This is a genomic window from Micromonospora sp. WMMD723, from assembly GCF_049863385.1.
Classification (GTDB): domain Bacteria; phylum Actinomycetota; class Actinomycetes; order Mycobacteriales; family Micromonosporaceae; genus Micromonospora; species Micromonospora wenchangensis.
The window spans coordinates 3,094,459-4,017,204 of the sequence record NZ_JBMKNR010000001.1 but is presented as its reverse complement, the minus strand read 5'-3'; the positions used below and the strand labels follow the sequence as shown (position 1 = coordinate 4,017,204).

The 922,746-nt window shown below is 72.7% G+C and carries 762 protein-coding genes, 12 tRNA genes, 17 pseudogenes and 1 riboswitch (2 of these 792 cut by a window edge); of the genes and pseudogenes, 329 read left to right on the top strand and 462 right to left on the bottom strand.

From position 1 onward, the window contains the following. Positions 1-8,547, bottom strand: partial view of an SDR family NAD(P)-dependent oxidoreductase gene (locus ACN261_RS18090; RefSeq protein WP_425851174.1) — the 5' portion only. It extends 3,243 nt beyond the left edge of the window; only the first 8,547 of its 11,790 coding nucleotides appear in the window; it begins with the start codon at positions 8,545-8,547; its stop codon lies off the left edge, out of view. Positions 8,548-8,731: 184 nt separating this feature from the next. Between ACN261_RS18090 and ACN261_RS18085 the strand changes: the two genes are divergently transcribed. The 4 genes from ACN261_RS18085 to ACN261_RS18070 all read left to right on the top strand — a co-directional run bounded on the left by ACN261_RS18085 (position 8,732) and on the right by ACN261_RS18070 (position 18,266). Beyond that, positions 8,732-9,937, top strand: a complete 1,206-nt coding sequence (locus ACN261_RS18085; RefSeq protein ID WP_204928633.1) for a cytochrome P450 — start codon at positions 8,732-8,734, stop codon at positions 9,935-9,937. Beyond that, complete coding sequence (locus tag ACN261_RS18080) at positions 9,934-10,143, top strand: ferredoxin (protein ID WP_307826481.1); 210 nt, start codon at positions 9,934-9,936, stop codon at positions 10,141-10,143. The genes ACN261_RS18085 and ACN261_RS18080 overlap by 4 nt, the downstream gene beginning before the upstream one ends. A gap of 84 nt (positions 10,144-10,227) precedes the next feature. Next, positions 10,228-16,740 carry an SDR family NAD(P)-dependent oxidoreductase gene (locus ACN261_RS18075; RefSeq protein ID WP_425851172.1) on the top strand — a complete coding sequence of 2,171 codons (6,513 nt, stop codon included), beginning with the start codon at positions 10,228-10,230 and terminating at the stop codon, positions 16,738-16,740. Positions 16,741-16,751: 11 nt separating this feature from the next. Further along, positions 16,752-18,266 carry an FAD-dependent monooxygenase gene (locus tag ACN261_RS18070; RefSeq protein WP_421486538.1) on the top strand — a complete coding sequence of 505 codons (1,515 nt, stop codon included), beginning with the start codon at positions 16,752-16,754 and terminating at the stop codon, positions 18,264-18,266. Between the two features lie 66 nt (positions 18,267-18,332). On the opposite strand, the gene ACN261_RS18065 is transcribed toward ACN261_RS18070, so the two are convergent. Then, a complete protein-coding gene (locus tag ACN261_RS18065; protein ID WP_421486537.1) occupies positions 18,333-18,584 on the bottom strand; it encodes a phosphopantetheine-binding protein in 252 nt (83 codons plus the stop codon). 20 nt (positions 18,585-18,604) lie between these two features. Beyond that, positions 18,605-19,564 (bottom strand): ketoacyl-ACP synthase III family protein, encoded by a 960-nt coding sequence (locus ACN261_RS18060; RefSeq protein ID WP_421486536.1) that lies wholly within the window; start codon positions 19,562-19,564, stop codon positions 18,605-18,607. A 627-nt stretch (positions 19,565-20,191) separates the two neighbouring features. Between ACN261_RS18060 and ACN261_RS18055 the strand changes: the two genes are divergently transcribed. Further along, complete coding sequence (locus ACN261_RS18055) at positions 20,192-23,185, top strand: BTAD domain-containing putative transcriptional regulator (protein WP_421486535.1); 2,994 nt, start codon at positions 20,192-20,194, stop codon at positions 23,183-23,185. Positions 23,186-23,337: 152 nt separating this feature from the next. Here the strand turns inward: ACN261_RS18055 and ACN261_RS18050 are convergent, their stop codons facing one another. Continuing rightward, positions 23,338-23,511, bottom strand: coding sequence for a hypothetical protein (locus ACN261_RS18050; RefSeq protein ID WP_421486534.1), 174 nt, complete (start codon positions 23,509-23,511; stop codon positions 23,338-23,340). 514 nt (positions 23,512-24,025) lie between these two features. Here ACN261_RS18050 and ACN261_RS18045 point away from each other — a divergent pair. The 5 genes from ACN261_RS18045 (at position 24,026) to ACN261_RS18025 (ending at position 30,957) form a co-directional block, all read left to right on the top strand. Continuing rightward, positions 24,026-24,811: an AfsR/SARP family transcriptional regulator gene (locus tag ACN261_RS18045; RefSeq protein ID WP_421486533.1), complete on the top strand. Its 786-nt coding sequence runs from the start codon at positions 24,026-24,028 to the stop codon at positions 24,809-24,811. Further along, positions 24,808-25,584 (top strand): thioesterase II family protein, encoded by a 777-nt coding sequence (locus tag ACN261_RS18040; protein WP_421486532.1) that lies wholly within the window; start codon positions 24,808-24,810, stop codon positions 25,582-25,584. Before ACN261_RS18045 ends, ACN261_RS18040 begins: the two co-directional genes overlap by 4 nt. Before the next feature lie 184 nt (positions 25,585-25,768). Beyond that, on the top strand, positions 25,769-26,620 hold the full coding sequence (locus tag ACN261_RS18035) for a hypothetical protein (RefSeq protein ID WP_377684955.1): 852 nt from the start codon (positions 25,769-25,771) through the stop codon (positions 26,618-26,620). Then, a complete protein-coding gene (locus ACN261_RS18030) occupies positions 26,617-29,727 on the top strand; it encodes a non-ribosomal peptide synthetase (protein ID WP_425851168.1) in 3,111 nt (1,036 codons plus the stop codon). Before ACN261_RS18035 ends, ACN261_RS18030 begins: the two co-directional genes overlap by 4 nt. 12 nt (positions 29,728-29,739) lie before the next feature. Then, the gene (locus ACN261_RS18025) at positions 29,740-30,957 is read left to right on the top strand and encodes a cytochrome P450 (RefSeq protein ID WP_421486530.1); all 1,218 of its coding nucleotides are present in this window, start codon (positions 29,740-29,742) and stop codon (positions 30,955-30,957) included. Between the two features lie 379 nt (positions 30,958-31,336). Here ACN261_RS18025 and ACN261_RS18020 read toward each other — a convergent pair whose 3' ends face one another. From ACN261_RS18020 to ACN261_RS17990, 7 genes are all read right to left on the bottom strand, one after another. After that, entirely contained in the window at positions 31,337-31,552 is a 216-nt protein-coding gene (locus ACN261_RS18020) for a DUF5988 family protein (RefSeq protein WP_421486529.1), read from the bottom strand. 163 nt (positions 31,553-31,715) lie between these two features. Continuing rightward, positions 31,716-32,750, bottom strand: coding sequence for a 2-oxoacid:ferredoxin oxidoreductase subunit beta (locus tag ACN261_RS18015; RefSeq protein WP_421486528.1), 1,035 nt, complete (start codon positions 32,748-32,750; stop codon positions 31,716-31,718). Next, positions 32,740-34,620: a 2-oxoacid:acceptor oxidoreductase subunit alpha gene (locus ACN261_RS18010; protein WP_425853620.1), complete on the bottom strand. Its 1,881-nt coding sequence runs from the start codon at positions 34,618-34,620 to the stop codon at positions 32,740-32,742. Before ACN261_RS18010 ends, ACN261_RS18015 begins: the two co-directional genes overlap by 11 nt. Positions 34,621-34,647: 27 nt before the next feature. Then, positions 34,648-35,496, bottom strand: coding sequence for an alpha/beta fold hydrolase (locus tag ACN261_RS18005; RefSeq protein WP_421486527.1), 849 nt, complete (start codon positions 35,494-35,496; stop codon positions 34,648-34,650). A 95-nt stretch (positions 35,497-35,591) separates the two neighbouring features. Continuing rightward, positions 35,592-36,491, bottom strand: coding sequence for an NAD-dependent epimerase/dehydratase family protein (locus tag ACN261_RS18000; RefSeq protein WP_425851165.1), 900 nt, complete (start codon positions 36,489-36,491; stop codon positions 35,592-35,594). A gap of 154 nt (positions 36,492-36,645) precedes the next feature. After that, entirely contained in the window at positions 36,646-36,786 is a 141-nt protein-coding gene (locus ACN261_RS17995) for a hypothetical protein (RefSeq protein WP_425851163.1), read from the bottom strand. A 61-nt stretch (positions 36,787-36,847) separates the two neighbouring features. Continuing rightward, positions 36,848-41,053, bottom strand: coding sequence for a HEAT repeat domain-containing protein (locus ACN261_RS17990; protein ID WP_425851161.1), 4,206 nt, complete (start codon positions 41,051-41,053; stop codon positions 36,848-36,850). Positions 41,054-41,348: 295 nt separating this feature from the next. Between ACN261_RS17990 and ACN261_RS17985 the strand changes: the two genes are divergently transcribed. After that, positions 41,349-42,320, top strand: a complete 972-nt coding sequence (locus ACN261_RS17985) for an SCO2521 family protein (RefSeq protein ID WP_425851160.1) — start codon at positions 41,349-41,351, stop codon at positions 42,318-42,320. Here ACN261_RS17985 and ACN261_RS17980 read toward each other — a convergent pair. From ACN261_RS17980 to ACN261_RS17960, 5 genes are all read right to left on the bottom strand, one after another. After that, positions 42,299-43,276 carry an SCO2522 family protein gene (locus tag ACN261_RS17980; protein WP_425851158.1) on the bottom strand — a complete coding sequence of 326 codons (978 nt, stop codon included), beginning with the start codon at positions 43,274-43,276 and terminating at the stop codon, positions 42,299-42,301. The genes ACN261_RS17985 and ACN261_RS17980 overlap by 22 nt on opposite strands. Next, positions 43,261-44,190, bottom strand: a complete 930-nt coding sequence (locus ACN261_RS17975; RefSeq protein ID WP_425851156.1) for an SCO2523 family variant P-loop protein — start codon at positions 44,188-44,190, stop codon at positions 43,261-43,263. The genes ACN261_RS17980 and ACN261_RS17975 overlap by 16 nt, the downstream gene beginning before the upstream one ends. Then, on the bottom strand, positions 44,190-46,031 hold the full coding sequence (locus ACN261_RS17970; RefSeq protein ID WP_425851155.1) for an SCO2524 family protein: 1,842 nt from the start codon (positions 46,029-46,031) through the stop codon (positions 44,190-44,192). The genes ACN261_RS17975 and ACN261_RS17970 overlap by 1 nt, the downstream gene beginning before the upstream one ends. 205 nt (positions 46,032-46,236) lie before the next feature. Next, a complete protein-coding gene (locus ACN261_RS17965) occupies positions 46,237-47,025 on the bottom strand; it encodes an SCO2525 family SAM-dependent methyltransferase (RefSeq protein WP_425851153.1) in 789 nt (262 codons plus the stop codon). A 299-nt stretch (positions 47,026-47,324) separates the two neighbouring features. After that, on the bottom strand, positions 47,325-48,557 hold the full coding sequence (locus ACN261_RS17960; protein ID WP_425851151.1) for a GNAT family N-acetyltransferase: 1,233 nt from the start codon (positions 48,555-48,557) through the stop codon (positions 47,325-47,327). Between the two features lie 238 nt (positions 48,558-48,795). Between ACN261_RS17960 and ACN261_RS17955 the strand changes: the two genes are divergently transcribed. Beyond that, positions 48,796-49,026 (top strand): tyrosine-type recombinase/integrase, encoded by a 231-nt coding sequence (locus tag ACN261_RS17955; protein WP_425853619.1) that lies wholly within the window; start codon positions 48,796-48,798, stop codon positions 49,024-49,026. Positions 49,027-49,140: 114 nt separating this feature from the next. Here ACN261_RS17955 and ACN261_RS17950 read toward each other — a convergent pair. Together ACN261_RS17950 and ACN261_RS17945 are read right to left on the bottom strand one after the other, a co-directional pair. Continuing rightward, positions 49,141-49,212 (bottom strand) — tRNA-Val (locus tag ACN261_RS17950). A 56-nt stretch (positions 49,213-49,268) separates the two neighbouring features. Then, positions 49,269-49,901 (bottom strand): TIGR02611 family protein, encoded by a 633-nt coding sequence (locus ACN261_RS17945; RefSeq protein ID WP_425851149.1) that lies wholly within the window; start codon positions 49,899-49,901, stop codon positions 49,269-49,271. 293 nt (positions 49,902-50,194) lie between these two features. On the opposite strand from ACN261_RS17945, the gene ACN261_RS17940 reads away from it, so the two are divergent. Beyond that, positions 50,195-50,626, top strand: a complete 432-nt coding sequence (locus ACN261_RS17940; RefSeq protein ID WP_053653619.1) for an SsgA family sporulation/cell division regulator — start codon at positions 50,195-50,197, stop codon at positions 50,624-50,626. Positions 50,627-50,737: 111 nt separating this feature from the next. Here ACN261_RS17940 and ACN261_RS17935 read toward each other — a convergent pair whose 3' ends face one another. Then, complete coding sequence (locus tag ACN261_RS17935) at positions 50,738-51,514, bottom strand: glucose 1-dehydrogenase (protein WP_421486515.1); 777 nt, start codon at positions 51,512-51,514, stop codon at positions 50,738-50,740. 155 nt (positions 51,515-51,669) lie between these two features. Between ACN261_RS17935 and ACN261_RS17930 the strand changes: the two genes are divergently transcribed. From ACN261_RS17930 to ACN261_RS17915, 4 genes are all read left to right on the top strand, one after another. Beyond that, positions 51,670-52,584, top strand: a complete 915-nt coding sequence (locus ACN261_RS17930) for a helix-turn-helix transcriptional regulator (RefSeq protein WP_425851146.1) — start codon at positions 51,670-51,672, stop codon at positions 52,582-52,584. A 7-nt stretch (positions 52,585-52,591) separates the two neighbouring features. Continuing rightward, positions 52,592-53,047 (top strand): RrF2 family transcriptional regulator, encoded by a 456-nt coding sequence (locus ACN261_RS17925; protein ID WP_204924179.1) that lies wholly within the window; start codon positions 52,592-52,594, stop codon positions 53,045-53,047. A 163-nt stretch (positions 53,048-53,210) separates the two neighbouring features. Further along, complete coding sequence (locus ACN261_RS17920) at positions 53,211-53,390, top strand: DUF4236 domain-containing protein (protein WP_007075522.1); 180 nt, start codon at positions 53,211-53,213, stop codon at positions 53,388-53,390. 160 nt (positions 53,391-53,550) lie between these two features. Next, on the top strand, positions 53,551-54,081 hold the full coding sequence (locus ACN261_RS17915; protein ID WP_425851144.1) for a potassium channel family protein: 531 nt from the start codon (positions 53,551-53,553) through the stop codon (positions 54,079-54,081). Here the strand turns inward: ACN261_RS17915 and ACN261_RS17910 are convergent. Both ACN261_RS17910 and ACN261_RS17905 read right to left on the bottom strand, forming a co-directional pair. Further along, entirely contained in the window at positions 54,041-54,946 is a 906-nt protein-coding gene (locus ACN261_RS17910; RefSeq protein ID WP_421486512.1) for a hypothetical protein, read from the bottom strand. The genes ACN261_RS17915 and ACN261_RS17910 overlap by 41 nt on opposite strands. A gap of 24 nt (positions 54,947-54,970) precedes the next feature. Next, the gene (locus tag ACN261_RS17905; RefSeq protein ID WP_420118955.1) at positions 54,971-55,492 is read right to left on the bottom strand and encodes a VOC family protein; all 522 of its coding nucleotides are present in this window, start codon (positions 55,490-55,492) and stop codon (positions 54,971-54,973) included. Between the two features lie 50 nt (positions 55,493-55,542). Here ACN261_RS17905 and ACN261_RS17900 point away from each other — a divergent pair, with 50 nt between their 5' ends. Both ACN261_RS17900 and ACN261_RS17895 read left to right on the top strand, forming a co-directional pair. Beyond that, complete coding sequence (locus ACN261_RS17900) at positions 55,543-56,004, top strand: MarR family winged helix-turn-helix transcriptional regulator (RefSeq protein ID WP_421487039.1); 462 nt, start codon at positions 55,543-55,545, stop codon at positions 56,002-56,004. 57 nt (positions 56,005-56,061) lie between these two features. Further along, positions 56,062-58,050 (top strand): tetratricopeptide repeat protein, encoded by a 1,989-nt coding sequence (locus ACN261_RS17895; RefSeq protein WP_425851141.1) that lies wholly within the window; start codon positions 56,062-56,064, stop codon positions 58,048-58,050. 262 nt (positions 58,051-58,312) lie between these two features. Here ACN261_RS17895 and ACN261_RS17890 read toward each other — a convergent pair whose 3' ends face one another. Together ACN261_RS17890 and ACN261_RS17885 are read right to left on the bottom strand one after the other, a co-directional pair. Further along, positions 58,313-59,818, bottom strand: coding sequence for a HAMP domain-containing sensor histidine kinase (locus ACN261_RS17890; protein WP_425853618.1), 1,506 nt, complete (start codon positions 59,816-59,818; stop codon positions 58,313-58,315). A 41-nt stretch (positions 59,819-59,859) separates the two neighbouring features. Beyond that, entirely contained in the window at positions 59,860-60,516 is a 657-nt protein-coding gene (locus ACN261_RS17885) for a response regulator transcription factor (RefSeq protein WP_145922653.1), read from the bottom strand. A gap of 95 nt (positions 60,517-60,611) precedes the next feature. Here ACN261_RS17885 and ACN261_RS17880 point away from each other — a divergent pair, with 95 nt between their 5' ends. Further along, complete coding sequence (locus ACN261_RS17880; RefSeq protein WP_421486510.1) at positions 60,612-61,751, top strand: LolA family protein; 1,140 nt, start codon at positions 60,612-60,614, stop codon at positions 61,749-61,751. Positions 61,752-62,045: 294 nt separating this feature from the next. Continuing rightward, positions 62,046-64,307 carry a HelD family protein gene (locus ACN261_RS17875; RefSeq protein ID WP_425853617.1) on the top strand — a complete coding sequence of 754 codons (2,262 nt, stop codon included), beginning with the start codon at positions 62,046-62,048 and terminating at the stop codon, positions 64,305-64,307. Positions 64,308-64,377: 70 nt separating this feature from the next. Here the strand turns inward: ACN261_RS17875 and ACN261_RS17870 are convergent, their stop codons facing one another. Continuing rightward, positions 64,378-64,767: a hypothetical protein gene (locus ACN261_RS17870; RefSeq protein ID WP_232377442.1), complete on the bottom strand. Its 390-nt coding sequence runs from the start codon at positions 64,765-64,767 to the stop codon at positions 64,378-64,380. A gap of 415 nt (positions 64,768-65,182) precedes the next feature. On the opposite strand from ACN261_RS17870, the gene ACN261_RS17865 reads away from it, so the two are divergent. Beyond that, positions 65,183-65,467, top strand: a complete 285-nt coding sequence (locus tag ACN261_RS17865) for a hypothetical protein (RefSeq protein ID WP_363657138.1) — start codon at positions 65,183-65,185, stop codon at positions 65,465-65,467. Between the two features lie 124 nt (positions 65,468-65,591). On the opposite strand, the gene ACN261_RS17860 is transcribed toward ACN261_RS17865, so the two are convergent. The 3 genes from ACN261_RS17860 to ACN261_RS17850 form a co-directional block, all read right to left on the bottom strand. After that, positions 65,592-66,578 carry a sporulation protein gene (locus ACN261_RS17860; RefSeq protein WP_421486508.1) on the bottom strand — a complete coding sequence of 329 codons (987 nt, stop codon included), beginning with the start codon at positions 66,576-66,578 and terminating at the stop codon, positions 65,592-65,594. A 63-nt stretch (positions 66,579-66,641) separates the two neighbouring features. After that, complete coding sequence (locus tag ACN261_RS17855; protein WP_425851138.1) at positions 66,642-67,907, bottom strand: Bcr/CflA family efflux MFS transporter; 1,266 nt, start codon at positions 67,905-67,907, stop codon at positions 66,642-66,644. A gap of 72 nt (positions 67,908-67,979) precedes the next feature. Beyond that, entirely contained in the window at positions 67,980-68,648 is a 669-nt protein-coding gene (locus ACN261_RS17850; protein ID WP_425851136.1) for a TetR/AcrR family transcriptional regulator, read from the bottom strand. A 56-nt stretch (positions 68,649-68,704) separates the two neighbouring features. Between ACN261_RS17850 and ACN261_RS17845 the strand changes: the two genes are divergently transcribed. Beyond that, positions 68,705-69,559 carry an alpha/beta fold hydrolase gene (locus ACN261_RS17845; RefSeq protein ID WP_425851134.1) on the top strand — a complete coding sequence of 285 codons (855 nt, stop codon included), beginning with the start codon at positions 68,705-68,707 and terminating at the stop codon, positions 69,557-69,559. Positions 69,560-69,652: 93 nt separating this feature from the next. Here the strand turns inward: ACN261_RS17845 and ACN261_RS17840 are convergent, their stop codons facing one another. The 3 genes from ACN261_RS17840 to ACN261_RS17830 all read right to left on the bottom strand — a co-directional run bounded on the left by ACN261_RS17840 (position 69,653) and on the right by ACN261_RS17830 (position 71,540). Further along, the gene (locus ACN261_RS17840; RefSeq protein ID WP_421486504.1) at positions 69,653-69,994 is read right to left on the bottom strand and encodes a hypothetical protein; all 342 of its coding nucleotides are present in this window, start codon (positions 69,992-69,994) and stop codon (positions 69,653-69,655) included. 127 nt (positions 69,995-70,121) lie between these two features. Then, positions 70,122-70,682, bottom strand: coding sequence for a DinB family protein (locus tag ACN261_RS17835; RefSeq protein WP_421486503.1), 561 nt, complete (start codon positions 70,680-70,682; stop codon positions 70,122-70,124). A gap of 126 nt (positions 70,683-70,808) precedes the next feature. Then, on the bottom strand, positions 70,809-71,540 hold the full coding sequence (locus ACN261_RS17830) for a phosphotransferase (protein ID WP_425851132.1): 732 nt from the start codon (positions 71,538-71,540) through the stop codon (positions 70,809-70,811). Positions 71,541-71,683: 143 nt separating this feature from the next. Between ACN261_RS17830 and ACN261_RS17825 the strand changes: the two genes are divergently transcribed. Next, the gene (locus tag ACN261_RS17825; RefSeq protein ID WP_425851130.1) at positions 71,684-72,115 is read left to right on the top strand and encodes an NUDIX domain-containing protein; all 432 of its coding nucleotides are present in this window, start codon (positions 71,684-71,686) and stop codon (positions 72,113-72,115) included. On the opposite strand, the gene ACN261_RS17820 is transcribed toward ACN261_RS17825, so the two are convergent. Continuing rightward, positions 72,089-72,523 (bottom strand): hypothetical protein, encoded by a 435-nt coding sequence (locus tag ACN261_RS17820; protein ID WP_425851129.1) that lies wholly within the window; start codon positions 72,521-72,523, stop codon positions 72,089-72,091. The genes ACN261_RS17825 and ACN261_RS17820 overlap by 27 nt on opposite strands. Before the next feature lie 57 nt (positions 72,524-72,580). Continuing rightward, entirely contained in the window at positions 72,581-72,946 is a 366-nt protein-coding gene (locus ACN261_RS17815; protein ID WP_421486499.1) for a DoxX family protein, read from the bottom strand. A gap of 116 nt (positions 72,947-73,062) precedes the next feature. Here ACN261_RS17815 and ACN261_RS17810 point away from each other — a divergent pair, with 116 nt between their 5' ends. Further along, positions 73,063-73,440, top strand: coding sequence for a winged helix-turn-helix transcriptional regulator (locus ACN261_RS17810; protein ID WP_425851127.1), 378 nt, complete (start codon positions 73,063-73,065; stop codon positions 73,438-73,440). Between the two features lie 319 nt (positions 73,441-73,759). On the opposite strand, the gene ACN261_RS17805 is transcribed toward ACN261_RS17810, so the two are convergent. The 4 genes from ACN261_RS17805 to ACN261_RS17790 all read right to left on the bottom strand — a co-directional run bounded on the left by ACN261_RS17805 (position 73,760) and on the right by ACN261_RS17790 (position 76,132). Beyond that, a complete protein-coding gene (locus ACN261_RS17805) occupies positions 73,760-74,083 on the bottom strand; it encodes a hypothetical protein (protein ID WP_425851125.1) in 324 nt (107 codons plus the stop codon). Between the two features lies 1 nt (position 74,084). Continuing rightward, positions 74,085-74,528 carry a hypothetical protein gene (locus ACN261_RS17800; protein ID WP_425851123.1) on the bottom strand — a complete coding sequence of 148 codons (444 nt, stop codon included), beginning with the start codon at positions 74,526-74,528 and terminating at the stop codon, positions 74,085-74,087. 516 nt (positions 74,529-75,044) lie between these two features. Then, on the bottom strand, positions 75,045-75,263 hold the full coding sequence (locus tag ACN261_RS17795; protein ID WP_425851122.1) for a DUF397 domain-containing protein: 219 nt from the start codon (positions 75,261-75,263) through the stop codon (positions 75,045-75,047). Continuing rightward, on the bottom strand, positions 75,260-76,132 hold the full coding sequence (locus ACN261_RS17790; RefSeq protein WP_364312888.1) for a helix-turn-helix domain-containing protein: 873 nt from the start codon (positions 76,130-76,132) through the stop codon (positions 75,260-75,262). The genes ACN261_RS17795 and ACN261_RS17790 overlap by 4 nt, the downstream gene beginning before the upstream one ends. 308 nt (positions 76,133-76,440) lie before the next feature. Here ACN261_RS17790 and ACN261_RS17785 point away from each other — a divergent pair, with 308 nt between their 5' ends. Together ACN261_RS17785 and ACN261_RS17780 are read left to right on the top strand one after the other, a co-directional pair. Further along, a complete protein-coding gene (locus tag ACN261_RS17785) occupies positions 76,441-76,689 on the top strand; it encodes a DivIVA domain-containing protein (RefSeq protein WP_425851119.1) in 249 nt (82 codons plus the stop codon). Then, the gene (locus tag ACN261_RS17780) at positions 76,683-76,946 is read left to right on the top strand and encodes a hypothetical protein (protein WP_425851118.1); all 264 of its coding nucleotides are present in this window, start codon (positions 76,683-76,685) and stop codon (positions 76,944-76,946) included. The genes ACN261_RS17785 and ACN261_RS17780 overlap by 7 nt, the downstream gene beginning before the upstream one ends. Positions 76,947-76,956: 10 nt before the next feature. Here ACN261_RS17780 and ACN261_RS17775 read toward each other — a convergent pair whose 3' ends face one another. Together ACN261_RS17775 and ACN261_RS17770 are read right to left on the bottom strand one after the other, a co-directional pair. Then, positions 76,957-77,733: a DeoR/GlpR family DNA-binding transcription regulator gene (locus ACN261_RS17775; protein WP_421486492.1), complete on the bottom strand. Its 777-nt coding sequence runs from the start codon at positions 77,731-77,733 to the stop codon at positions 76,957-76,959. A gap of 40 nt (positions 77,734-77,773) precedes the next feature. Continuing rightward, positions 77,774-79,822 (bottom strand): beta-galactosidase, encoded by a 2,049-nt coding sequence (locus ACN261_RS17770; protein WP_425851116.1) that lies wholly within the window; start codon positions 79,820-79,822, stop codon positions 77,774-77,776. Between the two features lie 278 nt (positions 79,823-80,100). On the opposite strand from ACN261_RS17770, the gene ACN261_RS17765 reads away from it, so the two are divergent. The 4 genes from ACN261_RS17765 to ACN261_RS17750 all read left to right on the top strand — a co-directional run bounded on the left by ACN261_RS17765 (position 80,101) and on the right by ACN261_RS17750 (position 85,673). After that, positions 80,101-81,426 (top strand): ABC transporter substrate-binding protein, encoded by a 1,326-nt coding sequence (locus ACN261_RS17765; protein WP_421486490.1) that lies wholly within the window; start codon positions 80,101-80,103, stop codon positions 81,424-81,426. Between the two features lie 22 nt (positions 81,427-81,448). After that, positions 81,449-82,408 (top strand): carbohydrate ABC transporter permease, encoded by a 960-nt coding sequence (locus ACN261_RS17760; RefSeq protein WP_421486489.1) that lies wholly within the window; start codon positions 81,449-81,451, stop codon positions 82,406-82,408. Then, positions 82,405-83,325: a carbohydrate ABC transporter permease gene (locus ACN261_RS17755; protein WP_421486488.1), complete on the top strand. Its 921-nt coding sequence runs from the start codon at positions 82,405-82,407 to the stop codon at positions 83,323-83,325. The genes ACN261_RS17760 and ACN261_RS17755 overlap by 4 nt, the downstream gene beginning before the upstream one ends. Positions 83,326-83,477: 152 nt before the next feature. Then, positions 83,478-85,673: an alpha-galactosidase gene (locus ACN261_RS17750; RefSeq protein ID WP_425851113.1), complete on the top strand. Its 2,196-nt coding sequence runs from the start codon at positions 83,478-83,480 to the stop codon at positions 85,671-85,673. Between the two features lie 159 nt (positions 85,674-85,832). Here ACN261_RS17750 and ACN261_RS17745 read toward each other — a convergent pair whose 3' ends face one another. Next, complete coding sequence (locus ACN261_RS17745; protein WP_425851111.1) at positions 85,833-87,212, bottom strand: cellulase family glycosylhydrolase; 1,380 nt, start codon at positions 87,210-87,212, stop codon at positions 85,833-85,835. A 381-nt stretch (positions 87,213-87,593) separates the two neighbouring features. Between ACN261_RS17745 and ACN261_RS17740 the strand changes: the two genes are divergently transcribed. Together ACN261_RS17740 and ACN261_RS17735 are read left to right on the top strand one after the other, a co-directional pair. Next, positions 87,594-88,556: a TIGR03557 family F420-dependent LLM class oxidoreductase gene (locus ACN261_RS17740; protein ID WP_377682238.1), complete on the top strand. Its 963-nt coding sequence runs from the start codon at positions 87,594-87,596 to the stop codon at positions 88,554-88,556. Further along, a complete protein-coding gene (locus tag ACN261_RS17735; protein ID WP_425851109.1) occupies positions 88,553-89,575 on the top strand; it encodes an alpha/beta fold hydrolase in 1,023 nt (340 codons plus the stop codon). The genes ACN261_RS17740 and ACN261_RS17735 overlap by 4 nt, the downstream gene beginning before the upstream one ends. Positions 89,576-89,743: 168 nt before the next feature. Here the strand turns inward: ACN261_RS17735 and ACN261_RS17730 are convergent, their stop codons facing one another. From ACN261_RS17730 to ACN261_RS17695, 8 genes are all read right to left on the bottom strand, one after another. Next, a complete protein-coding gene (locus ACN261_RS17730) occupies positions 89,744-90,856 on the bottom strand; it encodes a hypothetical protein (protein ID WP_425851107.1) in 1,113 nt (370 codons plus the stop codon). Next, the gene (locus ACN261_RS17725) at positions 90,853-91,371 is read right to left on the bottom strand and encodes a SigE family RNA polymerase sigma factor (RefSeq protein ID WP_421486483.1); all 519 of its coding nucleotides are present in this window, start codon (positions 91,369-91,371) and stop codon (positions 90,853-90,855) included. The genes ACN261_RS17730 and ACN261_RS17725 overlap by 4 nt, the downstream gene beginning before the upstream one ends. A 91-nt stretch (positions 91,372-91,462) precedes the next feature. Further along, positions 91,463-92,290 carry an endonuclease/exonuclease/phosphatase family protein gene (locus tag ACN261_RS17720; protein WP_425851099.1) on the bottom strand — a complete coding sequence of 276 codons (828 nt, stop codon included), beginning with the start codon at positions 92,288-92,290 and terminating at the stop codon, positions 91,463-91,465. Between the two features lie 10 nt (positions 92,291-92,300). Beyond that, positions 92,301-93,794: a phosphatase PAP2 family protein gene (locus ACN261_RS17715; RefSeq protein ID WP_421486481.1), complete on the bottom strand. Its 1,494-nt coding sequence runs from the start codon at positions 93,792-93,794 to the stop codon at positions 92,301-92,303. Positions 93,795-93,877: 83 nt separating this feature from the next. Continuing rightward, on the bottom strand, positions 93,878-94,879 hold the full coding sequence (locus ACN261_RS17710) for a YihY/virulence factor BrkB family protein (RefSeq protein ID WP_421486480.1): 1,002 nt from the start codon (positions 94,877-94,879) through the stop codon (positions 93,878-93,880). Then, positions 94,872-95,879 (bottom strand): diacylglycerol/lipid kinase family protein, encoded by a 1,008-nt coding sequence (locus ACN261_RS17705; protein WP_363795430.1) that lies wholly within the window; start codon positions 95,877-95,879, stop codon positions 94,872-94,874. Before ACN261_RS17705 ends, ACN261_RS17710 begins: the two co-directional genes overlap by 8 nt. A 102-nt stretch (positions 95,880-95,981) precedes the next feature. Then, entirely contained in the window at positions 95,982-96,557 is a 576-nt protein-coding gene (locus tag ACN261_RS17700; RefSeq protein ID WP_425851096.1) for a Clp protease N-terminal domain-containing protein, read from the bottom strand. Then, entirely contained in the window at positions 96,557-96,793 is a 237-nt protein-coding gene (locus tag ACN261_RS17695; protein WP_088642213.1) for an HTH domain-containing protein, read from the bottom strand. Before ACN261_RS17695 ends, ACN261_RS17700 begins: the two co-directional genes overlap by 1 nt. 116 nt (positions 96,794-96,909) lie before the next feature. On the opposite strand from ACN261_RS17695, the gene ACN261_RS17690 reads away from it, so the two are divergent. The 4 genes from ACN261_RS17690 to ACN261_RS17675 all read left to right on the top strand — a co-directional run bounded on the left by ACN261_RS17690 (position 96,910) and on the right by ACN261_RS17675 (position 102,090). After that, on the top strand, positions 96,910-97,716 hold the full coding sequence (locus tag ACN261_RS17690; protein ID WP_204924060.1) for a PP2C family protein-serine/threonine phosphatase: 807 nt from the start codon (positions 96,910-96,912) through the stop codon (positions 97,714-97,716). An 83-nt stretch (positions 97,717-97,799) separates the two neighbouring features. Continuing rightward, entirely contained in the window at positions 97,800-98,624 is an 825-nt protein-coding gene (locus tag ACN261_RS17685) for a universal stress protein (protein WP_425851093.1), read from the top strand. A gap of 125 nt (positions 98,625-98,749) precedes the next feature. Beyond that, the gene (locus ACN261_RS17680; protein ID WP_421486475.1) at positions 98,750-101,152 is read left to right on the top strand and encodes a phosphoketolase family protein; all 2,403 of its coding nucleotides are present in this window, start codon (positions 98,750-98,752) and stop codon (positions 101,150-101,152) included. 71 nt (positions 101,153-101,223) lie between these two features. Continuing rightward, positions 101,224-102,090 carry a universal stress protein gene (locus ACN261_RS17675; protein ID WP_425851091.1) on the top strand — a complete coding sequence of 289 codons (867 nt, stop codon included), beginning with the start codon at positions 101,224-101,226 and terminating at the stop codon, positions 102,088-102,090. Between the two features lie 164 nt (positions 102,091-102,254). Here ACN261_RS17675 and ACN261_RS17670 read toward each other — a convergent pair whose 3' ends face one another. Further along, the gene (locus tag ACN261_RS17670; RefSeq protein ID WP_421486472.1) at positions 102,255-104,588 is read right to left on the bottom strand and encodes a heavy metal translocating P-type ATPase; all 2,334 of its coding nucleotides are present in this window, start codon (positions 104,586-104,588) and stop codon (positions 102,255-102,257) included. 187 nt (positions 104,589-104,775) lie between these two features. Between ACN261_RS17670 and ACN261_RS17665 the strand changes: the two genes are divergently transcribed. Together ACN261_RS17665 and ACN261_RS17660 are read left to right on the top strand one after the other, a co-directional pair. Beyond that, positions 104,776-105,786 carry an Acg family FMN-binding oxidoreductase gene (locus ACN261_RS17665; RefSeq protein ID WP_421486470.1) on the top strand — a complete coding sequence of 337 codons (1,011 nt, stop codon included), beginning with the start codon at positions 104,776-104,778 and terminating at the stop codon, positions 105,784-105,786. Positions 105,787-105,882: 96 nt separating this feature from the next. Next, the gene (locus tag ACN261_RS17660; RefSeq protein WP_421487036.1) at positions 105,883-107,553 is read left to right on the top strand and encodes a GAF domain-containing protein; all 1,671 of its coding nucleotides are present in this window, start codon (positions 105,883-105,885) and stop codon (positions 107,551-107,553) included. A gap of 155 nt (positions 107,554-107,708) precedes the next feature. Here ACN261_RS17660 and ACN261_RS17655 read toward each other — a convergent pair whose 3' ends face one another. After that, entirely contained in the window at positions 107,709-108,347 is a 639-nt protein-coding gene (locus ACN261_RS17655) for a response regulator (protein ID WP_067310092.1), read from the bottom strand. A gap of 284 nt (positions 108,348-108,631) precedes the next feature. On the opposite strand from ACN261_RS17655, the gene ACN261_RS17650 reads away from it, so the two are divergent. Next, positions 108,632-109,606, top strand: coding sequence for an Acg family FMN-binding oxidoreductase (locus ACN261_RS17650; RefSeq protein ID WP_421486468.1), 975 nt, complete (start codon positions 108,632-108,634; stop codon positions 109,604-109,606). A 336-nt stretch (positions 109,607-109,942) separates the two neighbouring features. On the opposite strand, the gene ACN261_RS17645 is transcribed toward ACN261_RS17650, so the two are convergent. Then, complete coding sequence (locus ACN261_RS17645; protein WP_425851088.1) at positions 109,943-110,329, bottom strand: hypothetical protein; 387 nt, start codon at positions 110,327-110,329, stop codon at positions 109,943-109,945. Between the two features lie 416 nt (positions 110,330-110,745). Then, entirely contained in the window at positions 110,746-111,750 is a 1,005-nt protein-coding gene (locus ACN261_RS17640) for a reductase (protein WP_425851086.1), read from the bottom strand. Positions 111,751-112,310: 560 nt separating this feature from the next. On the opposite strand from ACN261_RS17640, the gene ACN261_RS17635 reads away from it, so the two are divergent. Both ACN261_RS17635 and ACN261_RS17630 read left to right on the top strand, forming a co-directional pair. Further along, complete coding sequence (locus ACN261_RS17635; RefSeq protein WP_421486460.1) at positions 112,311-112,433, top strand: hypothetical protein; 123 nt, start codon at positions 112,311-112,313, stop codon at positions 112,431-112,433. A 564-nt stretch (positions 112,434-112,997) separates the two neighbouring features. Beyond that, on the top strand, positions 112,998-113,588 hold the full coding sequence (locus ACN261_RS17630; protein WP_425853616.1) for a hypothetical protein: 591 nt from the start codon (positions 112,998-113,000) through the stop codon (positions 113,586-113,588). Positions 113,589-113,696: 108 nt separating this feature from the next. Here the strand turns inward: ACN261_RS17630 and ACN261_RS17625 are convergent. Together ACN261_RS17625 and ACN261_RS17620 are read right to left on the bottom strand one after the other, a co-directional pair. Then, positions 113,697-113,771: transfer RNA gene (locus ACN261_RS17625), tRNA-Val, on the bottom strand. A gap of 9 nt (positions 113,772-113,780) precedes the next feature. Further along, a tRNA-Gly gene (locus tag ACN261_RS17620) sits at positions 113,781-113,853 on the bottom strand. Positions 113,854-114,008: 155 nt separating this feature from the next. Here ACN261_RS17620 and ACN261_RS17615 point away from each other — a divergent pair. Continuing rightward, the gene (locus tag ACN261_RS17615; protein WP_088646915.1) at positions 114,009-114,245 is read left to right on the top strand and encodes a DUF6458 family protein; all 237 of its coding nucleotides are present in this window, start codon (positions 114,009-114,011) and stop codon (positions 114,243-114,245) included. Between the two features lie 50 nt (positions 114,246-114,295). On the opposite strand, the gene ACN261_RS17610 is transcribed toward ACN261_RS17615, so the two are convergent. From ACN261_RS17610 to ACN261_RS17595, 4 genes are all read right to left on the bottom strand, one after another. After that, positions 114,296-116,716 (bottom strand): ATP-binding protein, encoded by a 2,421-nt coding sequence (locus ACN261_RS17610; RefSeq protein WP_425851084.1) that lies wholly within the window; start codon positions 116,714-116,716, stop codon positions 114,296-114,298. 195 nt (positions 116,717-116,911) lie between these two features. Continuing rightward, positions 116,912-116,983: transfer RNA gene (locus tag ACN261_RS17605), tRNA-Val, on the bottom strand. A gap of 13 nt (positions 116,984-116,996) precedes the next feature. Next, a tRNA-Cys gene (locus ACN261_RS17600) sits at positions 116,997-117,067 on the bottom strand. A 34-nt stretch (positions 117,068-117,101) separates the two neighbouring features. After that, a tRNA-Gly gene (locus tag ACN261_RS17595) sits at positions 117,102-117,174 on the bottom strand. Between the two features lie 298 nt (positions 117,175-117,472). Here ACN261_RS17595 and ACN261_RS17590 point away from each other — a divergent pair. Together ACN261_RS17590 and ACN261_RS17585 are read left to right on the top strand one after the other, a co-directional pair. Then, positions 117,473-118,072, top strand: coding sequence for a TetR/AcrR family transcriptional regulator (locus ACN261_RS17590; protein WP_421486455.1), 600 nt, complete (start codon positions 117,473-117,475; stop codon positions 118,070-118,072). A 119-nt stretch (positions 118,073-118,191) separates the two neighbouring features. After that, positions 118,192-121,122 carry a M36 family metallopeptidase gene (locus ACN261_RS17585; RefSeq protein WP_421486453.1) on the top strand — a complete coding sequence of 977 codons (2,931 nt, stop codon included), beginning with the start codon at positions 118,192-118,194 and terminating at the stop codon, positions 121,120-121,122. Between the two features lie 49 nt (positions 121,123-121,171). On the opposite strand, the gene ACN261_RS17580 is transcribed toward ACN261_RS17585, so the two are convergent. Further along, positions 121,172-122,041, bottom strand: coding sequence for a hypothetical protein (locus ACN261_RS17580; RefSeq protein ID WP_421486452.1), 870 nt, complete (start codon positions 122,039-122,041; stop codon positions 121,172-121,174). A 203-nt stretch (positions 122,042-122,244) separates the two neighbouring features. On the opposite strand from ACN261_RS17580, the gene ACN261_RS17575 reads away from it, so the two are divergent. The 3 genes from ACN261_RS17575 to ACN261_RS17565 all read left to right on the top strand — a co-directional run bounded on the left by ACN261_RS17575 (position 122,245) and on the right by ACN261_RS17565 (position 126,412). Next, on the top strand, positions 122,245-122,913 hold the full coding sequence (locus ACN261_RS17575) for a class I SAM-dependent methyltransferase (RefSeq protein ID WP_421486451.1): 669 nt from the start codon (positions 122,245-122,247) through the stop codon (positions 122,911-122,913). Positions 122,914-122,922: 9 nt separating this feature from the next. Continuing rightward, on the top strand, positions 122,923-124,089 hold the full coding sequence (locus ACN261_RS17570) for a cytochrome P450 (RefSeq protein ID WP_425851081.1): 1,167 nt from the start codon (positions 122,923-122,925) through the stop codon (positions 124,087-124,089). An 805-nt stretch (positions 124,090-124,894) separates the two neighbouring features. Beyond that, entirely contained in the window at positions 124,895-126,412 is a 1,518-nt protein-coding gene (locus ACN261_RS17565; protein ID WP_425851079.1) for a SulP family inorganic anion transporter, read from the top strand. A 79-nt stretch (positions 126,413-126,491) separates the two neighbouring features. Here ACN261_RS17565 and bioD read toward each other — a convergent pair whose 3' ends face one another. Both bioD and ACN261_RS17555 read right to left on the bottom strand, forming a co-directional pair. Continuing rightward, positions 126,492-127,196 (bottom strand): dethiobiotin synthase, encoded by a 705-nt coding sequence (gene bioD / locus ACN261_RS17560; RefSeq protein ID WP_204924168.1) that lies wholly within the window; start codon positions 127,194-127,196, stop codon positions 126,492-126,494. A gap of 79 nt (positions 127,197-127,275) precedes the next feature. Then, positions 127,276-128,436 (bottom strand): 8-amino-7-oxononanoate synthase, encoded by a 1,161-nt coding sequence (locus ACN261_RS17555; RefSeq protein ID WP_425851077.1) that lies wholly within the window; start codon positions 128,434-128,436, stop codon positions 127,276-127,278. A gap of 258 nt (positions 128,437-128,694) precedes the next feature. Between ACN261_RS17555 and bioB the strand changes: the two genes are divergently transcribed. The 3 genes from bioB to ACN261_RS17540 are packed head-to-tail and all read left to right on the top strand — an operon-like array spanning position 128,695 to position 130,453. After that, complete coding sequence (bioB, locus tag ACN261_RS17550) at positions 128,695-129,690, top strand: biotin synthase BioB (protein WP_088645442.1); 996 nt, start codon at positions 128,695-128,697, stop codon at positions 129,688-129,690. 7 nt (positions 129,691-129,697) lie between these two features. Continuing rightward, positions 129,698-129,943, top strand: a complete 246-nt coding sequence (locus tag ACN261_RS17545; protein ID WP_421487033.1) for a hypothetical protein — start codon at positions 129,698-129,700, stop codon at positions 129,941-129,943. Positions 129,944-129,946: 3 nt separating this feature from the next. Continuing rightward, entirely contained in the window at positions 129,947-130,453 is a 507-nt protein-coding gene (locus ACN261_RS17540; RefSeq protein ID WP_421486445.1) for a GNAT family N-acetyltransferase, read from the top strand. 71 nt (positions 130,454-130,524) lie between these two features. On the opposite strand, the gene ACN261_RS17535 is transcribed toward ACN261_RS17540, so the two are convergent. Together ACN261_RS17535 and ACN261_RS17530 are read right to left on the bottom strand one after the other, a co-directional pair. Next, the gene (locus tag ACN261_RS17535) at positions 130,525-132,999 is read right to left on the bottom strand and encodes a non-reducing end alpha-L-arabinofuranosidase family hydrolase (protein WP_425851075.1); all 2,475 of its coding nucleotides are present in this window, start codon (positions 132,997-132,999) and stop codon (positions 130,525-130,527) included. A 210-nt stretch (positions 133,000-133,209) separates the two neighbouring features. After that, the gene (locus tag ACN261_RS17530) at positions 133,210-136,233 is read right to left on the bottom strand and encodes a glycoside hydrolase family 9 protein (protein ID WP_425851073.1); all 3,024 of its coding nucleotides are present in this window, start codon (positions 136,231-136,233) and stop codon (positions 133,210-133,212) included. A gap of 240 nt (positions 136,234-136,473) precedes the next feature. Here ACN261_RS17530 and ACN261_RS17525 point away from each other — a divergent pair, with 240 nt between their 5' ends. Then, complete coding sequence (locus ACN261_RS17525) at positions 136,474-136,878, top strand: VOC family protein (protein WP_421486440.1); 405 nt, start codon at positions 136,474-136,476, stop codon at positions 136,876-136,878. Between the two features lie 244 nt (positions 136,879-137,122). Here the strand turns inward: ACN261_RS17525 and ACN261_RS17520 are convergent, their stop codons facing one another. Together ACN261_RS17520 and ACN261_RS17515 are read right to left on the bottom strand one after the other, a co-directional pair. Continuing rightward, positions 137,123-138,247 carry a GNAT family N-acetyltransferase gene (locus ACN261_RS17520; RefSeq protein ID WP_421486439.1) on the bottom strand — a complete coding sequence of 375 codons (1,125 nt, stop codon included), beginning with the start codon at positions 138,245-138,247 and terminating at the stop codon, positions 137,123-137,125. 89 nt (positions 138,248-138,336) lie between these two features. Beyond that, positions 138,337-139,038, bottom strand: a complete 702-nt coding sequence (locus ACN261_RS17515; RefSeq protein WP_282272364.1) for an amino acid-binding protein — start codon at positions 139,036-139,038, stop codon at positions 138,337-138,339. A 152-nt stretch (positions 139,039-139,190) separates the two neighbouring features. On the opposite strand from ACN261_RS17515, the gene ACN261_RS17510 reads away from it, so the two are divergent. Further along, the gene (locus tag ACN261_RS17510; RefSeq protein WP_421486437.1) at positions 139,191-140,279 is read left to right on the top strand and encodes a phosphotransferase family protein; all 1,089 of its coding nucleotides are present in this window, start codon (positions 139,191-139,193) and stop codon (positions 140,277-140,279) included. Next, a complete protein-coding gene (locus ACN261_RS17505) occupies positions 140,279-141,490 on the top strand; it encodes an acyl-CoA dehydrogenase family protein (protein ID WP_421486435.1) in 1,212 nt (403 codons plus the stop codon). The genes ACN261_RS17510 and ACN261_RS17505 overlap by 1 nt, the downstream gene beginning before the upstream one ends. Before the next feature lie 79 nt (positions 141,491-141,569). Here ACN261_RS17505 and ACN261_RS17500 read toward each other — a convergent pair whose 3' ends face one another. The 6 genes from ACN261_RS17500 to ACN261_RS17475 form a co-directional block, all read right to left on the bottom strand. Next, positions 141,570-142,616 (bottom strand): LacI family DNA-binding transcriptional regulator, encoded by a 1,047-nt coding sequence (locus ACN261_RS17500; protein WP_088645450.1) that lies wholly within the window; start codon positions 142,614-142,616, stop codon positions 141,570-141,572. Positions 142,617-142,708: 92 nt separating this feature from the next. Next, positions 142,709-144,142 carry a GH1 family beta-glucosidase gene (locus ACN261_RS17495; protein WP_421486434.1) on the bottom strand — a complete coding sequence of 478 codons (1,434 nt, stop codon included), beginning with the start codon at positions 144,140-144,142 and terminating at the stop codon, positions 142,709-142,711. Then, positions 144,139-144,981, bottom strand: coding sequence for a carbohydrate ABC transporter permease (locus ACN261_RS17490; RefSeq protein ID WP_421486433.1), 843 nt, complete (start codon positions 144,979-144,981; stop codon positions 144,139-144,141). The genes ACN261_RS17495 and ACN261_RS17490 overlap by 4 nt, the downstream gene beginning before the upstream one ends. A gap of 10 nt (positions 144,982-144,991) precedes the next feature. After that, positions 144,992-145,960, bottom strand: a complete 969-nt coding sequence (locus ACN261_RS17485) for a carbohydrate ABC transporter permease (RefSeq protein ID WP_204924032.1) — start codon at positions 145,958-145,960, stop codon at positions 144,992-144,994. Positions 145,961-146,078: 118 nt separating this feature from the next. Next, positions 146,079-147,371 carry an ABC transporter substrate-binding protein gene (locus ACN261_RS17480; protein WP_421486432.1) on the bottom strand — a complete coding sequence of 431 codons (1,293 nt, stop codon included), beginning with the start codon at positions 147,369-147,371 and terminating at the stop codon, positions 146,079-146,081. 253 nt (positions 147,372-147,624) lie between these two features. After that, on the bottom strand, positions 147,625-148,170 hold the full coding sequence (locus tag ACN261_RS17475; protein ID WP_421486430.1) for a plasmid pRiA4b ORF-3 family protein: 546 nt from the start codon (positions 148,168-148,170) through the stop codon (positions 147,625-147,627). 150 nt (positions 148,171-148,320) lie between these two features. Here ACN261_RS17475 and ACN261_RS17470 point away from each other — a divergent pair, with 150 nt between their 5' ends. Then, entirely contained in the window at positions 148,321-149,106 is a 786-nt protein-coding gene (locus ACN261_RS17470) for a pyrimidine reductase family protein (protein WP_421486428.1), read from the top strand. A 106-nt stretch (positions 149,107-149,212) separates the two neighbouring features. Here ACN261_RS17470 and ACN261_RS17465 read toward each other — a convergent pair whose 3' ends face one another. Continuing rightward, positions 149,213-150,757 (bottom strand): M4 family metallopeptidase, encoded by a 1,545-nt coding sequence (locus ACN261_RS17465; RefSeq protein WP_421486426.1) that lies wholly within the window; start codon positions 150,755-150,757, stop codon positions 149,213-149,215. 442 nt (positions 150,758-151,199) lie between these two features. Here ACN261_RS17465 and ACN261_RS17460 point away from each other — a divergent pair, with 442 nt between their 5' ends. The 9 genes from ACN261_RS17460 to ACN261_RS17420 all read left to right on the top strand — a co-directional run bounded on the left by ACN261_RS17460 (position 151,200) and on the right by ACN261_RS17420 (position 162,359). Further along, positions 151,200-152,960, top strand: coding sequence for an ATP-binding protein (locus ACN261_RS17460; protein ID WP_421486425.1), 1,761 nt, complete (start codon positions 151,200-151,202; stop codon positions 152,958-152,960). A gap of 12 nt (positions 152,961-152,972) precedes the next feature. Continuing rightward, a complete protein-coding gene (locus ACN261_RS17455; RefSeq protein ID WP_421486423.1) occupies positions 152,973-154,121 on the top strand; it encodes an exonuclease SbcCD subunit D in 1,149 nt (382 codons plus the stop codon). Then, positions 154,121-156,595 (top strand): AAA family ATPase, encoded by a 2,475-nt coding sequence (locus ACN261_RS17450; protein WP_421486422.1) that lies wholly within the window; start codon positions 154,121-154,123, stop codon positions 156,593-156,595. Before ACN261_RS17455 ends, ACN261_RS17450 begins: the two co-directional genes overlap by 1 nt. A 146-nt stretch (positions 156,596-156,741) precedes the next feature. After that, entirely contained in the window at positions 156,742-157,707 is a 966-nt protein-coding gene (locus ACN261_RS17445; protein WP_204924024.1) for a hypothetical protein, read from the top strand. A 28-nt stretch (positions 157,708-157,735) separates the two neighbouring features. Next, positions 157,736-158,593: a spermidine synthase gene (locus ACN261_RS17440; protein WP_421486420.1), complete on the top strand. Its 858-nt coding sequence runs from the start codon at positions 157,736-157,738 to the stop codon at positions 158,591-158,593. Positions 158,594-158,675: 82 nt separating this feature from the next. Further along, the gene (locus ACN261_RS17435) at positions 158,676-159,380 is read left to right on the top strand and encodes a sigma-70 family RNA polymerase sigma factor (RefSeq protein ID WP_088645463.1); all 705 of its coding nucleotides are present in this window, start codon (positions 158,676-158,678) and stop codon (positions 159,378-159,380) included. Next, positions 159,377-160,159: an anti-sigma factor family protein gene (locus tag ACN261_RS17430; protein ID WP_421486419.1), complete on the top strand. Its 783-nt coding sequence runs from the start codon at positions 159,377-159,379 to the stop codon at positions 160,157-160,159. The genes ACN261_RS17435 and ACN261_RS17430 overlap by 4 nt, the downstream gene beginning before the upstream one ends. 207 nt (positions 160,160-160,366) lie before the next feature. Next, positions 160,367-161,035, top strand: a complete 669-nt coding sequence (locus ACN261_RS17425; RefSeq protein WP_363656353.1) for a COG4315 family predicted lipoprotein — start codon at positions 160,367-160,369, stop codon at positions 161,033-161,035. Between the two features lie 403 nt (positions 161,036-161,438). Beyond that, the gene (locus tag ACN261_RS17420) at positions 161,439-162,359 is read left to right on the top strand and encodes a DNA-3-methyladenine glycosylase family protein (protein WP_425851066.1); all 921 of its coding nucleotides are present in this window, start codon (positions 161,439-161,441) and stop codon (positions 162,357-162,359) included. A 127-nt stretch (positions 162,360-162,486) separates the two neighbouring features. Here the strand turns inward: ACN261_RS17420 and ACN261_RS17415 are convergent, their stop codons facing one another. The 3 genes from ACN261_RS17415 to ACN261_RS17405 all read right to left on the bottom strand — a co-directional run bounded on the left by ACN261_RS17415 (position 162,487) and on the right by ACN261_RS17405 (position 164,018). Continuing rightward, positions 162,487-162,984 carry a DUF1990 family protein gene (locus ACN261_RS17415; RefSeq protein WP_421486415.1) on the bottom strand — a complete coding sequence of 166 codons (498 nt, stop codon included), beginning with the start codon at positions 162,982-162,984 and terminating at the stop codon, positions 162,487-162,489. Between the two features lie 153 nt (positions 162,985-163,137). Next, a complete protein-coding gene (locus ACN261_RS17410) occupies positions 163,138-163,560 on the bottom strand; it encodes an SRPBCC family protein (RefSeq protein ID WP_425851064.1) in 423 nt (140 codons plus the stop codon). A gap of 248 nt (positions 163,561-163,808) precedes the next feature. After that, complete coding sequence (locus tag ACN261_RS17405; RefSeq protein ID WP_204924018.1) at positions 163,809-164,018, bottom strand: hypothetical protein; 210 nt, start codon at positions 164,016-164,018, stop codon at positions 163,809-163,811. Positions 164,019-164,153: 135 nt separating this feature from the next. On the opposite strand from ACN261_RS17405, the gene ACN261_RS17400 reads away from it, so the two are divergent. Together ACN261_RS17400 and ACN261_RS17395 are read left to right on the top strand one after the other, a co-directional pair. Continuing rightward, complete coding sequence (locus ACN261_RS17400; RefSeq protein ID WP_425851062.1) at positions 164,154-165,269, top strand: ATP-dependent DNA ligase; 1,116 nt, start codon at positions 164,154-164,156, stop codon at positions 165,267-165,269. Between the two features lie 32 nt (positions 165,270-165,301). Beyond that, the gene (locus ACN261_RS17395) at positions 165,302-166,882 is read left to right on the top strand and encodes an alpha/beta hydrolase (protein WP_425851060.1); all 1,581 of its coding nucleotides are present in this window, start codon (positions 165,302-165,304) and stop codon (positions 166,880-166,882) included. An 84-nt stretch (positions 166,883-166,966) separates the two neighbouring features. On the opposite strand, the gene ACN261_RS17390 is transcribed toward ACN261_RS17395, so the two are convergent. Continuing rightward, a complete protein-coding gene (locus ACN261_RS17390; RefSeq protein WP_357928182.1) occupies positions 166,967-167,464 on the bottom strand; it encodes a potassium channel family protein in 498 nt (165 codons plus the stop codon). Between the two features lie 121 nt (positions 167,465-167,585). Between ACN261_RS17390 and ACN261_RS17385 the strand changes: the two genes are divergently transcribed. After that, positions 167,586-168,038: a GNAT family N-acetyltransferase gene (locus tag ACN261_RS17385; protein ID WP_421486410.1), complete on the top strand. Its 453-nt coding sequence runs from the start codon at positions 167,586-167,588 to the stop codon at positions 168,036-168,038. Between the two features lie 5 nt (positions 168,039-168,043). Here the strand turns inward: ACN261_RS17385 and ACN261_RS17380 are convergent, their stop codons facing one another. Genes ACN261_RS17380 through ACN261_RS17365 form a run of 4 tightly spaced genes read right to left on the bottom strand, consistent with a single transcriptional unit; the run spans position 168,044 to position 175,676 of the window. Then, a complete protein-coding gene (locus ACN261_RS17380; RefSeq protein ID WP_425851058.1) occupies positions 168,044-168,760 on the bottom strand; it encodes an ABC transporter ATP-binding protein in 717 nt (238 codons plus the stop codon). After that, on the bottom strand, positions 168,757-169,755 hold the full coding sequence (locus tag ACN261_RS17375) for an ABC transporter ATP-binding protein (protein WP_204924014.1): 999 nt from the start codon (positions 169,753-169,755) through the stop codon (positions 168,757-168,759). Before ACN261_RS17375 ends, ACN261_RS17380 begins: the two co-directional genes overlap by 4 nt. A 1-nt stretch (position 169,756) precedes the next feature. Beyond that, entirely contained in the window at positions 169,757-172,447 is a 2,691-nt protein-coding gene (locus tag ACN261_RS17370; RefSeq protein ID WP_425851056.1) for an FtsX-like permease family protein, read from the bottom strand. 43 nt (positions 172,448-172,490) lie between these two features. Beyond that, positions 172,491-175,676 carry an FtsX-like permease family protein gene (locus ACN261_RS17365; RefSeq protein ID WP_425851054.1) on the bottom strand — a complete coding sequence of 1,062 codons (3,186 nt, stop codon included), beginning with the start codon at positions 175,674-175,676 and terminating at the stop codon, positions 172,491-172,493. Between the two features lie 140 nt (positions 175,677-175,816). On the opposite strand from ACN261_RS17365, the gene ACN261_RS17360 reads away from it, so the two are divergent. Beyond that, positions 175,817-176,110, top strand: coding sequence for a hypothetical protein (locus tag ACN261_RS17360; protein WP_402890847.1), 294 nt, complete (start codon positions 175,817-175,819; stop codon positions 176,108-176,110). Between the two features lie 390 nt (positions 176,111-176,500). Here ACN261_RS17360 and ACN261_RS17355 read toward each other — a convergent pair whose 3' ends face one another. Next, on the bottom strand, positions 176,501-177,088 hold the full coding sequence (locus ACN261_RS17355; protein WP_425851052.1) for a GNAT family N-acetyltransferase: 588 nt from the start codon (positions 177,086-177,088) through the stop codon (positions 176,501-176,503). A gap of 14 nt (positions 177,089-177,102) precedes the next feature. Further along, positions 177,103-177,291, bottom strand: coding sequence for a hypothetical protein (locus tag ACN261_RS17350; RefSeq protein ID WP_425851050.1), 189 nt, complete (start codon positions 177,289-177,291; stop codon positions 177,103-177,105). Between the two features lie 154 nt (positions 177,292-177,445). Here ACN261_RS17350 and ACN261_RS17345 point away from each other — a divergent pair. Then, a pseudogene (locus tag ACN261_RS17345) lies at positions 177,446-177,679 on the top strand (hypothetical protein); the annotation flags it as partial. A 109-nt stretch (positions 177,680-177,788) separates the two neighbouring features. On the opposite strand, the gene ACN261_RS17340 reads toward ACN261_RS17345, so the two are convergent. Next, positions 177,789-177,944: a hypothetical protein gene (locus ACN261_RS17340; RefSeq protein ID WP_363656503.1), complete on the bottom strand. Its 156-nt coding sequence runs from the start codon at positions 177,942-177,944 to the stop codon at positions 177,789-177,791. A gap of 345 nt (positions 177,945-178,289) precedes the next feature. Next, a complete protein-coding gene (gene ligD / locus ACN261_RS17335; protein ID WP_425851049.1) occupies positions 178,290-179,330 on the bottom strand; it encodes a non-homologous end-joining DNA ligase in 1,041 nt (346 codons plus the stop codon). Positions 179,331-179,377: 47 nt separating this feature from the next. Between ligD and msrB the strand changes: the two genes are divergently transcribed. After that, positions 179,378-179,788, top strand: coding sequence for a peptide-methionine (R)-S-oxide reductase MsrB (msrB, locus tag ACN261_RS17330; RefSeq protein ID WP_421486400.1), 411 nt, complete (start codon positions 179,378-179,380; stop codon positions 179,786-179,788). A gap of 79 nt (positions 179,789-179,867) precedes the next feature. Here msrB and ACN261_RS17325 read toward each other — a convergent pair whose 3' ends face one another. Then, entirely contained in the window at positions 179,868-180,143 is a 276-nt protein-coding gene (locus tag ACN261_RS17325) for an isoamylase early set domain-containing protein (protein ID WP_421486398.1), read from the bottom strand. 157 nt (positions 180,144-180,300) lie between these two features. Between ACN261_RS17325 and ACN261_RS17320 the strand changes: the two genes are divergently transcribed. The 3 genes from ACN261_RS17320 to ACN261_RS17310 all read left to right on the top strand — a co-directional run bounded on the left by ACN261_RS17320 (position 180,301) and on the right by ACN261_RS17310 (position 182,371). After that, positions 180,301-180,558: a Prokaryotic metallothionein gene (locus ACN261_RS17320; protein WP_088645482.1), complete on the top strand. Its 258-nt coding sequence runs from the start codon at positions 180,301-180,303 to the stop codon at positions 180,556-180,558. 110 nt (positions 180,559-180,668) lie between these two features. Then, the gene (locus tag ACN261_RS17315) at positions 180,669-181,133 is read left to right on the top strand and encodes a GNAT family N-acetyltransferase (protein WP_421486396.1); all 465 of its coding nucleotides are present in this window, start codon (positions 180,669-180,671) and stop codon (positions 181,131-181,133) included. 119 nt (positions 181,134-181,252) lie between these two features. Then, complete coding sequence (locus tag ACN261_RS17310; RefSeq protein WP_425851047.1) at positions 181,253-182,371, top strand: lytic polysaccharide monooxygenase auxiliary activity family 9 protein; 1,119 nt, start codon at positions 181,253-181,255, stop codon at positions 182,369-182,371. A 130-nt stretch (positions 182,372-182,501) separates the two neighbouring features. Here ACN261_RS17310 and hemQ read toward each other — a convergent pair whose 3' ends face one another. The 3 genes from hemQ to hemE are packed head-to-tail and all read right to left on the bottom strand — an operon-like array spanning position 182,502 to position 185,725. Next, complete coding sequence (gene hemQ, locus ACN261_RS17305; protein ID WP_204924003.1) at positions 182,502-183,215, bottom strand: hydrogen peroxide-dependent heme synthase; 714 nt, start codon at positions 183,213-183,215, stop codon at positions 182,502-182,504. Then, a complete protein-coding gene (hemG, locus tag ACN261_RS17300; RefSeq protein WP_425851044.1) occupies positions 183,212-184,624 on the bottom strand; it encodes a protoporphyrinogen oxidase in 1,413 nt (470 codons plus the stop codon). The genes hemQ and hemG overlap by 4 nt, the downstream gene beginning before the upstream one ends. 3 nt (positions 184,625-184,627) lie before the next feature. After that, on the bottom strand, positions 184,628-185,725 hold the full coding sequence (gene hemE / locus ACN261_RS17295) for a uroporphyrinogen decarboxylase (RefSeq protein ID WP_421486391.1): 1,098 nt from the start codon (positions 185,723-185,725) through the stop codon (positions 184,628-184,630). Positions 185,726-186,027: 302 nt separating this feature from the next. Here hemE and ACN261_RS17290 point away from each other — a divergent pair, with 302 nt between their 5' ends. The 6 genes from ACN261_RS17290 (at position 186,028) to ACN261_RS17265 (ending at position 193,945) form a co-directional block, all read left to right on the top strand. Next, positions 186,028-186,600, top strand: a complete 573-nt coding sequence (locus ACN261_RS17290; RefSeq protein ID WP_302741547.1) for a DUF3000 domain-containing protein — start codon at positions 186,028-186,030, stop codon at positions 186,598-186,600. A gap of 204 nt (positions 186,601-186,804) precedes the next feature. Then, on the top strand, positions 186,805-188,121 hold the full coding sequence (locus ACN261_RS17285) for a ribonuclease D (protein WP_421486389.1): 1,317 nt from the start codon (positions 186,805-186,807) through the stop codon (positions 188,119-188,121). Positions 188,122-188,333: 212 nt separating this feature from the next. Beyond that, positions 188,334-189,530, top strand: a complete 1,197-nt coding sequence (locus ACN261_RS17280; RefSeq protein ID WP_421486388.1) for a thiolase family protein — start codon at positions 188,334-188,336, stop codon at positions 189,528-189,530. Then, positions 189,527-191,593, top strand: a complete 2,067-nt coding sequence (locus ACN261_RS17275; protein WP_425851041.1) for a 3-hydroxyacyl-CoA dehydrogenase NAD-binding domain-containing protein — start codon at positions 189,527-189,529, stop codon at positions 191,591-191,593. Before ACN261_RS17280 ends, ACN261_RS17275 begins: the two co-directional genes overlap by 4 nt. A gap of 168 nt (positions 191,594-191,761) precedes the next feature. Further along, positions 191,762-193,036 carry a hypothetical protein gene (locus ACN261_RS17270; RefSeq protein WP_421486386.1) on the top strand — a complete coding sequence of 425 codons (1,275 nt, stop codon included), beginning with the start codon at positions 191,762-191,764 and terminating at the stop codon, positions 193,034-193,036. 177 nt (positions 193,037-193,213) lie between these two features. Further along, positions 193,214-193,945, top strand: a complete 732-nt coding sequence (locus ACN261_RS17265) for a hypothetical protein (protein WP_421486385.1) — start codon at positions 193,214-193,216, stop codon at positions 193,943-193,945. 99 nt (positions 193,946-194,044) lie between these two features. On the opposite strand, the gene ACN261_RS17260 is transcribed toward ACN261_RS17265, so the two are convergent. The 5 genes from ACN261_RS17260 to ACN261_RS17240 all read right to left on the bottom strand — a co-directional run bounded on the left by ACN261_RS17260 (position 194,045) and on the right by ACN261_RS17240 (position 199,269). After that, a complete protein-coding gene (locus ACN261_RS17260; RefSeq protein WP_421486384.1) occupies positions 194,045-194,431 on the bottom strand; it encodes a VOC family protein in 387 nt (128 codons plus the stop codon). Positions 194,432-194,596: 165 nt separating this feature from the next. Further along, positions 194,597-195,748 (bottom strand): sensor histidine kinase, encoded by a 1,152-nt coding sequence (locus tag ACN261_RS17255; protein ID WP_421486383.1) that lies wholly within the window; start codon positions 195,746-195,748, stop codon positions 194,597-194,599. 221 nt (positions 195,749-195,969) lie between these two features. Continuing rightward, on the bottom strand, positions 195,970-196,629 hold the full coding sequence (locus ACN261_RS17250) for a response regulator transcription factor (protein WP_421486382.1): 660 nt from the start codon (positions 196,627-196,629) through the stop codon (positions 195,970-195,972). Between the two features lie 79 nt (positions 196,630-196,708). Beyond that, entirely contained in the window at positions 196,709-197,983 is a 1,275-nt protein-coding gene (locus ACN261_RS17245) for a PQQ-binding-like beta-propeller repeat protein (RefSeq protein WP_421486380.1), read from the bottom strand. Beyond that, positions 197,980-199,269: a PQQ-binding-like beta-propeller repeat protein gene (locus ACN261_RS17240; RefSeq protein ID WP_425851038.1), complete on the bottom strand. Its 1,290-nt coding sequence runs from the start codon at positions 199,267-199,269 to the stop codon at positions 197,980-197,982. Before ACN261_RS17240 ends, ACN261_RS17245 begins: the two co-directional genes overlap by 4 nt. Positions 199,270-199,390: 121 nt before the next feature. Between ACN261_RS17240 and ACN261_RS17235 the strand changes: the two genes are divergently transcribed. Further along, positions 199,391-201,274 carry a hypothetical protein gene (locus ACN261_RS17235; RefSeq protein WP_421487032.1) on the top strand — a complete coding sequence of 628 codons (1,884 nt, stop codon included), beginning with the start codon at positions 199,391-199,393 and terminating at the stop codon, positions 201,272-201,274. 99 nt (positions 201,275-201,373) lie between these two features. Here ACN261_RS17235 and ACN261_RS17230 read toward each other — a convergent pair whose 3' ends face one another. Next, complete coding sequence (locus ACN261_RS17230; protein ID WP_425853615.1) at positions 201,374-203,140, bottom strand: hypothetical protein; 1,767 nt, start codon at positions 203,138-203,140, stop codon at positions 201,374-201,376. A 452-nt stretch (positions 203,141-203,592) separates the two neighbouring features. On the opposite strand from ACN261_RS17230, the gene ACN261_RS17225 reads away from it, so the two are divergent. After that, positions 203,593-204,789 carry a hypothetical protein gene (locus tag ACN261_RS17225; RefSeq protein WP_421486378.1) on the top strand — a complete coding sequence of 399 codons (1,197 nt, stop codon included), beginning with the start codon at positions 203,593-203,595 and terminating at the stop codon, positions 204,787-204,789. Positions 204,790-205,083: 294 nt separating this feature from the next. Here the strand turns inward: ACN261_RS17225 and dxs are convergent, their stop codons facing one another. The 4 genes from dxs to ACN261_RS17205 form a co-directional block, all read right to left on the bottom strand. Further along, complete coding sequence (gene dxs, locus ACN261_RS17220) at positions 205,084-207,039, bottom strand: 1-deoxy-D-xylulose-5-phosphate synthase (RefSeq protein WP_421486376.1); 1,956 nt, start codon at positions 207,037-207,039, stop codon at positions 205,084-205,086. A 114-nt stretch (positions 207,040-207,153) separates the two neighbouring features. Further along, complete coding sequence (locus ACN261_RS17215; RefSeq protein ID WP_421486374.1) at positions 207,154-208,338, bottom strand: anhydro-N-acetylmuramic acid kinase; 1,185 nt, start codon at positions 208,336-208,338, stop codon at positions 207,154-207,156. Positions 208,339-208,351: 13 nt separating this feature from the next. Continuing rightward, the gene (locus tag ACN261_RS17210; RefSeq protein ID WP_425853614.1) at positions 208,352-209,623 is read right to left on the bottom strand and encodes a class I SAM-dependent RNA methyltransferase; all 1,272 of its coding nucleotides are present in this window, start codon (positions 209,621-209,623) and stop codon (positions 208,352-208,354) included. Positions 209,624-209,763: 140 nt separating this feature from the next. Continuing rightward, the gene (locus ACN261_RS17205; RefSeq protein WP_421486372.1) at positions 209,764-211,833 is read right to left on the bottom strand and encodes an APC family permease; all 2,070 of its coding nucleotides are present in this window, start codon (positions 211,831-211,833) and stop codon (positions 209,764-209,766) included. Between the two features lie 161 nt (positions 211,834-211,994). Between ACN261_RS17205 and ACN261_RS17200 the strand changes: the two genes are divergently transcribed. After that, positions 211,995-212,660 (top strand): potassium channel family protein, encoded by a 666-nt coding sequence (locus ACN261_RS17200; RefSeq protein WP_204923984.1) that lies wholly within the window; start codon positions 211,995-211,997, stop codon positions 212,658-212,660. 3 nt (positions 212,661-212,663) lie between these two features. After that, positions 212,664-213,353 (top strand): potassium channel family protein, encoded by a 690-nt coding sequence (locus ACN261_RS17195; protein ID WP_204923983.1) that lies wholly within the window; start codon positions 212,664-212,666, stop codon positions 213,351-213,353. Positions 213,354-213,424: 71 nt separating this feature from the next. Here ACN261_RS17195 and ACN261_RS17190 read toward each other — a convergent pair whose 3' ends face one another. From ACN261_RS17190 to dut, 4 genes are all read right to left on the bottom strand, one after another. Then, complete coding sequence (locus ACN261_RS17190; protein ID WP_204923982.1) at positions 213,425-214,108, bottom strand: DUF3159 domain-containing protein; 684 nt, start codon at positions 214,106-214,108, stop codon at positions 213,425-213,427. Continuing rightward, entirely contained in the window at positions 214,105-214,485 is a 381-nt protein-coding gene (locus ACN261_RS17185; RefSeq protein ID WP_088646422.1) for an OB-fold nucleic acid binding domain-containing protein, read from the bottom strand. The genes ACN261_RS17190 and ACN261_RS17185 overlap by 4 nt, the downstream gene beginning before the upstream one ends. Positions 214,486-214,825: 340 nt before the next feature. After that, entirely contained in the window at positions 214,826-215,482 is a 657-nt protein-coding gene (locus tag ACN261_RS17180) for a DUF3710 domain-containing protein (RefSeq protein ID WP_421486370.1), read from the bottom strand. 25 nt (positions 215,483-215,507) lie between these two features. Then, a complete protein-coding gene (gene dut / locus ACN261_RS17175; RefSeq protein WP_421486368.1) occupies positions 215,508-216,080 on the bottom strand; it encodes a dUTP diphosphatase in 573 nt (190 codons plus the stop codon). A 42-nt stretch (positions 216,081-216,122) separates the two neighbouring features. On the opposite strand from dut, the gene ACN261_RS17170 reads away from it, so the two are divergent. Then, complete coding sequence (locus ACN261_RS17170) at positions 216,123-216,623, top strand: DUF3093 domain-containing protein (RefSeq protein WP_421486366.1); 501 nt, start codon at positions 216,123-216,125, stop codon at positions 216,621-216,623. A 130-nt stretch (positions 216,624-216,753) separates the two neighbouring features. Here the strand turns inward: ACN261_RS17170 and ACN261_RS17165 are convergent, their stop codons facing one another. After that, positions 216,754-217,683: a hypothetical protein gene (locus tag ACN261_RS17165; protein ID WP_421486365.1), complete on the bottom strand. Its 930-nt coding sequence runs from the start codon at positions 217,681-217,683 to the stop codon at positions 216,754-216,756. A 135-nt stretch (positions 217,684-217,818) separates the two neighbouring features. Continuing rightward, positions 217,819-218,115: a DUF4193 domain-containing protein gene (locus ACN261_RS17160; protein WP_067315205.1), complete on the bottom strand. Its 297-nt coding sequence runs from the start codon at positions 218,113-218,115 to the stop codon at positions 217,819-217,821. 433 nt (positions 218,116-218,548) lie between these two features. Between ACN261_RS17160 and ACN261_RS17155 the strand changes: the two genes are divergently transcribed. Continuing rightward, the gene (locus ACN261_RS17155; RefSeq protein WP_363656431.1) at positions 218,549-219,064 is read left to right on the top strand and encodes a LytR C-terminal domain-containing protein; all 516 of its coding nucleotides are present in this window, start codon (positions 218,549-218,551) and stop codon (positions 219,062-219,064) included. Between the two features lie 102 nt (positions 219,065-219,166). Here ACN261_RS17155 and ACN261_RS17150 read toward each other — a convergent pair whose 3' ends face one another. After that, on the bottom strand, positions 219,167-219,979 hold the full coding sequence (locus ACN261_RS17150; RefSeq protein ID WP_421486363.1) for an inositol monophosphatase family protein: 813 nt from the start codon (positions 219,977-219,979) through the stop codon (positions 219,167-219,169). 449 nt (positions 219,980-220,428) lie between these two features. Here ACN261_RS17150 and ACN261_RS17145 point away from each other — a divergent pair, with 449 nt between their 5' ends. After that, on the top strand, positions 220,429-222,036 hold the full coding sequence (locus tag ACN261_RS17145; RefSeq protein ID WP_425851032.1) for an RNA polymerase sigma factor: 1,608 nt from the start codon (positions 220,429-220,431) through the stop codon (positions 222,034-222,036). Positions 222,037-222,284: 248 nt separating this feature from the next. Further along, entirely contained in the window at positions 222,285-222,518 is a 234-nt protein-coding gene (locus tag ACN261_RS17140; RefSeq protein WP_088646450.1) for a DUF7455 domain-containing protein, read from the top strand. A gap of 227 nt (positions 222,519-222,745) precedes the next feature. Here the strand turns inward: ACN261_RS17140 and ACN261_RS17135 are convergent, their stop codons facing one another. The 3 genes from ACN261_RS17135 to ACN261_RS17125 form a co-directional block, all read right to left on the bottom strand. Beyond that, positions 222,746-224,479, bottom strand: a complete 1,734-nt coding sequence (locus ACN261_RS17135; protein WP_088646427.1) for a DEAD/DEAH box helicase — start codon at positions 224,477-224,479, stop codon at positions 222,746-222,748. A 164-nt stretch (positions 224,480-224,643) separates the two neighbouring features. Next, positions 224,644-225,294, bottom strand: coding sequence for a trimeric intracellular cation channel family protein (locus ACN261_RS17130; protein ID WP_421486360.1), 651 nt, complete (start codon positions 225,292-225,294; stop codon positions 224,644-224,646). A 41-nt stretch (positions 225,295-225,335) separates the two neighbouring features. After that, on the bottom strand, positions 225,336-225,560 hold the full coding sequence (locus tag ACN261_RS17125) for a DUF3039 domain-containing protein (protein WP_176739083.1): 225 nt from the start codon (positions 225,558-225,560) through the stop codon (positions 225,336-225,338). An 84-nt stretch (positions 225,561-225,644) separates the two neighbouring features. Here ACN261_RS17125 and ACN261_RS17120 point away from each other — a divergent pair, with 84 nt between their 5' ends. Next, positions 225,645-226,571 (top strand): pseudouridine-5'-phosphate glycosidase, encoded by a 927-nt coding sequence (locus tag ACN261_RS17120; protein WP_421486359.1) that lies wholly within the window; start codon positions 225,645-225,647, stop codon positions 226,569-226,571. Then, positions 226,568-227,476 (top strand): carbohydrate kinase family protein, encoded by a 909-nt coding sequence (locus ACN261_RS17115; RefSeq protein WP_421486358.1) that lies wholly within the window; start codon positions 226,568-226,570, stop codon positions 227,474-227,476. Before ACN261_RS17120 ends, ACN261_RS17115 begins: the two co-directional genes overlap by 4 nt. A 33-nt stretch (positions 227,477-227,509) precedes the next feature. On the opposite strand, the gene ACN261_RS17110 is transcribed toward ACN261_RS17115, so the two are convergent. Further along, positions 227,510-227,869, bottom strand: a complete 360-nt coding sequence (locus ACN261_RS17110; RefSeq protein ID WP_194821888.1) for a DUF3099 domain-containing protein — start codon at positions 227,867-227,869, stop codon at positions 227,510-227,512. Between the two features lie 103 nt (positions 227,870-227,972). Here ACN261_RS17110 and ACN261_RS17105 point away from each other — a divergent pair, with 103 nt between their 5' ends. After that, positions 227,973-228,260, top strand: coding sequence for a hypothetical protein (locus tag ACN261_RS17105; RefSeq protein ID WP_281899565.1), 288 nt, complete (start codon positions 227,973-227,975; stop codon positions 228,258-228,260). Between the two features lie 14 nt (positions 228,261-228,274). Further along, positions 228,275-228,586, top strand: a complete 312-nt coding sequence (locus ACN261_RS17100; RefSeq protein ID WP_302741505.1) for a hypothetical protein — start codon at positions 228,275-228,277, stop codon at positions 228,584-228,586. 9 nt (positions 228,587-228,595) lie between these two features. On the opposite strand, the gene ACN261_RS17095 is transcribed toward ACN261_RS17100, so the two are convergent. The 3 genes from ACN261_RS17095 to ACN261_RS17085 form a co-directional block, all read right to left on the bottom strand. Further along, the gene (locus tag ACN261_RS17095) at positions 228,596-229,795 is read right to left on the bottom strand and encodes a low temperature requirement protein A (RefSeq protein ID WP_421486356.1); all 1,200 of its coding nucleotides are present in this window, start codon (positions 229,793-229,795) and stop codon (positions 228,596-228,598) included. 56 nt (positions 229,796-229,851) lie between these two features. Further along, a complete protein-coding gene (locus ACN261_RS17090) occupies positions 229,852-230,427 on the bottom strand; it encodes an HhH-GPD-type base excision DNA repair protein (RefSeq protein WP_421486354.1) in 576 nt (191 codons plus the stop codon). A 149-nt stretch (positions 230,428-230,576) separates the two neighbouring features. After that, entirely contained in the window at positions 230,577-231,800 is a 1,224-nt protein-coding gene (locus ACN261_RS17085) for a S8 family peptidase (protein WP_421486353.1), read from the bottom strand. 191 nt (positions 231,801-231,991) lie between these two features. Here ACN261_RS17085 and ACN261_RS17080 point away from each other — a divergent pair, with 191 nt between their 5' ends. Both ACN261_RS17080 and dtd read left to right on the top strand, forming a co-directional pair. Further along, a complete protein-coding gene (locus tag ACN261_RS17080) occupies positions 231,992-233,476 on the top strand; it encodes a DUF7059 domain-containing protein (protein ID WP_425851027.1) in 1,485 nt (494 codons plus the stop codon). Next, complete coding sequence (dtd, locus tag ACN261_RS17075) at positions 233,476-233,898, top strand: D-aminoacyl-tRNA deacylase (RefSeq protein ID WP_421486349.1); 423 nt, start codon at positions 233,476-233,478, stop codon at positions 233,896-233,898. The genes ACN261_RS17080 and dtd overlap by 1 nt, the downstream gene beginning before the upstream one ends. A gap of 179 nt (positions 233,899-234,077) precedes the next feature. On the opposite strand, the gene ACN261_RS17070 is transcribed toward dtd, so the two are convergent. Then, positions 234,078-234,866 carry a sporulation protein gene (locus ACN261_RS17070; RefSeq protein WP_204924161.1) on the bottom strand — a complete coding sequence of 263 codons (789 nt, stop codon included), beginning with the start codon at positions 234,864-234,866 and terminating at the stop codon, positions 234,078-234,080. A gap of 220 nt (positions 234,867-235,086) precedes the next feature. On the opposite strand from ACN261_RS17070, the gene sigB reads away from it, so the two are divergent. Further along, a complete protein-coding gene (gene sigB / locus ACN261_RS17065; RefSeq protein ID WP_377687505.1) occupies positions 235,087-236,103 on the top strand; it encodes an RNA polymerase sigma factor SigB in 1,017 nt (338 codons plus the stop codon). Positions 236,104-236,185: 82 nt separating this feature from the next. On the opposite strand, the gene ACN261_RS17060 is transcribed toward sigB, so the two are convergent. From ACN261_RS17060 to ACN261_RS17050, 3 genes are read right to left on the bottom strand one after another with little or no spacing between them, the layout of a single operon-like run. Next, positions 236,186-238,729: a GNAT family N-acetyltransferase gene (locus ACN261_RS17060; RefSeq protein WP_421486348.1), complete on the bottom strand. Its 2,544-nt coding sequence runs from the start codon at positions 238,727-238,729 to the stop codon at positions 236,186-236,188. A 23-nt stretch (positions 238,730-238,752) separates the two neighbouring features. Continuing rightward, positions 238,753-239,934 carry an acetoin utilization protein AcuC gene (locus ACN261_RS17055; protein WP_425851024.1) on the bottom strand — a complete coding sequence of 394 codons (1,182 nt, stop codon included), beginning with the start codon at positions 239,932-239,934 and terminating at the stop codon, positions 238,753-238,755. 48 nt (positions 239,935-239,982) lie between these two features. Beyond that, complete coding sequence (locus tag ACN261_RS17050; RefSeq protein ID WP_421486346.1) at positions 239,983-240,840, bottom strand: sulfurtransferase; 858 nt, start codon at positions 240,838-240,840, stop codon at positions 239,983-239,985. A 97-nt stretch (positions 240,841-240,937) separates the two neighbouring features. Here ACN261_RS17050 and ACN261_RS17045 point away from each other — a divergent pair, with 97 nt between their 5' ends. After that, complete coding sequence (locus ACN261_RS17045) at positions 240,938-241,624, top strand: metal-dependent transcriptional regulator (RefSeq protein WP_088646456.1); 687 nt, start codon at positions 240,938-240,940, stop codon at positions 241,622-241,624. A 55-nt stretch (positions 241,625-241,679) separates the two neighbouring features. On the opposite strand, the gene ACN261_RS17040 is transcribed toward ACN261_RS17045, so the two are convergent. From ACN261_RS17040 to nrdR, 6 genes are all read right to left on the bottom strand, one after another. Further along, complete coding sequence (locus tag ACN261_RS17040; protein ID WP_421486344.1) at positions 241,680-242,231, bottom strand: hypothetical protein; 552 nt, start codon at positions 242,229-242,231, stop codon at positions 241,680-241,682. 146 nt (positions 242,232-242,377) lie between these two features. Next, entirely contained in the window at positions 242,378-242,620 is a 243-nt protein-coding gene (locus ACN261_RS17035; RefSeq protein ID WP_425851021.1) for a DUF5522 domain-containing protein, read from the bottom strand. A gap of 27 nt (positions 242,621-242,647) precedes the next feature. Further along, positions 242,648-244,150, bottom strand: a complete 1,503-nt coding sequence (locus ACN261_RS17030; RefSeq protein WP_425851020.1) for an alpha/beta fold hydrolase — start codon at positions 244,148-244,150, stop codon at positions 242,648-242,650. 220 nt (positions 244,151-244,370) lie between these two features. Next, positions 244,371-245,312, bottom strand: a complete 942-nt coding sequence (locus ACN261_RS17025; RefSeq protein ID WP_425851018.1) for a DUF2332 family protein — start codon at positions 245,310-245,312, stop codon at positions 244,371-244,373. A 197-nt stretch (positions 245,313-245,509) separates the two neighbouring features. Continuing rightward, positions 245,510-248,398, bottom strand: a complete 2,889-nt coding sequence (locus ACN261_RS17020) for a vitamin B12-dependent ribonucleotide reductase (protein ID WP_425851017.1) — start codon at positions 248,396-248,398, stop codon at positions 245,510-245,512. Positions 248,399-248,478: 80 nt separating this feature from the next. Further along, a complete protein-coding gene (gene nrdR, locus ACN261_RS17015; protein WP_363656466.1) occupies positions 248,479-248,967 on the bottom strand; it encodes a transcriptional regulator NrdR in 489 nt (162 codons plus the stop codon). 581 nt (positions 248,968-249,548) lie between these two features. On the opposite strand from nrdR, the gene lexA reads away from it, so the two are divergent. Beyond that, positions 249,549-250,334 (top strand): transcriptional repressor LexA, encoded by a 786-nt coding sequence (gene lexA, locus ACN261_RS17010; RefSeq protein ID WP_088646445.1) that lies wholly within the window; start codon positions 249,549-249,551, stop codon positions 250,332-250,334. 581 nt (positions 250,335-250,915) lie between these two features. Here the strand turns inward: lexA and ACN261_RS17005 are convergent. Further along, a pseudogene (locus ACN261_RS17005) lies at positions 250,916-252,568 on the bottom strand (hypothetical protein); the annotation flags it as partial. 48 nt (positions 252,569-252,616) lie between these two features. Further along, positions 252,617-254,095: a GTPase HflX gene (gene hflX, locus ACN261_RS17000; RefSeq protein ID WP_425851015.1), complete on the bottom strand. Its 1,479-nt coding sequence runs from the start codon at positions 254,093-254,095 to the stop codon at positions 252,617-252,619. 148 nt (positions 254,096-254,243) lie between these two features. Here hflX and ACN261_RS16995 point away from each other — a divergent pair, with 148 nt between their 5' ends. Further along, complete coding sequence (locus tag ACN261_RS16995; protein ID WP_204923953.1) at positions 254,244-255,716, top strand: NAD-dependent malic enzyme; 1,473 nt, start codon at positions 254,244-254,246, stop codon at positions 255,714-255,716. A gap of 421 nt (positions 255,717-256,137) precedes the next feature. Here ACN261_RS16995 and dapF read toward each other — a convergent pair whose 3' ends face one another. From dapF to ACN261_RS16975, 4 genes are all read right to left on the bottom strand, one after another. Further along, positions 256,138-256,971 (bottom strand): diaminopimelate epimerase, encoded by an 834-nt coding sequence (dapF, locus tag ACN261_RS16990; RefSeq protein ID WP_421486332.1) that lies wholly within the window; start codon positions 256,969-256,971, stop codon positions 256,138-256,140. Positions 256,972-256,978: 7 nt separating this feature from the next. Further along, on the bottom strand, positions 256,979-257,890 hold the full coding sequence (gene miaA / locus ACN261_RS16985) for a tRNA (adenosine(37)-N6)-dimethylallyltransferase MiaA (protein WP_425851012.1): 912 nt from the start codon (positions 257,888-257,890) through the stop codon (positions 256,979-256,981). Next, positions 257,887-258,864 carry a hypothetical protein gene (locus tag ACN261_RS16980; protein ID WP_425853613.1) on the bottom strand — a complete coding sequence of 326 codons (978 nt, stop codon included), beginning with the start codon at positions 258,862-258,864 and terminating at the stop codon, positions 257,887-257,889. Before ACN261_RS16980 ends, miaA begins: the two co-directional genes overlap by 4 nt. A gap of 99 nt (positions 258,865-258,963) precedes the next feature. Further along, the gene (locus ACN261_RS16975) at positions 258,964-259,413 is read right to left on the bottom strand and encodes a hypothetical protein (RefSeq protein WP_421486329.1); all 450 of its coding nucleotides are present in this window, start codon (positions 259,411-259,413) and stop codon (positions 258,964-258,966) included. A 254-nt stretch (positions 259,414-259,667) separates the two neighbouring features. Here ACN261_RS16975 and ACN261_RS16970 point away from each other — a divergent pair, with 254 nt between their 5' ends. The 3 genes from ACN261_RS16970 to ACN261_RS16960 all read left to right on the top strand — a co-directional run bounded on the left by ACN261_RS16970 (position 259,668) and on the right by ACN261_RS16960 (position 264,711). Next, positions 259,668-260,876, top strand: a complete 1,209-nt coding sequence (locus tag ACN261_RS16970; protein WP_421486328.1) for a DUF349 domain-containing protein — start codon at positions 259,668-259,670, stop codon at positions 260,874-260,876. A 485-nt stretch (positions 260,877-261,361) separates the two neighbouring features. Next, positions 261,362-263,029 (top strand): cellulase family glycosylhydrolase, encoded by a 1,668-nt coding sequence (locus ACN261_RS16965; RefSeq protein ID WP_425851010.1) that lies wholly within the window; start codon positions 261,362-261,364, stop codon positions 263,027-263,029. Positions 263,030-263,334: 305 nt separating this feature from the next. Then, on the top strand, positions 263,335-264,711 hold the full coding sequence (locus ACN261_RS16960; RefSeq protein WP_421486325.1) for a cellulose binding domain-containing protein: 1,377 nt from the start codon (positions 263,335-263,337) through the stop codon (positions 264,709-264,711). A gap of 46 nt (positions 264,712-264,757) precedes the next feature. Here the strand turns inward: ACN261_RS16960 and miaB are convergent, their stop codons facing one another. Continuing rightward, positions 264,758-266,272 (bottom strand): tRNA (N6-isopentenyl adenosine(37)-C2)-methylthiotransferase MiaB, encoded by a 1,515-nt coding sequence (gene miaB, locus ACN261_RS16955; protein WP_421486323.1) that lies wholly within the window; start codon positions 266,270-266,272, stop codon positions 264,758-264,760. A 67-nt stretch (positions 266,273-266,339) separates the two neighbouring features. Here miaB and ACN261_RS16950 point away from each other — a divergent pair, with 67 nt between their 5' ends. Next, the gene (locus ACN261_RS16950; protein WP_363793807.1) at positions 266,340-266,564 is read left to right on the top strand and encodes a DUF2277 family protein; all 225 of its coding nucleotides are present in this window, start codon (positions 266,340-266,342) and stop codon (positions 266,562-266,564) included. 75 nt (positions 266,565-266,639) lie between these two features. Here the strand turns inward: ACN261_RS16950 and ACN261_RS16945 are convergent, their stop codons facing one another. Both ACN261_RS16945 and selD read right to left on the bottom strand, forming a co-directional pair. Next, positions 266,640-267,119, bottom strand: coding sequence for a hypothetical protein (locus ACN261_RS16945; RefSeq protein ID WP_421486319.1), 480 nt, complete (start codon positions 267,117-267,119; stop codon positions 266,640-266,642). A 257-nt stretch (positions 267,120-267,376) separates the two neighbouring features. Next, entirely contained in the window at positions 267,377-268,366 is a 990-nt protein-coding gene (gene selD, locus ACN261_RS16940; RefSeq protein ID WP_425851007.1) for a selenide, water dikinase SelD, read from the bottom strand. Positions 268,367-268,563: 197 nt separating this feature from the next. Between selD and ACN261_RS16935 the strand changes: the two genes are divergently transcribed. The 4 genes from ACN261_RS16935 to ACN261_RS16920 are packed head-to-tail and all read left to right on the top strand — an operon-like array spanning position 268,564 to position 271,967. Further along, positions 268,564-269,319 (top strand): amino acid ABC transporter ATP-binding protein, encoded by a 756-nt coding sequence (locus tag ACN261_RS16935; RefSeq protein ID WP_357758863.1) that lies wholly within the window; start codon positions 268,564-268,566, stop codon positions 269,317-269,319. Between the two features lie 57 nt (positions 269,320-269,376). After that, positions 269,377-270,255 (top strand): glutamate ABC transporter substrate-binding protein, encoded by an 879-nt coding sequence (locus tag ACN261_RS16930; RefSeq protein ID WP_281899617.1) that lies wholly within the window; start codon positions 269,377-269,379, stop codon positions 270,253-270,255. Positions 270,256-270,294: 39 nt separating this feature from the next. Then, a complete protein-coding gene (locus ACN261_RS16925; protein ID WP_204956995.1) occupies positions 270,295-271,002 on the top strand; it encodes an amino acid ABC transporter permease in 708 nt (235 codons plus the stop codon). Next, positions 270,999-271,967: an amino acid ABC transporter permease gene (locus tag ACN261_RS16920; protein ID WP_425851004.1), complete on the top strand. Its 969-nt coding sequence runs from the start codon at positions 270,999-271,001 to the stop codon at positions 271,965-271,967. The genes ACN261_RS16925 and ACN261_RS16920 overlap by 4 nt, the downstream gene beginning before the upstream one ends. Before the next feature lie 63 nt (positions 271,968-272,030). Here the strand turns inward: ACN261_RS16920 and rny are convergent, their stop codons facing one another. The 11 genes and pseudogenes from rny to ACN261_RS16865 form a co-directional block, all read right to left on the bottom strand. Further along, on the bottom strand, positions 272,031-273,797 hold the full coding sequence (rny, locus tag ACN261_RS16915) for a ribonuclease Y (RefSeq protein ID WP_425851002.1): 1,767 nt from the start codon (positions 273,795-273,797) through the stop codon (positions 272,031-272,033). Positions 273,798-274,342: 545 nt separating this feature from the next. Further along, on the bottom strand, positions 274,343-275,047 hold the full coding sequence (locus tag ACN261_RS16910; RefSeq protein WP_421486312.1) for a 3-keto-5-aminohexanoate cleavage protein: 705 nt from the start codon (positions 275,045-275,047) through the stop codon (positions 274,343-274,345). A gap of 2 nt (positions 275,048-275,049) precedes the next feature. Then, positions 275,050-275,763, bottom strand: a complete 714-nt coding sequence (locus tag ACN261_RS16905) for a regulatory protein RecX (RefSeq protein WP_421486310.1) — start codon at positions 275,761-275,763, stop codon at positions 275,050-275,052. Between the two features lie 14 nt (positions 275,764-275,777). Then, positions 275,778-276,278, bottom strand: a complete 501-nt coding sequence (locus ACN261_RS16900; RefSeq protein ID WP_372445910.1) for a hypothetical protein — start codon at positions 276,276-276,278, stop codon at positions 275,778-275,780. Between the two features lie 171 nt (positions 276,279-276,449). After that, a pseudogene (locus ACN261_RS16895) lies at positions 276,450-277,022 on the bottom strand (LAGLIDADG endonuclease); the annotation flags it as partial. Positions 277,023-277,064: 42 nt separating this feature from the next. Then, a pseudogene (recA, locus tag ACN261_RS16890) lies at positions 277,065-277,916 on the bottom strand (recombinase RecA); the annotation flags it as partial. 184 nt (positions 277,917-278,100) lie between these two features. After that, a complete protein-coding gene (locus tag ACN261_RS16885) occupies positions 278,101-278,301 on the bottom strand; it encodes a DUF3046 domain-containing protein (RefSeq protein WP_088647147.1) in 201 nt (66 codons plus the stop codon). A 4-nt stretch (positions 278,302-278,305) separates the two neighbouring features. Then, positions 278,306-279,619 (bottom strand): MFS transporter, encoded by a 1,314-nt coding sequence (locus tag ACN261_RS16880; protein WP_425850999.1) that lies wholly within the window; start codon positions 279,617-279,619, stop codon positions 278,306-278,308. Between the two features lie 141 nt (positions 279,620-279,760). Further along, positions 279,761-280,285 carry a hypothetical protein gene (locus ACN261_RS16875; protein ID WP_425850997.1) on the bottom strand — a complete coding sequence of 175 codons (525 nt, stop codon included), beginning with the start codon at positions 280,283-280,285 and terminating at the stop codon, positions 279,761-279,763. Positions 280,286-280,342: 57 nt separating this feature from the next. Further along, a complete protein-coding gene (locus tag ACN261_RS16870) occupies positions 280,343-281,044 on the bottom strand; it encodes a UdgX family uracil-DNA binding protein (RefSeq protein ID WP_425850995.1) in 702 nt (233 codons plus the stop codon). Between the two features lie 80 nt (positions 281,045-281,124). Then, the gene (locus ACN261_RS16865; protein ID WP_425850987.1) at positions 281,125-281,862 is read right to left on the bottom strand and encodes a GntR family transcriptional regulator; all 738 of its coding nucleotides are present in this window, start codon (positions 281,860-281,862) and stop codon (positions 281,125-281,127) included. A gap of 628 nt (positions 281,863-282,490) precedes the next feature. Here ACN261_RS16865 and ACN261_RS16860 point away from each other — a divergent pair. After that, positions 282,491-282,775: a hypothetical protein gene (locus ACN261_RS16860; protein WP_425850983.1), complete on the top strand. Its 285-nt coding sequence runs from the start codon at positions 282,491-282,493 to the stop codon at positions 282,773-282,775. Next, the gene (locus ACN261_RS16855) at positions 282,772-283,032 is read left to right on the top strand and encodes a hypothetical protein (protein ID WP_425850981.1); all 261 of its coding nucleotides are present in this window, start codon (positions 282,772-282,774) and stop codon (positions 283,030-283,032) included. Before ACN261_RS16860 ends, ACN261_RS16855 begins: the two co-directional genes overlap by 4 nt. Here the strand turns inward: ACN261_RS16855 and ACN261_RS16850 are convergent. Then, positions 283,022-284,362 carry an aminotransferase class I/II-fold pyridoxal phosphate-dependent enzyme gene (locus ACN261_RS16850; protein ID WP_425850979.1) on the bottom strand — a complete coding sequence of 447 codons (1,341 nt, stop codon included), beginning with the start codon at positions 284,360-284,362 and terminating at the stop codon, positions 283,022-283,024. The two genes, ACN261_RS16855 and ACN261_RS16850, sit on opposite strands and share 11 nt — an antisense overlap. A gap of 38 nt (positions 284,363-284,400) precedes the next feature. Between ACN261_RS16850 and ACN261_RS16845 the strand changes: the two genes are divergently transcribed. Continuing rightward, positions 284,401-285,774 (top strand): GNAT family N-acetyltransferase, encoded by a 1,374-nt coding sequence (locus ACN261_RS16845; RefSeq protein WP_421486298.1) that lies wholly within the window; start codon positions 284,401-284,403, stop codon positions 285,772-285,774. After that, on the top strand, positions 285,771-286,436 hold the full coding sequence (gene leuE / locus ACN261_RS16840; protein ID WP_302741451.1) for a leucine efflux protein LeuE: 666 nt from the start codon (positions 285,771-285,773) through the stop codon (positions 286,434-286,436). Before ACN261_RS16845 ends, leuE begins: the two co-directional genes overlap by 4 nt. 57 nt (positions 286,437-286,493) lie before the next feature. Here the strand turns inward: leuE and ACN261_RS16835 are convergent, their stop codons facing one another. From ACN261_RS16835 to ACN261_RS16790, 10 genes and pseudogenes are all read right to left on the bottom strand, one after another. Further along, positions 286,494-287,423: a sporulation protein gene (locus ACN261_RS16835; protein WP_425850977.1), complete on the bottom strand. Its 930-nt coding sequence runs from the start codon at positions 287,421-287,423 to the stop codon at positions 286,494-286,496. Between the two features lie 173 nt (positions 287,424-287,596). Next, a complete protein-coding gene (locus ACN261_RS16830; protein ID WP_204923927.1) occupies positions 287,597-288,661 on the bottom strand; it encodes a hemolysin family protein in 1,065 nt (354 codons plus the stop codon). A 143-nt stretch (positions 288,662-288,804) separates the two neighbouring features. Continuing rightward, a pseudogene (locus ACN261_RS16825) lies at positions 288,805-290,157 on the bottom strand (hemolysin family protein); the annotation flags it as partial. Between the two features lie 161 nt (positions 290,158-290,318). After that, positions 290,319-290,666 carry a monovalent cation/H(+) antiporter subunit G gene (mnhG, locus tag ACN261_RS16820; protein WP_425853612.1) on the bottom strand — a complete coding sequence of 116 codons (348 nt, stop codon included), beginning with the start codon at positions 290,664-290,666 and terminating at the stop codon, positions 290,319-290,321. Between the two features lie 142 nt (positions 290,667-290,808). Then, positions 290,809-291,072 carry a monovalent cation/H+ antiporter complex subunit F gene (locus ACN261_RS16815; RefSeq protein WP_204923926.1) on the bottom strand — a complete coding sequence of 88 codons (264 nt, stop codon included), beginning with the start codon at positions 291,070-291,072 and terminating at the stop codon, positions 290,809-290,811. Next, complete coding sequence (locus ACN261_RS16810) at positions 291,069-291,650, bottom strand: Na+/H+ antiporter subunit E (RefSeq protein WP_421486294.1); 582 nt, start codon at positions 291,648-291,650, stop codon at positions 291,069-291,071. The genes ACN261_RS16815 and ACN261_RS16810 overlap by 4 nt, the downstream gene beginning before the upstream one ends. Continuing rightward, a complete protein-coding gene (locus tag ACN261_RS16805; protein ID WP_425850975.1) occupies positions 291,647-293,152 on the bottom strand; it encodes a Na+/H+ antiporter subunit D in 1,506 nt (501 codons plus the stop codon). The genes ACN261_RS16810 and ACN261_RS16805 overlap by 4 nt, the downstream gene beginning before the upstream one ends. Then, the gene (locus ACN261_RS16800) at positions 293,149-293,619 is read right to left on the bottom strand and encodes a Na(+)/H(+) antiporter subunit C (RefSeq protein ID WP_204923923.1); all 471 of its coding nucleotides are present in this window, start codon (positions 293,617-293,619) and stop codon (positions 293,149-293,151) included. The genes ACN261_RS16805 and ACN261_RS16800 overlap by 4 nt, the downstream gene beginning before the upstream one ends. Next, positions 293,616-296,450, bottom strand: a complete 2,835-nt coding sequence (locus ACN261_RS16795) for a Na+/H+ antiporter subunit A (protein WP_425850973.1) — start codon at positions 296,448-296,450, stop codon at positions 293,616-293,618. Before ACN261_RS16795 ends, ACN261_RS16800 begins: the two co-directional genes overlap by 4 nt. 107 nt (positions 296,451-296,557) lie before the next feature. After that, positions 296,558-296,935 (bottom strand): hypothetical protein, encoded by a 378-nt coding sequence (locus ACN261_RS16790; RefSeq protein WP_363652117.1) that lies wholly within the window; start codon positions 296,933-296,935, stop codon positions 296,558-296,560. Positions 296,936-297,114: 179 nt separating this feature from the next. Here ACN261_RS16790 and ACN261_RS16785 point away from each other — a divergent pair, with 179 nt between their 5' ends. Further along, a complete protein-coding gene (locus tag ACN261_RS16785; RefSeq protein ID WP_425850971.1) occupies positions 297,115-301,860 on the top strand; it encodes an Lhr family helicase in 4,746 nt (1,581 codons plus the stop codon). A 90-nt stretch (positions 301,861-301,950) separates the two neighbouring features. Here ACN261_RS16785 and ACN261_RS16780 read toward each other — a convergent pair whose 3' ends face one another. Further along, positions 301,951-302,496, bottom strand: coding sequence for a hypothetical protein (locus ACN261_RS16780; protein WP_421486288.1), 546 nt, complete (start codon positions 302,494-302,496; stop codon positions 301,951-301,953). 100 nt (positions 302,497-302,596) lie between these two features. Here ACN261_RS16780 and ACN261_RS16775 point away from each other — a divergent pair, with 100 nt between their 5' ends. Next, the gene (locus tag ACN261_RS16775; RefSeq protein ID WP_421486287.1) at positions 302,597-303,391 is read left to right on the top strand and encodes an SAM hydrolase/SAM-dependent halogenase family protein; all 795 of its coding nucleotides are present in this window, start codon (positions 302,597-302,599) and stop codon (positions 303,389-303,391) included. Positions 303,392-303,433: 42 nt separating this feature from the next. Further along, positions 303,434-303,676, top strand: coding sequence for a CPCC family cysteine-rich protein (locus ACN261_RS16770; RefSeq protein ID WP_088645607.1), 243 nt, complete (start codon positions 303,434-303,436; stop codon positions 303,674-303,676). Positions 303,677-303,719: 43 nt separating this feature from the next. Here ACN261_RS16770 and ACN261_RS16765 read toward each other — a convergent pair whose 3' ends face one another. After that, positions 303,720-305,000 carry a hypothetical protein gene (locus ACN261_RS16765; RefSeq protein WP_425850969.1) on the bottom strand — a complete coding sequence of 427 codons (1,281 nt, stop codon included), beginning with the start codon at positions 304,998-305,000 and terminating at the stop codon, positions 303,720-303,722. A 109-nt stretch (positions 305,001-305,109) separates the two neighbouring features. Between ACN261_RS16765 and ACN261_RS16760 the strand changes: the two genes are divergently transcribed. Continuing rightward, positions 305,110-305,940, top strand: a complete 831-nt coding sequence (locus tag ACN261_RS16760) for a DNA-formamidopyrimidine glycosylase family protein (protein ID WP_421486284.1) — start codon at positions 305,110-305,112, stop codon at positions 305,938-305,940. Positions 305,941-306,092: 152 nt separating this feature from the next. Further along, positions 306,093-309,698: a fibronectin type III domain-containing protein gene (locus tag ACN261_RS16755; protein ID WP_425850966.1), complete on the top strand. Its 3,606-nt coding sequence runs from the start codon at positions 306,093-306,095 to the stop codon at positions 309,696-309,698. Positions 309,699-309,759: 61 nt separating this feature from the next. Here ACN261_RS16755 and pspM read toward each other — a convergent pair whose 3' ends face one another. From pspM to ACN261_RS16700, 11 genes are all read right to left on the bottom strand, one after another. Then, a complete protein-coding gene (gene pspM, locus ACN261_RS16750) occupies positions 309,760-310,548 on the bottom strand; it encodes a phage shock envelope stress response protein PspM (protein WP_421486280.1) in 789 nt (262 codons plus the stop codon). 22 nt (positions 310,549-310,570) lie between these two features. Next, positions 310,571-311,443, bottom strand: a complete 873-nt coding sequence (locus tag ACN261_RS16745; RefSeq protein ID WP_425850964.1) for a PspA/IM30 family protein — start codon at positions 311,441-311,443, stop codon at positions 310,571-310,573. A 186-nt stretch (positions 311,444-311,629) separates the two neighbouring features. Continuing rightward, positions 311,630-312,073 carry a helix-turn-helix domain-containing protein gene (locus tag ACN261_RS16740; RefSeq protein ID WP_145918449.1) on the bottom strand — a complete coding sequence of 148 codons (444 nt, stop codon included), beginning with the start codon at positions 312,071-312,073 and terminating at the stop codon, positions 311,630-311,632. A gap of 166 nt (positions 312,074-312,239) precedes the next feature. After that, on the bottom strand, positions 312,240-312,815 hold the full coding sequence (locus tag ACN261_RS16735) for a CinA family protein (RefSeq protein WP_420118093.1): 576 nt from the start codon (positions 312,813-312,815) through the stop codon (positions 312,240-312,242). 171 nt (positions 312,816-312,986) lie between these two features. Beyond that, positions 312,987-313,652, bottom strand: coding sequence for a response regulator (locus ACN261_RS16730; protein WP_421486278.1), 666 nt, complete (start codon positions 313,650-313,652; stop codon positions 312,987-312,989). After that, complete coding sequence (locus tag ACN261_RS16725; RefSeq protein ID WP_425850961.1) at positions 313,649-315,913, bottom strand: sensor histidine kinase; 2,265 nt, start codon at positions 315,911-315,913, stop codon at positions 313,649-313,651. Before ACN261_RS16725 ends, ACN261_RS16730 begins: the two co-directional genes overlap by 4 nt. A gap of 45 nt (positions 315,914-315,958) precedes the next feature. Next, positions 315,959-316,420, bottom strand: coding sequence for a hypothetical protein (locus ACN261_RS16720; protein ID WP_425850959.1), 462 nt, complete (start codon positions 316,418-316,420; stop codon positions 315,959-315,961). 350 nt (positions 316,421-316,770) lie between these two features. Then, positions 316,771-319,962 (bottom strand): hypothetical protein, encoded by a 3,192-nt coding sequence (locus ACN261_RS16715; RefSeq protein WP_425850957.1) that lies wholly within the window; start codon positions 319,960-319,962, stop codon positions 316,771-316,773. A gap of 195 nt (positions 319,963-320,157) precedes the next feature. After that, entirely contained in the window at positions 320,158-320,745 is a 588-nt protein-coding gene (gene pgsA / locus ACN261_RS16710; protein ID WP_402892389.1) for a CDP-diacylglycerol--glycerol-3-phosphate 3-phosphatidyltransferase, read from the bottom strand. A 77-nt stretch (positions 320,746-320,822) separates the two neighbouring features. Further along, positions 320,823-322,361, bottom strand: a complete 1,539-nt coding sequence (rimO, locus tag ACN261_RS16705) for a 30S ribosomal protein S12 methylthiotransferase RimO (protein ID WP_421486273.1) — start codon at positions 322,359-322,361, stop codon at positions 320,823-320,825. Between the two features lie 87 nt (positions 322,362-322,448). Next, positions 322,449-323,372 (bottom strand): ornithine cyclodeaminase family protein, encoded by a 924-nt coding sequence (locus ACN261_RS16700; RefSeq protein WP_425850955.1) that lies wholly within the window; start codon positions 323,370-323,372, stop codon positions 322,449-322,451. Between the two features lie 92 nt (positions 323,373-323,464). Further along, positions 323,465-323,530: riboswitch (guanidine-III (ykkC-III) riboswitch) on the top strand. 56 nt (positions 323,531-323,586) lie between these two features. Here ACN261_RS16700 and ACN261_RS16695 point away from each other — a divergent pair. Together ACN261_RS16695 and ACN261_RS16690 are read left to right on the top strand one after the other, a co-directional pair. Beyond that, positions 323,587-323,901, top strand: coding sequence for a DMT family transporter (locus ACN261_RS16695; RefSeq protein ID WP_204923907.1), 315 nt, complete (start codon positions 323,587-323,589; stop codon positions 323,899-323,901). A gap of 42 nt (positions 323,902-323,943) precedes the next feature. Beyond that, positions 323,944-324,243: a hypothetical protein gene (locus tag ACN261_RS16690; protein WP_421486269.1), complete on the top strand. Its 300-nt coding sequence runs from the start codon at positions 323,944-323,946 to the stop codon at positions 324,241-324,243. Between the two features lie 101 nt (positions 324,244-324,344). On the opposite strand, the gene ACN261_RS16685 is transcribed toward ACN261_RS16690, so the two are convergent. Continuing rightward, positions 324,345-326,816, bottom strand: coding sequence for a DNA translocase FtsK 4TM domain-containing protein (locus ACN261_RS16685; protein WP_421486267.1), 2,472 nt, complete (start codon positions 326,814-326,816; stop codon positions 324,345-324,347). Positions 326,817-326,929: 113 nt separating this feature from the next. Between ACN261_RS16685 and ACN261_RS16680 the strand changes: the two genes are divergently transcribed. Both ACN261_RS16680 and ACN261_RS16675 read left to right on the top strand, forming a co-directional pair. Beyond that, positions 326,930-327,406, top strand: a complete 477-nt coding sequence (locus ACN261_RS16680) for a YbjN domain-containing protein (RefSeq protein WP_421486265.1) — start codon at positions 326,930-326,932, stop codon at positions 327,404-327,406. After that, entirely contained in the window at positions 327,403-329,007 is a 1,605-nt protein-coding gene (locus ACN261_RS16675) for a YbjN domain-containing protein (RefSeq protein WP_421486264.1), read from the top strand. Before ACN261_RS16680 ends, ACN261_RS16675 begins: the two co-directional genes overlap by 4 nt. A gap of 108 nt (positions 329,008-329,115) precedes the next feature. Here the strand turns inward: ACN261_RS16675 and ACN261_RS16670 are convergent, their stop codons facing one another. Further along, positions 329,116-330,315 carry a S1 family peptidase gene (locus tag ACN261_RS16670; RefSeq protein ID WP_421486262.1) on the bottom strand — a complete coding sequence of 400 codons (1,200 nt, stop codon included), beginning with the start codon at positions 330,313-330,315 and terminating at the stop codon, positions 329,116-329,118. A 183-nt stretch (positions 330,316-330,498) separates the two neighbouring features. Between ACN261_RS16670 and ACN261_RS16665 the strand changes: the two genes are divergently transcribed. Next, positions 330,499-331,377, top strand: coding sequence for a helix-turn-helix domain-containing protein (locus ACN261_RS16665; protein WP_421486261.1), 879 nt, complete (start codon positions 330,499-330,501; stop codon positions 331,375-331,377). 203 nt (positions 331,378-331,580) lie between these two features. Beyond that, positions 331,581-332,573 (top strand): SMP-30/gluconolactonase/LRE family protein, encoded by a 993-nt coding sequence (locus ACN261_RS16660; RefSeq protein WP_421486259.1) that lies wholly within the window; start codon positions 331,581-331,583, stop codon positions 332,571-332,573. A gap of 73 nt (positions 332,574-332,646) precedes the next feature. On the opposite strand, the gene ACN261_RS16655 is transcribed toward ACN261_RS16660, so the two are convergent. The 5 genes from ACN261_RS16655 to ACN261_RS16635 form a co-directional block, all read right to left on the bottom strand. Then, positions 332,647-334,335: a ribonuclease J gene (locus tag ACN261_RS16655; protein WP_363652156.1), complete on the bottom strand. Its 1,689-nt coding sequence runs from the start codon at positions 334,333-334,335 to the stop codon at positions 332,647-332,649. A 52-nt stretch (positions 334,336-334,387) separates the two neighbouring features. Then, positions 334,388-335,314 carry a 4-hydroxy-tetrahydrodipicolinate synthase gene (gene dapA / locus ACN261_RS16650; RefSeq protein WP_421486258.1) on the bottom strand — a complete coding sequence of 309 codons (927 nt, stop codon included), beginning with the start codon at positions 335,312-335,314 and terminating at the stop codon, positions 334,388-334,390. Between the two features lie 46 nt (positions 335,315-335,360). Next, the gene (gene thyX / locus ACN261_RS16645; RefSeq protein WP_204957321.1) at positions 335,361-336,104 is read right to left on the bottom strand and encodes an FAD-dependent thymidylate synthase; all 744 of its coding nucleotides are present in this window, start codon (positions 336,102-336,104) and stop codon (positions 335,361-335,363) included. A gap of 148 nt (positions 336,105-336,252) precedes the next feature. Beyond that, positions 336,253-336,924, bottom strand: coding sequence for a DUF2752 domain-containing protein (locus tag ACN261_RS16640; RefSeq protein ID WP_425850951.1), 672 nt, complete (start codon positions 336,922-336,924; stop codon positions 336,253-336,255). Positions 336,925-336,928: 4 nt separating this feature from the next. After that, positions 336,929-338,158 carry a winged helix-turn-helix domain-containing protein gene (locus ACN261_RS16635; protein WP_421486254.1) on the bottom strand — a complete coding sequence of 410 codons (1,230 nt, stop codon included), beginning with the start codon at positions 338,156-338,158 and terminating at the stop codon, positions 336,929-336,931. A gap of 78 nt (positions 338,159-338,236) precedes the next feature. Between ACN261_RS16635 and ACN261_RS16630 the strand changes: the two genes are divergently transcribed. Then, positions 338,237-338,788, top strand: coding sequence for a GNAT family N-acetyltransferase (locus ACN261_RS16630; protein WP_425850949.1), 552 nt, complete (start codon positions 338,237-338,239; stop codon positions 338,786-338,788). On the opposite strand, the gene ACN261_RS16625 is transcribed toward ACN261_RS16630, so the two are convergent. Next, positions 338,687-340,024, bottom strand: a complete 1,338-nt coding sequence (locus ACN261_RS16625) for a glycosyltransferase 87 family protein (protein WP_425850947.1) — start codon at positions 340,022-340,024, stop codon at positions 338,687-338,689. The genes ACN261_RS16630 and ACN261_RS16625 overlap by 102 nt on opposite strands. Before the next feature lie 36 nt (positions 340,025-340,060). On the opposite strand from ACN261_RS16625, the gene ACN261_RS16620 reads away from it, so the two are divergent. Continuing rightward, the gene (locus ACN261_RS16620; protein WP_421486248.1) at positions 340,061-340,642 is read left to right on the top strand and encodes a GNAT family N-acetyltransferase; all 582 of its coding nucleotides are present in this window, start codon (positions 340,061-340,063) and stop codon (positions 340,640-340,642) included. 117 nt (positions 340,643-340,759) lie between these two features. Further along, on the top strand, positions 340,760-341,140 hold the full coding sequence (locus tag ACN261_RS16615; RefSeq protein WP_421486246.1) for a VOC family protein: 381 nt from the start codon (positions 340,760-340,762) through the stop codon (positions 341,138-341,140). Positions 341,141-341,152: 12 nt separating this feature from the next. Here ACN261_RS16615 and ACN261_RS16610 read toward each other — a convergent pair whose 3' ends face one another. From ACN261_RS16610 to truB, 7 genes are all read right to left on the bottom strand, one after another. Then, a complete protein-coding gene (locus ACN261_RS16610; protein ID WP_421486245.1) occupies positions 341,153-341,623 on the bottom strand; it encodes a GNAT family N-acetyltransferase in 471 nt (156 codons plus the stop codon). 102 nt (positions 341,624-341,725) lie between these two features. Further along, positions 341,726-342,493: a 4-hydroxy-tetrahydrodipicolinate reductase gene (dapB, locus tag ACN261_RS16605; protein WP_421486243.1), complete on the bottom strand. Its 768-nt coding sequence runs from the start codon at positions 342,491-342,493 to the stop codon at positions 341,726-341,728. 181 nt (positions 342,494-342,674) lie between these two features. Beyond that, complete coding sequence (locus ACN261_RS16600) at positions 342,675-343,961, bottom strand: M16 family metallopeptidase (protein ID WP_421487027.1); 1,287 nt, start codon at positions 343,959-343,961, stop codon at positions 342,675-342,677. 203 nt (positions 343,962-344,164) lie between these two features. After that, a complete protein-coding gene (locus ACN261_RS16595) occupies positions 344,165-346,540 on the bottom strand; it encodes a polyribonucleotide nucleotidyltransferase (RefSeq protein WP_357758742.1) in 2,376 nt (791 codons plus the stop codon). 223 nt (positions 346,541-346,763) lie between these two features. Next, positions 346,764-347,033, bottom strand: coding sequence for a 30S ribosomal protein S15 (rpsO, locus tag ACN261_RS16590; RefSeq protein ID WP_067302624.1), 270 nt, complete (start codon positions 347,031-347,033; stop codon positions 346,764-346,766). Positions 347,034-347,251: 218 nt separating this feature from the next. Then, positions 347,252-348,178 (bottom strand): bifunctional riboflavin kinase/FAD synthetase, encoded by a 927-nt coding sequence (locus ACN261_RS16585; protein WP_421486240.1) that lies wholly within the window; start codon positions 348,176-348,178, stop codon positions 347,252-347,254. Positions 348,179-348,302: 124 nt separating this feature from the next. After that, a complete protein-coding gene (gene truB / locus ACN261_RS16580) occupies positions 348,303-349,187 on the bottom strand; it encodes a tRNA pseudouridine(55) synthase TruB (protein ID WP_421486239.1) in 885 nt (294 codons plus the stop codon). A gap of 95 nt (positions 349,188-349,282) precedes the next feature. Between truB and ACN261_RS16575 the strand changes: the two genes are divergently transcribed. Both ACN261_RS16575 and ACN261_RS16570 read left to right on the top strand, forming a co-directional pair. Further along, on the top strand, positions 349,283-349,579 hold the full coding sequence (locus ACN261_RS16575; protein WP_421486237.1) for a hypothetical protein: 297 nt from the start codon (positions 349,283-349,285) through the stop codon (positions 349,577-349,579). Between the two features lie 115 nt (positions 349,580-349,694). Continuing rightward, a complete protein-coding gene (locus ACN261_RS16570) occupies positions 349,695-350,717 on the top strand; it encodes a hypothetical protein (RefSeq protein WP_421486235.1) in 1,023 nt (340 codons plus the stop codon). Between the two features lie 45 nt (positions 350,718-350,762). On the opposite strand, the gene ACN261_RS16565 is transcribed toward ACN261_RS16570, so the two are convergent. The 10 genes from ACN261_RS16565 to rimP all read right to left on the bottom strand — a co-directional run bounded on the left by ACN261_RS16565 (position 350,763) and on the right by rimP (position 361,845). Then, positions 350,763-352,088: an MATE family efflux transporter gene (locus ACN261_RS16565; protein WP_421486234.1), complete on the bottom strand. Its 1,326-nt coding sequence runs from the start codon at positions 352,086-352,088 to the stop codon at positions 350,763-350,765. A 1,693-nt stretch (positions 352,089-353,781) separates the two neighbouring features. Then, positions 353,782-353,991, bottom strand: coding sequence for a DUF6186 family protein (locus tag ACN261_RS16560; RefSeq protein WP_194822111.1), 210 nt, complete (start codon positions 353,989-353,991; stop codon positions 353,782-353,784). After that, a complete protein-coding gene (locus ACN261_RS16555; protein WP_421486233.1) occupies positions 353,991-354,398 on the bottom strand; it encodes a hypothetical protein in 408 nt (135 codons plus the stop codon). The genes ACN261_RS16560 and ACN261_RS16555 overlap by 1 nt, the downstream gene beginning before the upstream one ends. Before the next feature lie 19 nt (positions 354,399-354,417). Further along, positions 354,418-355,518, bottom strand: a complete 1,101-nt coding sequence (locus ACN261_RS16550; RefSeq protein WP_421486231.1) for a DHH family phosphoesterase — start codon at positions 355,516-355,518, stop codon at positions 354,418-354,420. Beyond that, positions 355,515-355,991: a 30S ribosome-binding factor RbfA gene (rbfA, locus tag ACN261_RS16545; protein ID WP_421486230.1), complete on the bottom strand. Its 477-nt coding sequence runs from the start codon at positions 355,989-355,991 to the stop codon at positions 355,515-355,517. Before rbfA ends, ACN261_RS16550 begins: the two co-directional genes overlap by 4 nt. Positions 355,992-356,313: 322 nt before the next feature. Continuing rightward, positions 356,314-356,607 carry a DUF503 domain-containing protein gene (locus ACN261_RS16540; RefSeq protein WP_088647721.1) on the bottom strand — a complete coding sequence of 98 codons (294 nt, stop codon included), beginning with the start codon at positions 356,605-356,607 and terminating at the stop codon, positions 356,314-356,316. A 90-nt stretch (positions 356,608-356,697) separates the two neighbouring features. Beyond that, entirely contained in the window at positions 356,698-359,697 is a 3,000-nt protein-coding gene (gene infB, locus ACN261_RS16535) for a translation initiation factor IF-2 (protein ID WP_302741389.1), read from the bottom strand. 93 nt (positions 359,698-359,790) lie between these two features. Further along, the gene (locus ACN261_RS16530; protein WP_088647723.1) at positions 359,791-360,123 is read right to left on the bottom strand and encodes a YlxR family protein; all 333 of its coding nucleotides are present in this window, start codon (positions 360,121-360,123) and stop codon (positions 359,791-359,793) included. Positions 360,124-360,139: 16 nt separating this feature from the next. Then, positions 360,140-361,183 carry a transcription termination factor NusA gene (gene nusA / locus ACN261_RS16525; RefSeq protein ID WP_204923884.1) on the bottom strand — a complete coding sequence of 348 codons (1,044 nt, stop codon included), beginning with the start codon at positions 361,181-361,183 and terminating at the stop codon, positions 360,140-360,142. Further along, complete coding sequence (rimP, locus tag ACN261_RS16520) at positions 361,180-361,845, bottom strand: ribosome maturation factor RimP (protein WP_421486228.1); 666 nt, start codon at positions 361,843-361,845, stop codon at positions 361,180-361,182. Before rimP ends, nusA begins: the two co-directional genes overlap by 4 nt. Before the next feature lie 172 nt (positions 361,846-362,017). Between rimP and ACN261_RS16515 the strand changes: the two genes are divergently transcribed. Genes ACN261_RS16515 through ACN261_RS16485 form a run of 7 tightly spaced genes read left to right on the top strand, consistent with a single transcriptional unit; the run spans position 362,018 to position 368,361 of the window. Next, positions 362,018-362,524, top strand: coding sequence for a hypothetical protein (locus tag ACN261_RS16515; protein WP_421486227.1), 507 nt, complete (start codon positions 362,018-362,020; stop codon positions 362,522-362,524). Then, positions 362,521-362,970 (top strand): ferritin-like domain-containing protein, encoded by a 450-nt coding sequence (locus ACN261_RS16510; protein ID WP_425850940.1) that lies wholly within the window; start codon positions 362,521-362,523, stop codon positions 362,968-362,970. Before ACN261_RS16515 ends, ACN261_RS16510 begins: the two co-directional genes overlap by 4 nt. A 57-nt stretch (positions 362,971-363,027) precedes the next feature. Continuing rightward, entirely contained in the window at positions 363,028-363,615 is a 588-nt protein-coding gene (locus tag ACN261_RS16505; RefSeq protein ID WP_088645558.1) for a PadR family transcriptional regulator, read from the top strand. Then, positions 363,612-364,346, top strand: a complete 735-nt coding sequence (locus tag ACN261_RS16500; protein WP_421486223.1) for an ABC transporter ATP-binding protein — start codon at positions 363,612-363,614, stop codon at positions 364,344-364,346. Before ACN261_RS16505 ends, ACN261_RS16500 begins: the two co-directional genes overlap by 4 nt. Then, on the top strand, positions 364,343-367,096 hold the full coding sequence (locus ACN261_RS16495; RefSeq protein ID WP_421486222.1) for an FtsX-like permease family protein: 2,754 nt from the start codon (positions 364,343-364,345) through the stop codon (positions 367,094-367,096). The genes ACN261_RS16500 and ACN261_RS16495 overlap by 4 nt, the downstream gene beginning before the upstream one ends. A 57-nt stretch (positions 367,097-367,153) precedes the next feature. After that, positions 367,154-367,633, top strand: coding sequence for a nitroreductase family deazaflavin-dependent oxidoreductase (locus tag ACN261_RS16490; RefSeq protein ID WP_357928434.1), 480 nt, complete (start codon positions 367,154-367,156; stop codon positions 367,631-367,633). Further along, positions 367,630-368,361: a nucleotidyltransferase domain-containing protein gene (locus tag ACN261_RS16485; RefSeq protein WP_421486221.1), complete on the top strand. Its 732-nt coding sequence runs from the start codon at positions 367,630-367,632 to the stop codon at positions 368,359-368,361. The genes ACN261_RS16490 and ACN261_RS16485 overlap by 4 nt, the downstream gene beginning before the upstream one ends. Before the next feature lie 53 nt (positions 368,362-368,414). On the opposite strand, the gene ACN261_RS16480 is transcribed toward ACN261_RS16485, so the two are convergent. Continuing rightward, on the bottom strand, positions 368,415-369,131 hold the full coding sequence (locus ACN261_RS16480; protein ID WP_421486220.1) for a VIT1/CCC1 transporter family protein: 717 nt from the start codon (positions 369,129-369,131) through the stop codon (positions 368,415-368,417). Further along, the gene (gene map, locus ACN261_RS16475; protein ID WP_088645554.1) at positions 369,128-369,985 is read right to left on the bottom strand and encodes a type I methionyl aminopeptidase; all 858 of its coding nucleotides are present in this window, start codon (positions 369,983-369,985) and stop codon (positions 369,128-369,130) included. Before map ends, ACN261_RS16480 begins: the two co-directional genes overlap by 4 nt. Between map and ACN261_RS16470 the strand changes: the two genes are divergently transcribed. Next, on the top strand, positions 369,984-370,388 hold the full coding sequence (locus ACN261_RS16470; RefSeq protein WP_421486219.1) for an STAS domain-containing protein: 405 nt from the start codon (positions 369,984-369,986) through the stop codon (positions 370,386-370,388). The genes map and ACN261_RS16470 overlap by 2 nt on opposite strands. A gap of 16 nt (positions 370,389-370,404) precedes the next feature. Here ACN261_RS16470 and ACN261_RS16465 read toward each other — a convergent pair whose 3' ends face one another. The 6 genes from ACN261_RS16465 to ACN261_RS16440 form a co-directional block, all read right to left on the bottom strand. After that, positions 370,405-374,088, bottom strand: a complete 3,684-nt coding sequence (locus tag ACN261_RS16465; RefSeq protein ID WP_425850936.1) for a SpoIIE family protein phosphatase — start codon at positions 374,086-374,088, stop codon at positions 370,405-370,407. A 175-nt stretch (positions 374,089-374,263) separates the two neighbouring features. Further along, on the bottom strand, positions 374,264-374,815 hold the full coding sequence (locus ACN261_RS16460; protein WP_421486217.1) for a pyridoxamine 5'-phosphate oxidase family protein: 552 nt from the start codon (positions 374,813-374,815) through the stop codon (positions 374,264-374,266). A gap of 60 nt (positions 374,816-374,875) precedes the next feature. Continuing rightward, positions 374,876-375,592 (bottom strand): gamma-glutamyl-gamma-aminobutyrate hydrolase family protein, encoded by a 717-nt coding sequence (locus ACN261_RS16455; protein ID WP_425850934.1) that lies wholly within the window; start codon positions 375,590-375,592, stop codon positions 374,876-374,878. Next, on the bottom strand, positions 375,589-376,356 hold the full coding sequence (locus ACN261_RS16450; RefSeq protein ID WP_421486215.1) for a 3-oxoacyl-ACP reductase: 768 nt from the start codon (positions 376,354-376,356) through the stop codon (positions 375,589-375,591). Before ACN261_RS16450 ends, ACN261_RS16455 begins: the two co-directional genes overlap by 4 nt. A 5-nt stretch (positions 376,357-376,361) precedes the next feature. Further along, on the bottom strand, positions 376,362-377,708 hold the full coding sequence (locus ACN261_RS16445) for an aldehyde dehydrogenase family protein (protein ID WP_425853611.1): 1,347 nt from the start codon (positions 377,706-377,708) through the stop codon (positions 376,362-376,364). 114 nt (positions 377,709-377,822) lie between these two features. Further along, positions 377,823-379,187 (bottom strand): glutamine synthetase family protein, encoded by a 1,365-nt coding sequence (locus ACN261_RS16440; RefSeq protein ID WP_425850932.1) that lies wholly within the window; start codon positions 379,185-379,187, stop codon positions 377,823-377,825. Between the two features lie 531 nt (positions 379,188-379,718). Between ACN261_RS16440 and ACN261_RS16435 the strand changes: the two genes are divergently transcribed. Next, positions 379,719-380,312, top strand: a complete 594-nt coding sequence (locus tag ACN261_RS16435) for a hypothetical protein (protein ID WP_421409601.1) — start codon at positions 379,719-379,721, stop codon at positions 380,310-380,312. 78 nt (positions 380,313-380,390) lie between these two features. Here the strand turns inward: ACN261_RS16435 and ACN261_RS16430 are convergent, their stop codons facing one another. From ACN261_RS16430 to pcaF, 5 genes are all read right to left on the bottom strand, one after another. Continuing rightward, on the bottom strand, positions 380,391-382,025 hold the full coding sequence (locus tag ACN261_RS16430; protein ID WP_425850930.1) for an amino acid permease: 1,635 nt from the start codon (positions 382,023-382,025) through the stop codon (positions 380,391-380,393). Positions 382,026-382,464: 439 nt separating this feature from the next. After that, positions 382,465-382,965: a DUF456 domain-containing protein gene (locus ACN261_RS16425; protein WP_425850928.1), complete on the bottom strand. Its 501-nt coding sequence runs from the start codon at positions 382,963-382,965 to the stop codon at positions 382,465-382,467. Between the two features lie 195 nt (positions 382,966-383,160). Beyond that, positions 383,161-385,326 (bottom strand): putative bifunctional diguanylate cyclase/phosphodiesterase, encoded by a 2,166-nt coding sequence (locus tag ACN261_RS16420; protein WP_421486209.1) that lies wholly within the window; start codon positions 385,324-385,326, stop codon positions 383,161-383,163. A 7-nt stretch (positions 385,327-385,333) separates the two neighbouring features. Further along, positions 385,334-386,221, bottom strand: a complete 888-nt coding sequence (locus ACN261_RS16415) for an SAM-dependent methyltransferase (protein WP_421487025.1) — start codon at positions 386,219-386,221, stop codon at positions 385,334-385,336. A 187-nt stretch (positions 386,222-386,408) separates the two neighbouring features. Continuing rightward, on the bottom strand, positions 386,409-387,614 hold the full coding sequence (pcaF, locus tag ACN261_RS16410) for a 3-oxoadipyl-CoA thiolase (protein ID WP_425850925.1): 1,206 nt from the start codon (positions 387,612-387,614) through the stop codon (positions 386,409-386,411). Between the two features lie 157 nt (positions 387,615-387,771). On the opposite strand from pcaF, the gene ACN261_RS16405 reads away from it, so the two are divergent. The 4 genes from ACN261_RS16405 (at position 387,772) to ACN261_RS16390 (ending at position 392,107) form a co-directional block, all read left to right on the top strand. Beyond that, positions 387,772-388,737, top strand: coding sequence for a glutathione S-transferase family protein (locus ACN261_RS16405; RefSeq protein WP_421486206.1), 966 nt, complete (start codon positions 387,772-387,774; stop codon positions 388,735-388,737). Continuing rightward, positions 388,730-389,440 carry a DUF998 domain-containing protein gene (locus ACN261_RS16400; protein WP_421486205.1) on the top strand — a complete coding sequence of 237 codons (711 nt, stop codon included), beginning with the start codon at positions 388,730-388,732 and terminating at the stop codon, positions 389,438-389,440. The genes ACN261_RS16405 and ACN261_RS16400 overlap by 8 nt, the downstream gene beginning before the upstream one ends. Positions 389,441-389,646: 206 nt before the next feature. Continuing rightward, positions 389,647-390,963, top strand: coding sequence for a dicarboxylate/amino acid:cation symporter (locus ACN261_RS16395; protein ID WP_425853610.1), 1,317 nt, complete (start codon positions 389,647-389,649; stop codon positions 390,961-390,963). Between the two features lie 76 nt (positions 390,964-391,039). Then, entirely contained in the window at positions 391,040-392,107 is a 1,068-nt protein-coding gene (locus ACN261_RS16390; protein WP_421486204.1) for an NADH:flavin oxidoreductase/NADH oxidase, read from the top strand. Positions 392,108-392,204: 97 nt separating this feature from the next. Here the strand turns inward: ACN261_RS16390 and ACN261_RS16385 are convergent, their stop codons facing one another. Together ACN261_RS16385 and ACN261_RS16380 are read right to left on the bottom strand one after the other, a co-directional pair. Next, positions 392,205-395,852, bottom strand: a complete 3,648-nt coding sequence (locus ACN261_RS16385) for an ATP-binding cassette domain-containing protein (protein WP_425850922.1) — start codon at positions 395,850-395,852, stop codon at positions 392,205-392,207. A gap of 308 nt (positions 395,853-396,160) precedes the next feature. Next, positions 396,161-397,000 (bottom strand): GNAT family N-acetyltransferase, encoded by an 840-nt coding sequence (locus tag ACN261_RS16380; RefSeq protein WP_421486200.1) that lies wholly within the window; start codon positions 396,998-397,000, stop codon positions 396,161-396,163. A gap of 129 nt (positions 397,001-397,129) precedes the next feature. Here ACN261_RS16380 and ACN261_RS16375 point away from each other — a divergent pair, with 129 nt between their 5' ends. Next, positions 397,130-397,708 carry a PadR family transcriptional regulator gene (locus ACN261_RS16375; protein ID WP_421489103.1) on the top strand — a complete coding sequence of 193 codons (579 nt, stop codon included), beginning with the start codon at positions 397,130-397,132 and terminating at the stop codon, positions 397,706-397,708. Positions 397,709-397,910: 202 nt separating this feature from the next. On the opposite strand, the gene ispG is transcribed toward ACN261_RS16375, so the two are convergent. The 7 genes from ispG to ACN261_RS16340 all read right to left on the bottom strand — a co-directional run bounded on the left by ispG (position 397,911) and on the right by ACN261_RS16340 (position 403,793). Further along, positions 397,911-399,083 (bottom strand): flavodoxin-dependent (E)-4-hydroxy-3-methylbut-2-enyl-diphosphate synthase, encoded by a 1,173-nt coding sequence (gene ispG / locus ACN261_RS16370; protein WP_204923860.1) that lies wholly within the window; start codon positions 399,081-399,083, stop codon positions 397,911-397,913. A gap of 9 nt (positions 399,084-399,092) precedes the next feature. Beyond that, positions 399,093-400,334 carry a M50 family metallopeptidase gene (locus ACN261_RS16365; RefSeq protein WP_421486198.1) on the bottom strand — a complete coding sequence of 414 codons (1,242 nt, stop codon included), beginning with the start codon at positions 400,332-400,334 and terminating at the stop codon, positions 399,093-399,095. Further along, positions 400,334-401,545 (bottom strand): 1-deoxy-D-xylulose-5-phosphate reductoisomerase, encoded by a 1,212-nt coding sequence (dxr, locus tag ACN261_RS16360; RefSeq protein WP_421486197.1) that lies wholly within the window; start codon positions 401,543-401,545, stop codon positions 400,334-400,336. Before dxr ends, ACN261_RS16365 begins: the two co-directional genes overlap by 1 nt. Before the next feature lie 43 nt (positions 401,546-401,588). After that, positions 401,589-402,308, bottom strand: a complete 720-nt coding sequence (locus tag ACN261_RS16355) for a Uma2 family endonuclease (RefSeq protein ID WP_425850917.1) — start codon at positions 402,306-402,308, stop codon at positions 401,589-401,591. Between the two features lie 206 nt (positions 402,309-402,514). After that, positions 402,515-402,742, bottom strand: coding sequence for a DUF397 domain-containing protein (locus tag ACN261_RS16350; RefSeq protein ID WP_363790274.1), 228 nt, complete (start codon positions 402,740-402,742; stop codon positions 402,515-402,517). A 47-nt stretch (positions 402,743-402,789) separates the two neighbouring features. After that, on the bottom strand, positions 402,790-402,996 hold the full coding sequence (locus ACN261_RS16345; protein WP_363790272.1) for a DUF397 domain-containing protein: 207 nt from the start codon (positions 402,994-402,996) through the stop codon (positions 402,790-402,792). Continuing rightward, positions 402,987-403,793 (bottom strand): helix-turn-helix domain-containing protein, encoded by an 807-nt coding sequence (locus tag ACN261_RS16340; RefSeq protein WP_421486194.1) that lies wholly within the window; start codon positions 403,791-403,793, stop codon positions 402,987-402,989. Before ACN261_RS16340 ends, ACN261_RS16345 begins: the two co-directional genes overlap by 10 nt. 150 nt (positions 403,794-403,943) lie before the next feature. Between ACN261_RS16340 and ACN261_RS16335 the strand changes: the two genes are divergently transcribed. Both ACN261_RS16335 and ACN261_RS16330 read left to right on the top strand, forming a co-directional pair. Next, positions 403,944-404,204 (top strand): hypothetical protein, encoded by a 261-nt coding sequence (locus tag ACN261_RS16335; RefSeq protein ID WP_425850914.1) that lies wholly within the window; start codon positions 403,944-403,946, stop codon positions 404,202-404,204. A gap of 44 nt (positions 404,205-404,248) precedes the next feature. Further along, positions 404,249-404,623 carry a hypothetical protein gene (locus tag ACN261_RS16330; protein WP_421486192.1) on the top strand — a complete coding sequence of 125 codons (375 nt, stop codon included), beginning with the start codon at positions 404,249-404,251 and terminating at the stop codon, positions 404,621-404,623. A gap of 102 nt (positions 404,624-404,725) precedes the next feature. Here the strand turns inward: ACN261_RS16330 and ACN261_RS16325 are convergent, their stop codons facing one another. Then, positions 404,726-406,300: a pectate lyase family protein gene (locus ACN261_RS16325; RefSeq protein ID WP_425850912.1), complete on the bottom strand. Its 1,575-nt coding sequence runs from the start codon at positions 406,298-406,300 to the stop codon at positions 404,726-404,728. A gap of 516 nt (positions 406,301-406,816) precedes the next feature. On the opposite strand from ACN261_RS16325, the gene ACN261_RS16320 reads away from it, so the two are divergent. Further along, positions 406,817-407,734, top strand: coding sequence for a YhjD/YihY/BrkB family envelope integrity protein (locus ACN261_RS16320; RefSeq protein ID WP_421486190.1), 918 nt, complete (start codon positions 406,817-406,819; stop codon positions 407,732-407,734). 29 nt (positions 407,735-407,763) lie between these two features. Here ACN261_RS16320 and ACN261_RS16315 read toward each other — a convergent pair. Then, positions 407,764-409,845 (bottom strand): annotated as a pseudogene (locus ACN261_RS16315) (MMPL family transporter); the annotation flags it as partial. 370 nt (positions 409,846-410,215) lie between these two features. Between ACN261_RS16315 and ACN261_RS16310 the strand changes: the two are divergent. Then, a complete protein-coding gene (locus ACN261_RS16310) occupies positions 410,216-411,817 on the top strand; it encodes a phytoene desaturase family protein (protein WP_421486189.1) in 1,602 nt (533 codons plus the stop codon). 40 nt (positions 411,818-411,857) lie between these two features. On the opposite strand, the gene ACN261_RS16305 is transcribed toward ACN261_RS16310, so the two are convergent. Both ACN261_RS16305 and ACN261_RS16300 read right to left on the bottom strand, forming a co-directional pair. Then, positions 411,858-412,535, bottom strand: coding sequence for a TMEM175 family protein (locus ACN261_RS16305; protein WP_421486188.1), 678 nt, complete (start codon positions 412,533-412,535; stop codon positions 411,858-411,860). Between the two features lie 158 nt (positions 412,536-412,693). Beyond that, positions 412,694-414,244 carry a Rieske 2Fe-2S domain-containing protein gene (locus tag ACN261_RS16300; RefSeq protein WP_421486186.1) on the bottom strand — a complete coding sequence of 517 codons (1,551 nt, stop codon included), beginning with the start codon at positions 414,242-414,244 and terminating at the stop codon, positions 412,694-412,696. Positions 414,245-414,505: 261 nt separating this feature from the next. On the opposite strand from ACN261_RS16300, the gene ACN261_RS16295 reads away from it, so the two are divergent. Then, positions 414,506-414,727, top strand: a complete 222-nt coding sequence (locus ACN261_RS16295) for a DUF2631 domain-containing protein (RefSeq protein WP_088645513.1) — start codon at positions 414,506-414,508, stop codon at positions 414,725-414,727. 70 nt (positions 414,728-414,797) lie between these two features. Here the strand turns inward: ACN261_RS16295 and ACN261_RS16290 are convergent, their stop codons facing one another. From ACN261_RS16290 to ACN261_RS16255, 8 genes are all read right to left on the bottom strand, one after another. Then, positions 414,798-416,030, bottom strand: coding sequence for a DivIVA domain-containing protein (locus tag ACN261_RS16290; RefSeq protein WP_421486185.1), 1,233 nt, complete (start codon positions 416,028-416,030; stop codon positions 414,798-414,800). Between the two features lie 22 nt (positions 416,031-416,052). Beyond that, complete coding sequence (gene rlmN, locus ACN261_RS16285; RefSeq protein ID WP_421486183.1) at positions 416,053-417,204, bottom strand: 23S rRNA (adenine(2503)-C(2))-methyltransferase RlmN; 1,152 nt, start codon at positions 417,202-417,204, stop codon at positions 416,053-416,055. 104 nt (positions 417,205-417,308) lie between these two features. Next, on the bottom strand, positions 417,309-418,592 hold the full coding sequence (locus tag ACN261_RS16280) for a phosphatidate cytidylyltransferase (protein ID WP_421487023.1): 1,284 nt from the start codon (positions 418,590-418,592) through the stop codon (positions 417,309-417,311). Positions 418,593-419,086: 494 nt separating this feature from the next. Further along, positions 419,087-419,644, bottom strand: coding sequence for a ribosome recycling factor (frr, locus tag ACN261_RS16275; protein ID WP_204923838.1), 558 nt, complete (start codon positions 419,642-419,644; stop codon positions 419,087-419,089). 86 nt (positions 419,645-419,730) lie between these two features. After that, the gene (pyrH, locus tag ACN261_RS16270) at positions 419,731-420,498 is read right to left on the bottom strand and encodes a UMP kinase (RefSeq protein ID WP_088645508.1); all 768 of its coding nucleotides are present in this window, start codon (positions 420,496-420,498) and stop codon (positions 419,731-419,733) included. Positions 420,499-420,669: 171 nt separating this feature from the next. Next, positions 420,670-421,497 (bottom strand): translation elongation factor Ts, encoded by an 828-nt coding sequence (tsf, locus tag ACN261_RS16265; protein WP_421486180.1) that lies wholly within the window; start codon positions 421,495-421,497, stop codon positions 420,670-420,672. 135 nt (positions 421,498-421,632) lie between these two features. After that, the gene (gene rpsB, locus ACN261_RS16260) at positions 421,633-422,511 is read right to left on the bottom strand and encodes a 30S ribosomal protein S2 (protein ID WP_421486178.1); all 879 of its coding nucleotides are present in this window, start codon (positions 422,509-422,511) and stop codon (positions 421,633-421,635) included. A 356-nt stretch (positions 422,512-422,867) separates the two neighbouring features. Further along, a complete protein-coding gene (locus tag ACN261_RS16255) occupies positions 422,868-424,154 on the bottom strand; it encodes a hypothetical protein (protein WP_421486176.1) in 1,287 nt (428 codons plus the stop codon). A 233-nt stretch (positions 424,155-424,387) separates the two neighbouring features. Here ACN261_RS16255 and ACN261_RS16250 point away from each other — a divergent pair, with 233 nt between their 5' ends. The 6 genes from ACN261_RS16250 to ACN261_RS16225 all read left to right on the top strand — a co-directional run bounded on the left by ACN261_RS16250 (position 424,388) and on the right by ACN261_RS16225 (position 431,543). Continuing rightward, complete coding sequence (locus ACN261_RS16250; RefSeq protein ID WP_425850907.1) at positions 424,388-424,747, top strand: YraN family protein; 360 nt, start codon at positions 424,388-424,390, stop codon at positions 424,745-424,747. 52 nt (positions 424,748-424,799) lie between these two features. Then, positions 424,800-426,320: a YifB family Mg chelatase-like AAA ATPase gene (locus tag ACN261_RS16245; RefSeq protein ID WP_425850906.1), complete on the top strand. Its 1,521-nt coding sequence runs from the start codon at positions 424,800-424,802 to the stop codon at positions 426,318-426,320. After that, on the top strand, positions 426,317-427,489 hold the full coding sequence (locus ACN261_RS16240; protein WP_421486171.1) for a DNA-processing protein DprA: 1,173 nt from the start codon (positions 426,317-426,319) through the stop codon (positions 427,487-427,489). The genes ACN261_RS16245 and ACN261_RS16240 overlap by 4 nt, the downstream gene beginning before the upstream one ends. Positions 427,490-427,558: 69 nt before the next feature. Beyond that, positions 427,559-428,890 carry a serine hydrolase domain-containing protein gene (locus ACN261_RS16235; protein ID WP_425850905.1) on the top strand — a complete coding sequence of 444 codons (1,332 nt, stop codon included), beginning with the start codon at positions 427,559-427,561 and terminating at the stop codon, positions 428,888-428,890. A 244-nt stretch (positions 428,891-429,134) separates the two neighbouring features. Continuing rightward, positions 429,135-430,238, top strand: coding sequence for a tyrosine recombinase XerC (locus ACN261_RS16230; protein WP_425850903.1), 1,104 nt, complete (start codon positions 429,135-429,137; stop codon positions 430,236-430,238). Between the two features lie 120 nt (positions 430,239-430,358). Beyond that, entirely contained in the window at positions 430,359-431,543 is a 1,185-nt protein-coding gene (locus ACN261_RS16225; RefSeq protein ID WP_421486167.1) for an aminotransferase class V-fold PLP-dependent enzyme, read from the top strand. A 210-nt stretch (positions 431,544-431,753) separates the two neighbouring features. On the opposite strand, the pseudogene ACN261_RS16220 reads toward ACN261_RS16225, so the two are convergent. Further along, positions 431,754-432,308 (bottom strand): annotated as a pseudogene (locus ACN261_RS16220) (murein hydrolase activator EnvC family protein); the annotation flags it as partial. Between the two features lie 200 nt (positions 432,309-432,508). Here ACN261_RS16220 and ACN261_RS16215 point away from each other — a divergent pair. Further along, positions 432,509-433,615, top strand: coding sequence for a sulfite oxidase (locus ACN261_RS16215; RefSeq protein WP_421486166.1), 1,107 nt, complete (start codon positions 432,509-432,511; stop codon positions 433,613-433,615). Positions 433,616-433,670: 55 nt separating this feature from the next. On the opposite strand, the gene ACN261_RS16210 is transcribed toward ACN261_RS16215, so the two are convergent. The 20 genes and pseudogenes from ACN261_RS16210 to ftsY all read right to left on the bottom strand — a co-directional run bounded on the left by ACN261_RS16210 (position 433,671) and on the right by ftsY (position 452,325). Continuing rightward, the gene (locus ACN261_RS16210) at positions 433,671-433,994 is read right to left on the bottom strand and encodes a DUF2469 domain-containing protein (RefSeq protein WP_011905215.1); all 324 of its coding nucleotides are present in this window, start codon (positions 433,992-433,994) and stop codon (positions 433,671-433,673) included. Continuing rightward, positions 433,991-434,803, bottom strand: a complete 813-nt coding sequence (locus ACN261_RS16205) for a ribonuclease HII (protein ID WP_421486165.1) — start codon at positions 434,801-434,803, stop codon at positions 433,991-433,993. The genes ACN261_RS16210 and ACN261_RS16205 overlap by 4 nt, the downstream gene beginning before the upstream one ends. After that, complete coding sequence (locus ACN261_RS16200; protein ID WP_421486163.1) at positions 434,797-435,276, bottom strand: NUDIX hydrolase; 480 nt, start codon at positions 435,274-435,276, stop codon at positions 434,797-434,799. Before ACN261_RS16200 ends, ACN261_RS16205 begins: the two co-directional genes overlap by 7 nt. A 58-nt stretch (positions 435,277-435,334) precedes the next feature. Continuing rightward, the gene (gene lepB, locus ACN261_RS16195; protein WP_421486162.1) at positions 435,335-435,970 is read right to left on the bottom strand and encodes a signal peptidase I; all 636 of its coding nucleotides are present in this window, start codon (positions 435,968-435,970) and stop codon (positions 435,335-435,337) included. A 164-nt stretch (positions 435,971-436,134) separates the two neighbouring features. After that, positions 436,135-436,956, bottom strand: a pseudogene (gene lepB, locus ACN261_RS16190) (signal peptidase I); the annotation flags it as partial. A gap of 192 nt (positions 436,957-437,148) precedes the next feature. Beyond that, positions 437,149-437,505 carry a 50S ribosomal protein L19 gene (gene rplS, locus ACN261_RS16185; protein ID WP_088646705.1) on the bottom strand — a complete coding sequence of 119 codons (357 nt, stop codon included), beginning with the start codon at positions 437,503-437,505 and terminating at the stop codon, positions 437,149-437,151. Positions 437,506-437,647: 142 nt separating this feature from the next. Next, the gene (gene trmD / locus ACN261_RS16180; protein WP_421486160.1) at positions 437,648-438,436 is read right to left on the bottom strand and encodes a tRNA (guanosine(37)-N1)-methyltransferase TrmD; all 789 of its coding nucleotides are present in this window, start codon (positions 438,434-438,436) and stop codon (positions 437,648-437,650) included. A gap of 15 nt (positions 438,437-438,451) precedes the next feature. Next, positions 438,452-439,036 (bottom strand): ribosome maturation factor RimM, encoded by a 585-nt coding sequence (gene rimM / locus ACN261_RS16175; RefSeq protein ID WP_425853609.1) that lies wholly within the window; start codon positions 439,034-439,036, stop codon positions 438,452-438,454. A gap of 2 nt (positions 439,037-439,038) precedes the next feature. Further along, positions 439,039-439,299, bottom strand: a complete 261-nt coding sequence (locus ACN261_RS16170) for an RNA-binding protein (RefSeq protein WP_172862164.1) — start codon at positions 439,297-439,299, stop codon at positions 439,039-439,041. Next, a complete protein-coding gene (rpsP, locus tag ACN261_RS16165) occupies positions 439,274-439,750 on the bottom strand; it encodes a 30S ribosomal protein S16 (protein WP_204923824.1) in 477 nt (158 codons plus the stop codon). The genes ACN261_RS16170 and rpsP overlap by 26 nt, the downstream gene beginning before the upstream one ends. Before the next feature lie 244 nt (positions 439,751-439,994). Next, positions 439,995-440,642, bottom strand: a complete 648-nt coding sequence (locus ACN261_RS16160; protein ID WP_421486158.1) for a DUF402 domain-containing protein — start codon at positions 440,640-440,642, stop codon at positions 439,995-439,997. 222 nt (positions 440,643-440,864) lie between these two features. After that, positions 440,865-442,271: a proline--tRNA ligase gene (gene proS / locus ACN261_RS16155; RefSeq protein WP_421486156.1), complete on the bottom strand. Its 1,407-nt coding sequence runs from the start codon at positions 442,269-442,271 to the stop codon at positions 440,865-440,867. Between the two features lie 77 nt (positions 442,272-442,348). Then, a complete protein-coding gene (locus tag ACN261_RS16150; protein ID WP_421486154.1) occupies positions 442,349-443,428 on the bottom strand; it encodes an amidohydrolase family protein in 1,080 nt (359 codons plus the stop codon). Between the two features lie 18 nt (positions 443,429-443,446). Continuing rightward, positions 443,447-444,028, bottom strand: coding sequence for a Uma2 family endonuclease (locus tag ACN261_RS16145; protein ID WP_363789939.1), 582 nt, complete (start codon positions 444,026-444,028; stop codon positions 443,447-443,449). A 68-nt stretch (positions 444,029-444,096) separates the two neighbouring features. Next, positions 444,097-445,653, bottom strand: a complete 1,557-nt coding sequence (gene ffh, locus ACN261_RS16140; RefSeq protein ID WP_204956862.1) for a signal recognition particle protein — start codon at positions 445,651-445,653, stop codon at positions 444,097-444,099. 246 nt (positions 445,654-445,899) lie between these two features. Continuing rightward, entirely contained in the window at positions 445,900-448,224 is a 2,325-nt protein-coding gene (locus ACN261_RS16135; RefSeq protein WP_425850898.1) for a [protein-PII] uridylyltransferase, read from the bottom strand. Between the two features lie 12 nt (positions 448,225-448,236). Beyond that, positions 448,237-448,575, bottom strand: a complete 339-nt coding sequence (locus tag ACN261_RS16130; protein WP_067307311.1) for a P-II family nitrogen regulator — start codon at positions 448,573-448,575, stop codon at positions 448,237-448,239. Positions 448,576-448,600: 25 nt separating this feature from the next. Continuing rightward, the gene (locus ACN261_RS16125) at positions 448,601-449,998 is read right to left on the bottom strand and encodes an ammonium transporter (RefSeq protein ID WP_204923816.1); all 1,398 of its coding nucleotides are present in this window, start codon (positions 449,996-449,998) and stop codon (positions 448,601-448,603) included. Positions 449,999-450,272: 274 nt separating this feature from the next. Continuing rightward, on the bottom strand, positions 450,273-451,136 hold the full coding sequence (locus tag ACN261_RS16120; protein WP_204923815.1) for an aminoglycoside phosphotransferase family protein: 864 nt from the start codon (positions 451,134-451,136) through the stop codon (positions 450,273-450,275). Positions 451,137-451,143: 7 nt separating this feature from the next. Next, complete coding sequence (gene ftsY / locus ACN261_RS16115) at positions 451,144-452,325, bottom strand: signal recognition particle-docking protein FtsY (RefSeq protein ID WP_421486150.1); 1,182 nt, start codon at positions 452,323-452,325, stop codon at positions 451,144-451,146. Between the two features lie 148 nt (positions 452,326-452,473). Here ftsY and ACN261_RS16110 point away from each other — a divergent pair, with 148 nt between their 5' ends. The 5 genes from ACN261_RS16110 (at position 452,474) to ACN261_RS16090 (ending at position 457,474) form a co-directional block, all read left to right on the top strand. Beyond that, positions 452,474-454,186 carry an alkaline phosphatase D family protein gene (locus tag ACN261_RS16110; RefSeq protein ID WP_421486148.1) on the top strand — a complete coding sequence of 571 codons (1,713 nt, stop codon included), beginning with the start codon at positions 452,474-452,476 and terminating at the stop codon, positions 454,184-454,186. Positions 454,187-454,209: 23 nt separating this feature from the next. Beyond that, complete coding sequence (locus ACN261_RS16105; RefSeq protein ID WP_377682928.1) at positions 454,210-454,647, top strand: MarR family winged helix-turn-helix transcriptional regulator; 438 nt, start codon at positions 454,210-454,212, stop codon at positions 454,645-454,647. Positions 454,648-454,788: 141 nt separating this feature from the next. Next, a complete protein-coding gene (locus ACN261_RS16100) occupies positions 454,789-456,408 on the top strand; it encodes an MDR family MFS transporter (protein ID WP_425850894.1) in 1,620 nt (539 codons plus the stop codon). Positions 456,409-456,411: 3 nt separating this feature from the next. Next, entirely contained in the window at positions 456,412-456,903 is a 492-nt protein-coding gene (locus ACN261_RS16095; RefSeq protein WP_421486145.1) for a universal stress protein, read from the top strand. A gap of 49 nt (positions 456,904-456,952) precedes the next feature. Further along, entirely contained in the window at positions 456,953-457,474 is a 522-nt protein-coding gene (locus ACN261_RS16090) for a DinB family protein (RefSeq protein ID WP_421486143.1), read from the top strand. A gap of 25 nt (positions 457,475-457,499) precedes the next feature. Here the strand turns inward: ACN261_RS16090 and ACN261_RS16085 are convergent, their stop codons facing one another. From ACN261_RS16085 to ACN261_RS16075, 3 genes are all read right to left on the bottom strand, one after another. Next, on the bottom strand, positions 457,500-458,117 hold the full coding sequence (locus tag ACN261_RS16085) for an HAD family hydrolase (protein ID WP_421486141.1): 618 nt from the start codon (positions 458,115-458,117) through the stop codon (positions 457,500-457,502). Further along, entirely contained in the window at positions 458,117-461,725 is a 3,609-nt protein-coding gene (gene smc, locus ACN261_RS16080) for a chromosome segregation protein SMC (protein WP_425850892.1), read from the bottom strand. The genes ACN261_RS16085 and smc overlap by 1 nt, the downstream gene beginning before the upstream one ends. Positions 461,726-462,016: 291 nt before the next feature. Then, on the bottom strand, positions 462,017-462,211 hold the full coding sequence (locus ACN261_RS16075; RefSeq protein ID WP_067305353.1) for a hypothetical protein: 195 nt from the start codon (positions 462,209-462,211) through the stop codon (positions 462,017-462,019). Between the two features lie 308 nt (positions 462,212-462,519). Between ACN261_RS16075 and ACN261_RS16070 the strand changes: the two genes are divergently transcribed. Both ACN261_RS16070 and ACN261_RS16065 read left to right on the top strand, forming a co-directional pair. Next, positions 462,520-464,454, top strand: coding sequence for a CAP domain-containing protein (locus ACN261_RS16070; RefSeq protein WP_425850890.1), 1,935 nt, complete (start codon positions 462,520-462,522; stop codon positions 464,452-464,454). Positions 464,455-464,581: 127 nt separating this feature from the next. Continuing rightward, positions 464,582-465,487 carry an endo alpha-1,4 polygalactosaminidase gene (locus ACN261_RS16065; protein ID WP_421486136.1) on the top strand — a complete coding sequence of 302 codons (906 nt, stop codon included), beginning with the start codon at positions 464,582-464,584 and terminating at the stop codon, positions 465,485-465,487. Positions 465,488-465,583: 96 nt separating this feature from the next. On the opposite strand, the gene ACN261_RS16060 is transcribed toward ACN261_RS16065, so the two are convergent. The 9 genes and pseudogenes from ACN261_RS16060 to rsmD form a co-directional block, all read right to left on the bottom strand. Then, positions 465,584-467,803 carry an MMPL family transporter gene (locus tag ACN261_RS16060; RefSeq protein ID WP_425850887.1) on the bottom strand — a complete coding sequence of 740 codons (2,220 nt, stop codon included), beginning with the start codon at positions 467,801-467,803 and terminating at the stop codon, positions 465,584-465,586. Between the two features lie 223 nt (positions 467,804-468,026). Beyond that, positions 468,027-468,884, bottom strand: a complete 858-nt coding sequence (gene mutM, locus ACN261_RS16055) for a bifunctional DNA-formamidopyrimidine glycosylase/DNA-(apurinic or apyrimidinic site) lyase (RefSeq protein WP_420118462.1) — start codon at positions 468,882-468,884, stop codon at positions 468,027-468,029. Continuing rightward, on the bottom strand, positions 468,877-469,797 hold the full coding sequence (gene rnc / locus ACN261_RS16050) for a ribonuclease III (protein WP_425850885.1): 921 nt from the start codon (positions 469,795-469,797) through the stop codon (positions 468,877-468,879). The genes mutM and rnc overlap by 8 nt, the downstream gene beginning before the upstream one ends. 143 nt (positions 469,798-469,940) lie before the next feature. Next, positions 469,941-470,891: pseudogene (locus ACN261_RS16045) on the bottom strand (phosphate acyltransferase PlsX); the annotation flags it as partial. A gap of 135 nt (positions 470,892-471,026) precedes the next feature. Continuing rightward, positions 471,027-471,200 (bottom strand): 50S ribosomal protein L32, encoded by a 174-nt coding sequence (rpmF, locus tag ACN261_RS16040; protein ID WP_088646032.1) that lies wholly within the window; start codon positions 471,198-471,200, stop codon positions 471,027-471,029. 5 nt (positions 471,201-471,205) lie between these two features. Further along, positions 471,206-471,769 (bottom strand): YceD family protein, encoded by a 564-nt coding sequence (locus ACN261_RS16035; RefSeq protein WP_421486128.1) that lies wholly within the window; start codon positions 471,767-471,769, stop codon positions 471,206-471,208. A gap of 110 nt (positions 471,770-471,879) precedes the next feature. Next, on the bottom strand, positions 471,880-472,377 hold the full coding sequence (locus tag ACN261_RS16030) for a hypothetical protein (protein ID WP_088646034.1): 498 nt from the start codon (positions 472,375-472,377) through the stop codon (positions 471,880-471,882). A 154-nt stretch (positions 472,378-472,531) separates the two neighbouring features. Then, complete coding sequence (gene coaD / locus ACN261_RS16025) at positions 472,532-473,017, bottom strand: pantetheine-phosphate adenylyltransferase (protein WP_088646035.1); 486 nt, start codon at positions 473,015-473,017, stop codon at positions 472,532-472,534. Beyond that, positions 473,014-473,577: a 16S rRNA (guanine(966)-N(2))-methyltransferase RsmD gene (gene rsmD / locus ACN261_RS16020; protein WP_421486126.1), complete on the bottom strand. Its 564-nt coding sequence runs from the start codon at positions 473,575-473,577 to the stop codon at positions 473,014-473,016. The genes coaD and rsmD overlap by 4 nt, the downstream gene beginning before the upstream one ends. A gap of 308 nt (positions 473,578-473,885) precedes the next feature. On the opposite strand from rsmD, the gene ACN261_RS16015 reads away from it, so the two are divergent. From ACN261_RS16015 to ACN261_RS16000, 4 genes are all read left to right on the top strand, one after another. Beyond that, positions 473,886-475,169 carry a cell wall anchor protein gene (locus ACN261_RS16015; protein ID WP_425850881.1) on the top strand — a complete coding sequence of 428 codons (1,284 nt, stop codon included), beginning with the start codon at positions 473,886-473,888 and terminating at the stop codon, positions 475,167-475,169. 156 nt (positions 475,170-475,325) lie between these two features. Continuing rightward, on the top strand, positions 475,326-476,162 hold the full coding sequence (locus ACN261_RS16010; RefSeq protein ID WP_425850879.1) for an ABC transporter ATP-binding protein: 837 nt from the start codon (positions 475,326-475,328) through the stop codon (positions 476,160-476,162). 8 nt (positions 476,163-476,170) lie between these two features. Next, positions 476,171-476,932, top strand: a complete 762-nt coding sequence (locus ACN261_RS16005) for an ABC transporter permease (RefSeq protein ID WP_421486121.1) — start codon at positions 476,171-476,173, stop codon at positions 476,930-476,932. A 30-nt stretch (positions 476,933-476,962) separates the two neighbouring features. Beyond that, positions 476,963-477,733 (top strand): MerR family transcriptional regulator, encoded by a 771-nt coding sequence (locus ACN261_RS16000; protein ID WP_421486119.1) that lies wholly within the window; start codon positions 476,963-476,965, stop codon positions 477,731-477,733. A 71-nt stretch (positions 477,734-477,804) separates the two neighbouring features. Here ACN261_RS16000 and recG read toward each other — a convergent pair whose 3' ends face one another. Both recG and ACN261_RS15990 read right to left on the bottom strand, forming a co-directional pair. Next, a complete protein-coding gene (gene recG / locus ACN261_RS15995) occupies positions 477,805-480,009 on the bottom strand; it encodes an ATP-dependent DNA helicase RecG (RefSeq protein ID WP_425850876.1) in 2,205 nt (734 codons plus the stop codon). Then, a complete protein-coding gene (locus tag ACN261_RS15990) occupies positions 480,006-481,625 on the bottom strand; it encodes a DAK2 domain-containing protein (protein WP_421486117.1) in 1,620 nt (539 codons plus the stop codon). The genes recG and ACN261_RS15990 overlap by 4 nt, the downstream gene beginning before the upstream one ends. Positions 481,626-481,919: 294 nt before the next feature. On the opposite strand from ACN261_RS15990, the gene rpmB reads away from it, so the two are divergent. Both rpmB and ACN261_RS15980 read left to right on the top strand, forming a co-directional pair. Beyond that, positions 481,920-482,111, top strand: a complete 192-nt coding sequence (rpmB, locus tag ACN261_RS15985; RefSeq protein ID WP_046569512.1) for a 50S ribosomal protein L28 — start codon at positions 481,920-481,922, stop codon at positions 482,109-482,111. Between the two features lie 111 nt (positions 482,112-482,222). Continuing rightward, on the top strand, positions 482,223-483,476 hold the full coding sequence (locus ACN261_RS15980) for an ATP-grasp domain-containing protein (RefSeq protein ID WP_421486115.1): 1,254 nt from the start codon (positions 482,223-482,225) through the stop codon (positions 483,474-483,476). Between the two features lie 63 nt (positions 483,477-483,539). Here ACN261_RS15980 and ACN261_RS15975 read toward each other — a convergent pair whose 3' ends face one another. Both ACN261_RS15975 and ACN261_RS15970 read right to left on the bottom strand, forming a co-directional pair. Beyond that, entirely contained in the window at positions 483,540-484,001 is a 462-nt protein-coding gene (locus ACN261_RS15975) for a GNAT family N-acetyltransferase (protein WP_421486113.1), read from the bottom strand. A gap of 22 nt (positions 484,002-484,023) precedes the next feature. After that, on the bottom strand, positions 484,024-484,962 hold the full coding sequence (locus ACN261_RS15970; RefSeq protein WP_421486111.1) for a thiamine-phosphate kinase: 939 nt from the start codon (positions 484,960-484,962) through the stop codon (positions 484,024-484,026). Between the two features lie 121 nt (positions 484,963-485,083). Between ACN261_RS15970 and ACN261_RS15965 the strand changes: the two genes are divergently transcribed. From ACN261_RS15965 to ACN261_RS15915, 11 genes are all read left to right on the top strand, one after another. Beyond that, positions 485,084-485,317, top strand: a complete 234-nt coding sequence (locus tag ACN261_RS15965; protein ID WP_088646044.1) for an Lrp/AsnC ligand binding domain-containing protein — start codon at positions 485,084-485,086, stop codon at positions 485,315-485,317. After that, entirely contained in the window at positions 485,318-485,947 is a 630-nt protein-coding gene (locus ACN261_RS15960; protein ID WP_425850873.1) for a DUF3515 family protein, read from the top strand. Positions 485,948-486,004: 57 nt separating this feature from the next. Further along, the gene (locus ACN261_RS15955) at positions 486,005-486,871 is read left to right on the top strand and encodes an MFS transporter (protein WP_425850871.1); all 867 of its coding nucleotides are present in this window, start codon (positions 486,005-486,007) and stop codon (positions 486,869-486,871) included. 668 nt (positions 486,872-487,539) lie between these two features. Further along, positions 487,540-489,672, top strand: a complete 2,133-nt coding sequence (locus ACN261_RS15950) for a hypothetical protein (RefSeq protein ID WP_421486105.1) — start codon at positions 487,540-487,542, stop codon at positions 489,670-489,672. Between the two features lie 46 nt (positions 489,673-489,718). After that, on the top strand, positions 489,719-491,560 hold the full coding sequence (gene pelF / locus ACN261_RS15945) for a GT4 family glycosyltransferase PelF (protein WP_204923791.1): 1,842 nt from the start codon (positions 489,719-489,721) through the stop codon (positions 491,558-491,560). Next, the gene (locus ACN261_RS15940; RefSeq protein WP_425850869.1) at positions 491,560-493,077 is read left to right on the top strand and encodes a hypothetical protein; all 1,518 of its coding nucleotides are present in this window, start codon (positions 491,560-491,562) and stop codon (positions 493,075-493,077) included. Before pelF ends, ACN261_RS15940 begins: the two co-directional genes overlap by 1 nt. 37 nt (positions 493,078-493,114) lie before the next feature. Beyond that, positions 493,115-493,918: a sugar phosphate nucleotidyltransferase gene (locus ACN261_RS15935; protein ID WP_421487021.1), complete on the top strand. Its 804-nt coding sequence runs from the start codon at positions 493,115-493,117 to the stop codon at positions 493,916-493,918. Then, positions 493,915-494,808 carry an NAD-dependent epimerase/dehydratase family protein gene (locus ACN261_RS15930; protein WP_425850868.1) on the top strand — a complete coding sequence of 298 codons (894 nt, stop codon included), beginning with the start codon at positions 493,915-493,917 and terminating at the stop codon, positions 494,806-494,808. The genes ACN261_RS15935 and ACN261_RS15930 overlap by 4 nt, the downstream gene beginning before the upstream one ends. A gap of 52 nt (positions 494,809-494,860) precedes the next feature. Then, positions 494,861-496,237 (top strand): nucleotide sugar dehydrogenase, encoded by a 1,377-nt coding sequence (locus ACN261_RS15925; protein WP_421486099.1) that lies wholly within the window; start codon positions 494,861-494,863, stop codon positions 496,235-496,237. After that, positions 496,234-497,199 carry an NAD-dependent epimerase/dehydratase family protein gene (locus ACN261_RS15920; RefSeq protein WP_421486098.1) on the top strand — a complete coding sequence of 322 codons (966 nt, stop codon included), beginning with the start codon at positions 496,234-496,236 and terminating at the stop codon, positions 497,197-497,199. Before ACN261_RS15925 ends, ACN261_RS15920 begins: the two co-directional genes overlap by 4 nt. Then, positions 497,199-497,891 (top strand): hypothetical protein, encoded by a 693-nt coding sequence (locus tag ACN261_RS15915; RefSeq protein ID WP_421486097.1) that lies wholly within the window; start codon positions 497,199-497,201, stop codon positions 497,889-497,891. Before ACN261_RS15920 ends, ACN261_RS15915 begins: the two co-directional genes overlap by 1 nt. Positions 497,892-498,037: 146 nt before the next feature. Here the strand turns inward: ACN261_RS15915 and ACN261_RS15910 are convergent, their stop codons facing one another. After that, positions 498,038-498,658 (bottom strand): TetR/AcrR family transcriptional regulator, encoded by a 621-nt coding sequence (locus ACN261_RS15910; protein ID WP_421486095.1) that lies wholly within the window; start codon positions 498,656-498,658, stop codon positions 498,038-498,040. A 105-nt stretch (positions 498,659-498,763) separates the two neighbouring features. Here ACN261_RS15910 and ACN261_RS15905 point away from each other — a divergent pair, with 105 nt between their 5' ends. Continuing rightward, entirely contained in the window at positions 498,764-499,786 is a 1,023-nt protein-coding gene (locus ACN261_RS15905; protein ID WP_421486094.1) for a hypothetical protein, read from the top strand. A gap of 26 nt (positions 499,787-499,812) precedes the next feature. On the opposite strand, the gene ACN261_RS15900 is transcribed toward ACN261_RS15905, so the two are convergent. Continuing rightward, positions 499,813-500,409 carry a TetR/AcrR family transcriptional regulator gene (locus tag ACN261_RS15900; RefSeq protein WP_425850866.1) on the bottom strand — a complete coding sequence of 199 codons (597 nt, stop codon included), beginning with the start codon at positions 500,407-500,409 and terminating at the stop codon, positions 499,813-499,815. A gap of 216 nt (positions 500,410-500,625) precedes the next feature. Here ACN261_RS15900 and ACN261_RS15895 point away from each other — a divergent pair, with 216 nt between their 5' ends. Both ACN261_RS15895 and ACN261_RS15890 read left to right on the top strand, forming a co-directional pair. After that, on the top strand, positions 500,626-501,645 hold the full coding sequence (locus tag ACN261_RS15895) for an aldo/keto reductase (RefSeq protein WP_425850864.1): 1,020 nt from the start codon (positions 500,626-500,628) through the stop codon (positions 501,643-501,645). A 24-nt stretch (positions 501,646-501,669) separates the two neighbouring features. Beyond that, positions 501,670-502,548: an LLM class flavin-dependent oxidoreductase gene (locus ACN261_RS15890; protein ID WP_421486090.1), complete on the top strand. Its 879-nt coding sequence runs from the start codon at positions 501,670-501,672 to the stop codon at positions 502,546-502,548. 247 nt (positions 502,549-502,795) lie between these two features. Here the strand turns inward: ACN261_RS15890 and ACN261_RS15885 are convergent, their stop codons facing one another. Further along, positions 502,796-503,011 carry a hypothetical protein gene (locus ACN261_RS15885; protein ID WP_421486089.1) on the bottom strand — a complete coding sequence of 72 codons (216 nt, stop codon included), beginning with the start codon at positions 503,009-503,011 and terminating at the stop codon, positions 502,796-502,798. A 236-nt stretch (positions 503,012-503,247) separates the two neighbouring features. On the opposite strand from ACN261_RS15885, the gene ACN261_RS15880 reads away from it, so the two are divergent. Next, positions 503,248-504,657, top strand: a complete 1,410-nt coding sequence (locus tag ACN261_RS15880) for an alpha/beta fold hydrolase (RefSeq protein ID WP_425850861.1) — start codon at positions 503,248-503,250, stop codon at positions 504,655-504,657. An 8-nt stretch (positions 504,658-504,665) separates the two neighbouring features. On the opposite strand, the gene ACN261_RS15875 is transcribed toward ACN261_RS15880, so the two are convergent. After that, a complete protein-coding gene (locus tag ACN261_RS15875) occupies positions 504,666-505,610 on the bottom strand; it encodes an oxidoreductase (RefSeq protein ID WP_421486086.1) in 945 nt (314 codons plus the stop codon). A 66-nt stretch (positions 505,611-505,676) separates the two neighbouring features. Between ACN261_RS15875 and ACN261_RS15870 the strand changes: the two genes are divergently transcribed. Together ACN261_RS15870 and ACN261_RS15865 are read left to right on the top strand one after the other, a co-directional pair. Next, positions 505,677-506,261 carry a TetR/AcrR family transcriptional regulator gene (locus tag ACN261_RS15870; protein ID WP_421486084.1) on the top strand — a complete coding sequence of 195 codons (585 nt, stop codon included), beginning with the start codon at positions 505,677-505,679 and terminating at the stop codon, positions 506,259-506,261. Between the two features lie 40 nt (positions 506,262-506,301). Continuing rightward, a complete protein-coding gene (locus tag ACN261_RS15865) occupies positions 506,302-507,171 on the top strand; it encodes an alpha/beta fold hydrolase (RefSeq protein WP_425850859.1) in 870 nt (289 codons plus the stop codon). Between the two features lie 142 nt (positions 507,172-507,313). On the opposite strand, the gene ACN261_RS15860 is transcribed toward ACN261_RS15865, so the two are convergent. The 3 genes from ACN261_RS15860 to ACN261_RS15850 all read right to left on the bottom strand — a co-directional run bounded on the left by ACN261_RS15860 (position 507,314) and on the right by ACN261_RS15850 (position 510,061). After that, complete coding sequence (locus tag ACN261_RS15860; protein ID WP_425850857.1) at positions 507,314-508,315, bottom strand: trypsin-like serine peptidase; 1,002 nt, start codon at positions 508,313-508,315, stop codon at positions 507,314-507,316. A 270-nt stretch (positions 508,316-508,585) separates the two neighbouring features. Next, positions 508,586-509,680, bottom strand: coding sequence for a D-alanine--D-alanine ligase family protein (locus ACN261_RS15855; protein ID WP_421486080.1), 1,095 nt, complete (start codon positions 509,678-509,680; stop codon positions 508,586-508,588). Between the two features lie 150 nt (positions 509,681-509,830). Further along, the gene (locus ACN261_RS15850) at positions 509,831-510,061 is read right to left on the bottom strand and encodes a hypothetical protein (protein WP_421487020.1); all 231 of its coding nucleotides are present in this window, start codon (positions 510,059-510,061) and stop codon (positions 509,831-509,833) included. A 253-nt stretch (positions 510,062-510,314) separates the two neighbouring features. Here ACN261_RS15850 and ACN261_RS15845 point away from each other — a divergent pair, with 253 nt between their 5' ends. Together ACN261_RS15845 and ACN261_RS15840 are read left to right on the top strand one after the other, a co-directional pair. After that, a complete protein-coding gene (locus ACN261_RS15845; protein ID WP_421486079.1) occupies positions 510,315-511,160 on the top strand; it encodes a helix-turn-helix domain-containing protein in 846 nt (281 codons plus the stop codon). A gap of 7 nt (positions 511,161-511,167) precedes the next feature. Beyond that, positions 511,168-511,368, top strand: a complete 201-nt coding sequence (locus ACN261_RS15840) for a DUF397 domain-containing protein (protein WP_363652373.1) — start codon at positions 511,168-511,170, stop codon at positions 511,366-511,368. A gap of 65 nt (positions 511,369-511,433) precedes the next feature. On the opposite strand, the gene ACN261_RS15835 is transcribed toward ACN261_RS15840, so the two are convergent. The 5 genes from ACN261_RS15835 to ACN261_RS15815 all read right to left on the bottom strand — a co-directional run bounded on the left by ACN261_RS15835 (position 511,434) and on the right by ACN261_RS15815 (position 516,474). After that, the gene (locus tag ACN261_RS15835) at positions 511,434-512,489 is read right to left on the bottom strand and encodes an ROK family protein (protein ID WP_425850854.1); all 1,056 of its coding nucleotides are present in this window, start codon (positions 512,487-512,489) and stop codon (positions 511,434-511,436) included. Positions 512,490-512,591: 102 nt separating this feature from the next. Continuing rightward, a complete protein-coding gene (locus ACN261_RS15830; RefSeq protein WP_421486075.1) occupies positions 512,592-513,383 on the bottom strand; it encodes a putative protein N(5)-glutamine methyltransferase in 792 nt (263 codons plus the stop codon). A 157-nt stretch (positions 513,384-513,540) separates the two neighbouring features. Continuing rightward, entirely contained in the window at positions 513,541-514,704 is a 1,164-nt protein-coding gene (locus ACN261_RS15825) for a cystathionine gamma-lyase (RefSeq protein ID WP_421486074.1), read from the bottom strand. Then, positions 514,701-515,708 carry an NAD(P)H-dependent glycerol-3-phosphate dehydrogenase gene (locus tag ACN261_RS15820; protein WP_425850851.1) on the bottom strand — a complete coding sequence of 336 codons (1,008 nt, stop codon included), beginning with the start codon at positions 515,706-515,708 and terminating at the stop codon, positions 514,701-514,703. Before ACN261_RS15820 ends, ACN261_RS15825 begins: the two co-directional genes overlap by 4 nt. A gap of 40 nt (positions 515,709-515,748) precedes the next feature. After that, a complete protein-coding gene (locus ACN261_RS15815) occupies positions 515,749-516,474 on the bottom strand; it encodes a lysophospholipid acyltransferase family protein (RefSeq protein WP_421486071.1) in 726 nt (241 codons plus the stop codon). Positions 516,475-516,602: 128 nt separating this feature from the next. Between ACN261_RS15815 and cofC the strand changes: the two are divergent. The 3 genes and pseudogenes from cofC to ACN261_RS15800 all read left to right on the top strand — a co-directional run. Then, positions 516,603-517,253 (top strand): annotated as a pseudogene (cofC, locus tag ACN261_RS15810) (2-phospho-L-lactate guanylyltransferase); the annotation flags it as partial. 288 nt (positions 517,254-517,541) lie between these two features. After that, positions 517,542-519,863 (top strand): RNA degradosome polyphosphate kinase, encoded by a 2,322-nt coding sequence (locus tag ACN261_RS15805; RefSeq protein ID WP_421486070.1) that lies wholly within the window; start codon positions 517,542-517,544, stop codon positions 519,861-519,863. Positions 519,864-519,912: 49 nt separating this feature from the next. Then, entirely contained in the window at positions 519,913-520,797 is an 885-nt protein-coding gene (locus ACN261_RS15800; RefSeq protein ID WP_421486069.1) for an NUDIX hydrolase, read from the top strand. Positions 520,798-520,852: 55 nt separating this feature from the next. On the opposite strand, the gene ACN261_RS15795 is transcribed toward ACN261_RS15800, so the two are convergent. From ACN261_RS15795 to leuC, 3 genes are all read right to left on the bottom strand, one after another. After that, positions 520,853-521,596 (bottom strand): HU family DNA-binding protein, encoded by a 744-nt coding sequence (locus ACN261_RS15795; protein WP_425853608.1) that lies wholly within the window; start codon positions 521,594-521,596, stop codon positions 520,853-520,855. Between the two features lie 172 nt (positions 521,597-521,768). Continuing rightward, positions 521,769-522,356, bottom strand: coding sequence for a 3-isopropylmalate dehydratase small subunit (gene leuD / locus ACN261_RS15790; protein ID WP_421486067.1), 588 nt, complete (start codon positions 522,354-522,356; stop codon positions 521,769-521,771). Between the two features lie 15 nt (positions 522,357-522,371). Then, entirely contained in the window at positions 522,372-523,814 is a 1,443-nt protein-coding gene (gene leuC / locus ACN261_RS15785; protein WP_425850848.1) for a 3-isopropylmalate dehydratase large subunit, read from the bottom strand. Between the two features lie 49 nt (positions 523,815-523,863). Here leuC and ACN261_RS15780 point away from each other — a divergent pair, with 49 nt between their 5' ends. Continuing rightward, on the top strand, positions 523,864-524,550 hold the full coding sequence (locus ACN261_RS15780; protein WP_088646078.1) for an IclR family transcriptional regulator: 687 nt from the start codon (positions 523,864-523,866) through the stop codon (positions 524,548-524,550). Between the two features lie 366 nt (positions 524,551-524,916). Here the strand turns inward: ACN261_RS15780 and ACN261_RS15775 are convergent. The 4 genes from ACN261_RS15775 to ACN261_RS15760 form a co-directional block, all read right to left on the bottom strand. Beyond that, a tRNA-Glu gene (locus ACN261_RS15775) sits at positions 524,917-524,992 on the bottom strand. 399 nt (positions 524,993-525,391) lie between these two features. Further along, a tRNA-Glu gene (locus tag ACN261_RS15770) sits at positions 525,392-525,464 on the bottom strand. A 141-nt stretch (positions 525,465-525,605) separates the two neighbouring features. Next, positions 525,606-525,677, bottom strand: a tRNA-Gln gene (locus ACN261_RS15765). A gap of 107 nt (positions 525,678-525,784) precedes the next feature. Then, positions 525,785-526,588: a fumarylacetoacetate hydrolase family protein gene (locus tag ACN261_RS15760; RefSeq protein ID WP_363652387.1), complete on the bottom strand. Its 804-nt coding sequence runs from the start codon at positions 526,586-526,588 to the stop codon at positions 525,785-525,787. A 153-nt stretch (positions 526,589-526,741) separates the two neighbouring features. Between ACN261_RS15760 and ACN261_RS15755 the strand changes: the two genes are divergently transcribed. Together ACN261_RS15755 and ACN261_RS15750 are read left to right on the top strand one after the other, a co-directional pair. Then, a complete protein-coding gene (locus ACN261_RS15755; protein WP_425850845.1) occupies positions 526,742-528,316 on the top strand; it encodes a hypothetical protein in 1,575 nt (524 codons plus the stop codon). 33 nt (positions 528,317-528,349) lie between these two features. Further along, positions 528,350-529,234 (top strand): 3-methyladenine DNA glycosylase, encoded by an 885-nt coding sequence (locus ACN261_RS15750; RefSeq protein ID WP_421486064.1) that lies wholly within the window; start codon positions 528,350-528,352, stop codon positions 529,232-529,234. Between the two features lie 42 nt (positions 529,235-529,276). On the opposite strand, the gene ACN261_RS15745 is transcribed toward ACN261_RS15750, so the two are convergent. The 10 genes from ACN261_RS15745 to ACN261_RS15700 all read right to left on the bottom strand — a co-directional run bounded on the left by ACN261_RS15745 (position 529,277) and on the right by ACN261_RS15700 (position 537,262). Continuing rightward, complete coding sequence (locus ACN261_RS15745) at positions 529,277-530,449, bottom strand: cellulose binding domain-containing protein (protein WP_425850843.1); 1,173 nt, start codon at positions 530,447-530,449, stop codon at positions 529,277-529,279. Between the two features lie 132 nt (positions 530,450-530,581). Next, positions 530,582-531,160 carry a GNAT family N-acetyltransferase gene (locus ACN261_RS15740; RefSeq protein WP_425850841.1) on the bottom strand — a complete coding sequence of 193 codons (579 nt, stop codon included), beginning with the start codon at positions 531,158-531,160 and terminating at the stop codon, positions 530,582-530,584. Between the two features lie 7 nt (positions 531,161-531,167). Then, positions 531,168-531,584 carry a DUF4180 domain-containing protein gene (locus tag ACN261_RS15735; RefSeq protein WP_425850839.1) on the bottom strand — a complete coding sequence of 139 codons (417 nt, stop codon included), beginning with the start codon at positions 531,582-531,584 and terminating at the stop codon, positions 531,168-531,170. Between the two features lie 110 nt (positions 531,585-531,694). Continuing rightward, complete coding sequence (arfB, locus tag ACN261_RS15730; RefSeq protein WP_425850837.1) at positions 531,695-532,120, bottom strand: alternative ribosome rescue aminoacyl-tRNA hydrolase ArfB; 426 nt, start codon at positions 532,118-532,120, stop codon at positions 531,695-531,697. Positions 532,121-532,129: 9 nt separating this feature from the next. Then, positions 532,130-532,438, bottom strand: coding sequence for a hypothetical protein (locus tag ACN261_RS15725; RefSeq protein WP_363652399.1), 309 nt, complete (start codon positions 532,436-532,438; stop codon positions 532,130-532,132). 142 nt (positions 532,439-532,580) lie between these two features. Next, positions 532,581-533,444 (bottom strand): S1C family serine protease, encoded by an 864-nt coding sequence (locus tag ACN261_RS15720; RefSeq protein ID WP_204923757.1) that lies wholly within the window; start codon positions 533,442-533,444, stop codon positions 532,581-532,583. Between the two features lie 62 nt (positions 533,445-533,506). After that, positions 533,507-534,466: a VWA domain-containing protein gene (locus ACN261_RS15715; RefSeq protein WP_204923756.1), complete on the bottom strand. Its 960-nt coding sequence runs from the start codon at positions 534,464-534,466 to the stop codon at positions 533,507-533,509. Then, positions 534,463-535,455 (bottom strand): DUF58 domain-containing protein, encoded by a 993-nt coding sequence (locus ACN261_RS15710; RefSeq protein ID WP_421486058.1) that lies wholly within the window; start codon positions 535,453-535,455, stop codon positions 534,463-534,465. The genes ACN261_RS15715 and ACN261_RS15710 overlap by 4 nt, the downstream gene beginning before the upstream one ends. Then, positions 535,452-536,501 carry an AAA family ATPase gene (locus ACN261_RS15705; protein ID WP_088641647.1) on the bottom strand — a complete coding sequence of 350 codons (1,050 nt, stop codon included), beginning with the start codon at positions 536,499-536,501 and terminating at the stop codon, positions 535,452-535,454. The genes ACN261_RS15710 and ACN261_RS15705 overlap by 4 nt, the downstream gene beginning before the upstream one ends. 239 nt (positions 536,502-536,740) lie before the next feature. Continuing rightward, on the bottom strand, positions 536,741-537,262 hold the full coding sequence (locus ACN261_RS15700; protein ID WP_421486057.1) for a hypothetical protein: 522 nt from the start codon (positions 537,260-537,262) through the stop codon (positions 536,741-536,743). Between the two features lie 397 nt (positions 537,263-537,659). Here ACN261_RS15700 and ACN261_RS15695 point away from each other — a divergent pair, with 397 nt between their 5' ends. Beyond that, positions 537,660-538,595: an endonuclease/exonuclease/phosphatase family protein gene (locus ACN261_RS15695; protein WP_421487018.1), complete on the top strand. Its 936-nt coding sequence runs from the start codon at positions 537,660-537,662 to the stop codon at positions 538,593-538,595. Positions 538,596-538,609: 14 nt separating this feature from the next. Here the strand turns inward: ACN261_RS15695 and cimA are convergent, their stop codons facing one another. Beyond that, positions 538,610-540,193 carry a citramalate synthase gene (gene cimA / locus ACN261_RS15690; RefSeq protein WP_425853607.1) on the bottom strand — a complete coding sequence of 528 codons (1,584 nt, stop codon included), beginning with the start codon at positions 540,191-540,193 and terminating at the stop codon, positions 538,610-538,612. Positions 540,194-540,445: 252 nt separating this feature from the next. Between cimA and ACN261_RS15685 the strand changes: the two genes are divergently transcribed. Together ACN261_RS15685 and ACN261_RS15680 are read left to right on the top strand one after the other, a co-directional pair. After that, positions 540,446-540,904 (top strand): PRC-barrel domain-containing protein, encoded by a 459-nt coding sequence (locus ACN261_RS15685; protein WP_425850834.1) that lies wholly within the window; start codon positions 540,446-540,448, stop codon positions 540,902-540,904. 70 nt (positions 540,905-540,974) lie between these two features. Further along, positions 540,975-541,730, top strand: a complete 756-nt coding sequence (locus ACN261_RS15680; RefSeq protein WP_425850832.1) for a tyrosine-protein phosphatase — start codon at positions 540,975-540,977, stop codon at positions 541,728-541,730. 70 nt (positions 541,731-541,800) lie between these two features. Here ACN261_RS15680 and ACN261_RS15675 read toward each other — a convergent pair whose 3' ends face one another. Beyond that, complete coding sequence (locus ACN261_RS15675; RefSeq protein WP_425850830.1) at positions 541,801-542,898, bottom strand: branched-chain amino acid aminotransferase; 1,098 nt, start codon at positions 542,896-542,898, stop codon at positions 541,801-541,803. A gap of 111 nt (positions 542,899-543,009) precedes the next feature. Beyond that, entirely contained in the window at positions 543,010-544,041 is a 1,032-nt protein-coding gene (locus ACN261_RS15670; protein WP_421486053.1) for a 3-isopropylmalate dehydrogenase, read from the bottom strand. Between the two features lie 221 nt (positions 544,042-544,262). Between ACN261_RS15670 and ACN261_RS15665 the strand changes: the two genes are divergently transcribed. Together ACN261_RS15665 and ACN261_RS15660 are read left to right on the top strand one after the other, a co-directional pair. Beyond that, entirely contained in the window at positions 544,263-545,138 is an 876-nt protein-coding gene (locus ACN261_RS15665) for an FAD:protein FMN transferase (protein ID WP_425850828.1), read from the top strand. Between the two features lie 358 nt (positions 545,139-545,496). Then, positions 545,497-545,853 carry a hypothetical protein gene (locus ACN261_RS15660; protein WP_204956794.1) on the top strand — a complete coding sequence of 119 codons (357 nt, stop codon included), beginning with the start codon at positions 545,497-545,499 and terminating at the stop codon, positions 545,851-545,853. Between the two features lie 85 nt (positions 545,854-545,938). Here ACN261_RS15660 and serA read toward each other — a convergent pair whose 3' ends face one another. The 5 genes from serA to ACN261_RS15635 all read right to left on the bottom strand — a co-directional run bounded on the left by serA (position 545,939) and on the right by ACN261_RS15635 (position 554,291). Then, on the bottom strand, positions 545,939-547,537 hold the full coding sequence (serA, locus tag ACN261_RS15655; RefSeq protein ID WP_421486050.1) for a phosphoglycerate dehydrogenase: 1,599 nt from the start codon (positions 547,535-547,537) through the stop codon (positions 545,939-545,941). A gap of 551 nt (positions 547,538-548,088) precedes the next feature. Further along, the gene (ilvC, locus tag ACN261_RS15650; protein ID WP_425850825.1) at positions 548,089-549,102 is read right to left on the bottom strand and encodes a ketol-acid reductoisomerase; all 1,014 of its coding nucleotides are present in this window, start codon (positions 549,100-549,102) and stop codon (positions 548,089-548,091) included. A 69-nt stretch (positions 549,103-549,171) separates the two neighbouring features. Continuing rightward, positions 549,172-549,687, bottom strand: coding sequence for an acetolactate synthase small subunit (gene ilvN, locus ACN261_RS15645; RefSeq protein ID WP_204923742.1), 516 nt, complete (start codon positions 549,685-549,687; stop codon positions 549,172-549,174). A gap of 66 nt (positions 549,688-549,753) precedes the next feature. Then, complete coding sequence (locus ACN261_RS15640) at positions 549,754-551,637, bottom strand: acetolactate synthase large subunit (RefSeq protein WP_425850821.1); 1,884 nt, start codon at positions 551,635-551,637, stop codon at positions 549,754-549,756. A gap of 239 nt (positions 551,638-551,876) precedes the next feature. Beyond that, positions 551,877-554,291, bottom strand: coding sequence for a putative bifunctional diguanylate cyclase/phosphodiesterase (locus ACN261_RS15635; RefSeq protein ID WP_421486047.1), 2,415 nt, complete (start codon positions 554,289-554,291; stop codon positions 551,877-551,879). Positions 554,292-554,401: 110 nt separating this feature from the next. On the opposite strand from ACN261_RS15635, the gene ilvD reads away from it, so the two are divergent. Further along, positions 554,402-556,249, top strand: coding sequence for a dihydroxy-acid dehydratase (gene ilvD, locus ACN261_RS15630; protein WP_421489153.1), 1,848 nt, complete (start codon positions 554,402-554,404; stop codon positions 556,247-556,249). Positions 556,250-556,362: 113 nt separating this feature from the next. On the opposite strand, the gene ACN261_RS15625 is transcribed toward ilvD, so the two are convergent. From ACN261_RS15625 to ACN261_RS15615, 3 genes and pseudogenes are all read right to left on the bottom strand, one after another. Further along, positions 556,363-558,027, bottom strand: coding sequence for a SulP family inorganic anion transporter (locus ACN261_RS15625; RefSeq protein WP_425850817.1), 1,665 nt, complete (start codon positions 558,025-558,027; stop codon positions 556,363-556,365). Positions 558,028-558,125: 98 nt separating this feature from the next. After that, positions 558,126-558,446 (bottom strand): annotated as a pseudogene (locus ACN261_RS15620) (ArsR/SmtB family transcription factor); the annotation flags it as partial. A gap of 145 nt (positions 558,447-558,591) precedes the next feature. Next, positions 558,592-559,485: an acetyltransferase gene (locus ACN261_RS15615; protein WP_421486044.1), complete on the bottom strand. Its 894-nt coding sequence runs from the start codon at positions 559,483-559,485 to the stop codon at positions 558,592-558,594. 273 nt (positions 559,486-559,758) lie between these two features. On the opposite strand from ACN261_RS15615, the gene ACN261_RS15610 reads away from it, so the two are divergent. Next, on the top strand, positions 559,759-560,670 hold the full coding sequence (locus ACN261_RS15610; RefSeq protein ID WP_421486042.1) for a hypothetical protein: 912 nt from the start codon (positions 559,759-559,761) through the stop codon (positions 560,668-560,670). Positions 560,671-560,676: 6 nt separating this feature from the next. Here ACN261_RS15610 and ACN261_RS15605 read toward each other — a convergent pair whose 3' ends face one another. The 5 genes from ACN261_RS15605 to ACN261_RS15585 all read right to left on the bottom strand — a co-directional run bounded on the left by ACN261_RS15605 (position 560,677) and on the right by ACN261_RS15585 (position 568,635). Then, positions 560,677-562,686, bottom strand: a complete 2,010-nt coding sequence (locus ACN261_RS15605; RefSeq protein ID WP_425850814.1) for an FAD-dependent oxidoreductase — start codon at positions 562,684-562,686, stop codon at positions 560,677-560,679. A gap of 147 nt (positions 562,687-562,833) precedes the next feature. Then, positions 562,834-565,305 carry a glycoside hydrolase family 2 protein gene (locus tag ACN261_RS15600; RefSeq protein WP_425850811.1) on the bottom strand — a complete coding sequence of 824 codons (2,472 nt, stop codon included), beginning with the start codon at positions 565,303-565,305 and terminating at the stop codon, positions 562,834-562,836. After that, positions 565,302-566,147 carry a carbohydrate ABC transporter permease gene (locus ACN261_RS15595; RefSeq protein WP_425853606.1) on the bottom strand — a complete coding sequence of 282 codons (846 nt, stop codon included), beginning with the start codon at positions 566,145-566,147 and terminating at the stop codon, positions 565,302-565,304. The genes ACN261_RS15600 and ACN261_RS15595 overlap by 4 nt, the downstream gene beginning before the upstream one ends. A gap of 147 nt (positions 566,148-566,294) precedes the next feature. Then, positions 566,295-567,308, bottom strand: coding sequence for a carbohydrate ABC transporter permease (locus tag ACN261_RS15590; protein ID WP_425850808.1), 1,014 nt, complete (start codon positions 567,306-567,308; stop codon positions 566,295-566,297). A gap of 49 nt (positions 567,309-567,357) precedes the next feature. Further along, a complete protein-coding gene (locus ACN261_RS15585) occupies positions 567,358-568,635 on the bottom strand; it encodes an ABC transporter substrate-binding protein (RefSeq protein ID WP_425850805.1) in 1,278 nt (425 codons plus the stop codon). Positions 568,636-569,008: 373 nt separating this feature from the next. Between ACN261_RS15585 and ACN261_RS15580 the strand changes: the two genes are divergently transcribed. Then, the gene (locus ACN261_RS15580; protein WP_363795349.1) at positions 569,009-570,028 is read left to right on the top strand and encodes a LacI family DNA-binding transcriptional regulator; all 1,020 of its coding nucleotides are present in this window, start codon (positions 569,009-569,011) and stop codon (positions 570,026-570,028) included. Positions 570,029-570,056: 28 nt separating this feature from the next. Here ACN261_RS15580 and ACN261_RS15575 read toward each other — a convergent pair whose 3' ends face one another. Continuing rightward, positions 570,057-572,675, bottom strand: coding sequence for a putative bifunctional diguanylate cyclase/phosphodiesterase (locus tag ACN261_RS15575; RefSeq protein WP_425850802.1), 2,619 nt, complete (start codon positions 572,673-572,675; stop codon positions 570,057-570,059). Positions 572,676-572,852: 177 nt separating this feature from the next. On the opposite strand from ACN261_RS15575, the gene ACN261_RS15570 reads away from it, so the two are divergent. Further along, positions 572,853-573,227, top strand: a complete 375-nt coding sequence (locus tag ACN261_RS15570; protein WP_425850799.1) for a PH domain-containing protein — start codon at positions 572,853-572,855, stop codon at positions 573,225-573,227. A 37-nt stretch (positions 573,228-573,264) separates the two neighbouring features. Here ACN261_RS15570 and ACN261_RS15565 read toward each other — a convergent pair whose 3' ends face one another. After that, positions 573,265-574,191: a 2-hydroxyacid dehydrogenase gene (locus tag ACN261_RS15565; protein ID WP_421486032.1), complete on the bottom strand. Its 927-nt coding sequence runs from the start codon at positions 574,189-574,191 to the stop codon at positions 573,265-573,267. A gap of 167 nt (positions 574,192-574,358) precedes the next feature. On the opposite strand from ACN261_RS15565, the gene ACN261_RS15560 reads away from it, so the two are divergent. The 3 genes from ACN261_RS15560 (at position 574,359) to ACN261_RS15550 (ending at position 579,135) form a co-directional block, all read left to right on the top strand. Continuing rightward, positions 574,359-576,164 carry a GAF domain-containing SpoIIE family protein phosphatase gene (locus ACN261_RS15560; RefSeq protein WP_425850796.1) on the top strand — a complete coding sequence of 602 codons (1,806 nt, stop codon included), beginning with the start codon at positions 574,359-574,361 and terminating at the stop codon, positions 576,162-576,164. A gap of 70 nt (positions 576,165-576,234) precedes the next feature. After that, positions 576,235-577,398, top strand: coding sequence for a PQQ-dependent sugar dehydrogenase (locus ACN261_RS15555; RefSeq protein WP_425850794.1), 1,164 nt, complete (start codon positions 576,235-576,237; stop codon positions 577,396-577,398). 102 nt (positions 577,399-577,500) lie between these two features. After that, positions 577,501-579,135 carry a metallophosphoesterase gene (locus ACN261_RS15550; protein WP_425850791.1) on the top strand — a complete coding sequence of 545 codons (1,635 nt, stop codon included), beginning with the start codon at positions 577,501-577,503 and terminating at the stop codon, positions 579,133-579,135. Between the two features lie 11 nt (positions 579,136-579,146). Here ACN261_RS15550 and ACN261_RS15545 read toward each other — a convergent pair whose 3' ends face one another. The 6 genes from ACN261_RS15545 to ligA form a co-directional block, all read right to left on the bottom strand. Continuing rightward, complete coding sequence (locus ACN261_RS15545) at positions 579,147-581,504, bottom strand: transketolase-like TK C-terminal-containing protein (RefSeq protein ID WP_425850789.1); 2,358 nt, start codon at positions 581,502-581,504, stop codon at positions 579,147-579,149. A 154-nt stretch (positions 581,505-581,658) separates the two neighbouring features. After that, the gene (gene gatB, locus ACN261_RS15540) at positions 581,659-583,158 is read right to left on the bottom strand and encodes an Asp-tRNA(Asn)/Glu-tRNA(Gln) amidotransferase subunit GatB (RefSeq protein WP_421486024.1); all 1,500 of its coding nucleotides are present in this window, start codon (positions 583,156-583,158) and stop codon (positions 581,659-581,661) included. A 13-nt stretch (positions 583,159-583,171) separates the two neighbouring features. Then, on the bottom strand, positions 583,172-584,647 hold the full coding sequence (gene gatA / locus ACN261_RS15535; protein ID WP_088641697.1) for an Asp-tRNA(Asn)/Glu-tRNA(Gln) amidotransferase subunit GatA: 1,476 nt from the start codon (positions 584,645-584,647) through the stop codon (positions 583,172-583,174). Between the two features lie 94 nt (positions 584,648-584,741). Next, entirely contained in the window at positions 584,742-585,047 is a 306-nt protein-coding gene (gatC, locus tag ACN261_RS15530; RefSeq protein WP_088641698.1) for an Asp-tRNA(Asn)/Glu-tRNA(Gln) amidotransferase subunit GatC, read from the bottom strand. Between the two features lie 188 nt (positions 585,048-585,235). After that, entirely contained in the window at positions 585,236-587,692 is a 2,457-nt protein-coding gene (locus ACN261_RS15525) for a putative bifunctional diguanylate cyclase/phosphodiesterase (RefSeq protein ID WP_425850784.1), read from the bottom strand. Positions 587,693-587,879: 187 nt separating this feature from the next. After that, entirely contained in the window at positions 587,880-590,018 is a 2,139-nt protein-coding gene (gene ligA / locus ACN261_RS15520; RefSeq protein WP_425850782.1) for an NAD-dependent DNA ligase LigA, read from the bottom strand. Positions 590,019-590,199: 181 nt separating this feature from the next. Here ligA and ACN261_RS15515 point away from each other — a divergent pair, with 181 nt between their 5' ends. After that, positions 590,200-590,712: a type II toxin-antitoxin system PemK/MazF family toxin gene (locus ACN261_RS15515; protein ID WP_421486019.1), complete on the top strand. Its 513-nt coding sequence runs from the start codon at positions 590,200-590,202 to the stop codon at positions 590,710-590,712. 103 nt (positions 590,713-590,815) lie between these two features. Here the strand turns inward: ACN261_RS15515 and ACN261_RS15510 are convergent, their stop codons facing one another. The 7 genes from ACN261_RS15510 to ACN261_RS15480 form a co-directional block, all read right to left on the bottom strand. Then, the gene (locus ACN261_RS15510) at positions 590,816-591,829 is read right to left on the bottom strand and encodes an ADP-ribosylglycohydrolase family protein (RefSeq protein ID WP_425850779.1); all 1,014 of its coding nucleotides are present in this window, start codon (positions 591,827-591,829) and stop codon (positions 590,816-590,818) included. 107 nt (positions 591,830-591,936) lie between these two features. Beyond that, on the bottom strand, positions 591,937-592,305 hold the full coding sequence (locus ACN261_RS15505; RefSeq protein WP_425850776.1) for a VOC family protein: 369 nt from the start codon (positions 592,303-592,305) through the stop codon (positions 591,937-591,939). Between the two features lie 36 nt (positions 592,306-592,341). Next, positions 592,342-593,349 (bottom strand): methionine synthase, encoded by a 1,008-nt coding sequence (locus ACN261_RS15500; protein ID WP_363652505.1) that lies wholly within the window; start codon positions 593,347-593,349, stop codon positions 592,342-592,344. A 44-nt stretch (positions 593,350-593,393) separates the two neighbouring features. Beyond that, positions 593,394-594,467: a tRNA 2-thiouridine(34) synthase MnmA gene (mnmA, locus tag ACN261_RS15495; protein WP_425850773.1), complete on the bottom strand. Its 1,074-nt coding sequence runs from the start codon at positions 594,465-594,467 to the stop codon at positions 593,394-593,396. Between the two features lie 432 nt (positions 594,468-594,899). After that, on the bottom strand, positions 594,900-596,075 hold the full coding sequence (locus tag ACN261_RS15490) for a cysteine desulfurase family protein (RefSeq protein WP_421486013.1): 1,176 nt from the start codon (positions 596,073-596,075) through the stop codon (positions 594,900-594,902). 105 nt (positions 596,076-596,180) lie between these two features. After that, complete coding sequence (locus ACN261_RS15485) at positions 596,181-596,849, bottom strand: class F sortase (protein ID WP_425850770.1); 669 nt, start codon at positions 596,847-596,849, stop codon at positions 596,181-596,183. Continuing rightward, positions 596,846-597,676: a DUF4397 domain-containing protein gene (locus ACN261_RS15480; protein WP_421486010.1), complete on the bottom strand. Its 831-nt coding sequence runs from the start codon at positions 597,674-597,676 to the stop codon at positions 596,846-596,848. The genes ACN261_RS15485 and ACN261_RS15480 overlap by 4 nt, the downstream gene beginning before the upstream one ends. Positions 597,677-597,926: 250 nt before the next feature. Between ACN261_RS15480 and ACN261_RS15475 the strand changes: the two genes are divergently transcribed. Beyond that, positions 597,927-598,529, top strand: coding sequence for an RNA polymerase sigma factor (locus ACN261_RS15475; protein WP_421486008.1), 603 nt, complete (start codon positions 597,927-597,929; stop codon positions 598,527-598,529). Next, positions 598,483-599,397, top strand: a complete 915-nt coding sequence (locus tag ACN261_RS15470) for an anti-sigma factor (RefSeq protein ID WP_425850766.1) — start codon at positions 598,483-598,485, stop codon at positions 599,395-599,397. The genes ACN261_RS15475 and ACN261_RS15470 overlap by 47 nt, the downstream gene beginning before the upstream one ends. A 155-nt stretch (positions 599,398-599,552) precedes the next feature. Here the strand turns inward: ACN261_RS15470 and ACN261_RS15465 are convergent, their stop codons facing one another. The 4 genes from ACN261_RS15465 to ACN261_RS15450 form a co-directional block, all read right to left on the bottom strand. Then, positions 599,553-600,512, bottom strand: a complete 960-nt coding sequence (locus ACN261_RS15465) for an electron transfer flavoprotein subunit alpha/FixB family protein (RefSeq protein ID WP_421486005.1) — start codon at positions 600,510-600,512, stop codon at positions 599,553-599,555. An 11-nt stretch (positions 600,513-600,523) separates the two neighbouring features. Further along, complete coding sequence (locus ACN261_RS15460; RefSeq protein WP_421486003.1) at positions 600,524-601,303, bottom strand: electron transfer flavoprotein subunit beta/FixA family protein; 780 nt, start codon at positions 601,301-601,303, stop codon at positions 600,524-600,526. Between the two features lie 224 nt (positions 601,304-601,527). Beyond that, positions 601,528-601,950 carry a hypothetical protein gene (locus ACN261_RS15455; RefSeq protein WP_421486001.1) on the bottom strand — a complete coding sequence of 141 codons (423 nt, stop codon included), beginning with the start codon at positions 601,948-601,950 and terminating at the stop codon, positions 601,528-601,530. Then, on the bottom strand, positions 601,947-602,744 hold the full coding sequence (locus tag ACN261_RS15450) for a GNAT family N-acetyltransferase (RefSeq protein WP_425850763.1): 798 nt from the start codon (positions 602,742-602,744) through the stop codon (positions 601,947-601,949). The genes ACN261_RS15455 and ACN261_RS15450 overlap by 4 nt, the downstream gene beginning before the upstream one ends. An 11-nt stretch (positions 602,745-602,755) precedes the next feature. Here ACN261_RS15450 and ACN261_RS15445 point away from each other — a divergent pair, with 11 nt between their 5' ends. The 3 genes and pseudogenes from ACN261_RS15445 to ACN261_RS15435 form a co-directional block, all read left to right on the top strand. Continuing rightward, positions 602,756-603,178 (top strand): YidH family protein, encoded by a 423-nt coding sequence (locus ACN261_RS15445; protein WP_421485997.1) that lies wholly within the window; start codon positions 602,756-602,758, stop codon positions 603,176-603,178. Continuing rightward, the gene (locus ACN261_RS15440; RefSeq protein WP_421485995.1) at positions 603,175-603,495 is read left to right on the top strand and encodes a DUF202 domain-containing protein; all 321 of its coding nucleotides are present in this window, start codon (positions 603,175-603,177) and stop codon (positions 603,493-603,495) included. Before ACN261_RS15445 ends, ACN261_RS15440 begins: the two co-directional genes overlap by 4 nt. Before the next feature lie 27 nt (positions 603,496-603,522). Further along, a pseudogene (locus ACN261_RS15435) lies at positions 603,523-603,885 on the top strand (PLD nuclease N-terminal domain-containing protein); the annotation flags it as partial. Positions 603,886-604,023: 138 nt separating this feature from the next. Here ACN261_RS15435 and ACN261_RS15430 read toward each other — a convergent pair. From ACN261_RS15430 to ACN261_RS15415, 4 genes are all read right to left on the bottom strand, one after another. Further along, a complete protein-coding gene (locus ACN261_RS15430) occupies positions 604,024-604,842 on the bottom strand; it encodes an ABC transporter permease (protein ID WP_421485993.1) in 819 nt (272 codons plus the stop codon). Continuing rightward, complete coding sequence (locus ACN261_RS15425; RefSeq protein ID WP_421485992.1) at positions 604,839-605,807, bottom strand: ATP-binding cassette domain-containing protein; 969 nt, start codon at positions 605,805-605,807, stop codon at positions 604,839-604,841. The genes ACN261_RS15430 and ACN261_RS15425 overlap by 4 nt, the downstream gene beginning before the upstream one ends. Before the next feature lie 144 nt (positions 605,808-605,951). Beyond that, positions 605,952-607,574 (bottom strand): acetolactate synthase, encoded by a 1,623-nt coding sequence (locus tag ACN261_RS15420; RefSeq protein WP_421485991.1) that lies wholly within the window; start codon positions 607,572-607,574, stop codon positions 605,952-605,954. Between the two features lie 152 nt (positions 607,575-607,726). Beyond that, positions 607,727-608,500, bottom strand: a complete 774-nt coding sequence (locus tag ACN261_RS15415; RefSeq protein ID WP_421485990.1) for an enoyl-CoA hydratase-related protein — start codon at positions 608,498-608,500, stop codon at positions 607,727-607,729. A 100-nt stretch (positions 608,501-608,600) separates the two neighbouring features. Here ACN261_RS15415 and ACN261_RS15410 point away from each other — a divergent pair, with 100 nt between their 5' ends. Both ACN261_RS15410 and ACN261_RS15405 read left to right on the top strand, forming a co-directional pair. Further along, complete coding sequence (locus ACN261_RS15410) at positions 608,601-609,143, top strand: DUF6232 family protein (RefSeq protein WP_421485988.1); 543 nt, start codon at positions 608,601-608,603, stop codon at positions 609,141-609,143. Positions 609,144-609,268: 125 nt separating this feature from the next. Next, positions 609,269-609,751 carry a DUF6232 family protein gene (locus ACN261_RS15405; protein ID WP_421485987.1) on the top strand — a complete coding sequence of 161 codons (483 nt, stop codon included), beginning with the start codon at positions 609,269-609,271 and terminating at the stop codon, positions 609,749-609,751. A 49-nt stretch (positions 609,752-609,800) separates the two neighbouring features. Here ACN261_RS15405 and ACN261_RS15400 read toward each other — a convergent pair whose 3' ends face one another. After that, positions 609,801-611,345 (bottom strand): dienelactone hydrolase family protein, encoded by a 1,545-nt coding sequence (locus tag ACN261_RS15400; protein ID WP_425850757.1) that lies wholly within the window; start codon positions 611,343-611,345, stop codon positions 609,801-609,803. Positions 611,346-611,553: 208 nt separating this feature from the next. On the opposite strand from ACN261_RS15400, the gene ACN261_RS15395 reads away from it, so the two are divergent. Next, the gene (locus ACN261_RS15395; protein ID WP_421485985.1) at positions 611,554-612,282 is read left to right on the top strand and encodes a hypothetical protein; all 729 of its coding nucleotides are present in this window, start codon (positions 611,554-611,556) and stop codon (positions 612,280-612,282) included. An 8-nt stretch (positions 612,283-612,290) separates the two neighbouring features. Here the strand turns inward: ACN261_RS15395 and ACN261_RS15390 are convergent, their stop codons facing one another. Next, positions 612,291-613,196, bottom strand: a complete 906-nt coding sequence (locus ACN261_RS15390) for a ribokinase (protein ID WP_421487016.1) — start codon at positions 613,194-613,196, stop codon at positions 612,291-612,293. A gap of 217 nt (positions 613,197-613,413) precedes the next feature. Continuing rightward, complete coding sequence (locus tag ACN261_RS15385) at positions 613,414-614,301, bottom strand: ABC transporter ATP-binding protein (protein WP_421487015.1); 888 nt, start codon at positions 614,299-614,301, stop codon at positions 613,414-613,416. A gap of 75 nt (positions 614,302-614,376) precedes the next feature. On the opposite strand from ACN261_RS15385, the gene ACN261_RS15380 reads away from it, so the two are divergent. Beyond that, a complete protein-coding gene (locus ACN261_RS15380; RefSeq protein WP_425850756.1) occupies positions 614,377-615,384 on the top strand; it encodes an ABC transporter ATP-binding protein in 1,008 nt (335 codons plus the stop codon). Next, entirely contained in the window at positions 615,381-616,394 is a 1,014-nt protein-coding gene (locus ACN261_RS15375) for an ABC transporter permease (protein WP_421485982.1), read from the top strand. The genes ACN261_RS15380 and ACN261_RS15375 overlap by 4 nt, the downstream gene beginning before the upstream one ends. Before the next feature lie 99 nt (positions 616,395-616,493). Here ACN261_RS15375 and ACN261_RS15370 read toward each other — a convergent pair whose 3' ends face one another. Continuing rightward, a complete protein-coding gene (locus tag ACN261_RS15370) occupies positions 616,494-617,669 on the bottom strand; it encodes an ROK family transcriptional regulator (protein WP_088641729.1) in 1,176 nt (391 codons plus the stop codon). 199 nt (positions 617,670-617,868) lie between these two features. Here ACN261_RS15370 and ACN261_RS15365 point away from each other — a divergent pair, with 199 nt between their 5' ends. Beyond that, positions 617,869-619,329 (top strand): glycoside hydrolase family 3 N-terminal domain-containing protein, encoded by a 1,461-nt coding sequence (locus ACN261_RS15365; protein ID WP_425850754.1) that lies wholly within the window; start codon positions 617,869-617,871, stop codon positions 619,327-619,329. Positions 619,330-619,379: 50 nt separating this feature from the next. Here the strand turns inward: ACN261_RS15365 and ACN261_RS15360 are convergent, their stop codons facing one another. After that, positions 619,380-619,721 carry an STAS domain-containing protein gene (locus ACN261_RS15360; protein ID WP_421485978.1) on the bottom strand — a complete coding sequence of 114 codons (342 nt, stop codon included), beginning with the start codon at positions 619,719-619,721 and terminating at the stop codon, positions 619,380-619,382. Positions 619,722-620,074: 353 nt separating this feature from the next. Further along, entirely contained in the window at positions 620,075-620,737 is a 663-nt protein-coding gene (locus ACN261_RS15355; protein WP_425850752.1) for a GNAT family N-acetyltransferase, read from the bottom strand. Between the two features lie 196 nt (positions 620,738-620,933). Between ACN261_RS15355 and ACN261_RS15350 the strand changes: the two genes are divergently transcribed. Continuing rightward, positions 620,934-621,134 (top strand): DNA repair protein, encoded by a 201-nt coding sequence (locus tag ACN261_RS15350; protein ID WP_204923689.1) that lies wholly within the window; start codon positions 620,934-620,936, stop codon positions 621,132-621,134. Between the two features lie 231 nt (positions 621,135-621,365). Then, positions 621,366-621,884 carry a hypothetical protein gene (locus tag ACN261_RS15345; protein ID WP_425850750.1) on the top strand — a complete coding sequence of 173 codons (519 nt, stop codon included), beginning with the start codon at positions 621,366-621,368 and terminating at the stop codon, positions 621,882-621,884. Between the two features lie 107 nt (positions 621,885-621,991). On the opposite strand, the gene ACN261_RS15340 is transcribed toward ACN261_RS15345, so the two are convergent. Beyond that, positions 621,992-622,717: a Clp protease N-terminal domain-containing protein gene (locus ACN261_RS15340; protein ID WP_421485972.1), complete on the bottom strand. Its 726-nt coding sequence runs from the start codon at positions 622,715-622,717 to the stop codon at positions 621,992-621,994. Between the two features lie 219 nt (positions 622,718-622,936). Between ACN261_RS15340 and ACN261_RS15335 the strand changes: the two genes are divergently transcribed. The 4 genes from ACN261_RS15335 to ACN261_RS15320 all read left to right on the top strand — a co-directional run bounded on the left by ACN261_RS15335 (position 622,937) and on the right by ACN261_RS15320 (position 627,649). Then, positions 622,937-623,764 (top strand): DUF72 domain-containing protein, encoded by an 828-nt coding sequence (locus ACN261_RS15335; protein WP_421487014.1) that lies wholly within the window; start codon positions 622,937-622,939, stop codon positions 623,762-623,764. A 317-nt stretch (positions 623,765-624,081) separates the two neighbouring features. Further along, positions 624,082-624,684: a DUF4956 domain-containing protein gene (locus ACN261_RS15330; RefSeq protein ID WP_421485970.1), complete on the top strand. Its 603-nt coding sequence runs from the start codon at positions 624,082-624,084 to the stop codon at positions 624,682-624,684. Next, positions 624,681-625,517: a polyphosphate polymerase domain-containing protein gene (locus ACN261_RS15325; protein ID WP_421485968.1), complete on the top strand. Its 837-nt coding sequence runs from the start codon at positions 624,681-624,683 to the stop codon at positions 625,515-625,517. Before ACN261_RS15330 ends, ACN261_RS15325 begins: the two co-directional genes overlap by 4 nt. Beyond that, positions 625,508-627,649, top strand: coding sequence for a CotH kinase family protein (locus ACN261_RS15320; RefSeq protein WP_425850746.1), 2,142 nt, complete (start codon positions 625,508-625,510; stop codon positions 627,647-627,649). The genes ACN261_RS15325 and ACN261_RS15320 overlap by 10 nt, the downstream gene beginning before the upstream one ends. 58 nt (positions 627,650-627,707) lie before the next feature. Here ACN261_RS15320 and ACN261_RS15315 read toward each other — a convergent pair whose 3' ends face one another. Next, the gene (locus tag ACN261_RS15315; protein ID WP_425850743.1) at positions 627,708-630,155 is read right to left on the bottom strand and encodes an ATP-binding protein; all 2,448 of its coding nucleotides are present in this window, start codon (positions 630,153-630,155) and stop codon (positions 627,708-627,710) included. Positions 630,156-630,503: 348 nt separating this feature from the next. On the opposite strand from ACN261_RS15315, the gene ACN261_RS15310 reads away from it, so the two are divergent. The 6 genes from ACN261_RS15310 to ACN261_RS15285 all read left to right on the top strand — a co-directional run bounded on the left by ACN261_RS15310 (position 630,504) and on the right by ACN261_RS15285 (position 639,876). Continuing rightward, a complete protein-coding gene (locus ACN261_RS15310; protein WP_425850741.1) occupies positions 630,504-631,796 on the top strand; it encodes a hypothetical protein in 1,293 nt (430 codons plus the stop codon). Positions 631,797-632,298: 502 nt separating this feature from the next. Continuing rightward, positions 632,299-633,627, top strand: a complete 1,329-nt coding sequence (locus tag ACN261_RS15305) for an MFS transporter (RefSeq protein ID WP_421485963.1) — start codon at positions 632,299-632,301, stop codon at positions 633,625-633,627. Beyond that, complete coding sequence (locus tag ACN261_RS15300; protein ID WP_425850739.1) at positions 633,624-635,441, top strand: prolyl oligopeptidase family serine peptidase; 1,818 nt, start codon at positions 633,624-633,626, stop codon at positions 635,439-635,441. The genes ACN261_RS15305 and ACN261_RS15300 overlap by 4 nt, the downstream gene beginning before the upstream one ends. Before the next feature lie 246 nt (positions 635,442-635,687). Then, positions 635,688-637,670, top strand: coding sequence for a RiPP maturation radical SAM C-methyltransferase (locus tag ACN261_RS15295; protein WP_425850737.1), 1,983 nt, complete (start codon positions 635,688-635,690; stop codon positions 637,668-637,670). 11 nt (positions 637,671-637,681) lie between these two features. Beyond that, a complete protein-coding gene (locus ACN261_RS15290) occupies positions 637,682-638,365 on the top strand; it encodes a DUF5825 family protein (protein WP_421485959.1) in 684 nt (227 codons plus the stop codon). Between the two features lie 479 nt (positions 638,366-638,844). Continuing rightward, on the top strand, positions 638,845-639,876 hold the full coding sequence (locus tag ACN261_RS15285; RefSeq protein WP_421485957.1) for a glycoside hydrolase family 11 protein: 1,032 nt from the start codon (positions 638,845-638,847) through the stop codon (positions 639,874-639,876). 84 nt (positions 639,877-639,960) lie between these two features. Here ACN261_RS15285 and ACN261_RS15280 read toward each other — a convergent pair whose 3' ends face one another. The 5 genes from ACN261_RS15280 to ACN261_RS15260 form a co-directional block, all read right to left on the bottom strand. Continuing rightward, a complete protein-coding gene (locus tag ACN261_RS15280; RefSeq protein ID WP_425850734.1) occupies positions 639,961-642,411 on the bottom strand; it encodes a ricin-type beta-trefoil lectin domain protein in 2,451 nt (816 codons plus the stop codon). Between the two features lie 326 nt (positions 642,412-642,737). Next, positions 642,738-643,973: an RCC1 domain-containing protein gene (locus ACN261_RS15275; protein ID WP_421485954.1), complete on the bottom strand. Its 1,236-nt coding sequence runs from the start codon at positions 643,971-643,973 to the stop codon at positions 642,738-642,740. A 176-nt stretch (positions 643,974-644,149) separates the two neighbouring features. Further along, a complete protein-coding gene (locus tag ACN261_RS15270; protein ID WP_421485953.1) occupies positions 644,150-645,532 on the bottom strand; it encodes a lectin in 1,383 nt (460 codons plus the stop codon). A gap of 431 nt (positions 645,533-645,963) precedes the next feature. Next, positions 645,964-648,657: an RICIN domain-containing protein gene (locus tag ACN261_RS15265; protein ID WP_425850730.1), complete on the bottom strand. Its 2,694-nt coding sequence runs from the start codon at positions 648,655-648,657 to the stop codon at positions 645,964-645,966. A 374-nt stretch (positions 648,658-649,031) separates the two neighbouring features. After that, positions 649,032-650,642: a glycoside hydrolase family 44 protein gene (locus ACN261_RS15260; RefSeq protein WP_425850728.1), complete on the bottom strand. Its 1,611-nt coding sequence runs from the start codon at positions 650,640-650,642 to the stop codon at positions 649,032-649,034. Positions 650,643-650,882: 240 nt separating this feature from the next. Between ACN261_RS15260 and ACN261_RS15255 the strand changes: the two genes are divergently transcribed. Continuing rightward, positions 650,883-651,773: a hypothetical protein gene (locus tag ACN261_RS15255; protein ID WP_421485949.1), complete on the top strand. Its 891-nt coding sequence runs from the start codon at positions 650,883-650,885 to the stop codon at positions 651,771-651,773. Here the strand turns inward: ACN261_RS15255 and ACN261_RS15250 are convergent. Genes ACN261_RS15250 through ACN261_RS15240 form a run of 3 tightly spaced genes read right to left on the bottom strand, consistent with a single transcriptional unit; the run spans position 651,763 to position 653,991 of the window. Beyond that, complete coding sequence (locus ACN261_RS15250; RefSeq protein WP_421485947.1) at positions 651,763-652,056, bottom strand: DUF4326 domain-containing protein; 294 nt, start codon at positions 652,054-652,056, stop codon at positions 651,763-651,765. The genes ACN261_RS15255 and ACN261_RS15250 overlap by 11 nt on opposite strands. Positions 652,057-652,078: 22 nt before the next feature. Continuing rightward, entirely contained in the window at positions 652,079-653,341 is a 1,263-nt protein-coding gene (locus tag ACN261_RS15245) for a DUF6357 family protein (RefSeq protein WP_421485946.1), read from the bottom strand. Next, a complete protein-coding gene (locus tag ACN261_RS15240; RefSeq protein WP_425850724.1) occupies positions 653,338-653,991 on the bottom strand; it encodes a hypothetical protein in 654 nt (217 codons plus the stop codon). Before ACN261_RS15240 ends, ACN261_RS15245 begins: the two co-directional genes overlap by 4 nt. Before the next feature lie 285 nt (positions 653,992-654,276). Here ACN261_RS15240 and ACN261_RS15235 point away from each other — a divergent pair, with 285 nt between their 5' ends. Further along, positions 654,277-655,530, top strand: a complete 1,254-nt coding sequence (locus tag ACN261_RS15235) for an NYN domain-containing protein (RefSeq protein ID WP_425850723.1) — start codon at positions 654,277-654,279, stop codon at positions 655,528-655,530. 74 nt (positions 655,531-655,604) lie between these two features. On the opposite strand, the gene ACN261_RS15230 is transcribed toward ACN261_RS15235, so the two are convergent. From ACN261_RS15230 to ACN261_RS15215, 4 genes and pseudogenes are all read right to left on the bottom strand, one after another. Then, complete coding sequence (locus ACN261_RS15230) at positions 655,605-656,402, bottom strand: NAD(P)H-dependent oxidoreductase (RefSeq protein WP_421485941.1); 798 nt, start codon at positions 656,400-656,402, stop codon at positions 655,605-655,607. Continuing rightward, positions 656,399-656,980 carry a TetR/AcrR family transcriptional regulator gene (locus ACN261_RS15225; protein ID WP_421487013.1) on the bottom strand — a complete coding sequence of 194 codons (582 nt, stop codon included), beginning with the start codon at positions 656,978-656,980 and terminating at the stop codon, positions 656,399-656,401. The genes ACN261_RS15230 and ACN261_RS15225 overlap by 4 nt, the downstream gene beginning before the upstream one ends. 201 nt (positions 656,981-657,181) lie before the next feature. After that, positions 657,182-657,454: pseudogene (locus tag ACN261_RS15220) on the bottom strand (hypothetical protein); the annotation flags it as partial. A gap of 111 nt (positions 657,455-657,565) precedes the next feature. Beyond that, positions 657,566-658,369: a hypothetical protein gene (locus ACN261_RS15215; protein WP_425850720.1), complete on the bottom strand. Its 804-nt coding sequence runs from the start codon at positions 658,367-658,369 to the stop codon at positions 657,566-657,568. Positions 658,370-658,474: 105 nt separating this feature from the next. Between ACN261_RS15215 and ACN261_RS15210 the strand changes: the two genes are divergently transcribed. The 3 genes from ACN261_RS15210 to ACN261_RS15200 are packed head-to-tail and all read left to right on the top strand — an operon-like array spanning position 658,475 to position 660,132. Then, a complete protein-coding gene (locus ACN261_RS15210) occupies positions 658,475-658,786 on the top strand; it encodes a transposase (RefSeq protein ID WP_204924187.1) in 312 nt (103 codons plus the stop codon). Further along, positions 658,783-659,709 carry an IS3 family transposase gene (locus ACN261_RS15205; protein ID WP_421482997.1) on the top strand — a complete coding sequence of 309 codons (927 nt, stop codon included), beginning with the start codon at positions 658,783-658,785 and terminating at the stop codon, positions 659,707-659,709. Before ACN261_RS15210 ends, ACN261_RS15205 begins: the two co-directional genes overlap by 4 nt. A gap of 45 nt (positions 659,710-659,754) precedes the next feature. Continuing rightward, a complete protein-coding gene (locus ACN261_RS15200) occupies positions 659,755-660,132 on the top strand; it encodes a hypothetical protein (RefSeq protein WP_425850718.1) in 378 nt (125 codons plus the stop codon). A 297-nt stretch (positions 660,133-660,429) separates the two neighbouring features. On the opposite strand, the gene ACN261_RS15195 is transcribed toward ACN261_RS15200, so the two are convergent. Beyond that, positions 660,430-660,867, bottom strand: coding sequence for a hypothetical protein (locus ACN261_RS15195; protein WP_425850716.1), 438 nt, complete (start codon positions 660,865-660,867; stop codon positions 660,430-660,432). On the opposite strand from ACN261_RS15195, the pseudogene ACN261_RS15190 reads away from it, so the two are divergent. Both ACN261_RS15190 and ACN261_RS15185 read left to right on the top strand, forming a co-directional pair. Continuing rightward, a pseudogene (locus ACN261_RS15190) lies at positions 660,858-661,001 on the top strand (IS3-like element ISMyma3 family transposase); the annotation flags it as partial. The gene ACN261_RS15195 and the pseudogene ACN261_RS15190 overlap by 10 nt on opposite strands. Positions 661,002-661,021: 20 nt before the next feature. Beyond that, a pseudogene (locus ACN261_RS15185) lies at positions 661,022-661,284 on the top strand (integrase core domain-containing protein); the annotation flags it as partial. A 110-nt stretch (positions 661,285-661,394) separates the two neighbouring features. On the opposite strand, the gene ACN261_RS15180 reads toward ACN261_RS15185, so the two are convergent. The 7 genes from ACN261_RS15180 to ACN261_RS15150 form a co-directional block, all read right to left on the bottom strand. Then, on the bottom strand, positions 661,395-662,612 hold the full coding sequence (locus ACN261_RS15180) for an McrC family protein (protein ID WP_425850714.1): 1,218 nt from the start codon (positions 662,610-662,612) through the stop codon (positions 661,395-661,397). Next, complete coding sequence (locus ACN261_RS15175) at positions 662,609-664,855, bottom strand: McrB family protein (protein WP_425850711.1); 2,247 nt, start codon at positions 664,853-664,855, stop codon at positions 662,609-662,611. The genes ACN261_RS15180 and ACN261_RS15175 overlap by 4 nt, the downstream gene beginning before the upstream one ends. Next, on the bottom strand, positions 664,852-668,970 hold the full coding sequence (locus ACN261_RS15170; protein ID WP_425850709.1) for an Eco57I restriction-modification methylase domain-containing protein: 4,119 nt from the start codon (positions 668,968-668,970) through the stop codon (positions 664,852-664,854). Before ACN261_RS15170 ends, ACN261_RS15175 begins: the two co-directional genes overlap by 4 nt. Then, complete coding sequence (locus tag ACN261_RS15165; protein ID WP_425850707.1) at positions 668,967-671,870, bottom strand: helicase-related protein; 2,904 nt, start codon at positions 671,868-671,870, stop codon at positions 668,967-668,969. The genes ACN261_RS15170 and ACN261_RS15165 overlap by 4 nt, the downstream gene beginning before the upstream one ends. Then, positions 671,867-677,017, bottom strand: a complete 5,151-nt coding sequence (locus ACN261_RS15160; protein WP_425850705.1) for a DEAD/DEAH box helicase — start codon at positions 677,015-677,017, stop codon at positions 671,867-671,869. Before ACN261_RS15160 ends, ACN261_RS15165 begins: the two co-directional genes overlap by 4 nt. Before the next feature lie 362 nt (positions 677,018-677,379). Then, entirely contained in the window at positions 677,380-680,430 is a 3,051-nt protein-coding gene (locus tag ACN261_RS15155) for an AAA family ATPase (protein ID WP_425850704.1), read from the bottom strand. Further along, complete coding sequence (locus ACN261_RS15150) at positions 680,430-681,575, bottom strand: exonuclease SbcCD subunit D (RefSeq protein ID WP_425850701.1); 1,146 nt, start codon at positions 681,573-681,575, stop codon at positions 680,430-680,432. The genes ACN261_RS15155 and ACN261_RS15150 overlap by 1 nt, the downstream gene beginning before the upstream one ends. A gap of 453 nt (positions 681,576-682,028) precedes the next feature. Between ACN261_RS15150 and ACN261_RS15145 the strand changes: the two genes are divergently transcribed. From ACN261_RS15145 to ACN261_RS15135, 3 genes are all read left to right on the top strand, one after another. Further along, the gene (locus ACN261_RS15145) at positions 682,029-682,703 is read left to right on the top strand and encodes a hypothetical protein (RefSeq protein WP_425850699.1); all 675 of its coding nucleotides are present in this window, start codon (positions 682,029-682,031) and stop codon (positions 682,701-682,703) included. Between the two features lie 128 nt (positions 682,704-682,831). Then, positions 682,832-683,260: a hypothetical protein gene (locus ACN261_RS15140; RefSeq protein WP_425850696.1), complete on the top strand. Its 429-nt coding sequence runs from the start codon at positions 682,832-682,834 to the stop codon at positions 683,258-683,260. Then, positions 683,257-683,766 (top strand): hypothetical protein, encoded by a 510-nt coding sequence (locus ACN261_RS15135; RefSeq protein WP_425850693.1) that lies wholly within the window; start codon positions 683,257-683,259, stop codon positions 683,764-683,766. Before ACN261_RS15140 ends, ACN261_RS15135 begins: the two co-directional genes overlap by 4 nt. 225 nt (positions 683,767-683,991) lie before the next feature. Here the strand turns inward: ACN261_RS15135 and ACN261_RS15130 are convergent, their stop codons facing one another. From ACN261_RS15130 to ACN261_RS15120, 3 genes are all read right to left on the bottom strand, one after another. After that, entirely contained in the window at positions 683,992-684,252 is a 261-nt protein-coding gene (locus ACN261_RS15130; RefSeq protein ID WP_425853605.1) for an NUDIX hydrolase, read from the bottom strand. Between the two features lie 260 nt (positions 684,253-684,512). Beyond that, positions 684,513-684,722 (bottom strand): DUF397 domain-containing protein, encoded by a 210-nt coding sequence (locus ACN261_RS15125; RefSeq protein ID WP_425850690.1) that lies wholly within the window; start codon positions 684,720-684,722, stop codon positions 684,513-684,515. Beyond that, a complete protein-coding gene (locus ACN261_RS15120; RefSeq protein WP_425850688.1) occupies positions 684,715-685,617 on the bottom strand; it encodes a helix-turn-helix domain-containing protein in 903 nt (300 codons plus the stop codon). Before ACN261_RS15120 ends, ACN261_RS15125 begins: the two co-directional genes overlap by 8 nt. Before the next feature lie 620 nt (positions 685,618-686,237). On the opposite strand from ACN261_RS15120, the gene ACN261_RS15115 reads away from it, so the two are divergent. The 9 genes from ACN261_RS15115 to ACN261_RS15075 all read left to right on the top strand — a co-directional run bounded on the left by ACN261_RS15115 (position 686,238) and on the right by ACN261_RS15075 (position 692,791). Beyond that, positions 686,238-686,528: a hypothetical protein gene (locus ACN261_RS15115; protein WP_425850686.1), complete on the top strand. Its 291-nt coding sequence runs from the start codon at positions 686,238-686,240 to the stop codon at positions 686,526-686,528. Beyond that, the gene (locus ACN261_RS15110) at positions 686,525-686,755 is read left to right on the top strand and encodes a hypothetical protein (RefSeq protein WP_425850684.1); all 231 of its coding nucleotides are present in this window, start codon (positions 686,525-686,527) and stop codon (positions 686,753-686,755) included. The genes ACN261_RS15115 and ACN261_RS15110 overlap by 4 nt, the downstream gene beginning before the upstream one ends. Then, complete coding sequence (locus ACN261_RS15105; protein WP_425850683.1) at positions 686,752-687,486, top strand: GOLPH3/VPS74 family protein; 735 nt, start codon at positions 686,752-686,754, stop codon at positions 687,484-687,486. Before ACN261_RS15110 ends, ACN261_RS15105 begins: the two co-directional genes overlap by 4 nt. A 149-nt stretch (positions 687,487-687,635) precedes the next feature. Then, entirely contained in the window at positions 687,636-687,794 is a 159-nt protein-coding gene (locus tag ACN261_RS15100; RefSeq protein WP_425850682.1) for a hypothetical protein, read from the top strand. Between the two features lie 234 nt (positions 687,795-688,028). Continuing rightward, positions 688,029-689,519, top strand: coding sequence for an APC family permease (locus ACN261_RS15095; RefSeq protein ID WP_425850680.1), 1,491 nt, complete (start codon positions 688,029-688,031; stop codon positions 689,517-689,519). 18 nt (positions 689,520-689,537) lie between these two features. Next, positions 689,538-690,194 (top strand): GNAT family N-acetyltransferase, encoded by a 657-nt coding sequence (locus tag ACN261_RS15090; RefSeq protein WP_425850678.1) that lies wholly within the window; start codon positions 689,538-689,540, stop codon positions 690,192-690,194. A 5-nt stretch (positions 690,195-690,199) separates the two neighbouring features. Further along, on the top strand, positions 690,200-690,853 hold the full coding sequence (locus ACN261_RS15085) for a GNAT family N-acetyltransferase (protein WP_425850676.1): 654 nt from the start codon (positions 690,200-690,202) through the stop codon (positions 690,851-690,853). 2 nt (positions 690,854-690,855) lie between these two features. Continuing rightward, on the top strand, positions 690,856-691,755 hold the full coding sequence (locus ACN261_RS15080) for a hypothetical protein (protein ID WP_425850675.1): 900 nt from the start codon (positions 690,856-690,858) through the stop codon (positions 691,753-691,755). A gap of 124 nt (positions 691,756-691,879) precedes the next feature. Beyond that, complete coding sequence (locus ACN261_RS15075) at positions 691,880-692,791, top strand: S1 family peptidase (RefSeq protein WP_425850673.1); 912 nt, start codon at positions 691,880-691,882, stop codon at positions 692,789-692,791. A gap of 262 nt (positions 692,792-693,053) precedes the next feature. On the opposite strand, the gene ACN261_RS15070 is transcribed toward ACN261_RS15075, so the two are convergent. Beyond that, positions 693,054-693,931, bottom strand: a protein-coding gene (locus tag ACN261_RS15070; protein ID WP_425853604.1) for an IS5 family transposase whose coding sequence is annotated in 2 segments (ribosomal slippage) — positions 693,054-693,539 and positions 693,542-693,931 — 876 coding nt in all. Because the reading frame shifts where the segments join, the coding sequence is not laid out codon by codon here. Positions 693,932-694,102: 171 nt separating this feature from the next. Next, positions 694,103-695,039 (bottom strand): annotated as a pseudogene (locus ACN261_RS15065) (aminoglycoside phosphotransferase). Positions 695,040-695,160: 121 nt separating this feature from the next. Between ACN261_RS15065 and ACN261_RS15060 the strand changes: the two are divergent. After that, complete coding sequence (locus tag ACN261_RS15060) at positions 695,161-695,337, top strand: hypothetical protein (RefSeq protein WP_219466546.1); 177 nt, start codon at positions 695,161-695,163, stop codon at positions 695,335-695,337. Positions 695,338-695,403: 66 nt separating this feature from the next. Here ACN261_RS15060 and fxsT (ACN261_RS15055) read toward each other — a convergent pair whose 3' ends face one another. Beyond that, the gene (gene fxsT, locus ACN261_RS15055; RefSeq protein ID WP_219466543.1) at positions 695,404-697,854 is read right to left on the bottom strand and encodes an FxSxx-COOH system tetratricopeptide repeat protein; all 2,451 of its coding nucleotides are present in this window, start codon (positions 697,852-697,854) and stop codon (positions 695,404-695,406) included. A gap of 276 nt (positions 697,855-698,130) precedes the next feature. Between fxsT (ACN261_RS15055) and ACN261_RS15050 the strand changes: the two genes are divergently transcribed. From ACN261_RS15050 to ACN261_RS15040, 3 genes are all read left to right on the top strand, one after another. Then, positions 698,131-698,670: an excalibur calcium-binding domain-containing protein gene (locus tag ACN261_RS15050; RefSeq protein WP_425850670.1), complete on the top strand. Its 540-nt coding sequence runs from the start codon at positions 698,131-698,133 to the stop codon at positions 698,668-698,670. Between the two features lie 245 nt (positions 698,671-698,915). After that, on the top strand, positions 698,916-700,703 hold the full coding sequence (locus ACN261_RS15045; RefSeq protein ID WP_425850669.1) for an Hsp70 family protein: 1,788 nt from the start codon (positions 698,916-698,918) through the stop codon (positions 700,701-700,703). Positions 700,704-700,725: 22 nt separating this feature from the next. Then, the gene (locus ACN261_RS15040; RefSeq protein WP_425850668.1) at positions 700,726-702,681 is read left to right on the top strand and encodes a hypothetical protein; all 1,956 of its coding nucleotides are present in this window, start codon (positions 700,726-700,728) and stop codon (positions 702,679-702,681) included. A 123-nt stretch (positions 702,682-702,804) separates the two neighbouring features. Here ACN261_RS15040 and ACN261_RS15035 read toward each other — a convergent pair whose 3' ends face one another. Next, positions 702,805-702,930: a transposase gene (locus tag ACN261_RS15035; RefSeq protein WP_357935163.1), complete on the bottom strand. Its 126-nt coding sequence runs from the start codon at positions 702,928-702,930 to the stop codon at positions 702,805-702,807. 384 nt (positions 702,931-703,314) lie between these two features. On the opposite strand from ACN261_RS15035, the gene ACN261_RS15030 reads away from it, so the two are divergent. Both ACN261_RS15030 and ACN261_RS15025 read left to right on the top strand, forming a co-directional pair. After that, a complete protein-coding gene (locus ACN261_RS15030) occupies positions 703,315-703,749 on the top strand; it encodes an effector-associated constant component EACC1 (protein ID WP_357935166.1) in 435 nt (144 codons plus the stop codon). Positions 703,750-703,751: 2 nt separating this feature from the next. Next, the gene (locus ACN261_RS15025; protein ID WP_425850667.1) at positions 703,752-705,209 is read left to right on the top strand and encodes a caspase family protein; all 1,458 of its coding nucleotides are present in this window, start codon (positions 703,752-703,754) and stop codon (positions 705,207-705,209) included. Between the two features lie 242 nt (positions 705,210-705,451). On the opposite strand, the gene ACN261_RS15020 is transcribed toward ACN261_RS15025, so the two are convergent. Continuing rightward, positions 705,452-706,078 carry a hypothetical protein gene (locus ACN261_RS15020; RefSeq protein WP_425850665.1) on the bottom strand — a complete coding sequence of 209 codons (627 nt, stop codon included), beginning with the start codon at positions 706,076-706,078 and terminating at the stop codon, positions 705,452-705,454. 264 nt (positions 706,079-706,342) lie between these two features. Between ACN261_RS15020 and ACN261_RS15015 the strand changes: the two genes are divergently transcribed. From ACN261_RS15015 to ACN261_RS15005, 3 genes are read left to right on the top strand one after another with little or no spacing between them, the layout of a single operon-like run. Further along, positions 706,343-709,096: a BTAD domain-containing putative transcriptional regulator gene (locus ACN261_RS15015; RefSeq protein WP_425850663.1), complete on the top strand. Its 2,754-nt coding sequence runs from the start codon at positions 706,343-706,345 to the stop codon at positions 709,094-709,096. After that, positions 709,093-710,058: a DUF2637 domain-containing protein gene (locus tag ACN261_RS15010; RefSeq protein ID WP_425850661.1), complete on the top strand. Its 966-nt coding sequence runs from the start codon at positions 709,093-709,095 to the stop codon at positions 710,056-710,058. Before ACN261_RS15015 ends, ACN261_RS15010 begins: the two co-directional genes overlap by 4 nt. A 7-nt stretch (positions 710,059-710,065) precedes the next feature. Next, positions 710,066-710,302 (top strand): hypothetical protein, encoded by a 237-nt coding sequence (locus ACN261_RS15005; protein WP_425850658.1) that lies wholly within the window; start codon positions 710,066-710,068, stop codon positions 710,300-710,302. 73 nt (positions 710,303-710,375) lie between these two features. On the opposite strand, the gene ACN261_RS15000 is transcribed toward ACN261_RS15005, so the two are convergent. The 9 genes from ACN261_RS15000 to ACN261_RS14960 all read right to left on the bottom strand — a co-directional run bounded on the left by ACN261_RS15000 (position 710,376) and on the right by ACN261_RS14960 (position 717,150). Next, positions 710,376-711,032, bottom strand: coding sequence for a hypothetical protein (locus ACN261_RS15000; RefSeq protein ID WP_425850657.1), 657 nt, complete (start codon positions 711,030-711,032; stop codon positions 710,376-710,378). Positions 711,033-711,212: 180 nt separating this feature from the next. Continuing rightward, on the bottom strand, positions 711,213-711,608 hold the full coding sequence (locus ACN261_RS14995; protein WP_425850656.1) for a hypothetical protein: 396 nt from the start codon (positions 711,606-711,608) through the stop codon (positions 711,213-711,215). Next, on the bottom strand, positions 711,605-712,201 hold the full coding sequence (locus ACN261_RS14990) for a hypothetical protein (RefSeq protein WP_425850653.1): 597 nt from the start codon (positions 712,199-712,201) through the stop codon (positions 711,605-711,607). The genes ACN261_RS14995 and ACN261_RS14990 overlap by 4 nt, the downstream gene beginning before the upstream one ends. A gap of 68 nt (positions 712,202-712,269) precedes the next feature. After that, a complete protein-coding gene (locus ACN261_RS14985) occupies positions 712,270-712,689 on the bottom strand; it encodes a hypothetical protein (protein ID WP_425850651.1) in 420 nt (139 codons plus the stop codon). 100 nt (positions 712,690-712,789) lie between these two features. Beyond that, the gene (locus ACN261_RS14980; RefSeq protein WP_425850649.1) at positions 712,790-713,308 is read right to left on the bottom strand and encodes a hypothetical protein; all 519 of its coding nucleotides are present in this window, start codon (positions 713,306-713,308) and stop codon (positions 712,790-712,792) included. 124 nt (positions 713,309-713,432) lie between these two features. Continuing rightward, the gene (locus tag ACN261_RS14975) at positions 713,433-714,419 is read right to left on the bottom strand and encodes a DUF932 domain-containing protein (RefSeq protein ID WP_425850647.1); all 987 of its coding nucleotides are present in this window, start codon (positions 714,417-714,419) and stop codon (positions 713,433-713,435) included. Positions 714,420-714,590: 171 nt separating this feature from the next. Then, positions 714,591-715,163: a hypothetical protein gene (locus ACN261_RS14970; RefSeq protein ID WP_425850646.1), complete on the bottom strand. Its 573-nt coding sequence runs from the start codon at positions 715,161-715,163 to the stop codon at positions 714,591-714,593. Beyond that, a complete protein-coding gene (locus ACN261_RS14965; RefSeq protein WP_240762630.1) occupies positions 715,160-715,792 on the bottom strand; it encodes a hypothetical protein in 633 nt (210 codons plus the stop codon). Before ACN261_RS14965 ends, ACN261_RS14970 begins: the two co-directional genes overlap by 4 nt. A gap of 83 nt (positions 715,793-715,875) precedes the next feature. Then, entirely contained in the window at positions 715,876-717,150 is a 1,275-nt protein-coding gene (locus tag ACN261_RS14960; RefSeq protein ID WP_145922602.1) for a hypothetical protein, read from the bottom strand. A 487-nt stretch (positions 717,151-717,637) separates the two neighbouring features. Here ACN261_RS14960 and ACN261_RS14955 point away from each other — a divergent pair, with 487 nt between their 5' ends. Next, positions 717,638-718,837, top strand: coding sequence for an IS110 family transposase (locus tag ACN261_RS14955; protein ID WP_425853603.1), 1,200 nt, complete (start codon positions 717,638-717,640; stop codon positions 718,835-718,837). Positions 718,838-719,086: 249 nt separating this feature from the next. On the opposite strand, the gene ACN261_RS14950 is transcribed toward ACN261_RS14955, so the two are convergent. The 9 genes from ACN261_RS14950 to ACN261_RS14910 form a co-directional block, all read right to left on the bottom strand. Continuing rightward, positions 719,087-719,695 carry a M23 family metallopeptidase gene (locus ACN261_RS14950; protein ID WP_425850642.1) on the bottom strand — a complete coding sequence of 203 codons (609 nt, stop codon included), beginning with the start codon at positions 719,693-719,695 and terminating at the stop codon, positions 719,087-719,089. Then, positions 719,683-720,486 (bottom strand): replication-relaxation family protein, encoded by an 804-nt coding sequence (locus ACN261_RS14945; protein WP_145918160.1) that lies wholly within the window; start codon positions 720,484-720,486, stop codon positions 719,683-719,685. Before ACN261_RS14945 ends, ACN261_RS14950 begins: the two co-directional genes overlap by 13 nt. A gap of 62 nt (positions 720,487-720,548) precedes the next feature. Beyond that, a complete protein-coding gene (locus tag ACN261_RS14940; RefSeq protein WP_425850640.1) occupies positions 720,549-722,141 on the bottom strand; it encodes a type IV secretory system conjugative DNA transfer family protein in 1,593 nt (530 codons plus the stop codon). Beyond that, positions 722,138-723,391: a hypothetical protein gene (locus tag ACN261_RS14935; RefSeq protein WP_425850638.1), complete on the bottom strand. Its 1,254-nt coding sequence runs from the start codon at positions 723,389-723,391 to the stop codon at positions 722,138-722,140. Before ACN261_RS14935 ends, ACN261_RS14940 begins: the two co-directional genes overlap by 4 nt. Before the next feature lie 77 nt (positions 723,392-723,468). After that, positions 723,469-725,226, bottom strand: a complete 1,758-nt coding sequence (locus ACN261_RS14930) for a VirB4 family type IV secretion system protein (RefSeq protein WP_425853602.1) — start codon at positions 725,224-725,226, stop codon at positions 723,469-723,471. A gap of 26 nt (positions 725,227-725,252) precedes the next feature. Continuing rightward, entirely contained in the window at positions 725,253-726,179 is a 927-nt protein-coding gene (locus ACN261_RS14925; RefSeq protein ID WP_145918156.1) for a PrgI family protein, read from the bottom strand. Next, a complete protein-coding gene (locus ACN261_RS14920; RefSeq protein ID WP_425853601.1) occupies positions 726,179-727,873 on the bottom strand; it encodes a hypothetical protein in 1,695 nt (564 codons plus the stop codon). Before ACN261_RS14920 ends, ACN261_RS14925 begins: the two co-directional genes overlap by 1 nt. A gap of 308 nt (positions 727,874-728,181) precedes the next feature. Beyond that, positions 728,182-728,616, bottom strand: a complete 435-nt coding sequence (locus tag ACN261_RS14915; RefSeq protein WP_145918155.1) for a pilin — start codon at positions 728,614-728,616, stop codon at positions 728,182-728,184. Between the two features lie 285 nt (positions 728,617-728,901). Beyond that, positions 728,902-729,723: a hypothetical protein gene (locus ACN261_RS14910; protein ID WP_425850635.1), complete on the bottom strand. Its 822-nt coding sequence runs from the start codon at positions 729,721-729,723 to the stop codon at positions 728,902-728,904. Between the two features lie 1,223 nt (positions 729,724-730,946). On the opposite strand from ACN261_RS14910, the gene ACN261_RS14905 reads away from it, so the two are divergent. Genes ACN261_RS14905 through fxsT (ACN261_RS14895) form a run of 3 tightly spaced genes read left to right on the top strand, consistent with a single transcriptional unit; the run spans position 730,947 to position 735,158 of the window. Then, positions 730,947-731,249, top strand: coding sequence for a CU044_2847 family protein (locus ACN261_RS14905; RefSeq protein ID WP_145918153.1), 303 nt, complete (start codon positions 730,947-730,949; stop codon positions 731,247-731,249). Positions 731,250-731,253: 4 nt separating this feature from the next. Then, the gene (locus ACN261_RS14900; RefSeq protein ID WP_145918152.1) at positions 731,254-732,438 is read left to right on the top strand and encodes a TIR domain-containing protein; all 1,185 of its coding nucleotides are present in this window, start codon (positions 731,254-731,256) and stop codon (positions 732,436-732,438) included. Then, a complete protein-coding gene (gene fxsT, locus ACN261_RS14895) occupies positions 732,435-735,158 on the top strand; it encodes an FxSxx-COOH system tetratricopeptide repeat protein (RefSeq protein WP_145918151.1) in 2,724 nt (907 codons plus the stop codon). The genes ACN261_RS14900 and fxsT (ACN261_RS14895) overlap by 4 nt, the downstream gene beginning before the upstream one ends. A 203-nt stretch (positions 735,159-735,361) precedes the next feature. Here fxsT (ACN261_RS14895) and ACN261_RS14890 read toward each other — a convergent pair whose 3' ends face one another. After that, positions 735,362-735,766 carry a hypothetical protein gene (locus tag ACN261_RS14890; RefSeq protein WP_425850633.1) on the bottom strand — a complete coding sequence of 135 codons (405 nt, stop codon included), beginning with the start codon at positions 735,764-735,766 and terminating at the stop codon, positions 735,362-735,364. 1,026 nt (positions 735,767-736,792) lie between these two features. On the opposite strand from ACN261_RS14890, the gene ACN261_RS14885 reads away from it, so the two are divergent. The 4 genes from ACN261_RS14885 to ACN261_RS14870 are packed head-to-tail and all read left to right on the top strand — an operon-like array spanning position 736,793 to position 740,167. Further along, positions 736,793-737,506 carry a hypothetical protein gene (locus ACN261_RS14885; RefSeq protein WP_425850630.1) on the top strand — a complete coding sequence of 238 codons (714 nt, stop codon included), beginning with the start codon at positions 736,793-736,795 and terminating at the stop codon, positions 737,504-737,506. Beyond that, positions 737,499-738,743, top strand: a complete 1,245-nt coding sequence (locus ACN261_RS14880) for a TRM11 family SAM-dependent methyltransferase (RefSeq protein WP_425850628.1) — start codon at positions 737,499-737,501, stop codon at positions 738,741-738,743. Before ACN261_RS14885 ends, ACN261_RS14880 begins: the two co-directional genes overlap by 8 nt. Next, positions 738,740-738,946, top strand: coding sequence for a helix-turn-helix transcriptional regulator (locus tag ACN261_RS14875; protein WP_208567406.1), 207 nt, complete (start codon positions 738,740-738,742; stop codon positions 738,944-738,946). Before ACN261_RS14880 ends, ACN261_RS14875 begins: the two co-directional genes overlap by 4 nt. A gap of 3 nt (positions 738,947-738,949) precedes the next feature. Next, positions 738,950-740,167, top strand: a complete 1,218-nt coding sequence (locus ACN261_RS14870; protein ID WP_425850626.1) for a tyrosine-type recombinase/integrase — start codon at positions 738,950-738,952, stop codon at positions 740,165-740,167. Positions 740,168-740,309: 142 nt separating this feature from the next. Here the strand turns inward: ACN261_RS14870 and ACN261_RS14865 are convergent. Continuing rightward, positions 740,310-740,385 (bottom strand) — tRNA-Lys (locus ACN261_RS14865). A 187-nt stretch (positions 740,386-740,572) separates the two neighbouring features. On the opposite strand from ACN261_RS14865, the gene ACN261_RS14860 reads away from it, so the two are divergent. Together ACN261_RS14860 and ACN261_RS14855 are read left to right on the top strand one after the other, a co-directional pair. Next, complete coding sequence (locus tag ACN261_RS14860; RefSeq protein ID WP_421485928.1) at positions 740,573-741,847, top strand: Ig-like domain-containing protein; 1,275 nt, start codon at positions 740,573-740,575, stop codon at positions 741,845-741,847. A gap of 172 nt (positions 741,848-742,019) precedes the next feature. Then, positions 742,020-743,300, top strand: coding sequence for an Ig-like domain-containing protein (locus ACN261_RS14855; protein WP_425850623.1), 1,281 nt, complete (start codon positions 742,020-742,022; stop codon positions 743,298-743,300). 168 nt (positions 743,301-743,468) lie between these two features. On the opposite strand, the gene ACN261_RS14850 is transcribed toward ACN261_RS14855, so the two are convergent. Beyond that, positions 743,469-743,541 (bottom strand) — tRNA-His (locus ACN261_RS14850). A gap of 99 nt (positions 743,542-743,640) precedes the next feature. Continuing rightward, complete coding sequence (gene orn / locus ACN261_RS14845; protein ID WP_421485925.1) at positions 743,641-744,231, bottom strand: oligoribonuclease; 591 nt, start codon at positions 744,229-744,231, stop codon at positions 743,641-743,643. Between the two features lie 73 nt (positions 744,232-744,304). Here orn and ACN261_RS14840 point away from each other — a divergent pair, with 73 nt between their 5' ends. Beyond that, positions 744,305-745,585 (top strand): glycosyltransferase family 87 protein, encoded by a 1,281-nt coding sequence (locus ACN261_RS14840; RefSeq protein WP_425850621.1) that lies wholly within the window; start codon positions 744,305-744,307, stop codon positions 745,583-745,585. Between the two features lie 229 nt (positions 745,586-745,814). Here the strand turns inward: ACN261_RS14840 and ACN261_RS14835 are convergent, their stop codons facing one another. Both ACN261_RS14835 and ACN261_RS14830 read right to left on the bottom strand, forming a co-directional pair. Further along, positions 745,815-746,549, bottom strand: coding sequence for a YcnI family protein (locus ACN261_RS14835; RefSeq protein WP_421485923.1), 735 nt, complete (start codon positions 746,547-746,549; stop codon positions 745,815-745,817). A gap of 17 nt (positions 746,550-746,566) precedes the next feature. Further along, on the bottom strand, positions 746,567-748,222 hold the full coding sequence (locus ACN261_RS14830) for a copper resistance CopC/CopD family protein (protein ID WP_425850618.1): 1,656 nt from the start codon (positions 748,220-748,222) through the stop codon (positions 746,567-746,569). Positions 748,223-748,574: 352 nt separating this feature from the next. Between ACN261_RS14830 and ACN261_RS14825 the strand changes: the two genes are divergently transcribed. The 3 genes from ACN261_RS14825 to ACN261_RS14815 are packed head-to-tail and all read left to right on the top strand — an operon-like array spanning position 748,575 to position 750,899. Further along, positions 748,575-749,105: a MauE/DoxX family redox-associated membrane protein gene (locus tag ACN261_RS14825; RefSeq protein WP_421485920.1), complete on the top strand. Its 531-nt coding sequence runs from the start codon at positions 748,575-748,577 to the stop codon at positions 749,103-749,105. Continuing rightward, the gene (locus tag ACN261_RS14820; protein ID WP_421485919.1) at positions 749,092-749,808 is read left to right on the top strand and encodes a DsbA family protein; all 717 of its coding nucleotides are present in this window, start codon (positions 749,092-749,094) and stop codon (positions 749,806-749,808) included. Before ACN261_RS14825 ends, ACN261_RS14820 begins: the two co-directional genes overlap by 14 nt. Continuing rightward, positions 749,805-750,899, top strand: coding sequence for a hypothetical protein (locus ACN261_RS14815; protein ID WP_421485917.1), 1,095 nt, complete (start codon positions 749,805-749,807; stop codon positions 750,897-750,899). Before ACN261_RS14820 ends, ACN261_RS14815 begins: the two co-directional genes overlap by 4 nt. Before the next feature lie 36 nt (positions 750,900-750,935). On the opposite strand, the gene ACN261_RS14810 is transcribed toward ACN261_RS14815, so the two are convergent. Genes ACN261_RS14810 through ACN261_RS14795 form a run of 4 tightly spaced genes read right to left on the bottom strand, consistent with a single transcriptional unit; the run spans position 750,936 to position 753,644 of the window. Beyond that, positions 750,936-751,700 carry an energy-coupling factor ABC transporter ATP-binding protein gene (locus ACN261_RS14810; protein WP_421485916.1) on the bottom strand — a complete coding sequence of 255 codons (765 nt, stop codon included), beginning with the start codon at positions 751,698-751,700 and terminating at the stop codon, positions 750,936-750,938. Further along, positions 751,697-752,467, bottom strand: coding sequence for a cobalt ECF transporter T component CbiQ (cbiQ, locus tag ACN261_RS14805; protein WP_421485914.1), 771 nt, complete (start codon positions 752,465-752,467; stop codon positions 751,697-751,699). The genes ACN261_RS14810 and cbiQ overlap by 4 nt, the downstream gene beginning before the upstream one ends. A gap of 14 nt (positions 752,468-752,481) precedes the next feature. Further along, entirely contained in the window at positions 752,482-752,928 is a 447-nt protein-coding gene (locus ACN261_RS14800) for a PDGLE domain-containing protein (protein WP_425850615.1), read from the bottom strand. Beyond that, a complete protein-coding gene (locus ACN261_RS14795; RefSeq protein WP_145918134.1) occupies positions 752,925-753,644 on the bottom strand; it encodes an energy-coupling factor ABC transporter permease in 720 nt (239 codons plus the stop codon). The genes ACN261_RS14800 and ACN261_RS14795 overlap by 4 nt, the downstream gene beginning before the upstream one ends. Positions 753,645-753,892: 248 nt before the next feature. Here ACN261_RS14795 and bcp point away from each other — a divergent pair, with 248 nt between their 5' ends. The 4 genes from bcp (at position 753,893) to ACN261_RS14775 (ending at position 755,987) form a co-directional block, all read left to right on the top strand. After that, positions 753,893-754,369, top strand: coding sequence for a thioredoxin-dependent thiol peroxidase (bcp, locus tag ACN261_RS14790; RefSeq protein ID WP_425850613.1), 477 nt, complete (start codon positions 753,893-753,895; stop codon positions 754,367-754,369). 31 nt (positions 754,370-754,400) lie between these two features. Then, positions 754,401-755,303, top strand: a complete 903-nt coding sequence (locus ACN261_RS14785; RefSeq protein ID WP_425850612.1) for a hypothetical protein — start codon at positions 754,401-754,403, stop codon at positions 755,301-755,303. A gap of 5 nt (positions 755,304-755,308) precedes the next feature. After that, positions 755,309-755,394: transfer RNA gene (locus ACN261_RS14780), tRNA-Leu, on the top strand. A 65-nt stretch (positions 755,395-755,459) separates the two neighbouring features. Next, complete coding sequence (locus ACN261_RS14775) at positions 755,460-755,987, top strand: GNAT family N-acetyltransferase (RefSeq protein ID WP_421485909.1); 528 nt, start codon at positions 755,460-755,462, stop codon at positions 755,985-755,987. Between the two features lie 155 nt (positions 755,988-756,142). Here the strand turns inward: ACN261_RS14775 and ACN261_RS14770 are convergent, their stop codons facing one another. The 3 genes from ACN261_RS14770 to ACN261_RS14760 form a co-directional block, all read right to left on the bottom strand. Further along, positions 756,143-757,228, bottom strand: coding sequence for an expansin EXLX1 family cellulose-binding protein (locus ACN261_RS14770; protein WP_425850610.1), 1,086 nt, complete (start codon positions 757,226-757,228; stop codon positions 756,143-756,145). A gap of 63 nt (positions 757,229-757,291) precedes the next feature. Continuing rightward, on the bottom strand, positions 757,292-757,609 hold the full coding sequence (locus tag ACN261_RS14765) for a hypothetical protein (RefSeq protein WP_425850608.1): 318 nt from the start codon (positions 757,607-757,609) through the stop codon (positions 757,292-757,294). Between the two features lie 149 nt (positions 757,610-757,758). Next, positions 757,759-758,592, bottom strand: coding sequence for an O-methyltransferase (locus ACN261_RS14760; protein ID WP_425850605.1), 834 nt, complete (start codon positions 758,590-758,592; stop codon positions 757,759-757,761). A gap of 221 nt (positions 758,593-758,813) precedes the next feature. Between ACN261_RS14760 and ACN261_RS14755 the strand changes: the two genes are divergently transcribed. From ACN261_RS14755 to hutH, 7 genes are all read left to right on the top strand, one after another. Next, positions 758,814-759,758: an LCP family protein gene (locus ACN261_RS14755; protein WP_421487012.1), complete on the top strand. Its 945-nt coding sequence runs from the start codon at positions 758,814-758,816 to the stop codon at positions 759,756-759,758. A 92-nt stretch (positions 759,759-759,850) separates the two neighbouring features. Beyond that, the gene (locus ACN261_RS14750) at positions 759,851-760,699 is read left to right on the top strand and encodes a MurR/RpiR family transcriptional regulator (RefSeq protein WP_425850602.1); all 849 of its coding nucleotides are present in this window, start codon (positions 759,851-759,853) and stop codon (positions 760,697-760,699) included. A gap of 12 nt (positions 760,700-760,711) precedes the next feature. Further along, positions 760,712-762,367, top strand: coding sequence for a urocanate hydratase (hutU, locus tag ACN261_RS14745; protein ID WP_421485902.1), 1,656 nt, complete (start codon positions 760,712-760,714; stop codon positions 762,365-762,367). Between the two features lie 50 nt (positions 762,368-762,417). Then, entirely contained in the window at positions 762,418-763,683 is a 1,266-nt protein-coding gene (locus ACN261_RS14740) for an allantoate amidohydrolase (RefSeq protein ID WP_425853600.1), read from the top strand. Further along, positions 763,680-765,035 (top strand): formimidoylglutamate deiminase, encoded by a 1,356-nt coding sequence (locus ACN261_RS14735; protein ID WP_421487010.1) that lies wholly within the window; start codon positions 763,680-763,682, stop codon positions 765,033-765,035. Before ACN261_RS14740 ends, ACN261_RS14735 begins: the two co-directional genes overlap by 4 nt. Before the next feature lie 51 nt (positions 765,036-765,086). Then, positions 765,087-766,277 carry an imidazolonepropionase gene (gene hutI / locus ACN261_RS14730; RefSeq protein WP_425850599.1) on the top strand — a complete coding sequence of 397 codons (1,191 nt, stop codon included), beginning with the start codon at positions 765,087-765,089 and terminating at the stop codon, positions 766,275-766,277. Further along, positions 766,265-767,803 carry a histidine ammonia-lyase gene (gene hutH / locus ACN261_RS14725; RefSeq protein ID WP_425850597.1) on the top strand — a complete coding sequence of 513 codons (1,539 nt, stop codon included), beginning with the start codon at positions 766,265-766,267 and terminating at the stop codon, positions 767,801-767,803. The genes hutI and hutH overlap by 13 nt, the downstream gene beginning before the upstream one ends. A gap of 137 nt (positions 767,804-767,940) precedes the next feature. On the opposite strand, the gene rdgB is transcribed toward hutH, so the two are convergent. From rdgB to ACN261_RS14680, 9 genes are all read right to left on the bottom strand, one after another. Continuing rightward, on the bottom strand, positions 767,941-768,555 hold the full coding sequence (rdgB, locus tag ACN261_RS14720; protein ID WP_088641776.1) for an RdgB/HAM1 family non-canonical purine NTP pyrophosphatase: 615 nt from the start codon (positions 768,553-768,555) through the stop codon (positions 767,941-767,943). Continuing rightward, positions 768,552-769,280, bottom strand: coding sequence for a ribonuclease PH (gene rph / locus ACN261_RS14715; RefSeq protein ID WP_204927210.1), 729 nt, complete (start codon positions 769,278-769,280; stop codon positions 768,552-768,554). Before rph ends, rdgB begins: the two co-directional genes overlap by 4 nt. A 46-nt stretch (positions 769,281-769,326) precedes the next feature. Beyond that, entirely contained in the window at positions 769,327-770,073 is a 747-nt protein-coding gene (locus ACN261_RS14710) for an MBL fold metallo-hydrolase (protein WP_421485895.1), read from the bottom strand. A 194-nt stretch (positions 770,074-770,267) separates the two neighbouring features. After that, entirely contained in the window at positions 770,268-771,233 is a 966-nt protein-coding gene (locus ACN261_RS14705) for a PLP-dependent cysteine synthase family protein (protein WP_204927212.1), read from the bottom strand. A gap of 11 nt (positions 771,234-771,244) precedes the next feature. Then, positions 771,245-771,610: a MoaD/ThiS family protein gene (locus ACN261_RS14700; RefSeq protein ID WP_377682195.1), complete on the bottom strand. Its 366-nt coding sequence runs from the start codon at positions 771,608-771,610 to the stop codon at positions 771,245-771,247. A gap of 61 nt (positions 771,611-771,671) precedes the next feature. Next, entirely contained in the window at positions 771,672-772,160 is a 489-nt protein-coding gene (locus ACN261_RS14695; protein ID WP_421485893.1) for a Mov34/MPN/PAD-1 family protein, read from the bottom strand. A 55-nt stretch (positions 772,161-772,215) separates the two neighbouring features. Next, positions 772,216-772,716, bottom strand: coding sequence for a DUF2017 domain-containing protein (locus tag ACN261_RS14690; protein ID WP_425853599.1), 501 nt, complete (start codon positions 772,714-772,716; stop codon positions 772,216-772,218). A 226-nt stretch (positions 772,717-772,942) separates the two neighbouring features. After that, a complete protein-coding gene (gene clpS / locus ACN261_RS14685; RefSeq protein WP_088641781.1) occupies positions 772,943-773,233 on the bottom strand; it encodes an ATP-dependent Clp protease adapter ClpS in 291 nt (96 codons plus the stop codon). Between the two features lie 130 nt (positions 773,234-773,363). Further along, positions 773,364-774,899, bottom strand: a complete 1,536-nt coding sequence (locus ACN261_RS14680; protein WP_425850590.1) for a hypothetical protein — start codon at positions 774,897-774,899, stop codon at positions 773,364-773,366. Positions 774,900-775,126: 227 nt separating this feature from the next. On the opposite strand from ACN261_RS14680, the gene ACN261_RS14675 reads away from it, so the two are divergent. The 4 genes from ACN261_RS14675 (at position 775,127) to ACN261_RS14660 (ending at position 781,048) form a co-directional block, all read left to right on the top strand. Continuing rightward, entirely contained in the window at positions 775,127-777,805 is a 2,679-nt protein-coding gene (locus tag ACN261_RS14675; RefSeq protein ID WP_425850588.1) for a LuxR C-terminal-related transcriptional regulator, read from the top strand. A 16-nt stretch (positions 777,806-777,821) separates the two neighbouring features. Next, positions 777,822-779,108 (top strand): nicotinate phosphoribosyltransferase, encoded by a 1,287-nt coding sequence (locus ACN261_RS14670; RefSeq protein WP_425850587.1) that lies wholly within the window; start codon positions 777,822-777,824, stop codon positions 779,106-779,108. Positions 779,109-779,175: 67 nt separating this feature from the next. Continuing rightward, positions 779,176-779,757 (top strand): isochorismatase family protein, encoded by a 582-nt coding sequence (locus tag ACN261_RS14665; RefSeq protein ID WP_421485887.1) that lies wholly within the window; start codon positions 779,176-779,178, stop codon positions 779,755-779,757. A 64-nt stretch (positions 779,758-779,821) separates the two neighbouring features. Next, the gene (locus ACN261_RS14660) at positions 779,822-781,048 is read left to right on the top strand and encodes an MFS transporter (protein ID WP_425850585.1); all 1,227 of its coding nucleotides are present in this window, start codon (positions 779,822-779,824) and stop codon (positions 781,046-781,048) included. Between the two features lie 394 nt (positions 781,049-781,442). Here the strand turns inward: ACN261_RS14660 and ctaD are convergent, their stop codons facing one another. Then, positions 781,443-783,200: an aa3-type cytochrome oxidase subunit I gene (gene ctaD / locus ACN261_RS14655; protein ID WP_421485884.1), complete on the bottom strand. Its 1,758-nt coding sequence runs from the start codon at positions 783,198-783,200 to the stop codon at positions 781,443-781,445. A 137-nt stretch (positions 783,201-783,337) separates the two neighbouring features. Continuing rightward, positions 783,338-784,444: an FAD-dependent monooxygenase gene (locus ACN261_RS14650; protein WP_204927221.1), complete on the bottom strand. Its 1,107-nt coding sequence runs from the start codon at positions 784,442-784,444 to the stop codon at positions 783,338-783,340. A 197-nt stretch (positions 784,445-784,641) separates the two neighbouring features. Between ACN261_RS14650 and ACN261_RS14645 the strand changes: the two genes are divergently transcribed. After that, complete coding sequence (locus tag ACN261_RS14645) at positions 784,642-785,421, top strand: IclR family transcriptional regulator (RefSeq protein ID WP_421485883.1); 780 nt, start codon at positions 784,642-784,644, stop codon at positions 785,419-785,421. Positions 785,422-785,576: 155 nt separating this feature from the next. Then, a complete protein-coding gene (locus ACN261_RS14640; protein ID WP_421485881.1) occupies positions 785,577-786,704 on the top strand; it encodes a GH12 family glycosyl hydrolase domain-containing protein in 1,128 nt (375 codons plus the stop codon). 66 nt (positions 786,705-786,770) lie between these two features. On the opposite strand, the gene ACN261_RS14635 is transcribed toward ACN261_RS14640, so the two are convergent. Beyond that, positions 786,771-787,553: an aldo/keto reductase gene (locus ACN261_RS14635; RefSeq protein ID WP_421485880.1), complete on the bottom strand. Its 783-nt coding sequence runs from the start codon at positions 787,551-787,553 to the stop codon at positions 786,771-786,773. 115 nt (positions 787,554-787,668) lie between these two features. Here ACN261_RS14635 and ACN261_RS14630 point away from each other — a divergent pair, with 115 nt between their 5' ends. Next, entirely contained in the window at positions 787,669-788,856 is a 1,188-nt protein-coding gene (locus tag ACN261_RS14630) for a threonine synthase (protein WP_425850579.1), read from the top strand. Between the two features lie 67 nt (positions 788,857-788,923). On the opposite strand, the gene ACN261_RS14625 is transcribed toward ACN261_RS14630, so the two are convergent. Together ACN261_RS14625 and ACN261_RS14620 are read right to left on the bottom strand one after the other, a co-directional pair. Next, the gene (locus ACN261_RS14625; protein WP_204927226.1) at positions 788,924-789,316 is read right to left on the bottom strand and encodes a cupin domain-containing protein; all 393 of its coding nucleotides are present in this window, start codon (positions 789,314-789,316) and stop codon (positions 788,924-788,926) included. A gap of 250 nt (positions 789,317-789,566) precedes the next feature. After that, entirely contained in the window at positions 789,567-789,974 is a 408-nt protein-coding gene (locus ACN261_RS14620) for a hypothetical protein (protein ID WP_421485876.1), read from the bottom strand. A gap of 302 nt (positions 789,975-790,276) precedes the next feature. On the opposite strand from ACN261_RS14620, the gene ACN261_RS14615 reads away from it, so the two are divergent. Continuing rightward, positions 790,277-790,966 (top strand): response regulator transcription factor, encoded by a 690-nt coding sequence (locus ACN261_RS14615; protein ID WP_421485874.1) that lies wholly within the window; start codon positions 790,277-790,279, stop codon positions 790,964-790,966. 96 nt (positions 790,967-791,062) lie between these two features. Here the strand turns inward: ACN261_RS14615 and ACN261_RS14610 are convergent, their stop codons facing one another. Next, complete coding sequence (locus ACN261_RS14610) at positions 791,063-792,424, bottom strand: cellulose binding domain-containing protein (protein ID WP_425850575.1); 1,362 nt, start codon at positions 792,422-792,424, stop codon at positions 791,063-791,065. A 256-nt stretch (positions 792,425-792,680) separates the two neighbouring features. On the opposite strand from ACN261_RS14610, the gene ACN261_RS14605 reads away from it, so the two are divergent. Further along, a complete protein-coding gene (locus ACN261_RS14605; RefSeq protein WP_421485871.1) occupies positions 792,681-793,787 on the top strand; it encodes a beta family protein in 1,107 nt (368 codons plus the stop codon). A gap of 5 nt (positions 793,788-793,792) precedes the next feature. Here the strand turns inward: ACN261_RS14605 and ACN261_RS14600 are convergent, their stop codons facing one another. Then, positions 793,793-794,074 carry an adhesin gene (locus tag ACN261_RS14600; protein WP_363792238.1) on the bottom strand — a complete coding sequence of 94 codons (282 nt, stop codon included), beginning with the start codon at positions 794,072-794,074 and terminating at the stop codon, positions 793,793-793,795. A gap of 217 nt (positions 794,075-794,291) precedes the next feature. Here ACN261_RS14600 and ACN261_RS14595 point away from each other — a divergent pair, with 217 nt between their 5' ends. Beyond that, a complete protein-coding gene (locus ACN261_RS14595; protein WP_363652846.1) occupies positions 794,292-795,017 on the top strand; it encodes an MIP/aquaporin family protein in 726 nt (241 codons plus the stop codon). A gap of 88 nt (positions 795,018-795,105) precedes the next feature. Continuing rightward, entirely contained in the window at positions 795,106-796,689 is a 1,584-nt protein-coding gene (gene dacB / locus ACN261_RS14590) for a D-alanyl-D-alanine carboxypeptidase/D-alanyl-D-alanine endopeptidase (protein WP_421485869.1), read from the top strand. 14 nt (positions 796,690-796,703) lie between these two features. Here dacB and ACN261_RS14585 read toward each other — a convergent pair whose 3' ends face one another. The 3 genes from ACN261_RS14585 to ACN261_RS14575 all read right to left on the bottom strand — a co-directional run bounded on the left by ACN261_RS14585 (position 796,704) and on the right by ACN261_RS14575 (position 798,936). Then, a complete protein-coding gene (locus ACN261_RS14585) occupies positions 796,704-797,141 on the bottom strand; it encodes a nitroreductase family deazaflavin-dependent oxidoreductase (RefSeq protein ID WP_363652842.1) in 438 nt (145 codons plus the stop codon). 75 nt (positions 797,142-797,216) lie between these two features. Continuing rightward, the gene (locus ACN261_RS14580) at positions 797,217-798,119 is read right to left on the bottom strand and encodes a hypothetical protein (protein ID WP_421485867.1); all 903 of its coding nucleotides are present in this window, start codon (positions 798,117-798,119) and stop codon (positions 797,217-797,219) included. A 223-nt stretch (positions 798,120-798,342) separates the two neighbouring features. Beyond that, positions 798,343-798,936 carry a pentapeptide repeat-containing protein gene (locus ACN261_RS14575; protein WP_425850569.1) on the bottom strand — a complete coding sequence of 198 codons (594 nt, stop codon included), beginning with the start codon at positions 798,934-798,936 and terminating at the stop codon, positions 798,343-798,345. Positions 798,937-799,013: 77 nt separating this feature from the next. Here ACN261_RS14575 and ACN261_RS14570 point away from each other — a divergent pair, with 77 nt between their 5' ends. Beyond that, the gene (locus tag ACN261_RS14570; RefSeq protein WP_425850568.1) at positions 799,014-800,246 is read left to right on the top strand and encodes a serine hydrolase domain-containing protein; all 1,233 of its coding nucleotides are present in this window, start codon (positions 799,014-799,016) and stop codon (positions 800,244-800,246) included. A gap of 62 nt (positions 800,247-800,308) precedes the next feature. Further along, complete coding sequence (locus ACN261_RS14565; protein WP_421485861.1) at positions 800,309-800,950, top strand: NAD(P)-dependent oxidoreductase; 642 nt, start codon at positions 800,309-800,311, stop codon at positions 800,948-800,950. A gap of 48 nt (positions 800,951-800,998) precedes the next feature. Here ACN261_RS14565 and ACN261_RS14560 read toward each other — a convergent pair whose 3' ends face one another. Together ACN261_RS14560 and ACN261_RS14555 are read right to left on the bottom strand one after the other, a co-directional pair. Beyond that, the gene (locus tag ACN261_RS14560) at positions 800,999-801,463 is read right to left on the bottom strand and encodes a PPOX class F420-dependent oxidoreductase (RefSeq protein ID WP_377681928.1); all 465 of its coding nucleotides are present in this window, start codon (positions 801,461-801,463) and stop codon (positions 800,999-801,001) included. 28 nt (positions 801,464-801,491) lie between these two features. Then, positions 801,492-802,127, bottom strand: coding sequence for a DUF6642 family protein (locus ACN261_RS14555; protein ID WP_421485859.1), 636 nt, complete (start codon positions 802,125-802,127; stop codon positions 801,492-801,494). A 318-nt stretch (positions 802,128-802,445) separates the two neighbouring features. On the opposite strand from ACN261_RS14555, the gene ACN261_RS14550 reads away from it, so the two are divergent. Continuing rightward, on the top strand, positions 802,446-803,225 hold the full coding sequence (locus tag ACN261_RS14550; RefSeq protein WP_204927241.1) for a D-Ala-D-Ala carboxypeptidase family metallohydrolase: 780 nt from the start codon (positions 802,446-802,448) through the stop codon (positions 803,223-803,225). A gap of 79 nt (positions 803,226-803,304) precedes the next feature. Here the strand turns inward: ACN261_RS14550 and ACN261_RS14545 are convergent, their stop codons facing one another. From ACN261_RS14545 to ACN261_RS14535, 3 genes and pseudogenes are all read right to left on the bottom strand, one after another. Then, on the bottom strand, positions 803,305-803,796 hold the full coding sequence (locus tag ACN261_RS14545; RefSeq protein ID WP_421410091.1) for a hypothetical protein: 492 nt from the start codon (positions 803,794-803,796) through the stop codon (positions 803,305-803,307). A gap of 146 nt (positions 803,797-803,942) precedes the next feature. Further along, a pseudogene (locus ACN261_RS14540) lies at positions 803,943-804,664 on the bottom strand (response regulator). Between the two features lie 32 nt (positions 804,665-804,696). After that, entirely contained in the window at positions 804,697-805,938 is a 1,242-nt protein-coding gene (locus tag ACN261_RS14535) for a sensor histidine kinase (RefSeq protein ID WP_425850562.1), read from the bottom strand. 133 nt (positions 805,939-806,071) lie between these two features. Here ACN261_RS14535 and ACN261_RS14530 point away from each other — a divergent pair, with 133 nt between their 5' ends. The 4 genes from ACN261_RS14530 (at position 806,072) to ACN261_RS14515 (ending at position 810,031) form a co-directional block, all read left to right on the top strand. Continuing rightward, positions 806,072-806,971, top strand: coding sequence for an ABC transporter ATP-binding protein (locus ACN261_RS14530; RefSeq protein ID WP_421485855.1), 900 nt, complete (start codon positions 806,072-806,074; stop codon positions 806,969-806,971). Between the two features lie 5 nt (positions 806,972-806,976). After that, positions 806,977-807,750, top strand: coding sequence for an ABC transporter permease (locus ACN261_RS14525; protein WP_421487009.1), 774 nt, complete (start codon positions 806,977-806,979; stop codon positions 807,748-807,750). 2 nt (positions 807,751-807,752) lie between these two features. Next, complete coding sequence (locus ACN261_RS14520) at positions 807,753-808,472, top strand: YqeB family protein (RefSeq protein ID WP_421485853.1); 720 nt, start codon at positions 807,753-807,755, stop codon at positions 808,470-808,472. A 125-nt stretch (positions 808,473-808,597) separates the two neighbouring features. Continuing rightward, on the top strand, positions 808,598-810,031 hold the full coding sequence (locus ACN261_RS14515; protein WP_425850560.1) for an amino acid permease: 1,434 nt from the start codon (positions 808,598-808,600) through the stop codon (positions 810,029-810,031). On the opposite strand, the gene ACN261_RS14510 is transcribed toward ACN261_RS14515, so the two are convergent. After that, complete coding sequence (locus tag ACN261_RS14510; protein WP_425850559.1) at positions 809,965-811,122, bottom strand: hypothetical protein; 1,158 nt, start codon at positions 811,120-811,122, stop codon at positions 809,965-809,967. The two genes, ACN261_RS14515 and ACN261_RS14510, sit on opposite strands and share 67 nt — an antisense overlap. A gap of 59 nt (positions 811,123-811,181) precedes the next feature. Here ACN261_RS14510 and ACN261_RS14505 point away from each other — a divergent pair, with 59 nt between their 5' ends. The 6 genes from ACN261_RS14505 to ACN261_RS14480 all read left to right on the top strand — a co-directional run bounded on the left by ACN261_RS14505 (position 811,182) and on the right by ACN261_RS14480 (position 816,222). Continuing rightward, the gene (locus tag ACN261_RS14505; protein WP_357931567.1) at positions 811,182-812,114 is read left to right on the top strand and encodes a ParA family protein; all 933 of its coding nucleotides are present in this window, start codon (positions 811,182-811,184) and stop codon (positions 812,112-812,114) included. Continuing rightward, on the top strand, positions 812,111-812,524 hold the full coding sequence (locus ACN261_RS14500) for a hypothetical protein (RefSeq protein ID WP_421485847.1): 414 nt from the start codon (positions 812,111-812,113) through the stop codon (positions 812,522-812,524). The genes ACN261_RS14505 and ACN261_RS14500 overlap by 4 nt, the downstream gene beginning before the upstream one ends. 116 nt (positions 812,525-812,640) lie before the next feature. Continuing rightward, positions 812,641-812,862 carry a TM2 domain-containing protein gene (locus tag ACN261_RS14495; RefSeq protein WP_088641814.1) on the top strand — a complete coding sequence of 74 codons (222 nt, stop codon included), beginning with the start codon at positions 812,641-812,643 and terminating at the stop codon, positions 812,860-812,862. A gap of 147 nt (positions 812,863-813,009) precedes the next feature. Then, positions 813,010-814,209, top strand: a complete 1,200-nt coding sequence (locus ACN261_RS14490; protein ID WP_421485846.1) for an endonuclease — start codon at positions 813,010-813,012, stop codon at positions 814,207-814,209. 70 nt (positions 814,210-814,279) lie between these two features. After that, positions 814,280-815,131, top strand: a complete 852-nt coding sequence (locus ACN261_RS14485; RefSeq protein ID WP_425850556.1) for an aldo/keto reductase — start codon at positions 814,280-814,282, stop codon at positions 815,129-815,131. Positions 815,132-815,337: 206 nt separating this feature from the next. Further along, positions 815,338-816,222, top strand: a complete 885-nt coding sequence (locus ACN261_RS14480) for a cellulose binding domain-containing protein (protein WP_421485842.1) — start codon at positions 815,338-815,340, stop codon at positions 816,220-816,222. Between the two features lie 6 nt (positions 816,223-816,228). Here the strand turns inward: ACN261_RS14480 and ACN261_RS14475 are convergent, their stop codons facing one another. Both ACN261_RS14475 and ACN261_RS14470 read right to left on the bottom strand, forming a co-directional pair. Then, on the bottom strand, positions 816,229-816,591 hold the full coding sequence (locus ACN261_RS14475; protein ID WP_204927255.1) for a globin: 363 nt from the start codon (positions 816,589-816,591) through the stop codon (positions 816,229-816,231). Positions 816,592-816,636: 45 nt separating this feature from the next. Further along, positions 816,637-817,953, bottom strand: coding sequence for an AAA family ATPase (locus ACN261_RS14470; RefSeq protein WP_421485840.1), 1,317 nt, complete (start codon positions 817,951-817,953; stop codon positions 816,637-816,639). Between the two features lie 569 nt (positions 817,954-818,522). Here ACN261_RS14470 and ACN261_RS14465 point away from each other — a divergent pair. The 12 genes from ACN261_RS14465 to ACN261_RS14410 all read left to right on the top strand — a co-directional run bounded on the left by ACN261_RS14465 (position 818,523) and on the right by ACN261_RS14410 (position 831,522). Next, the gene (locus ACN261_RS14465; RefSeq protein WP_421485838.1) at positions 818,523-819,275 is read left to right on the top strand and encodes a Crp/Fnr family transcriptional regulator; all 753 of its coding nucleotides are present in this window, start codon (positions 818,523-818,525) and stop codon (positions 819,273-819,275) included. Positions 819,276-819,349: 74 nt separating this feature from the next. Further along, positions 819,350-819,931 (top strand): Pycsar system effector family protein, encoded by a 582-nt coding sequence (locus tag ACN261_RS14460; protein ID WP_421485836.1) that lies wholly within the window; start codon positions 819,350-819,352, stop codon positions 819,929-819,931. Between the two features lie 42 nt (positions 819,932-819,973). Then, positions 819,974-820,678, top strand: a complete 705-nt coding sequence (locus tag ACN261_RS14455; RefSeq protein WP_421485834.1) for a Crp/Fnr family transcriptional regulator — start codon at positions 819,974-819,976, stop codon at positions 820,676-820,678. Between the two features lie 84 nt (positions 820,679-820,762). Next, positions 820,763-821,581 (top strand): hypothetical protein, encoded by an 819-nt coding sequence (locus ACN261_RS14450; RefSeq protein ID WP_425850551.1) that lies wholly within the window; start codon positions 820,763-820,765, stop codon positions 821,579-821,581. Then, on the top strand, positions 821,578-823,941 hold the full coding sequence (locus ACN261_RS14445) for a hypothetical protein (RefSeq protein WP_425850548.1): 2,364 nt from the start codon (positions 821,578-821,580) through the stop codon (positions 823,939-823,941). Before ACN261_RS14450 ends, ACN261_RS14445 begins: the two co-directional genes overlap by 4 nt. Continuing rightward, positions 823,938-824,762, top strand: a complete 825-nt coding sequence (locus tag ACN261_RS14440; protein ID WP_425850545.1) for a hypothetical protein — start codon at positions 823,938-823,940, stop codon at positions 824,760-824,762. Before ACN261_RS14445 ends, ACN261_RS14440 begins: the two co-directional genes overlap by 4 nt. Beyond that, on the top strand, positions 824,759-826,015 hold the full coding sequence (locus ACN261_RS14435) for an OmpA family protein (protein WP_421485826.1): 1,257 nt from the start codon (positions 824,759-824,761) through the stop codon (positions 826,013-826,015). Before ACN261_RS14440 ends, ACN261_RS14435 begins: the two co-directional genes overlap by 4 nt. 3 nt (positions 826,016-826,018) lie before the next feature. Next, positions 826,019-827,386: a hypothetical protein gene (locus ACN261_RS14430; RefSeq protein ID WP_425850542.1), complete on the top strand. Its 1,368-nt coding sequence runs from the start codon at positions 826,019-826,021 to the stop codon at positions 827,384-827,386. A gap of 293 nt (positions 827,387-827,679) precedes the next feature. Further along, on the top strand, positions 827,680-829,260 hold the full coding sequence (locus ACN261_RS14425; protein WP_425850540.1) for a restriction endonuclease: 1,581 nt from the start codon (positions 827,680-827,682) through the stop codon (positions 829,258-829,260). 2 nt (positions 829,261-829,262) lie between these two features. Then, positions 829,263-829,949: a type II toxin-antitoxin system toxin DNA ADP-ribosyl transferase DarT gene (gene darT / locus ACN261_RS14420; RefSeq protein ID WP_421485820.1), complete on the top strand. Its 687-nt coding sequence runs from the start codon at positions 829,263-829,265 to the stop codon at positions 829,947-829,949. Next, positions 829,946-831,028, top strand: a complete 1,083-nt coding sequence (gene darG / locus ACN261_RS14415) for a type II toxin-antitoxin system antitoxin DNA ADP-ribosyl glycohydrolase DarG (RefSeq protein WP_421485818.1) — start codon at positions 829,946-829,948, stop codon at positions 831,026-831,028. Before darT ends, darG begins: the two co-directional genes overlap by 4 nt. A gap of 329 nt (positions 831,029-831,357) precedes the next feature. Then, entirely contained in the window at positions 831,358-831,522 is a 165-nt protein-coding gene (locus ACN261_RS14410) for a hypothetical protein (RefSeq protein ID WP_421485817.1), read from the top strand. 184 nt (positions 831,523-831,706) lie between these two features. Here the strand turns inward: ACN261_RS14410 and ACN261_RS14405 are convergent, their stop codons facing one another. The 3 genes from ACN261_RS14405 to ACN261_RS14395 are packed head-to-tail and all read right to left on the bottom strand — an operon-like array spanning position 831,707 to position 833,757. Further along, a complete protein-coding gene (locus ACN261_RS14405; protein WP_425850536.1) occupies positions 831,707-832,711 on the bottom strand; it encodes a trypsin-like serine peptidase in 1,005 nt (334 codons plus the stop codon). A gap of 24 nt (positions 832,712-832,735) precedes the next feature. Continuing rightward, positions 832,736-833,482, bottom strand: coding sequence for an FAD-binding oxidoreductase (locus ACN261_RS14400; RefSeq protein ID WP_421485813.1), 747 nt, complete (start codon positions 833,480-833,482; stop codon positions 832,736-832,738). After that, positions 833,479-833,757, bottom strand: a complete 279-nt coding sequence (locus tag ACN261_RS14395) for a hypothetical protein (RefSeq protein WP_425850534.1) — start codon at positions 833,755-833,757, stop codon at positions 833,479-833,481. The genes ACN261_RS14400 and ACN261_RS14395 overlap by 4 nt, the downstream gene beginning before the upstream one ends. A gap of 338 nt (positions 833,758-834,095) precedes the next feature. On the opposite strand from ACN261_RS14395, the gene ACN261_RS14390 reads away from it, so the two are divergent. Both ACN261_RS14390 and ACN261_RS14385 read left to right on the top strand, forming a co-directional pair. Next, positions 834,096-834,917: a DUF5919 domain-containing protein gene (locus tag ACN261_RS14390; RefSeq protein WP_425850531.1), complete on the top strand. Its 822-nt coding sequence runs from the start codon at positions 834,096-834,098 to the stop codon at positions 834,915-834,917. Continuing rightward, positions 834,914-835,708, top strand: a complete 795-nt coding sequence (locus ACN261_RS14385; protein WP_425850528.1) for an inositol monophosphatase family protein — start codon at positions 834,914-834,916, stop codon at positions 835,706-835,708. Before ACN261_RS14390 ends, ACN261_RS14385 begins: the two co-directional genes overlap by 4 nt. Positions 835,709-835,887: 179 nt before the next feature. On the opposite strand, the gene ACN261_RS14380 is transcribed toward ACN261_RS14385, so the two are convergent. Beyond that, a complete protein-coding gene (locus ACN261_RS14380) occupies positions 835,888-837,651 on the bottom strand; it encodes an AIPR family protein (protein ID WP_425850527.1) in 1,764 nt (587 codons plus the stop codon). Positions 837,652-838,098: 447 nt separating this feature from the next. On the opposite strand from ACN261_RS14380, the gene ACN261_RS14375 reads away from it, so the two are divergent. Genes ACN261_RS14375 through ACN261_RS14365 form a run of 3 tightly spaced genes read left to right on the top strand, consistent with a single transcriptional unit; the run spans position 838,099 to position 840,771 of the window. Continuing rightward, complete coding sequence (locus ACN261_RS14375; protein ID WP_425850525.1) at positions 838,099-839,244, top strand: DNA cytosine methyltransferase; 1,146 nt, start codon at positions 838,099-838,101, stop codon at positions 839,242-839,244. 35 nt (positions 839,245-839,279) lie between these two features. Beyond that, positions 839,280-839,999 (top strand): GIY-YIG nuclease family protein, encoded by a 720-nt coding sequence (locus ACN261_RS14370; RefSeq protein WP_425850524.1) that lies wholly within the window; start codon positions 839,280-839,282, stop codon positions 839,997-839,999. Next, complete coding sequence (locus ACN261_RS14365) at positions 839,992-840,771, top strand: very short patch repair endonuclease (RefSeq protein ID WP_425850521.1); 780 nt, start codon at positions 839,992-839,994, stop codon at positions 840,769-840,771. The genes ACN261_RS14370 and ACN261_RS14365 overlap by 8 nt, the downstream gene beginning before the upstream one ends. A gap of 74 nt (positions 840,772-840,845) precedes the next feature. Here ACN261_RS14365 and ACN261_RS14360 read toward each other — a convergent pair whose 3' ends face one another. The 6 genes from ACN261_RS14360 to ACN261_RS14335 all read right to left on the bottom strand — a co-directional run bounded on the left by ACN261_RS14360 (position 840,846) and on the right by ACN261_RS14335 (position 850,075). Further along, positions 840,846-841,850 carry a trypsin-like serine peptidase gene (locus ACN261_RS14360; RefSeq protein WP_425850518.1) on the bottom strand — a complete coding sequence of 335 codons (1,005 nt, stop codon included), beginning with the start codon at positions 841,848-841,850 and terminating at the stop codon, positions 840,846-840,848. 195 nt (positions 841,851-842,045) lie between these two features. Continuing rightward, the gene (locus tag ACN261_RS14355) at positions 842,046-846,347 is read right to left on the bottom strand and encodes an AAA domain-containing protein (protein ID WP_425850517.1); all 4,302 of its coding nucleotides are present in this window, start codon (positions 846,345-846,347) and stop codon (positions 842,046-842,048) included. Positions 846,348-846,443: 96 nt separating this feature from the next. Continuing rightward, positions 846,444-847,604 (bottom strand): phosphotransferase family protein, encoded by a 1,161-nt coding sequence (locus ACN261_RS14350; RefSeq protein ID WP_425850515.1) that lies wholly within the window; start codon positions 847,602-847,604, stop codon positions 846,444-846,446. A 54-nt stretch (positions 847,605-847,658) separates the two neighbouring features. After that, positions 847,659-848,360 carry a TetR/AcrR family transcriptional regulator C-terminal domain-containing protein gene (locus ACN261_RS14345; RefSeq protein ID WP_425850514.1) on the bottom strand — a complete coding sequence of 234 codons (702 nt, stop codon included), beginning with the start codon at positions 848,358-848,360 and terminating at the stop codon, positions 847,659-847,661. A 143-nt stretch (positions 848,361-848,503) separates the two neighbouring features. Then, entirely contained in the window at positions 848,504-848,881 is a 378-nt protein-coding gene (gene yidD / locus ACN261_RS14340) for a membrane protein insertion efficiency factor YidD (RefSeq protein WP_421485795.1), read from the bottom strand. A gap of 108 nt (positions 848,882-848,989) precedes the next feature. Further along, on the bottom strand, positions 848,990-850,075 hold the full coding sequence (locus ACN261_RS14335) for a hypothetical protein (RefSeq protein ID WP_425850512.1): 1,086 nt from the start codon (positions 850,073-850,075) through the stop codon (positions 848,990-848,992). 241 nt (positions 850,076-850,316) lie between these two features. On the opposite strand from ACN261_RS14335, the gene ACN261_RS14330 reads away from it, so the two are divergent. Beyond that, positions 850,317-851,870 (top strand): gluconokinase, encoded by a 1,554-nt coding sequence (locus ACN261_RS14330; RefSeq protein WP_363652771.1) that lies wholly within the window; start codon positions 850,317-850,319, stop codon positions 851,868-851,870. Between the two features lie 48 nt (positions 851,871-851,918). Continuing rightward, entirely contained in the window at positions 851,919-853,475 is a 1,557-nt protein-coding gene (locus ACN261_RS14325; protein WP_425853598.1) for an SLC13 family permease, read from the top strand. 172 nt (positions 853,476-853,647) lie between these two features. Here the strand turns inward: ACN261_RS14325 and ACN261_RS14320 are convergent, their stop codons facing one another. From ACN261_RS14320 to ACN261_RS14275, 10 genes are all read right to left on the bottom strand, one after another. Beyond that, on the bottom strand, positions 853,648-854,424 hold the full coding sequence (locus tag ACN261_RS14320) for a hypothetical protein (protein WP_425850509.1): 777 nt from the start codon (positions 854,422-854,424) through the stop codon (positions 853,648-853,650). Positions 854,425-854,570: 146 nt separating this feature from the next. Beyond that, positions 854,571-854,855, bottom strand: coding sequence for a putative quinol monooxygenase (locus tag ACN261_RS14315; protein WP_204956596.1), 285 nt, complete (start codon positions 854,853-854,855; stop codon positions 854,571-854,573). 62 nt (positions 854,856-854,917) lie between these two features. Beyond that, on the bottom strand, positions 854,918-855,676 hold the full coding sequence (locus ACN261_RS14310) for a MerR family transcriptional regulator (protein WP_421485787.1): 759 nt from the start codon (positions 855,674-855,676) through the stop codon (positions 854,918-854,920). Between the two features lie 129 nt (positions 855,677-855,805). Further along, positions 855,806-858,079: a putative bifunctional diguanylate cyclase/phosphodiesterase gene (locus ACN261_RS14305; RefSeq protein WP_421485785.1), complete on the bottom strand. Its 2,274-nt coding sequence runs from the start codon at positions 858,077-858,079 to the stop codon at positions 855,806-855,808. A 116-nt stretch (positions 858,080-858,195) separates the two neighbouring features. Further along, entirely contained in the window at positions 858,196-859,692 is a 1,497-nt protein-coding gene (locus tag ACN261_RS14300; protein WP_425850506.1) for a hypothetical protein, read from the bottom strand. Beyond that, on the bottom strand, positions 859,689-860,777 hold the full coding sequence (locus ACN261_RS14295; RefSeq protein WP_421485781.1) for a hypothetical protein: 1,089 nt from the start codon (positions 860,775-860,777) through the stop codon (positions 859,689-859,691). Before ACN261_RS14295 ends, ACN261_RS14300 begins: the two co-directional genes overlap by 4 nt. A 256-nt stretch (positions 860,778-861,033) precedes the next feature. Next, positions 861,034-861,267, bottom strand: coding sequence for a zinc-ribbon domain-containing protein (locus tag ACN261_RS14290; protein ID WP_421485779.1), 234 nt, complete (start codon positions 861,265-861,267; stop codon positions 861,034-861,036). A gap of 71 nt (positions 861,268-861,338) precedes the next feature. After that, positions 861,339-862,238 carry a S1C family serine protease gene (locus ACN261_RS14285; protein WP_421485777.1) on the bottom strand — a complete coding sequence of 300 codons (900 nt, stop codon included), beginning with the start codon at positions 862,236-862,238 and terminating at the stop codon, positions 861,339-861,341. Between the two features lie 290 nt (positions 862,239-862,528). Beyond that, positions 862,529-863,866, bottom strand: coding sequence for a class I SAM-dependent methyltransferase (locus ACN261_RS14280; protein WP_421485776.1), 1,338 nt, complete (start codon positions 863,864-863,866; stop codon positions 862,529-862,531). After that, positions 863,863-865,245, bottom strand: coding sequence for an FAD-binding oxidoreductase (locus ACN261_RS14275; protein ID WP_425850503.1), 1,383 nt, complete (start codon positions 865,243-865,245; stop codon positions 863,863-863,865). The genes ACN261_RS14280 and ACN261_RS14275 overlap by 4 nt, the downstream gene beginning before the upstream one ends. Positions 865,246-865,436: 191 nt before the next feature. Between ACN261_RS14275 and ACN261_RS14270 the strand changes: the two genes are divergently transcribed. Together ACN261_RS14270 and ACN261_RS14265 are read left to right on the top strand one after the other, a co-directional pair. Then, positions 865,437-865,721 carry a DUF427 domain-containing protein gene (locus ACN261_RS14270; RefSeq protein ID WP_421485773.1) on the top strand — a complete coding sequence of 95 codons (285 nt, stop codon included), beginning with the start codon at positions 865,437-865,439 and terminating at the stop codon, positions 865,719-865,721. Between the two features lie 58 nt (positions 865,722-865,779). Next, complete coding sequence (locus ACN261_RS14265; RefSeq protein ID WP_425850501.1) at positions 865,780-866,499, top strand: RICIN domain-containing protein; 720 nt, start codon at positions 865,780-865,782, stop codon at positions 866,497-866,499. A 23-nt stretch (positions 866,500-866,522) separates the two neighbouring features. Here ACN261_RS14265 and ACN261_RS14260 read toward each other — a convergent pair whose 3' ends face one another. Beyond that, entirely contained in the window at positions 866,523-867,818 is a 1,296-nt protein-coding gene (locus tag ACN261_RS14260) for an MFS transporter (RefSeq protein WP_425850498.1), read from the bottom strand. 70 nt (positions 867,819-867,888) lie between these two features. Here ACN261_RS14260 and ACN261_RS14255 point away from each other — a divergent pair, with 70 nt between their 5' ends. Beyond that, positions 867,889-868,911: a GlxA family transcriptional regulator gene (locus ACN261_RS14255; protein WP_421485769.1), complete on the top strand. Its 1,023-nt coding sequence runs from the start codon at positions 867,889-867,891 to the stop codon at positions 868,909-868,911. Here the strand turns inward: ACN261_RS14255 and ACN261_RS14250 are convergent. The 4 genes from ACN261_RS14250 to ACN261_RS14235 form a co-directional block, all read right to left on the bottom strand. Continuing rightward, the gene (locus tag ACN261_RS14250; RefSeq protein WP_421485768.1) at positions 868,876-869,343 is read right to left on the bottom strand and encodes a hypothetical protein; all 468 of its coding nucleotides are present in this window, start codon (positions 869,341-869,343) and stop codon (positions 868,876-868,878) included. The genes ACN261_RS14255 and ACN261_RS14250 overlap by 36 nt on opposite strands. A 94-nt stretch (positions 869,344-869,437) precedes the next feature. After that, positions 869,438-871,393 carry a VWA domain-containing protein gene (locus tag ACN261_RS14245; RefSeq protein ID WP_425850495.1) on the bottom strand — a complete coding sequence of 652 codons (1,956 nt, stop codon included), beginning with the start codon at positions 871,391-871,393 and terminating at the stop codon, positions 869,438-869,440. A gap of 2 nt (positions 871,394-871,395) precedes the next feature. Next, positions 871,396-872,895 carry a magnesium chelatase gene (locus ACN261_RS14240; RefSeq protein WP_421485766.1) on the bottom strand — a complete coding sequence of 500 codons (1,500 nt, stop codon included), beginning with the start codon at positions 872,893-872,895 and terminating at the stop codon, positions 871,396-871,398. A 69-nt stretch (positions 872,896-872,964) separates the two neighbouring features. Further along, entirely contained in the window at positions 872,965-873,933 is a 969-nt protein-coding gene (locus tag ACN261_RS14235) for an aldo/keto reductase (RefSeq protein ID WP_425850493.1), read from the bottom strand. Between the two features lie 101 nt (positions 873,934-874,034). Here ACN261_RS14235 and mgrA point away from each other — a divergent pair, with 101 nt between their 5' ends. Beyond that, positions 874,035-875,024 (top strand): L-glyceraldehyde 3-phosphate reductase, encoded by a 990-nt coding sequence (gene mgrA / locus ACN261_RS14230; RefSeq protein ID WP_425850490.1) that lies wholly within the window; start codon positions 874,035-874,037, stop codon positions 875,022-875,024. Positions 875,025-875,187: 163 nt separating this feature from the next. Here mgrA and ACN261_RS14225 read toward each other — a convergent pair whose 3' ends face one another. Continuing rightward, positions 875,188-876,147, bottom strand: a complete 960-nt coding sequence (locus ACN261_RS14225) for a lytic polysaccharide monooxygenase auxiliary activity family 9 protein (RefSeq protein WP_421485763.1) — start codon at positions 876,145-876,147, stop codon at positions 875,188-875,190. Between the two features lie 125 nt (positions 876,148-876,272). On the opposite strand from ACN261_RS14225, the gene ACN261_RS14220 reads away from it, so the two are divergent. From ACN261_RS14220 to ACN261_RS14210, 3 genes are all read left to right on the top strand, one after another. After that, positions 876,273-878,702: a DUF4153 domain-containing protein gene (locus tag ACN261_RS14220; RefSeq protein WP_425850488.1), complete on the top strand. Its 2,430-nt coding sequence runs from the start codon at positions 876,273-876,275 to the stop codon at positions 878,700-878,702. A 175-nt stretch (positions 878,703-878,877) separates the two neighbouring features. After that, entirely contained in the window at positions 878,878-879,387 is a 510-nt protein-coding gene (locus tag ACN261_RS14215) for a SigE family RNA polymerase sigma factor (protein ID WP_421485761.1), read from the top strand. Further along, entirely contained in the window at positions 879,384-880,229 is an 846-nt protein-coding gene (locus ACN261_RS14210) for a hypothetical protein (RefSeq protein WP_425850485.1), read from the top strand. Before ACN261_RS14215 ends, ACN261_RS14210 begins: the two co-directional genes overlap by 4 nt. Before the next feature lie 123 nt (positions 880,230-880,352). Here ACN261_RS14210 and ACN261_RS14205 read toward each other — a convergent pair whose 3' ends face one another. The 9 genes from ACN261_RS14205 to ACN261_RS14165 form a co-directional block, all read right to left on the bottom strand. Beyond that, the gene (locus tag ACN261_RS14205) at positions 880,353-882,047 is read right to left on the bottom strand and encodes a condensation domain-containing protein (RefSeq protein WP_425850483.1); all 1,695 of its coding nucleotides are present in this window, start codon (positions 882,045-882,047) and stop codon (positions 880,353-880,355) included. A 45-nt stretch (positions 882,048-882,092) separates the two neighbouring features. After that, positions 882,093-883,382 carry an MFS transporter gene (locus tag ACN261_RS14200; RefSeq protein ID WP_425850480.1) on the bottom strand — a complete coding sequence of 430 codons (1,290 nt, stop codon included), beginning with the start codon at positions 883,380-883,382 and terminating at the stop codon, positions 882,093-882,095. Then, positions 883,383-884,585 (bottom strand): cytochrome P450, encoded by a 1,203-nt coding sequence (locus ACN261_RS14195; protein WP_421485754.1) that lies wholly within the window; start codon positions 884,583-884,585, stop codon positions 883,383-883,385. Continuing rightward, positions 884,566-888,039 carry an amino acid adenylation domain-containing protein gene (locus tag ACN261_RS14190; RefSeq protein ID WP_425850477.1) on the bottom strand — a complete coding sequence of 1,158 codons (3,474 nt, stop codon included), beginning with the start codon at positions 888,037-888,039 and terminating at the stop codon, positions 884,566-884,568. The genes ACN261_RS14195 and ACN261_RS14190 overlap by 20 nt, the downstream gene beginning before the upstream one ends. Continuing rightward, positions 888,036-889,808 (bottom strand): carbamoyltransferase family protein, encoded by a 1,773-nt coding sequence (locus ACN261_RS14185; protein ID WP_425850475.1) that lies wholly within the window; start codon positions 889,806-889,808, stop codon positions 888,036-888,038. The genes ACN261_RS14190 and ACN261_RS14185 overlap by 4 nt, the downstream gene beginning before the upstream one ends. A gap of 73 nt (positions 889,809-889,881) precedes the next feature. After that, positions 889,882-897,648: an amino acid adenylation domain-containing protein gene (locus ACN261_RS14180; RefSeq protein ID WP_425850473.1), complete on the bottom strand. Its 7,767-nt coding sequence runs from the start codon at positions 897,646-897,648 to the stop codon at positions 889,882-889,884. Next, positions 897,645-905,873, bottom strand: coding sequence for an amino acid adenylation domain-containing protein (locus tag ACN261_RS14175; protein WP_425850471.1), 8,229 nt, complete (start codon positions 905,871-905,873; stop codon positions 897,645-897,647). The genes ACN261_RS14180 and ACN261_RS14175 overlap by 4 nt, the downstream gene beginning before the upstream one ends. Positions 905,874-905,927: 54 nt before the next feature. Then, positions 905,928-906,161, bottom strand: a complete 234-nt coding sequence (locus tag ACN261_RS14170) for an MbtH family protein (RefSeq protein WP_421485748.1) — start codon at positions 906,159-906,161, stop codon at positions 905,928-905,930. Positions 906,162-906,361: 200 nt separating this feature from the next. Further along, positions 906,362-907,174, bottom strand: coding sequence for a helix-turn-helix domain-containing protein (locus ACN261_RS14165; protein WP_421485747.1), 813 nt, complete (start codon positions 907,172-907,174; stop codon positions 906,362-906,364). A gap of 798 nt (positions 907,175-907,972) precedes the next feature. Between ACN261_RS14165 and ACN261_RS14160 the strand changes: the two genes are divergently transcribed. Continuing rightward, complete coding sequence (locus ACN261_RS14160; RefSeq protein ID WP_425850470.1) at positions 907,973-912,061, top strand: Ig-like domain-containing protein; 4,089 nt, start codon at positions 907,973-907,975, stop codon at positions 912,059-912,061. 123 nt (positions 912,062-912,184) lie between these two features. On the opposite strand, the gene ACN261_RS14155 is transcribed toward ACN261_RS14160, so the two are convergent. The 4 genes from ACN261_RS14155 to ACN261_RS14140 all read right to left on the bottom strand — a co-directional run. After that, positions 912,185-912,631 carry an ABC transporter ATP-binding protein gene (locus ACN261_RS14155; protein ID WP_425850467.1) on the bottom strand — a complete coding sequence of 149 codons (447 nt, stop codon included), beginning with the start codon at positions 912,629-912,631 and terminating at the stop codon, positions 912,185-912,187. A 405-nt stretch (positions 912,632-913,036) separates the two neighbouring features. Then, a complete protein-coding gene (locus tag ACN261_RS14150) occupies positions 913,037-913,402 on the bottom strand; it encodes a hypothetical protein (RefSeq protein ID WP_144081825.1) in 366 nt (121 codons plus the stop codon). A 297-nt stretch (positions 913,403-913,699) separates the two neighbouring features. Then, a complete protein-coding gene (locus ACN261_RS14145; RefSeq protein ID WP_144081826.1) occupies positions 913,700-914,014 on the bottom strand; it encodes a hypothetical protein in 315 nt (104 codons plus the stop codon). Between the two features lie 227 nt (positions 914,015-914,241). Beyond that, positions 914,242-922,746: the 3' portion of a LamG-like jellyroll fold domain-containing protein gene (locus tag ACN261_RS14140; RefSeq protein ID WP_425850463.1), read on the bottom strand. The gene runs 1,047 nt beyond the window's last position; the window shows 8,505 of its 9,552 coding nt (coding positions 1,048-9,552); its start codon lies beyond the right edge, outside the window; it ends in the stop codon at positions 914,242-914,244.

The window sequence follows — 922,746 nt, the reverse complement described above, 5'->3', positions numbered from 1 at the left end:
CAACAACTCCTCCCGCACCACATCCACCACCGGATGATGCGACGCATAATCCACCGGCACCCACCGACACCACACCCCCACCCCCTCCAACAACCCCACCAGATCACCCAACAAACCCACCGGACCCGCCACCACACACGACCCCGGCCCATTCACCACACCCACCACCAACTCACCACCAAAACCCACCAACCACGACTCCACCTCACCCACCGACAACCCCACCGACACCATCCCCCCCAACCCCGCCAACCGCTCCCCCACCAACCGCGACCGACCCACCACCACCCGCAACGCATCCTCCAACGACAACACCCCCGCCACACACGCCGCCGCCACCTCACCCTGCGAATGACCCACCACCGCATCCGGCACCACACCCGCAGCCCGCCACACCTCCGCCAAACACACCATCAACACAAACAACGCCGGCTGCACCACATCAACCCGCCCCAACCACTCCTCCCCACCCTCCAACAACACCCCACGAACATCCCAATCCACCAACCCACCCAACACCCCAACACACTCCTCAAACCGCCCCCGAAAAACAGCATCACACCCCCACAACTCCCGACCCATACCCCACCACTGCGACCCCTGACCCGGAAACACAAACACCGTCCCACCCGACACCACCCCACCCGACACCACACCCGACGAAACAGAAACCGGAACCGAACCAGAATCCGAAGACACAACAACCGAAGAAACCGACGGCGGAACATAATCCGAACCCGAACCCAACGCCGTCAAACCCGCCACCAACTCCGCCCGAGAACCACCCACCACCACCGCACGATGACCAAAAACAGCACGACCCGCCAACGTCCACGCCACATCCGACAACGACACCCCACCACCACCCACAAACCCCGCCAACCGCAACGCCTGCGCCCGCAACGACCCCACCGACCGCGCCGACAACACCAACGACACCGGACCGTCCGGCTCACCACCATCGGGAGCCGTCGCCGGCACCGGCTCCGGCACCCCCTCCAGGACCACGTGCGCGTTCGTCCCGCTCATGCCGAACGAGGAGACCGCCGACCGGCGGGGACGCTCCCCGTCCCACGGCCGTGCCTCGGTGAGCAGCTCCACCGTGCCCGACGACCAGTCCACGTGCGTGGTCGGCTCGTCCACGTGCAACGTCTTCGGCATCACCCCGGCGCGCATCGCCAGCACCATCTTGATCACGCCGGCCACTCCGGCGGCGGCGAGGGTGTGGCCGACGTTCGACTTCAGTGAGCCGAGGTACAGCGGACGCTCCGCCGAATGCTCCCGACCGTACGTCGCCAACAACGCCTGCGCCTCGATCGGATCACCCAGCTTCGTCCCCGTACCATGCGCCTCCACCACATCCACATCACCCGCCGACAAACCCCCACTCGCCAACGCCTGACGAATCACCCGCTCCTGCGACGGACCATGCGGCGCCGTCAACCCATTCGACGCACCATCCTGATTAACCGCCGAACCCCGCACCACCGCCAGGACCCGATGACCGTTACGCCGCGCATCCGACAACCGCTCCAACATGATCACGCCGACGCCCTCGCCCCAGCCCGTACCGTCGGCGGAGGAGGAGAACGCCTTGCAGCGGCCGTCGGGGGACAGCGCCCGCTGCCGGCTGAACTCGACGAAGTTGACCGGCCCGGCCATCACGGTGGCGCCGCCGACCAGGGCGAGCGAGCACTCGCCCGAGCGCAGCGAGCCGGCGGCGAGGTGCAGCGCGACCAGCGACGACGAGCAGGCGGTGTCCACCGTGATCGCCGGCCCCTCCAGGCCGAGCGTGTACGCGATGCGGCCGGACGCGACGCTCGTGGTGGTACCGGTGGAGACGTGTCCCTCGACGCCGGCCGGGATGTGGCCCAGCCGGGTGACGTAGTCGCTGGTGATGACGCCGACGAAGACGCCGGTGTCGCTGCCGCGCAGGTCCGCCGGGTCTATGCCGGCCGCCTCGATGGCCTCCCACGAGGTCTCCAGCAGCAGCCGCTGCTGCGGGTCCATGGCCGCCGCCTCGCGGGGGCTGATCTCGAAGAAGTCCGCATCGAACGTGTCGGCGTCGAGGAGGAACCCGCCCTGGCGGGTGTAGGTCCGGCCGACGGCGGCCGGGTCGGGGTCGTAGAGGTCGTCCACGTTCCAGCCCCGGTCGGTGGGGAAGTCGCCGACGGTGTCGACGCCGTCGGCGACCACCCGCCACAGGTGTTCCGGGCTGGTGACGCCGCCGGGGAACCGGCAGGACATGGCGACGATGGCGACCGGGTCGTCGGCGACCGCGACGGCGGTACGGATCGTCGGGGTCGCCGGTGCCACGCCGTCCGGCCCGGCGACGACGGTGCGCAGGTGCTCCACCAGCGCGGCCGGGGTGGGGTGGTCGAAGACCGCGGTCGCGGCGAGCGGGACGCCGGTCGCGGCGACCAGCCGGTTGCGCAGCTCGACGGCCGTCAGCGAGTCCACACCCAACTCCCGGAAGGGCCGCTGGGGGTCGACCGGTTCGCCGTCGGTGCGACCGAGGACCACGTCCACCTCGGCGCGTACCAGGTCGGTGAGGAAGACGGTCTGCTCCTGGGCGCTCTGCCCGGCGAGCCGTCGGGCGAGTTCACCGGTGCCGCCGGCACCCGGGGAGGCCCGCCGCCGCGCCGGCCGGACCAGCCGGCTGAGCATCGGCGGTACGGCGTCCCGGGCGGCGAACGCGTTCAGGTTCAGCCGTACCGGCAGGACCGTGGGGCGCTCCGCGTCGAGCGCGGCGTCGAGGGCGGCGAGCCCCTGGTGCACGTCGATCGGCAGCACACCGGCCGCCGCGATCCGGTCGAGTTCGGCCCGCCCGAGACCGCCGGCCATCCCGTCGGCGGTGTCCCAGAGTCCCCATCCGATGGCGGTGGCGCGCAGGCCGCTGCGGTGGCGCTGGTGGGCGAGGGCGTCCTGGAAGGCGTTGGCCGCGCCGTAGTTGGCCTGGCCCGGGTTCCCGAAGGTCGCCGCGGCGCTGCTGTAGGTGACGAGGGTGACGTCGGGGTGGTGTTGGAGTGCGGTGTGGAGGGCGTGGGTGGTGTCGATTTTGGCGGTGAGGGTGGTGTGGAGGGTGTGGGGGGTTTGGGTGGTGAGGGGGGTGTCGTGGAGGGTGCCGGCGGTGTGGATGACGGTGGTGAGGGGGTGGGTGGTGGGGAGGGTGGTGAGGAGTTGGTGGAGTTGGTGGGGTTGGGTGGGGTCGTATTGGGCGGTGGTGGTGGTTGTTCCGTGGGTGTGGAGTTCGGTGGTGAGGGGGGTGAGGGTGTCGGGGTTTCCTCGGGTGGTGAGCAGGAGGTGGTGGTGGGGGTGGGTGGTGGCGAGGTGTCGTGCGGTGTGGGTGGCGAGGGCGCCGGTGGCGCCGGTGATGAGGATGGTGCCCCGGGTGGGCTTCGGCACGGGCACCGTGACGGCCAGCTTGCCGGTGTGCCGACCCAGGCTGAGGTGACGCAGCACGTCGGGAAGGTCACTGGCGGGCCAGACGGCCACCGGGAGGGCGGGGAGGGCGTTGGTGGTGATGAGGTGGGTGAGGGTGGTGAGGAGTTGGTTGATGCGGGTGGGTCCGGCGTCGAGGAGGTCGTAGGGCTGGTAGGTGAGGTGGGGGTGGGTGGTGGTGATGGTGTGGGGGTCGCGGATGTCGGTCTTGCCGATCTCCAGGAAGGTGCCCCCCTCGGCCAGCAGCGCCAGACCCGCGTCGACGTGCGCCTGGGTGAGGCTGTTGAGGACGACGTCGACCCCCTGGGGGGCGACCGCCGCGATCCCCTCCCGGTACGCGGTGGTGCGGGAGTCGTGGATGTGGGAGTCAGGCACGCCGAGTGCGCTGAGGGTGGGCTGCTTGCCGGTGCTGGCCGTGGTGTGCACGGTGGCCCCGAGGTGCCGGGCGTAGTGCAGGGCGGCCATCCCGACCCCGCCGGTCGCGGTGTGGATCAGGACGGACTGCCCGGCCCGCAGGCCGGCGAGGTCGCCGAGGCCGTACATGGCGGTCAGGTAGGCGATCGGCAGCACGGCGGCCTGGCTGTCGGTGAGCTGCTCCGGGGTCCGGGTGAGCAGGAGGTGGTCGCAGACCGCGATCGGGCCGGTGCCCTCGGAGAAGAGGCCCATCACCCGGTCGCCCGGGTCGAGCCCGGTCACGCCGGGACCGGTCTCCACGACCACGCCCGCGCCCTCGCTACCCAGCGGCGCCTCACCGGGGTAGCTGCCCAGCGCGATGAGCACGTCGCGGAAGTTCAGGCCGGTGGCGTGGGTGCGAACCCGCACCTCGCCGTCGCGTAGCGGGCGCAGCGCCTCGGGTGCCGGGACCATGCCGACGTTGGCCAGGGTGCCGGCGGAGGTGGTGCCGAACCGCCAGTTCTCGTCCGGCGGCAGCAGCGGCGCCGGGTCGTCGGCGCAGCGGACCAGCCGGTCGACGTACGCCACGCCGAAGCGCACCGCGAGGTGCGGCTCGGCCGTGGCCAGCGCGGCGGGCAGCACCGACGGGTCGACGGGGCGGTCGTCCAGGTCGAGCAGCACGAACCGGTCGGGATGCTCGGCCTGCGCGGAGCGGGTGAGGCCCCAGCAGGCGGCGGCGGCCAGATCGGCGATCTGGTCGGCGAGGTGCGCGGCGACCCCACCCTCGGTGGTGATCACCAGCCGGGTGCCGGTCAGCCGCTCCTCGGCGAGCCACTGCTGAAGGCGGTGCAGCAGCGTCTCGGTCAGCTCGTGTGCGGCGGCGACCGGGTCGTCGGTGGTGGCGGCCGTGGTGTCGGCGGGCGTCTCGTCCGGGCGGGGGGTCCGGCAGGGCAGGAAGACCACCTCGGGCAGCTCACCGGCGAGCAGGGCGTCGAGGTCCGGCACCTGGGGCAGACCGGGCAGCGCGCCGCGCAGCGCCGGGCCGGGCGTGCCGAGGACGACCCAGTCCACCGGTTCCGCCGGTGGTGTGGCGTCCACGCGCAGTTCCTGCCAGTCGAGGCGGTGCAGCAGCTCGGTGCCGGGCGCGGCGACGACGGGCAGCGTGGCGGGGTCCAGCGCGCGCAGGTCGAGGCGGTCGACGGAGAGCACGGGGTGCCCGTCGGGGTCCTCCAGCAGCACCTGGTAGGCGTCCTCGCCGACCGCGGTGAGCCGGGCCCGGACCGACGTGGCCAGGGTGGCGTGCACGGCGACGCCGGAGAAGCTGTACGGCACGCGCGGCGCGGCGTCGGGGTGCTCGGCGGCGACGGCGATCAGCGCGTGCAGGGCCGCGTCGGCGAGCGCCGGGTGCACCGCGTACCCCTCGGGGCGCAGGTCCTCGGGCAGCTCGACCTCGGCGTAGACGTCGGGGCCGGCACGCCAGGCACGGCGCAGGTTCTGGAAGGCGGGCCCGTACTGGTAGCCCTTCGCGGCGAGCAGCGGGTAGAGCGCGTCGACGTCGACCGGTTCGCCGGCCGGGGGCCAGGCGCCGATCTCCGCCGGGAGGGTGGGGTCCCCGGGGTTGATGGTGGCGGTGGCGTGGGTGGTCCAGGTGGTGGTGGTGCGGGTGTGGATGGTGAGGGTTTGGTGGCCGGTGGGGGTGGGGGTGGTGAGGTGGAGGTGGAGGTGGGTGGGGGTGTGGGGGTGGAGGGTGATGGGGGTGTGGAGGGTGAGGTCGGTGGTGGTGGGGGTGTGGGGGTTGGTGGTGTGGAGGGTGAGGTCGAGTAGGGCGGTGGCGGGGAGGATGGTGGTGTTGTTGATGGTGTGGTGGTGGAGCCAGGGGTGGGTGGTGGTGGTGAGGGTGCCGGTGTGGTGGGTGGTGTGGTCGGGGGTGGTGATGGTGGTGGTGAGGAGGGGGTGGGGGTGGGTGGTGTGGGTGTGGGGTTGGGGGTGGAGCCAGTAGTGGTGGTGTTGGAAGGCGTGGGTGGGGAGGGTGGTGTGGGTGGGGGTGTGGTCGGTGGTGGGGGTGTGGTCGGTGGTGGGGGTGGGTGGGGTGGTGTGGGTGGTGTGGTGGGTGGCGATGGCGGTGGTGAGGGTGTGGTTTTCGGGGTGTTTGGGGTGGAGGGTGGGGGTGAAGGTGTGGCCGGTGGTGTGGGTGTGGGGTGCGGTGGTGGTGAGGGTGGTGTCGGGGCCGAGTTCGATGTGGTGGGTGGGGGTGTTGGTGAGGTGGGTGAGGGCGTGGTGGTAGCGGACGGGTTGGCGGATGTGTTGGGTCCAGTATTCGGGGGTGGTGATGTGGTGGGGGTCGGCGGGTTGGCCGGTGAGGGTGGAGAGGAGGGGGGTGTGGGGTTGGTGGTAGGTGAGGGTGGTGGCGGTGGTGTGGAAGGCGTCGAGGATGGGGTCCATGTGGTGGGAGTGGAAGGCGTGGCTGACGTTGAGGCGGGTGGTTTTGTGGTGGTGGGTGTGGAGTTGGTGGGTGAGGTGTTCGATGGCGTCGTGGTCGCCGGAGATGACGAGGTGGTGGGGGCTGTTGATGGCGGCGATGGTGAGTTGGTGGGGGTATTGGGTGAGCCATTGGGTGGCTTGGGTTTCGGTGAGGTTGGTGGCGAGCATGGCGCCGCCGGGGGTGGCGTTTTGCATGTGGTGGCCGCGGGCGGCGACGAGGGTGCAGGCGTCGGGGAGGGTGAGGATGCCGGCGGCGTGGGCGGCGGCGATTTCGCCGACGGAGTGGCCGATGAGGTAGTCGGGGTGGATGTTGTGGTGGGTGAGGAGGGCGTGGAGGGCGGTTTGGAGGGCGAAGAGGGCGGGTTGGGCGTAGCGGGTTTGGTGGAGTGCGGGGTGGTTGGTGAAGACGAGGTCGTGCAGGGGGATGTCGAGGTGGGGGTTGAGGTGGGTGGCGCAGGTGTCGAAGGTTTCGGCGAAGGCGGGGTGTCGGGTGTGGAGTTCGGCGCCCATGTGGGGGCGTTGGGAGCCTTGGCCGGTGAATTGGAAGAGGGTTTTGGTGGTGGTGGCGTGGCCGGTGGCGGTGCCGGGGTGGGGGGTGTTGGTGGTGATGGCGTTGAGGCCGGTGAGGAGGTCGTGGAGGGTGTGGCCGGTGATGGTGGCGCGGTGGGGGTGGCGGGTGCGGGTGGTGGCGAGGGCGTGGCTGATGTGGTGGGGGGGTTGGGGGTGGTGGGTGAGGTGGTCGTGGAGGCGTTGGGCCTGGTCGTGGAGGGCGTCGGGGGTGTGGGCGGTGACGGTCCAGGTCAGGAGGGTGTCGGTGGGGGTGGGTTCGTCGGGGGTGGTGGGTTGGGGTTCGGGTTGTTCGAGGATGAGGTGGGCGTTGGTGCCGCTGATGCCGAAGGAGGAGATGGCGGCGCGGCGGGGGCGGTCGTGGTGGGGCCAGGGTCGGGTGGTGGTGAGGAGGGCGACGTTGCCGGTGGTCCAGTCGACGTGGGGGGTGGGTTCGTCGATGTGGAGGGTGGCGGGCAGGAGGCCGTGGTGCATGGCGTGGGTCATTTTGATGACGCTGGCGATGCCGGCGGCGGCTTGGGTGTGGCCGATGTTGGATTTGATGGAGCCGAGCCAGAGTGGGGTGTCGGGGTGGTGTTCCTGGCCGTAGGTGGCCAGGAGGGCGTGGGCTTCGATGGGGTCGCCGAGGGTGGTGCCGGTGCCGTGGGCGTCGACGGCGTCGATGTCGGCGGCGGTGAGGCGGGCGTTGGTCAGGGCGGCGCGGATGACGCGTTCCTGGGCGGGTCCGTTGGGTGCGGTCAGGCCGTTGGACGCGCCGTCCTGGTTGACCGCGCTGCCCCGGATGACCGCGAGGACGCGCCGGCCGGCCCGACGGGCGTCGGACAACCGCTGCACCACCACCACACCCACACCCTCGGCGAAGCCGGTCCCGTCGGCTCCGGCGGCGAAGGCACGGCAGCGGCCGTCGCGGGACAGTCCGCGTTGCCGGCTGAACTCGATGAACAACCGCGGCGCGGACATCACCGTCACGCCACCGGCCAGCGCCATCGAGCACTCCCCCCGGCGCAGGGATTGGACCGCCAGGTGCAACGCCACCAGCGACGACGAGCAGGCCGTGTCCACCGACAGGGCGGGCCCCTCCAGGCCGAGCGTGTAGGAGATCCGGCCGGAGGCCACGCTGGTCAGCACGCCGGAGCCGACGTACCCCTCGGCCTCGGCCGGCACGGCACGGACGTCCGGCGCGTAGTCCTGCGGAATCGCACCGACGAAGACGCCGGTGTCGGTGCCCCGCAACGCGTCCGGCGCGATACCCGCCCGCTCCACCGCCTCCCACGACGTCTCCAGCAACAACCGCTGCTGCGGATCCATCGCCAACGCCTCACGCGGCGAGATCCCGAAGAACTCCGCGTCGAACCCACCCGCCTCGTGCAGGAAACCACCCTGCCGCGTGTACGACCGACCCACCGCGTCCGGATCCGGATCGTAGAGACCCTCCAGATCCCAACCCCGACCCTCCGGGAACCCACCCACCGCGTCGCGACCCTCGACCACCAGGTCCCACAACTGCTCCGGCGAGACCACCCCACCCGGAAAACGACACGCCATACCCACGATCGCGATCGGCTCCCGATCGGCGCCCTCCACCTCAGCCAGCCGGCGTCGGGTCTGCTGCAGGTCGGTGGTGACCCGCTTGAGGTACTCACGGAGCTTGTCTTCGTTCGCCATCGCGGGCCATCCCCCTGGGGGTAGCGGGCCTGAGGAGAGCAGACCCATCGGACTGCACAGGACTGTCCGCGTGCCTACTTAGATCGCCCTATCAGGGCTCTAAATCGCCTGTTGGGAGCCCGGAAACCGGAGCCTGGCAGGGCCGGGTAAGGGCGAATTTAGAGTCCGTCCCTAGGTTCCCGGCATGACCGAAGACGGCGTTCCGGGCGCACCGGCATTCCCCATGCCCCGTACCTGCCCGTTCTCCCCACCACGCGAGTACGCCGAGCTGCGGGCCGCACGGCCGTTGTCCCGGGTGACCCTCCAGGACGGCAACACGGCATGGCTGGCCACCAGCCACGAGTACGTCCGTACGCTGCTCGGCCACCCCGCCACCAGCGCGAACCGGGCCCACCCCGGTTTCCCGGCGACCGTCGCCAACGTGCAGGCCTTCGCACAGAAGGGCTTCCTGCTCTCGATGGACCAGCCGGAGCACTCGCTGCACCGGCGGATGGTGGCCGCCGAGTTCACCGTGCACCGGATCCGGCAGCTACGGCCCCGCATCCAGCAGATCGTCGACGACCGGATCGACGCGCTGCTGGCGATCGAGACCCGCCCGGTGGACCTGGTACGGGAGCTGGCCCTGCCGGTCCCCTCCCTGGTGATCTGCGAACTGCTCGGCGTCCCGTACGGGTCCCGCGACGTCTTCCAGGGGCACACCGAGGTGCTGCTTGCCCGCTCCAGCAGCCCGCAGCAGCGGCAGGAGTCGTTCGGCGCGCTGCGTGCCTTCCTCGGCGACCTGGTCACCAGCAAGGACGGCGACCCTGACGACGACCTGCTGGGTCGCCTGTCGGTGAAGTACCGGGCGGCGGACTGCTACGACCACGAACTGCTCACCGGGTTCGCGATGCTGCTGCTGCTCGCCGGTCACGAGACCACCGCGAGCATGATCTCCCTCGGTCTGCTCGCGCTGCTGCGTGACGAGCGGCTCGCGACGCAGCTGACCGACGATCCCACCCTGACCCCGAACGCCGTCGAGGAGCTGCTGCGCTACTTCAGCATCGTCGACTACCCCACCGCCCGGGTCGCCCTGGCCGACATCGACCTGGGTGCGGACCGGGTGCGCGCCGGTGAGGGCTTCGTCGCCTCCGCCGCCGCCGCGAACCACGACGGCGACGTCTTCGCCGATCCGGCCACCATCGACTTCCGGCGCGGCGTCCGTGGCCACGTCGCCTTCGGCTACGGCGTGCACCAGTGCCTCGGGCAGAACCTGGCCCGCGCCGAGCTCGAGATCGTCTACGACACGGTGCTCGCCCGGCTGCCCGCCATGAAGCTGCTGACCTCCCCCGAGGAGCAGCCGTTCAAGGAGGCCACCGTGTACGGCCTGCACTCCCTGGAGGTGACCTGGTGAGTTCCCTGCGCCTGAGCGTCGACGACGAGCAGTGCTGCTGCTCGGGTCAGTGTGTGCTCGCCGCCCCCGACCTGTTCGACCAGCGCGAGGAGGACGGCATCGCCGTGGTGCTGGTCGCCGAGCCGACCGCGGACCGGTACGAGGAGGCCCGGACCGCCGCCCGGCACTGCCCGAGCAACGCCATCTCCGTGCACGAGCGGGACTGACGTCCTGCCCCTTCGCTCGACAGCCCGCCCACCGGGCGCGTGGGCCGGGTTCCCACATTCCTGGCACCCGGAAAGGCCTGTCCCGTGTCGAACTCCGAAGACAAGTTCCGTGAGTACCTCAAGCGTGCCACCGTCGATCTGCGGCAGACCCGCGCCCGCCTCGCCGAGGTGGAGGAGCAGGACCGGGAGCCGATCGCGATCGTGGGTATGGCGTGTCGTTTTCCGGGTGGGGTGGTCTCGCCGGAGCAGTTGTGGGACCTGGTGGTCGAGGGTCGCGACGCGGTGGGTGGGTTCCCGGAGGGTCGGGGTTGGGATCTGGAGGGTCTCTACGATCCGGATCCGGACGCGGTGGGTCGGTCGTACACGCGGCAGGGTGGTTTCCTGCACGAGGCGGGTGGGTTCGACGCGGAGTTCTTCGGGATCTCGCCGCGTGAGGCGTTGGCGATGGATCCGCAGCAGCGGTTGTTGCTGGAGACGTCGTGGGAGGCGGTGGAGCGGGCGGGTATCGCGCCGGACGCGTTGCGGGGCACCGACACCGGCGTCTTCGTCGGGGTGATGTACAACGACTACGGCTCCCGGCTACGACCGGCGCCGAAGAGCTTCGAGGGCTACGTCGCCAACGGCAGCCTCGCGAGCCTCGCCTCGGGCCGGATCGCCTACACCCTCGGCCTGGAGGGGCCGGCGCTGTCGGTGGACACCGCCTGCTCGTCGTCCCTGGTGGCGTTGCACCTGGCCGCGCAGTCGCTGCGTAAGCGGGAGTGCTCGGCGGCGCTCGTCGGCGGGGTCGCGGTGATGGCCACCCCGACCACCTTCGTGGAGTTCAGCCGTCAGCGGGGTCTGGCGCCCGACGGCCGGTGCAAGGCGTTCTCCTCGTCCGCGGACGGCACCGGTTGGGGCGAGGGTGTGGGTGTGGTGGTGGTGCAGCGGTTGTCCGACGCCCGTCGGGCCGGCCGGCGCGTCCTCGCGGTCATCCGGGGCAGCGCGGTCAACCAGGACGGCGCGTCCAACGGCCTGACCGCACCCAACGGACCCGCCCAGGAACGCGTCATCCGCGCCGCCCTGACCAACGCCCGCCTCACCGCCGCCGACATCGACGCCGTCGACGCCCACGGCACCGGCACCACCCTCGGCGACCCCATCGAAGCCCACGCCCTCCTGGCCACCTACGGCCAGGAACACCACCCCGACACCCCACTCTGGCTCGGCTCCATCAAATCCAACATCGGCCACACCCAAGCCGCCGCCGGCATCGCCAGCGTCATCAAAATGACCCACGCCATGCACCACGGCCTCCTGCCCGCCACCCTCCACATCGACGAACCCACCCCCCACGTCGACTGGACCACCGGCAACGTCGCCCTCCTCACCACCACCCGACCCTGGCCCCACCACGACCGCCCCCGCCGCGCCGCCATCTCCTCCTTCGGCATCAGCGGCACCAACGCCCACCTCATCCTCGAACAACCCGAACCCCAACCCACCACCCCCGACGAACCCACCCCCACCGACACCCTCCTGACCTGGACCGTCACCGCCCACACCCCCGACGCCCTCCACGACCAGGCCCAACGCCTCCACGACCACCTCACCCACCACCCCCAACCCCCCCACCACATCAGCCACGCCCTCGCCACCACCCGCACCCGCCACCCCCACCGCGCCACCATCACCGGCCACACCCTCCACGACCTCCTCACCGGCCTCAACGCCATCACCACCAACACCCCCCACCCCGGCACCGCCACCGGCCACGCCACCACCACCAAAACCCTCTTCCAATTCACCGGCCAAGGCTCCCAACGCCCCCACATGGGCGCCGAACTCCACACCCGACACCCCGCCTTCGCCGAAACCTTCGACACCTGCGCCACCCACCTCAACCCCCACCTCGACATCCCCCTGCACGACCTCGTCTTCACCAACCACCCCGCACTCCACCAAACCCGCTACGCCCAACCCGCCCTCTTCGCCCTCCAAACCGCCCTCCACGCCCTCCTCACCCACCACAACATCCACCCCGACTACCTCATCGGCCACTCCGTCGGCGAAATCGCCGCCGCCCACGCCGCCGGCATCCTCACCCTCCCCGACGCCTGCACCCTCGTCGCCGCCCGCGGCCACCACATGCAAAACGCCACCCCCGGCGGCGCCATGCTCGCCACCAACCTCACCGAAACCCAAGCCACCCAATGGCTCACCCAATACCCCCACCAACTCACCATCGCCGCCATCAACAGCCCCCACCACCTCGTCATCTCCGGCGACCACGACGCCATCGAACACCTCACCCACCAACTCCACACCCACCACCACAAAACCACCCGCCTCAACGTCAGCCACGCCTTCCACTCCCACCACATGGACCCCATCCTCGACGCCTTCCACACCACCGCCACCACCCTCACCTACCACCAACCCCACACCCCCCTCCTCTCCACCCTCACCGGCCAACCCGCCGACCCCCACCACATCACCACCCCCGAATACTGGACCCAACACATCCGCCAACCCGTCCGCTACCACCACGCCCTCACCCACCTCACCAACACCCCCACCCACCACATCGAACTCGGCCCCGACACCACCCTCACCACCACCGCACCCCACACCCACACCACCGGCCACACCTTCACCCCCACCCTCCACCCCAAACACCCCGAAAACCACACCCTCACCACCGCCATCGCCACCCACCACACCACCCACACCACCCCACCCACCCCCACCACCGACCACACCCCCACCACCGACCACACCCCCACCCACACCACCCTCCCCACCCACGCCTTCCAACACCACCACTACTGGCTCCACCCCCAACCCCACACCCACACCACCCACCCCCACCCCCTCCTCACCACCACCATCACCACCCCCGACCACACCACCCACCACACCGGCACCCTCACCACCACCACCCACCCCTGGCTCCACCACCACACCATCAACAACACCACCATCCTCCCCGCCACCGCCCTACTCGACCTCACCCTCCACACCACCAACCCCCACACCCCCACCACCACCGACCTCACCCTCCACACCCCCATCACCCTCCACCCCCACACCCCCACCCACCTCCACCTCCACCTCACCACCCCCACCCCCACCGGCCACCAAACCCTCACCATCCACACCCGCACCACCACCACCTGGACCACCCACGCCACCGCCACCATCAACCCCGAACCGGCACCGGAGCCCGCGTCCCCGCCGGGCGCCTGGCCGCCACCGGGGGCACAGGCCGTCGACCTCTCCGGCCTGTACGCGCGGTTGACCGACCACGGCTACGCCTACGGCCCGACCTTCCGTAACCTGCGGGCACTCTGGCGGCACGGCGACGAGCTGTACGCGGAGGTCAGCCTCCCCGACGGGACCGAGGTCGACGGGCACGTCGTCCACCCGGCGTTGCTGGACGCGGCGCTGCACGCGCTGATCGCGACGCCGGCCGACCTCGACGGCCCGCTGCGGGTGCCGTTCTCCTGGGGCGGAGTGCGCGCGACCGGTTGCAGCGCCAGCGCCCTGCGGGTGCGGCTGACCCGGCTCTCCGAACACGCGGTGCGGCTGGTCGCCACCGACCCCGACGACGCCGAGGTGATCACCGTCGAGGAGTTGACCACCAGGCCGTTCACGGCCGACCGGTCGGCCGCCACGGAAGCCCCGGTCACACCGATGCGGGTCGAGTGGGTGCCGCAGGAGGCCGGCCCGGCGGCGGAGCCGTCCGGCGTGCACGTGGTCGGCGTCGACCCGCTGGGGTTGGCCGACGCGCTCCGCACTGCCGGCCGCGACGTCACCGTCCACCCCGACCTGGACGCGCTGGCGGCGGCGATCGCCGCCGGCACGGCGGTCCCGGCCGACACGATGGTGACCTGCGTGACCGACGGCGGGCCGGGGCCGGCGATCGACCGGGCCGCGCCACGTCCGGCGGACGAGGTCGTGGCCCTCGCCCACGAGGTCGCCGAACGGGCGCTGGGGCTGGCGCAGCGGTGGGTCGGCGAGCCCGCCTTCGGCGACCACCGGCTGGTGACGGTCACCCGGGGGGCGGTCGCCACCCGGACCGGGCCGGAGATCCAGGATCTGCCGGCGTCCACGGTGTGGGGTCTGATCCGGTCGGCGCGTGCCGAGTTCCCCGACCGGTTCGCCCTGCTGGACCTGCCCGGCCCGGCGGACGCGACGCTACCGGCGGCGGTGGACGGTCCGGAGCCGGAGGCGGCGGTCCGGGACGACACCACACTGGTCCCCCGGCTGGTGCCGGTCGCCGAGTCGGCGGCCGTGCTGCAACCCCCGGACGGGGGTGGCAACTGGCGGCTGGACGTGACGAGCCGCGGCACGTTGGCGAACCTGGCGCTGGTGCCGTCGCCCGCGGGGGACCGCCCGTTGGCCGGCGGCGAGGTACGGGTCTCGATGCGCGCGGCGGGCCTGAACTTCCGGGACGTGATGATCGCGCTGGGGCTCTACCCGGGCGACGACGCGCAGATCGGTGGCGAGGGTGCCGGCGTCGTGACGGAGGTCGGTTCCGAGGTCACCGGGCTTTCGGTCGGCGACCGGGTGATGGGGCTGTTCCCCGAGGGTTGCGCCGGCCCGGTGGCGGTCTCCGACCACCGTCATCTGGTGCGGACCCCGGCCCGGCTCAGCGACGTCGAGGCGGCGGTCCTGCCGATCGTCTACCTGACCGCCATGTACGGCCTGACCGACCTGGCCGACCTGCGGGCCGGTCAGCGGCTCCTCCTGCACACCGCGACCGGCGGGGTCGGGATGGCCGCCCTGCACTACGCCCGGTACCTCGGTGCCACCGTGCACACCACCGCGAGCGCGCCCAAGCAGGCCACCCTGGCGACCCTCGGCGTCCCCGCCACCCACATCCACGACTCCCGGACGACGGCGTACGGCGATCGCATCCGGCAGACCGATCCCGACGGTGTCGACGTCGTCCTGAACACGCTGACCCACGCGCACGTGGACACCAGCCTCGCGCTGCTGGCCGAGGGGGGCACCTTCCTGGAGATCGGCAAGACCGACATCCGCGACCCCCACACCATCACCACCACCCACCCCCACCTCACCTACCAGCCCTACGACCTCCTCGACGCCGGACCCACCCGCATCAACCAACTCCTCACCACCCTCACCCACCTCCTCACCACCAACGCCCTCCCCGCCCTACCCGTCACCTGCTGGCCCGCCACCAACGCCCCCGACGCCCTGCGTCACCTCAGCCAGGCCCGCCACACCGGCAAGATCGCACTGACCATCCCCGCCCCCCGGCCGCAACGCGGCACCATCCTCATCACCGGCGCCACCGGCGCCCTCGCCACCCACACCGCACGACACCTCGCCACCACCCACCCCCACCACCACCTCCTGCTCACCACCCGAGGAAACCCCGACACCCTCACCCCCCTCACCACCGAACTCCACACCCACGGAACAACCACCACCACCGCCCAATACGACCCCACCCAACCCCACCAACTCCACCAACTCCTCACCACCCTCCCCACCACCCACCCCCTCACCACCGTCATCCACACCGCCGGCACCCTCCACGACACCCCCCTCACCACCCAAACCCCCCACACCCTCCACACCACCCTCACCGCCAAAATCGACACCACCCACGCCCTCCACACCGCACTCCAACACCACCCCGAGGTGAATCTCGTCGTCTTCGGCAGCGCCACCGGCACCCTCGGCAACGCCGGTCAGGCCAACTACGCCGCCGCCAACACGTTCCAGGACGCGCTGACGCACCACCGGCACACCATGGGGCTGGCCGGCACGACGATCGCGTGGGGCCTGTGGCACACCGAGTCGGGGATGGGGGCCGGCCTGCAGGAACAGGACCTGCAGCGGCTCAGCCGGATCGGCGTACGGCCGATGGACGTCGCCGACGGCCTGGCGGCGCTCGACGCGGCCGTCACCCTGGGCCAACCGGTGACCGTCGCGATGGGGCTGTACCTGCCCACCCTCACCGCGCGGGCCCGCGACGGGCTGCTCGCGCCGCTGTTCCGGGCATTGACCGGACCGGTCGGCGTGGACGCGTCGCCGCAGGACGCGCCGGCGGCGGTCCGGCCGCTGCCCGAACGGCTCGCCGGGCTCACCGACGCCGACCGGCACGACCTGCTCCTGACCCTGGTCTGCGAGAACGCGGCGATCACGCTGGGGCACGCCGGGGCGGCGGGCATCGCCCCGGAGCGGCAGTTCCGGGACCTCGGCATCGACTCGCTCACGGCGGTGGAACTGCGTAACCGGCTCGCCACGGCTACCCAGCTACGGCTCTCGGCCAGCCTGATCTTCGACCACCCGAGCCCGGCACAGCTGGCCCGGCACCTCGGGGACCGGTTGACACCGCAGGAGCAGGACCCGTTCGCGGTGCTGTTCGCCGAGTTGGACCGGTTGACCTCCGACCTGTCGGCGGCGGCGCCGTCGGCCGCGGCGATGGGCCGGCTGTCCGGCCGGCTGGCCGGCTTCCTCGACCGGGTGGAGGAGCAGCGGTCCGCCCTCGTGGCGGACACCGGTGACGAGGTGACCGCGATCTCGACGGCGACCGACGACGAGATCTTCGACCTGATCGACAACGAACTCGGCATCGGCTGAAGGAGTCGCACATGACCGCACCAGTGATCATTGCCGGCGGGAGCCTGACCGGGCTCATGCTGGCGCACGAGCTGGCCCTGTGGGGGATCGACGTCGTCGTGCTGGAGCGCGACCCCGCCCTGACCGACGAGTCACCCGGGCAGGCGATCAACACCACCACCGCCGAACTGCTCGACCAGCGTGGCCTGCTCGCCGGGCTGCGCGGGCACGTCTCCCCCGTGCAGGGCACGCACTTCTCGCTGATGTGGCTGGACATGTCGGCGCTCTCCGGCCGGCATCTGCCGGCCATGCTGCTCGGGCACCAGTTCATCGCGCGGCGGCTCGACGAGGCCGCGGTGGCCCGTGGGGCCGACGTGCGTCGGGGCCACCGGGTGACGGCCTTCACCCAGGACGACGACGGCGTACGGGTCCGGGTCGGCACCCCCGACGGCGGGTACCACCTGCACGGCAGCTTCCTGGTGGCGGCCGACGGTGAGGACAGCACGGTGCGCGCGGCCGCCGGCATCGCCTTCCCGGGCGCGGGTCCGGCGAACTGCGGTCTGGTGGCCGACGTCGAGATCGCCGTCGCGGAACTGGCCCCGGAGCACCGTGGGTCGCGGTTCTGCCCCGGCGGGGGCGTCTACTCGGCGGTGCCGGTCGGGCCGGAGCTGCTGCGGGTCATCACGGCGGAGTTCGACGTCGCGCCTCCCGCCGACACCGCGCCGACGACCGCCGAGCTGCGCGCGGCGGTCGCCCGGCTCACCGGCGCGGAGTTGCCGGCCGCGCCGGTGCGCTGGGTACGCCGCTACGGCGGGCAGACCCGGACGGCGGAACGGATGCGCAGCGGCCGGGTCTTCCTGGCCGGCGACTCGGCGCACACCTTCTATCCGTTGGCCGGTCTCCGGCTCAACCTGTGTCTGCAGGACGCCGTCAACCTGGGCTGGAAGCTCGCCGCGGAGTTGTCCGGCTGGGGCCGGCCCGGCCTGCTGGACACCTACCACGAGGAGCGTCACCCGCAGGCGGTACGCGCGGCGGATGCCACCGACGCGCAGCTCGCCCTGATCCACCCGATCGACCGGGTGACACCGCTGCGCGGCCTGTTCGCCGAGCTGCTGCGGCTGCCCCAGGTGAACACCTACCTGCTGGAGCTGTCGACCGGGCTCGACGTCCGCTACGACGTCGGGGTGGAGCCGTGCGGCCCGGTTCCGGTGGGCCGCCGCCTGCCGCACGTGCCGCTGGCCGGCGTCCGACCGCTGGCCGGTACGGCGGGGGGCGCGGTGACATCCACCTCGGTGGCCGACCTGCACCATGCCGGACGCGGCGTCTACCTGGACCTCGGTGGCCGCACGCCGGTGCCGACCCGGCGCACCCTGGCGGCGCTGGGCGACCGCATCGACGCGGTTCGCGCGGAGCCCACCGACGAGATCCTGGCGGATGCCGTCCTGGTGCGTCCGGACGGTCACGTCGCCTGGGCCGGGGATCCCGTCTCGGATGCCGAGGGGCTGTCCGGCGCGCTCAAGTCGTGGTTCGGTGAGCCGGCCGGGTGACCGGTCGTGCCGTACGAGCAGCGCCCCCGGCCGGTGGCCGGGGGCGCTGCTCGTACGGCGGTCGGGTCAGGGCGCGGTGACGGCGCCGGCGAGCTGCTGCGACCAGGCGGTCACGGTGGGCGCGGCGGCGAGGTCACCGAAGCGCACGCTCATCCCGGCGCGACGCCAGCCGTTGACGAGCCGCATCAGTTGCAGGGAGGTGAGTCCGAGTTGGACCAGGTTGGCGTCGTCGCCGATGGCTGCGGCGTCCAGGCCGATCACGACGGCGATCGCCTGTCGGATCTCCTCACGTGTGGTGCCCGCGGTGTCGTGCTGCACGATGGGTCCTTTCCGTCGACTCAGCGGTGCTCTTCGATGATCTTGATTACGGCGCAGCCGACCTCGATGCCGACGCCGACGGCAAGCAGCAGGACGTGGTCACCAGGGCCGACGGCGCCGGTGGTCAGCAGGTGGTCCAGCGCCAGGATCTGGTCGCTGGCGCCGCAGTGCCCGACCGTACGGCTGAAGTCCCACACGGTCTGCGCGTCGGTGATCCCGAGGGGGTCGAAGATGCCGTTCTGGAGCTGGTCGAGGGCGACCCCGCTGTGCGCGACCCGGGCGATGCCGGCCATCGTCACACCCGCCTCGTCGAGCACCCGGTCGACCGTCTCGGTGACCAGGTCGCCGAGGTGGAACACCGGCGGGGTGACGCCGTTGGCCCACTGCTCGGCCCAGTAGCGGGAGCGCGATTCGAGGTCGACCTGCCGCCCGGTGGTGATGCTCGGCGGGAAGAGCGGTTCGCCGCCGCGGTGCAGGACCTCGGCCGCCGGGTTGGACGCCGAGCCGACCGCGAGGAGTTCGGCGAAGCCGCCCCGGGTGGACAGCAGGGCGGCGCTCGCGCCGTCGGCCAGCACGTAGTGCGAGCTGATCCGCCAGCGGTCGACGACCGGGGTGGAGAAGTTGTCGGCGGCGGTGAGCAGGACGGCGGTCGACCCGGGGTCGGCCATCAGCTGCGCGGCCGCCAGCCGCAGCGCCGACAGCATCCCGTTGCAGCCGTGGTGGATCTCCAGCGCCGGCACCGCCCGGACGCCGAGCGTCTCGTGCAGGATGTAGTGCGGGGCGGACCAGGTGTCGGGCCCCTGGTAGTGGACCGGGCAGTGCATCAGCGCCGCGACGTCCTCGGGGCGGTGGGCCGAGCGCTTCATCGCCTCCGCGGCGGCCTGGAAGGCCATGTCGGGGGCGGGCGTGTCCGCTGAGACCGCGATCGAGTGCAGGTCGCTGTGGATGCGGTTCCCCTCGTCGTACCAACCGCGTTTCACGGCCTCTTCGGTGGTGATCCGGTCCGGCAGATACGTGCCGACACCAGCGACAAAGACGTTCCGGACTTTCATTGCCACCCGCTTTCGGGAAATGGTGCGGCCAACATCCCCAACGGTCCTCGACCTGCCTAACGGCCACCTAAAGAGGATCTTGGTACGCGCCCGTACCGTCGCGGCCGCACCGCCGGGCAGCGGATCGACGGGCGACGCCGCCACCCTCTGCGCCGCGCCCCCACCCGTCGCCCCGGGGCCCGCATTTGTGGCTGACATGCAGGCGTCGGTGCTTGCGGGGAGGCTTTTCGTGAGGGAGAGTCACCGAGCGGGCGAGTCGCATCGCCGACAGAAGACACCCGGCCGAAACACTTCCGTGCACATCGTTAGCGGTACCCCTGCACCGCTGGACGGCTCCGGGCCCCGAAGCCCTTCGGCAAAATTCTCGGAACGGTCTTAACGACCATATCGACAACACGGGATAAAGCAGGTTGACACCCTCGCTGAAACATGATTAATTGCGATTCGTCACATCTCTTGGGGAGGGATCCGTTGGCATCCGGTGATGATCGGGAGGCGTTGATCACCGCCGATCAACCAATTGTCTTCAAACTCCTCGGTCCCCTGGAAGTGTGGGTGGACAGCACCCGCGTCCCGCTCGGCGGCACCCGGCAGGAACTGGTGCTCGCGGCCCTGCTGCTGGCCACCGGATGCGTCGTCACCCTGCAACAGCTCGTCCAGGTCGTCTGGGAAACGCACCCGCCGTCGACGGCGGCGCACCAGATCCGGAAGATCGTGGCGGACCTGCGTCGGCGGCTGCCCGCCGGGCTGATCGTCACCGACGGGCCCGGCTACCGGATGGTCATCCACGACACGGCGGTCGACCTGCAGATCTTCGAGAAGCAACTCGTCCGGGCCCGGGCCGCCGAGGACGACGGCCGCCCGGCCGAGGCCATCGACGCCCTGACCACCGGCCTCTCCCTGTGGCGCGGCGACGCGCTGAGCGGCATGAACGGCCTCACCGTACGCACCGCGGCGGCCCGCGCCGACGAACGTCGCCTGATGACCGTCGAACGTCTGATCACCCTGCAACTGGAGATCGGCGAGGAGGGCGACCTGGTCGGCCAGCTCCGGGCGCTGGCGGCCGAGCACCCGATGCGGGAACGGTTGCTGGTCCTGCTGATGACCGCGCTCTACCAGAGCGGACGGCAGGCCGAGGCCCTCCAGGTCTACGCCGACGCCCGGCAGTCGCTGGCCGACCAGTTGGGCATCGATCCCGGGCCGGAGCTGAGCCGGCGGCACGAGCAGATCCTGCGCAACGACCCGGCCCTCGACCCGCGTGCCGCCACCCGCGCGGCGGTGCCCGCCGTCCGGGTCGTGACCTCGTCGAGCCGCCCGATGACGATCCCCCGGGACCTGGTCGACTTCACCGGGCACGACGAGACCCTGGAGACGCTCGTCGGGTTCGCCCGGCCGGATGCCACGGCGCTGACCCTCGTGTCGATCAACGGGATGGGCGGCGTCGGCAAGACCACCCTGGCGATCCACGCCGCGCACCGCCTGGGCAGGGAGTTCCCCGACGGCCAGCTCTTCCTGGACCTGCACGGCTTCACCTACGGCCGGGACCCGGTCGACCCGGTCGAGGCGCTGGGCGTCCTGCTGCGTGCGGTGGGCACCCCGGGCGAGCAGCTCCCCACCGACCAGGTCGGCAGGTCGGCGCTCTGGCGGGCCACGACCGCCGACCGGTCGCTGCTGATCCTGCTGGACAACGCCAGTAGCGCCCAGCAGGTCATCCCGTTGCTACCCAGTTCGGCCACCAGCCTGGTGCTGATCACCACCCGGTCGCGGCTCAACGGACTGGACGGGACCCACTCGGTCACCCTCGATCCGCCGCTCGACGACGAGGCCAGCGCGATCGTCCACCGCCTGCTCGGCGACCGGCACCCGGCGACCGAGGCCGAGGTGCAGGCCCTGGTCGAGGCGTGCGGCCGGCTGCCGCTGGCCCTACGGATCGCCGTGGCCCGGCTGCACAACCGCCCGAAGTGGACGCTCAGCTACCTGATCGGCCGGCTGCGCCGCGAGGGGCGGCTCATGCGGGAACTGGTCCTCGACGACCGCAGCGTCGCGGCCAGCATCGGCCTGTCCTACCACGGGGTCGGCCCCGACCACCAGCAGATGTTCCGCCTGATCGGGCTGTTCCCCGGGGAGAGCTGCGACGCGTACACGGCGGCGGCCCTCGCGGGCGTCCCGCAGGAGCGGGCCGAGCAGATCCTGGAGGACCTGCTCGACTCGCAGCTGCTCATCCAGCGGCAGGTCGACCGGTACGAGATGCACGACCTCGTCCGCAACTTCGTCCGTACCGTCCTCGCCCAGGACGAGGACGAGAACACCACCGCCATCCACCGGCTGCTCGACTACTACGTCGTCACCGCGGAGACGGCGGCGAACCGGGTCCAGCCCGGCCGGTTCGTGACCGAGGCCCGGGTGCGGTACCCGCCGCAGGACGTGGCGCCGCTGGCCGACCAGGCGGAGTCGCTGGAGTGGTTCGAGGCCGAGCGGCGCAACCTGCTGGCCGCGATCGACCTGGCGGCCGACCGGGGCCACGACTTCCACCTGTGCCACCTGCCCCGCACGATGGCCTTCTACCTCTACGTCCGGGGCGAGATGCACGAGCACATCGCCACCTTCCGCAATGCCGCCGCCGCCGCCCGCCGGATCGACGAACCGGTCCACGAGGGACTCAACCTGATCAACGTGGCGATCGCGCACTGGTACCTCGGGGAGTTCACCGAGGCCCTGGAGTGCTACGCCGACGCGCTGGCCATCGCCCAGGACACCAACGACACCGTCGGCGAGGGCACCTGCCTGGGGCGGATCGGCATCGTCTGCGCCAGCATGGGTCGCTTCGAGGAGGCGCTGAGCTACCAGCAGCGGGCGCTGGCCATCCACCGCACGATGGGCAGCCAGGCCGAGCAGGGCAACGCGCTGAGCAACATCAGCCAGCTCCAGAACGTCCTCGGGATGCACGCCGAGGCGGTGACGAGTGCCCGGGAGGCGGTGCGCCTGCTCGACGGCCGGGACCAGCCGGCCGATCTCGCCTCGGCGCTGACCCGGCTCGCCTCGGCGCAGAGCAACCTGGGTGAGGGACCGGCCGCGCTGGCCACGCTGACCCTGGCGACCGTTCCGGTGCAGACCACGAACAGCCGCCGGGCCCGCGCCATGCTCGATACGCGCTACGCCGAGGTCCTGATGCGGCTCGGGCGGCTCGCGGAGGCGGAACGGCACGGCCTGGCCGCGCTGAGCCTGCTGGGTGGCCTGGAGAACCCGGCGCTGCGCGCGGAGGTGGAGAACGTCCTCGGTCGGGTCCACACGGAACGGGGCGACTTCACCGGCGCCCTGGCCCGACACCGCAGGGCCCACGAGAACGCCGACCGGATCGGGCTGCGCCTCGAACAGGCGCGCGCGCTCGACGGGATGGGGCGCGCCCACGCCGGCCTTGGTGACTTCGACCGGGCGGTGACGGACTGGCGGGCCGCGCTGAGCCTCTACCAGGTCATGGGCATCACCGGCGACGATCTGGAGCAGCGGCTCGGATGCCTGGAGCAGTCCCGGTCGGCCGTGTCGCACTGACCGGAAGCTCCGGTGCCGGGCGGTCGCCGTTCCCGGGTACCGTCTGCACCCCGTAACAGCGCCGCCCGATTACATCGATCAGAGTAATTATCACAGGGAGGCGTCGTGGAAATTCGCCACGACTCGGTGACGTAATTCGGTCGGCGCGCGCCTCAGCGCGGGCCACCATTGTCGAGCAGCGGCCCGTCGGCGACCGCGACAACGGTGTGACCCTCCTGGCCGGCCACCACCCGACCTTGGTCGGCGGCGGATCCGGTGGCGGCGAAGGCCACGACGGCCAGGCTCAATGCGACAGCGGCCCGACCCAGGATGCGGATCTTGAACATGACATTCCCCCGATGTTCGTCGGTCGTTTTGACAATGCCACTGTCACAACCGTCGCTACCGGAACGATCCCACATCGCTCCCGGTGAATACCATTGTGGTCCCAGATGGCGAGGACGACGACACTGCGGCAATTATGGGCGCATGACGCAAAACGCATTCAAACCCATCGCTTGTGGCGACTCCCGCCGATGGGGTAGACATGGGGTGCCCGCCACGGCCGGCGCCGCCCCCTCCCCCACGGCCGCCCCCTCCCCCGGGGGCCGATGCCGACCGGCGACAGGCGTCCCGTCGCCTCCCGCGCGTCGACCGCGCCGGCATTCCCCACCGCGAAGTGCGGCAAACCGGCCGGCGGGAACGGATCGGGACCGATTCGGTATCGGCCCGCGCCACAGTGGTGCAGTGACTTCGGTTGACCAGACGGCGGACTGACTCGCCACCACAGCGCCGGCACTCCACCCGATGCCACGTACCGCCGACACCGAGCCGGCGGGCGACTCGACGGGGGGAACATCCGTGAAGTACGAGATCCTTGGCGAGATCCGGGTCCATGGCGTCAGCGGTGTCGTCACGCCCCGTACCCGCAAGACCGAGACCCTGCTGGCGGTGCTGCTGGCGAAGACCAACCAGATGGTCACCTCCGACCAGTTGCTGAACGAGATCTGGGGCGAGGACCCGCCCAGCCGGGCCAACGACGCGCTCTACGTCTACATCTCGCAGCTCCGCAAGGTGCTGCGCGGCAGCGGCCACGACGCCGCCATCGTCACCCGGCCCCGGGGGTACACCATCCTGACCGACGCGGGCGACCTCGACGCCGACGAGTTCCGCCGACTCGCCCACCTCGGCCAGCAGCTCCGCCGCGCCGGCCAGTTCTTCCCGGCGGCCCAGACGCTGCGCAGGGCGCTCCGGCTCTGGGGTGGGCCCGCCTTCAGCGGGCTGATCGACAGCCCAGTCGTGTACGCGTACGCCACCCTGCTCAACGAGCTGCGCATCGAGTGCCTGGAACAGCTCATGGAGATCGAGCTGACCCTCGGCGGCCACCGCGAGATCGTCGGCCAACTCTCCGCGCTCATCACCGAACAGCCCCTGCGCGAGAAGCTCTACCAGTACCTGATGCTCGCCCTGCACCGTTCGGACCGCCGGGCCGAGGCGCTGGCCGTCTTCCACACCGCCCGCCAGCGGCTCGACATGGAGATCGGCATCGAGCCCTGCCAGGCCCTGCGCGACCTGCACCAGCACATCCTGCAGGACCGCGATCTCGGGTCGTCGATGCTGGTCAGCCCGCTCGCGGCGGCGTCGTGACCACGACCGCGGCGAACGTGCCGTACCGCACCGACGAGCCCGACCTCTGGCTGCGCCGGTTCGGCGCCCGCAGCAGCGGCGGCCCCACCCTGATCTGCCTGCCGCACGCCGGCGGCGCGGCGACCTTCTTCCGGCCGCTCGTCGGGCTGCTCGCCGCCGAGGTGGACGTGACGTGCGTGCAGTACCCCGGCCGCCAGGACCGCCGCGGCGAGCCACCTGTCGACACCATCGACGCCCTGGCCGACCTGCTGACCGAGGTGATCCGGCCGACCGTGCGCGGGCCGGTGGCGCTCTTCGGGCACAGCATGGGCGCGATCCTCGGTTTCGAGGTGGCCCTGCGCCTGGAACAGCTCGGGGTCGCCCCGCTGCGGCTGTTCGCCTCCGGTCGCCGGGCGCCCGGGGTGTCCCGGCACGAGACGGTCCACCTGCGCGACGACCGTGGGTTGCTGGCCGACGTCGCGGAACTCAGCGGAACCGAGGACGACGTCTTCGCCGACGAGGAACTGACCGCGATGGTGCTGCCGGCCATCCGGGCCGACTACCGGGCGATCGAGACGTACGCGCCCCGACCCGGGGTGCCCCGGTTGCGCTGCCCGGTGACGGCGCTGCACGGCACTTCCGATCCCCGGGTGGACCTCGCCGACGCGCACGCGTGGGCGGGCCACACCGACGGCGGGTTCCGGCTGCAACCGTTCCCCGGTGACCATTTCTTCCTGCTGCGGCAGTGGACTCCGGTGGCCCGGGCGATCCGAACGGATCTGCGGCTGGGCTGACCCGCCCTCGACACGGACCGGCCCCGGTGCGAACAGGCAGCGGGGCCGGTCGGATCGCGTCTCCTCCTATTGTCCCGGGCGATAAAGATCGACGCCGATCGACGCACGACGGGCTTTAGAACGGTTTCAGCGACCCGCCATAGCGTTCGCCGGACGGACAATGGAGCGAGGGGACCGACACACGATGAACGAATCGACCACCTGGCGAGCATTGACGACAGGCAGCACCGACGAGGTCGTCCTGGCCATCGACTTCGACGCCACCGGCCGCCCGGAGGCGCGGTTCGCCGACCTGGCACCGCACCTGGGACCGGATTCCAGCGTGTGGGAGACCGTGCCACTCGGGATGGACGCGCTGGCCGGACCCAGCGGCGAGGGATACGTCAAGCGCTGGGCCGACGAGGTCCGCGCCAGCGGCCGTACGGTGACGGCGGTCATGGGGTTCTGCGCCGGTGGCGCACTGGCCCCGGCCCTGGCCGCGCAGGTCGGCCAGTGGCAGCCGGAGCCCCCGCTGATCCTGTTCGACCCCGAGACCGTCACGCCGCTGACCATGTACTGGCAGTTCGCGAAGATCATCGAGGTGGCCACCTCGTCGCTGACGCCGGCCGAGCTGGACGAGGCCCGGGAGGCGGGCCGGCAGGCCCAGCGCGACCTGGGTGACCTGGAGCCGCTGGCGGACCGGCTCAGCGAGATCTTCGGACAGGTCGGCGCGGTGGCCTTCCCCCGGCTCGGTCTGGACGCCACCAGCGCCGCCGAGGTGGTCACCCTGTTCCGCTCCTTCATCAGCTACCTGTGCGCCGCCGGCCAGTTCGACCCGCTGCCGGCGTGGTCCCGGGCCACGGTGCTCACCTCGGCGAGCCCCACCAGCGGTCTGAACGGCTACCGGACGATCAACCCGCAGGCCCCGACGAACCTCGCCGGCGACGAGATCACCTTCTCGGTCGGGCACGCCGGCATGCTCGCCGACGCCACGGTCGCCGCGACCACCCGGGAGCTGCTGGCCCGGACCCGGGTCCTCGGGGGAGCGCGGTCGTGACCGGGCCGGCCGCCGCCACCCGCAAGGAGGAGGCGCTGTGGATGCTCGACCAGCTCGTCCCGGGTTCCGGCGTCAACAACCTGGCGGTGGCCCTCGACGTCGAGGGTGAACTCGGCGACTGGGAGCTGGAGGAGACCCTCGCCCGACTGCTGGCCCGGCACGCCACCCTGCGGACGGTCTTCCGCGACACCCCGGCGGGGCTGCTGCGGCACGTCCTCGGGCCGACCGAGATCACCGTCGCGCTCGACCAGCACGAGGTCGCGCGGGCCGACCTGGAGGAGCTGCTCACCGCCTACGTGGGCAGGCCGTTCACGATGGACGGCAGCCCGCTGCTGCGCGCCGGACGGTTCCGTACCCCCGACGGGGACGTGCTCTGCCTCGCCGTGCACCACCTCAACTTCGACGCCCTGTCCTCGGTGGTGCTGACCGAGGAACTGGTGGCCCTCTACACCGCGGTCTCGGAGGACGCCGAGCCGCCCGCCGAACTGGCGCAGCCGGCACCGGTCTGCGTGGAGCCGGCACCGAGCCAACGCAGCCTCACCTACTGGCGTGACCAGCTGCACGGGTTCGACCCGTCCGGGCTCGCCCTGTGGTGCGAGGGGCCGGACGTGGCCCAGCCGACCCTCACCGGAGACCGGGTCACCGCCCGCCTCTCGGCCGCCGCGTACGACGCGGTACGTGCCCTCGCCCGCCGACTGCGGGCACCGGAGGCGGTCATCCTCTACGCGGCGTACAGCCTGCTGCTGTCCCGGCACGGCGCGGGCCGGGACGTCGTCGTGGGCGCGCCCGCCTCGCTGCGGACCGCCGAGAGCAGCCGGGCCGTCGGCTACCACATCAACACGTTGCCGCTGCGGCTGCGCATCCCGCCGGGCGTCACCTTCGCCGACCTGGTCGGGGAGGCCCGGGGGGTGTTCCTCGCCTCGATCATCCACCGCGAGGTGCCCGTCGAGGCGCTGATGGCACAGTTCCGTCCGGCCGCCGGCTCCTGGCGTAACCCGGTCTTCAAGCACCTGTTCAACTACGTCCCGGACGAGGGGCAGGCCAGCTACGACCTCGGTGGGCTGCGGGCCGAGCGACGCATCGTGGAGAACGGGTTCAGCAAGTTCGACCTGGAGTTCTTCGTCGTCTCGACGGCCGGCGCGCTGGACGTACGGGCGGTCTTCTACACCGAGGTCCTCGGGCGGGCGGACGTGACCGCGATGCTGGCCCGGTTCGACGCGCTGCTGGTGACGCTCGGCCAGCGCAGCGGGGAGCCGGTCGACGCGCTGCCGCTGCACGCCCCGGCGGACCTCGCCACCATCGACACGGCGAACGCGACCACCCGTCCGGCGCGAAACCCCTCGGTGCTGGCGGCCATCGCCGACCGGGTCGCGGCGGCCCCGACGGCGGTCGCGGTCCGCGACGGCGACCGCGCGGTGTCGTACGCCCAGATCTGGGCGGCGGCGGACCGCACCCGGGCGGCCCTGCGCGCGGCCGGTGTGGGTCCGGGCGGGGTGGTCGCCCTGCTGGGCCGGCGGGGTCCGGAACTGCTCGGCGCGGTCCTGGGCACCTGGCTGGCCGGGGCCGCCTACCTGCCGGTCGACCCGGCCCACCCGTACCAGCGGATCGTCTACCAGCTCGACGACTCGGGCGCGGGGGTGGTGATCGCCGATCCGGGCACGCCGGTGCCGGAGGCGCCCGGCCGGGTGGTGCTGCACCCGGTGGAGGTCGCCGACGCCGACCCGGCACCGGTCGGCCCGCCCGCCGACGGGTTCGCCGCCGGCGATGACCCGGCCTACCTCATCTACACCTCCGGGTCGACCGGACGCCCGAAGGGCACCTGGATCACCCACCGGGCGCTGGCCAACCTGATCGAGCACTTCGTCGACCTGCTCCGCGCCGACGCCCGCACCGCGACGCTCTGGCTGACCACGTTCAGCTTCGACATCTCGGCGCTGGAACTCTTCCTGCCCCTGGCCACCGGCGGGTCGACGGTGGTCGCGCCGGACGCCGCCCGCACCGACGGGCAGGTGCTGCTGGACGTGCTGCGGCGGCACCCGGTCGACGTCGTGCAGGCGACGCCGACGACCTGGCGGCTGGTGGCCGAGCAGGCCGGGGACGTGCTGCGCGACGTCCGGCTGCTCAGCGGCGGTGAGGCGCTGCCGGCCGGGCTGGCCCGTCAGCTCGCCGGGGCCGGTCGGGAACTGCACAACGTCTACGGCCCCACCGAGACGACCATCTGGTCCACGGCGGCGCTGCTCGCCACCCCGTTCACCGGGCCCGTCCACGTCGGTGCGCCGATCGCGAACACGCAGGTCTTCATCGCCGACCCGGAGGGCCGCGAGCTGCCGGTGGGCCTGCACGGCGAACTCTGCATCGCCGGTGCGGGGGTGGCGATCGGCTACCACCGCCGCCCGGAGCTGACCGCCGAACGGTTCGGCGGGCACGAGCGGTACGGGCCGTTCTACCGCACCGGGGACCTGGCCCGCTGGCGGCCGGACGGCACCATCGAGGTGCTCGGCCGGATGGACCGCCAGGTGAAGCTGCGGGGCAACCGGATCGAGCTGGGCGAGATCGAGTCGGTGCTCGGCGAGCATCCGGCGGTCGACGCGGCGGCGGTGCTGGTGCACGGCGGCGCCGACGGCACGCTCGTCGCGTTCGTCGTCGGTCCCGACCCGGACGACGCCGTCCACGACGACCTCTGGCGGCACGCCATCGGGGTGCTGCCGCACGCCGCGGTGCCGCAGGAGTTCATCGTCGTGGCCGGCTTCCCCACCACCGGCAACGACAAGGTCGACTATCCCGCGCTGGGCCGGCTCGCCGAGGAGCGCCGGCAGCGGGCACGCGAGACCGCACGCCCGACGGCGGCCAGCGGCGACCCGGTGCTCGACGAGCTGATCACCCTGTGGCAGGACCTGCTCGGCCATGCCGACGTGCACGCCGGGTCCAACTTCTTCACCGCCGGGGGGCACTCGTTGCTCGCCGCCCGGCTCGTCCAGCAGGTCGAGGCCCGGCTGCGGGTCCGGCTCGCGCTGTCCGACATCTTCGCCAACCCCACGCCGATCGCGCTCGCCGAGGGCGTACGGGCGGCCCAGCGGCAGCGCCTCGACCGGGTCTCACTCAACTAAGGAGCATCCACCATGACAATCACCAGCGACCTGCCCGTCGTCGACCTGCCCGCGCTGCCGTTCGAGCGCGACCAGTTCGACGTCAACGGCATCGCACCGCTGTTCCGCGAGCTGCGGGACACCCAACCGATCGTCCGGGTGCGTACCTCGGCCGGTGACGAGGCCTGGCTGGTCACCCGGTACGAGGAGGTCAAGACGCTGCTCAACGACCCGCGCCTGGGCCGCTCCCACCCCGAGCCGGAGAAGGCGGCCCGGGTCGCCAACGCGGCCGTGCTGACCGGACCGCTGGGCACCCCGGACAAGGAGGTCGCCGCCCGGCAGCGGTTCCGGCGGCTGATCGGGCCGTCGTTCGCCGCCCGCCGGGTGGAGAAGCTGCGCGGCCAGGTCCAGGAGATCGTCGACCAGCTGCTCGACGATCTCGCGGCGAGCCCGCAGCCGGCCGACTTCCACGAGGCGCTCTCGTTCCCGCTGCCGGTGCTGGTCATCTGCCAGTTGCTGGGCGTGCCGACGGAGGACCGCGCCGAGTTCCGGCACTACTCGGCCGGCGCCACCGCGCTCGACGACCCCGCCGCGGCGAAGGCCGCCTGGGAACGGCTCGTCGCCTACATGTACCGGCTGATCGACATCAAGCGCGCCGAGCCGGGCGAGGACGTCTTCTCCGACCTGCTCGCGGTCGCCGAGCAGGAGAACCTCAGCGACGACGAGATCGCCCGGATGGGTGCCGGCCTGCTGTTCGCCGGCCACGAGACCACGGTCACCCGGCTGGACCTCGGCACCCTGCTGCTGCTCACCCACCCCGACCAGCGGAGGAAGCTGCAGAACGACCTGAGCCTGGTGCCGTCCGCGGTCGAGGAGATGCTGCGCATGGTCGCCCCGTCCACCCAGGACGTGCTGCCCCGCTACGCACACCAGGACATCACGGTCTGCGGCACCGACGTGCCGGCCGGTGACCTCATCCTGCTCGCCTTCACCGCCACCAACCGGGACCCGGACGTCTTCGTCGACCCGGACCGCTTCGACATCACCCGCGACTCCGACCGGCACATCGCGTTCGGGCACGGGCCCCGGTTCTGCATCGGGTCGAGCCTCGCACGGGCCGAGTTGCAGTGCCTGTTCGCGACGCTGCTCGTCCGCTTCCCCAATCTCCAGCTCGCTGTCCCCCCAGCCGAGCTGGAGTTCCGCGATTTCACCCTCACCGGTGGCGTTACCTCCCTTCCCGTCACCTGGTGAGCTGAACGCGCGGAACCCACTGGCACCGCCGGCCACGTCCCGCCGGCGGTGCCAGTGTCGTGTCCGGGGCACGTCACCGGGACGCGCGAACCCGGGGAGGCGGCCGCCGGTCCACGCGGACCCCGACCCCTGCGGACCCCGACCCCTGCGGACCCCGACCCCTGCGGACCCCGCTCCCCGCTACCTGCCCCCCCGTCGCGCAGCGACTCTTCCGGCCGGGCCGGCGGCTCATCGGGCCGGGCCGGCGGCTCATCGGGCCGGGCCGGCGACTCTTCCGGCCGGGCCGGCGGCTCATCGGGCCCGGCCGAAGCTCGGGTGCGAACAGCGCGGTGGCCGCCATCGGGGGATGATGGCGGCCACCGCGGGTGGGGGGGAAAGGTCACTCGGCGATACGGGTCTGCGCCGTCCAGCGGTAGATGACGACATCACCGTCGACCGCCGTCAGCGACTCGTCGGTGCGCTCGAAGTGCTCGTAGCCGCAGCCGTACCGCACTTTGATCTTCGGCTCCAGGCTGTTGACCAACCGGGCCCGAAAGTCGTCGGGAAAACCGTTCGGGCCGCCCTCGAGACGAACCCTCACCTGCGACGTGGTCATGGCCATACCTCCGGCTCTGTGCTGTCGACGGGCTGTGCGAAACGGTGGGATCGGGGAGCGCCGGTGCCGACGTCCCGGCCGGTGACGACGCCGGGCCGGTCACCGGCCCGCACGGGCCGGGAACGTCCTCGGCCCCGCCCGTGTCGTGTGCGGTGCACGGCGATCAGCCGATCGTCCAGGTGTCGCCGCTGTCGAGCAGGTCGGTGAGCATCCGCGTCGGGTCGTCGGACCCGGTCGAGGTGGCGTGCGCGACCTGCGCGCGCACGGTGTCGTCGTAGCAGGGCCGCTCGACGGCGCGGAACACGCCGACCGGGGTGGTGTGCAGGTCGGAGCCGGAGAGCCGGGACAGCGCGAACGCGTACGCCGGGTCGGTGACCGACTCGTCGTGCACCACGATCTCGCCGGGCGGCACCTGCGCGGTGGGACGGACGGCGAGGCCGAACCCGCCCGGCGGATGCGTGACGCAGAACCGGCCGTCCGCGCCGAACCGGATCGGCTCGCCGTGGGTGAGCCGGATCAGGTGGTCGTCACGGACGTCCGGATCCTTGAGCGGCGCGAAGGCGCCGTCGTTGAAGATGTTGCAGTTCTGGTAGATCTCGACGAACGCCGAGCCACGGTGGGCTGCGGCGGCCCGCAGCACCGACTGCAGGTGCTGGCGGTCGGCGTCCAGGGTACGGGCGACGAAGCTCGCCTCGGCGCCGAGCGCGAGCGAGAGCGGGTTGAAGGGTGTGTCGGGTGAACCGACCGGCGTCGACTTGGTGGTCTTGCCCAGTTCGGACGTCGGCGAGTACTGCCCCTTGGTCAGCCCGTAGATCCGGTTGTTGAACATCAGGATCTTGAGGTTGACGTTGCGGCGCAGGGCGTGGATCAGGTGGTTGCCGCCGATCGACAGCGCGTCGCCGTCGCCGGTGACCACCCAGACCGACAGGTCGGGCCGGCTGACGCACAGGCCGGTGGCGATGGCCGGCGCGCGCCCGTGGATCGAGTGCATCCCGTAGGTGTCCAGGTAGTACGGGAAGCGCGACGAGCAGCCGATGCCGGAGACGAAGACGATGTTCTCGCGCGGGATGCCCAACTCCGGCAGGAACCCCTGGACCGCGGCGAGGATGGCGTAGTCACCGCAGCCGGGGCACCAGCGGACCTCCTGGTCGGACCGGAAGTCCCGGGCGGTCAACGACAGGGCGACCTCAGGCATCACCGATCACCCTCTCGAAGGCGTTCTCCAGTTCGCCGGTGGTGAACGGCGAACCCTCGACCTTGGTGTGGGACACCACGTCGACCAGGTACCTGGCGCGCAGCACCCGGGCGAGCTGCCCCAGGTTCATCTCGGGGACGACCACCCGGTCGTAGCGGGCCAGGACGTCGCCGAGGTTCGCCGGCAGGGGGTTCAGGTGCCGCAGGTGGGCCTGCGCCACGGCGTGGCCCCGCCGGCGCAGCGCCCGGCACGCGGCCGTGACCGGCCCGTACGTCGAGCCCCAGCCGAGCACCAGCACCCGGGTGTCCGGGTCCGGGTCCTCCACCTCGACGTCGGGCACCGGGATCGAGGCGATCCGGGCCGCCCGGGTACGCACCATGAGGTCGTGGTTGGCCGGGTCGTACGAGATGTCGCCGGTGCCGTCGGCCTTCTCCAGGCCGCCGATCCGGTGCGCCAGCCCCGGCGTGCCCGGGACCGCCCACGGCCGGGCCAACGTCTGCGGGTCCCGCAGGTACGGCAGGAACCGGCCGTCCGGACCGTTGGGTTCGCGGGCGAAGCTGACCCGGAGGTCGGGCAGCCTGGACACGTCGGGCAGCAGCCACGGCTCGGAGCCGTTCGCCACGTAGTTGTCCGACAGCAGGATGACGGGGGTGCGGTAGGTCAGGGCGATCCGGGCCGCCTCGATCGCCGCGGCGAAGCAGTCCGCGGGCGTCGCCGGGGCGATCACCGCCAGCGGCGCCTCACCGTGGCGGCCGAACAGCGCCATGTCCAGGTCGGCCTGCTCGGTCTTGGTCGGCATGCCGGTCGACGGACCGGCCCGCTGCACGTCGATGACGACCAGCGGCAGTTCCAGCGCGACCGCCAGGGAGATCGTCTCGCCCTTGAGCGCCACCCCCGGCCCGGAGGTGGTGGTCACCCCCAGCGCACCGCCGTAGGAGGCGCCCAGGGCCGCCCCGACCGCGGCGATCTCGTCCTCGGCCTGCATGGTGGTGACGCCGAACCGCTTGTGCTTCGACAGCTCGTGCAGGATGTCCGAGGCCGGCGTGATCGGGTACGCACCGAGGAACACCGGCAGCTCCGACCGGACGCCGGCCGCCACCAGCCCCAGCGCCAACGCCGCGTTACCGGTGATGTTGCGGTACCTGCCGGGCGGCATCGGGGCCGGCGCGACCTCGTACCGGACGGTGAAGTCCTCGGTGGTCTCGCCGTAGTTCCAGCCGGCCCGGAAGGCGGTGACGTTCGCGGCGGCCAACTCCGGGCGGGTGGCGAACTTGCGTTCCAGGAACCGCAGGGTAGACGCGAACGGGCGGGCGTAGATCCAGCTCAGCAGGCCGAGCGCGAACATGTTCCTGGCCCGTGCGGCGTCCCGCTTCGACACCCCCGTCCCGGCGAGCGCGCCGAGGGTCAGCGTGGTCAGCGCCACCGGATGGACCTCGTACCCGTCGAGCGAACCGTCCTCCAGCGGGTTGGCCCGGTAGCCGACCTTCGTCAGCTGGCGTCCGGTGAACTCGTCGGTGTCGACGATGATCGCCGCACCGCGGCGCAGGTCGGCGAGGTTCGCCCGCAGCGCGGCCGGGTTCATCGCGACCAGGACGTCGGGCGCGTCGCCGGGGGTGAGGGCGTCTACGGCGGAGAAGTGGAGCTGGAAGCTCGACACGCCGGGCAGGGTGCCGGCCGGCGCCCGGATCTCGGCCGGGAAGTTGGGCAGCGTCGCGATGTCGTTGCCGAGCTGGGCGGTCTCCGAGGTGAACCGGTCCCCGGTGAGCTGCATCCCGTCGCCCGAGTCGCCCGCGAAGCGGATGACCACCCGGTCGAGCCGCCGGACCGGCGTCTCCCCCGGTGCCGCACCGGTCGTCGTCGTGTCGTGCACCATCGTCGTCATGGTTCCGCCTTCCGAGCGTCACACGCCGAAACTGGAGAGCACCTCGCGCAGCCGGGCGGCGAAGGCGCGGGGGTGGGTGGTCAGCCCGGCGTGCCCGCCGGGGAACTCCGAGGTCGCCAACCCGAGGTGGGCCGCGAGGCGTTCGGCGGCGACGTAGCCCCACACGCCGCGCGAGTCCTGCCCGGCGGCCGGGACGACCCGCGTCGGCCCGGTCTTCATCGCGTCCAGGTCGTCCATGTCGAGCCGGTACTCCCGGAACGCGGGCAGGTCCCGGGACAGGAAGAACTCGATGTTCGCGGTCCGCCGTTCGTCGGGCGGCGGGGGCATCGCGACCCCCGGCTCGGTCGCCAGCCGGCGGAAGTCCACCCCGTTGAGCGCGCCCAGGCGCAGCAGCGCCGGCAGGCCGCCAGCGCTCCGGTGCAGCTCCTCCGCCTCGTCGAGGCCGGCGTTGACCGTGCGACACAGGTCGTCGGCCAGCAGGTCGAGGATCGGCGGCTCGTGCGTGACCAGCACCCGGACCTGTTCCGGGTGCCGGGTGGCCAGGTGCAGCCCGGTGAGACCACCGATGCTCGAACCGAACACCACCGCCGGCTCCGAGGTCACCTCGGCCAGCAGCCGGTGCACGTCGTCGGCGTGGGTCTCCACCGGCACCGGGCGGCCGTCGTCGGGGTCGATGACGCTGCGCGACAGGCCGCGCCGGTCGTAGGTGACCACGGTGTACGCCTCGGCGAGCTGCGCGACCAGATCGGCCGCCCGGTCGGCGTCCCCGTCCCCACCCTGGAGTATCAGCAGCACCGGCCCGGAACCGCAGATCTGGTAGTACAGGTTGGCGTCCGGAACCCGAAGCGTGCGACCGATCTCACTCATACGCCCGATCGTCGCGGGCGGACCTAACGCGAACCTTGCGTCCGGCTGTAGCGCCCCGGGGCACCCGCTGGCGGCGGTGTCAGCCGGTGGGGGTGTCAGCCGGTGGCGGCGAAGGTGTCGCGCACCGCCGGTTCCAGCGACCGGCCGGTGGTAGGTTCGACGAACAACTCGGCCAGCAGCAGGTCGGCGAGGTAGGTGGGGTTGAGACCCGCCTCCCGGCGCGCGAGAGCGTGCAGCATTCCGCCGCAGCCCAGCGCGGCACGGACGGCGGGGGCGGGCAGGCGGCCGACCCGACGCGGCCGGCCGACGGCATGGGCGATGCGGGTCATCATGGCCGCCCAGGTGAGGTTCTCGTCGGCGACCGGGACGTCCCCGCCCCGGGCCTGTTCGAGCGCGTCGGCGGCGACCTCGGCCACGCTGCGCGCCGAGGCGGCGGCCGTTCCACCGGCGGGGACCGCCAGCGGCGCCCGGGACCGCGCCCACCGGTCGAGCGGACCGGCCCAGTTGGGCAGCCGGTCGCCGGCCCGGCCGAAGACGAACGGCAACTCCAGCACGGTGACCGGCAACTGCGGGCCGGCGGCGGCGCGTCCCTCGGCGGCCTGTTCCCGCCGGCACCTGACGCAGACGTGCCGGTCCGCCAGGCGCCACTGTGGATGCCGCCGGTCGAAGAAGGTGTAGTACGACCCGGTCAGGACCGCCCGGGTGAGGCCCTCGGTGCGGGCAGCGGTGAGCAGGCGTACCACCGGGTCGACGAGTTCGCGGCGCAGCAGCGGGTGGATCGGCCGGGGCAGCACCCGCTGTTCGTCGGCCCGGGTGGCGAGGACGACACCGTCGTGGCCGGCGAGCAGCGGTCGCAGGTCGTCGGTCGAGGCGGACTCGACGTCGAGCAGGTGGTCGACACCGGGCCGGGCGGTACGGGCCACCGTGGTCACCCGGTGTCCCCGCCCGCGCAGCACCTCGACGACGTGCGCGCCGATCAGACCGCTACCACCCACCACAAGGATTCTCACGTCTCATCGTCCACTGCGGACCGGGCCGGTTGTCAAGCCACGGCACCGCCGCGACGGCCGCGGCCAGCAGCCGCTGCGGCTCGAACTTCTTCGATGTCATGCCGGCGAGGACAGGTCGCCGCGCTGGACAGACGTGAACTCAGTGCGCCCCGGGCCGGGTCCGTAGCAGGCTCTCGAAGCCGACGTAGCCGAGGATCAGCGCCGCCAGTCCGATGATCCCGAACAGTCCTCGCAGCCACCAGCCGGCCCGGCGGGGCGAGCCGACGACCGGGTCCGTCATGGGCCCATGGTATTTGACAGGGTCGATCAGAAGCCGTCGCGAAGCGCCGCGCGCGGGCCGGTCACAGGAAGTCGTCGGGCCTGGTGTCGGGCAGGGTGGCCAGCAGTTGACCGGCCAGCCGCCGGGTGCTGTCGTCCTGCCCCCGGTGGGTGAGCCGCACCAGCAGCTCCCGGGTCCGTGGGTCCCGCCAGTGGTGCCGGGTCAACGAGAGCAGCGCGGTCCGCCGGATCTCCCAGTCGTCGTCGTCCACCAGGCTCAGCAGCAGTTCCGGTACCTCCGGCCGGCCGGCCAGGTTCGCACCCAGCTGTTCGGCCGCCCGACGCCGGACCTCCAGGGACGCGTCGTCGCGGACCAGACCGACCAGCAGGACCTGCACCTCGGGATCGGTGCCGAAGTGCTCGCCGAGCGCGGCGGCGACCCGTGCGCGGATCGCCGGGTCGTTGTCCGCCAGCCGACGCATGAGCCGCAGCGTCACCGCCATGGACGTCGGGCCCTGCCGGGTCAGGCAGGTCACCGCCGCGTCGAACACGGCCGGGTCGGTGTCCAGGTCGATGCACTCCAACAGCACGTCGGTCACCGCGTCGGAGCCGCCGTACCGGCCGAGCGTCTGCACCGCGGCCAGCCGGATGCCGCCGTAGCTGTCCCGCCGGGCCCGCCGGCACAGCGTCTCCCGCAGGCCGTCGGAGCCGTCGTGCCGGGCGAGCGCCTCGGCCGCCGCGCGGAGCACGGTCGGATCGGGATCCCTGCCGACCTGCTCGGTCAGGCACTCCCGCACCGTCGGCTCGGGCGGATCGGCGAGGGCCGTCAGGCTCCGGGTGACCCGCAACCGGACGAGCGCGTCCCGCTCCTCGAAGGCCCGGCCGATCAGCAGGGTACGGGTGGCGTGGCCGATCGGCAGCCGCCCGGTGAGCAGGTCGACGGCGGCGAGCCGGACACTGGCCGTCGGATCGCGTCGGGCGCTTTCCATCAGCAGTTCCCCGGTGCGGGGGTCCGGGTACGCGTCGACCAGGCCGCGCACCGCCGCCAGGCGTACCGTCGCGTCCTCGTCCTCGCGGGCCGCCCTCGCCACCACGGTCCACCCGGCCTCCTCGGCCCGGTCCCGGTCGATCAGCGCGGTCACCGCGGCGGCCCGCACGGACGGCTCCTCGTCCTGTTCGATCAGGTCGACCAGCCGGGACCGGCACCGTCCCTGCGGGTCGGGTCCGGAGGCCAGCAGCCGTACCGCCGCCGTGCGCAGCCGCGCGGAGCTGTCCGAGCCGGCCAGCTTCAGCAGCAGGTCCATGTCCTCCGGGCCGGGTGGTCCCGGCAGCAGGGTGGTCAGCAGGCAGCGTCGTACCTCGTCCGGGGCGTCGCCGTCCACCCGTCGCAGTGCGGCGGCGCGGGCTGACCCGGCCCGCCCGGGCAGGGCCAGCAGGCCCTCCAGCGCCCGCTGCGCCACCCCCGGGTCGGGGTCGGTGTCGAGCAGCAGTCGCAGTGTCCCGGCGGCGTCCGGCACCTCGGTCAGGCGCGCGGTGAGCACCCCGACGGCGGCCCGGCGTACCGGGGCGTCGGAGTCCGTGGTGGCCCGGACGACCATCCGGCGGACGTCGTCGGACAGTGCGGTGCGACCGCCGAGGGACTGTACGGCCAGCGCACGCACCGCGAGGTCGGCGGAGTCGACGAGCCCACGCAGCACGTCCGGCAGGTCGGGGTCGGCGCCGAAGTGGGTGACCAGGGCCCGCACCGCGGCCTGACGCACCGCGGTGGAGATCTCGGCGCGGGCCTGGGCGAGCAGAAGGTCCCGGTACCGGCGGCGACCGCTGCGGTCCATCCGGGCGGCGGCCTCGGCGAGCCCGGCGACCAGGGTGAGGTGGGCGTGCCGTTCGGTGCCCTGCCCGAACTCCAGGAGCAGGAGATCCTCCAGCCGTTCGTCGGCGGTGGAGAGCGCGGCGGCGATCCGGGTGGCGAACGCGGAGCCCGTGCGCCAACTGGTACGTATCCCACGGCGGCGGTACCAGTGCAGGAAGGTCGTTCGGCCGGGCCAGTCCGGCCCCAGCACCCGGATCGAGGAGAGCAGCTCGTGCTCGGTGAGGTCGACCAGTTGGGGGTCCTCGGCGGAGATGCCGTGCTCGACCAGCAGCACGACCTGGCGCAGCACGGCCTCGCCCGCCTCGGCCAGGTCCGCGGGTTGCGGGGCCTCCGCCACGCACTGCGCGGCGAGCACCAGGTTCCAGGGCGGACCGCTCAGGTTCAGCGGCGGCCAGGGTCGGGTTCCCTCGGTGGCGAGCCGGACGATGAGGTCGTTGGCGGTCGGGACGGGCAGTGCGCCGGCCACCAGCCGGAGCACCTCCCGCCAGGACGGATCGGCCCAGTGGTCACGGAACAGCGAACGCAACCGGTCGGGGCCCCAGGAGGCCGGATCGTGCTCGATTCCGTCCACGATCTCCTCGGCACAAAAGAACTCCAGGAACGCCCGGTGCACGAACCCGAACAGCCGTAGGCCGTAGCGCTCCAGGATGAAACTCCGCTCGCGCAATTTGCCGATCATCGAGTAGGCCATGGCGAGTGCCCGCTCGTTTCCGAAACTGTAGAACGTGACGAGGTGGTCCCGGAAGATGAGTGCCAGCTCGTCGGACTCGATGCAGTTCCCGGCCGGCCCCGATTCCCGGAACTGCATCCGGAAGGCCAACTGGCGCAGCAGCCGGTGCTTCGCCTTCAGATCCAGCGCCGGCACCTCGCCGTGGCTCTCCCGCAACTGTTTGGTGACGTCCCACTCGGAGATCAGGACGTCGGTGACGTGTGCGTACAGTCGTCGCCTGTTGCGGGGCAGCGGGTGGCCCCGGCCGACGATGGCCATGAGGATCAGCAACAGCGGGTTGCCGGCGATCTCGTGCATCGCGCGGGAGTTGCGCACCACGTCGAGAAGCTGTCGCCGTTGCTGTTCCGCCTCCGCCTCGGTGGGCATCACGTAGCGGCACCAGTTGCCGAGGAAGCGGGCGATCTGCCCGTCGTCGAGATCCTCGATCGTGAAATGGTCGAACCCGGCGCTGGCGAAGGTCTGCCGCAGATATCCCGCCGCCCGCGAGGTGACCATCGTCAGCACCCCCGGGTACTCGCTGGCGAAGGTGGCGATCTGCGCGGCCACCTCCTCCCGCTGCGCGGGGTCGACCACCTCGTCGAGCCCGTCGAACAGGAACAGCGCCCGGCCGCCCCGGCGCAGATACGCCTCCAGCACCGTCCGGTCGAGTCCGGGCAGGCCCATCTGCTGGCTGTGGCCCACGTAGTCCAGCAGACCGTCGCACCGCCCGTCCCCCCGGTGCGTGGCGTACGACCGCAGTTCGATCAGCACGGGCAGGTGGCCGTCCAGCGCCGCCAACCGGGGCTCGGCGCAGACCCCGGCCAGCACCAGCGCCAGGTAGCGGGCGACCGCGGACTTTCCGGATCCGGCGTCGCCCAGCAGCACCATCATCCGCCGGGCGGGATCACACACCACGTCGAACAGCATCAACGCGTCCTTGGCCGCGTACTCCTCCCGCAGCCGCTCCACCTCCTCCGGGTCCACCACCCCGGGCAGCCCCGCGTCGTCACCGTCCGGCGTGGTCCCGGCCGGGCGCCACCAGGCCAGCGGCATCTCCGGGCGGGCTTCCTCGTGCACGCGGGGCTCCACGAACACCTTCGGCAGCCCGACGGTCAGGTAGCCGATGGTGGGTCGGGGTGACACCGCGTTCACCGGGACCGCCTCGTACATCAGGGTCAGGTTCCGGTAGTAGCGGGCCCGCATCTCCTCCGGCAGGTGGGTGCCCGGGTCGGCCGGCCCGCGGACCGGGGACCGGCCGCTGAGCACGTCGGTCAGCGCCGCCATCACCTTGGCGGTCAGGTCGTCCACGCTGGAGAAGAAGTCACACAGGTGGTGCTCCTGGAGTTCCCGGCGCAGTTCGACGATCCGGTCACCGTCGTCGCCCCGGTCCATCATGTGGCCCGGCCAGTGCGCGTCCTCGGCGAGCAGGAAGACCAGGCAGGGTTTTCCGGCCGCGAGCGCGGCGCGGTACTCCAGCTCCGTGATGGACGACGTGTGGCCGGGCGGCCGGAAGCCGTACCGCCAGGCGAAGAGGCCCAGGTAGAGATCACAGTCCCGGACGTCGTTCAGGCAGCGCTCCAGCGGTGGCTGGACGTCGGTGCCGTACGCCTCCATGGCGACGTCCTCAATCTTCAGCCGACGGGCCACGGCGTGTACGGCCAGACGGTATTCCAGCAGGTCCTTATGAGTGGCCGAGATGTAGACCTTCATGAACGGCACCCTCCGGGAGGGAGACTGGCGACCGTTGCTGAACGTATCAGCCGCCGTCATCGCCTCATGTCCGACGGACACTCACCGCGCGGTGCCGCACATGGGATTCCCACGCGGAGGCGGGCCTATGATGTCGGCAGCACGGATCAGGTCCGAGCGGGCCGGATCTCATTTTGCCCGGTTTTTTCCTCCGGCACGCATCCGGAATCGGCACGGATCACGGCGGCGCATGTCAATCACCAGGGGACGCATTCCGCGAGCCGGCGCGGACGGGTGCGGTGATGCGGAGGAAGTCATGCTCACACTCGGTGAGGTGCACACCAACCTGCTGCAGCACAGCACGGCGCTGGCCCACGAGCAGAGTTCCGAGGTACTCCGCCTGGTCGAGGGCGAGGCGGTGCTGACCTCCCGCCGTCCGTCGCTCTACGCGGTCTCCCCCGACGTCCGCACCGGGGTGGACTGCTGGCTGCCCAGCGCCCGACGCCGTCAGCTACGCGGGGTCGGTGCGGTGGTCACCCGGGCGATCGTCACCGGCGGCCGGATCGTGCAGGCGTCTTCGGTCATCCGGGTGACGGGCGGCGATCGACGCCGGCCGTGGTCGCACTACCTGGCCAACCCGGGTGTTCTGGAGACGGTGGGCAAGCTGGACGCCGTGGATCTGACCGCGGGATTCCTGCGCGGCGACGACGCCGACGTGCTGAACCTGGAGGCGATCACCGGCCGGGTGCTCGACGGCGTGCAGACCTCCGACCTGCTGGACCGGCGTCCGCCGCTGCGCGCGGCGCGTACCCGGCTGCGTTGGGCCGCGCAGGTCTCGACACGGCCGGAGCGGGAGGTTTCGGCCGTGGTCACCGTGGGCTCCCCCACGCTGCGTACGGTCGAACTGGTGCTGGATCCCCAGGACGTGCCGGACGCCGTGGCCGGCCTCTGCGAGGACCTCGCCCTGCACGACTGGCTGTTGACCACGCTGTCCTCCCTCGTGGAGGCCGCCGTCGCCCGCTCGGCCACCGGCCCGGAACACATCGAGCGGCTGCGGCCGGTGCTGGAGCACCTGCTGCACCTGTGGTTGCCCGGTGCCCGGGTGAGCCCCCGGCTGCGACCGATCTGGGACCGGCTCGAACAGGTGCCGGGGTTCAGCCGGCAGTGGAACTCATCGGTCACCTGGATCCGGGACCAGATCGCCCTGGCCAACCTGGCCCTGCTGCGTGACCTCGCCGGCCAGCAGGGCGGCAGGGCACTGACCACTCACCCGCCGATGAACACGTAACTCAACCGGTCGACCAGTTCGTCGGGCAACCGCACGCCCTCGCCGCCCGCCCGGCTGGTGACCTGCTGCGCGATCGCCGGGGGCACCGCCACCTGGCCGAGAATCGTCCGCACCGCCAGCTCCACCGCCAGGTACTGGGTGTCCATCAATGTCAGCGTCCGGTACGCGCAGAACGGCGCGGCGGCCGGATTCAGCTGGACGACGGCCGGTAGCGCATCCCACGAGTCGGGCAGCTCGCCGGTGAGCCGGTGCGGCTGCATCAGCGCCTCGCCGCGACGACGCAAGACGCCCAGCCGGGCCATCTGCCAGACCGAGGCGAGCAGGGCGCACGACCACACCCGGTTGCTCTCCTCACCGGACCACAGCTCGACGTCGACGAAGATGGAGTGCCGGGGGTCACCGGACTGCACCGGTGGGGACCACGGCCGGGGCAGCGTCATCGCCGGCGCGTCGACATGGCCGGGTGAGCGCATGCCGTTGGACAGCCAGCCCGACTCGCTCGACGGGGGGCGGCTACCGGTGGTGTGCCGGGGTGGCTCCACCACCAGGGCGTCGACGACCATCTGGGCCACCTCGACGCCGTCGTGCCGGGCGAAGCTGGACTCCCGGGCGACGTAGTCGAGCACCAGCCCCTGCGCCGCCGCCGCGCTCTGCACCCGCCCGATCACCTCGCGCGGGGTGCCGAACCGGTAGAAGTAGTCGTCCACCATGAAGCAGGTGCTGACCCGGGGCTGGCGACCCCCCGCCAGCCCCCGGCCCGCCAGCCCCGGGATGATCGCCGACCACTCGGCGATCCGGGCGAACCTGTCCCGCAGCTCCTGACATTCCGCGCCGAAGTCCTCGGCGTAGAAGTGCCCCAACTCCACCGACAGGTGCGCGTAGGCCACGTTCTCCGTACGGGCCACTGCGGCTGCCTCCTGGAACGTGACGTCCAGGTCGGTCACACGGCTTCCCATGCGGTCTCGTCGAACAACTTCGCGGTCAGCTCCACGAAGACGTCCACCGTCCCCGTATTCGCGATCTTGGTCTGCACGTCGTGGTCCGAGATGAGCTGCTCCCGCCACTGCAACAGCGGGTCGAGCGGCACCGAGCCGAGTCGGGAGGTACGGCCGACCCCCTTACGCCGGGCCAGCTCCGACAGCTCGTCGTCGCACTTACGCAGGAACGCCTGTTGGGCGAGGTCGAGATGACCGACCTCGCCGCCTCGGACGTCGATCACCGCGGTGCGGACGAACCGCAGTGACTCCCGCAACCGTTCCCGCTCGTGGCCGTACTCCCCGCCCATGGCCAGAATCCCGCCCGCCTCGAAGGCCAGGTCCGCCGCCGCAGTGACGTGTTGCGGGGTCCACCTGTGGAAGACCAGCCAGCGGGCGGTGACCTTGCACAGGGCCGGGGTGGCGGTCGCGGCCAGGGCGATGTGACTGGCGTACGACCGGCCGGCACTGAGGTCCACCAGGGTCAGGTCGAACTCCTCCTCCAGGCGCAGGAAGAGGTCGACACAGCGCTTGGCGATGTCGCTGGTGAAGCCGAACTCGCTGCCGTTGCGCTGGCCGGGTAGGAGCACCAGGGACCCCGAGCCGACGGGCCGCTGGCGCAGGCTGGCCCGCTCGGAGGTGCCCCAGACGTCCAACCGCTCGGGCGCGGGAATCTCCCCGCGCAGGTACCGGTGCAGACCGCCGCGGCTGGGCCCGGAGCCCTCCACCCCGTTGACGGCCTGCGGGATCTGGAACGTGACCCCCGCGGTCGGCGAGCCGAAGTCGTAGTCCAGGTAGCAGGTCGCCCGGCCGGACAGCGCGCTGCGGTAGGCGATGTTCGCCGCGGTCACCGACCGACCGGTGCCACCCTTGTGTGACGTGACGAAGACCAGCATCAGATCCCCTCGCCGGCCTTCTGCTGACCGGTGGTGACGTCGTTGATCTGCAGCAACACCGTGTTCGCCAGGGCGGCCGCCGTGCCCGGACGTTCGTCCACCAGCAGTTGGGCCCGACGCAGGCTCGACCGGATGCTGCGCATGTTGCGTTGCATCGCCACACCGGAGAACGTGCCGCGCATTATCTCCCGGTCGAACAGGTACTCGGCCTCGTCGACGAGATCCTGGGCGTACGCCGCGAGCCCGCCGGCCCGGGGGAAGGGCCGTTCCGAGAGCAGCTGACTGGCGTTGACCATCGCGTGCACCGCCCGCTCGGTCAGGTACCAGGAGGGTGCCTCGGGCATCGGCGCCAGCCCCGGGAACGCGCCACCGGCATGGTCCCACAACCCCTGGTGCCGACCGTCCGGGATGCGCCGCAGCAGCAGGTGGTCCCACACCTCGTCCGCCAACTCGAGCAGTTCGCTGCGCCGCCGGGCGTTGTTGAGCAGGCCGGCGACGGTTATCGCCCGCTGGAGCAGCACCGTGGAGAACTCGTTCACGTTCCACGTCATGATCGGCTTCGACTCACGGTCGTTGAGGATCACCTGCTTGCCTGGCGCGTGCACGAGCAGAGCCTGCTCACCGGGGGACGCGCGGCGGGTGATCCGCGCCCGCTGCGCCAACTCCACCAGCACCGAGGCGATCCGGCCGAGCTCCTCGTCGCCGCCGCGCCCCACGGCGAGCAGGCCCTTGACCGCCAACGACGTCGTCTGCAACGTGTAGTAGTCGGTCCGGTCGCCGTCGGTCGTCCGCCACGGGATGTCCTCGATCGGCCAGCGTCGCCGGTTGCCGAAGGTCGCCACCGTCGCCCAGTAGGTCCGGGTCAGCTCCCAGCGCAGCTGCAGCGCCCGGGACAGTCGCTGCTGTTCCTCGTTGAGCAGGCCGAGCAGGCGGGTGCGTTCGGAGTTCAGGTCCTCGATGGCGTCCATCGCGATGACCGTGAAGTAGAGGTAGGGGGCGTTCTCCGCGGACCCGGGACGCTGTTGGCCGATCGGTTCGGTGGTCGGGACCTCCTCGGCTCCGGCGATGGTTCCCCAGGACCAGCCGCACTCGAAGAGCATCTCGCTGTTGTCGAGGTCCTCGGTCACCCGACCCGACCCGAGGAGCACGCTGCGCAGGCTGGCCATCGTGTCCCGCAACTGATCGCGCAGCGCGTCCACGACTTCCCGGCGCGGCAACTCGTCCTGGTTGACCATGTCGCACAGCCGACGGCCGTGCGGGTCGGTGGCGGTGAAGACGGAGGTGCTGAAGCTGCGGAGCAGACCGACCATGGCCGCGGTCAGCCGCACGTTGGCCATCGCCTCCAGCTCGTCCAACTGGGCGAGGAGATCACGCCGCTGGGTGGCCTGCCGGTAGACCTTGACGAAACCGATCGTCGCCAGCGTGAGCGTGACGGACACCGCGAACGAGTCGACGATGTCCAGCGAGCGCTGCTCCTCGGTGAGCGGCGGCCCGTCCTCCGCCGGGGTGAGGTAGCTGCCGCCGGCGAAGATCGGCGTGCCGGCCTCGTCGGTGTAGCGGCGGAAATAGTCGATCATCACGCCGACCAGCTGACGGGGGACCTTGATCGCGTCGCCGAGCGAACCGAGTGCCTCGACCACGTCGTCGTCGACCCGGTCCGGATCGTCGAGCGACAGCACGGAAACCTTGGCCGCGGGGAGCAGCAGGGTCAGCAACTGCTCCGCATCACTGATCGAGTTGCTGCCGCTCCGGCCGCCCCAGCGCCATTCACCATTGTCCCAACAACTGCGCACCGTGGCCCGCCAGATGTCGAGGATCTCCTGGCGCGGCTGTATCCGCATGATCCACCGCCGTCTGCTGTAGTCGCCGACTCAGAACCGCTGTCGTTGCCGTGCTCGCGAAGGTCCACAGTCGCCGAGTTCCATCTTAGCGGGCACGCCGCGTGTCAGCTGAGACAGAATCTTGGGTGTGGGCGAGCCGGCTATCCGGTATGAGTGAGGTGTCCGCACCGGAGCGTCGTCCCGCTGCGACCACGACTAACCGACACTATCCACGGGCACGGCCCGTGATCAGCAGCATGCTCACGTCTCCGTCACGTATCTGAGGCCGGGGACGTTCTTCGTGTACGTCGATGTCGTATGCCCCGGTCGCGATATCGGCCACCACCTCGGAACGTACCAGTGCAACGGCCGGGAACGAACACCGACCGACGTGGTAGCCGGTGGAGCCGAGCATGACCGCCACGGCAAAGGGCGAGTCGGGGCGTAACGCCCGGAGGAACCGGGAGATGGCACGTTCGGCCTCCGCCCGATCGGCCGAGATGGAACACGCCACGAAGAACATCGTGCCGGCATCCCAGGCGTGTGTCGGCAGGTCGAAGACGCTGGTCTGCGACACCCGGCCGACCTTCGCCAGACACCGCCGCGGATCGGTCAGGGCCGCATACGTCGGGTGCTCCGCACACACCTGCCAGTACGGGTCCCACGTCGTATCGTAGGAGTCGACCTGCTGACGCAACCAGCGCACGTTCGATGTCGACCACTCACACAGGTCGATGGTGTGAGCGAACGGCAGGAGTGACAGCGTCGGATAGAGATTCGCTCCCGACCCCACGTCCACACAGCATGCGTCGGAAAGCTCGGCTCCGGCGAAGAAGTCCCTGGTCCGACGGAGGATCTCGCGATCGTCGTCCCGCAACTCCGCGTAGTTGTGTCGGATATATGCCTGCGGGTCGAACCCGTCCCATTCGACTTCCGCATTGACCGTTCCCGGTGCCCGAATCGACGCGGGCGAGGTCAACGGCTTGCTACCACCAGCAGCCGGGGTCATCGCCATGGCTGAGCCTCCATCGACGTCAGGGGTCACCTTCGGTGGCTCGCCTGCAAGCTTCAGTGCATCACCCATTGTGCATCGGACGTGCCGCCCGCCCATCAGGGCGCTCCGTCGGCACCCATGGCAGACCACTCCGACCGACCCTGTTCCCCGCGCCGACCTGGATCAGCGGCGAAATCGGCACCTTCTGGCCGTCAGGTGCACGCGTGCACGTCCACGTGGCGACAGACAGCCCATGCCCGCCGGTCCCAATGCCAGCGCAGACAGGCCAGGTGACGGGAAAGTTTGGATCGGCCTGCGGCTCACCGCCGGATCTGCCAGAGACGGTCGGCAACGCTTGGTGTCGCCTCCTCTCCCCGTTTCGCCAGGCAGATGTACGACCGGGAGATGAGGCTGAGGGCGACGGTGCCGGTCCAGGCCCAGGTGAGCCAGGACGGTGCGAGGCGGATCGCCGCAGCCCCGGCCAGTGGGGCTGCCGCAGTGACCAGGGACAGCAACCGGGTCCACGTGCTCCTGTGGAACCGGACAGAGATCGAGAAGGCAGACCGGTCGTACAGGGCGAGTGCCACGGAGAACAGCAGAGCCGCCAACAGTGCGGCGGTCAGCGACGAGGTGACCTCGGCGAAGGTGACCGGCAGGGACACCAGAAACGGGAAGACACCGCCGAACTCGGACAGCACATTGCCCCATTTGGCGTACCGCCCGAAGCTGTTGGTGCGCAGCCGGGCCAGTTCACCCGAGGTGTTCGCATAGATGATCAGAGACGAGGTGGTAGCCAGAGCCGCCCCCATCAACAGAACGCGTACCGCGTCCGGGAAGCTGGCGTAGGCAAAGGAGAGACCCAACAGGAAGGTGATCGAGGCAAGGGTGCCGCTGGCGAAGGCGACGCTGGCGTTGGTCTCGTCCGACTGCAGCGCGCCGAGATCATCCTTCTCGAAGCGTGAGATCTCGAACGCGGGCCCACTGGGCAGCGACAGCAGGGCAGTGATCTGGTACGACTCCGACGCGAGCAACGCGGACCACTGGAGAGCCCCCTTCACCGGGACGATGAACCGGTCATCGGGGTCGACGTACTCCACCCGGGATTTGTACTGGCAGTAGAACCTGTCTTGCCCTAGGCCGAAGTAGTCCGGCATGAGCGTGCGCACCACAAAGCCCCGGGATAGCAGGAGCCCGAGCATCGCCAGGTTCTGCGGGCTCGTGACCGTGGACACCGACGGCAGGTCGCGACGCTCCGGTGCCCATCCGGCATTGAGCAGATCCTCAAGGAGCGCGGTCCCGATTTTCTGGCGCCGGCAATCGGGGCGCACACCCAACGCGCCGATGTAGAGGTGGTGCTCGGATGGTGTCTCCCGCCGGAGGAAACCGACGATCTGGCCATCGAGGCGTACGACTCGGACGCGCCCCTGGCGCACAGCTTCCTCGATCTCGCCCGGAGCCGCGGGTTTCTGGGTCTCTTCGTCGGCCGGAAAGCAGACACCGTCCAGTGCGACGAGCACTGGGATCTCAGCCTCCGTGGCGTCGTCAATGCTCATAGCGGTGCTTCGGGGTCGCCTCGCGCCACTGTCCCTCGTCATCTACCCATCGTGGACCGCCGATACAACCCGCCACGTCGTCACACCATCGTGGCCCTAGTCGCCAACCCGACACTGCCGTCGTTCGGGTGGCTGAAAGAACTCCCGGATAAGTCATCCTCAAGCCGTGATCCGAAGTGACGAGATCACCGCCGGACCGCTCCGCTGCCACCTTTCGTCGTTCAGGGGCTGACCGAACATCGCCGCAGCGTCGATCTCCAAGCGCCATGCCACCCTCCGTGCCCGGGAGTGGAGGCCATCGCTACAGCGGGCCGGCCTTCCGATCGGGCTGCGGTTCCACGACCTGCGCCACTCGTACGCGACGTGGCTCGTCTCCGACGGCGTCCCGATCGACGTCGCCAAGGTGACGGGACACGAGCAGACATCCACCGCGCCCGAACCGGTACACGCACTCCCCCGGCGAACGTGACCTCCGGGTGCTGGCATCGTTCGCTACCTTCTCGCTGCCTCCCGGCCAGCATTCATCGACAGAAACGACTCAAGGCCCCTCAATCGAGGGGCCTTGAGCTTTGTATATCGAGGGTGGGCGATGCTGGTATCGAACCAGCGACCTCTTCGGTGTGAACGAAGCGCTCTCCCACTGAGCTAATCGCCCTCAGCGCCGTTGACTCTACCCGATCGTGCGCCGGAGCCAAAAACCCGGGGTGCCGGTCAGGTCGTGGCGAGGTGGTGCAGCAGTTGGGCGACCAGGTCGATGCCGAGGCTGTACTTGAGCGAGAGCCAGAGCACCACGGCGACGAAGACGAGGCCGACGGAGCCGAGCAGGAACCGCACGGGCAGGGAGCGGGTGGCGGCCCACCGGGTCCAGGCGTGGACGTGGCGGCGGGTGAAGCCGAGCAGCCGGCGGGCCCAGTGGAACTCGACGGCCCAGATGGCGAGGCCGGCGATGACGATCAGCCAACCGGGACCGGGTAGCGGGATGAGGGCGATGCCGACGGTCACCACGATCGCCCCGGCGACGGCGATGAATATCTTGAGGGCGACGCGGCCGGTGGGGTTGGCCCGGATCAGGTCGAGGGTGGTGCGCAGCCGCCACCGCCAGCCGGTGGGGCGGGCGGCGAGGGCGGTCCGACCGGATCGACCGCCGCCACCGCGGGCGCGCCCGTTGACCGGTCGGGCCCGGCCGCGGGAGTTGCGGGGGGTGCCAGCGACGCGACCGGCACGTCCGGCGTCGGAGGTCGCCCGACCGTCTCGGTCCGGTGGCTTGATCGGCACCCTGTCACCCCGCCTTTTGGCTGCCCGGGCCCCTACTTTCGGTGACTCGGCCCTACTCACCGCATCCATTGAGGAACGCTTCGCGGCCATTTCACCCCCCAGTGTCGTCCCGGCCCGTCACTTGCGCAGACCACTGGACGTTACCGGAGTAAGTCGACGACTGAACCACCCGACTTCGGACGGGCTCCCGACTGGGCAGAACCGGAAATCCTACAAGAATTCTCACATTCTCGCGGCGATTCGGACCCCCTTCCCACCACTGGGTGAAGTCAGCGTATGGCGGAGCGTAGCCAGCAGTAGCACCTGAGTATGGGAAAAGCGGGACACGCGCGTTCCGCAGCGGTGCCGGGGGGAGAACGTCCATGAGTGTCATCCGACCGACGACCGTAGAGGTCGAGACGTCGCTAAGGCTCGTCGCGCCTGACGCCACCGCCTTGCCGGTGCGTGCCAGCCTGCGTTACGACCCTGCTGACCCGTATGCGGTCCATGTCCTGTTCCACGCCGAGTCGGCCGGTGGCGAGGCGGTGAGCTGGTCTTTCGCCCGCGAACTGCTGGTCACCGGCCTCGACGAGCCGGCCGGCATCGGCGACGTGCGGGTCTGGCCCTGGGCCACCCCGCGCGGCGACTTCGTCGCGCTGGCCCTGTCGTCGCCGGACGGCAACGCCCTGTTCGAGGTCCCGCGCAGCGTGCTGGTGCGTTTCCTGCGCCGGACCTACGTCGTCGTCCCGCGCGGCCGGGAGGCCGAGCACCTGGACGTCGACACGGCGGTGACCCGGCTGCTCGCCGGTCGCTGACCAGTCTGCCCCGGAGCCGCGCGGATCTGCCGAGTCCGCGCGGCTCCGGCCGTCCAGCTCCGGTGTACGCGCCACGCCGCCCGGTCACGTCACCGCCCGTCGGGTCCGCGGTCAGCCGTGCGTGGTAATGCCCCCGTCCACCGGGATGACCGCGCCGGTCAGGTACGCCCCGGCCCGCGACGCCAGGAAGATCGCCGCGCCGGCCATGTCGTCGGGGCGACCGATCCGACCGAGCGGCACCTGCTGCGTGATCGCCGCCCGGGTCGCGGGGTCGTCCAGGGCGAAGGCCATCATCTTGCTCTCGAACGGGCCGGGGGCGATCGCGTTGACCGTGATCCGCTCGGCGGCGAGCTGGTGGGCGAGGCTACGGGTGAGCATGTGCACGGCGGCCTTGGTGGCCGAGTACGCGTACACCTCCATCGCCGGCACCCGGAGCCCGTCGATCGAGCCGATGTTGATCACGCGGGCCGGGTCGTCGTCGCCGGCCGCCGCCCGCAGCGCCGGCAGCAGGGCGGTGGTGAGCCGGAAGACCGCCTTCACGTTGACCGCCCAGAGCTTGTCGAACGCGCTTCCCGGGTACGACTCCAGCGGCGCGCCCCAGGTCGCCCCCGCGTTGTTGACCAGTACGTCGAGCCGGTCGTACCGCTCGCGGACGGCGGCGGCGAGAGCCTCGGCGCCCGCGTCGTCGCCCAGGTCGGCGGGGATCGCCTCGCACCGCCCCTCGGCCGACAACTCCGTGGCCACCGCCTCGCACACGTCGGCCTTGCGCGACGAGATGACGACCGTGGCCCCGGCCCGGACGAAGCCCCGGGCGATCATCAGCCCGATCCCCCGGGAGCCGCCGGTGACCAGAACCGTCTTGCCGTCGACCGAGAACAGATCCGTCATGAGCACCCCATCGCGCGTCGCGGTCCTTACCGATCGGTAACGTAGCCCGGCCCCGGCAGCCGGACAACCCCGGCGGGACGCCCCTCCACCGCAAGCGCGACAGAGTCCCGTCGCCGGGATGCGACCTGGGCCGTCCCCGGTTACGGTCGACGACGATGGTCCCTTCCGGTCAGCTCTCCCCGGCAACCCGTCCCGACCTGCCCCGCCCCGAGATCGACGTCCTGGAGCTGGGCGACCTCGTCCCCGGCACGGGCGCGCCCCGACCGGTCCTGCTCGACCACGATCTGCTCGCCCTGGTCACCGGCGGGCACGGCCTCGTCGAGCTGGACTTCCGGGCGCTGCCCTGCCACCCCGGCACCCTGCTGCGGGCCGTTCCCGGCCAGGTGCTGCGCTGCCCCGCGCGGCTCGACGCGGTCGTGCTCCGCTGGCACGCCGACGCGCTGCGCGGCCTGGACGTCGACCCCGCCGCCGTGCCGCAGCACCACCAGCTCACCGGTCCGGACGAGGACGCCGTCATCAACGAGGTCTCCCAACTCGTGGTGGACCACCGCCGGCACCGCGCCGACCCGGCCGCGCACCCCCTGCTGCGGCACCAGCTCGCGGTGCTGCTGATCCGGCTCGCCCTGCTGCCCGGCGTCCGCGACTCCGGCGCGACGCCCGACGACACCGACCCGCAGCGGACCGAGCGGGCCACGTTCCGCCGGTTCTGCCGGGAGGTGGAGGCGGGGTACCCGTACACCCGGCGGGTGGAGGACTATGCGGCCCGGCTGGGTTGCTCGGTGCGTACCCTGACCCGGGCCTGCCTGGCGGTGACCGGGCGCAGCGCCAAGCAGGTGGTCGACGAGCGGGTCGCGCTGCAGGCCCGTCGGCTGCTCGCCGCCACCGACGAACCGGTGGCCCAGATCGGTCGGCAGCTCGGCTTCCCCGAGCCGACGAACTTCGGCCGGTTCTTCACCCGCGAGGTTGGGGTGAGTCCGGGCGCGTTCCGGGCCGCCCGGGACCGCCCGTCGGCGCGGATAGTCCGACCACGGCGACCCGCTGACCCCGCTGACCCCGACGGACGGGCATGATGGCATGGTGCAGATCTCCGCGCGCGGCGACTATGCGGTTCGAGCGGCCCTGAGCCTGGCCACCGCCTACCCCTCCCTGCTCTCCACCCAGGCGATCGCCAGCGAGCAGGACATGCCGCGCAAGTTTCTCGAAGCGGTCCTGGCCGACCTGCGTCGGGCCGGCGTGGTCCGCGCGCAGCGCGGCGCCGAGGGCGGCTACACCCTGGCCCGACCACCGCGCGAGGTCACCGTCGGGGCGATCCTGCGCGCCGTCGAGGGCCCGTTGGCCGGGGTACGCGGGCTGCGTCCCGAGGAGACCCGGTACGAGGGCTCGGCGGAGAACCTCCCCCGGCTCTGGGTGGCGGTGCGCGCCGCCGTCCGGCAGGTGCTCGACGAGGTGACTCTGGCCGAGGTGGTCAGCGGACGGCTCCCGACGCACGTCCGCAAGCTGACCACCCTGCCCGACGCGTGGGAGCCGCGCTGACGGTCGCGCCACCCGTCGGTACGCCGGCCCCGCCCGTCGCACCCTCCCGCCGTGGTCCACACCGTCCAGCCCTGGACCGGGACCAGGTTTCGGTTTTCGTGGATGCGGGCATCTATCGGGCCGAGACGGCAACGACGACAGGGAACGCGAAGGGAGCGCCACGATGGGTCTGATGTTCCGTAAGCGCAAGAAGTACGGGCCGATCATCCTGAACTTCACCGAGAACGGCTTCTCGTCGTGGAGCATCAAGATCGGTCGTTGGTCGTGGAACTCCCGCGCCAAGGCGCACCGTGTCGACCTGCCGGGCCCGCTGTCCTGGAAGCAGGACAAGTCCCGGGCGTGACGCCCTTGCGTCGAACGGGGTGCCGGTGGTCCACCGGCACCCCGTTCGGCGTCCACGCCGGCCCACCGCCGGCCGGGTTCGGCGTCCACGCCCCGTACCGCCGCCTGCCGGGTTCGGCGTTCCCCGGATCGGGGCGGTCCCGACGGCGCAGAATCGCCGCATGGCGAGCGACGACGGAACCTGGGCGCGGATGCGACGGCACACCCTGGCCGCCTGCGTCCTGCTGGTGGTCAGCTACTTCCTGATTCCGTTGGAGCCCGATCCGAACGGGCTGCGGCTGACCCTGCGCGCGGTCGGCACCCTGCTGTTGATCGGCGTGGTCACCGTCCTGGTCACCCGTCAGGTGGGCCGCCAGTTGGGGGCCCGCGCCCCGGTCGGCAGGGACGAGGTCCGCTCGTTGAGCCGGCTGGTGGTGGCGCTGGTCGCGGGGCTGCTCGCGTTCGCGGTCGCCGACTACGTGGTGGCCGGCAGCGGGCCGGGGCAGTTCTCGGGGCTGCACACCCGCTTGGACGCGCTCTATTTCGCCCTGACCACCCTCACCACGGTCGGCTACGGCGACGTGCACGCCCAGGGGCAGCTCGCCAAGGCGATCGTCTGCGTGCAGATGGTGTTCAGCATCGGGGTGATCGCCACCGGGGCGTCCATCGTGGTCAGGCAGTTGACCGGGCGGCCGGGGCGGGGTCTGCGCTGATCAGCACGTCCCCGCCGAGCCGCCCGTGCTCCGGGTCCCGGGTGACCAGGCCTGCGTCCAGCAGCCCGGTCAGCGCCCGCCCGGCGTCCCCGGCCCGGTAGGCGGTCGCGGTCAGCGCGTGCCGGCGCAGCTCGGTCACCGTACGCGGGCCGTGGCGGGTCAGCTCGGCGAGCAGTTCGTCGCGCAGCGGGCCGGTGGGCGGTTCCGCCACCACGTCGAGCAGGCCACCGGCCGGGTCCCGGTAATGGACGGCGACGCCGTCGGCTCCGGCGGCGTCGGTGGCCCAGAGCGCGTCCTTGAACGCCTCCAGGCTCTTGTCCAGGCCGGTGCCGAAGGCGACCAGGGGGGCCGGCGTCCCGTCGGCGGGGACCAGCTCGACCTCGGCGACCAGGGGAAACCCGGCGGCGGTCAGGGCCGGCCGCAGGCTGGGGCCGGTGCCGGTGAGCAGCACCTCGGCCGGGCGGCCGGTGGTCGTGGCGGCCAGCAGCGCCGGCGTCGGTGCCGCACCGTCGACCACGGTGAGCAGTGGTGCGCCGGCCGCTCCGGCCGCCTTGAGCACCACCGGCAGCCGGGCCGGATCGCCGGGCACCACGTGCACGGCCACGTCGCCGGGCAGGCCGGCCTCGACGACGCCGAGCCGGGCGGGCAGCTCGGGGCCGCCGTCGGCGAGCACCAGCACGGTGAGCCGGCGGCCCCGGAGCCGGTCGGCGAAGCCGGCCACCACCCGCAGGGCCGCCTCGGCGGTGCCGGGGTCACCGGTGTACGCCAGGGCGAGGGTGGCCCGCCGGGAGCGGTGCAGGGCCCCCGGCAGCCAGTGCTCGAGCTGACGGACGAGCAGTCCGCCCAGGACGGCGTCGATCGACATGCTGTCGTTCTACCGTACGGCCGTTCAGGCCGGGACGGAGATCCCCACCCCGCCCCGGGTCTGTCCGCCGTAGCGGGCCCGTTCGCGGTCGAGGTCGAGCCGGCCGATCCGCTTGCGGGCGGCGAGGGTGTCCTCGTCGAGCTGGTCGGCCGGGACGATCCAGACGATCTCGAACTCCAGCCCGTCGGGGTCACGGCCGTAGAGGCTCTTGGTGGTGCCGTGGTCGGAGGTGCCGACCAGGGCGTCGGCGGCGGCCAGCCGCTGGGCGGTGGCGGCCAGCTCGTCGAGGGTGTCCAACTCCCAGGCCAGGTGGTAGAGGCCGACGGTGGCCCGGCCGGCCTGCGAGCGGCCGGCGTTCGTGCCGATCTCGAACAGACCGAGGTCGTGGTCGTTGGTCGAGTCGGGGGCCTGGAGGAAGGCCGCGCCCCGGAACCCGTCCGGGGTCATCGGCACCGGGCGGAAGCCCAGCACGTCGCGGTAGAAGTCGATGCTGCGACGCAGGTCGGAGACGTATAGCACGGCGTGGTTGAGGCGGTGGATTCCCATGTCCACCACGCTAGCGCGGTTTTGTTGAGCGTTCAACTATTTCGGTTATGATGGTCGTCATGACCCGCTGGCTGGACCCCGACGAGCAGCAGACCTGGCGCGCCTTCCTGACCGCCACCCGGGCGCTGACCGACACCCTCGACCGCGAGCTGCAACACGACGCCGGGATGCCGCACGCCTACTACGAGATCCTGGTCCGGCTCTCCGAGGTGCCCGACCGGCGGCTGCGGATGAGCGAGCTGGCCGACCTCACCGGCTCCTCGCGCAGCCGGCTCTCGCACGCCGTCGCCCGGCTGGAGACCACCGGTTGGGTATGCCGCGAGGACTGCCCCACCGACCGGCGCGGGCAGGTCGCCGTGCTCACCGACGCCGGTTTCGCGGCGCTCGCCGCCGCTGCGCCCGGCCACGTCGAGGGGGTACGCCGGCACCTGTTCGACGCGCTCAGCCCCGCCCAGGTCGACCAGTTGCGCCGGATCAGCGAGACGCTGGTCGCCCACCTGACCGGTTCTTGACCAAGTTGCCGACCGGCAAGGGTTGTACTAACCGTTGCCGGCCAAGCACGATGGGGCGTGTCTTCCGGCTTCGGTGAACTGACCCTCCAGGCGCAGCACCTGGTGTCCGCCGGCGACCTGGCCGGTGCCCAGCGACTGCTGGCCGATGCGCTGACCGACGCGGACCCCCGCCCCGATCATGCCTCCCCCGAGCTGGCCGAGGCCGCCGGGCTCCAGGCCCGACTGCTGGTCACCCTCGGCGAACCCCACTCCGCACGCGGCTGGGCCGCCTTCGCGTACGCGGCGTCGAGCCGCTTGTACGGCATCTCCGACCAGCGGACCATCTCGGCGGCGGCCACCCTGGCGGCGGTGCTGCACCGGGTCGGCAGCGACGCCCGCGCCGCCCGGCTCTACTCCGAGGTGATCCTGGAGCTGACCGCCCACGACGGTCCCGAGTCGCTGCGGGTGCTCGCCGCGCACGCCGACCTGGCCACCGTGGAGTATGCCCGGGGCCAGTGCTCCGAGGCCCGTGAACGCCTCCAGGACGCCTGGGAGCTGCACCGCGAGGTGTACGGCGACGGCCACGCCAGTGGCATCAAGATGCTCGCCCGACTCGGTGCCATGCAACGCGACTGCGGCCGGTTCGACGAGGCGCACGACAACCTCGCCCTCGCCCGCGAGCTGGCCCGTGAGCACCTGGCTCCCGACGACCCGCTCGCCCGGCAGGTGGCCGCCCTGGCCCGCGCCGCCGCCGACCCCGACCACGTCTGCGACGACGAGCCCAGCCCCGAGCGCGGTACGCCGGTGGTGCCGGCCGCCCGCACCCCGCCGCCCGCCGAGGGGCCGCCCGACCTGCCCGGCTGGTCGGCCGGCCCGGTGCCACCCGACGATCAGTACCCGCCGACGGTGCCCGGCCAGCGGATGCCCGCCGACGACACCGGCTACCCGCCGGACGCCGGCCGTCCCGGTCCCGCCGACCCCTACGGCGCCCCCGACCGGTTCGATCCCCCTGACCGGTTCGGCACACCCGGCCGCTTCGGCGCGGCCGGCACCGCGGCAGGTGGCGGGTATTCCGCCGGCACCGGCTATCCCACCGACAGCGGCTATCCGGCCGGCACCGGCTACGGCCCCTGGGACGGCCAGCCCGGCGGGGACGGCTACCGGGCCGGCGGCGGTCCGGACGATGTCGGCTACCCGGGCGATACCGGCTATCCGGGCGGCAGCGGCTACCCGACCTCCGGTCATCCGACCTCAGCTCACCCGGCGTCGGGCCGCACGGTCGAGTCGGGCTATCCGGCGGGCGCGGGTCATCCGACCGAGCCGGGTGATTTCGGCAGGCCCGGTCATCCCGGTGGACCCGGTCATCCCGGTGGGCCGGGGTATGCGCCAGGGTCGGGCCGGATCGACGACGACGGACGCTGGCCGCCCGAGCCGGCCGCGGCCGGGACGACCGGTTCCACGACCGGCGAATGGCGGGACACCCCCTACGCCCCGCCGCTGTCGCAGAGCCGCCGGGACGAGGAGGCGGCCGGGGTACGCCGGGTCACGCCCACCGAGCCACCGGTGGACCCGTCACGGTTGCTGCCCGTACTGGTGCCGCGCCGGCACGCCCCGCCCCGCCGCCGCCCGGGTGCCGTACCGCTGGTGGCCGCCGGGGTGGCCGTGGTGCTGCTGGGTGCGGTCGCGGTGATCGCCGGGGTGTCCCAGGTGGGCGGCTCCGACGCGCCGCCGCCCGCCGCTCCGAGCGAGGCCGCCCCGACCGCCGCCACGCCGAACGCCGGCCCGCCCGCCTCGCCGGGCACCCCACCGGGGCGGGTGACGCTGCGGGACCGACCCGACGGCATCACCCTGACCTGGACGTACCCGGCCGGCAGCGAGGGTCCGGTGGTGCTTTCCGCCGCCCAGGCCGGGCAGGACCCGCGCCCCTTCCAGACCCTCCCACCCGGCACCGACAGCTTCGTCGTGCACGGCCTGGACCGCACCACCAACTACTGCTTCACCGTCGCCGTCGTCTGGTCCACCGACGTGGTGGCCCGAGCCAAACGCGTCTGCACCACCCGCCGCTGATCCACCCCTGCCCACCGGCCCCGTCGCCCCCGCCCCGCGCCGCGACGCCCACCCATGTTGATCAAGAGGTTTGCGTCACCCCCAGCGGAATTCCCGACGCAAACCTCTTGATCACCGCAGGCGGACGGGGCACGCCAGGGCGGGGCACGCCGGGGCGGGGCACGCCGGGGCGGGGCACGCCGGGGCGGGGCACGCCGGGGCGGGCTGCCGCGCTCGCGCGGGCGGGGACCACGGGCGGGTGGCAGGCACGGCGGGAGGTGGGTCAGTCGGGGTCGGGTAGGACCGGCAGGTGGAGTCGGACGGTCAGGCCGGGGTGGGCGTCGTCGAGGGTGACGGTGCCGCCGCCCCGGCGTACCAGCTCGCGCACGATGGCCAGGCCGAGTCCGGCACCGCCCGCGTCCCGGGCCCGCCCCTCGTCCAGCCGGGCGAACCGGCGGAACACCCGCTCCCGGTCCGCGACCGGGATTCCCGGTCCGTCGTCGGTCACCGTCACCAGGTGGTACGTCCCGTCGGCCGCCGGTTGGACCGCCAGCACCACCCGGGTACGGGCGTGCCGGACGGCGTTGTCGACCAGGTTCCCCAGCACCCGCCGCAGTTCGTCGGGCACACCGACGGTCCACACCGCACCCGCCGCCGCGACGACGGTCACCTCCGGTGACACCGCCCGACCCGCCCCGACGACGACGCCCTCCGGCGACTCACCCGCCCCCACGACGGCGGCCTCCACCGGCCCCGCCCCCACGACGGCGGCCTCCCGCGGCCCGGCCGTACCCGCGACGACGGCGGCCTCCGGCGACCCGGCAGTCCCGGCGGTCGGGCCGGGCCAGCGGGCGGCGGCCTCGGTGAGCAGGGCACCCAGCTCCACCGGCTCCGCCGCGCGGAGGTGGTCGACCTGGTGTGCCGGCTCCTCGTCGAGGCGGGCGAGCAGGAGCAGGTCGTCGACGAGCCGGCCCAGCCGTTCGGTGTCGGTGAGCAGGTCGGCGGCGACGGCAGGCCAGTCGGTACGGTCACCGAGGCGCTGAGCCACCTCCAGTTCGGTACGCATGTTCGTCAACGGGCTGCGCAGTTCGTGTGCCGCGTCGGCGAGGAACGACCGTTGCCGGGCGCGGGCCGCCGCCAACCGGTCCAGCATGTCGTTGAGGGTGACCGCCAGCCGGTGGATCTCGTCCTGGGAGGCGGGTACGGGCAGCCGGCCGGCCGCGTCCCGCCCGGTGATCTCGGCGGCCCCGCTGCGTAGCGCCTCGACCGGGCGCAGGGTGGCCCCGACCACCCGCCAGGCGACCACCGCGAGCAGCCCCACCAGCAGCGGGAAGGCGACCAGTAGCACCGTACGGGCGGCCTGGGTGGCGTGCCTGACGTCCACCGTGGAGCGGCCCACCAGCACGGTCACCGGCTCCCCCGCCGACCGGGCGGGTACCGCCACCACGCGTACCGGCCCCTCCCAGCCGAGCCGTTGGCCGGGTACCACGGTGCGCTGCCGGCCGGTGCCGGTGAGCTGGTCGGGGCGGACCATCGGCACCAGCCGGTCGGCGTCGATGGAGGCGGCCCGGATCCGCCCGGCGGAGTCGACCACCTGGACCCGTAGCTGCCCACCGGCCACCGGCAGCGGATCGGGCAGGGCGTTCTCCCCGGCCAGTCGGGCGACCGCGTCGGCGGTGCGGAACGCCTCCTCGTCGACGGTGCGTTGCAGCGTCCAGCCGAGCGCCACCAGCAGCACCACCCCGCCGAGGGCCAGCCCGACCGACAGGCCGGCCACGCCGAGCACCATCAGCCGGGCGCGCAGCCCGAGCGCCGACCAGCGCAGCCGGCTCACGGGATCAGCCGGTAGCCGGCGCCCCGGACGGTCTCCAACCGGTCCCGGCCGATCTTGCGGCGCAGGTAGCCGACGTACACCTCGACGGCGTTCGGGGCGGTCCGCAGGCTGGCGTCCCAGACGTGGTCGAGCAGTTCGGTCTTGGAGATCACCTCGCCGGGGCGGCGGATCAGGTATTCGAGCAGCGCGAACTCCCGGGCGGTGAGCACCACCTCGGCGTCGGCCCTCGTGACCCGGCGGCGGGCCGGGTCCAGCCGCAGGTCCCCGACGGCGAGCACGGTCGGCCGTTCCGGTGCGCCCCGGCGCAGCAGCGCCCGCAGCCGGGCCACCAGCACCACGTACGAGAAGGGTTTGGTCAGGTAGTCGTCGGCCCCGCAGTCCAGCCCGTCGGCCTGGTCGTACTCGCCGTCCTTGGCGGAGAGCATCAGCACCGGCAGCCAGTGCTCGTCGGCGCGCAGCCGGCGGACCACCTCGTAGCCGGACAGGCCGGGGAGCATCACGTCGAGGATCATCGCGTCGTAGCCGCCGTGCCGGGCGGCGTCCAGCCCCGCCGGGCCGGTGCCGGCCGTGTCCACCACGAACCCCTCGGCTGTGAGGCCACGTTGCAACGCCGCCGCCAACCGGGCCTCATCCTCCACCACCAGCACCCGCATCGTCCCAGCGTGCCACCTCGACGCGACGGACCGGCACGCCGTCCTCAGCGGGCTCACAGCAGCGAACCGGCAGGATGGTCGCAGGAGGTGCGCTCATGTCCGTACTGAAGAACCGTTCCACCCTGCGGTGGCTGGTGCCGCTGACCGCCGCGGTCACCGTCGTCGGTGGGGGTGCCGCGATCGGCACGTTCGCCGCGAACGCCGAGCCGGCCCTGCCGCCGCGCAGCGCCGCCCAACTCCTCGTCGACCTGCAGACCGCCCGGCTGGACGGGTTGTCCGGCACGGTGGTGCAGCGGGCCGACCTCGGGCTGCCGCCGCTGGCCGGGCTGGCCGGCGGGGACGCCGCGCTGCTCACCGGCACGCACACCCTGCGGGTCTGGTACTCGGGGCCGGACCGGCAGCGGGTCGCGTTGCTCGACACCCTGGGCGAGCGGGACGTCATCCGTTCCGGTCGGGACGTGTGGACCTGGGACAGCAAGGCCAACACGGCGACGCACCGGACGCTGCCGGAGTCGACCGGGCGGGCGGCGGAGGGCGCGTTGCCGGTCACCCCGAAGGACGCCGCCGAGCAGGCGTTGGCCGCCGTCGACCCGAGCACGCTGGTGACCACCGGCCGGTCGGCCACGGTCGCCGGTCGGGACGCGTACGAGCTGGTGCTCACCCCCCGTGACGAGGCGTCCCTGGTGCACCAGGTGCGGATCGCCATCGACGCGACGGAGCACGTGCCGCTGCGGTTCGAGGTGCTCGCCGACGGGGCCGACCGGCCGGCGTTCGAGGTGGCCTTCACCCAGGTCGACTACCGTCGTCCCGACGCCGACCAGTTCACCTTCAACCCGCCGCCCGGGGTGAAGGTGTCCGAGGAGACCACCGGCCGGCCGGGGTCGAAGGCCGGTCCGCACCGCAAGGAGGGCAAGCCGGGCGCGCAGCGTCCGGGGGCCGGGGACGCGGGTCTGCGTACCGTGGGGACGGGCTGGACCACCGTGCTGGTGGCGCGGACCGGCGCGGCGGACGTGGCGCGGACGCCGGCCGGTGACGCGGCGAAGCCGGGACCGGCCGACGGCCCCGGCGCGGCGCAGGCCCTCGACCTGCTCAACGGGTTGCCGAAGGTCAGCGGGGACTGGGGCAGCGGTCGGTTGTTCGCCGGGAAGCTGTTCAGCGTGCTGCTCACCGATGACGGGCGGGTGCTCGCCGGTCTGGTGACGCCGGAGCGGCTGTACGAGGCGGCGCGGGGCTGATCCCGCACGTCACGACCCTCGGGGGTCCGGGTCGGCGCGAGCCGACGCGGGCCCCCGTCGCCGTGTCCGGCATGGGTTCGGAGTCGTGTCCGGCGTGGGCTCGGAGTCGTGTCCGGCAGGCTTGGTGGGGGCCGCCGCAGGCGGTATCTTGAACAGTTCCCGAAATGCAAAAAGGAACGGCTGAAGAGCCATTCCATGCGTTATTCTAAGCGACGAGGAGACGGCTTGTCAACGCACCCGGACGAGCTGCGACAACACGACGACGAGATCGGCCGCGAGCAGGAGTACGTCTCGATGCTCTACGGCCGGCTGGACGCCATGCGTGAGCAGGCCGCCCGGCGGCTCACCGACGAGCTGCGCGCCGGTGGCGGCGGCACCCAGCAGGACCGCTCCCAGCGCGACAGCGCCGTCCAGATGTACGCCGACCAGGTCGAGCAGTTCTCGGCGGTCGAGCAGGGGCTGGCCTTCGGCCGGCTCGACGGGGCCGACGGCGGCCGGCACTACATCGGCCGGATCGGCATCTTCGACACCGAGGGCGACTACGACCCGCTGCTGATGGACTGGCGTGCCCCCGCCGCCCGGCCGTTCTATCTCGCCACCGCCGCCAACCCGCAGGGCATCCGGATGCGGCGGCACCTGCGCACCCGGGAGCGGAAGGTCACCGGCCTCAACGACGAGGTGCTGGACATCGAGACCGCCTCCCCCACCGGCCACGAGGAACTGACCGGTGAGGCGTCGCTGCTCGCCGCGCTCAGCGCCGGCCGGACCGGCCGGATGCGGGACATCGTGGAGACCATCCAGGCCGAACAGGACCGGATCATCCGGGCCGACCTGCCCGGCGTGCTGGTCGTGCAGGGCGGCCCCGGCACCGGCAAGACGGCGGTCGCGCTGCACCGCGCCGCGTACCTGCTCTACACCCACCGGCAGCAGCTCTCCACCCGGGGCGTGCTGCTGGTCGGGCCGAACGCGACGTTCCTGCGCTACATCTCGCAGGTGCTGCCGACGTTGGCCGAGACGGGTGTGCTGCTCAGCACCCCCGGCGACCTGTTCCCCGGGGTCAGCGCCCGGCGCACCGAACCGGCCCGGACCGCCGCCCTCAAGGGCCGGGCGGTGCTGGCCGAGGTGCTCGCCGCCGCCGTCCGCGACCGGCAGTGGGTGCCGGACGAGCCGATCGAGATCGAACTGCCCCAGCGGGAGGTGCTGCGACTGGACCCGGAGACGGTACGCCAGGCCCGTGACCGGGTCCGGCGTAGCGACCGACCGCACAACCTGGCCCGCGCCCTGTTCGACATCGAGATCGTGCACGCCCTCGCCGACCAGGTCGCCGAGCGGATCGGGGCGGACCCGCTCGGCGGGGACAACCTGCTGGAGGAGGCGGACCGGGCCGAGATCCGTCGGGAGCTGCGCGAGGAACCGGAGATCACCGCCGTCCTGGACGAGTTGTGGCCGGTGCTCACCCCGCAACGGCTGCTCGCCGACCTGTACGCCGCGCCCGAGCGGATCGCGGCCGCCGCGCCGATGCTCACCGACGACGAACGCGCCCTGCTGCACCGCGCACCCGGCGGTGGCTGGACGCCGGCCGACGTGCCGCTGCTCGACGAGGCCGCCGAGCTGCTCGGCGAGGACGAGCGGGCCGCCGCCGCCCGCCGGGAACGCATCAGGTCCTTCCAACGCGAGTACGCCGAGGGCGTGCTGGAGATCGCCAGGGGTTCCCGCTCGATCGACGTCGAGGACGAGGCCGAAGGCGGTGAGATCCTCGGCGTCACCGACCTGATCGACGCCGATCGGCTGCTGGAACGGCAGGAGGAGACCGACCGGCTGACCACCGCGCAGCGGGCCGCCGCCGACCGACGGTGGGCGTTCGGGCACGTGATCGTGGACGAGGCGCAGGAGTTGACCCCGATGGCCTGGCGGCTGCTGATGCGCCGCTGCCCGAGCCGGTCGATGACGATCGTCGGGGACGTGGCGCAGACCGGGGCGCTGGCCGGCACCCCGTCCTGGGGCGAGGCGCTGGAGCCGTACGTGGCACGGCGCTGGCGGCTGGAGGAGCTGACCGTCAGCTACCGCACCCCGGCCGAGATCATGGCGGTGGCCGCCGAGGTGCTCGCCGGGATCGACCCGGAGCTACGCCCGCCCCGCTCGGTACGCCACAGCGGCGTGCCGCCGTGGGACCGGACTGTCACGGCGGGCCGGCTCGGCGCGGAACTGGTCGCGGCGGCCCGTGCGGAGGCCGCCGACCTCGCCGGTGGCGACGGGGACGGCCACCCCGGCGACGGCGGCGGCCGACTCGGGGTGATCGTGCCGGCCGGGCGGGCCGACGAGTTGGCGGGCGTCGTGCTGGCCGCGATGCCCGAGGTGGCCGTGGGCGAGCAGCCCGAGTTGGAGAGCCGGGTGGTGCTGCTCACCGTCGGCCAGGCCAAGGGGCTGGAGTTCGACTCGGTGCTGGTGGTCGACCCGGACGGGATCGTCGCCGAGTCGCCCCGGGGCCGCAGCGACCTCTACGTCGCGTTGACCCGCGCCACCCGACGCCTGGGCGTGCTGCGCCCGACCGGCTGACCGCCCGCGCGGCCGGGTCGGGGGGCGGGCCCCTCCGACCCGGCCGCCGGGGCGTCGGCGGCGGCCGGCGTCAGTCGTCGGAGAAGTCGCCGATCTCGACGGCGCTGGCGGACTGGTCGCTGACCGGGCCGCCGGTCGGGGTGCTCAGGCCACCGGTGGTGGCGTCGCCGGTGGTGGTCGGGGCCACCGTGCCCGGATGCCGTTCGGGTTGCCGGGCCACCCGCCGGACGCTGGCCGGCCCGGCCGTGCCGCCGGTGGTGGTAACCGCGCCCTGACCCCGGGTGGGGCCGCCGTCGCGCAGCACCTCCGGGTCGACCGGCACGTCGGCCACGTCGTCCGGGTCGTCCTCCTGCAGTGCCCGGGTCACGTCGATCTGGGGCACGGTCACCTCGTCGAGGGCACCGGGACCGTACGCCCCGGCGGTGAGCCGTTCCTCGGCCTGGCGGGTGGACTCCCGCATCCTGTCGTCGCGCACGTTCCTCACCTCACAGGGTGTCGGTGGAACCCACTGCGTGCCCGGGGGCCCGACCACCAAACACCACCGCCCTTGGCCCGGCCGGACACCACCGCTTTCTGCCGGCCGGGGCGGCGCGTACCACGGTCGGGGCACCGGGCTGCGGACCCGGCGGGTGGCGGATTTTCGGCCGGAGGCCGGTGTTACCTGCTCCGGGTCGGGGGGTAGACCCAGGGTGCCCCCGCCACAGCAGGTGAACCGTGCCGTGGCCGACCGCGGTAGCGGGGCGAGGGAGTGCAGGTACTCATCAAATCCTGAGGAGGACCAGATGAGCACGCAGGCTGCATCCACCAGGCCCATGAACCGGCCGATGCAGGACACCGCCCAGCGCAACGCCATGATGAACGACCAGACCCGGCAGATGCCGATGATGCACGACGGGCACCGGGAACCGATGCCGTCTCCGGGTACGGAGACCAAGCAGTCGTTCCTGACCACCGAGTTCTGGGTCTACGCCGCCGCCGTCGCGGTCGTGGTGATCTCCGCCTTCTGGCGTGGCACCACCACGAACGGCCTGAACATCAACAACCCGACGCAGGCGTGGTGGTTCCTGACCGCCCTGACCGGCGCCTACCTGGTGAGCCGGGGCCTGGCGAAGGCGGGTTCGGCGCGGCGTTCCGGCGCGGAGCGCAAGGGTCGTCGCTGACACGGCTGACCCGAGCAGCGTGAGCTGCTGAGCACGATGGCCCCCGGGATTCCTCCCGGGGGCCATCGCTGGTCCGCGTCGGCCGCCGCACGGCGGCCCGCCGGTGTCGGGCGCGATCCTCAGCTCACTCGTCGTCGCCGAAGTCGCCGCCGTCGTCGTCGCCCTCGAAGGCGTCGTCGAGAAGTTCACCGGCGACGAGTCCACCGGCGACACCGAGTGCCGCGCCGGCCACCACGCCGCCCATCCCCGGCCCCCGGCCGTGGTGACCGTGGCCGTGGCCGTGCATCGGGTAACCGTGGCCGGGGGCACCGAAGCCGGAGGAGGCGCGCAGGTTGCCGTACGTGGCGGTGGTCTCGCGCAGCCAGCCGTCGACGACCTGGGCCCAGTCGACCCGGTCGACGTCGCCGTGGGAGACGGTGTACCTGCCGAACACGTCGTGCCCGGAGCTGAGGAAGCCGCCCCGCTTGTCGCACTCCAGCACCACCTCGACGCCGTGTGGGCTGGTCACGAAGGTCAGCTCCACCTCGGAGATGACCTGCGCGTACTGGGGCGCGGCGAAGAACTCGATCTCCTGGTAGAACGGCAGCGTCTGCTGCGAGCCCCGGATGTGTCCCCGCTCCAGGTCGGCGTGCTTGAACCGGAAACCGAGCTGCTGGAACGCGCCGAGGATGCGCTCGTGCACCGGCAGCGGGTGCACGTTGACCTGGTCGAGGTCGCTCTTGTCGACCGCGCGGGCGATGGCCAGCTCGGTCCGCAGCCCCATGGTCATGCCGTGCAGGCGCTGCCCGTAGACGTCGGTGATCGGGGTCTCCCACGGCACCGGGAACTGGAACGGGATGGCGAGCTGCTGCTTGGGGGCGAGCTGGAGCGGGCCGCTGACCACCATCCGGTGGAACTCCATGACGCCTGCGTACTCGCTGTCGCCGCCCTCGATCTCGACCCGGGTGACCAGGCCGATGCCGATCTGCTCGATGTTGGCGGGGGCGTCCCCGCCGACCAGGTTCACGTTGCCGTCGAGGGTCAGGCCGGGCCGGGTGTTCGGGTTGGCCAGGACGGTGTCGACGCTGGGCCCGCCGACCCCGAACGCGCTCAGCATCTTCTTGAAGACCATCGGAACTCCCGCTTCACGGTCGGCGCACTCCACCGTGGAGCACGCACGGTTACCCGGCGCACCCTAACCGCCAGGACTGTGAAGTGCCTGAAAGGACGCACCGGGGCGGGCCAGCAGCACCAGCACCACGCAGCCCGCCACGAAGAAGACCGCCATGGCCGAGGCCATGGGCAGCAGGGTGGCGTACCCGAGGAGACCGGTGAGCGGCGTGACCAGCGCGCCGGCGAGGAAACCCAGGCCACCCTGGAGCGCGGCGGTGGTGCCGGCGGAACGCCGGCCCGCCTCCTGGGCCAGCGCGGTGCTGGCCGGGAGGGTCAGGCCCATGCCGGCGACCACCACGGCGAGCAGCGTCCACGGCACGGCCAGCGGCCCCCCGGCCCGCCGGTCGACCAGGGCGACGACCAGCAGTACGAGGGTGGCCACCGTGGACGCGGCGAGCCCGGCGGCCCGCAGCCGGCCGGCACCGGCCCGCCTGACCAGCACCCGGAACAGCAGCCCGGCGGCGGCCATCCCGGCGGCGTTGGTGGCGAAGATGAGGGTGTAGCGGGACTCGTCCACCCGGTAGGCGGTCTGGAAGACGAACGCCGAGCCGCCGATGTAGGTGAAGAACCCGGCGATGGCCAGGCAGAGCACGACCAGGTTGGTGAGCACCGTCCGGTCGCGCAGCAGCCCGGTCATCCGGGCCAGCGCCGCGTGCGGCCCACCGCCGTGCCGGCGGTGCGCGGGCAGCGTCTCCGGCAGGCCGACCAGCGCGGCCACCGCCATCGCCGCCCCCAGCCCGGTGAGGGCGAGGAAGACGGTACGCCAGGTGCCGTGGTCGAGGATCACCCCGCCGACCGCCGGTGCCAGCACCGGGCCGAGAAACGTCACCGAGGCGATGCTGCCGAACCGGGCGGCGGCATGGTCGCCCTGCCACGCGTCGGTCACCATCGCCCGGCCGAGCGCCACCCCGGTGCCGGCCGCGATCCCCTGCCCGAGCCGGGCGAGCACCAGCACCCCGGCGGTCGGGGCGGCGGCGCAGAGCAGCGACAGCAGGGCGAAACTCACGGTGCTCACCAGGACGATGCCGCGCCGGCCCCGGCTGTCGCTGACCGGGCCGAGCAGGAGCTGACCGGCGGCCACACCGATGATGAACGCGGTCAGGGTCAGCTGCGCCATGGTGGCGCTGGTGTCCAGGGAGCGCCGCAGTTCGGGCAGGGCCGCGATGTACGCGTCGGTGGCGAACGGCCCCACCCCGGTCAGCAGCACCAGCGCGGCCATGGAGGGTTTGCCCGCCGCCCGGCCGGGTGGGTGCGACCTGGACGGCGTCTTCACCTGCGGTGGTGTCACCCATGGACCGTAGTCCCGTGACCGGGCGGGCGCAGGGTTGTGGTGTCGGGCCGCCATCAGGCGCGTCCGGGCCTATACGGCGTCGTCGACGAGCAGTCCACGCAGGACGCTGCGTACCGTCGCTTCGAAGAGGTCGCGGGGCGCGGACGGTGACGGGTCGGCCATGGCGGCGACCAGGTTCGGGTAGGCCGCCAGGTCGATGCCGGCGAAGCCGACCGGCGGCGCGGCGGACTCCTGCCGGGCGAACAGCGACGTCACCCCGGTCATCATGGCGATCGCCTCGAACTTGGTGGTGGTCGCCGCCGGCACCGGCCGCAGGACGGCCAGGCAGTGGTCGAACCAGGCCAGGCTCTGCGGGCCGGGGGCGGTCGGCCGGGGCAGGACCTCCACCAGCCAGGGGTGCCGCCGGTAGAGGTCGAGTTGCCGCCGGGCGAGGCGCAGCATGGTGTCGAGCCAGTCGTCGCCGGCTTCCGGGTAGGGGCGCAACTCCCCCGCGGCCCGGTCGACCATCAGGTCGAGCAGGTCGTCGCGGGAGGACAGGTAGCGGTAGAGCGAGCCGGCACCGGTGTGCAGCGCGGCGGCGACCGCCCGCATGGAGACCGCGCCGATGCCGTCGGCGTCGGCCACCACGATCGCGGCGGCCACGATCTCGTCCCGGGAGTGCGAGGGCACGGGGCCGCGCTGCCCCCGGGCGGGCCGGGACCAGATCGGCGGACGCGCTGGCTCGTCGGGTGAGGTCACCGCTACACTCTAAAACTGCAAACGCCGTTCGCGGTTTCGATGTCGGGGAGGACGAGATGGAACAGCACTGGACCGTGCAGCGGGTACCGGCGGCCGACGACGCCGAGATCGTGCTCCACTCCACCGGCAGCGGGCCGGGCATCGTCGTGGTGCACGGCGGCGGCGTCACCATCGGCATCTACCGCCGGTTGGCCCTGCGGCTGGCCGACCGGTTCACCGTGCACCTCTACAACCGTCGCGGGCGCGACGACGCGGCGGCCCGTGCCGAGCCCTACGACGGCGAGCAGGACGTCGACGACCTCGCCGCGCTGCTGACCGCCACCGGGGTCGGCAACGTGCTCGGCCACAGCGGCGGCGGCTTCGTGGCCCTGCGCGCCGCCGCCCGAGGGCTGCCGATCGACCGGCTCGCCCTCTACGACCCGGCAGTCCAGGTCAACGGCCTGTTCCCGCTCGACTGGGTGCCCGCCGCCCGCGCGGCGGCACACGCGGGCGACATCGCCCGCGCCATGGCGATCACCGGGGCCGGCCTCAACACCCAGTCGGCCACGTCGCGCCTGCCACTGGCCGTCCAGGTGGCCATCTGCCGGCTGTTCCTGCGTACGCCGATCGGGCGCGGCATGGGCGAGCTGCTGCCGTCCACCCTGGACGAGAGCGCGCTGATCCAGCACCACGACAGCCCGCCGCAGCGGTGGGCCGGCGTCACCGCCGAGGTGCTGCTGGCCTGCGGCGGCAGCGGCCCGCCCTACTACCGGCCGATCACCGAGGCGCTGGCCGGGGCGCTGCCGCACGCCCGCACGCTGGTGGTGCCGCGCGCCGGTCACGACGCGCTCAACCGGGCCCCGCAGCACCTGGTCGACGCGCTGGCGGAGTTCTTCACCACCCCGGTCACCTCGCAGCGGGCCCGCTCCTGACCAGCCGGCGGACGGCAGGCGGGCCGGCGTCAGCCGTGCGACAGGGCCGGCGTCGGCCCACCGAGGTGCCGGTTACGCCGACCCCGCCCACCCTCACCGACCGGTGAGCACCGGCGACGTGATCACCGACAACTCCAGCACGGCCGGCAACGCCGCCACACCCGGACCACCGGCCCGAACCCAGGCGACCAGATCAGCCACCACGGCGTCGTCGGCGACAAGCCCGAACCAGACCGGCCGCGCACCGTGACGCCGCGCGGCCGGACCGGGCTGCACCACCATCACGTTGGACTGCGCGCACACGTCCAGGCACAGACTGGTCCGCACCCGATGATCCGGCTCCAGAGCCTCTCGTAGACCGTCGAGCTGCGCCCCGTGATCGACCGTCGGATGCTTGGTCCGGCTGCCGCAGCAACAGTCGCGGCACACCGTCACCGTGCAACCCTCGGTCAAACCCGTTCCTCCCGTAGTGCCCCCTCACCACGGTAGCCGCACCTCCGCCTTCGACCGGCCCAGAACTCGTCCGCGACGATCCACGGGGTTGCGCACCCCTCTCGGGCGGCTACTGGCCCGTACGTCCATCGATGCATTCGCGGAGCAGGTCCGCATGGCCACAGTGCCGCGCGTACTCCTCGACCATATGGATCAGGATGTCGCGGACGCTGACCTGCTCGCCGTTGGCCATGCTGACCATCGTGCCGAGATCGGTCACCGAATCCAGCCACCTGTCAGCCATGGCGATCTGCTCTCGCCAGGTGGTGAACGCATCGTCCACGACGTCCGGGTCAGCCACCGCACCGTCGAAGTCCCGGTCGGGTTCCTCCGTGGACCAGTGCAGCGGCGGCGCGTCCAGGTTGCCCTGCAGGATCCGGTAGAACCAGTTGTGCTCCACGGCGGCCATGTGGCGGAGCAGGCCGAGCAGGCTCATCGTCGACGGCGGCACCGACCGGGAGGCCAACTGCTCCGGTGAGAGGTCTTCGCATTTCATGCCCAGCGTCAGGCGGTAATTGGACAGGTAACCACGGATGGTCGCCAGTTCGCCCTCAGGGCTGACGGCGGACCTGGGGTCCGCTTCGGGTTCCGCCCACATGCCGTGGTAACCGACGTGCCGCTGACTGGTCATGCGTGCACCCTTCCCGATGGCTGCAATCCTGCCAAACCCGTTTCCGTGGGCGTCCGTGTTGTTGCCGACGCGCTCACCTCGGCAGGAGCGAATGGCTGGTGGTGGCGTCTCCGCCCACGAGTGCGGTCACCGCGTCCAGAAGGTCGCCGGAAGGGCTTCGACGTCGGTCGCGGACCGCTCCAGCAGGGCCGCGATGGGCAGCAGCGCGGTCGCCGCAGCATCCCCGGCGTCGGCCAGGTGACGGATCACGCCCGCCTGCCGCCGGGCCCGCTGCGGTACGGCAGCGGCGAACCCACCCCGGTCACCCTCGTAGCCGTACGCGTCGAGCAGCAGGCGCAGCCGGCGGGCCCGCTCGCGCAGGTCGTCGTCGCTCAACGGGCTGCCGTCGCGCGATGATGCCAGCGGCACCCAGGTCAGCGCGGAGAACGCCAGGTCCCACTCCCGCGACGACGGGCCGGCGGTGTCCCAGTCGCAGAACCCGACCAGCCGGTCACCGTCCACCACCGCGTTGTAGGGGGAGGCGTCCTGGTGCCCGACGACCAGCCCGGGGCCCATCGTGCGGCCGACGAACCAGCATTCGTCGGGCGGCGGGGTGAAGTCGGCGGTCAGGTCGTGGACCCGGCGCAGCCACCGGCCGACCTGGACGAGCATCGCGTCGGCCCTCGCCCAGTCGGGCCAGGGCTCCCGGCCGCCGATCGTCTCCCCCGGCAGATAGCTGAGCATCTCGCGGCCCTGGTCGTCGAAGCCGAGGGCGCGGGGAGCGGCGTCGAACCCGGCATCCTCCAGATGTCGCAGCACCGCGTGCACGGTGGTCGTCCACCGCGACGCCCGCTTGTGTACGACACCATCGATCGACACGGCACCCGTGGTGTTACCGCCGGGAAGCACCTCTTCACGCGTCTGCCCGGTATACCGGGCGTCACGACGCCGACGACACTGAATTTGGTACGACCGGACCCGACCACGGCCCGACTGTCCCACCCCTGTGGTCGAATCCCGGCATGCACATCGTCGTCTGCGGGGCGCTCGTGGTGAACGACGCGGTCCTGCTGGTGCACCGCAGTCCGGCCCGCCTGGCGTACCCGGATCTGTGGGATCTGCCCGGGGGTCACGTCGACGCGGGCGAGTCCGAACGCCAGGCCCTCGCCCGTGAGCTGCGCGAGGAGGTCGGCGTCGAAATCGTCGCGGAGTCCTGCTCCCGGCTGGGTGAGCTGCGGTCCGACAGCGGCGCGGACGCCGTACACGTGGGTGTGTGGCACGTCGGAGCCTGGCTCGGCTCCCCCACCAACCGCGCGCCCGACGAGCATGACGACCTCGGCTGGGTCGGGCTCAGCGAGCTGGGCGGCCTCCCCCTCGTGCACGGCGGCCTACCGGCGCTGCTCCGCGCCCTCGACCGGCCGCCCGCCTCACGCCTGATCGAGGAGGTGACGTGACGGCAGGTAGTCGATCTTCGTGTCGGCGTAGACGCCGAGCGTGCCGTCGTCGAGGCACCTCAGGCCGACGCTGATCCAGCGCACCTCGCCGTCGGCACCGAGCGCGTAGCCGACCGCGACGGCGAACTCCTCACCTCCGCAGGGGCAGGAGCAGGACTCGTGACCGGTCTCGTCCCAGTAGTCGGCGCTGTCGCCGATGAAGGCGACCGCGCCGCAGGCGAGGCAGGTCCGCCGGGTCGCCTCCTCCTCGTCGATGTCGACGCGGAAGGCACGGCCGTCGCACCCGGCACACCGGGACTCCACCACCGTGGCGACCGGGTAGCCGCCGGCCGCGAAGTAACGGAGGTAGTCGGCGAGGTCGTCGACGTTCTCCCCGCGCCACAGTTTTCCGGACCTGTCGAGTGCCATCCCGGCATTCTGCCCGGTGCGGGCGGCGCGTCGGCCAGCGGACGACCCTCGTCCGGCTCAGACCCAGACGGTGGCCAGCCAGGTGGCGACGGCGGCGGTCACCAGCAGGACGATGTTGAGCCCGATCTGGCGGGCCTCACCCCGGGACAGGTGCACCGCGATGCCGCCGACCTGGATCAGGACGAACCCGACGGCCGCCGCGACCGCGAGCCAGGGTGCGATCCCGGTCAGCGGCGGCAGGATCAGGCCGGCCGCGCCGAGCACCTCCAGCACCCCGATGGTCCGGACCAACGGCATGGGTACGCGGTCGACCCAGCCCATCATCGGTTGCAACTGCTCCCGGCTCTGCGCGACCTTCTTGCCCCCGGCGTAGAGGTAGAAGACGGCCAGCAGGGCGGCGACGATCCAGTAGGCGAGTGTCATGACGGGCCCTCCAGCTCTGAACCCAATGGTTACGAGAAGGAACTAGCCACATCATGTGTCAGTATCGGAGGGCTTACAAAAGGCACACGGGTGTGCGTAAGGCACAGGGGGTGGTCATGTCGCAGTACGAACACACCTGCATGATCCGGGGCGACGGCGGCCGGACGATCCGGGCGATCCTCGACCGCATCTGCAACAAATGGACGCTGCTGATCGTGGCGACGCTCGACGCGGGCGCGCTGCGCTTCACCGAGCTGCACCAGCAGATCCCCGGCATCTCCCAGCGCATGTTGACACTCACCCTGCGCCACCTGGAGCACGACGGCCTGGTGTCCCGCACGGCGTACGCGGAGGTCCCGCCCCGGGTGGAGTACGCGCTGACGCCGACCGGAAAGAGCCTCATCCCGCCCGCGCTGGCCCTCGCCGGCTGGGCCATCGAACACGTCCCCCACATCGAGGCCAGCCGAGCCCTCCACCAGGATAGGTCCCGATGACGGCGGACTGTACCGAGCCGGATTATCGCGTCATGTTGCGGACTTTGAGCGCACCGAGGCTCCTCGCTCCCACTCGCGGCTACCTTCCAAGAGATCCCGATCGCTCGCCCACCCGAGATCTGCGGATTGCCCGAACACGCTGATCAGGTCGTACTATTCGCACCATGTCTGAGGGCTGGGCCGTCCGAGCACGGCTGGCAGGGGGCCGTCCACCGTAACCGTCAAGGGTTCACCCTCCTGCACCCGAGCATCAAGCCGCCCGTGCTCTGCCCTATCTCCCATACCCACCTCATGCAGCCGCCAAGTGAAAAGTGATGACTCATCCTTCCGCATCGGCATCACGGCGCTGCTTCGCCATACCCCTGAGAACTGCATCGCTTATTCGCTCGGCCTGCTCAGCGGAAAGTCCCGTTTCGATGGCGCGATTCACGACCTGCTCCCGCAGTTCATGCAGCTGCCGTTCATTCAATCCCGCAGATGGCGACGGGTTGCGAACCTCGCCACGCACTAGGAAACCATGCCGCCTGCGCCTTTGTAGCCGATCAACGATGCTGCCCACAAGCGATGTCCCGGCGAGCGCGGACGTCACGGCAGTTCCAATCCATGCCGCAACTTCCAGTCCCAGCGCCTCGAAGCCGGCCACACTAGCTCCCCTCCGAAAGGAAGACGGATATCAGGCCAAGCGGGAGCGTGAAACTTAAGAGTACCACAGAAACAGTATTAAAGCCCGACCAAATATTTGGATCGAAACCTTTTATAGTCAACTGCATCTTCATCGCCCCCATGACGAAGGCGGCCGTGCTCAGTGTCAGAACATGGCCCCACTGCATGGTCAAAACCGGCCAACGAGCTTGACCTTGAGTATGATCGAAGTCAAAAAGCACGTCCGACATTGATGCAATGAGTGCACCGATAACCACCGTACATGCCGTACCATTTGAGATTAACGCAGTGACGGTAGCTTTGCCAGTAAATATATCCTGCGATTGATCAAGGACGGATATCAGCAAACCCAAGAGCGCACCCATAAGCCATTTTGCAACCTTGCGCAAACGCTTCTGAGCTGCATGCACTTGAAGCCATCCCATCCCCACAGCAAGGCTATTTTGCATTTTACTGGCACGCAATCCTCTGCACCGGCAGTCTTACGTGGAGCAGAAGCGACCCGGGCGGGGATAAGGGTAGCGCAAGGCGGCTCGCTAGACGCGACTGGGAGCTGCAACCGGAGAGCGCGACCCGGAACCGAACTTGTTGCCATGATCAAAGCGCTCTTCTCAACGCGAGCGAAAGCTCGACCGGCAGATACAGCAGACCGATCCTCGCCGGACAGGCGCGTGACACGGAGCATGAACGGCAGCCGTCTGCAGGCCGGTACGGTTCGTAAGTCAGGCGCAACGGTAGGGGTACGCCCCGCAGGGACAGCCCTCACCTGTATCGGTAGGAATTGGCCCGGCACCAACGACGGCGAGTTCAGCCCGCGCTTTGCACCGGACGACTACCGCGGACTGACGTCCTGTTCGAGGTGAGGGTCCTCGACCTTAGGTGGCACGACGGGTGGCACACCTCGCAGGCCACCACCCCTGTCGTTCTCGGAAGGCCATGGGTTACCTACCGAAGTCGAACTCGCCGTCCTTGACTCCGCCGACGAAGGCCGCCCACTCGTCAGCCGTGTAGACGATCGTCGCCGCGTCCCGTGCCTTGCTGTGCCGCACCGCCACCCGGCCCGAACCGTCGAGCAACGGCCCTGCCTCCACGCAGTTACCCCCGTTGTCCGGGCTCCTGGTGCTGATGTGCCACGCCACGGCAGGCATGATCTCGCTCATGACAGCTCCTCCGCGAGTGCTGCGATCAGCTTCACCGACTCGCTCACGCTGAGTGCGGCCTCCCGGAGGCGATCGTACGCGTGGACGTACCGCAGGGCCTTGTCCGATTCCATGAACAGCCGGCCGCCCAGAGTCTCGGCGTGTGCCACGTCGGAGTACGGGGGCGGCATCTTGAACAGCCAGAAGGTTCCGTCAAGACCGGCGTGAAGTCCCAGCGAGGCCGGCAGCACCCGCACCTCGACAGTCGGTCTGGTCACCATCTGCCCCAAGTGGAGGAACTGTCCAGCCATCACTCCACGGCTCATCACCGGCCGGCGGAGCGCGGACTCTTCGATGATCACGGAAAGGTTGGTCGCGGAAGGACCCTCCAGCAGGCGTTGCCGGTCCATCCGTAGTTGCACCCACTTGCGGATCTGACTCTCGCTGGTGGAACTCGGCTCCGCGTTCCTGATGACGGCCTCGGCGTAGTCCCTGGTCTGGAGAAGTCCGGGGATCAGCAGTGACGCGTAGGTGCAGACCTGGTTCGCCCGCGCCTCCAGCCAGGGGAAGTCGATGAAGGACGTGTCGTAGATCGCCCGGTCGAAGCTGTTGTCCCACCGGTCCACCCGCCAGGCGTCCTGAGCCAACTGGATCAGCCGATCGCGCTCGCGCTCGTCGTAGACGCCATAAAGATCGAGCAGCTCCACCACGAGATCACGACGGAACGGCCACTCGGCCCGCTCGTACCGAGCCAGCGACGAGAAGTCCCGTTCCAGGAACTTCGCCACGTACTTGAGAGTCAGGCCCCGCTGCTCGCGCAGCTCGCGCATCTGCTGACCGAGCCACTGCGCGCGCAGGGTGCGGACGAACGCTTCCCTCTTTGCGGCCATGCTCACCTCCCCGGAGGTACCAACGAGAAGAAATCCGTTGGTGTCGTTGCACCAATACGGAGGCCAGTGGAAATGTGGCCTTCGGGTGAGGGTGATCACCGGCCCCCGGGCACGCCCGGTGCAAGCGCAGTAACCGCGGCTGTGCCAACAGCCGAGAAGGTGACGAGAGACGGCCTCGCGGATGGCAGCCGCATACCGGATCTCGTCGGGTCTCAACATGAAGCCGAATTCCGGCTCCGACCGACTTGCTGAATACCTATCACGGCGGCGCGGGTTCCCGCGACCCCGTACCCGTCAGGAGGCGACGAATGATCCGCGACGACGGCACGCTGCCGGCCCGGCTGCATCCGGTCCTGGTCCGCGACCACCAGTTCCCCGCCGCCGGCTTCGGCCGGCGCGGCCTCGACCCCCGGGAGGTACGCCGGTTCCTGCTCCGGATCGCCCTGGAGCTGGCCAGCCTGCACCAGGAGGTGACCCGGCTGACCGGGGAGAACACCAGGCTCAAGCGGCTGCTGCGGGACCGCCGCAGCGCCCAGGCCAACCGTCCCCCGTGCTGAGTCACGACCCGACGACCGGTCCCCGCTACGTGCTGCACCTGCCCGTGACGGTCACGTCCGAGGAGCAGGCGTTGTGGTTCGCGTACGCGCTCGCGCGGTCGTTGGCGTTGGTGCCGGGGGTCGAGGTGGCCGGGGCCACCGTGTCGGCCGAGGACGCCCAGCACGTACGACGGTGGGTGTTCTGTGACCGGATCTTGCCGGACCGGCGGCGCTGCCGGGCGCGGGCCGACCACGACGGGCCGTGCGACCCCGACTGATGAACCGGGGTCAGCCGACCTCGACGACGACCAGCTCACCGACCTGTTCGCCGATCTGCCGGCGGCCGTCCGCCGACAGCCCGGCGTCGGTGATCAGCAGGTCGGCCTCGGCCAGTGGGGCGATGGTGGCGATGCCGATCGTCTCCCACTTGGTGTGGTCGGCCAGCACCACCAGGTGCCGGGCCGCCCCGATCAGCCGCTTGTTGACCGCCGCCTCCAGCAGGTTGGGGGTGGTGAACCCGGTGCGCGGGCTCATCCCGTGCACGCCGAGAAAGAGCAGATCCACGTTCAGGGTACGGATCGCCGCCTCGGCCACCGGCCCGGTCAGCGCGTCCGACGGGGTACGGATGCCGCCGGTCAGCACCACCGTCTGGTCGACGCGCGGGTTCTGGTAGAGCGCGTCGGCGACCGGGATCGAGTTGGTCACCACGGTCAACCCGGGTACGTCGCCGAGCAGGGTGGCCAGCGCGGCGGTGGTGGTGCCGGCCGACAACGCGACGGCCATCCCGGGCTCGACCATCCGGGCCGCCCGGCCGGCGATGGCCCGCTTCTCGTCCTGCTGGCGGACCGACTTCGCGGCGAAGCCGGGTTCCTCGGCGGACCCGGGGCCGGCCAGGGTCGCCCCGCCGTGCACCTTGTCGACCAGCCCCCGTTCGGCGAGCACCTCCAGGTCGCGGCGGATAGTCATGTCGGAGACGCCGAACCGGCTGACCAGGTGACTGACCCGCACCCCGCCGCGCTGCCGGATCAGCTCCAGGATGGCGTTCTGCCGTTGCTGAGCGAGCATCGAACCTCCCAACCGCGCGGACGAGGGAACGGTACGCAGGTCAGGCCGCTGCGGCCGGGGACGGTTCACCCGCTGGGACCGCCCCGCTCACCGCCGGCTCATCCCGGACCACGGCCACCTCGCCGGCCGGCACCCGCAGCGTGCCGCCGCAGGGCTGCCCGGTGAGCAGGTCGGTGCCGGTCACGTCGAGGGTCGCCTCGGCGTCGGTGTGGTTGACCACGAACAGCCAGGACCGGTCGTCGGCCCGGCGACGGACCACCTCGACGCCGGGCGGGGCGGCGGCAGGTGGGCGTACCCCGGCCTCGGTGAGCAGCCGGCCCACCAGGGCGTCGGTGGCCGCCTCGTCGAGCCGGGTGGCCAGGTACCAGGCGGTGCCGTCGCCGACCCGGTGCCGGGTCAGCGCGGGCACGCCCGGCAACGGACCGTCCTCGTAGGACGCGACGACCTCCGCGCCGGCCGGGTGCAGCCACTCGGTCCACACGTCGGCGGTGGACCCGTCGTCGAGGGCCACCCGCTCGCCTGCCAACAGCGGGAAGAACTCTTCGGTACGCACCCCGAGCAGGTCCCGGAACGCCCCCGGGTAGCCGCCGAGCCGGATGTGGTCGTGCTCGTCGACGATCCCACTGAAGTACGTCACCAGCGCCGTCCCGCCCCCGGCGACGTACCGGCCCAGCGCCTCGGCGTCGGCGTCACGGACCAGGTAGAGGGTGGGGACGAGGACCAGCCGGTAGCCGGACAGGTCGGTCGACGGGTGCACCACGTCGGCGGTGACCCCGGCCCGCCACAGCGCGTCGTAGAGCGCCCGCATCCGGTCGGCGTAGGTGACGTCGACGCTGGGGTGGGAGTCCAGCTCGACGCCCCACCACGCCTCCCAGTCGAACAGGATCGCCACGTCGGCGTCGACCCGGCTGCCGCGTACCTCGGCCAGGGCGGTGAGGTCGGCGCCGAGCCGGCAGACCTCGTCGAAGACCTTCGTGTCCGGGCCGGCGTGCGGGACGAGGGCGGAGTGGAACTTCTCCGCCCCGGCCCGGGAGGCCCGCCACTGGAAGAACAGCACCCCGTCGGCGCCGCGCGCCACGTGGGTGAGGCTGTTGCGGCGCAGCTGGCCGGGGGTCTTGGCGACGTTGCGCGGCTGCCAGTTGACCGCGCTGGTGGAGTGTTCCATCAGCAGCCACGGGTCGCCGCCGGCCACGCCCCGGGTGTGGTCGGCGGCGAACGCCAGGCCGAGGTGGGCGTTCGGGTCGGTGACGGTCAGGTAGTGGTCGTTGGCGACCAGGTCCACGTCGGCGGCCCAGGAGTGGTAGTCCATGTGCTTGATGCCCATGCCGATCATGAAGTTGGTGGTGACCGGCTGGCCGACCCGCCGCTTGAGCACCTCCCGTTCGGCGCGGAGCTGGGCGCGCTGGGCGTCGGAGGAGAAGCGCAGGAAGTCGAGTTGCTGGGTGGGGTTGGCGAAGGTGGGCGCGGCGCGCGGCGGGTTGATCTCGGCCCAGTCGTGGTAGCGCTGGCTCCAGAAGGTGGTGCCCCAGGCGTCGTTGAGCCGGTCGAGGTCGCCGTAGCGCTCCCGCAGCCAGTCGCGGAACGCCTCGGCGCTGACGTCGCAGTAGCAGTGCACGTTGTGGCAGCCCAGCTCGTTGGAGACGTGCCACATCACCACGGCGGGGTGCTCGGCGTAGCGGTCGGCGACCGTCTCGACCAGGGCGAGTGAGTGCTGGCGGAAGATCGGCGAGCTGGGGCAGTAGCCCTGCCGGCCGCCGGGCCACAGCACGGTGCCGTCGACGGTGCGCGGCAGCGTCTCGGGGTGCCGGTGGGCCAGCCACGGGGGCGGGCTGGCGGTGGCGGTGGCCAGGTCGACCCGGATGCCTCCGGCGTGCAGGACGTCGAGGGCGCGGTCGAGCCAGCCGAACTCGTACCGGCCGGGGGACGGTTCGAGCAGGGCCCAGGAGAAGATGCCGACCGAGACGAGGTTGACGCCGGCCCGGCGCATGAGCGCGACGTCGTCGGCCCAGACCTGCTCGGGCCACTGCTCGGGGTTGTAGTCGGCGCCGAAGTAGATTCCGTCGCCCTGCCAGCTGCCGTGTTGCCGCATGAGAGCAGAGCGTGCCCCTAGCGGTCGATCAAGTCAACACTTTCCAACACGGACCCGCTTTCCAACGTTTACCGCCAGGATCCCGTACGGCTTCGGCGATACCGATCCGGAGCTGCCCTCTTGACAGGCGCGTACGGACGGGTAGCTTCAAGCGCCACCGGGAGTTTGTGTTTGCCAATGTTCGTTCTCGGTGGATCTATGTTGGCATCTCGAACAGCCGCTCCCCCACCACTGACGGCCCTCGGGCGCAGCGCACCTCTTCTTCCGCAGGAGGCACCATGTCCCGTCCCCGCACCGAAGCCGAGTATCTCGCCCGGCTCGTACCGTCCTCCGTCGCCGGCATCGGACGACGTTCCCTGATCACCGGGGTCGGCGCGGGCGCGCTGCTCGGCACCGGGCTGCTCGCCGGTTGCGGCTCCGACTCCGGGTCGGGCGCCGACAGCAAGGAGGTGTCGGTCGGTTCCAACCAGTCCGACCCGCAGCCCAAGGGGGTCATCGCCAAGGTGATGGACGGGTTCAAGACCTCGTCCGGCATCACCACCAAGATCAACACCGTGGACCACAACACCTACCAGGAGAACATCAACAACTACCTGCAGGGCAAGCCGGACGACGTGTTCATGTGGTTCGCCGGCTACCGGATGCGCTTCTTCGCCGCCAAGGGACTGGCCGGCGACATCAGCGACCTGTGGGGCAAGCTCTCCGGCTACTCCGACGCGTTCAAGAAGGCGTCCACCGGGGACGACGGCAAGCAGTACTTCGTGCCGTCGTCGTACTACCCGTGGGCGATGTTCTACCGCAAGTCGGTCTGGAAGCAGCACGGCTACCAGGTGCCGACCACCCTCGACCAGCTCACCACCCTCAGCGCCCAGATGAAGCGGGACGGCCTCACCCCGATCGCCTTCGCCGACAAGGACGGCTGGCCGGCGATGGGCACCTTCGACATCCTCAACCTGCGGATCAACGGCTACCAGTTCCACATCGACCTGATGGCGGGCAAGGAGGCGTGGACCTCCGACAAGGTCAAGAAGGTCTTCGACACCTGGGCCGGGCTGCTCCCGCTGCACCAGCCGGACAGCCTGGGCCGCACCTGGCAGGAGGCCGCCCAGTCGTTGCAGCAGAAGAAGAGCGGCATGTACCTGCTCGGTCTCTTCGTCGCCCAGCAGTTCGGCAACGACGAGCAGGACGACATCGACTTCTTCACCTTCCCCGAGATCGATCCGGCCATCGGGGCCAAGGCCCTGGACGCGCCGATCGACGGCTACATGCTGGCCCGCAAGCCGAAGGCCGAGGCCAACGCCAAGAAGCTGCTGGAGTTCGTCGGCTCCAAGGAGGCCGCCGACATCACGGTGAAGAACGACCCGACCACGCTGGTCGCCAACAGCGGCGCGGACACCAGCGGCTACACGGCCCTGCAGAAGAAGGCCGCCGAGCTGGTCGGCTCGGCCACCGAGATCGCCCAGTTCCTCGACCGGGACACCCGGCCGGACTTCGCCTCCACCGTGATCATCCCGGCGCTCCAGCAGTTCATCAAGAACCCCAAGGACATCGACGGGCTGGTCAACAGCATCGAGAACCAGAAGAAGTCGATCTTCACCAGCTGACGGCGAGAGGGGGAGGACCGTCGTGTCCGACCTGCCCCTGATCCAAGCGGATCACGCCGTGTCGTCGCCGGCCACGACCACCCCCTCCCCGGGTGGTCGCGGCCGGCGGCTACGGCTCCTGTCCCGCACCGACCGCGTGGTGATCACGCTGATGGTGCTCGTACCGCTGCTGCTGGTGGTCGCGCTGGTCTGGCTGCCCGCGCTGGCCACCGTGGCGCTCTCCGGCACCGACTGGGACGGCATCGGGCCGCTCAGCGAGATCGACTGGGTCGGCGGCCGGAACTACTCCGACGTGGTCAACATCTACCCGCCGTTCGTGCCGGCGATGCAGAACAACCTGCTCTGGCTGGCCGCCCTGTTCGTGGTCGCCACCCCGTTCGGGATGTTCCTCGCCGTGCTGCTCGACAAGGAGATCCGGGGCAGCCGGTTCTACCAGACCGCGCTCTACCTGCCGGTGGTGCTCTCGCTGGCGCTGATCGGCTTCGTCTGGCAGCTCATCTACTCCCGCGACCAGGGGTTGCTCAACGCCGTCCTGGGCGGCCAGACCGACTGGTACGGCGACCCGAACGTCAACATCTGGGCGGTGCTGGTGGCGGCCGGCTGGCGGCACGTCGGCTACATCATGCTGCTCTACCTGGCCGGGCTCAAGGGCGTCGACCCGTCGCTGCGGGAGGCCGCCTCGGTCGACGGCGCGTCGGAGACCAGCACCTTCTTCCGGGTGATCTTCCCGGTGCTGCGGCCCATCAACATCATCGTGCTGGTGGTGACCGTGATCGAGTCGCTGCGCGCGTTCGACCTGGTCTGGGTGATCAACAAGGGGCGCAACGGGTTGGAGCTGATCTCCGCCCTGGTGACCCAGAACGTCGTCGGCGAGGCCAGCCGGATCGGTTTCGGCTCCGCCCTGGCGACGATCATGCTGGCGGTCTCGCTGGTCTTCATCACCATCTACCTGGCCGTCGTCATGAGGGAGAACCGGCGATGAGCGCGTCGACCGTGACCCGACCGCCGGCCCCGACGCCGACGGCCAAGCCGGCACCGCGCCGCCGGCCGCTGCGCCCCGCCCGGGTGGTGCTACACCTGTTCCTCGGCGCGGTCGCCGTCGGTTGGCTCTTCCCGATCCTCTGGGCGGTGCTGACCTCGCTGCGCTCGTACGCCTACACCGCCGCCAACGGGTACGTCTCGTTCGGCGGGTGGACGTTCGACAACTACGTCACCGCCTGGCAGACCGCCGAGTTCGGCAAGCACTTCCTCAACTCGGTCTACATCACCGTCCCGGCGGTGCTGCTGACCCTGTTCCTCGCCTCGTGCGTGGCGTTCGTGATCGCCCGGTTCAGCTGGAAGCTCAACATCGTCCTGCTCGGGCTGTTCACCGCCGCCAACCTGCTGCCCCAGCAGTCGCTGCTGATCCCGCTGTTCCGGATCTTCACCGAGGTGCCGCTGCCCGAGTTCATGAGCGACTCGGAACTGCTCTACGACAGCTACTGGGGGCTGATCCTGGTCAACGTGGCCTTCCAGTGCGGCTTCTGCGTCTTCGTGCTGAGCAACTACATGAAGGCGCTGCCCCGCGACCTCTACGAGGCGGCCATGGTGGACGGTGCGAGCATCTGGCGGCAGTACTGGCAGGTGACCATGCCGCTGTGCCGGCCGGCGCTGGCGGCCCTGGCCACCCTGGAGGTGACCTGGATCTACAACGAGTTCTTCTGGGCCACCGTGCTGATGCGTACCGGCGACAAGTTCCCGGTCACCAGCTCGCTGAACAACCTGCGCGGCGAGTTCTTCACCGACAACAACCTGGTTTCGGCCGGTTCGGTGCTGGTCGCCATCCCCACCCTGGTGATCTTCTTCCTGTTGCAGAAGCAGTTCGTCAAGGGCCTGACCCTGGGGGCGTCCAAAGGCTGAGTCACCGCACCCACCCGCCCATGCGCGCGAGAGCGGTATTCCTGGCAGGCATGAACATGACCCACAGGCATACCGCTCTCGCGCGGCACTGACACCCCTCGACCTCACCCACCGTGACGGACGCCGGGGTGCCCGCACCGGAGATGAGCGTCATGACCGATCCGACCGTGATCCACCTGCGCCGGGGCCACACCAGCCTGGTGCTCGATGCGCGCGGCCCGGGGTTGCCCCGGGTCGTGCACTGGGGCGCCGACCTCGGTCCGGTGCCCGCCGACGACCTGCCGGCCCTGCTCGACGCCACCGTGCCGCCGGTGGTGCCGAGCAGCTTCGACGCGCCGACCGTGCTGTCCCTGCTGCCCGAGGCGAGCGCCGGCTGGAGCGGCCGGCCCGGACTCGCCGGCCACCGGCACGGACGGGACTGGTCGACCGCCTTCCGCCCCGACACGATCGGTGTCGATGACCCACGTGGCGACGTGGGGGACGCGGTGCGCGTACCCCATGAGGAGGATGACCGGGGTGGAGTCGGCGCGGCGCGGGTGACCGTGCGGGCGACGGACCCGGACGCGGGGTTGACCCTCACCGTCGAGGTCACCCTCGACCCGGTCGGGGTGCTGACCGTGCGGCACCGGCTGCGCAACGACGCCGACCAGCCCTACGAGGTACGCGAGCTGACGCCGGTGCTGCCGGTGCCGGCGGTTGCCACCGAACTGCTCGACCTGACCGGCCGTTGGTGCCGCGAACGCGCGCCGCAACGGCACCCGTGGCCGCACGGCGCGTGGGTGCGCGAGGGTCGGCACGGGCGCACCGGGCACGACGCCACCCTGCTGCTGGTCGCCGGCACCGCCGGGTTCGGCTTCGGCCACGGCGAGGTGTGGGCGGTGCACACCGCGTGGAGCGGCGACCACCTGACCGTCGCCGAACGCCGCCCGACCGGGGAGTCCACCCTCGGCGGCGGGGAACTGCTCGCCCCGGGCGAGATCGTCCTCGGCCCCGGTGAGGAGTACGCCACCCCGCTGCTCTACGCGGTGCACTCCACCGCCGGGCTGGACGGGCTCAGCGACCTGCTGCACACCCACCTGCGGGCCCGGCCGGAACACCCCCGCACGCCGCGTCCGGTCACCCTCAACGTGTGGGAGGCCGTCTACTTCGACCACGACCTGGACCGGCTGCGGACCCTCGCCGACCGGGCCGCCGAGGTGGGCGTGGAACGGTTCGTCCTCGACGACGGCTGGTTCACCGGCCGCCGGCACGACCGGGCCGGCCTGGGCGACTGGCAGGTCGACGCCGACGTCTGGCCGGCCGGCCTGGGACCGCTCGTCGAGCATGTTCGCGGGCACGGCATGCAGTTCGGGCTCTGGGTCGAACCGGAGATGGTCAACCCCGACTCCGACCTGTTCCGCGCCCACCCCGACTGGGTGCTCACCGCGCCCGGCCGGCTGCCCCTGCCGTGGCGGCACCAGCAGGTGCTGGACCTGGCCAACCCGGCGGCGTACGCCCACCTGCTCGACCGGCTCGACGCCCTGCTGACCGGGAACCCCGGGATCGGCTACCTCAAGTGGGACCACAACCGGGACCTCACCGAGGCCGGGCACGCCGGCCGGCCCGGGGTGCACGCGCAGACCGTGGCGGCGTACCGGCTCCTCGACGAGCTGCGCGCCCGGCACCCGCACCTGGAGATCGAGAGCTGCTCGTCCGGCGGGGCCCGGGTCGACCTGGAGATCCTGCGACGTACCGACCGGGTCTGGGCCAGCGACACCAACGACGCCCTGGAACGGCTGTCCATCCAACGCTGGACCGGGCTGCTGCTGCCCCCGGAGCTGGTCGGCACGCACATCGGCCCGGGGCGCTCGCACACCACCGGCCGGGTGCACACCCTGGGCTTCCGGGCGGTCACCGCGCTCTTCGGCCACCACGGCATCGAGTGGGACATCGTCGCGCTCGATCCCACCGAGCGGGCCGAGCTGACCGCCTGGGTAGCCCTGCACAAGCGGCTCCGGCCGCTGCTGCACACCGGGCGGGTGGTGCGGTTCGACCACCCGGACCCGGCCGTACAGGCGCACGGCGTGGTCGCCCACGACCGCTCCCGGGCCGTGTACGCGGTGTCCCGGGTGGCCACCTCCGTCACGCAGGTCCCCGGCCCGATCCGCCTGCCCGGCCTCGACCCGGCCCGCCGGTACGCCGTCCGTCCCGCGCAGGGGGTGCCGGAGCCGGAGACCATGCAGATCACCGGACCGGGCTGGCTGCCCGCCGTGACGCTGCCCGGCTCGGTGCTGGCGACGGTGGGCCTGCACCTGCCGGCCCTGAACCCGGAGCAGGCGCTGCTCCTGGAGGTCGACGCCGTCGCCTGACCGGCGCGGCCCCTGGTGCTTGCTCGTCGCAACGGGGGCGAAGTTGCGGCATCCCCGACGGTTGACACCGCTACACCGCCCCCGATAAGTGGATCTCGCCATCCCGGGCGGGGACGGGTGGTGGCCGGGCCCTCACTGGGCCCGGCCACCCGGGGGTGGTCAGCTCGCGGTGCAGGTAACCGCAGGCGCCGGGTTGCTGCCGGTCCAGCTGCCGATGAAGCCGAATGCGGTGCTGGCCCCGGCACCGAGCCGGCCGTTGTAGTCGACGTTGCGCGCGGTCACCGTGCTGCCGCTGCTGCTCAGCGAGGCGTTCCACGACTGGCTGACGGTCTGGCCGTTGGCGTAGGTCCACTTCGCGGTCCAGCCGTTGATGGCCGCGCTGCCGGCGGTCACCTTCACCTCACCCTGGAAGCCGCCCTGCCACGACCCGATGACCGTGTACGTCGCGGTGCAGCCACCGGTCGCCGGCGGGGTCGTCGTCGGCGGGGTGGTGGTGGGCGTGGTCGGCGGGGTGGTGGGAGGCGTGGTCGGTGGGGTCGTGGTCGGGGTGGTGCCGGAGTAGACCGACGCCTCCTTCGCCGTCGCCTTGATGCCGTTGACGCCGTTGAAGATCCGCTGGCCCCAGGTGGTCAGGGCGGCCGGGTTGAAGTTGGTGGTCATGTCGAGGTATTCCACGCCGCCGCCGTTGCCGCTCCACGACCAGCCCAGGTAGCCGATCCCGTTGGCCTGGGTGTACGACAGGATGGCGTCCTCGTCGGGGTTGCCGTCGGAGTGGTCGAAGCCGAACTCGCCCACCACGATGGGCAGCTTGGCGGTGCGGAACCGGCCCAGGTAGTCGCTGATCTCGGCGGCGGTGTCGAAGACGCCGTACATGTGGATCGAGAAGACCGTGTTCTTCTGCGGGTCGGCGGCGAACACCCCGGCCGCGTTGTCACGCATCGTGAACGACCAGTCCTGCCCCCAGTTGGGGGCGTCCACCATGATCGTGTGGGTGATGCCGCCGGCCCGCAGCCGCTTGATCGCGTTGGCGTTGTCGGTGGCCCAGGTGGCGTAGCCCTGGTTGCCGTACGGCTCGTTGCCGATGTTGACGATGACGTACCGCTCCTGGCCCTGCAGGGCGCTGGCGATGCTCAGCCAGTAGTCGACCGCCCGGTCCAGGGTGATCGCCCCGGCCTGCTCGCCGTACCCGGTGGTGTCGTGCACCTCCAGTACGCAGATCAGCTTGTTGGCCCTGCACAGCGAGATGACGTTGCTGACGTCGGCGGCGGTGTTCTTGGTCCAGCGGTCACCGCTGGCCAGCACCACCCGCACGGTGTTCGCGCCGAGCGCCTTGATGTTGGCGAAGGAGGTGGTCTGCTGTGGGTACCAGGTGTGGGCGTGGTTGACGCCCCGCATGATGAACTCGTTGCCGTTGGCGTCGTACAGCTTGCCACCGGAGACCGTGAAACCGGCCGCAGCCTGGGCCGGCTGGCCGAAGGCGAACACGGCGGCGAGGACGGTGAGCAGGGCGACGCCGGCGACGGAAAGCCGCTTCTTCATGGGTTTCCTCAGGAAGGGTCGACCCCGTTGCCCTGGCGGGGTGGCGATGCTGGTGACGGTGGCGCTCGGCTGCAGCCCGACAGCCGCCGCCTGACTCCCTGGCCGCGTGCCGACCAGCGTAGGGCCACCGGGTCGGGAAGGCAACCGGTTAAGTTGCCTGCCTACCCACGCCGACCCTGTGGCGACCCACGCCGACCGCGAGCCGCCACAGGGGGCGGTCATCCCCACCACAGGATGTGACACCACCAGCCTGAACCGGTTAAGCCGGACCTTAGACCGCCCTCCCGTCACCGTCAAGAGGGACCCGGCCGCACATCCGAGGTTGACCGGCACCGGCCAGGGGTATCCGGTGACGATCGTCGCCCGGAAGGAGAAACCAGGATGGTCCGCGTCGGCTACACCCTGATGTGCGAACAGACCGGCCCGAAACAGTTGGTGGACCACGCGGTACGGGCGGAGGCGGCCGGCTTCGACCAGCTGGTCATGTCCGACCACTACTATCCGTGGCTCGACGCACAGGGCCACTCCCCGTACGCCTGGTCGGTGCTGGGCGCGGTCGCCCACGCCACCAGCCGGGCCGAGCTGATGTCCTTCGTGACCTGCCCGATCCGCCGCTACCACCCGGCGGTGGTGGCGCAGAAGGCCAGCACCATCGGGGTGCTCTCCGACGGGCGGTTCACCCTCGGCCTGGGCGCCGGGGAGAACCTCAACGAACACGTGGTCGGCGGCTGGCCGCACGTGCAGCAGCGGCACGAGATGTTCTCCGAGGCGCTCCAGATCATCCGTCCGCTGCTCAACGGCGAGACGCTGACCTTCTCCGGCAACCACTTCGACGTCCCCGACGCCTACGTCTGGGACCGGCCGGAACACCCCGTTCCGATGGCCGTCGCCGCGTCCGGGCCGTCGTCGGCCGCCCTCGCCGCCGAGTACGCCGACGGCATCGTCGCCACCGAACCCGACTCCCGGATCATCCAGCTCTACGACGACGCGGGCGGCGCCGGGCAGCCCCGCTACGGCCAGGTGGCCATCTGCTACGGCCCCGACGAGGCCGAGTGCCGCAAGATCGTGCACGACCAGTTCCGCTGGTTCGGCAGCGGCTGGAAGGTCAACGCCGACCTGCCCGACCCGGAGGCCTTCGCCGCCGCCACCCAGTTCGTCCGGGAGGAGGACGTCGCCGACGGCATCCCCTGCGGCCCCGACGTCGACCGGCACGTCGAGGCGTTCCGCGCCTTCGTCGACGCCGGCTTCACGCACGTGGCGATCGTCCAGGTCGGCGGGGACAGCCAGCCGATGTTCCTGGACTGGGCGCAGGAGCAGCTACTGCCCCGACTGCGCGAACTGTGACCGCCGTGGCGGGTCGGGCCGGGTCGCGTACCCGCCCCGACCCGACCGGCACCGGCCTCGACGCGTTGCGGCGGGCACTGGCCGCACCCCACCCGACCGCCGGATCGGATCGGCCGCCCGCCCACACTCCCGACCCGGACCGCACGTCCCGCCCGGCAACCGTGCCGGACCCGGACGCCGCCTCCCGGGCCGCGCCGGCTCCGGCCCGCACCTCGCCGGCCACGCCGGGCCCGCAGGCCGCCGCGCGCCGGGTACGGACGACGCTGACCAGCGAGTTCCGGCTCGTCGACGGCCTGCGCACGCACACCCGGCGCTCCGCCGACCCGACCGTGCCCGGCACACCCCCGGTGGTGCTGGTGCACGGGCTGGCCGTGTCGCACCGCTACCTCACCCCGTTGGCCGAGACGCTCGGCACCACCCACCCGGTGTACGTGCCGGACCTGCCCGGCTTCGGGCTGAGCGCCCACCCCGGCCACTCCTACGACCTGCGGCAGCACGTCGCCCACCTGCTGGCCTGGCTCGACGCGTACCGGATGCCTGCGGTCTGCCTGGTCGGACACTCGTTCGGCGCGGAGGTGGCCGCCGCGCTCGCGGCGGACCGCCCCGGGGTGGTCCGGGCGCTGGTGCTGGCCGGACCGACCAGCGACCCGACCGCCCGGTCCCGGCGGGGGCTGGTCGGCCGGTGGCTGGTGGACAGCCTGCGGGAGGCGCCCTGGCAGGCACCGATCCTGGTCCGCGACGTCCTGGACGCGCGCCCCTGGCGGGTGGCCGCCACGATCGCGCACTCGGTACGCAACGCGGTGGAGGAGGATCTGGTCAGGATCACCGTGCCCACCCTCGTGCTGGCCGGGGAACGTGACCCGATCGTGCCGCCCCGGTGGCGTGCCCAGGTGACCCGGCTGGTGCCCGACGCCCGGCTGGTCACCGTGCCCGGTGCCGCCCACAACGTGCTCACCACCGCCCCCGGGCCGGTGGCCGGGGCGATCCGTGACCTGCTCGTCCCGACCCTGGCCAGGTGAACCAATGCGTTTCGGAAACACGCAGATCCGACCCCTCGGCGGCGGCTTCGGCTGCCTGCTGATGATCCTGTTCTCGGTGCTCGCCTCGATCGCCCTGACCGTCCTGGTCAACCTGCTCCTCTGACGACGGCGGGGAGGGACCACGCGCCCGCTCCCCGCCGGTCGACGTCACAGCGGTCGCCAGGTCGATTCGTCGTCGTGGTCGGCGACCGGTCGGATGGCGGCGGCCAGATCCCGGGCCCCGTCCTCGCCGCCGAGCGCGGCGCTGCCCGCCGGACTCCCCGTCCCCACCAGGGCCCGGCAGCCGACGCAGCCGGGCACACCACCGACCGACCAGGTGCCGGACCAGCCATGCCAGACGGAGATCCACGCCGGTCGGCCCTGCACGACGCCGGTCGGGTCGTCCGGCTGGTCGCTGCGCTCCAGGCCGACGGTCAGGTCCCTACCGGCGGCGGCGGAACCGGCGAGCCGGTAGTCGAGAGTGACCCCGTTCCACCGGCCGTCCCGCCACGCCACCCGTGCCGCGTCGAGCCGGGCGTCCGACGGCAGCGCCACCGGCTGGAACGGCACCCGGACCGGTTTCCGCTCCCACACCATCCCCTCGGCCACCCGCCGCAGCTCCTCCACCGCCCGGTCGCGGGTGACCACGGTGATCGTGACCCAGGCCTCCGGGGCGTACTGCCAGGAGAGCACCGTCTCCTTGCCGTTAGGGCTGGTGTGCAGGAAGGCCGGGTGGCCCTGCACCGGATCGACAGGTGAGCCCGGCGGGGTGGCCCAGGGGGTCGGACCGCTGCGGAGCCTCCCGACGGAGGAATTGTCCCGGCTCAGCTGGTCGGTGAAGAAGTCCACCCCCCGCGCGCCCACGGTCACCGTGACGCTGCCGGCCCGGAAGTCGGTCCGGCTCGCCCTGACCGGCGCGGAGCGGGTCGCCCGGATCGTCTGCCGGTCCACCCCGGTGGAAAGGTTCCGTTCGGACAGGTCGGCCGGTAGCCAGGCCAACCGGAAGAGCTGCCGGGCCGGATCGAAGGCGGTCGGCGCGATCGTGGGCGGCCAGGTCCGGTCGGCCGGGGTCGGCGGCTGTCGTACCCCCAGCAGGACGGTGACGCCGAGCAGCGCCACGGCGGTGACCACCGCCGTGGCCGCCACGGCCAGCCGGCGGCGACGCCGTACCGCGCGCTCCCCCGCCGTCGCCAACGCCGCTGCTCCCGGCCCCCCGGCCGGTAGGTCGTCGGCGGCCCGGGTCAGCATCTCCCGGACCAGGATCTCGTCGTCGTGGATCACCGGTTCACCTCCGTCGGCTCCGCCAGCGGCAACTGCCGGCGCAACGCGGCCAGCCCCCGCGCGGTCTGGCTCTTGACGTTGCCGGCTGAGCAGCCCAGCACCTCGGCGGTCTGCTCGACGCTCAGGTCGGCGTAGAAGCGCAGCACCAACACCACCCGCTGGCCGGGTGGCACCGCCGCCAACGCGGCCCGCACCGCGACCGTGTTCACCACCGCGTCGGTCGGCGGCACCCCCCTCGGCTCCGGCTCCGGCGGGCGGTCGAGCAGGCGTACCCCGAACCAGCGGGACCGGCGCTCCTGCCGGAACGCGTTGACCAGCATCCGGTGCACGTACGCCCCGATGTCGTCGGCGGACCGTGCCCGGCCCCACTTCACGTAGAGCCGGGTCAGCGTCTGCTGCACGACGTCGTCGGCGCGGTGGGCGTCGCCCCCGGTGAGCAGGAACGCCGTGCGGCGCAGCGTCGGTGTCGCCGCCGTGACGAAGTCGACGTACTCCTGCCGTTGCGTCGCATGCATCGACCACTCCCCGTCCCGGACGCTGGCACTGTCACCCGTTGCGATGGCGGCGGGAGCGCAAAGGGTTGCACGGGTTTCTGCGGAGGGGCGGTCAGGCCAGGTCGAGGTCCAGCTCGGCGACGACCGGGTAGTGGTCGGAGGCGTACTCGGCGTCGCCGCCGCGTACCACGTGGACGTCGCGCAGCCGGGCGGCGAGCGCCGGGGTGCCGAGCAGGTAGTCCAGCCGCATGCCGGAGAACTCGACGCCGCCGCCGTGCCGGGTCGGCGCGGTCAGTCCGGCCTCGACCGACCCGGCCGGATCAACCGATCCGGCGGCGGCGTGGGTCCAGAGGTCGACCAGGCCGGCGGCGAGCAGCCGGGCCACCGCCCGGGTGTCCACCGTCCGCCCGTCGCGGCGCAGGTGCCGCCGCCGGTACGCCACCGGCAGCCGGGCCACCCGCCCGGTGTGGTCGGTGCCCGGGTCGAGGGTGTTCAGGTCACCGGCGAGCAGCGCCAACTCCCCCGGTGCGCGGCGCACGGCTGCGGCGAGCCAGCCGGCCTCGATGCGCCGCCGCAGCCCGGTGTACGGATCGAGGTGGGCGCTGAGCACGGTGAGCGGCCCGGCGGTGGTGGCCAGCTCGACCCGCTGCGCCGCGTGGTGCAACGGCCGACGCACCGGCCCGGCCGAGCGGGTCCGCCACGGCGGGCGGACCAGCACCGCCACCGGCTGACCGAAGCAGGTGCGGGCCAGGTACGGGCGCATCCCCACCCGGTCGGCGAACCCGGCCAGCACCCCCGGCCGGTCGAAGCCGCGCAGCTCCTGCACGGCCAGCACGTCGGGGGCCTGCGCGGTGACGACCCGGCACACCAGGTCCCGCCGGTCCGGGCCGGTACGGTCCCGGCCGCCGGTCCTGATGTTCCAGGTCATCACCCGCAGCACGGTCGGCGGCTCACCCGGGGCGGCCGGCCTTGGCCAGCTCGTCGTCCAGCTCGTCGACCTGCTCCGACTCGATCTCGGGGCGATTGCCCTCGTAGACGTCGGCGTTGGGGCGGATCACCCAGTAGAGCAGGCCGATCCACAGGCCGCTGAGGATCAGCGCGCCCATGAAGTCGGTCGGGTGGTGCATGCCCCGGTACATCCGGGAGACCGCCACCCCGATCGGCATGATCACGGCCAGCGCCACGAAGAGCCACCGCCACCAGCGGTCGGTGCGGACGAACACGATGATCGCGATGACCAGCCAGAGGCAGGTGGTCGCGGCGATGTGCCCGGACGGGAAGGACGAGGTGGGCATCTGCCCGTCGAGGTTCTCCACCGCCGGGCGGGGCCGGTCCACCACCCGGGCGGAGGCGAGGAACAGGCTCAGCTCGCCGAAGAGGGCCAGCACCACGAAGAGCACCGGCCGCCACCGCTTCCAGATGGCCAGCACCAGCGGGCAGAAGACCAGCGAGACGATCAGGATGGCGTGGGTGTCGCCGAACTTGCTCCACCACCAGCTCAGCTCGGTGAGGAAGTCGGTGTGCCGGTCGGCGAACCAGCGCGGCACGTCGGTGTCCAGGGTCTCGAAGACGGTGCCCTTGGCGTGGTAGCTGACGTACGTGCCGAAGGCGTACAGGGCACCGAAGACGATCACCCAGCCGACCAGCAGTTCGGCGACGGCGGAGCGGGGGTGCTCCAGCACGTGCTCCTCGGCCGGGGCGGGGGTGATCTTGTCGCCGGCCTCCGGTTCCAGCCCCTCGGTCAGCGGCGGCACCGGTCGGCCCCGCTCGCGCCGCCACAGCCGGAAGGCGTACGCGGTGACGCCGAGCCAGGCCGCGCCGAGCAGCCAGCCGCCGATCACGTCGGAGACGAAGTGCACACCGAGCGCGATCCGGGTCAGCCCGATCAGCGCCACCAGCACGGCGACGATGGCGATCGCCGGCTTGCGCCAACGGGGCGACATGGCGGGCAGGAAGACCAGCAGCAGCGCCCCGTACGCGACGAACGAGCCGAGCGCGTGCCCGCTGGGGAAGCTGTTGCCGGGGGCGCTGGCGACCGGCACGTCGACCACCGGGCGGAGCCGGCCGACCAGGGCCTTGAGCGACGGGTCGAGGATCAGCCCGCCCACCCCGGTGACGATCAGGTAGACCGCCAGCCGGGACTGACGCCGGATCAGCAGGGTGACCACGGCGATGGTGACCAGCCAGATCAGCACCGGCCGCCCGCCCAGGTCGGTGACCGCCTGGAGCACGGTGACCAGCGCGTGGTGCGGGGCGACGAGACCGTTGAACCACTCGGCCACCTCGTGGTCGGCGTGGTACATCGGGCTCCACCTGAACCGGACGAGCATCAGCAGCAGCCCGAAGGCCACGCCCGCGCCGGCCACGGCCAGCAGGCCGACGACGCTCCGTTCGGCGAAATGGCCGAGCGGCCGTCGGGCCGTTGACTCCTTGACCGCGGTCACCCCGCACCTCCCTTACGTCGACGTGGCGAGGCGCGCTGTACCCGATTCCGCCGCCGCGTACACGCCCGTCCGGTGTGGCGGGCTCAGAGAGCGGTCATGTCGCCGGTGTCGAGCAGTTCACCCCGCTCGGCGTCGGGCTCCCACAGGTCGGGTTGGGCGGGCTCCGGGGCCCCGATCCGCATCGCCTCCAACTGTGCGGCGAAGGACAGCCCACCGAACAGCGCCATGCCGGTGAGGTTGGCCCACAGCAGCAGCGCCATCATCCCGGTCAACGCCCCGTACGTCTGGCCGAACCCGCCGCCGAACTTGACGTACGCGGCGAGCAGCAGGCTGGCCAGCCACCACAGGGCGGTGGCGATGCCGGCGCCGAAGTAGAGCCAGGACAGGCCGGGCTGCTTGCGCCGGGGCGCGTGCCGGAAGATCACCGCCACCGCGACGACGGTCAGCACGAGGCTCAGCGGCCAGCGCACCACCTCCCACACCCCGGCGGCGAGATCCCCCCACCGGTAGTGCCGCTGCACCGACTCGCCCATCGCCCCGCCGCCGACCAGGATCAGGAACCCGGCCAGCGCGGGCAGGCCGGCGACCACGGCCAGCACCGCCGCGCGAAGGTACTTCCACAGCGCGGGACGGTCCCGTTCCACGCCGTAGATCCGGTTGGCGCCGCGTTCGATCTGGGCCATCGTGGTGGTCAACGCGACCAGGCCGGTGATCAGGCCGAGGGTCAGCGCCAGTTCGCCGGTGCGCTCGGTGCGGTCGCCCTCGCCGAGCAGGTCCTGCACCACCTGTTCGCTCTGCCCGGGGGTCAGCGCCAGCACGGTGTCGGCGACCACCCGGCCGCCCTCCTCGACACCGAGGTCGCTGATCAGGCCGGTGAGCGCGATCAGGAACGGCACGACGGCGAGGCAGAGTTGCAGGGCGAAGGCCCGGGAGTGGCTGAACCCGTCGCCGTAGCGGAACCGGATGAACGCGTCCCGCATGAGCTGCCAGCCGCCGTGGCGGCGCAGCGTACGCCAGGCGTCGTCGGCGGAGAGTTCGTCCGACGCCATCAACCGGGTCTCGGGGACGAGCCGGGTGCTACTCACGGCGCGCTTCCCCGACCAGCTTCTCCCCGCGCCGCGCGGCCGCGTCGGCGTCGTGGGCCAGGTCGGGGTCGCCGGCCGGACGCGGCACACAGAGCCAGAGCGACTCGGGTTTGATCTCGGCGGTCAGGGTGCGGCCGGGTGCGATCAGGTCGCCGTCGAGTTGCCGGGGCTGGGCCCGGTTGCTGGTGATGACGACCTTCCGGGCCCGGTGCACCTCCATCCGGGGGACGCTGCCCCGACGGCGGACCAGGGCCCAACCCATGGCGAGCCAGTGCCGGACCCGGTTGGGGGTGAGCACCGCGACGTCGAGCCACCCGTCGTCCGGCTCGGCCTCGGTGAGCAGGCGGACCCCGCCCTGTAGCCGCCCGACGTTGGCGACCAGCACGGTGCGGGCCCGGCGACGCATCGGCGGCCGGTCGTCGATGCGGATGCTGAGCCGCATCGGGCGGTCCCGCAGGTGCTTCGCGGCCCCCACCACGTACGCGGGCCAGCCGATGCGGGCCTTGGTGGTCTCGGAGGTGTCCGCCAGCATCTGCGCGTCGAAGCCCATCCCGGCCATCACCGCGAAGCACCTGTCGTCGACGACGCCGACGTCGAGCCGGCGGCGGCCCCGTTCGACGGCCACCTGCAGGCCTGCGGCGAGGTCGTTGGAGAGCCCCAGATTGGCGGCGAGCAGGTTGCCGGTGCCCTGGGGCAGCACGGCGAGTTCCACGTCGGTGCCGGCCAGCGCGGTGACGCAGGCCATCACCGTGCCGTCGCCGCCGCAGGCGAACACGAGTTCGGCCCCGGCGGCGACGGCCTGCTCGGTCTGCCCCCGGCCCGGGTCCTCGGCGCTGGTCTCGTACCAGGTGGGGGCGGGCCAACCGGCGGCGGCGAGCGCCTCGTCCACGGTCGCGCGGAACTCGTCGAGATCGGCCACCTTCGTCGGGTTGACCACCACCGCCGAACGCGGGGAGCGGTCGCCGCCGGTCACCGTACGCTTCTGCTCTGCACCGTCCACGGCGTCAGTGTGCAGCACCCCGGCGCGGTCAGCGACCCGGCGACGACCGACGTTGCGTTGACCGCAAACAGGTTTGAGCCGGGCCGGACCCGTGGCGGCTGGTCAGGCGGCCGTACGCAACGCCGACTCGACCCGGCGGCGCAGGTCGTCGAGATCCGCGCCGGCCTCGGTGAGGACCGTCGCGCCCAGGCCGCCGCCCTCGCGGAGCACGCCGAGCAGCAGGTGTTCGGTGCCGATGTGCCGGTGGCGCAGCCGCAGGGCCTCGCGTAGCGCCAACTCCAGTGCCGTGCGGGAACGCGGGGAGAGCGGCCCGCCGAGCGGTCGGCGCAGCCACCGACGGCGGGGGGCCGGGACCGCCTCGCGCAGGGCGTCGGGGCCGAAGGTGTCCTCGATCCGGGCGACGATGGCCGCGAGGTCGATGCCGATCTCGCGTAGCGCGGCGGCGTCGGCCTCGCCGAGCCCCGTGCCGCCGTCGCCGGTGTGCCGCCTGATCCGGGCACGCAGGTCGTCGGCGTCGAGGCCGGCGGCGGTGAGCACCCGGCGGGCGAGCCCCTCACCGTCGGCCAGGACGGCGAGCAGCAGGTGCTCGGTGTCGACGGGTCGTCCCCCGTCGGCCCTGGCCTGCTCGACCGCGTGGCGGACGACCGCGCGGGCGCGGTCGGTGAACCGTTCGAACATCATGCCTCCCCGGTGCCGTGGACCGCCGGTCGCCCGGCGTGCTTCTTGTGGACCGCCTGCCGGCTGACCTCAAGCGCGTCGGCGATCTCCTGCCAGGACCAGCCCTGTCGTCGGGCGTTGTCCACCTGGACCACCTCCAGCCGTTCGAGGAGCCGGCGCAGGGCGCGCACGGCGCGCAGGCCGACCCGGGGGTCGGTGCTGCCGGCGGCCGCCGCGAGTTCCGTCGCCTGACTCATGCTGTCAATGTACGTTGACACTCCCCCGTCGTCAACCTGAGTTGACGACGGCGTCGGGTACCCGACACGACGCCGGACGACCCGGTCCGGGCCGGCGGCGGTGCTACGGTCCGCTGGTGTTCCGTCGCCGCAGTACCGCTGACCAGCCCGTCGAGGCGGCCCGCCGGCTGCCCGTCGGCCGGGTCGAGTGGGAGATCGCCGGCGGCACCGTCGCCGGCCACCGGTACTCCGCCAACTTCGACGCCCTGCACGTCGACCCGGAACTGCCGTTCGCGGTGGTCGTCGACGGCATGGGCGAGGGCGAGGGCAGCCGCGTCGCCGGCGACACCGCCCGGGACACCCTGCACGAACTGGTCCGCGCCGGCTGGCCCGCCGTCGGCCCGCGCGAGCTGCGCGCCGCGATCACCGAGGCCCAGATCCGGGTACGCCGGGCCGGCGCCGCCATCGACGAGCTGGCCGGCTGCACCCTGACCGCCATGCTCGCCCAGCCCGACGGCGAGCTGGCCTGGATCGTCCAGCTCGGCGACTCCCGGGCCTACCGGCTGCGCGACGGCCTGCTGGAGCTGGTCACCGTGGACCACACGATGGCCTGGCTCGGGGTGCTGCACGGCTGGTGGCCGGCGAACTCCCGGGAGGCCGCCCGCGCCCGCTACCAACTCCTGCGCTACCTCGGCCACCCCGACCGGCCGGACCCGGACCTGCTCGGGGTGCCGCTGCGCCCCGGCGACACCTGGCTGCTGTGCACCGACGGGGTCAGCGACCAGCTCGACTACCACCGGCTGCGGGACCTGCTCGCCGAGCCGGACCCGACCCGGGCGGTACGCGGCCTGCTCGCCGCGAGCCTGGCCGAGGGTGGCAGCGACAACGCCACCGCCGTCGTGCTGCGCGTCCACCCGGCCACCGGCGGGCACCCGTCCGACTGATCCGGCTCCACCGCCCGCCCGGCGCGACTAGCGTCGGTGGGGACGGCGTGGACGTGGGTGCGGACGCCCGGGAGGTGAACCGGATGACCGGGTCCACGGACGGGCCGGTGGTGGTCGGGGTCGGGCCGGCACCGGACGACCTCGCGGTGGTCCGGCTGGCCGCCCGCGAGGCCGCCGCACACGGCCGGGGGCTGACCCTGCTGCACGCCTTCAACTGGGAGGCCGCCCTCGCCGGCCCGTCGGTGGCCGGCAGCCGGGACGCCGCCGAGGAACTGGTCGCCCGCGCCGCCACGGCCGCCAACGAGGTCGAACCGGCGGTGCCGGTCAGTGGGGAGATCGTCGAGGGGGCACCCGTCGAGGCCCTGATCCGCCGCTCCCCGACGGCGTTCCTGGTGGCCATCGGGGACGGCGGGATGGCCGGCTGTGGCGGCTGCGTACCGGCCGACGCGCCCGCCGTGCAGCTCGCCGCCCGCGCCGGCTGCCCGGTGCTGGTGGTCCGCCGCGACCCCCCGCCACCGGGCCCGGTGCTGGTCGGGGTGGACGGTTCACCCAGCTCCCGGGCCGCGCTCGACTTCGCCTTCGACTGCGCAGCCCGCCGCCGGGCCCGGGTCATCGCGGTCCGGGCCGTCGAGCCGGGACGCCCCGACGACGACGTGCTGCGCACGCTGGTCGACGAGGTCGGCCGGCACCACCCGCGGGTGCCGGCGGAGTGCCACACCGTACGCGGCGACCCCGGCACCGTCCTGGTGGAGCAGTCCCGCTCGGCGCAGGTGGCGCTGGTCGGGGCGCGGGGCGACCAGCCGGGGCGGGGCATGCTGGGCGAGGTGAGCCAGACCCTGCTCTACCACGCGCCGGCTCCGGTCATCGTCGTCCGTGGATTGGTTTCCGCCGGAGCGGGCGGGGCATGACGTCCCCAACGGCCGGGACCAACGGCCCTGACCGGTGACCGCTCGAACGCGAAGACTGGGTCTGCCCGGGGCGAATCGGCGCTTCCGGGTGCAGAACTCCCCGACCCGCGAGAGGCTTTGGCAGCATGGACACCGCTCTCGACCTGCACAGCCCCCTGACCGACGACGAGCTGCGCCGGCTGGACGCCTACTGGCGGGCGGCGAACTACCTGACCGTCGGGCAGATCTACCTGCTCGACAACCCGCTGCTGCGCGAGCCGCTCGCCCCCGAGCACGTCAAGCCCCGGCTGCTCGGCCACTGGGGTACCAGCCCCGGCCTCAACCTGCTCTACGCCCACCTCAACCGGGTCATCGTCAACCGTGACCTGTCGGCCATCTTCGTCACCGGCCCCGGCCACGGCGGCCCGGCCCTGGTGGCGAACACCTGGCTGGAGGGCACCTACAGCGAGCTGTACCACTCGGTGAGCCGCGACGAGACCGGCATGCAGCGACTGTTCCGCCAGTTCTCCTTCCCCGGCGGCATCCCGAGCCACGTGGCACCGGAGGTGCCGGGCTCGATCCACGAGGGTGGCGAGCTGGGGTACGCCCTGAGCCACGCCTACGGCGCCGCCTTCGACAACCCGGACCTGCTGGTCGCCTGCGTCATCGGCGACGGGGAGGCGGAGACCGGGCCGCTGGCGGGGAGCTGGCAGTCGAGCATCTTCCTCAACCCGGCCCGCGACGGCGCGGTGCTGCCGATCCTGCACCTCAACGGCTACAAGATCGCCAACCCGACGGTCATGGACCGGATCCCCACCGAGGACCTGCTCAACCAGATGCGCGGCCACGGCTACCAGCCGTACCTGGTCGCCGGGGACGACCCGGAGCAGGTGCACCAGCTCCTCGCCGCCACCCTGGACCGGGCCTGCGACGAGATCGCCGAGATCCAGCGGGTGGCCCGCTCCGGCGGCCACGTCGAGCGCCCCCGCTGGCCGATGATCATCCTGCGGACCCCGAAGGGCTGGACCGGCCCGGCCCAGGTCGACGGCAAGCAGGTCGAAGGGACCTTCCGCGCCCACCAGGTGCCCATCGCCGAGGTACGCGACAACCCGGCGCACCTGGCCGAGCTGGAGCGCTGGCTGCGCAGCTACCGGCCGGAGGAGCTGTTCGACGCCACCGGCGCCCCGGTCGCCGAGCTGACCGCGCTGCCGCCGAAGGGCGAGCACCGGATGAGCGCCAACCCGGTCACCAACGGCGGTCGGGTGCTGCGCGACCTGACGCTGCCGGACTTCCGCGACTACGCCGTGGACGTCAAGCGGCCGGGTGAGCCGGTGGTCGGCGCGGCCGGGGTGCTCGGCACCTGGGTCCGCGACGTGATCACCGCGAACCCGCAGACCTTCCGGCTGTTCGGCCCGGACGAGGTCGCCTCCAACCGGCTCGGTGCCGCGTTCGAGGTCACCGACCGGTCCTTCGACGGCCGGATCGAGACCACCGACGACCACCTCTCCCCCGACGGCCGGGTGATGGAGGTGCTCTCCGAACACCTCTGTGAGGGCTGGCTGGAGGGTTACCTGCTGACCGGCCGGCACGGCATCTTCACCAGCTACGAGGCGTTCATCCACATCGTCGACTCGATGGTCAACCAGCACGCCAAGTGGCTGAAGGTGACCCGGGGCATCCCCTGGCGGGAGCCGATCGCCTCGCTGAACTACCTGCTGTCCAGCCACGTGTGGCGGCAGGACCACAACGGCTTCTCGCACCAGGACCCAGGTTTCATCGACCACGTGGTCAACAAGAAGGCCGAGGTGGTCCGGGTCTACCTGCCGCCGGACGGCAACACCCTGCTCTCCACCATGGACCACTGCCTGCGCAGCCGGCACTACATCAACGTGGTGGTGGCCGGCAAGCAGCCCGCCCCGAACTGGCTGACCATGGACGAGGCGGTCCAGCACTGCCGACGCGGGCTGGGCATCTGGGACTGGGCCAGCACCGACGACGGCCGGGAACCCGACGTGGTGCTCGCCTGCGCCGGTGACGTGCCGACCCTGGAGACCCTCGCCGCCGCCGACCTGCTGCACCAGCACCTGCCCGAGCTGAAGGTGCGGGTCGTCAACGTGGTCGACCTGATGCGGCTGCAGCCGTCGTCGGAGCACCCGCACGGCCTGCCGGACAACGAGTTCGACACCATCTTCACCCGCGACAAGCCGATCATCTTCGCCTACCACGGCTACCCGTGGCTGATCCACCGGCTCACCTACCGGCGGGCCAACCACGACAACCTGCACGTGCGCGGCTACAAGGAGGAGGGCACCACCACCACCCCGTTCGACATGGTGATGCTCAACGACCTGGACCGCTTCCACCTGGTCATCGACGTCATCGACCGGGTGCCCGGCCTGGCCGCCCGCGCCGCCCACCTGCGGCAGGAGATGGTCGACACCCGGCAGGCCTGCCGCGACTACACCCGCCGCCACGGTGAGGACGACCCCCGGGTCGCCGAGTGGCGCTGGCTCCGGGAGACCCAACCGCAGCAGCTCGACGGGCAGTGACCCCCGGGGTCCATGGTGGGCCGGTCACCGGCCGGCCCACCATCCCCCATCCGCCAGGAAAGGACGAGACGATGAACCCCGACGAGATCCTGGTCGGCTACGACGGTTCCGCCGACGCGGGCGTCGCCGTGGACTGGGCACTGGCCGAGGCGCAGCGCAGCGGACGCCCGGTCCGGCTGGCGTACGTCTTCGAGTGGATGACCGTCGCCGGTTGGGTCGGCCCGGGGGTGGCCCCCGGGGTCTGGCCGGACGACAACGCCCGGCGGCAGGTCGAGGAGCTGGTGCACCAGGCCGCCACGGACGCCACCGCCGCCTGGCCCGGCGTCACCGTGCACGGTGAGGTATTCGACGGCCCGCCCGCGCTGGTGCTGGAGGAGCGTTCCGCCGAGGCGGGGCTGCTGGTGCTCGGCAGCCGGGGCCACGGCGGCTTCACCGGCCTGCTCGCCGGCTCCACGGCGGTCTCGGTGGCCGCCCACGCGCACTGCCCGGTCGTCGTGGTACGCGAGGCGCAGGCCAAGGTCACCGGCCCGGTGGTGGTCGGCTACGACGGTTCCGAGCAGGCCGGCACGGCACTCGGGTTCGCCGTGGAGCGGGCCGCCCAGCGCGAGGCCCCGCTGCGGGTGCTGCGGGCCTTCGAGCCGCCGGACGACCGCTGGCGGCCCTCCGACCCGGATGCCGAGGCCCGGCTCGCGGCGGACCGGGCCGAGATCGACCGGGCCCTCGCCGGATGGCGGGAGACCTTCCCCGAGGTGCCGGTCACGGTGGAGATCGCCCCGGCCCGGCCGGCTGCCGCGCTCGTCGAGGCGAGCCGGGAGGCGCAGCTCGTGGTGGTCGGCAGCCGGGGCCGGGGCGGGCTGCGCGGGATGCTCCTCGGCTCGGTCGGCCAGCAGCTCATCCAGCACGCGCACTGCCCGGTCGCCGTCGTCCGCGAACGCTGACCGGCCGCGCCCGGCCGGCCCGGCCCGGCCCGCAGCTCGGGCGGCTGTTGGGCCGATGTTGCGGTGATCCGACGACCTGACACCGCAACATCGGCCCCGGCGCATGGATCACCACGGGGGCGTGGATCGCCACCGGGGCGTGGATCGCCACCGGGGCGGGTGGATCAACGCGGGGCGGGCGGGTCGGGGTCCAGGGCGAGGTAGGTCTCCTCCTCCTGGGCCAGGTGCAGGCGCAGCACCGCGTCCAGTCCGTACAGGCTGGCGAGCAGGTCGGGCACCTGGTCGGGGCGCAACCGCCCGTCGGCCCGGGCCAGGTGACCGCCGATCGCGTCCACCAGCCGGTGGATCTCCACGTGTTCCCGGCTCATCGTGGACGTCGCCTCCCCGCCCAGCGGGCCGGTCAACGCCGGATAGAGCTGCCGTTCCTCGGCGCTGTCGTGCGGCAGCACCTCGTCGGTGAGCCGGCGGTGCGTGTCACGCAACGCCGGCAGGCACCCCTCGGCGGTCGGCCGGGTCGCCACCAGGTCGGCGGTGTCCCGTACCCGGGCGAGCACGTCCCGTACGCCTGCGTGCTGGCCCGCGTACCGGTCGAGCAGGGCGCGGGCGGCCGGCGGGACGTCCGGGCGACGCAACCCGCCACGCAGCGCCCGCAACGCGTTGAGGATCACCAGCACGTCGATGCCTTCCTGGAGGAACGCGCCCGCCACCGGCGGTAGCCGGCCGGCGGCGGCGACCAGCATCGCGGCCACCGCCAGCCCCATCCCGACGGCGGCGCTCTGCACCGCGATCCGGCGGGCGTGCCTGGCGATCTCGACGGCGTCGGCGAGCCGGTCCAACCGGTCCACGGTGATCACCGCGTCGGCGACGTCCGCCGAGGCGGTCGCCCCGGTCGCCCCCATCGCCACCCCGACGTGCGCCGCCGCCAGCGCCGGCGCGTCGTTCACCCCGTCGCCGACCATCACGGTGACGGCCCGCCGCGCCTCCTGCCGGACCCGGGCCACCTTCTCCTCCGGGGAGCACCGGGCCAGCGCCTCGTCCACCCCCACCAGCCGGGCCACCTGCTCGGCGGTGCGCGGCCGGTCCCCGCTGAGCAGCAGCAGCCGGGACAGCCCGGCGTCCCGCAGCCGCCGTACCGTCCGCCGGGCGTCGGGACGGACCGGGTCCTCCAGCAGGACCGCCCCGAGCGGGCCGTGGTCGTCGCTCACCCACACCGTCGACCAGCCGGCCAGCTCGGCCCGCTGGCGGGCCTGCTCCGCCCAGTCGGGCAGGTCGCCGGTGAGCTGCCCGACCCGCACCGGCCGGCCGTCGACCCGGCCGCTGACCCCGCGCCCCGGCTCCTCGGTCACCTCCGTCGGCGTGGTCAGCCGCAGCCGCCGCTCGCGGGCCTGCCGCACCAGCGCCGCCGCCAGCACGTGCGGGGAGAGCTGCTCCACCGACGCGGCCAGCCGCAGCACCTCGTCCCGGTCGCCGCCGGGGCCGGCCACCGTCTCCGCCGCCCGGGGCCGCCCGGCGGTCAACGTGCCGGTCTTGTCGACCAGCAGGGTCCGGGCCCGGCCGAGCAGCTCCAGCGCACCGCCGTCCCGCACCAGGACGCCCCGGCGGGCCGCCCGGGACAGCCCGGAGACGATCGCGATCGGGGTGGCCAGCAGCAGCGGGCACGGCGTCGCCACCACCAGCACGGCGACCGCCCGGACGACCTCTCCCGACCACCACCACGCCACCCCGGCCAGCAGCAGGGTGAACGGCACGAACGCCGCCGCGTACCGGTCGGCGAGCCGGACCGTCGGCGCCCGGTGGGCGGTCGCCTCCCGCGCCAGCCGGACGATCCCCGCGTAGGTGCTGCCCGCCGCGTCCCGGGTGGCCTTCAGGCCCACGGCGGCGCCCGCGTTGACCACCCCGCTGGACACCTGCTCCCCGGCCGCCCGGCCCACCAGTTGCGCCTCGCCGGTCACCACCGACTCGTCGAGCGTCGCCGGGGCCGTGAGCACCCCGTCGACGGGCACCACGTCCCCCGGCCCGACCAGCAGGTCGTCCCCCACCGCGACCCGGTCCAGCCCGACCACCTCGATGCCCCCGTCCGGGGTGCGCCGCCGCGCCTGCCGGGGCGCCCGCGCCAGCAGCGCGCGCAGGTCGCGGGTCGCCCGCCCCCGGGCGTACGCCTCCAGCGCCCGGCCGGTCGCCACCATCACCGCGATCACCGCCCCGGCCAGGTACTCCCCGACCAGCAGCGCACCGGCCAACGCCAGTACGGCGATGACGTCCACCCCGAACCGCCGCCGCCACCACTGACGCAGCACCGCCCCGACCGCCGGCACCAGCGCCCCCAGGGTCGCCGCCGCCCACACGGCGTCGGCGGGGCCACGCCGCCCGGTCAGCCACAGCGCCGCCCCGACCAGCAACGCCCCGCCGAGCAGGGCCAGGGGCGTCCACTCGCGCCAGCGCACCGGACGCCTGTCGACCGGCCGCTGCGGAACACACTCCTGCGGTGCCGCGTCCACCTGCGGATCGTCCCAGCAGGTGGCCGGCGGGGGCCGGGAACCGGGAAACCGCCGGGCCGAAATGCCCCCGAGGGGGGACCTGCGGGCCGTGCGCCGGGCCGGGTCGGCAGGCCAGGATGGAACGGTATCCCCACCCCGGGGCCGACGGGGTGGGGCACGATGGGAAAGAAACGGAAAGGTCGTGCCGATGAGCCACCAGACACCCGCGACGGACCGCCCGCTGACCACCGCGCTCGCGGAGGCGGCGGCGACGGCAGGTCACGCCCCCTCGGTGCACAACACGCAGCCGTGGCGCTGGCGGGTCCTGCCCGACGCCCTGGAGCTGCGGGTGGTCCGGGAACGGCAGCTCTCCGCCACCGACCCGGAGGGCCGGCTGGTGGCGGTGAGCTGCGGCGCGGCCCTGCACCACGCCCGGGTGGCGCTGGCGGCCGAGGGCTGGACGGCGCTGGTCGAGCGGCTGCCCGACCCGCAGCAGCCGGACCTGCTGGCCCGGTTGACCGGCCTGACCCGGTCCGGGGCCGACCCGGAGGCGATGCGCCTGGTGCAGTGCATGCAGGTGCGGCACACCGACCGCCGGCCGGTCAGCGACGAGCCGGTGCCCGCCGGGGTGCTCGACGACATCGTCCGCGCCGCCGACGCCGAGGGTGCCCGGTTGCAGATCCTCGACGCCGACCAGGTGATGGAGCTGGCCGCGACCGCCTCCCGCGCCGGCACGGTCGAGGCGGAGGACCCGCAGACCCGCGAGGAGTTGCAGTACTGGACGCACCGGGCCGGAACCGGCACCGGTCTGCCGCCTGAGGTGCTGCCGCAGGATCAGCCGCAGACCACCGTCCCGGCCCGGGACTTCGGCAGCCCCGGCGACCTGCCGGTCGGCCCGGGGCACGACAAGGCCGCCGCGTACGGGCTGCTCTACGGTGACGAGGACGAACCGGACAGCTGGCTGCGGGCCGGTGAGGCGCTCTCCGCGCTGTGGCTGACCGCCACCCGGCACGGGGCGTCGGTGGTGCCGCTGTCCGGCGTGGTCGAGGTGGCCGGCACCCGGCAGACGCTGCGGCACCTGCTCAGCGGGCTCGGCTACCCGTACCTGGTGCTGCGGGTCGGGATCGCGGACCCGGCGCACGCCGGCCCACCGCACACCCCCCGGCTGCCGGCCGCGCAGGTGGTCGACACCTCCGCCGTACGCGACCAGCGGCCCTGACGATCTCGTGCCGGGCGGTCACGGGGCGGTAACATCGCCCGCGTGGCCGCCAGCACCCCTGCCTCCCGCAACGAACACCAGGTCCCCTCGCTCGGGTTGAGCCCGTTGTCCCGGGTCCGCCTCGACGAGCTGCTCCAGGAGATGCTCGACCGGGTCGGCGACGTGGTGACCAGCCGGGAGCGGCTGCGGGCACTGCTCGACGCGGTGGTCGGCATCGGCACCGACCTCGACCTGCGCAGCACCCTGCAACGGATCGTGCAGGCGGCCTGCGAGCTGGTCGGTGCGCGTTACGGCGCGCTCGGCGTGATCGGTCCCGACCGGCTGCTGCACGACTTCATCACCCACGGCATCGACGCCGAACTGCACGCGAAGATCGGTGACCTGCCGCACGGGCGGGGGGTGCTCGGCCTGCTGATCGACGAACCCCGCCCGGTGCGCATGCCCGACATCACCCAACACCCCCAGTCGTACGGCTTCCCGCCGAACCACCCGCCGATGCACAGCTTCCTCGGCGTGCCGGTACGCATCCGCGAGCAGGTCTTCGGCAACCTCTACCTGGCCGAGAAGCAGGGTGCCCCGGAGTTCACCGAGGACGACGAGGAGATCGTCGTGGCGCTGGCCGCGGCTGCCGGCGTGGCCATCGAGAACGCCCGGCTCTACGCGCTGGCCCACCGCCGGGAACGCTGGCTCGCCGCCACCGCCGAGATCACCTCGGTGCTGCTCGGCGAGGTACGCCGGACCGACGCGCTGACCCTGGTGGCCCGCCGGGCCCGGGAGGTCGCCGAGGCGGAGCTGGCGCTGGTGCTGCTCTACGACGAGGACGCCGGCCACTTCACCGTCGAGGTGGTCGACTCCGCCGACGGTGACGCCGACGGGCTGGTCGGCGCGCTGCTGCCGGCCAGCGAGACCAGCTTCGCCGGCCCGGTCACCGAGCGTCGCCGGGAGCTGCTCGACAACCTGGCCGAGGCGGCCCCCTGGCCGGTGCCGGTGGTCGCCGGCCCGGCCGTGGTCTCCCCGCTCGCCGCCGCCGACACCCTGCACGGGGTGCTGGTGGTGGCCCACCGGCCCGACGCCGGCCGGGCCGCCGACGCCGACGTCACCCTGCTGGCCAGCTTCGCCGGTCAGGCCGCCCTGGCCATGGAGCGGGCCCGGGGGCAGGAGGAACGGGAACTGCTGGTGGTCCTGGAGGACCGCGAACGCATCGCCCGGGACCTGCACGACGTGGTGATCCAGCGGCTGTTCGCCACTGGCCTGCAACTGCAGAGCGGCGCGATGCACGCCCGCCCCGACGTCGCCAAGCGGATCAACGCGGCCGTCGACGACCTCGACGCCACCATCCGCGACATCCGCCGCACCATCTTCGAGCTGCGTACCCCGATGAGCGCGGCGCTGCGCACCGAGATCCGGGAGGCGGTTGACGTGGCCGCCGGGTCGCTGGGTTTCCGGCCCGCCGTCGAGCTGGACGGCCCGATCGACAGCGCCGTGCCGGAACCGGTCCGCCCCGACCTCACCGCCGTGCTCCGTGAGGCGCTGTCCAACGCGGTACGCCACGCCGAGGCCACCCGGGTCGCCGTCGCCGTGCGGGTCGACGCCGGCCGGGTCACCGTGACGGTCACCGACGACGGGGTGGGCTGTGATCCGGCCGCCGCCCGGGGTGGCCTGGTGAACCTGCGCGAACGCGCCGAACGGCACGGCGGCGAGTTCGAGGTACGCCGGGTCGAGCCGCACGGCACCCAGCTCTGCTGGTCGGTCCCGCTGCGCGACTGATCAGGGCCGCCGGCCGGTTCCTGCTCAGCCGGGTTGTTCCTGCTCAGCCGGGTTGTTCCTGCTCAGCCGGGTTGTTCCTGCTCAGCCGGCCGGCGCGGCCGGGCGTTTCCTGCTCGGCCAGCCGGTGGTCCCCGCTCGGCCGGCGGTGCGGTGGGTCAGTGCCGTTGCCCGAGCAGGCGGGTGGCGAGCACGGCGGCCTGGGTGCGGCGTTCCAGGCCCAGCTTGGCCAGCACGCTGGAGACGTAGTTCTTCACCGTCTTCTCGGCGAGGAACATCTTGCCGGCGATCTCCCGGTTGGTCAGCCCCTCGGCCACGTACTCCAGGATGCGGCGTTCCTGCTCGGTGAGGGTCTTCAACTCGCGGGGCTGCTCGACGCCGCTGCGGATGCGTTCCAGCACCCGGGTGGTGATCGCCGGGTCGAGCAGCGACTGACCGGCCGCGACCCGACGGACGGCGTCGACCAGGTCGGTGCCCCGGATCTGCTTGAGGACGTACCCCGCCGCACCCGCCATGATCGCGGCGAACAGCGCCTCGTCGTCCTCGTACGAGGTGAGGATCAACCCCTTGATCGACGAGTCGACCGCCCGGACGTCCCGGCACACGTCGATGCCGTTGCCGTCGGGCAGCCGGGCGTCGAGGATCGCCACGTCGGGGCGGAGGGCGGGAATCCGCCGGGCCGCCTCCTGCGCGGAGCCGGACTCGCCGACCACTTCGATGTCGCCGCTGCTCTGCAACAGGTCGGCCAGGCCACGGCGGACGACTTCGTGGTCGTCGAGGAGGAACACCCGGATCATCCCTCGTTTCTACCCGCCCGGAGAGGCCCGTGCACGGGCCGAAGGTCCCTAACCCGGCGCGTCGGTCCACCTTTCCCGGCACGTCGCGCCGGGGACGGGCGGCCCGGCCGGGTCGGGGAGGGGGGCCCGGCGGGTCGGGACGTCCGGCCCTGCCCGGCCCACCCCCGGGTGACGGACCGTGGAGGGGAACCACCACCGGGAACCGGGTCGGCGTCGGCCGGCCGGGGCGACGCGTTCCCCGCTCGGGGTGGAGCGGCACGAACCGCCACGGAAGGAGCACGACCATGGGCACCGGGTACACCGAGGCGCAACTACGGGCCGCCGTCGCGGACGCCGTCCGCGCGCCCTCCCTGCACAACACCCAGCCGTGGCGGTTCCGACTGCGCGACGGCGGGATCGAGGTGTCGGTCGACCCGACCCGCCGACTGCCGGCCACCGACCCGAGCGGCTGGGGCACCCGGATCTCCGGCGGGGCGGCCCTGTTCAACCTGCGGCTGTCCCTGGCGGTGGCGGGTACCCCGGCCACCGTACGGCTGCGACCGTACCCGGCCGACCCGGACGTGCTGGCCCGGCTGGTCCCGGACCTGCCGCGCCGGCCCACCCCCACCGAGCAGAGCCTGTACGCGGCCATCGCGCGCCGGTTCAGCAACCGGGCGCCGTTCTGGCCCGACCCGGTGCCCGCCGACGCCCGCTGGCGGCTCGGTGAGGCGGCCCGTACCGAACAGTGCTGGCTGGAGCTGGTGATCGGGGTGAGCGCCGTCAATGCCTTCGCCGAGGTCGCCCGCAGCGCCCACCGGGTGCTCGAACGCGACCCCGCCTACCGGGCCGAACGCGCCGACTGGGTGCGTACCGAACCCGCCCCCGACGGGGTGCCCGCCCGCGCCGGCGGACCGCAGACCGAGCCGCAGGATCTGCTGCCGTCGCGGGGCTTCGGCGGCCTGGACCGTGCCCCCGGCCGCGACTTCGAACCGGAACCGCTGGTGGCGGTGCTCGGCGCGGCCGGCAACACCGTCGTCGACCAGGTGCTCGCCGGGCAAGCGTTGCAGCGGGTTCTGCTGACCGCCACCGACGCCGGGCTCGCGGTGTCGATGCTGTCGCAGCCGATCGAGGTGTCGGGGGCGCGGGAGGCGCTGCGGCTGTCGCTGGGACGTTTCGGCACACCGCAGATGGTGATGCGGATCGGGTACGGGCAGCCGGGGGTGGCGACCCCGAGGCGGAGCGTGGACGAGGTGCTGGACGTGGCGGTGGCATCCGGCTGAACGCCTCCCTGTGCCGCCGTAGCGACTACCGACGGGATTCGAATGCCTCCTAAGCTCCACTACTCGTATCGGAGCCATAGGCCGCGTCGTATGCGGTATTGCGGTCGCCTCCCTGACCCTTTCCTCCCAGGGAACCCCTAGACCTCCTGCTCCTCTCCTTGGCCATCTCCTGAATGACCAGGCGACCGGCGGCCGCCTCGTCGGTCGCACCACGATTGACCCTCCGCCGCATCACTACAACCATGACCGAGATCGCAGCAGACACCAGAACAGCACCGACCACAAACCAAACAGCCATATCGACTCCCACGGCTTTCCTCCAATCCGACAACGGCACTAGAGGCCGCCACGCTTGGCCCGCCACTTCGCCCACACCCGCATCCGGCGTAGTTCGTCGTAGCGGAAGCACTGGGTGTCGGCGACGCCGACCTGGGGGGTGTCGGCGATGGACGTGATGTTGCCCGCCGCGTCGTAGCTGTAGCTGGTGTCGTTGACCGTGCCGGTGGCGGTCTCCGGCTTGACCTTCGTACGGGTCACCCGCCGGGTGACGGAGTCGTAGTAGGTGTCGTCTTGAACGTAGAGGTCGCTGTCGGTCTGGCGGGTGGTCAGCGTGGGCTCGCCGTACCGGGTGTAGTCCTGCCCGATCACGTACTGGCCGACACCGGTCAGGTTGGAGGACAGTTCAGTAGGCAGGCCGGTCGTCGAGTCATACCTGGTCTCCACCAACTCGGAGAGCAGCCCACCAGAAAGCGGGTAGGTGATAGTGGTGGGGCTGCCATCGTATGTGGCGTAGCCGTAGCGATAGTTCCAGATTCCGCCAGGCCGCTGCCCTCGTTGGCGGGAATCACATAGTTCACGCCGGTCGGCTGGTAGCGGATGTTGAAGGCGGTTGCCTGCCACTTGTAGGCGTTGGTGGAGCCGGCCGACTCGTAGCGGATGCTCTGTAGTAGGTGTTCTGCACCGGTTGACCGTGGTCGGTGCTGCCGACCATGACCTTGATGTCGGACTCGGAGACCTGGGTTACGACGTACTTGTGCCAGTACTCGGTGATTTCAAGGTCGGCGTCGTGCGGGTCCGGGCCGACCACCGGATACAGGATCTCCGGCGCCCCGACCCCTCATACCCGGACGGGTCGGCGGCTATCGGGGATGCTGCGCGGCAAGCAGGGCGTCCTCCCGGGCCGGGTCGAGGCCGACGGTCGTCCGCGCCGGCCGCCCCGCACGGGGCGGGACCGCGCCCACCCGCTCCAGCCAGCGCCAGGTGTCAGCGACCGTCTCGGCCACCGGGCGACAGGTCAGCCCCGCCGCGTACGCCTTCTCGACGCCACGTTGCTGCAACCACCGGTACTCGTGGCCTGGTGGAATCCAGATCGGCAGGTCGTTCCACGGTTCGATCCCGGCGGCGAGGATCACCTCGGGGTCGGTCCAGCGCAGCCGGGCGTCGGCACCTGTCACCGCCACCGCCTCGCGCAGCAGTTCACCCATGGTGGTGTGCCCCGGTCGGCTGATCACGTTGAACGCCCCGCCGACCCCCTCGGCGGCCCGGTCGAGCGTGAAGGCAGCCAGGTCCCGGACGTCGACGTACTGCACCGGCAGGTCGGCCGGCCCCGGGGCCAGCACGTCACCGCCCCGGGCCACCCGGCGCAGCCACCACGGCAGCCGCCCGATGTCCTCCCCCGGCCCGAGGATCAGCCCTGCCCGCACCAGCAGGGCGCGGTCGCCGAACACCCCGGTCGCGGCCAGTTCACCGCCGGCCTTGCACCGGGCGTAGTCGTCGTCGCCGGTGTCGTCGGCCGCCGACGACACCACCGCCGACTCCTCGCCGGCCCCGGGGAGCACGGGCGGGGCGTAGACCGAGCCGCTGGAGACGTAGGCGTAGTGCCCGGCGGAGCGCAGCTGCGTGGCGGCGTCACGTACCGCGCGGGGCGCGCCGTCCCAGGTGTCGACCACGATGTCCCATGCGCCGCCGGCCAGTTCGGCCAACCCGCCCGGCGCGGTCCGATCACCCCGCAACCGGTGTACGCCCGGCGGGGTCGCCCCGTGTATCCCCCGGTTGAACATGGTCACCGTCCAGCCCCGGCGTACGCCCTCGGCCACGACGGCGGAGCCGACGAAACCCGTGCCGCCCAGCATCAGCAGTCTCATACGTCCCACCCTGCCGGCCCGGGACATCAGCGGGGCATCCTGTTCACCGGCAGCGGATCTGCCCTCGGCAGAACCCGCTCCCCCACCACCCCGCATCAGCCGCGCACCGACCCCGTGCCTCGTTGCGCACATTCGCCATATAGCGGTATCCGCCCCGACCCAAAACCGCTATTTCAGCCCCGTGACGATAGGCCCATGCCGTCGCCCGGAAGATGTCCGCCCATCGTCACGGTAGGCACGGACCGAACATTCGGCGCACATTCCAGTCCGTCCACCGACGGGTCGACAATGGGTCCCTAGGGGCGGTCGACTCGGCGGACACCGGTATGCCTGTCAGGCATATTCATGACCCACAGGAATGAAGCTCTCCGCGCAAGACTGCCCACACACCCCACCACAGGCAACGGTTGAGGCAGGCTTCCGGGGGCGATCAACTGCGCCTCCCGGCTGCGGACGAACCAGACCAACACCTGAATCGGCGTGCTCGGCCAGAATCCCCGCAAGGGGCAGCGTCGCCAGCCCGTACCGGGAGACCCAGGGTCACCCACACCCGTGCGGAGGTGGCCGCCGAGTTGGCCGACGTGGTCTTCACCGCCCTGGTCGCCATCGAGAGTCTGGGCCTGGACGCCCGGTCGGTGGTGACCGCCTGCGCCGCGAAGGTCGAGTCCCGGATCACCCCGTGACGACCCGCCCGACCCCGATGGCCGATACCACCCCGGCCCCGGCCCTGGCCCTGGCCCTGGCCCTGGCCCCAGTGCAGGTGCCGGTGCCGGTGCCGGTGCGACGATCGTCCGGTATCACCCGGTCCGACCGCTGTCGTCGTGACCGGCGGCACCCCCGGGCCGGAATCCCGACCCCGCCCCCGGCGTTACACCCTGCGTACGACCGCAGCAGCACCCCGGACCACCCAGCGTCCCGGCCGCCGGCGGAATGACCCGGCACCGACGGTCGTTACGCCCCCGGGTACGACCGCAGCAGGCAGTACCCCGGCCGACCCCGCACCCCGCACCCGCCGGGCGGGAATGGCCCCGGACCCCCGGTCGTTACACCTGACCCCGGCACGAGCGGCCACCGCCCCACGCGGCAGGCCCCACCGGAACCCCCCTCAGACTGCCCCCGTACGAGCGCCCCCGACGTGGTGCCCACGCCCCCTTCCGCTGCCCGTCCCCCACGGGCGCACCCAGCCCTCCACGGGCCGGGTCGGGGCGTCTACCCCCGAAGGAGCTTCCCCCATGAAGACCACCATCATGAACACCACCATCCTGCGTAAGAGCGTCCTCGGCATCGCCGGTCTCGCCGTCGCCGGTGGCCTGGCCGCCGGCCCGCTCAACCACGACACCCCCACCATCGACACCCGCCCCGTCGCCGCCGTCCAGGCCGACAAGCCCACCGTGGACACCACCAAGCTGATCCCGCACGGCGTGCAGGGCGAGCAGTCCCGCATCGACCTCAACGACGAGCAGACCAGCAACGCCAAGGCGATCATCGCCGCCACCAAGAAGGCCGGCATGGACGAACGCGCCGCCGTCGTGTCGATCGCGACCAGCCTGCAGGAGTCGAAGCTGGAGAACCTCGGCCACCTCGGTGACCGCAACGACCACGACTCGCAGGGCCTGTTCCAGCAGCGGCCGTCCAGTGGCTGGGGCACGGTGGAGCAGATCACCGACCCCGAGTACGCCACCCTGGCGTTCCTCAAGGGCCTCAAGCAGGTCGACGGCTGGCAGGACATGCCCCTGACCAAGGCCGCCCAGACCGTCCAGGTGTCGGCGTACCCCGACCACTACGCCCAGTGGGAACAGCAGGCCGCCGACCTCGTCGCCCAGCACTGGAACAGCTGACCCACCCGCGACGCCACCATGAAGCGCGTCACCATGAAGCGCGTCACCATGAAGCGACATCATGCGAAGGCCCCCGGCTCAGCTGAGCCGGGGGCCTTCGTGATCCTCTGGTGGGCGATACTGGGTTTGAACCAGTGACCTCTTCCGTGTCAAGGAAGCGCGCTCCCACTGCGCCAATCGCCCGTGGTCGAGAGCGGACGACGGGATTCGAACCCGCGACCCTCACCTTGGCAAGGTGATGCGCTACCAGCTGCGCTACGTCCGCGTGCCGCCCGGTCTCCCCGGCGACGGGGTGAACTCTACCCCATTCCAAGATCGCCCGCCCGGCCGACCCCACCGCGTGCTCCCTCCCGACGATTGCCCTGCTCATCGACGGGGTACTGCATCCCGACAGCACACTCCCACCCCCAAGGAGCTGTCATGGGAATCGGAACGAGCATCTTCCTGCTCGCCGTCGGCGCGATCCTCACCTTCGCGGTGAACGCGAGCGTCGGCGGTGTCGATCTCGACGTCGTCGGCTGGATCCTGATGGCCGCCGGTGTCCTCGGCCTCGTCATGGTCCTGCTGATGCGCGGTCGCCGCCGTACGGTCACCACCGCCGAGCCGGTGGCGTACCAGCGGGTCGAGGAGCGTCGGGACGTCGCTCCGCCGCTGTGAGGCGACCGACCCGGCACCCCGCGACGCGGGGGTGGACCGGCCCATAGGGCTTACCGCGTGGACGGCAGCGCGTCGAGCCGGTCGCGCACCAGTGCGGCGTCCGGGTGGCCGAGCTGGTCGAGCACGTCGAGCGCCTGCCCCCAGGCGGCACGGGCCGCGTCGGGTTCGGCGGCGGCCAGGTGGCTGTCACCGACGTGCATCAGCGTGACGGACTCGTAGTAGCGTTCGCCGGTCTCCCGCCACAGCACGAGCGCCTCCCGGAAGCAGTCGAGGGCGTCGCGGTGCCGGCCGAGGTGGTGGTGGGCGAAGCCCAGACTGTCCCACGCGTGCGCCTCCCAGTAGCGGTTGCCGGTCTGCTGCTGCCGCACCAGGGCCTGGCCGCAGTAGTCCAGCGCACGGAGGTGGTCGCCGAGCTGGATGTGGTACCAGCCGATGTTGTTGAGCGCGTTGGCCTGCCCCTGCGCGTGCCCGGCGGCCTCGAACAGGCGGTGCGCCCGTTGCGCGTGGCGCAGCGCCCGCCGGTGGTCGTCCTGCCGCTCCGCGAGGATGCCGAGGTTCAGTTCGGTCCGCCCACCACCGACCCGGTCGCCGAGTTCGGCGTACAACAGCCGGGAGCGTTCCAGATGCTCGTGGGCCTCGTCGTACGCGCCGAGGCGCAGGCAGGCGACGGCCCGGTTGCGGTGGGCGCGGGCCTGCCCGTCGCGGTCCCCGGCCGCCGTGGCGGCCCGCAACGCCAACTCCTGGGCGCGGGACTGGTCCGTCCAGGCACCCACCCGGTCGAGGTAGGTGTTGACGCTCCACGCCAACTGCCAGGCGTGCGTCGGTAACCCGTGCTCGACGGCCAGGCCGATCGCGGCGAGCAGCGCCCGGTGCTCGGCGGCCAGCCACGCCCACGCCTCGTCCCGGTCGGCCGGCGCGGGCACCGCCGTCCCGGGGTGCGCCGCCGGCAGGTCGATGTCGTCGCGGTGCTTGTGCAGCAGCAGAGCGGCGGCGTACGCGGTGTGCAGGTAGTGGTCGAGCAGCCGGCACAGCGCCGCCCGCCGCAAGCCGGCGGAGTCGGTGGCCACGGCCAACTCGACGGCGTACGCGCGGAGCAGGTCGTGCAGGACGTACCGGCCGGGGGCGTGCTCGGTGAGCAGGTTCGCCCGGGTCAGTACCGCCAGCGGCCGGCGCACCTCGGCCGGGGCCAGGGCGGCGAGGCTGGCCGCCGCCGCCACGGACACGTCGGGCCCGGGGTGCGTGCCGAGCGCCCGGAACAGGTCGGCCGCCGCCGGATCGAGACCCCGGTACGACCAGGACAGCACCGCGCGGACGTCGACGCCGGCCTCGCCGCCACTGAACGCGTCGAGGGCGCCCCGGCTCACGCTCAGCTCGGCGGCGAACCGGGCCAGCGGGAAGTCCGGATAGGTGGCGGCCCGCGCGGCCACGATCGCCAACGCCAGGGGCAGCCCGGCCGCCGCGGCGACGACCCGGTCCACCGCCTCCGGCTCCGCCGCGACCCGCTCCGCGCCCAGCCGGCGGGACAGCAGCTCACGCCCCTCCGCCGGGGAGAGCAGACCCAGCGGCAGCGGTCGGGCCCCCTCGGCCGTGACCAGCCCCGGAAGCTGGTTACGGCTGGTGACCAGGACCAGGCATCCCGGCGAGCTGGGCAGCAGCGGACGTACCTGGTCGGCGTCGCGGGCGTTGTCCAGCAGCACCAGCACCCGCCGGTCGGCGAGCAGGCTGCGGTAGAGGGCGGCCTGTGCCGCCAGCCCCACCGGAATCCGCTCCGGCGGCACCGCGAGCGCCTCCAGGAAGCCGGCCACCGCCTCGGCGGGATTCAGCGCGGGCGACTCGGCGTCGAAGCCGCGCAGGTCGACGTAGAGCTGGCCGTCCGGGAAGCGGTCGGCGACCTGGTGCGCCCAGTGCACGGCCAGGGCCGTCTTGCCCACACCCGCCGTACCGCCGATGATCGCGACGGGGACGGTGCCCGGCGGGCCGGCCGGCTCGGTGAGCAGGGCGGTCAGGGCGGTCAGCGGCGCGGACCGGCCGGCGAAGTGCCGTACCGCCGCCGGTAGCTGGCGGGGCACGAACGGTGCCGGGGCCGACGACGCGGTGGCGGCGTGGGCCTGCCGGTCCGGCTCGGCGCGGGCGGCCGTGGCGAGCCGGTCGTCGGCGCGCGCCGCGTCCGCCGCCGCCAGCAGCTGCCAGTACGCCGCCTCCCAGCGGGCCTGGTCGGTCAGCTCGGCGGGCAACCGGATGCCGGCCTGTCCGGCGTACGCGACACACGCGCCCAGGTAGCCGGTGACGAAGTCCCAGTCCGGCAGCGACTTGGCGTTGAGCTTGTCGCTGAGGGTGGAGCGGGCCAGCGGCCTGCCCCGGGCGGCGGCGACCGCCACCAGGGAGTTCAACGACGGCCCGCCCGCCTGCTGGCGTAGTCGCCGCAGTTCGTCGGCGAAGGCGAGCAGCGCCTCCCGACCCGTCTCCCCCACCCCACACCCCACCCGGCGTCGCGATGTTCCCCTGGAAGAACCGGAGCCAGGATAGCTTGGCATCGATGTGCGGTGATGCCCCGGAACGGGGGCGGCGACCGGGCCGGCGACCGGACAGCCGCAGGGTCGGACAACAGCGGGACCGGACAGCAGTAGGGCCACCTTCCATCACGGAAGGTGGCCCTACTGACCGAGTGGGCGATACTGGGTTTGAACCAGTGACCTCTTCCGTGTCAAGGAAGCGCGCTCCCACTGCGCCAATCGCCCGTGCTTGTTACCGAGGTGGGGACGGGATTTGAACCCGCGTACACGGCTTTGCAGGCCGTTGCCTCGCCTCTCGGCCACCCCACCGAGGTTGCCCCCGTCATGCGTGGCGGCAGCTCCGAGCGGACGACGGGATTCGAACCCGCGACCCTCACCTTGGCAAGGTGATGCGCTACCAGCTGCGCTACGTCCGCTTGCCTCCGGGACGACACCCGGTGACGGATGGAAACTCTAGCCGAGCGGTCTCACCGATGCCAAATCGGGGCCGCCGACGGCGCGTCAGGCCGCCACGATGGTGACCGGCACCACCATCCGCAGAGCTTCCTAGGAGAGTTGGTCGTCGCAGGTGGGCACCTCGCCCGCACCCCTACCGAACAGGTCGGCAAGGTAGCCGACCCGCCGGTGGGGTGCTGTCCGGCTTCCGACTACCGGCAGCCGGATCGGGCGGGTCGGTAACTCCCCGTGGTCGGTTCGATAGGTTACCGTAGCGGCGTGACGAGACGTGCCGCCGCCGATGTCCGCCTGGATTCCCTGCTGCGCACGGCCTGCGACGTGATCGTCGAGCGTGGACTCGCCAACACCCGCACCGCCGACGTGGCCGCCGCCGCCGGGGTCAGCCAGGCGCTGGTCTTCTACCACTTCGCCACCAAGGAGCGGCTGCTCGCCCAGGCGTTCGCGTACGCCGTCGAGCAGGAACTGTCCCGGCTGGACGCGGTGCTGCGCTCCGCCACCCCGCCACTGACCAAGCTCCGGCGCATCCTGCGCCTCTACACCCCCACCGGGCGTCCCTGGGCGATGTGGATCGACGGCTGGGCCGAGTCGCTGCGCACCCCGGAACTGGAGAAGGTCTGCCGGCGGCTCGACCTGCGCTGGCGGCAGGACCTGGCAGCGGTGATCTCGGCCGGGGTGGCCGACGGGACCTTCGAATGCGCCGACCCCGCCGGTGCCGCCTGGCGGATCAACGCGGTGATGGACGGGCTCGCCGTCCAGCTCGCCGTGCATGAGCGGGTGATCTCCCGGCGACAGTTCGGCGAGTGGATCCGGCTGGTCACGGCCCGGGAACTGGGGCTCGACCCCGCCCAGCTCGTCTGATCCGCGCACTCCGCGCCATTGCCCCCGTCCGATCCGCCTGGTATCCACGTATGCGCATGCGTTACCCCGCCTGCGCCGGGCCGGCGGTGCGCCGGTCCCCGCTCCCACGAGGAGGATCCGTGCCCAGACCGGAGTGGACACCCCGAACGAGCCGGCATCGACGCCGGCTCGTTCCCGTACTGGCGACCGCCGCCGTGGTCGCCGCCCTGCTGCCCGGCGGAGGCACCGCCACGGCCGCGCCGGGCGACACCGCGGCCCCGGCCCCGGGCCGCTCCGGCTCGTTCGCCGACGACCGCCACCAGGCCGCCGACGTCGACAACCGCACCGGTACGGCCGCACCCGACGCCCGCCAACGCAGCCTGGCCCGCGCCACCGGCGCCCCGGTGCGCTGGAACCGGCTCGGCACCCCGCACGCCCTCGGCCCGGCCCGGCTCGCCACCGGCCTACCCACCGACCCGGAGGCCGCCGCCCGGCGTTACCTCGCCACCCAGCGGGACCTGTTCGGGCTGGACGCCGACGCGGTGACCGCGCTCGACCGGGTGCTGGTCCGGCGGATCGGCGACGGCGCGGTGGTCACCCTGCGGCAGCGCTTCGGCGACCTGCCCGCCGGCCACGACGGGCTGGTCACCGTGGCGGTCGCCGACGGCACCGTGCTCTCGGTCAGCTCCTCGCTGACCCGGGACGCCTCGGCCCCCGCCCCGGCCACCCGCACCCCCGGGCAGGCGTACGCCGACGCCCTCGCCGACGCCGGCCTGGCCGCCGACGCGGTGGCCAGCCACCGGGTGCGCCCGGTCGCCGTGCCCACCCCGGTCGACGGCAACCGGGCCGCCTACGAGGTGACCCTGATCGGGCGGGACAGCGACCACCCGGCCGCCTTCACCACCTACGTCGACGGGATCACCGGGAAGGTGCTGGTCCGCGAGGACCTCGTCGACTTCGACTCCGACAACCCGAGCTGGGCGGTCTACCCGGCCACCCCGCCGCAGGACCTCGCCCCCGGGCAGGACCCCCGGGTCCGCTGGTGCGCCAGCCCCGCACCCGACTGCGCCGCCGCCTTCCGCGACCCGGCGAGCGGGCAACCCTGGGACGTCGACCTCGCCACCGGGGCGCCCACCGGCACCACCCGGGGCAACTCCGCCAACACGGTGGTCTCCTGGGGCGCCGGCAGCCCCATGGTCAACGCCCCCGACCGGCCGGACCGGCGCTACGAGTACCCGTTCACCGACCAGTGGCACCAGGCCCGCTGCAACCCGGCGGCGTTCACCTCGGCCCAACGCAACGACGCCGACGCCGCCACCGCCAACCTGTTCGCCATGCACAACCGGATGCACGACTGGGCCTGGCACCTCGGCTTCACCGAGGCCACCTGGAACCTCCAGGCGGTCAACGTCAGCGGCGCCGGGCTGGGTGGCGACGCCGAGCAGGGGCGGGCCCAGCAGGGCGCGCTGAGCGGCAACCGGAACAACGCCAACCAGTCCACCCCGCGCGACGGGCTGCCGCCGAGCACCAACATGTACCTGTGGCAGCCGCAGGCCGGTGGGCCGTACCCGCCGTGCGTCGACGGCGACTACGACATGACGGTGATCGGCCACGAGTACACCCACGCCATCACCAACCGGATGATCGCCGGCCCGGACAGCGGGATCGGCGGCCACCAGGGCGGGGCGATGGGCGAGTCGTGGAGCGACCTGCTCGCCGCCGAGTACCTCTACGAGCACGGCCTGCGCGCCCCCGGTGAGACGCCCTTCGTCACCGGCGGCTACGTCACCGGCAACCTGGTCAGCGGCATCCGCAACTACGACCTGAGCCGCAGCCCGCTCAACTACTCCGACGTCGGCTACAACACCGGCGGGCCCGCGGTGCACGCCGACGGGGAGATCTGGGGCGCGACCAACTTCCGCATCCGCGCCGCCCTGGTCAAGAAGTACGGCCTGGGCACCCCGGCGCGGCAGCTCGACTGCGCCCAGGGCCGGGTGGCCGCCGAGAACTGCCCCGGCAACCGGCGCTGGGTGCAGCTGGTCTTCGACTCGTTCCTGCTCCAGGCGGCCAGCCAGGTCAGCATGCTCGACATGCGGGACAACCTGCTCACCGCCGACCGGCTGCGCTTCGGCGGGGCCAACCAGGAGCTGATCTGGGCCGAGTTCGCCCGCTCCGGGATGGGTCGGGACGCCGCCACCGTCGGCGCCGCCGACACCGACCCGACGCCGAGCTTCGCCAGCCCGGCCGGCGGCAACGCCACGCTGACCCTGCGCCCCCGGGGTGACAGCGCCAACGCGCCGATCCGGCTCTACGTCGGTGACTACGAGGCGCGGGCCACCCCCGTCGCCGACACCGACCCGGCCACCCCGCTGCCGGCCACCTTCGAGGCCGTCGCCGGGACGTACCAGCTGCTGGCGGTCGCCCCCGGCTTCGGCCACCAGCGCCTGGAGGTGGTCGCGAAGGCCGGCCAGCAGGGGTACGTCGACCTGCGGCTGAGCCAGAACCTGGCGTCCACCAGGTCGGGGGCGAGCATCGCCGGGGACGGGGTGAACCTGGACCGGATCGCCGACGACACCGAGGCCACCAACTGGGCGTCGTTGACCGGGGTGGCCGGCAAGCAGGTCACCGTGACACTGCCCTTCGGCACGCCGCAGCCGGTGCAGCGGGTCACCGTCAGCGCCATGCTCCGCCCGGCGATCACCGGCGACGCCGACCCCGGTGCGCAGAACGCGCTGAGCGCGCTGCGGTCGTTCGCGGTGTCGACCTGCGACGCGACCACCACCGACTGCGCCGACCCGGCCCGCTGGACCCGGATCTACACCAGCGCCGACGACGCGTTCCCCGGTGGGAGGTACCGGGCCTACAGCCGGGACCTGATCGCCAGGTCGTTCCGGGTGCCGGCCACCGTCGCCACCCACGTCCGGCTGGAGGTGCTGGCCAGTCAGTGCACCGGCGGCCCGGCGTACGCCGGTGAGCAGGACGACGACCCGGCGACCCGGACCGACTGCGCGACCGCCAGCCCGGCGCGCGACCAGGTGCGGATCGCCGAGTTCCAGGTGTTCGCGAAGTGAAACCCGCCGGGGCCGGGTGGTGGCGCCACCCGGCCCCGGCGGCCCCCGATCACCGTCGGACGGTGGTCCAGCGGACCGGTCGACGGACCGGGCGGGCATCGTCGCCCGCCACACCGTCGGACGCGGTCCGGGTGAGCTGCCGCAGCCGCATCAGCAGGCCGACACCGAGGAAGAGCAGCAGGCCGCCGAGCAGGAACGCCGCCTGCACCAGTCCGAAGCCCCCGCTCTGGTCGGCCGACCGGTTCGCCGCGGCCGGCGGCGGCACCTCGGCCAGCGCCTCCTCGGTCGGCTCGGTCTCCTCCTCGCTCGGCTCCAGCACCTCCTCGGTCGGCTCCGGCGACGCGGTGGTCGGCTCGGGCGCGGCCGTGGTGGGCGCAGGCGCCGTGCCGACGACCTGCCGGGTGGCGGTGCGTCGGGCGAGCAGCCGCAGGTTCGGGTCGTACGCCTCGGCGGCCATGGTGATCCGGCCCCGGGTGACGTCCTCGGCGAAGGCCACCCGGTAGGTGGCGGTGACCGTACGGTCCGGGCAGAGGGTGCCCGGGTCGAGTTGCCGGTCGGTCAACCGGGCCACGTCGCCCTGTGCCCGGATGTCCAGCGGGAACGAGCCGGTCTCCTCGACCCGGTCCATCTTGACCTGGTCCAGGCGCAGCCCCTGCACCGAGAGCACCATCGACCAGCGGACCTTCACACAGCCGCCGTTGCCCTGGCGGGACACCACCGCCGAAACCGTCCGCACCTGGTCGCCGGCGGTGAACTGGGCGGGCAGGCCACTCAGCTCGGTGGAGAAGCGGTCCGCCGCCGACGCCGGTGTCGGCCCGACGAGCCCTGTCCCCGACAGGCAGGCCAGCACCGCCCCGACCCGTAGCGCGTTCCGCCACACCATCACCACCGCCTCGCTCCTCCCGTCGGTCTTGTCCACTCGCCACGCTATGAGCAGGATGGGGAAGCCGGTAGACGGGCGTGTTCGCGCCGATCGGCAAGTGCGGTGCGGGTTAACACCGACAGTGGTGAACCGGTCACCCGTCCTCGCCGACACGCCGGGTGACGGTGTGGGCTAGGCCGCTTCGTCGGGCCGGTGAGGGTCGACCGCGCCGGGGTTCGCGCGGCTGACATCCTGGGCGGGTGTCCGATCTTTCCGCGGCCTTCGTCCGGCTGCACGCCCGGCTCGCCCCGGTCGCCTTCGTACCCGAGGTGCGGTTGCACCAGGCCGACGAGCCGATCGGCCTGTGGGAGCTGACCGAGGGTGAGTTCCGCAGCTCCCAGCCGCCGCCGTTCTGGGCGTTCGCCTGGGCCGGTGGGCAGGGCCTGGCCCGGTACGTCACCGACCACCCGGAGACGGTCGCGGGCCGCCGGGTGCTCGACCTCGCCTCCGGCTCCGGCCTGGTCGCCATCGCCGCCGCACGGGCCGGTGCGGCGACCGTGCGGGCGGTGGAGATCGACGAGCGGGCCGTCGCCGCCGTCGCCCTCAACGCCCACGCCAACGGGGTACGCGTCGACGCCGAACTGGCCGACGTGCTCGACGGCGACGCCGGGGACGCCGAGGTGCTGCTCGCCGGGGACGTCTTCTACAGCGAGGCGATGGCCCGCCGGGTGCTGCGTTTCCTGCTGCGGGCCGCCCGCTGCGGCGCCCGGGTGCTGGTCGGCGACCCGGGCCGGGCGTTCCTGCCCCGGGAACGGTTCCGCGAGCTGGCCGGCTACGACGTGCCGGTGCCGGAGGCGTTGGAGAGCGTCCGGGTGAAGCACACCACGGTGTGGGAACTGGACCCCGCCCCGCCGGGGGCCGCCCGCTAGCGTGACCGGGTGCTGTTCCGGGGGTGGGAGGCGTCCGTCGACGAGCCCTGGCCGGACGTGGCCACGGTCGTCGACCGGGTCGGCGGCGTCCACCTGGTGGTGACCCGGCACGCGCTGGTCCGGCAGGTGCTCGCCGACGCGGTGACCTGGCGGCCCGACAACGCCCTGGACGCGGTGACCCCGATCCCGGTGGCCGCGCTGCGGGTGCTCACCGCGCACCGGTTCCGGCTGCCGCCGACGCTGGCGAACAACGCCGGCCCCAGCCACCCGGCGATCCGGGCGATCGTCGCCGAGGCGCTGCACCCCGACCGGGTGGCCGCCCAGCGACCGTGGCTGACCGCCCTGGTCCGGGCCCGGGTCGCCGACATCGCCGCCGACCTGGCCGCCGGTCGGCCGGTCGACCTGCACGCCCGGCTCGCCGCCGACCTGCCGCTGCTGGCGCTGGCCCGGCTGGTCGAGCTGCCGGACGCCCCGGTGGGCGCGGTGAAGGACTTCGCGCGGGCGGCGCTGGAACTGTTCTGGGCTCCCCTGGACGCCGACCGGCAGCAGAGCCTCGCCGTCGAGGTGGGCCGGTTCCACGCCGTACTGCGGGAGTTCGCCGGCACCGGCGGCGGCCTGGCCGGCCGGCTGCGCGCCGCCGGGCACCGTCCGGACGTGGTGGTCGGGGCGCTGTTCTTCCTGCTGGTCGCCGGCCAGGAGACCACCAGCCAGTTCCTCACCCTGCTGCTGCACCGGCTCACCGGCGAACCGGGGGTGCGCGCCGGGCTGCGGGCCGGCACGGTCGCCGTGGCCGACGTGGTCGAGGAGGGCCTGCGCCGGGAGCCACCGATCGTCACCTGGCGGCGGGTGGCGGCGACGGACACCGCGCTGGGCGGCGTGCCGGTGCCGGCGGGCAGCTCGGTGCTGCTGTGGCTGGCCCGCGCCGGCTGCGACCCGGAGGTGGTGGCCGACCCGGCCGGGTTCCGCCCGGGGCAGCGCGGGTCCCGTCGGCACCTGGCCTTCGGGGCGGGGGCGCACCGCTGCGTCGGCGCGCAGCTGGCCCGGCTGGAGGCGGCGGTGGTGGTCGCCGAGGCGACGCCGCTGCTGGACGCGGTGACGGTGGTCCGTCCGCCGTGGTGCCCGGACAACCTCACCTTCCGGATGCCCGACGCCTTCGTGGTCCGCCGCAGCGGGTGACCCTCCCGCCGGCCCGACCAGAGGCACCGGCACGGCCCGCCGGCACACCGCGCGGCGTACGGGCGTAACCCGGCCTCCTGGCGACGGGTTGAGCCCAGTGTCGACGCGCGGTCGCGCGTCCGCCTGTCGGGCCGGGGGGTGATGGTGCAGCGCACGCCGGTCGTCCTCGTCCCACTGCTCAGCATCGTCCTGCTGTGGCCGATGGCGGTCGTCGCCGGTGGCGAACCGCCGCCCACCGCCGCTACCGCCGGGCAGCTCACCGTGGCCGGGTCCACCCCGTCGAGCCGGTTGAGTACTCCTCCCGTGACCCTCCGTTGTATTTTGGACCGTCTATACGCTCGTATCAGTCGGGAGAAGCCGGTAGTATCAGACATCGACAGGTATCAACGCCTTTCGACCGGCCCGGCTGCCTCGGACAGCGCCGGAGCGGGTCGGACCGGAGGGGAGATCGGAACGGCAGTCGGGCGGGCGGGGCGCGGGCAGTCGTCGACCGAACGACGTGACCCGATCGGGCAGGAGTGCCCCGGGGTCCGGGGCACCCCCCACCGGTGGCAGCGGGGCACGGACCGGCGTCCGACCCCCGACACCGCCGACGCCGTGCCGCTGAGGGTGAGCGTGCTGCGCTGCTGACTGGTGGCGGTCCGCTCCACCATGCCCGTCGCCGTCGCGCAACGTCCGGCCGATCCGGCGACGAACCCCGTCGCCGGTCCGCAACAGACCGCCGCCCAGCCCGTCGTTTCGCCGGTCGGTGAGCGACGGCGAGGTGGCGACCCGTTGACCGCTGCCAGCCTCCTGGATGTGAATCGTGCTCTCCACTGACACCCGGCGTGCCCTGCGCGCCGACCTACCCGCCTCACTCGTGGTCTTCCTCGTCGCACTGCCGCTCTGCGTGGGCATCGCCGTCGCCTCCGGCGTCCCCGTCGAACTCGGCCTGGTCACCGGCGTCGTCGGCGGGCTGGTCGTGGGCATGATGCCCGGCAGCAGCATGCAGGTCAGCGGCCCGGCAGCCGGCCTGACCGTGCTGGTGGCCGAGGCCGTGGACCGCTACGGCCTGGCCGGCCTCGGCACGATCGTGCTGATCGCCGGGCTGATCCAGATCGGCCTGGGATTGCTCCGGCTCGGCCGGTGGTTCCGGGCCATCTCGATGGCAGTGGTGCACGGCATGCTCGCCGGCATCGGGCTGCTGCTCATCGCCGGGCAACTGCACATCCTGGCCGGCGCCGACACCGCACCGGTCGGCCTCGCCGCGTTCGCCGGCCTGCCGGCGCTGGTCGGTGACCTGACCAGCTCCGAAACCGCCAGGCTGTCGCTCGTCGTGGGAACCGCGACGCTCGCGGTGATGCTGCTCTGGAACGTCCTGCCCGGAAAGCTGCGGACCGTGCCCGGCGCGCTGGTCGCCGTGGTCGCGGCGGCCGGGGCGAGTGTCCTGCTGGACCTGCCGGTCGACACCATCGAGGTGTCCGGGCTGCTCGCGGCCATCCAACCGTCGCTCGGGCATCCGAGCCAGCTCGCCGACCTCGGAGTGCTCGCCACCATCGCCACGTTCACCCTGGTCGCCTCGGCGGAGAGCCTGTTCAGCGCGGCGGCGGTCGACCGGCTGCACCAGGGACCGCGCACCGACTTCGACCGGGAACTCGTCGCCCAGGGCACCGGCAACACCGTATGCGGCCTGCTCGGCGCGCTGCCGATGACCGCCGTCATCGTGCGCAGTTCCGCGAACGTGCACGCCGGCGCGAAGACCAAGGCCTCCCGGGTGCTGCACGGGCTGTGGCTCCTGGTCTTCGTCGCCGCCGTACCCGGCCTGGTCGGGCTGATCCCCCTGCCGGCGCTCGCCGCCGTGCTGGTGCACGCCGGGTGCAAGCTGCTGCCGCTGCGGACGCTTCCCGACCTGTGGCGGGAACACCGGGGCGAGGCGGTGGTGCTGGTGGTGACGGCCACCGCGATCGTCACCACCGACATGTTCACCGGGGTGCTGGTCGGCCTCGGCCTGGCGGTGGCCAAGGCGGCCTGGGAGACGTCGCACGTCCGGGTCACCGTGGACGACGGCGACGGCGACGGCGGCACCGGGCCGATCGACGTCGCCATCGTCGGCAACGCCACCTTCCTGCGGCTGCCCACCATCCTCAACACGCTGCACGCGCTGCCCGCCGAGCGGATCATCCGGCTGGACCTGCACGGCCTGCGGCACCTCGACCACGCCTGCGGCACCGCGCTGGACACCTGGATCGAGGCGCACAACCGCTCCGCCGGCGGCCAGGTGCAGGTCGTCGCGCCCCGTCCGGCCGAGGACGACCGGCCCCGCCCCGTCCCCGCCACCGAGTGAGCGGGGACGGTCGCCACCGAGGCCCGGGACCGGTCCGTCGCGATCCGCGCCGCCAACGCGGCCCACGGCGGTGTGGCGCTCAGCCGGCGTCCTCGGCCCAGGTGCGCCAGTCGTCGAGCACGCCGTACAGGTCGGGGGTGAGCCAGCCCGGAGCGGACCGGCGGAACACCCCCGGGTCCATCGCCCCGGCCCCGGCCGGCAGCGCGCCGAGCAGGTTCGGCACCAGCTCCGTCAGGTTCGCCCAGTGCACCAGCTGCGGCTCCGCCGGCCACGCACCGATCACCACCCCGGCGGGCACGGCCCGGCGCTCCAGAGCCTCCAGGGTGAGCGCGGTGTGGTTGAGGGTGCCCAACCCGGCCCGGGCCACCACCACCGCCGGAGCACCCAGCGACACCGCCAGGTCGGCCACGGTCCACGCCTCACCCGACGGACGCAGCCCCATCGGCACCAGCAGCCCCCCGGCCCCCTCGACGAGCACCAGGTCGTGCTTGTCGACCTCCGCGCGGATCGCGTCGACGGCCGTGTACAGCTCCAACGGCTCCAGCTCGGCCACCCGGGCGGCGGCCAGCGGAGCCAACGGGTCGGGGTAGCTGGCCAGGGTACGACCGGTCAGCGGGGCGGCCAGCCGGGTCACCGCGTCCACGTCACCGGGCTCGCCGGTGGCCGTCCCCGACTGGCCCGGCTTGACCACCGCGACCCGCAGGCCGGCGGCCTGCGCCGCGGCCGTGATCGCCGCCGTCACCACCGTCTTGCCGACCTCGGTGTCGGTCCCGGTGACCAGCACCGCACCCTTCCACCCACTCAAGGCAGGACCACCTCGGTTCGCGACTGCGAGGCTCGCAAAACCGGCTCACTCCTCACGCTCACAGGACCACCTCGGCTCGCGACTGCGGGGCGCACTCCACGATGGTCTCCAGGGCGTGTTCGAAGTCCGCCCGGGTGACCCCGGTGGAGAGGGTCAGCCGGAGGCGGGAGCGGTGGTCCGGGGTGGACGGTGGGCGGAAACAGCCGACCGCGACGCCCCGGGCCCGGCAGTCGGCCGCCCAGGCGGTGGCGGCCTCCGGACCGGGTGCGGTCACCGACACCACGGCGGCGTCGGGGGTGGACACCGGCAGCCCGGCCGCGCCGAGGCGGCGTACCGCGTAGCCGGCCCGGTCGGCCAGTTCGGCGCGCAGGTCCTCGGCGGAGCGGGCCAGCGCCACGGCGGCGCATACCCCGGCGGCGACGGCCGGTGGCGGCGCGGTGTCGAAGATGAAGGTCCGCCCGGTCTCCACCAGGTGCCTGACGAACTCGGCCGGGCCGGCGACCACCCCGCCGGCACCGCCGAGCGCCTTGGACAGGGTCGCGGTGACCACCACGTCCGGCGCGCCCGCGAGCCCGGCGGCGGCCACCGCGCCGGCGCCGGCCGGGCCGGCGACCCCGAGTCCGTGCGCGTCGTCGACCAGCAGCAGCGCGCCGTGCCGCCGGGCCACCGCGTGCAGCGCGGCCAGCGGCGCGAGGTCGCCGTCGACGGAGAACACCGACTCGGTGACCACCACCGCCGGGCGGCCCGGCGCGGCGGCGAGCGTCGCGGCCACCGCGTCGACGTCGGCGTGCGGGGTGACCACCGTCTCCGCGCCGGAGATCCGGCAGCCGTCGATCAGCGAGGCGTGGTTGTGGGCGTCGGAGACGAGCAGGGTACGCGGCTGCACCAGGCCCCGGACGGCGGCCAGGTTGGCCAGGTAGCCGGAGGAGAAGACGAGTGCCCGGTCGACGCCGAGCCAGTCGGCCAGGTCGTCCTCGAGCGCGTGGTGGACGTCGGTGGAGCCGCGGACCAGCCGGGAGCCGGTGGCGCCCAGCCCGTACCCGGACAGGGCCCGGCCGGCGGCGGCCACCACCTCGGGGTGGGTGGAGAGGCCCAGGTAGTCGTTGCCGGCCAGATCGACGTCCGGGTCACCGGCGGCGCGGGGGCGCAGGGTACGGGTGAGCCCCGCCTTCGCCCGCAGCGCGGCGCGCCGGTCCAGGGCCGCCAGCCAGTCCGCCACCGGTCCCGCCTCCGTCCGTCGTCCGACCTGCCGCCCGCCCGTCCGTCGGGCGTCTGCCGCCCACGGACGACCGGCCCGTGCCGGTGGGTGACGGCGTTGCCGCCGCCGGGCGAAATTACCATCCGCCGGGCCGGCACCGGCGTGGCGGCGGGCCCCCGCCACGCCGCGCGAGGGGCGGCCCGCGGGGCCGCCGGGGTGGCCCGGGGGCCGTCGGCTCGGGCGTTTCCCGGCCCGCACCGGCCTTGTAGGGTACGAGCCATGCCAGAGATCCTCGACCAGGCCCGGACCCAGGTGCTGGGCGACGGCGTCGGCCTCGACCAGGCCGGTGTCCTCGCGGTGCTGACCCTGCCCGACGAGCACCTCACCGCCGCCCTCCAACTCGCCCACGAGGTGCGGATGCGCTGGTGCGGCCCGGAGGTCGAGGTCGAGGGGATCGTCTCGCTGAAGACCGGCGGCTGCCCGGAGGACTGCCACTTCTGCTCGCAGTCCGGCCTGTTCACCTCGCCGGTCCGGTCGGTGTGGCTGGACATCCCGTCGCTGGTCGAGGCGGCGAAGCAGACGGCGGCGACCGGGGCGAGCGAGTTCTGCATCGTGGCCGCCGTGCGCGGTCCCGACGACCGGCTGATGAAGCAGATGCGCGAGGGGGTCGCCGCGATCCGCGCGGAGGTCGACATCCAGGTCGCCGCGTCGCTGGGCATGCTCAGCCAGGAGCAGGTCGACGACCTGGTCGAGATGGGCGTGCACCGCTACAACCATAACCTGGAGACCTGCCGCTCGTACTTCCCGAACGTGGTCACCACGCACTCGTGGGAGGAGCGCTGGGAGACCCTGCGGATGGTCCGCGAATCGGGCATGGAGGTCTGCTGCGGCGGCATCCTCGGCCTCGGCGAGACCGTGGAGCAGCGCGCCGAGTTCGCCGCGCAGCTCGCCGAGCTGGACCCGCACGAGGTGCCGCTGAACTTCCTCAACCCGCGTCCGGGCACGCCGCTGGGCGACCGGCCGGTGGTGGAGGGTAAGGACGCGCTGCGGGCCATCGCCGCGTTCCGGCTGGCCATGCCGCGCACCATCCTGCGGTACGCGGGCGGCCGGGAGATCACCCTCGGTGACCTGGGCACCCGCGACGGCCTGCTCGGCGGGATCAACGCGGTGATCGTCGGCAACTACCTGACGACGCTGGGGCGGCCCGCGACCGACGACCTGAAGCTGCTCGACGAGCTGAAGATGCCGGTCAAGGCGCTCTCCGCCACCCTGTGAGGTGATGATGACCGACGCGGGTGACCCGACCACCGACGGTCGTACGGCGGAGTCCGCCGTGCTGACGTCGGCCGCGACCTGGTGCGACCGCTGTGGTGCGGACGCCACGGCGGGCCCGCACCCGGGGTGCGCGGCGGCCCGGGTGCTGGAACCCCCGCGCTACTGCGGGCACTGCCGACGGCGGATGAAGGTGCAGGTGCTGCCGGTCGGCTGGGCGGCGGTCTGCGTCGAGCACGGCGAGCGGCGGGGCTGACGCGTGCTGCGCGGTCGGACGGTGACACTGCGCCCGGTGACGGAGGCCGACGTGCCGGCCCTGGCCGCGATCCGGGCCACCCCGGAGGTGCGCCGCTGGTGGCGCGGCGGCGACGACCTGGCCGCGTCGGTGCGGGCCGACCTGGCCGACGACGCCCTGACGGTCTACGTGATCGAGCACGCGGGCCGGCTGGTCGGGGCGATCCAGTGGTACGCCGAGACCGACCCGGACTACCGCCACGCCAGCCTGGACGTCTTCCTGGACCCGGCGGCACGCGGCAACGGGCTGGGCGGGGACGCGGTGCGCACCCTGGTCCGGCACCTGGTCGACGAGTACGGCCACCACCGGTTCACCATCGACCCGGCGGCGGCGAACACGGCGGCGATCCGGGCGTACGCGAAGGTGGGGTTCCGCCCGGTGGGCGTGATGCGGCGCTACGAGCGGGGCGCGGACGGACGCTGGCACGACGCGCTGCTGATGGACCTGCTCGCGGAGGAGTTGGCCGGCTGAAACCGGGCGGGGCGTGCCCGGCACCCTCGGGTGCCGGGCACGCCCCGGTTGTTCAGCGTGCGAAGGTGCGCCTAGCGCTGGAGGGTGAGGACACCCGGCCGCCACGGCAGCAGGTTGTAGTCGGTGTTCGCGTTCGGGTCCTTGCCCTGGTAGAGCAACTGCAGGTTGCAGGCGTCGACGGTCTTGGTCTGGTCGGGGTTGGTGCGGACCAGGTCACCGTGGCTGATGTCGTTGGTCCACGTGGCTCCGCTGTTGGCCTTGCCGGCGAAGGGGTTGCTCTCGCTGGCGGCCTGCGGGGTCCACGAGCCGCCCAGGCTGCTGGACGTGAACGACCGGAAGTAGCGCTGCCCCTGGCTCCCGATCGCCTCGACGATCATCAGGTACTGGTTCTGGCCCGCCACCTTGTAGACCTCGACGCCCTCGAACAGGTTGTTGGTCGAGTCGGTCATGACCGTCGTGTAGCTCGAACCGAAGCTGCCCGGGAAGTTCCCCAGCGGCATGCTCGACCGGTAGATCTTGCCGTTGTCCCCGGCGAAGAACAGGTACATGTTCTGGTCGTCACCGATGAGGGTCTGGTCGATCACCCCGTACGGGGCGTCCGGGAGGGTGGCGGTGGACAGCGTCTGCGCCGAGGACCAGCCGTTGGCGTTGGTCGGGTCGCTCGACGTCTTGTAGCTGAACGAGGTCGGTCCCCACTGGTACGCCAGCACCCAGATGTTCTTCGGGGCGAAGTACAGCAGGGTGGGCGCGACGGTGCCCTGGCTCATGCCGTTCTGGCTGGCCGAGGCCATGTCCGACCAGTTGGTGAACGTGCCGAAGTTCATCGAGCTGTACTGGCCGCTGCTGTTGACGTACGAGCCGTAGACCAGGTGCTTGCCGTTGTAGACGACGTTGGTGAAGTCCTTCAGCGAGACCCAGCCGTTCTTCGGGCTGGTCAGCGCGCCGGTCGAGGACCACCGGTAGGTCGACGGGAGCGCGCAGCCACCACCCGGGGGCGGCGTGGTCGTCGGCGGCGGGGTGGTCGGCGGCGCGGTGGTGGGCGGGTTGCTGCCACCGAAGTCGGTGCGCCACTGCTGGTTGGTCTGCCCGTGGCAGTCGTACAGCTGGACCTGCTGGCCGTTGCCGGTGCCCCAGACGTCCAGGCAGCGGCCGGACTGCACACCGCTGATGGTGCCGTTGGAGTTGATGTTCCACTGCTGGTTGGCTCCGCTGTTGCAGTCCCAGATGATGATCCCGGTGCCGTTGGCGGTGGCCGCGCCGTTCGCGTCCAGGCACTTGGTGCCGTAGACCCGCAGCTGCTTGCCGCTGGTGTACGTCCACTGCTGGTTGGACTGGCCGTTGCAGTCGTAGAGCTGCACCCGGGTGCCGTTGTTCTGGGTGGAGTTCGGCACGTCGATGCACCGGTTCGACGCCACGCCGACGATCCGGCCGGCACCGCCGCTCGGCGGCGGGGTCGTGGTCGGCGGGGGCGTGGTGGGCGGGCCCGTGGTCGGCCCGGAGGTCGGCGGCGCCGCGTTGAGCGCGTTGAGGACCGAGTTGTACGCGGCCTTCTTGTTGCCGCCGCCGTCGAACAGCAGCGGGTTCTCGTTGGAGCGCCAGGAGTCGCTGTCGCGCACGCCCCACACCGTGATGCCGATGCAGCGCGGCACGTTCAGGCAGGCCTGGGTCAGCCCGGCGTACTGGGTGGTGGAGGAGTTCGTGACGTCGACCTCGGTCAGCGCCACGTCCACGCCGAGGGCGGCGAAGCTGGACAGCGTGGTCTGGAAGTTGCTCGGCAGCGAGCTGCCCCCGGTGAAGTGGGTCTGCAGGCCGACGCAGTCGATCGGCACGCCCCGGGACTTGAAGTCCTGGATCATGCGGTAGACGCCCTGCGTCTTGCCGTACGACCAGTTCTCGATGTTGTAGTCGTTGTAGCAGAGCTTCACCGACGGGTCGGCGGCCCGCGCGGTGCGGAACGCCACCTCGATCCAGTCGTTGCCGGTGCCCTGCAGGTTCGACGACCGGCGGCTGCCGTCCTCGTTGAACGCCTCGTTGACCACGTCCCACGCGGCGAGCTTGCCCTTGTAGTGGCCCATCACGCCGTTGATGTGGTCGATCATCGCCTGGCGCAGGGTGCTGCCGCTCAGGTTCTTCATCCAGTCCGGCTGCTGCGCGTGCCAGGCCAGGGTGTGCCCACGGACCTTGAGGCCGCGCTGGGTCGCCCAGTTGTAGATCTGGTCACCGGAGTTGAAGTTGAACTGGCCGCGCTGGGGCTGCGTCGCGTCCGGCTTCATCTCGTTCTCGGCCGTGACCATGTTGAACTCGCGGCCGGCGATCGTGCTGTAGGTCGAGTCGCCGAGCCGGCCGGCCGCGATGGCCGTGCCGAAGTACCGGCCCGACTGCGCGGCGGCCGCGCCCAGCGTGCTCGCGGCGGCGTTCGCCGACGGCATCATCACCGCGGCGGCTGCCACCGTCACGACGCCGACCGCGCCGGCGAGCAGCGCCCGGACGGCGGGGGATCGCCGTCGCCGGCCGCCGTCGTGGTGGACGGATGGACTCGTTGCCATCGTGGCCTCCTTGCTGGCCAACACCCGGGCCGTCGGGACGGGACGGCCGGACGTCTTCGGTTGTTAAATCTAGTGCCGTCGATGTTTCCATCCTGCACCGGCCGGAACAAAGGTGTTTCGGAAAAGTTTCGGAACATTTTTGGCCCGGCCTGGTCCGACGCGACGTGGCCGGTCACCGCAGGTGCGGTGCCGGCCACGTCACGTCGATGCTCAGGAGACCGTGCAGGTGGCCCCGTTGAGCGTGAAGCTCGTCGGCTTCGGGTTGCTGCCGGTGTGGGTGCCGTTGAACCCGATGCTGGTGGACGCACCGGGGGCCAACGCCCCGTTGTAGGTCATGCTGGTCGCGGTCACCGCCGTACCGGTCTGGGCGTACGTCGCCGACCAGCCCTGGCCGATCTTCTGCCCCGCGCTGGGGAAGGTGAAGGCCAGCGTCCAGCCGTTGAGCGCGGCCGTGCCGGTGTTGGTGACGGTGATGCTGGCGGTGAAACCGTTGGTCCAGTCGCTGGTGGTGTAACCGACCTTGCACGACGACGCGGGGTCGGTCGGCGGCGGCGTGGTCGGGGGCGGGGTGGTCGGCGGCGGGGTGGTCGGGGGCGGGGTGGTCGGGGGCGGGGTGGTCGGGGGCGGGGTGGTCGGGGGCGGGGTCACCGATCCGGTGGTCCGCACGGTGACCGTCGGCGACGGGGTGGACGGGTTGCCGGCCGCGTCCACCGCCACCACGTAGAACCCGTACGAGGTGTCAGGCGTCAGCCCGGTCACCTGGGCGGTGGTGCCGGTGCTCGTGGCGACGACGAGATGGGCCGGCCAGGACGTCTTGTAGACCCGGTAACCGGTGACCCCGACGGTGTCGGTGGACGGCGTCCAGCTCAGGGTGACCCCGTTCGCGCCGATGTTCGACGCGGTCGGGGTGCCGGGCGGGGTCGGACCGGTGGTGTCCGGACCGGTGCCCGCCGGGGTGGCCACCGCGAGCGCCGACGACCACAACGAGCTGTTGCCGGCGCCGTCGCGGGCCATGACCGAGAACCGGTAGTTGGTGGCCGGCGAGAGGTTGGTCAGGGTCAGGCTGTTGGTGGTGGTGCGGTGCGACATCATCACGTCGCTGCCGACCGTCTCGCGCACGACGTCGTAGCCCGCCACGCCGCTGCCGCCGGTGTCGGTGGACGCGGCCCAGGTCAGCGTGACCGAGGTGGGGCCGATCGCCGAGACGACCGGGGTGCCGGGGACGGTGGGCGGGGTGGTGTCCGTCGGCGTCGAGGTCGGCTCGTCACCCCAGACCCGGGTGGTCCCGGCGTACAGCGGCACCTTCGGGTTCGGGCCGGCGGTGGCCTGGTACGACGGGTCGTTGGTCGGGTCCCAGGTGCCGCCCTCCGGTACGCCGATCTTGAACTGCACCTCCATCCGGTGCTGCGACTGCCCGGCCGGGGCGATCGTCTGACCGGTGCAGTCCACCTCGACGTACCAGATGTCGCCGGAGAGCTGCTTGGCGGTGGACGGCGACGGGCAGCCCTGGGTGTAGCCGGGGGTGACCTGCACGGCGGTGCTGCCCTCGGGGCGGAAGTAGTAGCGGAACTTCCCGTTGGTCAGCGCCCGCGCCGGGAACGCCGACTTGTTGTAGATGATCGCCTTGAGCCCGGTGGCCCGGGGCTCGGCCTGCATCACCGTGGTCTCCACGGTCAGCTCGGGGATGTCCGGCTGCTCGGCGGTGGGGAAGTTGGCGAGCGGGGCGCCGCCGTACTCCTGGGAGAGCCGGGCCAGGGCGGAGGTGAAACCGGCGTTGTAGTCGGTGGCGACCTCGTTCATCACGTAGTCCGACCGGCTGTCGGTGTAGGCGTCGTTGGCCGCCGACGGGCCGCCGACCAGCGCGCCGTAGAGCACGTGCCGGGTCTCCACGGGCACGGTCTGGCTGTCCCACCAGGAGCCGTGGGCGGTGCGGTGGTGCGGGTTCTTCGGCGCGTTGCTGCCGAACCCGATCACGTAGCTGGACTTGCGCGGGTTGTCGCCGAGCGCGTAGTTGATCTGCCGGACGGCGAAGTCGTGGAACCGGGCCTTGCGGGTGGCGTCGGTGGTCTTGTCGCTGTAGACCAGCGCCGCGAAGCTGGTGTTGGCGGCGTACCGCAGCGCGCCCCAGGAGTCGAGGACGGCCATCCCACCCGGCGAGTACGGCACCTTCTGGCCGTTGACGCCGACCGTCCAGTAGTCGAGCCACCGGTTGGCGTCGTCGACGTACTTCTGCTTGCCGGTCAGGTTGGCCAGCAGCACGTACGCCCCGAACTGCTTGTTGTCCCAGGCGATCGTCCACTTGTAGGACCGGGTGGTGGACTGCGGCTCGGTGCCGAGCTTGTCGTACTCGCTCTCGGCCTTGGCCAGGTAGCTCGCGTCACCGGTGGCCCGGTGCAGCCAGATCGCGCCCCAGACCAGTTCGTCCTGGTATCCGCTCCACGACTTGTAGAAGCTCGTCGCGTCGGTGATGCACTCGTGGTAGCTCTTGCGCACCGTGTCGGCGAACGTGTAGAGCTGCTTGGCGTGGGTGAGCAGCTTGTCGGCGTAGGCGGCGTCGGTGGGCCGGAACACCATCGACGACGCGGCCATCGCCGCCGCCGTCTCCCCCGCCAGATCCGCGCCGCCACAGCTCGCATCGATCTTGTACGCGGGCCGCGCCATCGGCAGCACCTCGGCCGGGCCCCACCACTTGTGGTCGTCGTCGCCCTTGCCGACCTGCCCGTAGAGCACGTTGGCCGAGGGGTGCGCCTTGATGAAGTAGTCGTTGACGAAGCGCAGGTTGTTCAGCAGCGGGGTGAGCTGGCCCGAGGCGACGTACCCGTCGCGGTACTCGACCGCGCCCCAGGCGAGCATGGTGGCGCTGAACGCCATCGGGAAGCCGAACTTCACGTGGTCACCGGCGTCGTACCAGCCGCCGGTGAGGTCCACGCCGACGTCCGCCCCGTCGGTGAGCGCGGAGTCGCCCCGCCAGGAGACCCGGTTCCAGGACGGCTTCTTGCCCGACTGCTGCGCCTCGTAGAACAGCAGCGACTTCTGCAGCGCCTCGGGGTAGTTGAACATGCCGGTGCCGGCGGCCTCGGCACGCCCGGCAGCGGTGGGGGCGGCCCCGGCGGTGAGCGGGAGCGCGCTGATGGCGAGAGTCAGACCGCTGGCCAGGGCGGCACCGGCGGCGAGCAGGCGGCGGAGCCGGGGCCGGCCCGCGCCCGACCGGCCGGGCCGGTTCGGGTGCTGCATGCGGAACTCCTGTCGGTGGTGCCTCCGACGACGCCCACCGGACGCGGGGACGGGGGCGTCGCGGGTGGTGGGCGTCGTCGGAGGCGGGTGGTGGTGAGAGGACCGAGGGAGTCGCGGGAGCGCTCCCATGGATGTGCGCCAATGTAATCGTTCGGTCATCGGTTTGTGAAGAGGCCAACCCCGACGACACCGGCGGAAGCTCCCCGGGCACCACCACCGCGACCGGACTAGCCTGGATCGATGTCGATGATCGAACAGGTGTCACTGGGGGTGACCGACGACCGTCGCGCCGGCCGGTTCTGGGCCGGGGCCCTCGGCTACGTCCGCCGGCCACCCCGCTACCCGGGGGACGGGTGGATCGTGCTGGAACCGCCACCCGACGCCGCCGGGGTGCCGCTGGCGATGGACGTCAGCGTCAGCCCGGTGTCGGATTTCCCCCGCATCCACCTCGACCTGCACGCGGGCGACCGGGATCTCGACGACGAGGTCGACCGGCTGTGCGCTCTGGGCGCCGAACGGGTCGACTGGCCGCACTACCCCACCGAGCCGGAGCCCGGCCAGCTGCCGTACGTCGTCCTCGCCGACACCGAGGGCAACCGGTTCTGCGTCTCCGGGCACCGCCGGGCCGGCGTCTTCTTCGGCTGACCGCCACCCCACCGACCGTGCGCCCACCAACCGCACGCCCACCGGACCGGCAGGCGGCGGCTCCGGGGCACCCGGGGCACAGCAGGCCCCGACGGGCTGCCCGGAACCAGTCCGGACATGGGCAGGGCCCCCGCACCGGGGGCCCTGCCTGTACACCGTTCTCCGCATCGGAGTTCGGCCACGCACCGGAAGGAAGCCCCCGCCCGGTGCCACACGGGTCGTCTCGATGAGCGGTGCCCGGTGGTCAGCAGACCCCGCCGGTCGCGCTCGTCCGCCGGGGACCGATCACGGCCGCACCGGGCCGACCGGTCCCGTCCGCGACCGGGCCGTCGCCCACCCGGGCGGACAGCGCGACGGTCACGGTGAGCAGGCTGCCGTCCCGCTCGATCGGCGCGGACCGGCCCAGCCGGGCCACCGTACGCACCATCGGCGTGTTCTCCGCCTGCGTGTGCAGGACCAGCGCCGCGAACCCGGCCCGCTCGGCGTGGGCGATCAGCCGGCGCAGCAGCCCGGTGCCCAGCCCCCGCCGCTGCCAGTCGTCGCGGACCAGCAGCGCCGCCTCCGCCTCGTCGCCCTCGACGAGCAGGTTGGCCAGTGCGACGACCGACTCCGCCGCCCCGCCGGAGCCGGTCGTCGTGGCCACCAGGGTCAGCCCCCGGGCGGGTTCCAGCAACCGGCGCAGCCGGGCCGGCGAGGGCAGCGCCGCCCCGCTCAGGTAGCGCCGCTGTCGGCTCTGCGCCGAGCAGCGCTCGTGCAGGTCGACCACGCCCGCCAGGTCGTCGGCGGTCGCCGGCCGGACGGTCAGCTCCGCCCCGTCGGGCAGCACCAGGACCACCCGGTCGGCCTCCCGCCGGGCCACCGCCGCCGCCAGCTCGACGAGCGCCTGCGCCCGCGCGTACTCGGCCGGGGTGAAGCTGGGCGCCTGCCGGCGCAGTTCGTACGAGCCGCCGGCCGGGTCGGTCAGCAGCATGGTCGTGGTGCCCACCGCGTCGTGCCCGGCGGCGGCCGTCGGCCGCCAGGTCACGTCGTCCGCGCCGAGCGTGGCCCGGAGCACCTCACCCGCCAGTTCCGGGTCACCGACCAGCCGGGTGGCCAGCCCGAGCACCCGGGTCGGCTGGTCGGCCAGGCCCCGCGCCTCGCTGCGGGCGACCCAGCAGTCCCGGCCCCGGCCCCGCTCGACGGCGGCGATCAGATCCGCCTCGTCGAGGGTGTCCGGCGCGTCGACGAGGAAGTCGTCCACCGCGCCGACCTCGGTGGTGTGCACCTGCACGGTGAGGATGTTGACCCCCCGCAACGCGAGACTCGCGGTGAGGACCGACAGGTATCCCGGCCGGTCGTCCACGGTCGCGCGAACCCGCCACAGCGCCATGTCCACTCCCTTCCCCAGCACGAAGCCTGCCCGCGGCCTGTTGCCGTGGCGTTGCCCGGCGGTGTCGCACCGGCAACCGTCCGCCCAGGTCAGGTGACGGTGGTCACCGACCGCGGGCCGACCAGGTCGAGCCGGTCGCCGAGGATCACCGCGCTGGCCCGGACGAGCTGGGCGAGCCGGTCCACCTCGGTGGCGTGGAACCCGGCGGCGGTCAGCGGCTCGGTGTGGTCCCGGGCGACCACCAGCACCAGCCCGGCCCGGCCGAACGGCGCGATCGCGTAGTGCGTGCCGTCGGCCATGGTCAGGGTGCGGGCCCGCAGCGGGGTCACCTCGGGCAGCCGGGGCGGCTCGGGCGCGCGCCAGCTGGCGTGCCCGACGGTCGCCGTCCCCGCACCGGCCCGCGAGGCCCAGTCCACCGGCACGACGGCCGCCACCGCCCAGTCCGCGGCGAGCAGCCCCGGCACCGCGTCGACCAGGGTGGCCACCCCGTCGGTGGGGTTCGCCGCCACCTGGGCGAGCAGTTCGGCGTCCTGACCGGTGGTGGTCGGTGCGCCGATCGCCCGCCACACCCCGTCGACGCGCACCCCGGGGATGGCGGCCAGCCCCGCGAGCAGCCCCTCGACCCGGGCGGCACCGGGCCAGACCACGGTGAAGTCGTCCACCGCCCGGCCACCGAGCCGTTCCAGCACCACGACCTGGACGATGTCCGCCCCGGAGACGCCGAGCGTGCGGGCCACCTGGCCGAGTGTCCCGGGTCGGTCCGGCAGGGTCACCCGAACTCTCAGCAACATGTCTGTCCCTCCGCTCGGCGGGCCGACCGCACACGGCCGGCAGGCTGGTCCCCAGCCTGCCGGTTGACCATTTCGCCCCTGTTGCCGTGGCATGTCCCGGGCGGAAAATCGCTGACCTTGACAACCCGGCTGACCTGCCATCAACTATGCGGATGACCGAGCCGGCCGTCGACGCGTCCCACGACGGCGGCTCCCCCGGCGGCCCGACGCCCCCCGGGCTGGATCTCGACCGGTTGACCGGATGGCTGGCCACGCACCGGCCGGAGCTGGCGGCCGGCGGGCCGCTGCGGGCCAGCCTGATCGCCGGCGGCAAGTCCAACCTGACCTACCTGCTGCACTGCGGCGGGCACGAGCTGGTGCTGCGCCGCCCGCCGCTGGGGCACGTGCTGGCCACCGCGCACGACATGGCCCGCGAGCACCGGGTGATCGCCGCGCTCGCGCCGACCGCCGTGCCGGTGCCCGGGGTGGTGCTGCTCTGTGTCGACCCGGCGGTGATCGGGGCACCCTTCTACCTGATGCACCGGGTGCCGGGCGAGGTGCTGCGCACCCGGGCCCAGACCGACCCGCTCACCGACGGGCAACGCCGCGACCTGGCCTGGGCGATGATGGACACCCTCGCCGCCCTGCACACCGTCGACCCGGCCGAGGTCGGGCTGGCCGACTTCGGCCGTCCGGAGGGCTACCTCGGCCGGCAGGTACGACGCTGGGCCGGCCAGCTCGACCGGTCCCGCAGCCGGGAGCTACCCGGGGTGGACGAGCTGCGCGACGCGCTGGCCGCCTCGGTGCCCGAGGGGGTGAACGCCGGCCGGATCGTGCACGGCGACTACCGGCTGGACAACCTGCTCACCACGGTCGACCCGGTGTCGGTCCGGGCGGTGCTGGACTGGGAGATGGCGACCCTGGGCGACCCGCTGGCCGACCTCGGGCTGCTGCTGACGTACTGGGACGTGCTCGGCGACAGCGACCTCGCCGAGGGCAACCCGGTCGCCGACGGGCTCGGCCCGCGCGCCGGCTTCCCCACCGGCGACGAGCTGATCGCCCGGTACGCCGGCCGCAGCGGCGTCGACGTGGGGCCGCTGCACTGGCACCTGGCCCTCGGCTGTTTCAAGCTCGCGGTGATCTGCGAGGGCATCCACTACCGGCACACCCTGGGGCAGACCCTCGGCGGTGGGTTCGACCGGATCGGCGACATGGTGACGCCCCTGGTGGAGCACGGTCTGCACGCGGTCAGGGGGAACTGATGGACTTCGGCTACGACGCCCGTACCGTCGAGCTGCGGGAGCGGCTCGGCGCGTTCCTCGACGAGTGCGTCCTGCCGGCCGAGGCGGTGCACGCCGCGCAGGTCGCCGCGGCGGGTGACCCGTGGTCGCGGTCCCCGGTGCTCGACGAGCTGAAGGTCGAGGCGCGACGGCGCGGCCTGTGGAACCTCTTCCTGCCCGATCCGCGCTACGGCGCCGGGCTGACGAACCTCCAGTACGCCCCGCTCGCCGAGTTGACCGGGCGCAGCCCGCACCTGGCCCCCGAGGCGGTCAACTGCGCCGCCCCGGACACCGGCAACATGGAGCTGCTCGCCGAGTTCGGCACCGGCGCGCAGCGCGACAGGTGGCTCGCGCCGCTGCTGGCCGGCGAGATCCGCTCGGCGTTCTGCATGACCGAGCCCGAGGTGGCCTCCTCCGACGCCACCAACATCGCCACCCGGATCGTCCGCGACGGCGACCACTACGTGGTCAACGGGCGCAAGTGGTGGTCGTCCGGGGCGATGGACCCCCGGTGCGAGCTGTTCATCGTGATGGGCAAGACCGACCCGGACGCCGACCGGCACCGCCAGCAGAGCATGGTGCTGGTGCCCCGGGACACCCCGGGCGTGCACGTCCGCCGGGGCATGACGGTCTTCGGCTACACCGACGCCCCGCACGGCGGGCACGCCGAGATCGACTTCGTCGACGTCCGGGTGCCGGCGGAGAACCTGGTCGGCACCGAGGGGGGCGGGTTCGCCATCGCCCAGGCCCGGCTCGGGCCGGGCCGCATCCACCACTGCATGCGCCTGGTCGGGATGGCCGAGCGGGCCCTGGAGCTGCTCTGCCGGCGGGCCAACGAGCGGATCGCGTTCGGTCGGCCGCTCGCCGAGCAGGGCGTGGTCCGGGAGTGGATCGCCGAGTCCCGGGTACGGATCGAGCAGGCCCGGCTGCTGGTGCTCAAGACCGCCTGGCTGATGGACACCGTCGGCAACAAGGGCGCGCACACCGAGATCCAGGCCATCAAGATCGCTACGCCGGCGATGGCCGAGTGGGTGATCGACAAGGCGATCCAGGGGTACGGCGGTGCCGGGGTCAGTCAGGACACCCCGCTCGCCGGGCTCTGGGCCCAGGCCCGCACCCTGCGGCTCGCCGACGGCCCGGACGAGGTGCACCGCGCGTCCCTGGCCAAGCGGGAACTGCGCCGCTGGTCCTGAGGCCGGAGCCGCTGGCCCGAACCGACGTCACCGGCGCGTCAGGCCACCCGGAGGTGGAGGTCGGAGCTGTCGAAGCGTTTCAGGTGGAGGCACGCTGGATGAGTTCGGTGTCCAGCAGGATGTGCGGGGTGGGGATCTCGTCGCCCCGGATGCGGGCCACCAGCAGCCGGGCCATCTGCCGGCCCATCTCCTCCACCGGCTGGAAGACCGTGGTCAGCGGCGGATCGGCCTGCTGGGCGACAGGCGAGTCGTCGAACCCGATGATCGCCACGTCCTCGGGCACCCGTCGGCCCGACTCGCGCAACGTCCGCAGCGCGCCGAACGCCATCAGGTCGGAGGCGACGAAGACCGCGTCCAGCTCGGGGCAGGCCTCCAGCAGCCGCCGCATGCACGCCGCGCCGCTGCCCTCGCTGAAGTCCCCGTAGGCGATCATGCGGGGGTCGAGCATCCCGACGGTGGACTCCACCGCCTCTCGGTAGCCGACCAGGCGGGCGAGGCCGGCGCCCATGTCCTGCGGGCCGGCGATGGTGGCGATCCGGCGGCGGCCCTGCCGGGCCAGGTGCTGCACCGCGTTGCGGGCGCCACCGACGTTGTCGACGTCGACGAACCAGGACGGCCGCGCACCCGGGCGCAGCATCCGGGCAGGCCGACCGCCGAGCACGGTGGGCAGGTCGCGCTCCTCCAGCAGGGTGGGCAGCGGGTCCGAGTCGTGCAGCGACAGCAGCAGGACCCCGTCGACGTGCTGGTTGGTCAGGTGGTTCTCGACCCGTTCCCGTTCGATCGGGGACTGCACCATGGCGAGCCAGAGTTGCAGCGGCGTCTCCAGCAGGCCGGAGCTGACGCCCCGGACGATGCCGGCGAAGAACGGCTCGGTGAAGACCCGCTCCCCCGACTCGGAGACCACCAGGGCCACCGAGTCGGTCCGCTGGGTGACCAGTGCCCGTGCCGCCCGGTTCGGGACGTACCCCAGTTCGGCGATGGCCTGTTGGACGGCGGCCCGGGCCTCCGGGCTGACCTGGGGTGAGCCGTTGACCACCCGGGAGACCGTGCCCCGCCCGACACCCGCGCGGGCGGCGACCGCGTCGAGGGTCGGGCGCCCGAGTGACCGGGTGCGTTGCGTTGTCATCGTCTGCTCCTCCGACGTCGGACGGTCCCCGCCGTCCGCCCCCGGGGGCGGGCGGCGCGGCGGGGCCGTCCGGAATGCTGGCTGGCCTCTGCCTATTGTGCGGCCAGACCGTTGCGTCGGATCACCTCGGCGTACCACCTGGCGCTGGACTTGGGGATACGGGCCTGGGTGTCGTAGTCGATCCAGATCATCCCGAAGCGCTTGGTGTAACCCCAGGCCCACTCGAAATTATCCATCAGCGACCACGCGAAGTAGCCCCGCAGGGGCACCCCGGCCGCGATCGCCTCGTGCGAGGCACGCAGGTGGGCGTCGAAGTAGGCCAACCGGTCGACGTCGTCGACCCGACCGTCCTGCACGGTGTCGACGAACGCCGAGCCGTTCTCGGTGACGTAGAGCGGCAGGTCGGTGTACTCCTCGTGGACCCGCCGCAGCGTCTCCACCAGGCCCGGGGCGTCGATCTCCCAGTCCATGTCGGTGACCGGGACACCCCGGGTGACGAACCGCACGTCCTCGCTGCCCGGCCAGCAGGACGGCGCCCGCCAGTACTTCTCCGGCTCCTCGCCGGCGACCGGCGCGGCCACCACGTGCCGGCTGTAGTAGTTGATCCCGACCAGGTCCAGCGGAGTGGAGATGATCTCCAGGTCGCCGTCGCGGACGTGTCCGAAATCGGTCACCTCAGCCAGGTCGGCGGTCAGGTCCGCCGGGTACGACCCGCGCAGCAGCGGGTCGAGGAAGAACCGGTTGGCCAACCCGTCGATCCGGCGGGCGGCGTCGACGTCGCCCGGGGCGTCGCTGGCCGGGGTCACCGGGTAGAGGTTGACCGTGACGCCGAGCTGGGCCTGCGGCAGCTTCGCCCGCAGGGCCTGCACGGCGAGCCCGTGACCGAGCATGAGGTGGTGCCCGGCCCGGACCGAGTCCGCCCCGTCGGACCGCCCGGGGGCGTGCGCCCCGGAGCCGTAGCCGAGGAACGCCGAGCACCACGGCTCGTTGAGCGTGGTCCAGTACTTCACCCGGTCGCCGACGGCGTCCGCGACCAGGGACGCGTAGTCGGCGAACCGACCGGCGGTGTCCCGGGCCGGCCAGCCGCCCGCGTCCTCCAGCGGCTGGGGCAGGTCCCAGTGGTAGAGGGTGAGCCACGGCTCGATGCCGTTGGCCAGCAGCTCGTCGACCAGCCGCCGGTAGAAGTCCAGGCCCTCCTGGTTGACGCCGCCGGTGCCGCCGGGCTGCACCCGCGGCCAGGAGACCGAGAACCGGTACGACTTCAGGCCCAGCTCGGCCATCAACCGGACGTCGTCGGGCATCCGGTGGTAGTGGTCGCAGGCCACGTCCCCGGTGTGCCCGGAGACCACCCGCCCTTCGGTGTGACTGAACGTGTCCCAGATCGACGGGGTCCGGCCGCCCTCGGCGGCGGCCCCCTCGATCTGGTACGCGGCGGTCGCCGCGCCCCACAGGAAGCCGGGCGGGAAGGTCAGTTCCGGCCCCTGGTCGAGTACGCCGACGGCGGGCGGGTGGGTCGGGTTGCTCACGACTTGACGGCGCCTTCCATGATGCCGCCGATGATCTGGCGGCCGAACACGATGAACACGATCACCAACGGCACGGTGCCGATGGCGGTCGCGGCGAACACCTGCGAGTAGTCGGTGTAGTAGGCGTAGGACAGGAACGCCAACGACACCTGCAGGGTCGGGTTCTCGGGGGTGAGCACGGCGTACGGCCAGAGGTAGGAGTTCCAGGTCTCCATGAAGGTGAGCAGGCCGAGCACGGCGGCGGCGGGGCGCAGCGCCGGCAGCACGATGTTCCAGAAGATCCGGAAGGTGCTGGCGCCGTCGACCCGACCCGCCTCGATCAGCTCGTCGGAGATGGCCTGGATGGCGTACTGCCGCATCATGAACACGCCGAAGGCGCTGACCAGGAAGGGCACGGTCACCGCGTAGAGGGTGTCGTACCAGCCGAGGTCCTGGATCATGCCCCAGAGCGGGATCAGACCGAGCTGGGTCGGGATCATCATGGTCACGATGATCGTCAGCAGCAGGGCGTTGCGACCCCGGAACCGCAGCTTGGCGAAGGCGAAGCCGGCCAGCGACCCGGTGATCACCACCGAGACGGTCACCACCGCGGAGACGATCACCGAGTTGAGCAGGCCGGTGAGGAAGTTCGCCGCGTCGTTGTCGAGCACCCGGCCGAAGTTCGCGCCGAAATCGCCGGCCGGGGTGAACGGCGGCGGCACGTCGTTGATCTGGTCGAGGCTACGGGTGGCGATGACCACCATGTAGTAGAACGGGTAGACCGAGAAGAGCACCGCGACGACGAGCGCGATGTAGAGCAGCGGACTGGTGCGCCAGAGGCGCTGGGATGCCTTGTTCACGGCGCGGTCCTCACTTCACCGAACGGCGGACGAGCAGGAAGTTCACCAGCGAGACCAGGGCGATCATGACGAACATGGCCCAGGCCACCGCTGCGCCGTAGCCGGCGGAGCTGAGGTTCTCGATACCGAGCTCGTACATGTACATCGCCAGGGTCTGGAACTCGCGCTGGTCGCCACCGATGATGTTGCCGTTGCCGAAGACCAGCGGCTCGGTGAAGAGCTGGAGCCCACCGATGGTGGACAGGGTGACCACGAAGACGAAGGTGGGGGTCAGCATCGGCAGGGTGATCCGCCAGAACTGCTTCCACTGGTTCGCGCCGTCGATCGCGGCGGCCTCGTAGAGGTCCTTCGGGATGGCCTGCATGCCGGCCAGCAGGATCAGCGTGTTGTAGCCGGTCCACCGCCAGTTGACCATGGAGGCGATGGCCGTCCAGGAGCTCCACTTCTGGGCGTCCCAGTCGACCGCGTCGACGCCGACCAGGCTGAGCACCCAGTTGATCAGACCGAAGTCGCGCTGGAAGAGCATCCCGAAGACGATCGCCACCGCGGCGACGGAGACCACGTTGGGCATGAAGATGGCCATCCGGAACAGCGTCCGGGCCCGCAGGAAGGTGCGGTTGAGCATGGTGGCCAGGAACAGCGCCAGGAGCAACTGCGGAATCGTCGACAGGATGAAGATGCCGAACGTGTTGATCGTGGCGTTCCAGAAGTACTCGTCGGTGAACAGCCGGGTGTAGTTGTCGAACCCGATGAAGCTGTGGTCGCCGATGAGGTCCCAGTCGTGCAGCGACATCCACGCGGTGCGCAGCATCGGGTAGAACCCGAAGATGCCGAAGATCACGAAGAACGGCGCGATGTAGAGGTAGGGCGAGAGCTTCAGGTCGAGGCGGTTCAGGGTGATCGCCCGGCTGCGCCGCCGGGGAGGTGTGGGGGGTGGTGCGCTGGGCGACGGCGGCGCCGTCGTGGCCGAGAGGCTCATGCGGGGTCCTTTCCCGGCTCCGGCGGGGCCGGTGAGGCGGGCGGTACGTGGAACGGGGGGACGCCATTGGTGGCGCCCGGGACATGCCCGGACGCCACCGCCGGTGGTGGTGCAGTGATCAGAAGGCGCCCTGGGTCTTGGCGTCCTTGAGGAACTGCTCCCAGGCCTTGTCCTTGGGGGACTGCCCGTTCTCGTACGAGCGCAGGGCCGGCTCGAACGCGTTCTCCTTGATCGCCTGGTGCTTCGGGCCGAGGTGCAGCGGCTGGATCTTCTCGACGCTCTCACCGAAGATCTTGCCGGTCGGCGCACCGCTGAAGTACTCGTTGGTGTAGCTGGTGAACTCCGGGTTCTTCAGCGCCTCGAGGTTGGTCGGCAGCGGGCCCTTGAGCTTGAACGCCTCGACCTGGCTCTTCGCGTTGGTCAGGTACTCGGCGAGCTTGGCCGCCTCCTTGGGGTACTTGCTCTGGGCCGGCACGGCCAGCCAGGAGCCGCCCCAGTTGCCCGCGCCGCCGGGAACCGGCGCCAGGTCCCACTTGCCCTTGTTCTCCGGGCCGGAGTTGTCGGCGACGATACCGAGCATCCACGACGGGCAGAAGGTGGCCGCGAAGGTGCCCTGCTTGAAGCCGGCCGACCACTCGGGCGACCAGGTGGCGCTCTTCGCGGAGATCTTCGCGTCGGACATCGCGACCGCGGTGTCCCACGCGGTCTTCACCGCCGCGCTCTTGTCGGCGATGACGTTGTCCTCCTTGTCGTAGAACAGGTCACCGCCCTGCTGCACCATGACCGCGCTGGCCGCGGTGGTGGCCGAGTCGATCATGCCCTTGTTGGTGGCCGCCCGGTACTTCTTGCCGGTCTCGATGAAGGCGTTCCAGTCCGGCCAGAGCGCCGCCACCTGGTCCCGCTCGGTCGGCAGACCGGCCGCGGCGAACAGGTCCTTGCGGTAGCAGACGCCGAGGCTGCCGACGTCGGTGGGCAGGCCGATCAGCCGGCCGTCCGCCGCCTTGCCCAGCTCCCACTTCCACGGCAGGTATTCCTTGCTGTGGTCGGCGATCAGCGGCGCGAGGTCGGCCCAGTTCGCGGGGTTGGTCTTGAACTCGTTGAGGATGCCCTCTTCGAGGGCGGTCACGTCCGCCGCGCCCTTGCCGGTGGCGAGCGCCCGGACCACCTTCGGCCGGTACTCGTTGAGCTGCGCGGTCTTGCGCAGCTCAACCTTGATACCGGTGTCCTTCTCGTACTGCTTGACGATCTCGTCGTATCCGAACTCGCCGAAGGTGTCGACGACCAGCTTGCTGGGCTTGCCGCCGGCCTCCTTAGGCTCGTCGTCCTTGCCGCAGGCCGCGAGACCGCCGATGGCGGTTACTGCGGCCAGGGCGGCGACCGCGAACCGGTTACGCCGCGTGGTGACGCTCATCCTGACCCCTTTTCGATGGTGAGGCTGGGTGGTGTGTGGTGGGGGGTGCTGTCGCACGTCCTGGCCGGTCCGGCGGTGATCGCCGATCGGTCCGGGAGGGTCGCGGGTGATCCGCGCCACGCCCTTGGGAACGCTCCCATGAGATTGCCGGGAGGTGTCGGGGGTGTCAATAGACCGTTGGGAGCGTTCCCAGATCGTTACCAGCTATCGCGTTTACCGCGCCTGATGTGATGACCCCCGGCGGGGACGCAGATCAACAGAAGCGGCGCAGCAGGGTGGTCGCCCGCCCGGCGTCGAACGCCGCCGGGTCGTGCCCGGGGCCCACCCAGTCCCGCATCGTGACATGCTCCGGATGGTGCGGATCGGCCAGCGCCGCCAGCAGCAGGAGCTGACCGGCCGGGCCACCGACCCCCTCCGGCGGGCAGGCCCGCGCCCCCTGCGGGCAGCTCGGGTAACGCTCGTCCGGGTCGGCGGCGAGGACGTCCTCCACCACCAGCTCGTGCTCCCACCAGTCACCGAAGTCGTAGACGTAGCCGAACCGGCTGCCCTTGCCGGCCACCGCGTCCAGCCGGGTGTCCAGCTCGTCGTGCACCACCGGCTCGGCGTCCGGGTCGGGTTCGCCGTACTGCACCCCGTCGATCTCGAACGCGTGCAGGTGGCAGTCCCGCCAGCCCATCGCGTGCTGCACCACCCGGTGCAGCCGGTCGAGGGTGTAGCCGCCGGGGACCAGCACCCGCCGCCAGACCGACGGGCGCACCCCGGTGAGGGACACCTTCAGCTGGAAGATCTGACGTGACATGTTGCCCCCTCCACCCACCGCATAGGCTGCCGGCATGATCTGCCGAGCGTGCCGACAGCGGCGGCACGACGACTGCCCCGGCCGGAAGTGGTGCGACTGCCAGCACCGTACCCCCGCACCCACCCCTCCGGTCACCGGTCCGGCCGGCGAATGAGCGTCGGAATCCCGATCCGGCGGATCTGGCCCACACCCGCCGACGGCCCGCTGGACGACGCGGCACTGACCGCGCTCTACGCCCGCGCCGACACCCCCCGGCTGCGGGTCAACTTCGTGGCCAGCGCCGACGGCGCGGTCACCCTGGACGGCTACTCCGCCGGCCTGTCAAGCGAGCCGGACAAGCGCGTCTTCGGCCTGCTCCGGATGCTCTGCGACGGGCTGCTGGTGGCCGCCGGCACGCTGCGCCACGAGGGCTACAAGGCGGTGCGGCTCAGCCCGGAACGCCGGGCCTGGCGACGCGCGCACGGGCTGGCCGAGTACCCGACGCTGGCGGTCGTCTCCCGGTCGCTGCGGCTCGACCCGACCCAGGCCGCGTTCGCCGACGCGCCGGTGCGCCCGGTGGTGGTGACCACCGCGACGGCCGTCGCTCCGCCGGGCCTCACCGACGTCGTCGACCTGGTCCGGGTCGGCCGCGACGACGTCGACCTCGCCGCTGGCCTGGCCGCGCTGCGCGAGCGGGGCCTGGGACAACTGCTCTGCGAGGGCGGCCCACACCTGTTCGGCGCGCTCACCGCCGCCGACCTCGTCGACGAACTCTGCGTCACCGTCGCCCCGCTGCTGGCCGGGGCCGGCCCGGGGCGGATCACGGCCGGCCCGGCCAGCCCGCCCCGCCCGCTGCCGCTGCGGCACACGCTGGCCGCCGCCGACGGCGTACTCATGCTGCGGTACGCCCGCGACGCGCCCGGCGTCGGCACCGCCGGGGCCGCGCCCGTCGGCTGACGTCGCCCTCCCCCGGACACGGCGCGGGGCGTGGGCCACCCGGTCGGTGTGCCCACGCCCCGCGTCGAGGACGTCGGGGCCGGCGGGTCGCCGCCGGCCCCGGGGGTCAGCTGACGCTCACGCCCGCCCAGGCGGCGGCGACGGCCTTGTACTCGGCGCTGGTCGCGCCGTACAGGTCGGTCGCGGCCGACAGGGTCGCCGTCCGGGCGCCCTTGTAGTTGGTGGTGGAGGTCATGTAGCGGGTCAGCGCCCGGTACCAGATCGCCCCGGCCTTGGTGTTGCCGATGCCGGCGACCGTGGTGCCGTTGCAGGTCGTGCTGGTGCCGTACGACGAGGTGCCGCTACCCACCGCGAGCAGGTAGAAGAAGTGGTTCGCCACGCCCGAGGAGTAGTGCACGTCCAGGCCGCCCACCGAACTGCTCCAGCAGTCCGCCGACTTGCCGTCCTTGGAGGGCTTGTCCATGTAGCGCAGCGGGGTGCCGGTGCTGCGCAGCTTCTCGCCGATCAGGTAGTCGCCCGGGTCCTTGGCGCTGGCCGCGTAGAACTCGACCAGGGTGCCGAAGATGTCGCTGGTGGCCTCGTTCAGGCCGCCCGACTCGCCGCTGTACCGCAGCCCGGCGGTGTTGCTGGTGACGCCGTGGGTCATCTCGTGCCCGGCCACGTCCAGCGAGGTCAGCGGGTACCAGCCGGAGCCGCCGTCGCCGTAGGTCATGCAGAAGCAGGAGTCCTGCCAGAAGGCGTTGGCGTAGTTGCTGCTGTAGTGCACCCGGCTGTACGCGCCGACACCGTCGTTGCGGATGCCGTTGCGGCCGTGCGCGCTCTTGTAGTAGTCCCAGGTCTTCTGCGCGCCGAAGGCGGCGTCGGCGGCGGCGGTCTGCCGGTTGTTCAGGGTGCCGTCGCCGAACACGTTGGTGGCGCTGGCGACCAGCGTGCCGGTGCCGAAGGTCCGGCCGTTGAGGTCGTAGGTGCGGTGGTTGCCCCGGGCCGCGTCGGTGAGCTGGTAGGTGCTGCCCGACTGGGTGCTGCCGACCGAGACCGACCCGGAGTGGAAGGTGTTGCCGGTGCCCTCCCGCTGCACGCCCTCCCACGAGTCGCGGACCGCGCCGGTGGTGGCGTCCACCAGCACGTGCAGCTCGCTCGGGGTGCCGTCGGCGTGGGTGCCGCCCACCACCACCTCGTAGGCGAGGGCGGTCGCGGTCGCACCGGCGTCGAAGACCAGCTGCGCGCCCGCGACCGAGCGGCCGGTGGCGGTCGACGCGGCGAAGGCGATCTTGCTGGCGGCGGCCTCGCTGACCTTGGCCTTCGGGGAACGCTGCGGGGCGTTGGCGAGGCCGTGGGTGGCGCCGCGCCAGGAGTCGCCCTTGCCGAGGTGGACGACCACCTCGCCGCCGAGGACGGGCAGGCCGTCGGAGTAGCGGTTGAGCCGGACGTGCTCGGTGCCGTCGGCGTCGGTCACCACGTTGCGCGGGGTGAACGTCTGCCCGTCGGCGGCGAGGCCGGCACCGGAGTGGGCCTTGAGCTGGGCGACCGCGCGGGTGAACGGGTCGGCTGCGGGGCCGGCGGGCGCGGCGGTGGCCGCGGTGGGCACCGTGACGGCGGTGGCCAGGAGGGCGGCCGTGGCGAGGCCGCTCAGCAGGGGGGTTCGACGCATGGGGGTTCTGCCTCCACAGGGACAGTCGGGGGGGTGCCGACTGACGGCGGCCCGCCGGTCCTTCACCGTGGGCCGGTCACGTGTCCGCAGGTTACGGACGTGACGGCCGGCACCGAAGCAAGAAGATCCTCGATGTCAGCTGTGGCTATTCTGAGCCCAACCGGTCGGTTTCTGTCACGCCCTGCGCGGGGATTTTTTTCCCCGGATTTCCGCCGGGCCCGCCACCTGCGCAAACGCCCCCACCGCACGGGAAAAAGTCGACCGATGGTGACCGCACCGTCCCCTGCGGTCACCAAAACGGCGGCCACGGCGGTGGTCGGCCGGACGTCGACGGCGGCCCGCCGGTGGCGTCCGCCGCGTCGCGTGGCAACCTGTCGCACTCCTCGGGCAGGATGCAGGGCGTGCGCCCTGACCGAGACGACCAGCTGACCGGAGCCCGCGGATGACCGACGACCGGACCGACGGCCGGATCGACAGCCCCGGCGAGCCCGTCGGCCGGGTGCTCGGCACCGCCGACGCCACCCCGTTGCAGTTCTGGACGGCCGTCTCCCCCGGCAGCTACCTCCAGCTCGACGACGTCGTGGTCACCCGGCGCGACCTGCCCGACCGGGAGCCGGTCACCATCGCCGGGGTGGTCACCCAGGTCCGCGCCCGGCACGAGGGCGCCCAGTTCGAGTCGGACGTCTTCGCCATCGCCGACGGCACCCTCCCGGCCCAGGTGCAGGAGGCCGCCGAGATCACCACCACCCGGGTCGACCCCGAGCTGTACGTGCCGCCCGCGCCGGGCGCCACCGTGCACCGGGCCGAGGGCGACGCCCGCGCCCGCGCGCTGCACTTCGACCGGATGGAACGGCGCATCCCGATGGGGATGGGCCGCGACGGCGTGCCGGTCTACCTCAACGCCGACTTCCTCGACGGCAGTCGGGGCGCACACGTGTCGATCTCCGGCATCTCCGGGGTCGCCACCAAGACCAGCTTCGCCACCTTCCTGCTCTACTCGGTGTTCCGCTCCGGGGTGCTCGGCGGCGACGCGGTCAACGCCAAAGCGCTGATCTTCAACGTCAAGGGCGAGGACCTGCTCTTCCTCGACCACCCCAACGCCCGCCTGGACGACACCACCCGGGCCGCGTACGCCAGGCTGGGGCTGGCCGCCGGCGCGTTCCCCGACGTGCGGGTGTACGCCCCGCCCCGGGTCGGCGACGCCTCCGGCACCCCCGACGTGAGCAGCCGGCTCACCGGCGTCGACGCCTTCTACTGGACGCTCAGCGAGTTCTGTGCCGACCGCCTCCTGCCGTACGTCTTCGCCGACGCCGACGACGAACGCCAGCAGTACACGATGGTGGTGCACTCGGTCACCGCCCACCTGGCCCGCTACGCCCAGCCCGCCGACGGTGGGGTCAGCGTCGACGGGGTGCGCCTCGGCTCCTACGCCGACCTGGTCGACCACGTCGTCGAGCAGCTCAACGACGACGAGACCCGGGGCGACTGGGCGGGCAGCGCGGTCGGCCTGGGCACGGTCAACGCGTTCGCCCGCCGGCTGATCGGCAGCAAGAAGGACCTCGGCCGGCTGATCCGGGGCGACCTGGCGACCCGCCGCCCGCACTCCATCAACACCGCCGAGAGCGCCCAGGTCACCGTGGTCGACCTGCACAACCTGCCGGACCGCGCGCAGCGTTTCGTGGTCGGCGTGACACTGCGCGGCGAGTTCGAACGCAAGGAGAAGGCCGGCACCGCCAAGCCGCTGCTCTTCGTCGTCCTCGACGAGCTGAACAAGTACGCCCCCCGCGAGGGCTCCTCCCCGATCAAGGAGGTGCTGCTCGACATCGCCGAGCGCGGCCGCTCGCTCGGGGTGATCCTGGTCGGCGCGCAGCAGACGGCCAGCGAGGTCGAGCGGCGGATCGTCACCAACTCGGCGATCCGGGTGGTCGGCCGGCTCGACCCGGCCGAGGCGTCCCGCCCGGAGTACGGCTTCCTCCCGCCGGCCCAGCGGCAACGCGCCCTGCTGGCCAAGCCGGGCACCATGTTCGTCAACCAGCCCGACATCCCGGTCCCGTTGTGCCTGGAGTTCCCCTTCCCCGCCTGGGCGACCCGGGTGTCCGAGGCCGGTCGGGCCCCGTCGGAGACGCTGCGCTCGATCACCGGCGCGATCGACCCGTTCGCCGTGGTCGGCTCGGGCGGCGTCGACGACGACATTCCGTTCTAGGGGGCCGGCCGCATGAAGATCCTGCACACCTCCGACTGGCACGTCGGCAAGGTCCTCAAGGGGCAGTCCCGGGCCGAGGAGCACAAGCAGGTGCTCGCCGGGGTGATCGAGATCGCCCACGCCGAACGCCCCGACCTGGTCATCGTCGCCGGTGACCTCTACGACACGGCCGCCCCCGGCCCGGAGGCGACCCGGCTGGTCACCCGGGCGTTGACCGCGCTGCGGCGGACCGGGGCCGACGTGGTGGCGATCGGCGGCAACCACGACAACGGCAACGCCCTCGACGCGCTGCGCCCCTGGGCGGAGGCGGCCGGCATCACCCTGCGCGGCGGGGTCCGGGACAACCCGGCCGAACACGTCGTCGACGGGGTCACCGCCGCGGGCGAACGCTGGCAGCTCGCCGCGCTGCCCTTCCTGTCCCAGCGGTACGCCGTCCGCGCGGTGGAGATGTACGAGCTGACCGCCGCCGAGGCCACCCAGACCTACGCCGACCACCTCGGCCGGGTGCTGGAGAAGCTGACCGAGGGGTTCACCGAGCCGGACCGGGTGCACCTGGTCACCGCCCACCTCACCGTCGTCGGGGCGAGCACCGGCGGCGGCGAACGCGACGCGCACACCGTCCTCGGGTACGCGGTGCCCGCGTCGGTCTTCCCCGGCACCGCGCACTACGTGGCGCTGGGGCACCTGCACCGCTCGCAGCGGGTGATCGGGCCGTGCCCGATCCGCTACAGCGGCAGCCCGATCGCCGTCGACTTCGGCGAGCAGGAGAACGTCTGCTCGGTGACGCTGGTCGAGGTGGGCGCGACCTCGGCCGCCCGGATCCGGGAGGTGCCGGTGGCGGCGGCGGTGCCGCTGCGCACGGTCCGCGGCACGCTCGCCCAGTTGGCCGCCGCGGACCCGCCGGAGGGCTGGCTGCGGGTGTTCGTCCGGGAACAGCCCCGGGCCGGACTGCGGGAGGAGGTGCAGGAGCTGTTCCCCCGCGCGCTGGAGATCCGGATCGACCCCGAGCTGCTGCCCACGCCGGGCAGCGGCACCCGGGTCGCCCAGCGGGCCGGCCGCTCGCCCCGGGAGTTGTTCGCCGACTACCTGGGCAGCCGGGGCCACGAGGACGACGGGGTCCGGGACCTCTTCGACGAGCTGCTGGAGGAGGTGGAGCGCTGATGCGACCGATGCGGCTGGACCTGGCCGGCTTCACCGTCTTCCGCGACGAGACCACCGTCGACTTCACCGACGCCGACTTCTTCGCCCTGGTCGGGCCGACCGGCTCGGGCAAATCGACGGTGCTGGACGCGATCTGCTTCGTCCTCTACGGTGCGGTGCCCCGCTGGGGTGGGGCGCGGGGGCTGGCCAACGCGCTCGCCCCGTCGGCGGTGGAGGCCCGGGTCCGGCTGGTCTTCGAGTCGGCCGGCGACCGGTACGTGGCGACCCGGGTGGTCCGCCGCGACGGCCGGGGCGCGGTCAAGACCGCCAACGCCGGGCTGCAACTGATGCCGCCCGGGTTCGACGTGACCAAGCTCGACACCGGGCTCAGCCCGGAGGACCTGGGCGAGGTGCTGGCCGGCACCCCGGCCGAGATGGAACCGGCCGTGCTGGACGCGGTCGGGCTGCCGTACGAGCAGTTCACCTCCTGCGTGGTGCTGCCGCAGGGGCAGTTCGCCGACTTCCTGCACGCCAAGCCGGCCACCCGGCAGCAGATCCTGGTCAACCTGCTCGGCCTCGGCGTCTACGAGAACGTGCAGAAGCGGGCCACCGAACGGGCCGGGCAGGCCGAGGCGAAGCTGGAGGCGGTCGCCCGGATGCTCGCCGGGTTGACCGACGTCGACGACGAGACGTTGGCCGCCGCGTCCGACCGGGTCGACCGGGTGCGGGAGCTGGCGGCGGCGGTCGCGGCGGCCGTACCGGAGCGGGAGCGGGCCCGGGCGGCGGCGCGTGAGGCGACGGCGGCGCTGGCCGCGCTCGACGCCGACCTGGCCGGGCTGGCCGGGGTGCGGGCCCCGACCGGGGTGACCGAGGTGGCCCGCGCGGTGAGCACGGCGCGGGAGGCGGTCGACGCGGCGACCCGCACCGTGGCGTTGGCCGAGGAGCAGGAGGAGAAGCTACGCGGCGAGCTGGCCGGCGCGGGCGACGAGAGCGCGCTGCGGCTGCTGCTGCGGGCGCACGCCGACGCGGAACGGCTGACCGGCGAGGCGGACACGCTCCGGGCGGCTCTCGACGCGGCGCAGGCCAGGCACGACGCGGCGACGACGGCGCTCGGCGCGGCCCGGGAGGCGGCGGCGCGGGCCGAGGCCGGACTGGAGGCGGCGTTCCGGGCGCACGAGGAGGCCAAGACCGTCGACCAGGCGGTCGCGTTGCGGGCGCACCTGGTCGACGGCGGGACCTGTCCGGTCTGCGAGCAGCCGGTTGACCGGGTGCCGGCGGTGCCGGCCGGTTCGGCGGTGGCCGCGGCCACCGCAGCCGGCAAGGCGGCGCGGGCGGCCAGCAAGGCCGCGCTGGCGCTGGTGGAGGAGCGGGACGCGGCGGCCCGGGAGCAGGAACGGGCGCTGGTGCGGCTGCGGGCCCAACACGACCAGCTGCACGGCCGGCTGACCGAGCTGGCCGGGCAGCTCGCCGGGGCGGCCACCCCGGCGTCGTTGCGCGACCAGCTCGCCGAGCACGCCCGGCTGCGGCAGGCCCTGGACGAGGCGGCGGTGGCGGTACGCACCGGCCGCGACGCCGCCCGCCGGGCCCGGGGCGCGGCGGACACCGCCGAGGAGCGGCTGCGGGCCGCCTGGCGGGACTTCGACACGACCCGCGACGGGCTGGCCCGGTTCGGCCCGCCGGCCACCGACCGGGACGACGTGGCCGCCGCCTGGACGACCCTCGTGCAGTGGGCCGGCGCGCAGGCCCGGCAGCGACGGGTCGACCGGGACGGGCTGGTCGCCGCGGTGACCGAGGCGCAGTCGGCCGCCGAGGCGGTGGAGGACCGCATCGGTGGCCTGCTCACCGCCGCCGGGCTGCCCCCCGCCGACGACCCGGCGCAGGCGGTGGCGGTGGCCGCCGAGCGGGCCGGGGCCGACCTGCGGCGGATCACCGAACGCCGGGCGCAGGCCGTCGAGCTGCGGGAACAACGCGCCGAGCACGAACGGCAGGCGCGTACGGCGCGGGCGCTGGCCGGGCACCTGCGGGCCAACAACTTCGAGCGGTGGCTGCTGGCCGAGGCGCTGGACCTGCTGGTCGACGGGGCCTCCCGGATCCTGCGGGAGCTGTCCCAGGGGCAGTACGACCTGGTCCACGACAAGGGCGAGTTCTTCGTGGTCGACCACCACGACGCGGGACTGCGCCGGGGGGTGCGGACGCTGTCCGGCGGGGAGACGTTCCAGGCGTCGCTGGCCCTGGCGCTGGCGCTGTCCGAGCAGCTCGCCGGGATGTCCACCACGGCGGCCAGCCTGGAGTCGATCGTGTTGGACGAGGGGTTCGGCACCCTCGACGCGGCCACCCTGGACATCGTCGCCGCCACGCTGGAGAGTCTGGCCGCCCGGGGCGACCGGATGGTCGGCGTGGTCACCCACGTGCCGGCACTGGCCGAGCGCATCCCGGTGCGTTTCGAGGTCCGCAAGGACGCCCGCACGGCCCACGTCGAACGGACCGGCCGGTGAGCGCGAGGAGTGCAGCGCAGCGGAGCCCCGCAGCCGCGAACGAAAGGCGAGCACCGTGAGCGCGAGGAGTGCAGCGCAGCGGAGCCCCGCAGTCGCGAACGAAAGGCGGGTCCCGTGAGTGGGGCGTCGGTTCGTGGGGCGGTGACGTGACCGGGCCGCAGCTGTTCGTGGACGCCTGGGACCCGTCCTACGGGGCGTCGTTCGAGGCGACCCCGGGCGGGCCGGTCGCGCCGAGCAGCACCCAGGTCGACACCGACGTGGAGCTGCCGGCGGTGGACTGGCGGGCGATCGGCCCCCGCTCCGGGGTGGCCGCCCCGGACGTGGTGCTGCTCGTCGACGGGGTGCGCCGGATCGACGCCAGCGTGTGGACGGCCGAGGAGGACGGTGCCTCGTACCCGGGGATCGCCGCCTCGTACGCGGCCGGGGTGGTCCGTTGCGACCTGGAGCGCGGCGCGGCGGAGCTGGCCGGTGCGCGGGTGGGGCGGGGGCTGTTCACGGCGAGCCCGTCGGCGCAGGAGGTGACCTGCGGGCAGGTGCGTTACCCGGTGCACCGGGTCGGCGGCACCGGTGAGCTGAGCAAGCTGCCGGCGGCGGTGCAGGCCCCGCTGACCGCCCTGGAGGTTGCCGTGTCCGACGCGGCCCGCACCGACGGGGACCTGCTGGTGGTGGACGGCCCGCTGCGGGCACGCCGGCAGTTGCCGCGCACCCTGGGCTACATCAAGACGCAGCACAGCCAGTATCTCGACGCCCGGCTCACCGCCGTGGTCACCGGGCTGGGCTCCGGCCAGCGGTCCCCGGTGTTCCGGCTGGGCACCGCCTGGGGCGGCTGGTCGTGGTACCTGCGGCTGCCGGTGGCGGTGGGTGCGCCGTGGGCGGGGATCGTCCGGTTGGAGTGCTCGCCGGACCTCGAACCGCAGGACGCGGTCGCGCTGGCCGACCTGTCGTTGGTCACCCTGCCCCGGTTCGCCTCCTCGCCGTACAAGGACCCGCGCGCGCCGCAGAACCTGGTGCCGATCGCCGGGTTGGAGCGGCGGCTGCGCGGGATGCTGGGCGACGCGCGGCTGCTGCACCGGGCGTTGACCATGGCCAGCCGTAGCGGCGGGACCCGCTGATGGCCAGCCGTAGCGGCGGGACCCGCTGATGGGCCGCCGTCGGGGTGACGACCGGATCGTCGTGGACGTGGCCACCGGCCGGGCGGAGCTGGTGCCGGACCCGGACCGGCCGCGCTCGTGGACGCTGCTGCTCGACGACGCGCCGCAGTCGCATGTGGACCTGGCCGACCCGACGCACCTGGAGTTCGAGTACGTCAGGCGGCTCGGCGCGGCGCTGGACCTGATCGCCCCGCCGGGTGCCCCGCTGCGGGTGCTGCACCTGGGCGGCGGCGCGTTGACCCTGCCCCGGTACGTCCAGGCGACCCGCCCCGGGTCGACGCAGCGGGTCGCCGAGGTGGACGGCGCGCTGGTGGAGCTGGTCCGGCGGGAGCTGCCCTGGCCGACCGACCCGAGGCTGAAGGTCCGCGTCGCCGACGCCCGCGCCACCCTGGAGTCCAGCCGCGACGCGTCGTACGACGTGGTGGTCGCCGACGTCTTCGCCGGTGCGCGCACCCCGGCCCACCTGACCAGCGCGGAGTACGCCGCACAGGTGGCCCGGGTGCTCGCGCCGGCCGGCTGGTACCTGGCCAACCTGGCCGACGGGCCGCCGTTGCGGCACACCCGTGCCCAGGTGGCCACGGTCCGTCAGGTGCTGCCCCGGGCCGCCCTGGTCGGCGACGCCGCGGTGCTGCGCGGGCGGCGGCACGGCAACCTGGTGCTGGTGGCCGGGCGGGTCGAGCCGCCGGTGCCGGAGCTGACCCGGCGCGCGGCCGGGGACTGGTTCCCGGGGCGGGTGCTGGCCGGTGCCGAGCTGGACCGGTTCGTCGCCGGTGCCGCCGTGGTCACCGACGCGGACGCCACCGACTCGCTGCCGCCGCCGCCCGGAATTTTTTCGGTCCGCCGTTGATCCGCTGGGAAGAGCGGTCCGTATCAACGGTCGGCGCCCTCCCCGTGGGCCCGCTGATGTCGGTGGACAGCAGGAGGTCTGGATGAGTGCGGTCGCGGCCGGCTTGCACGGTGAACTGGCCAGGCCAGGGTGGATGTTCGCCCGGGCTCAGCCGCAGTCGCGTGCGTCGAGGTCCAGCCGGGGGGTCGACGCCGGTCCCACCGATCGCCAGAATGGCCCGGTGACCCCGCGATCGACGCCCGGGCGGCACCAGGCCCCGGCGACGACGCCCGAGGCGAGCCACTCCGACCAGCTGGTCCGGCTGCTCTACGCCGAGCACGCCGGCCCGCTGCTGATGTTCGTGATGCGGTTGACCGGTGGTGACCGGCAACGCGCCGAGGACATCGTGCAGGAGACGCTGCTGCGGGCCTGGCGCAACGCGCACCGGCTGGGCGTGCAGGGGCAGGGTTCACTACGGCCCTGGCTGGTCACGGTGGCCCGGCGGATCGCCATCGACGAGCACCGCAGCGAGCAGGCCCGCCCACCCGAGACGTACGACCGGGATCTGACGGCGTTCGCCGAGGCGGACAGCACCGACCGGGTGCTGCGCACCATGACGGTGGCGGATGCACTGCGTACGCTGAGTCAGTCGCACCGGGAGATCCTGGTGGCGACGTACTTCCGCGGGCGGACGGTGCCGGAGGCGGCCGAGGAGTTGGGCCTGCCGCTGGGTACCGCCAAGTCGCGGGTCTACTACGCGCTGCGCGCGCTGCGCACGGCCCTACAGGAGAGGGGGGTGACGGAATGAGCCGGGCAGACCATATGGATGTCGCCGCGTACGCGCTCGGCGTCCTGGACGTGCAGGACACCGAACGGTTCGAGGAACACCTCGCCACCTGCTGGGCCTGCGCCGCCGAGTTGGAGACGATGGTCCCGGTGGTGGGGCTGCTCTCCGACATCGACGGCGAGACGATGATGGCGATGGAGCAGACCGCGACGGATCCACGGCTGCTGGACCGTACCCTGTCGGCGGTCCGGACCCACCGGCGCAAGGCGCGGTTCCGGCAGGTGCTGACGATGGCCGCCGCGGTGGTGGCGGTCGGCGCGCTCAGCGGCATCGGGGTCGCCACCTTCGGCGGTACGGTCGGCGGTGGCAACGCGGTGGTCGCCGAGCCGAGCCGGTCCACGCCGGTGGACGGTCCGGCGAGCCCGCAGCCGACCCGGTCGGGGCCGGCGGTGGGTGGCACCGAGATCGAGGGTGACCAGTTCGACGCCACCGACGGCAGCACCGGCGTGAAGACCACGATGTGGCTGGACAGCAAGGAGTACGGCACCTGGATCGGGTTCAACCTGACCCGGTTGCCCGGCCCGCGCACCTGCCGGCTGGTGGTGGTCCGCAAGAACGACACCACCGAGGTGGTCTCCACCTGGGCGGTGCCGGGGACGGGTTACGGCACCACGGCCAACCCGCAGGATCTCCAGTTGGAGGCGTCCACCTCGGCGCCGCGCGGCGAGATCGCGAAGTTGCAGGTGCAGTCGGTGGACGCCAACGGCGTGGCGAGCCCGCTGGTCACCGTCGTGCCCTGAGACACCTTCCGTCGGAAACGGCGTCGGCCCGCTGCGGGCCGACGCCGTTTCGGCTTTCCGGGCGCAGGGGTGCCTCTGCTCGCGCACACGTACGACCGGCCGGAACGGTTCAACGATGGCGATGTGAAATGGCCCACTGTCGATCGTTCAACCTTGACAGTGGACGCTCCGTACTACTCGGTGAACCGCCAAGAATGAGGAGGGCACGTGGCAAAGATCAAGCGGACGACCGTCATCGTCGCGAGCGCGGTGGTCGCACTTACGGCCTGCGCGCCCGCAGGCTACGACGGAGCGAACTCCAGCGTCGCCGAGCCGGTCGCCGTCGCCGCGGCCGAACCCACCGCGTCGGTCGAGCCGGACACCTCGGCCTCTCCCGGCCCCTCCGGCGCCCCCGCCGCCGACCAGGCGCCGCCGCCGGCCAACGTCCAGCTGACCGACGAACTCGTCGGCAAGAAGATCGCCCGGATGGGCCGGGTCGTGGTGGACCAGGAGGGCTTCATCCTCTACCGCTTCGACAAGGACTCCGACGACCCGCCGTCGTCGAACTGCGTCGACAAGTGCGCGCAGGTCTGGCCGCCCGCGCTGACCGACGGCAACCCGCAGCTGCAGGGCGTCTCCGACGACAAGGTCGGCACCGTCACCCGCCAGGACGGCACCCGTCAGATCACCATCGGCGGCTGGCCGGTCTACCGCTACATCGGTGACAAGAAGCCGGGCCAGTGGAAGGGCCAGGGCGTCGGCGGCACCTGGTTCGTGGTCGACCCGAACGGCAAGAAGAACCTGACCTGCCTGCCGACCGGCACCCCGAAGGCGGTCGCCCCGCCGGCGGCCGGCGACTCGGGCGGCTCGAACAGCGGCGGGGACTACACCTACTGATCCTGCGTCAGCCGGGACACGGTGGCCGGTCGCAGCCGGGGAGGGCGCGACCGGCCACCGTCACGGATCAGGACCGTCGACGAACCGGCAGCGTCGGACGGTCCGGGCCGCGACGCCGGCCCCCTGGTCGGGCCGGTGTCGCGGTACCCACCCGCCGGTCCCTCCCCCACCAGACCCCCGGAACGGGCCAGGGCGGTGGACGCGCCACACGCCAGCGGGCGCGCGCCACCGAAGGTCCCCCCAACCCCGCACCCACGGCCGCTCGGGCGGCCGGTCCGCTCCGGGATGGAGACACCGCCGACGCGCAGGGCGTCGGCGGTGTCGTCCATTTCCGCCCCGGTCACCCTCCCCGGCGGTACGGGGCGGGGCCGTCCGTCCCCCGCGACCATGGCACAGTGGCGGGGTGACCTGGGACGAGCCGGCAGCACGCCGGGTGCTGCGACCGCCGGCCGACTACCGGCTGACCGCCTCGGTCCGGGCCCTCACCTTCAGCCCGTACGACCCGTGTGCGCGGATCGTCGCCGGCACGTTCTGGTGGGCCACCCGCACCCCGGCCGGTCCGGCCACCCTGACCCTGCGCCCGGAGGCGGGCGAGCTGCTGGCCGAGGGGCACGGGCCGGGCGCGGACTGGGTGGTCGACCGGGCCGACGCCGTCGCCGGCCTGCGTGACGACCTGACCGGGTTCGCCGAGGTGGCCGCCGCCCACCCGCTGGTGGCCGAGCTGGCCGCCCGGCACCGGGGGCTGCGGATGCCCGCCACCGGGCAGGTCTTCCCCCGGGTGCTGCGCGCCGTCTTCGAACAGAAGGTCACCGGCACGGAGGCGTACCGGGCGTACGCGGCGACCGTGCGGCACTTCGCCGAGCCCGCGCCGGGGCCGTTCCAGCCGCTGCTGCTGCCGCCCGACGCGGCGAGGGTGGCGGCGGCCCCGTACTGGGTGTTCCACCCGTTCGGCGTGGAGCAGCGCCGGGCCGAGACGCTGCGCCGGGCCGCCGCCCTGGCCGACCGGCTGGAACGCTGCGTCGACAGCGCCGAGGCGACCCGGCGGCTCACCGCCGTCCCCGGCATCGGCCCGTGGACCGCCGCCGAGGTGGTCCGGGTCGCCTACGGCGATGCGGACGCGGTGAGCGTCGGCGACTACCACGTGCCGAACACGGTGGCCTGGGCGCTGGCCGGTGAGGCGCGCGGCGACGACGCCCGGATGCTCGACCTGCTCGCCCCGTTCCGCGGCCACCGGGGGCGGGTCTGCCTGCTGCTGGCCGCCGCCGGTATCCAGGCACCCCGGTTCGGCCCCCGGATGCCGATCCGTTCCTTCGCCCGCTTCTGACGCCCGGGGTGGGGCGGGGGCTGTGTCGCCGAGATTGCGGTATCGCAGCGGGCGGATGCCGCTGTTTCGGCCCCGTCGCGTTGGCCACGGGCCCGGCGACCGGAGCGGCCGCGCCGGGTGGGGCCGGTCAGCGGACGAGGCGGCGCAGGGTGTGGGCCAGCCAGCGGGCGTACCCGTGCTGGACGGCGCGACCGGCGGGCCCGGCGGCGGTCATGAACCAACGGTCCGGCCGGCTGAACGCGGTGACCTCGAAGCTGACCGCGCCGTCGGCGTCACGGCGGACCAGGAACGCCTCCTCCCCGCGTTCCGGATGGCCGGGCAGCGTGCCGTAGCCGAAGCCGGCCTCCCGCTCGTCGTCGACCACCCAGACCACCTCGCACGGCCCCCACACCCGCAGCGGACCCACCCCGAGTCCCGGGGTGACCCGGACACCGGGTGCGGCCCGCACCGCGTCGGTGCGCATCCGCACCCCGGCCGCCCGGTGCAGCCGCCAGCTCAACACGGCCTCGGCGGCGACCGGGAAGCCGCCGGGCGGCAGCGCGCACCGGTGCCGCAGGTGGTGGTAGCCCGCCGGCAGCACCCCGCCCCGGGTCGCCCCCACCTCGGGATACGTCAACTCGGTCACCGCGCCTCCCCAGGGTCACCGTCAGCCTAGGGCCGGTGCCGTCGACCGGCGACCCGGGCGGTGGTGCGGGCGCGGCGGGTGGCGGTCGGCCGGTGCCGTCCCGCGCGGTGGTGGGCAGGGACACCGACGGGTCGCACGTACCCCGGCCGGGGCTCAGCCGGCTTCGCAGCGCCGCCGCAGGCCGTCGGCCTCCAGCCGCAGGTAGCGGCGCACCAGCCGGCCGCCCAGCCAACCGACGGGCCCGGCGAGCGGGCCGGTGAGTTCCAGGGCCAGCTCCACCCGGACCCGGCCGTCGGGCAGCGCGACGATCCGGTGCTCGCCCCGGCTGCGTACCCCCGGGGTGGTCGATTCCCAGACGAAGCAGCGGGGCGGGTCGATCTCGGTGACCCGCCAGGACGTCGGGCGGAGCCGGGGCTGTTCCAGCCGGGCGGTGGACCCGAGGACCAGCGGCCCGGCCTCGCCCCGGCGGGCGGTCCGGACCGAGGCGGTCCACTGCGGCCACCGTTCGATGTCGGTCTGCACCGCCCACACCGTGTCGATGTCCGCGTCGATCTCGGTCGCCGTCTCGAACCGCATGCCGCCTCCGTGGTCGCACCGCCGGCACCCGCGTGCCGCCCGGTTCCCCGACGAGCGTGCCGCAGCGATCGTGACCGGGCCACCCTCCGGTCGCCCTCCCGACGATGCGCGGCACCCGCACCGCGACCCGGCCTCCGGCCGGACACGGGGTCGGGCACGGACTAGCCGGACTCGCGACCTCGGCCGGACTCGCGACTCGACCGGACTCGCGACTCGACCGGACTCGCGACCTCGGCCGGTTTCGGGGCTCAGCCGGCCTCGCGCAGGTCGGCCAGGTCGAGCGGGGTGTGCCGGTGGAGCAGGTCGGTCAGCTCGGCGACCGTGCCCACCTCGCCGAGCACGTTCTTGCCGCCGCCGAACCGGTCCGGGTAGCGGTGCACCAGCCGGTAGCGGTGCCGGCCCCGGACCAGCTCGACGGTGACCCGCCAGCGCCCACAGCAACCACACCGCCACTCCACCCGGCGAGGCTAGCTCCGGGCAGGGCGGACGCGATCCGTATCCGCAGGTACGGACGGTACGGGCGGGGACACGCCGGACCGGCACCGACGGTGATCTGCCTCACCACTGTCGGTGCCGTCTGGTTGACTGTCGCCGTGGACCTGCCGATCAACCCCCCGGTCGAGCCGATGCTGGCCAAGAGCGTGGCCCGCCTGCCCACCGATCCCGGCCTGACCTACGAGCCCAAGTGGGACGGCTTCCGCTGCATCGCCTTCCGCGACGGCGACGAGGTCGAGCTGGCCAGCCGAGGCGGCAAGTCGATGACCCGTTACTTTCCCGAGGTGGTGGCGCAGGTCCGGGCGCAGTTGCCCACCCGGTGCGCGGTCGACGGCGAGCTGATCGTGATCCGGCGCGACGGTCCGGGCGGTCAGCCCCGGCTCGATTTCGAGCAGCTCGCCCAGCGGATCCATCCGGCCGCCTCCCGGGTGGCCATGCTCGCCGAGACGACCCCGGCCGACTTCGTCGCCTTCGACCTGCTCGCCCTCGACGACGAGCTGCTGGTCGACGAGCCCTACCCGGCCCGACGGGAACGCCTGGAGCGGGCGCTGGCCGGGGTCCGGCCGCCGGTGCACGTCACCCAGGTCACCACCGACCCGGAGACCGCCCGGCGCTGGTTCGAGGTGTTCGAGGGCGCCGGCCTCGACGGGTTGATCGTCAAGCCGGCCGACCTGCCCTACCAGCCCGGCAAGCGGCTGATGGCCAAGGTCAAGCACGCCCGGACCGCCGACGTGGTGGTGGCCGGGTTCCGCTGGCACAAGTCGGGCCCGGTGGTCGGCTCGCTGCTGCTCGGCCTCTACGACGACGGCGGGGTGCTGCACCACGTCGGGGTGAGCGCGTCGTTCACCATGGCCCGCCGGCAGGAGCTGCTCGACGAGCTGGCCCCCTACCGGGAGGGTGTCGACGCCCACCCGTGGGTGCACGGCGACCACGAGCGCGGCCAACGGATCCCGGGCGGGGTCAGCCGGTGGACGGGCGGCAAGAACCTCGACTGGGTGCCGCTGCGGCCCGAGCTGGTGATGGAGGTCGGCTACGACGCGATGGAGGGCGACCGGTTCCGGCACACCGCCCGGTTCGTCCGCTGGCGGCCGGACCGCGATCCCCGGTCCTGCCGCTACGACCAGCTCGACCGTCCGGTGCGCTTCGACGTCGACCAGGTGCTCCGGGGCGATCCGACGGCGACCGTGCCGCCGGCCGCCGACACCCCGGCGTAGCCTGACTGCTACCCGATCATGGAGGTCCGCCGGTGACCAGCACCGCCCGCCGCAACCGCCGGTTCCGGCTCGCCCTGGCCGGCTTCGTCGCGGGCGCGCTGCTCGTCACCGGGTGCACCATGCCGGCGTTCGCCCCGCGCGCCGAGGACTCGTCGGCGGCGGTGACCGGTGCCGGGCCCACCTGGCGGCCCTGCCCCGACGTCGCCCACGACCTCGTGGGCCGGGGCGCCCCGGGCATGCGCTACGAGTGCGCCCGGATCGCCGTGCCACGCAACTGGGGCACCGGCACGGGGGCGACCGCCGGGCCGGGCAGCGGCGAGACCTTCGAGATCGCGCTGCTGCGGGCCCGTTCCACCAAGCAGCGGGACCGGATCGGCTCCCTGGTGATCAACCCGGGCGGGCCGGGCGGGTCCGGCGTGGACACCGCCGTCTACCTGTCGTTCGGGCCGTCGTTCGGGGGGCTGCCCACGGCGGTGACCGACCGGTTCGACATCGTCGGCTTCGACCCGCGCGGGGTGTCCCGGTCCAGCCCGGTGAAGTGCATCTCCGACGCCGACCTCGACGCCAGCTTCGGCTACGACCCCGATCCGCGCAGCCAGCAGTCGTTCGACGCCTACCAGGCGCTCAACCGGCGGATCGGCCGGGGCTGCGGCGACCGGTACGGCGACCAGCTCCCGCTCTACGGCACCGAGCAGGCCGCCCGGGACATGGACGCGGTCCGGGCCGCCGTCGGCGACGACAAGCTCACCTACCTCGGCTACTCCTACGGCACCCTGCTCGGCGCGACCTACGCGCAGCTCTACCCGCAGCGGGTCCGGGCGCTGGTGCTCGACGGTGCGGTCGACCCCCGCCAGCAGTTGGTGGCCGGTTCGGAGAGCCAGGCCCGGGGCTTCGAGCGGGCGTTCGACAACTTCGACAGGTGGTGCGCGGCGAACGCCGGGCGCTGCCCGATCGCCCCGGACGCCCGGGGCGCGGTCACCTCGGCGATCGACAAGGCGAAGGTCTCCCCGGTACGCGGTGCCGACGGGCGGGAGGCCACCTCCGGGTGGGTCTTCTACGCGGTGATCTCCTCGCTCTACACCGAGTCGGGTTGGGAGGAGCTGGCCCGGGCGATCGACCGCCTCGACGAGGGTGACCCGACCGACGTGTTCAAGCTCGCCGACTCGTACGCCGGACGGGGCGAGGACGGGCACTACTCCAACCTCTTCGACGCCAACCTGGCGGTGAACTGCGCCGACGAGACCGAGAAGCCCAGCGTCGACCAGATCCGCCAATTGCAGTCCGAGTGGCGGCAGAAGTATCCGCTGTTCGGCCCGGCCCTGGCGGTGGGCATGTTCGGTTGTGTCGAGTGGCCGGGCGGGCGGGACCCGTACCCGACCGGCCGGGCCGACGGCGCGCCGCCGATCGTGGTGGTGGGCACCACCGGTGACCCGGCCACCCCGTACGAGCAGACCGCCCGGCTGGCCGACATGCTGGGGGTCGGGCGGGTGCTCACCTGGGAGGGCGAGGGGCACACCGCCTACCCGCAGACCTCCTGCATCACCGAGGCGGTGGACGCCTACCTGATCTCGCTCACCGTGCCCCGGGAGGGGCTGCGCTGCCCCGCCCGCTGACCGGGGCGACAACCGCCACCGGGCCACGGGACTCCCCACCGGGCGGCTGTCGCCGCACCGGCCGGAGCGGTCCCCGTCGGTGGGTCAGCGGCGGTTGCGGCGTCCGCGTAGCCGTTGCCGGACGAGGGTCGCGTGGTCCGGTGGGGCCGGTGGTGGCGGCGGTTCCGGCAGCACGATGCCCTGCCGGGCGGCCAACTCCTCCAGCAACGCCCGCATCCGCCGCACGTCGTTCTTCAGCTCCTCCTGCTCGACGTGCTCGAACGCGTCGTCGTCGACGATGAGCCGACTGGCGAAGTGTGCGGTGATCAGGGGGATGACCAGCAGCACCATGGTGGAGATCAGCAACGCGGCGAGGGCCCGTCCCGCCCAGGTGGTCGGCGAGATGTCGCCGTACCCGACGGTGGAGGCGGTGACCACCGCCCACCAGACGGCGTCGGCGGCGCTGCGGTGCTCCACCTGGCCGTAGATCACCCCGGCCACCACGATCATCAACAGGTACGACGTGATCAGCGTCCGGGGCGAGTTGGCGAAGTACACCAGGCCCCGGTAGACCCACCGGAACGGCAGCAGCAACAGCTCCATGCCGCACCATGCTGCACCCCGGCCGCCACCGCCGCCCGTCGAGCGTCCGACGACCGACCGCAGGCCGGGCCACCCACCTGCGCCCGGCGACCGGGCGGGGTGCTGTGACAGGCTGCCGGTCATGACCGACGTGACCCTGCGCGAGGCGGTCCGGGCCGACCTGCCCGCCATCCTGGCCCTGCTCGCCGACGACGTGCTCGGCCGCACCCGCGAGCACGCCACGGTGGACGAGGCGTACGAGCGGGCCTTCGCCGACATCACCGCCGACCCGCGCAACCAGCAGGTGGTGGCCGAACGCGACGGCGAGGTCGTCGGCTGCTTCCAGCTCACCTACATCCCGGGGCTGGGCCGGCACGGCGCGCAACGGGCGTTGGTCGAGGCGGTCCGGGTCCGCGCCGACCTGCGCGGGCAGGGGGTGGGCGAGGCGATGATGGCCTGGGCGATCGACCAGGCCCGGCGGCGCGGCTGCGGGCTGGTGCAGCTCACCACCGACAAGTCACGCGCCGACGCGCAGCGGTTCTACCGACGCCTCGGCTTCGTCGCCAGCCACGAGGGCATGAAACTTCCCCTCTGACAGGGTCAGTCGTCGGCCAGGCGGCCGTCGCGCAGGGTGAGCGTCCGGTCGGCCACCTCGATCAGCGCCGGGTCGTGGGTGGCGACCAGCGCGGTCATCCCCCGGGCGTGCACCACCGCGCGGAGCAGGTCCATGATCGCCCGGCCGGTCTCGGAGTCGAGCTGGCCGGTCGGCTCGTCGGCGATCAGCAGGTCGGGTTCGTTGGCCAGGGCGCGGGCCACCGCGACCCGCTGCTGCTGCCCGCCGGACAGCTCGTACGGGCGCTGTCGGGCGTGCGCGCCCAGACCCACCAGTTCCAGTAGCACCGCCACCCGTTCCTCGCGCTCCGCCGCCGGGACCCGGGCCAGCCGCAGCGGCACCCCGACGTTCTCCGCCGCCGACAGGATCGGCACCAGTCCGAAGGTCTGGAACACGAAACCGACGGTGCCCCGGCGCAGCCGCAGCAGCTCGGCCTCACCGGCGGCGGTGACGTCGTACCCGGCCACCCGCACCCGGCCGGCGTCCGGCCGGTCCAACCCGCCGACCAGGTTGAGCAGGGTGGTCTTGCCGGCGCCGGAGCGCCCCCGCACCGCCACCAGTTCGCCCCGGGCGGCGGTGAAGGAGACGTCGCGGACGGCGTGCACGGCGTGCCGTCCCCGGCCGAACGTGCGGCTCACCTGCTCGACCCGGACCACCTCGTCGGTGACCGGGTCGGCGGCCCGGACGGAAACCTGCTCGCTCATGCGTCACTCCCGTTGGGTTGCGGCGTCCGGTCGCCGGGGCGGACCTGCACGTGGTCCGGGGCGAGGTCGAGGCGGACCCGGTCGCGCAGGGCCAGCGCCTCCACGAACGGCGCCGGTAGCTGCATCCGGCCGGTCCGGTCCAGCACCGCGTACTCCTCGCTGACCAGTTCGGTGCTGCCGTCGACGCCGACGCGGGCGGTGCGGCGTACCTCGGAGGCGGTCCGGCCGTCGCGGATCGCGACGGTGCGGCGGACCTGGTCGGCGACGGCGTGGTCGTGGGTGACCACGACCACGGTCACCCCCAGTTCGGCGTTGATGGTGCGTAGCGCCGCGAAGACCTCCGCGCCGGTCGCCTCGTCCAGCTCACCGGTCGGCTCGTCGGCGAAGAGCACCTCCGGGTCGTTGGCGACCGCCACCGCCACCGCGCAGCGCTGCTGTTCGCCGCCGCTGAGCTGGCCGGGCCGCCGGTCCGCGCAGTACCCCACGCCGACCAGTTCCAGCAGTTCGTCGGCGCGCTGCCGGCGGGCCCGTGCGCCACCGCCGCGCCGGGCCAGCCGCATCGGCAGTTCCACGTTCTCCCGCGCGGTCAGGTACGGCAGCAGGTTCCGGCCGGTCTGCTGCCAGACGAACCCGACGGTGCGTCGCCGGTAGGCCAGCCGTCGGCGGGCCGACATCGACAGCAGGTCGTACTCGGCGACCCGGGCGATGCCGGCGGTCGGGGTGTCCAGCCCGGAGAGGATGTTGAGCAGGGTCGACTTGCCCGAGCCGGAGGCCCCGACGATCGCCACCAGCTCACCCCGGTCGATCACCAGGTCGAGCCCCTGGAGGGCGACCACCTCGACCCCCTCGGTCTTGAAGATCCGGACCAGCCCGTCGCAGACGATGTGCCCGCGCAGCCGGTCCTGCCCGCCGGCCCGTTCGGCCGCCCGCTGCGCCGCCCGGCGTTGCAGGTCGGCCAGGTCCGGGACGACGGGGTTCGGGGCGGTCGTGGTCATCTCAGCTCTCCTCTCCGAGCCGGAGCACCTCGCCGAGGCGCATCCGACGGTTGTTCAGGGCCTCCACCGCCAGCGCGAAGCCCAGCGCGACCGCGCCGAGCCCGACCGTGGCGGCGACCGTACCGGGGGCGAACCCCACCCGCACCGGCGTGCCGTTGGTGAACGCGGCGAGGCCGAGCAGCGGGGTGAGCAGCAGCGGCAGCAGCACCCCGACCAGTGCACCGGTCAGCACCGACACCCCGACCAGCGGGGCCAACTCCACCAGCAGCAGCCCCCGCCACTGCCGGCGGGACAGCCCGAGGGTGCGCAGCCGGGACAGCACCTCGCCCCGGGCGCGGGCCCCGGCCAGCACGGTGAAGGCGACCGCGAGCAGCGCCAGCACCCCACCGGCCACCGCCCCGGCGGTGAACCCGAACGCCAGCAGCCCGTTGGCGCCCCCGCCGCCCAGCCGCAGCCGGGTCTGTGACCAGGTCTGCACCGCCACGCCCCGGGGCCGTTCCCGGCCGGTGACCGCGCCGCCGGTCTGGTAGCGCTGCTGACCCTCGTCCCCGGCCTGGCGCAGCGCCCCGACGTCGAGCCGGTCGCCGGCCACCAGGAACCCGGTGGGCACCGGCGGACTGTCCCGCCGGGGCAGCGCCTGCCAGGGCAGCACCACGTACCGGCTGGTGTTCGGCCGGGCCAGCGGGAAGTCGGCGACGGTGCCGGCGGGGATGAACTCGTACCGCTGGCCCTGCACGGTGACGAAGGCGGACCGCAGGCCGGCGTCGGCGAGGTCGGCGGCGACCGCCGGGGAGACCACCGCCGGCAGCGGGCCGTCGCCCGGCCGGGCGTCGCGCAGCGGGCCGGGCACCGGGACGTCCCGGCCGGCGGCCCGCGCCGTACGGGCCAGGCCGGGGCCGTCGACCAGCAGCACGCTGGTGTCGCGCAACCGGGCGTCGGTGCCGGCGGCGTCGGTGGCCAGGCGTTGCGCCGACTCGTCGACCAGCCCGGTGGCGGCCCGCACCCCGGGCAGCCGCTCCAGGGCCGGCCCGGTGTCCGGGGCGAGCCGGTCGCCCCGGATCAACGCGTCCGCCGGCACCGCGCGGGTGGCGACGTCGTCGCGGGTGTCCTCGATGCCGGTGGCGACCACCGCGCAGAACGCGGCGGTGGCGACCGCGAGCACCACCACGACCAGCGGGGTGGCCGCCGCCGCCCGGCCGGCGCGGGCCGTGCCCAGGAAGGCGACACTTCCCCGGGTACGCGCGGCGAGCCGGCCGGCCAGCCGCACCGGCCACGGGTACAGCCGCAGCGCCAGCACCGACGCGGCGATCGCGACCAGCGCCGGCACCGACACCAGCAGCGGGTCCACCGTGCCGGGGGTGAGGCCGCGCCGCCGCAGCAGCACCACCGCCAGCCCGGCCAGCAGCACCAGCGCGGCCTCGGTGGTGGCCCGCCGGGCGGACGGCCGCAGCCGACCCAGATCCCGCCGCCCGACCACCCCGGACGGTACGGCCAACGTCGCCACCGGCAGCGCCAGGGTGACCAGGACCGTCGCGCCCACGGCGAGCGGCCCGGTGCCGCCGGGCGCACCGGGCAGCAGGCCACCGAGCAGCCAGCCGAGCCCGGCGGCGGGCGGGACGACCAGCAGCGACTCGGCGAGGCTGCGCCGCAGTCCGGTGGTGGCCCCGCCGCCCCGGGCGCGGATCAGCACGAACTCGGCGCGGCGGCGGCGTACGGCCAGCGCGGCGGCCAGCACGACCAGCCCGGCCAGCGTCGCCAGCACCCCGGCGGCGATGACGGCGAGCAGGGTACGCGCCGAGGTGACCGCCCGGCTGAACTCGCGCAGCGGGACGTCGACGCCCTGGGTCAACTCGGTGTCGGTGGCGGTGCTGGCCCGCGCCAGCCGTTGCACCCCGTCGACGAGCTGGTCGATGTGCCGCACGTCGATGCCGTCCGCGCCGAGCCGGTAGCGCCAGGTGAAGGAGATCGGCCGCCCCTGCCCGGCCAGCCGGTCCAGGGCGGCGACGGCGACCGCCCCGACCAGGATGAACGGTTGACCGTCGCCCTCCGGCTCGCCGACCTGGAGCAGCGACGGCAGGGCGTCCCAGCTTCCGTCGGCGGGGTCGACGGGGCGGAACGTCCCGACCACGGTCAGCGGGGTGGACGGGTGCTGCGGGTCGGGGGCGGCGAGTCGGAGCCGGCTGCCGACGCGCAGCCCGAACCGGCCGGCGACGTCGGCGGCGAGGGCGACCTGCACCGGGGCGTCGTCGTCGGGTGGGACGGCCGGCCAGCGTCCCTGCACCAGGGTGCCGGTCGTCTCGATGCCGGGGGCGGCCCGCAGGCCCAACTCCACCAGATAGTTGCCCCGGGCCAGGTCGGGGCCGGTGACCAGGTCGCCGGGGGTCTGCGCGGTGTACCAGCGGTGCGCCACGGCGGCACGCACGTCGGCGGGCATCCGTTGCTGGAACGTGTCGAGGTCGGCGGCCCGGCTGCTGGCCGGTGGCGCGTCGACGACGGGCCGGGTGGTCCAGGTCAGGTCGCGGCGGGCGCCGGGTTCGGCGGCGAGGTGTTCCCGCAGCCCCTGGTCGGCCAGCCGGTTGGCCACCCTCGGCACCCCGGCGACCAGCAGGGCGATCACCAGGGTCAACGCGGCCAGCAGCAGGAACTGCCCGCTGTGGGCGCGTACCCGACGGATCACGACGCCGATGTTCATCGCTGGTCCTCCCCGTGGTGCAGCGGTCCGGTCGTCGTGGTCCTCACCGGTCTCCCCCGGTGCGCAGCCGGGCGGCGGCGACCCGCTGCCGCAGCCCGGCGGCCATCGCCGCGCTGCCGGCCAGCGCGGCCAGCAGCAGTCCCGCCACGGTCCACCCGATCGGGGTCCAGGCCAGGGCGAACGTCGGTGCGGGCACGGGTCGCCCGGCGGCCGGGGTGAGGATCACCAGGGGTGCCATGGTGGCCCCGACGACCGCGCCGAGCAGCAGGCCGACGCCGACGCCGATCCCGGCCAGGAAGGTCTGTTCGGCGAGCAGCGCGCGGGCCAGCAGCCGGGGGGACGCGCCGAGGGTGTGCAGCACCGAGAACTCGCCGAGCCGGTGCCGGGCGGTGGCCCACACGTCGACCACCAGGCCGACCAGGGCGAGCAGCACCGAGCCGAGGGCGGCGGCCAGCAACCCGGTCCGGGCCCCCTGCCAGTACGGGTCGTCGGCGGCCACGGCGGCGGCCTGCCGGCGGTCCAGCAGGGTCGTCCCGGGTAGCGCGGCGGCGGCCCGGGTCGCCTCGCCGTGGGCGGTGGCGTCGGTCCGCAGCCACCACTCGGGTACCGGCCGGACGGTGCCCGAGTTGCGGATCAGCCAGTCGGTGGCGGCGGGCAGGTCGAGCAGCACCCCGTCCCCGGCGGTGGCGGGCAGCGCGGTCACCTCCCCGACCAGGCGCACCGGCAGGGAGACCCCGGACAGGGTCAGCTGCACGGTCTCCCCGGGCCGGACGTTGAGCGCGGCCCGCACGGCCGGGCTCATCACGGCCGGTACGGCGGTGTCCGGGCCGTCCGGCACCACCGCGAAGCGGGACGCCGGCTGGTAGGCGTACCGGCCGCCGTCGAGGAAGCCGACGGGGTGGGTGGCGGTCAGTCCGGCGTCGTCGGCGGTGGCGGTGCTGCTCCCGGCGGACTCGGCGGCGGCCACCCGCCACCGGCCGGTGGGTGTGAACGTGGTGGACCGGGCATCCGGGCCGACGGTGCGCAGGTCCCGCACCTTCAGCGCGTACGCGGTGCCGGCGACGTCCCCGCCGTCGGCCTCGAACCCGGCCAGCCGCAGTCCCGTGACGGCGGGCAGGTCGACCCGGAACCCGGTGGCCCGCCCGTCGCTGCCGGTGCGCGCCACGGGCAGCCGGTAGGCCAGCCCGTCGGCCCGGGTGAGCAGCACCGACACGGCGATCCGGTGCGGGACGACGGCCTGGTCGACGGGGGTGCTCACGGTGCCGGTGAGGCTGCGGGCGTCGGCCGGCAGCGGCTGCCCGAGGGCCGGTCCCCGGGCGGCGGTCAACTGCGCGAACAGTTCCCGCGCGGGCCGGTCGGCGAGCCGGTCGCTGAGCTTGGCCACCTCGGCTGCCTGTGCGGTGTCCAGGCCGAGCACGGTGGCCTGCCGGTCGTCCCGGCCGACCCGGATGTCGTCCCGCCAGGCCGGCAGCGCCCGGTCGACGCCGGGCAGCGCGGCGAGCGCGGCGGCCCGGTCGACGGGGGCGACGCCTGTGCGTTCGACCAGCCGCAGGTCCGCGCCGACGCGGTGGTCGGCCTGGTCGACCTGGGACCGTTCCCCGGTGGCGACGAGCGACCAGGCCAGGGTGCTGCCGCCGACGGCGAGGGCGAGCAGCAGCACCGGCCCGGCGTGTGGCCGCCGCCCGGCCTGCCACATGCCGAAGATGGTCGCGGTCCACGGTCGCCTGTCGACGAACCGTTCGGCGAACCGGGTGGCCGGCGGCAGCAGCCGTAACGCCACCACCGCCCCGGCCAGCACCCCCAGGGTCGGCGCGGCCACCAGCAGCGGGTCGAGGCCGAGGTCGTTGCCGGCACCGGCCAGCGGTGAGGAGTAGCGGCGCAGTTGCACCCAGGCGAGGACGGCGAAGGCGACCAGGGCCAGGTCGAGTCCGGCCCGGCTGACGGTGGTGACCCGGTCGGGGCGGGACCGGGCGGCCAGGTCGGCCACGTAGGTGCCCGCGCCGCGCAGGGTGGGGGCGACCATCGCGACGAGGCAGCCGGCGGCGGTGACCAGGGCCGCCGCCCAGACCCACCGGCCGCCGCCGACGGCACCGCCGAGGTCGACCGGGCCGTCGGCGGCGACCCGGCGCAGCGCCCCGCCGGCGAGCAGGGGCCCGAGCAGGGCGGCGGGGACGACCACCAGGGTCGCCTCCCGGGCGGCGAGGCCGGCGAGTTGCCGGCGGGCCGCACCCCGGGCCCGCAGCAGCGCGGTCTGGGCGCGCCGGTCCTCGTGCAGCAGGGCGGCGATCAGCACCAGCGCGTACCCGCCGAGGACCACGATCAGCAGCAGCGGGGTGGCCAGGGCCGAGCGGCCAGCCAGGTCGGCCCGGCTGATCCGGTCGATGAGCCGGTCGAGGGTGGTCACCGCCTGGGCCGACGAGCCGAGCCCGGCCGCCTCGGGCACCCCGGTCGCGGCGGTGGCGACGGCCCGGCGCAGCGCCGCCAGCCGGTCCGCCCCGACGGCGGTCAGGTCGGGCGCGACCACCCAGGCGGCGGAGACCGAGCCGGGGAAGGTGGCCGCGAAGTCGGCCGGGTCGAGCACGAACGGCCCGTGCGTGGCGTCGCCGTCCGCGTCGGTGCCCAGTCCGGGGGCGAGCCGCCAGTACGGGTCGGCCGGGTCGCGGGGACGCCAGGTGCCGGCGAGCACCACCTCGGTACGCCGGTCGGCGCTGCGGTCGCGCATCGGTACCCGGTCGCCGGTGCGTAGGCCCAACGCGCCGGCGACCTTCTCGGGCAGGGTGGCCTGGAGCGGGCCGGCCCCGGCGGTCGGCCAGACGCCGTCGACGAGGTCGGCGTGCCGGGCCAGGTCGTCCAGGGTGGCGAGGGTGGCGAAGACCGGTTCCTTTCCGGTCCGGATGCCCGGCCCGAGGGTGCCGGTGAGTTCCCGGCCGGTGCCGTAGCGGGCGGCGGAGACCCGGATCGGGGTGCCCTTGAGGGCGGTGGCGAAGCCGTCCCGGACGGCCCGGTCACGGGTGGCGTACTCGGTGCGGTCGCGGCCACCGGAGCCGCTGACCAGCAGGCTGCGTTCCTCGACGGGCGCGGCGGTGATCAGGGCGCGCTGCCCGGCGTCGACGGCCCGCCGGTTGTAGTCGGCCAGCCCGGTGACCAGTGCGATCGCGACCAGTGCGGCGGCGACCGCCGCGAGCAGCAGTCCCCGTGCCTCGCGGGCCCGCCTCCACACCAGCTTCATCCGTTGCCTCCCCGGGGCCCGGGGTCGGGCCGACGGAGAGCAAGAGCGGTGACCCGGCGGGAAAGGTTCGCACCCGTTACTTGATCGTTACCCTGCCCCGCCGGTTGGTCCGGCGGCGTGGATCTGGTGTGATCGGCGGCATGGAAACCGCGCTGATGCTGTCGACTCTCGCCCTCGTGCTGGCGCTGGTGATGCAGTTCCCGCTGCGCAACCGCCGCGACGACGTGTCGTTCCGGCTGGTGGAGATCGAGCGCCGCCAGCGGCTGATCATGGAGCACCTGGGCGTCGTGGACCGGGGCCCGGCCCTGCCGGGGGTGCGGGAGCACTTGGCCCGGGGCGACAAGATCCGGGCGATCAAGGCGTACCGGGAGGCGACCGGGACGGATCTGCGCACCGCCAAGGAGGCGGTCGAGGCGATCGCCGCCGGACGCTGACCCTATGATCGACTCAAGTGGGCCGACGTTGCGCGATCACACCGACCACCGACCCCATGATCGACTCAAGTGGGCCGATGTTGCGCGATCACACGGCTTACATACCGCAACATCAGCGACATTGAGTTGATCATCCCGGCGATCGCAGCGCGATCACACCGGCCACTGAACCCACGATCGACTCAAGTGGGCCGACCTTGCGCGGTCACACCGGCCACTGAACCTACGATCAACTCACGTGGGCCGACGTTGTGCGGTCACAGGGCTTACATACCGCAACATCAGCGACAATGAGTTGATCACCTCGGCGATCGCAGCGCGCGCCGATCCGGCGTCGATCATGGGGTCGGCGTCCAGGCCGGGCCGGGACGCCTTGCGACCCGGCCAGGGTCAGCCCCGGACCGGCGTCCGGCGGGCCGGCCGGTACATGGAGCAGACCAGCGGGCCGCCCTCGATCGTGGTGCGCGCCGTGACCGCGAAGCCGAGGCGTTCGTAGAGGCGGACGTTGCGTTCGTCGGAGGTCTCCAGCGCGATGCCGTTCGGGTCGCCGGACTCCTCGACGAGGGTCACCCCCGCTGCGGCGACGGCGGAGCCAAGACCACCACCGCGCCGGTCCGGGTGGACGCCCAACGTCGCGAGTTCCCACGCGCCGGGTGGCCGCGTCGGCAGCTCGACGGCCATGAGTGCCGCCAGCCGGTCACCGTGCAGCTCCGCGATCCGCGCCTGGAGGTCCTCCCCCGGCGCGGGCGCGTCACCAGGCAGGAACGCGGCGACCGCCCGAGCGTCGTCAGCGACGAGGACGAGGCCGTGTGCCAGGGCGTGCCCCAGGTAGAGGGCCTGTAGCTCTTCGAGTCGACGCGGGTAGTCGTCGGCCGGGATCGACCACCGCGTCCACGGGTAGTCGTGGAAGGCGACGGCGAGCGTACGCGCGGCGCGGGGCAGGTCGACGGCGGTGGCCCGGCGGATCTGGCTGGTCATCGGCCCGAGCCTAGTCAGTCCGTCGTCAGCTCCGGCCGGTGCTCACGGATCCACGCCTCGACGTCAGCCTTCTGCCACACCTTGCCCATCGCCAGCACCGCCACGGGTTCCGGGAAGTTCCTCTGGTTGGCGATCACGGACGCGCGCTGTCGGGAGACGTTCCCGAGCATCGTCCTGATCTCCGACACGCCGACGAGGTCCACGGGTTGACAATGACAGCACCCATCGCTCTCGACGCCGACAACTACGCAGGCTGTTGACATAGACAACAGGCAGAGTCACGATGGCGGCGTGACCGAGTCAAACGTTTCGCCTGTTCATGGTCGGCAGCGGCGGCCCGTGGGCGGGCATCCGCCGATGCGCCCGCTGTGGCACTGCCGGACGTGCGCCGCGCCCTGGCCGTGCCAACCCGCCCGGCTGCTGCTGACCAGGGAGTACCGGCGGGACCGGGTGGCCTTGTCGATCTACATGGCCAGCCAGTTGTTCGAGGCCACCGCCGATCTGGTGCGGCTCAATCCGAACCCGGCTCCGTCCCCGGCGGAACTGTTCGACCGTTTCCTCGCCTGGACGGCCCGACCGTCCACCCGGGCCGCCAACGCGTCCGGGCCGGACGACGGGCATCGGCCCGGGGCGGCGACCCCGGAACCGGAAACGGCTGCGGCTGCGGCTGCGGACCGTCCGGCCGACCGGCTGCCGGAAACTATCTGACGAGCAGGGTCAGCAGTCCGGTGAGGGCGACGAGGACGGCGGCCACCCCGGTGAGTACGGCCGGCAGGATCTTGAGGTATTCGAGGATCACGGAATGCCGGCCCGGCACCCCGCTGATCCGCTGCGTTCGTCTCGTCGTGGCCGCCATGGTGATTCCCCTGTCCGGTGCCCGCGTCCGGTCGGATGAATCGGAGCCGCTGACCGGCGAATCGTCTGCCGCCGCCGGGTAGCAGCCGACCGGACACTCCACAGCGAGGGCATAATCCCTGTTCACACGAGTGCAGCCGACTTCCGCGCATCCTACCTTTCATATTCGACCGTAGGCGTGACGACCAGTCGAGCGCAATCATCAGTACCGGAAAGAGTACGGAGGAATGCCATTTTCACGCGTGGGAGTGGCATGCCGCGCAACTGATTTCGGATTACCGGCAGGCACCCCGTACCGGCACCACCGCCGGCATTCCGATTTCCGCCGGTGGCGCGCGGTCGGTTGTCAGGCGGTCGCGTCGTCGGCCGGGCGCTTCGCCCGACTCGGCTGCACCCGTTTCGGTTCGCCGGGCATCTTCGGATGGTCGGGTGGATAGGGCAGGTCGCCCAGGCCCTGCCCGGCGTCCCGCTCGGCCCAGTCGAGCAGGGGGGTGATGTCGACCGGGTCGTCGTCGATGCCCGCGTGCGGGTCGCCCCGCTCGGCCAACCTGGCCGGCACCGTCCGCAGGTCGAAATCGTCGGGATCGACGTCGGGCAACTCGTCCCAGGTGACCGGGGTGGAGACGGTGGCCCGCGCGTTGGCCCGCAGCGAGTACGCGCAGGCGATGGTGCGGTCCCGGGCCATCTGGTTGTAGTCGACGAAGACCCGCCGCCCGCGTTCCTCCTTCCACCAGGCGGTGGTGACCAGGTCGGGCCGACGCCGTTCCAGCTCCCGGGCCAGCGCGATGGTGGCCCGGCGCACCTCGGTGAACGTCCACCGCGGGGCGATGCGCAGGTAGACGTGCAGCCCCCGGCCGCCGGAGGTCTTCGGCCAGCCGGTGACGCCCAACTCGGCGAGGATGCCCCGCAGCTCGGTGGCGGCCGTCGCCGCGTCGGTGAAGTCGGTGCCGGGCTGCGGATCGAGATCCACCCGCAGCTCGTCGGGATGGTCGACGGCGGCGGCCCGGACCGGCCACGGGTGGAACACCACCGTGCCCATCTGCGCGGCCCAGGCGACGTGGGCGAGGTCGGTCGGGCGCAGCTCGTCGGCGCCCCGGCCGCTGGGGAAGGTGATGCCGACCGTCTGCACCCACGGCGGCACGCCCCGGGTGGGCACCCGCTTGGAGAAGAATGCCTCCCCCGCGATGCCGTCGGGGAAGCGTTGCAGGGTGGTCGGCCGGTCGGTCAGTGCGCGCATGATGCCCTCGCCCACCGCGACGTAGTAGTGGAAGACGTCGGCCTTGGTGAACCCGCGCTCCGGGAAGATCACCCGATCCGGGCTGCTCAGCCGGACGCTGCGCCCGGCCACCTCGACCTCGGTCGCCGTCGTCTTCCCGCTGGCCGCCATGGCGCGACCATATGCGATGCCCCCGACATCCGACGTACGGTTGACAGGTGAGTCTTGACGAGAGCGAACTGCCCCGCACCGAGGACGAGTGGCGGGTCCGGCTGACCCCTGAGGAGTTCCGGGTGCTGCGCGAGGCCGGCACCGAACGCCCCTTCACCGGCGAGTACGTCGACACGAAGACCCCCGGCGTCTACCACTGCCGGGCCTGCGGGCTCGAACTGTTCTCCAGCGACACCAAGTTCGACTCGCACTGCGGCTGGCCGAGCTTCGACGACGCCATCCCGGGCCGGGTGCGGGAGATCCAGGACACCAGCCTCGGCATGGTGCGGACCGAGATCCGCTGCGCCCGCTGCGACAGCCACCTCGGGCACGTCTTCCACGGCGAGGGCTTCACCCCGAAGGACACCAGGCACTGCGTGAACTCGGTGTCGATCCGGCTGGAGCCGAATCAGGGCTGAGCCGGAGCGGGCCGCACCGGAGCAGGGCCACACCGACGCCGAGCCCGCGCCCGTGCCCGCGCATGGGCACGCCGGGCGGTCAGAGCAGGAGCAGGCTGCCCTCGTCGTCCACCCGGTCGGCGGCGGAGTCGTCGAGCCAGACACCCCCGGTGGCCAGGTAGCGGAACCGGTGCTCGCCGGGGCCGAGCCGGACGGTCACCGTCCGCGTGCCGTCCCGGCGCGGCACCAGCTCGTGCCGGCCCGGCTGCCAGTCGTTGAAGCAGCCGACGACGCTGACCGTGCCGGGCGGGGTGTCCCGGGGCAGGCAGAAGGTGACCCGGGTCTGGGTGCCGAAGAGTCTGGTGCGCTTGATCACGTGATCCTCCCGGGGTCGGGGCGTCCTACCGGGTCCAACGCCCGACACGCCGGGGCGAAACGCCGTCCGACCCAAGCGATCCGGGGCATTTCGCCCTGCGCGCCCGCCGGCCTGTCGCACCCTGGGGGCAGATGTCCGATGCGGAGGGGTGTGACAGGTGGCTACCTGCGAGGTCTGCGGCAACGACTACTGGATGGCGTTCGAGGTGCGTACGGTCAGCGGTGACGTGCACACCTTCGACTCCTTCGAGTGCGCGGCGCACAAGCTCGCGCCGATCTGCGAGCACTGCCAGGTGAAGATCATCGGGCACGGGGTGGAGGTCGGCGGCCGGTTCTTCTGCTGCGCGCACTGCGCCCGCGCCGTGGAGGCCCTGGGCGCGGAGATCCGCGACGCGGTCGGCGCCCGCCCGGCCTGACCAGCCAGGCCCGACCGGTCGTCCACCCGGCTTGGCCCACGGCCCGACCCGGCCGGCCCCGACGCCACGGGGCGTGCCGGGCCGGCGGGCGGGCCGCCTACCATCGCCTGATGGCACCGCAGACCGTCGACGTCCACGTCGCCAGCTTCACCGAGCTGGACGTACGCACCTTCCACGACCTGCTGCGGTTGCGGATCGACGTGTTCGTCGTGGAGCAGCACTGCCCGTACCCGGAGCTGGACGGGCGGGACGTCGAACCCGGCACCCGGCACCTCTGGCTGGCCCACGACGGCGTCGTGCGGGCCTACCTGCGGCTGCTCGCCGACCCCGGCGGGGTGGTGCGGATCGGGCGGGTGGTGGTGGCCCCGGCGGCCCGCGGCGGCGGGCTCGCCGGCCGGCTGATGACCGAGGCGTTGCGGCTGGTCGGCGACCGGCCGTGCGTGCTGGAGGCGCAGGCCCACCTGGCCGGCTTCTACGCCGGGCACGGCTTCACGGTGACCGGCCCGGAGTACGTCGAGGACGGCATCCCCCACCTGCCGATGCGCCGGAGCGGGCCGGGCAGCCCGAAACATTGACGGACACCGCTTTCCTGTGCAAGCCTGCGGGGGCAGTGGGAGCCGCACAGCAGGCACGGGAGGGGCAACTCCCGGCCGTCCGGGCGTCGATCGACAGACCCCTTCACCTCGGAGGCTCCATGTCCACCGTCCTACGCAGACGACCCACCGCGCTCGCGGGGTCGCTGCTCTCCATCGGCGCGATCATCGCGCTGCTGCTCACCACCGCCCTGGCCAACTCGGCGTCCGCGCACGGCGCGGTGGTGAACCCGGGGTTCCGCGCCTACAGCTGCTGGGAGCGCTGGGGCGCCGAGTTCCAGAACCCGCGCATGGCCACCGAGGACCCGATGTGCTGGCAGGCCTGGCAGGCCGACCCGCAGGCCATGTGGAACTGGAACGGCCTGTTCCGCGAGGGGGTCGCCGGCAACCACCAGGGCGCCATCCCGGACGGCCAGCTGTGCAGCGGCGGACGCACCCAGAACGGCCGCTACAACGCCCTGGACACCGTGGGCGCGTGGAAGACCACGTCGGTCGCGAACAGCTTCCGGCTGAAGTTCTTCGACCAGGCCAGCCACGGGGCCGACTACATCCGGGTGTACGTCACCAAGCAGGGCTTCAATTCGGCGACCACACCGCTGGGCTGGGGCAACCTGGAGCTGGCCGGGCAGATCGGCAACACGCCGGCCTCCCAGTGGGACAGGGACACCGGTGGCGTGTCGATCCAGATCCCGGTGAACGCGCCGGGCCGTACCGGGCGGCACATCGTCTACACCGTGTGGCAGGCCAGCCACCTGGACCAGTCGTACTACCTGTGCAGTGACGTGGACTTCGGTGGCGGCACCAACCCGACCACGCCGCCGCCCACCACCGCGCCGCCGACCACCCCGCCGCCCACCACGGCCCCGCCGACCACGCCGCCGCCCACCACCGCCCCGCCGACCACCCCGCCGCCGGCGACCGGTGGCTGCACCGCGACCTACCGGGTGACCTCCAGCTGGAACGGCGGGTTCCAGGGTGAGGTGGACGTGACCGCCGGGTCCTCGGCGATCAAGGGCTGGACGGTGAACTGGACGTACTCCGGGGGCCAGCAGATCAGCCAGGCGTGGAACGCCACGCTGACCAGCAGCGGGTCTGCGGTGACCGTCCGCAACGTCAACTACAACGGCGCGTTGGCCGCCGGCGGGAAGACCACCTTCGGCTTCCTCGCCTCGGGCAGCAGCGGCACCAGCCCGACCCCGGTCTGCACCGCGACCGTCTGACCGGTCGGCACGGAACAGCAGACGCGACACCACGGAGGTAGTGGCCTCCCGCGCGGCGGGAGGCCACTACCTGTGCGATCGGGCACGATCTCGACCGCCGGGGCACCGCGACCCGGGGCGGGCGGGACAGTCAGACCAGGCAGTTGACGATGTCGGCGACCGAGCGACGCCGGCCGGTGTAGAACGGGACCTCCTCGCGGACGTGCCGGCGGGCCCCGGAGGCCCGCAGGTCCCGCATCAGGTCGACGATCCGGTGCAGCTCGTCGGCCTCGAAGGCGAGCATCCACTCGTAGTCGCCGAGGGCGAACGAGGCGACCGTGTTGGCCCGGACGTCCGGGTAGCCGCGCGCCATCTTCCCGTGCTCGGCCAGCAACTCCCGCCGCTCGGCGTCCGGCAGCAGGTACCACTCGTAGGACCTGACGAACGGGTAGACGCACAGGTACGGCCGGGGCGCCTCGTCGGCGAGGAAGGCCGGGATGTGGCTCTTGTTGAACTCCGCCGGCCGGTGCAGCGCCAACTGCGACCACACCGGGGTCAACGCCCGCCCCAGGGTGGTCCGACGCAACCGCAGGTAGGCGTCCTGGAGGGCGTCGCTGGACGACGAGTGCCACCAGATCATCACGTCCGCGTCGGCGCGCAGCCCGGCCACGTCGTACATGCCCCGGACCACGACGTCCTTGCCGGCCAGCTCCTCGAAGAGCGACTCCACCTCGCCGGTGACGTTCTCCCGCAGCGCTGGCAGGGTGCCGGTGGCCCGGTAGACCGACCACATGGTGTAACGCACGGTGGCGTTCAGCTCCCTGAGCCGGGCGGCGTTGGACTGCTCGGTGCTCTGCTCGGTCATGGACCCGATCCTCCCAGTGCTTCGATGATCTCGTCGGCCGCGCTCTCGCCGGAGCGGACGCAGACCGGGATGCCGACCCCGTCGAAACCCGCGCCGGCCACCGCCAGGGTGGGGTGCGACGCGCGCAGCGCCGCCCGGACGGCCGCCACCCGCCCGGTGTGACCGGGGGCGTACTGCGGCAGCGCGCCGCCCCAGCGCTGCACGTGACCGGCGACCGGCGTGGGCAGCGCCACCCCGAGCACCCGGGTCAGCTCCCGGTGCACGGTGGCGAGCAGGTCGTCGTCGGTGACCTGGAGCGAGGTCTCCTCGCCGTACCGGCCGACGGAGGCGCGGACCAGGGCCAGCCCGTCCGGCGCGGCCAGGTGGCCCCACTTGGTGGTGAAGAAGGTGGACGCCTTGATCAGCAGCCCCTCGGTCGCCGGCACCAGGAAACCGGAGAGCCGGGGCAGCTCCGGCGCGGGCAGCGCCAGGGTGACCAGCGCGACGCTGGCGTAGTCCAGCCCGCCGACGGTCGCCGCCTGCGCCGCGGCGAACCCGGTGAGCAGCCGGGCGGTGGGCCGGGCCGGCACGGTGAGCAGCACCGCGTCCGCCTCGACCGACTCCGGGTCGCGGGTCGGGCCGACGGTCAGCCGCCAGCCGTCGCCGACCGGGGCCAGCTCGCGGACCGCCGCGTTGCGGCGGATCGTCGCGCCGCTGGCCGTGGCCGCCGCCTCGACCAGGGTGCCCAGCCCGCCGGCCAGGGTGCCGAAGACCGGTGCGCCGGGGGCGCGCGGCGCGGCGGCCTGCGCGGCCCGGACCGCGCCGACCAGGGTGTGTTCCACCCGCGCCGCGCGGGCCAGCGCCGGCATGGTGGTGACCAGGGACAGGTCGTCGGCCCGCCCGGCGTAGACGCCGCCGAGCATCGGGTCGACCAGCCGCTGCACCACCTGCTCGCCGAACCGGGACCGGACCAGCGCGCCGACCGAGACGTCCTGGTCCGCGTCGAGCAGCGGCCGGCCGCCGTCGCGGTCGGCGTCCGCCGTGGGCTCGGCGACCGTCGCCACCGCCGCCAGGTCCCCGGGTACGCCGACCAGGGTGCCGCCCGGGACCGGGCGCAGTCCGCCGTCGACGACGAGCGCGGCCTGCCCGACGGTGGGGTGCACGATCCGCCCGGCCAGGCCGAGCCGGCGGGCCAGGGTCACCGCGGCGGACTCACCCCCGGCCGGGTCCCGCATCAGGAACGACTCCGCGCCGAACTCCACCGGCCGGCCGGCCAGCTCACCGGTGCGCAGCTTGCCACCGAGCGCGCCGGACTGCTCGTACACGGTGATCTCGGTGTCGGCGGGGGCGCGGTCGCGCAGCCGGACCGCGGCGGCCAGGCCGGTGATCCCGCCACCGACCACCGCCACCCGCCACGGCCGTGCCCGCACCGCTCAGCCCTGCTCGTCCCGGCGCGCGGACACCTCGTGCACCAGCGCGACCACCCGGGTCAGCACCTCGGGGTCGGTCTCCGGCAGCACGCCGTGACCGAGGTTGAACACGTGACCGGGGGCGGCCCGGCCCTGCTCGACGATCCGCCGCACCTCGGCCTCGATCACCGGCCAGGGGGCGAACAGCACGGTCGGGTCGAGGTTGCCCTGCACGGCCCGGTCCGGACCGATCCGGCGGGTCGCCACGTCCAGCGGGGTACGCCAGTCGACGCCGACCACGTCGGCGCCGGCCTCCCCCATCGCGCCGAGCAGTTCGGCGGTGCCCACCCCGAAGTGGATCCGGGGCACCCCCGCGTCGGCCAGGCCGGACAGCACGGCGGTGGAGTGCGGCAGGACGAAGCGGCGGTAGTCGGCCTCCGACAGCGCCCCGGCCCAGGAGTCGAAGAGCTGCACGGCGGAGACCCCGGCGTCGACCTGCACCCGCAGGAACGCCAGGGTGACCTCGGCGAGCCGGGCGCAGAGCGCGTGCCACAGCTCGGGCTGGCCGTACATCATCGCCTTGGTCCTGGCGTGGGTCCGCGACGGTCCGCCCTCGACCAGGTAGCTGGCCAGGGTGAACGGCGCGCCCGCGAAGCCGATCAGCGGGGTGTCGCCCAGCTCGGCGACGAGCAGCCGGACCGCTTCGTCCACGTAGGACACGTCGGAGCGGTCGATGCGGTGGACCCGCTCGACGTCGGCGACGGTGCGCACCGGCTCGGCCACCACCGGCCCGGTGCCGGCGACGATGTCCAGGTCGACGCCGGCCGCGGCGACCGGGACGACGATGTCGCTGAACAGGATCGCCGCGTCGACGCCGTGCCGGCGGACCGGCTGGAGGGTGATCTCGGCGACCAGGTCCGGCCGGCGGCACGAGTCGAGCATCCCCACGTTGGCCCTGATCTCCCGGTACTCCGGCAGGGACCGGCCGGCCTGGCGCATGAACCAGACCGGGGTGTGCGGGACGGACTCCCGGCGGCAGGCCCGGACGAAGGGCGAGTCGGCCGGCCCGCTGCGGCGGGATTCTCCGTCTCGGGCGGCGGTGCCCGTGGTGTCGGTGGTCATCGCGGCAATCGTGCCACGCACCCGCGCGGGCCCGACGGGCAGCGCCGCCATTTGTGACCCGCGCCCCCGGCGCGCGCCGGTCGGCGGCGGCCCGGGTGCACGGCCCGCGCCGGTCGGCGGTGGCCGGGTGCCCGCCCCGCCCGGCCGCCGTGGCCCCGGTGGGCCGGTCCGCCCGGCCGTGGGCCGGTCCGCCCGGCCGACGGTGCCACGCGGACCACCGGAACGTCCCGGTCGACGGCGGGACGCGGCACTTCGGCGTGCCGTCCCGGCGGGCGACGGCGGGTCGGCATAGGCTGCCGGTCATGGCCCCCCCGATCGCGCTCCCGGAGACGTTCGCCCGCGCGGTCGCCGGCCTGCGGTCGGTCACCCCCCGGGCGGAGATCGTCCTGGAGGAGGTCGGCGCGCCCCAGCGGCTCGCCCCCTACGCGTTCGCCCTCTCCGCCACCGTGCTGCGCGACGACGACGAGGTGGCCGACGGGCGGCTGATCCTGCTGCACGACCCGGCCGGGCACGACGCCTGGCAGGGCACCCTGCGGCTGGTCACCTACGTGACCGCCGACCTGGAGGTCGACCTGGCCGCCGATCCGCTGCTGCCGGGGGTGGGCTGGACCTGGCTCACCGACGCGTTGGAGGCGCACCAGGCGTGCTACCGGGCGGCCGGCGGCACGGTCACCCAGACCGTGTCGACCCGGTTCGGCGACCTGGCCGGCCCGCCCGCCGCCGGGGACGTCGAGATCCGGGCGTCCTGGACGCCACTCGGCGAGGACCTGGGTGCGCACCTGTCGGCCTGGTGCGCGCTGCTCGCCTCCACCGCGGGGTTGCCGCCGCCCGGCGTCACCGCGCTCACCGACCGCCGGCCGGCCGGCGCGGCCTGACCACCGGCCGCCCCGCCGGTAGCGACGCGACACGCCCGGAGCACAAGCCGATGTCCCCGACGCCCTGGGGACGTCCCACCCGACGCCGAATGTCCCCCACGCGAGGTGGCCGTCCTCACCGCCCGGACCACCGCCGGACACCGGCACGACACACACCGGACCGCCTGCGCACACCATGTCGCCCGGGCGCACTAGGGTTGTCAGGTGACCGACGAACCACCCCTGCGCCGTCGGGCCGCCGAAAGCCGTACGGCAGACGTTCCGCCCCCGGCCGTCGCGGAGCCGGCGGACGCGGGCACCGAGCAGCCCTCCGGCGGGCCCGTACCGCTGACCGCGCCCCGTGACGGCACCCCCCAGCCGGTGGCCACCCCCGCCGAGCTGGACGAGGTCGTGGCCCGCTTCGCGGCCGGCACCGGCCCGGTGGCCCTGGACGCCGAGCGGGCCTCCGGGTACCGCTACAGCCAGCGGGCCTACCTGGTGCAGCTGCGCCGGGAGGGGGCCGGCACCACGCTGATCGACCCGCTGCCGCTGCCCGACCTGACCGCCCTCGACGAGGCGATCGGTGACGCCGAGTGGGTGCTGCACGCCGCCAGCCAGGATCTGGCCTGCCTGGCCGAGGTGGGGTTGCGTCCGCGCCGGTTGTTCGACACCGAGCTGGCCGCCCGGCTGGCCGGCTTCGAGCGGGTCGGCCTGGCCGCGCTGACCGAGCAGTTGCTCGGCTACACCCTGGAGAAGCACCACTCGGCGGCGGACTGGTCCAGCCGTCCGCTGCCCGAGTCGTGGCTGACCTACGCGGCGCTGGACGTCGAGATGCTCGTCGACCTGCGCGACGCGCTGGACGCGGAACTCCACGCGCAGGGCAAGTCGGCGTGGGCGGCGGAGGAGTTCGCCGCGCTGATCACCTGGGCCACCCGGCCGCCCCGGGTGCGGGCCGAGCCGTGGCGGCGGACCTCCGGCATCCACCGGGTCCGGGGGGCGCGGGCGCAGGCCCGGGTCCGGGCCCTGTGGTATGCCCGGGACCAGATCGCCGTGCGGCGCGACGCCGCTCCGGGCCGGGTGCTGCCCGACTCGGCGATCATCGCCGCCGCCGAGCTGGACCCGAAGGACGAGAAGACGCTGCTGACCCTGCCCGGGTTCGGCGGCCGGTCGGTGCGCCGGCTGGCCCGGTCCTGGCTGACGGCGCTCGACGAGGCCCGCCAGTTGGCCGACGACGCGTTGCCGGTCACCCCGACGGTGGAGGGGCCGCCCCCACCGCACCGGTGGGCGGAGCGCGACCCGGTGGCCGCCGGGCGGCTGGCCCGCTGCCGGGAGGTGGTGGTCCGGGTCGCCGGTGAGCACCGGCTCCCGCCGGAGAACCTGATCACCCCGGACTCGGTACGTCGGCTGGCCTGGCAGCCGCCCGACGAGATCACCGTGGACACCGTCACCGAGGTGCTGCGCGGCTACGGCGCACGCCAGTGGCAGCTCTCGCTCCTGCTGCCCGCGCTCGCCGAGGCACTGCTGCCCGCGCCCCGGGCCTGAGCCACCGCCACGCACCGCCGGGGACCCGGGTGCGCCGTCACCACCGGCGTACCCGGTCGGGGAGTGTGGGGTGGGCCACACCGGGGGTGGTGACGGCTGTGGTTACTGGCGAGTAGCATTCCTCGGGAAACGCCAGTGCCGGCCGACCCTCACCCGGCCCGTGCCGCCCCCGCGGCGCGTCGGCCGGGTCGTGGTCGATAAGGAGGCTCCAAGTGCCCCGAGAAGTTCGGGATGTCGTCTTCGTCGACGGTGTCCGCACCCCGTTCGGCAAGGCGGGTGGCATGTACGCCAACACCCGCGCCGACGACCTGGTCATCCGCTGCATCCGCGAGCTGCTGCGCCGCAACCCCCAGCTGCCCCCGGAACGGGTCGAGGAGGTGGCCGTCGCCGCCACCACCCAGATCGGCGACCAGGGCCTCACCATCGGCCGCACCGCCGCCCTGCTGTCCGGACTGCCCAAGACCGTCCCCGGCTTCGCCGTCGACCGGATGTGCGCCGGGGCGATGACCGCCGTCACCGCCGTCGCCGGTGGCATCGCGATGGGCGCGTACGACATCGCCATCGCCGGTGGCGTCGAGCACATGGGCCGGCACCCGATGGGCGAGGGCGTCGACCCCAACCCGCGGATCATCGCCGAGAAGCTCGTCGACCCGTCCGCCCTGGTGATGGGGGCCACCGCCGAGAACCTGCACGACCGGGTGCCGCACATCACCAAGGAGCGCACCGACGCGTTCGCGCTCGCCTCGCAGCTCAAGACCGCCAAGGCGTACGCCGACGGCAAGCTCCAGGCCGACCTGGTGCCGGTCGCGATCCGCGACGACGAGGGCGGCTGGGGCCTGGCCACCGCCGACGAGGCGCCCCGGGAGACCTCGCTGGAAAAGCTGGCCACCCTGAAGACCCCGTTCCGCCCGCACGGCAAGGTCACCGCCGGCAACGCGGCCGGCCTCAACGACGGTGCCACCGCCAGCCTGCTCGCCGACGAGGCCACCGCCCGTGAGCTGGGCCTGCCGGTCGCGATGCGGCTGGTGTCGTACGGCTACGTCGGCGTCGAGCCCGAGGTGATGGGCGTCGGCCCGATCCCGTCGACCGAGAAGGCGCTGCGCATCGCCGGCCTGAGCATCGACGACATCGGCCTGTTCGAGCTGAACGAGGCGTTCGCCGTGCAGGTGATCGCCTTCCTCGACCACTTCGGCATCGCCGACGACGACCCCCGGGTCAACCCGTGGGGCGGCGCGATCGCCATCGGTCACCCGCTCGCCTCCTCCGGCGTACGGCTGATGACGCAGCTCGCCAGGCAGTTCGCCGAGCACCCCGAGGTGCGCTACGGCCTCACCGCCATGTGCATCGGCATCGGCATGGGCGGCACGGTCATCTGGGAGAACCCGAACTGGGAGGGTGCAGACAAATGAGCCTCAGCGCACCGAACGAGGTCGTCACCCGGGCGCTGCTGCGTCAGGTGAACGTGCCCGGGCTGGACCGGCCCGCCGCCCTGATCACCCTGGACAACGGTCTCGACCACACCAAGCCGAACACCTTCGGCCCGGCCGGCCTCGCCAGCCTCGACGAGGCGATCAGCGCCGCCCTGGCCGCGGAGCCGGCGTTCGTCGCGGTCACCGGCAAGCCGTACATCTTCTGCGTGGGCGCGGACATCACCAGCCTGCCCGCGCTGGCCGACCGGGAGCAGGCGCTGGAGATCGGCCGGCTCGGCCACCGGGTCTTCGCCCGGCTCAAGGACAGCGCCGTACCCACCTTCGCCTTCGTCAACGGCGCGGCGATGGGCGGCGGACTGGAACTGGCCCTGCACTGCCACTACCGGACGCTGTCCGGCGGCGCGGCGGCGTTGGCCCTGCCCGAGGTCTCCCTCGGCCTGATCCCCGGCTGGGGCGGCACCCAGCTGCTGCCGAACCTGATCGGCATCCCCGCCGCCACCCAGGTGATCCTGCAGAACCCGCTGATGCAGAACAAGATGCTCAAGCCGAAGCAGGCCGCCGAGATGGGCATCGCGGACGTGCTGCTGGAGCCGGCCGACTTCCTGGAGCGGTCGCTGCAGTGGGCGGCCGGAGTGGTACGGGGCGAGGTCACCGTCACCCGGCCCGAGGTCGACAAGGACATGTGGGCGGGCGTGCTCTACTTCGCCCGGCAGACCCTCGACGCGCGGCTGCACGGCGCGGTCCCGGCCGCGTACAAGGCGCTGGACCTGCTGGAGACGGCGAAGGACGCCGACTTCGCCACCGGCACCGCCGCCGAGGACGAGGCGCTGGCCGACCTGATCTTCTCGGAGGAGCTGCGCAGCGGCCTGTACGCCTTCGACCTGGTGCAGCGGCGGGCCAAGCGGCCGGCCGGCGCGCCGGACAAGGGCCTGGCCCGGCCGGTCACCAAGGTCGGCATCGTCGGCGCCGGCCTGATGGCCAGCCAGCTCGCCCTGCTGTTCGCCCGCCGCCTGCAGGTGCCGGTCGTGCTGACCGACCTGGACCAGTCCCGGGTCGACAAGGGCGTCGGCTACGTGCACACCCAGATCGAGAAGGCCGTCAGCAAGGGCCGGATGGACAAGGGCACCGCCGCCAAGCTGTACGGCCTGGTCTCGGGCTCGGTCGACAAGTCCGTCTTCGCCGACGCCGACTTCGTCATCGAGGCCGTCTTCGAGGACCTGGACGTCAAGAAGCAGGTCTGGGCCGAACTGGAGAAGATCGTCGCGCCGGAGGCGGTGCTCGCCACCAACACCTCCTCGTTGTCGATCACCGCGATGGCCGCCGAGCTGGAGCACCCGCAGCGGCTGGTCGGCTTCCACTTCTTCAACCCGGTGGCGGTGCTGCCGCTGCTGGAGATCGTCCGGGGCGAGCGGACCGACGACGCCACCCTGGCCACCGCGTTCGCCGTGGGCAAGCAGTTGAAGAAGTCCTCGGTGCTGGTCTCCGACGCCCCGGCGTTCGTGGTCAACCGGCTGCTCACCCGCTTCCTGGGCACCGTGTTCGCCGCCGTCGACGCCGGCACCCCGCTCGACGTGGCGGACAGCGCGCTGGACCCGCTGGGGCTGCCGATGCGCCCGCTCGCCCTGCTCCAGCTGGTCGGGCCGGCGGTGGCGTACCACGTGGGCGGCACCCTGCACGCGGCGTACCCGGACCGGTTCGACGTCAGCGAGAATCTCCGTCGGATCGCCGACTCGGGTCAGCCGATCGTCGTCGAGGACCGGATCAACGACGAGGTGGCCAAGCTGCTCGTCGTCGGAGACCAGCCACTCACCGCCGAGCAGGTCCGGCAGAACGCCCTCGACGCGCTGGCGCAGGAGATCCGGCTGATGCTCGACGAGGGCGTCGTCGCCGAGGCGCAGGACATCGACCTGTGCATGATCCTCGGTGCCGGTTGGCCGTTCCACCTGGGCGGGATCACCCCGTACCTGGACCGGACCGGCACCTCCGAGCGGGTCACCGGGCGGCGTTTCCTGCCCCGTGGGGCCGCCAGCCTGCGCGCCTGAACCATCCCCGCTCCCCCGCCGATCGCGGTGGCCGCCGATGTCCTCCCCCCGGGATATCGTGGCCACCGCGATCGTCGTTTGCGTACCCTCGTCAGACTCGGGGGGCTGCGCGGCCGGGCTCCGTCTGGCTACCATCACGCGTTCTCACCCTCGCCTGGAGCTGATCTGATGACCTCACCGCCGGTCGATCCCTGGTCCGGGCAGCCGGAGCACGGCTCGCCCACCGGTCACTACTCCGACGGCCCTCCGGTGCCGCCCGAGGGCCCGCACACCCCGCCGCAGGGTGGCGGCTGGCCCACCACGCCGTACCCGGCGGGATCGCAGCCCGGCGGGTGGCCGGCCGATCCGCAGTCGGGCCCGCCGGCCGACGCCTATCCCGGCCCGCAGTACGGCGGCTGGCCGCAGTCCGACCCGGCGCAGGGCGGCTACCCCGGCGCCCCGCACTCCGGGCCGCCCGCCACCCCACCGTCGGGCTACCCCGGCGCTCCCCACTCCGGCCCGCCCGCCACTCCACCGTCCGGCTATCCGGGTGCCCCGCAGCCCGGCTACCAGGCGACCCCGCAGCCCGGCTACCCGGGCGCGGCCCCGTCCGGCTATCCCGGCACCCCGCAGCCCGGTTACCCAGGCCCGCAACCGGGCTACCCGGGTGCCGCCGGGTCGGGCGGCTACCCCGACCCGGCCGCGCAGCAGTACGCCGGATTCGGCGGCGCGCCGTTCAGTTCCCCACCGGGCCCCCCGCACGCTCCCGCGCCCCAGCGGTCGAAGCTGCCGCTGCTGCTGTCGCTGGGGCTCGCCGGGCTCCTGGTGCTCTGCCTCGGTGGCGGCGGTCTCACCTGGGTCGCCCTGAGCGACGACGACGACCCGAAGACGCCGACCCCGTCGCCCACGCCCACCGCGGTCACGTCGCCCACCCCGAGTCCCACCCCCGTCGAGACCGACAGTCCGACCCCCGAGCCGACCCCCACCGAGAGCGCCGACGACCCGGGTCCGATCCGGCTGGTGACCCCGTCGACCCTCGGTGGCCGGTCCAAGAGCACCGACCCGGAGTTGCGCCGGATCGCCGACCAGATGGTCCGCGACATGAAATCCGAGGTCCGCAACGAGACGGGCGCGGTGAGCGCGTTCTACGGCAGCCCGGCCAGCAAGAACATGGTGATGATGGCGGGCGCGTCCGGCCCGGTCATCCTCCCCGAGCAGGAGCTGGACGACGCGGTCAAGGGGCTGGGCAGTTCGCTCTCGGTCACCAAGATGTCCACCATCGACCCGGGCCCGCTGGGCGGGGTCGCGAAGTGCGGTGACGGCAAGGCGTCCGGCATCGCGCTCGGCGTCTGCGTCTGGGCCGACCACGGCAGCGTCGGCATGGTCGTCATGTACTTCTCCTCGGCGGCCAAGGCGAAGTCCGAGTTCGTCGCCATCCGGGGTCAGATCGAGAAGCGGGACTGATCCGCCCGGGGGCGGTCACGGGTCCACCGGACCTCGTGGCCGCCCCTGCGGCTGTCCGCGCCCCAGTCGCGGCGGTGACCTCGGGGCGGACCCGGGCGGACCGGTCGGCGGCGAGGGATGTCGGTCGGGCTGGCTAAGATCACCCGGCCTCAACAAACGATCTCTGGAGCCGATCTGATGTCCCAGCCCCCGACCACCCCTCCCGCCCACCAGCCGGACGGCGACGCGCCGCAGGGCGGCTACCCGCCGCCGGCACCGCAGGGCGGCTTCCCGCAGCAGCCGGACGGCGTCGGAGCCACCCCGTACGCCGCCCCGCCCGCGCCGGCGAAGAAGCGGTCCGTCGGCAAGATCGTGCTGATCGTGCTGGCCGTACTGCTGGTGCTCTGCCTCGGCGGCGCGGCGATCGCCGCCTTCGCCCTCAAGGACGACGTCAAGGAGGCGGTGGACGCCGCCAACACGACCGTGTCCGCCCCCGCCACCCTGGCCGGTCGCCCGCAGGTCACCGAGCCGGGCCTGAAGGCGGTCGCCGACAGCCTGGTCACCGAGATGAAGAAGTCGGTGCAGAACGAGACGAGCACCGCAGGTGCCTTCTACGGTGACCCGGCCAAGCGGGACCTGCTGATGATCGCCGCCGCGTCCGGTGTGATGGTCGACCCCAAGAAGGAACTCGACGACGCCGTCAACGGCATCTCCAGCCAGCTCAACGTCACCAACATGGCGGCCGTCGACGCCGGCCCGCTCGGTGGCGACGCCAAGTGCGGCGACGGCAAGAGCGAGGGCGTCCCGCTGGGCGTCTGCATCTGGGCCGACCGGGGCAGCGTGGGCCTGATCGTCCAGTACTACAAGTCGGCCGCCGAGCTGAAGTCCGAGTTCGTCACCATGCGCGGGCAGATCGAGAAGAAGGGCTGACCCACCGGGGTCGCCCCGACGGGCCCCGTCCACCCCACGGTGGACGGGGCCCGTCGGCGTCCAGGCCACGGCCCGCCGGCGGCTCGGCCGGGCCGACGGTCAGCCGGAGGTGGCGGCCCGCTCGGCGGCGCTGCGCAGCACGCAGAACTCGTTGCCCTCCGGGTCGGCCAGCACCACCCAGCCGGTGCCGTCGGGCCGACGCTGGTCGTCGACCTGCACGGCACCGACGGCCAGCAGCCGCGCGACCTCCTCGTCCCGGGTCCGGTCGACCGGCTCCAGGTCGAGGTGCAGGCGGTTCTTCACCGACTTGCCCTCCGGCACGGCCAGGAAGAGCACCTCCGGCCCGCCCGGCGGCAACAGCATCGCCTCCGGGTCACCGGGGTGGTCGTCGGGCTGGCGGGGGCACTCGAAGACCTGCGCCCAGAAGCCAGCCAGGGCGTAGGTGTCGTGACAGTCGATACCGATGTTGTGGATCCGTGCGCTCACGGGTCTGCCTTTCGCAGCAGTGGAACGCGCCCCGTGACGTGCGGTGTCAGCGGTGGGCAGGGCGGGGCGCGGGACAGGTCATGATGGACATCTACCGCACCCCCTCTCCTCGGACCGGGCCGACGGAGTGATCATTGCAGGCGTCCCGCCGGCCGGCAAGCCGGTTCAGCCCGGAGCCTGGTCGGCCGAGGGCAGCGTGACGGTCACCTCCAGACCCCCGCCCTTCTGCGCGGTGACCTGGACCGTCCCACCGTGCGCGTCGCAGACCGCCCGGACGATCGACAGGCCCAGCCCGGAACCCCGGGCCCCGGTGCGTTCCCGCCCGCCCCGGCGGAACGGCTCGAACAGCCCCGGCACGTCGGCCTGGTCCACCTCGAACCCGGTGTTGCGCACCACCAGCCACGACGAGCGCCCGTCGGTGCCGGTACGCACCCAGAGCCGGCCGTGCAGGTGGTTGTAGCGCACCGCGTTCTCGATCAGGTTCCCGGCCAGCCGGTCCAGCAGGCCCGGGTCACCGGTCACCGGGGCCGGTCGCAGCGAGGACTGCACCCGCAACCCGATCCGCTCCACCTCGCGGGACATGGCGGACAACGCGTTGGCCGTGCCGGTCGCCAGGTCACACTCCGTACGCCGGGCCAGCCGTCGACCCGTCTGCGCCTCACTGCGGGCCAGCACCAGCAGCGCGTCCACCAGACCGTTGGCGCGTTCCGAGGCGTCCCGGACCACCGTGGCCATCCGGCGGTACTCGGCGGCATCCGCCTCGTCGTCGCTGAGCGTCACGTCGATCTCGGTACGCATCACCGCCAGCGGGGTCCGCAGCTCGTGCGAGGCGTTGGCGACGAAACGTTTCTGCGCCTCAAAGGCGGCGGTGATCCGGTCCAGCATCGCGTCGAAGGTGCGGGCCAGCTCGGCCACCTCGTCGTCCGGCCCGGACCAGCCGATCCGCTGGTCGAGCGTGGTCTCGCCGAGCCGGCGCGCGGTCGCGGTGACCTGGTGCAGCGGGCGCAGCGTCCGGCCGGCCACCCAGTACGCCCCGGCCACCCCGACCACGCTGATCGCCAGCAGCGCCAGCAGGCCCTTGACCAGCAGCTCGTCAGAGGCGGCGTCGACCAGTTGCCGCTGCCACACCGCCGCGTCCAACGAACGCCCGTCGGCCAGCAGCACGGTGGTGCCCGGCCGCAGCTCGTCGGTGGGCCGCAGCGCGTCGCGCACCAGCAGCCAGGCCAGCGTCACCAGGATCGCCCCGGCCCCCACCAGCAGCACCCCGTTGAGCAGCGTCAACCGCAACCGCAGGGTGGGCCGCAGCCGCCGGGTCACGACCGCACCCCGGGCCCCGGGCAGCCGCCCCGCCGCACCGTTGCGCCGTCCGGGCCGGGCCGCAGCACCAGGGCCGGCCACACCGGCTCACTCCTCGCGCTCATCAGCCGACCTCGCTTCGCGACTGCGGGGCTCGCAACACCGGCTCACTCCTCGCGCTCATCAGCCGACCTCGCTTCGCGACTGCGGGGCTCGCAACACCGGCTCACTCCTCGCGCTCATCAGCCGACCGTCCGGTAGCCGGCACCGACCACCGTCTCGATCAACGGTGGGTCGCCGAGCTTCTTGCGCAGGGTCCGCACCGTCACCCGGACGATGGTGGTGAACGGGTCGGTGTTGGCGTCCCAGACCCGCTCCAGCAGCTCCTCGCTGGAGACCACCGCGCCGCGCGCCTTGACCAGCTCGCTGAGCACCCCGAACTCCTTGTTCGTCAACTCGACCGGGGCACCCGCCCGGGTGACCACCCGGCGGGCCGGGTCGAGCACCACGTCACCCACCTGGAGCACCGGCGGGGCGGCCGGGGTGGCCCGCCGGCCCAGCGCCTGCACCCGGGCCACCAACTCGTCGAAGGCGAACGGCTTGGGCAGGTAGTCGTCCGCGCCGAGGCCCAGCCCCTCCACCCGGTCGGCGACGCTGTCGCTGGCGGTCAGCATCAGCACCCGGGTGAGGGTGCCGGAGGCGGCCAGCTCGGCGCAGATCTGGTCGCCGTGCATGCCGGGCAGGTCGCGGTCGAGGACCACCACGTCGTACCGGGTGACGAAGGCGGCCTCGTGGCCGGCGTCCCCGTCGTACGCCACGTCGACCGCCATGCCCCGCTTGCGCAGCCCCCGCACGATCGCGTCGGCGAGGTTCCGTTCGTCCTCGACCACCAGCACCCGCATCCCGACCTCCTCGCCGACCTGTCCGACAACCTAGCGCCGCCAGCCAAACGCCCGACCGCAGGTGGGCCGCCCGACACCGTCAGTCGGGCATCCGCCACACGCCGATGCTGTCGCGTTGCCGCCAGCAGACCAGCACCCCCTGGCTCCGCCAGCAGGTCTCCCAACGGCCGGGCAGCACGTCGCGGACGCGCAGCGTGCCGTCGGTCGGGTCCAGCTCGGCCAGCAACTGCCGGCCGCCGCCGACCGGCCGGACGACCAGCAGCGCGTCGGTGGGCGGCCACTGGTGGACCAACTCCCACCGGCCCAGCTCGGCCACGGACCGACCGGTCGCCGCGTCGAGCAGGGCCAGGCCCTGCTGCCCGTCGGCGCTGACCCCGACCATCCGGCCGGCGACCGACGCGACCGGGGCCCACCAGTCGGAGGTCCAGCGCACCCGACCGGTCACCGGATCGAGCACCCGGGTCCCGAACGACTCCCCCAGGCAGACGGCGTCGCCGCAGGACCGGACGGACCAGCCGTCCGGCGTCGGCACCGGCGTGTCCCACCGTCGCCGGCCGGACGCCAGGTCGTAGCCGGCGAGCCGACCCGGTTCCCCGTCGACCAGCAGCAGGTCACCGACCGGTTGGGCCACGTGGTGATGGTCGCTGCGGGCGGGCGGCACCGGAAACGCGAGCCGACGTACGCCCGTGTCGACGTCGTACGCCTCGGCCCGGCCGGCGCTGGTCACCACGACGAGTTCCGCGACACCGCGGTCCCCGGTCCGGTAGCCGACGGTGGCCGGCCCGGCGGTGACCGTCCAGCGGGCCGCGCCGGTGGCCGGCTCGACCCCGCGTACCGCCACCCGGTCGACGTGCACGTCCTCCAGCAGCAGCCCGCCGTCGGCGGTCGGCACCGCCACCCCGGGCTGCCGCCACCGGGCCCGCCCGTCGACGTGGTCGAGCACCATGGAGACCGGTTCGCCGCCGGGGTCGGTGGTGACCACCACGTCGTCGCCGACCCCCTCCAGCACCACCAGTTGGTGCCGGGGCGACAGCGAGGTCTCCCAGCGGACCCGTCCGTCGGCCAGGTCGATCGCGGTGAGCTGCCGGCTGCCGGCCGGGGCCAGCGCCGACGGGTAGGCGAGCACCAGCAGGTCCCCGACGATCAGGTGGCTGGGCTCCGGCACGTCCGGCACGGGCACCGGGGTCAACCGGGTCGGCCCGGGTGCCGCGCCGGCCAGGGTGAGCAGCAGGAGCAGCACGGTCAGGGCGACGGCCGCCGGGTGGCCGGCCGACCGCCGCGCCCGGGGCCGGCGTGCCGGCGGGGGCGTCGGTTCGTCGTGGTGACCGACCTCACCCAGGTCGATCACCGTCACCGGGGCACCCGCCAGACCCCGAACCTGCCGTCCATCAGCCGGCACAGCAGCAACTGCGCGTCGGTCTGACAGTCGCCGGAGACGGCCGGCAGCACGTCGCGCACCCGGGCCCGCGCGGCGGCCACGTCCAGCTCGGCGACCAGCATCCGGCCGTCGCCGGCCGGGCGTAACCCGATCACCGGCCCGTCGGGGCCGTTCGACGCGGCGAGATTCCAGACGTCCAGTTCGGCGGCGACCCGCCCGGAGGCGACGTCGAGCACCACCAGCGGGTGCCAGACGCCCCGGCCCAGGCCGCTCGCCAGCATCCGGCCGCCGCGTTCGCTCCCGGACAGCTCCCACCGGTTGTCACGCCACACCGTCCGGCCGGTCGCCGGGTCCAGCGCCCGCACCCCGCCGGCGGTGCCCTGCGCGCAGATCAACGATCCGCACGCGACGAAGAAGGACGGCGTGGGCAACGGCACCTCCCATCGGCGGTCCAGCCCGTCGAGGCCGTACCCGGTGAGCCGGCCGGAGTTCTGCGCGACGGCGAGCAGCAGGTCACCGACGACGTCGAACCCGGTGTTCGACGGCGTTCCCCCGTGGTCGAGCTGTCCACTGTGCAGGTGTACCCCGCGTCGGGCGTCCCAGACCTCGGCCGGGCCACCGGGCCGCACCATCACGATCCGGTCCACGCCGTCGGCTACGGAGCTGAACAGGACCGTCCCCGGTGACACCGGCACCGACCAACGGTCCCGCCCGCTGCTCGGATCGACGGAGTTGATCGTCATGCGCCCGTCCGCGCCGTCTTCGAAGAGCAGGTCGGGGCCGGCGGACCGGGGAGACCCGGCGCGCTGCCACCGCACCCGACCGGTGTCCCGGTCGTGGGCGAACGCCCGGTACTCCCCGTCCGACCGGCCCACCGGGCCGGTGAGCAGCAGCACGTCGGCGTGCCGGCGCAGCTGCGTGAAGCCGTCGGTCACCGCCACCGGTACCGGCACCTGCCAGCGCCGCGCCGGCCGCGCCGCCGGGGAGGTGGGGATCGTCCACGCGCTCAACCGGCCGGGAGCGGCCGGGGTGCCGCCCGGTTCGAGCAGGAAGACCTCCCCGTCGTGGAGCAGCACCATCGAGCCGAGCGGGGCCGGCACCACGAACGCCGCCCGCTTCGCCACCGGCGCGGCGGCGGTCAACGCCAGCAGGGTGAGTGCCAGCACCACCGCCATCCGCAGCGGCCGGCCCACCACCCGGGGCGCGGGGCCGGGTGGTCGCGGCGCGGCTTCGCGGAGTTCACCCAGATCGATGACCGTCACGCGCACCCTCTTTCGACCACCGTGCCCCGCCGACCGCCTGCCGGCGGACGCGCAGCGCCACACACCGGGTCACCGGAGCGGCCGGCCGTCGCCTGTACGATGGCCCGTCGTGGCCGTGCCGGTGGTAGATCCCTCGTTGAACCCGACGTCCGCGCGCGACGCGGTCGAGCCCGACGCGACCGACCCGCAGGGGCGGCCCCGCCGACGGCCGGGCCGGGCCGACGTGCTCGCCATCGGAGCCTATGCGCTGATCGGCGTTCTCGTGTGCCTGAACTACTGGGTGGACGTGCAGCACCGGGTGTCGTCCCACCTGCCGACCGACCACAGCTGGTTCGAGTGGCTGTTCACCCACGGCGCGTACTCGGTGCGGCACCTGGAGAACCCGCTGTTCAGCGCCCGGCAGAACGCCCCGGACGGGGTGAACATGATGGCGAACACCTCGCTGCTGGGCATGACCATCCCGCTGGCCCCGGTCACGCTGCTGTTCGGCCCGCAGGTGACGTACGCGCTCTACCTGGGCGGGGCGCTCGCCGCGACGGCGGCCACCTCGTACTGGATGCTCTCCCGGCACCTGGTGCGCTCGCGGGCCGGCGCGTTCGTCGGCGGCGCGTTCCTCGGTTTCGCCCCGGGCATCGTGCACCACGCCAACGGGCAGCCCAACTTCGTCTCCAACTTCCTGCTGCCGGTGATCGTGACCCGGGTGCTGCTGCTGGGCCGGCCCGGCCGGTGGCGGCGCGACGGGCTGGTGCTGGGGCTGCTGGTGGCGTACCAGGTCTTCATCAACGAGGAGATGCTGCTGCTGACCGCGCTGGCCTGCCTGGTGGCGGTGGCGGCGTACGTGGTGCAGCGGCCCCGCGAGGCCCGCGCGCGGGCCGGCGGCTTCCTGGCCGCGCTCGGGGTCGGCGGCGGTCTGGCGCTGCTGCTCACCGCGTACCCGATCTGGTACCAGTTCAACGGGCCGCAGTCCTACCGGGGCCTGCAGGGCGGGGTGTTCCACAACTGGGGCGAGGACCTGATGGCCTTCGTCACCTTCGCCCGGGACACGGTCGCCGGGGACGAGGCGGTCGAGAAGACCATCGGCCTGACCGAGCAGAACACCTGGTTCGGCTGGCCGCTGGTGCTGGTCGCGCTGGCCGCGCTGGTGCTGCTCTGGCGGCGGTCGCTGGCCGCCCGGATCGCCGGGGTGCTGGTGGTGGTCTTCACCGTCGCGGCGATCGGCCCCAAGGTGCGGTTCAACGGGGTGGAGACCACCGTGGACGGCCCGTGGGCGTACATCCCGGACGACCTGCCGCTGGTCGAGATGATGATGCCGACCCGGCTGACCCTGGTGGTGACCGGTGCGGTCGGCGTCCTGCTCGCGCTCGCCTGGGACGCGGTGGGCGGCCACGGCCGGTCCCGGGTGCCGACGCCGCGCGCCGCCGCCGACGACGCCGCAGCGCCCGAGACCACCACCGCCGTACCCGCCGCGCCGGCCCGTCGCCGGTGGGTCCGGCCGGTCGGGTACGCGGCGATCGCGCTGGCGGTGCTGCCGCTGTTCCCCCGTCCGCTGCCCGCGCAGCACATCGACCTGCCGCCGCACTTCATCACCGCCGGCGGCTGGCGGCCGTACGTGCCGCAGGGGCGCACCCTGGTCCCGGTGCCGATCCCGAGCAACGTGCACGGCCTGTCCACGCTGCGCTGGAGCGCGCTGACCGGGCACGAGTTCCCGGTGCCGGGGGGCTACTTCATCGGCCCCAACGAGCTGGGCGAGGGCGTCTTCGGCGCGCCGAACCGGCCGACCAGCACCCTGATCTACGCCACCATCGACGCCGGCACGGTGCCCGCGCTGACCCCGGAGAACCGCCGGCAGGCGGTGGAGGACCTGCGGTTCTGGCGGGCGTCGGTGGTGGTGCTGGGGGCCCATCCGCGCGAGGCGGTGCTGCGGGACCTGATGACCGGCCTGCTCGGCCCGGCGCAGCGGGTCGACGACGTCTGGCTCTGGGACGTCCGCCCCCTGGTCGACTGACCCGCCCGCCCCGGCGCGGCGGCCCGACCGGCGCGCAGCCCGACCCGGCCCGGCCGGACCGTGGGTCAGGTCCGGGCCGGTCGGAGCGGGTCGGAGCGGTCAGGCGGTGCGGGCGGACAGCGGCCGGACGTCCCACACCCACACGTCGAGTTCCCGGCGGGCGGGGCCGACCAACTGCTCGACGGTCCGACGCAGCGGCTCCGCGTTCTGCTGGCGCAGCGGCAGCACCAGCACGGCGGCGTTCCAGTGCCGCAGCTCGTCCAGGCTGCGGCGGCGCTGCCGGTCGTCCAGTTTGGTGGTCCGGCCGGTGGTGGCGACCTCGTCGAGGAGCTGCCCGATGCCGCTGGGTCGCCCACCGAACCGGCCCGGGTCGCCGGTGTTGCCGTTACGCGGGGCGAGGAAGTAGCCCCCCGGGATCTTGAAGTCCAGGTTGGTGGCCGCCGCCCAGCGCATCCCGTGGGTGTTGCCCATGCTGGGCACGGGCACCGGCACCAGGGTCTGCCCGGGTCCGACGTACTCGCGCCAGCGGTCGGCGGTGATGAAATCCGGCACCGGTGGGCGGGAGGTCACCTTCAGCGGCATCGGCACGATCGGCAGCAGCGCCAGCACCAGGGCCGCCACCGTGACGGTCTTGGCGTGCTGCCACTGCGCGCCGCGCAGCGTCCAGGCCCGCTGCACCGCCAACGCCAGCAGCATGCCGATCACCACGGAGGTGATCAGGGCGAACCGGGTGGGCACCACCGCGTCCAGCAGGGGCAGCCGCACCAGCAGCTCCCACGGCCCGGTGACCAGGTCCCGCCCCCACCAGGAGATCCGCTCACCGAGGGAGAGCAGCGCGAAGAACGCTCCGGTGACGGCGAGCGCCCGGACGAGGCGTTCGCGGCGCAGCCAGAGCACGATGCCGACGGCGATCAGCGACAGGCTCCAGCCGAAGAAGGCGTTCTCCTCGGAGTAGTTCGGGGCCAGGTTGACGTTGGCCCGTTCGTTGCCGCCGAAGGTGGGCGAGCCGGGGGCGAAGAAGGCGGCGATGTCGTTGCCGTAGTCCTGCACCGCGTCGCTGAGCCCGTGGTACGCCATCGGCCCGGCGAACTGGATGTAGAGCGGGTACGCCAGCAGCGCCCCGGCCAGCACCGCGCACGCGGCCAGCCCTTTGGCCAGGGGCCGCCAGGCCGCCGACCAGAGCGCCGGGCGCTGGGCCACCATGGCGATCAGGAAGATGCCGCAGGCCAGGGCGGTGAAGAGCAGGATCTCCTCGTTGATGAACGCCTGCCCGGTGACCAGCACGGCGAGCAGCAGCCCGTCGCGTACCGGCCGGGTGGAACGGGTCAGCACCATCACCCGCCACACGATGAACGGCAGCAGGAACTGGCTGATGATGTTGGGGTGCCAGTTGGCGTGCGAGAGCATCGCCGGGGAGAACCCGCAGAACCAGCCGCCGACCGCCGCGGCGAACCGCCGCCGTACCAGGTGCCGGGACAGCACGTGGTACCAGGCGGCGGCGGTGCCGGCGAGGCCGAGGGTGACCAGCACCACGAAGGACACCGCCGGCCCGAACAGCAGGGTGACCGGCACCATCGGGATGCCCAGCGCCAGCACCGCCGTGTTGGCCATCAGGTTGACGCCGTCGGGGAAGTTGAACTGGTCGGTGTAGAACGGGAACTCCCCGTGCAGCACCACCCGCACCGAGTGGGCGAGGAAGAACTGCACCTGTGCCGGGTCGCTGCTGTAGAGCGAGGCCACCCGGCCGGCCGGGTCGGCCCAGATCCGGCTGGTCACCCAGAGCGCGACGAGCAGGAAGATGCCGTACACCACCAGGTCCTTGCGGCGGGCGGTCCAGCGCCAGCGCCGCCACCACGCGGCCGGCATCGTGCCGTCACCGTCCGTGTCCGCAGCCACCCGCTCCGGGACGACCACCGCCGCCGCGTCGGCACCGTCGCCGTCAGGTGCCGTGGCCGCCCCGTCGGGTGCCGCCCCCACCGGCGGCGCGTCGACCGGGGTCGCCTCGACCGTCCGGTCGGCGGGTGCCGGCACGTCGGTGAGGCGCAGGTCGGCAGGGGTGGGACGGGTCACGGGTGGGGGCGCCGTCGCGGTGGCCGTCGTGCCGCGGGCGGAGCCCTCGGAGTCGTCGGGGGCCGGTGCGGGGGCGCCACGGGGCTCGGCAGACGTCACAGTCGGCGGAGTCTACCGGAGCCGGGAAAAAGCCCGAAATTCACTGTGGTGTCCCTTGTGGCCATCGGGACACGGCTGCGGGGCGTCACCGGGCGTTGCGTACCATGTGGGCTTCCGACAACGACGGCGACGCGATCGGGGGCGTAGGGATGGCTTCGGTTCGCCGTCGCGGCACGACGGTCGCCGCGCTGCTCGCCCTGTTGCTGGTGGCCCCGGCGTGCGGCCCGGTCGCCGGGCGTCAGGCCCACGAGCTGCGGGTCGGCTACGACAGCCTGGACGGCACCCGTGCGGTGTGGCCGCCGCGCGGAACGCTCGCCGGGGACGCCGCGGCGACGGCGGCGGTGACCGAGGCGGTCCGCGCCTGGCGTTCGCCGATCGACGACCGGGTCCACCTGCCGTCGTCGGGGATCCTCTGGTCCGGTGCGGTCGACGGTGTGCCGCTGGCCCTGGTCGCCGCCGACGTACCCGGGGAGAGCGCCTCCTGGCTGCTCCAGCTCACCGGCCGTGACGGCAGGTACGAGGTGACCCGCGCCAGCGAGTACACCGACCCGGGTTACCTGGTCTATGCCGACGTCCTCCCGCTGCGCCTGCCGGACGGCCGGCGCTACCTGACCTCCGGCCGGGTGGAGCGGCTGCTCGGCCCGGACGGTCGGGCGCTGATGCTGACCGACGGGCTGACCGGCGCGGTGAAGGTGCCCGACTGCCGGGCGGTGCCGGTGACGGCCACCCTGCGGGCCACCGAGTCGCTGCCCCGGGGGCGGGCCGCCGACCGCCTGCTCGACCTGGGCGCGGCCACCGCCGACCCGAGGTATCCCCTGGTCCGCGACGACACCGGCTCCGGTCGGCGGGCCCTCGACGGGTTGGACACCTGCATGCTGGCCGACGAGCAGGGGCCGTTCGGGAGCATCCCGCGCCGCATCGGCGACCGGGACGCTCCCCGGTCGGTGCCCGAGTCGTGGCCGATGGAGAAGGTGGCCGTCCGGGCCATCGGCGAGATGACGCTGGGCGGCGGAAACGAACCTGGCGACCTGGAGCAGCTCACCTGGGAGACCGACGCGGGGACGATGACCGCGGTGGTCTACCGTCCGGCCGGCGACGGCACCCCGGTGGTCTCCCCCGCCGACCGGTCCAACCCGCTGCAGACGTACGTGCTGCCGGTGCCGGGGCAGCCGCTGGTGGTGCTGACCTGGCGGGGCAACCGGGACGCCTCCCTGTCGGTGCCCCCGGGCACCCCCCGCCTGGTGGAACGTCCCGGCCTGGTGGTCGTCCCGATGCCCGCCTCCCGGCAGACCTTCAGCCTGGCCACCGCCGAGAAGACCTACTACCGCTCCGCCGGCGGCCGCTGACCCTCCCCCCACCCCACCCCGGCTCGCCCCACCCGCCCCGGCTCGCCCCGGTGATCAAGAGGTTTGCGTAAAAGTTGATCTCTGGGTTGACGCAAACCTCTTGATCACCGGGGAAACTGACGCAAACCTCTTGATCACGGGGGAAACTGACGCAAACCTCTTGATCACCGGGGTCAGCGGGGGCGGCGACACGCGCGAGGCGGGTGGACGGAGGGCGCGGGGGAGGCGCGGGGCGCGAGACGGCGCAGGGGCGGTCACGGCAGCGCCGTGACCGCCCCTGCGGGGTCGGGTGGGTCAGTTGGGGGTGGTGTCGGGGGCCGGGAGGCGGACCGTCTCCACGGAGGGGGCGTCGCCGTCCAGGCCGGAGATCCAGCCGGTGACGTCGCGGGCCACGTCCTGCGCGGTCAGCCGCAGGTCGGCCAGGATCTGCGCCCGGGTGCCGTGCGGGTGCCAGTCGGCCGGTACGCCCAGGTCGCGCAGCGGCACCCGGACGTCGGCGTCCCGCATCGCCTGGCCCAGCGCGTCGCCGACACCGCCGATGCGGACGCCGTCCTCGACGGTGACCACCAGGCGGTGCCCGGCGGCCAACTCGACCAGCTCGGCCGGCACCGGACGCACCCAACGCGGGTCGACCACGGTGACGCCGTAGCCCTGCTCGGCCAGCCGGGACGCCACCTCCATCCCGAGCAGCCCGAACGAGCCCACCGCCACCAGCAGCACGTCGGTACGGGCCGACTCCGCCAGCACGTCGACCGGGCCGACCCGGCGGACGGCCGGCAGGTCGGCGGCGACGGTGCCGGTGGGGAACCGGACGATCGTGGGGCCGTCGTCGACGGCGATCGCCTCGCGCAGCTCCTCACGGAGGCTGGCGGAGTCGCGGGGGGCGGCGATCCGCAGCCCCGGCACCACCCCGAAGACCGACATGTCCCAGATGCCGTAGTGGCTCGGCCCGTCGGGCCCGGTGATGCCGGCCCGGTCCAGCACGAACGTCACCGGCAGCTTGTGCATCGCCACGTCCAGCAGGACCTGGTCGAAGGCACGGTTGAGGAAGGTCGCGTAGACGGCCACCACCGGGTGCAGGCCGCCCATCGCCAGGCCGGCCGCGGAGGTGGCCGCGTGCTGCTCGGCGATGCCCACGTCGTACACCCGGTGGGGGTGCTTGCGGGCCAGGGTGGCGATGCCGGTGGGCTCGGCCATCGCGGCGGTGATGCCCACCACGTCGGGCCGCTCGTCGGCGATGGCGACCAGCTCGTCGGCGAAGACCTGGGTCCACTTCACCGACGGGGCGGCGAGCAGCTTGCCGGTCTCGACGTCGAACGCGCCCGGACCGTGCAGGCAGTCCGCCTCGTCCTCCTCGGCCGGGCGGTAGCCGTAGCCCTTGCGGGTCACCGCGTGCACGATCACCGGGCCGCCGAAGTTCTTGGCCGCGCGCAGCGCCGACTCGACGGCGGCGATGTCGTGCCCGTCGACCGGGCCGACGTACTTGATGCCGAGGTCCTCGAACATGGCCTGCGGGGCGACCGCGTCCTTGATGCCCTTCTTGACCGCGTGCAGCACCTCGTACATCGGCTTGCCGACGAACGGGGTGTTGCCCAGCGCGTCCTTGACCGTGTCGAGGACCTTCTCGTAGCCGGGGTTGAGCCGCAGCGACGACAGGTGGTCGGCCAGACCGCCGATGGTGGGCGAGTAGGAACGGCCGTTGTCGTTCACCACGATCACCAGCCGGTTGCCGGCCGTGGCGATGTTGTTCAGCGCCTCCCAGCACATGCCGCCGGTGAGCGCCCCGTCGCCGACCACGGCGACCACGCTGCGCTGCTCGCCGCGCAGGGCGTACGCCTTGGCCAGCCCGTCGGCGTAGGACAGGGCGGTGGAGGCGTGCGAGTTCTCGATCAGGTCGTGCTCGCTCTCGGCCTGGCTGGGGTAGCCGGAGAGGCCACCGCGCTGGCGGAGCTTGTCGAAGCCGTCCTGCCGGCCGGTAATGATCTTGTGCACGTACGACTGGTGGCCGGTGTCGAACAGGAGCCGGTCGCGCGGGGAGTCGAAGACCCGGTGCATGGCCAGGGTCAGCTCCACCACGCCCAGGTTGGGGCCGACGTGTCCACCGGTGCGGGACACCTTGGCGATCAGGAAGTCACGGATCTCGGCGGCGAGGATGTCCAGCTGTTCGCCGGTCATCCGCTTCACGTCCTGCGGACCACGGACGGTGCCCAGTAGCCGACCGTGGTTGGCCGTGTCCTCGTCAACACTCATGACGAGAGAGTCTATCGGCCGCCGCACACTCCGCAGCCCTGCCGTGGATCACCGCAGGTGGGGGCCCTGATCGGCGGCGCGACGGCCACCGGTGCCGGCCGGGGACGGCCCGGGTCAGCGGAGCACGACCAGCCGGCGGGGCGGTCGCGGCACGGCCACCCCGTACGGCGGGCCGGACGGGGTCCAAGACCCCAGCACGGCGGCCCGCCGCGCGCCGGTCACCGAGGGCACCGCGCCCGGCAGGCCGTGCCAGGACAGCCACCCGAGCAGGGCGAACGCGTACGCCTCCCGGGCCTGGGCGGGCACCCCCAGCTCGTCGGTGGTGCGCAGCGTCCACCGGCCGCCGCCGAGGGCGGACAGCCGACCCCACAGGGCCGGGTTGCGGACCCCGCCCCCGGCGGCCACCAACTCGGTCACCAGGTGTCGGGCGCAGGCGTCGGCGACCGTCCGGGCGGTCAGCTCGGTCAGCGTGGCGAACACGTCGTCGCTGGCGACCGGTTCCCCGAGCGCCGCCAGCCGGTCGTCGAGGTAGCCGGCGTGGAACAGTTCCTTGCCGGTGGACTTGGGCGGTGCCGCCGCGTAGTAGGGCTCGGCGAGCAGCAGCGCCAGCAGCCCGGGGTGCACCCGGCCGGCCGCCGCGCGTACCCCGTCGACGTCGCAGGGCCGGTCGAGGAACCGGCGGGCCGCCGCGTCGAGCAGGGCGTTGGCCGGGCCCACGTCGTAGCCGAGCACCGGGGCGTCCGGCGCGACGACGGTGAGGTTGGCGATGCCGCCCAGGTTGAGCGCCGCCCGAACCCCGCCGACGGGCCGCCCGCCCGGGTCGGCGGCCGGGGCGAGCAGCAGGGCGTCGAAGGCCGGGACCAGCGGCGCGCCCTGCCCGCCGGCGGCGACGTCCGCCGACCGCAGGTCCGACAGCACGGGTACGCCCACCCGGGCGGCGACCCGGGCCGGCGCGCCGAGTTGGAGGGTGCCCCGCACGGTGCCGCCGTCGACCCAGTGGAAGACGGTCTGCCCGGGTGAGACGACCAGGTCGGCCGACCCGCCGGCCAGCTCGACGCCGAGCGCGGCGGCGTCGGCGAACACCGCGCCGAGGGCGTTGTCGAGCCGGCAGACCGCCTCGACCGTGGTCGCCCCCGGCGGCAGCACCGCCTCGATCCGCTCCCGCAGCTCCGCGTCGTAGCCGCACTCCCGGTGCCCGAGCGGGCGCATCCGCAGGGTGTCCCCGGCGGTGCCGAACTCGGCGGCGACCACGTCCACCCCGTCGTACGAGGTGCCCGACATCAGCCCGACGATCCTCATCGGGCCAGGCTAGTCAGCGGACCGGGGGCAGGAACAGGCCGACGAGTTCGACGTGCTGGGTCATCGGGAACAGGTCGTAGCCGCGCAGGGTGGCGAGTCGCCAGCCGGCCCGGCCGAAGGTGCGTACGTCCCGGGCGAAGGCGGCCGGGTCGCAGGCCACGTAGGCGATCGCCCGGGGGGTGGCGGCGATCGTGTCCCGCACCACCGCCGCGCCCGCGCCGGTACGGGGCGGGTCGAGCACCACCAGGTCTACCGGGCCGGTGATCCGGCGGCGGGCCAGCGCGGTCTCCACCCGGGCGGCGACCACCTCGACCCGGGACAGGTCGGCCAGGTTGCGCCGGGCGGCGGCGACCCCCTCGGCGGCGGACTCGACCACGGTGACCCGGGCGTCCGGGCCGACCCGGGCGGCGAGCGCGGCGGCGAACAGGCCGGCCCCGCCGTACAGGTCCCAGACGGATTCGCCGGGCCTCGGGTCGAGCAGGTCGAGGACCGCGTCGACCAGGGTGTCGGCGGCGGCCGGGTGCACCTGCCAGAACCCGCCGGCCGGCACCGTCCAGTCCCGGCCGGCGGCGACCTCCCGTACCGTCGCCGGGGCGTCGCCGGCCACCGGTCCGCCCGGGGCTCCGGGCAGGTCGGTCGTCGCCGGCCCGCCGGGGAGGTCGACCGGGGTGGGCGTCCCGTCGGCGAGGGCGGTGACCACGACGTCGCCGCCGGTGGAGGCGACCGTCGCCACCGCGTCGGCCGCCGGCCAGTTCCGCCCGAGCACCGGCAGCTCCTGGATCGCCGGGTGGGCGATCAGGCAGCGGTCGATCGGCACCACCTCGTGCGAGCGGTGCTTGAGCAGCCCGGCCCGGCCGGTGGCGTCGACCGCGTAACGGACCCGGGACCGCCAGCCCAGCGGGCCGCCGGGCAGCGGCGCGACGGTGACCCGCAGCGCGTCGATCTCGGCGTCGGTGAGCCCGCCGAGCCGGCTGAGCTGCTCGCGCACCACGGCCGTCTTCCAGTCGAGCTGGGCGGCCGGGGCCACGTGTTGCAGGTCGCAGCCGCCGCAGCCGCCCGGCCGGGCGTACGGGCAGGGCGGGGCGACCCGGTCCGGTGACGCCTCGACGATCTCGACGGCGTCGGCACGGGCGAAACCCCGGTGCAGCTCGGTCACCTCGGCGACCACCCGTTCCCCGGGCAGCGCGTGCCGGACGAAGACCACCTGGCCGTCGACCCGGGCCACGCAGTGCCCGCCGGGGGCGACCGCGTCGACTGTCAACTCGACCCGCTCGACCTCCTCCAAGCCGGGCCGCTGCTCCGGTCCGGACCGCCGGCCCTCTCCAGCCCGCTGGTCCTCCCCGGCCGGCCGGTCCGGCCGGGCGGTGCCGCCGGCCGGCGCGGCGTGGTCGGTGGTCGCGGAACGGGCGGGGCCGGGGTGGGCGGTCACTGGCGGTCTCCGGTCGACGGGCCGGGCTCGCCGGGCGGGGCGGTCACCGGCGGTACGGGCGGCGGCAGGGTGCTGCGCGGCGCGACCCGGGGCCCCCGGGCGGGGGTGCGGCTCAGCGTCTCGTCGAGCCGGTCGAGGTTCTTGGTCGCGGTGGACGCCAACTGCCACGGCACACTGGTCACCATCACACCGGGCTCGAAGAGCAGCCGGCCCTTGAGCCGCAGCGCGCTCTGGTTGTGCAGCAGGTTCTCCCACCAGTGGCCCACGACGTACTCGGGGATGAAGACGGTGACCACGTCGCGGGGCGACTCCCGGCGGGTGTTCGCCACGAAGTTCAGGATCGGCCTGGTGATCTCCCGGTACGGCGAGTCGACCACGGTCAGCGGCACCGGCAGTTCCCGCCGCTCCCACTCCTGCTGGAGCTGCCGGGTGTCCTTCTCGTCCACGTTGACGGTGACGGCGGTCAGCGTGTCCGGCCGGGTGGCACGGGCGTACGCGATGGCCCGCAGGGTCGGCTGGTGCAGCTTGCTGACCAGCACGATGGCGTGGTTGCGGGCGGGCAGCACCCCACGTACCTCGGTCGGTTCCAGCTCGGCGGCGATCCGGTCGTAGTGCCGGCGGATGGCCAGCATCAGCACGTAGATCACCGCCATCGCGGCGATGGCGATCCACGCGCCGAGCAGGAACTTGGTGATCAGCACGATGACCAGGACGGTGCCGGTCATCGCCATGCCGAACGCGTTGATCGCCCGGGAGCGGAAGATCCGGCGGCGGGCCTCCGGGTCCCGTTCGTGGCGCAGGTGCCGGTTCCAGTGCCGGATCATCCCGGCCTGGGAGAGCGTGAACGAGACGAAGACGCCGACGATGTAGAGCTGGATCAGCCGGGTCACCTCGGCCTGGAAACCGACGATCAGCACGATCGCGAAGACGGCGAGGAAGACGATGCCGTTGGAGAAGGCCAGCCGGTCGCCCCGGGTGTGCAGCTGCCGGGGCAGGTAGCGGTCCTGGGCGAGGATCGAACCGAGCACCGGGAAACCGTTGAACGCGGTGTTCGCGGCCAGGAAGAGGATCAGCGCGGTCATCCCGGCGACCACGTAGAGCAGCACCGACCCGCCACCGAAGACGGTCTCGCCGAGCTGGGTGGTGACGGTCTTCTGCACGTACCCGTCGGGGCCGGAGAGGATCTGGGTGTTCGGGTCCTCGACGAACTGCAGGCCGGTCAGCCGGGCCAGCCAGATGATGCCGACCAGCATGGCCACCGAGATCGTGCCGAGCAGCAGCAGGGTGGTGGCCGCGTTGCGGCTCTTCGGGGCCTTGAACGCCGGGACCCCGTTGGAGATCGCCTCGACCCCGGTCAGCGCGGCACAGCCGGAGGAGAACGTCCGTAGCAGCAGGAACACCAGCGCGAAGCCGGTGACGCTGTGCTCGGCCTGGATCTCCAGCCCGGCGCTGGGGGCGCGCAGGTCGTCGCCGAGGACGAAGTACCGGACCAGGCCGGTGACGATCATGCCGCCGATGACGATCACGAAGCCGTACGTGGGGATGGCGAACGCGGTGCCGGACTCGCGCAGCCCGCGCAGGTTCATCGCGGTCAGCAGCACCACCGCGCTCACCGCGATCAGCACCTTGTGGGTGGCCACGAAGGGCACCACCGAACCGAGGTTGGCCACCCCGGAGGAGACCGACACGGCGACGGTCAGCACGTAGTCGACCAGCAGGGCGCTGGCCACCCCCAGCCCCGCCCGGGGACCGAGGTTCACGGTGGCCACCTCGTAGTCGCCACCACCCGAGGGGTACGCGTGCACGTTCTGCCGGTAGCTGGCCACCACGGTCAGCATGACCACGACCACCGCGAGGGCGATCCAGGGGGAGAACAGGAACGCCGACGCCCCGGCGATGGAGAGGGTCAGCAGGATCTCGTCCGGGGCGTACGCGACGCTGGACAGCGCGTCGGAGGCGAAGACCGGCAGGGCGATGCGCTTGGGGAGGAGGGTGTGCTGGAGCCGGTCCGACCGGAACGGTCGACCGACGAGGAGTCGCTTCAGCAGCGAGGTGGGACTGGCCACAAGCGCTAAGGGTACGACCACCGGATCGTGGTCGCCGGGGGGTGCCTGATCCCCTTCCCAGGTCCCGGCGCGGTACCGTTCGGTCCCCCGTGGTCGGGGTGGACGTGGCAGGCTCGCAGACGACAGTCGCCGGGAGGCGGGCACACCTTGGGAGGGACACCGTGCACGTCGTGATCATGGGCTGTGGGCGGGTCGGCTCAACGCTGGCCCAGAGCCTGGAGTCCCGGGGGCACTCGGTGGCCGTGATCGACCAGGACGCCGACGCGTTCCGCCGCCTCGGCCCCGACTTCGCCGGGATCACCGTCACCGGCGCCGGCTTCGACGGTGAGGTGCTGCGCCAGGCCGGCATCGAACGGGCGGACGCCTTCGCCGCCGTCTCCAGCGGCGACAACTCCAACATCATCTCGGCCCGGTTGGCCCGCGAGACGTTCGGCGTCTCCCGGGTCGCCGCCCGGATCTACGACCAGCGCCGGGCACAGGTCTACGAGCGGCTCGGCATTCCCACCGTCGCCACCGTCCGCTGGACGGCCGACCGGATGCTGCGCCACCTGGTCCCCGAGGGCAACGTGGAGATCTTCCGGGACCCGACCAGCACCGTGTCGATCATCGAGGTGCCGGTGCACAAGGACTGGATCGGCCGGCCGCTACGCCAGTTGGAGGAGGCGGCCGGGACCCGGGTGGCGTACCTGACCCGCTTCGGCATCGGCATGCTGCCCACCGCCTCCAGCGTCGTGCAGGAGGGTGACCAGCTCTACCTGATGGTCACCGACGACATCGCCGCCCAGGTCACCGCGGTGGCCGCCACGCCGCCCGAAGGAGGGCACTGAGCCATGCGGATCGCCATCGCGGGCGCCGGCAACGTGGGCCGGTCGATCGCCCAGGAGCTGATCGACAACGGCCACCAGGTGATGCTGATCGAGCGGCAGCCCCGGATGCTGCGCCCGGACCGGGTGCCGACCGCCGACTGGGTGCTGGCCGACGCCTGCGAGCTGGCCAGCCTGGAGGAGGCGAACGTCGCGGGCTGCGACGTGGTGGTCGCCGCCACCGGCGACGACAAGGTCAACCTGGTGGTGTCCCTGCTGGCCAAGACCGAGTTCGCGGTGCCCCGGGTGGTGGCCCGGGTCAACCGGGCCGAGAACGAGTGGCTGTTCACCGAGCAGTGGGGCGTCGACGTGGCGGTCAGCAAGCCCCGGGTGATGGCCGCGCTGGTCGAGGAGGCGGTCACCGTCGGCGACCTGGTCCGGCTGATGACGTTCCGGCAGGGCGAGGCGAACCTGGTGGAGATCACCCTGCCGCCGACCGCGCCCTACGTCGGCCAGCCGATCCACGCCGTGCCGCTCCCCCGCGACGCCGCGCTGGTGGCGATCCTGCGCGGCAAACGGGTGCTGGTGCCCAGCCCCGACGATCCCATCGAGGCCGGCGACGAGCTGATCTTCGTGTGCACCGCCCAGGTGGAGGACGAGGTGCGCGGGGTGATCCTCGGCCCGGACAGTGTGGAACGGACGCGCGGCGCGGGCTGACCGTCCCGCCCCGACGGGTGCCGGACGGTCGCGTACCGGCCGGCCGGGCCCGGGTGCCGGCCCTGGAGAGGTCAGCCGCCGGGCAGCGGCTGCGGGGCGGACTCCCGGGTCACCCGGCGTACCACCCAGACCGTGATCAGCAGCAGCAGCGCGTAGGGCGGGTAGCCGAGGGCGAGCCGGGCCACGCCCAGCGCGGTGTCCTGGTGGGCCAGGTAGAGCCCGGCCTGCACCCCGACCTTGGCCAGCCACACGACCCCCCAGAGCACGGTGAGCTGGGTGAAGGTACGCACCAGCCGAGGGTCGTCGCGCCACTCGGAGCGCCCCTTGGCCACCAGCACCGACCAGATCCACCCGACCAGGGGCTGCCGGATCACCGCGGAGAGCAGCAGGGCGATGCCGTAGCCGATGCCGTAGAGGATGCCCGGGAGGTAGAAGTCCCGCTCGTCCCCGGTACGCCAGGCGATGGCCGCGCCGACCGCGATGCCGAACAGCCCGTTGACGGCGTGCCGGACCGGACGGCGCTGGACCAGCCGGACGATCGCGATCAGCACCGCCACCCCGACCGAGGCGATCACCGCCGGCCGCAGCTCGCCGACCACGTTGGCCAGCACGAAGACCACCACGGGGATGCTGGACTCGACCAGCCCGCGCCAGCCGCCGAGCTGGTCGGCCATCTGCTCGGCGAGGCTGGGCAGCCGCTCGTCGTCCGGCGGGGTGGTCTGCGGCTCGGTGGCCGGGGGCTGTCCCGTCGTCACTTCGGCGACTCCAGCTCGTAGTACGGGTTGTAGATGACCTTGCGGTCGTCCCGGACGGCCACCCGGCCCCGGGCGGTCAGGTGCCGGCCCGGCTCGATGCCGGCGATGTGCCGTCGACCCAGCCAGACCAGGGTGACCACGTCGCTGCCGTCGTAGAGGTCCGCCTCCAGGGTGGGCAGGTTGGTCCGGGGCGTGTAGACCACCGTGCGGAGCCGCCCGGCGACCGAGACCACCTGCCCCCGCATGCACTGCCGGGCCAGCACGCCACCGGACTCGGCGCTCTCCCGGCGCAGCTCCTGCGCCTCGATCTCGGCCTCGCTGGCGGTGAACCGGCGCAGGATGCCCCGTAGCGACATCCGGCTCTCGTCGGTCGACATGACCTCCGCGTCACCCTCTCCACGCTGACCGGTCGGCACCGGCGTCACCGGGCCCCGGGTGGGACCGTGCCGCCAGCGTACGCCGATCCGGCCCCGCTGCGTCGTTCCGGTGCGACCACCCCCGGCCGACACCTCCACCGGGACGCCACCGCCGCCGGCCCCGGCCGGGCCGTTACCGCCCGCTCGTGGCCGGGACGCCACCGCAGCCGGTCGGCGGGAAAGTCACTGCCGGCCCGTGGCCGGGACGCGCCGCCGACCTCGGCCGGGCCGCCGGGGGCGGACAGCAGTCCGGGCCGGACCCGGCCACCTCAGGCGGCGGGGTCCGGCCCGGACGGGTCGGTCAGGCCTGGTTCGGGGCGGGCGTCGTCGCGCCGTCGCCGCCCTCGGCCTGGTCGGCCATCTCCCGGGGCAGCCGCAGCGGCAGTGGCTCGCGCACCGGCTTCGCCTCCTGGCCCCGGTCGACCACCAGGCCGTCCAGGCAGGTGGCGAGCGGGCCGGCCGCGGCCGGATCGGTGGCGGCGGCACCCTGGTAGACGCCCCGGACCATCCAGCGCGGGCCGTCGATGCCGACGAAGCGCAGGTCGGTCGGGCCGTCCGGGGTACGCACCCGGGCGTGCAGCTCGACGCCGTACTCACCCCGGGCCTCCTGGGCGGTGGCGCCGTCGGCGATCAGCGACTGCCGGATCTCGTCGCGCACCTCGTCCCAGATGCCCTCGGAGCGGGGGGCGGCGAAGACACCGAGCTGGAGGGCGTTGTCCCCGTGGACGAGCACCACCTGCTGGATGACGCCCTGCGGGTCGGCCTGCACCCGCACCTCGACCCCGGGCACCGCCGGGATGTGCAGGCTGCCCAGGTCGAGCCGCTGCACGTCGTCCGGCGCCTCGGCGACGTCGTACGGGCCACGGGCCGGGCCCGCCGTCTCGTACGCGTCGGGGCCACCGGCCCGCTCGTCACGGGCGTGCCGCCCGTTGTCGGCCCGCTTTCGGGAGAAGATCACTGCGCCCACCCTCCGCTGTTCGCACTCACCCTGCCACCTCTTCCGTCCGTTCGCCGACCCGATCGGTGTCCGCCGCCCGGGTCGGGCCACCGGGCGGGGGCACGAGCCCGGCGTGGCCACCGGTCGACCCGTGTCCGCCGGTCCCCCGTCGGGACCCGGGCAGCACCGCCGCCGGCTGGAAATCGGCCCGCTCCACCCGCTGGACAACGAGTTGCGCGATGCGATCGCCACGGGAGATCTTCGCCGGTGCGTCCCGATCGTGGTTGATCAGGTTGACCAGGATCTCACCCCGGTAGCCGGCGTCGACCGTACCGGGCGCGTTGAGCACCGTCACGCCGAGCCTGGCGGCCAACCCGGAGCGTGGGTGGACCAGGCCGACGTAGCCGTCCGGCAGGGCCAGCGCCACGCCGGTGGGGACCAGGGCCCGGCCGCCGGGCGGCAGCTCGACGTCCGCGGCGGCCACCAGGTCGGCGCCGGCGTCGCCCGGGTGGGCGTACGCGGGCAGCGGCAGCTCCGGATCGAGCTGCCGGACGGGCACGGGTACGACGTGGGTCACGGATCTGCCTCTTCCGTCGGCGTTCACGGGGTGCCCTGCCATCCTGCCGGGTCGACCGGCCGTCGTGTTCCGTACCCTCGAGGTGTGAGCCTGTCGCCTTCCCCGTCGTCGCCGACCCCGCACGTCGCGGCCGTGCCGACGTACTCCGAGCGGCTGGGCCTGCCGTGGTGGTGCTGGGCGGCCGGGGTGGCCCTGGCCGGGTTCGCCGCCGTCGAGCTGTGGATGGGTGCCGGCGGGGTACGCGCCTGGCTGCCCTTCGCGCTGCTGCTGCCGGCCACCCTGGCCGGGTTGTGGTGGCTGGGCCGGGTCCGGGTCGCGGTCGCCGACGGTGAGCTGTGGGTCGACGACGCCCACCTGCCCGTCCGGTACGTCGCCGACGCCGTCCCGCTCGACGCCGGTGGCCGGCGCGAGGTGCTCGGGGTGGGCGCGGACCCGCTGGCCTTCGTGGTGCAGCGGCCCTGGATCGGCGGCGCGGTGCAGGTGGTGCTCGACGATCCGGAGGACCCCACCCCGTTCTGGGTGGTGAGTTCCCGCCGGCCGACCGAGCTGGCGGCCGCCCTGCTGGCCGCCCGCGACGCGGCCTGAGCGACACGGCCTGGGCGACACGGCCTGGGCGACACGGCCTGAGCGACATGGCCTGAGCGAGGCCCGACGCGCCGCCCGGACCGGTCGGCCGGGGTCGGTTCGGGGCGGTTCGAGGTCAGGGCCGGCCGGGTCAGGGCTGGCCGGGGGCAGGCAGGGCGGGTGGCCCGCCGGGCAGCTCCCGGCGCTGTTTGCGCAGGTCGCGGCGGAGCTGGTCGGCCAGGGACCGGGTGGCCCGCCGGTTGAGGTAGCTGGCCACTGCCGCACCGGTGAGGAACGGGCCCAGCGTGGTCAGGTTGCGGCCGAATCGCTTGAGCAGGGTGTCCCGCAGCTCCTTGCGGGCGGCGGTGCCGAGCACCGCGCTCACCCCGACGCCCGGCATCATCGGGTTGATCCCCCGCTGGCTGGCCCAGGACTGGACCAGGGCGATGGTCCGGGGGGTGCCGCCGGTGGGCAGCGGTGCGCCGTAGATCTCGTGCAGCTCACCGATCAGCTTGAGTTCGATCGACACCACGGCCACCGTCTCGGCGGCGAGCAGCACCGGCGCGGACAGCAGGGTCGGGGCGACCGCCCACTCCACCGCTGCGACGCCGCCTCCGGCCGCGCCCACCCCTGCGGTGGCCCGGGTGGCGTTGCGGACCAGCCGGTCGGCGAGCGCCTCGTCGTCCAGGCCGGGGAAGTGCCGCCGCAGCGTCGCCAGGTCGCGGACGGGGATGTGCGGCGCGACGTCGGCGACCGTGTCGGTCATCCAGCGCAGCGCCGCCCTCGGCTTGAACAGGTCGGCGATGCCCCGGCCCCGGGCCTGCCCGACGAGCCGGGTGAGCAGTTGCCGACGGCGGGCGGGCGCGATGTCGTCGGCGGTCAGCGCCGCCACCGTGGCACCCAGCTCGTCGCCGGCCGGGTCGGCGCCGGGCCGGACGGGCGGATCGGTACCAGCCGGATCGGCACCGGCCGGGTCGGTGCCGGTCGGGTCGGTGCCGGTCCGGCCGTCTCCGGGAACGACGACGGGCGGGCCGGCGTCGGACTTCGGACCGTCCGGATCGGACCCGCCGTGCTCGTTCATCCGTCTGCCCCTCCCGTGGTGTCCACCGGTCCGGTGGACGCGCCTACCACGAGTCAAGCAGCAACCCGCCGTACCCGCACGGCGGCTCGGGCAGCGGCGGCCCCGCGAGGAGGCCGCCGCTGGTGTGGTGGGTGCTCAGACGCACTCGCGGCAGATCAGGTCGCCGTTGCGCTCGACCGCCAACTGGCTGCGGTGGTGCACCAGGAAGCAGCGTCCGCACCGGAACTCGTCCTGCTGCATCGGGAGGACCTTCACGGTCAGCTCCTCGTCGGCCAGGTCGGCGCCGGGCAGCTCGAAGCTCTCGGCCACCTCGGCCTCGTCGACGTCCACGGCGCCCGACTGTGAGTCGACCCGCCGGGCCTTGAGCTCTTCCAGGCTGTCCTCGCCGAGGTCGACCTCGTCGCGACGCGGGGCGTCGTAGTCGGTGGCCATCGGTTTCACTCTCCCATATCGATGTTGTCGCTTCCGGTTGTAACGCCGGGCGACGCTGTTTCGGTTCCCACTGGCCGGCCACCAATGTGTGTCGGTCGCCCGACCCGACGGCCTCTGGATCAAGGTCGCCGGGGGCAGGACCCGACGAGCGCGGTACCTTACCCCCTACCGGGCGAGGCATGTATACCGCCCTCGCGGCAGACATGTACGCCCCAGCGGCCCAAGATGTTCCCAATGTGACTCAGGCGACACGAAGATAGGGGTAGTAGTACCCCGTTCCCGGTTGGCGCGCCGGCATGTCGGACTGTTTCCACGCGTCCGCCGGACAACCGTTAACCTCAGCGGCGTACTCGACGGCCGACGGCGCCGCCCGCCGCCGACGTTCGCCGCCACCACCCACTGTCCGGGGAGCACCCAGATGAGCTTTGCGCGAGTGCGAGCACTCGTTGTCGTCGGCCTGCTGGCGGTCGTCGCCCTGGTCATCGTCATCGTCGCCGTGGTCCGCGACACCCAGGGCAGCGGGGCCAACGCCAAGGGCTGCCCCGAGGGCTGGCCGCTGGCCGACCTGTCCCTGCGCACGTACAAGGATGTCAAGATCAACATCCTGAACGGCACCGGCGAGCCGGGCCTGGCCAGCAGCGTGGGCGACGACTTCCGCAACCGGAAGTTCCAGGTCAAGAAGGAGGGCAACGCCGCGCACTTCGACGGCGTCGCGCTGCTGCGGTTCGGCCCCAAGGGGGTCGGCTCGGCGCACCTGCTGCGCGCCTTCTTCCTCAACAACGCCGAACGCGACTACGACCCCAAGCGCCAGGACGACACGGTCGACGTGGTGCTGGGCGACAGCTTCCAGCAGCTGGCCACCACCACCGAGGTCAACCAGTCCCTCGGCGACCTGGGCGCGCCGGTCGCCCCCGAGGGCTCCTGCCCGATGCCGGTGGAGGACAAGTAACCGGCCCCGCCGGTCCCCGGCGACCGACCGACCCCACCGCCGTTCCCCGCCGTCCGGCTGCCTCGCCATGTTCCGGCAGCCGGATGGCGGCCGGCCCGGTGTTCAGGGGCCGCCGGAGGCGTCCAGCGCGGCCAGTCGGGTGTGCAGCGGCGTGAACAGCGCCGGTGGGGCCGCGATGACCAGGTCGGGGCCGGCCGGGCGGCCGTTCAGGCCGGTCACCCGCAGTCCGGCCTCCGCGGCGACCAGCCCGCCCGCGGCCAGGTCCCAGGCGGCCAGCCCCTTCTCGTAGTAGGCGTCGACCCGCCCCTCGGCGGCCAGGCACAGGTCCAGCGCCGCCGCCCCCATCCGCCGGATGTCCCGCACGTCCCCGATCAACTCGGCGACCACCCTGGCCTGATGCCGGCGACGGCCGGCGTCGTAGCCGAATCCGGTGGCGACCAGCGCCTGTCCCAGCTCCGTCTCCGCTGAACAGCGCAGCCGCCGGCCGTCGCGCCAGGCCCCACCACCGGCGGTGGCGGTCCACTCCTCGCCGGTCACGACGTTGCGCACCACTCCGGCGACCACCCGGCCGGCAACCTCGGCGGCGAGCGAGACCGCGCAGTACGGCAGCCCGTACAGGTAGTTCACCGTGCCGTCGATCGGGTCGACGATCCAGCGCACGCCGTCCGCGCCGGCCTCCACACCGCCGTACTCCTCGCCGTACACCACGTCGGCCGGACGGGCCGCACGCAGGGCTGCCACCACCTGCCGTTCCACCGCCCGGTCGGCCGCGGTGACGACGTCGGTGGCGGTGCTCTTGGTCGCCGCGACCGAGACCCCCTCGGCCCGCATCCGGGCCGCCGTGCCGGCCGCCTCCCGGGCCACCTCGACGGCGATCCCGAGCAGTTCCCGCGCGGTGGGCGTCGAACCCGTCATCGAACCCTGCCCCCTTCGCGGCCGCCGGGCGCGCACCGGGCGTACCGGTCGGGAGCCGACCGCGTCCCGCCCCGCCGTCCGGCGCGGCGCGTGCCCCGCCGCGCGTCGTCGATCTCGTCCGGACAGCATAGGCAGGCGCCGTCGCGGCCGGGCGCACCCGGTGCGACAGGCGGTTTCCGGCATCGACCGACCGACCGGCGGGGCGGGTCGATAAGATGGCCGCAAAGTCGACATCCGTGCCGAACCGGCGGTACAGACGGCCGGTTGCCGTGCGCCGCAGGATGATCGCGCCAACCGGGGTTACAATTCACCCTGCCCACGCGCCACGGACCACCGCCGCACAGCCGGCCCGGGACACGGGGGCCACTCAACGACGTCGACGGCGCGGCATGCCACGCTGCGCCGGACGACTCCGGCCGTGCTCGCTCTTCGCCTCCGGAAGGTCATTCGTGACAGAACCCCGCCAGCCCGGCGCCGACGTTCGCTCGCTCACCGACACCCTGATCGCCCACGCCCAGAGCGCCGGTGGTCAGTTGACGTCGGCCCAGCTCGCGCGCACCGTCGAGTCCGCCGAGGTGACCCCGGCCCAGGCCAAGAAGATCCTGCGGGCGCTCTCCGAGGCGGGCGTCACCGTGGTGGTCGACGGCTCCGCCAGCACCCGTCCCCGCCGGGTGGCCGCCGCCCGGTCGGCCACACCGGCCTCGCGGGCCACCACCGCCAAGACCACCAAGAAGGCCGTCGCGCCGGCCCCGAAGCAGGCACCCGCCGCCGAGGAGACCACCGCGCCCGCCCCCCGCAAGGCGGCCCCGCGTAAGGCGGCCACCACCGCCGGGGTGGCCGCGAAGGCCGCCACGCCGGCCGCCAAGGCGACGAAGTCGACCCGTGCCACCAAGGCGACGGTGGCCGCCGCCGGGGCCGGCAAGGTCGCCACGAAGGCCAAGGGCGAGGGCGCCGAGGGCGAGATCGATCCCGAGCAGCTGGCCGCGGAGATCGAGGACGTGGTGGTGGAGGAGCCGGCCGAGTTGGCCCGGGCCGCCGAGACCGACGCCGCCGCCTCCGCCACCGACAACGACTTCGAGTGGGACGACGAGGAGTCCGAGGCGCTCAAGCAGGCCCGTCGGGACGCCGAGCTCACCGCCTCCGCCGACTCGGTCCGGGCGTACCTCAAGCAGATCGGCAAGGTTCCGCTGCTCAACGCCGAGCAGGAGGTCGAGCTGGCCAAGCGGATCGAGGCCGGGCTCTACGCCGCCGAGCGGCTGCGTGCCGCCGACGACGGCGAGGAGAAGCTGACCCGCGACATGCAGCGTGACCTGCTCTGGATCTCCCGGGACGGCGAGCGCGCCAAGAACCACCTGCTGGAGGCGAACCTCCGGCTGGTCGTCTCGCTGGCCAAGCGGTACACCGGGCGGGGGATGGCCTTCCTCGACCTCATCCAGGAGGGCAACCTCGGCCTGATCCGTGCCGTCGAGAAGTTCGACTACACCAAGGGCTACAAGTTCTCCACGTACGCCACCTGGTGGATCCGGCAGGCGATCACCCGGGCGATGGCCGACCAGGCCCGCACGATCCGCATCCCGGTGCACATGGTCGAGGTGATCAACAAGCTCGGCCGCATCCAGCGCGAGCTGCTCCAGGACCTGGGCCGCGAGCCCACCCCGGAGGAGCTGGCCAAGGAGATGGACATCACACCCGAGAAGGTGCTGGAGATCCAGCAGTACGCTCGGGAGCCGATCTCGCTCGACCAGACCATCGGTGACGAGGGCGACAGCCAGCTCGGTGACTTCATCGAGGACTCGGAGGCCGTGGTCGCGGTCGACGCCGTCTCGTTCTCCCTGCTGCAGGACCAGCTCCAGCAGGTCCTGCAGACGCTCTCCGAGCGGGAGGCGGGGGTGGTCCGGCTGCGTTTCGGCCTGACCGACGGCCAGCCGCGCACCCTCGACGAGATCGGCCAGGTCTACGGGGTGACCCGGGAGCGGATCCGGCAGATCGAGTCCAAGACGATGTCCAAGCTCAGGCACCCGTCGCGCTCCCAGGTCCTCCGGGACTACCTGGACTGAGCCGGTCACGTCAACCCGTCGTGTCGGTTTGATCACCAGGCGTAGAACACGCGATGGTGACCCGTCCAATACGTGTTTGTGATCGTTGACGTGGCACCCTGGGTGCACGGCACACTGTCCTTCCCGCCAGGTGTGACCTCGGTCCCCCGCGGGCACACTGGGAAGGCGGGGCCCGGTAAGGGTGTTGCACGATGAGTGAGCAACGACCGAAGAGAGTGTTCATCGGTGACGACCAGAGGAGGAAGGCGATGACCCCGACCCTCACGCCGCCGCCCGAAACGGTGGCTCCCCCAGCCGCCGATGAACGGTGCGACCGCTGCAATGCTGCCGGCAAGCTCCGTATCACTCTGGCGGGTGGGAGCGAGTTGGTGTTCTGTGGGCACCACGCGAACAAGTACGCCGAGGATCTCGTGAAGATCACGGTGAAGTTCGCGACGGACCCCGAGTTCAGCTGGCGAGGCGCCGATCTGATGGCGAACTGACCCGAAACCCCTACGACGACGCAGCCGGGCGGAGGCACCCACAGGGTGCCTCCGCCCGGCCGTTCCCGGCTGTACCCCCCCCTCCCGCCCGGAATCCACCGCCACCGGCCCGGTGATCAAGAGGTTCGCGTCACCATCACACCGGTTTCCGACGCGAACCTCTTGATCACCGGGAAGAACGGGGGCCGAGGCGGGGCCGGGCAGAACGGGAGGGGAACGGGGGGGCGTCAGAGGGTCTGGACGGTGGCTATGCGTTCTTCGAGCTGTTCGATGGTCGCCTGGGCGCTGGGCGGGCCACCGCAGAGTCGGCGCAGCTCGGCGTGGATCTTGCCGTGGGGCAGGCCGGTGCGGTGGTGCCGGGCGGCCACCAGAGCGTTCAGCTGACGCCGGAGCGCCACCCGACGCTGGGCGGCACTCAGAGGTACGGCGGGCGCGGCCGGAGCCGCAGCGGCCGGCTCAGCGGCCTGGACGGCCGTCCGACGCCGCTGCGCGGCGAGCTGGTCGGCCTGCCGTTTGGTCAACAGCAGCGACACCTGGTCGGCGGTGAGCAGACCGGGCAGCCCCAGGTACTCCTCCTCCTCCGGCGTGCCGGCCTGGGCGGCGGTGCCGAAGGACGCCCCGTCGAAGATCACCTGGTCCAGTTCGGCGGTCGCGGACAACGCGGTGAACCGCTTCTCCAGCTCGCCGCTGGCCTGCTCGTCGCGTTGGGCCCGCTCCAGCAGGTCGTCGTCGAAGCCCTCGCGGTCCTTGGGCTTGCCGAGCACGTGGTCCCGCTCGGCCTCCATCTCGCTGGCCAGGCCGAGCAGGTGCGGCACGCTCGGCACGAACACCGAGGCGGTCTCGCCGGGGCGGCGGGCCCGGACGAACCGGCCGATGGCCTGCGCGAAGTACAGCGGGGTGCTGGCGCTGGTGGCGTACACCCCGACCGCCAGCCGGGGGATGTCGACGCCCTCGGAGACCATCCGGACCGCCACCAGCCACCGCTGCTCGGACGCCGCGAACGTCGCGATCCGCGCGGACGCGCCCTGGTCGTCGGAGAGGACCACGGTGGCCTTCTCCCCGGTGACCTGTTCGATCAGCTTCGCGTACGAGCGGGCGTTCTGCTGGTCGCTGGCGATGATCAGGCCACCGGCGTCGGCCATCCCGGCGTTGCGCAGCACGGTCAGCCGGGCGTCGGCCGCCCGCAGCACCTGCGGCATCCAGTCCCCGGCCGGGTCCAGCGCGGTCCGCCAGGCCTGGGCGATCAGGTCCTGGGTCATCGGCTCGCCGAGCCGCGCCGCCAACTCGTCCCCGGCGTTGGTGCGCCAGCGGGTCTCCCCCGAGTACGCCAGGAACAGCACCGGGCGTACGACGCCGTCGCGCAGCGCGTCGGAGTAGCCGTAGACCGAGTCGGCGCGGGAGCGCAGCAGCCCGTCGCCGCCGCGCTCGTAGGTGACGAACGGGATCGGGTTGTCGTCGGAGCGGAACGGCGTCCCGGTGAGCATCAGCCGGCGTACCGCGGGTTCGAAGGCGTTCTTGACCCCGTCGCCCCAGGAGCGGGAGTCCCCGGCGTGGTGGATCTCGTCGAGGATGACCAGGGTGCGGCGGGTCATGGTGCGCCGCCGGTGCACCTGCGGGGCCATCCCGACCTGGGCGTAGGTGACGACCGCGCCGTGGAAGTCGGCGGCGGAGTGCAGGTCGGCGTTGCGGAACGCGGAGTCGAGCTGGATGCCGACCCGGGCGGCGGCCTGCGCCCACTGGGTCTTCAGGTGCTCGGTCGGGGCGACCACGGTGACCGCCTCGACGGTGCCGTCGACCAGCAGCTCGGCGGCGATCCGCAGGGCGAAGGTGGTCTTGCCGGCGCCGGGGGTGGCGACGGCGGTGAAGTCTTCGGTACGACGGCGCAGGTACTCCACCATCGCCTTGCGCTGCCAGGCGCGCAGGGGCGGGAACGTCTCCAACGCCGGCAACCGGGGTGCCACCCGAGGCTCCTCTCCGACCGCACGAGGCGGATCCGGGCCGAGGGCCACGGTACCGCCGCCCATGAAAACGCCTCCGCGCAGAGCATGCCGCGAAGGCCGGCCCAGCATAACCAGCCGGGCCCGGCAACCCCAGCCGACACCACGCCGACCGGTCCCGCCGCCGGTCAGCGGGGTGGACGACCGAGGCCGGTCTCCGGCGGACGCATCGTCGGCACCGGTGCCGACCACCGTCGCCGCAGCGCCACCAGACGCAGCACGAAGACCAGCAGCGCCGCGGCGGTCAGCCCGCCCGCCCCGGCGTACCCCAGCGCCGACAGCAGCACCACCATGATCGATCCGGCGAGCGCGGCGACGGCGTAGATCTCCCGGCGCAGCACCACCGGGATCTCGGCGGTGAGCAGGTCCCGGCCCAGCCCGCCGCCGATCGCGGTGAGCATGCCGATCACCACCGCGCCGACCGCCGGCACCCGGGCGTCGAGCGCCTTGAGCGTGCCGGTGACGGTGAACAGGCCGAGCCCGGCGGCGTCGAGCACCAGCACGGTGGTGCGCAGCCGGGCGAGCTGCGGGTGCAGCCAGAACACGGCGCTGGCGGTGACCGCGGCGGTGGCGGCGTAGCGCCAGTCGGCGAAGGCGAGCGGCGGGACCTCGTCGATGACCAGGTCACGGAAGATCCCACCGCCCAGCGCGGCGACGAACCCGACGAAGACGACGCCGAACAGGTCGAGCCGCTTCGCCACCGCCGCCGAGGCACCGGAGGCGGCGAAGACGGCCACCCCGGTCAGGTCGGCCAGGAGCAGGGCGGTGGAGGTGGTCACACCGCCGAAGGTTACGGGGGCGGTCCGGCGGACCGCCCGGATCACTCGCGGTACGAGTCGTAGATCTCCTTGCACTTCGGGCAGACCGGCGAGCCGGGCTTGGCGGCCTTGGTCACCGGGAACGTCTCGCCGCAGAGCGCCACCACGTAGGTGCCCATCACGGCACTCTCGGCGATCTTCTCTTTGCGCACGTAATGGAACATCTCGGGACCCGTGTCGGCGTCCTTCAACTCCGGACGCTCAAGAACCTCGGTACTCACAGTCACACCTCCAACTGCACAAGTTTGGCAGGTCGGCCGGGTCCGGTCCACCGCAGCCCACCCCGACGGCGGCCAGTTACGGTAGCTGACGTGACCACCTTTCACATCCGGCCCGGTACCGAGGTCGCCGAAGCCCTGCGTGACGGCCGTCCCGTCGTCGCCCTGGAGAGCACGATCGTCTCGCACGGTCTGCCCCGACCGGACAACCTGCGGGTCGCCCGGCAGATCGAGCAGACGGTACGCGACGCCGGGGCCGTTCCCGCCACCATCGGCATGGTCGGCGGCGAACTCGTCGTCGGCCTCGACGACGCCGAGCTGACCCGGCTCGCCACCGTCGACGGTGTGGCGAAGCTCTCCGTCCGCGACCTCGCCGTGGCCGCCGCCACCGGCGCCGACGGGGCCACCACCGTGGCCGCCACCAGCGCGGTGGCCGCCGCCGTCGGGATCGGCGTCTTCGCCACCGGCGGCCTGGGCGGGGTGCACCGGGAGGCGGCGCAGACCTTCGACGAGTCGGCCGACCTGGTCACCCTGGCCCGTACCCCGATCACGGTGGTCTGCGCCGGGGTCAAGTCGATCCTCGACGTCGGGGCGACCCTGGAGCGGCTGGAGACCCTCGGCGTCGGGGTGGTCGGCTACCGCACCCGGCGTTTCCCCGGCTTCTACCTGACCGAGTCCGGGTTCGACCTGGACTGGTCGGTGGACTCCCCCGAGCAGGTCGCCGCGGTGCTCGCCGCCCGCGAGCAGCACGGGGTGCACGGCGGCGGCCTGATCGTGGCCAACCCGCTCCCGGTCGACGAGCAGCTCGACCCGGCGCTGCACGACCGCACCCTCGCCGAGGGCCTGGCCCGGTTGGGCCGCGAGGGCGTCACCGGCAAGGCGGTCACTCCGTTCCTGCTGGCCCACTTCCACTCGGCGACCGAGGGCGCCAGCCTGGCGGTCAACGTCCGGATCATCCTGCGCAACGCCGACCTGGCCGCCCGGATCGCGGTCGCGGCGGCCGGACGCGCCGCCGCATGACCGCTCCCGGTCGGATCGTGGTGGTCGGCGACCTGATCACCGACGTGGTCGCCGTGCTGGCCGGAGCGCTGGCCACCGGCTCGGACACCCCGGCGACCATCAAGGTCACCGGCGGCGGGCAGGCGGCCAACACCGCCGCCTGGATCGCCGCCCAGCGCGCGCCGGTGACGCTGGTCGGGGCGGTCGGCGACGACAGCGCCGGCCGGGACCGGGTGGCCGAGCTGGAGCGGGCGGGGGTGGACTGCGCGGTCGAGGTGCACCCGCAGGCCACCACCGGAACGGTGATCGTGCTGGCCACCGCCGACGAGCGGACCATGGTCACCGAGCGGGGGGCGAACCTGCGGCTGACCGCCGACCACGTGGACCGGGCCCTGGCGGCGCTACCCGACGCCGCCCATCTGCACCTGTCCGCGTACTGCCTGCTGGATGCCGGGTCGCGACCGGCCGGACTCCGCGCGTTGGCCGCCGCCCGCGAGCACGGGCTGACCACCAGCGTCGACGCCGCCTCCGCCGCGCCGCTGCGGCGCATCGGCGCGGCGGCCTTCCTGTCCTGGGTACGCGACGTCGACCTGCTGCTGGTCAACGCGGACGAGGCGGGGGTGCTGGCCGGCGGGCTGGATCCGGCGGCCCAGGCGCGGGCTTTGTCGGCGGCGGCCCGGCGGGTGGTGGTCAAGCGGGGCGGGGCGGGCGCGATCTGGGTGGACCGGCGGGCCACCGTCGGGGTGACGCCGTCGCTGCGGGTCGCCGTGGTGGACGTCACCGGGGCCGGGGACGCCTTCGCGGCCGGCCTGCTCACCGCCTGGACCACCGGCGCGACCCCGAGGGCCGCGTTGACCAGGGCCGCCGACCTGGGCGCCCTGGCGGTCTCGATGGTGGGTGCCCGGCCGGAGGCGACCGGCGGGTAACGGTGCCGGCCACGCCCGCACCGGCCGGCCCCGTCAGGGTTCGGCGTCGATGATCCGGTGCGGGCGTTCCTCGGCGGTGAGGCTCATCGGCGGGGTCTCGTCGCGGTGCCGGGGCTGGAACCTGGTGGCCAGCCGGTGTTCCTCCTTGGGCGGGCGGTCGTTGGCGAGCAGCACCGCCAGCCAGGGGATGAGGATCATGCCCAGCGCCACCAGGGGCAGCCAGAGCCAGAGCAGCGGGGCCTTCGTGCCGACCAGGACCGCTCCGGCGATCACGCAGGCCACCCGGATGCCCATCATCAGCACGTACCGCTTCTGTCGGCTGGTGAGCTGGTCGTCCTGGCTGCGCGAGGCGTCGGTGATCAGAATCGGCTGGTACGCCTGACGCTTCACCATGGACCTCCTGAGGGGATTACCCACCATCCTGTCACCGCACCACCTTGATCAGCGAAAATCGACGCATACCGGGATCGTGTTACGTGCGTGGTACGCTCCGGCGGTGGGCAGCCGGTTCAGCTTCACCGAGGAGGCGTTGGCCAACCTGCGGGTCTACGACGTCACCCCCGGGGAAGTCTGGGAGGCGTTGCACAGCACCCGCCGGGTGATCCGGCACCTCGGCGAGGACCTGACGGTCGTCTACGCGGCGAGCGGTCGCGGCCGACGGCTGGCCGTCCTGCTCGCCGAGGCCGACGGCACCGACCACGACTGGGACGTCCTCTCCGCCCGCGACCTGAGCGACGTCGAGGCCAAGCGCTACGACGAGACCGTGCGGAGAACGCGCCGATAGAGGAGGCGACGGCGATGAACCGTGACGAGGCCATCAAGCGATTCCACGGCGGCGACGACACGTTCGCCGAGCTGATCGACGACAGTCAGCCGGTGGAACTGCCCGCCCCCGACACCGACGTGCCGATGGTCAGCCGTTCGGTACGCCTGCCGATGGACACCTACGAGCGGGTCCGGGCGGCGGCCGAGGCGCGGGGCATCGGCGTCACCACCCTGATGCGGCAGTGGATCGAGGCCGGCCTGGCCGACCTGGACGACTCGGCCACCGTCTCGCTCGCCGACGTACGCCGGGCGCTCGCCTCGCTGTCCCGCCCCACCGCCGCCTGACCGGCCCGTTCACAGGGCCGGGCGGGGCCGCTCCGGTGGCCGCCCGTACGCCCGGCGGAAATCCGCGACCGTGACCGCCGCGAGCACGGTCGCGGTCGCGGCGAGCGCCACAACGCTGACCGTCAGGGTCACCAGGGGCGTCAGCACGGCCAGGACGAGCACCGCGACGATCCGGGAGCGGGACACCCGCCCGAACACCTCGTGCTCGAAGCGGGCGCGGGCGAGCAGGAAGACCGCCGGCCCACCCGTCAGGAAGACCGCCCAGGCCAACTCGGTCCGCTCGTACGGGTGCACGATCGCCAACTCGTAGCCGACCGCCGTGGTCAGCACTCCGGCGACGATCGCCAGATGGGTCCAGCTCATCGACTCCCCCAGCCGGCCGGGCGCACGGGCCACCCGGATCGCCTCGGCGAGCAGGTGACCCGCCCGGTGGAAGTAGATCCGCCAGAACAGCACGGTGGTGACGAAGGAGAGCAGGAACGCCCCGGAACTGGCCGTGGAGAAACTGTGCCCGCTGAACGCCAACCCGATGACGAGAATGTTCTCCCCGAGGGCGATCAGGAAGAACTGCTGGTGCCGCTCGGCCAGGTGCTCCCCCAGCACCGCCCAGGTGGAGGCGCGGGTCGCCCCCAGTCGGGGCACCGGCCAGCCGACCATCAACCCGGCGTAGTCGACGACGACGGCCACCGACCAGCAGGCCAGCCGCCACACCCCGGGCAGCACCGCCCCGAGCACCCAGGGCACGGCGCTGACCACCGCCCAGGCCGCGACCCGCACCGTGACCAGCCGGCGGGGGTGGCCGCGCAACGCCAGGGTGAGGAAGAGCGGCCGGCCCACCTGCACCGCCACGAACGCGAGGGCGAAGGCCGGCGCGCGGGTGTCGAACGCACGCGGGGTGGCGACCGCCATCACCATGCAGCCCAGCATCGCGTAGACCACCACGAACTGGATCTCCGGCCGTTCCGGCTCGTACCGGCTGGTGACCCAGGCGGTGAACGTCCAGACCGCCCAGAAGGCCAGGAAGATCACCAGGGTCTGGACGATCTCGACGGGCAGGTCCTCCCCGGCCGCACCCAGGTCGTCGATGATCCGCTGGGAGACCCGGGTCAGGGCGAAGACGAAGACCAGGTCGAAGAAGAGTTCGAGGAAGGTCGCCCGGGGCGAACTCCCCCCGCCGCGCAGCAGCGCCGCCCCCCGCTCGTCCGCCATCGTCCACCCGTCGCCGCTGTCGCGGATCTCAACGAGCCGGCCCGGCTCCGGTTGCGTCAGCCCCTGTCCGCCCTCGCCGCCGCCTTCACCTGCTGCTTGTACTCGCGCACCCGGCGCAGCGACTCCGCGTCCGTGACGTCGGCGACCGAGCGGAAGGTGTCGGGGTCGCCGTACCCGCCGGCGGCCTCCCGCCAGCCGTCGGGACGCACGTCGTACCGCTTGCCGAGCAGGGCGACGAAGATCTGCGCCTTCTGGGTGCCGAAGCCGGGCAGGTCGGCGATGCGGCGCAGCAGTTCCCGCCCGTCGGTGACGTCCGCCCAGAGCCGGCCGGCGTCACCGGCGTACCGGTCGACCAGGACCCGGCACAGCTCCTGCACCCGGCCGGCCATCGCCTTCGGGAACCGGTGCAGCGCGGGCGGCCGGGCGAAGACCTCGACCAGTTCCTGCGGATCGTAGCCGGCCAACTCCCGGGCGTCCGGGTCGTGGCCCAGCCGCTGGGCCAGCACGTACGGCGAGGAGAACGCCTTCTCCATCGGCACCTGTTGGTCGAGCAGCATCCCGGTCAGCAGGGCCAGCGGGCTGCGCTCCAGCAGCCGGTTGGCCTCACCGTCGATGGGCAGCGAGAGCGTCATGCCCCCATCCTGCCCGCCCCGGCCGCCCGGCCGGCCGACATCCGCCTCCGGCCCGCCGCGCCGGGCCCGTCCCGACGCGAAGCGGCCCGGTGGACACGGCGCGGCCCGGTGGACACAGGTGTCCACCGGGCCGTCGGTGCCGTGGGGCGTCAGTTCACGACGTAGAGCAGCCGGTTCGGCGAACCCGAGCCGGGGCTGGTCACCACGTTGGGGGTGGCGCTGCTGGTCAGGGAGCTGGCGACCTGCGCCGGGGTGTACGAGGGGTTGGCCGACAGGACCAGGGCGGCGGCGCCGGCGACGTGCGGGGACGCCATCGAGGTGCCACTGATCGAGTTGGTGGCGCTGTCGTTGGTGTTCCACGACGAGGTGATGTTCGAGCCCGGCGCGAACAGGTCGACGCAGGAGCCGTAGTTGGAGTAGGAGGCCCGCGCGTCGGTGTTGGTGGTGGCGCCGACCGTGATGGCCGAGGCGACCCGCGACGGCGAGGAGTTGCAGGCGTTGGCGTTGGAGTTGCCGGCCGCCAGGGCGTACGTGACGCCCGAGCTGATCGAGCTGGCCACCGCGTTGTCGAGGGTGGTGCTGACCCCGCCGCCGAGGCTCATGTTGGCCACCGCCGGCTTGACCGCGTTGGCGGTCACCCAGTTGACGCCGCTGATCACACCGGTGGTGCTGCCGCTGCCCCGGCAGTTGAGCACCTTCACCGCGATCAGCCGGACGCCCTTGGCCACGCCGTACTTGGTGCCGCCGACGGTGCCGGCGACGTGCGTGCCGTGGCCGTTGCAGTCGGTGTTGTTGGAGTCGACCGTGTTGGTGCCCCAGGTGGCCCGGCCGCCGAAGTCGGTGTGGGTGGTCCGGATGCCGGTGTCGATGATGTACGCCCGCACGTTGGTGGCCGTGTTCGGGTAGGTGTAGCTGGAGTTCAGCGGCAGGTTGCGCTGGTCGATCCGGTCCAGGCCCCAGGAGGGCGGGTTGGTCTGGGTCGCCTGGACGGTCATCACCCGGTCCTGCTCGACGTACGCCACCGACGGGTCGGCGGCGAGCCGACGGGCCTGGCTGGCGCTCATCTTCGCGCTGAACCCGGTGAGCGCGGCGCTGTAGACGTCGGCGACGTTGCCGCCGTACCGCTTGGTGAGGCTGGCGGCCCGGTCCGGCACGGCGGTCCGGGCGGCGCGGCTGTTGGCGGCGCCGACGGCCTCGCCCTTCAGCACGACCAGGTAGCTGCCGCTGATCGCGTCCGGGGCGGAGGCGTAGCGGATCTGGCCGGTGGGGGCGGCGAGGGCGGGGGCGCCCGCGGCGACGGAGAGGGCCGCGGCGGCGGCCGCGACGGCGACCGCGCGGAGCGCGTGACGCCGGGGGACGGACACGTCGGACATCGTCTGAACTCCCTACCGGGTACGACCGGACAGACGGGGGCCGTCCGAACGTCCCATCGACGGATGTTGGAGGGAATGTTAACGAGACATCGACGTACGTAACAGAGATAACGGCCAGGGGATTGAGCTGGTGTTATGGAAGTCGACGGGTGCCCACCACCCCCCGCCCCCGGGGCAGGCAGGATGACGAGGTGGACCGTTACGACATGCTGCTCTCCCCCGCCGGCGTCGACGCGCTGCGCACCGCGCTCACCGACGCCGACTTCACCGCCAACGGCATCGCCGGCCGGCTCGGGCCGCAGGCCACCGGCGGGGTGGCCCGCAACGACTTCCGGGCCGCGCTGCGCGCCACCGAGGAGCGGGACCCGCTGGCCACCCTGATCCGGGTGTTCGTCTGCGACCAGACCGAGCCCGAGTCGGCGGTCGCCGCCGCGCTCGCCCCGCTCGACCTCGCCGAGGCCGTCGCCGCCGGCCTGGTCGAGCCGTCCGGCGACGGCCTGCGCGCCGGGGTCGACCTGGAGCCGTACGGGGACGACTGGTGGGTGCTCGCCGACGTGCCGGCCAGCGCCCGCCCCGGCCGGCCGCTGCCCAGCGAACACGTGCTCGGTATCGGCGGAGCCACCCAGACCCTGATCGGGGCGACCGTCCGCCGCCCGGTGGACACCGCGCTGGACCTCGGCACCGGCTCCGGTGTGCAGGCCCTGCACCTGGCGACCCGGGCCCGGCGGGTCACCGCCACCGACGTGTCGGAGCGGGCACTGCGCTTCGCCGCCACCACCGCCGCCCTCAACGGGCAGGACTGGGAACTGCTCCGCGGCGACCTGGTCGCCCCGGTGGCCGGCCGCCGGTTCGACCTGGTGGTCAGCAACCCTCCGTTCGTGGTCGGGCCGGGCACCACCACCCACGTCTACCGGGACTCCGGCCGGGTCGGCGACGCGATCGGCGCGGAACTGGCCGCCGCCGCCCCGGGCCTGCTCACCGAGGGCGGCACCATGCAGTACCTGGCCAACTGGGTGCACGTCGCCGGGGAGGACTGGGCCGAGCGGGTGACCGGCTGGTTCGCCGGCACCGGCCTGGACGCCTGGGTGATCCAACGCGAGGTCGCCGACCCGATGGCGTACGTCAACCTGTGGCTGACCGACGTCGGCGAGGCGGCCGACCCGCACCGGGCGGCGGCCTGGCTGGACTGGTTCGACACGCACAAGATCGAGGCGGTCGGGTTCGGCATCGTCTCGCTGCGCCGGGGCGGGCACACCGATCCCGTCGTCCGGGTGGAGGATCTGCGGCAGCGGGTCGAGGCCCCGCTGGGCGACCAGGTGGCCGCCTGGTTCGACCGGCAGGACTTCCTGCGCGCCCGCGGCGGGGACGGGATGCTCGACGCCCGCTACCGGGCCGCCCCGGGGCTGCAACTGCGGCAGGAGGCGACCATCGGCGACGAGGGCTGGGCGGTGGACCGGCAGGTCCTGACGATGCCGCACGGGCTGCGCTGGAGCGAGGAGATCGACCCGCTGGTGCTGGCCCTGGTCGGCGGCTGCGACGGGCGGTTGCCGCTGCGCGACCAGCTCGCCCTGCTCGCCGCCGCGCACGACGTCACCACCGACGAGCTGGCCGAGGCGGCCGGCCCGATCGTGGCGCACCTGGTCGAGCGGGGCATCGTCGAGCCGGTGACCGACTGATGCGGGCGGTGGTGCAGACCGTCGGCCGGGCCAGCGTCACCGTCGACGGCGAGGTGGTCGGCGCGATCACCGACGGCCTGCTGGTGCTGCTCGGGATCACCCACACCGACACCCCCGAGCTGGCCCGCACGATGGCCCGCAAGGTGCACGAGCTGCGCATCCTCGACGACGAGCGCAGCGCCGCCGACACCGGCGCCCCGGTCCTGCTGGTCAGCCAGTTCACCCTCTACGGCGACACCCGCCGGGGCCGCCGGCCGGGCTGGACCGCCGCCGCCCCCGCCGAGGTGGCCGAACCGCTGGTCACCGCCGTGGTAGAGGAGCTGCGGGCCCGGGGCGCGACGGTCGAGACGGGCCGCTTCCGCGCCCACATGCTCGTCGAGAGCATCAACATCGGCCCCCGCACCCTCCTCCTGGACCTCTGACAGCCCTCCCGCCCCACCACTCCCTCCCCCCGCGCCCCCGCGCGTCCCGCGCCTGCCCCGGTGATCAAGAGGTTTGCGTCATCCTGAAGATCGAACTTGACGCAAACTTCTTGATCACCAGGGCGGGGCAGGCGGGCGGGGCGGGCGGGGCGGGAGGGGGGATGCGGGGGCGGGGTGGGTCAGGAGAAGAGGCCCCGGCGTTGGAGGGACTGGCGGAGCCAGCCGTCGAGCTGGGCGGCCCAGTCGGTGCGGTCGGCGTTGGCGTGGTCGACGGTGAACCGGCCGAAGGTGTCCCGGCCCTCGGTAAACAGCCCGCCGCGCTTGTCCAGCTCCAGCACCACCTGCATCTGGTGCGGGTCGGTGACGAAGGTGACCTCGAGCTGGTTGATCGCCCCGGCGTACTGCGGGGCGGGGTAGAACTCGATCTCCTGGTAGAACGGCAGGCTCTGCCGTACGCCATAGATGTGGCCGCGCTCGACGTCGGCGCGGGCGAACCGGAAGCCCAGCCGCAGCAGCGCCTCCAGCAGCCGCTCCTGGGCCGGCAGCGGATGCACCGACACCGCGTCCAGGTCACCCTTGTCGACCGCGCGGGCCACCTCCAGCTCGGTACGCAGCCCCATCGTCATCCCGTGCAGCCGGTGGCCGTACAGGTCGGTCAGCGGGGTCTCCCACGGCACCGCGAACCGGAACGGGATGTCGTACCGCTGGCCCGCCTCCAGCCGAAACGGGCCGGTGACCTGCTGCCGGGCGAACTCCTGGGTGGTCTCGTACTCGGAGTCGGCGCCCTCCACCTCGACCCGGGTGACCAGACCGAGCGCCACGTACTCGATGTCGGTGGCGTGGTCGCCGCCGGCCACGTGCACCCGTCCCTCCAGCACCCCGCCCGGACGGCAGTTCGGGTTGGCGAGCACGGTCTCCACCGACGGACCGCCCACCCCCATCGACTGCATGAGCCGCTTGAAGACCACCACGTCCTCCATTGCCTGTTCGCGTGCCGGCCACCATGGTCGACCGCTGGCACGGTAACCGGACCTGGCAAGACCCGCGACGGCCCCCCGTACCCGACCGGATTGGTGTCGGTTCCCCGATCACCTCACCCCCGTTTCACGTCCCGGTTGGAAAGCTGTTCGTCACCGGGGCCGATGGCGTCGGTACGCGACACGAAAGCGGACACGGGGAGACACAGAGATGGCCCTGCAGATGATCGATAACAAGACGCGCCCGGCCACCACCATCGACGCCGAGCACGGCACCGAAGCCCTCACCGACCTCGACGCCACCGACGAGCGCGGGGTCTCCACCGACCTGGTCCGGGCCTACCTCAACGGCATCGGCCGGACCAAGCTGCTCACCGCGGCCCAGGAGGTGGAGCTGGCCAGGCGGATCGAGGCCGGGCTGTTCGCCGAGGAGAAGCTGTCGACGTGCACCCCCGTCTCCGGCGACCTGCACGCCGACCTCGCGCTGATCGCCCGGGAGGGACGCGCCGCCAAGGACCACCTGCTGGAGGCGAACCTGCGGCTGGTGGTCAGCATCGCCAAGCGCTACACCGGGCGGGGGATGGCCTTCCTCGACCTCATCCAGGAGGGCAACCTTGGCCTGATCCGCGCGGTCGAGAAGTTCGACTACGCGAAGGGCTACAAGTTCTCCACGTACGCCACCTGGTGGATCCGGCAGGCGATCACCCGGGCGATGGCCGACCAGGCCCGCACGATCCGCATCCCGGTGCACATGGTCGAGCAGGTCAACCGGATGGTCCGGGTCCGCCGGGAGCTGTCGGTCACGCTGGGCCGCGAGCCGATCGTGTCCGAGGTGGCGCGGGCGATGGAGATCCCCGAGTTCCAGGTCATCGAGCTGATCTCGTACGACCGGGAGCCGGTCAGCCTCGACCAGGCCGTCGGCGAGGACGGCGAGAGCGCCCTGGGTGACTTCGTCGCCTCGGTGGACCCGCGCACCGAGCCGGGTGACGCCGCCGCCAACGGCGAACTGCGCAACGAGGTACGCATCGTGCTCGCCACCCTCTCCCAGCGGGAGCAGGCGGTGATCCGGCTCCGGTTCGGCCTCGACGACGGCCGGCAGCGCACCCTCGACGAGGTGGGCAAGGAGTTCGGCCTGTCCCGGGAGCGCATCCGGCAGATCGAGAAGGTCACCCTGCTCAAGCTGCGTGACCCGGAGCGGGCGCAGCGGCTGGAGGCGTACGCCTGCTGAGCGGGACGGTTCGCGGTCAGGCCCCCGGCGGTTCGCCGGGGGCCTGCCTCCTTCCGCGGTGACCGGCCGGCGGCACCCCCGGTCAGAGCCGGCGCGGGCCGGTGTCGGGGCGCGCCCCGGCCGTGCCGACCCCCACCGCCGCGTGCAGCACCGCGATGCCGTCCGGGCGGGCCAGCACCGGGTTGAGGGTGAGCGTCCGCACCCGGGGCTGCTCGTCGGCCAGCCGTCCCACCCGCAGCAGTAGGTCGACCAGGGCCGCCCGGTCCACCGGGGCGGCTCCCCGGTGCCCGCGCAGCAGCGGCGACGCCCGGGGCTCGTCGACCAGTTCGGCCGCGTCCCGGTCGGTCAACGGCACCGCCCGCCAGGCCCGGTCGCCGAGCAGTTCGGTGGCAACGCCCCCCAGCCCGAAACCGACCACCGGCCCGAACGCCGGGTCCTCCCGCAGCTCCACCACGCAGGCCACCCCGGGCGGCACCATCGGCTGCACCAGCACCTGCGCGCCGAAACCGGCCGCCAGGTCCGCGTACGCCCGGCGCAGGGCTACCGGGTCGGCCAGGTCGAGGCGGACGGCACCCAGGTCGAGGCGGTGCCGCAGGCCGGGCGCGGCGGCCTTCAACGCCACCGGCCACCCGCAGCGGTCGGCGGCGGCGAGCGCCTCGTCGACGCTGCCGGCGGGCACCGACCCGACCACCTCGACGCCGTACGCGGCGAGCAGCGCCACCGGGTCGGCGGTGTCACCGCGCAACGCGGCCCGCCCGGCCGCCCGGTCCACCCCGGTCAGCTCCGGCACCGTGCCCGGGTCCCGCCGCAGCCACCCGGCGTACCGGCCGACCCGGCCCAGCGCCCGTACCGCCTCCTCCACGCTCGGGTACGCGGGCAGCCCCGCCGGCACCCGCCCGGCGAGGAACGTCGCCACGGTCGGCTTCCCGGCGGCCAGCGTCGCCGGCAGGGCGGCGGTGACGTCCGCCTCCTCGACGGTGAGCTGCCCCGGCAGCGGCGGGGCGAAGACCGCCACCAGCGCGTCCACCCGGTCGTCGGCGGCGGCCCCGGCCAGCGCGGCGGTGAACTCGGCGACGCCGGCGTGCGGGCCGACGTCGAGCGGGTAGCCGTCGGCGACGGTGAGGCCCTGCCCGACGCAGGCGGCGGCGGCCAGCCCGGTCAGCGCCGACGAGTTGCCCACCACCGCGACCCGGTCCCCGGCGGGCAGCGGCTGGTGGGCCAGCAGCACCCCGACGTCGAGCAGTTCGGCGACGGTGTCCACCCGGATCACCCCGGACTGGGCGAACAGCGCGCTGACGGCCGCCTCGTCCAACGCCGGGCCGGCCGGTCGGGCCAGCGAGGCCAGCGCCACCACCGGCTTGGCCCGGCCGATCCGGCGGGCCAGCCGGGCGAACTTACGCGGATTGCCGAAGGTCTCCAGATAGAGCAGGATCACGTCGGTGCCCGGGTCGTCCTGCCAGTACTGGAGCAGGTCGTTGCCGGACACGTCGGCCCGGTTGCCGGCCGACACGAAACTCGACAGGCCCAGCCCGCGCCGCTGCGCCTCGGCCAGCAGCGCCACCCCGAACGCGCCGGACTGGCTGAAGAAACCCACCCGGCCGGGGGCCGGCAGCACCGGGGCCAGGGTGGCGTTGAGGCGTACCCGCTCGTCGGTGTTCGCCACCCCCAGACAGTTCGGGCCGACGACCCGCATGCCGGCGGCGTGCGCCGCCCGGACCAGGGACCGCTGGGCGGCCGCGCCCGCCGGCCCGGCCTCGGCGAAGCCGGCGGAGATGACCACCAGGCCGTGCGCGCCGGCCGCGGCGGCGTCGGCCACCACCCCGGCCGCCGCCTCGGGGGGCACCGCGACGACCGCGAGGTCGACCGCCACCCCCGCGTCGGCCGCCGACGGGTACGCGGGCAGCCCCGCCACCGTGCGCGCCCCCGGGTGCACCGGCACGATCGCCCCCGGGTAGCCGCCGTCACGCAGGTGCCCGAGCAGCGCCGCGCCGACGCCCTGACCGGTGGCGCTGGCCCCGTAGACGGCCACCCCGCGTGGGGCGAGCAGCCGGGCGATGGACCGCGCCTCGGTGCGGTGTTCCCGGCCACGCTGCACCGCCAGGGTCGCCTCGGTCGGCGCGATCGGGAAGGTCAGGTGCACCACCCCGTCGGCGAACTGGCGTTGCACCTGGTAGCCGAAGTCGGCGAAGACCCGCAGCATCGCCCCGTTGGTGGGCAGCACCTCGGCGACGAAGTGCGCGATGCCGGCCCGGCGGGCGGCGTCGGCCAGGTGCTCCAGCAGCACCGAACCGATCCCCCGGCCCTGGTAGGCGTCCTCCACCACGAACGCCACCTCGGCCTCGGGGGCCGCCGGCCCGAGCCGCTCGTACCGGCCGACGGCAACGATCCGGTCGCCGGCCAGCACCACGAACGCCTCCCGGTCCCGGTGGTCGACGGTGACGAAGCGGTGCAGGTCCCGTTCCGGGATGCGCGGGTACGGCGAGAAGTAGCGCAGGTAGCGGGTGCGTTCCGAGAACCGCCCGTGCATGGCGACGATCTCCGGGGCGTCCTGCGGCCGGATCGGTCGCAGTCCGACGGTGCTGCCGTCGCTGAGCAGCACGTCCACCGGTTGGTCGACAGTGGTCACCGGTCCCTCCCCAGGTTCCCGGCTCAGTCGCGCGGGTCGTACGGGTCCAGCCCGAGCAGCGGGAACACCGCCTTGCGGGTGGCCGCCACGGCCCGGTCCACCGAGTTCGGCTCCCCGGTCGGCTGCCACGGCCGGTGTTCCGGGTCGACGTCGTCGGTCATCCGCAGCGGCACGTCATGGCCGGGTCGCCGGTGGGCGGCCAGCGTGCGCCAGCCGGGCGGGGTGAGGGTGGCCGGGTCGAGCGGGTCACCGGTGGCCACCGCCAGCAGGTGCGTCCAGGCCCGGGGGACCACCTCCACCAGGGCGTACCCGCCGCCGCCGGTGGCCACCCAGCGGCCGTCGCACAACTCGTCGGCGAGGGCCCGCAACGCCAGGTAGGTGGCGCGCTGCCCGTCCACCGACAGGTGCAGGTCGGCCAGCGGGTCCATCCGGTGCCCGTCGGCCCCGCACTGGGTGACCAGGATCTGCGGCCGGAACGCGCGCAGCACCGACGGCACGACCGCGTGGAAGGCCCGCTGCCACCCGGCGTCGTCGGTGCCCGGCGGAAGCGGCACGTTGACCGCGCTGCCCTGCGCCCCCGGCCCACCGGTCTCGTCGGGGAACCCGGTGCCGGGGAAGAGCGCGAGCGGGGTCTCGTGCAGGCTCACCGTCAGCACCCGGGGGTCGTGGTAGAAGACCTCCTGCACGCCGTCGCCGTGGTGCACGTCCACGTCGACGTAGGCGACCCGCTCGGCACCGAGGTCGAGCAGGCGGGCGATGGCCACCGCCGGGTCGTTGTAGACGCAGAACCCGGCGGCCCGGTCGGGCATCGCGTGGTGCAGCCCACCGGCCACGTTGACCGCGCGGCGGGCCTCGCCCCGCCAGACCGCCTCGGCGGCGGTCACGCTCGCCCCCGCGATCAGCGCGCTGGACTCGTGCATCCCGGCGAAGACCGGATTGTCCGAGGTGCCCAGTCCGTACCCGGCGAAGAGCGGATCGCGCGGCGCGGCCCGGACCGCGTCCAGATAGTCGGGCCGGTGCACCCGGGTCAGCGTCGCGTCGTCGGCCGGCTCGGGCTCCACCAGCCGCACGCCGGGCCGGTCGAGCACGCCCAACTCCCGGGCCAGCGCCACGGTCAGCTCGACCCGGACCGGGTCCAGCGGATGCTCCCCCATGTCGTAGTCGAGCAGGGACTCGTCCCACACCACCAGCGTGTCGTCCGACATGGGGCCATCGTCGCACGACGGTCACCGCCCGCCCACTACACGTGCAGGTCAGCCGCCGGGTGTCGGGCCGGTCGCCACCGGGCGGGACGAGTCGGCGACCCATCCGCTCCACGATCCGACATAGAGCGCGGCGTCCGGCCGCCCCGCCAGGTGCAGGGCCAGCACCGCCTGCGCGGCGGTCACCCCGGACCCGCAGTACGCCCCCACCGGGCCGTCGGCGCGCACCCCGACCGCGGCGAACCGGTCCCGCAGCACGTCGGCCGCCGGGTAGCGTCCCTCGGTGACGTACCCGGGGGCGGGCAGGTTGACCGCGCCCGGCACGTGTCCGGCGACCGGGTCGATCGGCTCGGTCTCGCCCCGGTAGCGGGGCGCGGCCCGCACGTCGATCAGCACCCCGTCGTCGGCCGCCGCGAGGGCCGCCGCCGCGTCGGCGTCCAGCACCGGCAGCGCGCCCGGCCGGACGGTCACGTCACCGGGCGTGACGGTGGGCACCTCGACCGTCTGCGGCAGTCCGGCGGCACACCAGGCCGGCCAGCCGCCCGCCAGCACCCGGACCGGCCGGTGCCCCGCCCAGCGCAGCGTCCACCAGGCGCGGGCGGCGGCCAGGCCGTCGCCGCCGTCGTACACCACCACGGGGTGACCGGTACGCACACCGGCGGCCCGCAGCGCGGCCTGGAGGGCGGCCGGGTCGGGCAGCGGGTGCCGGCCCGCCGCGCCGGGCGGACCGCACAGGTCGGCGTCCAGGTCGACGAAGACTGCGCCGGGCAGGTGCCCGGCGACGTAGTCGTCCCGGCCCGGCGGGCCGGCCAGCCGCCAGCGGACGTCCAGCAGGGTCGGTGCGTCGGGCCGGGCCAGCTCGGCGGCGAGCCGGTCCGGCTCGATCAGGGGGTCATCGGTACCGGACATGACGTCCAGTCAACACCATCGGTGCAGCGACCTCGCGTTTCGGCGCAGGTCGATCTTCGCGCGCCGGGGTAGCATCGACCACCGGGAGGCCGCTGACGTGAAGCATGACCTGGTCGACACGACCGAGATGTACCTGCGCACCATCCTCGAACTCGAAGAGGAGGGCGTGCCGCCGTTGCGTGCCCGGATCGCCGAGCGGTTACGGCAGAGCGGGCCGACCGTCAGCCAGACCGTGGCCCGGATGGAACGCGACGGGCTGCTCACCGTCGAGGGCGACCGGCACCTGGCGCTCACCGAGCTGGGCCGGGGCAGCGCCGTGTCGGTGATGCGCAAGCACCGGCTGGCCGAGCTGCTGCTGGTCAACGTGATCGGGATGCCCTACGAGGAGGCCCACGAGGAGGCCTGCCGGTGGGAGCACGTGATGAGCGACGCGGTGGAGAAGCGGGTGTACGACCTGCTCAACCGTCCCACCCGCTCGCCGTACGGCAACCCGATCCCGGGGCTTGAGGAGCTGGGTCCGCCGCAGGCCGGGGCCAGCGAGCCGGTCGAGGGTGAACGCAACCTCGCCTTCCCGGGGCTGACCGGGCAGGTGGTGGTCCGGCGGATCTGCGAGAGCGTACAGACCGACGCCGACGTGCTGCGGCAACTGCACGCCGCCGGGGTGGACCCGGGTGCCACGGTCACCGTCGCCCAGGAACGCGACGGGGTGTTCATCGACCGCTCCGGCGAACGGGTCCGGCTGCCCCGCGAGGTCGCCTCGCGGGTCTTCGTCGCCGCCCACTGACCGCCCCGGCGGCAGCCCGGCCGTCACCGTGACCGGCCGTCACCGCGACCGGCCGTCACAACGACCTGGTGTCGAGCGTCCTGGCCAGGTCGGCGAGGTGGCCGGCGACCTCGCCGGCGGTCGCCCGGTCCTCGTCCGGTCGGCAGGTCCAGCGGAGCGTGGCCAGCCGGTCCTCGGTGGCGAGCCAGCCCACCTCGGCCGTCGGGCCACGCTTCGCGGTCTTCGCGCCGGTCCGGCGGTAGGCGGCCTGGCCCAGTTCCGACACCTTCTTGGCCCCGGCGGGCAGCACGTCGGCGGTGAAGGTCGGCACGTCGATCGAGGTGTCGGTGACCGTCAGGGTCAGCTCCGGCCAGGTGGCGTCGGTGGCCCGCACCACGCAGGTGCGGGTGTCACCGCGCTCGCTGGCGGCGGCCACGTCGAAGCGGGCCCCGGTGTGTTCCTCGATGACCGCGAAGTCGAGCAGCCGGCACGCCCCACCTGACGAGGCGGCCCCCACCTGCACGGTGGCCGGTTCCCCGGTCGGCAGCGGCACCGGCTCGACCTCCGACGCACCACAGCCCGTGGTCAGCAGCACGCCCACGCCGGCCAGCCAGATCCGCCCGTGCACGGGCACACCTCCGTGATCGTCGGCGGGAAACCCGCCGGTGTCCGTCGGAAACCGTACGGGTTGGGGTTGCCGGACGGAAGACCCGCCCCTCCTGTCCGGACCGGGTCAGGTCGCGCAGGGTCCGCAGTGGAGCCGACGGCGGTGCGCTAGTCGTTGACGTACGGGCAGTGCCGGCAGCCACGCCCGCAGCAGGTGCCGCGCCGGGCCAGGAAACCGGCGGTGAGGACGAACAGGCCGGTGGCCGGGTCGGGATAGCCGGCGTCCCCGGCGGCGAGCGCAGCGGCGTGTGCGGTCAGGATCCGTGCCCGGTCGGGGTGCTCCGGCGGCAGCCGGGACGGGTGCGGCTCGGTCAGCGGCCGGTCCGCCAGCGGACGTCGTTCGCCACTCACCACGAGGAGTCTACGGACCGGGCGGGTTCACCGCCCCGGGCCGGCGGTCTCGGCGCGGACCCGGGTCAGCAGGTCGACGAACGGGCCGGGCCGTTGGTAGAGCGAGCGGTGACCGGCGGCGTCCAGCACCAGGTGCTCCTTGTGCGGGGCGTCGAGTTGGGCGTACCACTGGCTGGTCAGGGTCAACCGGCCCGGCACCTCGTGCGCGCCGTCGACCAGGTAGACAGGCACCGCGAGCTGCCGCACCCGGACACGCAGGTCGACCTGCTGGACCTTCGGGTAGAGCACGTCCCAGCCGTCCAGACCGCCGCCGAGCACGTGCGCCTTCTCCAGCAGGGTGTACTCGGCGACGCCGAGGTTCTCCCCCGTCCCGCCCCGGCCCTCGTGGTTGCCGGTACGGTCGAAGTCGAAGGCGGCGGCCTCGTTGGCCAGCAGCGGCTCGTAGTGGTACATGTCCGGATACGGCGGCGGCCCCAGCCCGGTCAGCTGCCGCACCAGATCGGCCCGTCCGGTACGGCCCGCCCAGGCGACGGTGTCGGTGTACTGACTGCGGTCGGCTTCCCGTAGGTCGACCGCCTGCCCGACCCCGACGTAGGCCCGGAACAGCTCCGGCCGGCGCTGCACGGCGACGGCGGCGACCAGCGTCCCCCCGGAGTGCGCCACCAGGTAGACGTCCGGTCGGCCGAAGCGCTGCCGCAGCCGGTCGGCGACGGCGAGCAGATCGGCGACCTCGCTGTCGAGGGTCAACGACGAGGAGGGCGCGAACGCCGCCCACGACCGTGCCGCGCCCCGCCGGTCCACGGTGGCCACCACGAACTGCCGCTCCAGCCCGGCGAGGTGCCGCCGGACCGCCCCCACCTCGGAGCTGCCCGGCCCGCCGGGCAGGAAGATCAGCACCGGGGCCTGCCGGTCGGCGCCCCGCAGCAGCACCCCCAGCTCCCGGTCGCCACCGCCGCGCACCGTGGTCAGCTCGGCGATCCCACCCGGTACGGCGGCCGTCGCGGCCGGCAGCGCCACCGCGACCGTCACCAGGGCGACCACCGCGGTGAGCAGGCCCGCCCCGGCCCGCCCCAGCCAGGTCCACACCGGACGGCGACCCGCCGTCGGGGCGGCCCGTCGCGCCAGGCCCGCCCCGTACGCCGCGCCGACCAGCAACGGCAGCAGGGACAGCAGTCCGTGTACGCCCCGGCCCAGCAGCAGCGCGCCGACACCGAAACCGCTCAGGTGCGGGGCGTCGACGGTCGGCCCCCGCAGCGGCCAGCGGACCAGCTCGACGGCGAGCGCGAAGAGCACCGGAGCCGCGAACATCGCCCCACGGGACCGGCCCGCCCAGCCGGCGAGCCCGCCGACCGCCAGGCTGACCAGGATCGACGTCAGGGCCTCGGCACTGGTGCCGGGACCACGCGGGGTCCACCAGCCGACCAGCAGGCCCCAGCCGAGCGGAGCGACGCCGGCGGCGATCCACCGGACCGACGGTGTCGACCGGGCGCGGCTGAGCAGGGCGGGACGGGGCAGCGACGGCTTCGCCATGACACCTCACCGGAGTCGTCGGCACCTCAGCCTAATGATGATCGATCTCATCCGCGGTCCCGTAACACTCACGGAACGTCATGGCCCGCGTCACGTCCCCGCCGGATCGGGCCGGTCACCCGACGCTCGACCGCCTGGCCGCCTGGCCGACTGGCCGACTGGCCGACTGACCGACTGGCCGCCCAGCCAACTGGCCGCCCGGTCGCCCGGTCGCCCGGGGTCAGCCGAACCAGTGCGCCTCCTGGCCGTGCGAACGCATCCAGGCCAGCGGCGTCCCGTCGAGGGCGAGCACGTTGTGCAGCGTCCCGTCGGGCGGGGGCTGCAGCGCGTCCACGTCCCAGCCGAGCACGTCGGCCGCCTCGGCGGACACCCGGTGGCCGGGCAGGGCGGCGGCCAGTGCGACGAAGGCCTCCCGGCGTGGCGGCGGCACCTGGTAGAGCACGGAGGTGTGCAGGACCACCAGCGTCGCGCCGGCCGGTGCCCGCGCGGCCAGCGCCGGCAGGTCGTCCACCAGGTCGCCCCGCACCAGTTCCGGTGGGTCGGCGGCGGCCACCGCCGCTGCCGCCCGCAACCGGGCCCTGCGATGGGTGTGCTCCGGCCAGATCAACGCGTCGAGCCAACCCACGTCGGCCGGGTCGGTGACGTCGAGCGGGTTCAGGTCGAGGCCGGCCCGCCACACCACCTCGGGACGGGTGGTCGGCGGCCCGGTCCCGGTCAGCGTGCAGTCGAGGACCGGGTCGCCGGCGCCGAGCAGGTGTTCGCCGTAGCGGTAGGCGTACCGGTCGGGGTAGAGGCAGAGGCCGGCGGACGCACCGATCTCCAGCAGCGCCAGTGGCTGCGGCAGGGCGGCCAGCACCGGCAGCAGCGCCGCGCAACGGCCGGCCTCGTTGGTCTGCACCGCCCGGGTGAGCATCGCGGCCCGGACGGCGGGCCAGTGCGCCAGGGTGTGGGCGCGGAAGGCGGCCGGGTCGTCGACCGGGCCACCGAGCCAGCGGACCACGCCGAGGAGCAGTTGCGGCTGCCGCTTGGCCGGCGGCAGGCCGTCCAGCAGGGCGAGCAGCTCGTCGTCGCGGGCGACCGCGTGGGCCAGCCGTTCGTAGGCCGGGGAGACGCCGTGCGCCTCCCGGGTGGCGAACTCGACGTACCGGTCGGCGGTGGTCATGCCCCGATCATCCCCGCCGCGCCCGTCCGGCGCGGCCCCCGGTGCGCCGCCGTCGGCGTGATCCGCGCAACGGGAGCGAGGTGGCGGTGTCCGGGTGGGACCGATGCCGCTACCTCGCCCCACCGGGGTCGATCATGGGGACGGGACGCGGGAGGGCCGACACCCGTCGGGTGCCGGCCCTCCGTGCGACGCGTACGTCAGCTGCAACCGCTGGTGGAGCCGCAGCCCTCGCAGACGTAGCAGCTACCGGCCGGGCGCATCTTCGTACCGCAGGTGAAGCAGAGCGGCGCGTCGGCGGCCTTGCCGATCACGGCCTCCAGCAGCTCGGTGGAGGAACCCACGGCGGGCGCCGGCTTGACGGCGGCCACCTCGGCCAGCTCCTGGGCCGGCTGGGCCACCGGGCCGGTCTTCGGCTCGGTCGTCTCGACCGGGGCGGAGGACGCCATCGCCGTCAGGTCCGCGCCGGCGGCCTCCGCGTCGGCCTCGGCCCGCAACTGCGCGGCCCGCTCCTTGGCGGTGAAGATGCCCAGCTCGGCACGGCGCTCGTAGGGCAGGAAGTCCAGCGCCAGGCGACGGAAGATGTAGTCCATCACCGAGGCGGCCATCCGCACGTCCGGGTCGTCGGTCATGCCCGCCGGCTCGAAGCGCATGTTGGTGAACTTGCTGACGTACGTCTCCAGCGGGACGCCGTACTGCAGGCCGATGGAGATCGCCACCGAGAAGGCGTCCATCACCCCGGCCAGGGTGGAGCCCTGCTTGGACATCTTGAGGAAGACCTCGCCGAGGCCGTCGTCCGGGTAGGACGAGGCGGTGAGGTAGCCCTCCGCGCCGCCGACCGAGAAGGAGACCGTCTGCGAGGGGCGCTTCTTCGGCAGCCGCTTGCGCACCGGGCGGTACTCGACGACCTTCTCCACGGTCTTCTCGACCTCGGCGGCCGGAGTCGCCGTCTCGGCCGCGCCCTTGCCGGGCTTGGCCACCGACAGCGGCTGGCCCACCTTGCAGTTGTCCCGGTAGATCGCCAGCGCCTTCAGGCCGAGCTTCCAGCCCTCGAAGTAGATCTTCTCGACGTCGGCGACGGTGGCCTGCTCCGGCATGTTGACCGTCTTGGAGATGGCCCCGGAGATGAACGGCTGGACGGCCGCCATCATCCGCACGTGCCCCATCGGGGCGATCGACCGCTCGCCCATCGCGCAGTCGAAGACCGGGTAGTGCTCCGGCTTGAGGCCGGGGGCGTCCACCACGTGTCCGTGGTCGGCGATGTGCTCGACGATCGCCTCGACCTGCTCCTCCGGGTAGCCGAGGCTGCGCAGGGCGCGCGGCACGGTCTGGTTGACGATCTGCATCGAGCCGCCACCGACCAGCTTCTTGAACTTCACCAGCGCCAGGTCGGGCTCGACGCCCGTGGTGTCGCAGTCCATCATCAGGCCGATGGTGCCGGTCGGGGCGAGCACGCTGGCCTGCGCGTTGCGCCAGCCGTTGCGGTCGCCGACCTTGTTGCCCTCGGTCCACTGCCGGGTGGCCTCGCGCTGGATCGCGGTGGCCACGGTGCCGGCCGGCTTGATGGCGTCGTTGGCGGCGGCGTGCTTGCGCATGACCCGCTTGTGCGGCTCGGCGTTACGGGCGTAGCCGTCGTACGCGCCGACGATGCCGGCCAGCTCGGCCGAACGGCGGTACGCCGTGCCGGTCATCAGCGAGGTGATCGCCGCGGCCACCGACCGGCCCTGCTCCGAGTCGTACGGCAGGCCGGAGGCCATCAGCAGCGCGCCGAGGTTGGCGTAGCCGATGCCCAGCTGCCGGTAGGCACGGGTGGTCTCGCCGATCTTCTCGGTCGGGAAGTCGGCGAAGCAGATCGAGATGTCCATCGCGGTGATGACGAACTCGACCGACCTGACGAACTTCTCCACCTCGAAGCCGCCGTCGGCGCGGAGGAACTTCATCAGGTTGAGCGAGGCCAGGTTGCACGAGGAGTTGTCCAGGTGCAGGTACTCCGAGCACGGGTTCGACGCGGTGATCCGGCCGGTTTCCGGGCAGGTGTGCCAGTCGTTGATGGTGTCGTCGTACTGCAGGCCGGGGTCGGCGCACTCCCAGGCGGCCTGGGAGATGGTGCGGAACAGCTTCTTGGCGTCGATCGTCTCGATGGTCTGCCCGTCGAGCCGGCCGCGCAGGTCGAAGTGGCCGTTGTTCTCCACCGCCGACATGAACTCGTCGGAAACCCGGACGGAGTTGTTGGCGTTCTGGTACTGGACGCTGACGATGTCGGCACCGCCCAGGTCCATGTCGAAGCCGGCGTCCCGCAGCGCGCGGATCTTGTCCTCCTCCCGCGCCTTGGTCGCCACGAACTCCTCGATGTCCGGGTGGTCCACGTCGAGGATGACCATCTTGGCCGCGCGCCGGGTGGCGCCGCCGGACTTGATGGTGCCGGCGGAGGCGTCCGCGCCGCGCATGAAGCTGACCGGGCCGGAGGCGGTGCCGCCGGAGGAGAGCAGTTCCTTCGAGGACCGGATACGGGAGAGGTTGACCCCGGCGCCGGAGCCGCCCTGGAAGATCCGCCCCTCCTCCTTGTACCAGTCAAGGATGGAGTCCATCGAGTCGTCGACCGAGAGGATGAAGCAGGCGCTGACCTGCTGCGGCGACGGCGTGCCGACGTTGAACCAGACCGGCGAGTTGAAGCTGAACACCTGGTGCAGCAGCATCCAGGTCAGCTCGTGCGCGAAGACCTCGGCGTCGCCGGGAGCGGCGAAGTAGCCGTGCTGCTCACCGGCGGTCCGGTAGGTGCTGACCACCCGGTCGATGAGCTGCTTGAGCGACCACTCGCGCTGCGGGGTCCCCACCGCGCCCCGGAAGTACTTGGTGGTCACGATGTTGGCCGCGTTGACGCTCCAGGACTCGGGGAACTCCACCCCGCGCTGCTCGAAGTTGATCGAGCCGTCGCGCCAGTTGGTCATGACGACGTCGCGGCGCTCCCACGCCACCTCGTCGTACGGGTGCACGCCCTCGGTCGTCCAGACCCGCTGCACCTTGAGCCCGGTCACCGCGCCGTTCTTCGCCGCCCGCGACCGGCTTGTTGTCACGCCGTCCCCCGCCATCTCATCGGCCCCCTCGTCTGCGCGGCCACCCGCCACGCGTCGTCACTGTCAGAATCCAGGTCGTTGCTGTCGGAAAAGACTCAGTCGGTACGGTCGGCGGTCCCGGCCGCGTCGGCGCGGGCCTGTGCGGCGGCCCGCAGCGTCTCGATCTCGCGTTCGAAGTCGGCAAGCGAGTCGAACGAGCGGTAGACGCTGGCGAAGCGCAGGTAGGCCACCTCGTCCAGGTCGCGCAGCGGGCCCAGGATCGCCAGTCCCACGTCGTGGCTCGGCAACTCGGCCGCGCCCTTGGCCCGGACGGTCTCCTCGACCTTCTGGGCCAGCAGGGCGATCGAGTCCTCGTCGACCGGTCGCCCCTGGCACGCCTTGCGCACCCCGCCGATGATCTTGGTCCGGCTGAACGGCTCGGTCACGCCGCTGCGCTTGACCACCGCGAGCACGGCCTCCTCGACGGTGGTGAACCGCTTGCCGCACTCCGGGCAGGAACGCCGACGCCGGATGAGCTGACCGTCGTCGGCCTCACGGGAGTCGACCACCCGGGAGTCGGCGTGCCGGCAGTACGGGCACCGCATCGCCTGACCTCCTTGATCGACCGGGGCCCGCCCGCCCACCTCCGGGCACGCGTCGGCCCGGCGGAGCCGGCTTCGCCGGCCGTCGCCGTGGTCGACGATACGGGAGTGCGGTGGGTAGTCGAACCCAACCTGTGGGCAACTTACGCCCGTGTGACTACTACATCTAGGGGTCGACCGTAGGCCGCCGAGGGGGTCGGGTCAAGTTGCCGGCGTGTCCGGCGCGTCACCTCCGACCACCGGCGGCGACCCGCCGTCCCGGGGGCACGCTGGGTGCAACCGACGGGGCCCACGGGAGGTTACCGGCCGTCCGGACAGGCCCCCCGGACGGAGGACGCGACCCGGCCGACGACCCGCCGGACGCCGGCCCGCCGGGGACGTACCATCTACCAGAACAGACGTACGAAAGGCCAGGATTTCCACCCGACACGCCGAGTTGCGTCGTACAGATGTTTGAAAATGACCGATCTCACCTATACGGTCATGAACGACCGGGCACGGCGCACCACGTCGGTCCGGCACCGCGACACCCCGCACGCACCACGAGCCGCCAAGGCACCCAGCGCCGACCAGGGAGGACGGACGTGACCGAGGACCGGGCCAGCCGGCAGAAGAACCCGCAGCCGATCGCCGAGGCGGGTTCCCCGGCCAGTCGGCGTCCCCGCGCCGCCCGCAGCCGTACCGGCCAACCGGCCGTCCGCCCGGTCACGCCGGTGGTCAGCGGCTTCCCCGACCCGACCGCCGTCGACCTGACCGCCCGGCAGCGCCGCATCCTGGAGTTCATCCGCAGCTGGGTCGAGCGGCACGGCTACCCGCCGAGCGTCCGCGAGATCGGTGAGGCCGTCGGCCTGGTCTCCCCGTCGAGCGTCGCCTACCAGCTCAAGGAGCTGGAGAAGAAGGGCTTCCTGCGGCGCGACCCCAACCGGCCCCGCGCGGTGGACGTGCGTGCCCCCGGCGGGGACGCCGACGACGAGCTGAGCCGCGCCCAGCGCCCCACCCCGGCGTACGTGCCGATGCTGGGCCGGATCGCCGCCGGTGGGCCGATCCTCGCCGAGCAGGCGGTGGAGGACGTCTTCCCGCTCCCCCGCGAGTTGGTGGGTGAGGGCGAGGTCTTCATGCTCCAGGTCAAGGGCGACTCGATGCTCGACGCGGCGATCTGTGACGGCGACTGGGTCGTCGTCCGGCAGCAGCCGATCGCCGAGGCCGGTGACATCGTGGCCGCCATGCTCGACGGCGAGGCGACCGTCAAGACCTACCGGCGGCGCGACGGCCACGTCTGGCTGATGCCGCAGAACCCGGCCTTCGACCCGATCCCGGGTGACGACGCCACCATCATGGGCCGGGTCGTCGCCGTGCTCCGCCGGATCTGACTCCCTGACCTGACCCGTACCCTCGCTGGTCGTCCCTTCCCGGGAAGGGCGGCCGGTCAGGTGTCGACGGGAGGCCCGCCGCAGCGTCAGTAGCGTTCGCCGCTGCGACCGGGCGGTGGGCCGTACTGGCCGCCGCGCCGGTCGTCGTGGCCGTCGCGGGGCGGGCCGGAGCGCGGCTCGCGGGGGCCGGCCGCATCCCGGCGCGGCGGCTCTGCCCGCCCCCCGCCGTAGACACCGCCACCACCACGGCCACCCGCGGGCGCGCCACCACGGCCACCGGCAGGGGCACCGCCACGCCCACCGGCCGGCGCGGCACCACGGCCACCAGCCGGAGCAGCGCCACGGCCACCGGCGGGCGGACCGCCCCGACCACCGTCACGTCCGCCTGCGGGCGGACCGCCCCGCCCACCGGCCGGGGCAGCACCACGGCCACCGGCGGGCGGACCACCTCGACCATCGGCCGGGGCACCACCGCGCCCACCGGCCGGGACGCCACCACGGCCACCCGGCGGCGTGCCGCGCCCGTCCACCGGGGCACCGCCACGGGCACCCGGAGGAGCACCACGGCCGCCGTCCGGAGCACCGCCGCGCCCACCGGTGGGAGCACCGCCACGCGGGTCCGCGGCGGGCGGACCGCCCCGCGACGCGCCGCCGGCCGGGGCCCCGTGGGGCGCGCCGCCACGCGGACCAGCGCCGTTGCCCGCCGGACCACCCGCCGGGGCGGCACCGTAGACCCCACCGCCTGCGGGACGGCCGCCGCCGTACACACCGCCACCCGCCGGACGGCCGCCGGACGGTGGTGGACCACCGCCCGGACGGCCGGCGGGAGCAGCACCGGCCCCGGCCGGGGGCCGGCCGCCGCCGTAGACCGCACCGCCGGCCGGGCGGGCAGCCGAGCCGCCGGCCGCCGCCGGAGCACCGTAGACACCGCCGCCGCGCGGCCGGTTCGCGACCGGCTCCGCAGCGGGGGGAGCATCGCCGACCGAGGGCCCCTCGGCCCGGGAGACCGCGCCGGAGGTGAACACGTCGTCGTCGGGGCCGTCAGGGTCGTCGCCGGCCGTGGCGGCCCGCCGCCGGGACCTGACGATCCCGACGATGCCGGCCCCGACCAGGAGCGCGCCGATCACGCCGACCGCACCGATCAGATAGGTGATCTGGTCCAGGCTGAGGTTGTCGTACCAGGACCTCTCGGCCGCCGGCTTGGCCCCCGCCGCGCCCTCGATCGGCTCGGCGCCCTTGGTCGACGGCGTGTAGCCGAGGATGTCGATCGGGTCCTCCGGGGCGAGTTCCCCGCCGTCGGAGACGGTGACGAACCCGGTGCCGTCGGGGGTGTACGAGATGGCCTCGCCGAACGGGTCGGCCAGCGGGGTGACCCGGGGCTTGCCGGTGGTCAGGGCGGCCACGACGTCCCCGCCGCTGACGTCGTACTCGAAGGCGTCGGCGTAGGTGCGCACCACCACCCGGCTGCCGTCGGGCGAGCGGGCCGCCCCGGTGATCGCCACCCGGCCGATGATGTTCAGCGGGTTGTCGGTGGTGGTCTTGGGCAGGGTGATCTCGCCGACCTTCTTCATCGGCACCGGCTCGGTGTCGCCGTCGGGGTCGAGCTTGGCCTCCGGAGTGAAGATCTCCGCCTTGCCGCTGGGCACCTTGGTGATCACCAGGGGCAGGCCGTCCGCGCCGATCAGCAGCGCCTCGGCGTCGTGCGGCTTGCGTTCCGGGTAGGACAGCCGGTGCAGCACCGGCTGCTTCGACCCGCTGACCGGCATCGTCCAGACCGCGACCCGGGTACGCCGCTCCCTGCTGGTGACGTTGTCGCCGGTGTCGGCGATCCAGAGGGTCTTGCCGTCGGGCGAGAGGGCCAGGTCCTCGGTGTCGAAGGGGCCGTCACCTGAGTACTTCACCGGTTCCTTGGCGATCTTGCACTTGGTGTCCAGGAAGAAGACCCGCTTGCGGCTCTCCTGGAGGGTGCCGTCGTTGATCACGATGTAGCCGGTCTTCGTGGCGACCAGACCGGACAGCTCGCGCAGCCGCTCGTCGGTGATCGTGCACTTCTTCTTGCCCGCTGCCGCCGCGAGCGGACCCGCCCCGACAGTCAGCGGCCCCGCGCCGGTGACGGGCGGGGCCACCCCGGCGGGGACGGCGGAGACCGGTGCCGCCCCGGCGGCAGCAGCGGGTGCCACGGCCGCGCCGAACAGGGCGAGGGCAACCGTGACCGAGGAGACAGCGCGGCGCATGGCGTCAGTGTCGCATGCCGCGATGAACCTCAGGTCACACCGGAGCGCTCACCGACTGCCGGCCACCGCCGGGTCACCCGCCGCCACGAACGGCGTCAGCTCGGCGGCCAGCGCCTCCCCCACCCGGACGTGCAGGAGCGTGCCCTCGGGCAGGTGGGAGGTGCTGAGCACCTCGCCCTGCCGGTGCAGCCGGGCCACCAGGTCACCCCGGTCGTACGGCAGCACCGCGCGGACCTCGACCGCCGGGCGGGGCAGCCGCTGCTCGATCACCTCGCGCAGCCCGTCGAGGCCACGCCCACTGTGCGCGGAGACGAAGACCGCGTCCGGCCAGAGCCGCTTGAGCCGCAGCAGGGTCTCCTCGTCGGCGGCGTCGGTCTTGTTCACCACCAGCAGCTCGGGCAGCCGGTCGGCGCCGACCTCGGAGAGCACCTCACGGACAGCCCGGACCTGCTCCTCCGGGTCGGGGTGGGTGCCGTCGACCACGTGCACCACCAGGTCGGCCTCGGCGACCTCCTCCAGCGTCGAGCGGAACGCCTCGACGATCTGGTGCGGCAGGTGCCGCACGAAGCCCACCGTGTCGGAGAGCGTGTAGAGCCGCCCGTCCGAGGTGGTGGCCCGGCGGGTGGTCGGGTCCAGGGTGGCGAAGAGCGCGTTCTCCACCAGCACGCCCGCACCGGTGAGCCGGTTGAGCAGGCTCGACTTGCCGGCGTTGGTGTAACCGGCGATGGCCACGGCCGGCACCGCGTTGCGGGAACGGCGGGCGCGCTTGGTCTGGCGTACGGTGCGCATGGCCTTGATCTCCCGGCGCAGCCGGGCGATGCGGTGCCGGATGCGCCGCCTGTCGGTCTCCAGCTTGGTCTCACCCGGGCCGCGCAGGCCCACGCCGCCGCCGGCGCCGCCACCCCGCCCGGAACCACCGGTCTGCCGGGAGAGCGTCTCGCCCCAACCACGCAGCCGGGGCAGCAGGTATTCGAGCTGGGCCAGCTCGACCTGAGCCTTGCCCTCCTTGCTCTTGGCGTGCTGGGCGAAGATGTCGAGGATCAGCGCGGTGCGGTCGACGACCTTGACCTTGGTGCGCTGTTCCAGGTTCCGCAGCTGGGACGGGGACAGCTCACCGTCACAGATCACCGTGTCGGCGCCGGTGGACAGCACCACGCCGGCCAGGTCGTCGACCTTGCCCCGGCCGACGTAGGTGGCCGGGTCGGGGCGGCTGCGGCGCTGGATGAGCCCTTCGAGCACCTGTGAACCGGCGGTCTCGGCCAGGGCGGCCAGCTCGGTCAGCGAATTGTCGGCGTCGCGCTGGGTGCCCTCGGTCCAGACGCCGACGAGGACGACCCGCTCCAGCCGGAGCTGGCGGTACTCGACCTCGGTGATGTCGGTCAGCTCGGTGGAGAGGCCGGGGACCCGCCGCAACGCCTGCCGCTCCGACAGCTCGTACTCGCCGGTCGTGGCGTCGAGGTCGTCGTCCGAGTAGGGGGTGTGGGTCTCCTGGTCTCGCAAGCTGCGACTCCTGTCCGTTCTGTGCATGTACCAAGTAATCCTGACATGGGTCAACGCCGAGCGCGACTGCTATATGCCCGTGGTGGAGGTCGCCGAACGCGGGGGCGGCTGCCGCCGTGGCCCGGTGGGCGAGTAGAAATGCTGACGAGCCGCCAGCGACGACGGAGGTATTTCCGTGGCCATCACCCGACTGCCGAGTGCCGGATTCTCGATCACGATCCGGATCGCGGTCCCCGCGGACGCCTCCTCGATCGGCCGGCTGACCACGTCGGTCGGTGAGGCCGGTGCGATCGTCACCGCGCTGGACGTGGTCGACTCCGACCCGACCAACGTGATCGTGGACCTCACCTGCGACACCGCCGACGCCGGCCACGCCGACCAGGTCGTCGAGGCACTCACCGCGCTCGACGGGGTGGACGTGCGCAAGGTCTCCGACCGGACGTTCCTGCTGCACCTCGGCGGCAAGATCGAGGTGCACTCCAAGGTCGGGCTGCGGACCCGTGACGAGCTGTCCCGGGCGTACACCCCGGGGGTGGCCCGGGTCTGCCAGGCGATCGCCGACAACCCGGCCGACGCCCGCCGGCTCACCATCAAGCGCAACACGGTCGCCGTGGTCAGCGACGGCTCGGCCGTGCTCGGCCTGGGCAACCTCGGCCCGGCGGCGTCGCTGCCGGTGATGGAGGGCAAGGCGGCGCTGTTCAAGCGGTTCGGCGGGGTGGACGCCTGGCCGGTGGTCCTCGACACCCAGGACACCGACGAGATCGTGGCGATCGTCAAGGCGATCGCCCCCGCGTACGGCGGGATCAACCTGGAGGACATCGCCGCGCCGCGCTGCTTCGAGATCGAGGCCCGGCTGCGCGAGGCCCTCGACATCCCGGTCTTCCACGACGACCAGCACGGCACCGCGATCTGCGTACTGGCCGCGCTGACCAACGCGCTGCGCGTCGTGGGCAAGCAGCTCGCCGACGTCCGGGTGGTCGTCTCCGGGGCCGGCGCGGCCGGCACCGCGATCATGAAGCTGCTGCTGCGCCAGGGCGTCGGCGACATCATCGCGTACGACCGGCAGGGTGCCCTGCACCGCGACCTGCCCGACCTCAACCCGGCCTGGCAGTGGCTGGCCGAGAACACCAACCGGGACAACTACTCCGGCGACCTGGCCGGCGCGGTCCGGGACGCCGACGTCTTCATCGGGGTGAGCGCCCCCAACCTGCTCACCGGTGACGACATCGCCACCATGGCCAAGGACGCGATCGTCTTCGCGCTGGCCAACCCCGACCCGGAGGTCGACCCCCGGGAGGCCCGCAAGCACGCCGCGATCGTCGCCACCGGCCGCTCCGACCAGCCGAACCAGATCAACAACGTGCTCGCCTTCCCGGGGGTGTTCCGCGGCATGCTCGACGCGCACGCCGAGGAGTTCACCGAGGAGATGGCGATCGCGGCGGCCCGCGCCATCGCCGACGTCGTCGGCGAGGACAAGATCAACCCGACGGTGATCGTGCCGAGCGTCTTCGACTCCCGGGTCGCCCCGGCGGTCGCCGCCGCCGTCCGGGCCGCCGCCCAGAACCCGGCCGTCACCCCGCCGCCGGCCGCCGACCCGGGCCCCGCCGACCTCCCCGAGATCGCCGCCACCGCCAGCGCCACCCCCTGACCCCTCCTCCCCTTCCAAACCCCGCCTCCCGCCAGCCGCCCCAGCCCGGCTCACCCCGGCCCGGCTCACCCCGGCCCGGCTCGCCCCGGTGATCAAGAGCTTTGCGTCACCCCGGCCGGCACCCGGTGACGCAAACCTCTTGGTCACCGCGCACCCGCCCCATCCGGCCTCGGTGATCAAGAGGTTTGCGTCATCCCGCCCACCATCTCTGACGCAAACCTCTTGATCACCGCACACCACCCCGTCAGGGCCGGGTGACCAAGAGGTTTGCGTCATCCGCTCGCGGGATGTTGACGCAAACCTCTTGATCAACGAAGCGAGGCGAGGCAAAGCGGGGCGAGACGAGGCAAAGCGGGGCGGGGCAGAGCGGGGTGAGGCAGAGCTGGGTGGGTGGGGCGGGACAGAGCGGGGAGGGCAGCGGTCAGGGGAGGGTGAGGGTGCCGGTGGCGACGAGGACGGCGGGGCCGGCGAGCCAGCAGGAGTCGGCGGTGACCGTGACCGTGAGCCGGCCACCGGGGACGTCCACCGCCACGACCCCCGTGTCCAGGGTGGCGTCGCGCAGCGCCACGGCGGCGACCGCGCAGGCGCCGGTGCCGCAGGACAGGGTCTCGGCCGAGCCGCGCTCGTAGACCCGCATCAGGACGTGGCCGTCGGTGCCGTCGACCGGGTCGGCGGGGGCGGTGAACTCGACGTTCACCCCGTGCGGGAAGACCCGGGGATCGACGTCGGGCGCGCGGGTCAGGTCCAGGTCGGCCAGGTCGATGCCGGTCGGCAGGGCGCAGACCAGGTGCGGGTTGCCCACGTCCACCGCCGTGCCGGGCAGGGTCAGCCCGCCGAGGACGGCGCGGGAGGTGTCGTACAGCCGGGGGCGGCGCATCTCGACGGCGATGGTGTCGCCGTCGACCCGGGCCCGCACGAGGCCGGCGCGGGTCGCCACCGGCAGGGTTGCGCCGGTGGGGGTGGCCAGCCCGGTCTCCAGCAGGTAGCGGACGAAGACCCGGGACCCGTTGCCGCACATCTCGGCGAACGAGCCGTCGGAGTTCCAGTAGTCCATGAACCATTCGGCCTCACCGGCGAGGGCGACCCCGTCGGGGTGTTTCGCCGCGCGGACGACCCGCAGCACGCCGTCGCCGCCGAGGCCGCGCCGCCGGTCGCAGAGCGCGGCGACCAGGCCGGGGGTCAGGTCGAGGGTGCCGTCCGGATCGGGCAGGACGACGAAGTCGTTGCCGGTGCCGTGGCCCTTGGTGAACTCCACGCCCCCATCATCGCCGATGCCCGGCGACCACCCGCAGGGCAGTCTCGACAACCGTCGGCGCGGTCGGGTCCAGCCAGTGGATGCGCGGGTCACGGCGGAACCAGGAGCGTTGCCGTCGGACGAACCGGCGGGTGGCCCGGATCGTCTCCTCCCGTGCCTGCGCCTCGTCGGTCTCCCCGGCCAGGAACCGCAGCACCTGCTGGTAGCCGAGCGCCCGGCTGGCCGTCCGGCCGTCGGCCAGGCCCTGCCCGCACAGCGTGCGTACCTCGGCGACCAGCCCGTCGGCCCACATCCGGTCGACCCGCGCCGCGATCCGCTCGTCGAGCAGCGCGGTGTCCAGGTCGACGCCGAGTTGCACCGCCGGGTAGTACGGGGTCGGGTCGGGCAGTGAGGCGGTGAACGGCGCACCGGTCAGCTCGATCACCTCCAGCGCCCGGACGATGCGTCGGCCGTTGCCGGGCAGGATGCCCGCCGCCGCCACCGGGTCCGCCCCGGCCAGCCGGGCATACAGCGGGGCCGGGCCGAGCTGCGCCAGTTCCGCCTCCAGCCGTTCGCGTACCGCCGGGTCGGTGCCGGGGAACTCGAACTGTTCGAGCACCGCCCGCACGTACAGGCCGGAGCCGCCGACGAGCAGCGGCACCCGCCCCCGGGCCAGGATGTCGTCGACCGCCGCGCGGGCCAGCCGCTGGTATTCGGCGACGCTGGCCGGCTCGGTGACCGGCCAGATGTCCAGCAGGTGGTGCGGCACCCCGTCGCGCTCGGCGGAGGTGAGCTTGGCGGTGCCGATGTCCATGCCCCGGTAGAGCTGCATCGAGTCGGCGTTGACCACCTCACCGCCGAGGGCGTGCGCCAGGGCGATGCTCAGCGCCGACTTGCCCGCCGCGGTCGGGCCGACCACGGCGACGACGGTGCCGCTCACCGCGTCACACCGCCCGCCGCCGTCCCGGCGTCAGCCGCCGTTGTCCCGGCATCGCCCGCCGGTGTCCCGTCCGGGCCGGGCGGGTCCGTCCGTGTCCAGGAGGCCACCAGGTAGCCGACGCCGTAGGGGACGCCGTGGTGGCGCAGTTCGCCGTGCCAGTCGCCGCCGGCCGCGCGGACCGCCCCGGCCAGCACCTGCCAGGCCGGCCGACCGGCGACCCCCAGCTGCGCCGACAGCTCCGGGTCCAGGCCGAGCAGCGCGTCGGCGTCCGCGTCGGCCAGGGCACGGGCGACCCCCTCGTCGTACGCCCCGGCGCGCGGGTCGTCGTAGCCTGGCGCTTTCGGGCCGTGGCAGGCCGACCCGTCACCGAGCACCAGCAGGGCCCACGGCCCGTCCACCCGCAGCCCGGCACCGAGGGCGGCACACCGGTCGGCCGGCTCGTCCGACGCGACGCTCACCATCCGCCAGGCGGTCGGGGTCGGCGGGGCGGTCCGGTCGACCAGCCAGGCCCCGACCAGCAGACTCAACGGCAGCCCCTCGCCGTCGGCCGGCGGCGACACCGGCTCGACGCCGCCCGACGGTGGCACCGCTGACAGCGCCGCCGGGACACCGCCCACCGACGGTGGCACAGAATCACCGCCGCCCGACGGAGGCACCGGGTCACCGCCGCCCGACGGAGGCACCGGGTCACCGCCGCCCGACGGAGGCACCGGGTCGACGCCGGCCGGTGCGAGACCGACCGTGAGGGGCAGGCCCCAGGGGGCGAAGCTGCCCCGGCGGGGCAGCGCCAGTTCGGTGGTGCGCTCGCCGGCACCGACCAGCACGACGGTGCCCGCCCCGGCCGCGTAGAGGACGGCGACGGCGGCGGCGCAGGCGTCACGCAGCTCCGCCAGCTCGGGCGCGGCGGCCCCGGCCAGCTCGGGCACGATCAGCGGCGGGTGCGGGCAGACGGCGGCGGCGAGCAGTGGCACCAGGCAACGGTAGCGGCCGGGCCCCGCCCGCCCCGCCCACCCCGCCGCCCTGCCCCGGGCGCACCGGCTCTGCGCCAGCCGGAGCGGGCGGCGGGAACGGGTTCAGCCGGTCTGGCCGCCCCAGCCGCCCTGGACCATGGTCTGGAACCGCCACTGCCCGCCGGTGCGGACCAGCAGGTCGGCGTAGCGCACCCGCTGGCGTTGGCCGTCGAGGGTGAACTCGGCCTCGGTGAGCACCACGGCCAGGCTGCGGGTGAGGAAGTAGGGCGTGCGGCGGCTCTCCATCCGCAGGTCACCCCCGCCACCGAGGACGCCGCCCATCATCTCCAGGTAGGCCGCCCGGTCGAGCTGGCGGGCCGAACCCTCGCCGGCCGCGTCGTCGGTGACCGTGTTGAGCGGGAACATCGCCAGGTCGGCGGTGCCGGGCACGTCGCCCGCCTCGGCCAGGGCGTCGTACCGCCGGAACCACTCGTCCAGCTCGGCGAGATCGGCGGCGTCGGGCACGAACCCGGGGTCGGCGGGGGGCGTCATCCGGGTGTGGGACTGCGTCATCCTGCTCCTCCTCGCCCGCCCGCGGCACGGGCGGCAGCTTCGGTGTACGGCCTACCGTACACCGTACGGCGGTTTGCGACACTCGCCCCACGGAGCCTGTGTGTGGGTGCTAGGACACCGTATGGTCACGGTCAGAGACAGGCGCTCGACGCGGACGGGGGCGGACCTGTGACAATGCCGGGAGCAAGTTGGCTGCGCCGTGGCGGCGATCGCGGGGGGTTTCCCGACGACGCCGGGAGAACGAGGATGGGCACATGAGCGACTGGACTGCCTTCGGACGGGTGGACGCGGACGGCACCGTGTACGTGAAGACCAGCGAGGGCGAGCGGGTGGTCGGTTCCTGGCAGGCGGGCGCGCCCGAGGAGGGGCTTGCCCACTTCGCCCGCCGCTTCGCCGACCTGGTCACCGAGGTGGACCTCACCGAGGCCCGGCTCAACTCGGGCGCCGCCGACGCGGGAGGTTCGCTGAGCACCGTCCGGCGGATCCGCGCCTCGCTGGCCGAGGCCCACGTCGTGGGGGACATCGACGCCCTCGCCGCGCGCCTGGACAAGCTCGCCGTGCTCGCCGAGGAGAAGGCCGGCGAGGCCCGTGCCGCCCGGGAGGCCGCCCGGGGTGAGGCGCTCGCCCGCAAGACCGCCCTGGTCGAGGAGGCCGAGAAGCTGGCCGCCGAGTCGACCGGTTGGAAGACCGCCGGTGACCGGCTCAAGGAGATCCTCGACGAGTGGAAGACCATCCGCGGGGTCGACAAGAAGACCGACGGTGAGCTGTGGAAGCGGTTCGCCGCCGCCCGGGACGGCTTCACCAGGCGTCGGGGCGCCCACTTCGCCTCCCTCGACCAGCAGCGCAAGCAGGCGCACACGGTCAAGGAGGAGCTGGTCGCCGAGGCCGAGAAGCTCTCCGACTCCACCGACTGGGCGGCCACCGCCAACCAGCTCAAGGAGCTGATGAACCAGTGGAAGGCCGCCCCGCGCGCCTCGAAGGAGTCGGAGCAGAAGCTCTGGGAACGGTTCCGCGCCGCCCAGGACGCCTTCTTCAGCCGGCGCAGTGAGGTCTTCTCGGCCCGGGACAACGAGCAGCGGGCCAACCTGGAGCGCAAGCAGGCGCTGCTGGCCGAGGCCGAGGCGCTGGACGTCGACGGCGACCCGAAGGGCGCCCAGGCGAAGCTGCGCGAGATCCAGGCCCAGTGGCACGAGGCGGGTCGGGTTCCCCGGGAGGCCGCCGCCGGCCTGGAGCGGCGGCTGCGGGCGATCGACGACAAGGTCCGCGAGGTGATGGACTCGGCCTGGCGGCGGACCACCAAGGAGGACAACCCGCTGCTCGCCCAGATGCGGGCGCAGGTCGCCGAGGCCGAGGAGCGGCTCGCCCGCGCCCAGGCCGCCGGGGACGCCCGCCGGGTCAAGGAGGCCGAGCAGGCGCTCGCCTCCAAGCGGCAGTTCCTCCAGCTCGCCGAACAGGCCGGCTGACCCCGGCCGGCCGTCCGCGCCGGCTGGATGGACACGCCGGCTGGATGGGCACGCCGGCTGAACGGGCACACGCGTGAGCCCCCGGTCCCGGGTCAAGGGACCGGGGGCTCACGCGTGTCCGCCCTGGTCGCCGAGCGGACCACCTGGGCGGGGCCCGGTGGGGACCATCCCGGGCACGCCCGCGACCAGCCGGAACGACCCCTTCGGCGGAGCCGCCGCGACCTGCGGTTGACGCATCGAGACCGGCTGATCAGAATGGGCGGCAGAGCCAGGTCGATCCCACCGGCGCGAGGGCACCGACGACGGACACCGTCGTCGGGAGTCGCCGGTGCACCGCAGCGAGTGGCCGTGTCCACGTGACCCGGCACGTCGCGCACTGTCCGCGTATCCCGTAACGAGCGGGACGGACGGCGGCGGCCGGCTTTCCCCCCGGTTTTCCGCCCCGCGTCGCCGTCGCGACGCCGGGCATCCGAAGTGGAGCCCGCATGTACCGACCCCGCATTCTCGGCGCCGCGCTCACCGCGCTCGCCACCGCTGCGGCAGGCGTGTTCGTCGCCGCCGCCGTCAGCACCACCCCGGCCGCCGCCGCCGTCGGCGGCACCGGCACCGGCTATCTGCACACCAGCGGCAACAAGATCGTCGACAGCACCGGCGCGACGGTACGGCTGACCGGCATCAACTGGTTCGGCATGGAGACCGACAACCGCACGTTCCACGGTCTGTGGTCGAACAACCCGTGGCGTGGGCAGCTCGACAAGATGGCCAGCCTGGGCTACAACACGCTGCGCATCCCGTACTCGAACGACTCGGTGAAGCCGGGCGCGACCGCCACCGGGATCAACGACTTCGTCAACCCGGACCTGGTCGGGCTCTCCCCGTTGCAGATCCTCGACAAGGTGATCGACTACGCCGGCAGCAAGGGCATGCGGGTCATCCTGGACCGGCACCGGCCGACGTCGGCCGGTCAGTCGCCGCTCTGGTACACCCCGACGGTCTCCGAGGCGACCTGGCTCGCCGACTGGAAGATGCTGGCCCAGCGGTACGCCGGCAACACCACGGTGATCGGCGCGGACCTGCACAACGAGCCGCACGCCGAGGGCACCAACCCGGCCGCGACCGGCGCCTGCTGGGGCTGCGGCGACACCACCCGGGACTGGCGGCTGGCCGCCGAGCGGGCCGGTAACGCCATCCTCGGGGTGCAGCCGAACTGGCTGATCTTCGTGGAGGGGGTGAGCTGCCCCAGCGGTGGCCTGTCGAACGTCTGGGACAACGACACCAGCAACGACGAGGACTGCGGCTGGTGGGGCGGCAACCTGTCCAAGGCCGGGCAGTTCCCGGTCCGGCTGAACGTGGCGAACCGGCTGGTCTACTCGCCGCACGAGTACGCCACCAGCGTCTACGAGCAGGAGTGGTTCAAGGCGGCCGACTTCCCGGCGAACCTGCCGGCGGTCTGGGACCGCTACTGGGGTTATCTCTACAAGCAGAACATCGCCCCGATCATGATGGGCGAGTTCGGCAGCACCCTGGCCGACCCCCGGGACAAGGTGTGGCTGGAGAAGCTGATGGCCTACACCGGCACCGGCGTGAACGGGATGTCCTTCACCTACTGGTCGTGGAACCCCAACTCGGGTGACACGGGTGGCATCGCGCTTGACGACTGGACCAACATCAACACCGCCAAGCAGGCGATCCTGCAGCCGTACCTGATCCCGCCGGTCGCCGGTGGGGCCGACCCGACCGGCACCCCGACGCCGAAGCCGCCGACCACCACCCCGGTGCCGCCGACCACCACCCCGCCGCCGCCGACCACGACGCCCCCGCCGCCCACCACCACGCCCCCGCCGGCGGGTGGCTGCACCGCCACCTACAAGCAGGTCAACGCCTGGCAGGGTGGCTTCCAGGGTGAGCTGACCGTCAAGAACACCAGTTCGTCGGCGGTGAACCCGTGGTCGGTGACCTGGACCTGGCCGGCCGGGGTCACCCTGGTCAACGGCTGGAACGCCACGGTCACCCAGTCCGGCACGACGGTGACCGCCGCCGGGCCGAACTACGCGCCGTCGCTGGCGGCGGGCGCGTCGATCACCGTGGGCTTCACCGCCAACGGTACGGCCGCCGCCCCGGCCTCGGTGAAGCTCAAGGGCACCGCCTGCTGAGCTGAGCCTGTCCACACCCGGCGGGCCGCCGGTCGACTCGTGCGTCGACCGGCGGCCCGCCGGCTGGTTCGGCACCGTCGGGGCGGTGACCGGCACGCCGATTTACATCTGTCACTGTCTATGCTTTGCTCGGGAAAGCGCTTGTCCGGGCCGCGGGCGCACCCCACGGGAGCCACCTCGTACCGACCTGACCCCCCGGCAGGGGCCGATCGGCGCACGCGGCGAGTCACCGGTGCCCACGGGCGCGGCAACCACCGGCGGCTCCCCCGTCGACGGTCGCCTGTCCCACCCGAAAGGGACGCAGCATGCGCACACCTCGGCGTCGTACGACGCTGATCGCCGCCACCACCGTCGCCCTGCTCGCCACCGGCACGCTCACCGCCGTCGCCGCCCACGCCGCCCCCGGCTGCGCGGTCAGCTACACCGTCGGCGGGCAGTGGCAGGGCGGATTCACCGGCAACATCACCATCAGCAACCTCGGCGACCCGCTGTCGGGCTGGAGCCTGCGCTGGTCGTACTCGGCCGGCCAGACGGTCAGTGACGCCTGGAACGCCACCGTGGCCCAGAGCGGCAGCACGGTGACCGCCACCAACGTGGGCTACAACGGAAACGTGCCGACCGGCGGCAGCGTCTCGTTCGGCTTCAACGGCACCTGGAACAACTCCAGCAACCCGACGCCGACCAGCTTCACCGTCAACGGGGTGACCTGCACCGGAAGCACCGCCCCCACCGGTGCGCCGACCACCCCGCCGTCGGCGACACCCCCGCCGGTCACGCCCCCGCCGATGACGCCCCCGGCGACCACCCCGCCGCCCAGCGTGCCGCAGACCGGCCTGGTCGGCTGGGCCACCCAGAACGGCGGCACCACCGGCGGCGGCAGCGCGGGCGCGACGACCGTCTCCACCGCCTCGGCGCTGACCAGCGCGTTGAACGCCACCGGTGCGGCGGTGATCCGGGTCTCCGGCACCATCAACTGCTCGGGCATGCTGCGGGTCCGCTCCAACAAGACGATCCTCGGCAACGGCGGGGCGACGATCGTCGGCTGCGGCTTCACCGTCAACGGCGACCGCAACGTCATCATCCGGAACCTGACGTTCCGCAACTGGAGCGACGACGCGATCAACGTGGAGAGTTCCGCCACCAACATCTGGATCGACCACAACACGTTCAGCAACGGCTACGACGGCACCGTCGACATCAAGCGCGGCTCGGACTTCGTGACCGTCTCCTGGAACCGGGTCTACAGCCACGACAAGACGATGCTGCTCGGGCACAGCGACGACAACGGCGGCCAGGACATCGGACACCTGCGGGTGACCTACCACCACAACTGGTACGACGGCAGCAAGCAGCGCAACCCCCGGGTCCGCTTCGGCAACCCGGTGCACGTCTACAACAACTACTACTACAACAACGCCGGCTACGGCGTGGCGTCCACGATGAGCGCCGGGGTGCTCGTCGAGGGCAACTACTTCGAGAACGTCAAGGACACCTACCACCTCGGCGAGGCCGACTCCGGGCCGGGCAGCCTGGTGGCCCGCAACAACCACTTCGTCAACTCGCCCGCCGGGCAGACCGGCGGCAGCGTCGCCGGCATCCCGTACGCGTACACCCTGGACAGCGCGAGCAGCGTGAAGTCCATCGTGACCGCGGGTGCCGGCGCGGGCCGGATCTCGGTCTGACCGGGCACCGGTCGGGGTCCGCCGGTGGCGGGCCCCGACCGGGGCGTCAGTGCGCGGCGCAGCCGGTCGTCGGCGCGGGCGGCACGGCCGGCGCGCCGACCGTGGGCAGTCCGAGCAACACCCCGGGGGTACGCGGGGCGCGGCCCGCCTCGGCGGCGTCCCCGGCCCGGGTGCGCCGGTGTGCCAGCGGCACGCCGTCGGCGTTGAGGTGGTGCGGGGCGGCGTAGGTGACCGTGGTGTGCACGATGTCGCCCGGCCGGACGGTGCCGGCCGCGCCCGGCTCACCGGGCGCGCCCATGGCGAAGTGCACCAGGCGGCCGTCGCGGGCCCGGCCGGAGAGCCGGCCGGTGCGGTCGTCCTTGCGCCCCTCGCCGACGGCGACCAGCACCTCGACGGTCTCGCCGACCAGACGCCTGTTCTCCGCCCAGGTGATCTCCTCGACGCAGGCGATCAGCCGCTCGTAGCGTTCCTGCACGACCTGCTTGGGCAGTTGGCCGTCCATGGTCGCGGCGGGGGTGCCGGGGCGCTTGGAGTACTGGAAGGTGAACGCCGACGAGAAGCGGGCCGCGCGGACCACGTCGAGGGTCCGCTCGAAGTCCGCCTCGGTCTCGCCGGGGAAGCCGACGATGATGTCGGTGGTGATCGCCGCGTCGGGCATCGCCGCGCGGACCTTCTCGATGATGCCGAGGTAGCGCTCCGACCGGTACGAGCGGCGCATCGCCTTCAGCACGTCGTCCGAGCCGGACTGCAACGGCATGTGCAGCGAGTGGCAGACGTTGGGGGTCTCGGCCATCGCGGCGATCACGTCGTCGGTGAAGTCCTTCGGGTGCGGGCTGGTGAACCGGACCCGTTCCAACCCGTCGATCTCACCTGTAGCGCGCAGCAGCTTGCCGAAGGCGTACCGGTCGCCGAACTCGACGCCGTAGGAGTTGACGTTCTGCCCGAGCAGGGTCACCTCCAGCACGCCCTCGGCGACCAGCGCGCGCACCTCGGCGAGGACGTCACCGGGGCGGCGGTCCTTCTCCCTGCCGCGCAGCGAGGGCACGATGCAGAACGTGCAGGTGTTGTTGCAGCCCACCGAGATCGACACCCAGCCGGCGTACGTCGACTCGCGCCGGGTCGGCAGGGTGGACGGGAAGACGTCGAGGGATTCGAGGATCTCCACCTCGGCGGCGGTGTTGTGCCGGGCCCGTTCCAGCAGCACCGGCAGCGAGCCGATGTTGTGGGTGCCGAAGACCACGTCCACCCAGGGGGCCTTGCGGACGATGTCGCCGCGGTCCTTCTGGGCCAGGCAGCCGCCGACGGCGATCTGCATCCCGGGGTGCCGGTCCTTCACGGGGCGCAGGTGACCGAGGTTGCCGTAGAGCCGGTTGTCGGCGTTCTCCCGGACGGCGCAGGTGTTGAACACCACCACGTCCGGGTTGTCGTCGGCCTCAGCGAGCCGCACGTAACCGGCCTGTTCCAGCAGGCCGGAGATGCGCTCGGAGTCGTGCACGTTCATCTGGCAGCCGTACGTGCGCACCTGGTAGGTGCGCGGGCTGCCCGCGGCTGCGGTAGTCATGACGTGCACAGCGTATCCGGGCCGACCGACCCGGGCCGACCGGGAAGACCCCGACGATGGAGGAACCATGTGCCGGAGCATCAAGACCCTGCGCGAGCCGTACGTCCCGACGGTCACCCCTGCCGACATCGAGGCGGCGGCGTTGCAGTACGTGCGGAAGGTGTCCGGTTTCCGGGCCCCGGCGGCGCACAACGCGGCGGCGTTCGAGGCGGCGGTGCAGGCGGTCACCGCCGCCACCGCGACCCTGCTCGACCAGTTGCAGGTCCGCAGCACCCGCCCGACCGCCCCCTGACCCCGGCGCACCGGCCCGGATCGGACCGCGGCGGGGCCGGATCGGACCGCGGCGGGGCCGGGTCGGGCGGGGCGGTCAGGCGGCGGCGAGGGCCGGGTTGACCGAGTCCGGCGCCCAGCGCGACCGGCCGCACCGCGACCAGCCCCGGCAGCCCGGGTGCGCCAGGGTGCAGAGCCGGCGGGCGGAGAGCACCTCGCCGTCGTCGGTCTCGGTGATCGCGAAGTGCACCGGGCGGATCGTGCCGTCCGGGGCGACCAGCAGGTGCCGGCCGGCGTCGAGGGTGTCGTCGGCCAGCAGGCAGTCCCGGTCGAGCAGCCGGGCCAGCGCGGCGATCGCGCTCAACTCGTGCAACGACTCGGGTACGCCGTAGCAGTCGACGATCGTCCCGAACTCCCCCGGGGCCTCCCAGACGTCGCAGATCACCGCGTACGTGGGCAGCCGGGCCGGGTCAGCCACGGCCAGGGGCATCACCACCCGGCCGAGGGCCTCGGCCAGCGCCGGGTACGCCTCCTCGGGTGCGATCCCGTCGATTCTCCAGTTCCACAGCTCGGTCATGCCGCCTCCTCGCTGCGTTCGTCCCACCGGCCTCCGGATCGGGCCTTAATGACGATGGTGGGGGGCATATGACCTCAGCCGGGGACAAGTTACCGGTCTGTGACCATTCCGGGCAAAATTTCCTGACGCTCCGCTGCGCCGAGTAGCGGGAAAATGACAGTTTATCGGGTACGGTGCCCCGCCACCGTCGTCGTCCGCGCCGCCGGTCCGGGCCACCCGGCCCGCACCGGGGCGGATGGCACCGCGCGGCCGGCGCATCAGCGGACGACGACCATCGACTCCCCCCGGGGCAGCAGCTCGCCGATCACCGTGCCACCGGGCACCTCGCCGGCCAGCAGCAGCCCGCCGGAGGTCTGCGCGTCGGCCAGCAGCAGCCGGTCGGCCTCACCCGCCGACCCGAACCCGGTCCACGGGCTGACCCAGTCCAGGTTGCGTCGGGTGCCGCCGCTGACGTGCCCGTCGCGCGCCGCCTGGCGGGCACCGGGCAGGTAGGGCACCCGGGCGGCGTCGATCGCCACCGTCAGGCCACTGGCGCGGGCCAGCTTCGAGGCGTGCCCGAGCAGCCCGAAACCGGTCACGTCGGTGCCGCAGCGGATGCCGGCCGCGACGGCGGCGCGCGCCGCGTCCCGGTTGAGCGTGGTCATCGACGCCACCGCCTCGGCGGAGACCTCACCGGTGGCCTTGTGCCTGGTGTTCAGCACCCCGACGCCGAGCGGCTTGGTCAGCGACAGCGGCGACCCGGCCCGGCCGGCGTCCAGGGTGATCAGCTCGTCGGGGCGGACCAGCCCGGTCACGGCCAGCCCGTACTTGGGGCCGTCGTCGTCGACGCTGTGCCCGCCGGCCAGGTGGCAGCCGGCCTCCCGGGCCACGTCCTGCCCGCCGCGCAGCACCTCCCGGGCCAGCTCCAGCGGGAGGGTGTCCCGGGGCCAGCAGAGCAGGTTGATGGCGACCAGCGGGGTGCCGCCCATGGCGTACACGTCGGACAGGGCGTTCGCGGCGGCGATCCGCCCCCAGTCGTAGGCGTCGTCGACGACCGGGGTGAAGAAGTCGGCGGTGGTGACCAGGCCGGTGCGCCCGTCCAGCCGGACCACCGCGGCGTCGTCGCCGTGGTCCAGGCCGACCAGCAGCTCGGCCGTGCCGGTGGCCGGCCCGAGCCCGGCGACCATCGCCTCCAGCTCCCCCGGTGGGATCTTGCAGGCGCAGCCGCCGCCACGCGCGTACTCGGTCAGGCGGACCCGGTCGGTCATCCCCCCATGATCTCCGTCACCCCGCCGCGCCGCCACCTGACGGCCCGGCGGAGTGACGGAATTCGGACGTCGGCGCACACCCGACACCGGTGTTACCTCTCCGTGACCCGTTGGGTTGCGATCCGCCACGCCGCCCCGCCTACAGTGGCCCAACCGGGGGTCGACCGACCCCGCTTTCCGGTACGACGACAGGGACGGTGGACGACGTGGCGACCGGCGAACCGCTGATCGTGCTGGACAAGGTCAACAAGTGGTTCGGCCCCCTGCACGTGCTCGACGACGTGTCACTCTCGGTGGGCAAGGGCGAGGTCGTGGTGGTGATCGGGCCGTCCGGCTCGGGCAAGTCGACGCTCTGCCGGACGATCAACCGGCTGGAGCCGATCAACGACGGGACGATCACCTTCGACGGCCGGCCGCTGCCGGCCGAGGGCCGGGCGCTGGCGAAGCTGCGCAGCGAGGTCGGCATGGTCTTCCAGTCGTTCAACCTCTTCGCCCACAAGACCATCCTGGAGAACGTCACCCTCGGGCCGGTCAAGGTCCGCAAGGAGAAGCCGGCCGCCGCCCGCGAGCGCGGCCTGGCCCTGCTCGACCGGGTCGGCATCGCCAACCAGGCCGACAAGTACCCGGCCCAGCTCTCCGGCGGCCAGCAGCAGCGGGCGGCGATCGCCCGCGCGCTGGCCATGCAGCCCAAGGCGATGCTCTTCGACGAGCCGACCAGCGCGCTCGACCCGGAGATGGTCGGCGAGGTGCTCGACGTGATGACCTCGCTGGCGAGCGAGGGCATGACCATGGTGGTGGTGACCCACGAGATGGGCTTCGCCCGACACGCCGCCAACCGGGTGATCTTCATGGCCGACGGGCAGCTCGTCGAGGACGCCCCGCCGACGGAGTTCTTCGCCAACCCGCGCAGCGAACGGGCCCGGGACTTCCTCTCCAAGATCCTCACGCACTAGGCGTCCGTAGTGGAGCGCGCCGGTCACCGGTGCATTCCGACGAAGAAGGAGTTCAGTATGCGTATGAAGCGCGTGGCGGCAGTCGCCGCGGCGGCCACCCTGGCGCTCGGTCTGGCCGCCTGCGGTGGCGACGACGCCGACGAGGGCACCGGCGCCGGCAGCAAGTCCTTCGCCGCCGGCAGCACCATGGAGAAGCTCAACAAGGCGCAGAAGATCAAGATCGGCACCAAGTTCGACCAGCCCGGCTTCGGCCAGAAGGGCCTGTCGGGCAAGCCGGAGGGCTTCGACGTCGAGGTCGCCAAGCTCATCGTCAAGGAGCTGGGCATCCCTGAGGACAAGATCGAGTACGTCGAGACGCCGTCGAAGGTCCGTGAGGACGCCATCGTCAACGGCACCGTCGACCTGGTCGCGGCGACCTACACGATCAACGACAAGCGCAAGGAGCGGATCGCCTTCGCGGGGCCGTACTACGAGGCCGGCCAGAACATCCTGGTCAAGAAGGACGACACCACCATCACCGGGCCGGACTCCTTCAAGGACGGCACCAAGAAGGTCTGCTCGGTGACCGGGTCCACCCCGGCCGAGGAGATCAAGAAGTACATCAAGGACGTCGGCACCCAGCTGGTGCTCTTCGACACCTACCCCAAGTGCCGCGACGCCCTCAAGGGTGGTCAGGTCGACGCCGTCACCACCGACAACGTGATCCTGCTCGGCTACATCGCCGAGGACGAGGCGTCGTTCAAGCTGGCCGGGGACAACTTCACCAAGGAGCCGTACGGCATCGGGGTGAAGAAGGAGGACAACGACTTCCGCACCTTCATCAACGACACGCTGGAGAAGGCGTTCAACGACGGCAGCTGGAAGAAGGCCTGGGACGACACCGCCGGCAAGTTCGGCGCGGAGCTGGGCAGCGCGCCCACCATCAACCGCTACTGATCTGACCTCGATCTGGAGGGTGGGGAGGAACACCGACCCGTGAGTGTGCTCATCGACAAGTTCGACGTCTTCGCGGGTGGTTTCTGGCTCACCCTCCAGATCTGCGTCCTCGCCGCGATCGGCGCCCTGATCCTGGGCGCCGTCATGGCGGTGCTCCGCATCTCGCCGGTGCCGCCGCTGCGCGCCGTCGGCACCGCGTACGTGAACATCTTCCGGAACATGCCGCTGACCGTGGTGATGTTCTTCGCCGCCTTCGGCCTGCCGGCGCTCGGCTCCAACGCCGACTTCCTGCGCGTCCCCGTGCTGGACTCGCTGTTCACCCGGCTCGGCACCGACCTGCCGTACTTCCGTTTCGCGCTGCTCGCCCTGGTGCTCTACACCGCCGCGTTCGTCTGCGAGGCGCTGCGCTCCGGGGTCAACGCGGTGCCGCCGGGTCAGGCCGAGGCCGCCCGCTCGCTCGGCCTGACCTTCGGCCAGAACCTGCGGCACGTGGTGCTGCCGCAGTCCTGGAAGGCGTCGGTGGTGCCGCTCGGCTCGGTGATCATCGCGATGATCAAAAACTCGGCGCTGATCGGCTTCTTCGGCGTGGTCGGCGACCTGTCCCAGAGCGCCGACCAGCTCACCTCCGCCGAGGGCTACGCCTTCATCCCGGTCGCCATCGGCATCTCGATCGGCTACCTGATCATGACCGTGCCGCTCGGCGCACTGCTCGACCGGCTGGAGAAGCGACAGGCGGTGGCCCGATGAGTCAGCAGACCAGCGTCCTGTACGACGTCCCCGGCCCGCGCCAGCGCCGGATCACCCTGATCAGCAGCATCGTCGCCACCGTGCTGCTGGCCGTCGGCGCGTACTTCCTGATCTACCGCCCGCTGGACGACAAGGGCCAGTTCTCGATGGAGCTGTGGGGGCCGCTGGTCGACCCCTCCCACGAGAACTTCTCCCAGGTCTGGGACCGGATCGGCTTCGGGCTGAAGAACACCCTCACCGCCGCCGTGCTGGCCATCATCGCCTCGCTGGTGGTCGGCACCCTGCTCGCGATCCTCCGCATCCAGCTCAAGAGCCTCACCCGGCGACGCTTCACCGGGATGGCCACCCCGGTGGCCTACCTGCTGCGCGGGCTCAGCACCGTGCTCTCGGCGGTCACCCGGGTCTGCGTCGAGGTGTTCCGGGGCCTGCCGGTGGTGCTCACCATCTTCTTCGTGGCCCGGGGCTTCCCCGAGTTCGGCATCTCCTTCGACACGCTGTGGTACCTGGTCATCGGCCTGACCGTCTACAACTCCGTGGTCATCGCCGAGATCCTCCGGTCCGGCATGGAGGGGCTGCCGGGCGGGCAGGCCGAGGCCGCCGCCGCGATCGGCCTCTCCCCCGCCCAGACCACCCGGATGATCCTGCTCCCGCAGGCGTTCCGGATCATGCTGCCGGCGCTGATCAGCCAGCTCGTCGTGGTACTCAAGGACACCTCGCTGGGCTTCATCATCAGCTACGAGGAGACCCTCAACATCGGCAAGCAGATCATCGGCGTGCTGGACAACCCGATCCAGGTCTACGTGGTGATCGCCGCACTGTTCATCCTGGCCAACTACTCGCTGTCGAAGCTGGCCCAGTTCGTCCAGCGCCGGCTCTCCCGGGGCCGCAAGTCCGTCGGGAAGGCAACCCCGCCGCCCCCGGCCGCCGCGCTCGCCTCCCAGGCGGAGGGCGCGGGCGGCATCTGAACCACCCCGCACGCGACGAGGGCCGGCCCGGAGATCCGGGCCGGCCCTCGCGGTCGTACGGGGTCAGCGGGCGATCTCGGTGACCCGGGACTCCCGGACCACCGTCACCCGGATCTGACCCGGGTAGGTCAGCTCCTCCTCGATCTGCTTGGCCACGTCCCGGGCGAGGACCGCCGCGCCGATGTCGTCGACGTCGTCCGGCTTGACCATCACCCGGATCTCCCGGCCCGCCTGCATCGCGAAGACCTTCTCCACGCCGAGCTTGCCGGCGGCGATCTCCTCGATCCGTTCCAGCCGCTTGACGTACGCCTCCAGGCTCTCCCGCCGGGCCCCCGGCCGCCCGCCCGAGCACGCGTCGGAGGCCTGGGTGAGGACCGCCTCGATGGTCTGCGGCGGCACCTCGTTGTGGTGCGCCTCGATGGCGTGCACCACGTCCTCGCTCTCGCCGTACTTGCGGGCCAGGTCGGCGCCGATGATGGCGTGACTGCCCTCCACCTCGTGGGTGAGCGCCTTGCCGATGTCGTGCAGGAACGCCGACCGCTTGATCGTCGGCACGTCCAACCGCAGCTCGGCGGCCATGATCCCGGCGATGTGCGCGGTCTCCACCAGGTGCTTGAGCACGTTCTGCCCGTACGACGTGCGGTAGCGCAGCCGGCCGAGCAGGGTGACCAGCTCGGGGTGGATCTCGGTGATACCCACCTCGACCAGGGCGTCCTCGGCGGCCCGGTGGCACAGCTCTTCCACCTCCTGCCGGGCCAGGTCGTGCACCTCCTCGATCCGGTGCGGGTGGATGCGCCCGTCGAGGACCAGCTTCTCCAGGGTGAGCCGGCCGACCTCGCGGCGCACCGGGTCGAAGCAGGACAGCAGCACCGCCTCGGGGGTGTCGTCGATGATCAGGTTGACCCCGGTCACCGACTCGAAGGCGCGGATGTTGCGCCCCTCCCGGCCGATGATCCGCCCCTTCATCTCGTCCCCCGGCAGGTGCAGCACGCTGACCACGCTCTCCGCGGTCTGCTCGCTGGCCACCCGCTGGATGGCGTCCACCACGATGTGCCGGGCGCGCTGCTCGGCGGTGTTGCGGGCGTCGGACTCGATGTCCCGCACCAGCAGCGCCGCCTCCCGCTTCGCCTGCGTCTCGATCGCCTCGATCAGCTCGGTGCGGGCCGAGTCGGCGGTGAGCCCGGCGACGCGTTCCAGTTCCCGCCGGCGCTGCTCCTCGGCCACCGTCAGGGCGGCCTCCCGGGCGGTGACCGCCGCCTCCCGCTCGGCCAGCGCGGCGCTGGCGGCGGTGAGCTGCCGCTCCCGTTCGGCCAGCCGCTCCACCTCCTCGGTGTGCAGCCGCTCCCGCTCGTCCATCCGGGCGGCCCGGCGTTCCACCTCGGCCGCCTGCTCCCGCGTCGTCGCGGCGAGCACCGCCACCTCACGCTCACCGCTGCGCCGGGCGGCGGCCCGTAGCTGCTCGGCGTCCGCCTCGGCCTGTTTGTGGGCCCGCTCCAGGACGGTGTCCGCCTCGGCGCGGGCGTCGTCGAGGACCCGGCGGGCCTCCGCGCGGGCCGACTTCGCCTCCGCCTTCGCCCCGGCCGCCTCCGCCCGCGCCGCCGAGGCGGCGGACTTCGCCACGTCGATGGTGCTGTTCACCTCGTCGGCGGCGCTGCGTAGCGCGGCCAGCGACTGTTCCTGCCGGTCCTTCTCCGCGATGAAGGCAGGATCGTCCGGGGCGGGGGCGGTGCCGATCCGACGCAGCGCCCGGACGCCGACCAGGACGACGCCGACCACGACGACGGCGAGGAGCCCGACGACGATCAGGAGCACCACGTCGAAGGTGCTCATGCCGGCGTCCCGTCACCCGGGCCGGTGGGCCGCAACACCGTGCCGGCGCGACCGTGCGCGCCACCACCTCCTGGGGACCCCCGGTCCCTGTGCCGACCAGCCATGGTCGCGCCTCCCCAAACGTCTACGCCGCAGGGGAACCGTGCCGACGGGCACGCCACCTCTGCGGCTCCGGACGCCCGACCGAGCGGCTGGCCGTGGGGATAGCTCTCCGTCGGCGATGCCCATGCGGCATCGCCGACAGCCGGGTGCAGTTGTCGGGTCGGCTCCGGACCGGCTGTCCGGAGGGACCGTCAAGGCCGGTGGAGCTGGCCAAAGTGATGCGGTTCTGTTACGCGATCTATGTTGTGCGCTTAGCCTGCGCTTGGTCGGGCAAAGTGAGCCTGTATGGCGAGGCTAGGTCGCGGGAGGCCGTTCGGTCAAGAACTCATGATCAAACCCCCCGAACGGAGAGAGTTGGCAACGTCACCCACTGGTGATCCAAATCCGGACACGGCGCTGCAAAAATCCCAAAAATCCGCAGTGGTGGGCCGGAACCGGTCGGGTCAGCGGGCACCCAGCGCACGGGCGCAGCCCGCCAGGGCGGCGTTGTCGGGGGCCGGTGAGCCGTCCGGCAGACGCAGGGTGTCCTCCAGACCGATCCGGGTGTCCAGACCCCGGCGGACCGCCTCCAGGAGCACCGGCCAGGTCGCCGGCCCCTCGCCGTGCAGCAGCACCGGAGGATCACCGGGGGCGAGGAGGGCGAGCATGTCGGCGGCGTCGGCCAGCGCCCGGTCCGGCTCGTCGGCCAGGCACTCGACCAGGACCCGCCCGGCGGGCACCCGCCAGCCCCGCCAGGCGCGGACCGCGTCCACCGTCCAGAGGCCGGCCTCGACCAGCACGTCCCGCCCGTGCAGGGTCGCCGCGACCGCCTCGGCACCGTCCTCGTGGGCGTTGACCGAGGCGAAGTCGGGTAGCACCGACCAGGCGCGGACGGCGGCGACCCGGTCGGCCGGGTCGGGTGCGATCCACGCGCCGGTGCTCACCCCCACCGGCAGCCCCGGCCGGGCGGCGCGGATCGCGGTCACCGCCTCGGCGATCACCGACGGCGACAGCGACTCGACACCGTAGGCGTCCCGGGGATGGACGTGCACCGCCGCCACCCCCAGCGCGGCACAGCGGACCGCGTCGGCGGCCAGTTCGGCCGCGGTCAGCGGCACGGCGGGGTGCTCGTCGCGCCGCCGCGCACCGTTGAGGGACGCCTTCCACACGGTCAGCCCCGTTCGCCCTCGGCGTCGGCCAGCGCGTCGGCGTCGATCTGCTCGGCGAACTCGGCCGCCTCGGCGCTCTGGGCGGCCAGGGCGTCCTTCACCGCCCGGATCGCCACCCCGGGCGGATAACCCTTGCGGGCGAGCATGCCGACCAGCCGGCGGAACACCGCGTCGGGCTCACCCCGGGCGGTCCGCAGCTTCCGGTCGACCAGGGCGCGGGCGGTCTGTGCCTCGGTCTCCTCGTCCAACTCGCCGAGCGCCTCGCTGGCCACCTCGCCGTCCACGCCACGCTGGCGCAGCTCGTTGGCCAGGGCCCGGCGGGCCAGCCCGCGACCGTTGTGCCGGCTGGAAACCCAGGCGCGGGCGAAGGCCGCGTCGTCGATGATGCCGACCTCGTCGTAGCGATCGAGCACCTGGGCGGACACCTCGTCGGAGATGCCCTTCTTCGCCAGCGCCCCGGCCAGCTCGGCCCGGGTCCGCGGGCGCACCGCGAGCTGCCGCAGGCAGATCTCCCGGGCCACCTCGCCCTCGTCCCGGACGGTCGGCTCGACCGGCCCCGACGCGTCCTCGTCGGCCCGCCCCCGGCGACCCCGACGGGGGCGGGGCCCACCGGCCCGGGTCGGATCGTCGGCGTCGGTGCGGAAGGGGTCGTCGGCACCCGCACGGGGTGGGGAGGCGTCCCACCCCCGCCCCGTGCGGGCGCGTCGTCCTGCCATCGGGGGGCGACCGGTCAGAAGTCGACGGGCGGCAGCTCAGGGCCACCGGCGGCGTCACCCGCGCCGACCCCGACCCCGAGCTTCTCCAGGATCTTCTTCTCGATCTCGGCGGCCACGTCCGGGTTCTCCTTCATGAACTCCCGGGCCTTCTCCTTACCCTGGCCGAGCTGGTCACCGTCGTAGGTGTACCAGGCGCCGGACTTGCGGATGATCGCCTGCTCGACGCCGACGTCGATCAGCGAGCCCTCGCGGGAGATGCCCTTGCCGTACATGATGTCGAACTCGGCCTGTTTGAACGGCGCGGCGACCTTGTTCTTCACGACCTTGACCCGGGTGCGGTTACCGACCACGTCGGTGCCGTCCTTGAGGCTCTCGATGCGGCGCACGTCGAGCCGGACCGAGGCGTAGAACTTCAGCGCCCGACCGCCGGTGGTGGTCTCGGGGCTGTTGTGCACCATGACCCCGTCGACGAAGTAGTTGTGGTTGCCCTCCACCTCGATGTCGAACCGGTTCATCGAGCGGGTCCTGGGCTTGACGTGCACGTCGATGATCCGGGCCGGCACCGGGGTGAGTTCCGCCGGGGCGAACTGCGGCTCGACCGCGCACCGCCCCTGGAACCGGGGAAGCAGCTTCGAGTGCATCGCCGCCGGCACGTACGGCGCAACCAGTTCCTGGAACCGGGCGGACGACGCCGTCGTGAAGATGATCGACGCGGTCCCCCGGGCGCCCCGGGAAACCAGCTTCACCTCCATGCCGTACGCGTCACGCAGATGCTCCACCAGCCGCTCACGGCTGCCTTCCGCCATCGCCTCGACGCAGATCTCGATCCGGCCGGAGCCACCGGCGGTGCGCTCCTGCACGCCCTTGGAGCGGACCGTGAAGCACCCGTCGTCCATGTACCACACAGCGAGGGCAAGCGGCGTGAGGGCCTTGAGGTAGTCCCAGCTGAGGTGCTTCCTGCCGTCGCCCAGGTAGACCGCACGACGCAACTCGTCCAGCTCGGGCAGGGGCGTGAAGTCGGCAAACGCGGCGCCGCGCTCGTCGGTGCGGCGGGAGTGGGTGATGTTGCCGAGCAGGGACACCTTCCAGTCGAGGTAGTCGACCTGCGCAGCGCCGTGCCCGAGGCGGAAACGGACACCGGAGCGGTCCGCCCGGTTGGGCGAGAGGGCACCGTCACCCATCAGCGAACCGAGCACGACCTGCCACTGCTGCTCACTCAGCCGCCGCGGCTCGGCCAGCATCACCCGGTCACCGGCGATCAGTTCGCCGGCCTCCCGCCAACCGCCGGGCGTGCGGATCAGGTGGTTGGCGGTGGCGGCGAACTGTGCACGGCCGTTGCCGCCCGACTTGGCCACGGTGAACTGGAGGAACTGCTCGGCGGGGCCGTTGTTGAACCAGTTGGTGATTCGCTTCGGCTCCACCCGGTCGGTTTCCGGGTTGTAGGAGAGAATCTCGACGTCCATCCGCTGATTGACGATCTTGCCGATCTTCTCCTGCGTGCCGTCGGCCAGGGTCACCCTGGTCGAGTACGACATACAGCCGAACATGACGCCGATCTTCTCGCGGAGCTGGTTGATGAAGATCGCCGTGGTGCCGGTGTTGTTGAGCACGCCGGTGATCTTCCGCAGCGCCTGGCTCATCAGCCGGGCCTGGAGACCGACGTGACTGTCGCCCATCTCGCCCTCGATCTCGGCGCGCGGCACCAGGGCCGCCACCGAGTCGATCACGATGATGTCGATCGCGCCGGAGCGGACCAGCATGTCGGTGATCTCCAGCGCCTGCTCGCCGGTGTCCGGCTGGGAGACCAGCAGGGCGTCGGTGTCGACACCGAGCGCCTTGGCGTAGTCGGGGTCGAGCGCGTGCTCGGCGTCGACGAAGGCGGCGATGCCGCCGGCCCGCTGGGCGTTGGCCACCGCGTGCAGGGCGACCGTGGTCTTACCGCTGGACTCGGGGCCGTAGATCTCGACGACCCGGCCCCGGGGCAGGCCGCCCACGCCGAGCGCCACGTCGAGCGCGATGGAACCGGTCGGGATGACCGAGGTCTGGACGACCGGACGCTCGCCCAGCCGCATCACCGACCCCTTGCCGAACTGCTTGTCGATCTGAGCGAGAGCAAGGTCGAGTGCCTTCTCCCGGTCGGGCCCTGCGGCCATGTTTGCCACTCCTGCCTTCGCCGGCGTCTTTCCTGAGCTTCGCGTCACGCGGACACGCTAGGCGCTGGGTCCGACAGAAAACCAGCCGACGGGCCGCGAGCTGTGGACGAGCACCCCGCTGTGGACAATAGCCGAACAGGTGTACGAGCCGGCAAGCGACACGCGGACGGGGTGCGACGGCAGCTCAGCGTAGTCGCGCGGGCACCCGGTCGGGGTACGCGGCGACCACCGCCCGCCACACCACGTGGGTCTGCTCGCCGGCCGCGAGGGCCTGTTCGATGGTCCGCCCGTCGAGTTGGGAGAGCACCTGGTCGCTGGCGATGCTGGCCGCGTAGCCCGACCCGAACGCCTCGTCCAGCCGGGTCCAGAAGTCGGTCAGCCGCACGTGATCACTCCTCCTCGTCGGGTGCCGTCGGTGGCACCCGCCGCAACGCTAGCGCCACCAGCGGCACCACCGCGATCGCCGCCAGCAGGGACAGGGTCGGATAACCCGCCACCCGCATGACAAACCCGCTGGCCGCCGCCGCGCCCGCCCCGGCCAGCCCCATCGTCAGGTCGGAGAGCCCCTGCACGCTGGGGCGTACCCGGGACGGCACCGCCTCGGACAGCAGCGTCGAACCGGCCACCATGGTCGCCGACCAGCCCAGCCCGAGCAGCGCCAGGCCGACCGAGAGGCGCGGCGTGTGGTGCCCGGCGGTGCCGGCGACCGCACAGGCCGCAAGCAGGGTGCCGACGCCGGTGAGGATCACCGCACGCCGGCCCCACCGGTCGGTGAGCCAACCCACCACCGGCGAGAACGCGTACATGCCGGCGATGTGCACGCTCAGCACGATGCCGACGACCCGCAGCACGTCCGCGTCGGAGTGCGACTCGCCGAGGCGTACCGGGGTCATCGCCATCACCGCGACCATCACCAGGTGGCCGACCGCGACGGCGACGATGCCCAGCCGGGCCGCCGGCCGGCGGCGCACCACCTGCCACGCCACCCGCATGCCGGCCCGCCGTGCGCCCGGCGCGGCTGTCGCCGGGGTGGCGGCCCCGGGCGGCGCACCCGCCTCGGCCGCCGCGAGCCGCCGCGCGGTCAGCAGCGGGTCGGGCCGCAGCAACAGCAGCAGTACGACCGCGGCCAGGCCGAACGCGACGGCACTGAACGCGAACGGGCCGGCCAGCGACGGCAGCCCCCGGGACCGGGTGACCCGGTCGGCGAGCGCGGCGAAGTTGGGGGCCGCCACCGAGCCGATGGTGGTGGCCCAGACGACCAGGGAGAGCTGCCGGCCCCGACGGGCCGGTTCGGCGAGGTCCACCGCCGTGTAGCGGGCCTGGAGGTTGGCCGCCGTGCCGCCGCCGAACAGCAGCATCCCGAGGAAGAGCAGCGGCACCCCGCCGGTGGCCGTGGCGAGCACCACCAGCAGCGCCCCGACCGCCCCGGTCAGGTAGGCCACCACCAGCCCCGGCCGCCGGCCGTGCCCGTTCATGATCCGGGTGACCGGTACGGCGAGCAGCGCCGCGCCGACCACCCCGCAGCTCTGCGCCAGCCCGGCCACGGCGGTGCCGGCGACCCGGGCCGCCAGCAGCGCCCCGACGGAGATCCCGATCGCCACCCCGACCCCACCGATGGTCTGGGTGGCGACGAGCAGCCGCAACGTACGTCGCTGGATCGGGGCGACGTCGGGCCGGGTGGGCACGCGCAGGTCGACGGTCATCGCAGCTCCTGGTCCGGGGAGGCCATCCTCGCGCAGCCGGCCACCCGTCCGCACGGGGTTCCCGGTGGGACCGCGGCCCGAACGGCGTCCCGGGTGACGGCAGGAGCCGCAGTCCGCCGGCCGGGGACGTGGTCCGGCCGGTCAGATCGGTGGGCGGGACACCTGCGAGATGCCGGCCAGCCGGCGGTCGAGCCGGCGCACCCGGCCGAGGGTGATCCCGGCGATGGTGAGCACGACCGCCAGGACCACGAGGAACGCCACCCCGGAGGCGGGCCGGTCGACGGTCGGGGCGAGTGCCGCCAGCCCGCCGAAGAGCGGGACGCCGCCCACCACAGCGATCAGCGCGCCCCGACGCGTCGCCGGGAGTTGGTCGACCATGGCCGCCCGGTCGGGCCCACCCGCCGGCACCACGCCCCGACGCAGCGCGACCAGGCTCCGGTCCTGCGACCGGGAGCGGGACACGGCGGCCATCAGGAACGGGAACAGCCCCCACACCACACCGGCCAACCCGGCCCGGACCAAGGCCAGCGGGACCGACCGGTCCGGGTCCTCGAAGAGCCGCAGCGGAAACCAGAGGGCGGTGGCGAAGGCCGCCGACAGGACGTACGGCCCGGGAGCACCGAGCCGGAGCAGCAGGTTACGACGTCCCGGCGTTCGTTCGGCCATGCCGTCCGGTTACCCGGTCAGGGCGGTAGGCATTCCCCTGTGGATCGTCTCCGGTGGTCAGCCGGTCAGGGCGCGGGCGGCCACCGTCAGGTCGTCCACCAGCCCCCGGTAGGCGACGTCCTGGTTGTCGGCGCGCAGCACCGCCGACGGGTGGATGGTGGCGAGCACCCGGGCGACGGGCGCGTCGGCGACCGTGCCGGCGCGGTGCACCGGAACCCGGGTGAAGTCCTCCGGGTGCTCGGCGGCGGCCGGCCAGGGCAGCAGCTCGCCGCGCTGCCGGGTGACCCGGAACGTCGGGCCGAGCAGGGCCTTCGCCGCCGTCGCGCCGAGCACCACCACCAGGTCGGGACGGAGCCGGGCGAACTCGGCGACCAGCCACGGCCGGCAGGCGACGATGTGCACCCGGTCCGGGGTCTGGTGGATGCGACGCCGGCCGCGCAACTCGTGCCGGAAGTGCTTCACCGCGTTGGTGATGTAGAGATGGGCCGGGTCGAGGCCGGCGTCGTCGACCGCCCGGCGCAGCAGCCGACCGGCCGGGCCGACGAAGGGCAGCCCGTGCTGGTCCTCCAGGTCGCCGGGCTGCTCGCCGACGAAGACCACCCGGGCGCTCTCGTCGCCCCGGCCGAAGACGGTCTGGGTGGCGTCCCGGTACAGCTCGCAGCCCCGGCAACCGGCGGCCGCGGCCCGCAGCTCGGCAAGTGTGCCGGCCTGCGGCGGGACGAACTGCTGGGCACCGGGTGCGTCGGTCTGCTCGGCCATGGCGACTGTTCTACCCGGTCGCGCCAGTGCACCCGCAACGGACCTGCCGGTCCGGCACGTTCTCAGTCATGCCGGGCCACTCAGGCGAGGTCGATCAGGTAGTCGAGGCGAACCCGGTCCCCCGGGAGCACGATATCGGCGACCTCCGCGACCACATCATCCACATAGGTCTGCCGAGTAATGGCGACGACTGGTATACCGCCCGGAATCCGCAGGGTGTGCACCTCGTCCGGCAGTGGCATTCGGGCGCTCACCTGTTCACGTACGGCGGTGATGTCATAGCCCAGGCTGTGCAGTTGGGAGGTATTGCCCCCGGGCCACGGCTCGTTCGCGGGGTCGGCCACCGGTGTGCCCGCCACCATGGACAGCAACAGGTACGAGGTGGACATCTGCTGCGGGACACCGTGGGTACGGAACACGAATCGACGCTCCAGCAGCATAGTCCCGGGCGGCACCCCGAAGAGTCCTGCCACCGGAGCAGCCGCGGGAACCTCCTTGAACTCCATGTCCAGGGTGTACGCCGACCAGGCCACTTGCTGATCGGTGGTGAAGGCCGTGCCCAGCTCACCGTTCCGTACCTGCTCAAGCTCGGCTCGGTACCGCTCGGAGCCGAGCCGGCGAACGGGCACGACCGGGCGAACGTAGGTGCCCCTGCCCTTCTCCGCCACGGTCAGGCCCTCTGCGCGCAGCAGCGCCAATGCCTCCCGCACAGTGCCCCTGGCGACGGAGAACTCCGCCATGAGGGTGGATTCGCTGGGCAGCAGGGAGCCGGGTGGGATCGCGCCATCCGTGATCCGGCGGCGCAACTCGTCGGCCACGATCCGGTACCGACGCGGCTCTACGTGCGGGGTAGGCACATCTGCCAACTTACCCACCGGTTGCGGCCACTCCCATCACAGTCCTGTCTAGACAGGATGACTAGACAGGTATAGTGTGGTGACATGGCATACGCGGAGAGTGACCCGGGTATGGGCCTCACGCGCTTGTCGTCATACCTCGAAATGTGGCGAGACACGCAGGGCCACGTAGCTCCAGAACCAACGAAGCCATTGACGCACACCAATGAATGTCGACCGGAGCGTTTCGCTATAACCCCTCATCGACCTCGACCAGGTGAGGTCGCTTCTCAAGAATCCACGCCTCCACATCAGATCTCAACCAGATCTGGCCCATCCTGAGAACAGCGGCCGGCGGAGGAAAATCTCTGCGCCCGATCAAGATGTAGGCACGCTGTCATGAGATCCCCAAACGCTCTTGGATCTCGGCAGATCCCCACACCTCCAACCGGGTGCCGCTGAGCAGTGCCATACCCGCAATCTTAGATATGAGATGCGTTGGCACCAAACCTGAAAGTCACCTAAATTGCTGCCCGGAAAATCGGGCAGCACGGAAGCCGCTGCCGCCACGCACTCGACTTGCCCTCAACCCTAGTGTCAGGAAACGCGCATGTGTCGTGGAAAGTGGTTCCACCGGCCTGTCGAACCTGTCGACGTCGTACAACAGATCAGGCCCCGGCCCGCGACCGGGACTGAACCGCGCTCCGGCGAGCCACCGTTCGCCGTGGTGATGGCCGGTTACGTCGTCGACTTCCACCACCGCAACGCCTGCTCCCGGTGCCGGCCGGACGGCTCGTGCGCCCGCCTCGCCGACGCGGGCGCGACGTTGCGCGCCTGGCGGGACCGGCGCGTCCAGTGGGAGCTGCGCGCCCGACGGGACCGGGACGGCCGGTGAGGGCCGGCGACCTGGTGTACGTGACCAGCGCCGCCAGCGTGCAGTTCCTCCGGCCCATCCGGTTGCGGGTCATCCGGGTGCTCGACTGGCCCACGTACGACGGATGGGTCTGGTTGGAGGGTTACCAACTGGACGCGGCCGGCGACGCGGTCGCCCGCCGGAAGGTCTTCGTACGCCAGGCGGGGTTGACCGCGCCGCCGGAACCCACGCCCGGACAGCGGGAGGGGAGCAGGCCGACGACGCGGATCAGGCGGTGAATCGGACCGGGCCGGCGGGGCGGACCGCCGCCGCCACCGCGTCGGCCAGCGGCACGAGGTCGGCGTCGTCGAGCGCGCTGACCGTGATCCGGACGGCGGGCGGGCTGCCGAGCCGGGAGAGACCACCGGGCGCGACCGACCAGCCGGCGTCGCGTAGCGCGGTGACCGTGGCGGTCTCGTCGGGCACCGGCAGCCAGACGTTGATGCCGCTGCGGCCGTGCCCCGCCACGCCCCGCTCGGCGAGCGCGGCGAGCAGCCCCCGACGTCGACGTTCGTAGGCGTCGGCGGCCCGGTCGACCAGGGCGGTGGTGGCCGGATCGCGCCAGAGCGACAGGACGAGCCGTTGCAGGACGGTGGAGACCCAGCCGGCCCCCACCCGGGCCCGGCCGGCCACCCGGGACACCGTCACCTCGTCACCGGCCAGCACCGCCAGCCGCAGGTCGGGCCCGTAGGGCTTGCTCACCGAGCGGATGAAGGCCCAGGTCGGGGTGGCACCGGCCAGCGGGTGCACCGGCAGCCGGGACAGCTCGGCGGCGTGGTCGTCCTCGATCAGCAGCAGGTCGGGGCGGTCGGCGAGCAGGGCCCGCAACTCCCCGGCACGGCCGGCGGAGACGGCGGCGCCCGTCGGATTCTGCGCCCGGCTGGTCACCACCAGCGCCCGCACCCCGAGGGCGAGGGCGTCGCGCACCCCGGCCACGACGGGCCCCTCGTCGTCGACCGGGAAGCCGACCGGCCGCAATCCGAGCGCCGCGACGAGGTCGAGCAGGTTGGCCCAGCCCGGGTCCTCCAGGCCCACCGCGTCACCGGGGCGCAGGTGGGTGGCGAGCAGCCGTTCGATGCCGTCGAGCGCACCCCCGGTGAGGGTCAGCTCGTCGGCGGGCACCCCGTCGGCGGCCAGCCGGGAGCGGGCGGCCTCGGCCAGGGCGGGGTGCACGCCGGTCGTGGCGTATCCGACGGGTGGGCCGACCGTGTCGGCGAGCGCGGCCAGGTGCGGGCCGAGCGGCGGCAGGAGCCGGGGGTCGGGTTGCCCGTGGGACACGTCCCGGGTGCCGGGGGCGGGGGCCGGGGCGTGCGCGGCGCGGCGGGGGGCGACCGGCGGCCGGGGCCGCACCCGGGTGCCGTGCCGGCCGGCGGTGACCACCAGACCCCGCTGGCGCAGCTCCTGGTAGGCGCGGGCGACGGTGGCCGGGCTGACCGCCAGCGCGGTGGCGAGGGCGCGGACGGGCGGCAACGCGTCACCGGCGGCGAGCGCGCCGCTGCGGATGCCGGTTTCCACGCTCGCCGAAATCGCGGCGGACGTGGACCCGAGTATCTGATAATGTGCTGCCACATTTTCAGGATCGTACTAGAACAAAGGCGGGATGTCACATGTACGCGCCGACCGCACGCACCACCGCCAACCGCAGCCGGGACCGGATGAGCTACGACCGGGCCACCGCCCACGCGGTGCTCGACGAGGCCTACCACTGCGTGCTGGGGTTCGTGGTCGACGGTGAGCCCCGACTGCTGCCCACCCTGCACGTCCGCGTCGGTGACACCCTCTACCTGCACGGCTCCACCGGCAGCCGGCCGCTGCTCGCCGCCCGGGGCGACGCCGGGCTGCCGGTCTGCGTCACCGTGACCCTGCTCGACGGGCTGGTCTTCGGCCGTTCCCAGTTCCACCACAGCGCCAACTACCGCTCGGTCGTCGCCCACGGCACCGCCCACCTGGTGACCGACGACGACGACAAGCGCACGGTGCTGACCGCCCTGGTGGAGAAGGCCGCCGCCGGGCGGGCCGCCGACAGCCGTCCACCGAGCCGGCGGGAGCTGGCCGAGACCGCCGTCCTGGCGCTGCCGCTGCGCGAGGTGTCGGTCCGGACCCGTACCGGCGGGGTCCGCGACGAACCCGCCGACCTCGACCTGCCGTACTGGGCCGGGGTGGTGCCGTTGCGGCAGGTCGCCGGCCCGCCGGAGCCCGACACCGGGGTGGCCGCCCCGCTGCCGGCCTACCTGTCCGGCACCCCGGTGCGGGAGCCGGCCGGACCGGCCCGCCCGGGCCCGGCGCACGTCACCGGCCCGTCCGACGCCGCCGGGCCCGTCGAGGCGGAAGCGCGGGCCGCCGGACCGTCGGGGGCGGGTTCCGCCACGTCACCGTGGTACGAGCCGGTGCCGCTGCACGGCGGGCACGTGCTGCTGGAACCGCTCACCGCGACGCACGCCGACGACCTCTTCACCGCCACCGCCGAGCCGGAGGTCTGGGCCCACCTGAGCCACCCGACGCCCACCGACCCGGCCGCGATGCGGGCCGTCGTCACCACCGCGCTGGACGCCCGGCAGCGCGGCGAACGGGTGCCGTGGGTGCAGCGCTGCGCCCGCACCGGCGCGGTCATCGGGTCGACCTCCTACTACGACCTCGACCCGGCGCGGCGCTGCGTCGCCATCGGGTACACCTGGCTCGGCCGCGCGTGGTGGGGCAGCGCCGTCAACACCGAGGCCAAGCTGTTGCTGCTCGGTCGGGCGTTCGACGACCTGGGGGCGGTGCGGGTGGTCTGGCAGACCGACATCCGCAACACCAGGTCGCAGGCCGCGATCGCCCGGCTCGGCGCGACCCGGGAGGGCGTGCTGCGGATGCACCGGCAGCGCCCGGACGGCTCCTGGCGGGACACCGTGCAGTACGCCATGACCGTCGACGAGTGGCCGAACGCACAGGCCAGGCTGCGGGAATGGCTTCACCGTCCGGCACCGGCGGAGCGAGGATGACGGGCGTGCTGGGCATCACCGACATCTGGACGTACGTGTTGGGCACCGTGGCGATCATCCTGCTGCCGGGGCCGAACTCCCTCTTCGTGCTCTCCACCGCCGCCAAGCGCGGCGTGGCGACCGGCTACCGGGCGGCGGGCGGGGTCTTCCTCGGCGACTCGGTGCTGATGATCCTCTCCGCCGCCGGGGTGGCGTCGCTGCTCAAGGCGTATCCGCCGCTCTTCCTCGTGATCAAGTACGCGGGCGCGGCCTACCTGGGCTACGTCGGGCTGACCATGTTGCGGGGGGCCTGGCGGCGGTGGCGCGACCGCAACGACCCCGCGACACCCCGGCTGATCGACGCCGCCGAGCCGGAGGCGCTGCGCAGCCCGTTCCGCAAGGCGCTGGTGATCAGCCTGCTCAACCCGAAGGCGATCCTCTTCTTCATCTCGTTCTTCATCCAGTTCGTCGACCCCGGCTATGCCTGGCCGGCGCTGTCGTTCCTGCTGCTCGGGCTGATCGCCCAGGTGACCAGCGCGCTCTACCTGACCGCGCTGATCTTCGCGGGTACCTTCCTGGCCGCCCAGTTCCGGCAGCGTCGCCGGTTGGCCGCCGGAGCCACCACCGGCGTCGGCATGCTCTTCCTGGGCTTCGGCATCAAGCTCGCCACCGCCTCGGTCTGACCCGCCCCACCCCGCACACGACACACGGCACCTGACCCGCCCGCTGCGGCCGGCGGGTCAGGTGCCGTCGCCACCTCCGCCCCCGCTGCCGATCCCCCCACTCCCGGCGGTGCCGCCCAACCCGAAGCCCGGCCGCACCGGTTCGTCGGGCGGGCGGCTGACGTGGGCCGACTCGGTGATCCGGGCCGACCAGTGCGCGTCCGAGGCCGCCGCCGCGTGCCGGTCGATCGCCGTACGCAACCAGCCGTCCACCACCGAGACCCAGTCCTGCTGGTCGGCACCGGTGTGCCAGATCCGGAACCGGCTGATGCTCTGGTGACTGATCCCGGTCAACGACAGCCGCCGGTCCATCCACAGCAGCACCTCCAGGCCGGCGGAGTTGGTCACGAAGATCAGCTCCAGCTCGGTGATCGGGCCGGCGTAGAGCGGGGCGACCCAGTAGCCGAGCCGCTGGTGCACCGGCAGGGTCTGCGCGACCCCCGGCAGCCGGCTCGACACCAGTCCCGCCTGCCGCAGCACGAAACCCAGCGTGTCCAGCGCGGCGAGCACATGCTGCTGGGCGGGCAACGGATGGATGAAGACCGGCACCATCGCGCCCTGCTCCAGCTCCGGGTCCACCGACACCTCGGTACGTAGTCCGGTACGCAGGCTCATCAACGGCACCCCGCCGAAGATCGTCACCGGGGTCTCCCACGGCAGCGGTACGGCGAAGTCGATGGCCCGTCGCCGACCGGCCGGTACGACGAACCGTCCCCCCACCGGCACCTGGTGGTACTGCACGAGGCGACGGGGCGAACGGGGGTCCTCCGGTTCGGCGGTCGCCACCAGACCCAGCCGTACGTGCCGGATCGGCACGTCCTGCGACCCGGCGCTGAGGGTCACCCGCCCCGGCAGCCGTAGCCCCGGGCGGGTGCTCGGATTGGTGAGGGTGGTGCTCACCGACAACCCGGTCACACCGGATTCCCGGGACACACCGGTCAACCGCATGACCGTGCGGGTTCCCGCTCACCGGCTCCGCACTCCTCGACCCGGCGCCCGACCAGGCGGAGCTACCGCATTGTTCGACGCGAAGGGGGCGATGTAGCGGTGTCAACTCCTGTCCGACACCACCACATCGCCCCCGTTGTGTCGATCTTGCTCAGCGCCGGGCGCTACGGCCGTCAGCGCATCCGGCGGCCCCGCGGGATCGGGTCGGTCTCGTCGTCGAACTCGCCGATGACCTCTTCGAGGAGGTCCTCCAGCGCCACGAAACCGATCGGCCGGGTCGGGCCGCCACCGTTGCGGACCAGCGCCAACTGGGCCTGGTCGGCGCGCATCGCGGCGACCGCCTCGGTGACCGAGGAGGTGGCCGGCAGGGTGAACGACCGGGTCATCAGCTCGGCGGCGGTGGCCGCCCGGCTGGTGGTGACGGCCCGGACCGCCTCCCGTACGTGCACCAGCCCGCACACCTCACCGCCGTCGTCGAGGACGGCGAGCCGGGACCGGCCGCTGTCCCGGCTGACCTGCTCGATCCGCTCGGCGGTGTCGTTGCGGTGGACCGTGACGATCTGGTCGAAGGGTTCCATCACCTGGGCGACGGTGGTGCCCTGCAACTCCAGCATGCTGGTCAGCATCTGGTGCTGTTCGGCACCGAGCAGCCCGTGCTCGCGGGACTGTTCGAGCAGGATGCGCAGCTCATCCGGACCGTGGACCTGGGCGAGCTGGTCCTGCTGCTGCACCCCCACCAGCCGCAGCATCGCGTTGGCCAGGGCGTTGAGCACGGACAGCACCGGGCGGGCGACCCGGGCGAAGGCCCGGAACGGCAGCGCCAGCAGGGTCGCCGAGCGCTCGGCGTCGGTGATCGCCCACGACTTCGGGGCCATCTCGCCGACCACCAGGTGCAGGAACGTCACGAGCCCCAACGCGAAGATCAACGCGACGACGTGGCTGGCCGCCTCCGGCAGGCCGACGGTGTGCAGCAGCGGGCTGATCAGGTGCTCGATCGCCGGTTCGGCGAGCGCACCCAGGCCCAGGGTGCACAGGGTGATGCCGAGCTGCGCGCCGGCCAGCATCAGGGACAGCTCGCGAACCCCGTCCAGGGCGGCGCGGGCGGCCCGGCTGCCGGTGGCGGCGGTCTGTTCCAACCGGTAGCGCTTGGCCGCCACCAGGGCGAACTCGGCGGCCACGAAGAAGCCGTTGAGGGCGAGCAGCAGCACCGACACCAGCAGTGCGACGGTGGGGCTCATGACCGATCCTCCCGACCCGGGGTGACGCGCACGTCGGCACCGCCGGTGGCACGGGCGTTCGCGCCGCCGCGTCGATCGCCCCCGGTGCCGCCGGCGCGGACGTTCGTGGCGCGGCGTCGCTCGCCCGCGCCACCGGCGGCCGGAGGTTCCCCGTCGGCGGCCTGGTCGGCGGCCAGGGTGAGCCGGACGGAGTCGGCCACGTGCCGGTCCACGGCGAGCACCTCGACCAGGGCCGTCGGCCGTTCCGTCGGCTCGTCGTGGTCGACCGGCAGGCTGATCTCCAGCCGGTCACCCACCTCGGGCACCCGGCCCAGCTCCCGCATGACCAGCCCGGAGAGGGTGTCGTACTCGGGGGCCTCGGGCAGGGCGATGCCGGTGCTGTCGGCGACCTCGTCGATCCGCCAGCGGGCCGGCACCACCCAGGAGCCGTCCTCCTGCCGGATCGGGGCCGGCTCGGGCGGGTCGTCCTCGTCGCGGATCGGTCCGACGAGTTCCTCGGCGATGTCCTCCAGCGTGATCACGCCGGCGAAGCCGCCGTACTCGTCGACCACGCAGGCGAGCTGCCGGTGCCCGGAACGCAGCCGGTCCAGCACCGTGGGCAGCGGCAGCGTCTCCGGCACCAGCAGCGGCGGTACGGCCACCGCGCTGACCGGGGTGGTGGCGCGCTCGGCCGGCGGCACCCCGAGCACGTCGGCGATGCCGACCACGCCGACGAGGTCGTCGACGCCGTCGACGCCGCGTACCGGGAAGCGGGAGTGACCGGTGTCGAGCAGCTCGACCACCCGGCTGACCGGTTCGTGCGACCGGATGGTGTGCACGTCGACCCGGGGCACCATGGCCTCCCCGGCGGTCAGCTCCCGGAAGTCGAGACCCCGGTCGAGCAGGTCGGACATCTCGGCGTCGAGATGCCCCTCCTCCCGGGACTCGGCGATGATCTGCTCCAGGTCGGCCGGGGTGGCACCACTGGGCAGCTCCTCGATCGGCTCGATGCCGACCCGGCGCAGCAGCCGGACGGCGGCCCGATCGAAGAGCGTGATCAGCGGCCCGGCGATCTTCAGGTAGATCAGAGTCGACCGGCTCAGCGCCCGCGCCAACACCTCGGGGCGGGCGATGGCCAGGTTCTTCGGGGCCAACTCACCGAGGACCATCTGCACGACGGTGGCGATGACCAGCGCCAACGCCACCGACAGCGGCAGGCTGACGCCGGTTGCGACGCCGACGCCGCCGAGCAGTTCGGCCAGCCCGGCACCGAGGTAGGGCTCGGCGGCGTAACCGACCAGCAGGGCGGTCACGGTGATGCCGAGCTGTGCCCCGGAGAGCATGAACGACAGCCGCCCGGTGACCTCCAGGGCGCGGGCGGCCTTGGCGTCGCCGTCGTCGGCGAGCTGCTTGAGCTTGCCCCGGTCCACGGCGACGTAGCCGAACTCCTGGGCTACGAAGTAGCCGGTGGCGGCGGTGAGAACGATGATGAGTGCGAGGCCGACGACGATCAACACGGGTCGCTCAGGGCTCCCGTGGACGTCGGGGCGGAGGATTGCCGGGCACGACCCGGCTGGCTACTGCTGCCCTCCTGGGCAGAGGAGTCGATCATGCCGCAATTCTATCGGCGGTTGCTGGATGCCCGCTGAGGGTGGGCGCAAAGTTCCTGCTCGTCGCGTTAGTCAGGGGCGCGGGGCGGGTCCCCGGCCAGCTCGTCGACGTCGAGCAGGCTGCGGTCGACCCGGCCGGACCGGTAGGCGGCCCGGCCGATCATCTGGGCGGCCACCGGGGCGGTGGCCAGCTGGAAGACCCCGACCAGCAGGATCATGCCCAGGTCGGCCGCGGTACGCAGCCGCAGCACCAGCCCCAGCAGCAACAGCAGCACCCCGAGCACCTGCGGTTTGGTGGCGGCGTGCATCCGGTCCAGCACGTCCGGGAAGCGCAGCACGCCGATCCCGGCGGCGAGGCTGAGCAGCGCCCCGGAGACGAGGGCGACGGCGCCCAGCCAGTCGATCACCGTACCCACGCTCACGGCCGCCCTCCCCCGGCCGGAACCGGCGCGATCCGGCCGGGACCCGGCATCAGGCGTCGACCCGGCGTGCGGTGGCGGACCGGCACCCGGTCGTGGCCGGGCCCGGGATGACGGCCCGACCCCGGGACGGGCCGGGTCACGGCTCCTCCCGGGCGGCGAAGCGGACCAGGGCGACCGAGCCGACGAAGCCGAGTAGGGAGAGCACCACCAGCACCGGCAGCGTGGTGGCGTGCCGGTTCACCGCCGCCTCCGCGCCGACCGCGCCGAGCATGGTGGCGAGCAGCAGGTCGGCGGCGATGACCCGGTCCAGCAGCGACGGGCCCCGGTAGATCCGGGCCAGCGCCAGCAGGGCGGTGGTCGACAGCAGCACGGTCAGGACGACGGCGAGGACGACGGTCACGGGGCCTCCGTGGGTTCGGTGGTGAGCTGCCGCAGCTCGGCGGCGGAGCCGACGGCCCGCACGATCCGTTCCTCGACGGCGAGGATGCGGTCGCGGCTGCCGGTCAGGTCGGCCGGGGACCGCACGTCGAGCACGTGCACGTAGAGGACGCCGGCATCCCGGTCGACCTCGACGATCAGGGTGCCCGGCACCAGGGAGAGCAGCTCGGCGGTGAGCGCCAGGTTCAGGTCGGTGCGGACCCGCAGCCGCACCCCGATGATCGCGCCGCGCGGGCGGAAGCCGGGGCGTACGGCGATGGCGGCGACGTGGATGCTGGCGCTGACCAGCTCGACGACGAACCCCCCGGCGAGCCGGAGCAGCGCCCGGGGCCGCAGCCGACCCCCGAAGGAGACCGGTGGGAGCGGGAAGAACACCAGCACCGCCCCGCCGACCACCAGGCCGGCGAGCAGATTGGCCGGGGAGAAGTTCCCCCAGAGCAGGTTCCAGACCAGGACCAGCCAGCCGAGGGCGATGAGCTGGTCGCGGCGGCGTCCCGTACGCGGCGGCGTACCGGCCCGGCGACGCGTCCGGCCGGTCACGACGGGCCGCCGGGCAGGACGGCCCGCACGTACGGGGTACGCAGTCGCAGGTCGTCGGCGGCGTCGGCGGTGACCTGGAACAGCGGGCCGGCGGCGACGGTGAGGGCCAGCCCCAGCACCACCAGGGCGGCGGTCGCCCCGATCATCAGCGCGGGCAGCCGGGGAACCGGGTCGGCGGTGGCGAGCCGCGGGGCCCGCCAGAACGCGATGTTCCACACCCGGGAGGCGGCGTAGAGGGTGAGCAGGCTGGTCAGCGTGCCGGCGACGACCAGCGCCCAGGGCAGCACGCCACCGTGTGCCACCCCGGCCTCGAGCAGGCCGACCTTGCCGAGGAAGCCGGAGAACGGGGGGATGCCGGCCAGGTTCATCGCGGGGACGAAGTAGAGCACCGCCAGCAGCGGGGCGATCCGGGCCAGCCCGCCGAGCCGGCGCAGGTCGGTGCTGCCGGCCCGCTCCTCGACCAGGCCGGCGACCAGGAACAGGGTGGTCTGGATGGTGATGTGGTGCACCACGTAGAAGATCGCGCCGGAGAGCGCGGCGGTGGTGCCCAACGCCACCCCGAAGATCATGTAGCCGATGTGGCTGACCAGGGTGAACGAGAAGAGCCGCTTCATGTCCGACTGGGCGACCGCGCCGAGCACGCCGACCACCATGGTCAGTCCGGCCGCCACCATCAGCAGGGTGGACGCCGCACCGCCGGGGAAGAGCAGCGTCTCGGTCCGGATGATCGCGTAGACGCCGACCTTGGTGAGCAGGCCCGCGAAGACGGCGGTGACCGGTGCCGGGGCGGTCGGGTAGCTGTCCGGCAGCCAGGCGGACAGCGGGAAGAGCGCCGCCTTGATGCCGAAGGCGAGCAGCAGCGTCAACTGCAACGCCAGCCGTACGCCGTCGGGCAGGGCGTCGAGCCGGCCGGCGAGCTGCGCCATGTTGAGGGTGCCGGTGGCCGCGTACACCAGTCCCACGGCGGTCAGGAAGATCATCGAGGAGAGGATGCTGACCACGACGTACGTCGAACCGGTGCGGATGCGGGTCTCGGTACCGCCCAGGGTGATCAGCACGAAGCTCGCCGCGAGCAGGATCTCGAACCCGACGAAGAGGTTGAACAGGTCACCGGCGAGGAACGCGTTGGTGATCCCGGCGGTCAGCACCAGGTAGGTGGGGTGGTAGATGCTCACCGGCGCGGACTCGCTGGTCTCGGCGCGGCCCTGGCCGATGGAGTAGAACAGCACGCAGAGCGTGACCGCCGACGAGACCACCAGCATCAACGCGGCGAGCTGGTCGGCGACCAGCACGATGCCGACCGGCGCGGGCCAGCCGCCCACCTCGGTCACCACCGGCCCGTCCCGGTGGGCCCGCACCAGCAGCAGCACCGCGACCACCAGGTTGGTGGCGAGGGCGACCACGCTGACGGTGCGCTGCAACCGGGGCCGGCTGACCAGGATCAGGGTGAGGGCGGCCCCGAGCAGCGGCACCACCACCGGCAGCGGCACGAGGCGGTTCACCGGATGCCGCCCGGTCGGCGGGGCGGTTCCGGGTCCACCTGTTCGGGGTCGTCGCCGGGCCCCTCGCCGCCGAGGTCGGCGTTGGGCACCTCGTTGCGGGCGGCGAGCGCGACGATCTGCTGGTCCTCCACGTCGTCCTGGACCTCGTCGTCGCCGCCGAGATACCAGCTCCGGTACGCCACGGCGGCGAGGAAGGCGGTCAGCCCGAAGGTGATCACGATGGCGGTGAGCACCATCGCCTGCGGCAGCGCGTCGCTCATCGCGTCGTCCGGGCCGGCGCCCACCACCGGCGCACCGCCGGAGCGACCACCGACCAGGATGAGCAGGTTCACCCCGTTGCCGAGCAGGATGACGCCGAGCAGGATGCGGGTGAGGCTGCGCTCCAGCAGCAGGGTCACCCCGGTGGCGGTGAGCACGCCCACGGCGATCACCAGCACCAGCGTCGGGCCCGCCCCGCCGTCCCTCACCGCCGGTCCCCCTCGTGGTCGACGACGAGCCCCCGGTCGGACTTGCCGGCCGCCTCGATGTGCCTGTCGATCTCGGCGCCGAGACTGCGCAGGATGTCCAGCATCAGCCCCACCACGATCAGGTAGACGCCGATGTCGAAGAAGAGCGAGGTGACCAGGTACGGCCCGCCGAGGCCGGGCAGCGGCAGGTCGACCCGGGTGCTCGCGAGCACGGTGCCGGTGGTCAGCAGGGAGACCACGCCCCCGCCGACGGCGATCGCCAGGCCCGCGCCGAGCACCGTGCCCGCCCCCACCGGGGCCGCCTCGGCCAGTTCGTACCGGCCACCGGCGAGGTAGCGCACGGCCAGCGCCAGGCTCGCCACGAGGCCACCGGCGAAGCCGCCGCCTGGCGCGTTGTGGCCGGAGAAGAGCAGGAACAGCGAGAAGAGCACGATCGTGTGGAACAGCAGCCGGGTCACCACCTCGAAGACGATGGACCGGCGGCGCGCGTGCAGGGTGGTCCCGCCGCGCAGCCACACCGGTCGGTCGCCGTGGCCGGCGGTGGCGGGTTCCACCCGACGCGGTCGCGGCCCGGTGCGGGACCGCTCGAAGATCAGGCTGGCCACCCCGGTGGCGGCCACCACCAGCACCGACAGCTCGCCCATGGTGTCCCAGGCCCGGATGTCCACCAGGGTCACGTTGACCACGTTGCGGCCGTGCCCCTCGGCGACGGCGAGCACCGGGAAGGCGGTCGAGATGGACACGGCGGTCCGGGCCCCGGACGCGACCAGCGCCAGCCCGGCCAGCACCACGCCCACGGCGACGCCGAGCACCCGGCGGGCCCACCGGCTGCGGCGCAGCGGCCGGGCCGAGAACCGTTCCGGCAACCGGCGCAGCACCAGCACGAACACGGCGATGGTGGCGGTCTCCACCAGGAACTGGGTCAGCGCCAGGTCGGGTGCCCCGTAGAGGACGAACAGCATGGCGGTGCCGTAGCCGGTCACCCCGACCAGCAGCATCGCGGTCAGCCGCCGTCGGGCGTTGACCGCGAAGAGCGCCGCGACCCCGATGACCAGTCCCACCACCAGTTGCAGCGGGCTGTCCCAGACCGCGAGCCGGGTCCGCCACGGGCTGGTGCTGAGCAGGGCCGCGCCCGGCACCAGCACCAGGGCCAGCAGGACGGTGCCCAGGTACAGCGGCAGCGAGCCGCGCTGGGTGGCCCCGGTGACCTCGATGGCGAGCCGGTCGAACCGGTGGGTGACCCACTCGTACCCCTGGTTGCCGGTGAACGGCAGCTTCCACCGGGCCAGCGCCGGGGCGAGCGGGCCGCGCACCGCGTGCAGCACGGCCCCGCCGGCCAGGGCCAGCGCGGACAGGCCGAGGGCGGGGGTCAGGCCGTGCCAGAGGGCGAGCGTGTCGTGCGGCGGGCCGAAGAGTTCCGCGTACGGGTCGAGCAGGCCGTTCAGCGCGGCGGCGGCCGGGCCGGCGACCAGCCCGGCTGTCGCGAGCAGGGCGGGTGGGGCGAGCATCGGCCACGGGACCGGCTCCGGTGCGGCCTCGGCGACCCCGGGGCGGGTGGCGAAGGCGCCCCAGAGGAAGCGGATGCTGTAGGCGACGGTGAGCACGGTGCCCAGGACCAGCCCGACGAGCACCACCGGACGGGTGGCCAGGGCGGTGAAGACCGCCTCCTTGGCGACGAAGCCGAGCAGCGGCGGCACGCCCGCCATCGACGCGGCGGCGAGCGTGGCGATCACCGCCAACTCCGGGGCCCGGCGGCCGAGACCGGAGAGTTCCCGCAGGTCGCGGGTGCCGACGTCGTGGTCGATGATGCCGACGACGAGGAACAGGGCGGCCTTGAACAGGGCGTGGGCGAGCAGCATCGCGACCCCGGCGAGCGCGGCGTCGGCGCTGCCCGTACCGATCGTCACGGTCAGCAGGCCAAGCTGGCTGACCGTGCCGTAGGCCAGCAGCAGTTTCAGGTCGCACTGGCGCAGCGCCGCCCAGCCGCCGGCGAGCATGGTGACCAGGCCGAGGGTGAGCAGAACCGGCCGCCACGGGCCGGTGTCGGCGAGCACCGGGGCGAGCAGGCCGATCAGGTAGACACCGGCCTTGACCATCGCCGCCGCGTGCAGGTAGGCGCTGACCGGGGTGGGTGCGGCCATCGCCACCGGCAGCCAGCCGTTGAACGGCACGATCGCCGACTTGGCCAGCGCGCCGGTCAGGATCAACAGCACCGCGGCGACCAGCGTCCCGCCGCCGGGCAGTGGCGCGGCGGCGATCTCCGACCAGCGGTAGCTGCCGGCGTGCCCGCCGAGGATCAGGAAGCCGAGCAGCATGGCCAGGCCGCCGAGGGTGGTGACGGTGAGCGCCTGGGCCGCCGCCCAGCGGCTGGAGCGGCGCTCGGTGCTGTGCCCGATGAGCAGGTAGGAGAAGACGGTGGTGAGTTCCCAGAAGACGTAGAGCAGCAGCAGGTCGTCGGAGAGGACCAGGCCGAGCATGGCCCCGGCGAAGGCGACCAGCACCGCGACGAACCGGGGCAGGCCCGCCGCGCCGGGCGCGAAGTACCTGCCGCAGTAGACCAGGACGAGCGCGCCGACCCCACCGACCAGCAGGGTCATCAGCCAGGACAGCGTCGTCATCCGCAACGCCACGTCGAGGTCGAGCTGGCCGATCCAGTGGTACGTCTCGACGACCGCGCCGCCGTCGTGGACGGCCGGGGTGCGGGTCAGCGCCCAGCCGAGGGCGGCGGCGGGCACCAGCGCCAGCGGGTAGCAGGCGCGTGGGCCCCACCAGCGGACCAGCAGCGGCGCGACGAGCGCCGCCACCAGGTGGAGGAGCAGCAGTACGAGCACGCGTCCTCCCCGTCGAACTGGCGGCGCGCGCCGGGCGAGTTGTCCGGCCAGCACCGATCACACGCCAGTTCCGCCCCCTATGGGGCGTTTTCGGGGAAATCGTCCTGTCAGCCGGTGACCGTGTCACCACCGGGAAGCGCGGGCGTCAGGGCACGCCGGGGCTCGACGAGCAGGTCGGGGCGGCCGAGCTGGAGGGCGACCTTGTCGACCACCCGCTGGGCGACGGCGAGCGAGCGCACCGGCAGCATGGCGCCGCGACTCTCCCGGCGGAGCACGAAGTAGTGCACGGCGACCCGCACCTGCCCCCGGTCGGCGGCGCTGGACTGCGCGGTGGAGACGACCAACTCCCGCAGGCTGTCGGCGAGCCGCTCGGCGAGCGCCAGCTCGGGGCCGCGCAGACTGGTCCGCAGGGCGGTGAGGTGACCTTCGACCTTGCGGATGAGCACGTCGGTGCCGGGCGTCGGGCCACGCTCCTCGACGAACATCCGATTCCTTTCACCTGGTGCGGCGTTCCGGGAGAAGTTACTTTATGTTGTGGGCCACAAGCAAGCAGTTAAGTAAGACTTAAGTAGTAAAACGTACAATCAGCGTGCAATTTGCTCTTAGTTGGATAGAACACCGGCGGCTCCGGCGGAATGTCACACCGCCGGGGCAGGATGGGGACGTGACGGGGCGGAAGAACGCGAGGGGGCAGGAGGACGCGACGGGGCAGGAGGACGCGACGGGCGGAGCGACGGTCCCGGCCGGGTTCGGTCCGGCCACCCGGGAGTGGTTCACCGCCGCCTTCGCCGCTCCCACCGCCGCCCAGACCGGCGCCTGGCGCTCGATCGCCGCCGGCCGCAACGCCCTGGTGGTCGCGCCCACCGGCTCGGGCAAGACCCTCGCGGCGTTCCTCTGGTCGCTCGACCGGCTGGCCGACGCGCCGCCCCCGGACGACGCCCGGCACCGCTGCCGGGTGCTCTACGTCAGCCCGCTCAAGGCGCTCGCGGTCGATGTCGAACGCAACCTCCGCGCCCCGCTCGCCGGCATCCGGCAGGCCGCCACCCGGCTCGGCGTGACGCCACCGGACATCACCGTCGGCATGCGTACCGGCGACACCCCGGCCGACGAGCGGCGGGCCTTCGCCCGCACCCCGCCGGACATCCTCATCACCACCCCCGAATCGTTGTTCCTGCTGCTCACCTCCGCCGCCCGGGAATCACTGCGCGGTGTCGAGACGGTCATCCTCGACGAGGTGCACGCCGTCGCCGGCACCAAGCGCGGCGCCCACCTGGCGCTCTCCCTGGAACGCCTCGACGGGCTGCTGGCCCGGCCCGCCCAGCGGATCGGCCTGTCCGCCACCGTCCGGCCGATCGACGCGTGCGCCCGCTTCCTCGGCGGCGCCCGCCCGGTCGACGTGGTCCAGCCGGCCACCCCCAAGACGATCGAGGTGAGCGTCCAGGTCCCGGTGGAGGACATGACCCGGCTCGACGAGACCGAGCAGCCGCCGGACGACGCTCCCGGCGGCCCCGGCCCCCGCCGGGCGTCCATCTGGCCGGCCGTCGAGGAACGGGTCTTCGCGCTGATCCGGGCGCACCGCTCGACCATCGTGTTCACCAACTCGCGGCGCAGCGCCGAGCGGCTCTGCGCCCGGCTCAACGAGCTGGCCACCGAGGAACGGGAAGCCGCCGGAGCCACCCCGCCCGCCGGGACGGGCGACGGGCCGGGCAGAGCCGACGGGCCGGGCGGAGCAGGCGACGGGCCGGGCGGGGCGGACGAGCCGGGCAGGGCCGACGAGCCGGGCAGGGCACAGCGGTGGGGCGGCCCGGTGGGGCCGTTGCGGACACCCCGCCCGCCGGCCGAGGCGATGGCCCAGTCGGGCACGGCGGCCGGCGCGGAGGCGGTGATCGCCCGTGCCCACCACGGCAGCGTCTCCCGGGAGGAACGCAAGCAGATCGAGGAGGCGCTCAAGTCCGGCCGGCTGCCCGCCGTGGTCGCCACCTCCAGCCTGGAGTTGGGCATCGACATGGGCGCGGTCGACCTGGTGGTGCAGATCGAGGCCCCGCCGAGCGTCGCGGCCGGCCTGCAACGGGTCGGCCGCGCCGGGCACCAGGTGGGCGCGGTGTCCCGGGGCGTGGTGTTCCCCAAGCACCGGGGCGACCTGCTCTCCTGCACGGTGGTCGCCGAGCGGATGGCGGCCGGCGCGATCGAGGAGCTGCACTACCCGCGTAACCCGCTCGACGTGCTCGCCCAGCAGATCGTCGCCATGGTCGCCCTCGAACCCTGGTCGCTCGGCGACCTGGCGGTGCTGGTCCGCCGGGCCGCACCCTTCGCCGAGCTGCCCGACTCGGCGTTGCACGCGGTGCTCGACATGCTCTCCGGCCGCTACCCGTCGACCGCCTTCGCCGAGCTGCGTCCCCGGCTGGTCTGGGACCGGGCCACCGACGTGCTCACCGGCCGGCCGGGGGCCCAGCGCCTCGCCGTCACCAGCGGCGGCACCATTCCCGACCGGGGCCTGTTCGGGGTCTTCCTGGCCGGGGCGGAACGCGCCGCCCGGGTCGGTGAGCTGGACGAGGAGATGGTCTACGAGTCCCGGGTCGGCGACGTCTTCCTGCTCGGCTCGTCGTCCTGGCGGATCGAGGAGATCACCCCCGACCGGGTGCTGGTCTCCCCCGCGCCCGGCCAGGCAGCCCGGATGCCCTTCTGGAAGGGCGACCAGTTGGGCCGGCCGGTCGAGCTGGGCCGGGCCATCGGCAGCCGGGTCCGGGCGTTGCTGCGCCAGGACGACGCCACCGCCCGCGACGCGCTGCGCGCCGGTGGCCTGGACGACTGGGCGGCCGACAACCTGCTGGCCTACCTGCGGGAACAGCAGGCCGCCACCCGCTCGCTGCCTGACGACCGCACGGTGCTGGTGGAGCGGTTCCGCGACGAGCTGGGCGACTGGCGGCTGGCCGTGCACAGCGTGCTCGGGGCCCGGGTCAACGGCCCCTGGGCGTTGGCGATCGGCCGCCGGCTGGCCGAACGCTACGGGGTGGACGCCCAGGTCATGCCCTCCGACGACGGGATCGTGGTGCGGCTGCCGGACACCGCCGACGAGCCGCCCGGCGCCGACGTGGTGGTGTTCGCCCCCGACGAGATCGCCCAGCTGGTCGAGGACTCGGTGGGCACCTCCGCGCTGTTCGCCGCCCGGTTCCGCGAGTGCGCCGCCCGCTCGCTGCTGCTGCCCCGGCGGGACCCGCGCCGCCGACAGCCGCTGTGGCAGCAACGCCAACGCGCCGCCCAGCTCCTCGACGTGGCCCGCGAGTACGCCGACTTCCCGGTCACCCTGGAGGCCGCCCGGGAGTGCCTGCAGGACGTCTTCGACCAGCCCGCCCTGGCCGAGCTGATGCGCGACCTGGCCAGCCGGAAGGTCCGCCTGGTCGAGGTCGAGAGCGAACGCCCCTCGCCGTTCGCCAGGTCGCTGCTCTTCGGCTACGTCGGCGCGTTCCTCTACGAGGGGGACGCCCCGCTGGCCGAACGCCGGGCCGCCGCGCTGGCGCTGGACTCGGCGCTGCTCGGCGAGCTGCTCGGCCGGGTCGACCTGCGCGAGCTGCTCGATCCGGCGGTGCTCGCCGAGACCGAACGGCAGGTGCGCTGGCGCACCGAGCAGCGTCGCCCCCGCGACGCCGAGGACGTGGTCGAGCTGCTGCGGGTCGTCGGCGACCTGACCGCAGCGGAGCTTGCCGAGCGGGGCGTACCGGAGGGCTGGCTGACCGAGCTGGCGGCGGCCCGCCGGGTGCTGCGGGTCCGCATCGCCGGTGCGGAGCGCTGGGTGGGCATCGAGGACGCGGCCCGGCTGCGCGACGCGCTCGGGGTGGCGCTGCCGGTGGGGGTGGCCGAGGCGTACCTGACGCCGGTGGCCGACCCGCTCGGCGACCTGGTCGCCCGGTACGCCCGCACCCACGGGCCGTTCGCCGCCGCCACCTGCGCCGCCCGGTTCGGGCTCGGGGTGTTCGTGGTGGAGCAGGCGTTGCGCCGGCTCGCCGCGACCGGGCGGGTGGTCTCCGGCGAGTTCGCCCCCGACAGCGTCGGCACCCAGTGGTGCGACGCCGAGGTGCTGCGGCTGCTGCGCCGCCGGTCGCTCGCCGCGCTGCGCCGGGAGATCGAGCCGGTGCCGCCCCGCGTGCTGGCCGGCTTCCTGCCCCGCTGGCAGCAGGTCGGCTCGTCGGCGCGCGGGGTGGAGGCGGTGGCCGCCGCCGTCGAGCAGTTGCAGGGCACGGCGGTGCCGGCGTCGGCGTGGGAACGGCTGGTGCTGCCCGCCCGGGTCGCCGACTACTCCCCCGCCCAACTCGACGAGCTGTGTGCCGGCGGTGAGGTGGTCTGGGCCGGTTCGGGGGCGATCTCCGGCGGCGACGGGTGGATCACCCTGGCGTACGCGGACGTCGCACCGCTGCTGCTCCCCCCGCCGGACGACGGCTTCGCCGGCACCCCGCTGCACGACGCCGTGCTGGACGCGCTCGCCGACGGCCAGGCGCTGTTCTTCCGTTCCCTCGCCGACCGGGTGGGCTCCACCGACGACGCCGCCCTGAGCGCGGCCATCTGGGATCTGGTCTGGGCGGGTCAGCTCACCAACGACACCCTGGCCCCGCTGCGGGCGGCGCTCGGCGCGGGCGGGGCGCACCGGTCCCGCCCGGCGGCCCCCCGGACCCGGTACCGCCGCCCGGGTCGGGTGGCGCTGCCCAGCCGGGGCGGTCCGCCCACGGTGGCCGGACGCTGGTCGCGGCTGCCGGAGCGGGACACCGATCCGACCCGGCGGGCCGCCGCCCTGGCCGACCTGCTGCTCGACCGGCACGGGGTGGTGACCCGGGGCGCGGTGGTGGCCGAGCAGGTGGTGGGCGGGTTCGCCGCCGTCTACCCGGTGCTCGCCGCGCTGGAGGAACGCGGCGCGGCCCGGCGCGGCTACTTCGTGGAGGGGCTGGGCGCGGCGCAGTTCGCAGTGCCCGGGGCGGTGGACCGGCTGCGGGCGCTGGCCGAGCCGGCCGACTCCGGGCGCGGCGACGGGCCGACCACGGTGCTCGCCGCCACCGACCCGGCCAACCCGTACGGCGCGGCGCTGCCGTGGCCGGAGCGGGCCGTCGACTCCGGTGACGGCACCGCCCCGGCCAGCGGGCACCGGGCCGGGCGCAAGGCCGGGGCGGTGGTGGTGCTGGTCGGCGGCGGGCTGGCCCTCTACGTCGAGCGGGGTGGCCGGACGATCCTCTCCTTCACCGACGACGCCGACGCGTTGGCCGCCGCCGGTAAGGCGCTCGCCGACGCGGTGCACTCCGGCGCGTTGGGGGCGATGTCGGTGGAGCGTGCCGACGGCGGGGCGGTGCACTCCTCGCCGCTGCACGACGCGCTCACCGCCGCCGGTTTCCGGGCCACCCCCCGGGGCCTGCGGCTGCGCGGCTGACCGGCCGGGCCACCCCGCGTCGCCGGCCGGGTCGCCCCGACCGGCGGCGGCCGGGTCGCCCCGACCGGCGGCGGCCGGAGCCGGGCGGGCTCAGCCGAGCTTCGCCAGGACGTCGTTGTAGCGCTTCTGCTCGGCGGCGCTGGTCCGGGTGCCCAGGTAGTTGAGCACCACCGCACCGGCCCGGTACGCCTTGGTCCCCCACACCTCGGTCTGGTTGGTGGCGCTCGCCTCGTCGGGGAAGACGTACACCGAGACGGCGTCGGTGACCATCAGTTGGGCGCAGCCGACACCCGTACCGTTGGGGCCGCAGTCCTTGGAACGGTCACGCGGGTCGGGCACCTTGAGGCCGGCGGCCGTGAACGCGTCGACCACCTTGCGGGCGGCGGGGGCGCTGGTCTTCTTGGTCGGCAGCACGAACGGCGGGGTGGAGGGGCTCTCCCGGGGGGTGCTGCCCGACTTCTCGGCCTTCGGCGCACCCTCGGCCGGGGGCGCCTCGCTGGTGGCCGGGGCCTTCGACCGGCCGTCGGCCCACGCCCCGCCGTCGCGTTCGTCGCCGGGGTCGTCGCCGCAGCCGGCGAGGGCCAGCGCGAGCAGGACGGTGGTGGTCACGGGCAGGAGGCGGAGGCGTTTGGTCACCCCGGCAGTCTGCCGAACCGGGTGCGCGCCCGGCACCGGCCGGTCGGTCGATCGGGGTGTCCGGTCAGTGATAGGGCGGTCACCGCACTAGCCTGCCGGCATGACCCCGACCCCCTGGATCTCGCTGACCACCGACTACGGGCTCACCGACGGGTTCGTCGCCGTCTGCCACGGGGTGATCGGCCGGATCGCGCCGGCCGCCCGGGTGATCGACGTGACCCACCTGGTGCCGGCGGGGGACGTCCGGCGCGGTGCGGCGGTGCTCGCCCAGGCGGTGCCGTACCTGCCGTACGGGGTGCATGTGGCGGTGGTGGACCCGGGGGTGGGCACCGCCCGGCGCGGGGTGGCGCTGGTGACGCCGGGCGGGCTGCTGGTCGGGCCGGACAACGGGCTGCTGCCGGCGGCGGCGCAGGCGTTGGGCGGGGTCACCGCGGCGGTCGAGTTGACCTCGCCGGGGTGGGTGGCGGCGGAGGTGTCGGGCACCTTCCACGGCCGGGACGTGTTCGCCCCGGTGGCGGCCCGGCTGGCGCTCGGCGACCCGCCGGCCGACGCGGGCCCGCCCGTCGATCCGGCCGACCTGGTGACGCTGCCCGCGCCGGTGCTGCGTCGGGAGGCCGACGGGTTCACCGCCGAGGTGCTCACCGTGGACCACTTCGGCAACGTGCAGCTCGCCGCCGGCGCCGACCTGCTGGCGGCGTTGCCCGGCACGGTCCGGGTCGACGGTCACCCGGCGGTGCGGGGCGTGACGTTCGGGGACGTGCCGGCCGGGGAACTGGTGGTGCTCGTCGACTCCGCCGGCCTGGTGGCGGTGGCCCGCAACGGCGGTCGGGCGGTGGACCTGCTCGGGGTCGCCCCCGGTGCGACGGTGACGGTGCGGGGACGCCCCGGAGGGTGAGCTGCGCTCCCTGTCGGGCGTCCGGTGTGGAATGCTGCTGCGGTGGGTGAAGTGTGGGTTCCGGTGGGCTGTCCCTGTTGTGCGTCCCGGACGGGTGGGGGCACCTGTCCGGTCTGTTTCTGGACCGACGACGGCCAGGGCGACGCCGATGCCGACGTGGTGCGGGGCGGTCCCAACGGTGACCTGAGCCTCACCCATGCCCGGCTGAACTTCGCCGTGTACGGCGCCAGCCACCCCCGCTACCAGGACATGGTCCGCCCGCCCCGCCCGGACGAGCGGCCCTGAGCCGGTCCGCCCCCCGACCCGGCGGGGTCGGGGGGCGGACCGGTCAGCAGCGGGACACGGTGCCGCCGTACACCGTGGACACGTACGCGTGGCTGACGTACTGGCCACCGGCCAGCCGGTTCCACCGGTTGGTGGTCCGGTACGTCCCGGCGACCGTCTGCCCGGTGACGTAGCACTGGATGGGTACGTTGGCGTGGGTGGCGGCGAGTCCCCGCACCGGGTACGAGGTGCCGGGGCCGGTGCGGATGTTGAGCGGCCCGGAGCCGATGACGCCGCGTGGTCCGCTGCCGGTCCACAGGTACGTCACGTCGACCCAGGCGTTGTCGGTGAGCAGCAGGCCGTCCCAGAAGGTGCCGTCGGCGAGGTCGATGCCGGCGGGGTTCAGCACGGTACGCCCGAACTGGTCCTTGCCGCCGTGGTAGCCGTACTGGTAGGCGGCCTGTGCCTCGGGTCGCCCCTGCGGCAGGTCCTTCCAGTTCTCCCGGACGGCGGCGGGGTTCCAGTAGTCGTCGCGGGTGTTCCACGGGCCGACGTCCCAGACGGGTGCGTACTCGCAGCGGCTGCCGCTGGTGGTGCAGACCCGCACGGTGTAGTCGCCGGTGCCGATCGGGGACAGTCCACGCCGGGACGGCAGGGCGACGAAGTGGTCCCGGGTTCGGATCGTGTGCCCGTTGGCGGTGACCCCGCCGACCTCCCCCTCCCGGGTGGCGAAGACCCGGTAGCTGCGTACGGCGGTGGGGGCCGGGGCAGCGGTGGTGGCGGTGTCGGCGGTGAGCCGCACGGCGCGTACCGATGCGGCGGCGTGCGGGTCGCGGGTGGTGAGCAGCACCCGGGCCTGGACCCGGGTGACCGGGCTGTCGAAGACGGCCGGGCCGGTGCCGGCCTCCCGCCACTCGGTCCAGCCGGTGGCCCGCCAGCCGCGCACCTGGACGCCGACGGTGGCGCCGGTGGCCGCCTCGGCGGTGAGGTCGACGCGGACCCGGTTGGCCGGGCCGGTGAGGGTGCGCGCGGGGGCGAGCAGCACCCCCTCGGCGACCGGCGCGCCCAGGGCGGCGGGCCGGGTGCGCCGGGCCGGGTGCGGGTCGGCGAGGCGCAGCAGGCCGGCACCGAAGCGGACGTTGACGTCGTCGCCGCCGGCCACGGCGAGGTCGACGGTCCAGTGCTCCCCGCCGGTGGGTGCGGCCGGGGCGGCGGCGTGGCCGGTGCTCTGGCCGGGGGTACGGGGTGCGGCGGTCGCGGCGGTCGGGACGAGACCACCGGCCAGGGTCAGGGTCAGCAGACCGACCAACAGGGACGACAGGGGACGACAGGGGCCAAAGGCCATAATATTCTCCTCAAGACCACCCTATAGTGCAATTTTTCGTAGATCGACAGGAAGCACGCTACAAATAGCGATACATGCGAATTCTGTTCGGGCGAGGGAGAATGCTGGGGTGCCCGAGGGAGACACCGTCTGGAACACCGCCCGCGTCCTGCACCGCGCGCTCGCCGGCGCGCGGCTCACCGGCAGCGACTTCCGGGTGCCCGCGCTGGCCGCCACCGACCTGACCGGCTGGACGGTGACGGAGTCGGCCAGCCGGGGCAAGCACCTGCTGCTGCGGCTGACCGCACCGGCCCCGGTGACGTCCACCACCGCCTGGACGCTCCACTCCCACCTGCGGATGGACGGCGTCTGGCGGGCGTACGCCCCGGGGGAACGCTGGACGGCCCGGCCGGCCCACCTGATCCGGGCGGTGCTACGCAGCGCCGAGGCGGTGGCGGTCGGCTACCACCTGCACGAGTTGGCCCTGCTGCCCACCGCCGAGGAGGAGCGCCTGCTCGGGCACCTCGGCCCCGACCTGCTCGGCACCGACTGGGACCCGGCCGAGGCGGTCCGCCGGCTGGCCGCCGCACCCGGGGTGACCATCGGCGAGGCGCTGCTCGACCAACGCAACCTGGCCGGGGTGGGCAACCTCTACAAGTGCGAACTGCTGTTCCTGCGCGGCATCTCCCCGTGGACGCCGGTCGGCGCGGTGCCCGACCTGCCCGGCACGGTGGCCCTGGCCCAGCGGCTGCTCGCGGCCAACCGGGGCCGGTGGACCCAGAGCACCACCGGTTCGCTGCGCCGGGGCCAGACCAGCTACGTCTACGGCCGGCGGGCCCAGCCGTGCCGCCGCTGCGGTACCGCCATCGCCAAGGAGGACCTGGGTGACCGGGTCACCTACTGGTGCCCCACCTGCCAGCCGGCGCCACCACCGGCCGACCCGGGAACCCCTCCCGTCTGACGGGACAATCCGCAGACACGGACGAATGGGTAATTCCTATCCGGTCGCCGACGTCGCATGCTGCGGTGGAGTGCTCACCGTTCGTGACCATCGGACGCGACCGCCCACCACGCCGGGGTGGGGGCGGCGGGTCCCCGTGCCCGGGGAGAGCCATGACCCTGTTCCGCAGACTGCGACCGCCCTGGACGACCCGGGTCGTCCGCCTCCACCGGCCCGACCGGCCCACCGTGCCGGCCGCCCGCACCGGCGAACCCGATCCCGCCCCGGCGACCCTCGACCCGGCCGCCGTGCCGCGCTGCTTCGGCCCGGTGCCCAACTTCGCCGGCAGCCCGCTGCCCGTGCGCGACCCGCAGGGCCGGGTGGTCACCGGCACCGGACTGCGCAAGTTCGTCGACGCGCTGCCGCTGCCCGGCCCGGCGGGCCGCACCGAACTGGGCGGACACCTGCCGGTCGCCACCCCGGACACGGTGAGCTGGCCGGGCTGCGACTACTACGAGATCGGGCTGGTCGAGTACACCCAGCGGCTGCACCGGGACCTGCCCACCACCCGGCTGCGCGGCTACCGCCAGCTCAACCTGGGCACCGACCCGGACGGCCACAACACCGTCGCCCCACCCGAGCGGCCGTACCACCTCGGGCCGCTGATCATGGCGCGGCGGGGCCGACCGGTCCGGGTCAAGTTCATCAACCAGCTCCCCACCGGCCCGGCCGGGGACCTCTTCCTGCCTGTCGACACCAGCCTCCCCGGGGCCGGGGCGGGGCCGCTGGAGGGGCCGGCGCCCTACCCGCAGAACCGGGCCGTGCCGCACCTGTCCGGCGCGCACACCGGGTGGATCAGCGCCGGCAACCCGTGGCAGTGGGTGACCCCGGCCGGGGAGATCACCCCGTACCCGACCGGACCGGGCCTGACCCACGTGCCGGACATGCCGCCGCCCGGGGCGGGGGCCACCACGCTCTACTACCCGAACGCGCAGAGCGGTCGGCTGATGTGCCTGCACGACAACACCCTCGGCCTGTCCCGGTTGACCGTCCTGTCCGGTCAGTTCGCCCTCTACCTGCTCACCGACCCGGTCGAGGAGGAGTTGACCGCCGACGGGGTGCTCCCCGCCGACCAGGTCCCGCTGGTGATCCAGGACCGGACCTTCGTCCCCGACGACGCCCAACTCGCCGCCGAGGACCCCACCTGGGACCGGGACCGCTGGGGCACCCGGGGCAACCTGTGGCACCCGCACGTCTACCAGCCCCGGCAGGACCCGTACCGGGAGCACGGGCGCAACCCCACCGGCCGCTGGGACTACGGCCCGTGGCTGCCCGGCACCGACGGTGGGGACGGGCCCCGGGTCGGCCCGGTGGACAACCCGCACCACGACCCGGTGGCCGCCCCGCAGGAGCCGCCGCAGGCCCCCGGGGTGCCGCACCCCAGCGCCGTGCCCGAGGCGTACGGGGACACCATGCTGGTCAACGGGGTCGCCTACCCGTACCTGCGGGTGCGGCCGACGGCGTACCGGTTCCGGATCGTCAACGGCTGCGCCGACCGGTCGCTCAACCTGCAGCTCTACCGGGCCTGCTCCGACGGGCCGATGTGGCAGGCCGACGGGAGCCTCGCCGACGCCGACGCCGGTGAGGTGCCGATGGTGGACGCGGTCCGCGCCCCCGGCCGGCCCGCCGACTGGCCCACCGACGGACGCGACGGCGGGGTGCCCGACCCGGCCGCCGCCGGCCCGCCCATGATCCAGATCGGTAACGAGTGCGGGCTGCTCCCCGCCCCGGTGGTGCTGCCCAACCGGCCGGTCGGCTACCGCTACGACCGCCGCGACCCCACCGTGCTCAACGTGGACTCGGCCGCGCTGCTGCTCGCCCCCGGCGAACGGGCCGACGTGATCGTCGACTTCTCCACCCTGCCGCCCGGCGCGACGGTGCTGCTCTACAACGACTGTCCGGCCCCGCTGCCCGGCTTCGACCCCCGCTACGACCGGCACACCGCCGCGGGGGACCAGCGCGCCGCGGGCGGCGGCCCCGGCACCCTGCCCGGGTACGGCCCGAACACCCGTACCGTGCTCCAGTTCCGGGTGGCCGGCGCCCCCGGCCGCCGGTACGACCTGGACCGGCTGGCCGAGCGGCTGCCCGCCGCGTACGCCGCCAGCCAGCGACCGCCGGTGGTGCCGCACCCGGTGTACGACCGGGCGTTCGGCACCACCGGCGGGCGGGCGACGGCCGTCTCGGCGCAGGCCACCTCGCTCACCTTCACCCCGCCGGGCGGCACCGCGCCGGTCACCCTGCCGATCCAGGTCAAGACCGTGGGGACCGTCTTCGAGCCGGAGTACGGGCGGTGGGCCGGCCGCCTCGGCGTACCCCATCCGGGGGCCGGCCCGCTGGGTCCGGTGACCCTGCCGCTCGGCCCGACCGACCCGGCGACCGAGATCCTCGTCGCCGCCGACCCGACGGTGGGGCCGGCCGACCCGGCCGACGGCATCCAGGTGTGGCGGATCAGCGGGACCGGCCGGCAGACCCACCCGGTCCGCTTCGACGGCTGCGACGTGCAGGTGGTCAACCGGATCGGCGGGGACGGCACGGTCCGCGCCCCCGACGGCGGGGAGCGGGGCTGGAAGCAGACCGTCCGGGTCAACCCGGCCGAGGACGTGGTGGTGGCGCTGCGGCCCGAGGTGCCGCCGCTGCCGTTCAAGGTCGCCGACAGCCTGCGGCTGCTCGACCCGACCCGACCCGCCGGGGTACGCCTCGACGCCACCGGCGTCAGCCCCTGCGACGGCCGGCCGGCGATCGTGGTCAACCAACAGGTCAACCTGGGCTGGGAGTTCCGCTGGGCAAGCGGCGCGGCCGGGCTGCGGGACCTGGGCATGAGCCGGCCGCTGGTGCTGCGGGTCTCGCCCCGCGCGCCGACCGGCCTGACCGCTACCCCGGTGCCCGGCTCGGCGACGGCGCTGCCGGCGATCGCGCTGGCCTGGACGGGCAACGGCAGCCGGCCGGCGGCCACCGGTCACCTGCTCCAGCGGGCCACCGACGCCCGTTTCACCGCCGGCCTGACCACCATCACCGTGGCGGCGACCGCGACCCGGTACACCGACGCCAGCATCACCCCCGGCGTGACCTACCACTACCGCATCCGGGCCGAGAACGCGGCCGGCTGCTCGGCCTGGTCGAACAGCAGCCCGGCGTCGGTACGCCTGCCCGCGCCGGGCGGGCTGGCCGCGACGGTGCCACCGGCGGCCCCGCTGCGGGTGGCGTTGCGCTGGGTGAACCGCTCCTTCGCCACCGGGCTCGACGTGCAGCGGGCCACCAACCCGACCTTCACCAGCGGTCCGGGCACCACCGCCGTGCCGGTGGCCGACCACCACCTCGATCCGGCGGTCGCCCCGGACACCACGTACTACTACCGGGTCCGGACCACCTACCTCGGTGCGGCGTCTCCGTGGTCGACGGTGGCGACGGTGACCACCCCACCGGTGCCGGAGCTGCCGACGAGGGTCGCCGCGACGGTGGGCGTCCCCGCGCCGGACACGGCGACGGTGTCGGTGAGCTGGACGGCGGACGTCCCGACCGGGCCGGGAGCCGGGTTCGTGGTGCAGCGCGCGGTGGACCCGGCGTTCGACCGGGAGGTGGCCAGCTTCACCGTGACCGGCCGCAGCTTCACCAACACCGGCCTGGCCCGGGGGGTCACCTACCACTACCGGGTCCGCGCGTTCAACGTGGTCGGCAGCTCACCGTGGACCGGCCCGCTGCCGGTCCACACACCCGACTGAGGTCACCCGGTCCGGTCGTGGGCAGCCGCGCGGCAGGCCGGGCCGGCCTGCCGCGCGGCGCTCAGCGGGTGGGGGTGCGTTGCGGTTCGCCCACGGCGCGCAGCTCGGCCAGGGCGGAGGCGACGCCGTGCAGCAGGTCCGTCGCCTCCATCAGGCGGGCGGCGGACGGGTCCGCGACGACCTCCGGGTGGGCGTCCTCGGCGACGTAGCCGGCCGCGGCGGCGACCAGCCCCTCGTAGGCGGTCACCCCGGCGGCCAACTGGTCGAGCAGGGCCCGGTGGGCCTCTTCGAGCCGGGGCCGGGCCTCGGGTGGGGCGAGCCGCAGGGCGCGTTCCACCCCGGCCGTGCGGTCGGCCAGGTCGCGCAGCGAACGGTCGGCGGCGGCGGCCTCCAGCACGGCCGGCTCGGCCAGGCCGGTCAGCCGGGGCGCGATCCCGGCCAGGGTGAGCGCGGCACGGTCCAGCCGGGCCCACGACTGCGCGGCGGAGGTGCCGCGCAGCGCGAACCGGGAGCGGAACCGGCGGGCCTCGGCCAGCACGCCGGGGCCCACCGGGAGGCGTTCGACGGCGGCGACCAGCCGGGCCCGGGAACGGGCGGCGGCCTCGGCCGGGTCGAGGGCGGGCGGCACCGGGCGGGCCGCGAACGCCCGCAGGTCGATCCAGCGCCAGGCGGCCAGCGCGACGGCGCTGCCCGCGGCGCCGGCCCAGGCCGCGTCGGGCAACCCCAGCCCGGCGTACGGGGTCAGCACCGCCGCCGCGCCGGTGAGCCCACCGGCCAGGACGCTCCACCGGCGGGCGGAGCGCCGCAGCCGGCCCAGTCGACGGAAGTGTCGCGTTCGCTCGTCGGCCACCCGTACCTCCTCGTGCCGGCGGTCAGCCGGCGGTGGTGTCCCCCACGCCGCGGTCGCGGCTCATGCTGGCCCGGAGCTCGTCCAGCCGGGCGGCGGCGGCCGGGTCGGCCGTCGGGGCGGCCGGCTGGGCCTGCTGCTGCACCGACGGCTGCTCCTGCCGACCGCCGAGCTGGTCGCCGGCCATGCTGGCCCGGATCTGCTCCAGCCGGGACGACCCGGCGCTGTCCAGCATCGACTTCTGGATCTCCAGCATCCGTCCCTCGACGGAGTTGCCGGCCAGCTCGGCGCGGCCCATCGCGTTGGCGTAGCGGCGCTCGATGCGGTCCCGCACCTCGTCCAGCGAGGGGGTGTTGGCCGGCGCGGCCATCGACGACATCGACTCCAGCGACCGGGCCACGCTCTCCTGCATCTTGGCCTGTTCGAGCTGGCTGAGCAGCTTGGTGCGTTCGGCGAGCTTCTGCTGGAGGATCATGGAGTTGTTCTCGACCGCGCGGCGGGCCTGCGCGGCAGCCCCGAGCGACTGGTCGTGCAGGGTCTTGAGGTCCTCGGTGGCCTGCTCGGCGGAGACCAGCTGGGTGGCGAGCACCTGGGCGGACTGCTCGTAGCGGCCGGCCTCGGCCTCGTCGCCCTTGGCGCGGGCCTGGTCGGCGAGGACCAGCGCCTGCCGGGCGTTGCCCTGGAGCCGCTCGACCTCGGTCATCTGCCGGGAGAGCTTCATCTCCAGCTGCCGCTGGTTGCCGATCACCGCCGCCGCCTGCTGCACCAGCGCCTGGTGCTGACGCTGCGCGTCCTCGATGGCCTGCTGGATCTGCACCTTGGGATCGGCGTGCTCGTCGATCTTGGCACCGAACAGCGCCATCAGGTACTTCCAGCCCTTGACGAACGGGTTCGCCATCTCCGCGGTATCCCCTCAGTAGCGTCGCTGCGCCCCGGCCACACCCGGGACCGGGCGGGCCGCACGGCGCTCCCCCATCGTCGCAGGCGGACGCCAGCAGGGCCGTTCGTACCGCGGGGTGCTCCGGCGGCCTGCGATCAACACTACGCGGCGTCGGCCAGCCCGGCCACGGGACGGACGGCGGGGTCAGGCGGCGCAGACCACGTCACGGTCACTCGGGCGGACCCGGGCGCTGCGCAGGGTGGCCTTGAGGGGGGAATCCTGGCGGACCGAGACGGCGACCGCACCATCGGTGGTCACCTGGCGCACGCCGCGCCCGGTGGCCTTGCGCACCCCGGCGGCCGGACCGGCGGCGGCCGGCTCGTCCTGCACGGGCATGAGCACGCCCGGAAGCTGCTCGGCCAGCGCCACGGTGTCGCTCACCTCACGCAGCAACTCGGACAGGCGGGCGCCGAGCGCGTCGCAGATGGCGGCGAGCAGCTCGCTGGAGGGTTCCTTCTGGCCGCGCTCGATCTCGGACAGGTAACCGAGGCTCACGTTGGCGGCGGTGGAGACCTCGCGCAGGGTGCGGTGCTGACCCTGGCGGCGCGCCCGAAGTGCGTCACCGATCACCCGGCGTAGCAGGACCATCGCACCTCCCCCTGACGGGATTTCACGCTCCGGGCGGATGGTCGCCCGCGCCGGACGCGATGGACCGCGCCGCCGCCGACGCCGTACGCCGGAGCCTTCCCGCAACCGTACCCGTTGGTCGGCCCGGCGACATCCCACCCCGCCTGTCGGATCTGGACAACGCCGGTCAGCGCCGACCCGCGCCGGCCGGGGGCACCACCGCCGCCGGCCCGGGGCGCGGGCCGGGCCCCGGCTCGGGAAAGGCCCTGTGGATACGCGTCGCGAGCAGGCGTAACGCCTCGATCACCGCCGCCGCGCGGATGTGGTCGCGACCCCCGTCGAGGTCGAGCCGGCGGACCACCGGGCCGCCCGGCCCGGCCACCGCGACATAGACCAGGCCGACCGGCCTGCCGTCCTGCGGCTCGGGACCGGCCACCCCGGTGGTCGACAGCCCCCAGTCGGCGGCGCAGCGCCGCCGGCCCCCCTCCGCCAGGGCGATGGCCACGTCCGGATCGACCGGCCCGCGTTCGGCCAGCAGGTCCTCGGGTACGTCGGCCAGCCGCGCCTTGAGTTCCGTGGCGTAGGTCACCAGGCCGCCCCGGTAGACGGCGCTCACCCCGGCGATCTCCACGATCGCGGCGGCCAGCAGCCCGCCGGTCAGGGACTCGACGGTGGCCAGGGTCTGCTGCCGTTCGTGCAGGCTGTGCACCACGCCCGCCGCCGGGCTGCCTGCGGGTCGCTCGTGCTGTGCATCGGTCCCCATGTCGTCCTCCTTCCCCGAGGTCACCCTGCTACTCATCCCGGTCCGACCGATCGTCGGGTCCGCTGTCGCCCCGCCGGTGCGGCGGGTGCCCCGGGCCGGACAGCTCCCGCCCCGCCGGTGCCGGCGGGTGCCCCGGGCCGGTACCGGTGGGTCCGCTCCCGCCCCGCCGGGTCAGCCGGTGAGGCCGGCGTCCCGGGCGAGCAGGGCGGCCTGGACCCGGTCGGCGACACCGAGCTTGGCGAAGACGGCCGAGAGCTGGTTACGGACCGTCTTCTCGCTGAGCCCGAAGTGGCGGGCGATCCGGGCGTTGGTGTCACCGCCGGCCAACCGGCGCAGGATGTCCCGCTCGCGCGGGGTGAGCCGGTCGAACGGGGGCGGTAGCTCGACCGGCTGGCGACGCAGGCTGGTCAGCACCTGCGGGCCGACCCGGGGGCCGAGGACGAGCCCGCCGCCGGCCACCGTCCGCAGCGCGTCGACGATCACGTCCGGGTCGGTGTCCTTGAGCACGTAGCCCCGGGCACCAGCCCGCAACGCCCGGCCGACCACGTCCTCGTCGTCGGTCATGGTCACCATCAGCACCCGGGTCTCGGGCCGGCCCTGGACGATCCGCCGGGTCGCCTCCACGCCGTCGCCGTCCGGCAGCGCCACGTCCATCGCGACCACCCCGACGGGCTCGGTCGACGCGATGCCGATCGCCTCGGCACAGGTGGCGGCCTCCAGCACGCCGTCGACCCAGGGCTCGCCCTCCAGCATCGTCCGCAGGCCCCGGCGGACCACCGGGTGGTCGTCCACGATCAGCACCCGGACCGCCCCGCCACGGGCCCCCTCTGCCGTCACTGCCCTCCCCCTCCCGCAGCACCGTCCGCCACCCGACCCCCGCCCGCCCCACCCCGCACCGATTCCCCGGCCCCCCCGGCGACCGCCCCGGAGCCCTCGGTGACCGCCCCGGAGCCCTCGGTGATCAAGAGGTTCGCGTCATCCTCCGGGCGGATTCTGACGCGAACCTCTTGATCACCGGAAGCGGGCGGGGCGAGGGCGGGGGCGGGCGGGTCGGGGGTGGGCGGGGCGGAGGGGACAGAAGCGGGTGGGGCGGAAGCGGAGGGGGCCGAGCCGGGCGGGGCGGCGGGCGGTGGGGCGGGGGGTAGGGGCAGGCGGACCCGGATCAAGGTGCCGTGCGGGTCCCGGTCGACGATGTCGCTGCCGCCGCCCAGCTCGGCGGCCCGCTCCCGGATCGAGTCCAGGCCGACACCGCCGGGCCTGCGGGCGACGATGCCGGTGCCGTCGTCGGACACCTCCACGACCAGCGCCCGGCCCCGGCGCACCACCACGTCGCAGCAGGTCGCCCCGGCGTGCCGGGCCGTGTTGGCGAGCGCCTCGCCGACGATCCGGTACGCCGCCACCTCCACCGCCGCCGGCAGCCCGTGCAGCGGGTCCGCCACGCTCAGCCGCACGGTCAGGCTCGGGCCGTCGAAGCGCTGGCACTCGGCCCGCAACGCCGACTCCAACCCCCGGTCCAGGGCCGCCGGGCGGAGCTGGTCGACCAGTTGGCGTACCTCGCCGGTGCAGGTGAGCAGGTCGTCGGCGAGCCCGTCGAGGATGCGGGCCAGCCGGGCCTGGTCGACGGCGGCGAGCTTGCGGGCCGCGCGTACCTGCATCGACATGCCGGCCAGGGTCGGGCCGAGCCCGTCGTGCAGGTCCCGGCGCAGCCGGCGGCGCTCCTCCTCCCGGGCGGTCACCAGGCGTTCCCGGGAGTCGCGCAGGTCGCGGATCAGCCGGGCGGTCGCGGCGGCCACCGAGGCGTGCAGCGCGACGTCACTGAGCAGCCGCCGTTCCACCGGGGTGAACCGGGTGCCGGGTGCCCGGCGGGCCACCACCAGCCGCCCCACCCACTCGCCGTGGGTCACCATGTCGAAGCGTTCCAGCTCGGTGGTGGCGTGGCCGTGCGCGGCGTGCACCCGGGTGGGCCGCCCGTCGTCGGGCTCCCCGCCGAGCTCCACCGCCACGTACGGCACCTGGAGCGAGCGGGCGATGGTGCCGGTCAGCAGCGGCAGCACCGCCTCCGGCTGGACCGTCCGCTCCAGCAGGTCACCGAGACGGGCCAGCACCGCGTACGGCTCGTCGCGGTCGCCGTAGAGCAGCCGGTTCACCCCGCGCTGCACCCGCCGCCGCAGCGGTTCGAAGGTCACCGCGATCAGCCCGGTGGCCACCAGCGAGGCGTTCGAGGTGTCCCCGCGCAGCACCAGATCCCGCAGCAGGGCGACCACCCCGACGAACGCGGCGATCACCAGCAGGCTCATCACCAGCCAGACCAGGGTCCGGTTGATCACCTGTTCCAGGCCGTAGAGCCGGTAACGGAGCACCGCCACCGTCATCGCGGCCGGGACCGCGATCACCATCAGCACCCACGCGCCGGAGAGGTTGAGCCAGTCCAGCAGGAAGCCGAGCAGGAACAGCACCCCGGCGGCCAGCAGGCAGGCGAGCTGCTGGCGGGCCTCGCCGACGGCCCGCCGAAAGCGTCGGGCGAGCCCCACCAGCACGGCGGCCACCAGCAGCGACTGCACCCCGACGGTCACCAGGGCGACCCGGACCAGCAGCCGCGCGGTCGGGTCGGTAGCCGTCGTCGCGGACAGCAGCAGCCCCCGGGGGTCGCTGGTCGCGGCTACCGCCAGCGCCACGGCCGCCACCACCGTGGTGACCACCAGCCCGACCGCGACCAGCCGGAAGCCCCGGCCCGGCAGCCGGCCGTCCGGGAAGACCAGCAGGGCCAGGAAGACCAGCCCGTACGGCGGCCACCAGAGCCACTGCCCCAGCCAGGCCAGCGGGGTGACCACGGGCCAGCTCAACGCCAGCACCGCCGTCCCGGCGACGAGTCCGGCGGCCAGCATCAACCGGCCGACCGGGTGACCGGGCAGCCCGGCGAGCACCAGCGCGCCGAGCGCGGTGAACGCGACCGCGATCGTGCCGGTCAGCGCCGCCGGCCCGAGCGCCGCCGGCTGCGGATACCACCACTGCCCGGCCAGGACGAGCCCGGCGACGACCAGGCCCGCCCCGGCCAGGATCCGGCGGGACGGGGACAGCGCGGCGATCGGCGACGGCACGGCGGGCCCTCCCGGGGTTGGTCGTCGGTGGTGGAAGCGGCTGGGTCAGTCGGCCCAGCCGGCGGCGTGCATGGCGTTGTGCAGCCAGTTACCGGTGTCGTGTTCGAGGTGTTCCGGCAGGGCGCCGATGATCTCGGACAGGTCCTGGTCGTCGAGGCGGGGCAGCTCGGACAGCGCCCGCTCCAGCGAGATGCGGGACCGGGCGAGCACGTCCGGATGGTCGTGGATGTACCGCGTCACGTGCGCGATCACCGTGGTCAGCCGCTGCCGGACGACGTCGGGCACCGCCGGGCCGGTGCCGGCCTGCAACTCCTCCAGCCGCCAGTCGGCGGAGAAGACCGGGTGCAGCCGTCGGCCGGTGACGTCGAAGAACTCGACCGCCCCGGCGAGCTTCTCGCCGTGGTCGGCGGTCGACAGCAGGTCGGACAGGTCCTGGTAGACGTGGCAGAACGTGTCGTCGGCCGCGATCAGCACGATCCGTCGGTCGTCGCCAGCGGTCAGGGTCATGATCACTCCTCGGGTGCCGTACGCGGACGGACGGGGCCGGTCCCCCGGCACCCGTCCGCCGCAGCGTAGGTGGTCGACCGTCCACAGTGGCACCGCCGGGCGGGCCGGCGGGGTGGACGGTCGAGCCATCGTCACCCGCCGGCTGTCCCGCCGACCCGGGTCGGATGTCCCGCCCCGGCGGGACCGATCGGACGGCGACCCCGGCACCCGACGCGGGGGCTCCGGCCGGTGACGCGCGGCAAGGGCCCTGGCCGGCCCGCGATGCGGGGGAAGGGCCCCGGCCGGCCCGGCGGGCGGGGGAAGGGTCCCACCCGTCCGGGCCGACGGGGCCCGTCCCGGTCGACGCGCGGTCAGCCCGCCGGGTGCATGCTCACCGTGGTCGCCCGGGTCATGTCGGTCGCCGCGGTCACCTCCGGCAGCCCCTCGGTGTGCCCGCCGGAACGCACCCGGGACGACCAGTGGTCGTACCGCTGGCCGAGCTGGCCGACCCGGACGAACGCCGCGCTGGCCAGGCAGGCGCTCAGCGGGTCGCGCGGCTTGTCCGGCACGCTGGCCTGGACGCAGCCGGCGCCGTACTGGCCCTGGTCACGCAGCGGGTCGAAGCCCGACCGCTCCCCGTCGCACGGGTTCCAGTCGAACGTCTGGACGCAGTCGGCGTAGTTGGCCACCGCCTGCGTCATCGCGTTGCGCAGGTGCTGGTGGGGCGACTGGTCGCCGTCGCTGCGCGGGCGGCTGTAGTCGGCGGGCAACCCCTGGCCGCCGAAGAGCAGGCCGACGAGGCTGTCGTCGAGTTCCAGCGCGGTGCCCCACCCCAGTTCGGTGTACGCCTGGAGCAGCCGCAGCGCGTCCGAGACCGCCTTGCCCTTCTGCCAGAGCACCCGGGACACCTCCCAGGTGTCGCTGCTCGGCGGGTTCGGCCCGGTGCCGGCCCGCATCACCCGGTAGAAGTACTTCTGCCGGCCGGACAGCATCGCGGCGGCCTTGCTGCGGGCGGACGTCGTCTGGCTGGCGACGACCGGGATCGCCGCCGACTCGAACGCCGGCTTGTACGTCCCCGCCCACCGCTCGGTGAGGTACTTGTTCTCGTCGTAGCAGTAGCCCTGCGGGACGGGGGAACGGACGTCCCACGAGCAGAACGTGCCGATGGGGAACACGCGGGTGGCGGTCTGCACCTCCTGCCAGTCCCCGCCGGCCCACTTGACCCGCGACCGCAGGGTGATCTGGAGGTCGCCGGTGGTGGTCTGGAACCGGGGTCCCTCGTGCTCCTCCACGTTGACGAAGTTCGCGTCGTAGCAGGTGGAGAACGCCGGGGCGTGCCCCGGTGGCATCGCGTGGTGGGCCAGGTGGAACGCGTTGGGCAGGTTGCTACGGCGCACCGTCGACGGGATCGGCCGGCTGACCCGGGTCGGGCCGCAGCCGCCGATCGACTCGGTCTCGGGAATCCGGTTCGCGGCCGGGAGTTCCTGGTCCGGGCTGCCCCACATGTCGTGCACCGGCAGGGCGTCGCTGCCGTTCCAGACCACCGCCTTACGCACGTTCTCCACCTGGGCGTTCCAGCCGGCGACCGCGGTGCGGTAGTCGGCCATCAGCGCGGTGAACAACGGGTTCGTGCTGCCGTCGGCGGCCGGCTGGCTGAACTGCCGCACCCGCTCGTTGATGGTCCGGCCGGTCTGGGCGACGGCGTCGCCACGCCCGGCGGCCACCTGGGCGGCGAACTGCGGGTTCTCCAGTTGCAGGATGTTGTAGACCCGGGCGGCGGTGGTCCAGGCGGCGGCGTTGGCGACCGGGCCGACGGTCCAGGTGCCACCGACCCGGTTACGCGCCCACTGGCCGAGGTAGTTGATCGAACCGGCGGGCAGGTGGGTGTCGAGCACGCTGACCGGGTCGGCCAGGCTGGTGCCGGCCGGCGCGGTGAAGGTGCCCTCGTCGGAGGCGTTGACGGTGGCGAAGGTGAAGGTGGGCGACTCCGCCTTCGGGTAGTAGGTGCCCAGGTAGTCCGGGATCGGCTGCCCGGTGATCTCCCTGTGGTGCACGTACGTGGTGATCACCTGGTTGAGCTGGCTCTTGGCGATGTTCTCCAGGGCCACGTGGGTGGCGAGCGCCATCGAGTCGACCTTGCGTTCGATGGTCTGCAACTGGGTGGCGATCCGACCCAGGTTGGCGCGTACCTCGTCGAGGCCCTTGGTGAGCGCGTCGAGCTGGGCGACCAGTCCGGCGTACATCTCCTTGAGCGCCGACTCGATCCGGTCGAACCGCTTGTCGATCCCCTTGGCCAGCCGGTCGATCTGCTGGCGCAGCTTGCCGATCTCGGCCTGGATCGCGGCGTTCGGGTCACCGCCCCCGGCGAACAGGCCGATCAGGCTCACCGCCGCGCCGAGCAGGTTGCCGGTCAGCACCGCCGTGCCCATCGCCGTCGCGGCCATGGTCAGCCCCTGCCCGAGCACCGTCGTCACGTACGTGTTGATCGCGGTCACCGAGGTCACCACGGCCTTGCCGATGGTCTCCAACTGCTTGCCGAACTTCTTGTCGACGAAGCCGACCAGGGTGGACAGCACCGTGACGGTCGAACCGAGACCTTCGAAGATCTTGCGGTTCGACTCGGTCCTGGCCTTCTCCGCGTCGATGACCGCCTGGCTCGGCTTCGGGTCCTGGTTGAGCGGGTACGTGTTGGCGTAGCCGACCACCTCGGTGATCCGGTTGTTGCCGTCGGTGTCGAGCACCTTCAGCGTCGCGTACGCCCGCTCCTGCACCAGCGCCTTGAAGGCGGTCGCGTCACCGCGGACGTCGCGGATCGCGGACAGCGGCACGTAGTAGCCGAGGGTGCCGGTGTTGCCGTCGGCGCGCGGCTCGTGGATCCGCGCGGCCAGCAGCCCGTCGACCGGGGTACGCACCCCGGTGCCGGTGCGCCCGGCGAACGCGCTGTCCCAGCCGGTGGCCAGCGCGTCGTCGGTGGCGGCCCGGCGGTGCAGCTCCCGCCAGGTGTCCTGGACCAGGTCCCGGGAACGGGCGTTCCACGCCGCGTCCTGGTAGCCGCCCCGGACCAGGTTCAGCGCGTCCGGCACCACGTTCGCGCCCTCCGCGCCGACCGTGCTGGTCAGGAACGCCCGCACCGCCGGGCCGGTGGTCACCGCGCCACTGGACTCGCCGAGCCGGGCCAGCACCGCCATCGCCACGGCGAACCGGGACCGGTCCTCGGCCCGCGCGTCGCCGACCGCCGCGTCGGCGACCGCCCGGGTGGTGGCCACGTGCCCGGCCACCTGGGTCGCGTCGGCACCCGGCTGGGCGCTACGCCAGTCCAGCAGCTCGGCGGTGAGCAGGGCGTCCTTCAGCCCGGCCGCCCCGGCGTCGCGCAGCTGCACCACCGCCCCGAACAGCGCCCCGTGCACCGCCTGCTCGTCGAACGGCACCGGGTCGGCGGCGCGGGCCGGACTCTGGTGCATGGTGACCGCCAGCACCGCCGTCAGGCCCGCCGCCCACAGCCGGCGGCTGCGCCACCCGCCGCCCGGGGACCGCCCCCGGGTGTGTCTCGTCGCTGTCCCCACCGCTGCTCCTCCCGCCACCGGGCGCAACCCCGCCCGCCGTCACCGGGCGTCGACCCGGCCGGGTCGACGCCGCACCGGGCACAGGGGCCGGTGCGGTGACGACTCTGCGGGGCGGGACGTCCCGACCGGCAGGGACAGCCGTCCCGCCGCACCGGGATTCCGGCGCGGCGGTTCAGCGGGAGCGGTGCGGGCCGGTCAGGGCCGGGGGCGGCGCAGGCGCAGGGCCTGGGCGACGTAGTCGAAGCCGGTGACCACGGTGACCAGCACGGCGGCCGCCATGATCCAGGGCCCGACGGCGGCCAGGGCCGCCGGCATCGGCCACAGGTACCAGGCGATGGCCAGGATCTGCAGCGCCGTCTTGAGCTTGCCGCCCCGGCTGGCGGCGATCACGCCGTGCCGGATCACCCAGAACCGCAGCCCGGTGATGCCCAGCTCGCGGACGAGGATCAGCACCGTCACCCACCAGGGCAGCCGGTCGTAGACGGACAGCAGCACCAGGGCCGCTCCGGTGAGCGCCTTGTCGGCGATCGGGTCGGCCACCTTGCCGACCGAGGTGACCAGGCCGAAGCGGCGGGCGATCCAGCCGTCCACCAGGTCGGTCATCGAGGCGAACGCGAAGATCAGGCAGGCGGCGATCCGCCACCCGCCGTGGGTCATGCCGGAGGCGACCACCGACGCGGCGAAGACCGGCACCAGCACCAGCCGCAGCAGGGTCAGGCCGTTGGCCGCGTTGAGCACCGGCACCCGGGCCACCGGCGGCGCGGACTCCGCCGCCCCGGTCACCGCCGCGCCCCGCTCCGGCCGTCGAGGCCCACCTGGCACCGCCCCACCTGGCTCCCCCGCTCCGTCCGGGCCCACCGTCACCGTTCCGCGCCGGGCGCCGCCGAGATCATCTCATCCGGCACGGCCACCAGGTCGACGCCCTCGGTCGCGGTGACCGTGGCCCGGACGAGGTCGCCGGGGCGCAACGCGGCCAGGTCGACCCCGCCGCCGACCGGGGCGACCAGGGTGGTCGAGCCGTCGACCTCGGGGGCCTGGTGCGCCGCCCGCCCCTCCACCACGCCGTCGTCGACGGTGTCGACGAGCACCTCGACGGTGCTGCCGAGCCGTTCCTCGGCCCGCTGCGAGCACAACTCGTCGGCGAGCGCGGCGAGCCGGTCGTAGCGGCGCTTGACGGTGGCGGCGGAGAGCTTGCCGGGCAGCCCGGCGGCCTCGGTGCCGTCCTCGTCGCTGTAGTCGAACACGCCTATCGCGTCGAGCCGCGCCTCGGTCAGGAAGCGGGTCAGCTCGGCCACGTCCTGCCGGGTCTCACCGGGGAAACCGACGATGAAGTTGCTCCGCGCGCCCGCCTCCGGGGCCAGGGCACGGGCGCTCGCCAGCAGCTCCAGGAACCGGTCGGTGGAGCCGAACCGGCGCATCCGGCGCAGCACCGGCTCGCTGGAGTGCTGGAACGACAGGTCGAAGTAGGCGGCCACGCCGGGGGTGGTGGCGATCGCCTCGACCAGGCCGGGCCGGGTCTCGGCGGGCTGGAGGTAGCTGGCCCGCACCCGGACGATGCCGTCGATCGCGGCGAGTTGCGGCAGCAGCTTCTCCAGCGCCCGCGGGTCGCCCAGGTCCTTGCCGTACGACGTCGAGTTCTCGCTGACCAGCACCAGCTCGCGGACGCCCGTCTTGGCCAGCCACTCCGCCTCGGCCAGCAGCTCGTCGGGGGTACGTGAGACGAACGCGCCCCGGAACGCGGGGATCGCGCAGAACGCGCACCGCCTGTCGCAGCCGCTGGCCAGCTTCAGCGAGGCCACCGGGCCGGTGTCGAGCCGGCGGCGCAGCACCTGCCGCAGGTGCGCCGGGGTGTGCGCGTCGGTCTCCGGCGCGACCCGGGTGGGGGTGCCGTGGCCGGGCAGCGACACCGCCGACTCCCGCCGGGCGACCGGGGTCAGCGGCAGCAGCTCACGGCGGTCGCGGGGGGTGTGCGCGCCGATCGCCTCGCCGGCCAGCACCGAGTCGAGCCGGGCGGCGATGTCGGGGTAGTCGTCGAAGCTGAGCACCGCCTGCGCCTCGGGGAGGCTGTCGGCCAGCTCCCGGCCGTACCGCTCGGCCATGCAGCCGGCGGCGACCACCTTCGCCCCGGTGTCGGCGGCGGCGAGCAGGGTCTGGATCGAGTCCTGCTTGGCCTTCTCCACGAACCCGCAGGTGTTGACGACCACCACGTCGGCACCCTCGCCGTCGGTAGTGACCTGCCAGCCGTCGGCGTGCAGCCGGGCGGCCAGCTCCTCCGAGTCGACCTCGTTGCGGGCGCAGCCCAGGGTCAGCAGGGCGACCCGGCGGCCGTCGGCGGGCGACGGCGCCGGGGCGGGCCGCGACGGGCCGGCGTTGTCAGGCGTGGGGGTGGCGGACACCATCCGAGGGTACCGGGCGACGTCGCGGGCCCGACCGACGGCGGCGTGCGGTGTCGGCCGGTTCACCCCGCCGCCCGGCCCGGCCAGCGGTCAGACCGTCGTCGCGCCCACCCGGACCAGGCGGTCCAGCAGGGCGACCTCGGTGCCGGCCAGGCCGGTGGAGCAGAACACCGACACCTGGTCCGCGCCGGTGCGGCCGGGGACCGCGCCGGCCAGCACCGCCCCCAGGTCGCGCAACCTGCCCGGGTACGGCCCGACGGCGGTCAGCATCGGGGGGTCGTACGCCGCCGCCTGGGCCGGCGAGTCGGTGACCAGCACGTCGGCGGCGTCGAGCAGGTCGGTGCCGAACTCGTGCCGGTGCACCTGCTTGAAGCCGACGGTGTTGACGTGGGTGCCCGGGGCGAGATCGGTGGCGGCCAGCACCGGGGTGACGCTGGTGGTGGCGAGCACCACCACGTCCCGGTCGCGGACCGCCCCAGCGGCCGAGCCGACGGCGCGGGCGGGTATCCCCAGCTCGGCGCGGACCCGGGCGGCGAACGCCTCGCGGCGGGCCGCCGAGCGGCTGTGCACGGTCACCTCGCGCAGGGGCCGGACGGCGGCGGTCGCCCAGACCTGCGTCCACGCCTGCCCGCCGGAGCCGATCACGCCCAGGGTGGCGGCGTCCGGGCGGGCCAGGGCGTCGACGGCCACCGCGCCCAGTCCGCCGGTACGCCGGGAGCCCAGCTCCGCGCCGACGGCGATGGCCCGTACCGCCCCCGTCCGGGCGTCGTGCAGCACCACGAGCTGCTCGCCGGCCGGGTGGCCGAGGGTGTCGTAGGAGCGGAAGCCGTACCACTCGTCGGTGAGCTGCCCGGCGGTGAGCACCATCCGCCCACCGGCCAGCGGTGCGGAGGCCCGGGGTGGGGCGACGAGCCGGCCGACGTGGGCGGCCAGCAGGGCGTCCCGCATCGCCGCGACGGTGGTCGGCGCGTCCAGGGCGGCGGCGACCTGCCGGTCGTCGAAGAGCAGCGTCATGCCCCCCATGCTGCAACCTCAAGCTGACTTCAACTCAAGGTGTGGTGGGGAGGATCACCCCACCCCGCCGACCGGCGGTGCTAACGTCGGTCGTGGTGGCCCGCGCGGCCGCCCCGGACGAGTCGCGGGCGTACCCGGTCAGGCCAAGACGCCCCGTACCGAACCGACTCGTCCCCGGCAGACGGCCCGGGACCGACCCCCGAGGTGATGCCCGATGGCCTGGATCGTGCTGGTGCTCTCCGGACTCCTGGAGACCGCGTGGGCGGTCTCCCTCGACCGCAGCGCCGGATTCACCAGGCCGCTGCCCTCGGCCGTCTTCGCGGTCACCCTGGTCGCCAGCATGGCCGGCCTGGCGTACGCGCTGCGCGACATCCCCGTCGGCACCGGCTACGCGGTCTGGGTCGGCATCGGGGCGGTCGGCACCGCCGTGGTCGGCATGGTCGCCCTCGGTGAGTCGACGAGCCTGCCCCGGCTGCTCAGCCTGCTGCTGGTGGTGGCCGGTGTGGTCGGTCTCAAGCTCTTCCACTGAGTGGCCCGGCCCCCGCCGGGGTCGATGCGTAGTTTCCGTCCGGTGTGGGTAGTGATCGACCACCACAGCAACCAGCCCCCGACCACGGAGGACGTCATGGCCGACACCCACGCCCCCGCCCGCCCGCGTACCAACGCCGCCCGCATCTGCACCATCCTGGCGTTCGTCTTCGCCGTCGTCGCGCTGCTGATCGCGCCGGTCATCTTCGGCATCATCGGTCTGGCGCTCGGCATCGTCGGCGCGGTGCTCGGCGACAAGCCGCTGGGCTGGTACGCCGCCGCCGCGAACGTGGCCGCCATCGTCCTGAGCCTCGTGCTGATCAGCGCCATGATGAACAGCTGACCAGACGCACCCGCGCGAACGGGCCCGCCGGATTCCCGGCGGGCCCGTCGCACGTCCCGGCCCGGTCGGGGGTACGCCCCCCGGCCGGCGCGCCGACGGGGTCAGTCCACGTCGCCGCGCAGGCCGACCAGCACCTCGTCCAGCTCGTCCGGCTTGACCAGCACGTCGCGGGCCTTGGAACCCTCGGACGGGCCGACCACCCCCCGGGTCTCCATCAGGTCCATCAACCGCCCGGCCTTGGCGAAGCCGACCCGCAGCTTGCGCTGGAGCATCGAGGTCGAGCCGAACTGCGAGGTCACCACCAGCTCCACCGCCTGCACCAGCAGGTCCAGGTCGTCGCCGATGTCCTCGTCGATCTTCTTCTTGCTGTCCTGTGCCGGGGCCAGCACGTCGGAGCGGAACTCCGGCTCGCGCTGGTCCTTGCAGAACTTCACCACGTCGGCGATCTCGCGCTCGGTCACCCAGGCGCCCTGGATGCGGACCGGCTTCGACGCGCCCATCGGCAGGAACAGCCCGTCGCCCCGGCCGAGCAGCTTCTCCGCACCCGGCTGGTCGAGGATGACCCGGGAGTCGGCGAGCGACGAGGTGGCGAACGCCAGCCGGGACGGCACGTTCGCCTTGATCAGGCCGGTCACCACGTCGACGCTCGGCCGCTGGGTGGCCAGCACCAGGTGGATGCCGGCGGCACGGGCCAACTGGGTGATCCGGACGACCGAGTCCTCCACGTCGCGCGGGGCGACCATCATCAGGTCGGCCAGCTCGTCCACGATCACCAGCAGGTACGGGTACGGCCGCATCTCCCGCTCGCTGCCCGGCGGGGCCTTGATCTCGCCGTTGCGCACCTTGCGGTTGAAGTCGTCGATGTGCCGGACCCCGTTGGCGGCGAGGTCGTCGTAGCGCATGTCCATCTCGCGGACGACCCACTCCAGCGAGTCGGCCGCCTTCTTGGCGTTGGTCACGATCGGGGTGACCAGGTGCGGGATGCCCTCGTACCCGGTCATCTCGACCCGCTTGGGGTCGATGAGCAGCAGCCGCACCTCGTCCGGCGTGGCCCGGGTCAGGATGGACACCAGCAGGGTGTTGAGGCAGCTCGACTTGCCCGCGCCGGTGGCCCCGGCGATCAGGATGTGCGGCATCTTCGCGAGGTTGGCGACCACGAAGCCGCCCTCGATGTCCTTGCCGAGGGCCACCACCATCGGATGGTGGTCGCTGGTGGCGGCCCGGGACCGCAGCACGTCGCCGAGGGCGACGTTCTCCGGGTCGGTGTTGGGGATCTCCACCCCGACCGCGCTCTTGCCCGGGATGGGGCTGAGGATGCGGACGTCGGGCGACTTCACCGCGTACGCGATGTTGCGGGAGAGCTGGGTGATCCGCTCGACCTTGACCCCGTGCCCCAGCTCGACCTCGTAGCGGGTGACGGTGGGGCCCCGGGTGAAGCCGGTGACCTCGGCGTCCACCCCGAACTGGTCGAAGACGCCGGTCAACGCGGCGATCACCTCGTCGTTGGCCTTGCTGCGGGTCTTCGGGGCCGCGCCACCGGTGAGCATGTTGGCCGGCGGCAGCACGTAGTCGCCGGCCAGCCCGGTCAGCGCGAGCTGCTCGGCGCGGGTGGGCGGGGCGGAGTGCTCCGGCGGCTCCGCCGGCTTGCGGCTGGCCGGCACCCGGCTCGCCGGCCGGCGGGGCAGCACGATCGTCTCCTGGAGGTCGACCTCCGGGCCGACGTCGTCGAAGTCGTCCGGGTCGGGCGGCGGTGGCGCGGCCTTGCGGGCCGGGCGTTTACGGGCCGGCTTCGCGACGACCTCCGCCGGCTCCGCGTCCTCCTGCTCCGGCGCCTCGGGCGGCGCGACCAGCGTGCCGGCGAGCAGACCGAGCCGCTCCGGGATCTTGTTGATCGGGGTGGCGGTCACCACCAGCAGGCCGAAGACGAGCAGCAGGATCAGCAGCGGCATCGCCACCCACGCGGTCACCGCCCGCTCCAGCAGGTCGCCGACGCCGGCACCGACGAGGCCACCGGCGTAGTCACGCTGCACCGGGTCGACCGGATTCTGTCCGATGTGCAGCATCGCCGCCGTGGCGACCAGCATGGAACCCCAGCCGACCAGGCCCCTCCCCCGGTGCTCCGGAGCCACCGGGGTCCGCATCAACCGCCACGCGCCGATCATCAGCAGCACCGGCACCACCACCGCGATCGCACCCAGGAACAGGCGTACGGTGTCGGCCAGCCGCGCGCCGAACGGGCCGGCACCGGAGAACCAGATCGCCACCGCGCTGAGGATGGCCAGCCCGAACAGCAGCAGACCGGCGCCGTCGCGGCGGTGCTCCGGGTCCAGCTCCCGGGCCGAGGCGGCCTGCCGACCGGCGGCCCGGAAACCCCAGCCGACCCCGTGCGCCAGCCCCATCCACAGTGCCCCGACGGCCCGGCCCACGTACGCCGCCGGGGCTGGTCGGGGGGCCGGTCGCCGCCGGGCCGTCGCCCGGGTGGTCTTCTTCGCCGGCTGACGGGCACGACTGTTCGTGGTGCCGCGCGGCGACGCGCCGCGTCGCCGGCTCGCCTGAGAGGTACGGCCCGCCATAGAGTCACCGTAACGGCGTTACCCGGCAGATCGCCGCTTTTCCGGGTCGTGTCCGCGCGTCGCAGCGCGGACCACGCCCGCAGACGTGTTATTCGCCTCAGAAGGGATGCCCGATGGCGTCGCCTGCTTTCGCGGACCGTCCCGACCCCCTCGCGGGTGACCCGCAGGCCCTGCGTCCGCTGACCGCCGACCTGGTCGCCGCCGTGCTGGGCACCCGGGGGTACGTCGTGGTCGCCGACGGGGACGGGGACCTCGTGGGTCGCTGGGACGACAGCCTGATCTGGTTCCTGCGTCGGGGTGGCCGTGGCGAGCTGCTCCAGGTCCGCACCCTGGCGGCGACGACCTTCGGCATCGAGCACGTGCCGGCGCTCTACGCCTTCTGCAACTCGTGGAACCACGAGTGGTTCTGGCCGAAGGCGTTCGTGCACGTCGACGACGACGGTCGGGCCCAGGTCTGTGGCGAGGTGATCACCGACCTGGAACGCGGGGTCACCCCGCACCAGCTCGACCGGCTGCTCGACCGTGGCATCACCGAAGGCTGCCGGCTCGCCGCCGCCGTCGGCCAACTGCCCGGCCGGACGCCCGGATGACCGGCGGGTTCGCTCCCGGGGCGGACGGGTCGGCCGCGCCGCGCGACCCGGTCCTTTCCGCCGCGTTCGCCGACGCCGGGGACCTGCCCGACGGGGAGGCCCGGCTGGCCGAACTCGACCGGATCGCCGCCCGCGCCGACGCGCTCGGCGACCCGCACTCCGCCCTGGACGCCCGGTTCGCGCTGGTGGCGGCGTACCTGCGGCACGGTGGCCGGTGGCGGATCATCGAGCCGGTGCGCCGTCTGCTGGCCACCGTGGACCGGTCCCCCGACCTGCTCGACGCCCGCCCCGGCGACGCGGAACTGCTGCGGCGGCACCTGCGCCAGGCGGTGGAGGCCGCGATCGGCACCCCCCGGATCGGGCTGGACCAGGCCAACGCCCTGCTCGACGCGCTGGCCCGCCGGGTCGGCGCGGAGGCCGGGGTGGTCGCCCAGCTACGCTGCCGGCTCGCCGACCACGCCGGTGACGAGCCCACCGCCCGCCGGTGGTACGACAGGTGGACGGCCGCCGAGGCGGACCCGGAGGGTGGCTGCCCCGCCTGCCTGGCGGTACGCCGCGCCGAACTGCTCGCCGGCTGGGGCGACGACCGGGCCGCGTTGGCGGCGCTGCGTCCCGCGCTCGACGCCGGGGTCGACTGCACCGACCAGCCGGAGCGGGCCCTCGCGGTGGGGCTGCTGCCGTGGCTGCGCACCGGGGCGGCCGGTCGGGCCGCGACGGCGCACCTGCGGGCGTACCGGCGGCACCGGCGGGAACGGGCCGCATTGCCGTACCTGGCCGCGCAGTTGCGGTTCTGCGCGCTGGCCGGGCACCCGGACCGGGCGCTGGACCTCCTCGCCGAGCAGTTGCCCCGGCTGGACCACCCCTACGACGACCTGTCGGCGATGGAGTTCGCCGCCGCCGGGGCGCTGGTCTGCGCGCTCGCCGCCGAGTCCGGCCGGGACGCCCGCCGGGTCCGCCGCCCCGGCCACGCCGACCGGCCCACCGCCGACCTGGACGTGGCGACCCTCGGCACCGACCTGCTGGCCGAGGCGACCCGGCTGGCCGGCAGCTTCGACGCACGCAACGGCACCGGGCACCACGCCGGGCGGATCGCCGCCTGGCTGGCCGAACGGCCGACGGGTGACCCGGTGCCCCTCCCGGCGCCGGAGAGCGTCGACGACCCGGCCGACGAGCCGTTCCTGCCCTCGGCCGAGGAGCCGGCCCCGCTGAGCCTTTCGCAGCTCACCGCCGTGCTGGACGCCCGGGGCGACGTGTACGCCGTCGACGCCGCAGGCGTGGTGGTCGGCCGCTGGGACGAGGCGGTCGTGCAGTTCCGCCTGCTGGGCCGGGACGGGGAGATCCTGCACGCCCGGGTGGTGGCGGCCCGGCGGCTGGCGGCGGGACGGCTCGCCGAGGCGTACGAGTTCTGCAACGCGTGGAACCACGACCGGCTGCTGCCGAAGGCGTACGTCCACGAGTTGCCCGGCGGTGAGCTGGTGCTGGCCGGCGACGTCACCACCGACCTGGCGCACGGGGTGGCCCCGGCGCAGCTCGGCATCCTGGTCGACGCGGCGGTGAGCACCGGCGTCGCGTACGCCGAGGCGGTCGCCGCCCTGCCCTGACCGCCGCCCTGCCCTGACCGCCACCGGCCGACGGGGCGTGCACGCGCGAGCGGCCCCCGACCTCCGGGCGGTGGAGGTCGGGGGCCGCGGTACCGGGGGCCGGGGTGGTTACCGACCGCGTCGCGTCGCCTGCTGGCCGCCGTTCGCGGTGACCAGGGTCAGGTTGTTGCGCTGGAGGATCTCGTTGACCGGCTGGAAGAAGGTGACGCCGCCGACGGTGCAGTCACCGGAGCCGCCGGAGGTGACGCCCTGCGCCTGGTCACCGGCGATCCACGAGCCACCGGAGTCGCCAGGTTCGGCGCAGACGTCGGTCCGGGTCAGGCCGGTCACCGTCCCCTCCGGATAGTTGACGGTGGCGTTGCGGGCCTGCACGACGCCGCACCGGGCACCGGTGGTGGAGCCGGAACGGCAGATCGACGCGCCGGGCGGCACCTCGACGGAGCCGTTGACCGGCACCGTGCCGCCGTTGAAGTCGCTGACCACCCCCTGCGGGGTCCACTGGCCGTTGGTACGCACGAACGCCCAGTCGTCACGCGGGAACGACGACGCCGCGAACACCCCCTGCCGGGCCTGGTTGAACCCGGTGGTGCGGTCCCCGACCCGGCCGCAGTGCCCGGCGGTGACGAACCCGCCGACCACCGCGAAGCCGATCGAGCAGCGCCCGACGTCGTTGATGAAGAACGGGTCGCCGCCGACCAGGTCGAACAGCGGGCGCGGCTGCTCCCGGGAGGTGGTGACCCGGACCGCGTCCGCCGGGGCCCCGCTGCCCGCCGCCCACCGGCGGGCCCGCGCCTCGGCGCCCGGCTGGGCGAGCACCACCACCGAGTTGGTGGCGACGTCGACGTACCAGCCGGTGATGGCCGGGGACGCCTGCCGCCCGACCGCGTCGAGCCGGGTCTTCGCCGCGTCCAGCTCGCTGACGGCCCGGTCGACCGCCTTGGGCACCGCACCGGCGGCCCGGACCCGGTCGGCCTTCGCGGGGTCGGCGACGGCCACGTTCAGGGTGGACCCGTCGCCGCTGAGCCAGGCCCCGCCGTAGTCGTTGCCGAGCGCGGCCCGCAGCCCGGTCAACCGGGCGGTCGCCTGCTGCTCGGCGGTCAACCGCCGGACCGCCTGGTCCCGGCTGATCCGCAGGTCCCGGCTGAGCGCGTCCACCACCTCGGGGGCCGGCCCACCGGCCGCGCGGGCGTCGGTCCCCCCGGCGCGTGGCGCGCCCTGGTCACCGGCGAACGACGGCAGGGTCACCGCCGCCGTCAGTCCCGCTGCCGCCAGCACGACGCCGATCGCTGTCATCCGTCTGCGGTCCATCCGCCATGCTCCTCCCGGCCGACGCGGGGTACGCCCGCCGGACGGAGGTACGCAGACGGCCGCCGAACGGATGAGCCGATCCGCAGTTATCGACGTACGGTGACCGTCGGGTCACGCATTCCCGCGCTGCCTGTCCCCCGTAGGGTGTGGTTGGCCGGGTGGCCGCCGCCGATACTGGGAGTCATGCAGGCGCAACGACAACTCGGCGAGTTCCTCCGCTCGCGACGCTCCCGGCTCAGCCCTCAGGAGGCCGGGGTGGCCACCTACGGCGGCCGACGGCGGGTGCCGGGGCTGCGCCGGGAGGAGCTGGCCCTGCTGGCCGGGGTGAGCGCCTCGTACTACGCCCGGCTGGAGCAGGGGCTGGCCACGAACGCCTCACCCGAGGTGCTGGACGCGCTCAGCCGGGCGCTGCGGCTCGACGCCGCGGAACGCCGCCACCTGTCCGGGCTGGCCGCCGGCCCCCGCCGCCCGGCCGTCCGCCGGCCGCCGCCGGAGCGCGTCGACCCGGCCGTACGCCAGCTCGTCGCCGCCCTCGGGGACGTGCCCGCGCTGGTGCTCGGCCGCCGGCTCGACGTGCTGGCCTGGAACACCGCCGGCCACGCCCTGTTCGCCGGTCACCTGGAACCCGACGCGGTGCACCGACCGGACCGGCGGCCCAACATGGCGCGGCTGGTCTTCCTCGACGCGCACACCCGCGACCTGTACGTCGACTGGCCGGCCAAGGCCCGGGCCGTGGTGGCGACCCTGCGGATGACCTCCGGACAGCACCCGACGGACCCGCTGCTCGCCGCGCTGGTGGGCGACCTCGCGGTGGGCAGCCCCGAGTTCGCCGCCCGGTGGGCCGACCACCGGGTCAAGGCCGGCGGCACCGCCGCGTACGCGATGCGGCACCCGCTGGTCGGCACGCTGACCGTCACCCAACAGAGCCTGCGCACCGAGGACGACCAGACGGTCGTCGTCGCCACCACCGCACCGGGTTCCCCGTCGCAGGCGGCGATGACCCTGCTGGTGCACGCCGCGGTCACCGGCCGTGCCGCCGCCCGGCAACCGCTGCCCGGCTGACCCTCCCCTCCCGATCCCGGCGGCGCCGACAGGGTGCCGCCGTCCCACCCGGCCGCGCCGGGCCCGCCACCGGACCGTGTGGTCCGGCGGGGGTCGGCGCTGCCCGACACCACGCGACGACGGCGCTCCGCACGGGGCGTCCGGTCGTCCGCGCCCGAAACCGGACCCGCTCGGCGGGTCCGCACACCCACGAAGGACGAACCATGCGCAGAAGAATCCGTACCCTCGCGGTGGCCGTCGCGGCAGTCGGCGTCCTGGCCGCACCGGCGACGCCTGCGGCACCGGCGGTGGCCGGCCCGACGGCGGGCGTCCCGGCCGCCCCCGTCGCCCCGGCGGCCCTGCCGGCCCGGATCGCGGTCCACTTCGACCCGGCGACGGGTCAGCTGCCGGAGAACATCACGTGGGCCCCCGACGGCACCGCCTACCTCACCTTCGCGGCGGCCCGGCAGGTCGTCGCCGTCGACCCGGCGGGCCGGACCCGGGTGCTGGCCACCCTGCCCGCCCCCGCCGACGGCGGCGTGCACACCCCGGTGCTCGGCTTCGCCCTGACCACCGGGATCGTCCGGACCGGCGACGGCACCCTGTACTTCCTGTACGCCAGCGGCGACGCCGCCAGCACCGGCCTCTACCGGCTGACGCCCGGTCAGCCGCCCCGACGGATCGCCGCGCTGCCCGCCGCCGGGCTGCCCAACGGGCTGGCGCTCGACCCGACGGGCCGGACGTTCTACCTGACCGACTCGGTGCTCGGCACCATCTCCACGGTGCCGCTGGCCGGCGGCCCGGCCCGGGTCTGGTCGTCGGCGTCCGCCCTCGCCGCGACGGGCTTCCTCGGCGTCAACGGCGTCAAGGTGCGCGGCGGCGCGGTCTGGGTGACCAACCTGGACCAGGGCACCCTGCTGCGGATTCCGCTGCGGCAGGGCCGGCCGGGAGCCGTCGAGGTCAGGGCGACCGGGCTGGTCGGCATCGACGACTTCGCGTTCACCGCCGACGGCCGGGTCGTCGCCGCCCTCAACGGGCCAAACACGGTGGTGGGCATCGACCACGACGGGCGGAGCCGGACCCTGCTGACCGGTGCCGACGGGCTGCAGAACCCGACCTCGGTGGCCGTACGCGGGCACACGGTCCTGGTGGCCAGCGCCGCCTACGTCACGGCGACCGACCCCAACCTGATCGTGGCCACCCTGCGCCACCGCTGAACCGACCGGACAACGGGCCGGCCACCGTCGTCACGACGGTGGCCGGCCCGCGGCGTCCGGGTGGGTGACCCGCTCAGACCTCGACGACGGTCGGGACGATCATCGGGCGGCGGCGGTACGCGTCGTTGACCCAGCGGCCCACGGTGCGCCTGACGATCTGCTGGAGCTGGTGCGGGTCGGTGACACCGTCCGCGGCGGCCCGGTTCAGCGCCTCGGTGACCAGCGGGATCACCGGGTTGAACGCGGCCGGGTCCTCGGAGAAGCCCTTCGCCGACAGGGTCGGGCCGGCGACCACCTTGCCGGTGACCGAGTCGACGACGACGGTGGTGGCGATGAAACCGCCGTCGCCGAGGATCCGCCGCTCGGTCAGCAGCGACTCGCTGACGTCACCCACGGCCAGACCGTCGACGTAGACGTAGCGGCTCTTCACGTGCCCGACCACACTGGCCCGGCCCTCGACCAGGTCGACGACGTCGCCGTCCTCGCAGATCACCACCCGGTCGGGGGCGACGCCGGACTCGATGCCGAGCCGGGCGTGCGCCCGCAGGTGCCGCCACTCGCCGTGCACCGGCATCAGGTTGCTCGGGCGCACCACGTTGAGCAGGTAGAGCAGTTCACCGGCCGGGGCGTGCCCGGAGACGTGCACCTTGGCGACGTCCTTGTGCACCACCACCGCGCCCGCCCGCGCCAGCCGGTTGATCACCCGGTAGACCGAGGTCTCGTTGCCGGGGACCAGCGACGAGGCGAGCACGACCGTGTCGCCGGGGGCGATGGTGATGTGCCGGTGGTCGCCGCTGGCCATCCGGCCCAGCGCGCTCATCGGCTCGCCCTGCGAACCGGTGGACATCAGCACGATCTGGTCGGGCGGCAGCGTGGTGGCCTCCTCGATGCCGATCACCAGACCGGCCGGGATGTTGAGCAGGCCGAGATCCCGGGCGATGCCCATGTTGCGGACCATCGAGCGGCCGATCAGCGCCACCTTGCGGCCGTGCTCCAGCGCCGAGTCGAAGACCTGCTGCACCCGGTGCACGTGCGAGGCGAACGAGGCGACGATGATCCGCCCCTTCGCCTTCGCGAAGATCGAGTCGAGCACCGGCCCGATCTCCCGCTCCGGGGTGACGAAGCCGGGGATCTCGGCGTTGGTGGAGTCCGACAGCAGCAGGTCGACGCCCTCCGCGCCGAGCCGGGCGAAGCCGGCCAGGTCGGTGATCCGGCCGTCCAGCGGGAGCTGGTCCATCTTGAAGTCACCGGTGTGCAGCACCAGGCCGGCCGGGGTACGCACGGCCACCGCCAGGGCGTCCGGGATCGAGTGGTTGACCGCGAAGAACTCGCACTCGAACGGGCCCAGCCGCTCCCGGCCGCCCTCGCGGACGGTGAGCGTGTAGGGCTGGATGCGCCGCTCGGCCAGCTTCGCCTCGACCAGGGCGAGGGTGAACTGGGAGCCGACCAGGGGGATGTCCGGCTTGTGGGCGAGCAGGTACGGCACCGCGCCGATGTGGTCCTCGTGACCGTGGGTCAGCACGATCGCCTGCACGTCGGCCAGCCGGTCCAGGATCGGTGCGAAGTCGGGCAGGATCAGGTCCACCCCGGGCTGCTCCACGTCGGGGAAGAGCACCCCGCAGTCGACGATCAGCAGCTTGCCGTCGTACTCGAAGACGGTCATGTTCCGACCGATGGCACCGAGTCCGCCGAGTGGGATGATCCGCAGCCCGCCCTCGGGCAGCGGCGGGGGCAGTTCACCCTCGAATTGCGCCTCGGTCACGCGTCCACCTCATTCTGCGACGCCGTAACCCGGCGTCCGTCGTGTCGTTCGATCATTCGGGCAGGTCCAGGCCCGCCGCCGCGCAGTCCGCGCGCAGCAGGGCCAGTTCGTCGTCGGTGGCATCCGCCAGCGGCGGACGCACCGGGCCGGCGGGCAGGCCCAGCACGTTCAGGCCCGCCTTCACCAGGATGGTGCCCGGGCTACGGAAGATCCCGGTGAACAGCGGCAGCAGCCGCCGGTGCAGGGCCAGCGCCGTGCCGGTGTCACCCGCGTCGTACGCCTCGATCATCTGCTTGGCGAGCGCGCCGGTGAAGTGGGTCGACGTGCCGACCAGCCCGACCCCGCCGACCGCCAGGGTGGGCAGGGTGAGCGCGTCGTCGCCGCTGTAGAAGGCGAGGTCGGTGCGGCTGGTCACCCAACTGGTGGCGGTCAGGTCGCCCTTGGCGTCCTTGACCGCGACGATCCGCTCGTGCGCGGCGAGCCGCACCAGCGTCTCGGTCTCGATCGGCACCCCGGCGCGGTGCGGGATGTCGTACATCATGATCGGCAGGCCGGTGCCGTCGGCGACGGCGGTGAAGTGCGCCACCAGCCCCCGCTGCGGCGGCTTGCTGTAGTACGGGGTCACCACCAGCAGGCCGTGCGCGCCGGCCTTCTCGGCCGTGGCGGCCAGCTCGATGGTGTGCCGGGTGTCGTTGGTGCCGACGCCGGCCACGATCCGCGCCCGGTCACCGATCGCCTCGACCACCGCGCGGATCAGGGTCTCCTTCTCCGCGTCCGAGGTGGTCGGCGACTCGCCGGTGGTGCCGTTGAGCACCAGCGCGTCGTTGCCCTGCTCGTCGACGAGGTAGGTCGCCAGCCGGACCGCCCCGTCCAGATCGAGGGAGCCGTCGGCGGTGAACGGGGTCGCCATCGCGGTGAGAAGCCGCCCGAACGGGCGCGACACGCCCCGGTCGGGGGCGGCAGGGTGGTCGTGCGTCATGCTCACAACCTAGCGGACGAGCACCGGACAGCCGGTGGGGAAGGGCTCAGGACAGCTGCGCGTGCGGACTGGTAGCCACCTCGGTGCCGTCGGGCAGCGTCGAGACGACGAAGTCGGCGAAGACGTTCGGGGCGACCCGCTGGAGCTGCCGCAGGCACTCCACGGCCAGCTCACGGATCTCCACGTCGGCGTGCTCGGTGGCCCGCATCCCGATGAAGTGCCGCCAGGCACGGTAGTTGCCGGTGACCACGATCCGGGTCTCGGTGGCGTTGGGCAGCACCGCCCGCGCCGCCTGCCGGGCCTGCTTGCGGCGCAGCGTCGGGTTGGGCTCGTCGGCGAACCGCTGCTCCAACCCCTCCAGCAGCTCGGTGTACGCCCGCACGCTCGCCTCGGCGGCCTCGACGAACCGCTTGTGCAGCTCCGGGTCGTCGGCGATCACCGCCGGCTCGACCATCGCCGCGTCCCGCTCCGGCACGTAGCGCTGGGAGAGCTGGGAGTAGGAGAAGTGCCGGTGCCGGATCAGCTCGTGGGTGAACGAGCGGGACACCCCGGTGAAGTAGAACGTCACGCTGCCGTGCTCCAGCACCGACAGGTGCCCGACCTCCAGGATGTGCGCCAGGTAGCCGGCGTTGGTGGCGGTCGCCGGGTTCGGCTTCTTCCAGCTCTGGTAGCAGGCCCGGCCGGCGAACTCGGCGAGCGCCTGGCCGCCCTCGGCGTCGGTCGACCACGGCACGTCGTCGGGGGCCTGGAACTGGGTCCACGCGATCAACTGCACCTGGGGCTGCACCATCTCCGGCATTCCTGCGACTGTAGTGGCCCGGTGGGCTGCGGGGAAACTCGGGCCACCGCGCTGACCAGCGAGATCATGGACAGTTCCGGCCCGGGGCGGCGGCGGGTGGCCAACGTCTCCCACCCGGCCCGCCGCGCGCCCCGGCCGGTCAGACGTACAGCGCGGTGAACGGTGCCCAGGGCAGGTTGCGCAGCACCGAGAAGGCCATCCAGACGGCGAGGAACCCGCCGATCACCGGGGAACTGAGCCGCAGCTCGGGCAGCCGCCACCCGAACGCCTGCCGGCCCGCCCAGGCGACGAAGAGGTATGCCAGGAAGGGCACCGCGAAGACGAACACGGCGTGGTGGCGGGCGGCGGCCGGCAGGTCGGCGTGCAGGAGGTACCACAGCGCGCGGGTGCCCCCGCAGCCCGGACAGTCCAGTCCGGTGGTCAGCTTGAGCAGGCAGCTCGGCGCGGCGTCCGGGTCGCTGGTGGTCGGGTCACTGACCAACGCGTACGCCATGCCGGCGGCGACGCAGCCGAGCGCGGCCAGCGGGGCGGCCCAGCGCGGCGACCGGGCGTGCAGGCGGAGCACGAACCGGGTGAGCCGGTCCGGCTCGGGCGGCTGCCACACCACCGGCGGCCCCGCCGACCACGACCCGGGCGGCAACCCGTCGACGCCCGCGCCCGTCACCGGGTGGGGGTACGGGTCGGTCGGCGGGCCGACGGGGGGCGGGTCGCTCAGCGTGTGGGTGGTGCCGGCCGGTGCGGCACCGGTCGACGTCGGATCGGTGCCCTGCCCCGACCGGGTCGGCCCGGTCGGCCCGTCAACGCTCGTCACGGCCTCACGGTACACCGGTGAGGCTGCGCAACGCGGCGGTCAGCGGGGCGGCCAGGTCGCCGGCCGCCGGTGGGGCGACCGCGTCCAGGCCGAGCCAGCCGGCGAGCCGGTGCAGCTCGGCGGCGAGCGCGACGGCGGTCTCCCCCGGGTCGACGCCGGGCTCCTGCCAGGCCGCCGGCACCAGCAGCACCCCGGCCCTGCGGTCGGCCTTCAGGTCGACCCGGGCGGTGAACCGCTCGCCCTGCAGGAACGGCAGCACGTAGTAGCCGTGCACCCGCTGCGCGGCCGGCACGTAGATCTCGATCCGGTAGCCGAAGCCGAACAGCCGCTCGGTGCGGGCCCGTTCCCAGACCAGCGGGTCGAACGGGCTGACCAGGGTGTTGCCCCGCACCCACCGGGGCAGCCGGGCGTCGACGTGCCGCCAGGCCGGCAGCCGCCACCCCTGCACCGTCACCGGCACCAGCTCACCGGCCTCGACCAGCTCGGCGACCGCCTGCCGGGCACCGGCCAGCGGGAGCCGGAAGTAGTCCCGCAGCTCCGGCTCGGCGGCCACCCCCAGCGACCGGGCGGCCACCGCCACCAGGGTGCGGTACGCGTCGGCGTCGGTCGGCGTGGGCGCGTCGAGCGCGGCCGCCGGCAGCACCCGTTCGGGCAGGTCGTAGCGGCGGGCGAAGGAGGGCGTCCGGTCGGCGGCGGTGACCTCGCCGGCCCAGAACAGGAACTCCAGCGCCCGCTTCACCGCCGACCAGTTCCAGCCCCAGTTGCCGGTCTCCCGGGGCGCGTCGTGTTCGATCTCGGCGGCGGTCAGCGGCCCGGCGGCAGCCACCTCGTCGCGCACCCAGGCGACCAGTTCGGGCTGCTCGGCGGCGATCCGACGCATCCCGCCCCAGGCGTCGTCGCGGGCCTTGGCCATCCGCCAGCGCAGCGCGGCGTGCAGCCCCACCGGCACCAGGGACGCCTCGTGCCCCCAGTATTCGAACAGCTCGCGGGGGCGGCGGTAGGCCGCGGTGTCGAGCAGGGTGGTCGGGTAGGGCCCGAGCCGGCTGTAGAGCGGCAGGTAGTGCGCCCGTTGCAGCACGTTGACCGAATCCATCTGGATCAGCCCGACCCGGTCGAGGACCCGACGCAGGTGCCGGCGGGTGGGCACCCCGGCGGGCGCGGGGTCGGCGAAACCCTGGGCGGCGAGCGTCATCCGCCGGGCCTGGGCGAGCGAGAGCGATTCCGGTGCGACCATCGCCGACGACCCTAGACCAGCGGTACGACACCGGAGCGGACACTGGACCGACCGCCCGTCGGGGCATAGAACGGACGCATGCTCACCATCCGCCGCGAGGAACCCGACGACGCCGAGGCGATCGCCCGGGTGCACATCCACGGCTGGCAGGCCGGATACGCCGGCATCATGCCCGCCGAGGTGCTGGCCCGGCTCAACCCGGTGGCCTGGGCGCAACGCCGGCGGGACGTGGGCACGGCCGACCCGGAGCACCCGTTCACCACCCTGCTCGCCGAGGTCGACGGGCTGCCCGCCGGGTTCACCACCTTCGGGCCGTACCGCAACAACCAGGACCGGGGTGACCTGGACCCGACGAAGGGCGAGGTGCTGGCGATGTACGTGGAGCCGGCCCACTGGGGCGACGGCACCGCGCAGGCCCTGTTCGCCGCGGCCCGCGACGGGCTGGCGGCGCGCGGCTGGCGGGAGTACCGGCTCTGGGTGCTCGCCGACAACGCCCGCGCCCGCCGGTTCTACGAGCGGGCCGGTCTGTCAGTCGACGGCGAGCGGTCCCGTTACCCGGTGCCGCTGGCCGGTGGCGGTCCCCCGGTCCACCTCGACGAACTGCGCTACACCGGCCGGTTGCCCGGCTGAGCCCGCCGGCCGCCGGCCGACGGCGGGGTCGACCGGTCCGGCCGGGTCGCCCGGCCGACCGCCGACCGGCGTCGCCCAGGTGCGGATCGGCAGCAGCACCAGCAACGCGAGGCTGATCCAGACGTAGGTGTTGCTGCCCAGGAAGCCGGCGACCCCGGTGAAGTCCTTCTCCCAGGCCCAGACGATCCGGCTGCACAGCAGCACGTAGGAGACCACCGCGAGGGCCGACAGCGCACGCCGCCGCAGGCTGCCGGCGGGCGCGGCGACCGCGTTGTCGACCAGCAGGATCAGCGCCGGGATCAACCAGACCAGGTGGTGCACCCAGGTGACCGGGCTGACCAGGCACATCAGCGCGCCGGTCAGGGCCAGCCCGGTGGCCTCGTCGCCGACCGCCACGGCGGCCCGGCAGCGCCACGCCCAGACGGCCAGGGTGACCAGCACCAGCGCCAGCCAGGCCAGGGTGCTCGGGTGTTCCGGGTCGAGCCGGGCCACCACACCGCGCAGCGACTGGTTGGACACGAACGCCAACTCGCCCACCCGGTCGGTGTTCCACAGCGCCGACGTCCAGAACTCCCGGGCGGCGTCGGGGAAGAGGGCCGCGGCGAGCAGGGTGGCGGCGGCCGCGGCGGCGACGGCGGTGCCGGCGGCCCGGAACCGCCTGGTGATCAGCAGATAGACGATGAAGACGCCCGGGGTCAGCTTGATCGCGGTGGCCAGCCCGATGCCGACGCCGGCCCACCGGTTGCCGGCCGGCAGCAGCCGCAGCAGGTCCACCGCGACCAGGAACAGCAGCAGCATGTTGACCTGGCCGAAGTTGACCGTCTCCCGCATCGGCTCGAACGCGGCGGCCAGGCAGAGCGCCACCGCCAGGACGAACCACCGGGTCCAGCCGGCCCGCCGGGCGACCGGGTCGAGCAGCCACCAGACCAGCACCGCGCTGACCAGCACCGTCGCCGCCACGCTGACGGTGATCGCGACCGGCCACGGCAGGTAGGCCATCGGCAGCATCACCAGCGCGGCGAACGGCGGGTAGGTGAAGCCGTACTGGGTGCCCGGCTTGAGGTAGTCGTAGATCTCGCCGTGGTCGTGGACCCAGAAGGTCAGCGCGCCGTAGTAGACCTTCAGGTCGAAGAAGCCGTGCCGGACGGCCGCCACGGAGAGGAAGGCGGCCACCGCGACGGCGAGCACCACCACCGCGACGACCTGCCCGGTCGTCCGCCTGGCCCCCTGCGCCACCGTCGTCTCCCTCGCTGTGGCCTAGGCTTTCGTGCCATGGCTCTGGGGTACGTCCGCCCGGCGCGTCCCGAGGACGCCGCCGAGATCGCCCGTGTGCAGCTCGCGACCTGGCGGGTCGCGTACCGTCGGCTGCTGCCCCGGCACGTGCTCGACAACCTGGACGAGGCGTGGCTCGCCCGGCGGTGGAGCGCGGCGGTGCAGGAGCCGCCCTCGGCTGCGCACCGGGTGCTCGTCGCCGTGGAACAGGCCGAGCAATCCTATCTGGTGGGGTTCGCGGCTTCCGGGCCGGCGGACGCCGAAGCGCTCGCCCCGGGCGAGCCGGCCACGGCGCTGGACGCCGGGGTGGTCGCGGTGACCGACCTGCTGGTCGAGCCGCGCTGGGGTCGGCGCGGGCACGGTAGCCGGCTGCTCGCCGCCGCCGTGGACGCCTGGCGCGGCGACGGGTTCACCCACGCGGTCGCCTGGACGTTCGACGGCGACGAGGCGACCCGTAAGTTCCTCACCAGCACCGGCTGGGAGCCGGACGGCGCGGCCCGCGCGCTGGACGTCGACGACATGCTCGTCCCCCAGGTGCGGCTGCACGTCGCGGTCCCCACCGAACCGGACGACACGCCCTGAACCCCGCCGTGGCGGCAGCGGTCGCGCGGCCCGGTCGACGCGTCCCGGCCGGTTCTGTCGGCCCGCCCTGGTAGACCGGAGGCGGCGGCACGCCACCGACGGTGAGGGAGACACGGCATGTTCCGGGAGACGAAGGCATTCAGCGGGTTCTCGGCCGACGACACCGACCGGGCCCGGGAGTTCTACGCCGACACCCTCGACCTGCGGGTGTCGCAGCTCGGCGGCCCCGGTGGGCTGCTGATGCTGCACCTGGCCGGCGACCGGGACGTGGTGGTCTACCCCAAGGCCGACCACGTGCCGGCGACGTTCACGGTGCTCAACTTCCCGGTGGCCGACGTCGACCGGGCGGTCGACGAGCTGACCGCACGCGGGGTGCGGTTCGCGCGCTACCCGGGGCTGCCGCAGGACGACCGGGGAATCATGCGCGACAACGGGCCGACCATCGCCTGGTTCACCGACCCGGCCGGCAACATCCTGTCCGTCATCGAGCAGGAGTGACCCCGCGCCGGGTCAGCGGCGCAGCTCGACGACCAGCTCGTCGTTCTCCACCGCACCCGTCGGGGTGAAACCCAGCGAGGTGTAGAGCCGGGCGGCGGCCGTGTTGTCCGGGTGGTACGACAACCGGACGGGGTGCTCGCCGTCCGGCCCGGCCAGCCAGGCGGCGAGGGTGCGTACGGCGGCCCGGCCCACCCCCCGGCCCTGCTCGGCGGCGTCGACGAGCATGCCGCCGATCCACCGCGACCCGTCGTCGTCCACGCCCCACATGACGTGGCCGGCCACGGTCTCGTCGGCGTGGACCGCAAGCGACGTCCAGACCTCGGAACGCGCGGTCAGCACCAGGTAGCGGGCCGCCAGCGCCGGCACCCAGTCCCGTTGGTCGTCGCGGGGGGCCAGGTCGGCCACCGCCCGCCAGTTGTCGTCGTCCACCGGGCGCAGGGTGACCCGCCGCCCGAGCCGATCGATATGTCCGGAATCCAGCACCGGGGCAGCCTAGGGCGCACCCCGGCGCACCGCCAACGAATTCGCCGCCACCGCCGCACCCGGCGTCGGCGCGACACCGACCGTCGTGCCCGGCGGGCGGGGCTAGTCGAGCAGGGCGTCCAGGCCGACGGTCAGCCCCGGCCGCTGCCGGACCGCCCGCACCGCCAGCAGCACCCCGGGCATGAACGACACCCGGTCGTACGAGTCGTGCCGGATGGTCAGCGTCTCGCCGAGGGTGCCGAACAGCACCTCCTGGTGGGCGAGCAGGCCGGTGGCGCGGACCGCGTGCACGCGTACCCCGTCGATGTCGGCGCCCCGCGCGCCGGGCACCTCGTCCTTGGTCGCGTCGGGGGCCGGGCCCAGGCCGGCCTCGGCGCGGGCCTGCGCGACCAGCCGGGCGGTGTGGGTGGCGGTGCCGCTCGGCGCGTCGAGCTTGCGTGGATGGTGCTGCTCGATGATCTCCACGGACTCGAAGTGCCGGGCCGCGCGGGCGGCGAACTGCATCATCAGCACCGCGCCGATGCCGAAGTTGGGGGCGATCACCACCCCGACGTCGGGCCGGTCGGCCAGCCAGCCGCGCACCTGCTCCAGCCGCGCCCGGGTGAAGCCGGTGGTGCCGACCACCGCGTGCACGCCCCGGTCGATGCACCAGCGCAGGTTGTCCATGACCACGTCCGGGGTGGTGAAGTCGACGACCACCTCGGCGGAGGCGGCGGCGGACAGCTCGTCACCCTGGTCGACGGCGGCCACCAGCGCCAGGTCGTCGGCCCCGTCGACCGCCCGGCACACCTCGGCGCCCATCCGGCCCCGGGCACCCAGCACACCGACCCGGACCGGCCCACCCGGGCCCTTCTCCTGCTCGTCAGTCACGCGGCACAACCTATCCCAATCGGGACGCGGGCCACCGCCGGACCACCGCCGTCCCACCGGCCGGTCCCGGAACGGACGGACCCCGGACCCGACCGTGAGCCGCCGACCACCCGGACGCCGTCCGGTCGGACCACCGCCGGGACGACCCGCCTCGCCGGGAACGGGTCGGCGGGCGGCGGGCTCAGCCGGCGAAGTCGTGCTCGCCGAACGGGCCGACCACCGCCAGCGACATCGGCCGGCCCAGCAGCTCGGCGGCGAGGGTGTTCACGTCGGCCACGGTCACCGCGTCGACCCGGGCCAGCAGCTCGTCCACCGGCATCAGGTCGCCGTAGAGCAGCTCGCCCTTGGCCAGCCGGCTCATCCGGGAGCCGGTGTCCTCCAGGCCCAGCACGAACGAGCCCTTGCTCATCCCCTTGCCCCGGGCCACCTCCGCCTCGGTGAGCCCGTCGGCGGCCACCCGGGCCAGCTCGGCGCGGGTCAACTGGAGCACCTCGTCGACCTTGCCCGGCGCGCAGCCGGCGTAGACGGCGAACAGGCCGCTGTCGGCGTACTGGCTGGCGTAGGAGTAGACCGAGTAGGCCAGGCCACGCCGTTCGCGGATCTCCTGGAACAGCCGGCTGGACATGCCGCCGCCGAGGACGTTGTTGAGCACGCCGAGGGCGAACCGCCGCTCGTCGACCCGGTCGATGCCGGGGCAGCCGAGGATGACGTGCGCCTGCTCGGTCTCCTTCGGCTCGACCAGGACGGCGGCCGGCTTCGTGCGTACCGCCGGGGTGTTGCGCCGGGGCGTGCCCGGCGCGGCCGGGTCGGTGTCCAGCGGGGTGCCGCGCAGCGCCTGGCGGACCAGTCGGACCACGGTGGCGTGGTCGAGGTTGCCGGCGGCGGCGATCACGATCTGCGGCGCGGTGTAGCGGCGGCGGTAGAAACTCTGGATCTGCTTGCGGGTCATCGGGGTGACCGTCTCCTCGGTGCCGGAGATCAACCGGCCGAGGGGGTGGTCGCCGTAGACGGCGCGGGCGAACAGGTCGTGCACCTCGTCGCCGGGCTCGTCGTCGTGCATGGCGATCTCTTCGAGGATGACCCCGCGTTCGGTCTCCACGTCGGCCGGTTCCAGCAGCGAGTCGGCGACGGCGTCGCACATCACGTCGATGGCCAGCGGCAGGTCCTCGTCGAGCACCCGCGCGTAGTAGCAGGTGTATTCCTTGGTGGTGAAGGCGTTGGTCTCGCCGCCCACCGCCTCGATCTCGGCGGAGATCTCCAGCGCGGTGCGCTTGTGGGTGCCCTTGAACAGCAGGTGTTCCAGGAAGTGTGCGGCACCGGCCTGCGGGCCCGTCTCGTCCCGTGAGCCGACGGTGACCCAGATGCCGAACGAGACGCTGCGCATCGTCGGGATCGCCTCGGTGAGCACTCGCAGCCCGCTCGGCAGCACGGTGCGCCGCACGGTGCCGCCCAGCGGGTCGTCACTGATCGTGCGGGTGACCGCCCGCGACGGTGCCCCGGCGCGGCCGGGCTGCCCGGCGACGGCGTGCCGGACGGGCGACGCCGGCCGCCGGCCCGGGGGAAACGACGAACGCTGGGCGCGGCTCACGCAGACCTGCTTCCCGTGCGACGAGGGGTGGAGGGAACACACCGGCCGGGTGACGACGTCGTCGTCACCCGGCCGGTCACTGCTCAGCTGTGCCGGGTACGCCGACGCGGACGCTCGCCGCCGTCGCCACCCTCGCCGCCACCCGGGCCACGCTCGCCGCGCTCCGGCGCGCGACCACCCCGGTCGCCGCCCCGGTCACCGCGGTCACGCGGACCCCGGTCGCCGCCTCGACCGGCCGGCCGGTCGCCACCGGCGGCCTCACCGGCGGCCGGCGCCTCGGCGCCCTCCGGCCGGACCTTGTCCAGGTAGATCTTGCCGCGGGCGTCGATGTCCGCGATCTCCACCTCGACCTTGTCGCCGACGTTGAGGAAGTCCTCGACCCGCTCGACCCGCTTGCCGTCGCCCACCTTGGAGATGTGCAGCAGGCCGTCGCGGCCGGGCAGCAGCGAGATGAACGCGCCGAACGCGGCGGTCTTGACCACCGTGCCGAGGAACCGCTCACCGGCCTTGGGCAGGGTCGGGTTGGCGATGCCGTTGATCCGGTCCACGGCGGCCTGCGCCGACGGGCCGTTGGTCGCGCCGACGTAGATCGTGCCGTCGTCCTCGATGGAGATCTCGGCGCCGGTCTCGTCCTGGATGGCGTTGATGGTCTGCCCCTTCGGGCCGATCACCATGCCGATCTTGTCCACCGGGATCTTGACGGTGGTGACCCGGGGCGCGTAGTCCGACATCTCGGCCGGGGCCTCGATCGCCGCCTGCATCACCCCGAGGATGGTCTGCCGGGCCTCGTTCGCCTGCTGGAGCGCGGCGGCGAGCACGTCCGACGGGATGCCGTTGAGCTTGGTGTCGAGCTGGAGCGCGGTGACGTACTCCGGCGTGCCGGCGACCTTGAAGTCCATGTCACCGAACGCGTCCTCGGCACCGAGGATGTCGGTAAGCGTCACGTACTGGGTCTTGCCGTCGACCTCGTCGGAGATCAGGCCCATCGCGATGCCGGCCACCGGTGCCTTGAGCGGCACACCGGCCGACAGCAGCGCCAGCGTCGAGGCGCAGACCGACCCCATCGAGGTCGAGCCGTTGGAGCCGAGCGCCTCGGACACCTGCCGGATGGCGTACGGGAACTCCTCGCGCGACGGCAGCACCGGCAGCAGCGCCCGCTCGGCCAGCGCGCCGTGGCCGATCTCCCGCCGCTTCGGCGAGCCGACCCGGCCGGTCTCCCCGGTCGAGTACGGCGGGAAGTTGTAGTTGTGCATGTAACGCTTGCGGTTCTCCGGGGAGAGGGTGTCCACCATCTGCTCCATGCGCAGCATGTTCAGCGTGGTGACGCCGAGGATCTGGGTCTCGCCCCGCTCGAACAGCGCGGAACCGTGCACCCGGGGCAGCACGCCGACCTCGGCGGTGAGCGGCCGGATGTCGCGCGGCCCCCGGCCGTCGATGCGGACCTGCTCGCGCAGCACCCGGTTGCGGACCTCGGACTTGGTCAGCGAACGGAAGGCGGCGGAGAGTTCCTTCTCCCGGCCCTCGAACCGACCGGTCAGCTCCTCGGCGACCTTGGCCTTGACCCGGTCCAGGGCCTCCTCGCGGTCGGCCTTGCCGGCGATCTGGAGTGCCTCGGCCACCTCGGCGCGGACCAGCTCGGCCACCGCCTGGTAGACGTCGTCCTGGTAGTCCAGGAACACCGGGAACTCGGTGACCGGCTTCGCGGCGACCTCGGCCAGCTCGCTCTGCGCGCGGCACAGCTCGCGGATCGCCGGCTTCGCGGCCTCCAGGCCGCTGGCGACGATCTCCTCGGTCGGGGCGGTCGCGCCGCCCGCGATCAGGGTCACCGCGTGCGGGGTCGCCTCGGCCTCGACCATCATGATCGCGACGTCGCCGTCCTCGAGGGCCCGGCCGGCCACCACCATGTCGAAGGTGGCCCGGGACAGCTCCTCCAGGGTCGGGAACGCCACCCACTGGCCCTCGACGTGGGCCACCCGGGTCGCCCCGATCGGGCCGGAGAACGGCAGGCCGGACAGCTTCGTCGACATCGAGGCCGCGTTGATGGCGACCACGTCGTACGGGTGCTGCGGGTCGAGCGCGAGGACGGTCTCGACGACCTGGACCTCGTTGCGCAGGCCCTTGACGAACGACGGGCGCAGCGGCCGGTCGATCAGCCGGCAGGTGAGGATCGCGTCCTCGCTGGGCCGGCCCTCACGGCGGAAGAACGAGCCGGGGATGCGGCCCGCGGCGTACATCCGCTCCTCGACGTCGACGGTCAGCGGGAAGAAGTCGAACTGCTCCTTCGGGTGCTTACCGGCGGTGGTGGCGGAGAGGACGACCGTCTCGCCGAGCTGGGCGATGACGGAGCCGGCGGCCTGGCGGGCCAGCCGGCCGGTGGAGAAGGTGATCTCACGGGTGCCGAAGGACCCGTTGTCGATCACGGCGGTGCGGGATTCGGTGCCGAGGTTGGTCTCGGTCATGTGCTGCGGTACTCCTTCGCGTCGTGGGCCCACGACACCGGAGCTGCTCAGACGGCCGGTCTTCGATCGAAGCGCCCGGGTGGCCGGCATGATGCCGGGATGCCCGGGGGCCACTACCGGAGACCGGTACGCTGACCGGCTCCCTCTCGGGTGGTCGCGCGGCCCTCTTCTTCTGGTGGTGCGCGGAACGGGGGAGCGACCCGGTGGCCGCTCCCCCGTCACGTCATCGGCGCAGGCCGAGCCGCTCGATCAGCGACCGGTAGCGGTTGATGTCCTTCTTCTGGACGTAGTTGAGCAGCCGACGGCGCCGACCGACCAGCAGCAGCAGCCCACGGCGGCTGTGGTGGTCGTGCTTGTGCACCTTCAGGTGCTCGGTCAGCTCCGCGATCCGCTTGGTGAGGACCGCGACCTGCACCTCCGGCGAACCGGTGTCGCCCTCGGCGGTCGCGTACTCCGAGCGGATCTTGGCCTTGGCTTCCTGGTCGAGCGCCATGTTCTCCCTGTTTCGGTGGGTTGACAACTGGTGTCCGTCGTTCGGGTCCGCATGGACCGGAGACGGACGAACCTCGCACCCGCGGCGTCGTGCAGGCACGCGAGGCCCCGCGTCGGTCATCCGACGTCACCGCCACACTACCAGCCCGTCGCGGAACCGCCCGGTCAAGGCCCGCGCGGCGGGCGTCGGCGGCCCGCCGACCCCGCCCGCCGGGCCGGTCAGGCGACCGCCAGGCGGGTCCGCGCGACGTCCTCGGTCATCTGCGCCAGCAGCGGCTCGATCGCGTCGTACCGGATCTGACCGCGCAGGTGGGCGGCGAAGTCGAGGGCGACGTGCTCGCCGTACAGGTCGCCGGCGAAGTCCAGCACGTGCGCCTCGACCCGGCGCTCCCGGCCGGCGAACGTCGGGTTGGTGCCGATCGAGATGGCCGCCGGCAGCCGCTCGACGCCCCCGCGTACCAGCCAGCCGGCGTACACCCCGTCGGCGGGCACCGCCGCGTGCGGCGGGCAGCGCAGGTTGGCGGTGGGGAAACCCAGCTCCCGGCCGCGCTGGTCGCCCAGCACCACCACCCCTTCGAGGCGGTGCGGCCGGCCGAGCACGACGGTCGCCGCCGCCACGTCCCCGGCCTCGATCCGGGCCCGGACGTACGTCGAGGAGAAGACGGTGCCGTCGGCGGCGACCAGCGGGGCGTTCTCCACCCCGAAGCCGTAGGTGCGGCCGAGCTGTTCGAGCAGTGCCACGTTCCCGGCGGCCCGGTGCCCGAACCGGAAGTTGTCCCCCACCACGACCAGCGCCGCGTGCAGGTGTTCGACCAGGATGTCGTGCACGAACGCCTCGGCCGGCAGCCGGGACAGCTCGGCGGTGAACGGCACCACGCACAACACGTCGACCCCGAGCGCCTCGACCAGCTCAGCCTTGCGGGTGGGCTCGGTGAGCACGGCCGGGTGCGCGCCCGGGCGGACCACCTCGGCCGGGTGCGGGTCGAAGGTCACCACCACCGACCGTACGCCCAGCTCACGGGCCCGCGCCACGGCGTGCCCGATGGTCGCCTGGTGCCCCCGGTGCACGCCGTCGAAGACGCCGATGGTGACGACCGACCGCCCCCAGTCACCGGGTGCCGCCTCGTACCCCCGCCACCGCTGCATGCCGCTCCTTCCCTGCTCCGCCGCTGACCGGCTCACACCCGTACCCACCGCCGCCGGTCGTGCCGGCCGTCGTCCCCGCGCCCGTCCCCGCCGTGCCGTCCGGCCGTGCCGGCCGACGGCCCGGTCAGGCCGGGGCGAGCACGATCTCCGCGCGGGCCCGGCCGTCCCGCTCGCTGACGATAGCGATCAGGCCACCGTCCGGTCCGAAGACGGCGTACGGTCCGACGATGCCCACCGGGTCCAGCGGGCCGCCGTGGGAGAGCACCTTCGCCTCGTCGGCGCTGGCCTGCCGACGGGAGAAGTACCTGTCGGCGGCGGTGTCGAGGGGCAGGGTGACCACCTCGGGCGCGCGCTGCTCCAGCGTCGTGAGGGTCGCCGACTCGGCCAGGGTGAAACTGCCCACAGCGGTCCGCCGCAGCGCGGTGAGGTGTCCGCCGACGCCGAGCGCCTGGCCCGCGTCCCGGGCCAGCGCCCGGATGTACGTCCCCGACGAGCAGTCGACGTCGATGTCCACGTCGACCACGTCCGGGGTGTCGCGGCGGATCGCCGACACGTCGAGCCGGGAGACGGTGACCCGCCGGGCGGGCAGCTCGACCTGCTCGCCGTCCCGGACCCGCTTGTACGCCCGCTCCCCATTGATCTTGATGGCGCTCACCGCGCTGGGCACCTGGTCGATCTCACCGGTCAACGGCACGAACGCGGCCCGGATCGCGGCGTCGGTCAGCGCACCGGCGGGCGTGGTCCCGATCACGTCACCCTCGGCGTCGTCGGTGACCGTGGACTGGCCGAGCCGGACCGTCGCGGTGTAGCTCTTGCCCGCCCCGATCACGTACGTCAGCAGCCGGGTGGCCCGGCCGACCCCGATCACCAGCACCCCGGTCGCCATCGGGTCGAGGGTGCCGCCGTGCCCGACCCGGCGGGTACGGGCCAACCGGCGGATGCGCGCCACCACGTCGTGCGACGTCATGCCGCCGGGCTTGTCGACCACGATCAGACCGTCACCGTTCACGACCGCCAAGCCTGCCAGACGGGTCCGTCCCGCCCGCCACCGCACGGCACAATGACCGTCGCGCCACGAGCCCTCCGTCACCCATCAGGAGCAGCATGACCACGCCGTCCCCGCCCGAACACCGTGCCCGGGTCGAACTCCCCGAGTGGATGCGTCACCCGGAGCCGCCCCGTCGTACCCTCGGCCGGCGGTTGTCCGAGCTGGTCGAGGCCGTGCCGACGCTCCGCCGGGCCCGGCTGTCGCTCTGGCGGTGGCGCGACCGCAGCCGATTCAGCGAACGTCACCCGGTCGTCGCCGGGATCGTCTCGTTCGTGCTGGTGGCGACGCTGGCCAGCCTGCTGGTCGGCGGCGCGCTCTACCTGTTCGCCCGGATGCGCGCCGGCACCCTCTGAGCGCGTGACCCCCACCCCGGGCCAGTCCTCGTCCGTGACCCCGGACGGGACGGCGCCGCGACCGCCCGGGTGCGAGGATCATGCGCCCCTTCCCGTCCGACCCAGGGAACACCGCGTGACCCACGACCCGACACCCACTGACCCACCCCCCGACAGAGCGGCGGTCGCCACCGCGGACGAGCCGGTCCGGATTCCGTCCTGGATGCGGGAACCCGAGGTGGAGCACGAGTTGACCCGCTCGGAACGGCTCCGGCTGCGTTGGGGTCGGTACGGCGGCACGCTGCTCGGCGCGGTGGGCGTCCTGCTGGTGCTGGTGCTGGTCGGCGGGCTCGCCCTGGGCGGGTTCCGTTTCGTCCAACGGGCGCACGACGGCACACCGCTGCGCCCCCGCCCCGGTGGCGCGTCGCCGGCCGCTCCCCGGCCGACCGACGCCAGCGGCAACAGTCTCGGCCCGTTCGTCGCCACCCCGGCCGAGGCGTACGCCGAGGGCGCGGCGGCCGTCGTGCCGCCCGCCGCCCACCGGACCGGGCCGTTCACCGCCGAGCAGGTCACCGACGCGCTGGCGCGGGTCCGTCGGGCACTGGTCGAGGGGCGGGTGGAACCCCGGATGCTGGACGGCGATCCGGAAGGGTTCCTCGCCGTGCTCGCCCCGCAGAACCGCGACTCCGTCCGTCGGGACCTGGCCTCCGGCATCAGCCTCGGCTTCGCCAGCCGGATCGCCGACCGCGCCGACCCGGGGCTGGACCGCGACGAGCAGGTGCGTGGCCGGGGCACCATCACGTACCGGTCCACCACCGCCGCCAGCGGGGTACGGGCGTTGGAGGTCACCACCCGGTTCGTCTGGGCCTACCCGTTCGACCTGTGGCGTCCCCAGGCGTACCGGCCGGGCGCGGAGCTGGTCACCCTGCGCGACGAGGTGGTGTGGCTGGTGCCGTACCCGGACGACGTCGGCCCGGCCGGGCGTGGTCTCTGGCTCGACTCGGCCCGGATCACCCTGCAGAACGCCGACTGCCCGGCGATGCGGCGGGGTTTCCTGGCGCTGGCCGAGGCCGAACCGCTGCGTCGTCGGACCGCGCCGGCCCCGACCGGCGACGTCTACGACGAGAGCTGGCGGGCCGGCGACGGCGAGGAGTGCTGACCGGCGATCGCGGTGCTCCGGCCGGAAACCGTCGCAGCACGGCCGTCAGCGCACCGCGCCGACCACCGCCCACCTGCCGGACCGCAGTCGCAGCAGCACGCCGACGAGCCGGATCACCACGAGCAGGGTGAGCCCGGCCCAGATGCCACCCAGACCGAGGTCGAACGCGTAGGAGAGCCAGATCGCCGGCAGGAAGCCGCCGACCGCCGCGACCACGGTCAGGTTGCGCAGGTAGCGGATGTCGCCGGCACCGATGAGCACACCGTCGAGGGCGAACACCACCCCGGCGAACGGCTGCATCGCGACGAACCAGGGCCACGCCACCATCGCCTGCTCGCGTACCTCGGGATCGGAGCTGAACAGGGACGGCACGACGCCGGCCCCGGCGGCGATCAGCACCGCGAAGGCCACTCCGCACACGCCGCCGAGCAGCGCGAACCGGCGGGCCAGGGCGCGCGCCCCGGCGGCGTCGCCCGCGCCCAGTGTCGCGCCGATCAACGCCTGCGCGGCGATCGCCAACGCGTCGAGCAGCAGCGCGGTGAAGAACCACAGTTGCAGCGCGATCTGGTGGGCGCCCACGGCGGCGGCGCCGAACCGGGCGGCGACGGCGGTGGCGGACAGGAAGCTGGCCTGGAAGGCGAGCCCCCGGATGAGCAGGTCCCGGCTGAGCACCAACTGCTGGCGGATCAGCGCCGGCCGGGGCCGCACGCCCACCCGCTCCCGCAGCAACGCCCCCACGAACAGCGCACCCGAGACGGTCTGGGCGATCGCGTTCGCCACCGCCGAACCGGTCACGCCGAGTCCGGCGGGGTAGACCAGCAGGGGGCAGAGCAACGCGGAGAGCAGGTTCGGCCCGAGCACGAACAGCAGCGGGCGGCGGGTGTCCTGGATGCCGCGCAGCCAGCCGTTGCCGGCGGCGGCCAGCAGCAGGCCGGGCGCGCCGAGGGCCGCGATCCGCAGCCACTGACCGGCGGTGTCGGCCACCTCGCCACCACCACCGGCGAGGGTACGCGCCAGCGCGTCACCGCCGAACTGCATGCCGACGGCCACCAGCACGCCCACCCCGAACGCCAGCCAGGACGCCTGGACGCCCTCGGCCAGCGCCGCAGCCCGGTCACCGGCACCGAACCGGCGGGCCGCCCGCCCCGTGATGCCGTACGCCAGCACGGTGCCGAGCCAGGCGGTGAGCGTCAGCACCGTGCCACCGACGGCGAGCGCGGCCAGCGGCACCCGGCCCAGGTGCCCCACGACGGCGGTGTCGACCAGCACGTAGAGCGGTTCGGCGGCGAGCACCACCAGGGCGGGCAGGGCGAGCGCGGCGATCCGGCGCGGCGAGGCGAGCGCGGTGGCGGTGGCGGTGGACTGGCTCATCGCCGCCGATCCTGGCACGCCTGCCGTAAGGAACGCAAGCCTTGGCATCACTTACCGAGCGAGGGCCTGCAGAACCGGCCCGGCGAGGGACGCGACCGCACGGGACGGGTGCGCGCGGGGGGCGGAGTGGGCGAGGCGGGGTGCTTCGGCCGAGCCGGCCGGACGGATTCGGCGGGGCGGGGTGCGCCCGGTCCGGCCTGAACGACGGGTCCACCGGCACGCCGAGGCAGGCCGAGCCGACCGGGCCGGGGTGGGCCGCCGCGCCGAGCCGACCGGGCCGGGCAGGCTGGGGCAAGCCGGCTGAGGAAGGCCGAGGCCGACCGGGCCGGGCCCGACTGGGCGTGCCTGGGGCGAGCCCGGCTGACACGGCCGGGGCTGGGGCGGCCGGGGCTGACACAGCCGGGGCTGGGGCGGCCGGGGCTGACACAGCCGGGGCTGGGGCGGCCGGGGCTGACACAGCCGGGGCTGACACAGCCGGGGCTGGGGCTGGGGCGAGCCGACTGACACGGCCGGGGCTGATCGGAACGAGCGACCCTCGTCCCCGTCGGGCCGGTTGAACGCGGCTCGGCCCGGCCCGCTCCGACCGCGCTGAACGCGGCCGGAGCCGGGGACGGTCGGGCTGGGCGCAGCCGGGGTGGACCGGACGGGCGGCCGGCTAGGTCCGGCCAGGCAGCCGAGTAGCCACTGCCCGTGCCCGACGACAGGATCGCGGCCGAGGGCGGGATCGCGGCCGGTCGGGGTCAAGCTGAGATACACCGGTGCCGGACCGGGCCTGGCCGATGCCAGGGTGGGACGGCCCGGAGCAGGCGCTACGACCGGACCGCACCTGGGGCACGGAGCCCGGCCAGCGCCGGGAGGTCGGTCCGTGCCGGGTCCGGTGGGACGACTGGAAACGGGCCGGACGGGGCCGGACTGAGCACGACAACCGGAGCCAGGCTGAGTCGGAACTCAGCCAGGCAGCGGGGTCATCGCCGGTGCGGCAGGGTCACTGGCGGGTGTCCATCGAGGTCTGCAGCGCACGGCGCATCTGCTCGCGGGCCTCGTCGGTGGTCTCGGTCTTGGGCTTGGTCGCCATGGCGGTGTCCTTCCAGGGTGCGGACCACCGAACAGGTGGCCCGGACGGGCGGTCCTGCTGAGCGCCGGGAAGGCGGCCCGGGATCACCGGAGCGGCTCGCCTGGCAGCGTGAGCCCGGGTCGGTCAGACCCTGGAGGGAGGCGGCACCGGGTGTGGCACCACCGCCCGCGACCTGCGTCGCGGCGCGACGTCGGCCTCTCCCAAGTTAACGTTTACTTTCCACATGCTGCCCACTCTTCCCGTCATCTGGACGGACCGGCAGACACCCCGAGCACACCCGAAACCGCTGCCCGGCACGAACGCCCGCACCACACACCACCCCGCCAGGCCGGCCCGCAGTTCCCGTACCAGGAAGGAGCGCACGTGACGCCTCTGACGACCGGGGCACGTCGGGAACGGGGAAGCCACGCCGATCAGGCCGGACCGGTGTAGGACGAGCTGCGAGCGGTCGGACCGGACGGAGGTGCGAGACCGGCGGCCCGAACCGAGCCGGGCGGAGCGCACCCGCACGGGCTGGGAGAATCGGAGCGGGCGGCCGGGCAGGCAAGCGTCGCGGCTCCCGACCGGACGGGAGCGGCCGGTCACCGACGGTGGAAGGTCAACCGACGGTGGAAGCGGTCAGCGGGCCAGGAAGTGCCAGCCGAGCCACCACCAGAACCCGAACACGCCGATCCGGCCGACCGGCACCGGACCGACCTCGTACCGCATGACGTAGGCGCAGACGTCGCCCAGTGACGGAATCCGGGAACCTTCCCGGCGGGCGGCCCACTCCACTGCCGCGAAGAGCACCAGTGAGGCGAGGAAGCCGCTGATGGCGAGCGTGCGCATCATCGCCGCACCAGCCCCCAGAACGCGGCCAGCCAGGCGAACCAGGCCGCCGAACGGACCAGGTCGTCCTCCAGCAGCGGATCGGCCAGGCGGGAGAAGGTGGGGAACTCGTCGCCGACCGCCATGACGAAGGTGGCCCCTTCGAGCACCCCGAAGAGCGCGGCCGGGAGCAGCCACCAGACGGTGCCCCGGCCCAGCCGGCGCGGTGCCGGCCGACGCTGCACCCGGTTGCCGAGGCCGAGCCAGATCAGCGCGCCGCCGGTGCCCAGCGTCCAGATGTTGGCCTGTGCCGAGAACGACGGGAACTGCCCACCGACCAGGGAGAGGCAGGCCAGCACCGGCACGGTGACCACCGGCCTGTCCCAGGCGCGGGAGACGTCCACGGCGATCTCGTGCGGCTGCTCCATCGTCCGATTCTCCCCGGGGTCACCGTGTGCGGGAAGACCGACACCCGTCGGCGTCGGCGGGGCCACCGGTCAGCGCACCGGCCAACTCCGCCCTGATGAGGGCGATGACCTGCTCGGCGTCGCCCGATCCGGTGAAACCGGCGGCGAAGCGGTGACCTCCGCCACCCAGTGCCACCGCCACCGCGCTGACGTCGACGGCACCCTTGCTGCGCATCGACACCGCCCACTCGGCCGGCCCGACCTGCTTGAGCACGCACGCGACGTCCGCCTCGGCGGTGCAACGGACCGAGTCGATAAGCGACTCCAGCACGTACGGTTGCTGGTCGTGCCGGGCCAGGTCGTCGAGGGTGGCGTCGGTCCAGACCAGGCCGTGGCCGGCGGCGGCCTCCGGTTCGAGCCGGGCCCGGCCCAGCACCTCGCCGAAGAGCCGGACCGCGCCGAACGGCCGGGTGTCGAAGACCTGGCGGGAGATGTCCCCGGGGTGCAGGCCGGTGGCGAGCAGCCGGGCGGCGAGCCGGTGCACCTCGGGGGTGGTGGCCGCGAACCGGAACGAGCCGGTGTCCGTGGTCAACGCGACGTAGAGACCCGTCGCGATCTCGGCGTCCAGCGGCACGTCGAGCCGGGAGAGCAACTGCTCGGCGACGACCGAGGTCGCCGCCGCCGTCGGATCGACCAGATGCACCGCGCCGAAGCCGGTGTTCGAGGCGTGGTGGTCGAGGACGATCGAGGTGCCGGCGGTGTCGAGCCGGTCGACCAGGTCACCGAGCCGCGACTCGCTCGCGGCGTCGAAACAGACCACCAGATCCGGATCCGGGTACGCCTCGGCCGCCGGCACCAGCAGGTCGAGCCCCGGCAGCCAGCGGAACGGCTCCGGCACCCCGGGCGGCCCCGGGAAGGTGGCCTGCAACCGGCGTACGCCGAGCCGGCGCAGCCCCAGCCCGAAGCCGAGCATGCTGCCCAGCGCGTCGCCGTCCGGGTTGACGTGACAGATCAGCAGCACCCGGGCATCGGCCGGCAGGCCACGTACCGCTGCGACGGCGGCGGCCCAGTCGTCCTCGCCGGGGCCGGCGGACGGCGACCCGGTGCGGAGCTGGTCGGTCGTGCCCGGGGCGGCCGTCACCGCCGGTCCGTGGCGGACGTGTCGGTGGTGGCGTCGTCGTCGGCCTCGTCGTCCTCGTCGTCGACGCGGTACGGCTGGGCATCGCCCGCGTACTTGGCCTGGGCGGCCAGCCGCTGCACCTCGGCGTCGGCGTGCCGGGCCTGGGCGAGCAGGTCGTCGATCTGCTTGACCTGGTCCTGCACGTCGTCGAGGACGAAGGTCAGCGAGGGCGAGTGACGCAGCCCGAGGGCCTTGCCGACGGTGCTGCGCAGCATGCCCTTGGCGCTCTCCAGCGCGGCGGCGGTGCTGGCCTGTGCCGCCGCGTCACCGAGGACGGTGTAGAAGACGGTGGCGTCGCGCAGGTCGGCGGTGATCCGGGCGTCGGTGATGGTGATCATCCCGAGCCGGGGGTCCTTGATCTGGCTCCGCACCACCGAGGCGACCAGTTCGCGAATCCGCTCGGCGTGCCGGCGAACCTTGGCCGGATCAGTCATGTCCCCCACCTCCAGGGCGTTCCTTCCGCGGCCGGAGCGGCGACGCGAACGTCACCGGGCCAACCACCCAACACCTCGAACACTACCCGCGCGCCACCCCCACCCGCCCGCCCCCACCCCGCACTCCCGCCTCTCCCACCCACCCCCACTTCCCGCCCTGTCTCGCCCCGCCCCGCCCCGCCCCGGTGATCAAGAAGTTTGCGTCAATCGATCAAGAGGTTTGCGTCAACCTGAAGATCGAAGCTGACGCGAACCTCTTGATCAATGCGAACAGGAGGTGGGCGGATGGGGTGCGTGGGGTGGGTGGGGTGGGTGGGGTGGGTCAGTCTTCGGGGGTGTGGAGGTGGCGGCGGACGGAGAGGAGATCGATCTCGGGGCGGGCGGCGACCAGGCGCTCGCAGGAGTCGAGCACGTCGCGGACGTGGGTCGCCTCGGCGGCCACCACGGCCACCCCGATCTCGGCCCGCCCGTGCAGGTCGAGCGCGCCCACCTCGGCGGCCGACACCTCGAACCGGCGCAGCGCCGCCACGATGGGCCGGACGTAGGAGCGCTTCGCCTTGAGAGAGCGGGAGTCGCCCGGCAGGAGCAGGTCGAAGAGTGCGGTTCCGGTATACATCGCCACGGACGTTACGGAAGCGGCCCGGACATGCTCAAGGGGTTTACGCCGGGTGGCGTAAACCCCTTGAGCACTGTTGTCAGCCTCGGATCAGGCGCGCGGCTTCTCCCGCATCTCGAAGGTCTCGATGGTGTCGCCGACCTGGACGTTGTTGAAACCGCCCAGAGTCAGACCACACTCGAAGCCTTCGCGGACCTCCGTCGCGTCGTCCTTGAACCGCTTGAGCGAGCTGATCGTGAGGTTGTCCGCCACGACCGCCCCGTCCCGCAGCAGCCGCGCCTTGGCGTTGCGGCGGATGATGCCGGACCGGACGATGCAACCGGAGATGTTGCCGATCTTGGACGAGCGGAAGACGTCGCGGATCTCCGCGGTGCCCAGCTCGACCTCCTCGTACTCCGGCTTGAGCAGCCCCTTGAGCGCGGCGTCGATCTCCTCGATGGCCTGGTAGATGACGGTGTAGTACCGGATCTCCACGCCCTCGCGGTCGGCGATCTCGCGGACCTTGTTGGCGGCCCGCACGTTGAAGCCGATGATCGTGACCGCCTCGGACGAGGCGCTCGCGAGCATGACGTCGCTCTCGGTGATCGCACCCACGCCCCGGTGGATGATCCTGAGCTGGACCTCCTCGGGGATGTCGAGGTTGAACAGCGCGTCCTCGAGGGCCTCCACGGAACCGGAGACGTCGCCCTTGAGCACCAGGTTGAGCGAGGTCTTCTCGCCCTCCTTGAGCTGCTCCATGAGCGTTTCGAGGGTGGCCCGGCCGCGGGAGTTGGCGAAGGACGCCGCCCGCCGTCGTGCCTGCCGCTGCTCGGCGATCTGCCGCACCGTGCGGTCGTCCTCGGCGGCCAGGAAGGTGTCACCCGCACCCGGCACCGCGGTCAGACCGAGCACCAGGACCGGACGGGCCGGACCGGCCTCGGCGACCTGGTTGCCGTTCTCGTCGAGCATGGCGCGGACCCGGCCGTGCGCCCCACCGGCGACGATCGAGTCGCCCGCCCGCAGGGTGCCCTTCTGCACCAGCACCGTCGCCACCGCACCGCGGCCCTTGTCCAGGTGCGCCTCGATGGCCACACCCTGCGCCGGCCCGTCGATCGGAGCGGTCAGCTCCAGCGACGCGTCGGCGGTCAGCAGGACCGCCTCCAGCAGCTCGTCGATGCCGATGCCCGGCTTGGCCGCCACGTTGACGAACATGGTGTCGCCGCCGTACTCCTCGGCGACCAGGCCGTACTCGGTCAGCTGCTGGCGGACCTTGTCGGGGTTCGCCTCCGGCTTGTCGACCTTGTTGACCGCGACCACGATCGGCACGTCGGCCGCCTTGGCGTGGTTGAGCGCCTCGATCGTCTGCGGCATGACGCCGTCGTCGGCCGCCACCACCAGCACCACGATGTCGGTGACCTGCGCACCACGGGCACGCATGGCGGTGAACGCCTCGTGACCCGGGGTGTCGATGAAGGTCACCGCGCGGTCCTCGCCCTCGTGCGGGACGTGGACCTGGTACGCGCCGATGTGCTGGGTGATGCCACCCGCCTCGCCGGCCACCACGTTCGCCTTGCGGATCGCGTCGAGCAGCTTGGTCTTACCGTGGTCGACGTGACCCATGACGGTCACCACCGGCGCACGGCTGACCAGGCGGTCCTCCGCGACCTCGGCGTCGAGGTCGATGTTGAACTGCGCGAGCAGCTCGCGGTCCTCGTCCTCCGGGCTGACGATCTGCACGTCGAAACCGAGGTGCTCACCGAGCAGCAGCAGGGTCTCGTCGGAGCAGGACTGGGTCGCGGTGACCATCTCGCCCAGGTTGAACATCTCCTGGACCAGCGAACCCGGGTTGGCGTTGATCTTGTCGGCGAAGTCCGACAGCGAGGCGCCACGGGAGAGCCTGACGACCTGACCCTGACCCCGGGGCGCGCCCGAGCTCATGGTCGGGGCCGACAGGTTGTCGAACTCCTGTCTGCGCTGCTTCTTGGACTTGCGACCACGGGTCGGCCGGCCACCCGGACGCCCGAAGGCACCCGCGGCGCCGCCGCCACGGCCACGACCGCCACCACCGGGACGACCACCGCCACCGGCCGGGGCACCCGGACGGAAACCACCGCCGGGAGCGCCACCGCCGCCACCGGGGCCACCACGGTAGCCACCGCCGCCGGCGCCACCGCCGCCACCGGGACCGCCACGGAAGCCACCACCGCCGCCACCACCGGGACGGAAGCCACCGCCACCGCCACCGGGACGACCGGCGCCGCCACCGGGGCCACCACGACCGCCACCGGGACCGCCGGGGCGACCGGTGGTGGGCCGCTGGCTCGGCATCGAGGCCGGGCTGGGCCGTGGCGGCATCGACGCCGGGCTCGGCCGCGGGGGCATGCCGGCCGGGCTCGGCCGGGGACCGCCGCCGCCGGCCGCCGGGGGCCGCTGCTGCTGGCCACCCTGGATGCCGAACGGGTTGTTACCGGCGCCGCGCGCCGGGGGACGACCACCGGGCCGGGCACCCGGGCCCGCCGGGGGACCACCGGGCCGACCGGCGGCCGGGGTGCCCGGACGCGGCGGTACGGCGTTCGGGCCGGGACGCGGACCCGGACGCGGGCCACCCTCGGTGGGCGGCTCCCGCCGGACGTTGTCCCGCTGCTGCTGCCGAGCGGCCTGGGCGGCCTTGACCGCCGCCTCCTGCTCGGCCTTCAACGCGGCGGCGCGCGCCTCGGCGGCGGCCACCTCGATGTCATGTGCGCTCGCCGGCTTGGCGACCGGGGTCACCGGCTGCGGCGGGCCGGGGACCGGGCCCTTGGGCTTCGGTCCAGGGGTCGGCGCGGCCGGCCGCCGGGGCGGCATCGGTCGGGCCGAGACCCGGGGGGCACCCGGGGTCGGGGGCGGCGTCGGGGTCGGTGCCGGGCTCGGGGCCGCCGCCGGAGCGGACGGTGCCGACGAACCACCGGCGGACGCGACGAATGCGCCACGCAGTCGCCGGGCGACGGGCGCCTCGACGGTGCTGGACGCGGACTTCACGAACTCGCCCATTTCCTTCAGCTTGGCGAGCACTGTCTTGCTTTCGACCCCGAGCTCCTTGGCAAGCTCGTGTACGCGGGCCTTACCTGCCACTGCACTCCTCACTCCGAGGTCGTGCGGGCAGCACCCGCAGCGACCTCACTCCTGCACTTGAAGCCTGGTCATTTCAGGGACTTCATCGTGTGCTCATGTCGGTCGTCCTACCTTGCTAGCGACCCTCGCCCGATCGGGTTGACCGGACGTAGTGGTTGGCGCATCGACGTGCTCCGCGACGGCACCGTGATCGGGGACCCCGGTGAGTCGCAGCGCCCGCCCGAAGGCGCGACGCCGCACCGCCAGCGCGAAGCAGGCCGGATCCGGGTGCATGTTCGCTCCCCGACCCGGCAGACTGCGGCTCGGATCAGGCCGGAGACTGTGACCATCCTCGTCACCGACCGCGACGATCCGCAGCAGTTCGCTGGCCGGCGCACGTTTCCGGCAACCCACACAGGTGCGCTCCGGATGCGCGCGTCGTACCACTGGAAGAAGTCTACCCCTAGCCGGCCGAGATCGCTCCGCCCGGCTCCGGGACGTGCTCGCCTCCACCCCGACCGCCGGCGCCCGGCTGCTCCGCGTCGGACCGGATGTCGATCCGCCAACCGGTCAATCGGGCGGCAAGCCGGGCATTCTGCCCCTCCCGCCCGATCGCCAGGGAGAGCTGGAAGTCCGGGACGGTCACCCGGGCCGTACGGGTGGCCAGGTCGACCACCTCGACCCGCAGCGCCTTGGCCGGCGAGAGCGCGTTGCCGACGAACGTCGCCGGGTCGTCCGACCAGTCGATGATGTCGATCTTCTCGCCGTGCAGCTCGCTCATCACCGCGCGGACCCGCTGGCCCATCGGCCCGATGCAGGCGCCCTTGGCGTTGACGCCCTGCACGGTGGACCGGACGGCGATCTTGGTGCGGTGACCTGCCTCACGGGCGATCGCCCCGATCTCCACGGTGCCGTCGGCGATCTCCGGCACCTCCAGCGCGAAGAGCTTCTTCACCAGCGCCGGGTGCGAGCGGGACAGGGTGATCTGCGGCCCGCGCATCCCCTTGGTCACGTGCACCACCACGCAGCGGATCCGCTCGCCGTGGGTGTACCGCTCGCCGGGCACCTGCTCGGACTGCGGCAGGACGCCCTCCAGCTTGCCCAGGTCGACGCTGACGATGCCCTTCTCGCTGCGCGCCTCGTGCGCCTGCACCACGCCGGTGACCAGGTCACCGTCGCGGCCGACGTACTCGCCGAAGTGCACCTCGTCGGTGGCCTCCCGCAGCCGCTGGAGGATCACCTGCTTGGCGGTCATCGCCGCGATCCGACCGAAGTCGTGCGGGGTGTCGTCCCACTCCCGCACCACGCTGCCGTCGTCGTCCAGCTCCTGGGCGTAGACCAGGGCGGCGCCGTTCTTACGGTCGATCTCCACCCGGGCGTGCGACTCGGCGCCGTCGGTGTGCCGGTAGGCGGTCAGCAACGCGGTCTCGATCGCCGCGAGGATCGTGTCGAACGGGATCTCCCGCTCGCGCTCCAGTGCGCGCAGCGCCGCGAGGTCGATGTTCACCTCTCCTCGTCCTCCACATCATCGTCGTCATCTTCGTCGGTGTCGTCGCCGACCTCGTCCGCCTCGTCGATCTCGTCGAGGCGGTGGAACTCGACCTGCACCCGGCCGGGGCCCAGCTCGGCGTAGCGGTGCTCCACCGGACCGGACTCGGTCTCCAGCACCACGCGCTCGTCGTCGGCCGTCGTCACCCGCCCGGTGACCTGCCGGTCCACGGCGGGCTCCCCGGCCCGTACGGTCACCTTCACCAGCCGGCCGGCGTTGCGCCGCCAGTGCCGGGGCAGGGTCAGCGGGCGGTCCACCCCCGGGGAGCTGACCTCCAACTGGTACTCCCCCGCCACGATGTCCCCGCCGGACTCCTCGGCCGCGTCCAGCGCCGCCGAGACCGCCCGCGAGACGACCGCGACCGCGTCCAGGTTGATCCCGCCGTCGGCGTCCACGATCACCCGGACCACGTGCCGGCGGCCGGCCCGGGAGACCGAGACGTCCTCCAGGTCGTAGCCCGCCCCGGCGACCACCGGCTCGATCACCGCGCGCAACCGGTCACGACGGGCGGCCAGGTCACCCCGGGATGCGCCGGCACGGTCGCCGCCCCGGGGACCGTCGGTGCGGCGGGAGCGTCCCGCCGGCGCCGTCGGCCTGGTGGCACGGCCACGCTGCGTCATCTGGGCACCCTTCTCCTGGTCGGCGGCGGTCGTCGGACCGGCACGCCGGGACGCCACCGGGGCGGCAGCACCGGTGGCTGCGCAGAGCGTAACGCGCCGTCGGTACGGCGGCCCCGGCGGCGCACCGACGGCGGTCGCCCGGCGGACGGCGGGCATGGTGTTGACTTGTCCGGTGGCCACGGGCAGAACAACGACGCACCACGACGCAACGGGGCAGTCCCGGCGTACCGTGCTGCGGGCCGGCGCGCTCCTGGCGGCCGGCGTCGCCGCCGTACCGCTGACCGGTTGCGGTCTTCTCGACCGCGACGACCCGGCCCCACCGCCCGACCCGCTGGAACCCCTCGCGGCGGAGGCCCGGTCGCTGGCCGACCGGCACCGGGCCGCGATCGCCGCCGATCCCGGGCTGGCCGACCGGCTCACCCCGATCGCCGACGCGCACGCCGCGCACGCCGAGGAGCTGCGTCGGGTGATCGGCCGTCCCGAACCCTCCGCCGCGGCCTCGCCCGGCCCGTCCACCGCCGGCGGTGACCGCGCCGCCGTGCTGGCCGCGCTGCGGACGGCCGAGCAGCGCGGCCGGGACAACGCGGCGAAGGCCTGTGCCGACGCGCCTGGCGACCGGGCCGCCCTGCTCGGCGCGATCACCGCCGCCCGCGCCACCCACCTGGAGGCGCTGAAGTGAGCCGTTCCACCGCCCCCGCCACCCCCGGCGACGCGCTCGCCGGGGCGTTGACAGCCGAATACGCCGCGATCTACGCCTACGGCCCGATCGGGGTGCACCTCACCGACGCCGACCGGCGGGCGGCCCGTGCCGCCGAGGCGGCCCACCGGTCCCGGCGCGACGCGCTCGTGCTCCAGCTCAGCGCGGCAGGGGGGACGGTGCCGGCCGACCAGGCCGGCTACGCGCTGCCGTTCCCGGTCACCGACCGGGCCACCGCGCTGCGGCTGGCGGTGCAGGTGGAGGAGCGCACCGCGGCGTTCTGGCGGGTGGCGCTGCCGGTCACCACCGGCGCGGACCGCACCCGGGCGCTCAACGCGTTGACCGACTGCGCGGTGCGGGCCACCCGGTGGCGGCGCAGCGCGGGCCTGACCCCACTGACCGTCCCGTTCCCCGGCAGTCCCACCTGACCCACCGTCCGTACCCTGCGGTTGCGGTCCGCATACGGGGTATGCATACTCCGTCGCATGTCCATCCGTCACGGCCTGCTCGCCCTGCTCGAGCGCGGCCAGATGTACGGCTACCAGCTCCGGGCCGCGTTCGAGGAGTCGACCGGCTCGACCTGGCCGCTGAACATCGGTCAGGTCTACACCACCCTCAACCGGCTGGAACGCGACGGCCTGGTCCGTTCGCTGCCCGAGCACGAGGGCGGGCAGCGGCCGTACGAGATCACCGATGCCGGACGGGCGGACCTGGCGCTGTGGTTCGTCACCCCGATCAGCCGCAACGACCGCCCCCGCGACGAGCTGTCCATCAAGCTGGCCCTGGCGCTGACCACGCCCGGGGTGGACGTGCGGGCGGTGGTGCAGACCCAGCGTGGCGCGACCATGCGCACGTTGCAGGAGCTGACCCGGCTCAAGTACACCAGTGACCGGCCGGAGGACCTGCCCTGGCGACTGGTGCTGGACGCGATGATGTTCCAGGCCGAGGCGGAGATCCGCTGGCTCGACCACTGCGAGACCAGCCTGGTCCGGCACCGGCCGGCGGCCCCCACCGCACGCAGCGGGTCACCGCCGGAGGTGGTGGAGCGGGCCGACGAGGAGGCACACCGGTGACCGGCCCCGACGGCGCGGTGCTCGAACTGCGCGACGTCCACCGCACCCACGGGGGTGGGGAGGCCGCCGTGCACGCGCTGCGCGGGGTGAGCCTCACCGTACGACCGGGCGAGCTGGTGGCCGTGATGGGTCCCTCCGGTTCGGGCAAGTCGACCCTGCTCACCCTCGCCGGTGGGCTGGACCGGCCGACCGGCGGGGAGGTGCTGGTCGAGGGGGAGTCGCTCGGCACACTCGACGGGCGGCGGCTGGCCCGGCTGCGCCGTCGCCGGATCGGCTACGTCTTCCAGGATCTGAACCTGCTCGGCAGCCTCACCGCCGCGGAGAACGTGGCCCTCCCGCTGGAACTCGACGGGGTCGGCGTACGCCAGGCCCGGCGGGCGGCCCTGACGGCGCTGCAGGAGGTCGGCCTGGACGGGCTCGGCGGTCGCTTCCCCGACCAGATGTCCGGGGGCCAGCAGCAACGGGTGGCGATCGCCCGGGCGCTGGTCGGTGACCGGCGGCTGGTGCTCGCCGACGAGCCGACCGGGGCGCTGGACTCGCAGACCGGGGAGGCCGTACTGCACCTGCTGCGCCGCCGGGTCGACGCGGGCGCGGCCGGGGTGCTGGTGACCCACGAGGCCCGGCACGCCGGCTGGGCCGACCGGGTGGTGTTCCTCCGCGACGGCGTCATGGTCGACTCCACCGCGCCGCTGACCGGGGTCGAGCACCTGCTCTCCGGAATCGGCCGGTGAGCGCCCCGCCCCACCCCGATGGCCGGTCCGACCGCACAGCCCGGCTCGCCGGCACGGTCGGGTCCTGGCGGGCGGCCCTGCGGATCGCCCGGCGGGAGGCGCGGCGGGCGCGGGGGCGTACCGCGCTGGTGCTGACGATGATCGCGCTGCCGGTGCTGGTGCTGAGCTTCGTGGCGGTCACCTACGACATGGCCGACCTCACCCGGGAGGAGAGTTTCGTCCAGCGGGCCGGCGCCGCCGACGTCGAGCTGAGCTGGGTGGCGGAGAACCCGATCCACCAGGACTCCTGGGGGGACACGAACTGGCCCCGCACGGGTGACCAGGTGGTGACCCGGGACCGGCCGGTGGGCCAGGCGGAGATCGAGGCGCTGCTGCCGGCCGGCAGCAGCGCCAGCCGGGTCAGCTGGTGGGTGCCGTTCGAGGTGCGGATCGGCGACCGGACCAGGACCCTCGACGGGCGGGCGCTGGACCTGACCGACGCGGTGGCCCGCTCGACGGTGCGGCTGCGCTCCGGGCGGGTCCCCACCGCACCCGACGAGATCGCGGTGAGCGCGCAGGCCGCCGCCCGGATGGGCGTCCGGGTGGGCGGGTCGGTCGACGCGGCCGACGGCACCCGCCGGTGGCGGGTGGTCGGCGTGGTCGAGTTTCCCGACCAGCTCGGGGAGATCGTCGCCCTGACCCCGGCCGGGCTGCCCCGGGACGAGCGGAGCTACGACGAGAGCTGGCTGGTCGACCTCCCCGGCCCGGTGGATGCCGCGCTGGTGGACCGGCTCAACGCGCACGGCGTGCTGGTCAGCGCCCGGCATCCGGTGCCGGGTGCCCGCTCCCCCGACGGGTCGACGCTCTACCTGCCCGATCCGGTGCTGGCGAGCAACACGGTGCTGGTCGGCGGCCTCGGTCTGCTGGAGGTCGTCCTGCTGGTCGGCCCGGCCTTCGCGGTGGGGGTCCGGCGGCGGCGGCGGGACCTGGCGCTGGTCGCGGTGGCCGGCGGCGACCCGGTGCACCTGCGGCGGATCGTGCTCGCCGACGGGGTGGTCCTCGGTGGGCTCGGAGCGGCGTGCGGGCTGCTGCTCGGGGTCACCACCGCACTCGTCGGCCGGTCGGTGGTCGAGGAGCACGTGCTGGGGGCGCGCAGCGGGGGCTACCGGGTCTTCCCGGCGGCGCTCGCCGCGATCGCGGCGGTCGCGGTGCTGGCCGGGGTGCTGGCCGCGCTCGCACCGGCGCTGGCCGCCGCCCGGCAGGACGTGGTGGCCGGGTTGGCCGGTCGCCGGACCGCACCCCCGCACCGCCGCCGCTGGCTTCTCCTCGGGGTGGCGCTGACCGTGCTGGGCAGCGGGACCGCCGCCCTGGGTGCCGCGCGGGCCGACACCCCGATGATCCTCGCCGGGTTGGTCCTGGGCGAGCTGGGCCTGGTCTTCTGCACGCCCACGCTGATCGGTCTGCTGGCCCGGCTCGGTCCGCTGCTGCCGCCCGCGCCCCGGATCGCGCTGCGCGACGCCAGCCGCAACCGCTCGTCGGCCGCCCCGGCCATCTCCGCGGTGATGGCCGCCGTCGCCGGCAGCGTCGCCCTGGGCGTCTACGTGGCCAGCAACGACGCCCGCGAACGAGCCGACTGGCAACCGGGGATGCCGCCGGGTCGGGTGCTGCTGCTGCGTGCCGACCGGGACGGCACCGGACCGTTGCCCCCGTTGCCGCTGGTCACCGAGCGGGTCCGGGCCGAGCTGGGCACCGACGCGGTGCTGCCGGTGGCGGTGCCCGGCTGCACCGAGATGCGCGACCCGAGCGCCTACTGCACGGTCGCGCCGGTGCTGCCCGCCGGCCGGGCATGCCCGTACGACCCGGAGTCGTACCAGACGGCCGAGGCCCGCCGCGCGGCGCTGGACGACCCGCGCTGTGTTCCGCCGGTCCGGATCGTCAGCGGCTTCTACCTGCCCGCCATGGTCGACGACGGTACCGCCCTGGGGGTGCTCAGCGGTGCACCGGCGGCCGAGGTGGCGGCCGCCGCGGCCGTGCTGCGTGCCGGTGGCGTGGTGGTGAGCGACTCCCGCTACGTGGTCGACGGCCGGGTGACGGTCCGGGTCGACCGGTCGACCGGCGGTTCCCGGCCGCCGGTGGCGAACACCGTCACCCTCCCCGGTCACCTGCTGCGCGACGGGCTGCCGGTGGACCGGCTGGTGCTCTCCCCCGCCGCCGCCGCCCGGGCCGGCCTGCGCACGGAGCCTGCCGGTTTCGCCGTCGACACCCGGTCCGCGCCCAGCAACGCGCAGCTCGACCGGGTGGTCACCGCGCTGCGGCCGTTGCTGCCGGTGTCAGCGCAGATCGAGCGGGGTCCGCCCCGCTCGGAGCGGCGGCCGTTGCTGCTCCTGCTGGCGGCCGGTGCCGGGGTGATCACCCTGGGCGCGGCCGGGGTGGCCACCGGGCTCGCCGCGGCGGAGGGCCGCCGGGACCTCTCCACGCTCGCGGCGGTGGGGGCCAGTCCCCGGGTACGAAGGGTGCTCTCGCTCTGCCAGGCGGGGGTGATCGCCGTGGTGGGCTCGGCGCTCGGCATCGCGGCCGGGCTCGGCTCCGCCCTGATCATCCTGACCTCGACGAACCGCCAGTACGCGCAGAGCTGGCCGACCCAGACGCCGTACCCGATGGTGGTGCCCTGGCAGACCCTCGGCGTGCTGGTGGTGGTGCCGCTGGTGGCGATGCTCGGCGCCGGCCTGTTCACCAGGTCCCGCCTGACTGTCGAACGCCGGCTGGACTGAGCGGCCCGCCGGGAGCCGGTGGGTGCGGACACCGCGTCGACCAGGCAGACTGGCCGGGTGCCCGTACTCGGAACCCTCACCCGGCGGCTCGGTCACCACACGTGGTTCGGTGCCACCATGCGCCTGCTCGTCCCCGTCGACCGGGCGGTCGGACGGCTCACCCGGGGTCGGGTGGTCGCGCTGGGGCTGGTCCCCTCGCTGATCATCACGACCACCGGGCACCGTTCCGGCCTGCCGCGCAGCAACCCCCTGCTGTACGTACCGGACGGCGACGGGTTCGTGGTGATCGGCTCCAACTGGGGTCAGCGGCACCAGCCCGGTTGGGTGCTCAACCTGCTCGCCCGGCCGCAGGCGGAGGTGGCCGTCAAGGGTCGTCGGCTCGCCGTCCGCGCCGACCTGGCGACCGGGGCCGAGCGGGAACGGCTCTGGCAGTTGCTGGTCACCGAGTGGCCGGCGTACCGGACGTACGTGCAGCGGGCCGGCGGCCGGGAGATCCACATCTTCCGGCTGGCCCCGACCGGTGCCGACCTGCCGTGACCGTGCCGGAGCCGGCGGCCGGGGTGGACCTGGACGATCCGCGCTGGCAGGTCGCCGGGCGGGTGGCCGACGCGGCGCGGCGACGCTTCCCGGCGGACATCCTCGCGGTGGCCGTGCACGGTCCGCTGGCGCACGGCGACGACGACGGTGGCGGGGACGCCGAGGTCGACCTGCTGCTGGTCACCTACCGGGCGGGCGGCGGCCCGGCCCCGTCGACCCGGCGGGTGGACGGGGTGCTGGTGGCGCTGACCGTGGCCGACGCCGACGGCTACCTGCGGCGGGCCCGGACGCTGACCCCGGCCTGGCCGCTGACCGCCGACCGGTACGTCACCACCGTCGCGCTGTACGACCCGACCGGCTGGCTGCGCACCCTGCGCGACGAGCACCTGGGCCGGCTGGCCCGGGCCCGGCCGGCCGAGTTCAGCACCGCCGCCCGGGACGCCTGGTACCGGGGCTGGGCGGCGCACGCCCGCGCCGCCCGGCTCGCCGAGTGGTACGAGACCGACCAGGCGTTGGTCATGCTGGGTGAGGCGCGGCTGGCGGCGGCCACGGTCAGCGGCCTGCTCAGCCGCACCTACTTCCGGGACCCGGGCGACGCGGTGCGGCGTACCGGGCTGGCCGGCGCGGACATGACCGAGGTGGGCCGGGTGCTGACCGGGCAGGCCGAGGAGCTGGCCGCCCGGGGCCGACCGGTCGACGGCACGGTGGACGACCTGCTCACCGACTGAGCCCCGGCCCCGCCGGGCCGACCGCAGTGACCAGCCGGGCCGACCGTGACGGGCTAGCCGAGGCCGCCCTGCACCCCGATGAGCATCCCGATCAGGTAGGTCGCGCCGGCCGCCGCCGCGCCGAGCAGCAGCTGCCGCAGCCCACCGGCCCACCACGGACGGTGGGTGAACCGGGCCACGACCGCCCCGGCCGCGAAGAGCCCCACCCCGCCGATGGCGAGCGCCAGCGCCAGGCTGGTGGAGCCGAGCAGGTAGCTCAGCAGCGGGATCAGCGCGCCGACGGAGAAGCAGAGGAACGACGAGATCGCCGCCGCCCAGGGGCTGGGTTGTTCGTCGGGGTCGACGCCCAACTCCTCCCGGACGTGCACCCGCAGCGCCTCCTCCGGGTTGCGGCGTACCGCCTCGGCGACCTGGTCGGCCAGGTCGCGGGGCAGGCCCCGGGCCACCCAGGCGTCGGACAGCTCGCGGGCCTCGGCCTCCGGGTGGCGTTCCAGCTCGCGGCGTTCCTTGGCCACCTCGGCGGCGACCTGCTCGTTGGCCGACCGGACGCTGGTGTACTCGCCCAGCCCCATCGAGATGGCGCCGGCGACCAGGCCGGCGGTGCCGGTGAGCACGATGCTGTGCGCCGACACCCCGCCGCCGCCGACCCCGGCGATCAGGGCGATGTTGGTGACCAGACCGTCCATCGCGCCGAAGACGGCGGGCCGCAGCCAGCCGCCGGACACGTCCGCGTGGTGCGCCTCGCGCAGCGCCGCCGGGGTCTCGGTCACGGCAGGGTGAGGATCTCGAAGCCGTCGTCGGTGACGACGATGGTGTGCTCGAACTGGGCCGTCCACTTCCGGTCCTTGGTGACGACCGTCCAGCCGTCGTCCCACATGTCGTACTGGTAGGTGCCGAGGGTGATCATCGGCTCGACGGTGAAGGTCATGCCCGGTTCCATGATGTCGGTGGGCCGGGGGCTGTCGTAGTGCGGTACGTACAGGCCGCTGTGGAAGGCCTCGCCGATGCCGTGGCCGGTGAAGTCACGGACCACCCCGTAGCCGAACCGCTTGGCGTACGACTCGATGACCCGGCCGATCACGTTGATCTGCCGGCCGGGGCGGACCGCCCGGATACCGCGCATCATCGCCTCGTGGGTGCGCTCGACCAGCAGCCGGGCCTCCTCGCTCACCTCACCCACGCAGAAGGTGGCGTCGGTGTCGCCGTGCACCCCGTCGAGGTAGGCGGTGACGTCGACGTTGACGATGTCACCGTCGGCGAGCACCGTCGAGTCGGGGATGCCGTGGCAGATGACCTCGTTGATGCTGGTGCAGCAGGACTTGGGGAAGCCCCGGTAGCCCAGCGTCGACGGGTAGGCGCCGTGGTCGACGAGGAACTCGTGCACCACGCGGTCGATCTCGTCGGTGGTGACCCCGGGCTTGCAGTGTGCGCCCGCGAGCTGGGTGGCCTGCGCCGCCAACCGGCCGGCGACCCGCATCTTCTCGATGGTCTGCGGGGTCTGCACGTGCGAGCCGCGCCACTGCTGGGGTTGCTTGCGGCCCACGTACTCCGGGCGGGCGATGTGGTCGGGGACCGCTCGCCACGGGGAGAGTGTGCCGGGGGTGAGCGGGGCACGGACGGTCATGACGACAGCCTATCTCCGTAGGGCGCAGGGCCTCCCGCACGGCCCGGCGGTTGTTGCCGCCGCCACCGGGCTGTGCAATGGTGGCGGGGTGGATCTGGAGGGCGAACCGCCCGTGTTCTCCGCACGCGCGGAGAACACCGGGGACCACGTCCGCGTCACGGTGACCGGCGAGGTCGACATGGCCACCGCGGACACCATGGTCCAGACCACCCTCCGTGAGCCGGCCCGGCAGGTCACCCTGGATCTGCGCGCGGTCACCTTCTTCGACTCCGCCGCCATCCACGCGGTGGTCCAGCTCGCCCGGCGGTTCCCCGGCGCGCTGACCGTGTTCCCGTCCCGGCAGGTCAGCCGGGTGCTGGAGATCTCCGGCCTGGGCGACCAGGAGTGGCTGCGCCCGCTCTGACCCGGGGCGGCCCGGCTCAGTCGGCCAGCCGGCGGCGCAGCGACACCTCGGTCCCCTCGTCGGTGCGACGCACGGACAGCTCGCCCAGCGCCTCGATCAGCGCGAGCCCCCGGCCCCGGAACCCGGCCCCGGTCGACTCCCGCCACCGGCCGCTGTCGCGCACCGTCGCCACCACCGTCCGGTCGACGATCGACACCTCGACCCCGATCGTCGGCTCCACCGGCGCGACCGGGTGCTCGATGGCGTTGGCGGCGGCCTCGGACACGGCGACGATCAGGTCGAACAGGTCGTTCTCGCCGACGGAGTGCGCGACCAGGAAGTCCTCCAGCCGCTTACGCAGCACGCTGAGCCGGGTCGGATCGGCGGGCAGCCGCAACGCGAACCGGTTCAGCTCGGCGGCCTCCAGCGCCAGCACCGCGACGTCGTCGTGCCGGCTGCGCCCGTCGACCCGCTCCACCACCGCGTCCACCAGGTCGGCCACGTGCCCGCCGCCGGCACCGGCAGCGGCGTCCGCCCGGAGCTGGGTGAGGGCGGCGTCGATGCCGGCCCGCCGGTCCTCGATCAGGCCGTCGGTGTAGAGCAGCAGCCGACCGCCGGGGGCGAGTCCACCTTCGACGGTGCGGTAGTCGGTGCCGGTGAGCGCCCCGATGGGCGGCCCGAGGGCCTGCTCGTGCAGGAAGGCCACGTCGTCTCCTCGGATCAGCAGGGGGGACGGATGACCGGCGCTGGCGTACCGCAGCCGGCCGGTGCGCGGAGTGAAGGAGAGGCAGAACACGGTGGCGAACGACTGCCGCTCGGTCGAGCCGACCAACCGGTTGAGCCGGGTCAGCGCCTGCCCCGGGTCGTAGCCCTCCAGCAGGTAGGCCCGCAGGCCGTTGCGGAGCTGACCCATCGCGGCGGCGGCCCGGACGCCCTTGCCGACGACATCGCCGATCACCAGCACCACCTCGTCGTCGCCGGTGCCGATCACGTCGTACCAGTCGCCGCCGACCTCGACGTCGGTGCTGCCGGGCAGGTAGCGGCTGGCCACCACCGCACCGGGGAGCTGGGGCAGCGAACGCGGCAGCAGGCTGTGCTGCAGCGTGGTGGCGATCCGGTGTTCGGCCTCGTAGAGCTGGGCGTTCTCCAGTCGTACGCCGACCAGGCGGGCCAGTTGGGTGAGGGCCGCGTGCTCGGTGCCGTCACCGTCCCGACGCCAGACCCGCAGCTCGCCGAGCTGCCCACCGGTGCTGCCGGTCAGCGGCAGCACCTGGGACGGCTGGCCGGTGCTGGCACCACCGCCGTCGGCCTCGTGCCGCGCGCCGGTGACCGTGGTGACCGACACCCGGGCCGCCTCGGCGAGGTGCAGTGCGTGCCGGGCGGCGACCCGGACCACGTCGGCGGTCGACTTCGCGGTGTTGACCGCCACGGCGGCGTCCGCGAGCGCCCGCAGCCGGCGGATGATCTGACCACGCAACTGGCCCAGTTCGACGTTGGCCCGGACCCGGGCGATCAGCTCGGTGCCGGAGAACGGCTTGGTGAGGTAGTCGTCGGCACCCACCGAGAGACCGGCGACCGCCTCGGCGGACCCGGCCCGCGCGGAGAGCAGCACGATCGGCACGTGCCGGGTGGCCGGGTTTCCGCGCAGCGCGGTGACCAGGCCGAAGCCGTCCAGCCGGGGCATCATCACGTCGGTGAGCACCAGGTCGAACTGGCCCGCGGTGGCCTCCTGGAGGGCCACCGCGCCGTCCGGCACGGCCACCACCTCGTACTCGGGACTGAGCAGTCGGGTGACGTGTTCGCGCAGGTCGGCGTTGTCGTCGGCGAGCAGGACCCGGCCGCCCCGGGCGGGATGGCCGGTGGCCGGGGTGGGTCGCCCGTCGCCGGCCGGGTCGGGCCGGTCGGTCCACCTGGCGGTCTCCGTGACGTAGAGCGACGCGTGCGCCGACTCGGTGGTGGGCGGCGGCGCGGTGAGGGCGACCCGGTCGGGCGGCAGGTGCGCGGAGCCGAACGGGACGGTCACGGTGACCGTGGTGCCGTGGTCGACCCGGCTGGTGGCGGCGACCGTGCCGCCATGCATCTCGACCAGTTCACGGACGAGGGCCAGGCCGATCCCGGTGCCCTCGTGGGTACGCGAGCGGACCCCCGGCACCCGGTGGAACCGCTCGAAGACGTGCGGCACCTCCTCGGCGGCGATACCGACCCCGGTGTCGACCACCTCCAGCCGGGCCGTGCCGTCGACCGCGACCACCCGGACCCGGATCTCCCCGTCGAAGGTGAACTTCAGCGCGTTGGAGAGCAGGTTGAAGACGATCTTCTCCCACATGTCGCGGTCCAGGAGGACCGGCGCGGGCAGCGGCGGGCAGTCGACCACGAGCCGCAGCCCGGCCCGCTCGGTCGCGGAGCGGAAGGTGCTGGCCAGCCGGGAGGTGTATTCGGCCAGGTCGGTGGGCTGGTAGTGGGCGGCAAGCCGGCCGGATTCCAGCCGGGAGAAGTCGAGCACCGTGTTGACCAGCTTGAGCAGGCGCAGCGCGTTGCGGTGCATCATGGTCAGCCGGTCGAGGTGCTCGGCGGACAGCGTCGGGTCGGCCAGCATGTCCTCCAGCGGGCCGAGGACGAGGGTCAGCGGGGTGCGGAACTCGTGGCTGACGTTGGCGAAGAAGTTGGTCTTGGCGCGGTCGAGCGCGGCCAGTTCGGCGGCGCGGGCCCGCTCCTGCTCGTACACCCGCTGCTGGCCGACCACCCGGGACACCTGCGCGGCGATCAGGCCGAGGAAGTCGCGGTACTCGTCGGTGAACGGCAGTCGGGCGGAACGGCCGACCACCAGCGCCCCGGCGGGCTCGCTGGTGGCGGTGAGCGGCAGCACCAGCGCCCGGGGGGCGACGTCGTCGGGCACCGCGCCGAGCAGCTCGGCCACCTCGATCTCGGCGGCCACCCCACCGGCGGCGACCCGGGCCAGCGTGGCCGGCGGCTCGGCCGGCACCCGGGCGGGATCGACGCCGCTGACCCCGGCCGGCACCGGCCGACCGGTCTCGTCGGTCAGGTAGACCAGGGCGAACGGGACGTCGGCCCGGTGCCCGTCGAGCACCGCCGCCGTGGCCTGCCCCAGCTCGGCCATGCTGCCGGCCGCGCCGAGGCGGGCGCCGAGTTCGGCCAGGGCCCGCAGCCGGCGTTCCCCGACGACCCGGCCGGTGGTCTCGTTGACGAAGCAGAAGACGCCGTTGACGCTGCCGTCGTCGTCGCGGATCGGGTCGTAGGAGATGTCGAAGTAGACCCGCTCGACGAAGCCGTGCCGGTCGAGCAGGAACGGGTGGTTCTCACCGCGGTAGGACTCGCCGCTGCGGCGTACCCCGTCGAGCAGGGGACCGAGCACGTCCCAGGTCTCGGCCCAGTGTTCCCGGGCGGGCCGGCCGAGCGCGACGGGATGCTTGTCGCCGATGGTGGGCCGGTAGGCGTCGTTGTAGAAGGCCAGCTGGTCGGGGCCCCAGAACATGACCATCTGGGCCCGCGAGGAGAGCATCATGCCGATGGCGTGGCTCAGCGCCGCCGGCCAGGTGTCGGGGCTGCCGAGCGGGCTGGCCGCCCAGTCGTGTCCGCTCAGCCGGCGGCCCATCTCGCCGCCCGCCGCGAACGCCCCGGCCAGCCACGGCGGCAGTACGCCGTCGGCGGACGACAGTGCGGACAGCCCTCGGCCGTCCTCGCCCCCACGGGCCGAGCTCATCCGCGCCCCCTGCTTCGGCCGGTCGTGCCCCCCATAACGCCTCGGCTCACGCCGGTCGCGTCCGTCTTCTACCCCGACGGATCAGGAACGTAACGCACAGGTTCCGACGGACGCTGGTAACCCGTGCCTCATCCTGCCGTCATCTGCCCGACAGCGCACGGTGAGGGGCCGGCGCTCAGAAGACCGGCAGGCCGTCGATGCTGGCCGCGTTCTTGGTCGCCCGGTAGGCGACCAGATCCTCGGCGGTGCGCCGGGAGTGTGACGTGAGCAACAGGTCGCGGTCGGCGCGGTAGTCCATCAGGGGCACCGCGTAGCCGCAGGAGTCGCTGACCCGGTCCACGGTCACCCCGATCACCGCCCGCACGGCATGCGCGTCGGGCGGCTCGGGGAAGTCGGCCAGCAGCGCCGCGAAGCCGGGGTCGGTGACCGGGGTGGCGACGCCACGGCCGTGCAGTCGGACGATCTTCGGTGGGCCGTCGAAGGCGCAGAACATCAGCGTGATCCGGCCGTTGTCCCGCAGGTGGGCGATCGTCTCCGCGCCGCTGCCGTGGTAATCCAGCCAGGCCACCCGGTGCGGGCCGAGCACGACGAAGGTGCCCCGCATGCCCTTGGGGGAGACGTTGACGTGCCCCCCGCTGCCGCTGGGCGCGGTGGCCACGAAGAACATCGGCTGCGCCTCGACGAACTCCCGCAGTCGCCCGTCCAGCGCCGGATACACGGTCCCCATACCGTCATCCTGCCGCCGCTGACCGCATTTCGAGACAATAATCCCGCATAATGGGAGGCGTCAGCTGTCCCGGGCGGCCCTCACCAGGGCGGTCACCGGGCGCGGGTCGTCGTCGTTCTCCGGATGCCACTGCACCCCGAGCAGGAACCGCCGCGCCGGGTCCTCCACCGCCTCCACCACCGCGTCGTCGGCCCAGCCGGTGACCGTGAGCCGCCCCGGATCGGCCACCGCCTGGTGGTGGTACGAGTTGACCCGGTCCACCCCGGCCAACACCGACGCCGTCCGGGTCCCCGGCGCGAACCGGACCGGATGCGCCCCGTACACCCCCGGGGCGGGGCGGTGCCGGTCGTGGCCCACCACGTCCGGCAGGTGCTGGTGCAGCGACCCGCCGTACGCGACGGCCAGCAACTGCATGCCCCGGCACACCCCGAGCACCGGCAGGTCCACGGCGAGCGCGGCGGCCAGCAGGGCCGACTCCCCGGCGTCCCGGTCGGGCCGGGGCTCGGTACGCGGGTCCGCCGGCTGGCCGTAACGCTCCGGGCCGACGTCCGCGCCACCGGCCAGCAGCAGCCCGTCGAGCACGTCCACCACGTCGGCGTCCAGGTCGTCCGGGGGCAGCACCACGGCCCGCCCCCCGGCGGCGGTCACCGAGCGGACGTACGCCTGCGGGATCAGCGACGCCGGCACGTCCCGCCAGACGGCCCAACTCGCCGGCTCGACGTACCCGGTGATGCCGATCAGCGGACGCGCCCGCCGGCCGGCCGCCGACCCGCTCACAGGGGGGTGACGTACGCGCCGGTGATGCCGCCGTCGACGACGAACTGCGCGGCGGTCATGAACGACGCGTCGTCGCTGGCCAGGAAGGCCACCGCGGCGGCGATCTCCTCCGGTTCGCCGAACCGGCCCATCGGCACGTGCACCAGCCGGCGGGCGGCCCGCTCCGGGTCGGCGGCGAACAGCTCCAGCAGCAGCGGGGTGGCGACCGGTCCGGGGCAGAGCGCGTTGACCCGGATGCCCTCCCGGGCGAACTGCACGCCCAGCTCCCGGGTCATCGCCAGCACCCCGCCCTTGCTCGCCGTGTACGCGATCTGCGAGGTGGCCGCCCCCATCAGCGCCACGAACGAGGCGGTGTTGATGATCGAGCCCTTACCCTGCCGGCGCATGTGCCCGATCGCGTACTTGCAGCACAGGTAGACGCTCGTGGTGTTGACCCGCAGCACCCGCTCCCAGGCGTCCAGCCCGGTGTCGAGGATCGAGTCGTCGTCGGGCGGGGAGATGCCGGCGTTGTTGAACGCCACGTCGAGGCGGCCGTGCCGCTGCACGACCCCGTCGAAGAGGTCCCGCACGGCCGCCTCGTCGGCGACGTCGGTGTGCACGTACTCGCCGCCGACCTCCTCGGCGGCCCGCCCGCCGGCCTCGTCGTCGATGTCGACGCAGACCACCCGGGCCCCCTCGGCGGCGAACCGCCGCACGGTGGCCAACCCGATCCCGCTGCCCGCCCCGGTCACCACGGCGACCCGGTCCTGTAGCCGACCCTGCACGCGCCTCACTCCTCTGTGCTGATGAAGACGTTCTTGACGTCGGTGAAGGCGTGCAGCGCGTCCGGGCCCAGCTCACGGCCGAGCCCGGAGCGCTTCATCCCACCGAACGGGGTCCAGTAGCGCACCGAGGAGTGCGAGTTGACGCTCAGGTTGCCCGCCTCCACGGCCCGGGCCAGCCGCAGCGCCCGGCCGACGTCCCGGGTCCAGATCGAGCCGGACAGGCCGTACTCGGTGTCGTTGGCGAGCCGGACCGCGTCGGCCTCGTCGTCGAACGGGAGCACCGAGACGACCGGCCCGAAGATCTCCTCCCGCCAGTGCCGGTCGGCCGGGGAGTCGGCGAGCAGCACCGTCGGGGCGTGCCAGAATCCGGGGCCGTCGGGCCGGTTGCCGGTGAACGCGACCCTCGCACCGTCGAGGTAGCCGGCGACCCGGTCCCGGTGGGCTGCGGAGATCAGCGGGCCCATCTCGGCGGTCTCGGCGGCCGGGTCCTCCACCCGCAACGCCCGCACCGCCGGTTCGAGCAACTCCAGGAACCGGTCGTAGACCGGGCGCTGGACCAGGATGCGGGAGCGGGCGCAGCAGTCCTGCCCGGCGTTGTCGAACACGGCGTACGGCGCGGTGGCCGCCGCCTTCTCCAGGTCGGCGTCGGCGAAGACCAGGTTGGCGCTCTTGCCGCCCAGCTCCAGGGTGACCCGCTTCACCTGGGCGGCGCAGCCGGCCATGATCCGGGTGCCCACCTCGGTCGAGCCGGTGAAGCAGACCTTGCGCACGGCCGGGTGGGTGACGAACCGTTCGCCGACCACGTCGCCCCGGCCGGGCAGCACGGTGAACACGCCGTCCGGCAGGCCGGCTTCGCGCCCCAGCTCCGCCAGCCGCAGCGCGGTCAGCGGAGTCAGCTCGGCGGGCTTGAGCACGACCGTGTTGCCGGCGGCCAGCGCCGGGGCGAAACCCCAGGCGGCGATCGGCATCGGGAAGTTCCACGGCACGATCACCCCGACCACGCCGAGCGGTTCGTGGAAGGTGACGTCCCAGCCACCGGGCACCGGGATCTGCTGCCCGGTCAGCCGCTCCGGCGCCCCCGCGTAGTAGTCGAGCACGTCGCGGACGTTGCCGGCCTCCCAGCGCGCGTTGCCGATGGTGTGCCCGGCGTTGCGCACCTCCAGCCGCGCCAACTCCTCCAGGTGCGCGTCCACCAGCCCCGCGAACCGCCGCAGGATCCGCCCCCGCTCCCCCGGCGCAACCTGACGCCACGTCTCGAACGCCCCAGCAGCCCGAGAGACAGCCGCATCCACCTCCCCCGGTCCGGTGGCCGCCACCTCCCCCACCACATCCCCACTCGCCGGATCAACCACCCGCGTCACGCCCCACCCCTTTCCCCGTCGATCATGGAGTTGTGGTGCCCCGGATAAACCGCATACCGCCTCATATCGCCCACCACAACTCCATGATCGACGCCGCAGCGGGGGTCAGAGGCGTTCGAAGCCACGGGTTAGTTCCCAGTCGGTCACCGCGGCGTCGAAGGCCGCCAGTTCGACCTTCGCCAGGTTGGCGTAGTGGGCGTGCACCTCGTCGCCGAAAGCGGAGCGGGCGATGTCGGAGTTCTGCCAGAGGGTGAGGGCGTCGCGGAGGGTGGGTGGGACGCGTTCGGCGGTGGGGTCGTCGTAGGCGTTGCCGGTGCACTCGTCGGCCAGCTCCAGCTCCTGCTCGATGCCGTGCACCGCCCCGGCGACCAGGGCGGCGATCGCCAGGTACGGGTTGACGTCCGCGCCGGGCACCCGGTTCTCCACCCGCATCCCCTGCCCGTGGCCGACCAGCCGCAGCGCGCAGGTGCGGTTGTCGGTGCCCCAGCGCAACGCGGTCGGCGCGAACGAGCCGGGCTGGTAACGCTTGTAGGAGTTGATGTTCGGGGCGAACAGCACGCTCATCTCGCGCATGGTGGCGAGCAGCCCGGCCAGCACCCGCTGCCCGGTGACGCTGAGCTGCGCCGGCCCGTCGCCGAGCATCGCCGAGCGGCCGTCGACGTCACGCAGCGAGAAGTGGATGTGGCAGGAGTTGCCCTCCCGGGCGTTGGGCTTGGCCATGAACGTGATCGACATGCCCTCCTGGGCGGCGATCTCCTTCGCCCCGTTCTTGTAGATCACGTGGTGGTCGGCGCACGCCACCGCCTCGTCGTAGCGGAAGGCGATCTCGTGCTGGCCGAGGTTGCACTCGCCCTTGGCGCTCTCCGGGATCAGCCCCGCGCCGGCCATCTCGGTGCGGATACGGCGCAGCAGCGGCTCCACCCGGGCGGTGCCGAGCAGCGAGTAGTCCACGTTGTACTGGTTGGCCGGGGTGAGGTCGCGGTAGCCGCGCCGCCACGCCTCCTCGTACGAGTCGCGGTAGAGGACGAACTCCAGCTCGGTGCCGGCGTACGCGGTCAGCCCGTGGTCGGCCAGCCGGTCGAGCTGCCGGCGCAGGATCTGCCGGGGCGAGGCGACCACCGGGCCGGAGCCGTCCAGCCACTCCAGATCGGCCAGGAGCAGCACGCTGCCCGGCTGCCACGGCATCCGGCGCAGGGTGGACAGGTCGGGGCGCATGGCGAAGTCGCCGTAGCCGCGTTCCCAGCTCGACATGGCGTACCCGTCGACGGTGTTCATGTCGACGTCCACGGCGAGCAGGTAGTTGCAGCCCTCGCTGCCGTTGGCGACCACCTGGTCGAGGAAGAACGGGGCGTGGAACCGTTTACCCTGGAGGCGACCCTGCATGTCGGTCAGGGCGAGCACCACCGTGTCGATCTCGCCCTCGGCGACGGCGACCCGGAGCTGTTCCAACGTGAGCGGGGCTTTCCTCATCCGTGCGCCTCCATCACCAAGGTCTACCGGCCTAGCGGATCACCGTCAATGCCCCGTCCGGGCGGGCCGGCAAACCCCCGGCCCGGGGTGGTCCGGCCGGTCCCGGTCCGGCCCCGGCGACCCGGCCCGCGAGGGCCCGCCCGTGGTCCGGAGCCGGATGCGACCCCGACACGCGAAACGCGCGGAAATTGTCGTGCGCACAACGACGGAAATGCTTTTCCCAAAGGCGGGAAAGAAGCGCCGCGGCACGCCGCTCATCCGTTCGGACACATAGCCGACCACACCGATCGGTAATCGCTCGGCGACCTTGCGTGAAAGTTGGAAACCTTGCCAGAATTTGAGCCGGCCGGTGCGACGCACGGCACTTCGTCGGCCGATCCGCACGACCACTTCCCCTGACCTGCCGCGTATTCGCGCGCAATGCGTCGACAGGTCACCGGAGCGTGGATGTTCGGCCCCCTCGGTCGCACCGGGCCGGCCGGCCCCAGAAACACCCGAACTGCTCCATCACGACGCACCGAAGGACGCGTAATGACGAGAGTACGTCCCAGTGGGAAGCCCCGGGCCCTCGCCGCCCTGGTGGCGATCGCCGTTTCCGCCGCGCTGCTCGCGGTGGCCGGCCCGACCCAGGCGGCCCCCCGCACCGCCGGTGCCGACGCCGCGCAGCCGGCGGCCGGATCGTCCGCCACCGGTGGCGCGCGGGCCGGTCGCCTCGCGCCGCTGTCCACCGGAGCCACCGGCGTGTCGGCGGGTTCCTCCGGCACCCTCGCCTCGACCTCGGTGACGGGGACCGTCGGTTCCATCACCGTCACCTGCACGCTGACCCCGAGCACCCCGTTCGTCTACTACGGCGGCCCGTACGGCGGCGGCGAGGAGGGCCTGGCGTCGGTGCAGTGCACCTATCCCGTCTACGCGATCCAGGTCGAGGTCGCCCTGTTCCGCTACAACACCCAGGTCACCTACAACACCAAGACGGCCTACAGCACCGTCCTCGGCACCGTCGACACCGAGTACCCCCGGTCCACCGGCGAGTACAAGACGGGCGCGGACGCCTTCATCACCTGGAACTACGGCGGCCCGACCACCTTCATCCCGCTCACCCTCAGCAACAGCGCGTACCTCTGACGGTCGCCGGGCGCCCCGGCCGGAACCCTTCAGGGCTCCGGCCGGGGGCTGTCCGTGGTCGCCCCGGAGGGCTGGTGGTCAGGCCGGCCCGTCGACCCGTGCGGCGTCCGCCGTCGGTGCCACCGGCACGTCGACCGTACGGCGGGGCCCGGTGAACCACTTCCGGGCCGAGGCGTACCACCAGATGCCCACCCCGAGCAGCACCCCGCCGACGGCCAGCGGCGCGTAGTTCACCGCCGACCAGCTGAACTCCGGGTTGCCGGGCACCCCGGCCGGCACGATCGGCAGCACGAAGTAGACCGAGATGATCACGATCTCGACCACCGCGATCCAGCCGAACAGCTTGTACTTGCGGCCGAGCGTCCACGGCCCCGGCTCGAACCGGTCGCCCATCCTCAGCCGCAGCGCGATCGGGATGACGAAGGACAGGTAGAGGCCGATCACCGCCACCGACACCACCGCGTAGAAGGCGACCGGGACGCCGTCGCTCTGGTAGAGCGCCGGCAGGGTGAGCACCAGGCCGGCCAGGGTCGCCCCGATGATCGCGTTGGCCGGGGTGCCGTTGCGGTCGACCTTCGACCACAACCGCCAGCCGGGCACCGCCCGGTCCCGGCTGAACGCGTACGTCATCCGGCTCATCGAGGTCACGCAACTCATTCCGCAGAAGAACTGCCCGATGGTGGAGATGATGATGACCGTCTTGAAGAAGAACGGGGTCAACGCGGATTCGAAGATGGCACCGGAGAATCCGCCGGCCGCGTTGATCGCGTCCACGTCGGTGGCGGCGAACAGGAACGCCAGCAGCAGGATCCACCCGCCCACCGCCGAATAGAAGATCGACCGCCACAGCCCCTTGGCGGCGGCCTGGGACGCGCCCCGGGTCTCCTCGGACACGTGCGCGCAGGCGTCGAATCCGGTGATCGTGTACTGGGTGAGCAGGAATCCCAGCGGCAGCACATAGAACCAGAACGTCAACCCGCCGGTGTCGCCGTCACCGAACCCGGAGTTGTTGAACCGCTCGGTGAACACGAACTGGAAGCTCTGGTGCCGGTCGGGCACCAGCAGCAGGATGGCCACCACGGCGGCGGCGCCGGCCACGTGCCACCAGACCGACACGTTCTGGAGTACGTCGATGATCCGGTGCCCGAAGATGTTGATCAGCCCGTGCAGGGCCAGGATGATCACGAACAGCAGGAACGCCTGCCGCAGCGTCCCCTCCCACCCGTCGAAGAGCGCCGACAGGGTGAGGTTGAGGAAGGTGGCGCAGCCGTAGTCCACCGACGCGGTGACGGCGACCAGGCCGATCAGGTTGAGCCAGCCGGTGAACCAGCCGTGCACCGGCCGGCCCATCTTCGCCGCCCACCAGTAGATCCCCCCGGCCGTCGGGTACGCCGAGACCAGTTCGGCCAGACAGAACCCGATGATCAGGATGAACAGCGAGATCAGCGGCCAGCCCCAGGAGATGGCGACCGGCCCGCCGTTGTTCCACGCCTGCCCGAAGGTGGTGAAACAGCCGGCCAGGATCGAGATGATCGAGAACGAGATGGCGAAGTTGGAGAAGCCGCTCCACGTGCGGTGCAACTCCTGCTGGTAGCCGAGTTCGGCGAGTCGTCGGGCGTCGTCGTCCGGCGCGTGCGGTTGCCCGGCGGTCGACGGTTGCCCGTTCCCGGCGGTCGGCGGTTGCCCGGTGGTCGGCGGGGGCGTTGTGGCCACAGCACACCTCCCTGAGGTGGTACCCGGTACTGCCCGGGTGATCCCCGGGTGCGCCCGAGTCTCGTCCCGCCGATCACGACGGTCAATCCGTCGCCGGTGCCGAACTCGTTAATTCGCGTCGCCCCGGGCGGCAGTGGTCAGGTCGCCCCGGCGGGCGGTAATCGAGTTGCCCCGGGCCCGGCACCGACGCATGCTTGAGCCCGTGACCAGGCCCGATCGCGACGGGCCGACGCCGGGCGCTCGGCAGGAGCCCGGCACCACGGCGGCGCGGGACGCCCACCTCTCTCTCACGTACGGCGTCGTGCCGTACCCGACGGGCGTCCCGCCCCGCCACCCGCCCAACCTTGATCCACTCGCCTGGGCCGATGTTGCGGTGTCCCGGCGGCCGGATACCGCAACAGCGGCCCAGATGAGTCGATCAGGGGAGGCTCGGCCCGGGTCAGGTGAACAGGAGGCCGGCCACCCAGAGGGCGGCGACCGCCAGGCCGGCCAGGAACTCCACCAGCATCGACAGGCCGGCCGCCTTCAACGCCTGCACGGTCGCCGGCCAGGCGAGCTGGTTGCTGCCCAGCCGCAGCCGTTCGGCCCCCCACACCCCGCCGACGAAACCGATCACCAGGCCGATCACCGGGATGACGAAGAACCCGACCAGCCCGAGCAGACCCCCGACGAGCAGCGACGAGGTGGGCACCCCGGTGCGCTTGAGGTTGCGCCCCGGCCAGGCGTACTTGATCACCGCACCGGCGGCGGCGACCACGGTGGCGGCGGCGAGCACCGCCCAGCGTCCCGGCCCGGCACCGCCGAAGAGCGCCCAGAGCAGCACCCCGCCCCAGCACAGCGGCAGCGCCGGCAGGCCGGGGACCACCACCCCGGCCAACCCGGCGACGATCGCGATCGCCGCGATCACCGAGAACGCCGCCTCACCGTCGGTCAGGCTCACCCCGCCACCTCTCCCCCACCCGGTCCCGTCCCGGCCACGTCGTCACCATGCCAGAGCACCGGGCTCCCCGCCGGCCACCCGTACCCGACCGGCCGCCTCCGGCCACCCCACCCCGAACGACCACGCCCCCATTACCGACCACGCCCCGGTCACCACCGCGCCGCCGACGACGCCCCCGAACCGGCCGGGGGCAGGTCACTCCGTCGGCTCCCCGCGTAGCCGGGCGGTGATCTGGTCGGCCGGGGCCGGCGGGCCGAACCAGCGGCCCTGGCCGGTGTCGCAGCGCAACGCCCGCAACCGTTCGGCCTGCTCCCCGGTCTCCACCGCCTCGGCGGTCACGGACAGTTCCAGCGCGTGCGCCAACCGGACCAGGGCGTCGACGATCCGCTCGTCCCGGTGGTCGGGTGACGAGTCGCCGCCGTCACCCCGGATGCCCTCGACGAACGGGCCGGCCAGCTTCAGGCAGTGGATCGGCAACCGCCGCAGGTACGCCAGGTTGGAGTAGCCGGTGCCGAAGTCGTCGATGGCCAGCCGTACGCCCAGATCCGCCAACCGGTACAACGACCGTAACGGCTCCCCGGCGGTGCCCATCACGGCGCTCTCGGTCAGCTCCAGCTGCAACAGCTCCGCCGGCAGGCCGCTGCGGCTCAGCGCGCTCGCGACGGTGTCCACGATGGCCGGGTCGTCGGCCTGCCGGGCGGCCAGGTTGACGCTGACCACCAGCTTCGCCTCCGGGAACTCGCGGTGCCAGGCGCGGGCGTCGCGGCACGCCTGCCGCAGCACCCACTCGCCCAGCCTGACGATCAGCCCGGTCTCCTCGGCCAGGCCGATGAACCGGTCCGGGCCGACCAGGCCCAGCTCCGGGTGGGACCAGCGCACCAGCGCCTCCACCGCGAGCATCGAGCCGTCCAGCAGGGACACGATCGGCTGGTAGTGGACCACGAACTCGCCCCGGTCCAGTGCCGCCGGCAGGCCCGCCGCCAGCGCGGACCGGGCGATGTCGGCGGCGCTGCGCTCCGGGTCGTACACCGCCCAGCGGCCCCGGCCCTCCGCCTTCGCCCAGTACAGCGTGGTGTCGGCGGCCTTCATCAGCTCGGACACGCTGGTCTCGCTGGCCGGGCACTCGACCACCCCGACGCTCGCCGACACGGCGAGCTGGTGGTCGCCGACGAGCACCGGCGCGGCCACCGCGGCGAGCGCCAACTCGGCGACACCGACCGCGTCGTCGATGCCCTCGCCGCCGTTGACCAGGATGACGAACTCGTCGCCACCCATCCGGGCCACCAGGTGCCCCTGGCCGATGACGCAGTCGGACAGCCGCCGGGCGATGGTGACCAGCAGCCGGTCGCCGAGGTCGTGGCCGAGGCTGTCGTTGACCGCCTTGAAGCCGTCCAGGTCGAGGAAGCAGACGCCGATCCGCTGCTCGGGCCCGGCGTCGGCGAAGACCTGGCCGAGTCGCTCGAAGAACAGCGTCCGGTTGGGCAGGCCGGTGAGCGGGTCGTGCAGGGCCTGGAACCGCAGCCGCTGCTGGAGTTCGTACCGCTGGGTGATGTCCTCGATCATGGCGACCGTGAACCGGGGGCGGCCGTCGTCGTGCCGGATCAGCGAGACGGCCAGGTCGGTCAGGACGACACTGCCGTCCTTGCGGTAGTAGCGCTTCTCCACCCGGACGCTGTCGTGCTTGCCCTCGATCAGCTCCTGGTACATCTCCCACATCCCGGCCGCGTCGTCGGGGTGGAACAGCGCCGCGACGTTGGTCTGCCGCAGCTCCTCCGGGGTGTAGCCGAGCATGTCGGCGAAGGACTGGTTGACGTCGATGATCTGACCGTCGATGCCGGCGAGCCCGATGCCGATGACCGCACCGGTGAAGACCGCCCGGAACCGCGCCTCGCTGTCGCGCAGCGCCCGTTCCACCGAATCCCGCGCCTGCCAGGCCGACCGGGCGATCCGCTCCTGCTGGCTGAAGGTGCGGTCGCGCAGCGCCCGGCCGAACCCGGCGGCCAGCCCACCCTGCAGGGCGGCCACCCGGACGGGCAGGTCGGGCGGCAGGTCGTCGGGAGGCAGCACCCGCTGTGGCAACTGGTCACCGAGCGCCCGTACCGACCAGTCCAGGATGCGCGGTTCGGTCAGGTGCGCCTCCACCAGCGCCCGGCCCACCTCCTCCGCCGGGGCGGCGGAGAACTCCTCGGCGAGCAGGGTCTGCGCCAGCCGTACGGTGTGCGTCAGCAGCAGCCGCTCGGTCTCGTCCGTGCTCATCGGCACGAACCCGAGCCGGCGTACCGCCCGTGCCCAGTCGGCGGCGTAGGCCTGCGCGCCCGGACGGGACGCGTCGGTGCCGCCGGGGTCCGGAACGGCGGACATGGTCGGCTCAGCCGGCGGGTCGGTCGTACCGGGCGACGCCGCCGAACGCCCCGAACCGCTCGGGGTGCTCGTCCACGTCGGACGGGGAGTCGGGCCGCCACAGCGGCATGTGCACCACACCTGGCTCAAGCAGCGTCCAGTCACCGAAGAAGCCGGTGATCTCGGCGCGGGACCGCAGGGTGATCTCGGTGTCGGTGCGGGCCGAGAGCCGCTGCGCGTCGAGCATCTCCTGGGGCTGGTCCTCGAAGGTGGAGTGGGAGATGACCAGGAAGCTGCCGGGTGCGGCGGCGGCCCGCAGGGTGGCGAGGATGTCGGCCGGGCGGTCGGCGTCGGGGACGAAGTGCACCACCCCGGCGAGCAGGATGCCCAGCGGACGGTCGAAGTCGATCAGGCCGCTGGACCGGGCCTCGTCCAGGATCAGCTTCGGTTCCCGCAGGTCGGCGTGCACGGCGACGGCCCGGTCGTTTCCGGTGAGCAGTTCGCGGCTGTGCGCCACGGCGACCGGGTCGATGTCGACGTAGACGATCCGGGCCTGCGGGTCGGCGGCCTGGGCGACCTCGTGGACGTTGCCGACGGTGGGGATGCCCGAGCCGATGTCGAGGAACTGGTCGATGCCGGCGTCGAGCAGCGCCCGGACGGCGCGGCGCAGGAACTCCCGGCCGGAGCGCATGGTGGCCGCGAGGTTCGGGGTCATGCCGGCGATCTGCTCGGCGAGCCGCCTGTCGATCTCGAAGTTGTGCGCGCCGCCGAGGAAGTAGTCGTAGACCCGGGCGGCGCTGGGCCGGCTCAGGTCGATCTCGGCGGGAAGTCCGTCCGGCGTCTGCATCTCTGCCTGGCCCCCCAGTTCGTCGCCGCGGTGCGGGAGGGCACCGGTGTCGACGGCGTGCGCGGGCACGCGGAGCCGCACCGGCCGACCCGCGGATCGTGTGGTGCTGACCACTCTAGGCCCGTCCGCCCAGGTGCGGGAGATCAGCCGACCCCGATCTGTGCCCGGGACCGGCAGGTCGGACCCGCCGAGCGAACCGTCGTCACGCTGCGCGTCGACCCGCGCACCCCAGGCCACCGCGGCGCGTCCGGCCGGGTCAGTCGACGGATTCCAGCGCCAGGGCGATGCCCTGACCCACCCCGACGCACATGGTCGCCAGGGCCCGCCGGCCGCCCCGGCGGCGCAGTTCCAGGGCTGCGGTCAACGCCAGCCGGGCGCCGCTGGCCCCGAGTGGATGCCCCAGGGCGATCGCCCCGCCGTTCGGGTTGACGTGCTCGGCGTCCTCCGGCAGGCCCAGCTCGCGCAGCACCGCGATCCCCTGCGCGGCGAACGCCTCGTTCAGCTCGACCACGTCCACGTCGGCCAGGGCGAGGCCGAGCCGGTCGAGCAGCCGACGGGTGGCCGGCACCGGCCCGATCCCCATGATCCGGGGCGGTACGCCGGCCGCCGCCGCGCCGCTGACCCGGGCGAGCGGGCTCAGGCCGTACCGGGCCACCGCCGCCTCGGACGCGACCAGCAGGGCCACCGCGCCGTCGTTGACGCCTGAGGAGTTGCCGGCGGTGACGGTGCCGCCGGCCCGGAACGGGGTGGGCAGTGCGGCCAGCTTCGCAAGCGAGGTCTCCCGGGGGTGCTCGTCGACCTCGACCAGCTTCGTCTCCCGGCGACCGGCCGGCACGGTCACCGGCACGATCTCCTCGGCGAACCGGCCGTCGGCCTGCGCCTTGGCGGCCCGCTGCTGGGAACGCAGCGCGAACTCGTCCTGCGCGCGCCGGTCGACGCCGAACTCGGCGGCCACGTTCTCGGCCGTCTCGGGCATCGAGTCGATCCCCCACCCCGCCTCCATCAGCGGGTTGACCAGCCGCCAGCCGAGGGTGGTGTCGTACACCTCGGCGGCCCGCGAATACGGCGTGGCCGCCTTCGGCATGACGAACGGCGCCCGGCTCATGCTCTCGACGCCACCGGCGAGCACCAGGTCGGCCTCCCCGGCCACCACGGCACGGGCGGCGGTCGCCAACGCGTCCAGGCCGGAGCCGCAGAGCCGGTTGACGGTGCTGCCCGGCACCTCCTGCGGCAGGCCGGCCAGCAGCGCCGCCATCCGGGCCACGTTGCGGTTGTCCTCACCGGCCTGGTTGGCGCAGCCCAGCACCACGTCGTCGACCCGGGCCCAGTCCACCGCCGGGTGCCGGGCGACCAGTTCGCGCAGCACGTGGGCGGCCAGGTCGTCGGGGCGCACCCCGGCCAGCGCGCCGGCGTACCGGCCGATCGGGGTACGGACTCCGGACACGAGGTAGGCCACGCTCATCGACGCACGTCCTTCGGGGGTGGGAAGGGGCTGGCGGTCCGGCGTCACCCGGGTCACGGGGGACGCCCGCCGTCAGGATATCCGCGCCCGTACCGGACGCCGCCCCCGCCGGGTCGCACACCAGGTCGGGCGGGCGGACGCCGGATAGGTTGGCGGTATGACCCGGCCCCAGTTCAGCGCAGAGACCTCCGGCGGTGGGGCGTTCGTCCGCCAGCCCAACCGGTTCACCGGCCGGGTCACCCCGCACTCCACCTCACCCGAGGACGGTGGGCCGGACGAGCAGGGACGCTGGCCGCTTGCGGCCGGCCGGTACCGGCTGATCTGGTGCCGGGCCTGCCCGTGGGCGCACCGGGCCATGATCGTGCGGGGCCTGCTCGGCCTGGACGGGGTGATCTCGCTGGGCACGGTCGACCCGATCCGCGACGAACGCGGCTGGCGGTTCACCCTCGACCCGGACGGCTTCGACCCGGTGCTGGGCGTCGGGTTCCTGTCCGAGGCGTACCTGGCCACCGACCCGGACTACACCGGCCGGGTGACCGTGCCCGCGCTGGTGGACACGCTCACCGGCCGGGTGGTCACCAACGACTATCCGCAGCTCACTCTCGACTTCTCCACCGAGTGGCGACGCCTGCACGCCCCGGACGCGCCCGACCTCTACCCGGTCGCGCTGCGTCCGGAGCTGGACGCGTTGATGGCCGAGATCCACACCGACGTCAACAACGGCGTGTACCGGTGCGGCTTCGCCACCTCCCAGCAGGCGTACGACGAGGCGTACGCGGCGCTGTTCGCCCGGCTGGACGCGTTGTCGCAGCGGCTGGCCGGTCAGCGGTACCTGATGGGTGACGCGATCACCGAGGCGGACGTGCGGCTGTTCACCACCCTGGTCCGCTTCGACGTGGCCTACCACGGGCACTTCAAGTGCAACAGGCAGAAGCTGACCGAGATGCCGGTGCTCTGGGCGTACGCCCGGGACCTGTTCCAGACCCCGGGTTTCGGCGGGACGGTCGACTTCGACCACATCAAGCGGCACTACTACGCCACCCACCGTGAGATCAATCCCACCGGGGTGGTGCCGACGGGCCCGGACACCTCCGGCTGGCTCACCCCGCACGGCCGTGCCTGAGGCCGCCCGCGCCGTCGCCGGCCGGGTCGCCGCCGGCTGCGTGCTGCTCGGCGCGGTCGCGGTGACCGTCGCCGTCGGGGCCGGCCCGGGTGGCCCGTGGCGCGGGTACGTCAGCGAGGCGGGCGTCAGCGACAGCGCCTTCGCCTCGACGTACCGGATGGGGGTGTTCGCCCTGGCCGCGGCGCTGCTGTCACTGGCCGCGGCGCTGCCGGTGACGCTGCGGCTCGCAGCCGGCCTGCTGCTGGCCGGCGCCGCCGGCACCGTGGTCTCCGGCGCGGTGACGTGCAGCGCCGGGTGCCCGCTGCCGCCGTTCGAGGCGGCGACGCCGGCCGACCTGGTGCACGCCGGGGCGAGCATCGTGGCGGCCGGGGTGACCGTGCTCGCCATGCTGGTGGTCGGGTTCCTCCGGCCGGCGACGGCGGGGCTGCGCCGGGTGGCCCGGATCGCCGGGGTGCTGGCCCTGCCGGTGGCCGGGGCGGTCGCGCTGGGCCTGCTGACGGTGGGCCGGGGTGACCTGGTGGCCGGGCTGGAACGGGTGCTGCTGGTGGTCTGCGCCGGCTGGGGCCTGTGCACCGCGCTGCTGCTGGCCCGGCACCGACCGGCCGCTGACGGGCCAGCCGACCGGGCCGGTCCCGTCGTGCCCCGCGCCCGTGAGCACGTCGAACGTGACGAACGGGTCACCGGGTCGACAACCTCCGTGTAAGGAGCCTCACCCGGAGCGGTCCTTCCAGCTCGCGGTCGGCCGGGAGTAGCGTCGACAGGCGATGACCAATGTCTGGCACCTCACCGTGCGCCTGTACGTCGACCTCCGACGGCAGGCCAGTGGGGTCTGTCCGGCGCAGCCACGCTCCTGACGCTGCCCGCCGACCGACCCCTACCGACATTGGACCCGCCCTGATGGCTTCCACCCTGCGCAAATTCCCCTTCTCCGCCCAGATCCTGCTCGGCCTCGTGCTCGGCGCGGCGCTGGGCTTCCTCGCCCGTGAGGGCGACCTGAGCTGGCTGGCCGGCACCCTCGACACCGTCGGCGGGCTCTTCGTCCAACTGCTCAAGCTGGCCGTCCCGCCGCTGGTCTTCACCGCGATCGTGGTCAGCGTGGTCAGCCTGCGCGGGGTGGCCAACGCCGCCCGGCTGGCGCTGAAGACGCTGCTCTGGTTCGGCGTCACCGCGCTGATCGCGGTGAGCCTCGGCATCGGCATCGGCCTGCTCACCGACCCGGGCCGGGGGGTGAGCCTGGACGTCGGCGGGGCGACCGCCCCGAAGACCACCGGCTCGTGGACCGACTTCCTCACCGGCATCGTGCCGACCAACCCGGTGGGCGCGTTCGTCGAGGGCAACGTGCTCCAGATCGTCTTCCTCGCCCTGGTCGTCGGTGCCGCCGCGCTGCTGGTCGGTGCGGCCGCCGAGCCGTTCGTCGCGCTCAACCGCGCGGTGCTGGCCATCGTGCAGAAGGCGCTGTGGTGGGTGATCCGGCTCGCCCCGATCGGCACCCTCGGGCTGATCGGCCACGCCGTCGCCGCGTACGGCTGGGACCTGCTGGCCCCGCTGGCGAAGTTCACCACCGCCGTCTACGTCGGCTGCGCGATCGTCCTGTTCGTGGTCTACCCGCTGCTGCTGGTCACCGCCGGCCGGCTCAACCCGCTGCGGTTCTTCGCCGGGGCCTGGCCGGCGATCGAACTGGCCTTCGTGTCCCGCTCCTCGGTGGGCACCATGCCGGTGACCCAGCGTTCCGTCGAGCGGCTCGGCGTCCCCCGCGAGTACGCCTCCTTCGCGGTGCCCTTCGGCGCCACCACCAAGATGGACGGCTGCGCCGCGATCTACCCGGCGCTCGCCGCGATCTTCGTGGCCCAGGTCTTCGGGGTCGACCTCGGTGTCGGCGACTACCTGCTGATCGCCTTCGTCTCGGTGGTCGGCTCGGCCGCCACCGCCGGCCTGACCGGTGCCATCGTCATGCTGACCCTGACCCTGAGCACGTTGGGCCTGCCGCTGGCCGGGGCCGGCCTGCTGCTGGCGATCGACCCGATCCTCGACATGATCCGCACCGCCACCAACGTGGCCGGGCAGGCCGTCGTGCCGACCATCGTGGCCGCCCGCGAGGGCATCCTGGACCGCGACGCCTACGCCACCGCCGGACGGCGCGACCTGACCGACGCCGACGAGACCGACGCCGACGCAACCGCCGACCGGCCGGCCCGCCGCGACGACCTCGCACCGGCACCCGCCTGAGCGCATCGGCCGGGCGCTCCCCGGACGCCGCGCCCCGCCCCGCACCGCCACCCGCCCGTACCGGAGGATCACCCGCATGAGTGCCCTGTTCACCCCACTCGCCCTGCGCGGCGTCACCCTGCCCAACCGGATCGCCCTCGCGCCGATGTGCCAGTACAGCGCCGGCCCGGACGGGCTGCCCACGGACTGGCACCTGGTGCACCTCGGGTCCCGGGCCGTCGGCGGAGCCGGCCTGATCGTCACCGAGGCCACCGCGGTCGTTCCCGAGGGGCGGATCAGCCCCCAGGACACGGGCATCTGGTCCGACGCGCACGTCGACGCGTGGCGGCCGGTCACCGCGTTCATCGCCGCCCAGGGAGCGGTGCCCGCCGTGCAGCTCGCCCACGCGGGCTTCAAGGCCAGCACCTACCGGCCGTGGGCGGCCGGGCGCGGCGGGGTACCGGACGCCGAGGGCGGCTGGACGCCGGTCGGCCCCGGGGCCGAGCCGTTCCTGCCCGACTACCGGCAGCCGACCGCGCTGGACGGGACCGGTATCGCCGGGGTGGTGTCCGCGTTCGCCACCGCCGCCGGCCGGGCCGTCGACGCCGGCTTCGCCGTCGTGGAGATCCACGCCGCGCACGGCTACCTGCTGCACGAGTTCCTGTCCCCGCTGACCAACCACCGCACCGACGGCTACGGCGGCGACCGGGCCGCCCGGATGCGGCTCACCCTGGAGGTGGCCCGCGCGGTCCGGGCCGCCGTCGGCGAGCAGGTGCCGGTGCTCACCCGGATCTCCGCCACCGACTGGGTCGACGGCGGCTGGACGGTCGACGACAGCGTCGCCCTCGCCGCCGAACTGGCCGCGACCGGCGTCGACCTGGTGGACGCCTCCTCCGGCGGGGCGTCGACCCGGGCGGCCATCCCGGTCGGACCCGGCTACCAGGTGCCGCTGGCCGCGCGGATCCGCCGCGAGGCAGGCGTGCCGACCGGTGCGGTCGGCCTGATCGTCGAGCCGGAGCAGGCCGAGCAGATCGTCGCCGCCGGGGAGGCCGACCTGGTGCTGCTCGGTCGGGAACTGCTCCGCGACCCGTACTGGCCGCGCCGGGCCGCCGGGAAGCTCGGTGCCACCCCCGACTGGCCCGACCCGTACGCCCGCGCCTTCTGACCGTGGCCCACCGCCCCGCGGTGACTCCGGCGGGGAGGGTTGTCGTCGCCGCGGCGACGACGACCCTCCCCGGTCCTGCGGCCCGACGGCGGCGGGGTCAGCCGGCCAGGTGACCCCAGTCGTCCTCCAGCTCCCGCCACGGGCCCTGGGCGGCGACCGTGCCGTCGACCAGCACCACCACGTGGTCGGCGCGGACCAGCGCCGCCCGTTTCGAGGTGGAGCCGATCACGGTCACCCCGTGCCCCCGCAACGCCGCCCACAGCGCCAGCTCGGTGGTGACGTCCAGCGCGGAGGACACGTCGTCGGCCACCAGCAGTTCGGTACGCGGGGCGAGCGCCCGGGCCAACGCCAGCCGCTGCAACTGCCCACCGGACAACCGGGTGCCCTTGTGCCCGATGAGCAGCCCCAGCCCGCCGCCGCCCGCCAGGTCGTGCTCCAGTTGGGCGGTGGTGACCGCCCCGGCGGCGTCCACGTCGTGCCCGAGGGCGATGTTGTCGGCGACCGTGCCGGAGAGCACCCGGGGCAGCTGACCGACGTAGCCGACCTGCTGGGGACGCAGGAACAGCTCCGGCTCGGTCACCGGCTCGCCGTTCCACCGCAGCTCGCCGACGTGGTGCACGATCCCGGCCAGCGCCCGCAGCAGCGACGACTTGCCGGACCCGACCGGCCCCACCACCAGCACCAGTTGGCCCCGGTCGACGGTCAGGTCGACGTCCCGCACGGCGAGGGTGCCGTCGGAGTGCAGCGCCCCGAAGTTGGCCAGCTCCAGGCGGCGCAGCGGCCGGCGCGGCGGCGGCTGCGGCGCGGGGGCGGTACCGGCGGCGATGTCCACCCCCGGCACCTCCGCCGAGTACGCCCCGATCCCGGTCATCGCCACCGTCCGCCGGGTCCATACCCGCGCCGACGGATACTGCGAGACCAGGGACGCGGTGGTCCAGGCGAACCAGCGGGCCGCCCCGAGGGTGGAGACGGCGACCAGGGTGGCACCGGCGGAGAGCCCCCCGCCGAGGTAGAGCGCCCACGCGGCGATCGGCAGCAGCCCGCTGGCCACCGAGGGGGTGGAGCGGGCCCACACCTGCGCGGCGATCTCCCGCCGCTGCCGGTCGCTGCGCACCAGGTCCAGTGCGGAGAGGTGGTCGAGCACCGGCCGGGTCGCCCCGGCGAGCTTGACCGTCCGGGCCGCCGACAGCGACGAGACCAGCGCGGTGGCGAAGGCGGCGCGGGCGGCCACCGTGTCCCGCGCGGAACGCTCCAACCGGGGGCCGAACAGGGTGGCGGCGAGCCCGGACACGGCCATCGTGCCCACGAAGAACAGCGCCGGCACGAGACTGCCCGTGATCAGCGTCATGGTCACCATCGTCACCAGGGCGATGAGCTGGTCCATCAGGTTGTCGGCGAGCTGCACGACCCGTTCGGTGTCCCCGCTCTGCGCCACCACCTCGGCCGGGGTGTGCCGGCTGGCGCGGCGCGGGCCGGTCTGACCGTGCACCAGCCGCAGGCTCATCCGTAGCATCTGCCGTACCCACCACTGGGGGAACCGCAGGTTCGTCAGGAAGGGCAGCGGCAGCACCACCACCAGCGCGGCGGCGATACCGAGCGCCGGCAGCCACGGGTCACCGCCGTCGACGACGTCCGCCCACAGCCAGGGCAGCACCGCGCCGTCGAGGCCGAGCACGGTGATCACCATGAACAGCCCGACCGACAGCAGGCCGAGGCGCGGGTCGTTCAGGCCCAGCCGCAGGATCTCCCGCATGGTCCGCGCGGGCGGTAGCGGTGGCAGCGGCGGCGGGTCCCCCTTCGGTACGGCCACCGCCGCCCGCCCGGCCGTCCCGGCCCCCCGCACGGCAGCGGCCCGACCCGGCCCGTCACCGCCCGGCTTGTCGACGCCCGACCCGGTGCCGGGCGGCCCGGCCGGGGACGGCGCGTCGGCGTCCGGCCAGGCGGTGCCCGGCGCGTCGGCGTCCGGCCAGGCGGTGCCCGGCGCGTCGGCGTCCGGCCAGGCGGTGGCCGGGCCGTCGAGCAGGTCCAGTCCGCCCCGGCTGCCGGACCGGCCCGCACCGACCGGGGTGTACGCGGCGGCGTGGCTGGTGGCGAGCAGCTCGGCGAAACGGGCCGAGGAACGCAGCGGGCCCGCCTCCAGGACCGCCCCGTCGGCCATCACCACCACCTCGTCGCAGCGCCGCACCGACGACAGCCGGTGCGCGATGATGATGCCGATCCGGTCGGTGAGCAGACGCTCGGTCGCCTCGCGTACCCGGGTCTCGGTGACCGGGTCCAGCCGCGCGGTGGCCTCGTCGAGGATCACCACGTGCGGGTCGCGCACCAGGATGCGGGCGAACGCCACCAGCTGTTCCTGGCCGGCGGAGAGCACGTGGCCGCCCTCGCCCAGCCGGGTCCGGATGCCGTCGGGAAGCTCCGCGACCCACCCGGTGAGCCCCAGCTCGGCCAGCGCGCGGGGCGCGTCGTCGAGCAGGTCCGGGTCGAACAGGGCGACGTTCTCGGCGAGGGTGCCGGCGAGGATCTCGGTACGCTGCGGCACCACCGCGATCCAGCGCCGCAGCTCCTCGACGTCCAGGTCGCACAGGTCGGTGTCGCCGAGCAGCACCGTCCCGCGCGGCACCTCGACCGCCCGGGTGAGCACCTTGGCCAGCGTCGACTTGCCCGAACCGGTCCGCCCCACCAGCGCGTACGACCGGCCCCGGACGAAGCTGAGCCGGACGTCGCGCAGCGCGGGTTCCCGCTCGTCCTCGCCGGTGGCCGGGTAGCGGAAGGTGAGCCCGCGCAGGGTCAGGTCGCCGTCGGTGGGGGTGGCCCCGCCTGAGGGTTCCTGCCGGGCGTCGGAGAGCAGCAGCACCCGGGCCCAGGCGCCGAGCGCGTACTGCAGGTGCGGCACCCAGCGGGCGAGGTGCTCGACGGTCGCGCCGAAGCTCAACGCGAGCAGCCAGATCGCGGTCAGCCGGGCACCGTCGATCCGGCCGGTGGTCAACGCCCACGCCCCGGCGAGCACCACCCCGGCGATCCCGACCCGGATGGTGCCGGCGGCGAAGGCGGTGACCCGCGCCGACATCAGGAAGACCCGGCGGCAGCGGGCCAGCACCTCGGCGGCCCGTCGGGCGTACAACCGCAGCACGTACGGCTGGGCGAGGCTGGTGCGGACGTCGTCCTGGCCGTGCACCGCCTCCTCCATCACGGCGGCCAGGTCCGACCAGGCTTCCTCCTCGGACATCCGGGCCGGGCCGATGGCGGCGGTGGGACGGCGCAGCACCACGACGAGCAGCGCGGTGAGCAGCAGCATCGCCACCCCGGCCGGCCACCAGACGAACAGCGCGCTGACCGTGGCGAGCAGGCAGAGCACCAACCCCTGGACCAGCCGTACGCCGGTGTTCCGCAGCTCGGAGGCGACCTGGTAGACGTCGTTGTCGATCCGGTCGAGCAGTTCACCGACCGGGGTGCCCTCCAGGGTGGGCAGATCCTGCCCGAGGGCGACCCGGCAGAGCCGGCGACGCACGTCGGCGGACCAGTCGGCGGTGATGCCCGCCATCAGCAGCGCGATCACCAACTCGCCGAAGACCGCGACGACCAGCGCGACGACCAGGGCGGCGAACCAACCGGCCGAGCGGTGCACCAGCACGGGGCCGGCGACCGCCGAGGCGGCGGCCTGACCGGCGGCACCGAGGACGACGAGGACGATCACGACCGTCACGCGGCGTGGCGCGGACGCCCAGAGATCACGGAGCAGGCGCATGGAGATTCCCTCCGGGACTCGGGGTGGCGGTACCCCCCAGCCTGACCCCCCGCCCCCCTCCCCTCAACGCATTTACCACCGACCCACCCAACTCCCCCACCCCAGCACCCGGCCCCACCCGCCTCCCGCCCCGCCCTGCCCCCGCCCCGCCCTGCCCCGGTGATCAAGAGGTTTGCGTCAAGATTGATCTTCAAGTTGACTCAAACCTCTTGATCAACTGACGCAAACCTCTTGATCACCGGGACGAGGCGGAGAAGTCGGGCGGGTGAACGCGGGCGGGCGCCCGGGGAGCAGGAGTGCCGGGATCGTCAGAAGAGGATGGTCGCGAGGGTGCCCACGCGGTGGAAGCCGCAGCGTTCGTAGACCCGGCGGGCGGGGCGGTTGAAGTCGTTGACGTAGAGGCTGACCGTGGGGGCGACCCGGAGCAGCGCGTCGCGGACCACGGCGGCCATCGCGGCGCTCGCGATCCCGCGTCCACGCCACGCGGGGGCCACCCAGACGCCCTGGACCTGGGCGGTACGGCGGGTCACCACCGCCAGCTCGGCCTTGAACACGACCTCACCGTCGACCATGCGGGCGTACGCCCGGCCGGCGCGGACCAGGTCCTCGACCCGTCGGCGGTAGGCCCGGCCGCCGTCCTCGGCCAGCGGTGAGACGCCGACCTCCTCGGCGTACATGGCGACCGCGGCGGGGAAGAGCAGGTGCACCTCGTCGGGGCGGACCCGGCGCACCTCGGGGTCGACCGCGATGGCGGGCGGGGTGTCGGTGGCCAGCAGCGGCTGGTTGGGGCGGACGTCGCGGGCCGGCCCCCAGTGGTCGGCGAGCCGGTCCCAGAGGCCGAGCACCGCGTCGGCCCGTCCGACGATGGAGGAGCAGAGCCGCTCCTCGCCGGAGAGCTGCTCGGCGAAGGCGGCGACGGCGGAGTCGGTGGCGAGGATCGGGGTGAGGTTGCCGCCGAGCCAGCAGATCGACTCCAGGTTGCGGCGGGTGCCGTAGCCGAGGATCCGGCCCTCGGCCCGCCACCAGGCCAGGCCGCGTGCGGAGACCCGCTCGGCGACCTGCGCGCCCGCGTACGGGTCGAGGTCGAGCAGCCGCTCGACGGCGCGCCGCTCCGACTCTCCCAGTTGGCGTACCGGCACCGTCAGCACGGTTACCAGCCTGCCAGATCCGGGCGGTGGTTCGCCGGGCGACCGGCACAGCCGCCAAGGGACTTGTCGCCAACACATTGCCGATATATCGTTGATGCATCAGCGACAGCACAACGAAAGGACGACACGATGGGATTCCACCGTCGGATCCACGCACTGCAGGAGGCCCGGCAGCGCGGCTTCGGCTTTCCGCCCATGCCCCCCGGCCCGCACGGGCACGGAGGCTGGGGCGGCGGCCGGGGCGGGCGGGGGCGGGGCCGGGGACGCCGACCCAACGTCCGGGCCGCCGTGCTAGCCCTGCTCACCGAGCGGCCGATGCACGGCTACGAGATGATCCAGGAGATCGACTCCCGCACCGGCGGGGCCTGGCGGCCCAGCCCGGGGTCGATCTACCCGACGCTGCAACTGCTGGAGGACGAGGGCGTCATCGCCGCCAGCACCGATCCGGCCGGCGGCGGGCGCAAGCGGTTCGACCTGACCGACGCCGGCCGGGAGGAGGCCACCACGGCCGCGCAGACCCCGCCCTGGGCCGAGTTCGCCGAGGACACCGTCAACAGCTGGCACGACATCCGCGACGCGGGCGCGCAGGCCATGCACGCGCTGCGCCAGGTGATGATGACGGGCACCGACGACCAGCGGGAACGCGCCGCCCAGGTGCTCGACGAGACCCGCCGCAAGCTGTACGCGATCCTCGCCGAATCCGAGTGACCGCCGGGCACGACCCGGCACCCCGGCCACCGTCGACGTCCGGGCCCGGCACGGCGAACCCGCCGTGCCGGCCCGGACCACCACATGACCCGAGCCGGGCCACCACGACCCCGGCCCGGGTCGCCAGGCATCCCGGCGACAATCGCCGCGTACGCGGAAAGGGCGGCCCCCCACCGGGAGGGCCGCCCTTTCCGACGGTGGATCAGTGCACGGTGACGGTGGGGCCGGGGATCAGGTCGCGCAGCTCCTCGGGGATCTCCGCGCCCATCTCGTCGGCGATGCGCAGCGCCTCTTCGATCAGGGTCTCGACGATCTGCCCCTCGGGGACGGTCTTGACGACCTGCCCCTTGACGAAGATCTGCCCCTTGCCGTTGCCGGAGGCGACGCCGAGGTCGGCCTCGCGGGCCTCGCCCGGCCCGTTCACCACGCAGCCCATCACGGCGACCCGCAGCGGGACGGGCAGCCCCTCCAGGCCGGCGGTGACCTCCTCGGCGAGCTTGTAGACGTCCACCTGGGCCCGGCCGCACGACGGGCAGGAGACGATCTCCAGCCCGCGCTCGCGCAGCCCCAGCGACTCCAGGATCTGGTTGCCGACCTTGATCTCCTCGACCGGCGGGGCCGACAGCGACACCCGGATGGTGTCGCCGATGCCCTCGGCCAGCAGCGCCCCGAAGGCGACGGCCGACTTGATGGTGCCCTGGAACGCCGGGCCGGCCTCGGTCACCCCCAGGTGCAGCGGATAGTCGCACTGCTCGGCGAGCTGACGGTACGCCCGGATCATCACCACCGGGTCGTTGTGCTTGACCGAGATCTTGATGTCCCGGAAGCCGTGCTCCTCGAACAGCGAGCACTCCCACAGCGCCGACTCGACGAGCGCCTCGGCGGTGGCCTTGCCGTACTTGGTGAGCAGCCGCTTGTCCAGCGAGCCGGCGTTGACGCCGATCCGGATCGGCGTACCGGCGGCGGAGGCCGCTGCCGCGATCTCCCTGACCTTGTCGTCGAACTGGCGGATGTTGCCCGGGTTGACCCGGACGGCCGCGCACCCGGCGTCGATCGCGGCGAAGACGTACTTCGGCTGGAAGTGGATGTCGGCGATCACCGGGATCTGCGACTTCTTCGCGATCGCCGGCAGTGCCTCCACGTCGTCCTGGCTGGGCACGGCGACCCGGACGATCTGGCAGCCGGACGCGGTCAGCTCGGCGATCTGCTGGAGGGTGGCGTTGACGTCGGAGGTGAGGGTGGTGGTCATCGACTGCACCGAGACGGGGGCACCGCCACCGACGGGCACCGAACCGACCATGATCTGGCGGCTGGCCCGGCGCGGGGCGAGTGGCGGGGGCGGCACGGCGGGCATACCGAGACTGACAGCGGTCACTTCAGGCACTCACCTTGTGAAGAGGGTGATGGGGTTGACGATGTCCGCGGTGGCGGTGAGCAGGGTGAACGCGCCACCGATGAGGATCACCGCGTACGTGATGGGCATCAGCTTGAGGTAGTCGACCCGACCGGGGTCGCGCCGGCCGATCCGGGCGTAGAGCCAGGAGCGGGCCCGTTCGAACCAGGCGATGGCGATGTGGCCGCCGTCCAGGGGCAGCAGCGGCAGCAGGTTGAACACGCCGACGAAGAAGTTCAGCGAGATGAACAGCAGGACCAGCAGCTGCCAGACGCCGTTCTCCAGGGCTTCGCCGCCGAGCCGGCTCGCGCCGACGACGCTGATCGGGGTGTCCTTGTCCCGCTCGCCGCCGGTGACGGCGGTCCACAGGGCGGGCACCTTGTCGGGGATGCGCTTGAGTGCCTCGTAGGTGCCGACGGCCAGGTCCTTGGTGTAGCCGGCGGTGGCGGGGATGGCCTCGACCGGGCCGTAGGTGACGTTCGCCGGGACGCCGGGCGGGAGCATCGGGCCGGCGACGCCGAGGGCGGAGACGGTGACCGGGGCGCCGTTCGGGTCGTCCAGCGGCTTGCGCTGCACCGCGGCGAGGTCGGCCCGGACCTGCCCGGCGACCCCGTCGCGTTCGTAGCTGATCGTCGCCGGCTGGCCCGGGGGCAGGTCACGGACGGTCTTGACCAGCGCGGCGTAGTCGGGGACGGCGATGCCGTTAACCGCGACGATCTTGTCGTCGTCGCGCAGCCCGGCCTGCTTGGCGGGGCTGACCGGGTCACCGGGGGCGCACTCGCGGACCGCGTCGGTGGGGATGACGCACTCGACGATCTTGACGTGCGCCGGGAGCGGGTTGGGCAGGTCCTTGTTGGGCAGGCCCATGAACATGGCGGCGAGCCAGATCGCGACGACGGCCAGCGCGAAGTGGGTGACCGAGCCGGCGGACATCACGATCGTCCGTTTCCAGACCGGGTAACGCCACATCGCCCGCTTCTCGTCGCCCGGTTCGACGTCGTCGTCCTGCGGCGTCATGCCGACGATCTTGCAGAATCCGCCGAGCGGGATGGCCTTGAGGCCGTACTCCGTCTCACCCCGGCGGAACGACCAGATGGTCGGCCCGAAGCCGACGAAGTAACGGGTGACCTTCATGCCGAACGCCTTGGCGGTCAACATGTGACCGGCCTCGTGCAGGCTCACCGAGATGAGGATCGCCAGGGCGATCACCACCACCCCGAGCAGATAGAGCATCAGGCTTCCTTCCCCGACCCCGAGATGATCTCCTGCGCGTGCGCGCGCGCCCACGATTCGGCGGCGAGCACGTCCTCGACGGTACCTGGTTCACCGAAATCGGGGGCGTCCTCCAAGACCCGTCCGAGGGTGTCGACGATGCCGAGGAACGGCAGCCGTCCGGCGACGAACGCCGCCACACACTCCTCGTTGGCCGCGTTGTAGACCGCCGGGCGGCAGCGGCCCGCCACGCCGGCCGCCTTGGCCAGCGCCACCGCCGGGAACGCCTCGTCGTCGAGCGGGGCGAACTCCCAGGTGTGGGCGGTGGTCCAGTCGACGGCGGTGGCGGCGTCGGGCACCCGGTCGGGCCAGCCGATGCCGAGCGCGATGGGCAGCCGCATGTCCGGCGGGCTCGCCTGGGCCAGGGTGGAGCCGTCGACGAACTCGACCATCGAGTGGATCACCGACTGCGGGTGCACCATCACGGTGATGTCGGCGTAGGGCACGTCGAACAGCTCGTGCGCCTCGATCACCTCCAGCGCCTTGTTGACCATGGTGGCCGAGTTGATCGTGACGACCGGTCCCATGTTCCACGTCGGGTGGGCGAGCGCCTGCTCCGGGGTGACAGCGGTCAGCTCGTCGCGCCGCCGCCCCCGGAACGGTCCGCCGCTGGCCGTGACGACCAGCCGCCGCACCTCGCCCCGGGTGCCGCCGCGCAGGCACTGGGCCAGCGCCGAATGCTCCGAGTCGACAGGCACGATCTGCCCCGGCCGCGTCACGGCGGCCTTCACCAGCGGGCCGCCGGCCACCAGCGACTCCTTGTTGGCCAACGCGAGGGTACGACCACAGCGCAGCGCGGCCAGCGTCGGCGCGAGCCCGAGCGACCCGACCACCCCGTTGAGGACCACGTCGCAGGGCCACTGCGCCAGCTCGGTCATGGCGTCCGGGCCGGCGATGATCTTCGGCAGCTTGAAGTCCCCGGTGGCCCAGCCGCGCCGGCTCGCCTCGGCATAGAAGGCGAGTTGGAGATCCTGCGCGGCGGACGCCTTGGCCACCCCGACGGCGTCCACGCCCAGTTCGAGCGCCTGGGTGGCGAGCAGCTCGACGTTGCCGCCGCCGGCACCGAGCGCCACCACCCGGAACCGGTCGGGGTTGCGCCTGACGATGTCGATCGCCTGGGTGCCGATCGAACCTGTGGAGCCGAGCAGAACGAGGTCCCGGGGAGTTGTCACCCGGTCATTCTGCCCCGTACGCGCTGTGCGCCGGCTGGGAGCCTCACCGCTCGACGTCACCCTCCCCGCCCGCCCCCCGACCCAGCGGTTCCGCCTCCTCGACCGGTGCCTCCTCACCCAGCAGGTCGGCCGGATCGATACTGAACGCGAAGGGCTGCCGCATGACGAACGTCGTCCCGGCGGCAGCCGCCGCGACCGGCCGGTACTCCCCGTCGGTCAACTCGAAGAGCGCGATGGTGGGCACCCGGTTACGCAGGTCGACGCGGAGGAAGAACGGGACACCGGCGGCGGCGTACTCACGGGGCCGGTCGATCACGTCCTTACGCCTGTTACCCGGGGAGACGACCTCGCCGAGCAGCACGGCGTGGCCGATGTCCATCGTCGTCCGCCCGCCACCGGGAGCGTCGAGGATCACGATGTCCGGAATGAAGAGGTCGGCACCGGAAACGATGTTGGCTTCGGCGTACAGCCACAGTTTTTCCCGGCGGGCCGCCTGCTTGAGCAGGTAGGCCAGATCCAACTCGGCGTTCTGATGGTCGTATCCGGCATGTGGGGTCACGATCACGCTTCCGCTCAGGACTTCAACCTTGGGACCGTTGGTCTCCGGCAACAGGTCGAGGGCGAGCTGGGCGGTCCACGGCTCGTCGTGCCAGCGCAGCGCGTCGAACGACGGCCCGGGCGGCCGGTCGATCGACCCCGGCGACGGCGACGTCGGGTCGGGCGACTGCGGTGCCGGCTCGGGCGCGAATGCGGCCTGGGCCATCCGGGCTCACCCCCTCAGCGGAACATCCTGCTGGTCCCAGCCTAATCGCCGCGGCCCCCGGAGCCGCCCGTCGCACCGCCAGTGCGTCCCGGTCAGCCCACGACCTCCCCGCCCGTCGGCCAGATCCAGCGCCTGATCAACACATCGGGGCCGATACAGGGGTGTCGGCGGCGATCCTTACCCCAATATCGGCCCCGTTGAGTCGATCATCCTGCCGGACGGCAGACATGTCGGGCGGGGTTGAGGTCACCCGACCGGGTCGCGGCCACGAAGCCAGCCCAGGAGGCGGGCGGGAAGGTCAACGCGGGGCCACCACGGTCCTTGCTGTCCCGCACCCCGACCACCAGCGGCAGATTCGTCGCCACCTCCACACAGGTGGAGCCACCGTTGTCGCTGCGGGTCGACTTGCGCCAGACTGCACCGGTCAAGTCCATGACTTCGCCAACTCCGCCATCGACGCCATCGGGCCGTGACGAGCCGGTCACTGGCGGACGCCGAGGGTGCCCGCCCTGGTCGCGGCCACGAAGCCGGCCCAGGAGGCGGGCGGGAAGGTCAACGCGGGGCCACCACGGTCCTTGCTGTCCCGCACCCCGACCACCAGCGGCAGATTCGTCGCCACCTCCACACAGGTGGCACCGCCATTGTCGCTGCGGGTCGACTTGCGCCAGATCGCGCCGGTCAGCTCCATGACTTCGCCAACTCCCGTATCAGATCCCGGGAGGCCCGCCGGGGCAGCGCCTCGCCCCGCAGGTTCTCCCACCTGCGTTGAAGGCTATCAACGTCATCTGGACGATCGGTGACCTGCGCTCGCAGTGGGGTGTCCAGGTGCGCGACCTCGCCGCCCTCGGGCGTGCGAGCCAGGATGAACGGTCCGGCCAGGCCGGCGTGCATACCGGCATCCGCTGGCACCACATGCACGCTGATGTGTGCGTGTTCAGTCAGCCGCAGCAAATGCTCGAACTGCCCGATCATGACCGCCGGCTCACCGACCGCCCGACGAAGGACCGCCTCGTCAACCACGGCCACGAATTCCGGTGGAGGCTCCCGCTTCAGCACGGACTGTCGCTCCAGACGCGCTGCGAGTCGCTGCTCGGTTTCTCCCTCCCGCAGCATTCCGCCACCGTGCAGCACGGCACGGGCGTACGCCTCGGTCTGCAACAGACCCGGGATGAGGGACGGCTCGAACCAGCGGATCAAGGTCGCCTCCCGCTCCACGCTGATCCATTCCCGAAACCACGGGGGTGCGGAGTCGGCGCGGACCAGGGCGAGCAACCGTTCGAAGAGGCCGCCGGCCTCCAGGGCGGCGTCCGCGCGGGTGATGAAGTCCTGCGACGGCGTACGGTGGCCGATCTCGACCATGCCCACCAGCGACGACGAGTAGCTGATCCGTTGGGCCAGATCTTCCTGACTCAGCCCGCGCTCCCTGCGCGCCCGGCGCAGCTCCGCCCCGAGGAATTCCAGGGTCGACATCGGTCCACCGGTCATCACACCTCCACCACACGTCTGCCACCCACCGCCAGCGATGGCCACGGGACCGGACCCGGCCGGCACAGTCCACGCTGAGGTCCCGCGCCGCCTTCCGACAGTAGTCGCGTCCACACCAGAGTGTGAACAGGCATACGGAAGGAGCGGCGGATGAGGAAGCGCGACAGGCCGGTACCGGTGACGCCACGGCATCGGCGGGACTGGTCCCGGTGGGGTCGGCACTGCACCTGTGGGCTGCGCTGGCCGTGCCCGGACCGGCTGGCCGGCGTACCGCTGCGGGAACCGCCACCACCCACGCCGCCCGCGCCCCGCCCTCACCTGTGGAACGGCCCCACCGCCGCCTACTGGGTGGGCACGGCGGGACTGGTCACCCGGGGGCAGGCCCGCCGGGCGAACGGCCGACACCGGTGACCCCGCCGACGGGCGGCGCACGGCGCGGACGACCGACGTCGGCCGTGACGCCGCCGGACGACGCACGACGGGAACGGCCGCTGTCGGCGGTGACCCCGCCGGTGGACGGGGCACGGCGGGGGCGGTCGGCGGCGGTCCCGGCGGCCGGCCCGGGTCGGCACGTCGCCGCGCGGCCCGCCTGGCGGTGCCGGGCCTGTGCCGCCCCGTGGCCGTGCCAGCCGGCCAAGCTGAGCCTCCGCCGGGAGTACGCCCGGGATCGGCCGGCGCTGTCCATCTACCTCTGCCTGCTGATGCACGACGCGATCACCGATGCGCTGCGGGTCGGCACCGGCCCGGTCGACCCGGCCGCCTACTTCACCCGGTTCATCGCCTGGACCCGCCACGGCCGGCCGCCGCCCCGGTCATCGCCCACCCGTTGATCGACACAAGGGGGCCGATGTGGGGTGTTCCCGTCGACCGGACACCCCTACATCGGCCCCATTAGTTGATCATCGCCCCGGGACCGGCCCGGGGGCGACGGGTCAGGCGTAGGTTTCGAACTCGGCGACCTTCGGGGTGGCGGCAGAGCTGTTGATCCGGAAGGTGACCTTCTTCAGCGAGGTACGGGCGAAGGTGATCACCCCGGCCCGACTGCCGGAGGCCAGCACCGCGCCGGTGTCGCCGTTGAGCACCTGCCAGGAGGTGACGCTGCCGGCCGAACCCGACGCCTCCCGGATGTTGATCGAGGAGATGCTGGTCGCGGAGCCCCACTTGATCGAGATGTCCCCGGTCGACCCGGCCGGCGACCAGAAGGTGCCCAGGTTGCCGTCGCGGACGTCGCCGTAGCTCGTACCGCTGGCCTTGCTGGAGCCGTCGGAGCCGGCACCGATGCTGAGGTTGGTCCCGCCGGGGGCGCTGGTGGGCGGCGGGGTGGTCGGCGCGGGGGTGGTCGGAGCCGGCGTGGTCGGCGCGGGCGTGGTCGGGTTCGGGGTGGTCGGGGCCGGGGTGGTCGGCGTGCAGCTCCCGTTGGACTCCTTGAGGCCGGTGTTCGCGCCGGCCGTCTGGCGGACGATGTCCGGCACGCAACTCGCCCCGTCGAGGCGGTACGAGTACGGGATGCTGACGCTGGTGTTGGACGGCATGCCCGGGCCGGCGGGGTTGGTCTCGCTGCCGGGGCTGGACCAGGTCACGTTGTCCAGGATGTTGCCGCTGGCCTGCCAGTAGCCGGCCTCGCTGGTGTAGAAGGTGCCCAGCACGTCCCGGGAGTTCCTGAAGTAGTTGTTCTCCACCTTGGCCCGCGCGCCGGCCCGGGAGTTGATCCCCGACTCGTTGAGCTGCACGTACGAGTTGTTGTAGATGTGCGCGATCCCGCCCCGCAGCAACGGGGTACGGGAGTCGATGTTCTGGTAGAGGTTGTGGTGGAAGGTGACGAAGCCGTTGCCCCGGTCGCTCTCGCTGGAGCCGATCAGGCCGCCCCGGCCGGAGTTGCGCAGGATGCTGTACGACAGCGTCACGTACTGGACGTCGTCCTTCATGTCGAACAGCCCGTCGTAGCCCTCCGACTCGCCACCCGACGCCTCCAGCGTGACGTGGTCGACCCAGACGTTGCGCACGCTGCTCTCCATGCCGATGGCGTCACCGCCGTTGGAGAGGGGCGAGCCCGACTTCTTGACGTTCCGCACCGTCACGTTCTGGATGATGATGTTGCGGGAGTCGCGGAGGTGGATGCCGAGCTGGTCGAAGACCGCCCCGCTGCCGACCCCGACGATGGTGACGTTGCTGATCTCCTTCAGCTCGATCCTGTCGGCGGCGGTGTTGCAGCTGTTGCCCGACACCTTCGTGGTGTTGCCGTGGTTGATCGTGCCCTGCACCTCGATCACGATCGGGGTGCTGCTGCTGGCCCGGTTGCACAGCGCCGCGTGGATCGCGGTTCCGGTGCTGGCCCGTACGGTCTGCCCGCCCGCGCCGCCGGTGGTGCCGCCGTTCTGGGTGGCGTAGCCGCTGGCGCTGCCGGCCGCCGCCGACGCCTGGTGCACCGGCAGGGCCACGCAGATCGCGGCACCGACGGCGGCCGTGGCCAGCCCCGCCTGGACTCGTCGTGCAACTGGTCGTCTCATCCTCGCGTCACCTTTCTCATTACCTGGTGGTGGTGCCGCTGCCGGGTGGTGTGGTGCCCGGTCGGGCGGCGGTGATGACGGTGGTCCTGGTGGACCTCTGCGCGCCGGGGACGGGCCGGGCCTTCGCGGCCGTCAGGCGGAGTCGGCGGCCGGCCAGGGATGTCTGCGCCGATGTACCGGGTCGACCCGCTCACCGTGCTGCCGCGCACGGCGAACTGGCGCCTGCGGCGGTGGTGGAACTCGCCGCGGCACCCGCACTGAGCATCTGGAAAGCGCTTTCCACAAGCGAGGATAGGGCGACGTCTATGGACACCGCAAGACGTCGTCCGGATTGCGGCTAATGATCGCCTACCCGCCGGCCAGGCCACTATTGATCCACTCGCCGGGGCTGATGTTGCGCCATCCCGGCGTTCCGACACCGCACCATCGGCCCAGTTGAGCCGATCATGGCCGGTGGACGGTCGTGACGCGGGATCGTGATGCGTGGCAGCGGGCGACAGGGGGAAGAACATCGCGATGGGCGACGCATGGCAGCGTACGAAGCGGATCACCAGCGCCGCGTTCCGGCCGGTACGGGGGCGGGACCTCTCCCTGCACGCCGCCGCCATCACCTTCTACGGGGCGATCGCCGTGGTGCCGGTGGCCCTGCTGGCGATCTGGCTGACCTCGCTGGTGGCCGGCGCGGACCGGGTACGCCGGCTCACCGCGTACGCCGTGGAGACGCTGCCGGACGCGATCGGTGCGCCCGAAGCGGTGGACGCGCTGGTCAACGCCGGGGTGCAGTTGACCCCGCTGCTGGCGCTGGCCTCCCTGCTGCCCGCCTCGCTCTACGGTGAGGGGCTGCGCCGGGCGTTCGTCTCGGTCGCCGTCGCCCCCAACCCGGACGAGTCGCTGGTCGGCTGGCGGGGCCGGTTGCTGCTGCTGCCGCTGCTCGCCCCCGCCCCCGCCCTGCTGCTGTCGATCCTCATCGCGCTGCCCACCACCACCCGGTTGATCCGGCAGGGCGGCTGGGTCGCCGCGCTGGGCATCGTGCTGTCGTTCCTGGCCGTGTGGCTGGTGCTCACCCCGGTGCTGATGTGGGTGTTCCGGGTGGTCGGGCCGGCCTCACCCGACTGGCTGTCGACGTTGGCGGTCGGCTCGTTCACCGCCGCCAACCTCTCCGGCTTCCTGCACGGCTTCGTGCTGTTCTGTTCGCTCCCGCTGGATCTCGGGGTGCCGTTCGGCGGCTTCGACCCGGTCGGGGCCGGCGTCGCGGTGCTGCTCTGGCTCTACCTGTTCCACGTGATCGTGCTGGCCGGCTACTCGGCCACCCTCGCGTTGTCCCGCTGGCGGGCCCGCCGCGCCGCCGCCTCCGGGGCGACGACCGGAATCGTCGGCTCCGAGGCGTCGGGGGTGGGCGACGCCGCCGGGTCGTCGGTCTCGCGCAGGCCGTAGCGGGCCCAGAACCGGGCCAGGGGTGCCGGGGCCCACCAGTTCCACCGGCCCAGCAGCCGCATGGTGGCCGGCACGAGCAGCGCCCGGACCAGGGTCGCGTCCACCACGATCGCCACGATCATGCCGACGCCGATCAGCTTGATGTAGGCCATCCCGCCGGTGGTGAAGCCGGCCACCACGATGATCAGCAGCAGCGCGGCGGCGGTGATGATCCGGCCGGTACGTTGCAGGCCGGTGGCGACCGAGGCGGTGTTGTCGCCGGTGCGGTCCCACTCCTCGCGGACCCGACTGAGCAGGAACACCTCGTAGTCGGTGGCCAGCCCGAACAGCACCGCGAGCATGAGGATGAGGTTGCTCGGCTCGATGAACCCGGTGGAGGTGAAGCCGAGCGGGCCGGACAGGTGCCCGTCCTGGAAGATCCAGACCACCACGCCGAACGACGCGCCGATCGACAGCAAATTCATCAGCACCGCCTTGACCGGCAACACCACCGAGCCGAACGCGAGGAAGAGCAGCAGCAGGGTCGCGCCGGCCATCAGCAGGGCCATCCACGGCAGCCGGTCGCCGAGGCTGTCCAGCAGGTCGACGTCGGCGGCGGGCCGCCCGCCGACCAGCACCTGCGCCCCGTCCGGGCCGGGCAGGTCGCGCAGCGCCCGCACCAGGTCCCGGGCGGCGTCGCCGGTCGGCTCCCCCGGGTAGCTCACCGACAGCAGGGTGGACTCCCCCTTCGTCGCCGTGACCTGGACCCCGGTCACCCCCGGCAGCGCCGCGATCCGGTCGGCGAACGGGCGTACCGCGTCGGCGGGCGCGCCGGAGACCAGCACCTCGACCGGGGCGATCGTGCCGCCGGGGAACTCGGCGGCGATCCGCTCGGAGACCACCCGGGGCGCGGCGTCCGCCGGCAGCACCCGCTCGTCGACCCCGCCGAAGGTGATCCGCGCGAACGGGGTGGCCAGCACGCCGAGCAGCAGCGCGACCCCCACCAGGTACAGCGCCGGTCGGCGCATCACGCTGCGCGCGATCCGGGCCCACGCGCCGCCGGCCGCACCCGCCGCCGGCCGCCCACCCCGCGTCCCCCGCCGCCACGGCAGCGGTACGCGCACCGCGTCCACCCGGTGGCCGAGCACCACCAGCAGGGCCGGCAGCACGGTGAGCGCGGCCAGCATGGCGATCAGCACGGCGGCCATCCCGCCGAAGCCCATCGACCGCAGGAACGGCTGCGGGAAGATCAGCAGGCTGGCCATGGCGAGCGCGACGGTCAGCCCGGAGACGAAGACGGTCCGGCCGGCGGTGAGCATGGTGCGGCGGATCGCCTCGGCGACGGACCGGCCGGCGGCCAACTCCTCCCGGAACCGGCTGACGATGAACAACGCGTAGTCGACAGCCATCCCGAGCCCGATCAGGGTGATCACGTTGATCGCGAAGATCGACACGTCGGTGACCAGGTTGACCAGGCGGACCGCGAGGAACGCGCCGAGGATGGCCAACCCGCCGACGAGCAGCGGGGTGCCGGCGGCGACCAGCCCACCGAAGATCAGCACGAGCAGCACCAGCAGCACCGGCATGGACAGCAGCTCGGCACGGGTGACGTCCTCGGTGCTCTGGGTGGTGGCCGCCTCCTGGAACGCCACCAGCCCGCCGACCTCGGTGCGCAGGCCTGGCGCGTCCAGCGCGGGGCGCAGCGCCGCGAACTGTGCCGAGCGGGCGTCCTCGTCGCCGCCGGTGAGCTTGACCAGCGCGTAGGTGGCCCGGTGGTCGGTGGCGACCAGCGCGGGCGCGGGCGCGTCGTACCAGGTGGTCACCTCGGCCACCTCGGCGCGCTGACGCAGACCGGCCACCGTGGCGGTCACCGGGTCGCGGAACTGCGGGTCCTCGACGGTGACGGTGTCGCTGGACCACAGGACGATCACGTCCGCGCCCTGCCTGCCGAGTTCGGCGGTGACCCGCTGCACGGTCCGGCTGGACTCGCTCGACGGGTCGTCGAAGCCACCCCCGCTCAGCTCGCCGAAGACGCCGGTGCCCCAGCCCGCCCCGACGGCGATCAGCACCCCGGCGACGGCCAGCACCGCCCACCGGGCGCGTACCACGACCCGCCCCCACCAGGCGAACATCGGCCTCTCCCCTCGTCGACCCGCCGACCCGTCGTTGCCCGCGTCCGGGCCGTCCGGCCGGCGTCGGCCCCGCAGCGATCGCCGTCCACTATCGCAACAACCGTTCACGTTCGACGGGCCGGGCCGGTCGCCCCCGGGTCACCGGAGCGGGCGGGGCACCGCTTCCCGTGGTGACCGGTATGCCTGTGGGTCATATTCATGCCGCACAGGCATACCGTGTTCCGCGCCTGATGCCGCCGACACCCGCTCGCCCCGGGTCAGCCAGGACCCCGGCCCGGGTCAGCAGGCCGACCCGGATCAGCCGGGCGGCCCGCAACAGCCGGTCGAGCCGGCAGACCTCACGCCGCGTACCGCACTAGGCTGCGCAGGCATGAGCGATGCGAGTGAGCTGCCGTCCCGCGCCGACGTCGTGATCGTCGGATCGGGGCACAACGGGCTGGTCTCCGCCGTCCTGCTGGCCCGCGCCGGGCTGGACGTGCTGGTGCTGGAGGCGGCGGAGGTGATCGGCGGGGCCACCCGCACCGAGAACCCGTTCCCGAAGGTGCCCGCGCTGCGCCACTCCACCGGGTCGTACCTGCTGGGGTTGATGCCGCCGGAGCTGCTCGCCACCCTCGACGTCCGCATCCCGGTGCTGCGCCGGGACCCGCACTACTTCCTGCCCACCCCGGGCGGGCCCGGCGCGCCGTACCTGCTGTTCGGCAGCGACACCGCGGCGACCCGGCGGCAGCTCACCGAGTTCTTCTCCTCCGCCGACGTGGCCGCCGACGACGCGCTCCAGACCGAGCTGGCGCAGCTGCGCGCCGACCTGGCCCCGGCCTGGCTGGCCGAGCCGCTGCCGGTGGAGCAGACCGCCGAGCGCTACGTCCGCCCCGAGCTGCGGCAGGTCTTCGTCGACCTGGTCCGTGGTTCCGTCGCCGACTACCTGGCCCGTTTCGACTTCCGCTCCGAGCTGCTGGTCAGCATGTACGCGGTCACCGACGGGTTGTCCGGGCTCAACGCCGGACCGGACGACCCCGGCACCGGCCACAACTTCCTGGTGCACAACATGTGCCGGCTGCCCGGCGCGGACGGCACCTGGATGATCGCCGAGGGTGGGATGGGCACCGTCTCCCGCACCTTCGCCGAGGCCGCCCGCGCCGCCGGAGCGACCATCCTGACCGGTGCCCGGGTCGACGCCGTCACCCTGTCCGGGGGCGCGGCGTCGGGTGTCCGGCTCGCCGACGGGCGGGAGGTCGCCGCCGAGGTGGTACTCGGCGCGTGTGACCCGTACCGGCTGATGGAGCTGGTGCCCGACGGCGCGCTGCCGGCGGAGCTGGGCGCGCGGATGGCGGCGGTCCGCCGGCCCGGCACCACCCTCAAGCTCAACCTGGCGCTGACCGGGCTGCCCAGGTTCTCCTGCCTGCCGGCCGACGCGCCCAGCCCGTTCGGGTCCACCATCCACCTGCTCCCCGGGTCGGCGTCGCTGGTCGGGGGCGGCGGCGAGTCACCGATGGCGGCGCTGCGGGCGATGTGGGCCGACGTGCGGGCCGGGCGGCTGCCCGACGAGCCGACCATCGAGTGGTACCTGCACACCACCGTCGACCCGTCGCTGTCCGACCCGGCCGGGCACCACTCGTCGGCGCTGTTCGTCCAGTCGGTGCCCTACACGCTGGCCGGCACCGACTGGGACACCGCGCTGCCCGGCTACGTCACCCGGCTGGTGGAGATCTGTGAACGGTACGCCCCGGGCACCGGTGACCTGATCGCCGACGCGGTGCCGCTGCCCCCGCCCGGCATCGAGGCGCACTTCGGCATCACCGGCGGGCACATCCACCACGTCGACAACACCGTCTCGTTCACCGACCGGATGCCGTACGCCACCGGCATCGACGGGGTGTACGCCGGCAGCGCCGGCTGCCATCCGGCGGGCAGCGTGATCGGCGCGGCCGGCCACAACGCCGCCCAGCGCATCCTCGCCGACCTGGGCCGCTGACGCCCGACCGGCCGTTGACCCCGACCGGTCCGGCCTCCGCTCAGGCGGGGGTCGGCCGGGAGGAGGGCAGGTCGCCGGGGCCCCGGACCAGGTAGAGCCCGGTGAGCAGGAAGTACGCCGCGAGGCTGAGCACCGGGTCGACGAACGAGATGCCGAACGCGACGACGTACAGCACCGGGCCGAGCAGGAACCGGCGGGCCACGGCGCGGGCCAGCCGGGGGTCCAGCCCGGGGTCGAGCAACCGACGACGCCGGGCCCACCACCAGCTCAGGTTGAAGAACAGCGCCTCGCCGAGCACCGTGCCCACGTAGAGCGCGGCGGTCAGCCGCTGGTCGGCGACGGTGCCCCGCAGGTTGTCGGCGAGCAGGCTGGCCGCGAACGGGATGGCCGCGACGAACAGCAGCAACAGCAGATTGAGGACGAGCAGCATCTGGTCGACCTTGACGACGTACCGCCACATGTTGTGGTGGGTCAACCAGACCTGCCCGACGATCACGAACGTGATCACGTACGCCAGGTAGGCGGGCCACTCGTGGAACAGCGCCCCGGGCAGGTCCTGGCCCTCGGGCCGCTGCGGGCTGAGTTGGAGCAGCTCCACCGCCATCAGGGTGAGCACGATCGCGATCACCGCGTCGCTGAACGCCTCCACCCGCGACGCGTCCCGCTCCTTCTCCCGCCGCTGCCCGAACTCGTACGCCCCCTCCTCATCCTCCCCCACCCCACCCCCTACGCCCACCCTCACCCTCCGCCCTCCATGCCTGTGTCGATCATGGAGTTGTGGTGCCCGGGGTGTACCGGTTCAGGGCCTTTGCGGCCCAGCACAACTCCATGATCGCCGGAAACGGGGGTGGGGTGGGGTGGGACGGGGGTGGGGGGTTAGGGGGTTTGGGTGCGGGCGGCGCGGATCTTGTGGCCGACGCTGGTGAGGCAGCGGCCGGAGGGGAGGTCGAACTTCCAGCCGTGCAGCTGGCAGGTGAGCTGGTCGCCCTCGACGATGCCGAACCGGGTCAGGTCCGCCTTCAGGTGCGGGCAGCGGCGCTGCACCACCCAGTCGCCCAGGGTGACGTCCTCGGCGTCGACGGCCCGCTCGTGCTCGTCGTACCAGCCCTCGGCGTACTGGAGGCGCTCGGTGGACAGGCACTTGAAGAAGGCGTAGACGAACTCGTTGTACTGCCCGATCCGGGCCGCCGAGAAACGGCAGGACAGGAAGAGCGAGTTGACCCAGTCGACCTCGTCGATGTAGAGCAGGTGCTCGATCAGCGCCCGCTCGGTACGGAACCGGTACCGGACCTTCTCGTCGGCGTACGGCCGGACCTGCTTGCCGGGGAAGTCCACCACGATCGACTCGACGCTGTCGCCGTCGTAGCCGACCAGGTCGAAGCGGACCGGGCCGCCGACCCCCTTGGCCAGGTAGATCGACTCGTCGAGCAGCGGCTCGATCCGGCGCTTCATCCCGGCCAGCACGTCGATCTCGGGGTGCCGCCAGGACGCCTTCTCGGCCTCGATGACGCCGCGCTTACGCTCCCGCATCTCCTCCAGGTGCGCGGTCTTGTTCGCGAAGAACTCCTCGACCGGCTGCGGGTGGGTGGTGGTCGCGCCGGAGGTGGTCACCTCGGCGACGCTGCCCGGCAGCAGCACGATGCCGTTGGTGCCGCCGACCTTCGCGTACTCGGACAGGAACACCGACTGGTCCGGGAAGATGTTGCCCTCGTCGCCGTGGATGTCGTTGAACTGCCACAACGCGTCGTCGAGGAAGCACGGCGGGCCGGCGATCGGGAAGACGTGGTCGGCCTTCAGGTCGTCGATGTAGCGCCAGGTCCGGTCGAACTGCCGCTCCCGCTTCTGCTTGCCGAACGCGGTCTTCGCCGCCTGCGGCAGCTCGTAGACCATCGGGTACCAGATCGCGCCGGAGAACTGGAGCAGGTGCGCGTGCACGTGGCCCAGCTCGGCGAAGACGGTCAGGTCGGTGGGGCGGGCGTCGTTCTGGTTGAGCAGCCGGACCCCGTCGTACTCCACCCAGAGCGACGAGTCGCCGATCGGGCCGTCGGTCGGGCTGGTCAACGCCTGGATCATGATCTTCAGGCCACCGTCCAGCTCCACCACCTGCTCGTTGGGGGCCCGCAGGAACTTCGTGAAGCCCAGCGCCCGCAGCTCGTCCTCCATCTCCGAGGTGGGGAACTCGGGCAACAGGACGGTGGCGTCCTTCGAGACGAACTCGCGCAGGTGCTTGGCGTCGAAGTGGTCCCGGTGCAGGTGCGACACGTACAGGTAGTCGACCCGGCCCAGGGTCTCCCAGTCGAGCAGGGAGTTGTCGGGGAACGGGAACCACGAGGCGAAGTAGGCCGGATTGACCCACGGGTCGCACAGGATGCTGCCCGCAGCCGTGTCGATCCGCATGCTGGCGTGTCCCGTACCGGTCACTCGCACCGCAGTCCCCCTCAAACAGACAATCAAGGTGTACGTCAGAACGCTACCGGAGGCAGTGTGGTCGACGGCCCGCGACGCCGGTAGAGCCGACCCGCCCCACCGGAAGGGGACCTTGGGCCCGGGTACCACCCCGGCCGGCCATCCCACCCGGTGGCGTGGTCCTGCGCCGCACCGCGCCCCCAGCAGGGCGGACCCCGCACCGGGCCCGGGGCGGGGCGTGCCAGACTAACCGGAGATCCGATCGCGAGGGAAGGACCGACAGTGGCAGGAAGCGAGCCGGTAACCGCGCCAGATCAGCACAGGCCCGGGCACCGCAAGGCCGGGCGGATCGGCGCGGTGCTCTCCGCGTTGGCGCTGCTGGCGATGCTGTGCGGCAACCACGAGGGCAAGGTCGAGGACATCTGGCTGGTCGGCCTGGCCGTGCTGTTGCTGGCGATCGTCGTCGGCGACGCCGTGCTGCGTCGCAGCGGGCTGCGCTCCTGACGCACCGCCCCCCGCAACGCCACGAGGGCCCATCCCCGGTCGGGGGTGGGCCCTCGTCACGTGTGGTGGATCACCGGCCGAAGAGGATGTCCTGCACGTCCTTGAGCGCGGCGTCGACCTCGGCCTCGAAGTAGCCGCCCGGTACCAGCCCGAAGCGCAACGTGTCCAGGTCCTTCGGGTTGACCGGCATCTGGTTGCGGCCCTGCATCCCACCGAGCAGGCTCTCGAAGAACCGGTCCACCTGGTCCGGGTCGTACCCGCTGCCGAACCGGCGCACCTGGAAGCTGCGCCGGATCTGGTCGACCCGGTACAGCTCGCTGCCCGGCGGGCCGGCCATCGGCGGACCCACCATCGGCGGGCCGCCGACCGGCGGACCCATCGGCGCGGGCGGGCCACCCAGCGGCGGGCCACCCAACGACTGCGGCGGCATCGGCGGCGGGCCGGCCGGGCCCCGGCCACGCATGTCCCGGGGGTCGCGGTCCAGCATGGGGTCCCGCTCCGGCATCCGGTCCCGGTCGGGCATGCGGTCCCGGTCCGGCATGCGGTCGTACTCGGGCATCCGGTCGCGGTCCAGCATGCGGTCCCGCTCCGGCATGCGGTCCCGGTCGGGCATCCGGTCCGGCATGCGGTCCCGGTCCGGCATCCGGATCTCGGCGGTCATGTCGGCACGGCCGTGCCGACCGGCCTCGAACCCGTCGAAACGCTGCTCGTCGGGGGGTGGGCCGTAGCCACTGCCCGGACCGGCCGGCAGACCACGCGGCGGCGGGCCACCGTGACCCATCGGCGCACCCGGACCGGGGCCCATCGGGCCGCCGGGGCCCGGCCCCAACTGGCCGCGTGGAGCGTCGTACCCGCCACGCGGGGCGTCGTAGCCGCCGGCGAAGGCGCCGGTCGGCTCGTCGTAGCGGCTGCCGTAGCGGTCGGGTGGGCCGGGCTGCGCCGGCATGGCGCGCGGCGGCATCGGCGGCGGGGTCTGCGGGAGGCCCCGGTGGTCGTCACGCATCGGCGGGGCGAGCCGGTCCACGCCGCGCGGGTCGGCACCGCGACCGGCCGGGGCGGACCGTTCCTCCAGCTCGGCCAGCTGCCGCTCCACCCGGTCCAGGTGCAGGTCGACCTGCCACTCGTCGTAACCGTTGAAGCGGACCCGGAAGACGACGTCGTGGACCTCCTGGGAAGCCACCGGAGCACCGACCGGCTGACCGGCGAGGGTCGCCTCCACCCGATCCAGGAAGGCGTCGACCTCGTCGACCTTGTAGCCCCGGCGGAGCGCCTTACGCCGGAAACGCTGACCCTGACTCGCCACTATGTCTCCTGGTCTCGTACCGCTACGCCCGGTCGCGCCCACGCGGCGCTTCGCTGTCACTGTCCCCCGCGGCAGCCAACTGCCCGCACGCACCGTCGATCTCACGCCCCCGGGTGTCACGCACCGTGGTGGACACGCCGGACCCGCGCAACCGTCGGACGAACTCCCGTTCCACCGGCTTGGCGCTGGCGTCCCACCGGCTGCCCGGCGTCGGATTGAGCGGGATGAGGTTGACGTGCGCCGACCGTCCGGCCAACAGGCGTCCGAGCAGGTCGGCCCGCCACGGTTGATCGTTCACGTCCTTGATCATCGCGTACTCGATCGACACCCGGCGGCCCGTCGTCGCCGCGTAGTCCCACGCTGCGTCCAGCACCTCGGCTACCTTCCAGCGCTGGTTGACCGGCACGAGTTCGTCGCGCAGCTCATCATCGGGCGCATGCAGCGACAACGCAAGGGTCACCGAGAGGTCTTCGCTGGCCAGTCGGCGGATGGCCGGCACCAGACCGACCGTGGAGACGGTGATGTGACGCTGCGACAGACCCAGCCCCTCCGGGGCCGGCGCGACCAGCCGCCGGATCGCCGTGACGACCCGGGAGTAGTTGGCCAACGGCTCACCCATGCCCATGAACACGACGTGGGACAGCCGGGGCGGCGAACCGGCCACCGCGCCCGAGGCGGCGACGCCGGCCAGGTAGACCGCCTGGTCGACGATCTCGGCGGCGGAGAGGTTGCGGGTCAGCCCGGCCTGGCCGGTGGCGCAAAACGGGCAGGCCATGCCGCACCCCGCCTGGCTGGAGATGCAGACGGTGACCCGGTCCGGGTAGCCCATCAGCACGCTCTCCACCAACGAACCGTCGTGCAGCCGCCACAGCGCCTTGCGGGTGGCGCCGTCGTCGCAGGCCAGCTCGCGGACCGGGGTGAGCAGCCGGGGCAGCAGCGCCCCCGCCAGCCGGTCCCGGCTGGCCGCCGGCAGGTCGGTCATCTCCGCCGGGTCGCGGACCAGTCGACCGAAGTAGTGGTGGGAGATCTGCCGGGCCCGGAAGGCCGGCTCGCCCAGCTCGGTGACGAGCGCCTTCCGGCCCGGCAGATCGAGATCGGCCAGGTGCCGGGGAGGCATCGCCGGGCGGCGGCCGGGGGCGTCGGGGTCAACGGGGATCACAGGCAGGCTCGTCATGGCTGGTCCAGTCTGTCACGCCGTGTGCCGCAGCCGCCCGTCCGGAGGCGCCGAATCGACCCCCACCGCCGGGACCGTCCGGGTGGCACCGCGTGATTCATCCCTCAGCCCACCGCCGGTACGAGGACCGCCAGCAGCAGATAAGCGGTGGGTACGGCGAACAGGATCGAATCCAGCCGGTCCATCAGCCCCCCGTGCCCCGGTAACAGGCTGCTCATGTCCTTCACGCCCAGATCCCGTTTGATCATCGACTCGGCGAGGTCACCCAGCACCGCCGCCACCGAGACCGCCACCCCGAACAGCGCGCCCCACCAGGGGGCCACGTCGAAGAGCAACCAGATCAGCAGGGCGCTGCCGACGGCCGCCGCGACGATCGAACCGGCGAACCCCTCCCAGGACTTCTTCGGGCTGATCCGGGGTGCCATCGGGTGCTTGCCGAAGTTCGCCCCGGCGGCGTACCCGCCGGTGTCGGAGAGCACCACGCCGGCCACGGTGACCAGCACCCGCAACGGGCCGTCGCCGGGGGCCGCCGCGAGCATCGCCGCGAAGCCGCCCAGGAACGGCACGTAGACCGCGATCAGGGTGGCCGCGGTGATGTCCCGTTGGAAACCGGCCGGACCGTCACCCAACCGCCAGATCATCGTGCCCAGCACGGTGACCAGCAGGCCCAGGCTCAGCGCGTCGGGGCCGGCGAACCAGGCCAGCCCGATGGTGAGCACACCACCGGCGAGCAGCGGCACCAGCGGCGGATGGGCGCCGCTGCGCCGTACCGCGCGGGCCATCTCCCAGATGCCGACCCCGATCGCGCCGGCCAGCACGGCCAGGAAACCGGGGAGGAAGAAGAAGAGCGGAACCAGGACCAGCGCACCGAGCCCGAGCCCGACCCCGATCGCGGCCGGCAGGTTGCGCCCGGCCCGGCCGGTCGACGGCTGCCCGGTGGCGGGCCGCTCGGCGCTGGCCCGCCGCCGGCCCCGGGACCGCCGGCCGGGCGGTGGCTCCTGCGGGTCGGCGTCGGCCTCCGGCCGGACAGCGTCGTCGTCCCGGACGGGGGTGAACGGCGGCGCGGTGGGGACGGCGTCGTCGCGGACCGGAGGCAGCTGGGCGGTCGGGGCGTCGTCGTCGCGGACCGGGGGTAGCTGCGAGGTCGGGGCGTCGTCGTCGGCGAACGGCCGCCCGGCCGGCGGCGGGTCGTACGGACCGTCAGGCGACTCGTCGTGCCGGCGCACGGGCGGTCGGGGCGGAGCCTGCGGCACCGCGGACAGGTCGGTGCCCGACTGCCGGGGAGACCACGGTTCGACCTCCCGGTCCGGCCAGGGCAGCGCCGGGGGACGGTCGGACCGCTCCCAGCCACGGGGCTCGGTGCCGCTGTAGGGGTCGAGGGGGGACATCACGTACCGGACGACGGTACGAGTGCCACCACATGACGCAAGACCACAACCATCCCCTACCCGCGTGACTACTTCGGTTGACCGGCCCGACGACCGATCGATCCCCGCCGTTCACCGCCAGGTGGCCGGGAATCGTGCCGAGCCTACTGCACGGGCCGGCCGGGCACGGTGGACGCCGGGCCCGGTTGGCCAGCGGTGGCGTCCGTGCCGCCCGCCCGTCGGCCCCGTCGCGGCGGCCCGTCACCGCGCGGAGACGGTGGGTTCCGCGTGGTGTCCCCGCCGGCCCGAGCCCCGGGCGATCGGGGAGACGGTCCCCGCCGCCGACACCTCCACGACACGGCCACCTCCCCGACGGCGGTGACCTCACGACAGAGACCTCAACGACAGAGACCTCACGACAGAGACTTCAACGACGGCGGCGACCTCAACGACAGCGGCACCGGAGCGACGCCGCCGTCAGGCGGTGCCGCGCCGGTGCCGTGGCGGCCGGGAGGTCAGACCTCGAGCAGCTCCGACTCCTTGTGCTTGACCAGCTCGTCGACGGTGGCCACGTACCGCTGGGTCAGGTCGTCGAGTTCCTTCTCGGCGCGGCGGCCGTCGTCCTCGCCGACCTCGCCGTCCTTGACCAGCCGGTCCAGCTCTTCCTTGCCCTTGCGGCGGACGTTGCGGACCGCCACCTTGGCTTCCTCGCCCTTGTGCCGGGCCACCTTGATCATTTCGCGGCGGCGTTCCTCGGTCATCTGCGGGAGCAGGATGCGCAGCTGGTTGCCCTCGTTGTTCGGGTTCAACCCGAGGTCCGAGTCGCGGATCGCCTTCTCCATGGCGTTGATCTGCGAGTTGTCGTACGGCTTGATGATGACCATGCGCGGCTCCGGCACCCCGATGGACGCCATCTGGGGCAGCGGGGTCGGCGTGCCGTAGTAGTCGATGATGACCTTGGAGAACATGGCGGCGTTGGCGCGGCCGGTACGGATGGCGCCGAACTCCTCCTTGGCGTGCTCGACCGCACGCTCCATCTTCTCCTCGGCCTCGAGGAGGGTGTCGTCGATCACCGGTCTCCTCGCCTCCTTCTGTTGCTCGTCGTGGGCTGATCTGCTGCTCTGGTGCGGAGGACCGCTGCGGTGGCCGGCGGGATCGGTCAGGCGGTGATCAGCGTACCGATCTTGTCGCCGCCGACGGCCCGGATGATCGTGTCCTCGCCCTGGGCGCCGAAGACCAGCATCGGCAGCCCGTTCTCCATGCAGAGGCTGAACGCCGCCGCGTCGGCCACCCGCAGGTTACGGCGCAGCACCTCGGAGAAGGTGATCGAGTCGAACTTGCTGGCGTCCGGGTCGATCCGCGGGTCGGCGCTGTAGACGCCGTCCACGCCGTTCTTGCTCATCAGCACCACGTCGGCGCGGATCTCCAGGGCCCGCTGGGCGGCCACCGTGTCGGTGGAGAAGTACGGCATCCCGGCGCCCGCGCCGAAGATGACCACCCGACCCTTCTCCAGGTGCCGGATCGCCCGCAGCGGAATGTACGGCTCGGCGACCTGGGCCATCGTGATCGCGCTCTGTACGCGCGTCTCGATGCCCTCCTTCTCCAGGAAGTCCTGCAACGCCAGGCAGTTCATCACGGTGCCCAGCATGCCCATGTAGTCGGCGCGGGCCCGGTCCATGCCGCGCTTCTGCAACTCGGCGCCCCGGAAGAAGTTGCCGCCGCCGACCACCACGGAGACCTGCACACCACGTCGTACGACGGTGGCGATCTGCCGGGCGATGGCCTGCACGACGTCCGGGTCGACACCGATCGCCCCACCGCCGAACACCTCGCCGGAGAGCTTCAGCACCACTCGGCGGGCGCGGCCGGGCGGCGGCGCCGTCGGGTCGTCCGCCTCCAGGCTCCGGTCGTTCACAACCTGTGTCATCCGCCCCGCCCTTCCCGCGCGCACGTCGACCGCGCCGCGTCACCGCGTACCTGCCCGTTGCCGACCCTATGTGACGAGGAGGCCGCGGTGCCTGTCACGTACACCGGCGGCCTCCTCGTCGACGTTGCGTGCCCGCCCGGGCGCGGTGTCCGCGCCCGGTCCGTGGGCGGCTCAGGCCTGGCCGACCTCGAACCGGAGGAAGCGGGTCACCTCGATGCCGGCCTCGGCCAGCACCTGCTTGACGGTCTTCTTGTTGTCGGCGACCGACGCCTGCTCGATCAGGACGTAGTCCTTGAAGAAGGCGTTCACCCGACCCTCGACGATCTTCGGCAGGGCCGCCTCGGGCTTGTTCTCCTCGCGGGCGGTCTGCTCGGCGATGCGCCGCTCGGACTCGACGACGTCGGCCGGCACCTCGTCGCGGGTGACGTACTTCGGGCGCATCGCGGCGATCTGCATCGCGGTGCCCCGGGCGTCGGCGTCGGCGGCCTCGTCGGTCTTGCCGGTGTACTCCACCAGCACGCCGACGGCCGGCGGCAGGTCCTGGCTCTTGCGGTGCAGGTAGACCGCGACGGTGCCGTCGAGCTTGGCGAAGCGGTTCAGCACCAGCTTCTCGCCGATCTTGGCGGACTGCTCCTGGACCAGGTCGGCGACGGTCTTGCCGTCCAGCTCGGTGGCGAGCAGCTCCTCGGCGGTGCCGACGCCGCTGCGCTCACCGTGCTCGACCAGCTGCTGGGCCAGGGCGACGAAGGCGTCGGTCTTGGCCACGAAGTCGGTCTCGCAGTTGAGCTCCAGCAGCGCCTTGCCCGAGTGCGCGATGAGGCCGTTGGCGGCGGTCCGCCCGGCCCGCTTGCCGACGTCCTTCGCGCCCTTGACGCGCAGGATCTCGACGGCCTTGTCGAAGTCGCCCTCCGCCTCGGTGAGCGCCTTCTTGCAGTCCATCATGCCGGCGCCGGTGAGGTCGCGGAGCTTCTTGACATCCGCGGCGGTGAAGTTGGACATGACTCTCTCTTCGGTGTTGAGACTGCGGTGGGTGGTCTGAGATGCCGGTCTACCCGGAACAGCGCCGGACGTGCCCGGCAGAAACCGTCGCACCCCGCCGCCCGGTCGTCCGGGCGGCGGGACGCGACGGTGCGGTCACTCGGCGGCGGCGGTGGCCGGCTGCTCGGCCGGCGGCTGCGCGTCGGCAGCCGGCTGCTGAGCCTCGGCCGCCGGCTGCTCGTCGGCCTTCTTCGGCTCCAGCAGCTCGCGCTCCCACTCGGCCAGCGGCTCGTCGCTGCCGACCTGACCCGCCTCCGGCTTCTCGTCGCCACCGCGACGCCGGCCGGAACGGGCGATCAGGCCGTCGGCGACGGCGGCGGCCACGACCTTGGTCAGCAGCTCGGCGGAGCGGATCGCGTCGTCGTTACCCGGGATCGGGAAGTCGACCTCGTCCGGGTCACAGTTGGTGTCCAGCACCGCGATCACCGGGATGCCCAGCTTGCGGGCCTCGTCGACGGCGATGTGCTCCTTCTTGGTGTCGACGATCCAGACCGCGGCCGGGAGCTTCTGCATGTCCCGCAGACCACCGAGGGTCTTGGTGAGCTTGGTCTTCTCGCGGAACAGCTGGAGGGTCTCCTTCTTGGTGTACCCGGCGGCGGTGCCGGTCAGGTCACCCAGCGCCTCCAGCTCCTTCATCCGCTGGAGCCGCTTGTACACCGTCTGGAAGTTGGTCAGCATGCCACCGAGCCAGCGGTGGTTGACGTACGGCTGACCGACCCGGGTCGCCTGCTCGGAGATGGCCTCCTGAGCCTGCTTCTTGGTGCCGACGAACAGGATGCTGCCGCCCTCGGCCACCGTGTTGCGCACGAAGTCGTACGCCTTCTCGATGTAGTCGAGGGTCTGGCGCAGGTCGATGATGTAGATGCCGTTGCGCTCGGTCATGATGAAGCGCTTCATCTTCGGGTTCCAGCGCCGGGTCTGGTGCCCGAAGTGGACACCGCTCTCCAGCAGCTGACGCATGGTCACGACGGCCATGGTGGGGTACTCCTCAAGATCCCTGGTTGTTCCGCCCGACCGGTGGCCGGGCGTCCTGGCGCCTGGTCGCCGGCCATGGTGGGCCCGACGGGATCGGGACCAGGGAGGCCGTCGCCCCACGACGAGACGTGGAGAGGGCACGCGAGGTCGACCGCGCAAGGCGGTCGCCAAGAGCCCAGTGTACGCCCCCACCCCGCCACCCGGCCCCGGGCTCCCCTCCGGCGCACGGACGGTCCCGGGACGGGGGGGCGGCCACGATGCGGCCACCCACGGCCCAGCAGGCTGGCGCACGGGTCAGCGGACGGCGAAAGCCCCGGTAGGCGGGTCAGCGGCGACGGGAGCTGCCGGTGGGCGGGTCAGCGGGCAGCGAGGGCGGCGGCGACGAAGAGGACCAACCCGATGGTGAGGTAGGCGGTCGGTGGGCGCAGCCAGCCCCGGTCGCCGTCGGCCATCGCCAGCCCGCCGGCCCGCAGCCCGTACAGGCCGCCGGCGAAGATCGGCAAACCGAGCACCAGGAAGACGCCCACGACGACGTGCGCCACCGGGACCGGATCGCCGGTCAGTCCGTGCAGCAGCACCCGCAGCGCCGGGATCTCGAAGACCAGCACCGACAGGCCCAGCAGCGCCGCCAGCGCCGGCCGCCGGGTCCGGTAGACGCCGTCGGAGGCCGGCGCGCCCGTCCGGTACGCCCCGTCGGGGCCGGCCACGCCGTCCGGGCGGGGCACGACCGGCGCCATCGGGCCGGTCGGCACCTCCAGCGGGGAGGGCTCGGCCGGCCGGTTCGGCTCGACGATCGGATAGTTGCCCAGTGCCGCCGGTCGACCCGCCTCGGAGCCGGCCAGCGGGCCGACCCCGCTGACCCCCAGCACACCGGAGTCGGCGGCGAACCGACCGGTGCCGCCGTCAGCCGCGCCGAGCCGACCGGCACCGCCCGACCGGCCCGGGTCGCCGACGCCCCGGTCCACCCCGGTGCCGGTCAGCAGGCCGGCCCCGGTGCCACCGGCACCCCGCACCGGGAGGCCACCGAGCGCCCCGACGCCGGTGTCGCCGCTCGACCGGGGTGCGCCGAGCGGACCGCTCCCGGTGTCACCCACGCTCCGCCCCAGGCCGGTGTCGCCCAACCGGCCCGTGCCGGTGTCCGCCACACTCCGCCCCAGGCCGGCGTCCGTCAGGCGGCCGGTGCCGGTGTCCGCCACACTCCGTCCCAGGCCGCTGTCGGCCAGCCGGCCGGTGCCGGTGTCGCCGATGCCCCGGGGCGAGCCGCCGAGCGCTCCCGTGCCGGTGTCCCCGAGCGGCCCGGAGTCGCCGACACCGGACTCCCGGGCGGCCCGTCGACCCACCCGGTCGGTGGGGAGTTCGCCGGATACCTCCGGTTCGTCCCGACGGAGCCGGGTCGGCCGGTACCCGGCGGAGTCGCCCGCGCCGTCACCCAACGGGTCGGCCGCGTCGAAGCGTCCCGGGTCGAGGCGGTTCGCGTCCGCGTACCGCCCCTCCTCGGCAGCCCGCTGGTCGGGTGTCCGCAGCTCGTCGTACCGGCGCACCCCACTCGCCGTCCGCCAGTCCGGGTCGTCGTACGCCCGGTCCCGGCCGGCCGGGTACCAGCGCGACTCCTGATCTTCGGGGTAGCTCCGTCGTGCGTCCACGTCCGGCACGGTATGCGACCGACCCGTCCGACGCCATTCGCAGGTCGGACCGCTCGACAGGACCGATCGGGTCGATCATCCCCGGCGGTCGAACCGACCCCGAGCAGGGCGTATCCGGGTGTCCGTAGCACGTCGGGGCCTTGATCGTCCGGTCGTCCACAGGCCGCCGGGTTGTCCACAGCCGGGGCGACGGGGGTCGCGTCCCGCCCGTCCCCACCCGGACGCTGACCGCCATGACCAACCGGAACCAGGCGATCGGCGCGTACGGCGAGCGGTGCGCCGTACGCCATCTGATCGGGGCCGGGCTGCGCCCGGTGGTCCGCAACTGGCGCTGCCGCGCGGGCGAGATCGACGTCATCGCCTGGGACGGCCCGGTCCTCGCCTTCTGCGAGGTGAAGACCCGCCGGGGGGACACCTACGGCAGTCCCGCCGAGGCGATCGTCCCGGCCAAGGCCCGGCGGTTGCGCGGGCTCGCCGTGCGCTGGTTGGCCGAGACCGGGACCACCGCCGACGAGGTCCGCTTCGACGTCCTGTCGGTCCGGCTGCCAACCGCCGGTCCGGCCCGGGTCGAGCATCTCAAGGGGGCCTTCTGATGGCCGGCGGGCACCAGGACGAGGGCCGGCGAGTCCGGGCGGGGGTGGCGGGGTGAGCTACGCCAAGGTGCTCGGGGTGGGCCTGGTCGGTGTCACCGGCCACCTGGTCGAGGTCGAGGCGGACCTCTCCCCCGGGCTGCCCGCGGTCGTCATCTCCGGGCTGCCGGACACCGCCCTGCACGAGGCACGGGACCGGGTCCGCGCGGCCGTGGTCAACTCGGGGCAGCGCTGGCCCAACCGCCGGATCACCCTCAACCTGCTGCCCGCCACGCTGCCCAAGTACGGCTCGGCCTTCGACCTGGCCATCGCGGTCGCCCTGCTCGGTGCCGCCGGTGAGCTGCCGCTGCTGCCGGTGGAGGGGGTGGTGGTGCTCGGTGAGTTGGGGCTCGACGGGACGGTCCGGCCGGTTCGTGGCGTACTGCCGATGGTCACCGCCGCCGTGCGCGCCGGGCTGGACCGGGTGGTCGTACCGGTGGGGAACGCGGCGGAGGCGGCGGTGATCCCCGGGGTACGGGTCCGCGCCGTCGACACGCTGCACCGGCTGGTGGCCTTCATCCGGGACGGGACGCCGCTGCTCGAACCACCGGCCCCCGCCCCCGCCGAGGCGGCGGCCGGGCCGGATCTCGCCGACGTCGCCGGGCAGGGCCTGGGCCGACGCGCGGTGGAGGTGGCGGCGGCCGGCGGACACCACCTCTCCCTGCTGGGGCCACCCGGTGCCGGCAAGACGATGCTCGCCGAGCGGTTGCCGTCGATCCTGCCGGAACTCGACGACGCCGCCGCGCTGGAGGTGACCGCGCTGCACTCGATCGCCGGCACCCTGCCGCCGGACGGGCGGCTGCTGCGTCGTCCACCGTTCCAGGCACCACACCACTCGGCCACCGTGGCGTCCCTCGTCGGCGGTGGCTCGGGACTGGCCCGGCCGGGTGCGGTGTCGCTGGCGCACCGGGGCGTGCTCTTCCTCGACGAGGCCGCCGAGTTCAGCAAGGCCGCCCTGGAGGCGTTGCGCCAACCGCTGGAGAGCGGGCAGGTGCACCTGACCCGGGCCCGGGGCGGCACCCGCTACCCGGCCCGGGTGCAGTTGGTGCTGGCCGCCAATCCCTGCCCCTGCGCCCGGCCCGGCGGCGACACGCTCTGCGAGTGCAGCCCACTGGCCCGCCGGCGGTATCTCGGCCGGCTCTCCGGTCCCCTGCTCGACCGGATCGACGTACAGGTCCGGGTGCTGCCGGTGCGGGCGGCGGAACTGATGGGCACCGACCCCGACGGTGAGCCGTCGGCGGCGGTCGCCGCCCGGGTGGCGGCGGCGCGCGGGGCCGCCGCCGAACGGTGGGCCACGGTCGGCCACCGGCTCAATGCGGAGGTGCCCGGCCCGCTGCTGCGCCGCCCACCGTGGCGGCTCGCCGCCCGGGCCACCGCCGAGTTACGCGGTCGACTCGACCGGGGTTCGCTCTCGGCCCGGGGCTTCGACCGGATCATCCGGCTCGCCTGGACGATCGCCGACCTCGACGGTCGGACCCGGCCCGATCAGGAGGACGTCCGGGAGGCCATCGGCCTCAGAACGGGGGAGGAAGCGTGACCAGCATCGAGGACCTGCACGCCCGGGTGGCGCTCACCTGGCTCGCCGAGCCGGGCACCCGGTCGGTGTACCGCCTGGTGGACCGGCTGGGTGCGGTGGCCACCCTGGAGTTGCTGCTCGACGGCGGTGCGCCCGACGACGGTTTGCGGGCGACGGTGGCGGCCCGGCTGGACGCCGGCGATCCCAGGACGGTGGCGGCCGGGGCGGTGGCGCTCGCCGACCGGCTCGGCGCGCGGATCGTCTGTCCTGCCGACGACGAGTGGCCCGCTCCACTGGGTGACCTGGAAGGGCTCGAACTGCCCGGGGCGAGCCGTAAGGTCGACCGGGAGACCGCCCCACCGCTGTGCCTGTGGATACGCGGCGGGTGGCCGCTGGCCGAGGTGCTGGACCGCTCGGTCGCGGTGGTCGGCGCACGGGCCGCCACCGGGTACGGCTCACACGTCGCCACCGAGCTCGGATACGGCCTGGCCGACCGGGGGTGGACGGTGGTCTCCGGCGGCGCGTTCGGCATCGACGCCGCCGCCCACCGGGGCGCGTTGAACGCCGGTGGGGTGACGGTGGCGGTGCTGGCCTGCGGGGTGGACCGGCCCTACCCGATGGGCAACTCGGCGCTCTTCGACCGGATCGCCGAGACCGGCCTGCTGGTCAGCGAATGGCTGCCGGGCGCGGAGCCGTTGCGTCCCCGTTTCCTGATCCGCAACCGGGTGATCGCCGCCGGGACCCGGGGCAGCGTGCTGGTCGAGGCGGCGGCCCGCAGCGGCGCGGCCCAGACCATGCACCGGGCGATCGCCCTCCGACGCCCCTCGATGGTGGTGCCCGGCCCGGTCACCTCGGCGCTGTCCGTCGGCGCGCACGAACTGCTGCGCGAGTACGGGGACACCCGGCTCGTCACCGGGCTCGCCCACGTGCTGGAGGAGGTGGGGCGGATCGGGGTCGACCTGGCACCACCCGCCCGGGGTGCGGCCCGCCCGACCGACGTCCTCGACGACGAGGCGACCATGCTGCGCGAGTCGATGCCCCGACGTGGCACGGTCGGCGCGGACGTGCTGGCCGCCCGGGCCGGCGTTCCGGTCCGGACGGCGCTACGCAAACTCGCTCTGCTGGAGGAGTTGGGCCTGGTGGCCCGCCGCGACGACGGCTACGCCCTCACCAGGCCACCGTCGCGCTGAGGCGGAGGCGACGGATGCCACCTGAAGGTGCCACCCCGGTGGACGGGTTCGGATGCGATGATCGCTGCCGTGTCGATTCCCCGTCGTTCCGTCCTCGGTCTCGGGTTCGCCGCCGCCCTCGGGCTGACCGGCTGCGCGCGGCACCCGTCCACCGGGCCGGCCGGCTCCTGGGCCACCCCCGCCCCCGGTGACGGCTCGCAGGGCGGCCAGGGTGCGGCGGCTGCCGGCCGGCCGGGGGCCGCCGCCCGGGGGGCCGCCCCGACCGCGACCAGAAAGCCGCGCACCCTCACCGTGGCGCTCCAGCGCTACCTGCAGCCCACCACCGAGAACCCGAAGCACCCGACGTACGCCGGAGCGGTGGTGCTGGCGACGACCGACGCTGAGCCGACCGACCACCTGGCGGTCGGTGAGGCGCTGCGCTACGACGCCGGGCCGGTGCTGCTGCCGGCCGCGAAGCGGGTCGCCATGCGGCCCGACTCGATCTTCGACCTGGCCTCACTCACCAAGGTCTACACCGCGATCCTCACCCTGCAACAGGTCGACAGTGGGCGGATCGACCTGGACGCGCCGGTGGTGCGCTACCTGCCCGGGTTCACCGGCACCGGCAAGTCCGCCGTCACCGTGGCGATGCTGCTCGCCCACACCAGCGGCCTGCCGGTCGGCGCGAAGGTGACCGGCTACTCGACGATGGCGCAGCGCTGGCAGGCGGTGCTGGCCACGCCGCTGGTCACCGGAGCCACCCCGGGCACGGTCTTCCGCTACTCCAGCGTCGGGCTGATGGTGGCCGGCAAGATCGTCGAGAAGGTCACCGGGCTCAGTCTCGACCGGGCCCTGAAGACCAACCTGACCGAACCACTCGGGCTACGGTGGACCGGCTTCAACCCCAACACCTGGCTCGGTTCGGCCGACCGGGCCAACCGCCTGGTCGCCACCGACGCCCGGTCCTCACGGGGACTGCTGCGGGGCGTGGTGCACGACGACGTCGCCAACCACCTCGGCGGCATCGCCGGCCATGCCGGCATCTTCGCCACCGCCGAGGAGGTCGCGGTCATCGGGCAGCTCCTGCTCGACGGCGGCAGCTACGGCGGGAAGCGGATCCTCGCCGAGAGCACCGTCGCCCGGATGCTGCGCAACGCCAACACCGGGTTGCCCGCCGTCGACCCGGACCGGCCGAACCGCACCTCCGACCACGGCCTCGGGGTGGTGCTCAACCAGCCCTGGTTCATGGGCAGGCTCGCCCGGCCCACCACCTTCGGACACACCGGGTTCACCGGCACGTCGTTCCTGGTCCAACCGGACCGTCGTCGGGTGCTGGTGCTGCTGACCAACCGCGCCCACCCGAACTGGAGCTGGGCCGACCCGGACCCGGCCCGCGTCGCCGTGGCCAACGCGTTCGCCTGACCCGCTCCCGCCGCCGGCCGGACCACGGCCCGAGTACCCCCACGCCCACCGGCCGTCCACCCGACTCCTCCGGCAGGCCGTCCACCGTTGGGCAGCCAGCCGGGGCCGGCGGGTCGTCCGGTCGGCGGTGTTTCCTGTCGGCGTCCGTAGGCTGGGCCGGTGAACCCGGACGAGTGGTCGGTCGCAGGTCGTCAACCGTCGACCCCGGCAGTTGCCGCCGGGCGACCTCGGCGATGGCAGTGCGATGAGTAGTCGCGGGCCGGGGACCCGGGCCACCCACCAGGCACTACCGCCGGCCATGCGGGACGCGGTCGACGGATTCGCCGTGCACCTGGCGCAGGTACGCAACCGCTCCGCACACACCGTCCGGGCGTACGTCGCCGACCTGGTCTCGCTGCTCGACCACGCGGTCCGGATGGGTTGCACAGCCCCCGCCGACCTGGATCTGGGCGTGTTGCGGAGTTGGCTGGCTAAGCAGCGGACCACCGGCGCGGCGTCCAGCTCGTCGGCGCGACGGGCCGCCGCGGCACGTACCTTCAGCGGCTGGGCCCACCGGTCCGGTCTCCTGGCGACGGACGTGGCCGCCCCGCTGGCCACCCCGAAGACGCGTCGGGAGCTACCGGTGGTGCTCCGCGCCGACCAGGTCGCCACCCTCGTGGAGAGCCCGGGCCGCAACCGGCCCACCACCCAGGGCCGGGACCGGCCCACCACCCCGGGACACGACCGGCCCACCACCCCGGGACGCGACGTGCCTCCCGCCGCGCTACCCGACGCTCCCCCCGCCGGGACACCGTCCGACCCGACCACCGGCGGGGCCACCCCGGAGCTGGACCCGGCGGAGGAGGCGGTCCTGGTACGTGACCGGGCGCTGCTCGAACTGCTCTACGCGACCGGCGCGCGGATCAGTGAGGTGTGCGGTCTGGACACCACGGACATCGACCGGGAACGTCGGGTGATCCGGGTCCTCGGCAAGGGCAACCGGGAACGGACGGTCCCGTACGGGCTGCCGGCGCAGCGGGCGGTCGACAGGTGGTTGGCGGCCGGTCGGCCCGAACTGGCCGGCCCGGACTCCGGGCGGGCCCTGTTCCTCGGTGCCCGGGGCGGGCGGCTGCACCCGACGACGGCGCGGCGGATCGTGGCGGGGTACGCGCGGGCCGCCGGGCTACCGCCGACCAGCCCGCACGGGCTGCGGCACTCGGCGGCCACCCACCTGTTGGACGGCGGGGCCGACCTGCGGGCGGTGCAGGAGCTGCTGGGGCACTCGTCCCTGGGGAGCACCCAGATCTACACCCACGTGTCGGTGGAACGACTCCGCGCCGCCTACCGGCAGGCCCATCCCCGGGCCTGACCGCCCTCCGGGGCCGGCGCCGGCCCGCCCGGGGAGTCGTGCGGCCACGCCGTCGGTGAGGTGCGGTGACCGGTGACGATCGGTCCGGCCGCCCGGCGGCATGCGGGCTACGATCGCCCGATGAGCGTCCCGACGCCGCCCGAGTCGATTCCCGGGGCCCGACTGCTCTTCACCCTCGATCCCTCGGTCAGTTACCTCAACCACGGTGCGTTCGGAGCGGTGCCGCTCAGCGTGCAGCGCACCCAGCAGCGGCTGCGCGACGAGATGGAAGCCAACCCGCAGCGCTTCTTCGGGATGGCGCTGATCGACCGGCTCGCCCACACCCGGCGGCACCTGGCCACCTTCCTCGGTGCCGATCCGGAGGGCACCGCCCTGGTCGGCAACACCACGACGGGGGTGGCCGTGGTCCTCCAGTCGCTCGGCCTGCGCCCCGACGACGAGGTGCTCGGCACCGATCACGGGTACGGCGCGGTGAACTACTCCGTGGCCAGGGAGTGCCGCCGGACGGGCGCGACCACCCGTGCCTTGCACCTGCCCCGGTCGGCCACCGACGCGCAGATCGTGGAGATCGTCCGGGCCGGCCTGCGTCCGGGGCGTACCCGGTTGCTGCTGGTCGACCAGCTCACCTCGGCCACCGCCCGGGTGCTGCCGGTCGCCGCGCTGGTGGCGGTGGCCCGGGAACACGGCATCCCGGTGCTGGTGGACGCGGCCCACGTGCCCGGGATGCTGCCGGTGCAGGTCGACGCGATCGGGGCCGACTTCTGGGTGGGCAACCTGCACAAGTGGGGGTTCGCCCCGCGCGGCACCGCCGTGCTGGTCGTCGCCCCGTCGTGGCGGACGCGGATCGAGCCGTTGGTGGTGTCCTGGCAGCAGGCCGAGGGTTTTCCGGGCAACGTCGAGTGGCAGGCCACCCTCGACTACACGAGTTGGTTGAGCGCCCCGGCCGGTCTCTACGCGTTGCGCAGCCTCGGCGTCGAGCGGGTCCGGGCGCACAACGCCGCACTGGCGGCGTACGGGCAGCGGGTGGTCGGGGAGGCGCTCGGGGTGCCCCCGGCCGACCTGCCCGACCCGGGCGGGCCGGGGGTGGCGATGCGGATCGTGCCGTTGCCGCCGGGCGTAGCCGGCACCCTGGAGGAGGCCGCCACCCTGCGCGGCCGGATCGCCGATCGTCTCGCCACCGAGGTGGCGGTGATGGCCTGGCACGGGCGGGGTTGGCTGCGGCTGTGCGGGCAGGTCTACAACACCCCCGACGAGTACGAGCGGCTGGCGGCCCGGCTGCCGACGTTGCTGGCCGGGCGGGGCTGAGCCGAGGCCGGCGGAGCGCCGACCGCACCGGCAGGGTGCCGCGTCGTCCCGCCGGGCGGCCCCGTCCGGCCCGGCACCCCACCGCCGGCGGTCGCCGATGCCTGTGGGCCGGCCGGCGTCGTCGGGAGCACCGCCGGTGGCCGGACGGCGGTCCGCAGCGGCGTCAGGGGCCGGGCGGAAGCCGGCGGCGACGGTGGCACCGGGGCCGAGGCTGAGGTCGGCCGTCACCGGCAGCAGGCGGACCCGGCCGAGCCCGAGCAGGGCCAGCGGGTCGAGGTATTCCGGACCGCGTCGGGCCCCCCAGTGCAGGCAGTCGCCGGCCGGTGCGGCCGTCGCGGGGCAGCCCGGGTGCCCGGCCAGCAGCACGCCCAGCGGGGTGCCGGCCGCCACCACGTCACCGGTGTGCACCCGGGGACGTACCGGCTCGTAGGTGGTCCGCAGCCCCTGCGGGTGGCCGACGGTGACCACCGGTCGGCCGGCGACCATGCCGGCGAAGAGCACCGTGCCGGCGCCGGCGGCCCGGACGGTGGCACCGGGCACGGCGGCGAGGTCCACGCCCCGGTGGCCGGCGAGCCACGGCAGCGGCGGCGGGTCGAACCGGCGTACCGGTCGGGGCGGGCCGTCGAGCGGCCACCGGAACGCCGCTGCGGGCGCGGCCCGGACCGGGGCGGATCGTGGCGGGGTCGGCCGGCCGGGGAACCAGTGCGGGCCGAACACGAGCACGGCGACCCCGAGGGCCGTCACCTGCCGTAGTCCTGTGCGCATCACCGCAGCATGCCGGGGTCGCCCGCGTGGTGCCGCGCACCTGGTGTCCGCTGTGGATGAGGGGACGGGCTGTGGAAAACGCCCGTCGGGCCGGTGGATCTGTTATGCCGGCCGCCGCCGGGCGGAACGACGACGGTGCCGGCCGGCCGACCGGTCTAGGCTGACGGGATCGCAGTGCGGCGCGGACCGGGAGGCCACCGATGACCACCATGGACGACGTGAGCCGGCCCTCGCGGGTCGCCGGGGCGGACGAGGGGATCAGCGCGGAGGAACTCCGGTTGGCCGCCCGCAACCACGGCATACCGCTGGAAGCGTTGCGGTACGACGTCACCCCGGCCGGCCTGCACTACCTGCTCATCCACTACGACATTCCCGACCTCGACCCGGCGGCCCACGCGCTGACCGTGGACGGGGCGGTGGACCGGCCGCTCCGGCTCGGGCTGGCCGAGCTCCGGGAACGCCCCCGGGTGACCCACCGGGTGACGCTGGAGTGCGCCGGCAACGGCCGGGCGTTGCTGCACCCCCGCCCGGTCAGCCAGCCGTGGCTGGTGGAGGCGGTGGGCAACGCCGAGTGGACCGGCACCCCGCTGGCGCCGCTGCTCCGCGAGGCCGGGATCGCGCCCGACGCGGTGGACGTGGTGTTCACCGGCGCCGACCACGGCGTGGAGCGCGGGGTGGAGCAGGACTACCAGCGGGCCCTGCCGGTCGACGACGCGCTGCGCGACGAGGTGCTGCTGGCGTACGAGATGAACGGCGCTCCCCTGCTGCCCCAGCACGGCGCGCCGCTGCGGCTGATCGTCCCCGGCTGGTACGGCATGGCGCACGTCAAGTGGCTGCGCACGATCAGCGTGCTGACCCGGGAGTTCGACGGTTACCAGAACGCGGTGGCCTACCGGCTGCGGCGCGACGCCGACGATCCGGGGGTGCCGGTGACCCGGATCGAGCCCCGGGCGCTGGTCCGGCCGCCGGGTTTCCCGGACTTCATGTCCCGGTCCCGGGTGCTGCGGCCGGGGCCGTGCACGGTGGACGGACGCGCCTGGTCGGGGTACGGGCCGGTGGTGGCGGTGGAGGTGACCACCGACGGCGGGGCGAGCTGGTCACCGGCCACCCTGGACCCGCCGGCCGGCGGCGGGTGGTCGTGGCGACGCTGGCGGTACGAGTGGACGCCGCAGCCCGGCCGCTACGCGCTGGGGGCCCGGGCGACCGACGCGTCGGGGCGTACCCAGCCGGTGGAGCAGCCGTGGAACCGGGGTGGGTTCGCCAACAACCTCGTCCAGCGGGTGGACGTGCTCGTCGTCGCGGAGTGAGGTGGCCCGGTCCCGGCCCGACGTCGCCGGTGGGCGGCCGACGCGGGGGCGGGGGTCAGCTACCGAAGCCCGAGTCGGCCGGCAGCGAGATGTCGGGCTTCTCCAGCTCCTCGACGTTGACGTCCTTGAACGTCATCACCCGGACGTTCTTGACGAAGCGGGCGGGACGGTACATGTCCCACACCCAGGCGTCGTGCATCTCGACCTCGAAGTAGACCTCGCCGTCGGAGTTGCGCACGTGCAGGTCCACCTGGTTGGCCAGGTAGAAGCGGCGTTCCGTCTCCACCACGTAGGAGAACTGACGGACAATGTCGCGGTACTCCCGGTAGAGCTGCAGCTCCATCTCGGTCTCGTACTTTTCGAGATCTTCCGCGCTCATCGCACTCCGCCTTCCATGACCACATCTTCCCCCACCGGTGCCGGAGGCCGCGGCTGCTCGCCCAACGCCACGCCGACGGTACCCCCTGTCCGGCCCGAGCGCTCCATCGGCTCGGGAGCGGCTGCGCCGAGTGGCCGGCGGGCCCGGGGCGGGGTCCCCTCCCGGCCCGCGACGGCGGCCACGTTGACGTACGAGAACCGGTGCTCCACGCAGGGACCCCGCTCGCGCAGCGCCTCGGTGTGCTCGGCCGTGACGTACCCCTTGTGCTCGGCGAAGCCGTAGCCCGGGTGACGTCCGTCCAGCTCCACCATGATCCGGTCCCGGGTGACCTTGGCCAGTACGCTGGCCGCCGCCACGCAGGCCGCCACCCGGTCGCCCTTCCAGACCGCCAGCCCCGGCACGTCCAGCCCGTCCACCCCGAAACCGTCGGTGAGCACGTACTCGGGGCGGGTGGTCAGCGAGGCCAGGGCCCGGCGCATCGCGGCGAGGTTGCACACGTGCAGCCCCCGGGCGTCGACCTCCTCGGCCGGGACGACCACCACCGCGTACGCCAGGGCTCGGGCGACGACCTCGGCGTACACCCGCTCCCGGCTGGCCGGGGTGAGCAGCTTGGAGTCGGCAAGTCCCTCGATCTCGCCGCGTCGCCCCTCGGGCAGCACCGCGGCGGCGGCCACCAGCGGGCCGGCGCAGGCCCCCCGGCCAGCCTCGTCCGCGCCCGCGACGTGCCGGAATCCGCGCCGTTGCAAGGCCCGTTCCAGCGCGTAGAGCCCACCGTCGCGGCGCACCACCGTGCGCGGCGGGGTCAGCACGACGCCTCCGACGCGGGGGCCGCCGCCAGCACCTGGATGAGCAGGTCCGCCAGGTCGGCGGGATAGCACCGCTCGGCGGTGTCGGCCAGTTCGGCCGCCGACCACCAGCGGTGCCCGGTGACGCTGGCCCGCTCGATCGCGTCGAAGCCGGCCGTGTCCACCTCCCAGGTGGGTACCCGGGCCACGAAGAACTCCTGTTCCTGGCGGTACCACACGCCGTCGAAGGGAAACTCGATCGTCTCGGTGCGGACTGACCGGCCCAGCTCGGCCGGCGTCAGCCGCAGCCCGGTCTCCTCGGCCAACTCCCGGGCGGCCCCGACCGCCGGGGACTCCCCCGGGGTGAGCCCACCGCCGGGGGTGAACCAGTACCGGTGACCCGGGCGGGCCGGGTCGGTGCCCTCGAAGAGGAGCACCCGGCCGGGCGCGTCGACGAGCAGCACGCGGGCCGCACGTCGGGGGTGGAAGACGGTCACCGCATCAGACTGCCAGACGGTGCCGGCGGTCGGCCACGCCCGGGGCGGGCGCGGCCGGTCAGGGGTTGGGAATGTCGTCGAACGACTTCGGCACGGTGAGCCAGGTGGCCCGGTCGAACGGCCAGAACACGGTGAAGGCCCGACCCACGACCTCCCCCTCGGGGATGGTCGCGCTGTCGATGTTGCGGCCGGACTGCTGCCAGTGCTCCAGGGAGTCCCCGGAGGCCGAGCGGTGGTCACCCATCACCCAGAGCCGCCCCGCCGGGACGGTGATGTCGAACTCCTGGTCGGCGGGCTTGTCCTGCTGGCCGTTGGCGGAGTAGATGTACGGCTCGTCGAGGGACTTGCCGTTGATGGTCAGCCGGTCCTGCGCGTCGCAGCAGACCACGTGGTCGCCGCCGACCCCGATCACCCGCTTGATGAAGTCCTCACCGTCGGGGTTGCCGCTCCACTCGGTCGGCGCCTTGAACACCACCACCTCACCCCGGTGCGGTGAGCGGAAGTCGTAGACCAGCTTGTTGACCAGCACCCGATCGTCGATCTTGAGGGTGTTCTCCATGGACGGCGACGGGATGAAGAAGGTCTGCAGCACGAATGCGCGGACCAGCACCGCCACCAGGATCGCGACGCCCAGGAGAATGGGCAGCTCCTTCCAGAAGGAGCTGCGCGGCTTTTCGGTCTGCTCGTCAATCACGGGTGGAGCCTACGTCGCCGGAGCCGAACGGGCCGCCCGGAACGCCGGAGGTGTTCCCGCCACCCGGCCTGTCGCCACCGTTCCCGTGGTCGGAACCGGCCCCGACCGCCGGGCCGGGCGGGGTCGCGGGACCATGCCCGTCGCCCGGACCGGGTGACGGCGGCGAGCAGGGCGGCGACCGGAAGGAGCAGGACCACGTCGCCGGTCGGGGTCGGCCGCACCGGGGCCGGGGCGGTGTTCGCGGCGGCGGAGTCGGACAGCTTGGCGAAGGTGGCCGGCACCGGCAGCGACGCCCACCGCGACGACGGCCACACCACCATGAACGCCCGGCCGACCACGTTGTCGATCGGCACCGGGCCCTGGCAGCGGGCGTCCTGGGAGACCAGCCGGTGGTCACCCATCACGAAGATCTGCCCCGGGGGTACGACCACCTCGTCGAACCGGCGGGACCGGCACTCCTTCGGGTTCGGCGGGACGTCCAGCGGGGAGTCCCGCACCACGTACGGTTCGTCGAGCGGGATGCCGTTGACCATGACCCGGCCCTGGTCGTCGCAGCACTTGACCCGGTCGCCGGGCAGCCCGATCACCCGTTTGATGAAGTCCTTCTCGCCGGGGCGGCTCACCCCGACCAGGTCGCCGAGGGTGCGACCGATCTTGCCGGCGGCACCGGTCGGCGGCACGGGATTCTCCTGGGCGACCCACTTGTCGGTGCCCCGGAACACCACGACCTCACCGCGCAGCGGGTCCCGCATGTCGTAGACGACCTTGTTGACCAGGACCCGGTCGCCGATGAGGAGGGTGTCCTCCATCGAGCTGGACGGGATGAAGAAGGCCTGGAGCAGGAAGGTGCGGATCAGCACCGCGAGGCAGAAGGCCACGATCAACAGCAGTGGCAGCTCCTGCCAGAGGGGCATCTGCCGACGGGCGGGGCGGGCCCGCCGACGCCACGGGTCCGCTGTGCCGTTCGAGTCAAGCACCTGCACCACGCCACTCCCCGGTCCGCAGAAACGACACTACCGCCCGGGAGCCTCGTCGAGGCCCCACGGGCGGCAGGGACGATCGGAGCGCCGCGATCTGTCGTCGCGACGTCACCCGCCGGTCTGCGCCCGTACCGATCAGCGTAATGCGCTCTGGTCGATACGACATCCGCGCAGGTCAGGCGGCGTGGCGAACGGAGATCAGCTGGGCTGCTTCTCGCGCTTCTCCTTGATCTTGGCCTTCTTGCCGCGCAGCTCGCGCAGGTAGTAGAGCTTGGCCCGGCGCACGTCACCACGGGTCACGACCTCGATCCGGTCGATACCCGGGCCGTTGAGCGGGTACGTCCGCTCCACACCCACACCGAAGCTGACCTTGCGGACCGTGAAGGTCTCGCGCAGGCCGTCACCCTGGCGGCGGATGACGACGCCCTGGAAGATCTGGACCCGGGACCGGTTGCCCTCGACGACCCGCGCGTGCACCTTGACGGTGTCACCGGCCCGGAAGTCGGGGATGTCGGTACGCTTCGACTGGGCGTCAAGGGCGTCCAGGATGTTCATCGCTGCGTCCTCGTAATGCTCACGGCGCACCGTCACTCGGTGCGCGGATGGGTGATTCTGATCCCCGGGTGGTTGCCGGCGGGCCGACCCCGGTCGGGAATCCTCGCAGCCGCCCACGGCGTGGACGGATGCGGCAACCCCTCTACTCTGCCATATCCCCCGGGGGCAGGGGGAAGCCACCCCGCTCCAGCGCGGCCACGTCCCTTTTGTCCAGGATCTCCGGGGACAGCGCGGCGATCATGTCGGGCCGTCGGCGGGCCGTCCGGGTCAGCGCCTCGTCGCGCCGCCAGCGGGCGATCCGCCCGTGGTCGCCCGAGCGGAGCACGTCGGGCACCTCGTACCCCCGCCAGCTCGCCGGCTTGGTGTACATCGGGGCTTCCAGCAGGCCGTGCGCGTGCGACTCGTCGTCAAGCGAACCGGCGTTGCCGAGCACCCCGGGCAGCAGCCGGGTGACCGCCTCCAGGATCACCAGCACCGCGACCTCGCCGCCGAAGAGCACGTAGTCGCCGAGCGAGACCTCGGTGACCTTCAGCCGGGTCGCCGCGTGGTCGAGCACCCGCTGGTCGATGCCCTCGTACCGGCCGCAGGCGAAGAGCAGGTGCGACTCGGCCGCCAGCTCGTGCGCCATCGCCTGGGTGAACGGCGCACCGGCCGGGGAGGGCACCAGCAGCCGGGGCAGGGTCAGGCCGTCCGGGGCCAGCTCGTCGGGGGCCAGCGCGTCCAGCGCCTCACCCCACGGCTCGGGCCGCATCACCATGCCGGGCCCGCCGCCGTACGGCGTGTCGTCGACCGTACGGTGCACGTCGTGGGTCCAGTCCCGCAGGTCGTGGACGGCCAGCCGGAGCAGGCCCTGCTCCCGGGCCCGCCCGATCAGGGACAGGTCGAGCGGGGCGAAGTACTCCGGGAAGATCGACACGATGTCGACGCGCATGTGGGTGGCTTCCGGCTAGAGGTCGAGCAGACCGGCCGGCGGGTCGACGACGACGCGTCCGCCGGCGAGATCGACCTCCGGGACGATCGCCTTGACGAACGGAATCAGCGCACTGCCCCCCTGGGGGCGGCGCAGGACGAGCAGGTCGGAGGCGGGCGCGTGGTCGATCTTCGCCACCTCGCCGAGGTGCTCACCGGCCGGGGTGACCACGGCCAGGCCGACCAGCTGGTGGTCGTGGAACTCCTCCGGGTCCTCCGGCGGCGCGATGGAGGCGCTGTCCACCCCGAGCAGGGTGCCGCGCAGCGCCTCGGCGGTCTCCCGGTCGAGCACCCCCTCGAAGGCCACCAGCATCCGCCCCTGGTGCCAGCGGGCCGACTCGATGGTCAGCTCGGCGGGGACCTCGTAGGCCACGCCGGGAACGACGGCCCCGGCCGGCTCGGTTCCGCCCCGGCGCGGTGCCGCCACCCGGGGCGTCGCCCCCGGCTCGGTGCACAGCACCGCGCCGGGGGCGAACCGCGCCTCGGGCTCGTCGGTCCGCACCTCCACGGTGACCTCACCGCGGATGCCGTGCGGTTTGCCGATCCTGCCGACGATGAGCAGCATCAGTACGAGTCGACGATGTCGACGCGTACCCCGCGTCCACCGATGGAGCCGATCACCTGACGCAGCGCCTTGGCGGTCCGCCCGGACCGCCCGATCACCGTGCCGAGATCCTCCGGGTGCACGCGGACTTCCAGCCGCTTGCCCCGACGGGAGTCGACCATGCGGACGCGCACGTCGTCCGGGTGGTCGACGATTCCCTTGACCAGGTGCTCCAGGGCGGGACGCAACGGCATGTCAGGCCTGCTCACCGGCGTCGGCAGCAGCAGCCGGGGCCTCGGCCGGAGCCTCGGTCTTCGGCGCCTCGGTCTCGGCCGGAGCCTCCGCCTTGGCGGCCTTGCGGGCCGGCTTGGCCGGGGTCTCCGGGGCCAGGCCGGCGGCGGCCTTCGCCTCGGCCTCGTACGCCGCCTTGCGGTCGGCGCGCTCGGCGGCGACCTTGAGCGGCGGCGGGGCCGGCAGGCCCTTGAACTTCTGCCAGTCGCCGGTCAGCTCCAGCAGACGCTGGACGGCCTCGCTCGGCTGCGCGCCGACCGAGAGCCAGTACTGGACCCGCTCCGACTTGACCTCGATGATCGAGGGGTCTTCCTTCGGCTGGTAGACGCCCACGAACTCGATCGCGCGACCGTCACGCTTGGTGCGCGAGTCCGCGATGACGATGCGGTACTGCGGGTTGCGGATCTTGCCCATCCGCAGGAGCCGGATCTTTACGGCCACAGTTGTTTCGCTCCTGTTGCGATTTCACCGACCCGGCTACGGGCGGTGCACGGGTGAGCGTCGACCGGCACAGTGGGGTTGGGCCGGAGACTGCTCGATGGACTGGCGACGCGCCCGGGTTAGAGGGCGCCGAACGCGCGCCGGATACCAGCGAACCATTCTGCCAGATCACCCGGCGAACACTCACATCGGCCCACCCCACCGGCCCGGCGGGCAGCCCGGCCGGGAGTGGGCCATGTCACAATCATCGTACGGGGGGGCGGTCCCAGCCGGGCGGCAGCTCCGTCGGGGGCGTCCAGTCGGCCGGCGGGACGAAGTCGCACCAGGTGCCGTCGAACGGGAACGTCCCCGCCTCGGCGAGGGCGATCACCCGCTCCCCCTCCGCGCGTACGGCCCGCTCGTCGGTCACCCAGTAGTGGTCGGGGAAGGCGAGCCGCTCGGTGAACTCGTCCTCGTCCTTCCACTGCCAGCTGTGGTCGGGCCGGACCACCACGTCCAGGTCCTGGTCGACCATGTCCACCCCGGCGAGCGACCCGTCGGCCCACCGGACGCCCGGCTCCTCCAGGTTGACGTACCAGGCGGCGAACCGGTCCTGGTCGTCGCGGAAGAACCAGACCGAGTGGGCCGCGCCGGTGGGTAGGAACTTCAGCAGCGGCGGGCCGTTCCACCGGCCCCGGGCCAGCCGGTACGACGAGGTGATCCACTCGGTGAACGGCATCGCCCGCATGCCCAGCCCCGCCTCGGACACCTCGTGCGCCACCGGCGTGTCCCGGGCCACCCAGAGCAGCAGGCCCCGGTCGTCGTCGAGCACCACCCGGGCCGGTCGGACCCACCCGATCCGACCGTGCCGCACGTTGCGGTGCACGATCAGCTGACCCGGTTCGAAACGCACCACACCTCCACAGTTCTGCACGGACCTGCGCGCCGGTCCCGGGGCTCGGGCCGGGCCGGTCCCGGAGCTCCGGCCGGGCCGGGCACGGACTTGCGCGCCGGTCCCGGGGCTCGGGCCGGGCCGCCGGGCCGGGTCCGGCGAGCCGGCGGCGCACGGGAGGCACCGCCGGCAGGGACGGTCCGCCGACCCGGGTCGGCGGACCGGGGTCCACCGTGGGGCGGCTCAGTAGGCGCGGGCCAGGATGGCGGTCAGGTCCGGCTCGTCCTCGTTGTCCGGGACGGACCCGTCGGCCCGCAGCAGGCACCGGACGGTGACTCCCTGACCGTTGGCCTCGGCCTCGCCCGCGACGCCGACGGCCGACCACGGCACCATGGCCCAGCCGGTGGCCGCCGCCTCGATCGCCTCGGCGAGGGTGGACACCTCGACGGTGCGGGACCGCCGGTGGGCGAGCGCCTCGTCGTGCAGGGCCTGCTGGTCGGCCTCCAGGGCGGCCACGACCGCGCCGACCACGTCGGCGACCGGGGTGGGGGCCTTCGAGCCGTCCGTCCGCCGGACCACGACCGCGTTGCCGGCGGCCAGGTCGCGGGGGCCGACCTCGACGCGTACCGGATAGCCGCGCAGCTCGGCGTCGACGGCCCGGCGGCCGAACGCGGTGTCGGTGCGGTCGTCGAGCGCGACCCGGACGCCGGCGTCACGCAGCGCGTCACGCAGCTTGGCCGCCGCCTCGCCGACGCCGTCGCCCGCCTTGACGATCATGACGTACGCCTGGATCGGGGCCAGCCTCGGCGGCACCCGCAGCCCGTTGTCGTCACCGTGCGCCATGATCAGCCCGCCGAGCATCCGGGTGGAGGTGCCCCAGGAGGTCGTCCAGGCGTGCTCCCGGCCACCCTCGGCCGAGGAGTAGCTGATGTCGAACGCCTTGGCGAAGTTCTGCCCCAGCTCGTGGCTGGTGCCGAGCTGCAGCGCCTTGCCGTCGCCCATCATGCCTTCGCAGGTGTAGGTGGCGGTCGCCCCGGCGAACCGCTCCCGGGCGGTCTTCAGCCCGACCACCACCGGGATGCCCAGCACGTTGACCATCAGGTCCTCGTACGCCTCGTGCAGGATCTTGCGGGCGTAGGCGCGGGCGTCTTCACGGGTGGCGTGCGCGGTGTGCCCCTCCTGCCAGAGGAACTCGCTGGTACGCAGGAAGACCCGGGGGCGCAGCTCCCAGCGGACCACGTTCGCCCACTGGTTGAGCAGCAGCGGCAGGTCCCGGTACGAGTCGATCCACTTGGCCATGAACTCGCCGATCACCGTCTCGCTGGTGGGGCGCACCACCACCGGCTCGGCGAGCTGCTTGCCGCCACCGTGGGTGACCACCGCCAGCTCCGGCGAGAAGCCCTCGACGTGCTCGGCCTCGCGCTTGAGGTAGCTCTCCGGGATGAACAACGGGAAGTACGCGTTCTCCGCGCCGGCCGCCTTGATCCGGGCGTCCATCTCGGCCTGCATCCGCTCCCAGATGGCGTAGCCGGCCGGTCGGATGACCATGGTCCCCCGGACCGGGCCGTTGTCGGCCAGCTTCGCCTTGGCGATCAGGTCCTGGTACCAGCGGGGAAAGTCCTCCGCACGGGGAGTGAGCACGCGAGCCATGACCGCACATCCTATGCGCCCCGCCCGACGTCGGCGTCATCGGGCGCGCTGCCGCGCCCCGCGCCGCCCGACCGGGGTCAGCGGACCACCCGGCCGCGCAGGACGATCCGGCTGGGCGTCCGGACCACCCGCAGGTCGCGGCGCGGGTCCTCGGGGTAGACGACCAGGTCCGCCAGGCCGCCCTCGACCAGGCCGGGGAAGCCGAGCCACTGCCGGGCCCGCCAGGAGGCGGCGGCGAGGACGTCCACGGCGGGCATGCCGGCCTGCTCGTGCAGCAGCAGCATCTCCTCGGCGGCCAGCCCGTGGTCGATGCCGCCGCCCGCGTCGGTGCCCACGTAGATCGGCACCCCGGCCTCGTGGGCGGCCCGCACCACCTCGGGGAAGCGGTCGCGCAGGGCGATCATGTGGTCGGCGTAGCCGGGGAACTTGGGGCGGGCCGCGGCGGCGATGCCCCCGAACGTCCGAATGTTGATCATCGTGGGGACCAGCGCCGTGCCCTGCCGGGCCATCAGGTCGATCAGGTCGAGGCTCAGCCCGGTGCCGTGCTCCACCGAGTCCACCCCGGCCTTCACCATGATCTCCACGGCCGACTCGCTGAACGTGTGCACCGCCGCGCGTACCCCGGCGGCGTGCGCGGCGGCCACCGCGGCGGCCATCGTGTCGGCGTCCCAGGCCGGCGCGAGGTCGCCGACGCCCCGGTCGATCCAGTCGCCGACCAGCTTGACCCAGCCGTTGCCGGCGGCGGCCTGCGCGGTGACCGCCGCGGTCACCTCCGCCGCGTCGACCTCCAGGCCGATGTCGCGCAGGTAGCGCTTCGGCGGGGCGACGTGCCGCCCGGCGCGGGCCAGTCGCGGCAGGTCCGGTTCGTCGTCGAGTTCGGGGTACGGGTACGGCGAGCCGGCGTCGCGCAGCGCGAGCACCCCGGCGTCCCGGTCGGTACGGGCCAACGTGCGGGCCTGGTCGAGGGAGGTGACCGGGGTGGCGCCCCGGGCGATGCCGAGGTGGCAGTGGGCGTCGACCAGCCCGGGAAGCACGAACCCGGAGTCGGCGACCGTCTCGGCGTCGGGCACCGGGTCGAAGGTGACCCGGTCGCCGTCGAGCCAGACGTCCCGGACCTCGTCGTCGGGCAGGAGCACACCGCGCACATGCAGAGCCATGCGCACAGTCCTACCCGATCACGGCCCGTCGGGGGCGAGCAGGTCGTTCTTCCGGGCGGTCAGCGCCGGCAGGTCGACCGAGACCTTCCACGGCTGTTCGGTGACGAACAGGTCCTCGGTGTGGGTGAGCTGCTCGTAGTCGCGACCGCCGGGACCGAGTGCGTACTCGGTCAGCGTGATCCGGTCCTGGAGCGGGTCGACCACCCAGTACGAGCGGACCCCGGCGTGCGCGTACACCTTCGCCTTGTCGTACATGTCGCGGAAGGTGGAGGTGGGTGACACCACCTCCACGGCCAGCAGGGCGTCCTCGACGGGGACGGGCGACCGCCCGGCGTGCCGGCGGTGGATCGCCACCACGTCGGGCCGGGGCTCGTTGCGGCGGTCGACCCGCATCGACAGGTCGAAACTCACGAGGTGATCCGACGGGCAGTTGACTTCGACGGCGAGCAACAGACGGACGCACAGGTCCTGATGCAGGGCAGTGGGGGACGGCACGATCAACCTTCCGTTGATCAGTTCGTACGGAAGGTCCTTCGGCAGGTCGCCGAGGTCGTCGACCGTCCACTCGTGCCGTTCGGGCAGGATCGGGGCCGCGGTCATGACATCTCCTTCCAGGGGGCGGAACCACCCTAAGCGCCCACCCCGTCGCCCACCGTAATCGACACGCGTCAGCGGGGCCGGTTGTCGCCCCTGCCGAGCTTGTTGAAGTCGATCTTCGGAAGCTTGAAGCCCGGCGGCAGCCCCTGGCCGCCCGCCAGGTCGTTCGGGTCCATCCCCGGCGGGAGCTGCGGCATGCCACCGGGGAAGCCGCCCGGCAGCCCGGCGCCCGCGCCGCTGCGCGGCCGGTTGCCGCCCTTGGTGCCCTTGCGCTTGTTCTTCGGGGACTTGGTGGCCTTGCGCCGGCCCCCACCGGGCAGGCCCATCATGCCGCCCATCTGCTTCATCATCTTCTGCGCGTCGGCGAAGCGGTTGAGCAGCTGGTTGACGTCCATCACGGTGACCCCGGAGCCACCGGCGATACGGGCCCGCCGGGAGCCGTTGATGATCTTCGGGTTGGTCCGCTCGGCCGGGGTCATCGACCTGATGATCGCGGTGACCCGGTCGAAGTGCTTGTCGTCCAGCTCGGCGAGCTGGTCCTTCATCTGCCCCATGCCGGGCATCATGGCCAGCACGTTGGCGATCGGGCCCATCCGCCGCACCGCGATGAGCTGGTCGAGGAAGTCCTCCAGGGTGAACTGCTCGCCGCCCATCAGCTTGGCGGTCATCTTCTCCTTCTGATCGGTGTCGAAGGCCTGCTCGGCCTGCTCGATCAGAGTGAGGACGTCGCCCATGCCGAGGATCCGGCTGGCCATCCGGTCGGGGTGGAAGACGTCGAAGTCCTCCAGCTTCTCACCGGTGGAGGCGAACAGGATCGGCTGGCCGGTGACCTCCCGCACCGACAGCGCGGCACCACCCCGGGCGTCGCCGTCGAGCTTGGACAGGACCACACCGGTGATGCCCACGCCGTCGCGGAACGCCTCGGCGGTGCGGACCGCGTCCTGGCCGACCATCGCGTCGATGACGAAGATGACCTCGTCGGGGTCGACCGCGTCGCGGATGTCGGCGGCCTGCTGCATCATCTCGGCGTCGATGCCGAGCCGGCCGGCGGTGTCGACGATGACGATGTCCCGGGCGGCCCGCTTCGCGTGCTCGATCGAGGCGCGGGCGACCTGCACCGGGTCGCCGGTGCCGTTGCCGGGCTCCGGGGCGTACACCTCGACGCCGGCGCGGCCACCGAGCACCTGGAGCTGCCCGACGGCGTTGGGACGCTGGAGGTCGGCGGCGACCAGCAGCGGCTGGTGCCCCTGGGCCTTGAGCCAGCGGGCCAGCTTGCCGGCGAGGGTGGTCTTACCGGAGCCCTGGAGGCCGGCCAGCATGATCACGGTCGGCGGCTGCTTGGCGAACTGGAGCCGCCGGCCCTCGCCGCCGAGCACGTTGATCAGCTCTTCGTTGACGATCTTGACGATCTGCTGGGCCGGGTTGAGCGCCTGGGAGACCTCCGCGCTGCGGGCCCGCTCCTTGACGTTCGCGATGAAGCCTTTCACCACCGGGAGCGCGACGTCCGCCTCCAGCAACGCCAGGCGGATCTCGCGGGCGGTGGCGTCGATGTCGGCGTCGGTGAGCCGGCCCTTGCCGCGGAGCTTGGTGAAGATTCCGGACAGGCGGTCACTCAAGGTGTCAAACACGCGAACATCCCGTATGTCGTCAGCGGCGGGCACAGGTGCGGCCGGGCCGGCTGTCCAGCCCACCGTTAGGGTAGCCCGCCGGCCGCACGCCCGCTCCGGCCCCGCGCGCCGCGCCACGCGCCCGTGCCCGGGGCCGGCCGGCGGCGACGCCCACGACGCACCCGCTGGCCCGGACGGTGGACGTCGGACACACCGCAGGTCCGCCGGCACCACGTGCGGGCGGCGTCGCCTCCGGCCGGCGCGGTCCTACACGGCGGCGAGGACGGCGGCCTTGATGTGGTCCCGCTGCTCGTCCGACGGCCAGCCACCGACCAGGTAGAACGCGTCGACCACGTCACCGCCGAGGGTGGAGATCCGGGCGGCGCGCACCTGCGCCCCGGCCTCGTCCAGCGCGCAGGTGACCCGGTAGAGCAGGCCCGCGGCGTCGGCGGCGCGCAGCTCCAGCAGGACCGCGTCGGTGGCCGCCTCCCGGTGCCAGACGACCCGGGGGGCCGCTCCCCCACTGCGGGCGGCCAGCGCCCGGCCACGCAGCCGTTGGGTCACCGAGACGTCACCGGTGACCGCGCGCCGCAGGTCGGCGCTGAGTGCGATCGGGTCCGGGGCCAGCCCGTAGCGCGGCTGCACCAGGCACTCGACCAGGGCCCGGCCGTCGACCGTGGCGGCGTCCGCCGAGATCACCTCCAGCCGGTGCAGGGCCAGGCAACCGGCGACCGTGGCGAGCAGCCCCCGCCGGTCGGCCGCGGCCACCGCCACCCGGTCCTCGGTCAGGTGTACGACCGGCAGTGGCCCGGAGACCAGCGCCGGGTCGGGGGCCGGCGGGGCGGGCACCACGCCGGTGTCCAGGGTGGTCCGCACCCGGGCGACCAACTCGGCGATCAGCCGCCCCTTCCAGCCGGACCAGGCGGCCGGGCCGGTGGCGGCGGCGTCGGCCAGCACCAGGGCGTGCAGCAGTTCCAGCGTGGTGGTGTCGCCGACCCGCTCGGCCACCCCGGCGATCGTCTTCGGGTCGGACAGGTCGCGGCGGGTCGCCACGTCGGGCAGGAGCAGGTGCAGCCGGACCAGCGTGCCGATCAGCGCGGCCTCCTCGGCGGGCAGGCCGATCCGGGTGGCCACCGCCTCGGCCAGCGGCGCGCCGACGGTGGAGTGGTCGCCGTCCAGCCCCTTGCCGATGTCGTGCAGGAACGCGCCGATCAGCAGCAGGTCGGGGCGCTCGACGTCGCGGGTGTGCCGGCTCGCCTCGTACGCGGCCTGCACCAGGTGCCGATCGAGGGTGAACCGGTGCACCGGGTTGTGCTGGGGCAGGCTGCGCAGCCGGGTCCACTCGGGCAGCCAGCCGTCGATCAGGCCGTACCGGTCGCAGGTCTCCCAGGCGGGCACCAGGCCGGGGCCGGCGCCGAGCAGCGTGACGAACGCGGCCCGGGCGGCCGGCGGCCAGGGCGCGGGCAGCGGCGGGCAGTACGCGGCCAGCCACTCGCAGGTGGCCCGCGCGATCGGCAGCCGGTGGGTGGCCGCGGCGGCGGCGATCCGCAGCGACAGGCTCGGGTCGGGGCGGGCCCCGATGGCGGTCCGGGCCAGCACCAGCTCCCCGTCGTGCTCGACCACGTCCCGGGCGACCGGGCGGCGCAGCGGTCGGCCGTCGGTGCCCCGGCGACGGCCGGAGCGGAGCCGGTCGGCGGCCCGCCAGGCGTCGTCGAGGGCGTGGCTGACGGTGCGCGCGTCGCCGGCCACCCGACGCAGCAGGGCGTCACCGTCGCCGGAGTCCGCCCGCGCCCCGGCCCCGGCGGCCTCGGCCGCCGACTGGCGCAGGCCGAGCAGCGCGGCGACCCCGGCGCGTTCCTGGGCGACCAGCCGGTCGACCCGGCGGCCCACCTGCTGGTGCAGGGCGTCGCGGGTGTCCAGCAACCGCAGGTGGGCGGCGCGGACGGCGGGACGCAGCGCGTCGGTGATCCCGGCGGTGGCGATGGCCCGCAGGATGCCCACGTCGCGCAGCCCGCCGGCGGCCTCCTTCAGGTCGCCTTCGAGCAGGAAGGCCAGTTCGCCGTGGGTACGCCAGCGCACCTCGGTGATCTCCCGCAGGGCGGGCAGCTGGCGGACGGCGGTCCGCCGCCAGTGGTCGGTGGCGGTCCGGGTGAGGGTGTCGGCCAGCGCCCGGTCACCGGCGACGAACCGGGCGTCGAGCAGGGCCAGGGCGACCTTGACGTCGTCCTGGGCCACCGACAGCGCCTCGGCGAGGGTCCGCACGGAGTGGTCGAGCCGGACCCCGGCGTCCCAGATCGGGTACCACAGTGCGGCGGCCAACTCGTCCACCCCGGGCACCCCGGCGTGCAGCAGCACGAGGTCGAGGTCCCCGTAGGGGGCGCACTGCCGACGGCCGAGGCCGCCGACGGCGATCAGGGCGATGCCCTCCCGGGCCGGCAGCAGGCCGTGCAGCCAGGCGTCGAACGCCCCGGCCCGGGCGAGCCGGGCCGGTTCGCCGATGCCCGGGGGAACCCCGACGACCCCGTCGACCAGGAGGTCCGTCCCTGCGTCGGTGCTGTCGTCCGACGCGTTCCTCCTGGTCGACGGGGTCATCTACAGGTCCTCCTACAGGGCGTCGAGGCCGCGCTCGCCGGTACGGACCCGGACGACCTCTTCCACGCCGGTCACCCAGACCTTGCCGTCACCGATCTTGCCGGTACGGGCGGCGGCCACGATCGCGTCGACGACCTTGTCGACGTCCATCTCGTCGGTGAGCACCTCGACCCGGATCTTGGGCAGGAACTCGACCGTGTACTCGGCACCCCGGTAGACCTCGGTGTGCCCCTTCTGACGCCCGTACCCCTGGACCTCGCTGACGGTCAGGCCGGCAACGCCGAGAGCGTGCAGGGCCTCCTTCACCGCGTCCAGTTGGTACGGCTTGATGACCGCGGTCACCAGCTTCATGTCCATGCCCTCCATTCTCCGAACGTTAACCGGCGACCTTCTCGTCCACCGGCGCGGCGGCCGGCTCGGAGGCCTTCGCGCCGCCCGGGGTGATCCCGGCCATCGCGAACGCCCCGCCACCGGCACCGCCGGTGCTCGGGGAGAGGTCGTAACCGCTCTCCGCGTGCTCGCTGATGTCGATGCCCTCGACCTCGTCCTCGGCCTTGACCCGGAAGCCGAGGGTCTTGTCGATGACGAAGGCGAGCACCCAGGCGACACCGAACGACCAGGCGGTCACGATCAGGCCGGCGAGGGCCTGGCGGCCGAACTGGGTCACACCGCCGCCGTAGAACAGGCCGTCGGAGGCGCCGACCACGTCGCTGATCGCGGCGTTGACCGAGTTGGTGGCGAACAGGCCGAGCCACAGCGAGCCGATCCAGCCGCCGACGAAGTGCACGCCAACCACGTCGAGCGAGTCGTCGTAGCCGAGCTTGTACTTCAGGCTGATGGCCAGGGCGCAGACCACACCGGCGACGATGCCGAGCAGGACGGCCGCCCAGGGGGCGATGAACCCGCAGGCCGGGGTGATGGCGACCAGACCGGCGACGGCACCGGACGAGGCACCGACCATGGTCGGCTTCTTGTCCTTGATCCACTCCACCGCGATCCAGCCGAGCACCGCCGCGGCGGTGGCGAGCTGGGTGTTGATGAAGGCCAGCCCGGCGACCGAGTCGACGGTCAGCTCCGACCCGGCGTTGAAGCCGAACCAACCGAACCACAGCAGGCCGGCGCCGAGCGCGACCAGCGGGATGTTGTGCGGCTTCATGCCCTCACGCGGCCAGCCGAGCCGCTTGCCGAGCACCAGGGCGACGGCGAGGGCCGCCGCACCGGCGTTGATGTGCACCGCGGTACCACCGGCGAAGTCGAGCGCGTGGATCTTGGCGCCGATGATGCCGCCGCCCCACACCCAGTGGGCGACGGGGAAGTAGACCAGGGTGGCCCAGCCGAAGGCGAACAGCAGCCAGCCGCCGAACTTGGCCCGGTCGGAGATCGCGCCGCTGATCAGCGCGACGGTGATCACCGCGAAGACCATCTGGAACGCCATGAACACGTACAGCGGGACGCCGATGCCGCTGGGGTTCTCCGCCGTGGCGCCCCACAGGTCGGTCTCGGCGAGGAAGGTCTTGGTGCCCAGGTACGCACCGGGGTCGCCCCAGAAACCGTTGACGTCGGTCCCGAAAGCAATGCTGAAACCGTAGAACCACCACAGAACAGAGATGAGCCCGATGGCGGAGAAGCTCATCATCATCATGTTGAGCACGCCCTTGGCCCGGTTGAGGCCGCCGTAGAACAGCGCCAGTCCGGGGGTCATGAGCAGCACGAGAGCGGTCGAAACCAGCAGCCAAACGGTGTTGCCGCCGTCGATCGTCGGTGCTTCAGGCACGCTGGCCTCCTAAAGGTGAAGTTCCCTCCTTCGCGGCTTCCGGGGCAGCGTCGCCCGTACGCCGGTTGCGCGGAAGCTTGGCCGGCTGCTGTTTCCTGGACCGACACCCCTCGATTTCCGACACGTGACGGGTTGTTTCCGGCGTGTGAAGAACCTCGATCATGAAATCCCGGATACGAAAGAGTGGCCGTTCCGGCAACGAACGGCCACTCTTTCCCCGATGCGGTCGACCGCTGGGATGTTCCGGGACCCCGCACGCAGGAGGAGCCCACGCTCAGCGCAGGGCGTACTCCAGGGTGTGCCGTTCGTAGTCGAGCAGGCGCAGGTCGCGCATCGGGCGACGGAGGTGACCCTTGTGCACGATCCGGACGAACGCCGGCTCCCCCGCCGCCGCCATCCGCCGGATGCCCTCCACATGGTCGACGATCCGCTTACGGATGGTCCGGATCAGCCGGTGCCGGTCCCGGGGGATCAGCCCGTACGCGTCGGCGAACAACCGCAGCCGGCGGGGCCGGTCCGGGTGCTTCCAGCCGAGCGTGATCGAGTCCCGGTCGGCGAAGATCGGCACCCAGGTCCACGCCGCGTACGCCACGTCGTAGATCCGGGCCCCGGGCGAGGCGAGGTCGAAGTCGATCAGGCCGAGGGTGCCGTCCGGCCGCCAGATCACGTTGTGCGGGGCGGCGTCGTGGTGGCAGATCACCTCGGTGTCCGGCGGCGGCGGCCCGAACGAGCGCCACACCGCGCCGGGCGGCGGGGCGAAGCCGTACTGGGCGTCGTGGAACATCCGCAGCATGGTGGCCACCGTCACCAGCGCCTCGTCGGTGACCCAGTGCGGGGCCAGCGGGTACTCCCCGCACTCCCCTTCGAGGTAGGACAGCACCTCCCGGTTGCGCTCGTCCATGCCCAGCGCCCGGGGAGCGCCGGTGAACCCGACGTACTCCAGGTGGCGCAGGAGGGCGTGCACCGAGGGCGTCCACGGGCCGGCGTTGCGCCGGACGGTGTCGCCGACCCGGACGACGGTGCTCACGTTCCCGCCGTGCAGCGGGATCTCCTGCGAGGTCACGTACGGTCTCCCCAGGCCCGGCGCCGCATGGCGGGGGTCACGCCACCCGGCGTACGCGCGATCGTCGTTGCTCACCGCGAGGTTACGCGTCCCGGGCGAGCGGCTCGGTGCCGAGCAGCGCGTCGACGAACTGCGCCGGGTCGAACGGGGCCAGATCGTCCGCGCCCTCGCCGAGACCGACCAGCTTGACCGGGATGCCGAGCTTGCGCTGGACGGCGATCACGATGCCGCCCTTGGCCGTCCCGTCGAGCTTGGTCAGCACCACCCCTGTCACGTTCACCACCTCGGTGAACACCCGGGCCTGTTCCAGCCCGTTCTGCCCGGTGGTGGCGTCCAGGATCAGCAGCGTCTCGTCGATCGGGCCGTGCTTCTCCACCACCCGCTTGACCTTGCCCAGCTCGTCCATCAGGCCGATCTTGTTCTGCAACCGGCCGGCGGTGTCGATGAGCACGGTGTCCGTGCCGGCGTCGATGCCCCGGCGGACCGCGTCGAAGGCCACGCTGGCCGGGTCGGCGCCCTCCGCGCCCCGGACCGTCTCGGCGCCCACCCGGCCGCCCCAGGTCTCCAGCTGGTCGGCGGCGGCGGCCCGGAAGGTGTCGGCCGCGCCGAGGGTGACCGAGCGCCCGTCGGCGACCAGCACCCGGGCGATCTTGCCGCAGGTGGTGGTCTTGCCGGCACCGTTGACCCCGACCACCAGCAGCACCGCCGGCACGCCGTCGCGGCCGGTGGTGCGCAGTGACCGGTCCAGGCCCGGGTCGAGCGCGTTGACCAGCTCGGCGGCGAGCAGGTCGCGCAGCTCACCGGCGGAGCGGGTGCCGAGCACCCGGGTCCGCTCGCGGAGCCGGTCGACGATGTCCCGGGTGGCGTCGATGCCGACGTCGGCGGTGATCAGGCTGTCCTCGATCTCCTCCCAGGCGTCCTCGTCGAGGTGGTCGCGGGCGAGCAGGCCGAGCAGGCCCTTGCCGAAGGCGTTCTGCGAGCGGGCCAGCCGGGATCGCAGCCGGACCAGCCGGCCGGCGGTCGGCTCGGGGACCTCCAGCGGCGGGGCCGTCGCCACCGGCGGCTCGACCAGCACGCCGGTGGAGAGGTCGGACTCGGCCGCCTCGACGGGTGGCCCGGCCAGGTCCTCCTCGGCCCGGGTGTCGACCTCGGTCTGCGGCAGCGGGGGTGCGGCACGCCGACGCAGCCGGGGCACGACCAGGCCGAGGCCGCCGAGGATCAGCACGCCGAGCAGGGCCAGTGCGACGAGGAGGTAGTCCGTCATGCCGAAATCCTGTCAGATGCCGACGACCGCGTCCCACTCACCGCCTCCAGACCCGGGCGAGCTGCGGGTACGCTCGCCGCTGCCGGGGGTGACCCACCCGCCCGCGGGGTAGCAGAGCTGAACCGTCTTCTCCTCGGAGGTGCCACCCATGCCCGAGCCACGCCTGCTCATCGGCCCGTTGCTGCGCCGGGTGGTCGGCACCCGGGCGACGGTGTGGGTGGAGACCGGCGGGCCCGCGGTGGTCACCGTCCGCACGGCGCACGGTGCCACCGGCTCCGCGCCGACCTTCTCCGCGTACGACCACCACTACGCGCTGGTGGTGGTGGAGGGGCTCACCCCGGACCACGCCACCACCTACGAGGTGCTGGTCGACGACGAGCTGGTCTGGCCGGTGGCCCGCGACGGGTTCCCGCCCAGCGTGATCCGGACCAGGGCGGCCGACGACCGGGACCAGCCGGTCAGCCTGATCTTCGGGTCGTGCCGGGAGACCACCCAGCACAACACCACCCGCAAGCTGCCCCCGGACGCGCTGGACGCGTACGCCCGGCGGCTGATGGCCGCGCCCGACCCGGACGACCTGCCCGACCTGCTGGTGCTGCTCGGTGACCAGGTCTACGCCGACGTCACCTCGCCCACGGTCAGGCGGCTGCTCAAGCGGCGTCGGCGGCGTCCGAAGGACGCCCCGGCCGACCAGGTGGTCAGCTTCGACGAGTACACCAAGCTCTACCTGGAGTCCTGGCGCGACCCGGAGATCCGCTGGCTGCTCTCCACCGTGCCCAGCGTGATGATCTTCGACGACCACGAGGTGATCGACGACTGGAACACCTCGAAGTCGTGGCGGGCCGACATGCGCCGGCAGGCCTGGTGGGCCGAGCGGATCCGCAGCGGCCTGGCCTCCTACTGGGTCTACCAGCACCTGGGCAACCTCGCCCCGGACGAGATCGCCGCCGACCCGCTCTACGCCAAGGTGGTCGCCGCCGAGGACGCCACCACCGTGCTGCGCGAGTTCGGCGAACGGGTCGACAGGGAGGCCGACGAGGCACACGACACCGAGCGCTGGCGGGCCGTGCAGTACCAGTGGAGCTACGCGCTGGACCTGGGCCGGACCCGGCTGGTCATGCTGGACAACAGGTGCAGCCGGGTGCTCGAACCGGGTGCCCGGTCGATGCTGCCGGCCGGCGAGTGGTCCTGGTTCCTGGACCGGGCCCACGGGGTCTACGACCACCTGGTGGTCGGCGCGTCGCTGCCCTGGCTGCTGCCGCCGGGCATCCACCACGTGGAGGCGTGGAACGAGAAGCTGGCCGACTCGGGCAGGCCGTGGGTCGCCGGGCTGGCCGAGAAGCTGCGCCGGGCGCTGGACCTGGAGCACTGGGCCGCGTTCCGCCGCTCGTTCGACGCCCTCGGGGCGCTGTTCGTGCGGCTGGGCAGCGGCGACCCGGGCAGCACCGGGGACCGGGTCGGCGCGGGGCCCGCGTACCCGGCGCCGGCGTCGATCAGCGTGCTCTCCGGCGACGTGCACCACTCGTACGTGGCCCGCGCCCGGTTCGACGACCCGGCGGTCCGCACCCCGGTGCACCAGCTCACCTGTTCCCCGATCCACAACCAGGTGCCGGCGGCGATGCGCCCGCTGATGAAGCTGGGCTGGAGCGCGGGGCCGGCGGCGGCCACCCGGGCACTGGCCCGCTCCGCCGGGGTACGCCGCCCGACGGTGCGCTGGAAGAAGCTCGCCGGCCCGTACTTCGGCAACGCGGTGAGCACGTTGCGGCACACCGGGCGGGAGGCGGTGGTGCTGATCGAGGGCACCACCAGCGACGGGCACCTGCGTGAGGTGGCCCGGCAACGACTCTCCTCGGCGAAGTGACGCGCGCCACGTACCCTCGTGCCGTGGACGATCATCTGCCGGAGACGCTGCGCGTGCTGGAGCACGAACTGACCGCGCTGCTGCGCCGGGGCCGGGCGCTGTCCTGGGAGATCGCCCGGGAGGTGCATCCCAACCTGGAGCCCAACGCGTACGGCCTGCTGCTGTGGCTGCGCCGGTCCGGGTCGACCCGGCTGACCGACCTGGCCGCCCAGCTGGGTATCGGTAAGGGCACCCTGAGCCGGCAGATCCAGGGGCTGGAGGCGTTGGGCCTGGTGCGCCGCGACCCGGACCCGGTCGACCGGCGGGCGGCGCAGCTGCGGCTGACCGAGGAGGGCACCCGGCGCTTCGACGCGGCCCGGTCGGCCCGGATGGACCAGATCAACAGGTCGATGGAGACCTGGCCGAAGCGGGACGTCGAGGAGTTCGCCCGCCTGATGCACCGGTTCAACGAGACCTTCTGAACCCGGCCGCGCCCCGGGTCGGGCGGCGTCGTGCCCCGGGTCCGGGGGAATAGAGCCACGTCACGTCCGGTTGTTGCTTGAGGCAACGAACACTTACGGTTGCCCGAGGCACCCTCTTCACCACCAGCGGAGGCAGCGACGATGACCCAGGCGACAGCGCCCACCCGGGCGACCGGCGTCGAGATGACCCACCGGCAGATCCTGGAGGCCCTCTCCGGACTGCTGCTGGGCATGTTCGTCGCGATCCTCTCCTCCACGGTCGTCTCCAACGCGCTGCCGCGGATCATCACCGAGCTCAAGGGTGGTCAGTCCGCCTACACCTGGGTGGTCACCTCGACCCTGCTGGCGACCACCGCGACCACCCCGATCTGGGGCAAGCTCGCCGACCTGACCAGCAAGAAGATCCTGGTCCAGCTCTCCCTGGCCATCTTCGTGCTGGGCTCCGTGCTGGCCGGGCTGTCCCAGTCCACCGAACAGCTCATCGCCTGCCGGGTGCTCCAGGGCGTCGGGGCCGGCGGCCTCACCGCCCTGGCCCAGGTGATCATGGCGACGATGATCGCGCCCCGCGAGCGCGGCCGGTACAGCGGTTACCTCGGCGCGGTGATGGCCGTCGGCACCATCGGCGGCCCGCTGATCGGCGGCGTCATCGTCGACACCTCCTGGCTCGGCTGGCGCTGGTGCTTCTACGTCGGCGTGCCGTTCGCCATCGCCGCCCTGGTGGTGCTCCAGAAGACCCTGCACCTGCCGGTCGTCAGGCGTCAGGTGAAGATCGACTGGTGGGGCGCGACGCTGATCACCGCCGCCGTGTCGCTGCTGCTGATCTGGGTCACCCTGGCCGGCGACAGGTACGACTGGATCTCCTGGCAGAGCGCCGTCATGGTGACCGGCGCGGTCGTGCTCGGCACGCTCGCCATCCGGGTGGAGAACCGGGCCAGCGAGCCGATGATCCCGCCGAGGCTGTTCCGCAACCGCACCATCACCCTCGCCGTCGTCGCCAGCATCGCCGTCGGCGTGGGCATGTTCGGCGCATCGGTCTTCCTGGGTCAGTACTTCCAGATCAGCCGGGGCGAGAGTCCGACCATGTCCGGCCTGATGACCATGCCGATGATCCTCGGCCTGCTGGTCTCCTCCGTCGTCGTCGGCCGGATCATCACCCGGACCGGCCGTTGGAAGCGCTACCTGGTCGCCGGTTCCGCGCTGCTCACCGCCGGATTCGCACTGATGGGCACGATCCGCTACGACACCCCGTACTGGCACCTCGCCGTCTACATGGCGCTGATCGGCCTCGGGCTCGGCATGACCATGCAGAACCTCGTCCTCGCCGTGCAGAACACCGTCAGCACCCACGAACTCGGCGCGGCCAGCTCGGTGGTGGCGTTCTTCCGCAGCCTCGGCGGCGCGGTCGGCGTGTCCGTGCTCGGCGCGGTCCTCGGCCACCGGGTCAAGGACTACATCGCCGACGGCCTCACCGCGCTGGGCATCCCGGCCTCCGGCTCGGGCAGCGGCGGCGTCCTGCCCGACGTGCACACCCTGCCGGGCCCGATCCGGATCGTGGTGGAGAGCGCCTACGGCCACGGCGCCGGCGACATCTTCCTGGCCGCCGCCCCGTTCGGGCTGATCGCCCTGATCGCGGTGATCTTCATCAAGGAGATCCCGCTGCGCCAGCACACCGGGGACGCCGTCACCGAGACCGTCGCGCAGGAGTCCGCCGTCGCGGCGGGCGGCGGGGCGGCGGTGGTCCGCACCGGGACCCGGGACTGACCGGTGAGCACCCCCGTCGAGCGTGAGCAGTACGGCCCGCAGGCCCGCCCGCTGGAGTTCGAGCGGGGCACCGACGGGCCCCGGGTGGTGCTGGTCGGCGTCGACGGCACCCGGACCTCGCTGCGTGCCGCGTCGTACGCGGCGGGGCTGGCCCGCAGGCAGGGCGCCGCGCTGGTGGTGGTCTTCGTCAGTGCCCCGGCCGGCTACGTGTCCCTCATGCCGGGGGTGGTGGCCGGGGCGGTCCAGCAGACCCACGACGAACTCGCCGACGAACTGCGGCAGGAGTGCCGCCGGGGCGCGGAGGAACTGGGGCTGCCGGTGACGTTCCTGTGCCGGCGCGGGGACGCGTACACCGAGCTGCGGGCGGCGGCCGACGAGTCCCGGGCGGACCTGGTGGTGGTCGGCTCCTCCGAGCAGGCCGGGCACCGGCTCGTCGGTTCCGTCGCCACCCGCCTGGTCCGCACCGGCCGCTGGCCGGTCCTCGTCGTCCCCTGACCGGGGCGGGGCCCGGGGAATGTCGGACCGGTCGGCGAGGATGCCGGCCATGACCTGGCGAGCACCGGAGATCACCCGGAACCCGGAACTTCCCGTCGGCGACGAGCGGCCCATGCTGGAGAGCTGGCTCGACTACCACCGGCAGACCCTGCTGCTCAAGTGCGCCGGGTTGACGGCCGGGCAGTTGCGCACTCCGAGCGTGGAACCGTCCGGGCTGACCCTGCTCGGCCTGGTCCGGCATCTGGGCGAGGTGGAGTCCTGGTGGTTCCGGGAGAACTTCGCCGGGCAACAGGTCGACTACCCGTACGGGTCCGTGGACGACCCACGCGCCGACCTCGACGTCAGTCACGCCGACGCCGAGGCCGACTTCGCCACCTACCACGAGCAGGTCGCCCTGGCCCGGGCCGCCACCGCCGGCCGCTCGCTCGACGAGACGTTCACCGAGGTCGGCCCCCAGCATCGGACCTTCAGCCTGCGCTGGGTCTACCTGCACCTGATCGAGGAGTACGCCCGGCACAACGGCCACGCCGACCTGATCCGGGAACGCCTCGACGGCGTCACCGGCGAGTGACCCCGCCGCTCGGCCAGGCCGGGGTTCAGTGGGCCAGCGCCGCCCGCAGGTAACGCAGCCCCTCCGGCCCGCTCCACCGGTACGCCGACAGCCCCGCCGCCCGCGCCCCCCGGATCGCCCAGTCCTCGTCGTCGACGAAGAGCACCCGGGCGGGCGGGGTCTCCAGGGCGGCACAGGCGGCCTGGAAGTACTCCTTCGCCGGCTTGTGCACCCCGACGACCGAGGAGTTGACCACCACGTCCAGCTCGCCGACCAGGCCCAGCTCGGCGAGGTCGGTGTCGAGCAGGTCGGTGGCGTTGGTGCCCAGCCCGACCCGGATGCCGCCCGCCCGCGCCTCGCGGACGAAGGCCAGCACGTCGGCGTCGACCTCGCCCCGGTAGCGCTGCCACTGCTCCACGGCCGCGCGGGCCCGCTGCGGCCCGACCGAGTCGCTCAGCGCGTCGGCCACACTGGACATCCAGTCGGCGTGGCTGACCTGACCGGTCAGCACCGGTTGCAGCCGCCCCCAGTGCATGGCGATCTCGCCGAGCACCCCGGCGGCGAGGCCGTACTCCCGTTCGACGTCGGCGGCCACCGCCGGGTCCCAGTGCCGCAGCACGCCGTCGAAGTCGAGCAGGAGCGCCGTCGGCCGTTGCCGTGCCACTAGTGATTCTCCTCGTGTCCGTCGGACCGCTCGGCGTCGGTCCGGTTGAGCCGTTGGCTGATCACCTGGGTGACCCCGCTGCGCATGGTCACGCCGTAGAGCGCGTCGGCGATCTCCATGGTCCGCTTCTGGTGGGTGATGACGATCAACTGGCTCTTCTCCCGCAACTGGGCCAGCAGGGTGATCAGGCGGCCCAGGTTCACGTCGTCGAGGGCCGCCTCCACCTCGTCCATGATGTAGAACGGGCTGGGTCGGGCCCGGAAGATCGCCACCAGCATCGCCACGGCGGTCAGCGACCGCTCGCCGCCGGAGAGCAGCGACAGCCGTTTGATCTTCTTGCCGGGCGGCCGGGCCTCCACCTCCACGCCCGTGGTGAGCAGGTCGTCCGGCTCGGTGAGGATCAACCGGCCCTCACCACCGGGGAACAGGACCGTGAAGACCTGCTCGAACTCGCGGGCCGTGTCGGCGAACGCGCTGGCGAAGACCTCCAGGATGCGCTCGTCGACGTCCTTGACCACGGTGAGCAGGTCACGTCGGGTGGCCTTGAGGTCCTCCAGTTGCTCGGAGAGGAACTTGAAGCGCTCCTCCAGGGCGGCGAACTCCTCCAGCGCGAGCGGGTTGACCTTGCCGAGCAGGGCCAGTTCCCGTTCCGCCTTGGCGGCCCGCTTCTCCTGCACCGGGCGCTCGTAGCGGACCGGCTCGGGCACCGGCAGGCCGTCGCGTTCGGCCGCCGCCACGTCCACCGGGGTCGGCGGGACGGGCTGGGTCGGGCCGTACTCGGCGACCAGGGTCTCCACGTCCAGGCCGAAGTCCTCGGCGGCCTTGGCCTCCAACTGCTCGATGCGCAGCCGCTGCTCGGCGCGGGCCACCTCGTCCCGGTGCACCTGGCTGGTCAACCGCGCAAGCTCCGCGCCGAGCCGCTTCGCCGCGCCGCGTACCTCCTGGAGCTCGGCCTCCCGGGCGGCGCGCTCCCGGGCGACCGCGTCGCGGTGCTCCTCGGCCCGCGCGATGGAGGTGCCGAGCCGGGTCAGCGCCTCGCGGGCCCCACCGACCACGGCGCGGGCGATCGCCGCGCCCCGGGTCCGGGCCGCCCGCCGCGCCGCCGCCCGCTCCCGGGCCGCCCGCTCGGCGGTCGCCTGCCGGGCCAGCGAGTCGGCCCGGCCGGCGATCGAGGCGACCCGCTCCTCGGCGGTACGCACCGCGAGGCGGACCTCCATCTCGTTCTGCCGGGCCCGGGGCACCATCGCGGCGAGCTGGTCCCGTTCCTCGGTGGAGGGTTCCGCGTCGATCGGGGTGTCCTCGGCGAGCCGCAGCCGTTCCGCCAGCTCGGCGAGGGCGGCCAGGTCGCGTTCCCGGGCCGCCTCGGCGCGGGAACGGCTCTCGCCGAGCCGGTCGGTCTCCGCCTTCGCCGACCGGGCCGCCGCACCCAGCTCGGCCAGCCGACGGGCGGCGGCGTTGCGATGGCTCTCCGCCTCCCGTTTGGCGGCGGCGGCGTGCTGCACCGCCTCCTTCGCGGCGGCCACCTCGGCCCGGGCGTCGACGAGCTGGTCGCGCAGCTCGGCGGCCGTCCGCTCGGCGGTGTGCCGGTTGGTGCGGGCCTCCTCCACGGCGGCCTGCACCTCGATGAAGCTGGCCGCCTTGGCCGACCCGCCGGCCGCCGCGTACGCCCCGACCACGTCACCGTCCGGGGTGACCGCGCGCAGCTCCGGGTTGCCGGCGACCAGCTCGGCGGCGGCGGCGAGGTCGTCGACCACCGCCACGTCGCGCAGCGCCCGGTGTACGGCGGGACGCAGCTCGGGGGCGCACTCCACCAGGTCCGGCGCCCACCGGGCGGTCTCCGGGAGCCGGGGGCGCAGCGCGTCGGCGGAGCCGGTCATGCCGGGGCCGGCGGGGCTGCCGACCAGCAGGCCGGCCCGGCCGGCGTCGGAGATCTTCAGCAGCCGCATCGCCTCGACGGCCTCGTCGACACCGGTGACCGCGACCGCGTCGGCCAGCCCGCCGAGCGCCGCGGCGAGCGCCGCCTCGTGGCCGGCGGCGACGGTGAGCAACCCGGCCAGGCTGCCCAGCAGGCCGGGCACCTCGTCGGCGCGGGCGAGCAGCGCCCCGGCACCGTCCTTGCGGCGCAGCCCCAGGGCGAGCGCCTCCTCGCGGGCCTTCCACGTCGCGGCGTCCTTCTCGGCGGCCCGCTCGGTGTCGGCCAGCGCCCGGACGGTGGCCTGCGCCCGCTCGTGGGCGGCCACCGCCTCGGCGTGCCGGTCGTCGAGTTCGGCGTTGTCCCGGTCGGCCTCGGTGGACTGTTCGGCGACCGCGTCCAGCTCCGCCTGGGCCTGGTCGGCGCGGGCCAGTGCGTCGGCGTGGGCGGCGGCGAGCCGCTCGATCTCCTCACCGGCGCTGGTGGTCCGCGCCTGCGCCGAGTTGACCTGCCCGGTCAGCCGGGCCAGCCCCTCCCGCCGGTCGGCGATCGCCTTGGCGGCGGTGACCAGTTCCCGTTCGGCGGCGGCGAGCTGGCGTTCCAGCTCCTGCCGGTGCTCGACGGCCTCGGCGAGCCGGATCTGGTCGTCGGTGAGCGCCCCGCGCAGCTCCTCCTCCTGCTCGCGGACCCGCTGCGACTCGGCCTCCAACTGGTCGGGGTCGCGGCCGGGGCGCTCGTCGTCGCCGGTGGCGCTGAGGTGACGCAGCCGTTCCCGGGCCACCTGTTCCACCGAGCGGAACCGTTCGGAGAGCGCGGAGAGCTTGTACCAGGTGTCCTGGGCGGCGGCGAGCAGCGGCGCGTCCTCGGCGAGCGCGGCCTCCAGCTCGCCGAGGCGGCCCTGGACCTCGGCGTGTTCGCCCTCGATCTGTTCGCGCCGCTGGCGCAGCGCCGTCTCGTCGGCGATCTCCTTGTCGAGGGTGGCCCGCAGGGTGTGCAGGTCGTCGGCGAGCAGCCGGAGCCGGGCGTCGCGCAGGTTGGCCTGGATGGCGGCGGCCCGCCGGGCCACCTCGGCCTGGCGGCCCAGCGGCTTGAGCTGACGGCGCAGCTCGGCGGTGAGGTCGGTCAGCCGGTTGAGGTTCGTCTGCATCGCGTCGAGCTTCCGCAGCGCCTTCTCCTTGCGCTTGCGGTGCTTGAGGACCCCGGCCGCCTCCTCGATGAACGAGCGGCGGTCCTCCGGCTTGGCGTGCAGCATGCCGTCGAGCCGGCCCTGGCCGACGATGATGTGCATCTCCCGGCCGATGCCGGAGTCGCTGAGCAGCTCCTGGATGTCGAGCAGCCGGCAGGAGTCGCCGTTGATCTCGTACTCGCTCTCGCCGGAGCGGAACATCCGGCGGGTGATGGACACCTCGGTGTACTCGATCGGCAGCGCGCCGTCGGTGTTGTCGATGGTGAGGGTGACCTCGGCCCGGCCCAGCGGTGCCCGGCCGGCGGTGCCGGCGAAGATGACGTCCTCCATCTTGCCGCCGCGCAGCGCCTTGGCGCCCTGCTCGCCCAGCACCCAGGCGATCGCGTCGACGACGTTGGACTTGCCGGAGCCGTTCGGGCCGACCACGCAGGTGATCCCGGGCTCCAGCTTCAACGTCGTGGCGGAGGCGAAGGACTTGAACCCCTTCACCGTCAGACTCTTGAGATGCACCTGTCCGATCCTCGTCCGGTGGCCACCGCAGGCGTCGCGGGCTGCGCGGACCTGGTGAACCCGCAGACTAACCCGTGGGTACGCGACGACCGGCACGCGACCCGCCCCGGCACCGCCGGCCGACCGCCGTGCGGTGGGTGGAATTGATCGGGGTGGCCCACGCCACATCGGTTCGCAAGATCGTGAATTGGTGAGCGGAGAAATGTGTGGCGGACAGCACTGCGCGCCGGCACGAAAGTGTCGGCGCGCTTTTTCGCGGTGGTGCTGTTCAGTTTTCTGCGTACCCGACGATCAGGTGAGCGCCGGCTCGGCCAGCCGGAGGAGGTCGTCCACCTCCGCCGCAGCCGCCGCGAGCCGATCGTTGTCGGCACGCAGGCGCGTGATCTCGAACTCCAGGGCCTGGACCCTGGAACGCAGTCGGGTGACCTCGTCGAGCAGACGCCGGTCGGGCGCTGCACCTACGTGGCCGTAGAGGGCCTTCGCCATGCTGACTCCTTGATATGCGCTGCCGGAAAAGCCGGCCAACGCGCGCCCATTTCGTGTTCGCGACTACTACCAGGCCATCGGAATCCGGGCGTGGCTGGGCGCGACTGGCGACACCTACATATTGAGCGATAACCCCTCGTTCGTCAAGTTCTCGCAGGCCGTAGATCATCTCCACGTCTGCCCTGTGCACTTGCCGAGGGGGCCGCAAGGCTCGGACACTCTCTGTCCGGACTCCTTGACTCTACGCCTTCCCGGACAGGTACGGTGACCCTGGACGGTCGTCCCTCCTTAACTCTTCCTTAGCCACATTGCCGCTGTTCCGTGGCCGCCGTAGCGTCACCCCGGCCCGCAAGCGACCCGTGGAGGCGACAGGCGTGTACGGCTGGACCGACCCGAACGACCCGGACGCCGCGTACCGACGGCCGCAGCCGTCGACGGACGACCCGGCCTGGCTGACCGACCGTCCCGCCCCCCGCTCGGCGTACCTCTTCGGTGACGACCCGGCCGTGGACGCACCGGCGCAGCCGGGCCCCGCCGGGGCCGACGCCGCGACCGGACCCGCCGGGGGCACCCCGCCCGCCGCCGACCGGTGGACCGACGCACCGGACGGTCAGCCGTGGCAGGGCGGGCAGACCGGCTGGCAGGACGCACCCACCGGCCGTTGGAACGCCGGGCCCGCCGGGCAGTGGGACGCCGTCGAGCAGACCACCGCCCGGCCGGACGACCGGAACGCCGCCCACCAGGAAGACGCGTGGCGGGACGGGCGGTGGTCGGACGGTCGGGACGAACCTGCCGGAACACGGCAGGAGGACCGGGCCGGTGCCTGGCAGGACGACCGGGCCGGCGAGTGGCAGGGCGACCCGGCCGGCGCATGGCGGGACGACCGGACCGGAGCCTGGCAGGACGAGCAGGGCGACCAGTCCGGGGCCTGGCGGGACGAGCACGACCGGACCGGAGCCTGGCAGGACGAGCAGGGCGACCAGTCCGGGGCCTGGCGGGACGAGCACGACCGGACCGGAGCCTGGCAGAGCGCGCGGGACGACCGGCCCGGCCGGTGGCCGGACGAGCAGGCCGCCTCCTGGCGGGACGGGCAGCCCGGCACCTGGCCGGCCGGACACGGCGAGCCGGACCAGCCGTGGCACGGCGAGCCGGACCAGCCGTGGCAGGGTGGGCCGGACGACCGGACCGGCGCATGGCAGGGCCAGCCGGCCGCCGGGCCGGACCGGCAGGAGCCGTGGCCGGACCGGCCGGACGGGTCGTGGTCCGGTGACGGGGCCGACCGGTGGGCCCAGCCGCAGGCCGGGCCGTGGCACGACGGGGTGGACCGGGCTGTCGGGCCCGACGCCCCCCGGGCCGACGCGCCCGCCGGACCCGACGGCCGGCAGCCGTACCCGGCCGCCGTGGGGCCGGTGCGTGCCGACCTGCGGGACGCCACCGCGGCCACCCCGACGGTCGGACCGGTCGACGCGGTGGCCGCGACCGGTCGTACCCGGCGGCGGTCGCGACGTCCGGTGCTCATCGGCGGTGCCGCCGCGGCGGCGACCCTGGTGGTGAGCCTCGGCATCGGCGCGGTGCTGCTGCCCGACGACGACGGGAACACCGACCGGGCCGCCCTCGACGAGCCGGTGGCCACCGCGCCCGTCATCACCGGCACCGCCCCGAGTAGCAGCGCCCCGGCCTCCCCCAGCGCGTCGCCGAGCCCGTCACCGACGTCGGCGAGCCCGTCACCGAGCCGGACCGCCACGCCGACGCCCACCCCGAGCCGGACCCGGGCGGCGTCGCGGCAGACCGCCCGGGGCGGCTCCGGCAGCGTGGCCCCGGCCGCGCCCCCCACCACCCGGGCGGCGGTCAGCGGCGGCGGGGGCAGCCAGACCCAGCAGGTCGTCGATCTGGTCAACGCCGAGCGGGCCAAGGCCGGCTGCGCCGCCGTCACCGTCGATGCCAAGCTGACCCTCGCCGCCCAGCAGCACAGCCAGGACCAGGCCGATCACAAGACCATGACGCACACCGGCAGCGACGGCAGCAACGCCGGGCAGCGGCTGGACCGGGCCGGCTACGCCTGGCGCACCTACGGTGAGAACGTCGCCTGGAACCAGCCGACCCCGGCCGCGGTGATGGACGCCTGGATGAACAGTCCCGGTCACCGGGCCAACATCCTCAACTGCGCGTTCACCGAGATCGGCGTCGGGGTGGCCAACGGCAACGGGCCGTACTGGACGCAGGACTTCGCCGCCCCGCGCTGACCGGGGACGGCCGACCGGGCCACATCATCCCGGGCCCCCGGCGACGACGTGACCGCGTCGTCGCCGGGGGCTTCTCGTTTGACCGGGTGAGGCGTGCGGCGTACCGCACGGGACCCGGGAGCAGCCGATGCGCATCCGGCCGTCAGCGTCCGCGACGCGCGGCGGGTCGTCGCTGCCCACCCGGCCACCGCGCCGCCACCCGGCCCGCCGGGTGCTGCCGGCCACGCTGGCACTCGCCCTGCTGACCCCGGTGTACGCCTGCCGTCCCGACCTCGGCCCACCCGGCGCACCGACCCCCTGGCCCCCCGCAGCGGCCCGGCAGTGGCGGTGGCAGTGGCAGCTCACCGGCCCGGTCGACACCACCGTCGACGCCGACGTCGTCCTGCTCGACCCGGTACGGGTGAGCACCGCCGAGACCGGGGCGCTGCGTCGGCGCGACCGGCGGCTGATCTGTCACGTGCCCGTCGGGACGTACGCGGGGACGGACCCGGACGCCGCCCGCTACCCGGCGGCGGTGCGGGGTGCTGCCGCCGGGCGGCCCGGCACCCGGTGGGTGGACGTGCGGCGGTGGGACCTGCTGCGGCCCGTCCTGGCCGACCGGTTCCGGCTCTGCCGGGGCAAGGGGTTCGGCGCGGTGGCCCTCGTCGACGCCGACGGGTACGCCCACCGGTCGGGCTTCCCGCTCGGCTTCGACGACCAACTGCTGTTCAACCGGCGCACGGCCGGGCTGGCCCGTTCCCTGGACCTCTCCCCCGGCCTGGTCGGCGACGTCGACCAGGTGGCCGCCCTCGCGCCGGACTTCGACTTCGCGGTCGACGAGGAGTGCGTCAGGTTGCGCCGCTGCGCCCGGCTGCTCCCCTTCGCCGACGCGGGCAAGCCGGTCTTCCAGGTCGAGTACGCCGGTGACCCGGCGCGGTTCTGCGTGACGACCGTCGGCTACGGCTTCGCCTCGATCCGTAAGAACCGCACCCTGGACGCCTGGCGGGTGCCCTGCCCCACCGTTGCCGGGCCGGTCCCCGGCACACCGCGGTGACCCGGACCGCGCGGTGCGGTCCGGGTCACCCGTGCCGCCGGCCACGGCGCTGCACCACCCGGGCGGGCGGTCACCGGCGGCGGGTCCGACGCTCGGTCAGTGCGCCCCGACCAGCTCCGGCGTCGGTTCGGCCGGTGGGGTGACGGCGGGCCGGTCGCGGCGGCGCAGGAACCGGGGGGCCCACCAGTTGGCCTCGCCGAGCAGGGTCATCACCGACGGCAGCACCACGGCCCGGATGATCGTGGCGTCCAGCAGGATCGCCGCGGCCAGCCCGATGCCGAGCTGCTTCATGTCGATCGTGCTGAGCGAGGCGAAGATCGCGAACACCCCGACCATCACGATCGCCGCGCTGGTCACCACCCCGGCCGAGGAGGTGATGCCGTAGGCGACCGCGTCGGCGTTGGACCGGCCGCCCCGGATGCCCTCCCTGATCCGGCTGACCACGAAGACGTGGTAGTCCATGGAGAGCCCGAAGAGCACCACGAACAGGAACAGCGGCAGCCAGGAGACGATCGCGCCCATCGAGGTGAAGCCGAGCAGGTCCTGCGCCCACTCGCCCTGGAAGACCAGCACCAGCAGGCCGTACGCGGCCCCGGCGGAGAGCAGGTTGAGCAGGATCGAGGTGAGGGCGACCACCACCGACCGGAACGTCCAGGTCATCACCAGGAAGGTCAGCGCCAGCACGAACGCCATCACCAGCGGCAGCTTCTCCCGGATGTGCCGGGCGTAGTCCTCGCTGGCGGCCACCCCGCCACCGACGGCGTACTCGACGCCGGGGATGCCGCGCAGTGCGGCGGGCAGCAGGTCGTCGCGGAGTTCGTGCAGGGAGCGCACCGACCGGTCGTCCCGGCTGGCGTACGGGGTGGCCACCTCCAGCACCGACACCCGGCGGTCGGCCGACACCTCGATCGTCGGGCCGTCCGCCTCGGCCGGGGCGAACAGCGGGTCGGCGGCGGCGGTGCGGGCCAGCCCGGTCAGGGCGGCGCGCACCCGGTCGGCCTGGTCGGCGGGGGCCCGTACGGCGACCGTGTGGCTGGTCCCGGTGCTCGGGAAGGCGGCGGTCAGCCGGTCGTACGCCTGCATCGCCGGGGTCGTCCGGGGCAGGTCCTCCATGCCGGGGAACTTCAGCTTCATGCCGAGCGCCGGGGCGGCCAGGGCGAGCAGCAGCCCCACCGAGACGATCAGGGTGGCCCGGGGAGCACGAAGCGCGGGTCGCAGCACCGCCGGCCAGAACCGGGGCCGGGCCGGCTGCCCGTGCCGGCCGGCGCGGGGGGCGGTGAGCCGCCACAGCAGCGGCACCCGGGGGCGGTCCACCCAGCGGCCCAGCTTGGCCAGCAGTGCCGGCAGCACGGTCAGCGAGCCGGTCACCGCGACGGCGACCACCAGGATCGAGCCGACGGCGAGGGAGGAGAAGACCACGTCGTCGGCGAGCATCAGGCCGGCCATCGAGATGATCACCGCGAAGCCGGAGACGACCACGGCGTGCCCGGACGTCTCGGCGGCGATCTCCACCGCGTCCAACCCGGACCGGCCCTTGGCCCGTTCCTCGCGTTCCCGTCGGACGTAGAACAGCGAGTAGTCCACCCCGACGGCCATCCCGATCAGCAGGATCACGCTGGAGGTGGTGTCCGTGGCGGGCACCAGGTGGGAGGCGAGGGTGGACAGACCCATCGCGGCGGCCACCGAGGAGAGCGCCAGCAGCACCGGCACCCCGGCGGCGATCAGCGCGCCGAACGCGACGATCAGGATGGCCAGGGTGACCGGCAGGCTGAGCAGCTCGGCCCGCTTGAAGTCCCGGCCCAGGGTGTCGTCCAGCGCCTGGTTGATCGACGGACCGCCGACCTGCTCGATCCGCAGCTGCGGGTGGGCGGCCTGGGCGTCGGCGGTGGCGTCGCGCAGCGGCTGCACCCGGTCGGCGGCGGTCTGCGGGTCACCGGCCATGGTGACCGGCACCAGCAGCGCGGCACCGTCGCGCGACGGGACCGGCTCGCCGACCGACGCCACCCCGGTGACCTGTCGCAGCCGGTCGGCCGCGTCGGTCGCGGCGGCCTGCGCGGCGGCCCGGTCCAGGGTGCCGGTACGCGGGGTGATCAGGATGTTCTCCACCGCCGGATCGGTGAAGTCGCCCGAGGTGACGATCACGTCGGCGTGACCGGATTCGCCGATCGCCTGGTCGGCCTGGGTGGCCTCGTTCAGGCCGGCGGCGTTGCCGCCGACGAAGCACACCGCCACGAAGACCACCCAGAGCGCGATCGCGCGCCACGGATGCTCCGCGCTCCACCGTGCCAACCGCACCGTCACCGGTCTGCCGCCCATCTGAGTCGGGCCCCCTTCCCGCCGGCGCCCTGCCGACCGTGCTGACGCTAGGGACGGCGACGCCGGGGCACATCGGGGAACGGCCCCGGCCCGCCCCCGAGGACGCGGGGGCGGTCGGGTCGGGTCGCCCGGGACGACCGACCGGGTGGATCGGGGAAAATCCGGCGGCGGCCCGGGGTGCCGGCGGCGCGGCACACCGGCGCAACCCCGAACCGGCTCGGGGTCAGCCCCTGAGGGCACCCCGGGGGCGGGGCTGACAGCGGGGGCAGCTGTACGACGACCGGTTCATGAACGCCTCCCGGCGGATCGGCGCACCGCACCGCCGGCAGGGCTCACCCTCCCGGCCGTAGACGTTCAGCGACCTGTCGAAGTAGCCGCTCTCCCCGTTGACGTTGACGTACAGGTCGTCGAAGCTGGTGCCGCCCTGCGTGATCGCCTCGCCGAGGACGTCCCGCACGTGCCCGAGCAGCCGACCCGCGGCGGGGGCGGTCAGCGCGTCGGTCGGGCGGGCGCCGTGCAGCCGGGCCCGCCACAGCGCCTCGTCGGCGTAGATGTTGCCCACTCCGGACAGCAGCGTCTGGTCCAGCAGGGCCCGCTTGACCTCGGTACGCCTGCGGCGCAGCGCGGCGACGAACCCCGCGTCGGAGAACTCCGGGTCCATCGGGTCGCGGGCGATGTGGGCGATCTCGGCGGGCAGTTCGGCGCCGCCCTCGCTGACCGCGAGCCCGCCGAACGTCCGCTGGTCGACGAAGCGCAGTTGCGGGCCGTCGTCGGCGAACCGGAACCGGACCCGCAGGTGCAGCTCGTCGGCCGCCTCGGCCGGCTGGAGCAGCAGTTGCCCCGACATGCCCAGGTGGCCGACGAGGGCGTCCCCGCTGTCCAGCGGCAGCCAGAGGTACTTGCCGCGCCGCCGCACGTCGGTCACCGTCCGGCCGGCCAGCACGTCGGCGAAGTGCGCCGGGCCGGGCGGGTGGCGTCGCACGGCCCGGGGGTGGCGCACCTCCACCGTCGAGATCCGCCGGCCGGTGACCCACTGGGCCAGTCCCTGCCGTACGGTCTCGACCTCGGGCAGCTCAGGCACGGCCCAGTCCCGCCTCGGCGGTCTCGTCCGCCGTCGGGAGCACCGCGTCGGCAGCCGGCCCGTCGGCGGTGGACCCGACCGTACCGTTGCCGGTGGACCCGGCCGGGCCGTCCGGGGTGGACCCGGGCGTCGCGTCGGCGTCGACCGGGCCGGGGCCGACCCGGTCCTGCTCGTCCGGCCCGCTGTCGGCCCGGTCCCGCTCGGCCTGCGCGGTGAGTTCCCGCCAGGCCGCCTCGGCGGCCCGCTGCTCGGCCTCCTTCTTGCTGCGGCCCTCCGACCCGCCGTAGCGGTTGCCGGCCACCACCACCCAGGCGGTGAAGGTCTTGAGGTGGTCCGGGCCGGTGCCCTCGATCCGGTACTCGGGCACCCCCAGGCCGAGCGCGGCGGTCAGCTCCTGGAGGCTGGTCTTCCAGTCCAGCGCCGCGCCCCGGCCCGCCGACTCGGCCATCAGCGGGTCGAACAGCCGGTGGATGACGACCGCCGCGGTGTCCAGCCCGTGCTGGAGGTAGATCGCGCCGAGCAGCGCCTCCAGGGTGTCGGCGAGGATGCTCGCCTTGTCCCGCCCGCCGGTGGTCTCCTCGCCCTTGCCGAGCAGCAGGTAGGCGCCGAGCCCGTCCGGGCCGAGGCCCCGGGCCACGTCGGCCAGGGCGCGCATGTTGACCACGCTGGCCCGCAGCTTGGCCAACTGCCCCTCGGGCAGGTCGGGGTGATTCCGGAACAGCGCCGTGGTGATCACCACGCCGAGCACCGAGTCGCCGAGGAACTCCAACCGCTCGTTGGTGGGCAGCCCGCCGTTCTCGTACGCGTACGAGCGGTGGGTCAGCGCCCGCTCCAGCAGCTCGGCGTCGAGTGTCACCCCGAACGCCGCCTCCAGGTGGCTGACGGGCGCACGCCGCCGCTTGTCGTTGCTCATGTTCCTACCTCTGCTTCGGTCCCGCCGGGGTACGCGGGCGGATGACCCGGGTGCCGGGCGGCGGGTGCGTTCTGGACCGTCGGGCCGGCCGGCGTGGGTCCGGTGTTCCCGGTCACCTCGTCGGCCCGGTCGGCGGCGGAACGGGTGGGGGTGTCCTCCCGCTCCGGGTCGGTGCCGTCGCTCGCGGGAAGGAGCGCGACCTGCTCCCGGACCTGCTCGGTGGCCCGGCGACGCCAGAGGTGGGCGGCCAGGGCGATACCGGAGGCGACGTCGTCCGGGGTCGCCGCGCCGTGGCAGACCACCACCGTCCCGCCGACCCCGAGCAGGGCCGCCGCCCGGGGCGCTCCGCCACTGGTCGGTGGGCCCCCGGCCATCGCGTACGCCCCCTCGATGGTCTTGAGCAGGATGTTGCCGGTGAAGCCGTCGGTGACGACCACGTCGGCGCGGACGCCGGACGTCACGTCGTACCCCTCGACCAGGCCGACGTAGCGGGCGTCACCGGGCAGCGCGGTGGCGGCGAGCATCAGGTCGGCGGTGCGGCGCGGGCGGTCCCCCTTGCCGGCCTCGGTGCCGACCGAGAGCAGGCCGACGCGGGGGGCGGCGACGGCGTGGGCGACGGCGGCGTAGGCCGCGCCGAGCACGGCGTGCCGGGCCAGGGTGGCCGGTCGGGGTTCCAGGGAGCCGCCGACGTCGAGCAGGACCACCGGGCCGGAGACGGCCGGGATCGTCGCCACCAGCGCGGGCCGGCGCACGCCGGGCCAGCGGCCGAAGCCGAGGGCGGCGGCGGAGACGGTGGCGCCGGTGGACCCGGCGGAGACGAGCGCGTCGGCGGCGCCGTCGCGGACGGCGGAGACGGCCGCCCGGACGGTGCTGTCGGCGCGGGGGGCGTGCTCGGTCGGCCCGGCGGCGGTCCGGGTGGCCCGGATGGTGATCCGGGTCCGTTGCGCCGGGGTCAGGGCGTCGACCACCCCGGCCGCGACCTCGGTCGGGCCGACGAGCAGCAGGTGCAGGTCCGGGTCGGCCCGCACCGCCCGCAGAGCGCCGTCAACCACGACGGCGGGAGCATCGTCCCCGCCGAGGAGGTCAACGGCGATCCGCGCGGTGCCCGACTCCCTCGCCGGGCCGGCCGGATCAGGCCGGCCGGTGTCGGAGGGAGCCGGGGCACCGGGCGATCGCCGGGGTGCGCGCGCCACCCGACCCGTGGTCGGGGGTGTCACTCGGCGTCCAGGTCAGACCTCGAGGACCTGGCGGCCGTTGTACGTGCCGCAGACGGAGCACGCCGCGTGCGGCAGCTTGGGGGACTTGCACTGCGGGCAGGCCACGGTCGCGACCACAGCCGCCTTCCAGTTCGCCCGGCGGGACCGGGTGTTGCTGCGCGACATCTTGCGCTTGGGGACGGCCACGGTTCCTACTCCTCTGTACGGTTCAGTTGCGACAGGCTCGCCCAACGCGGGTCGATCTGCTGGTGGCTGTGATCGGCCGGCAGATCGTCCCGGTGCACCCCGCATTCGGGGCACAGTCCCGGGCAGTCCTCCCGGCAGAGCGGGTTGGTCGGCAGCGTGAGCACCACCGCGTCCCGCAGCGCCGGCTCCAGGTCGATCAGATCGTCCTGCATCCGGCCCACCTCGTCCTCGTCGGTCGTGATGTCCGTGGTGCTGTTCTCGTACGCGTACAGCTCCTGGACGTTCACGGTCAACGAGTAGTCGATCGCGCGCAGGCAACGACCGCACTCGCCCTGGACGGGACCGGTCACGGTCCCGGAGACGAGCACGCCCTCGGACACCGACTCCAACCTCAGGTCGAGGTCGAGGTCCGCGCCCTCCGGCACGCCGATCAACTCTCCGCCGAGGTCCGCCGGTGCCGGCACGACCCGCCGATGCGTACGCAACGCGCCAGGGCGACGCGGCAGGTCCCTCGTGTCGAGGACCAGCGGCGCCCTGGGGTTGAGTGATGAAGGCGAGTGTTTGGGCATAGTCAGACTCCGGCCGGTGAGAGGCCGACAAAAAAGGTTACCTGGGCGACCGCCTGGTCGTCGAACCGGGGGCGACGCCCGACCCGTCCGTCGGTGGGATGAGGTGCCGCTCAGAAGGGTAACGGGCGTTCCGCCTCGTCCCCACCGAAGGTGCCGATCTCGCGCAGCGCGTGCATCTTGTCCCGCCCGCGCTCGATCGAGGCCAGCGCCCGGGTGAGGAACTGCTCGAAGTTCGCCAGCGCGGTGTCGACGTAGTCGTCGACCTCCTCGCGCAGCCGCTGCGCCTCGGCGCGGGCCTCGGCGATGATCCGGGCCCCCTCGTGCTCGGCGGAGACGGTGATCTCGTTCACCGAGACCAGCCGGGCGTGTTCCGCCTCACCCTCGCTGATGATCCGGTCGGCCTCCCGCTTGCCGGCTTCCATGATCTTGTCCCGCTCCTCCAGCAGGGCGGCGGCGCGGCGCAGGTCGGCGGGGAGTTCGGCGCGCATCTCGTCGAGGGCGGCGATCATCTCGCCCCGGTCGACCATGCAGTTGTTGCGCGACATCGGGACGGAGCGCGCCTGCTCCACCATGGCGATCAGTTCGTCGATGCGGTCGAGCGGGTCCACCGGTACCTCACTCCTGTCGTTCGTCGGCCGACCTACATGATGCGGCCTGCGCCCGGCTTCGGCGCTGCACCACATGATGTCGTGCCCCGGCCACCACCGCCGCCACCACCCCGGCCCGACGCGCCGCCCGGATGCGGCGTGACCGCGCGACGGTTCAGGGACGCGGGACGGTCAGCCGGGCCTGCAGCGCCCGGCGGACGGTGTCGGGCACGTGCGAGGAGATGTCGCCACCCCACTTCGCCACGTCCTTGACCAGGCTGGAGGAGAGGAACGAGTAGAGCGGGTTGGTCGGCATGAACAGCGTCTCCACGCCGGCCAGGCCGATGTTCATCTGGGCCATCTGCAACTCGTAGTCGAAGTCGCTGACCGCCCGCAGGCCCTTGATCAGCACACTCGCCTCCTGCGCCCGGCAGAAGTCGACGAGCAGCCCCCGGAACGACGCGACCCGCACGTTGCCGTACGAGGAGGTCACCTCGCGGAGCATGTCGATCCGCTCCTCGACGGTGAACAGGCCGCTCTTCGACTGGTTCACCAGCACGCCGACGATCACCTCGTCGAAGAGCCGGCTGGCCCGTCCGATGATGTCGAGGTGTCCGTTGGTGACCGGGTCGAACGAGCCGGGACACACCGCACGTCTCATGATCGGCGACCGTACCAAAGAGTGGTCTCGCCGTAACGCCGGCTGCGCCCGGCGGTGATGCCCTGCACCCAGTCGACCGGGCCGCCCCGGGTGGACCGCTCGACCACGACCAGCGCGTCGGGGGCGAGCCAGTCGTGCGCGACCAGCCCGGTCAGCAGGGCGGTGATCTCGTCGTCCGGCACCGCGTAGGGCGGGTCGGCGAAGACCACGTCGTACGGATCGCCGCCGGGCCCGGCCGCGACCACCCCGGCCACCCTGCCGGTGACCAGTCGGGCGGCGGGGGCGGCCCGCAGCGCGGCGACGTTCTCCCGGATCACCCGGGCGGCCCGGGGGTCGGACTCGACGAGCAGCACGTGCGCCGCGCCCCGGGACAGCGCCTCCAGCCCGACCGCGCCGGAGCCGGCGTAGAGGTCGGCGAAGCGGGCCCCGTCCAGGTCCACCTCGGCGGCGACGGCACTGAACAGCGCCTCCCGGACCCGGTCGGAGGTGGGTCGGGTACCGCCGCCGGCGGGTGCGGCGATCCGTCGTCCGCCGAGCGTGCCGGCCACGATCCGGGTCACGGTCTGCCCCTGTGCATGCCTGTGACGCTACGCGACGGGCGGCGCGGGCCGGCGGCGCGGTGCACCCGGGCCGGGTGACCACATGATCACTTCAGGTAGATCAATGATCTCATATGTATAACAACACTCCCTGTGCCGGCTGTGCGCTATGTCCGTATCGACGGGCCCACTAGGGTCGGCCCGGTGCCGGTGCCGCTCCGCCGGCCAGGGCGCCGGACCGGCGTCGTCACGGCGCTCCCCATCCCTGCCGTGACCCGACAGACGCCACCCCCGCCGCGCCCTGACGCACCCTCACCCCGGGAGTACGCGTGATCCGTCCCCAGCTGTCGCCACGGCGACCGCTCGCCGCGACCGCCGCCGCCCTGGCCGGCCTGGCCACGGCCCTCGCCCTGACCGCCCCGGCGGGCGCCACCGCAGCCTCACCGTCTCCCACGGCCACGGCCACGCCGACGGCGACCGCCACGCCGAGCGCGACGGCCACCACCCCGTCGGGCGGCGACCCCGCGCCGTCCTGCGTCGCCGCCGCCGACGCCCGCTACACGCACACCTTCGACGGGCCGGCGGGCAAGGCGTCGATCACGCTGACCAACGGCCCGCTGTGCCGGGGCGAGGAGCAGGATCTGGCCCTGGTGTCGTACGTGACGCCGTCGGCGAAGTTCGCCGTCCCGCAGTACGTGCTCGACAAGTCGGTCAAGAAGTTCACCGGGGTGGCCCCGGGCGAGCTGGGGGTGGCCACCCTCGACTTCGCCGTCGAGGTGCCGAACTGCTACACCCAGGTCGACTTCGTCTTCGGCAGCAAGCTGATCGACCCGCTGACCGACACCAGCGACCGGTACGGCGACCGCAAGGTCGGCAGCCCGGCCGGCATCGGCGCCCGCTCCACCGGCCCGCGCGCCTGGTACAACGGCGGCTCGGGCACCTGCTCGGCCGCGCCGGAGGTGATCGCCGAGTCCGACTGCGACGGCAACGTCGAGCTGACCCTGGTCAACCGCGGCGGCAACGCCGGGGCGACCTTCGCGATCGTCGGCAGCGGTGGGTTCACCGAGCAGGTGACCGTCCCGCTGCGCAAGATCGAGACCCGCAGGCTCAGCGCCGGGCAGGCGCAGGAGATCACCGTCACCGCCCCCGGCATGAAGGACTTCACCGGCGGCTGGCAGAAGCCCGCCGACTGCCAGCAGCCCGAGGTCGGCACCCCCGACGCCAGCTACGAGTCGAGCTGCGACAAGATGATCTTCCGGATCAGCAACCCGGAGGACGGCACCCCGCTGACCTCCGTGTTCACCCCCAACAAGGGCGAGCCGAAAAAGATCACCGTCGAGCCCGGCCGGACCGGGACGGTCAGCTTCCCGGCCAGCAAGGGGCTCACCGTCACCGTCACCGGTGACCTCGACTCTGGCGGCCCACTGAAGTGGGAGCAGCCGAAGGACTGCCCGTCCACCGGTGGCGGCGGTGGCGGCGGCGACCAGGACGGCGGCCTCCCGGTGACCGGCGCGGCGGCCGGTGCCATCGCGGCCGGTGCGGCCACCCTGCTGGTGGCCGGCGGGGTGCTCTTCCTCGTCGCCCGTCGTCGGCGCATCCGCTTCACCGTCTGACCCGCACAGCACACCCGCAGGGCGCTGCCCCCGCACAGCACCGCAGGGCGCTGCCCCGCACAGCACGCCCGCAGGGCGCGTCGACCGACCGGTCGACGCGCCCTGCGCGGTTTCACGCTTGACCCTGCCGCAGCGTCAACCTCGCATGCTGACGCCATGTCCACGACAGAGTCGACGCGAGCCCCCGGGCCCGCCATCCAGATCCGGGGCCTGACCAGGTCCTACCGCGAACTGCCCGTGCTGCGCGGAGTGGACCTCGACGTGGCCCCGGGCAGCATCCTCGCCCTGCTCGGCGCCAACGGAGCGGGGAAGACCACCCTGGTACGCATCCTCGCCACCCTGCTCCGGCCGGACGGCGGAACGGCCCACGTGCACGGCTTCGACGTCACCACCCAGGGCGCGCGGGTACGCGAGTCCGTCAGCCTCACCGGCCAGTTCGCCGCCGTCGACGAGATCCTCACCGGCCGGGAGAACCTGGTGCTGGTCGCCCGGCTGCGCCACCTGCCCGACCCCGGCCGGATCGCGGACGACCTGCTCGGCCGCTTCGCGCTCACCGACGCGGGCCGTCGGCGGGTGGGCACCTACTCCGGCGGGATGCGCCGCCGCCTCGACATCGCGATGAGCCTCATCGGCGACCCACCGGTGATCTTCCTCGACGAACCCACCACCGGGCTCGACCCGCAGGCACGGATCGAGGTGTGGCAGGCCGTCCGGGAACTCGCCCGCCGGGGCACCACCGTGCTGCTCACCACCCAGTACCTCGACGAGGCCGAACAGCTCGCCGACCGGATCGCCGTGCTGCACCACGGGCGGATCATCGCCGACGGCACGCTGGCCCAGCTCAAGCAGCTCCTCCCGCCCGCCACCGTCGAGTACGTCGAGAAGCAGCCCACCCTGGAGGACGTGTTCCTCGCCATCGTCGGCGACGACGGGGCCACCGCCGACACCGACCGCACCCCGGACCCCGCCCGCCCCGCCGGCACGAGCCACTGAGGACCCCGATGACCAGACACTTCCTGCCGGACACCGCCGCCCTGCTCGGGCGCTCGCTGCGGCACATCAGCCGCAGCCCGGACACCGTCATCACCACCACGATCATGCCGATCGCGTTCCTGCTGCTGTTCGTCTACGTGTTCGGCGGCGCGATCCGGACCGGGTCCGACCGGTACGTGAACTACCTGCTGCCCGGCATCCTGCTGATCACCGTCGTCTCCGGCATCTCCTACACCGCGTACCGGCTCTTCCTGGACCTCAAGGGCGGCATCTTCGAGCGGTTCCGGTCCATGCCGATCGCCCGCTCGGCCGTGCTCTGGGCACACGTGCTGACCTCGCTGGTCGCCAACCTGATCTCGCTCGTGGTGGTGGTGCTGGTCGCCCTCGCCATGGGCTTCCGCTCCGGGGCCGGCCCGCTGGCCTGGCTGGCGGTCACCGGCATCCTGCTGCTGTTCACCCTGGCGCTGACCTGGCTCGCGGTCATCCCGGGCCTGACCGCCACCTCCGTGGACGGCGCGAGCGCGTTCTCCTACCCGCTCATCCTGCTACCGTTCGTCAGCTCGGCCTTCGTGCCCACCGACACCATGCCCGGCCCGGTGCGGGCCTTCGCCGAGCACCAGCCGGTGACCTCCATCGTGAACGCCCTGCGCGGCCTGCTCGCCGGGCAGCCGGACGGCGGTGAGGTGTGGACCGCACTCGTCTGGTGCGCCGGCCTCCTCGTCGTCGCGTACGCTGGCGCGATGGTCGTGCACCGCCGTCGGGTCGGTTGACGGTGCGGCCGGATCGGGCAGGCTGAGGCCATGTTGACGATCGGACGGCTGGCGTCGTACGCCGGGGTGACCATCCGCGCCGTACGGCACTACCACCAGATCGGGCTGCTGCCGGAACCGGAGCGCGACGCCTCCGGCTACCGCACGTACGACGCGGCGGCGGTGGTACGCCTGATCCGGATCCGCACCCTCGCCGAGGCCGGCGTCCCGCTGAGCCGGGTCCGCGAACTGCTCGACGCCGACCCGGCGACGTTCGCCGCCGCCACCACCGAGATCGACCACCAGTTGCGTACCCAGATCCGGGCGCTTCAGGAGCACCGACGGCGGATCGCCAGGCTCCGTGACGGTGACACCCTCGCCGTCCCCGCCGAGGTGGTCGACTATCTGGACCGGCTCCGCGCCGCCGGGGTGCCACTGGTCGCCGTCGAGGGCGAACGCGACGGATGGATCCTGATGGCGGCGCGGTGGCCGGACGCGATCCCGACGCTGATGGCCGACAAGGTGGCCCAGCTCGACAACCCCCAGGTCGTCCAGTTCTACCGACTGATCGGACGGATCGCCGAGAACTGGCAGGACGAGGAGCTGCTGCACGAGACGGCGGACCTGATGGCCGAGATGTTCGCGCAGGCGGAGGCCGCCGGGGAGCTGGCGATGCAGAAGGAGGTCACCCCCGACCCCGCGTTCGTCAGGTTGATGGACTCGTTCGCCGACGCGGCCCATCCCGTCGTCAGGCGGCTGCGCAGGCTGGTCGCCGACCGGGGGTGGACCGGCTGGACCGTCATCGAGAAACGCCGTCCCTGAGCCGTCCCGCCGGGTCGTGGCGCACCCGGCCGGCTGACCGCCGCCCCGACGTCCGCGCGTCGGGGCGGCGGTCAGCCCTTCTCCAGGTACTCCGCGCGTTCCTCGTCGACCAGGGCGGCGACCGAGGCGGCCAGGGCCGGGTGCCGGGCCAGCTCCGGGTCCTGGTCGACCAGGGCGACCGCCTCGGCCCGCGCGTCACGGATCAGGTCGGCGTCGCGTCTCAGGGAGAGCAGCCGCAGGTGCGAGCGGCGGCCGGACTGGGTGGCCCCCAGCACGTCACCCTCCCGGCGCTGCTCCAGATCCAGCTCGGCCAGCTTGAACCCGTCGGTGGTGGAGGCGACCGCGTCCAGCCGCTCCCGCGCCGACGAACCCTCGTCCGCCTCGCTGACCAGCAGGCAGAGCCCGGGAGCCGAACCCCGGCCGACCCGGCCCCGGAGCTGGTGCAGCTGTGAGACCCCGAACCGGTCGGCGTCCAGCACGATCATCACGGTGGCGTTGGGCACGTTCACCCCGACCTCGACCACCGTGGTGGCGACCAGCACGTCGAGGTCACCGTCGGCGAAGGACCGCATCACCGCGTCCTTCTCGTCGGCGGGCAGCCGGCCGTGCAGGACGCCGATCCGCAGCCCGTGCAGCGGACCGTCGGCGAGCAGCGGCGCCACCTCGGTCACCGCCAGCGGGGGGCGTCGCCCGTTGTCGTCCTCGCGGGGCGGCTCCTCCTCGGCCGCCGGCCCCTCACCGATGCGCGGGCACACCACGTACGCCTGGTGGCCGGCGGTGACCTCCTCGCGCACCCGCCGCCACGCCCGGTCCAGGAAGGCCGGCTTCTCGGCGGCCGGCACCACGTGCGAGGCGATCGGGGACCGGCCCTGCGGCAACTGGGACAGGGTGGAGGTCTCCAGGTCGCCGTAGACGGTCATCGCCACCGTGCGCGGGATCGGGGTGGCCGTCATCACCAGCACGTGCGGCGGCTGGTCGGCCTTGGAACGCAGCGCGTCGCGCTGCTCCACGCCGAACCGGTGCTGCTCGTCGACCACCACCAGACCCAGGTCGGCGAAGTCGACGCCCTCGTAGAGCAGGGCGTGGGTACCGAGCACGATGCCCGCCCGCCCCTGCGCGACCTCGGCCAGGGCCCGCCGCCGGGCCGCCGCGCCCAGCGAGCCGGTGACCAGCTCCACCCGCGTCGCGTCGTCGGCCGCGCCCAGTTCGCCGGCCTGGGCCAGCGGGCCGAGCAGGTCGAGCATGCCCCGGTGGTGCTGGGCGGCGAGCACCTCGGTCGGGGCCAGCAGCGCCGCCTGGCCGCCCGCGTCGACCACCTGGAGCATCGCCCGCAACGCCACCACCGTCTTGCCGGAACCGACCTCGCCCTGCAACAGCCGGTGCATCGGATGCGGGGTGGCCAGGTCGGCGGCGATCTCGACGCCGACGTCGCGCTGCCCGGGGGTCAGCTCGTAGGGCAGCCGGGCGTCGAACGCGTCGAGCAGGCCACCCGCCTTCGCCGGGCGCGGCGTCGCCGGCCAGGACGCCGCCCGCAGCTTGCGCTGCACCAGGGTCAACTGCACGGCGAACGCCTCGTCCCACTTGAGCCGGCGACGGGCCCGGTACAGCTCCTCCTTGCTCGACGGCCGGTGGATCTCGCGCAGCGCGGTGCCGATGCCGACCAGCTTGCGGTCGGCCCGCAGCGACGCCGGCAGCGGATCGTCAGGCGGGGCGACCGTGTCCAGCACCACCCGGACGCACCTGGCGATCACCCAGGTCGGCACGGCGGCGGCAGCCGGATAGACCGGGATCAGCGCCCCGGCGAACTCCTCGACCTCCTCGGAGGCCGCCGCCTCACCCTCGCCACCCTCGCCGAGCAGCACGTACTCGGGGCCGTTGAGCTGCCGTTTGCCCCGGAACTCGGTGACCTTGCCGGCGAACAACCCCCACCGGCCGGGGCGCAGCTCGCGTTCCCGCCACGCCTGGTTGCCGAAGAAGGTCAACGTCAGCGTCCCGCCCGAGTTGTCGCCGACGGTCACCTCCAGCAGGTTGCCCCGGCGCTGCCGCATCGGACGCACCGCCGTGCGCTGCACCTGGGCCAGCACGGTGACCTGCTCACCGACGTCCAGCGAGCGGATGTCGGTGTGCTCGCCGCGCTCGTCGTAGCGGCGCGGGAAGTGGTACATCAGGTCACCGGCGGTGTGCAGGTCGAGATGACCGGCGAGCGCCCTGGCCGTGCGCTCCCCGACCAGCTTCGTCAGCGCGGTGTCCACCGTGGCCGGTTCGGCCGTCGTCATTCGACCCCCACCAGGAGCGGATAGTGCGGTTGCCCGCCCGGGTACGCCTGCACCTCGACGAAGGGCCAGCGCCGGGTCACGTGCTCCCGGACCGCCTCGGCGAGCCCGGCCGGGGCGTCCGCGCCGGTGAGCAGGGTGACCAGCTCACCGCCGCCGCCGAGCATCCGGTCGACCACGGCGGCGCAGGTGTCGACCAGGTCGCTGCCGATCAGGTGCACCTCCCCCTCGACCAGGGCCAGCACGTCGCCGGGCCGGCACGGGCCGGCGACGGTCAGCGCCTCCCGGCTGGCGTGGCACACCTCGGCGTACCGGCAGGCCCCGGCCGCCTCGGCCATCGCGATGACGTCGTCGGCGAACCGGCGCTGCGGGTCCCGCACGGCGAGCGCGGCCAGCGCCTGCACCGGCGAGCGGGTCGGCACCACGCTGACCTTCACCCCGAACCGGTGCGCCTCCCGGGCGGCGGCGCTCGCCACCGCTTGGGTGTTCGGGTCGTTGGGCAGGACCACCACCCGGGCGGCGGCGGTGGCCCGGATCGCGTCCAGCAGCTCACCGGTGGACGGGTTGCCCGGCACCACCGTCGCTCCCTCGCCACCGAGGAGTTCGGCGATGCCGACACCGGTCGCGACCACCACGGCCGCCCGACCGTCGGTGGCGACGTGGTCGGCCGGCGGGGTCTGGTCGGCGAACCGGGTCACCGAGATCCGGTACGGCCGGCCGGCGGCCACCCCCGCCTCGACGGCCGCCCCGACGTCGTTGACGTGGACGTGGACGTTCCAGGTGGTGGACTCGGCGGGTGAGCCGGCGTCGCCGACCACCACCAGCGAGTCGCCCAGCGTGGCCAGTTCGGCGCGCATCCGGGTCACCGCCCCGTGCGGGGCGTCGAGGAGGAACTGCACCTCGTAGGCGTACTCGGGGGAGCCGGTCTCCCGGACGACGGTCAGCGGCGGGCGCACCGGGCGGGCCACCGGCGGCGGCCCGGCCGGAGCCTCCCCCGTGACCACCTCGACCAGCGCGTCGAGCAGCAGGCAGAGCCCCCGGCCGCCGGCGTCGACCACGCCGGCCCGGGCCAGCGCGGGCAGCTGCCCGGGGGTACGCGCCAGCGCGCGGGCGGCCTCCCCGGCGGCGGCCCGCGCCACGGTGCACAGGTCGTCGCTGTCGGCCTGCTCGGCGGCGGTCGCGGCGGCGGCGACCACACTCAGCACGGTGCCCTCGACCGGTCGGGCCACCGCGGCGTAGGCGGCGGTGGTGGCGTCGCGCAGCGCGGCGGCCAACGCCCGGCCGGCGACGGCGGGCACGTCGCCGAGCGTGTCGGCGAGGCCGCGCAGGATCTGCGAGAGGATCACCCCGGAGTTGCCCCGCGCGCCGAGCAGCGCACCCCGGGCCATCAGCCGTAGCGCCCGCCCGTGTGCGGTCGTGCCGTCCCCGGGCAGGGTGGCGAGTTCCATCGCCAGCGCCTGCTGGGCCGAGGTGAGGGTGAGCACGAGGTTGGTGCCGGTGTCCCCGTCGGGCACGGGGTAGACGTTCAGCTCGTCGATCTCGCCCTGGTGCCGGCGCAGCGCGGCCAGACCGCCCGCGCACCAGCGGCCCACCGCGGCGGCGTCGAGGGTGTCCAGCACGGCCAGAAGCCTACTGGCGGCGACCGACACCCGCCGGGGTCGGCTGGCGTGTCCCGGTTCGGTCCGGGAGTGCCGTCCCGGTCCGCGGCGGCCGGCCGGGCAGGGCGGCGGGGGCCGGGCCGGGCCGGGCGGCGGGGGCCGGGCCGGGCCGGGCGGCGGGGGCCGGGCCGGGCCGGGCGGCGGGGGCCGGGACGGGCGGTTGGTCCTGCCCGGAGTGCATCGGGTACCCTGGCCAGGTTGTCCGGGCAGCGCCTGCCGGCGACCTCATGAACGTATCAATCTCAGGAGTATCCCGTGGCTAGCGTGTGCGACGTCTGTGGCAAGGGGCCGGGCTTCGGCCACAACGTGCCCTGGTCCAAGAAGAAGACCAACCGCCGCTGGAACCCGAACATCCAGTCGGTGCGTACCCCGGCCGGTGGGGGCACCACCAAGAAGCTCCAGGTCTGCACCTCGTGCATCAAGGCCGGCAAGGTCACCCGCGCCTGACCTGGTAACACCTCCACCGCCTCAGCTCCGATCAGTACCGGTGGGCCGTCCGGCCCGCCGGTACTGTCGTGTCCCCGCCATCCGGTGACCGACCCGTACGGAGGACGACCTTTGGACCTCGACCTGGGCCGCGACGAGATGATCGTCGTGGGCGCCTCGCTCGGCATGCTGCACTGGTTCGCCGAGGAGTTGCCGCCGGGCAGCGTGGTGCTCGTCGAGGAGCCGGAGATCATCGCCCGGCGGGACGTCACCGCGACGACGGCCCGGCTGCCGGTGGTGTCCCGGGTGGTGTCCGCCCGCTACCAGACCGGCCTGGACGTCGAGGAACTGCTCGCCCGGGAGCCGGGACTGGCCACCGCCCGGCTGGTGATGCCCGGTCTGGAGTACGCGGTCGGGGCCACCGCCCGGCTCGCCGAACGGCTGGGCCTGCCCGGGGCCGGCCCACAGGCCGCCGACGTGTTCTCCGACAAGCACCGGATGCGCGTGCTGGCCGACCGGGCCGGGCTGGCCAATCCGGCGTACGAGCTGGTCGACTCCCCGCAGCGGGCGGCGGCGTTCGCGGCCCGGTTCGGTGGCCGGTGCGTCTTGAAGCCGACCCGTCGCTCCGGCAGCCTCGGCGTGCAACTCGTCGACGCCGGTGACGACCTGTCCGCGGCCTGGTCGGCGACCGCCGCCCCGGAGGCGCCGGTGGAGGCGGCCACCGACCTGCCCACCGAGGTGCTCGTCGAGCAGACCCTGGTCGGGCCGGAGTACAGCGTCGAACTGCTGGTCGCCGACGGCGAGGTGTGCTTCGGCAACGTCACCGACAAGCGGGTGCTGCCCGGCCGCCGCCCGGTGGAGACCGGGCACACGGTGCCGTCGGCGCTGCCGGCGGACGGCCGCGCGGAACTCGTCGCGGCGGCCACCCGGCTGGCGGCGGCGGCCGGTTTCCGCACCGGTGTGCTGCACAGCGAGTGGATCGTCGCCGACGGCGTGCCGACGCTGGTGGAGTGCGCCGCCCGGCTGCCCGGCGACATGATCGCCGCGCTGATCTCGCTGGCGTACGAGTGCGGGTTCATCGACGCCTACCTGCGGACGCTGCGCGGCGAGCGGCCCCGGCTGCCGGCCCGGCCGTCCGGGGCGTCGGCGGTGGAGTTCCTGCTGCCGCCGCCGGGGACGCTGACCGCGGTCGACGGGCTGCGTGACGCCCGCCGGGTCCCCGGCGTCCTCGCCGTGCAGCTCGACGTGGCCGTCGGGGACCGGGTCGGCGAGGTCACCTCGTCGGTACGCCGGGGCGGGCACGTGCTGGCCTGGGGCGCCGACCCGGCCGAGGCGGCGGCCGCCGCCCGTGCCGGGGCCGACCGGCTCCGGTTCACCGTCGCCTGACGCCGCCGGGCCGCCGCCCCGGCCCCGGCCGCCGCGGGCGGGACCGGCGCGTCGTACGACCGGTCAGAGCGTCCGGCCGAACGACAGGCAGCCGGGGGCGTCGGCGTAGTAGCCGAAGTTGGCGATCCGCTCGTACCCCGCCGAGGTGTAGAGGGCGACCGCCTCGGGTTGCCGGTCACCGCACTCCAGGATGATCCGCGTGCGCCCGTGCCGGCGGGCCGACTCCTCGATGGCGGCGAGCAGGGCGCGGGCCACCCCGCGCCCCCGCACGGCCGGGGTGGTGTACATCCGTTTCAGCTCGGCGGCGTCCGCGCCGTGGCTGCGCCACCCCGCGCAGCCGACCGGCTCGCCGTCGAGGTGGGCCACGAGGAAGTCGCCGTGCGGCGGGACGAACTCGGTGTGGTCGATGGGGGTCTCGTCGCCGCTGCCGCCGTACCGGACGCCCAGGTCGGCCATGGTCGCCCGGATGAGCGTCTGGGCCGCCGGCGAGTCGAAGCCCAGCGGTCGGATCTCGATCTCACTCACGGGGGAAGGGTACGACCGCCCCTTACCGGAAGTGGTCCCAGCCTGCCGGTCCGTCGTACACGTCACCGTCGACGGTCACCCCGCCGCCCTCGACCACCCGGCCCACCGGCCGCCACCGGTCCGGCAGCGCCACCGTCGCCGGGAAGGTGGCGACCAGGGCGTGATCGTCGCCGCCGGCCAGGATCCAGGTGTACGGGTCGACGCCGAGCGCCTGGGCGGCGTCGCGCATCTGCGGCGGCACCGCGAAGGCGTCCCGGCGCAGGTCGACGCCGACACCGCTGGCCTTCGCCAGGTGGCCCAGGTCGGCCAGCAACCCGTCCGACACGTCGATCATGGCGGTGCCGCCGAGCCGGGCGGCCTCCGGTCCGGCCCGGTAGGGCACCTCCGGCCGCCGGTACGCCTCGACCAGCACCCGCGGGGTGCGGAATCCCCGGGAGAGCACGGTCAGCCCGGCGGCGGCCCAGCCGGTGCGGCCGGCGAGCGCCACCACGTCACCCGGGCGGGCGCCGGAGCGGACCACCGGTGCCCGGCCCGCCAGGTCGCCGAGAGCGGTCACCGCGATGGTGAGGGTGGGGCTGGCGGACATGTCCCCACCGACCACCCCCGCGTCGACCAGCGCCGCCTCGGCGGCCAACCCGTCGGCCAGTTCCTCCACCCAGGCGGTGTCCAGGTCGGCGGGGATGCACAGGGCCACCAGCAGGGCGGTGGGGGTGGCGCCCATGGCGGCGATGTCGGCGAGGTTGGCCGCCGCCGCCCGGTGCCCGACGTCCCGCGCGCCCGACCAGTCCCGCCGGAAGTGCCGTCCCTCGACCAGCACGTCGGTGGAGGCGACCACCCGCCGGTCGCCGGCGGCCACCACGGCGGCGTCGTCGCCCGGCCCGAGCAGGCAGGCCGATCCGTACGTCAGCCGGGCGGTCACCCGGTCGATGAGGCCGAACTCGCCCACGTCCGTGACACCCATGTCTTCCTTCCGACACGCTCGCTAGCTGCCCAACCGCGACCACCGCCAGGGATCACGCCTGCTCCGTAGGGTATTTTCACCCTTCGGGCCGCCCCTGGCGGCGACGGACGGAGGTCGAGTCGTGGTACAGGCGTACATCCTCATCCAGACCGAGGTGGGCCGGGCGCGCGACGTGGCCGGCCTGATCGCGGATCTTGCCGGCGTGGTACGCGTCGACGCCGTCACCGGGCCGTACGACGTGGTCGTCCTCACCGAGGCGAACACCGTCGACGAACTCGGCAAACTGATCGTCAGCAACGTGCAGATGGTGCCCGGCATCACCCGCACCCTCACGTGTTCGGTGGTGCGCCTGTAAGTGGACGAGAATACCTCCTCCCCCGAGACCCCGACCGACGTCGCACCCACCGCCGACCGGCCGGCGACGGACCGGTCGACCCGGCGGGCCGCGCTCTGGGCCACCCTGGTCGCCGTGCCGGTGACGGTGGCCGTGGCGGGTTTCACCTTCGCCAAGCTCTCCCCGGACACACCGGTCGCCGCGCCGGAGGCGTCGCCGAGCAGTGCCGGGCCGAGGTCCAGCGCCCCGGTCGAGATGCCCGCCCCGGCGCTGGCCGAACGGCCCGGTGTGGTGTGCCGGGCGCTGGTGTCGCAACTGCCGGCCACCGTGCGGGACCTCGCCCAGCGGCCGGTGACCGCCGGCGCCGAGCAGAACGCCGCCTACGGTGACCCGGCGTTGACCGTGGCCTGCGGGGGTGCCGAGCCGACCGTGGACGCCACCGCCGACGTGTGGACCGTCAACCGGGTCTGCTGGTACGCCGACGAGCGGTCGGACGCCACGGTGCTCACCACGCTCGACCGGGAGACCGCCGTCACGGTGACGGTGCCCCGGGCGTACGAGGGGGCGTTGCAGTGGCTCACCCCGATCTCCGACGCGGTGGTCGCCTCCGTGCCGTCGGGCGGCGACAGCCCGGCCGGCTGCCGGGGCTGAGCCGGGGCCGGCAGCCCGCCCGCCCTCTCGTTCCTCCTCGGCACCGTCGTCCTGGACATGCTCGGGCTGATCGTGCCGACCCTGCCCGCCCTGCCGACCGCCGTCACCGAGGATGCCGCCGCCGCTGTCCACCAGTCGACCTGGACGTTCTTTCTCACCCACCAGTTCGCCTGGGGCACCGCGCGGAGCGGCACCGTGCTCGCGGCGGGGGCGCTCGCCGGGGCGCCCTTCCAGGCCAGGGCGGTCGGGCCGGTGGTGCGTCGGCTCGGGGACAAGCGGGCCGCGGTGGTCGGCGGTCTGCTCGGCGTCGTCGCGCTGGCGGGTACGGCGTTCGTGACGGTGCCCTGGTTGCTCCACCTGCTCCAGGCGGTCGGCGTCCTCGCCGCGGTGGGGGGAGCCGCCGCTCAGTCGTGGCTCTCCCGGCTGGTCCGCCCCGACGAGCAGGGCACGGTGCAGGGGGCGCTCAGCTCGATCGGGGCCGCTGCCGAGACGGTGGTGCCGGTCGCGGCCGGCGCGGTGTTTGCCTGGTCGCTGGCGAACACGGCACCGGGCCCTGGTCTTCGTCGGCGCGGCCGTCTTCGCGGCCGGTTCGACGCTCCTGCTGGCCACCACACCCGACCTGCGGCAGCCCTGACGTCACCCGGCCGGCGGTGCGGGGAAAACTGCGCGACCGGTGCCGCCGGACCGGCCGCCCGATGCGTCGAGTGCGGACTCAGCCTGCCCGTTTCATCAGGTCGCGCCGACCGACTCCGCCGACGCACGTCCACTTCTGCATTTGCGCACCGTGGAACTTCCACGAAACCGATCGGGTCAGCAAAACGATTTGGCTCCGGACGCGTTGATAGCCGAGACAGCGAAGGGCTTCCATTGGCTGGGAATGGGCAACTCCTGACGCTGGGAACCGCTTCTGCCGAAACTGGCTGATTCGACGGTCAGCGCTGTGGTATTAGCCATTTCCGGACGGGTTCACCCGCCGCCCGTGCCGCAGAAAGTCAACATTCTCCGCGATGCGCCGTCGATCAAGCGATTGCCCGACAAAAGGCGCAAGCGGCAACCGGGTGACACCGGGTTGACCGTGCCTCTAGCTGCGAGAACGTCGGATGTGACCCGCTCCGGCGCGATCCGCCGTCGGCGCAGCGACAGGCACCAACCGAAGGGACGGCCGGAAAATCGGCTGATCGGCGGGCCAGCATGGACTGATCGGCCACTCTTGCCCCACCGCGACAGGTGCGACCCGAGCGAATGGCCGATGTGCACGACGTTCCGCACCCGACCGCCGACCACATTCTGGCCACGGTCCGCTACAGCTGTGTGAAGTGAACGTGAATGAGGTGTTTCGATCACTTCGGAAAAGAGCACGTCAGCGCACCTGACACCGACCGGCAACATCACCAAGATCAGCGCAAAGCACGTTGCCGGAAGACAACTTCGTACGCACGGCGCTAACACCCGACCCCGCTTGCGTCAATGCTCCACATGCGACAGGATCATGCGCGGAATCCGAACCAATAATTGCTAGCCTTCGATGGCGACCCCGCCGGTCCATACAGGATCGGCGGTATTGTTCACATCTCCTCATCGGAGGTCACCACATGGTCCACACCGGACCTACGCGCCGTCGCGCGAACCGATTCGCCCTCGCCGGGCTGACCGCGCTCACGGTCCTGCTCGGCACCCAGACCCCGGGCCTCGCCCAGCCGCCGACCGCGCCGCGCACGCTGGCCCAGCCGCCGAGCGCACCCGGCCTCGGCCAGGTCGCCAGCAAGAAGGAGGCCCGCCCCGGCCCGTTGCCCACCCGGGCCGGCACCGTCAAGGTCGCCCCGTCGTCGGGTGCCCGCAGCGGCGGCGTGGGCACCCAGGCGATCAACGACAAGGTCGCCCTCCGGTCGCTGATCGTGGCCACCAACACGGCGGACTTCGGCGTAGCCACGCTCACCACCACCCTCGACCGGGTCGGCGCGAGCTACGACATCATCTACACCGCCAACCAGACCCTCTCGGCGAGCACGCTCGTCGACTCCAACGGAGTCGGCAAGTACAACGCGATCCTGCTCACCAACAGCATGTTGATCTACGAGTCGGGCGGCAACTACCTGGAGGGCCTCAGCAGCACGGAGTGGACCACCCTCTGGGCCTACGAGCGCAACTTCCAGGTCCGGCAGGTGGCCCTCTACACCAGCTACGGCACCTGGCCGGAGGACTACTGCCTCAACTCCGCGGGTGAGACCGCGGTCGGCGACACCCCCCTGCCGGTCTCCCTGACCACCGCCGGCGCCGGGGTCTTCGACTACCTCAAGAGCACCGCCGAGATCCCGGTGACGCAGTCCTACGTCTACAAGACGTCGATCAAGAGCGGTTGCAACGCCGACGCCCTGCTGACCAACGGGTCCAACGTGCTGGCCGTACGCACGACGTCGACCGACGGTCGGGAGCGCCTCGCCCTGACGTTCACCTCGAACCAGTACCTGCTCCACTCGGACCTGCTGGTCTACGGCCTGATCCGGTGGGCGACCAAGGGCCTGCACTTCGGTGAGCAGAAGCACCACCTCAACGTCGACATCGACGACTGGTTCAGCTTCTCGGACCACTACAAGGAAGACGGCACCGTCGAGTACAGCCCCGGCTTCCAGACCACCGGGCACGACGCGGTCAACCTCGACGCCAAGCAGACCGCGCTGCGCGCCGCGCACCCGCTGGCGTCCGGGTTCACCTTCAACATTCCCTACAACGGCGCCGAGATCGACCCGTTCGCCGGCAACACGTGCAGCCCGAACGGCGACGCCACCACGCTGACCGCCACCACGAAGTGCCTGAAGAACAACTTCCGGTGGATCAACCACACCCTGACCCACCCCGCGTTGAACACCACCGACTACACCACCACCCACGACGAGATCAGCACGAACCAGACCGCGGGCACCTCGATCGGGCTGAACCCGCCGGCCAGCGTGCTGAAGACCCCCGAGTACTCCGGCCTCGGGGTCTACAACAACTCCAGCGGCGTGCTCACCGACCACGGCCTCTCCGCGTCCAACCCGGACCTGATCGACGCGGCCGCCGACCTCGGCATCACCACGCTGGCCGGCAACATGTCGTTCGCCAGTCACGTGCCGGCGCACTTCAACGCGTCCACCGCGCACCCGCTGGACCCGAGCATCGCCGTGGTGCCGTGCTGGCCGACCAACATCGCCTACCACACCACCAACCAGGCCGAGGAGACGCACTTCTACAACGCGTTCTACGGCCCGAACGGCCACTTCCCCTACTGGCCCACCGACCGCACCTACGCCCAGCTCCTGGACTACGAGGCCTCGGTGGGGCTGCAGCACGTGACGTCCGGCTCGATCTACGCGCACACGTTCCACGTCGCCAACGTGCGTGACTACGGCTCGGGCAACAGCCTGGTCACCGACTGGGTGGGCGCGGTGCTGACCAAGTACAGCTCCTACTACTCGGTGCCGCTGCTGAACTCGGCGTGGACCGACATCGCCACCTACACCAGGGCGCGTACGGCCCACTTCGCCACGCTCGGCGCCGGGGCGTCGGCGATCTACGACCGGACCACCGGTGAGATCACGGTGACCTCGCCGGCCGCCGGCTCGCTCCAGCTCGGGGGCGTGGCCGCGACCACCACGGGTGCCGGCACCTACGGCACCGACGTCACCGTCCCGGTGACGCTGGCGGCGAACACCCCGGTCACGTTCACCGCCGCGCCTCGCCTGTAGGGCGAGACGGCGACATCAGAACAGCAAAGGTAAACGGGAGCAATTGGTGAGGATCGCACTGGTCTCGGAGGGCACCTACCCGTACGCGATGGGTGGGGTGAGCATCTGGTGCGAACAGCTCATCCGGGGAATGCCGGACTACCGGTGGGAGGTCGTGGCGCTCACCGTGGACGGCACCGAGGAGCCGGTGTTCGACCGGCCGGCCAACCTCGACCGTGTGCACTCGATCCCGCTGTGGGGCGGCCGGCCGACAGGCCGCCGCCCCCGGCGGGGGGTGCTGGTCCCCGCCGGACGGCCCGGCACCGAGTTCATGCAGTCCTACGAGGTGTTCCTGCGGGCCCTGGTCACCCCCCTGGAGTCGACCCGTTCCCAGGCCGGTGCGGTCAACCGGAGCACCTTCCTGCTGGCCCTGCGCGGCATGTTCGAGTACGCCTCCGCCGGCGGTGACCTGGGCGCGGCCCTGCTGTCCAACGAGGCGCTGCGGATGATGCTGGAGGCCTGGCACACCCTGCGGGTCGAGGAGACCGGACCGGCCCCCACCGTCGCCGACGCGTTGGAGGCGGCCTGGCTCATCTCGCACATGCTGCGGCCGTTGAGCGCGCCACCGGTACGCGCCGACATCGTGCACTCGTCGATGAACGGTCTGGCCACCCTCGTCGGGATGGCCGCCACCTGGACGTACGGCACCCCGCTGGTGCTCTCGGAGCACGGCATCTACCTGCGCGAACGCTACATCTCCTACCTGCACGACGACGCGCCGCACCCGGTCCGGGTGCTGGTGCTGAGCTTCTTCCGCTCGCTCGCCGGTGCGGCCTACCTGATCACCGGCGCACTCGCCCCGCACTCGCAGTACAACCGGCGCTGGCAGCTACACAACGGCGCCGACCCCGAGCGGATGTGGACGATGTACAACGGCGTCGACCCGGACGAGTTCCCACCCGCGGCCGGCGAGCCGGACGTGCCGACCATCTCGTTCATGGGCCGGATCGACCCGCTGAAGGACCTGCACACCCTGATCCGGGCGTTCGCGCTGGTACGGGCCGAGATCCCCGAGGCCCGGCTGCGCATCTTCGGCGGCACGCCGGCCGCCAACAAGGTCTACCACGAGAGCTGCGAGGCGCTGATCGACGAACTCGGGCTGACCGGCCACGCCGTCCTGGAGGGCCGGGTCGGCAGCGCCGTCGAGGCGTACCACGCGGGCAGTCTGGTGGCGCTGACCAGCATCTCCGAGGGCTTCCCCTACACGGTGGTGGAGGCGATGGCGTGCGGCCGGCCGACCGTGTGCACCAACGTCGGCGGGGTCGCCGAGGCGGTCGGTGACACCGGTTTCGTGGTCGCGCCGCGCGACGTCGCCGCGATCGCCGCCGCCTGCGTCACGATGCTCAACGACCGGGACCTGCGGCTGCGGCTGGGGGCGACGGCCCGGCAACGGGTGCTGGAGCGGTTCACCCTGCAACGGTCGTTGCAGGCGTACCGCGACATCTACGAGCGGCTGGCCACGCCGCGTGGGGCGTCGCCCGCGCCGAAGCACCTGCGCGGTCAGGCCCAGGGTTTCGTCCGGGTGCCGAACCGGCCGACCCGACCCGGGGTGGCGTCGGTCGCCGCCCGCCCCGCCGCCGTGCCCACGGTCCGGCCCGAGGTGGCCCCCGTCGCCGCGACGCCCGTCGTCGCCCGGCCCGAGCCGACCCCGGTCACCGCCCGGCCCGAGGTGTCGCCGCTGGCCGGGCGGGTGCCCCGCCAGCGGGGTCCCGAGCAGTACTCGGCGGCGGCGTACCGGACCCGCCACGACCCGAACTCGGCCGCGCCGGAGCTGCCGCAGCCGGCCGGCCCGGGCCCGGACGACGACGAGACGACGACCGTCATCATGCGTACCACCGGTGGTCGCTGATGACCGGGGCCACCGACCCGGACGGCACCGATCCGTTGTTCCGCCCCGTCGCCACGATGACCACCGAGCCGGGGCCGGCCGAGAGCCCCGAACGCACCATCCTGCTGCCCCGGATCTCCACCGACCCGGTGGACGACCTGGTCGAGCGGGTCCGGCCCCGGTTGGCCCGCGCGGTGGACGCGTTGCAGGTCGCCGCCGCCCTGGAGGCGGACGGGCACACCGACCGGGCCGCCCAGGTCGAGTACGGCTACCGCGACGTCTTCGTCCTCGCCGCCGAGGTGTTCCGGCGGTTGGGCCCGGCCCCGGCCGTCGAGGAACAGCCGGCCGCCGCGCCGGGGGCCGGCCGGGACCGGCGGGGCGACCTGCGGACGATCTCCCACGGCCTGCTGTACGTGCTGCCGAGCGCCGCGTTCCCCGCCGTGCTGTCGGTGGTGGGACGGTCGGGGCTGGTGGCCGGGATGATCCTCGCCGGCACGGTCGGCTGGATCTGGTCGGGCGTGGTCGCCTACGCGGCGTTCCGCCTGCTCGGCCTGGGCCGGGCCCGTTCGGCCAGCCGGGTACTGCGGATCGCCGCGCTGACCGCTGTGCTGCTCGGCCTGGCCGCCGGTGCCCTGATGCTGCCCTACGGCGGGCTGCCGCTGGCCGCGATGATGGTCTGCCAACTGGCCTACCAGCTGGCCAGCACCCTGCTGGTCTTCTACCGGCGGGAGGGCTGGCTGGCCGTCGCGCTGGTCCCGGCCGTCCTGGCCAGCGGGGTGTTCCTGGTCGCCGGTGGGGGGACGGCACGCCGCTGGGCGGTGGGCGCGGCGGCCCTCGGCGTGCTGGCCGCGTTCGCCGCCGGGCTCTGGGCCACCCGGTCCGCCGCCCGGTCGACCGAGCCGGCCCCCCGCGACCCGCTCTGGCCGGCGTGGCCCGCCCTGCTCGGCGTCGCCGGGTACGGGCTCTGCTCGGCGGCGCTGCTCTTCCACGCACAGGCGCCCTACCTGCTGGGTCAGTGGGACGTCGCGGCGTCGGCGGTGCCGCTGATCCTGTCCATGGGGTTCGTCGAGTGGCGGACCAGCCGGTTCTGGGCGAGCGGGGTCGCCCTGTCCCGGCGGGCCCGGTTCCCGCGCAGCTTCGTCGCCGGGATCTGGCGCACCATCGGCCGGGAGTTCGCGGTGTGCCTCGCGGTGCCGGCGGTGTTCGGGGCGCTGCTGCTCGTCGCGCTCGACCGGGCCGGCGTGCTGTCCACCGCCGGGGTGGTGATGACGGCCGCCCACGTGGCGCTCGCCGGGGCGTACTACCTGGCGTTCCTGCTGGCCGGTCAGGGCCGGTACGGCTGGCTGTGCCTGTCGATGACGGTCGCGATCGTGCTGCACGTCGGCGGGGGTGCGCTGCTCGGCGTCGCCCCGCTGCTCGGGCAGGGCGGCGACCCGCTCACCGACACCTCGCTGCACCTGGTCAGCGTGCTGCTGCTCCAGGCGCTGTTCGCGCTCGGTCTGGTTCCGGTGATCGGGCAGGTTCGGCACTACCGATAGTCCACTTGAGACCTATGGGGAGGTCCGGTTGCACGCGGTGATCCTTGCCGGTGGCAAAGGGGTACGGCTACGGCCGTACACGACGACGCTGCCGAAGCCCCTGATGCCGATCGGGGACAGCCACTCGATCCTGCAGATCGTGCTCGACCAGCTCGCCTCGCGCGGGTTCACCTCGGTGACCCTGGCGATCAACCATCTCGGCCCGCTGATCCGGGCGTTCGTGGGCGACGGCAACCGGTGGGGGCTGGCCATCGACTACATCGAGGAGGACCGGCCGCTGTCCACGGTCGGCCCGCTGTTCGGCCTCAAGGACCGGCTGCCCGAGGAGTTCCTGGTGATGAACGGGGACGTCCTCACCGACCTGGACTACGGCGACCTGCTGCGCAGCCACCAGCGCTCCGGGGCGGGCCTGACCCTGGCGACCTCCGAACGGGTGCACCGGATCGACTTCGGCGTGCTCGACGTGGACGCCGGGCGGGTCGTCGGGTTCCGGGAGAAGCCGGCGCTGCGCTACCCGGTCAGCATGGGCGTGTACGGGATGTCGCGGCGGACCCTGGAGCCCTACCCGGCCGGGTTGGCCCTCGGCTTCGACCAGCTCGTGCTGGACCTGCTCGCCAGCGGTGACCCGCCGATGACGTACCCGTTCGACGGGTTCTGGCTGGACATCGGGCGGCCGGAGGACTACGACGAGGCGAACCGGTCGTTCCACCAGCTCAAGCCGATCCTGTTGCCGGCCGGGGCCACCCCGGTGGAGGCGACCGTCGGCGAGCCGGTGGGGGCCGTCGGCGAACCGCTGGCCGCCGACCTGACGGGCGTGGTGGGCGCCGGGGAGCTGACGTGACCCGGGTGCTGCTGTTCGGGGCGTCCGGGTTCATCGGGGGGCACGCCCGCGCCGCGCTGACGGCGGACCCCCGGGTGACCGAGGTGGTCTGCCCGGGGCGGACGACCCACGACCTGCTCGACGGCACGCCGGACGCGCTGGCCGGGCTGCTGCGGGAGGTCGCCCCGGACGCGGTGGTCAACTGCGTGGGCGCGCTCACCGGCTCCGCCGGGCAACTGGTCACGGCGAACACCCTGGTCGCGGCGAAACTGCTGGAGGCGACCGCCGCCGCGGCACCACGGGCCCGGCTGGTCCGGCTCGGTTCGGCAGGCGAGTACGGGCCGGTGCCGGACCGGGTCCCGGTCACCGAGGACTCCCCCGCCCGCCCGGTCAGCGCGTACGGCGTCAGCCACCTGGCCGGCACCCGGCTGTTCCAGCTCGCCGGGGAGGCCGGCGAGGTCGACGCGGTCTCGCTGCGGGTGTTCAACCCGATCGGCCCCGGCATGTCGCAGGAGAACCTGCTCGGTCGGGCGGCGGCCCGGCTGCGGGCCGCCCTGGACGACAGGGCCACCGAGATCACCCTGGGGCCGCTGTCGGCGTACCGGGACTTCGTCGACGTGCGGGACCTGGCCGCGCTGGTCGTCGCCGCGGTCCTCGCGCCGACGCTGCGGCACCGGGTCGTCAACGCCGGCAGCGGCCGGGCCGTCACCGCCCGGGAGGCGGTCGCCCTGCTGGCCGACGCGGCGGGTTACCGGGGCCGGGTCCGCGAGGCAGGTGCCGGGCCGCAGCGCTCGCAGGCGGTCGACTGGATCCAGGCCGACATCGGCCGGGCCGCCGGGCTGGGCTGGTCACCGGTGCGTGACCTGGCCACCTCGATCAAGGACATCTGGGCCGCCGGCGACGCGCGGTGAGCCGACGGACCGCTCCCCCTTCACGACACACCCGCACACGAGAGGACAGCAGATGAGCATGAAGATCGGGGTCGTGGGCCTGGGCTACGTGGGGCTCACCCTCACCGCCGCCCTCGCCGACAAGGGCTTCACGGTGTACGGCGCCGACGTGTCACCGGCGGTGCTGGACGCGCTGTCGCACGGCCGGCCGCACATCTTCGAGCCGGGCATCGAGGACGTCTTCGCCGCCCACCTCGGCACCCGCATCCACGTCGCCGCCGACCTGCCGAAGGACACCGTCGACGTGGCGGTGATCAGCGTGTCGACGCCGGTGGACAACATGACCCACCGGCCCAACCTGGCGAACCTGGCCGCCGCCGCCCGGGTGGTGGCGGCGAGCTGCCGACCGGACACCCTGGTGGTGGTCCGCAGCACGGTGCCGGTGGGCACCAGCCGTCGGGTGGTGCTGCCGGAACTCCAGGCCGCCTGGGGTGAGCGGGTGAAGCTGGTGATGGCCCCGGAACGCACCATCCAGGGGCAGGCGCTGCGGGAGCTGGTGGAGCTGCCGCAGGTGATCGGCGGTCTGGACGACGACAGCCTGGTCGCCGCGACCGAGTTCTTCAACGGGCTGGTCCGCACCATCGTCCCGGTCTCCAGCCTGGAGGCCGCCGAGCTGGTGAAGCTGTCCAACAACTGCCACACCGACCTGATCTACGCGTTCGGCAACGAGATCGCGCTGGTCGCCGAGCGGCACGGCCTCGACCCGCTGGAGGTGATCCGGGCGGCCAACGTCGACTACCCGCGCCCCGATCTCGCCAAGCCCGGGTACGTGGGCGGCGGCTGCCTCTCCAAGGACCCGTACATCATGATCGACAGTGCGGGTGACCGCCGGCCGTTCCTCGTCGGCAAGGCCCGCCAGCTCAACGAATACCTGCCGATCCACGTCGGCGAGACGGTGGTGCGGATGCTCGTCGAGGCGCGCGGGCGCAGCCTCGGCGCCCGGCTGGCGGTGCTCGGGTGGGCGTACAAGGGCTGGCCGGCGACCGACGACATGCGCGGTACGCCAATCGAGCCGATGATGCGGGTGTTCTCCGCCGCCGGGGTCACCGTCCTCGGTCACGACCCGATGGTCACCGACGACGTGATCCGCCAGTACGGCGGCGAACCGGTCAGCCTGGACAAGGCGTTCACCGAGGCGGACGCCGTCCTGATCATCAACGACCACCCGGACTACCGGGCGTTGCGGGTGCCCGAGGTGCTCGGCGCGACGCCACCGGCGTTCGTCTACGACTCGTGGCGGGTGCTCGACGCAGACGCGGTGCTGGCCGCCGGGGTCCGCTACGCCGGGCTCGGCTACCTGCCACCGGCCCCCGCCGAGGCGGCCCGCGCGGACGCCGCGACCGTCGCCGCCGGTGCGGGCGCGTCGAACACCACGGCGGTGTCGGCATGAGGGCGCTGCTGCTCGGCGGGGCCGGCTTCATCGGCCTGCACCTGGCCCGCCGGCTCGTCGCCGACGGGCACCGGGTGACGATCGTGGACGACTTCTCCCGGGGCCGCGACGACGCCGACCTCGACCGGCTGCGCGCCGACCCGGCCGTGCAGGTGGTCTCCGGCGATCTGACCGACCCGGCCACCTGGGCGGCGCTGCCGACCGGTTGGGACCAGATCTACCTGCTCGCCGCCGTCGTCGGCGTGCGCAACGTGGAGCAGGACCCGGCCCGGGTGATCCGGGTCAACACCCTGTCGGCGCTGCACCTGCTCGACTGGGTGGCCCCGGACGAGCGGGTCTTCTTCGCCTCCACCAGCGAGGTCTACGCCGGGGGCGTGACCGCCGGGGTGGTGCCGGTGCCGACGGACGAGACCGTGCCGCCGATGATCTCCGACATCGCCGCGCCCCGGTTCGCGTACGCGGCCAGCAAGCTGCTCGGCGAGGCCGCCTTCCTGCACACGGCGCGGGCCCGGGGGTTCGAGACCGTGGTGGGCCGGTTCCACAACGTGTACGGCCCCCGGATGGGCGCCGACCACGTCATCCCGGAGATGTCGCTGCGCGCCCTGCGTGGGGCCGACCCGTTCCCCGTTCCCGGGGCCGACCAGTTCCGGGCGTTCTGCCACGTCGACGACGCGGTCGAGGCGATGGTGCGGCTGATGGCGGCACCGGCCGCCGCCGGGCAGATCGTGCACATCGGCAACGACCGCGAGGAGACCAACATCGGCGACCTCGCCAAGCTGGTCCTGCGGGTGGCCGGGGTCAGCCCCGCCATCGCCCCCGGCAACGCGCCACCGGGATCGGTCGCCCGCCGCTGCCCGGACCTGTCCCGGCTGCGTGAGCTGACCGGCTACGAGCCGGGCGTCAGCCTGGAGGAGGGGGTCCGCAGCACGTTCGCCTGGTACCGGGAACACGGGTGGACGTGATGAACCGCCGCCCCATCTGCTTCTACTACGGCGACGGCCGCCTGCCCGAGCTGACCCGCTACGTACGGGTGGTGCTGCAACCGGACTTCTACCGTCCGGCCGAGCTGCGCTACCTCGCGGCGCAGGACGTGCAGACCCTCGGCTACCTGTCGCTGTCGGAGGACCAGGGGCCGCCCGCGCCCTGGCAGCGGCAGGAACGCAACCCGGACTGGGGTGGCGCGTTCGTCCACGTCGACCATCCCGGGTGGGTGTCGCACGTGGTGGGGCAGGCGAAGCAGGCGATCGCGCAGGGCTTCGCCGGGCTGTTCCTGGACACGCTCAACGTCGAGCTGACCTTCCCGGAGGACGTGCCGCACCTGCTGACCCTGGTCGCCGCGATCCGGGAGGAGGCGGAGCCGGCGTACCTGCTGGCGAACCGGGGCTTCGGCATGCTGCCCCGGCTGGCCGAGATCGTCGACGGGATCGTCTTCGAGTCGTTCTCGGCCCGGTGGACCGACCAGGGCTACGCGCCGTGGCCGCCCGACGTGCTGGAGTTCCACGCCCAGATCGCCGAGCAGCTGCTCCAGCTGGAGCTGGACCTGTACAGCCTCGACTACGCCGACAGTCAGGGCCTGACCGATTTCGCCGAGCGCCGGGCCCGGCAGTTCGGGCTCCAGTCCTCGGTCAGCGACCGCGCCCTGTCGCGTACCTGACCGCCTCACCGGGGCGGGACCGCTGCGGTCCCGCCCCGGCCGGTATCCCCGCCCCCGCCGGGCCGGGACCGGACCGCGCGTCGGCACCACGCGCGTCCGGCATCCACCCGGCGGGGGCGGGGTTACACCGGAGCCGGTCGGGTGGGTCAGGCGGCGTCGAGCGCCGGGGCCAGCGGCAGCAGCGCCGCCCGGACGAGGTCCGGTAGCGGCGCGGACGGCACCACGAAACCGGCCATCGACGGCACCTCGCCGGTGCCGTGCAGCCACTGCCGCAGTGCCAGCCGGGCCGCCGCGCCGACCGCGGCGGCGAGCACCTGGGCGGCCAGCGTTCCGACGTGGGGACAGCGGGTGGTGACCGCCCCGGCCAGGGGCTCCTCGAACGTGGTGACGGCCTCGACGTAGCAGGCGCGCAGCGTGGGGCTGGCGGCGATCATCAGCAGCGCGGCGGGCGGCTGGTCGCCGGGGTCGGCGTACAGGCCCACGACGGCGTCGACGACCGCGTCGGCGAGGCCGACCCCCGGCGGCCGGGCGAGCACCGCCGCCGCGACGCCGGCCGCGCGGTCGGCGGCGACCCCGGCGACGATGGCCTGCTCCCGGCTCGGGAAGTAGTTGTTGTAGGTCCGGGTCGACACGCCTGCCGCCTGGGCGATCTCCTCGACGCGGACGTTGTCCGGCCCGCGTTCCAGCGCGAGGCGCAGCGCCGCCGCCTGCAGCGCCTCCCGGGTGGCCCGCTTCTTGCGTTCCCGCAGCGTCGATGGGTCGGTCACGGTGCCACTGTCGCACACACGATGCGTGCGCGCAAAATTGCGTGCACGCAAAATTATGCTACGGTCCCTCCGAACTCCGGCAGCACCACGACCGAAAGGACCGACATGCGCGCCAAGGGCATGGCCTACGACACCGGCTTCGTCACCGACGGCGTCACCTCGGTGCCGCACTGGGACCCCGAGGTGGTCCGGCGGGAGCTGGCCATCATCCGGGACGACCTGCACTGCACCGCCGTCCACCTGGTCGGCGGCGATCCCGGGCGACTGGAGTCCGCCGCCCGGATCGCCGCCGAACTCGGACTGGAGGTGTGGTTCTCGCCGTACCCCCTGGAGCTGGAACCGGACCTGATCCGCGCCCTGTTCCTCGACTGCGCCGAGCGGGCCGAGCGGCTCCGTGCGGCCGGGGCCGAGATCGTCTTCGTCACCGGCGCCGAGCTGAGCATCATGAACCGCGGATTCGTCGAGGGGGACCGCCTCGCGGACCGCCTCGCCCACCTGTTCACCGACCCGGACGGCCGGGCCGGGCGCATCGCCGGGGTCCGCACCCGCCTCGACGCGTTCCTGCGCGCCACCGTGGCCGCCGTCCGCGAACGCTTCCACGGCAGGGTCACCTACGCCGCGATCCCGTTCGAGGGCGTCGACTGGGACCTGTTCGACGTGGTGACCGTCGAGCTGATCCGCTCCGCCGAGGTCGCCGACCAGTTCCGCGACGGCGTACGCCGGCTCGTCGACCAGCCCAAGCCGGTCGCCGTCACCGGCTTCGGCACCGCGACCTGGCGCGGCGCGGGCGACGTCGCGCCGCGCAGCATGGAGATCATCGAGTACGGCCCGGACGGCAGGCCCCACCGGCTGGACGGGGTGTACGAGCGCGACGAGCAGGGCCAGGCCGCCTACCTGGGCGAACTGCTCGACATCTTCGACAGCGAGGGCGTCGACAGCGTCTTCGTCCACCTGTTCGCGCTGCCCAGCCTCCCGCACCGACCGGACGGCGACCCGCGCGACGACCTCGACCTGGCCAGCCCCGGGATCGTCAAGGTGCTCGACGGGCGCACCGGTGCCACGTACCCCGGCCTGCCCTGGGAACCGAAGGCCGCGTTCGCCGCGGTCGCCGCGCACTACGCGCGCTGATCCGGCCGGGCGGACGGGGTCGCCCCTCAGCGCAGCCGCAGCCCCGCGACGAGGAGGCCGACCATCCGGCGGGCGTCGTAGTAGGGGGCGCGGCCGGCGCAGAGGTTGCCGACCGCGAACAGCAGTTCCCGGGGATCGGTGCCGGGGCGGATCTCGCCGGCCGCGACGGCGGCGTCGAGCAGGCGGGCGCAGGCGGGCACGAGGTGGTCGAGGAAGTACCCGTGCAGCGTCTCGTAGGCGGCGGTGTCGGAGTTCATCGCCCCGGCGAGGCCGTGCTTGGTGGCCAGGAAGTCGACGAACTGGTCGATCCAGGCGGTCAGCGCGGCGTACGGCGGTCGGCCGTCGGCGAGCAGGGCCGGCGCGGCCTCGGCACACGCCTGCACCTGGTGCCGGTAGACGGCGACGATCAGGTCGGCCCGGGTCGGGAAGTGGCGGTAGATGGTGCCGACACCGACGCCGGCCCGCCCGGCGATGTCGCGTACCGGCACGTCGACACCGGCGGCGAGGAAGGCCGCGGCGGCCGCCTCCAGCAGGGTCGCCTCGTTGCGTCGGGCGTCAGCCCGCTTCCGGGGCGCGTCGGCGCGTTCGGGTGGGGTGGGCGACCCCGGTCCACCGTCGGCCATGCGTCGTCACCTCCGGGCACCCTTGGCAAACGGAACAGCGTTCCGTATAGTTCAGAGCGGAACATGGTTCCACTTGGACCATGATGCCAGAGCCCGACGGCCGGTGACCAGCCGCGCCCTCGTCCCTCCCCCACCAGCCCACGGCGCGTCCGCACGCGCCGCGGTTCCCGGCGGCACCGACCGGCCGCCACCCCGTCACCCGTGGAGGAAACCCTCATGCAGTACCGCACCCTCGGCCGCACCGGCGTCCAGGTCAGCACCCTCGTACTGGGCGCGATGAACTTCGGTGCCATCGGCCGCACCGGCCAGGCCGAGGCCACCGCGATCATCGACACCGCCCTGGAGGGCGGGATCAACCTGATCGACACCGCCGACCGGTACAGCCAGGGCGAGTCGGAGGAACTGGTCGGCCGGGCCATCGCCGGCCGCCGCGACGACATCGTGCTGGCCACCAAGGCGGCCATGCCGATGGGCGACGAACGCAACCACCGGGGCACCTCCCGCCGCTGGCTGCACACCGCGCTCGACGGCAGCCTGCGCCGGCTCGGCGTCGACCACATCGACCTCTACCAGATCCACCGCTGGGACCCGACGACCAGCGACGAGGAGACGCTCTCCGCGCTCACCGACCTCCAGCGGGCCGGCAAGATCCGCTACTTCGGCTGTTCGACGTTCCCCGCGTACCGCCTCGTGCAGGCCGAGTGGGCCGCCCGGGAACACCACCTGGGCCGGTACGTCACCGAGCAGCCCAGCTACTCGATCCTGCAACGCGGCATCGAGACCCACGTCCTGCCCGTCACCGCGCAGTACGGCCTGGGGGTGCTCGCCTGGAGCCCGCTGGCCTCGGGGTGGCTGTCGGGCGCGGTCCGGGCGGGTCGGGAGATCACCACCCACCGCGCCGACGTCCTGCCCGAGCGCTTCGACCTCGCCGTCGCCGCCAACCGGGCCCGGCTCGACGCGGTCGAGCAGCTCGCCAAGGTCGCCGAGGAGGCCGGGCTCACCCTGATCCAGCTCGCGCTCGGCTTCGTCACCGCGCACCCCGCCGTGACCAGCGCGATCATCGGGCCCCGCACGCCGGAGCACCTGCGCAGCCAACTCGCCGCCGCCGACACCGTGCTCACCGCCGACGTGCTCGACGCCATCGACGCCATCGTCGCCCCCGGCGTCGACCTCGCCCCCGGCGAGAAGCACGACACCCCGCCGGCCCTGCTCGACCCGGCGCTACGCCGCCGCTGAGCGCCGGATCAGGAAGGACGGCACATGCCGCACCCCACCTCCCTCCGCATCGGGATCATGACCGCACCGATGCAGGTCCACTACCACGACGTGCTGCGGGTCTGGCGCGAGGCGGACGACATCCCCGAGATCGCGCACGCCTGGCTCTTCGACCACCTGATGCCGATCGGCGGCGACCCCGACGGGCCGGCGTACGAGGGCTGGACGCTGCTCTCCGCCCTCGCCGCCCAGACCCGCCGGCTGCGCCTCGGCCTGCTCGTCACCAGCAACCGGTTCCGCCCCCCGGCGATGCTCGCCAAGATCGCCACGACCGTCGACATCGTCTCCGGCGGACGGCTCGACTTCGGCATCGGCGCCGGCTCCCGCCCCGGTCACCCGGCGGCCCGCCGCGAGTACACCGCCCACGGCCTGCCCTACCACGACTTCAGCCACTCGGTGCAGAGCCTCGCCGAGGCGTGCACGGTCATCAGGCGGCTGTGGACCGAGGACGCGCCGTTCGACTTCCACGGCGAGCACGTGCGGTTGACCGGGGCCTACGGTAATCCGAAGCCGGTGCAGCGGCCGTACCCGCCGATCGTCATCGGCGGACGCTCGTCGGCCCTGCTGCGGGTCGTCGCCGAGCACGCCGACGTGTGGAACGTCCCCGGCGGTGGGGACATCGGGGACGTGGCCGCCCGCAGCGCGCTGCTGGACCGCTACTGCGCCGAGATCGGCCGCGATCCCGCCTCGATCACCCGCTCGATCCACCTGCCGGTCTCCTACGACCGGCCGGCGGAGACCCGGGCCGCGATCCGCGCGGCGACCGCCGCCGGGTTCGGGCACGTGATCCTGGGGTTGACGCCGCCCTATCCCGTCGGCGTCGCCCGCTGGATCACCGACGAACTCATCACCCCGTCGGTCTAGCCGGGACGAGGCCTCCGGTTCCTGCGCATCCGGCTCAGCCAGCCCGGGCGTCCGTCCAGCACCGGCCCCCCGGAGGTGGCCCGGCCACGTCCGGGCCGGACCGACGTCAGCTCACGCAGACAGGGCCGGGTCGTTTGCGTCGATCGTCAGCTGCCAGAACACCACAGCCCCACCCTGACCGCGCGGCGTCCGACGTCCCGGGGCGCGACCGACGGCGGCCGGTCGCAGCGCTGACGTCGCCGCGCGGTCACCGGGTCGACGGCACCGCTCCCGACCGGCCGGCCCGTCCGGAGCGCTTGAGCAGCACCGCGCCCCCGGCGACGAGGACGACACCCAGGACCATCCCGACGACGTTGCCCTGGGTCAGCGAGGCCAGCGCACCCAGCACGCCCACCACGACCAGCAGCACACCGAGAACCCGCAGCAGCAGACCACCGACGGTCTTCATCTGTCCGTTCGCCATACCAACCCTGTTCCCCGCTCGCACCGTCCACAAACGACCAACGGGGGACCGCCCGGGCCGCCTACCGTGCGGTCGACGCCTCGGAGAGGAGTCCACCGCTGGATCACCGACGAGCCCGCTACCCCGTCGCGGTGGTCGGAACGCAACCTCAGGGACGAGATCCGGGTTCCTCCGCATACGGCTCGGGTGGGCCGGGGTCCAGGGTGGACGGGTAGCCACAACCTGGGAGGTCCGCCGTGTTCCGTCGTACCGTGACCGTCGTCGTCGCCGTGTCCACCGTCCTCGCCGGTCTCCCGGCGGTGGCCCAGGCGCGTCCCGGGCCACCGCCGGGCCTCGCCTGGGGTGAGTGTCCCGACGATCTGCCCGACGTGCCACCCGACCCGCGCGTGCGGTGCGCCCCGCTGCGCCTGCCGGTGGACTGGGCCAGCCCGGACGGGCGCACGTTCACGCTCGTCGTGGCCCGTCGGGCGGCCCGGGTGGCGGAGCAGCGGGTGGGCACGCTGGTGTTCGGTCCGGGCGGCCCCGGGGACTCGGGGGTGGAACGCATCCGCCGGGGGGACCGGTTCAGCGACGAGCTGCTGGACCGGTTCGACCTGGTCAGCTTCGATCCGCGTACGGTGGCCCGCAGCGCCGCCCCGGTCTGCACTCCCGACCCGGAGCTGCGCAGGCCGCCCGTCGTGCTGACCGGCCAGGCCGACTTCGACGCCACGGTGGCCTACAACCGGGCGCTGTGGCACCGGTGTCGCCCGACCAGCCCGGTGTTCACCCACGCCGACACGCTCAGCACGGTGCACGACCTGGAGGCGCTGCGGCGTGCGCTGGGTGAGCGGCGGTTGACCTTCCACGGCAGCTCGTACGGCACGCTGCTGGGCCAGCAGTACGCCGAACGGTATCCCGACCGGGTACGGGCCGTGGTGCTGGAGGGCGTGTTCGACCACAGCCTGGACGTGCGGTCCTTCGTCCGTACCCAGGCGGCGGCGCTCCAGGACGCCTTCGACGAATTCGTGACCTGGTGCGACAGCTCGCCCGGGTGCGTGCTGCACGGCCGGGACGTCCGGGCGGTCTGGGCTGCGGTGCTGGCCCGCGCCGACAACGACGGGTACGCCCCGCGCACCGCCTTCGACGTCACCGCCGTGGCCCTCGGGATGCTCGCCGGCCCCCGCTTCCCACAGCTGGCCGAGGCCGTCCGGGACATGGCCGCCGGCATGCCGCCGCCCGAGGTGAGACTCCCGGTGGCCGTGGCGGTCTTCTGCGCGGACTGGCCGGCCACCGTCCGCGACCACCACGGGTACGCGGCCCTGGTCCGGGCGGCCAGGGCCGTCGCACCGGACGTCCGCTACGGTGCCGGCCTGCTGGCCGTGCACACCTGTCTGGGCTGGCCGTCCCCGGTCCGGAATCCACCGCACGAGCTACGGGTGCGCACCCGCACGCCGCTGCTGCTGCTCAACGCCCGGCACGATCCCCGCACCGGCCACGCCTGGGCCACCCACGTCGCCCGACAGCTGGGCCGGCACGGACGCCTGGTCACCTACGAGGGCTCGGGCCACGGCACCTACCTGCGCAACGCGTGCACCGTCGCCGTGGTCGACAGGTACCTCGTCGACCTGACCCTGCCCGCCGCCGACGCCCGTTGCCCCGCCGGGTGAACGTCCCGTCAGCGACCCACCGGGGTCCGGCCCGTGCCGTCGGCGGTCACCTGACTCACGGGCTGGGCGGCCAGGGGGAAGGTGACGCCGGTCAGCTCCTCGGACACCGTCCACAACCGACGGGCGACGGCACCGTCGCGGGCGTTGCTGGAGCGACCGACGAGCTTCGGCGCGCCACGCCCTTCGAAAAGGCCGTCCGGCCCGGCGTAGCTGCCGCCCGGGATGTCGGCGACCGCCGCGTAGAGGGTGGGCGACGCGCCGTCGACGTCGCTCTGTGCGAACCGGTTGACCAAAGCCGTCTGGAGCCGGTTCCACCAGGAGCGGTCGCCGTCGAGGTGCCCGAGCAGGTTGGTGGCGGCCAGGCCGGGATGGGCGGCGGTCGCCAGCACCGGCGAGCCGACCTCGGTGAGCCGGCGGTGCAGTTCGGCGGTGAACAGCAGGTTCGCCAGCTTCGACTGGGCGTACGCGGGGAACGCCCGGTAGGGGCGGCGCTCCCAGTTCAGGTCGGCGAAGTCGATCTTTCCGGCCCGGTGCGCGGAGGAGGCGACGGTGACCACCCGCCCCCGGATCTGCGGCAGCAGCAGGTTGGTGAGCGCGAAGTGCCCGAGGTGGTTGGTGCCGAACTGGAGCTCGAACCCGTCGGCGGTACGGGTCGGCGGCGGGATCATCACGCCGGCGTTGTTGACCAGCAGGTCGATCGGCCCGGTCCAGCCCTCGGCGAACGCGCGGACGGAGGCGAGGTCGGCCAGGTCGAGCCGGCGCACCTCGACGTCGCCGGTCATGCCCGAGGCCGCGGCGGCGCCCCTGGCGGGGTCGCGGACGGCGAGCACGACCCGGGCGCCCCGGGCGGCGAGCGCCGTCGCGGCGACCCGGCCGATGCCGCTGTTCGCGCCGGTCACGATGACGGTACGGCCGGTCAGGGCGGGGATCTGGGCGGTCGTGAATGTTGTCATGGGAAACAATGTATACGGCGACAACAATGTCGGCAACGGCGACATTTTTCGGGCTACCATGACCCCGTGCCCGCGTACCACCACGGAAACCTGCGGTCGACGCTGCTCGCCGCCGCCGAGCGCAGCCTGCGCCAGCACGGCGCGGGCCAGCTCTCCCTGCGCGAACTGGCCCGGGAGGCGGGCGTCAGCCACGCCGCGCCGCGCCGGCACTTCGCCGACCGGCAGGCGCTGCTGGACGCCCTCGCCGAGGCCGGGTTCGCCCGGCTGCACGCCGAGCTGCGCGCCGCGCTCGCCGACGCGGGTGCGGACTTCGGGCCGCGCCTGCACGCCGTGGCCGCCGCCTACCTGCGGTTCGCCACCGAGGACGCCGCCCTGCTGGAGCTGATGTTCACCGGCAAGCACCGCGAGGGGGCCGAGCACCTCGTCGCGGCCGCCGCCGGCCCGTTCGGGCTCCTGCACGACCTGATCACCGAGGGACAGGCCCAGGGGGTGCTGGAACCCGGCCCGCCGGAGCACGCCGGCATCGTGCTGTTCGCCACGTTGCAGGGCATCGCCACGCTGGTCAACGGCAACCTGGTCGCACCCGGTCTGCTCGACGGGATCACCCGGACGGCGGTCGACCAGTTCATCCGGGGGTCACGCCGTCCCTGACCGCCGGACGGTGTCGGGGGCCGGTCGTAGGCTCAGCGCCATGACGAGGACGCACACGCTCACCCTGCCGGGAGTGGAACTGGTCTACGACGTCCGCGGCCCGCTCCCCCCGGCCGACGGGCGTCCCGCCCTGGTCATGATCGGCCAGCCGATGACGGCCGAGGGCTTCGACGCGCTCGCCGCCCAGTTCGCCGACCGCACGGTCGTCACCTACGACCCGCGCGGCCTGGGTCGCAGCGTCCGCACCGACGGCCAGTCCGACCACACGCCCCAGCAGCAGGCCGACGACCTGCACCACCTGATCGGGGCGCTCGACGCCGGCCCGGTCGACATGTTCGCCAGCAGCGGCGGGGCGGTGACCGCGCTCGCCCTGGTCGCGGCCCACCCCAACGACGTCGTCACGCTGGTGGCGCACGAGCCGCCCATCAACGCCGTGCTGCCCGACGCCGCCGCCGCCGAGCGCGCGCGGGCCGCCTTCCACGAGGCGTACCAGGCGAGGGGCGTCGGCGCGGGAATGGCCGCGTTCATCGTGATGACGTCGTGGCAGGGCGAGTTCACCGACGCCTACTTCGCCCAGCCCGAGCCCGATCCGGCGACGTTCGGCCTGCCGACCGGCGACGACGGCGGCCGTGACGACCCGCTGCTGTCCAAGAACTCGTGGCCGGTCACCGACTACCGCCCCGACGCGGCGGCACTCACCGCCGCACCGACCCGGATCGTCATCGCGGTCGGCGAGGAGTCGACCGGGACGTACACCGCCCGGACCGCCGTCGGCACCGCCCACCTGCTCGGCCAGGAGGCCACCGTGTTCCCCAGCCACCACGGCGGCTTCCTCGGCGGTCACGCCGGCTACGCCGGCAGGCCCCGGGAGTTCGCCGCGAAGCTCCGCGAGGTGCTGGCCACCCCCTGACCGACGCCCCCCGTTGGGCCGAAACAGCGGTGTCCGGGCCACGGAATACCGCTGCATCGACCCGACAGGCGCATTTCCCGGCGCCCGGAAACAGACCGGAGCCCCGGCCGACGGCCGGGGCTCCGGTGCGGGGAGGGTGGATTTACGCGGGAGAGCCGGCTTCGGCGTAGTCGTACAGGCTCTTGATGTCGTCGTCGTAGTAGGGGCCGTCGAATTGCCCGTTACCCGGATTGTCGCCGTGGCTAACGGTGCTGTTGATATAGCCGGCGCCGATCGAGTCGTTGTATTCCTGCAACCACGGCCCACCGCTGGAACCGTAGGTCATGTTGCAGTACATCCGGATCTGCTGGCCACCGGCGTCCCAGGTCGTGCTCTGGCAGTACTGCTGGCTCTCCCCGCCGCCGAGGTTGGACGGGTAGCCCAGGGCGGTGACCGCCACGGAGTAGCCCCAGTTCCAGCGCAGCCCGTTGCCCCCGACGGTGTCGACGACCTTGGCGTTGTAGGTGCCGCCGTTGGACATCACCGCGATGCCCATGTCCTCGGCGTAGCTCGACGAGCTGGCCCACGCGCCCCGGGTGGAGAGGCTGTAGGCCACGAAGGTGCCGAACGGCCGCACACCGTTGCGATACCGGGGGACGAACTGCCAGTTGGAGTACCACCCACCGCCGGCACCCTGGTGTACGCAGTGCCCGGCGGTCACCACGAGCCGCCGCTTGGCGCTGGCGACGGTGCTGGCCGAGCAGGAGGCGGTGCCGCCGCCGGGGACGGTGAAGTAGACCTTGCCCACGGTCACCGCCTCGTTCAGCATCGTCCGGGGGCCACCGGCGATGCTCGGGGCCACCGGAGCGACCGTGCCGGCCGGTCCGGTGGGCCGCGGCGCGCGGCTCGACGACGTGGCGGCCCGCGCCGACTTCGGGAAGTCCAGGTCCACGGCGGACGCCATACGTTCCGGGGTCCAGAAGTCGGCGACCTCCTTCGCGATCTTCTCATTGGTGATCGCCCGCCCGTCGAGGGTACGGGCGATCGCCGTGATGTTTCCTTTCCCGTCGGCCGTGGTCGAATTCGCCTCGGCTGCCGGCGCACCGGCCAGGATGAGGGTGAATGCCGCACCGGCACTCACCGACCAACGCAGAGCGGATTTCAAGAGGACCTCCTCTGCCCCTTGCACCTATCCGAACTCCGGCAGCATATTGAGACACGACTATTGATCACAATGACGGCCGATAATTGTCAGGAATCCGTGCCGCACCACCACGGACGCCATAACCGACGTCGATTTTTTTCAGCCCTGGGATATGCGACGCACCGCGTCGGCTCCCGGCGGGGGCAGTTCCCGGACGACCCGGGACACGCCTGTCGACGCCCCCCGGGCGGGGGCGTCGACGAGAGGGCGGACCGGCAGCCGGTGCGGCGGTCAGTGCCGGTGCAGCGCCGTGCGGATCAGCCGGTTGACCAGCTTGGGGTACTCCAGGCCGCTGGCCGCCCACATCCGGGGGAACATCGACGTCGGGGTGAACCCGGGCATCGTGTTGATCTCGTTGAGGTAGACGTCCAGGTCGGGGGTGACGAAGAAGTCGACCCGGGCCAGGCCGGAACAGTCCAGTGCGGTGAAGGCGCGGGTGGCGTACTCCTGGACCTGGTGGGTGACCCGGTCGGGCAGGACGGCGGGGACGTCGTACTCGCAGACCTCGTCGGCGTAGAGGTACTTGGCCTCGAAGTCGTACCACTCGCGGTCGCCGACCATCCGGACCTCGGCCAGCACGGACGCCTCGGGCGCTCCGCCGGCCTCACCCTCCAGCACGCCACACTCGATCTCCCGGCCGACGACCGCGGCCTCGACGAGCACCTTGGTGTCGATCTCCCGGGCGACGGCGACCGCGTCGTCGAGCCGCGCCCAGTCGTCGACCCGGGTGATGCCGAACGACGAGCCGGCCCGGGACGGCTTGACGAAGACCGGCAGGCCCAGCCGCTGCTTGTCGGCCTCGCTGAGGGTCATCCCGTTGCGCAGCACCGCGTACGGGCCGACCGGGATGCCCTCGGCGGCGCAGAGCTTCTTGGTGAACTCCTTGTCCATCGCGGCGGCGGAGGCGAAGACGTTCGCGCCGACGTACGGGACGTCGGCCATCTCCAGCATGCCCTGGATGGTGCCGTCCTCGCCGTACGCGCCGTGCAGCACCGGGAAGACCACGTCCACGTCGGCGAGCGCGCGGGGACCTTCGGTCGGGTCGAGCACCAGCAGGCCACCGGCGGTGGGGTCGGTCCGCAGCACCACCTCGGCCCCGGCCCCGACGGTGACCTCCGGGAGCCTGCGCGCCCGGATCGCCAACTCGCCCGGGTCCCCGCTGGTCAGCACCCACTGGCCCTGCCGGGTGATGCCGACCGGCACCACGTCGTACTCGTCGGGGTCGAGCGCGCCGAGCACGCTGCCCGCGCTGACGCAGGAGATGCCGTGCTCGGGGCTGCGCCCGCCGAACACGATCGCCACGCGGGTCTTGCCTGGGGTGGTCACTCGGGTCACCTCTCGGTACGCGACTGCGGAGCCGTCAGTTGCGCTCACCCGACTGACCTTACTGTGGGTTGCGGCGGACCGATGGTGATACCCGGCAGGAAGCGAGTGACCCTCGCAAACGGTCATCCGACCCGATACGGTACGTGACGATCAGGGTCGGTGGGGGTGGTTGCCGCGCCCCCGCCCGACCGCGATCACCTTCACCCGCTGCCGCCCGGCCCGGACCATGCCCAGGGCCATGAACGCCCCGGCTATCCGGTCGGCGGCCTCCCGGCTGCTGGCGCCGACCACCTGCCGCCGACGCTCGGGCCGGGCCCGCTCGTCGCGGGTGGACGTCTCCACCGGCCGGACGTCACTGAGCACCACCAGGAACCGCGTCATCGCCGTCACCAGACCCCTCACTGCTGGAAGTCCTTTCTTGACGCATGCGGCGGCGGCACGTGGCGATCGGGAACGGGGGAGTAAACCCGATCGCCACGCGCCTCATCCCCTCCGGTCACTCACCATCGCCGTCGCCACGACAACCGTTGGTGAGGACTCCGTTACAGATTGACAGGTGCACAGGCGTGAATGCAACTCTCATCGCCTCTTCTCTCATGCACGTCTTCCCATAGACCTGTGTCACCATCGATGCATGGCACCGAAGACCGCCCGTGCTCGCCGCCTCGGCATCGCCCTGCGCGCCCACCGGGAGGCGGCCGGCCTCACCCTGGAGGCCGCCGCCGACGAGATCAACAGCACCCGCAGCACGCTCAGCCGCTACGAGAACGCGCAGACGCTGGTCAGCCCGGCCACCGTCCGCGCGCTGCTCAGCCTCTACGGGGTCAGGCCGGACGAGATCGCCGCGGCGGTCCAACTGGCCAAGGACACCCGCAAGCCCGGCTGGTGGGTGCCCTACTCACACCTGCTCGACAAGCGCACCATCGACTTCATCGCGCTGGAGGCCGAGGCCACCGCGATCGCCAACTTCGAACCGTCCATCGTCCCGGGTCTGCTCCAGACCGCCGACTACATCCGGGGGGTGATGCGGGGCGGGCCGCACACCCTCACCGACGAGCAGGTCGAGCAGCGGGTCAAGCTCCGGCTGGACCGGCAACAGCGGATCACCGCCGCCGAACCGCCGATCTTCGACGCGATCATCGACGAGGGTGCGCTGCTGCGCCCGGTGGGCGACCGGACGGTGATGCATGCGCAGCTCAGCCACCTGCTCAAGACCTCGGAGCTGCCGAACGTCACCGTCCAGGTGATCCCGCTCGCCGCCGGATACCACCGGGGCACCCGGGGCTCGCTGCACATCCTGGAGTTCGCCGACCCGGAGGACCCGCTGATCGCCTCGGTGGAGACGGTAGCCGGTCAGATGGTCCTGGACCGGCCGGGCGACCTGCGTACCTGCACCAAGATCATGGAACACCTGCGGACCGTCGCGCTCAGCCCGGCCGACAGCCGCGACCAGCTCGTGCAACTGATGAAGGGACGGTAGGAGACCGATGACACCGACGATCGGCGGGGCCCTGTCCGGGGCCGCCTGGCGCAAGAGCAGCCACAGCGGGGACGAGGGTGCCTGCGTCGAGCTGGCGTCGCTGCCGGGCCGGGTCGCGATCCGCGACTCCAAGGACCCGGGCGGACCGGTGCTGCTCTTCCCGCCCGCCGCCTGGTCCGCCTTCGCCACCGCCCCGCCGCGCCGCTGACCACCCCGGCCCCGCCCCGCACCCGTTACGACGGGGTGCGGGGCGGGGCCGGGCGCGTCGGCGGGTCAGTCGACCCGGGCGTCGGCGGGTGGGGTCGCGGCGGGCCGGACCGCCTCGGCGGCGGCGATGGCCACCCCCCGCGCGCCGGCCATGTCCCGGTCCGGCACCAGCGCGAACGTCGCCAGGGCGGCCTGCTCCTCCCGCAGCACGGTGTGCGCGCGGACGGCGTCGAGGAACCAGTCCCGGAACTCCGGTGCCGCCTCCACCACCCCACCGCCGACGAAGTACGCGTGCGGATCGGTGAAGTTGGCCGCGATGGTGAACAACCGGCCGAGCGCCGCCGCCTGCTGGGCGAAGACCTCCCGGGCCAGCGCGTCGCCCCGCTCGGCGTACCCGCGCAGCAGGGTGGCGGCCCGCTCGGGCGGCTCCTGCGCCAGCGGGTGCCCCGGATACCGGGACAGCCAGTACGGCAACAGGTTGCGCCGGATCGCCGTCAGCGAGGCGACGCTCTCCGCGTCCCCGGTGAAACCGCAGGCGCAGCTCGGTTCGGGCTGGTCGGGGGCGAGCAGCCCGGCCAGCGGGATGTGCACGTGACCGAACTCGCCGGCCATCCCGGCCGCCCCGGTGACCACCCGGCCGTCGACCACCACCGCCCCGCCGAGACCGGTGCCGACGATCGCCGCCACCGACGACCGGGTCGCCGCGTCGGCTCCGAAGTGGACGTGGTGGGCGTAGAGCGCGGCGGCGTTGCCGTCATTGTGGTAGATCACCGGCAGCCCGAGCCGCCGCTCCAACGCGCCGCGTACGTCGAAGCCGTGCCAGGCCGGCTGGGCGAAGTTCGTCGAGCCCCGCGACGAGATGACGCCTGTCGCGCTGGCCGGGCCCGGGGTGTCCAACCCGACCGCCCGGACCAGCCCCCGGGGCACCCCGGTGTGGGCCAGCACCCCGTCGAACGCGCCGGCCAGCGCCTCGATGGCCGCCTGCGGGCCGGCGGTCACCTCGCTGGGGGTCTCCACCAGCCCGTCGACCAGGAACCGGCCGTCCAGGCACAGCACCGTGGCGTTGTTGCTGGTGCCACCGTTGTCGAGGCCGACCACCACCGGCACGTCCACGCTGACCATCCGCCACCTCCGACCGGGCCTGCTGCGAGGTTAGTTCCCGTTCCCACCGCCCGTCACGCCCCACGTGCGGCAATCCCGCCAGGCACCGGGCCGGCCGGCGGCTCACTCCGGCCGGCGGGCCAGGACGCCTGTCGCGTCCCACCGGTCGGCGTGCAGGACCCTCGGCAGCAGCCCCAGGCCGGTCATCGCCGCACAGAGCGCCCCGGCCTGCCCGGCGCTGACCTCCACCACCAGGTGCCCGCCGGGCCGCAGCCAGCCGACCGCACCGGCGGCGACCCGGCGCAGCACGGCCAACCCGTCGACGCCGCCGTCCAACGCCACCGCCGCCTCGTGCAGCCGGGCCTCCGCCGGCATCAGCGCCACCGCCGGGGTGGGCACGTACGGGGCGTTGGCGACCACCACGTCCAGCCGGCCCCGCCAGCGCGCCGGCAGCGGGTCGTACAGGTCGCCCTGCACGACGGTGACGTCCCGACCGGCCAGGTTGCGGCGGGCGCAGGCCACGGCGGCCGGGTCGACGTCGACGGCGGCGAGCCAGCGCGGGGCGAGCCGGTCGACGAGCGCGACGCTGATCGCCCCCGACCCGCAGCACAGGTCGACCAGCGCCGGGGCCGGCCCGGCCACCGACGCGGCGGCCTCCACCAGCAGCGCGGTCCGGGCCCGGGGAACGAACACCCCCGGGTCGACGGCGACCCGACGGCCGCAGAACTCGGCCCAGCCGAGCAGGTGTTCCAACGGTTCGCCGGCGATCCGCCGGTCGGTGAGGGCGGCGAGCGCCTGCGGCGAGTCGGCGGCGGCGGTGAGCAGCGCGGCCTCGTCCTCGGCGTAGACGCAGCCGGCGGCGCGCAGCCGGGCGACGAGAGCGGCGGGGTCGTGGGGAAACGGATCGGATGCCATGGTGATGCCTTCCGGGAGCGCACGTCGGCGCTCCCACCGTCGCTACCGCGGCGACGGGACTCCGTTGCCGCAGCGACGGGACTCGACGGGGAGCGCCGGTCCTGACGTCTGGTGGATCGGACTCACCTCCTCCGGTCGGGGCCCGGGTGGGCCGGCATCACGATAGCGGACCGGCCGCCCCCGCGCCGTCCAGTGCGGCGGTCACGTCGGCGACCAGGTCGGCGGTGTCCTCCACCCCGCAGGAGAGCCGGACGAACCCGGGGGCGGTGTCGTCGCCCCACTGCGCTCGCCGGTCGGCGCTGGTGTGCAGGCCGCCGAACGAGGTCGCGGCGGCGACCAGCCGGGACGCGGCGACGAACCGGGCCACCCGGTCGGCGTCGCCGAGGTCGAACGAGAGCACTCCCGGCATCCGGCGCAGCTGCCGCGACGCCACCGGGTACGCCGGGTCCTCCGGACGCCCCGGCCACCGCAGCCCGGTCACGTCGGGCCGGCCGGCGAGCAGCTCGACCAGCGCCGCCGCGTTGGCGGACTGCCGGGCCAGCCGCAGGTCCAGGGTGGCCAGCGAGCGGTGGGCCAGCCAGGCGTCGAACGCCCCGGGCACCGCGCCGGTGGTGGTGCGCCACCCGGTCACCGTCTCCAGCAGCTCCGCCGACCGGGCCGCTACGTAGCCGAGCAGCAGATCGGAGTGGCCGGTCAACGCCTTGGTGCCGGAGGCGACCACCAGGTCCGCACCGAGGTCCAGCGGACGCTGCCCCAGCGGGGTGGCGGTGGTGTTGTCCACCGCCACCAGCGCGCCGGCCGCGTGCGCCGCGTCGGCCACGGCGGCGATGTCGGCCACGTCCAGGCCCGGGTTCGCCGGGGTCTCCAGCAGCACCAGCCGTACGTCGTCGAACGACGGGTACGGCCCGGCGGTGGGCACGAAGCCGACCCGTACCCCCATCCCGGCGAGGGTGGCGGTGGCGAACGCCCGGACCGGGAAGTAGCCGTCGGCGGGCAGCAGCACGGTGTCGCCGGGGCGCAGCACGGCCAGCAGCAGCCCGGTGATGGCGGCCTGCCCGGAGGCGAAGACCCGGCAGTCGCCGCCCTCCAGCTCACCGATGGCCGCCTCCAGCAGCCGCCGGGTCGGATTGTCCGGGCGGCCGTAGCCGTTCGGTGTCGCGGCCGGCCCCTGCCACGGATCGAGGTGGTACGGCGCGGCGAAGACCGGACCGGGCAGGAACGGCTGCCCCGGCTCCGGCTCGGGCAGCCCGGCGTGCACGCACCGGGTGCCGTCGTGCCAGTGCGTCGCCGGGTCGACGGGGCCGGTCGGCGGGCCGCTCACTCGTACGACTCCGGCTTGGCGGTCCGGCTCATCAGGGTGTCCACCGCGAGCCTCGGGTCCATCCCCTCGTGGCAGATCCGCTCGATCTGCTCGGTGATCGGCATCTCCACCCCGTGCGCGCGGGCCAGGTCCCGGATGGCCAGGCAGCTCTTGACCCCCTCGGCGGTCTGCCGGGTGGCCGCCTGCGCCTGCTCCAGCGTCTCCCCCCGACCCAGGTGCTCGCCGAAGGTGCGGTTGCGGGCCAGCGGCGACGAGCAGGAGGCCACCAGGTCACCCATCCCGGCCAGACCGGCGAAGGTGATCGGGTCGGCCCCGAGCGCCACCCCGAGCCGGGCGGTCTCGGCCAGCCCCCGGGTCATCAGCATGGCCCGGGTGTTGTCGCCGAACCCCATCGCGGTGGCGATCCCGTACGACAGGGCGATCACGTTCTTGACCGCCCCGCCCAGCTCGCAGCCGATCACGTCGTCGTTGGTGTACGGCCGGAAGTACGGGGTGCGGATCGACTGCTGCACCAGCTCGGTGCGGCGGGCGTCGGTGCCGGCGACCACCGTCGCGGCCGGCTGCTCGACGGCGATCTCGGGGGCCAGGTTGGGGCCGGAGACCACCACCACCCGGTCCGGGGTGACCCGGGCGGTCTCCACGATCACCTCGCTCATCCGCCGGGTGGTACCCAGCTCGATCCCCTTCATCAGGGAGACGAGGGTGGCGTCCGGGGCGAGGTGGCCGGCCCACTCGGCGAGGTTGCCGCGCAGCGTCTGCGACGGCACCGACAGCACCACCAGCTCCGCGCCGGAGATCGCCTTGGCCGCGTCGGCGGTCGCGGTGACCCGGTCGGGCAGCCGCAGCTCCGGCAGGTAGTCGGGGTTACGCCGGTGGCTGCGGATCGCCTCGACGACCTGCTCCCGCCGGGCGAGGATGGTCACCTCCCGACCGGCGTCGGCGAGGATCTTGGCGAACGCCGTCCCCCAGGAACCGGCCCCCAGCACCGCCACGTGCCCGCTCACGCCACCCCTGCCCCTGCGTCGCGCCGGTCGATCCACTCGCTCATTCGGTCCCCTCGGGAGTACGCGGACGGACGGGACGTTCCCACAGCGGCGGCGGTGTGTCACCCCGGACCCCGGCGAGCAGGTCCCGCAGGGTCAGCATGATCTGGTCGGTCATCTCCTCCAGCACCACCCGGCTGGGGGTGGCCCCCGCCCAGCGACCGAGGTCGACCGGCGGGCCGGCCAGCACCGTCACCGGGGTCCGGGGCCGCAGGCCCACCCGGCTGGTCCGCGGGTCGAAGAGCCGTTCCGGCCCCCACATCACCACCGGGACCACCGGCGCGCCGGTGGCCAGGGCCAGCCGGGCCGCCCCGGTCTTGCCCCTCATCGGCCACAGGTCCGGCTCCCGGGTGATGGTGCCCTCCGGATAGATCACCACCGCGCCTCCGGCGTCCAGCGCGGCGACCAGCCGGTCGAGCGACTTGACCGCGGTGGCGGTCTCCCGTTCCACCGGGATCTGCCGGCAGCGGTGCAGGATGTAGCCGACCACCGGCACCCGGAACACGCTGGCCTTGCCGAGGAACTGCGGCCACCGCCCGGCCTCGTAGATGAAGTGGGCGCAGACCAGCGGGTCGGCGTGCGAGATGTGGTTGGGCACGATGATGACGCCCCCGGGGCGGCGCAGCTGTTCGATCCCGTGCCAGGTGCGCCGGGTCCAGGCCAGCATCACGGGCTTGACCAGCGCCACGGCGAACCGTCGCCAGAAACCCAGCCTGCGCCGTGCCACCGTGCCTCCTCGTCACCCCACCCGCGTGCCGCACCCCCACCGTTGCGTGCCCGCAGCGGAAATCATGCCTGCTCGTCCCGGGTACGGCCAGTGCGGGTACCGCCGCCGTCGCTGGCAGGATTGTCGACGTGGGCCAGGCGAGGTGGGTGGCGGTGGTGCCGGTGAAGCGGCTCCACGCGGCGAAGAGCCGGTTGCGGGGGGCGCTGCCGGCCGTACCGCACGAGGAGCTGGCGCTGGCGCTGGCGGCCGACACGGTCGGCGCGGTGCTGGCCTGCCCGGCGGTGGCCGAGGTGCTGGTGGTCACCGCCGACCCGCGGGTGGCCGCGACGGTCGGCGCGGCCGGCGCGCGGGTGGTGCCGGACCACCCGGACGCCGGGTTGAACGCCGCCCTGCGCCACGGCGTGCAGGCGGCGGCCGACGACGGCCGGAGCTGGCTGGCCGCCCTCACCGCCGACCTGCCGGCGCTGCGCCCGGCCGAACTGGCCGCCGCACTGCACGCGGTCGGCACCGGCCCGACGGGGGTACGCCGGTTCGTGGCCGACGCCCCCGGTACCGGGACCGTGCTGCTCACCACGCCTCCCGGGGTGCCGCTCGCGCCCCGGTTCGGGGTCGGCTCGGCGGCGGCGCACCTGGCCTCCGGGGCGGTGCCGCTGCCCGGTGTCTGGCCGAGCCTGCGCCGCGACGTGGACACCGCCGCCGACCTGGCCGACGCGGCCCGGCTCGGTCTCGGCCCGGCGACCGGCGCGCTCACCGGTGTCGGCCCGGCGGCCCCCGGCCGGCGGCCCCGCGCCGACCGGCCGGTGTACGGTGCTGGCATGCAGGGCACCGTGGCGACCTTCGACGCGCAGAGCCGCACCGGCGTGCTGCTGCTCGACGACGGCACCGAGCTGCCCTTCCCGGCCCGCGCCTTCGACGCCTCCGGGCTGCGGCTGCTCCGCCTCGGCCAGCGGTTGACGGTGCACACCGATCCGGACGGCGGGGTCGTCCGGGTGACGTTGCCGACGATGGTCTGAACAACGCGGCCCAAGTTCATTTTGCGTTAACCGTAATCGGGTGATTATGAGCGGGTGAGCACCCCTCGCGAGCACCCCACCAGCCCGTCCGCCGCCACCGACCCGACCCGCAACGGCACCCGCCGTCGCAGCGGTTCCCGCACCCGCCGCGCCCCGGAGGAGGTCTCCGCCACGGCCCCCGACTCCCCCGGCGCCAGTGCCGCCGGGGCCTCCGCCGGCCTGGACGAGGTGCTCGACACCGACGACCGCCCCGCCGCCGACGTCCCGGCCGCCGGCGAGGGGTCGACGGGCGACGGGCAGCCCGCCGTCGCGCCGCTGCCGGCGGACCGGTTCCTCAACCGGGAGCTGTCCTGGCTCGACTTCAACGGCCGGGTGCTGGCCCTGGCCGAGGACCCGCGCACGCCGCTGCTGGAACGGGCCAAGTTCCTGGCCATCTTCGCCAGCAACCTCGACGAGTTCTACATGGTGCGGGTGGCCGGGCTCAAGCGCCGGCTCTCCGCCGGCCTGCCGGTACGCGGCGGGGACCGGCTGCCGCTGCGCACCCAGCTGGAGCGGATCACCGAGTGCGCCGCCGGGCTGGTCGCCCGGCAGGCCGCCTGCTTCGTCGACGACCTGCTGCCGCAGCTCGCCCGGGAGGACATCCGGATCATCCGCTGGGCGGAGCTGGACGACCCGGAGCGGGAGCGGCTGCGCACCTACTTCCGGGAACACATCTTCCCGGTGCTCACCCCGCTCGCGGTGGACCCGGCGCACCCGTTCCCGTACATCTCCGGGCGGTCGCTGAACCTGGCCGTGGCGGTCCGGGACCCCGACGGCGGGTCGGAGCTGTTCGCCCGGGTCAAGGTGCCCAACAACGTGCCCCGCTTCGTCCGGGTGGGCCGGGACCAGCCGGGGCTGCGGATGCTGCCCGTGGAGGACCTCATCTCGGTGCACCTGGGGCAGCTCTTCTCCGGCATGCAGGTGGTCGAGTGCCACCTGTTCCGGGTCACCCGCAACGCCGAGGTGGAGGTCGACGAGGACCGCGACGAGGACCTGCTCCAGGCCCTCGAACGGGAGCTGGCCCGGCGGCGGTTCGGCCCGCCGGTCCGGCTGGAGGTCGCCGCCTCCATCTCCGACCACATGCTGGAGCTGCTCGTCCGCGAGCTGGACATGGACGACCACGACGTACTGCGGGTGCCCGGTCTGCTGGACCTGTCGGCACTGTGGCAGCTCTACGGCGAGGCGGACCGCCCCGACCTGAAGGACAAGCCGTTCGTGCCGGCCACCCACCCCCGGCTGGCCGAGGGCGAGGTGCCGCGCAGTGTCTTCGCCACCCTGCGCGACGGCGACGTGCTGGTGCACCACCCGTACCACTCGTTCGCCACCAGCGTGCAGCGCTTCGTCGAGCAGGCCGCCGCCGACCCGGACGTGCTGGCCATCAAGCAGACCCTCTACCGCACCAGCGGGGACTCCCCGATCGTCGACGCGCTGGTCGACGCCGCCGCCGCCGGCAAGCAGGTGGTGGTGCTGGTGGAGCTGAAGGCGCGCTTCGACGAGGTGGCGAACATCGGCTGGGCGCGCACCCTGGAACGGGCCGGCTGCCACGTCGTGTACGGCCTGGTCGGGCTCAAGACGCACTGCAAGACCGCCCTGGTGGTACGCCAGGAGGGCAACCAGATCCGCCGGTACTGCCACATCGGCACCGGCAACTACCACCCCAAGACCGCCCGGCTGTACGAGGACTTCGGCGTGCTCACCGCCGACCCGGAGATCGGCGCGGACCTGACCGACCTGTTCAACGTGCTCACCGGCTACAGCCGGCAGACCGCGTACCGGCGGCTGCTGGTGGCCCCGCAGGGCATCCGCAGCGGCCTGGTGGAGCGGATCGAGCGGGAGATCGCACACGTCCGGCTGGGCATGCCGGGGCTGGTGCAGTTCAAGGTGAACTCGCTGGTCGACGAGGAGATCACCGACGCGCTCTACCGGGCGTCGCAGGCCGGGGTGCACGTGGACCTGCTGATCCGGGGCATGTGCACGCTGCGGCCGGGGGTGCCGGGGCTGTCGGAGAACATCCGGGTCCGCTCGATCCTCGGCCGGTTCCTGGAACACTCGCGGATCTTCCGGTTCGGCAACAACGGCGACGCCGAGTTCTGGATGGGGTCGGCCGACCTGATGCACCGCAACCTCGACCGCCGGGTGGAGGCGCTGGTGCAGGTCAGCGACCCGGTCGCCCGCGCCGAGCTGGACCAGGTGATGACCACCGCGATGAGCCCGGACGTGGACGCGTTCGAGCTGGCCGCCGACGGCAGCTGGAGCCGGCGGACCGGCACCCCCGAGGAGCCGCTGCACGACCTGCAGGAGCTGCTGCTGCGCCGGGTGGGCGGTTCCGACGGCTGAGCCGGGCGGCCGGCCGGTACGGGGGATCGCCCGGACGTAGGGTGATCGGATGGTGGACGAGGAGCCGGTCGGCATCCGGGCGGCCGGTGGGGTGGCGTGGCGGCCGACCGACGACGGCGGGGTCGAGGTCTGTCTCGTGCACCGGCCCCGCTACGGCGACTGGTCGCTGCCCAAGGGCAAGCTGGAACGGGGCGAGCATCCGCTGCTGGCCGCCGTCCGGGAGGTGGCCGAGGAGTCCGACGTACAAGCGGTGCCGCAGGTCCGGCTGCCCAGCGTGCGGTACCGCAGCGAGGGCCGTCCCAAGCTTGTCGACTACTGGTCGATGCGGGCCGTGGGCACCGGCGGGTTCCAGCCGGGCACCGAGGTCGACGACGTGTGCTGGCTCGACGTCGACGCGGCGGTCGCCCGGGTGAGCTACCCGCACGACGCGCAGGTGCTGGCCGCGTTCGCCGCCCTGCCCCGGGTCACCGGCACGGTGGCGCTGGTGCGGCACGCGCACGCCGGCAGGCGGGCCACCTGGTCGGGGCCGGACACCGGCCGCCCGTTGGACGCCGAGGGGGTCACCCAGGCGCACGCGTTGGCCCCGCTGGTCGCCCTGGTCCGGCCGGTACGCCTGTTGTCGGCCTCGCCCCGCCGGTGCGTACAGACCCTCGGGCCGGCGGCCGCCGCGCTGGACCTGCCGATCGAGGTGTGCGGCGACTTCGACGAGCCGCAGCCGGGCCAGCAGGTCGACGAGTGCGCGTTGGCCGCCGCCGGCCGGCTGGTCGAGCTGGCCGCCACCGGGCAGCCGGTCGGGGTGTGCAGCCAGGGCAAGGTGATCCCGGGCGCGTTGGCCCGACTGGCGGGACGCGACGACGACTTCGGCACCGCCAAGGGCCGCGGCTGGCTGCTCGCGTTCACCGCCGACGGGCTGCTCGCCGCCGACCGGTTCTGAACACGCGGACGGGCGTCCACCGTGCTGGTGGACGCCCGTCGGGTCGTACCCGGTGTCAGCGCTTGGCTGCGGCCTTGCGGGCCGGCGCCTTCTTGGCCGGTGCCTTCTTCGCGGCGGTCGCCTTGGCGGCCGTGCTCTTGGCCGCGGTGGCCTTCTTGGCCGCCGGGGTGCGGGCGGTGGTCGACTTGGTCGCCGTGGCGGTCTTCTTGGCCGGCGTGGCCTTCTTGGTGGCCGCCTTGGTCGCGGCGGTGGCCTTGGTGGCGCTCGCCGTGGTGGTCTTGCGGGCCGCGGTCGCCGTCGTCTTCTTGGCGGCGGTCGCCTTCGCCCCGGTGGCCTTGGTGCCGGTCGCCTTCGTCCCGGTGGCCTTGGCTGCGGTCGCCTTGGCGCCGGTCGCCTTCGCGCCCGTGGCCTTGGTCCCGGTCGCCTTCGCGGTGGTGGCCTTCGCCCCTGTCGCCTTGGCGCCGGTGGCCTTGGCGGCCGCAGTGCTGGTGGTCTTCTTCGCCGGAGCGGCGGTCTTCGGCACCTTGCCGGTGGCCACCATCTCCTTGAAACCGGCGCCCGGCTTGAAGGCCGGGACGGATGTCTTCTTGACCTTCACCGCCTCACCGGTACGCGGGTTGCGCGCTGTTCGCGCCGCCCGGACACGCTTTTCGAACGATCCGAATCCGGTGATCGCCACTTTGTCGCCCTTGGTGACCGCCGCCTGGACCTCGGCGAGGACCGCGTCGAGCGCCGCCGTCGCCGACTTCCGGTCCCCCAGGCGAGCGGCGAGCGCCTCGATGAGCTCGGCCTTGTTCACGACTTCCTCCCGATTGTGCAACTGACTCGACGCGAGCCATTCTGCGCGCACCGTATGCCCTGTGCTGCCTGGACACAAACATTCGGTGGAAAAAAGCCCTTGTGTCGTAACGGATTCGCCCCCACCGGATGAACCGGTGGGGGCGAAAACGGTGCCGTGGCCCGGCGTACGGCTAGACCACGGCGGGGGTGAACGACGGTCGGCCGGCCTCGTACGCCTCAATGTCGGCGACGTGCCGCAGGGTGAGTCCAATGTCGTCGAGGCCCTCCATCAGCCGCCAGCGGCTGTGGTCGTCGAGCGGGAACGACCAGGTGGAATCCCCGACCCGGACCTCTCGGGTGGTCAGGTCGACCGTCACCGCGGTGGTCGGATCGGCCTCCACCAGGTCCCAGATCTGCTCGACCGCGGTCAGTTCCAATTCGACCGGGAGGAGCCCTTCCTTGAGCGCGTTGCCCCGGAAGATGTCGCCGAACCGGGGCGAGATGACCGCCTGGAAACCCCCGTCGCGCAGCGCCCACACAGCGTGCTCCCGGGATGACCCGGTGCCGAACTCCGGCCCCGCCACGAGGATGGTGGCCCCGGAATACGCCGGGTTGTTGAGCACGAATGCGGGATCGTCGCGCCAGGCCCGGAAGAGTCCGTCGGCGAAGCCGGTACGGGTCACCCGCTTGAGGTACACGGCCGGGATGATCTGATCGGTATCCACATTGGAACGGCGCAGCGGTGCCGCGGTCCCGGTGTGGGTGGTGAACTTGTCCATCTCTCGGCTGCCCTTCTACAGATCGGCCGGGGCGGCGAGCCGGCCGGTCACGGCGGTGGCGGCGGCGACCGGCGGCGACACCAGGTGGGTACGCCCGCCCCGGCCCTGCCGGCCCTCGAAGTTGCGGTTGGAGGTCGAGGCCGAACGCTCGCCCGGCTTCAGCGTGTCCGGGTTCATGCCCAGGCACATCGAGCAGCCGGCGAACCGCCACTCCGCTCCGGCGTCGGCGAAGACCTTGTCCAGGCCCTCCGCCTCGGCGGCCTCCCGTACCGCGGCGGAACCGGGCACCACCAGCATCCGCACCCCGTCGGCGACCCGGTGGCCGCGCAGCACGTCGGCGGCGGCCCGCAGGTCCTCCAGCCGGCCGTTGGTGCAGGAACCGACGAACACCACGTCGACGGCGAGGTCGCGCAGCGGGGTGCCCGGCGTGAGGTCCATGTACTCCAGGGCCCGACGCGCGGCGGTCCGCTCGGCGTCGGTGGTGAACTCCTCCGGGTCCGGCACGGCCGCGCCGAGCGGGGCGCCCTGGCCGGGGTTGGTGCCCCAGGTGACGAAGGGGGTGATCCGGGAGGCGTCCAGGGTCACCTCGGCGTCGAAGGTCGCGCCGTCGTCGGTGGGCAGCGTCCGCCAGTACGCCAGCGCCGCGTCCCGGTCGGCCCCGGCCGGCGCGTGCGGCCGGCCCTTCAGGTACGCGAAGGTGGTCTCGTCCGGCGCGATCAGGCCCGCCTTGGCGCCCCACTCGATGGACATGTTCGCCACCGTCATCCGGCCCTCCATCGACAGCGCCCGGATGGCCTCGCCCCGGTACTCCACGATGTGGCCGCGTCCACCGCCGGTGCCCACCTGCGCGATCAGCGCGAGGACCAGGTCCTTGGCGGTGACGCCGGGGCCGAGCTGACCGGTGACGTTGACCGCCATGGTCTTCGGGCGGGCCTGCGGCAGGGTCTGGGTGGCCAGGACGTGTTCGACCTCACTGGTGCCGATGCCGAAGGCCAGCGCGCCGAACGCGCCGTGGGTGGCGGTGTGCGAATCGCCACAGACGATCGTCATGCCGGGCTGGGTGACGCCCAACTGGGGGCCGATCACGTGCACGATGCCCTGGTTCTCGTCGCCCAGGGGGTGCAGCCGCAGGCCGAACTCGGCGCAGTTGCGGCGCAACGTCTCGATCTGGGTACGCGAGGTCGGGTCCGCGATCGTCAGCAGGTCGCCCCGGCGCAGCCGGAACGCGGGATCGTCGTACCCGGTCGGGGTGTTGTGATCCTCGGTCGCGAGCGTGAGATCGGGGCGGCGGACCCGCCGGCCGGCCTGGCGCAGCCCGTCGAACGCCTGCGGGCTGGTCACCTCGTGCAGCAGGTGCAGGTCGATGTAGAGCAGGTCCGGCTCACCCTCGGCGGTCCGTACGACGTGCGCGTCCCAGACCTTCTCGGCCAGGGTCCTCGGTTGAGTGACTCCCACCATCTGGACATCCTAAATTCTGGGAGGTAAATTTCGGCTTGTGGGACACAGTATGAGCGGTGTCGGCGTCCTCGACAAGGCGGTGGTCATCCTGGCCGCCTGTGTCGACGGCGCCAGCCTGGCCGAACTCGTTGAACGCACCAAGCTGCCCCGAGCCACCGCACACCGGCTGGCCCAGGCCTTGGAGATCCACCGGATGCTGGTCCGGGACACCCAGGGGCGATGGCGTCCCGGGCCCCGGCTCGGCGAGCTGGCCAACGCCGCCCCGGACGTCCTGCTGACCGCCGCCGAGCCGCTGCTCGCCGCGCTGCGCGACGCCACCGGGGAGAGCGCCCAACTCTACCTGCGCCGGGCCGACGAACGGGTCTGTGTGGCCGCCGCCGAGCGGGCCAGCGGCCTGCGGGACACCGTGCCGGTCGGCTCGGTGCTACCCATGACGGCGGGCTCCGCGGCGCAGATCCTGCTCGCCTGGGAGCCGCCCGAGGCGGTCATGCCGCTGCTGCCCCGGTCCAAGTTCACCGGCCGCACCCTCGCCGAGGTACGCCGCCGGGGCTGGGCGCAGAGCGTCGCCGAACGGGAGGCCGGTGTGGCGAGCGTCTCCGCCCCGATCCGGGACCGCACCGGCCGGGTGATCGCCTCGATCAGCATCTCCGGCCCGATCGAACGCCTCGGCCGCCGCCCCGGCGAACGGCACGCCATGGCCGTCGTCCGCGCCGGCCAACGCCTCTCCGGCCTCTAACCCACTCCTCCCCCACCCGCCTCACCCCACCCCACCCCGTCCCGCCCCGCCCCGCCCCCGCCGCCTCGGCTCGCCTCGGTGATCAAGAAGTTTGCGTCATGTTCAGAGATCAAAGTGACGCAAACCTCTTGATCACGTGACGCAAACCTCTTGATCACCGAGGTGGGACCGCGGGGGCGGGTGAGACCGGGGAGGGTGAGGGCGGCGGGGGCGGGTCGGCGCGGCCAGAGGCGGGTCGGCGCGGCCAGGGGCCAAGGACCAAGGGCCAGGGGCGGGTGTGACCGGCGGGATGGAGGCGCGGGAGAGGGCGGGAAGCGAGGGGAACGGCGATCGGCCCGCCTCGCGGGGCGAGACGGGCCGATCGTGTGGTAGCCCCGACCGGATTCGAACCGGCGCTACCGCCTTGAGAGGGCGGCGTCCTGGGCCACTAGACGACGGGGCCAGGCACATTTTCCTGCTTCACCACCCCGTGGGGCGGTGCGGCATTAGTCTAACGGCACCGGCACCCGACCCCCGAGACGGGGGTCGGCATCCTGGCGGGGTCGGTACCCGGGTGGCGAAACAGCGGTGTCCGAGCGGCCGAGACAGCGCACCATCACCACACGAGCCGGCCCAGCCAACACGAGCCGGCCCAGCCAACACGAGCAGGGCCGACCACACGAACGGGATCAGCCACAGAGCAGGGCCGACCACACGAGCGGGCCCAGCCAGCCGAGGGGGGCCCAGCCACATGAGCCGGGCCAGCCCGAGCGGGCCGGCTGGCGCGCGGGAGGGGGAACGAACTCTCCCCGAGACGCGAAGAAGCCCGTCCCAACGAACGTGGGACGGGCTGTCAGCGTTGTAGCCCCGACCGGATTCGAACCGGCGCTACCGCCTTGAGAGGGCGGCGTCCTGGGCCACTAGACGACGGGGCCAGAACATAGCTTGTGCTTCCCTGCCCTAGCCGGGGCGGGGAAGCTGCACTCTATCAGAGATCAACTTTGCCCCGATGACGGGACGGAGCCGATCTCCGCCAGAATCCAGCGTCCACGGATTCGGGTGAACCCGCGGTTGCGCTGGGGTACCAGGACTCGAACCTAGACTAACTGAACCAGAATCAGTTGGGCTGCCAATTACCCCATACCCCATTGGCCCCTTGTGGCGCCGGGAAGGAACTTTACCCTCCCCGCGCCAACAGGCCAAATCCAATCCCCCAAACCGCGTGTGAGCTGCGGAAACAGGGGTGTCGTACGGGTCAGGCGACCGGTACCACCGTGTTGGTGAGCTCGCCGATCCCTTCGATCCGTACGGTGACCGTATCCCCGTCCGTGAGCGGACTAACCCCGGCCGGGGTGCCGGTCAGCACCACGTCCCCGGGCAGCAGCGTCATCACGTGCGAGATGTACGACACCAGCGCCGGCACGTCGAAGACCATGTCCTTGGTCCGGCCGAGCTGACGTACCTCCATCTCGTCCGGGTTGCGCCCCACCTCGCAGCGCACCTCCAGGTCGGAGACGTCCAGACCGGTGGTGATCCAGGGGCCGATGGGGCAGAACGAGTCGAAACCCTTGGCCCGGGTCCACTGCGAGTCGGAACGCTGCAGGTCCCGCGCGGTGACGTCGTTGGCGCAGGTGTAGCCGAAGACGGCCTTCGCGGCGGCGGCCCGGTCGGCCCGGCGGGCACCCGGCGCGCCGATCACCACGGCCAACTCGGCCTCGTGCTCCACCTGCCGGGAGAAGATCGGCAGCCGGATCGCGTCCCGGGGGCCGATCACCGAGGTGGACGGCTTGAGGAAGAGCAACGGCTCCTTCGGCACCTCGTTGCCGTGCTCGGCGGCGTGCTCGGCGTAGTTACGCCCCACACAGACCACCTTGCTGGGCAGGATCGGCGACAGTAGCCGCACGTCGGAGAGCGCCCACCGGGCACCGGAGAACTGGATCTGCCCGAACGGGTGGCCCTCGATCTCGGCGACGGTCAGACCCTGCGGCCCGGCCTCCGGTTCGCCCTCGACGACCCCGAACGACATTCCCTTGGCATGAGCGAAACGAGCGATACGCACCCGGCCAATCTATCCCCACGCCCGGCGTCACCAGTCGACCACCGGGACGTCGGCGCAGCGTAGGCCATCGGCCGGCGCGGTGGGCGGGGTTCGCCGCTTCGTACCCGCCCGGAGGGTGCGCGCTCCTAACGTCGGCTCCGGAGGTTCGTTGGTATGCCTGCATCGAGACGACACCACAGGGCCCTCGCGGTTTTCGTGAACTGCCTGGGCATCCTCGCCGCCGTACCGGCGCTGCCCGGTACCGGCCCCGCACCCCACGCCACCCCGGCGGTGACCGCCGCGACGGCAGGGTCCGCCAGCACGGCCGGACCGGGTCGGGCACTGGGGACGGCGGGCCACCCCGGCCCGGCGGAACCGGGCCGGGCACCGACGGGGCCGGGCACCCGGGCCCGACCGGAAGCCACCGCCCGCCCCGCCGTACCGGCCCACCTCGCCGCCTGGGCGACGCCGGTGGTCCCGGCCCGGGAGACGGCACCTGCCCGGCCGGCGCGGGCCGCGCCCGGGGTGGCGGCCAGCGGCGCGGTCGTGCCGGTCACCCCGACCGCGCCGGCCCCCGGCATGACCACCGCCGGCAACCCGGGCGCGCCCCGGCCGGCACCGCAGGTCACCGTGGCCGTGGCACCCGCCGCGACGGGGGTGCCGGGTTACCGGATCATGGTGCGCAACACGGGCGGCTCGACGGTGCAGACGATGGTCCGGCAGGAGCTGCCGGCCGGCACCTCGACCACCGCGGTCAGCGCGGGTGGCCTGGTCACCCAAGCGGGCGGGGCGGGCGCGGGCGGGGAGGTCACCTGGCGGCTCGTCCTGCCGGCCGGGGCGACCCGGACCCTGGACACCGCCCTGGCCGCCGCCGCGCCGGGCCGGGCGCTGACCGCGCCGGCCTGCGCGTACGCCGGTGACGGCGACCAGCCGTACGACTGCGCGACGGCCACCTGGCGCAGCGGGGCGGCCCCGGAGGCGTTCGTGCCCGCGACGCCGGCCTGGCGGCAGCCGCCGATCCTGCTCGGCGCGGCACTGGTGGTGCTGGCCCTGCTGGCCGGCGCGCTCTGGTGGTGGCGGCGGGCCCGGCGACGGGTGGGCGGGATCGAGCCGACCGGCACCGCGCCGGTGGCGGCCGGCTCCCCGCCGTACGCGGGCGGCCCGGCGGCCCCCAGCGGGGGGACGGTGTACCCGCGCCCCGCCGTACCCGGAGAGGTCCGGCGACGCCGCAGCCCGTCGGTGTGGCTGGTGGTGGGGGTGGCCGCGACGGTGCTGGCCGGGGTGGTCTTCGCCGCCGCCTGGACGGCCACCCGCGAGGTCGCCGCCATCGACACCACCAAGCAGCCGACCGCCGGGGCGTGGACGGGCACCACCATGACCGGCCCGGTCGGCACCCCGCTGCGGGAGAAGGCGTTCGAGTTCACCGTCTACCGGGTGGCCTGCGCCACGGCGAGGGTCGCCAGCCAGCAGTGCCAGGCCACGGTCGGGGTGCGCAACGTCACCCCGGAGCAGCAGAGCTGGCACGGTCAGCTCCAGCGCGCGTACCTGCCGGGTGGGAGCTGGGTGAGCACCGACGAGGACGCCACCCGGCTGGCGAACCTGGGGCGCGACGTCTTCGCCCAGCCCGTCTCGGCGGGCAGCCGGGTGGTGCTGCCGCTGGTCTTCACCGTGCACGGCGCGCAGAAGCCGGAGCAGTTGGAGCTGCGCAGCGGGGTGTTCTCCGCCGGGGTCCGGGTGGACGTGCCCTGACCGGGGGCGGGCGGCGGTCGTACCCTGAGGGGTGTGACCGCCGCCCTCGCCCCCGCCGCCCTCGACGCGGTCGACTGGCAGGCCCGGCGGGCGGCCCACGCGGCGCGGGTGGCCACCTGGCTGGACCCGCACCTGGCCCGCCGCCGCACCGGCGGCCGGCATCCGGTGGAGGATTTCCTCTTCACCTACTACTCATACCGCCCGGCGCAGTTGCGTCGTTGGCATCCGGGCGCGGGGGTGCTGCTGCGTGACGCGGACCCGGCCGCGTTCGGCCGCGACTACCGCGCCGACCCCGCCGGGGTCACCCTCGACACCGACCGGGTACGCGGACGCCGTGCCGACTCGATCGGCTGGATCAGAGCGTTGCTGGCCGCGACCGCCGGCCGACCGGCGCACCTGGGCTGCTTCGGCATGCACGAGTGGGCGATGGTCTACCGGCAGACCCAGGAGGAGGTCCGGCACAACGCCTGGCCGCTGCGGCTCAGCCCGGACGACACCGCCGCCGTGGTTCGCGAGCGGGGCGTGCGGTGCAGCCACTTCGACGCGTTCCGGTTCTTCACCGCGCCGGCCCGGCCGCTGAACCTGCTCCAGCCGAGCCGGGAGACCCAGCACGAGCTGGAACAGCCGGGTTGCCTGCACGCCAACATGGACCTCTACAAGTGGGCGTACAAGCTCTCCCCGCTGGTCGCCTCGGAGCTGGTGGCGGACTGTTTCGCGCTGGCCCGGCAGATCCGGACGCTGGACATGCGGGCCAGCCCCTACGACCTGGCCGCCCTCGGTTACCCGCCGGTGCGGGTGGAGACCGCCGAGGGCCGGGCCGAGTACGCGGCGGCGCAGCGCGGCTTCGCCGAGCGGGCCGCCGTGCTGCGCGCTCGCCTGCTGGCCGCACTGGACCGCGCCACTGCGGACGCCGGCTGACCCGGGCAAGGGTCCGGACCGGGACCCGGACCCTCGGGCGGGTCAACTGGCGGTGCAGGTCGCCGTGGGGGCGGTGGCGGTGCCGGTGTGGGTGCCGAGGAACCCGAAGGTGGCCTCGGCCGCCGGGGCGAGCGCCCCGTTCCAGTTCACGTTGCGGGCGGTGACCGCGCTGCCGGTCTGGGTCAGGTCGGCGTTCCAGGTCTGGGTGATCTGCTGTCCGGCGGGCAGGGTGAAGGTGACCCGCCAGCCGGCGGTCCGCGCGGTGCCGGTGCTGCGGACGGTCACCTCGCCCTGGTGCCCGCCCTGCCAATGGTTGGTGATCCGGTAGCTGGCGGTGCACGCCACCCCGGCCGGCGGCGACGTGGTCGGCGGGTCGACGGTGGGTGACCCGGTGGGCGGGACCGTGGGGCTGACCGTCGGGCTCGGCGGGCCGGTGGGGGTGGGCGGGCCGGTGGGGGTGGGCGAGCCGGTCGGGGTGGACGTCGGGGTGACCCCGCCGAGGGCGGCCACCAGCGCCGGGTACCACCGGTCGGACATCTTCTGGTCACCGGCCGCGTTGGGGTGCACCCCGTCGTAGGTGTCGGTGGTGGTGCTGAACCCGGTCCACTGGTCGACCACGACGATCGGCGACGCGGCGGTGGTCTTTCCCGCCGCCCAGCCGTCGATCACGGCGTTGAGGGCCACCGCCCGCTGCCCGCACTCGGCGCAGCTCGACGGCGCCATCGGGATGATCTTGGCGACGATGATCCGCATCGTCGGGTTGCTGGCCCGCATCTGGTCCACCAGCTTCGAGTACGCGGTCAGGATCGTGGCCGGGGGAATGTTGCTCCACACGTCGTTGGTGCCGAAGTGCATGAGCACGACGTCGGGGTGGGTCGCGGCGAGCCAGCCGGGCAACAGGTTCTGGTTGGCGACGTTCGTCACCAGGTAGCCGCCGTGACCCTCGTTGTCCCCGTCGTACGGCTGCCCGCAGCCCTGCGGGCCGAGGGTGCCGACGAAGTCGACGTCGGTGTGGCCGGTGGACTGCAGGCGGTTCCACAGCAGGGAACGCCAGCAGCCGGGCGAGCCGGTGATCGAGTCCCCGAGCGGCATCACGCGGACCGGGGTGGCGGCGGCGGGGTGGGCCGCCGGGGTGGCGACCAGCCCGACGAGCAGGGTGAGGGGGACGGCCGCGAACGCGGCGAGCAGGGCGGAGAGGAACGGCCTTCGGAGCATGGTGAGGGGACTCCTGTCACGTGACGACGTGCGGTCGGTGACGGCCCGGTTGCTCCCACTGATATCCCACCAGACCGGCCGCCCCGGCTCAACGCCCTCCCGCATCCTGGCGAAGCGCTTCGACACCCCAGGTCAGCGCGTCGGGTGGCCCCGGTGCACGGCCCACTCCGGGGCCAGGATCGACATCACCGTCGCGTCGACCCAGCCGTCGGTGTCCCGCAACACCTGCCGCAGCACGCCCTCGGCGACGAAACCCACCTTCTCGTACGCCCGGCGGGCGCGCGGGTTGAACGCGAACACCTCCAGCGAGACGCGGTGCAGGCCGAGGGTGTCGAAGGCGTACCCGACGACCAGCCGGGTCGCCTCGGTGCCGAGGCCCCGGTCGCGGCCGGCCGCCACGAACAGGGTGCGGAAGTTGCAGGAGGCGTTGTGCCGGTCCCAGTCGTTGAGGACGACCTCGCCGACGCAGTCGCCGGTGGCGTTGTCCACCACCGCCAGGTCGAGCCGGTCGGTCTGCGCGTTGCGGCTGCCGTACCAGGAACGCAGTTGCTGCTCGTCGGGGCCGCCGGGTGGGCTGCCGGTCAGGCGGGCCACCTCCGGGTCTGCCATCGCCGCCCGGAAACAGGCGAGGTCGGCGTCGACGAACGGACGCAACGTCACCCGCTCGCCGGTGATCGTCGGTTTGGTGGCGAAGTCGACGGCGCTGGGCATGGGCCCATCATCGACGGTGGCCGGGGCCGGGCTCCACCGGGTTTGCGCCGCCGGCCCGCGTGCGCAGCCGCTCCTCCAGCTCGGCCGTGGTGTCGACGAACCAGAGCTGGTCGCCCCGGTTGGCCTCGACGACGAAGTCGCGCAGGGCGGTGCTCCGCTCGACGTGCCCCGAGATGTCGCCGACCACGGCCAGCCGCAGCCGGTAGTTGACGAACTTCTGCACCACCGCGCCCGCCACCCCGGTACGCAGCGTGAAGAACTCGACGGCGAGCCGGCGTACCGGCAGCACCACCAGGTCGACCCCGTGGCCCAGCGCCGCGCCGATCACGTCGGTGGCGTCGTCACCGCCGCAGATCCTCGGCCCGTCGGGGGCACCGGCGAGCGCGGTGACGCCGGCGAGGGTGACCAGGGTGTCGGTGGACATGCCCGCCAGCCTAGGCAGCGCCGGCCCGTCCCGGCCCGGGTTTTCCGCCACCGGCGCACCGCACCGCGTCGACGGTGCCGCCGCCGGGACCCGACCGGCACTGGCGGCGGTCAGTCGCCGTCGGCGCGACGGTCCCGCTTGCGCTGGGACTGGCGCTTCTTGTCGGCCAGCCGGCGTTCCTTGGCGCCCCGCGAGGGGCGGGTGGGACGCCGGGGCGGCGGGGGCGGGGCGACGGCCTCGCACAACAGGGCGACCAGCCGTTCCCGGGCCGCCTCCCGGTTGGCCAGTTGCGCGCGGTGCTCGCTGGCGGCGATGGTGAGCACCCCGTCGACGAGCCGGCCGGCGAGGCGTTCCCGCACCCGCTCGCGCAACGCCGGGGGCAGGCTGGTGGTGCCGGCCACGTCGAAGCTCAGCTCGACCCGGGAGTCGGTGGTGTTCACGCCCTGCCCGCCCGGCCCGGACGACCGCGAGAACCGTTCCCGCAGCTCGGCGGCGGGCACGGTCCACCGGTCGGTCACCCGCAGTCCGTCGTCCATCCGGCGAGGTTAGCGCCCCCGGCCGCCGGCGGGCGTCACGGTCGCCGAGGGTGCGGGTCCGGGTGCCGGCTCGGCCCGGTCGTGGTCGGGCCCGACGGTGGCGTAGGCGACCGCGCCGAACAGCAGCAGCGCGATCACCCCGACCCGGGTGAAGACCGCCCGGACCAGTGCGAGGGCGGCCCGGCGGGCCCCGGGGACGGCCCGCCTGGCGGCCCGGTAGTCGTTCCAGCCACGGCGGGCGCGGGCGTACCGCGCGCCGACCCCCCAGCCGACGACGAGGCCCACCACCAGCAGCAATGCGACGAGAGGTAGCTCCACCCACGCCAGTATCCATACTTAGCGCCATATTTCTATGGGCTGATGGCCTGACCTCGGCATCTGCAAGTTTTCCCTGGTCAGCGCCGCGTACACCGGCCGCCGCACCGGTGGACGCCGGCGACCCGGCCCGAGCCCTCCCGGGTCAGCCGCCCTTGCCGATGATGGTGTCGGCCGTCTGCTGCACCTGGTCGATGGGGATGGCGAAGCCGATGCCGATCGACCCGCTGCCGTCGATGGTGGCGATCGCCGTGTTCACCCCGACCACCTCGCCCCGGGCGTTGACCAGCGGGCCGCCGGAGTTGCCCGGGTTGATCGACGCGTCGGTCTGCACCGCGCTGCGGCGGTTGGTGCCCAGGCGCACCTGCCGGTTGAGGGCGCTGACGATCCCGGCGGTCACCGTGCCGGCCAGGCCCAGCGGCGAGCCGACCGCGAGCACCGGTTCGCCGACCCGGGTGGACCGGGGCTTGGCCAGCGGCAACGGGGCCAACCCGGCGGCCGACGGCACCTTCAGCACGGCCAGGTCGCTGCCCGGCTCCCGGCCGACCACCTCGGCGGCGTACCGGCGGCCGTCGGGCATCTCCACGGTCACTGCGCCACCGCCCCCCTTGGCCAGGATGTGGTCATTGGTGACGACGTGCTGCTCGTTGTCGATGGCGAAACCGGAACCGGTCGCCGACTGCCCGGCGGCACCCCCGCCGACCAGCACGGACACCACGCCCGGGACGGTCTTCTGGGCGGCGGTGACCAGTTCCGCCGGGACCGGGGCGGCGGAGGCCGCCGTCGGGCCCGCGCCGTCCTGGCCGGCCACCCAGCCGCCGGCCGCCGCACCGGAGACGGTGGACAGGGCGACCACCGCCACGGCGGTCCACAACCGCCCGCGCCAGCGCCGCCGCGACGGGTCCTCCCCCGGCGACGGTACGTCCCACCGGGGTCGGCCGTCCGGCCCCAGGTCGGGTGAGAGGAACCAGGGGCCCCGGGGCTCCCCCAGGCCGGTCGGTACTGCCATACGTCCGCTCCTCACTGTGTGCTGCGACGGATCAGGGGCAGGTGGGCCGGTACGGTCCCCGCTCAGGGCAGGCGGGAGAACCAGCGCATCGACCCGGCCGCCGCACCCATGGCGAAGACCAGCCCGAGCCCGATGAACCGGGCGGAGATGTCCTGACGTTCCTTGCGGTAGCCGACGGAGGAGCCGATGTCCTCGTAGACGTCGCGCAGTTCGGCGCTGCTGCCCGCCTCGTGGAACCCGCCCCCGGTCTGGTCGGCGACCGCCTGCAGGGTCTGCCCGTCGACCGGCACCTGGATCGGCCGGCCACCCCGGTCGACGAACCCGCCCGGGGTGCCGAACGAGATGGTGTGCACGGGCACCTTCGCCGCGACGGCCGCCGCGGCGGCTTCCATCGGGTCGGCCCCGGAGGTGTTCGCCCCGTCGGAGAGCAGGACGACCCGGGCCGGCGGCGGTTGCTTGGCCGCCTTCCCGTCGAGGCTCTTCACCGCGCCGAGGCAGGCGCTGATCGCCTCGCCGATGGCGGTGCCCTGCACCCCGGTGATCCCCTCGGCGAGCCGGTCGATCCCGTCGTGCAGGGCGCCCCGGTCGGTGCTCGGCGGCACCAGCACCGCCGCGCTGCCGGCGAACGCGACCAGTCCCACGTTGAACTCGTCGGGCAGGCCGTCGACGAAGGTCCGGGCGGCCTCCTTGGCGGCGGTCAACCGGTCCGGTTCCACGTCGGTGGCGAGCATCGACGTGGAGACGTCCACGGCGACCATCACGGTGGCCCGCTCGCGGGGCACCCGCACCTCGGCGGTGGGCCGGGCGAAGCCGACCACCAGCAGCGCCAGCATGGCCAGGAACAGGCCGGCGGGCACGTGCCGTCGCCAGGCCGGCCGCTGCGGGGCGACCCGGTCGAGCAGCCGCAGGTTGGTGAAGCGGACCGCGTACCGGCTTCGCCGGCGCTGCGCCAGCAGGTAGCCGACGGCCAGCGCGACCACCCCGAGCAGCAGCAGGAGCCGGGCGGGTGACTGCCAGTTCACGCGACACCTCCCCGGGGTGCGGCGGACGCCGCCAGCCGGCGCTGGGCGTGCACGTGCCGCACGATGTCGGCGGTCCAGTCCCGGTCGGTCCGCAACGCGAGGTGGTCGGCCCCGCTGCGGCGCAGCGCGCGGGCCACCTGGGCGCGTTGCGCGGCGGCGGCGCTGGCGTACCGGCGGCGCAGCTCCGGGTCACCGGTCCACACCTCGCGCCGCCGGCCGGTCTCCGGGTCGACCAGGGTGATCAGGCCGACGTCGGGCAGCTCCAGCTCACGCGGGTCGGTCACCTCGACCGCGAGCACCTGGTGGCGGGCGGCGAGGCGGCGCAGCGCCGGCTCCCACCCGGTGGTGGCGTCGTGCCCGTCGGGCAGCCCGTCGAGGAAGTCGGAGACCACCACCACCAGTCCCCGCCGGACGGCGACCCGCTGCACCGCGGCGAGCGCGGCGGCCAGGTCGGGGCCGGTCGGCGGGGTGTCCGGTGCCGGGTCGTCCACCCGGGGGGCGTCCAGCAGCGCGCGGAGCACGCTCAGCAGGTGGGTACGCCCGCAGCGGGCCGGGAACCGGCGCAGCCCGTCGCTGCCGAGCACCTGCGCGCCGAGCCGGTTGCCGGTGCCGGCGGTGAGGAAGCCGACCGCGGCGACGGCGGCCACTGACAATTCCCGCTTGTCCAGCGCGGCGGTGCCGTACTCCATGCTGGGGCTGGCGTCGACCAGCAGCCAGGTGGTCAGCTCCCGGTCGGCGTCGACCTCGCGGACGTGCGGGACGGTGGTACGGGCGGTGACCGCCCAGTCCATCCGGCGTACCTCGTCCTCGCCGGGGCGGTACTCGCGGCTGCCGGCGATCTCGCTGCCGGGGCCGGGCAGCAGGCCACGCAGTTGACCGTGGAGCAGCCCGTCGAGGCGGCGGGTGACGGTCAGTTCGAGGCGGCGCAGCCGCCGTTCGGGGGCGAGGTCGGCAAGGGTCGGGCCGGTCAGGGCGGCCGGGGCGCTCACGCCGCCGCCAGGTCGGGCGTGTACTCGGGGTGGCCGGTGGCGAGCACCGGGGGCGGCACCGCCTGCACCAGCCGGTGCACCACCGCCTCGGCGCTGACCCCGTCGGCGACCGCGTCGAACGAGAGCACCAGCCGGTGGGCGAGCACGTCGACCGCGAGTTCGCGGACGTCGTCGGGGAGCACGTACTCGCGGCCGCGCAGCAGCGCCTGGGCACGGGCGGCGGCGACCAGGCCGAGGGTGGCCCGGGGGCTCGCCCCGTACGCCAGCAGCGGGGCGATCTCCGGCAGCCCGAAGCGGCCCGGGTCGCGGGTGGCGAGGATCAGCCGGACTACGTACTCGGCGAGCGCGTGGTGCACGAAGACCTGGGCGGCCCGGCGCTGGTAGTCGCGCAGCCGGACCGGGTCGAGCACCTGGCGGGGGCGGGGCCGGTCGCTGCTCATCCGGTAGAGGATGGCCAGTTCGTCGGCGTCGCCCGGGTAGTCGACGACGATCTTCATGAGGAACCGGTCGCGCTGCGCCTCGGGGAGCTGGTAGACCCCCTCGGACTCGATCGGGTTCTGGGTGGCCAGCACGAGGAACGGCTCCGGCACCGGCCAGCTCCGCCCGCCGATGGTGACCTGCCGTTCGGCCATCGCCTCCAGCAGCGCGGACTGCACCTTGGCGGGGGCCCGGTTGATCTCGTCGGCCAGCACCAGGTTGGCCATGATCGGGCCCAGCTCGACGTCGAAGTTCTCGGTCGAGGCCCGGTAGATCCGGGTGCCGACGATGTCGGAGGGGACCAGGTCGGGGGTGAACTGGATGCGGGTGAAGGTGCCGCCGACGACGGTGGCGAGGGTCTGCGCGGCAAGCGTCTTGGCGACGCCGGGCACCCCCTCCAGGAGGCAGTGGCCGTCGGCGATCAGCGCGGTGAGCAGCCGTTCGACGAGCCGGTCCTGCCCGACGATCACGCGTTTGACCTCGAAGAGGGTCTGTTCCAACTCGGCGCCCGCCGCGTCGGCATCGACCGGGCGGGGCAGGCTGGCCAGGGTGTCCGAGATGTCCGTCACGGTGCTTGCTTCCCGGGGTCACCCGCCGGCAAACGTCGGAATTTCCCGCCCCGACGGGCCGATTCGCCCCGGACCGGGACGACCGGCCCGGCGGGGCGGCAACACCGTGCGACGACCCAATGCGTGCGTCACCGGGTGATCCGTGCCCCGCCCACGCGGGCCGGGCCACGGGCACCGGGGTCCACAGCAGACGGTGCCGACCCCCTGGTGAGGGCCGGCACCGCCGACGGGTCCGCGCCTCAGTTGGCGACGAACAGGTGGAACGGCTTGTTCGACACCGATCCGCTGGAGCTGTACGTCTGGATGAAGACGCCGTTCGGTGTCTGGTTGCGCGGGGCGACGGCGATCTCGCCGGCCGGCGGCACGTTGAACTGGTCGTTGGTGCCGATGGTGGCCTGGAACGCCTTCCCGACCACGCTGTAGTCGAGCAGCACCTGGTACTGGCCGGTGCCGTACCGGGTCGACGAGACGACGTTCGCCGAGTGCTGGAGCAGGGTGCCGTCGCTGGCGACGACCGCCCAGGCGACCGAACCCGAGGCCGGCGGGGCGAGCGAGGCCTTGAGCGCCGCACGGGCCTGCTTGGCTTCGGCCGCCGTCACCGGGGGCTGACCGGTGGCACCGGACAGCCGCGCCCCGGGCTGGGCCACCTCGGCCGGAGCCTTGGTCGCCGGTTGCGCGACGGCGATCCCGCCGCCGGCCAGGGTGAGCGCCAGGACGCCGAGCGTCACCGCCGCCGCCTTACGCCTGAAGAATGTGGCCATGACAGGTCTCCCTTTTGTGACCGTGGCAATACGGCCGACCCACCGTACGGCGAGCCGGATACAGATGGTGCGATCGAGCCGGAATTAACGTGGGCAGAAAGCCTTCCACCCACGCCGGAAATAGTGAAGAAGAAACACTTCCAACCGGCCTGAGCTGGGAAAACTACGCTCTGTTGCGGCACCTCAACGAGGAGGAACGTAGCACCGCCAAAAGCGGAGCGTCAATAGCGCACCAACCCGTTTCGCCATCCCGAAAACGATGTTGGAAATTGCGAAACGTGAAGTCTCGACCATTCACGGAACGGCTCCGCGCCCGGCGGAGGCGGCATCGGCCGCTAGGCTGGCCGCCGTGCTGACGACCCCGGTGCCGACCACCACCCGCCGTCGTGCCGCTCCGCTGATCTGCTGGCTGGCGGTGGCACCCGGCCTCGCCTGGGCCGTGGTCCGCCTCGCCGGGTTCGACCGGGGCCCACTCGTGCAGGCGCTCGCCTTCACCCCGTACGTGGCGGCGTGGAGCCTGCTGGCCCTGATGCTGGTCCTCGCCCTGCGGTGCCGGTGGCCGGCGGTGGCCGCGGCGGTGGCGACGCTGGCCCTCCTCGGCGCGGTGGCACCCCGCGCGCTACCCGACCGGCAGCCGGCGACCCGGGGGCCGCAACTGCGGGTGCTCACCGCCAACCTGCTCGCGGGCAACGCCGACGCGGCCACCCTGGTCGAACTGGTCCGCCGGCACGAGGTGGACGTGCTCACCGTGCAGGAGTTCACCCCGGCGGCGCGGGACGCCCTCGACCGGGCCGGCCTCGCCGACCTGCTCCCCCACCGCCAGCTCAACCCCGAGGTGGGCACCACCGGCTCCGGGCTCTACGCCCGGTTCCCCCTCACCGACGGCGGTTTCCGGCGCAACGCCGGGTTCGCGTTCACCCAGGCGTACGCGACGGTGGCGGTGCCCGGCGCACCACCGTTACGGGTGGAGTCGGCCCACCCGGCGGCACCCTGGTCGGTCGGGGTGGTCGGCGAGTGGCGCACCGACCTGGCGGGCCAGCCGCGCGCCACCCCCGACGGTCAGCTCGGCATCCTCGCCGGGGACTTCAACGCCACCCTCGACCACTCCCCGCTGCGTGCCCTCCTGTCCAGCGGCTACGTCGACGCCGCCGACGCCGTCGGGGCCGGGCTGGTGGGCACGTGGGGTCCGTACGACGGCGACCCGATCCCGCCGGTCACCATCGACCACGTCCTGGTCGACCGCCGGATCGCCGTCCGTGCGGTCACCGTCCACGGGGTGCCCGCCACCGACCACCGCGCCGTGCTCGCCACCCTGCGCCTGCCCGCCCCCTGACGCCGGGGGTCAGCTCACACCGCCGCGCGGTCGAGGCCGTAGGTGAGGGCGTCCACGAGGGCGTGCCAGGACGCCTCGACCACGTTCGGGTGCACACCCACGGTGGTCCAGTCCCGGCCGGTGCCGTCGGCGGTCTCCACCAGCACCCGGGTCACCGCGCCGGTGCCGTGGGTGCCCTCCAGGATGCGCACCTTGTAGTCGGCCAGCTCGAAGTCGCGCAGCTCCGGGTAGTGCCGGGACAGGCCGACCCGCAGCGCCTCGTCCAGGGCGTTGACCGGGCCGTTGCCCTCGGCGGTGGCGATCACCCGCTCGCCGCGTACCCGGATCTTCACGGTCGCCTCGGAGATCACCTCGCCGTCCTCCCGGTGCTCCACCAGCACCCGGTACGACTCCAGCGCGAACGGCCGCACCGGGGCGGCGTCCGGCAGCTCGGAGCGGACCAGCAGCTCGAACGAGGCGTCGGCGGCCTCGAACGACCAGCCGCCCGCCTCCAGCTCCTTGACCCGGGCGGTCACCTTCGACACGGCGTCCGGATGGCCGGCCAGGTCAAGACCCAGCTCGCGGCTCTTCAGCTCGATGCTGGCCCGGCCGGCCATCTCGGTCACCAGGATCCGCATGTCGTTGCCCACCACCGACGGGTCCACGTGGTTGTAGAGCAACGGGTCGACCTTGATCGCGCTCGCGTGCAGCCCCGCCTTGTGGGCGAAGGCGGCGGCCCCGGCGTACGCCTGGTGGGTGTCGGGGGCGATGTTGGCGATCTCGGCGATGGCGTGCGAGACCCGCACCATCTGTTCCAGGCAGCCGTCAGGTAGGACGGGCAGCCCGAGCTTGAGCTGGAGGTTCGCCACGACGGCGAAGAGGTCGGCGTTGCCGGGGCGCTCGCCGTACCCGTTGGCGGTGCCCTGCACGTGCCGCACCCCGGCCTCGACGGCGGCGATCGTGTTGGCCACCGCGCAGGCGGTGTCGTTCTGGGCGTGCATGCCGAACAGTTCCGGGGCGATCCCGGTCCGGGCGGTCAGGTCGGCGATCGCGGCGGTCACCCGGGACGGCAGCATCCCCCCGTTGGTGTCGCAGAGCACGAACCGTTCGGCCCCGGCGGCGAGCGCGGTCTCGACAACCGAGGCGGTGTACGCCGGGTCGTGCCGGAACCCGTCGAAGAAGTGCTCGCCGTCGACGAAGACCCGTCGCCCCTGCGCGACCAGGTGGGCGACCGTGTCCCGGACCATCGCCAGGTTCTCCGCGCCGGTGGTGCGCAGCGCGCGTTCGACGTGCCGGATGTCGGCCTTGGCGACCAGCGCGACGGCCGGGGTCTGCGCGTCGAGCAACGCGCGCACCTGCGGGTCGTCGGCGACGGCGACCCCGGCCTTGCGGGTGGCCCCGAACGCGACCAGCAGGGCGTGCCGCAGGTCCAGCTCGGTGCGGGCCCGGCGGAAGAACTCGGTGTCCTTCGGCACCGCGCCCGGCCATCCGCCCTCGATGAAACCGACGCCGAACTCGTCGAGCAGGCGGGCCACCGCCAGCTTGTCGATCACCGAGTAGCTGAGCCCCTCGCGCTGGGCGCCGTCGCGCAGCGTGGTGTCGTAGACCTGGAACATCATCGAGAGTCCCTTCATCGGATCTTGGGGGAGCAACAAAAAGACCCCCCGCGGATGCGGGAGGTCTGCGCGCTCGGCAGAGGGGAGGCCGGCGCGCTAGCTGCCAATAATGCGGGCGGAGCTGGTCACGGTCGCCACTCTGCCACTGAATCCGGGTTCTGGGAGACAGAATCCACATCCCGGGACGGGGTGTGTGCGAGGTCTCCCCGGGGGTAGCCCGGTTGACGGACACGACTCTTCGAGGCAGGGGTTCCGATGGACAGGCTCGACCCGCACAGCACGCACGGCGTCACCGACCCGATGGTCGACGACGGTCAGGGCGCGATCCCCGGCGGCGCTCCCGGCGGGGCGTTCGACCCGTGGACCTACCGGGACGAGGCCGGGGTGGCCGACGCCGACCTGGTCGGCTACAAGGTCGAGGCGACCGACGGCGGGATCGGCAGGATCGACGAGGCGAGTCACGAGGTCGGCGGCAGCTACCTGGTCGTGGACACCGGGCCGTGGATCTTCGGCAAGAAGGTGATGCTGCCGGCCGGCACCGTCAACCAGGTCGACCACGACGACCGCAGGGTCCACGTCGACCGCACCAGGGACCAGATCAAGGCCGCTCCCGGGTACGACGAGAACAGCCACAGCGACGCGGCCTTCCGCGACGAGCTGGGCGGCTACTACGACGACACCTACGGCAACCTGCCGCCCGGCACCGCCCGGTAGCGGGCCGGCCCGCGTCGGCGGTCGACTCGGCGGGGCGGACCGCCGCCCCGCCGGCCGTTACCGTGTCCGGGTGAACCCCACCGAGAACAGCCGCCGTATCCCGTTCTCCGCGATGTTCAACTTCCGTGACGTCGGCGGCTACCCCGGCCACGACGCCCGCACCGTCCGCTGGGGCCGGCTCTACCGGTCGGACTCCCCGCACCGCATCGACGGCACCGACCGGGAGGCGTTCGCCGCGCTCGGCATCCGTACGGTGATCGACCTGCGCCGCCCGACCGAGGTGGACCGGGACGGTCGGGTGCCCGACCTCGACGGCCTCGCCTACCGGCACATCCACCCCGAGCACGCCGACTGGGCGCTGAGCCGCCACGAGCCGGAGGCCAGCCTGGCCCGCTACCTCGCCGACCGGTACGCCGACCTCGCCGAGACCGGCACCGCCGGGCTGGCCGAGGCGGTCGGGCTGATCGCCGACAGCGCCAACGCGCCCGTCCTGGTGCACTGCGTCGCCGGCAAGGACCGCACCGGCATCGTCTGCGCGCTGACCCTGTCCGTGCTCGGCGTCGACGAGGACCGCATCGCCGAGGACTACGCGCTGAGCACCGAGGCGTCCCAGCGGTTCAGCGCCTGGCTGGCGGAGGCCATGCCGGAGGCCGAGGCACCGCCCGCGCCCTTTCTGGGCTCCCCCGCCGAGGCGATGGCGCTCTTCCTCGCCGAGCTACGCGAGCGGCACGGATCGATCGAGGACTACCTGCGGCACGCGGGCGTCACCGACGCCCAGCTCGCCGCCCTGCGCGACCACCTGCTGGAGCCGCCCGCACCGCGGTGACCGCGCCGCCGACGCGCCCTGCCGACCCGGAGCGTCGGCGCTGGCAGGGCGGGTCGACAGGTGCGAATGGTCAGCGGATGTGCGTGACCCAGCCGTGCGGGTCGGGTGCCTCACCCCGCTGGACCGCCACCAACTGCTCCCGCAGCGCCGAGGTGGACCGGCCCGGCTCACCGCCGCCGATCACGAACTCGCCGCCGGGGTGCCGCACCCGGGCGATCGGGGTGATCACCGCGGCGGTGCCGCAGGCGAAGACCTCGCGCAGCCGGCCGCTCTCGGCGTCGGCCTGCCACTCGGCGAAGCTGACCGGACGCTCGACGACCCGGTGCCCGGAGGCGGCGGCCAGGGCGAGCAGCGCGTCCCGGGTGATGCCGGGCAGGATGGTGCCGGTCAGCGGCGGGGTGACCAGGGTGTCGTCGTCGTAGACGAAGAACACGTTCATGCCGCCCAACTCCTCGACGTAGCGGCGCTCGACCGCGTCGAGGAAGACCACCTGGTCACAGCCGGCCTCGATCGCCTCGGCCTGGGCCGACAGCGACGCCGCGTAGTTGCCGCCGCACTTGGCCGCGCCGGTGCCGCCGGGTGCGGCCCGGGTGTAGTCCGGGGACACCCAGACGGTGACCGGCTTCACCCCGCCGGCGAAGTAGGAACCGGCCGGTGAGGCGATGACGCAGTAGAGGTACTCGCGGGACGGTCGGACGCCGAGGAAGACCTCGCTGGCGAACATGAACGGCCGCAGGTAGAGGCTGGCGTCGGCGGCGTCGGGGATCCAGTCCCGGTCGACCTCGACCAGCTTGCGCAGCGACTCGACGAACAGCTCCGCCGGCAGCTCCGGCATGGCCAGCCGCCGGGCGGAGGCGATGAACCGGGCCGCGTTGGCCTCCGGCCGGAACATGGTGATCGAGCCGTCGGCCCTGCGGTACGCCTTCAGCCCCTCGAAGATCTCCTGCGCGTAGTGCAGGACGGCGCTGGCCGGGTCCATCGGGATCGGCGCGCGGGCTTCGACCCGGGGGTCGTACCAGCCCTTGCCGTCGGCGTACCGGATGGTCACCATGTGGTCGGTGAAGACCCGGCCGAAGCCGGGGTCGACCAGCAGGGCGGCCCGCTCGACGGCGGATACCGGCGCGGGATTCGGACGGATCTCGAAATCGAGCATGTCACCACCGCTCATCGCGCTGACCTCCCTGCGGGTTTGCCGGCACGCGGGAACCACGCACCGGGCTGACGTCCCAGAAACCTACCCCGAACGCTCGTTCAGTGGATAGCTCCACGTCCCGAGGGGTCAGGCCACCGCCTGCGCGGCGAGCCGGTCCCCCACCTCGTCGGTGCGCAACGACACACCCGACGTGCGGGCGGCCAGCTCGGCGGCGACCGCGCCGGTCACCCGGGCGGCGGCGTCGGCGTGGCCGAGCTGGTCGAGCAGGAGCGCGGCGGAGAGCACCGCGGCCACCGGGTCGGCGACCCCCTTTCCGGCGATGTCCGGCGCGGAGCCGTGCACCGGCTCGAACATCGACGGGTACGCCCCGGTGGGGTTGATGCAGCCGCTGGCGGCCAGCCCGATCCCCCCGGTGACCGCGGCGGCGATGTCGGTGAGGATGTCGCCGAACAGGTTGTCGGTGACCACCACGTCGTACCGCTGGGGCTGGGTGACCAGGAACATGGCGGCGGCGTCGACGTGCTGGTACTCGGTGGCGACGTCGGGGTGCTCGGCGGCGACGGCCGCGAAGGCACGGGCCCACAGCGAGCCGGCGTGGGTCAGCACGTTGGTCTTGTGCACCAGGGTGACCTTGCGCCGCTCACGGCGACCGGCGCGGACGAAGGCGTCCCGGATGACCCGTTCCACCCCGTGTCGGGTGTTCAGGCTCTCCTCGGTGGCCACCTCGGCCGGGGTGTCCCGGTGCAGGCTGCCGCCGGCCCCGGCGTAGAGCCCCTCGGTGCCCTCCCGGACGACCACCAGGTCGACCTCGCCCGGCTTGACGTTGGCCAGCGGGCCGGGCACCCCCGGCCAGAGCCGGGACGGGCGCAGGTTGACGTACTGGTCGAAGGCGAAGCGCAGCTTCAGCAGCAGGCCGCGCTCCAGCACGCCGGGCGGCACGGTGGGGTCGCCCACCGCACCGAGCAGGATGGCGTCGTGGCCCGCCAGCTCGGTCAGCACCGAGTCGGGCAGCACCTCGCCGGTGCGGTGGTACCGCGCCGCGCCGAGGTCGTACTGCGTGGCCTCGACGCCGGGAAGCACGGCGTCGAGGACCTTGAGGGCCTGCGCGACCACCTCGGGTCCGATCCCGTCCCCGGCCACCACCGCGATCCGTGCCACCTACTGCTCCTCACCTCGTCCGCTGTGCGCAACGGTACGTCCCCGTCCCGCCTCCCGGTACGCGCCTTCCACCATCTGGGAGGCAGAAATGCTCAGCAGGCTCCCAGGCAGCATTCATGGTGCGGTCATCTCCACTGCCTAGGGTCGGTGCAGGACGGGTCGTGGGGGCCCGGGACGGACCGGCCGCGACGCCGCGGCACCGTCGGTGAAGGAGCAGGATGATGCGGACCGAGCAGCAGCGGGGGCCAGGCCGACTGGACGAGCAACCGCGCACCCGTTGGGTGGACCAGACGGCGTTCTCCCGCCGCCGCCCCGACCTGCGCCTGGGCACCCGCAGCCACCGCCTCGACCCCGCCGCTGACCCGTCCGGCGGCCGGATCGCCGTGCAGCACTCCGTCCGGACCGGCACCGCCGGATACTCGCTCCTGCTCAACGCCCCCGAGGAACTGGGCCGCCGGGCGGTCGGCGACGCGCTGCGCGACGCCGTCGCCGAACTGCGGGCCATCGACCTCACCTACGGGCCGAACCGGCCGCAGAGCCTGGTCTCCCGGCTGCGGCGCGGCGAGATCAGCCCCGAGTCGTACCCGCCGCTGACCGACCTGGTGGACCGCTGCGCCGCCATGCGGGCCGCCACCGACGGCTGGTTCGACGCCTGGGCCGTCCCCGGCGGCTTCGACCCCGGCGGCCTGCTCAACGGCTGGGCGGTGGAGCGGGCCGCGGCCCGGTTGCGCGCCGCCGGCATCCACGACTACGCGGTGCTCTCCGGCGCCGACCTGACGGTACGCGGACACGCCGCGCACGGCGGACCGTGGCGGGTGGCGGTGCACCACCCGACCGACAGCCGGCGGGCCCCGCTGGTGCTGGAGATGACGGCCGGCGCGGTGGGCACCTCCGGGGTCAGCGGCCGGCAGGGACACGTGGTCGACCCGCACACCGGCGAACCGGCCGGACAGCTGGTCGCCGCGACCGTCGTCGGCCCGGACCTGGCGGTGGCCGACGCCTACGCGACCGCGTTGTACGCGGCCGGGCCGGTGGGACTGTCGTGGTTCCGCGCCGACTCGGCCTATCAGGCTCTCTTCGCCCACCGACGCCGCTGAGCGGTGTCGCGGCGCGTCGGCCGACCTGTGGAGGGGGTCCACGGGGTGGCGCGGTCGACGGGCCGGCGATCGGCCCCCACGGTCTCGGCAACGACCGTGGGGGCCGGTCAGCGACGAGTGCGCGTGGCTCGCGCATTCGAGGGGTGCGGACCGGCCGGCCGGACGCTCGGCCCCGTCACCCGAAGACGGGTCGACTTCCGACTTTCCCGATGACCGCTCCGGTACGCTAGCGAATCGACGCAACTCTACGCAAGAGTCTCCACAGCGGACCGTGTTCCTCCGTACACTCTCGACCACTCGCGGCGATCACGGCGGGTCAGTGTCGCCCGGGGGTCCGGGTGATGGCACGCTGTCCGCCGTGAGTTTCGATCTGAGCGTGTGGGCCCTGCACGACGGAGCCACGCCCGAGGACGTCCGGGCGGCGGTGCGGCAGTGCCACGAGGGGCGGCACGGCGAGCGGTATCCGGACCCGCGGGTGGTCGCCTTCTACCGCGCCATCACCGCCTCGTACCCCGACCGGCCCGCCCACCAGGGCACCCCGTGGGAGGTGTCGCCGCTGCACGCGGCGGCCGACCACGTGGCGCTGAACCTCGTACCGACCTGTGACGACCAGGTGCTGCTCGACATCGAGCGGCTGGCCGGCGAGTACGACCTGATGCTCTTCGACCCGCAGGACGGTTCGGTCTACCCGCCGCCGTCGCGCCTCGCCCGCTGAGGCCACCGCCCGCGACGCTCGGGTGTGGACGACGGAGGGCCCGGCCGTGCGGCCGGGCCCTCCGTGGTGCAACGTGCGGGTGCGACTACTCGTCGCGCAGGTCGGCCGCGCTCGCGGCGGTCGCCCCGATCGAGTCGGCGGCCGAGGTGAGCAGGTCCGCCCCGAGCGCCTGGTCGACGGTGAGCGTCATCAGGGTCTCGCCGCCGGCCTCCCGACGGGCCACCTGCATCGCGGCGATGTTGATGCCGGCCTCGCCGAGCAGCGTGCCGACGGTGCCGACCACGCCCGGCCGGTCGGCGTACCGCAGGAAGAGCAGGATGCCCTCCGCGCCGATCTCCACGTCGAAGCCGTCCACCTCGGTCAGCTTGATGACGTCGCGGGTGCCGGTGTGGGCGACCGTGCCGGAGACGCTGACCGTACGACCGTCGGGCAGCGCGCCCCGCACGGTGACCAGGTTCGGGTGGTCGACCGTCTCGGCCTGGGTGGCGAGGGTCACCTCGACACCCCGCTCGGCGGCCAGGTGCGGCGCGTTGACGTAGGTGACCTGCTCCTCGACCACCGAGCTGAACAGCCCCTTGGTGGCGGCGAGCTTGAGCACCGACACGTCGTGGTTGACGATCTCGCCGCGCACCTCGACGGTGACGCTGGCGGCCACCCCGCCGGCCACGGCGGTGAACGCCCGGCCCAGCTTCTCGGCCAGCGGCAGCAGCGGCCGGACGTCCTCGGCGACGACGCCGCCGGCCTGCACGTTCACCGCGTCCGGCACGAACTCGCCCTGCAACGCCAGCTTGACGCTCTTGGCCACGGCCAGGCCGGCCTTGTCCTGCGCCTCGTGGGTGGACGCGCCCAGGTGCGGGGTGGCCACCACGTTGTCGAAGGCGAACAGCGGCGAGGAGGTGCACGGCTCCTTGGCGTACACGTCGACGCCGGCACCGGCGACCCGGCCCTCGGCGATCGCGTCGGCCAGGGCCTGCTCGTCGACCAGGCCACCCCGGGCGGCGTTGACGATCCGGACGCCCGGCTTGACGATCGCCAGCTCCTTCTCGCCGATCAGGCCGACCGTCTCCGGGGTCTTCGGCAGGTGGATCGAGATGAAGTCGGCCTCCCGCAGCAGCTCCTCCAGCCCCACCAGGCGGACGCCGAGCTGGGCGGCGCGGGCCGGCTGGATGTAGGGGTCGTACGCGATCAGCCGGGTGCCGAAGGCGGCGATGCGCTGGGCGAACAGCACGCCGATGCGGCCGAGGCCGACCACGCCGACGGTCTTGCCCTGCAACTCGACGCCCGTGTACTTGGACCGCTTCCACTCGCCGGCCTTGAGCGCGGCGCTGGCGCTGGCGGTGTTGCGCGCGACGGCGAGCAGCAGCGCGACGGCCTGCTCGGCGGCGGAGACGATGTTGGAGGTGGGGGCGTTGACGACCATGACGCCCCGCGCGGTGGCGGCCGGAACCTCGACGTTGTCCAGCCCGACGCCGGCCCGGGCGACCACCTTCAGGCGCGGCGCGGCGGAGATCGCCTCGGCGTCGATCTGCGTGGCACTGCGCACGATGACCGCGTCGGCCTCCGCCAGCGCGGAGAGCAGGGCCGGACGGTCGGTGCCGTCGACGTGGCGTACGTCGAAGTCGTGCGCGAGCACCTCGATGGCAGCGGGGGCGAGTTCTTCGGCGATCAGTACGACAGGATTCATCGGTCCTCGTAGACGTCGTATTAGGTTGGCCGGGGCGACCGGGCGCCGCGATGCGCCCTACGCCGATCCGTGCCGTGGCCGTCAGGTGCCGGTCACGCACCTCACCAAGGATGGTAGGGGGCGCTCCGGCCGGCATGTCCCGGTCTTCGGGGTGAGGGCCCTCACACAGGGTTGTCGCACGCCTGTCATCCCCCGTTCATCCGGCCCGGGAGCGCGGTGCGGGGGCCGATCGGGACCGATGAGGCATCGATCACCCCATCCCGCCTGGTGAACCGGCCAGCGCGGACCGCGACGGCGACCGGCGGAACGGGTCACGGCGCGACGGGGTCCGGCGGCGACAGGGTCCAGCGGCGGCAGCGGCCCGGCCCCGACCGCTGAGGAACGTGCCCGCGCAGAAAGCGGTATGACTGGCAGGCATAAATATGCCTGCCAGTCATACCGCTTCACGTCACCAGGTCGACCGGCCCGCGACCCGCCCGAGGGAGCCGGCGGCCCGGTCAGGACCGACGACCCGGGCGGCCCGCCGGACGGCGCTCAACGCGACGGACCGCTCAGGCGGTCTCGGTGAGCGGGCGGTCCACCCAGCTCATCATCGAGCGCAGCTTCTGCCCGGTCTCCTCGATCGGGTGCGCCGCGCCCTCGGCCCGCCACTTGGCGAAGTTCGGCCGGCCGGCCTCGTCCTCGGCCACCCACTCGCGGGCGAACTCGCCGGACTGGATCTCGCCGAGGATCTTGCGCATCTCCTCCTTGACCCGCGAGTCGACCACGCGCGGGCCCCGGGACAGGTCGCCGTACTCGGCGGTGTCGGAGATGCTGTACCGCATCCGGGCGATGCCGCCCTCGTACATCAGGTCGACGATGAGCTTCAGCTCGTGCAGGCACTCGAAGTAGGCCACCTCGGGGGCGTAGCCGGCCTCGGTGAGCACCTCGAACCCGGTCTGCACCAGGGCCGCCGCGCCGCCGCAGAGCACCGCCTGCTCGCCGAAGAGGTCGGTCTCGGTCTCCTCGGTGAAGGTGGTCCGGATCGCGCCGGCCCGGGTGCCGCCGATGCCCTTGGCGTACGCCAGGGCCAGCGGGAAGGCGTTGCCGCTGGCGTCCTGCTCGACGGCGACCAGGCAGGGCACGCCCTTGCCGTCGACGTACTGGCGGCGGACCAGGTGGCCGGGGCCCTTCGGGGCCACCATCGCCACGTCCACGTCGGCCGGCGGGGTGATCAGGCCGTACCGGATGTTGAAGCCGTGCCCGAAGAAGAGCGCCTTGCCGGGGGCGAGGTTGGGGGCGATCGACTCGGCGTAGATGGTCCGCTGGGCGGTGTCCGGCGCCAGGATCATGATCACGTCGGCCTCGGCCGCCGCCTCGGCCGGGGTGAGCACCCGCAGGCCCTGCTCCTCGGCCTTCGGCCGGCTCTTGGAGCCCGCCGGCAGGCCGATCACCACGTCGACACCGGAGTCGCGCAGCGACAGCGCGTGGGCGTGGCCCTGGCTGCCGTACCCGATCACGGCGACCTTGCGGCCCTGGATCAGGCCCAGGTCGGCGTCGTCGTCGTAGTACACCTCAACGCTCATTGACTTCCCTTTCGTACGGCGGTCTCGTCGACCGTCGTGGACTGTGTGCGGTGGCAGGTGGCGGCGCGGTCAGGCGGCGCGCAGCGCCGGGCCGGCGGTGATCGACCGCGAACCGCGCCCGATCGCCACCGTGCCGGACTGGACCATCTCCTTGATCCCGAACGGCTCCAGGTCACGCAGCAGCGCGTCGAGCTTGTCGGGGGTGCCGGTCGCCTCGACGGTGAGGGTGTCCGGCGCGACGTCGACCACCCGGGCCCGGAACAGGGCGACCGTCTCCAGCACCTGCGCCCGGGCGGCACGGTCGGCGCGGACCTTGACCAGCAGCAGCTCCCGCGCCACCGAGACCTGCGGATCCAGTTCAACGATCTTCAGTACGTTGACCAGTTTGTTGAGCTGCTTGGTGACCTGCTCCAACGGCGACGAGTCGGCGTTGACCACGATGGTGATCCGGGAGACGTCGGGGTTCTCGGTCTCGCCGACGGCCAGGCTGTCGATGTTGAAGCCGCGCCGGGAGAACAGGCCGGAGACCCGGGCCAGGACACCCGGCTTGTTCTCCACCAGCACGGACAGGGTGTGCAGGGTCATGCCACCGTCTCGCTTCGCTCGGTCGGGCCGTGCCCGCGCACGGTCCCGGGGAATCGGTCACTCATCTCAGATGTCGTCCTCGTCGAACGCCGGGCGGACGCCCCGGGCGAACATGATCTCGTCGTTGCTGGTGCCGGCGGCCACCATCGGCCAGACCATCGCGTCCTTGCCGACCGTGAAGTCGATCACGACAGGTGCGTCGGTGATCGCCATCGCCGCCTCGATCGTCTTGTCGACGTCGGCGGCGTTCTCGCAGCGTAGGCCGACACAGCCGAGCGCCTCGGCCAGCTTGACGAAGTCCGGGATGCGGTGCTTGTGGGTGCCCAACTCGGTGTTGGAGTAGCGCCCCTCGTAGAACAGGGTCTGCCACTGCCGCACCATGCCCAGGTTGCCGTTGTTGATCACCGCGATCTTGACCGGGATGCCCTCCAGTGCGCAGGTGGCCAGCTCCTGGTTGGTCATCTGGAAGCAGCCGTCGCCGTCGACCGCCCACACCACCGTGTCCGGCCGGCCGGCCTTCGCGCCCATCGCCGCCGGGACGGCGTACCCCATGGTGCCGAGGCCGCCGGAGTTGAGCCAGGTGCCCGGCTTCTCGTACGAGATGAACTGGCTGGCCCACATCTGGTGCTGGCCGACCCCGGCCACGTAGATCGCGTCCGGGCCGACGATCTCGCCCAGCCGCTTGATCACGTACTGCGGGGAGAGGGTGCCGTCGGCCGGCTCGTCGTAACCCAGCGGGTACCGCTCGCGCAGGTCGTCGAGCTGGTGCCACCAGTCGTGCAGGTCGGTGCGGCGGCCGGCCTTCTGCTCGGTGGTCACCGCCGCGATCAGCTCGTCGATGACGTGCTTGGCGTCACCGACGATCGGGACGTCGGCGTGCCGGTTCTTGCCGATCTCGGCCGGGTCGATGTCGGCGTGCACCACCGTGGCGTCCGGGGCGAACGAGTCGAGCTTGCCGGTCACCCGGTCGTCGAACCGGGCCCCCAACGCCACGATCAGGTCGGCCTTCTGCAGGCCGTAGACGGCGGCGACGGTGCCGTGCATGCCGGGCATGCCCAGGTGCTGACGGTGCGAGTCGGGGAACGCGCCCAGCGCCATCAGCGTGGTAACCACCGGGATGCCGGTCAGCTCGGCGAGCTGACGCAGCGACTCGGTCGCACCGGCCTTGAGCACCCCGCCACCGACGTAGAGCACCGGCCGGCGGGCGCCGCTCATCAGCCGCGCCGCCTCCCGGATCTGCTTGCCGTGCGGGTGCAGGGTCGGCCGGTAGCCGGGCAGGTCCAGGGTGGGCGGCCAGGAGAAGGTGGTCGCCGCCTGCAGGACGTCCTTGGGGATGTCCACCAGGACCGGGCCGGGACGCCCGGTCGCCGCCAGGTGGAACGCCTCGGCGAGGACCTGCGGGATCTCCTCGGCGTTCTGCACCAGGAAGTTGTGCTTGGTGATCGGCAGGGTGATGCCCTGGATGTCCGCCTCCTGGAAGGCGTCCGTGCCGATCATCGGCCGGGCCACCTGACCGGTGATCGCGACGATCGGCACCGAGTCCATGTACGCGTCGGCGATCGGGGTGACCAGGTTCGTCGCGCCCGGCCCGGAGGTGGCGATGCAGACACCCACCCGGCCGGTGGCCTGTGCATACCCGGTGGCGGCGTGTCCCGCGCCCTGCTCGTGCCGGACCAGGATGTGCCGCACCGAGGAGTCGTAGAGCGGGTCGTAGGCGGGCAGGATCGCCCCGCCGGGGATGCCGAAGACGACGTCGACGCCGAGCGCCTCCAACGACCGCACCAGGGAGCCGGCACCGGAGACCGGGACCGGCCCGGACGGCCGTACGGCCGGGGTGGCCGGCGCGGCGGCGCGCGGCGGGGTGGTGTGGTCGGCGTCGCCGGCCGGCTCGGTGACCGTACGGGCCCGCCGGGCGGAGTGGGCGAGGGTCTCTGGCGTGGGTCTCGTCATGGCGGTTCAGGCCTTCGGCTGGAGTTGGGTGGAGCTGCTACGACAGGTGCGACGGGGGCGGTGGCCCGCCCCGGTGGTTCCGACGGCAATAAAAACGGCCCTCGTGCAGATGCACGGGGCCAGCGCACTCTCGACAGCGGGAGAGTGCGCTCAGGTAAGTACTCGCAGCGACCGGTTCGACGACATGGGCCAAGCCTGACGCATCTCACGCGATGAGTCAACTGATCCCACATGTTGGTTCACGAACGGGGGATACCGTCCCCGTTGGGGGTCTCGTCAACCGGCCCGGCCTGCGCGGACTCGTCGTACGCGGGGCGTGGGGCGGGCGTCGCCGGGGATGCCGGTGGGTGGGATCGCAGCCGGGGCAGCAGCGGCGACGGGGTGGGTCGTCGCGGCGGGGGCGGCGGGGCCGGCGGTGCCGACGCGGGGCGGGCGCCCGGCGAGGTGGCCGCCTCCAGCATCGCCTCCAGGTGCTCGGCCGGCACCCCCCAGCCGAAGAGCGCGCCCTGGCCGAACCGGCAGCCGGCGGCGACCACCGCGGCCAGCTCGGCCGGGTTGGTGACCCCCTCGGCGATCACCTCCAGGCCGAGCTGGTGACCCAGCCGCATGACGATGTCGACCATCGGGGCGAACGCCGGCCCGTCCCGGCCCACCGGGCGGACCGGCTCGTGCTCGGCGACCAGACTGTGGTCGATCTTGAGGATGTCGATCGGCAGCCGGCGCAACTGCCCCAACGACGAGTACCCCGCACCGAAGTCGTCGAGCGCGATCCGTACCCCGGTGCGCCGCAGCGCGGTCAGCCGGCGGATCAGCTCGTCCAGGTCGGTGGCGACGGCGTGCTCGGTGACCTCCAGCACCAGCCGCTGCGGCGGCACGTGGTGGGCGCGCAGCGCCTCGGCCACCTGCACCACGTACTCCGGGGCGTGCAGCTCGCGCGGGGAGACGTTGACCGACACCCAGACGTCGTGGCCGTCGGCGAGCCAGCGGGACAGCTGCCAGCACGCCTGGTGCAGCACCCAGGCCCCCAGCTTGGCGATCATCCCGCACTCCTCGGCCAGCGGGATGAACTCGTCCGGCCGGACGTTGCCCAGCTCGGGGTGGTGCCAGCGCAGCAGCGCCTCGGCACCCACCGGCCGCACCGAGGGCAGCGACGCCACCGGCTGGAAGGCCAGCCGCAGCTCGTCGCGCTCGATCGCGCCGCGCATCTCGTGCTCCAGCCGGGTACGCCGGGTCAGCAGCCGGTCGTAGCTGCCGTCGTACCGCTCGATCCGGTTCTTGCCGCGCTGCTTGGCGTAGCGCAGGGCCAGGTCGGCGTGGCGCAGCAGGCCGACCACGTCCGGGTCGTCGCCGCCCTGCCCGGCCACCCCGATGCTGACCGAGAGGAAGACCGCCCCGCCCTCCTGCTCGTACGGCCGGCCGAGCACCCCCAGCAGCCGCTCGGCCACCACGTCCGCGTCGGTCGGCCGGCCCCGCATCAGCACCGCGAACTCGTCGCCACCGAGCCGGGCGGCCAGGTCGCCGGGGCGCAGGTTGCTCCGCAGCCGCCGCCCCACCTCGGCGAGCACCATGTCACCGACGTCGTGGCCGCGCATGTCGTTGACGTTCTTGAAGCCGTCCAGGTCGAGGCCGAGCAGCACGCAGCCGCCCCCCTCGGTGGCGCAGCGCTGCATCTCCCGCAGCAGGCCACGCCGGTTGGCGAGGGTGGTCAGCGGGTCGGTGTGGGCCAGTTCCCGGAAGTGCGCCTCCCGGTCGGCCAGCCGGTGGGCGTAGCTGCGGACGTCGTTGAGGGTGAGGTACTGCCGGGTGACCAGGGCGAAGCCCTCCAGGCTGCCGGCGATGATGCCCAGCGCGTCGAACCGGCCGCCCTGGACGAGGTGGTACATCGCCGAACCGGCCATCGCCACCATCGGGATGAAGGCGTACTCGCCGTCGCGGCGGATCAGGTCGATGTCGACCTGGCCCGGGGCGTCCACCCGGTGCACGGCGAGCGCCCCGGCGAGCATGCCCACGGCGAGCAGCGCGGCACCGGTCAGCGCCATCGCCGAGCCGCCCTGGCAGACCCCGGCGGCCAGGCCGAGACCACCGGTGGCGGTCGCGGTGATGCCGACGCCGAGCACGGCCAGCCGGGTCCGTGGGCCGTCGGCGCGGGCCACCACCATCGCGGTGAGCCCGGCGGTGAGCGCCACGGTCACCGACGCGAGCAGGATGGCCGGACAGGCGCTCGGCGTCGCCGGCCCCAGCAGCCGGGTCGGCTCCGAGAAGAGCACCCAGCCGACGAACCAGATCGCGGCGGCCACGGTCAGCCCGTCGAGCAGCAGCCGCGCGGCGGCGGCCCGGGCCACCATCGCGCCGGGCAGGCGGAGCAGACCCGCGCAGTAGCCGAGCCCGCTCAGCGCGGTGCCGACCGCGATCAGCGACGCCCACCCCATCCCCTGCCCGCGCGGGTGCGCCCCGTGGTCGGCCGCGCCGAGCACGGCGACGGTGCCGGCGGCCAGGGTGGTCAGGGCGATCGCGGCGGCCACGGCGAACAGCAGGTGCGCCTGGCGGTGCGGCCCGCCACGCCGCCGGGCCGAGTCGGCCAGCAGTGCGGTGGCGGCGACGGCGAGCAGGCCGCTCAACACCGCCACGGCGACCATGCCCGGGGGTAAACGCACGACCTCAACTGTGCCGGATCGGCGCCCGGCACGGGGTACCGGGTGTGCAACTGTTGGGACACGGCGCGAGCGGTGGGAGCCGCCCGCCGGGCGGTGTAAGACTGGTACCCATGCCTGAGCTGCGGTCGAGGACCTCCACCCACGGTCGGACGATGGCCGGCGCCCGGGCCCTCTGGCGGGCCACCGGGATGACCGACGACGACTTCGGCAAGCCGATCGTCGCCATCGCGAACAGTTTCACCCAGTTCGTCCCCGGCCACGTCCACCTGAAGGACATGGGTGGCCTGGTCGCGGACGCGGTGGCCGAGGCCGGCGGGGTGGGGCGCGAGTTCAACACCATCGCCGTGGACGACGGCATCGCCATGGGCCACGGCGGGATGCTCTACTCGCTGCCCAGCCGGGAGCTGATCGCCGACGCGGTCGAATACATGGTCAACGCGCACTGCGCGGACGCGCTGGTCTGCATCTCGAACTGCGACAAGATCACCCCCGGGATGCTGCTGGCCGCGCTGCGGCTCAACATCCCGACGGTCTTCGTCTCCGGCGGCCCGATGGAGGCCGGCAAGACGGTGGCGATCGAGGGCGTCGTGCACTCCAAGCTCGACCTGATCGACGCGATGGTCGCCTCCTCCAACGAGGCGGTCACCGACGACCAGCTCGGCGAGATCGAACGCTCCGCCTGCCCCACCTGCGGCTCCTGCTCCGGCATGTTCACCGCCAACTCGATGAACTGCCTCACCGAGGCGATCGGCCTGGCGCTGCCCGGCAACGGCTCGACGCTGGCCACCCACGCCGCGCGCCGGTCACTGTTCGTGGAGGCCGGCCGGACCGCCGTCGCGATCGCCAAGCGCTGGTACGACCAGGACGACGCCTCCGTGCTGCCCCGCAACGTCGCCAACCGCAAGGCGTTCGACAACGCGGTCGCCCTCGACGTGGCGATGGGCGGGTCGACCAACACGATCCTGCACCTGCTCGCCGCCGCCCGCGAGGCCGAACTCGACTTCACCGTCGCCGACATCGACGCCGTTTCCCGGCGGGTGCCCTGCCTGGCCAAGGTCGCCCCGAACTCGCCGAACTACCACATGGAGGACGTGCACCGCGCCGGTGGCATCCCGGCCATCCTCGGTGAACTCGACCGCGCCGGCCTGCTGCACCGCGACGTGCACGCCGTGCACTCCCCCTCGCTGGCCCAGTGGCTCACCGACTGGGACGTGCGGGGCGGCTCGCCCCTCCCCGAGGCGGTCGAGCTGTTCCACGCCGCGCCCGGCGGGGTGCGCACCATCGAGCCGTTCTCCACCACCAACCGCTGGTCCACCCTGGACACCGACGCCGCGCAGGGGTGCGTGCGTGACCGGGAGCACGCCTACACCGCCGACGGCGGGCTGGCCATCCTGCACGGCAACCTTGCGCCGGAGGGCTGCGTGGTGAAGACCGCCGGGGTGCCCGAGGAGTGCCTGACCTTCCGGGGCCCGGCCAAGGTCTACGAGTCGCAGGACGACGCGGTCGCCGCGATCCTCGCCAAGGAGGTCGTCGCCGGGGACGTCGTGGTGATCCGCTACGAGGGTCCCAAGGGCGGCCCCGGCATGCAGGAGATGCTCTACCCCACCTCGTTCCTCAAGGGGCGCGGGCTGGGCCGGTCCTGCGCGCTGCTCACCGACGGCCGGTTCTCCGGCGGCACCTCCGGGCTGTCCATCGGGCACGCCTCCCCCGAGGCGGCCTCCGGTGGGCTGATCGCCCTGGTCGAGCCCGGCGACGAGATCGTCATCGACATCCCGGCCCGGTCGATCGAGCTGAACGTGCCCGACGACGTGCTGGAGGCCCGCCGGGTGGCCCAGGAGAAGCGGGACCGGCCGTACACCCCGCTGGACCGGCAGCGCCCGGTTTCCGCCGCCCTGCGCGCGTACGCCTCGATGGCCACCTCGGCCAGCGACGGCGCGTACCGCCGCGTCCCCGAGTAGCCCGGACCGGCGTCGCCCGCGTCGGCGATGTGGCGGTATCCCTACGCGGGGACACCGCTACATCGGCCCCGAAGAGTCGATCAACCGGCCAGCCGCGCGAACGCCGGCTGGGGTCAGGTGGGGACGGGGCCGCGGAGCAGGTCGCGGGCGTGGGCGATGGCGGCCGGGGTGTCGGGGAAGACCAACCCGTCGCGGCGCAACTCGTCGGCCACGCCGAGGGTCGAAAGCACCTGGTCGTGGTCGGTTGTGATGCCGGAGAGCAGCACGGTGATCCCCCGGCCGCGCAGTCGCCCGATGGCGTCGCCGAGCACGTGCGCGCCGGTGGCGTCCAGCGCCGACACCCGGGACATCCGCAGGATGACCACCCGGACGTCGGCCACCTCGGACAGTTCCAGCAGGAAGGTGTGCGCGGCGGCGAAGAACAGCGGCCCGTCCAGCCGGTACGCCACGATGTGCTCGGCCAGCAGGGCGTGTTCCTCGGCGCTGTGCTCGCCCCGGTCGAGCGGGACCTGTTCCAGCCGGGCGCTGCGGGCCACCGCGCGCAGCGCGATCACCACCGCCACGGCGACCCCGACGGCGACAGCGGTGACCAGGTCCCAGGCGACCGTGACGACGAAGGTGAGCACCAGCACCAGGGCGTCGCCCCGGGTGGCGCGGGCCAGCGCCCACAGCGATCCGGCCTCGATCATGCGTACCGTGGTGGCGAGCAGCACCCCGGCGAGCGCGGCGAGTGGGATCCGGCCGACCAGCGGGGCGGCGGCCAGCACGATCGCGGCGAGCGCCACCGCGTGGGTGAGCGCGGCCAGCTTCGAGGCCGCGCCGGCGCGGACGTTGACGGCCGTGCGGGCGATGGCGGCGGTGGCCGGGATGCCGCCGAACACGGGTGCGGCGAGGTTGGCCAGGCCCTGACCGAACAGTTCCCGGTCCGGGTCGTGCCGTTGCCCGACGGTCATCCCGTCGGCGACGGTGGCCGACAGCAGGCTCTCCAGCGCGGCGAGCGCGGCCACCGCCAGCGCCGACGGCAGCAGCACGCCGACCGCGCCGGGGTCGAGGAAGCCCAGCGACGGCGCGGGCAGCCCTTGCGGCAGGGCGCCGATCCGGGCCAGGTCGAGCGGGAGGGTCTCGGCGAGGACGGTGGCGGCGGCCACCCCGAGCAGCGAGAACGGTACGCCTGGCCGGAAGCGTGCGCCGAGCAGCATCAGCGCCGCCACCCCGAGCGCGACCGCCAGCGCCACCGGCCGGGGGTGTACGGCGAACCGGGCGACGGCGTCGGCGGCGACGGCCCACACCCGGTCGCCGTGCGCGTCGGTGACGCCGAGCGCGGCGGGCACCTGTTGCAGGGCGATGACCACGGCGATACCGGCGGTGAAGCCCTCGATGACGGGGGTCGGCAGGTAGCGGACGTAGCGGCCGAGGCGGGCCAGGGCGAGGGCGATCAGCAGCAGCCCGGCCAGCACGCCGACCATCAGCACCCCGGTCGGACCGAACTGCTGCACCACCGGCACCAGCACCACGGTCATCGCCCCGGTGGGGCCGGAGACCTGGAGGTGGGAGCCGCCGAACACGGCCGCCACCGCCCCGGCGACGACGGCGGTGACCAGCCCGGCCTGCGCGCCCAGCCCGGAGGTGACGCCGAAGGCGAGGGCGAGCGGCAGGGCCACCACGGCCACGGTCAGCCCGGCGACCAGGTCCCGCCGGGGTGAGCGGCGTACCGCCTGCCAGTCGGCGCGGTCGGGCAGCAGGCCGAGGACCCGGTCGGCGACGGCGGTGGCGCTCACCGGCCCGGCCGGGTCGGCGAGCCGTTCGTGGGGGTTCGGGGCCCGTCGCCGGCCGCGACGGAGGCGGGTGCGGCGCTGCCGGCGGTCGGGGCGGGATCGGCGCGGAGTTCGTCGAGGAGGGCGTCGCGGTCGGTGAGGACGGTGCCGAGGATGCGTCGGCCGGCGGCCAACAGGTCGGCCACGTCGGGGGTGCTCAGCGAGTACATCACCAGCGGGCCGTCCCGGTAGGAGGTGACCATGCCGGCCCGGCGCAGCACGGCGAGCTGCTGGGAGAGGTTGGACGGCTCGACCTCGATGACGGCGAGCAGGTCGCGGACCGGCTTCGGGCCGTCCTGGAGCAGTTCGAGCACCCGGATGCGCACCGGGTGCCCGAGGGTGCGGAACAGCTCCGCCTTGGCCTGGTACAGCGGGACCGACACCCGGGACCTTCTTCCGTCGACGTCGTGAACACTTTAGCACTTGCGAAATTCTTCAAGTCGACTGTCGCGTGGTTCGTGACTCCCGGTTCGTGGTCGGGTCAGGCGGCGTGCCCCCGGCGGACCGGCCGGGGGCACGCCGTACGGATCAGTCGACGGAAACCGTGGCGGGCTCGAAGAACAGCCGGGTACGCAACTGCCGGAACCCGGTGCGTTCCAGCTCGGCGACCACCGCCACCCGGTGCGCGTCCGCGTCGGCCACCACCTCCCGTGCCCCCTCGGCCACCAACGCCGCGACCGAGTCGGCAAGCAACTCGCCCCGCGCCGCCCCGTCCAGCAGGCCGAGGTAGCCGAGCTGCGGGAAACAGGCGTCCCCGGTCGTCCCGGCGAGGCCGACCGGCTCCCCGTCGGCCAGGGCGATCCGCCAGGTCGCAGCGGTCAGCCAGGCCCGTGGAGCGGTGGCCAGGTCCACGCCGGCCACCGCAAGGGCGATCTCCCGGCCGGTCAGCACGTCCGGCTCGGCGATCCGGGCGACCAGGGCGTCGACCTCGCCGCCGTCGGTGGCCGGGCGGAACGCGTAGCTGCCGGCGGCCGCCGGCAGCGGGGTGCCCGCCCACGAGCAGCGGAGTCGCTCACCGCGCTCGACCAGCCCGGCGAGCCGGGCCGCCGCCAGCGGGGCCCGGACCACGGCGAGCACCTCCGGCCGCCGCCGCCAGTGCGCGGGCAGCCCGGCGTGGTACGGGTACGGGCCACCGAGCGCCTCGTGGGCCGCCCGCAGCAGCGCAGCACCCGCCTCAGGTTCGGCGGTCAGGTCGAAGCGGTCCAGCCAGGGCGCACCGGCGGCCCCGGGCGGCAGGAGCCACGCGGCCCGACCGACCACCCGGCCGCCCCGCAGGGCGATCCAGGTGCGCTCGGGCCGATAGCCACCCCCGGCGACACCGTCGGCGTAACCGACCTTGCGCAGGTGGGGCAGCGGGTCGGGCATAGACTCGAACAGATCTTCCTCGCCCGCGACGAGCGGGCGGATGACCAGGTCGGTCATGGGGAATCCTCCGGAAGGCGAACGCCCCGGTCAGATCCGCGTGGACGCCGGGACGCGGAGGGGGCGCAGAACATCGGACATCGTTCTGACCTCCTTCCGGCTCGACGGCGTGCCGCAGAACGTACCCAACGCGGCGGCGCGGTCGCAACACCGCTATCGCGCTGATCGCCTGTCGGGACCCGTCCAGGGCTGACGCCGTGTTCTACGGTGGACGGTGCCGCAGGGCCGCGAGGACCGGAAGCGGTACGGATCACCGAGCACCGTTGGGGAGAGATGAGCGCTCATCCGCGCCCGGACGCAGAACCGGAACTCCCGTTCTCCTGGCTTGCCGACGCCCCGCTGTTCATCGACCGGGATCAGGTGTCGGCGTTCTACGACGCGGTGGTCATGCCCGAACACGAGACCGGCAAGATCACTCTGTCGACCAGGGACATCCGGGTTTCGCGGAGCAGCACCAGCGGAAAGCTGGGGGCCCGCATCGGAACCAGGGACCTGCTGGCCTCCCTCTTTCCGTTCCTCGATGCCCACGTCGCCCTGGAGGGGACGCACGGTCGCGAGAAGTCGACGCAGGCCGAGCAGGGGGACTCGATCGAGCTTCACCCGATCAGGAATCCGCACCGGCAACTCCTCCAACTCGCCCTGCACTATGCGGCCCACCTGCCCGACAGGGTGACATTCGCCCAGGACGAGAGCTGGCTGGACGACCTCGACCGGAACTTCATCAGGGACAGCCCCCGGGCACTCGTCTTCGTCGACCTTCCCGCCGGGCGGGCGATCATTCCGCTGGCCGCGGAACTGGCGACCGGAAGAGTGGTTGCGATCTTCGACGACCTGGTGGCCGAGATCTCCCGCACCGTCCGTACGCTGCCGCCGCACTACCCGGAGACCGAGGAGCCTGCGACGAAGCGCGAGTACTGGCGCTGGTTCTCGGACAACTACAGCGCCATCGCCGCGATGAACGTGCTCGAACGGGGTATCGGCGACGGCGGTCCGGCCCAGTGGGTGGATTACCGGGTTCACCTCAACGACAGGTCGCTCCAGCTCTCTCTGCGGGGTCGGCGCAACTTCGAGACGGGAATCTACGCGTACTCGATGATCCGCCGTGGCAACCAGCACGGGCTGCGGATCGTGGGCACCCTGAAGTCCGGCCCCGGGCTCAACGTCCTCGCCGTCTTCGAGAAGTGAGCACCGTCAGGCCGGCAGGAAGCGGGCCGCGTCGGCGACCACGTACCCGTCGGTGCCCTCGGTGCGGATCAGCACGCTGCCGGCCGTACCCGCCGGGAACTGGTACGTCCCCAGCGGCACCCACTGCCCGCCCGAGGTGCGCTGGTCGACCATCCGGGTGGTCACCCCGCCGCTGTGCACCACGTCGACCGGGACGTTGCCGGCCCGGTTCGGGTCGGCGGTCCAGCGCAGGTGGACCGCCCAACTCCCGGCCGTCGGCAGGGACGGGGTGAACCGCAGCCGGTTGACGCCCTTGCCGGTGTTGCCGTCGTGCTCGTAGTCCGACCCCCAGTAGCCGCCGATCGCGGTGCTGCCCACCCAGACGCCGGCCCGGGTGACCCCGGCCGACCGGTTGTCCACCACGATCTCGCCGTCGACGGTGGGCGGCCAGGCGAGGATCTGCCCGTCCCGACGCAGCCGGGCCTGGAGAGCCGCGACGTCCACCTGCTGCACCGGCACGCCCGCGTCGAGCGCCAGCTTCGCCGCCGTGGCCGCCGACTGGGCGAGGATCATGAAGACCGGTTCCATCCGGATCGACCCGTACGCGATGTGGGTGGCCGACAGGCAGACCGGCGCGAACAGGTTGGCGCACTGCCCGGCGGCGGGCACGATCGACCGGTAGCTGACCGGGTACGGGCCGGGCACCCCGACCTGCACGTCGCCCTCGTTCTTCACCAGGCCGTCGACCACCACCCGCTGGCAGTTGTGCGAGTCCATGGTGTAGCTGGCCAACCCGACCGAGTCGGCGACCCGCACGCTGCCCCGGCAGTCCCGCTCGGTCATCACGTACGCCGAGACCATCCGGCGGGCCTCGCGGACGTAGAGCTGCGGGGGCCAGTTGCCGGTGGCGGTGAACTCGTCGGCGGCCAGGCCCCAGGCAGCGGTGCCCGCCCGGACCGACGCCGGCAGCCGGGGGTCGTTGGCCAGGAACCACATCAGCCCCTGCTGGTACGTCAGGTGGTCGGCGGTCAGGCTGTCCCGCTGCGCCCGGGTCGCCGTCGGGTAGGTGTGGTTCGCGGCGATGAAGTCGGTGGAGAACGCCCCGGTGTTGTTCGAGTCGGTCTTGCCGCCGCCGACGCTCTGGGTGGTGAAGAACGGCCCGGTGTAGCCGGCCTGCACGTACCGCAGCAGCAGTTCGTAGTCGGCCGGGTCGTAGCCGGCCGGCTGCGGGAACGGGACCCGGCCGGCGTCCCGGGTCAGGCACATCCGGAAGTTGTACGCCTGGATCCGCTCGTCGCCGGTGCCGTTGCGCGCGACCGGGGCGGCGGAGATGCCGGGGAGCAGGCCACTGGCCGGGTCGCCCGGCACCACGTACGGGTCGACCGGCAGGGTGAACTGGTGTGCCCCGCGCAACTGCACCCCGTTGATGGTCTCGCCGTACGCGGTGTTGGCCTCCCGCCCGACCGTGTACGACACCCCGGCGGCGGCCATCAGGTCACCCTCGTACGTCGCGTCGACGAACATCGGGCCGGTGAAGAGCTGCCCGTGCGCGGTGACCAGCCCGGTGATCCGGTCGCCGGCCCGCGCGACGGTGGCCAGCGGGGCGTCCAGGTAGACCGGGACCGCGTGCTCGGTGAGCAGGTCGTCGAAGACCCCGGCGGCCACGTGCGGCTCGAAGACCAGCCGCATCGGCGAGTCGGGGGTGACCGGGGTGCCCTGGTAGCGGGCGTACACCCGGCGGTAGAACTCCCCGGCGAGGCCGCCGATGGCGGCGCTGGTGCCGCTGTCGGTGTAGCCGAGCCCGCCGGTGGTGAGCCCACCGACGTGGCGGCCCGGTTCGACGATCACGGCGGTGCCGCCGAGCCGGCGCATCTGCACGGCGGCCATGATGCCGGCCGAGGTCGCGCCGTAGACCACCAGGTCGACGGTGACGGTGCCGGCGGCCAGGGCGGGCAGGCCGAGACCGGTGCCGGCGGCGACGACGAGGGTGGCCCCGCCGATGCGGAACAGGTGCCGGCGGGTGAACGCGGACGACATCACGGCTGCCCTTCGAGCGAGGGGAAGGAGCGCGCCGCCGCACCCGGAACGCATCGACCCTCGCTGATCGCATCAGGACTGTCAAGGGGTGACCCGCCCCGCGCCGGCCGGGAGGTCGCCGGCCGGCGCGCAGGGGCGACCCGTCGGTCAGCCCGCCGGGGCCCCGGTCGCGTCGTCGACCAGGTCGTTGACGCAGCGCAGCACCGGCCGGGTGGTCAACGCCGCCGGGTCCAGCGGTGTACCGGAACGCACCGTGAACGTGACCGACTCCCCCGGCAGCAGGGTGACCAGCGCGGTGTCCACCTCGGCGGCCGGATCGAGCCGGTCCGGGAAGAGCGTCAGGTCGCGCAGCACGGTCCGCGCGGTGACCCGGACCCGCTGACCGCCGTCGACCGCCTCCACCGTCGCGTCGAAGCGGGCCGCCGGCCAGTGCGCGTCCCGGTCCTCGGCGAAGAACCACAGGGCCCGTTCGGCGGTGTCCCCGGCCTCGGCGACCAGCAGCTCCCGGCGTTCCTCCTCCGCCACCGCCAGGTCCGCCGGCAGTGGCACCGTCACCGCCGCGTACGCGGGCACGTCGAGCGGGTACGACGTCTTCGCCCTCGGCTCGCCGGTCAACGTCGACCGGGTCACCGTCAGCGGGGTCCGCCACGGGGTGCCGGTCTCGTTCACCGCGACCAGCACCAGCCCACCGTCGCGGGGCTGGACGGTGAGCAGCCGGTCGGCGTACGCCCGGCGCAGCGCGTACCACAGGGGTTTGCGGCGGCCGTCGCCGTCGACGGCCGACCAGGAGGTGACCGGCCAGCAGTCGTTGAGCTGCCAGACGATGGTGCCGGAGCAGACGTCCCGGTGCGACCGGAAGTGTTCCACCCCCAGCTGGATGGCCCGCGCCTGGTTGAGCTGGGTCAGGTAGTGCCAGTCGTCGAAGTCGACCGGGGCGGGCAGGTGCGCGTCGAGCCCGCGTCGCAGCTTGGCGTCCCCGTCGGCGGCCTTCTGGTGGTGGGCCATCCCCGGCGAGTCGGGCGCGAGCGGATCGTCGGACAACGCCCGGCGCAGCGTCGCGTACGCCGGGGGCGCCTGGTAGCCGAACTCGGCGACGAACCGGGGGACGTACGCGCGGTACCTCGTGTAGTCGTCGGTGTTCCAGACGTCCCAGATGTGCGTGGTGCCGTGCGCCGGATCGTTGGGGTGGACCGTCTCGTCGCCCGACCACGGGCTGCCCGGCCAGTACGGGCGGGTCGGGTCCAGCTCGCCCACCACCCGGGGCAGCAGGTCGAGATAGAAGCCCCGCCCCCAGGTGCGGCCGGCCAGCGGCTCCTGCCAGTCCCAGTCGTGCCAGCCCCAGATGTTCTCGTTGTTGCCGGTCCACAGCACCAGCGACGGGTGCCCGGCCAGCCGGGTCACCTGCTCCCGCGCCTCCGCCTCGACCTCCGTGCCGAACGGCTCCTCCTCCGGGTAGGCCGCACAGGCGAACAGGAAGTCCTGCTGCACCAGCAGGCCGTGCTCGTCGGCGAGGGAGTAGAAGTCGGTCGACTCGTAGCGGCCACCGCCCCAGACCCGCAGCAGGTTGACGTTGGCGTCGGCGGCCTGGGTGAACCGGTGGGCCAGCCGGTCGCGGGTGATCCGGGTGGGGAACGCGTCGTCGGGGATCCAGTTGGCCCCCCGCACCAGCACCGGCACGTCGTTGACGTGCAGGGTGAACGGGGTGCCGTGGGCGTCGGGGGTGGTGTCCAGGCGTACCGAACGGAAGCCGATCCGCTGCGACCAGGTGTCCAGCGGGCGACCGTCGGGCGTCGCCAGGGTCACCGTCAGCGGGTGCAGGGGCTGTGCGCCGTACCCCCGGGGCCACCACAGTTCGGGGTCGGCGACGGTGAGGGTCAGCGCGGCCGTGCGCTGCCCGGCGGGGACGGTCGCCTCGCCGGTCACCCCGGCGACCTCGGCACGGACGGTCAGCGGCGTGTCCGTCGCCCGCTCCACCGCGACGTGCAGCTCCACCCGGCCCCGCCCGTCGACCACCGTCACCAGTGGACGGACGGTGCCGAGCCGGGCGGTGGACCAGGCGTGCAGCCCGATCTCCTGCCAGATCCCGGCGGTGACCAGCGTCGGCCCCCAGTCCCAGCCGAAGTTGCAGGCCATCTTGCGGATGAACGGAAACGGCTCCGGGTAGGCGTTGGGCCGGTCACCGAGCCGGTCCCGCTGCGCCTCGGCGTACCGGTACGCCGAGGCGAACCGGACGGCGAGGGTGTTCTCCCCCGGCCGCAGCGCCGGGGCCGCGTCGAACCGGTACGACCGGTGCATGTTCGCGGTGCGGCCGACCTCGACGCCGTTGAGCGTGATCGTGGCGACCGTGTCCAGCCCGGCGCAGACCAGCTCGACCCGGTCGTCGTCGCCGGGCCGGTGCACGAACGTGGTCGCGTACTCCCAGTCGGTGTGGCCGATCCAGGCGAGCGTCGTCTCGTTGGCGTCGAGGTAGGGGTCGTCGATCAGGCCGGCGGCGAGCAGGTCGGTGTGCACGCAACCCGGCACGGTGGCCGGTACCGACCGGCCGGCGACGGCGTCGGGCACCTGCGGCCCGGACACCGCGCGCAACTGCCATCCCTCATGCAACGCCTGACGGTTCACGACTTCACCGCGCCTTCCATGATTCCCCGGACGATCTGCCGGCCGCCGATGAAGAGCATCACCAGCAGCGGGACCGTGGCGATGAACGCCCCCGCGAGCACCCGACGGTAGATGACGTAGTTGCCGCTCGCCAGATCGGAGATGGCCACCATCGAGGTCGGATAGTCGGTGCCGCTGAGCGTGATCAGCGGCCACTGGAAGTCGTTCCAGGTGGCCACGAAGGTGAGCAGGCCCAGCACCGCCAGGGCCGGGCGGATCGCCGGCAGCGCGATGCTGCGGTAGATCCGCATGGTGGTCGCCCCGTCGACCCGGGCCGACTCGACCAGCTCGTCGGGGACGCTGTTGACGATGAACTGCCGCATGTAGAACACCCCGAACGCGGTGACCAGGCCGGGCGCGATGACCGCCAGCAGGGTGCCGTTCCAGCCGAGCCGGCCCATCACGACGTAGAGCGCGACGATGCCGAGCTGGTTGGGCACGGTGAGGGTGAGCACGACGAGCAGCATCAGCGCGTTGCTGCCCCGGAACCGCAGCTTGGCGAAGGCGAACCCGGCCAGCGAGCAGAAGAACAGCACCGAGGCGGTCACCACGGTCGACACGATGACGCTGTTGACCAGGGAGGCGGCGAAGTAGACGTCCTGGAGGGAGAAGACCTCCTCCAGGTTGGCCAGGAACCGGTCGCCGGGCACGACCGCCGGGGGCAGCTTCGCCAGCGCCTCGTCGTCGCTGGTGGCGATGACGAACATCCAGTACAGCGGGAACGCGGCGAACAGGAAGGTCAACGACAGCAGCAGGTACGTGCCGAGGCCGGCGGGGGTGTCCTGCGGCGCGCGACCCAGCAGGGCGGGCCGGCGCGCTGCGTTCCTCGCGCTCACCGGCGTTCCCTTTCGCTCGCGACTGCGGGACTCCGCTGCGCTGCGTTCCTCGCGCTCACTGGTGTCCCCTTTCGTTCCCGACTGCGGGACTCCGCTGCGCTGCGTTCCTCGCGCTCACCGGCGACCTCCTGACAGGCGGTTGGTGAGCAGGGTGTTGAGCCCGGTCACCAGCAGGATGATCAGGAACAGCGCCCAGGACATGGCGGCGGCGTAGCCGAGGTTGAGGTCCTTCCAGCCGACCTTGTAGATGAGCTGGGCGATGGTCTGCCACTCGCCGTTCGGCCCGCCGGTGGCGGCCTGCGCGTTGAGGTCGAACAGCATCGGCTCGGTGAACAGTTGCAGCCCGCCGATGGTGGACAGCACCACCGTGAACACGATCACCGGCTGGATCATCGGTACGGTGATCCGCCAGAGCTGCCGCCACGGGCCGGCCCCGTCGATCGCCGACGCCTCGTAGACGTCGCGCGGGATGGACTGCATGGCGGCCAGGTAGAGCAGGGCGTTGTAGCCGATCCACTTCCAGTTGACCATCGTGGCGATGGCGATCCAGGCGTGCGGCTTGTCGGCCCGCCAGTCGATCGCGGCGTCCCCCGTCCCGCCGATGCCCACCTCGGCGAGCAGCCAGTTCGCCATCCCGAAACTGCGGGAGAAGAAGACGCTGAACACCATCGTCGAGGCCACGATCGGGGTGACGTACGGCAGCAGCACCCCGACCCGCCACCAGGTCTGCGCCCGCAGCTTGCGGTTGAGCAGCGAGGCGACCACCAGCGCCAGCAGCAGTTGCGGCACCGAGGAGAGCAGGAAGATGCCGAACGTGTTGTAGAGCGCGTTCCAGAAGTCCTCGTCACCGCCGAGCCGGGTGAAGTTCGCGAGGCCGGCCCAGTAGGGCAGGGTGGGATCGTCGAGCCGGTAGTTGCGCAGCGCGACGATCCCGTTGAACAGCAGCGGGAAGAGCCCGAAGACGCCGAACAGCAGGAAGAACGGCGCGACCATCAGGTAGGGAAGGTAGCGCAGGTCGAACCGGTACAGCCGGTCACGCCAGCCGGGCGACCGGTCGCCGGCTCCGGAGGCGGCACGCTCCGGACCGGTGCGGCGATTCGACGGCGGCACGGCACGGGTGGTGGACACGGGGCACCCTCCAGGGCCGGGGACGGTACGGGGGCGGGGCGGCGCACGGTCAGGAGGTGCGGGCCTTCTCCGCCTCCTTGACCGCCTCGGCCCAGGCGGCGTCCGGCTTCAGGGTGCCGTTCTGCACCCGGTTGATGACGTTCTCCACGGCCACCCGGGTCGGACCGTTCCTCCTGCCCAGGTACTGCGGGGTGAGCCCCTGCGCCATCTTCGGGAAGATCTGCCCGACCGGCGCGTCGTGGAAGAACGGGTTCGTGAACTCGGCGATCGCCGGGTCGGCGTAGAGCGCGGGTTGCGAGGGCAGGTTGCCGACCTTCTTGAAGATCTCGATCTGCTGCTCCGGCTGGACCAGCCACTCCAGCAGCTCGTACGCCTCGTCGACGTGCCTGCCCTGCTTGGGGATGGTGAGGAACGAGCCGCCCCAGTTGCCGCCGCCACCGGGCACCGCGGCGATGTCCCACTTGCCCTGGGTGCCGGGCGCGGTGTCCTTGATGTGGCCGAGCATCCACGCCGGGCAGGCGAGGACGGCGAACGAGCCGGCGGTGAAGCCCTTGTCCCAGTCGGCCTGGAAGCTGGCCAGGTTGGCCGAGAGACCGGCCTGGACCGCCCTGATCGTGTAGTCGAAGGCGACCTTGGGGCCCTGCTCCATCCGGAGCTGTTCCTGTTCGTCGTAGAAGCCGACGGGCTGCTGGCCCAGGATCGGGTTGAACAGGTTGGTGCCGGAGTCGAGGAACTTCTTCTTCGTCCGGCCGGTGTAGTCCTGGCCGACCTGGATGAACCTGTCCCAGGTGGGCCAGAGGGCGGAGACCTGGTCGCGGTCGGTGGGCAGCCCGGCGGCGGCGAACAGGTCGGTGCGGTAGCACATGGCGAGGCCGCCGACGTCGGTGCCGAGGCCGATCTGGGTCTTGCCGTCGGCCGACAGCGACTGCTTCCACTTCCACGGCAGGTACTTGCTCTCGTACGAGCCGGCGCCCTTGTCGAGCAGGTTGACGAACTTGTCGGACTGGCTGCGGAACTGGACCATGAAGCCTTCGTCGACGGCGGCGATGTCGGCTGCTCCGGAGCCGGCGACGAGTTTCTTCTGGAGATCCTCGTGCTGGGCGTTGTACTCGCCCGAGTTGAGTTGGATCTTGATGTTGGGGTGGTCGGTCTCGTAGCGGGTCTTGAGGTCCTGGAGACCGAAGTCGCCCCAGAAATTGATCTTCAGGGTGACCTGGCCGCCGCCGTCCGAGCCGGTGGTGCTCCTACCGCTGCACGCCGCGACCAGCGTCAGGCTGACGGCACCGACCGCCGCCGCGCGGGCCCAGCGGGTCCAGGACCGTGTCATCTCATCCTCCGCGCACGCTTGTGGAACGCTCCACACATCGAGGAACGTCGACTGAACCGGATAAGTCAGGCCACCGTACGACCCGCCCTGGGCACTGTCAACGGCCGGTTAACAGCGCCCCCGGCCGGTAACCGGATCCGCCCCGAACGCCCTGCCGACACGCTCAGCGAGCCCTTCCAGCAGGTGGAAGGGACGCATCCCGCCCGGCGCGAACGGCACACTTAACCGAGCAAGCGAACCGGCCGCCCACGTCGATCGGGACCGCGCACGGCCGGGGACGACCGCCCGACCGGGCACCGGTAGCGTGAGGACCGCCGGCGACCCCGGCCCGAGAACGGCCTGCCCAGGCCGCGAGAAGTGGAGGAAACCGCCGGTGAAGCGGCCGACCATCGCCGACGTCGCCCGACGCGCCGGAGTGTCCAAGGGCGCGGTGTCGTACGCGCTCAACGGGCAGCCGGGCGTCTCGGAAGCCACCCGGCAACGCATCCTGGCGATCGCCACCGAGATCGGTTTCAGCCCGAGCAGCGCCGCCCGCGCGCTCTCCGGCGCCACCGCCAACGCCGTCGGCCTGGCCCTGTGCCGACCGGCCCGGATACTCGGCATCGAACCGTTCTTCATGGAGCTGATCAGCGGCGTCGAGGCCGAACTCTCCGCCCGGTCGTACGCGCTGACCCTGCAGGTGGTGGCCGACCAGGAGGCGGAGATCGCGGTCTACCGCCGGTGGTGGGCCGAACGGCGGGTCGACGGGGTCCTCGTCTGCGACCTGCGGACCGACGACATCCGGGTGCCCGCCCTGGAGGAGCTGCAACTGCCCGCCGTGGTGATCGGCGGGCCGAGGCACACCGGCACGCTGGCCCACGTCTGGTCGGACGACGCGGCGGCGCTCGCCGAGGCGGTGGAGTACCTGGTCGCCCTCGGCCACCGCAAGATCGCCCGGATCGGCGGGCTGCCGTCGCTGCTGCACACCGAGATCCGTACCGACGCCTTCGCCGAGGTGTGCGGCCGGCTCGGGCTCACCGACGCGGCGACCGTGTGGTCGGACTACACCGGCGAGGAGGGGGCGCGCGCCACCCGGCGGCTGCTCAGCTCCGCCAGACGCCCCACCGCGGTGATCTACGACAACGACGTGATGGCGATCGCCGGGCTCGCCGTGGCCCAGGAGATGGGCCTCGGCGTCCCCACCGACCTGTCCATCGTGGCCTGGGACGACTCCCCGCTGTGCCAACTGGTGCACCCGCCGCTGACCGCGCTCGGCCGGGACATCCCCGCCTACGGCGCGCACGCCGCCCGGCAACTGCTCGCCGTCATCGCCGGTGAACCGGTGCGCGGGCTCCAGGACGAGACGGCGCACCTGACCCCCCGGGGCAGCACCGCGCCGCCCCGGGTGAGGTGAACCGGTTCATCCCGACCCGACCTGACCGTCAGCGGGACGTCGTCGGAAACTCCGCGAAGTACGCCTCGACCCGCTCGGCGGTGGCCGGACGCGCCAACGCGAACCCCTGCCCGTACCGGCACCCGGCCCGGGTGGCCCGCGCCACGTCCGGCTCCGACTCCAGCTCGGCCATCACCACGGTCACCCCCAGCCGTTCCCCCAACCCCACCACCACGTCGATCAACGGGCGGGAATCCTCGTCCGGGTCGACCGGCCGGGGCTGCACCTTCAACAGGTCGATCGGCAGCCGACGTAGCTGGGCGAGGGAGGCGTGCTCGGCCCGGAAGCTGTCCAACGCGGTGCGTACCCCCAGCGACCGCAGGCCGGCCAGCCGGGCCACCACCGTGGGCAGGTCGGCCCCGAGGCGCGACTCGGCGATCTCCAGCACCAGCCGCTCCGCCGGGACGCCGTGCCCGGCCAGCACCGCCGCCACCCGGGGCACCAGATCCGGCGCCAACAGCTCGGCGAGGGTGACGTTGACCGCCAGCCACAGCTCCCGACCACCGGCCGACCAGTCGGCGAGCTGCCGGCAGGCCCGGTCGAGCACCCACCGGCCCAGCTCCCCCAGCAGACCCAGATCCTCGGCGACCGGCAGGAACTCGGCCGGCAGCACGGTGCCCAGCACCGGGCTGCGCCAGCGCAGCAACGCCTCGATGCCGGCCGGTCGGCGGTCGGCCAGCGCCAGCACCGGCTGGTAGACCAGGTCCAGCTCGCCCCGGGCCGCCGCCCCGGGCAGCTCCCGTTCCAGGTCCAGCCGGCGGACCAGCTCCTCCTCCAGGCAGGCGTCGTACCACTCGACCCGGTTGCGGCCGAGCTGGACGGCCCGGCGGCGCGCCAGGTCGGCCTGGCGCACCGCGTCCTGCGGCGACGTCGCGGCCAGCTCGGTCAGGCCCACGCCGACCCGGAGCCGGGCCATCCCGGTCGGCACCGGGCACGGCTCGGTCAACGCGGCCAGCAGCCGTTCGCCCAACGCGTACGCCGGGACCGGGCCGGCGTCGGTGACCACCGCGAACTCCTCCCCGGACAACCGGGCGACCAGGTCCCGGGGGCCGACCACGTCGCGCAGCCGGCGGGCGGTGGCGGCCAGGAGCGGGTCCGGGCCGGCGGCGTCCCGCGCCGGGCCGAGCCCGTGCACGTCGAGCAGGAGCAGCGCGCCGGGGGTGCCGCCCCGTTCGTCGAGCACCCGCAGCAGCTCGCGCCGGGTGGACAGGCCGGTGAGCGGGTCGGTGGCTCCGCCCCGGGGCCGCCCACGCCCCGGCCGGCGGCGGTCGCCGACGTCGCGGACGTGCAGCACCACCGCGCCCACCTCCGGCACGGTCCGCTGGTCGCTCACCGTCGACTCGGTCTCCCGCCAACCGCCGTCACCGGTCCGCATCCGGGCCACCAGGAGCGGCGTGGCCGGGTCGTCCGGCAGCGGCGCGACGGCATCGCCCGGCAGCGGCGCGACGGCGCTGCCGGACCGCCCGGCCAGCCGGGTCAGGACGCCCGGCGCGTCGTCCGGATGCAACAGGTCGGCCAGCGGCCGTCCGCACACCGCCTCCTGACGCAGCCCGAACCAGCGTTCACCGGCCGCCGAGAGCCAGCGCACCCGCAACCCGTCGTCGAGGACGAGGACCAGGTCACGACCGCCGGCGACCAAGGTGCGGAAGTACGCCTCGCGGGCGGCCAACCGCCCGGCCCACCGCCGCTGGTCGGTGACGGAGATGAACTCCCGGGCCACCAGCGGCGGGATCACCGCCAACCCCAGCAGGACGGCGGTCGGGGTGAAGCCGCCGACGAACGCCAGATGGCCGGCCGCCGCCACGGTCGCCACCGCCGCCGGCGCGGTCACCCGGGGCCAGGCCGGCGACGGACCCGTCGGGACCGCCGGGTCGCCCGCCGCGACCCGGGCCATCCCGACGGCCGTCAGCAGGGCCCCGCCGAGCAGCAGCGGCACCGCGGTCGGCAGCGTCACCGTGGGGGCCCGGTAGGCCAGCAGCACCACCAGGTCGGCCAGGCCGAGCAGGACCGCCGCCACGCCGAGCCGGCACCGGGCCGCACCGGGATGGCGACGGTGCCCGGCCAGCGCGCCCACCAGCAGCCCGGCCAGGACACCCGCACCCGCGACGGTGACCACCCGGACCACCGGGGGCACCGGGCCGGGCGGGACCAGCACCCAGCCGGCGAAGAGCAGGGCGGTGCCGAGACCGAGGATGTCGACGCCGCGCCGCCACCGGGCCCGGGGCGTCAGCCGGGAGTGGCCGGGCAGCAGGAGCAGGCCGAGCGCGTAGACGAGCGTGGCCGCGCCGAGCCCGACCGCCGCGACCCCGGCCCGGTGGGACGCCGGGGCCAGCGGTAGCACCGCCACGGTCGTCCCGACCACGGCCGCCGCGACGGTGAGCAGGACGGCGGCCCGGCGGTGCCGGACGCGATGGTCCGGCCCGTCGCCGGCGGTGAGGCGGAGCAGCCGGGCGGCGGCCACGGCACAGCCGCCCGCGCCGGCCATCGTGGTGGCGGCCAGCGGCGCGACGGCGCCGACCAGGGCGGCGACGACGAGGAGGAACGCGACCAGCAGGGTGAGCACCACGGGTGCGGACGGTGGGCGGCGGAGGGGGCGGGCGACGGTCACGGCGGTCACCTTCGTGAGGGGGACACGGCGCGGTGCGGCGGAGGGTTAGCGGTTCAACGAGGCACCACCCTCCCGGTTATGCCCTCCGGTCGTGACCTACATCACCGGGTAGCGCCGGTCGCGGCCGGTCCGCCGCCCGCCCGGTGCCGCCACGGCCCCGGGTGGAATCATCGGGGGGTGAGTCGCGCCGACACCATCCGCTTCCGGCACAACCAGGCCATCCTGGTCGCGGCCGTCATCGCCACCATCGGCGCGCTGCCCCTGGCCGCCGCCCGGTGGTACCTGCTGCCGGTGCTGCTGGTCCCGCTGACCGTCGCGGTCTGGGCCTGGCGCTCCGGCACCGACGCCGACCCGCGCGGGCTGCGGCTGCGGGCGCTCGCCGGAGGCCGGCGCATCCCCTGGGAGCAGGTCGTCGAGCTGGCCGCCGACCCGCGCGGCCGGGCCGTCGTCCGGCTCACCGACGGACACCAACTGCCACTGCCCGCCGTCCGGGGCGTCGACCTGCCCCGGCTGGTCGCGGTCACCGGGCAGACCCTGCCGGACGCGCGCTGAGCCGGGGCACCCCACCGACAGGTCGGCCCCGCCCGGGTCAGTAGCCGTCGACCACCGTGTTGACCAGCGGTGACCCGGCCACGAACCGGCGCACCTGCTCCCCCACCAGCCGGTACGCCCGGGGCAGCAGCCCGCGTACCGAACCGGCCACGTGCGGGGTGAGCAGCACGTTCGGCAGCTCCCAGAGCGGATGGTCGGCCGGCAGCGGCTCCGGGTCGGTCACGTCCAACGCCGCCCGCAGCCGCCCCGACGTCAGCTCCGCGACCAGCGCCACCGTGTCCGCCACCGGGCCCCGGGCGGCGTTGACCAGCAGCGCCCCGTCCGGCATGGCGGCCAGGAACGCGGCGTCGACCAGCCCCCGGGTGGCATCGGTCAGCGGCACCAGCAGCACCACCACGTCGGCCTCCGGCAGCAGGCGCGGCAGCTCGGTCACCGCGTGCACCCCCTCGTCCGGCCGGGCGGTCCGGGCGACCAGGGTGAAGGTGACGTCGAACGGAGCCAGCCGGGCCCGGACCGCCGCGCCGATCGACCCGGCCCCCACGATCAGCACCCGCTTGCCGGTCAGCTCGTCGGTCGGCGCGACCCGGTCGTACGCCCACTCCCGGCGGGCCTGCGCGCGGGCCAGCTCCGGGAAGCCGCGCAGCTGGGCGAGGATCGCGGTGACCACCCATTCGGCGGTACCGGCGTCGTGCACCCCCCGGGCGTCGCAGAGGGTCACCCCGGCGGGCACCCGGCCCGTCCAGGCGTCCGCCCCGGCGGAGAGCAGCTGCACCACCGCCACGTCGGGCAGCCGGTCCAGCATCGCCGTGGTGTCCACCCCGGCCAGGAACGGCGGCACCCAGAACCGGACGTCGGCCGGGTCGCCTGGCGGATTCGCGGGGTCGGTCCACGGCTGTACCGTGACACCGGCCGGGACGGCACCGAGCAGCTCGACCCCTTCGGGGTGCGGAATCCATACCTTCACGCGTGCCGACGATAGCCCTCCGGCAGGTGGGCGGTGCCGACGGGCCGGGGGACGACGCCGTACCGGGCCATGTCGCCACGGCCACGGGTGACGGTCGGGCGGCACGGGTATAACCGGGGGTCGGAACGCCGAACGGTGTCCTCCCCATCACGGCAGACAGGTGGTCGATGACCGAACGCACCGTACGGCCGGACGCGGGCATCGCCGCGCTGGCCGATCCGGCCCGACTGCGGTCGCTGACCGAGACCGGCCTGGACGCCACACCGGACGAGGCGTTCGACCGGTTCGCCCGGCTGGTCAGCGACCTGCTCGACGTGCCGGTGGCGCTGGTCTCGCTGGTCACCGAGACCCGGCAGTTCTTCCCCGGCGCGGTCGGGCTGCCCGAGCCGTGGGCCGCCCGCCGGCAGACCCCGCTGAGCCACTCGTTCTGCCAGCACGTGATCGACACCGAGATCCCGCTGGTACTGCCGGACGCCCGGCTCTACCCCCGGGTGCGGGACAATCTGGCCGTGCCGGAGCTGGGCGTCGTCGCGTACGCCGGGATGCCGCTGACCGACCTGGACGGCCGGGTGCTCGGCTCGCTGTGCGCGATCGACAGCAAACCCCGGGCCTGGACGAAGGCGCAGCTACGGACGCTTGCCGACCTGGCGGCGGCCTGCTCCTCGGAGCTGCGGCTGCGGATTGCCCTCGATGCCGCCGAGGCGGCCCGCCGGCTGGTCGAGCAGGCACACGAACGGCTCAACCTGCTCGCCTCGCTCAGCGAGGAGCTGACCGGAACGCTCGACGTGGAGACGGCGGTGGGGCGGCTGGCCGACGCGGTGGTGCCCCGACTGGCCGACTGGGCGATGGTGACCCTGATCGACCAGGGCGGCACGCCCCGCTGGGTGACCGCCGTGCACCGCGACCCGGCCCGCGCCGCCGACATCACCCGGTTCGGCGAGGTGGCGCTGCGCCGGCTCGGCCCCGCCTCGGTCACCCGGACGGTGCTGCGGACGGGCCAGCCGGTGCTGCGCGGCGTGGCCGACCTGGACGAGGTCCGGCGGGCCAGCGACGCCCCGGAACTGGTGGACCTCGCCGAACGGCTGGGTTTCGCCTCACACCTGACCGTGCCCGTGCCGGCCCCGGGCCGGGGCACGGTGATGGGTGCGGTGACCCTGGTCAACGGGCCCGGCCGGCGGGCCTTCGACGACGACGACCTGGGCACCGTGCTGGAGATCGGCCGCCGCGCCGGACAGGCGGTCGGTAACGGCTGGATCCACGGCGAGCAGCGGCACGTCGCCGAGGTCCTGCAGCACAGCATGCTGCCGCAGTTGCCGCAGAGCCAGTGGGTGGAGCTGGCCGCCCGCTACCAGCCGGCCGCCGACCGGGTGGAGGTGGGCGGCGACTGGTACGACGCCTTCGTCCAGCCCGACGGCGACCTGGTGGCGGCGATCGGCGACGTCGCCGGCCACGACATCGAGGCCGCCGCGACCATGGGGCAGCTGCGCAACCTGGTGCGGGGCAACGCGTTCGGCCGGGACGACCCGGTCGAGGAGCTGATGCGGCGGTTGGACGCCACCATCTCGGGACTGCGCATCCCGACCGCCGCCACGGCGGTGCTGGCCCGACTGCGGCAGGTCGCGGGCGGGGTGGCGGTCACCTGGTGCAATGCCGGTCATCCCCCGCCGCTGCTGGTCACCGCCGACGGCACGGTACGGCTGCTCGACGGCCGGCGGGAGCCGCTGCTGGGGCTGACCCGGCCGACCCCGCGCACCGGGGCACGGGTGCTGCTCGCCCCCGGGGACACCCTGCTGCTCTACACCGACGGGCTGGTGGAGCGGCGGGACCAGTCGATCGACGAGGGGATGGCCCAGTTGTGCGCCCGGGTCGCCGCCGCCGGCGTCCGTCCCGCCGCCGACCTGTGTGACCTGCTGCTCGGCACCGGTCACCGGCGCGAGGACGACGTGGCGCTGCTGGCCCTGCGGGCCCGCTGAGGCGGTCACCGGCCGGTGCGCCGTCCCCGGTGGCCCGGCCGACCGGGATTCGCGGGCTAGGCTGGGGCGGGTGAGCGCCCGTCTCCCGTACCCCCGCACCGTCCGGGTCCGCGCGGCCCTGGCGGCCTCCGGTGCCGCGCTGCTGCTGAGCGGGTGCAGTTTCGGCCCGCCGGAGCCCGATCCGGCCGGTGAACCCCCCAACCTGCCGACCCCGTCGGCGTCGGCGAACACCCCCGAGCAGCAGGTGGTGGCCACGGTGCTGGCGAAGGGCCTGCGGGTGCCGTGGGGCATCGCCTTCCTGCCCGACGGGGCGGCGCTGGTCACCGAGCGGGACAGCGGCAGGATCCTCAAGGTCGGGCCCGGGTCGGGGCCACAGGGGTTGACCGTCACCCCGGCGCAGACCGTGCCGGGGGTGGCCGCGTCCGGCGAGGCGGGCCTGCTCGGCATCGCCGTCTCCCCGGCGTACGCGCAGGACCGGACGGTCTTCGTCTACTACACCACCGAGCAGGACAACCGGGTGGCCCGGTTGACGCTGGGCGGCACCCCCACGCCGGTCCTGACGGGCATCCCGAAGGCCGGCAACCACAACGGCGGCGGGTTGGCGTTCGGCCCGGACGGGCAGCTCTACGTCAGCACCGGCGACGCCGGTGAACGGGACGCCGCCCAGGACAGGGCCAGCCTGGCCGGCAAGATCCTGCGGATCACCCCGGACGGCAAGCCGGCGGCGGGCAATCCGTTCCCCGGCTCGCCGGTCTGGTCGCTGGGGCACCGTAACGTGCAGGGCCTGGCCTGGGATGCCGGGAAACGGATGTACGCCACCGAGTTCGGGCAGAACACCTGGGACGAGATCAACAAGATCGACAAGGGCGCGAACTACGGCTGGCCGACGGTGGAGGGGCAGGCCGGCGACGGCAGGTTCGTCGATCCGGTCGTGCAGTGGGGCACCGACGAGGCGTCCTGCTCGGGGCTGGCGGCCACGGGTCGGCTGCTGGCCGCCGCGTGCCTGCGCGGCGAGCGGCTCTGGCTGGTGGAACTGACCGACGCCGGCACGGTGCTCGGCGCGCCCCGGGAACTGCTCGCCGAGAAGTACGGTCGGTTGCGGGCGGTAGCCGCCGCCCCGGACGGTTCGCTCTGGGTCTCCACCTCCAACCACGACGGGCGGGGTCAGCCGACCCCGGAGGACGACCGGCTGCTGCGACTGGTCTTCGCCGACGGCGGGGCCGGCCGGAGCTGACGACACGCCGACGGGCCGGACGGCCGGGCAGGTACCGGGCGGATCGGCCGCCCTTCTGTCGGGTTTGCCAAGATCTTTCACGGGGCAGGTCAGAATCTCATCATGGGCGGTCAGGAGAACGAGCAACGCGGAGCCGGGGAGACGGATCTCCCCGCCCGGCGTGAGCGACGCTGGCGGACCTGGTGGTCGGCCCTGCGGTCGACCCGGGCCCGACGGGCCGGCGTGGTGCTGGCGGTGCTGCTGGTCGCCCTGACCGGAACGGTCGTCGGGGTGTTCGCCGGTGGCCGGGTCAGTACCGACATCGGCCCGTTCCGCGCCGACCTGACCCTCGCCCCGGCGGTGCGGGGCGGCACCACCGTCGACATCCCCCCGCTGGGCGCGCTCCAGCTCGACAGCCACCAGGGTCCCACCCACCTGACGGTCGGGCTCGGCGCGTTGGACCAACGCAAGACCGAGGCGTTGATCGACGACCCGGCCAGCATCAGCCGGGCCAGCCAGTCGGCGGTGACCGACGTCCGCAACGGGGTGCTACGGCTCGGTCTGCGTACCCTCGGGGCGGCCGTGCTGGTCACCCTGCTGCTGGCCGCGCTGGTCTTCCGGGACACCCGGCGGACCGCCTGGGCCGGCGGGGTGGCCCTGGTGGTCACCGCCGGCAGCCTCGGCCTGGCGGCCGGCACCGTCCGCCCGCAGGCCATCGAGGAGCCCCGCTACGAGGGCCTGCTGGTCAACGCCCCGGCGATCGTCGGTGACGCGCGGCGGATCGCCAACGACTACAGCCGCTACGCCGAGCAGTTGCAGCGGCTGGTCGGCAACGTCAGCCAGCTCTACACCACCGTCTCGGCGCTGCCGGTGTACGAACCGGCGCCGGGCACCACCCGGGTGCTGCACGTGTCCGACATGCACCTCAACCCGACGGGCTGGCAGCTGATCCGCACCGTGGTCGAACAGTTCGGCATCGACGTGGTGATCGACACCGGCGACCTGACCGACTGGGGCAGCGAACCCGAGGCGTCGTACGTCGGCTCGATCGGGCTGCTCAAGAAGCCGTACGTCTACATCCGGGGCAACCACGACTCACCCCGGACGGCGGCGGCGGTGGCCCGGCAGCCGAACGCGGTCGTGCTGAACAACTCGACCACCACCGTCGCCGGGCTGACCATCGCCGGCATCGGCGACCCCCGGTTCACCCCGGACAAGGAGACCTCCCCGGCCGGCAGCGGGCTCACCGCGCAGGTCGCCAACCAGGTGATCGGGGCCGGCGAGACGCTCGCCACCACGATCCGCCAGTCGCCGCGACCGGTGAACATCGCGCTGGTGCACGACCCGGCCTCGGCCGGTCCGCTCTCGGGCACCTGCCCGCTGGTGCTGGCCGGGCACACCCACGCCCGGCAGATCTCGAAGCTGCCGCAGGTGGACGGCCAGCAGCCCACCCAGCTGATGGTGGAGGGCTCGACCGGTGGCGCCGGGCTGCGCGGCCTGGAGGGTGAGAAGCCGACCCCGCTGTCGATGACGGTGCTCTACTTCGACCAGCAGAAGCTGCTCCAGGCCTACGACGACATCACCGTCGGCGGCACCGGGCAGGCCCAGGTGAACCTGGAACGGCACGTGATCCGCGACCCGGCCAAGGGCGCCGACGTCCCGGTCACCCCCACCCCGACCCGGGGCGGCTCGGAGTCCCCGTCCCCCTCCGGGACCGGCCCGACCCCCACCTCGCCGACCCCCAGCCCGACCAGCTGATCCGCCTGCGGTCAGCGCAGCGACAGGGCGGCCAGGGCGGCGTTGACGATGCTGCCGGGAAGCAGGTCGTGCAGCTCGTACAGCTCGCGGACGCTGCCGGACTGGCCGAACTCGTCCACCCCCAGCGGCACCGCCGGCACCCCGAGGGCCGAGCCGAGCCAGGCCATCGCGTGCGAGGCGGCGTCGTGCACGGTCACCAGCGGGGTACGGTCCCCGAAGGCCGCCCGCAACGCCCCCGGCACGCTCGGCACGGTCGCCGTACGCACGCCCTGGCGCAGGGTGCGCTGCCAGGCCCGGTAGAGCCGGTCCAGGCTGGTCACGTCGACCACGTGCGCGGCGATGCCCTCCTCGGCCAGCTCGGCGGCGGCGGCCAGCGTCTCCGGCAGCACCGCCCCGGAGGCGGCCAGGGTCACCACCGGCGCGTCGGCCAGCTGCGGGTGCGCCTGGTGCGCGTCGACCAGCCGGTACGCCCCGGCGACGACCTGCCGGCGCAGCACCGCGTCGCCGAGGCGGGCCCGGGCCGCCTCGAACGGCGTCTGGTCCAGCGGCCGGGTGCTCAGCCGGAAGTAGTACGCCCCGTCCTCGGCCGGTGCCGCGGTGGCGGCCGGTGCCGAACCCTGCGCGATCTGACCGAGCGCGTCGCAGAGCAGCCAGTCGAGGCTGGTGGCGTAGGCCGGTTCGCAGAGGGTGACGCCGGGCAGTTCCAGGCCGACGGAGGCGGTGATGGTGGACTGGTGGGCGCCGCCCTCGGGGGCCAGGGTGACCCCCGACGGGGTGCCGGCCACCACGAACCGGGAACCCGAGTAGGTGCCGTAGAGGAACGCGTCCAGCCCGCGCAGCACGAACGGGTCGTAGACGGTGCCGACCGGCAGCAGCGGCTGCCCGGAGAGGTCCCACGCCAGGCCGAGCTGGCCCAGCAGCAGGAACAGGTTCATCTCGGAGATGCCCAGCTCGATGTGCTGCCCGGCGGGGCTCTCCGTCCAGCGCAGCATCCGGTCCTGCGACCAGGACCGACGCTCCGTCGGGGCGAACACCCCGGTCCGGTTGATGAACCCGGCCAGGTTGGTGGAGGTCGCCACGTCCGGCGCGGTGGTGACCAGGTAGGGCGCCACCTGCGGGTCCCGGGCCAGATCCACCAGCACCCGGCCGAAGACCTCCTGGGTGGAGACCGGCTTGTGGGTGCGTACCCCGGTGGTCTCCGGGACGGTGACCCCCAGCGACCGGTGCCGGGGCGCGCGGGCCAGCGCCTCCCGGCGCGCGCCGGCCCGGATGCCTGCCGGGCTCGCCGGGTCGAGCCGGTCCCACTCGGTCCCGGCGGTCAACCCGTGCGCCGCCCGCAGCGCGTCGACCTGATCGGTGGTCAGCAGTGCCGAATGGTTACGCGGGTTGCCGGCGATCGGCAACCCCCACCCCTTGACGGTGTACGCGAAGACGACGCTGGGCCGGTCGGTAACCGCGTCGCACTGGGCGTACGCGTCGAGCATCGCCGCCAGGTCGTGCCCGCCCAGGTCGGTGACGAGCGGGGCCAGCTCCTCGTCGGTCAGGTCGGCGATGAACCCGGCGATGCCGTCGGGTGCGCCGTCCAGGAACTGTTGCCGCAGCGCGGGCCCGGTCAGCCCGAACAGCGACTGGTACTGCTCGTTGGGCATCCGGTCGATCCAGTCACGCAGCGCCGCCCCACCCGGCCGGGCGTACGCCTGCGCCAGCTTGCGGCCGTACTTGACCTCCACGACGTGCCAGCCGGCGGCCTCGAACTGCCCGCGCCACTGGTCGATCCGGATGCCGGGCACCACCCGGTCCAGCGACTGCCGGTTGAAGTCGACGAGCCACATCACGTTGCCCAGACCGGTGGTGGCCGGGTCGGCGACCGCCTCCCAGATGTTGCCCTCGTCCAACTCGGCGTCACCGATCAATGCGACGAACCGGGAGTGCGGGCGGGCCCCGAAGTGGGCGTCGACGTAGCGGCGGGTCACCGCGGCGAACAGCGGGGCCGCCGCGCCCAACCCGACGGAGCCGGTGGAGAAGTCCACCGCGTCCGGGTCCTTGGTCCGCGACGGGTACGACTGCAACCCGCCCCGCGCCCGCAGCCGCGTCAGGTACGACCGGTCCAGGTTGCCCAGCAGGTACTGGATCGCGTGGAACACCGGGGAGGCGTGCGGCTTGACCGCCACCCGGTCCTCGGCGTCCAGGTGGGCGAACCACAGCGCGGTCATCGCGGTGACCAGGGAGGCGCTCGACGCCTGGTGTCCACCGACCTTCACCCCGTCGCCGGTGTCCCGGTCGTGGTTGGCCGCGTCCACGATCCGGGTGGCGAGCCACAGCACCCGTCGCTGGATCTCGTCGAGGACGTCGAGGTCGTGCTCGTTCACGGGAACTCCATCCGGGCGTCGCCGTTGACGCCCTCGCTGGGAGGGGCGGCGCGGGTCGCGCGCCTACCCCGGGGAAGGGGTGAGGGCCACCGTCGGGTCACGACGGCGGCCCTCGCCGTTGCGGGCGGGAAGCCCCGGCTTCCGTCCCGTTCGGTCAGCCCTGGACGCCGAGGCGCTCCAGGACCAGGTCACGGACGGTCTTGGCGTCGGCCTGGCCACGGGTGGCCTTCATCACCGCGCCGACCAGCGCACCGGCTGCGGCGACCTTGCCGCTGCGGATCTTGTCGGCGATGCCCGGGTTGGCGGCGATCGCCTCGTCCACGGCGGCGGTGAGCGCGCCGGTGTCGGAGACCACCTCCAGACCCCGGTTGGTCATGATCTCGGTGGGCGAACCCTCGCCGGCGACCACGCCCTCCAGCACGGTACGGGCCAGCTTGTCGTTGAGCTTGCCCGCGTCGACCAGCCCCTGCAGCTCGGCGACCTGCGCCGGGGTGGCCCCGATGTCGGCCAGCTCCGTGCCGGTCTCGTTGGCCCGGCGGGACAGCTCACCCAGCCACCACTTGCGGGCCGCCGCCGGGGTGGTGCCCGCCGCCACGGTCGCCTCGATCAGCTCGACCGCACCGGCGTTGAGCACCGACTGCATGTCGAGGTCGGACAGGCCCCACTGCTCCTGGAGCCGGCGACGGTGCAGCCGGGGCAGCTCCGGCAGGGCAGCCTTCAGCTCGGCCACCCAGGCGGTGTCCGGGGCGAGCGGCACCAGATCCGGCTCCGGGAAGTAGCGGTAGTCGGTGGCGGTCTCCTTGGACCGGCCCGGCGTGGTGTCCCCGGTGTCCTCGTGGAAGTGCCGGGTCTCCTGGGTGATCCGGCCCCCCGCGTCGAGCACCGACGCCTGGCGCAGGATCTCCGAGCGGACCGCCCGCTCCACCGACCGCAACGAGTTGACGTTCTTGGTCTCGGTGCGGGTGCCCCACTCCTGCCCCGGCAGGTTGAGGGAGGTGTTGACGTCGCAGCGCAGCGACCCCTCTTCCATCCGGACGTCGGACACACCCAACGAGCGCAGCACGTCCCGAAGCTCGGTCACGTACGCCTTGGCGACCTCGGGGGCGAGCGCACCGGTGCCGGGGACCGGCTTGGTGACGATCTCCACGAGCGGGATGCCGGCCCGGTTGTAGTCGACGAGCGACTCGGTCGCGCCATGGATGCGGCCGGTGGCCCCGCCGACGTGCAGCGTCTTGCCGGTGTCCTCCTCTAGGTGCACCCGCTCGATGCCGATGCGCACCAGCTCGCCGTCGACCTCGACGTCCAGGTAGCCGTCGGAGCACAGCGGCTCGTCGTACTGGCTGATCTGGAAGTCCTTCGGCATGTCCGGGTAGAAGTAGTTCTTCCGGGCGAACCGGCACCACTGCGCGATGGAGCAGTTCAGCGCCAGGCCGATCCGGATCGTCGCCTCGATCGCCGCCTTGTTCGCCACCGGCAGCGAGCCGGGCAGGCCCAGGCAGACCGGGCAGACCCGGGTGTTGGGCTCGCCGCCGAAGTCGGTCGGGCAACCGCAGAACATCTTGGTGTTCGTGCCCAGCTCGACGTGGGTCTCCAGGCCGATCACCGGCTCGTAACGCGCAACGACCTCGTCGTACGCGGGCAGTGTCGTCGTCATCTGAACTCCAGCCTCACAGTGCCGGTGGGGTGAACGTGCCGACCACGGACTCCAGCGCGGCGGCGACCCGGTACATCCGGTCGTCGGCCATCGTCGGGGCCATCACCTGCAGCCCGACGGGCAGCCCCTCGGACAGGCCGCACGGCACCGAGATGCCCGGCCCGCCGTACAGGTTCGTCGGGATGGTGAACAGGTCCGCCAGGTACATCTGGTACGGGTCGGCGGTGCGCGCCCCGATCGGGAACGCCACGAACGGCGTGGTGGGCGAGATCAGCGCGTCGACCTGCTCGAATGCCGAGGTGAAGTCGCGGGTGATCAGGGTACGGACCTTCTGCGCCTGCCCGTAGTAGGCGTCGTAGTAGCCCGAGGAGAGCGCGTAGGTGCCGACCATGATCCGGCGCTTGACCTCGGCGCCGAACCCGGCCTCCCGGGTCAGCGACATGACCTCCTCCAGCGACCGGTTGCCGTCGTCGCCGACCCGCAGCCCGAACCGGACCCCGTCGAACCGGGCCAGGTTGGAGGAGCACTCGCTGGGCGCGATCAGGTAGTACGCCGGCAGCGCGTACCGGAAGTGCGGGCAGGACACCTCGACGATCTCCGCGCCCAGCTTGGCCAGGGTGTCCACCGACTCGCGGAACGCGGCCATCACGCCCGGCTCCGCGCCCTCACCGGTGAACTCCCTGACGATGCCGAGCCGCACCCCGGTCAGGTCGCCCGTCGCACCGAGCTTCGCGGCGGCCACCACGTCCGGCACCGGCTGCGGGATGGAGGTGGAGTCGCGCGGGTCGTGCCCGCCGATGACCTGGTGCAGCAGCGCCGCGTCGAGCACGGTGCGGGCGCACGGGCCGGGGGTGTCCAGCGAGGAGGAGAACGCGACCAGGCCGTACCGGGAGGTGCCGCCGTAGGTGGGCTTCGCGCCGACGGTGCCGGTGACCGCGCCGGGCTGGCGGATCGAGCCGCCGGTGTCGGAGCCGATGGCCAGCGGGGCCTCGTACGCGGCCAGCGCGGCGGCGCTGCCCCCGCCCGAGCCGCCCGGGATCCGGTCGGTGTCCCACGGGTTGTGCGTCGGGCCGTACGCCGAGTACTCGGTGGAGGAACCCATCGCGAACTCGTCCATGTTGGTCTTGCCGAGCATCACCGTGCCGGCCGCGCGCAGCCGCTGCACGATCGTCGCGTCGTACGGCGGACGCCAGCCTTCGAGGATCTTCGAGCCGACGGTGGTCGGCACGCCCTTGGTGGTGAGCACGTCCTTCACCGCCACCGGCACCCCGGCCAGCGGCCCGAGCTGCTCACCGGCGGCCCGGCGCTCGTCGACGGCACGGGCGGCGGCCAGCGCCCCCTCGGTGTCGACGTGCAGGAACGCGTGCACCCGGTCGTCGACGGCGGCGATCCGGTCCAGGTGGGCCCGGGTCACCTCGACGGCGGAGGTCTCCCCCGAGGCCACCAGCCCGGCCAGGTCGGTCGCGGTCATTCTGGTCAGGTCGGTCATGCCGTCGCCTCGCTCCGCTCACCGGTGCCCCGGGCAGCCGGCGCACTGGGCTCGATGGTTCGCCTGTCACGCCCGGTGTCAACCACACGTCCGCTCACGACGCCACGTCCTCGTCCAGGATGCGCGGGACGCGGAACCGCTGCTCGGCGACGTCGGGGGCACCCGACAGCGCCTCCTGCGGGGTCAGTCCGGGCACCACCACGTCGTCGCGGAGCACGTTGGTCAGCGGCACCGAGTGGGAGGTCGGCGGGATGTCCGCCGCCGTGACCTCGCCGACCTGCGCGACCGACTGGAGGATCACGTCCAGTTGACCGGCGAAGGTGTCCAGCTCCTCCTCGGTGACGGCGAGCCGCGACAGTCGCGCGAGGTGCGCGACCTCCTCGCGGGAGATGGCGGCCATCGGTGCCCCCTTCGTGGCTGTGCTGCTGCGGGCGGGTGGGCCGGCCGCGACGTCGACGGGATGACGCGCGGTGACCGGAGCGAGTCTATTGTCCTGCGCCGGACCCGACGCCTCCGACTCCCCCCGCGTCCGGGCCGCCGGCCGGTCCGGGGCCGCCCATCCACCCTCTCCGGGCGTGCCGGCGACGGTCAGCGGGCGTGCCGGCGGGGGATCTCGGCGTCCGGGCTGGGGACGGGGCTCAGCGGCCGGTACCGGGCCAGCCAGGCGGTCAACTCCTCGGCGGGCATCGGGCGGGCGTAGAACCAGCCCTGCGCGGCGTCGCAGCCGGCCGCGTACAGCAGTCGCCAGGTCCGCTCGTCCTCCACCCCCTCGGCCACCACCCGCAGGCCGAGCGCGCCGGCCAGCTCGATGGTCGACCTGACGATCGCCGCGTCGTCGGCGTCCCCGGCCATCCCCAGCACGAACGACCGGTCCACCTTCACCTCGGACAGCGGCAACCGGCGCAGGTGCTGCAACGACGAGTAGCCGGTGCCGAAGTCGTCGAGCGAGATGGCCACCCCGAGCTGGTGCAGCCGGGTGATGGTGGCCAGCACCCGCCGGGGGTCGGCCATCAGCGCCCCCTCGGTGATCTCCAGTTGCAGCCGGTCCGGGCGTACCCCGTAGCTGGCGAGCCGGTCGGCGATCCGGTCGACGATCTCCCCGGTGTGCAGGTCGCGGACGCTGACGTTGAGCGCTGCCCGCAGCGTGGTGCCGGCGGCGGACCACTTCGCCAACTGCGCCACCACGTCGTCGATCACCCGGTAGGTGAGCAGGCGCATCACGGCGCTCTGCTCGGCGACCCGGATCAGCTCCTCCGGGTCGACCATCCCCCGGCGCGGGTGCCGCCAGCGCAGCAGCGCCTCCACCCCGACCACCTCGCCGGTGGCGATGGCGATCTGCGGTTGGTAGTACATGGTGATCTCGCCGACCTCGGCCGCCGGGGCGGGGGGCGTCGGCGGGGCGGGGGGCGTCGGCGGGGCGGGGGGCGTCGTCGCCGGCCCGGTGTCCGGGGTCGGCGTGGGTGGCAGGCGCTCCGGGGCGGTGCCGTGGCGGCGGACCGGGTCGGCCCCGGTGAGGATGCGGTTCAGCAGCTCGTCGGGGTGCGCCGGGGCCGGCCGGGAGCGTCGCCGGGGCAGCCACCATCGGCCGGTGCCGCCGACGCCCGTGCCGGTGCGCATGCCGCTGCCGGGCCCGGGGCCCGGTCCGGCGTCGGGGCGCGGGGCACGGTCGGGTCCGTCGTCGGGGGCCAGCCGGGGTGGCAGCGCCGCGCCGTCACCGCCCCGCACGCTCTGCCCGGCCACCGGCCGGCTCTCCAGTACGCGCCGCAGGTCGGCCAGGAGCCCCAACCGCTCGGCGGAGTTGTGGTCGGACTCGGCCGTGTACACGGCGACGGTGTCGTTGCGGTGCTTCGCGTCGTACATGGCGACGTCGGCGTGGCGCATCAGGGTGGCGTAGTCCTCGCCGTGGTCGGGGAAGAGCGCGATGCCGATCGAGCCGCCGACGTCCAGCGGCAGGCCGTCCAGCGACACCGGCTCGGTCAGCGCGGCGACCACCCGGCCGGCCAGCTCGCGCGCCTCGTCGACACCGTCGAGCCCGCCGGCGACGATGGCGAACTCGTCCCCGCCGAGCCGGGCCAGCAGGTCCCGGTCGCCGACCACCCCGGCGAGCCGGGCGCCCACCTCGACCAGCAGCCGGTCGCCGACGGCGTGGCCGAGCGCGTCGTTGACGTTCTTGAACCGGTCCAGGTCGATCAGCAGGAGCGCCACCCGCGCCCCCGGCTCGCCCCGGGCGACCCGCTCGGCGTGCCGGTGCACCTGCTCGGCCACCTCGGCGAGCAGCGCCTTGCGGTTGGGCAGGCCGGTCAGCGGGTCGAGGGCGGCGAGCTGGACCTGTTCGTCGGAGAGGTGGGCCATCCGGTAGACCGCGAACAGCGGCACCAGCACCAGCGGGATCAGCGCGGCGCTGGCCCGCGCGGCGGTGACCAGGACGGGGGCGAGCAGCAGCAGCGATCCGGTGGAGAGCAGCTCGAACGGCAGCCCCTGCCGGACGGCCGGCCACCACCGGCCGCCGAAGCGCAGCCGCAGCGCGGTGCTGACCAGGCCGTAGTTGACGACGAACCAGGTGACCGTCGCGCCGCCGACGGCGAGCACGTCGGTCCAGCCCAACCGGTCGCCGTCGAACAGGCCGCCCGGACCGAGCCGGAGCACGAGGTGGGCGGCGGCGAGCGCGCAGGCGTACTGGGCGGCGTTGAAGGTGGTCCGCCAGGGGGCGTTTCCCAGCCGGACGCCGGACACGGCGACCGCGACGGCCTGCACGAGCACCGCCGGGCCGAGGCCCCAGCCGAGCAGGATGGCGAAGGTGAAGCAGGTGGACGGGAAGACCGCGGAGGTCTGCCGACGGCCGGACGGCACGAAGGGGCGGGCGTCGCAGCCCACCGCGAGCACCGCCATCGTCCAGAACGCCGCCGGCAGCCCCGGCCGGTCGACGAGGTCGACAAGTGACGCGACGGAGACCAGCGCGGCCAGGCCGATCACCCCGGCGACGAGACCCAGGAACGGCCCCTCCCGCCCACCCGGGAACGAGTTGCGGGGGTCGGCGGTCTCCATCGCACCTCCCGGGCACGCCCATCAGGGTGTACGCCGGCCGTACACCTGCCACCATGAAACGCCCTGGGCGCCGGTGGACCCGCACGACAGCCGCGAATCGGGCGTAGTCGTGACTAAGTTGGTATACGGACCAAGCGTCACCTATGGGTGCAGCGGGACAGGCGGTGCGGGGCCGGGTGGCCGGCGGTCAGCTCTCGTCGACCCGGGCCACCTCGCGGGCCGCCTCCGGGCCGGCGTCGAGCAGCACCCGGAAACCGTCCTCGTCGAGCACCGGCACCTTGAGCCCGGCCGCCTTGTCGGCCTTGGAACCGGGGTTGTCGCCCACCACCACGAAGCCGGTCTTCTTGGAGACCGAGCCGGTGACCTTGCCGCCCCGGGTCTGGATCGCCTCGGCCGCCTGGTCCCGGCTGAAACCGGCGAGCGTGCCGGTCACCACGACGGTGACGCCCTCCAGCGGGCGGGGCCCCTCGTCGACCGCCTCCTCGGCCATCCGGACGCCCGCCTCGGCCCACTTGCGCACCACGTCGCGGTGCCAGTCGACGGCGAACCACTCAGTGATGCTGGCGGCGATGGTCGGGCCGACCCCGTCGACCGAGGACAGTTCCTCCTCGGCGGCCGCCTCGATCGCCTCGACGGAGCGGAAGTGCCGGGCCAGGGCCTGCGCGGCGGTCGGCCCGACGTGCCGGATGGAGAGCGCCACCAGCACCCGCCACAGGTCGCGTTCCCGGGCCACGGCGAGGTTGTCGAGCAGCTTGGTGGCGTTGGTGCCGAGGCTGCCGTCCTTGTTGACGAAGAACGGCGAACGGGCGAGCTGCGCGGCGTCGAGGGCGAACAGGTCCCCCTCGTCGCTGATGATCGCGGCGTCCAGCAACGCGGCGGCACCCTTGTAGCCGAGCACCTCGATGTCGAACGCGCCCCGCCCGGCGAGGTGGAAGACCCGTTCCCGCAACTGCGCCGGGCAGCTGCGGGTGTTGGGGCAGCGGATGTCGACGTCGCTCTCCTTGGCCGGGGCGAGCGCCGTGCCACAGGACGGGCAGTGGGTGGGCATGACGAACGGGCGGGCGTCGGCGGGTCGCAGCTCGACCACCGGGCCGAGCACCTCGGGGATCACGTCGCCGGCCTTGCGCAGCACCACCGTGTCGCCGATCAGCACCCCCTTGCGCTCGACCTCGCGGGCGTTGTGCAGGGTGGCCTGGGCGACCGTCGAACCGGCCACGTGCACCGGCTCCAGCACCGCGTACGGGGTGATCCGGCCCGTCCGCCCGACGCCGACCTCGATGTTGAGCAGCCGGGTGTTGACCTCCTCCGGCGGATACTTGAAGGCGATCGCCCACCGGGGCGCCCGGCTGGTCGAGCCGAGCCGACCCTGGATGGGCACCGGGTCGACCTTGACCACCACCCCGTCGATCTCGTGCTCGACGTCGTGCCGGTGCTCGGCGTAGTGGGCGATGTACTCCGCCACGCCGGCCAGGTCGGGCACCACCCGCCAGCGGTCACTGGTCGGCAGCCCCCACGCCCTCAGCGCCGCGTACGACTCGGACTGGGTGGCCGGCCGGAAGCCGGCGCGGGCGCCGGTGCCGTGCACCACCAGCCGCAGCGGCCGGGACGCGGTGATCCGGGGGTCCTTCTGGCGCAGGCTGCCGGCGGCGGCGTTGCGCGGGTTGGCGAACGGCGCCTTGCCCTGCTCGACCAGGCTGGCGTTGAGGTCGGCGAACCCGGCGACCGGGAAGTAGATCTCGCCCCGCACCTCCAGCAGCTCCGGGATGTCGGGGAACTCGTCGGAGGGGGTGAGCCGGGCCGGCACGCTGCGGATGCTGCGGACGTTGGCGGTGACGTCCTCGCCGGTGCGCCCGTCGCCCCGGGTCGCGGCGCGGACCAGCCGGCCCTGCTCGTAGGTCAGGTTGATGGCCAGGCCGTCGACCTTCAGCTCGCACAGGTAGGGCACCGGGCCACCGGCGTCGCGCTCGACGCGCTCGGCCCAGGCGGCCAGCTCCTCGTCGGCGAACGCGTTGTCCAGCGAGAGCATCCGCTCGGCGTGGGTGACCGGGGTGAAGTCGGTGGAGAAGGTGCCGCCGACCCGCTGTGTCGGCGAGTCGGGGGTGCGTAGCGCCGGGAACTCCGCCTCCAGCGCCTCCAGCTCCCGCAACTGCCTGTCGAACTCGGCGTCGGTGATGGTCGGCGCGTCGAGGACGTAGTAGCGGTACTGGTGTTCGGTCAGCTCCTGACTCAACGTGGCGTGCCGCTCCCGGGCCTCGGGGGTGGGCTCACCACCGGCCGCCGCCTCCTGGGCCGCGCTGACCTGCTGGGGAATCTCTTCTTCCGACACCCTGTCGCCTCCGGACACCGTGCGAACCTCCCCCGTGATCACGCTACGGGAGCACGGTAACCGGCCGGTAGGACATTCCCCTGCCTCCCCCCACCCGCCCGACGGGCGGCCGGCCCCGCGGCGTGCGACGATCGCCGCACGTCGGCGGCGGTGGCCGCCCGGGAGGGAGGCGGGGGTACCGATGCCGCAGTGGTTGCTGTGGGGGCTGCTGATCGTCCTGGCGGTGGCCGCCGGGTGGATGTGGAACGAGTGGCGACGCCGGGGCGGCCGCCCGTCGAGCGGTGGCGGGCGCACCCGGCCGGAGCGGGGCACCCCGCCCCGGGACCGGGCCCGACCGACCGCGCCGCCCCGCCCCCGCACCCCCACCGGCACCCCCCGACCCGGCGACATCTGGTGGGCGGACGTGCCGTTCCACGACGGCACCGGCTCGAAGGTCCGGCCCTGCCTGGTGGTACGCGCCGACGACCGGGGCGCGGAGGTGCTGAAGATCACCAGCCAGGACAAGAGCGACCGGGACGACCACGTGCCGATCCCCACCCGGGACTGGGACCCGGACGCCGAACACGACAGCTGGCTGGATCTCGCCGAACCGCTGCGTATCCCGGCCGACGCCTTCTCCCGCCGGGCAGGTAGCTGCGACCCGGCCCTGTGGCGGCGGGTGAAGCGCCTGCACGGGCGACGCAGCCCGGCCTGAGCAGCGCACCGGCCCGGCCGCCCCGGCATCTCCGTTCGTGCCGGGGCGGCATCCCCGTTCGTGCCGGCCGGCACCGCGACGGCGCGGCGTCCGGCCGGGCGGGTCAGTCCCAGGTCGCGCCGAGGGTGGCGAGCTGGTCGGCGTACTCGATACGGGAGGACCAGTCCGCAGGCCAGCCGGACATCCCGTGGGCCGCACCGAGGAACGCGCCGGCCAGCGCGGCGATCGAGTCGGAGTCGCCGGCGGTGCTCGCGCCCCGGCCGATCGCGGCCACCGGGTCGTCCGGGTGCCGCAGCACGCACAGCAACGCGGTCGCCAGCGCCTCCTCGGCGATCCAGCCCTCACCGGTGTGCCGGCAGGGGTCGTCACCGTCGTCGGGCCGGCGCAGCGCGGCGGCCAACCGGTCCAGCGCCGACAGGCACTCGTCCCAGCCGACGGCGCTGAACTGCGCCGGGGAGCCCGCACCGGCACGCCGCCACAGGTCGCCCAGCCAGTCGTCCCGGTAGGTGCCCCGCTGGCTGCGGGCCCGGTCGGCCAGCAGGCCGGGCAGTCGTGCCGGTGCCGCGCCGTCACGCAGCAGCCGCACCGCGTACGCGGTCAGTTCGCTGGCGGCCAGCCCGGTCGGGTGCCCGTGGGTGAGGCCGGCCTGGAGCTGGGACAACCCGGCGAGGGTGTCCGGGTCGACGTCGAGCAGCCCGACCGGGGTGACCCGCATGTTCGCCCCGCACCCCTTCGAGTCGACCACCGTCGCCTGCTGCCAGGGCAGCCCCCGGCCCAGCTCGCCGCAGGCCCGCAGGCAGGTCATCCCCGGTGCCCGGTTGTTGTCCGGGCTGGCCGCCCATTCCAGGAAGCGCCGCCGCAGCAGCGGCTCGACCGCCCCGGCGGTGTGCTCCGGCGCGTCGTGCAGCGCCCAGGCGACCGCGAGCGCCATCTGGGTGTCGTCGGTGACCAGCACCGGATCACCGACCAGCTCCCGGGGACCGGCCGGGCCGTAGCGGCGGTGGATCTCGGTGACGGAGAGGAACTCGGTCGGCTTGCCGAGCGCGTCACCGTAGGCGAGCCCGAACAGCGAACCGGAGGCACGGCGCAGCGAGGAGTCGGTCACGGACCCGATCATGCCCCGCCGGCACCACCCCGGCACGCCGGGCGGGCCGGGGTGGGAGGTCGGCCCCGCGACGGGCGGCACGTCTCCCGGCCGCCCGTCGCGGGGAGTAAGACCGGTGGTCAGTCCCAGCAGAGGCAGAACGGGTGGCCCACCGGGTCGGCGTACACCCGGAAGCCGTCCCCCTCGCCGGGCAGCCGCCGGGCACCCAGGGCGATCGCCGCCTTCTCGGCCACCCCGATGTCGTCGACCGTGACGTCGAGGTGGAGCTGCTGCGGACGCGCCGGATCGGGCCAGGCCGGGGGGACCAGGTCGGGTGCCTGCTGGAAGGCGAGCCGGGGCTGCTGCCCGACCGGGCCGCCGAGCACCACCCACTCGTTACCGTCGGAGTCCTCCTCGACCAGGGGCAGACCGAGCAGCTCCGCGTAGAAGCCGGCCAGCGCCCGGGGGTCGGGGCAGTCGATGGCCACGGTACGCAGTTGTCCAATCATGGCCGTCATCCTGCCCACCGGGTACGACGGGAAACCTCACCCCTCGTGCAGCCGCCGCCCCGCGTCCCGACAGGCGGTGAGCACCGCGCGGGCGTACCCGGGGGTGGCGCCGGCCAGACCGCAGGCGGGGGTGACCACCACCTGCCCGGCGAGTTGGCGGCGCGGAAAGCCGAGTCGGTCCCAGAGTCCGCGTACCCGGTCGGCGAGCTGCGCCGAGGTCGGCGCGACGCCGGCCGACGGCGGCAGGGTCGGTGCCACCCCGGCCAGCAGGCCGAGCCCGGCGTCGATCGCCTCGCCCAGCGGGTCCAGGTCGGTGAGCAGGGCGAGATCCAGCGCCGCCCCGACCGCCCCGGCGGTACGGATCAGCTCCAGCGGCACGTCCGGGGCGCAGCAGTGCACCACCGTCGGCACCCCGACCGCCGTGATCACCTCGCCGAGCAGGGTACGCGCGACGGCGGTGTCGACCGGCCGGTACGTGCCCAGGCCGCTCTCGGTGCGGACCCGACCGGCGAGCGCCGCCGGCAGCGACGGCTCGTCGAGTTGGAGCAGCACCGACGCCCGGGGCAGCCGCCGGGTCACCGCCTCGACGTGCAGCCGCAACCCCTCGGCCAGGGACGCGGTCAGCTCCCGCACCGCGCCCGGGTCACGCAGCAGCCGCCCGCCGATCGGCAACTCCACCGCCGTGGCCATGGTGAACGGCCCGGCCGCCTGCACCTTCACCGGCCCGGCGTACGACTCGGCCTGCTCGGCGAGCTGGTCGAGGTCACGTTCCATCAGGTCCCGGGCGCGGCGCAGGTCCCGACCGGGACGGGGGGCGATCCGCCAACGCGCGGCGTACAGCTCGACCGGCAGCTCCACGAGCAGCCCGCCGGTACGCCCGATCAGGTCGGCACCCGGTCCCCGGTCGGGCAGCTCCGGCAGGTGGGGCAGGGCGGGCAGTTCACCCAGGACGATCCGTTGCGCCTCGGCGACGTCGGTGCCGGGCAGCGAACCGATGCCGGTCGCCGCGCCCGCCGGCCAGGGCCAGAGCTGCTGTTGGGTCACGGCCGAAGGGTAGCCGGCGACGGTCGACACACCCGGCCGGTGGGTCAGCCGGAGATGGTGGCGGAGCCGAGCACCACGTCCCCCGCCGGGTCCGGCCGGTACGCCACCACGGCCTGGCCGGCGGCCACCCCGCGTACGGGACGGCGCAGCTCGGCGGTGAGGCTGTCGCCGTCCACGGTCACGGTGGCCGGTACGACGTCGCCGTGCGCCCGCAACTGCACCTCGCAGGCGATCGGCGCGTCCGGCAGGTCGCCCCCGGTCCAGACCGGGCGGGTGGCGCGGACCAGCGAGACCTCCAGCGCCTCGGCGGGGCCGACGGTGACCGTGTTGGTCTTCGGGGTGATGGACAGCACGTACCGGGGTCGCCCGTCCGGGGCCGGCCGGTCCAGGTGCAGGCCGCGTCGCTGGCCCACCGTGTAGGCGTACGCGCCGGTGTGGCTGCCGACGACCGCGCCGGTCAGTGCGTCGACCACCGCGCCGGGCGTCTCGCCGAGCCGCCCGGCGAGGAACCCCCGGGTGTCGCCGTCGGCGATGAAGCAGATGTCGTGCGAGTCGGGCTTCTCGGCCACCGCCAGGTCACGCCGGGCCGCCTCGGCCCGGACCTCGGACTTGGTGGCGTCGCCGAGCGGGAACATCGCCCGGTCGAGCTGCGCGCGGGTGAGCACCGCCAGCACGTACGACTGGTCCTTGGCGAGGTCGACGCTACGACGCAGCAGCCCGTCGGGGCCGAGCCGGGCGTGGTGGCCGGTGACCACGGCGTCGAAGCCGAGGGCCACGGCCCGGTCCAGCACCGCCGCGAATTTGATCTTCTCGTTGCAGCGCAGGCACGGATTCGGGGTACGCCCGGCCGCGTACTCGGCGACGAAGTCGTCCACCACGTCGGCGTGGAAGCGCTCGGCCATGTCCCACACGTAGAAGGGGATGCCGATGACGTCGGCGGCCCGGCGCGCGTCCCGGGAATCCTCCAGGGTGCAGCACCCCCGGGCCCCGGTGCGGAAGGTCTGCGGGTTGCGGGACAGCGCCAGGTGCACCCCGGTCACGTCGTGCCCGGCGTCCACCGCCCGCGCCGCCGCGACGGCGGAGTCCACCCCGCCCGACATCGCCGCCAGAACCTTCACCGGCCCACGCTCCCTTCCCCCGTCGAGCCTACCCACCCCGCCCGCCTCCCCTCCCTCCCCGGCCCGCCCCCACTCCGCCCCGGCCCTGCCCTGGCGCTGCCCCCGGCTCTGCTCCGGCGCTGCCTCCGGTGATCAAGAGGTTTGCGTCATCCCAGCGCCCGTTCCTGACGCCAACCTCTTGATCACCGAGCACCACCACCGCTCAGCAGCCTGCAGGTGGGCTGGAAGGCGTGCGCGGTCGGGTGGGAGGGGTGCAGGCCGGTAGGGGCGGGTGATCAAGAGATTCGCGTCAGAATCCGACGGGCGGGTGACGCAAACTTCTTGATCACCGGGGGCGGGGCAGGGGCGGAGCGGGTGCGGAGCCTGGATAGAGCCGGGGCGGGGCGGGGGTGGAGCCGGGGCGAAGAGGGCAGGCGGGGCGGGCGGGGGCGGTCAGCGGGGGGTGCGGAGGGCGGCGGCGCGGCGGGCGCGGTCGACGGCGGCGGGGAGGGCCGCGATCAGGGCGTCGACGTCGGCGGGGGTGCTGGTGTGGCCGAGGGTGAAGCGCAGCGAGGAGCGGGCCCGGTCGTGGTCGGCCCCCATCGCCAGCAGCACGTGGCTGGGCTGGGCCACCCCCGCCGAGCAGGCCGAGCCGGTGGAGCAGGCGATGCCCTGGGCGTCGAGCAGGAGCAGCAGGGCGTCCCCCTCACAGCCGGGGAAGGAGAAGTGCGCGTTGCCGGGCAGCCGGTCGTCGGGGTCGCCGTTGAACACCACCTCGGGCACCGCCTCCCGGACCCGCCGCACCAGGTCGTCGCGGAGCGCCGCCACCCGGGCGGCGTACTCCTGCTGGCCCTTGACCGCCGTCTCGACGGCGACCGCGAAGGCGACGATGCCGGCGGTGTCGAGGGTGCCGGAGCGGACGTCGCGTTCCTGCCCACCGCCGTGCAGCAGCGGGGTAGCGGCGACGTCCCGGGCCAGCAGCAGCGCGCCCACCCCGGTCGGGCCGCCGAGCTTGTGCCCGGTCACGGTGAGCGCGGAGACCCCGCTGGCCGCGAAATCGACGGGCACCTGGCCGACCGCCTGCACCGCGTCGGTGTGGAACGGCACGCCGTGTTCGGCCGCGACGGCGGCCAGCTCGGCCACCGGCTGCACGGTGCCGACCTCGTTGTTGGCCCACATCGCGGTCACCACGGCGACCCGGTCGGCGTGCGCGGACAGCTCGGCACGCAGCAGCGCCGGGTCGAGCTTGCCGGCGGCGTCCGTGGGCAGCCAGGCGACCTCGGCGCCCTCGTGCTCGGCCAGCCAGTCGACCGCGTCGAGGACGGCATGGTGCTCGACCGCGCTGGAGACCACCCGGACCCGGTCGGGCCGGACGGCCCGCCGGGCCCAGAAGACGCCCTTGACGGCGAGGTTGTCGCTCTCGGTGCCGCCGCCGGTGAAGATGACCTCGGAGGGGCGGGCGCCCAGCACGGCGGCCACCCGCTCGCGGGACTCCTCCACCCGACGCCGGGCACGCCGGCCCGTCGCGTGCAGCGACGACGCGTTGCCGACCTCGCGGGCGGTGGCGACGTACGCCGCCAACGCCTCGTCGAGCATCGGGGTGGTCGCCGCGTGATCCAGGTATGCCATCACCGTTCAGCGTAACGGCCAGCGCACGGCGCGTTGGATGCCGGACCACCCGTACCGAAGCGTGGATGGGACCGGGCCGGGACCGGATCGGCCCCGACCCGGTCCTCAGGCCGGTACGGCGGTGACAACGATGTTGTCCCGGTAGTGCCGGGTCTTCGGGTCGAACGGCCCGCCGCAGGTGATCAGGGTCAGCCGCGGCTTGCCGTCCCGGGCGAAGTACCGGTCCAGCGGGATCTTCGTCTTGGCGTACTCCTCGCGGGCGACGACCCGGTAGGCGCGCTGCTTCCCGTCCGCGCCGGTGGCGGTGACGGTGTCCCCCCGGTCGAGTTCGCGGAGCCGGAAGAACGCCCCCTTGCCCTGCTCCGAGCTGTCGACGTGACCGGCGATCACCACCGAGCCGGCGTCGGTCTCCAGCCCGGGGCCGAACCGGTACCAGCCGATCTGGTCCACGCTCGGCGGGACGTCGAACTCGTCGGTGCGGGTGTCGATGCCCACCGGGTTGACCGTGGCGGTGACGTCGATCGCCGGGATGCGCAGCTTCACCGGCGGCACGGTCCGTTCGGCCGTGGGCAGGTCACCGGCGGTCACCGGCACCGACGGTCCGCCACCGGTCCCGGCCGTCGGGCTCGGCGGACTGCTGCTGGCCAGCGCCGCCGCCTCGTCCGCGCCGACGTCCTCGGCCGGCTGCGAGCCGCAGGCCACGACGGTGGCGATGGTGAGCGCGGCGACGCCGGCGGCCATCGCCGCCAGCGCCCCGCGGTGTCGCACCGTCACCGGCGACCGGTCCGGGTGACGGCCACCCGCGCCCCACCGCCGACCAGCAGCAGGACGCCGGCACCGGCCAGCACGTACCACCAGGTGTCCACGCCGGTGCCGGCCTGCCCGCCGGTGCCGCTGGGCACGCCGCCCGGGGCGGAGTGCAGACCGGTGATGGTCTGGGCGACCAGGTCGAGGTTCTTGGCCTCGGCCGAGCCGATCGCGTAGACGATGGTGGCGGTGCCCTCCTTGAGGTTGAGGTCCGCCGGGCCGATCGCCACGGTCTCGGTGCCCGCCAGCACCACGTCGGCCTTGACCGTGCCCGCGTCGACGTCGGCCTTGGCCTCCTTCGGGTTGGTCAGCCCTTCGAAGACCGGCTTGCCGCCGGCCCGGACGTCGACCGCCGGTGCGGCGGCGGTGTGCCGGACGATCAGCCGGGCCTTGCCGGCGGCCAGCTTGGCGGTGTCGTTGACGAACGGGGTGATCTGCGGCTTGCCGTCCGCGCCGAGGTGCGCGGCGAGGCTGATGTTGGCGCCGCCGGGCACCTCGGCGTCGTCGACCTTGAGAATCGCGCTGCCGACCGGCTCGCCCGGCTTGGTCAGCGCGATGTCGTACTCGCCCTCGGGCAGGGTCAGCGGGCCGGCGACGTCACCGGGCTTGAAGTTGTCGAGGGTCTTCTTGCCGTTGACGTAGACGTCCACCGGGGTGTCCGGGATGCCGTGCACGACGGAGACCTTGGACGAGGCGGCGTACGCCGGGCTCGTGGTCGCGGCGCCGACGCCGGCGAAGGCCAGAGCGGCCACCGCGCCGCCTGCGGCGACCCGACGGAAGATAGCGAGCTGCATGTCTGCCTCCTGGTGATTGGTGCTGGTTCGTCAGGTCTGGCTTGCAGAACGGGTTACGCCACCCGTCGCACCGCCGGATGCAGCCCGACACCACTTTCTTTTCCTTCGCCCGGGGTGCATCCGGGGCCGTCCGCGGCGACGAATAGCTGGTGAGACGAGTGGAGGCGAACCGGACCAGGAGAGTGGGGCGGAGGCTGTGGGCGTTACAGTCGGGCATGCCCCAGGGAAGGCGACCCGCCCGGTGACAGCGGTGGGAACAGCAGGACACGAACCCGAACCACCCCCCGACGAGTTGGCCGCCCGCTTCCGGGCGGGCGACGAGAGCGCGCTGCGGGAGGCGTACGACCGGTTCGGCCGGGCCGTGCTCCACCTGGCCACCAGCACGTTGGCCAACCGCAGCGACGCGGAGGACGTGACCCAGGCGACGTTCGTCGCCGCCTGGCTGGGGCGGGAGACCTTCGACCCGACCAAGGGCTCGTTGATCGGGTGGCTGCTCGGCATCGGCCGGCGCAAGGTGATCGACCGGCTGCGCGCCTCGGCCCGGGAGGCCCGGGTGGTGGAGACCGTGCGGCAGCTACCCGAACCGGTCGGCACCGGCGGGGACCCGGACACGGTGGTCGACCGGCTGGTGGTCGCCGACGAGCTGGCCCGGCTCCCCGACGACCAACGACGGATGTTGGAGCTGGCCTTCTACGACGACCTGACACACCAACAGATCGCGACGGTGACCGGGGTGCCGCTGGGCACGGTCAAGAGTCACATCAGGCGGGGCATGGCGAGCTTGAAACGCAGATGGGAGGTGGACGGTGCAGCACCTGGACCACGACCGGCTGGTCTTTCTGGCGCTCGGTGAGAGCGAGGCGGACCACGGCGAGACCGACCACCTCGGCGGCTGCGTGACCTGCCGGCGCGAGCTGGAGTCCCTGCGGCACGTCGCCGGGCTGGGCGCGGGCACCCAGGGCCTGCACGACCTGCCCGACCCGCCGGCCCACCTCTGGGCGGGCATCCTGGCCGAACTCGACGCCGTCGCGCAGGTGCCGTCGCCGGCCGAGGCACACCGGCAGGATCTCGGGCCGGACCCGGCGCAGGCCCTTCCGGCGGCCAGGAACGGCGTCGACCCGACCTACCGGCAACCCTCGGTGGTGACCGGCGACCCGCACCCGTCGGTGGCGACCGGTGACCGGCGACCGGCGGTGAGGGCCGGCGACCGGCCGGAGTCCCGGCGGCCGTCGTCGTCCCCGGGCGGCGGGCGTGCCGTCCGACCGGCGGGCCGGTCACGGCGTTGGCCACGCTGGGCGACCACTGTCGTCTCGGCGACCGCCGCCGCCGCGATCGCGGTGCTCGGCACCGTCTTCGTGCTCGGCGACCGGGGGGCGACGCCGCAACAGGACGTGCTGGCCAGCGCGCCGCTGGCCGCGTACGGGAGCACGCCGGCCGACGCCCGGGGCGACGCCCGGGTCTTCGCCGACGGACGACTGCACCTGCACGTCGCGAATCTCCCGGACGTTACGGGGTACTACGAGGTCTGGCTGATCAATCCGACGACCATGGAGATGTTCTCGGTGGGTGTGCTGCGGGGTAGCTCCGGCGACGCCCTGCTGCCCCTGCCCCCGAACGTTGATCTTGAGGCATACTCGGTGGTCGACGTCTCCGCCGAGCAGTACGACAACAAGCCCGCCCACTCCGGCGACAGCCTGCTGAGGGGCACCCTGACGGGCTGATCGGCGGGCCGGCTCAGCTCCCCGGCCCGCCGATCAGCTCCCATCGGCCGCGTCCGCGCGGACCCGGCCGGGCCGGGGACGACCGACAAGGCGGCGGGGACGACGGAGCCGCCGCCCGGCGGACCGGACGGCGGCTCGGTGCGACCCGCGACGGGTCACTTGCGCTTGCGGATCTCCTCGGCGGCCTGCGGTACGACCTTGAACAGGTCGCCCACCACCCCGTAGTCGGCCAGCTCGAAGATCGGGGCCTCGCCGTCCTTGTTCACGGCGACGATCGTCTTCGAGGTCTGCATGCCGGCCCGGTGCTGGATCGCGCCGGAGATGCCCAGCGCGACGTAGAGCTGCGGGGAGACGGTCTTCCCGGTCTGCCCGACCTGGAACTGGTGCGGGTAGTAGCCGGAGTCGACCGCCGCCCGGGATGCCCCGACGGCGCCGCCGAGCAGGTCGGCCAACTCTTCGACCAGCTTGAAGTTGTCGGCGTTGCCGACCCCGCGACCGCCGGAGACGACGATGCCGGCCTCGGTCAGCTCCGGGCGGGAGCCCTTCTGCTCGGCGACCCGCTCGACGACCTTCGCCAGCCTGTCGGTGTCGGTGACCGACACGGTGAGCTGCTCGACGGTCGGGGTGGCCGCCGCCGGGGCCGGGGTGACCGAGTTCGGCCGCACGGTGACCAGCGGCAGCCCCTTGGTGACCTTGGACTTGACGATGGTGGAGCCGGCGAAGGCGACCTGGGTGGCGGTGCCGTCGGCGTCGAGGCCGACCACGTCGGTCAGGATGCCGTTGTCCAGCTTGACGGCCAGTCGGGCGGCGATCTCCTTGCCCTCCTGGGCCGAGGCCAGCAGGACGGCGGCCGGCTGCACCCGGTTGACCAGTTCGGCGATGACGGTCGCCTTGGGGGCCACCAGGTAACCGTCGATCTCCTCGCTCTCGGCGGCGTAGATCTTCTCCGCGCCGTACTCGCCGAGCTTGGCGCCGAGCGCCTCGGCGGCACCGGGGCCACCGAGCACCACGGCGCTCGGGGTGCCCAGCCCACGGGCGAGGGTGAGCATTTCCAGGGTGACCTTCTTGACGCCGAATTCCCTGGTGGCTTCGACGACGACGAGTACCTCAGCCATGTTCTGACCCCTCACACGAACTTCTCGGTGGCGAGGAACTCGACCAGCTTGACGCCGCCGGAGCCCTCATCGGTGATCTTGGCGCCGCCGGAGCGCGGTGGACGCCTGGTGTGCTCGACGACGGCGCTGGTCGCGCCCTCGAAGCCCACCTCTGTCGGCGCGACGCCCAGGTCCGCCAGGGACAGCGTCTTCACCGGCTTCTTCTTGGCGGCCATGATGCCCTTGAAGGAGGGGTAGCGCGGCTCGTTGATGGTGTCCCAGACGGAGACCACGGCCGGGGTCGAGGCGGTGACCACCTCGTAGCCCTCCTCGGTCTGCCGCTCGACGGTCAGCGTGCCGCCGTCGACGGTGAGCTTGCGGGCACCGGTCAGCGCGGCGACCCCGAGCCGCTCGGCGAGCATGTGCGGCATGACCTGGACCCGGCCGTCGGTCGACTCCGCGCCGCAGAGCACCAGGTCGGCGTTGAGCTGCCCGAGGGCGGCGGCGAGCACCTTCGAGGTGGCCACGGCGCAGGACCCGTGCAGGGCGTCGTCGAGGACGTGCACGGCGGCGTCGGGGCCCATCGACAGCGCCTTGCGGATCGACTCGGTGGCCCGGTCCGGTCCCATGGTCAGGACGGTGACCTCGCCGCCGTGCGCCTCCTTGATCTTCAGCGCCTCCTCGATGGCGTACTCGTCCATCTCGTTGATCACGTTGTTCGCCGAACCGCGGTCGACGGTGTTGTCGTCAGCACGCAGGTTGCGGTCCGCGCCCGAATCAGGCACCTGCTTGACGAGTACGACGATGTTCATCGCGATTCGACAACCCTCCTGTTGGTGGTGTGCGATCTGCTCGCCCGGTTAAGGGCGGAGCTTTGCGCGTCGTTGACACCCGGTCAACCGCAGGCTGTTGTGCAGTTGCCCACGAACGCAATGTTACCTGCCAGTAGGTTACCCCTCCCGGCCACCCACGGTGACACACCTCACCGCGCTGCGGTCGGGCCCGGACCGACATCAGGCCGGCCCCGCACCGGCTGTCAGACCGGACCGGCGGGGTCGGCCAGCGCGGTCCTGATCCGGGTGATCGCGTCCTGTTCGGCCGGCGTCACCCCCCGGTGCGCGCGGGCCACCTCCGCCGCGGCGGTCAGCACCAGCTCGCGGTACGCCGACACGTCGGCCGGGGACTTCTCCCGCAGGATGTCCACCGCCCGCGCCAGCGCCGGCAGCACCACCGACTCGACGTCCAGGGCCGAGTCCCGGGGCAGCCGGGGCAGTCCACCGGTGCCGAGCGCCTCCTTCACCAGCCCGCTGGCCCCGGCGAACGCCCCGGACGCGGCGAAGCTCTCCCGGATCATCGCGAACACCCCCGGGTCGGCGTTCGACACCAGGAACACCGCGCCGAACGCGCCCGTCTTGAGAACCTGCTGTTCGTCGTCCGTCAGCCGCTGCTCCATGATCACGGAGTGTAGACGTACGGGGTGGTCGTGGTGACCGGGACGAAGCCGAGTCGCTCCAGGATGGGTCGGCTGTCCTCCGAGGCGTCCACCTGCAACAACGTCTTGCCGCGCTGGTCGGCCAGCCGGGCCCGGTAGACCACCAACGCCCGGTAGACACCCCGGCGTCGCCACTGCGCCAGCGTCGAACCGCCCCACAGACTGGCGAAGCCCGTGCCGTTGAGGTAGCGCACCCAACCGGCGCTGACCACCGTCTCCCCCGCCTCGGCCACCACCACGGTGATCGACTGCGGGTCCGCCTCGATCTCCCGCAGTAGGCCGGTGACCAGGTGGGAACGGTCTTCACCCCAGACCTCCGCCTCCATCGCGGCGATCCGCTCCAGGTCGTCACGGCCGGTGACCTCGCGCAGGCGTACCCCGTCGGGGGGCACCGGCACGGCGGCGGCCAGGGGCGCGACCGGCCCGATCAGGACGGTCTCCCGGTCCTGCGGGACGAAGCCGGCGGCGCGCAGCCGGTCCGGCAGATCGGCGGGCTCGTCGTGGGTGTTGTGCTTCCACTCCACCGACTCGCCGCGCTGCCGGAACAGCTCGACCTGGCGGGCGATCAGCGCGTCCAGCTCCGACCCGACCAGCCCGTCCAGGGTGCGGTAGGTGAGGAAACCGCCGTGGTCCAGACCCAGGATGCGCACCAGCGGGCCATCGTGTTCGACGGTCACACCGGCCGGGACCGGGTCGGGGATCTCCGGCCGGAGCTGCCGGTCGTAGCTGTCGCGCAGGGTGGAGGCATCAAGATCGGTCATCGGTCCAGGCTATGTCGGCGGTAAAGCGGATAATCGGCGTCGTGTGGCAGGCGATCAGACGGTGGTTCGACCCGTCGGACCTCGACTCCGTGGGCACCACCCCCGACTACCGCTTCTCCCTGGCCAACGAACGGACCTTCCTGGCCTGGCTGCGCACCGGGCTGGCGCTGATCGCCGGTGGGCTGGCCGCCGCCCAGTTCCTGCCGCCGTTGCCGCTGCGGCACCTGCGGGAGGCGATCGCGGTGACGCTGCTGCTGCTCGGCGGCACCGTCGCCGTCCGGGCGGTGGACCACTGGTCCCGCACCGAGCAGGCCATCCGGCTCGGGCAACGCCTGCCGGCGTCCCGGTTCCCGGCCGTGCTCGCCCTGATCGTGGCGGTCGGCGCGCTGCTGCTGGTGGTCGCCGTCCTGGCCCGCGGGGTGAACGGCAGGTGACCGGGGTGCCGTCGGACGGGACCCGCGACCCCGGCCTGCAACCCGAGCGCACCCGGCTGGCCTGGCGTCGCCTCGGGCTGGCGTACACGGTGGTGGCGGTGCTGGCGGTCCGGCTGGCGCTCACCGGCGACGTCGCCGGGGCGCTACTCGCCGGGGCCATCGTGCTGGCCTGGTGGGCCACGCTGGTGGTGGGCTGGGGACGGGCCACCGGCCGCCGGCAGTCCCGCCTCGACGCACGGGCCGTCCCGCTGGTGGCCCTCGGCACGGCCGGCCTGGCGCTGCTGTGCGTGTCGCTCGTGCTGCGCGGGGTGTGGTGACGCGCACGGCTGAGCCATGATAGGTGCATGGCCCGGCTCTATGTGGTGTTGTTCCTGCTCCAGGTGGTGCTCGCCGCCTGCGCGTTGATCAGTTGCCTCTCCGCCGAGGACGGGACGGTCCGCGGGCTGCCCCGGTTCGCCTGGGTGGCGGTCATCCTGTTCTTCCCGCTGGTCGGCTCGATCGCCTGGTTCCTCGCCGGCCGCCCGGTCGCCGAGGGTGACCGCCGCCGGGGCTGGCCGGCGGCCGACCGACGGCCCGTCGCGCCCGACGACGACCCCGAGTTCCTCAAGTCGATCGACGAACGCGTCCGCCGCGACGACAACGCCCTCTTCCAGCGGTGGGAGGAGGACCTGCGGGGCCGGGAGGAGGACCTGCGCCGCCGGGGCGGCCCGGCGTCCCCCGACGGCCCCGCACCCGGGGGCGGCCCCGCGTCGGCCGACCGCTCGCCGCCGCGGGAGGACGCCGCCCCCCGCGACGGTGAGCGGCCCCGCGACGGCGAGCGACCCGAACTCTGACGGCGGCCGGGGTCAGACCCGCCGGCGCAGGCCCCGCACCGCGAGCGGGGCGAAGACGGCGGCGATGGCCACCGCCCAGAGCAGCGACTGGAGCACCGGCGCGGCCACCGGCCCACCGACCAGCAGCCCCCGCAGCGCGTTCGCCAGGATGGTCACCGGGTTCACCTCGACCCAGTGCTGCAGCCAGGACGGCATGGTCTCGGTCGGCACGAAGGCGTTGCTGGTGAAGCTCAGCGGGAAGATCACCGTGAAGCCGAAGATCTGCACCTTGTCCGGTTCGCTGACCAGCACCCCGACCAGCACCGACATCCAGGCGGCGGCGAGCGAGAAGACCAGCAGCAGGGCGAACGCGCCGAGCAGGCCGAACACCCCGTTGCCGAGCCGGAAGCCGAGGATCATCCCGACGCCGAGCAGCAGGGTCAACGACCACGCCTGCTTGACCGTGTCGGCGACGATCCGGCCGGCGAGCGGGGACCAGCGGGCCACCGGCAGCGACCGGAGCCTGTCGAACACGCCCTTGGTCAGATCCTGGTTGAGGCCGAAACCGGTGGTCATCGTGGCGAAGAAGGCGTTCTGCACGATGATGCCCGGCAACGCGAAGGTCAGGTACTCCCCCGGGCTGCCGGAGATCGCCCCACCGAAGACGTACGTGAAGAGCAGCACGAACATCACCGGTTGGATGCTCAGGTCGAGCAGCTCCATCGGGTTGTGCTTGATCTGCACCAGGCTGCGCCAGGCCAACGTGCCGGTGTGCCGCAGCCCGGCGGTCGGGCCGAGCCGGCGGGCCGGCGTGGCGGGGGCCGCCGGAGCGGCGACGGTCGCGGCGGTCACGCCGGGCTCCCTTCCAGGGTCGGGGTGGTCTCGTCCTCGGCCCGGTGGCCGGTGAGGGAGAGGAACACCTCGTCGAGGCTGGACCCGCGCAGGGCCAGCTCGCCGACGTGCACCCCGGCGTCGTCGAGCCGGCGGACCACGGCGGGCAGCGCGTCCGGACCGGTGACCGGCGCGCTGACCGTCGTCTGGGCGACCTCCGGGTCGACCCCGGTCACCTCGCCGACGACGGCGAGCACGGTGGGCAGGTCGGCGGCCTCCACCGGCCGGACGGTCAGCACCTGACCGCCGGTCTTGGCCTTCAGCTCCTCCGGGGTGCCCTGGGCGATGACCCGCCCGTGGTCGACCACGGCGATCTCGTCGGCCAACTGGTCGGCCTCCTCCAGGTACTGCGTGGTCAGCAGCACGGTCACCCCCTCGGCCACCAGACTTCGGACGATGTCCCACAGGTCGTTGCGGCTGCGCGGGTCGAGGCCGGTGGTCGGCTCGTCGAGGAAGAGCACCTGCGGCCGACCGACGAGGCTGGCCGCCAGGTCGAGCCGGCGGCGCATGCCCCCCGAGTAGGTCTTGGCGGCCCGCCCGGCGGCGTCGGTGAGCTGGAACCCGGCCAGCAGCTCGGCCGCCCGGTCCCGGGCACCGCGCCGGGACAGGCCCAGCAACCGGCCGATGAGCAGCAGGTTCTCGGTGCCGGTCAGGTTCTCGTCGACCGAGGCGTACTGGCCGGTGAGGCCGATCAGCTGGCGGACCCGGTGGGCGTCGCGGCGGACGTCGTACCCGCCGACGGTGGCGTGCCCCTCGTCGGCGGTGAGCAGGGTGGCGAGCACCCGTACCGCGGTGGTCTTGCCGGCGCCGTTGGGGCCGAGCAGACCGAAGACCGTGCCGGCCGGGACCGCCAGGTCGACCCCGGCCAGGGCGGTGGTGTCGCCGAACCGGCGCACCAGCCCCTCGGCGCGGATGGCGTATGTCATCAGAACTCCCGTCGTTATCGCTGGATCGTCCAACGATGGGCGAGGGGTCTGACGTTACGTGCGTCGCCGCTGACATTCCGCCGATTTATCCGCGCGGCAGAACCCGACCGCCGCCGGGTCCGGCGGCGGTCGCGGACCGGGTGGTCAGGCCAGGTTGGACGAGCGCGGGTACGCGTCGGCCGGGTCGGTGAGCACGTTGACCAGGTACGGCACCCCGGCGTCGAACGCCCGCCCCAGGGCCGGGCCGAGGTCGGCGGCCTTCGCCACCGTCTCCCCGGCACCGCCGAGCGCCTCGACCACCTTGTCGTAGCGCAGTTCGGGCTGCAGGTCGGCGGCGACGTCGTAGCCGTACATGGCCCGCATCGGGTGCTTCTCCAGCCCCCAGATGCCGTTGTTGCCGACCACGATCACCACCGGCAGCCGCTGCCGCACCAGCGACTCCACGTCCATCAGCGAGAACCCGGCCGCGCCGTCGCCCATCAGCACGCAGACCTGCCGGTCGGGGTGGCTGACCCGGGCACCCATCGCGTAGCCCGTCCCGGTGCCCAGGCAGCCGTACGGGCCGGGGTCGAGCCAGGTGCCGGGCTGCGACGGCTCCAGGTAGCGCCCGGCGTACGAGACGAAGTCGCCGCCGTCGCCGATGGTGATCGCGTCCGGGGCGAGGGCCCGGCGCAGCTCGCCGTAGACCCGGGCGGGGCGGATCGGGTCGGTGTCGGCGGCCATCTCGGCGGCGTCGCGTGCCCGTGCCGCGTCCTCGGCGGTGCGCAGCCGCTCGATCCAGTCGGCGTGGTCGGCCCGGTCGCCGGTGTGGTCGGCGAACGCGGACAGGATCAGCCGCAGGTCACCGGCCGGACTGGCGGCGGGCTGGACGTGCCCGGCCCGCTGGGTGGGGGCGTCGACGACGTGCACCACCGCCGCGTCGCCGAAGTCGCCGAAGCTCAGCCGGAAGTCCAGCGGGGTGCCGACGACGACCACCACGTCCGCGTCGCCGAGGGCGACCCGGCGGGCCTTGGCGAAGGCGAGCGGGTGCTCCGGCGGGAGCGCGCCGCGGCCCATGCCGTTGGTGAAGACCGGCACCTGCAACGCCTCGGCGGCCTCGCGCAGCGCGGCGACGGCGTCCCCGGCGTACACGTCGGAACCGGCGATGATCACCGGGCGGGCGGCGGCGGCGATCAACCGGGCGGCCTTCGTCACCTCGTCCGGGTCGGGTTCGAGCGGCGCGACGGGCGTCGGGGCGGGCAGCTCCGCGTCGCCGACGGAGAAGATCGCCTCCAGCGGGAAGTCGAGGAAGACCGGGCCCCGGTGCGGGGTGAGCGCGGTGGTCAGCGCGGCGGATACCGCGCGGGGGATGTCGTCGGCGGTGAACACCGTCTCGGCGTGCTTGGTGACCGGGGCGACCAGCGGCAGGTGGTCCATCTCCTGGAGGCTGCCGGAACCCCAGCGGAACTGCGGGGCCCGGCCGCCCAGCACCAGCACCGGCGAGGCGTTGAAGAAGGCGCTGGTCAGGCCGGAGATGCCGTTGGTGACGCCGGGGCCGGCGGTGAGCACGGCGAGGCCGGGGCGTCGCTGGAGCTTGGCCACCGCCTCGGCGGCGAAGACGGCGGACTGTTCGTGCCGGACGTCGTAGAGCGGGAAGCCGGTGGTGTGGGCGGCGTCGTAGAGCGGGAAGACGTGCCCGCCGGAGAGGGTGAACATCTCCCGTACGCCGTACGCCCGCAGTGCCGCCAGCGCCAGCGCTCCGCCGTGGCCCTCGACCCGTTCCGTCATCGCCGCTCCCCTCGTCCATGACCGGAGTCACACGCTACTGGCCGGTATCCGGGATGTGAACAGTTCTCGGCACGGTGCCGGCGGCGGGACCACCGTCGCCGCGACGCGGGTCGCCCCGGGGCCGACGGATCGCGACCCCGGGGCGGGGCGGGTCAGCGACCCGTGAAGTCGGGCTTGCGCTTCTCGACGAAGGCGGCCATCCCCTCGCGCCGGTCGTCGGTGGCGAAGAGCCCGGCGAAGAGCTGGCTCTCCCAGGCCAACCCGGAGCCGAGGTCCATGTCCAGCCCGGCGTCGACCGCCAGCTTCGCCGCCCGCAACGCCTGCACCGGCCCGGTCAGGTACGGGCGTACCAGCGCCACGGCGGTGTCGTAGACCTCGGCGGCCGGGGCGACCCGGTCGGCCAGCCCGATCCGCAGCGCCTCCGCCGCGTCCACCATCCGGCCGGACATGATCAGATCCTTCGCGCGGGCCGGACCGACCAGCCGGGCCAGCCGCTGGGTGCCACCCGCACCGGGGATGACACCGAGCTTGATCTCCGGCTGGCCGAGCTTGGCGTCCTCGGCCACCACCCGCCAGTCGCAGGCCAGCGCCAGCTCGCAGCCGCCGCCGAGGGCGTACCCGGTGATCGCGGCGACCACCGGCTTGGGGATCCGGGCGAGCGCGCCGACGGCGCTGGACAGGTCGGCGGCCCGCTCCGCCATGTCCACGTAGGACATGTCGGCCATCTCCTTGATGTCCGCCCCGGCGGCGAAGACCTTCTCCCCGCCGTACACGATGACGGCGCGGACGCCCGGGTCGGCGGCGGCGGCCGTGGCGGCGGCCCGCAGTTCCTCCTGGACCTGCTTGTTGAGCGCGTTCATCGGTGGCCGCTCCAGCCGGATGGTGCCGATGCCGTCCCTGGTCTCCAGCCGCACGAACTCGCTCACGCTGCCCTCACTTCCTCGTCGAAGTCGCGTGCCAACCTTACGACCCGGGTCGTTGGGGTACGTAGTCTGGTGTTCGCCACCCGCGCTCGGGAGTCCAGCGATGATCACGTACTACGACGACCGGTCGGTGCAGGTCACCTCCACCGCCATCCGGGTCGACGGCCGGGCCTTCCCGCTGGCCGAGATCGGCCTGGTCTGGCACCGCCGGGGCGACCGCTCCTGGCGGGTGCTGGCCGGGCGGGGTGCGATCGGGGCCGCCCTGGCGGGCCCGCTGGTGGCTGCGGCGGTCGGCATCGCGGTGGCGGTCTGGCTGCACCGCTCCCCCACCGTCACGCTCGCCATCGTGGGAGCGTCGGTGCTGGTCGGGCTGGCCGTCGGGCCGGTCGCCGACTTCCTCTTCGACCGCCTGGACCGCTCCTACGACCGGGGCAGCCGGCAGCGTGAGCTGTGGGTCCGCTGGCAGGGGCGGCCGGTGCTGCTGCTGCGCACCGGCGACGCGCTGCGCTTCGGGCGGATCTACCGGGCGGTGCAGCGGGCGATGGAGAACGCCGCCCCGCCGCGCCGGCCCGACGGGTCACCGGCGCGGGCCACGGGGCCGACCGCGCCCGGCCCGCAGGGGCCGAGGACGGGCAGCAGGCGGTGACCGGTCCGGGCGGGTCCGCAGACTGAGCCGAGGCACAGAGGACGGGACCGTCGCGCCGCCCGCCGGGCGTGCGATCCGTCGGCCACACAGCGGCACCGGTCGCCTGCGAACGGTTAGGGTTAGTGATGACCCTCTATTACCGGGACGACACGGTGCAGGTGACCTCCGAGTCGATCCGGGCCGGTGGGCAGGTCGTACGGATCGCCGACGTCGCGTACGTCTGGCACGCACGCGGGGCCACCACCATGGCCGTCCGGTCCCGCATCCTCGGGCGCGGGGTGCTGGTGCTGCTGCTCTCGCTGCCCCCGCTGGTCGCGCTGATCTGTGTGGTCTCGCTGCTCTGGTCGGCGCAGGACCGGGGCGAGTGGAAACCGGCCCTGATCGTGCTGGCCGTCTGCGGCGTCGGGGTGCTCGTCCTGCTGCCCTTCCTGGAGCTGCCGCTCGGCTGGCTGGACCGGTCCTACGAACGCGGCAACAAGGTCAACGAGCTGTGGGTGCAGCACCTGGGGCAGGAGGTGATGCTGCTGCGTACCCCCGACGCGTTGCGGTTCGGGCAGATCTACCGCGCCGTCCAGCGCGCCGTCGAGCAGCAGGGCGAACCCCGGTGACATCCGTCCGCCCCGCCGGGGTGGTCGCCCCTGCCTCCGCGGCTGCGGGTCAACTCAGCGGCAGCGCGGTGGCGACCGGCCAGGCCACCAGGATCGCGCCCACCACCGCCGGTGCCCAGCGGGGCGCACCGGCCCGGCGCAGCACCGCCGCCCAGGCGGCCTGCCACCCGAGCAGCACCACGAACAGCGGCACCACCAGCAGCACGAAACCGGGGGCCAACCCCACCACGGCCGCCCCGCCCAGCGCCGGTACGGCGAGCGCGCCGACCGCCGCGTACCGCCAGCTCCGTCCCTGCGTGAGCAGCTCCGCGCCGGCCAGGAACACCAGGCAGCCGACCGTCACCACCGGCAGCAGCCACCACCGGACGCCCACCGGCAGCGCCCAGGTGAGGCCGAGGTGGATCGGCACGGCGACGGCGGCCACGGCGTACCCGGTCAGCAACAGGGCCGCGACCACCGGCCGCAGCGGCGTATGCCCGCCGGTGGTCGGAACGGGCCCACCTGGCGCAGCCGCTGCGACGGGGGTGGGACCGGCGGCGAACAGGCGCAGCGGCCAGTACCGGGCGGCGGCCAGCAGGAAGCCGGTGACCAGCAGGAAGCCGGTGAGGTAGCCGCCGACCGCGAGCGGCAACCGGGTGGTCGGCAGCACCGGGGCGAGCAGCACCCCGACTCCGGTGACGGCCGTCGCCACCGCCAGCACGGCGGGTGCCGGCGCGACGGGTACGGGCGCGACGGGTCGGCCGCGACGGCCGGTCAGCAGGGTCGCCAGCGGCACGAAGCCGAGACCGAGGCCGAGCAGCAGCAACCCCGCCGGGACCAGGCGGGCGGCCGGGCGCGGTGCCGCACCACCGGCACCGCCGACCCAGGCGGCGACCTCACGGTGGGTACGGCCGGCGAAGAGCACCGAGATGTGCTCGACCCCGGGGACGACCACCATCCGTCGGCCGTCGCCCCGTCGGGCGGTCGCCTCGGCGGTGGCCCGGAAGGCGGGGAACTCCAGGCCGCCGACGATCAGCAGCAGCCGCTGCGGCCGGGCGTCGGGCAGGTCACCGCCGTCGGGCAGCGAGATCGCGACGGTGCCGGCGATGTCGGGGTGGCCGGCGGCGTACCGGGTCACCGCCCCCGCGCCCATCGAGTGTCCGACCAGGACGATCCGCGTCGGGTCGACGTCGGGCCGGCCCCGCAGGTGGGCGACGGCGACCGCCAGGTCGTGTTCCAGGCTGGCGCGGGACGCGGTGTCGTCGCGGCCCGCCCCGGGCAGCCCGGCCGGGTTGCCGCCGTGCCCGGCGAAGTCGAGCAGCAGCGCCACCGCGCCCCGCCGGGCGACCGTGTCGGCGAGCGGGCGCATCAACCGGGCCGAGCCGGCGAAGCCGTGCGCGATCACCACCCCCGGCCGGCGCACCGCGCCCGTCCCGTCGTCGGCGGCCCGTACCTCGGTCAGCGGCACCCCGTCGGCGGTGACCTGCCGGGTGGTCAGGCCGGCGTCCGCCCGCAGCAGCCCGTAGCCACCGAGGAGCAGGGCGAGCACGGCGAGGACCGTCAGCGCCGCGCGGCCCCGACCGGCCGGCGTCACGCCGGGGGGACGGAGCGACATGCGGGCACCCTACCGTCCGTCCGACCACCCCCGTCCGCCCCGATTCCCGTATTCCCCGGGGTACCGTCCCCGCGCTCTTCCCGGGCGTACGGCCGGGTCCGTTCTTCGTGCCGGCCCGGCCCGCGACCACGGCGGCCGACCTGCTCCGGCCCGCGCCCGGGACCGTCCCGGCGGGCGGCGCTGGCCGACCCGACGCACACTGGGTGACATGGCCATCCCCCTGCCCCGACCGGCCGACGTCGTCGGTCTCACCCGCTCCGCCCTCGACCAGGCGTTCGGTTCGGCCGCCTCGTTCGCCGCCGTGCCGGCCCGTGCCTTCGCCGTGCTCGACGGGGTGGAGGCGCTGCTGACCCGGATCAACGGGGTGGTGGACCGGATCGAGGGCACCCTGGACCGCACGGACCGGGTGCTCACCGACGCCGAGGAGGCGGTGCGCGAGGTGGCGGTGATCAGTGCGGCGGCGACCACGACCGTCACCAGGGCCACCGAGGTCGCCGACGCGGCGGCCGGGGTGGTGGCCGGGGCCGGGCAGGTGGCCCGGTCGGCCGGCGAGGTGGTGGCCGAGGCCGGGGCGGTGGCCGACCGGGCCGCCGGCACGGTGGCGACCGCCGAGGGCGCGGCCACCGTCGCAGCCGAGCTGATGACCGCGTACGAGCCGGCGTTGCGGCGGGGCGCGCCGATGGCGAACCGGTTCGTGGCCGAGCTGAGCCACGAGGAGCTGGCCGCGGCGATCCGGCTCGTCGACGAGCTGCCGAAGCTCAAGGAGCATCTGACCTCGGACGTGCTGCCGATCCTGGCCACCCTCGACCGGGTCGGCCCGGACCTGCACGACCTGCTCGACGTGACCCGTGACCTCAAGCTCGCCGTCGCCGGCATTCCCGGCCTGGGCATGCTGCGCCGCCGGGGTGAACGGCTCAGCGACGACCCGGCCGGCTGAGCCGCCGGTCAGTCGTCGGCGGTCGGGGTGTAGAGGGCGTCGATCTCGGCACGCTCGGGCAGCGCCACCGACGCGCCGAGCCGCCTGACGCACGCCGCACCGGCCGCCGCCGCCCAGCGCACCGCGTCGACCACCGGCCGGCCCTCGCCCCAGCCCACGGCCAGGGCACCGGTGAACGCGTCCCCGGCGGCGGTCGTGTCGACCACGTCCACCGCGACGGCGGGCACGTGCACGGCGGGGACGTCCCGCTCGACGTACCAGGCGCCCCCGCCGCCGAGGGTGAGCACCGCCCGGGGCACCAGCGCCAGCAGCGCCCCCGGGTCGTCCCGCCCCCGGCCGGTGAGCAGGTGCGCCTCGGTCTCGTTGACCACCAGCAGGTCCACCGCCGCCAGCAGCTCGGCGGGTACCTGCCGGGCCGGCGCGGCGTTGAGGATCACCCGGGTGCCGGCGGCACGGGCGGCCACCGCCGCCTCGGTCACCGTCTCGACCGGGATCTCCAGCTGGGCGACCAGCACGTCCGCCCCGCGTACGGCGGACAGCTCGGCGTCGGTGAGGGCGGTGAAGGCGGCGTTCGCGCCGGGGGTGACCAGGATGGCATTCTCCCCGGCGGCGTTGACCATCACCAGGGCGACCCCGGAGGCCCCGTAGACCACCCGCAGGTGGGTGGCGTCCACCTGGGCGGCGGTGATCCTGGCCCGCAGGGTGACACCGAACGAGTCGGAGCCGAGCGCGCCGAGGAAGGTGCAGGCGGCACCGGCGCGGGCGGCGGCGATGGCCTGGTTGGCGCCCTTGCCGCCGGGCACCATCACGAAGTGGCTGCCGAGCACGGTCTCCCCCGGCCGGGGCAGCGTCGGGCCGGCTCCGACCACGTCCATGTTGGCGCTGCCCACCACGACGATCCGGCTCTGCCGCACTCCACCTCCCACCGACACCCCAACCTCCCCACCGCCCCCACCAGTCACCACGACGAGTCTAAATCCCCACCCCACCCACCCCACCCCACCAGCCCCACCGCCCATCCCGTCGATCATGGACTTGTGGTGGCCGCAAAAGGGACACGGGAGGTTCTTTCCCCCACCACAACTCCATGATCGACGCCGGGGTGGGGGTGGGGTGGGGGTGGGGGTGGGGTTAGGCGGCGCGGGCGGTCCAGCGGTCGGCGTGGTGTTCGACCAGCAGGGGTAGGCCGAAGGTCTTGCTGAGGTTGTCGGCGGTCAGGGTGTCGGCGAGCAGGCCCTGGGCGACCACCGCGCCGTCGCGCAGCAGCAGCGCGTGGGTGAATCCGGGCGGGATCTCCTCGACGTGGTGGGTGACCAGCACCAGGGCCGGGGCGTCCGGGTCGTGGGCCAGCTCGGCGAGCCGGCCGACGAGGTCCTCGCGCCCACCCAGGTCGAGCCCGGCGGCCGGCTCGTCGAGCAGCAGCAGTTCCGGGTCGGTCATCAGGGCGCGGGCGACCTGCACCCGCTTGCGCTCGCCCTCGGAGAGGGTGCCGTACGTGCGATCGGTCAGGTGGCCGACGCCGAGCTGCCCGAGCAGGGCGTGGGCGCGGGCCTCGTCGGCCCGGTCGTAGCTCTCCCGCCAGCGGCCGACGACCGACCAGGCGGCGGTGAGCACGACGTCACCGACCCGTTCCTCGGCGGGGATGCGCTCGGCCACGGCGGCGGTGGTGAGGCCGATCCGGGTCCGCAGCTCGGTGAGGTCGGTGCGACCGATCCGCTCGCCGAGCACGTGCGCGACGCCCGTGCTCGGGTGCAGTTGACCGCAGGCGAGGTTGAGCAGGGTGGTCTTGCCGGCGCCGTTGGGGCCGAGCACCACCCAGCGTTCGTCCAGCTCGACCCGCCAGTCGACGTCGTGCAGCAGGGCGGTGCCGGATCGCCGGACGGCGACGCCGTCCAGGCTGACCACCAGATCCGCGTCCACGGTCGAGGGGGCGGCTGCGGCGGGGAACGGGTCACCAGTCACCGCTCCATCCAACCACGCAGCCCGAGACCGCCCCCCACGGGCGGGTGGCCCGGCCATAGGGTGGGGCACCGTGTCGTTGGCCACCATCCCGGGAGGACGACCCATGCCCGTACGAGACGAGGGGCGGTGCGGATGAGCGCGGTCATCGAGATCGCCGGTCTGCGCAAGACGTTCCGCACCATGCGGCGGGGCAGGCGGGTGGCGGTGGACGGCTTCGACATGGTCGTCGAGGCGGGCCAGGTGCACGGCTTCCTCGGCCCCAACGGCTCCGGCAAGACCACCACGCTGCGCGCCCTGCTGGGGCTGGTCAACGCCGACGCCGGGGAGTTGCGGGTGCTGGGTGCGCCGACCCCGGAGCAGTTGGGTCGGGTCACCGGCCGGGTGGGCGCGATCGTGGAGAGTCCGCAGTTCTTCGGCAACTTCACCGGGCACCGCACGCTGCGGTTGCTGGCGGTGGCCGGTGGCGTGCCGACGTCCCGGGTGGACGAGGTCCTCGACCAGGTCGGCCTGCGGGAGCGGGGCGAGGACCGGGTGAGGAGCTACTCGCTGGGCATGAAGCAACGTCTCGCCGTCGCGTCGGCGCTGTTGAAGAGCCCGGAGCTGCTGATCCTGGACGAGCCGGCGAACGGGTTGGACCCGGCCGGCATCCGGGAGATGCGGGACCTGATGCGCACGCTCGCCGGGTCCGGGGTGACCGTGCTGGTGTCGAGCCACATCCTGGCCGAGATCCAGTTGATCTGCGACCACGTCACGATCATCGCGCGGGGCCGCCGGGTGGCGGCGGGCCGGGTGGACGACGTGCTGGCCGGGCACGACCCGCACGAGTGGCGGGTCCGGGTGGCCGAGTCGGAGCGGGGCGCGCGGCTGCTGCGGGAGGCCGGGCTGACGGTCGTCGTCGACCCCGACGACGTGCTGGTGGTCGGGGGCGCACCGGAGCCGGAGCTGATCAGCAGCACCCTCGGTGGGCAGGGCCTGTGGGTCCGCGAGCTGACCCCGGTCCGGCCGGATCTGGAGAGCGTCTTCCTCGACCTCACCGCCGGGGCGACCCCGCCGGGGCAGCCGGACGGCGTCGACGCGGGTGACGCCGACGAACCGCTGATCGAACTGGACCGGACCGAGGGTCGGAGGGTGGACGCGTGAACCTGGTCCGTGCCGAGGTGGAGCGGTTGACCGCCCGCCGCTTCGTCCAGCTGATGGTGCTGCTGCTCGCGGTGGCGTTCGCGGTGACCACCACGACCACCCTGATCGGGTCGCACCGGCCGACGGCGCAGGAGATGTCCGCAGCCCAGGAGCAGGCCGCGCAGGCGGTGGCGGTGCTGGAGGCGGAGCACACCCGCTGCCTGCGGGTCCGGGCCGGCGAGATCCCGATCACCGAGGACGCCGGGTACGTACCGGCCGACTGCGCCGAGGTGGACCCGGCGCGGATGGAGCGGCTGCCGCTGGCCACCGACTACCTGTCGTCGGTCTTCGTCTTCTCCCACGAGGCGCGCGGGCTGCTCTACTTCCTGATCGCGTTCCTGGTGCTGTTCGGCTTCCTGGTGGGCGCGTCGTACATCGGTGCGGACCTGAACTCCGGCGGGGTGGTCAACCTGCTGTTGTGGCGGCCGGGCCGGGTGACCGTGCTCGGTACGAAGCTGGGCACCCTGGTCGGGCTGGTGGCCGCGCTCGCGGTGCTGGCGTCGGCGCTCTACCTGGGCACGTTCTGGACGATCGGGCAGACGGCGGGTGTGCCGGGCCCGCTGGACGGGCAGTTCTGGGGCGGGCTGGGGGCGATCTACGGGCGGGGTCTGGTGCTGGTGCTGCTGTCGACCGTGCTCGGCTTCGCGATCGCCACGCTGGGCCGGCACACCTCGGCGGCGCTCGGCGCGGTCGCCGCGTACGCGGTGGTCTGGGAGATGGGTGCGCGGCTGGTGTTGCAGATCCTCGACGTGGCCCGGGCGGACCTGCTGATGCTCTCCAACTACCTGGGTGCCTGGCTGTCCGGCCGGTTGGAGTTCTGGGACGACCGGGGTTGCCCGCCGGGCAGCGGCGTCTGCGACGGCGGCGTCTACGCGATCACCTGGGGGCCGGCGCTGCTGGTGCTGCTGGCGTTGACCGGCGCGGTCACCGGGTCCGCGTTCGTCGCGTTCCGCCGCCGCGACCTGGTCTAGGGCGGCCCGGCCCACCGCCGCCGGTCACGGCAACATATTGCCACGACCGGCGCGGTGGTGAAGTATTCCTTCATGAGGACGGACGGGTGGGGTGGTCGGTCAGCCGACGGTCGACCCGAACACCTCGTCGCGCACGGCGTCCAGCGCGGTCCGCAGCGCGCCCCGCAGGATCGGCTCCTCGGTCAGCCCGGTGGGCACCACCCGGGGCCGCACCAGGGTGATCGCGGCCACCTCGTGCTGCACCCGTTCGGCCAGCGCCGCCCCGCCGGCCTGGCCCACCTCACCGGCGAGCACCACCAGCGGCGGGTCCAGCACCACGCAGGTGCTGGCCACCCCGAGGGCGAGCCGTCGGGCCAGCTCGTCGAGCAGCGGGCCACCGGCGGTGCCGGCGGCGATGGCGGCCCGCACCGCGCCGGCCGCGTCGGGTGCGTCGATGCCGTGTTCCCGGGCCACCGCCTGGACCGCGTCCGCGCCGGCGAGCTGCTGGAACGCCGGCTTGGCCCGGCGCGAGACGTCCCGGGGGATCGGCACCCCCGGCACCGGCAGGTAGCCGATCTCGCCGGCCGCGCCGCTGCTGCCGTGGTGCAGCCGGCCACCCAGCATGATCGCCAGACCGACCCCGGCACCCACCCAGACCAGGACGAAGTCCGCCAGCCCCTGCGCGGCCCCGGACTGCGCCTCGGCGACGGCGGCCAGGTTGACGTCGTTCTCGAAGACGACCGGCGTGTGCAGGTCCTCGCGCAGCGCGGCGAGCAGGCCCCGGTGCCAGCGGGGCAGGTTGAACGCGAAGGTGATGTCGCCGGTGGCCGGGTCGACCAGACCCGGAGTGCCGAGCACCACCCGCCGTACGCTGTCCAGCTCCGCGCCGGCCCGGCTGGCCGCCTGCACCACCGCCGTGTGCACCACGCCGACCGGGTCGTCGGTGTCCCGGGTGGACTGCTCGACCTGACTGACGACCGCACCGGTGATGTCCGCGCAGGCGGCCACCACCCGTTCCGCACCCACGTCCACCCCGACCACGTACGCGCTGCCCGGCCGCACGGCGTAGAGCTGCGCGTTCGGCCCCCGCCCACCGGCCTGCTCACCGACCCGGGCGACCAGCCCCCGTTCCTCCAGCCGCTCGACCAGCTGCGAGGCGGTGACCTTGGACAGGCCGGTCAGCTCGCCGAGCCGGGCGCGGGTGAGCGGGCCGCGTTCGAGCAGGAGCTCCAGCGCCGCACGGTCGTTGAGCGCCCGCAACAGTCGGGGGGTTCCGGGCAGCCGGGTCGCACTCATGCCACGTCCTCTGGTTTTCGTAAACTCTGCTTACCGAATCGCGTTGATCAGGGATGTCCGTAGCGTATCGGCCGCCCCGTGGCGGGGAACTCGGACGACCCGGCCGCCCGTACCGACACACGTGCCGTCCACCGGCACGCGTCGACAGCCGGCCGGTGCGCCGTCGGCGCGGGTTCCGGGGGCGGGAGAGGGGGTTCAGGTGGGGATCGATCCAGGACTGCGCCGGCTGGCGCTGGGCACGCTGCTGGCCGCGTACCCGGGGCCGGTGCCGCCGGACTGGGCGGTCGCGCTGGTCGCCGAGGGGCTGGCCGGGCACACCCTGTTCGGCGGCAACGTGCACGACCCGGGCCAGCTCGCGGCGGGCACCGCCGCGTTGCGCGCCGCCCGGCCCGACGTGCTGCTCGCCATCGACGAGGAGGGTGGCGACGTGACCCGGCTGGCGCACGCCACCGGCAGCCCGTACCCGGGTAACGCGGCGCTCGGCGCGGTCGACGACACCGCGCTCACCCGGGAGGTCTACGCGGCGATCGGCGGTGAACTGGCCGCCGTCGGCGTCACCGTCGACCTGGCCCCCACGGTCGACGTGAACACCGCCGACGAGAACCCGGTGATCGGCACCCGCGCGTTCGGGGCCGACCCGGGCCGGGTGGCCGCCCACACGGCCGCCGCCGTGGCGGGTCTCCAGTCGGCGGGGGTGGCGGCCTGCGCCAAGCACTTCCCCGGCCACGGCGCGACCGTCGCCGACTCGCACCACGAACTGCCCACCGTGGACGCCGACGCGGCGCTGCTGCGGGCCCGCGACCTGCCGCCCTTCGCGGCGGCGGTCGACGCGGGCGTGCAGGCGGTCATGACGGCGCACATCCGGGTGCCGGCGCTGACCGGGGACGGCCCGGCCACCTTCAGCCGGGCCGTCCTGGTCGACCTGCTGCGCGGCGAGTACGGCTTCACCGGCGCGGTGGTCACCGACGCGTTGGAGATGAAGGGCGCGACCGTCGCCGCCGGTGGGGTCGGGCCGGCCGCCGTACGGGCCCTGGCCGCCGGGGCGGACCTGCTCTGCCTGGGCGCGAAGGTCGACGCCACGCTGGTCGAGCGGGTGGTGGCCGAGATCGTCGGGGCGCTCGGGGACGGCCGGCTGGACCGGGCCCGGGTGGAGCAGGCCGCCGGTCGCGCCGCCGCGCTCGCCGCCTGGACCGGCGCGGCCCGCCCACCCGGTCCCACCGGCCCCGTCGAGGTCGGCCTCGGGTACCGGGCCGCCCGCCGGGCGGTGCGGGTGGAGGGCGACCCGACCGGGCCGGCACGCCCGCTCGTGGTGCAGGTGTACGCCGCCGCCACCGTCGCCGAGGGCCGGGTGCCGTGGGGGCTGGGCCCGCACCTGGCCGACGTCGAACAGCTCCGGGTGGTCGCCGCCGAGGTCGACCCGGCCACGGTACGCCGGCTCGCCGGGGACCGGCCGGTCGTGCTGGTCGGGCGGCACCTGCACCGGCTGCCCGGCGGTCCCGCGCTGGTCGAGGCGCTGGCCGCGACGCATCGGGTGACGGTGGTGGAGATGGGCTGGCCGGGGCGGTGGCGGCCGGCCGGGGTACGGGCCTTCGTCACCACCTTCGGCGCGAGCCACGCCAACGGTCGCGCGGCGGCGGAGGTGCTCGGCCTGACCGGCTGACGGGCCGTCCCCCGACGGGCGGGGCACCTGCGCGGGGCGGGACGGCCCGGTCAGCGACGCCAGGGTGCCGGGTCGCCGTGGTCGTCGGGAAGGCCGAGCAGCCGGCCCACCGCGGTGATCCGCAGGACCCGGGACACTACCGGTTGCGGGTCGACCAGCCGCAGGGTGGCCCCCCGGCCGACCGCCTCGGCCGCCGCGTGCAGCAACGCGGCCACCCCCGTCGAGTCGAGGAAGGTGACGGCCGTCAGGTCGACGACGATCTCCGACAGACCGGGGTGGCACAGCGCCTCGTCGAGGTCGCGTTGCAGCCCGGGGACGGTGGCGACGTCCAGGTCACCCACCGGTGCCAGGACCACCCGCCCGTGCCCCTCGCCCGGCGTCGGCAGCTGCATGTCAGTCCACTCCTGGCCATCCGGCCGTCCCCGACCGCGCGCCGGTTCTCGCCGCGACGCCCGACCCTACCGGGGGCTCCTGACACCACCCTGCCGGGCAGCCACCGGAGCGAACGACGAGCACGTTGCGTCACCGGGCCTCGACGGCGAACTTTCCCTTAACCCCAGCTCAAGTCCATTACTGGACAGAGAGAACCCGCCGACCACCCCTTGCCGAGCCAGCATCCGAGTACGTAGCGTGACCAACACCGAGGTCGACCGGTGGACACCGGTCACGGCGGGGCCTGGGGCAGGCAGCGGACCGTGGATCCGGCCCGGGATCCACGGTCCGCGCCGCCGGCCGGGCCGCGCTCTCACGTCGGGTAGACGCCGTAGGTCGACCAGCCCCGGTCGGCGAACCCGGCGGCCTCGGCGACCCGGGCGGAACCGGTGTTCGCCGGATCGTGCCGGTAGGTGGGGACGGCGCCCTCGTCGAGCACCCGACGGGCGGCCTGCGCGACGAGCCGTCGGGCCAGCCCCCGGCCGCGCGCCGCGGGCACCGTGCCGACGGCCAGCTCGTGCCCGTACGCGTCGTGCCGTTTGATGCCGACGCCGGCGAGGTAGCCGCCGTCGGCGTCCCGCACGACGAGCACCTCGCGGTCGAACAGGTGCAGCCAGGGTGGCAGGGCGGGGTCGGTGGGGGCGGTCCAGGTGCCGACGTCGGGCAGCGGGGCCGGCGCGAGGCACCACCGGAACACGTCGTCGTTGACCACCCAGGCGGGTTGCCCGACCAACGCCGGCAGCGCCCCGTACAGGGCGGGCCGGGGCCCGGCGGCCAACTCCCGGACGGCCGCGACCAGCCCGGACGGCACGGAGAGCACGGTGCTGCCGGCGGCCCGGACCGCGACCGCCGGGCGGACCCGGCCGTCCCAGGCCGGACGTGTCCGCCGCCACGAGCCGACCACGTGCAGGCCGGGCGGTGCCGGCCACTGCCCGAGCCAGGTCGCCAGGTGCAGGTACAGCCGCCGGTCCAGCACCGCCCGCCCCTCTCAGCCCGTGGGTCGCTTCATGATCCACGGTACGCCGGGCCGCCACGGCCGACGCCCGGTTGCCGGGAGCGCGTCACGGGTAGAGGGAACCGGACCGTGAGCTGCCTCACCGGAACCCGGTCCATCGACCGTGCGTCATATCTATTTCCATACATGGACACCTTTCTTTGGGACGGTAATGGCCATGCCTATGCAGCCGAACGAGCGGTACCAGCAGGACAGCGCACGAGTGTGGAACACGGCGGGGGGTGCCGGCCGGTTTCCGGCCCAGCCGCGCTACCGGGAGGCCCGGTGCGGTCGCGGCGTCAACGCCCGACTGTCCTGGGGCGAGCTGAACACCCTCCCCGCCGGCATCTCCTCCCGGCGCGGCCTCACCGCCCGCTGACCCGGCACGGCGCGCCCGCGACGACGGCCCCGGTCCGTCCCCCGTGGCCCCGGCGGACGCGCCCCGCAGCGGCGACGCACCACCGCACCGACCCGTCGGTGCCACCACGCGACCCCCGGCGGCTGCGCCACGCGCCGGCCGTCCCACCGGGGTGTCCGGCCGGGGCGTTCGCACACCTGTCGGGTAGCGTCTTGTGGTCGATTCCGGCCAGCGACAGGAGAACCGCAGCGCATGGGCAAGAAGACGATCCACGTCTCCGACTTCAGCGGCACGGTGCTGCGTCCCGACGACGAGGTGGTCCGGGTCGTCGTGCTGGAGCATCCCGACCTGGTGGCCGGGCCCGTGCAGTTGGACGCCACCGTGACCGAGGTGGAGGGCATCGACGACGCCGCGCTCGACGTGGCGGTGGTCGAGATCCACGACCGGCACGCCGGCGGGGAACCGCGTCGGGTGGTGCTGACCGCCAGCGAGTTCGACGCGATGGCGACCGACACCCCGATGGCGCAGTTGCTGCGTACCGCCGAGCGGGTGCGTCCGCCGAAGGCCCGCAAGAGCGCCGAGAAGATCGACTACGGCACCCTCGACCACGCCGGGAAGCCGCACCGGGGGCGGGTCACCGAGGAGGAGGCCCGGCTGGTGCGCGAGCAGCTCGACGAGGTCAACAAGCGCCTCGCCGACGCCGGCATCCGGCAGATCGACCCGACCGACCCGGAGCACGCGCTGCGGTACGGCTTCCCCACCGGCGACTGACCGGCCGGCCGGGCGCGCCCCCGGTGCCGTGCCCGGCCCCGGCCCGTCGCACCCTGGCCTGCCGCACCCCGCCCTGTCGTGCCGGACGGGCCGGTCACGTCGGGCCGTTACTTGCCGGCGAATCCGGCGAGGGCGGCGGCCAGCTGGGCCTCGGCCCGCTCCTTGGTCAGGCCGAGGCCGGACAGCACGCCCGTGCCGTCCTCCAGCTCGAGCAGGGCCAGCAGGATGTGCTCGGTGCCGACGTAGTTGTGCCCGAGCCGCAGCGCCTCCCGGAAGGTGAGTTCGAGGGCCTTCTTGCCCTGTGCGTCGTACGGGATCAGGTCGGGGACCTGGTCGGACGCGGCGGGCAGCGTCGCGGTGACCGCCTCCCGCACGGCGTCCGGGCCCAGCCCCTCGGCGACCATGGCCTTGGCGGCGAGGCCGTCGGGTTCGGCGAGCAGGCCGAGCACCAGGTGTTCCGGGCGGATCTCCGCGTTGCCGGCGCCGCGGGCCTCCTCCTGCGAGGCGATCACCACGTTGCGGGCGCGTGGGGTGAACCGGCTGAAACCGGCGTTGGGGTCGAGCGTCGCGGCGGCGTCGGCCTTCGCGGCGGAGCGCTTCTGGGCGGCCTGCTTGCTCACCCCCATGCTCTTGCCGATCTCGGTCCACGAGGCCCCGGAGCGGCGGGCCTGGTCGACGAAGTGGCCGATCAGGTGGTCGGCGAGGTCGCCGAGGTGGTCGGCGACGAGCACCGCGTCGCTGAGTTGGTCGAGCGCGTCCGGCCGGGCCTTCTTGATGGCCTGGATCAGCTCGTCGAGGCGGACAGGGTGTGGGAGCTGAGCGGGTTCCGTCATGCGTCAACCATAGGTTGACGCACCGCGATCGTCAACCGGAAGTTGACGATCGGGACTGTCGGGTGAACACCGGCACCTCCGCCATCCGTCGATCCCCCGCCGCACCCGATCCGGGCGGGCCGCCCGTGCTCCGATAGCGTGCGGCGACGGACCGGGTCGGGTCGGGTCGGGTGACGTTGCGGGAGGATCGGGATCATGCGGTTGCACGTCGGCTGCGCGATGTGGACCCACCGGTCCTGGCAGGGGCGGCTGATCGCCCACCCGCTGCCGGCACACGAGCGACTGCGGCACTACGCCGGCTGGTGCGACGCGGTCGAGGGAAACACCACGTTCTACGCCACTCCGACCCGGGAGACCGTGGAGTCCTGGGCGCGGCAGACCGGGCCCGACTTCCGCTTCGTCCTCAAGCTGCCGAAGGTGGTGACCCACGAACGGCGGCTCGTCGACGCCGACGCGCCACTACGCGACTACTTCGACGCGATCGCCCCGCTCGGCGGCCGGGCGCACGCCCTGTGGATCCAACTGCCGGGGTCGTTCACCCCGACGGACGTCCCCGCGCTCGCCGACCTGCTGCGCCGGCTGCCCGCCACCCACCGGTACGCCGTGGAGGTCCGGCACCCCGCGTTCTTCCTGGAGCCCCGCGCGACGCGCCTGCTGGAGGGGGTGCTCGCCGAGGTGTCCGCCGAGTGGGTCCCCTTCGACACCACCGCGTTCTTCCGCACCCCGCCGACCAGCGACGCGGAGCGGGAGGCGTGGACGAAGAAGCCCCGCCTGCCGTTGCGGACGGCGGCGCTGACCGACCGGCCGATCGTCCGCTATCTCGGCCGGGACGCCGAGTCCGAGACGGTCGAGGGCTGGCAGCGCTGGGTCGAGATCACCGTCGACTGGTTGCGGGAGGGCCGTTCGCCCACCGTGTTCGTGCACACCCCGGACAACGCCGACGCACCCCTGCTCGCCCGCCGGTTCCACGACGAGGTACGGGCCCGGGTCCCCGCCCTGGCCCCGCTGCCCGAGCCGATCCCGACCGGGCCGCTCACCCTGTTCTGACCGCCCCGCACCCCCGCCGGCGGGGCCCGGGACAACGCGCGCCGATCGATACCGAAAGTTTCGAGTATTCGATCCGGATATCCCGTCGAGTGCACTTCCCGCCGAACACCCCAATGCGGCGTCCCACCTGCGTCTCACCACGTCACCCGCACAGGACATGTGATTGACGTTTCTCAATGTTATGCCTACAGTTCCGAAAGAGTAACCGAAAGTTTACCGAAAAGATGATCGGCTCCGGCTGACCGCCGTGGCTTCTCCCCGAGCTGACGCAGGCGGTGCCGGACCGGCACGCCGACGAGCCAGGAGGAACCGGAGACATGACGCAGGTCGTCCTGTTCGCGATCGACATCTGCGCGGTGGCGCTGCTCGTGTTCGGGCTCTACTTCCCCCGACACCGACGCCGCGACCTCGTCGTCGCCTACCTGGGGGTCAACGTCGGCGTCCTCGCGGTGGCCAGCGCCCTGAGCGCCAGCAACGTCGGTGCCGGGGTCGGGCTGGGGATGGCCCTGTTCGGCGTCCTGTCCATCATCCGGCTCCGCTCGACCGAACTCGACCAGCACGAGGTCGCGTACTACTTCTCGGCGCTCGCCCTGGGCCTGCTCGGCGCGCTGGGCACCCGCTCGGTCTGGCTCAACGGCGGGCTGATGGCGCTCATCGTCGCGGTGATGTTCCTCGGCGACCACCGCCGCGTGTTCCGGCACTACCGGCACCAGGTCCTGGTGCTCGACTCGGCCCTCACCGACCACGTCGCCCTCGTCGCCCACCTGGAACAGCTGCTCAACGCCCGGGTGCACGTCGCCACCGCCCAGCGGGTCGACCTGGTCAACGAGACCACCGTGGTCGACGTGCGCTACTCGGTGGCCCGTCGTACCCCGGCGTCCGCCCCCGGTTCACCGGCGGTGGCGGGAGCACGTCGATGACCGCGCCGCCGTTCACGTCGGTGCTGGCCGGCCTGCCCTGCGTCGAACTCGCCGAGCTGATCGACCGGGCCGCGCTGCAGAGCCGGGTGGACCGCAAGTACGTCGTTCCGCTGGACGAGTTGCCGGGCCTGCTCGACCGGATCGCCCCGTACGCCCGGGTGCTGGACATCGGCGGCACCCGCACCTTCCGCTACGAGTCGGTGTACTTCGACACCCCGTGCCTGGCCAGCTACCACGGCGCGGCGTACCGGCGGCGGCGGCGCTTCAAGGTGCGCACCCGCACCTATCTCGACTCGGCGGAGTGCTGGCTGGAAGTCAAGATCAGCGGAGCCCGGGGGCTTGTCACCAAACACCGGCTGCCCTACCGGACGGAAGACCGTCGTACCGTCCGGTCGGGACGGGACTTCGTCGACGAGGCACTCGACCGCGAGTCCATCCGGTCCGCCCCCGCCGGTGGTCATCTCGAACCGGTGCTGGTGACCGGCTACCGGCGCACCACGCTGCTGCTGCCGGCGACCGCGAGCCGGGTCACCATCGACACCGACCTGCACTGGCAGGACGACCACCGGACCCTGGGCCTGCCCGGGGTCGCCGTGGTCGAGACCAAGACCCGGTCGGCGGCCGGCCCGGTCGACCGGCTGCTGTGGCAGCGCGGCACCCGACCCGCCCGGATCTCGAAGTACGCCACCGGCCTGGCCGCCCTGCGACCGGACCTGCCGGACGTGCCGTGGCGGCGGACGCTGCGCCGCCACTTCCGCGACGCCACCGGGTCGGCGGCACCGGCACCGGCCCCCACCACCCCCCGAGTCACCCAGGAGACATCGTGCGTCTGACCGTTCGCCCGCCCACCCGGCGTGCCGTCGGGATCGCGGCCGTGGCCGTGCTCCTCACCGGACTCCTCGTGCCGCACACGGCACAGGCCGGACCATCCGCCGCGACCCCCGGCCCGCCCGCCGCCCGCGCCGGGGTCACCACCGGCCTGGACACCTCCGCCGCCGACGCCGTCGCCGCCGTCGGGGCGGCGGACGAGCTGGTCGGCGACATCGTCTTCTCCCGGCCGAGCGGCACCTTCCAGGGGGAGGTGACGGTCTCGCTGAGCACCGCGATCGGCGGCGCGCAGTTGCGGTACACCACCGACGGCCGGCTGCCCACCGCCCAGTCGTCGCTGTACGCGGGCACGCCGCTGCGGTTCACCCGCACCACCCAGCTACGCGTGCAGGCCTTCGTCGGCCAGACCGCCTCCGGTGCGCCGGGGACCGCCATGTACGTCGCCCAGAACGTCGCCACCGCCCACGACCTGCCGGTGGTCCTGCTCGACTCGTACGGTGCCGGCAAGCCCGGCCGCGAGTACCTCGACGCCACCGCCATGGTCTTCGAGCCGGGCGGCGGTGGCACCACCTCGCTGGCCGCGACCCCGACGGTCGCCACCCGCGCCGGATTCCACCTGCGCGGCCAGTCGTCGGCGTCGTTCGAGAAGACGCCGTACCGCGTCGAACTGCGGGGCAACGACAACGACGACGCCGACTACCCGGTGCTGGGCATGCCGGCCGACTCCGACTGGGTGCTGCGCGGGCCGTTCAGCGACAAGGCGTTGATCCGGGAGGCGCTCGTCTACGACCTCGGGCGCGAGATGGGCATGCCGGCGCCGCGGTACCGGTTCGTGGAGTTCTATCTCAACACCGACGCCGCCCCAGTGGCCGCCGGTGACTACATGGGCGTCTACATGCTGGTCGAGACGATCAAGAACGCCAAGAACCGGCTCGACCTCAAGCAGCTCGACGAGGACGACCTGACCCTGCCCAAGATCCAGGGCGGGTACATCTGGAGCTTCGAGTGGCTGGCCGCCGAGGAACCGACGCTGACCTGCACCGGTCCGGCGGCGACCTGCTGGAACTACCTGGAGGTGCGGGACCCGTCACCGTTGCAGGCGCCCCAGCGGGACTGGCTGCGGGGCTACGTGCAGGAGTTCCACGACGTGCTGCGGGCACCGAACTCCGCCGACCCGGTCACCGGCTACCGGAAGTACATCGACGTCGACTCGTTCGTGGACCAGATGGTCCTCAACGAACTCAGCCGGGAGATGGACTCCTACATCCGCAGCGCGTACTTCTACAAGGACCGGGACACCAAGATCTTCGCCGGCCCGCTGTGGGACTACGACCTCACCTTCGGCGTCGGCGGCTACTTCGGCAACGACCAGATCGCCGGCTGGCAGTACCAGCAGACCCGGCAACCGCTGGCCAACGACTGGTTCCCGCAACTCGTACGCGATCCGGCCTTCGTCAACCAGCTCCGGTCCCGCTGGCAGACGCTGCGCCGGGGCCTGCTCGCCGACACCGCCCTGCAGAGCCGGATCACCGCGCTGGCCGCACCGTTGACCAACGCCGCGCAGCGCAACTTCCAGCGCTGGCCGAACCTGACCGCGCCGATGGTCGGCCCCTTCTACACCCCGACCGCGTCCACCTGGCAGGGCCAGGTCCAGGCCATGCGGGACTGGATGCTGCGCCGGGCGGCCTGGTTGGACTCCACCGCCGGTTGGGGCGGCCCGGTCACCACCCCGCCCCCGTCGCCCACGTCACCCGCCCCGACCACCCCGCCGCCCACCACCACCCCACCGCCGACGACGACCCCGCCGCCGCCCACCACGACCCCACCCCCGGGCACCGCCCGCTGCACCGCGACGTACACCGTGACCAGCCAGTGGACCGGCGGGTTCCAGGGCGAGGTACGGGTCAACGCCGGCACCTCGGCGATCAGCAACTGGGCCGTGACCTGGACGTACACCAACGGCGAGCGGGTCACCCAGGCATGGAACGCGACAGTGACCAGCCAGGGCGCGACGGTGACCGCCCGTAACGTCGCCTACAACGGCACACTCGCCGCCGGCGCCAGCACCTCGTTCGGGTTCCTCGGCTCGTCCACCGGCGGCCCCGGCGTCCCGGTGCCGAGCTGCACGACGGGTTGACCCCGGACCACCTGGCACCGGCCGGTCCCCGCCGCCGGTGCCGGGTGGCGTCGGGTCGTCAGTCCCCGGCCGCGCTCCCGGTCATCGCCCGGGCCAGCCGCTCCCGGACCCGGGCGGCGTCCGGGTGACCGAGGTCGTCGAAGATGTCCAGCGCCCGCCGCCAGGTCCGCAGGGCACCGTGGACGTCCCCCGCCGCCTGCCGGGTCTCACCGAGCCGGGTCAGGGTGTCGGCCTCGTCGTACCGGTCACCGATGCGTCGGTACAGCGCCAGCGCCCGACCGTAGCAGCGGATCGCCCGCCGGTGCTGGCCCAGCCGGTCGTGGATGAAGCCCAGGCTGTCCCAGGTGTTCGCCTCGCCGTGCCGGTCGCCGGTCGGGCGCAGCAGCATCAGCGCCTGGGAGCAGTGCTCCAGCGCCGGCCCGTACTGGCCGAGTTGGGCGTGCGCCCAGCCGACCCCGTTGCGGGCGCTGGCCTCCCCGGCCAGGTGACCGGCGGCCCGGTAGAGCGCCAGCGCCCGCTGCCCGTGCTCCAGCGCCTCGGCGTACCGGCCGAGCCCGTCGAACATCGCACCGAACGCCCGGTGGGTGCGTGCCTGCCCGGTGTGGTCGCCCAACGCGCCGAACAGGATCAGCGCCTCCCGGTAGTGCGCGACCGCCTCGTCCAGCCGACCCAACCGGCAGAGCACCCGGGCCAGGTCACGGTGGGCGTTCGCCTGCCCGACCCGGTCCCCCGCCTGCTGCGCCCCGGCCAGGGCGGCCTGCTGGGCGGCGGCCAGGTCCAGCCAGTTCCCCCGGCGCTGGAGGAAATCCACCAGAGTCCAGGCCAGTTGCCAGGCGTGCCCGTCGAACCCGGTACGCCTCGCGTGCGAGACCGCCGCCAACAGCACCGGGTACTCGGTGGTGAACCAGGCCAGGGCCGGACCGTGGGCGGTGAGCTCCTCGGGCGTCACCCCGGGCGGGGCGGCGGCCAGCGTCACCGGGTCCCGACCTGGTTGCAACAGCAGCGCCGCCGTGTGTGCGGTGTGCAGGTAGTGGTCCAGTCCACGCCGGACCGCCGCCTGCCGCTCCTCGGCGGGGTCGAGGCTCTCGGCCAACTCGCCCGCGTACGCCCGCAGCAGGTCGTGCGCGGTGAACCGGCCGGGGGCGTGTTCGGTGACCAGGTGGGCGTGGGCCAGTTCGGCCAGCAGCCGGGCCACCTGGCTGCGGGGCAGGCCGGCCAGGCTGGCCGCCGCGGCGATCCCGATGTCCGGCCCCGGGTGCGAGCCGAACAGCCGGAACAGTCGCGCCGCCGCCGGGGTCAGGTTCCGGTACGACCAGGAGAAGACCGACTGCACGTCCGTCCCGGTGTCCCCACCGTCGAAGGAGTCCAGCAGGCGCGGCGACTCACGTAGCTCGTCGACGATGGTGGCCAGCGGGAACGTGGGGTGCGCCGCCCCGCGCGCGGCGAGCACGGCCAGCGCCAGCGGCAACCGTACGCAGCGTTCGATCATCTCGTCGACCGCCTGCGGTTCGACGGTCAACCGGTCCGGGCCGAGCCGCCGGGCGAGTAGTTGCCACGCCTCGGCGGTGCTGAGCAGGTCCACGGCGATCTGCCGGGCCCCCTCGGCGGTGATCAGCCCGGCCAGCCGGTTGCGGCTGGTGACCAGGAACAGGCAGCCGGGACTGCCGGCCAGCAGCGGCCGTACCTGCTCGACGTCGCGGGCGTTGTCCAGCAGCACCAGCATCCGCCGGCCGGCGAGCAGGCTGCGGTAGAGCCCCACCTGGGCGGGCAGGTGGGTGGGGATCCGCTCGGGCGGCACCTCCAGGGCCTCCAGGAAGCCGCGTACCGCCTCGGCGGGTGTGACCACCGCGCCGGTAGCGTCGAATCCGCGCAGGTCGACGTAGAGCTGCCCGTCGGGGAAGCGGTCGGCGACCCGGTGGGCCCAGTACACCGCCAGGGTCGTCTTGCCGACGCCGGCCGTACCCGACAACGTCATCGTGGTGGCCGACTCGCCATCGCCGGGCGTGCCGTGGCCGGCGCAGCCGGCGGGCATGCCGTGGCCGGCGCAGCCGGCGTCGAGCTGGGCGAGCTGCGCGGCGCGGCCGACGAACCCGGGCAGCGCCGGGGGCAGTTGGCGGGGCACCGGCAGCCGGGCCGGCGTGCCACCGGCCCGGCCACCGGCGGACCGGGGCCGGACGACCGCGCGACCGGCCCGACCGGTGGACGGGTGTTCCGGGCTGGCGAGCCGGCGACGCTCCTCGACCCGGTCCCGCGCGGTGGCCAGCGCCCCCTGCTCGGCGGGGCTCGCCCCGAGCAGCCGGATCAGGGTGTCGAAACGCTCCGGCGGGGGCAGGATGTTCCCGGCGAAGTACTCCCCGATCACCCCCCGCGACCAGCCGGTCTTCGCCGCGAGCTGGCGGTAGGTAAGCGGGGTCTCGCCCTGTTGCCGGGCCTCCCGGCGGCGGAGCTGACGCAGCAGGGCGGCCAGTTCCGCAACGGTGTGTATCCCGGTGTCCAGTGGGGACATCGTCGACGCCGAACGGACTGTCCCGGCCATCGGCTGCCGAGCGCCCGAAGGGACCCGTTGGTCGGTCATACGGCCTCCACCCCCCGGCCATCCGTCGCCCCGGATTGCCGACAGGGGGAGGGTATGACCGGCGGCGCAGCGTCGGGTAGGCGACCGCCGATGTATGACAGTTCCATGTCGGTCCGGTTTCGCCCGCCGTGGCCGCCCGGCGTCCGTCCCCCGTCCGTCCGGCGCTGTCCGGGGGTGTCCGGTGGTGTCCAGGATGCCCGGCCGGACACCCCCGGCACCTGCCAATGTCCCCAGGGCGGGTCGAGGCCCGCACCAAGAAACCCTGGGGAAGGGGTACGTATGTCTCGTCCACAACCGACCGTGCTGCGGTCGACCGGGCTGCTGCGCCGGGCCGCCGCCGCGGCGTTCGGCGTCACCATGCTCGTCGCCGGGGTGGCCACCGCACCGGCCACCGCCGCGCCCGCTCCCGCCGCCGGGGGCAAGGCGACCGCCGCCGGCTCGTTCATCGACAGCACGCCGGTGCCGGGCGGCTTCGCCTCCTGGAAGGAGCTGCTCGAACTCCAGCAGCGGATGAACAACGCCGCCGCCCGGATCACCAAGATCGCGCAGCGCGACGCGAAGTCCGGTTTCGCCGGTGTGATCGCCGATCCCACCGCCCGGAAGCTGCAGGTCTTCTGGAAGGGCGAGGCGCCGGCCAGCCTGGTGGCGACCAGCCGGGCCACCGTGCCGACCGAGGTGCTGCCCGCCGCGTACACCCGCCGGGAGCTGGACGTCGCGGCGGCCAAGCTGCGCCGCTCGGCCGGTGACAAGATCACCACGGTCGGGCCGCGCGCCGACGGCGCGGGCCTCCTCGTCGGCACCCAGAACGGCCTGCTCGGCGCGGCCAGCATGGCCGGCGTCCCGGTGACCGTGCAGACCGGGGTCTCTGCCTCCCCCGCCACCCGGTGGGACGACACCGCGCCGTGGTGGGGCGGCGGCGCGTGGCGCAACGCCACCACCGGTGGTGGCTGCTCGACCGGCTTCGGGGTCTTCCAGGGCGGGTCGGCGCGGATGCTCTCCGCCGCGCACTGCGGCAACATCAACAACGCCGCGACCGACCCGACCGGGCAGTCGATCGGCATCGTCGGCACCCGCAACGCCGGCACCGACACCCTGCTGCTGTCGGGCAGCTCGGGCGGCCGGGTCTTCAACAACAGCACCGACGCCAACGGCGCGGTGGTCAGCGAGTTCAGCAACCAGGTGATCGGCGCGCAGGCCAGCCAGGTCGGCAACTTCGTCTGCACCTCGGGGGCGTACTCGGGGACCCGGTGCTCGATCCAGGTCAAGGCCCGGAACCTGTGCATCAACGTGCGTGACTTCGGCACGGTCTGCGGCCAGGTCCAGGCGGAGAGCACCACCCGCACCAACGCGGTCGGCCAGGGCGACAGCGGCGGCCCGGTGGAGATCGTCAACCCGGCGAACACCCTCCAGGTCTGGGCCACCGGCACCAACACCGCCATCGACGACGGCGGCGCGGCGACCGCCTGCACCGGCTACCGGCCCACCGGCCGGGTCTGCGCGTGGCGGATGTACTACGAGGACATCATCTCCGGGATGGCCGGCGTCGGCGCCTCGGGCGTGATCCTCGGCTGACGGACCGACCCCCGCTCGACGGGGGGCGGCGGAGGAGGGTGGACCGGCGCGACCCCGTGCGCCGGTCCACCCGACGGCCGGGCCGGTACGCGTACCCCGCGTACCGGCCCGGCCGTTCGTGGTCCCCGTCGACAGGTCGAAGTGGGATTCACGGAATCGTCAACCGGTATGGCGGCATCATCTTGTGACATCGTCGTACGTCACTAATTCACGACAAATACCGGCGGAGGTGAAAACAATCGACGCCACCCGGCGGCCGGCAGCCGACACGGGTAGTGCAGATACTTTGACAGAGGTGCACAAGCTGCCCATCATCCCCACAACCGAATAACTGCCATAACTGGCCGTATTTGAATCCTTGCTTTCCGCACACGACATTGTTAGCCTCGTACGCACCCCGCTCCCATTGCGGGCCGTAATTGTCACCCGGATCACGCGAACTCGTACCGAAAGACCTCGCACACGGATTTGGGAAAATCATGGAAACTGTGCGGCCGATGTCATGACAGCCACCCCCACCGCAGCGGTGCAGCCGGGCGGGAGTTCCCACCGGGGCGGCGATTTCCACCGCTACTGGATCGCCGGAGCGATCGACCAGATCGGATCGCAGGCCACCGGCATAGTGCTCCCGCTGCTCACCCTCGCCGTGACCGGGTCACCGGCGGCGGCCGGGCTGGTGGGCGCGCTGGCCCTCACCGGTCGCCTCGTCGCCGCGCCGGTGGCGGGGGTGCTGGCCGACCGGCTGCCGCGCCAACGCATGATGGTCGTCTCGCTGCTGGTCGCCGCCGGCGCGATGACCGCGATCCTCGTCTCCGTCGCGGCCGGCGTGCCGACCCTCGGGCTGCTGGCCGCCGCCGCGTTCGTCGAGGGGGTCGCGCAGAGCGGTTACGAGGCCGCCGGTGCCGGCGCGATCCGGCGGCTGCTGCCCGCCGACGACCAGAAGGCGCTGGCCCGGCTGGAGGCCCGCAACAACGCCGCCCGGATCGTCGGCCCACTGCTCGGCGGCGCGCTCTACCAGCTCGCCCGCTGGCTGCCGTTCCTGGCGGACGTGGTGTCCTACCTGGTCGCGGCGGCTCTGGTGGCCACCATCCGCACCGACCTCACCCCCGAGCGCAGGGAGCGCACCTCGTTCCGCACCGACCTGCGGGAGGGGCTGCGGTTCGTCTGGCGGCAGCCGTTCCTGCGGTTCGTGACGATCTGGGCGGCCGGCATCAACGTCACCTTCGGCGCGCTGGTCTACTACGCCATCCTGACCGCCGGCCGGCAGGGCGCACCGGCCGCGTCGATCGGCCTGATCCTCACCATCGCCAGCGTCGGCGGCCTCGTCGGCGCGCTGGCCGCCCCGATGGTCTTCAGCCGGGTCCGGCCGGTCACCGTCATCGTGTTCGCCTCATGGGCCATGGTCGGGCTGGTCGTCGCGATGTCCCAGGCCCGGCAGACCTGGAGCTACGGCCTGCTGTTCGGGCTGGTCTTCCTGCTCAGCCCGCTGCTCGGGGTGATCTTCCAGTCCCGGGTGATCGCGTTGACTCCCGACGGACTCCAGGGTCGGGTGGCCACCGTGATGGGCACCGTCGGCGAGGTGCTCCAGACGCCCGCACCGCTGCTGGCCGGGGTGCTGGTCGCCTGGTACAGCCCCGCCACGGTCGCCCTGGTGTTCGCCACCGCGCTGGCGCTGCTGGCCACGTACACCACGCTCGTCGCGCGCCGGCTCCGCACCGGCTCCGGCGCGACGGTCGGCACCGACGACAGCGCCGCCGCCGACCCCGACGGCGAGCAGACCGCCGACGGCGACGCCGGGGCCAGCTCCGACCCCGAGGAGGCCCACCGATGAGTCGCGGCCACCGGCTGTTCTACCCGGCGCTGCCGGTCGTCGCCGAACACGCGCCGCACCGGGCCGTCTACGTCGGCGACGCCGACGGCCGCTGCGAGATCCTGGCCTGGGACCGCGCCGCCGGCACCGCCCGGCAGGTGACCGACCGCCCGGCCGGCACGGTCCGGGCGGCGCTCGACCCGGCGGGGGCCACCATCTGGTGGTTCGACGACGACCTCGGCGGCGTGGGCACCTGGCGGACCTGCGACTTCGACCGGCCCGACCGGTCGGTCGAGGCGCTGCCGTCGGTGCTGCCCGCCCGGCACGCCGGTATCGCGATGGCGGCCGACGGCACCACCGCCGTCGGCCTCTCCGACGACGGCGGGATGACCGTCTTCCTGCGTACCGGCGACGGTCGGGTCGACGAACGCGTCCACGTCGGCGGCTACGCCTACCTGGTCGACCTCGACCCGGCCGGGCGGCTGCTGGTGGTCGGCGGCGACGCCGCCACCGACCCGGCGGTCACAGTCTTCACCGCCGACGGCACCCGGGTGGCCGGCATCCCCGGCGGACCGGACCGTCGGGTGTGGGCGCTCGGCTTCGCGCCGGGCGTCGACCCGGCCCGGCTGCTGCTGGTGGTGGAGGACGAGGGGGGTTACCTCCCGGCCACCTGGACCGCCGCCGAGGGGGTGGTCCGGCACGGGTGGTGCCGCTTCGACACCGAGATCACCGCCGGCTGGTTCCCCGACGGGCAGCGGCTGCTCGTCCGGCAGGACAGGCACGCCCGCACCCTGCTGCACGAGGTGGACCTCGCCGCCCGCACCCGGACGGTGGTCGACACCCCGGCGGGCAGCGTCCTGGACGCCGCGGTCTGGCCCGACGGCGACGTCGCCTACGTGTGGACCGACTCGGTGACCCCGCCGCAACTGCGCTCCGTGCGGGGGGTGGAGCTGCCCGAACCCCCCGGTGGCCGGCCCGACCCGGGCGGACCGGACGCGGTCGCGGCACCTGCGGACTACCGCCGCGAGGAGATCCGGGTGCCCGGGCCGGGCGGCCCGGTCCCCGCCCTGGTGGCCCTCCCGGCCGACCGGGAAGGCCCCCGGCCGGCCGTCTTCCTGGTCCACGGCGGGCCGTTCCAGCACGCCCGCGACGCCTACGACCCGCTGGTCGAGATCCTGGTCAGCACCGGCTGCGCGGTGGTCCGGGTCAACTACCGGGGCTCCAGCGGGTACGGCGCGGCCTGGCGCAACGACTTCTCCGCCGGGGTCGGCCTCACCCAGTTGGAGGACCTCGCCGCGGTGCGTGCCCACCTGGTCGCCGAGGGGGTCGTCGAGGACCGGCGCACCGCCCTGTGGGGCACCTCGTGGGGCGGCTACCTGACCCTGCTCGCGCTCGGCCGGCAGCCGGAGCTGTGGCGGCTCGGGATCGCGATCAGCCCGGTGGCCGACTACGTCGCCGCGTTCGAGGCGGCCACCCCGGCGTTGCGGGCGCTGGACGTGCTGCTGTTCGGCGGCACCCCGGACGAGGTGCCGCAGCGCTACGCCCGGTCCTCGCCGGTCACCTACGTCGACCGGGTCCGGGCGCCGGTGCTGCTGGCCGTCTCCACAGGTGACGTGCGCTGCCCCCCGGCACCGGTGGAGCACTACGCGCGGCTGCTGGCCGAGCGCCGCATCCCGCACCAGGTGGTCCGGCGGCGGGCCGGACACGAGGACTTCGACGCACAGAGCCATCTGGCTCTGATGCAGACCGTGCTGCTGTTCATGCAGCGGCACTTCGACGGCGTGCAGGACGAAGGCACCCCGGTCGCGCTCGCGATGGCGCGACCGGTGGGCTGACCCCGGCACGTGACCCGGTCCCCTCGATAACGGAAAGGAGGTGAACGACATGCGCAAGAACGTTGTCGAGAACGACCCGATCAACGGCAACCGCGACCAGCTTCGGGCCTCGAACGTCTCGGTCACGGTCACGGTCAAGGTCAGCTTCTAGTGGCCGTACGGGGTGTGGGCCATCCGCCCAGGCAGGTGGCCCGCGCCCCGTATCCCCCTCATCCGGCCCGGACATCACGAGAAAGGAGAGTTCACGTGCGGGTTCTGCTGGTCAATACGCCCTGGACTTCCATCGACGTCCCCTCGTTGGCGATTGGAATCCTCACCAACAGTGTCCGCCAGAAATTGCCGGATGCCGAGGTGGAGGCGGTCCACGCGAATCTCGACTTCGTCGACTGGGTGGTCGACCGGACGGAGTTCGGGCTGAGCGACTATTACTACTACTCGTTGTTCACCTATTTCGCCGGTTGCGGCGACTGGGTCTTCTCCTCCGCGCTGTACGACGATCCGCAATGGCGGGTGAAAGAGTTCACCGACCGCGTCCGGACCCAGATGACGGAGCGGGAACTCGCGCTCAACCTGGAGCTGCACCGGTTGGCGCCGGAGTTCGTCGCCGAGCTGGCCGACCGGATCGTCGCCCGGGAACCCGACGTGGTCGGCTTCACCTCCACGTTCCAACAGAACGCCGCCGCGCTCGCCACGGCGCGGGCGGTCAAGAAGCGGGCCCCCGGCATCCGTACGGTGATGGGCGGCGCGAACTGCGACGGCGAGCAGGGTGCCGCGATCCACCGCAACTTCGCGTTCGTCGATTTCGTGGTCCGTGGCGAGGGCGAGGCGGTGTTCCCCCGGCTGCTAGCCGCGATCGGCGCGACCCTGCCGGCGGCGGACGCGACCCTGCCGACCGCCGACGCGACCCTGCCGGCGGCCGGCGCGGTGCCGGCGGACGCGCTGACCGGCATCGAGGGCCTGTGCTGGGCCGACGCCGACGGCCGTTCGGTGGCGAACCCGATGAGCAGCAACCCGCTGCCGCCGGCCGAGATCGTCGCCCCGGACTACGGGGGCTACTTCGAACGGCTGGCCGCCTCCCGGGCCCGCAACTGGGTCGAGCCCCGGCTGGTCGTCGAGGGCGCGCGGGGCTGCTGGTGGGGCGAGAAGCACCACTGCACGTTCTGCGGCCTCAACGGTTCGTTCATGCAGTTCCGCAGCAAGCACCCGGGCAGGTTCTACGACGAGATCATCGAGCTGGTCGAGCGGCACCAGGTGCTGGACATGTTCGTCGTCGACAACATCCTCGACATGAGCTACGTGACCTCGCTGCTGCCCCGGCTCACCGAGTCCGGCTACGACCTGCGCCTGCAGTACGAGATCAAGTCGAACATGAAGGGCCCGCAGGTGCAGGCGCTGGCCGACGCCGGCCTGGTCAGCGTGCAGCCCGGCATCGAGAGCCTGAGCAGCCGGGTGCTCAAGCTGATGGACAAGGGGGTCAGCGGTTGCCTCAACATCCGGATGCTGCGCGACGCCGAGACCAGCGGGATCACCATCGCCTGGAACTACCTGTACGGGTTCCCGGGCGAGACCGACGCCGACTACCTGCCGGTCATCGAGCAGATGCCGGCCCTGCACCACCTGTGCCCGGCCGACGGCAGCACCCGGATCGCCATCGAACGGTTCAGCCCGTTCTTCGTCCGCCCCGAACTCGGGTTCACCGACCTGCGGCCGGCGGCGCAGTACCGGCTGATCTACGACCTGCCCGAGTCGGAGCTGATGGACCTGGCGTACCTGTTCGACGTCCCGCCGCAGGGCATCGACGGCGAGACGGCCGACCGGCTGGACCGGGCGGTCACGCAGTGGCAGCACGAGTACGCCCGCAGCCGGCTCACCCACCACGACCTCGGCGACGAGATCGTGCTGGTCAGCCGGCGCAAGCACTTCGACTGGCACGTGCTGCGGCTGACCGACCCGGTCGAGGTGGCCGTCTTCCGGCAGCTCGACCAGCCGCACGGCATCGCCGCGTTGAGCCGGCGGCTGTCGGTCGACGAGCCGGTCCTTACGGCGTTGCTGCGGCGCTGGCGCGATCTCGGCCTGGTCTACGAGGACGCGGGGCAGTTCATCCAGATCGCCCCGCAGGCGATGAACCAGGATCTGCTGCGCATCGACCACCTGCACCTGGAACGGGCAGCCGCGGAGGCCGGAGCCGCCGCCGAGACGGGTGAGCCGGCCGTGCTCACCGCGGTCTGAGGGGAGGGAACGTGTCCACCACCGACACCGGTCTGCGGCCCATCCTGGTCGGTCTCGCCCGGGACCACGACCCGGCAGTCCTGTCCATTCCCGGCATGACCATCGGTCCGGCCGAGCTGCGTGAGCCGGCCGCGGACGCGGTCGCCCGCTGGCGTGCCGAGGGGGTCCGCCGGGTCGACCTTCCCGACGCGGTGGACCTGACGGTCACCGGGGACGACGCGACGGCCGTCGACACGGTCCGCCGGCTGGTGCTGGTCCGGGAGCTGACCAGCCACGGCATCGCCGTGGACTGGCGGCTGCGGCTGCCCGGCGTCGAGGCCGACGAGTGGCTCCCGTACAGCCACCTGCGGGCGCCGGTCGAGCTGCTCCCCGCGCCGGGCGGCGAGGGTGACCCGGTCGCGCAGCTCGACGCCTGGGTCAGGGGTTTCTACTTCGACAAGTGCACCTTCCGTCGGGGCCCGGGGTTCGTCCAGGTGCGGGACCGCCGTTCCGGTCGGTTGAACCTGCTGACCATCGACGATCCGGCCTACCTGGCGGTGCTCGACCAGTTGCTGGACGGTGCCGCCGTCACCGGGGTCGACCTCGCCATCGCCCGGGACTTCGGCGCGGAGGGCCTGGTCACGAAGATCGGCGAGCTGCTGGTGTGGCTGCCGCACCGGCTGCGCCGCTGGCCCCTGCCGTCGATGGTGATCTGACCGTTCGGCGCCGCCGCGTCACGGACCGCCCGTCCACCCGCCCGCACCCCCGGGCCGGTGGGCGGGCGGTCCCGCGTTCGACCCCGGCTGGTGGTTCCCGAAAGTTTCGGGTATACAGGGTAGGTGGCCCCCTCGCGGCCGAATTAACACATGCCCTTCGCGGCCCCATCTCGGTGACAGCCGACGTCAACCCGTCGAAATCGGTTCCGCGTCGGACCGCTGCTCAGGACGATGTTTCGGGAAGATTTCCGAAACTTGTTGACAGGCGGAGCATCGACACCCTACCGTCGCCATCGACGGCACTCGATGCTGTCGACACCACCCACCGCGACCCGTCCCCCCGGTTCTGCTGGACGACCGGCCCACCACCACATGGTGGCACCCACGCAATGACCGGCTGCCGCACCTGGCCACGGACAGTCCACCGGGTCGTACCGCGTCGCTGGCGTCCGCCAGCTGTCACGAGGAGGAACACGTACATGAGCGACACCTCAACCCGACCGCGAAGGAGCGGTCGCCTGCGGCTGCTGCTCAGCGCCGCGTGCGCCGCGGCGCTCGCCGTCACCGGCACGTTCATCGCCTCGCCCAACGCGTACGCGGAGAACGACCGGACCCTCACCTCCAACCTCACCGGCACGCACAACGGCTACTTCTTCTCGTTCTGGAAGGACAGCGGCAACGCCAGCATGACGCTGCGCGCCGACGGCCGCTACAGCAGCAGCTGGGACCGGAGCACCAACAACTGGGTCGGCGGCAAGGGCTGGGCCACCGGCACCCGGCGGACGGTCAGCTACTCGGGCAGCTACAACCCGGGCAACAACAACACCTACCTCGCCCTGTACGGCTGGACCCGCAACCCGCTCATCGAGTACTACGTGGTGGAGAACTTCGGCAACTACAACCCGAGCAGCGGCGCCACCCGGATGGGCACGGTGACCACCGACGGCGGCACCTACGACATCCTGCGCAGCCTGCGGGTCAACGCCCCGTCGATCGACGGCAACCAGACGTTCTACCAGTACTGGAGCGTCCGGCAGCAGAAGCGCAGCAGCGGCACCATCACCACCGCCAACCACTTCGACGCCTGGGCCCGCGCCGGCCTGAACCTCGGCACCAACCACAGCTACCAGATCATGGCGACCGAGGGCTACCAGAGCCAGGGCAGCTCCGACATCACCGTCCGCGAGGGCGGCAGCGGCAACCCGACCAGCGGTCCGACCGGCAACCCGACCACCCCGCCCGCCGGCGGCAACTGCACCGCGGTGCTCTCGGCCGCCGAGCAGTGGGGTGACCGGTTCAACCTGAACGTCGCGGTCAGCGGCACCAGCAACTGGGTGGTCAGTCTCGGGCTGAACGGCGGCCAGAGCATCCAGAACAGCTGGAACGCCTCGGTCAGCGGCACGAGCGGCACCGTCACCGCCAGGCCGAACGGCAACGGCAACAACTTCGGCATCACCATCATGGCGAACGGAAACTGGACCTGGCCCACGGTCAGCTGTCGAACGGCCTGACCCCGACCAGTTCCTGAGCGCACGCGACGGCGGGCGGTCCCGGTGGCACCGGGACCGCCCGCTTGCTGCGTCAGGTGTGGCTGCTCAGCCGCGTATCCACTGCTGGTTGCTGCCGCCGTTGCAGGTCCAGAGCTGGACGGCGGACCCGTTGGCGGTGGCCCCGCCGTTGATGTCCAGGCACAGCCCCGAGGCGACCCCGACGATCGTGCCGTCGGCGTTGAGCCGCCACTGCTGGTTGGTGCCGCCGGTGCAGCTCCAGATCCGGGCCCGGGTCCCCGACGCGGCGCTCGCCACGTCCAGGCACTTGTTGCCGTAGACGGTGAGCTGGTTGGTCGAGGTGAGCGACCAGCGCTGGTTGGCGCCGCCGTTGCAGTCCCAGATCTGCACCACCGCGCCGTCGGTCTGGCTGGCCCCGTTGACGTCCAGGCACCGGTTCGAGCCCGCGCCCCGGATCTCACCGGTCGGGGTGCCCGGGGAGCCGACGGCGGTCACCGAGAGGTTGTCGAACTGGGCGGTGACGCCCTGGCCGGTGCCGTACCCGATCTGGCCGGCGACCCAGGTGGAGTCGGTGGCCGTGCCGACGGTGGTGCCGTCGATGGCGGCGGTCAGGGTGCTGCCGTTGAGCGTGAACGACAGGTTGTGCCACCGTCCGGTGCCCAGCGCCGAGGTGTTGCCGCTGGCCAGGGTGCGCCAGTTGCCGCTGGTGTTGTTGCTGCGGATCGACCAGGCCCCGCCGTCGGTGACCCGGAAGTAGTACCCGTTCATGTTCTGCGGGCCCTGGTGGTTGTAGGTGTTGCCGCGCCCGATGAGCTGCGCGTAGCCGGACTTCTCCAGCAGCACGTCGGAGGAGACCGTGTAGTTGCGCCAGGTCAGGTCGCCCAGCAGGGTGTACGGCTCGGCCTGGCCGGAGGTCCAGTAGATCGGTGCCTGCTCGGACATCTGCCGTACGCACTGCCCGCTGCGACCGGCGGCGCACCCGGCGATCTCGAACGAGCCCTGCTGGTCCATCAGGTACCGCGCCTCGCGGCCGGTGGCGTACGAGTCGAAGGTGTCGGTGTACGGCAGCTTCAGGTTGCCCTGCGCCGGGCTGACCGCCGTGCCCTTGCCCTGCCCGTTGGTGGTGGTGATGCTGTAGACGTAGCCGGGCTGGACGGTGAGCGAGAAGCGCCCGCCGCTCGGGGTGATGTCGCTGCCGCGGACGAAGTGGTCGGCGGTGTTGTTGGAGCGTACGTTCGTCGACCAGACCCGTACCGTGCCGGTGGACAGGCCGCCGGTGACGGTGAAGTCGAGGGTCTGCGCGCCACCGGCGTCCATCGTCTCGATGATGGTGCTGTAGTCGCTGTTGTTGGTGGACTTCAGCGAGACGTAGCTGCCGTTGTTGCGGTTGCCGCCGATGTACCCGCTCGACGCGTCGAGGTAGCGCCAGCCCGGTGCGGTGAACTGGGTCGTCTGCGCCATCACCCAGGCGTTCTTGCCGATCGAGTAGGCGCCGGACCACGGCTGCTGGGCCACCGCCACGCCCGTGGTCGCCCAGGGGATGTTCGGGGTGATGGCGGCGATGACCGGCCAGTTGATGTACGCGGTCATCTTGCCGTCGAGGTAGCCCCGGTTGATGCCCCGGGCGAGCGCCTGTGCGCCCGCGTTGTAGTCGTCGGAGCCGTTCTCGCTGGCCCACAGCGACTTGCCGGTGGACACCGCGTTGTTGGAGCTGGGGCAGCTGGTCTGGGCGCTGCGGTAGCCGCAGACGTAGTGGCTGCCGAAGACCTGCACGGCGTTGCCGAAGGCCGGGTCGCGCAGCGACTCGTCGGCCGCGCCCCAGCCGAAGTCGTCCGAGGCGACGATCTTGACGTTGCTGTAGCCGCGGGCGTTGAGGGTGGAGCGCAGGTTCTTGTACCAGCTGGCGTTGTACCCCTTCTCGTTCCACCCGCCCAGGTAGTTGATGGTCAACCCGTGGGTGCCCGCGCAGTCCAGCCAGGCCACCAGGTAGTCGATCGAGTCGGTGGACCAGAAGTTGCCGTTGCCGATCCAACCGGGCGCACCCCAGGCCAGGCCGACCAGGGCGATGTTGGGGTTACGGGCCCGGGCCTGCTCCATCATCCACCACTCGTAGCCCCGGTTGCAGTTGATGCTGCCCCGGGTGTGCTCGTGGCTGGGCTCGGCGCCGGAGGTGGAGTTGGTGTCACCGCCGACCTCCACCTTCATCAGCTGCATCGCCGCGCCGTAGCCCGGCTTGAACAGGTAGTCCAGGATGTCGCTGCGCTGCGGCTCGGGGTAGTCGACGAGCAGCCGGCTGTTGCCGCCGCCGCCGCTGACCGCGCCGATGCCGTCCAGCGCCCGGCCGCCGGACCCGCCGTTGATCGTGATCGCGGTCGCCGCCTGAGCGGGCGAGGCGATCCCGGTGAGCACGGCCGCCGCCGCGACCGTCGCCCCGAGCAACGATACGGCCCACCGCCGGGGACGCCATCCGCTGTGCCATGGTCCACGCGGTGCCCCGCCGCCACCCACACCCCGTCGACGACTTGTTGAACTGAACATCTGACTCGCCTCCCCAGCCGGTCTCCGGCCCCGAAGCTCTCCGGCGCGGGACGGGACGCTGCCCGTCAACCCGCGCGGCCCTGACATCGTTGATCATCGATGATCAGACGTCACATGTTAGGCACCGTAACGCGCGCCGGTCAACGTCGCCAGTGGAGCAAAACCGCCGATCAAGCCGTCTTTCGACAACCACCACGCGCGGGGACTTTTGTAATGATCAGACGAATGTTCCGGCGGAGCCCCGCGCCGGCAGGAGGCGGGCACACCGCCGACCCGGCCGTCGCCGGATGGGCGGCGGCGCGGGTCGGCGGCGTGGCGCGTACGGATCAGCCCGGCAGGACCAACTGCGCCGGGGTCGAGCGGTGGGTGGTGGTGCCGTCACCCAACTGCCCGGACATGTTGTTGCCCCAGCACCACAGGCTCCCGTCGGTACGCACGCCGCAGCTGTGGTAGCTGACGGACAGGTTCTGCGTCCACGTGGTCAGGGTGCCGACGCGCAGCGGTGCGGACCGGTGGGTGGTGGTGCCGTCACCCAACTGCCCGAACCCGTTGTTGCCCCAGCACCACAGACTCCCGTCGGTACGCACCGCGCACGACGAGTCCACACTGGCGTCTACCTTCGTCCAGGTGGTCGCGGTGCCGACCTGGATCGGGCTGGTCTGCACGCCGGTGCCGGCGCCGACCTGGCCGTACCCGTTCTCGCCCCAGCACCACAGCGTCCCGTCGGTACGGTTCGCGCAGGTGTGCGCGTGCCCGGCCGTCACGCCCGCCCACGAGGTCGCGGTGCCGACCTGCGCCGGGGTGGCCCGGTAGCCGAGGATGCCGACGCCGAGCTGCCCGTCGGTGCTGTCGCCCCAGCACCACAGGGTGCCGCCGGAGCGCACGCCGCAGCTGTGCGCGTACCCGGTGGTGACGCTCGTCCAGGTGGTCTCCGTGCCCACCTGCACCGGGCTGGTCGCCCGGGAGGGGGACGTGCCGACGCCGAGCTGCGCGTTGCGGTTCAGGCCCCAGCACCACAGGGTGCCCGTGGTCTGGACGCCACAGGTGTGGTTGGCGCCCGCGCTGACGCTGGCCCAGGTGGTGGCGGTGCCGACCTGCACCGGGGTGCTCCGGCTGGTGGTGGTGCCGTCACCGAGCTGCCCGTTGTAGTTGCCGCCCCAGCACCACAGCGTGCCGTCGGTGCGGATCGCGCAGGTGTTGCTGGTGCCGGCGTCGACCTTCGACCAGGTGGTGGCGGTGCCGACCTGCACCGGGGTGGTGCGGTTGGTGGTGGTGCCGTCACCGAGCTTGCCGCCGAAGTTGTCCCCCCAGCACCAGAGCGTCCCGTCGGTGCGGATCGCGCAGGAGTGCAGGTCACCGGTGGCGACCTGGGAGACCGTGGCGGCGGCGAGGGCCGCGTTGGACGCGCCCCGCTCCGCGACGGCCGTACCCGCGACCGCCGCACCGGCCGAGAAGCCCACCGCGAGCGCGGCGACCCCGAGCGAGACCGCTGCCGCGGTGCCGGCGGTGCGGGCCGCCCGTCGCCAGCGGGCCCACAGCCGACTGTCCTGTTGTCCGATCATGTTCTGTTCTCTCCCCAGACGAACGTCGATTTCTGCACGGCGGAGGCAGCGTCGCCCCGGCGGGTCACCTCGACCCACCTCGTACAGCAGTGACCCTATGCATAGAATCGCATCAATGCGAGGTCCCGCCGGGGCGACGTGGTACCACCGATGGCCTCCGCTGACGTCCGAACGGCTCAGGTTCGGCTCCACCGCTGGCCGGCGCTGCCGTTGCAGTCCCAGATCTGGGTACGCGTGCCGTTGGCCGTACCACTGCCCACCACGTCCAGGCAGCGGCCCGAGCCGACGGCGGTGATCGTGCCGTCGGCGTTGAACCGCCACCGCTGGTTGGCCTGGCCGTTGCAGTCCCAGATGATCACCGAGCTGCCGTTGGCGGTGGCCGCGCCGTTGACGTCCAGGCACTTGCCGCCGAAGACCCGCAGCTCCTGGGCGGCCGTCGAGGTCCAGCTCTGGTTGGCCTGCCCGTGGCAGTCCCAGATGATCGCCGCCGAGCCGTTGGTCTGCGCGCCGCCGTTGACGTCCAGGCAGCGCCCCGAGGACGAGTTGCGCAGCGCGCCCGTACCGGACGGCGGCGGGGTGGTCGGGGGCGGGGTGGTCGGGTTGCCGGTCGGCGTCACCGTCGGGGTCGGCGTCGGAGTGGTGCCGCCGAACTGGGTGAAGAACCGCCACACCTCACCCTTGGTCCAGGTCCGCACGCCACTGTCCCCGCCACCGTCGACCGGGCCCGGGGTGTGCCCGCCGTCGAACGCGGCCCACACGACCGGGTAGCCGGAGCGGCAGCCGGAGTAGGTGGTGGTGATGTGGGTCAGGCTGCCGGCGCGCGGCTCGGGCGGGCTCTGCGCCGTACACCCGTTGTTGCGCACGAAGGTGTCCCGCAGGGACCGGCCGGCCGAGACGTTGAGCACCGGGTCCCCGATGCCGTGGATGCCCATGTAGGCGATCGGCTGGCTGCCGCCGCTGCACCCGCTGAGCTGCCCGCCGGAGTAGACCGCGACGGCCCGGAAGACGTTCGCCCGGGAGCAGGCCAGCGAGTAGCTCATCCCGCCGCCGTAGCTGAAGCCCAGCGCGAACAGCTGCGTCGTGTCGACGCACAGGTCGTTCTCGATCAGCCGGACCATGTCGTCGACGAAGGTGACGTCCTGGCCGCCGGGGTTGGCCCAGCCGTTGCCGTTGCCCTGCGGGGCCACGAAGATCGTGCTGTTGTTCGCCTGCTGGCGCAGCCCGTAGTAGGACCAGGCGGCCCCGTCCGACCCGCCCCCGTCGACGTCGTTGGCGGTGCCGCCGTTCCAGTGGAAGCCGAAGATCAGCCGGTACTGGTGGTTGCGGTCGTAGTTGTCGGGGATCCGGAGGATGAAGCTGCGGTTCTGGCCGCTGCTCTGGATGCTCCGCTGGCCGCTGGTCAACGTGGGTGCCTTGCCGCACCCGGCGGTCGCGGCGGCTGCCGAGACACCGGCCGCCGCGGCGGTGGTGCCGGGGTCGCCGGCGAGGGTCGTCACGCCCACGGTCACGACGAGGGCCGCCGCCGCGAGGGAACCGAGGATGGGTCTGCGCCTTGTCATGAGGGGGCTCCTGCCACTCGTCATGGACTGGTTCGGGGGTACGGGGTCCACGCCGATCCCGACGTGTCGCGCCCGACGTGCTCCCGCTGACCGCACCCGCCAAGGACGGAACACCAGGAGACGCACGATGCGCACACGACGCCGGCCGGCTCGTCGCCGCAGCTGCCAGCCGATGGTCCCGCTGCCCGGCAGGACCGACTGGTCGTCGAACCGATCGGTGGTCCATGTCGCGCCCGGACGCCACCGGCCGAGGCCCGGAGCAGTGGCACCGGACGTCGAATCGATTCGGCAAGACCCTAGGTCGAACAGTGAAATATGTCAATGCTGTGTCGGGTCGGTTGCGACTCGGGGTCGGCCGCCCGACGGCGGCGAACCGCAGGTCACGCAGCGGTTCCCCCGGGGCCGGGCCGACCCGGCCCCGGGGACGCCGGTCAGTTGCGCAGGCTCCACTGCTGGTTGGTCCCGCCGTTGCAGGACCAGAGGATGATCTTCGTGCCGTTGGCGGTCGCCGCGCCGTTCGCGTCCAGGCAGAGCCCCGACTGGGCGTTGGTCAGGGTGCCGTTGGCGTTGAGGTTCCACTGCTGGTTGGTGCCGCCGTGGCAGTCCCAGATGATGACCGTGGTGCCGTTGGTCGTACCCGCACCGTTCGCGTCCAGGCACTTGTTGCCGTACGCGGTCAACTGCTTGCCGCTGGTGTACGTCCACTGCTGCCCGGTGCCGCCCGTGCAGTCCCACAACTGCACCTGGGTGCCGTTGGTGGTGCTGGCGTTGGGCACGTCGACGCAGCGGCCGGACTGCCCGCCCACCAGCCGGCCACCCTGCTGGCCGCTGCCGGTGCCCTGCTGGCGGACCAGCGAGCTGGACTCGGCCGACCGGTTGCCCTGGGCGTCCACCACGAACAGCCGGTACTCACCCTGGTTCGTCGGCACCGCGATGGAGGTGGCGGTGCCCGCCGCCCGGGTCATCGTCGGGCCGTCGGTGAAGGTGGTCGTGCCGGCCGGGGCCAGCCAGACCGTCCTTCCCGCGTCGCCGGTGCTGCGGATCGGGATGGTCGCCGAGGCGCTGGTGACGAAGGTGCTGGCGGGCAGCACGTAGTTCGGCAGGGAGAGGTTCGCCGCCGGGATGATGTCCCGGTACGCGTCCTCCAGCCCGGAGTTGGCCGCGATGCCGTACGCCGTAGCCGGCCAGACGTAGTCGGACGACACCAGGATGTCGTTGACCGTGCTGTTCGGCAGGTTCTTGTTCGACACCTTGTTGATCGGGCCGTAGATCTGGGTGATGCTCAGGTCGTGCTTGCGCCCGAAGTCGTCGGAGTTGATCATCCAGGTGATGTTCTTGTCCACGCTCAGCACGTTGTCCCGGAACGTGATGTACGCCGACCCCTCGTCCGGGTGCAGGCCGTACTTGTGCCCGGACGGCACACCCTGCAGGTAGTTGTTGGTGATCGTCGTCCCCGGCTGGGCACCGAGGGTGTAGATCGGCGCGGTGTCGCTGAGCCGCTGCACCGTGTCGATGATGTGGTTGTAGCTGATGGTGTTGTTCCGGGCCGTCGTGGTGGGCCGGTTCGGCGCGATCGAGCCCGATGACCCGTCGAAGTTCCACCAGCCCCAGCCGAGCGTGATGCCCGACCACGGCGACTTCTCGATCCGGTTGCGCTGGATCGTCAGGGTGTCCACGAAGTACGCCGAGATGGGGCTGTGCCCGTTGAACAGCACCGCGCTGTCGTACAGGTAGTTGTTCTTGATCTCGATGTTCTTCGGCAGCCCCTCGACCTGCGGCAGCCACTTCTCCCGGTTGGTCGACGTGCCGTCGCCGATGTAGACGTGCTGGGGGTGGCCGACGGTGATCGCGGAACCCGCGATGTCGTTGGTGACGTTCCCGGTCAACTGGCTGTTCTGCACGTCGTTGACCATGTTGACGCCGTCGGCGCCGCTGTGCTGGACGCGGTTGCGGCTGAACAGGATGCCGTCGGCGTTCTCCACCTGGATCATGCCCGGGGTGACGTCGACGTTGCGGTAGTAGTAGTCGTGGAAGTTCCGCTTCGCGTACGCCTGCGCCCCGAGGTTGCCCTGCTGCGCCTGCTTGAACGACGAACCGGCGACGGTGAACAGGTTCCAGTCGGAGTGCTGCACGGTGAGCCCGGCGAACGTGATGTTGCGGGCGTGGTTGCCCGTCGAGGTGCCGGCGACCCGCAGCAGGGTGGTCACGTTGTTCGGCGCGAACACCGACGCGGTCGTCATGTTCTCGGCGCTGCTCTTGTAGTAGTAGAGCGTCCTGCTGCCCTTGTCGAAGAAGAACTCCCCGGGCGCGTCCAGGAACTCGTAGGCGTTCATCAGCTTGTGGCTGCCGCCGCTCTGGGCGTTGCCGTTGAACGCGCCCTGGGCGATGGCGGCACCCGGCTGCTGGAACAGCGCCACCCGGTTCGCGCCGTCGGAGGTCACCTGGCGTACCCCGACGATGGCGGTGGTCCAGGTGGTCGCCGTCTCGATCTCGATGTCCTCGGCGTTGCGGGCGACGGCCGGGAAGTCGTTCAGGTTGTACTTCGCGCCGTCGCACTGCGAGCCCGACTCCCAGGCCCACGCGGCCTGCCCGGCCGTGACGTTGTACGTCCCGTAGCAGCCCGCCGAACCGACCGTCTTCGTCGCCATGACGGCCCGCTTGTCGTTGACGTAGAGCGCGCGCAGCTTGTTGGCCCGGTCCAGCGGCGCCTTCCAGATGTTCCCGCTGTGCTGGGTCCAGCCGGTGACCGGCACGCCGCCGTCGAGCACCGGGGTCTCACCGGGGTAGGCGGAGTAGCTGACCCGGTAGCCGTTGCTGCCGGAGTCGGCCGCGCCGAACTCGATGGTGCTGCTCACCGGATACCGGCCGCCCCGCAGGTAGACCTGGATGTCGCCGGTCATGTTCGCGTTAACAGTACGCACCACGTCCCGCGCGCGTTGCATCGTCCGCAACGGGGACTCGAGGGTGCCCGGGTTGCTGTCGCTGCCGTCCGGCGCGACGTAGTACGTCGCCTGGACGGCGGCCGAGGCCGACAGCGGGTGCGCGATCACGGCCGGCACGGCGGCCGCGACGAGCAGCGCACCTGTCAGCAGCGACCTTCGCACGAGGGAGAGGGCTGGGTTCACGTACCTGTCCTTTCGCATGCCGCCCACAGCCATGTCCGCTGGACAACCGTCCCGGGGGTGCGACAGTGAACCCGCCGTACGAACATGGACCGACCCGGCGGGAGGCGTGCGCGCTCCCGGCGGTTCGACCGTTGGCGGGTTCCTGGGGAAGATGCCGTGACCGACGGCGGCAGGGTCCACGTGCGAGACTCGGGGTCATTCCCTGCCACCGGGAACTCCCGTCGCCCGCGCACACGCTCCTGCCCGTGGTCACGGAATGCTGCCTGAAGCGTAGGCGTCGGAATCGGCGGAGGCAACCACCAATTGTCAACCGCCTATGCGTAATCGTGATCGACGGCACCCACCGTCGGTGCTGTCCGGGTCTCCGCGCGGCCTCAGCGCCGACGGTGCGGCACAACGAGCAGCGTCACCGAGTTCGCCGGGTACGTCGCGCTGACGCCGCCCCGGTGCACCCGGAGGTCCTCGCCCCGGACGATCGAGGTGAGGTCGGCAGGGCCGTAGCTGAACCGCTGCACCCGGTCCCCGCCGCGGAGGCCGGCGAGCGCGGTCCGGGAGGTCAGGTCCCGGTCGGTCTTGTTGACCACCATGACGGTGAGCGCCCGGTCGGACGAGCGTTGCGCGGCGTAGACCGCGAGCTGCCCCTGGTCGCTGCTGGCCGCCGACACGCTCACGTCGCCGAACCTGCCGCCGGCGCCGTCGTAGTTGCGGTACATCCGGAAGGCGTACGCCCCGGGGTCGGTCGGTTTCGGCTCGCCCCAGATGGTGGCCAGGTCCAGCCCCTCGCGCCCGAAGATGCCGAGCACGTCGGCCTGGGCGAGCGCGCCGTTGATGTCGTCCAGCGCACCCCAGTTGTATTCGGTGATGGCGACCTTCGTGCCGGGGTAGTACCGGGCGACCCACGCCTTCATCTGGCGGATGAACTGCAACGGCGGCGCGTTCACCCCGCCGGGGCCGATCCACGACTCGTCGACGTACGTCGGGTCCCACAGCGACCGGGTGGACCGCAGCCGCAGCGCGTTGGAATCCGGGTCCTTGCCACCGCTGATCTGCGGGTAGTAGTGCTGGTCGAAGTAGTCGAGGAAGCGCCTGCCGCCGTGGGCGTCGCTGAAGTCCTTCATGTTCTTCAGGTACCACTGGGAGAGGTTGAGCCCGCCGTGCGCCGCCGCGTCCGCGCCGGGCGCGCACCCGTCCAGCCCGGACGCCACCCACTCGCAGTAGCCCCAGCCGGACGGGCCGAGCACCGCCGCACGCGGGTCGGCGGCCTTGATGGCCGCGGCGGTCGCCGTGCCCTTGCCGCCCAGTTCGTCGTAGCTCACCGGCTCGGGGTGCACGTCGCGGTGGGTGGAGCTCCACAGGACCGGCTCGTTGTCGAGTTCGTAGATCGACACGCCGCCCCGGGCCGCCGGGCCGAACTGGTTCACGAGGTGCGACACCATCTCCCCCGCGAAGGACGGACCGGCCGGGATCGAGGTGTCCGTGGGCACCGCGCCGGTCAGGTTCGCGTCGGCGTGCCGGCCGTTGCCGCAGTTGGGGTCCCACTGGTCGAACGAGTCCTGCTCCGGGAAGCGGGTGGCGGGGAAGCCGCAGGCGAACGGGTGCGACGAGGGCGAGTCCTTCGCCACCCAGCCGATCAACGGCACGGCGACCACCTGTTTCGTGCCGTGCTCCCGGTTGCGCCGCACGAACGCCTCGACCGTGTTGTCCGGCCCGGCCACGATGTTCTCGAAATACCAGTCGCTGCCGGTGTTGTAGGTGTGGTTCCGGAAGTTGTAACGGCTGCTCGCGTTGCCGCCCCAGCGGGCCACCGGGGTGCCGAGTTCGGCGACGAGCGCCGGGTCCCCGCCGTTCATGCCGTAGATGTCGGGGCTGATCCGGTGCCGGGCGGCGGAGGCGTCCACGGTCAGGGTGGGCCCGTCGGCGGCAGCCGCGGCCGGGCCGACACCGGCCTGGGTCGCCAGCAGCCCCACCACGAGAGATCCGGCCACCCCGATCGCCGTTGCCGGTCGTGGCTGACGCCGTCGTCGCACACCCATCGGAGCCTCCTGTCACCGATCGGCCACCAGGCCGAACCCCCTCCACATTACGGGTCACCCCTATCAAGTCAATCGATTCCAGGAATCGACGAGCGACGATCTCAATTGACCGGACGAGCGGGGTGGCACCTCATCGATATCGATGCGAAGCTGTCCCTGTAGCTGCACGTGTCCATCCGGACACATTGGGCGATGGTGGTGGTTCCGTTGGAACAACTTCCGCTGTGGGGGCCGAGCACCGACGTGCCGCCACCCCCGAGGCCGGTCCTCACCCGGCCGGTGACGCTCCGCCTCCTGATCACCGTGAAGACGGCACCCCACCCCTCCACCAGCTACGGCGAGACGGTCTGCGTCGGCGCGCTCAGCCTGGCCCCGCCCTGGACGGGGTGGATCCGGCTCTACCCGATCCACTTCCGCGAACTCGCCGCCGACAGCAGGTTCCGCCCGTACGACATCGTCCACCTCGACGCGCTGCCGGCCCGTCGGGACCCACGCCGCGAGAGCTGGCGGCCGATCGTGGACACCATCACCACCGAGCAGCACCTCGCCGGCGGGCGGTCCCGTCGCACCCTTCTCGACCCGCTCGTCGAGGACTCCATGTGCCGACTCAACGAACGGGCCCGTGACGACCACGGCGCACGATCGATCGCCCTGGTCCGCGTCGCCGACGTCGCCAGCCTGAAGGTCGAACGACGGGACGGCTGGTCGCCGGAGGACCGCAGAAAGATCGCCAGCTACCTCAACCAGCTCGACCTGCTGGAGCCGTCCAGGCGCAGCCCGCCGGAGGCACCGCGATTCACCGGCACCTACCGCTACCGGTGCGCGGACCGCCGATGCCGAGGACACCGGCAGACCCTCTGGGACTGGGAGTTCGTCGCCCTGCAACATCGCCTGACGCAGCTCACCGACGCCGAGGCCGCAGACCGGCTCCGACACAGGTTCCTCACCCAGCTCTGCGCCGCCGACCGGGACGTGGCCTTCTACGTAGGCAACCAGGCGGCGAGGCCGCAGTCGTTCAGCATCGGCGGCGTCTACGCGCCGCGCCGGTCCGCCACCCGGTACCGGCTACGCGTCAACCGATGACCTCGGTCAACACGTCGGCATGACAGGGGTCCTCCGCCCGGCACCAACACGCCAACTGCTTCCCGGCCAGATCCCGCCGCGCCCGCTGCACCAGCTCCGGCTGCCCGGTCAGCCACTGCCGGTACAGCCGCAACGCCTCGGCCCGGCCGTGCTCACGAAGGCTGAACGGATTGGCCCACGGAGAACGCCGCAACCCGAACCCCTGCCGCCCGACGTAGACGGCACCGGCCGGCACCACCGGGTGGTAGAGGTCCCCCTGCACGCGAACCCGTGACTGCGCCACCCTCCCCCGCCTTCCCGTCGGGCTACCGGGCGTCGTCGCGCTGACGTCGCGCCCGTTCGAACTCGGCGACATCCGCCATCCAGGGACCGTACCGGTCGAGTGCGGCGCAGCCACCACGGATGAAGGTGCTCACCAGCGTCCGGTACCCGCCGATCCCGTCGACCAGGCTGTACTCGACCCGGTACTGCGGGTCCGCCCCGCCGTCACCCTGGCGCACCGTCGTGATCCGGGCGAGGGAGTCCGCGTAGAAGTGCAACTGGACCCCCTCACCGCGCTCCTCGTCCTCGATGGTGAACACCTCGTTGTCCGCAGCAGAGCGATCGGCGACGAACTGCCAGAACTCGGCGGAGGCGGACCGCGAACCGTCCCGTACCCACGTCTTCGCGCCGCCCTTGTCGTCGGTGAACGACAGGGTCGTCCTGCGCGTACCCCCGCCGGCGTCGGCGTGGTCGCCGAGAGTCCCGTCGTCATCGTCGACAGGCGTGCTCCGGGCGCGGTCCGCGGCCTCCGAGCACATCAGGAAGCTCACCGTACGCACCGCGTCGTCGGCGAGCCCCGGGTAGGCGCGACGCAGGGCCGCCTCCACCGTCGACGCCAGCCGGTCCCAGTCCCGCTTGTCGGTCGCCCGGTTCCCCCGGCGCGGGTCGAGACCGATCCGCATCCCGGCAGCCGCCTGCTCGGCGGTGGCGATCACCCGCAGGACCTCCGGCAACAGTGCGGGGTCGACGGCGTCGGGCAGCCGTCTCGGCAGGGTCGCCCCGTGCAGATACTGGCCCGTGTACCGCAGAACCTGCGCGTCGAGCGGCCCGAGGACGACGCCCCGCTCGGCGCGACGACGCTCCGCGTGGTACTCCTGAACCCGCTTCTCGTCCGCCCGCTCCGTCGCCGAGCGCAGCGCCGCACAGAGCTGACCCCGGTCGAGCAGATCGAGGTCGGCCCCATGGGCGACGAGCCGGCCCCGGTCCCACCCGATCCGTCGGAAGAGCGCGTCGACCTCCCCGGGCGGGGCGAGCAGAACCGGATCCAGGAGCGCGACGGCGGCGTTCTCGTCGAGCCGGCCCCGGGTTCCGGCCGCGTCACACAGCGGCAGAACGGCGCTCCACAGCAGCAGGTGTCGGGCCAGGTCCTCCCGGATCACCGCAAGATGGGCCGCGGCGACCGGAAACGTGAAGGTCCGGGGCTCGTGGTTGGCGTCGGCCCCGGCGGCGAGCATCAGCCTCAGCCCGCCGTCCTCGCGGATCACCCGCGGAAGCCAGCCGCCACGCGCGAAGACGACGTCGCTCACGACCACCGCGCACACTCGACCTCGAGGCGCGGATCGGTGCGCACCCACACCTCACCCCCGGTGGCCCCGGCCGGTGCGTCGACCCGTTCCAGACCGAGAAACTCGATCAGTTTCAGCACCGTGGCCCGTTCGGCCCGGTCCTCGTCGACGTCATGCGTGTGGAAGAAGACGTAGTACCGGTCGCTCGGGTCGACACAGCCGGAGTCCGCCCAGATCCGGGCGACCTCCTGGAGGGCCGCCTCTTCCGTCGTGATCGTCGCGGCGAAGGCGGCACCCCGGGTCTCCGGCGACGCGTCGAGGTCGGAGAGGTCGGAGAACCACTGACCGAAGCGGTCGAGGCCGGCGTAGCCGTTCTCGAAGAACAGCATGGCGCTCGGCAGGTAGCGGTTGGCCCGGCCGGCCCGGAAATGTTCCGCCCGGGGCTGGTCCGCTCCCCTGATCCGGGAGATCACCCCCTGACGGGGCATGAGCACCAAACTCTGCCCCGCCTCTTCGTCCCTGATGGTGTAGGTCTCGGCCTCCCGCCCCCGGAAGAACGCGGAGAAGGCCATGTACGCCTCCTGGGGGTCACCCACCGAGACCTGCTGGTCGTCGCCGTCGCCGGTGGTGAAGACAAACTGTTTCGGTCCGGGCTGGTAGGGACGGGCCATGGTTCGTCCTCCGGTTCGGTGGATACGTCCCGCCAGGGTAGTTGATCAGGGCGGACCCGCCTGCGGCCCTGGTCACAGACGTGCCGCGCGCAGACGACGAGCCCGGGACCGGACGCGGGTCGACGCGGCGACGAACCGGGGACGGCCATCGTCGGTCCGGACAGGGACACCGGAAGCCGGACGGTCCGACGGCCCCTGTGCGCCGGGTTCAGGGGTCGAGGGGTCGACGTCGGGCACGTCCTCGGCCGTCTATGGTCGAACAGCTCACATCCCCGGAGGTGGCGCATGGCCGAAGGCCAGCTCGATTCGTATCGCCGTGCGGCGCTGTTCGTCGACTTCGAGAACGTGTACATCGGTCTGCGCAACTCGAGCCCCGACGCGGCTGCGGCGTTCGCCACTGACCCGGGCCGCTGGGTGCGGTGGATGGAGCAGGATCTCGGCCCGTTCCGGGTCGACGACGACGAGGTCCCGCGGATGCTGCTACGCCGGATCTGCTACCTGGAGCCGAGCCATTCCGGCAAGTTCCGTTCATACTTCACCCGGGCCGGGTTCCGGGTCGTGGACTGCCCGTCGCTGACGAGTATGGGCAAGAACAGTGCCGACATTCACATGGTGCTCGACATCCTCGACACCCTCACCCACCCAACCCGGTTCGACGACTTCGTCGTCCTCTCGACCGATGCCGATTTCACCCCGGTGTTCATGCGGCTGCGGGAGCACGACCGGACTTCGGCAATGCTGGTGAGCGGGCCGACCGCCGCCGCGCTGCAGTCGGTGTGCGACTTCGCGATTCCGGACATCATGTTCATCGAGGAAGCCTTGGGCCTGAGCCCCTCGCAAGCCGGAGTGGAGCAGGCCCGCACCCCCGTGCCGCAACCACGCGCGACCACCGCCGTGCTGGCCAACCGCGACAGCGACAGCGTGCGAAACCGCATCGAGGCGACGGTGCGGCAGCTGGTGGCACAGTCGACGACACCGGTCGACCTTGCCTCCGCAGCACACTACGTCCGCAAGGCCCTGGGACGGGAGGCGACGACAAACTGGGCCGGGGCGGGCGGGTTCAAGCAGTTCGTCACGACGATCCAGAGCGACAGCCTGGTGTTGGAGCCGCGCCACCCCGGCTGGCTGCTCGACCCGGCCAGGCACGAACTGCTCAAGCCCTCGAGCGCGCCGGAGATCGCCGAACGAGTGAGCCGAGTCGTCGGAGCACCGCTGATCGGCACGGACGCCTATCGGGCCCTGTTCCGGTCGATCGCCGACGAGGGCCGCGCCAACCCCGCCCTACCACAGGCGCAGGCGGAGGAGGTGATCCGTGAGGCGTGCGGCCGGCGGGGACACACGGTCACGAGAAGCGCGATTCACTTCGTGCTCATCGGCCTGAAGTACAGCGGGGTCGACTGGCGGGACGCCCGGCACGACGCGGCGAACCTCGCCTCGGAGTTCGCCGGTAACGTGCTGCGGCTGACGGTCAACGCCCGGATGGAGTTGTCGGAGGCGGAGCGGGCTGCGGTGTGCGCGTGGATCCAGGACGACCGCTGAACGACACCTGCTACTCCCGATTCAGCGCTCAGGCTGACGTGGTGGGCAACGCCGGCGCTGCCCGTGAGCTTCTCTCAGGCGCCGTTGGCGGAGTGAATGCCGAGATCGGTACGCCCTGGCAGTAGATCCTCGCGGAGGGCCCGGGTCCCGTGGTAGTCGCCATCGCGCAGGCGTCGGAACGGCAGCGTGGGCTCGGTGTCGACGGTGCGCAGCCGCTCTCGTAGTCGCGTGGTCTCGCGTTCGACAGCGGCGGTGTCCAGACTGTCGGCGTCGTGGACGACGTGCAGGTCGACCACGTCGATGCCGACGTACCAGAGCACACCGTGGGTGACGGGGAACAGCAGGGAATCGATGTCGCCGCTGATGCCGCGCGGGCCGATCGATGCGGCGTCTTCGCCGGCGGTCACCACGATCAACGCCCGGCGTCCGGCGAGGCCGCCGTCGCCGTAGCGGCGCGGCAGCCCATCGCCATCGAGGTCACCGTACGCGAATCCACTGGTGAGTACTCGGTCGAACCAACCTTTGAGGATCGCGGGCGGCCCGTACCACCACAACGGGAACTGGATGACCAACAGCTCGGCCGCGGCCAGTTTCGCCTGCTCGTCGCGCACGTCGGCGGGCAGTTCGCCCCGGGCGTACGCCTCGCCGGCCAGTTCGGCGATGTTGCCGGGATTCGCGGCCAGCTCACCGAGGTCGCGGTCGCTGAGAACGGGGTCGAAGCCCTGCGCGTACAAATCGGACGTCTGCACCCGGTAGCGAGCGGCCAGAGCCTCGGTGCCCACCCGGAGGAGGTGAGCGTTGAAGGATTCCCGGCGGGGATGCGCGTACACCCAGAGGGCGTTGCCTGCCTCGGGGGTGTGGGTGATCGTCATCGGGTCTCCTCGCTCGTGGGGTGTCGGTTCTCGGTGGCGACCGCCGTGACGACGCGGGCAAGCGCGTCGCGGGCGCGCTCGGGGCTGATCCGGTTGTCGAGGGTGCTGCGGGCGAGGGCGTCGCCGGCGCCGACGATGGCCTGCAATCCTGCCGTGTCGATGGGGCCGGCCAGGGGCACGAGTGCCTCGCGGCACATGTCGAGGTAGGCCTCTTCGGCCTCCTGGCGTAGCCGGTTGAGGGTGGCTGAGCCAGTCAGCGCGGCGACGACGTCGGCCAGCTCTCGGCCTTCGGCAAGGCAGCAGTCGATGTAGGCCCCCGCAACCAGGTACGCCACTCTCGGCAGGTCGGGCTCGGCTTCCTCGAGCGCGGCACGCAGCGTCTCGCGCTGGCGGGCCTCGAACTCGCGGTACAGCTCGGCAAGGAGGCCGCCTCGGTCGCCGAAGTGGTCGTAGACCAGGGGTTTGGTCACTCCGGCGCGGTCGGCGAGCCGGGCGAGGGTGAACTCGCCGGTGCCTGCGTCGCGGATGAGCTCGCGGGCGACCTGCAGTAGTTGGGTGTGCCGCTGCTGCTTGGACATCCTGCGGCGCGGGCCGGCCGCCGGCAGCTCACTCACCCGAACCCCTTCCATACCATGATCGCCATAAGTTACCTCTAGTAAGTTACCATAGGTAACTTCGGATCGGAGATGGATCTTCGCTCCGGTGAACACGACGGCGGCAGCCGGCCGCGCGGTACACATCCATGCCCGGTCGGTGTGGTTGTTTCCGCTGCTCATGGCAGCAGCCTGCACATCACCGGTGAACAGCTTCGCCAGCAGGTACGCCTTAAACCGCAGGCCCGGCAACGCGACGCCCACCGCACCGGCACACCACGACGGGTCTCCGGTACAGGCGTGCTGCACCAGCAGCCGCCACACGGTGTCCCGGGCGGCGTAGCCGCAGGACGGATGCATCAGGAGCGCCGACAGCTCCGGCAGGGTGATGATCCGGCGGGGCAAGCCCAGGCCGAGACGGCGGCCATCGACCGACAGCGGATTCGGCCCCTGCCCAATCCGCTGAGAATCTTGTGCAGGCAGGCGGCATCGGGTGACCGAGGAACCCTCTTACCTGTAACCGTCCTTCGGAGCTGAGCACGATGGGACAGGAGAGCCCGAACGAGGTCCTCAAGAGGTTACCGGCGGCTCGCTCGGAGGCTGATTCATCGCGTCAACATCGTTTGATGTGTTGAGTACGGCGCAGTCGCGGCAGGTGGGGTGTGTGGCGCGGTGTTGGCGTGCCCAGAAGCCGGCGTCGATCTCTTGTCGGCGAGGCGGAACGGCGGCAAGCTGTAGGCGACGCAGTAGGTGAAGGTTGGTGGGCAGCGCTGCGACGTCAGTGGCGTGTAGGCGCGGGTGGTGGACGATGAGTGTCCCGTCGCTCATGGTCACCAGGGCCCGGTACTGACGTAGGTCGTTCGGGCCATTCGGCTGGAACAGGGTTTCGTCGTGGCGGCTGGGGCGGAGGATGTGCCGGCCATCCGGGTGGATATGAGCGAGGAACCATTCGATGAAGTCGGTGCGTGCTGGCCCGTGTGTGGGGTCGTAGTAGTCGATCGCCCGGGCCCGGCGCACGAGGTCGGCGAGGGTGCTGGAGTCGACCGCGAAGAACGTGAGGTCCCGGGGGAGTTGCCACTGCTTCCACGTGGGCCGGGTGTCGGGTGCGGTGGCCGGACGTGGGAGGCGCGGTGCCTGCTCCAGGAACGTGGTGTCGATGTCGGCTCGGGCGAAGTGCTTGCGGAGCCAGGAGCGTTGGAAGTCGTTCGCGGTCTGCCAGGTGTAGACAAGCGCGTCGTACTCGCCGACTGGCTGGGGCTGGTCGGCCCAGGGCAGGTTGTGGCAGACGTCGGCGATAAGCCGGATCTCGGCAAGGTGCCCATCTGGGTGTCTCGACCGGTCCGGGTTCGATGCCAGCGCCCGGATCTCGATCATCGCGGCTGACAGCAACACTGCGATGGCCGCGCGACGATGATTGAGGTTCCCCCGGCAGCTCGGAGGCTTTCGATCATGCTCTGATGGAGCTGAAGGGAGTCATCCGTGGCAGCACCGAAGAAGTACCCCGATGAGCTGCGTGAACGTGCGGTGCGCTTGTATCGGGAGTCGGACCCGAAGCCCGTGATCCGGCAGCTGGCACGCCAGCTTGGTGTGCATCACGAAGCGTTGCGCAACTGGATCCGCCAGGACGAGGCCGACCGCGGTCAGCGTGACGACCGGCCGACGACCTCGGAGGTTGAGGAGCTGCGCCGGCTACGGCGGGAGAATGCCGAGCTGAAGCGGGCCAACGAGATCCTGAAAGCCGCGTCGGCTTTTTTCGCCTCGGAACTCGACCCGACCCGGCGACGGTCGTGACGCTCGTCAACGAGCTACGCGATCGCTTCGGGGTCGAGCCCGTCCTCCGGGTCCTCAACGTCGCCCCGTCGACCTACTACGGCTGGCTCGCCCAGGCCGCCAACCCGTGTGTTCGGCGGCGGGAGGATGCGGAACTGGCGGTGGAGATCGCGGAGATCCACGACGTATCGGGTGGCACCTACGGCAGTCCAAGGGTGCACGCCATGCTGCGCCGGCAGGGCCGCCAGGTGGGTCGCAAGCGGGTGGAGCGGTTGATGCGGACCGCCGGCCTGCAAGGGGCGTTCCTGCGCAAGAAGTGGCGCATCCCGTCGACCCGGTCGAACCCGAAGGCGACACCGGCTCCCGATCTGGTGAACCGGCAGTTCACGGCTGCGGCGCCGAACCGGTTGTGGGTCGCCGACGCCACCCGCATCCCCTGCGGTGAGGGCGTGTTCTGGCTGGCCGCAGTGCGGGACGTGTTCTCCAACCGCATCGTGGGCTGGCGCTGCTCTGACCGCTGCGACACCGACCTGATCCTCGGCGCCCTCGAATACGGCATCTGGTCCCGCGACGTCCGCGACGGCCAACTGATCCACCACTCAGACCGCGGGTCGAACTACACGTCGTTCCGCTTCGCCCAACGCCTGGCCGACAACGGCATCCTGCCCTCCATGGGGTCGGTCGGCGACAGCTACGACAACGCCCTGATGGAGAACTTCTGGTCGACGTTGAAGATCGAACTGGTCTACCGCAACTCGTGGCGCACCCGCGACGAGGCCGAGAACGCGATCTTCACCTACATCGACGGCTGGTACAACACCCGCCGCATCCAGAAAGACCTCGGCTGGCGATCCCCAGACGAGTACGAAACCGCCTGGCACACCCACCAGGCCCGACACGACCAGACGGCTATCGTTCAGCCTGAGCCCACCGGCGCCAGGTAACTAACCCTCCGGCAAACCGGGGGAACCTCACGGGACATATCCCGGATGGAAGCCCGCCGCGACCACCTGAATGGAGCGATCAAGGATGTTGAGCTGCTGCGGGTGGAGTCCCGACCGCATGCGAGGCTCGGTCGGCGGGAGCTGTTCGGAGCGTTCAAGAACAACGGGCACCGCGTGTACCGGTACAAGATTGCGGTCGAGTATTCCGGCGGTGTGCAGACGCCAGCCGGACGCGGCATCATCCAGCCGGGGGAAGTCGTGTCCGAGCACCTGCTGACGGAGGCACCCTACGACAGCATCGTTGTCTGGTTTGACGGTGAATGCCCCTGCGATGTCCCGGATGACCTTGACGGGCACTGGCGGAGGTCGTGGCCTGCCCCTGAACCGGTCGTGCCGGATGATGAAAATCCCGCCTTGCAGTAACCAGGGTGTTTACAGATGTAGATTCGTCACGTGGATGAGGAATACCGCTGGGACGACAACACCTACACAGCCATCGCCGCCAAACAGGTGTAGGAACCTTGATGATCTTTCGAGTCGGTCGTGCCCGTCTTACCCCCAAGAGGGGCGCTTCTACTCCAAACCCCACAAGTCAGACACCGTCACGACTTTGCCGGCGCCCTGCTACCAACCCCAGGTGTGGTGATGCCGCCAGCATCACCACACCTGCGAAGAAGAGAATCTTGCTGAACAGCCGTTACCAGGCTCGTAGATTGGCGCTCAGATCCGATGTCGAAGCTCGTCCTGCTCGTCCAGCGACTCACGCATCGCGGTCCGTGCAACATCGACCCCCACACCCGTCGCATCGGCGATGACCTCGGCAAGCCGGGAGGGATGGTCGATACGCGGATAGGTGGGCATGCTAATCCAAATCTCGGGCCCCACCTCGTTCGCGTCAAAGGTTGCTGCGTCGCTGGTGAGCTGCGCGTAGTAGCTTTCAAACGCAGGGTCCCAGCCCCAGACGCTCTGCCGACGCCAGCCAGCTAGCTCAAGGTTGTAGATCGGGTACCAAACCATACGAGTTCTCCGGGGCTTCGGTTGTGCACTATGGACAGTTTCATTATCGCTGTCGCAGACTGCTGGCGTGTTCCGGGGCTGTTCCGCACCGGGTTTGATGGAGACATCGAAACCTGGGAGGAACACCAGCGATGCCCGCACCGAGGAAGTACAACGATGAGCTGCGTGAGCGTGCGACCCGGTTGGCGGTCGAGGCCCGCCGGGAGCCGGCCAGTGCGGTGGGAGCGATCCGTCGGATCGCCGGTCAGCTCGGGGTCCACCCTGAGGCGTTGCGTGCGTGGGTGAAGCAGGCCGAGCGATTCGCTACCCCCAGAGACTCGCCGAGGCCGGCGCCGTCGCATCGGTCGGCTCCACGGGCGACTCGTACGACAACGCGATGGCCGAAGCGTTCAACTCCCTGTACAAGGCCGAACTCGTTCGCAACCGAGGTCCCTGGCGCGGGCTCGACGACCTAGAGATGCCACCGTCGAGTACATCGACTGGTACAACAACCGCCGCCTATACAGCGAACTCGGACACGTCCCAGTGATGCCGCGCCCAGGATCACCGAGTCGGTAGAGACTGTTGATGCGGACTGCGCAGGCATCCTGCCCGATTCAATCGGGGTATAGGCACGCCCGTTGTCGAAATCACACCCGCAGAGGGAGTGCATGGCGCAGCCGCTTCCCTTACCAGCCTGTCGTGGAGGCCCGCGAAAGTGACCACCCGGTGCTGTGCCGGACGGCGTCTTGGGCGAGGTTGTCGAGGTTGGTGAGGATCTGGCGGGGTGCGGCGGTCAGGTCCAGTGGGTGATGGATGATGTCGATGCCGGTGTGGCGGACCCGCCGGCGGGATGGTGCTGCGCCTTGGGCGTAGACGAGCCAGCCGGCGGGGAGATCGAGCGCGGTGCAGTAGGCGAGCATCTGATAGGCGTCGGCGTTGGGGTATCGAGAGCTGGGTCCTTCGAGTTTGTATTTAGCGTCGAAGACCGCGACCGATCGCTGGTTGACGAGGTGGACGACGTCGGGTCTGATCGGGATACTGCGGTCGATGTCGAGGTGATCCTGGTACTGGCCGGCGGTGTGACCGGGGTACGGGGCGAGGGCTTCGCGTAGCGCGGTAGTGACGAAGTCTTCAAACACTTTGGCCATGTTGACGACGAAAGCCGCGATCGTGAGGTCGCCGGGGCCTGGTTCGGCGGACTGGTATCGCAGGATGATCTGGGCGAGGCGCAGCGCGGCGGTGTAGCGCTCGTTGAGCCGGCTTGGTAGCCATGACGGCAGCGGCGTCCCGGCGGGAAGGATGTGGACGCCACGGAGCCGACCGTCGAGGTGAGTAATTCGTGAGAGCGCGCCGGAGGGCAGCCGAGGCACGGTTGCCATCCGGCGCAGGGCGGTTCGGAGGATCCGGTTCTCGGCGATATCCGTGGCGTACTCGTCGTAGCGGACCTCGATGGGCAGGAGCATGCCGGGACGGCGAGTGAACTGATCGGCGAACCGGATGCGGCCCCGGACCAGGGGTAACGCCTCGTCGACAGAGACGTAGCCTTGTAGGACACCGGGAGCCAGGGCACGTTCTGCCTGCCGGATCAGCGATTCGGCCAGGGCCGGCCACAGGTCCGGTTCTGCGGTGGCGGTGACGTCCTCAGGGCGGAATCCCGGGTCGAGGGCGTAGCCGAGCAGGAACAGCAGCCGGGTGATGCCGGTCTTGGGTCTTACCTGGACGTCGAGGCCACCGATGCGGACGGCGCCGACCTTGCCGGTGGGCAGCAGGTACCACCAGTCGTCGCCGTCGGGGCGGACCTCGACGAGCCCGGTGCTGCTGAGCGCCGCGGCGATGCCGTCGTCGAGACGCCGCCGTATCCCCTTGCTGTCGAGTTCGTCGAGGACGATGGGCGGCTCGCTCATGGCGCGGGTTCCCGCTGGTCGGCCGATGGTGGTGGTGTGATGCGGGCCCGGATGGCGGCCAGCCCGAACCGGTTGCGGATCTGGGCTCGGTTGAGCCGGCCGTAGTAGTGCTCCTCCAGCAGCGGCATCAGGTCGTATCGCCAGACGCGTTCGAGGGCGGCGTCGGTGTCGAGGTTCGGGCGCATCAGGTAGGAGGGGCCGATTTTGAAGTCGTGGTCCTGTTCGTCGTCGATACTGTCGTTGAGGGCGGCGAGCAGCGCGGCGCGTTCGTCGTCGTGCCGATTGTTGGCGGTCAGCCAGTTGCTGAGGACGTTACTCACCGGGGGTTCGTCGGGGTGAAGCTCGATGAAGGCGAACCGGCGCCGGATCGCGGCGTCGACCAGGGAGATTGAACGGTCTGCGGTGTTCATGGTGCCGATGATGAACACGTTAGGCGGAAGGTTGAATGCCTCGGACGGGGAGTATTGCAGCCGTACCGTGGCGTGGCGGTACTCCAGCAGGAAGTACAGCTCACCGAAGACTTTGGCCAGGTTCGCCCGGTTGATCTCGTCGACGATCAGGACGTACGACTGGTCGGGGTTGTTGCGGGCTTCGGCGGCGATCTCGCGTAGCGGTCCGGGTGTCTTCGCGAAGCTGACCGTGCCGGAGTCGGTGCCTTCGACCGGGCGGAAACCTTCGAAGAAGTCCTCGTACGCGTACGAGGGGTGGAATTGCACCAGGCGCACGGCGTCGCGGTCGGCGACGTGGGCCGCGAGTGCTCGCGCGAGGTAGGTCTTGCCGGTTCCTGGAGGGCCGTAGAGGATGATTTGGGATCGGTCCTGCCACACCTCGATCAGGTCCTGTAGCCAGGACCGATCGATGTGCAGCCGGGCGGCGAGCGTGTCGGTCGCCGCGGTCAGTTTCGGCACGGTAAGCGGTGCCGGCTGCGGACGCTCGGCCGTAGCCGGTTCGGGCGTGGTCTCGCTGTCGGTGTCGACGCCGATTAGAGTGGTGAGGACGTCCAGAGCACCGGTCAGGTCGACCACGGTGCCTTGCTGGTCCAGCTCGGCGGGCAGCGGTGTAGGCAGTGTCTCCACACCGATCGGGTCGTGGGTCAGCCATGCCGCGGATCTGCGCAGGCGGGCGCCGCTGTCGTCCGGGCTGTACTCCGCGTCGCCGTCTAGGATCGCGCCGTACAGGTGATCATCGAGCAGGGTGACCACGATGTCATCGGCGGCCATCTGCGACAGGAACGCGTGGTACTCGGTGGCCAGGCTCATCCGCTGGGCGTAGTCCAGGTGCTGGTAGCCGGCTTCCACCGCGGCGCGGACCTCGGCGCGGGACGCGCCGGGTGTCATCTCGCCCAGGTGGGTCGCGGCCAGCGAAACGAACGACTCCGTTCGCCATCTGCCCACCAGGTCGGAGCCGCCTTGCCGAGGCCGTACCAACCAGGCCCGGCGTTCCCCAGGTGGCCGTTCGGCCTGCTTACGCCATTGCGCGGCGAACGGCGGCCGATAGTAGTCGACCGGCTGCCCCGTCTCCTGCTCGATCCGGGTCGTGATGGTGAACAGGTCCCGGTTGAGGTCACCGGAGGACCGATCGCCCTGGCCGAGGAAGGTGTCTCGTATCGCCTTCTTGTCGGCGATGCTCAGGATCGGCAGGAAGTGTGTCGGAAACGCGAGATACAGCAGTTCCTCGCGTAGTGATGGCATGAAACGGTGCTGGTAGACGGCGTCTTGCCAGGTCCACGGGTCGGCAAGCGCGTCGGCCTGTTGCGGCTGGGGGGTCTGCCACCAGTTGCCGAGGAAGTTGACCGCGTCGACCAGCCACTTCCACAGCATGGTGTGTGCGCCGGTGCCGCCGTTCCAGGTGCCCTGGGCGAACGCAGCCCGCACGTGCTCGGGGATGCTGACCGGCTCACGCATCCAGCTCAGCACCTCGGTGATCCGTCCGTGCAGTGTCGCGGCGGTCAGGTTGAGCAGCGGTAACCCTTGCAGAGTGAGTAGTTCCGCCGAGAGCTGGATGGCATCGTCGGGCGCGCCGTCGAGCTGACGGCGGAGCTTGACCATGAAGGGATCTTTGCTCGCGTCGGGTCGCTCGTTGTAGTGGCGGTGCAATTCGGCTGTGGTCTCGGCGGTCCAGACCCGGCGATCAGGGGTGAACAACGACCGGCCCTGGAGCAGGCCCAACTCCAGCAGTTCCCGCCCGACCTTGCGGACGAGGTCGTCCGGCCGCGCCGGGGTGATCAGCCCAGCCATGCTCATCCGAGGGTTTCCTTCCGGGCCTGGTGGCGGATGCCGGCACCGGGTGGCGGAGCAAGCGCCGTGACGTACGGAACGCCGGTCACAGTGGCCTCCTGCATGGCGTCGAAGATCTCCAGGATCATACGTTTGGTGCGGTATTCGCCGTACGCCTTCTCGTCGCGCTCGCGCACGACCATGAAGGTGTCCATGATGTAGTCGACGTCGTCACGGCCGACGCCATAGAGGTGAAAGTAGGCGGCGTCGAGTTCCGCCCGCAGCGTGGCCCGCCGGGAACGATCCCACACGAACGGCGGCCCATCGTCCCCCAACTCGACGGCATAACCTTCCAGGTCGTACGCGGTGTAGCTCAGCTCCAACACCCGAGGCGTGATCCAGCAGGTAAGGCTGACCGGGATTGACCAAGGGGTGTCCCGTTCGTATCTTTCCGGGGGCAGGACCGGCAACTGCTTGACGATGAAGTAGCCCATTCCAGCGCCGGAGAGCTTCTGCCGGGCCACGAAGTCGAGAACGAACGAACTCATGTTGGCTTGGAGCCCGGCGGCAGGGTCGACGTGTGACAGCGCGAGCAGGTACTTGTGACCCACTGCGGTGCGAGGGACCACGGTTGTGATGAGGGTACGTTCGTCGACGCTGCGGGCGATGTCGCGCCAGCCGAGGAGCCAGTCGTGCGGCCAGCCGGGTTTTTCTCGCTCGGGGTCGCCAGCGAGTTTCTCTTCGACCAGGGATTCGGGTACCCAGTAACGGGGCTGTACGCCGAGGGAGGGATCGTTGTGTGCGGCGTCGTCGAGTCGCGGCAACGTGCCTTTGTTTAGCTGTTCCTGTGTGGCACCTTCGTATGTAGAGAACCGGTGATCATAGTGATGAGCCAACTTGGCCTCGTAAAGTGGCAGAAGATTCTCGCCATCTTTTGTGAAACGGTTTCCTTCTAGAAGCCAACCAGATTCCATCGCTTCATCAGCGTTGATGAAGTGCCGAGATCCGGTGGCCATGTTGAACAGACCTTGAGCGAAAGAAATGCTCCATGGGTTACCCAGGGGATCCTGGTCTCGCCAGAGCACAGGAATCCGGTTGTAGATTCCGATGGTGATCTCGGCATCGCGACGCGCGACGAAGACGGGGCAGGTTCCAGTGTTCGGATTCAGGCGAAGGATCTCGTCGGGCGTGATCGTATAGGAGCGCTCGGCGATCTGCCGAGCCTGTCGCGCCCGGAATGCCAATATCGCGTGCCCGGCTGGTCGGCCGGAAAGTACGAGAAGCGCGAACCGGTACTGGTTGTGCACGCTGGGGAAAACCTTTTCCTCGTTCTCGAAATCGAAAATGGCAACCAGGTTTCGGCGTCCTACCAAGTCGCGGAAGTAATGCTGCGTCGTCGCATCCGTCGCGATTCCAGTGGGGACGATGATGCCGAGCCGCCCAATCGGGCTCATTAGCGATCGATCTGTTTCGGCGAACACCGCGTAGGTGTTCAGGCGGCCGGACGACGTGAGCAGATAACGGCCAGAGTATCTGACAAACGCGGTCACGCCTTCAATTCGGCGGCGTTCCTGCCGATACTCCGAAAAGAGAACGGGGTCTTCCTCGGCAAGTGCATCGATGAGCAACTCGCGGGCTGCATCGTTGGGCGCCTCGGCGATTTCAGGATCACGCGACGCGAAGAACTCCTGTTTGTTCACCTCGATCTTTTCCCAAGGTGGGTTACCGAGGATGCACGAGAACCCGCCGTCCCAACCTTGCGCAGTGGTCTCGATGGTGGTCTCGTCGACCTGGAAGATCTCGGGGAATTCGAGGTGCCAGTGGAAGAACCGGTATTGCGTGGCGAGGTGCTGGGCGTACCCGGTGAATTGGTCGTTGGTCGTGTCGAGTGGGCTGGCGGCGATGGCGCGCATGATGGCGTTGGTGGGTGGTTCGGGCACCGGGTAGTCGGTGCCAGGGACGCGGGCGGGCATCGGCCAGACGAACGCGGCACACCAGGTGTCGGCGTGGCGGTGTTTGGCCTGGTAGGCGTCTGACTGTTCGTGCTTTTCCCAACGGGCGGCTTGGGCGCGGATTGCGTTGACGTCGTCGGGCAGGTTGAGCAGGGCGGCTCGTTGCGCGGCGAGGTCGGCGTTCGAGACGTCCGGCCCGCTGCTAAAGACGAAGGCGTCCTGGGCGTAGCCCCGTTCTGTGCCGGGCTGGATGGAGACTGTGACGGTGGCTTGTGCCTTGTTGTTCTTGCGGACGGCGGCGGCGGTCGCTTTGTCGTCGCCTTCGAGCTCTTTGAAAGCGCCGTCGGGAACATCTCCGTGCAGGAGGGCCGGAGTGGCGCCGAGCAAGGAGTTGCCGATGCGGATGCGGGCGTCGAGGAAGCCGAGGGGTTTGCCCGGTTCGAGGGCTTCCATCCAGAGCGAGACTTTGGCGAGTTCGGCGGCGAGGTCGTTGAGGTCGACGCCGTAGATGCAGTTGCCGGCCACCTCGCGAAGCGCGTGCTGGACCTGGGCGGGGCTGGGTTCATCGTCGCCGGAGCGGACTTGGGCAAGCCGGCGGGCGATGCGGCGGGCTGCGGCGACAAGGAAGTGGCCGGAGCCGCAGGCGGGGTCGCAGACGGTCAGTGCGAGCAGCCGGGTTTCCGCGTCGGCAGGATTGGCCGCACCGGTAACGGCCTCGTCGAGCAGCGGGTCGAGGGCGGTGTCGAGCAGCGCGGAGACGAGGCTGGGCGGGGTGTAGTAGGAGCCGGTGGTTTTGCGGTCGTTGCCGGAGATGGTGACAAGTCGGAACACGCGGTCGGTGAGGTCGAGGCGAGGGACGAGTTCGAGCAGCGATTCGTAGACGCTGCCGAGTTCCTCGGCACCGAGGTTGCGGTAGTCGACGGGTTGGATCCGTTGTCCGGGCAACGCGACCCAGGCGAGTTTGCGGATGGCGCTGAGCAGATCTTCGTTGGTGAGTTCGCAACCGAGCAGCGGGTCGACGGGCAGGCCGTCTAGGGCGGGCAGGCGCGGGTCGGGGTCGAACAGCCCGGCCAGGGCGGGTAGGCCGAGGCCCGGATGTCCGTTGCCGCCGAGAGCCCGCAGCACGAGGCGCTGGGCGTGCCAGAGGTCGGGATGAGGGCTGCCAGCGCGGCTGCGGGACAGCCGGCGCAGGCGGGCGGTGGAGAAGTAGTGCTGGTACCGCTCGCGGGCTTGGGTGGCGGCGTCGGGGTGCAGGAGAGCGTTACGGTCTTCGGCGACGAAGCAGAACAGCAGCCGGTAAACGAGGCGCAGCAGCGCGCGGTGGTATTGGGCGGTGCTGAGGTTTCCGTTGCGCAGGGCGGTGGTCAGCGGCTGGTTGGCGGGGTGGCGGATGAATCCTGTGCCGAGTGCGGCGATGGCGTTGGCAACGCCGTCGCGGAGCCGGTCGAGCAGCCGAGTTCCGGCTTCGGCGGCTTCGCCGCGCCAGATTTCGAGCCAGCAGCCTGCTGGTGTAGTGGTGCCGGTGTCGTCGGGGCGCTGTTCGAGGCGAGAGACATGGCAGAGTTGCCAGAGCAGCAGGAACTCTGGGTATAGCTCGCCGTCGAAAATGGTTTCGAGGTCGAATTCGAGGTACGCGGATCCGGCGAGGGCGGTGGAGTCGCGCAGCAGTCGCAGGCGTAGCCCGTTGGACAGGATGCCCCACAGGTGGTCGTCGCTGCGGTTGAGTAGTTCTTGCAGCATGGCCTGAGGGGCGCGGGCTGCGCCGGGCAGGTCGAGGTTGCGGTGGTTGAGGTCGGCGGTGGGGCCGAGCAGATGGATGGGCACGTGTTGCCAGGCGTGACTGACCGGGTAGTTGCGTTCGTCGATGGTGTAGCCGCTGGGAAGAGCAGGGACCTGGCCGTAGCCGAGTTCACGGAGCAGAACGAGCAGCCAGCGTTGCTGGGCGGCAGTGGTGCCGTGCGCTCCGGGTGCCTGGTTGGCGGTGTGTTCGCGCCAGGCGGTCCAGGCGCTACGCAGGTAGGACCAGGCGCGGCTGGCGGCGTCACGGACGGTTTCACGTCCGATGAGGTGGTACGAGGCCGGGGTGAGGCCAGCCGGATTCTTGAGTTCTCCGGCTTGGATGCGGGCAAGGAGGCCCGGTGGGACGACACCGCCAACGGCGTGGATGGCCTGAAGTCCGGGACTGCTCACGCGGTTGCTCCCGTCATCATGGGTGCCGGTCGGTAGAGGTAGACGCCGAGGATGTCGACGGGGAGTTGAGGGTCGACGGTGAGGCCCCGGATGCCGAGCGCTCCGGCGCGGTCGCCTCGGGCGGCGGTGCGGACCCGGACGTGTGCGTCTCGTAGAGAATCGGCGAGGTCGCGGGCGATCTGGTCGAGGTGGCCCGTGATGGCGGGCAGGGCGGCGAGGATCCCGGTCATGATGTTGCGGGCGATGTCGGGGCTGAGGTTGTGATCGGGCCGGGCGGCGAGCAGGGTTTCGACGGCCTCGGGAGTGAGCCACTGGGGGTTCGATGGCGTGCTGGTGAAGGCGAGTGGGCGGGCTTCCTCGGCGACCTGGGTATGTGGACCGTAGCGGCCGGGAAGCGTGAGGTTGGCGCGTACGCGGGTCAGCAACAGCACAGTCGGGATGGTGACGGCGTCGGTGACGATCACCCCGCACCGCCGGGCGGGCCGCGCGTCGGCCGGCAGAGCGGGGTCGAGAGCGGCGTCGAGGACGTAGCGGGCGATGCCGGCCGAAGTGCTGTCGGTGCGAGCCAGGACGGCAGCGCCGCGCGGGGCGGGAAGGTCCCGGTAGAACGGCATGGCTTTGGCGGATTGGCCGAGGGCGTCGCGTAGACCGACGGGCAGGCCGGTGGGTTCGACGGTGAATCCGTACGGCTCGCGGGTGAGGATGCCGCCGCACTCCTGTAGGGCGGTGGCGACGAATCCGGCTACGTGGTCGGTGCTGCCGAGGGCGGCCCGCATGGCCTCGACCTCGCGGCGTACTTCGTCGGGGCGGATGGTGTGGTGGGCGTAGCGGCTGCGGCTGCGGCGTTCTGCCTCGGCGCTGCTCTGCCAGTCGAATTCGAGTTGCCGGCTTTCGGGCAGGTCGAATTCGAGGGTCTCCTGGACGTAGGCGGTGCCGCGTTTCATGACCCCGTCCAGCAGGGCGGTGAGGACTTGGTCGCTGGTGGCCGGGACGGGGACGCTGATGCCGAGGTCGCGGCGGATCGCCTCGTGCTTGCGGATCAGGACGTCCATGACGAGCCGGTCGATGACGTTGTCGGCGCCGTAGAGGGTGACCGCGCGGACGATGTCGCGAGGCTGGCCGAACCGGTCGACGCGGCCTTCCCGTTGTTCGTGGCGGGTCGGGTTCCAGGCCAGGTCGTAGTGGACCACGGCCTGGAAGTCGTGTTGCAGGTTAACGCCCTCGGAGAGACAGTCGGTAGCGACGAGAACCTTGTTGGTGGTGCCAGCCCGGTCGGCGAGGTCCCGGACTCGGGCGGCGCGGTCCTCCGGGGGCAACTCGCCCGTGATTACCTCGACGACGGCCTTCGGGAACTCCTCCGTGAGGTGGTCGGCAAGGTAGTGGGCGGTCGGGATGAACCGGCAGAACACGATCGGGTGGAAACCGTCCTTCAGTAGCCGTTTCACGGTGGCGGTGACCAGCGCCAGTTTGGTGTCCAGGCTTTTACGCCGTTCGGCGTCAGACTCCTGCGCGATGGCCAGGGCCTGGCTGCGCAGGTCGTTCAGCCGGTCCGTGGTACTGCCCGTGCTGCTGGGGCTATCGTCGACGACTGCTCCGGGGACAGCGTCGGCGACATCGAGCGCGTCGTCGTTCATCAGGTCGAGCACCAGGGCTGCTCCGGTGGCGTCAGCCGCCTGTTCCGTGCTAGTGCCGGCGGACGCGGCCCGGGTGGTGAGGGTGGCCGCAGCCGCGGCGGGTGAGGAGGCCAGCGCGCGCAGCAGCGACAGGGCGGACCACCATCGAATGCGTTGCTGCACGCGGCTGCCGCTGTGGTCGGTGATCTGCCCCTGGACATAGCCGAGGACGTTGTCGAGCAGGGTGCGGTATTGCGGCGACAGTTCGTAGGTGCGTTCGTCCGTGGCCCGGTCCGAGGGGAATTTCGTATCGGCACCGAGGTATTCGCGGATGTCAGCGCGGCGGCGCTGCACCATGCGGGACGCCAAGGCGCGCCGGCCGGTCTCGCCGGCCAGATCGATGTCGCGCAGGGCTGGGTCGAGTAGCCCGATCAGGTTGCGGAACGTTTCTTCCTTGCCGCTGTGCGGGGTCGCCGTTACCAGAATCAGGTGCCGGTGAGCGTCGGCGGCGAGATCTTTCAGCAGCCGGTACCGCTGGGTGCGGCCCCGGCCTCCGGTTCCGGTCTCGTCGCTGACGCAGGCGTGTGCCTCGTCCACGATGACCAGTTCCGGTGCGGCTCGCAGGAAGTCGTCGCGGCGCATGTCCGACTTGATGTAATCGGTGGAAACGATCGTGTAGGGGTATCGCTCGAAGATCGATTGCCCGTATTCCAGGCCGCGTTCCAGGCGGCGGACGGTTCCGGGCAGCACTGGCTCGGCCGCGATCCCGAACTTCGCCTGCAACTCCGACTGCCACTGCTCGACGAGGCTGGGTGGGCACAGCACGGTCATCCGGCGGGCGCTGCCCTGCGCGACGAGTTCGGCGGCGACCAAGGCGGCCTCGACGGTTTTGCCGATGCCAACGTCGTCAGCGATCAGCAGCCGGGTGGTCTCCTGCCGCAACGCGAGCAGCAACGGCACGAGCTGGTACGGGCGTGGGTCGACGGCGAGCGAGGCGATGCTGCGAAACGGGCCGCCGCTGGCCCGGAATCCGATCCGCAGCGCATCGCGAAGCAGGCGGGCACTGCGGTCGTCGCCGAGATCGGTAGCGTCCGGTGCGGAGAAGGTGGCGTGCATGACGCCCTCTTCGACGAACACTCCCGCGATGTCGGCGTCGCCCCCGGCGAGCGGCCTCAGGATCAGAAAGTCGGTGTCGCTGCCGGGCAGCACCACCCACTCCCGGCCGCGGGCGCTGACCAGCGAGCCGATCGGGAAGCCGCGCTGCGCCGGCAGTGAGGTGGCGGTCATCGGGTGGCCTCGCCGAAGACGCCCGGGTTTGCGCGCACGACGCCGAGCACGTCATCGTTCGCGTCGATGTGGATCACGTTCCAGCCTCCGAAGATCAGGGGTTCGGTGTCCCGGTTGCCGTGCCCCTCGAAGTCGACGAGGACAATCGTGGGCACGGCAGCGTTCGGGTAGACCCAATCGGCCTTAATGCCTTCGATCTCCACGTCGGTCTGACTGGGCATCACGTAACCGTGTTCGCGTAGCAGCCGCAACAGTCTGCCGAGCGTTCCGGACTCGTCCACACCTGTCTCGGGGTCGTCTGCGGCTCGTCCGGCGGGCGGGCGAGCGTCGACCGGGTAGGTGCTCGCCTCACCGAGGCGCTGTAGGGCCGAGACGATGAGCCGACGGTCGATTTGCTCGTGTACGAGCTGGTTGCCGTACGACAGCAGGCATCGGTAGCAACCACGCACACAGGCATCGTCTTTCTCGGCCCCGGTGGCGGGGTCGACGTGGATGATCTGCAAGGCCTCGACGGCGATACGCCGCAGGGCGTCCGGTTCCGACTGCAACCTGCGCAGCACCCCGGCGCCGCCCTCGGCCGCCTCGACCAGCAGGACCCGGCCACGGTCGTCGGCGTCCGGCAGCAGTTCGCTGGACAGCTCGGCGTCCTCCAGTTGGAACACCGCCTCGATGCCCCGCTCGACGGCGTACTGCAAGGTGACCGCTTCCTCGTCGCTGACCGACTCGGCCCACCGCAGCACCATGATGTTGCGGCGATCCTCCACGTACGGCGTGATCAGTGCTTTGCGGTTGACGTCCTCGAAGCCGGCTTCCATCTCCTCGTCGGACGGGTCGGCCTCGGCGGTGCCTTCCTTCTCCGACAGCCAGCGCCCTTTGACCAGATCGAGCCAGAAACCGTGGGTGTCCTTGTTCTTGCGGGCGCGGCGGCCGAGGTTGGTCACCCGGATCTCGGCGGCGTCGCCATACGCCATCGTCGCCACCGGCATCATGTCGGCGGTGAGCACCTCGGCCACGAGTCGTCCTGGCCGCCCACCGCGCGGCACGAAGCGGTAGGTGGTTCGCAACTCGAACCCGATCCGGTTGCGTTCTTCCTCGTCCGCGCTGATCCGCTCGCGCCGCCGGGTGATCACCGTCTGCATCTGCAACAGGTCCCGCCACGTGGTGTTGAGCCGCTGCCCGCAGCTCTCGCACACGTCGACACCGACCTGGCGGGGATGGTGATAGCCGCACGCGTCACACACCCGAGCCGACGTGCGGACGACCTCGCCGCTGCCTTGATCGTCGCCACCGCGTGGCAGGCTGATCCTGGTCACCTGATAGCGAGCGCCCTCGTGATAGATCAGCGCCCCCGGCCCGAACTCGGAGACTGCGAGGAACCGTGGCCGCTGCAACCAGGTGTTTCCTCTGCCTCGGTTGCCGGGCACGTACGCCGCAAGCGGCAGCCGCGGGAACGAGTACCCGGGCAGGAACCCCTCCGACGCGAGGTACCGGTAGGTGTAGAAGTCACTCTGCCCGGCGTCGTCGGATTGATTCAGCAGCAGCTCGATACGCTGACGTGCCTCCCGATAGCGCTGGTCGGCGTCTTCACGGACCTGCCGGGAGACCGTCGCATCGGCGGCCAACTCCGTTGCCGCCTGCCGTTCGTCATCGGCTGTGGTGTAAAGATCCCGCCACCGGCCGCACGCCGCGTCGAAGGTGTCGAACGCAGCGTCGATCACCTCACCGACCCAGTCCTGCGACCACCAGGCAGACTCCTCGAGCGCCGGGTGGAGCGGACGCAGCAACTCCTGCGCGGAATGCCGAGCCGCCGTCGCGACCTCGGGCCGCTGCAGCTTCGCCGCCAGTTCTGAGCGTACCGGCTGCCGCGGTAGATCCAGCGCCAACACCTCGGCCATCGACCGGTCCAACCGCACGCCGGTCTCGGCCATCCACACCGCATGTACGTGGGAGCGGATCAAGTCTTCGTTTGCCAGATCCAGCCGCGGCGCCTGAACTTGCCCGGACACCATCAGGTGGGAACGCTCGAAATAGTACGAGTCATGGCTGTTGCCGCTGGCACAGTAAGTGACGACCAACGCCGGCTGCCCCGACCGCCCCGCCCGGCCGCTGCGCTGCGCATAATTGGCGGGCGTGGGCGGCACGTTGCGCATCCCGACCGCGTTCAGCGACGAGATGTCGACACCGAGCTCCATCGTCGGTGAGCAGAACAGCAGCGGCAGCGCGGTCCCTTCCCGGAACTGCTGCTCACGTTCCTCCCGAACCTCCTGACGCACCTGCGCGGTGTGCTCGGCCGCCCGCAGCCCGGCGAGCTGGGAACCCACATCGAGGTAGAGGTCGCGGAAGAACGGCACCACCCTCGGGCGCTGATCGGCCTCGAACCGGCGCCGAACAGGGTCGGGCGCACCCGCTGTGCCGTCACCGGCCCGCAACAGCATCGCCGACGACTTCATCCGGTACGCCGTCTCACCCCGTTCGACGATCTTCGCTAGCACCCCGTGCTTCTCCAGCAGCTTCATCAGGGCCGCGATGACGTCATCGGCAACTGCCGGCGACAACGACTGCCCGAACCTGTCCTTGTGCCGCAGCCACCGGCCGAAGCTGCCCAGACCCGACAGGAACAGCGAATGCCGGGGCCGGTACTGCCCGCCCCTGCCCGGGATGGCCAGCCCGATCACCGGATCCGGTTCGGTTTCAGGCACGGTCCACAGCCCGGTCAGGTGCTCACGGCTCAACCGGCGCAGCCGGTCCACGAACTCCGGCGTCAGCGCCTCCGCATCGACGGCCAGCACGCGCCGCATCTCGTCCAGCAGGACCCGCATGACCTCGTACCGCTGGCCCGGCTCCGCCTCGACCAGCAGCTTGTGCGTGCCGTCCCACTCGTCGTTACGCTCGGACAGCGGCACCAGCAACGGGTAATCGATCACGAGTAGCCCCGACTGCTCCAGGTTAGGCAACGTAACCCGCCAGCCCCGCTGGATGTCGCGCAGCACACGGAACTCGACCACCGCGCGCAGGGCACGTTGCGCCGTGCGCAGATCCAGCGACTTCGGCGCCAACGCGAAGTCAGCCGGCTGCAACCCCAGCCGCCGGGTCACCTCGACACCGATGTCGAGCGGGTCCAGACCGTCATCGCTGGCCGCCGCAGCCCGATACAGCGCCGCACGCAACTGCACCACCAGCGTGAAATCGTTGAAATGCCCTGCCTGCAAGCTGGCATCCTGGCGGTTGTCGACGAACGTCAGCAGCTTTCGGGCGTCCATGCCCAGCGCGGCTTCCGGCTGCCCCCGCAGCGCCCGCACGACGCTGGCGGCCACCACCGTCATCGCGCTGCTGCGGCCCTCTCGGTCCAGGGTGACGAGCTTGCCGAACTCGTTGCTGCGGACCTGTTCGTACGAAACCCCACAGCGCAGACAGAATCGGAACGCACCCGGCATCCACGCCGCGATCACCCCGCCGGCCTCGCCGGCGGCATCCGCCAGCTCAGCGGTTCCGTCGGCGGCCGCCCGATACCGGACCGGGACGTCACGCCGCCGGGCCGGCACGATCTCGTGCCCGGCACCGCCGGTCCCCAGCCACGACGCCGGCAGACGCCCCGCCGCCACCGGATCGGCCGGCCACTCCCGATCCGCTGACACGAACAGATAGCCGTCATCGCGATCGGTGATCCGCAACCCATGACGGGCCCTGAACACCGCCGTCTTCAGTTGACTCTGCCGCCGGACAATCAGGTACTCCTGGCCGCACTCACGGCAGAACGCCAGCGGATACAACCGCCGCTCCGGACTGCCGGGCAACACGACCTGGAACGTCGTCTCGATCTCCCTGGCCGCGACAGGCTCCAGGGTGGAATACACCGTGCCGCCCTTGGACAGGAACTGATGTAACCGGAAAGCGAACAACGGCCGGCCGGTGTCCTCGTCCCGCGCACGCGACCCCGCCAGCAGCGTCGCCCGGATAGCGGTGGCACATTCGGAATCCGGACGGCCGGTGATCCCGGACAACGCCGTCGCTGCATCATCCACCTTCATCGGCGTCTGCCGCACCAGACGACCGCTCTCCGGCTCAGGCCGTACCCCGAAGTTGTCCTCGATCCACGAAGCCAGCGGATCCGAGCCGAGCCGCTCATACCCGGCGCGCAACACCGGATCGTCCGACTCCGCATCGCCGCGAGCGGCGACCGCCGCCGCCAGCGCCGCCGCCGACGCGTCGCGGGTGGTGGTCGCCCGCACCAACGTCTCGGTGATCACATGATCCGGGATGACGGGTGTCCCGAAGATCCGGGACGCCACATCGGCCACCTCGACCTGCTGTCGGGCCACCGTGTCCGCGTTGGCCATCGTCGCCGACGTCCCCACACACTGCAATGACTGCCCCGCACCGCACGCATCACGTACACGGCGGACCAGCATTGCCACGTCCGCGCCCTGCCGGCCTCGATAGGTGTGTAGCTCGTCCAGCACTAGAAACCGCAGGCCGTGCGCTGCCTCGACCAGCGGGCGCCGCTCATCCGGCCGGGTAAGCACCAGTTCCAGCATCACGTAGTTCGTGAGCAGGATGTCCGGCGGGTTCCGCAGGATCGCCCTGCGCTCGTCCTCGGTCTCCTGGCCGGTGTACCTGGCGAACGTGACCGGAGGCCGGCCGTCGTACCCGAACTCCAGGAACTTGCGCATCTCCTCCCGCTGGCTGTTCGCCAGGGCGTTCATCGGATACACCACGATCGCCCGGACGCCCTGCCCGGACCCCTCCCGCAGCACTCGGTCCACGATCGGCACCATGTACGCCAGCGACTTACCCGACCCCGTGCCAGTGGTCAGCACGTATGAGGCACCGGTGCGGGCCACCCGCACGGCGTCACTCTGATGCCGATGCAGCGTAATCGGTACCGAGCCGCGATCCTCCGGCGCTTTCTTCACCCGGAAGATGCGTGAGCACTCCTGGTGCAGCAAACCCTCACGAACCAGATCGTCGACACGCCCCCCGGACGCGAAGGATGGGTTCAATGATGACCACGGCGCTGGCCACTGCGCCCCCCGAGCGCCCTCCTGCTCCACACGAGCCCTGATCCGCTCGTCGTGGACATCCACGAAACCCTCGCTGAAGGTGCGGTAATCCTCGATCAATCGACGATGAACTTCGAACGCGTCCAAAACTCGCCTTCCGACCGCACCGATGCCGACGGTCCATTGGATCAGACAACCTACAGCGCCAGCAGCAAAGGGTAGTTGTCAAGAAACTGGGGCTAATCATCATAATTTTTGCAAGTAGGGCACACTTGGCCGACGGGCGCAACCGAGATAACTCTGAAAGCGGGCAGGCGGCCGGCTCCACACCAGCCGGTACATGCCCGACAATCTGAGCCTGCGGCATACCGCACTCAGCCGTGTGCGTGGTGCGCGCCGGCACCGGCCGAGGGCCGGCATCACGCCCGAGCGGGCAGGGCGGCAACAAGTTGGTCAGCGCGGGCAGTTCAGCCGTTGGTGATGTCAGCGGACGCGCCACGACGCCGTCATCAGTCTGCGGCCTGGGTCTCGATGATCAGGGTGGATCCCGTGGCTGCCTTGCGTACGTGTAGGCGTGAGGGTATGCGTCTTCGTAGCTCGGCGACGTGGCTGACGATGCCCACGGTGCGACCGCCGGCGCGTAGGCCGTCGAGGGCGTCGAGTACCTGGTCGAGTGCTTCTTGGTCGAGGGTGCCGAAGCCCTCGTCGACGAAGAGGCTGCCGAGTTGGGTTCCTCCTGCCTCGGTTAGGACGACGTCGCTGAGGCCGAGGGCGAGGCAGAGGGAGACCAGGAAGGTCTCTCCACCGGAGAGGGTGGCGGGGCGGCGTTCCTGACCGGTCCAAGCATCGATGACGGATAGGCCGAGGCCGTTGCGGCCAGCGCGGCGGCCGGTGTCCGACTCGGTGACGTGGCGTAGCTGGTAGCGGTTGTGGGTGACCTGGCCGAGTCGGGTGTTCGCGGCCGTCACGACGTGTCGGAACCGGTGAGTCAGCACGTAGGTGGACAGGGTCATCCGGGTGTTGCTGTCGGTGCCCTTACCCTCGACGAGTTGGGCGAGGCGGTTGGCGATCTCGTACTCGGCGTGGATGGGTCTCCAGCGGTCGAGGGCGTGGGTCAGGTCGGGGGTCAGCTCGTTGAGTCGAAGGTGCTGTCCGGCGGCAAGTCCGTGTTGAGCTTGTAGCTCGGTGACCCGTCTACGGGCGGCCTGGTATGCCTGTTCGCTGCCGTCGACATCGGGTGGTGCTTGGTGTGCAGCGGCGAACAGGGCAGGGTCCTGAACTCGTCCTGTGATCTTGTGGTATTCGGCGTCGAAGGCGGCGAGCTGCTCCTCGAGCTTCAGGGTTTCGGGCTGGGATAGAGCTGCGGCCCGTGCCGCGACTGCGTCGGTGAAATCCGACAGGTGCAGGTGATGCTCCGCCATCCGGCGGGCGTCGGCGAGTTCCGTCGCTGCCTGACGCCACTGCCCCAGGTTGGCCGCTGCGGTCTTGACCTCAGCGATCTCCCGGGTCAGTCGGGCGACCCGTGACCGCAGGCTCTTGTCCGCACCGCGAGTGGCGTCAATGCTCTCGTCGAGTTCGGTGATCTGGGAGGTCAGGGCGGTCAGCTGGGTGCTCGCCGCCGCCTCGTCGCGCCCGATCTTGGCGGCCTCTTCGTGCTGCTCACGGAGGAGCACGTCGAGGGTTTCCAGTTGGGTCCCGAGGGACTCGGCCACTTTCCCGGCCTCGGTCGCGGTCCGGACTGCCTTCCGTGCCTCGGTGACCGCCGACTTCGCCTGGACTGTAGTCAGGTCGCCGACGGCTTCGGCAACTTCCTGGAGCTGGGCGTTGATACGTTCGACGGCGACCTCGGCAGTGCGCCGTTCGTCGAGCCGCCTGTCCGCTTCCGCCTTGGCGTGCTCTTCGTCGGCGGCGGTGACGGCGTCGGCGGTGGCTTGTGCGGGTTCGGGATGGTCGGGGGAACCGCAGACCCCGCAGGGCTGTCCGGGCCGGAGTTCACCGGCGAGTTCCGCTGCCATTCCGGCCAGCCGGCGTTGCCGCACGTCGAGGTGTCGGGCCTCCGCGGCCTGGTGATCGTCAGTGGCGGTACGCCGTTCCTCCTCGGCGGTCGATAGCTGGGCGGTGAGATCGTCGCGCCGTTTGCAGGTTTTAACCCGCTGCTGTGCCTCGGTCAGTAGTAGTTCGGCGGCAGCCTGGCCGGCAGCCTCCGTGAGAGCCTGCTCGTGCCGGGCGGCGACCTCGACCCGTTCGAGGGGTAGTTCGGCGAGTAGGGTCGTAGCCTTCTCGGCCCTGCGGGCCAGGTCTTCGAGCTTCTTGCCGACCATCGTCCGCTGACGCAGCAGTGTGGTTCGTCGGGCCTCGCTGTCGATTGCGCCCTGGGCTGCATGTAGGTGCTCGTTGCGGGTCTGCTCCGCGCGATCCAACGCGTCGGGGCGGAGCTCGGCCAGGTCGACAGCGTAAACGTCGTCCTCCGACAGGGGCGATATGTGCTCTGGCAGCACCATCACGTCGGTGGGCAGCCGGGTGAGCTGCTCGATCGTCGTGCGACGGACCCGATCGAGGTCGCTTTGCCTGCGGTCGGCTTGGTCGAGGTGCGGTATCAGCGTCGCCGACTCGCGAGCCCGGTCGAGCCGACGCTTCCATTCGTCCCGCTCCGGCTTGCGCAGGGTGAGCACGTCGCGCTGCTGGACCGCTGCCCGGTAGTCCCGCTGCTGACCCGCTAGGGTAGCGGCTGCCTGCCGGACCTCGTCGAGTCGTTGCTCCTCAGCGGTGCCCTCGGCCACGCTCGCGGTCAGAGCATCGACCAAGGCGCCGATCCGGTCCCGATGCGAGGTGGTCCACCGCTCAAGCTCGCTGAAGGTGCCGGGCGTGTCGAGATCGGCGGGCGCCTCCACCTTGACCACCTCGGCGATGCGTTGGGTCAGGTCGCGGATCGTTGCGAGGGACGCGCGGTCCTGCTGGCCAAGATGGGTACGGTGCTCGGCTAGCCACCGCTCGGCATCGGTGAATATCTCGATGTCGAAGAGGCGCCGCAGGAGTCCCTGCCGGTCGTCGGGAGATGCCTGCAGGAACCGGGCGAAACCGCCCTGCGGCAGCAGGATCACCTGACAGAACTGCTGGACGTCGAGGCTGGTCTCTGCTCTGATCAGGTCGGAGGCTTCCCTGTGGTCCCGGGTGACGAAGGACCGGGTCTGGTCCGGTAGCTGTTCGATGATCTCGACGTGTGCAGTCTCCCGGGTCGTTCCGGTGCCTCGCTTCCGCGGACGGACCCACTCCGGAGTGCGGGTGATCAGCAGGCGCCGGTTGGTGAGGGTGACGTCCAGTTCGACGCGGGGGCCGAGACCAGCGGTGGCGTGGTGGGAGTGCAGGGCCTTGGCGTCGTCCCGGAAACCGGGTACGGCTCCGTAGAGGGCGAAGCAGATCCCGTCCAGGATGGTTGTCTTACCCGCGCCGGTGTCGCCGTGGATCAGGAACAGGCCGTCGGCCGTCAGGGTTTCGAAGTCGACGCTGACCGTGGTGGGAAACGGTCCGAACGCGGTCATGCTCAGTCGATGAAGTCGCATCAGCGGGTCGCCTCCACGCGGCGCAGCTCGTCGAAGGCGCGATTCAGGAGCGCGATCTCGTCGACGTCAGCGGGCCTACCCCGTACCTCGGTGACAAAGTCCAGTGCCACCTCCACCGGAGACATCTGGTCGAGCACGGCGAGATCCCGGTAGCCCACCTCAGCGGTCAAACTCGGAATGACGAGCTTCAACAGATACGGGAACCGGTGCTTGAGCCGCTCATGTGGCGATACCGGCCGTGCTGCGTCCGTGAGAGTCGCCTCGACCCAGCACTGCTCGTACTCGCTGAACGCGGGACTGTTCAACAGCTCCTCGACGGTTCCGCTGATCCGGGCCATCCGCCTCGGTACCGGGGCGGGGATCTCCTTCACGTGGCCCAGTCCGTCCGGACCGAGGTCGACGAGGTAGGACGACTTGACGTGCGTGGCCTCGGAGAAGCTGAACGCCAGAGGCGAACCGCTGTACCGCAACCCGTCGGCCAGGCGCTGACGCCCGTGCAGGTGCCCGAGCGCCACATAGTCGACGCCCCCGAACACCCCGCCGGGCACATGCTGCACCCCACCCACGCTGATGTCCCGCTCGGTGTCACAACCCTGCCCACCCGAGACGAAAGCATGGGCCATGACAACAGACCGATAACCGGAGCGGGCAGCCAAGTCCGGTCGGACTCGACCCATCGCAGCTTGCAACGCTGCTGCGTGGCTCCGGTCCTCGATCCCCCAGTCAGCCATCGCCGCTGCCGGTTCCAGGAACGGGATCGGATAGCAGGCCACCTTGGACGTCCCGTCATTGAAGAGCACCGGTGTGCCCACCGCGCCTGTACCCACCCGGACATGGACCCCGGCCCGTTCCAGCAATCGGGAGGAAACCCCCAACCGGGCCGGCGAATCATGGTTCCCGGCGATGACGACGACCTGGGTCTCCGCCTCCAGCACGAGTCGGGTTTGCGCCTGGTCCCACAGACCGACCGCATCCGGCGGCGGCACCGCCCGGTCGTAGAGGTCACCGGCGATGAGCACCGCATCGACCCGTTCGACGCGAGCTACCTCAACGAGGTGATCGATGAAGGCCTGATGCGCACCGTGCAGGCTGAGGCCGTGTAGATGACGTCCCAGATGCCAATCCGAAGTGTGAAGGAAACGCACGAGCGGTGACGTTAGGACACGCGTCTACCGCTTCACATCAACCCAGCCGACCAGACTTCTCGGCCGAAAATCGGGAGTGTCACGGCCGCCCGACCGAAATCTCTCTGATACTGCCAACCAGCGCCAGGCCTTCTCAAGCCGCCTCAGAAGAACCACCACTCGTCATATTCCCGAGGCGAAAGAGCTGCCCAGTTCGGCGCACTGAAGGGAGAGAATCGGGGCAAGCTGAGACTGGCCCCTTTGCCCCGACCCCGCCTGTTCCGTGACCCGCCAGGTCGACGATCCGGAGTGTCGGAACACCGACATCTTTCGACATAGTCACGAGGCTAGCCGGGCGGCAGATCATAGTGGACGGTGTCGCTTGCTGCGGGCACAATTGTCTTCCGTCCGTCGATCCCCTGGACGGGAGTAGCGCCTGGATTGGGTCCGCACCGCTGAGCCGTGGGTGGTCGAGTGACAGATTCCGAGAAGTATCAGGCCATCGAGGAGGCTCTTCGACGGCAGGTCGAGGAGGCGGTGCGACTCCTCGACGAGACGGCCCCCCGGGCGGAGGCGGCGGACGACCGCACCGCCGATCCCCTCACCGAGGTGCGTGAGGGCCTGCGGGAGGCGGCGAAGCTCACCGAGAGCGTCGGCAAGGGTGGGGGTGAGGCAGCCGCCGGCCTCGCCGCCGACAAGCTGATCGTGGCGCGGAGGCAACTGGCGGCGATTCTCACCGTGGCTGGCATCCCGGTCAAGTTCACGCTGGTGGACCTGGACTACCACCACGTGGCCGGCAGGGTGGAGGAACGGGCCGAGGCGACCACCGACGACGGTCGGCGCCTCGTGGCGTCCCCCACCTTCGCCGACGACGCGAAGTATTACTTCCCCGGAGGAACCGTCGCCGGCCGGCTCATTCCGGGCGGTTGGTACTCGATTCCCTGGTGGCGGGAAGTCAGGCTGGTGGCAGCAGCAGGTGGGACCGGTCTCGTCCTGGGAGTCCTCGCGCACGAGTTCTTCGACAAGGTGTTGGCCGACCTGCCGACGACTCCGAAAGGGGAGAGTTGGCTGATCGGCACAGGAAGCACCGGTCGCGGGTCGGTCGACTGGTGGCCGTTCGACGGTGATCCGTTCGACGTGTTCTTCTGAGGGGGCCTTCCGTGAGCAGGTACGAGCGTGGGCCGTTTCGCGTCAGGTTGATCGTCGTGCCCCGTGACGGCGGTGGAGTCGCGTACCGCCTTCTCCGGGGGTGGGGTGAGCCGTTCACCGTGGATTCGTTGACCTTCGACGATTCCCTGGTCGAGAAACTCCGGATCGACCTGCCCGGTCACCAGCCTCCCCTGCCGTTGACTTACCACGCCGGCCGGGAAAAACTCGCGGGAAGGCTAGCCGAGGCATTGGGACAGAGCGCGCTCAAGGTCATCGAGATGCTCATCGTTCGGGAAGCCATCCGCCGGCGCCCCATGAACCTCCCCCCTGTCGGTTGGCAGATCGGGGCAGACCCTGCTCGTCCCGGCAACCGTGCCCACCTGGCCGGACAAGCGGCAGGATTCACGCTCGGCGGGGTTGCCATCCGTTCCCGCCGGGACATCATCAGTTTCATCCGGCACCCACACGAGGGCTACTACGACCCGGACGGCAGGCTCGTGGTGCACGGCATGATCACTCGTGGTGACCTGTTGTCCCGCTGGGACATGCTGGGATGACCGCCGCGATGTGGGTTCCGGTCATCGCCCCGAGCGCCACTCTCCTCGCCGCCGTCCTGGCCGGCTCGGTGACCATCTGGAACGAGCGGCGCAAGCGTCTGCTCGACGCGAGGCAGGCTGCCTACGTCAAGGCGACCAGCACCTTGCAACTCGTCCGCCAGCACATGCTCATTGAGAGCATGTTCGCAGCGCAGACCGATGCGCTGCGGGAACGCCTGCACCGGGGCGCGAGCGGGAACGAGTCGCGCGATCTTATCCAGCACACCCTGGACGCGATCGAGTGCCGCCGGGACCGCCTGCTCGAACACGTGTTGCGGCCCCTGCTCGATGCCGAGGCCGCAGTTCAGATCTTCGGCAGTGCCGCGGTGCAGCAAGCGATGCGAGCCGCGTCGGGGCTCGTCGCGCAGATGCTCGGACCGGACTCGAGGAGTTTCGACAACGAGCGGTTCGACGCGGCGGTCCGGACTTTGCAGGAGACGATCCGGCAGGAACTACGGATCCTGTAACTGCCCGCGTCGATGATCGTCCCGCCGTCGACATCGACGGCGGACTGCGGGGACTGCGGGGACTGCGGGGACTGCGTAGGATTTCGACACACTCCCGCCCGAGGCCGAGGCCCTCGGAAGGCTGCACGGCCGCCGGATCAACTCCGCACACGCGGAGGCGTTCCGCGCGGTGCCGATCCTCGACCAACTGCCGGCAGCGGCCGGACTTGACTACGGGTCGCAGGATTAGCGACGGCATGCAAACTCGCGCAGAGATACCGGTGGCCGAACGGACGTCGCAGGCCCTACTCGATCCGGCCAGCTCGTAGCCGAGGAACACCGAGTCGGTCGGCGTACCTGGGACTCCTCGGCAGCTTCCCGATGCAGGGTGGCGGCCGGGTCGGCATCGACCAACTCGGGGCTTCCACCGGGGAGGTTGTGGCCGTCCGGCGTGTCCTGCACGAGCACCCGCCCGTGGTCATCGAACAACCAGCCGTAGACCTGCACCACCGTGGCGGTCGATGCCGGTCGGTCAGCGATCCACCGGAATGGGAGTGTGATGGGGCATGGCAGCAGGCTACGGGGTGGGCAGGCGCACGTCGTGGAGCCCGCCGAGCTGATCGCGCCGTAGGCGTGACCGGCTGCTCAGGCTCCCTCGGTCTTGTGTCTGCCGCTAGGTTGCGGCACCGCCAGGGCCCTCGCGGCCACGCCTCTACCGGAAGCAGCCGGTGTCGAACGGCTGCTTCCGGTAGAAAGGCGCGCCCCGGTTACGGGGTCAGCGCGCCCTCCCGCAGGGCATCAGTGAAGGCCGTCCAACTCCGCGCCGTCACCGCGATCTGGCCACCCTGAGGGTCCTTGCTGTCCCGGACGAAGACCGCATCCTGGCGGGCGAGCAGGTTCGTCGCCACCTCGACGCAGTTTCCTCCGTTGCCGCTGCGGGTGCTCTTGCGCCACCTGGCGCCAGCCGAGTCAGCCATTCGTGTATCCCTTCTGTGCTTCCTTGATCAATCTTGTCGACGCCGTCTGGTTCAGGGCGCGCTTCTCCAGGTCAGCCCACGCCAGCCGGTAGGCGTTGACCTCGTCGGGCTTGTTCAGGTACATCGCGCCGGTCAGTGTCTCGGCGTAGGCGAGCGGAGGTTCGAGGGGATCTCCGAAGTCGTTGGTCGGGAAGTCCAGGATGGTGAACGGACCGCAGGCGGCCATGCCGCTGTGCACGCCAGCCGAGAACGGAACGATGCGGACCGTCACGTTCGCCTTGACCCCCATCTCCAGCAGGTGGGCCATCTGCTCGGCCATCGCCGTGTTGCCGCCGACCGGCCGGTGGAGCACCGCCTGGTTGAGGACGACCTGGAGGCGCGGCGCACGGGGGCGGGTGAGCAGCGACTGTCGCTCGATGCGGACCTGGACGCGACGGCTGATCTCGTCCTCTTCGAGGTAGCCCGGGGGCACGCGAGCGACCTGCTCGGCGTAGGTGGGGGTCTGAAGCAGGCCGGGGATCAGCTCCGACTCGTACTGGAAGATCGTCTCGGCGCTGTCCTCCAACGTTACGTACAGGCCGAACCAGGTCGGCAGCGCGGTCTCCGTGTAGTCGTGCCACCAGCTCTTACGCCGACCGTTGCGGGTCTCGGCAGTCAGGGCGAGCAAGACCTTGGTGTCACGCTCTCCTGCCCCGTAGATGTCGAGCAACGCCTTGACGTCCACGTCACGGAATCGGACGTTCTCGTGGCCCTCCTCCCACCGGGCGATGGTCGTGCGGCCCTTCTGAAGTCTGTCTGCCGCTTGTTCTTGCGTCAGCCCCGCGTGCTTCCGCAGTGCCTCCAGACGACGCCCGATGTGGCGGCGCAGCAACGCCGAGCCCACTGTCTCCGACACCAGCCCACCCTCTCCTCACTTTGGGCGTGCGTTACGCCCAATTAAAACACTCATCCGAAGCGCGGCCTGGATGGGCGCACCCATCACGACCTGCCCAAACACTGTGCTTCGCGCTAGTGACAGCCCGTTTAACTTCCTCCGTATTGGATGGTTGTTTTTTGGGCATGCCCAAAGTGTAATGAAGGGGCAAAGGGCCTGGTAGCCGCTGAACAGGCTGTATGTCACAGCCGGCGCATCATGCGGAGGCCCCAGCAGCTCTCTCGACCCGACTGCAAGCCGTGTGCAGGGCATGCGCCGAACCTTCGTACGGGGCGGTCCCCGCACCCGCCAATCGGGAGCACGGGAGGTCGGCTGCCGGCAAGCCCCAGCCATGCGTTCACACCTAGGGAGGTGATGGCGTTGACCCGTACAAAGTGGTTCGTTCATCGGGACGGGCAGGCCTACCGGCCGTTCGGTATCGATCGGGAGGGCGCGGCGACGCTCTACGGTCACCGTGGCGGTTGGAGCCGGACGGACGAGGCGACGGCCCATGAGGTGGCGCGCGTCAACCGCCGCTTCTGGGCCGGCCTCAGCATCCCGGCGCAGGCCCCGGCCCGGCCGAGGCGACGCTGCTGGCGTTGGTGGCCACGCGCATGACCGGCAGCAACCATCCCCCGCCCCGGGTCGACCCCGGCACCCTGCTGCAACTCGACGGCGACGACTGGTCCTTCGGTCGCGGCCTCACACCCGGAGTCCACGTCGATGTCGTCTTGGTACGGCTACGCACCGACCTCGCCCATCTCAGTGACGAGTGGATGTGGGTCCTCGGCCACCGTCCACAGTGCGAATACCCGCACGTGGAGCAGCACCCGCCCTGCCTGGAACTACGGGTCCGCATCACCGCGCTGCGTCGTTACGGCCCCACACGATGACCGGCTCCCACGAGAGCGACCACCCCGGCGCCCGGTACGACTCGGCCCGCAGGACGGTCCTGGGCCACCTCGGCCGCACCTGCTTCGAGTGCCGCGACGACGGGTGCGCGCAGCACCGCTGGGCCGTCGCGGAGCTGCGCGACCACCCGATCGGCCGTGGCCTCCTCCAACGTCACGGCCTCCTCGCCCCCTCCGACGATCCGACCCAGGAAGGCCAGCAGCGGTGACCATCTCCCCCGCCGACGGCGACGAGCACACTCGGCCCGCCCACCACGCACCCGCCCACCGGCCGGCCCGCGCGGTCGCCACCGCACACCGTCAGCCGCCACTGATCGCCAACGACTTCTACTTCCTCGCCCATCACGATCAGACCGGGCAGCCCCGCCTGTTCCCCGCCGCGATCTCCCTCGGGCTGGCAGCCGGACTGCTCATGGAGTTGCACTACGCCGGCCGAATCAGCTTCTCCCAGGGCGCGGTCCACGTCTGGCGCGACGGACCCACCCCGGCCGACTGGCTGCAACACAAGATTCTCGACCGGATGCTCTCCGAGCAGCAGAACACCCCCGTCCGGCAGTGGCTGTCGTTCCTCGCTACCACCGCCGAGGAACAGGTCGCCCAGCGTATGACCCAGGCCGGTCTGCTCCGGGAGCAGACGACGGGCCCGAGGTGGCGGCGGCGCACGGTCTACGTACCGACGGACATCAATACCGCCGCCTGGCCCTGGGCCCGACTGTCCCAACAGCTCCGCAACCGCCGCGACCTCTTCGAACACGACGTCCTCCTCGCCGGCCTGGTCCTGCGCACCCAACTGGACACGGCGCTACTCGACGGAGCCTCCTGGCTCGCCCGTGACTACCTGGCCCGCCTGGTCAGGCAACTCTGGCCACCCTGGCCGGAACTGCTCGGCGAACTCGGCGCCGCCGTCGGCGCAGCCGTGCTCAGCCACCGCACCTCCTGAGCGTGCGCGAACCATCGCCTGCCGCCGATAGCCGGCAGCACCTCATCGATCTCAAGAGACGTTCCATGACCAACGGAGAACCACGCCCACCTCGGGCCTCCACCGGTCGAGACCGCCGGCCCCCGGGACAGGTGGGCGTCATCGTCGGTGTGCTCGTAGCAGCCGCCGTCGCCGCGGACCTCGCCGCCTGCATCGCCCTCCTCACCAGGCCGTTCGTGGCGGACTCCACGGCCACGCTGGTTCGCCTGCTCCGGCCGCTGCTCGGACTGTTCATCGACGCGACGGTCCTCACCGGCGGCGGACCCTAGCCCACCGGCCGAACCCCCTACCCGCCATCCCGTCGCCTGTTCCTCATCGCCCCCGGGGAGTCCCGCCATGTCCGCTCCCGCTCTCCGTCCACCCGCGCCGGGTTCGCCTACGCCTCCGTGACTCGCGTCCTGGCCGCCGTCGCACCCGCCGCCGTGTTCCCGCCCCACCTCACCGCCGAGCCTGCCCCGACCTCCCCCGCCCATCCCCCAACCCACCCGTATGGAAGAGGGCCCATGTCCCCCACCTCACCCGACACCATCTCCGCGACCCTGGCACGCGGTCGGCTCGGCATCCCCTCCGTCGTGTTCTTCGTGATCGCCGCCGCCGCGCCGCTGACCGTCGTCGCCGGAGGCGCGACCACCGGGTACGCCGTCACCGGCGTCACCGGCATCCCGGTGGCGTACCTCGTGGTCGCCGCCGTGCTCGCGCTCTTCGCGGTCGGCTACGTGGCGATGTCCCGACACATCGTCAACGCCGGAGCGCTCTACACCTACGTCACCCGGGGACTCGGCCGCCCGGCCGGCGTCGCCGCCGCAGCCGTCGCGCTGCTGGCGTACAACGCCATGCAGATCGGCCTGTACGGCGGCTTCGGCGCGGTCCTCGCCCAGTTCCTCCACGACCGGTACGGGTGGGCCGTCACCTGGTGGCTGTGTGCCCTGGCCGCCTGGGCGGCGGTGGCGGTCCTCGGGGTGCTGCGCATCGACCTCAACGGCGCGGTCCTGGCCGTCATGCTGATCGCCGAGTGCGCGGTGGTGGTCGTCTTCGACGCCGTCATGGTCACCCACCCCGCCGCCGGGACCGTCACCGTCGACACCCTCGCCCCGACGCACGTCCTCGCCGCCGGGATCGGCGCGGCGCTGGTCACCGCGATCACCGGGTTCGTCGGCTTCGAGGGCACCGTCGTGTTCTCCGAGGAGACGAAGGACCCGCGCCGCACCGTCGCCCGTGCCACCTACCTCGCCGTGACGGTCACCGGCCTGCTCTACGGCCTGTCCGCGTGGGCGATGTCGGTCGCCACCGGCCCGGACCGGATCGTCGACGCCGCCCGCACCGACGGCACCGACCTCATCTTCCACCTGGTCTCCCCGCACCTCGGCGCGAGCGTCGTCACCATCGGCCGGGTCCTCTTCATCACCAGCCTGTTCGCCGCGCTGCTCAGCTTCCACCACACCGTGGCCCGGTACCTGTTCGCCCTCGGCCGGGAACGAGTCGTCCCCGCCGCCTTCGGCCGCACCAGCCGGCGCACCGGCGCGCCGAAGGTCGGCTCGATGACCCAGAGCGGCCTCGCGCTCGCCGTCCTCGTCGGCTACGCGGCAGCCGACGCCGACCCGATCGTGCACCTGTTCTTCTGGGTCACCGTCACCGGCGGGCTCGGCGTCCTGATCCTGATGACCGTCACCTCCGCCGCCGTCGTCGGCTACTTCGCCCGAACCACCCACCACGAGGGCTGCTGGCGGGGCACGGTCGCGCCGCTGACCGCCACGCTGGCGCTCACCGCGATCCTCACCGTCACCATCCGCGAGTTCGACACCCTCCTCGGCGTCGACCCGCACTCCCCGCTGCGCTGGCTCTTCCCCGCGGCCTACGCCGCCGCCGCGCTGCTCGGCGCGGTCTGGGCGCTGACCCTGCGCACCACGAACCCGCCCGTCTACGCCGCCATCGGCCTCGGCGCGGACAGCCACACCCTGCCCCTGCGCAACGACCCGATCCGCCAACCCGCCTGACCCCAAGAGGGAGACACCATGCCCGACACCCACACCGTCGCCGTACGTCGAGCGACACCCGAGAACGCGGGGCCGCTGATCGCCGTCCTCGCCGAGGCCTTCCACGACGGACCCGTCGCCGACTGGCTGATCCCCGACCCCACCGACCGCCGCGTGGTCTTCTACCGCTACTTCAGAGACGCGTTCCACCACGGCCTGACGCACGGCCACGTCGACACCACCGCCGACCTGTCCGCCGTGGCGATCTGGTACCCCCGGCCCGACCCACCCCAGGGCCACACCCGCGAACGCCAGGAAGCGCTGGAACACGCCGCCGGCCCCTACGCGCCGAAGTTCACCCTGATGGAGGCCATGTTCGACGCCTTCCACCCCGACGAGCCACACCACTACCTCGCGTACCTCGCGGTAGACCCGGAGCAACAGAACCGGGGCATCGGCGCAGCCCTGCTCCACGAGCACCACCGGCACCTCGACAAGCTGGGCCTGCCGGCGTACCTGGAGGCCACCAACACCCGCAACCGGCAGCTCTACCGCCGACTCGGCTACACCGCCGGCCCACCACTCATCCTGCCCACCGACGGCCTACCCATCTGGCGCATGTGGCGCGGCCGACAAACCCCCACCGGCCGCTCACCCTTCCCACCCGACCCGCAGCCCCGACGGCCCACCCGGTGAACCCGATGACCGAGATCCGACCCGCGCAACCCGGCGACGTACCCACGATCACCGCCCTGCTCGTCGAGGCCATCACCGCCGACCCCGTCGCCGAATGGCTGGTGCCCGACCCCGCCGAACGGCAGACGGTCTTCCACGGCCTACTGGCCATGGAAATCGACCACGCCGTCGAGTGGGGCCACGTCGACATCCCCCTCGACCTGACCGCAGTCGCGGTATGGCACCGCCACCCCCTCCCCGACACCGCCGTGCTCACCGACCACCACCTGAGCGTCTTCGCCGGCCGCGCGCTGCCCCGCTTCCGGCAACTCCACGCACTCGTCGGCAGCTACCGATCCGACGCGCCACACCACTGGCTGTCCTGGCTCCACGTCACCCCCACCCGACGAGGACAAGGCATCGGCCGGCGTCTGCTCGACCGGCACCACCACCGGGTCGACCAGCTCGGCGACCCCTACGACACCGTGGTGACGACGGAGGCGGCCCGGGACTTCCTGCGCGGCCACGGCTACCGCGCCGGCCTACCGCTACACCTGCCCAGCGGGCCCCGGCTCTGGCCGCTCACCCGCAGCGGCAACCCGGCCGCCACCACGGAGAGCGGCGGGTCCGCATCACCTGAACTGAACGTTCCCGAGGACCTCCGCGACAGGAGGCGCTAACCATGACCAAGGTCCGAACCGTCGCCGGGTGGCAGCGGCCCACCCGCGCCCTGGTCTTCGCTCTCGTTCTCGCCGTCACCGTGCCCACCGCCTGCGCCCCCGTCCGCACTTCCACGCCATCCGCCGACGTGGCCGTGCAGCCGTCTGCCTCTTCGACACCGACGAACGAGCCGCGGACGGCGCAGGATCGGCTGCGCCTCCTGGCCGACGCGATCACACCGGTCGAGGCCGACACCGAGCCCGGCCCGCACACCTACCTGCACGTCCAGTCGTGGTCCCGCGCGACGACGGTCGTCAGCCGGTGGGACATCCGTCGCTGGAGCCAGCCGGACGGGTCCGGTCGGATCATCGAGCGCCGGTTGCCCGACCGGGGAAATCTCACCCGGCTACCGGACGGCAGCGACCGGGACGCCCTCGCGGCGGCACCCGTGGTGTCCGACGAGACATACGCACGCGGCGGCCTCGCGCGTCCCGGCTCCGAGCCGATTCCCGGCGACCGTGCCGGCCTCCAACAGCAACTCGACACCATATCCCCGCCCGAGAACGGCCCCGGCTCGGTCATCACCAGCGTGGTGAGTCTGAACAACGAGCACTACCTCGGCCACCGACAGCGCCAAGCCATCCTGCTCATCCTGGCCGACCTGCCCGGCATCACGATCGACACCACCGCCGCCGACATCGCCGGTCGCACCGGGATCGCCGTGAGCCTCAACCGCGACGGGTCGACCAAGCGCCTGATCATCCACCCGACGAGCGGGGAACTCCTCGCCTTCCAGGAAACCTTCAACGCCTGCCCGGCCCGAGGCAAGCTATGCCCCCGGCCCGGCCTGTTCGACTACCGGCTCTACCTCGAACGCAGCCGCATCGCACCGGCCGACGGGTCACCCACGACACAGCGTTGAAGCCGGCACCGGGAAGCCGTCGACACCACCTCGCGGTGATGCGCGCCCCGGTACCCCTCAGTCTCGCCGCGTTCGTCGCGGCGATCCCTCCGGCACGGTGCCGGAGGGGACGAGAAAGGACCCCATGAAGATCACCCTGTACCGGCCGATCGCCACCGGCGCGGCCATGCTCGGTCTGCTGGCCAGCGCCGTGCCGGCCTCGGCAGCACCGCTCGATCAGCAGCCCGAGCCCTCGGAGGTCACGCCGTCCGTCGTCGGTGGACACGACGCCACCGAGGACTACCCGGGCATGGCGACGTTGCAGTACAACCGCAACGGAGTGTTCGGGCATCTGTGCGGTGCGACCCTCGTCGACCGCCGTCACGTCGTCACCAACGCGCACTGTGTGACCGAACCCGACTCCGGAGCCGTCGACCCAACGCTGTTGCAGGTCCGGATCGGCTCAGCTGATCGGACCAGCGGCGGCGTGGTCGTTGGCATCGAGCGGGTCCTCCCACACGCCGAGTGGGACTGGGGCACCGGCAATGACCGGGTCGCAGATGTGGCCGTGCTCCGCCTGGACAACCGGGTCAACCTCAAGCCCTTCACCATCGCCGCTCGCGTCACCGGGCGAGGGGCGGTCACCCGCATCCTCGGCTGGGGATCGACCAAGGCATCGGGCGAGGGACCGCTCCCGGTCACCCTTCAAGAGCTGGACACCACCGTCACGGGCAAGGCGGCGTGCGCGGCAGCGGGCATCACCGCCGGTGAGATCTGCATCGCGAACGTGAACGGCACCGACGGTGCCTGCTACGGCGACAGCGGCAGCCCCGCCCTCCAACGGCTCACCCCACGCACGTGGGCCGTCGTCGGCGGCGCAAGCCGCGAGACCGAACCCATCTGCGGAACGGGCGCAACCGTCTATACCTCCCTGCCCTACTACGCGGGCTGGATCCACCGAGTGATCGCCACCGGCAAGGTCCCGCCGCGCACCACCCCCGCCGACAACACCCCCTCGGCAACCGCCCGATCGCTGCGCTGGACCAGCGCGGCGTAAACGCCTACGGCCCGGCCCGCCCCGGCAACACCCTCGCCGGGGCGGGCTGGCAGCAGCGAACCTCCAAATCCAGGACGCAGACCCTGTCGAGCCCCGGGTTTGACGGCTTTGACTGTAGCTGGAGGCGATCGCATGGCCATGACCTGGGACGCTGCGTCGTAGATATGTCTAGAACTGGGCGAACATAATGGGCGAAGGACTTTCAGACGCGCCTTGGGGCAGCGTGGTCACCCGACTCCGCTAGGCCGTGTGTCGAAGTCGATCACAGCCACTCGCCGATCGCGGCGTTGTGGATCGTGGCTTCGTATCGCACGGCGAGCTTGTCGAAGCGGGTCGCTACGGCGCGGTTGCGTTTGAGTCGGTTGATACCGCACTCCACGGCGTGGCGTTGCTTGTACCGCTCGGGGTCGAAGGCCGGCGGCCGGCCGCCCTTCGACCCCTTCCGACGCCGGTTGGCATCCTGGTCGGCCTTCGACGGGATCGTCGCGGCAATCCCGCGTCGACGCAGGTAACGACGGTTGGCTCTCGACGTGTACGCCTTATCGGCCAGGACCCGGTCGGGTCGGGTCCTCGGCCGGCCGGTGGCCAGGCAGGGAACCCGGATCGCGGCCAGGACCGGGATGAACTGCGGACTGTCACCGCGCTGTCCGGCGGTCAGCACCATGGCTAGGGGCTTCTGCCCCTGCTCGCACGCCAGGTGCAGCTTCGTGGTCAATCCGCCACGAGAACGACCGAGGGCATGATCGGCAGGCTCGACGCTGACACCGCCGGGCGCTTCGGCCTGCAGATCCCCCTTTTCCGCGCCCCGGCAGCGTGCTGATGGGCGCGGGCACTCGTGGAGTCCACGGACACATCCCAGGTGATCTGCCCGGCCGCGTCGGCGAGGGCCTGCAACGCGGTGAGGATCCGCTGCCAGGTCCCGTCGCGTTGCCAACGCCGAAACAGGGCGTACACCGCCGACCAGGAGCCGTAGCGCGGCGGCACATCCCGCCACGGAGCACCCACCCGGACCCGCCACCGGATCCCGTCAATCAACTGCCGCCTACTCCACAACGACGGACGACCCGGCCGCTTCGGCACCGGCAGCAACGGCTGCAGTACCGCCCACTGCGCGTCGGTCAGGTCGTGCCGCCTCGTCACCGCTAGGGTGTCCACGAGGTCTCCGGTATTCAGGTTCTGCTTGGTCGCTGAACCATCTACCGGAGACCTCGTCACATCTCGACCACCGACACACCAAGATCCTCAAGCCAGCAGCTCAAGCCCTGACACCGACTTCGATACAGGGCCTAAAGCCTCCAGGTCGCGAAGGCGTCAGATTGCGGCGAGTGCCTTGGTGATGTTCCACTCAGCCAGGTCGAGCATCCATCGCCGATCGGGGAAGTCGGTGTCCGCGATGCGCAGCGGACCCTCGATCAGCGACAGCACTTGCGCGTACCGGTAAAGCTCCAGCCGGTGGGGATCGAGATCGACCGGACGCAACGCCGGATACGCCTCGCCGAAGCGCATCTGCAGCCAGGCGTGCTCCCATTCAAAGTCGAAGTAGGCCAAACCCTCGAAGTCGATCATGGCTGGTTCGCCGGCCGGCGTGACAAGTACGTGATCCGGTCCAAGCTCACCGTGCACCAGTGCGTATGTCTGTCGTGGCGCCACCCTGCCATGGAGGTGATGCACATGGGCAGCGATCCGGTGATGCGCATCAGCCAGCCGCGCATCGCGGGCCGCTGAGACGTCAAGGTGGCCGAGCACCCGGTCCACGATGATGTCCTCGGTGCGTCGAGTCTGGGAGGCCTCGCCCCGGGTGATAGCCGCGAGCTTGCCATAGTGCGGCCCGAGGGTGTGCATGCGGCGCAAAGCGTCGCCGAGCGTAGCTAGCTAGCGGCGCGGCGGCTGCGGCGGGATCGCGTTCCATCAGCGCCTCCATCCGTAGCGCGCCGGCGTCTTCAAGCAGCGCGATGTCGGCGTCGAGGTAGCGGCCGTCGCGGTCGAGCATGATCAGACGCGGTATGTGCACCCCGGCAGCGGCGAGTGCCGCGTGGCTGGCGGCGAACAGTTCCGCGCCCGACGCGTCGGTGAACGGGTCATCCGGGACCGTCGGCGACGGTGGCCAGTAATTCTCGCCCGCTGCCCACACATACAGAATGACGGTTGTCTGGTCGTCGAGGCCAAGCCTGTAGACGCCCTTTTTGCTGACGCCGGTCAGCCGATCCAGCCCAGTAAGCCGGCAGTTGGAGCCGAACTGCTCCGCCACCAAGTCGTGTAACTCATCCGACTGCAGGAACGTCCGCCGTCATGGTCGCCTCTCGTCAGGTCGACCGGCCATGCCGCCCGGCGAAGCAGCGCCGCGCAATCGAGTTACCGCGCGGGACGCCATGACCGAGCAAGCCGGACGACTGAGCGTGATCGAAATCTCAGCGAGGTCGCTGCACGGCAGCCGACTGACGGGAGGTGTCTCGCAGCGCGCCATGCACAGCGGCAAGCTGCTCTCGCAGCTCGGCGACCTGCCGGGTGAGTTCTTGGTTGGGTGCGTGTTCGTGAATAATCCGTGACAGGACGCCCACGTGGTCATGCCTTCACCTAGAAAGTTGGCGGTGTTAGTCCAGGCACCAGCAGCTCTACGTCGTAATGCGCCTCCGCCAGTAAGCGAGGTCGTGGCGGGTGGCGAGAGTATGGGGATGGCCGGGTTCAAGAACTCGCAGCTGGTCGGCAAGTAGGTCAGCCAAAGCAGCAACAGCGGCAGCCGGATCCCCGGCCATCCCTTGCCAGTGGCCGAGCCTGTAACGGGTAGTAAGGGTATGGGAATGGTCGGGTCCAAGAACTCGCAGTCGGTCGGCAAGTAGGTCAGCCAAAGCAGCAACAGCGGCAGCCGGATCCCCGGCCATCCCTTGCCAGTGGGCAAGGTCGTGGCGGGTGGTGAGGGTATGGGGATGGTCGGGTCCGAGAACTCGCAGCTGGTCGGCAAGTAGGTCAGCCAAAGCAGCAACAGCGGCAGCCGGATCCCCGGACTCCCCCCGCCAGCAGGCGAGGTTGTTGCGGGTGGTGAGGGTGTGGGGATGGTCTGGGCCGAGGATCTGCAGACAGCCAGTTAACAGTTGCTCGAAGGCGGCGGCGGCACCAGCTGGGTCGCCGGCCTTCCCTTGCCAGCGGGCTAGGTAGTGGCGGGTGGTGAGGGTATGGGGATGGTCGGGTCCGAGAACTCGCAGCTGGTCGGCAAGTAGGTCAGCCAAAGCAGCAACAGCGGCAGCCGGATCCCCGGACTCCCCCCGCCAGGACGCGAGCCTGTAACGGGTAGTAAGGGTATCGGGATGGTCGGGCCCGACGACTCGCAGCTGGTCGGCAAGTAGGTCAGCCAAAGCAGCAACAGCGCCGACCGGATCCCCGGCCATCCCTCGCCAGCGGGCGAGGTTGCTCCGAGTGGACAGGGTGTCAGGGTGGTCAGGGCCGAGGATCCGCAGATAATCGGCGAGGAGTTCCTCGTAGGCGGTGGCGGCGCTGGTTGGGTCGCCGGCCCGGCCGCGCCAGTGGGCGATGTTGTGACGAGTGCCGAGGGTATGGGGATGGTCGGGGCCAAGGATCCTCAGCCGGTCGGTGAGGAGTCTCGCGAAGGTGGTGGCGGCGCCGGCCGGGTCGCCGGCTTCGCCACGCCAGTAGGCGATGCTGTGACGGGTAGTGAGGGTGTAGGGGTGGTCGAAACCGAGATGGGTGAGAGCGGTGGTGTGGAGTTGGTGGAAGTAGGCGACGGCGGCGTTGACTTGCCCCGTCTCGCCCAGGCTGTTCCCAGCCCGGATCAGCACGGCGTGTCCCCCGTTGTCCCACAAATGGTGTTGACTGGCGGTGTGCAGGCTGGCGGTGTTGGCCCGTAGTGTCTGTGCCGTCTGCTGATCAGATTCGATGGCGGGCCAGATGGCCAATAGCGCGTCGCCGGCCGTGAGCGCCGACATGGCGCTGTCCTTCTCGGGCGTAGTTTCGCGTACTGCGCGTTGCACTAGGGCGTGCACGCGGAGGGTGTCACCGTCGAGGGTGGCGAGGTGGAACCGGTGAAGATTCCGTAGTGCCTCTCGGACGTCGTCCTCTTCTACCGGCTGGTTGGTGCCGCGGCGGCTAGTCAGGTGGTTGCGCACGGCCTCGGTGGCAAACAGGATGGTGGGGATGCCGTTGGGGTCTAATAGCGCGGCCAGTTCCAGTACCAGCCTGGCCAGCCCTTGCGGTCTGACGGTGTCGGCAGCTGTGATGGACAGCGACCATGTGGCTGCCACGGTGGTCCGGTGCTCGTCGGGCAACTCACCTTCATCCGGAAGTAGATCAGGTAGATACTTGCGCTGGTCGGCCAGCCGGCGACGGTATGCGGCACAGTCCAGCTCTCGTTCCCGAATGAAGGCAGCGGCCTGTGCCAGGGCCAGGGGCAGTCGCCCGAGGTCCTCGACCAGCTCGGTGACCTCGGCCATCCGCTGCTCGTCGCCGATGGCACGAGTGAGGTAGTCGATCGCCTCGGCTTGCGTGAAAAGGCCCACCTCGATCAGCGTACGACTACCGGTGTTCAGACTGGCGTCGCGGCGGCGAGTGGTGACCACGGTGCGGCCGGCGCGATTGGCCGGCGGCCACAGGTTCTTGGCGTCGGCGAGGTTGTCAAGGTTGTCAAGCACAACCAACCACCGCTGGTCGGTGTCCTCTAGCCAGGTCAGGAACTGATCCGCCGCCCGCTGCGGATCGTGGTCCCGGTCGACCAGACCGAGTGCCGTGGCGGCCTCGGCGTAGCTGGCAACGATCGGGTCCCGGCCTGCCGCAGTGACCCACACGAGCACTTGCAACTCGTCGCGAATCTTGCGAGCGAACCACCCTGCTAGCTGTGTCTTACCAACCCCACCCATGCCGGACAGCACCTGCGTGAGTACCGCCTTCCGGCCCGCCTTCGCGGACTGGAACAGGGCAAGCCTTTCCCGGCGGTTCTGCCATGACGCTGCTGCCGGTGGAATCCGGCCCACCTGCACCCGGCCGGCAACCGAGGGCCGCCGCAGTCCCGCACCTGATGACCGCATCGCCATCGCCATGCCGACCACTGTCGCCACGGTTCCGACGATCCCGGCGATCCAACTCGCTTGCTCAGCACCGCCCCACCCCAGCTCCAGCGGGCCCCATTCCGACGAAAACCCCCAGACCACACCCCCCGTGGCGGCACCAAGCAGGAGGACCCGCAGGGAACGCTGTGATCGCCGACCGAAAACCCCAGTCACCCCGCCATCATGGACAGTCGACGTGCGCCGTGACCACTCGCCCACGCGCCATCAAACTCCGACCGAACAACCGGTCACACTGACCTCCCCTGCTTTGATGGAGCTTGTCGGTTGGAAGGGGTCCAGACGAAGCCGGTGTCAGCGCCGACCGTGTCCGCGACGGTGGAGGCGCGGAAGCTCGGCTGGGTGCTCGCCACCGGCAGCCCCACCCCCGACGACACGCCAACCCCGAGCCCCAGCCCCAGCCCCAGCCCGAAGAAGACCAGCAAGCCGAAGCCTGCCCCCTACTACAAGAACTGCGACGCGGTCAGAGCGGCCGACGACGCTCCGTTGTTCGAGGGCGAGCCCGGCTACCGACCCGAGCTCGACCGGGACGGCGATGGGGAAGCCTGCGAACCGGGCGGCGGCAACGGCGACCTGGGCGGCTACAACGACACCAACGGCAACGTGTACTACGCCAACTGCACGGCGGTACGCGCGGCAGGTGCAGCCCCGATCCGACGCGGCGTCCCCGGGTACTCGCGAAAACTGGACCGGGACGGCGACGGGATCGGCTGCGAATATTCCCAGGCCGGTTACACAGCCTGGTGTTCGCCAACTCAGAACCCGTCAGCGACCGCAACGCAGTCCCTCCGCCTTCAGACCCAATGAGCGAACTGGGCCACCGTCGTCACCTCCACCCGCGCCTGCCGGCACCGCCCGCTCTCCCCTTCCGACTCAGGCGGAGGGGTTACACAAGCCGGACCAGCCTTGATTCTCGTGCGTGATCAGGAGGTGACTTGAATGGGCATTCATGTTTGACTACCTGCGTGGGGGCGGGGGGAGCACGGCTGTCGATCGACTGCGGTAGCGCCAGCACCGTGGCCGTGTTGGCATGGGCTGACGGTGGGGCTTCGGTGTTGCCGTTCGACGGCCTGCCCTACCTGCCCAGTGGCCTGTTCCTGGCCGAGGGTGGGCAGGTGTGGACGGGCCGACAGGCGTGGCAGGCCGCCGAGGCGCAGCCGCACCGGTTCGTACCGAATTCCCGCCGTGCCGGTGATGGCGAGTTGGTCGTCGACGGCGCTGAGGCGGAGGCGGTGGAGTTGGCGGCGGCGCCGTTGCGGCGGGCTGCTGCGGAGGCCGAGGGTGTTGTCGGTGCGCCGGTGCGGGACGTGCGGTTGGTGGTGCCGGCCGGGTGGGGGCCGCGTCGCCGTACCTGGATGCGGCAGGTCGCGCACCGGGCGGGTCTCGGGCAGCCGCGCCTGGTGGAGGCTCCGGTGGCCGTCGCGGAGCACCTGGTGGCCACAGGTGTACGGCTGACGGTCGGATCCTTCGTTGTCGTGTGTGATGTCGGCGCGGGTGTCGAGGTGACGGTGCTGCGCCGAGGCCCGGCAGGGTTCGAGGTCCTCGCCACGCTCGCCGGCCCTGCGGCAGGTGGTGCTGCCGTCGACCTGGCGTTGACTGCTGCTGTGCTCGACGGCCGGGAGGTGCCTGCCGGCGGTATGGGCCAGTGGGTGATGGCGGAAAGCGTCCGGGTCGCGAAGGAAACCCTAGGTTCGCATCCGGCGGTCACGGTGCCGGTCGCCGGCCACCACCCGGTGATCGCGGACCGTGCCATGCTCGACGCTGCCGCCCACCCGGTCGTACGGCGGGTCGCGGAGTTGACCCAGCAGTGCATCGCCGCCGCCGAACTGACCCCCGGCGACCTCGCGGGAATCTACTGCGTCGGCGGTAGCGCCCACCTCCCACGCCTGGACACCGCCATCGCCGAGCACACGGGGATCACTCCGGTGCTGGTGGCGGAGCCTCAACTCGTCGCGGCGCGGGGCGCCGCCGAGGCGGGCGCTCCCGCAGCGGGGGTGAATGCGGTGGAGGTGCCGGTGCCGCCGATCCGGCGGGCCGTCGCCATCGCGGTGCCCGGCCTCGCCTCCCTGGCACTGCTGTGGCAGGCCCTGCTGACCGCCGAACGCAACAACACCCTCAGCGCGTACTACTACGTCCTGTTCAACCTCGGCGAATTGACGATGGCAGCGGTGTTCGCCCTGGTGGCCTGCATCGCAGCGGGCACCATCCTCGGCTCGTTGATCGCCGCCCGCAGCCCCACCCCCGAACTACGCACCGAAGGCGGGAAGGTCAGCATCGGCATCCTCGCCGGGGTCTCCCTCGGCGTCGCCATCGCCGCCCTCTACGCCGTCGTCATCAGCCAATACTTCGGCCTACCCCTACGCGGGTTCCTCACCTGGGCGCTCTGGCCGATCGCCCCCACCGCCGTCCTCGCCGTGGTCATGGCGACGATCGCCGCCCGACAATGGCGTACACCCTCCGGCGGCTGGTCCGCGCTCCTGGCCACACCCACCGGCTCGGTCGTCACCGCCGCTGTGGGCATGGGACTCATCCAGTACGCACGCACCGCCGACCGATGGCCCCACCTGGTCGTGTGGCTCGACCTCACCGCCCGCATCGGCGGACTCCTCCTCGGCATCGGCACCGTCATGGCCCTCGTGACACCCCTGATGTTCCGCATCGTGCTCGCCGCTCCGATAGCGGTGATCAGCGCCGCGATCGTCACCGGACAATCCACCGGCATCCTCGGCGTCAGCTACGCCATAGCCATCACCGTCTGGTGGGCAGCACGCGTCTGGACCCGCCTCATCCACCCCACCACCGGCCCCACCGCCCTCAGCCCACTGGGTCGAGGCGGGTGACATGCGCTGGCCACGGCAACTGATGTCGCTGCTGTTCGTCCTGGCGTTCCTGGTCGGCCCACCGGCGGTGCTCCTGACAGTGATCGGTCCGCCCCTTCGCGGCTGGCCCACCTCGGAGCAGTTGCGGGCCTGGTTGCAGCAGCCGTTGACCGAGGAAACGCTCACCGCTGGACTCGCCATCGGCGCGTGGCTGATCTGGCTGCTCGTCGCCTACACCGTCGCCGTCCGGATCATCATCCGCCTCCGCGCCACCACGGCATGGCTACGGCGGATGCCTCTCCCCACGCCTCTGCAGGCGACGGCCAGCGGTATGGCCGGCGCAGCCGTCTTCGGCGTCACCACCAACACCGTCATCACCACCCCACCAGAACCGCCACAGCCCGCAGCAACAGGCATCGCCACACTCCATGACGAGACCGCCCCGGACGACCATCGCGACCAGGCCGTACGCGAGGACGGGGTCACGGTTGCCGGTGGCTGGCTGCCCCGGGACGTCGCCGAACAGGTCACCGCCGCCGCAGCACTGGTCTGGCTACGCCGCCGCCGCGACTACCAACCCCACCCCACCCAACCCGACGACACCGACCTCACCCCACTACCGCCCACCGTCACCGCCGTCCAAGCCGCCCTCGCCGACACCCCCTCCACGCCGCCGTCAGACGAAAGCGCAGCCCCCCTCGAAGCCCTACCGGCCGGAGGCGTGGGCCTCACCGGACCGGGCACGCTGCCCGTCGGACGAGGACTGCTGGTCACCGCCATTCTGGCCGGGCAACGCCGCAGCCCTACGTCGTTGATCGTCACGAAGGCAACGCTGGCCCTCCTTCTCGGACCGGCTGCGGAGACGCTCGGGCGACGCCTGCCGCTGACGATCTTCGACACGGTTGACGAAGCAGCGCAGCTACTCCACCCCGCCGACCCCGTCGCTGGTGAAGCCATTCCTGGTCGGCGTCAGGGTGAGACGTCGAGTGGAAATGACCCTCGAAAAATCGTGCTGCTGAACGACCACGACGGCAGCGAGCAGCAGTTGAATCAACTCGCCGAGACGGCCGCCGCCGCTGCTCTCGTCGTCGTTCTGGGAGAACGGCCGGGCGGGCCAAACTGGCACGCCGACTCCACCGGCCATCTGCGCGACCCACACCACCCCGACATGCCGGGCCCACGACTGTGCGTCCTGAACCAGACAGCGACCACCGACCTGCTCACCATCATCGCCAGCCCTAACCCGGCACCACCCCATCCCGCCAGCGGACGCCCACCACTCACCTACGCGGGACCGCCAGAGCTGCCACTGCCACGACAGGTTGCCCGGCACGAACCTACGCGCCTGTCCACCACCCCCCGGCAACGGCTTCACCTGCGCGTCCTAGGTGACCCGCAACTGCTCATCGACGGCAAGCCCCTGACCATCCGCCGCAGCGCCGGGCTCCAAGTCCTCGTCTACCTCGCTGTCCACCCCGACGGGGCCGACACCGCACAACTCACCGACGCCATATGGCCAGGGCTACCCCGCCACTCTCTCACCGGCCGTCTCTACACCATCCTCAGCGACCTCCGACGTACCATCCGAACCACAAGCGACCTACCCGTCATCGAGCACACCGACGACCGCTACCACCTCAACCCCGAAAACATCGACGTCGACATATGGGAACTCCAGGCTGCCATCCACCAGGCCGCCGCCACATTCGCCCACACCACTGCAGCCTGGCAAGCCGTCCTTAGCGCTTACCACGCCGACCTTGCCAACACTCGCACCTGGCCCTGGCTCGACCCCCACCGCGAAGCAACCCGCCGTCGAATCGTCGACCTGTGCGCCACCCTAGCCGGCAAGGAGCACGACCCACACCGCGTCCTGCAGTTGCTACAGGACGGCATCCACATCGACCCGTACAACGCCGACCTACACAGGCTGGCCACTGATGCCCTCACCGCCCTCGGCCGCCACGAGTGGCGCAGTGCACGGTGTCCGCAGCCCTGACCCGCTGGAAATCGATGATCCCCGCCGTCGGCCCGGCCGCGCGGTCGTGGACCAAGCGGACCTCCTCCCGCAGCTCGGTGAGGGATCCGATCGGTCATACCCGCCCGATTCCACCGCTGGAAATTAGGAGTACACCGTCTGCCAGGGCGGGAGGTCCACCGGCAGGTACCGCCACGCACACCCAATCCGCACCACGTACAGAATGCCGTCGACGATCGTCCGACGAGGATTCTCCTCCGGTCCACCCATCCACTACGGCGACGCAGCATCGACTCGACGAGCGCCCACTCTCCATCGATCAGGTCAGACGGTTACTGCCGCACTCGATCCATGCCCATCCGCCAACCGAACCCAACCCATCGATATACCCACTGTCCCGACACACCCGACCAGCACATGTTTAAAGCGTGCTCTTAAATTACGCGACCGGACCAGCCAACCTCATGACGAAAAGAATTCGCCGAATTATAACCAATTCGCAAACATCCCTACGTCGCAAGAAGAGTGTCGTGGCCGCATCCGAAACATTGTGCAAAAAACTCGAAAATATGCAAAAGTGGACAAATAGCACCACAGCATCCTCCTCGCTGCAGCCACGCGAAGTTAAGATAAGCATCGGACACGCCTAGAACCATGTCGGCGGCAAGACCTAGTCCAATCTCAAGCCAAGGAGCACGGTTGATAATCAATCTAGAAATTGTGAACTCCCCGCATGAAGGACAACACGACGCAACACAATCACTTTATGAATGGTTACACGAAGATCCGGACGTCCGCAAGGCTCAAATCTCGACAACATCGATTCGTCGCCCACAGGGACAAATGGATGGCGCATTTGACATCATCAGCCTAGTAGTTTCGAGCACATTCAACCTCGGCTCATTAATCATGAGCTACCTAGCGTGGCGCTCAACTCAAACGAGCGCGCCTCAGGTCCAGATCACGCTGGACCACCGGGTCATCGCAATCTTAGACGGAACAATTGAGGCAACGGAAGACCTACTAAGCAAGGCCGACCAGATGAGCAAGGCTTGCCAACCCGACAGAGAGCAAAACGCGGAGAGCTAAGCGTGTTATCTGATCCAAAGAAGTCGCAGGCCGTTCTTGTAGGCACGTATACATACGATTACCTTGATCCCCTTCCTGCAGTGAGGCATAATTTATCAGGCCTCAGTCAACTCTTGTGCGACGATGCGATCTGGGGTTTACCGAAGAGCCACTGCAAGGTCCTGCGCGACCCAGAGACGGCCGATTCAGTGACGAACGAACTGGAAAAGGCCGCAAATAGTGCAAATGATACGCTGCTCATATACTACGCCGGTCACGGGCTGACTGCGTCGCGGACAATGGAGTTATGCCTTGGACTGCCCGGGTCCCGCTCAAATGCCATTCATAGCACTCTGCCATACGACTGGGTAAGACAAATCGTTCTTGCCAGCAAGGCGAGCCGCAAGGTAGTCATCCTGGATTGCTGCTTCAGCGCCCGCGCCCTCGTCGGGGGAATGAGCAGCACGAGAAGTGTGGCAGACGAAGCCAGCATAGAAGGGTGCTACGTAATAACATCTTCAGCCGAAACACGGATGTCTTTAGCACCCCCCAATGAAACACACACTGCATTCACGGGTGAACTGCTTCGACTCTTTGAAGACGGAATCTCAGACGGGCCGGACTTGCTTAGCACGTCGATCATCTACGAAAATGTCAAGCGGTCACTCATGAGCAAGTCACGCCCCCTTCCGCAACAAAGAGCAAGGAACGATGGAAACCAAATCTGCTTTGTAAAGAATGCTGCACACTCGACCCATTCCTCCCCTGCGGGTTCATTCCGCACGCCACAGATGATCCCAGTATCGCAAAGTAGAGATGTAGATCCGAAGCAGTTAACTTACGATGAATCCATATCGGCGTACTTCCTCAGCGAGGACCAAAGAACACGATTAGACGAAATGATCGAGGACATCCGTACACGAAGGCAGTCGCTCCAGGATTCCGGAAGCATCTCACGTCAGACTCTCTGGCAGAGCACTATGTTGTCATACCTGCTGAACGCAAAGGGCCTCATCAGTGAAGCGGAAGTAGAGGCAGTTAGGGCGGTCGCCGGCTGGGAACATCTTGGCCTTCCGTCCGATCCGGAGGCGCTAACAGCAAGGCGGGGGCTAGGCAGGATACTCTCAGGAAAAGCTAAGATCCAGAAAGGGCGAGCCCTTTCTCGTGAAATCGGCAACCGTGCAATATCCATTCTCGAGGAAGCTTCGCTGGATGCCCATCGCGCACTAGGGGAAAACAATATCGAAACGCTCAGGGCTCGCTTTGAACTCTTGATGGCCATCCGAGATTCCCGCACCTGGCTTCCGTGGTGGAAATCCGGAAGGCCATTTCTTCGAGACCTTGAGAGCCTCGTTCGCGACCAGAGTAAAGCGCTTGGCTATATGCATCCCGACGCCGAAGCCTCACGCAGGATACTTGAAGGGCTGGAGCGAGCGAAAAACTCTTCTAGCTCTACCGGCTGGCAATGGATTCACCCTTAACGCGTTTCGTTCACCAGACGAAAAGTGGTAAAGAATGGGTTCAGAGCAAGTCGGGCTCTCACTGTCAGCCCTTTGAAATTTCGACGTTCGACGCCTCCCGATAAGCGGAGATGCTGGTAGCTCGGCCGCTTTGCGCATGGCCTGGTCGACCGGGTGGTTCAGGTGCGGCTGGACAGCCCGACCACGGACGGAAAGACAGCGCAGCCTCGCTTGAAAATTCAAGGATCAAGGCAATGGGTCGACTATTCGTCGACCAGTTCGAAGCGCAAACGATAGGAACCCAGCGTTTGACGCGGCGACGAGAAAGATGCGCACCACCGCGCTCCTGAATGGGTGTCCTTACAGTAAATTTTGAGGCTATGAATAGCAGCTACCGGCTGACGAATCATTTCTGTCGCCTCCGACGCTTGAATCCCCTCAAGCTTGACATGGATCTCATGGCCCACGAACTCAGGCCGCACATGACGCGGACTGCGAGCGACTCCGCTGTCGTCGATCCAGACCACCTCGTAGTCGTCTTGCAGATCGCCCTGGAAGATCATGCTCGCCCATAGCAGGGCTGGATCAGACACAGGTGTCGACAGGAGCTGAGATTGCGGGTCACTCGGATCTCGAACACTGAAGCTGAGCCTGGCGTCGCTGGGCCGGAAATGCAATTGCAGTGCTCGGCGCGACTCAGTTGCGGCCGTCCGGGATTCTGATGCTGCCTGATACGTGAGGAATGCGGTAATCAGTGCGACGGCAGCCGCAGCGATGCCGATATCCTCTTCCGTCACAAGCTTCGGCCTTGAGTGTCGCAGCCAGATCATGACGGCTGCGCCCACCACCACGACCGACACGAAAAAGAACAGAGCCACCCTACGCTTCACTTGAGACATGCTGGCATGTCTCGGCAACCGTCAAGCCCGGCACCTGGATCGGCAAGATCGACCAGGTTTGTAGCCAATGGTCCGACGTCACCGCTTTTCCACGCCGCGCCACTTGAGCAACTAGTCCGGTAGCGCTGTGACCTGCGGTTGTGAGGTCGTGTGAGGAAGTGTGAGGTGCTGTAAGGTCCTCAACCCGTTGTCGTCGCCCATCGCGTTCTTACGGTCTGTCTCACCAAGTCAGGCAACGCCGGAGGGAGACACGCCATGGCAAGACGGACCTCGGCAGCAGCCGTACGCACCGTTACCTCAGTCTTCGCGTTGGCACCGCCAGCGCTGCTCTACCAGGTCGGCTGGGTCACCGTCCCCGAGCTGTCCGCGGACCGGCTCCGGGCGTGGGTACACCAACCGCTGACCGCCAGCTTCATCGCCATGCTGGGGTACGCCGGAGCCTGGGCGCTGTGGGTACTGCTCGTGGCCGCCGTCATCGACCACGCACACCGGCACCTCACCGCTCGCCTGCGATGGCACTTCACCCTGCACCTGCCCGGCCCTCTACAGGCGCTCGCGGCGGCGCTGCTGGGTACTACCGCCGTCACGACCGCTGCCGCCCTTCCCGCCGCCGCGCACGACCACACCGCAGCCGATGCCGACCCACCACCGGCCGACCGGGCAACCCCGACCCGCGATGCCCCGGCCCAACCGCCGCCAGCCGACCCTTCGCTTCCCCGCCAGGGGCCCACTACCGCCTCGACAACAGCATCCGCCGCCCCACCGCCGACGACGGAGTCCGCACGTCACGCTTCCCTGCCGGTCCTCAACCGCACCAGCGCCCATCCCCCACCTCACGTCTCGGGCGAGAAGGTCCGGGTCGTTGCCGGAGACACCCTGTGGGACCTGGCTGCCGAGCATCTCGGTGACGCAACCCGTTGGCGGGAGATCTACACCCTCAACCGCGGACACCGCCAAGCCAACGGCTATGCGCTTACCAACCCCGACACGATCCACGTCGGATGGAAACTCACCATCCCCGCCCACCGGGCCACACCAGCACCCGCTCCACCCCGGCCAGAGCCCCCTACCACCGATAACTCCGACCCCGCCGCACCCGAAGCAGCGACGACGCCCTCTGCACCACCCACCCCTCCCACGTCGCCTGCCCCGCAACCCTCGATGCCGCACACCCCTGCGCCGAACACACCAGCAGAAGCGACCGGCGCCACGACATCGGCCACGCACCCCGAGCGATCCCACACCGAGCCGCACGACGAAACAGGGATCGTGCTGCCGGCGCGAGGCTGGATCAGCATCGGACTGGCCGCCGCCATCGCCGCCGTGGCCACGCTGCTACGCCTTCAACGACGTCGCCACGCCCGGCTGACCTTCACCACGGCCGCGAGCACAACGCCGCACCCTAACCCGGTGCCACCGTCCCTGGCGCACGCTGATGCGATCGGCCGCCGCCACCTCGGCCTCGACAACAACCTGCCCGCTCACCCCACCATGCCGGCTCCCATCGGAGTCGACGGCAACGGCACCGAGGTGAGCCTGTTCCGCCTCCCCGGGCACGGCCTCGCCCTACACGGTGAAGGGGCCGTACCGGCGGCCCGAGCAATCCTCGCCGCAGTGCTCACCACCTGCGCAGCCGACAGCGCCTCCGTCCGCCCCGTCGTCGTCACGACCGCCAACCTCCTGGCGCAACTCCTACCCGCAGACGCCTCGGTGGTGGGGTTGGACCCCGACGGCACCGCCTACGACGGCGAGCGCCTGATCGTCCTCGCCGACACCGACGCCGCCATCGCCCACGCGGAGGAGGAGATGACCAGCCGACGACGACTGCTGGACACCTTCGACACCACCACCGTCGCCGATCTGCACGCCCGCAGCGACCACGCCGAGTCCCCGCCGCCGTACGTCCTGCTCATCGAACCGGCCACTCGGCACGTGGGCCGGGTGCAGGCCATCGCCGCCCACCGCAGCGCCCTGGATCTCCACCCGATCGTCCTTGGCCCTCACGACGGCTTTCCCACGGTCGAGATCACTCGCGATGGCACCACCCGCAGCGACCGCCCGCACTCCCTGCACCGGGTGTCCACCCTGAGCGCCGGGGACCTCGCCGCCGTCCTGGCCATGCTTACCGACGCCCAGGCCCGTCCGGAGTCCGGCGTCGAGTTCGACGATCCGGCTGCCGCCGGCACACCGAGCGTGCCGACCGTCGAGCCCTGTCCGGTCCCGCCGGAGAATCCGGCAGCTCTGGTGCACCTTCGGGTCCTCGGCCCGATCACTGTCACCACCGCCGCCGGCCCGGTGACCACCGGGATGCGCAGCGGCTCCTACACGGTTCTCGCCGTCCTCGCCGCTCGCCCCGCCGGCCGCACTCTCTACCAGCTCGCCGCCGACCTGCACCCCGACGTAGACCCTGCCTCCGCCGTCAAGCGCGTCCGGACCGACATCACCACCGCCCGCCGTGTCCTGCGTACCGCGACCGATCACGAGGAGCACATGTTCATCGTCTTCGACCCCGCCTCTGGCCGGTATCACCTCGACCCGCAGACCGTCGCCGTGGACCTCTGGCACATGATCACCGCCTTCAACCAGGCCACCACCAGCGACAACGACGAGGAGACGCTCGCCGCCCTACGTCGCGCGACCGACCTGTACGCGGGTGATTTCGCCGAAGGCCACGACCACCCTTGGGCCGTCGACTACGCCACCAGCTACCGCCATCAGATCTTGACCGCCTATGCCCGTATCGCCGAGATCCTCGAACCCGACCATCCCGACCGTGCGGTGGCCGCCCTCGAACGTGCCACCGACCTGGACCCGGTCAATGAGGAGCTGTACCAGCGGATCATGCGGATCCACGGCCGGCAGCAACGCCCCGACGCCGTCCGGCGCACCCTGCGCCGTCTGGAGGAACGCCTCGCCGATCTCGTCGACGCCGAGCCGTCGCAGGCCACCCGCCGCGTCGCCGAACGCCAGTTCGCACCCGCCGCCTCCAGGGCGGGGAGGACGTCATGACCGAGACCCGGCTCCGTCGGATGCAGTGGGCGGTACGCGCCACCCTGGCCCTCGGGGTGGCAGCCTCGGTCACCGCGAACATCCTGCACGCGCAGGCGAACCCGATTGCCCAGGCCATCGCGGCATGGCCGCCCCTCGCTCTGTTGATCACCGTCGAGCTGGTCACCCGCATCCCCGTGCACCAGCGGGCGCTCGGTGCGATCCGGGTCGTCGCTGCCTCGACCATCGCCGCCATCGCTGCCTGGATCAGCTACCACCACATGGTCGGAGTCGTCGCCCGCTACGGCGAGACCGGCACCGTGCCCTACCTCCTGCCGCTCTCCGTCGACGGGCTCATCATCGTGGCCTCGGTCTCCCTGGTGGAACTCTCCGCCCGCCGCCGCGAATCCGAGAACCCCCGACCGACATTCGCCACAGCGACGCCCCCACCCGCCGCGCCCACAGCGACAGCGCAGTCGCCGGTTGCCGATGACACCGCACCACCCCACCCGAATCCCGCACTCGAACGCCATGACGACGACGTCGACCAGTCGCGCCCAGAGGTCCTACCCGTCACCGAACAGCGCCCGGCCATCCACAGCTCGCAGGGCCCCCGGCTCCAGAGTGATCGGGACAGTGAGCCGCCTGCGAATGCGGCCTCCGCCGGGGAGATCGAAGCGGACGATGACGTGGGCCTGTCTGCGGATCTCGTGCCGCTGTTGCCCGCCGCCCGCGCTGCCCGCGACGAGCTGATTCGCGAAGGCCACACGGTCAGCCGTGATGCCCTCGCGCGCCGGTTACGCCGGAACGGCCATTCTCTCCGCAACAGCGGGGTATCGGAACTCCTCGCCACCATCCGGCCGAAGACCTCTGCGGCCGTCGGTCTCCGTCCGCTGTCCGCAGCCGGTGAGCCTCACCTCGTGGCTTCGCCCGCGCAGAGGCCGGTGGCCCCGGCCCCGGTTCGCGCTGACCGGCGGTCTTGATCGGGGCGTGGAGGTCGACGTGGATGGGCACGGCTGCCCGGTCGGGCACCATGCCGAACACCGTCAGGAGGCACCAGAGATGACCGACCATCTACCCACGCGCCGCACCGTTGAGGTCGACGCTGACGTGTACGACGTGTTGGCGCGTACTGCCGCAAGTCGAGACACCGACGTCAACGGCGCGCTGCGCTACCTGATCGAGGCGCCGACGCCTCGGACCGTCGCGGACAACGACGAGGACTGAGTCGGCATACGGGACACGTCGCCCGGCTCGCGATGGCGGACCGGGCGACGTGTTCTGCGGGTCCTCGTGGCCCCTACGCGGGTGCAGCGCCGGTCGCGTCGGCCGCAGCGGCGAGGAGTCGTTGCGCGGTGCGCGGGGTGATGCCGAGTTGTTGAGCAAGGATCACGCCGAGCCCACGCCGGTCCTGCCCGGCGGCGTCGGCCTCGGCGAGGAGCGTGACGGCGGCTTGGAGGCGCGGGTCGTCGGCATACGGGTGCGGCTGGCGGGCACCGGTCGCGCCGAGGGGTCGGCCGGTGGACTGCCGGCCGGTGCGGGCGTCGGCGACGGCCCATATGGTGCGGCGGAACCACAGGCGGCGGACCCGTCCGTCGGGCAGCGTCTCGACCCGGTCGGGATGGTGGAGCAGGGTGTCGGGCAGGTTGCGGTAGGAGCCGTATCCGAGCACCTTCGCTGCTGCGCCCGAGCCGAGGAGATCCTCGGGGTCCCCGCGGCGGTCGACCTTCGTCAGCTCGGCGCGTTTCGCTCTCAGGTGGGCGGTGTGGAACGCCTCGATGTCGTCGAGCCAGAACCACTCCCGCCCGTCGTGGGCGAAGCCTTCGGGAAAGCCGAAGCGGGCGCGGTGGCTGCGCCAGTGGATGACGGTGGAGTAGGCCGCGCCGGTGTGCGCGGCGACTCCGGCCCGGTCGAGGGCGGTCCGTCCGTCGATGACCTGTCGTGCCACGCCGTTCATCTTCCTCTCCGGCCAGCGGCTGCCGCTCGCGTGGTCGAGGTGGCGGTGCTCGGGCCGGAGGGTCGGGTACTTCCTGGCTCGGTGGGCGGCCGGGTACTCAGCGGCCCCGCAGCGGGCGAAGTGACCGGCCGGGCGGTGCCGCACTTGCGGGTCCGCCCGCCGGTCACCGTTCCCACCCGGTCACGTGGGTGGGCGTAGCACCTTCCATGCCACGTGCGCCATGTGGTCGATGCGCAGCGCGGCCAGTTTCGCGCGGGTGGCGGGCTTGAGCGCGTCGTACACGGTCAGGATCGCGGCGGCGGTGGTCGCGTCCACCAGAACCCCGTCGATCTTGCGGCACGCGCCGCCCTTCGCCTCGCGCAGCAACTCGATGACACGGGGGTCACCTGCGGTCGCGTCGTCGGGGAGCGCGTCGAGGTCGGCCAGCCCTTCGCAGTCGGGGCAGGTGACCAGGTGCGGGTCCTCGGTGATCCGGCCCACCGGCACGCGCTCCGCCCCGCACACCGGCCCGACCCGGCGGCGGGCCTTCGCTTGGGTGAGGACGGGCCACCCGGGCGTCCCCGTGTCGGTGGTCATGGTGTCTTCCCCGTCGGGTGGGTCCAGATGCCGAGCGGGTGGCCAGGCGCGATCCGGCCTCGGCCGGGGACGAGGGTTGCGAACACGTCGGAATACCGTTCGTGGAGTTGGCCCCGGGTGCGCGTGAGGTGTTTGCCTCGGGTGAGCTTCGCGGGCAGGGCCTCGACCACCCGCCCGATCAGGCCGTACAGGTCCCGGGCCTCGATGAGGTGAGCGCACCCGTCGCAGGCCGACCAGCCTTCGCCCCATGCCTGGGTGAAGGCGTGCTCGGTGTCGGTGCGGCGTACCCGTGCCGCGTGGTGTCGAGTCTGGTAGTCGCCTACGGCGATGACCTGTGCGGTGACTCGGCGGGCGTCGGTGATCTGGTTGGCGCACCGGTAGATCCAGGCGGCCTCGGGTGCGGAGCAGAAGTCGCAGTCGATGATCGGATTGGGGATCTCGGTGAGGGGTGCGGGCTCGGGGCGGTGGTCGCTGGGTTGGCCGCGCTGCTCGGCCGCGTGTAGGTACTCGACGATCGCGCCCCGGTTGTTGAGGCGGACGTTGAGCGCGCGACGGCAGCGGCGGCAGTAGAACGGCTCCGGGACCGGCGCCACGCTCGCGTCGAGTCCTGCGACCTCGGCAGGGCGGGCGGGTCGTGCCGGTTGCGGGGAGTGGGGTGGCATTACTGGTCGCCTCCGTCCTGGTTGCGGGTGGGCTGCGGCGGGGTGGGGTGGGCGGGGCCGAGGGTCAGGCCGAGGCGCAGGGTTGCGAGGTCGACCAGGCGTCGCAGCAGGCTCGCCGTGCCGGTGCTGAGGTCGGCGTCGTAGTCGTGGGCGATGCGGCAGGCCTCGCGCACCGCGACGCACGCGGAGGTGAGGGCGGCCTCCAGGGCGGCGCGGTCGTCGTCGCGGGTGGCCCGCCTGACGTTCTCCGCCGGGTAGGTGCGCTCGTCACCGATGGGAAAGCGCAGGGTGTAGCTGCGGGCGTAGGTGGTGTGCGGGGTGGAATAGCGGACATCGGTGACGGTGCCGAGGCGGTACTCGACCGGGTCGGCCGGGTTGATCACCCGGGCGGTGTCGCCGTACTCCAGAGACCGGTACATCAGGACTCCGTTCAGGGGTGCGTGCTGGTGGGATAGCCGTTCTCAGGGGGTGCCGCGCGGCCCGGGGTGGGACCGGGTCGCGCGGCTCCCGTCGCGGCGGTCAGGGTTGGGCGGCCGGTGGGCCGTCGGCACCGCCGGGGGTGGTCGGTGGCCAGGTGGTCCCCTCGGTGGGGAACGGTGGTGCGGCCTTCACGTGGGGCAGGCCGGGGTCGAGTTTCTGGCCGCTGCGGTCGAGGCTGACCGCTCCGTACGCGGTCAGGTGCGCGCCCACGGCGAGGGCCTGCGCGCCGGTGAGCAGGACGACGAGGCGGCGGGCGTGGGTGTCGTGGACCCGCAGCTCGACGTGACCGGTGGTCAGCGGCCGGACCGGGAGGAACCGCTCGACCTGCGCGCCGCCGGGTGCCGTCGCCCAGATCGCCCCGCACAGCGCGTTCCACTGCTCGTTGACGAGGCTTTCCCAGTGCTCGGCGCGGGCGGTGAGGGTGGCGTGTTCGGCATGGCTGGTGGAGTGTTCGGCGAGTGCGCGGGCGACCTCGGCCGCCGCGAAGTTCGCGCACACTCGGTTGGCCAGCGCGATCATGGTCCCGGCGGTGTGTTCCGGCGTCGGCAGCGTCGTCACGGCAGGCTCCGGTGGAGGCGGGGGCGTCGAGGCGGGCGGGGTGGGGGTGGTGTCGGCGGCGGGGTGCGCGCCGGTACCGGAGCCGGGCGGGGTGTTCCCGCGCCGGCCCCAATGCCGGCCCACCTCAGACCGCCAACAGCTCGAACGCGCGGGCCTTGAGGTCCGCTCCGGCACCGGTCAGCGCCCGCGAGGCGCGGGCGAGGTTGGACTTGGCGGGGGCGAAGTGGTCAACGTACTCGGTGATGGCCTGGTAGCCGGCCCACCGGGTGCCCTTGATCGCCTTCTGCGTGTCCGCGTCCCGGATCAGGTAGCGCAGCGTCGCGGTGCGCTGCTTCGCGTTGTTACGCGCCGTGTCGGAGGCGTCGTCGGCGAGGGGCCACACCTGAGCGACGATCTTCTCGAACTCGCCCATGGTCAACGACTCGTTGATCATCTTCTCGGCTTCGGTCTCGAACGCGTCGAACGCCGTCCACATCAGCCCGAGAGCCTGCCGCGCCTCGGCGATCTTGCTGGTCACGTTCGAGGTGTGCCGGAACGTGTACGAGCTGCGCGACCGCTGGTAGGCGAGGGCCTGGGTGTTCGCGCACACGATCCGCACCGGGGTCGCATCGAGGCGCAACGAGGCGGTGCCGTCGTGGGAGGTGGTGGCCGCGAGGTACAGGTCCATGTCGTCCACCCCGGCAATCCGCATCGCCGTCGGCAGCTTCATGGTCACGAACACCGACCGGCCCTTGCGCATCGAGCCGGCGGTCTCGAAGTGCGCGCCGGAGGCGTCGACCAGGAGGTTGAGGGTCTCGGCGACCTGCTCGTTCTGCACCACCGAGTAGTCCTCGCCGACCACCCCGAGGTACTCGGTCTGCCCGGTGGCCGGGTTGGTGCGCACCGTCATGTACTTGTCGGGGCAGTCGACCTTCGTCACCCCACGCTCGGTGACCTCGATGCCCTGAAGGGCGATCTTGCGAACCTCCCAGCCGCCGAGCCACGCCTTGCTCATGACCTCCTGCGCGGTCATGCACGAGTCGGTGACGGTGCCGAGTTGGTGCCAGGCGGTCAGCCGTGCGGAGGCGAAGGCCGTCTGGCCGTTGGCGAGGGTTTCCAGTTCGTGTGCCACGGTGGCACCCCTTCCCTGTCGTGTGGTGTTCGGGTGGGCGGCGGGCCGGGGTGGCGCCCCCGGCCGCGCCGTCAATATCAATGTTTCCTACCTCCACGTGTCGATCAAGGCGATCGGTTCGAGTCGATGGAGGTTTCTGCGGCGAATCTGACGCCCACCGCCGGGCGCGGCCTACCGGGTGTCGGTGGCCGGGCGTAGCCGCCCGTCCGGCCCGTACACGTAGGTGTGCACGGTTTTGAACGGGGCCGGTAGATACACGGTGAACCCGTGTTCGGGGATGAACCGGGTCCGATACGCGCGGGTGATGCCCAACAGGTACCGGTCGGGTTTGTCGCCGTGCGACCCCGGCGGGACGATGCCCGCCCCGGGCCGGTCGGCTCGGGCGCGGCGGTGCCGACCAAGCGCGATGTGCGGGCAGAGTGACAGGGCGGCGGTCATGCACTCGGGGTGCCCCGGCGGGTCCGCGTAGCGCATCAGCTCAGCGGCCCGGGGGCCGCCGAGGAACGCCACCCAATAGCCCATCGGCTCACCGCACAGCGAGCACCTCCGTTCGACCGCAAGGCGGGTCGAGACGGTGGTGTTGATCGTGGTGAAGTCCACATGTGACCCGCCGCCCGTCGAGTCGGGGTGGATGTTGACCGGCGGGATGGGCAGGCCGCGCCGCGCGTCGTGAGGACGCGCGGCCAGCGAGGGCGGGATGCCGGGCCGGTCGGCGGCCGGGCCGGGAGCCGATGGGCCGGTCACGAGGCACCGTCGGCGCGGGTGGGCCGGGCATCGGTCACGGTGACGTGCGGTAGCTGCGCCCGCAGTACGGCGTGCGCCTGTTCCCATTGCGCCTCGGTCAGACACCGGCTCACCGGTTCGAGGTGCGCGGCAGTCATCGTCACGGCCATGACGTCGGCCTCGTCCGCCGAGTCGAACACGGCCACCATGTCGCCCCCGGCAACCACATAGACGCGAGGGTCATCGGCGAGTGAGGCCACCGGGGCGGCACGGCGGTGCTCGGCCAGCCACCGCCCGACCACCTCCGCCGGGTCGCCGGCCAGGGTGGCGGTGTCGTAGTCCTCGTCATCGAGCCACGCGAGGTGATCGGCGACGGTCCAGTCAGGGTGGATGAGCCACGATTGCCGTACGGCCTGCCACATGGTCAGCCGTGCCGGGACGCCGATCGGGTCCGCCGGTTGCGAACCGTTCGGGCCGGGCACCGGGCATAGCGGGGTGCCGTCGTGGTGCGACGCGACCGGGCGTGAGGCGAACCCGTCGAGGGTCCAGTCACGCGGCGGCACGGTCCGGGCCGGTTCCCCGCATTCGGGGCAGCGCAGCGACCCCGGCGCGTGCACCGGGCCGTGGGGGTGGTCGTCGGGGGTGGCCATGGTCTGTTCCTTCCGTGGCGCTGGTGGGTGGGCGTGCGGGTGCCGGGGCCGGGCGTGGTGCCCGGCCCCGGCGAGGCGGTAGGTCAGGCCGCCACCGGCACGGCGGCGGCCTCATCGGTGCCGGCCTCGTCGGCGCTGGTCTCGTCACCGGCGGGCGAGGTGGTGTCGGTCTGGGGCGCGGCCATGAACGCGCAAACCTCGACAGTCGGGGCGGGCGGGTTGTCCGCGAGGGCGTAGGTTTCCGGGGCCTCCCGCGTCAGGATCAGCACCCCGAACCCGGTCAGCTTGTCCATGCCGTTGCGGACCGCCCCGGGGCTACGTCCGCCGATCTCCCGGGCGACGGTGCCGGGGGTGACTTCGTGGCCGGGGCCGAGGTCACGCATGAACGCCTCGACCCGGTTACGCAACTCGTTCTTGCCCAGCTTGGCCGACCCGTCGCTGTTGACCTCACCCGTTCCACGACCGGTGCCGGCCACCCGCCGCGCCGACGGGCGGCGAATCTTGCGGGTGTGCCCGCACGTCGGGCACGTGGAGTGCGTCGGGGCGTTGGCCGGGTCCACCGTGGCGAGGTCGCCGTCGCCGATCACCCACAGCTCGTCACCGTCCTCGGTGACCGGCAGGCGACGGGCGGCCCCGGCAACCTCCATCGCGGCGAGGATCGTGTCACCCATCGCCACCGACAGGCCGCTCTCGTTGATCGCCGAGTCGGCCGTGATGCCGTCTGGGTGCCCACCGAGCACCCCTGCCATGATCAGCACTTTGAGGTCGGGCTGCGCCCCGACCGGTGCCCCGGACACGGGCACGCCGGACACCGGGGCGGGCACCCCGGACACCGGAGCCTCCGGCATCGTCGTCTCAGCCGTCGGGGCGTCGCTCATGGGCGTCGGCGCATCGCCGCCGGTCGGGGCATCGTCGGTGACAGCCGCGTCGGGCGTGGTCACCGCGTCAGCCGCCGGGACGTCACCGGTGGGCGACGGCGCGTCGGTCGGGTCGGACGTCGCGTCATCGGCCGCCGCAGCGTCGTCGGTGAGGGCGGCGGGCTCGATGGCGGCATCCGGCGTCGTGTCCGGGGCCTCCTGCTCGGGTGCGGTGTCCGGCGACGCGTCATCGGCCGCCGGGGCGTCGGGGGTGAGGTGCCAGACGTCAGCGCTCTTACGGTTGCCCTTGGCCGGGTCGGAGGTGCGGGCGGCGGTACCAGCGGCCTCCATGGCCGCGAGCGCCTCGGTCACCACCGACAGCGGCAGGTTCCCCTGTCCGGCCAACTTGCGGGCGGTGACGCCCGGGTGGCGACGCAGTTCCTCGACGACGGCGGACCGGGCCTCGTGGGTGCCGGGGGTGAGACTGATGTTTGCGGTCATGGCAGAACACCTCCACAAAAAGGGGTCGACAATAGCGATTCCGCATGCGCGGCGCGCATCCTTTTCTGCGGTTTCGCTGGGGCGTTTTTTGTTGCCCACGTCCATGGACGCTCGACGCCCGATAGTTGTCAACCCCACCCACCAAGACTCTTTAAATGGTTCGCGTCGCGCTCCATTCGGAAATCCGCGACCGCGTGCCGCGATGCCATTTGACGACCCTCACATCGCCGCCACGCCCCTGCCGCCCCGTTACCTTTTTGATCGTCCCCAGCCGGGGACCCTCGGTCGCCCGGCCCGGTATGACTTTCTGCCCCTGTCGTTCGGATGATCCGGGGGGTGTTGTCGCCGGGTCGGGTGGCGTCGGCGGACCGCTGATAGGGACACGGCCACCCGGTGTTCGGGGTAGGTCTCTTCGTAACGTGGCTGCCGGCAGTCCGACGCCCTGACTGCGGCCGAGGCCACGATGCGATGCGTGGAGGCGGGTGTGGTGCACGACGGATACGGCGTCTACCTCGGCTTGGACGTCGGCAAAGGTGAGCATCACGCGGTCGGGCTGGCCCCGGACGGCAAGCGGCTGCACGACGCGGCGTTGCCGAACACCGAGGCCCGGCTGCGGGAGCTGTTCGACAAGTTGGCTCGTCATGGCCGGGTGCTGGTGGTGGTCGACCAGCCCGCCTCGATCGGCGCCCTGCCGGTGGCGGTCGCGCGGGCGGCCGGGCATCAGGTTGCTTACCTGCCCGGCCTGGCGATGCGCCGAATCGCTGACCTGCATCCCGGCTCGGCGAAGACCGACGCCCGCGACGCCTACGTCATCGCCGATGCCGCCCGCACGCTGCCGCACACACTGCGCCGGGTCGACGTCGGCGACGAGGCCCTAGCCGAACTGGAAGTCCTGGTCGGCTTCGACGACGACCTCGCCGGCGAGGCCACCCGCATCTCTAACCGGATCCGTGGGCTGCTCACCCAGATCCACCCCGCCCTGGAACGGGTCCTCGGCCCGAAAGCGCACCACAAGGCCGTGCTAGAGCTGCTGTCACGCTGCGGCGGCCCGGCCGGGCTCCGCAAAGCAGGCCGCCGCAAACTGACCGCGATCGCCGCCGTCCACGCCCCCCGGATGGGCGAACGCCTGGTCGAGCAGATCATGACTGCCCTCGACGAGCAGACCGTCACCGTCCCCGGCACCCAGGCGGCGGAGACGATCCTGCCCCGTCTCGCCGACAGCCTCCGCGACGTTCTGCGACAACGTGACCAGGTCGCGAAAGAGGTCGAGAGGATGCTTGATGCGCACCCTCTTGCCCCGGTCCTGACCTCGATGCCCGGCATCGGCGTCAGGACCGCCGCCCGGATCCTGCTCGAAGTCGGCGACGGCAGCAGCTTCACCACCCCCGGACACCTCGCCGCCTACGCCGGACTCGCCCCCGTCACCCGACGCTCCGGCAGCAGCATCCGCGGCGAACACCCACCCCGAGGCGGCAACAAACACCTCAAACGCGCGTTCTTCCTCGCCGCCTTCGCGTCCCTCGCCGACCCGGTCAGCCGGGCCTACTACGACCGCAAAAGAGCCGAAGGCAAACGCCACAACGCCGCCCTCATCTGCCTCGCCCGACGCCGCTGCGACGTCCTCCACGCCATGCTCCGCGACAAGATCCCCTACCAACCCCGCCCCACCAGCCCCGCCACCGCTTGACGAAACCCATAGGGACACCCCCCCTACCGCTGCACAGGGACGGCGGCGACACGCCGGCAGGGCGGGGCGGCATCCTCCCCACTGTCGGCGACACTCCCCGTACCTGTGGCCGGAATGCGCGGCGGACGGCGGCCGTCGTGGACACTTTCGTATGGTGCGGAAAATCGTTTCACCGCTTTACAGGGGCACCCCTTTGCGTCGCATAAGCGGAATGGGGTCAACGGCGTTGTCCTCGGTGGCGGGATAACCTTAGTGGGCCTCGTAATGCAGGTGCGGGCCGGAGGAGTTTCCGGAGCTGCCGACGTGGCCGATCGGCTGTCCCGCCGTCACCGGCTCACCTACCGTCACGGTCGGCTGTCGGATCAGGTGGCAGTAACGCGTCACCACGTCGCCCGGATGGCGGATCTCCGCATACCAGCCGCACCCGCCGAGGCCGGGGTATCCGTCGCTGTCGCACGGCATCGGCCCGCCGGTGGGTTCCCACGAGTCACCGCCGACGTTGCAGCGCAACCGCACGACGACACCGCCCGCCGCCGCCCGGACAACCGTCCCTCTCGCCGCCATGATGTCGACCCCGTCGTGGCCGGGCCGGTCGCCGGTGCGGAAGCCGGAGCCCGCCTCCCCCACCACCGGACGGGTCCACCCGCCGACCGACACCCCCGCGCAGACAGGCGACGTCGCACCGGCTGTTGTCGCCCGCGTCTCGTGTGTGGCGTACGCGTCCGGGTGCACCGCCCCGACGCAACTACCCGCACCCCCGCCGCCGATCACTGACGAGACGACTCCAGCGGTGGCGGCGGCGACCAGCAGCAATGCCCCGGCGAGTCCCACCGCGATCGCCACGGCTACCCGTCCCACGGCACACCGTCGGTGATCGGCGCGGGCAGCTCGGCCAGGCTCACCCGGTCCCGGTGACCCACCACCCGCCAGACCGGCCCCGCCGGACCCCGGAGGTCGGCGGTGGCGGTGGCGACGGTCACCCCGTCGGGTAGCCCGACCCGGCGTAGGTGGGCGTGCACGTTTGTCTCACGGGCGGCGGTGGGCAGCCAGAACAGCACCGGATACGCGCGGCGGGGCGGCAGTGCGGCGTAGCCGCCCAGCTTGCCCACAACCCGGCTCAGGGCTTCGGTGCCGAGGTCGACCTCGACCCAGAACGGCAACACCGCACCCTGGTCCGTCCACACGCCGTGTCCGTCCGGGCGGACCAGGGTGCCGCACGCCTCACGGCAGCGCGCCTCGTTCCACCACCGCGCCAACCGCGCGCCGGGGTGCGCGCGGGCATGGGCGGTGAGCGCGACGAAGAACCCGTTCACCGTGAGCAGGTGCGCCAGCGTCGGGGACATAGCGAGTCGGGCGGTAGCGTCGCGCACGGCGGCGGGACGGGGCAACGGCGCGCCTCGTCCGGCGGCGAGCAGGGCCGCGCCGACCGGGCCGAGGGTCCACCTCCACGCTTGCGAGCCGGGCCGCTGGTAGTGGCGGAACCGGTCGAGGATGTCTCGATCGTGGAGGGTGTTGAGGCGGTTGCGGGCTCGGCCGACCGAGCCGAACGCGAGGTCGACGAGTTGGTCGGTGGTGAAGGTCCGGTGCTGGTCGAGCAGGTCGAGCAGGAGCCGGTCTCGGGGAGTGAGCCGGCCGAGTTCGGCGGCCACGACGGACGCCGTGAGGCGGGACCTACCGGTGGCTGACGTGCGGGTGGGAGGGATATCTCTTATCAGTCGGTTCCGGTCCACCAGTCCTCCTCACCGCCGTCGACGTGCCCGTACGACGTGTTCATGGGGGTGTGTTCACCCGGCTGGTCACGGTCGTTGGAGTACTCGTTGGATCGCTCGTTGGAGCTCTCGTTAGACCACCCGGGGTCGACGAACGTGTTGTGGCCGACCAACTCGGTGACGGCAGGGTCGGCGGGCACCGGTGGCTCGACGTGGGCAGAGGAGGTGGCGGCTTCGCCGAGCAGTCGCCGCCGCTCGGCGACGGCGAGGCCGGTGTGGTCGCGGGCGGCACGGCATAACGCGTGCGCGCGGCCGGGTTGCGCCGGTGGTGGCGGCTCGGTGTCAGCGGTGACCGGTGGCAGGACCCGACCGCCGGCGACCGGCCGCAGGACGACCTCGTAGCCACCGAGGCGGATCAGGTCCCCGTCGTCGAGGTACGGACGCAGGTGACGGGCCTGGTCGATGGCGTCGCGGGGGGCCAGGGCGAAGTACACCTTGTTGCGGGCGTTGGCGTCGATCGCGGCCACCATGTCCGCCGATAACTGCCCGAGGTACTGGTGGGCCAGGACGAACGAGGTGTGCAGGCCGCGGGCCTCGGCGAGGGCGTCATCGATGCCGATGGGCAGGTGCAGAAAGTTGTGGCACTCGTCGAGAACGATCATCGCGTCGGGGCGGTCGTCTTCGGGGATACGGGCGCGGGCGGTGGTGGCCTGCCACAGCCCGGCCAGGAGCAGGGAGCCGACCAGGCGGGTGCCGTCCTCACCGAGGATGCCCTTGGGTAGCCGGGCCAGCAGGACACCACCGTCGAGGATGTCGGCGAAGGAGAACGTGGTGGCCGGCACGCCGAACAGGCTGTTCGCCATGGGGTGCGCCATCACCAGCCGCAGCCGGGACAGCAGCGGAGCGACGAGACCGGAGCGTTGCGCGGCGGGCAGGTCGTTGAACCCCTCCCAGAACTCGCCGAGGGTGTTGCCCTCCCACGCGTTCAACCTGCTGACCACCGCGTTCACCCGGTCGGTCCGCCACGAGGCGTCCGACAGCAGCCTGGGTAGGTGGGCGAGGGTGGCGTCGTCGAAGTGGGCGAGGGTGAGCAGGCCGTGGTAGCAGATGTCGGCGGTGCGGTGCCCCCACCACCGCGACCACACCTTCGCCATCACCGCCGTCAGGTTCGCGGCCACGTCATGGGCACTGCCGCCGTGCACGCTCGGGTCGAGCAGGTTGATCGCCGGTGGCGCAGCCCGCTCGTCGGGGTCGATGAGCACCAGGCGGTCACCACACGACGCGGGTAGCCGGGCGAGCAGGTCACGGATCAGGTCACCCTTGGCCGGGTCGAACGCGGCCACGCCGCGCCCGGCGTCGACATCGTCGAGGATCATCCGCATCAGCAGGGTCGTCTTGCCGGTGCCGGTCGGGCCGAGGGCGTGCACGTGGTAGCGGCAGTCGGTCAGGGAGATCCCGACCCGCATCGCCGGCCCGGCGTTGGCGACACCGATGACCTTGCCACCCAGGCCGTGCCGCTGCTCACGCGGCACCAGGTGCAGCCGGCGGCCAGCCGGGCCGGGATCGGACGAGGTCACCCCCGGGTAAATGGTCATGGGCTGCTCCAGACGGTGGGTGCGTCGACAATGGTCGCCTCGACCGGTGTGGTGTCGGGGCCGTCCGTGGTGCGGCCGGTGGTGCGGAAGACCTCGCGGGTGGCGGCCCGGCGGCGGGATGCCGCGCCGGGCAGGCTGTAGGCGGTGGGTTCGGCGGGTAGTCCGGCGAGCGCGGCGGCGTCGCCGATGCCGGCCAGGCTCATCCGGGACGCCGGCATCCACCGGTCGGCCACGGCACGGGTGCCGCGCCGGAGCCGACGGCGGGTGAAGTGGGGCGACAGCAGCCCGAAGCCGGAGCTGACATCGGCGGCGGCAGCCGACGCGGCAGCCCGGGTCGGGCCGACCGCGACCGTCTGCACGGCCACCAGCAGATGCGGCGCGTCGGTGAACTTCACCCGCGCCTGCCGCGCCAACTCCGCCGCGTACGGGTCCAGCCGGCCGGTGGGGTTCCGACGGATGCCGGGACCAGGGGTGATCAGGTCGAGCGTCGCCTGAAGGACGTAGCGGGCGATCCCTCGGGGGTGGCGGGCGCGGTGCGGGTGGGTCATCGCCCGGCGGAGCTGCCGCAGCCGGTGGGCCGGTGCCCGACCGAGGTGGACCTGCAGCAGCGCGCCGCCGGTGCGCCCGGCGGAGACCAACCCGCCGTAGACGGCGCGCAGCCGGTCGTCCTCCGGGGCAGCGACGTCCATCCCCCGCCGCGACGCCGGGGTGGTGTCGTCGATCAGCGGCAGCCACTCCGGTCGGGTGGGGCGCACAGCGAGTGCGACCACCGCGCCCACCGTCGGCACCGCCGGAGGCGCGCACTGGGCGGCGCGGACGCCGGGCCAGCCTCGGTGCAGCAGCCGCACCACCGCGGTCGGGTTGACCCCCGGCGGGAGCCACAGCCCGCAGCGCAGCCCATCCGGGTCGGCGGCGACCTCCCACACGATCCGGGCTGGCCGCCACGCCCACCGGCGCGGGGCGGGTAACACCGTGGCGAGCAGCCGCCACAAGCCGACCGTCGCAGCCGGAGTCGCGGTCACCGGCGGGGTGATCTCCAACCAGCGCGCCCGCGCGGCATGCCGACGCCAGACCTGCCGCCGGCACACCGCCCACCCCACCCGCACGGCGGCGAGCGCGGTCAGGGCGGCGAGCAGCAGCGGCCACCGATCCCGCACCAGGTGCCATCCGGCGTCGGCGGCGTCGGTGCCCCAGGTGCCACACCACAGCTCACCGACGAACGACCCGGGCACCCCCTCACGGCCGGGCACACACACGGCGGGAGGAGCCGGCACCGACAATGCCAAGCAATGGCGGAAACCATGGACACCTCCGTTGGAGAAGGGGTTCACCTGCCGGTCGATGACGGGCGGGGTCCGGCAACCGGACCGGTGAGGATCAGCTCGTGTTCGGTGGTCGAGGCGTGGCTGTGGAACGCCACCCGCGCCGACCCGGCCGACAGGAGCGCGTCGCCCCGTTGGCAGGACAGCAGGAACGCCCGCTCGCCGTCGGTGAGGCCGAACGCCTCGGTGACGGCGTCGATGGCCTGCGGTGCCTGCCGCAGCAGGATCTGCGTGGCGGCGTTGGAGACGACAGCGCGGCCGGTGGTGGTGGCGAGCACGTCGGCGGCGTCCTGGGTGACGACGGTCAAGCCGGTGCCGTACTTGCGGGCGGACTTGGCCAGGGTCTGCAGGAAACGGCCGCCACGGCCGCCGGACAACAGCTTCCACGCCTCGTCTACCAGCACCATCCGCAGCACGTCCGGGCGACCGCCACGAGAGGTGGCCCCCCGTACGGTGCGCCAGATCGTGTCCAGGGTCAGCAGCGTGCCGACCGGATGGAGCTGCTCGGGCAGGTCCTTGAGGGCGAACACCACAAGGTGCCCCTCGGGGGTGGTGGTGGTCGGTCCGTCGAACAGGCCCTTCATGCTGCCCACCACGTACGGGTGCAGGCGGGTGGCGACCCGCCGGCCCGCCTCATCGGTGTCGTCAAGGGCTGCCATCACCTCCCGCAGCAGCGGCGCGGGACGTCTCCAGGTCTGCGGATCGGTGGTAATGCCCTTGGCCCGATAGGCGGCCAGCACCGCCACGTCGAGGGAACGGGCCTCGTCGCCGGGCAACGGCGCATCGACAGCGGTGTCACCGCTGGCCATGACCGCGACAAGGGTCTGCAGGAAACGTGCCCGATCGTGAAGGGCGTCGTCGTCACCAGGCAGCAGGTCCAGAGGGTTGATGGTCACACCGGCCGCGCCGAGGCGGACGACCGTCCCGCCGACCGCATCGGCCAGCCGCAGGTACTCGTCCTCGGGGTCGATGACGAACGCCTCCACCCCGAGGCACAGGTTGCGCAGCAGGTCGAGCTTGGCCAGGTACGACTTGCCCTCCCCGGAGCGGGCCAGGATGACGGCGTTGTAGTTGGACTGCGCCCACCGGTCCCACACGACCACCCCGGCCGAGTGCAGGTTCAACCCGAACAGCACCCCCATCCCGGTGTCCCCTGCGGTGTCGGGCAGGTCGGGGCTGGTGAACGGAAACGCTGCGGCAAGGGCATCGGTGTCGAAGACCCGCTTCATCCCGAGCGCGTCGTACGCGAGGGGCAGGCCGCTGATCCAGCCCTGCAACTGCCGCCACGTGACCGGTGCGGTGTGCAGCAGCAGCGACGCGGCCAGGGACCGCACCTCCGCCACCCGGTCGGCGAGATCGTCCGGGCTGCTGCCGTGGACCGTCAGGTACAGGCCGAGCCGGAACAGGCGGGCCTCACCTCGGGCGACCCGGGTAGCCAACTCGGCGGCGTCAGCCGCGGCGGCATCGAGTTCGGGATCGTCGAGTCGCCCCTTGGCGGCATCCTGGCGGCGGGAGGACTCGAACCTGCCACGCTGCTTACGCAGCCGCTCGGAGGCCACCACCGGCGGCACGGGCTCGACATGGAAGGTGACGTCGACCAGGCCCGGATAGGACAGCAGCGGCTCAGCCCAGCCAGGGCCGACCTCGGCCGGGTAGCCGACAACGGCGAGGGTCGCCAGGTAGCCGTCCCCCACCCGCACATGGCGTCCGTCGACATCGACAGCGTCCGGCGAGCCGGGCAGGACCGTGGCCGACGCGGGCATGGAACGCCGCAGCGCGGAGAACAGGTTCACCGGTCGTCACCTCCGTCAGGTGGGGCGTAGGGGATGCGGGTCGGGGCGGTGGGGTCGAGGCTGGTCGCGAGCCGGGCCACGGCGTCCCGCCCGTCGAGCAGCCGGGCGGGAACCTCGCAGCCGCCCAACGCGCGGACCGTTTCGGCCGCCTGGTGGACGGCGTAGTGCGCGCCTCTCCGGCTGCGCACCGCAACGGTGATCTGCCGGTGCAGCAGCTCCCGCTGCCCGGCCAGGTCGGCGAGGAACGCCACGTGCGCGCGGGCGGCCTCCTCCAGCGCGGGATGCGGCAGCCCCGGGGCAGCGGTGAGGAACCGCTCGGCGAGGTAGGTCAGGTCGACCCGCTGCGCCCGGACACCGATCTGCACCGGGCTGTCGAGGCTGTGCAGCCACCGGGCGAACCCGGTCACCAGGCCGTTCTGCTCGGCGGGGGTACGCAGCCCGAACGCCACCGTCGACGCGGCCACCAAGCCAGTGGTGCCGTCCGCCCCGAGATCGATCAACCCGTCGCCGGTGACGCCCCTCGCGGGCAGGCACAGCGGCGCGGGCAGCGGAATCCGGTCACCCGGGCCACCGGTCGTGCTCACCCACGCCGGTGCGGGAATGATCGGCCTGTCGGCCGGCACGAGGCGACGTGGGCCGTAACGGTGCCGCAACGCGGCGAGGACCCAGGCGTCGAGACTGACACCGTCACGGCGGCCGACCGCGAGGAGGAACGCCGCAGCGGCGACAGGCACCGCCCCGGCGAGGAACACCAGCGGATGCACCACCGTGGCCACCGCCGTCCACACCGCGTAGAGCAGCAGGCCCGTGACCGCCAGGATCACCAACTGCCGTCCGGACAGGCCGAACGCGATCCGGTCCGGCCGGTCGATGTCTGCGGGCACCCGAGCCCGCATCGGCGCCTCGTCGTCGCGACGACTCATCACTGATCACTCCTCGGGCGCGATGACCGGCGTCGCGCCGGGGCGGACGGACGGGCCGGCGGCGGGGACGACTCGCTGCGGACGGCACCCGTACCCGCCGCTGTCGTGCCTGTCGCCGGGGACGGTCGTGACGGGGTGGGGACCGCCGCGCCACGCCCGTCCGGGGACGGTGTTGCGGACGAGGCTGGTGGCCGGGGTCGGCGCGGGCCGGCGGACGGGGCTCGCCGGGCGGTGGACGGGGCGGCCGGGGTGGCGGCGGCCGGGCCGTCTGGGGTGGCGCGCTGCGCCGCCGTGGGCCGTGTCCGAGGGGTCGAGGCTCGTGGGCCGCTGACCGCCGGGGCGGTGGAGAACACCGGTGTGACGGGGCCAGGTGGCCGGCGCGGCGCAGTCTGCGGCGTGGGTGCTGACGAGAACGTCACTACCGGTGCCGGGCTGTTGGTTGCTGGCCGCGCGGTGGTGGTCGTGGCGTCGCTGAACGCGACTCGGGCCGGTGGGAGGGCCGGGGACGGCGGACTCGACTGGGGCGATGCCGGGTGGGAGAACCGCACCGGCGGGGCAGCACCGGACGGCGCGGCTGTCGGGGTGGACGGGTCCGCCGGGTGGCTGAAGGTGGGGGCGGCGTTCGTCCCGGCCGGTGCGGGCAGCGGCGTGTGCGTGACCGGGGCATGGCTGAAGGCGACCGGCCCTGCCGGGGACGGCGGACGGGGAGTCGACCCCGGACGGGACGGGCGCGGCGGACGGGACGGACGAGGGCCACCAGGTGGTGGACGGCTTCCGGGCGGACGGGGCGGCGTCCGCCCGGCGGCCGGGGACGATGCTGCCGTCCGTCCCAGGATGCCGGCCGCCGCACCCAACGTCTTGGTCATCACGAAGGCGCGGACAAGCTGTCCGAGCAGCCCTCGGCCGTTGCTCTGTCCGAGCGGACCGAGAACGAACTGCCGCATCCAGCCCGGCAGCTTGATCAGCAGCCACAACATGGTTAGGCAGACCACGACACCGAGGAGCCCGTTGCCGGTGGAGGGGACGCCCAGCACGGTCGGGCCGGTGGGGGTGAGGAACACCTTGACGGTGGCCATCACGACGACGGCCTGGCCGAGCTGCAGGCCCAGGCAGGCCAGGAACGCGCGCCACCACAGCTGGGCCAGGCCCTCGGTCAGCGGGCTGGCGTGGCAGATCAGTGCGGCCGGGGCGATACCGAGCAGGACGACCAGCGCGGCCAGCCTGAGCACGAAGGTGAACTCCAGCAGGAGGCACATCACGACCACCGCGATGACCAGCAATACCATCAGGAACCCCTGGCCCCGTAGCGCGTCATCGGTGATCTGCCGAATCGCGGTCGCGGCGGCCGGACCGTCGACGCTGTTGCCCGCGAGGGCCACGGTCAGCGCGTTGGTCGCCTCGATGGCCTTCTGGCCGATGATCAGGCTGCTGTTGGCCAGCACCGCGCCGACGGCGATGCGGGGTAGGACCTGCTTGAGGCCATGCCGGGTCTGCAGGGTCTCCCGGGTCGTAACCAGGAACCCGTTGGCCACGATGAACAGGACGAAGACACCGTTGGCGGCGATGAGACTGGTCGTCCAGAACGCCTTGACGTGCTCGTTGCCGGTGAGATCCGGGGTGGACAGCCACGAGTTGCCCAGCGCCTCCAGCACCGGCTGGAGGGCCTGCTCCGCCGCCCACACCACCAGGTCCACCACAGCGGTACGGACCTGACCTCCGATGTCGTACCACGCCGGATCGTCGTCGTACGACGGCCGCCCGAGGGCCGGGCCGGGCGTGGGTGCCGGCGTCGCGGACGGAGCCGGTGCCGCTCCCGGCGGGCGGACGCCGGGATCAGGCACGTCCGTCGTCGGCGGTGCGGTAGGCACGGCCGGAGGGTGGGTCGGCTCGGCGTGTGCCGGCCCGGCCCCGGCGACGGCCAAGCCGGCGACGATCACAACGCCGAGCAGCAGCACGACCGCCGGATACCTCATGCGGCGCAAGAGGTCGGTGACGGTTGCCATCAGGCCACCCACCTACCGACGATGGTCACGAACAGCGGTGCCAACAACGCGAGGCCGTAACCGATCGCGGCGGACCGCATCGCCAGCTTCGCCTTCTCGATCTCGCCGGGTTCACCGTTCGCGGCCAGGTAACGCAGACCACCGACGGTGAGGAACAGGGTGGCGACGGAAACCAGAATCCCGACGAGCCAGACACGGATGTTGTTGGCAACCTGCTGAATCGACTCGACGGCCAGCACCGGACCAGGCTGCGCCGCATACGCCGCGTGAGGAGTGAAGGTCAGAGCCACCGTCACCGCAGCGGCCACGCACAGCATCAGCGCACCCACCGTCAGAGGACGGGGACGGAGGCGGCAGACGATCGATCGGCCGTGTGTGCCGGCCCCGAGGCGACGGGTCGCCGCCTCGGGGCACGGGAAACGGACATTCTCCATGGTTATGCACCTCCGGAGCGCACGCCTGGGCAGCCCGCATCGGGGCGTAGGCGCGAATGGGCTTGGCGAAGACGCGGGACCGGGCGGTGCGCTCATCGGTGACCCGTGGTGCCGACCGGCGCGGCCATCCTCCTCACCAGAAGCGACGGGTGGGCCAGGGACCGTACGGGTGTCAGCGCCGTCAGCGGTCCGGTCGAAAACAAGGTCACCTACGCGGAAGAGTCCCGCACTAGGGGATTACACATCCCAGCCTCGGATTGGAAACCCGCAGCTCAAGGCGGGTACTTACGGGCGCTTACGGGCCGTCGACGCGTCGAGAGCCACCATCGACGTGGCCTCGGTGATCACCTCGGCGTATGCATCAGACAACGCCCCGGACTCGATCGCGGCCCTGAGCCGGGCGACGGCAGCAGACCGCCGCTTGTAGAGGTTCCATCGGGACTCACCGGTGCGCTCGGCGTAGGCGGTGAGGCTGACGTCCTCCAGGTACGTCGCACCGATCAGCTCGGCATCGTCGGCGCTGATCACCTCGGCGGCAACCGCACGAACCAGAACGACATCCGGATGCCCGTGCGCGGCCGGCGACGACACCGCCCCCGGGGCGCGGCTCGGCGTCCCGGACGAGGCCGGTTCCAGACCACGTAGCTCGGTGCGGGCCTTGGAGAACGCCGCAGACAACAGGTTTCCGACCACGCCCGACCTGTCCAGGTCGACCGTGCCGAGCGCGCGGAGGAAGTGCTCGACGATGGCGGCCTGAACATCACCGGTGAACAGCTTCGCCAGTAGGTACGCCTTGAACCGCAGGCCCGGCAACGCGACGCCCACCGCACCGGCACGCCACGCCAGGTCTCCGGTACGGGAGTGCTGCACCAGCAGCCGCCACACGGCGTCCCGGGCGGCGTAGCCGCAGGACGGGTGCATCAGGATCGCCGACAGCTCCGGCAGGGCGATGGTCCGGCGGGGCAGGCCCAGGCCGAGGCTGCGGCCATCGACCGACAGCGGGTTCGGCCCCTGCCCCATCAGCCGGAACCGGTACTCGATGTCGTTGAGCAGCGTCTCGCCACGTCGCCCGGCAGCCGAGCCGGGGGCGGAGATACGACGGTCCATGGTGGTGCTCCCTCGTGGTGACCATGTGCCGGTCGGCGGGAGTGCCGATCGGCGGAGTGCCACCACGCCAACAGGGTCGTTGCACAGATCATGAACACTGCTGATCTCGCTCTAGGCGTCTCGACGCGTGTTCAACCCTGGACCTCGCCGTCACTCGTCAACGCACCGCGGCATGAACCGGAGGACGTTGCGCTCCACGGCGTGCAATCCGTGGCCAGGCCGTTCACAGACCACAGTGCCAGCGCACCCACGCAGAGGCTGCGCCCCTTGAACACACGCCGACCATGACCGAGCCCCTGGCATCGCGGAGGAAGGCGGGCAGGACTTCCCACCGCGCCCCATGGCGATGCTGCTCAAGGCTGAGGCGGTCAGAGAGGTTCCGACGGCGCACGCAGAAATAATCTTGTTCAATCACTGAGGATCTTGTTCAGGGCGGACGGCGTCGCGTGACACCTTCGCCGAGTTTGGTCTACATCCGAAGGCTTACCCTCTGCCAGCGCCAATTGCCGCAAATCCGTAGGGCTACCGACATCGCCCCCTCGCCGAGAGCGATTGTGGCCGCCGGCGATGGGCGGGAGGGCATCGAGCGGCGAGTCCGCAGCGACCAGGGCAGCATGGGTGGCGCCCTGGCGCCGGCGGTGACGGCGGCAACTCCAAGCAGCGTGGCGGCCAACCTTTGCGATGTGCAGCAGCGCCCGCAAGGCCCACCTGCGGCGAATCGCCAAGACGGCGAGGAGTTGCGCCAGCCGAAACAACTCTCGCTCCGCCGCCGACGGTTGCGGAGGCTGAGCAGCACTTGTCTGCCACCGCATGATCCTTCTCGGGCAGGCCAGTCGCCTGCCCGACGAACAAGTTAGGTCAGAGAGGGAAACCGCCGCCCTCCGCCACTAACTTGACTGAGGCTCCCTTCGCCGAGAGCAGAGTGAGCGCAGAGAGAGGGACTGTCGGGTAGACGACCGAGGGTTTAGCTTTCCATCGCTACCCCTAGCGCTTGGTCAATAAGACCAGGTGTGTGAGCTATGCACGCTTTAGACGCTACGCCCTTATTGCGATTGCCTATTACATGACCTGCAGAAAGGCGACGACGACCCCGGATTCAGCCACGTTCTGCCATCCAGCGGCGACAAAGCTCTGGCCACATGGCTCTCCGTCGGGCTTTTTGCCAATCTAATGCTGGCTGATAAGCTCCCTCCCCCAACGTCGAGCTTGAGGGTGGAGCGGACATGAGCGAGATTCATGTTCAGGTCGTGCCAAAGAACGGGACAAGAGGTGACCTGTCCGGCAGCAAGTTGATCGAGAACCTCAAGGACCGCATTGGGGAATTGGGGGATTCAATCCTTGAAGTCTCGGCGCAACTGCAGGGGCAACTGGCAAAGGCAGAGAAGAAAGAACCGGGAGCTGCATGGCACCTCTCGGAGGCGCAAATAACATTCTCCCTTGACTTAGAGGCCGAGGCTGGAGTGATTATTTCACGAACGTCCGCAGGCGCAAGCTTTGAAGTGTCATTGAGCTGGAGCCGCGAGTAAGCTGATGGCGGATGCGCTTCCGGCAATAGGTGGAATTTGCCTCGATGCGGATAACCCCGATGTAGACAAGCTCGTCGGCAGCACTTTCGCTATATCAGATTCGATTGCCCTCACGGCATTTCATTGCATCGGAGATAGAGACTCCGGGACCGTCAAAAATCAGCGCGTAGGCATTTGGTTCCACGACCGATTCCTCTATGCCAACGTCGTGGACCGCCTACCAGGAATAGACGTGGCCGTGCTTGAAATCGAAGAGGACTTGCCAGACACCTTGACGCCTGTCTCGGTAGCCTCAGCCACGCCTGTCCCGTCAAAGTTCACAACCATCGGCTGGCCAGCTAGTCGCCCTTTCTCATCGCACTATTTGGCGATTTCCGGCGAGATCGTGAACGCCGCTTGCAAGATATTCGACGATGCACCCGCCCTCCAACTCTATTGCGTACAAGCGCAAACGTTGTCCCTGCATGGCTATAGCGGGGCACCCGTGCTTGTTGGAGGAAACGAGCTAGCTGCCACTGGCTTAATACGGTGGAATCCGCAGCAGCCAGAAGCGCCTGACTTAGCAATAGGCGGCACAGTCTACGCTACGCCCATTTCAGCGATACTTAAAGAATCCGGCTATCTGCAATCTATCGGCGAACTGGTAATTGTCGCCAAAGAGCCCGAGCATGGGTACTGCATTAGCCACAGCAACGCCGACTTGGAGATTGCTCGCTGGATTGGAGACGTCCTACGCCAGGAAGGTCTCGGAGTTCGCGTAAGAGGAGAATACGTCCGCCCAGGAATGAACTACATTCCGCTACTTCGCGAAGCACACGAGAAGTACAGCGACATGATAGTACTTTTATCCACCTCAACTTTTAAATGCGACTCTCCTTCCCACAAGACCGAGCTCGAATTGATAAGCTCCGGCGAAATCCCTGGCGACGTTATTCCGGTACGCATAGATACATCCAGAATACCGGACTTTATCTACCATATTGAGCCCGTCGATCTACGTGGGCACTCTTCTGAAGATGAGATCAAAGAAGCCCTGCTTGAGGGCTTAGCCGCAAGAAGGCACCTGAAGCCTTCGGCGCCAAGCTTCCCCGCCGATCGGTTGATAAGCAAGAAGCCGACTGCGCTATCGCGCTCCCGCCTGCCGCGGGTTACTCTGGCCGACAGTCGACGGATCGAGGGTGGTGCATGACTCGCATCGAGGACAGCGCGCTCACCAGAGTCTACCTGAGCTACGCGCAGGGAAACGCTGCACGGGCAGCCGAGGTTGCAACAGTGCTGAGCAAGGCTGGCTGCGACGTTCGACTAGAAGCGTTGGATGTGCGACCCGGTAGAGACTTCTTGTCGATCTTCGACCATGCAACGGCCACGTCGGATGCGGTGGTTGTCCTGATTAGCCACCTATACGCCGCAACTGCAGGTTTCAGTCGAAACGACTGGATTACCTGCACCTTGGGTCGGCGCACACCGGTCGTTCCCATGGTATTGGATGATGTTGACGCGCAGTATTACCTAGGGCCATTCGAGCTTTTACATGCGGATTCGCTAACCTCTGACGATATCATCAGAACGATCCGCCAGCTATCGCCACCGCCCAACCGAAGCACAAATCGAATAGTCGGCATCCTCGCCAAAAGGTCCCTGTTGTCCGCGACGCAAAGCGACGACGCAACGAGCAGCAGCGGTCTACGCTCGCCCATATGGCACGTTCCAATTGATTCTAGAACGTACTTTACTGGCCGAAGCGATTTGCTCAATATCCTTTACCGCGAAGCGATGACCAGCAGGTCCGCGATACTAACTCACGGTCTGACTGGGCGTGGAGGCGTCGGCAAAAGCCGCTTGGCCGCAGAGTATGCTCATCGCCATCGTCAAGACTATGATCTAGTTTGGTGGGTGCGCTCATCAGCCCAGTCAACGATGAACGAGGACTTGGCGCGCCTAGGCGAAGAGCTTGGAGTATGGGCACCCAACCGTAACAGGTGGCAGGACGCCGGCATAAAGGTACGTGAGTGGCTAGAAACCACAAAAAGCCGATGGCTGCTTGTCTTTGATGACGTCGTCGAACCTGACATCGTGCAGCGAGCGCTTCCCTCAAAGGGGCACGGGCACGTTCTTATAACCACACGCAACTCATCGGATGTTCCGTTCAATGCTCGTCCGGTCTTCGTGGACGTCTTGCCGGTAGATGCTGCAGTCGAGTTCCTGCTATCTAGAACGGGCGCTACCGACGATAGCGGCGCAAAGAAGGTCGCGCGCCAGCTTGGCTACCTTGCTTTAGCACTTGAACAGGCATCTGCGTACATCGCGGCCACTGGCATTGGGTTCGGCGATTACCTTCGCCAATTCACATTGTATCGCCGCCGCTCCCTTCGTCAACTCCTTCGACAAAGCCGCCTTCGAAAGCTCTCGACCGAACAACGCATTACTGCAGGGTTGGCTGCTTCATGCAAGCTCGCGATTGATGCGGCAGCAGAAGCTGACCCGAGAACAAAGGGTCTCCTAGAGAGTTTTTCCTTCCTCGATACGACACCACTCGAACTTGATCTCGTGCGAGATCTCGAGCCTTCCCTGAAGATCTCGCTGCGGCCATTGCGGCTTCTCTCTCGCTATGCGCTTATTGAGTTCGCCGCCAACGAAAGCACTATTGTTCATCCCCTAGTTCAGCAGGTCATCCGGGAGCATTTATCTGAGCAAAAAGAAGACGAGATCAAGAAACATCTTCTGCGTTGGATTGTGAATAACCTGCCAGAACGCTCGGACGACAGAAGACATTGGAGGGTATGCGGAAGCCTGGCACCACACGCTGCCTCACTCCTTGAGGACAAGGATAGCGATGAAAAATCTTCCGCTCAGCTCGTCCTGCATCGCTTAGGCAAGTACTTTTACTCGCGAGGTGATAGCCGCTCCGCAATCCTATACTTACAACGCGCTGCTGCCGCAATGCTTAGATCCGCGACGTCACCCGCAGATGCCAGCGATGTAATCTTGAACGACCTTGCTGTTCTCTGTGCCGAGGAAGGAGACTGGGCGCAGGCAGTCGAGGTAGGCATCCAGATTATCCAGCGTAGAATTGGCGCAGTATCCGCAACTACGATCGATGCCTCTCTCGTGACCTTCGCCAGCAATGTCGCCGCCGCGTTAGCCGATTCAGGCCGATTGGACGATGCGGATGACATGTTCCGGCGCCTGCACGATGGTCTTAAGATAGCCTCGAGCCTAGATCCGGAGGTTTCTTCAGCGCTCGTCGCCGCACGGCATAATTGGGCCACCGTTCTTGACGAATTGGGCAGATTTGCGGAGGCCGAGTCCGTCTACCGAGAAGTGTTGAGTTGCAAGCATGTCGAGTACGGATCGACGCACCCAGAGACGCTAGTGACTCTTCTAGGTTTGACTCAGATATTGCGCAAAAGAGGCGACTTTGCAGGAGCCATGGCGCTAGCTGAGAGCGCATTCAAAAATGCTGAGCGCTCGCTGGGCGAATACCACGCAATTACCCTCAGCGCCCTCGATTTGCTAGCAGCATTGAGCGATGACATCCGAGACCCCGGAGCATCTTTCGTCTTTGCAGAACGTGCATACGCTCGCAGATCTGACGCCGTGGGCACCCACCATCCTTCTACGATGGAAGCTCTGCATAATCTTGCGTCGATTGCACGACGCACGGGTGATGTGAATCAGGCACAGAACCTGCTTGAACGCCTCGTTAAGGCCCTTGAAAGCACTCTCGGACCCCAACATCCACGTACCGTGGGGGTGGTGCAGGAATTAGCTATGCTCCGCCAGGAAGGCAATTATCGGACGATGAACCGAACCCGAAGCTTGGTAGAAGCGATGCGACCGGAAGATAATGAAGCATTCTCCGTTACTCGCCGGCGACTATTCTTAGATCAAGTGGAAGTTCTGGACTGAAGACGAGGTAAGTAGGATTTGGGCGGGTCCGTCCAGGATGTCTCGTAACTCGATGATGGCGTTGCCTGGCAACGGTGCGGGTGTCACGGATGATGTAAGTGGAGGCGGGCGATAGCATGGAAGCCTGCCCGCCCTACGACTGACCACAACAGACAGGAAGTGCGCTCACCCGCTCACCCCGCGACTAGCATCGACATCCGCAGCTACCCGGCCGACGCCGGGAAGGCATCAACCACGGCGATGAACTGCGGGAACTTCAGATCAGGCAGGTGCGGCTGGAGTACTAAGTACTCCCGCAATCTGTCCCCTTGTGGCAACATCCGCCACTGCCCGGACCGGACGGTGGCCGCCCGGCACCGGACGACCCGTCGCCCGACGTGGCCACTATGCTGCCGACCGCCGGGAGCACCGGTGTAGAGACGGATCTTCGCGAGGTGGTCGTGGGCGTCAGCCAAGGTTGGCATGTGATCGGGATCGTCGACATTGGCGAGCCCGGCTCGTACGAGATCCTTTTCCAGAACGGTGGCGTCGGTGTCGGCATTCGACGGGTTGGTTCTGTGGCCGGCGACCCGCAACCGATGTTCCTGAACGCCGAGCGAGTAGCGCATCCCTGCACTCCATGCGTCTGCTGTAGCGAGTGCGGCTGCAACCACCCCTACAGCGGGCAGGCCATGTGCGGAGCCTGCGCTCAGTACAGTCGGTGGGCTGCCGAGACACGGCCGCTACTCGATCGTTACCTGGCGGCAGTCGGCTCCAAGGATGCCTTCGTCGAGACCGACGGCCGCACCCACGCCGTGGGCTGCCCTTCCCTCAAGAGGAACGTCAACGACGCCTCCGACGCGTTGACCGCAGGATGCACCCACCGGCAGGAGCATTACGTCCGTGTGCCGGAGGTCCTCGGGCCGGAGGCACCGCGACGCAAACGGTGCGCCGTCTGCTGCCCCGACGTCATCGTGGCGACCAGCGCGGAGCCAGCACGTGGCACGAAGGGGAAGTTCGTGGCCCAGCAGGCCCCATCGGCTGGCTGAATCGCGGCTGGTCGCGGCACCGCCACCGCACTACCGCTCCCCCCACGTCGGGCCGCCACATCTCGATCTCCCCATCCAGCCGCCCCCTGCGAATGTCGCTCAGGGCGGCAGCTAGCCGACCTCACTGGCATTGACTAGCAACTGCAGCACCTCGAAGGGCGCGTGAGGTCGGATTAGATCACTACCAGGCCCGCCGGTACGACGCCTGGTACCGGCACATAACTCTCGTTCTGTGCGCCCACGCCTACCTCGCCGTCACCGCCGCCCACGCTAAAAGGGGGGCGCCGAATCCGATGACGGCCTCATCCCCCTCACCCTCGGCGAGGTCCGCCGTCTCCTGGCACACCTGATCACCACCACCCGAACCTTCGACCACATACATCGATGGTCACGATGGCGACGCCGACACCAGTACCGCGCCAGAACAGCCCACTACCAGCGAAGACTCCAACTTCATCAGGTGAGGCTGGAGTACTAAGCGCTCCGGCCGTACCTGCTTAGGCACATCTTGGACCCGTACGCCGGCAGGGGTCTGGTTTCCAATCCGAGGTCCAGATTTGTAATCCATTGGTGTCAGCGCTCGTCGGCGGACGTGGCCCACACGCCATGCCGAAGCCCAGGTCCACCGCTCCCGACGACCGGCCTCAGCCGGTACCGGTCGGGTTGCTCCTCCCCCACGCCCGCACACCGCGCACGCACCGCCCGGAAGTGCCGGACTGGCACGGACTATCCCCGAACCACCTCGCCTATCTCATCCGCCGATACACCAACGCCGGGGATGTGGTTCTCGACCTCGACGCGCACCCTGCCGTCCTCGCCGCGACCACCTACCTGCACCGGATACCAGCTCAGCTGCACACCGACCCCCACGGTCTGCGCCTGTGGCTCCCACCTTCCGCACGGCCGAACTCCGGCGTGCCTCATCGGCCCGATCAGGGTGTCGACCTGATCCTGGCGGCACTACCACAGACGATCGAGCAACTTCACGACGACGTGAACACCGCAATGAGCACCTGGCAGCCACTGCTGCGCCCCGGCGGGTTCCTGATCGCCGGACTCACCACCGCGCCACCCCCACCCGGCGGGTTCAGCTACCGCGCGACGGTCATCGCCGCCGCCCGCGCCGCCGGCCTCTTCTACCACCAACACATCCCCGCCGTCCTCGTCCCGCTCCCCGAGCACGAACCGCGCAGCGACCCGGAACGCCCCGACGAAGGCGACGACCGACGGCGGCTGCTCGCCGGTCGGCACCTTCCGACGTTCCGGGACCTGGTCGTGTTCGGGACCACCGCCACCGGTGAGGAGAACGCCCATGCCTGAGCCTCGTCCGTCGCAACGGGCCACCGGCCTGCACAACTCCACACCGCCGTACCCTGACGGGCCCGATCTGGCGGCCCTGCTCGCCGAGGGCTACCTCGGCACGGTCTGGCTCACCGGTCAGCACCCGTCCCGCGACCTACGACGCGGCCGATACACCCCGGAGTCGTTGGCCCACCCCGGAAAGATGCTGCCCACCATCGCCCGGTACGCCATCCGCACCTACACCAACCCCGGCGACATGGTCCTCGACCCCATGGCCGGCATCGGGACCACCGTCATCGAAGCCATGCACCTCGGCCGCCACGGCGTCGGCGTCGAGTACGAAGCCGAATGGGTCGCCAAAGCAGCCGACAACATCCGCCACGCCCTCCGAGCCGGCGCACCGGGTCGGGGCGAGATGTACCACGGCGACTCCACCGCCCTACCGGCCCTGCTGCCGGCCAGCCTGCACGGACAGGTGTCCCTGGTGATCACCTCACCGCCCTACGGGCCGTCCACCCACGGCCACGTCCGCACACCAGGCCCGAGACGCGGACAGGTCCGCAAGATCAACCATAGGTACGGCAGCAGCGACAACCTCGCCTACCGCACCCCCGGCCAACTCGCCGACGGGTTCACCGCGATCCTCACCGGTTGCCGCCAACTCCTGCGTCCCGGCGGGCACGTCATCGTCACCGCCCGGCCCTACCGCCGTCACGGTGAACTCATCGACATCCCCGGCATGGTCGCCGCCGCCGGCATCAACGCCGGCCTCGAACTCGTTGAGGAGTGCATCGCCCTCATCTGCGGCGTCCGCGACGGCCGGATCATCCCCCGCGCCTCGTTCTTCCAGCAGAAGAACATCCGCGACGCCATCGCCACCGGCGACCCGCAATGGCTCCTGCAACACGAGGACGTCGCCGTTTTCCGCCGCCCGACGAACTCCAGCGCGCACGACGCCGAGAGCTGGCCAGTCGGCACCACGGCGCACGCTGATCAGCTTGATGCCTCCGTCCCACACCGCGTGGATCGACGTGCACAGGCGATGCCCCCCGGAAACGCCAATCCCGGCGGCAGCGCCATCGACCCCCGGCCCCACCCCGGCCGGGACGATGAAAGGACACCCGATCCGTGCCCGCCCCATCTGCACCCCACGCCAGGGGACGTACGACGCGCCCCCACCGACCACCAGTGGTCCGACGATCCCCCCAGGCCACACCCCCAGCCCGGCCCACCCACCACGACGGACCCACAGTGAACACCCCGGCCGCCGAGTGGCGACCCGACCCCCTCCTGACCATCGACGACGTCGCGACCTGGCTGGGCAAGCCGAAAAACACCCTCTACGCCTGGCACAGCCGAGGCAAAGGACCACGCGCCATCCGCGTCGGCAACACCCTGCGCTACCGACGCAGCGAGGTCGAACGCTGGCTCGACGCCCACACCGACCCGGAGCGCTGAGCCATGGCCCGACCTCCACTACCCATCGGCACCTGGGGCAACATCCGCACCGAGAAGCTCGGCCCCAACCGGTACTGCGCCCGAACCCGCTACCGCGATCACGACGGCAAGACCCGCGACGTCGAGGCCACCGACACCACCGGCCCGGCCGCCATTCGCGCGCTGAAGATCAAGCTCCGCGACCGGGTGGCCCCCAACGACGACGAGATCACCCGGGAGACGCACGTCAGCACGCTCGCTGCTCGGTGGCTGGAAGAGATCACCGCAGAGGAGCGCGTCTCGCCGCAGAGCATCAGCAGGTACGAGATCAGCGTGCGGGTCTCCATCGTGCCCGCCCTGGGTGACCTACGGATCCGGGAGGCAAGCGCGGGCCGCATCGACAAGTTCCTGCGCAAGATCGCCGAGGATCGCCCCTCGGCCGCCAAGAGTGCGAAGGTGGTCCTCGGCCAGATGTTGGCCCTGGCCGTACGTCGCGGCGCGCTCACCACCAACCCCATCCGCGACACCAGCCGCCTACGCAAGCCACGCAAGACCGTCGTCGCCCTCGAACGGGAACAACTCGACGACGTCCGCGCGGCGATCCGGAGATGGCAACAGCCGACCCCCGGTAAGTCAGGCCCTCGCCCGACCAGCGACCTGGCCGACATCGTTGACCTCATGCTCGCCACCGGCGCCCGCATCGGCGAGATCCTGGCGCTGCGGTGGGAAGACCTGGATCTCGCCGTCGAACACCCCGTCCTGACGATCTGCGGCACCATCATCTACGTCAAAGGCCAGGGCTTCTTCCGCCAGGAGTGGACGAAGACCGACGCGGGCTTCCGGTCAGTGGTCCTGCCCCGCTTCGCGGTCGGAATGCTGATGGCACGCAAGCTCGACGCCGCCGACAACCCCCACGACGCGATTTTCGCCTCCCGACGCGGCACCTGGCTCTCCCCGCCGAACGTCCGCCGGCAGTGGCGTGCAGCCCGCGCCGACACCGGCCTCGAATGGGTCACCCCGCACACCTTCCGCAAGACCGTCGCCACCCTGATCGACAGGGAGGCCAACACCGACAGCGCCGCCGCCCAGCTCGGGCACGGAAGCAACGAGATCACCAAGAAGCACTACATCGTCAAGGCCGCCCTCGCCCCGGACAGCTCCGCCATCCTCGAACAGCTCGGCGGAAGGCCAACGTCAGGCGATCCGGAGAACCCCGGCCCTGGCCCGCAGCCGACCGCATAGACGGGTAGCGGCGGCAGCACCACCCGCCCCGTCGAATGCGATCGCCCCACGGCGTTACTGAGGGGTTTACGGGGGGCGGTTCAAAACTACATAGACAAACATCAAGGCCCTGCCCAGCTACATGCTGGTCAGGGCCTTTTTGTGGTGCGCCGCCAGGGACTCGAACCCCGAACCCGCGGATTAAGAGTCCGCTGCTCTGCCAGTTGAGCTAGCGGCGCTCGTTGGCAACGGAGAGAACACTAGCACGGGCCATGAGCGGGGTTCCAATCCGATACCCGGCTCCACCCTTCGGGCGAGCTTATCGGGCAAAAGTGAACACATCACCCCGACAACACACGTCCGGCATCGAGCTGGTGGCCGGCATGGGGCACGATGTCCGCCAGGCACGCGAGAACAGAGGTGGGGATGGGCAGGTTCACGCGGGGCGGGGCGATGGCGGGTGCCCTTGTCCTGGCGGCGTCGCTGGCTCTGGCCGGTTGCGGCGGCGACCAGAAGAAGGAAGCCGAGTTCGTCGGCGGCACCGTGGCTACGCCGAGCGCCGGGGGGGCGACTCCGACGCAGTCCGGGGGCGCGTCGCCGTCCGCGCCGACGGCGGCCGACCTGACGGTCAGTCCGGCGAACGGGGCGAAGGGCAGACCGGTCAGCACCGAGATCAGCGCCGACCTCCCGGCCGGCGGAAAGGTCTCCTCGGTCACCCTCACCACAGGTGACGGCAAGCAGGTCGGCGGGAAGATGCGTCTGGACGGCAGCTCCTGGGTGCCGTCGTCGGCCCTGAAGTACAACACCAAATACAAGGCCACGGTGACCGGCACCGGCGCCGACGGCCAACCCCTGCAGGGGGTGAGCACGTTCACCACGATGGCCAAGCCGAACTCGATGATCGGCTCCGGCCTGTACCTCTTCGACGACCGGACGTACGGCGTGGCCATGCCGGTGGTGGCCGAGTTCAGCCCGGGCATCCCGAAGAAGGACCGGGCGGCCGTCCAGAAGCGGATGTTCGTCAGGACCGATCCACCGCAGCCGGGGGCCTGGCACTGGGTCGCCAACGGCACGCAGGCGTACTACCGGGCGCCTGAGTACTGGCAGCCGGGTACGACGTTGAGCGTCCGGATCGCGCTGGCCGGTATTCCGCTGAGCAACGGCCGGTACGGCAACGTGGACCGGTCGGCCACCGCCAAGATCGGGCGGGCCTTCGAGATGAAGGTGGACAACGCCACCAAGCAGATGGAGGTCTTCCAGGGTGGCCAGCTGATCAAGACGCTGCCGGTCAGCCTGGGCAAGAAGAGCACCCCGTCGTCCAGCGGCACCATGGTGGTGATGGAGAAGAAGGAGAAGACCGTCTTCGACACCATGGACGAGCCGGACCCGGCCAACCAGTACCGCACCGAGATCGATTTCGCTCAGCGGCTGACCTGGGGCGGCGAGTACATCCACGCGGCACCGTGGTCCGAGGGGGTGCAGGGCCGGCGGAACGTGTCGCACGGCTGCGTCAACGTGTCGATGGCGATGGGCAAGTGGCTCTTCTCCCAGACGAAGGTGGGTGACCCGATCACGGTCAAGGGCACCCCGCGCAAGCTCGAACAGGGCAACGGGTGGACGGCCTGGAGCCTGACCTGGGCGGATTTCGTCAAGGGCAGCGCGGTGCCGGTGCCGCAGGGTGGTTCGGGCCCACTGGTCTGACCTCCGGTCCGGGTCGGCGTGCCGCGCCGACCCGGACCGGCACGGGCCGATGACCCAGCGTGGTCGCGCTCTGCTCGGCGGCGTGTTTCAGTTCACCCTTCGCAACCGACGGGCGTGCCGCCGCGTCTGTGAGGGACGATGGGACATCGGGGACCACGACTGTGAGGGAATCATGCGAGTTGTCCAGGACCACCTGACCGGGCGTACCGGTCGCCGCCGGGTGCTCGCGGCGGGGGTCCTCGCCGCGGCGCTGGCCCTCACCTCCGCCTGCACCGGCTCGGGCGGCGACAAGCCGTCGAGCTGGCAGGGCGGCGGCGAGGAGGCCGCGCCGAAGGCCAGCGCGACGATCACCGAGCCGAAGGCCGACGCCACCGACGTCCCGGCCTCCACCGGCATCGTCTTCACCGCCAAGGACGCGAAGGACACCACCGTCACGCTCACCGACGCCGCCGGCAAGGCCGTCGAGGGCAAGCTCGCCGCGGACGGCGCGAGCTGGGTGCCCGACGGCACGCTGGAGTACGGGGAGAAGTACACCGCCACCGTCACGGCGACCGGTGAGGACGGCAAGCCCGCCACGGCCACCAGCGCCTTCACGGTGATGGCCAAGCCGGACAAGCAGGTGCGGGTGACCAGCTTCCTCGGCGACAACCAGGTGGTCGGCGTGGGCATGCCGCTGATCGTGAAGTTCGGTCGGGCCGTCCCGGAGGACTACCGCGACGACGTGCAGCGCCGGATGACGGTCACCAGCACTCCGGCCCAGGAGGGCGTCTGGCACTGGGTCAGCCCCACCGAGGTCCGCTACCGGCCCAAGGAGTTCTGGCAGTCGGGCACCACGATCTCGTACCGGGTGCGGGCCGGTGGGCTGCCGATGGGCGGCGGCTGGTACGGCCGCTCCGACCTGACCGTGGACGTCAAGGTCGGCCCGTCGGTGGTGATGCAGGTCGACAACAAGACCAAGCGGATGACCGTCACCAAGGACGGCAAGGTCGTCAAGACCATCCCGGTCAGCCTGGGCAAGAAGAGCACCCCCTCGTCCAGCGGCACGATGGTGGTGATCGAGAAGCTGCGCAAGACGGTCTTCGACACCATGGAGGAGCTGGGCCCCGAGGAGGGCTACCGCACCAAGATCGACTATGCCCAGCGGCTCACCTGGGGTGGCGAGTTCATCCACGCCGCCCCCTGGTCGGAGGGGCAGCAGGGCACCACGAACGTCTCGCACGGCTGCGTCAACGTGTCGATGAAGGACGGTGCCTGGCTGTTCGCCAACACCAAGATCGGTGACCCGATCACCGTCAAGGGCACCGAGCGCAAGCTCCAGAACGGCAACGGCTGGACCGACTGGAACATGAGCTGGGACCAGTACGTCAAGGGCAGCGCCCTGCCGTACGAGCCGGACGCCGGGCAGCCGGACGCCGGGAACACGCCGACGCCGAGCGCCGAGCCGACGCCCTGATCCCTGCGGCACACCGTACGGGTCGGCCCCCGCCTGAAGGTGGGGGCCGACCCGTCTTCGACGGCACCCCGACCCCCGGGCGGCTCAGGCCCGGAAACAACTCGGGCCCGGAAACGACTCAGGCCCCCTCGTGTGAGGGGGCCTGCGGTGGAGAACATCCACTAACCGGGTGACTGATGGGAATTGAACCCACGACAACCGGGACCACAACCCGGTGCTCTGCCAACTGAGCTACAGCCACCATGCCGTCCGCGCCGGTTTCCCGGGCGGGTGCGGATTAATAATAGCCACACCCGGGCGGGGCCCGTCCAGCGGGTTCCGCCCTTCGGCGGGCACCGGCCTAGAGCTGCGCCGCGATCGCCTTCGCCGTCTCGACGTCCGGGCCGGGCAGCGGCACGAACAGGGTGCGCCGGTAGTACTCCAGTTCGCGGATGCTCTCCCGGATGTCGGCCAGGGCCCGGTGCGCCAGCCCCTTGCGGGGCTGGCCGAAGTACACCCGGGGGTACCAGCGCCGGCACAGCTCCTTGATCGACGACACGTCGATCATGCGGTAGTGCAGGTGGGCGTCGAGCCGGGTCATGTCCCGGGCGATGAAGCCCCGGTCGGTGGCGATCGAGTTGCCGCACAGCGGCGCGGTGCGCGGGTCCTTCACGTGGCTGGTGACGTACTCCAGGACCATGTCCTCGGCCTCGGCGAGGGTGACCGTGGAACGGCGCACCTCCTCGGTGAGCCCGGATTTGGCGTGCATGGTGCGGACGATCTCCGGCATCGCCTCCAGGGCCGCCTCGTCGGCGTGGATGACCACGTCCACGCCCTCCCCCAGCACGTTGAGGTCGGGGTCGGTGACCAGTGCCGCCACCTCGATCAGCTTGTCGCTGCCGAGGTCGAGCCCGGTCATCTCACAGTCGATCCAGACGAGAAGGTCAGCCACCGCAACAGACTACGCGCAGCCCAGGTACCCGCGCCTCGGCACTGTCGCGGGGTGGGACCGCTAGGGTTTCCCCGTGCCCGCCGAATCCGTCGCGTCCCCCGTCACCACCCCGGAGGACCAGCGAAGTCGTACGGCCCGCCGGGTCGTCACGGTGCTGGCGCTGGCGGCCGTGCTGCCGGCGCTCTACCTGCCGGGCCTGGTGCACGACTTCTTCGACCTGAAGATCTACATGCGGGCGATGGACTGGTGGGCGTCCGGGCACCCGCTCTACGACTACGTGCAGCCCGACCGGGTTCAGGGTGAGTTGTATTTCACCTACCCGCCGTTCAGCGCCCTGCTGCTGCGGCCGTTCGGGGTGCTGCCGCTGGGCCTGACCATCGTCATCTTCACGGCGCTGACCTGCGTCGCCGTCGTGGTCACCACCCGGTGGCTGGTGCTGCCGGTGATCGAGCGGCACGGTCTGCACCGGACGTACGCGCTCACCGTGGCGGTGCTGCTGGTCTTCGCGGTGGAGAGCACCCGGGAGACGATCACCTTCGGTCAGATCAACATGCTGCTGGTGGTGCTGATCCTGGCCGACCTGCTCTTCGCCGTACCGCAGGCACGGCGCTGGGCCGGGGTGGGTGTCGGGCTGGCCACGGCCCTCAAGCTCTTCCCGGGCATCTTCATCGTCTACCTGCTGGTGACCCGGCGGTGGCGGGCGGCGGTGGTGGCGAGTGTCACGGCTGCGGCGGCGACGCTGCTGGCCGCCGCGGTGGCCCCCCGCGACTCGTGGCGGTTCTGGACCCACGAGCTGTGGGCCACCGACCGGGTGGGGCGCACCGACTACACCGGCAACCAGTCGCTGTTCGGGCTGCTCAGCCGGATCGACGCGCCGCAGGAGCCGAACCGGCTGCTCTGGCTGGTGCTGGTCGTGGCGATCCTGGGGTACGGGTTGTGGCGGGCGGCCCGCGCCGCCGGGGCCGGTGACTGGCTGACCGGCCTCACCCTCACCGGGCTGGTCGGCGGTCTGGTCAGCCCGATCACCTGGACCCACCACATCTACTGGTTCATCCCGGCGGTGGTGGTGCTGGTGGACGCCGCGCTCGACGCCGACCCGCAGACCCCGGCGGGGGCGCGCCGTCGGCGGCGGCTGCTCACCCTCGCCACCGGCACCGGCCTGGTGATCGTCTACGGGGTGGTGTCGTTCTACGACTGGGGGGTGGCCCCGGCCCGTACGGACAACCCGTGGGAGTTCCTGCTGCGCAACGAGTACGTGCTGCTGGCGCTGCTGCTGCTCGTGCTGCTGCCGGTCCGCCGGGAGCGCAGGCGGGAACGGGAGCCCGTGCCGACCGCCGACCGGCAGCACCAATAGGACAGATATTCCCTTATTCGACCTTTGGCGCTAATCTGGGGTCAGTCGGTCACGACCCACAGCCCACCGATCCCCCGGTGAGACGGCCCTCCGCGTCGGCAGCGCGGAGGGCCGTCACCGCGTCCGGGCCCGTCGGGCACCGCGTCCGGGCCCGTCCGGCACCGCGTCGGGGGCGGCGACGCGACCGGCCCGCCGGACGGGTCCGACGGGCCGGTGCGGGTGGTACGGGTCAGGACTTCGGCGTCGGCTCCCGCCGGGTCCGGGCGAAGGCCAGCCCGCCGAGGGCCAGCCCGCCGAGCCCGGCCAGCAGACCGGCGACGCCCAGCACGACCGCCGTCGACCCGGCGTCGTCGTCATCGTCGTCGTCCTTCGCGGCCGGCGCACCCGCCGCTGCCGGGGCCGCCGAGGGGGACGCGGCAGCCGCCGTCAGGGTCAGCACCGGCGCCGGGTTCTCCGGCTCCTCCGCACCCGGCGTGGGCTCCTCGATCCAGCGCGACACGTTGCCGTCGGAGTAGGTCTGGAGCGTCTTGAAGACCATCTTGTCCACCTGCGGCAGCGGACCGAGCGAGATCGGGAACTCCTGGAACTCGCCAGGCTTGACACCCCCACCGGCGGCGGCCGTCCAGGTGAGCTTCGACACCGCCTCGGTGAGCTGGCTGCCGTGCACCTCGATCGGCGGGTCCACCTTGCGCTTCTCCACCGCGACCGTCCACCCCGGCACCGGCATCGTGGAGACCGAGCCGACCGGGGCGTTCTCCGGCAGGTTCACCTCGATCTTGACGGTGGAGGCGGTGTCGCTCTCGTTGGGCACCCGGACGGCGAAGCGGCCGTAGCTGCCCTGGGTCGCCTCCTTCGGGTTGACCGTGACGTGCGCCGCGGCCGGCCCGGCGAAGCCGAGCACCGTGGCGGTGACGGCGGCGAGGGTGAGCGCGGCGGCGGATGCGGAGCGCCGGAGACGGATCATCGGGGACGGGCCCTTCCTTACTTGATCGGCACGGTGGCGGTCACCGTGGCCTGGTCGATGTCGGACGTACGGACCGTGAAACGCAGTTGCCACTCACCCGCCGACGGGAAGCTGAACTCCCCGGTCGCGTGGTTGTCGGTGAGCTTGAGCAGTGGGATGTCGATCGCCTCGACCCCGGCCGAGGGCAGCGCGGCGGTGGCCTTCCACTCCACCACCGGCTGCGGCCGGTTGTCAGGCGTGTAGGCGTACAGGTGCATCGAGTTGTTGCCCCGCTCGGCCGGGTCCAGCTCCACCTGCAGCGAGTAGATCGGGCTGGTCAGCGTGGTCGAGTAGTAGCCGGCGTCCGCGCCCGACCCGCCGTCGACGGCGGTCCGGGCCGGCGGGGTCTGCACCAGGGTCGCCGTCACCCCCAGGATCACCGCGGTGATCGCCAGCTCCACCCAGACCGCGCGCCGCACCGGCACCGGCCGGACCGCCGCGGTCCGCCGCCGCACCAACTGCCGCGAGTACGCGGCCACGGCCACCACCAGCGCGAACAGCCCGATCTTGGCGAGCAGCAGCCGGCCGTACGTGGTGCCGGTGAGGGCCTGGAGGGTGCCCACCTCGATCAGCCCCTGCACGACGCCGGCCAGCAGCAGCGCCGCCACCGCCAGCGCCGCCCAGCGGGACCAGATCGGCAGGATCGCCCCCAGCTCCCGCTCGTCGGCCCGGCGCAGCAGGAACCCGGCCAGCATCACCAGGCCGCCCAGCCAGACCGCCATGCTGCCCAGGTGCACCGCGTCGACGAGCACCGACACCGCCGGCGCCGGGGAGGCCGCCGGGTGCCCGGCCAGCGGCCAGGTGAACAGCCCGGCCACCCCGAGCCCGGTGAGGATGATCCCGTCGGTACGCCCCACCGGTCCCCGGGTCAGCGGCCGGAGCAGGAACACCGCCGCCACGAGCAGGCCCAGCCGGATCAGGTGGGCGGTGCCGTACCCGCTGCCCAGCACCTCGGACAGGCCCTCCCCGGTGACGTCGAACAACCCCCCGCCGGCGGTGTACGGCACCTGCAACCACACCTCGGCCACCGTCGCGACGGCCAGCAGCCCCACGCCGGACCAGAGCAGCCGGGCCGGGCCCCGCCGGGACAGCCGCAGCGGCCAGAGCGCGGCCAGCACCAGCGCCGGGCCCACCACCAGCAGCAGACCCGCGTACCCCAGGTACTTGGTCACCTTCACGCCCGCGCCGACCACCGGGTCGGCGCGGCTGTCCGAGCCGGAGTCGGTCGGTGGCGTCGACGGCGCCCCCACCGAGTAGGTGAACGCCCCGGACACCGGGTGGCTGTCGGCGGAGATCACCCGGTAGCTGACCAGGTAGGTGCCCTGCGGCCCGGCCGGGTCCACCCCGATCGTCACCACCGATCCCTCGAACCGGGGCTCGCCCCGGTCGGCGCGGGAGCCGTCCGGGGCGATGACGCGTACCTTGTCGGGCACCTTGCGGACCGACTCGCTGAACGTCAGCACCACCTCTGACGGGGCGCTCGGCACCACGGACGAGGCCACCGGGCTGCTGCTGGAGAGCACGGCGTGGGCGCTCGCCGGCCCGGCCGGGGCGAGCAGCAGGGCGACGAGGGTGACCAGCAGGCCGGCGGCGGCCCCCAGCCGGGCCAGCCGGCGACGATCGACTGCGTTCATCCCGCCATGCTCGCTGACCGCAGGCCGGTACGCCCACCCGGCCACCCCGCGCCGGCAGGGGGTAGCCACGGCGGCCGGAGCGCCTGCCGCAGGTGGTGGGACGTCATGAGCAGGTAGTCGTACGGCGGCGGGGAAAAGTTCCCGGCGTGAGCGGGACCATGGAAAGGGCCGAACGACCCTGCCCGCCCCCGCCACGCCGCGTAGCCTGGCTTGTCGTGATCCCCGCTCACCGCGACCCCTCCGCCACCGGCCGTAGCGGCCCGCCGCCCGGCCCCGAGCGGCCCCCGGTGCCCCGACCGGCGACCCGGCGACCGGTCACCCCGGGGAACCCACGGGCCCGGCGGGACGACCAATGAGCGTGACCACCGCGCGTACCCCGGCCGGCCGCTGGCCGCTCGTCCGCCCCTGGCTCGGCGTCGCCGCCCGGCTCGGCCTGGCCGCCGTCTGGCTGTACGCCGGCGGGACGAAGGTCGGTGACCTCGCCGCCTCCGGCCGGGCCGTCAACGCGTACCAGGTGATGCCCTACGAGGTGGCGACGGCGATCGGGGCCGCGCTGCCGTTCGTGGAACTGGCGTTGGGCCTGCTCCTGCTCGCCGGGCTGGCGACCCGGCTGAGCGCCGGGATCTCCGCCGCGCTGCTGGTGGTCTTCATCGCCGGCATCGCCTCGGCCTGGGCCCGTGGCCTGGCCATCGACTGCGGGTGCTTCGGCAGCGGCGGGCAGCTCGCCGCCGGCCAGTCCCCGAGCTACCTCCCGGAGATCCTCCGGGACCTGGGATTCCTGGCCCTGGCCGGATTCCTGCTGATCTGGCCCCGCACCCCGTTCTCGGTGGACGGCTGGCTCGCGGGCGACCCATCCGTGGAGGACGACGATGAGCAGTCGTAAGGGACGCAACGAGGCCGCGCGGGTGGTCCGCGAACAGCTCGCCCGGGAGAAGCGCCGCAAGCGGACCCTCTGGACCTCCGTCGGGGCGGTGGTGGTGCTGGTGATCGCCGGCCTGATCGGGTGGAGCGTCTACTCCAGCCAGAAGTCGGACACCTTCACCGCCCCGCCCGGTACGAACGACGCCGGCACCGGTGTCGTGCTCGGCACCGGGCCGGTCACCATCGACCTCTACGAGGACTACCTCTGCCCGGCCTGCAAGCAGTTCCAGCAGACCAGCGGGGAGACCATCAACCAGCTGGTCAGCTCCGGCAAGGCCAAGGTGGTCTTCCACCCGGTCGCCTACCTCAACCGGTTCTCCACCACCGAATACTCCACCCGGTCCTCGGCCGCGTCCGGCTGCGCCGCGAAGGGCGGCAAGTTCAAGGAGTTCACCGACGCGCTGTTCGCCCAGCAGCCGCCGGAGGGCAGCGCCGGGCTGAGCAACGACCAGTTGATCGACATCGGCGCGGGCGTCGGGCTGAACAAGGACGACTTCGGCTCCTGCGTCAGGGACGGGGCGTACACGGCGTGGACCGAACACGTCACCGACGACGCCAGCAAGGCCGGGGTCACCGGCACCCCGACCATCACGGTGAACGGCACCGCCGTGTCCGACCGCAGCCCGGCCGGCATCACCGCGGCCGTGGAGGCGGCCGGCAAGTGACCCCGGCACCCCTGCGGCGGGCCGTCCTGCTGGTCACCGCCGTACTGTTCGGCCTCCTCGGCACCACCGCACCGGCGTACGCGCACGGGGCGGACGCCCCCGACGGCACCGACTACCGCACCACGGTGACCGGGATCACCCCGACCCGGCCGGGGTTGACCGCGCGGGCCGTCGAGGCGGGCGCCCGGCTGGAACTGGTCAACCACTCCGACCGGGACGTCGAGGTGATCGGCTACTCCGGGGAGCCGTACCTGCGGGTCGGGCCGGGCGGGGTGTACGAGAACGTCCGCTCCCCCGCCACGTACCTCAACCGCACCCTCGCCGGGGACACCGCGCTGCCCGCCACCGCCGACCCGGCCGCCGCCCCGCAGTGGCGTCGGATCGGCGACGACAGGCGGGTCCGCTGGCACGACCAGCGGGCCCTGTGGCGGGAATCCGGGGTGCCCGCCCCGGTGGCCGCCGACCCGGGCCGCGAACACCGGGTCCGGGAGTGGACCGTCGCGCTGCGCGTCGGCGACGAGCCTGCGGAGCTGCGCGGCACCCTCGACTGGGTGCCGCCGCCGGACCCGTACCCCTGGTGGGTGGCCGTCACCCTCGGCGCGCTGCTGGTCGGCGCGGCGGGGCTGCTGCCGGCCGGCACCGGCGCGGGGACCCGGGCGCTGCGCGGCGTCGGCGCAGTGCTCGCCCTCGGCGGGGCCGCCGCCGTCACCCTCGTGCTCGGCCGCGAGCTGGACGCCGGGGCGCAGGGCGTCGGCGGGGTGCTGCTCGGGCTGGCCGCCGGGCAGCTCTGGCCGCTGCTGACCGCGCTGGGTGCGGTGGCCGCCGGGGGGTGGGCGCTGGCCCGCCGGCCCGCCGCCGACTTCGTGCTCGCGCTGGCCGGGGCGTGCCTGGCCCTCTTCGTCGGCGTCGCCAACCTGACCGTGCTGTCCCGCGCCGTCGCCCCGGTGCCCTGGTCGGGCGGCGTCGCACGGGTGCTGCTGACCGGGGTGCTGGTCGCCGGGGTGGGGGCGGTCGCCGCCGGCCTGCTCCGGCTGCACGCCGCCGCCCGCGCCGCCGCGCCCCGGCCCGCCGCCGAGCCGGCCCGGACCTGATCCCCTGCCGGACGCGATCCGGAGTCCCCGGCCTGGTCAGCCGATCGGCCGGGGGTGGAAGCCGTAGGGCAGTTCGAGGCGGTGACGGGAGAGCAGCTCGGCGTCGGCGAGCAGGTCGACGGTGGGGGCGTCGGCGACGATCCGGCCGGCGTCCAGGATGACCGCCCGCTCGCACAGCTCCGCCGCGTAGGGCAGGTCGTGGGTGACCATCAGCAGGGTCACCGGCAGGGCGCGTAGGATCCCGGCCAGCTCCCGGCGGGCCGCCGGGTCCAGGTTGGACGACGGCTCGTCGAGCACCAGGATCTCCGGGCGCATCGCCAGCACGGTGGCCACCGCCACCCGACGCCGCTGCCCGAACGACAGGTGGTGCGGGGCACGGTCCCGGTGCTCGACCATCCCCACCGCGGTCAGCGCCTCGTCCACCCGGGCGGCCAGCTCGGCACCCCGCAACCCCAGGTTGGCCGGGCCGAACGCCACGTCCTCGGCGACCGTGGGCAGGAAGAGCTGGTCGTCGGGGTCCTGGAAGACGACACCCACCCGGCGGCGGATCTCGGCCAGGGTGTCCCGGTCCCGGGACACCGTCAGCCCGCCCACGCTCACCGACCCCCCGGTCGGGGTGAGGATGCCGTTGAGGTGCAGCACCAGCGTGGTCTTGCCCGCGCCGTTCGGGCCGAGCAGGGCAACCCGCCCGCCACGCGGCACGGCCAGGTCCACCCCGGCCAGGGCGACGTGACCGTCCGGGTACGCGTACCGGAGGTCACGGACGTCCAGGGAGACAGCGTTGGGCACGTCCCCGATCATGTCAGGACGACGGCGGTGGCGGCGATCGCCACCGCCGCCAGCGGCACGGTCGCCGCCGCCACCCACTGCCCGGCGGTCGCCGACCCGGCCCCCTGCCAGACCGCCGGCATCCGCCCGGTGTACCCCCGGGAGAGCATCGCGAGGTAGACCCGCTCACCGCGTTCGAAGGCCCGCAGGAACAACGCGCCCACCCCGGCGGCGAAGCCCCGCAACTGCCACAGGAACCGCGGGTCGTCACCCCGGGAGATCCGGGCCACCCGCATCCGGCGGGCCTCGCCGACCAGCACGTCGAGGTAGCGCAGCATGAACGTGGCGATCTGGGTGATGATCTGCGGGCAGCGCAGCCGGTCCAGGCCGACGATCAGGTCCCGGGTGGTGGTCGTCGCGGCCAGCAGCAGCGACGCGAGCACCCCCAGGGTGCCCTTGGCGACGATGTTCCACGCCCCGTGCAGGCCGTCCACCGACAGGCTCAACCCGACGAACTCGGTGCGCGGACCCGCCCCGAGGAACGGCAGGGCGACCGCGAACAGCACGAACGGCACCTCGATCGTGGCGCGCAGCAGCAGCCAGCGCGGGCCGACCCGGGCCAGCGCGGCGACGACGGCGACCAGCAGGGCGTACCCGCCGAAGGCCCAGAACGCCTCGCGCGGGGTGGCCACCACCGCCACGGTGAACAGCACCATCGCGGCGATCTTCACCTCGGGCGCCAGCCGGTGCACCCGGGAGGGGGTGTCCCGGTAGAGCACGTGCGCGTGTCCGGCACCCACGTCGTACCGCCCGGTCAGCCGGCGGTGCCGGCGGACTGCCGGTCGCCGGTGTGCCGCCCGTCGGCCGGGGGCTGCCCGGCACCTGGGGCGTCGGCCGGGGGCTGCCCGCCGCCGGGGGCGTCGGCCGGGCCACGACGGCGCAGCAGCCAGAACACGCCACCGCCGACAGCGAAGGTGAGCAGCACGCCGGCCACCCCGGACAGGCCGGTGGAGAGGAAGCCGTTGTCCACGCCCCGGATGCCGTAGTCGGCCAACGGGCTGTCGGCCAGCTCGTGGTCCTTCGCCTGCTGGGCCGGGCAGGAGCCGCCGGTGATCTCGTCGTCGGCGTTCACCGTGCAGCCCCTGAGCAGCGACGAGTCCAGACCGTCGGGGTGCGACGAGGCGTAGTTGCTGACCACCCCGGCCAGCACCAGGGCGACCAGCAGGCCGACCGCCACGAAACCCCAGGACCGCTTCCTCACCGGGCACCTCCGACAGCCGGGACGGGGGCCGGCGCGGTCGCCGGCTTGAGCGCGCGCAACGCGTACACCAGGTCGGGTCGGACCTTGGCCACGGTGGCGACCGTGGTCGCGGTGATCAGCCCCTCGCCGATGCCGATCAGCAGGTGGACGCCGGCCATCGTGCCGGCCAGGCCGGTCAGGTTGCCGCCCAGGTCGGTGGTGCCGCCCAGCCAGTACTGCACGACGAAGCCCTGGGACGCGACGACCACGCTGACCAGCGCCGAGACGAAGGCGGTCACGGCCAGGCCGGTGGGGGTGCGCGGCAGCACCCGCAGCAGGCCGGCGATCAGCAGGTACGCCGCGGCGGTGCCGAGCAGCGCCATGTTGGTGATGTTCAGGCCGAGCATCGCGACGCCGCCGTCGCCGAAGACCAGGGCCTGCACGATCAGCACCACCGAGACGCAGAGCGCGCCGACCCAGGGGCCGACCAGCAGGGCGGCGAGCGCGCCGCCGAGCAGGTGACCGGAGACCCCGGCCGTGAAGATCGGGAAGTTGAGCATCTGCACGGCGAAGATGAACGCGGCGACCAGGCCGGCCATCGGCGCGAGCCGGTCGTCCAGGTCACGTCGGCCGCGCAGCACGCAGAAGGTCAGGGCGGCCAGCGCGACGGCGGCGAAGATCCCCGCGACCGGACCGTTGATGATGCCGTTCGAGATGTGCATCGCCAGGGTTTCCACGGGACCTCCAGTCGGCCGGCGGGACCAGACTATTTCCCGGCGCGGGTTGTTGCCAAGACACGGCAACAAGGCATGGCGTTGTTCACCGCCGCGCCACCGCCACTCCCCCCACCGGCTGCCGTACCGCACGCTGCGGGAACGCCGGGACGGGCGCGCACCGCACGGGCAGGACGGTGCGGCGGGGAACGTCCCGGGTGTCCCGGCGGGGATCGGCCGGGACGGCGCAGCCCGGCGGTAGGGTCGTCGCCATGACCGCGCCCGACCGGCTCACCCCCGGCGACCCCGCACCCGACTTCACCCTCCCCACCGACACCGGGGAGACGTTCTCCCTCGCCGCGCTGCGCGGCCGCCGGGTCATCCTGTACGCCTACCCGGCCGCGATGACCCCCGGCTGCACCAAGCAGGCCTGCGACTTCCGCGACTCGCTCGCCTCGCTGCAGGCCGCCGGTTACGAGGTGGTCGGCATCTCCCCCGACCAGCCCGCCAAGCTGGCGAAGTTCCGCGAGCGCGACGCCATCACCTTCCCGCTGGTCGCCGACGTCGACAAGGCGGTGCTCACCGCGTACGGCGCCTTCGGCGAGAAGCAGTCCTACGGCCGTACGGTGACCGGGGTGATCCGGTCCACCTTCGTCATCGACCCGGACGGGAAGATCGAGCACGCGTTCTACAACGTCAAGGCCACCGGCCATGTCGCCAAGCTGCGCCGCGACCTCGGCCTCGACTGAACGCGTCACACCCTGCCACTACTCTGCGCGCATGGCCCGATACAAGTACACGCCGGAGATGCTCGCCCAGGCGGCAGCGGAGTCCCGCAGCATCGCCGACGTCCTGCGCATTCTCGGGGTCCGGTTCAGCGGTGGTTCACACGCGCACATCAGTCGTCAGCTCAAGCGGTTGGGCATCGACACGTCACACTTCACCCGCCGGCCGGGCGGGGGCGGCAGACCGTCCGGGCGGCGCACCCCGTCGGTCCAGGTTCTGCGTCCGCTGCCGGCGGGTTCCCGACGGGTGCCGGGAGCCCGCCTGAAGGCCGCGCTGCGTGACATCGGCGTCCCCGACGGGTGCGAGGGGTGCGGCACCGGCCCGTTCTGGCAGGGGCGACCGCTGACCCTGCACGTCGACCACCTCAGCGGCGACTTCCTCGACAACCGGCCGCCGAACCTGCGGCTGCTCTGCCCGAACTGCCACAGCCAGGCCCCGACCTACGCCGGCCGTCACCGGTCCGGTGTCGGGGCCCGCCCGTCCGGCGCGGTGTCCGGCGTCGCCGTCCCGCCGCCGGCCGCGTCCCGTCCGCCGACCCCGGCACCTGTCGACGCGGAGCGGGTCGCGGAGGTGATCCGCGAGGTCGAGGCGGGTGTCATCGGGCCGGGCGAGGCGGCCCGGCGGATCGGCTGCCACCGCAACCACGTCGCCCGGCTCCGCCGACGGCTCGCCACCACCGGCACCGCAGCCGTCCCGCCCCGACCGCGCAGCGGCTCACCGCACCAGGAAACCGTCCTCCGGTGCGCACTGGCCCGTCCCGATCTGGGGCCACGGAAACTCGCCGCGTTCATCCGCGAGGCGACCGGCGACGCCTGCGTCGTCAGTCACGGGACGGTATCGAACATCCTGCGTCGGGCCGGGCTCTCCACCGTGTCCGCGCGACGCTCTAAACTCTGACGCGAGCGGGAGTGGCGGAATGGCAGACGCGGTAGGTTTAGGTCCTATTGTCCGAAAGGACGTGGGGGTTCAAGTCCCCCCTCCCGCACCACACGGCCCTGTAGGGAGGGTCACGATCGCGGGCGCACGCGGCGTCGGCGCAGCAGGATCGGCAGGGTGAGCCTGCGTTTCGTCCTCGACCCCGACCTCACCCCCGCACTGCGCGAGCAGATCGTCGACCTCTGGGTCGAGGTCACCAACGCCGGTGGCGCGGTCGGCTTCGTCGCCCCGGTCAGCACCGCCGACGTACGTCCCGTCGCCGAGGCGACCTTCGCCGCCGTCACCGACGGTCCGGACCGGATGCTGGTCGGCTACGAGGCTGACCGACCGGTCGCGGTGCTGTTCCTCACCGACAACCGGTTCGCGTTGAAGGCGCACTGGGGCATCCTCAAGCGGGTGATGGTGCACCCGGCCACCCAGGGGCGCGGCCACGGGCAGGCCCTGATGCGGGAGGCCGCCCGGCGCGCGCCCGAGTTGGGTTGGCGGGCGCTGCACGTGACGGTGCGCGGTGGGCTGGGCCTGGAGAGGTTCTACGACCGGCTCGGTTACCGCGAGGTGGGCCGGCTGCCGGGCGCGCTGCGGGTGGCAGCCGACGACGACCGCGACGAGATCCTCATGTGGCGGGCCCTCGACACCCCGGACTGACCAACCGACGGACCGCGCTCGACCGACACCCGGTCGACCCTGCGGCGTCCGGCCGGTCATCGCACCCGCCGAGCCGACGGTCAGGCGGCACCTGCGGCGGACCCTCCCGCGCGGGCCGGGTCGAGGCAGGCAGCGCCTGTGGAAGACCGGTGAGGTCAGCCCCGCGAGGTGCAGTCGACCGGCCGGCCGGCGCCCGGCTCCGCCTTCGACGCGGCGAGCGCGGGTGGGTCGCTGACCTGCGGTGCACCGGGCGAACTGGCGGAGGTGACCGCCGACGGGCTGGCGGCGGCCCGGCTCGGGCTGGCGCTGGCGCTGGGACTCGGGGAGGACAGCCGGCTGGTCGGGTTCTTCCGCGCGGCGGGGGCGCTGCCGCCGTACATCTTCACGGTGCTGCGCTGGACCCGGCCGGGGGTCATGGTGACGCCGCTGGCGGTGACGCGGTGGCCGTACACGTCGGTGACCCGGACGGCGTACGGGCCGGGACCGGCTCCGGAGTCGATCTGCCAGTAGTTGTAGTCCTGCCGGGCGGCGGTACGCCAGGCGCCTGCGCCCTGCCGTACCTCGACGGCGCGCAGCGGGTTGCCGTGCCCGGCGACCAGGACGGCGAACCAGTACTGCGACGCGCCCTCCTTGATCCGGAAGGTGAGTGGGCCGGACAGTGGCGGGTCGACCGCCGCACGGTACCTGACGTCGACGATGCCCTGCACGGGGTCGGCGATCCGGGCGAACGCCTCGCGGGAGAGGTCGACGTGCCCGGGGGCGCACTCCGGGCACTGGTCCATGATCAGGACCCGGACGGTGCCCCGGGGGCCGGTGACGTCGAGGTGGCCGCCGCAGGCCGCACCGGCGCTGTACTCGGTGGGGCCGAGCGCCACGTACATCCGGTCGGCCGGGGCGGACGGGTAGGAGCAGTTCCCGCCGGCCCCCTTGGAGTCGTAGAAGGTGGCTTTTCCCTTGTGGACCGTACTCCCGGTGGGTGGGGCCGCCAGCGGCAGCCGCCCGGCGGCGACCGGCCCGGCACCGGCCAGCCCGGCCGGCGGGGCGGCGCAGGCGGGGGCGGCTCCGGAGCGCAGCGCGAGGCTCAGCCCGAGCACGGTGGCGAGCGCGGCGACGCCACCGGCGGCCAGCCAGCGGCGACGTCCGCCACCCCGGGCGCGGCGACGCCCCGGCCCGGGACGCCCGGCGGGGGCGCGGCCGTCCGGCCCGTGGTCGGGTTCCTGGGACAGGCTGCCGTCGGTCACGCCGACCGATGCTGCCGCAGTGGACGACCCGGGGACAAGCGGGCTAAGCGAAAGCTAAGCCGGTCAGCCGATCCGGTCGCGGTGGAGCCCCGACGCGATCACGGTGAGCGACCGTAGTGGCTCGGCGATCTCCGGCCGGGTGCGCAGCAGGTCCTCCAGCCGGACCCGCCAGCGGCCGGCTTCGACGGCGGCGGCCTCGGGCGTCGTGCGGGCCCAGGGGCGCAGCCGCCGTCGGGTGTCCTGGAGGTACCGCTCGTGCTCGGGGCCGAGCAGCGCGCCGACTTCGGTGCACAGCCAGTCGAAGAGTCGGTCGTCGGGGACGGCCGAGACGATGAGGCGGGCCATGTCCCAGGCCACGCGGGGGTGGTGGAGTACCTGCATGCCGGCTCCTCCGTCGAGGGTGGTGGTTCGGCAATCATCGATCCGCGACGGGCCCGCAGGCAACACCCGGCCGGCGGAGTACGGCTCGACCGGCCGGCGCCGCTGCCGTGGCGGGTTCCGGCCGGGACCGGGTCACCACCGGTCGGGCCTCACCAGGCGACGCCGATGCCGTCGCCGGGGTACCAGTGGTCGAGCGGGGTTTCCCGGTAGGCGAGGAACCGCCGACCGGTGCGTTCGGCGTGTTCGGCGAGCACCCCGGTGGTGGTGACGTTGTCGGTCAGCAGGATCGCGCCGGGGGCCAGCTTCGGCTCGACGGCGTCGAACTCGCGGCGTTCGTGGTCGTGGCTGTGGTCGCTGTCGTGCAGGAACAGGTCGACCGGCCGGTCCAGCGCGGCGATCGCCGCCACCGAGTCGCCGACCACCAGGTCGGTCACGTCGGCCCAGGGCGCGCTGCGGGCCAGGTAGCCGGCCTCGGGGTTGACGTCCAGCGAGGTGAGTCGGCCGGGGTGCCCCTCGGCGGCGTTGCGCAGCAGGGCGGCGGCGAGGACGCAGCTACCCAGCCCCTTGTCGGTGCCGGTTTCGACGACGTGGGCGGGTCGGGTGGCCCGGACGATCGCGTACCAGCCGACCCGGCGCGCGTAGCGGACCCGGCGGTCGGCCAGGCCGCGTCGGGCGGACCGGGCGGTGGCCTGTTCGATGTGCCGGCGCAGCGCCGCGTCGCCGGTGATCTCGGCGAGGTGACCCCGGACCCGGGCCACCGGGACGTCGCAGACCACGCTGACGAACCAGGTGAGGTGTTCCCGGCTGAGCCGGGTCAGTTCGTAGGTGTAGTTGTGGTGTTCCCGGGAGGTGGCCAGCCACCGGGCCGAGGTGCGCAGCACCTTCGCGTCGTACCGGGCGACCCGGGCGAGCCGCCCGGGGAAGGCGGCCACCGGTGCCAGCGGGGTGCGGGCGATGGCCCGGCGCAGTCTCGTCGCGTCCACTGCGCGGTTCTACCAGCCGCAGGTGACGGGCGGCTGAACGTCCAGCGTACGGCGGCTTTTCGGGTCCCGGGCCGTCGGGCGAACGCGGGCTGCCGTACTGGGTGACGGCTCAGTAACATGCGGCCGTGCCAGCAAGTGAGAAGGTCTCGGAATCCGCTCCGACCCCGTCCGTCGACACCTCGGGGCCGGCACCGAGGCGTCGGCGGGGCTGGCGGATCGCGCTGATCGCGCTGCTGGCGCTGGCCCTGCTGGGAGCGGGTGGCGTCGGCGCGGGCGCGCTCTATCTGCGCTCGGTCGACAAGGACGTCGAGCGGGTGGACGCCTTCACCGGCGTGCCGCCGCAGGACCGGCCGCCGGTGGTGGCCCGGGACGCCATGAACATCATGATCCTGGGCAGCGACTCGCGGGACCCGGAGCGGACCGAGGGGTCCCGCACCGACACCATCATCCTGGCCCACCTGCCGAAGGACCGGAAGAGCGCCCAGCTCGTTTCGATCCCCCGGGACACCTGGGTCCGTGTACCCCGGTCGGCGGACGGCCGGCACGGCGGCCGGACCGCGAAGATCAACGCGGCGTACGCCTGGGGTGGGATTCCGCTGATGGTGCAGACCGTCGAGCAGTTCACCCGGGTCCACGTCGACCACGTGGCGGTGGTCGACTTCGCCGGTTTCCAGGAGATCATCGACGCCCTGGGCGGGGTGGACATCACCGTCGACCACCGGTTCACCTCGATCCACCCGCCGCTGCGCACCTTCCCCGCCGGCCGGCAGACGATGGACGGCGCGACGGCGCTCGACTACTCCCGCCAGCGCAAGCAGTTCCCGGACGGCGACTTCGCCCGGATCCGGCACCAGCAGCAGGTGATCCGGGCGATCCTCGACAAGGCCGCCACCGGTGGCATCCTCACCAGCCCGGGGAAGCTCAACGACTTCGTCCGGGCCGCCTCGTCGTCGGTCTCCGTCGACCGGGAGATGTCGCTGCTGGATCTGGCGACCGAGCTGCGCGGCCTGCGCGGCGGCAACCTCACCTTCGTCACCAGCCCGTCGCGGGGCACCGGCCGGGTCGGCACCGAGAGCGTGGTCTTCGCCGACGAGCGGAAATCCGAGGCGTTCTACGACGCGGTCCGCCGGGACGCCACCGCCGAGATCGTCCGCGCCGCCCGCTGAACCCGGCGTCGTCGCCGGGCGGGAAGCCGTGCTTGCCCCCGGACGGGGAGGCCGTGCTTGCCTCTGAAATTTTTCATGCATAGAGTCGCGGCATGAATGAAGGAGCCGTCGCCGCGCCGCCGGACCGGCTACTCGACCTGTTCCACGGGGTCCGGCTCACCCCCACCCAGCGGCGCATCGCACACTGCCTGGTGCAGCACGCCGCCACCGTGGCCTACCTGTCGGCGGCCGAGGTGGCGGAGCTGGCCGGGGTCAGCCAGCCGTCGGTGACCCGGTTCGCCGTGGCGCTCGGTCACGACGGCTACCCGGCGTTGCGCCGCCGGCTGCGCGAGCTGACCACCGGCCTCGACGGCCGCGCCGACGACGGCAACGAACTGCAACTCGCGGTACGCGCCGAGATGGCGAACCTGGACCGGCTGGCCGGCGAACTGGCCGACCGCGACCGGATCGCCACCGCCGGCCGGCTGCTCGCGGCGAGCCGTCCGCTGCCGGTGCTCGGGCTACGGGCCGCCGCGCCGCTGGCCGCCTACTTCGCCTACTTCGCCGCCAAGGTGCTGCCCGACGTCCGGGTCCTCGACGACGGCGGCAGCCTGCTCACCGACCGGCTCGAACAGGCCGCCTCGGCCGGGGCGGACGCGCTGCTCGCCTTCGTGCTGCCCCGCTACCCCCGGGAGACCCTCGACGCGCTGCGCGCGGCCCGCGACGCCGGCCTCACCGTCGTCGCGATCACCGACTCCCCCGTCAGCCCCGCCACCGAGTACGCCGAACTGGTGCTCCCCGCCGCCGTCGGCACCGACCTCGTCTTCGACCTGCACACCGCCCCGATGACCCTGGCCATGGTGGTGCTCCAGGCGATCTGTGACGCCGCCCCGATCCAGACCCAGCGCCGCCTGGAGGCGTTCGAGTCGTCCGCCGCCCGTCGTCAGTTGTTCCTCGGCTGAGAGGAGTACGCCATGCACCAGCCCGTCCGTGCCGCCCGTGGCACCACCCGTACCGCGCAGGGGTGGCCGCAGGAGGCCGCCCTGCGGATGCTGATGAACAACCTCGACCCGGAGGTGGCCGAACGCCCCGACGACCTGGTGGTCTACGGCGGCACCGGGAAGGCGGCCCGGGACTGGCCGTCGTACCACGCGTTGGTGCGCACCCTCACCGGGCTGCGCGACGACGAGACGATGCTGGTGCAGTCGGGCCGACCGGTCGGGGTCATGCGGACCCACGAGTGGGCCCCCCGGGTGCTGCTGGCCAACTCCAACCTGGTCGGGGACTGGGCCACCTGGCCCGAGTTCCGTCGCCTGGAATCCCTCGGCCTGACCATGTACGGGCAGATGACCGCCGGCTCGTGGATCTACATCGGCACCCAGGGCATCCTGCAGGGCACCTACGAGACGTTCGCCGCCGTCGCCGCGAAGTGCTTCGGCGGCAGCCTCGCCGGGACGCTGACCCTCACCGCCGGCTGCGGCGGGATGGGCGGGGCGCAGCCCCTCGCGGTCACCATGAACGACGGCGTCTGCCTGATCGTGGACGTCGACCGGACCCGGCTCGACCGGCGGGTGCACGACCGCTACCTCGACGAGGTCGCCGACTCGCTCGACGACGCCGTCGCCCGGGTGCTGGCCGCGAAGCGGGACCGGCGGGCGCTGAGCGTCGGCGTGGTCGGCAACGCCGCCACCGTCTTCCCCGAGTTGAGACGCCGTGGCGTCGCCGTCGACGTGGTCACCGACCAGACCAGCGCGCACGACCCGCTGTCGTACCTGCCGGAGGGGGTGGAGCTGGCCGACGCCCGGGACTACGCGGCGGCCAAGCCGGCCGAGTTCACCGACCGGGCGCGGGCGTCGATGGCGAAGCACGTCGAGGCGATGGTCGGCTTCCTCGACGCCGGCGCGGAGGTGTTCGACTACGGCAACTCGATCCGGGGCGAGGCGCAGCTCGGCGGGTACGCGCGGGCGTTCGACTTCCCCGGTTTCGTGCCGGCGTACATCAGGCCGCTGTTCTGCGAGGGCAAGGGGCCGTTCCGCTGGGCGGCGCTCTCCGGCGACCCGGCCGACATCGCCGCCACCGACCGGGCCATCCTCGACCTGTTCCCCGAGAACGAGTCGTTGGCCCGGTGGATGCGGCTGGCCGGCGAACGGGTCGCCTTCCAGGGGCTGCCGGCCCGGATCTGCTGGCTGGGCTACGGCGAGCGGGACGTCGCCGGGGTGCGGTTCAACGACATGGTCGCCGCCGGTGAGCTGTCCGCGCCGGTCGTGATCGGCCGGGACCACCTGGACTGCGGCAGCGTCGCAAGCCCCTACCGGGAAACCGAGGCGATGGCCGACGGCTCCGACGCGATCGCCGACTGGCCGCTGCTCAACGCGCTGGTCAACACGGCGAGCGGGGCGTCCTGGGTGTCGATCCACCACGGCGGTGGGGTGGGCATCGGCCGGTCGCTGCACGCCGGTCAGGTCTGCGTGGCCGACGGCACCGCGCTGGCCGGGCAGAAGATCGAACGGGTGCTCACCAACGATCCGGCGATGGGTGTCATCCGGCACGTCGACGCCGGCTACGACACCGCCCGCGACGTCGCCGAGCGCACCGACGTCCGCATCCCCATGGCGGAGGGGACCGCGTGAGTGCGAGGAGCGCAGCGGAGCACCACGGTCACGAACAACGGGGGCACGCCGTGACCGGGCGGTTCCGGGAGTTGTGGGACGGGATCGCGCCGATCGGCCGGGACGCCGGCAGTGGCGGCTATCTGCGGTACGCGCTGACCGCGCCGGAGCTGCGGTTGCGGGAGTGGTTCCGGACGCAGGCCGACCTGCGGGGCATGCCGGTCAGCGAGGACGGCAACGGCAACCTGTTCGCCTGGTGGGGTGACCCGGACGCGGGCGGACCGTCCACCGGCGGGCCGGCCACCGCAGGGCCGAACACCGACGCCCAGACCACCGGCGATCGGGCCGGCCCCGGGGCGGTGCTGACCGGCAGCCACTTCGACTCGGTGCCGCACGGCGGGGCGTACGACGGGCCGCTCGGCATCGTCAGCGCGTTCCTCGCGGTGGACGAACTGCGGGCCGCGGGCGTCACCCCGGTCCGGCCGGTGGTGGTGGCCGCGTTCGTCGAGGAGGAGGGGGCCCGGTTCGGCGTACCGTGCCTGGGGTCGAGGCTGCTCACCGGCGAGATCGACGCCGACCGCGCGGCCGGGCTGCGCGACGCGGCCGGGGTGAGCTTCGCCGAGGCGCTGGGCCACCGGCCGGCGGGGGCCGACCCGGCGCTGCTCGGCCGGTTCGCCGCGTTCGTGGAGCTGCACGTCGAGCAGGGACGGGCGCTGGTCGACGCCGACGCGCCGGTCGCGGTGGGCAGCGCCATCTGGCCGCACGGCCGGTGGCGCTTCGAGCTGCGCGGCGAGGGCAACCACGCCGGTACGACCCGGATGGCCGACCGCCGCGACCCGATGCTCACCTTCGCGTTCACCGTGCTCGCCGCGAACAAGGAGGCCCGGCTGCGCGACGCGCACGCCACCGTCGGCCGGGTGGCGGTGGAACCCAACGCCACGAACGCGGTCCCGTCGCGGGTGACCGGCTGGCTGGACGCCCGCGCCGCCGCGCCGGAGACCCTGGACGGCCTGGTCGAGGCGGTCCGGGCCAAGGCCGCCGAGCGGGCCCGCCGCGACGGCACCGAGCTGACCGTGACCCGGGAGTCGGCCACCCCGCTGGTCACCTTCGACGGCGGGCTGGCCGACCGGCTGGCGGGGCTGCTGGCCGCGCCGGTGCTGCCCACCGGGGCCGGTCACGACGCCGGGGTGCTCGCCGCGCACCTGCCCACCGCGATGCTGTTCGTGCGCAACCCGACCGGGGTGTCGCACTCCCCCGCCGAGTCGGCCACCGACGCCGACTGTGCGGCCGGGGTGGTCGCGCTGGCCCGGGTGCTGGAGGAGCTGGCATGCCACTGACCCGTTGGCTGGCCGAGCAGGCGTGGCTGCCCGACCACGCCGCGCCGACGCCGGACGTGTTGATCGAGGCCGAGGACGGCCGGTTCACCGCCGTCACCCCGCTGGCCTCCGGCGACGCGCCGCACACCGGGGTGGAGGTGCTCGCCGAGGCGGTACGGCTGCCCGGCCTCACCCTGCCCGGCCTGGCCAACGCCCACTCGCACGCCTTCCACCGGGCGCTGCGCGGGCGTACCCACGGCGGGCGGGGTGACTTCTGGAGCTGGCGGGAGGAGATGTACGACGTCGCCGGCCGGCTCGACCCCGACGCGTACCTGGCACTGGCCCGCGCCGCGTACGCGGAGATGGCGCTGGCCGGGGTGACCTGCGTGGGCGAGTTCCACTACCTGCACCACGGCCCCGACGGCCGACCGTACGACGACCCGAACGCGATGGGCGCGGCGCTGGTCGAGGCGGCGGCGCAGGCCGGCATCCGGATCACCCTGCTGGACGCCTGCTACCTGACCGCCTCGGTGGCCGGGGAGCCGTTGGCCGGGGTGCAGCGGCGCTTCGGCGACGGGGACGCGCGCCGCTGGGCGGACCGGGTCGACGGCTTCCACCCGGCCGGGCCGCACGCGCTGCGCGGGGCGGCGATCCACTCGGTACGCGCGGTGCCGGCGGAGCAGCTCGCCACCGTCGCCGGCTGGGCCTACCGGCAGGGTGCCCCGCTGCACGTGCACCTGTCCGAGCAGCCGGCCGAGAACGACGCCTGCCGGGCGGTGCACGGGCGTACCCCGACCGGGCTGCTCGCCGAACGCGGCGTGCTCGGCCCGGACGTCACCGCCGTGCACGCCACCCACCCGACCAGCGCCGACCTGGCCCTGCTGGCCGAGCACCGGACCGGGGTGTGCCTGTGCCCCACCACCGAACGGGACCTGGCCGACGGGATCGGGCCGGCCCGGCTGATGGCCGACGCCGGCATCCCGCTGAGCCTGGGCAGCGACAGTCACGCCGTGGTCGACCTGTTCGAGGAGGCCCGCGCGGTGGAGCTGGACGAGCGGCTGCGCACCCGGCGGCGCGGGCACTTCACCGCCGCCGCGCTGCGCGACGCGGCCACCGTCACCGGGCACGCCGCGCTGGGCTGGGCCGACGCCGGCCGGATCGCCGTCGGGGAACGGGCCGACCTGGTGACCGTACGGCTGGACAGCCCACGTACCGCCGGGGTGCCGCCGGTGGGGGTGTTCTTCGCGGCCACCGCCGCCGACGTCGACCAGGTGGTGGTCGACGGGCGGCAGGTGGTACGCGACGGCCGGCACCTGACCGTGGACGTGCCGGCGGAGCTGCGCGCGGCGGTCGCGGCGGTGACCGGTGGCTAGCCGCACCGGACCGGCGGTCGGGACGCGGCGGTCGACGGCGGGCGGTGCGTCGTGAGCAGTCTGCTGGTCGACGGCATCGGCGAGCTGGTCACCAACGTGCCGACCCCCGGCGGCGGGCCGCTGGGTCTGCGGCGCGACGTCGCCCTGCTGGTGGAGGCGGGCCGGGTCGTCTGGATCGGGCCGGCCCGCTACGCCCCGGCCGCCGACCGGCGGATCGACGCCGGGGGCGGTGCGGTGCTGCCCGGGTTCGTGGACAGCCACGCGCACCTGGTGTTCGCCGGGGACCGGGCGGCCGAGTTCGCGGCCCGGATGGCAGGTGAGCCGTACACCGGGGGTGGCATCCGGACCACGGTCGGCGCGACCCGCGCGGCCTCCGACGACGACCTGCGGGACACCGTGCGCCGGCTGCGCGACGAGGCGATGCGGCAGGGCACCACCACCATGGAGATCAAGAGCGGGTACGGCCTGACCGTCGCCGACGAGGCCCGCTCGCTGCGGATCGCCGCCGAGGTGACCGCCGAGACCACCTTCCTCGGCGCGCACGTCGTCCCCGCCGAGTACGCGGGCCGGCCCGACGACTACGTGGGGCTGGTCTGCGGACCGATGCTCACCGCCGCCACGCCGTACGCCCGCTGGGTGGACGTGTTCTGCGAGCGGGGCGCGTTCGACGCCGACCACGCGCGGGCGATCCTCACCGTCGGGCAGGCCGCCGGTCTGGGGTTGCGGTTGCACGCCAACCAGCTCGGCCCGGGGCCGGGGGTGCGGCTGGGGGTGGAGCTGGGCGCGGCCAGCGTCGACCACTGCACCCACCTGTCCGACGCCGACGTCGACGCGCTGGCCGGTTCGGCCACCACCGACGATCCGACCGTGGCGACCCTGCTACCGGGGGCGGAGTTCTCCACCCGGTCGCCGTATCCGGACGCCCGGCGGCTGCTCGACGCGGGGGTGACCGTGGCGCTGGCCACGGACTGCAACCCCGGGTCGTCGTACACCTCGTCGATGCCGTTCTGCGTCGCGCTGGCCGTCCGCGAGATGCGGATGACCCCGGCGGAGGCGGTGTGGGCCGCGACGGCGGGCGGCGCGCGGGCGCTGCGCCGCACCGACGTCGGGGTGCTGCGCCCCGGGACGCGGGCCGACCTGATGATCCTCGACGCCCCGTCCCACCTGCACCTGGCCTACCGGCCGGGTGTTCCCCTGATCCGCCAGGTTCTGCACAACGGAGTGCCGCAATGTCGACTGTGACCGTCCAGCCCACCGGAATCACCCCCGCCGACGTGCTCGCCGTGGCGCGCGGCGACGCCCGGGTCGTCCTCGCCCCGGCGGCCGTCGACGCGATGGCCGCCAGCCGCCGCATCGTGGACGGCATCGAGGCCGCCGGACGCCCGGTGTACGGCGTCTCCACCGGCTTCGGGGCGCTGGCGAACACGTTCGTCGCCCCGCAGCGGCGGGCCGAGTTGCAGCACGCGCTGATCCGCTCGCACGCCGCCGGGATCGGCGCGCCGATGCCCCGCGAGGTGGTCCGGGCGATGATGCTGCTGCGGGTCCGTTCGCTGGCGCTGGGCCGCTCCGGGGTACGGCCGCTGGTCGCCCAGGCGCTCGTCGACCTGCTCAACGCCGACGTCACCCCGTGGGTGCCTGAGCACGGGTCGCTCGGCGCATCCGGTGACCTGGCCCCGCTGGCGCACTGCGCGCTGGTGCTGCTCGGCGAGGGGTGGGTGCTCGGCCCGGCCGGCGAACGGGTCGACGCCGCCGAGGCGCTGCGGGCGGCCGGGTTGACTCCGATCGCGTTGGCCGCCAAGGAGGGGCTGGCGCTGATCAACGGCACCGACGGCATGCTCGGCATGCTGCTGCTGGCCGTCGCGGACGCCCGGCACCTGTTCGCCATGGCCGACGTGACCGCCGCGCTGGCCATCGAGGCGATGCTCGGCTCGGAACGGCCGTTCCTGCCGGAGCTGCACGCCATCCGGCCGCACCCGGGGCAGGCCGCGTCGGCGGCGAACATCCACCGGCTGCTGCAGGACTCCCGGGTGATGGACTCGCACCGCGACGACCTGGCGCACGCCGTGCAGGACGCGTACTCGATGCGGTGCGCGCCGCAGGTGGCCGGGGCGGCCCGGGACACCCTCGACTTCGTCGCGACGGTGGCCGACCGGGAGCTGGTCTCGGTGGTGGACAACCCGGTGGTGCTGCCGGACGGCCGGGTCGAGTCGACGGGCAACTTCCACGGCGCTCCGCTCGGCTTCGCCGCCGACTACCTGGCGATCGCCGCCGCCGAGGTGGGGGCGATCGCCGAACGGCGGGTGGACCGGCTGCTCGACGTGACCCGCAACCGGGAGCTGCCGGCGTTCCTGTCCCCGGACGCCGGGGTGAACTCCGGGCTGATGATCGCCCAGTACACGGCCGCCGGGATCGTCGCGGAGAACCGTCGGCTGGCCGCGCCCGCCTCGGTCGACTCGCTGCCCACCAGCGGCATGCAGGAGGACCACGTCTCGATGGGCTGGGCGGGGGCCAAGAAGCTGCGCACCGTGCTGGACAACCTGACCAGCCTGCTCGCCGTGGAGCTGCTGGCAGCCGTCCGGGGGCTGCAGCTACGCGCGCCGCTGGAGCCGTCGCCGGCCGGGCGGGCCGCGCTGGACGCGCTCGGCCCGGCGGCCGGCGCGCCCGGCCCGGACGTCTTCCTCGCCCCGGTGCTGGCGGCGGCCCGGTCGGTGCTCGCCGGACCGGACCTGCGGGCCGCCATCGAACGCCAGGTCGGCCCGCTGCGCTGACCGCCGGGACAGGTGGCGGCGTTCCGCATCGTCGGGCCGCAGCGCCCGCGGGCAGTCCACAGCGGACACCACCGCCCGTTCCCCGCCGGGGAACGGGCGGCCGGTCGCCGGGCGGCGGCGTCGAGCGGTGTCGACGGTCAGGTGGCGGGAAGCACTTTGGCGGCGAGCTTCGCCAACTCGCGCAACGCCTTGCCCCGGTGGCTGATCGCGTCCTTCTCCTGCGGGGTCAGCTCCGCGTTGGTCCGCTCCTGGCCGTCGCCCACGAAGATCGGGTCGTACCCGAAGCCGCCCTCGCCGCGCGGGGCGCGCAGCAGCCGGCCGGGCTGGCGGCCGTCGACCAGGTGCTCCTTGCCGCCGGGCAGCACCAGCGCCACGGTGCAGACGAACGACGCCCCCCGGTGCTCGTCGGGCAGGTCGGCGATCTGGTCCAGCACCAGTTGCAGGTTGGCCCGGTCGTCGCCGTGCCGACCCGCCCAACGGGCGCTGAACACCCCGGGCATGCCGTTGAGCGCGTCGACGGCGATGCCGGAGTCGTCGGCGATGGTGGGCAGGCCGGTGCGCCGGCAGCCCTCCCGCGCCTTGATCAGGGCGTTCTCGCCGAAGGTGAGGCCGGTCTCGGGCAACTCCGGGTACTCCTCGACGTCGTCGAGGCCGAGCAGGGCGATCCGGTGCGCGCCGAGCGCGCCGTCGAGGATGCGCTGCAACTCCACCAGCTTCTTACGGTTGCGGGTGGCGAGCAGGACCTTGTTCATGATGCGAGAGCCTTCCGCTGCGCCTCGGCCAGTTCCAGACAACCCAACGACGCGACGTCCAGCAACGCGTCGAGCTGCGCCCGGGAGAAGACGCCGTCCTCACCCGTGCCCTGCACCTCGACGAAGTCGCCCTCGCCGGTGCAGACGACGTTCATGTCCACCTCGGCGGCCACGTCCTCGACGTAGCAGAGGTCGAGCAGCGGCTCGCCCGCGACGATCCCGACGCTGACCGCGGCCACCGACCGGTGCATCACCTTCTCCGGCTTACCGGCCAACGACTTGCGGCCGGCGAGCCAGCTCACCGCGTCGTAGAGGGCCACGTACGCGCCGGTGATGGAGGCGGTACGGGTGCCGCCGTCGGCTTGGAGCACGTCGCAGTCGAGCACGATCGAGTTCTCGCCGAGCGCCTTGAGGTCGACGCAGGCGCGCAGGCTGCGGCCGATCAGCCGGGAGATCTCGTGGGTCCGCCCACCGATCTTGCCGCGCACGCTCTCCCGGTCGGAGCGGGTGTTGGTGGCCCGGGGCAGCATCGCGTACTCGGCGGTCACCCAGCCGAGCCCGGAGCCCTTGCGCCAGCGGGGCACGCCCTCGGTGACGCTCGCCGTGCAGAGCACCCGGGTGCCGCCGAACTCGACGAGCACCGAGCCCTCCGGGTGGGTGCTCCAGCCCCTGGTCAACGTCACCGGTCGGAGTTGGTCGGGCCGCCGCCCGTCAGGTCGTGCCATCCCTGCACCCTATGCGGTCGCATGATCGGCGCATGCCCGGGTGGGCTCAGACGTCGTAGCTGGCGCCGGCCCGCACCACTTCCAGCGGCCCGGTGAACGCCCCGGCCGCCGAGGCGATGGTGTGCGACTCGCTGCCCCAGGCCGCGACCAGGTGGGTCAGCAGCAGCCGGCCCACCCCCGCCTTGGTGGCCGTCTCGCCCGCCTCCCGGCCGGTGAGGTGCAGATCCGGGGGGTTGTCCACCCCGTCGAGGTAGCTGGCCTCGCAGAGGAAGACGTCGGCGTCCTGGGCGAGCCGCAGCAGCGCGTCACAGGGTGCGGTGTCCGAGGAGTAGCAGAGCACCCGGCCCTCGTGCTCCAGCCGCACCCCGTACGTCTCGATGGGATGGTTGACCCGGTCGACGGTGACGGTGAACGGGCCGATCGGGAAGGTGCCCGGCTGGAGGCCGTAGAACTGGTAGACGTCCTCGACGGTGCTGTCGTCCTGGCCGTAGGCGGTGGCGAGCCGGTCCGGGGCGCCCGGCGGCGCGTAGACCGGCAGCGGCGGGTAGGGGCCGTCCGGGGCGTACCGGCGGACCACGACGTACGACGCGGCGTCGAGGATGTGGTCGCAGTGCAGGTGGGTCAGGAGGATGGCGTCCGGGGCGTGCAGGCCGGCGTACCGCTGGAGGGTGGACAGCGAGCCCGGCCCGAAGTCGACGAGCAGCCGGAAACCGTGCGCCTCGACGAGGTAGGCGGAACAGGGGGATTCGGGGCCGGGGAAGCTTCCCGCACAGCCCAGGACGGTCAGCCGCATCCGGTCGCCCCACAATTACGGTACGTAGTCGACACGCCGGAGTCAGCACCGATTATGATCTCTACCGACGCGTACGCCACGCTGCGCAGCCTACGCGCAGCGACCGCAGGGCAAGAATCATCTTCTGGAAGTTGTCATCAACGTGACACCCGCGGGGGCCGGCCGACGCCTCCGCCGACCGACCCCACGACGGGTCAGGCCCAGAGCTGCCCCTCCAGGGCGCTCTCCGCGTCGGCGAGGGTGCCGCCGTACGCGCCTGTGGAGAGGTACTTCCAGCCACCGTCACAGACCACGAAGGCGACGTCGGCCCGCCGGCCGTCCCGGACCGCCTCGTGCGCCACCGACAGGGCGGCGTGCAGGATCGCCCCGGTGGAGAAACCGGCGAAGATCCCCTCCACCTCCACCAGCTGCCGGGTACGCAGCACCGCGTCCCGGGTGCCGACGGAGAAGCGCCTGGTGAGCACCGACGCGTCGTACAACTCGGGGACGTAACCCTCGTCGATGTTGCGCAGGCCGTAGACGAGTTCGCCGTAGCGTGGCTCGGCGGCCACCACCTGGATGCCCTCGACCTTCTCCCGCAGGAACCGCCCGGTGCCCATCAGGGTGCCGGTGGTGCCCAGGCCCGCCACGAAGTGCGTGATGGTGGGCAGGTCGTGCAGCAGCTCCGGGCCGGTGGTCTCGTAGTGGGCGCGGGCGTTGGCCTCGTTGCCGTACTGGTAGAGCATCACCCAGTCCGGGTGGTCGACCGCGATCTGCTTGGCGGTGGCGACCGCCTGGTTCGAGCCGCCCGCCGCCGGCGAGAAGATGATCTCCGCGCCGTACATCCGGAGCAGTTGGACCCGCTCGGTGGAGACGTTCTCCGGCATCACGCAGACCAGCCGGTAGCCGCGCAGCTTGGCCACCATGGCCAGCGAAATGCCGGTGTTGCCGCTGGTCGGCTCCAGGATGGTGTCCCCGGGCCGGAGCCGGCCGGACTGCTCCGCCGCGCGGACCATGAACAGGGCCGCGCGGTCCTTGATGCTGCCTGTCGGGTTCCGGTCCTCCAGCTTGGCCCACAGCCGCACCGGCGGTGCCCCGTCGGGCACCGTCGGCGAGAGCCGGGGCAACCCCACCAGGGGGGTGCCGCCGCAGGCGTCGAGCAGGCTGTCGTACCGCGCCATGACGCCCGCCCTCAGCGGAGGGCGACGGCCGCGCGCCGTGCCGCCACCGCCGCGGTGGCCGCACGGTGCTGGCTGATCGCCGCCGCGGCGGCGAAGCCGAACGCCCCACCGGCGACGGCCGGCAGGACGGTGACGCTGTCGCCGTCGTTGAGCTTGGCGTCCAGCGCGCCCAGGAAACGGACGTCCTCGTCGTTGACGTAGACGTTGACGAAGCGGTGCAGCGCGCCGGCGTCGGTGACCAGCCGGGCCTTCAGACCGGCGTGCCGGGTGTCCAGGTCGGTGAGCAGGTCGCCCAGGGTGTCCCCGGCGCCCTCGACGACCTTCTCGCCGCCGGTGTAGCTGCGCAGGATGGTGGGGATGCGAACCTCGATGGCCATGACGTACTCCTTGGTCGGGTGTGCCTCGGTGCCGGACGGAACAGGGTGAGCGGAGCTGGGGTCAGCTGCCGGAACACTCGTAGTCGACCGTCGCCGGGCTCTGCCCGAACATGTAGGACTGGACCGCGTGCGGATCCACCCCGGCGTCCACGATCCGCACCGGCTCCTCGGTCACCACGCCGTCGACAATCCGGAAGGAGCGGATCTCCTCGGTGTCCGGATCGCGGGTCGAGACCAGCAGGTAGTGCGCGCCCGGCTCACCGGCGAAGGCGACGTCCGTGCGGGACGGGTACGCCTCGGTGGCGGTGTGCGAGTGGTAGATGACGACGGGTTCCTCGTCGCGGTCGTCCATCTCCCGCCACACCCGCAGGTGCTCCATCGAGTCGAACTCGTAGAAGGTCATCGAGCGGGCCGCGTTGTCCATCGGGATGTGCCGGGTCGGGGTGTCGCCGCCGACGGGTCCGGCGACCACCCCACACGCCTCGTCCGGGTGGTCCCGGCGCGCGTGGGCGACGATCGCGTCGACGATCGACCGGTCGATGCTCAGCACGTCGACCAGCCTAGCGCCCACCCGCCGCGCCCGGCGAGGCGGTGACCGTCACAGTTCAGTCGATCATGGCGTTGAGCAGGGATTCCTGCAGATAACCCAGATAGGCGTAGACCGACAGTTGGAACACCCTTGACGACGTGGGGTCGTCGGCGACCGCGTCGTCGAGCTCCTCGCCCAGGTCGGTGCCGTCCTTGATCTCCAGCCGGACGCCCATCGCCAGCCGGGCGTCGTTGAGCGCCCGCAGCCACGCCTCGGCCGCCTCGGCGTCCAGCCGCACCTCGCCATCGGCCGACTCGGGCAGCGCGGCCAGCACCGCGCCCGCCTGGTCGATCTTGGCGGTCTTCAGGTCGCCCTCGGTGTACCGGCGGAACTCCGCCGTGCCGGCCGGATCGTCCGGGTAGGCGTCGGGGAAGAGCCGCCCGACGACCGGGTCGGTGTGGTCGAACCCGTCGGTGAGCAGGCCGACCACCTCGGTGGCGACCTTGCGCAGCACCCGGACCTCGTCGACGGCGAAGGTCGCCACGTAACAGCCGCCCTGGCGGCGGAACATGCTCACCCCGTCAACCTCCATCGCCACCGCCGGAACCGCGGACCTGGCTCACTCCTCGCGCTCACGACCACCCCGGTTCGCGACTGCGGGGCTCGCAAACCCGGCTCACTCCTCGCGCTCACGACCACCCCGGTTCGCGACTGCGGGGCTCGCAAACCCGGCTCACTCCTCGCGCTCACGACCACCCCGGTTCGCGACTGCGGGGCTCGCAAACCCGGCTCACTCCTCGCGCTCACGAACGGTCCACCGTCGCCCAGAGGCCGTAGGCGTGCAACTGCGACGCGTCGTGCTCCATCCGCTCCCGGGCGCCGCTGGAGACCACCGCCCGGCCCTTGTGGTGCACGTCCAGCATCAGCTTCTCGGCCTTCTCCCGGCTGTACCCGAACAACTTCTGGAAGACCCAGGTCACGTACGTCATGAGGTTGACCGGGTCGTCCCAGACGATCGTCACCCACTGCCGGTCCTCGACCGGCACCTCGTCGGTGTCCGGCGTCTCGACCGGGGCAACCTGTGGAGCGGCCATGCCCCCCATCGTGCCACCGGAAGTGGCGATCCGATGAACCGGAACGCCGGGGCGGCCCCGATCACCCTCCCGAGCTGCGCAAATCGGGAGGGCTGCGGACACGGCGGGGACAGGCACCGGGACGCTCGGTTCAGGCGAGCAGGATGCCGTGGTCGACGGCGTCGGTGAGCACCGCGTCGAGCGCGAGCCGGAACGCCTCGAACCGCCGGGACACCTCGCGGGACAGCTCCAACTCGACCTCACGCAGCGCCCGTTGCGCCCAGGAGCGGGCCGCGTTCGGATCGTCGTTGCCGGGGCTGCGCCAGTGCTGCCAGCACCCGCCGGACAGGGCGACCCCGATCCGGGGCAGCACCTCGGTGCGGGGCGCGCCGGGATGACCGAGCAGGGCGTCCAGGGCGCCGGCCCCGGGCAGCACCGCCACCCCGGCGGTGCCGGTGACCAGGAGCACCCGGTCCAGTTCCTGACCGGACGGATGGTCGGCCAGCCCCCACCGGACGGCCGCGCCGATGCGCTGGCGTACCCCCTCGGCCAGCGGTGCGCCGAAGATCCGGACGGTGGCCCCGTCGAGGATGTCCCGCACGGCGCGGTCCTGCTGCTCGGTCGCGAGCAGGGAGAGCGCCTCCAACTCCCGGTCGAGCAGTTGCGGCAGACCCGCGCAGCCCACCCCGAAGACGATCTCCTGGACGGTCCGCAGATGGATGTTGGCCAGTTCGAGCGCGAGCTGCTGGCGGATGCGGCGGGCGCAGAGCCGGCTCTGCCGCTCCAACCCGTCGGCCCAGTCGTCGCCGGGCGCATCGGGGGCCACCGGCACCCGCCCGTGCGCCCCGGGCGGCACGGGTGGCCGGGAACTCGCCCGGCGCAGCCCCTCGATGGCCGACCAGCCGACCAGCGCCCGGCGCAGGGCCGGGTGCTCGGCCCGGTGCACGGGATACCAGTTGGCCTCGGCCAGCCCCGGCACGGCGGCCAGCAGCGTGGCCCGGTGCGCCGCGACGGTCACCGCCACCGGGTCGACCGGGCCGCCGGCCGGGGGCCCGCCGGGCGACGTCGGGAGCGCCACCCCGGTGTCGTCGGTCGCGGCCGGCTCCGCCGCCGCCCAACCGCCCGCGCCGGGGGTCACCACGAAGAAGACCCGTACCCGGGTACGCGCGACCTCGGTGAGCAGGTGCAGGTCGGCGGCGGTGAAGGCCTGGTCGGCGCCGATCACGAACAGCAGCGCGCCGGACCTGACGACCGCGTCGAGCAGGACCCGGCCGCCGGCCACGCCGAGGGTGTCGGTGTCCGGGGTGTCGAGCACGGCGAAGTGTCGCAGCAGCTGTTCCGGCAGGCTCAACTCGACCCGGCGTGGCGCGCGGGCCAGCGCCGGGCCGGCGGCGGCCTGGTCCGCGCTGTAGGAGTGCGGCTGCCGGTAGCCGGGCACGTACGCCGCCCGGGTGGCCACCCGGGCGTGCCGGACCAGCAGGTGGCTGCCCGCCGGGGTGACGAGCATCCCGGCGGGGACCCCGAGCAGCGCGGCGAGCACCTCCCGGCGGGCCGCCCCGGCGGGGCCGGCGGCCACCACGGCGAGCGGCTCGTCGGGATCCGCCTCGGCGGCCGGCGGCTCGGCCGGGATCGGGCCCCGGGCCGGCAGCCCGACGGCGTCGGGATGGTCGGACGGGTCGTCGGTCATGTCGATCCCGGGGAGTGGACCGGGCTGCATTCGGCCTCCGCTCGACGCGGGCGACTGGCTGCGCCCGCGGTAGGACGTCCGATAGGTGACGATGGGCTGCGGGAAGGTTACGGGCAGCACCCGGCTTCGCCGGAACATCTCGGGTACTCAGCAGTAACTGCGACATTACTCAACTTCACAGCGTCACCGGGTATCTCCGGACCGATTTACATCGATATGCTGCTCGGATGAGTCGGTGGAGTTTCGTCGGCCGAACGGATGAACTCAACCGTCTGTTGGCAGCGGTGCGTGAGGGCCAGGGGCACGGGCTCTTCTTCAGCGGCAGCGCGGGCGTCGGCAAGAGCCGGTTGCTCCGCGAGGCGGTGGCCGCACTGCCTCCCGAGCGGTACGCGCTGTCGTTCGTCGCGGCCAGCACGGCCACCGCGGCGCTGCCGTTCGGCGGGCTCGCCCCGGTGCTGCCGGCCGAGCAGCCACCCGGGCTCTCCCCCGCCGGGGTACTGCGCTGGGGCGTCGACGTGCTCCAGGAGCAGGCGGCGGGGCGGCGCATCGTGCTCGCCATCGACGACGCCCATCTGCTCGACCCGCCCTCGGCGGCGCTGGTCCACCTGCTCGCCCGCGCCGAGAACTCCACCGTGCTGGGCACGCTGCGCAGCGGCGAGCAGATCCCGCTGCCGATCCGGGCACTGTGGACCGACGACATGGTCGCGCACGCCGAGCTGGCCCCGCTCGGCCCGGGCGAGACCACCGGCCTGCTCGCCGCCCTCCTGGACGGCCCGGTCGACGCCAGCACCGCCGAGCGGCTGTTCCGGCTCTCCGCCGGCAACCCGCTGCTGCTACGGGAGCTGGTGCTGGCCGCCACCACCGGAGGTGAACTGGTCCGCCCCTACGGGGTGTGGCGGTGGACCGGCCGGCTGGAGCTGGCCCCCAGCCTCACCGACCTGATCGACACCCGGATCGGCCGGTTGGACCCGGAGGTCCGGGCGGTGGTGGAGCTGGTCGCCTTCGGCGAGCCGCTCGGCCTGCGCCTGCTCGACCGGGCCGCCGACCCGGCGGCCGTGGAGGTCGCCGAGGAACGCGGGCTGATCACCGTCGTACCCGACGACCGGCGGATCGACGTCCGGCTCGCCCACCCGCTGTACGGCGAGGTGATCCGCCGTCGCTGCCCGGTCAGCCGGACCCGCCGCCTGAAGGCCCAGCTCGCCGAGCGGGTGGAGTCGGCCGGTGCCCGCCGCCGGGGCGACCTGCTCCGGGTGGCGGTGTGGCGGCTCGACTCCGGCACCGCCCAGGACCCGGCCCTGCTGCTGCACGCGGCCGTCCAGGCGTTCACCCGGTACGACGTGCCGTTGGCCACCCGGCTGGCCCGGGGCGCGCTCGTCGCCGACGGCGGCTACGACGCCGCCGAACTGCTCGCCACCATCCTGATGTTCGGCGACCGGCCGGACGAGGCGATCGCGGTGCTCGACGCGGTGGCCGACGACATCGTCTGCGAACACCGACGCAGTCGCTGGCTCACCGTGCGTGGGATGGTCAGCTACTGGGGGCTCAGCGACCGGTCCACCGTGGACACCATCGCGGCGGCCGGGCACGCCCTGACCGACCCCGGGCACCAGGCCCGGGTGCGCGCCTTCGAGGCGATCATGCGGCTGCACGGCCTGGAGGTCGACACCGCACTGCGGCTCGGCCGGTCGGTGCTGGACCGGCCGGCTTCCAGCGTCGCCGCCCGCGAGCTGGCCCGGTGCACCATCGCCCACGCCGACGCGGTGCGCGGCCGGTTCCGGGCCAGCGCCACGGCTGTCGACCGGGTGCAGGCGGAGGCGGCGAACTGGCGGGCCGACATGCCGTACCTGCAACTGGCCATGGAACTGGCCCGGGGCACCCGGCTGGCGCTCTCCGGTGACGTGGCCGGCATCGACGCCATCGTGGCCGACGAGTTCGCCGACCAGGCCGGCGCCGGGGACTTCCGGCTCGGCACCGGCTACCTGTCCATCCTCCAGGCGTACGCGGCGCGGCTGCGCGGTCGTGGCGACGACGCGCTCAAGGCCAGCCTCGGCGCGTGCGCGGTGCTCGCCACCAGCCGGGTCTTCGCGGGACTGGCGCACGCCGAGCGGGCGCAGGCGGCGGTGCTGCGCGGTGACCCGGCCACCGCCGTGGAGGCGATGGCGGAGGCCGACCGGACCCAGGCCCCGGGCATGGCGGTGCTCCAGCCGTGGCTGGAGCAGGCGCGGGCCGCGGTGCTGGCCGCCGGGGGTGACCTGGCCGGGGCGGTGCGGCACCTCGGCACGCTGGTCGACCGGTTGCGCGCCGACGGGTTCGCCGGCCACGAGGTGCTGGTGCTGCACGACCTGGTCCGGCTCGGCCGGGCCACCGCCCCGGTCGGGCCGACCTGCACCGACGGCAGCCGGCGTACGGTGGCACAGCGGTTGACCGAACTCTCCGAGACCGTCGACGGGGCGCTGACCCCGTTGCTCGCCCGGTACGCGCGGGCCGCCGCCGCCCGGGACGGCGAGGCCCTGCTGGAGGTGGCGGACGGCCTCACGAAGCTGGACCTGACGGTCTGGGCGGTCGACGCCACGGCGACGGCGCTGCACGGCTGGCGACGGGAGCGCTCGACGTCGGCCGCCGCCGCGCACGAACGGCTCGCCGCCCTGCTCACCCGCTGCGACCAGATCCGTACCCCGGCGCTTACCGCGTTACGGCCCACGCTCAGCGGCCGGGAGCTGGAGGTAGCCGCACTCGCCGCCGCCGGGGTGACCAGCCGGGCCATCGCGGGCCGGCTGTTCCTGTCGCCCCGGACGGTGGAGAACCATCTCCAGCGGGTCTACAGCAAGCTCGGCATCACCGGCCGGGCCGAGTTGGGTGCGGCGCTGCGGGCGATCCCGGGCCACGGCGACGCCCCGACCGGCTGAACTCTAGGCTGGGCTGGTGAGCCACCTTCGCCCCGCGCTGCTGACCGACCACTACGAGCTGACCATGGTCAGTGCCGCCCTGCGCGACGGCACCGCCGACCGCCGGTGCACCTTCGAGGTGTTCAGCCGACGCCTGCCCACCGGACGCCGGTACGGGGTGGTCGCGGGGACCGGCCGCCTGATCGACATGGTGAGGGAGTTCCGGTTCGCCCCCGAGGAGGTCGAGTTCCTGCTCCGCACCGGGGTGGTCGACGAGCCGGCCGCCCGCTGGCTGACCGACTACCGGTTCACCGGCGACATCGACGGGTACGCCGAGGGCGAGCTGTTCTTCCCCGGCTCACCGATCCTCACCATCTCCGGCGGCTTCGCCGAGTGCGTGGTGCTGGAGACGCTGGTGCTGTCGGTGCTCAACCACGACTGCGCGGTGGCCGCGGCGGCGGCCCGGATGGTCACCGCGGCCCGGGGCCGGGCCCTGATCGAGATGGGTTCCCGGCGGGCCCACGAGGAGGCGGCGGTGGCCGCCGCGCGGGCGGCGTACCTGGCCGGGTTCCGGTTCACCTCCAACCTCGCCGCCGGCCAGCGGTACGGCATCCCCACCGCCGGGACGGCCGCGCACGCGTTCACGCTGCTGCACGACGACGAGCGGACGGCGTTCGCCTCGCAGGTCGCCACGTTGGGCCGGGACACCACGCTGCTGGTCGACACGTACGACATCAGCCAGGGCATCCGGACCGCCATCGAGGTGGCCGGGCCACAGCTACGGGCCGTCCGGATCGACTCCGGCGACCTCGCGGTCATCGCCCAGCAGTCCCGGGAGCTGCTCGACTCGCTCGGCGCCACCGAGACGAAGATCATCGTTTCGGGGGATCTCGACGAGTACGCCATCGCCGCGCTCGCCGCCGAACCGGTCGACATGTACGGCGCGGGCACCGCCGTGGTCACCGGCTCCGGCGCGCCCACCGCCAGCCTGGTCTACAAGCTGGTCGAGGTGGACGGCCGGCCGGTGGTCAAGCGTTCCGAGAACAAGGGCACGATCGGGGGCCGGAAGGTCGCGGTTCGCCGGCACAAGCCCACCGGCACCGCCACCGAGGAGGTCGTCGTCTCGCAGGGCGTACCGGACCGGCAGGCCAACGACCGGCTGCTGCAGCACTCGTACGTGGTCGACGGCGAACCGGTCGACCTGCCGGGCATCGAGCAGTCCCGCGAGCACCTGCGCCAGTGCCTGATCTCCATCCCGTGGGAGGGGTTGAAGCTCTCCGCCGGTGATCCGGCGATCCCGGTCACGGTCGTGCCGGCCGGTTGAGCCGCCGGGGCAGACTGGGTCGTGCCGCAGGTGGATCACCGGCGGCGAACGGAGAGGAAGGGCACCGATGGCCAACGCTCTGATCATCGTGGACGTGCAGAACGACTTCTGTGAGGGCGGTTCCCTCGCCGTCACCGGGGGCGCGGGCGTCGCCGCCGGCATCTCGGGCCTGCTGGCCGGGGAGCCGCGACGGTGGGACCACGTGGTCGCCACCAAGGACTACCACGTCGACCCGGGGGCGCACTTCGGCGACCCGCCGGACTATGTCGAGTCGTGGCCCCGGCACTGTGTGGTCGGCACCCCGGGCAGCGAGTTCCACCCCGACCTGGTGACCGACCGGGTCGAGGCGATCTTTCACAAGGGCGAGCACGCCGCCGCGTACTCCGGGTTCGAGGGGCACGCCGACGACGGCGAGTGCCTGGCCGACTGGCTGCGCCGGCACGACGTGGACCGGGTCGACGTGGTCGGCATCGCCACCGACCACTGCGTGCGGGCCACCGCCCTGGACGCCGCCCGGGAGGGCTTCGCCACCACCGTGCTGCTCGACCTGACGGCGGCGGTCGCGCCGGCGACGCTGGACGTGGCGCTGCGCGCGATGGACGGCGCCGGGGTGACCCTGCGCGGGGAGCCGGTGATCAGCGCCGCATGAGCCGGTAATCGCTTGCCGATGTCGTACCCCCGGTCCAGGATGACCGCCGGAGGTACGGAGCATCATGACGTTGACGCCTTACCGGCAGGCCCTGGCCCAGCCCGGCCTGCGGGCCCTGCTGCTGGTCGCGGTGCTGGCCCGCATCCCGCTCACCGCGACGGGGGTGACGCTCACCTTCTACGTGGTGCTGGAGCTGGGCCGGGGTTACGGTGCCGCCGGCCTGGTCGGTGCCGCGTCGGTCGCCGGCACCGCCATCGGCTCGCCCCTGCTGGGCCGGTTGGTCGACAGGCGTGGTCTGCGTCCGGTGGTCGCGGTGACCACCGTCGTCGAGGCGGCCTTCTGGGCGAGCGCCCCGACGTTGAGCCTGCCACTGCTGCTGCCCGCCGCGTTCGTGGCCGGGCTGTTCGCGCTGCCGGTCTTCTCGGTGGTCCGGCAGTCGATCGCCGCGCTGGTGCCGGCCCAGCGCCGCCGCCCCGCGTACGCGCTGGACTCGATGTCGATGGAGCTGTCCTTCATGATCGGGCCGGCGCTGGCCGTGGCGCTGGCCACCGCCGTCTCGCCCCGGGTCACGCTCTGGGCGGTGGGCGCGGGCATCGTCGGCGCGGGGATCGTCCTCTGGCTGCTCGATCCGCCCATCCGCAGCGCGGACGAACCGGTCGGTCCGCAGCCCCGGGTGCCCCGGCGGCAGTGGCTGACCAGCCGCCTGCTGGCGGTGTTCGCGGTGAGCACCGCCGCGACCCTGGTGCTCGGCGGCACCGACGTGGCGGTGGTGGCGGTGCTGCGGGCCGGCGGCGAGGTCGGCTGGACGGGCGCGGTGCTCACCGCCTGGGCGATCGCCTCGCTGGTCGGCGGCTTCGCGTACGGTGCCGTCCGCCGCTCCTTCTCCCCGCTGGCCCTGGCCGCCCTGCTCAGCCTCTGCACCATCCCGGTCGGGTTGGGCGGCGGCCACTGGTGGCTGCTCTGCCTGACCCTGCTGCCGGCCGGCGCGCTCTGCGCCCCCACCATCGCCGCCACCGCCGACGCGGTCAGCCGGCTCGCCCCCGCCGGGGTACGCGGTGAGGCGATGGGCCTGCACGGCTCCGCCACCACGGTCGGCATCGCGCTCGGCGCTCCGCTGGCCGGCGCGGTGATCGACGCCTCGGTGCCGCTCTGGGGCTTCGTGGTCACCGGAGCGGTGGGGTTGCTGGTGACCCTGGTGGTCCTGCCGACGGAGCTGCGTCACCGCCGCCCGCCCGTCGCCCCGGCATCCGCCCGGTCCACGCCGACGCCAGAACCGGCACCGGCCGCCTGAGCCACCGCCCGCACCCATGGCCGCGTCACAGCCGGCGGTGCAACGGGTAGCCGGCTTTGGCGGCGCGCTGCGGGTCGCGTCCGACACCACCCGTTCCCCGTGATCCGGAGTCGCCGTCAACCGCGCCGCCCGCCGCCCGGAAACATGACCTGCGCGTGACCGGTATGCCTCAGCGTCATAAGTATGCCTCTCAGGCATAGCGCCCCGTGGAGAGTGGTCCCCCGCAGGTCCGCACCAGGGGAGGCACGACCGGGCCGTGATCCCCGCCGGCCCTCAACCCCGGTCATCCCGAGGAAGAGCCGAAGGGCACCACGCAAGCGAAGGGCACCGCGAAAAGCGAAGGGCACCGCGCCCCGGTGGGGTGCGGTGCCCTTCGGTGGTTCGTGCCGGGCGGTCAGCGCTGGTCGAGGTTCCCGGCGGTGTCCTCCTGGTAGCTGGCGCCGCCGTTGACCTCGCTGGTCAGCGGCTTGGCACCACCCTCCGGCGGGCCGGCGAGGCTCTGCCCGGCGGCCAGCTCGGGGAACTTCGCGTCGAACGCCGGGCGCTCGGAACGGATCCGGGGCATCCGGTCGAAGTTCCGCAGCGGCGGCGGGGAGCTGGTCGCCCACTCCAGCGAGTTGCCGTGGCCCCACGGGTCGTCCACCTCGACGACCGGCCCGGTCTTGTACGACTTCCAGCAGTTCCAGATGAACGGCAGGGTCGAGATACCGGTGATGAACGCGCCGATCGTGGAGATCATGTTGAGCGTGGTGAAGCCGTCGCCGGGCAGGTAGTCGGCATACCGGCGGGGCATGCCCTCGGCGCCGAGCCAGTGCTGCACCAGGAAGGTGGTGTGGAAGCCGATCATCGTGAGCCAGAAGTGGATCTTGCCCAGGCGCTCGTCGAGCATCCGGCCGAACATCTTCGGGAACCAGAAGTAGATGCCGCCGAAGACGGCGAACACGATGGTGCCGAAGAGCACGTAGTGGAAGTGCGCCACGACGAAGTAGTTGTCGTGCAGGTGGAAGTCGAGCGGCGGGCTGGCCAGCAGCACCCCGGTCAGACCACCGAAGAGGAAGGTCACCAGGAAGCCGATGGCGAACAGCATCGGTGTCTCGAAGGTGATCTGGCCCCGCCACATGGTGCCGATCCAGTTGAAGAACTTCATGCCGGTCGGCACGGCGATCAGGTAGCTGAGGAAGCTGAAGAACGGCAGCAGCACCTGGCCGGTGGCGAACATGTGGTGCGCCCAGACGCTCATCGACAGGGCGGCGATGGCGATGGTGGCAGCGACGAGGCCCTTGTAGCCGAAGATCGGCTTGCGGGAGAAGACCGGGATGATCTCGGTGATGATGCCGAAGAACGGCAGCGCGATGATGTACACCTCGGGGTGGCCGAAGAACCAGAAGAGGTGCTGCCACAGCATCGGGCCGCCGGTGGCCGGGTCGTAGACGTGCGCGCCGAGCAGCCGGTCCGCGGCCAGCGCGAAGAGCGCGGCGGCCAGCAGCGGGAAGACCAGGATCGCCAGCAGGCTGGTGACCAGCATGTTCCACGTGAAGATCGGCATCCGGAACATGGTCATGCCGGGGGCGCGCAGGGTCAGGATCGTGGTGATCAGGTTGACCGCGCCGAGGATGGTGCCCAGACCGGAGATGGCCAGGCCGACGACCCACATGTTCGCGCCGACGCCGGGCGAGTGCTCGATGCTGCTCAGCGGGGTGTAGGCGGTCCAGCCGAAGTCGGCGGCGCCACCCGGGCTGAGGAAGCCGGCGGTCGCCATCGTGCCGCCGAACAGGTACAGCCAGTAGGCGAAGGCGTTCAGCCGGGGGAACGAGACGTCGGGGGCGCCGATCTGCAACGGCACGACGTAGTTGGCGAACGCGAACACGATAGGCGTCGCGAAGAACAGCAGCATGATCGTGCCGTGCATGGTGAACAGCTGGTTGTACTGCTCCGGCGACAGGAACTGCATGCCCGGCCGCGCCAGCTCGGCTCGCATGATCAGGGCCATCAGGCCACCGATCATGAAGAACACGAACGCGGTGACCATGTACATGATCCCGATCTGCTTCGCGTCCGTGGTGCGCAGCAGCCGCGCGATGGCCGACCCCTTGACCGGCTCTCGGACCGGCCAGGGCCGGGTCACGACCGGCTTGGGTGCGACGGTGGTCACGAATGGCCTCCGGTTCTCGGTTGTCCCGCTCGGCACGCCTCGTCAACTGCGGGCCGTCATCCGAAAGGATGTTAGTCCCCGGCAGGTGGCAGCACCGCTCGGGGTGCTCTGGCACCATGTCCGGTCACCCGGCGCGCCTACAGCGGGTCGACCAGGAGCCGGTAGTGCTCGCCGAAGATCCGCCCGCCCCGCCCGCGCAGCAACGGGTCGCGCAGCGCCGGCGGCACGTCCCGGGTGCGGTTGCGGTCGCGGGTCCGGTCCCGCACCCATCGGGTACGCGGACGACGCCGGCTCTCGTACGCGACCAGGGCCGCCTCGACGCTGCCGGCGGCGCGCAGCGACTCGGCGAGGACCACCGCGTCCTCCAGCGCCATCGCGATCCCCTGGGACAGGGTGGGCGCGGTGGCGTGCGCCGCGTCGCCGACCAGCAGCACCCGGCCCCGGTGCCAGCGGCCCAGCTCGACCTCGTCGGTGAGCCCGACCTGCACGTCGCGCCAGGCGGCCAGCACCGCCGGGACCGGCCCGCCGTAGCCGCCGAAGAGTTCGTGCAGCCGGGCCACCGGATCGGCCGGGGCGACGGTGCCGGCCTCGTCGGCGTAGCAGTAGAGCCGGCCGGCGCCGAGCGGCACCACGAGGAAGCCGGCCCGCCGGCCGAGCAGCGCCGTCCAGTCGGGCACGTCCGGGCCGTCGCGCACCACGCCCCGGTAGACCACCTGACCGGCGGGGCGGGGCGGACCGCCGAGCGCGGCCAGGGAGCGGACCGCCGAGCGGGGCCCGTCGGCACCGATCACCAGGTCGTACTCGCCGCCGGTGCCGTCGGTGAAGGTGACCGCGACCCCGGCGGGCAGCAGTTCGACGGTGCTCACCTCGGCGCCGTGCCGCACGGCGCCCCCGGCACCGCTGAGCAGCACCTGGTAGAGGTCACGGCGGGGCAGCGCCCGGCACTCCCCCACCTCGGCCCAGAGCGTGTCGAGGTCCACCTCGCAGAGCGGGTCGCCGGCGGCGTCGAGGAAGCGTTGGCGGTGGATCACCTGCCCGAGCGGGCGGACCGGGCCGTCGAGGTCGAGGCGGCGCAGCGCGCGGGCGGCGTTGCCGGGCAGGTAGAGGCCGGTGTCGGCCAGTTCGTTCGGGGGGAGTTTCTCGGTGACGTCCGGCCGGAAGCCGGCCAACCGCAGGGCCCGGGCGACGGCCAGACCGGCGATGCCCGCGCCGACGACGAGGATGCGCAGGGGGGAGCCACGCATGGTGGTGAACGCCTCCGGAGGGGATCGGTACGCGGTGAAGGCAAGACACTACTCCGCGCGATCGACGCACACCAGAGCCGATGATCCCCCCGTCCGGCACCCTCCGAACCGGACAGAAAGTTGTCCAGCCCACTGAACGGGGTTCGATCGAAGAATACCCATCGGCCGGATGCCGTTCGTCTCACTACAGTGACGGCGTGACAACGGACGAGTCATACCGCTCGGTCAAGTCGGCGGGTCGGGCACTGGACGTGCTGGAGGCGCTCGCCACCCCGGACGGCCCCCGCTCACCGGTGGAGCTGAGCCGGGCGCTGGGCATTCCCAAGAGCAGCCTGCACGCCATCCTGCGGACCCTGCTCGACCGCGAGTGGGTGGCCGCCGATCCGACCGGCACCCGATTCTCGGTGGGGTTGCGGGCGCTGGAGGTCGGCGCGACGTTCCTGGCCGGCGCGGACGTCGCCGCCCTGCACGAGGTGACCCTGGACCGGCTGGCCGAGTTCTCCGGCGAGACGGTGCAGCTCTACCGGCTCGACCGGGGCGCGGTGGTGCTGCTGGCCCGGCGGGACTCGGCGCACGTCGTCCGGCCGGTCTGCGCGGTGGGCCGACGGCTGCCCGCGCACGCCACCGCGGCCGGCAAGGCGCTGCTCGCCGCGCGGTCCGACGAGGAGGTGGACCGGCTGTTGCAGTGGCCGCTGCCGGCGGTGACCGGGCGGACGGTCACCACGCCGGAGGCGCTGCGCGCCGAGTTGGCCGCGGTGCGGCGGCGGGGCTGGGCCGAGGAGTGGGAGGAGTACGGTCCGGGGCTGGCGGCGGTGGCGGTGGCCGTACCGCTGCGGGAACCGGCGGTGGACGCGATCTCGGTGGCCGCGCCGGTGGACCGGCTGGGGCCGGAGGTACGGACGCGGTTGGCGGCGGTGCTGCGGGAGGCGGTGGCGCAGGTTCGGACGGCACGCACGCTGCTCGCGCCCAACCTGTAGAACACGGTTCACGTACGGGGACGAGATCGGCTGTCCACTTAACCGGTTCAGTTGCACAGCAGTTTCAAGTATGTAAATGTGTTCGAGACCGTGGGAGCGCTCCCGGTCATGTCCGACACACCTCCGGCGCCCCCGCGCCGCAGCCAAGGAGCATCATGAAGCGTCCATTGCGGGCCCTCGCCGCCGCCGGCCTCCTGGCCGTCGGCACGATCGTGGCCGTCGCCGTCGGCGGCACCGCCTCCGCCGACACCCAGATCTGTGAGCAGTACGGCTCCACCGTCATCGGCGGCCGGTACGTGGTCCAGAACAACCGCTGGGGCACCACCGCCCAGCAGTGCATCAACGTCACCGGCAGCGGCTTCAGCATCACCAGCCAGCAGGGTTCCGCCCCGACCAACGGGGCCCCGGTGTCGTACCCGTCGATCTTCGTCGGCTGCCACTACACCAACTGCTCGCCGGGCACCAACCTGCCGGCCCAGGTGAAGTCGATCAGCAGCGCGCCGGGCAGCATCTCCTTCAACTACGTCGGCGGGGCGATCTACGACGCCGCCTACGACATCTGGCTCGACCCGTCGCCCAAGCGGGACGGGGTCAACGCCATGGAGATCATGATCTGGTTCAACCGGCAGGGCAGCATCCAGCCGATCGGCTCGCCGGTGGGCAACACGAACATCGCGGGCCGCAGCTGGGAGGTGTGGCGCGGCAACAACGGCGGCAACAACGTCATCTCGTACGTCGCCCCGTCGGCGATCCAGAGCATGAGCTTCAACGTGCTGGACTTCATCGCCGACACCCGCAACCGGGGGGCGATCACCAACGACTGGTACCTGACCAGCATCCAGGCCGGTTTCGAGCCCTGGCAGGGCGGCGCCGGGCTGGCCGTCACCAACTTCTCCCAGACCGTCAACACCGGCGGCAACCCGCCGCCCACCACCGCCCCGCCGACCACGCCCCCGCCCACCGGTGGCGGCTGCGCGGTGAAGTACACCTCCAACTCGTGGAACAACGGCTTCACCGCCGACGTGACCATCACCAACCGGGGCGCAAGCGCCATCAACGGCTGGACGCTGACCTACAACCTGCCCAGCGGGCAGCAGGTCACCAGCTCCTGGAACGCCACCGTCAGCCAGAGCGGGTCGACGGTGACCGCACGCAACGCCGCGCACAACGGCAGCATCTCCCCCGGTGGCACCGCCAGCTTCGGCTACCAGGGCTCGCTGAACGGGACGTACTCGGCGCCGACCAGCTTCTCGCTCAACGGCGTCGCCTGCTCCCGCGCCTGACCCCACACCACCCACCACCACACGGGGGCGTGACCGGCAGGTCACGCCCCCGCACCCCGTCCGGGCTCAGCCGCCCAGGGCGTCGATGTCGCGCATCTCCTCGGCGGTCAGCGAGAAGTTCCAGATGTCGACGTTGGCGCGGATGCGTTCCGGGGTGACCGACTTGGGGATCACCACGATCTCGTGGTCGACGTGCCAGCGCAGCACCACCTGCGCCGGGGAGACGTCGTGCGCGGCGGCGATCCGGGTCAGCACCGGATCGGCCAGGTCGCTGGCCTTGAACGGGCTGTAGCCCTCCAGCACGATCCCCCGGTCCCGGTGCTCGGCGTGCCGCTGCCGGTCGTACAGCGACGGGCTCCACCGGATCTGGTTGACCGCCGGGTTCTCCTCGGTCGCCTGGATCAGCTCGTCGAGCTGGGCGGTGGCGTAGTTGCTCACCCCCACCGCCCGGGTGAGGCCCGCGTCCCGGGCGGCCAGCAGCTCCCGCCAGACCGGGATGCTGTCCGCCGGTGACGACGGCGGCCAGTGGATCAACCAGAGGTCGACGTGGTCGGTGCCCAGCGCCCGCAGGCTCGCCTCGATCGTCTCCCGTTCCCGGCCGACCCGGTCCGGCGGCAGCTTGGTGGTGATGAAGACGTCCTCGCGGCGCAGCCCGCTCTCCCGCACCGCCCGGCCCACCTCCTCCTCGTTGCCGTACATCGTGGCGGTGTCGATGTGCCGGTAGCCGGCGTCCAACGCGGCCAGCACGGCGTCGTAGCCGGCCCGGCCGGTCGCCTGCCAGGTGCCGAACCCGAGCAGCGGCATCCGGACGTCACCGGGGAGCAGGGCGGTGGGTTGGTCGAGATCCATGCCGACGGTTCTACCCGTGATCGGCGCGGGCATGCCGGGCGAGCGGCGAACCCGGGCCGATTGCCGGAGAATGCCGGTGTGCCGAGCACCGACCGGGCCGACGGCGAGGAGCACCGTGTACCTGACCCATCTGGAGTGTCCCCGCTGCGGCCGGGAGCACGACGCCCACCGGCTCACCAACCTGTGCGACTGCGGGTCACCGCTGCTGGCCCGCTACGACCTGGCGGCGGTGGCCGCCGCCGTGACGCCCGAGCGGTTCGGGCTGCGCCCGGCCGACCTGTGGCGTTACCGGGAGCTGCTGCCGGTGGCCGACGAGCGGCACGTCACCACGTTGGGTGAGGGCTGGACGCCGCTGTGGCGCGCGCCTGCGTACGGCCACGAGATCGGCGTGGCCGACCTGATCGTCAAGGACGAGGGGCTCACCCCGACCGGGTCGTTCAAGGCCCGGGGTGCCGCCGTCGGCGTGAGCCGGGCCCGCGAGCTGGGCGTACGACGGTTCGCCCTGCCCACCAACGGCAACGCCGGAGCGGCCTGGGCGACGTACGCGGCGCGGGCCCAGATGGCGGCGACCATCGTGATGCCGCTGGACGCCCCGACCATCTGCCGGCGCGAGTGCGTGGCCGCCGGTGCCGACCTGATCCTGGTGGACGGGTTGATCAGCGACGCCGGAAGACGGGTGGCCGAGCTGGTGACCGGCGCGGACGGGGCGGTCTTCGACGCCGGGACGCTGCGCGAGCCCTACCGGCTGGAGGGCAAGAAGACGATGGGGTACGAGATCGTCGAGCAGCTCGGCTGGCAGGTGCCCGACGTGATCATCTATCCGACCGGTGGCGGGGTGGGCCTGATCGGCATCCACAAGGCCCTGCACGAGCTGCGGGAACTCGGCTGGGTGAGCGACCGGCTGCCCCGGCTGGTGGCGGTGCAGTCGACGGGCTGCGCGCCGATCGTCAGGGCCTTCGCCGCCGGTGAGGAGCGGGCCCGCCCCTGGGCCGACGCGCACACCGTGGCGTTCGGGATCACCGTGCCGGCACCGCTCGGCGACGAGCTGATCCTGACCGCGCTACGGGAGAGCGGCGGGACGGCGGTCGCCGTCGACGACGCGGAGATCCTCACCGACCTGCGGGAGTTCGCCGCCCGGGAGGGGCTGCTGCTCTGCCCGGAGGGGGCGGCCTGCCTGACCGCCGCCCGGCACCTGCGGGCCGGGGGCTGGATCCGCCCCGACGAGCGGGTGGTGGTGCTGAACACGGGGTCGGGGCTGAAGTATCCGGAGACGGTGGACGTCTCCGCCGTACCCGTGGGCTGACCGCCGCCGGCCGGCGTCCCGGTGCGCGGGAGGCCGGCCGGCGGCGGATGCGGGTCAGAGGGCGGGGTCAGGACGTCGGCGGTTCGTCCTCGCCGGCGGCCTCCGCCGCGTCGGCCTCCTCCTTGGTGTGGTGCACCACCTGGTCGGCGTGCTCCGGCGGGCCGTAGACCGTGTAGAGCACCAGCGGGTTCGGCCCGGTGTTGACGAAGTTGTGCTTCGTCCCGGCCGGCACCACCACCAGGTCGCCCTGGGCGACCTCCCGGGTCTCGCCGCCGACCCGGGCCTCCCCGGTGCCGCTGACGAAGGTCAGGATCTGGTCGATCCCGTCGTGGACCTCCGCACCGATCTCCCCGCCCGGCGGAATGGTCATGATCACCAACTGGGTCTTCTCGCCGGTCCACAGCACCCGGCGGAAGTCCGGGCTCTTCTCGGCGACCGTCGCGATCGTGAAATGCTCCATGTTCCGCTCATACCCGCAACGGCGACGGATCACGCCGGGTCGTGCAGATGAGGCAATTCCCGGCCCCGGGCAGGTTTGACCGCCGTCAGATCGGGCAACGAGCACCCCAGACCGGAGCGGGGGACCGCACCGGTCGCACCAGGTCCCCGCTGGCGTACCGCCGGAATGGCTGCGGTGGTGGGAGACGGTCGGAGCGCGGCGACGGACGGCCGGTGTGCCGTACGGCGCCGTGCGCCCGTATCCGCCGGCCTCAGGCCAGGACCGCCAGGTGGAACGGACGGTCCGAGACACTGCCGTCGGTGGCGAACGTCTTGACGAACACCCCGTTCGGGATTCCCGTCCGACCGACCACGCTGATCCCACCGGGTGGCGCGAGCCCGGCGCTGCCCGCCAACCCGATCGTGCCCACGTAGCCGGCGGTGCTGACGTCCTGGTCGAAGACGACCTGGTACATGCCGGGGGCGAGCCGGGTGGCCGACGCCGCGCCGAGCCCCCGGGCCAGGGTGCCGTTGGCGTGCACCACGGCGTAGAGCATCCGGGCCGAGGCGGGCAGCCCCACCCGCCGGTCGCCGGCCAGTTGGGAATCGGCCAGGGCCAGGTCGGTGCGGCAGGGAACGGGCTGGCTGACCGGGCGACGCCGGGAACCGGTGCTGGACATCGTGGTGCTCCTGCCTGCCGGCCACCTGCTGGGCCGGGAGCGATGGGGGATGGTGATCCGCACCGACCGAGCGGATCCGTACTTCGAAAATATGTCGGTTACACCTTTTGCGACCACTCGTCCAACTGTCTACTACCTGACACCCAACCACTGTGAGCTGCGAAAACGCGCCCGACGCGGGTCGTCGCCCACCGACGGCGGCGGCACAGGACAGCCCGGCCGGCCCCGGACCCGCTACCCCGTCCCACCGCCCCCGCCCGGACGACGGCCGGGGGCCGACGCCCCGGGGCTAGCCTGCTGGGGTGGCCCGCCTGCTGCTCGTCGAGGACGACCTGACCATCCGCACCCCGCTGGTCCGGGCGCTGCGCGACCGGGGGCACGCGGTGGCCGCCGCGTCGACCGCGATGGAGGGGCTACGGCACACCCTCGACGACCGGCCCGACCTCGTCGTGCTCGACCTCGGCCTGCCCGACCTCGACGGCGGCGAGCTGCTGCGGATGCTGCGCGCGGTCAGCGCCGTGCCGGTGATCGTGGCCACCGCCCGGGACGACGAACGGGAGATCGTCCGGCTGCTCGACGCCGGGGCGGACGACTACCTGGTCAAGCCGTTCACCGCCGCCCAGCTCGACGCCCGGGTCCGGGCGGTGCTGCGCCGGGGCGGGGCCGAGCGGCCCGACGGCGATCCGGTGCTGGTGGTCGGCGGGCTGCGCATCGATCCGCGCGCCCGCCAGGTCACCCTGGACGGCACGCCGGTGGAGCTGACCCCGCGCGAGTTCGACCTGTTGCACCACCTCGCCGCCCGCCCCGGCGCGGTGGTGACCAAACGGGAACTGCTCACCGAGGTCTGGCAGATCCCCTACGGCGGCGCGGACAAGACCGTCGACGTGCACCTGTCCTGGCTGCGCCGCAAGCTCGGGGAGAGCGCCCAGCAACCGCGCTACCTGCACACCGTACGCGGGGTCGGGGTACGGCTCACCGCGCCCGGGGCGTAGCGCGCGGGTGGCCGCGCCCGGACGCAGCGCCCGGGTCGTGGTGCCCCGGGGCCGGTCGACCGGCCCGCCGCCACGGGCGGACCGGTCACCGGTGGTTCACCGCACGGCGCAGGTGGCCACCGTCGGGGGCCGGTCGTCGCCGGTGACCACCATGCCCCAACCGGTGGTCGCGCCGGGGCTCAGGTTCCCGTTGTAGGGGGCGTTGGTCGCGGTGACCTGCCGGCCGGACTGGCTGACCGTGGCGCTCCACGACGAGGCGACCTGCTGGGTTCCGGCGAAGGTCAGCGCGGTGGTCCAGCCGGTGATGGCGCTGACGCCGTTGTTGCGCACGGCCACCTCCGCCTGGAAGCCGCCCGACCACGAGCCGGTCACCCGGTAGGTGGCCGAGCAACCGGCCATCGGGGCCGGCGTGGGGGTCGCGGTGGGGGTAACCGGCGGCGTCACGGTGGGGGTGACCGGCGGCGTCACGGTGGGGGTCGCCGTGGGGGTGCCGGTCGGGGTCGGGGTCGGCCCGTCGGAGGTGGTGTAGTCGACCCGGGTGTACGCCGCCGAGCACGTCCCGCCACAGGAGGCGGGCAGGGCGAACCGGTAGACCCGACCGTTGTTGATCAACGCGCCGGCCGCGTCACGGACCCGGATCTGGAAGTCGGTGCCCCCGGCGGCGGTCGCCCCGATCACGTACGACTGTCCCATGTCGCTGTTCATCGTGGCGGCCGTCCACACCCCACCGGCCAGGTACTCCACCCCGTGGATGCCGTTGGCCAGGTGCGAGACGGCGATCGCCGGCCAGTACCGCTGGGCGCCCTTCATGAAGCCGATCCGGATGTCGCCCGTGTAGTCCGGGGCGGGCACGAACGACCAGGAGACGTGCCGGTTGTTCCAGTGGGTGGGGTTCATGTCCCCCACCGGCGTGCCGTTGCGCACGAAGCGGTTGAGCGAGGCGGTGGAGAGGTCCAGGTGGTAGGGGTCGTCCCGGCACCAGGCGTTGCCGTCGCCGCAACTGTCCGCCACCACCATGGTCAGGGTCGCCCCGCTGTACGCGTCGGCGGTCCACGAGCCGTTGCGGCAGAACGGCTGGCCGGGTGCGCCGTCGTTGACGCCGGTGCAGTAGTCGCCGACGGTGACCCGGACGAACCGGCCACAGTTGAGGCCGTTGTTCCACAGCCCGATCGTCGCCGCCTGGCTGGCCGGGATCGGCCGCATCGGGTACGACGAGTAGTCGCCGGGCAGGTGGTAGGCGTTGAGCGCGACGAAGTCCGGCGCGTCCAGCTCCGCCTGGGGCAGGCCGCAGCCGCCGTACGGTGCGCCGAGGGCGTCGAAGTGGGTGGCGTTGCCGGTGACGGGGGTGGTCGGCTCGGGTACCGCGAGCGCCCCGGCGGGCAGCGGGACGACCAGCAGCAGTACGGCGGCGGCGGTCAGCGCCGCGAGCAGGCCGGCACGGTGACGCGAGGAAGTCATGAGGGGGTACGCCTTCCGGGCAGCAGGAAGCGGGGACATAGGTCTTCGGATGCCCTTCCACGCCCGGCGTACCGCCCACCCATGCCACCACCGGCACCGACCACTGTCAACGTCCACGATGGACGTGGCCCGGTCCGTGGCCGTGGCCGTGGCCCGGTCCGTGGCCCGGCCCGTGGCCGTCGACGGGAACGGGGTGGTCGGTGACGCGACCGCCGTAACCCCTGTGGCCGGGGCGTCCGGCCCGGTAGATTGAGGTATGGTGCCCGCCCCCGGGGGTCGGGTGGCGGAGCCGGTCTACCGCCCCATCCTCACCAGCAGACGCGGTGAGCTGGATGCGCTGGGTCATCTGGACAGCGCCCACGCTCCCCTGGTCGTCCCGGTCCTCGACGTGTCCCCGGCCGACACCGGCCTGCCCCAGGTGCTGCGCCGGCTGCCCGTCGGGCTGGTGCCGGCCGTCGACGTGTGCGCACTGCCCGACGGGCCGGGCGGCGAGCTGGCCCGCTGGGGCGTACCCGTGCAACCGGTGATCGGGTTGACGTGTGGCGACGGGCGGCTGGCCGCACACGGCGCGGCGTGCCGGGCGTACGCCCGGGGGGCGGTGGTCCGGCTGCGGCCCGGCCGGGACCGCACCGGCCCGGACGCCACGACGGCGGCGGTGGAGCGGGTGTGGCGGCGCACCGGGCTGGTCCCGGAGCAGTGCGACCTGCTGGTCGACACCGCTGACGTCTGCTGCCCGGCCGACCTGCGCGTCGCCGAGCCCCGGGTGCGCCGGGTGGTGGACTGGGCCCGACGGCACGCCTGGCGCACGGTGACCGTGGCGGCCGGCGGGATGCCGCCGTCGCTGTCCCGGCTGCCCACCGACGAACCGGTCCGGGTGGACCGCTGGGACTGGCTGTTCTGGCGTCGGCTGGCCGACCTGGGCGTCGGATACGGCGACTACGGGGTGTCGCCCGCGCCGCCGGGCGGTGTGGAGCCGGGCGGCGTGGAACCGGGCGACCGGCTGCCCACCGTGCGGTACACCACCGAGGACGGCTGGTGGATCTACCGCTGGTCGCGGCGGGGTGGCCGGGGCGACGAACGGTTCGCCGACCTGTGCCGCACGCTGGTCACCGCCCCGCACTGGCCGGCCGGCGGGGCGGGCTTCTCCTGGGGCGACCACGAGCTGCTGCGCCGGGCCCGCCGGGTCACCGGCGCGGGCTCACCGGCGAACTGGACGGCGTGGAGCACGTCGCACCACCTGGCGCACGTGCTGGCGGCGCTGACCGGCCCGACCGACGGGCGTCGCGGCCCGCCGACGCCCGTCGAGGACCGTACCGGGTTCACCCGCCCGCACCGGGGCGCAGAGCACCGGCGGGGCCGGTGACCGGATCACTCCTGCTCGGTGAACCCGAACTGCACCACGCCCTCGTCGTCGACGGAGGCGTCCACCGAGCTGTCGTTGAGCAGTTCGGCGGCCTCGGCGTCGAGGAAGATGCGCGCCCCCTGCGTGTCGACCACCTGGTCGCCCTGCGCCGGCACCGGCACCAGCTCGATGGTGAGCGCGCCGGCCTCGGTGTCGGCGGCGATCCGCAGCCCACCGTCCTGGGCGACGTCCTGCTGGGCCGCGAGGTCACGGATCACGAGCACGGCGTTGTCGGTCATGGTGAGCATGATGGGACTCCTCGGGAGTTGTCGGGCGGAACGTGGCGCGACGACAGATGCGCGCCCCCTGCGGCGGGCCGGTGCCCGCCTGGCGGTTCCGGGAGCGCCGCCGCGCGGCCCTCTCCCCCACCGTGCCCCCTGACCAGGGGTTCGTCAAATAGAGCGGGGTCTGTCGGAGATCCCCGTTTCCGCTCCGTGCGGCCCCGCGGCTTTCTACCCTGAGCGCATGGACGCTGCCCGACGGTACGCCGCCGAGTTGATCGGCACCCTGCTGCTGGTCTTCGTCGGGGTGGGCACCGCCGTCTTCGCCCAACTCCAGGGCGGGGTGGTGAGCGTGGCGCTGGCCTTCGGGTTCGTCCTGGTGGGACTGGTGTACGCGATCGGCCCGCTCTCCGGCGCACACCTCAATCCCGCGGTGACGTTGGGGGTGCTGCTCTCCGGCAAGATCTCCGTGGTCGGCGCGGTGGCGTACTGGCTGGCGCAGTTCGTAGGGGCCACCGTGGCCGGCTTCGCCATCTGGGGGCTGGTCCGCTGGGGCGGCGTGGCGGACCAGACCGGGGTGTTGGGCACCAACGGTTACGGGGTGCACATCAACCAGGGCGGTACGGCGGTGCTGGAGGTCGTCCTGACGTTCCTGTTCGTGCTGGTGGTGCTGGTGGTGACGAGCCGGGTCGAGCACGCCGGCTTCGCCGGCCTGGCGATCGGCCTGGCGTTGGTGGCGGTGCTCCTGGTGGGGATCACCCTGGACGGCACCTCGATCAACCCGGCCCGGTCGTTCGGCCCGGCCGTGTTCGAGGGGGGCGCGGCGCTGCGCCAACTGTGGGTGTTCATCGTCTTCCCGCTGCTCGGCGGGGCGCTGGCCGCGCTGGCCGCACCGCTGCTGGTGAAGCCGAGCCGGCACTTCCGCGCCGAACCCGACGCGCCCGACCCGGCCGCGCCGGACCCGACCTGACCTCCGCCGGCCGGGGGCCACCCGCTGTGGAAGAAAATCTACGGCACCGAGGCTTGCCCGACGGAAATCTTCGTGACAGCGTCGTCGCATGCATCGTCGTCTCTTCCCCAGGACGCTGGCGCTGGTGGCGCTGGTCGCCACCGTGGCCGCCGCCGGTGCGCTGCCGGCGACCGCCGAGTCACCCACCCCGGCGGCCACCCGGCTGCACGCCACCATCGACGCCGTCCTCGCCGACCCCCGGCTCGCCGGGGCGCAGGCCGGGGTGGTCGTGGTGGACACCGCCACCGGCCGGACCCTCTACGACCGCAACGGCGACCGCCGCCTGGTGCCCGCCTCCAACACCAAGCTGTTGACCTCGACGGCGGCCCTGGCGCTGCTCGGCCCCGGGCACCGGTTCGGCACCGACGTGCTCACCGACGGCCGCCGCCGGGCCGGCCTGGTCTCCGGCAACCTCTACCTGCGCGGCGGCGGCGACCCGACGATGCTGGCCGCCGACTACGACGCGCTGGCCGCCCAGGTCGCCGGAAGCGGGGTACGGATGGTGACCGGCAACCTGGTCGCCGACGACACCCGCTACGACGCCACCCGGCTCGGCCCGGAGTGGGCCTGGGACGACGAGTCGTACTACTACGCGGCGCAGGTCTCCGCGCTGACCCTCGCCCCGGACACCGACTACGACGCGGGCACGGTGATCGTGCGGGCCGCCCCGGCGGGGAGGGCCGGGGCGCCGCCGGTGGTCACCATGACCCCACCCAACGGCTACCTGCGGATCGACAACCGGGCCGAGACGGTGGCCGACGGCGAGACGACGCTGTCGTTCGAGCGGACGCACGGCGGCAACACCATCGTGGTCACCGGTCGGATCGCGGCCGGCGCGGCGGCGGTCAGCGACTGGATGACCGTCGGGGAGCCCACCGGCTACGCCGCCGACGTCTTCCGGGACGCGCTGCGCCGCCACGGGGTACGGGTGCTCGGGCGCACGGTGCCCGGCCGGGCCACCCCGGCCGACGCCACCCCGGTGGCCCGGCACGACTCGATGACCCTGGCCGAGCTGCTGGTGCCCTTCCTGAAGCTGTCCAACAACGGGCACGCCGAGGTGCTGACCAAGGAGATCGGCCGGGTCGTCTCCGGGTCGGGAAGCTGGCCGGTCGGGCTGGCCGCGATCAGCGAGTACGTCGCCGACACCGGGGTGGACACCGGGGTCCTGCGGCAACTCGACGGCTCGGGGCTGTCCCGACGCAACCTGATCCCGGCCGGCGAGTTCGTCGCGCTGCTCGCCGCCGTCCGCCGGGAACCCTGGTTCGACACCTGGTACGCGGCCCTGCCGATCGCCGGCAACCCGGACCGCCTCGTCGGTGGCACCCTGCGCAGCCGGATGCGCGACACCCCGGCGGCGGACAACGTGCACGCCAAGACCGGCAGCCTGACCGGGGTGTCCGGCCTCTCCGGCTACGCCACCGACGCCGACGGGCGACTGCTCGCCTTCTCGGTGGTGTTCAACAACCACCTGACCTCGTCGGTCAAGGGGTTGGAGGACCAGATCGCCATCGCCCTGGCCAGCTACCGCGAGAGCGACGGCGGGTCGGCGCGGGCCACCCCGCCGGCGGCCCCGGAGGCACCCCGGGTGCCCGAGGGGCGGGAGTGTTCCTGGGTCAAGCCGATCGTCTGCTGAGCGGCCGGCCCGACTCAGCGCCGCTGCAGCACCACCACCGGGATCTCCCGCTCGGTCTTGCTCTGGTACTCCTCGTAGGCGGGCCAGATGGCGGTCATCGTCGGCCACATCCGGGCCCGCTCGGCCGGCTCGGCGGTGCGCGCCCGCACCCCGAACGTCTCCGGGCCAACCTGCACCCGGGCCTCGGGGTCGGCGAGCAGGTTGAGGTACCAGGAGGGGTGTTGGGGCGCACCGCCCTGGGAGGCGACGACCAGGTAGTCGTCGCCGTCCCGGCCGTAGATCAGGGCGGTGCGGCGCAGTTTGCCGCTGCGTCGTCCCCGGGTGGTCAGCAGCAGGGTGAACACGCCCGGCTGCCACTCGTGCCCCTCCGCGCCGCCGGTGGCGACATACCGGCGGATGTGGTCGGCGACCCAGCCCTCGGGGCTGTCCAGCACCTGTTCGTCGGTCGGCATCGGCATCTCCGGTGGCTCGTGGGCATCGACCCGGACACGCTAACCCGACACGACGCCCGGGACCGGGTGAACGACTCAGCGCACCGCCGCCGCCTGGAGGTTCACGTTGCCGCAGCTGTTGCGGAAGGTGCCCTCGACGGTCCAGCGGATCAGCAGCTTCTCGCCGCGGGGCACCCGGAACTTGATCACGAACTGGGCGGTGTGCGTGGTGTGCGGGTCCTCCAGCCGCAGCGTGCGGGTCGACCCGCCGGTGGACAGCCGCACGTCCAGCCGCCCCTGGGCCATCCAGATGCCGGCGAACAGGTGCACCGTACGCGGTTCGCCGTCGCCGGCCACGGACAGCGCGAACCCGTTGCCCGCGCCGCAGACGAACACCCCGGTGGCGGTGGCGGGGACGGCCGGCACCGGGGCCCCGTCACGCCACCCGAACAGCTCGGGGTTCGTGTCGTACCGGTCGCGGGCACCCCGGCCGCCCTCGTCCCGGATCTCGCCGGTGCCGCCGCCCTTGCGGACCACGGTCTCCGGCCGGTTGAGCCCCCAGTGCACCCAGTCCCGGGTGCCCAGCGCGGTCAGGTCCACCTCGGCCGGCACGTCGGCCCGGGAGACGCTCAGCGTCGGTGCGGCCGGCGACGAGGACGCCACCGGGGTGACCGTCGGTGTCGGCGGTGCGCTCGGTGGCGGCGGGGTGCGTTCCCGGGGCTGCAGGCCGGGTGCGACGACGCCGGCCTCGGCCGACACGCCCACCCCCGTCGCCCCGGTCGGATAACCGGCCGGGGTGGGGGCACCGGCCGGCAGCACCAGGTCGGGCTCCGACGGGTCCGGGTCCGGACCCAGATAGGTCACCAGCACCGCCAGGCAGGCCAGGCCGGCCACCGAACCGATCGCCCAGCGGCGGCGTTGCCGACGACGGGCCTCCCGCCGCTGCGCGCTGCGCGTCGTCGGGCCCGGCCCGATCCGCCAGGTCTCTTGGTCGTTCACGCGTGTCCCACTCCCCAGCCCGACGCCCGCGACCGGTCGGGGAGGGGGTTCGGTCGCGGCGTGAGCGTTCTCACGTTTTCATTTCAAGGCCGTGATGCGCCATATGCCAGCGGGAGGGCGTTTCCAGTTTGTTACCAAGTGATCCCGATGGAAAGTTTCCTACTCATTGGAAAACCGCAGCTCAGGGCCGAAATGACGAAGAGATCGACAGATGGCGCTCCGGTCAGCGGATCTCGAAACCCAACGCCTGCGCCAGCACCATCGCCTGCTGCGGGTCGATCACCGCCCCGACCCGCTCGACCGCCGTCGGATCGAGCGCGGTCAGGTCACTGCCCCGCAGGTCGGCCCGGGTGAACCGCGCCCCGCGCAGCTGGGCGGCCGAAAGGTCCACCCGGGCCAGGGTCGCGCCGGTCAGGTCCGCCCCGGACAGGTCGGCCTCCCGCATCCGTACGTCGCTGAACCGCGCGCCGCGCAGGTCGGCGCCGGGCAACCCGACGAACGACCAGTCCCCGCCCGAGACCCGCAGCGGACGCAGCGCGCATTCCTCGAACGTGCTGCCGACCAGCTTGCAACCGGTGAACTCGGCCTCGAACAGGTTGCACCGGCGGAACCCGCAGCGGACGAAGGCCGAGTCGGTGTGCCGGGAGGCGTTGAACGACACCCCGCCGAAGTCGCACCCGGTGAACGAGGCGCCCCGGCTGACCGCCTCGGTCAGGTCGACGTCGGTGAAGACGCAACGCACGAAGTGCCTGTCGGTCAGCTCCTCGGCGTACCAGTCGGTGTGGCGGAACGTCTCGTCCTCGATGGTCTGCGGCACCGCCCCACCCTAGGTGCGAGCACCGACACCGCCGCCGCACCTTCCGTCCGGCGCGTACCGGCTAGTAGGTTCGGCGGGTGAGCGTGGCACCCAGCAGCGACCCGGCCCGTACCGGCTTCGACCCGGCCCGACTGGCCCGCATCGACGAACACTTCGGCCGGTACGTCGACGACGGCCGGCTGGCCGGCTGGCAGGTCGTGGTCACCCGCCACGGCGAGATCGCGCACTCCTCGGTGTACGGGCTGCGCGACGTGGAGGCCGGCACCCCGGTCGAGCCGGACACCATCTGGCGGATCTACTCGATGACGAAGCCGATCACCTCGGTCGCGGCGATGATGCTGTGGGAGCAGGGCCGCTTCGAGCTGACCGACCCGATCAGCCGCTGGCTGCCCGAGTTCGCCGACGTCCGGGTCTTCGACAAGGGGTCGGCGCTCAAGCCGTACACGGTGCCGGCGGTCGAGCCGATCCGGGTGTGGCACCTGCTCACCCACACCGCCGGGCTGACCTACGGGTTCGCGCAGACCTCGGTGGTCGACGCGCTCTACCGGGCGGCCGGCTACGATCTCGGCGTCCCGCCGGGGCTCGACCTGGCCGGGGCCAGCGCCGGGATGGCGAAGCTGCCGCTGCTGTTCCAGCCCGGCACCGGCTGGAACTACGGGGTCTCCACCGACGTGCTGGGCCGGCTGATCGAGGTGGTCTCCGGGCAGAGCCTGGACGACTTCCTCACCGAACGGATCCTCAGCCCACTGGGCATGACCGACACCCGGTTCTGGGTCGACCCGGCCGACGCCAAACGGCTCGCCGCCCTCTACACCCCGCACCCGGGCACCGGCCGGGCCGTCCGCGCCGACCAGCTCGGTGCCGCCGCGCTGACCCGCCCGCGGTGCTTCTCCGGCGGGGGCGGGCTGGTCTCCACCGCCGCCGACTACCACCGGTTCACCCAACTGCTGCTGCGCGGCGGCGAACTGGACGGCGTACGACTGCTCGGGCCCCGTACGGTGCGCTACATGACCCGTAACCACCTGCCCGGCGGCGGCGACCTGGCGTCGCTGCAGCCACAGGGGTTCGCCGAGACGGTGCTGGACGGCATCGGCTTCGGCCTGGGCTTCGCCGTGGTGCAGGACCCGGTGCCGGCCAAGGTGCCGAGCAGCGTCGGCGAGTACTACTGGGGCGGGCTGGCCAGCACCGCGTTCTGGGTCGACCCGGCCGAGGAGATCACCGCCCTGCTGTTCACCCAGCTGATGCCGTCGAGCACCTACCCGCTGCGCTCTCAGCTCCGCCAGCTCGTCTACGCCGCCCTCGTCGGCTGAGCCGCATCCGGGGCAGGGCCGTTCCCGGGACGCGCGGTGCCCCGCTGCCTAGCCTGGACGGCATGGGCAACGTGGTGGTGTACGGCGCCGGGGGCACCGCAGGCTCACGGATCGTCGCGGAGGCGGCCGGCCGGGGACACCGGGTCACCGCGGCGGTCCGCCGTCCGGAGGCGGTCACCTGGCTGCCGGCCGGGGTACGCGTGGTGACCGGGGACGTGACCTCGGCGCGCAGCGTCGCCGAGTTGGCCCCGGAGGCCGACGTGGTCGTGGTGGCGGTCGGCGGCGGTGAGCGGGCGCTGTGGCGTACCGCGGCGGAGAACCTGGTCACCGTCCTGCGGGACCTGCCCGTCCCGCCCCGGGTGATCCATGTCGGCGGCGGGGCGACCCTGCTGACGGCGCGGGACACCCCGTTCCTCGACGAGCCGGACTTCCCCGACGGATACCGGGACGCGGCGCTCGGGCAGGCCGACGCCCTGGCCCTGTACCGTTCCTCGGCCGACGGGGTGACCTGGACGTACGTTTCGCCGCCGCCGGTGGAGTTCCACCCGGGCGAGCGGACCGGCCGGTACCGCACCGGCACCGAGCACCCGGTCACCGACGGGCAGGGCCGCTCGGTGCTCAGCTACGAGGACCTGGCGGTGGCGATCGTGGACGAGATCGAGGAGCCCCGCTTCGAGAACATGCGCTTCACGGCGGCGTACTGACCCGTACGACGACGGCCGGCGCGGCGGCCTGCGTCGTACCGGAGAGCGTCAGTCGGCGAGGCGGGCCGGGAAGCCGCCGGTGGCGATCGGGCCCCAGCCCTCGACGGTGATCCGGATCAGCGACTTGCCCTGCGCCACCATGGCCGCCCGGTACTCGTCCCAGTCCGGATGCTCGCCGGCGATGCTGCGGAAGTACTCCACCAGCGGGTCCAGCGCCTCGGGCAGGTCGAGCACCTCGGCCACGCCGTCGACCTGCACCCACGGGCCGTCCCAGTCGTCGGAGAGCACGCAGGCGGAGACCCGGGGGTCACGGCGGATGTTGGCGACCTTGGCCCGTTGCGGGTAGGTGGAGATCACCAGGCGTCCGGCGGCGTCCACGCCGCAGGCGACCGGGGAGGACTGCGGCCGGCCGTCGGCGCGGGTGGTCATCAGCAGGACCCGGTGCCGGGGCCGGACGAAGTCGAGCAGGGCGTCCCGGTCGACCCGGGTGTTGGTTGCGACGCTGCGTGCCATCCCCCGGTTCTACCAGGCCCGGCGGGCGTCAGCCGGACCGGCCGCCGACCCGGCCCGGCTGGGCGGGGACCCGGGGCCGGGCGGTGGGCCGCCAGGCGCGGCCGTTGGCGTAGATCACCCGGAAGCCGAGGTACGCCGCGAGCGGCGCCCAGTGCGCCGAACCCATCCGCAGCTCGGCGGCGTTGTGCCGCTGGCCGTTGGCGAGCACGTCGAGCAGCACCGTCTCGAAGGCGGCCGACTCGACCCAGTCGACCTCACGGGTGAAGCCGCAGATCAGGGCCGCGCCGGTGACGTCGAGGAAGTCGCGCAGGGTGGCGTCGGAGGCGCGCAGGACGGAGCAGCTGCCGAAGTAGAGCCGCCGGCCCTCGCCCCGGCCGGCCATCCGCTCGGCGACGTCGGACAGCTCGACGGAGTCCCAGTCGGTGAGGCAGAGCCGGCTGGGCTCACCGTGCATGGCGAAGAAGCCGACCCGGTGGTCGGCGTACTGCTTGAGCAGCCACCGGTCGAGGAAGTAGAACAGCTCGTCACGGGTGGCGGCGTCCTTGTGGATGTAGCGGATGCGGCCGAGCCGTTCGAGCAGGTCGAGGGTGGGCAGCACGGACCCGCGCTCGTTGAGGTCGCGGTGCCACTGCCCCTCGACACAGAAGACCCCGCCCCGCGCCACCGCGTCACCTCCCCGTCCCCGCCGGGCCACGTTACCGGGTCCGGGTGACGGACCGACGTCACCCTCGGTGCCCCACTGATCCGTTTCGGGGCACTTCACCGGTGTCGGAATTCCCGTCCCTCCCGTCACCCGCTGACACCCTGTGCCCGAATTGCCATTCACCCCCATTCACAGGCAATACCCAGCTATCACCGACTACGAGGACGATTCCCCTTTATTGCCGCGAATCGGCCAGGTAGCTGTCAGGGTGGAAGTTGCAGGACGTCCCGCGCGATGGCCTGTTCACCACCCCATTCACTTCCAATCGGGAGGACTTCTGTGCGCCAGAAAACTCTGAAGCGGGCACTCGTCGCGTTCGCCCTGGCTCTGCCGGGAGCCGCGATCGCCACGGTGGCCGCCGCGCCAGCGGCCCACGCCGACGGCTGCTACACCTGGAAACGCGACCTCTACCAGGGGCGCTCCGGAGACGACGTCCGCCAGTTGCAGATCCGGGTCGCCGGCTGGGCGGCCCGAGGGGCAATCGTCCGGATCGACGGCGACTTCGGTCCCGAGACCGCCGCCGCGGTCAAGCGCTTCCAGACCGCGTACGGGCTGCGCAGCGACGGCATCGCCGGCAAGCAGACCTTCAGCAAGCTCTACCAGTTGCAGGACAACGACTGCACGCCGGCGCACTTCAGCTACCGGGAGCTGGACGGCGGCTGCGGCAAGGGCGGCTGGAGCGGCGGTCCGCTCTCCGCCACCGAGACCAAGGCCAACGCGGTACACACCATGTGGAAACTGGAGGCGCTGCGGCGTGGCCTGGGTGACAAGCCGCTCTACGTCACCAGCGGCTTCCGCGACGAAAGCTGCAACAAGCAGGTCGGTGGGGCGTCGAACAGCCAACACCTCTACGGCAACGCCGCCGACGTGACCTCGCAGAGCAGGTCGCTCTGCGAGATCTCCCGCGCCTCCCGCGACCACGGGTTCAGCGGCATCTACGGCCCCGGCTACCCGGGGCACGACGACCACGTCCACGTGGACTCCCGACGGGAGAACAACCGGGACAACCTGACGAACCGCACCAGCTGGGCGGCCCCGGACTGCGGCGTCAGCCGCTGACCGACGCCACGGCCGACGCCGGCCCGGCCCCACGGGATCACCAGGGCCGGGCCGGCGTCGGGGCACCGGGGCCGGGCGCTCAGCTCGCCCGGGGCCAGCGCGGCGCGGCAGCCGGGGGCGTCCCCGGCCGGCCGGGGACGCCGGAGCGCACGCCCGGCCGCATCCCCGCCGCAGCGGGCCGCGCCGCAGGCACACCGGGCCGACCGACCTGGCCACGGGCCGGGTAGCCGGCCGCCGGGGCGGTCCGCGCCGGGGCCGCGCCCGGCCGGGGTGTGGTGTAGGTGAACGGGAAGGGCACGTGCACGAACGGGTTGCCGTGCCGGATCAGCGCGTCGATCTGACGCTCGTTCAACCCGTGGTTCTCCAGCACCCGCCGCCCCCAACGGTGCAGCCGGCACGGGTACGACGCCCCGTCGTTGCGGCACAGCGGGCCGTTGGGCCACTCCTCGGCGGCGTGCACCACGACCGCTCGCACCGCGAGCCGGACGTCCTCGGGTGTCAACGAGGCGGGCACCGGCACCTCGCCCAGAACCTGATCGATGGGGTCCGTCGACTGCTCACCAACTCGCACGGCAGGCCTCCCGCAACTCGGCAGCGACTGCGGCTGAATCGCCACAACGCATCCTCGCGCAGTGGTACGGGCGGTGACCGGCGGCGGTTCAATCCCCCCACGCGGTGAGCAGATCCTCCGGCGTCGAAGCCGAATGCTGCAGATCGTCAGACCAGGCCCGCGTCGTGGACCAGCAGCGCCACCTGGACCCGGTTGTTCAACGCCAGCTTGGTCAACAGCCGGGACACGTACGCCTTCACCGTCGCCACGCTCATGAACAGCTCCGCCGAGATCTCCGCGTTGGTCCGGCCGTGACCGAGGGCCACCGCGACCTCGTGCTCCCGCTCGGTGAGCCCGGCCAGCAGTCGCAGCGCCCGGTCCCGACGCTGGTCCGGACCCGGCGTGGGCCCCACGGTCAGGTGGCTGATCAACTGCCTGGTCACCGTCGGCGACAGGGTGGCCTCACCGGCGGCCACCCGCAGCACCGCCCGGACGATCTCGGCGGGCGGGGTGTCCTTGAGCAGGAACCCGCCTGCCCCGGCCCGCAACGCCCGCAGCACCTGCTCGTCGGCGTCGAAGGTGGTCAGCACCAGCACCTCCGGCGGGTCCGGCAGCGCCCGTAGCGCCTCGGTGGCGGCCAACCCGTCGACCCGGGGCATCCGGATGTCCATGAGCACCACGTCGGGCGTGCACCGGGCGACGGCGGCGGGCACCTCGTCGCCGTCGGCGGCCTCGCCCACCACCCGCACCTGCGGCACACCCCCGAGGATCATCGACAGCCCGGCGCGGACCAGCGGGTCGTCGTCGACGATCAACACCCGCACCGGGGCGGTGTCGCCGTCCGTCGTCACCGCGCACCGCCTCGCCGCCGGACGGGCCGGCTACTCATGCCGGCCGGGCGGCTCGCACCAGCCGGACTGCTCATGCCGGCCACGGCAGCCGGGCCGCCAGCCGGAAGTCGCCGGTCGCCCCGTCCCGGCCGTGGGTCAGCCGGCCACCGGCCAGGGTGACCCGCTCGGCGATGCCGACCAGCCCGGTGCCGGCGCCCGGCAGGGCCGGCACGGAGGTGCCCACCGGCCAGGGGTTGCGGATCTCCACCGCCAGCTCCCGTCCCGGGCCGCCGGCCAGCCGGACGCCGACCGTCGTGTCGGGCGCGTGCTTGCGCGCGTTGGTCAGCCCCTCCTGCACGATCCGGTACGCGCTGCGTCCCACCGCCGTCGGCACCCGCGTCGGGTCGGCGACCTCGTCGACCAGGGTGACCCGGACCCCGGCGGCCCGGGACTCGGCGACCAGCGCCGGCACGTCGGCGAGGGTGGGCTGGGGGCGTTCCGGTGCGGCGTCGCCGTCGGCGGTGTCGGCCCGGAGCACCCCGATCACCTCGCGCAGGTCCTGCAGGGCGGCGTGCGCGCTGCCCCGGATCACCCCGGCCGCCCGCGCCACCTCCTGCGGCGGCGCGTCCGGGCGGAACTCCAACGCCCCGGCATGCAGGCTGAGCAGCGAGATCCGGTGCGCCAGCACGTCGTGCATCTCCCGGGCGATCCGGGTGCGTTCCAACTGGCGGGCCTGTTCGACGCGGAGCTGCTGCTCGGACTCGGCCCGGTGGGCGCGGTCCCGCAGCGACAGCACCAGCTGCCGGCGGGCCCGGACGAACAACGCCCAGGCCACCACGATCCCGACGAACATCATCGTCCAGGCCACCGTCGCCCAGTAGGGCAGGGACGGGTCGGGGCGCACGACGGTGTAGAGCGGGATGACCGCCAGGTGGAAGCCGACCAGCGCCGCGCCGATCGGCAGCGGCCGGTGGACCAGCACGGTGAAGACCACGACCAGCATCGCCACCCCGGCGGTCACCGAGAACAGCGCCAGCGGCAGCCCGGCCACGGCCAGCCCGACCGGCCAGCGCCGGCGCAGCCACAGCGCCGAGCAGTAGGCCAGGCCCGCCGCGAGGTCCACCCCGATCAGCCAGGACGGGCCGGCGTTGTGGGAGAACTGCGGCTTGCTCGACATCGCGTCGGCGAACGCCAGCAGCGCCCAGCCGACGGCGAGCAGGAAGGCCACCGTGTCGACCAGCCAGTCCCGGGGCGTCCGTCGGGGCGTCCTGGCCTCGGGCGTCAGCGCCCCCGGCAGCAGCCAGGGGTGATCGGGTACGACGGCAGCACTCACCCACCCATGCTAGAAAGCCGAACGGCGCCCCGGACACCAACCAAAGTCGAGGTCTGCGGGTAGACCGAGGTAGGGGCGGCTCTCGACGGTCGGCCGCAGCGCCCGGCCGGGTGGCTCAGACAGGCTCGACGGCATGATCGCAGTCGACCACCTCACCAAACGGTACGGCCCGCACCCGGCCGTCGACGACGTCTCGTTCCGCTGCGAAGCGGGCACGGTGACCGGTTTCCTCGGCCCGAACGGGGCGGGCAAGTCCACCACCATGCGGATGCTGTGCGGGCTGACCCGCCCGACCTCCGGCACCGCCACCGTCAACGGTCAACCCTACCGCGAGCTGCCCAACCCGGGCCGCGAGGTGGGTGTGCTGCTGGACGCCTCCGCGCAGCACGTCGGGCGCAGCGGGCGGGAGACGTTGTACCTGGCCGCCCGGACCATGGGCGTGGACGCCGACCGGGTGCCCGCCGTGCTCGACCGGGTGGGCCTGAACCCGGTGGCGGCGAAGCGGCGGGTCGGGGCGTACTCGCTGGGGATGCGGCAGCGGCTCGGCCTGGCGCTGGCGCTGCTGGGCGAGCCCCGGGTGCTGGTCCTCGACGAACCGGCCAACGGCCTGGACCCGGAGGGGATCTTCTGGATGCGCGGCCTGCTGCGCGACTTCGCCGACCGGGGCGGCACCGTGCTGCTCTCCTCCCATCTGCTGCGGGAGGTGGAGGCGGTCGCCGACCGGCTGGTGGTGATCGGCGGCGGTCGGGTCGTCGCCCAGGGCGGCAAGGACGAACTGCTGGCCGGGGCCGGCACCCTGGTCCGGGCCCGCGACCCGCACGCCCTGCGGCTCACCCTCGACCGGGCCGGGCTGGACGCCACCGCCGGCGCCGACGGCGGGTGCGTGGTCCGCGCCGAACCCGACGCCGTCGGGCAGGCCGCCGCCGACGCCGGACTGGTCCTGACCGAGCTGCGGCCGGCCGGCGGCGGTGGCCTGGAACAGCTCTTCCTCACCCTGACCGCCGGCGCGAGCACCAAGGAGGCCGTGCAGTGACCACCATGACGACCACTCCCCCCGCCACCGTCCGCAGGGCGGTCCCCGGGCCGTCCCTGGCCCGGCTGGTCGGGGTGGAGCTGCGCAAGCTCGGTGACACCCGGGCCGGCCGTTGGCTGCTGGCCTCGATCGGGCTGATCGCCGCCGCGATCGTCGCGCTGCAACTGCGCTTCGTCGACGACGCCGCGCAGACCTTCACCAACTTCTTCACGGCGTCGCTCGCGCCGGTGGCGCTGCTGCTGCCGGTGCTGGGCATCCTGTCGATCACCGCCGAGTGGTCCCAGCGCACCGCACTGACCACGTTCGCCCTGGTGCCGCGCCGGGAACGGGTGATCGTCGCCAAGCTCGCCGCCGTACTGCTCGCCGCGTTGGCGTCGGTGCTGGTGAGTCTGGCCGTCGCCGCCGTCGGCACCCTGCTCGCGGGGATCACCGGCGGGGCGGGGAGCTGGGACTTCGACCCGACGGTGGCCGGGCACGCCGCCGTGTTCCAGTCGATCAACGTGCTGATCGGCGCGGGGTTCGGGTTGCTGCTGCTCAACACCCCGCTGGCGATCGTCACCTCGCTGCTGCTGCCGACCGTGTGGGGCATCCTGTCCGCGATGATCGCGGCGCTGCACGGCCCGGCCCGTTGGCTGGACACCTCGATCACCATGGAGCCGCTGCTCGGCCCGGACATGACCGCCGGGCAGTGGGGTCGGCTCGGGGTGTCCCTGCTGGTCTGGGTGGTCGCACCGCTCGCCGTCGGAATGGTGCGCACACTGCGGCGCGAGGTGCACTGACGATGCGGGCGCAGGAGCCGGGCGGCGCGACCAGGGTCGGCGGCGACGTCGGGGAGCTGCTGGTGATGTGGGTCGGCTTCCCGCTGCTGGGCGGTGCCCTGGGCGGGCGGCTGCCCACGGTCGCCGACTGGGTGGCGGGGCTGCCCTGGGCTCCGGTGCAGGGCTGGTTCGAGCTGGTCGCCGGGTTGCCGTACCGGCGGGCACTGGCCGGGGGCCTGTTGCTCGGGATGCTGGCCGGGTTGCTCCTCGCCTACGTCGGCACCCGGGAACGGTTGATCGTCACGGTGGACCGGGGCGGTGTCCGGCTACGCCGCGACGGCGTCGACCGCGAACTGGCCCGCCGCGCCGTCACCGCCGTCTTCGTCGACGGCAGGGAGCTGGTGCTGCTCGGTCCGGCCGGTACGGAGCTGGCCCGGGAACGCTCCGACCTGAGCCGGCAGCGGCTGCGGGACGCCTTCGAGGGGCACGGGTGGCCGTGGCGGGACGCCGACCCGCACCGGGACGCGTACCGGCGGTGGGTGGAGGGGTTGCCCGACCTGCCGCCGGGAGCGGACCCGCTGCTGCGCGCCCGCCAGCGGGCCGTCGATGCCCACCGGGCGCGCGACGCCCGGGAGCTGGGTGGGGAACTGGCCCGGATCGGGGTGGTCGTCCGGGACGAGGGTGGCCGGCAGTACTGGCGGGCGGCTCCGCGCCCGGGTGGGCAGGCCCCGCCGCAGCCGTAGCCAGGTGTCCCCGGTCCGGCCACCCGGCACCTCGTTCGAGCGTGACCGGATCGTCGCCGATTGTGCATCCGCCGCCCAGGGAGTATCAACCTAGGTGGATGCATTCCCGGCGGAAGGGGACGACGATGGCCTCCACAGTCGACCGCGGCGGGATCTTCCGCCGCAAGCCGGTCGAGGAGATCGCCGACGAGACCGACCAGGGGTTGTCCCGTTCGCTGGGGTTGTGGCAACTCACCGCGATCGGCGTCGGCGGCATCATCGGCGCCGGCATCTTCGCCCTGGCCGGGGCGGTCGCCAACGAGACCGCCGGTCCCGCCGTGCTGGTGTCGTTCCTGATCGCCGGGCTGGCCAGTGCGGCGGCGGCGCTGTCGTACGCCGAGTTCGCCGGCATGATCCCCAAGGCTGGCTCGGCCTACACCTACGGCTACGCGGTGCTCGGCGAGGCGGTCGGCTGGTTCATCGGCTGGGACCTGCTGCTGGAGTACACCGCCATCGTGGCGGTGGTGGCGATCGGCATCTCCGGCTACTTCGGCTTCCTCGTCGGGCAGCTCGGCGTCGACCTGCCGGCCTGGATGCTGGGCGCCCCGGGCACCGGCGACGGGCACGTGGTGGACCTGTTCGCCGTGCTGCTCTGCCTGCTGATCGCCTTCCTGCTGACGTTGGGCATCCGCACCGCCGCCCGGTTCGAGACGGTCGTGGTCGGGGTGAAGGTGGCCGTGGTGCTGCTGGTGATCGTGGTCGGTTTCTTCCACGTCCGCACCGCCAACTACTCGCCGTTCTTCCCGTTCGGGCTCGGCGGGGCGTTCACCGGCGCGGCCACGGTCTTCTTCGCCGTCTTCGGGTACGACGCGATGAGCACCGCCGCCGAGGAGTCCCGCGACGCCCGCCGCCACATGCCGAAGGCGATCGTCTGGTCGCTGGTCATCTCGATGGTGCTGTACGTGCTGGCCACGCTGGTGCTCACCGGGATGCAGAACTACCGGGACATCGACCCGGAGAGCGGCTTCTCCTCCGCGTTCGCCTCGGTGGGGCTCTCGGGCCTGGCCAGCGTCATCGCCGTCGGGGCGATCATCGGCATCCTGACGGTGATGTTCACCTTCATGCTCGGGGTGACCCGGGTGTGGTTCTCGATGAGCCGCGACGGCCTGCTGCCGGCCTGGTTCGCCAAGGTGCACCCGGTGCGCCGGGTGCCCACCCGGGTCACCTGGATCGTCGGGGCGGCCTCGGCGGTGATCGCCGGCTTCCTGCCGATCCGGCAGGCCGCCGAGCTGACCAACATCGGCATCCTGCTCGCCTTCGTGGTGGTCTGCGTGGCGGTGATCGTGCTGCGCTACCGCAGCCCGGACGCCCCGCGCACGTTCCGGTTGCCCGGGATGCCTGTGGTGCCGGCGCTCGGGGTGGTCTTCTCGGTCTGGCTGATCAGCTTCCTCGACCACGTCACCTGGCTGCGGTTCGCCGCCTGGTTCCTGCTCGGCGGGCTGATCTACGCGTGCTACGGGTACCGGCGCTCCGCGCTGGCCGACCGGGCCGACCCACCGGCCGACGGTGCCGGGCGGTGACCGGGCCGCCCCGGAACGCCTGCCGTCCGGGCCAGCACCAGCGCGGTGCCGAGGCCGGCGAGCAGGCCGGCCAGCGCGGGGAGCACGTCCGGGTCGCCACCGCCGACCGGACTGTTGCCGGCCAGCGCGGTCAACGGCGCACCGGGTGAGAGGACCGCGCTGACCAGCAACGCGACGTGCCACAGCGCGAGCGGGGCGAGCAGGACCACCGGGACGAGCACCGCGTACCGGTTGGCCGGCAGGGCGGGGCGGGTCAGCAGCGTCACCCCCAGCAGCAGGACCGCGCCGAGCAGCGCGACCGGCACGAGCCGACCGGCTGGTCCGACGAGCCGGACCAGCAGCAGGCCGATCCCGCCGGTCACGGCCAGGCCCACCGTCGCCGCGAGCCGCCGTCGACCTCGGGCGGGGGCGGCGGCCGTTGCGCCGACCACGGTCACCGCCAGCAGGAGCAGGGCGGTGACCAGGGCCGCCGGGTCGAGCGCGGGTTCCCGGCCGGTAGGCGACCGGGTCAGCACGGCGGTCAGCGCCAGCACCGCCGCGACGGCGGCCACCCCGGCCAGGACGGCCCGGTCCCGACCACCCGTCCGGTGCGGGCCCACCCACGCGACGGTACGGTCCGGCCCGGCCGCTCCCACCACGCCGGCCCCGGCCGTCCGGCGGTGCGGACCGTCCACACCGGTCGCGCCGTCCCGGCGTACGGCGAGCAGCGCGGCGCTGCCGGCGGCCAGCCAGCCGGCGGCGACGAGTGACCCGGTCGCGCCGGGGCCGGTGAGGTCGGCCCGGTCGACGGCGACGTCGGCGGCCAGCGCGCCGCCGCCGAGCAGCACGGCCGACGTCAGCCACGAGCGCCGGCCCGCGCCGGCCAGCACCAACCCGCACGCGACCGCCGTCAGGGCCAGGAAACGCAGGTCGCGGGCCCAGTAGGTGGACGCCTCGGGGAGCCGCTCCGACCACGGGCCGACCGGTTCGGTGAGCGGTTGCCACCGGGTCATGCCGATCGCCCAGAGCGGCACGGCCAGGGCCGCGAGCCCGATGCCGGCGGCGGCGAGCCGGCGGCCCGATCGCGGAGCGTGACCGGTCGGAATGGGCATCATGGATGGTCAGACGCCATCCGGGCGGCTACGGTTCCCCCTCTGGGGAGGTGCCGTCGGTGTACGTCGTGTCCGTGATCAACTACAAGGGCGGGGTGGGCAAGACCACCGTGACCGCGAACCTCGGGGCCGAACTGGCGAACCGGGGGATGAAGGTGCTGCTGATCGACCTCGATCCGCAGACCAGCCTGACGTTCAGCTTCTACGACCCGGACGACTGGCGGGAACGGCTGCGCGACGGCCGCACCGTGAAACGCTGGTACGACGGCCTGCGCGGGGACACGCCGGCGGTGACGCTGGGTGAGCTGGTGGTCTCCCCCGGCCCGGCCAACGCCCACCTGACCGGGGCCGGCCGGCTGGACCTGATCGCCTCGCACCTCGGCCTGGCCGACATCGACCTGGCGCTGGCCCGGGGCGTGGCCGACGGCGAGGACTACGACCGGGAGCTGTTCCGGGTCCGCGGCGCGCTGGCCGAGGGGTTGCACGACGCGGCCCTCGACGGCTATGACCTGGTGCTGATCGACTGCCCGCCGAACTTCAACGTGGTCACCCAGTCCGCCGTCATCGCCAGCGACCACCTGCTCATCCCGGCGAAGGCCGACTACCTGTCCACCCTCGGCATCGACCACCTCTGCGGCAGCGTCCGGGAACTGGTGGACCGGTACAACGCCGACGCCCGCCGGTTCGCCACCAGCCGCCGGCACCACAAGGTCGCCCCGGACGTCGCCGGGGTGGTCTTCACCATGATCCAGTTGACCGCGCAGCGGCCGATCGCCGCCCACCAGGGCTACCTGGACCAGGTACGGGCGCTCGGGCTGCCGGTCTTCCCCACCGCGCTGCGGGAGAACGTCACCCTGTTCGCCGGGAACACCCCGCGCGGCGTCCCGGTGGTGCTGCGGAACCGGGTCACCTCGCCGGTGGTACAGGAGGAGCTGCGGCAGATCACCACCGAGTTCATCGCCCACCTGCAACCCCGCGAGGTGACGGTGTGAGCGGTCCGGAGTCGACGGGGGACGTCGCGGTCGGCGTCCTGGCCCGGGTGGGCGAACTGCTGGCCGGGCTGTCGGCCGCCGACGCCGCCGCGCTGGCCCAGGGGCGGGCCCGGCTGGTCGTCGCCCCGGTGACGCCGCCCCGGGAGGGTGCGGACCGGCCGGCTGCGCCGACGCCGTCCGCCCCGTCGGGCGTCGACCTGGCCGCCGCGTCGGCCACCCTGGACGCGTTCGCGCACCGCCGGGACGGCACGGAGTACCTGACGCCCTGGGCGGTGCGGGACCTGCGGGCGTTGGCCGCCCGGCTCGGCCTGCGTGGGGTGGCCGGCCTGCGCAAGGCGGAACTGGTGGAGCGGCTGGTCGACCGGACGATCGGGTTCCGGGCCGCCTCCGCCGCCGTACGCGCCCGCTGAGCCGGACCGGCCCGGACCTGCTCGTCCGTCCGGGCGGAGCCGGCCGTCTCGATCTTGTGCGGGGCCGGGACGGTGGATACGCTCCCGCGGCTGTCTCCACCTGAGAAAGGACCGCAGTGACCGCTCCTGTCACCACTCAGAAGTCCTGGGTCGTCGCCCTGCTGCTCTGCTTCTTCGTCGGCGTGCTCGGCGCGCACCGGTTCTACACCGGCAAGGTCGGTACCGGCGTGCTCCAGCTGATCACCATCGGCGGGTTCGGCATCTGGGCGTTCATCGATCTGATCATGATCCTGGTCGGCGCGTTCCGCGACAAGCAGGGCCAGCCGCTGGTCAAGTGAGGCACCGGGCCGGGGCCCGCGCGGCCCGGCGTCGCCCGGTCCGCCGGGCACCGGCCGGTGCCCGGCGGAGCACCGGCGAGACGGTCGACGGGAATTCACCCGGGCGACCTCCCGCCGGGCGGGTTCCGGCCGATAACATCGCCGGGCATGGATATAAAGAGCAGCATCCGCCCGCGAACCGGGCGGCTGGTCACCGTGCTCACCGCCGCCGTCACCCTGGCGGTCCCGGTGGCGGTGGCGGTGGTCGCGACGTCGGCGTCCGCTGCGGCCACGTCGACCGTGGCGCAGGCGCTCGCCAGCCAGGACGGCCGGACCGCCACGGTCACCGGGTACGTCATCGGCCAGCCGACCGCCACCAGCACGGTGCTCACCTCCGGCTACACCGCCGACACCGCCATCGCCCTGGCCGACACGGCCACCGAGACCGGCACCAGCCGGATGCTCTACGTCCAGATCACCGCCGACTACCGCAGCACGTTCGGGCTGTTGACCAACCCGTCGCTGCGCGGCCGGCAGGTCACCGCGACCGGGACGCTGACCGCGTACTTCAGCCACGGCGGGTTGAAGAGCCCGACCGCGATGAGCCTCGGCGGTGGCAGCAGCACCCCGACGCCCGCCCCCACCGCCTCCCCCGGGCCGACCGGCTCCACCGGGCCGTACGACTCGACGTACTACGCGAACGCGATGGGCAAGACCGGCAGCGCGCTGCGCACCTCCCTGCACACCATCATCAAGACCCAGACGAAGCTCAGCTACGACCAGGTGTGGGAGGCGTTGAAGGACACCGACCAGGACCCGGCGAACGCCAACAACGTGGTCCTGCTCTACAGCGGGCGGTCGCAGAGCAAGAGCAGCAACGGCGGCGGGGCCAACGACTGGAACCGGGAGCACGTCTGGGCCAAGTCGCACGGTGACTTCGGCACCGCCACCGGGCCGGGCACCGACGTGCACCACCTGCGTCCCGAGGACGTGACGGTCAACTCCACCCGCGGCAACAAGGACTTCGACACCGGTGGCAGCGCGGTCGCCGAGGCCCCGGGCAGCTACAGCGACGCCGACTCGTTCGAGCCCCGCAACGCGGTCAAGGGCGACGTCGCCCGCATGATCATGTATATGGCGATCCGGTACGAGGGTGACGACGGCTGGCCGAACCTGGAGATGAACAACTCGGTCACCAACGGCTCCGCGCCCTACCTGGGCCGGCTGCCGGTGCTGCTGCAGTGGCACCGGCAGGACCCGCCCGACGCCTTCGAGCAGCGCCGCAACCAGCGCATCTACGAGCGCTGGCAGGGCAACCGCAACCCGTTCGTCGACCATCCGGAGTGGGCCACCGCGATCTGGGGCTGAACGGGCCGGTTGTCTCAGATCACCCCGGTCGGGCGGTGAGGAATCCGCCCGACCGGGTAACCCACCCGACATGGCCAACACCGTTCCCGACATCAGCCTCAACGACGGCAACACCATCCCGCAGCTCGGCTTCGGGGTCTACCAGATCGAGCCGAAGGACACCGCCGAGGCCGTCGGCCGGGCGCTGGAGATCGGCTACCGGCACATCGACACCGCCGAGATGTACGGCAACGAGGCGGAGGTCGGCGAGGCGGTCCGCGCCTGCGGGCTGGACCGGGGCGAGGTCTTCGTGACCAGCAAGCTGAACAACGGCTTCCACCGCCCGCAGGACGCCCGCCGGGCGTTCGAGTCGACGCTGTCCGCGCTGAAGATGGACTACGTCGACCTGTTCCTCATCCACTGGCCGCTGCCCACCCGCTACGACGGCGACTTCGTCTCCACCTGGAAGACCCTGGAGGAGTTCCAGCGCGACGGCCGGGCCCGCTCGATCGGGGTGTCGAACTTCCAGGTGCCGCACCTGGAGCGGCTGGCCGCCGAGGCCGACGTGGTGCCGGCGGTCAACCAGATCGAGGTGCACCCGTACCTCACCAACGAGCAGGTGCGCGCCTACGGCGGCGAGCACAACATCCTCACCGAGGCGTGGTCCCCGATCGCCCAGGGCCGGGTGCTCGACGACCCGACGATCGTCGATGTCGCCGAGCAGGTGGGCCGCACCCCCGCCCAGGTGGTGCTGCGCTGGCACGTGCAGCGCGGCGACATCGTCTTCCCGAAGTCGACCACCCCGAAGCGGATCGCGGAGAACTTCCAGATCTTCGACTTCACCCTCGACGACACGGCGATGGAGCGGATCAGCGGACTGGACCGGGGCGAGGCCGGCCGGACCGGCCCGAACCCGGACGAGTTCGACTACATCCCGGCCTGAGCGAACACCTCCGCCACCCGGACGCGGCGCGACCACGGGGCGGGACCCGAACCAGGGTCCCGCTCCGTCGCGCCCGGCAACGGGGTGGCGCTCCCCGCCGGGACGGCAGGGGGTGGTCGGACGCTGTCGAGCTGACGACGTCGGCGAATCAGCGGCACCATCCCCGTCATTGATGTACGCGCGTCGATATCCGTACCATCCGGGGTATGCGTGCCCGTCGTGTCACCGCCACCGCCGCTGCCGCCGCGCTCGTCAGCCTGGTCGCGGTCAGCGCGGCCCGCGCCGACGACACCCCGGCGCTGACCACCCCCGGCGCACCCGTGGTGGTCGCCAACGACCCGCACCGGCTCAGCCTGACCTGGACCCCGTCGGCGTGGAAGGGCGAGCCCGGCGGCCCGATCACCTACGACGTGCGCTCGCCGATCGGGCCGAACGCCTACCGGGGCCTGGGCAGCACGCAGACCAACGCCGTCACCCTGACCGACCTCGCCCCGGGCACCGACTACCGGATCGCGTTGCAGGCGTACGCCCTCGGCGGCTACTCCGACACCTCGGCGGTCACCACCGTGCGCACCGCGTACGGGCGGGCGAAGGTCGACTACCTCAACCTCGACTGGGCACCCACCGACAACCAGGCCCAGTTCCGCCTGAACATCACCAACACCGGCGGCCGGCCGCTGGACCTGACCACCGTGCGGGTCCGCTACCACCTGCGCTTCGAGAACGGCAACGCCGCCCTGACCACCGAGTGCGACTGGGCGACGCTCGGCTGCGACCACGTCCGGCGTACCCTCCAGTACTTTCCGCCGCCCGCGCCGCCGCCCGGCCCCGGCCCCACGCCGACCCCGACCGTCTACCCGGTGCCCGGGACGCCCTTCCCCGGCTGGGTGGAGCTGACCTTCGACACCGGCGTGCTGGCCCCCGGCGCGTCCTCCGGCCCGATCCAGCTCCGGCTGCACCGGCCCAACTGGACCACGATCGACGAACGCGACGACCCGAGCTGGCAGGCAGCCACCGGCGCGTGGGCCCCCAACAGCCGGATCACCCTCGACGTCGACGGGGTCCGCGAGTACGGCGACAACTGGGGCTGACCGCCGTCAGGCGCGGGCTTCCCCGGCGACGGCGCGCTGGGCCGCGACGATCGTGTCGACCGGCAGGCCCAGGCCGCAGAGCACGGCGGCCAGGTAGTCCAGCACCCGCCAGTGCTGCTCGTCGGTCAGCCCGAGCCGCCGCCACGCCCCACCCACGGCCCGCCCGCCACCCGGGCCGCCCAGGGCCGAGGCCAGCTGGGCGGTCAGGCGGCCGGCCAGCCGGGGCCGGTCCAGCCCGATCAGGTACGGGGCCAGCTCGGCGTCCGCCGCGACCAGGCGCAGCCAGCGGATCACCACCGCGCGCACCCCGGCCGGCCCGAGCCAGTCGAACACGCTCCGGGGACAGGTGACCAGTTCCGTCGTCCGCACACCACTCAGTACGGATCGTCGCGTACCCACAGTTCACCGTCCCGGCTACGGCCGGTACCCCGCCAGGAACGTCATGGTGGTCTGGTTGGCGGCCCAGCCGTCGGGAAACTTCACCGGCACGTCCAGGTGCACCGACTCCGTCGACGGGTGGGCGTCGAGCAGCTCACCGATGCCGGCGCGGGCCACCACGATGCAGGAGTGCCGGTGCCGGGAGGTCAGCACGCACAGCCGTCCCGACTCCAGGTGGAAGTTCGTCGCGTCCCGCCGGCCGGACAGCGGGTGCAGCACGATCGTCACGTCGTACTCGCGGCCCTGGAGCCGGTTGGCGGTGTCCACCGTGACGTCCGCCCCGGCCGGGCCGAGGTGGGCGCGGATCGCGGCGACCTGGTCGCGGTGCGCCGCGCCGACGGCGATCCGGTCGGCGGTCACCGGCGCGCCGGCCGGCGCGTGCTCGGAGACCGCGACCGCGCCCCGGTGCAGCACCCGCAGGGCGAGCGCGGCGCACGCCGCGGCGGCCTCGGCATCGGTACGCAGGGTGTGCCGGTCCGGCAGCTCGTGCAACGCCCAGCCGGTGCCGGCGGCCAGCTCCACCGCCGCGTCGAGCGCGTCGCCCGGCCCCGGCCGGGTCAGCGTCAACACCCGGTCGGCCGGGCCGGTGCCGGCGCGGAAGCCGGTGAACGGGTAGAACGCCGCCGCGACCACCGGGGCCGCCGACGCGGGCAGCCGCCAGGACACCGGCAGCCGGTGCACCGGCAGCCCCGGGTTGTGCCGCAGCAGCACCGCCACCGCCGCCTGCATCGGGTCCCAGCTCAGGCCCGTCCAGCGCAGCGTCTCGACGGTGGAGAACGGGTCGAGCTGCCCGGGATCGCCCACGAACAGCGCCCGCTCGAACCGCCCGGCCACCCGCAGCAGGGCATCCGAGCGCATCTGGTAAGCCTCGTCGACGATCGCCCACGGCCACCGGCCCGTGGTGACCGTGGCCCACTTCGCGGCCGTACCGATGGTGACGGCAGGGTCGCCCAGGTCGGCGACCTTCGACGCGACCCGGACCGTGTCGTGCCCCCGGACCCGCTCCGACGGCCGGTACTCGGTCGCCGACAACCGGCCGATGCGCAGCTCGGGGGCCTTGGTGGCCAGCCGGTCGATGAGGTCGTCGACCTGCTCGTTGGTCTGCGCCACGATCATCAGCGGTTCGCCGGCGGCGGCCAGCTCGACGGCGGCCCGCACCACGAGGGTCGACTTGCCGGCCCCGGGCGGGGAGTCGACCACCACGCCCCGGTGGTCGCCCGAGCGCAGGTCGGCCAGGACGGCCGCGACGACCCGTTCCGCCTCGACGGCGGGCGGCACCTCAAGCCCGATCATCGGTTCCCCTCCTGCCCGGTGAGTCTGGACCCTACCGGCAGGGCGCCCGGCAGCCGGACCGCCAGCGATGGACGGTCCTTTCGGACACGGCGGTTTTGTCCGGTGTCCGACACGGCGTCGGAAAGGCCGGCGGGGCGACGTGGCGAATCCCGGCGGCGGCCGGCGCGACGGGCCCGGCCCGCGCCGCCGACCGGGACGCCGCCAGGCCGGTCCGGCCCGCTGACCGGCGCGTTCGCCACGATTCCAACGACGTCGACAGATTTATCGGTGTTGTCGGGGTGGTTCCGGTTCCGCCCACCGGGCGACACCGGGGTGGGCGACGACGTCGGCGACGACGGCACGAACGGTGCGATCCGCCCCGAACAGTTGCCACCGGCGGTCGCCCTTTCGCACCTCCGCTTACCCATTCGGCGGATCACAGGCCATTGACGGCAACGATAGAAAGGACGCCTTCCCGTTCTTCCGCCCAGGGATCTGAACCACGCACCGCGTCCTGTGCACGGGACTGCCCGATTCAACGTCGACGGGCGAGGCGGAGCACGCGATTCACGTAGAGGAGTGCGTTCCCCATGACATCCCGTTCCCGGAGCGACTCTGCCAGCGGCGACCCGGCCGCAGTTCCCGTCCATTCCCCACCGGTCGGCAGTTTCATCGGCGACCTCTCGCCACAGGCGCGCCACGCCCTGGCCCAGGCCGGCACCCGGCACGAGTACCCCGCCGGCGCCACGCTCTTCCACCAGGGCGACCCGTCCCGGCACGTGGTGCTGATCGAGGAGGGCTGGGTCAAGGTCACCTCCATCTCGCGCCAGGGCTGGGAGGCCCTGCTGGCCATCCGGGGGCCCGGCGACATCCTCGGTGAGCTGTCCGCCGTGGACGGACGTCCCCGACTGGCGACCGTCACCGGGCTCTCGCCGATCCGGGCCGTGGTGCTGACCGCCGAACGGCTGCACCGCTGTCTGGCCGACAACCCCGAGGTCGCCCTGTCGCTGCTGCGCCACCTGGCCTCCAGCCTGCGCGAGGCCGACGGCCGACGGGTCGAGTACGGGTCCAGCAACGGCGACCACCGGCTGATCGTCCTGCTGGTGGAACTCCTGGACCGGCACGGTGTCGCCACCCCGGAAGGGACCGCCCTCGACCTGCCGCTGACCCAGCAGGACCTCGCCGCCTCCGTCGGGGTGTCCCGGGAGGTGGTGGCCCGGACGCTGCGGGTGCTGCGGCACCGACAGGTGCTGCTCACCCGACGGCGACGCATCGTGGTGGTGCAGCCGGAACTGCTCCGGTCCCTGGCCGGTTCTGTGTCGATGTCGACATTGGAGCCGTAGGGCACGACATCGAGCGGAGGACCCGACCCCGGGACCCTGATCGGGACGGCAACCCTGCGGTTCCGAGGAGTCCCATGTACCGAGCAGCCCGTGTCCCCAACCACCACGTCGCGCACCGACGGGTCCGCACCGCCCCGGGCGGGGGCATCGACCGTTACGGCCGGGCGGGGGACCAGCAGGCGGCGCTGCGGCTGACGGAACGGTTGATCGCCGAGGCCCGCGACGAGCTGCGGCGGGCGGACGCGAAGGCGTCACAGTGGCTGACCATGTCCGGTGGCGTCGTGCTGGCGATGCTGACCGTGCTGACCGGCACCCGCTGGTCGCCGGGGCAGCTGACCGGTGCGGCGGCCTGGGCCTGGTGGTCGGGTTGCGCCTGCGCCGCGGCGGCCCTGTTCGCCCTGGCCATGGCGTTGCTTCCGAGGACGGCGGGCGCCGCCGAGGTACGGCAGGTCGCCTACTTCGGGCACGTGCACCGGCTGCGCGACCCGGCACTGGTCCGCCGGTACGTCGAGCGGGCCGCGCAGGACACCATGCCCGGCCTGATCTCGCAGCTCTGCTGGCTCAGCCGGCTGGTGATGACCAAGTACCGCTGGGTCCGGGCCGGCACGGTGCTCGTCACGCTCGCCGCCGCCCTGGTCGCGCTGGCGCTGCTCTGACCGACCCGTCGACACCTGACCGACCGAGGAGAGGAGAGACCGGTGGCTTCCCACACCGAGGACCCGAACAAGACGCCCACCTGGTGGTCGCGGACGAGTTTCGCCGGCCGGTTGTCCGATGCCGACCGGGCCGCCCTGCTGCGGATCGGCGGGCGGCAGGAGTTCCCGTCCGCGCACACCCTGTTGCGGCAGGGTGACCGGGGGCGGCACCTGTTGCTGCTGACCACCGGACAGGCCCGGATCATGGTCGAGGGCAGCCGACGGGGGCCACGGGGGATCGCGCAGCGCTTCGCCGGTGACCTGGTCGGTGAGCTGTCCTACCTCGACGACGGTCCCCGGTCGGCCTCGGTGGTCGCCGTCGGGCCGGTGGTGGTCCGCCGCATCCCGGCCGAGGCGTTCGACGACTACCTGCGGCGGCATCCGACGGCGCACCGGTCCTTCGCCAGGTTGCTGGCCGATCGGCTCCGGGCCGCCGACAAGCGGACCGTCGCCGAGTCGTACGACACGACCACCCGGGTCGCCGCCGTGCTGGCCGACCTGACGGTGCTCGTGGACGACGAACTGGTCGCCACCACCACCCAACGGGAGCTGGCCCAACTGGTCGGCGCGTCGCAGATCTCGGTGCACCGGGCGTTGCGCCGGTTGGCGCACCTGGGCCTGCTGGTGACCCGGCACGGCTCGATCGTGATCGTCGACGAGGTCGGGTTGGGACGGTTCGCCGATTCGGCGGCTGACCCCATCACCTGATGTAGATCAACTAGCCGGTTTCGCAATTCCCGCCGCAGAGTCGAAAACGACCCACCCCTTCAGCGGAAAAGGACGGCAATAGCCATGGAACTTCCACGACACTGGACCGTCGTCTCGTCGGACATCGTCAATTCCAGCGAGGGTGGATACCCGCGTCAGTCCGATCTGGCGACCGCCGTGGAGCAGATAATCGACCGGATCGAGCACCGGTGCCCCTACCCGGGGAGCTGGATCCGACGGGAACGCGGCGACGGGGAGCTCATCCTCATCCCCGCCGGCGTGCCGATCGCCTGGGTGCTCGCCGGTTTCCTGCCCCAACTGCGGCAGGAGATCCTCGGCCACAACCGCAACAAGCACCCCGACCACCTGCTCCGGCTGCGCGTCGGCATCGACAGCGGAGACGTGAGCGTCGACACCGCCGGCGTGCCCCGCGGCGGCGACGCGATCGTCGACGCGGCCCGGCTGCGCGACTGCGGTGCCAGCCGGGAAGCGTCGGTCGCCGTGCCGGGCGCGCCGGTGGTGGCCGTCGTCTCCGACGCGGTCTACCGCCGGGTCGTACCGGCCAACGCCCTCGGCATGGAGCCGTGGATGTTCAGGTCCGTCCGCGCGGTGGTGCCCGACAAGACGTTCCGGGCCCACGCCTGGCTCCACCTGCCGTCCCAGCCGCCGCCGGCGGTCAGCGCGGCGGTCGACGAGCCCCAGGCGTCGCCGACCCGGGACCGGCCCGCGCCCGCGCCGGCCGGCGACCCCCGGGACGTGGCCCGCCGCGCCCGGCAGGCCGCCGACACCCACCGCACCCACGACGCCCGCCAACAGGGCGACAACCTGGGCCAGACCGTCTACGGCGACCACGCGACCGTGACCAACTACGGCCCGATCAGCAAGGGAGGGGGATCGGCATGACCACCGACACGCCGTCCACCGGCGACGAGGAGAACACCGCGTCGGCCAGCAACGGCGCCCAGGACGCCCCCGTCGCGGAGGGGAGTTCGCCACCCGACACCGGTGGCGCCTCCCCGGAGGCCCCGGCGGAGCAGCCCGGCGCGGACCGCCCCACCGCTGCGGAGCCGCTCACCCCCGGGCGGGGCAACCGCCTCGACCGGATCGACGAGCTTCGCGCACCCGGCGCGAAGCCGGACCCGGGTGACTCCGGGGGCAAGGACAAGAGCTGGCGTCACGCCGACGACCCGCCACGAGGGGCCGCCGGGCCCGACCCGGCGTTCTCCAACGTCGGGCAGACCGTCTACGGCGACCACGCCGTGCTCATCAACATCCAGCTCCCCGACGGGCGTCAGGTCACCATCCTGCGTTCCCAGCGCACCGAGGCCGAGCTGCTGGAGTTGGAGCACACCTGGGTGGCCGTCGACGGCTTCGGCGACGCCCTCGAACTCCTGCGGGACAAGCGGGTCGTCGTCCTGCGCGGCCGGGTCGGCACCGGCCGGCGCACCACCGCCGAGATGATGCTGCGGCACGTCGTCGGCCTCGACCGGGTGGTCGGCATCGAGGACCCCGAGGTGACCCTCCCCCAGCTCGCGGGGCAGGAGGGGCTGCTGCTCCCCGAGCACGGCACGGTGCTGGAACTGCCGGCCAGCGAGGCGGTGACGAGCGGCACCCTGCGCGCCTTCGCGTTGCTCGCCCGCACCGCCTCGGCCTACGTGGTGATCCTCGACGGGCACGGCGACACCGCCGACCCGACCCTCGTCCAGCACACCGTCGACTACACGTCGCCTCCGCCGGAGAACGTGCTCCGCCGGCACCTGGGACGCCTGCTGCTGCGGCAGCGGGGCTGCGCCGACACCTGCGCCGAGTGCATCGGCGACTGCTGGAAGGAGTTCGTCGACCGGTGCGTGGCGCACGACGGGATCGCCGCCGAACTGGCCGCGCACCCCCGCCCCCGGCAGATCGTGGAACTCGCCCAGGCGCTGGCCGGCTGGAGCGGGGCCGACGAGGAGCTGGGCGTCGCTCTGGGCGGGCTGCGTCGCCGTCGCCGCGACGTGGTCGCCCGGCTGCTCAAGCAGGACAGCGCGGAGAAGGCGACCGAGGACCCGCAGGCGGCCCCGCGTCGGCAGGCGTTCCAGATCGCCTACGTGGCCCTGCACAGTCTTCCGTTGGCCGACGTCTTCGACGCCAGCGAGCTGCTGCTGGGAATCCTCCAGGCGGTGGAGACCGGCACCGACCGGCTGCCCCGGGTGGTGTTCGACGGCGGCGTCGACCAGATGCTGCACGCCTGGGGCGGTGAGTCCCCGCTGGCCGCGGCCGAGACCGGCGAACAGCCCCGCCGGGCCCGGCTCACCGACTTCCGCCTGCTCTTCGACGTCCTCGACGTGGTGTGGCACGACTTCGACGGCGTCCGGTTGCCCCTGCTGGTCTGGCTGGAGGAGCTGGTCTTCACCCGCCGCGACGAGGTCCGGTGGCGGGCGGCCCGGATCACCGGTTGGCTCGCCACGTACGACTTCGACGAGGTCTGCAACGGCATGCTCCGGCAGTGGGCGGCCGACGAACGGGGCACCGGCCGGCAGGCCGCCGCCTTGGCGCTGGAGATCGCGGCGCACGACGACCGGCTCGTCGCCCGCATCCAGGGGCGGGTGCTCGGCTGGGTACGCAGCGCCAACCCGAGGCTGCACGACACCGCCGCCCGCGTCTACGGCACCCGCATCGGCCGCCTCGCCCCCGCCGACACGCTGCGGGAGCTGCGTACCCTGGCCAGCCGGGACGACCTCAACGGCAGCGCCTCGGTCGCGCGGGCGCTGACGAATCTCTACCCCGTCGCCCCCGAGGAAACCTGGCGTGCGCTGGTCGACTGGAACGGCGCGGACCTGCACCGGCTGCGGGTCCACGCCGCCCGGGGCATGACCCTGCTGGGGGGACAGCTCGCCGGTCAGGCCCCGCACGAGGGTTGGCCGCTGCTGCTGACCGCCGTCGAGGGCTTCACCCCCGACCCGACGGAACTGGCCGGGCTGTGGCGGGGCGCGCTCAGCGACCCCACCACCGCTCCCCGCGCCTGGAAGCTGCTGCACGCCTGGCTGCTACTGGGCGACGAGGAGCCGGTGGACGAGGACCCGGTGCCGGCCGACCGGCTGGCCGACCGGCTGGTCGCCCTGTTCTCCGCGGTGTTCGTCGGCCGGCTGGTCGGACGCAGCCGCTTCTACCTGCGCGACTGGTCCCGGCAGTCGGCCACCGCCCGCCGCCTGCTCACCCCGCCCGTCATCGCCGCCGGCGGCACCACCGATCCGGCACCGCCCACCGTAGGAGGTAACCCGTGAGCATCCCGACATCCGGCCGTACGGTCGTCCGGCGCAGTCTGTGGCGTCGGCTGGTCGACTGGTTCCGTGGCACCCCACGCGGGCAGGTCACCAGGGACGAGGAGATCACCTACCAGCCGACCGACGACAGCACCCTGCTGACCGCGCTCTGCCAGGGTGACGTCTACGAGTTCCAGGTGCACACCACCCTGGTGTGGTCGGCCTTCCTGCCCTACCACGACCTCGTCGCCGAGGCCGACGAGTTCACCGCCAGCGCCCGGGACACCGTCCGGGAGCGGATCTGGGAGGTCGCGCGGCGCTTCTCGCCGTACCAGTCGGTGGAGGCGGAGCAGGCGATCCAGGAAGCGCTCACCCCGCAGTGGTGCTACCGGGGTGCCGCCGGCATGGTGCGGTGCAGGGCCAAGGTGTGGGTGCTGCCCGACCCCCGGGTCCGTGACCATCTGTTGCCGTTCGAGCAGCGCAAACTCGACGTCGAGGCGAACACCACGCTGGCCCTGCTGCGCGCCGACCGGTTCGAGCAGGTGGCGCGACGCTGGCAGCAGCTGTTCGACACCCTCGGCCACGACGCGATGGTGGCGTACGCCGCGCAGCTCGCCGATCCGACCGTCTCGGCCATCGTCACCAACCTGGTCAACCACCGGCGCGCCGGTGCGGTGCAACTGGTCGACGTGCTGCGTCAGGCCAGCAAGGACCACGAGAACATCGGCCTCTACGAGTTCGCCAGCGCCTACGACGCGGCCCTACAGACGCTGCGCCGGCAGATGCACCTCGACGAGGGCGGGTTCCCGATCGCGGCGGTCGACTCCGGGGCCGGATCATGAAGCCCGACCGGTTCGGCCGGATCGCCCTGGCGGCGGTCACCGTGGCGGCGTTCGGTACCGCCGCCGGATGCGGCAAGGGTGACGGTCCGCAGGACACGTGCGCCGCTGTCGCAGGTCCGGCACCGACCGGGGTCGGTCGCACGGCCGTGCTGCTGGACGTCTCGGCGTCCACCCGGGGAACCGGGTCGGCACCGGACTGGGCGGCGGAGGTGGAGGCCCAGGTGGCCGCCGCCGTCGACCGTGAGGAGGTGGTCTCCATCGGCACCTTCGACGGCTCGGCCTCCACCGTCGCCTGGGCGGTACGCGACAGGGCGACCGCACCCACCAGCAAACGGACCAACAACCAGCGGCTGGAACGCGAGAAGACCAAGTTCTGCCTGCGCAGGTCGGCGAGCGAGGCGGCGCGGACGCCGGCCCGCACCACCGGCACGGACATCCTGGGCGCGCTGGGTGTCGCCGGTGGGCAGACCGCCCCCGCCGGCGAGGCGCGCCGGACGGTGGTGATCGCCACGGACGGGTTGGGCACCGTCGGCTGCACCGACCTCAGCCGGGCCCCGGCCGGCGGGGCGGCGCTGATCGAGGCCGCCGTCCGGGACTGCCCGGCCCGTACCGGATGGCCTGCCGAGCTGGCCGGTAACCACCTGGTGATGCTCGGGGTGGGGCACCCCGCCGAGGGCCAGCCGATTCCGGAGACCGGGCAGTTGGCCTGGCTCCGGCAGTACTGGCGGCGGCTCTGCGCGGCGGCCCAGGCGGCGTCCTGCGAGGTCTCCACCGCCCCGGTGGCCGTGCGGTCCGGCGGAGGCGGGGGCGGGGCCGGCCAGCCGCCCACCGACCCACCTGTCAGTTTCCGTCCCGAGGGGGGACCGCCGCTGCCGGAGCCCGAGGGCACCGTCTGGCCGGTGCCGTCGGCCGCGCTGTTCGCCACCGACTCCGACGAGGTGGGGCAGGCCGGTATCGCCCGGCTCGGGCAGATCAGGAAGGAGATCGGCACGGCGCGGGTCACCCGGGTCGAGGTCATCGGCTACACCGACTCGCGCGGCGGCGACCGCCACAACCAGGACCTGTCCGAACGCCGGGCCGCGGCGGTCGGGGTGGTCCTGAACGGCCTGGGGCTACCCACGCCGGTCACCAGGGGCGCCGGGGAGACCGGCCGGATCTGCCTGACCGAGCAGCGGCCCGGCGGCGCCTGGGACGAGGACTGCCTTCAGCGCAACCGAAGGGTCGAGATCGTGATCAGCACAGAGAGCGGATGAGCGATGACCGACAATCACGTACGCCACGAGGACGGTGGCAACGGCCGCCGCTACCAGTCAGTCCAGTGCCCCCCACTGTTGACCCTCGGCGCGACCCGCCTCGCCGAGCCGGTCGCCACGCCGGAGCCGTACCGGCCGGACCAGTTGTCGCACACCGAGTCGGCCCGCCTGGTCCAGGCCAAGGCCGACGCCGAGGAGTCGCTGACCGCGTACCACAGCCGGTTGAAGACGGCGGGTGACCGGATGGTCGACGCCTGGCACCGGGCGAAGGTGGGGCTGCACGAGCTGGAGGGGCTGCTCGCCAAGCGGGAACTCGGTGCGGCGGCCCGCCAGGACCGGCAGGTCCAGCGGGAACACGCCACCGACGGCGTCGAGGACCGCCGGCACCGTCCGTACTGGCAGCATCAGGCGTTCGTCTGGGCGGTGGTCCTGATCAGCGCGCTCTACGACACGGTCTTCTTCGCCGGGTCGTTCCGCGACGCCATCGACGCCCCCGACGACGTCCGGTCCGTGGAGTACTGGGTGTCGTTCCTGCCGGGCGTGGGAATCTTCATGGCGTTGACCCTGGCCGGCTACTGGCTCGGCGTGCCGCTGTTCCGACACCGGGCCAGGGCCGAACGGCGACGCTGGCGGCGGCAGTTGGGGTGGCGGATCCTGCTCCGCCGGATCTTCGTGATGTGGCGTCCGGAGGACGAGGAGCGGCAGCCGGACGAGCTGCCCTGGCCGAGCTGGGTACTGCCGGTGAGCTTCGCCACGCTGGTGGTCGGGGTGCTGGCGGTCTGGGCCTGGCTGCGCGGGAGCCACCTGCTCAACACTGACCTCCAGTGGCCGCTGGTCGGCCTGCTGGTGCTGCTCAGCGCGTCGGCCATCGCGTTCAAGGCCGCCGCACACAACCCCGCCGCCGACCGGGCGATGCGGGCGGGCCGACGCCAGCGGAAGGTCACGCGACGCTACGACCGGCTCAAGGCCAGGTCGGAGAAGCAGCTCGCCGGGCACGAGAAGGCCTGGCAGGAACTGCACCTGGCGGTGGAGGACGCGGTGACCGGCGTCTGGCGGCACGTCACCGACGCGTGGACCGAGATCGCCGAGGGGCGGGCCCGGCACGGGCTCACCGGCATGGTCGCCCCCGGTTTCGTCACCTCCACGGACACCGACGCGTCGGCCCGCGCCCTGTTCGTGGGGCTGACCGGCCCGTCGCTGCGGCTGGAGACGCTGCGGGTGATGCAGGACCTGCTCGACCGGCACCGGCCCGAGGTGCTCAGCGCGGAGCAGACGGCGCTGACCGAGCAGCTCAACGCGCAACTCGACGCCGCGACCGTCGACCAGTGGCCGGACCCGACCGATGGGGGCCCGGCCACGGTCCGGCACTGACGGCGGTTCCGTTGAGGGCCGGTGGGTTCACCCCACCGGCCCCTGCGGATCGGAGCGGGTCACGGCCTGGGCGGTTGTGCGGTGGAAGGGCATCCACCACGGTCACCGCACGCCGGTGACTCCTGTCGGTCATCGGACCGTACTGGCCGCCAAGCCGGGAGCAAACAGTCATCTGACGCTCCCGCGCGCCTGGCCGCGGATGCGCAGGGTGTCCGATCAGTCGCTTGCTGGCTATGGTGTCGGCTCCGTCATCCCTCGCAACACATAGGACTCACGTGGGCATCCTTCAGGAGATGCAGCGGGCGCACGCACGACAGGTGCGCGCCCAGAAGCAGGCGCAAGCTGCCGCACACCGGCACCACCAGCAACTTCGCCGAGACGCCGAACGCGCGCTGAAAGCCGCGCAGCGCACCGCCGTCGCCAACGAGCGCGAGCGCAAGCGGCTGTACGTCGAGGCACGGGTGGCCGAGGTGGCCGCCGACAACTCCGGGCTCCAGGCGCACCTCGACGAACTGGACAATCTCCTGGCCGCAACCCTCGACGTCGACGACCACATCGACTTCCGCCGGCTGCGTAAGTCGGCTGAGCACGCCCCGTTCAAGCCGGGCAACCTCGGGGTACCGCTGACACCACCCGACTGGCAGCGGTTCGTACCGGCCCCGCCCGGCTTCCTGGGCAAGATGTTCGGCGGCCAGGCCAAGTACCAGCAGCAGTTCGCCGCAGCTCAACAGGCATTCGGGCAGGCACAGGCGGAACACGGCGCCGCCGAGGCCGAACGTCAGCGGAAGCTGGCTGCCGCCCACCAGCGCTATCTCCAGAAGTGCGCCAAGGTCGACGCGGAGGTGAACGCGCACAACGCGGAGATCGACCGCTTCGCGGCGGCCGTCGCCGCAGCCGAGCCGGCTGCGGTGGTCGACTACTTCGGCATGGTGCTGGGTAACTCCGTGTACCCGGACGACTTTCCGCAGCACTATCGGCTGGCCTACGTTCCGGAATCCCGCCAGTTGGTGGTGGAGTACCACCTGCCAACGCTCGATGTGATCCCTGCCGTACGCGAGTATCGGTACGTCAAGGCCCGTGACGAGATCACCACCGCCGCGCGGCCCAGCAAGGAGATCAAGGAGCGGTACGCCGTCCTCGTCGCACGGGTCACCTTGCGGACGGTGCACGAGTTGTTCGAGGCCGACCGGTCCAAGCTCGTCGACACGGTGGTGTTCAACGGCATCGTCGACACGACCGATCCTCGGACAGGCGCGTCCGTCCAGCCGTGCCTGGTGACGCTGCGGACCACCCGCGAGACCTTCACCGCGCTCAACCTACGCCTGGTCGAACCGCTCGCCTGCCTGACGCATCTCAACGCCTCGGTGTCGAAACGGCCCGCCGAGCTGGCACCGGTCCGGCCGGTGCTGGAGTTCGACATGGTCGACAAGCGGTTCATCGACGAGGTCGACGTGTTGGCCGACCTGGACCAGCGGCCCAATCTGCTCAGGCTGACCCCGAGCGAGTTCGAGAGTCTGATCCAGAACCTCTTCGCCAAGATGGGCCTGGACACCAAGCAGACCCGACCGTCACGGGACGGTGGCGTGGACTGCGTCGCCTTCGACCCGCGCCCCATCTTCGGGGGCAAGGTCGTCATCCAGGCCAAGCGCTACCGCAACACGGTCGACGTGTCCGCCGTACGGGACCTCTTCGGCACCCTGCAGAACGAGGGCGCGTCGAAGGGCATTCTTGTCACCACCAGCGGCTACGGACCGGCCTCGTACGAGTTCGCCTCGGGTAAGCCGCTGGAATTGATCGACGGCTCCAACCTGCTCTATCTGCTCGGCGAACATGCGGGGGTGACGGCCCGGATCGACCCCAGCGATCTGGACTGAGCATGGACATGCAGCGTCCGCCCGGACAAGCCTTGATCATGCATTTCACCCACCTTGACAACCTGCCGGTGATCCTGGAAGTGGGGAGACTCATCGCGGACAGCGCCGTGGGCGGACATCTGGTGACCGAAGTGGGGTCGGTGGACATCAAGGCCAGCCGACGATCCAGGCTGGTCACGTGCGCACCCGGCGGGTTCGTCGCCGACTACGTGCCGTTCTACTTCGCACCCCGTTCGCCGATGATGTACCGGATCGCGAAGGATCACCAGGCCGGCAAGACCGGACTGTATCCGGACGGTGACGACCCACTGGTATACCTGGTGAGCTCGGTCGACCGCGTACACCGGGCAGGGCTGCCGTGGGTGGTCAGCGACGGCAACTGCGCCTCCGTGCTCACCCGCTTCTCCGGGAGCCTTGACGATCTTGTCTCCATGGTCGACTGGCCGCTGATGCGGGAGATCTCCTGGAACAACATTCCGGAGGACCAGGACCGGATGCGACGGCGGATGGCCGAGTTGCTGGTACACCGGGAGTTCCCGCTGGAGTTGCTCGTCGGCTATGCCGTACGGACGAAGGCTCGGGAGACACAGCTGAGGCGGCTCCTCAGTTCTGCTGGCATCATCAACCCGTACGTCGTTGTCAGACCAGGCTGGTACTACGGCTACACCCGGAGGGAGGTATGCGAATGATCGTCGTCAGCCATGGCAACCTGCTCACCGCCGACGCCGAGGCCCTGGTAAACACCGTCAACACGGTGGGCGTCATGGGCAAGGGGATCGCCCTCCAGTTCAAACGCGCCTTCCCTGCCAACTACACGGCCTACCGGGCCGCCTGTGCGGCGAAAGATGTCCAGTTGGGCAGAATGTTCGTGTTCGATTCCGGCCTACTCGGCACCCGCCGCTATGTGATCAACTTCCCCACGAAGGGGCACTGGAAGGCCAGATCCAGGCTGTCCGACATCCAATCCGGCCTCACTGATCTCGTCCGGGTCGTCCGGGAACAGCGGATCGGCTCGGTGGCGCTACCGGCGCTCGGCTGCGGCAACGGTGGGCTCGACTGGGACGTGGTCCGACCGATGATCGAGCAGGCGTTCGCCGCACTGCCCGACGTCCTGGTGCTGGTGTTCCCTCCGGAGGGCGCTCCCGAGCCGGCGGACATGCCGGTCGCCACCTCCAAGCCGGCGCTGACCGCAGGACGCGCCACCCTGCTGCGGGCCATCGAACGCTATCTCGACCGCGCCCGTGCGCTGGAGCCCCGGGACGGCATCACCAACCTGGAAATCCAGAAACTCGCCTACTTCCTCCAGGTCTTCGGCGAGCCGCTGCGCCTGTCCTTCACCCGGGGCCGATACGGGCCGTACGCGGAGAACCTCAACCACGTTCTTGATCGACTCGAAGGCCACTACCTGGTCGGCTTCGGCGACAGATCCTCCCGCGTCGAGGAGTTGCGTCCCATCCACCTAACCGACGGAACCAGCGAGGCCGTTTCCGCATGGTTCGCTGCCGGCCACCGGATGCCGGAAGCACTCGACCGCATCGCTGCGCTGGTGGACGGGTTCGAGTCTCCGTACAGCCTCGAACTGCTCGCCACGGTGCACTTCGCCGGCGAGGTGGAGCCTCCGACCAGCGACCTCGACGAATTGATCGAACGTGTCCAGGCATGGAGCGGGCGGAAGGCACGCCTGTTCACCCCGGCGCACGTCACCACCGCATACGAGCGTTTACAGTCCGCCAGCCTGCTACCCCACCTGGCCGCGTCGTCGGCCTGACCGGCTTCAGGTCCGGCTGGTCGTCGCGTTCGCAGATCTCGCCCGACCATCTTCCGGTGGCGGAGGAGGCAGTGGCACGGGCAGCCGAGATGGTGCGACACCGCTCCCCCGGCCCCCTCACCGCCAAGGGTGAGCCGGATTTCGCGTCGCAACTCGACTACGAAGGTCTGCGCCTTTCTACAACGCCACTCCCGAGATCGGCTTCCTCGGCGAGGAAGACGGGGTCCAGGGCAGGGCATCGGCGCGACGGTCGACGGAAAACCCATCCGGGTCAGCGACACGACCCGGTTGAGCGATGCAGTCGTGGCTATAGGCGACTCGCCGTCGGATTGGACGCCATCGCCAAGAACGAGCTCCGCCTCGCCCTGACGGCACGCCTGGCCGAGACGGTGCAGCGGGTCCGGATGGTCGGCACGGCCGCGCTGGACCTGGCCTGGCTGGCCGAAGGCCGGATCGACGCGGCGCTCACCTGTCCAACCGTCCGTGGGACATGACAGGCGGCACCGCTATCGCGCGGGAGGCGGGCGCCGTCGTCCTCGACCACGACGACAGCGCCCACACCCCGGCTCGTCCGTCACCCTCGGTCTTGCCGGACAGATGCTGGCACTGGTCGCCGCAGCCAGCAACAGGGCCTGATCGGTGGCGAAACTACGGCAGGGAGCCCACGCTCCGCCCGGATCAGCTGTGTTGTGCCCGCTCGAAGAGTGGGCGGGTGATCGTCGTGCTGAACTGCGGCCCCACAAGGTAGCGCTTCCCCGGGATGTAGCCGTGGGAGTTGTCGCCGACGACGGTGCCGAACCCGGTGTGCCGGTCGAAGCTCACGAAACGTGGGCCGCCGCTGGAGCCGCCGCCCATCACGCACGCGGTGCCCCACTGGCCGGGCGGCTCCGGCCAGTCCTCGGTGGACTGCTGCTCCACCGCCCGGCCGGTGCAGTAGGCGAGGCGTTCACCGGTGTACTCGGGCAGCCCCTCGCGGGCCTCGTCGGAACTGGCCCGGGGGTAACCGAACTGGTGCACCACCCGGGCGCCCGGCACGTCGTAGCCGATCCGCTGGGCCGCGCCGACGGCGTCCTGTACCCGGCGTCCGTCACCGTCCGGGTGGAGCACCACGAACGCCTGGTCGTACGAGTCGTACAGGCTCTCGATCTGGTCGTTGAGCAGCCACGTCGGGGCGACCACCGACAGCCGGCCGACGAACCTGCCGTACGGGGCCCGGCCGTCGGTGTAGCCGGGGACGAACAGCACGTTGGCCGACCACTGGTTGTCCTCGCCGAGGAGGTCGGTGTTGTTCACGCAGTGCGCGGCGGTCACCACGGTGCTGCGGTTGGCGCTGTCCAGCACGGTCGCCGTGCAGCTGGTGTCCTCGCCGTGGTCGGTGAAGAAGAGCCTGCCGACGGTACGCGACACGGCGTCCGCCCGGGTCCAGGGTGCGCCGTCGGGTTTCGCCACGGGCGGCACCTGCGCCGACGGGGTCTGCAGAGCCGCGATCCGCTGCGGCGTCCAGTACGCCAGCACCGCCTGCCGCTCGGCGGCGGTGACGGCCACGGCGTGGATGGCGACCGGGCCGGGCGTGGCGGTGGCGGGCTGCTGGGCGATCCCGGTCAGAGTCGTCGTCACGAGCGCGGTGACCGCTCCCGCGACGCCGACGCGACGACGCAGAGCGGGGGTTGGCTTCGATGTCATGACGGGGAACGTAGGACCGGAATGTCAGGAAGCCGTTTGCGGAGACTTCCCCTCCCGCTCCATGGTCTGACGCCGGAACCCGTGCGGAAGGTGGATACGGTCGGCGGGCACGCCCGCGGCGAGCAGCCGCAGCCGCGAGCCCGCCAGCATCGGAGGCGGCCCGCAGACGTAGACCTGCTGGTCGGGGCGCAGGTGGTCGAGGGCGACCGTGAGTGCGTCACCCCGCTCGGCCGGGTCCGCGTGCGGGTCGTGGGAGAACGCGGGCACGATGGTCAGCCAGCCGTGGGCGCACTGGAGCTTGTCGAGGGCGATGGCGTCGTACAGCTCGACGAAGGTGCGTGCGCCGACGACCAGCGTGACCCGGCGGCCGTCGGGAGCGGCGGCAACCTGCTCGACCAGGGCACGCAGCGGGGCCAGCCCGGTGCCACCGGCCACCAGCAGCAGGTCGCCGTCGCGCAGGTGCAGGCCGAGGTCGCGGGGCGGGCCGAGGCGCAGCATCTCGCCGGGGCGTACCTCGTGAACGAGACTGCCTGAGACGGTGCCGGCGGCCACGGCGCGGACGTGCAGCTCGACGGTGCCGTCGGTGCGGGGTGCGTTGGCCGGGCAGTACCACCGCCAGCGGCCGGGGTGCCGTGGGGTCTCGACGGGAACGGCCTGGCCGGGGCGGTGCGGCAGCCGCACCCGGGGGCGGACGGTCAGGATGGCGACGCCGGGACACGGCCGGTCGTGACCGGTCACCGTGGCCGGCACGCCATCACCGGCCGCGCTCATCGGGCCACCGCCCGACGCACCTGGGCGATCCGCCCCTCAGGCAGGTCCGCCGCCCAGCACACCCCGATCAGATAGTCACCGATGCGCCGATGCTGCTCCTCGGACAGGCCGAGCCCACCCCAGGCGTCCGCCGACTCCCCGGCGAGCGCGGCGGTCACGCTCGCCGTCAGGTGCGCGGCCAGCCGAGCCAGATCCACCCCGATGAGGTACGGCGACAGTTCCGCGTCCGCCGCCACCAGCCGCAACCAGCGGTGGACGATCTCCTCCGGGGTCACGCCCCCGGTTGTGACCTGCGCACGCGGGTGCGGAGTGTGTTCTCTCCCCTGTTCGTCGGTGACGGGGGCGGAGAGGTCTGTTGCGGCGGTGTTCATGGTGTCTGCGGCCCCTGTACGTCGGCGGGAGGGTGACGGGCGCCGGGGCGGGCGGGGACGAGGTCGCGTCGTTCGGGTCGACACGCCCCGGAGCCCGGCACCCGCCCCGGGCCATGCATCAACCCTGGTCAGACGGCTCCGCTGACAACATGACCACGGACTGCACCTGCACGGTCACCATGCTGCACCAACTGCCGATACAGTGCACGTTGACCTACCTCGACATGAGCTGAGGCGGCACCATGACGACCGTGCAGCGATGGAGCGGGCAGGAGAGCAGGACCCTCCGCAACGCACTCCGGATGAGCATCCGCGACTTCGCGTCGCATCTCGGCGTGGCCGAACGGACGGTATCCAAGTGGGAAGCCGGCGGCGCTGGTGTCACTCCGCGCCCTGAGATGCAGTCGGCCCTCGACACCACGCTCGGCAAGGCTCCGGTGGAGGCACGGGACCGCTTCACGGCCGCGCTGCGGGCCGCAGCACCATTTCCCGCCGCTGCGCCTGATATGCCGGTCAGCGACGCGACGCAACTCGGTGACCTCGTCGCCGTCTTTTCGAGCCGTTCAGAGTTCTCCACCCAGGTCTCGCCCGACCATCTTCTGGGCGGCGCGAAGACGGTTCGTGCTGTCGGACTCTCGCTCAACCTGCTTGCTCAGGGCTTCGCCGACAGTCAGTGGCGTGACCTCCTCGACGCAGGTGGACGAGCCCGCTGCCTGTTCCTTGATCCCGCAGGGTCGGCCGTCCAGGCACGCGAGGCAGAGGAAGGATTCTCGCCAGGTCAGCTCTCCGGTCTGACGAAACTGAACATCGAGACGTTGATGCGGGTCCGGGAGCGGCTGGCGGTTGGACGACGTGATCACCTGGAACTGGCCGTCTACGACGACACGATCCGCTTCAACGTGGTGCTGGCGGATGACCTCTGTGTGGCGCAGCCGTACCTGCCGGTGAGTCGAGGAGTCGATTCCCCGACGTTCGTGGTCAGACGGCAGAAAGACCGGTCCTGCCTGTATCCGGTCTTCGAGCAGTTCTTCGAGGCACAGTGGCAGCGAGGGCGGCAGTTGTGAGCGACTACCGACACCTGCTTCCGGTGGCCGAGGAGGCAGTGGCACGGGCAGCCGAGATGATGCGGCACCGCTCCCCCGGCCCCCTCACCGCCAAGGGTGAGCGGGACTTCGCGTCGCAACTCGACTACGAGATCGAGAGGGAGGTTCGCGCCTTCCTACAAGCCGCCACCCCCGAGATCGGCTTCCTCGGGGAGGAAGACGGCGTCCAGGCCACGGGCGAGATGCAGTGGGTACTCGACCCGATCGATGGGACGGCCAACTTCGTCCGCGGCATCCCACTGTGCGCGGTGTCGCTGGGGCTGTTGCACGGCAATGATGCGGTTCTCGGCGTCATCGAAGCGCCCTTCCTGGGCAACCGGTACGTCGCTGCCCGCGGCAACGGTGCGACAGTCGACGGGAAGCCCATCCGGGTCAGCGACTCCAACCAATTGAGCGCCGCGATCGTGGCAATCGGCGATTATGCCGTCGGGGAGGACGCCGCCGACAAGAATCAGCCCCGACTCGCCTTGACCGCCCGGCTGGCCGACGTGGTGCAGCGGGTCCGGATGATCGGCTCCGCCGCGCTGGACCTGGCCTGGCTGGCAGAGGGCCGGATCGATGCGGCACTCACTCTGTGCAACCACCCGTGGGACATGACGGGCGGAACGGCCATCGCGCGGGAGGCGGGCGCCGTCGTCATCGACCACGACGGCAGCCCCCACGATCCCGGCTCGTCTGTCACCCTCGGCATCACTCCCGGTCTTGCCGAGCAGGTGTTGGCATTGGTCCGCGCAGCCCCGTTCGAAGGCTGACGACACCCCCTCCTAGCGGGAGGTACGCCCGCCGAACCGGTCACCCAGAGCCTCCACCCATTTCATCTATGGCCACGCCACCTCTATGCCGAGGGCTCTGCGTCATAGTCTGCCCCGCTCGACGCGCTTCGAAACCAAGTCGAAGATTGAGGCCAGGGTCAAAACATGCCGGCCACCCTCTAGATCGGAACCTCCACCGAGCCGGAAGCCGGCCCCGCCGGCGGAAAAGCGTTGTCTAGAACAAATTTAACAAAATCGGCATTCTTTGCGGTTCGATCGAGGCTGAAGCTGCGCTGCTGCCCGAAATCCGTCGCCCATTGCCGCAGGTTCTTCATTTCCGCTGCGACCACACCACGCTCGAGCAAGTCACCCTTCTGCGCCAGCTTATTCAGCTGAGAAGTATGGCGAACCCTGTCCCCATGAATACGCGCGACCGCCACCATCGACAGGTGGTACCGAAGATTCGATCTCTCAGAGGAGCTCACCCCTCCGTCGCCCAGAAGAAAAGAGTCGACAACCTTTTGATTCTTCACCAACCACAGAAATGTCTCAAGATTTACCTTGCTTGAAAATATCCGCTCATATTCTTCATTTTTCTTCAGCAAAGAGGTGGGCCGAGCACGGGAGTCATTCGGCTGCGAAAGCCCCATGGCCATGACCGCTTGCGCCAGGTATGGGATACTCACAATCCGCTCAGGCCGCCTTCCCGCATTACGATAGAAGTTCTTCCTTCGATCGTAATACCAGTCGTTAGACAAGAAGTAGCTCTCGATGTTCCGTTGCAGCTCCTCAGTAGCCCGCAGAGACGCTTCCGGAACATTCGTCTGACGGTTAGTAGCCCGGATAACTTGATCGCGCACAGCAGCGTCGTTGGTTGCCAGGATCCGAACCAGGATCGACTTTCGACCCGACTTCTCGGCGACCAATGGGTCTTGCATCGCCTTGAAGACCGTGTGAGATGTCTGAAGACCGTTAACGATCTGGACATCTTCCAGGATATAGGTCTTGTTTACGATGCTGATATCGGAAGAGCAGAGTATGGTAACACCATTGTTCAACCACCAGAACTCCGGTGAATCGTCAGCGACTAGGGATTTGGCAATTTCCCTGTTTACGCCGACCGAGCCGCCTTGATAATCGCGGACGTTCCAGTCAAATATGTGGCGACGAAGCGATCCGTCTTCATCGGTCAAGAACTTTACATAATCAGCCAGATGCACCAGCGCGACCAGACTGATCCCCGTATTTGCTTGTTCCTGAAAGGCGAGACGCAGAGTGTAGCTTGGGGCATCATTATGCGCATCCCACAATTCCCTCGCGCCCCAGAACTCGAACGCGACATCACCGCCAACGATGAGATCCTTGACGGTCGCAACAAGCTGATCGCTCTTCAGCCTTACTTTGTGGTTGACCTCGCCCGCGTCACCCTTTGTGGCATATGCGATGTGAACGGAGATTTTCACCTGCCTAGTGGCAAGCTTGGTCCACGCCCTCCTGAAGATATCTATTCTGCCAAGGATATCTGAGGAGTAGAGAGCCTGGAGGGCTTCTTCGTCGGGCGCCAGCGCAAGAAGTCGTGACAACGACGAGGCCAGCAAGTCGATAGCATTCTCGGTAAAGGAATTTGCCATCTTGGCCTGAATAAGCCATAGGGTCAGTGTTTGACCCTTCGCGTACTCCGAGGGCTTCGTTTCATCGCTCAGTAGATCATTATCTTCCTCCAACAGGGCGTCGCCAAGGAAGGCGTACACCCCGTCCAACGCAGCATCGTTTCCGCCCCCAACCCTGCCCGCCTCAAGCTCCTCCTCACTTAAGTCCGAGTGACGAAGGATCTTTTCAGCAACGAACAACTCGAACGTCACGTATTCAGGCAAGTCCAAGTCTTGCTGGTCGCGACGCTCTTTGAGTGCGGCGTTGAGCAGCACCACCTCGTTACTTGCCACAATCGAGCCCTTCGGGGAGACCGGTTCACAAGACCCACCCCCAGGCGGCGGCCTTCGCGCGGGATCGACGGCGGGTGGGGCAGACGTCAACTGCCAGCCTGGGAAGCTGAGCGCGTCCCGCGAGATTACCGCCAAGGCCGCGTCAAGCGGGCCCTCGGCTCAGGCGGCAGGCCCTGCCCAGAGGCCAGCCCGACCATCCCGGCGAACACGGCCTACAGGATCGACCTGGAGCAATTTAGGCTGCTCAACAGGAGGCGGGCCAGGTGCCAGCCGGTGGGGGCGACCGCCGCCTCGTCAGGTGTCGCCCCGCGACAAGTCGGGCCTAAAGTGTCAAGGACCGGACACCCCCATGGGAGCAACACGTCGCAGGGGAGCCGGCCCACGGCTAAGACCACACAAGCGTGGCGGGTTGCGGGTGAGGTTATGGCGCCCTGTAGGGTGGGCCGCGTGGTTGACGAGTCCGCAGGTGCAGCACATCCCGCAGTGCGGGCGGCCGAGTTCTTCGCCGGCATCGGGCTGGTCAGGGAGGCGTTGGAGCCCCTGGGCGTGCAGGTGGTATGGGCTAACGACATCGAGAAGGCGAAGCGGGACGCGTACGCCGCCAACCACGACGCGGGGGATTTCCATCTGGCCGACGTCCGCGACGTCACCGCGGAGCATCTTCCGCCTGACGTGGAGCTGGCGACCAGCAGCTTCCCGTGCGTGGACCTCTCCCTCGCCGGCAACCGCCTCGGCCTCGTCGGCGCGCAGTCGGGGATGTTCTGGGAGTTCGCGCGGGTCCTCGGGGAGATGGGTGAGCGACGGCCGCGCGTCGTCTTCTTGGAAAACGTGCACGGCTTCGCCACCAGCCATGGTGGGCAAGACCTCGCGGACGCCCTGGCGCAGCTGTCCAAGCTGGGCTACTCGTGCGACGTGCTCGCCGTCGACGCCCGCCACTTCGTGCCGCAGTCACGGCCCCGCATGTTCATCATCGGGATCCGTGGCGCCCTGCCTCCTGGGGCGTCGACAGGCGTTCCCCCGATCTCCGATGTCCGGCCCGCTTGGGTGCAACGGGTCCACGACCGCCACCAAGACCTCGGCATGCATCACATGCCGCTTCCTCCGCTCCCTGACGGGCCGGAGGATCTGTCCAGCGTCGTCGAGCGGATGGACAAGGAGGACTCTCGGTGGTGGCCTGACGACCGAGTCAGCGCCTTCGTCAACTCCCTCAGCGCGATACAGACCACGAGGATGACGGCGCTCCGCGACGCGGCGGAACCGTCATGGCGCACCGCCTACCGCCGGACGAGGAACGGCGTGGCGGTGTGGGAATTCCGCCGAGATGCCATCGGCGGCTGCCTCCGCACCACAGGAGGCGGCTCAAGCAAACAGGCGCTGGTCGAGCTTGGCGGCGGCGAGCTACGGATTCGCTGGATGACGCCTCTGGAGTACGCGCGGATGATGGGCGCCGGCTCCTACAAGCTCACGGGGGGAACGCCTAACCAGGCGCTGTTCGGCTTCGGTGACGCCGTGGTCGTCGACGTCGTTCGTTGGATCGGGACGCACTATCTTCTTCCCGCGTTGCGCTGGCGGCCGGTTCTCCAGCCTGCGTAAGATGCCCGGCACCGTCCGAGAGCGTTTGGAGCGCCGTGGCAATCCCGAAGCACGAGCAGCCGCCGCATGCGGTGAGGCTGATCCGGACCGAGCTGGGAAGCGTGATGGACCTTGAGGACCCAAACGCTCCAGGCTCCCGGATCGGCCGTGCGGTCGGTGTCTACGCCTACTACGACTACGACGGAGAGCCCATCTACGTAGGCCAGACCTCGTCGTCCTTCCGGGACCGGGTCTCCCGCCACCTGACCGGGCAGCGCTCCGACGCCGTGGCCAAGTTCATCCTGGACCCCTTCGAGGTCGCCTTCGTCTCCATGTGGAGCGTTCCGCATGTCGCCGGGGCAAAGAGCTTGAGAAGGCCGGGCCAGCCTGCCTCTTCCGCAGAAAAGAAGGCGCTGCTCGACCCCTACGAATACACGGTGTACAAGACGCTTGAGCAAAAGTCGAAATTCCACGCCGTTTTGAACGAGGGGGTCATCCGCCCGACGGAGCGTGTGGAGCTGCCCAAGGTGGTCCACCAGCGCATCATCCCAGAGGTGATTTGGGAAGATCGGAAGCACTCTGACGTGCGCATCGCTCGCCGTGCCGCCACGATCTCGCGCCTGTCGCAGATGATCTCTGAGCGCGAGGTCTCGGGAGGCATGCGACGAACCCTCCTTCTCCAAGCGCGTCGCCTCACCTGGCTCGCTGAGCAGCGCATCCACGAGGTAGGCGTCGAGTTGCCGGACGCCGAGGACGCCAAGATCGGTGATGAGTGAGGCAGCCTCCCGCCTGGCGTATTATCGAACCGTGCCACGACGCCGCGTGGAGCTCGCGCCTGACGACCCCCGCCACGGGACCACGAACGGCTATGGCAATCTGGGCTGCCGCTGTGATCTGTGCAGGGAGGCCCATCGGCGGAAGCATGTGCGATACATGCACGAGGTGCGCAAGTCCAAGTCGCTATCCGACACGACGGCATCGGGCCACGGCACCTCCTACCGTTACGACGTAGGCTGCCGTTGCGAGGAATGCCGTGAGGCGCACAATGCCAAGAGCCGTGTGACCAAGAAGCGTATCCGCGAGAAGCGCGCCCAACGTTCCGTTTCATCTACACCATCGCTCCCGCCGGCACCGCCGCCGTCCGCCGCCTCCGCATCCATGCGTTCCAACCGTTCCCGGGACACGGGGCCTGAAATCCGGCTTCGTAGGGCGCTTCACGCCCGAGGGCACCGTTACCGCGTGGGCATGACGGTCACTGTGGGAAGCCGACGGGTTAGGCCAGACATCGTTTACACCAGGCGAAAGATCGCCGTCTTCGTCGATGGCTGCTTTTGGCATCGCTGTCCCCAGCACGGGCGGGCGCCCAGCGACCCGACGGGCTACTGGGCTGCAAAGTTCCAGCGCAATGTAGAGCGAGACATCGCCGTCACCCATGCGCTCAACTCCGCTGGCTGGCAAGTGCTCCGCATCTGGGAGCATGTGCCCCTCGAGGAATCCGTCGCGATCGTGGACGCAGCCTTTCAGAATTCCGCCCGTGCAGGGCGTTGACCTTAAGGCCAGCCAGCACCGGGCACCGGACGCCCCACCCGTGGCGAGGTGAGTTGCCCGGCGCCCGGCCCCGATCAGCTGTGTTGTGCCCGCTGGAAGAGCGGGCGGGTGATCGTCGTGCTGAACTGCGGCCCCACAAGGTAGCGCTTCCCCGGGATGTAGCCGTGGGAGTTGTCGCCGACGACGGTGCCGAGCCCGGTGTGCCGGTCGAAGTGCGCGAAGCGTGGGCCGCCGCTGGAGCCGCCGCCCATCACGCACGCGGTGCCCCACTGGCCGGGCGGCTCCGGCCAGTCCTCGGTGGACTGCTGCTCCACCGCCCGGCCGGTGCAGTAGGCGAGGCGTTCACCGGTGTACTCGGGCAGCCCCTCGCGGGCCTCGTCGGAACTGGCCCGGGGGTAACCGAACTGGTGCACCACCCGGGCGCCCGGCACGTCGTAGCCGATCCGCTGGGCCGCGCCGACGGCGTCCTGTACCCGGCGTCCGTCACCGTCCGGGTGGAGCACCACGAACGCCTGGTCGTACGAGTCGTACAGGCTCTCGATCTGGTCGTTGAGCAGCCACGTCGGGGCGACCACCGACAGCCGGCCGACGAACCTGCCGTACGGGGCCCGGCCGTCGGTGTAGCCGGGGACGAACAGCACGTTGCGCGACCACTGGTTGTCCTCGCCGAGGAGGTCGGTGTTGTTCACGCAGTGCGCGGCGGTCACCACGGTGCTGCGGTTGGCGCTGTCCAGCACGGTCGCCGTGCAGCTGGTGTCCTCGCCGTGGTCGGTGAAGAAGAGCCTGCCGACGGTACGCGACACGGCGTCCGTCCGGGTCCAGGGTGCGCCGTCGGGTTTCGCCACGGGCGGCACCTGCGCCGACGGGGTCTGCAGAGCCGCGATCCGCTGCGGCGTCCAGTACGCCAGCACCGCCTGCCGCTCGGCGGCGGTGACGGCCACGGCGTGGGTGGCGACCGGGCCGGGCGTGGCGGTGGCGGGCTGCTGGGCGATCCCGGTCAGAGTCGTCGTCACGAGCGCGGTGACCGCTCCCGCGACGCCGACGCGACGACGCAGAGCGGGGGTTGGCTTCGATGTCATGACGGGGAACGTAGGACCGGAATGTCAGGAAATCGTTGGTGCGCCTTCCCCGGATCGGTCTCGACTCAACGTGCTCCGGTGCGAGGAGGGTCGGCTCTCAGGCCGCGTCGGCGTTCGGCGTGAACCTGACATCGAGCCGCATGTCGAGGGCGCCGGCCAGCCGCTCCAGGACAGACAGAGTGCGGCAGCGACCGTTCAGGACGGGTGCTCCTCGACCTTCCGATGGCTGTCGATGCCCAGCTCCTCGACGCGCTGCCACAGCGGTGCCAGCGCCGCCTCCGGGTCCCGGCTGAACACGCTGCCCCGGATCCGGACGAACACGCAGTTGCCGACCCGTTCCAGCACCGCCTGCCGGCGCATGTCGCTCTCCCACTGCTCCGGCCCGTGGTAGGCGTCCCCGTCGCACTCGATGGCCAGCCGCCGCCCGTCCGGCGCGGGCAGCACGAAGTCGATCCGGTACGAGCCGACCCGGAACTGCGGCAACGGCCGGAACCCCCGGCGCAGCATGCGGCGCAGCACCTCGCGTTCGAAGTCGCTGTCGCAGCGCCGTTCCAGGTCGTCGTACGCCTCCTCGGCGGTGGTGACGTTCTGGCAGTAGCGCAGCAGCAGGCCCCGGGCGTCGTCGGGGCGCAGGTCGTCGGGTTGCACGGAGTGGAACACCCAGAGCTGGTCGCGGGCCCGGGAGGCGGCGACGTTGACCCGGCGGTGATGGTCGCGCTTGGTGAACGCGGCGACCGGCCCCTGGTGCGGGGACACGACAGTCGACACCAGCACCACGTCGCGCTCGTCGCCCTGGAAGGTGTACGGGTCGCCCACGCGCAGCCGGCGGCGTTCCATCTCCTCCTCACCGATCTCCTCGCGCAGCCGGGCCAGCAGGTAGAGGGCCTGCCCGCTGGTGCTGAGCAGGCTGACCACGCCGACGCTGCGACCCGCGTACGCCGGGTCGGCGACGATCGCGGCGACCCGGGTGACGAGAGCTTCGGCCTCGGCGACGTTGACGTTGCCGTACGCGGGCAGGTCTTGGCGGACGCCCTCGGGCACGTGCACGGCGACGACGGGGTCGCCGATGCCGGCGGGCCGGTCGGTGCGCAGCGGTTCGATCTCGCCGCCGTAGTAGGTCTCACTGGAGAACCCGATGATCGCCGGTACGGACCGGAAGTGCTCGGTGAGCAGGATGCGTTCGGGCGAGCGGCGGACGGCGTGGTCGTAGAGGCTGCTCTCCGGGTCGAAGTGCTCGGCCGACGGCACGTCGACCAGGTGTGAGTTGATCAGGCCGGTGACGCTGCCGACGAAGGAGAGCTGCGGGCCGATCTGCTGGTCGTCGCCGACCACGACGGCCCGTTGCGCCAGGGTGAGCACGGGCAGGGCGAACAGGTCGGCCTGCGACGCCTCGTCGACGATGACCACGTCGAACCGCGCCCCGCCGGCGAACTGTTCGATGGCCCGGTCGACCGACATCACCCACACCGGCACGGCGTCCACGGCGGCGGTCATCGCCTTCTGGGCGTGGGCCTGCCACTGGGCGGCGTTCTTCCCGGTCCCCTTGCCGATCTTGCGCAGGGCGGTGGTCCAGTCGGCGAGGGCGGCCCGCCGCCGGTCGTCCATCGCCAGCGACACCTCCAGCCAGGCGGACGCGACCACGAGTTCCCGGGTGAGCTGGCGGATGCGTTCCCGGGTGCGGTCGACGCGCCGGCCCAGGGCGACCGGGTCGACGCTGCCGACGACCTGGTCGAACCAGGTCTGCGCGCGCCGCCACCGCCACCGGTCGAGGCAGTCCGCGCCGGTGCCGTGCAGGGCGGCGGCGGTGCCGTCCTCAAGCTGGGCGGTCCAGTCCGGGGCGACGGGCCGCAGCCGCCCGGTGAGCTGGGCGAAGCGGTGCGCCTCGGGGCGCAGGGCGGCGAGTCGGCGCACCTCGTCGAGCAGGGCGTCCCAGCCGTCGAGGTCACCCTGGTAGGCGTGGTCCAGCAGCCGCCACAGGTCGCTGGCCTCCACGCCGGACATGCCGCGTTGGAGCAGCGCGTCGAGCCGGTGTTCCTCGGCCACCAGCTCGTCGTGGACGAACACCGCCGTGGCCCGGCCGAGCAGCGCGATCAGCGCGGTCAGCCGGCGTACGTCGACGGTGTGTTCGGCGCGCGGCAGCACCCGGCGGACGGTGCGCAGCAGCGTCGGCCAGCGCCGCCGGTCCCAGTCCAGCGCGGTGGCGGCGGCGGTGAGCAGCTGGCCCGTCCAGTATTCCGGCTCGTCGCCGACCTCGGCGGGCAGGCCGAGCGGTGCGCGCCACTGCGCCCACCTGGTGGCCAGCGCCTGCCGCAGCCGACGCCGGGTGACGTACGCGACGACGATGTCGACGTCGTCGGCACTGCGCAGCACCTCGCCGTCGATCCGGCAGTCGGTGGCGATCCGGGCCAGGGTGCCCTGGAAGAGCTTGTTGACGCCCTTACCGGCGGCGAAGCGTTGCCGCAGCTCGTCGAGCAGCGCCAGCAGCCGGCGCGGTTCGGTCAGGTGGAGCTCGGCGACGGCGACCTCGTGACCGGCGACGACCCGGGCGGCGGCGGCCAGGTCGGCGAGCGCCTGCTGGCTGGCGGCCACGTGGTCCTCCCACCGGATCCGCCAGTTCGCGTCGGCCTGCAACAACGCGCCGAGCCGGTCGGTCCACGCGCCCTCCCGCTCGGTGAGCAGGGTCAGCGCCTCCCTGAGCTGCCCGCCGAGCTCCTCCAGTGCGGGCTGTCCGACGGCGCGTACCTCGGCGACCAGCATCCCGGCGTCGGCGAGCCGGTCCAGTTCGTGCCGGGTCGCGGCCAGCTCCCGGCGGTCGTCCCGGATCGCCTCGGCGGTCGGCAGGTCGGCCGCCGTCGGCAGCCCCCGCAACGCCTGCGCCCGGTCGGTCCGCCTGGTACGCCGGGCGATGTCGAGCAGGTCGCTGAACTCCTCCCCGGTCAGCGGGGCGTCCAGGTCGGGGCCGAGCGGGTCGGGGATGTCGCCGTAGCGGTCGGCCCGTTCGCGCAGCCACACGCCGACGTCGCCGGGGGACAGCCGGACGCCGTCGATCTCGTACCGGGCGGACTCGTGTTCGGCGAGCGCGCGCAGGCCGGCCAGGGCGAGCCCGAGGTCCCGCTCGGCCTCCTCCAGTTGCCGGCGCAGCCGGTCGACCCGCTGCTGTTCGGCGCGACGGTCCAGGGTGGCGCCCCGGTCGGAGAGTTCCCGGGCGGCGAGCTGAAGCTGCACGAGCTGGTCGGCGGAGCGGCCGAGCACCGCCAGGCAGAGCGGTTGGATCTCCGCCGGCAGGCCGTCGCGCAGCACCCGCAGCGGGTCCTCCTTCTGCGCGACGACGAGCACCCGCTTGCCGTGCGCCATCAGGTGGCAGATCAGGTTGCGGATGGTGTGCGTCTTGCCCGTGCCGGGTGGCCCCTGCACGGCGACGTTGCGGTGCTGGGCGAGCCGGCGGGCGATGGACTCCTGCGCCTCGTTGGTGGGCAGCGGCATGAGCAGCCGCTCCCCCAGCGGCTGCCACCGCTGCGGCTGGTCCTGCGGCATCTCCAGCCGGCTCGGCTCGTGGGCGAGGACGGCGGCGAGCGCGCCGATGCCGGTGGTGTCGCCGGCCAGCAGCCGGGCCCGCAGCTCCTCCAGGAACCGGCGCAGCATCCGCTGCCGGGGCCGGACGAACAGCACCCCGGTGTCGTGCACGTACGGGCCGGTGGGGGCGGGGGCGTCGGCGTCGCGCAGCACCGGGTCGTGGCCGAGGCGGCGCAGCGCGCGCTCGAAGAACTCCCGCCTGTCGAACTCCGCCCAGACGTCGAGGTCGAGCTGCCCGCCGGACCCGGCCAGGGCCAGCAGTTGCCGCAGGTACCGTTCGTCGAGGCCGGTCAGCGGGTCGGTCTGCAACCGGGCCGGCCCCTGCGGCACCACCCGCACGACCGACCGGTCCGGGTCGTACTCGACGGCGACCGGGGTCACCACCAGCGGATACCGCACCCGGTTACCGGCGACGTCGACGCGGATGACGCCGTGACCCCAGACGAGTTCGTGGCTGGCGGCGGTCATGTCGACCCGGTGCATCAGGTCGAACAGGGCGCGGTGCAGCTGGCGTACCCGGTCGGTGCGGGCGGCCTGCTCGGCCCAGGGCCGCCAGTCCTGCTCCCGCCACTGCTCGAAGCGGGGTCGCAGCCGCGCGACCGTCTCCTCGTCGCCGGTCAGCCTCGGCTCGGCCGGGTAGGGCGGGGTGTCGGCGAGGTGCGCGACGAACTCGACGGGGGTCTTCAGTCGCCGGGGTGCCGCCGGCAGGCCGACCTGGAGCCAGCTCACCCCGTCGGCCGAGACGCCCACCTGGCAGTCGGGGTGGTCGGGCAGGTCGTGCTGCCAGAACACGTCCGCTGTGGGCACCGTCCGGGCCGGCTTCTCCAGCTGGGCACGGACGGCCATCAGATAGTCGACCAGCGCGGTGGTGCGCTCCAGGATCAGCGCGGGCGATTCGATGTCGGACGTGGCGCGGGAGAGCATGCGGCACCTTTGCTGGCTGTGGCGGTCCCCGGCACCCTACCGGCGAATTCCTCCCGGACGGGACCTCCGGTCGGCATTCTTCACCTCCGGCGGCGGTCAGCCGGTTTCGGCGCTCGCCCGCGCCAGGTTCTCCGGCACGTCCCGGTCGTGATAGACCCGCTCGCTCGGCTCGATGCCGGCGAGGAACATCGCGTACACCGCCGCCATCCGCAGCCACGCCACCGGCCGCAGCAGCGCCACCGCCCGTTCCGGCCGGCAGCCCGGCACGTCGGCCCGCCAGCGGGCGCACCAGTCGGCGACGAGGGCGGCGGCCGGCCCGGCGGGTAGCTGCTCGGTCAGCCGGAGGATGTCGAAGGCCGGGTGGCCGACGAACGCGTCGCCCCAGTCGATGATGGTGTGTCGCCGCCCGTCGGCGCGGACGTTGCCGGGGTGCAGGTCGCCGTGCACGAGGGTGTCGGGCAGCCCGCACCGGGTCACCTCGTCGAGGCGCGTCTCGACGTCGGCGAGCTGCCGGTGCGCCTGGTGCGGGGCGAGCGTCGCGCGCAGCCACCGGGTCAGGGCGGGGCCGCGCAGGTCCGGCACCCCGGCGGCGACGAGCCGGTCGGCGGCGGGCAGCGTGCGGATCTGGAGGGCGTGGTGCCGGGCGGCGATGGTGGCGCGTTCGGCGGCGTCGGCGCCGTAGCGGTCCTCCCCCGGCACGTGGTCGAGCAGCATCCGCCCCTCGTCGTCGGCGGCGAGCAGGGTGGGGGTGGCCGGGTCGTCGGCCAGCAGCCGCAGCACCGCCGCCTCGTGCCGGAAGAACACCGGCACCTGTTTGAGCCAGGCGGTGCCGTGCGGCCCGTCGAGCCGCCAGACCGCCGACAGGTTCCAGGTCCGCTCCTGGGCCGACACGTTCGCCGGCCGGCCCAGCCGGTCGAGCTGCGCGGCGGCCCAGGCCAGGCTCGCCGCCGGTCCGCCCGGCTGCGCGTAGGGCGCGCGCAGCGGATGCGCCGCCGGCTGCACCGCCTCGGCCGGCAGCAGCGGTACGCGCACCGGGCCGGCCACCTCGGCCAGGTAACTGACATGGCCCCCGGGTGGCCGCCCTTGCCGCCCGGCGAGCAGCCGCAGCACGGTCACCTCGACGCCGTACTCGGCGCGGGCCCCGGCGACGACCGCCGCCGCGTCCTGCCACCAGGGCACCGGCACGTCGAAGTCGGGTAGCGCGCCGAGCGTCCGGCCGGTGGCGTCGACCAGGACGAGGCGGACGGTGCGGACCATGGCCGGACGGTAGCGAGCCGCCCGGCCGGCGCGCGAGCCGAATACCGGCGGCGGTCAGCTTCCCGGTGCGGTGGCGAGGATCGCGTCGAGGCCGCGGGCGAAGAGGTCGTCGTCGTTCCACAGGTCGTCGTCGAGGTGGCCGGAGGCGGTGAGGGTGGGGTAGGCGGCGGCGTTGGCCACGAGGTGCCGGCGGGCTTCGGCGCGGGCCCCGGGGTCGTCGGTCTGCCGCCAGGTGGCTTCGGTGAGCGCCGCGCCGATCACGTAGTTGGCCACCAGCCGGGTCACCACGGCCAGGTCCCGGCCGGTGAACCCGGCGCGGACCAGCGCCGACTGCAGGAACTCCGTGCGGGCGAGGACGTGCGGGCCGAGCATGGGGCGGCCGATCAGGCTCGGCGCCCAGGGGTGGCGGAGCATGGCCGCCCGCCATCCGCAGGTCAGTGTGCGGACGTCGTCGCGCCAGTCGGGGCCGGCGGCCGGCAGCGGCACCTCGCCGAAGATGTGGTCGACCGCCAAGTCGAGGACGTCGTCCCGGGTGGCGACGTGCCAGTAGAGGGCGGTGGGGGTGACCGCGAGGCGTTCGGCCAGCCGGCGCATGGTCAGCCCGTCGACGCCGGTGCGGTCGAGCAGGTCGACTGCCGCCGTCACGATCCGTTCCCGGGTCAGCGGGGTGGTCCGGCGGTTGCGGGCCGGCTCCGTCCGCAGCCAGATGGGGGCGGGCCGGCCGTCCGGTCGGCCACTGAATTCGGTCGCGTCCACCCGCAGCAGCCTAGTACCGCGCACAGTTGATTTAACGCTGTTAAATCAACTGTGCGCCGTCCGCGTCCCCGGTGGTGGAACTGCACCGGGCCGGGAGGGTCCACCGCGAATCCCGGGACGCCGTCGCGTAGACCCCCTGACGGTCAGCGGACCGGGTCGTGGGTGCCCCGCGGAACGCCCGGCCGGCAACGGCGCAGCCGGTCCGCCGCCATCCGGCCGCCGACGGCCAGGCCGTGCCGCTCGACGGCGGCCAGCCCGTACGCGCTGCACGTCGGGGTGTAGCGGCACTGGCCCGGCCAGCGGTGCGACAACCACCGCCGGTAGCCGAGGATCGCCGCCCGGCCCGCCCGGTCCACCACCGGCGACCGGCTCACCCGGGCGGTGCCCGCGCCGAGGGTGAGCAGCAGGGAGAACAGGCCGAAGTCACAGCAGGGCAGACCGTCGCAGCCGTCGCAGTCGGCGTCGCACCAGTCACGCTTCTTCTTGTGCTGCTTACGCTTGAAATGGATCACGCCGTACATGATGCGACGGCCCCGCCAGCCCCGCTTCTCAGGGCGGGGGCCGAGGTAGCGGTACCGGACCGGGCCTGACACCACTACTTCGCCCAACCGCGAGAAACACCCCGGGGGTCAGCGGTGGACGGTGCGGCGCACCCCGTCGTGGCCGGCGCAGGGCTTCGGCTGCCCACCGGTCAGGCTGACCGCGCCGTCGCGGCACAGCACCAGGTAGCCCCGCCCGGCCCAGAACTGTGGCACGCAGTCGAACCAGTCGCAGATCCGGTGGTCGGGCTCGCGGACCCGGTCGCCGCCGCAGTAGTCGTACCCCATCGGGTTGGCCGGCGCCCCGCAGCGCCGCTCCCGCACCACGGACGGTGACGGGGACGGCTGTGGCAGCCGGGTGACGCGCGGACCGGGCGCGGCGGTGGCCGCCGCCGCCACCTCGGGGGTGACCGGCGGATCGGACTCGACCAGCACCGCCGGCACCGCCAGGGTCAGCGCCGCGGCCACCGCGACGGTCCGCCGACCACCCGGGACCCGGGCGCTGATCCGCGCCTGCGCGGGGGTGGCGATCGCCGGTCGGAACGGCGCGCTCTCGGCATGCAGGGCGATCAGCTCGTCGAGCTGGGCGAGGAGGGCGGGCCGCTGCTCGATGGCGTCGGCGAAGGCCAGGGTCAGCACGAACCGGAACTCGGCCGCCGCGCCCGGCGGCAGCAGCACGCCTGAGGTCTGCCGCCGGTCCAGGACCTGGATCAGGGTGACCGGGGCCGCCGGGTCGTGCAGCAGCCCGGTCATCCTCCCGTACGCCCAGTCACGCCGGCCACGCCCGCCGAGCAGGACCAACCGACGGTTGGTGACCACCGCGATCCCGGCGTCGGTGGCCCGGACCCCGTCGGGCAGCCGGTGGCGCAGCGGCCCCGGCTCCGCCTCGACGACCAGGTCGGGGGCGGGCAGCACGGTGGTGTGGCGGACCTCGACCAGCTGCGCGCCGGGCACCGCCCAGAGGACCACCTCGCCGGGGCCCAACGCCAACGGCAGGCCGACCCCGGCCGCCGCGGTGCCCTGCAGACCGACGGCGAGGGCCCGGAGCCGTCGCAGTTCGTCGTCGCGGCGTCGCCAGGCCCGCTCGACGGTGCGGTAGGCCCGCCGTCGTCGTTCGTTCTGCTGACGTGCCCAGGTGTAGCGCCAGGTGGAACCCGTCGAATCAGTCATCGCCACGCCGACCCCTCCGCCGTGCGAGCCACCAACCGGGGTGTTCACCCGGCTCAACGGCAGGAACAAGACCGACGGACCCGGCATTACGGATTTACCACCCGATCGGGGGAGGGAAATCTCCCGACCACGGCGAACCGCGCACCCGCTCACCTTCCGGTTCTCCGCCGTGCGGGGCGCTGCCGACGTGGGTAACGTCAGCCGCAGCCGGGCCGCGACGCCCGCACCGCCGATGCGAGGGGGGCCCGTGACCGGTCCGGACCAGCGCCGCCGCGTGGTGCTCGGCGTCGACATCGGCACCACCAGCACCAAGACCGTGGCGTACGACACCGACGGCCACCAGCTCGCCAGCCACTCCGTCGGCTACCCCCTCGACGAGCCGCACCCCGGCTACGCCGAGCAGGACCCGCAGCTCATCTTCGACGCGGTGGTGGAGACCATCCGCACCGTCGTCACCGAACTGGGCGACGGCATCGCCGGCCTGTCGTTCAGCACCGCCATGCACAGCCTGATCGGCCTCGACCCGGACGGCGCACCACTCACCCCGTCGGTGACCTGGGCCGACTCCCGGGCCAGCAGCCAAGCCGAACGGCTGCGCGCCGCCCCGTGGGGACTGGCCCTACACCGGCGCACCGGCACCCCCGTGCACCCGATGGCCCCACTGCCGAAGATCCTCTGGTACGCCGAGCAGGAGCCGACGCTGCACGCGCGGGTCGCCCGCTGGGTCGGCATCAAGGACTACGTGCTGCTGCGGCTGACCGACACACTGGTCACCGACCACTCGGTCGCCTCGGCCACCGGCCTCATGGACATCCACCAGCTCACCTGGGACGCCCAGGCGTTGCGCGTCGCCGCCATCACCGAGGAACAGCTCCCCCGGCTCGTGCCCACCACCACCGTGCTGCCGGGGCTGACCGCCCGCGCCGCCATCGCCACCGGCCTGCCCGCCGACACCCCCGTCGTGGTCGGCGCGGGCGACGGTCCGCTGGCCAACCTCGGCCTCGGCGCCGTACGCCCCGGCGTCGTCGCCTGCTCCATCGGCACCTCCGGCGCGATGCGGGTGGCCGTCGAACGTCCCGCCGTCGACCCGCTCGGCGGGGTGTTCTGCTATGCGCTCACCGAGGACCGGTGGGTCGTCGGCGGGGCGATCAACAACGGCGGGATCGTGCTCCAGTGGGCCGGCGACACCCTCGCCCCCGAGTTCGGCGAGCACGGCGAGGAGGAACTGCTCGCGCTGGCCGCCACCGCCCCGGTCGGCTCCGGCGGGCTGATCATGCTGCCGTACCTGCTCAGCGAGCGCGCGCCGCACTGGAGCGCGCTACCGCGCGGGGCGTACGTCGGGCTGACCCACGGGCACCGCCGCGAACATCTCGTCCGGGCCGCGCTGGAGGGGGTCTGCCAGCAGCTCGCCCTGGTCCTGGCGTCGGTCCGGGCCGCCGGCAACGAGGTCCGTGAGGTACGCGCCAGCGGCGGCTTCGCCCGCAGCCCCCTGTGGCGGCAGATGCTCGCCGACGCGCTCGACATGCCGGTGCGGTTCCCCGCCGGCCACGAGGGCTCCAGCTTCGGCGCGGCGTTGCTCGGCATGCAGGCCCTCGGCCTGATCGACTCCATCGACGTCGCCGCCGACCTGGTCCGCATCGACGAGACGGTACGCCCCGAACCGGCCTCCGCCGCCACCTACGCCGCCCTGCTGCCCCTGCACTCCGAGCTGTACGACGCGCTGGTGCCCACCTTCGCGTCGCTGCGCCGGCTGGCCCCCAGCCTGCCGGCGGAGCCACCACCCACCCCCGCACCCATGTGACCGCCCGCCCCACGTCGGGCCGGACCCCGTCCGAAGGTCGTGATCGCCGTGCTCACCCTCCTCGCCGCACCCGCGGAACCGGCCACCAGCGCCGGTGACGCCCAACTGGTCGTGGCCGCCCTGCTGGGCATCGCCGCGGTCGTAGTGCTCATCGCCTGGGGCAAGGTGCACCCCTTCCTGGCGTTGATCCTCGGCGCGGCGGTGCTCGGCGTGGTCGCCGCCATGGCCCCCGAGACGATGATCGAGTCGTTCAGCGCCGGGGTCGGCTCCACGGTCGGCGGGGTGGGTCTGCTGATCGCCCTCGGCGCGATGATCGGCGGGCTGCTCGCCGAGTCGGGCGGGGCGGACGGCATCGTCAACCGGGTCGTCGGACGGGTCTCCGGCACCGCCCTACCCTGGGCCATGGCCGGGGTCGCCGCACTGATCGGCCTACCGCTGTTCTTCGAGGTCGGCGTGGTGCTGCTGGTGCCGATCGTGCTGCTGGTCTCGCTGCGCACCGACGTACCGCTGATGAAGATCGGCATCCCGGCGCTGGCCGGCCTGTCGGTGCTGCACGGCCTCGTCCCGCCGCACCCCGGCCCGCTGGTGGCGATCTCCTCCCTCGACGCCGACCTGGGGCTCACCCTCGGGCTGGGCCTGATCATCGCCATCCCCACCGTGATCGTCGCCGGCCCGGTGTTCGGCAACTTCATCGCCCGTTACGTGCCGGCCACCGCGCCGGCCGCGCTGCTGCCCACCCGGCAACCGGCCACCACCGGCGGTGGCCGGCGTGGGCCGGGCAGCCCCGCCGCCGGCCGCGACCGGGAGTCGGACGGCCGGGACGCCGGGCGGGGACCGGCCGGCGACGACGACCTGCTCACCGACGACGACCTGGTCAACCCGGGCTCCGGCCGGCCGGGCGCCCCGGTCGACGACAGCGGCACCGAGACGGCCCGGCGTACCCCCAGGTTCTGGCCGGCGGTGCTCACCGTGCTGCTGCCGGTGGTGCTGATGCTGCTGCGCGCGGTCGGCGAACTGACCCTGGCCGACGGCACCGTCGCCCGGCAGGCCCTCGACATCGCCGGCGCGCCGATCGTGGCGCTGCTGGCCGGGGTGATCGTCGCCATGTTCACCCTCGGCTACCAGGCCGGGTTCAGCCGCAGCCAGGTCTCCTCGGTGCTCGGCGGCTCGCTGCCGCCGATCGCCGGCATCCTGCTCATCGTCGCCGCCGGCGGCGGCTTCAAGCAGGTGCTGGTGGACGCCGGGGTGGGCGACCTGGTCGCCGACGCGGCCAAGGACGCCAACCTCTCCCCGCTGCTGCTGGGCTGGCTGGTCGCCGTGGGCATCCGGGTCGCCACCGGCTCGGCGACGGTCGCCACGATCACCGCCGCCGGCATCGTCGCCCCGTTGGCGGCCACCCTGGACCGTCCCGAGGTGGCGCTGCTGGCCTTGGCCGTCGGCTGCGGTTCGCTGTTCTTCTCGCACGTCAACGACGCCGGCTTCTGGCTGGTCAAGGAGTATTTCGGGCTGACCGTGGGGCAGACGATCAAGAGCTGGTCGGTACTGGAGACGATCATCTCGGTGGTCGGCTTCGCCGGCGTGCTCCTCCTCGACCTGCTCCTGTGAGGTCCCCGCGCCCGCGCCGGCCCGCCGCGCCCGTCGGTCGGGTCGGCGTTGATCAACTTAATGTCGCCACAAGAGCGGTATCGGAGCGCGCAGATACCGCAGTTGTGGCGACATTGCGAGCCAGCCCCGCCGGGCAGGCGGGCAGGGCAGGGCCGCCTGGGCGGGGTAGGGGTCAGGCGCCGGGGATGTTGCGGGGCGGGTCCTCGCCGATCAGGCCGGCCTCCGGCTGGTCCGCCGACACGGGCAGGCCGAAGTCCGCGTACGTCAGGTCGAGCGCCGAGGTCTTGCCCTGCTCGCCGGACAGCTCGATCCGGTAGCGGACCAGCCGCCCCTGCGCGTCCACGGTCGCGGTGAACGGCACCGTGGCGGCCCGCTCGCCGAGCACCCCACCCACCCCCTCGCCGAGCACCTCGGTGCTGCGCCGCAGGTCCAGGGTCCCGGCGTAGGCCCGTTCGCCGGTGGCGCGCACCTCGGTGGCCGCGCCGAGCGTGCTGGCCAGCCGGGTGTTGTCCAGCCCGGTCCGCTTCGCGGCGGCCGCCTCGACGGTGCCCAGGTGCCACCAGGTACGCCCGTCCCAGACCGGCACCCGCCGGTCCGGGGCGGTCACCTTCACGTAGACGTCGGTGCCGGTGACGAGCCGCTCGATGACCACCTTGCCGTTGGCCACGGCCAGCGTCGTCGTCTCCCGCCCGCGCCGGCCCCTCGGGTCCCAGACCAGGGTGGTGGTGTCCCCGCCGCCCGCGCCGTCGCCCAGGGTCAGCCGGTAGGACTGCTGGTCGACCCGCTGCGCGGCGGTGGCCAGTACGGCGGCCGGCTCGGTCGGGGCCGCTGCGGTCGTGGACCCGGCGGTCGGTGTCGATCCCGCACCGCTGTCGTCCGCGGTGCAGCCGGCCGCCGTCACGAGGGCGACGAGGGCGGCCGTGGCGGCGGCCAGCTTCGGGTGCTTCACGGCGGTCTCCCCGGGTGGCGCGCCCGCCGGCCGAGCCGATCGACGCTGGTGACAGAGCGGTCGCGCCAGCCTAGCCCGGCACCCGGCCGCCGACCGGGCACCCCCGACCGCACCGACCGGGCCGGCCACCCCCGATCAGGGGCCGGTCAGGGGGCCTCGACTGCCGAGATGCGGTAGCGGTGCACCTCCGCGCCACGGATCGCCGCGACCTGCTCCTGCTCCGGGCCGGACCCCCGGAACGCCAGCAGCTCGTCGTCGGACTCCCAGCGTTCGTAGACGTTGATCCGGCCCGGCTCGACCAGGTCGGCACCGATGGCGAAGTCGACGCAGCCGGGCGCCGAGCGGGCCTGCCGGACCACCTCCACGCAGGAGGCCAGGTAGGTGTCCCGCTCGGCGGGGTCGACGTAGAGACTTCCGGCGACGATGAACACGGACGACCTCCGGTGGGTGGGCGGGACGAACCCCCATCCTCACCCACCGCAGGAGGCACCGCTCAGGCCCGGCTGATCGCGTTGGCGTGGATCGCCTCGGCCAGGTACTCCGCCAGCCCCGGCGCGACCTTCTCGTAGAAGGCGGTGAACCGGGGATCGGCCAGGTACATGTCGGCCAACCCGGTGTGCACCTCGTACGAGCAGTCGTAGAACCAGCGGACGATGAGCTGCCGGTGCTCCTCGGCCAGCGCCATCACCTCCGCCGAGTCGGCGGGCGTCCCGGCGGTCAGCGCCGCCACGATCCGCCGGCCCCAGTCCTCCTGCTCAGCCTTGATGCGCAGCCAGTCCTCCTTCGAGTAGTTCGCCGCCCGCTGGGTCGACACCCGGTACGCCTCGGTGTCGCCCCAGCGCTGCCGCGCCTCCTCGGCGTGCTCCTCCGGATCGACGTCACCGAACACCTCGAACCGTTCCTCCGGGGTCAGGTTGATCTCCATCCGTCTCGCCTCCATCGCGATCTCGATCGCGGCGACCATCTCCTGGAGCTTCCCGATCCGCCCGCTCAGCAGCTCGTGCTGCCGGCGCAGGTGCGCCGCCGGGTCGGCATCCGGGTCGTCGAGGATCACCGCGATCTCCTCCAGCGGAAACCCCAGCTCCCGGTAGAAGCGGATGTGCTGCAACCGCTCCAGGTCCGCGTCGTCGTAGCGGCGGTAGCCGGCCGGCGTCCGGCCGCTCGGCGAGAGCAGCCCGATCCCGTCGTAGTGGTGCAGCGTCCGGACCGTCACCCGGGCCGCCTTCGCCACCTGACCCACCGTGTACGCCATGGTTTCCTCCCTTCCGGCACCTAGGCTCCGGCCTGCCGCGACGTGAGGGTCAAGTCGATTCTGCGCCGGGTCCCCCGTCAGGGGCGGCACGACGGCCGGGCCCGCCCGGGTGGGCGGCGGGAGCGGGGGTCAGCGCGGGGTGCCGAGGGCGTGCAGGGCGGACAGACCGCCGGGACGGCCGTACCGGTAGCCCTGGCCGTGGACGCAGCCGATCGCGGTGACCGCCGCGTGCTGCCCCTCGGTCTCCACCCCCTCGGCCACCACCGCCAGGTCGAACGCCCCGGCCAGCCGGGTGACCATCTCCACCGTCGCGTACGCCCGCGCGTCGGTGTCCAGCCGGGCCACGAACGACCGGTCGATCTTGAGTTCGGTGGCGGGGATGCGGTGCAGGTAGCTCAACGACGAGTAGCCGGTGCCGAAGTCGTCGATGGCGATGCGGATGCCCAGCTCACGAAGCTGGGCGAGCCGTTCCAGCACCGCCTCGCTGCCGTCGATGAGTGCCGACTCGGTCAGTTCCAGGGTGAGCGCGCGGGGGGCCAGGCCGGCCGAGGCGGTGGCCGCCGTGACGGTGGCGATCAGGTCGGGGCGGCGCAGGTGCGCGGCGGCGATGTTGACCGCCACGGTCGCCTCGGGCACCCGGGCCCGCCAGGTCGCGGCGGCCCGGCACGCCTCGTGGATCACCCACCTGTCGATCGGCACGATCAGCCCGGTCTCCTCGGCCAGCGGCAGGAACGCCGCCGGGGCGAGCAGTCCGAGCCGGGGGTGCCGCCAGCGCACCAGCGCCTCCGCGCTGCGGACCACACCGGTGGCGAGGTCGACGATCGGTTGGTACTCCAGGTGCAGTTGCCGCTCGTCGACGGCCCGCCGCAGGTCGGCGATCAGCTCGGCCCGGGTCACCGCCGACTCCCGCAGCGCCGGGGTGCACGTGCGGTACGCGGACTTCCCCGCGGCCTTCGCCGCGTACATGGCGATGTCGGCGTCGCGCAGCACGTCGGTGTGGGAGGCGTGCTGCGGGCCGAACTCGGCGATGCCGATGCTGGCCGACGGGTGGACGCCGACGTCCTCCTCGCCCGCCGACGGTTGCAGGGCGGCGAGCAGCCGTTCGGCGAGCCGTTCCGGCACGACCGTCCGGTCCCCGGCGACCAGCACGGCGAACTCGTCCCCGCCGAGCCGGGCGACGGTGCCGTCGCCGCCGACGGCGGCACGCATCCGCAGCGCGATGCTGGTCAGCAGGGTGTCGCCGGTGGCGTGCCCGAACCGGTCGTTCACCTGCTTGAAGCCGTCCAGGTCGAGGAGCAGCACGGCCACCGGCGGCCCCTCGCGCAGCGCCCGGCGGAGCTGCCGGTTGAACATCAGCCGGTTCGGCAGGCCGGTGAGCTGGTCGGTGTAGGCGAGCCGGCGCAGCCTGGCCACCAGCCGCAGGTTCTCGTTGGCGGCCAGCCCCTGCCGCAGGGCGAGCACCCCGAGCAGCGCCATCATCCCGCCGAAGACCAACGGCGGGGTCTGCCCGGTGGGACGGCGGGCCAGCACCACCGCGATGATCGCCCCGCCGACCGGCAGGTACGGCAGCGCCACCCGCCACCAGGACGGGAGCGGGGACTCGCCGATCTCCTCGGCCCCGTCGCAGGTGGGCGGCGGTGGGCGGGTGGTGGCGATGCCGATCAGCAGGTAGCTCAGCGGCCAGCAGACGTCGACCGGGTGCCCGGGGGTGTAGCTGCCGTGCGCGACCAGCGAGACGTAGACCGCGTCCGCGCCGGCCCGGGTGACCAGACTCGCCCCGATCAGGGTCAGCGGCGGCCACACCGAGCGGGCCGGGCCGGCCACCGCCACCAGGATGGTCAGCTGCATCAGGTCGATCATCGGGTAGAGCAGGCCGAGGGTGCGCAGCGGATCGTCGAGGTCGGCGGCGGCGACGTCGCGGAACACCACCACCCAGCCGATCGGGATCAGGGCCAGCCCGACGATCACCCCGTCCAGCACGGTGCGGGCCCGGCCCACCGCGCTGCGTGGCGCGGTCAGCGAGGCCAGCAGCGCGGCCGTGCCGGTGACGATGCCGGCGGTGAAGACCGCCCCGATCAGCGGGGTGTGCGGCAGCTCGTCGGCGCGCAGCCGGTCCACCGTCCACAGCAGCCGGCCGGCGGCGGCCAGCCCCATGGTGAGCGCGAGCAGCGCCCAGAACCGGCGCAGCGGGGCGGGGTGCCGACGCATCGTGCGGACGCAGGCGTAGCTGGCCCAGCTCGCCACGGCGGTGGCGATGACGTCACTGACCAGGGCCGCCCTGGGCAGCGCGGCGAGCAGCCAGACCAACTCCAGCACGACGGCCACCGCGGCGACGACCGCACCCACCCGGGGGAGGGTCAGCGGTCGGGTCGGCGCGCCGGAGACGGCGTCCTGGGGTAGCACGGTGATCGCTCCGGCTCTCTCTCCAACGCGCACCTCGACCGTGCGGACGGATCACGGACGGCGAACCATCGCAGCCTAGCCAGCCGGGCGGGTCACCGCCACACTCACCGGGTCGGCTATCCGACCACTGAGGACAGGGCCTCGGACTGTTCGTAGGTCGGCGGTCCCCCGTGCGTCCACGGTGTCTCCTCGGCCGTGGGGAACGTCCCGGCGGGCAGGTACGCCTCCGACAGGGTGGTCAGGCAGAGCCGCTCCCCCACCTGCGGCACGCTGCCCGGCGGCGCGGTCAGCCCCCGTCCCATCCCGCCCGACAGCTCCAGCACCACCTCGGTCCGGCCGTCCGCCGCCGGGGTCACGAAGACCACCTTCGCCTTCTGGGCGGGTCGCGCCGTCGACCACAGGGTCGCCCCGACCGGCATCCGCACCGGTTCGGTGGTCACCACCTGGATCCTCGGCCGCAGCACCGGCCGCTTGCCGCTGTCGTCCACCCGCCCCGGGTCGGCCAGGGTCACGTCGGCTACGAACGCCTCCCCGGCCAGCCGGTGCTCGGCCATCACCAGCGGGTCGTCGTAGGCGCGCTGCACGGCGTAGCTGGTCGCGGCGCGTTCCAGCCGGTGCAGCCGGACAGCCGCCGCGACCGCGCCGTCGTGCCGGGGCTGCGGCCCGCCGTCGGCGTCGAGGTGCTCGGCGTAACCGGTGAAGGCGTCCCGGTCGCCGGCCCAGCGGCCCGCCACCCGGGCACCGGGCGGCAGCCCGTCGAGCAGTCCCAGGCCGCGCCACATCAGCTCCCAGGTGGGCGCGAGCTGCCCGCGCAGCAACCGCACCAGCTCCGCGTACGCCTCGTCGCGGGCGGCCGGGTCGTCGTCGGCCGCCGCCCAGGCCGCCATCGCCGGGGCGAGCGCCTCGTTGTCGAACTCCGGGTCGGTGGCCGGGCCGGCCGGCGGGCACACCGCCGGGTCCTCGGCCCGCGCGGCGGCCTCGACACCTGTCGAGCCGGCCGGCGGGTCGATCCAGCCGAGCAGTGCCGGCAGGTGCTGGTCCTCCACCGCGCTCTGCCCGGTCGCCCAGTGCAGGGTGAGCGCGTCGGTCATCGCCAGCAGCGCCGACGAGCCGGGCTGCTCGGCCCGCTCGGCGAAGAAGGTCAGCCAGCGGCCGAGCAGCGGAACGGCCGGGTGCACCGGATACTCCCCGTCGGGGCGGCGGAACCGGGTGGAGCGGCCCAGCAGCCGCAGGAAGGTGATCCCGGCCGGGTTCGGCACCCACAGCTGCGGGGCGTCGGCGTACCGGTAGCGGACGTCGCGGCCCCGGTCCACGGCCACCGCCTCCGAGACACCCCGGAAGCCGTCGAGCCAGGGCAGCACGGTCGCGGCCAGCTCGGTGACGAACCGGAACCGCTGGTCCCGGTTGCGGGGCTGCGGCACGACCAGCAGCCGGGCGTCGGCCGGGTCGGTGCCGACCAGCGCGGCGAGCGGCGCGTGCGCCTCACCGGCCATCGCCAGCGGCACCAGCACCAGCGGGCGCTGCGCCAGGTGCAGGTGCCGGACGGTGGCGACCGGCTGGGCCACCCCCGCGGCGAGCGCCTGCGCCTTCGCCAGCGCGCGCAGCGTACTCATGACCGGTGGCCGGCGAGGGCGTCGGCGCGCAGCCGGGCGGCGGAGCGCAGCAGCGCGGCTGCCTCCTCCCGCTCCGGGTCGACGGCCGGCCCGCCGGCCGCCAGGGCCAGCACCTCGGCCACCTCGGCGATGCCGCCCAGGGCCTCCCGCACCGGCCGGCCCAGCGCCCCGGTCTGCCCGCGCGCCTCGTCCCGGCAGAAGTACGCCAGCTCGCAGCCGGCCAGGCAGTCCGGCGCGTACCGGGCCGGCACGGTGTGCAGCGCGGCGGTCAGCGTCACCGGGTCGACGGCCGGGTCGACGGTGAACCCGGCCGGCACGGCGGTGAGCAGGTCGTCCAGCCGGGCCATCCGGTCCAGTTGACGGCGCAGCACCAGCAGTTGCTTGCGGACGTCGATCAGGCTGGCCATCGGCTGGTTGGCGAAGTCACGCGGGCAGACCAGCACCACGTCGTGCGACACCGACTCCGGGTCCCGTCCCTCGGCGGCGAGCAGGTCGCGCAGCGCCAGCACGTAGACGGCGGACTGGACGGCGGCGGCGGACACCTTCGCCGGGTCGGCCTGCCCGTCGATCACGGGGAACGACTTGATCTCCACGACGTGGAACCGGCCGCCGAGCCGGGCGGCGACCAGGTCCGGTTCCAGGTGCACCCGCTGACCGGCCACGTCCAGGCCGAGCAGCGGATGGTCGAACAGCGCCGCGTCCGGCCCGGTGGCCGTCAGCGCGGCCCGCGAGCGTTCCCGCCGGTCGGGCAGGTCGTCCGCGCCGCCCAGGTCCGTCCAGCTCGCCCGTTGCGGCACCGGTACGCCCAACCGCTGCGCGACCAGCCGCAGCAGCTCCGCCCCACCGTCGGCCTTGACCTGCGCCTCGAATGCGTTGCCCCGGGTGATCGCGAACCGGGACTGGCCGAACCGGGCGGGGAAGCCGACCCGCTGCGCGAGCGCCGACTTGTCCACCCCGGCCCCGTCCAGCACGGCCCGGCGGGCGCAGCCGGGGTTTCCGGTGAGCGCGGCGATGGTCCGGGCGTTGTGCCGTTTCGGGGGCACGTCGCCCCGGATCGCGGCCAGGCGTTGTGCGGTGCTCGTCACGACAGGCCACGATAGCCGCCCCGGCCGACCCCGGCCGGCAGCCGACGCCCGCTGCGGGGTGCCTCGGAGCGGCCGGGTCAGCGGCCGGCGGACCGGTTCCAGGGTGAACGCGGGGAACGGGCACCGGCGGCCGGTCGCCGGCGGCGGCGTGACGGGCGACGACCGGGGGTGCAGGGCGGGCGGGAGGCGGTGTGCACCGGCGCGGTCGGCGGACCCGGTGGGCGGCCGATCAGCCAGCAGAGGAAGCGGGCCACGGTCAGCCGACCGGGAGGCGACGGGCCTCGTCGGCGTCGACGGCGTACTCGACGCCACAGAACGAGCACTGCTGCACGTACTTCGTCCGGATCGGGATCAGCGGCACGAAGAACACGGTGAACTTCGTCGACCGGCGGCTGATCACCTGCGCGGCCCGGTTGCCGCAGTGCCGGCAGACGGCGGTCACCACCCCCGACCGGGTGACCCTGGTGCGGAGTCCGAAGATGAGGAACATCGCCCGGCAGTACCCAGCCCGAGGCCCCGGGAACCCCGGGCGGGGAATTCTGCCCGCCGCACCGTGCCGGGTCAGCTCGCGGTCAGCCGGGCCACGACCTCGCGGACGGTGTCCACCGGAATGGCGAACCCGAGGCCCACGCTGCCCTCGTCCTCCCCGGTGGTGGCGATGGCGACGTTGATGCCCACCACCCGCCCGGCGGTGTCGACCAGCGCGCCGCCGGAGTTGCCGTGGTTGATCGCCGCGTCGGTCTGCACCAGCCCGGTCAGGTCGTCCACCGACCGGTGCAGGGCCGAGACGATCCCGGAGGTGACCGTCCCGGCCAGCCCGAGCGGACTGCCGAACGCCAGGACGGTGTCCCCGACGGTCAGCGTGGCGTCGCTGCCCAGCGTTGCCGGGGTGAGCCCGGCCAACCCGGTCGCCCGCAGCAGCGCGATGTCCGCGGTGGCGTCCTGGGCGACCACGGTCGCCGGTGCGGTACGACCGTCGGAGAGGGTCACCGTGACCTGGCCGCCGGAGTCCACCACGTGCTGGTTGGTGAGGACGAGGCCGTCGGCGTCGAGGACGACGCCGGACCCGAGGCTGGTTTCCCGGGCCCCGGTCACCTCGACGGTGACGATGCTGGGCGACACGGCGGCGACCACCGTGGCGAGGGAGTCGATGGTGGCGGCGGAAACCGCCGCGACGCCCGTCGTCCCGGTGACGGCCGGACCCGCGGCGGCGAACCGGTCCACGACCAGCGCGCCGGTGCCGCCGCCCGCGACCATGAGCACCACGGCCGTACCGGCGGCCGCCACCCGTCGACGCCAGCGCGACGGGGGCGGGGGCGGAGCAGACGGAGGTGGCGGCGACAGCGGCGGGGCCGACGTGGGCGGCGACAGCGGCGGGGCCGACGGGGATGGCGACAGCGGCGGCTCGGCGGTCGGGACGGCCGCGGTGGTGGCCGCCGGGCGCAGCATGGTGTCGGACATCAGGTCACCGCCCCTCGGTCCGGGCGGCCCGCCCGGGCCGGAAACGGGCGGGCCGGTGGCTGTCGGACGGGCGGCGGTGGTTGTCGGGATGCGGCACGGGACCTCCTCGGTAGTGCGATGCACTCACCGTGCCGCGCCGGGCTGAGGTCCCCTTGTGGCGTGCCTGTGCGTCCGCCGTGTGGGGGCGCCGCCGCCCCGCCGGGGCGGCGCCGACGACGTCGACACGTCGGCGGACGACGAAAGCCGCGCCGGGGCGGCGCGGCTTTCGTCGGTGCGGTGCGGCGGTGCGGTCAGGGCGTCCAGTTCGGGCGCAGCGGGTAGCCGTTCACGCCGTCCGGGCCGTTGCGGGTGGCCAGCACCTGGTGCAGTTGGATGCCGTTGCGTTCGAAGGCCAACCGCGACCCGGCCATGTAGAGGCCCCAGACCCGGGCGGTGCCCCGGCCCACCTCGTCGACGCAGAAGTCCCAGTTCGCCACGAGGTTGCGGCACCAGGCGGCAAGCGTCGACGCGTAGTGCTGCCGCAGGTTCTCCTCGTGGTGCACCTCGAACCCGGCGTCGTGCACCTCGCTGATCAGGCGGCCCGGCCCGGCCAGCTCGCCGTCGGGGAAGACGTACCTGTCGATGAACGCGCCGGAGCGGTGCGGGGCCCGGTTGTCGGCCCGGGTGATGCAGTGGTTGAGCAGCCGGCCGCCGGGACGCAGCCGCTCCCGCAGCGCCCGGAAGTAGGCCGGATAGTTGCGTACCCCGATGTGCTCGGTCAGCCCGATCGAGGAGATCGCGTCGAACTGCTCGCGGGGCGCGTCGCGGTAGTCGAGGTGACGCACCTCGGCCAGCCCGGTCAGCCCCTCCCGGGCGATGGCCTCCTGCGCCCACTGCGCCTGCGCCCGGGACAGGGTCACGCCGAGCGCCGTGACGCCGTACTCGCGGGCCGCGTGCCGGACCATGCCGCCCCAGCCGCAGCCCACGTCGAGCAGGCGCATCCCCGGCTTGAGCGCCAGCTTGCCGGCGACCAGGTCGTACTTGGCCGACTGGGCCTGCTCCAGGGTGTCGGTCGGGCTGTGGTAGACCGCGCAGGTGTACGTCATCGAGTCGCCGAGCACCTTCTCGTAGAAGGCGTTGGACACGTCGTAGTGGTGCGAGATGGCGGTGCTGTCCCGGCTGCGGGAGTGCCGCAGCCCGCCCATCACCCGCCGCCAGCGGGGCAGCGCCTCCTGCGGCGGGGCCGGCGGGGGCCGCAGCCGCTCCCAGCCGAGCCCGCGCACCAGGGCCAGCCCCTCGGCCAGCGAGGGGACGCGCAGCCGCAGGTCCTGGAGCACCCGCAGGGCCTCGTACGGGTCGCCGGGGTGCACCCCGCCGAGCCCGAGGTCGCCGCTGACGTACGCCCGGGCCATGCCCAGGTCGCCCGGGGCGGTGAGCAGGTAGGACAGCCCCCGCTCGGAACGGATGTCGAGGGTGATCCCGGCGTCGGCCGGGCCGATCGCGCTACCGTCGTAGCCGGTGATACGGACCGGCAGGTCCCGCGTGGTGACCGCGCGGACGACGTCGGCGACGGTCGGTGCCCGCCGACCCCCCGCCGGCGGGCTGGCCGGGGCGCTCGCCGCCCCCTGTTCTCGGTCGGTCAGGCTCATTCTCGTGCAACCGCCTTCTCGTAAAGTCCGGTGAGCCGATGGTCCGGGTCGTAGCGGTCCTTCACGGCACGCCAGGTCTCCCCGCCGTAGAGCCCGTCGAAGGCCGCCCGGTCGTAGTACGCGTCGGAGTAGAGCGACTTGTGTCCGCCGAACTCCGACACCATCCGCTCGATGGAGCGGTTCACCTCGCCGTCCGCGGCACCCTCCGCGATCGGCACACTGCCCCAGAAGCCGATGTTGACGTACGTCTGGCCGGGGCGCAGCGGGTACAACGGCCAGGCGCGGGCGGAGCCGGGGCCGTCGGGCTCGCGCAGCCGCAACGGGCACAGCCACACCGGGGTCATCCCCACGTTCCGGTCGAACCAGCGCAGGAAGTCGGCCGTGCCGTCCAGTGGGATCTCGACGTCCTGCACGACGCGTTCCCGGGCCGGCCGGCCGCGCCACCGGTCCACCCGGGCGGCCACCTGGTGGCGGTGCTCCAGCCGGACCAGCCGGTGGTAGACGTCGCTGCGCCGCCAGCGGGCCGGCCAGAGCCGGCGTACCACCGGGTGCTGCACCCCGAACGCGGCCGAGCACCAGAACCAGTCGGTGTCCCACCGCCACAGGTAGTCGTGGCCGCTGAGGGTGTCGCGCACCCGGCGGCGCAGCGAGCGGTAGTAGATGTCCTGGCCGGTGTAGTCGCTGGGCCGCTCGGGCTCGTCGGTGAACGAGCCGAGCACCAGGTAGGACTCGCCGGGGCTGAACATGACGCCGTCCATCGCGTCGACCGGCCGGCCCTCCCACTCGCCCTTGGCGACCACGTCGGCGACGGCGGCGGTCAGCTCCTCCAGCCGGGTGAACCGGACGTTGCGCAGGGCCACCGCCCGCCCGACCGGTTGGAGTTCGATGCGCAGCCGGGTGGCGTACCCGAGGCTGCCCAGCGAGTTGGGGAAGGCGGCGAACAGCTCGGCGTCCGGGCCGTCGGGGCGGGCGGTGACGATCTCCCCCGCGCCGGTGAGGACGTCCAGCTCGATGACCGACTCGTGCGGGAGCCCGTTGCGGAACGACGTCGACTCGATGCCCAGCCCGGTGACCGCGCCGCCGAGGGTGATCGTGCGCAGCTGCGGCACGACCAACGGCATCAGCCCGTGCGGGAGGGTCGCGTCGACCAGGTCCTCATAGGTGCACATGCCCTGCACGTCGGCGGTGCGGGCCACCGGGTCGACCGACAGGACGCCGTCCAGGCCGCTGACGTCGAGCCCGGGGGTGCCGGTGGCCGAGCGGGGCCGGAACAGGTTGGAGGTGCGTTTGGCCAGGCGTACGGGGTGCCCGGGGGGCACGGCGGCGTACGACCGTCGCAACGCGTCCACCGCCAGCTCATGATCACGCAGCGCGCGCATGAGATCACCTTACGCTCGATGCGCCGTTCCGGGGGACCGCACCGCTGACCGTTTCGGATCAGCCGGCAACCTCCGACGCGGTGTCCTCACCGGCCTGGTCGGCGGGGTCGGCCACCCCGCCCGGCACCGGCGGAAGGGACGGTCCACGAGGGGCCCGCGACCGGGGCCCACCGGGGGCGTAGCGTGGTGGCATGCCGAAAGCCGTGTGGAACGACCAGGTCGTGGCCGAGAGCGACGACACCGTCCTGGTGGAGGGCAACCACTACTTCCCCCGAAGCACCCTGCGCGACGACCTGATCACCGAGTCGGCGACGCACACGGTCTGCCCCTGGAAGGGCACCGCCTCCTACTACTCCCTCACCGACGGCGACCGGACCAGTCCCGACGCGGTCTGGTACTACCCGGACCCGAAGCCCGAGGCGGAGCAGGTCCGCGACCGGGTGGCGTTCTGGAAGGACGTCCGGGTCGTCGACTGATCCCGCCGGCCCGCGGGCCGACTGGCCGTCGGCCCGCCCGGTGGGTCACCATGCTGGCATGGCCGTCCCCGATCCCCACCACGATCCGTCCGGCACCGTCTACGGGGCCCGTCGGGCGGCCCGCCCCGGGCTGCCCGGTGATCCGCTGATGCGGTTCGCGCTGGCCGCCGGCCTGGCGGGCGTACTGCTGGGGGTCTTCTTCGCCACCGGCGTGCTCGGCGGTGGCGGCTCCCCGCCGCCGGTGGTGCCGGCCGCCGCCGCGCCGACCCCGGCTGCCCCGACCTCGGCGGCCCCGACGACCAGCCCGCCGGCCGCGACCACGCCGCCACCCAGCCCGACCCCGCCGCCCACCACCCCGGCCACGGTCACCGGGCCGCTCGCGTTGCGGGCGGTCACCTCCGGCCTCTGCGTCGGCACCGACGGCGCGGGCGAGACGGCCACCGCCGAACTGGCCGTCTGCACCGGCGGCGCGGAGCAGCAGTGGGTCGCCAACCCGGTCGGGCCCGACGTGGTGACGCTCACCAACGCCGGGCACGGCCAGTGCCTCGACGTCGACAGCGGCAGCGGCGACGACGGCGCGCGGCTCCAGCAGTTCGGCTGCCACGGGCAGGCCAACCAGCAGTGGCGGGTGACCCCGGTCGGCACCGGTGCGGTCCTGCTGGTCGGCGTCGGGTCGGGCAAGTGCGCGCAGGTCCGCGACGACGGCACGGCAGCCGGCGACGACCTGGTGCAGGCCACCTGCACCGCCGCCGCCGGCCAGCAGTGGACCCTCGGCTGAGCACGTCCGGCAGGCGGGGAGGCTCAGCCCCGGTAGCTCCAGGCCCCGGCGGGCCGGGCCGGCGTCAGGACCGGCACCGGTGCCGTGCGGCGGCGCAGCAGCAGCGACAGCAGCCCGGCGCCGATGGACAGTGCCCCGGCCGCGTACCAGGCCGGGGCGTAGTCACCGAGCCGGTCACGGACCAGGCCGGCGGCGGTCGCCGCGAACGCCGCCCCGAACTGGTGCGCGGCGAACACCCAACCGAAGACCACCGCCGCCGCGTCGCCGAAGTACTCCCGGCACAGCGCCACCGTCGGCGGCACGGTCGCCACCCAGTCCAGGCCGTAGAAGACGACGAAGACCAGCATGCTCGGCCCGGTGCCCCCGGTGAACAGGGCGGGCAGCAGCAACAGTGACAGCCCACGCAGCCCGTAGTAGCCGGCCAGCAGCAGCCGGCTGTCCATCCGGTCGGTGAGCCAGCCCGAGGCGATGACGCCGACGATGTCGAAGAGGCCGACCAGGGCGAGCAGGCCCGCCGCCGTGGTCTGCGGCATGCCGTGGTCGTGGGCGGCCGGCACGAAGTGGGTGCCGACCAGACCGTTGGTGGTCGCCCCGCAGATCGCGAAGCCGCCCGCGAGCAGCCAGAACGGGCGGGTCCGGGCGGCGGCGGTGAACGCGGCCACGGCCCGCGCGGCGGCCCCACCGGCCGCCGGCGGGCGGGGCGTCACCCCGGTCGCGCCGTAGGCGGGCAGGCCGAGATCCGCCGGGTGTTCCCGCAGCCACCGGACCACCAGCGGGACGACCGCGAGCGCCGCCCCGGCCACCACCAGTGCCGCCGCGCGCCAGCCGTGGTCGCGGACCAGCACCGCGAGCAGCGGCAGGAAGACCAGCTGGCCGGCGGCCCCACCGGCGGTGAGCACCCCGGTGACCAGCCCCCGGCGGTGGACGAACCAGCGCCCGGTGACGGTGGCGACGAACGCCAGCGCCATCGACCCGGTGCCCAGCCCGACCAGGACGCCCCAGCAGAGGATGAGTTGCCAGCTCGCCGTCATGAAGACGGTCAGGCCGCTGCCCAGCGCCACCAGCGCCAGCGCGCCGGCCACCACCCGACGGATGCCGAAGCGGTCCATCAGGGCGGCGGCGAACGGTGCGGTCAGGCCGTAGAGCAGCAGGTTGACCGAGACGGCGGCGGAGATGGTGGCCAGCGGCCAGCGGAACTCGGCGTGCAGCGGGTGCAGCAGCACCGACGGGGTGGCGCGGAAGCCGGCCGCGCCGACCAGCGCGACGAAGGCGACGGCGGCCACGGTCCAGGCCGGGTGGAGACGACGGGCTCGGGTCACGCTCCGAGTCTGGGACACGCTCCGGCGGGCGACGAGTGGCCGGAAAGCCATGGTGCGCAATAATCGGGCCATGACCATCAGGCCGCACCGGATCGGCGTGCTCGCCCTCGACGGCGTGGTCGGCCTCGACCTGGGCACCCCGGCCCAGGTCTTCGGGGCCGCCCGCACCGCCGACCGGCTTCCGCTCTACACCGTCGACACCTGCACCCCGGGCGGTCGCCCGGTCCGCAGCTCCGCCGGTTTCCGGGTCCTCCCCGACCACGGGCTCGACCTGCTGGCCACCGTGGACACGGTGGTCGTGCCCGGCCTGCACGCCGGCCCACCGATGACCGACGGCACGATCGACCCGGCGGTCTCCGGCGCGCTGCACGACGCCCACCGCCGGGGCGTACGGATCATGTCGATCTGCACGGGCGCGTTCGCGCTGGCCGCCGCCGGTCTGCTCGACGGTCACCGTGCCACCACCCACTGGGCGCACGCCGACCGGTTCCGCCGGCTGTACCCGCACGTCGACCTCGACCCGGACGTGCTGTTCATCGATTCCGGCCGGGTGCTCACCTCGGCCGGGGTGGCTGCCGGCATCGACCTGTGCCTGCACGTCGTACGCGGCGACCACGGCAGCGAGGTGGCCAACCGGGCGGCCCGCCGGTGCGTGGTGCCACCCTGGCGCGACGGCGGGCAGGCCCAGTACATCGAACGACCCGTGCCGCGCACCCCGGCCAGCGGCACCGCGGCCACCCGGGAGTGGGCCCGGCAGCGGCTGCACGAACCGGTCGCCCTGCGGGACCTGGCCGCCCACGCCCGGATGAGCGTACGCACCTTCACCAGGCACTTCCGCTCCGAGACCGGCCTGAGCCCGGCGCAGTGGCTGCTCCAGCAGCGCACCGACCACGCCCGGCTGCTCCTGGAGACCACCGACCTGGCCATCGACCAGGTGGCCCGGCGGGCGGGCTTCGGCACCACCGCCGCCCTGCGCCAACACCTGAACACCCGGATCGGCGTCTCCCCCTCGGCCTACCGGCGCACCTTCCGCCGTACCCCCGCCGCCGGGGCGGCGTCAGGCGGGCTGCGGCTGGTCGCGGAGCATCCGTAGCTGCGCCAGGTGCCGGGGCAGGTGCACCCGGGCGTGCAGGTCGAGGGTGCGCGACCACGGCAACGGCTCGTCGACGACCAGGTCGAAACCCTCCCGCAGATGCGTCTCGACCGGGGTGTCGGCGGCCGGGCCGAGCCGGTCCACCAGGCCGCAGAGCCGGCCGCTGGTGGCGCGCAGCAGGGTGGCCAGGCCGGGCAGCCCGCCACACTGCGCGACCAGGGCGTCCAACTCGGGCCGGTGCACCCCGGTCAGGTCGTAGTAGGCGAACGGCGCCCCGGCCAGCACCGCCTCGGTCGCCTCGCTCATCAACTCGTCATTGGCGACCAGGTGCGCCACGATCCGCTCCGCGTCCCACCCGTCCGGCGGGGCCGGCCGGAACCCGCCCGCCCCGACCTCGGCGAGCAGGCTCCGGTAGACCGCACGCAGCTCCACGCCCCCAGTCAACCCCGTACCGCCGGGTCGGGTGGACGGTTGTGCCGCCCGGGTCACCCGGACGGGCGGCCCCACCCCCATGGCCCCGACACGGTCAGCGCCCGGAGCTGCGGCGGGAACGGAGGTAGTCGGAGACCACGTACTCGCCCAGGTCACCCAGGTCGGGGGTGAACAGGCGGCCCCGGGAACGGCGGGCCACCGCGTCCATGAACCGGCGCAGGCCCGGGTCCTCACCGAGCAGGAACAGGTTGAGCGTGACCCCGGCGCGGGCCAGCCGGTCCACCTCGTGGATGGTCGCCTCGACCGTCTCCGGCAGCGACGGCCAGTGGAAGTACGCCTCACCGTCGTCCGGGTCGAGGTGGGCGGTCGGCTCGCCGTCGGTGACCACCAGCACCACCGGCTCGGCCCCCGGATGCCGGCGCAGGTGCCGGCCGGCCAGCCGCAGCGCGTGCTGGAGGTTGGTGCCCTGCCGCAGGTCCGGCTCGACCGCCGCCAGCTCCTGCTGGGTCAACGGCACCGCCTCCAGGCCGAACCCCACGATCTGCAACGCGTCCTGCGGGAACCGGGTCGCCATCAGGTGCGACAGCGCCAGCGCCGTCTGCTTCATCGGCCCCCACCGCCCCTGCGACACCATCGAGTACGACAGGTCCACGCACAGCGCCACCGCCGCCGACGCCCGCCGTTCGGTCTCCACCACCTCGAAGTCCTCGACGGCGAGTTGCAGCGGCACGGTGGGGCCGGCCCGACGCACCGCCCGGGTGAGCGTGCGCACCACGTCCAGGGGCTGCTCGTCGCCGTACTCCCACTGCCGGGACGCCCCGCTGACCTCGCCGGCCGCCCCGGCCGTACGCAGGTCGTGCTGGCCGCGCGGGCCGGCGGTGAGGTCGGCGAAGACCCGACGCAGCGCGGTGCCGGCGAGTCGGCGCAACGCCTTCGGGCTGAGCGTCAACCCCTCGGCGTCCCGGCTCACCCAGCCCTGCCGGCGCAGCTCCCGCTCCAGCTCCCGCAACCGGCGTACGTCGTCGGCGGCGTCGCGGCCCAGCGTCCGGGCGACCGCGTCGACGTCCACGTCGTCCAGGGTGGCCCCCGGGTGCTCCTGGTCGAGGGAGTCGAGCAGCTCGTCCAGCTCGGCGATCTCGTCCAGCGCCCCGGTGGCCTCGCCGTAGCCGAGCGGCTGGTCACCCCGGACCCGCTCGCCGCGCTGCCAGTTCAGGTCGGGGCGCAGCGCACGCAGGTGGCCGTCGAGCGCGGACAGCTCACCGGCGAGCCGGTCACCGAGCGACTGCCGCATCAGCCCGGCCAGCTCCTCGCGCTGCCGGTCGGACAGCGACCGCATCAGCCGCTCCCCCGCCGCCGCCCGCCGGGCCAGCACGTCGACCAGCTCGTCGACGGTGCGCGGCTGCTCCGGGAAGAAGTCGCCGTGCCGGCGCATGAACTCGGCGAACGCGTCGGTGGTGTCCTCCGCGCGGGCGTGCCGGGCCAGCAGGTCGTTGAGGTCCCGCATCATCTCGGCGAGCTGCGCCTGCACGGCCGGGTCACCGGCGGCCCGCGCCGCGTCGCGCAGCCCGGCGAACCGCTGCTCCAGCACCTCGCCGCGCAGCCCGTCGAGAATCCGCTGGTACGCCTGCCGGGCCTCGTCGCTGGTCCACCGGTATCCGGAAAGCTCCTGCACCGCGCGGGCGGTGGAGCGGGGCAGGTTGTCCAGCACCGTCTCGGCGAACCGGGCGTCGTCGTCGGTGCGCCCGCGCAGCGCGTCCCGTTCCGCCGCGAGGGCCTGGTCGAGCAGCGCCCGGGACCGGGTCACCGCGCCGTCCAGGTCGCCCCGGCGCAGCGCCTCCCGCCGCAGCCGGCGGGCGCGGGCGGCCAGGTCGTCCAGGCCGCCCCGGTTGTTCGGGCCCCGGCGCAGCAGGTCACGCAGCGCCTCCCGCAGGCTGCCGCCGGCCAGCACCTCAGCGCCGACGGAGTCCACGGCGGCACGCACGTCGTACGGCGGGGCGAGCGGGTCGGGGCCGCCCTGCCACTGGCCGTACCGGAACCGGTTGCCGGCCATGCTCAGCTCCGACCGCCGTAGACGGTACGACCCGACTCGGTGACGTCCTTGCCGAGCCGGCGGGTCAGGTGCAGCCCCTCCAGCACGAACTCGACCCCGGCGGCGGCCTGCTCCGGGGTGGGCGCGTCGCCCAGCCCCAACCGGTCCAGCGCCTTGGCCAGCCCCGGCACGGTGCCGACCTGGCGCAGCAGTTCCGCCGAGGCGACCAGCTCACCGGTCTCGATCACCGCACCCTCGGCGACCAGCGCGGTGAACCCGGAGAGGTCCAGTCCGGCCAGCCGGGCCCGGAACGTCTCGGCCGTGGCGGTGCGCAGCAGGTGGGCCAGGATCTCGGTCTCCCGCCCCTCCTCACCGCTCTCGAACTCCACCTTGCCCCGCAACGTCGAGGTCACCGACACCGCGTCGCCGACCCGGGCGACCGGCGCCTCGGGCCGTGCCGTGGCGTCGCCCGGCGCGGTGCCGCCGGACGGCCCGGTCCGGGAGCCGGCGGGCCCGGCGAGCAGGCCGGCGCGGCGCAACGCGGCGGCGGCGACGGTCTCGGCGGCGGCGATGGCGAACCGGGCGGAGACACCGGAGCGCGGGTCCACCGACGACGACTCGCGCACCGCCCGGGCGAACCGGGCCAGCACCTCCAGCACGTGCTCCGGCACCTCGGCGACCAGGTCGGCCTCCTGCCGGATCAGCGCCAGCTCCAGCTCCAGGTCGACCGGGTAGTGGGTGCGCACCTCCGCGCCGAACCGGTCCTTCAGCGGGGTGATGATCCGACCCCGGTTGGTGTAGTCCTCCGGGTTGGCGCTGGCCACCAGGAACAGGTCCAGCGGCAGGCGGAGCTGGTAGCCGCGGACCTGGATGTCCCGCTCCTCCAGCACGTTGAGCAGCGCCACCTGGATGCGTTCGGCCAGGTCGGGCAGCTCGTTGACGGCGAAGATCCCCCGGTTGGTGCGCGGCACCAGCCCGAAGTGGATGGTCTCCGGGTCGCCGAGGGTGCGCCCCTGGGCCAGCCGGATCGGGTCGACGTCACCGATCAGGTCACCGACGCTGGTGTCCGGGGTGGCCAGCTTCTCGCCGTAGCGCATCGAGCGGTGCAGCCAGCCGACCGGCAGGTCGTCGCCGGCCTCGGCGACCAGCGCGCGGGAGGCCGGGGTGAGCGGGTGCAGGGGGTGCTCGTTGAGCACCGAGCCGGGCAGCACCGGGGTCCACTCGTCGAGCAGCGCCACCAGCGAGCGGATGAGTCGGGTCTTGCCCTGGCCGCGTTCGCCGAGCAGCACCATGTCGTGGCCGGCGAGCAACGCCCGCTCGACCTCAGGCAGCACGCTGTCGTCGTAGCCGACGATGCCGGGGAAACGGTCCTCGCCGGAGCGCATCCGGGCCAGGAGGTTGTGGCGGAGTTCCTGCTTGACGGTCTGGTACCGGTGTCCGGCGGCGCGCAGTGCGCCGAGGGTGCCCGGCAGGTCGGCGGGCGGGACCGGGAGAGCCTGGTTGGGCGCAGTCACCCGACCCACGCTAGCGCGGTCCCGGCCGCGCCGCCCCCGGCACCGGGATCGACCCCGACCGGCCCCCGGCCTGACAGCTCACCTCCCGAGGCGGGCCCGGACCAGCTTCGGCAGCGCGGCCAGGCCGGTGACCGGCCGGAACCGCCGGGCGGCGGCGGCCAGCGCGGCGTACTCGTCGGCGGGCAGGTCGATCTCGGCGGCGGCGGCGTTGCGTTCCACCTGCTCGACGCTCGACGCCCCCGGGATGGCCACCACGTTCGGGTGACGCAGCAGGTACGCCAGGGCGATCTGGCTGGGCGTGGCGTCGTGCGCGTCGGCCACCTCCCGCAGGGTGTCGATCAGCGCACCGCCCCGGGTCAGGTTCTCCGGCAGGAAGTACGGATTGGCCCGGCGCACCGCCCCGGTCGGCGGGTGCGACGCGTCGTACCGGCCGGAGAGGAAGCCCTGGGCGAGCGGGCTGTACGCGATGACGATCCGCCCGGCCTGCTCCGCGTACGGGATCAGGTCCTCCTCGGGCCCACGGTCGACCATGCTGTAGCGGACCTGGTTGCTCAGCACCCGCCGGCCCAGCGCGGCCTCGGCGAACCGCCACCGGCGCAGCGGATAGTTGCTGACCCCGACCTCGCCGACCAGGCCGACGTCCTGCAGGGCGCGCATGCCGCGCATGGTGTGCGTGTCGGCCACCACCGGGTTGGCCTGGTGCACCTGGTAGAGGTCGATGCAGCCGACGCCGAGCCGGGCCGCCGAGGCGACCGCCCGCTGCTGCACCACCGGGGCGACCGGCAGCAGCGGGAAGATCTTGCTGGCCACCACGGCCCGGTCCCGGTCGCCGTCGAGCGCCGCGCCGAGGATGCGTTCGCTGCGGCCGAAGCCGTACAGCTCGGCGGTGTCGAAGAGGGTCACCCCGAGGTCGAGGGCCCGCCTGACGATCTGCGCCGCCCGCTGGGCGTAGTCGGGCCCGTAGCCCCACTCGGTGGACCCGAACTGCCAGGTGCCCAGGCCGATCTTGGAAATGGGACGGGGGGTGTCGAGCGGGACGTAGCGCATGGCTCGAAGCTACCCCGGTGGCAGGCCCGCCGGGCCGGTCCCGCCCGGCCCGTCGACGGCGGCCCGCCGCCGCAGGTCGGGGCCGGGTTAGGGTCGGGGGCGTGACCTACCTCGCCGCGGCCGACCGCTACGACCGGATGACCTACCGCCGCAGTGGGCGCAGCGGCCTGCGACTGCCCGCCCTCTCGCTCGGGTTGTGGCACAACTTCGGGCCCGACCGGCCGTTCGACAGGCAGCGGGACATCGTCCGCCGCGCGTTCGACCTCGGCATCACCCACTTCGACCTGGCGAACAACTACGGCCCGCCGCCCGGCGCGGCGGAGGAGGCGTTCGGCCGGCTGCTCGCCACCGACCTCAAGCCGTACCGGGACGAGCTGGTGGTGTCCAGCAAGGCCGGCTACCTGATGTGGCCCGGCCCGTACGGCGAGTGGGGTTCCCGTAAGTACCTGATCTCCTCGCTGGACCAGTCGCTGCGCCGGATGGGGCTGGACCACGTCGACATCTTCTACTCCCACCGCTTCGACCCGGACACCCCGCTGGAGGAGACGATGGGGGCGCTGGACGCCATCGTCCGGTCCGGCCGGGCGCTCTACGTCGGCGTCTCCAACTACGACTCGGAGCAGACCCGGCGGGCCGCCGCGATCCTGCGTGACCTGGGCACCCCGCTGCTGATCAACCAGCCGTCTTACTCGATGGTCAACCGGTGGACCGAAGCCGACGGGCTGCTCGACACGCTGGCCGAGGTCGGGGCGGGCTGCATCGCGTACAGCCCGCTGGCCCAGGGGCTGCTCACCGACCGTTACCTCGACGGCATCCCCGCCGACTCCCGGGTCCGCACCAGCGTCTTCCTCGACGAGAGCGACGTGACCGAGGAGAAGCTCGCCACCGTCCGGGGCCTCGCCGGGATCGCCGCGCGGCGGGGACGGACGCTGGCCCAGCTCGCCCTGGCCTGGGCGCTGCGCGACCCCCGGATGACCAGCCTGATCATCGGGGCGAGCAGCGTGGCCCAGTTGGAGGGCAACGTCGCCGCCCTGGACCGCCTCGACCTCACCCCCGACGACCTGACCGAGATCGACCGCCTCCTGCCCTGACTGCCCTGACCCGTCGGCCTGGCCGGGCGGCCGGCCCGGCCGGCGCGTCAGGGCTGTTGGGTCGGAGTTGCGCTGTCCGGGCCGGGTGGTGCCGCCGTTGGGCCGACACTGCGTTGGCCGTGCGACAAGGTTGATCTTGCTGGGCGGGTCGGCCCGGCGGGCGTCACCAGACGCGGCGGCGGCCGGCCCGGTGGTTGCGGACGCCGCAGGGGCGGCCCGGGGGAACGGGGGCCGGGCGGCGCAGCCGGGTCGCCACCAGCGCCACCAGCAGCACGGTCACCACCACCGCCGCGCCCACCACCAGTCGGAGGTTGCCGCCGCCGACCTGGGTCACCGACGCCACCGGTACGCCCGCCTCCTCGGCCGGGCCGGCGGACCCGTCACCGACCGCAGTCGCTCCGGCGGGGACGGCCGGGTCCGGGCCGGGGTCGGCGGTCGTGCCGTCGGTCGGGTCGGCGGCGGCCGGGGCGGGGTCGACCGGGGTGGCCGCCAGCACGCCGTCCGCCGGGCGGAACAGCACGTCGGAGCAGGAATAGTAGGTGTCCGGGGTATCGGAGTTCTGCCACACCGTGTAGATCAGGTGCCGCCCGGTCAGCCCGGCGGGCAGCCGCCCCGGGATCTGGTACGACCCGTCCCGCAGCGGCGGGTCGGTCACCGACAGGAACGGGATCGTGTCGAGATCGGACCAGCGCAGCGGGGTTCGCGGGTCGTACCCGGAGCGGGTGGTGTAGAGCCGGAAGGTCCCCTTGTGCGGGATGGTGCCCCGGTAGCGGAACGTGTACCTCGCACCGGCGGTCAGCTCGGTCGCCGGCCAGTCAGTCCGGGCCAGGTCCAGCCCCCGGTAGGCCGACAGCCCGCCGCTGCACAGCTCGCCGTCCGGGATGCGCTGCCGGTCGCGGCCGTTGACGCCGTACACCCGGATGTTGTCCCACTCGCGCACCGCCGCGCCGGCCGACACCGCCGCCAGGCAGGCGGGCGTCGAGACGTGCGGCCCCTCCGGGCCGCAGGCCGCCGAGCGGCTCAACGGGCTGGTCGGTGCGCCGTGCGCGGCGGCAGGGGCCGCGTCGAGCAGCACGGTCACCGCCACGACCGCGAGGGCGGCGAACGTTGCGCGTACGGTCATCTGGTCGACCTCCCGCCCTTGGTACGGACGCGGGCGGGCAAAGGTTCGACGGTACGGCGTGCGGGCCGGCGGCGCAGGGCCGGTTGCCTCTACAGTGACCGCACTTCCCGCATCAAGGAGCGCACGTGTCCGAGCCGGAACCGACGTCAGACTCCCCCGGGGGCAGCCCCCCGCCCGAGGCTCCGCCCGCCCCCGGGACGCCGTACCTGTTGGCCATGTCCGCCCGGGACGGGATGCCGCCGGCGATCAGGTGGCCCGGTCGGGCGGATGAGCCCGGCTGGGCCATTCCGGTCCAGGTCCCGGACGGCACCCTCGGGTACGCGGTCTTCCTGCCCCTGGTGCCGGCGACCACCGACACCCCGCCCGGCACCGCCGGACCGGTCGTAGCGCCCCTCCCCGCTGGCGACGGCCCGGCCGGCACCGCACCACCGGTGACCTCGACCGGGCCGGCAGCAGCCGCCGACGGATCACCGTCGACCACGGCAGCGGCAGGCCCGGCGACCCCGCCGGGGACGGCGACCGGCACCGTGGCAGCGGCCGGCACGACAGCCGGTGCCACGGGGGGCAACGCCACGCCAGCCGGTGCCGCGCAGGGCGGCACCGCAGCGGCCGACGTCGCGAAGCCCGGCTCGACGAAGGCCGCCCCGACGACGACCGAGGTGGCACCGGACGGCCAGGCGGCGGTCGAGGTGGCACCGGACGGCCAGGCGGCGGCCGAGGTGGCACCGGACGGCCAGGCGGCGGTCGACGTGGCGGCGGCCGGCGGGGCCGGCCGGTCGGTGAGCGTGCCGGCACCGCGCACCGCGGCGGGCTCGGCGGACGACGCGCCGACCCCGGCCGGCCGACCCGCCCCGGTCCCGGCCACCGCCCCGACGACGCCCGGCCCACAGTCCGGTCCGGGTCGGCCCGTACCCCCCGGTCAGCAACCGCCCCCCGGGGCCGGCGTGCCCGCCCCCGGTCGGCCGGGGGCCGGCGGGTTCGGTACCGACGGGCGGCCGGCGCAGTGGGGTGGGTCACCCGGGGCCTGGGCCCCGGTCCCGCCCCCGCCGTCGTTCCTGAGCACCCGGTGGCCCGGTCCCGGACCCGCCACCGGCTGGGCGGTGCCGGCGGCGGTGCTGGCCGGGGCGTTGGGCGTGGCGTGCTTCGTCCCGCTCACCCGCACCGGCATCGGCTGGTTCCTCGGCTGGCTGGTCCTCACCGTCGGGGTGGTCGCGGCCGTCCGGCGCAACGCCGACGCGCTCACCCGCACCGACCGGCTGATCCGGGGCGGCTGGGCGGCGGCCGCGCTGGCGCTGCTGGCCGTGCTGGCGTTCCGTAACGCCTGGTGGCTGGTGACCTTCTGCGTCCTCGGGGCGCTGGGCTGCGCGACGTTGGCGATCGTGGGCGGAAGACAGGTCCGGTCCATCCTGTTCAGCCTGGTCGCGGCCCCGTTCGCGGCGCTGCGCGGGCTGCCCTGGGTACGGCGGCACGTGACCGCCACCGGCGGCGGCCAACTGGTGCCCCGGGTCGTCGGCTCGGTCGCCGCCACCGTCGTGGTGCTGCTCGTCTTCGGTCTGCTGCTGTCCTCCGCCGACGCCGCGTTCGACCAGGTGCTCGGCGCGGTGGTGCCCGAGGTCAACGTGGACACCGTGTTCCGCTGGCTCTTCCTGGCCGCCGTCGGTGGGTCGATCGCGGTCGCCGCCACGTACACCCTGGCCGCGCCGCCGGACCTGTCGACCGTCGACCGGGAGGGTCGGCGGCGACTGGGCATCCTGGAGTGGGCCCCGGCCATCGCCGCCCTGACGCTGCTCTTCGTCGGTTTCGTCGCGGTGCAGTTCACCGTGCTCTTCGGCGGTCAGCGGCACGTCCTGCGTACCGCCGGCCTGAGCTACGCCGAGTACGCGCGCAGCGGGTTCTGGCAGCTCACCGTGGTGACCCTGCTGACCGTGGCCGTGCTGGGCGGGGTCAGCCGCTGGGCGCGACGGGAGAGCCGGGCCGAACGGGTGCTGCTGCGGGTCCTGCTCGGGCTGCTCAGCGCGCTCAGCGTGGTGATCGTGGTGTCGGCGCTGTCCCGGATGTACACCTACCAGAAGGTCTACAGCTTCACCGGGGAACGGATCTTCGTGATGGCGTTCGAGCTGCTGCTCGGCGCGGTCTTCCTGATGGTCCTGGCGGCGGGCGTACGGTGGCGGGGCCGCTGGATCCCCGGCGCCACCGTGGGGCTGGCCGTGGTGATGCTGCTCAGCCTGGCCGTGCTCAACCCGGAGGACTACGCGGCCCGCCGCAACATCGCCCGGTACGAGCAGTCCGGCAAGATCGACGCCTGGTACCTGCGGGCGCTCTCCGCCGACGCCACCCCCGCCCTGGCCGACCTGCCGGACCGGATCCGCCGCTGCACGCTGAGCTGGATCGACGACGACCTCGCCGAGCCCGACCCGTGGTACGCCTGGAACCTGGGCCGCAGCCGGGCCCGCGCGGAGTTGGAGCGGCTGGGCCCGCGCGCGGTCGGCGGGCAGAAGGACTGCAAGGCCGCCGACCAGTTCGACCTGCCGAAAACCCGGCGCACCCCGCGCTGACCTCCCTGCGCCGCCCGGCCCCCGGTCTCCGGCCGGGGGCCGGACCGATCTCGCTGCCCGGCCCGGTCGCCTGACCGGGCCGGGCAGCGGCGTCCGGACGGCGATTCGACCCCGGCGGGCAACCCCCGGTGCCGGACCCCGCGTGACTATCTCGACAAGGGGATCGGAGGCCCGGATGGGTGATCGCGACACGGCGTTCGCGGCGTACTTCGCGGCACGCTCGGAGGCGATGCGCGGCACCGCGTACCTGCTCTGCGGCGACTGGCACCGGGCGGAGGACCTGGTGCAGACCGCGTTCACGAAGCTCTACCTGGTCTGGAACCGGGTGTCCCGGCACGAGGTGCTCGACGCCTACGTACGCCAGATCCTGGTGCGGACCTTCCTCGACGAGCGACGGCGCGGCTGGTGGCGGCGGGAGCGGGTGGGTGGCGAGCAGACCGAACGGCCGTCACCGCCTGACTCGCCGGAGAACCGGCTGGTGCTGCTCCAGGCGCTGGCCGCCGTGCCGCCGCGCCAGCGGGCCGTGCTGGTGCTCCGGTACTGGGAGGACCAGTCCGTCGACGAGGTCGCGGCGGTGCTCGGCTGCTCCGCCGGGACGGTGAAGAGCCAGTCGGCGCGCGGCCTGGAGACGTTGCGTGGCCTCCTGTCCCCCACCCTCAGCGGCACCCGGAAGGGGCAACCATGAACGGCGAAGAACTGCGTGAGGCACTACGGACCGAGATGGCCGCCACCGCCCGGCCACCGTCGTTGAGCGTGGACACCGCGCTGCGGAGCGGCCGACGGGCCCGGGTACGCCGTCGTGCCGTCTGGGCCGGGGCCGGCGTGACGGCGGCGCTGCTCGCGGTGACCGGGGTCGGGGCGGTCGGCGCGGCCGGCTCCGGGGGGTTCACCCCGGCGGCGCCGGGCGTCGGCACCGTCCCGCCACCGTCGGTGCACGACACCAAGCCGGCGTGGCCGACCGGCCCGGACGGCCGACCCCAGGAGGACCGGACGGCGCGGGCCGGCACCCGGTACGACCAGGCGACCCGGCTGCTCGACGACCTCGTCGCGGTGGTGCCGGCCGGCTACACCGTGCCGTCGGACCCGGCGAACCCGCCCGCCGGTCAACCGCCGTCGCGCGACCACCAGGCACAGTTCGACGACAGGGTGGACGGCGTCGAGGTGTGGAGCTACACGGCCTCAGCCACCATCCGCCAGGGACAGCGGACGGGCCGGGTGCTCGTCGAGGTGCACAGCGCCGGCAACCGGCTGCCGGCCGAGCCGTGCCCGCTGGCCCGACAGTTCTGGGTCACGGCGGGCGCGTGCGAGGTGGTGACCGTCGGCACGACGCAGATCGGTGTGGTGGTCCGCGCCGCCGCCGACGACCGGTTCGACCAGTGGGCGGCGTACCGGCATCCGGACGGCACGGTGGTCTTCGTGGCGCAGTCCCGACGGCTCGGCGACGGGCAGCCGGAGCTTGCCGCCCTGCCGTTCACGCCGGAACGACTCGCGGTCCTCGCCACCGACAGCCGGTTCCACCTGCGCTGAGCGCGGTTCCCCGGGCGGCGGGCCGGGCGCGGGGCGCGGGCGGGCCGGGCAGCGGCGACGGGGGCCGCCGACCCGGGCCGCGCGGGCGACGGGCCCGGTCGCGGTGACGACGGGGCGGTACGGTCAGCGGCCGGTGCCCGCCGCGCGGATCGGCTGGGCCCGCCACCCGGCCTCGTCCCGGGGCGGGTGCGGCGGGCGGGCACACAGGACGTACGACTCGGGGGCCATCGCGCCGTGCCGGCCGCCGAGCGTGGCCATCACCGCCGCGTGCAGTTCCCGGGGGCCGACGCGCGGGTCCGCCGGGGCGGCGTAGCCGACGAGTGACCGGGTGCCGCCGGGCCCGCCCCGCAGGACGATCCGGGCGGTCGGGTCGCCGGCCGCGGTCCGGAGCACCTGTTCGCTGGCGGTGACGTCGATCCAGGCGGCGTCGATCTCCACCCACTCCGGGCCGCGTACCACCGGGTCGAGGTCGACGAGATCGCCCAGCCGGGCGAGGTCGACGTCCCGGTCGGCGGCGGTCAGCAGGATGCGCTCCATCGACCACAGCAGTGCCGCGGCCTCGTCGGTGGTCACGTGCCGGACGTCGTGGGTGAGACCGACCACGACGGTGGGCCGGGTGTGCAGGATGGTGAGCCGGACCGGGTCGGTGGTGGTCGCGTCCAGGCCGCTCTCCACCTCGGTTCCGTGCACCGGCACCCCCGCCCGCCCGTCGAAGACGCCGCCCCGGGTGCTGCTCATGTCGTTGATCACCAGGTCCCGGTGCCGCTGGCAGCCCCGCTGGGAGCCGATCGACTGGACCGACTCCTCCACGGCGGTCGCGTCGAAGTAGGCGTACTGGTAGGCGTTGAAGATGGCCAGGTGGGTCCGGCGCAGGGTCTCGTGGAACGACGGGGCGGGGCTGAACGGGACCAGCGCACTCTGCGCGATGCTGCCGACGAAGTTCTGCATCCGGGGCAGCGCGCGGTTGCTGTAGAGGGCCTCCAGCGCGGCCAGTTCGGTGCCCGTCCACCAGGACAGCAGAGTCGCCGTGGTGGTGACGAGGACGCTGGCCGGGGTGACCCTGGTCCGCCTGGCGACCGCGTCGATCGCCTCGGCGACCGGCCCGGACCGCAGGGTCGCGAGGCGGAACTCCGGCGGCCCCTCCCGACGGGCCGGCACCGAGAGCAGGCAGGGTGGGATGGTGTGCAGTTGCTGCCGCCAGTAGGCGAGGGTCCTCGCCATCCGACGCCGCGCCTGCGGGGTCCGCTCGTACTCGGCCTGGTCGGCGGGCTGCCAGACCGGGGGGCCCACCGTGCGGTCGACGGGGGACGCGACGAGCGCGACGAGTTCGTCAAGCACGAGGTTGGCGGTCACCAGGTCGGCGACGGCGTGGGAGAACTCGAAGACGGCCCGGACGGGCACCCCCGAATCCGTGGTGACCGCCATCCGGACGGGGAACTCGGCGCCGTGGTCGAACGGGCGGGGCGGGTCGCTGATCCAGGTCCGGTCGTACGCCCCGGACCCGAGTTCGAGCAGCAGCAGGTCGACGTGCCCGTCGCGGGTCACCACCTGGGCCCGTTCCACGCCGGGGCCCACCTCGTACACCGTGCGGAGTCCCTCGTGGCGGGAGACCAGCACGCCTACCGCCGCGCGGACGTCGTCGACGGTACGCCCGGCGGGCAGGTCCGCGTACCCGACGAACACCGCGCCGCTGCCCTCGTGCGGCAACCAGTCGAACACGTTGCTCTGACCGTGGGGCATCGGCCACCGGCCCGAGCGGAGCCCGGCGAAGGGCACCCGCACCGTCCGTACGGCGGTCGACGTCTCGGCTGTGGTCATCTGGCTACCCCCGGGTCGGGACGGGTCGGGCGGACACGGGACCTGTCACTCCCGGCGACCGGGCACCACGCCGCCGGGCACCGCGTCCCGGTCGGCTGCCGGTCCGCCGGCCGGTGCCGGGTCCCGGTCGGGTGCCGGGTCGGCGTCGGTGGCGACGGGTTCCGGGGCCGGCTTCGGGTGGGTCAGCAGGCGCAGCCCGGCCAGCAGGATCACCAGCGACAGGACGGCGAGCAGGAGCCGGTGGTCGACGACGACGATGAGGGCGGCGGCGACACCGATGGCCGCGGTCTGCGGGATCGTCACCAGCATCCCCGCCGTGGTGAAGGCCCGCCCCAGCAGCCGCGACGGGGTGTGCCGCTGCAACAGGGTGTTCCAGCCGATCGAGAACCAGGTGACCGCGAGCCCGATGCCCACCGCCCCGCCCAGCACCACCGCTGTCGCGCCGACGGCCAGGGCGGCGCAGCCCACCCCGAGGCCGATCAGGGCGCCGCCGATGGCCCTCGCCTCGCCGACGCGGCGCAGCAGCCACGCGCCGGTGAAGCCGGCGACGATGGAACCGATCCCCTGGACGCTGACGATCACCCCGAAGAACGCCGCCGGCCGGTGCAGCCCGTCCTCGACCACCACGAAGATGATCGGCTCCAGGAAGCCCACCGCCCCGAACGCGACGGCGCTGACCACGGTTACCTGGGACAACAGCGGAACCGACCGGATGTGACGCAGGCCGGCGAGCAGTTCGGTGCCGAACCGTTCCCCGCTGCGTTCCGGTGGCGACTCGACGACCCGCACCGTGGCCAAGGCGATGATGGCGGCGAGGAAGGTCAACGCGTCGATCAGCGCCAGCAGGTGACCGCCGAACGCGGCGTAGATGCCGGAACCGACGAGCGGCGCGAGAATCCGGGTGAACCCGAACAGGGTGCCGAACGCCGCGTTGGCCGAGCCCAGGTCACTGTCGGGCAGCAGGTCCTTGAGCAGGGCGTTGCGCCCCGCCATGAGCACCGTGGCGACGCAGCCGTGCACGATGGCGACGCCGTAGATGATCCAGGTGTGTTCGGCGGTCCGTACCAGCAGCAGCGCCAGCACCGCCAGCCCGGCGACCGCGTTGGTCGCCATCAGCAGCGGCTTGCGGCATACCCGGTCGATCTGCCGTCCGGCCAGCGGGGCGAACAGCACCGGCAGGCCCATCGCCAGGAACACGGCACCGGCGGCCGAGTTGCTCCCGGTGAGGTCCTTGACCCAGATGCCGAGGGCCAGCAGCAGCGCGGTGTCCCCGAAGCCCGACAGGGCGTCGCCGACGTACAGCCGACGGAACCGGGCGTCCCTGAACGCGGTCACTCAACTCAGCGCCTCTCGGTGGTTGGTGGAACGGCCGACGGGTTCCAGCCGTACCTGCAGGTGGCGGTAGCCGTGGACCAGGTTGGAGCGCAGCGGCACCGGCTCGCCGACCACGGACACCGAGTCGACGAACTCGGCCAGCGCGAGCAGCAGCGCCCGCAGTTCCAGCCGGGCCAGCGCCGCCCCCAGGCAGTGGTGCGGGCCGTAGCCGAACCCGAGGTGGTTGGCCGGTCGGCCGGGACGGAACTCGTCGGCCGCCGCGAAGTGCCGGGGGTCGCGGTTGGCCGCCGGCAGCCAGGCCACCACCGCCTCGCCGCTGGCCACCCGCTGACCGGGCAGCTCGACGTCCTCGGTGGCGACCCGCAGCACGTGCATCGCGGGTGAGGTCCACCTGATGACCTCCTCGACGAGCGGCCCGACGAGGTCCGGGTCGGTGCGCAGCCGGTCCAGGGTGCCGGCGGCGGTGGCCAGCGCGTGGAAGCAGCCGGCGATCGCGTGCCGGGTCGTCTCGTTGCCGCCGACCAGGACGTTGTCGCAGTTGAGCAGGACCTCACGCAGGTCGAACCGGGGGTCACCGGCCAGCGCGCTGATCAGGTCGTCACCCGGGCTGCGCCGCCGCTCGGCCACCAGGTCGGCAAGGTAGAGGATCATCTCCGAGTGCGCCGCGTCCGGGGGCATCCGGTCGAAGGAACTGTCCGCGCCGCCGAAGGCGTGGCTGGTCAGCTCGATCAGCATGTCCCGGTCGGTCGCCGGCACGCCGAGCAGGCGGCAGACGACGCTCGCCGGGATCACCGGCCCGAGGGAGGCGGCGACGTCGAGGCCGCCCGCCGACACGGCGTCCGCGACGAGCTGGCGGACCTCCTGCCGGACGGTGTCCTCCAGCGACTCGGCCATCGCCCTGGACAGGAACGGCATGATGACGCTGCGCAGCCGGGTGTGCCGGGGGCCGTCGGCGACCACCAGCATCCCGCCGCCCGCCTTGTCGGGGTGGTCGCGGTCGAAGCCGATCATCATGCCGTACTCGGAGGTGAACGCGGCCTTCGGCGCCAGCACCGCGCGGCACCCGGCCAGCGAGAAGACCGACCAGAAGCCGCCCGGTGAGGTGCCGGCGTCGCTCCACAGCACGGCGTCGTCGGCGGCGTACCGACGCCACCTGGCGAACCGGCCGGGGTCGAGGTACAGGTCAGGGTCGCCCAGGTCCATCGCCGTTCCCCCTCTGCTCGGTCCGCACCAGGTCGGCGATCTCCCGGGCCAGGTCGGCGAAGGACGGCCGGCGGAACACGGTGACGATCCGCAGGTCGACACCGAACCGTCGGTGCACCGCGCCGACCAGGTGCAGGGCCTTGATCGAGGTGCCGCCGAGCGCGAAGAACTGGCTGTCCGCGCCGAATTCCGTCACCCCCAGCAGGTCCCGCCAGATGTCGGCGAGCCCGGTGGCGACCTGGTCGCCCGACGGGGAGGCGGCGTCGGGGACGGGCGGGTCAGCGGGGACAGGCGGGTCGGCGGGGACGGGCGGGTCGGCCGGGACGGGCGGGTCGGCGGGGACGGGCGGGTCCGGGTCCGGGTCGCGGCCGAGCGCCGCCAGCAGCGCCGCCCGGTCCACCTTGCCGTTGGGGGTCACCGGCAGGGCGGGCAGCCGGTGGCACCGCGCCGGCACCATGTAGGCGGGCAGGTTGGCCCGCAGGAACTCCCGCACCTCGGACGGCTCGGCCGGGCCCGTCGACACGGCGACCAGTTCGACCGGTTCCGCGTCGGTGACCGCCACCACCGCGTGGTCACCCACCTGCGGGCAGTCGCCGAGGACCCGTTCCACCTCGCCCAGCTCCACCCGGAAGCCACTGATCTTGACCTGGTCGTCGCGGCGGCCCAGGAACACCACGTCCCCGTCGGGCCGCAGCCGCACCAGGTCGCCGGTGCGGTAGAGCCGCTGGCCGGGCACGTCGGCGAACGGGTCCGCGACGAACGCCGCGCAGGTGCGCCCGGGATCACCCACGTAACCGTCGGCCAGCCCCTGCCCACCGACGTACAGCTCACCGGTGCCGCCCGGGGCGACCGGGGTCAGCCGGTCGTCGAGCACCCGCAGGTAGCCGCCGTCGATCGGGCCGCCGATCGGGATGACGCCCCCGTCCAGGTCGGCGGGGACGACCTCGTGCGCGGCCGAGAAGGTGGTGTTCTCCGTCGGCCCGTACGCGTTGACCAGGTGCTGCGGCGCACCGGCGGCCAGCATCCGGCGGATCTGCGCCAGCGCGTACTGGTCGCCGCCGATCAGCAGCACCCGGAGCCGGGCGAAGGCGTCGGGCACGTGCGTGACGATCGCGTTGAGCAGGGCGTTCGTGGTGAACATGACGCTCACCCCCGTCCCGGCGAGGAACCGCCCCAGCCGGTACGGCGACAGGGTGACCTCGCGGGGCACCACCACCAGCGTCGCGCCCGCGCACAGCGCGCCCCAGATCTCCAGGGTGGCCGCATCGAAGGCGGTGTTCGACAGGTGCGCGACGACGTCGTCCGGCCCCAGCCGCAGGAAGTTGGAGTGCGGAACCAGCCGCAGGATCGCCTCGTGCGGCACCACCACCCCCTTCGGCGCCCCGGTGGACCCGGAGGTGTACATGACGTACGCCGGGTGCCGGACCGTCACCGCGACGTGCGACGACCCGACCGGTCCGCTGACCCCGACGGCCCCGCCCGGTGCCCCGGGAGTCCCGGGCAGCTCGATCGTCGGCACCCCGGGCGGCACGTGCTCCTCGCGGCCCCGCTCGCACAGCGCCAGCCGCACCCCGCTGTCCCGCCCGATCGCCCGGCTGCGGGCCGGTGGCTGGGCCACGTCGACGGGCACGTACGCCGCCCCGGCGCGCAGCACGGCCAGGAACGCGGTCACCGCGTCCGCGCCCCGTGCGGCGGCGACGGCCACCCGGTCCCCCGGTCGTACGCCCGCCGCGACGAGCCGTCCCGCGAGCCCGGCGGCGGCGGTGTCCAGCGCGCCGTAGCTGAGCTCCCGGTCGCCGTGCCGCACCGCGACCGCCTCCGGGCGGGCCCGCGCCCGCAGCGCCACCACCTCGTGCACCGGCAGCTCGGCGGGCTGACGGACGTACCCGTGGGTGACGGCCGCCGACGGTCCCGACACCACCGGGGTGTCCGGGGCGGCGCTGAGCCGGGCGAGGTCGGCCAGCAGGGTGGCGTGCAGTTCCCGCGCCCGCTCCGGGGTGAACAGGTCGGCGGCGACCTCCAGGGCGGACGTCGCCGACGTCGTCCCGGTGGTGACGGTCCACAGCAGCTCGAACTTGGCGGTGCCGGTGGACAGCACCTCCCGTACGGCCGGTGCGCCGGCCGGCGCCCAACGCCAGTCGCGGTCGTCGACGTGCGAGATGCCGACCTGGGTCAGCGGGTTCCCGTCCGACCCGGCGGCGTCGGTCAGCTCCGCCACCAGCTCCTGCAACGGCGTCCACTGGTACGCAACCGCCGCACTGACCCGTCCCCGGACCTGGGTGACGAGGTCCCGGAAGGTGGTGTCGGCGTCGATCCGGACCCGGACCGGCAGGACGTTGACGAACATGCCGACGGTGTCCTCGTCGTCCACCGTCCGCCCGCCGAACGGCGCGCCGACCACCACGTCGGACGCGTGGGTCGTGCCCCCGGGCGCGGCGACCCGGCTGAGGAACGCCGTGTAGGCGGCGAGCAGCACCATGAACTCCGACGCCGCGCAGTCCCGCGCCAGCCCGGTCAGCCGGGTGACGAGCGCCGGGTCGAGCGGCGCGGTCACCACCGCACCCGCCGGGCCCACCACCTCGGGTCGGGGCCGGTCCGCCGGCAGCGCCAGCCGACCGCCCAGCCCGCCGAGCTGATCCCGCCAGTGGGCCAGTGACTCCGCCGCGTCGGGCCGGTTGGCCAGCCCCCGGCGGCGTACCGGTGGCAGCTCCCGGGCGAGGCCGACCCGGGCGCCGTACGCCTGCTGGAGCTGGCTGTCGAGCAGGTCCAGCGAGTGCTGGTCGGCGATCAGGTGGTGCAGGGTGAACAGCAGCACCGCGCGGTCGCCGGGCTCGGTGACCAGGCAGGCGCGGGCCAGCGGCGGCACGTCGGTGGGAACCGGGCGGCGGGCCTGCGCGTCGAGGTGCCGCCGGGACTCGGCGGCGGCCCGTTCCGGTTCCTCCCCGGACAGGTCGACGACCGTCCACGGCAGCGTGGCGGCCGTCCGGACCAGTTTCCGCCCGTCCGCCGGGAAGCAGGTCCGCAACGCGTCGTGCCGGTCCACCAGTTCCTGCAGCGCGGCACGCAGCGCCTCGGCGTCGACCGCACCGGCGAACTCGTACCGCACCGGGACGCAGTACAGCGGCGAGTCCGGGTGCAGCCGGTCCAGGAACAGCAGCCGCTCCTCGGTCGGCGAGATCGGCACCCGGTGGGCCGGCGGCGCGAGCCGGGCCAGGTGCGCCACCAGGTCGACCGGCCGTCGGTAGCGGAACAGCAGGTCCATCTCGACCGGTACGCCGATCCGCCGGCGCAGTTCGAGCGCCACCTCCACGGCCTGCAGGGACTGCCCGCCGAGGTCGAAGAAGTCGGCGTCCGGGGCGATCTCCGCCCGCCGGAGCACCTGACCGAAGGCGGCCCGGACGATCTCCTCGTACGGCGGGGTGTCGACCGCCGCCGGCTCGTGGTCGACGCTCACGCGGGCCCCCCGGCGGTGCGGCGGACCAGGTGGTCGTCGAGGACGAGGGCGTCCAGGGTGGACCGGGCGAAGGTGGCGACCGCCTCGGCCGGGGTCCGGACGATGGGCTGACCCCGCAGGTTGAACGACGTGTTGACCAGCACCGGCAGCCCGGTCCGCCGGCCCATCTCGCGCAGCAGCCCCCAGAACAGCGGCGCGTCCTCGCGGTGCACCACCTGCACCCGGGCCGACCCGTCGACGTGCGTGACGGCCGGCAACCGGTCCCGGTAGGGCTCCCGGACGCCGGTGACCATCAGCATGTGCCGGAACGCCGCCTCCGTTCCCGGCGGGATGTCGAAGTACCTGGCGGCGTCCTCCACGGGCACCGCCGGGGCGAACGGGCGGAACTCCTCACGCTGCTTGACCACCGTGTTGAGGTGTTCGCGCATGGTGGGTGAGCGCGGGTCGGCGAGGATGCTGCGGTTGCCCAGGGCACGCGGGCCGAACTCCATCCGGCCCTGGCACACCGCCACGGTGGCCCCGCCCTCGATCAACGTGACCGTCTCGCGGACCAGGTCCGCCTCGGCGTACCGGTGGATCGCGAAACCCGGACCGAGGTCCCGCAGCGCCGCCGCGACGTCGTCGGCGGTGCACCCGTCCCCCCAGTACGGCATCCGCATCCCGGTCGGCGTCGCCGGCCGCGCCTCGCGCAGCGCGGCCAGGGCCGCCCCGAGCGCGGTGCCGTCGTCCCCGGAGGCCGGCTGGACGAACACCTCGTCGAAGAGCCCGCTGCGCAGGATCACCCCGTTCGCCGAGCAGTTCAGCGCGACCCCGCCGGCCAGGCAGAGCCGGCGCAGCCCGGTGCGGCGGCGGTACTCGGTCAGCACGTGCAGCAGGGTGCGTTCCAGCGCGTCCTGCAGGGCGGCGGCCACGTCCATGTGGTGCTGCCCCAGTTCCGCGTCGGGCTCGCGGGCCGGGCCGAGCTTCTCCTCCAGCCGGCGCAGCACCCCCTGGTGCGTCTCGCGTTCCAGCGGGGACTTGTTGGCCGACAGCAGCGGTACGGCGTACCCGCCGTCGGGGTCGAGCCGGACGAACTCGTCGAGGGTGGCCCGGTAGCGCTGCCGGTCGCCGTACGGGGCCAGGCCCATCACCTTGTACTCGTCCATCCCGGGCTGGAAGCCGAGATAGTGGGTGAAGACGCTGTAGAGGATGCCCAGCGAACTCATGATCGGATAGCTGCCCTGCGGGTCGAGCACCGCGCCCCGCCCCGCGAACACCGTCAGCGACTCCTGCTCGCCCATGCCGTCGGCCACCACCACCAGCGCCTCGTCGAACCCGCTGAGGTAGTAGCTGCTGGCGGCGTGGGCCACGTGGTGCCCGACGTGCACGAACCGGGGTTCGCCGACGGTCGGCGGGTAGTGGGCGGCGAAGACCTCCCGCTGCACGCGCTGCGCGTACACCTCCTCGTACCAGCGGGTGGAGAGGTGGTCGAGCTGCCAGACCGGGGACGGCTCGTAGCGGAAGCCGTGCGCGACGACCGCGACGTCGCGCATCGTCGCCCCGGCCGCCCGCAGGCAGGCGTCGATCGCGTCCCGGGGAAAGCGGCCGGTGCCCTTGTCGCCGTCGTAGCGTTCCTGGGCGGCGGCGGCGATCACCCCGGTCTCGTCGACCAGCGCCGCCGCGGAGTCCAGGCCCTGGACGATCCGTTGTTCCCGCCGCCACCCGTCGCCGAGTATCGCGCGCTTGAGCGCCGTGCCGCGGTCGAGGCCGCTGAATCCCAGCGTCAGCATTGTCGTCAACCTTCGTTCGCAGGGGTGGGGGTCGGCCGACGGACGGCCGCTGGTCGGTGGGAGGGCGGCCGGGTCAGTCGGCGGCCGGCACCGGTTCGGGCAGGCGCGCGGCCAGCCGGGCGGGGGTGGGGTGCGCCATCAGCTCCACGACCTCCAGGTCGACGCCGAGCGCCGCCTCGACGCCGTGCACCAGCCGCATCGCGGTCAACGAGTCCCCGCCCAAGTCGAAGAAGTCGTCGTCGACCCCCGCCGGCACCCCCAGCACCTCGCTGAACAGCTCGCACAGCCGGGCCGGCAGCCCGTCGAGCGGCGCGGCGGCGACCGGGTCGGCCGTGGGCACCGGCGGCGCGGGCAGGGCCGCCCGGTCGAGCTTGCCGGTCGGCCCGAGCGGCAACGCGTCGAGCGCGACGAACGCCGCCGGCACCTGGTGCGCCGGCAGGTTCGCGGCCAGCTCGTCGCGCAACCGGACCGGATCGAACGGGGTGGTCGGGGTCGGCACCACGTACCCGACGATCCGGCGGATGCCCGGCACGTCCTCGCGGACCGCCGTCGCCGCCGCCAGCACCCCGGCGCAGCGGGCCAGCGCCGCGTCGATCTCACCCAGTTCGACGCGGAAGCCCCGCACCTTGACCTGCTGGTCGTCGCGCCCGTGGAAGACCACCTGGCCGGCCGGGTCCCAGGCCGCCCGGTCCCCGGTGCGGTACATCCGCTCCCCCGGCCCGCCGAACGGGTCGGCCAGGAACCGCTCGGCGGTCAGCCCGGGGCGGTCCAGGTAGCCCCGGGCCAGACCGACACCGGTCAGGTAGAGGTCGCCCACCACCCCCGGGGGCACCTGGCGCAGGAAGCCGTCCAGCACGTGCACCCGGGTGTTCCAGATGGGCCGCCCGATCGGCACGTACGCCGCCCGCCCGCCCGCCGGCACCGGCCAGTGGGTGACGTCCACGGACGCCTCGGTGGGCCCGTACAGGTTGTGCAGGTCCGCGCCGCAGGTGGCGTGGAACCGGTGGGCGAGTTCCGGGTCCAGTGCCTCGCCGCTGCAGATCACCAGGCGCAGGCCGACACAGTGCGCGGCGACCGGCTCGGTCAGGAAGGCGGCCAGCACCGACGGTACGAAGTGGGCGGTGGTGACCCGCTGCCTGTCGATCAGCCGGGCCAGCCGGGTCGGGTCCCGCTGGTCGTCCGCGTCGGCGACGACGACCGCCGCGCCGGTGGACAGCGGCCAGAACATCTCCCACACCGACACGTCGAAGCTGAGGCTCGTCTTGTGCAGGACCCGGTCGGCGGCGGTCAGCCGGTACCGGTCCTGCATCCAGGCCAGCCGGTTGACGATGCCGGCGTGCGGCACGACGACGCCCTTGGGCCGGCCGGTCGAGCCGGAGGTGTAGATGACGTAGGCGGGATGGCCGACGCGCAGCGGCGTGGACCGGTCCCGGTCGGTGGGGGCGGTCGCCGGCTGCCGGGCGAGCAGTTCCCCCACGGCCGGGGCGTCGACGTCGAGGCAGCGGTCGGCGGGGCAGCCCGCGGCGACCAGCTGCCCGACGGTCCCCCCGGTCGTCAGCACGCAGTCGGCCCCGCTGTCGCTGACCATCAGGGCCCGCCGCGCCGCCGGGTAATCCGGGTCCACCGGCAGGTACGCGGCACCCGTCTTGACCGTGGCGAGGATCGCCACCAGGCTGGCCGTGGAGCGGGGCAGCGCGACGGCCACCACCCGTTCCGGGCCGACGCCGCGGCCGATCAGCAGGTGGGCCAGCCGGTTGGCGGCGGCGTCCAGGTCGGCGTAGCTCAGCTCCCCGTCGCCGTCGTGGACGGCGACCGCGTCCGGGGTGCGTCGTACCTGCGCCTCGAACCGGCCGACCAGGGTGTCCGGGTCGGTCCGGGCCGGCGGGACGGTCGTGTCGTTGGCCTCGGCGAGCAGCCGCCGGTCCGCCCCGGTGAGCGGGGACAGCCGGGCCACCGGGACGCCCGGGTCGGCGACGACCGCCGCCAGCAGCGCCCGCAACCGTTCCAGCACCGCGTCGGCGGTCGCCGGGGAGACCAGGTCCGGCTGGTGGCTGAGGCGGATCCGCATCCGGGCCCCGGGGAGCACCACCACGGCGAGCGGGTAGTGGGTGGCGTCGCGGCCCTGCACGTCGGTGATCCGGGCCTCGCCCAGGGCCGGGGTGCCGTCCAGCGCGACCGGGTAGTTCTCGAAGACGTACAGGGTGTCGAAGAGGGTGCCGGGGGTGCCGGCGAGCCGCTGCACCGCGCCCAGCCCCAGGTACTGGTGCGGCACCAGCGCGGACTGCTCACCGTGCAGCCGGGTCAGCAGGTCGCCGAACGCCTCCCCGGGGCCGGTCCGTACCCGTACCGGCAGCGTGTTGAGGAACAGCCCCACCATCGTCGCGACGCCGGGCAGCTCCGGCGGGCGGCCCGCCACCGGCATCCCGAACACCACGTCGGTGCGCCCGGTCAGGTAACCGAGCAGCACCCCCCAGGCGGCCTGGAGCACGGTGTTCACCGTGACGCCCCGCTCCCGGGCCAGGGCGGTCAGTGCCGCCGTCAGCCCCTCGTCCAGCTCGACGTCGAGGTCGCGGGGCAGCGCCGTCGGGTGGGCGGCACCCGGCCCGGCCAGCAGGGTCGGTTCGGCCAGCCCGGCCAGCGCCGTGCGCCACGCCGCCTCGGCGGCCGGCCGGTCCTGCCGGGCCACCCAGTCCAGATAGCTGCGGAACGGCACCGGCGGCGGCGGGGCGGCGGCCCCCCGGTGGTGCTCGTAGAGCGCGATCAGGTCGCGGACGACGAGCGACAGCGACCAGCCGTCGAGCAGGATGTGGTGGTGGGTGAAGTCGAGGCGGTACCGCTCGGCACCCAGGCGGACCAGGCTGAACCGCAGCAGCGGCGGCCGGGCCGGGTCGAAGCGTCGACGCCGTTCGGTGACGGCGATGCGGGCGGCCTCGGCCTGCGCCTGCGGAGCGGGCAGCGCCGACAGGTCGACCTCCTGCCAGGGCAGCTCGACGCCGTCGCCGATCACCTGCACCGGGGGGCCGGTGAGCCGCTGCCGGAACGCCGCACCCAGGTGCGGGTGCCGGGTCAGCAGGTCCCGGGCGGCCCGGTGCAGGGCCGCCGGGTCCAGCCGGCCGGTCAGCTCCAGGGTCAGCTGGGCGGTGTAGACGTCCGCGCCGGTCCCGGCGTACGTGGCGTGGTAGAGGATGCCCTCCTGCAACGGGGCCAGCGGCAGCAGGTCGGTCAGCCGGGGATGCTCGGCCGAGATCGTGTCCAGCTCCCCCTGACCGATCGTGACCAGCGGAAAGTCGGAGGGGATCCGGCCCACCGCCGGGGTCGCGGTGCTGTCCGCCAGCACCTGCAGCGCGCGCAGCCACCCGTCGGCCAGCTCGCGGACCCGGGCCTCGGGCACGGCGTCACCGGCCCAGGTCCAGGTGGCCCGCAGCTGCGGACCGTCGGCGAGGTCCACGGTGACGGCGTTCAGCGACACCGCGTGCGGCAGCGGCATGTCCGCGTCGACGTCACCGCCGAGGGCGTCCTGCGGTACGGGGGTCCAGTCCGCCTCGGACGTGCCGCCACCGAGCCGGCCCAGGTAGTTGAAGCCGAGCTGCGGGCGGCCCAGTCCGGCGAGTTCGGGGCCGGTGGCCAGGTTCAGGTAGCGCAGCAACCCGTACCCGATGCCGTGGTCGGGCACCGCGCGGAGCTGCTCCTTGACCCGCCGCACGACGGTGCCGACGGCGGGCCCGGCGGCCCACACCTGCGCCCAGTCCACCGCCCCCGGGTCCAGCCGCACCGGGTACAGGCTGGTGAACCAGCCGACGGTACGGGCGACGTCGACGTGGTCGGCCAGCGGTTCGCGGCCGTGGCTCTCGACGTCGACCAGCAGCCCGCCCGGCCGGCCCGACGCGACCGCGACGGTCAGCGCGGCCAGCAGCACCTCGTCCACCCCGGCGTGCAGCGCGTCCGGCACCCGGCGCAGCAGCGCCGCCGACAGCTCCACCGGGACGGTCTGCGCCAGCGAACGGGCGGTCCAGGCGGTGTCCCGGGCCGGGTCCAGGGCACGGGTGCCGACCGGCGGCGGGGGCTCGGCGAGCATCCCGCGCCACAGGTCCAGTTCGGCGCTGCGCGCCGGTCGGGTCGCCTCCTCGCCCAGCAGCGTCGACCACCGCCGGTACGAGGTGGTGACCGGGGCCAGCTCGGGCCGTCCACCGGCGGACACGGCCGCCCACGCGGCGGCCAGGTCGGGCAGCAGGATCCGCCAGGACGTCGCGTCGACGGCGAGGTGGTGGGCGGCCAGCAGCAGCCGGCCCCGGTGCCCGGGGCCGGCGTCGAACCAGACGGCCTGGAGCATCATCCGCGCACCCGGCGCGAGCCGGGCCTGGGCCGCCGCCGCGTGGTCGGCGACGATCCGGCGGCGGTCCGGCTCCGGCGTGTCCGGATCGACGGGCACCCGGGTCAGCACCGACGCGGCCGGTACGCTGCCTGCCGGCGTCACGTCCAGCCGCCACGGGCCGTCGGGGCAGGACGGCCGGTCCAGCCGCATCCGCAGCGTGTCGTGCCGGTCGAGCACCGCCTGCAGGGCGGCCCGGAGATCCGGTTCGGTGAGGTCGGCGGGGACCGGGACCACCATGGACTGGTAGTAGCCGTCGACCGGTCCGCCGGCCGCCCGCAGCCACTCCATGATCGGCGTCGGCTCGAACTCGCCCACCCCGTCGTCGGCGCGGCTGACGGCGGCGTCCCGGCCGTGGTCGGCGGCCAGGTCGGCGACGGCGGCGAGCCGGGCGACGGTCGGGTGCGCGACGACGTCCCGGGGCCGGATGGCCAGCCCCTCGCTCTGCGCCCGGCTGACCAGCTGGATCGACGAGATGCTGTCGCCGCCGAGGCCGAAGAAGCTGTCCGTGACGCCGACCGTCGGCACCCCCAGCACCTCGGCGAACAGGTCGCACAGCAGCTTCTCGGTGGCGGTGCCCGGCTGGTCGGCGACGGTCGTCGGCTCCTGGTCGGGTGCGGGCAGGGCCGCCCGGTCGACCTTGCCGTTGCGGTTCAGCGGCAGGGCCGCCAGAGGCACCAGGACGTTCGGCACCATGTACTCGGGCAGCTGGCCGGCGACGAAGGCGCGGACGGTGGCCGGGTCGGGGGCGGGGCCGTCCGGCGGGCCCACCAGGTAGCCGACGAGCTGCCGGCCCCCCGCGCCCACCTCCCGGACGACCACCGCCGCCTGGGCGACCGTGTCGTGCCGGGTCAGCACCGCCTCCACCTCGCCCGGTTCGATCCGGTGCCCGCGCACCTTCACCTGGTCGTCCACCCGGCCGACGAACTCCAGCTCGCCGTCGGGACGCCAGCGCACCAGGTCACCGGTGCGGTACATCCGCTCCCCCGGCCCCGCGTACGGGTCGGCCAGGAACCGGGTCGCGGTCAGCCCCGGCCGACGCAGGTAGCCCCGGGCCAGGGCCCGGCCGGAGACGTACAGTTCACCGGCCACCCCGGCGGGGACCAGCCGCAGGGCGTCGTCGAGGACGTACACCTGGCAGTTGCGGACCGGGCGGCCGATGGGCACGGCGGCCCCGGACCCGGCCCGGTCGGCGCGCAGGTCGGCGCTCATGGTGGCGCAGACCGTCGTCTCCGTCGGGCCGTACGCGTTGACCATGCGACGGCCCTCCGCCCAGCGGGTCACCAGTTCGGCCGGGCACGCCTCGCCGGCCAGCACCAGGGAACGCAGGGTGGGCAGGGGCTGCGCGGCCAGCGGGGTGAGCACCGCCGGGGGCAGCGTCGCGTGGGTGATCCCGTGGGCCCGGACGAAGTCGGCGAGCAGGTCGCCGACGAGCAGCCGTTCGGTAGGCACGACGAGGGCCGCACCCGAGGTCAACGCCATGCACAGTTCCCAGAAGGAGGCGTCGAAGCTGGGTGAGGCGAACTGGAGGACGCGGGCCCGACCGTCCACGCCGAGCCGGTCGGCCTGGGTGGCGGCGAGGCTGCTGACGCCCTGGTGGGTGACGACGACGCCCTTCGGCCGTCCGGTGGACCCGGAGGTGAAGATCACGTACGCCGGGTGGGTCGGCAGCAGCGGGGTGCGGCGGTCCCGGTCGGTGGGGTCGCGGTCCGGGTGGCCGGACAGCTCGGCGAGCAGCGCGGGGTCGTCGAGGTCGATCCGGGGCAGGTCGGCGGCCTCGGCGGCGGCGCGGGCCGTCGGCGCGGCGTCCGCCCCGGCGAACACCACGCCGGCCGGCGCGGCGTCGGCGAGCATCTGCGCGACGCGCGGACCCGGGTAGTCCGGGTCGACCGGCAGGTACCCGGCGCCCGCCTTGGTCACCGCGAGGATCGCGGTGACCAGGTCCACCCCGCGCGGCAGCACCAGCGCGACGAGCTGCTCCGGGCCGATCCCCCGGGCGATCAGGGCGTGGGCGAGCCGGTTCGCCCGCGCGTTCAACCCCCCGTACGTCAGCCGGTCCGCCCCGCAGCGCACGGCGACCGCGTCGGGCGTGCGGGCCGCCCACGCCTCGACCAGGGCCGGCAGGGTCGCCACCGGCACCGGGTCGGGGTTGCGGCCCTGGGTCGACAGCCGGAGCCGCTCGGGCACGTCGAGCAGGTCGAGCCGACCGGTACGCATCCCGAGCAGGGTGGGCAGGTCGGTCAGCAGCCGGGTGAACCGGCGCAGCAGCCCCCGGGCGAACCCCACCGGGAACAGGTCGGGCCGGTACGACAGCCGCATCCGCAGCCGGGTGCCGGCCGCCGCGTTCAGGCTCAGCGGGTAGTGGGCGGCGTCGGCGGCGCCCGCCTCCACCCGCAGCGGCCCGCAGCGCAGCTCACCGGACTCGGGGAAGTTCTCGAACGCGACGCAGGTGTCGAACAGCTCGCCGGTCCCGGCCACCTTCTGGATGTCGGCCAGGCCCAGGTGGTGGTGCTCGATGAGCTGCGCCTGCTCGTGCTGGAGGCGGGTCAGCAGCGCCGACAGGGGTTCGTCGCGGCGCAGCCGGACCCGTACCGGCACCACGTTCATCAGCAGCCCGACCATGTTCTCGGACCCGGGCAGCTCGGGTGGCCGGCCGGAGACCGCCGCGCCGAACGTCACGTCGTCGCGCCCGGTGAGCTGACCGATCAGCAGCGCCCACGCGCCCTGCACGAGGGTGTTGACGGTGAGGTCGTGCCGCCTGGCGAACGCCACCAGGTCCGCCGTGGCCGCCGGGTCGAGTTCGGCAGGCAGGTCGCCGGGCCAGACCGGGACGCGGGTCGGGTCGGCCGGGGCGACGAGGGTGGGCCCGGACAGGTCCGCCAGCGCCGTCCGCCAGGCCGCCTCCGCGCCCGGCCGGTCCCGCCCGGCCAGCCAGCCCAGGAAGTCCCGGTACGACGGGGCCGGTGGCAGCACGTCGCCCTGCGCGTAGAGGGAGCACAGGTCCCGGATGAGCAGGGCGGTGGACCAGCCGTCGAGCAGGATGTGGTGGTAGGTGACGACCAGCCGGTGCCGGTGGCCGTCGACCCGGATCAGCCGGAACCCGATCAGCGGGGCCCGCCGCAGGTCGAACCGCCGTCCCTGGTCGGCCTCGGTGTGCCGGGCGAGGGCGACGTCCGGGTCCTCCTCCGGTGCGACGGTGACCTCCGTCCAGGACAGCTCCGGCCGGCGGACGACCACCTGCACGGGTGGGCCGGAGCGGCGTTCCCGGAAACTCGCCCGCAGGTTGGGGTAGCGGCGCAGCAGCGCCTCCGCCGCCGCCCGCAACGCGGCGACGTCCAGCGGACCGTGCAGGTCCAGGATCAGCTGCGCGGTCTGCACCTCCGGCCCGCTGCTCTGGTGCCAGGAATGGAACATCATCCCGGCCTGCAGGGGTGCCAGCGGCAGAATGTCCTCGATGCTCGACGTGGTCATGACACCGCTCCCTGTTCCGCCGCCAGTTCCTGCTCAAGGTCGTCGATCTCGTCCTGACTCAGCGTGACCAGCGTCAGGTCCGACGGTGTGGGACCGCCGGCGGTCGGTGCCGTCGCGCCGGCCACCACCGCCGCCAGGGCGGCGTGCCAGTCGTCCGCGAGGTCGGCCACGTCGGCCTCGGCCAGCAGTTCCGCCGGCCACGACCAGGTGGTCCGCAGGTGTGGGCCGGTCGGGCCGTCGACGGTGACGGCGGCGACCTCCAGCACGTGCGGCACGGGGTGCCGGGGATCGGCCCCGCCCCGCAGCACCGCGCCCTCCTCGGCCGGCCCCCAGTCGTCAGGTGCGGCGGCGGGGAACCGGCCCAGGTAGTTGAAGGCCACCTGGGGGGCCGGCATCCCGGCCAGCACCGGGCCGGTCCGCGGGTCGAGATAGCGCAGCACGCCGTACCCGCCGGCGGGTGGCAGGGCGCGGAGCTGCTCCTTGATCCGTTTCACCGCGGCGCTGACCGCCTGACCACCGGAGCGGACCTGCGCGGCGTCCACCGGACCGGGGTCGAGCCGGACGGGGTGGATACGGGTGAACCAGCCGACGGTGCGGGACAGGTCGGCGTCCGGCACCAGGCCGTCGCGGCCGTGCCCCTCCAGGTTGACCAGCACCCCGTCGGTGCCGCCCCGGCCCCGCCGGGCCAGCCACGGCGGCAGCGCCAGGGCCAGCGCGGTCAGCAGGATCTCGTCCACCCCGGTGCGGTACGCGGCCGGGGCGGTGGTGAGCACGGCCGCGGTGCAGTCCGTCGAGGCGCTGCGGGACAGGCTGCGCAGCCGGGCGAAGACGTCGACCCGGGGGTCGAGGGGGCGCTCGCCGAGCGGCGTCGCCGGCCGGTCCAGCAGCCGCGTCCAGCCGGCCAGTTCGTCCTCACGGACCGGTCCGTCGGTGAGCGCCGCGACCTGCCGCGCCCAGCCGCGCAGGGACGTGCCCACCGGCTCCAACGTCGGCGGTCTCCCGTCGCCGAGCGCGGCGCAGGCGGCCCGGAGGTCGCCGAGCAGGATGCGCCACGACACCCCGTCGACGGCGAAGTGGTGGACGACCAGCAGCAGCCGGTTGCCGGTCTGCGGGCCGGCCGGGAACCAGACGGCCTGCACGAGCACCCCGTCGGCGGGACGCAACCGGTCCCGGGCGGCCTGTGCCTGGTCGGCGAGGGCCGTCGCGCGCCCGGCCGGGGTGGCGTCGGTCAGGTCGACGGTGTGCAGGCAGTCCTCGGCGCGTACCGCCCCGGCGGGCGGGATCTCCAGCTCCCACGGCCCGTCCCCGGTGCGGGCCCGCATCCGCAGCGCGGGATGGTGGTCGAGCAGCGCCTGCAACGCCTCCCGCACCTGGTTGACGGTCGTCGCGGCGGGCACCCGGACCAGCATCGACTGGCTGAACGCGTCAAGTGGGCCGCCCAGCTCCTCCCGGGCCCAGGCCAGGATCGGCGTCACCGGCACCGCGCCGGTCGCGTCGTCCGGGCGTTCGACGGTCCGGTCGTCCACGGTGGTCGCCACGGCGGCCAGGGCGCGCACGGTGCGCTGCTGGTAGACGTCCTTCGGTTTGAGGTGCAGGCCGGCGCGGCGGGCCCGGCTGACCAGCTGGATGGACATGATGCTGTCGCCGCCGAGGCCGAAGAAGCTGCCGTCGATGCCCACCTCGGGCACCCCGAGCAGTTCGGCGAAGAGGTCACAGAGGAGGCGTTCGGCCGGGGTCCGGGCGGCCGGGCCGGTGACCGCGCCGTCGAGGTCGGGTTCGGGCAGCGCCGCCCGGTCGACCTTCCCGGTGGGCGTCAGCGGCAGCGCGTCGAGCACCATGAGCCGGGCCGGCAGCAGGTACTCGGGAAGCTGGTGCCGCAGCCACTCGCGTACCTCGGTGGCGGTGAGGGTGGCGGTGCCGGCCGGCGTGACGTAGCCGACCAGGGTGACCCGTCCGGGCCCGTCGGTACGGGCGGTCACCACGGCCGCGCCGACCGCCGGGTGCCGGGCGAGGGTGCCCTCGATCTCGCCGGGCTCGACCCGGAAGCCCCGGATGTTGACCATGTTGTCGACCCGGCCGGCGTACTCCAGGTCGCCGTCGGGGCGCAGCCGCACCCGGTCACCGGTGCGGTACAGCCGCCCACCGGGCCGGCTGCCGTACGGGTCGGCGACGAACCGCTCGGCGGTCAGCGCCGGCCGGCCGGCGTACCCCCGGGCCAGCCGCGCCCCGCCGACGTACAGTTCGCCGACCGCGCCGATCGGGACGGGGACCAGCATCGGGTCGAGGACGTGGGCGGTCAGCCCGGCCACCTCGCGGCCGATCCGGCTCAGACCGTCCCCGACGTCGTCCGGCCCGAGGGTACGGGCGGTGACGTGCACGGTGGTCTCGGTGATCCCGTACATGTTGACCAGCCGGGGCCGGTCCCAGCCGTGCCGCGCGGCCCAGCGGCGCACCGACGCGTGTTCCAACGCCTCGCCGCCGAAGACCACCCAGCGCAGCGCGTGCGGCTGGTCCGACCGGGAGTCGACCTCCTCGAACTGGGCGAAGGACGAGGGGGTCTGGTTGAGCACGGTCACCCCGGCCCCGGTCACCAGCCGGTGGAAATCCTCCGGGTTGCGGGAGACCCAGTAGGGCACCACGACCAGCCGGCCGCCGGTGCTCAACGCACCCCAGATCTCCCAGACGGAGAAGTCGAACGACATGCTGTGGAACATCGACCAGACGTCGTCGGGGCCGGCGTGCAGGAAGTCCCGCCCCCAGTGCAGCAGCCGGGTGACCGCGGAGTGCGGGACGGTGACGCCCTTGGGTCGGCCGGTCGAGCCCGACGTGTAGATCACGTACGCCGCACTGTCCCCCGTCACCACCGACGACGCCGGCACCTCCACCGGCACGGCCTGCTCCCCCACCGCCGAACCCTCGGCATCCACCTCCACCACCCGCCACGGACCCGACGGCAACCGCCCCGCCACACCCGAACCCCCCAACACCACCGACACACCCGAATCCACCAACATCAACGACAACCGCTCCACCGGATAATCAACATCCAACGGCACATACGCCGCACCAACCTTCAACACCCCCAAACACCACACCACCGCATCCACCGACCGCCCCACACACACCCCCACCAACCCACCACCACCCACACCCAACCCCCGCAACAACCCCGCCACCCGATCCGACAACACCCCCAACTCCCCATACGTCAACACCACCTCCCCACACACCACCGCCACCGCACCCGGCGACACACCCACCCACCGCCCCACCAACTCATGCACCAACTCACCGGCACCCGCAGCCGCCGGGTCGGTCCACGCCGCAGGGTCCACCGGGGACGGGCTCGTGGCCGCCAGGTCCGCCGCCGACGCCTCCGGCGCGGCGCTCGGGTCCGGCGTGGTCGTCGCATCCGGCGCGGTCGTCGGGGCCGGCGCGGTCGTCAGGGCGGGCGCGGTCGTCAGGGCCGGTGCGACCGTCAGCGGTTCGCGCAGGTAGTGGCGGTCCGGAGCGGTCACCATGTCCCAGAGGGCGGCCACGAACCAGTCGCGCAGCAGCCGCACCTGCTCGGCCCGGACCGCGTCGGTGTGGAAGTCCATCGCCAGCAGCACCCGGTCGGAGACCGGGTCCCGGACGACCCCGATGTTGAGCGGGAAGTTCGTCGGCTCGGCGCGTACGGTGGAGAAGCTGCCGATCTTGCCGTCGAGGATCTCGGTGCCCCGGTCGGACAGCATCTCGGCCATCACGTGGAAGTGGTTGTAGACGAAGTTGACGTTGACCGGCTGGTCCATGCCGAGCCGGCGTTGCATCTCGGCCATCGGGAAGCGGCGGTGCGGCAGCATGTCCCGTTCGGCCGCGAACACCTCGGCGATCAGGTCGGTCCACCGGCCGTCCGGCAGCACCAGCCGGAACGGCAGCGTGTTGAGGAACAGCCCGCGGACGTCGTCGCCGCCGCGCTCCTCGGGGCGGCCGTTGGCGGTCACCCCGACCAGGACGTCCGTCGCGCCGGTGGCGTAGCCGACGGTACGCAGGCAGGCGGCCACGAAGAGGGTCTTCAGCGACGCGCCGCACCGGGTGGCCAGCTCCCGCAGCGCCGTGCAGAGTTCCGGGCTGAGCACCGTCTCGACCGAGCCGTACCGTTGGCGGGCGTCGGTGGCGTACCACCACTCGCCCGTGAAGCGGGTCTCGGCGGGCAGCTCCGGCACCGGCCCGTCGGGCCAGCGCAGCAGCCGGGTGTCCGGCGGGTCGGCCAGCCGCTCGCGCCAGAACTGCTCGGTCTCCGCCGACGTCAGCGCGGCGCGTTCCAGCTCGACGAAGTCGCGGTACTGCGCGCTCAACGGCGGGTCGGTCGGCTCCACGCCGGCACGTAGGCCCTGGTAGACCCGCATGATCTCGCTGAGGGTGGAGTGCAGGCTCCAGCCGTCGAACACGGCGTGGTGCTCGGTCAGCGTCCACTGGAACACCTCGTCCGAGCGGCGGTGCACGTGCATCCGCAGCAACGGTGGGCGGTCGTGGTCGAACGGGGTGACCCGCTGGTGTTCCAGGTAGGACCTGACGATCTCGTCCTGCGCCGCCTCGTCCAGGTCACGCAGGTCGTCGACGCCGACCGGCAGGACCGCCTCGGCGTGCACCAGTTGCAGTGGCTCGCTGTGGTCGGTCAACGACAGCGCCGTGCGCAGGATCGGATGCCGGCGTACCACGTGGGCGACCGCCCGGGTGAAGGCGTCCGCCTCGAACGGTGCCCGCACCTTCATGCTGTCGACGTTGTGGTACGGCAGCCGCTCCAGGTCGCGGGTCATCTCGTAGACCATGCCCACCTGTAACGCGGTCATCGGGTACGCGTCGACGAGACCGTCCGGCAGGTGCGCCCGGTCGGCGGCGGCGACCAGCTCGAACGGGCGACGTACCGGGGCGTCGGGCAGGTCGACGACCGTGCAGACGGTGGCGAGTTCGGCGACCGTCGGCCGGTGGAACAGCTCCTGCAACGCGAAGGAGATGCCGCTGGCGCGGGCCGCGCCGAGCACCCGGATGCTGCGGATCGAGTCCCCGCCCAGGTGGAAGAAGTTGTCGTGCCGGCCCACCTGGACCGGGCCGAGCGCCTCGACCCAGATCTCGGCGAGCCGCCGCTCCACCGGTCCCTGCGGCGCCACGTAGTCACCGCTGCCGGCGGGGCGTGCCTCGTCCGGGTCGGGCAGCCGCCGGTGGTCGGTCTTGCCGCTCGGCGTCAGCGGGATCGCCGCCAACTCCACGAACCGCCCCGGCACCATGTAGTCAGGCAGCCGGTCCGCCAGCCACCGCCGCAGGTCGGCGACCGGCACCGCCGACCCGGCCTCCCCCGACACGTACGCGATGAGCTGCGGTGCCCCGGCGTCGTCGGGGCGGATGGTGACCGCCACGGCGGTGACGCCGGGGAACTGGTGGGCGGTCGCCTCGATCTCGGTCAGCTCCACCCGGAAGCCGCGGATCTTGACCTGGCTGTCGGCGCGGCCCGCGTACTCCAGGGTCCCGTCCGGACGCCACCGGGCCAGGTCGCCGCTGCGGTAGAGGCGGGCACCCGGCTCGGCTCCCACCGGGTCCGCCACGAAACGTCCCGCGGTCAGGCCGGGTTGGCCGAGGTAGCCCCGGGCCACCCCCGGACCGCCGACGTACATCTCCCCGGTGACGCCGACCGGGCAGGGGCGCAGGTACCGGTCCAGGACGTGGATCGCCATGTCGGCCAGGGGGCGGCCGATCTGGGTGAGGGCCCGGTCCAGGTCGTCCGGCACGATCTCGCGGAAGGTGTCGTGCACGGTGGTCTCGGTGATCCCGTACATGTTGACCAGCCGGGGGCGGCCCGCGGCGTGCCGCTGTGTCCACCGGCGTACCGAGCCGCGTTCCAGCGCCTCACCGGCGAAGATGACGTAGCGCAGCCGCAGCGGGTCGCGCAGGCGGGCGTCGACGGCCTCGAACTGGACGAACGCCGACGGCGTCTGGCTGAACACGGTCACCTGCGCGTCCCGGACCAGCGCGTACAGGTCGTCGGGGCTGCGGGAGACCCAGTAGGGCACCACGACCAGCCGGCCGCCGGTGCTCAACGCGCCCCAGATCTCCCAGACGCTGACGTCGAACGACATGCTGTGGAACATCGACCAGACGTCGTCCGGGCCGAACCGGAAGTCCCGGGCCGCCGAGGCGAACAGCCGGGCGGCGTTGCGGTGGGTCACCGTGACGCCCTTGGGTCGGCCGGTCGAGCCCGACGTGTAGATCACGTACGCCGCACTGTCCCCCGTCACCACGGGGTCCGGCACCTCCCCGGCCACCGGCGATCCGGCCGCCTGCGCGGCGTCCGGCTCCGGGCCGTCCGGATCGATCTCCACCACCCGCCACGGGCCCGACGGCAACCGCCCCGCCACACCCGAACCCCCCAACACCACCGACACACCCGAATCCACCAACATCAACGACAACCGCTCCACCGGATAATCAACATCCAACGGCACATACGCCGCACCAACCTTCAACACCCCCAAACACCACACCACCGCATCCACCGACCGCCCCACACACACCCCCACCAACCCACCACCACCCACACCCAACCCCCGCAACAACCCCGCCACCCGATCCGACAACACCCCCAACTCCCCATACGTCAACACCACCTCCCCACACACCACCGCCACCGCACCCGGCGACACACCCACCCACCGCCCCACCAACTCATGCACCAACTCACCGTCGGGAAGGTCCACCGGGGACGGTGTGGTCCAGGACCGCACCAGCGCCCGCTCGGTGTCGTCCACCGCCGCGAGCTGCCCGATCGCCAGGTCGGGCCGGTCGAGGGCGCTGCCCAGCAGACTCGACCAGTGCCGGAAGAAGTACTCGACCGTGGCGCGCAGGAACAGGTCCGTGCAGTACTCGATCTCGACGTCGTACCGGCCGGCGACGTCGTAGACGGTGAACGTGAGGTCCAGCTTCGCGGTGTCCGTCGACACGAACTCGCGGCTCAGGAACGACCCGCCGACCGCACCCGGCCCGTTCTCGTGGAACGCGAACAGCACCTGCACGAGCGGGCCGTGGCTCGGCACCCGCTGCGGCACCAGCTGGTTGACCAGGTGGTCGAACGGCACGTCCAGGTGTTCCAGGGCGGCCAGCACCGACTCCTGGGTACGCGCCACGACGGTTCCGAACGTCGGTTCGCCGCTCAGGTCGGTACGGGACACCATCGTGCCGGCGAACAATCCGACCACGTCCAGGAACCGGCTGTCCCCCCGGCCGGCGACCGGCGAACCGACGACCACGTCGGTCTGGCCGGTCTGCCGGTGCAGGAAGACCGTGAAGGCCGCCAGCAGCACCACGTACGGCGTCACCCCGTGCCGGCCGGCCAGGTCCCGCACCCGGTCGCGGAGCTGCGGCGGCACCGTGAACCGCAGGGTCTCGCCGCGGTAGCTGAAGTCCCGGGGCCGGTTCCGGTCGCGCCCGAGTTCGAGCAGCTCCGGCGCGCCCCGCAACTGCGCCACGCGGCTGTCGAGTTCCCGCTGCGCCTGCGGCCCGGCCAACCACCGTTGCTGCCGGAGGCAGTGCTCGACGTAGGCCGGCACGGCCGACCCGGCGGCGTCCCCCGACCCACCGGTGGCACCGGCCCCGACGGCGTCGCCCGAGCCGACGGCGTCGCTCTGTCCGGCGGCGTCGCTCTGTCCGGCAGCGTCGGCGGGGCCGGCGGGGCCGGCAGCGTCGGCGGGGCCGGCAGCGTCGGCGGCGGCGCACAGGCCGGCGGCGAGTTCGCGTTCGACGATCTCCAGGGAGAGGCCGTCGACGGCGATGTGGTGGAAGGTCAGGTGGAGCAGCCGCACCTGGCCGTCGACCGTGAAGACGGCCGCCCGGACCAGGGGCCCAACGCGCAGGTCGAACGGGGCGCGGGACACCTCCCGGACCACCTCGGCGCTGCGCGCGTCGCGCTCGGCGGCGGGGTGGTCGGTGAGGTCGTGGACCGTCAGGGGAACCTCGCGGGTGGACACCAGCCGCTGCACGGGCTCACCGTCGACCTCGTCGAAGGCCAGGAACAACGCGTCGTGCCGGGCCAGCAGGCGGCCGACGGTGGCGACGACCGCCGGCAGCGGCACGTCGACCCGCAACCGCCACGAGACCGGGACGTGGTACACGGCACTCGCCGGCGTCAGCCGGTCGAGGAACCACAGCCGCTGCTGCTCGCTGCTCAACGGCCAGCGCCGATTGTCCTCAGCCATACGAAACTCTCCTGACAGAAGGTGCACCTGCTGCGCCACGGCGAATGGGTGCTGTTACTCGCTACGAAGGGTGGCGTCATCGGCCCGAGCCATCGCGAGAGCGAGGCTTCTCGGCCGCATGTCCTGCCAGTTCTCCTCCACGTACCGAAGCGCGCCGTCCCGGTCGCCCGGTCCCCATGCCACGGTCCAGCCCGCCGGCACCTCGGCGAATTCCGGCCACAGCGAGTGCTGCGCCTCCGCATTCACCAGCACCAGAAACGTGCCGTCCGCATCGTCGAAAGGATTCATGTCCGCCTCCGGTCCGCATCGATGGCCGCAGGAGTCCACAAAGCCTCCGGAAGCGGCGTGGAGAATCCTGCCCGGCGGTGCGGGTGGCGGCCAGAAATTGCCACTTTCCTAAACTGACAGTTGGGGCCCGTCAGCGCGGACACAGGACCGGACCGGCCGGGGTGCAATTCCCCTACGGCGGCGGGATGCGGGAACGGCGGCTACGCGGCTTCGGCCACCGGAATCAGCGACACGATCTGCAGGTCGCTCGTGCTCGGGTCGGTGAGGGTGACCACGTCGACCAGGGTCGTACGGTGGTCGCTGGCCAGCCGGATGCCGCGCCGCGACCGCATGGTACGCCCGGACGGGGGGTGGGCGGCCCACAGGCAACGGGCCTCGGGACTGGTCTGAAGGCAGGCGTCGACGAGCGCGGCGATCCCGGTGTCCTGCGGGTGCAGCGCCTGGGCGATGCGCATCTGGGTGAGCAGCGGCGCCGCCCAGTCGGTGTCCCAGTTGACCAGCCGCCGCCGGGCGTCCGCGTCGGTGAACAGCCAGCGTGGATAGCTGGGATCGGTGCGCAGCCAGGGATAGTAGGACTCGCACACCTCGTTGTGCAGCACCACCCGCGCGTACCGGTCGAGCACGTAGGTCGCCCAGCGTTGCCCCTCGACGAACTGGCGCAGGGCGGTGCCGAGGACGGTCGGGGAGGTGCCGGCCGGCGCGGGTGAGGGCATCCGGCCGATCGCCAGGAGGTACAGCAGTTCCCGCTCGTGCCGGTCGAGTCGCAGCGTCCCGGCGACGGCGTCGAGGAAGGCGTCGGAGTAGTTGGCGCGTACGCCGCGTTCGAGGTTGCTGTACCAGACGACGCTCACCCCGACCAGTTCCGCGACCTCCTCCTGGGTGACGTTGGACCGGCGTCCCCGACGCCTCCGGGCGACCTGGTGGTCATCCGGCGGAAGCCGGTGCCGCCAGGCTTTGACGCAGGCGGCCAACTCGCTGTTCTGGTCCGCCGAGACCTGCCGGATGGCAACCATTTCTCCCTCGTTCTGGCGCAGCCGCCATGAATGTTTGTTTCCAGATCGGGGCCCGGTCGAATCGGGGCACCGGCCACCGTTCACACGACTCCGCAGCGAGCCGAAAGCGGGACGGACCGCTCGGCCACAGTTGCCCGGTACCGGGGCCGGCAGATCCTGGGCAGCATTCGACCAAATGGTCGACAGCCACTCGTGACGCCGCCGGCACAATGCCGGCCAACGGCTGTCACGAATATGGATGCTACCGGCTCCGGACCTCGCCACCAATAGTCATGTTTCGATTGCATCACTGTCTGGTCACTCAGCAGGAAAAATTCGCGCGGATCGCTCCGGCATATCGGACACCTGTCCGTATTGCGCCCCTTGGCCGCGTCCACACGGCGGCGCACTAATTGCCCGTGATCACCGCGTTGGACGGTTAGCAACCCATCCGCAAACCATGGACACGTCACCCTGGGTAGCCCGACGCCTCCGCTCACCGGCAGCGACGGCACCACCTCTCCGGGGCCCGTTCCACCCGTTTCCCACCGGTGCCCACGACCCGCATCACGCCCACGCCCCCGTCCTCGCGGGCCCGGAAACGCACCGCGGAGAAGGCCGTGCCCTGCGTGTCAGAGTTGCCGCGAGAGTGCCGCCGTGGGCGCATATCCCCTGGTAGGGAAGTATTCGATCAACCGGAAAACGGCTGTCGACGGAAACCTCGGAGAAACGAGGGCTGGTTAGCGTTCGCGACCGTTGAACGCTCAATCTCGCTCCGAGGAGAAACCTTTGAAGGTACGAACATCGAGGAGCACGCGCGTGCTCCTCTCGGTGATCGTCGCGGTGACGGCCCCGGTGGCCCTGGCGGGGCCGGCCACCGCGGCGTCACCCACCGCGGTCGCGCCGCCTCCGGCGTCCACGACCGACCTGCCCGACCCGACGGCCCGTGGCCCCTTCGGACACCAGGCCGTCCAGGAGGCCAAACTCGGCCTCGCCAGCATCCAGGAACCGAACTCCTCAGGCGCCGACCCGACGGCCGGGACCGCACAGGCCCCGGAACGGATCGAGATCCGGGGCCAGCTCCACACACCGGACTTCACCCGACGCACCACGCCGTCGCCGGTGCTCGTGCTGGTGCACGGCAACCACGGCTCGTGCGACTCCGGTCAGGACACCGCCCAGCTCACCTGCGCCCAGTTCAAGCACAACGAGAACGGCTACGCCTACCTGGCGGAGAACCTCGCCACCTGGGGCTACACCACCTTCTCGGTGTCCCAGGACCAGCTGATGATGCGGCAGGACAGCAGCAAGGGCAAGGGCATGCACAGCCGCCGGATGCTCATCGCCGCGACCCTGGACGCGCTCAGCGCGGCGAACCGCCCCGGCGGGCTGCCGGTCGACGGGCACACCACCGTCGGCACCACGCTCGCCGGTCGCCTCGACCTGACCCGCATCGGCCTGATGGGCCACTCGCGCGGCGGTGACGCGGTGTCCAGCTTCATCGACTACAACCGCATCCGCACCGACGGCCCGCGGTACCCGCTGCGTGGGGTCATCTCGCTCGCGCCCGTGGACTACGAGCGCAAGGCCCCGTACGGGATGCCGTACCTGTCGATCCTGCCGATGTGCGACGGCGACGTCTCCAACCTCCAGGGCGCGCGGCTGTTCGAGCGCAGCCAGTACGTCAACCCGGGCGACCCCTTCCCCCGCATCCAGGTGGAGCACCTCGGCGCGATCCACAACTGGTACAACACCGTCTGGTACGCCGACGGCGGCGCGGACGGCCAGGCCAACAACGACGCGGCCTGCGGCAACTCCGCGCCGTTCGCCACCAACAACATCCACCCGCACAACCTGCGGCTCAGCGGCGCGGCCAGCTACACCGACCCGGCCCTGAACTACGCCATCGACAACTCCGACCCGCTGAACCCGGCCGTGAACACCAAGTTCTCCGGTGACCCGGCGCGGATGGGCGACCAGGAGAAGCTGGGGCTGGCGACGATGGCGGCGTTCTTCCGCCGCTACGTCGGCGGCGAGGGCGCGTTCCAGCCCTACCTGACAGGTGAGCTGGCGAACACCCCGGGTGGCCTCCAAGTACCGGCGTCGGCCTGCCCGACCAGTCCGTCCGGCACCGCGATCGGATGCAACGAGCGGGTCAACACCAGCTACTTCGCCGCCCCGCAGGAGCGGGTGGACGTGATCCGGCCTGAGGTGGCCAACCCGTTGACCCGTAACGCCCTCGGTGGAACCCTGACCGGCAGCGGCTTCGCCGACCCGTACGCGCAGGCCGCCGGGGTCACCCCGAAACCGGCGACCACCCCCGGCGGGTACGACTGGTGCAACCCGGAGCCGCAGGACTTCGCCCCGGCGCAGCTCGGGAAGACCGGGCTGCCGGCCGCCGCCAAGCCCTGCCCACTGCCGGCGGCGGGCGCGCTCGGCGGGCAGAACGGCACCCGGGAGAACAGCCCCATCAACCACTCCTACGGTCGCCAGCTCACCCTCGCCTGGGAGCCGGGCTCGGCCGCGTCGCTGACCGCCGCGATCCCGGCCGCGTCCGGTGACGTACGGCACCTGAAGGCGCTGGCGCTGAGCGCCGCCGTGAACTTCTTCGACACCCGCAACCCGGGTGCCGACAACCGGGGCGACAACACCCGGGACACCACCGTCAACGGCACCCCGACCAACCCGGTCTGGCCGAACGAGAAACCCACGTCGTACGACCCGGCCTCGACCACCCAGCGGTTCGTGATCGCGTTGCGCGACGCCGCCGGCCGCGAGGGGACCGTCGACGCCGGTGACCCCCGCTGGGGCAACGCCCTGCACATGTCGACCGGCACGAACACCCCGAACACCCACATCGTCCTCGACCAGATCCGGGTCCCGCTCGCCGAGTTCGCGGCGCAGGGCGTCGACGTCGGCGCGCTGGCGAAGCTGGAACTCCGGTTCGGGGTGGGCGACCTGCCGAAGTCCGGCTCGGTCGAGCTGGCCGACGTACGCTTTCAGGAATCCGACGCGGGGGCGCAGCTCCTGTCGGACGGCGACCGGGCCGACGGCGCGGGTCACGGCCCGTCCGCCCTCGGCGGCCCCGACCCGGCGACCTATCTCGCCGGCTACGACAACACCCCGGGCAACGTCACGCTCGTCGACCCGGTGGCGAACCCGCAGGGCAACACCACGTGGACGGTCGACGACGACCGGAAGCAGTGCCCGAACGCCTCGTTCACGTCGATCCAGACCGCCGTCGACTTCGCCTCGCCGTGGGACACCATCGTGGTGTGCGCGGGCGTCTACCGGGAGTCGTCGACGCCGGTGAACCACGCGTCCAACCCGGTGCAGAGCGGCGCGCGCAACGGCCTGACCATCACCAAGCCGCTGAAGATCAAGGGGGCCGGCGCGGACAGGGTGACCATCATGCCCGACCCGTCGCTGGGAAACCTGGCAGGCGACCAGCCGTACCTGCGCGACGGCGGCGGCAACGTGATCACCGTGTCCCGGCAGTCGCTCGGCTCGACCGACACCAACGAGATGTTCCTCGACCTCTCCGGCGTGACCGTCACCTCGGGTGACGTCTGGGCCGAGGCGGGTGTCGCGTTCTTCGGCGCGGCCGGCCGGGTCGCCGACAGCGTCGTCGGCCCGCTGCGGGTGGCGACCACCGAGGCGGAACTGGCCGCGCACCCGCACGGCTGGGGCATCGTCAAGACCGGCATCATCCGGGGGGCGGGCACCGGCACCGTCGAGAGCGAGGTGACCGTCACCGGCAGCGTGGTCAGCGGCTACCAGTCCGGGGGCATCCTCTTCGACGGCGCGCGGGGCCGCGACGGCACCCCCGAGACCACCGTCCGCTCCGGCATCCGCCAGCACGGGTACGTGACCGACACCGTGGTCACCGGCGAGCCGAACAGCCGGTTCCCGCAGACCGGCATCGCGTACACCAGCGGGACGGACGGCTTCGTGAACACCAGCCGGATCACCGGGAACTACTATCCGCCCGCACCCCAGCGGTCGTACGGCATCCTGCTGACCGATGCCGGCACCGAGACGGCCGGGGCGCTCACCGGCACCCGCAACGTCCTCACCGGCAACGGGTTCGCCGTCTACAACGCCAACGCCGACAACACGGCGGTACGCGAGGGCGCACCGTTCGCGCTGACCGGCAGCTACCTCGGTAGCGGGCCACCGGTGCCGGGCGGCCCGGCGGTCCCGGCCACCGGTGTCGAGGCGATCTCCGGCGTGGACGGCACGGGCAGCGCCACGGTCACCGTCACCAAGCGCCGGCCGACGCCACCACCGGCGGTGCCGACCACTGTGGGCCGGGTCGTCGACGCCGCGCCCTCGGCCGAGCTGGCCGACCCGGGACGCGGCGCGGTGCTCCGGGTCGGGTCGACGGTGCACCCGCTGGTGCGCGGCACCGACGACCACGCCATCGCCTCGGCGAGCCTGTTCGTCAACGGCACCCTGGTCGGCACCAGCACCACCGCCCCCTACCTGTTCGACTGGACACCGGCGGCGAAGGACGCCGGCAGGCAGGTCAAATTCCAGGCGATGGTGGTCGACTCGTCCGGGCAGTCGACGCTGTCCAAGCCGGTCGTCGGCACTGTCGACCCGGCGACGCCGGCACCGACCGTACGGATCGACAAGGTGGAGGCCGACCCCGCCTCGGGTACGGCGACGCTCACCGCGACGGTCAACACGGCCGGCACCCTGACCCTCAGCGGGGAGAAGGTCAACGCGGTCACCCGCCAGGTGGCCAAGGCGAACACCGTCACGGTGACCGTGACCGTCGCCCCCGCGTACCGGCAGACGCTGGTCAAGACGGGTCGACTCGACGTGACGTTCACTGTCGGGTTCGCCAACGCGGCCGGCCAGAGCCCGGGTGAGACAGTGCAGGTGACCCTGACCAGGACCTGACGGTCCGGCACCGGAGGGACCCCTCCCGGGTCCCTCCGGTGCCGCCGGAACGCGACGCCCGGCACCACCGCCACGTCATCGGTTCCCGCCCCTGGGCCGCATCAACGCGACCCGGTCACCCGGTCAGCCCGGCTCCCCTGACAGGGAGGTCCGCCGCTGCGAGGCCATGACCAGGGAGTAGACGTGCTCGCGGAGTTCCCCGAAGAGCGGGGTCTGCTTGGTCGCGATCTGGTCGCGGGGCCGGTCGAGGGTGACCGGCAGGTCCGCCACGACGACCGACGGCCCCTGGGACAGCACGACCACCCGGTCGGACAGGTACACGGCCTCGTCGATGTCGTGGGTCACGAACAGCACCGTCGTACCGGTCTCCGCCCAGACCTTGAGCAGCAGGTCCTCCAGGCTGGCCCGGGTCTGGGCGTCGACCGAGGCGAACGGCTCGTCCATGATCAGCATTTCCGGCCGGACGGCGAGCCCCCGGGCGATGGCGACCCGCTGCTGCATGCCGCCGGAGAGCTGCCACGGGTGCAACCCGGCGGCGTGGGCCAGGCCCACCATCTCCAGCGACTCCATGTGGGGGCCGCAGTGTCGGACGAATGAGCCATCGATGAAGTCGAGTGCCCGACGCCAGGATGACAACCCTCGACCGTCCGCGCCGGCGCAGAACTGGCCTGCACCCCCTTGTTCAACCCATCCTCACTACCCAGAGAAGGGCCGTGACGATCCCTTCACCACCCATCCACGACGCGTACTTCCGGGGATCGACGCCACACCGCTGCGCGGCACGCCATCGAACACACCTGCCGGCGCGGCAACGTCAACGGGTTTACATCAGTAGATCTAGATTAATACTCGGCGCTTGACGGCAACCCCGACGGCAACCGGCAGGAACAGGGGACGTCCCTGTAGAGCCGCCCACTACGGTTCGTGACCGAAGCGGGCGGGCCACAATAAAGGCAGGGATCACCTCGGAGATCTTTAGGCAGGCCGCAACATGTCGGGAACCAGGGCTCCGCCCGACACAATTTGGCCATAATTAGTGTCGACGGTCAACGAACGCCTTTGTGCGATTGACTGCACCAGCGCAACAGCGAGATCGGGCGCACGGTAATCGACACTGAAAATGGCGGTCGGCGATTTCGGGACTTGAGGATCTGGCCAATCTTCAAAGATACCGTCAACTTCTGGATTGGACACCTCAACTACATAGCAAAGTTCGTTGCCGCGTTGAAGCGTCAGGACTGCACCCTTGATTGAGACGTCGCCGACCGGCTGCATGAACTCTGCTAGTTCACCCAGGCCAACTGTTTGGTCGTCGACGACCAGCACCACGGTCTCCGTCATGACTTTGGCCCAACCCAGGAAATCAGATCATCCATACTTCTGAAGACCGGAACGCCCAGGTTTTCAATCCCCTTCACGACGCCACCCTTGAGATTCGGACCATAGATCGCTACGCGCCGCCCGCCTGCGCTCGGAAGAATTCGCCCTCCCATTTGGGCAACACATCCCAAGCACTCTCGGAGATTCGGCATCGGAATATATCGACTCAGTTTGGTCGATGGCGGCAACCATCAAGGCAGCGTTCGCCAACCTTAGCTGTCAGGCGCAACACAACTTCCACTCAGAACATCGGATCACTTACGCCATCATCGAGTCTTCGTCGAAACCGAGTTGATCTTCGATACACAGCGCCACTGCGGCATGCCAACGAATCGGGCTTGGCCACGAATCAGTCGTCATCTCCGACAGATACCGATTCGCCTCATCGGATTCAAGCTCACTCAGGGCAAGTATCGCCTTCTGACATAACCAGTAGGCGGGAGCATCAGATTCAAGGGAACGCTTGACGACTCGGAATATCACACCTGCCGCATCGACCACCCTTACCTCGCCGAGGATATCAACAAGATCCTCCTCATTGAGGCCAGCATAGTTCGCCTCAAGCAGGTCCATTATCACCCGTCCGAGACCGGGAGCATGCAATTTCGCGCCCAAGTTCGCGAAACGCCCGACCTTACCCCAGTCGCATGCCGCTGCCGCGACGCGAATCCAGCGCTCCACAGAGTCGACGGCTCCAGGGAATCGCCGCTGGACCGCGTAGGCAACCTCATCAGTAACAGGCCCCCGAGCGAGGTGAGAGTCTACCGCCTCAGCAAGCGCGGCATCATTCCCTGGAAGCATCACCAATCATCCATTCTCCTAAAATCCAATATCCTAGAGTTAAACACATCGACAGACTCTGGTCTCAGTCCAAAAGTTTCGAATCCTCGCTCCATCTTTAAATGCACAGATCGAATATCTTGACCAATATCTCCTGGAAGCTTTCCCGCCGCGATAAGCGCATCGCGCGTGCCCGGCCGCATGTCATACTGAACCAATGCGGCATACTTTTCGGCGTTACGACCACCGCGCCGCGAGAAGCGATCCCGCAGGCCTCCCAGATATGAACGCGACTGGGTAACGAAGTTTTCTGTTCCCCTGACGGTTATCTCGCCATTACCTCCGAGTTGCTTGAACTCCTTCTCGCTCATCGCTCGATAAAAGGTCTCACTGCAGTTGTGCACGAGCACCGGTGTGGTGCCAGCGAGCACATAGTACGTGTGGAGGGTGTCGACGGTGAGGTTGTGTACCACCTCGGGTTGGGTGCGGTGGTGGGTGGCGGCTACGGCTGCTGGTCGGTGGTCGGCGGTTTCGAAGGTGTAGCCGGGCTTGAGGTCCTTGGCTTCGCGCCATTGCTGCTGGTCGGCGATCCAGAAGGGGTGCCCGGCGGTAGCGGTGATCGTCTCGGCACGGCTGCCTTGGGGGCCATCCACGGTGACGGTGATGTCGACGAGTTGCTTGGTGCCGCTGCCGACGATCAGAGCGGTGACTACTCGCGGCGCGGTCCGCCCCGTGGTGGGATCGGTGGCTAGGACCTTGTCGCCGAGCTGCACGTCACGGATCGGCTTGTGGCTGCCATCGGCCATCAGGACCTTCGTGTCGCCGGTGAAGCTGTTGCCGAGGCAGCCGCCGCTCCGGCCCATGAGCCCGCGTCCGATGGTGCGTGCTTCGCCGAGTCCCGCGCTCACCGCCTTGCCGCCGGCTGCTCTCATTCCCCCGCCCAGAGCGCGGAGCCCGGCACCGAGGGCCGCGCCTCCGACAGCCCCGGCGGCCCCGCCAGCGGCGCCGAACAGCCCACCGAGCGCGGTTTCGCCGGCGAGATCCCATCCGCGCTTGCCGTTCATGTATCCGGTGACAGCGGAGCCGACAGCTCCGGCAAGGGCACCGCAGGCGACGGCACCGACACCGGTCCAGCCGATGGCGGCCCCGCAGCCGATGCCGACGACCGCACCGACGGCGATGCCGGCGATCTCAGCGGCGTGGTCCTCGACGAACTGGGTCGCCTTGTCCCACATCTCGTTGGCACCCTCGACGAGTGGGGCAAGGCGCTGAGCTGCTTCGAGGAACAGCTTCTGCCGGAACTTGTCGGGGTCACGGATGGCCTGTTGCGTGACGGCGACGACGCTCGCCATGACCTTGATGCCGCCGGACACCAGCTTGACTCCCGCCAGCAGCGGCTTGGTGAGCGCGGCCACGACCGGCAGCTTGGTGAACTTGATCGCCTGCCGGACAGCGGCCTTCGCGGCGTTGGTTACCGCCTTCTTGGCTTCGTATATTCGTTGCGCCGCAGCACGGGCTTGTTCTTTGGCCCAGTTGGTGGCATTGGTACGCAGGTTGGTGACGCCTTGTTTGATGTGACGGTAGGTGTTCTCGACGGCGGTCTTGGCCTTGTTGTAGAGCCTGGTAGCGCCGTTGTAGAGCATCTGCCCGAATGACCTGAGGGCGGAGATTCCCTGGTTCCAGAGCCGGGTGCCGTAGTTCCATGCCCAGGAGGCGGTGCTGCTGACGAAGTTCGTGGCGGCGTGGTAACCGTTGCTGACCGAGCGGGCGGCCCGCTTGAGCCACTTGGGCCAGTGACCGTCAGGGTCGTCGAAGTCCAGGGGCGCGCCGGCGGCATAGGCGTACCGGTTCGCGAGGATGGAGTCACCGCTGGCGTAGTCGACACTGTCGCGGGAGGTGAAGGCGCCGGTTCCCGGGTCGTACCACCGGGCGCCCATGTCGACCTGACCGGTTTGTGGGTCGGTCCAGTCACCCTGGAAGCCGAGGTTGCCGGTGTCTCCGATGCTGGTGATCTTCTTGCCGAACGGGTCGTACGAGGTGGAGTCGTTCAGCGTGGTCAGGCTGGTGTTGGCGGGATCGAACGCGGCGACGACGTCGCCGTGGGCGTCGGTGAGTGAGAGTTGCTCGTCCGAGCCCTGCCCGGTGGCCAGCAGTTCGTCTGCGGGACCGCGGGCGAAGTACTCGACGCCGTCGGCGACGACCTCGTCACCCAGGCCGGCATAGGTGAAGGTGGTGCCGGTACGGGACACCACCCGGTCCAGGCCGTCGTACTGGTACGTCTGGGTGATGGCGGTGGTGAGACGGTCGAAGGCGTCGAAGGCGTACTGCTCGCTGAGGCCGGAACTGGTGCGCGACCGGAGCGTGCCGCGCGGTGAATAGGTGTAGGTGTAGTCGCCGTCGGTGAGCAGCCTGTTGCGTGCGTCGTAGGTGGCGGTCTTGCTGCCGGCGCGAATCCGGTTGCCGCTGGCATCCCAGGCGTAGGTGATGGTGCCCGCCGGGCTGGTCCAGCCGGTGAGCCTGCCGGCTTTGTCGTAGGTGTAGGTGTTGTTGCCGGCACCAGCGGTGCCGGTGGTGTCCTTGCTGGTCAGATGACCGTTCAGGTCGAAGCCGTAGGCGACGGAGGCGACGACGGCGTTGGCGGCGTTCTTCAGGGTGTCGCTGTTGACCCGACCCAAGTCGTCGTAGCCGAAGGTACGGATGCGCCCGGCACCGTAGTCGATCGTCTTCACCTCGCCTGCGGCGTCGTACGTCAGGTTCTGACGTTGTTCGGTGATCGAGTCGGTGAGGGAGGTGAGGCGGCCCTTGACGTAGCCGAAGGTGGCGGTGCCGGTGACGTCGGTCCTGGTGGTCATCTGCCCGTCGTCGTCGTAGCCGAAGGTCGCAGCACCCGAGGGGCCGGAGGTCGACAGCACCGCACCGCGGTCGTTGTAGGTGTAGGTGTTCGTGCCGGTGGGCGCGCTGACGCTGGTGAGTCTGCCGGCCTTGTCGTAGCCGAGGCTGCGGGCGGCGGTGGTGGACTCCCCGCCGGAGCCGGTTTCGGCGGTGAGTCGTCCGGCGGCGTCGTAGGTGCGCTGGCGGCTGGTCTCACCGGGGGCGCTGATGCGGGTGGCGCGGCCTTCGGCGTCGTAGCCCACGGTCCAGGTGCGGTCGGGGGTGGTGGGGTGGCTGCTCGTGGCTGGCTCGATGGCTGACTCTGGCAGGCCGAGAGTGTTGAAGGTGTAGATGGTGGCGTTGCCGCGTCCGTCGGTGTAGCGGGTGCGGTTACCGGCAGCGTCATACCCGAAACTGGTGGTGACCGACTCGGTGTCGGTTACTGGTTCGATCTGCCTGACCAGGCGGTTCGCGGTGTCGTACTCGTAGGTGGTGACGACGTTGTAGGGATCCTTCGAGGAGACCATGTTGCCGGCCTCGTCGTACCCGTACCTCTGGGTACGCAGCACGTCCCCGTCGGCGTTGAGATTGGCGTCGCTCGTCAGGTTGCCGAACAGGTCGTAGCTGGCGCGGGTGGTTCGCCCCAGCCCGTCGGAAACCCGGACCTTCCGCCCGAAGTAGTCGTATCCAAAGTGGGTGACCGCGCCGTTCGGGGCAGTGGTGCGAATGAGGTCGCCCACGGAGTTGTAAGTGTTGCTCGTGACCGCGCCGGTCGGTGACGTGATGGAGGTCAGGTTCGCGGCGTCGTCGTAGCCCAGCTTGGTGACGAGGTTCCGGTTGACCGGATACCGCTCGACGCGGGTCTGGGTCGTCTGGCGGTCCAGGTCGTCGTAGGTGGACTGAACCTGCGCCCCGGTGGGGCCGGTGACGGTCAGTGTCTCGCCGGTGCGGGTGTAGGTGTAGCGGGTCACCGCTCGGTCGTCGTTGGTGCTGTTGGGCTCGTCCTGGGTGATCAGCCGGTTGAGCTGGTCGTAGCTGAAGCGGGTGGTGCCGCTGGGGTCGATGCGCTCGATGACGTTGCCCAGGCCGTCGTACGTCGTTTGGGTGCTCGGGATGAGGGTTTCCGTGACACCCGGGGGCAGATAGGTGGGCGCGATTGCTTTGACCGGGCGTCCCAGGTTGTCGTACTCGGTGCGGGAGATCTGACCACGCGGATCTCTCGTGGCGGTCGCTTCGCCGAAGGCGTTGTAGCCGATCGCGGTGTCGGCTCTGGCCGTGACGGGCGTCTGGCCGTTGCTCTCGGTGGCGACGGCCGGACCGGTCGCCCCCACCTGCTGGCCGACTTCGTCGTACCGGTAGGTGGTGGTGAACGCCGCCTTGTCCGCACCGGTCACGTTTCCACGCGGATCGGTGGCGGAGGTACGCAGGCCACGTTGGTCATAGGTGTAGCTGGTGAGCCGGGTTCGCGATCCGTCGCCGATGATCTTCTCGGTGAGCAGATTTCCCGCGTCGTCGTAGGTGTAGTCGACAGTCTCCGTGACACCGAGCAAAACGAACCAGGGAAGGTTGGACGTCTTTCCGGTGCGGGTGGTCCGGGTGGTGTTGCCATTGCCGTCGTAGGCGAAGGTGTTCGTCCGGGCGAGCCCTCCGGGATCCACGACGGTGCTGGTGAGCTTTCCGGCGCGGTCGTAGGCGTGTTGGGTGACCTGGGTACCGTTCGCCTCCGCCTTCCGCGTCAGATGGCCGGCCCCGTCGTAGGTGTTCTCCTCGACGACGTAGTCGCGCTTGCTGCCGTCGGGGTTGTGGAAGTCCTTCAGGGTGACCTTCTGCAACAGGTCGTCCCGGTAGTACTGGTACTCCAGCCGACGACCCATGGCGTCGGTGTCACTGGCGAGCCTGCCGGCGAAGTCGTAGATGTAGCGGTGCAGGACCAGGTAGTCGCCGGTGCCGGTGCCCGGCGCCCCTTCCGGGTCACTACGCCAGTCCCTCAGCCGTACCTCGGCAACCTTGTTCTGTGCGGTGTACGCCCAGTCGTACCGGTTGCCGTTGGCATCGACCATCGACGTCCGGTTGCCGAAACGGTCGTAGCCGTAGCTGGTCTCCTTGCCCTCCGCATCGACGACCAGGACGGGTCGGTTGTACTCGTCGTACTCGGTCGTGCTGACCCGGTCCGGGTCGCCGCCCAACACGTCCGAGGTGGTGACCTTGACGACGTTGCCGTCCGGGTCGTAGTCGTTGGTGACGCGGGCCTGGTGACGGACTCCGGAAATGACGTCCGTGGTCGCAGGCGCGGTGATGGTCGCTACTCGCGACTGGCTGTCGTAGGTGTAGCTGGTGATGACACCCGCGGGGTAGCTGTCCGAGACGATCTTCTCGGTGAGCCGCCGTCCGAGGGCGTCATAGGTGTAGGTCGTGACCAGACCGGAGGGCTCGGTCACCTGAGCAAGGTCGCCATTGCTGTAGTACGCGTTCATGGTGATCTTGCCACGGCCGTCGGTGCTGGCTTTCAGAAGCCCGGCAGGCTGGAATCCGCCGCCGTACCCGAATTCCAGGCCGTCGGTGTACGTGTGCCTGACGACGCTGCCGTCAGGGTTGGTCTGCGCCATCAACTGGCCGTTGGGGTGGTAGGTGAACGACGTACGGTACGTGTTGTCGGTGGGGCCGCTCGACCGCCCGTCCCGAGACTCGATCGCGAGGTCAGCCCGTGGGTCGAACGGGTTGGTGATGCTGGTCGGGTACGTGTAGTAGCTCGTCTGGCACTGGTCGAGGGTGCGGCAGCTTTTCCTCGATGCGAGGTGCCCCTTGTCGTCGTAGGTCATCTCCACCGAGTCACCGTCCTCGTTGGTGACCTTGCTCTGATATCCGTCCTCGTCGTAGGAGTAGGCCCGGACCGCCATCCCCTCGGTGGAATGGTGGACGAAGATGGGACCGCCCGAGGAATCCGGGATGATCGTGCAGAATGCCGGGTCGTTCGGGTCCGGCTGCGTACAGACCTGGGTGGGAGGCGAGGTAGGCGGGGTGGTGGGCTCCCCTGGCAGGTCCTCCGCACGGGTGTCCCGGCCCAGGGGCGTGCCGGAGCGCAACAGACGCCCGGCGAGGGCGTCGTACTCGTACAGGTACGGTCGATTTGCCGGGTCGAGAACCTGGATGCTGCGCCGCAGATCGGTGTCGCCGCCGTAGATGGCCGGTTGCCCGACCTTCCAGGTGCCGCCGTTGTCGTCGGTGTACTCCTTGACCCGGTCGGTGGCGGTGTCGTACTCGACCTGACTGGTGATCCGGCCGCTGGGCAGTGTCACCTTCGTCAACTGCTGGGAAGCCGGCTTGGCATAGCGGAAGTGCGCCGACACGGTTTCCGAGCCGAGCGGTCGGGAGTAGATCGCCACCTCGTCGATCACCCCGGCGAAGTACCGCTGGGCGGTGCCACCCCAGCTAGGCCAAGAGGTCGGAGACGTCGCCGTCGCAGCACCGATCTGGTTGAACGTCAGTGACGAGTGCTCGATGGTCTGCCCGGCACGATCCGCGACCTTGACACCGTCGAGGTACATCGTCTGCGTGGTCCCCATCGCCGACAGCACGACATGGTGCCACTTGTTGTCGTTGACGGGGTAAACCGACGTGACAGGAGCGATACCGCCGCCGGCGAACTGTCCGCGTAGTCGTCCGTCAGTACCCGTGTAGAGCACCGGCACGCCGCTGGTCGCGGTCGCACCGACCGCTGCGTCCTGATATCCCAGAAGCGGACCGCCGGTCTGGGTAAGACCGATCTTGAACCAGAGCTCCACCGCGGCGTCCCGGCTCTTCTTGAGCGATCCCTTCGGAAGCTCGACGTACGAGGACACACCGTTGAACGCCGCCGCGGTATTGCTGGTTCCCTCGATGACCCCGGGCTGCGCCAGAGTCGCGTTCTTGTAGGTCCCGGCGTCCTTACCGAGGTTGATCGCGATGTCGCTACCCGCGCCGGTCCCCTGCTCCTCGCCGAGACGGTAGTACGAGTCGGGACGGGCATCGAGTACTGCGGAGCGGTAGTGCGACCCTGCGGCGTAGTCGTAGCTCGTGCACGCCAAGGTCGGAGAGCAGACCTTGGTGAGGAGGTCACCTGTGTACTCGTAGGACCAGACGAGCGCGGCACCGTTCACCACATCGGTCTTGACCGTGGTGATGTGCGCACCGGTCCAGGTGAAGTACAGCGCTCGTCCTGCGGTGTTGCTCGCGCTGTTCGACACCTGCGCCTTGGTCAGCTTGCCGGCCAGGTCATAGCTGAGCACGACCGACCGGGCCGAGATGTCGGTGATCTTCGCTAGTCTTCCGCCCAGGGAGAATCGGTAGGTGGTGCCTGAGCGGTCCCGAAGCGTCCAACTGGTGCTGTCGACGGTGAGCTGCGCGACCCGGCCGGATGGTGCGGCAAAGGTGCCGTCCGGGTTCCTTCCGAAGCGCACCTCCTGCCCATCGGGGTAGCGGACCACCACATTGCCTGATCCGTCGTCGTCAGACGCCAGTTTCATGTCGTACCGGCTGGACCATCCCGCACCGAAGACGGCCGAGGGCCGCGGGTCCAAGCTGTTGTAGGTGCGCAGCAGGTTCAGTTCGGGGCCCACCGTCACCACCGTGGCGTCGACCGCCGAGGTAGTGAAGTTGCCGTACTGCGCGTCGAATTCGCGGCCCTGCTCCGCATCGGGAGACCCCGCGATGCGGGAGATCAGGTCAGGCTGCGGCACCGAGGTCAGAAGCACGGAGTCCGCCGACATGACCTCGTTAGCGCCATCCTTGACGAACGTGCGCCACAGGTAGCTCTTGGTCCATGACAGCCGGCCGGCCGGCACCACCCACGAGGGATTCGCGCCGTAGCCCGAGTTGGTGCAGTTCGCCGCCTCTCCCGCATCGGTACGGTCGCAGATCTCGAACTTGAACGACAGCGTTGCTCCGGGGGCGGCGTCGGAATCGACGGCCCGTGCCCAGAGCAGTGGAGTCAGCGTCGGCGCTTGATAGCCGTTGCCTGGATAGAGTTCCTGCACCACCGGTGGAACGTCGAACACCTGAAGCACGATCCGACCCGGTGGCACCTGGTGGTCGGTGAAGACCGCACCGCCGGTACGCACCATCGTGAAATCCAGGAAATACGTTCCGGGCGGCAGGGCTTTGATGGTCGCATCCAGCGTCACTTTCGCCCCGCGGGCGATGGTGGTCGACAGGTTCGCAGCGCGCTGCTGGACCACCGCGGCGCCGGTCTCCGCGTTGTACGCACGGTAGGCCAGATAGTAGTTGCCGGGCGACCACGGTTCGGCGCTGAGGTTGGTGGCGGTGATCTTGACGTTGCCGTCCTGGTTCCGCAGCACCGGTGGCTCGGGAGTCGGCTTCGGGATCGCGTATGCCGCATTGTAGGGCGAGTGCGTCACGTAGAGCTTCGGCGCGTTAGCGGTGCTGGTTCCAGCAAACTTCTTCCAGGCCGAGGCATCCGTCGTCGAAGCGCGAAGCGAGAGCCCGTAGTTGGTCTGCTGGCCATTCACCCACCGCTGCACCAGGTCTCTGCCAGCCTTCCCCAGGTCGAACATCTCACCAGCGGCCGGACATGCTGACTGCGACTGCCCCAGCCCGATGTACCCGTGGGCGAACGACCGGCTAGCCAATGCGCCACCTACTGACGGGCCCGGATACGA

Excerpts from the sequence above, each read along its gene's own strand:
- ACN261_RS18085 (WP_204928633.1), top strand. The coding sequence starts at position 8,732 with ATGACCGAAGACGGCGTTCCGGGCGCACCGGCATTCCCCATGCCCCGT.
- ACN261_RS18070 (WP_421486538.1), top strand. The coding sequence starts at position 16,752 with ATGACCGCACCAGTGATCATTGCCGGCGGGAGCCTGACCGGGCTCATG.
- ACN261_RS18050 (WP_421486534.1), bottom strand. The coding sequence starts at position 23,511 with ATGTTCAAGATCCGCATCCTGGGTCGGGCCGCTGTCGCATTGAGCCTG.
- ACN261_RS18035 (WP_377684955.1), top strand. The coding sequence starts at position 25,769 with ATGAACGAATCGACCACCTGGCGAGCATTGACGACAGGCAGCACCGAC.
- ACN261_RS18025 (WP_421486530.1), top strand. The coding sequence starts at position 29,740 with ATGACAATCACCAGCGACCTGCCCGTCGTCGACCTGCCCGCGCTGCCG.
- ACN261_RS18020 (WP_421486529.1), bottom strand. The coding sequence starts at position 31,552 with ATGACCACGTCGCAGGTGAGGGTTCGTCTCGAGGGCGGCCCGAACGGT.
- ACN261_RS18010 (WP_425853620.1), bottom strand. The coding sequence starts at position 34,620 with ATGGTGCACGACACGACGACGACCGGTGCGGCACCGGGGGAGACGCCG.
- ACN261_RS18005 (WP_421486527.1), bottom strand. The coding sequence starts at position 35,496 with ATGAGTGAGATCGGTCGCACGCTTCGGGTTCCGGACGCCAACCTGTAC.
- ACN261_RS17995 (WP_425851163.1), bottom strand. The coding sequence starts at position 36,786 with ATGACGGACCCGGTCGTCGGCTCGCCCCGCCGGGCCGGCTGGTGGCTG.
- ACN261_RS17990 (WP_425851161.1), bottom strand. The coding sequence starts at position 41,053 with ATGAAGGTCTACATCTCGGCCACTCATAAGGACCTGCTGGAATACCGT.
- ACN261_RS17985 (WP_425851160.1), top strand. The coding sequence starts at position 41,349 with ATGCTCACACTCGGTGAGGTGCACACCAACCTGCTGCAGCACAGCACG.
- ACN261_RS17980 (WP_425851158.1), bottom strand. The coding sequence starts at position 43,276 with ATGGGAAGCCGTGTGACCGACCTGGACGTCACGTTCCAGGAGGCAGCC.
- ACN261_RS17975 (WP_425851156.1), bottom strand. The coding sequence starts at position 44,190 with ATGCTGGTCTTCGTCACGTCACACAAGGGTGGCACCGGTCGGTCGGTG.
- ACN261_RS17970 (WP_425851155.1), bottom strand. The coding sequence starts at position 46,031 with ATGCGGATACAGCCGCGCCAGGAGATCCTCGACATCTGGCGGGCCACG.
- ACN261_RS17965 (WP_425851153.1), bottom strand. The coding sequence starts at position 47,025 with ATGGCGATGACCCCGGCTGCTGGTGGTAGCAAGCCGTTGACCTCGCCC.
- ACN261_RS17960 (WP_425851151.1), bottom strand. The coding sequence starts at position 48,557 with ATGAGCATTGACGACGCCACGGAGGCTGAGATCCCAGTGCTCGTCGCA.
- ACN261_RS17945 (WP_425851149.1), bottom strand. The coding sequence starts at position 49,901 with ATGGATGCGGTGAGTAGGGCCGAGTCACCGAAAGTAGGGGCCCGGGCA.
- ACN261_RS17940 (WP_053653619.1), top strand. The coding sequence starts at position 50,195 with ATGAGTGTCATCCGACCGACGACCGTAGAGGTCGAGACGTCGCTAAGG.
- ACN261_RS17935 (WP_421486515.1), bottom strand. The coding sequence starts at position 51,514 with ATGACGGATCTGTTCTCGGTCGACGGCAAGACGGTTCTGGTCACCGGC.
- ACN261_RS17930 (WP_425851146.1), top strand. The coding sequence starts at position 51,670 with ATGGTCCCTTCCGGTCAGCTCTCCCCGGCAACCCGTCCCGACCTGCCC.
- ACN261_RS17920 (WP_007075522.1), top strand. The coding sequence starts at position 53,211 with ATGGGTCTGATGTTCCGTAAGCGCAAGAAGTACGGGCCGATCATCCTG.
- ACN261_RS17915 (WP_425851144.1), top strand. The coding sequence starts at position 53,551 with ATGGCGAGCGACGACGGAACCTGGGCGCGGATGCGACGGCACACCCTG.
- ACN261_RS17910 (WP_421486512.1), bottom strand. The coding sequence starts at position 54,946 with ATGTCGATCGACGCCGTCCTGGGCGGACTGCTCGTCCGTCAGCTCGAG.
- ACN261_RS17905 (WP_420118955.1), bottom strand. The coding sequence starts at position 55,492 with ATGGGAATCCACCGCCTCAACCACGCCGTGCTATACGTCTCCGACCTG.
- ACN261_RS17900 (WP_421487039.1), top strand. The coding sequence starts at position 55,543 with ATGGTCGTCATGACCCGCTGGCTGGACCCCGACGAGCAGCAGACCTGG.
- ACN261_RS17890 (WP_425853618.1), bottom strand. The coding sequence starts at position 59,818 with ATGGTGCTCGGCGTGGCCGGCCTGTCGGTCGGGCTGGCCCTCGGCGGG.
- ACN261_RS17885 (WP_145922653.1), bottom strand. The coding sequence starts at position 60,516 with ATGCGGGTGCTGGTGGTGGAGGATGAGGCCCGGTTGGCGGCGGCGTTG.
- ACN261_RS17880 (WP_421486510.1), top strand. The coding sequence starts at position 60,612 with ATGTCCGTACTGAAGAACCGTTCCACCCTGCGGTGGCTGGTGCCGCTG.
- ACN261_RS17875 (WP_425853617.1), top strand. The coding sequence starts at position 62,046 with ATGCTCTACGGCCGGCTGGACGCCATGCGTGAGCAGGCCGCCCGGCGG.
- ACN261_RS17870 (WP_232377442.1), bottom strand. The coding sequence starts at position 64,767 with ATGCGGGAGTCCACCCGCCAGGCCGAGGAACGGCTCACCGCCGGGGCG.
- ACN261_RS17865 (WP_363657138.1), top strand. The coding sequence starts at position 65,183 with ATGCCGATGATGCACGACGGGCACCGGGAACCGATGCCGTCTCCGGGT.
- ACN261_RS17860 (WP_421486508.1), bottom strand. The coding sequence starts at position 66,578 with ATGGTCTTCAAGAAGATGCTGAGCGCGTTCGGGGTCGGCGGGCCCAGC.
- ACN261_RS17845 (WP_425851134.1), top strand. The coding sequence starts at position 68,705 with ATGGAACAGCACTGGACCGTGCAGCGGGTACCGGCGGCCGACGACGCC.
- ACN261_RS17835 (WP_421486503.1), bottom strand. The coding sequence starts at position 70,682 with ATGACCAGTCAGCGGCACGTCGGTTACCACGGCATGTGGGCGGAACCC.
- ACN261_RS17825 (WP_425851130.1), top strand. The coding sequence starts at position 71,684 with ATGCACATCGTCGTCTGCGGGGCGCTCGTGGTGAACGACGCGGTCCTG.
- ACN261_RS17820 (WP_425851129.1), bottom strand. The coding sequence starts at position 72,523 with ATGGCACTCGACAGGTCCGGAAAACTGTGGCGCGGGGAGAACGTCGAC.
- ACN261_RS17815 (WP_421486499.1), bottom strand. The coding sequence starts at position 72,946 with ATGACACTCGCCTACTGGATCGTCGCCGCCCTGCTGGCCGTCTTCTAC.
- ACN261_RS17810 (WP_425851127.1), top strand. The coding sequence starts at position 73,063 with ATGTCGCAGTACGAACACACCTGCATGATCCGGGGCGACGGCGGCCGG.
- ACN261_RS17800 (WP_425851123.1), bottom strand. The coding sequence starts at position 74,528 with ATGGGATGGCTTCAAGTGCATGCAGCTCAGAAGCGTTTGCGCAAGGTT.
- ACN261_RS17795 (WP_425851122.1), bottom strand. The coding sequence starts at position 75,263 with ATGAGCGAGATCATGCCTGCCGTGGCGTGGCACATCAGCACCAGGAGC.
- ACN261_RS17790 (WP_364312888.1), bottom strand. The coding sequence starts at position 76,132 with ATGGCCGCAAAGAGGGAAGCGTTCGTCCGCACCCTGCGCGCGCAGTGG.
- ACN261_RS17785 (WP_425851119.1), top strand. The coding sequence starts at position 76,441 with ATGATCCGCGACGACGGCACGCTGCCGGCCCGGCTGCATCCGGTCCTG.
- ACN261_RS17775 (WP_421486492.1), bottom strand. The coding sequence starts at position 77,733 with ATGCTCGCTCAGCAACGGCAGAACGCCATCCTGGAGCTGATCCGGCAG.
- ACN261_RS17770 (WP_425851116.1), bottom strand. The coding sequence starts at position 79,822 with ATGCGGCAACACGGCAGCTGGCAGGGCGACGGAATCTACTTCGGCGCC.
- ACN261_RS17765 (WP_421486490.1), top strand. The coding sequence starts at position 80,101 with ATGTCCCGTCCCCGCACCGAAGCCGAGTATCTCGCCCGGCTCGTACCG.
- ACN261_RS17755 (WP_421486488.1), top strand. The coding sequence starts at position 82,405 with ATGAGCGCGTCGACCGTGACCCGACCGCCGGCCCCGACGCCGACGGCC.
- ACN261_RS17750 (WP_425851113.1), top strand. The coding sequence starts at position 83,478 with ATGACCGATCCGACCGTGATCCACCTGCGCCGGGGCCACACCAGCCTG.
- ACN261_RS17745 (WP_425851111.1), bottom strand. The coding sequence starts at position 87,212 with ATGAAGAAGCGGCTTTCCGTCGCCGGCGTCGCCCTGCTCACCGTCCTC.
- ACN261_RS17740 (WP_377682238.1), top strand. The coding sequence starts at position 87,594 with ATGGTCCGCGTCGGCTACACCCTGATGTGCGAACAGACCGGCCCGAAA.
- ACN261_RS17725 (WP_421486483.1), bottom strand. The coding sequence starts at position 91,371 with ATGCATGCGACGCAACGGCAGGAGTACGTCGACTTCGTCACGGCGGCG.
- ACN261_RS17700 (WP_425851096.1), bottom strand. The coding sequence starts at position 96,557 with ATGTTCGAACGGTTCACCGACCGCGCCCGCGCGGTCGTCCGCCACGCG.
- ACN261_RS17695 (WP_088642213.1), bottom strand. The coding sequence starts at position 96,793 with ATGAGTCAGGCGACGGAACTCGCGGCGGCCGCCGGCAGCACCGACCCC.
- ACN261_RS17685 (WP_425851093.1), top strand. The coding sequence starts at position 97,800 with ATGACCGGGTCCACGGACGGGCCGGTGGTGGTCGGGGTCGGGCCGGCA.
- ACN261_RS17680 (WP_421486475.1), top strand. The coding sequence starts at position 98,750 with ATGGACACCGCTCTCGACCTGCACAGCCCCCTGACCGACGACGAGCTG.
- ACN261_RS17675 (WP_425851091.1), top strand. The coding sequence starts at position 101,224 with ATGAACCCCGACGAGATCCTGGTCGGCTACGACGGTTCCGCCGACGCG.
- ACN261_RS17665 (WP_421486470.1), top strand. The coding sequence starts at position 104,776 with ATGAGCCACCAGACACCCGCGACGGACCGCCCGCTGACCACCGCGCTC.
- ACN261_RS17655 (WP_067310092.1), bottom strand. The coding sequence starts at position 108,347 with ATGATCCGGGTGTTCCTCCTCGACGACCACGAAGTCGTCCGCCGTGGC.
- ACN261_RS17650 (WP_421486468.1), top strand. The coding sequence starts at position 108,632 with ATGGGCACCGGGTACACCGAGGCGCAACTACGGGCCGCCGTCGCGGAC.
- ACN261_RS17640 (WP_425851086.1), bottom strand. The coding sequence starts at position 111,750 with ATGAGACTGCTGATGCTGGGCGGCACGGGTTTCGTCGGCTCCGCCGTC.
- ACN261_RS17630 (WP_425853616.1), top strand. The coding sequence starts at position 112,998 with ATGAACACCACCATCCTGCGTAAGAGCGTCCTCGGCATCGCCGGTCTC.
- ACN261_RS17615 (WP_088646915.1), top strand. The coding sequence starts at position 114,009 with ATGGGAATCGGAACGAGCATCTTCCTGCTCGCCGTCGGCGCGATCCTC.
- bioB (WP_088645442.1), top strand. The coding sequence starts at position 128,695 with ATGCCAGAGATCCTCGACCAGGCCCGGACCCAGGTGCTGGGCGACGGC.
- ACN261_RS17545 (WP_421487033.1), top strand. The coding sequence starts at position 129,698 with ATGACCGACGCGGGTGACCCGACCACCGACGGTCGTACGGCGGAGTCC.
- ACN261_RS17535 (WP_425851075.1), bottom strand. The coding sequence starts at position 132,999 with ATGGCAACGAGTCCATCCGTCCACCACGACGGCGGCCGGCGACGGCGA.
- ACN261_RS17530 (WP_425851073.1), bottom strand. The coding sequence starts at position 136,233 with ATGCAGCACCCGAACCGGCCCGGCCGGTCGGGCGCGGGCCGGCCCCGG.
- ACN261_RS17525 (WP_421486440.1), top strand. The coding sequence starts at position 136,474 with ATGTCGATGATCGAACAGGTGTCACTGGGGGTGACCGACGACCGTCGC.
- ACN261_RS17520 (WP_421486439.1), bottom strand. The coding sequence starts at position 138,247 with ATGGCGCTGTGGCGGGTTCGCGCGACCGTGGACGACCGGCCGGGATAC.
- ACN261_RS17515 (WP_282272364.1), bottom strand. The coding sequence starts at position 139,038 with ATGTTGCTGAGAGTTCGGGTGACCCTGCCGGACCGACCCGGGACACTC.
- ACN261_RS17510 (WP_421486437.1), top strand. The coding sequence starts at position 139,191 with ATGACCGAGCCGGCCGTCGACGCGTCCCACGACGGCGGCTCCCCCGGC.
- ACN261_RS17505 (WP_421486435.1), top strand. The coding sequence starts at position 140,279 with ATGGACTTCGGCTACGACGCCCGTACCGTCGAGCTGCGGGAGCGGCTC.
- ACN261_RS17500 (WP_088645450.1), bottom strand. The coding sequence starts at position 142,616 with ATGACAACGCAACGCACCCGGTCACTCGGGCGCCCGACCCTCGACGCG.
- ACN261_RS17485 (WP_204924032.1), bottom strand. The coding sequence starts at position 145,960 with ATGAGCCTCTCGGCCACGACGGCGCCGCCGTCGCCCAGCGCACCACCC.
- ACN261_RS17480 (WP_421486432.1), bottom strand. The coding sequence starts at position 147,371 with ATGAGCGTCACCACGCGGCGTAACCGGTTCGCGGTCGCCGCCCTGGCC.
- ACN261_RS17475 (WP_421486430.1), bottom strand. The coding sequence starts at position 148,170 with ATGTCACGTCAGATCTTCCAGCTGAAGGTGTCCCTCACCGGGGTGCGC.
- ACN261_RS17470 (WP_421486428.1), top strand. The coding sequence starts at position 148,321 with ATGAGCGTCGGAATCCCGATCCGGCGGATCTGGCCCACACCCGCCGAC.
- ACN261_RS17465 (WP_421486426.1), bottom strand. The coding sequence starts at position 150,757 with ATGCGTCGAACCCCCCTGCTGAGCGGCCTCGCCACGGCCGCCCTCCTG.
- ACN261_RS17460 (WP_421486425.1), top strand. The coding sequence starts at position 151,200 with ATGACCGACGACCGGACCGACGGCCGGATCGACAGCCCCGGCGAGCCC.
- ACN261_RS17455 (WP_421486423.1), top strand. The coding sequence starts at position 152,973 with ATGAAGATCCTGCACACCTCCGACTGGCACGTCGGCAAGGTCCTCAAG.
- ACN261_RS17450 (WP_421486422.1), top strand. The coding sequence starts at position 154,121 with ATGCGACCGATGCGGCTGGACCTGGCCGGCTTCACCGTCTTCCGCGAC.
- ACN261_RS17440 (WP_421486420.1), top strand. The coding sequence starts at position 157,736 with ATGGGCCGCCGTCGGGGTGACGACCGGATCGTCGTGGACGTGGCCACC.
- ACN261_RS17435 (WP_088645463.1), top strand. The coding sequence starts at position 158,676 with ATGAGTGCGGTCGCGGCCGGCTTGCACGGTGAACTGGCCAGGCCAGGG.
- ACN261_RS17430 (WP_421486419.1), top strand. The coding sequence starts at position 159,377 with ATGAGCCGGGCAGACCATATGGATGTCGCCGCGTACGCGCTCGGCGTC.
- ACN261_RS17410 (WP_425851064.1), bottom strand. The coding sequence starts at position 163,560 with ATGCGGTTCGAGACGGCGACCGAGATCGACGCGGACATCGACACGGTG.
- ACN261_RS17390 (WP_357928182.1), bottom strand. The coding sequence starts at position 167,464 with ATGGAGCTGTTGCTGCTGCCGTTCCGGTGGGTCTACCGGGGCCTGGTG.
- ACN261_RS17385 (WP_421486410.1), top strand. The coding sequence starts at position 167,586 with ATGACCGACGTGACCCTGCGCGAGGCGGTCCGGGCCGACCTGCCCGCC.
- ACN261_RS17380 (WP_425851058.1), bottom strand. The coding sequence starts at position 168,760 with ATGAGCGAGCAGGTTTCCGTCCGGGCCGCCGACCCGGTCACCGACGAG.
- ACN261_RS17375 (WP_204924014.1), bottom strand. The coding sequence starts at position 169,755 with ATGACCACGACCGCCCCGAACCCCGTCGTCCCGGACCTGGCCGACCTG.
- ACN261_RS17370 (WP_425851056.1), bottom strand. The coding sequence starts at position 172,447 with ATGAACATCGGCGTCGTGATCCGTCGGGTACGCGCCCACAGCGGGCAG.
- ACN261_RS17365 (WP_425851054.1), bottom strand. The coding sequence starts at position 175,676 with ATGAAGCTGGTGTGGAGGCGGGCCCGCGAGGCACGGGGACTGCTGCTC.
- ACN261_RS17360 (WP_402890847.1), top strand. The coding sequence starts at position 175,817 with ATGGAAACCGCGCTGATGCTGTCGACTCTCGCCCTCGTGCTGGCGCTG.
- ACN261_RS17355 (WP_425851052.1), bottom strand. The coding sequence starts at position 177,088 with ATGACCAGCCAGATCCGCCGGGCCACCGCCGTCGACCTGCCCCGCGCC.
- ACN261_RS17340 (WP_363656503.1), bottom strand. The coding sequence starts at position 177,944 with ATGGCGGCCACGACGAGACGAACGCAGCGGATCAGCGGGGTGCCGGGC.
- ligD (WP_425851049.1), bottom strand. The coding sequence starts at position 179,330 with ATGGCGGCCAGCGGGAAGACGACGGCGACCGAGGTCGAGGTGGCCGGG.
- ACN261_RS17315 (WP_421486396.1), top strand. The coding sequence starts at position 180,669 with ATGGCACCGCAGACCGTCGACGTCCACGTCGCCAGCTTCACCGAGCTG.
- ACN261_RS17310 (WP_425851047.1), top strand. The coding sequence starts at position 181,253 with ATGTCCACCGTCCTACGCAGACGACCCACCGCGCTCGCGGGGTCGCTG.
- hemQ (WP_204924003.1), bottom strand. The coding sequence starts at position 183,215 with ATGACCGAGCAGAGCACCGAGCAGTCCAACGCCGCCCGGCTCAGGGAG.
- hemE (WP_421486391.1), bottom strand. The coding sequence starts at position 185,725 with ATGACCACCGACACCACGGGCACCGCCGCCCGAGACGGAGAATCCCGC.
- ACN261_RS17290 (WP_302741547.1), top strand. The coding sequence starts at position 186,028 with ATGGCCCCCCCGATCGCGCTCCCGGAGACGTTCGCCCGCGCGGTCGCC.
- ACN261_RS17275 (WP_425851041.1), top strand. The coding sequence starts at position 189,527 with ATGAGCCTCAGCGCACCGAACGAGGTCGTCACCCGGGCGCTGCTGCGT.
- ACN261_RS17270 (WP_421486386.1), top strand. The coding sequence starts at position 191,762 with ATGACCTCACCGCCGGTCGATCCCTGGTCCGGGCAGCCGGAGCACGGC.
- ACN261_RS17265 (WP_421486385.1), top strand. The coding sequence starts at position 193,214 with ATGTCCCAGCCCCCGACCACCCCTCCCGCCCACCAGCCGGACGGCGAC.
- ACN261_RS17250 (WP_421486382.1), bottom strand. The coding sequence starts at position 196,629 with ATGCGGGTGCTGGTGGTCGAGGACGAACGGAACCTCGCCGACGCGATC.
- ACN261_RS17230 (WP_425853615.1), bottom strand. The coding sequence starts at position 203,140 with ATGCCGGCCGCGTGGTGGCGGCGCTGGCGCTGGACCGCCCGCCGCAAG.
- ACN261_RS17225 (WP_421486378.1), top strand. The coding sequence starts at position 203,593 with ATGGCTTCGGTTCGCCGTCGCGGCACGACGGTCGCCGCGCTGCTCGCC.
- dxs (WP_421486376.1), bottom strand. The coding sequence starts at position 207,039 with ATGAGTGTTGACGAGGACACGGCCAACCACGGTCGGCTACTGGGCACC.
- ACN261_RS17215 (WP_421486374.1), bottom strand. The coding sequence starts at position 208,338 with ATGAGGATCGTCGGGCTGATGTCGGGCACCTCGTACGACGGGGTGGAC.
- ACN261_RS17195 (WP_204923983.1), top strand. The coding sequence starts at position 212,664 with ATGCGGATCGCCATCGCGGGCGCCGGCAACGTGGGCCGGTCGATCGCC.
- ACN261_RS17185 (WP_088646422.1), bottom strand. The coding sequence starts at position 214,485 with ATGTCGACCGACGAGAGCCGGATGTCGCTACGGGGCATCCTGCGCCGG.
- dut (WP_421486368.1), bottom strand. The coding sequence starts at position 216,080 with ATGGCAGGGCACCCCGTGAACGCCGACGGAAGAGGCAGATCCGTGACC.
- ACN261_RS17165 (WP_421486365.1), bottom strand. The coding sequence starts at position 217,683 with ATGAACGAGCACGGCGGGTCCGATCCGGACGGTCCGAAGTCCGACGCC.
- ACN261_RS17160 (WP_067315205.1), bottom strand. The coding sequence starts at position 218,115 with ATGGCCACCGACTACGACGCCCCGCGTCGCGACGAGGTCGACCTCGGC.
- ACN261_RS17150 (WP_421486363.1), bottom strand. The coding sequence starts at position 219,979 with ATGACGGGTTCGACGCCCACCGCGCGGGAACTGCTCGGGATCGCCGTC.
- ACN261_RS17140 (WP_088646450.1), top strand. The coding sequence starts at position 222,285 with ATGACCCCGACCCTCACGCCGCCGCCCGAAACGGTGGCTCCCCCAGCC.
- ACN261_RS17115 (WP_421486358.1), top strand. The coding sequence starts at position 226,568 with ATGACCGCTCCCGGTCGGATCGTGGTGGTCGGCGACCTGATCACCGAC.
- ACN261_RS17110 (WP_194821888.1), bottom strand. The coding sequence starts at position 227,869 with ATGGTGAAGCGTCAGGCGTACCAGCCGATTCTGATCACCGACGCCTCG.
- ACN261_RS17100 (WP_302741505.1), top strand. The coding sequence starts at position 228,275 with ATGAACCGTGACGAGGCCATCAAGCGATTCCACGGCGGCGACGACACG.
- ACN261_RS17095 (WP_421486356.1), bottom strand. The coding sequence starts at position 229,795 with ATGGCGGACGAGCGGGGGGCGGCGCTGCTGCGCGGCGGGGGGAGTTCG.
- ACN261_RS17090 (WP_421486354.1), bottom strand. The coding sequence starts at position 230,427 with ATGACGCTCTCGCTGCCCATCGACGGTGAGGCCAACCGGCTGCTGGAG.
- ACN261_RS17085 (WP_421486353.1), bottom strand. The coding sequence starts at position 231,800 with ATGTCCGACGTGTCCGTCCCCCGGCGTCACGCGCTCCGCGCGGTCGCC.
- dtd (WP_421486349.1), top strand. The coding sequence starts at position 233,476 with ATGCGGGCGGTGGTGCAGACCGTCGGCCGGGCCAGCGTCACCGTCGAC.
- sigB (WP_377687505.1), top strand. The coding sequence starts at position 235,087 with ATGGCCCTGCAGATGATCGATAACAAGACGCGCCCGGCCACCACCATC.
- ACN261_RS17055 (WP_425851024.1), bottom strand. The coding sequence starts at position 239,934 with ATGTCGGACGACACGCTGGTGGTGTGGGACGAGTCCCTGCTCGACTAC.
- ACN261_RS17050 (WP_421486346.1), bottom strand. The coding sequence starts at position 240,840 with ATGTCCGGTACCGATGACCCCCTGATCGAGCCGGACCGGCTCGCCGCC.
- ACN261_RS17030 (WP_425851020.1), bottom strand. The coding sequence starts at position 244,150 with ATGGCGAAGCCGTCGCTGCCCCGTCCCGCCCTGCTCAGCCGCGCCCGG.
- ACN261_RS17025 (WP_425851018.1), bottom strand. The coding sequence starts at position 245,312 with ATGACCACCGCCGACCGGTACGTCGAGTTCGCCACCCGGGAGGCGCAC.
- ACN261_RS17020 (WP_425851017.1), bottom strand. The coding sequence starts at position 248,398 with ATGGCGGGGGACGGCGTGACAACAAGCCGGTCGCGGGCGGCGAAGAAC.
- nrdR (WP_363656466.1), bottom strand. The coding sequence starts at position 248,967 with ATGCGGTGCCCGTACTGCCGGCACGCCGACTCCCGGGTGGTCGACTCC.
- hflX (WP_425851015.1), bottom strand. The coding sequence starts at position 254,095 with ATGCACAGAACGGACAGGAGTCGCAGCTTGCGAGACCAGGAGACCCAC.
- ACN261_RS16975 (WP_421486329.1), bottom strand. The coding sequence starts at position 259,413 with ATGACGCAGTCCCACACCCGGATGACGCCCCCCGCCGACCCCGGGTTC.
- ACN261_RS16970 (WP_421486328.1), top strand. The coding sequence starts at position 259,668 with ATGAGCGACTGGACTGCCTTCGGACGGGTGGACGCGGACGGCACCGTG.
- ACN261_RS16965 (WP_425851010.1), top strand. The coding sequence starts at position 261,362 with ATGTACCGACCCCGCATTCTCGGCGCCGCGCTCACCGCGCTCGCCACC.
- ACN261_RS16960 (WP_421486325.1), top strand. The coding sequence starts at position 263,335 with ATGCGCACACCTCGGCGTCGTACGACGCTGATCGCCGCCACCACCGTC.
- miaB (WP_421486323.1), bottom strand. The coding sequence starts at position 266,272 with ATGACTACCGCAGCCGCGGGCAGCCCGCGCACCTACCAGGTGCGCACG.
- ACN261_RS16950 (WP_363793807.1), top strand. The coding sequence starts at position 266,340 with ATGTGCCGGAGCATCAAGACCCTGCGCGAGCCGTACGTCCCGACGGTC.
- ACN261_RS16945 (WP_421486319.1), bottom strand. The coding sequence starts at position 267,119 with ATGACCGAGCTGTGGAACTGGAGAATCGACGGGATCGCACCCGAGGAG.
- selD (WP_425851007.1), bottom strand. The coding sequence starts at position 268,366 with ATGACCGACCGGGTCCGCCTGACCGAGTACGCGCGTGGCGGCGGCTGC.
- ACN261_RS16930 (WP_281899617.1), top strand. The coding sequence starts at position 269,377 with ATGCGTATGAAGCGCGTGGCGGCAGTCGCCGCGGCGGCCACCCTGGCG.
- ACN261_RS16920 (WP_425851004.1), top strand. The coding sequence starts at position 270,999 with ATGAGTCAGCAGACCAGCGTCCTGTACGACGTCCCCGGCCCGCGCCAG.
- rny (WP_425851002.1), bottom strand. The coding sequence starts at position 273,797 with ATGAGCACCTTCGACGTGGTGCTCCTGATCGTCGTCGGGCTCCTCGCC.
- ACN261_RS16905 (WP_421486310.1), bottom strand. The coding sequence starts at position 275,763 with ATGGCAGGACGACGCGCCCGCACGGGGCGGGGGTGGGACGCCTCCCCA.
- ACN261_RS16900 (WP_372445910.1), bottom strand. The coding sequence starts at position 276,278 with ATGAACCGGTTCGACATCGAGGTGGAGGGCAACCACAACTACTTCGTC.
- ACN261_RS16880 (WP_425850999.1), bottom strand. The coding sequence starts at position 279,619 with ATGACCGTCGACCTGCGCGTGCCCACCCGGCCCGACGTCGCCCCGATC.
- ACN261_RS16875 (WP_425850997.1), bottom strand. The coding sequence starts at position 280,285 with ATGGCCGAACGAACGCCGGGACGTCGTAACCTGCTGCTCCGGCTCGGT.
- ACN261_RS16870 (WP_425850995.1), bottom strand. The coding sequence starts at position 281,044 with ATGGCCGAGCAGACCGACGCACCCGGTGCCCAGCAGTTCGTCCCGCCG.
- ACN261_RS16860 (WP_425850983.1), top strand. The coding sequence starts at position 282,491 with ATGTGTCGTGGAAAGTGGTTCCACCGGCCTGTCGAACCTGTCGACGTC.
- ACN261_RS16845 (WP_421486298.1), top strand. The coding sequence starts at position 284,401 with ATGTACGCGCCGACCGCACGCACCACCGCCAACCGCAGCCGGGACCGG.
- leuE (WP_302741451.1), top strand. The coding sequence starts at position 285,771 with ATGACGGGCGTGCTGGGCATCACCGACATCTGGACGTACGTGTTGGGC.
- ACN261_RS16835 (WP_425850977.1), bottom strand. The coding sequence starts at position 287,423 with ATGCGGTTGACCGGTGTGTCCCGGGAATCCGGTGTGACCGGGTTGTCG.
- ACN261_RS16830 (WP_204923927.1), bottom strand. The coding sequence starts at position 288,661 with ATGAGCCCCACCGTCGCACTGCTGGTGTCGGTGCTGCTGCTCGCCCTC.
- ACN261_RS16790 (WP_363652117.1), bottom strand. The coding sequence starts at position 296,935 with ATGTTCGTCGAGGAGCGTGGCCCGACGCCCGGCACCGACGTGCTCATC.
- ACN261_RS16775 (WP_421486287.1), top strand. The coding sequence starts at position 302,597 with ATGACCCCGACCCCCTGGATCTCGCTGACCACCGACTACGGGCTCACC.
- ACN261_RS16765 (WP_425850969.1), bottom strand. The coding sequence starts at position 305,000 with ATGGCCTTTGGCCCCTGTCGTCCCCTGTCGTCCCTGTTGGTCGGTCTG.
- ACN261_RS16755 (WP_425850966.1), top strand. The coding sequence starts at position 306,093 with ATGACCCTGTTCCGCAGACTGCGACCGCCCTGGACGACCCGGGTCGTC.
- ACN261_RS16745 (WP_425850964.1), bottom strand. The coding sequence starts at position 311,443 with ATGGCGAACCCGTTCGTCAAGGGCTGGAAGTACCTGATGGCGCTGTTC.
- ACN261_RS16740 (WP_145918449.1), bottom strand. The coding sequence starts at position 312,073 with ATGGTCCTGCTACGCCGGGTGATCGGTGACGCACTTCGGGCGCGCCGC.
- ACN261_RS16735 (WP_420118093.1), bottom strand. The coding sequence starts at position 312,815 with ATGGGGACCGATGCACAGCACGAGCGACCCGCAGGCAGCCCGGCGGCG.
- ACN261_RS16720 (WP_425850959.1), bottom strand. The coding sequence starts at position 316,420 with ATGACCCTGACCGCTGGCGACGACCGACGGATCGTGCTGATCGCGGCC.
- rimO (WP_421486273.1), bottom strand. The coding sequence starts at position 322,361 with ATGGTGTCCGCCACCCCCACGCCTGACAACGCCGGCCCGTCGCGGCCC.
- ACN261_RS16700 (WP_425850955.1), bottom strand. The coding sequence starts at position 323,372 with ATGACGCTGCTCTTCGACGACCGGCAGGTCGCCGCCGCCCTGGACGCG.
- ACN261_RS16695 (WP_204923907.1), top strand. The coding sequence starts at position 323,587 with ATGGCCTGGATCGTGCTGGTGCTCTCCGGACTCCTGGAGACCGCGTGG.
- ACN261_RS16685 (WP_421486267.1), bottom strand. The coding sequence starts at position 326,816 with ATGGCGGGCCGTACCTCTCAGGCGAGCCGGCGACGCGGCGCGTCGCCG.
- ACN261_RS16680 (WP_421486265.1), top strand. The coding sequence starts at position 326,930 with ATGGCGTCGCCTGCTTTCGCGGACCGTCCCGACCCCCTCGCGGGTGAC.
- ACN261_RS16675 (WP_421486264.1), top strand. The coding sequence starts at position 327,403 with ATGACCGGCGGGTTCGCTCCCGGGGCGGACGGGTCGGCCGCGCCGCGC.
- ACN261_RS16670 (WP_421486262.1), bottom strand. The coding sequence starts at position 330,315 with ATGGACCGCAGACGGATGACAGCGATCGGCGTCGTGCTGGCGGCAGCG.
- ACN261_RS16665 (WP_421486261.1), top strand. The coding sequence starts at position 330,499 with ATGCAGGCGCAACGACAACTCGGCGAGTTCCTCCGCTCGCGACGCTCC.
- ACN261_RS16660 (WP_421486259.1), top strand. The coding sequence starts at position 331,581 with ATGCGCAGAAGAATCCGTACCCTCGCGGTGGCCGTCGCGGCAGTCGGC.
- dapA (WP_421486258.1), bottom strand. The coding sequence starts at position 335,314 with ATGACGCACGACCACCCTGCCGCCCCCGACCGGGGCGTGTCGCGCCCG.
- thyX (WP_204957321.1), bottom strand. The coding sequence starts at position 336,104 with ATGGTGCAGCCCCAGGTGCAGTTGATCGCGTGGACCCAGTTCCAGGCC.
- ACN261_RS16635 (WP_421486254.1), bottom strand. The coding sequence starts at position 338,158 with ATGGTCGCACCGGAATCGCTCTCGCTCGCCCAGGCCCGGCGGATGACG.
- ACN261_RS16630 (WP_425850949.1), top strand. The coding sequence starts at position 338,237 with ATGCTCACCATCCGCCGCGAGGAACCCGACGACGCCGAGGCGATCGCC.
- ACN261_RS16620 (WP_421486248.1), top strand. The coding sequence starts at position 340,061 with ATGGCTCTGGGGTACGTCCGCCCGGCGCGTCCCGAGGACGCCGCCGAG.
- ACN261_RS16615 (WP_421486246.1), top strand. The coding sequence starts at position 340,760 with ATGTTCCGGGAGACGAAGGCATTCAGCGGGTTCTCGGCCGACGACACC.
- ACN261_RS16595 (WP_357758742.1), bottom strand. The coding sequence starts at position 346,540 with ATGACCGAGACCAACCTCGGCACCGAATCCCGCACCGCCGTGATCGAC.
- rpsO (WP_067302624.1), bottom strand. The coding sequence starts at position 347,033 with ATGGCGCTCGACCAGGAAGCCAAGGCCAAGATCCGCTCGGAGTACGCG.
- ACN261_RS16585 (WP_421486240.1), bottom strand. The coding sequence starts at position 348,178 with ATGCAGCGGTGGCGGGGGTACGAGGCGGCACCCGGTGACTGGGGGCGG.
- ACN261_RS16575 (WP_421486237.1), top strand. The coding sequence starts at position 349,283 with ATGACCACGCCGTCCCCGCCCGAACACCGTGCCCGGGTCGAACTCCCC.
- ACN261_RS16565 (WP_421486234.1), bottom strand. The coding sequence starts at position 352,088 with ATGAGCCAGTCCACCGCCACCGCCACCGCGCTCGCCTCGCCGCGCCGG.
- ACN261_RS16560 (WP_194822111.1), bottom strand. The coding sequence starts at position 353,991 with ATGCGCACGCTCGCCATCAGCGGCTTCCTCGCCTCACTGGTGCTCTTC.
- ACN261_RS16555 (WP_421486233.1), bottom strand. The coding sequence starts at position 354,398 with ATGGAGCAGCCGCACGAGATCGCCGTGGACGTCTCCCGCGCCTGGGAC.
- rbfA (WP_421486230.1), bottom strand. The coding sequence starts at position 355,991 with ATGACTGATCCGGCCAAGGTTCGCCGGCACGCCGAGCGGATTCGCGAA.
- ACN261_RS16540 (WP_088647721.1), bottom strand. The coding sequence starts at position 356,607 with ATGTATACCGGAACCGCACTCTTCGACCTGCTCCTGCCGGGCGACTCC.
- rimP (WP_421486228.1), bottom strand. The coding sequence starts at position 361,845 with ATGACGCAGCGTGGCCGTGCCACCAGGCCGACGGCGCCGGCGGGACGC.
- ACN261_RS16505 (WP_088645558.1), top strand. The coding sequence starts at position 363,028 with ATGTCCATCCGTCACGGCCTGCTCGCCCTGCTCGAGCGCGGCCAGATG.
- ACN261_RS16470 (WP_421486219.1), top strand. The coding sequence starts at position 369,984 with ATGACGACAGCCTATCTCCGTAGGGCGCAGGGCCTCCCGCACGGCCCG.
- map (WP_088645554.1), bottom strand. The coding sequence starts at position 369,985 with ATGACCGTCCGTGCCCCGCTCACCCCCGGCACACTCTCCCCGTGGCGA.
- ACN261_RS16465 (WP_425850936.1), bottom strand. The coding sequence starts at position 374,088 with ATGAGCTCGGCCCGTGGGGGCGAGGACGGCCGAGGGCTGTCCGCACTG.
- ACN261_RS16460 (WP_421486217.1), bottom strand. The coding sequence starts at position 374,815 with ATGGGGACCGTGTATCCGGCGCTGGACGGGCGACTGCGGGAGTTCGTC.
- ACN261_RS16440 (WP_425850932.1), bottom strand. The coding sequence starts at position 379,187 with ATGAGGAAAGCCCCGCTCACGTTGGAACAGCTCCGGGTCGCCGTCGCC.
- ACN261_RS16435 (WP_421409601.1), top strand. The coding sequence starts at position 379,719 with ATGACGAGAGTACGTCCCAGTGGGAAGCCCCGGGCCCTCGCCGCCCTG.
- ACN261_RS16420 (WP_421486209.1), bottom strand. The coding sequence starts at position 385,326 with ATGTCCGCCGTTCCGGACCCCGGCGGCACCGACGCGTCCCGTCCGGGC.
- pcaF (WP_425850925.1), bottom strand. The coding sequence starts at position 387,614 with ATGAGCGTGGCCTACCTCGTGTCCGGAGTCCGTACCCCGATCGGCCGG.
- ACN261_RS16405 (WP_421486206.1), top strand. The coding sequence starts at position 387,772 with ATGACCCGGCCCCAGTTCAGCGCAGAGACCTCCGGCGGTGGGGCGTTC.
- ACN261_RS16390 (WP_421486204.1), top strand. The coding sequence starts at position 391,040 with ATGAGTGCCCTGTTCACCCCACTCGCCCTGCGCGGCGTCACCCTGCCC.
- ACN261_RS16385 (WP_425850922.1), bottom strand. The coding sequence starts at position 395,852 with ATGCGCCTGCTCCGTGATCTCTGGGCGTCCGCGCCACGCCGCGTGACG.
- ACN261_RS16375 (WP_421489103.1), top strand. The coding sequence starts at position 397,130 with ATGGGATTCCACCGTCGGATCCACGCACTGCAGGAGGCCCGGCAGCGC.
- ACN261_RS16365 (WP_421486198.1), bottom strand. The coding sequence starts at position 400,334 with ATGCTCTATCTGCTCGGGGTGGTGGTGATCGCCCTGGCGATCCTCATC.
- ACN261_RS16355 (WP_425850917.1), bottom strand. The coding sequence starts at position 402,308 with ATGGCCCAGGCCGCATTCGCGCCCGAGCCGGCACCGCAGTCGCCCGAC.
- ACN261_RS16350 (WP_363790274.1), bottom strand. The coding sequence starts at position 402,742 with ATGGACTTGACCGGTGCAGTCTGGCGCAAGTCGACCCGCAGCGACAAC.
- ACN261_RS16345 (WP_363790272.1), bottom strand. The coding sequence starts at position 402,996 with ATGGAGCTGACCGGCGCGATCTGGCGCAAGTCGACCCGCAGCGACAAT.
- ACN261_RS16340 (WP_421486194.1), bottom strand. The coding sequence starts at position 403,793 with ATGACCGGTGGACCGATGTCGACCCTGGAATTCCTCGGGGCGGAGCTG.
- ACN261_RS16335 (WP_425850914.1), top strand. The coding sequence starts at position 403,944 with ATGAGGAAGCGCGACAGGCCGGTACCGGTGACGCCACGGCATCGGCGG.
- ACN261_RS16325 (WP_425850912.1), bottom strand. The coding sequence starts at position 406,300 with ATGAGACGACCAGTTGCACGACGAGTCCAGGCGGGGCTGGCCACGGCC.
- ACN261_RS16320 (WP_421486190.1), top strand. The coding sequence starts at position 406,817 with ATGGGCGACGCATGGCAGCGTACGAAGCGGATCACCAGCGCCGCGTTC.
- ACN261_RS16310 (WP_421486189.1), top strand. The coding sequence starts at position 410,216 with ATGAGCGATGCGAGTGAGCTGCCGTCCCGCGCCGACGTCGTGATCGTC.
- rlmN (WP_421486183.1), bottom strand. The coding sequence starts at position 417,204 with ATGACGAGCCTGCCTGTGATCCCCGTTGACCCCGACGCCCCCGGCCGC.
- ACN261_RS16280 (WP_421487023.1), bottom strand. The coding sequence starts at position 418,592 with ATGTCCCCCCTCGACCCCTACAGCGGCACCGAGCCCCGTGGCTGGGAG.
- pyrH (WP_088645508.1), bottom strand. The coding sequence starts at position 420,498 with ATGACACAGGTTGTGAACGACCGGAGCCTGGAGGCGGACGACCCGACG.
- tsf (WP_421486180.1), bottom strand. The coding sequence starts at position 421,497 with ATGTCCAACTTCACCGCCGCGGATGTCAAGAAGCTCCGCGACCTCACC.
- rpsB (WP_421486178.1), bottom strand. The coding sequence starts at position 422,511 with ATGGCCGTCGTGACCATGCGTCAGCTGCTGGAGAGCGGTGTCCACTTC.
- ACN261_RS16250 (WP_425850907.1), top strand. The coding sequence starts at position 424,388 with ATGACCAACCGGAACCAGGCGATCGGCGCGTACGGCGAGCGGTGCGCC.
- ACN261_RS16230 (WP_425850903.1), top strand. The coding sequence starts at position 429,135 with ATGAGTAGTCGCGGGCCGGGGACCCGGGCCACCCACCAGGCACTACCG.
- ACN261_RS16225 (WP_421486167.1), top strand. The coding sequence starts at position 430,359 with ATGAGCGTCCCGACGCCGCCCGAGTCGATTCCCGGGGCCCGACTGCTC.
- ACN261_RS16215 (WP_421486166.1), top strand. The coding sequence starts at position 432,509 with ATGACCACCATGGACGACGTGAGCCGGCCCTCGCGGGTCGCCGGGGCG.
- ACN261_RS16210 (WP_011905215.1), bottom strand. The coding sequence starts at position 433,994 with ATGAGCGCGGAAGATCTCGAAAAGTACGAGACCGAGATGGAGCTGCAG.
- rplS (WP_088646705.1), bottom strand. The coding sequence starts at position 437,505 with ATGAACATCCTGGACGCCCTTGACGCCCAGTCGAAGCGTACCGACATC.
- trmD (WP_421486160.1), bottom strand. The coding sequence starts at position 438,436 with ATGCGCGTCGACATCGTGTCGATCTTCCCGGAGTACTTCGCCCCGCTC.
- proS (WP_421486156.1), bottom strand. The coding sequence starts at position 442,271 with ATGGCTCGCGTGCTCACTCCCCGTGCGGAGGACTTTCCCCGCTGGTAC.
- ACN261_RS16150 (WP_421486154.1), bottom strand. The coding sequence starts at position 443,428 with ATGGCTCTGCATGTGCGCGGTGTGCTCCTGCCCGACGACGAGGTCCGG.
- ACN261_RS16145 (WP_363789939.1), bottom strand. The coding sequence starts at position 444,028 with ATGACCGCGGCCCCGATCCTGCCCGAACGGCACGAGTGGACGGTCGAC.
- ACN261_RS16135 (WP_425850898.1), bottom strand. The coding sequence starts at position 448,224 with ATGACCCCGTCGACCAGGAGGAACGCGTCGGACGACAGCACCGACGCA.
- ACN261_RS16130 (WP_067307311.1), bottom strand. The coding sequence starts at position 448,575 with ATGAAGCTGGTGACCGCGGTCATCAAGCCGTACCAACTGGACGCGGTG.
- ftsY (WP_421486150.1), bottom strand. The coding sequence starts at position 452,325 with ATGACGGACTACCTCCTCGTCGCACTGGCCCTGCTCGGCGTGCTGATC.
- ACN261_RS16110 (WP_421486148.1), top strand. The coding sequence starts at position 452,474 with ATGCCCGAGCCACGCCTGCTCATCGGCCCGTTGCTGCGCCGGGTGGTC.
- ACN261_RS16100 (WP_425850894.1), top strand. The coding sequence starts at position 454,789 with ATGACCCAGGCGACAGCGCCCACCCGGGCGACCGGCGTCGAGATGACC.
- ACN261_RS16090 (WP_421486143.1), top strand. The coding sequence starts at position 456,953 with ATGACCTGGCGAGCACCGGAGATCACCCGGAACCCGGAACTTCCCGTC.
- ACN261_RS16075 (WP_067305353.1), bottom strand. The coding sequence starts at position 462,211 with ATGGCGAAGGCCCTCTACGGCCACGTAGGTGCAGCGCCCGACCGGCGT.
- ACN261_RS16065 (WP_421486136.1), top strand. The coding sequence starts at position 464,582 with ATGCGCATCCGGCCGTCAGCGTCCGCGACGCGCGGCGGGTCGTCGCTG.
- ACN261_RS16060 (WP_425850887.1), bottom strand. The coding sequence starts at position 467,803 with ATGGGCGGCAGACCGGTGACGGTGCGGTTGGCACGGTGGAGCGCGGAG.
- rnc (WP_425850885.1), bottom strand. The coding sequence starts at position 469,797 with ATGAGCAACGACAAGCGGCGGCGTGCGCCCGTCAGCCACCTGGAGGCG.
- ACN261_RS16035 (WP_421486128.1), bottom strand. The coding sequence starts at position 471,769 with ATGCCCAAACACTCGCCTTCATCACTCAACCCCAGGGCGCCGCTGGTC.
- coaD (WP_088646035.1), bottom strand. The coding sequence starts at position 473,017 with ATGAGACGTGCGGTGTGTCCCGGCTCGTTCGACCCGGTCACCAACGGA.
- ACN261_RS16010 (WP_425850879.1), top strand. The coding sequence starts at position 475,326 with ATGTCCACGACAGAGTCGACGCGAGCCCCCGGGCCCGCCATCCAGATC.
- ACN261_RS16005 (WP_421486121.1), top strand. The coding sequence starts at position 476,171 with ATGACCAGACACTTCCTGCCGGACACCGCCGCCCTGCTCGGGCGCTCG.
- ACN261_RS16000 (WP_421486119.1), top strand. The coding sequence starts at position 476,963 with ATGTTGACGATCGGACGGCTGGCGTCGTACGCCGGGGTGACCATCCGC.
- recG (WP_425850876.1), bottom strand. The coding sequence starts at position 480,009 with ATGACGACGGCCGAACCGGCCACGGTGGACACCGCGCTGACGAAGCTG.
- ACN261_RS15970 (WP_421486111.1), bottom strand. The coding sequence starts at position 484,962 with ATGGGTGTCACGGACGTGGGCGAGTTCGGCCTCATCGACCGGGTGACC.
- ACN261_RS15955 (WP_425850871.1), top strand. The coding sequence starts at position 486,005 with ATGCTCGGGCTGATCGTGCCGACCCTGCCCGCCCTGCCGACCGCCGTC.
- ACN261_RS15950 (WP_421486105.1), top strand. The coding sequence starts at position 487,540 with ATGGTCCACACCGGACCTACGCGCCGTCGCGCGAACCGATTCGCCCTC.
- ACN261_RS15940 (WP_425850869.1), top strand. The coding sequence starts at position 491,560 with ATGACCGGGGCCACCGACCCGGACGGCACCGATCCGTTGTTCCGCCCC.
- ACN261_RS15925 (WP_421486099.1), top strand. The coding sequence starts at position 494,861 with ATGAGCATGAAGATCGGGGTCGTGGGCCTGGGCTACGTGGGGCTCACC.
- ACN261_RS15920 (WP_421486098.1), top strand. The coding sequence starts at position 496,234 with ATGAGGGCGCTGCTGCTCGGCGGGGCCGGCTTCATCGGCCTGCACCTG.
- ACN261_RS15915 (WP_421486097.1), top strand. The coding sequence starts at position 497,199 with ATGAACCGCCGCCCCATCTGCTTCTACTACGGCGACGGCCGCCTGCCC.
- ACN261_RS15905 (WP_421486094.1), top strand. The coding sequence starts at position 498,764 with ATGCGCGCCAAGGGCATGGCCTACGACACCGGCTTCGTCACCGACGGC.
- ACN261_RS15900 (WP_425850866.1), bottom strand. The coding sequence starts at position 500,409 with ATGGCCGACGGTGGACCGGGGTCGCCCACCCCACCCGAACGCGCCGAC.
- ACN261_RS15895 (WP_425850864.1), top strand. The coding sequence starts at position 500,626 with ATGCAGTACCGCACCCTCGGCCGCACCGGCGTCCAGGTCAGCACCCTC.
- ACN261_RS15890 (WP_421486090.1), top strand. The coding sequence starts at position 501,670 with ATGCCGCACCCCACCTCCCTCCGCATCGGGATCATGACCGCACCGATG.
- ACN261_RS15885 (WP_421486089.1), bottom strand. The coding sequence starts at position 503,011 with ATGGCGAACGGACAGATGAAGACCGTCGGTGGTCTGCTGCTGCGGGTT.
- ACN261_RS15875 (WP_421486086.1), bottom strand. The coding sequence starts at position 505,610 with ATGACAACATTCACGACCGCCCAGATCCCCGCCCTGACCGGCCGTACC.
- ACN261_RS15865 (WP_425850859.1), top strand. The coding sequence starts at position 506,302 with ATGACGAGGACGCACACGCTCACCCTGCCGGGAGTGGAACTGGTCTAC.
- ACN261_RS15850 (WP_421487020.1), bottom strand. The coding sequence starts at position 510,061 with ATGACGCGGTTCCTGGTGGTGCTCAGTGACGTCCGGCCGGTGGAGACG.
- ACN261_RS15845 (WP_421486079.1), top strand. The coding sequence starts at position 510,315 with ATGGCACCGAAGACCGCCCGTGCTCGCCGCCTCGGCATCGCCCTGCGC.
- ACN261_RS15840 (WP_363652373.1), top strand. The coding sequence starts at position 511,168 with ATGACACCGACGATCGGCGGGGCCCTGTCCGGGGCCGCCTGGCGCAAG.
- ACN261_RS15835 (WP_425850854.1), bottom strand. The coding sequence starts at position 512,489 with ATGGTCAGCGTGGACGTGCCGGTGGTGGTCGGCCTCGACAACGGTGGC.
- ACN261_RS15830 (WP_421486075.1), bottom strand. The coding sequence starts at position 513,383 with ATGGCATCCGATCCGTTTCCCCACGACCCCGCCGCTCTCGTCGCCCGG.
- ACN261_RS15800 (WP_421486069.1), top strand. The coding sequence starts at position 519,913 with ATGGTGGACGAGGAGCCGGTCGGCATCCGGGCGGCCGGTGGGGTGGCG.
- leuD (WP_421486067.1), bottom strand. The coding sequence starts at position 522,356 with ATGGACAAGTTCACCACCCACACCGGGACCGCGGCACCGCTGCGCCGT.
- leuC (WP_425850848.1), bottom strand. The coding sequence starts at position 523,814 with ATGGTGGGAGTCACTCAACCGAGGACCCTGGCCGAGAAGGTCTGGGAC.
- ACN261_RS15780 (WP_088646078.1), top strand. The coding sequence starts at position 523,864 with ATGAGCGGTGTCGGCGTCCTCGACAAGGCGGTGGTCATCCTGGCCGCC.
- ACN261_RS15755 (WP_425850845.1), top strand. The coding sequence starts at position 526,742 with ATGCCTGCATCGAGACGACACCACAGGGCCCTCGCGGTTTTCGTGAAC.
- ACN261_RS15745 (WP_425850843.1), bottom strand. The coding sequence starts at position 530,449 with ATGCTCCGAAGGCCGTTCCTCTCCGCCCTGCTCGCCGCGTTCGCGGCC.
- ACN261_RS15740 (WP_425850841.1), bottom strand. The coding sequence starts at position 531,160 with ATGCCCAGCGCCGTCGACTTCGCCACCAAACCGACGATCACCGGCGAG.
- ACN261_RS15735 (WP_425850839.1), bottom strand. The coding sequence starts at position 531,584 with ATGTCCACCGACACCCTGGTCACCCTCGCCGGCGTCACCGCGCTCGCC.
- arfB (WP_425850837.1), bottom strand. The coding sequence starts at position 532,120 with ATGGACGACGGACTGCGGGTGACCGACCGGTGGACCGTGCCCGCCGCC.
- ACN261_RS15720 (WP_204923757.1), bottom strand. The coding sequence starts at position 533,444 with ATGGCAGTACCGACCGGCCTGGGGGAGCCCCGGGGCCCCTGGTTCCTC.
- ACN261_RS15700 (WP_421486057.1), bottom strand. The coding sequence starts at position 537,262 with ATGGCCACATTCTTCAGGCGTAAGGCGGCGGCGGTGACGCTCGGCGTC.
- cimA (WP_425853607.1), bottom strand. The coding sequence starts at position 540,193 with ATGATGTTCCAGGTCTACGACACCACGCTGCGCGACGGCGCCCAGCGC.
- ACN261_RS15685 (WP_425850834.1), top strand. The coding sequence starts at position 540,446 with ATGGACAGGCTCGACCCGCACAGCACGCACGGCGTCACCGACCCGATG.
- ACN261_RS15675 (WP_425850830.1), bottom strand. The coding sequence starts at position 542,898 with ATGAGCGGTGGTGACATGCTCGATTTCGAGATCCGTCCGAATCCCGCG.
- ACN261_RS15665 (WP_425850828.1), top strand. The coding sequence starts at position 544,263 with ATGCGGACCGAGCAGCAGCGGGGGCCAGGCCGACTGGACGAGCAACCG.
- serA (WP_421486050.1), bottom strand. The coding sequence starts at position 547,537 with ATGAATCCTGTCGTACTGATCGCCGAAGAACTCGCCCCCGCTGCCATC.
- ilvC (WP_425850825.1), bottom strand. The coding sequence starts at position 549,102 with ATGAGCGTTGAGGTGTACTACGACGACGACGCCGACCTGGGCCTGATC.
- ilvN (WP_204923742.1), bottom strand. The coding sequence starts at position 549,687 with ATGACCCTGCACACCCTGTCCGTGCTGGTGGAGAACAAGCCGGGTGTC.
- ACN261_RS15640 (WP_425850821.1), bottom strand. The coding sequence starts at position 551,637 with ATGACGAGACCCACGCCAGAGACCCTCGCCCACTCCGCCCGGCGGGCC.
- ilvD (WP_421489153.1), top strand. The coding sequence starts at position 554,402 with ATGCCTGAGCTGCGGTCGAGGACCTCCACCCACGGTCGGACGATGGCC.
- ACN261_RS15615 (WP_421486044.1), bottom strand. The coding sequence starts at position 559,485 with ATGACCGACCTGGTCATCCGCCCGCTCGTCGCGGGCGAGGAAGATCTG.
- ACN261_RS15610 (WP_421486042.1), top strand. The coding sequence starts at position 559,759 with ATGAGCGCTCATCCGCGCCCGGACGCAGAACCGGAACTCCCGTTCTCC.
- ACN261_RS15605 (WP_425850814.1), bottom strand. The coding sequence starts at position 562,686 with ATGTCGTCCGCGTTCACCCGCCGGCACCTGTTCCGCATCGGCGGGGCC.
- ACN261_RS15585 (WP_425850805.1), bottom strand. The coding sequence starts at position 568,635 with ATGACACGGTCCTGGACCCGCTGGGCCCGCGCGGCGGCGGTCGGTGCC.
- ACN261_RS15560 (WP_425850796.1), top strand. The coding sequence starts at position 574,359 with ATGACCGAACGCACCGTACGGCCGGACGCGGGCATCGCCGCGCTGGCC.
- ACN261_RS15550 (WP_425850791.1), top strand. The coding sequence starts at position 577,501 with ATGGGCGGTCAGGAGAACGAGCAACGCGGAGCCGGGGAGACGGATCTC.
- gatB (WP_421486024.1), bottom strand. The coding sequence starts at position 583,158 with ATGACGACGACACTGCCCGCGTACGACGAGGTCGTTGCGCGTTACGAG.
- gatA (WP_088641697.1), bottom strand. The coding sequence starts at position 584,647 with ATGACCGACCTGACCAGAATGACCGCGACCGACCTGGCCGGGCTGGTG.
- gatC (WP_088641698.1), bottom strand. The coding sequence starts at position 585,047 with ATGGCCGCCATCTCCCGCGAGGAGGTCGCGCACCTCGCGCGACTGTCG.
- ACN261_RS15525 (WP_425850784.1), bottom strand. The coding sequence starts at position 587,692 with ATGGAGACCGCCGACCCCCGCAACTCGTTCCCGGGTGGGCGGGAGGGG.
- ACN261_RS15515 (WP_421486019.1), top strand. The coding sequence starts at position 590,200 with ATGCCGCAGTGGTTGCTGTGGGGGCTGCTGATCGTCCTGGCGGTGGCC.
- ACN261_RS15510 (WP_425850779.1), bottom strand. The coding sequence starts at position 591,829 with ATGATCGGGTCCGTGACCGACTCCTCGCTGCGCCGTGCCTCCGGTTCG.
- ACN261_RS15505 (WP_425850776.1), bottom strand. The coding sequence starts at position 592,305 with ATGATTGGACAACTGCGTACCGTGGCCATCGACTGCCCCGACCCCCGG.
- ACN261_RS15490 (WP_421486013.1), bottom strand. The coding sequence starts at position 596,075 with ATGGCATACCTGGATCACGCGGCGACCACCCCGATGCTCGACGAGGCG.
- ACN261_RS15480 (WP_421486010.1), bottom strand. The coding sequence starts at position 597,676 with ATGCAGCTCGCTATCTTCCGTCGGGTCGCCGCAGGCGGCGCGGTGGCC.
- ACN261_RS15465 (WP_421486005.1), bottom strand. The coding sequence starts at position 600,512 with ATGGCTGAGGTACTCGTCGTCGTCGAAGCCACCAGGGAATTCGGCGTC.
- ACN261_RS15460 (WP_421486003.1), bottom strand. The coding sequence starts at position 601,303 with ATGAACATCGTCGTACTCGTCAAGCAGGTGCCTGATTCGGGCGCGGAC.
- ACN261_RS15450 (WP_425850763.1), bottom strand. The coding sequence starts at position 602,744 with ATGACCGATCTTGATGCCTCCACCCTGCGCGACAGCTACGACCGGCAG.
- ACN261_RS15445 (WP_421485997.1), top strand. The coding sequence starts at position 602,756 with ATGTCGGCGGTAAAGCGGATAATCGGCGTCGTGTGGCAGGCGATCAGA.
- ACN261_RS15425 (WP_421485992.1), bottom strand. The coding sequence starts at position 605,807 with ATGACATACGCCATCCGCGCCGAGGGGCTGGTGCGCCGGTTCGGCGAC.
- ACN261_RS15420 (WP_421485991.1), bottom strand. The coding sequence starts at position 607,574 with ATGACGGAACGGGTCGAGGGCCACGGCGGAGCGCTGGCGCTGGCGGCA.
- ACN261_RS15410 (WP_421485988.1), top strand. The coding sequence starts at position 608,601 with ATGATCACGTACTACGACGACCGGTCGGTGCAGGTCACCTCCACCGCC.
- ACN261_RS15405 (WP_421485987.1), top strand. The coding sequence starts at position 609,269 with ATGACCCTCTATTACCGGGACGACACGGTGCAGGTGACCTCCGAGTCG.
- ACN261_RS15400 (WP_425850757.1), bottom strand. The coding sequence starts at position 611,345 with ATGTCGCTCCGTCCCCCCGGCGTGACGCCGGCCGGTCGGGGCCGCGCG.
- ACN261_RS15395 (WP_421485985.1), top strand. The coding sequence starts at position 611,554 with ATGGCCATCCCCCTGCCCCGACCGGCCGACGTCGTCGGTCTCACCCGC.
- ACN261_RS15385 (WP_421487015.1), bottom strand. The coding sequence starts at position 614,301 with ATGGCCGGGCCACCCGCCCGTGGGGGGCGGTCTCGGGCTGCGTGGTTG.
- ACN261_RS15380 (WP_425850756.1), top strand. The coding sequence starts at position 614,377 with ATGAGCGCGGTCATCGAGATCGCCGGTCTGCGCAAGACGTTCCGCACC.
- ACN261_RS15370 (WP_088641729.1), bottom strand. The coding sequence starts at position 617,669 with ATGAGTGCGACCCGGCTGCCCGGAACCCCCCGACTGTTGCGGGCGCTC.
- ACN261_RS15360 (WP_421485978.1), bottom strand. The coding sequence starts at position 619,721 with ATGCAGCTGCCGACGCCGGGCGAGGGGCACGGGCGGGTGGTCCTGGCA.
- ACN261_RS15350 (WP_204923689.1), top strand. The coding sequence starts at position 620,934 with ATGCCTATGCAGCCGAACGAGCGGTACCAGCAGGACAGCGCACGAGTG.
- ACN261_RS15345 (WP_425850750.1), top strand. The coding sequence starts at position 621,366 with ATGGGCAAGAAGACGATCCACGTCTCCGACTTCAGCGGCACGGTGCTG.
- ACN261_RS15340 (WP_421485972.1), bottom strand. The coding sequence starts at position 622,717 with ATGACGGAACCCGCTCAGCTCCCACACCCTGTCCGCCTCGACGAGCTG.
- ACN261_RS15335 (WP_421487014.1), top strand. The coding sequence starts at position 622,937 with ATGTGGACCCACCGGTCCTGGCAGGGGCGGCTGATCGCCCACCCGCTG.
- ACN261_RS15330 (WP_421485970.1), top strand. The coding sequence starts at position 624,082 with ATGACGCAGGTCGTCCTGTTCGCGATCGACATCTGCGCGGTGGCGCTG.
- ACN261_RS15325 (WP_421485968.1), top strand. The coding sequence starts at position 624,681 with ATGACCGCGCCGCCGTTCACGTCGGTGCTGGCCGGCCTGCCCTGCGTC.
- ACN261_RS15315 (WP_425850743.1), bottom strand. The coding sequence starts at position 630,155 with ATGTCCCCACTGGACACCGGGATACACACCGTTGCGGAACTGGCCGCC.
- ACN261_RS15310 (WP_425850741.1), top strand. The coding sequence starts at position 630,504 with ATGTCTCGTCCACAACCGACCGTGCTGCGGTCGACCGGGCTGCTGCGC.
- ACN261_RS15305 (WP_421485963.1), top strand. The coding sequence starts at position 632,299 with ATGACAGCCACCCCCACCGCAGCGGTGCAGCCGGGCGGGAGTTCCCAC.
- ACN261_RS15300 (WP_425850739.1), top strand. The coding sequence starts at position 633,624 with ATGAGTCGCGGCCACCGGCTGTTCTACCCGGCGCTGCCGGTCGTCGCC.
- ACN261_RS15285 (WP_421485957.1), top strand. The coding sequence starts at position 638,845 with ATGAGCGACACCTCAACCCGACCGCGAAGGAGCGGTCGCCTGCGGCTG.
- ACN261_RS15280 (WP_425850734.1), bottom strand. The coding sequence starts at position 642,411 with ATGTTCAGTTCAACAAGTCGTCGACGGGGTGTGGGTGGCGGCGGGGCA.
- ACN261_RS15275 (WP_421485954.1), bottom strand. The coding sequence starts at position 643,973 with ATGATCGGACAACAGGACAGTCGGCTGTGGGCCCGCTGGCGACGGGCG.
- ACN261_RS15270 (WP_421485953.1), bottom strand. The coding sequence starts at position 645,532 with ATGACAAGGCGCAGACCCATCCTCGGTTCCCTCGCGGCGGCGGCCCTC.
- ACN261_RS15255 (WP_421485949.1), top strand. The coding sequence starts at position 650,883 with ATGGTGGTGGTTCCGTTGGAACAACTTCCGCTGTGGGGGCCGAGCACC.
- ACN261_RS15240 (WP_425850724.1), bottom strand. The coding sequence starts at position 653,991 with ATGGCCCGTCCCTACCAGCCCGGACCGAAACAGTTTGTCTTCACCACC.
- ACN261_RS15235 (WP_425850723.1), top strand. The coding sequence starts at position 654,277 with ATGGCCGAAGGCCAGCTCGATTCGTATCGCCGTGCGGCGCTGTTCGTC.
- ACN261_RS15230 (WP_421485941.1), bottom strand. The coding sequence starts at position 656,402 with ATGACGATCACCCACACCCCCGAGGCAGGCAACGCCCTCTGGGTGTAC.
- ACN261_RS15225 (WP_421487013.1), bottom strand. The coding sequence starts at position 656,980 with ATGTCCAAGCAGCAGCGGCACACCCAACTACTGCAGGTCGCCCGCGAG.
- ACN261_RS15215 (WP_425850720.1), bottom strand. The coding sequence starts at position 658,369 with ATGATCGAGATCCGGGCGCTGGCATCGAACCCGGACCGGTCGAGACAC.
- ACN261_RS15200 (WP_425850718.1), top strand. The coding sequence starts at position 659,755 with ATGGAAGCCCGCCGCGACCACCTGAATGGAGCGATCAAGGATGTTGAG.
- ACN261_RS15180 (WP_425850714.1), bottom strand. The coding sequence starts at position 662,612 with ATGAGCGAGCCGCCCATCGTCCTCGACGAACTCGACAGCAAGGGGATA.
- ACN261_RS15175 (WP_425850711.1), bottom strand. The coding sequence starts at position 664,855 with ATGAGCATGGCTGGGCTGATCACCCCGGCGCGGCCGGACGACCTCGTC.
- ACN261_RS15165 (WP_425850707.1), bottom strand. The coding sequence starts at position 671,870 with ATGACCGCCACCTCACTGCCGGCGCAGCGCGGCTTCCCGATCGGCTCG.
- ACN261_RS15155 (WP_425850704.1), bottom strand. The coding sequence starts at position 680,430 with ATGCGACTTCATCGACTGAGCATGACCGCGTTCGGACCGTTTCCCACC.
- ACN261_RS15135 (WP_425850693.1), top strand. The coding sequence starts at position 683,257 with ATGACCGCCGCGATGTGGGTTCCGGTCATCGCCCCGAGCGCCACTCTC.
- ACN261_RS15125 (WP_425850690.1), bottom strand. The coding sequence starts at position 684,722 with ATGGCTGACTCGGCTGGCGCCAGGTGGCGCAAGAGCACCCGCAGCGGC.
- ACN261_RS15110 (WP_425850684.1), top strand. The coding sequence starts at position 686,525 with ATGACCGGCTCCCACGAGAGCGACCACCCCGGCGCCCGGTACGACTCG.
- ACN261_RS15095 (WP_425850680.1), top strand. The coding sequence starts at position 688,029 with ATGTCCCCCACCTCACCCGACACCATCTCCGCGACCCTGGCACGCGGT.
- ACN261_RS15090 (WP_425850678.1), top strand. The coding sequence starts at position 689,538 with ATGCCCGACACCCACACCGTCGCCGTACGTCGAGCGACACCCGAGAAC.
- ACN261_RS15085 (WP_425850676.1), top strand. The coding sequence starts at position 690,200 with ATGACCGAGATCCGACCCGCGCAACCCGGCGACGTACCCACGATCACC.
- ACN261_RS15080 (WP_425850675.1), top strand. The coding sequence starts at position 690,856 with ATGACCAAGGTCCGAACCGTCGCCGGGTGGCAGCGGCCCACCCGCGCC.
- ACN261_RS15075 (WP_425850673.1), top strand. The coding sequence starts at position 691,880 with ATGAAGATCACCCTGTACCGGCCGATCGCCACCGGCGCGGCCATGCTC.
- ACN261_RS15060 (WP_219466546.1), top strand. The coding sequence starts at position 695,161 with ATGACCGAGCAAGCCGGACGACTGAGCGTGATCGAAATCTCAGCGAGG.
- ACN261_RS15040 (WP_425850668.1), top strand. The coding sequence starts at position 700,726 with ATGTCGCTGCTGTTCGTCCTGGCGTTCCTGGTCGGCCCACCGGCGGTG.
- ACN261_RS15035 (WP_357935163.1), bottom strand. The coding sequence starts at position 702,930 with ATGGGTGGACCGGAGGAGAATCCTCGTCGGACGATCGTCGACGGCATT.
- ACN261_RS15030 (WP_357935166.1), top strand. The coding sequence starts at position 703,315 with ATGTCGGCGGCAAGACCTAGTCCAATCTCAAGCCAAGGAGCACGGTTG.
- ACN261_RS15015 (WP_425850663.1), top strand. The coding sequence starts at position 706,343 with ATGGCAAGACGGACCTCGGCAGCAGCCGTACGCACCGTTACCTCAGTC.
- ACN261_RS15010 (WP_425850661.1), top strand. The coding sequence starts at position 709,093 with ATGACCGAGACCCGGCTCCGTCGGATGCAGTGGGCGGTACGCGCCACC.
- ACN261_RS15000 (WP_425850657.1), bottom strand. The coding sequence starts at position 711,032 with ATGAACGGCGTGGCACGACAGGTCATCGACGGACGGACCGCCCTCGAC.
- ACN261_RS14995 (WP_425850656.1), bottom strand. The coding sequence starts at position 711,608 with ATGACCACCGACACGGGGACGCCCGGGTGGCCCGTCCTCACCCAAGCG.
- ACN261_RS14985 (WP_425850651.1), bottom strand. The coding sequence starts at position 712,689 with ATGTACCGGTCTCTGGAGTACGGCGACACCGCCCGGGTGATCAACCCG.
- ACN261_RS14965 (WP_240762630.1), bottom strand. The coding sequence starts at position 715,792 with ATGGCCACCCCCGACGACCACCCCCACGGCCCGGTGCACGCGCCGGGG.
- ACN261_RS14960 (WP_145922602.1), bottom strand. The coding sequence starts at position 717,150 with ATGACCGCAAACATCAGTCTCACCCCCGGCACCCACGAGGCCCGGTCC.
- ACN261_RS14940 (WP_425850640.1), bottom strand. The coding sequence starts at position 722,141 with ATGACCATTTACCCGGGGGTGACCTCGTCCGATCCCGGCCCGGCTGGC.
- ACN261_RS14930 (WP_425853602.1), bottom strand. The coding sequence starts at position 725,226 with ATGCCCGCGTCGGCCACGGTCCTGCCCGGCTCGCCGGACGCTGTCGAT.
- ACN261_RS14925 (WP_145918156.1), bottom strand. The coding sequence starts at position 726,179 with ATGAGTCGTCGCGACGACGAGGCGCCGATGCGGGCTCGGGTGCCCGCA.
- ACN261_RS14915 (WP_145918155.1), bottom strand. The coding sequence starts at position 728,616 with ATGGAGAATGTCCGTTTCCCGTGCCCCGAGGCGGCGACCCGTCGCCTC.
- ACN261_RS14910 (WP_425850635.1), bottom strand. The coding sequence starts at position 729,723 with ATGGACCGTCGTATCTCCGCCCCCGGCTCGGCTGCCGGGCGACGTGGC.
- ACN261_RS14905 (WP_145918153.1), top strand. The coding sequence starts at position 730,947 with ATGAGCGAGATTCATGTTCAGGTCGTGCCAAAGAACGGGACAAGAGGT.
- ACN261_RS14900 (WP_145918152.1), top strand. The coding sequence starts at position 731,254 with ATGGCGGATGCGCTTCCGGCAATAGGTGGAATTTGCCTCGATGCGGAT.
- fxsT (WP_145918151.1), top strand. The coding sequence starts at position 732,435 with ATGACTCGCATCGAGGACAGCGCGCTCACCAGAGTCTACCTGAGCTAC.
- ACN261_RS14890 (WP_425850633.1), bottom strand. The coding sequence starts at position 735,766 with ATGCGCTACTCGCTCGGCGTTCAGGAACATCGGTTGCGGGTCGCCGGC.
- ACN261_RS14885 (WP_425850630.1), top strand. The coding sequence starts at position 736,793 with ATGCCGAAGCCCAGGTCCACCGCTCCCGACGACCGGCCTCAGCCGGTA.
- ACN261_RS14880 (WP_425850628.1), top strand. The coding sequence starts at position 737,499 with ATGCCTGAGCCTCGTCCGTCGCAACGGGCCACCGGCCTGCACAACTCC.
- ACN261_RS14870 (WP_425850626.1), top strand. The coding sequence starts at position 738,950 with ATGGCCCGACCTCCACTACCCATCGGCACCTGGGGCAACATCCGCACC.
- ACN261_RS14860 (WP_421485928.1), top strand. The coding sequence starts at position 740,573 with ATGGGCAGGTTCACGCGGGGCGGGGCGATGGCGGGTGCCCTTGTCCTG.
- ACN261_RS14855 (WP_425850623.1), top strand. The coding sequence starts at position 742,020 with ATGCGAGTTGTCCAGGACCACCTGACCGGGCGTACCGGTCGCCGCCGG.
- ACN261_RS14835 (WP_421485923.1), bottom strand. The coding sequence starts at position 746,549 with ATGATCCGTCTCCGGCGCTCCGCATCCGCCGCCGCGCTCACCCTCGCC.
- ACN261_RS14830 (WP_425850618.1), bottom strand. The coding sequence starts at position 748,222 with ATGAACGCAGTCGATCGTCGCCGGCTGGCCCGGCTGGGGGCCGCCGCC.
- ACN261_RS14825 (WP_421485920.1), top strand. The coding sequence starts at position 748,575 with ATGAGCGTGACCACCGCGCGTACCCCGGCCGGCCGCTGGCCGCTCGTC.
- ACN261_RS14820 (WP_421485919.1), top strand. The coding sequence starts at position 749,092 with ATGAGCAGTCGTAAGGGACGCAACGAGGCCGCGCGGGTGGTCCGCGAA.
- ACN261_RS14810 (WP_421485916.1), bottom strand. The coding sequence starts at position 751,700 with ATGATCGGGGACGTGCCCAACGCTGTCTCCCTGGACGTCCGTGACCTC.
- bcp (WP_425850613.1), top strand. The coding sequence starts at position 753,893 with ATGACCGCGCCCGACCGGCTCACCCCCGGCGACCCCGCACCCGACTTC.
- ACN261_RS14785 (WP_425850612.1), top strand. The coding sequence starts at position 754,401 with ATGGCCCGATACAAGTACACGCCGGAGATGCTCGCCCAGGCGGCAGCG.
- ACN261_RS14765 (WP_425850608.1), bottom strand. The coding sequence starts at position 757,609 with ATGCAGGTACTCCACCACCCCCGCGTGGCCTGGGACATGGCCCGCCTC.
- ACN261_RS14750 (WP_425850602.1), top strand. The coding sequence starts at position 759,851 with ATGAATGAAGGAGCCGTCGCCGCGCCGCCGGACCGGCTACTCGACCTG.
- hutU (WP_421485902.1), top strand. The coding sequence starts at position 760,712 with ATGCACCAGCCCGTCCGTGCCGCCCGTGGCACCACCCGTACCGCGCAG.
- hutH (WP_425850597.1), top strand. The coding sequence starts at position 766,265 with ATGTCGACTGTGACCGTCCAGCCCACCGGAATCACCCCCGCCGACGTG.
- rdgB (WP_088641776.1), bottom strand. The coding sequence starts at position 768,555 with ATGAACAAGGTCCTGCTCGCCACCCGCAACCGTAAGAAGCTGGTGGAG.
- rph (WP_204927210.1), bottom strand. The coding sequence starts at position 769,280 with ATGGCACGACCTGACGGGCGGCGGCCCGACCAACTCCGACCGGTGACG.
- ACN261_RS14710 (WP_421485895.1), bottom strand. The coding sequence starts at position 770,073 with ATGCGGCTGACCGTCCTGGGCTGTGCGGGAAGCTTCCCCGGCCCCGAA.
- ACN261_RS14705 (WP_204927212.1), bottom strand. The coding sequence starts at position 771,233 with ATGGCGCGGTACGACAGCCTGCTCGACGCCTGCGGCGGCACCCCCCTG.
- ACN261_RS14700 (WP_377682195.1), bottom strand. The coding sequence starts at position 771,610 with ATGGCCATCGAGGTTCGCATCCCCACCATCCTGCGCAGCTACACCGGC.
- clpS (WP_088641781.1), bottom strand. The coding sequence starts at position 773,233 with ATGGCCGCTCCACAGGTTGCCCCGGTCGAGACGCCGGACACCGACGAG.
- ACN261_RS14680 (WP_425850590.1), bottom strand. The coding sequence starts at position 774,899 with ATGACCGACGACCCGTCCGACCATCCCGACGCCGTCGGGCTGCCGGCC.
- ACN261_RS14675 (WP_425850588.1), top strand. The coding sequence starts at position 775,127 with ATGAGTCGGTGGAGTTTCGTCGGCCGAACGGATGAACTCAACCGTCTG.
- ACN261_RS14665 (WP_421485887.1), top strand. The coding sequence starts at position 779,176 with ATGGCCAACGCTCTGATCATCGTGGACGTGCAGAACGACTTCTGTGAG.
- ACN261_RS14660 (WP_425850585.1), top strand. The coding sequence starts at position 779,822 with ATGACGTTGACGCCTTACCGGCAGGCCCTGGCCCAGCCCGGCCTGCGG.
- ACN261_RS14650 (WP_204927221.1), bottom strand. The coding sequence starts at position 784,444 with ATGCGTGGCTCCCCCCTGCGCATCCTCGTCGTCGGCGCGGGCATCGCC.
- ACN261_RS14640 (WP_421485881.1), top strand. The coding sequence starts at position 785,577 with ATGAAGCGTCCATTGCGGGCCCTCGCCGCCGCCGGCCTCCTGGCCGTC.
- ACN261_RS14635 (WP_421485880.1), bottom strand. The coding sequence starts at position 787,553 with ATGGATCTCGACCAACCCACCGCCCTGCTCCCCGGTGACGTCCGGATG.
- ACN261_RS14625 (WP_204927226.1), bottom strand. The coding sequence starts at position 789,316 with ATGGAGCATTTCACGATCGCGACGGTCGCCGAGAAGAGCCCGGACTTC.
- ACN261_RS14620 (WP_421485876.1), bottom strand. The coding sequence starts at position 789,974 with ATGTCCAGCACCGGTTCCCGGCGTCGCCCGGTCAGCCAGCCCGTTCCC.
- ACN261_RS14610 (WP_425850575.1), bottom strand. The coding sequence starts at position 792,424 with ATGACTTCCTCGCGTCACCGTGCCGGCCTGCTCGCGGCGCTGACCGCC.
- ACN261_RS14605 (WP_421485871.1), top strand. The coding sequence starts at position 792,681 with ATGGTGCCCGCCCCCGGGGGTCGGGTGGCGGAGCCGGTCTACCGCCCC.
- ACN261_RS14600 (WP_363792238.1), bottom strand. The coding sequence starts at position 794,074 with ATGCTCACCATGACCGACAACGCCGTGCTCGTGATCCGTGACCTCGCG.
- ACN261_RS14595 (WP_363652846.1), top strand. The coding sequence starts at position 794,292 with ATGGACGCTGCCCGACGGTACGCCGCCGAGTTGATCGGCACCCTGCTG.
- dacB (WP_421485869.1), top strand. The coding sequence starts at position 795,106 with ATGCATCGTCGTCTCTTCCCCAGGACGCTGGCGCTGGTGGCGCTGGTC.
- ACN261_RS14585 (WP_363652842.1), bottom strand. The coding sequence starts at position 797,141 with ATGCCGACCGACGAACAGGTGCTGGACAGCCCCGAGGGCTGGGTCGCC.
- ACN261_RS14565 (WP_421485861.1), top strand. The coding sequence starts at position 800,309 with ATGGGCAACGTGGTGGTGTACGGCGCCGGGGGCACCGCAGGCTCACGG.
- ACN261_RS14560 (WP_377681928.1), bottom strand. The coding sequence starts at position 801,463 with ATGGCACGCAGCGTCGCAACCAACACCCGGGTCGACCGGGACGCCCTG.
- ACN261_RS14530 (WP_421485855.1), top strand. The coding sequence starts at position 806,072 with ATGATCGCAGTCGACCACCTCACCAAACGGTACGGCCCGCACCCGGCC.
- ACN261_RS14525 (WP_421487009.1), top strand. The coding sequence starts at position 806,977 with ATGACGACCACTCCCCCCGCCACCGTCCGCAGGGCGGTCCCCGGGCCG.
- ACN261_RS14520 (WP_421485853.1), top strand. The coding sequence starts at position 807,753 with ATGCGGGCGCAGGAGCCGGGCGGCGCGACCAGGGTCGGCGGCGACGTC.
- ACN261_RS14515 (WP_425850560.1), top strand. The coding sequence starts at position 808,598 with ATGGCCTCCACAGTCGACCGCGGCGGGATCTTCCGCCGCAAGCCGGTC.
- ACN261_RS14510 (WP_425850559.1), bottom strand. The coding sequence starts at position 811,122 with ATGCCCATTCCGACCGGTCACGCTCCGCGATCGGGCCGCCGGCTCGCC.
- ACN261_RS14490 (WP_421485846.1), top strand. The coding sequence starts at position 813,010 with ATGGATATAAAGAGCAGCATCCGCCCGCGAACCGGGCGGCTGGTCACC.
- ACN261_RS14485 (WP_425850556.1), top strand. The coding sequence starts at position 814,280 with ATGGCCAACACCGTTCCCGACATCAGCCTCAACGACGGCAACACCATC.
- ACN261_RS14480 (WP_421485842.1), top strand. The coding sequence starts at position 815,338 with ATGCGTGCCCGTCGTGTCACCGCCACCGCCGCTGCCGCCGCGCTCGTC.
- ACN261_RS14470 (WP_421485840.1), bottom strand. The coding sequence starts at position 817,953 with ATGATCGGGCTTGAGGTGCCGCCCGCCGTCGAGGCGGAACGGGTCGTC.
- ACN261_RS14465 (WP_421485838.1), top strand. The coding sequence starts at position 818,523 with ATGACATCCCGTTCCCGGAGCGACTCTGCCAGCGGCGACCCGGCCGCA.
- ACN261_RS14460 (WP_421485836.1), top strand. The coding sequence starts at position 819,350 with ATGTACCGAGCAGCCCGTGTCCCCAACCACCACGTCGCGCACCGACGG.
- ACN261_RS14450 (WP_425850551.1), top strand. The coding sequence starts at position 820,763 with ATGGAACTTCCACGACACTGGACCGTCGTCTCGTCGGACATCGTCAAT.
- ACN261_RS14445 (WP_425850548.1), top strand. The coding sequence starts at position 821,578 with ATGACCACCGACACGCCGTCCACCGGCGACGAGGAGAACACCGCGTCG.
- ACN261_RS14435 (WP_421485826.1), top strand. The coding sequence starts at position 824,759 with ATGAAGCCCGACCGGTTCGGCCGGATCGCCCTGGCGGCGGTCACCGTG.
- ACN261_RS14430 (WP_425850542.1), top strand. The coding sequence starts at position 826,019 with ATGACCGACAATCACGTACGCCACGAGGACGGTGGCAACGGCCGCCGC.
- ACN261_RS14425 (WP_425850540.1), top strand. The coding sequence starts at position 827,680 with ATGCAGCGGGCGCACGCACGACAGGTGCGCGCCCAGAAGCAGGCGCAA.
- darT (WP_421485820.1), top strand. The coding sequence starts at position 829,263 with ATGGACATGCAGCGTCCGCCCGGACAAGCCTTGATCATGCATTTCACC.
- darG (WP_421485818.1), top strand. The coding sequence starts at position 829,946 with ATGATCGTCGTCAGCCATGGCAACCTGCTCACCGCCGACGCCGAGGCC.
- ACN261_RS14405 (WP_425850536.1), bottom strand. The coding sequence starts at position 832,711 with ATGACATCGAAGCCAACCCCCGCTCTGCGTCGTCGCGTCGGCGTCGCG.
- ACN261_RS14400 (WP_421485813.1), bottom strand. The coding sequence starts at position 833,482 with ATGAGCGCGGCCGGTGATGGCGTGCCGGCCACGGTGACCGGTCACGAC.
- ACN261_RS14390 (WP_425850531.1), top strand. The coding sequence starts at position 834,096 with ATGACGACCGTGCAGCGATGGAGCGGGCAGGAGAGCAGGACCCTCCGC.
- ACN261_RS14365 (WP_425850521.1), top strand. The coding sequence starts at position 839,992 with ATGAGTGAGGCAGCCTCCCGCCTGGCGTATTATCGAACCGTGCCACGA.
- ACN261_RS14360 (WP_425850518.1), bottom strand. The coding sequence starts at position 841,850 with ATGACATCGAAGCCAACCCCCGCTCTGCGTCGTCGCGTCGGCGTCGCG.
- ACN261_RS14355 (WP_425850517.1), bottom strand. The coding sequence starts at position 846,347 with ATGCTCTCCCGCGCCACGTCCGACATCGAATCGCCCGCGCTGATCCTG.
- ACN261_RS14350 (WP_425850515.1), bottom strand. The coding sequence starts at position 847,604 with ATGGTCCGCACCGTCCGCCTCGTCCTGGTCGACGCCACCGGCCGGACG.
- yidD (WP_421485795.1), bottom strand. The coding sequence starts at position 848,881 with ATGTACGGCGTGATCCATTTCAAGCGTAAGCAGCACAAGAAGAAGCGT.
- ACN261_RS14310 (WP_421485787.1), bottom strand. The coding sequence starts at position 855,676 with ATGGCGTACACGGTGGGTCAGGTGGCGAAGGCGGCCCGGGTGACGGTC.
- ACN261_RS14300 (WP_425850506.1), bottom strand. The coding sequence starts at position 859,692 with ATGAGTACGCTGCGCGCGCTGGCGAAGGCGCAGGCGCTCGCCGCGGGG.
- ACN261_RS14290 (WP_421485779.1), bottom strand. The coding sequence starts at position 861,267 with ATGTTCCTCATCTTCGGACTCCGCACCAGGGTCACCCGGTCGGGGGTG.
- ACN261_RS14285 (WP_421485777.1), bottom strand. The coding sequence starts at position 862,238 with ATGTCCGACACCATGCTGCGCCCGGCGGCCACCACCGCGGCCGTCCCG.
- ACN261_RS14280 (WP_421485776.1), bottom strand. The coding sequence starts at position 863,866 with ATGAGCCTGACCGACCGAGAACAGGGGGCGGCGAGCGCCCCGGCCAGC.
- ACN261_RS14275 (WP_425850503.1), bottom strand. The coding sequence starts at position 865,245 with ATGCGCGCGCTGCGTGATCATGAGCTGGCGGTGGACGCGTTGCGACGG.
- ACN261_RS14270 (WP_421485773.1), top strand. The coding sequence starts at position 865,437 with ATGCCGAAAGCCGTGTGGAACGACCAGGTCGTGGCCGAGAGCGACGAC.
- ACN261_RS14265 (WP_425850501.1), top strand. The coding sequence starts at position 865,780 with ATGGCCGTCCCCGATCCCCACCACGATCCGTCCGGCACCGTCTACGGG.
- ACN261_RS14255 (WP_421485769.1), top strand. The coding sequence starts at position 867,889 with ATGACCATCAGGCCGCACCGGATCGGCGTGCTCGCCCTCGACGGCGTG.
- ACN261_RS14245 (WP_425850495.1), bottom strand. The coding sequence starts at position 871,393 with ATGGCCGGCAACCGGTTCCGGTACGGCCAGTGGCAGGGCGGCCCCGAC.
- ACN261_RS14235 (WP_425850493.1), bottom strand. The coding sequence starts at position 873,933 with ATGCGCTACGTCCCGCTCGACACCCCCCGTCCCATTTCCAAGATCGGC.
- ACN261_RS14225 (WP_421485763.1), bottom strand. The coding sequence starts at position 876,147 with ATGACCGTACGCGCAACGTTCGCCGCCCTCGCGGTCGTGGCGGTGACC.
- ACN261_RS14215 (WP_421485761.1), top strand. The coding sequence starts at position 878,878 with ATGGGTGATCGCGACACGGCGTTCGCGGCGTACTTCGCGGCACGCTCG.
- ACN261_RS14210 (WP_425850485.1), top strand. The coding sequence starts at position 879,384 with ATGAACGGCGAAGAACTGCGTGAGGCACTACGGACCGAGATGGCCGCC.
- ACN261_RS14205 (WP_425850483.1), bottom strand. The coding sequence starts at position 882,047 with ATGACCACAGCCGAGACGTCGACCGCCGTACGGACGGTGCGGGTGCCC.
- ACN261_RS14195 (WP_421485754.1), bottom strand. The coding sequence starts at position 884,585 with ATGGACCTGGGCGACCCTGACCTGTACCTCGACCCCGGCCGGTTCGCC.
- ACN261_RS14185 (WP_425850475.1), bottom strand. The coding sequence starts at position 889,808 with ATGCTGACGCTGGGATTCAGCGGCCTCGACCGCGGCACGGCGCTCAAG.
- ACN261_RS14180 (WP_425850473.1), bottom strand. The coding sequence starts at position 897,648 with ATGACCACGTCGAGCATCGAGGACATTCTGCCGCTGGCACCCCTGCAG.
- ACN261_RS14175 (WP_425850471.1), bottom strand. The coding sequence starts at position 905,873 with ATGGCTGAGGACAATCGGCGCTGGCCGTTGAGCAGCGAGCAGCAGCGG.
- ACN261_RS14170 (WP_421485748.1), bottom strand. The coding sequence starts at position 906,161 with ATGAATCCTTTCGACGATGCGGACGGCACGTTTCTGGTGCTGGTGAAT.
- ACN261_RS14165 (WP_421485747.1), bottom strand. The coding sequence starts at position 907,174 with ATGGTTGCCATCCGGCAGGTCTCGGCGGACCAGAACAGCGAGTTGGCC.
- ACN261_RS14155 (WP_425850467.1), bottom strand. The coding sequence starts at position 912,631 with ATGGAGTCGCTGGAGATGGTGGGCCTGGCCCACGCCGCCGGGTTGCAC.
- ACN261_RS14150 (WP_144081825.1), bottom strand. The coding sequence starts at position 913,402 with ATGACGGAGACCGTGGTGCTGGTCGTCGACGACCAAACAGTTGGCCTG.
- ACN261_RS14145 (WP_144081826.1), bottom strand. The coding sequence starts at position 914,014 with ATGGACCTGCTTGAGGCGAACTATGCTGGCCTCAATGAGGAGGATCTT.